The sequence below is a fragment of the Marinifilum fragile genome (genome assembly GCF_963677365.1).
GTDB lineage: Bacteria > Bacteroidota > Bacteroidia > Bacteroidales > Marinifilaceae > Marinifilum > Marinifilum fragile.
This window is the reverse complement of the sequence record NZ_OY781962.1, coordinates 2,825,904-3,748,649: the sequence shown is the minus strand read 5'-3', so window position 1 is coordinate 3,748,649 and position 922,746 is coordinate 2,825,904. Positions and strand designations below refer to the sequence as shown.

Sequence of the window (922,746 nt, the reverse complement as noted above, 5' to 3'; positions counted from 1 at the left end):
TAAGGTGAGAGGAAGGTGGGGATGACGTCAAATCAGCACGGCCCTTACGTCCAGGGCTACACACGTGTTACAATGGCTAGTACAAAGGGCAGCTACCTGGTGACAGGATGCTAATCTCAAAAGCTAGTCTCAGTTCGGATCGGAGTCTGCAACTCGACTCCGTGAAGTTGGATTCGCTAGTAATCGTATATCAGCAATGATACGGTGAATACGTTCCCGGGCCTTGTACACACCGCCCGTCAAGCCATGGAAGCCGAGGGGACCTGAAGTTCGTAACCGCAAGGAGCGACCTAGGGTAAAATTGGTAACTGGGGCTAAGTCGTAACAAGGTAGCCGTACCGGAAGGTGTGGCTGGAACACCTCCTTTCTAGAGATTTAGAATATCGACTAAGGTTTATGGTAAAAGACAGGTTTATGACTGTTTTGCCTAACTTTTTACTTGTTTTCATTTAATATACCATAACCCATAGCGTTAGGGTGTTTAAACCGCTAGCATATGGATTAAGAAATTTAGTCCTGTAGCTCAGTTGGTTAGAGCACTACACTGATAATGTAGGGGTCCGCAGTTCAAATCTGCGCAGGACTACGATTAACGTTTTGGGGGATTAGCTCAGCTGGCTAGAGCGCTTGCCTTGCACGCAAGAGGTCATCGGTTCGACTCCGATATTCTCCACGAAATACGATGGTGTATTAAAGTTCTTTGACATGTTGAAAGTAGTAAAGTAGAAGTAACCAATAGTAAAGAAACAACGATTGATTTCGTGATGAAAGTTTAGACTTTTATTGGCACAAAAAGAAGTAATTAAGGGCGTATGGCGGATGCCTAGGCTCTCAGAGGCGATGAAGGACGTGATAAGCTGCGATAAGCTACGGTGAGGTGCAAATAACCATTGATCCGTAGATTTCCGAATGGGGCAACCCACTCAGCAATGAGTATCCTTTAAGGAGGCAAACCCGGAGAACTGAAACATCTAAGTAACCGGAGGAGAAGAAAACAAAAGTGATTCCCCTAGTAGTGGCGATCGAACGGGGATTAGCCCAAACCATTATTGTTTCGGCAATGGTGGGGTTGTAGGACTATAATATGATGATCGGCGTGAAGTGGAAGTGTTTGGAAAGACACACCATAGAGAGTGATAGTCTCGTACACGTAAGCAAAGTGAATCTAGTAGTATCCTGAGTAGCGCGGAACACGAGGAATTCTGTGTGAATCTGCCAGGACCATCTGGTAAGGCTAAATACTCCTGAGAGACCGATAGTGAACAAGTACCGTGAGGGAAAGGTGAAAAGCACCTCGAACAGAGGAGTGAAAGAGTACCTGAAACCGTACGCCTACAAGCGGTAGGAGCACTTTAGGGTGTGACTGCGTGCCTTTTGCATAATGAGCCTACGAGTTACTCCTCACTAGCGAGATTAAGCACTTCAGGTGCGTAGTCGAAGCGAAAGCGAGTCTGAATAGGGCGTAAAGTTAGTGGGGGTAGACGCGAAACTTGGTGATCTACCCATGGTCAGGCTGAAGCTCTGTTAAACCAGAGTGGAGGGCCCAACCGGTTCACGTTGAAAAGTGTTCGGATGAACTGTGGGTAGGGGTGAAAGGCCAATCAAACTGAGAAATAGCTCGTACTCCCCGAAATGCATTTAGGTGCAGCGTCAGAGTCGAGAGTTATAGAGGTAGAGCTACTGATTGGATGCGAGGGCTTCGCCGCCTATCAAATCCAGACAAACTCCGAATGCTATAACTTATATCTGGCAGTGAGCCCGTGGGTGCTAAGGTCCACGGACGAGAGGGAAAGAACCCAGACCATCAGCTAAGGTCCCCAAGTGTATGTTAAGTTGAACAAACGAGGTGAGATTGCTTAGACAGCTAGGATGTTGGCTTGGAAGCAGCCATTCATTTAAAGAGTGCGTAACAGCTCACTAGTCGAGCGATCTTGCGTGGATGATAATCGGGCATAAATATACCACCGAAGCTATGGATTTAGAATTTATTCTAACTGGTAGGGGAGCATTCTAACGGCGCAGAAGCAGTATGGTAATGTATTGTGGAGCTTTTAGAAAAGCAAATGTAGGCATAAGTAACGATAATGCGGGCGAGAAACCCGCACGCCAATAGACTAAGGTTTCCTGATCAACGCTAATCGGATCAGGGTAAGTCGGGACCTAAGGGGTAGCCGAAGGGCGAACTCGATGGACAACCGGTTAATATTCCGGTACTTTCTATAACTGCGATGGGGTGACGAAGAGATGACAATGCCGCGAACTGACGGAATAGTTCGTTGAAGGACGTATGTGATGAGACCGGTAGGCAAATCCGCTGGTTGAGCTGAAATCTGATAGTACCGCAATGCTACGGCAGCGCGGATAGTGCATGTAATTTTACTTCCAAGAAAAACCTCTAAGCTTCAGGTTATAGAGACCCGTACCGCAAACGGACACACGTAGTCAAGTAGAGAATACTAAGGCGCTCGAGTGATTCATGGCTAAGGAACTCGGCAAAATGGTCCTGTAACTTCGGGAGAAAGGACGCCTCTTTCGGGAGGCCGCAGTGAAATGGCCCAGGCGACTGTTTACCAAAAACACATGGCTTTGCAAAATCGAAAGATGAAGTATAAGGCCTGACACCTGCCCGGTGCTGGAAGGTTAAGTGGAGGGCTTAGCGCAAGCGAAGGTCTGAAATGAAGCCCCAGTAAACGGCGGCCGTAACTATAACGGTCCTAAGGTAGCGAAATTCCTTGTCGGGTAAGTTCCGACCTGCACGAATGGTGTAACGATCTGGGCACTGTCTCAGCCATGAGCTCGGTGAAATTGTAGTATCGGTGAAGATGCCGATTACCCGCAACGGGACGGAAAGACCCCGTGAACCTTTACTGCAGCTTCACATTGATTTTGGGTAAGTGATGTGTAGGATAGGACGGAGACTATGAAGCAGCGCCGCCAGGTGTTGTGGAGTCATCCTTGAAATACGTCCCTTTGCTTATCTGAAGTCTAACGTCTAACGACGGACAGTGTGTGGTGGGTAGTTTGACTGGGGTGGTCGCCTCCAAAAGAGTAACGGAGGCTTCTAAAGGTACCCTCAAGACGTTTGGTAATCGTCTGAAGAGTGCAATGGCACAAGGGTGCTTGACTGTGAGACATACAGGTCGAGCAGGTACGAAAGTAGAGCATAGTGATCCGGTGGTTCCGTATGGAAGGGCCATCGCTCAAAGGATAAAAGGTACTCCGGGGATAACAGGCTGATCGCTCCCAAGAGCTCATATCGACGGAGCGGTTTGGCACCTCGATGTCGGCTCGTCACATCCTGGGGCTGGAGAAGGTCCCAAGGGTTGGGCTGTTCGCCCATTAAAGTGGCACGCGAGCTGGGTTCAGAACGTCGTGAGACAGTTCGGTCCCTATCTGTTGTGGGCGTTGGAAATTTGCGAGGATCTGACTCTAGTACGAGAGGACCGGGTTGGACTAACCTCTAGTGTATCTGTTGTGGCGCCAGCTGCATAGCAGAGTAGCTACGTTGGGCAGGGATAAGTGCTGAAAGCATCTAAGCACGAAGCCTACCTCAAGATGAGATTTCCTTTAAGGGTCGTTAGAGACGATAACGTTGATAGGTTGCAGATGTAAAGGTGGTAACATCAAAGTCGAGCAATACTAATTACCCGAAAGCTTCTGAGTGGCGAGGTCAATCGCTGAATCTTACAAGATTTGGTTCTTTTATTTTACTTTCAATGTGTCTACGATATTCGTTGACGGTTAGCAGGAGTTAACCACAGAAGTCAACAAACGATTTTAGGTGTTTATAGCGACGGGGTTCCACCTCTTCCCATTCCGAACAGAGAAGTTAAGCCCGTTAGCGCCGATGGTACTGCAGAAATGTGGGAGAGTAGGTCGACGCCAACCTTTAAAGAGTCTTATTCCAACATGGAGTGAGACTCTTTTTTTATGAGATACTTATACAAATAAGATATATAGTCTTAATCACTTCGATTGAGTCAAAACGATTTTAGGTGTTTATTGCAACAAGGTTCCACCTCTTTCCATTCCGAACAGAGAAGTTAAGCTTGTTAGCGCCGATGGTACTGCAGAAATGTGGGAGAGTAGGTCGACGCCAACCTTTAAAGGATAGTAAGTCTTAGGATTTACTATCCTTTTTTTATGCATTCTAATTACTACAAGCTATGATAGGAAATTTATTAATTGGAAATATTAGATTTCCATTATAATAAGCTTGTATATTGTGTTTTTTTCATAAAAGGTTTGAGTACCAAACGAATCCTTAATGGTATAAGAGCTTTTAGATATGTATTTTTATGAGAGTGAATTTGCCTGAAAAAGGCAGCTGTAATAAATGCAAACAAAAAAAGCAGCCACAACATTGTTGTAACTGCTTGATTCAGAGGGTGGGCCCACCTGGGCTTGAACCAGGGACCCCCTGATTATGAGTCAGGTGCTCTAACCAGCTGAGCTATAGGCCCTCGAAAAACTTATAAAATAAAAGCAATGTTTTATCTTTGTTTTCGGTGTGCAATATTACATATTTGTATCCAATAATTCAATATTTCAAGGAAAAAAATTATGCAAAAATACGATTCAATACCCAATATTATCTTCGACTTTGGAGGAGTGCTATTAAATATCGATCCGCAAAAAGCAGTTAACAGTTTTAAGCAGATAGGTTTAGATGATGTAGAATTAATAAAGAGAGAATATTCAGAGAACGGATTGTTTGATAATTTGGAAAAGGGGATTGTATCACCAGAGGAATTTAGGACTCAGATCAGAAATTTTATTTCGAATGGCGTTACTGATGCTGAGATCGACACAGCTTGGAACTCGATGCTTTTAGATTTGCCTTTTGAGCGTTTAGAGCTTTTAAATCGATTAAAAAAGACCCATAGGATATTTCTACTGAGTAATACTAATATCATCCATTGGGAAGCTTATATGGGCATGATTCAGGATGTACATGGAGTTTGCCTATCTGATTTTTTTGAAAAGGACTATTACTCGCATAATATGGGATTAAGAAAGCCAGATCAAAAAATTTACACTGAAGTTTTGGATGCTGAAGGTTTAATAGCGAGCGAAACATTATTTGTTGATGATATGCTTGCTAATGCCGAAGCTGCAAGATCAGTTGGTATGATTGCTCATCATTTAAAATTAGAGGACGGCGAAACGGTATTGGATTTGTTTTCGGAATAGAATTATTTCTTACGAAAACTTCCCATGGTATTGTCGTAATTGATGTAATATAATCCTGGCTGAAGACTTTCAAGATTGACTTTATTTCCGAAACCTTTAAAAACGATATTTCCATATTTGTCGTAAATCTCGTAAAGAGTTTCGGAAGTAAATAAAAGTTCATCCTTTACTTTTTCAGGTCCAAAACTAACTTTTGGCTTTTTTGACTCATGAGTTATTTTTGGTGAATATTTCGCATTTCCAGTATAATCGGTCTGAGATAGTCGGAAAATATTTTTACCTGTATGCGTTCTTACTTTTAGTTTGTATTTGTTGATGGTTGTCAATCCTCTTCCTTCAACTTCGCCAATAGTGATCCATTTGTTCCAACGGTATTGTTGCACAATAAAGGGTATTGAACCACTTTCTTCTCTTGTGGTCCAATGCAAAATATCGTTTTTATCTACTTCGACAGTTTGAATTTCAAATGTTGATTTTGGTTGTATGGCTTCAGGATTTGCAATACGTGGCAAACACCCACTCTTATAATGTAAAACGATGTTTACTTTTTCGCCAATATCAAAGCCAAATTGCGAAAGATCAATCTCGAATGCACTACTTCCTATTTCATCAGAAGAGGTTTGACCGTTGACAGTAACCTGGTAAACACAATACCCTACCCCTGAATCCGAAAAGGGATTCATTACATATACATTTTTCCCAAGATAGATTCCGCTTAGCTCAAGTTTATCGGCATAAGCAAATGAAAACAGAAAAATGAAAAATATGAGTAAAAGATTCTTTTTCACCTTGATAGATTAGTGCTTAGATCTATCTGCAAGATATAAAACAATGTGTATTAAAAAAAAGAATTAATCAAGTTAATTGATATTATCGTCAATCCAATCTCCATTGTTCTTAATGATATTCTTTAATTCTTCGATAGCAGTTTCGCTTGGAATGTTCTTGATTAAAACATCATGACCTTTGTACAATGATACTTTTCCTGGTCCAGCTCCTACATATCCATAATCCACATCACCCATTTCGCCTGGACCGTTAACAATACAGCCCATAACGCCAATTTTTAGGTGGGTAAGATGAGAAAAGGTCTTCTTTACTTCAGCAACTACCTCTTGCAATTTAAATAAAGTTCTCCCACATCCCGGACAGGATACAAACTCTGTTTTAGTAGTTCTTACTCGAGCTGCTTGCAAAATTCCAAACTCGGTGGATAATACTTCACTTTGTGGAAGCTTTCCTTGATTTACAATGCTGATACCATTGCCCAATCCATCGAAAAACAAGCTACCTAAATCAGCAGATGATTTTAAGTGAAGATCTTCCAGATTTGCATCGGTAAATTCACGTTTAAATATTACCGGAGCCTTACATTTTGCTTGAACCAATTTGAAAACAAAGGCTCTTTGCTCGGCAAAAGCATTTTGATGTTTAGATTTACAAATCAAAACAATCTTTTCATTCTTTTTTAATTTAGAAATGAACTCTTCGCTTAGGTCTGTATATTCACATTCTACAAAATGAATGTTGCTGGCAAATGCTGCAAGATTATCATGAAGAAATTCTTCGGTTTGAAATAGAGGATAGGATTTGTCGGTATACTGATCGGAATATTCCCAACACTCCTGATCAACGATAATTCCTAAATCTTTTGGATAATCGGTGAAAACCGGATCGTAACCGCTTACATAGATAAAGTCTGCAGCCAAGTTTCCTTTTTCCCATTCCAATGTATCCTGATCTTGCTTGAACCCTGCTTTTTCTGGCAAATCAGCAGTCAAATATCTTTCGTGCGATAAATCGCAGATAACCACTGGAACTTTTGAACTGCCTATATTTTCAACCAAGTTTGTTGATCGTTTGTAAAAATTAATCAGATCAACCTCTGTGTTTTCAACCTGAGTAATTGGTTTGTGATTTTCTTTTGTCAACACATAATCAACCAGTTTTTTTCCTACTGGCGATTCGATTTCCGGATCTTCGGTAAGAGAAATTCTAACCGTATCTCCAATTCCATCATTCAACAAAGCGCCTGTTCCAACGGCCGATTTAATTCTTCCATCTTCTCCTTCGCCAGCTTCTGTTACTCCCAAATGTAATGGAAAATGCATATGTTCCTTTTCCATTTCGCAAACCAACAAACGAACGGTTTTCACCATCATTACCGTATTGCTCGACTTAATAGAAATGGCAACATCTGTGAAGTTTTGCTCTTTACAGATTCTAAGAAACTCCAAAGTAGCTTCAACCATTCCTCGTGGTGTATCGCCGTAGCGACTCATAATTCGATCTGACAATGATCCGTGATTGGTACCAATTCGAAGGGCCGTATTGTGTTCCTTGCAAATGCGAATTAGAGGAATAAATTTCTCACGAATCTTCTCTAAATCCTCCTGATATTTTATATCTCCATATTCGCTGTTCTTGAAATCGGCACGTTTGTCAACAAAGTTTCCTGGATTAATTCGGACCTTGTCAACATATTTTGCAGCAATTGTAGCAGCTTTAGGATTAAAATGAATGTCGGCAACCAAAGGTGTTTCATATCCTCTTTTTACCAATTCTTCTTTAATGAATTTTAAGTTCTCAGCTTCTTTCGTTCCCTGTGTAGTTAAACGAACATATTCTGCTCCCGATTCTATCATTCTGATTGCTTGCTCAACACTAGCTTCAATATCATTTGTATCGGTGTTGGTCATCGATTGAATTCGAATAGGATTATTGCTACCCATTGGGGTATTGCCAATATTTGATTCGCTTGATTCGCGACGAGAATAATTGAAAAGATCTTTACAGAAATTATTATGCTGTGAAAAACTCATTGTTATTGATTTGAATTGAACCACAAAGGTAGTTATTTCAAGAATGATTTATGAATTAGCTATTATGAATTACAAGGGAAACAAAGCGAGAATGATTAAATTCACAGCAAATAAGATTTTTTTAACTTTAAGTTTTGATAACAAGAAGTATTTAAAGTACTAGTTCAAACCCAGTTTTATGTCGATTAAAGTTCAGGAAGTAAGCAAACTATACGGAAAACAAAAAGCACTTGACCAAGTTAGCTTTGAAATTAACCAGGGAGAAGTTGTTGGATTTTTAGGCCCCAATGGTGCGGGAAAATCCACAATGATGAAGATTATTACTGGTTTTATTCCACAATCTTCCGGTTTGGTTGAAGTAAATGGAATGAACATAGAGGAGCATTCTTTGGAGGTGCGCAGGCAAATAGGATATCTGCCAGAGCATAATCCGCTTTACCTGGAGATGTACGTGAAAGAATATCTCAATCATGTTGCTTCTATTTACAAATTGGGAAAATTAAAAAAAGCTAGAATTGCTGAGATGATTGACCTTACTGGACTTGGCTTGGAACAAAACAAAAAAATTGGTGCACTTTCGAAAGGATATCGACAAAGGGTAGGAATTGCACAGGCTTTAATACACGATCCGAAAGTGGTGATTCTGGATGAACCAACTACAGGTTTGGATCCTAATCAATTGGTCGAAATTAGAAATTTGATTCAGGAAATTGGGAAACAGAAAACCGTTATGCTTTCTACTCACATCATGCAGGAGGTTGAAGCCTGTTGTGAACGTGCTCTGATTATCAACAAAGGAAATTTGGTTGCCGATAAAAAGATTGAGAATCTAAGCTCCGAATTGTCTTCAAAGATGATTGAAGTTGAATTTTCTAGTGATATTTCGTTGGATATCCTAAGTCAGCACAAGGGAATTAAGGAGGTAATTTCTCTGGGAGATAACAAGTTTAGCATTTCAAGTTCTGATGATATCCGTAAGGACATTTTTCAAATGGCCGTAAATAACAATTGGGAACTACTTGAAATGAAGAGCCAAACTCAAAGACTGGAAGACTTGTTTCATCAGTTAACTGTTAACGATGATCAGTAATCTGTTATTTGTTTGAGATTCCGATTGAGGTTCGGATTCTCTCTAATTAAAATTCTGGCAAATTAAGACTTATAACTCTTTATTGGCGCGGAACTCCCTGTTTTACAGCATTAGCATTTGTTAAAAAGCATTAAAAACTCTTGGTATAATATTGTTTCTTTGCGAAATAATGTTTTCCTTTGCCGAGAATTAAGTGGAAAGATTTGGCTGCTTGCAACCACAGAAAAAAATGCTAAATGGTGTTATTATCCTTTTTCTGCGTTAATACAACAACCAATTGCTTTCCCGTAAGTTTTATTTATAAAGTACTTGAGGTCTGGGGGACTTATTTGATTAAGTAGACTTTTCTGTGCTCAAAACTTTAAAAATTATGGGATATTTATTTACATCAGAATCTGTTTCTGAAGGACATCCAGACAAAGTATCTGATCAGATTTCAGATGCCATTTTGGATAAACTACTGGCTTTTGATCCTAATTCTAAAGTTGCAGTTGAAACTTTGGTTACTACTGGTCAGGTAGTAATTGCCGGTGAGGTAAAAACAAAAACTTATATTGATATTCAGGAAACTGCTCGTAAGGTGATTAACCGTATTGGTTACACAAAAAGCGAATACATGTTCGATGGATCATCTTGTGGTGTTTTAAATGCACTTCACGAACAATCAGATGATATCAATCGTGGTGTAGATCGTGAAGATCCAATGACTCAAGGTGCTGGTGACCAGGGAATGATGTTCGGTTATGCTTCTAAAGAAACTGATGACTACATGCCATTGTCACTTGAATTGTCGCATCGTTTGTTGATTGAGTTGGCTGCCATTCGCCGTGAAGGAAGAGAGATGACTTATCTTCGTCCTGATTCAAAATCGCAGGTTACCATTCAGTACAACGATCAGGATGCTCCTGAAAGAGTTCATACAATTGTGGTTTCTACTCAGCACGATGACTTTGGTCCAAACGATGAGTTGATGTTACAAAAAATCAAGAAAGATGTTCGTAACATTCTTATTCCTCGTGTAATTAAGCAATTGCCAGAAAGAGTACAAGCTCTTTTCGACGATGAGTTCATTTTGCACGTAAACCCAACAGGTAAGTTTGTGATTGGTGGTCCTCATGGTGATACTGGATTAACTGGACGTAAGATTATTGTTGATACTTACGGTGGTAAAGGGGCTCACGGTGGTGGTGCTTTCTCAGGAAAAGACCCTTCGAAAGTAGACCGATCTGCAGCTTATGCTTCACGTCATATTGCTAAAAATATGGTGGCAGCTGGTGTTACCGATGAAATTTTGGTACAACTTTCATATGCAATTGGAGTTGCTGAACCTGTAGGAATTTACGTTGACACTTACGGCAAGTCGAATGTAGAATTAAGCGATGGTGAAATTGCAGAGAAGGTAAAAGAACTTTTTGATCTTCGCCCAGCAGCAATTGAGCAGCGTTTGAAATTGCGTAATCCAATTTACGAAGAGTCTGCAGCATATGGTCACATGGGACGTACGCCAAAAACCATTACCAAGAAATTCGAATCTCCATATTTCGGAAATATCGAAAAAGAAGTTGAATTGTTTACTTGGGAAAAACTTGACTATGTTGAAAAAGTAAAAGAAGCTTTCAACTTATAAGATAATCACAAAATATATTGAAAAGCCATTCCTTTTTGGAGTGGCTTTTTTTTTTTATGCTTTAAACTGATTAGAATAAAAAATGAGAAAATTTTTTCGACAAGTGTAACATTTGAAAAAGATGTGCATCAAAAGGGCAAACAAACAAATTAAAATTTTAGAATCATGAAATCATTAATTGTATCATTAGCCTTAGTATTTTTTGTCAATTTTTCTCTTTTAGCTCAAATTAGTTCAATTCAAGTTGAAGTTGTTGGACAAGGAGATCCAGTTTTATTGCTACCAGGTTTTACTTGTCCGGGAGAAGTTTGGGCTGAAACCGTTGAGAAAATTTCTCGGAATCACGAATGTCACCTTGTTAGCTATGCCGGATTTGGTGATGTGCCTGCAATTGACAGCTCTTGGTTGCAAACCGTTAAAAAGGATATCAATCAATACATTCAGGAAAATAAATTTGTAAAATTATCCATTGTAGGACATAGTATGGGTGGAACCTTGGCTTTGTGGTTGGCTTCGGAAAATCAATTTGATATTAAAAAATTATTAATCGTTGATGCATTGCCATGCATGGGAGCGATGATGATACCAAATTATTCAAGCGATAAAATAAGCTACAATACCGAATACAATAACAACTTGCTTAAAATGAATGATGAAGACTTCAGAGGAATGGCAATGAATTTTGCTGTGTTTATGAGCAATTCGGCCTCGAAGCATCAACAAATTGCGGATTGGATGATCAAAGCAGATCGTAAAACTTATGTATATGGTTATACCGATTTATTAAAATTGGATTTGAGAGAAGATATTAAGAATATTGAATCGCAAGTTGTTATATTAGCTGCAGCTAACCCAAGCAAAAGTATGGTTGAAGGTGTTTACAACAACCAGTTTGCTGCACTTAAAAGCAAAGAGATTGTTTACATAGAAAATTCAGCACACTTCATCATGTTCGATCAGTTCGAAACCTATATGAATGAATTGAAACAACTTTTAAACTAATGAACCAATCATTTAATACGCTTTACAAAGAAAACTACACTAAAGTTTATCGTTTGTGTATGACCTATGTGTCAGGAAATGAAGCTTTGGCTGATGATTTATCACAGGAGGTGTTTGTAAAAATTTGGCAAAACCTGGATCAATTCAAAAATGAGTCGCAAGTAAGTACATGGATATACCGAATAACAGTGAATACCTGCTTAATGCATCTGCGCAAGATTAAGAAATCGCAGGAAAAAATTACCGATCAAGTACCTGAAAGTTTATACGAAGATCAGGAAGATGATAGGGATGAAAGATTAAAAATGTTGCGCGCTTGCATAAAGAAACTAAACGAAATGGGTAAGATATTAATTTCACTAGTCCTGGAAGAGGTCCCACAAAAGGAAATTGCCGAAGCAGTTGGTTTATCAAACGAGAATGTAAGAGTTCAAATTCATCGTAACAAAGGAAAACTCTTCAAATGTATGACTAGTAAAGAAATGCAAAACGCTTAAAGCCTAAAACAATGAATAATTTCAAAGATATAAAATCAATATACGATAACCAGAAGTCCCCGGAGCCAACAAAAGTGCCAAAGGAACTTAAAAAACGAATCAAAAAAGCCGATCGTTTGGTCAACAATAGTCACATTAAAAATATAATCATTCTATCAATCACAGCATTGGCCATTGTAGGAATTAATCTATTCTACTTCACAACAACAAGTGTATTATTCGAAGTTGGAATTATTACCATGATTATGGCTTTGGCCATTCGAATTACAATTGAGCTGTTTAGTTATCGAAGAAAAAAGAGCTTGAATATACTTTGTCAATCCGATCAATTCATTTCCGATTTGAAAGCTTTTTATCAATGGCGCAAGAAGATTCACAAATACCCAACTTATCTGACCTTTTCGCTTTATGTAATTGGAGTAGGATTACTATTTATAGAGTTTTACAAGTATTTGTCTGACTTCTGGTTTAATTTTTTCCTTGTTGAGTTTGTAGTAATCATTGTGGTGTTGATATTTTTCATCAGGAAGAAAATCAAAAAAGAAATCAATACATTAAATGAAATGATAGAATTGTATGAAATTTAATAATCAGATATTCTAAAGGTGAGCCATTCCTATTAGGGATGGCTTTTTTTATTATAAATGGATTATGCTATTTAAAATATGTGTGATAACAAATGATAAATAGAATCAAACCAATGAAATGTAGAATATAGCTCATAAAAAATAGAATATATCAAGGTATAGATGAAATTAAATTATAATAAGTAGATAAAATTTTATAAATTGTTCATTATTATAACTAAAAGGATAAAATCATGAAGGTTTCTACGAAAGAATCTCCCTCTTTACATGTTAATGAATTAATTATTGAAGAGATGAATCGGCAAGGAGTAACAGCTCTCGAGTTATCCAGAAAATTAGGAATTAATGTAAATACAGTTTATCAAATACTAAAGCGAAATAGTATTAAAACCGATAGACTATGGGAGATTTGTGAAATATTACAAATTAATTTCTTCAGAATACTTGCTGACAAAATTGAAATTGCTAATCCCGTTGATGATCGTTTGGCAAAGTTAGAATCAGAAAATAACACCTTGAAAGAAGTAATTAGAATGTTGGGGGGGAAGTGATTTCCACGCAAAGAACGCAAAGAATTAAAACGGTAAGAACGCAAAGATTAATTACAGATTATTTACGACACGATGAATACTGTTTTTTAGAGTTTTACTATTAAAGTTTATTAGTAAACCAAGTCGTTTATCAGACAATTTGAGATAAGTTAGCAGTTGAGCAAAATGTACAGGAAGCAAATTTTCAACTGCTTTAATTTCTACAATTACTTTTTCTTCAACTAATAAATCTAACCTATACCCAATATCTTGCTTAACCTCTTTATAGATGAAAGGCATTGGAACTTGTGTTTTTACTTTTAACCCAATTTCATTTAAGTCAAAAGCAAGGGCATGTTCATAAGCTGATTCCAATAGTCCAGGTCCAACCGTTTTGTGTAATTCTATTGCTCGTCCAATTATTTGATATGAAATTTCGTTTTCAGTCATGACGTAAATATTGTCTCTTTGCGTTCTTACCGTATTAATTCTTTGCGATCTTTGCGGGGATTGGATAATGCTGCACCGTATCCTTTATACTTTTTTCAATATCAATAAACTCAAAGTTTAAGGCATCTTTAATTTTTTGGTTCGAATACTTTCTAATGTTGTGCGAAGCGCGAGCAGTTTCTTTTGTGAAACTTGGCTGTTTGAACAAAAATATTTTTTGCAGAGAAGCCAATCGCCATCCAATTTCAGTCATTTTTGGAGAAGCATATTTTGTAGGTCCTTCCAATCCAATATGCTTTGCGATGGTCTTAAATATGAATTCATAAGTACAGTCGTCGCCGTTTAAAATAAAGCGCTCGTTTACAATGTCACTTTCCATCAATTGAAGCATGGCTTTGCTTACATCTCTAACGTCAACATAGCCAGTAATTCCCCTTGTAAAATATTTTAATCCTTTGGCAACAGTACTAAATAATAGCGAGCTGCCTTTATCCCATTGGCCCGGACCCAAAATAATGGATGGATTTACAATTACAGCATTCAAGCCTTCCTCAATTCCGCGCCATACTTCCAATTCCGATTGAAATTTACTAAGCGAATAACCCGAGCGTTTATCTTCCGGACTCCAGGGAGTGGTTTCGTTTACAGTGTCTTCGCCTTCTTCGGGAGTTCCCAGTGCAGCAATGGAACTTACCATACAAAACTTGCGGATATTGTTGTCGATACAAGCATTTACCAGGTTTCGGGTTCCTTCTACATTAATATCGAGAAGGTTCTTTTTGTCTTCTTTCTTGAAGGAAACCAAAGCTGCACAGTGATACACATCTTCAACATCTTTCAGGGCATCCTCCAAAGAATCAGGATCTAACATATCTCCATCAAACCATTCAATCGATTCGAAAAGTCGATCAGCATCTTTTGAGTAAAAGGAAAAGGTTTTTAGAACCAAATCAGTATTGCTACTCGATCTTTTTAAAGCACGAACTTTATTGCCATTTTTTAGTAAATCAAAAAGTAGATGCGAACCAACAAGACCGGTTCCTCCAGTAACTAAAATCATTTGATGGAGATTTTTAATATTTTAAAAAAGGGGTGAAAATTATTTCACCCAGTTCATTTTAATTGTCTGCTTTAAGTGATCATGCACACTCAAAGGTACCGGACTTGTTCCTGCAACCGATTCAATAATTTTTTTCTCTTCGTCGGTATATTCTTTATCAGGGAAATTGAATTCAACAATTACCTCTGAAACTCTGCGAGGGTCGCTAGCCATGATTTTTGTAATGTCCAGTTCAGTACCTACAATATCGATATTATTATCGCGAGCAACGATTCCCATAATGGTCATGATGCAAGAGCCCAAAGAGGTAGCTAACAAATCGGTTGGAGAGAAAGCTTCTCCTTTACCTCTGTTATCGGTTGGCGCATCAGTAAAAATTTTGTTTCCTGATTGTAAGTGAACGCATTCTGTTCGTAAATCACCCAAATATTTGGATTTTATAGTTGTCATGATATTTTGAATTAAAATTTAAAGCTAAATATATCTATTAATTCCGAATTATATATACCCAATTTGGCAGGCCTTATTTGTGGCTTTTTTTTCAAATTAAACCCACCCTCTTTTCATTTAGAATTGTATAAGCTCATATAAATTTAATTTTTTATAAAAATGAAAAAGCCATACGAATACTTACTTTTTACAGGGGTGAATTTAATTGTAATTTTCATCACCATTTCAATACTAAACTACATTATTAAAGACAAGTTTGATAGCTGGGATAATGCAATCTCTAGTATTGTAATTACGGCTGCATTGTTTCTAATGCATATTTTAGGATTGGATAAAGTAAAAAAGAAGAAAGGATAATGAAGAAATTCTCGTATGAATATTAATTTACTTGTATACCTCCATACTATGATTATTTGGAGGTATTTTTAGGAATATACTTTTAAATTTAAAATATTCGTTATGCTTTTATTTCAGATTATAAGTATTCACACTTTCAATTCGTATCCTCAGGTTTGATATGCTGATTAAAAAATGGTTAGCTGCCTGAATATGCAGAAGATATGGTCTGAGGCTCCTGTATTTTTTCTATATTTGTAAACTTTTTATTCTAAATGTCATTCTTAGGCATTAAATAAGAATGAAAAATATTTGTTAATCAGTGTTGCTTGACCACAAATCACAAGGAATACGGATGTTAATCAGAATTTGAGAATTCAAGATAAAATTAATATAAATGAGCACTAAATTTCCAGAGTACAAAAACTTTGATCTTTCTCAGATCAATAAGGATATCTTAAAAGATTGGGAAGAAAACAAGACTTTTGAAAAGAGTTTGGAAACCCGCGAGGGTCATCCATCTTTTGTTTTCTATGAAGGGCCTCCTTCGGCTAACGGAATGCCAGGTATTCACCACGTAATGGCTCGTGCGCTTAAGGATATTGTGTGTAGATACAAGACACTTAAGGGATTTCAGGTGAATCGTAAAGCAGGATGGGACACTCACGGTCTTCCTGTTGAACTTGGCGTAGAGAAAGAACTGGGAATTACTAAAGAAGATATTGGAACCAAGATTTCTGTTGATGAGTACAACGAAGCTTGTAGAACCAATGTAATGAAATACACCCGCGAGTGGGAGGATTTGACTTCGAAAATGGGATACTGGGTGAATATGGAAGATCCATATATCACTTACGATAACCGTTACATCGAAACACTTTGGTGGTTGTTGAAGCAATTGTTCGAGAAAGATTTGCTTTACAAAGGATACACCATCCAGCCATTCTCGCCAGCTGCAGGTACAGGTTTGTCTACTCACGAGCTGAACCAGCCAGGGTGTTACAAGGATGTGAAAGATACCACTGCAGTGGGGATGTTTAAAGTAGCTCGCGACGAGAAGAGTGAGTTCTTATATGAAGGTATTGATTGCGATGCATACTTTATTGCATGGACAACTACTCCTTGGACACTTCCATCGAATACTGCTTTGGCTGTTGGTCCTAAGGTTGATTACGTTCGTGTTCGCACTTTCAACCCATATACAGGAATTCCTTGTGTGGTAATTCTTGCAAAAGATTTGTTCTACAATTTCTTCGATAAAAAATATGAAGGTCTTGAGTTGGGCGAATACCAAGCGGGAGACAAGCGTTTAACTTATAAAACTCTTTCGGAGCACAAAGGAACCGATTTGGAAGGAATTCGTTATGAGCAATTGATGCCATTGGTGAAGCCAGAAGGTGATGCTTTCCGTGTGATCCTTGGTGATTTCGTAACCACCGAAGATGGTACCGGTATTGTACACATTGCTCCTACTTTTGGTGCGGATGATGATAGAGTAGCGAAAGCAGCTGATATTTCTCCACTAATTCTTCGCGATAAGGAAGGTAAGATGCAGCCAATGGTTGATCGTACTGGTAAATTCTTCTTAATTGAAGATTTGGATCCTGAGTTTGTAAAGAACTATGTGAATGTTGAAGCTTATGGTGAGTATGCAGGTCGCTTTGTAAAGAACGCTTACGATCCAAACTTAACTGAGAAAGATGCTACTTTAGATGTTGATATCTCTGTTGCTTTGAAGAAAGATAGCTTGGCATTTAAAGTTGAAAAACATGTTCACAACTATCCACACTGTTGGAGAACCGATAAACCAGTATTGTATTATCCATTGGATTCTTGGTTTATCAAGACTACGAATGTTCGCGATCGTATGATCGAATTAAATAAAACCATCAACTGGAAGCCTCAATCAACTGGTGAAGGTCGTTTCGGAAAATGGTTGGAAAATCTACAGGACTGGAATCTTTCTCGTTCTCGTTACTGGGGAACTCCGCTTCCAATTTGGGTAAGTGAAGATCGTACAGAAATGAAATGTATTGGTTCAGTTGCTGAGTTAAAGGCAGAGATTGAAAAATCAATCGAAGCTGGTTTCATGACTGAAAACATTCTTGCTGATTACGTTGAAGGAGATAACAGCAAAGCGAATTACGAAAAATTCGACTTGCACCGTCCATATGTTGATGGCGTTTATTTGGTTTCAGATTCAGGCAAGAAATTGGTTCGTGAATTAGACTTGATCGACGTTTGGTTCGATTCAGGTGCTATGCCATATGCACAGCAGCACTATCCATTCGAAAACAAAGAGGAATTCGACAAGTTGTTCCCGGCACAGTTTATTGCGGAAGGTGTTGACCAGACTCGTGGTTGGTTCTTTACCCTGCATGCAATTGCTACAATGTGTTTCGATGGTGTTGCTTTCGAAAATATCATCTCTAATGGTTTGGTATTGGATGCAAAAGGTAACAAGATGTCTAAGCGTCTTGGAAACGCTGTTGATCCATTCGAAACCATCGAGAAATATGGTTCAGATCCATTGCGTTGGTACATGATCACCAATGCTCAACCATGGGATAACCTGAAATTTGATTTAGGCGGTGTTGAAGAAGTTCGTCGTAAATTCTTCGGTACACTATATAATACATACTCATTCTTCCAGCTTTACGCTAACATCGATGGATTTAATTATTCCGATGCTGATATCAAGATGGAAGAGCGTCCTGAGATAGACCGTTGGATTCTTTCTCTTTTGAATTCTTTGATTAAGGAAGTTGAAGAGTGTTACGAATCTTACGAGCCAACTCGTGCAGGTAGAGCAATTCAGAATTTCGTAAACGAAAACCTTTCTAACTGGTACGTGCGTTTGTGTCGTAAGAGATATTGGGGTGGTGAGTATGATGCTGATAAGATTTCGGCTTACCAGACTCTTTACAAGTGTTTGGAAACCATTTCAGTTCTTGCATCACCAATTGCTCCATTTTATATGGATCAATTGTTCAAAGATTTGAATTCTGTAACTGGTCGTTACACAGTAGAATCTGTTCACTTGGTTGATTTTCCTAAATATAATGAGGAAGAAATCGATAAGGACCTTGAGGAAAGAATGGATATGGCACAGAAGATTTCTTCTATGTCGTTAGGATTGCGTCGTAAGGTGAAAATCCGTGTTCGTCAGCCACTTCAAAAGATCATGATTCCGATTTTGGATGAAACGATGGTTCCTCAATTGGAGGCTGTTAAGAATATCATTCTTTCAGAAATTAATGTGAAAGAAATGGAATTCATTACGGATACTTCAGGTGTATTGGTGAAGAAAATCAAGCCAAACTTTAAGACTTTAGGTCCTAAGCATGGTAAAATCATGAAGCAAATTGCTGCTGCTATTGGTCAAATGACTCAAGAGGATATTGTTGCTTTTGAGAAGGCTGGGGAATATGCAATTACTGTAAATGATGAGAATGTAGATCTTACTCTAGAGGATGTTGAAATCATTTCGGAAGATATTCCAGGATGGTTGGTTGCCAATGAAGGGAAACTTACTGTGGCAATGGACGTAAACATTACCGAGGAGCTAAAACAAGAAGGTATTGCTCGAGAATTTATCAACAGAATTCAAAATCTTAGAAAGGATAGCGATTTTGATGTTACCGATAAAATCAAGCTTGAAATTATGATGCATGATTCTATCAACGATGCGGTACTTGCTCATAAAGAATACATTGGGAGCCAAACTTTGGCTGTGAGTGTTGAATTGGTAGAAAAATTAGCTGAAAACGAAGCGAAGGCGGTAGAGATAGAACAAGGTGTAGAAAGCTTCATTAAGATTGAAAAAGTTAGTGAATAATCGATTTTTTGTTATCTTTAGAAAACCAATAAAACTATAGAAACAATGACAGAAAAGAAGCGATATACAGACGAGGAGTTACAAGAGTTTAAAAAATTAATAATCTCTAAACTTGAGAAGGCCAAGAAGGATTACGAAACATTGAAAGCTGTTATTTCTAACAGCTCAGGCAATGATATTGAAGATACATCTCCAACTTTTAAAGTATTGGAAGAAGGTGCATCAGTTCTTTCTAAAGAGGAAGCTGGCCGATTGGCACAGCGCCAGGCAAAGTTTATTTCTCATCTTGAAGGAGCTTTAATTCGAATCGAGAATAAAACTTATGGTATTTGTCGTGAAACTGGTAAGCTAATTGCTCCAGAAAGATTACGAGCAGTGCCTCACGCTACTTTAAGTATCGAAGCTAAAAACAAGCAGTAAAGTATTCAACTGAATATAGAAAATGATTGGAAGAGTATATTCTTCCAATCATTTTTGTTTAGAAGTTAAGGTTTTCTTTTCTTTAAAGCCTGAAAAACACGAACAAAACATTTAAAGTTAAGATATGTCGCTATTTAAAAAATCGGTAGCATTTATTGTAGTACTTCTGATTTTAGATCAGGTGCTAAAAATTTGGATTAAAACCAACATGATGTTGGGAGAATCTTACCATATTTTTGGTGATTGGTTTCAAATCTATTTCATCGAGAACAATGGAATGGCATTTGGAATGGAGTTAGAAGGCGAATGGGGAAAAATGCTCTTAAGCTTGTTTCGTATTATCGCCGTTTTCGGAATTGGTTGGTACTTGCTGGATATTTGTAAGAAGAAAGCTCCCACTGGATTGATTATTGCTATTTCGCTGATTTTTGCTGGTGCTATGGGTAACATTATCGATAGTGCTTTCTATGGCATGGTATTTAATGATAGCTATTACCAGGTTGCTCAATTTATGCCTGAAGGAGGTGGATATTCAAGCTTTTTGCATGGAAAAGTTGTTGATATGCTATATTTCCCATTGATAGAAGGAAATTTCCCGGATTGGTTTCCAATTTGGAAAGGCGAACACTTTATTTTCTTCCGTCCGGTATTTAATGTAGCCGATTCATACATCACCATTGGTGTTGCATTTATTTTGTTGTTTCAAAGAAACTATTTCGTAAAAGACGAAAAGAACTAACGAAACTATATTGCAAATAAAAAGCCCTTTAAAGGGCTTTTTTTATGACTTGGCTTGTGCTGCTTTTCTTCTACGTTGTGCTCTAAAATAATTAATCTGACTTTGTAAGCTCCATATACCTCCAAGGATAACTACAAGGAAAATCCATTGCTTACGTCCCCAGCCTGCATCTCCAAAAATTCCTTTTGAGAGCATTACAATTGCTGTAATTACCAATAAACTGGTTAAAAGAGCTGCAACATGACCAATGGCTGCATTTTCCTTTCTGATTCCAGGAGTACAAAAAAATAAGATTACTCCAAAGAATAGTGGAATAAGTGCTGTAAATTGCCAATCTCCTATTTCGTAGTACCTTGCAATAAAACCAAATGCTCCTGCCAAAATCAATACCAACGAGTATACTTTGTTAATTTGATATGCTTCTTTCATATTTGTTATTTTTATTTAGAAAAAATCTAAATACTAAAATACAAAAACTCAGGAACATTCAAAATGAACTTGACAAATGTTTGCCGATTAGCATTTAATTCTTGTCGCTATATCAATAAGTTCACATCATTTATTACCGATCTTTAAACATCTATTGGCCTAAACCTAAATCATTTCGAAATTCATAAGGTATAAAATAAGAAAGGCCGCCCTACTGGACAGCCTTTCTTGGACAACCTTAAAACTCAACCATGAATTGATTATCGTACCGCAACTACTAAATACTTTGAAGATTTCCAGAACTCAGCTGGATCAAGAATAGTAATTCCTTCAACCGAATCAGTTCCCTCAACCTTATAAGAACCTGTTGGATGACTTGTTACTAAACTAATCTTCTTTCCTTTTACAGGAATCGTAGTAGTTTGCGTGATATCAATTTTTTTAAATTCACTTTCTTTAAAATCTTCATTAAGAACAGCAGTTGTACCAATTCCGATGAATCCACCATCTTTGGTAATTACATTCTTTTCTTTCAATTCTCTGCTAGTTCCACAAATGTAATAACCGGTATTAAGAGCAGCTGTTTTTTCAGCAATCTCTTTTGTTTTCGTTTCATTTTCTGTATTCAGAGCCATAACCGTACCGTTTAATTCGGTTACTTGTCCGTTTAAGTTTTCAACTTCGATATTTAGTTGAGAAACCTTTTCGTTTAAAGCGATAATTTCTGTTTCTTTTGTTTCTAATTTCGTTTTTAAACGATCGGTAAGCTTACGTAGCTTTGAATTTTGATACCAACTATTATTTAATTTCTTCTCTAAATCAGAAATTTTTTCTCTGTTTTGCTCTAATAAGTTATTGATTGAAGTAAGATCACTGGCAATCTTTTGCTTCTGGGATTTATTAGGATTCTCAGAGTTTACTGATATAATTGTTTCCTTTTCTTTAATAATTTCAAGATTCTCTTCGATGGTATTTAAAGACTCAATAAAATCGTTAATTGTAGAATCTTTTTGCTTAGCCATTGAAGTTAGCTGTTGATTCTGCTCTCTTAATTGCTTTAACTCTTTTTGGTTACATGCCACAAAAAATGGTAAAATCAACAATACTAATGCTAGACGTTTCATATAAATATATTTTAGAGATTAGGTTTCGCAATGTGTGTATAAGTTACATGTGAATATCGTGCCGAAATCAATTTTATTTTAAATTAAATTAACTAATGATGCGTAAGTATCATTAAATCAAGCGTAAAATAATGAGTGTTGTAATTGTGAATTTCATGCCACAATATTGTATGAAATTGAAAGTGTAGAATTATTCTACACTTTGCGTGTAATTATTCCCCATGTGTAGATTCTATTCATACCCACTATAGTACAGAGCGTACAAAGAAAAATCTTATTAACTTTACTAAACTTAGAAAGCAATAATTCAAATGGCAATGAGTTCAGAGAAACGCAGTAACATTAAAATTAAAGTTGTGTTGGGATACATTTTTGTATTTCTGGCTATTGTTGCATCATTGCTTATTGCTAAGCAGGCTTATAATAAATTATTAAATTCTGTAGCGATTCTTTCTAAACCCGATATTGAAATCACAAGAATGAACCGTGTACTCACAAATTTATCGGAAGCAGAGAACAAAATCAGGGTGTATTCCTTAACGAGAGAGGAGAAGTTTTTAACTAATTTTTATGAGAACATTCTGGAAATTCGGAATGATTTAGACTCGTTGCGCAGTTATAGTCAGGATAGTAGTCGTGCTGTAATTCTAATAGATTCAATGGATTTTCTTTTAAAAGATCGAGCTGATAAATTAGCAAAATTTGTGAAGTGGAAACAGTCAAAAGAGCGTGTGAACCTTTCGCAAAAGGCAATGAAGCAATTGAGTGAGGCTACGGATTCTGCAAAAACAACCATTAAAACTACAACCACTACAACTACTATTCTAGATACAGTAAAAACTGCAAAGAAGGTAAAACCCAAGAACAATTTCTTTAATAGAGTATTTGGGAAAAAAGAAAAGATAGATACTTTAGAAACCGTGATACAACGCACCGAAGTACAGGTGGATACTAGCTATTTGCCTCAATCGGATAGTTTGTTGATGAGTCTGCAAAATCAGTTGGAAAGAGCTCAAGAAATTGAGAAACTGAATAGAGAGATTGTATATCGGAAGGAACTTGACCTGGTAGAAGAAAATACAATTATTTGGGAAAAAATTAAACTATTGCTCAGACAGTTAGAGGAAGAAAAGTTTATACAACTTAAATCTGAATCGGATAAAGCAAAGCAAGTTGCCAGTAATACCATATCGATGATATCCATTATCATTATTGTTGGGTTTGTGTTGGGAACTTTGTTCATCATTTTTATTCTTACAGATATTTCCAGAAGCAACTATTACCGAAAAGAGTTAATCATTGCGAAAGGTAATGCAGAGAAATTGGCAAAAATAAAAGAGGATTTCTTGGCTACAATGAGTCATGAAATTAGAACTCCTTTGAATGCTATTATTGGTTTTACCAATCAGTTGGATAAGACCAGCCTGGAGAAGAAACAAAAGAATTTTGTGAGTGTTTTGAAGAGTTCATCGAAGCATCTATTGGGTTTGGTTAATGAAATTTTGGATCTCTCGAAGATTGAAGCAGGCAAATTGCATGTTGAGAATATCAATTTTAATCCACAGGCATTGGTTTATGAAGTATATGACCTATTGAAAGTAAATGCCAGCACCAAGAATCTTAATTTTGAAATAGAATATACTGGTAAAAATGATATTCGATTGCTAAGTGACCCTTTCCGTATTAAGCAGATCCTATTAAACCTCGGATCAAATGCAATTAAATTTACAGATACAGGAAAAGTAACCATCAGAGCTTCTGTAATCCAAGAAGGAAACACACATGTGTTTGAAGTTGATGTTGAGGATACTGGAATTGGAATTGCTGAAGACAAACAGGAAAGTATTTTTGAAGATTTTAGTCAGGCTGATTCTTTTTCTGCAAGAAAATATGGTGGTACGGGCCTGGGTTTGGCTATAAGCAGGCGATTGGCTGTTTTATTGGGAGGTAATTTATTTGTTGAAAGTGAACTTGAGGAAGGATCAACCTTTACTTTAAGATTGCCATTAAAAGAGGCTACAAAACCTATTGAAGAGATTATTAATCAGCAGAAAGTATTGATTTCTGAAGAGCTAAAGAACAAACATTTCTTGATTGCTGATGATGATGATTACAGCTTGTTGTTGCTGCAAACCATTTTTAACACCTGGAATTTAAAAGCAGAATTTGTTGACAATGGCGAGAAAGCCTGGAATTTGATTCAAAAGAATCATTACGATATGATTCTGACTGATATTCATATGCCCAAAATGGGGGGAATAGAGCTCTGTCGTAAGGTGCGAGGATTGAATAGTAACTATAAGGACATTCCAATTGTGGCACTTACTGCAAATGTATTGGAGTCTGATTTAAAGCAATACATTTCATCAGGAATGACTGAATGTTTGGTAAAACCTTTTGATGAAGAGCTTTTGCGTTCAATGATAAGCGAACTCTTATTGGGAGAGTATGAAGCCCAGCCAAAGATTAATGAAATTGATATCTCTGCGATAGAAGATGAACCTTTGTTCGACCTTTCTCAAATTAAGCAGTTTACTTCAGATGATCCAGAATTAATTAAGCAGATTTTAAATCAATTTATAAATTCAGCAAAAGAAAACTTAAAAGCCCTTCGTGAAGCATCAGATAGGAAAAATTACCTGGAAATTGGATCCATTGCGCATAAAATGTTGAGCTCGTTTAATCAGTTAAAAGTAGTGAGCGTTGCACCTTTGCTTAAGGAATTGGAAGATTTATTGCATAAAAAATCCGAAGTTGTTGAATCTCCGGATTATATCAATGAACTGGTTGATGAGGTAGAGCAAAACTCTCAAATTGTAATTTCATCAATCGCAGATGAAATGGTGGTATGATTTACACCTCAATACCGTACTGTTTAATCTTATTATAAAGTGTTTTTCTGTCTATATTTAGTAGTCGAGCAGCTTTTGATTTGTTGAAATTTACCTTGCGCAAAGTTGAGATGATCAATTCTTTTTCGTTTGCTGCCTGAATCAATTTCAAGTTCGATCCTTCGATAACAACATCATTTTTGGGTTGATCGTTCAGAATTTCGCTAGGCAAGCTGATGATTTCAACCTGATCTCCCTGGCTTAATAACACCGAACGACGCACTACATTACGAAGTTCGCGAAGGTTACCTGGCCACGAATAGGTTCTGAATTTGTCCAAAACTTCATCAGAGAACTTTTCAATCTCCTTGTTAAGCTCACTATTCGATAAATCCAAAAAGTAGTTGGCAAACAATACAATGTCTTCATCGCGATTTCTTAGTGCAGGAACTGTAATTTTAAACTCGTTTAATCTGTGATACAAATCTTCTCTAAAATCGCCATTGTTTACCGATAAAGCCAAGTCTTCATTGGTGGCAACTACAATTCTTACATCTACATCAATGTCTTTGTTGCTACCAATTCTGCGAACTTTTCTTTCCTGTAAAGCTCGGAGTAATTTTACCTGTATTTCGTAGGAAAGATTTCCAATTTCGTCCAGGAAAAGCGTACCACCTTTGGCAGCTTCAAACTGCCCTTCCTTATCGGTAATTGCTCCTGTAAACGATCCTTTTACATGACCAAACAATTCACTTCCTGCCAAATCGGTTGATAGTGCACCACAATCAACAGCTACAAATGTTTTTCCTTTTCGGTTACTTTCAGCATGAATTCTTCTGGCTGCAATCTCTTTACCCGTTCCACTTTCGCCTTCTATAATTACCGACATATCGGTAGGAGCAACCAAGCGAATGTATTGGTCGATTTGAAGAGAACTTGAACTTTCGCCACGAACGAAATCAATCGCAGGTTTCTTCTTTTTTTCTTTCTTTTGGGGAGCTTCTTGCTTTTCCTGGGCTTTTTCCAGAGCTGAGTTGATCAGCAATAAAATCTCATCAGGATTTAAAGGCTTGGTAACATATTCGAAAGCCCCCATTTTTATAGCACTTACCGCAGTGCGAATATCTGCATACGAAGTCATAATAATTACAGGAACCGATGGATGCATGGCTTTGATTTTCTGTAAAAGTTCCAAACCGTCAAAATCAGGCAATCGAAAATCGCTTAAAACCAGATCAAAAGTTTCGTTTTCTAGTTTTTTAATGGCTTCGCCTGCCGAAAAAACGGTATCGGCATCAAATCCTTTACGTTTAAGCAATCCCTGAAGCATCAGGCATATGGTAGCATCATCGTCTATAATTAGTATTCTCTTCATGCGGAATTATAGTGTTTTGTTTATCAGATCTTAATCTGTCTGGCTTTTATGGTAGCATCTGGATTAAGCCCTACAACCAAAATTACACAAAAAGCTCGGATCAATGAAATCCCGAGCTTTCTTTTATGATTTATTAAGCTATTATTTGTCTCTTAAAATTCTGCCTTGTCTGCCAGTACAAAATCCAGTTGTTTTGCTACCAGATTGGCCTTGGCAACGCGTATGTTAATCTTATCTCCCAATTGGTATATTTTACGGTGATGACGACCAACAATGCAGTAGTTTTCTTCGTCGAATTCATAGAAATCATCCTCCAATTCTCGGATAGAAACCATTCCTTCACACTTGTTTTCGTCGATTTCCACATAGAATCCCCATTCGGTAACACCCGAAATCGTTCCTTCGAATTCTTGTCCCAAGTGATCTTGCATAAATTCAACCTGCTTGTATTTGATGGAAGCTCGTTCTGCATTGGCAGCCCTTTGTTCCATTTCACTACAATGCTGACAGAATTCCTCGTACTTGTCAGCATTTACCGATTTGCTGCCATTCTCATATTTCTCCAACAGGCGATGTACCATCATATCTGGATAACGACGAATTGGTGAGGTAAAATGCGAATAATGATCGAAATGCAAACCGTAGTGACCAATATTCACAGTAGAATATTCTGCTTTTGCCATTGATCGGATAGCCAAAGTCTCTACCAAATTCTGGATGCTTTCACCCTTTACGCTATGCAATAAATTGTTCATCGATGTTGAAATCGCTTTAGGATTGGCAGTTTTGATTCCATATCCAAATTTGCGAATGAATTGGTTGAATGAATTCAGCTTATCAGGATTTGGTTGGTCGTGAGTTCGGTATACAAAAGTTTTGGCTTTTTTACCTTTCGATACTCTTCCAACCGATTCGGCAACCTTCTTATTTGCCAGCAACATGAACTCTTCAATCAGCTTGTTCGAATCCTTTGATTCTTTAAAGAATACACGTGTTGGTTTTCCTTTTTCATCAATATCGAATTTCACTTCGTATCGATCAAAATCGATAGCTCCTTTTTTGAAACGTTGCTCACGAAGAATTTTTGCCAATCGATCCAAGCAAAGAACTTCTTCCTTAAAATCACCTTCGCCTGTTTCAATAACTTGCTGTGCCTCTTCGTAAGTAAATCTTCTGTCCGAATTGATAATGGTTTTACCAATCCAGGTATCCAAAACCTCAGCATTGTTGTTCATCTCAAAAACAGCCGAGAAGGTCAATTTCTCTTCATTTGGTCGGAGAGAACAAAGACCATTGGAAAGTCTTTCAGGCAACATGGGTACTACTCTGTCAACCAGATAAACCGAAGTTGCTCTTTCGAATGCTTCCTGCTCAATAATGCTCCCTTTCCTCACATAGTGGGTAACATCAGCAATGTGAACGCCCACTTCCCAATTGCCATTCTCCAATTTTCTCAATGATAATGCATCGTCAAAGTCCTTGGCATCATGCGGATCTATGGTGAAAGTGATCACCTCTCTGAAATCTCTTCGCAAAGCAATTTCTTCTTCAGTAATCTTATCGGAGATTAGTTCAGCGGCTTCGTTTACTTTCTCAGGAAACTGGTAAGGCAGATCATACTCCGCCAAAATTGCATGCATCTCCGTGTCGTTTTCACCTGGTTTTCCAAGAACACTCACCACCTGTCCAACCGGATTTTTTGATTTCTTCGGCCATTCGGTAATTTGCACAATCGCCTTTTCACCATCTTTTGCACCATTTAGTTTGGTAAGTGGTAAAAAGATATCGTAAGGCATTTGTCTGCTATCGGAAATCAGGAAAGCATAGTTTTTCGAAATTTCGATGATTCCCACAAAGGTGGTCTTCTTTCTCTTTATGATTTCCACCACTTCGCCTTCGGGTTGCTTGCTTTTTCTTCTGGCGAATAGATACACTTTTACCACATCGCCATGAAGTGCACGATTCAAGTTGGACTGCGATACAAATACGTCTTCTTCCAAATCATCAGAAACAATAAATGCCGCACCTCTTGCAGTCATATCAACAGTTCCGGTGATGTGACCAATTTTTGATTTAAGTTTGAACTTGCCAGTTGAAACTTCATGAAGGAAATCCAAATCGGTAAGGTCATACAGAATGCCTACCACCAATTGTTTCACTCCAATTTCTTTAATTTCCAGTTGTCTGGAAACTTGTTTGTAGTTAAATGTTTTCTCAGGATTATTGCTGAAAATCCCTACAATTAGATTTTCTAAGCTTTTACGATTATATCTTTGACCTGATTGTTTTCTTTTTTTTCTAGTCATATTCTTTAAATCTTAGCCATAAGATTTTGTGAGTTTTTACCCAATCATTAATGTAGTGATAATAATCTTAAAATGGGTATAGAACTCATTATACTTCTATAAACTAATTTTTAATTCGTATAATGCCGATAGATAGTTAAAACTCGATTATAAATAAAGAGTAATAAGTGAGTGATTTAACTACTAATCGGTATTACTTCTCTTTTACTTTTTTATTCCCTGCATTTAAATACAAATGCAGAATTGTACTAAAAATTAAATTAGTAGTACGTTTTGTTGAGTTCTGATAAAATTCCGTAGAGAGGTAAATCCGGAATTATCAATCTTGCTGAATTCATTGCCAAACAAGATATTCAAGCGCGGAATTGCTATCACAAAGATAGAAGTACAAATCAATTTCAGCAAAAACTTAGGTAAAATAATTATTAAACTATGCTTAAGCTATCTATCAGGATTCTAAAGATATTGACAAGAATAGGTCATAAGAGCCATAATTTTTTATAATTTTACAGCCCCAAACAAAAATTCGAATTATATTACGGATATGGAAAACAAGTTGTTCATTTATAATACACTAAATCGAAAGAAAGAATTGTTCGAACCACTTAACGCACCATTTGTTGGTTTGTATGTTTGTGGTCCTACAGTTTATGGCGATGCGCATTTAGGTCACGCTCGTCCTGCAATTACTTTCGATTTACTTTTTAGATATCTTACTCATTTAGAGTATAAAGTTCGCTACGTTCGTAACATTACCGATGTTGGTCACCTGGTGAACGATGCCGATGAGGGAGAAGATAAAATTGCTAAGAAAGCTCGTTTGGATCAGCTTGAACCAATGGAAGTTGTTCAATTTTTTACAGATCGTTACCACAAGGATATGGACGATTTGAATGTACGCAAGCCAAGTATCGAACCACGTGCATCGGGTCATATCATTGAGCAAATGGCAGTGATTGACAAATTATTGGAAAATGGTTTTGCTTACGAAAGCGAAGGATCGATTTATTTTGATGTGGAAGCTTACAGCAAAAAACATGAGTACGGTAAATTGTCGGGTCGTAAGATTGATGAATTGATAGCAAACACTCGTGAGCTGGAAGGACAGAGCGAAAAGAAAAACTCTTTTGATTTTGCTCTTTGGAAGAAAGCAGCACCAGAGCACATCATGCGTTGGCCATCGAAATGGAGTGATGGTTTCCCGGGATGGCACCTGGAGTGTTCGGCAATGAGCCAAAAATATTTGGGAGCCGAGTTTGACATTCACGGAGGTGGATTGGATCTTCAATTCCCACACCACGAATGTGAGATTGCACAATCAACCGGAGCATATGGCAAAGAAGCTGTGAAGTATTGGATGCACAACAACATGATTACCATTAATGGTCAGAAAATGGGTAAATCATTGGGCAACTTTATTACACTTTCGCAGATGTTCTCGGGAGAAAACGATGTGTTGGATCAGGCTTACAGCCCAATGACTGTTCGTTTCTTCATGCTGCAAGCACATTACCGCAGTCCGCTTGATTTCTCGAACGATGCGTTAAAAGCAGCAGAGAAAGGATTCAACCGATTGATGGCAGCGATTGCAACTTTGGATAAAATTCAGGCTTCAGCATCATCGAGCATTAAGGTTGCTGATTTGAAAGCCAAATGTTACCAGGCATTGAATGATGATTTGAACACACCAATATTAATCGCTCACCTGTTTGATGGAGTGAAAATGATTAATTCTTTGGCAGCGGGAAGCGAAAGCATCACTGCTGAAGATTTGGAAAGTCTGAAAACACTATACAACACCTTGGTATTTGATGTTTTAGGTTTGCAGGTAGAAGGATCGGATGAAGGTGGCAACAATGAATTGCTTGATAAAGTAATTGCCTTTTTGCTTGAAACCAGAAACGAAGCCAAAAAGAACAAAGATTGGGCTACTGCCGATAAGATAAGAGATGAATTGACCAATTTAGGCATCGTGGTGAAAGACACCAAAGATGGTTTTGAATGGGAAATCACAAAATAATCATTGAAACTGTCCTGAGTAATCGGGACAGTTTTTTTATTTTTATCAAACCAAACATTAAACCAAGACCACAATGAAATTTCAAATTCTCTTATCTTCTCTATTTTTTATTCTATCGGGATGTGGTAGCAATGGAGCTACAAAACCTGAAACTGAGAAAAAGGATCTTGCTCCTGCTGTAAAAACCGTGGAGTTTGTAAATAGCATGAGATTAAAAGCACCAAAAAGAGGAGATGTATTTGCTTATGGCGAAGAGATTGAAATTTTGGTTCAGCCAAAGAAAAAAGCAGGTGATATTGATTCCTTGCAATTGTGGGCCGATGGCGAATTGGTGCAAACCATTAGCTCAAAACCTTGGAATTTAAAGTGGAAGCCAGTAAAGGATAAAATGGGCAAGCACAACCTTAAGTTGATGGCTTATCATGAAAATGGAACGGTTGGTTTGGTGACCACTTACATCAATTTAAAGTCGAATCAGCCTCCTGCTGAATACGATTACAAGATTGTAAATTCATTCCCTCACGACAGACGAGCTTACACACAAGGATTGTTTTTTCATGATGGATTTTTGTACGAAGGAACAGGCCAGCATGGCGAATCGTCGTTAAGAAAAGTGCGCCTGGAAAATGGGGAAGCCATTTCCATTAAAAATTTGGAACAGGAATATTTCGGTGAAGGAATTACTTATAGCAAAAACAGAATTATTCAGTTGACCTGGCATTCGAGAAAGGTATTTGTAATGGATCCTGAAACTTTCGAACAAATTGATTTCTTCGAACCCCAAACCACCAACAACGAAGGATGGGGAATTACCGCCATGAATAATGAACTGGTAGTTTCTGATGGCTCGAACGTACTTACCATACTTGATGATACCAACTACGGAAAAAAGAGAAGCATTGAGGTTTATGACAATTTAGGAGAGGTTAAAAATCTGAATGAATTGGAATACATCAACGGAAAGATTTATGCCAATGTTTGGTTGACCGACAGAATTGTAATCATCAATCCTAAAACGGGTAGAGTTGAAGGTAGCATTCACTTGGGATCTATTCTGAAACAATCGGATAGAATCCATCTGGACAAAAACGACGATGTACTTAACGGCATTGCCTGGGATGAGGCTACACAAAGAATGTTTGTTACCGGCAAACGCTGGCCGAAGCTGTTCGAGATTAAGATTGAGAAGAAGTAGGTGATTTGTAGAAAATAAAAATGCTGAAAAGGTTGATTTTATTAGCCCCGAGGCATGTTTACCCCTCCCATTAGCAACTATTGGTATTCAATAGGCAAAATTTCTTATCCAATTGGTAAGAAGTGGTAGCCCATTGGCAATTTTTCGATCTCAATAGGGAGGAATTGGTAGTCAATTGGCAAAAAGTACCCTCCCCCGAGCAGTTTTATTGTTCCAATCGTTTATTTCTTACAAATAATTGCCTGATTAAGCCTCCAATTGGTTGAAAATCTAACTCACTCGCTTGTGCAAGTTTGTAGCTTGTACTTTTTGGTAAGAATATTCCTAATTAATTTTATTGCTTTACAAATACTACTGTTTGCATTGGCAAAGCACGAGCTCTAAGCTCGCGCTAGCAGGGGTATGACAGAACCTCTTATTGCCATTTGTTTAAGCATTTACAAGATGAAAAATCCAAAATAATGCCGTAAATTGGACAGTGTTATGGTTTATGAATTACATAGCACCCGCTGTTAGGCTTAGTTATTATTCTTTTTCTTTTTATTTTGTCAAAATCAGTTGTATAAAGTCCGTAAATCGTGTCCTAATTTGGTCATAGTTATGGTGAAATCATCAGCACTTTTTTGAATTTGGATTTCTGCTTCTTCCTTTGTTTGAGTAAGTATATAGCTAGTCATCAGCTCCTTCATTGAATTAAGGTCTTTTCTTAGGTCATCATTACTGACTCTTTCAGTTAAAATAGATAAGTCTCTAAATGAAACTCGAATTTCTTCATCTAATTCCTCGCTCAACAATTGACTACGCCATTTATTGGCTGCTTTAAAATTATTTAAGTCTTCAAGGTGTGCTCTACCAAGTAATCGCATACTATTAGATAAAGTGTTTTGAAGTTTTAAAAGATTTTCACGTTGAAATTCCCTAAATCGTTCATCTCTTTTATATTTTTCAGCTTTGAACTGTAGTTTTGATGCATTTCGACCATTTATTGAAGTTGTAAGAATACTTGCAGATGCACCTACAACTGCTCCCACAATGGTGCCAATGAATCCCCAAATTGCTGCGTCCATTTTTTTGTTTTTTAATTAAGCCTAACGTATGTGTAAAGTGCATTGCACTTTATATCTCTTATCTGTGGCTTTTTGCAAGTTGTTTAAAATCTTATGTTTGTGTGCTGAAATTGATAAAAAATCAATTCCTGTTTTTGCAAGAGTGTAAACTCTTCATCAATTTTTGCCAGCGATTATAAATTTAATTAGAAATCACCAAAGATATTGGTAGGTAAGCTAATTAATTATCAATAAAAATAAGAAAGTTAGCTTTCTAGCATTTTGGTTTACCCTCTTCGTGAAGTTGAGTAAGCTGCCAGCTTTTTTGTTAACTCCATTTGTAATGCCTGGTAGGAGTTTTTAATATGAGAACATTCACACTTATGCTATGAGGGTCTCAATACTTATGCTATGACAGCATCCACACTTAGGCTATGAGACTGTTCACACTTAGGTGTGAACAGTCTCATATTAGTTGATGTGTATTTACAACGAATAATAACTGTTTACTTATTTAAGGATGGGGCAACAAATGTTTGAGGTGCTTGCTCAATAGAAAATCTTATTAATTTCTATAAGACTCATTTAATATAGCAATTGCTATTACTCCTCAATATCTAATTTGCCGTTGCGCTTTTTGAAAAAGGAATTCTTGGAGTTTCTCAATCCCTCGTAGGAATCCAGAATTCCTTTTACACTTCCTACCAAAACCTTGGCTTCAACCTGTATGGGAATGCGGTTGTCGTCGTTGCTCAGCCAAACAGTCATGTCTTCTCCGCCTTTAAACATGGTTCCCTCCACCAATAGAGGCGAAAACTTTAGACATTCGAATTGTTCGCCCGATTTGGTTTTAATAATTTCCACCCCTTTGTAGCGAATGTATAGGGAATGAATTTCGTTATCAACCAACATGGATAATGGAATTTTATCGCCCTTCTTGTATTGGCTAAAATCCAGGTTGCGCACATAGTAGGCCACCGATAGAATGTCGAAGGTGCATGGTTTGTTGGCCAAAGTATCTAATTTCTCTGGCTTTTCACGTTTCTGAATTTTTGAAAGTATGGTACTGTCGGAGTAGTTGAACCAATATTCATGATGGGCATGGTACTTTGCCTCATGGGTTCGTCTATCGAAATACAATGGAGTTAGGCTCTCTATTTCGGTATAGGCCGTAAGGGTATCACGCAAGTGGAAAAACCAATCGAAGGCCTTTAGGTTTTTACCTGTACCGTAAAATTTGTAGGCATCTTTTTCCTTGTATTTGCTTTTTTCAACGCTAAGTTTTACTTCGCCGGCAGCTACCCAAATAAATCCCCAGTTGTAGTATCCACGATAGCTTAGTTTCTCGCCAGCATCGAATGCAAAATTCTTTTCGAGACATTGTCCCGAAGCATAATTGCTACAGAAAACAGGCAACAGAAATACAAATATGAGAACATATTGTAGTCTTGGCGGGAATATCAGTTTTATCAACAATACTTTATCCTTATTACTTTATACTTGTATTATCTGCTTACTTTTCCAATCTTATTTTCGATGGCTTCAACCTTAGTTTTTAGGCGATTGTTTTTGCCTTTTTGGCTGTCGATATTCATGCTGCAGTAAATGCGATTCGAATTTTCGGCCAAGATATCGTGTGATTTGTTTACCACCTCTAAAGCCTGAGCCATGGTATCGGTTTCCAGTAAGGTTCCCATAGCAGTAAGTTGGTAGTTATAGCCGCTTTCGCGGATCAGGTCGATTACCTTGCTAACCTCTGAACTAACACTGTCGCCCTTATCGGTTGGGAATATTGCAAATTCAACTAAAACTGACATTTTATATCGTTTATAAATGAAACAAGCATGATTAAAATAATTGTTAATCAAACTCGATAATGATTATTTTGATCTTGCGGCTTCCATCTGACCTAAAAATGAAAATTATAATCAGATGAAATTAATAATGGATACAATGCCGATCTATTCATTAAAGGATCGGTATCATTTTTTACGTTTGTTCTTCTTGGCTTTTTTGTCGATCGCCTCTTTCATCTCTTTGGCCTCATGATCAAGATCGTGCTTGTGGTCATGAGATTGGAATACCACCTCTTTGCTTGCAGGAATCATGATTCTGTCTTCAACCTCCCAGTTCGATCTTATTTTTAATTCCTTATAGAAATAGTATACCTGTTCGGGTTGTACTTTTTCCTTGTAGTTACCAGTATCCCAAACACCGTTGTTGTTACGATCTTCAATTACTTTAACCACGTAAGTTTTTGGTTCCAGGTAATTGAAAATTATGGTTTGATCGGACTCTATTTTCTTGGTTTGAATTAACTTCTCACTCTTTCCACTTTCAAGCAATTGCACCAAAGTAGGCATTTTCACACCCGATACATTCATAAACAACTTGCCGTAATGTTCTTGCTCCTGAGTTTTAATTTTCCCTTCGAATGAGTCGCTGTACAAACCGTAAATGTTTTGGAATGCCGTTGAGTCGATGTCAATTTTATAACTGGTTTCAGGCTCCCAATCTACAATGAAATTGTACTGTAAAAGATTTTTCGGATCTTTCTCGATTTTAAAATCGGCAGGAATTTCCAAAGTATCCTTTATTTGGTAAAAATGAATGCTGTCGTAATTGATCTTAGCCAAGGGTTCATCGAAATGTATTGCAATGTTTTTGTGCAAATCTTGCGACGAACTGGTTTTAAAGCTAAACTGGTATTGAGGCTTTTTAATTTTTACTTGCTTCTTTTTATTTTTCGGTTGTTTAGCTACTTTTTTGTCTTTAAAGTTCAGTTTTACGGTATCCTGAAATAGGCTAAGCTGGTTGGTAGAGTCGGTTTTCAGGTATTGTAATGCTGCCAATAAAGTATCTCGTTTGTAAATGGTCGAATCGGTAATCCAAAAAGCAAGCGTGTCTTTTCTTGGATTGATTTCCGCCAAAAACCAATTGGGATTCTCTTCAAATCCTACAAAATCAATTTTTAAACTATCGGTTCTTTTGGCATTGAATTCAAACTCAAGCTTCTCTCTTCTTGGTCGTTTATATCCTGTAAGGTATTGCAATGGATTTTCTTCGTCGAACATTCTGATGTGAATGTTGTTTGGTTCCAAAGCGGTAGCTTTGCTTAGCACCACAGAATCGCCACCAATCGAATCCAATTGCTCAAAGCGGTGAGCTGAAGGAACAATCAATTCATCGAAAAAGCCAATCATTTCGCCCGGACCATTGTACATATAGTCTCTGTTGCCATCAACAAGGGCAAAAAGTTTATAAGTTCCTTCGCGTAGGTTATTCAATTGAAAATATCCTGCCGAGTCGGTTAATGCAATGTAATCGGGAATGCTGGTTAAAGGCACTGAATCGTGAGTGTTCAGGTATGCCATTACCATTGATTTTTCAACCGGAAGTTCGTTAAAGGCATTGTCAATTTTTCCTTTAATACTTAAAGAATCGATTGTTTCGCCAGTTGAAAACACAAATTGGTAGTCACCCAAAGGATTTCCTTCGTTGTTGTCTACAATACCATCCCCAAAATCAAGGGTGTAAGTGGTGTTTTCTTTTAGTTCCTCTTCTAGTTTTACATATATCGATCTTCCTTTTAATTTTACGATCGGAGCTTTCTTAAACGGAGGCGAAACCACAAACTTTTCATTGATATTTTCAAGTTTGACAAATTCATCGAAGAAAATCTCTACTTTGCCACCTTTAAAATTAAGAGCGTAATTTTCAGGCTTGGTTTCCGTAACCTTTGGAGGGGTCTTATCTTCAGGTCCACCAGTTGGGTAACCCTGATTAGCACAAGAATATATAAATAACGAAACTGATAATCCCAGAAGGATGTTTAAAGCTATCTTTTTCAAATTGATTGGTTTTGATAATTGAAATTCGTAACAAAATTACAAAGTTTAAGTACAAAAATAAGTTAATAAAAGTAAAATGGTTGATTCATCTTCATTTTCGATAGAAAACAGGAAAAAATTTTTAGAGGAAGCTACTGGAAGCAAGTTTGATTTTGTATTTACAAACTGTGGTTTCAAAGAGGCTTTGTTCTGTTTAATTGCTTCGGGGCTGGGCTTTCGTTGTGCTTTGTTTTGTAAGTACGATTTTGAAAATAAGCTTCATACCGTTGTGGATACCAAAGATGCAGGCAAGAAATCCATTATCAGTTTGCGTGAGCGTTTCCCTCATTTGATTCTTCCGGATGAATACCTTCATGTTCAGAAAGAGAAGAAGCGTTTTGCCGGATTATTTTCCAATGCCATTAAAGAAAAGGATTTGTCGCGATATGAATCGGCCTTGCAATTAGGAGAAGGTGCTTCTGTTAGTCTGGAGAATGAGTTTAAAATAAATGCCAACCGATTGTTGATTTCGATTATTAAATCGGCAGTTGAGAATGGGGTGTGTATTCTAAATCATGTGGATTGCGAGCCAGGAAGCGAGGGGGAATTAATTGTGTCGGATCGTTTGAATCTGATAGAGGATTCCTATTCGATTCATTACAACAAGCTGGTGCAGTTTGCCGATTTGAATAGTGAGCAAAAAACCGAGCTACAGATTTATTTGAACAAGAAAGGCCTGTTTTTAAAACGAAGCTTAAAGTTCCGTGTCGAGGACAAATTGGTTCGATTGATCAGGTATCAGGATCATTTTTTATTGATCTGCGAAAGCGATAATATGAATCTTGATTTTGTGAAGAAGGTATTGGATGAATTGAGCTCGATGTTTGTGCACGAAATATCTTTTAGCGAAGATGATATTATATCTTCTCAAATTGTTTCGGTAGATAGTATGGACAATCTTAAAGAACAACTTTCGGTTTTAGAGAAGTATTGCAAGCAGCATTTGAATGTTTCAGGATCTGAATTTGTAGAGCGATTGCACAAGTTTTCCATTATCGATTCGCACTTCGAAGGTCGAAAGGAAATACAGGAGTTGATAGAATTTGCCGACTTTAAGTACGATGAAGCAAAACAAACTGGAATTGATCCCATTTCTTTTAAAAATGTTTTTTACCGATTTGGTTCCGAATCTGAACAATTAACCGAATTGGCTTACGAGTGGCGAGCAAAATATGGTCCCGGTGAAAAATTGTGGCAAAATGTGCTATTGTGGTATTTGTACAAGCATGAAATGATTTGTAGTATGGATGATTATTATGCTCGAATAAATTCTATAGATAAGACAAACCCATCGAATTTATCTATTGATGAAGAGGTTATGAATAAGTGTCTTTTTGTATAATCACCCAAAAAGTGTTGTGGAACATACTGTTTATATAATATACCAACTATTAGGTATTGTTTGCTGAACATAGGTGGTCTATTTTTGTTGCATCATTAACGTAATGCAATAGAATAGAACGTGAATTTGTTTGAAAAATACAAGAAGGCAATTGTCTGCATCCTTTTACCAGCCATGTTGATGCTGGCAGGCAATGCTGTATTCAACTGGCACGTTCATAAAAATGACCAGGGACAATTAATTGTTCATGCTCACCCTTTTCACAATTCTGGAAATACTCAGGGAGCAAGTGGTCATTCACATTCCGCTCAGGATTGTTTTTCGATTAATCAACTAACAAGTTTCTTATTTGTGCTGGCTGCAGTAATTATTGTAGCCCTGCAACTTGGTAAATTGGTTGACGTATCGAAAGTCTATCATTACCATGTAAAGAAAAATTTACTTGCTACCCTTTTACCCAATCGGGCTCCTCCTGTATTGGCATAGCAATTCATTTTTGTATTCAATGGCTTGAGTACAGAACCCTATTATTTATTGGTGTAATAATGATGATGTGGTGCTTTCACGGCTCTGTAGATCTTTTTACACACGTCAATTCTGACAAACATTTACATAAACTATAAATACTAAGAAATGAGAATTTTAACTCATCTACTTGTCGGCATTTGCATGCTGATTGGTTTCTCGTTTTCTGCTAATGCAGAAAAACTTACTGCTAGCATTAAAGGAAAAGTTATTGATGTAAATAGCAAAGAACCTATTCCTTACGCTACAGTAGCATTAGAAGGTTCTTCTGTTGGTGCCGTAACCAATTTCGAAGGAGAATTTGTAATTGAAGATGTTCCTATGGGACATTATCATGTGGTAGCAAGTTGTGTAGGATATCAAATCAAAACAAAAGAGTGTGACTTGAAAGCAGGCAAGGGAATATCTCTTGAATTTTCTATAGCAGAAGATTTTATTGGTCTGGAACAGGTTGTTGTAACTGCCGATAGAAACAATATACAGCGTAAGGATGCGCCAGTTGTGGTAAATTCTATTTCAACAAAATTGTTGGAGCAAACATCAGCAGCAACTTTGGCTGATGGTTTGGTGTTCTCACCAGGTTTGCGTGTTGAAAATGACTGCAACAACTGTGGTTTCTCACAGGTTAGAATGAATGGTTTGGAAGGGCCTTACACTCAAATCCTGATTAATAGCCGTCCAATTTTTAGTGGTTTGGCTGCAGTATACGGACTAGAACACATTCCATCTAATATGATACAACGTGTAGAAGTTGTGCGAGGTGGAGGATCAGCTCTTTTTGGAGGGAATGCCATTGCAGGTACCATTAATATCATCACAAAAGATCCTGTTAGCGATTCCTTTAAAGCAGGTTTTAAATATGGTGCAGTTGGAGTAGGTGCCGATGGAGCGGGAAGTGTAGCAAATGATTTTACTGCAGATTTTAATGCTTCGGTGGTTTCAGAGGACAACAAGAGTGGTATTTTCATCTTTGGTATGAACCGCCAGCGTGATGATTGGGATGCCAATGAAGATGGATATTCTGATTTGGTGAAGATCGAAAATTTAAGTGCTGGTTTAAGAGCTTATCACAGATTTAGTGATCTAGGCAAACTTACCCTTGAATACCATATTGTTGATGAGTTTCGTAGAGGAGGTGATCAACTGGATTTACCTGCACACCAGGCTTTGGTTGCTGAACAGGTAAAACACAGAATTAACTCAGGAGGAGTTGTTTGGGATCAGTTCTTCAATCAGGATCGCCACACCAAATTATCGGTTTATGCGTCTGCGCAGCATATCGATAGAGATAGTTATTATGGTGCTGCTACCTTGGAAGATGATAATGGAAATCCATTGGATGTGCCAATTCCAGATTTTAGTTCATATGGTACGACTGATGATTTGGCTGTTTCTTTAGGAGCACAGCTTCACACAAAAGTGGCTAATCTATTGCTTTCACCTGCTGATTTGACTTTTGGTGTTGAGAATGTATACAACCAATTGAAAGATGATAAGTTGGGCTATTACGATATCGAAACTTCGAAATTTGTTCCAACTACCAACATTGCTGATCAAAAATCGAATACCATTGGAGCATTTGCTCAAAGTAAATGGGATTTGGGATTTATGAATTTCCTTTTGGGAGTTAGAATGGATTCGTACAGCATTACCAACGACGAGAATGGAAGTGATGATTCGAATGTTGTAATTAGTCCTCGTGCGAATGTATTGTTCAAATTATCAGAGCCAACACAACTTCGTTTCAGCTATGCCAGAGGATTTAGAGCTCCCCAAATTTTTAACGAAGATTTGCATATTGAAGCTTCAGGCGCAAGAAGAATCATTCATGAGAATGATCCCAACCTAAAAGAGGAAACTTCGAACAGTTTTACAGCTTCTTTAGATTTTACCAAAACCTTTGGCAAAACACAGACCTACTTTTTGGTAGAAGGTTTCTATACAGATTTAAAAGACCCTTTTGTGAATGAGTTTAGCGATCCTGATGCAGATGGAAACGTGGTATCCTTAAGGAAAAATGCTGAAGGAGCTGTGGTAAAAGGAGCGAATATTGAATTTAAATTGGCTCCGTCATACAAGTTAGATTTTCAGATGGGAATGACACTTCAGTCAAGCAAATACGATGAGGTAATCGACCATGGTGACGATGATGATGCATCAAATAGTTCTAGTAAAAATATTTTGAGAACTCCAGAGCGTTACGGATATTTTGCCATGAACTGGAAACCAATTCACGAGTTTACAGCAACATTTAGTGGTTCGTATACAGGTGCCATGGATGTTCTTCACCTTGCTGGAGGTTTAGATCCAAACGAAAAGGAAATTTCAACTGAGAGCATTGTAAAGTCTGATGATTTTATGGATATGGGAATTAATTTTGCTTACCATTTCGATTTAGGTAGAGAAGTAAAACTACAGTTCGATTTTGGTGTGAAGAACATTTTCAATTCTTTCCAGGATGATTTTGATAGAGGTCCAAGCCGCGATGCAGGATACATTTACGGGCCATTAAATCCAAGAACCATTTACTTGGGTGTGAAAATTGGCAACTTTTAGTAGAAAATTTCTACATGCAATTATAGTAAAAACTGTGGGTTAGTTTTAACGGGACTGTTTCATTTTATGACAGTTCCGTTTTTTTGTGCTTCAATTTTTAGCTTGGTACAATAATTGACTGAAGTTTTATTGTGTATTCATTTTAAATCAGAAATTATGGTATGATAATACCGATACTGAATTAAGCATTGTAAGAAGCAAAATGATTTTAGCAATCTTTTTGATATACAATTGGTATAACATGATGGATACAGGGATTTTTTAAAAAAGATAAGTAAATTTGCACGAAACATTAAAAAGACTGAATTACCACGGGAGATATGGAAAACGAGAAGAAAGATAAGATTTACAAAGGCGTACTAATAGGATTGGGAATAGTATTGGTTGTTGTTGCAGTAATGTACTACTCGGAACATCGCGAAAACAAAAGATACATTGGTGAAATTACCTTAGAGAAATTAAGCTTACAGAACGAACTTGAATTGCTTTCGGCGGACTATGATTCATTGCAAACAAGCAACGATACTTTAAATGTTCAGTTAAAAATGGAGCAAGAGAAAATCTCGGAGCTTCTGGAAAGAATGAAAGTATTTCGAAACAATTCGTATGCGGAAATTAACAAATACAAGCGTGAGTTAGGAACATTAAAAGAAGTTCTTAGAGATTATATTGTTCAAATTGACTCATTGAACACTCGAAACCAATTATTGACTGCCGAAAATCAGAGAGTGAAAAAGCAAATTGATTGGGTAAAAGAGAGAAATCAAAAGCTTGAGGAATCAACCGAGAATATGAAAGAAGTAATTAGTAAGGCTGCTGCTCTTGATGTTGCCGGACTTACTTGTTATCCTATCAATAAAAAGGGAAAAACAGTTAAAAAAATCTCTAAAACAGTAAAATTGAAAACCAGTTTTACTTTGCGTAAGAATATTACGGCATCAACAGGTACTAAGGAGATTTTTGTTCGATTAACTCGTCCGGATGAGGTGGTTCTTGGAAACCCACAGAATCTGTTATTCGACTTTGAAAATACCAAATTGGTTTACTCTGCCAAGCGTGAAATCGATTATGAAGGAGATGAGCTGGAAGTAGCAGTTTTCTGGGACAACGATGGCAGCCTAATTGAAGGTGAATACAAAATTGATGTATTTGCAGAAGGAAATCACATCGGAAATGCGAAGTTTATATTGAAGTAGACTTTTCTACGATACCAGATAAAAAATAAGCTTGACAAATTTGTCAAGCTTATTTTTTGCTGTGAACTTTTGTCAAGCAGCATTATTACTTAAATATTGTTCTCGAACCGAAAGCTCTAAAACCAATTAGAATCGAAACGCAGCCACTTTCAATCTCCCCTTTGGTCATATTTTCGGGAACCAATACACGGATGATAAAATCATCGGTACTTTCAACCATAAAATCCCAAATGTTGGTATGGTTTTCATCTGCATTATCATAGAGCAGGTTGTATTCCGTGTCGAATAACTGGAACTGTAACTTACCCAGTTGTGTTTCTCCTTTTACAAGAATTCTATATTCCTGATCTTTATAGAAAGTTAATTGTAGTTCAGCCGTTTCTCCTTGCGAAAGTACCGCATTATTTAATTGCCCATTAAAAGTGTATGGATTCAATAGAGGAATACATTCCTTTTTTGTGTATTCATTACACTGGGACAAAGTGAATTTTGGTAAGGCTAAAATACAAATTGTGAATATGGCGAATTTTAATAATATCTTCATAAGTAGTGAGTTTTAACAGAAATTATAATTCGGTAAGCTTGGCTCTTATTCGATTGTTAATTTCATGAATGTCTCTAATCGTTTCGTTCGAAGCGGTTAGAGTAACTTTATTTTGAATTATAGTTTTTCCGTTTTTCGATTTTAAGCTCGATGGTGTTTTTTTAACTTGCTCAATTTCTCTGAATTTGGCATCTAGTTCCTTTAAATCAGGTAATACCTCAATAATTTTTTCCTCATTTCGATATTGGCTTAACAAACCAATTAAATTTTTAACTGAATGTTTTTGCTGGGCAATTAAGCTTACCAACTCTTTTTGAGGTTTTTCTAAGTCGATAATGTTTGTGGCCAGGTATAGGGTTTCTATCCACCCACCAAAAACAATGAGTGCAGCAGTTCCTCCACGCTGATTCTCTTTTAAATAACTATCTGATTGGGTAAATGTTTCTGAGATGATATTTAATAAGGAATCCTGATTCTCAATATTTTCCTCCACACGTTTGGCTGTAAGCTTTTCCTGCTCTTCAGGTATGCCCAATTCACGAGTAAACTTCTTGATGACAGCAAGGTAATGGGCAGCATCCTGAAATTGATTGTAAATACGGATATAACTTAAATCAGCACCATAAATTCCAATATTTATGGCCATATCAGCTTGCGATAAATAGTTGTCGGCGTTGTTCACAGAGTTCATTAAATCTGGCTGATAAGGAAGGTCCATTTTCTTCATTAATTCTGTTACCTGTATAGGGCTTGGCACATTGTAGAAGAGTTTTTTTACAGAATCAAAATTCTGGGGTTGTGCGAGATTATTTTCCTGTGTATTTTCTTTTGATCTGGTATTGCTGTTGCACGAAAAGCACAGTAATGTATTTGTAAAAATCATTAAGAAACAGATTACTCTGATGGTGAATTTTAACATAGTTTATGCGTTTATTCTAAGTTTTGAAATGGTAATAAACTTAAAGTTATACTTTTACAGTCAATAAGCAAGCAAAAAAATAATATATCGCACCTTCCACAAAAAACACTTAAATTGTAGAAACAATTGAAAATGTTGTTGTAAATGAATAGTTAAAAAGTAATTAGGTATGAGAATCGGAATACTTATAGGAAGAATTGGAGGTGTAGATGGGGTTGCATTGGAAACAGAAAAATGGATTAAAGTATTCCGAAAAATGGGGCACGAAGTGTTCACATTATCAGGACAGTTCGAAGAAAGAAAATTAGATCCTCAGTTTGAAACATTGGTTCCTGAAATGTCTTTTTTTTCACCAGAAGGTTTTTGGGGACAAAAGAAAGCTTTTCATTTTCCTGATAATAACTTACCAGAACTTTTGGAGCATATACATTTCTATGCTGATTTGATTGGTAATAAGATTATTAATTGGGCAAGAGAAAAAAAAATTGATGTTTTTGTTTCTGAGAATGCTTCAGCTTTGCCAGCTCATTTGGAAATGGGCTTAGGAATTAAAAAAGCAATTGTTGAACTCGGATTACCTGCCATTACTCACGATCATGATTTTTATTGGGAAAGAGGAGATAGATATCTGTCTCCATATGCTGAAATTAACCAAATTGTTGCCGATAATTTTCCATTACGATTGCCAAATGTTTTTCATGCAGTAATTAATACCTATGGAAAAGATACATTGCAAACAAGATTCAAAAGAGAATCGGTTGTTGTGCCTAATGTGATGAATTTTGATTTGCCTTTTGGAGAGATCAATGATACTAATATCAATTTAAAACGAAATTTAGGTTTACATGAGAATGACTATATTCTTGCTCAGGTTACCCGTATTGTGCGTCGTAAAGGAATTGAAATAGCTATTAAGCTAATTCATATGCTTGATGATGCAAATGCAAAATTGGTAATTACTGGCAGTCATTCCGATGATGAGGGAAACGTATACTACAATGAACTGATTGAGCAGATTCATGAATTAAAACTGGAAGGACAGGTAATGTTTGCCTCGCATATTATCAAGAACAACAGAAGGCAAACACCAGGAAGCAAATCCTATGCTCTTTCGGATGCCTATGCTCATGCCAAGGCAAGTACTTATTTTAGTACTTATGAAGGTTTTGGGAATGCGTTTATCGAATCGGTATTGGCAAAATGTCCAATTTTTGTGAACAATTACAAACCAGTTTATTGGCCTGATATTGGGAGTAGAGGATTTAAAACGGTTATGCTAGAGGATAATATAATAACCGATAAAGCATTAGCCGATATGAAAGAAGTAATTCATAATGAAAAGCTGAATCGGGAAATAGGGGAGTACAATTACCACTTGGGTAAGAAATATTTTTCTTTTGATACTTTAGAAGAAAAATTGGTTGAGCTTTTGGATAAAGCCGCCAAATTCTCTTCTTAAATTAAAATTTTAAGCTCAGCTTGATTGGTTAGCTGATTGCTGGTAAAATCAATTCCTGAAATAAGGTTTAATCCTGGTTTTTTACCGATTTCTAAAGATCCAAAGTCATTATCAATTTGTAAAATTTGTGCAGGGTTAAAACTTGCCCATTTTAGCATTTCCCAAACAGGTAGCTTAGGGAATTTTTGCTGAATCAGTTTCATCTCTTCAAAAACTGAAAGCTTTTGGTGCGTACCAAGTGATCCTGTTCCAATACAAAATTGATTGTAGTTACCAGATTCTATTTTGCACTTTTCCATCATCAAATGATTTATTAATGTAATGGAATTGGTGTGCGATTTTTCATTTCCCGCAAGTTGATAGATCACATTTTCATCTGGTGTAATAAAATGAACTTTCGACTTTTCCTTTTTCGATTGTGAATCTTGATGAGGAAATAGATCAGCAGCTGCTTTTGTTCCAAAAGCCTCTAAATGATTAATGCCTCTTTGCACAGATGGTAAATCAGCTTCTAATGAATTTAGTTTAGATTTAAGGTTTGCATGAAAATTCCCGGTTGCACATTCATTAAAATCTTGAGCTGTAAAGTTGCTGTAGGAAAGTAATGTAAATGCATCAACAAATCCTGGGACTATTGTTCCACCGTAAAACTCAAGATTTTCAATTTCCTTAAAATTGTTCTTTGTGTCAATAATATCCACAATTCTGTTGGTATCATCAAGAACAATTATGCCATTTTTTAATGGAGCCGAGCTGACTGGAAAAATATAATTTGCAGTTATTTTTCTCATCTTAAGTCAGGAATAAATTCTTCTCGATCCAGGTGTCTTTTTATTTCGTTTTCAATCTCAATTGAGTCAGGCTTCATTTCGGGATTGAAAATTTTAATATTCTTAATCTCATATTCCTGAGTAAATGTTTTAAGATCGTTATCCCAGTTAAACAGATTACCTACCAGATGAGTGTAAGTTGTATCAGGATATTCTAACTGTATGGTGTAGGTTTTAAAAATGGAATCTTTTTCAATCATAACAGGATCAAAATGTACTTTTTGAGGACCATTAGTGGTATCTTTTTTCCAGAAATAAGCTTCCATTCTAGGATTTTCCGTTTGATCTTTTTCAAATATTCTGATCTCAGCAGATACAGTGTAAACTCCAGTTTCTTTGATTGGAATTCTAAAATCAAAAGTTGGTTTACCATTTTTTGGTACAATCCAGTGATTTTTCCTTTTCCACAGGTTAATGGTATCCTGTTCAAGCTTGGCATTTTTTATATCAATACGATATTTGGTCTCTAATCGGTTTAGAGAGTCAATTACCTTATCGTAAATTTTCGTAAAATTGGCAGTGTTTTCAGCATAATAAGCTACACATGAATCGAACTCAGCCGGTTGTACGTTGTACTTTTCGTAAATGGAGTTGTAGTAATAACTTGGTCGATAATTTTTACCAGCTCGGTAAATATTCTGTGCAGACATAGCACCATCAGCAATGTGAATATCAATTAGCATTTTGGTAAATTCTTCCTGATTTAATTTAGGAGCATTCTTTTTTTCCTTAGAGCAAGAAAATAGAAAAACCGAAATGGTGGCTATTGTAATTATCAATACTTTATTCATCGAATAACTTAACTTGTTTGTGGGCAAAGATAATAATTGCTTGCGTAATCTATGGATTTAGAAGCAATCAGGTTGATTTTTTAATATTTTTAAACAAATCGGAAGCAAACACAAAATCATTTAATGCCTGATTTTCGGTATTGAATATTTGATCTTTATTTCCTTCCCATGCCTTAAATCCCTTACTAATAAAAAGTATATTCTCACCAATTTCCATAACGGAATTCATGTCGTGAGTATTAATAATGGTTGTCATATTAAACTCTTTGGTGATTTCCTGAATCAAATTATCAATAACAATTGCAGTTACCGGATCCAAACCAGAATTTGGTTCGTCACAAAACAAATACTTGGGGTTTAAAGCGATTGCCCTGGCAATTGCAACACGTTTTTGCATTCCACCACTAATTTCAGCAGGATAAAGATGATTGGCATTATGAATGTTTACTCTATCCAAACAAAATGCTACTCTTTTGTTCTTCTCTTTTTCCGACATGCTTGAGAACATATCCAAAGGAAATTTCACATTCTCTTCCACATTTAAAGAATCAAACAATGCTCCACCCTGAAAAACCATTCCCATTTCCTTTCGGATTTCTTTCTTGCCATTGCGATTTAACTCAGTAAAATTTCTGTCGTTGTAATATATTGCACCATCATCAATGTCATGCAAACCAATTATCGATTTAAGCAACACAGTTTTACCTGATCCACTTTGTCCGATGATTAAATTGGTTTTGCCTGATTCGAAGATAATAGAGATATCGTTTAAGACTTTTAAATCGCCAAATGATTTATTTACGTTTTCCAGTCTGATCATTTTAAGAGTATTTGTGTAAGGATCACGTTAGACAAAAGTATTAAAATACTGCTGTTTACAACCGCTTTTGTGCTGGCTTTACCAACTTCTAGTGCTCCGCCTTTTACGTAATAACCATAGTAGGATGGAACGGCTGTAATAATAAAGGCAAACACAGCGGTTTTTATTAATGAATAAGTGATATAATAGGGGATAAAACCATACTGAATTCCATAAATAAACTCTGATATAGGAACTGTACTTGTTAAGTATCCTGCTGATAATCCACCCAATATTCCTACGAAAACACTTAAAACATATAAGAATGGATTAATAAAAAGAGCAGCTACTATCTTTGGAAGAATTAAATGATTGGCTGAATTAATGCCCATTATTTCCAAGGCATCAATCTGCTCTGTAACTCTCATCGACCCAATTTCGGAAGCGATATTTGAACCAACTTTACCGGCAAGAATCAAACCAACAATAGTTGATGAAAATTCAAGAAGCATGGATTCCCTGGTTGTATAACCTACCAAATAGTCAGGCAATAGCGGGTTAAGCATATTGTATGCCGTTTGCAATGCAATAACGGCTCCCATGAACAGAGAAATAATTACTACAATTCCAATTGAATTGATTCCAAGTTTATGAATTTCCTTCACAATTTGCGAGAAAAACAATTTTCCTTTTTCTGGTTTGGAAAGGACCAAAAGAAGAAATCTAGAGAATTTACCAACGTGTTCGAACAGATTCATAACTTAACTTGTTTACGATAAAAGTACAAATAATTTGCTTATTGAATCAGTAGTGTAGTTAGTGTTCAGTAATACCCAAACTATTTTTGATATGAATTGAGTTTTCTGTATTTTAGGATATCTAATATTTATATGCATATTATTAATAATCAAATATGAATCCAAATAACTACTGCGTAATAATGGCAGGAGGAGTCGGTTCTAGATTCTGGCCATTGAGTAAAAATTTGCGACCTAAACAATTTCTTGATATTCTTGGAACTGGGAAAACTTTAATTCGTCACACTTTTGAAAGATTTGCTTCGGTTTGTCCGATTGAAAACTTTTTTGTGGTTACCAATGCCATTTATAAGGATTTGGTGTTGGAACAAATTCCTGAAATAAAGGAAGGTCAGGTGTTATTGGAACCATTAAGAAGAAATACTGCACCCTGTATTGCTTACGCAAATTATAAGATTCTAAAGAGAAACCCTAATGCTTCAGTGGTAGTTACTCCGGCTGATCATCTGATCTTAGATGAAGTAAAGTTTTTAGAGGTTTTAAAAGAAGGAATCGATTTTGTTAGTAATGCGGATAAACTTCTGACATTGGGGATGAAGCCTAGCAGACCTGAAACTGGATATGGATACATACAAGTTGGAAGAAAATCAGTGGAGAAATTGTCAGATATTTACCCCGTAAAGACATTTACCGAGAAGCCTCATTTAGATTTGGCTAAGATATTTTATGAGTCAGGGGAGTTTTTCTGGAATTCAGGAATTTTCTTGTGGTCTCTACAAGCCATTCAGAATTCTTTTAATAAGTTCTTGCCTGAAGTAGTTGCCTTATTCGATTCAATTTTTGAGGATGTAGATACAGAAAATGAACAAACGGCAATTGATAGGATTTATCCTGAATGTCAGAATATTTCTATCGATTATGGGATTCTTGAAAAATCAGATAATGTATATGTATACTGTACCGAATTTGGTTGGTCTGATCTAGGAACTTGGGGATCTATGTATGAAAACTCGATAAAGGATGATAATCAAAATGCCATCCAGGGAGATAATGTAATGTTGTATGAATCGAAAGATTGTTTGGTAAATGCTCCAAATGAAAAGTTGGTTGTTGTACAGGGTTTAAAGGATTACATTGTTATAGATACCGATAAAACGCTTTTAATTTGCCGCAAGAGGGATGAGCAGGAAATTCGGAAGTTCGTAAACGATGTAAAAATTACAAAAGGAGAAGAATATATTTAGATATTAATATTTTAGCAAAAGAAAAGGACCTCTAATCGAGGTCCTTTTTTATTTTGAATGCATATAAAATTCTACCATTCCCAAAGATCGTGCTCATATTCGAAAATATTGTTCTTAATTCTTTCAGCTTCTAGCATCGAATTAATTCCAACTGTATATTCGCTAATTCCTCGGTTGTTGTGTACGTTAGAAATTTGAGTGATGTAGCTTGAAAATCTTCTCTTCATGAATAAATCATCAAAGGAGTAGCGAGCTGCATCGTTGAAAGGATTAAATACCTCATGTGTAGCTAGCAATGGTCTTGCTTCAGGAAAATAAACCCAAAATAGCTGTTTCTTTTGTACACCATCCATTGCTGTATCACCATCTTTTACATACTCGCGAATTGGGCAAATACCAATAATTCGAACTTGCATGGTTGAAGTTTGCTTATCGAAGAACCATTGCTCTTTTACCATATAACGCTTCACGTCGTCGGTGTGCATTTCTCCAGGAAGGATTACTGGTTCCAACTCACCGGTTAGTCTGTTGCGCTGCATAATGGTGTCGGCTTGTGCATCGAACTTTGCTCTAATTTCATCCAATGTCATTGGCTCTTTAAATTCGTCATCATTAGTCGAATAGGCAGTTAAACCTTCATTTTCGATGCCGTACATCAATAAATCAATTAAGCTGTAACGATCGTCCTGTGGAGTAGTTGGATAATACATTGGAAGGTTCATTTTCTCCCTTAAATCAACAATTCTCCAAACCAATTTTGACCACATTACATCCGATTCGCGAATGTTTGAGAAAGGAATTGGTTTACGATTCTTAATGTGATTTTTACTGTACACACTGGTTGCTTTTGTTTGCGACATTACATTTGCAGAACAAAATAGCGCCAGACCAATTAATAGTAATAAGCTTTTTTTCATCGTATGTAAATTTTATTACTCTATTCTAAATACAATAGCTGGTAGATTTCTGGTAACACCATCGGGACCTACCGCCCTAATATCTTCGATATAAACTTTGTTATTTCTTTTCAAATTTCTGAACATTTTTATCTGCTCAGGGGTAAATGTATCTGTTCTTGAGGCTTCATCAATAGTAAATCCTTTTTGGATGGTTGATACAGTAAATCCAGTGATATTAAATTTAAGATCAAAATCAAAATTGTCCATTGCAGCATCAACGCCCTGTTGAGCCAATAATAGGTTCTTCTTAATTTTACCACCATTCTTGCCTGCAATCTTGGCCACAGGATCTGGAATAGGTTTCACTCTGAAATCAACTGTTCTTAGTGGTCTCCATTCACCATCGAAATTGGCCTCAACAAGAACTTTTGCATCTCTTCCCACAACTTGAGGTTTTGCAATGTAATCATTACCTCGTTGAATTAACTTACCATTAGTCATTGTTGCTCGAATCCTATCCGAAGAAAAACCTGGAGCAGATATACTAACAGGGTTGTCAACACCAACATAGAAAACATTCATTTTGGTAGGAGAAACTACTACGTTAGGTTCTGCTACAATGTACTCAGATGAAAACTCAAGTTCTTTTTCAATTCCAGAAGGAGTTCTGTAAGTAAGGATACCTCCCCATTTTACAGGTCCAACTTTATCCGCTTTAGCACTATACAAAGCTCTTCCATCTCTATCAAATTCATTTAATTGACCTCTTCTATCAACAATTACTTTTGGATATTGAGTTGTATCAACAGCTGCTAAAAATACTTGCGCCTTGTAAGTATCTCCTTTTAAAATATAACTTGAAGGAGCAAAAACCTCAGCTTTTAATTTGTTAAAACTAAAAGACTCAGCTTCAATTTGGTTGAACAGATAGTTAACAATATCAGATTCTGTATTTCTGACATCCGATTGCATTTTTGATAAAAGCGTAACTGCTCCTACCAAAGGAGTATGAGAAAATTGTTTGGATTCCCATGAATAATTAGGATCTCCTTTTGTATTTTTCTTTGGTTTAGATGTATCTAATGTTTCACTTATGGCACGGCGAAGCGTTTCATCTTTTACATCAACAAAACTCAAAACCAATTCACGATATTCTGTGATAGCTTTTTTCAAATCCTTACCATGTCTACCAACTAACATTACTTCACCAGGAATATCAATATTATCTCTATTTTTGATATTCTTCATATCATACTCTGGTCCATCAGCTTTTTCAACTATTTTTTCTTTTAACATTTGAATATAGTTGAAAAGACTATCCGATTGTGTTCTGATGTTTTGGGCGTATTCCCAAGATTCTCTTACTTTATTTTCATTTGCTTCGTAAGCAGTTTTAAATTCTCCGTAAGTAACGGCAGTTTTATCCTCAAAAGTCGATATGGTTTTCGATAAACCATTATCAATTGTTGTAAAAGCGTCCAGTACTTCGTTTGATACATTTATTGCTAACATTGCTGTCAGAAATAAATACATCATCCCAATCATCCGTTGCCGTGGCGTTTCTTTACAATTACTTGCTCCCATTTCAGCTTAGCTTGATTGTTAATACTAGTTCTTTTTTGAATGATCCATTGCACTTAACATGTTACCATAAATGGTATTTAATGCAGATAGATTTTGATTCAATTGTTCAGTTTCTTTGCGATAAGTTTGTGCATTTTCTAATGTTGCAGTAAGAGTTTGAAGCACCTTATCTAAATCTTGATGTACATTTTTGGCATTTTCCATCTGCTGATTACCTTGCTTCAATTGCAATTCGTAAATCGCATTCAATGATGAAAGATTTTTGTTCATAGCCTCCATAGAGGTATTGAAATTACCACTGTTTTCAGCAATTTTACCAAAATCACTCTGTAACGATTGATCTATTTTCTGATATGAATTCAATAGGTTATTGCCCGACTCGTTAACTTTGTTGGCAAACTCTTTTCCTGAATTTTCAACAGAAGAAGCTGCATTTTGGTATGAAGCACTTAGTTGATTTGCAGAATCAGAAAGTTGCTGTGTAGTATCAGCATATTTACCCGAAAATTCGCCAACAGATTCTGAAGCTTTTTGCATGGTTTGAATGTATCCATCTGTAGCCTTAGCAGCATCTGAAAGATTTGCCAAATTATCAGCTGCATTGGTAAGCTTAGCTAAGCCTTGGCTTAGGTGGGACAATTTATCAGGTTCAACACTAATTTTTTCAAGTAATTGTTGCAACTGTTCTAAGCCTTCAACTTGAACGCCGCCACCTTTTACCATTTGTTCGCGTGGTTCTAAACCAATTAGTTCAGGATATACCAAACTCCAATCTGGTTGTTCGTGTGGTGGTTCAAATGCTGAAAAGAAGAAGATGATTGCTTCAACAGACATACCTACTGATAAAAGTAGGCCCGCATAAGGATAATGCATAATTTTAAACAAGGCACCAATTAGTACGACGGAAGCCCCCCAACCATACACATAGCCCATAAATTTTTTCCATCTCGGAGATTGTACCAGTTCTGTAATATTCATGTCGGATTTTATTGAATAGATCTAAAAATAAATAGTTATTGAGTAGTTTATCTACCTAAATGAGTTCTCACACAGCGGAAACCGATATACGATTTTGCAGTATCCTGATATTCGTATGTTCTGGTTGCGCATTGCATAAAGTATCCAATGTCTTTCCAGGATCCACCTCTAATCACTTTTCGCTTCAAAGCTGGAGGATCATCAGGAAGTGCATTGTATTCGTAATTCGGATTCATATCGTGTGTAAAAGAATAGGCTGATTCATCATAAGCTCCGGAAGTCCATTCTGCAACATTACCTGCCATATCATAAAGACCATACTCATTCGGCTCGTAGCTTCCAACAGGAAGAGTAACCAAACCTCCATCGTCTACATAATTGCCACGTAAAGGCTTAAAGTTAGCCAAGAAACAACCTTGATCGTTTCTGGTGTAATTACCTCCCCAAGGGTACATGTTTTGTGCAATTCCACCACGTGCTGCATACTCCCATTCCGATTCGGTAGGTAAGCGGTAATCCTGAACTGGATAATCTCCTTCGGCTTTTAGAGCTGAGTTGTGGAAACGAGTTCTCCAAATCGAGAAAGCCGTTGCTTGTTTCCACGATACACCAACTACTGGATAATCATCATATCCTGGGTGCCAAAAATATTGTTTTGTCCAAGGATCATTATACGAGTAAGTAAAATCTTGTATCCAACATAGAGTATCTGGGTAAATATTTAATGCTTCTTTCATGATAAAAGAAGATCTGTCTTCAATTTGCTTTCTACCACCTTTGTAGTCGTCTACCATACCTTCATACTCGCCCGTTTCGTAATTGTAACGGTTCGATTTTTTAGCCGCTTGTTGAAGGTCAACCCATTCGTACTGATATTTCAGTTTTCGGGTATCTATCTCTTTGTTGCGGAAGAATCTTTCATGCTCAGGAAGATACATTTCTTCAAGAATTTCAACATACTCTTCATCATTCCAATCCAATCTTTCTTCCCAGTTAATGAAAGGAGGATCGATAGGGTTACCATTGTTGTCTTCTGCAATCAGGAATTCCTCAAACTGCTGTCCTAATAACTGACGTGCGATAGAGTCGCGCACCCAGTATACGAACTGACGGTATTCATTATTGGTAATTTCTGTTTCGTCCATCCAAAATGATTCAACAGAAACTGTTTTTGTTGTGGCGTTCAGTGCCCAAGCTACGTCCTGGTCGTTTGGCCCCATAGTAAAACTTCCTCTCGGAATTTGTACCATACCGTAAGGTTTCGGCTCAAACCATTTTCCTCTCTGACCGACACCAACAAGTTCTCCATTACCAGTGCGGCTTCCACACGATGACAGGAACAATAAAACAATTACACCTAGTGTTGTAAGTAGTTTATTCATAGTGGTTTTGTAAATTGTGCAAAAAGCACAGATTTTTAATATTTTTTATAAAAATCGAATACTCTTATATTTTTGATTTCGGCTTTCCAATTTAGTGTTGAATCTGTACGTTAACAGAAATTCGTGAGATGCTTTTGCAATTTTTGATGTTGAAATGTCATATGCATATCCAATTTGAATTCCATTATTGAATAACACACCCATCATTCCTACTATTGCATCATCAACTCTATATGAAACGCCTCCCCAAATCTTTTTATTGTATCGTAACAAACTGTTTATATCAATTTGAGAAACAACAGCATCTGTTTTATAAAATGCTGATGGTAATATTTCCCAGCTTTCATCAAGCTTCAAGGTATATCCGGCAGTTGCATAATAATGTCTTGCCAAATAGGTTTCTACCGATTCACTATATGCAACAGATGGCTCCGTGACATGCAATACGGAAACACCGGCATAAAAGTTATCTGTTTGGTAAAAAATTCCCAATCCAGGGTCGAAAACCATTTTACCTTCATCAATTGTTCCGTCTCCTAAATCATTCTGAGCTGAAACATATTCGTCTCCTTCTGGTACAAACCATTCTCCTTTTAAGGCATTGTTTTGCAAACCAAGACATGCACCAAAGTAAAGAGAACCAGTACTAAGTTTTTTCTCATAGGAGTAACTTAGTCTAAAGCCAGTATTTTTTTCAAAACCCAATTCATCTCTAATGATGCTTAATCCTAAGCCATGAGATTTGCCACCAAATCGAACTGGAGCACTTAGGTTTACAACGGTTGTAACCGGTGCATTTTCGAACCCAACCCATTGTTGTCGATTAATTGCTGAGACCACAATATCCTTTTCGGCGCCAGCATATGCAGGGTTTACTGAAAGGATATTAAACATATTTTGACTGAACTGTGGGTCTTGTTGTGCTCTTAAAATCAGAGCGCAACAAATAAATATTATGAAGAAAAATATCTTTTTCATGAAACACTATATAGTTCAGTAATTCTCAAAAACTGTGAGGAGTAAAGTAAATAAAAATAAATCGTCCTTACAAGTTTTATCAGAGGTTCAAGTGCTTTTATCAACAATTTTTAGATGTCTATTTTTGAAAAATATTTAGCTATCAAAATATTAAATTAAACTAATAAAATATATAACTCTTTATAAATCTGATTGACGTATGTGAATTACGTAATCTGTATTTACGGTGATTTTATTATTTTGTTAATATATTTTTAAGCTTTTAATTTTAAATGAACAATATAATGAGTGTGAGGTAAGGGGAAAAATCCCGAAATGGCAATAAAAAAAGGCTGTTCGTTGATTGGAACAGCCCTGAAAAAAAAATCAAAAATTTATTTTTTTGCCTTTTTGGCAGTTGTAGTTTTTTTATTCGTCGTTGTAGATTTCTTTTTGGTCACCGTTTTTTTTGCAGTCGTCTTTTTAGTTGCTGCTTTTTTCGTGGTTTTCTTTTTAGGACCTTCTTTAATAATTTTCATACAATCTTCAAAGCTTAATGCTTTAGGATCTTCGATATCTTTTGCCAATCGGAAATTCTCTTTTTTGTATGAAATATAAGGTCCCCAGCGACCATTTAATATTTGTAAATCAGGATCTTCATCGAAAGCTTTGATAAATTTTTCTCTATCTTTCTTTCTCTTTTCTTCAATTAATTCAATTGCTCTAGGAAGATCAATCTCCATAGGATCATCTACATCTTTTTTAAGAGATGCGAATTTACCATCGTGGCGCACGTATGGACCAAATCGGCCAATTGCGACAACTACTTTTTTATCTTCGTATAAACCAAGATCTCTTGGTAATTTAAATAAGTCAAGGGCTTCTTCGAGCGTAATGGTTTCAAGATGTTGTCCTGGTCGTAAGCTTGCAAATTTAGGAGCTTCAGCATCTTTATCTTCAGGTGTTTCTCCCAGTTGGGCCATAGGACCATATCTTCCGATTCGAACCAAAATCACCTTACCTGTATTAGGATCTTCACCTAAAACTCTCTCACCTGTTGATCTTTCTGAATGTTCAAGTGTCTTTTCTACATTTTCATGGAAAGGATTATAGAACTTTCCAATCATTTCATGCCAAATCAATTTACCCAAGGCAATATCATCGAATTCTTTCTCTACATCAGCAGTGAAGTTGTAATTCATTACATTTGGAAAATGCTCATTTAAGAAATCGGTAACCACCATTCCTATATCAGTTGGGAACAGTTTTCTTTTTTCAGCACCAGTGATTTGTGTTTTTACTTCCTCAGAAATATTGTTTTCCTTCAGGTTGATAACTTCATATTTTCTCTCAACACCATCTCTCGATTCTTTTACTACATATCCGCGATTTTGAACGGTAGTAATGGTTGGAGCATAAGTAGATGGACGACCAATTCCAAGTTCTTCCAATTTTTTCACCAAACTAGCTTCGGTGTATCTTGGAGGACGATATGTGAAGTTTTGAGTTGCATTCAAGAAATCTTCAGTAACAGGATCATTAACCTTTACCGTTGGTAATAATGTTTCTTCCTGTTTGCCATTCTCATCATCGGTAGATTCCATGTATACTTTAAGGAAACCATCGAACTTAATCATTTCTCCAGTAGCGATAAATTCTTCGTTATTGGTTGATGCCTTAATTTTAATATTGGTTTTCTCCAATTTAGCATCGCTCATCTGAGAAGCAATGGTTCTTTTCCAAATTAGGTTGTACAAACGAACCTCATTTGATTCACCATCAATTTCCTCTTTATTTAAATAGGTCGGACGGATTGCCTCGTGAGCCTCTTGCGCACCTTTATTTTTGGTCTGATATTTTCTGATTTTCACATACTCTTCGCCATGACGCTTGGTAATTTCTTCTTTAGCTGCAGCCAATGCAGTATCAGCAAGGTTTACCGAGTCAGTTCTCATATATGTGATATTTCCGGCTTCGTACAAACGCTGAGCAACGGCCATGGTTTGTGCTACCGAAAATCCTAATTTTCTACTTGCTTCCTGTTGTAAAGTTGAAGTGGTAAAAGGAGCTGCTGGCTTACGAGTTGAAGGTTTCTTTTCAATATCGCTAACCTTATATTCTGCATTTTTACAACTTTCTAAAAACTTAAGAACTTCTTCTTTTGTGGCAAAGCGCTTTGGATATTCAGCTTTTAAGGTTTTCTGACTTCCATTTTCTTCAGTTACAAAGAAGTGGGCAACTACTTTGTAGTATGCTTCAGGATTAAATGCAATAATTTCTCTTTCTCTTTCAACCAAAAGTCGAACAGCTACCGACTGTACACGACCTGCCGAAAGTTGAGGCTTTACCTTTTTCCACAATACTGGCGAAATCTCAAAACCTACCAATCGATCTAATATTCGTCTTGCTTGCTGAGCGTTAACAAGATTATCATCAATATCTCGAGGATTTTCGATTGCATTTAGAATTGCAGGCTTGGTAATTTCATGAAAAACAATTCGTTTGGTGTTCTCTTTTTTCAATTTCAACACTTCAAACAAGTGCCATGCAATGGCTTCTCCCTCGCGGTCTTCATCGGATGCGATCCAAACCGTTTTGGCTTCCTTTGCAAGTTTTTTTAATTCGGTAACTACCTTTTTCTTGTCAGTAGATACAATATATTTAGGTGTGAAATTGTTTTTAATATCAATCCCAAAATCCTTTTTTTCCAAATCCCGAATATGCCCAAAACTTGATTTGACCAAGAAATCTTTGCCTAAAAATTTCTCGATTGTTTTTGCTTTTGCAGGGGACTCAACTATTACTAAATTCTCTACCATCTCGAATCTGTTCTTTGGGAAGTTTAGGTTAAAATTTTTTGCAAAGTAAAACAATAAGGGACCTAAGTTCAAAATTTTGTTGTAATTATTTTGATATTACCTTATTATAATATAGGTCAAAAATCAAATAAAATGCCGAAAAATACGTCTTATATGTTAGAATTTAATTTGCTATTTTTACAGCTCATAAAAAATACAGAAGTATGTCTGAAATCAATCCAAATCTGGAAATAGATCCTAATGCAGAGTTTAATGCTGGTAATGAAGAGGTAAGCAGTAAATCGAAAATTAAGATTTACAAAAAGCCATTGCTTATATTTTGGTCGATCTTTATTGTTGGGCTTATTTGTGTTGTATTGTTTTTTGCAGGGATATCAAATGGTACTTTCGGATTTATGCCAACATTTGAAGACTTGGAAAATCCTAAAAGTAGTTTGGCTACCGAAATTTATACTGCAGACGGAGAATTATTAGGGAAATTTTATTTTCAAAACCGTTCTTTTGTTGATCATGATGAGCTATCGCCATATTTGATTGACGCACTGATTGCAACAGAGGATGTTCGATTCGAAAGTCACTCGGGAATTGACCTTAGAGGATTGGGACGTGTGTTAAAAGGGTTGGCAACAGGTGATAGCAGTGCTGGTGGAGGTAGTACCATTTCTCAGCAGTTGGCAAAAATGTTGTTCCCAAGAGAGGATTTCCAGAATAAATTAGATATTGTATTTCGAAAATTTAGAGAATGGGTAATTGCAGTTAAGCTAGAAAGAAGCTATACGAAAGAAGAAATCATGACTATGTATTTTAATAAGTATGATTTCTTGAACCTTGCTGTTGGTATCAAATCGGCGGCAAATGTATATTTCAATACAACTCCCGATTCGTTAAAATTGGAACAGGCAGCAATGCTGGTTGGTATGGCGAAGAATTCTTCATACTTTAATCCACTTAGAAGACCAGAGCTTACTAAAGGACGACGCAATACGGTTCTTTCTCAAATGGTGAAGTATGGTTATTTGGAAAGTCAGATTGCTGATTCATTAAAACAATTGCCATTGGGTATCGATTACCAAAAAGTGGATCACAAGAGAGGAATGGCTCCGTATTTCAGAGAGTATTTAAGAATGTCTCTTACTGCCAATAAACCGGAAAGAGAAAATTACCCTTCATGGAATATGCAAAAGTTCAAGCAAGATTCTTTGGAGTGGGAAATCAATCCTTTCTATGGTTGGTGCAATAAGAATCAAAAAGCTGATGGAACACCATACAATATATATGAAGATGGTTTGAAGATTTATACGACTCTTGATTCGAGAATGCAGAAGTATGCGGAGGAAGCTGTACAGGAACACTTGGGACTTGATTTGCAGAAAGGATTCGACAAAGAAAAAGAGAAGCATAGAAACCCACCTTTCTCAGATGATTTGAGTGATGAAGAGTTCGAACATCAGATTGATTTATCGATTCGCAGAAGTGAAAGGCATCGTGTTCTGAAAAAGAAAGGTTTAAGCTTTGAGCAGATCAAAGAAAATTTTAAAAAGCCTGTTGAAATGAAAATATTTACATGGAAAGGTGAGCGAGATACCATTATCTCACCAATGGATTCCATGTTATATTACAAAGGATTTTTACGTGCTGGTTTCATGTCTATGGTACCAGAAACCGGTGAGGTTAGAGCTTATGTAGGCGGTCCAAACTATAAACACTTCATGTACGATATGGTTACGCTTGGTAAACGCCAGGTGGGTTCTACCATTAAGCCATTTTTATACACTTTGGCAATGCAGGAAGGTTTAACGCCTTGCGATAAGGTGCCAAATATTCCACAAACTTTTATTCTGCCTGATGGTACTCCTTGGACTTCCAGAAACTCAACGGAAGCTCATAGTGGTGAAATGGTAACCCTAAAATGGGGTTTGGCTAATTCAGTTAATAATATTTCAGGATGGGTTTTAAAGCAAACTAAGCCTGAGGCTGTAGTTGCGATGGCTCGAAAAATGGGAGTGGTTAGTCCTATTGAGGCTGTACCTTCCATATTCTTGGGAACCTCTGATATTTCCGTTTACGAAATGGTAGGAGCTTATGGCTCGTTTGCCAATAAAGGGGTGTACATCAAACCACGTTTCATTACCAAGATTGAGGATAGCAAAGGCAATTTAATTGCTCAATCGGTTCCACGAAAAACCGAAGTAATGAATGAAAGAACAGCTTATCTAATGGCCAACCTGTTGCAAGGTGTGGTAAGGGAAGGTACTGGTAGAAGATTAAGATTTAAATATAATCTGTATAATCCTATTGGAGGAAAAACAGGTACCACTCAGAATCATTCCGATGGTTGGTTTATGGGAATTACCCCTGAGTTGGTTTCAGGAGTTTGGGTTGGTGCCGAAGACAGAGCTATTCGTTTTGAAGGAATTAGATTAGGGCAGGGGGCCAATATGGCATTGCCAATTTGGGCTTTGTACATGCAAAAAGTATATGCCGATGAAAGCTTAGGCATGCAAAAAGGAGATTTTGAAAAACCTCGAGGTGTTAATATAAACTTGGATTGTGAATCTGTTACCAATGATAAATCCAACAGTAGTACTGAGGATTTTGATGATGAAGATTTCTTTTAATACAATTTTGAATAGAAGACCAAATGCATTATGCTGATAGATTTCTAAAGGAGTACTGTGAGAGTAGCGAAACGGTATGACATATTAGAAACAAATCGGTATAAAAATCAGATTTAAAATCTGTTGTAAGATCAAGTAATTTTGTTTAAAATTGTACTGCGATTCAGGTTCTCCGACAGGAGAATAATAGGGAATCCTGTTTAAATCAGGAGCTGTCCCCGCAGCTGTAAGTTCCGATTCAATTGTGAATCTGTGTTTTTAACAAGTGTTCCACTGTTCCGATACATAGGGATGGGAAGGAGTTGAAAGCCGGAACAAGCCAGAAGACCTGCCTGGGTTATGGATTTTAGCTTTCGGGCATGAAAAGCGGAAAGATTCAGTTTATTCTTTCTATTCCGATGCTAGCAGATTCGGTACGCCAAATCGAATCGAAAAAATTCATAGTAACTGTTTTACTATTGAGGATGTCTCGCCAAGGCATCCTCTTTTTTTCTTAAAAGTCTAGAAAAGTCAAACAGTTGATATAATCATTATTTAAAATTCCTTGCTTTTATAAACTTCGTACCTGATACTTCAGTTTTTAACCTTTTACTTGGTCGAAAGGCTATCTTGGTATTTGTAATTTTTTGTGCGGTAACTTCCTCTTCCGTATCGCATCCTTCTCCCGATGCATGAAGAGAGAAAATGCCCAAACCTTCCAAATCGATGCTGCAATTGTCTTTTAATAAATCAGGAATTTCTGTTATGAAAGTATGTAGTACGCCCATAACATCCCCTTCGCTAAAAGTTGACATTAAGGCAATGTGTTTACACAGCTCCTTAACTTTAACGGTTCTTCGGTTGGTAATTCGGGGGTAATACTTGTATTCTCCGCCACCTTTAACACCGGGGCTTGCATGTTTCACGACTTTATATTCTACGCTCATAACGCTTGGTTTGGGTAAATATATTGTATTGTTTTAAGGAACTTCTACTTATTAATAGAAACTCAATACCTCAAGTTATGAAATTATAACAGCTATTAAAAATTAATTTAATAGCTGTTAAAGAATATTTTAATACGTATTAAAAATTCAAACCGAAGTTTGAAAATCCATAAGGTCACAGTTTAGAATGTGGATTTTTTACTGTGTCTTCTACAAATACTTGCTATCTGAATAAGGTTTGAAATACCTGACCCACCTTGCTTACCAAATGCACTTTGATTTTAAACTTAGAGATATCCAAGCCTTTTAAGTTGTGTTTTGGAATAAAGATTTGTTTGAATCCTAATTTTTCCGCTTCACTAATTCTTTGGTCTATACGATTAACCGGACGAATTTCGCCGGATAAACCAATTTCGCCTGCAAAGCAAACTTCTTTTGGAATCGAAATATCGGTGCTTGATGAAAGTACGGCAATAATCACCGCCAAATCGATAGCAGGATCGTTAACCTTAATTCCTCCGGCAATGTTTAGGAAAACATCTTTGGTTGAAAGTCGGAAGCCGGCGCGTTTTTCCAAAACTGCCAAAAGCATATTTAAACGGCGCAAATCGAAACCTGTGGATGATCGTTGAGGTGTACCATAGGCAGCAGAACTTACCAATGCTTGTATTTCAATCAGGAATGGGCGCATTCCCTCTATTGAAGCAGAAATGGCTGTTCCACTCAAACTTTCATCTTCCTGCGAAAGCAACAATTCTGAAGGGTTGGAGACCTCTCTCAAACCTGTGTGCTGCATCTCGTAAATTCCCATTTCCGAGGTTGATCCAAAGCGGTTTTTGGTAGCTCGCAAAATTCGGTACATGTGGTTCTGATCGCCTTCGAACTGAAGAACGGTATCCACCATGTGCTCTAAAATTTTTGGTCCGGCCAAACTTCCATCTTTGGTAATGTGACCAATTAAAAGAACCGGAACCGCCGACTGTTTTGCATATTGCAGCAATTGAGAAGTACATTCCCTGATTTGAGAAACGCTTCCCGGACCTGCCTCGATTCTTTCTGTTGCCAGGGTTTGAATGGAATCGATTACCACAATGTTTGGATTGGTATTTTTAATGTGAGAGAAGATGTTTTCCATTGAGGTTTCGCTTACAATTAAGCAATTGTCGTTATCAGTATTGATTCGATTCCCTCTCAATTTAATTTGCTGTGCACTCTCTTCTCCCGATACGTAAAGTGTTTTGTAGTTTTTAAGATGCAAAGCAATTTGAAGTGCCAAAGTCGATTTTCCAATTCCTGGTTCACCGCCAATCAGGATTAAGGATCCCGGAACCAATCCACCTCCAAGAACACGATTCAACTCCATATTTTGGGTGTTGTATCTTTTTTCTTCGGAAGATGAAATTTCAGAAATCTTTAAAGGTTTGTTTTTCGTATCGCCGTTTGATCCAACCACATTTACGTTTTTCGACTTTACGACAATCTCTTCTACAAATGTATTCCATTCGCCACAGGAAGGACATTTACCTACCCATTTGGCAGATTCTACTCCACAATTCTGACAGAACCAGGCACTTTTTGTTTTCGCTTTGGCAACCACTTTGATATAATTAGCAATTAGTAATTAACAATGAGTAATAAACTCAAATTTGTGTTTGAATCTTAAATTTATCCTTCTTGTTGTATTTTTTTGATGATTCCTGTTGAAGAGAATCCTTCGATAAAGTCTAGAGTTTTGATTTCTCCACCTTTTGCTTTAACGATATCGTATCCCACAATATCCTCAGCTTTGTAATCGCTTCCTTTAACTAAGACGTCAGGCTGAACGAAATCAATCAAATTGTATGGAGTGTCTTCTTCGAAAAGAATTACCATGTCAACAAATCCCAGTGAAGCCAATAGAAGAGCTCGCGAGTATTCATCGTTGATTGGACGGGTAGGACCTTTTAGTCTTTGGGTTGATGAATCGGTATTTAAACCGATGATCATTTTATTTCCCATTGAGGCAGCCGAAGCCAAATATTCAAGGTGGCCACGGTGAACAATGTCGAAACATCCATTGGAGAATACGATTTTTTTGTCTTTAAATCGCCAGGTTTGTAATCGGTTAAAGGCATCTTCCTTCTTGAAGATAATTTTATCTTTTATCAATTGTAGTTTATCCATTTTTTAAGATTTTGCTTAAAGGTAATTTATCGGTAAGAGAGTAGCAAAAGAATTCGTGAATGAGTTAAAGTGTGGATGAGGTACCAGAAGTTGCTTAGATTCACTCACAAAAAAAAGGCTGATCTCGAAAGAACAGCCTTTGCATGTATTCTAAATTAATTTAGATCAATTTATTAGTTGCTGTGTCAGGGAATACTAGGCTTGGTTCCCAGTTTTTAGCTTCTTCAAAATCCATCGATGCATACGAGATGATGATAATTACATCACCAACAGCACATTTTCTGGCAGCAGCCCCGTTCAAGCAAATTGTACCTGAACCTCTTTCGCCACGAATCACATAAGTCTCTAAGCGTTCACCATTGTTAATATTCACAATCTGAACCTTCTCATTTTCAATTAGGTTTGCTGCATCCATTAAATCTTCATCAATGGTTACGCTACCAACATACTGAAGATCTGCACCAGTTACTGATGCCTTGTGAATCTTCGATTTACAAACTTCAATGTACATTTTAATTTGAACTAATATTTAAAAAGTTATATTATCAATCAATCGAATTTTTCCTACCTGAACGGTGATACATCCAACTTTTACCTTGTTTTCGTCCCAGCTTTTAATAGGCTGCAAGTATGTATCATCAACGATTTCAAAATATTCGACCGAAAGATATGGGTTTTTATTGATTTCATCAACTACCCAATCTTTCAATTCGTTTACACTTAAATCGGCTGCTAAGTTACAAGCTTTAAATAAAGTTTCAGATATTTTAGATGCATTTTTTCTTTGATCCTCTGTAAGTAGTAAATTTCTGGAACTCATAGCTAAACCATCTTCTTCCCTGATAATAGGGCATGGAACGATTTTTACATTTAACTTAAGATCTTTCACCATCTGCTTAATAACAGCTACTTGTTGGAAATCTTTTTGACCAAAATAGGCCTTATGAGGAGTTACTATGTCGAAAAGTTTACTTACAACTTGAGCAACTCCATTAAAATGTCCTGGTCGATTTTTGCCTTCCATTACATTGTCAAGGTGTCCAAAATCAAATACACGAGTATCTGGTTCGGGATACATTTCCTCCACTTCAGGGATAAAAATCAAATCAGGATTGTATTTTGAAAGTTTTTCAAGATCTTGCTCAATGCATCTCGGGTAAGTTTTTAAATCGTTGGGATTATTAAACTGTGTTGGATTCACAAAAATACTTACAACTGTAATATCATTTTCTTTTACAGATTCGGCTGTAAGTGATAAGTGACCATCGTGTAAAGCCCCCATAGTTGGCACGAATCCTATACTTTTTCCTTCCTCAATAAACTTGCTGATTTTTGCTTTTGTTTCAGCAACAAGTTTTACTATTTCCATCCTGTTTTAAAAATCTTACAAAACCATTTCGGTTTTTTTGGTTAAGACTGCAAATAAAATAAATAAATAATACTTGAGAAATAATAAGTGCATATAATTGTATTGTAGGTTCTTTAACCCTTGCCAAAGGTCAGGTTTGTTAAATATTTTTATTAATTTTGCGCAGATAATCTGTATTAATATTTAGCGACTATATGGAAAAGACAAAAGTATTGTTTGTTTCACAAGAAATTACCCCTTACCTTCCTGAAACTGAAATGTCTGAAATCGGAAGATATCTTCCTCAAGGAATCCAAGAAAAAGGAAAAGAAATTAGAACTTTCATGCCACGTTACGGTTGCATAAATGAAAGAAGAAATCAGTTGCATGAGGTAATCCGCTTGTCTGGTATGAATTTAATTATTGATGACACGGATCATCCATTGATCATTAAGGTTGCTTCTATTCAGGCTGCAAGAATGCAGGTATATTTCATCGATAACGAAGATTACTTCCACAGAAAGCAAATTTTGACGGACGAAAACGGTGATGGATTTGCAGATAATGATGAAAGAGCTATTTTCTTTGCTCGTGGAGTTTTAGAAACTGTTAAAAAGTTACGTTGGGCTCCAGATATCGTTCACTGTCAAGGCTGGTTTACCGGATTGACTCCTTTGTATTTAAAGAAAGCATTTAACGAAGATCCATTGTTTACGGATACAAAAGTGGTATTCTCTATTTACGATGATGAATTCTCAACTTCATTTAGCTCTGACTTCAAAGCAAAAGCAATTATTGAAGGAGTGGAAGAAGAAGATGTTAAAGTATTGGAGGATGCGAATTATGTAGCGCTTCACAAGTTGGCAATAGACCAATCTGATGCGATTATCATGGGTAGTTCAAATATTAATGAAGAAATTAAGGCTTATGCTGAAGCTTCAGGAAAGCCATTTATGCCTTATAAGAACAAAGAAGAATACATTACAGCTTACTCTGATTTTTACGATGAATTAGTAGCTGAATAGTAGGACACTAAAATATTTTAGAAAGTGCATTTAAACTTTGGTTTTAATGCACTTTTTTTATCGATATAAATTGCAGTTAAGTTTGGTGAGTAAGCTAACTTATTATATTTTTAGGAGGAATTTATTGATAATTGAAATGAAGCTATAGGTTTAAGGCTAACTATTATAAAATTAGACTTATAATGTGATTTTTGATTTAGAATTATAAACCAATCTTGAGTGGTACCGAGATTGAAATTTATGTATTTATGTGTGGAATAGTTGGTTACATTGGCAATAAGGATGCCTATCCTATATTGGTCAATGGCTTAAAAAGATTAGAATATCGCGGATATGATTCTGCTGGTATTGCACTTCGAACTAACCAAACTCAAGTATTTAAGTGCAAGGGTAAGGTAAAAGATTTAGAAGATCATGTAAAGGGACACGATATTTCAGGTTCCATAGGTATAGGGCATACTCGTTGGGCAACTCATGGAGAACCAAATGATGAAAATGCTCACCCCCACAGTTCAATGAATAATAAATTTGTGATTATTCACAATGGTATTATTGAAAACTATGCCTTCTTAAAAGAGAAACTAGTAAAAAGAGGTTATTCCTTCCAAAGTGAAACAGACACTGAGGTTTTGGCAAACCTTATTGAATATATCTATCTAAAAGGTGAAGTTACTGCAGAAATAGCAGTACGCTTGGCACTTACAAAAGTAGTTGGTGCATATGGTCTGGTTGTTATTTGTGAAGATGAACCAAATCAGTTAATTGCAGCCAGAAAAGGTAGTCCGCTTGTTGTTGGTGTTGGAAATGGTGAGTATTTCCTTGCTTCAGATGCAACTCCAATTATTGAATATACTCAGAGCGTAATCTATCTTAACGATGATGATGTTGCTATCATTAATCGTGATGAGTTGGTATTGAAGACTTTGCAGAACGATAAATTAACACCTCATGTTCAGCAGTTGGATTTGGATATAGAGCAGATTGAAAAAGGAGGATACGAGCATTTCATGCTTAAGGAAATTTTTGAGCAAACCAGTTCGATTCATGATACCATTCGAGGAAGAGTATCTCCTCAAAATAAAGAAGTTTTCCTTGGCGGGATTAACGATGTAATTCCAAAGTTGGTGAATGCTCGACGAATTTTAATTATTGGTTGTGGTACATCGTGGCATGCAGGTATGGTTGGCGAGTATTTGTTCGAAGAATTTGCCAGAATTCCGGTTGAAGTAGAATATGCTTCAGAGTTCCGTTACAGAAATCCTGTAATTTTTGAAGATGATATTGTATTGGCAATCAGTCAGAGTGGCGAAACTGCAGATACATTGGCTGCAATCAAGTTGGCAAAAGAAGCAGGAGCTACTGTTTTAGGTATTTGTAATGTTGTTGGTTCAAGTATACCAAGAGAAACTCATGCTGGTGTTTATACTCACGCTGGACCAGAAATTGGGGTAGCTTCAACAAAAGCATTTACAGCACAGGTTACTGTACTTACCATGATGGCTATGTTGGTAGGTTACAGAAAAGGAACCTTGGCAAAAGAAGATTACCACAAGTTGATCGAAGAGTTTGCTAATCTTCCTGAGAAAATTGCTAAAATTTTAGAGAAAGATCAGGATATTAAAGAATTATCAAAGAGATATATTGAATCTACAAATGCACTTTATTTAGGTCGTGGATTCTTGTTCCCAGTTGCTTTGGAAGGAGCTTTGAAATTGAAAGAGATTTCATACATCCATGCAGAAGGTTATCCTGCAGCAGAAATGAAGCATGGACCAATTGCCTTAATTGATGAGCACATGCCAGTGTTTGTAGCGGCGACTAAGGATAAATCTTACGAAAAGATTGTAAGTAATATTCAGGAGGTAAAAGCTCGTAAAGGTCATGTGATTGCAATTGTTACCGAAGGAGATACTGTAATTGCAGATATGGCAGATTATGTGATTGAAATTCCGGAAACATTGGAAGCTTTAGCTCCTTTATTGACCGTGGTTCCATTCCAGTTGATTTCTTACTACATTGCAGTATTACGCGGATGTAATGTAGATCAGCCTCGTAATCTTGCAAAATCGGTTACTGTAGAATAAATCAAAAGTATCAGATACAAAAAGAGCGGTGTCAATTGACATCGCTCTTTGTTTTTTATCTCTTTTCGTACTGTTGTTCATAGTACTTTTCGTAATCTCCGGAAAGGATATTTTCCAGCCAATCAGTATTCTCAAGATACCAATTGATGGTTTGTTCAAAACCTTCTTCGAATTGAATGCTAGGTTCCCAGCCCAATTCATTTTTAATTTTGGTAGCATCAATTGCATAACGTAAATCATGACCAGCACGATCTTTTACGAAGGTAATTAGTTTTTGAGAAGTTCCGATTTCCTGGTTTAATTTCTTGTCCATGATATCGCAAAGCTTTCTTACCAAATCAATATTTGTCCACTCGTTGTTTCCACCAATATTGTATGTTTCTCCAGTTTTTCCTTTGTGATAAATCATGTCAATTGCTAAGGCATGATCCTCTACAAATAACCAGTCTCTAACATTTTCGCCTTTTCCATAAATTGGCAGAGGTTTAGAGTTCTTAATATTGTTGATTACCAAAGGAATCAACTTCTCTGGAAATTGATTTGCCCCATAGTTATTGGAACAATTTGATAGAACTACAGGCATGTTGTAGGTGTGGAAATATGCTCTCACCAAATGATCTGAGCTTGCTTTTGATGCAGAGTATGGACTTCTTGGATCGTATGGAGTAGTTTCTAGGAACTTACCGGTTTCACCTAACGAGCCATAAACTTCATCGGTTGAGATATGGTAGAATCTCTTTCCGTCCATGTTATCTTTCCAAATTTCTTTTGCAGCATTTAGAAGGTTAACAGTTCCAACAATATTGGTAGTGATAAATGCCAAAGGATCAGAAATGGAACGATCAACATGCGATTCGGCTGCTAAATGTAAAACTCCATCGAACTGAAAATCTTTGAACAATCCAGATACAAATTCCAAATCGGTAATATCTCCTTTAACAAAGGTGTAGTTTGGTTTTGAATCAATATCCTTAAGATTTTCAAGATTTCCAGCATAGGTTAGAGCATCCAGATTTACAATTTGATATTCAGGGTATTTGTTTACAAATAAACGAACAACATGAGAGCCAATAAAACCTGCTCCACCTGTGATTAATATTTTCTTTTTCATGGATATACGTTTATGGTTTATTTTTCTTCTTGCGTCATAATGCTTACTTGCCAATTCCAGGCAGAAAGCAAAGTTTCATCAAGACTTTTTTCTGATTTCCATCCCAACTCTCTGTTTGAATATGAGGTGTCTGCATATATCTGCTCAATATCTCCAGCTCTTCTGCCAACTATTTTATGTGGAACTTTCTCTCCTGTTGACCTTTCGAATGATTCAATGATTTCCAGTACAGAAACACCAGATCCCGTTCCAACATTAAAATATTCGTAGTTGGATGCATTTTTATTTTGCAGCAAACGTTCAATGGCAACAACGTGTGCTTTAGCCAAATCTACTACATTAATGTAATCTCTAATGCAAGACCCGTCAGGCGTATTGTAATCATTTCCAAATACGCTAAGTTCAGGGCGAATGCCTGCCACCGTTTGTGTAAGGAATGGAATAAGGTTGTTAGGAACGCCCAATGGCAATTCCCCAATTTTTGAACTTGGATGTGCTCCAATTGGATTGAAATATCTCAAAGCAATTCCTTTCAGTTTAGAATGAGCTTTTGTTGTATCGCGAATGATATCTTCACAAATTGATTTTGTATTTCCATAGGGCGATTCAGCTTCTTTTCGTGGAGTTGATTCCGTTACCGGCAACTTATCAGGCTGTCCATAAACTGTGCATGACGAAGAGAAAACCAAGTTTGGAATATTGTGCTCTTTCATGGCCTCCAAAATATTCATCAACGAGTTTAGGTTGTTGCGATAGTACATCAAAGGTTTTTCAACCGATTCTCCTACAGCTTTCGATGCTGCAAAATGTATAATCGCAGATAAGTTTGGATACTTTTTGAAAAATTCAGCCGTTTCTTCTTCCTTGCTAAGGTCTGTTTTTTCGAATATCGGGCGAATTCCTGTTATGGCTTCAATACCATCCAGAACTTCGATTTTTGAGTTTGACAGATTATCAGCAATTACAACTTCGAATCCACTGTTTTGCAATTCAACAACAGTGTGAGATCCAATATATCCTGTACCACCTGTAACTAAAATTTGTTTCTGCATAATTACAATTCGTCTATCTATTTGATAAGTAAAATTAAGTCCTTTTTTATCGAAATGTTTGTATAATTTAATTAATTTAAAATTAAATATGGAATTTGTTGATTTTTAATTGGTTGGTTCTTGTGTGTAAATAATCCATTTGAGTGACATTTATTTTTAACTATATTTGTCTATTATGCATGAGATATCAAAATACATACAAGATTTATTATTTGTGCACGATTGTGTGATTTTGCCAGGTTTTGGTGGATTTGTAGCGAATTATCGTTCGGCCAGAATTGATGAAAATCTGCAAATGGTTTTTCCTCCATCGAAGGATTTAGGATTTAATCGTAATCTAACACAAAACGATGGTCTTTTGATAAATCATTTGGCAGACTTGGAAAATTTGAGTTATGCCGAAGCTGAGAAAGCTGTGATGTTTTTTGTGGAAAACATTCGAGTGAAAATTCAGCGCGGAGAAAAAGTTGTGATTGATGGGATTGGTTCTTTTTGGAAGGATAGAAAGCATAACTTGCAATTCGAACCATTAGCAAACCTGAATTATTTGGTTGATAGTTTGGGATTGGAACAGCTTGAACTTCCAAAACTGCATAAACCTGTTGAAGAAAGAATTCCTTCGATTGTTGATCATCAGGTAAAAGGATTTTTTACTACCAAAAGAATTTGGTATGCTTCTGCGGCGGCTGCAGTTTTGTTGGCTGTAGCTTTGCTCCCATTGAATTCGGAACGTAAAGCGGTTTTGGATTCAGCTTCGATGGGATTTTCTGGAGATAAAAATTCTTTAACGGAGAATCATGTGCAATTGAAACCTCAAATTTCTCCTCCTGAAGAGTTGGTGAAGTTTGAGCCTAAAATCGAAAAGAATAAAATCTCAGCTAAAATTTCTAAAACTAGTAAAGGAAAATTTTATTTGATTGCTGGAAGTTTTACAACTATTGAAAATGCTAAGATCTTGCAAGAAGAGTTAATCTCAAAATCTTATCCGGCAGTGATCATTAAAAATAAGAATTTGTTCTCTGTTGCAATTAACCAATTCAATAACAGAGAGGCAGTTGACCAATTTAAGAAACAGGCTATAGCAGCCAATCCAAAATCTTCGTATTGGGTATTGAAAAAATAAGAAATAGAATTATCGAGATATAAAAAAAGCGCCTCCCTAAAGGAAGCGCTTTTCTGTTTATATATTTTTTCTTATCCGATTTCAGAACCAGGTTTTACATCTTGATCAGGAGAAACAAAAGATAGTTTTCCATCAGCATCTTCAGCCATTAGAATCATACCTTGCGATTCGATTCCTTTTAGCTTTTTAGGCTCAAGGTTCACCAAAATGCTTACTTGTTTGCCAATAATTTCTTCTGGCTTATAATGTTCTGCGATACCAGAAACCACAGTTCGTTGATCAATACCTGTATCAACGGTTAGTTTTAAAAGTTTCTTGGTTTTTGCAACTTTTTCAGCTTCGATAATGGTACCAACTCTAACATCCATTTTCATGAAATCATCGAAGTTGATGTTTTCTTTTGCTGGAGCAACTGGTTTGTTTGCAGCTTCGTTAGCAGCTTTGGTTGCTAATAATTTATCAACCTGAGCCTGAATGGTTTCATCTTCGATTTTTTCGAACAACAATGAAGCTTTGTTAATTTGATGACCCACTTCAATTACATTTTCACCAATATTATCCCAAGCTAGCGGCTCAATGTTTAAGAATTCTCTTAATTTGTTGGCCGAGAATGGTAAGAATGGTTCCATTAATGTAGAAAGGTTTGTAGAGATTTGAAGACAAATGTTCATGATTGTCTTAACTCTTTCTTCATCTGTTTTTATCACTTTCCAAGGTTCTGTATCTGCAAGATATTTATTTCCTAATCGAGCTAAATTCATTGCTTCTTTTAAAGCTTCACGGAAGTGGTAAGTTTCAAGATTTTTCTCTACTTGAGCTTTGATAGTTGGAATTTCAGCCAATGTTTCTTTATCGAAATCATTAAGCTCTCCTGCAGCAGGAACTTTTCCATCGAAATATTTATGTGTTAGTACCAATGCTCGGTTCACGAAGTTTCCAAGAATTGCAACCAATTCATTGTTGTTTCTTGCTTGGTAATCTTTCCAAGTGAAGTCATTATCCTTGGTTTCAGGAGCATTGGCTGTAAGTACATAACGCAATACATCCTGTTTTTCAGGGAACTCTTCTAAATATTCGTGCAACCAAACAGCCCAGTTTCTTGATGTAGAGATTTTATCTCCTTCTAAATTCAAGAATTCGTTTGAAGGAACATTTTCTGGTAAAATGTACGAACCTTCAGCTTTTAGCATTGATGGGAAAATGATACAGTGGAAAACAATATTGTCTTTTCCGATGAAATGAACCATTTTAGAATCTTCAGCTTTCCAATATTTTTCCCAATCAGGCGTATGTTCTTTGGTTGCTGAAATATATCCGATAGGAGCATCGAACCAAACGTACAAAACTTTTCCTTCTCCTCCTTCTACTGGAACAGGAACTCCCCAATTCAAATCACGTGTAACGGCACGTGGGTGAAGTCCGTTGTCCAACCATGATTTACACTGACCATAAACATTTGGTTTCCATTCTTTGTGTTCTTCAAGAATCCATTGTTTTAAATATGGCTCATATTTGTCAAGTGGTAAATACCAGTGTTTGGTTTCTTTTAATTCTGGCTTGTTTCCAGTGATTGATGATCTAGGATCAATAAGATCTGTTGCATTCAATGAAGTACCACAGCTTTCACATTGATCTCCATAAGCTCCTTCACTTTTACAATGAGGACAAGTTCCAGTTATGTAGCGGTCAGCAAGAAATTGATTCGCTTCTGCATCGTAATATTGCTCGCTGGTTTTTTCAACAAATTCACCCTTTTCGTGCAAAGTCTTAAAGAATTCAGAAGCCGTTTCGTGATGAACTTTATTACTTGTTCTAGAGTAAATATCGAAAGAAATACCAAATTTCTCGAATGAATCTTTAATGATATTGTGATACTTGTCAACAACATCTTGAGGAGTGATACCTTCTTTTTGAGCCTTAATAGTAATAGGTACACCATGCTCATCGGAACCTCCAATTAAAAGAACATCCTCACCTTTCATCCTTAGGTATCTTACATAAATATCGGCTGGAACATATACACCTGCCAGATGTCCAACATGAACTGGACCATTGGCATATGGAAGAGCTGTAGTTACAAGAGTTCTGTTAAATTTCTTCATTTGAGATATTTTTTACACATGGAACAAGAGTTGTAATATCTGTTCCAACTATTATTTTGGTTACTTTTTTAGTTGATTAGCACGTTATTTAGCAAATCGTTGGCAAAGATAAGATAGAATTATCAAAAATATTGTTCTTGCTTTGCATTTTATTCTTAATTTGAACACAGTTTACAATAAAAACTAAATAAATATGTATCAGCCTACTGCTTTAGAAAAAGGAGATAAAATTGGGATCATTTCACCAGCAGGAAAGATAGAGCCGGAAAAAGTGGGAATTGCAGTTACCATGCTTGAGCGTTTAGGCTTAAAGGTAGTTTTGGGTAAGCATGTATTTGATGAGTATCACCAATTTGCAGGGAGGGATTTAAATAGGTTGAAAGATTTTCAGCAAATGCTGGATGACCCAGATATAAAAGCAATTCTTTGTGCCAGAGGAGGATATGGATGCGTACGAATATTGGAACATGTAGATTTTGATTTATTTCTTCGCAAACCCAAATGGATCATTGGTTATAGCGATATTACTGTATTTCATAGTTATTTGAACAATATTCTGGAAGTTGAGAGTTTACATTCTGTAATGCCTATTAATTTTACAGATGATGAAACTGGAAAATCGGTTGAAAGTCTATGTTGTGCTATAATGGGAAATCAGGAGGATTATAGAATTCAATCTCATGAATTGAATCGCTTGGGTATTGCTGAAGGTGAATTGATAGGTGGTAATTTATCTATTTTGTACAGCTTGCGTGGTACAAATATGGATTTTGAAACTCATGGTAAAATTTTATTCATAGAAGATGTAGGTGAGGAATTATATCATTTAGATAGAATGATGCATAACTTAAGAATGGGTGGAAAATTGTCAGAACTTCAGGCTCTAGTGGTTGGCGGTTTTAGCAGCATGAAAGAAGGTGATCCTAAATTTGGAAAATCTGCTTATGAAATCATTAATGAAGCTGTGGAAAACTATTATTACCCTGTTGTTTATGATTTTCCTGCTGGGCATATTAATGATAACTGGACACTACCTCTGGGAAGGTATGTAAAAATAGTGGTGGACGAGAAAGAGGTTAGTTTTTATTGGGATAAATAATGGCAAAGCATAACGAATTAGGTAAATTAGGAGAGGATTTGGCTGTAAAGTACCTGATAGGGATTGGTTACCAAATTCTCGATAGGAATTGGATTTACCAAAAAAAAGAGCTCGATATTGTTGCCTTAAAAGATGATTTTTTGGTTGTTGTGGAAGTAAAATCCCGATCGACAGATTATTTTGAACATCCAGCAGATGCAATTACTTTGTCAAAAATTAAATTTCTTGTAAAAGCTACACAGGCATATGTAGATTTAAAAGAAATTAAACAAGAAGTTAGATTTGATGTTGTTAGCGTAGTTAAAAAAGGAGAGAGGTACGAAATAGAACACATCGAAGATGCATTTATTGCGCCAGTAGATTAGTCAGCAAGGTATTTATCAATTGTTGCTAGTAATTCTTCAAAACGAATTGGTTTTGCAAGATAGTCATCACAACCAGCATCTAAAATGCGTTCACGATCACCTTCCAATGCATAAGCAGTTTGAGCAATAATAGGAATTTTGCTGTGTCGTTTTTTAATTCTTCTGGTGGCTTCACAACCATCCATTATTGGTAAGCGAATATCCATTAATATAACGTCAACGTCTTCCGTAACATCTACTATGTCAACAGCTTCTTTGCCATTTTTTGCCCAAAGCAATTCAGATTCGGTTCTACTTAATGCAGCATCAAAGAACATGTTATTGATTTCCTCGTCTTCGACGATGAGAATTCGCTTGTCCTTCCAATTATATTTTTGAGTGTAACTAACTTGAGTCATAACTAAATCTACTTTTAAAAAGCGTTTTGAATGGTATAAATATACGAAATCAAGACTAGTTTTAAAAAAAAATCATTTTAAGAGCTCTTATTCGGAATTTCAGTAATATGTGGTAAAACTCAGTGAATTGGGAGTGTTTGTGGTGAAGTATATGAATTCTTAAACAAGAATAAATGAAACATAATTCGAGATAACAGAGAGCTTGAGTGGAGCTTTGTTTTATGTTGATAAACGATTATTATTTCTTAGCATTCAAATGATATCGTTTTGTCAAAATTGAATGAAGTTAAGAAAGTAATTTTTACATTTTGCAAGTAGTTTACTAGTAGGAGAATAAATTTTCCGTTAGAATATTAAAGTGCGATTACAGATATCTTTAAAACTCGTTATATTTGTTAGTCTTCAATTGTACAGATTTTTAATAAACGATTAAATCATGAATATCGAAGAATTAAGACTGTATTGTCTATCGAAAAAAGCCGTTACCGAGAGTTTTCCTTTTGATGAAGAAACTTTGGTATTTAAGGTTTTAGGTAAAATGTTTTTGCTTACAAATATCAATCAAGAATTGAGCATTAATGTAAAGTGTGAAGAAGACCTTGCAATAGAATTAAGAGAAAGATATGCTGCAGTGCTTCCAGGATACCATATGAATAAAAGGTATTGGAATACTGTTAAGATTGATGGAAGTGTATCTGATGATTTAATAAAAGAGTGGATTGATAAATCGTATAAGTTGGTTGTTGAAAAAATGCCGAAAAAGAAACAGTTAGAATTAGAGAACTTATAAGAATATACCTTTGAACTTAAACACAAACAAATGAACAAATTAATCCTTACACTGTTGTTGATAAGTGGTTTGCATGTGGTAAACGCACAGGAGCAACAGGATGAAAAGAAATTTACTACTATTACTGAAGTAAAGACTACACCAGTTAAAAATCAACAAAGTACAGGTACTTGCTGGAGCTTTGCAACTACTTCATTTATTGAAACAGAATTATTGAGAATGGGTGCTCCAGAATTGGATTTATCTGAAATGTATATTGTGCGTGAGGCCTATTCAAAAAAAGCAAAACGCTATTTTCGATTGCATGGAAAAGGTAACTTTAGCGAAGGAGGACAAGCTCATGATGTAATGAATGTTGTAAAAACTCATGGATTTGTGCCGGAATCAGTTTATTCTGGCAATCAGTATGAGGGAGATTTTCACATTCACAGAGAAATGGTGAAATCGACAAAAGCCATGTTGGATGAAATTGTTAAAAATCCTAATAAAACAATTACACCGGTTTGGTTTTCATCGGTAAATGGTGTTTTAGATATTTATATGGGAAAACTGCCGGAGTCTTTCGAGTACAATGGAAAAGAATATACTCCGCAAGAATTTGCAAAAGAAGTTGGTTTTAACTCTTCTGATTATGTAGAGCTTACATCATACAACCACCATCCTTTTTATTCAAAAATTAATCTTGAGATTCCGGATAATTGGTCGGATGATTTATATTATAATGTACCAATCGATGAATTGATGGAGGTTATGAATTACGCCTTAGAAAATGGATATTCTGTTTGTTGGGACGGTGATGTAAGTGAAAAAGGTTTTTCGCATAGAAATGGATATGCTGTATTACCAAATGTTAAGGAAACAGATATGAGTAACTCTGAAATTGCGAAATGGGAAGAGGGTGTTGAGAATAAAACAGAAAAGAATAGAGCAAACACCAATGAACCAAAAGTAACACAAGAATTGCGTCAAAAAACTTTTGATAATTTCCAGACAACTGATGATCATTTGATGCATTTAACTGGTATTGTTAAGGATGAAAATGGAACGCTTTATTACAAGACCAAAAATTCTTGGGCTGATGACAGCAATAAATTTGGTGGCTATTTAAATATGAGTGAAGCATACGTTAAGTTAAAAACAGTTGCCATAATGGTTCATAAAGATGCCTTGCCAAAGCATTTGAAGAAAAAATTAGACTTATAAAAAGGTCTCATAACATTAAAAGAGGGTGTCTGTTTTAGGCACTCTTTTTTTATTGTATAGCACGCGATTCAATTGGTTTATCTAATTGAAAATATACGATTATTGAATTCTGAAATTATTTTATAATATTGTCTGTCCATTTGTAATTAGAATCCATGTCAACAACTGCTAATATATCCATTGATAAATTCAGAAGTGGAAGTCAATCTGCTTTTAGGGATTTATATGATAAATATTACGAGGCATTGTTTTTATTCGGCCAAAAATATATAGCTAATAATGAAGCTGTTGAGGATCTGGTTCAAGAGAGTTTCATAAAAGTTTGGGAAAAAAAATCTTCCTTTTATCATGAGGCACCACTCAAAGCCTTTTTATATAAAACGGTTCGTAATTCATGTTTAAACTATCTGGATCACCAAAAAGTTGAGCGAAATTACGAAGTTCAGGCGAAGACTGATATTTTAAGTGAGGATTATTTTTTAAATAATGTTATTGAAGAGGAAGTGAACAGGATCATTGCAGATACAGTAGGAAAACTTCCTGAATCGGCGAGAGCTATTTACTTATTGAGTTTAAAGGGTCTAAAAAATGCAGAAATTGCAGAAGACCTGAATATTTCTATAAATACAGTGAAAACCCAAAAACAAAGAGCTAGTAAGTTCTTGAAAGAGAATCTAAAAGATTTATTTACGATGTTGATGTTTTTGTAAAAAAAATATCCAAGAATTACAAAGGTGACAAAATTAACGATGTTTGTCACCCTTTTTTTGAGAGAAACTGTTATAGTACATGTAAATGCAAAAATGAAGATGAAGGATTTAAATTCAGGATTTAAAATTGCTGATTTAATTGTTAAACGATTGGAGAATCGATTAACTGAAGAGGAATTTCAGTACCTGGAGGAATGGAAGCAAGCAAATGAAGAAAATGCAATTCTGTTCCATAAACTTTCTATGGATCCCGAAAGGCAATATTTGGAAAGAGAATTAAAATTGGAGCAATCCAATAAAAGAGCTAATTGGGATAAAATTCAGGCTAAAATTAAAAATGAAAGGGTTAGAAAGTTAAAAGTTAACTTTTTAAGAGCTGTTGCAGTGCTTATTCTTGCAATTGGATCTACACTTTTCTTTACCAACTTGCTGGATAATAATCTTTCAAATATTATTGGTCCGGGAACACAGCAGGCTATACTGATAACAAGCGATGGTGAAAGGTATCAGCTTAACGAGGAGGTTACAATTAAAGAAGGTGATGTATTTATTTCAAATAAAACTCAGGAATTAATTTATCAGAAAAAATCAAATATTACCAAATCACAATTAACCTACAATACAATTATTATTCCCAGAGGGGGGGAATATAAGTTGACACTAATGGATGGAACCAGAATATGGCTTAATTCCAATTCGAAACTACGGTTTCCATCAGAATTTGGATCGGGGATAAGAAAAGTTGAGCTTAAAGGGGAAGCCTTCTTTGAAGTAGCTAAGGATTCTGTTCATCCATTTGTTGTCAATGCGAATAAAGCACAGGTTAAAGTTCTTGGTACTTCATTTAATGTTAATGCCTATTCCGATTTAAATGAAATTGTAACTACATTGGTTGAAGGTAGAGTTGAAGTTAGTGATACTTTGTTTGGAAACAAGGTAAAATTGTTGCCAAATGAACAATATCGTTTTAATAAATTAACTGGGAAAACATTAAAGCAGATAGTTGATACTGAAATTTATACTGCTTGGAAAGATGGAAGGTTTGTTTTTGAAAATGAGAGTTTGGAAGATATAATGACAAGACTTTCAAGATGGTACAATGTAGATGTTTCCTTTTTAAACGAGTCTGTTAAAAAATTAAGATTTTCAGGAGATCTGACTAGATACGATAATATCGATCAAATATTAGAGTTGATTGAGGTTACACAAAAAGTGAAATTCACAATAAAGGATAGAGCCCTTTTGGTTGAAGAAGTTTAAAAAAAAACCGAGATTTGCTGCTACAAATCTCGGTCAAAGCCAATAAACACTACTATCACTAGAAGTGTAATACTAACCAAATCACAACTCAAAAATATTAAAAAAAATCGGAATTAGAGGTTTATGCAGAAAAGAAAAGAGTTTTTTGCAATAAGACTCCTGTTTTTCTTCTTTCTGTTTGTGTGTTTTGGACAAAAATCTAAAGCATTTCCACAAGAGGAAAGGTTAGAGTTGCGAATGAAAGGTGCAAGTTTGATTGAGGTAATGTCCGAAATCAAAGAAAAGACCAATTATACATTTTTGTATAATGTAGATGATATTAAGAAAATTCGCAATATTAATCTTTCTGGTATTCCTAAAAGTGTAAGGGAAATTCTTCAAGAATGTTTAACCGAATCTGGTTTGACATACGAAATTCGTGATAAGGTAATTATAATTAAGCCTGATCCCAATGCTAATAGCGCAGACTCAAAACTTCAAAGAACGATTAAAAAAGTAAAAAAGCTTTATGGGAATGTTACCGATAATAGAGGTATGATTTTGCCAGGTGTATCTGTTCTGATAAAGGGAACTTATTTTGGTACATCTACTGACATTAATGGTAATTATTCCTTTGTTACGTCTAATGATCCTGATATTATATTAGTGTTTTCGTTTATAGGAATGAAAACCAAAGAGGTGAGTGTTGGTGAATTGGAAAAAATAGATGTAGAGTTGTTTCCATCTGATGAGAAACTGAGTGAAGTGTTGGTTACAACTGGGTTTCAGAAAATTGACAGAAACTTATTTACTGGATCGGCCAATAAGTTAAACCAAATTGATATTGCTTTAAGTGGAATTGCAGATGTTAGTCGATCACTACAGGGGCACATAGCTGGAGTGCAAGTAGACAATATTTCCGGAACTTTTGGAATATCTCCTATTGTACGAATTAGAGGGAAAGCATCAATAAATGGGAGCAATAAACCTTTGTGGGTGATTGATGGTGTAGTTCAGGAAGATATTATAGAGTTGACAAATAATGATTTAGCATCTGGTAATCTTTCTACGGTCTTGAGTTCTGGTGTAGTTGGTTTAAATCCTGATGATATTGAATCATTTCAGATATTAAAAGATGCTTCTGCTACTGCATTGTATGGTGCAAAAGCAATGAATGGGGTAATTGTAATTACTACTAAAAAAGGAAAAACAGGCAAATTAAAAGTTACCTATTCAGGAAGTGCAATTGTAAGACAAAAGCCCAATTATTCACAGTTCGACATATTATCTTCAGATGAAGAAATGGAAGTTTATAAAGAGTTGTATGATAAAGGTTGGATTGATATTGCCAAAGCAGCATCGGCAGCAAACCATGGAGCCATGAGCAAAATGTTTTATGAGATTGCTAACAATAATGTAAGTTGGGGACCTGATGGAGGCTTGAATTATCAGTTCCTATCAAAATATGCCAATTCGAATACAGACTGGTTTGATGTTTTATTTCGAAATTCTTTATCACAACAGCATTCCTTTAGTATTTCTGGAGGATCGGATAAATCCAGATATTATACTTCTATTGGATACTATACTGATGAAGGACAAACTTTAGCTGATGAGGTTAAAAATTATACTGCATTGGTAAAAGGGGATTTTGATGTGTCAAATCGCTTGAAATTGGGATTTAAAGTATCAGGTAACATAAGAGATCAAAAATTGCCAGGATCAAAAGATAGAAAGTTTGAACCCATTGATGGACTTTATGAGCGTAATTTTGATGTAAACCCGTATAATTACGCACTGTATACTAGTAGAAGTATTAGACCTTTCGACGATAATGGCAATTTAGAGTATTTTAGAAGGAATTATGCTCCTTTTAATATTCTTTATGAATTGGATCACAATTATGTAAATGTAGATGTAGATGATATTTTGTTTCAAGGCGAAGTGCAGTATGCTATTACTTCTAAATTGAGGTTTAGATCTATTTTTCAAGGACGTTGGGTAAATACGTTACGGGAGCAAAAGATTCATGAAAAATCTAATCATGCAGAAGCATATAGAGCTGATGATCCTTTGTTTGTTAATAGTAATAATTTTCTTTTTGATGATCCAGATTACCCAGAAAAAGAGCCTTATACGGTTTTGGATCAGGGAGGATTTTATAATACTACTAAAAATTCATTGACAAGTTATTTTATCAGAAATATAATTGATTGGAATTTAAAATCAGATCAGGATCATATTGTAAAGTTACTGTTCGGACAGGAAATTAGATATACAAATAGAAAAGAAACTCACAATGAAATTTGGGGGTACTTATACGATCAGGGAGGAATTAGCATTACAAATCCAATGGTTGCAAAATATCTAAAATTTCGTGATCAAACAGATTATTACAGAAAGAAAGAAAAGTACAGGTTTGCCGGAGTATTTTTAACCGGAGCATATTCTTACAAAGGAAAATACATTCTGAATTCTACTTTTAGGTACGATGGAGATAATCGACAAGGGAAAAATAGTGATTCAAGATACCTACCTACTTGGAATGTTAGCGGAGCTTGGAATATTCATGGTGAGAACTTTATGAAGTCGATTGGTTTTGTGGATCGCTTAAAGTTAAAGGCAACTTACGGATTATCTGGCGATAATGGAATTGGGGCAAGTCCATCTTTAATTTTAAAGACAGGTGAACCTTTGAGACCGAATGATGAGGATGGAGAAGATGTTTTATATATAGATGAGTTGGCCAATAGAGATCTTACCTGGGAAAAATTGTATGAATTTAATTTAGGTATGGAATTAGAAATCTTAGATGGAAGATTTTATACTGATATTGAGTATTTCAGAAGAAGATCTAAAGATTTACTTGGTTTTGTTACTACAAGTGGTGTTGGTGGAATAAGAAAGAAGTATGGTAATGTTGGCGAAATGAAAATTAATGGAATTGAATTTACTCTTAGCACTCAAAATGTTAAAACAAAAAACTTTAATTGGGATACCCGTTTAACTTTTAGCTATGCCAAGGATAAAATTATCAAATACTATGATGAACCTAGAATTGCAGATGCAATTCAGTCATTAGGAACAAATCTCAAAGGTTATTCTTCCAATAGTTTATTTTCTATCCCATTTGCAGGATTAGATAGTAATGGAGTTCCTCAATTTTACGGATCAAATGGTAAAACCATTCAAAAGCTTAATTTACAGAAAAGGATAGATATTTTGAAATATCTGAAATATGAGGGCCCAACGACGCCCAAAGGTTTTGGTGGGCTGGAAAATATTTTTCATTATAAAAATTGGACCTTATCAATAGGTTTAAATTACCGATTTGGAAATAAAATCAGGCTTGATGATGCATTCAGTAACAGCTATGATGATTATTCAAGTCTTCCGGGAGGACTTAAAAATCGTTGGAAAAAAGCTGGTGATGAGAATAGAACTAATATTCCGGTGATATTAACACGATGGAAATCTGAAGAATTAAATGATGCTGGATTAAATCCATATCAACTTTATAATAAAAGTACTGCTCGTGTAGCAGATGGAAGTTTTGTACGACTCAAAAATATTGGTGTAGTATATCAATTGCCCAAATCTTGGCTGGATTCAATGAATTTGAGTTCGGCAAATTTAAAATTTCAGGCATATAATATTGCCTTGCTTTATTCGGATAAAAAGTTAAATGGTGTTGATCCTGAGTTTTTTCAATCAGGAGGAATTTCACTTCCTATGTCCAGAACTTACAGTTTTTCTGTTAACTTAGCCTTCTAAGCTTAAACTGATAGCTCTTTCATGAATAGACTTTTTGGCATATTACTTCTAACTGTACTTTCAATTTCTTGTGATTCTTATCTTGATGAAAATCCAGATGACAGAAAGGAGTTGCAAACAGTTAAAGATGTTGCCAAGTTAGTTGCCAACTCGTACAATGAGAGTACTTATCTTTTTATTGAATGGATGACTGATAATGTATCAGCGATTCCTGATAATACCCAAAGAGATCATATGACAGAAGCTTTTCAATGGGTTTCAATGGATTCTTACGAAGCTCAGGAATCTACTACTTATTTTTGGGAAAATACATATTATGCAATTGCCCATTGTAATGAGGCTTTGGCTGTTATCGATAAAGTTTCAGGTGATGATGATTATAGAGCTGTAGTAAGAGGTGAGGCATTAATATCAAGGGCTTACAATCATTTTATGCTGGTGAATGTTTTTTCTAAACATTATAAAGAGGAAACAGCGGAATACGATCTTGGCATTCCTTATGTAGAAGTAGTAGAAGATGAAATGTTTAAAAACTATTCAAGGGGTTCGGTTAAAGATGTTTACGATAAAATTGAAAAAGATTTAATTACCGGACTCTCATTATTAAAGGATGATTATTTTACAGGATCAAAAAAATATCATTTTACAAGGAATGCAGCCTATGCTTTTGCTGCAAGATTTTACCTTTTTAAGAAAGATTATTCAAATAGTTTAAAGTACTGTAATTTGGTTCTCGGAGACGATCCAGCTGTTTATGTTAGGGATTTATTTAAAATTTATCAAGGGACTACTTTTGATGAAATGGCAGCCAAAAATTCTGATGTAAAAGAAAAGTCTAATCTAATTGTATTAAGAAAAGAATCGTTTTATGCCAGGGCCAATTATGGTTACAGGAGTGACACTAAAATCTTTAATGAACTATTTAATAATAATATTCAAGGCGAACTAGATGTTAGGGATCAGCGATGGAATTATAATACTGAAGCTGTTGTTGTTCCAAAATACCATGAGTTGTTCCGCTATACAACCTCCAGTACAGGGTTTCCCTATTTTATTCAAAGTGAATTAAAAGGAGAAGAGGTACTTTTGAATAGGATGGAATGTTACATTATGCAAGGAGAATATGAAATTGCATTAAATGATTATCATACTCTTGCGGCTAAGAGATATTTAGACGGAGGCAAACTTGATCTGAATAAGATTAAAGAGTATTATTCTTTGTCAGATATAAAAAATGCCATGAAACATTTTTTATTGGATGAAAGAAGAAAGGAATTTTTAGATGAAGGATCAAGATGGTTTGATATTAAAAGATTCGAACTTTCGATTACGCATAAAGACATTCAAGGCAATACTTTTCAACTTATTCCGAATGATATAAGAACAGCCGTACAAATTCCACAATCGGCCATCGTGAATGGATTAATCCCTAACCCGAGATAGTGATGATATATAGGAATTTTGACATTGGATTTTTTTCAATAGGTATTGTCATCGCAATATTAATTACAGCTTGTAATAAATCCGAGGTTGTTGATTATAAAGCCCCAGATATAAAATTGTCTAATCATCCAAATAATGTTTATATCAGGGAAAATATTCTGAACAAATATGGTACTGCTATACGATGGGAATGGGATCAGCGGTTTTTAAATAAAGATCAATCGGCAGATCCTATTAAAGAAGATTTGGTTATTCCGGTTACTAAATTGATAGAGGAGCTTTGGATAAAACCTTTTCTTGTATTGTCAGAAGATTCAAAATTATTCATTCAGGAATATATGCCTAAAGAGTTGGTGTATATTGGATCATATATTTTTGAAAGTGATGGAGAAATAATATTTGGGTATGCTGAAAATGGTGCAAGAGTAAGTTTAATAAATTTGAATGCCTTTGATTTAGACGATCGAATTTGGTTAGAAAATCAATTGATAACAATGCATCATGAATTTTCCCACATTGTACATCAAAAAATGGGATTACCTAATGGGTACAATAACATTTCGCCTTTAGGATATGTTGGAGAAGGTTGGCGAAATGGTGTGTCATTATCAGATGCGATTAAAAGAGGGATGGTGAGTGCTTATGGAACGAGAAATCAATTTGAGGATTTTGCTCAGCTTACGTCACACTTTTTGGTTCAGGATACAGTATATTTTAATTCGACTTACATTAAAGATTGGAATTGTGAGGATTTTTCTGATCCCAATTTATGCGTGGAATTAAATAAAGGGAAGAAATTGATAAGCCGAAAGTTAGAATTGATTAGGAAGTTTTATTTAGAGGAATTTAGCATTAATATTGATGAGTTAAGGGATACGATTCAAAGCAGAATGTCCGCTTACAAGAATTAATCAAGAATTATTCATTTACCATACTGGTTCGTATCAGTTGGGAATTTATTACCTTTGTATTTATACTTTTCCAAATAAATACAATTAAGATGCCTTCTAAAATATTTAATGTAACTACTGATTCGGGCACTCCGAAATACAAACAACTTATTCTCTCTTTGCTGCAATCTATTGATAAAGGACTTGTAAATGTTGGGGATCGGATCCCTTCCATTAATGCAATCTGTAAAGAGTTTGGTTTATCCAGAGATACCGTTCTTGTTGCATATAATGAGTTAAAAATTAGAGGAGTTATTTCTTCAGTTCCAGGTAAAGGTTACTATTTGGCAAGTACTTCAACTCGATTTAAGAAGAATATCTTTCTTCTATTCGAGGAATTTAATGTATTTAAAGAGATATTATACAATTCCTTTATTGAGAATTTAAACGACAAGGCAAACGTTGATATTTATTTCCATCATTTTAACCGTAAAGTTTTTAAAGAGTTAATTGATAACAACAATGGAAAGTATACTTCATATATAATTATGCCTGCAAAATTTAATGATGCGTATAATGTATTACAACAGTTGCCTGAAAATGAAGTTTATATTCTCGATCAAACTAATGCTGCGTTAAAAAAACATTATCCTGCCGTATATCAAAATTTTGAAAAAGATGTATTTAATGCGCTGGAATCAGGACTGAACCTATTGGAAAAATATAAGAAAATCTATTTTGTTTATCCAGGAGGAAAAGAACCAGTAGGACAGTTGAAAGGCTTTAAAAAGTTTGCTACTCACTATCAGGATAAGTGGGAATTAGAGGTAATTGAAACTTTGGAAAGTCATAAAATTAAAAAGGGTGAGGTTTATATAGTTCCAAACGATAATGATTTGGTTACTCTTGTAAAGGAAGCTAAATCTGAGAAATTGAAAATAGGTTCTGATTTGGGGATAATTTCTTATAACGATACGCCATTAAAGGAAGTTGTTGCCAATGGAATTACTACAATTAGTACAGATTTTAAAGAAATGGGTAGAATATTGGCTGATATGGTTATCAACTCTAAAAATGAATTGATAGAAAATCAGTCTAGGTTGATAAGAAGAAATTCCTTATAATAAAAATACTTACGAAAGGTATGAAGCTCTGGTTCGATGAATTAGAGCTTTAATTTTTTAAGATCGCTTGCATTTATACAAAAAAGATTTAAATTTGCCTACCAGTACCAACCAGTAAGAATGTTGTATGCAAATTGAAGAATTAAAGATTGAGTTTGAAAAATTATATGGACAAGGTGATTGTCATGTGTATTTTTCCCCAGGCCGTGTAAATCTAATTGGAGAACATACCGATTATAATGGAGGATTTGTTTTTCCATGTGCATTGTCATTTGGAACCTATTGTTTGATAAGAAAAACAGACAATGATTATATCCAACTTAGATCTTTAAATCAAGATAAATTTTACAAGTTATCACTTGAAGAGATAACTGAACCATTGGAAAAAGGAAATTGGGCTAATTATGTTCTTGGTGTAATTGTTCAATTTAAAAAAGATGGATTGATTCCGAACTGCGGTGCTGATTTATTATTCTGGGGAAATGTACCAAACGGTGCAGGTTTATCATCTTCGGCATCTTTAGAGGTTGTTACAGGAGTAGCAATTAATGAAGAATACAACTTTGGCAAAGATCAGTTGAGTATTGTAAAATACAGCCAAAAAGCAGAACATGAATTTGCGGGAGTAATGTGTGGTATAATGGATCAATTTGCTTCTGGAATGGGCAAAAAAGATCATGCCATATATTTGAATTGTAATAATCTTGAGTACGAATTAGTACCTATTAATTTAGAAGGTGCTAAAATAGTTATTGGAAATACCAATAGCCCTCATAGTTTAGATGAAGGAAAATACAATGAACGAGTTGCTGAATGTCGGGCAGCTGTTGAGGCAATCAACCCCTCCAGAAAGATTGCCAATTTAGGTGAACTTTGCCTGACAGAATTCAACTCATTAGAAAATCTTATAAATGATGATGTGATTAGAAGAAGAGCACGTCATGTTATTAGCGAAATTGAAAGAACTCAGAAAGCCTTAGTAGAGCTTAAAAAAGGAAACCTAAAAGAGTTTGGACAGTTGATGAATAATTCTCATGATTCTCTTCGTGATGATTATGAGGTTACGGGACATGAACTGGATACTATGGTTGAAGCGGCTAGAAAGATTGAAGGGACTATTGGTTCCAGAATGACAGGCGGCGGCTTTGGAGGTTCAACCGTTAGTCTTGTAAAAGATGAGTATATTGAAGAATTTATTGAGAAAGTAGGGAAGGAATATACTCAGAAGACAGGAATTGTAGGAGAATTTTATGTTGCTGAAATCGGTGACGGAGGAAAAAGAATAGAATAATCAATTAAAAATTTCAGATGGCGAAATTTGATTACATTGAAAATCCACATCGTAGATATAATCCATTAACTGGTGAATGGATATTGGTATCGCCTCACAGGTCGAAAAGACCATGGCAAGGTCAGGTTGAGAAAGTAATTGAGGAGAAAAGACCTGAATATGATCCGAAATGTTACCTATGTCCTGGCAACGAAAGGGTAGGTGGAGAGCAAAATCCAGCTTATGAGGATGTATATTCATTTCAGAATGATTTTAGTGCCTTGTTACAGGATACTCCGGAGGGAGAATTTTCGGATGGTGATTTGTTTAGAGCAAAAAGTGAATCGGGAATTTGTAAAGTGATTTGCTTTAGTCCGAATCATAGTCTTACGGTTCCTGAAATGAAAGTTGAGAACATCCGTAAGGTTGTTGATCTTTGGTGCAAAGAGTATAAGGAATTAGGAGATAGAGAAGATATTGGCTATGTGCAGATATTTGAGAACAAAGGTTCCATTATGGGATGCTCCAATCCACATCCTCACGGGCAAATTTGGGCATCTAAACTCATTCCTCTCGAAACTTCAAAGGAATCTGAAAATCAGAAAGCATATTATGAGAAGCATGGAAGAACTATGCTATCAGACTATCTGAAAATAGAGCTTGACAAGAAGGAGAGGATTTTGGTTGAGAATAATTCTTTTGTAGCTTTAGTACCGTTTTGGGCAGTATGGCCTTTCGAAACAATGATCATTAGCAAAAAAGCAGTGTCAAATTTGCTGGAATTGACTGATGAGGAGAAAACAGATTTGGCTGATGTTTACAAGAAATTAACGATTATGTACGACAATCTGTTTGAGGTGTCGTTTGCATATTCTGCAGGATTGCATCAAGCTCCAACAGATGGAGAAAAACATCCTGAGTGGCATTTACACATGCATTTCTATCCACCTTTGTTACGCTCGGCTAGTGTTAAAAAATTTATGGTAGGATATGAAATGCTGGGTACGCCGCAACGTGATATTACTGCCGAGGGCGCAGCGAAAAGATTGAGAGAACTATCAAAAATACATTATAAAATGAGGCAATAATTGGTTTGAAGAGAATATGAGGTAGAATCATTAATTTATACTTCTGCCTGCAGATTTCAATAAAACTTTAATCTCAACTAAAATCAAATAAAATGGCTAATACATTTTCTTTTCTCGATTATATGATTTTTATCGTTTACGGTATTATAATCGTTGGCGTAGGCCTATGGGTATCGCGTGATAAAGAAGGACATCAAAAAAACGCAGATGATTATTTTTTGGCTTCAAAGTCATTGCCTTGGTGGGCAATTGGAGCTTCCTTAATTGCGGCTAATATTTCTGCCGAGCAATTTATCGGCATGTCAGGATCTGGTTTTGCAATTGGATTGGCAATTGCTTCATATGAGTGGATGGCTGCTTTGACTTTAATTATTGTTGGTAAATACTTTCTGCCAATTTTCATTGAGAAAGGACTATATACGATTCCTGAATTTGTAGAGAAGCGTTATTCAACAAACCTAAAAACCATATTGGCCGTTTTCTGGATCGCATTATATGTGTTTGTAAATCTTACTTCAGTATTATATTTGGGAGCTTTGGCTCTTGAAACCATCATGGGTATTCCAATGATTTATGGAGTATTGGGTTTGGCTTTGTTTGCAGCTAGCTACTCACTTTATGGCGGTCTTTCAGCGGTTGCCTGGACTGATGTAATTCAGGTTGTATTTTTGATTTTAGGTGGATTGGTAACTACTTATCTTGCCTTAGATACCGTTTCAGGTGGTGAAGGTGTACTTGCTGGGTTTAAGCACATTTACGAAGCTGCTCCAGACTCTTTCCATATGATTTTGGATAAAGCTCACGATCAGTACAAAAACCTTCCTGGTATTGGAGTTATTGTTGGAGGAATGTGGGTTGCTAACCTTTATTACTGGGGATTCAACCAGTATATTATTCAAAGAACTTTGGCAGCTAAGTCATTGAGAGAATCTCAAAGAGGTATTGTATTTGCAGGATTCCTGAAGTTAATAATTCCTTTAATTGTTGTGATTCCTGGGATTGCAGCATTTGTAATGGTAAATGATGGAAGTATTATGGCTTCTTTGGGAGATGCTGCTCAAAATAATATTCCAACGATGGAATCTGCTGATAAAGCATATCCTTGGTTGTTACAATTCTTACCAACAGGATTGAAAGGTGTGGCTTTTGCTGCATTGGCTGCGGCAATTGTGTCATCGCTTGCATCTATGTTGAATTCAACTTCAACCATTTTTACAATGGATATTTACAAGCCATATTTTAATCCGAATGCAAGCGATAAGCAAACGGTAAATACAGGTAGAATTTCCGCAGCTGTAGCCTTGTTAATAGCGGGATGTATTGCTCCTCAGTTGGCAGGTTTAGATCAGGCGTTCCAATTTATTCAGGAATATACAGGTGTAGTTAGCCCTGGTATTTTGGCGGTATTTATGTTGGGGTTATTCTGGAAAAAGTCCACAAACAAAGGTGCTATTGCAGGTGTGTTGGCATCTATTCCAATTGCCATGTATTTTAAAGTGGCTCCTAATGGATGGGTTGCTGGTACAAGCCTTGAATCAATATTTGTGAATGTTCCATTTATGGATCAAATGGGTTATACCGCAGTTCTTTCGGCATTGGTTATCATGTTAGTTAGCTATTTACAGAACAAAGGAGCTGATGATGAAAAAGGTATTGAAATAAGCAGAAAAACATTTGCAACAGGTAAGGTGTTTAATATTGTAGCTTATACCATCTGTATTTTATTGGTTGCATTGTACGCAATCTTCTGGTAGAGAGAAAATAAAACAAAATATTACAATGACACACTTGCCAATATTAAGTGTGTCATTGTTGTGAAATATTATATATTTAGGATGAAAAAAAAGGTTTTAGTTACAGGTGGTACAGGATATATTGGATCTCACACTGTTGTTGAATTGCAAAACAGTGGATTCGAAGTTGTAATTGCTGATAATCTGTCAAACTCAAAAATCGAAGTTCTGGATGGTATTGAAGCCATAACAGGAATTCGCCCGATATTTGAAAAAACAGACCTTAGCAAAGAAGAAGAAACGGCTGAATTTTTCAAAAAGTATCCAAACTTATCTGCGATTATACATTTTGCAGCATCGAAAGCTGTAGGAGAATCGGTTGAAAAACCTTTGATGTACTATCGCAACAACCTAAACTCGTTGATGAATATTTTGGAGGCCATGAAAGAGCACAATATCCCAAACTTGGTTTTCTCATCATCATGCACAGTTTATGGACAGCCTGATAAGTTGCCGGTAACTGAATCAACTCCGCGAAAAGAAGCTGAATCGCCCTATGGAAATACAAAATCAATTTGTGAAGATATCATTCGCGATACAACAAAAGCTCATTCTAAACTAAAAGGAATTGCTTTGAGATATTTCAATCCAATTGGAGCACATCCAAGTTCAAAAATTGGTGAATTGCCATTGGGCATTCCTAACAACCTTATTCCATTCCTTACACAAACGGTGGCAGGCATTCGTCCTGAACTTAGCGTATTTGGAAATGATTACAATACGCCTGACGGGTATTGCATTAGAGATTATATTAATGTAGTAGATTTGGCGAAAGCACACGTTGTAGCCATTGAACGTTTGCTGCAAAATAAAAACACATCCAACTACGAATATTTTAATGTGGGAACAGGATCTGGTGTTTCTGTGCTGGAAATCATTGAATCATTCGAAAGATCAACAGGGGAGAAAGTTCCTCATAAAATAGTTGGCAGAAGAGCTGGAGATATTGAGCAGATATATGCAGATACTTCATATTCAAACAGAGAGTTGGGATGGAAATCAGAAAAAAGTCTTGATGAAACTTTGCTTTCTGCCTGGAATTGGCAAAAAACTTTGTAAGGGTTTCGCAATATTAAAAGATAATCATGCAGATTTATACACTTAAAAATAAAAGTATAGAGGTTGATTTTATTGCTCGTGGTGGTCAAATCATTTCAATAAAAGTTCCTGATGCAGAAGGCAATATTGCAGATGTTGTTGTTGGATATGATACCATTGATCAAACGCTTGATGGTGATGCATATTTTGGTGCCATTTGTGGTCGTTATGCCAACCGTATTGTAAAAGGCGAATTTGAAATTGATGGAGAAAAATTTCAGTTGGATTGTAATAATGAGCAAAACCATTTGCATGGAGGATTTGATGGATTTAATCTAAGAAATTGGGAAGTAAGACCTGTTGAGTTAGAGGAATATGTGCAAGCCTACCAATTAAGTTTGACTAGCGAGGATGGCGATCAGAATTATCCTGGTAAATTGGAGGTTTCAGTAATATACGGATTGACTGATGATGATCAATTCATTATCGAATATGAGGCAGAAACATCAAAGCCAACAGTAATTAATTTAACAAGTCATCCTTATTTCAATTTGAATGGTGCGGGCAATGGATCGGCAATGAATCATGAATTGCTCTTGAATGCGTCAAACTATACACCCATTTCTGCTGAATTGGGAACTACATCAGGAGAAATCGTATCGGTAAAGGATACTCCATTCGATTTTACGACTGCAAAATTAGTAGAATCAGCTTGTAATGCTAATCATGAACAAATCAACATGATTGATGGTATTGATCACAATTTTGTATTGGATGATTTTGATGGAACGGTAAAGCTAGCAGGAGTGCTTTCTGATCCGGAATCGGGACGAAAAATAGAAGTGTATACCGATCAGCCAGGGATACAAATATACACAGGTGCTCATTTCAATGGCTTGGAAATAGGCAAACAAGGAGCACCAATAGTGCAATGTGCAGGAATTGCTATGGAAACGCAGATTTTTCCAAATTCTCCCAACTATGAGCACTTCCCGAATGCAATTTTAAGGCCAGGTGAAAAATATAGGCATGTGTGTATTTATAAATTTTGCTAGTGAATAGTTTTAGAATAAGTCTGAAATTTTGGGTAAATAAAAAATAGTTGTGGTGCTTTACGCAATTAAAATTCAATAAATAGTTTAACAGGCTAATTTCCTTTAATAAAAGGATACTTGAAACATCAAACAGAGTGGTTTACATTCATTTAAATCTCTGTTTGGTGTTTTTTATTATACCTTTTTAGATGTTAATTTACACATTGGTATAATGCCGATAGATTGCTATCACTCAGTTATGAGTATAGCGAAATAAATGAGTAGTTTAGCAACTAATCGGTATTATTCGTTTACAAGTAGATTGCAACCACGAATATCAGAATGATCGAATCGACCAAGAATTTCAAATTTTCCATCTTCGTAGATTTTACCAAGATCTTGAGTTTCGATAAACGAGCAAGAATGAACATTGGCCAAATCGATCACATTCACACCTCCAGTTCTACCTGTTTTTTCATAGCTGAATGGATCGTATGCATCGCGAATCATGATTTTCATCCAATTGGGAGTTTGGAATAAGCTTTGCCCTTTTGAATAAGCCTGCGAAAGCAATTCGGTCATTCCATATTCAGAATGAATTTCATTCACGCCTAAACGGGAACAAAGAAATGCATGCAACTCTTCACGAGTAATTTCTTTTCTTCTGCCCTTCATTCCACCAGTTTCCATGATGATTACATTGGCAAGATCCAGCGTATATTTTTCAGCCAAATCCAGTAACGCAAAACTAACCCCAAGCAGCAGAATTTTTTGATTCGATTTTTTCAAATCAGCAATGCACTGAATCAATTCTTCATGATTGTGAAGGTAGAATCCACTTTTAGCATGTTTGCTATCTTTAATTAGGTGTTCCATCATGTAGATTAAGGACGAACCTTCGCGCTCCAAATAAGAAGGAAGCAAAGCCAGAACACAGTAATCAGTTATTGGCCCATAAAAACCTTCGAAACCATTCTTAAAACTTTCTTTATAAATACTGATATCAGGAACAAAATGCCTGCTGGTTAGGTTGCCAGTTGTTCCACTGCTGGTAAAAATTTCTTTTGCAGGATTGTTGGAAGAAACCACCTTTCGGGATTTAAAAAACTCTATGGGAAGAAAAGGAATATCTGTAAGCTTACTGATTTGATTTACATCCTTTTTCAAATGTTGAAGATATTCACGATACACCTCATTGTTTTCCGCTTGATAACGAAAAATTTCCAAGGCTACTTGTTCAAATTCAGTTTTATTTGATATCGAAAATATTTTTTCCTTCCAGTTCATTTCTATTCTCTATTTGTTGTGATTACAAAGGTAATTGAACCAAGTTTATTGCATAGCATAATCAGTGAGAATCTTAAACAATCATAAAAATCTGCGTCTAATAATAAAAAAAGCAGCCTCGAAAGACTGCTTTAAGAATCCCTGCGAAGGGAAATATTATGGATCGTTAATTACCCTCTAATAGCTGCAACACCTGGCAATTCTTTACCTTCGATGTACTCCAAAAGAGCACCACCACCAGTTGATACATAGCTTACTTTATCAGCCAAGTTGTACTTGTTGATAGCTGCAACAGAGTCACCACCACCAATTAATGAGAAAGCACCTTTTTCAGTAGCTGTTACAATTGCATCAGCAATTGCTTTGGTTCCTTTAGCGAAAGTATCCATTTCGAATACACCTACAGGACCATTCCAAAGAATTGTTTCTGATTCTTCGATAACTTTTTTGAAGTTTTCAATAGTTTCAGAGGCAACATCTAATCCCATCCAATCAGCTGGAATTTCCGATACGTTACATTCTTTAGTGTTTGCGTCGTTAGAGAAATCGTCAGCAATTAATGCATCAACTGCAAGGTGAAGTTTTACATTGTTTGCTTCAGCTTCACTTAAAATTTCTCTTGCGATATCTAACTTATCATCTTCAACCAATGAGTTACCAATGTTACCACCCATCGATTTAACGAAAGTGTAAGTCATACCACCACCAATAATTAAGTGGTCAACTTTAGGCATTAAAGTTTTAATGATATCAATTTTTGAAGATACCTTAGCACCACCCATAATTGCAGTTAACGGACGCTTAGAGTCTTTCAATACTTTATCAACGCTTGATAACTCACCTTCCATTACGTAACCAAACATCTTGTCGTTAGGGAAGAATTTAGCGATAACAGCAGTAGAAGCGTGAGCACGGTGTGCAGTACCAAATGCATCGTTGATCCAAAGATCAGCCAAGTCAGCTAGTTTTTTAGCGAAAGCTTCGTCACCAGCTTTTTCTTCACCGTAAAAACGAAGGTTTTCCAACAATAGAACTTCACCTTCTTTTAGGTCAGCAGCCATTGTTTTAGCACTTTCACCAATACAATCGTCAGCAAATTTCACATCAACACCTAATTTTGCAGAAAGGTGAGCAACGATGTGTTTCAATGAGAATTTTTCATCAACACCTTTTGGTCTACCAAGGTGAGACATCAAAATAACTGATCCGTTTCCTTCTAATACCTTTTTGATAGTTGGAAGTGCAGCACGGATACGTGTGTCATCGGTAATTTCGAACTGATCGTTCAAAGGCACATTAAAATCAACTCTGATAATCGCCTTCTTTCCTGAAAAATTGTATGAATCAATTGTTTGCATTGGAATATGTCTTTTATATTTTTTTCTTCCAAACAAAGGTATGTTTTTATTCAAATTGCTGCAATAAGGAAAGAAAATTCGCTTTTAAACATCACTAAGTCAGTTAGTAATAAGTTGTTTTGTTTTGACTTTGAAACGATTGCATGAATTATTCACTATTGCAATTGAGAGGTAAAAACGTCATTTTTTTCTCTATTGGATTTGAACTTGAGCATTAATGATAAAGCTCTGCTATATTTTTTTAACTTTGGATACCCCGATGTACCTTTGCGCAATATTCGGGATTAAATGATTTTTGATCAACAGGTAAGGTTTGAACTTACCTGTTCGAAACCATTTCACATTGAAGATTCATGCAATTTAAAGATATAATTGGCCACAAAGAGGTCAAGCAACGTTTTATTCAAACCGTAAGAGAAAACAGAGTTAGCCATGCACAATTGTTGATTGGCCCTAAAGGAGTTGGTAAACTGTCGATGGCAATTGCATTTGCACAGTATGTTTCATGTTTGGATAAAAAAGACAACGATTCATGCGGGGTTTGTTCTTCGTGTAAAAAATACGCGAAATTGGTTCACCCTGATCTTCACTTTGTTTTTCCGGTTGTTAAAGGGAAAGGATTTACCAATCCTGTGAGCGATAATTTTATTGAATTGTGGCGATCGCAAATAGAGAGTGATTCTTATTTTGATATTGGAGATTGGTACAGAACCCTTGGTGTAGATAACTCACAAGGGATGATTTATTCTGGCGAAAGCAATGAAATTATCAGGAAACTAAGTTTAAAAACTTACGAATCGGATTACAAGGTAATGATCATTTGGTTGCCTGAAAAGATGCATTCTTCATGTGCCAACAAGCTTCTGAAAATGATTGAGGAGCCACCATCGAAAACTTTGTTTTTTATGGTGTCGGAAGAACCTGATAAAATACTACAAACCATATTGTCTAGAACACAACTGATTAAAATTCCGGCAATTGATACAGAATCATTGGCTGTAGCGGCTAAAAATGATTTTAATCTTAACGATCAGGAATTAAAGAATGTGGTTCGTTTATCGGAAGGGAGTTATCGAAAAGCGAGAATCCTTATTCAGAATTCAGATGAAAATGCAGAGAATTTTGAGAATTTCATCAACATTATGAGACATTGCTATGCTCGTAAAGTATTGGATATTATGGATTGGGCTGAAGAGATTGCGACAATTGGACGCGAACGTCAAAAAAGCTTTCTGAATTATGCGGTTAGAATGATTCGTGAGAATTTTATTTTAAACTTAAAGCAGCCTGAAATGGTTTATTTAAGCGGCGAGGAAATGAATTTCTCGCAACGATTTTCTCCATTTATCAATGAAGATAATGTTTGGATGATTTCTGATGAGCTTTCAAAAGCCTATACGGACATTGAAAGAAATGCCAATGCAAAGATTGTGTTTCTTGATTTGGGTTTAAAGCTGGTTAAATTATTACGTCCGTAATCACCCAATAATTTCCCGAAATAATTACCTTTAAAGGTTTGTAAAATAAATTAGCTAATTTTGCGGTCGATTATCGACTAATAATCAATATATATATGACAGAAAATAAGGAACCAAAAGGGAAATGCGCAGGCTGTGCATCCAATAAAAGAGACCATCGTATGTTGGCTGGTAAGCTTGATGTTTACGATTGGTTGAAAGATGTTCCTGAAAGTGCACAATGTCCGGATGTTGTTGAAATAAAATTTAAGAATACCCGTAAAGGATTCTATTCAAATACAAATCAATTAAGATTACAAAGAGGTGATGTGGTAGCAGTTGAAGCATCACCAGGACATGATATCGGTATTGTATCCTTAACAGGCGATTTGGTTGTGGAGCAAATGCGCAAACAAAAGCTTGATCCGAATACATACGAGGCAAAAAAAGTCTACAGAAAGGCAAAGCCTGTTGATATCGAAAAATGGCATGAAGCCATTGCACTGGAACACAAAACAATGATTAAAGCTCGCCAAATATCTGCTGAATTAAGGCTGGATATGAAAATTGGCGATGTTGAATATCAGGGAGATAAAACAAAAGCAATTTTCTACTATATAGCCGATGATAGAGTTGACTTTAGACAGTTGATTAAAGTATTGGCAGAGCAATTCAAAATCAGAATTGAAATGCGCCAAATTGGTGCACGTCAAGAAGCTGGACGAATTGGAGGTATTGGACCTTGTGGCAGAGAACTTTGTTGTTCAACCTGGATTACCAACTTTGTTTCCGTTACCACAAATGCTGCGCGTTATCAGGAAATTTCATTAAATCCTCAGAAACTTGCCGGGCAATGTGGAAAGCTGAAGTGTTGTTTGAATTTTGAGTTGGATTGCTATATCGATGCTCAAAAGGATTTCCCGAATACAAATATTCCGTTGGAAACCAAGGATGGAACAGCTTATCATCAGAAAACAGATATTTTCAAGAGATTAATGTGGTATTCATTCGATAAGTTCAATTCGATGAATATGGTGCAGGTTTCTGTTGATAGAGTGAAGGAAATTATTCGCTTGAACAAGAAAGGAATCAAGGTAGATAAATTGGTGTCAGAAAAATCAACTGACAACAAAAAATCTTTGGACTACGAAAATGTTGTAGGACAGGATAGTTTGAACCGATTCGATAAGAAGGAAAATCCGAATAAGCGAAGAGGAAAACGAAAATTCCGTCGTAAACCAAGAAAACCAAACAAGCCAGCAAAGTCATGAACAAATTGATTTGGATTTTTTGCATGGCAGTAATTGCACTGTCAACACAATCGTGCGATTCCAATCGTGTTTATGAAGAGTATAAAGAAATTCCGGATTATACCTGGGACATGAACAATACTCTTCGCTTTGAAGTGGAAGTTACCGATACCATTAGTGTTCACAATTTGTATATCAATGTTAGGAATACTGGTGGATATGCATACAGCAACCTTTGGTTGTTTGTGAAGAGAACTTCGCCAGATGGAAATGTTGTTGAAGATAAGTTCGAATGTAGTTTGGCTACCGAAAAAGGAAAATGGTTTGGTAGCGGATTTGGTGATATTTTCGATTTACAAGTTCCGTTTAAACAGAATGTAGTATTTCAAAGGTCGGGGGTTTACGTATTTGAAATTGTGCAAGGAATGCGCGATGAGGAATTGAAAGAAGTAGTGAATATTGGCTTAAGACTTGAGAAAGCAAATCAATAAAATTTTTAGCGTTTAGTCGTGGGAAAGAATAAATTACAGCGTTTTGCTGAGATGGATACATTTGATAATGTATTTCAACCTACTCATAAAGAGGTTTGGGAAACAAATTATCATTTGAAAGGAAAGTGGAATAAAGAAGTTTTTAAAAATGATAATCCAATTGTTTTAGAAGTTGGATGTGGAAAAGGTGAGTATACAGTAGGTTTAGCACGTAAATTTCCGAATAAAAACTTTATTGGAATTGACATAAAAGGCGCAAGAATGTGGCGCGGTGCCAAAACCGCTATTGAAGAAGGTTTGGGTAATGTTGGATTTATAAGAACCAAAGCAGAACTTCTTGAATCGATTTTTGAGTCAGGTGAGATTTCTGAAATCTGGATTACCTTTCCTGATCCACAAATGAAAAAGGAAAGAAAAAGACTTACTGGAACACGCTTTCTGAAGTTATACTCGAACCTGTTGACCAAAGATGGAATTATTCACCTGAAATCGGATAGTAATTTCTTGTATGAATATACTTCGTATGTGATTAAGGAAAACTCTCTTTCGGTTGATGTTGACACCAATGACTTGTACAATTCAGGGAAGGCTGATGATATTCTTTCCATCAGAACATTTTACGAACAGCAATTTCTTAACAGAGGAATTCCGATTAAGTATTTAAAGTTCAGGCTTGATGGAAAAACTGAATTTATTGAGCCAGATGTTGAGATTGAATTGGATTCTTACAGAAGTTTTGGTCGAGAGAAGCGCAAACAATAAATGTCGGATCTGTACGATAAAATTTACGACGTAGTTCGGCAAATTCCTGCTGGAAGAGCTACCAGTTATGGTGCCATTGCCCGATTTTTGGGATCTCCCAGGGGTTCCAGAATGGTTGGTTGGGCCATGAATCAATCACACTCTAGCAAAGCATATGTTCCTGCACATCGGGTGGTAAATCGTTTGGGAATGCTTAGTGGGAAACATCATTTTCCAGGCGAAAATTTAATGCAAGAACTTCTCGAGAATGAAGGAATTGTTGTGATTGATGACCAAATACAAGACTTCGACAAAATATTTTGGGATCCCATGAAAGAACTTGACTGGGATTCTATTTAAATTCAGTCTAAATATATACCTTTGTTGGTATCTTATCGAATTCAATATCAGCAATGCTTGAAAGAAATTCGATCCAACACCGATTATTAATCAGTAAAAGTCATTTATTCGTTTTTACTCTAAATGACTAACAGATTATATATCGGCATTTCAATTTAATATTTCATCGTTTCGCAATTGGCTCACGTTGAAATTTAAATTGTTTAAAAATATTTTAAAGAATTAATATTCATAAATCATGAGTTACACTCAAAAGCAAATTACGGACGCTTTAAAATTGGTTCAATATCCTGGTACCGATAAGGATATCATGGGGTTGGATATGGTTCGTAATATTAAAATTGAAGGAAAGAAAATTGGTTTCGATTTGGTATTCCAAAAATCAGACGATCCTAATATTGTTCCCTTGAAAAAAGCCTGTGTATCAGCTGTTTTAAAATTTGTTGATAGGGAAGCTGAAATCAAAGGAAACATTAAAGTAAAGGCAATGCATGTGGTTGAAGAACCAAAAGTTTTGCCAAAAGTTAAAAATATTATTGCTGTTGCATCAGGTAAAGGTGGTGTTGGAAAATCTACCGTATCATCGAACTTGGCAGTTGCACTGGCGAAAGCCGGAGCAAAAGTTGGTTTAATTGATGCCGACATTTATGGTCCTTCGGTTCCATTGATGTTTGGAGCAGAGTCAGCTCGCCCGAACCTTGTTAATGTAGATGGTAAGGATTTGATTGAGCCACATGAGGCTTATGGTGTAAAAATGCTTTCTATTGGTTTCTTTGTTGATCCTGCTCAGGCTACTGTTTGGCGTGGACCTATGGCTTCCAATGCATTAAAGCAGATGATTGAAGAAGGAAACTGGGGAGAGTTGGATTACGTTTTAATCGACTTGCCACCGGGAACCAGTGATATTCACCTTACTTTGGTACAAACAGTTCCTGTTACAGGTGCTATTGTGGTAAGTACACCACAAGAAGTTGCCTTGGCTGATGCTGTAAAAGGAATTAGCATGTTCGAAGGACCAGGTGTTAATGTTCCGGTATTGGGTATGGTTGAAAATATGGCTTGGTTTACTCCTGCTGAATTGCCAGAGAATAAATACTACATTTTTGGTAAGGATGGATGCAAGAAACTAGCTGAAGAAAAAGGAATTGAATTGCTAGGTCAAATTCCTATTGTTCAAAGCATTCGTGAAGGTGGTGATAATGGTAAACCTGCTGCCGTGGACGAAGATTCTGTAGTTGGTATGGCTTTCGCCGATTTGGCTGCTAAATTAAATGCTGCTGTTGATGCTAGAAATCAAAAATCAGCACCAACTGAGCGAGTGAAGATTACACGATAAGAATATAAAACAGAACAAAGAGTAAAGGAGCATTTATTGCTCCTTTTTTTATTCCTTGAATAGAACTATTTTTAGATTTTATTTAATAAATTTCAGTTTTTAGAATAATAAAAAACAACAGATATCAGTTATACCATTTTGGGAATCTAATAAACTCAGAATAATACCAGTAGCTTAGGTGTATAAAACGCGAAGCTTAGGGTGTTATCAAACAAAACATTTAGCCTTGACTCGTAAACTAATTCAACAAACCTTAACTATAATAGCCATTCTGATTTTTGCATATGCATGTTCTAATCAGAAAAATACTTTCATGAGCCGTCAGTTTCATGCTCTTACCACACATTATAATGTGTATTTTAATGGTAAAGAGAGCTTGAAGGAAGGTGAGCAAAAAATTAAGAATGGACTTCAGGAAAATTACACCATTTTACTGCCTGTTTTCGAATATCAGAACCCAGCTGCCAGATCTTTGTCTTTTTCGAGCATGGATAGAGCCCTTGAGAAAGCAACTAAGGCCATTAAAATTCATTCCATTACTCGTAAGCCGAAACGTAAAAAAGGAAATCAGTCAGAAAAAAACAAGGAGTTTCGTAAGAAGAAGGAGTACAACAATTGGATTGATGATTGTTACATGTTGATTGGAAAGGCCCAATTTTACAAGGGTGAATATCATGTTGCCGAGAAAGCTTATGATTTTATCATTAGAGAATATCCAGAGTCAGATTTGATTGCTGAGGCAAAATTATGGAAGGCAGTTAGTTTAATTGATAGAGGTGAGTTTATTGCAGGTGGGGAAATTTTGGAAAGACTTTCGAATGATAACAATTTATCGAAAGATGATTTGGTTCGTATAGAAGCTTTGCAAGCAGATGCAGCAATAAGACAAAAGCGATTTGAAGATGCTGTTCCTGCTTTGGAAAGATGCATTGCCATATCGAAAGACAAATACGCAAAAGCGAGGTATTATTATTTGTTGGCGCAACTTCATCAAAGGTTAGATAATCCAAGCGAGGCATCAAGAGCGTTTCAGGAATTGATTGATTTGAATGCGAGTTATGAGATGACTTTTAATGCAAAAATTAGTCGTGCTCTATCGTATACAGGTTCCGAAAATGGTGAGGAAATAAGAAAAGGCTTGCGCAAAATGTTGCGTGATGAGAAGAACAAGGAGTACAAAGATCAGATTTATTATGCAATGGCAGAAATGGATGTTGTAGATGAGGATATGGAATCTGCAATCTCTAACTATTGGGAATCAACCAAAGTTTCTTTGTACAATGAGAATCAAAAGGCCATTTCATTTTTAAAGCTGGGTGATTATTATTTTGGAGAGGAAACTTACCCGAAAGCTCAAATGTGTTACGATAGTTCGATGACCTATTTGGGTAGTGATTATCCTAACTACAGAAAAATATCCGAAAGAGTTGGGAATCTTACTGAATTGGTGAATAACCTGAATATGGTTGTTCGTGAAGATAGCTTGCAAAGAGTTGCTTTAATGAGTAAGACCGATAGAGACAGGTTAATTAATAGCTTAATCAAGAAAATAAACGAAAAGGAAAGAGAGAAACGATTAGAGGAGACTGAAGCACAATCAGACAGAGCTTTCTTTAGTCAGAATAATATGCTTGGGAATTCTCGAAACAGAAATCAAAGCCAGGGGAATTGGTACTTCTATAATCCAACCAATATTGGATTGGGAAAATCGGAATTTCAACGCAAGTGGGGACGAAGAAAACTGGAAGATAATTGGAGAAGAAAGAATAGGTCTGATTATTCTGTTGAGGACATAGAAATTGCTTTAGAGCAAGAATCGAAAGATGATGTCAGTTCTCAATCACAGAAAAAAGATCCTAAGAGTAAAGAGTATTATTTGGTGGATTTACCAATGACAAAAGCTGCTATGGTAAAATCTGACGATAGAATTATGAAAGGTTTGTATCAGGCAGGATTGGTGTATGAGGAGAAACTGAATAATGAAGAGAAGGCACTTGAAAGTTTCGAGACTTTGTTGAAAAGATTTCCGGAAAATCCATATCTACTTTCAAGCTACTATCATTGTTATGCAATCAATAAATCATTTGGCAGAAATTCAAAATCTGATTTCTACAAGAACAAAATACTAAGTGAGTTTAAAGATAGTGAGTATGCAAAAGCATTGAGAGATCCAAATTACCAGTCAAAGCTCGATGCTGAATATCAAAGAGCACATCAGCTTTATGCTCATGCTTATGAGGATTTTCAGAACTACTACTACTTTAGAGTGGTTAAAATCTGTAATGAAGGATTGTTAAGATATCCGGAAAGTGATCTTCGTCCGAGGTTTTTGTTTTTGAGAGCGTTGTGTGTAGGAAGAACACAAAATGTTGATGTATTTAAGCAGTCCCTTGTGCAAGTGTTGGAAGCTAATCCTACCAAAGAAATAACCCAAACGGTTAAAGCGATTTTAGCTGGGTTGGAGAAAGGAGCTACTCCTGTTATTTACACAGAGAAAGATATGGAGTTGGCCCGACAAAACAGATTGCTTCGAAATTGGCGACTTGAAGATGAACAGGCAATGGTTGAAGTTAAGGACGATAAACCTAAAAAAGAAAAGCCGAAGAGTTTGTACAAGTTTAAAGCTGATGAGGAGCATTATTTTGTGTTGATGTTTTCTAAGCAAGATGGTGATCCGAACAGATCTTTGTTCAATATATCAAGATATAATGCAGATGCGTACAATAGTCGTACTTTTAAGGTGGATCGTCTGTCATTGGATAAGGATCACATCATGATCATGGTAAAAGGATTAAAAGACAAGGAGGATGCATTAAATTACTTTAACGGAATTATTACCAGTAATAAAGCATTTAGCGGATTAGAAGATGTTGATTACAGGAATTTTATCATTTCTCATTCGAATTTTGAAATGCTGAAACAAGGTAAGGATATTGAGCAATACCTTGATTTTTATACCAAAAGCTATTTTAATGTAGAACGTAAGCCAAAACAATCTACGGTTAAGAAGCAAGGTAAATTGGTGGCTGTAAACAACAATTTAGACTCTACGGCGTTTGTATTTAATCCGGCAGATAATCACAAGTTTATTCTGTTGGTTCCAGCACGTAAAGTTAATATCGGAAAGTTGAGAAATGATATTTACAATCACGACAAAGATTATAGTGTGCTAAAAGAGCAATACGATGATGATTTAAACATGATTGTGGTAAACAATGTTGGCTCGAAACTTGATGCAATGAACTATTTCAGAAGTTTGGTTTCGAATGATGCAATTTATACTCAACTTGAGAAGGTTGATTATAGAAACTTTGTGATCAGTGAGGAGAATTTCAATAAGTTTTATGTAGAAAAAGCTTTGTTCCCATATTTGGATTTCTTTAAAAAGAATTATCTGGGTGCGAAGGATGAGGCTCCTGTTAAGAAAAAAGAGAAAGTCGTTCAAGATGGATTGTATCAATTTGATGAAAAATTGCCACATTATTTCGCCTTGATTTACACAAGAGAGAATGTGAATAAGAAACAATTGATTTCAGGAATTAAGAAATATAATACAGGTCCATTAAAAATTGAAGTTCGTGAGTTGGATGATGAGCGAGATGTGCTATTGGTCGTGAACATGAGAAGCAAAAAGCAGGCAATGATGTATTTCCGTGCTATTGTTACCAATCGTGATTTGTTTGCACCTGTGGAAAAAGTGGGATATCGCAATTTTGTGATTTCCGATGAGAACTTTAAGGTATTTGCGAAAGATGGAGATACGGCTAAATATCTTCAATTCTTTAAAAAGTACTATTTGAAATAGATTTTTGGTTTGATTTAATTGTGGAAGTGTGAAAGAAAATACGATACTTTGGGTTGATGATGAGATAGAGTTGTTAAAGCCTCATATTATTTTTTTAGAGGAAAAAGGGTACGCAGTGGTATCGTGTAATAACGCTTACGATGCACTTGATTTGGTAAAAGAATCACACTTTGATTTGGTACTATTGGATGAAAATATGCCAGGAATGAGTGGACTTGAAGCACTAAGTGAAATCAAATCGATTGATTCAGCTTTGCCAATTGTGATGATCACAAAAAGCGAGGAAGAAGACATTATGGATGAGGCTATCGGGAAGCAAATATCCGATTACCTGATTAAACCTGTAAATCCAAAGCAAATTCTGCTTACGCTTAAAAAGCACATCGATAAAAAGCGATTGGTTTCGGAGAAAACCACCATGGCCTATCAATCGAAATTTGGGCAAATGGGAATGGAAATTAACGACTGTCGCAATTTTGAGGATTGGATGAAGATGTACCGAAAGTTGGTGTTTTGGGAATTGGAACTTTCCAATATCGAAGATTCTGGTATGGATGAAATTCTAAGAATGCAGAAAACCGAGGCCAATAACCTATTCGCTCGCTTTGTAAAGAAAAATTACCTTTCCTGGATGGATCCTGAAGAAGAGGATAAGCCATTGCTTACACCCAATGTATTCAAAGAAAAAGTTTATCCATTGCTGGATCAGGGACAAAAGGTAGCCTTTATTTTAATTGACAATTTGCGTTACGATCAGTGGCAAACATTGTATCCGGTAATTAGCAATTATTTTGTACTCGAAGATGATTCGATGTATTATTCCATTCTTCCAACGGCAACTCAGTATGCACGCAATTCAATGTTTTCCGGTTTAACTCCTTTGGAAATCAAAAAAAGACATCCACAACATTGGATTGATGAGGACGAAGAAAGTAGCAAGAACATTCACGAAGAAGATTTTATAGGTTTCCAATTGAAACGTCATTATAAGGATTATACCTATCATTACGAGAAAATTAACAATGAAAAAATGGGAGCAAAGGTATTGGATAACCTAAACTCCATTTTAAATTCTCAATTGAGTGTTTTTGTATACAATTTTGTTGATATGCTTTCTCATGCCAGAACCGAAAGTGAAATGATTCGGGAATTGGCAGCAGATGAGGCTGCATATCGATCATTAACCTTATCGTGGTTCGAACATTCAATGTTGCTAGAGTTAATTAAAAAGCTATCGGAACAGAATGTAAAGCTTGTAATTACTACCGATCACGGTTCTATTCGTGTGCAAAATCCTGTTAAAGTAATTGGCGATAGACAAACCAATACCAATTTGCGTTACAAGCAAGGAAAGAACCTGAATTACAAGTCGAAAGAGGTTTTTGAAGTTACAGAACCACGAAAAGCGAATTTACCGCAAGTAAATGTTAGTTCTTCTTATATCTTTGCATTCGGAGAGGACTTTTTGGCTTACCCGAACAATTTTAATTATTACAGCTCGTATTATCGAAATACATTCCAACATGGAGGGATTTCTTTGGAAGAGATGATTGTTCCGCTGGTAACCTTAAGTCCAAAGAAAAATTAAGATTCAAAGATTTTGCAGGAAATGACGGAATTAAAAATCAATTCGCTGGAAGATATTAACTCTGTTGCAGCTGAATTTATTAAGCTGGTAGGAGATAAAAGAATTTTTGCGATGCATGGCGCAATGGGTGTTGGCAAAACAACATTTGTAAAAGCTATTTGCGAAGAACTGGGAGTGCAGGATACCATAAATAGTCCAACTTTTGCCATTGTAAATGAGTATCATACGGCCAATGAAAATATAATTTACCATTTCGATTTTTATCGAATTGATGATGTTCAAGAGGCATATGATTTTGGGTATGAGGATTATTTTTACAGCGATGCTATTTGCTTTATTGAATGGCCCGAAAAAATTGATTCGATTCTTCCTAATGATACTGTTGAAGTTCACTTTAACGAAGAGGCAGACGGCAGCAGAAGTATTCGTATCCTTTAATCAGAAATTGTCAAGGCTGAAAAAAGCCAAAAATTTCTTAAATTGTAATGGCTTACTCAAAGTAAGTATTCTATTAAATATTACAATATAGCATATGGCGCCGTTAAGTGAAGGATCAAAGAACTTCCCACTAGGTCATGAATTTTATCAGCCTAAGGAAGGAATGTTGGAATTAGAACGCCGACGCAAGCAATTGGTTATTGGTATACCCAAAGAGGAATATCGTGGTGAAAATCGTGTTTGTCTTACTCCTCAATCTGTGGAGTTGCTGGTAAACAATGGCCATGAAGTGGTTCTTGAACGAGGAGCTGGTTTGGCATCGAACTACACCGATAAAGAATACAGTGAAAACGGCGCACGAATTGTTCTTGAAAAGAAAGAAGTATATCAGTGTGATACTGTTATGCAGGTATCGCCATTTTCAAGTGCTGAAATTGATATGCTTCGTGGCAATCAGATCTTATTTTCGGCTCTGCAAATCAAAAGTCAATGTGGAGAGAATGTTCGCAAGCTTATGCAGAAAAAAGTAACTGCAATTGCTTTGGAATTGGTTAAAGACCGAGATAATTTTTATCCGGTTGTACGATCGATGGCTGAGATTGCAGGTATTTCGTCCATTATGATTGCCGGAGAATATTTAAGTAAGGCACATGGTGGAAAAGGGGTAATGCTGGGAGGAATTACCGGAATCACACCAACCGAAGTAGTAATACTGGGTGCAGGTACTGCAGCCGAATATGCTACTCGATCGGCTCTTGGCTTAGGAGCAATGGTAAAGGTGTTTGATGATTCCATTTATCGTTTGCGCAGATTGGAAGATCATTTGGGGCATAGGGTATTTACATCGATTCTCCATCCCAATGTACTTGAAAAAGCATTGGCTTCAGCAGATGTGGTTATTGGTGCATTGAGGCATGGAAGAGAATTTTCTGGATATATGGTAACTGAAGAAATGGTTGAGAAAATGAAACCAGGTTCAATCATTATCGATTTGAGCATTGATCAGGGAGGATGTTTTGAAACCTCTATGATGACTAATCACAAAGATCCGGTTTATAAGAAACATGGCGTACTTCACTATTGTGTTCCTAATGTACCATCGCATGTTGCTAGAACAGCATCACTGGCATTGAGCAATATTTGTGCTCCATTATTGTTGAATATAGGGCAGAATGGTGGCGTTCACAAATTCATTAAAAATGATATTGGCCTTCGAAAAGGTGCTTATGTGTATCGTGGCATTTTAACCAATCGAAGATTGGGTGATACTTTTGGAATTCTAGCTAAAGATATTGATTTGTTGTTGGCAGCAATGTAGGTGTTTAAGCATTGTTTTTTACAGAACATTCACTTAATACTTTCTGTACGGCTATGGCAAAACCATCCTTAATTACATTTTCGGTTACCTGATATTTGTCTTTTAATTCATGCGGTGCATTTTCAACTACATAGCTGTGCTTTCCCCATTCTAAAAGATCAATGTCATTATAGTCGTTGCCTATTACAAAAGAATCTTCAGCACTGATATCAAGTTTCTCGCATAACCATTCGCAACCATGTCCTTTTGAAATGTGCAAGGGGAAAATTTCCATCCAGATGGATTCATGATCCAAAGGTGAGGTGGCGCGAATGATTTTAATGTCATCAAACTTGGTTTTTAATTCTTCAAACCATTCTTCTTTGTTTGGCAGAATTGCCAAAATTTGGCAGGCATCGCGCTCTGCGTCTTGAATATTACCAACAGGTGTAGAAAATTGTTTGTAAAGATTTAATCTTCTGTCGAAATCTGAATTTTTGTTTCCCGTTTTATAATACCAGAATTGATGATTGTTAGGAATTGGATCCAGAATCATAAAATCAATTTCATGATCGACCAAAATTTTGGAAAGCTCCAAAACTTCTTCGGCTTCAATCTTCTGAGAATAGATCAATTCCTTGCTTTTCCAATCCATAATTCCAGCCCCAGAAGAGAAAATCAGGTAATCGATAGGAAAATCTTCAGGTAATACAGCCATCGCAGAATATAGAGTTCGTCCTGTAGCAATCACTCTTGTAATATCTGATTCTTTTAGTTGTTGTAGGCATTCGTAATTTCTTTTGCTAACCTCACCCATTGATGGTAACAAGGTTCCATCTAAATCGCTTACTACAATTTTAATCTGATCTGTCATAAATTTCTACTTTACCTAACAGCTAAAATTACATTTTTAAGTTGAAAGATAATTACAGAATTGAGTTAAATTAAAAATAAGCTCTGAACTCCATGCTTCCAACATGTATGGTTTTTCCACCTTCGCTCTGACGACCGTTATAGGAAATGTTCATTTGAAAGACTTTAGATAATTGTTGGTTGTAAGACAGATTCCATGTTGAGTTGTTGCCAGGTAAAAATCCTTCCAACATTTCGTAGGCTATAGAAGTATTTGAATCGGAATTGTATTCCAGGTTTAGGAAATTGATTGCAGCCTGAAGTTTTCTGGTTTTTGTAAGTGCATATTGACAATTGGCTCCCAGATTATGAGTTTTTGATTCCTCGCTTGCTAGTTTGTTATCTTTTTGCTGATAGATATAGGTTAATCCAAATTGAAATACAAGACTGGTTTGGAATTTTAGTTGGACTTCGTTTTTGATCTCTTTTAAGCGATAGTTTTGATTGGTAAATCCTTCCTGATACAGGCTTTTTGTACCGAAATCTATGCGGTTTGAGATTTGACTTGATTTTCCAATATTCCAATTGTACCGGAATCCGTTCTGTTCAAATTTGCGTCTTTCAAATCCTTGTGTGAGCAATTGTTTGTTTCTACTGCTTAAATGAATGATATCCCAATTGGTTTTCGATTTGGGTTTTCGGTATGAGAAAGTATTTTGAAAGCTAGAATTTACTGTAATTAAATTCTCGTCGGAAGCATGAGATTGAAATGGATTGGCGTAAAGATTAAAATCATTGTTTAAACTTTTTTTAGAAAGACGATAAGCAAACCGATTGCTGAATCGTGAAATGAATAAACCAATGCCTGATTTTGTTTCTAAACGCTTAAGACGCAAGTTAAATATTTGCCTAAAATCGCTAGTGTAAACTTTATTGTAATTGTTTGTATTGGTAGCGATTCTAATATAGTTGGCTTCATCTTTAAATGAGGCTATTTCAAATTCATTAAGCTCTTTTACATCATTGTTGTTGTAATCTGTCCAGCGATAAACTCCTCTGCCATCATTCACTTCAACATATGAAAATTCTTTCTGGCTCTCCAGGCCAGAACCCAATTCGTAGTAAGTGGAAGTATGTAGCAATCCTTTTTTAATTTTAGCCTGATGTTCTAGCTTACCAAGAAAGGTGTTTTCCGGTTTTTCGTCACCAATAGCGTTTTCACTAATTTTTAATCGTCGGTAAATGCTTTCAATTTTTAATTGATTTTTCCTGTTCTTTCTTAGCCAGATTTTGCCGCCAAAATCTTCCGATTCGCTTTGTGTTTTTAACTCGTTATCAAGTGGAAGAAAATCTTTTCGCTTGCGGTAATAGGCTTGAAATTGATTTTTTGTAGAATCCTGATTTTCGATATAGAACTTATAGGAATAAAAGGAGAAGCTACTCACCAAAAGGATTTTGCTTTCGGAATTTTCAATTTGATTGTTTTCATTTTCGGTTTCAATCCCAATTTTTGCAATTTTTGTTGAATATGCAGTATTTAATGTGTGTCGATAAAATTTGCTTTCCAGATTTTTCTGATCGGTACTTAATAAATTGCCATTGAAAAGGATGGAGTATCTGTTTTTCTGGTAAGCTAAGTTTAAATTTTGATTAATACCTTTGTAATCAGATTCTCTTTTTAATACAGATATATTATGAGCAATTGAACCCCAATTTGCATTGTTGAATTGATTTATCAGGGCAATGTGGTTTTCGTTGTTTTTATTGGTACTTTCTTCAATATTCCAATTTCTATTGAATTCAACTGATCTAAAATTTTCTATTTGCTCAAAGTTTTTCTGAATAAAATGCATGTTGAGCTGCGTATTCAAAAATTTAGTAGTGTCAGCAATCAAAGTTTTTTTAGCCAAAGAAAATTCTGCAGCAATTCCTTGATTATCGCCATCGTCAGCGGATGAAAACGTATTTAGATCCTTATTGCTTAATGCTATTTCAAATCGTGAATTGAATGTTTGTGACAGGTCGTAATCGGCACCAAAGCTTAGCATTTGTTGTTTTTGTGGAGCGATCAACTTCGATACCGGAGCATAATCCCCTTGCGCAACTCCATTTATTGGATCAACCCATTGATAAACTCTGCCATTTGCTACGCTATTAATCTGAACATAATTCCCTCCATTGTTTCCAACAAAGGAGAAATTCACCCTGTATATTGCTTCTTCTGGTACGGTGGAATATTCATAAACGGAGTAAGTTTTTTCTTCTACAGTTTTGGAAATTTTGCGATATAGAACAAAGTCATTGGAATATTCAACGATCTCTTCATTTGGGACTAAGGCTAAGTCGAGATTATCGCCAATATTGCTTAATAGTTGTTTGTCTTCTTGGCTTAGGGTTTGATCCAATGGTTGATTTTTGCTATCCTGTTCCTGGTAAATGTTGAACCATATTTTACCTTTTTGGGTTTTGTACTCATTGGCATTAAAAATCAGGTAACGAGAATAGTTCTCTTCGGAATATTCAAACTCCACAACTATGCGTGAGTTTCTTGTAATTGGTTGTTGAGTGGTAAAACTCAATTCCGCAGTGTTGTAATTGATCACATAATCGTAGTTTTCACCCCGCATTAACTTTTTGCCATCGACAAATACTTTTTCCGAACCTGCAAGAACTACAATATAGCTTTCGTTATTCACACCGGTTAAGCGATATGGGCCCTGAATTCCTTCCGATCCAGTAATTTCCATTCTTCTGAATTTGCCTTTGGCAATTGAAGCACTAATTGTTGATTTCAACTCATTGCCATTCTTGTTTTTGCTGATTAAACCAGAGAACTTTCCCCCTTGCACCTTTTTATAAAATCGCATAAAATTTCCTTCTGGTGATTCTATTTCGTAATCACCAAGAGTGAGTTCTTTGGTATCATCAAAAAGCTTGATGTATATTCTGTCAAAATCTTGAATAGACTGTGTATTCCCATCGGGTTGAATGGGGATGTTATTGTCGGAAATGGCTGCTAGAATATTAACATCATCACTCAATTTACCTGATAACTGAAGGTTTAAATTAGAGTTGGTGACCACATCCTGATTGTTTCCATATGAAATCCCTCTGGAGTAATTTCCTTGCTTTTGTAACTGGCTGTCGTTGAGAAGACCCCTGTTGCTGTAATTTCTAACAGTCGAAAATACTCTTGGTCTTGTATCTTTTGCCAAATTAATTTCGGAGAGATCTCTAGTGTATATTGGCTTGCGTATATTATAATTGTAAATTCGGTATTTAATAAGGATTGAATCACTAATTTCCTTTAGTTTCAGGCTACTAATCAGTTCTCCTTTAGCCGGATTTATTTGATACCAATCCTTTTGTATCTCTTTTGCATTATGGAACAGTTTCACTGTTGATGGTAAAATGATTAAAGAGTCTAACTGAATGGTATCTTGATTGATTAAAACTCGTTTTAATCGCAGATTGTTTTGAGAGAATCCGATCTGCTTAAAACTGAAGCAAAGAATTAATATGATGAAAATCCGAAGTTTCAATAGAAGATATTCTTTAAACTGACTTTGGGTATTACAGGATTCGCTTCATTAATAACGAAATCTGATCTTTAAAATTATTAGTTTTGCAAAGAATAAATATAGCGAAGCTGTTCCGTTTAACACTAATTTTTTTCAAATATGGTTCTTTTTTACAACCTGTCGATTCGATTGTATGTTCTTTTAATTAGAATTGCTGCATTTTTTAACCCAAAAGCCAAACAATGGGTTGTTGGCAGAAAGAATGTATTTGTAAAGCTTCAGGAGGAAATTAATGGTGAAGAGGATATTGTTTGGTTTCATTCTGCTTCGTTAGGAGAATTTGAGCAAGGGCGACCAGTTATTGAGAGCTTTAAGGAGAAATATCCAAATAGTAAAATCCTTCTGACATTCTTTTCTCCGTCGGGTTATGAGGTTCGGAAAAATTACGAAGGGGCTGATTATATTTTTTATTTGCCTCCGGATTTTGCCAGAAATGCAAAGCGTTTTATGGATATAGTGAATCCAAAGATGGCATTTTTTATAAAATATGAGTTTTGGCATCACTACCTTAAAGAGTTGAAGAAAAGAAATGTGCCAACTTATATTTTTTCTACGATTTTCAGACCGGATCAGTTGTTTTTTAAAGGATATGGAAGTTTTCATAGAAAAATGTTAAGTGCATTTACTCATTTGTTTGTACAGAACCAGGAATCGGTAGATTTATTAAAAAGAATTGGTCTTTCGAATGTAACGCTTACCGGTGATACTCGATTCGATCGGGTATATACAATTGCAACTAATTCTAAAACTTTGCCAAAGGTAGAAGGATTTGCCCAAGGTAAAGAAGTGCTTATTGCGGGTAGCACCTGGCCAAAAGACGAAGAAAATATCATCAGATATTTAAATGAGACTAAAAATTCTTACAAGTATATTATTGCTGCACATGAAGTGGATGAAGATCATATCAACAACATTACTTCGAAAATTCAAAAATCATGGGTGAGATATACCAAGGCAACAAAAGAAGAAATTGATGCTGCAGAAGTATTGGTGATTGATTGCATTGGAGTGTTATCTTCCTTGTATCGATATGGGACCGTTTCCTATATCGGTGGTGGATTTGGAAGAGGAATTCACAACACTTTGGAGGCAGCAACCTTTGGATTGCCAGTGATATTTGGACCAAATTACCACAAATTTCAGGAAGCAAAAGATCTTATTGAAATAGGTGCTTCAAAATCTTATGAAAACTATTCTGAATTGAAAAATCTTCTTGATATCTTCTATGAAAATTCAGAAAAAAGAAACTTTTCAGGGCTTCAGTCTAAAAACTACGTAGATAAAATGCGTGGAGCTAGCGATAAGATTTTATTGGAAATTAAGGTCTGATGTTATTGACTTTTTTGAATGTTCAGGTTTTACTGAGGGTGCCACGTTTTTACTTTGTAATTTTATAAATCGCCTTAAAATGGTGATGAATGAATTTGTTTAAATCGAGAAGTTTTAGTATCTGAGAATATAAGGAAGATTTTCTTTTTGGACAACTTTTCAAAAAAAATAAAAAATTAAAAGACACAATATCAAGAAATTAACATGTTTTTGTGGATAACTTTTCATTAAAAAAAGATTTCTTTGTTGTACGGTAAGTGCAAGTTGTGTAACTTGCATATTACAAAAATGGACTGGGTGAAACCAGTCATTTTGCTGATATATAGAGACAAGTTATTCGCAGTAAGAACCACTTTTTTGAGAACCTGAATGGAAGTTAAAGAGAAGCAACAACAAGGAGAAAAAATGAAAGAGACTTTCAGCTCTGAAGAAGCCTTTCAAGCGTCTTTTAAATATTTTAATGGAGATGAATTAGCAGCACGTGTTTGGTTGAACAAGTACGCACTGAAAGATTCGTTTGGAAATATTTATGAAAAGACCCCGGATGATATGCATCGCAGAATTGCAAGTGAAATTGCAAGAATCGAAAAGCGTTATCCTAATCCTCTAAGCGAAGAAGAAATTTTCGCCGTACTTAAGGATTTTAAATATATCGTTCCACAAGGAAGCCCTATGTCTGGAATTGGTAACAAATTCCAAATTGCATCTTTGTCTAACTGTTTTGTGATTGGTAACGATGGTGATTCCGATTCATATGGAGGAATCATGAAGATTGATCAGGAACAAGTTCAATTGATGAAACGTAGAGGTGGAGTTGGACACGATTTATCTCACATTCGTCCTAAAGGTTCACCAGTTAAAAATTCTGCATTAACCTCAACGGGTGTTGTTCCATTCATGGAGCGTTATTCAAATTCAACAAGAGAGGTTGCACAAGACGGTCGTCGTGGAGCTTTGATGTTAAGTGTTTCTGTTAAGCATCCAGATTCGGAAGAATTTATTGATGCTAAAATGGAACAGGGGAAAGTTACCGGAGCAAATGTTTCTGTAAAAATTCACGATGAATTTATGCAGGCTGTATTGGATGGTAAACCATACACCCAACAATATCCAATTAATTCAGAAAATCCAACCTATAAGAAAGATATAGACGCAGGAAAGCTTTGGAACAAAATTGTACACAATGCTTGGAAATCTGCAGAACCAGGAATTTTATTCTGGGATACTATCGAAAGAGAATCGGTGCCAGATTGTTATGCTGATTTAGGTTACAGAACGGTTTCAACAAACCCTTGTGGCGAGATTCCTTTGTGTCCTTACGATAGCTGCCGTTTGTTGGCAATAAATTTGTACAGCTATGTAGAGAATCCATTCACTAAAAAGGCGAAGTTTAATTTCGATTTGTTCAAGAAACATGTGGCTCTTGCGCAAAGAATTATGGATGATATTATCGATTTGGAGTTGGAGAAAATTGATGCAATTATTGAAAAAATTGATTCAGATCCAGAAGGAAGTGAAATTAAGAGAGTAGAAAAAGATCTTTGGCTAAATATCAAAACCAAAGCTAACGAAGGTAGAAGGACAGGTGTTGGTATTACTGCCGAAGGAGATATGATTGCTGCTCTTGGTATGTGTTATGGTAGTGATGAAGCTATTGATTTCTCAGTAGAAGTTCACAAAACCATTGCAGTTGAGGCTTATCGTTCATCAGTTTATTTGGCTAAAGATCGTGGTGCTTTTGATATCTTTGATATTAATAGAGAAAGCAAAAACCCATTTATTTTGCGTTTGAAAGAGGCAGATGAGAATCTTTATGCTGAAATGAAAAAATATGGTCGTAGAAATATTGCTTGTTTGACCATTGCACCTACGGGAACAACCAGTTTGATGACTCAGACTACTTCTGGTATTGAGCCAGTATTTATGCCTGTGTACAAGCGAAGAAGAAAAGTAAACCCTAATGATAAAGATGTACGAGTTGACTTTGTGGATGAGGTTGGTGATAGCTGGGAAGAGTTCGTAGTATTCCACCACAAATTTGTTACCTGGATGGAAGCAAATGGAATTAATGCAGCTCAACACTTCACAAGCGAGGAAGTTGATGAATTGGTGAAGAAATCGCCATACTATAAGGCAACTTCGAATGATGTGGATTGGGTGCAAAAAGTTCGTATGCAAGGTAGAGTTCAGAAATGGGTAGATCACTCGATTAGTGTAACTGTAAACTTACCTTCGGATGTGCCAGAATCATTGGTTGGTGATTTGTACGTTGAAGCATGGAAGAGCGGTTGTAAAGGTTGTACAGTATATCGTGATGGATCTCGTTCAGGAGTTTTGATCTCTAATGATAAAAAAGAGGAAGAGACTAAAATTGTACCTGAAAAACGTCCTGTTGAGTTGGAAGCAGAAGTTGTTCGTTTCCAAAATAACAAAGAGAAATGGATTGCCTTTATCGGTTTGTATAAAGGACAGCCTTACGAAATTTTTACCGGTATTGCTGATGATGAAGAAGGTATCTTGTTACCAAAATCAGTAAATAAAGGAATTATTATTAAAAGAAAGGATGATGAAGGGAATACTCGTTACGACTTCCAGTTCTGTAACAAACGAGGATTCAAAACCACATTCGAAGGCTTGTCTTACAAATTTGATAAAGAGTTTTGGAACTATGCGAAACTGATTTCTGGTGTATTGCGCCATGGCATGCCAATTGAGCAAGTGGTAAATCTTGTTTCTGGTCTTCAGTTAGATAGTGAAAATATCAATACATGGAAAAATGGTGTTGAGCGTGCACTTAAAAAATACATTCCGAATGGAACTAAAGCAAAAGGTATGATATGTGCTGATTGTGGTTCAGATCATATTATTTACCAGGAGGGTTGTTTAATTTGTCAGTCTTGTGGGACATCAAAATGCGGATAACTACTTAATAAATAACATACCACTTTTAAATAAAGGAGTCTTTTAAAGACTCCTTTATTTGTGTCAAGTTTTAATTGCTGTAAATGACATCTGTTTTGAATTATAAGTAAAATTGTTTCAAAAAGCTTGTATTGTAAGTAAAAAGTCTTATTTTTGTTTCAATCAGTTTAGATTTCAGTTTTAAAACTTATAAATATAAAGTTGATTGCAATGTCAACAATGGTGAGTTCAAGAAATTGACACATGACTGTTTAAATTTATTTCTGTTGTTAGGGCTTCTCTACGAGAAGCCCTTTTTTTGTATGTAAAAAAGTTCATATTAAATTCGGTTTTTTTTTGTCTTATCATAAAATATTCTAACTTTGGTATAAGACAATCACTTAATGAATAAAAAAGACGATACAGCATATGAATTTCTCCTCTGAATACAATTGGGAAGGTAAAGTGTTACTTGTAGCAGAAGATGAAGATTTTAACTACATTTTTCTTGAAGAAGTGCTTACGGATACCAATGCTCGTTTAATTCGAGCCAAAGATGGAGTAGAAGCCATTCGACTGTTTGAGGCGAATCCTGAAATAGATTTGGTTTTAATGGACATGCAAATGCCTGTTATGAATGGTTATGATGCAACTCGTAGCATCAAGAAATTGAATCATCAAATTCCTATAATTGCACAAACAGCTTACCATTATGGCGAAGCATATGAAGAGATAATGGCTGCCGGCTGTGATGATTTTGTGACAAAACCTATTGATATTAACGGGCTAAAGGACGTGATTGCTCGATTTATTTAATTCTATCATTTTTAATTTTACGCATTAAATTTCTTTTTCCATTTTCTTATCTTTGCTGCGGAATTAACGGATATAAAAATGAGCGAAAAGAAAGTCAGAGTTCGATTTGCACCAAGTCCAACCGGACCGTTGCATATGGGTGGTGTAAGAACAGCCTTATTTAACTATTTATTTGCGAGAAGGCACAATGGTGAATTTTTGTTGCGTATCGAGGATACCGATCAAACAAGATATGTTCCAGGAGCTGAAGATTATATTGTAGAAGCACTAAAATGGTGTGGAATAGCAATTGATGAGGGAGCTACTGTTGGTGGTGAATATGGTCCTTATCGTCAGTCGGAACGTAAGCCAATGTATCGTGAGTATGCCGATCAGTTGATTGCTTCGGGTGATGCTTATTATGCATTTGATACTCCTGAGGAGTTAGATGAGATCCGTAAAAAATGTGAAGAAGAAAAGAAGACTTTTATATACAATCACGAAACTCGTGAAAATTTGAATAACTCATTGGCATTACCTGCCGAGGAAGTTCAAAAAAAGATTGAAGCTGGCGAGTCATACGTAGTTCGTTTTAAAATGCCTGTTGGTGAAGAATTACACATGGATGATGAAATTCGTGGTCATGTAGTATTCAACACATCTACTTTGGATGATAAAGTATTGTTCAAATCGGATGGAATGCCAACTTATCACTTGGCGAATGTGGTAGATGACTATTTGATGAAGATTTCTCATGTAATTCGTGGTGAAGAATGGTTGCCATCGATGCCATTGCACGTGTTGCTTTACAGACAACTTGGGTGGGCTGATAATATGCCTAAATTCGCACACTTGCCGTTAATTTTAAAGCCAGTTGGTAAAGGAAAATTAAGCAAGCGCGATGGCGATAAATTAGGTTTCCCAGTATTCCCATTGTTGTGGACTGATCCTAAAAGCAATGAAATTTCTTCGGGATACCGTGAAGATGGATATTTCCCAGAAGCTTTCGTAAACATGTTGGCTTTCTTGGGTTGGAATCCAGGAACTGAGCAGGAAATCTTCTCGATGGAAGAGCTTTCACAAGTATTCTCGTTAGATCGTGTGAACAAATCAGGTGCGAAGTTCGATCCTGAGAAAACCAAATGGTACAATCGCCAATACTTGTTGAACAAATCAGATGAAGAGATTGGTGGCTTATTTACCGAAGAAGTGTTAAAAGCAAAAGGGATTGAAGCTGATCAAGCTATTGTGAATCGCGTATGCGGAATGGTTAAGGATCGTGTGGATTTTATTGCTGAACTTTGGGACCAGGTGAATTTCTTTTTCGAAGCGCCTAAAGAGTACGATGCCAAGACTGTGAAAAAAGGATGGAAAGAAGATACTTCAGCTTTAATGGTAGAATTGAAAGGTATTTTGGAAGGAATTGAAGATTTTTCATCTGCAAACACCGAGGAAGTGGTAAAAGAATGGATCACTTCGAAGGAAATTGGCTTTGGAAAGGTGATGAACCCATTCCGTTTGGCTATGGTAGGTGCAGGTAAAGGACCTCACATGTTTGATATTATCGAAATTCTTGGAAAAGAAGAAACCATTGCTCGTTTGGATTTTGCAATGGAGAACATCAAAAATTAAATTTAGAATGCTAGTGGTTTAAATTACTAGCAAAGGATATATAGACCACCTCTAAAATTAGAGGTGGTTTTTTATTTTATGCAGCATGGGTTTTAACCCGGGGCTTTCAATTTTATCAATAAAAAAACCTGCCAGAAAAATCCCAGCAGGTTTATATTGTCATTTAGCTTGTAGCTAATTTATTTCTTCTGTGCTTTTGCCCAAGAATCTTTTAAAGAAACCGTACGGTTAAAGATCAATTGATCAGCAGTGGTATCCTTATCAAGCGAGAAGTATCCCAAACGTGTGAACTGGAAGTGATCTTCAGCCTTAGCGTCTTTTAAGCAAGGCTCAACATAACACTCTTTTAAAACTTGCAAAGAATCAGGATTAATGAATTCCTTGAAATCTTTGTCTTTGTGTCCGTCAGGAGCTTCGTCGTTGAATAAACGATCGTACAAACGAACTTCAGCTTTAGCTGCATGTTTTGCAGATACCCAGTGAAGTGTACCTTTTACCTTGCGCTTGCTCTCTTCGGTTCCGCTACCACTCTTCGATTTAGGATCGTAAGTACAGTGAATTTCGGTGATGTTTCCATCAGCATCATACACAGCTTTCTCACACATTACAATGTAACCAGCCTTTAAACGAACCTCACGACCCGGAGTCATTCTAAAGAATTTCTTAGGAGCATCTTCCATAAAGTCATCACGCTCGATGTACAGTTCGCGCGAGAATGGAATTTCTCGAGTTCCTGCATTCTCATCTTCAGGATTGTTATCAATGGTCAACCACTCTTCTTCTCCTTCAGGATAGTTGGTGATTACCAATTTTACAGGATCCAACACACCCATTACGCGAGTTGCAGTTTTGTTCAAATCTTCGCGAACACAGAACTCCAATAATGAAACGTCAATTACATTGTTACGTTTTGCAACACCAATGATATCGGCAAAATTGCGAATTGAAGCAGGAGTATAACCTCTACGACGCAAACCAGAAACAGTTGGCATTCGTGGATCGTCCCATCCATTTACGTGACGATCGGTAACCAATTCCAATAACTTACGCTTACTCATTACAGTGTAGCTTAAGTTTAAGCGAGCAAATTCGCGCTGCTTAGGTCTGTATTCGGTATCAGTAATATTATCGATAAACCATTCGTAAAGCGGACGGTGAACTTCAAACTCCAAAGTACAAATTGAGTGAGTAATGCCCTCGATATAATCCGACTCGCCGTGAGCATAGTCGTACATTGGGTAAATGCACCACTTATCGCCAGTACGGTGATGATGCGCATGCATGATACGATACATCAAAGGATCGCGCATGTGCATGTTTGGTGAAGCCATATCGATTTTAGCACGCAATACTTTTTCTCCATTCTTAAATTCTCCATTCTTCATTCTTTCGAATAAATCAAGGTTTTCCTCAACGCTACGATTACGGAAAGGGCTTTCGGTTCCAGGAACGGTTGGTGTTCCTTTTTGCTCTGCAATTTGCTCAGCAGTTTGATCATCTACATAAGCTTTGCCATCTTTAATTAGCTGAACTGCCCAATCGTATAACTGATCGAAATAATCAGAAGTATACAATGGATCGCCATCCCACTGGAAACCTAACCATTTGATGTCTTCCATAATAGAATCAACATACTCTGTGTCTTCCTTAACTGGGTTGGTATCGTCGAAACGTAAATTACATTTTCCCTGGTATTGTTGGGCAAGGCTAAAGTTTAGGCAAATTGCCTTTGCGTGACCGATGTGAAGATACCCATTTGGTTCTGGTGGGAATCGGGTGTGTACTCTTCCATCATTTACATTGTTTTTCAGATCTTCCTCGATGATCTGTTGGATAAAATTCAGAGATTTTTCGTTAGCACTCTCGTCCTTTACAGTTTTGTTATCCATGTTTTTCAATTTAAAATGATACAATGATTTGCCTCGGATTCGATTGAATCCTGCCTTGCTTTTCGTTTCGAAATGCACAAACATAAATTTACAATAAATCTTTACATCTGTACCTGATTGAAAACGAAAAAACAAAAGTAGTTAAAATCCCAAAAACCAAAACCCAAAACCCAATTTTTGTGATTTGGAATTTGGCTTTTGGAAATTGGAATTTCTTATTTTAATTTCGCCCCAGAATATCAACAACAAACAGAGATGGGAATTATCGAATTGGAAGGCATGGAGTTTTATGCCTATCACGGATGTTTTAAAGAGGAGCAGATTGTAGGGAACAAGTTTACCGTGTATGTGCGCATGGAGTACGATGAAACAAAGGCTGCCCAAAGCGATTACATTGGCGATGCTTTAAACTACCAGCGTGCCTACGAAAAAATTAAGGAGCAACTGCAAATTAAATCGCATTTGTTGGAGCATGTTTGCCAGCGAATTTTGGATATGTTGTACGAAAACTTCCCAGAATTGCAGCATGCAAGCGTAAAAGTATCGAAAATGAACCCGCCAATGGGTGGACAAATCGAAAAAGTGAGCCTTACGCTAAGTCGTTAAGCTATTGATTATGCTGGCTTTGCATTTTGAGTGTAAAATTTTTGTTACAAAAGCTAGCAAAAAGTTTGCACAGGTAAAACAGAAATTTATATCTTTGCAACGCCTTTAAGGAGATAGGGTCTCTTGGCCGAGTGGCTAGGCAGCGGTCTGCAAAACCGTCTACGGCGGTTCGAATCCGCCAGAGACCTCTGGAAAATTCGAATAAAACCTCATTTGCTAATGCAGATGAGGTTTTTTGTTTTTAGATATTTCTGACTTTCCTGCATTTTCCCCATTCTTTTGTAAATTGAAGTATGACCAGGGAGAATTCCATAAAAAAATGTTTCCTGTTTCGCTTTTATGCGGAGCTGAACGACTTTCTGCCCTTGCATCGCAGGCAAAGAGTATTCGAGGAGTGGTACAAAACCCCAATCTCAATTGGAGATACGATGGTGTCGATGGGAGTTCCTTTCTCTGAAGTGGATCTCATATTGGTAAACGGAACATCGGTGGGAATGAACCACATGCTGTGCGAGAACGATCGCATTTCGGTTTACCCTAAGTTCGAAAGTCTGGATATTTCTGCCAATAGCAAGTTGAGGGAGAGACCCCTGCGGGAAAGTAAATTCATTTTGGATTGCCACTTGGGCAAACTGGCCAGATACCTACGCATGCTGGGCTTTGACTGCCTTTACAAAAACCACATGGACGATGATGTTATTATTGAAATTGCCAAACGCGATGATCGAATCATCCTCACGCGTGACAAGCTGTTGTTGAAATCGAGTAGGATTACCCATGGTTACTACGTGCGTGCTATTGAAAAGCATGCTCAATTGAAAGAGGTGGTAGAAAAATTTGATCTCTACAGTCAGTTCAAATCCTTTAGCCGTTGCATGACCTGCAACCACCCACTACAGGCAGTATCTACAGAAGAAATCCTTCACAAAATTGATGAAGACACGGCTCAAATCTTTCAGGAATTTTACTTGTGTCCCGATTGCAACAAGGTGTTCTGGAAAGGATCTCATTTTAAGAGAATGGAGGAGTTTGTAAGGAGATTAGTATGTAGTCGTAATTATTCCCGAGGTTAAACTTTAATTAATTAGCTTTAATAGCTTTCTATTCTGTTACGAGTTTTTTACTCATCATATCACAAAAAAAGAGCCCCGAAGGGCTCAACTACTAAAATGTCTGAACTACTCAGCAGCCTCTTCGGCTGGAGTTTCTTGATCTTCCGTTTTAGGAATCGTTTTTTCTTCAGAACTGGAACGGCTCTTAATTAGCTTGTTATATTCGTCAACCAGTTCGTTAATCAGTTTGATTACTTTATCGTATTCACCGCCAGTGCTCAGTGTTGCGTAGGCTTGCAAATAGTTTATCAGATTGCGGTAACTTGCAGTAATACCTACTCTTAGCTCTATGGCTGTGGCCTCAGGATTATCAGCGTTTTCTTCTATTCTGGCCAGGTAGCGTTGGTTAAAGTTGGTGTTAATGTTTTTTAGCTCCGTTTTCCAATCGCTCAGATTCAAGGCTGTTATTGCATCAACATACTTCTGATCGCTTTCCCATTTTTCAATCATGCTGTTAATGGTAGAGGTTTCGGCTTGGTAGTTCAGTCGGGTAATTCCCGAACCATAATGGTCAAAAACTTTGCTCAACAAGTTAGCAGCCAAACGAATCGAATCGTTGTAATGATAGGTGTAGGATTTCACCTGCAATTCGATTCCATGTAGTGCGCTATCTCGCTTGGCATCTAATTCTTGCAATTCGGCCGTGATTTCTGAACCCAATTCAGGTTTGTAATAGCTGGCTAAAGTAGCAACCAGTGCATGCAAATCGTCGTATTGCGATTTTACTTTCAATATCTCGGGATCGTTGGTCCCTAAAATTTTTAAAAAGTCTTGATAGAATTGAATAAATTCATTTAATCGAAGACTAGGGTAATTAATAAATGAAAACATAAATAAATGTGATTGGTTAATAAAACAGAATGAATTTACAAATCTAAAACGAAGAATTAAAAGATTTTATGTATTATCTATTGTTAAAAATAGTTAAATCCTGATATAATCCTTATGTTCTCTAGGTTTTGGCTTATTGTAAAACGATCGATAATATGACTTGTAAAGCTTGCTGCAGTCTGCGAGATGCATTACAATACCTTTGTAAACCTTCCTGCAATCTGCAGGGGGCATTACAATACCCTTGCAAACCTTCCTGCAACCTGCAGGGAGTATTACAATACACTTGTAAATCTTGCTGCAACCTGCAGGAAACATTACAATACCCTTGCATAACATCCTGCACATGGCAGAGGCAAATGCAAGGCATTTGTATGTGCTGTTGCAGTAACACAGCCTACACAAAATCTGATACATTACTTACTAGGATGCCTGTGAAGCAAAATTAAGGGTTGACAATACTTGGTAGAAATGGTAAATTAGATAGACTTTTTTTACTCATTTTTCTGCTGGCTTTGTGTGCACGATGTGTGAATTGATTTTTCTGAAATGATGGCCATTCCCAAAGCTTTATTCTCTGGTAGCGGTAAATATGTATTACGATTACCGTTTGATGATCTGTGATTATTACTCATCTGTAAATGAAAATTCATGAAAAATTTGAAGTATTGGTATGCATTTTCATATCTGCTAATAGCAATTGGAATTATTGTGTCGTTTTATCTTTTAAACACTCATTTTAACATGACAGCAGGAAAGTTCGGGGAATCAGACCTATGTTCTGTTGTCTTTGGCAAGTCGTGTAAAACAGCCTTATATAGCAGTTATGCAACTTTTGCTAAAATCCCGATTGCTGGATGGGGAGCAATCTATTTTATTTCACTCGCTTTATTCCTGGGGCTTGGAATTTGGTTATCGAGTTCACTAAAAAAGACAATGCTTATTACAGCCTTTTGGATTTGTGCTGTGAGCTTATTTGCCAGTCTTTTCTTTATTTATAAGATGTTAGTATACCCGGTTTTGTTTTGTCCTTTCTGTTTTGTGATTCATGTATCCAACTTATTGCTTTTTTTCTTTTTAAAGAAGTTAACAGAAACCAGTTTCTCGGATTTGTTCAAAGCCTTAATACAAATGTTGGCTTTGGTACTTTTGGGCAAAAAAGAGAGTTTATCTTTTAAAAACTGGCATGCTCTTCCATACATTATTGCAATTTGCCTGGTCTTGGTAATGTATCAATGGATAAGGATACAAGGGCTGAGCATTAATATGAATAAGTTGGCAAGTTACGATCCACTTGAGGAACTCCTTAAATTCGATTCAATTCCGGCAGCTAATATCTCCGAATGGAGTGGGGAGCCAATTTTAGGTCCTGTTGATGCCCCGGTATCTATGGTGGTTTACAGTGATTTTCAATGTTCAATGTGTGCTATATTTGGAAAGAGTTTTACTGAGCTCATCAAATGTAATGAGGGTAGACTAAATATTCGGTATAAATATTTCCCTTTAAGTTCCTCGTGTAATCCCATTGCAAAATATGATATGCATCCTAATGCGTGTGAGGCGGCCAGAGCGGCTCAAGCGGCTCATCAGCAAGGAATGTTTTGGTCTTACCATGATTCATTATTCAACCAAAATCTGAATGATGTTGAACCGGATGTATTTATTCATATTGCCAATTCATTAAAGCTCAATTTAGAGCAATTTAATCACGAACTCAACTCTGAAACTTGTCAGCAAAAGATTGCTGGCGATATACAGGAGGGAGTGGATCTTAAACTTGATGGAACTCCAAGCGTGTTCCTAAATGGAAAAAGAATTTACGATCTTCGTCCTCAAAACATTAATTTCCTAATCAAATATCTGTCTAATAATTTGAATAAAACGGATGCGACCAGCATTCAGGATTCAATCTATTTAACTGAAAAATTTTCGGGTGATGACTAAAGGAAAACTTGAAAAATATGATAAGTTATAATTATTCTTAAACTTTTATTTCTATTTATTTGACAATTAATTTCATAGCACTTGCTTAATCTTGATCATCAAATGAGTTCGAAACAATATGTAAATTTAACATGTTCATAAAAAGCTGATTATAAGCACAAAGGGGGCATTTAAAAAATAGATATAACCTTGACATCCTAATTTGATTGTGGTAAATTTGAGATTATTTTTTTAATAGTTTTCACTTTAAAATTTAGGAATTATGAAAAATGTTTTTAGAGTTTTGGCGATTTGTTTGGTGTTTGGTGGCGTTTTTGCTCTTTCTGGTTTTAGTGCAGATGATAACAATGCTGCAGTTGTGATAAAGGATACTGCTTGTGGTGTAATGAACGGTGATGGTGGTTTTGAACTTGTTGAAGGTAGAATCACTGTTATGAATAATGGTGGAGTGACTAATTTTATTTGTAAAGGAAAAGGAGTGCCTAACTCAACAGGACAAGCTGTGAAGTTCAATTTTGAAAATACAGGAATTCTTTGTAATACTGCTGGAGGTGCAACTGATGATTGGCAAAATGTAGTATCCGCTAGTGGTAATGTTACCCTGCATTGCAAAGTGCATTAAAATTTAAAATATTGCATTGATTTTTATTTAGGATGGATGATCTATAATCGTCCATCCTTTTTTAATTGTATGAGAATGTTCGAGTCTTCTTTATATTCTCTCCATTAGTTTTGGAAAGAGGCATATTATAAAATAGTGGAAGTTTTTATTAGGGATTTGTTGGAATAAGCAGATCTAATTAGATATTCAATTTTATGATTAGATTTTTTAAGAAAAACATATTACCTTACAGGTAGTTAACCCAATTCAACCACGCTATGAAAAAACAATACCTCTTTCTTCCCCTATTTTTGATTCTAATATTCTCTTTTTGTTTCCACGGATTTTCGCAGTGTACCTATCAGCATAAGCTCGATAGTATTGTGCAGTTGTTGGATATGCCTGGTGCAAAATTTTCCATCATTTACCAGGATGGACGACGGGAAAACTATGTAACAGGTTATTCGGATTCTATCCGTAAGGAAAGAATGAATTTGCAACATGTAATGTTTTCGGGAAGCATAGGGAAAACTTATGCTGCAGCAGTTTTGTATCAGCTGGTTGAGGAGGGTAAGGTTGATTTAAAGGAGAAGTTTTTTAACTACTGCCAGGGGGAGTGTTGGTTGTCGAAATTGCCAAACATTGGAGATATCACCGTGGAGATGTTATTGCAGCATACAAGTGGTTTGCCGCGCTATATCGAGAATGAACAGCTGTGGATCGAGATCAAAAATAATCCCGATAAGGTATGGACTTACAAGGACCGACTGCAGTATGCATTTGATATGGAAGCGGTGCACAAGGCAGGCGAGGGCTGGGCTTATTCCGACACCAATTATTTGTTGATTGGAATGCTGATTGAGAAGGTTACGGGTATGAATTACTACGAGGTGGCCAATGCCAGGATTTTAGCCCCACTGCATTTTAAAGAAACCTATGCGGCTACCCGTCGCGATATGCCACGCTTGCCAATTGGCTATTCGGGTTTGGATGCCTTTTTTCACATGCCAAAGCAGGTTGTGGTTGAGGGAAGGTATGTTATGAATCCGCAAATGGAATGGACTGGAGGAGGATATGCATCTACTACATCCGACCTGGCAAAATGGGCCAAGTTTTACTACGAGGCACTGCCATTTTCTGATGAAACGCTACAAAAAATTGTGACGCCTAATCCCAATGGACTTATAAGTGAGTATGATTCTTATGGTATGGGCAGTTTTATTTTTAAAAGCGCGCATGGCAAAGCCTATGGTCATACGGGGTTCGTTCCCGGATTTCGTTCCATTTTCCTGTATTATCCAGAGCAAAAAATTGCCGTGGCTTTTCAAACCAATTGTGATTCTTACAAAGGTAAAATGACCCTATTGCACTGTGTCGACGAAATTTTGAAGGCGGAGTTTTGATGGATCATTGATTTCTGGGCATTTTCGAAATGATTTTTTCCCTTTTAGGGAAAATCCTGATAAGGAAAAGGGTGTTTTTAAGAGAAATATAATCAAAAATACACCCTTCTGGCTGTCGCCATCTCCCCTGGAAGGGGAGAATTTAGAATTAAACGATTGTATATTTAATTCTCTGTCGAATTATTTTCAGGAAAATAAATGTGAATTAAGAGACACTGATTTCAGTTCATTGATAATTGTTCATTTTTTATAATTGATCTGTATAAGCCAATGTAGAGGCATCTCTTGCTGCTTGATGAGGCTTGGCTGATGAAAATTTTTAAATTTGGTAGTTGTTCAGAAGGGCTGTAAATAGAGCCTTTCAAGAGTTTTGTTCCCCTGTTTTATTAAACTATTGAATATGAATATTTTTACAAACAATGATAATGCACCCAAAACGAGTTTTACCGCTTTGGAGTTGATGGAGGAGTTGGAAAAGGGTTCGGATATCTTACTGATTGACATTCGTGAACCGCATGAACTGGCAAAAGAAGGTATCGAGAATTCCATTCACATTCCGATGGGAGAGATTCAAAATAAGATTCCTACCCTGCCTAAGGATAAGGATATTATTATTTTCTGCCATTTGGGATTTAGAAGCAAGCAGGTACGAAATTACTTGCGTAAAATTGGATTTCACAAGGCAGCACATCTAAAAGGTGGATTGTACAGTTGGAATCGCCAACTAAAGAAAATGAAGGCAAATGCTTATTAATGTATAAAAGGAAAGCTCAATAATTTGGTTTATTGAGCTTTCTTTATCAACATTATTTATAACTACTTGGCAGGAGTTTCCACTACACTCATTACGCCGGAATAGTTAATTCTTTTGATGCCCGCATTTCGGACTTGTCTTTTGATTTCTTCAATTGTCTCCTTATTGGTTTTAGGATCGAGAACACGGATTTCGGCAAGCGATCGGTTTTTGTTTTGTACCAAAGCTTTTATTCTTTCTTCGATAAGGCTTAGCGCACATTTTTTCTGATCGATAAAGATTCCTTCCGTGGTAATTCGGATATCTACTGAATTGGCAGAATTTTTAATGGCTGTAAAAGGCGCGATGCGGATTGGAACTCTTTCATTAATTTCCAATTGCTGTGCATCCGATAATTGAAAGTAATCCTTCCCAAACAGCTCTTGTGCTTTTTCTGATCGCACTTCTAGGTAGGCTTTTCCAAAGGCTTGCATGCTATTGGCAACATCATCTTTTGGCGTGCCCCTGTCGATTTGATAGCTGATGGCAAGTTGGTTTACCTTTGCCGATTTTCCATTGCTCAATTTGCTTTCAGCCGTTTCAGGATTGGATTCGTTCCAATAGTCTTTACCTCTGATAAATGATATTACAATGGTTTTTAGCTCTGTTTTTGATACCAATTTCCCGTTTACCAGTAGAGCACCACGTTTGTTTTGCAGTACGGCCAAAACATTTCTTTTTTTAATTGGTCCTAGCTTCCAGCTTAAATCGGCTTTGTGGGCAGGCTGTTTGCCATAGAAAATGCCAGCATTTAGGTTTTCGATATTTTCATATCGCCATTCCTTTAGCCACGATTCACTATCGTTGGCCTGAACCATGAGAGCAGGCAGAGTATTTACCTTTTCACTTACTTTTGGATTGGCAAATGCTTGTAAAAGCAGAAATCCTGCAGGTAAAAAGAGTAGGGTTTTTGCAACGCTCCATCGTAAAAATTGTTTCTTTTTCATCATTTTAATTCGTTTTGAGATTGAACCTTGTTTGAAATGATTTGCTGAAGCAAAACGTCTTTTGCCTACAGCTTTTTCCAAAATCAACAGTTGATATTGTGTTGCATCGATGCCAGATTTGAGTACGGCCTGATCGGCCTGAAATTCGTGAACCAGTTTTAACTCCTTTTTCAATAACCATGCAAATGGATTGAACCATTGCAGAAAACAAACCAGTTCCATTAAGATTACATCGTATGAATGATGCATCCTTAGGTGTGCTTCTTCGTGCAGAAGAATAGGAGTTTTGTTGTTCTGGTAATCTTGTTTTGAGAGTACAATGTATTTCCAAAACGAGAATGCCTGTATGTTATCTTTTACAATTGCCAGTAGTAAATTTTTATAGACTTGTATGTTGGCTTGCTTTAGCCATTTAAAAATGCTTTTGTAGGATAGCAAGAAACGCAAGAAAAGCAGAATAAGGACTAGTTGGTAAATCAAGACATACCAATTTACCTGATGTGTATGACTTATTTTATCTGTCGTTTCAAGAGATGTGCTGTCGTTTACGCCCGTTTCCACCAATGGCAATTCAATAAATTCCCGAACCATTATCATTGGGGTAGAATCGATCTCACTACCAGGAATCATATTGGCCAGCAGAGGTATTGTAAATGAAGCACCCACCGATAGCAGAAGTACCAACCTTTTGTAGGCATGTCTACCATCTCTACTCAACAACAATTTGAACAGAAAGTAGAAAAATGCTAGGCCAATACCTGTTTTTATCATGTATGTAATAAAACTAAACAGCATTATTTGTCTTTATTGTCTTCAATGTCCTGTATTAATCTTTTCAGCTCGTCGATGGATAGTTTCTCTTCTTCAACAAACATGGATACTACTCTTTTGTAAGAGTTGTCGAAGTATTTTTTAACCACATTTCCCATGGTTTTTTTGCGATATTCTTCTTCGGTAATGGCAGCATAGTAACGATGGGTTTTCCCAAAGGTCTTATGAGCGATGAATGATTTTTCCTCCAAAGCTCTCACCATGGTCGATAGGGTATTGTAGTGTAATTTCTGATCGGGAAAGATTTTCTGAAGTTCTTTTACAAACATTGGACCTTCGGTCCAAAATAATTTCATAATCTCCTCTTCTTTTTGTGTTAACTTCTTCATTTCGCAATATATTTTAATCAAATATAACTATAAAAAATAGTTTTACAACTAAATCGATAGTTTAAAAACTAGAAAATATAGTTTATAAACAATAAGGGCAAACTGAAAGTGCTGTAAATGCTGGGAAAGGCAAACTGAAAAATTTTTTCAAAAATATTCGAATTCTGAATGTGTTGATTTGTTGAATGATATCAACTAGAAAGAAAAGAGGCTTTGGTAAACTGTGAACCAAAGCCTCTTCTGTCTTTTATAAATTTAATATTTGCTTACACAAATTTCTCTCTGCGTTGTAGGTTGATTAAACTCCACAGAATGGTAATAAGCGAACCAATTATTAGCATCATTCGATTTTGGTACAATACATTTTGCCAGATGGTGTAACTCATATCGCCAGGAACGTTAAAAGGGTTTAGAAAGATGTTCCATTTGCTGTATTGCAAAGGTTCGGCCAGTATCAGAAATACCAATCCTAAAACCACCATGACGACGGCTGCTCCACTTGCATTTTTAATTAAGGTGGTGAGCAAAAATGCCAAACTTGCCAAAAATAGCAGGCAATACATCAGCTCGTAAACCATATGAAATACATCAATCTTGATTACCAGAAACACCGTTAACCACGACATTAAAAACATTAGCGATACGAGTAAGAGAACGCTTAATGCAAAACGTACCAGGTAAACTTTGTATCGGTAATTGGGAATTCCGAATAGAATTTCGAGCATTCGGGTATCCTTATCGCTTTGAATGATATAGATTACCGGATAAAAGAGGATCAGTATTCCTGGGAAAATTAAGCTCGTATAAATATCCGACTCATCGGGACTAGAATCTGTAAATAGCATGATGCCCATAACCATAAAAAAGAAGGCGAAGGCTGCTACCAGAAAATAGATGAATTTATTCGCAAATATGATCTTCACATTGTAGCGAACAAAGTCTGTTATGAGTTTTATTTGTTCTATTGCTTTCATGTTTTTTGTTTTTAACCACAAAGACCAATCAAAGTAGTTTCACTTCGTGATTCTGTCTAGACATTCATCATGGTTATTTTTTGCTCGCTGGTGTCATTCAGCAAACACAAATATGCATCTTCGAGGTTTGCTTGGGTGTTAACTGCTCCGTATCCCGGATCTTCATCCGATAAGCATCTTACTCGAATATGATCGTTATCGCGCATGTGATGAATAATCACGTGTTCTTTCTTAAACTGCTCAAATTCTTCAGGCGAAATCTTCAACATCCATACCTTTTCGTTGGCAATTCCTGCCATGTGAACCGGTTCACCAAGATATTTCAACTCCCCTTTTTTCATTACAGCCACTCGATTACACGAACTTGCCACATCCTCAATAATATGGGTAGAGAAGATTACAATTCGTTTCTTACTCAACTCCACCAAAAGGTTTCTGAAGCGGATTCGTTCGCGAGGATCAAGGCCTGCTGTCGGCTCATCTACCACAAGAATTCTTGGTAGGTGAAGCAGGATTTGAGCAATCCCAATTCTCTGTTTCATACCACCCGAGAAGGATCCAATTTTCTCATCTTTGTTCTTGAGCATGTGAACTGCATCCAACACGTATCGAACACGCTCGGTGCGTACTTCGGTATTGTGAATCTTTTTCAGGATGGCCATGTAGTTCAGAAAATCCCAGGCGGTCATGTTTTCGTACATGCCAAATTCCTGAGGAAGGTAACCTATCAAGCCTTGCAGTTCTTCGCGCTTTTCACGAACATCAATGCCGTTAATGGTAATTTGTCCGTAACTCTGTTCAAGTATTCCACAAACAATACGCATTAGGGTTGATTTACCAGCACCGTTAGGTCCCAACAAGCCAAACATACCGTTGCCAATGTCGAAAGAAACGCTCTTCACCGCTTTGAAAGGAACTTTCTGTTTTCCGATGATTGGGATGATTAATACGAATCGGTAGAAAAACTTACGGATTCCTTTAAATCTTCCTGTTAATCGGTTGATGTTGATCTTTTCGCGATAAATTTTGTTGGATGTTTTCTTTATCAGCAAAGCAAAATACCACAATACGGCAACCGGAATTGTCAATCCAATTAATTCGAACTTGCTATTGAAATAAACCAATACAACTAATGGGAAAATCCAGTAAATGAATTTATGGAACAGGTTAATTACGATTCTTCCCAGTTTGCTTTTGCCTTTTTCTATTAGGTGTTTTCTGTACTCCATAATTGGTGCCATGAAATACAAAAGCATAATTTGGAAATTGATGGATAGCAGAACCAACCAATACTTGCTTTGTAAATGGAAATAGATAAAATAGATCATAAAGGCAATTAGTGGCAATTGCCATATCAGGGTTAAGAAATCGCGCAGGCGAGTGTAAGAATGCTTTAGTCCCAAACGTTCTCTAACTCTTAATCCCGACTTCCATTCGCGCATAAACCTACCATCCCAATCGTATATTTTAACAAGATTTCGGATCTGGATTTGCAGCTCGTCATCGGCAGCAATAAGCTCTTCGTTGGCTTTGCGCAAACTTGCCTGAATAAAATAAATACAGGCAGGAACCGATAATAGAAGTACCAGCAGATCGATGATTTGCCAGATTTTACTGTCAACCTCGGTGTATATGAAAAAGGCTCCGGCTATCCAAATGCCAAATTGTATCACTTTGATCCATACTTGCTGATTTCGCATCCAGTTTAAACTGGTTTGTAATCCTGTATAAAGCGTAGGAATGAATACCAAAGTTAAAATGGTACTTAAGCTTAAGCCCCCAATTACTGTAATGGCAAACGGAACACCAATTTGCGTTACATATTCAGCTCGTCCCAGTGCCAATGGCATTAAAGCAATAATGGTTGTAATTGCAGTAATTAAAATAGGACGTATACGAGCCAATCCAGCCATCATTAAGGCTCTGGATTGTCGGTAGCCTCGTTTTCGAAGCACATTGGAATAATCAATCATGATGATTCCGTTGTTTACCACAATTCCAAGCAAAATAATAAGGCCTGTAAATACATTGGCATTCATCAAAGAGGTTCCGGTAAGTATCAGTGCAACCAAAGAACCAATGGCAGCCATTGGTATCGAGAACATCATTACAATTGGCATATTAAAAGATTCGAAAACCGATGCCAAAATCATGAAAATAAGAATGAATGCCATTAGGAAAAGGAACCCGAATTCGCCCAAACTGTTCTCCTCGTGAACAATTTCAACAGCCAGTCCCGAAGGCAAGGTCATTCCTCCAATGATTTCGTCGATTTCTACTCGTGCAGCTGTAAGAAGATCTTTATCATCGTTTACTTCATCGATAAATTGATAAGAAACCACCAACTGTTTTTCCTGATTGGTCCGCTTAATCGTAGACAAGCCATCGGTAAAGTTGAATTTACTGATGTTTTCCAATTCGAATTCTGCCCCTTGAGTTCCACGAACGGTTAGCTTTCGCAGATCTTGAGCATTTCGAGTGATTTCAGAATTTTCACCAATGGTTTTGATAACAATATCGTACTCTTCGTTTCCTTCCTTAAACACAACATTACTCGAGAATTCCTTTTGGAAAGAATTCAACTCCGATAGAACCGAACTCACAGGAATATCATATAAGGCCATCACCTGTTTGTCTAATTCCAAAACCAACTCAGGACGCTTGGAAGGAATTCGTACATTCACATTTTTAATGGATGTAAGTTGACTGAGGTAATAGTCCAAATCTTCAGAAAGGTCAAGCATCTTATCGAAATTCTGACCTTTAATAATCAACTTTTCTTTTTGAGTACCGATACCCAGCATTTCCATAAAAGGATCATCACCACCGAAGCCATCGCCTCCACCTCCACCAAATCTTCTTCCTTGTGCCAGAGGGTCCCAGCTAAAAGATGAGCGAGGCAATCCATCCAGGCGTTCCATAATGTTTTTCTTAATGCCAGGAATGCTTAAATTTTGCTTTTCGCGATAATCATCTACCAAGCTAATGGTAAGCATAGCTTCCTCTTCGTAAATCTGGCTGGTGATGTCTTTCTTCTCCTCGAGTGAGGCTAACTTTTCTTCTACCTGCTGAACAAACAAATCGGTATTTTCAAGGGTTGTACCTCCCGGAAGGTTAACATACAGATTCAGATCTTTGTTTTCGGTTTCTTCTGTAGAAATAAAGCTTAAGCCTAAACTGATTAGTAATGTGATAAAGAACAAACCTAAAGCACCTAAAACTGTTCTTCCCGGGTGACGCATACAAGATTTGAGCAGTACCAAATATACTTGTACCAATCGGTTGTGATAGGAGATGTTTTTAAAGTTTATTTCCTGAAATTTTCCTCTGCGTCTTAAAAAACTATGCGTAATCATTGGAATCAACAGCAAAGCCACTACCAAGGATACCAATAGGGTAGAAATGATTGAAACACCAATGTGTTTGCCCATTAATCCGATTAAAAAATTGGAAGAAAATACAAATGGCAGAAATACTGTTATGGTGGTTAGAGTAGCAGCAAAAATTGAGCGCCAAACTTCCTTAGTTCCCTGAATTACGGCAGTATTTGCGTCTTTCTTTTGTGCAGCGAGTCGGTATATGTTCTCGAGGACGACAATACTGTTGTCGAGGAGCATACCTATGGCCAAAGCCATTCCCAAAAGCGTTAGTGTGTTGATACTAATTTCGTAGGCATAAAAGAAGTTGAAGGCAGTGTATACCGAGATTGGAATTGCCAAAGCGATTGCTGTTACCAATCGCAAGTTTTTTAAGAAAATCCAAAGGATAAAAATTGCCAGAATACCTCCTACCAAGGCCAACTCAATGATTAAATCGATATTGGTTTTCATGGTTTCAGCCATATTTAGCTGAACAACCATTTCTACATCTTTGTTCTTTAGTTCTTTGTTTAGATCATCAATTTTGGCAAGGGTAACCTCAGATAATTCAATGATGTTTGACTGAGCATCCCGAGTTAATTGCAGGGTTACCGCTTCCTTACCATTTACACGACTGTAGGAAGTTTGAGTTTTTACCCCGTAATGAATGTAAGCGATATCCTTTAAACGGATATCTCCCTTTTCTTGCACAACCAACTCGTGCAGCTCGTTGATATCTGAGAATTGGGAAACAACATTTACAAAATTCAGTTGATCTTTATCGGTCACTTTTCCTGCAAAACGTCGAATATTGCCATTGTTATTCAGTGCGGTTCGAACATCAGAAGGGCTAATTCCATAGCTCTTACAAACGTCATCGCGAAGTAAAATTTCTACTGATTTTTCACGACCACCAAATATTGCAGCATTGGCAATGCCATCAATGTTTTTGATTTTATCGAGAATTTCATTCTCAGTGATTTGTCGCACCCGGTCAACACCACCACTTCCACGAACCTGAATGTTCATGAACATGTTGTTGAGTTGTTCCATATCAAATTTTAAAACCTGAACCTGAAATTCCTGAGGAAGATTTTTTTTGACTTCCTCCACTTTTTCGGCAAGTTTTAAATAGGCGTACTTGATGTTTGTGCCTTGTTCAAAAGAAATTTGGATGCTTCCGCGTTGTTGTCCTGCAGTTGATTCTATTTTCTCAACTCCCTCAAGGCTTCCAGCAACTCCTTCTAAAGGTATAATTGCCTGATTCTCCATATATCTTGGATCAACCTCGATACCGGTACCAACCTGAACAAAGAGCATAGGAAGGTTTGCATTGGGAATCAACTCGACAGGAAGTTGCTTGTAGGAAAAATATCCCAGCATACTTAATCCTGTGAACAGCATCGCAATTAAAACCTTTCTTTTTATAATGAAGTTCATATATTAATCAGCTTTTAGCTTGTATTTTACTCTTTTTCATATTTCATTCTCTCTTCCCTTGAATTTGTGATAAAACTCTGAATTCTATCGAAGGCAAAGTATACACAAGGAATTACTACCAAACTGAGAATGGTAGAAGTAATTAAACCTGCAATTACTGCAATAGCCATTGGAGCTCTAAGGGCAGCGCTTTCGCCAAATCCAATTGTTAATGGAAGAAGAGCCAAAATGGTTGTTACACTGGTCATGATAATTGGTCGAATTCTATTCTCACCAGCCATGATAATGGAATCGCGCAATGAGTTTCCTTGTTCCTTGAATTGGTTGATGGCATCTACCAGAATAATAGAGTCGTTTACAGCAATTCCGCCCAGCATAATAATTCCGATATAAGCCATAATGTTCATAGGAATCCCGAGAAGGAAGAAAGCCCAAACAGCTCCAACTCCTGCCAAAGGAATGGTAAGTAGAATGGTGAATGGATGAATTAAAGATTCAAATTGAGATGCCATTACCATATAGACAAGAATTACCGAAAGCATTAGAGCAAAGCTAAGGTTCGACATGGCTTCCTGCCTTTTTTGTTCCTCACCAATTAATCCAATTTGGTAGCCAGTTGGCAAGTCTACGTTTGCCAATTTCTCATTAATCTTTCCAACAACCTGGTCGAATGCCATATCACCGTGAATATCAGCACTGATTTTTCCGATTCGGTTTTGGTTTCTTCGAAGCATTTGTTTCGGCGATGAGGACTTTTCGATATGGGCAACTTCGTAAAGAGGAATTTCTGAATTGCCATTTTGAAGCATCACAGAATTCAGCTCGTTGATGCTGATTTCAGGAAGTTGAACGGTGATATCGCTCATTTCGCCACCATGCTCGTACTTGCCAGCTTGTTTTCCCATAAGCATGTCCTGTAATTGTCCGGCAATGCTTTCGGTACTCATGTTAAAAATACCAGCTTTGTAGCGATCAACCACAACATTAACTTCAGGTGCACCTTCCTCAATATTGGTTTGTACATTTGCCAATTCAGGAATGGAAATCAAACTCTCCTTTATCTCTTTCGATAAGCGTTCTAAAACCGCCATATCTTTTCCTTTTACTTCAACTTCAATAGGAGCGTCTTCTGTCCCAATTGTTGATTGTAAAGCGGTTTCATCTCTAACAATGGATATTTCTGCATTAGGAACATTGCTGATTAAAGTCCCAACATTGTTTAGAATTTCTTCAGAAAGGGAAATGTATTCCTTTTTCAATCGGATTTTGATATTGGCAGTATTCTCATTTTGGAAAACCGCTTTGTCGGTTGTACTTCCTGTATTAGGTCCAATTTTGCTGTAAACCGTTTCAATTTGATCGCCCATAGACTGCCAAAGCATCGATTCAATGGCTTCAACCGTTTTTGAAGTTCTTTCCAACTGTGTACCTTCTTGTAGCTCTATATCTAGGCTAAACTCACCAACACCACTTTTAGGTAAATATTCATTACCAACCAAAGGAAGAATAAGTCCGGTTATAACTAGTAAAACGCAAGCACTAATCATTACAAGCCCTCTTTTATTTAAAATATTGCCCAATAACTCGCCATACCATCCAATCTTAACGGATTTAAATTTGAACTTTTTCTTACTTCCCTTGTAAGCATAATTAAAAAGCATTGGGATAAAGAGAATGGCAACAAAAAGCGAAGCAAGCAATGAGAATGCAACAGTCCATGCCTGGTCTTTAAATAATGCACCAGAAGCACCATGCAGATAAACAATCGGAAGAAATACCACAATGGTTGTGAGTGTGGACGTAACAATAGCTCCGCCTACCTCAGAGGTTCCTTCAATGGCTGCATCTTTCACCGATAAGCCAAGCTCCATTTTTCTAAAGATATTCTCAATCACAACAATGGCATTGTCTACCAACATTCCTGCACCAAGTGCCAATCCACCCAAGGTCATAATGTTCAGACTAAGTCCATTAAAGTACATCAGGTTGAAGGTGGCAATAATAGATACCGGAATTGCGAAACTTACAATGGCTGTAACTTTAAACCTGCGAAGGAAAATGAACAATACAAAAATCGCTATCAAAACTCCAAGAAGAGCTGTTTCTTCCACTTCATCAATGGCTTTCTGTATAAACTGACCCTGATTTTGTACAATGACGAATTGATATCCAGGTAAAGCTTTTTTGATCGATTCCATTGCGGTATCGAAATCTTCTACAGCTTTTACTGTATTCGATCCTGTTTCTTTGTAAATGGAAAGCCCTACGCATCTTTCACCATTTATGCGAACAATATTTTGGGCTTGTTTAGGAACAAATTTTACTTCTGCTACATCTTTTAGTCTTATAGGTACCTTGTTTTTTACAGGAACTTGATTGCCCTGATTTGCACCAGCTTGTGTCGGAACGTTTGTTTGTTGGTTTTTTGTGCCAACAATTACATTTTCGATTTCCTCAATATCACGAATCAAACCAGCACCTTTGATAATGTATTTGGTACCCATTTCAACAATGCTTCCGCCCGATACATTTCGGTTCAGACTTTGAATTTTCTGAACAATTTGATCTACAGTCAGACCATGAGCATCTAAAAGATATTGGTTGGTTTCAATTCGAATTTCTTTTTCAAGTGCACCTGTTAGCTCAACTTCAGCAATACCTTCTAAACGGATCAACTCATTTCGGATGTAATTTTCACCAACCTTTCGAAGTTTATCCATATCTTTTATTTCAGGATGAAGCATTCCCATGATTAGAATAGGAGATGCGTTTGGATCGTGTTGGGTGATTGTGAAATCGTCTAACTCAGAATTTTGAGAGTATGTGGTTAAAGCCTTTTGCAGGTCAAGAAATGCTTCATCCATATCGCTTCCCCAAGTATACTCAACTGTTATTCGGGCTGAACCAACCATACAAACCGATGATACTTGACTTACACCTTTTTGTCTGATTGCCTGAGATTCGATACTTTCAATAAATTGCTTTTCAATTTCTTCAGGAGGTCGTTCACCTGCTTTTATTTCCACAAAAATGCGCGGGGCATTCATTTCCGGAAACAGATCTACACTCAGTTTACCCAGCGAAACGTAGCCTAAGAGTAAAATGGCCAATACAATCATGGACACAGTTACTGGGTAATTAACTGAAAATTGAGTTATTTTCTTCATGTGGAATTACTTTACAATCTTAATTTTTGAACGATTTCGAAGAGTTTCAAAACCTTTAACAACCAATCGATCTTTCTTTTCCAAGCCTGAAACAACTTGTACTTCATCTGGGTTTTCAAGACCAAATTCAATTACACGTTCTTCCGCTAATCCTTTGTGAACAACAAAAACAACATTTCCTTTCTGTTTGTTTAGAATTACATTTTTAGGAATAACAAGAGCTGAGTCGGCTTTGGCTACAACAATTTCTCCCTTGGCAAACATCCCTGGGCGAAGCAATAGTTTTGAGTTGTTGATGTTAATAACTGCTTTGAATGAACGTGTTTCAGCATCAATGGCAGGTGAAAGTTGAGTAAGAACTCCATTTAAAGTGTCTCCAGGAATGGTATAGTTCACGATATTAACTGGCTGGCCAGTTTTAATCATGGAAATGTTTTTTTCAGCAAGATTAATTTCCATGTGAAGTTTGCTGTAATCCATCATACTTAGAACTGGAGAAGCTGCTTCTATTCTTGTGTTTTCGGTATAATAATTCAGGTTGGTAATCGTTCCTGAAAATGGAGCCTTGACTTTTAGTTTTTCCAATCGGAATATTGCATCCTCGTAGGAATATTTGGCATTAATCAGTTCAATTTCAGCATTTTTTAACTCTGAAAGGGTTACTCCACCTTTTTCGTAAAGTGACTGCTGCTTTTCGAAAGTCTGCTTCGAAATTTCCAATCGTAGCTCTAAGGATTTGATTTTGATATTATTTTCATATTCCTTGTCTTCAAGCTGAATTACAACAGTTCCTTCTTGCACGTAATCTCCCAGTTGGAATTTTCGTCCAGTTCGTGGATTGATTTGAAGTTGGTATTTCCCGGCAACCTCCGATTTTAAATCCACTGTCTTAATTGGTTCTACTGTACCTGTTGTACTGATATATTTTTCGATGCTTTTAGGTGCTATTTCCTTTATGGATACCTGAATTGCGATATCCTTATTTAAATCAGCTTTTTTATCATCGCAAGAAGCGAAAAGTGTAGCTCCCAAAAGTAAAAATGCAAGTCGTTTCATTGTTAAGGCCATTATGTTTTGTATTAGTGTTGATTTTTAAATTAGTCCATTCTTAAGTTCTCTTGTAGCTCCAAAGGCACAAATGATTGATCTTTTTCGAAATCCCAAAGAGATTGAATCTTAAGGTTTAACAACTCCAATTTGTAGTTAATTAACGAATTAGCAAGATTCATTTTTTTCTCAGAAAGCTGATTCTGAAATCGCTCAAGATCGATACTGGTAAGATCGCCATTGCGGTATCTTTCCAGATTGATATCGTATGTTAGTTGAGCATTTTTCTCGTTTTGTTTTGCAATTTCGATTTGTTGAATCAGGTTTTGTAGGTTACGATAGATCTTTCTAATGTTGATGGTGATATCGTCCTTCAAACTGTTTTTATCGATCTCTCTACTTTCTACTTCCAGTTCTGCTGCTCTGATTCGAGCTCTTCTTTCTCCCCAATCGAAAATTGGAATAGAGAAAGTAACACCAACTCGAGGACTTTTGGTTGGTTTGTCGTAAACATCAGCTAGTCTCTTATTATTTCCCATTATCCCCATAGAAAGGCTGATGTTTCCCTTAAATTCATTAATTGCTGAGGTCTCAATCAAGTCGAATTTTGCATTATTCAAATCAATTTCTCTTTGAGTAAGTTCCAATCTTTGAGTCAATCCGTTCTGAATGGCTTTTTCAAGATCTACAACCACAGGAACATATTGAATATTGGTAGAAACCTTAATGTCCTCGTAAAGAGAAATTCCTAATAGTAGTTTGAATTCATCTTTGGCGTTTTCCAGCTCAACTTTATTGTTATCTAAAGTAGATTTACTGGTTGCAAGGTTCAATTCTGCTTGGTACAACTCTTCTTTTGCCGAAAGTCCTCCTTCTACTTTACTTGCAATAATTTCTTTGCTGGTTTTCTGATTTTCGTATTCTTCCTCAGAAATTTTTAATGCCATTTGCTTTTGGTAAATGGTGTAAAAAGCCTGATTTACCTGACGCTCGATATTTAGCATCTGAATGGAGTAGGAAAGTGTTGCATTTTCCAAATTCAACTCGTTCCGAGTTAGGTCCATTTTGGTTTTGTTAAAGGTAAATAATGGCTGATCGTACTGCATGTACAATGAATTATTGTAACCAGAATAAGCGGAACTACTTGCTTCAGATGAATTGTCCTGGTAACCAAATTCATTTCGCAATGACAATTTACCATCAGTTAATTTAATGGGTTGCGAAACGGTAAAAATTCCACTGGCCCCTTTATTTTCGGAAGTATTCCAAGTAGAAAAATATTCGTTGTACGATTCCGTTTTTTTGTATGAAATTGGTGTAACATCAAATGAGAATCGAGAACGCAAAGATGCCAACTGAGCATTCAATCGTTCCTTATTCTGTTGCATATTTATCCTGGATTTTTTAATGTCAGGACTGTTGTCGAATGCTATTAAAAGGGCTTCTTCCAAAGTGAGTTCCTTTTGTGCTGAAGCATAAAAAGAACCAATGAATAAAAATCCTGTTAAAGCGAATGTTTTTAATGTAAGCTTGTTAATAATCATGCTATTATAATATTAGACTATTTATTTTCTACCCATTTAATTGCGTCGGCAAATAAATATGCACCAACGGATTTGTTATTTAATTCAACTTTTGCTGTTTCGGGAGTGATATAAAAACTGCCCAAATAATTCCAACCATTTTCCAGCTCCTGATCGGATTTATTTACCTCCTCAAATCCATCTTCATGATAGATTTTAAAGTTGTAATCTGTTTTTGTTTTTTTTCTTCGACCCCAATATTGTTCAATCTTATTTACATGACAGAATACATCGTAGTAACCAGCATTCTTTAATTCAGGTTTCCAACTGGCGGTTCTGTCTCCAATACCTGATTTAGTGAAAAATGCAGAACGTACATACTTTCCAAAGAAGCCTGATCTTAATACATTTTTCCATTCATTTGGTGGATTCCAGGTTCTTAATCTGGCATATTCTTCAATATCTTCTCTTCTGCTATCAACCCATTGTTTTAATTGACTTTTGTTAGAAACCTGAACATATTCAAATCCTTTGTCTTCATTATCCACAGCAAATTCATTGGCATCTAAAACACCTTCAAACAACTCACACTCTTTGGTTTCATTAAAGAATTTACTCCTTTTGGTTTCAGCAAATGAGCTAAAATCATAAACCAGACTATTTGGAAGATTTTCAGAAAGGTGAGTAAAGACATTCATTCTTCCGGGTTCCGATGGAAATACAAACCCGACTTCTTTGGCAGAATGTGCAGGTATAAATATAGATTTTGTGAAATCAGGTTTTTCGTTTTCTTCACGCCTTCTTCTGAAGCGGTTATTTTGTCCTCCAGTTTCAATAATAACGCTTACAATTCCATCAACCGATTCAGGATTCGATATTTTAAATCGGACTTGATATTTGATGTGATCGCCATCTTTTACCTTATAAGTTTGAAGGTCTTTTAACAGAAAACCTGGTAGTTTGGTTGTGGTATACCAATCTTCAACTTCTAATTTTACAGATGAATTGAAGTTTGCCAACAAAAGACTGTCAAATTGAGAGAAATCAAACTTTTGGAATCGGTTTGATTCAATAAACTCATTCAGCACTTTGTTGAATTCCTCTTCACCATATCTGGCTTTAAAAAGAGAGAACAAATGCTTGCCTTTTACTCTTAAAATATCGTTTAGTATGATTTGATCATCTAAATTATCTGCCTTTGGTATTTTGATATCAGCAATATCTCTTAGCGAAGAATTCTTAAGAAGTAGATTAATTCTTTCGTCTTTGCTAATTCCTTGCCAGCGCCAACGTGAGAAATTTTGTGATACTTCGTTATTTTCTTTTAAATAAACCCCTAATGCTATATTTAATGCTGGAATTTCTTTGCATGATAGACCGGATGAATGAGAAAAGTAATTAGGGAAAAGAGAAAATGTATTTCTATCAATATGATCGAACTGATACCATTCATTTGGTGGCGGCATAAAATTACCACGAATAAATCGTTTAAAAATTCGTGCCTGTAATTCTTCTTCAGATACCTCTTCATTGTCTCTTTTCATTCGCTTCTCAAAGCGCTTTTTGCGATTTTTAAAATCAGTTTCCTCCATTACAACTCCTTTCTCAGGATAGAAAATAATTTCAGGCTGAATGGCATTACTAGCAATTGACCAGTTGTGTTTGTCTAAGGAGAATTGAATTGGCACTTCGGCCATTGACAATCTTTTAAATGGATAAGAGTAACCATGTGAAGTTTCATATTCATTTTTAAGCTCTCTAATTAAAGAAGGGAGGCTATCTTGAATAACATTAAAGTGTTTTAGGAAAAACTGATTTCCTTTGATTGAATAAATCGAATATTCTATTGAATCAACATCAATACTGTGCTTTTTATAATCCCCGATTAATAAACTGATCTGAGGCAATGCATATTCCGATTCAAAAGAAAATTCACCAGAATTTATTTTACTCACTTTGCCTTGCGATATGGCCGTTAAGTTTTCCTGTGTTTTTACATGTAGTTTGAAGTCTGTAAAATCAGGAGAATATAAACTTGGATAAAGAGAGGAATAACCCACTCCTGAAATTGGATACCAAAGTGCTTCACTTGTCAGGCAAACAAAATTGTCTTTTAGGTAAGAATTTCTTTTTCTAATTCTAAACATTTCTGCGGTAAAGTTGTCCCTTATCAAGTTGGGATCAGAATCTAAAAAGTGTGTTCTTTCATCAATTTTACCTGCATAATCGAATTGAATATTAAGCTCTTTGTTTATAGCAATTTTGTTCTTTAGAACAATTTTTATTAATTGTTCGTTTCGAAGAAATTGAACAGGTTTGTTATCAATTGATACATAGTTGATTTTAAGTTGTGGGTTTAGACTAAAAATTAGAGTATCTATACTTTGGTTAGAATTATTTTTGGCTTTGATTTTTGCTGAAGCTTGAATTTGATCACCAAGGTGTGTTAGGTTTAAGTTACACTTGCTAACTTCAAGTTTTGCGTAATCAACGTACTGATTGTTTATTGAAATTAACTTATCTCTGTATTTTTCACTTCCTATTTTAATATCCAGATATTTATAGCTTAGGCCACCTGCTATGGCAAAACTTATTAGTGCCAAATAAATAGGTAAGGAAACCAATCTTTTGGATTGAGGAAGACGTGGTAGTTTCCAAATGGTAAATAGAATCAATCCAACTCCTAAAAATAGGTATATTCCTCTATGAATAGCCACTTCAAATATGTTTCCAAATCCGCCTATTGTTGAATTCATCATAGGAATCTGGTAGGCGATATAATCGAATATTTGGTAGACTTTTGTGTTTAGATAAAAAATGGTTAAGGCAATATAGCCTAACAATACAATAAATGTAATGGCTTGATTCTTTAATAAAATCATCATGAAGAAAGCCAGTCCCAGTATGTAAATAAGTGTGGGTATTGATATTAAAAGAGGGTAGTATAAAAGTACCCAAATGCTTTGCGATGATTCGTTGCTTAAAAAGGAAAAACCTATTCCCATAAGCAGCATGATGATATTCAGAATTACAAAAACCATAATAATGCCAAGCGATTTTCCCAAAATGTATTCACTATTGGTCATTGATCGGGCATAAATCACTTCAACGGTATCATTTTTACTGTCTTGCTTTAAAAATTCGGATGCCAAAAAAACCGCAACAATAGCTTGTCCAAGATTGAGAATAATAAGATTGGCATAAGGAATTGCAGCAGGCAAGGCTCGGTAGATCCATGGAGCATCACTTCCTTCGACAAAAGCGGCTATGTTAAAGCCTCCTATAAAAAGGATGGCCATAATGGCGAAAATTCTAAAGAACCATGAACGGAGTAAAGTTTTGGTTTCGTATTTGGCTACGGATCGTATGGTGTGAAGAGAAAGCATGAAGATTTTAAATTAAGGTTGCTGATTTTTCCATGAAATACACATAAGCATGTTCAAGGTTGGGTTCGAGTTCAATGGCATTTTTAAATTTACTACCATCGCCAATTAATTGAACTTCCCAGCCATCCTTAGTAGGGATAGTGGATACCACAGCATATTGTTCTTTTATTAAATCGTATTCATAACCTGAAGTATTTACTTGCCAAACATGCCCTATTGCTTGTTCGATTAATTCCTGTGGAGAACCATTAAAGGCAAGTTTACCGGAATTGAGAAGAGCCAAGTTATTACAAACACTTGAGATATCTCCTACAATATGTGTGGAGAGAATGATGATAACATCTTTCTGACTAATTTCTGATAAGATATTTCTGAATCGGATACGTTCTTCTGGGTCAAGGCCTGTTGTTGGTTCATCAACAATGATGATTTTAGGATCGCCAATTAAAGTTTGAGCAATACCCAATCTTCTTTTCATTCCTCCGGAGAGTTTGTTTGCATCACGTTCTCTTACATCAAACAGTCCAACTTTTTCAAGCCACTCATCTACTTTTTCCCTTCTTATTTTTTTGCTTCTAATTCCTGCTAATGATGCGGCATAATCCAGAAATTCCCAGGTTTTTAATTTTGTAAAAAATCTAAAATCTTGTGGTAGGTATCCAAGCATGTTCCTAATTTCCTTTCGATCTTTTATTAAATCGAACCCATCGTACAATACATTACCTTCCGATGCTTGCATTAAGGTGACCAATATTCTCATTAAACTGGATTTACCAGCACCATTTGGCCCTAATAAACCAAACATGCCGTTGCCGATTTCTAAATTGATATTGTCAAGAGCCTTTTTGCCATTAGGATAAATTTTACTCAAAGAGTCTATTTTAATTTGCATGGTTAGCCTTAAATTAGTGAATTTTCTTGGTGGTTTGATCGATAAGCATAATGAATTGAAACTGTCTATCAAATTTACAATTTATGCTAAATTTTAACATGCTTTATACTCATTATTCGATAAACTAACTGGTTTACTCGATTTATGTAGTTTATGAGACATGAAATAAAGAAGAAAGGTTACAATTTTTTAAATAAATATTTGCGTCTCGGTAAATGACTTGTAATTGATTTTTCCCAAATCTAAATAGAGCATTTTCAGAGCAAAAGTTGAATGTTATTTTATGATTTACAGGAGGATACTATAGTATGTTAGTTGATAAATGCCATACTTTAGACAATTAATAGTAACCATTAGTGTTAAAGTTTATTAGGCTGAAAATAGCGCTATGAAATTGTTTACTATTTAGAATGTATAAAGATATTGACTTCCATAGATGAATTACTTAATTTAAGCATTACTTGGAAACGAAGAGAGATATGAAGAGAAAGAAGATTTATGAAGAAATTGAACAAACGTTTGGACTTATTCCAACAATGTTTAAGCTAATTCCGGATAATACTTTGGAATTGGAGTGGAACCTTTTTAAAAAGTTACAACTTGAAGATGGAGCTATTGATACCAAAAATCGTGAATTAATAGGCTTATCAATTGCTGCTGTAACCAAATGTAAATATTGTGCATATTTTCATACCGAAATGGCTCGACTATTTGGAGCTTCAGATGAAGAAATTGAAGAGGCCGTTCATTTTGCGAAGGCTACATCTGGTTGGAGTACTTATGTGAATGGCATGCAGATTGATTATGATGAATTCACAAGAGAAATTGATGCTGCGTGTGAGCATGTGAAACATATGCAATTGCAACATTAATATTTATAAAGATTGATGCGTGAAGTTTGTGAAGGGAGTTTTTTAGCTTCCTTCTTTTTATCTCATTATATTTGTATTAAGCATTAATACAGAATTTTGTGAGTATGAAATTTAAAAATGACCATGCTAAGAAAAATGAATTTACTCCTCTTGAGATAATTCAGGAGATGGAGAAGAGAAGAGATATGATGATGATAGATGTTCGTGAACCAGTGGAAGTTAAAATCTGTCACATCGAAAATGCCAGACATATCCCAATGGGTGAAATTCCCGCAAAAATAGATGAGTTACCAAAGGACAAAGATTTGGTTGTATTTTGCCACATGGGAGTGCGTAGCAAACAGGTTATGAATTATCTTCGAAAAAATGGATTCACTCGTGTTTATAATTTAAAAGGTGGAATCGACCGCTGGTCTGTTGAGGTCGATTCCAAAGTTCAGAGATATAGATGATTTAAATAGATATCACCTCTCCTTAACTAAAAAGCAATTGTAAAAATTGAACCGACATGTAATAATTGTTTTTTAATCGGAGAGATGAATTTAAGGTACGAATTGCTCAAACATTAGATTTTAAGATTATTCTTTATATTTCTTTTACGGTTAATTCAGCACCACACGAATCTAATATTTCGACAAAAGCGCCTTCAGGAATTATTTCTCCGGATGTGGTTGTGGCTTTTTTACCAGTACCTGCAATAATAACTTTCCCTTTTTTCTTATGCGGGTTAATCTCTTCCATAACATAGGCTTCTCTGCCGATATAATTTGTATCTATTGAAAGATGCACTCCTTTTTTACTGATTAATTTTTGTTTAAGAAAGGGCTTAAGAATTAGTATGCTGATTATAGAAAGGGTTAAGAATACTACTAATTGAATTGATATGGAGAAATTAGCGTAAGCCAATACACCAGCAGAAAGTGAACCAATGCCAAAGCATAGAGATGAAAAGTTGGAGGTAATAATTTCAACTACAAATAAACCTACTGACAGTAGCATCCATAAATGCCATATTTCTAGTTCCATAGTGATATGTTTTTTATATCGAGTTGTAAAATTATGACAACCTTATGTATGATCCTAGTGCCAAAACTGTCAAGTTTGCAAAAAAGATTGTAATGCTCACAAAATCAACGTGTAATAGTGGTGTGAGTCTGTGTGCTATTAAGAATCATTCAAAATAGATTTAAATTTGTACTAATTTTGTGTAGATTTACCTTTCGTTGATTTATAAAATTATGTGTTAACTTGGTACTACTAAGGTTTGATAAAGTGAATTATATCAATAGAATTAGTATTGACAACTGTAATATTTGACAAATAATGACCGATAGAAAAAAGGATCATATTGAATTGGCTTTTCGTTCTCAAATCGAAAAAAGTTTAGTTGATGATAGGTTTTACTATGAGCCATTTATAAATACTTATCCCCAAAAGGAACTTGAGCCTTTTACTTTTTTGGGAAAGGAAATACGCACCCCAATTTGGGTTTCGAGTATGACAGGAGGTACAAAACTTGCAGGAAAAATCAATGCTAATCTGGCAAAAGCTTGCGCTGAATTTGGTATGGGAATGGGATTAGGCTCTTGCAGATTGTTGTTGGAGAATGATGCATACCTTGCCGATTTTGATGTAAGGCATATTATGGGATCAGAATTGCCATTATATGCTAATTTAGGAATTTGTCAACTCGAGGAGCTAATAAGAAAGAATGAGCTATCTAAAATTTCTAATCTGGTTGCAAAACTTAAGGCAGATGGCATAATCATTCATGTAAATCCAATGCAAGAATGGCTTCAACCCGAAGGCGATTTAATTCTAAGATCTCCAATTGACTCAATAAAAGATTTGCTAAAATATGCTGATTACCCGGTGATTGTAAAGGAAGTTGGACAGGGATTCGGACCTGATAGTTTAAATCAGCTTATGCAATTGCCTTTACAAGCCATCGAATTCGGTGCATTTGGAGGAACCAACTTTGCAAAGATTGAAATGATGAGAAATCCGGATAACCAGATACAATTGTATGATCCTTTGACAAAAATTGGTCATACTGCTAATCAGATGTTGGAATGGACCAACGCCATTGTTGAAAGTAACAAGGATATAAAATGCAAAGAACTAATTATCTCTGGAGGAATTCATAGTTTTATTGATGGTTATTTTTTGACAGAGAAAAGTAAATTACCAGCCATATATGGTCAAGCTTCTGAATTATTAAAATACGCAAAAGATTCTTATTCTGATCTGCAAAGTTATATACAATCTCAGATAGAGGGTTTAAAAATAGCAAAGGCATTTTTAAGGTTAAAGTAATGGTGTGAATGTATTTTTTATGAACTGATTTGGCTTCGCTGAATAAAAAATGTATTTTAGGACCTGTAAGTATTTTATTATTTGCTGAATTTTCCTTTATTGCAGGAATTAAATATTAATTTATGAAGCGAAAATCGATAATATCAGGCTTTTCCAAACTATCTCGCGAAGAAAAAGTTGCTGCTCTTACTGATAGTGCTGATAAGATAAAATCAAGACTGGATAGTTTTCGACTACAGAATAAGGAACAACAAGATCTCCTGGATGAGATAAGTGAAAATACACTTTCGAATTTTTATTTGCCTTTTGGGGTTGCGCCTAATTTCTTGATAAACAAAAGTTTGTATCACATCCCAATGGTTATTGAGGAAAGTTCTGTAATTGCGGCAGCTTCTCGATCTGCGAAGTTTTGGGCCAATCATGGAGGTTTTCATGCAAGAGTTATTTCGGTGGTAAAGTCAGGGCAAGTGCATTTTTTGTGGAAAGGCGAAAAAGTAAGACTACTAGATTTATTACCTGAGTTGAAATATGAACTCTATCGAACAACAAAGGAGTTGACGAGAAATATGCGTCAGCGAGGAGGTGGGATTCAAAATATACGATTGGTAGATTTATCATATGAGATGGAAGATTATTACCAATTACATGTTGATTTTGATACTGTAGATTCCATGGGAGCGAATTTTATAAATTCATGTCTGGAACAGATGGCGCAGACCATGAAGAAATTTTTTAAGTATTATCAGGGGCTGGAAGATATTGAACGTGAATGTGAAATTATCATGTCTATTTTATCCAATTATACTCCAGATTGTGTTGTTGAAAGTTGGGTTGAATGTGATTTGCAAGAGCTAGATAATATTGAACCAGGAATGAGCGGTAGAGAGTTTGCAGAGAAATTCTTAAGAGCTTCGAAAATTGCAGAAGTGGATGTATATAGAGCTGCTACGCACAATAAAGGTATTTTTAATGGAATTGATGCAGTTGCATTGGCAACAGGCAATGATTTTAGGGCAATTGAAGCCAATGGTCATGTGTGGGCTGCTAAATCAGGTAAATATAAAAGCCTTACCCATGCATCCGTTTCAAATAATCGATTCAAGTACAAATTGACCATACCTCTGTCCTTAGGAACAGTTGGAGGATTGACTAGTTTACATCCTTTGGCTAAATTTGGTTTGGAATTACTTGGAAAACCATCTGCCAAAGAGTTAATGATGATTACAGCTACAGCTGGATTGGCGAATAATTTCGGTGCTTTAAGATCCCTGGTTACAACAGGAATACAGTATGGCCATATGAAGATGCACCTGTCAAACTTGTTAAATGCATTAAAAGCCGATTATGAGGAAAAGAAACAAGCTTTAGAGTATTTTGCCCACAAAACAGTTTCTTATAGCGAAGTAGAATCATTTATTAAATCCATTAGAACCAAATTGCGATAGTTTGACTCCATTAAATAAATATTATTCGAATGCTAAATTTCTAATTACCGGAGAATACTTGGTGTTGCATGGTGCTTTATCGTTAGCTATACCTCTTCGTTTTGGTCAATTGATGGAAATTTATGAATCTGATACGACTGAATTGGAATGGATAGCATTGGATAGAGCCCAACCATGGTTGGAATTTTCAATTTCTGAAAAAGATATTCTAAGTGCAGAAAACAAAGGAAGTTCAGAGAAGAATTTTGTGTGTTTCATTTTGAATCAGGCAAAGAAATTAAATGTAAATTTTTTGCCAACTCTTTCATTAAAGGTTAAAACGGAGATCAATTTTGATAGAAATTGGGGGTTAGGAAGTAGTTCAAGTTTGATTAACAACATTGCACAGTGGGCAAATGTGAATCCTTATGAATTGCATGCTTTGGTGTCAAATGGTTCGGGTTATGATATTGCTTGTGCAAATTATTGTTTACCTATTCTGTTTCGTAAAAATGAATCTCATCCAACGATATATCCGATAAGGTTCGAACCTGATTTTTCAGATCAACTTTTCTTTGTGTACCTCGGAAACAAGCAGAATAGTGAAGCAAGTGTAAAGAAATATCTGAATGGAAATCCAGTAACAAAAACTCAGGTTGAGAGTGTATCACTGTTGAGTAAGAAATTGTTACAGAGTGAAAACTCCATGGAGTTTGATGCTTTGATTTCAGAACATGAAAGATTTATTGCAGAAGTACTTCATACTGATCCTGTAAAGGTTATAAAATTTCCAGATTTCGAGGGAAGTATTAAATCATTGGGAGCATGGGGCGGAGACTTTATTTTGGTTCGATCAGATTTGGGAAAGCGAGAAGTATACCGCTATTTTTATGAGAAAGGATTAACCACAATATTTGCTTGGGATGACATTATCTTGAGTTAACAATTAAAAAACCGAATGAAGAAAGGAACTGTGGCTTGGGAGAGCCCTTCAAATATTGCCTTGATAAAATATTGGGGAAAAACAGGTAGACAATGCCCATGTAACCCGTCTGTAAGCATGACATTGAAGAATGCTGTAAGTAGAACTCAATTGTCATTTTCGGAAAGAAAAGAGAAGTGGATAAATTTTGAATTCGAGGGAAAAGAAAATCTTGATTTTGCCAAAAGAATTGAAACACTTTTTGAAGGATTAAATGAGGAAATGCCATTTTTAAGCCAATTCTCGTACTCTATTACATCAGAAAATACTTTTCCTCATTCTACAGGAATTGCAAGTTCTGCTTCGGCCATGAGTGCACTTGCATTGTGCATTTGTAGTATGGAAGAATTGATTTCAGGTAATCAACTGGAGCATGATAAGTTTTTACAAAAAGCAAGTTTTCTTGCCCGTTTGGGATCCGGTAGTGCATCGCGATCGATTTACGAATCCTATGCAACATGGGGTGAGAGTAGTGCATTTTCGAAAGCGTCAAATGATTTTGCAACTCCTTTTTCAAAATACATTCATCCAATATTTAAAGATTACCAGGACTATATTTTATTGGTAAGTTCCAAAAAGAAAAAAGTATCAAGTACAGCAGGACATGGATTGATGAAGAATCATCCATTTGCACAAGCTAGATATCATCAGGCCAATTCAAATTTTGAGCGTATGCTTGGGATTTTACGTAGTGGCGATTTGGATGATTTTATAGAAGTTCTAGAAAATGAAGCATTAAGCTTACATGGTTTAATGATGAATTCTACACCTTCATTTACCTTGATGAAACCTAATACTTTGGAAGCGATTGAATTAATTCGTGAATTTAGAAATACGACTAAAATTCCTGTAGGATTTACCTTGGATGCTGGTCCAAATATTCACCTGATGTTTCCTAAAAAAGACAGCCTAAAAGTTGATGTTTTTGTAAATGAACAGCTAAAGGATTTACTTGAAAATGGGAAATATCTTAAGGATGAAACAGGTTTAGGTCCCAAACAAATTAATATTTCTGGTGGTGCATAAAGAGAGTCAATTGTTTCATGGAAAGCTTCTTCTTTTTGGTGAATATTCTGTTTTGTTGAATTCGATGGCATTAAGCATACCTTTCAAAATGTTTAAGGCCAATTTTGATTTCATGAGTTCAAATAAATCTGAAGCAGAAAAAAAATCGAATTCAGAATTAAAAAAGTATTTCAATTACCTGCTGTCCAATTCAAGTGCATTTGAGTCTGTTTTGAACTTATCGGATTTTGAAAAAGATATTAATTCAGGTTTAATTTTCAACTCCTCAATTCCAATAAGTTACGGAGTAGGTAGTTCAGGTGCATTATGTGCTGCAATCTATAAGCATTATGGGAAGAGTAGTGGATCCAATGAAACTGATTTAACAGAATTGAAGCGAAAATTGTCATTGTTAGAATCAGGATTTCATGGTAAAAGTTCCGGACTGGATCCATTAATCTCTTATGTCAATAATCCAATATTGGTTTCAGGAGATGATAAACTTTCACTTGTTACTTTGCAGTTGGATAAATTTTTTGAAAATGCTGCCGTATTTTTAATTGATACCCAACAAAAGGGAGATACAGCACCTTTGGTAAATGATTTTTTACTGAAATGTGAGTCGATAGATTTTCGAAATAGAATTATTGAAGAACTCATACCTGTAACCCAACAATGTATTCATTGTTTTTGCAATAATGATATTGACAATTTCTTTGAATCAATACAAATTCTTTCGTCATTTCAATATCAAAATTTTACAAATAAAATCCCAAATGGTTATAGGGTATTGTGGAAAACTGGCCTCGATTCCAACAAATTTTGGTTGAAATTATGCGGTTCCGGAGGAGGAGGTTACCTTTTGGGTTTTACAAGAAACATGGAGGAAACTGAAAAATTCTTATCGAAAATGAAATTCTCATATCTGCAAATTTCTCCTACTTCGATGAGGTAAGTATTGGAATGCTATAGCTTACCTTGGTCCCTGATTTACTTGGGTTAATATTTTTCATATCTGCAATTTCAAAATTCATCTTTTTGGATGATTTAAAATTGTAAATTTTTACTCTATCTAAAGCGATGGAAGTAGCCAATGATTTATGATTCTTTTGTGAGGATTGCTTTTTAGCTTCTTCTATCCCGATTCCATTGTCAATAATATCAAACTTTATGGATTGTTCATCTTCTGTTTTAGTCACTTGCACGTTTATACATGCTTCAGGATTATTTCTTAGTTTTCCATGAATAAGTGCATTCTCGATAAAAGGTTGTGCCAGCATTGGAGGAACCATTACTTCATCTTGATCCAAGGTGGCATCAATTTCGAAATGATAAGCGATGTCATTCTCGAATCTTAGTTTCTGCAGTCCAATATAATCCTCTAATGTTTGTAATTCTGTACGTAAAGAAACGAATTCCTCTCTTGAATTCTCCAAAATTCCACGTACCAAACTAGCCAATCTTGAAAGATAATTGTTGGCATCATCATTTTTTTCGTCTAAGATAAAACACTGAATTGCCGTTAAGGAGTTGAATAAAAAGTGCGGATTCATTTGTGTCAGCAATACTTTCTGACGTAGATCCATGATTTTATGATCTGCTCTCAAGCGGTTAATTCTAAGCGAAACCAAAACAGCTACAACACCAAGAATCATGACAGCCAATAAAACAATAATCCAGGCATTTTTCTGACCCAATTCAAGGTTTTGAATTTGAGTTCGTTGCTGCAACAGTTCAAATTCCTGTTTTTTCTTTTCATTTTCATAAGCAGCAGCTAATTCAGCAAATTTATTTTCAATGCTTATTGTATTTAAAGAATCTTTTAACTGAACTCCTTTAGATTGATAATCATAAGCTTGTTTAAATTGCTTTTTATCTTTATACAATGATGATAGCTGAAAAAGAATATCTGGTAATAGAAGATGACTTTCTAATTTTTTTGCAAGGTCAAATGCCTCCAATAAGTATTTTTCGCTTAGGGTATAATTCTTCAATTCGAAATAGGTAGAGCCAAGTTGTAACTTTACATTTACAAGACCAGAAAAATTCTCAAGTTCAGTTCGGAGTTTTTCTGACTTCTTTAAATACACTAAAGCCGAATCAAGCTGTTTATTGGATTGATACAAGTAACCAATGTTAAAATACAACTTAGAATCAAAAAGTTTATTGTCAATTTTCGCATTTTCCTTTAGTGCAAGATTGTAATAATCAAGCCCTTTTGAGTATTCTTTTTGTTTTTCATAAACTGCCCCCAAATTGCAATAAGCTTTGGCAATTTCTAATGAATTACTATTCTTTTGAAAGTTTTTTAAAGCCAACATATAGTAATCCTCTGCATATTCTAAGTTCTTAATTAATTGATGCAGATTACCTAAATTATTGTAAACGCTACCCAAGCCTTTGTCGTATTTTACCTCTCTGTATATTCGAAGGTTTTCAAGATAATACTCTAGAGCTTTATCATACTGTCCTTGACTTTTGTATAAGAGTCCAATATTCCCAATAACCTTTCCAACATCTACTTTAGAACCAATAGCTTCGAATTGAGGAATGGCTTTATTGTAATAATGAAAGGAGGAATCGATATTGCCTGAATAAAAATAGTTAATACCTTGACACTTATAAGCTTTTGATAAGTATACAGGGTCTTCTGTTTTTTCGGCTAATAATATCGCTTCGTTACATACTTTTATGCTTTTAGTTAACGAATTATTCCTTAATAAAGATGATGATGAATCAAGGTAAGTTGTTATTCTTTCTTGCAAGTTTTTGCTGCTAGTCTTCTCATCGTTATTAACCGAACAAAATGATGTAAAGGATATCAGTAAAAATACAACTGTTGATATTGTTTTTTGCATGCTTAATTCTGGTTAAGTGATTAATGGAATAGAGTAGGTAACTTTGGTTCCGGTTTCACCATGATTAATTAAATCAATGATTTCAAAATTCATCTTTTTCGAAGACTTAAAATTGTAAATCTTAACACGATCAAGAGCAATAGAAGTAGCCAATGATTTATGGCTTTTTTGTTTTGACTGTTTTTTTGCTTCTTCTATTCCAATTCCGTTGTCAATAATACTAAATCTTATCGACTCTTCATCATCTGTTTTAGAGACTTTTACATTAATACAAGCTTCAGGATTATTTCTAAGTTTTCCATGAATTAAAGCATTTTCGATAAATGGTTGTGCCAACATTGGAGGTACCATTACTTCGTCCTGATCCAAGGTCGCATCAATTTCGAAATTGTAAGCAATATCATTTTCAAATCTTAATTTCTGAAGTCCGATATAGTCTTCTAAAGTTCTTAATTCGGTTCGTAATGAAACAAATTCTTCTCTTGAATTCTCCAAAATTCCACGTACCAAACTGGCCAATCTGGAAAGATAATTGTTGGCATCATCATTTTTATCATCCAAAATGAAACTCTGAATTGCAGTTAAAGAATTGAACAGAAAGTGAGGATTCATTTGTGTCAATAATACTTTTTGACGCAGATCCATGATTTTATGATCTGCCCTCAAACGGTTAATTCTTAACGAAACCAAAACTGCCACAACTCCAAGGATCATGACAACCAATAAAACAATAATCCATGCATTTTTCTGACCTAACTCAAGTTTTTGAATTTGAGTTCGTTGTTCTAGTAGCTCAAATTCTTTCTTTTTCTGTTCCGATTCAAATTTTGCAGTTACTTCAGCTAATTGTTCATCTCTAACTATTCCTTGTAGGGAATCTGTAAGTGAGTAATATTTTTTCAGATACGAAATGACCATTTCTGGACGCTCTAATTTTTCAAGAAGGCCGGAATAGTAAAGGTATGTCACGCTTAAATCCTCAGATAAATTCTGTTTCTTGCAAAATGTTTCTGCTTTTTTAAAATAAGTTTCAGCATCTTTGAGTTGCCCCAACTCTTGCAGTACAATGGCTTTTTTGATATAAAGTTTCCCAATTCCCCAAATATCATTTAGTTGTAGTCTAATATCTTCACACTTATTAAAATACTCTAAAGCTTGTAGAGGTTTATTCAGTTTTTGATAACATTCACCAATATTTAATTGAATAATTGCCTTGTGCTGCAACATTCCATCCTTCTCGTTCAGTCTTAAAGCTTTAAGCTGATAGCTTAAGGATTCTTCAAATAATCCTTGTTCGAATTTAATAACACCAATGTTGGTTAGAACTCTAGAATAACGCTGAGTTTCATTTATTTTGAAATAGATCTCTTTTGCTTTAAGATAAAACTTTAATGCTTTGTTAAAGTTTCCAAGTGTTTGGTATACTCCTCCAATATTTGTGTAAGCGGCAGCAATTCCTTTGGTATAATTTAAAGCCTCATATATTTCAAGTGCATTTAAATATTGTTGTAATGCTTTATCGTATTTATTTGTTCTTCGGTAAACTACTCCGATGTTTGAATTCAAAATGGCAACATTTAGGCTGTCATCGATCGAAGAAAATTCCTCTTTTGCTTTGTTATAGTGATAGTAAGCGGAGTCGAATAAACCTTGGTAGAAAAATGTAGTTCCTTGAGATTTATGAGCGATGGCTTTTATCTCGGCCTTGTCTGTTTTTTTTGCTAATTCTATGGCTTTTCTTCCTATATCCGTGCTTGTATCATATGAAGAATCTCTTAAAATTTTAGCTTGATTTAGAAGCTGCTTAATTTGTTCTTCGGATTGAATCTGTGGATTATCATTGAAAATACCAACAGCGTATATAAAGTTTGTAAAAACAACTAAATGAAGTAGTAAGCCTATTCGTCTCATGTTTTAGAGTATATTAATAGAAAATCATTGCAAAATATGAATATTCAATGAAAAACAGACAACTACTTAGCAAAAAGTAGATTTATGGTAATAAAAAAGCCTGATCATTGATCAGGCTTTCAGTATCCAAATTTAAATGGAATTAAAAATTGTATGTAATACCAACACCTGGTAACCAAGCTCTGTATTTGTATTCTCCTGCAAAACCTGAGTTGCTATCCACTCTGTCCACTTTTTCTCCTTCATTGTATAGTAATGAAGCATCTAAGCTAAGCTTGTTGTTAAGTTTATAAGAAAAACCTAATGAAATGCCTACTTTGTTCGCTCCTGGAGTTTCAGGAGTATAGTACATATCATTTGTTGGTGTTTCGTCGAAATATAAACCAGCATAAAGATCTAATTTTTCATTAGCAGTGTATCTTGCACCAAATCTCCAAGTCATTGTATTGTCCCAGTCTCTTGTACTTTCAGAATCGGCAAGAACAGGAATCATTACATTAGGGATGCTAGGATGAGGAATAGAAGTATTTTTTTCAAAATCAAAATTCAATGATTTGTATGCATTCCATTTAATAAAGTTTGCATCAGCAGAAACCAACCACTTATCGTTGATCTGGTATGCAAAACCAATATTTAAACTTGCAGGAAGTGGTAATGATGCTGCAACTCCTCCATCAGGGAAAAGTGCAGAAATACCTTCAGGAACAGTAAAATCAGCATCTGCATCAGAATATTCAAGGTCAACATCTACTTGCGATCTGTATGAAATACCAATGTTTAATTTTTCAGTAGGTTGCAAGAAAACTCCAAGGTTATAACCATACTGAATGTTGTTTCCTGAAATATTTACTGAACCAAAAACTGGATCAGCTGATCCAACAAGAGGTCCTACATTTACCGCTCTGTTTAAATCTTCTTCTCCATAAACAATATTTAGTCCGGCACCAACACTTAACCAGTCATTAATTTTATATGATACTGTTGGCTGAATATAAATTGCTTTTAGGGTAATGTCTTGAATTAATTGATTCCCAGACCAGTCATTTCCCCAATCCATAGTGTTTCCAAATGGAGTATATACCCCAAGACCAACAGCAAGCTTTTCGCTTACTTTCATTGATCCATATAAATAGAACGGAGTATTTGTTGGGTTATCTGTAGATTCAGTACCATTTAATCCTGTATATTCTGCTTTAGTAAAAGTGCCAAATCCACCTAATGAGAAGCTATATTTGTTACTTAATGTTGCCAATGCACCTGGGTTCCATTGCATGCTGCTTGCGTCAAAGTTTAATGCAGTACCAACATGTCCCATCCCAGTTTGCTTAGCTCCCTGAAGATTAACAGCATAACCTTCTGCTTTTACATTGTATGCCATTGCAATTACAGCTATGGCTAAACAAATTCTTTTAATCATAAGTTGATGTTTTAAAATTTCGATCTGAATATAATTTAAAAACTTTGTCTTGCAAGTGTAATACAATTAAGATCAGGAGGTTGAGGTGTGTAAATATCAGTAAATCAAAATCATGCAAATATTTAGATTTATCGATAAGAAAAAGGATGGATAATTTTCAATGGTCTTTTATTAAATTTTAATACTTTTATCTTGAATAAGATATCTTTATTCAATGATATGGATAGAAACTTGAATAAAAAAACATCTGGAAATTATACTTATCAGAGTTTTAAAGAGGGGTACAGAAGCGTAACTCCTTCTTTAATTAATCGTTCTTTTGAATGGAAGGATAAACAGATTAATATTCTGTTAGAGAGTGCGATGTTGGAATTGGGGGAGCTGAATGCATTCTCTAAATTTTTTCCAAACATAAATCGTTACATTCCTTTATTTGTAGCACAAGAGGCTGTTGCTTCCAATATGATAGAAGGGAGCAAATGTAATTTATCACAAGCTTTTGTGCCTGAAAACTCAAAAAGTTTCAAACGCATATATGAGCAAAAGGAAATTAGCAATCATATCGAAGCAATAAAATGGGGAGTTAAGGAGTTAAAACGCTTTCCTTTGAGTATTCGATTGGTAAAAGAAGCTCATAAGATACTGTGCTCCGATCTTCCTCAGATGGAGGATTACGGAGGAAAAATCAGACCATATTATCATTCAAATGATAAAAAATTTGAGGATGGATTTGAATATACACCTCCCAATAAGCATGAATTAAAGATTTTGATTAATGATGGTAAAAAATTCTGGAGAAATGAATCTCTAGAATTGCCTCAGTTAATTAAAATGGCTATTTCATTATATCAATTCGAAAATATACTGCCATTTCTTGATGGTAATGGAAGAACTGCACGAACCCTTATCCTTTTCGAAATGATGGAGTTAAATTTTGTGCGCAAACCTGTCTTTTGTTTATCAGTGTTTTTTGAACGTAATAGGTTGGAATATTATCATCGACTAAATCTAATTCGATCGAAAAATGATATAGAGCAATGGATTCGTTTTTTCCTGACTGGAATCAAAGAGTCAGCTCTCTATAGTAAAGAGATTTTGAGTAATATCAACTCAATGGAGGAAAGAAATCAGAAGTTGATAGAGGAGCAAATGGGTAAGAAAAGACATCAATCTGCCAAACAATTGATTACAGAGTTCTATTCCAAGCCATTTTTATCGGTAAATGATATCAAAGAAAAGTTGGGACTGAGCTTTCAATCAGCCAATTTACTCATAAAAGAATTTGAGAATATTGGATTGGTTAAAGAGCTGGTTGGAGCTAGAAGGAATAGACTTTTTTATTTGTGGGAGTATTTGCAGCTATTTGAATTATAGAAAAGCCGATTCAGTAAAGAATCGGCTTTTTATTATTAATTGTGATTTACCCTAATACCTCTTTCATTTTCTTGCCTATATCTGCAGGTGATTCAACTACGTGAATTCCAGCTGCAGCGAGAGCCTTCATTTTTTCTTCGGCAGTACCTTTACCGCCAGCAATAATTGCTCCGGCATGTCCCATTCGTTTACCAGGAGGTGCTGTTTGACCTGCGATAAATGCAACAACAGGCTTGTCAACATTCTCTGCAATGTAAGCTGCAGCAGTTTCTTCATCCGAACCTCCAATTTCACCAATTAGTACGATGGCTTCAGTTTTTGGATCTTCATTCAGCAATTTCACTGCATCAATATGACGGGTTCCAATAATAGGGTCACCACCAATACCAATGGCAGTTGACTGGCCAAAACCAGCTTCACCCAATTGGTGCACTGCTTCGTAGGTTAATGTACCCGAACGTGAGACGATACCAATGGTTCCTGGCTTGTGAATAAATCCAGGCATGATACCAATTTTTGCTTCACCAGGAGTAATTACACCCGGACAGTTTGGACCCACTAAAGTTGTATTTGGATATTTCTTTAAGTATTCGTGAACTTCCAGCATATCAAGTGCAGGAATTCCTTCAGTAATACAAATCACCAAAGCAATGCCAGCCTCAGCAGCTTCCATGATCGCATCGGCTGCGAATGGAGGTGGAACAAAAATTACAGATGCATTGGCGCCAGTTTTTTCAACCGCACCTTTCATAGTGTTGTAAATTGGCACTTTGTCCATGAACATTTGGCCTCCTTTTCCTGGAGTTACACCTGCTACAACATTGGTTCCATATTCAATCATTTGTTGGGTGTGGAACGCACCTTCTGAACCAGTGATTCCCTGAACCACTAGTTTTGTATTTTTATCAACTAGTACACTCATTATGCTTCGATGGTTTTTAGGGTGGATACAACTTTTTCTGCAGCATCTCTTAATTCGGTAGCTGCAATAATATTCATGCCTGATTCTTCAAGTAGTTTTTTCCCTTCCTCGGCATTTGTTCCTTGTAAACGAACTACTATAGGAACTTCTGTATCGATATTTTTAATGGCTTCGATAACACCTTTGGCAACCCTGTCGCAACGAACAATACCACCAAAAATATTAATCAATACTGCCTTTACATTCTTATCTGACAGGATAATTCTAAAACCTTTTTCAACAGTTTCAGCAGAAGCTCCACCACCAACATCAAGGAAGTTTGCAGGCTCGCCACCTGTTAGTTTAATAATATCCATAGTTCCCATTGCCAAACCAGCACCGTTCACCATACATCCTATATTTCCTTCCAACTTGATGTAGTTCAAACCAGATCTACCAGCCTCAATTTCCAAAGGCTCCTCTTCGTCTAAATCACGAAGTGCTATAATATCCTTATGACGATACAAAGCATTGTCATCGAAGTTGGCTTTTGCATCCAAAGCTAAAACATCTCCTTCTTTGGTAACCACCAAAGGGTTAATTTCAAACAATGAAGCATCGGTTCCCATGTAGGCTTTGTAAAGTGCCATAAAGAATTTAACAGCATTTTTAAAAGCATCTCCTGTCATGTTCAAAGCAAAAGCCATTTGTCTTGCCTGGAATGGACGCAATCCAACAGCAGGATCAACAGCAACTTTTACAATTTTTTCTGGAGTTTCTTCTGCTACTTTTTCAATTTCCATTCCTCCTTCGGTTGATACCATAAAGGTTACCATTGAAGTGGCACGGTCAAGAACTATTCCTGCGTACAACTCTCTGTCAATATTGGAAGCAGCTTCAATAAGTACTTTCTTCACTAGTTTTCCTTCAGGACCAGTTTGATGAGTTACCAAAGTCATACCTAGGATGTCGTTGGCATATTGAGAAACATCTTGTGCCGTTGGAGCAAATTTAACTCCACCACCTTTTCCTCTACCTCCGGCGTGAATTTGGGCTTTAACAACTACCGGTAAGCCAATTTCGGCTGCGGCCTCTTCAGCTTCCTTTACCGAGAATGCGATTTTGCTTTCCGGAACAGGAACACCAAACGAGCGTAAAATTTCTTTTGCTTGATATTCGTGAATCTTCATTCTATAAAAATTTTTTGTTAGGCTTGGAATGACCTGCAAAAGTTCTGCTGGTATTGTTTTACTTGATTTTGAACAGATTTAGGCAAGTCGGTTAATAATGATACAAATGTTTAATTTTTAGATGAACCTAAATATATAAATATCTGCATGGAATAAAAAGGTGATTTATCAGAAATTTAAAGAATTTCGCATCTTTAATTTACGTTTTTGTGTAAGTTGTTGGAATTCATTGATAATACAAGGTGTTATTCTTTTTCGATGGGTTTATAGATTGTGACAATATGTTTTGATGGTGGTAAAACTTTCGATAATTTATAAATAATAGAGTAACTTCATGGCAAATTCAAATTTGCATGTACCCAGTTGAGCTTCGTTTAGATATTTTTTCACTTCTGATCCTGTTGGGGATTTTTCAAGGATTTTTTCTAACCTATTTTTTCCTGAACAAAGAAAATCGTATGGTTTTATCCAATCGTGTTTACGGGTTTCTATTATTAAGTCTTTCCCTTTTGATTTTTGATCATTGGTTGAATTATACAGGCTACATGACTCGGGTAATTTTCATTGATAATTTTTCTGAGCCGTTGAATTTTGCCATTGCACCTATTTGCTATCTATATATAAGATATAGTTTGAAACCTAATTTCAAGAGACGGGATTATTGGCACTTTGCGTTTTTTGCCTTTTATATTTTCTACTCTTTCTTCTATTTTTTACAGACAGATGAATTCAAATTTAATTCGTTTGTTTGGGTAAATCACCCTGATTGGGAAAGAATTCAAGTCATACAAAAATTTAGTGATGATCCTTTACAACTGCGAGCCCATATTAATCAGTTAACACTTTTGCACTTTGTAGCTTATTTGGGATTTTGTATTCAGGAAATCTTGAAAGAGGTAAAAAGCAAAAAGCTGCAATTTTGGAAATTGAAAAATCAACAATTAAGATGGTTACGAAATTTATGCCTTCATTTTTTTGTTGTGATTGTCATTTTTGTACTTACCAAATCTACGCTCGGGCGCGATTTGGGTGATCATTTTATTGCATCCTATATTACCTTAATTATCTACTTGGCCAGTATTAAAGTAGTGAATGATTCTCTCTTTTTCAAGAAAAGTAATATTATAAAAGCAGCGGAGAAATATTCCAAATCTTCTTTGAGTGAATCACAAAAAGATGCGATCTTAAATCAGTTGTGCCGTGTGATGAAAAATGAGGAGTATTTTGCAAACAATATGGCATCGCTCCCACAGCTTTCAAAAAAGATTGGATACGTATCGCATCATGTTTCGCAAGTGATTAATGAGCGATTGGGAAAAAGTTTCTTTGAATGGATGGCCGAGTTGAGAGTTGAAAAGGCCAAGGAACTGCTTTCACAAAATGAAAATCAAAATATCACCATTGAGGAATTGGCCGAAAGAGTGGGATACAATTCAAAATCTTCATTCAATAAGGCATTTAAGAAGCACACTTCACAAACGCCTACTCAATTTAAGAATTCGCTGTAAATCAACATTATATGTACTAGTATCAAGTGTTTCCTTATCGGGAAACACGACTTGCCTATAATCGGATTCGTCATTTTGATTCCTTCTGTCAGATCTTTGTTTCAAACAGTAAAATAGAATCAAAATGGAAAAGTCAGAAAGAAGATACGAAATTGATTGGTTAAGAATTGTACTTATTGCAAGTGTTTTTCTCTTCCATATTGGGATGTTTTTTAATCCTTGGCATTGGCATGTGAAAAACAATGTTCAATATCCACAGTTGGTTGAACTAATGGGTTTCCTTCATTGTTGGAGAATGCCCCTCTTGTTTTTGGTTTCTGGAGCAGGAACTTTTTTGGCCCTGGGCAAAAGATCTATATTGGAATACGCGAAAGAAAGGAACAAGCGATTGATGTTACCCTTCTTCTTCGGATTATTTGCTCTGGTTCCCATACAGGTTTACCTCGAAAAATTTACCGAGTATCCATCTCTTTGGAATTTTTATACGCATGTGTTCGATGGCGTATACCCTGAGGGAAATATGAGCTGGCATCATTTGTGGTTTATTTTGTATCTCTTTTTTCTCTCCATGATTGCGATTCCAATTATTAAATGGCTACGAAGTAATCGATCTCAGAATTTTCTAAGTTTGATTAATCGAATCGCATGTAAAAAGGGAGGAATGCTTCTATTCGTCATTCCAATTCTCATTTCTCAATTAATATTGCGTCAATTCTGGCCCAATAGTACCCATGGGTTTATTGATGATTGGGCTTATATGTTCATGTATTTTCTCTATTTTATTTATGGATATTTATTTGCAAACAGTAAAGAAATGACGAAAAGTGTTATCTCTCATCGATACCTGAATGTTTTGGTTGCCATCTCTGTTTATATTTGCTATAGAGTTGGAGGCGAATGGATTGTTAATGATACAGTATACCGATATTTTCATACCATAATGGATATCATGCTTGCTTGGTCTACAGGTATTGCAGTTTTGGGTTTTTTCTGTAGATACATGAGATTCAATTCCCCATTTCGTAAACATGCCAATGAGGCCATTTATCCTTTTTATTTGCTACACCAGCCAATTATTTTATTGATAGGTTTTTATATTAAAGATATGGAAATGAACATTGTTGTTAAAGCTCTTTATCTTACCATAGCTTCTTTTGCAACAAGTGTTGGTATTTATTTATTACTAATTCGGCCGTTTAATTTTATGAGAGTTTTATTTGGACTTAAGGCACGAAAGAAAGAACAATTACAATTAAAGAGAGTTTAAATAAAATAGAGCAATTAAAAAATCAGTATAAAGTTCATTTGTTGGGTGAACTTTTTCTTATATAGAATGATTTCTCTTTTAAAAAAGGGAAAACATGTAAAAACTCCCATTTATCGATTTTTTTGAATATTCTCCCGATTAAATGTCTGATGAACGCATTCTATTTTGTAATTTCAAACTCAAACAGAAAACATGAGAACCATTTTACCATTTAGTGGCCATAGGTGGTAAATTTATTTCAGAGTTTAAATACTATTCTGGATATTTCTCGGAGCCAATAAATTGTTCTAATTTTAATTAAATCAATTTTAAAAACAGATAAAAATGAGTGGATACTTTAACAAGGTAAAAGATTACCTATTGAACTTAGAATACAACATTGTACAGGAAAATTTAGCAGAAGAACTATTCGTAGTTGAGAATCCTGATGGTGGAATTGCAAACCTGATTGTTGATTGTGAAGATCCGATTTTGATTATTGAAGGATTACTTTTCGAAATTAATGGAGATACGAATGATATTTATAAATCATTACTAATGAAAAACAGGGAAATTGTACATGGTGCTTTTACTTTAGACGAAACAGGTACTAAGGTATTGTTCCGTGATACTCTTCAACTGGAAAATCTGGATCAGAATGAATTGGAAGCTACTTTAAATTCATTGGAATTATTGCTGAGTGAATACTCGGAGGAGATTATTTCATTTTCAAAATTGTAAACGATAAAACATTAAAATAAAATGGGAATTTTTAGCAGACTATTTAATGTGGGTAAAGCAGAAGCTCACGCAGCTATAGATAAATTAGAGGATCCTATTAAGATGACCGAACAAGGGATCAGAGATCTTAAAAAGGATTTGGACAAGAGCTTACAAGCTTTGGCGGAAGTGAAAGCTTTAGCGATCAGAAGTAAAAGAGAATTAAACGAACAAAAGTCGTTGGGACAGAATTACGAGCAAAAAGCGATTCTTCTATTACAAAAAGCTGAAAAGGGTGATTTAGATGTTGCAGAGGCAGAGCGTTTGGCAACGGAAGCACTTGCCAGAAAAGAAGAGGCAGTTGCAAACGTAGCACGTGCCCAAGAAGAGGTGATCCGATTCGATCAAAACATCAGTCAGCTTGATGCCAATGTAAAGAAGTTGAAATCAACGATTACTCGTTACGAGAATGAATTGCGTACTTTAAAGGCTCGCGCTCGTGTAAGTTCTGCAACGCAAAAAATCAACAAGCAACTTTCTGGAATTGATAGTTCTGGAACTGTGTCAATGTTGGAAAAAATGAAAGACAAAGTTGCTCAGCAAGAGGCTATGGCTGAAGCTTACGGAGAAATTTCTGTAGAAAACAGAAGTTTGGATGAGGAAATTGATGCAACTTTAAATGAAACAAACGTTAAAGCTTCGAATGCCTTGGAAGAGTTAAAGGCTAAGATGAAGAATAAAGAATAGTAGTTTTATTTGACTATAAATGCAAAACTAACGCAAATAATGCCGATAGATAGCTATAATGCAATCATGAACGCAGTGAAATGAGTGGATATTTGGCTACTAATCGGTATTACAAATTGAACGAAATTAAAAATGGGATTAGCCGATTTTTTTAAAAGAAAAAAACAGCCATCGTACGACAGCACCAATATCCGGGTAACCGACCTGGATGTTGGTTTTGTTTTTGAATACGATCTTGAAAGTTGGGAAGTACAAGCTTGCTTTGAATACGATTGGGGTGATAATTTCTATACTCAGGAATTCAAGATTTTTAATGGTGCAAAAACCATGTTTTTAGCTGTTGAGGACGATGATGAGGTGTACCTTTCCATATCAGAAAAGATTAAAACAAGGCAACTGGGCGAAGAGGTACACGAATCACTGTTAGGAAAACAAAAAGCTCCAGTATCATTTGAGTATCAAGGGAAAAAGTATTTTATGGATAAGGAATCTCCTGGTTTTTTTAATGATGTAGCCAAAGGAGATGAATGGATTGAATTTATTTCCTGGGACTATGAAGATGAGTCAGGTGAGTTTGTGATTTGCATTGAACAATGGGATGAACAAGAGTTTGAAGCCTCTGCAGGAAAACGAATCAAAGAATTCGAAATCTCTAATATCTTACCTAAAGAAATTACGAATTAATAATTCGGAATTACGAGTTCCACGATTTTTTAATTGTAACGGATCTTTCGTAATGCTTAATTAAAAACGAAGTTATAATGAATAGCACAGCAAAAGTTGTACTTGGGATCATCGTATTGTTTTTTATTGTGAAAACATGTGGAAGTTGCGATTCTTCCACATCTCGCCAACGATCATCAGGCTCTCAAGTATCAAAAACATGGCAAAAATCACCGGTTGATGAGTTGATTAAAGAATTGAATGGAGAGCAAAATTTTTCTATCATTCTATTCGATATGGATGCAAGTGAATCAGGAAAAGATTACAGACATCAGTACCAGGTATTGATAGAAAAACCAGATACTATTCTTGAGAAGAAAACAGGATGGAGAGAAGTTAGTGAGACTTTTTTCTCGCAACACATAAATGATATGGGAATGGAAATTGCCTCAAAAAAGGATGGCAAGCTCACCAAGCAAGCTGTTCCGGCAGGTTATAATCATTATGTGGGCAATGAGAAGTACGGACGATGGGAAAATCGAGGAGGATCTTCTTTCTGGGCATTCTATGGGCAATATGCATTTATGTCGTCGATGTTTAATATGATGACTTACCGTCGATCATATTGGGACGATTACAACCGAGGTGGTTATTATGGTGGATCAAGAGGATATTATGGACCACGAGGAGGAAGTCCTGTTTATGGCACCAAAAGTTATACATCCTCAACATCAGGAAAGACTAGTACTTGGGCAAGTAAGCCTAATACTTTTAAAGATCGCGTAAGAAGTAAGGTGAGTCGCTCGACAAGTCAGTCTGGTAGATTTAGCTCTACACGTTCAAAATCTTCAAGTACTGTTAATAAGAGGACAAGCAGAAGTTCTTCCAGATACAGGTCAAGTCGTTCTACACGCTCACGCAGTGGTGGATTTGGTAAATAATATTGGTGTATAACTCATAGATTTAAAAATATGATTTCATTATCAGAGATTTCTTATATCATTTACGATGCTGTGGTTTATATCGCTGTGGCATTTGCCATTTTCCTGATTGGAAAATTTGTTTATCAGCTGCTTCATCCTTCGTTTAAGGTAAAGGAAGAGTTGGTTAAGAAAGATAACTTTGCTTTTGCCATTGCACATGTTGGTTACTATGTTGGCTTGTTATTGGCTATTGGTAGTGCCATTGTTGGTCCTTCAAATGGATTAGTTAACGACATTATTGATATTGCAGTTTACGGATTGTTGGCAATTGTTCTTTTAAACTGTTCCATCTTCCTTTCAGATTATTTAATGCTTCGTAATTTCTCTATCCGTAAGGAGATTATTGAAGATCAAAATGCGGGAACAGGAATTATTGAAGGTGCTGTTTCGGTTGCATCAGGTTTAATCATTTTTGGTGCAGTTTCAGGCGAAAGTGGCGATATGCTTTTCGGAATACTAACAGCAGTGGTGTTTTGGGCCTTTGGTCAGCTGGCTTTAATTCTTACCACACGTTTCTACAATTGGATTACTCCTTACAATATTCACGAACATATCGAAAAAGACAATGTAGCTGTAGGGATTGGTTTTGCTGGTGCAATTATTGCCATTGGTAACCTTATTCGTTTTGGATTGGTAGGTGATTTTGAAGGGTGGCTTCCTTCCTTTGCCGAGACGGGATTTGAATTGGTGGTAGGATTAATTCTTCTTCCGGTAATGCGTTTAATTACTGATAAAATTTTGCTTCCAGGAGAGAGATTAACCGATGAAATTATCAATCAGGAGCGTCCAAATGTAGGGGCTGCTTTGATTGAAGCTTTCGCATATATTGGTGGATCGGTATTGATCACTTGGTGCCTGTAAACAATTACGAATTCCAAATTAACAATTACGAATTAGTAAGAAACAAGAATGATATGTATTAGGCCTGAGTTTGATTTTAAACTCGTAATTCCTAATTCGTCATTTGTAATTTAATCTTTGTGTTTAAGAGTAAATCAACATTATTAAAAGCAGCAATTTTTGCTACCGGATTTTCTGGTGTAGTAGCAGAGTATATTCTATCTACATTAGCAACCTATTTTCTTGGTGATTCGACCCTGCAATGGGTTATGACCATTTCGTTAATGCTATTTTCCATGGGGCTTGGGGCTCGTTTCAGTAAGATTTTCGAGAAAGACTTATTGAAAGTGTTTTTGCTTCTCGAGTTTACATTGTCAATTCTGGTTTCATTTGCTCCTTTGCTGGTTTATACGGCATCAGCATATACCCAAGCAATTGGAATAATAATATATTCGTTGGCAGTATTGGTTGGTTTGCTGATCGGAATGGAAATTCCTTTGGTAATTAGAATTAATGATGAGTACGAGAAATTAAGATTTAACATTTCGAATATTCTTGAGAACGATTATTACGGTAGCTTATTAGGTGGCATATTTTTCGCTTTTATTGGTCTGCCTTTCTTTGGTTTAATTTATACACCATTTATTCTTGGGTTTGTAAATTTTGCAGTTTCAATTGTTGTTATGATTTTCTTATGGGATCTTTTTAAAACAAGTGAACGAAGAAATTTATCAGGGATAGCAGTTTTTATACTGGCATTTCTTACTTCAGGAACAGCCATTGCTGATAGAGTGATTAGTTATGGAGAGCAACTAAAATATGCCGATAAGGTAGTTTATGCCGAACAAACCAAATATCAACGCATTGTAATTACCCAGTGGAAAAATGATTATTGGTTGTACCTGAATGGAAACCAGCAGTTGTGTACCCGCGATGAGGTGATGTATCATGAACCTTTGGTGCATCCAGCCATGAGTTTGCATCCAAATCCTGTTAATGTTTTGGTACTGGGAGGTGGAGATGGATGTGCGGTACGTGAAATTCTAAAGTATTCGAAAGTTGAGAAGATTACTTTGGTTGATTTGGATCCAGCCATGACTGAACTTGGGAAGACACATCCGATGTTAACCAAGTTGAACGAAAATTCACTTCATCACGAAAAGGTAGTTGTGAAAAATGCTGATGGCTATACTTTTCTGCAAGAGAATGAAGACTATTATGACATTATCATTATTGATCTTCCTGATCCTCGATCAGTAGAGTTGGGGCGATTGTATTCTTATGAGTTCTACAAGCAATGTTATAGACACATGAGACCGGGTGGTGTTATTGTAACGCAAGCAGGAAGTCCATATTTTGCAACGCGTGCTTTTTCTTGTATTGTGGAAACCATGAAAAGTGCAGGATTCGAAACTGTTCCAATGCACAACCAGGTGATTACACTTGGCGAATGGGGCTGGAGTTTGGGCGTTAAACAAGCCAATGGTGATGTGAAGAAGAATTTAAGAATGCTCGAATTTGAGATACCAACTCGATGGATCAATAATGAGGCAATGGCTTTGATCACCTCCTTTGGGAAGGATTATTATCCATGGAAAAAGGATACGGTTCATGTCAATAGAATACACGAGCCAGTACTTTATAAGTATTATTTAAAAGGAAATTGGGATCTGTATTAACAATTGGTAATTAATAATACAGGAAAGTAAATTTAGAAATGTAGAGACGTAGCATGCTACGTCTTTAACCGAATAAAGACTAGTCAATGGAAACAAAATTACTAGCAGCAAAAATACATAACCTTAGGTTTTGGGTTACCGAATGTGATCCTATGATTTTAAAGGTGAGGTTTCAGAACTATCTGGAAAAGGTGGGTTTTGTGATTTTGAATTGTTCTGATCATCATTTTCCTGTTCAGGGATATACCGCTTTATGGATGTTGGCTGAATCGCATTTAGCCATTCATACTTTCCCAGATAAAGGATACACCTATGTGGAGCTGAGCTCTTGTAATCAAGGTAAATCGGAGCATTTTAAGAAATTGATTGAAGAGAGCGATTTGCAAGTGAATTGGAATGGTAAAGGCATAGAAATTTGTACACCAGATGTCAATTAGTAGTTTAATTAGCTCAGATTTTTAAAAACTATGCGCAAAAAACTAATATATCTGGCGGCATTTCTGGTCTATGTGATGGCTATTCTCTCCATTCAATGGTTCGAAAGTCAATCGCCTGATTCGAATATAAAGACGATTGGAGATGCATTTTGGTATGCAATTGTAACGCTTACCACGGTTGGTTATGGCGATTTTTATCCGGTAACACTGCCGGGTAAGATTATCGGTTTGCTTGTAATTATTGGGAGCTTAGGAATATTAGGGTTTTTAATTGGTGAAATAACGGTAAGATTTAATCAGTATATGGAAAGGAAAAAAAGTGGTTTTTGGGGAACCGATTTCGAGAATCATTATGTGATTATTGGCTGGAATGAGTTTGCTCAAAAGGTAGCAAATGAAATTATTCATGCCGGACAAAAAGTGGCCATTGTTACCAATACTAAGTCAGATTTGGATTTAATTGCTGATCTATATGCATCGAAAGATGTTTTTTCTCTTTTTGCTGATTATTCGAATATTGAGGCTTACCAAAAAGTGAATGTATCGCAATCGAAGCGTGTATTTGTGAATTTCGAGAGCGATTCTGAGACCTTGGTTTTTGTAATCAACCTGAAAAAGCATTATCCACAGTCGAATGTGGTTGTGCGTTGTGCAAATCCTAGTTTAAAAGAAACCTTTTTAAATGCTGGAATCGATCATGTTATTGCACAAAACGAGGTAGCTTCCAAACTGGTTGCGTCCTATCTGTTCGAACCACATGTTGCCACTTATACCGAAGATTTAATAGCAACCAGCGTATCGGATGAGGATTCGGATATCCAACAATACCTGATTACTGAAAAGTGCCCTTTTGCAGGATCGGATTATATGGATGCTTTTCTAAAGCTGAAAGTCGATTTTAATGCCATCCTGATAGGTTTGGTACAAGATGGTAAAATCATCAAAAATCCTGTTAAAGGAACCAATGTGCAAGTCAATAACTACCTGATTTTAATATCGAGTGGAAATAGTAAAAAGGCTTTGGAAAACTTTTTTGGGGTAAAAGAGGGAGAGTAGACCCAGATTTTCAAAGTATTTGAAGTGATTAAACATGCCTTTGCAGCTGGTGTTGATTTAAATGAATGCAAAAGTGTTACTAGTAGAGGTGTTGATTTTTAATGCTTGTATGAGTAATTTTGTAAGTAATATATCAACACAAGAATATGAAAAGAATATTATTTATTGCATCCATTATTTTATTATTCTCTTGTTCGAAGGATGATCCTAAAAGGTTAATGTATGACATTACCTATACTGTTGTTGCTTCAAATGGAGCTACGATTAATAAAGTGGAGTACAGAGATGGTAAAGGTGAATTCGTAGAGTTGTATAATGTAACTTCACCTTGGACGATTGACATTAGAGTAAGAGCAGGTCTTGGGTTGGAAGCGGCAGCCTATGGTGATGTTCCTTATCAAGGTTCATTAAGTATCACAGCAACCTGGACACCAGAAGGAGGTGCAGAACAATCGGAAACGGATACGCTACCTAATGACGATCCTAATATTGTACTTATCAAAAATGGAAGAGTAGAAATTTCAGGGAGAACTTTGCCTGACTAATATACTTTTATTCAGGTTGATATCCAACATCATCGGGTAAATTGGGAGCTTGCGAGGCCATAACAGCTAGTTGATCGGCACGTTCGTTTCCCGGAATATTGGCATGTCCCTTAACCCAAACAAATTTTACATTGTGTTTTGGATATACTTGCAGAAAGCGCATCCATAAATCAGCATTTTTTTTGCCTTTGAATCTTTTCTTTACCCAGCCAAAAACCCATTTTTTCTCTACCGCATCAACAACATATTTCGAGTCGGAGTAGATGGTAACGTCGCAACCTGGGTTCTTAAGAGCTTCCAATCCCACGATAACGGCCATCAGTTCCATTCGGTTGTTGGTAGTAAGTTTGTATCCCTGATTCAAATCCTTACGATGTTTTCCCGATATTAAAACAACTCCGTATCCTCCCGGACCTGGATTTCCACTTGCTGCACCATCGGTAAACATTGTAATCTTTGTTGACATATTTTCTTGTTTAGGTTTTATAGATCAAAAGTAAAAAAAATAAAAAAGGATGCCCGAAAATTCGAGCATCCTTTGATATTATTTTGTGAGTGGTTAATTACTTCACAATAGTCAATTCGTCGATGATGTTTTTAGCACCAGCAAATTTATCGATGATAAATAGCGTGTATCGAACATCAAGGTTGATACATCTTTGAAGGTTTTCTTCGAAGTCGATATCACCAGACATAGCTTCTGAGTTACCATCGAATGCAGTACCAATTAATTCACCATTTCCGTTAATTACCGGAGAACCTGAGTTACCACCTGTAATGTCATTGTTTGTTAGGAAACAAGTAGGTAATTTACCATTCTTATCTGCATACTGTCCGTAATCTTTAGCTTCATAAAGCTCTTTCAATTTTGCAGGAACCTGGAATTCGTGACTTCTTGGATCTTCTTTCTCCATTACACCTTTTAAAGTGGTGTAGTGGTAGTAGTAAGCACCATCTCTTGGCTCGTAACCACCAACATTACCGTAAGTTAAACGAATTGTTGAGTTTGCATCTGGAGCCATTAATTTCTTTTTGTTGATTTGTAGCAAACCATCAACGAACAAACGTCTTCCTTTGTTCAAATCTTCAGAACCATTGTATGCAGCTTTGTAAATTTTGTAGTATGCTTCCTGAATAGATGCACCAGTTTTGTATAAGAAGTCATTTTCCAATACTTCAGCTTCAGGAGCTTCAAGGAATTTGTTGAATTTAGCTTCAGTTGCGAATACTGAATTTGCATACACGTTTTCAGCAAATTTTTTGAAATCGTTGTTGTATTCTTTTTCAATTGTTTCAAAAATTGACGGACGGTTTTCCATTGCGATATGATCTGCATAGAAGGCAAATAAACCAGCCATTAATTTTTGATCGGTAGGAGCGTTATAATCTTTATAGAATCTCTTACCTGAAGCTTTTAATGCAGCAATCGCTTTTTCAATTGCTTCAGCATCTTGAGTTTCTTCTTTCAGAAGTTTTAATAACTTACCTGCTCTTGAAGCAAAACCAGGAGCTTCGGCACCTCTATCCAATGCTTCGCCAATGTATGAAGCTTGGTAAGCTGCATCTTTTCTTTCAGCATAAACTTTTTTAATCATATTTAAAGCTTCGCCATACTTCGCTGCACGTTTTGGTTTAGCGTTAGCCCACTCCAAGAATTCTTTTTCGATTTCTTTTTTGTGACCCATTGTGTTCAGCTTTTTCAATGCTTTGTTTTGCTCATTTGAGTATTTCCAGTAGTTCGCACTGCTTGCATGTTTCGAAGCGTATTGAATTCTTACCTTAGGATCTTTCAACATATCATTCATCATGATATCCAATTTTACTGTACGGATATCGTAACGGTTCTTGTTGGTAATCTTCATGGTTTCTTCCAAACCATAAGAAGTTAGGTAACGATTTGTAGTTCCAGGGAATCCCATAATCATAGCGAAATCACCTTCTTCAACTCCTTTAATAGAGATAGGTAAGTGATGCTTAGGCTTCAAAGGTACGTTGTTTTCTGAGTAAGAAGCAGGTTTGCCATCAGCACCAGTATAAATACGGAACATTGAGAAGTCAGCAGTATGACGAGGCCACATCCAGTTGTCAGTATCACCACCAAATTTACCCATTGATTGTGGAGGAGCACCTACCAAACGAACATCTTTATAAATTTCGTATACGAAAACAAAATATTGGTTGCCATTGAACATGCTTTTAACATTAGCTCTCAAGTGAGTACCTTCTTCAGCTTTTTTCTCAATAGCTGTTGCAGCTTCTTCAATCGCTTTGTAACGATCTTCTTCCGACATATCGTCTTTTACTCCTTTTAAGACATCTTTTGTTACATCTTCCATTCTTACTAAAATAGAAGCAGTAATACCAGGATTGGTTAGCTCTTCTTTTTTGCTGTAAGCCCAAAATCCGTCTGATAAATAATCATGCTCAGGAGTTGAGTGAGATTGAATTGCTCCGAATCCACAGTGGTGATTGGTTAAGAATAAACCTTGATCAGAAATAATCTCACCAGTACAGAAATGGCGGAATGGTCTTCCTTCGCTTCCTAAACCAACAATTGCATCTTTTAAACAAGATTCGTTTACTTTATAAATATCTTCAGCTGTAAGCTTAAAGCCTTTTTCCTGCATTTCTGCAGTGTTCTTTTTTAAAAGAGATAAAAGCCACATTCCTTCGTCTGCTCTTACAGTAGAGAAGCAAAGCAAAAGACTTAATCCCAATACTAATGATCTTAAGTTTCTCATTTTAGTTGAATAATTTTAAATATGCCCCAAGTTGTTGCTAATAAGTAAGCACTTGGAGCGTTTGTTGTGTCCAATTATTTTGTTGGCAAGCAAAGTTAGTATTATTCTATGTATTTTATAAATCCTATAGAAAATCCCAATTAAAGCTTGTTGTGTATTTGTCAGAAAATCAGCTATATATTCTCATGTGGTTTCGATAAAATTAGATGAACACATGGATTTTCTCGTTAAAATTGCGCTATAATAGACTGTTAATCATGTGTTTGTTAGAATTTTAGTTCCATTTGATCAGGTAGTAAACCAAAACTCTTACGATGAAATGGACTAATTCCATGTTCACGAATTGCAATTCGATGTTTTTTTGTAGGATATCCCTTGTTGCTATTCCAATCGTAATACGGAAAATCCTCATGTATTTTCATCATGAAATCGTCACGGTAGGTTTTTGCAAGTATTGAAGCCGCAGCAATTGATGCGTATTTTCCATCTCCTTTTATTACACAAGTATGTTTGATATTCTTGTATGGATTAAATCGATTGCCATCAATAAGAAGATGCTCTGGTTTGGTTTTTAATTGATCAACAGCTCTGTGCATTGCAAGAAAAGAAGCATTAAGGATATTAATTTTGTCAATCTCTTCATGATCAACAATTCCTACTGCCCATGAAATAGCTTCCTTTTCTATGGTTTCTCTTAAGAGATATCGTTTCTTTTCTGATAATTTCTTCGAATCATTCAACATTTCATTGCTGAAATTGGTCGGAAGAATTACAGCTGCAGCAAAAACCGGGCCTGCAAGGCAACCACGGCCAGCTTCGTCGCAACCAGCTTCAATGGTATTGTCATGTAAAAATGAATCAAGCATATCTGTTGAAAATTAAAATTTCGACAAATATAGTTCAAATACAATTTAGTAAGTCAGTTAAGTTATTCCTTATACTTAATGGTGCGTGCATTATCAATAAACTCTCTTTTAACTCTCCTGGGATCATTTATGATTTCATAAAATTCATCGAAATAATTTAGTACACGCTCTTTTTCCTTTTCATTTAGGTAAGGACAGCTTGTATATATTTCATAAAGAGCTTCTTTTTTCATTCGGAACTCCCTAAAAATATATTCCAAATCCTCGGCAGTTCTTTTGTATCCACGATACAACCTTTCATGGATGGATTTGATATTCAATTTCTCGTTCGGTACAGCGTAAGGAGCATTAACCAAGCTTGCCCAATCAAAATCATAAGGCACAGGTGTAGGTCTGGAAGTCGGTGTTTTGGCAATGAGTTTGATGTTATGAAGGGTTGGAACTCCCCAGTCGGTGTTGCCAACCATGTATTGAAATACCGCTAATTTGGTTACTTTCCCAATAAGCGTATGATCCTGATGAATTTTTTTCTCGTATCTGGGAATCTTACTATTTCTAACAGCCATATCTTCAAAGTCTTCTATGAAAAAGGCATATTTTTTCAATGGCCCCATTTGATTATCACTGTCCTTGTATGTAATCTCGGCAAGACGTACATTGAAACTTTCAGGAGAAAACAAATTGTACGCTTTATATATCAGGTATTCCTGAATAAGCATTTGCTGATACCTTTCGTTTTTGTTTTGACAATGGGTAACCATTTTTAGTTTTCCTTGTCCGTGAAAAAGGGAATAACTGGCATCTACTTTGTTAAACTTTATGCGGATTGGAGGAAAAGGGCAAATACTTCTATCTTTTCTGAAATTACCTCTGGTTTTTAATTGTACACTCATGGAAACAATTGAATCTCCTAAGTGGTATGAAAGTCTTCCTTTATGATATTTATTTTTTTCACCAATATCTCTTACCAAAGTTTTTAAGTCTGTGGTGATTGATAATTTTATTAAAGTATCTGATTCAAAGAGGTTAGGAGCCTTGAATATGCTATCGTTATCCAGGTCGTTTTGAGACAGGCAAAGTGAATTTATGCTACTAAGTAGTATTAGTAGAAATGAAAACACGATATATCGGATTTTCGAATTCATATATACAGTGGGTTTGTTGGTTTGAGTTGTTTTTATTCCATGCCCTTATCGCTTAATTCTGCATCTGTTAGGATGTTATTACCTTCCACATCTTTATAGAAAATAGTTAGTCTGATGCTATTTTTAGATAGGTCAATTTGGCCAATTTTAAATCTATCGATTATTAGTCCGGTTCTTGCTTCTACATCTTCTCTTAATAAGTCATGTTTATCTGGATGGATCAAATCCATTCGATCGTAAATGATGGTTCTTCGAGCCATATGTCTGCGCATCCAAATTCTTTCCATGATATAAGTCGTAAGCATGAATGCTACATTGGTAACCAATATTTCACCCAAACTAACATCTCTTCTTGCCAAAGCGTTGATAATAGAAATGGTAATTACCAGAAACAGGTAAGTCATTTCCCGAATTGGGATGGTATCGGTACGGTAGCGAATAATACCGAAAATTGCAAAAAGACCAAGAGCAAAACCAAGTTGCAAATCTATGTTCCCTAATAAGAAACAAAGGAAAAATACAGTAGTACTTATCATGATATAAGTAAAAACGTAAGTTCTTTTTCCTGTTGCCTTAAAATATACATAGTTGACAATAAAAATGGTTACAACCATGTTTAATACAAACCTAAGCAAAAGTTCAACCATGTTATTAGAAAGGATAACAGTGCTTGGTACATTTACAGTATCTAGACTAGTGAGTAGTTCCATTGTTTGTATGCTTTAACGTAATCTTTCTTTCTCTGTGTGTGCAAATATCCGATAATATTTTTGATTCTCAATCAATAAGGCTTGGTCAATGAAGTTTGGATCGCCAATAGGAACATCCATAGCAATGAGTTTAAAAGAATAAAATGGATAAACTCGCGCAACAGGTGTATGACCAAATATGATTACCATTGATTCATAAAAATCTAGCGTCTTAATTACTTCGGCAAGAGAAATTCTATCGTAACTTGGTGTTCTTGACAAATATCCTCTATACCATAAAGGACTATATGAATATAAGAATAAATCGACTAATGTAGTATCTTCAAGCTGAGTATAATTGTTTAAATGATATCGCATTTTAATATTCACATCGTCAATTTTCATTTTTTTCTCGAGAAACTTAGGCGAAATCCCTCCGTGAACAAAGAGCTGATCCCCGATTCGCATCAGAGTGTTTTTAGAACGCAACCAGCTTCCTAGAACCGTGTATTTGTCGAAAAAATGCGAGTAATGATATTTTAAGAAACGCGCTGCATGTTTGTATTTTGTATTTACGTATCGGTCATCAAACAATAAGGCCATCATTTCGTGATTGCCAATTATATAATGAACCCTTCCTCCAGCTTTTTTAGCCTGAATTTCTAACTGAAAAATTAACCAAAGACATTCGGTTACTTTATTGCCACGATCAAATACATCACCAGTAAACACGATGTGCCCATCTCCAAAAATCCAACGATTTCTATCATCTATTACCTTGTTGTAACGAAGAATACTGGTTAATGCATCGAATTCTCCATGAATATCACCCAGAACAATTATTTTATCGGCTTTTTCAAATATTCCTGATCTTGGTCTGATGTTTTTAGGAACGACATAAGTTAATGTATCGCCACCTGCAAAGCCTTTAAATATTAAGGTGTCATTTTTGTATCGATATGATCTGGATATTTTCTTGGTTTTGTTTTTAATGCTATCGTGTTGAATGTAAAAAACATCAACTCTATTATTTGAGATCTGTCTGATATGAGGTCCTTCAACATAGGAAGAAACCAACAGACTATCAGGCATAGTTTCTTGCTGGGAGTATCCATCCAAACTGCAAGAAATCAATACAAATAGAGTAATAAAAGGAAAATATATATTGAATAATCTCATTAAAATCAAACTAATTTAGAGTAGTTAAAGATAAGATTATTTTTTATTCTGAAAATTTGCTACAATTTAATTGATAGTTTCTTATAGTGTAAGAAAGAACTATTAGTTTTGCAGAAAATAGATTTTTGAATGTACACGAAAGAGGAAAAGAGAGAGTTTAGGATTCAGTTTTGGGATGGTTTCAAACGATATTCGAAGAAGCAAGGTCGAAAAATGACTTCCTGGGTTTTGAAAGGGACACAAATAAAGGAAGCACAATTAAAATTTGATTTAAATGATGATGGTGCATTTGTGATGTTGCAAATAGACAGCAAGTTTGATGTTAAGCGTTATTCAGTGTTTGATAAATTTCTGAAGTACCGACCAGTTGTTGAAGATACTTGTGGAGGTGATCTGATCTGGGATAAGAACTATTTTATTGAAGGCTTTAAAGAAGTAAGTGTGATATATTTTCAGTTGAGAGAAGCATCTGTATATAAAAAGGAGAATTGGGAAGAATATTATCAATTTTTATTTCAGAAGATGTGTTTGTTGGAAGAAGCTTTCCTTGATATAAAGGAAGTGGTTCAGAATGATTAATTTTTTTTAATACATATCAATCTGATTAACAAGCTAAAAAGATTCTGAAAGTATTGTTTTTATTGGATTTATTAAAAAAATATTACTAAAATTTTGTTTTGGAATAAAAGGCTCTTATCTTTGCAACCGCAAAACGAAAGAGATAAGTCTTAAGATATATTGCGGGGTGGAGCAGTTGGTAGCTCGTTGGGCTCATAACCCAAAGGTCGTCAGTTCGAGTCTGGCCCCCGCTACTAAAGTTTAGCTTTGATTTGGTCAAAGCTTATTTTTTCGCCGAAAGGTAAATAATTAAGACAGATAATTTCTAAAAATATATTGCGGGGTGGAGCAGTTGGTAGCTCGTTGGGCTCATAACCCAAAGGTCGTCAGTTCGAGTCTGGCCCCCGCTACTAAGTTTAAGGCTTTGGATTATTCCAGAGCCTTTTTTTGTTCCTTCTGATCTAAAAAACATACAATTTCGTTGATTTCTGTTACCTTTGCGTAAATCTTTTCAGATACTATCAGTATGAGTAGTTTAAATGAGAAAAAGCCTTTAATTGAAAAATTAAAGAATAAATACAGACTAACAATATCCAACGAAGCCACGTTTGATGAAGTATTGTCTATTCGATTATCACGATTAAATGTATTTACCGTTACAGGATTGTTTTCTGTTCTGTTAATAGTTTTGGTAACCTTACTTATTGCTTTTACACCTTTACGAGAGTATATTCCTGGCTATCCTGATGGAGAAATGAGAGAAAACATTGAGAATAATGACATCTTAGTGGATTCATTGATTCTTGAATTGGAGAAGCGTGATCGTTTTTTTCAAGGTGTTCGAAACATAGTGGAAGGAAATGATTTTGATAATGTGGTTCAAAGTGCTTCCGATTCCATTGTCGATCCAAAGTACAAGAACTTGAGCTTTACAAGAACAGAATCAGATTCTCTATTCCGTTTAGACCATGAGGAGGATGAAAAATACAACTTAACGCTCGAAAATGCTCCAAAATCAAGAGGATTATCAAATACACATTTCTTTTCACCAATAAAGGGGATGATTTCGAATCATTTTGATAGCAAATCACAACATTATGGAACTGATATTGTGGGAGGTGTAAATGAGCGTATATCTTCCGTTTTAGATGGAACGGTTATTTTTTCGGAGTGGACTTTGAATACAGGGTATGTTATTCAAATTCAACATTCCAACAACTTACTATCCGTGTATAAACACAATTCAGAGCTTTTGAAAAAAGCAGGAGAGCATGTGAAAGCAGGAGAGGCGATTGCGTTGTTGGGAAATTCTGGTGAGTTGACTTCTGGTCCGCATTTGCATTTCGAATTGTGGCATAACGGACAACCTTTAAACCCCGAAGACTATATAAAATTTTAAAAACAAAACTCTAATTATTAATGAGTAAGCATATTGCTATTCTGGGATCGACGGGTTCCATTGGAACCCAAACATTGGAAGTGGTAGAAGCAAATCCCGATGAATTTGTTGTAGATGTTTTAACTGCGAATAATCAGGTAGAATTATTAATAGAACAGGCAAAGAAATTTAAACCTGATGTTGTTGTTATTGCCAGCGAAGAGAAATATCCTCAGCTTGTGGAGGCTCTAAAAGATGAGCCAATAAAAGTTTATGCTGGTCATGAAGCCATTGCCCAAGTAGTTCAAATGGGTGCTATTGATGTTGTAGTAACAGCAATGGTTGGCTATTCTGGATTGTTGCCTACGATAAATGCCATTAAAGCCAGAAAGAATATTGCCTTGGCAAATAAGGAAACATTAGTAGTTGCCGGTGATATCATACAGAAATTAGCATTGGAATATGGTGTAAGTATTTACCCTGTTGATTCGGAACACTCGGCAATTTTTCAATGTTTACTGGGAGAATTCGATAATCAGATTGAGAAAATATACCTGACGGCTTCGGGAGGCCCATTTAGAGGTAGAGATAAAAAATTCCTTGAAAATGTTACTGCCAAGCAAGCATTGAAGCATCCGAATTGGGATATGGGAGCTAAAATTACCATTGATTCGGCAAGTATGATGAACAAAGGTTTTGAAGCTATTGAAGCGAAATGGTTGTTTGATCTTCGTCCTGATCAGGTGGATGTGATAGTACATCATCAATCAATCGTTCATTCCATTGTTCAGTTTCAGGACGGATCGATGAAAGCACAAATGGGATTGCCTGATATGAAATTGCCAATTCAATTTGCTCTTACTTATCCAAAGAGATTGAAAACTGATTTTCCACGCTTTAATTTTTTAGATTATCCTGAATTGAATTTTGCTCCTGCCGATACAGAGAATTTTAGAAACCTGGCTCTTGCATACGAAGCTATGAATAAAGGTGGCAATTTGCCATGTATAATTAATGCTGCAAATGAAGTTGTAGTAGATGCTTTCCTAAAAGGTCAAGTTGGGTTTTTACAAATGAGCGATATCATTGAAGAAGTAATGAATAAAACTTGTTTTATTCAGAAGCCAAGCTACGAAGACTATGTCTTATCCGACTCAGAAGCGAGAAGATTAACGGAGACCATATTGTAAAAAATAATTATCTTAGGCAGCCTTTAGAAATTAACAATTAGTAATTAATAATTAGCAAGTAGAAAAACCTTATGGTTATGAGAGTTATTTACTCTTGATCTATTACTTGTTACAAATAGATATTTGAATGGATGTATTGGTTAAAATAGGACAGTTTTTATTGAGTTTGTCTATTCTTGTGGTTTTACACGAGTTAGGACACTTTGTATTTGCAAAATTGTTCAAAACAAGGGTTGAGAAATTTTATATGTTTTTTAATCCTGGATTTTCACTTTTTAAATTTAAAAAAGGAGAGACAGAATATGGTATTGGTTGGATTCCTCTAGGGGGATACGTTAAAATTTCCGGAATGATTGATGAATCGATGGATAAGGAACAAATGGCATTGCCTCCAAAACCATATGAATTTAGATCAAAACCAGCTTGGCAACGTTTATTGATAATGATTGGTGGAGTACTGGTAAATTTCATTTTGGCATTTGTAATCTACACCGCTGTTTTATTTGCTTGGGGCGAACAATATCTGCCAGCTGAAAATGCAAAGTACGGTATTGTTTGTGATTCATTATCTGAAAGTATAGGCTTGAAGGATGGCGACATTATTGTTGCCCTGGATAATCAAAAAGTAGAGAGGTTTTCTCAAATCATGCCAGAGATTATTCTTAATCGTCCTTCATCAATTCAGGTGATTCGCGATGGGGTAAATCTGGATGTTGCAATCCCTGCATCATATATTCCAGCTTTAATTGAGCGAAGCAGCAAAAAATTTGGTGTTGATCCAACGATTAGTTTGCGTTATCCATTTCACCCAATGAAAGTTGGAAAAGTAGCTAAAGATTCACCGGCTAAATTGGCTGGCTTGCAGAAAGATGATGAGATCGTAAGTGTAAATGGAGTTGATTTTACCTATTTCGATGAATACAAAGAATATCTAACTACCCAGGCAGGCAAAGAGATTAATGTTTTAATTTCAAGAAACAATCAGGAGTTAAATTTAAAATTAACTACAACTGATAAAGGCTTAATAGGTTTTCAACCTTTGTTAGATCTTAGCGGATTTAAGTACGAAGCTGTAGAGTATACTTTTGCACAAGCTATTCCTGCTGGTATTGGAAAAGGATTTAAAAAACTAAATGATTACCTAAAACAATTTGGTTTAATCTTCGATAAAGATATCAAGGGATACAAGTCAATTGGAGGGTTTGGTACCATTGGAAGCATTTTCCCATCCGTTTGGGATTGGCATGCTTTCTGGGAATTAACTGCATTTCTTTCTATTATTTTGGCTATAATGAATATTTTACCAATCCCAGCATTAGATGGTGGGCATGTGTTATTCTTGATGTATGAGATAATTACAGGAAGAAAGCCAGGCGATAAGTTTATGGAGTATGCTCAGGTTGCAGGAATGGTTTTATTATTTGGCTTACTTATTTTCGCAAATGCCAATGATGTGGTGAAATGGGTATCCAATTGGTAATTATTACATTAAAAATACTATATTAGCACTGTAAATACTAAAACTCAACTGATATGAATCTTTTTGTAATAGCGGGAATGATTGGTCCTTGGCAAATCGTAATAATTGTATTTGTAATCGTACTTCTTTTTGGAGGGAAAAAAATCCCAGAATTAATGAAGGGACTTGGTCAAGGAATGAAAGAATTTAAAAAGGCTACAGATCAAGACCAAGATAAGGACAATAACAAAGATAAAGAGTCGTTAGAAAAATAATTAAAAGGCAGGTAGTTCACCTGCCTTTTTTTAATGTCGGAATTTAATAAAATCACATCAACTAAAAAATTAGTTTAAAACTTGTAAAATCATTTGGATGCTACTTGTAAATTAATTATTTTCAATTCGAATTTAGAAATCCCTAAACCTTAAACTGCTCACTTGCATGAAGAATTTCATACTTGTTTTGTTGATGTCTCTTTTAGGCAGTTCTGTTGTCTCTGCTCAATCTTTATTTAGTATTCTACAAAAAGAGAAGCCAGAAAATACAGAAGAAGTCAACCAAAGACTAATGCATTTTACTGATGAGATATTAAAAGAAACCCTTCCAGAGAATGAAATTTTAGATGCAAACTATATTCCTGTTTTTTCAGATGAGATATACAAAGAACGAATGAAACGTTTAAATGATCTGACACCGATACAGTTGGATTATAAACCTGTTGTGCGCCGATTTATTGAAGCATATGCAGTTCGTCATCGCGAGAAAACCGGAAAAATAATTGAGCGCTCGGAATTGTACTTTCCAATTTTTGAAGAGTATTTGGACAAATATGATTTGCCATTGGAACTCAAATACCTTTCGGTTATTGAATCGGCTTTGGACCCAAAAGCAAGATCTAGATCGGGGGCGATAGGCTTGTGGCAGTTTATGTACAATTCGTGTAAAATGTTTGATTTAAGGGTTACTTCTTATGTTGATGAAAGAATGGATCCTGAGAAGTCAACGGAGGCAGCTTGCAAGTATTTGCAGTATTTGCATAGAATTTTTGGAGATTGGCAATTGGCAATTGCTGCCTATAATGGTGGTCCAGGAGTTGTGCGTGAAGCAATTCAACGTTCTGGAGGTAAGACTGATTTTTGGGAAATATCGCCATATTTACCACAACAAACCCGAAACTATGTGCCAATTTTTATTGCTGCAAATTATATTTTGAATTATAGCAGAGAGCACAATATAGTTACAACTCCAAATCAATATCCTTATTTCCGTGTAGCACCAGTTAATGTAAAGAAGAGTGTGTCATTTAAGCATGCTGCGGCAGTACTTGGTGTTCCTGTTGAAGAGATTAAAAAATTAAACCCTATTTATAAAAAAGATATAATTCCTGCAGGTGAATTACCTGCTCAATTGGTTCTTCCGGTTGAGAAGATTGGTTTGTTTATAGACAATGAAGAAGAAATTTATTCAATGAAGGATGAACCCAAGAAGTATCTTGAATTGCAAAAGGAGCTTTCTTCCACCAAAGGAAAATATATGATATATCATGTTGTTAAAGCAGGAGAGTATTTTCATAAAATAGCTATGAATTATTCTTGCACCACACACAATATTATGGAGTGGAATAACATGAAGAATCATGATATTTATATCGGTCAACAATTAAAAATTTGGGTAAAACCATCGGAGCAAATATCCCAAAAACCACAAAGGGATCCACTATTGAAAAAGAGTAAATTTTTGCTTTATGAGGTACAAGAAGGAGATAGTTTGCAATCAATAGCCAATAGGTTCGAGGTAGAATCTGTTAAGGATTTGGTTGAGGTAAATAATATGAATCAATCTAATGTAGTAGAGCCAGGAATGGTATTAAAAATAGTTCAATACGAATAATAATTGAATTCCAAATAAACATCTAATTATGAAAAAAATAATAAATATAACGCTTCTTTGTGCGCTCGTTATTGTAAGTGCAGTATCTTGTAAGAAGACAACAAAAGGATTAAGACCAGTCGTAACTGGAGGTTCGGGTGAGGTTTTGGTTTTGATAAACAACGCACTGTGGGATAGTTCTGTTGGCGATACGCTAAGATCAGTTCTTAATGACACTCAATTGGGATTGCCACAAGATGAACCTGTTCTAGATATTATTCATATTAATCATAATGCTTTCAGTAGTATGTTTAAAACTCACCGTAGTATCTTAGATCTTAGAGTTTCTGCCAAAGTGGAAAAAAACAACCTTGCTGTTAAGGATGAACTATATGCCAAGACTCAATCATTCATGAAAATTGAAGCAAAAGACAATCAGTCAATGATTGAGTTGTTACAAAAGAACAGAAATAAGATTGTAGCTTATTTTCTTTTAGGTGAGAGAAATAGAAAAATCAAAACATTTAGAAGAAATGTAGTACAGGAAATTTTCGAGAAATTAAAATCAAAGTATCAATTTACACTTTCGTTTCCTGCTGGTTATGAAATTAATAAAGATGAGCCTGATTTTTTATGGATAAGCAATGAAACTCCAACAACCAGTCAGGGAATGTTTATATATTCTTACGACTATCTTACAGAGGATTTGTTTTCAAAAGATCAGATCATTAAGAGAAGAAACAACTTATTAAAAAAATATGTTCCAGGGCCTACAGAAGGAAGTTATATGGGAACAGAAATGTCGTATCCAATTATTTCCAGACAATTTGATTTTGAAGGGAACTACGCCTATGAAACTCGTGGACTTTGGAAAGTGGAGAATGATTTTATGGGAGGACCATTTGTGAGTGTAACCTTTCTAGATGAGAAAAATAATAGAGTAATCTGTTTGGATTCTTACGTTTATTATCCTAACAACAATAAACGTGAGATGTTGCGTGAGTTGGAAGCAATTATGTATTCATACCAAAACATTAATAAATAAGAGATGAATTTGCCTGATTATAAAAACTTAAGCATTGAACCTTATCGCAATCGCGAAGAAATAATAAGACAAGTTGCTGCGCAAATTGAGAAAGATTTTGCTCAGTTTGGTTTGGAAGTGCAGTTTTCGGGCGAAGTGGATTATGCATATGAGGAATTATTTTCTCAATTAAAGGAACATCTAATTTGGCTTTTGGATCGAGATTATCATCGATTGGTTTTATTACTTTATCAGATTGATTTAAGTGAAAAGCAAATTATGCAAGCTGAGGCTCAATATCCAGATGTGCCAAAATCAGATTTACTTGCCGAACTGGTTATTCTTCGAGAGTTGAAAAAAGTTCTGATTAGAAATTACTTTAAAGAGAATCCAGATAAATTATAAACGGAAACCGTAGCTTCTGAGCTACGGTTTTTCTTTTGGATAGATTTGAAGCAAAGAAAAGATTTTTAGTATTTTTACTTAACTTCAAAATTGGTTTTGATACAAAAATCTTTTCATATTAAACAGTAATACATGAACATAGATTTACTTACACCGAATATTTCAGTAGAAACAAAGAATGTGTTCTACTTGACAAGCCTTAAAAATTATAAAAATCTTCCTCTTGCCGAAAATGAAATTCAGTATCTTATTCAGCAGGTTGAGAATGAAGATTTATTAATAGAAATCAATCAATATACAAGAAAAATTTTTGTACATGTAAGTGCAACAGAAGAGTTGATGTACAAAGATTATGAGAAAATGAGAAAGCTTGGCAACTCTCTTCATTCAAAAATTCAGGAAAGTAAAATTTCAGAACTTGTGGTTGTTGATTACTCTTTGAACAAAGAAGTAATTTTACCAATACTTGAAGGATTGTCTTTAAGCAATTATCAATTTATCAAGTATCTAAAGGATCCTAAAAAAATAAAGCATTGTCTTACCGAAGTTCACGTTCAGAGTGATGTGCTGGATGAAAAAGACATTGAAGAGCTGCAAGCAGTATGTGAAGCAGTAAAACATGCACGTAATCTGGTAAATGAACCTTTAAGTTATCTAACTGCTCAAAAATTGAGCGAGGAGATCAAGAGAATGGCTGATGAATCAGGTTTTTGTGTGGAAGTTTTTGAAAAGACTAAAATTCAAAGCCTAAAAATGGGAGGTCTTTTGGCTGTAAATAAGGGAAGCGTTGATGAACCAACTTTTTCGATTTTGGAATGGAAACCTGAAAATGCCAAGAATGCAAATCCGGTAATTTTTGTTGGAAAAGGAATAGTTTACGATACAGGAGGTTTGAGTTTGAAGCCAACCAAAGACAGCATGGATTTAATGAAATCGGACATGGGAGGAGCGGCTTCGGTGGCTGGGGCTTTATATGCAATTGCAAAAGCAAAACTTCCTGTTCATGTAATTGGTTTAATTCCTGCTACAGATAACCGTCCGGGAGGAAATGCTTATGCTCCAGGCGATATTATTAAAATGCATAATGGGCTAAGTGTAGAGGTGTTGAATACCGATGCAGAAGGAAGATTAATTCTTGCCGATGCTTTAAGTTATGCAAAAAAATATGATCCGGAATTTGTAGTTGATTTGGCAACTTTAACAGGAGCTGCTGCAGTTGCAATTGGCAAATATGGTGTTGTTGCCATGGGGAATGAAGAAAGTGCTGACAGGATGGAAGAGCTAAAAACTTCAGGAAACAAAACTTACGAAAGAGTGGTGGAGTTTCCATTTTGGGAAGAATACGGAGAATTAATAAAATCAGACATTGCAGATTTAAAAAATATTGGTGGTCGCGATGGAGGAGCAATAACCGCAGGAAAATTTCTGGAACACTTTACGGACTATCCTTGGGTTCATATCGATATTGCAGGTCCTGCATTCCTTGGTGCAACTGACAATTACCGAGGAAAAGGAGGCACAGGGGTTGGTGTGCGTTTGTTGTACGATTTTATAAAAAATTACCAATCATAAGGAATCATTAAAAAGATAGTTAGGATTAAGGGATTCTTTCTATTTTTGTAGTTGCAAGCTAAGTTTTCATTTGGGATACAATATCTTGCATTTATGAACTGAATAAGTTCTAATACCGTTTGGGATGTGATAAACTTGATTTTCACAAGTAGCACATACCAAACTAAATATCTTAACTCATGAAGAATACCAAAATAAAGGTCGGAATAACTCACGGTGATATTAATGGAATTGGTTACGAAGTAATCATTAAAACCTTAATGGATAATAGATTGTTGGAACTTTGTACTCCTATTATCTATGGCTCGCCAAAAGTTGCAGCTTATCATCGTAAAGCACTAAACATCGATAATTTTAGCTTGAATAATATTAAAGAGGCAAATGAGGCTCAGCCAAAGCGTGCGAATATTATTAATTGTGTGGATGAGAATATTAAAGTTGAGCTTGGAAAATCTACAAGTGCTGCTGGAACGTCTGCTTTTCAAGCATTGGAATCTGCTGTTGCAGATTTAAAGAAAGGAGCAATTGATGTTTTAATTACTGCACCAATAAACAAAAAGAACATTCAGTCAAAAGATTTTGAGTTTCCTGGACATACAGAATATTTGGAAGCCAAATTGGAGTCTGGAAAATCATTAATGTTATTGCTAAGTGGTAAACTTAGAGTTGGAGTAGTTGCTGGTCATGTGCCAATTTCAAAAGTTCCTGAAAAAATTACCAAAGAGGCAATTCTAGAAAAGTTAGAAATTTTGAATGCATCATTGCTAAAAGATTTTGGAATTCAAAAACCTAAAATAGCCGTACTAAGTTTAAATCCACATGCTGGAGATAATGGATTAATTGGTACAGAAGAACAAGATGTTATTATTCCTGCTCTGGATACAGCAAGAGAGAAGGGAATTATGGCCTTAGGACCATTCCCTGCGGATGGCTTTTTTGGTTCGGATGATTATACAAAATTCGATGCGATTTTGGCAATGTATCATGATCAGGGCTTAGCTCCATTTAAAGCATTGGCTTTTGATTCAGGAGTAAACTTTACGGCAGGGCTTTCGGAAGTAAGAACTTCACCAGCTCACGGAACTGCTTATTCTATAGCTGGAACAAATGTTGCTTCGGAAGTTTCTTTCCGCGAGGCATTGTATTTGGCAATGGATGTTTATAAAAACAGACGCATGTACGAGGAAATAAGTAAAGACCCTCTTAAGCCTGCCGAAAATATGAAAAACGTACAATAAAGAATTAACAAAATTATAATGAGAGCGGTTAAGTGTTAATCGCTCTTTCTTTTTTTGTTAAAAGCCTATCTTTCATTATTAAAATTGCATAATTTTGCATATTTTAAAAACCTTAAATTCCAGAATAATCTAATTCTTAATTTATGTTTGAGTACATTAAAGGTGAACTCGCCGACTTAACACCAACATCAGCTATTATAGAAAATAATGGCATTGGATATTTTATTCATATTTCATTAAATACATACAGCCAGTTATCTGGGCATAAAACGGTTCAATTGTATCTTCATCAGGTGGTTCGTGAGGATGCTCATATGTTATACGGTTTTATAGACACCAGGGAAAGAGAAATTTTTCGTCATTTAATTTCTGTGTCTGGAGTAGGTGTAAATACTGCCAGGGTGATGCTTTCATCCTTAAGTCCTGTCGAAATTCAAACTGCAATCTTGTCGAATAATGCCAAAACTTTGCAAGGAGTAAAAGGTATTGGAGCAAAATCTGCTCAACGAATTATTATTGAGCTAAAGGATAAGCTAGGTAAAGAATCGGAGATATTAGAAATTTCACTTCCTCAAGACAATACGAACAAAGAAGAAGCGTTATCTGCTTTAGTGATGTTGGGGTTTGCAAAGAATGCTGCATATAAAGTGGTTGATAAAATCTATACTGCTAATCCAACTTCAAGTGTTGAGGATTTAATAAAATTAGCTCTGAAACAATTGTAAACTAAGAACGTATTTGCTTTACTAACCTAAGGAAATCTAACTTAATTGAAAAAACTATTAAAATATAGCCTAAGTCTCTGTTTGGTAATATTTTGTTTTGTAATAAAGAGTAATCAACCGGTTAATGCATATCAGGTTGATTCTGAATTTTGTGCATTTCAACAGCAAGACACAATCCTGCGTTCAGGAAATAAAAATAAAAGGATTATAAATTCAAGATCACCTTTTATTAAGGATAATCCAAACGCAAAGAATGATTCTCTTCGTTATCCGTTTGACGATGAAAATGCTAATCTTGAATATGATTCGCAACTGCAATCGCCATTGTATTTAAAGGATCCGAATAACATTAAAACTTCTATCAAGTACGATCCTGAAACTGGCAATTACATTTTGGTAAAAACCATTGGTGATATGAATTACCGTCGTGCAATTACCATGACAGCCGAAGAATATGAACAATATGTTGCAGAAAATTCCATTCGCGATTACTGGATGCAAAGAAGCAGAAACGAAGGTGCAGGAGGGAATAATGAATTGGTTCCTGATATGAATTTTGGTGGACAGTTTATTGATAAGATTTTCGGAAGCAATACAATAAAAATTAAACCTCAAGGATCGGCAGAGTTAACATTTGGAATCAGTACTACCAATGTTGAAAATCCAACTTTACCGGAAAATTTGAGAAAGACAACCAGTTTTGACTTTGATGAAAAAATCCAAATGAACGTTACAGGTACAGTTGGAGAGAAGTTAAAGATGGATGTGAACTACAACACTGAGGCTACTTTTGATTTCGAAAACCAGATGCGTTTGGAATATACTGGTGATGAAGACGAAATTATCAAAAAGGTAGAAGCAGGTAATGTTTCCATGCCTATTTCAAATACATTGATTACAGGTGGTCAGAATTTATTTGGAGTAAAAACTCAAATGCAATTTGGAAAATTAGGCGTTACTTCTGTTTTTTCTCAACAAAAAGGTGAAACTGCTGTTGTTAATCTGGAAAATGGTGCGCAAAAAAATGAGTTTGAGATCTCAGTTGATCAATACGAAGCGAACCGTCACTTTTTCTTGTCAAAGTATTTTTACGATACCTACAATAAAGCATTGGAGAATTTACCTGTTATCAATTCGGCAGTGTCGATTAATAAGGTTGAAGTGTGGGTAACCAATAAAAGCTCTAATTTTCAGGATTCTAGAAATGTTGTTGCTTTTGTGGATATTGGTGAAAGTGCTGCAAATATTAGCAACACACTCTTTTCCCAAACAGGAACAGGAGTTTTACCAGATAACGACCTAAATAATGCATATCAGCAAATGACTGAGACCTATTCTGGCATTAGAGATATCAATCAGGTAACGGGAACGCTGGGATCTTTGGCACCTGGATTTACAAATGGTACAGACTATGAGAAAATAGAAAATGCGCGTAAACTTTCGCCTTCGGAATATACAATTAATGAGAAGTTGGGGTATATATCGCTAAACCAAGCTCTAAATGCTGATGAAATTTTGGCAGTTGCTTATGAATATACCCACCGAGGACAAGTTTACCGGGTTGGTGAATTTACCGCAGACGGAGTTAGTGCTCCGCAAACTTTGGTAATGAAACTTTTGAAAGGTACCAACCTTAGTCCTAATATGCCAACTTGGAAGCTGATGATGAAGAATATCTATAACATTGGCGCTTACCAGGTGAATCAGGAAGATTTTGTTTTGAACATCATGTTTCAGAACGATCAGGCAGGAACAAAAGTGAATTATTTGCCCGAAGGAGATATCAAAAATGAGATTTTGCTGAAAGTTATGAATTTGGACAGGTTGAATTCCCAACTAGATCCTGGTTCTGATGGGATGTTCGATTATATTAATGGTATTACCATTTACAGTAATAATGGTAGAGTTATATTTCCAATTATTGAACCTTTTGGATCTTATTTAAGAGAGAAGATTGGGAATGATGCTATTGCAGATAAATATGTGTTTGAAGACCTGTATAAATTAACACAAAATGAAGCCCAGCAGATAGCAGAAAAGAATAAATACTCTTTAAAGGGTAGTTACAAATCGTCCTCGAGTTCTGAAATTTCATTGAATGCATTAAATGTTCAACCAGGATCGGTAAGGGTAAAGGCAGGTGGAAGAGAACTGATTGAAAATATTGATTATACAGTTGATTATACCTTAGGTCGAGTAAAAATTATCAACCAAAGTTTATTGGAGTCAAACACTCCAATTAGTATAGAATCGGAAAACAATTCACTGTTTAATATTCAAACCAAAACACTTCTTGGTGTTCAAATGGATTATCAGGTTAATGATAATTTTAATCTTGGAGCAACGGTAATGCACTTGTCCGAGCAGCCATTAACTCAGAAGGTGAATATTGGTGATGAACCAATATCAAATACCATTTGGGGATTAAATGGAAGTTATCAAACAGAATCGATGTTTTTAACCAGAATGATTGATAAACTTCCATTTATTGAGACAAAAGAACCATCGAAAATCTCGGTTGAAGGTGAATTTGCACAATTACGACCAGGACACAACAAATCAATTGGTAGTTCAGGTACGGCTTACATTGATGATTTTGAAGGAACTCAGACTTCTATAGATATGAAGAGCTTGAGTTCTTGGGTTTTGGCCAGTACACCGCAAAACAATGAGGAGCTTTTCAAAGAAGGAAATTTAAATCAAGATTTGGCATATGGATTTAACCGTGCAAAATTGGCATGGTATATTATTGACCCCTTGTTTTTAAGAAATAACTCGGCTACACCGGGACACATAAAGGCGGATAAGGAACAGCAATCGAATCACTTTGTTCGTGAGATTTTCGAAGAAGAAATTTGGCCGAATAAAGAAAGAGCATCTGGTGTACCAACCAATATATCGGTGCTAAATCTTGCTTATTACCCTGATGAAAAAGGACCATATAACTACGATGTAGATGGACAAGCTGGAATTTCACAGGGGATGAATCCAGATGGAACATTGAGAGAGCCGGAAACTCGTTGGGGTGGTATCATGAGAAGAATAGAAACCAACGATTTTGAAGCTGCAAATATTGCATACATTGAGTTTTGGATGATGGATCCATTTGTGTATGATGAGACACATAAAGGAGGAGATTTGTATTTTAACCTGGGTAATGTTTCAGAGGATATTTTACGTGACTCAAGAAAATCATTCGAGAATGGATTGCCTACAGATGAAAATGTTACCTTGGTTGATACTACAGTTTGGGGACGTGTTCCAAAAATCCAATCATTGGTAAATGCGTTTGACAACAATACGGAATCAAGAAAATATCAGGATGTTGGTTTGGATGGAATGAATACAGAGGACGAGGTAAGTTTCTTTCAGGATTACATTCAGGCCATTAGTTTATCAGCCAATTTAGGAACTGGTTCAGGTGCTTACAACAACGCAATAAATGACCCATCGAGTGATGATTATCATTACTTCCGAGGAAGTGATTATGATGCTGATAAAGTTGGGATTTTGGAAAGATACAAAAGATATAACGGACCGGAAGGAAATTCACCTACAGCAGAATTATCAGCTGAACCATATCCAACATCAGCAACTACACTTCCTGATGTTGAGGATATCAATCATGATAATACTTTGAGTGAAACGGAAGCCTACTATCAGTACCGTGTACATCTTGCGCCAACAGAAATGGAAGTTGGAAAGAATTTTATTACAGACAAGATTACCAGTACCGTTGATTTAGCAAATGGAACACAAGGAACTGTTGACTGGTATCAGTTTAAGATACCTGTTAATAAGGTAGAAGGAACATTTGGTAATATCTCTGACTTTACCTCGATTCGTTTTATGAGGATGTTTTTGAGGGGGTTTGAAGAAGATGTAATCTTGCGTTTTGCAACTTTGGATTTGGTTCGTGATGATTGGAGAAAGTATGAGCAGGCTTTAAACGAAGATAAAGATGATGCTGTAGTTTCGGATGCTAACTTTGATATTACTGCAATTAATATTGAAGAGAATGCCTCGAAAGAACCGGTAAATTATGTGCTTCCTCCAGGAATCGATAGAGTTGTAGATCCTAGTAATCCGCAACTAATACAGCTGAATGAGCAAGCCATACTATTAAAAGTTACTGACCTTGAGAATGGAAAAGGAAAAGGAGCTTACAAAACACTTAGTATGGATGTTCGTAAATATGGAAAGCTAAAAATGGATGTTCATGCCGAAGAAATTAGTGGTTTGCCTCTAAGGGATAATGAACTTACAGCCTTTATCCGATTGGGATCAGATTATCAGGATAACTACTATGAATATGAAATTCCTCTGAAATTAACTGCTCCGGGAGTGTATAATGGGGATAGTGAAAGTGACAGGTTAGTAGTTTGGCCGGATGAGAATAGGTTTGACTTTAAATTAAGGTTATTCCAAACCATTAAGCAAATACGTAATGATGCTATGAGGTCAGCGGGTTCAAGCGTTGATTACCTTACTGTTTATGACGCTGCTGTAAATGATTTATCCAGCGATAATGATCCTACAAAGGAAGGACATAGAGTTCGAATTAAAGGTAATCCGAATCTCGCCAATGTGAGAACCATAATGATAGGGATTAAAAACCCACTTGAAGATATCACAGGAAATGATGATACTCAACCAAAATCAGTTGAAGTCTGGATGAATGAATTGCGTCTGACTGATTTTAATGAAGATGGAGGTTGGGCTGCAAATTTGAGATTAACCACCAAGTTGGCTGACTTGGGTACGGTAACATGGTCTGGAAGTCAAATTACTTCTGGTTTTGGAGGGATAGAAGATGGCGTTAATGAGCGTTATAAGGATGATATTTTCCAATATGATTTTTCTGCGAGTTTAGAATTAGGAAAGTTCTTCCCAGAAAAGTCTGGAGTGCGAATTCCAATGTACTATGCAATTTCCGAAGAAACAATTAGTCCGGAGTATAATCCATTAGATCCGGATATTCCTTTGGATGTAGCATTAGAGAATGCCTACTCAAAATCTGAAAGAGACTCTATCAAGCATATTTCGCAGGAGTATACCAAACGCAAAAGTTTTAACCTTACCAATGTTCGAATCGAAAAGAAGGAAGGTAAAGCGAAATTACTAGATGTTTCGAATTTGTCGATGACCTACTCATATAATGAAACTTATTCGCGAGATGTGAATACGGTTCGAGATTTGGAGAAAAATTATCGAGGTGTACTTAGCTATAATTATACTGAGCGTCCGAAAATAGTTCAGCCTTTTAAAAAGGTAAAAGCTTTCCAGAAGCCTATGTTTAGGTTGTTGAAAGATTTTAACTTTTATTATTTGCCAACTCAATTGTCTTTCCGTTCAGATATACAACGTTACTATCATGAAATAGAAAAACGTAATATTGAAGAGCCAGGATTAATGATCGATCCATCATACGATAAAGATTTTATTTGGTACAGATATTATGACTTTAAATACAACCTAACGAAAGGTTTAAAGTTTGATTTTTCTGCAACAAATACTTCACGTATCGATGAACCAGATGGAATGGTTGACAAACACAGAGATCGTGATGCTTATGAAGTTTGGAAAGATTCGATTTGGAATAACTTAATGGATGGAGGGCGAAATATTAAATATCACCATAAGTTTAATGTGACTTATACGGTACCGATTAATAAGATTCCTTTGTTCAATTGGACTTCACTTAATGCACGCTACTCTGGAGCTTACGATTGGAATGCAGGAGCAATTACAGCTGATACAATTGAATTGGGGAATACCGTTCGAAATTCAAATAATATTCAACTGAATGGTCAATTAAAAATGACCAGTTTGTATGATAAAGTTGGCATTTTAAAGAACATCAATCGTAAATACAATTCAAATCGCAAGTATAAAAAGAAGACAAAATCATATAAGAAAGTTAATTACGAAGGCAAAGTTGATGAATTGAAAGCAGGAGAAGCTGTATCCATTTATCACAAATTAATGACAGAGGATATTACTGTTAGAGCCTATGACAAGTTAGGAAAAGAGATAAAAGTTAAGGTGAAACCTGTAACTGGAAATCGTGCCAAAATAACAGCATCTCGTAATGTTAAGGATGTTAGGGTTCGTATTACAGGAAAAGTTTCTGAGAAAGATAACGTATTTGCTGTTATTGGAGAAAACTTCCTGAGAACTTTAATGAGTGTTAGAAATATCAGTGTTAACTATTCTGAAATTAACTCTACAACTCTACCTGGATATTTGCCACAAACAAATTACTTTGGTGGGGAATCATATAATGGTACAAAAGCACCTGGATTTAGTTTCTTAACAGGTCAGCAGGATAAAAACTTTGCACGTAAAGCTGCTGATAAAGGTTGGATTACAAAAGATCCAACAATGAATGATCCATATGTGATGAGTCATACTCAAAATTTTTCAATTCGCAGTACGATTGAACCTTTTAAAGGATTTAAAATTGATCTTACTGCCAATAGAAATTATTCAAGAAATAGAAGCGAGTATTATATCTACGACGAGGAAACCGATAGGTTTAACAATAAGAATCTTGTAAAATCAGGGAACTTTAGCATGAGTTTCTTAAGTTTAAAATCGGCATTTTTTACCATAGGCAATACAGGTGATTATTCATCAGAGTATTTCAATAAATTCTTGGAAAATCGCAAGCTTGAATCTTTAAGGTTAGCTCAGCAGCGTTATGGCGCATCATATCAGGATGAAGAAATTAAGGATGCTAATGATGAAGGAACAGGATTTTACAAAGGATTTACTGCAACTTCTCAGGAAGTGCTAATTCCTGCTTTCCTTAAAGCCTATGGAAATGCAGGAAGTGGATTTAACAAATTGTTCCCAGGTATTGCGAAAATGAAACCAAACTGGAGAGTTTCATTTGAAGGTTTGTCTAAAATTCCATTTATCAGACGTTATTTCAAATCTATTAACTTAAGTCATGCATACACATCAACTTATGATGTAGGTTCCTATACAACAAACTTAGCTGCAGAAGTTGATGAAGATGGATTTCTTGAAATCAATAAGATTTCAGGTAATTTTTACAATTTGTACGATGTAAATTCAATATCGATAAACGAGCAATTTAATCCATTGATTAATGTCGACATGATCTGGAAAAACAATTTCTCAACTAGTTTTGAAATTAAACGTACCCGAAATTTAATTTTAAGTCTTTCGAATACCCAGCTAACCGAAGTAGCTTCGAACGAATTAATTTTTGGTATGGGATATCGATTTGATAATTTCGGAATGATTATTGGATCTGGTTCTCGTCAGAAGAAATACAATTCAGACTTGAATTTAAGAGCAGATTTATCGGTTCGTAAAAACAGTACCATTATCCGAAAAATTGTTGATGAGGTGGATCAATTAACTTCTGGTCAAAAGGTGGTTACCTTAAAGTTTAGTGCAGATTATGTTTTGAGTAATCGATTTAATTTGCGCTTGTATTACGATAGAATTGTGAATACTCCATATGTATCACTTTCTTATCCTACAACAACAACAGAATTTGGAGCTAGTATAAGATTTACATTAGCGAATTAATAAAGTGTTTAAGAGCAGTTAAAAGGCAAGAATATATTTATAGAAGAATTAATATTAAATAGGTTTATTGTATGATATTGATCTAGAAGTTGATAAAACTCATATAATCATTAATGCAATTACTCAATTGCGGGTATTTTATTATTGAAAAAAAACTGTAAATTTGAAGCAGTTTATAAACCTCTTTTAAAACAACATACTATCATGAATGTACCAGAAAATTTGAAGTACACTAAAGATCACGAGTGGTTACGTGTAGAAGGCGAAGAAGCTTTTATTGGTGTTACTGATTTCGCTCAGGGAGAACTAGGAGACATCGTTTTTGTTGAAGTAGAAACTGAAGGCGAAGAATTAGATAAAGAAGAAGTATTCGGAACTATTGAAGCTGTAAAAACTGTATCTGACATGTTTATGCCAGTTGCTGGTGAAGTATTGGAATTCAACGAGAAGTTGGAAGATGCTCCAGATCTAATCAACTCTGATCCTTATGGTGAAGGTTGGATCATCAAAATCAAATTAGATGATGCTACTGAGCTTGAAGAATTACTTTCTGCTGAAGCTTACAAAGAATTACTATAAGAGTATTCTGAAAATATAGAGAAACCCTCGCACAATTTGTGTGAGGGTTTTTTGTTTATTAAAAGTTGAAGGAAGCTCCGATTATTAAGAGAAACTTTTTGTCATGAAATGAGTCGTTAAATTCAGGCTGAATGTTGACTCCATTTGTAAAGCCATACTTAAAAAACTCCTTGGCTGAATCTTTCCCGAACACAAGAAAATGATTTTGTCGGACAAGAGGTAAGGTTTCCCATATTGAAATCTGACATTACTGGATGGTCAGGAAGGACTGAAGGATTGTACGGAGCACAAAAAACATTCTTGATTAAAAGAAATGTTCCAATGCTAAAACCTTTAAGGTGTCCTGTGTGTCGCTTATAATATTTAAATAATCAATTATACGACTCACTTGCTTTTCCCATGAATAAGAATTGATCATTTCCTTGGAACAAAAAAAGCAGCCCATATGGACTGCTTTTAAATATAATTGAATTGATATTTACAATTTCTTTTGTATTTCTACTTCTTCGAATGCTTCTACCATATCGCCAACTTTTATATCGTTGTACTTGTCGATATTCAGACCACATTCGTAACCTTTTAGAACTTCTTTCGCATCGTCTTTGAAACGCTTCAACGAACCAAGTTCTCCAGTGTAGATTACTATACCGTCGCGGATCAGGCGGATTTTAGAGCTACGTTTGATCTTACCATCACGAACGATACATCCGGCAATGGTACCAACCTTAGAGATTTTGAAAGTTTCAAGAACCTCAACAGTTGCCACAATTTCTTCCTTGATTTCAGGAGAAAGCATACCTTCCATTGCTGATTTCAACTCTTCGATTGCATCGTAGATAATTGAGTAAAGACGAATGTCAATTTCTTCTTTCTCTGCCAATCTACGTGCTCCAACTGAAGGACGTACCTGGAAACCTACAATAATTGCGTTCGAAGCAGTTGCAAGCATCACATCCGATTCTGAAATCTGACCAACCGCCTTGTGAATAACATTCACCTGAATTTCTTCAGTAGAAAGTTTAATTAATGAGTCAGAAAGAGCTTCGATAGATCCATCCACATCACCTTTCACAATTACATTTAACTCCTGGAAGTTTCCAATTGCGATACGACGACCAATCTCATCAAGAGTAATGTGCTTCTGAGTACGAAGTCCTTGTTCACGCTGTAACTGCTCACGTTTGTTGGCAATGTTACGAGCTTCCTTCTCACTTTCCATCACGTTGAAGTTGTCACCAGCCTGTGGTGCACCATTTAAACCAAGAATCAATGCTGGTTCAGATGGACCAACTGTGTCGATCCTGTTGCCACGTTCATTGAACATTGCTTTTACGTGACCAGTGTAGCTACCTGCAAGTAATACATCACCCACTTTCAAAGTACCTGCTTGTACTAATAAAGTAGTAACGTAACCACGCCCCTTATCAAGCGATGATTCAATTACTGAACCAACCGCACGTTTATTTGGATTTGCTTTGGCTTCTAACAATTCAGCTTCAAGCAATACTTTTTCCAGTAAGTCTTCGATATTGATACCGTTCTTCGCTGAAATTTCCTGACACTGATATTTACCACCCCAGTCTTCAACCAAGTAGTTCATGTTGGCCAATTCACCTTTGATTCTCTCAGGATCAGCTCCAGGTTTATCAATTTTGTTGATAGCAAATACGATTGGTACACCTGCTGCACTTGCGTGATTGATTGCCTCAATTGTCTGTGGCATTACGTTATCATCGGCAGCAACAATAATAATTGCAATATCGGTTACTTGAGCACCACGAGCACGCATCGCTGTAAAGGCTTCGTGACCTGGAGTATCAAGGAAAGTAATCTTTCTTCCATCATCCAATGCTACATTGTATGCTCCAATGTGCTGAGTAATACCTCCGGCCTCACCGGCAATTACGTTTGCATTACGGATGTAGTCCAAAAGAGAAGTTTTACCGTGGTCAACGTGACCCATTACCGTAACAATCGGTGGACGTTCAACCAAATCTTCGTCTTTGTCTTCTTCCTCTTCGATGGCTTCCTGTAATTCAACACTTACAAATTCAGCTTTATATCCGAATTCATCAGCAACAATGGCAATGGTTTCAGCATCCAATCGTTGGTTGATCGATACAAATAAACCAAGTCCCATACAAGTTGCAATAATGTTGGTTACCGGAACCTCCATCATTGTTGCCAATTCGTTAACAGTAACGAATTCGGTCAACTTCAATACGTTCTTTTCTGCTGCAGCTTGTTCAGCCAATTCAGCTTGCTTAGCACTCGCCAATTCTCTTTTTTCACGACGGTGCTTCGAACCTTTCGATTTACCACCTTTCGAAGTTAATCTTGCAAGTGTATCTTTAATTTGCTTTTGTACATCTTCTTCGCTAACCTCCTTTTTAACTGCTTTTTTCTTCTTCAGTTTTTTGAACTTGTTAGCTTGAGCACCTTGCTGTTTTCCTTGTGGTCTGCTACCTTGCTGACCGCCTTGTTGTTTTCCTTGTTGAGCACCTTGCTGTCTTCCTTGTTGTCCAGCTTGCTGATTACCAACATTAACTTTTTCGCTATCCTTTTTAATTCTTTTGCGTTTTTTGCGTTGTTGGAGACCTTGTTTGTCTTTGTTGGTAGACTTCTTCTCAACAGGTAATTCAATTTTACCAATAACAGTAGGACCAGAAAGTTTCTGAGTAGAAGATTTAAATATTTCTTCTTTTTCTACTGGTTTTTCTTGAGCTGGTGACTCAGGAGTTTGTTCGTTAGCAGGTTGCTTTTGTTGAGGAGCTGACTTTTGCTTTTCTCTTCTCTCCACTTCTTTCTCCGCTTTTGTCTTTTTAGCAGGTCTTGTTTTCTGATTTAAAGAATCTAAATCAATTTTCCCTACTACTTTAAGCTCTTCCTTATTTTCTTGTTTTTCGGTTTGAGCTGCTTCCTCTTTTTTAGGGCTTTCCATTTTAACAGTTTGAGCATCTTTAGCAGGCGTAGCCGGCTCTGATGGTTTTTCAGTTACTTCTTTTTTAACGGTCTGAGGTTTTTCCTCAACCTTAGGAACTTCTGCTTTAGCAGGTTTCTCTTCAGGTTTCGAAGGAGCTTCGCTTTCTACTTTTTCTTGTTTTGCTTTAGGTTTTAACGCATCTAAATCGATTTTACCTACAACTTTAACAGGATTTTTTGCCGGAGCTTCTTCTTCAATTTTTTCAACAGTTGCTTCTTTTGTACCTTCTTCCGATTTCGGATCAATAGAAACAGTTTCTTTCTTTTCTCGGGTACTTTTCAAATTTACTTTCTCTGATTCTTTCTTAAGATTTAAATCAGAGCTATACTCTTTTGCCAAAATATCATATGCATCATCTGAAACTTTGGTGTTAGGATTAGAATCAATCTCAATACCTTTTTTGTTCAGAAAATCAACAATGGTAGATATTCCAACATTGAATTCTCTTGCTAGTTTACTAAGTCTTTTATTTTGATTGACTTTTGCCATATTTTGAAGTTAACTGTTAAAATGTGCCGTTTTCAATAATTTGTGAGGAACTGTTCTTAAAAAATCTTACTATTCAAATTCGGATCTAAAAATATCTAAAATTTCGTTAATAGTCTCTATTTCAAGGTCAGTTCTTTTCTCTAGTTCTTCAGCTGATAGTTCCAATACGCTTCTTGCAGTATCACAACCAATTTTCTTTAACTCATCGATAACCCATGCTTCGATTTCGTCAGTAAATTCTGAAAGATTTACATCTTCCTCAGCTTCTTCTTCTGTTTTCTCACGATATACATCAATCTCGTATCCGGTTAATTGGCTAGCAAGTTTAATATTTAAACCACCTTTACCAATTGCCAATGATACTTCTTCTGGATTCAAATAAACATCTGCGCGAGCATCTTCTTCGTTAATTTGGATAGAAGATATTTTTGCAGGGTTAAGAGCTCTTGTGATATACAATTGTTTATTGGCAGTGAAGTTAATCACGTCAATATTCTCGTTTCTTAATTCACGAACAATACCATGAATTCTTGAACCTTTCATACCAACACAGGCTCCAACTGGATCAATTCTTTCGTCATACGATTCAACAGCAACTTTTGCTCTTTCACCAGGTATGCGAACGATTTTCTTGATGGTAATCAATCCATCAAAAATTTCAGGAACCTCAAGCTCAAATAATCTTTCAAGGAATACCGGAGAAGTTCTAGAAATAATAATAAGTGGGCTGTTGTTTTTAACCTCTACACGAATAACAACAGCTCTGATAGACTCTCCTTTGCGGAAGTAGTCAGAAGGAATTTGTTCTGTTTTAGGAAGAATTAATTCATTTCCTTCATCATCCAAGATCAAAATTTCCTTTTTCCAGATTTGGTAAACTTCACCAGTTACAATTTCACCAATTTTATCCTTATAGTTATTAAAGATATTATCTTTCTCTAATTCTAAAATTCTTGCAGAAAGGTTCTGACGCAATGTTAAAATAGAACGTCTACCAAAGTCAAGGAATTTAACCTCGTCGGTTACCTCTTCCCCAAGTTCGTAATCTTCATCAATCTTCTTAGCTTCCGAAAGAGAAATCTGAAGATTTGAATCTTCTACTTCTCCATCCGCAACTACTTCACGGTTTCTCCAGATTTCAAGGTCACCTTTGTCTGGGTTGATAATAATATCGAAATTTTCATCTGTACCATAGTTTTTTAAAAGAAGATTTCTAAATACATCTTCCAAAACACTCATCATGGTAGCACGATCGATGTTTTTCAATTCTTTAAATTCTGAAAAAGTCTCAATAAGATTCATGTTATTCAGCTGTTTACTTGTTAAAAAGTAATGATATCTTTTGTTGATTTAATTTGATCAAAAGCAAAATTGAGGGTATTAACAACAATTTGTTTCTTCTTTTTACCTTCAACTTTTACCTTCTCTTCAACTTCAATTTCTATCTCGTTTTCACCTACGGTGATTAAATTTCCTTTGTATTTTACACCTTCGGTGGTAAGTATTTCAACTTCTTTCCCAATGTTTTTGTGGTATTGTTGAATTACTTGAAAGGGTTGACCAATTCCTGCTGAAGCTACTTGAAGTTCAAAGTCTTCAACATCGCGGTCAAAGTTCTTTTCGATTGCACGACTTAACTCAATACAGGTGCTAATAGGTACACCGTCCATGCTATCAATCATTACTGAAATTGCATTACTTGTAGAAACAGTAACCTCCACGACAAACAAATCTGTGTCGGCAATTTCTTTCTCAACAATTTCAAGTACAATTTTTTTATCAATCATATATCGGTTAATGTCAATAAAATAGGGGACTTCCTGCCCCCTAAAGTACACGTTATTCTTACTTTTCGATGCAAAATTAGAGATAAATGTTTTAAAAAACAAATGGCATACCCCTAAATTATTGTATTCTAACTGCTAAAGAAAATTTTTTTGATATTTATTCAACAAATTTTCAAAAAATATGATCTGAAATAATGGATAATAAACAGTCCGTTAAATAATTATCAAATTGCTCCCATAAATTCTCACAGAATTTTAAAATGAATGATTTTTGATGAAATTTTTAGGAGTAGGCATTTATAATGGGTTTTTATACATTTGTTTACAACTAATATTCATTTGTTTATGCCAGAACAATTTACTCTAAAGAAAAAAATTGTAAATGACCCAGTACATGGTTTTATTCATATTCCTTCAGGGATTTCGTATGAATTGGTGGAGCACCATTATTTTCAACGACTGAGAAGAATAAAACAATTGGGTTTGACTTATTTGGTTTTTCCCGGAGCTTTTCAAAATCGTTTTCAACATGCATTGGGAGCTACCCATTTAATGGGGATGGCCATTGAGGTATTGCGATCAAAAGGCAATGAGATTACAGATAAAGAAGCAGAAGCAGTTCACGCTGCTATTCTTTTACACGATATTGGTCACGGTCCTTTTTCGCACGCTTTAGAATACAGTATAGTAAATGGTATAACCCATGAAAAACTTTCGGAATTGTTTATGAGCCGCTTAAATAAACAGTTTGAGGGGGAATTGGATACTGCGATTAAGATTTTTAAAAATGAGTATCCCAAAAAGTTTTTAAATCAGTTGGTTTCGAGCCAGCTTGATATGGATCGACTGGATTATTTAAGGCGTGATAGCTTCTTTTCTGGCGTTACTGAAGGAGTTGTTGGATCGGCCAGAATTATTAAGATGTTAGACGTTCGAAATGATAATTTGGTAGTAGAAGAGAAAGGAATTTATTCTATAGAGAAGTTTTTAATTGCTCGACGTTTGATGTATTGGCAGGTTTATTTGCACAAAACAGTGATTGCTGCAGAAGAGATGTTGGTGTACATCTTAAAACGTGCAAAATATTTAGCCGAACGAGGCGAGGAATTGTTTGCTACCCCAGCATTACGATATTTTCTTTATAACAAAATAGGAATTGAAGCCTTTGAAAGTGAAGATGCTTTGCTTGATGGAAAAAATGCATTGGATATTTTTGCAGCCTTGGATGATGATGATATCATGGTTTCAATAAAAGTATGGTCGAATCATTCGGATAAGGTTCTTGCGTATTTGTGTAAATGTATACGAGATCGTCAATTGTTTAAAATTGAAATACAGAAAACTCCGTTTTCAGATGAGTATATCAATAAGGTAAGGTCAGGCATTAAAGAATATTTTGGTTGCTCAGAACATGCTCTTGATTTTATTGTGATTAATGGAATGATTAGTAATAATGCTTATACATCCGATGATCACATAAACATCCTTCATAAAGATGGCTCGGTATGCGACATTGCAGAAGCATCGGATATGATGAATATTGACGTGCTTTCGAAAACGGTAAAAAAATTCTACTTGTGTTACCCAAAGATTAATATTGAAACACTAAAAAGTTTAGGCGATTAAATTGCAATTGCACAAGGCTTTGTAATGTTTAATTTGAATTCTGTAATTGTCAAATAATCAGCCACAAATGAATTTATGATGTGGTCTGAAAAGTAAAAAAATTTTATGTGCATGAAATAATTGTTAGATTTGCAGAAATTTTTTTCGTATTAATCAGATATATTGGACGATGTGTGCTCAGTGAAAAAACGAGCTTTTATATTATTTAAAAAGCTTGTTATCTGATATAAAACCAGAACAAATGAATTTTACAGCTCAAGATATTGCAGAGTTTCTACAAGGTGAAGTTGATGGAGATGGATCAGTTGCCGTAAACAATGTATCTCGTATTGAGGAAGGCAAACCAGGGACTCTTTCTTTTTTGGCAAATCCCAAGTACGAACATCATATTTACACTACAAACTCTTCTATTGTTTTAGTAAACAAGAATTTTAAAGCAGTTAAAGAAGTGAAAGCTACTTTAATTCGTGTGGAAGATGCATACCAGGCTTTGGCCCAGTTGTTGGAAATGTATGAGCAGAGTAAACCACAAAAAGTAGGCATTGAAGAACCTTCTTTTGTAAGTAAATCTGCTACCATAGGAGAAAAAATTTATGTTGGTGCATTTGCCTACATTGGTAGCAATGTAAAAATTGGTGATAACGTAAAAATCTATCCACACACGTATATAGGCGATAACGTAATTATTGGCGATAACACAATCCTTAACTCAGGTGTTAAGGTGTACGAAAACTGTAAAATTGGAAATTCCTGTATCATCCATTCAGGTTCGGTAATCGGAGCCGATGGTTTCGGTTTTGCTCCTTCTTCAGCTAATGATTACAAAAAAGTTCCACAGGTTGGGAATGTGATTTTGGAAGATCATGTTGAGATTGGTGCTAATACCTGTGTTGACCGTGCAACTATGGGATCAACCATTATCCGTAAAGGAGTGAAGTTGGATAACCTGATTCAGGTTGCTCATAATGTTGAGATTGGTGAAAATACTGTAATCGCATCGCAAACGGGTATTGCAGGTAGTTCCAAGGTTGGCGAACATTGTATGTTTGGTGGCCAGGTTGGAATTGCGGGTCACTTGTCGATTGCTGACGAAGTGAAGATTGCTGCACAATCGGGTATTGGACGAAATATTAAGAAAAAAGGAGAGGTTCTTCAAGGATCGCCTGCTTTTGAATTCGGACCATATCAAAAATCATATGTGCTATTTAAAAATCTGCCAAAAATGAGAGAGCAGATTATGGATTTGGAGAAGCAAGTAAAGAAGCTGGAAGAGGAAAAATAGGGAGATTCCATTTTCCGGAAACAGAAAAAATATTGAAAGTTTATGGCTGATAAGCAGAGAACATTAGCAAAAGAATTTACTTTAACAGGAAAAGGACTGCACACTGGATTGGAAGTATCAATCAAGTTTGTGCCTGCTGCTGAAAATCATGGATACAAGTTTAAGAGAGTTGACCTTGAAGGGGAGCCTGTAATTGAAGCCAGCGCAGAATATGTGGGGGATACATCAAGAGGAACTGTTCTTGAAAAAGGAGAATGCAAAGTACAAACCATCGAACATGCTTTATCGGCATTGTATGGAATGGGGGTTGACAACTGTATGATCGAGATGAATTCTCCAGAGCCTCCAATTTTAGATGGAAGTGCAAAGTTCTATGTAGAAGAAATTGAAAGCGTAGGAATTGTTGAGCAGGATGCGAAGCGTGAATACTATGTTGTTAAAGAACCAATTGTTTACAAGGATGAAGCTCGTGGGTCGGAATTAACAATTCTTCCAGATAGTGAATATAGTGTAGATACTATGATTTCATTCGACTCGAAAGTGTTGAGTAATCAATACGCACGATTAACATCATTGAAAGATTATAAAGATGAAATTTCGATGTGTCGTACTTTTGTTTTTGTACGTGAATTGGAATTTTTATTGAATAACAATTTGGTTAAAGGAGGAGACCTTGATAACGCAATTGTTATTATGGACCAAATGATGGAACAAAAAGAGTTGGATCGTATTGCCGATCTATTTGACCATCAGCGTGTAGAAGTAAAGGAAGGTATTTTAAGTAATTTGGAGCTTTACTTCCAAAATGAATGTGCTCGACACAAACTATTAGACGTGATTGGTGACCTTGCTTTGTGTGGCAAGTTCATCAAAGGAAAAGTAATTGCTTCCTGTCCAGGTCACGGCCCAAATACTCAAATGGCAAAATTATTAATCAAACGAATAAAAAAAGAAATGGGAAAAGATTCAGTTCCGGCTTATGATCCAAACAAAGAGCCTGTTTTAGACATTAATGGGGTTATGAAATTATTGCCTCACCGTCCTCCATTCTTGTTGGTTGATAAAATTATCGACATTCAGGAAGATACAATTATAGGTGTAAAGAATGTTTCTATGAACGAACCTTTCTTTGTAGGACACTTCCCAGGAGAACCAGTAATGCCAGGTGTTCTTATGGTAGAAGCTATGGCGCAATGTGGTGGTATTCTGGTATTAAGTCAGGTAGAAGATCCTGAAAATTATTCTACTTACTTCTTAACTCAGAACAACATCAAGTTTAGAAAGAAAGTGGTTCCTGGAGACACCCTGATTTTTAAATTGCAATTTTTGTCACCAATTCGTAGGGGAGTGGCTAACATGCGCGGTTTAGCTTTTGTTGGCGATACTGTTGTTGCTGAAGGTGAGTTTATGGCTCAAATCGCAAAGAATAAATAAAATTTAACTACTACAAGGCAAACTTCGGGTGTGGTAGAAGTTTGTTTAACACGTAATAAATAAAAAAATGAAGCAACCGTTAGCATATGTACATCCTGAGGCAAAAATCGCTGATAATGTAGTGATTGAGCCATTCGTAACAATCGATAAGGATGTAGTAATTGAAGAGGGTACAAGAATTGGTTCCAATGCAACCATTTTGGAAGGAACCAGAATTGGTAAAAACTGTAATGTATTTCCTGGAGCAGTAATTGGTGCTGTACCACAGGATTTAAAATTCCGTGGTGAAAAAACTACAGTTGAAATTGGAAACAACACAACCATTCGCGAGTGTGTTACCATAAACCGTGGTACTGCGGCAAAAGGCAGAACCATTGTTGGTGATAACTGTTTGTTGATGGCTTACGTACACATTGCACACGATAGTATTGTGGGTAACAACTGTATTATTGGTAATGCTACTCAGATTGCAGGTGAGGTTGTAATCGACGATTTTGCAATTTTAAGTGGTTTGGTGGCTGTTCACCAGTTCGTACACATTGGTTCTCACGTTATGGTATCGGGTGGATCATTGGTTCGTAAAGATATTCCTCCATATGTGAAAGCTGGTCGTGAACCGGTTTCTTATGTTGGTGTAAACTCAATTGGTTTGCGTCGTCGTGAGTTTGGTAACGAAAAAATCCGCGAAATTCAGGATGTTTACCGTTACTTGTACCAAAAAGGTATGAACAACTTTACAGCATTGGAAGCTATCGAAGCTGAAATGCCTGCTTCACCAGAGCGTGATGAGATTATTCTGTTTGTGAAGAACTCTAAGCGTGGTATCATGAGAGGATACTTCCCTGAGTAAATCATCAAATAGCTAGGATATATAAAAAAGTGAGATCTTCCTTTGAGGATCTCACTTTTTTTGTTTCTGAAGATGTGTAACCGATTTATTTCATGGGGCGTCTTAAAATGAAAAATCAGATAAACAGAATGAGAAAAGTTTTAATTCTAGCATTGCTATTGACTATATGTTCTAATGCCTTTTGTGATAAGAATACCATAATTCAGAAAGGAAAGTTAAAATATGATTTTTCTTTTGCAGAGTTGGCAATCCAATATCTCGAAACAGGCGACACATGTATTTTGTCCAAAATATCTCGTTTAGAGGCAGTCGATCATATTATGAATCATGCCAAGAAATTCAATTATAATGTCCCTAAATCTTCGAATAGAAAATTGGTTGAATACCTACTTCACCCTTTAGAAAAAGAAAAATTAAATCTGGATCGGTTTAAAAGAAATCTAAAAATTGCAAAAGAACAGGTATTACAGGATGATTTCATTCATGAGCGATGTAAAGAATTTTTGCCGGATGAATTCCAATTTACGGGAAGCTTATTTTTTACTTACGGTTACGATTTGGGAGTTGTATTCGGTAAAAATGCTAGTATTAATCTTAATCATTCGCATTACCTAAATCAACCTGGTGAAATTCGATATTACATGTTGCATGAGCTGCATCATGCAGGTTTTTTTGAATGTAGCAATAAACCTATGCCTCATTTAGATTTAAAGAAATATTCAGATGCAGTTGATCTTATCACTTTGGCAACACAATTAGAGGGTGTGGCTACCTATGTGCCACTAAAAGTAAGATTAAAAGAAAATGCCATGAATTCGGATGCTGACTATGTTTGTTTGAATGATTCCTTAATGATGCAGAATTTGGAAAAGGAGTATTTTCAAATCTATTACCATTTTTTTAATCAACCCGGTAAAGATTTTAAAGACACTGATTGGAAATTGATTGCATCTCTTTCAAATGGGAAGAGATTGTGGTATAGAGTAGGTGCCTTGATGGCTAAAACAATAGATGAAAAACTAGGTAGAAAAGAGTTGGTGAATTTGATAAATGAAGATCCTAAGGCCTTTATCAATTGCTATTTGAGCTTGAAAAATCAATAAATATATGGGAATTGTAACCCCAAGACATTGACTTGGGGCTACATTTATGTGTTATTTCTTTTATCTATTTTACTCCTCCTTCAAAGGATTCCACCCTTGAGCTTGTAAAGCAATCTCCGTATTATCGCGGGTTACCAAATATATGCCTTTCGATGCTTCGGTAATGTGACCAATCACTTTTACATCTTCAATTTTCTCTACATCATCGAATTTATCCAATGGAACCGTAAACAACAACTCGTAATCTTCACCACCATTTAGCGAGAAAGTACTGTAGTTCATGTTTAGCTCTTCGGCCATTTTATGAGTTTCGTAATCTACAGGAATTTTCTCCTCATAAATCTGGCAACCAACTTTCGATTCCTCACAAATGTGCATCAGTTCTGATGACAATCCATCTGAAATATCAATCATAGACGTTGGAACAATTTGAGCTTCTTTCAATCTTTCGTAGATGTCTTTTCTGGCCTCAGGTTTCAGCTGACGTTCCAAAATGTAATCGTGACCCGATAAATCAGGCTGCATGTTTGGATTGTTTTCGAAAATTGCTTTTTCGCGCTCCAACAATTGCAAGCCAGCATAGGCAGCACCTAAATTTCCGCTTACGCAGATTAGGTCGTTTACCTTAGCACCGCTTCGGTAAGCCAATTCATTTTCTTCAGCCTCCCCAATGGCAGTTACCGAAATACACAAACCAGTTAAAGATGATGTAGTATCACCGCCAATCAAGTCGACATTGTAATTTTCGCAGGCCAAACGAATACCATCATAAATTTCTTCAATGGCTTCAACGGTAAAGCGCTTCGAAATGGCAATGGAAACAGTAACCTGCTTTGGGCAAGCGTTCATGGCATACACATCAGAAACATTTACGGCAATACTTTTGTATCCCAAGTGTTTTAAAGGAGTGTACATTAAATCGAAATGGATTCCTTCCACTAATAAATCGGTGGTAACCACTGTCTTTTTGTTCTGATAATCCAGTACTGCAGCGTCGTCGCCAACACCAACTTTTGTACTGCTATTTTTTATCTCGATGCCCTTTGTCAATTGCTTGATTAAACCAAACTCTCCCAATGTTGAGATATCGGTTCCTTGTGCTTTGTTTTCCTGCATGATATTGCCTGTAAGGTAAATTTATTGTGATAGCATGCCGATATACAAATGATAAGCGTGAAGGAATGAAATGAACTTAAGGCTATATTCATTTAATAATCGGTATGATATGCTGATTTCTAAATTTAGAATTTGCTTGCAAAGGTAGAAAAAATATTAGATCAGACCTGAAAGGTTTCTATGGCTTATCAAGTGCGGTTTAATATTAACAATAATTTTTTGGTCTCAAACCCAAAATTTTTGACCTCTATCGTGGTTCGAACCACCATCGTAGTCAAAATTTTTAATCGCAGGTGTGGTTCGAGACACACTAGGGGTCAAATTTTTTAACAATGGAGTGGGTAGAGACACACTTCGTGTTAAAATTTTTAATCGAAACCGTGTCTTTTTTAAGCAGAGAGGTGGTTCGAAGCACGATGTGTCCTGTCTTTTTTAACAGGAAGCCTATTTCAATACAAGATTTAGGTGTTTCGAGGTTGCATTAAATTGTTAATAAATAGGAACTTAGAGATTTCTGACTTTTAGAGCCAAAAAAAGCAGAACCAATATGTTTGATTCTGCATTCTAATTTTATACAACTGGAATTATTTCGCTTCTTCTTTTTGACTGTTGTGATTTGGGAAGAATTGTTTCAACTCATTGTACAGTGGCATGGCTTCTTGATCGTGTTCATTTGCAAAATATCTAACTGAGCGATAGTATGCCATGGCATCCATGTAATTGTCATTATCCAATAAAATTTTGTTGTCGTTTAGCTTCAGCCTGATTTGGTCCAGTTTGCGAATCATGGTTTCAATTTGCTCTCTGGCTGCAAAATCTTTTTCAAATTCTTCAAGACTTACAAAGCCAGGGGTATACTTTGGGTTTTCCTGCATGATTATTTTGGCTTTGTTCACCAGAAGTTTGTTGGTTTTGTTAATTGCTCCATATTCCGAACGCTGCTCAGGAGTTAAGCCTGGTGCATTTTTGTTTGCAAGTGTAAGCAATGCATCTAAATGCGTGTTGGTTTCAGTTAATTCTTCTTCAGTAAAGACTACTTGAATAAGGTCGTTGTTTTTCATCTGTTTAAATTTTATTTTTTGGTTAGATGGAACTCTCGATGAATTTAATCATTCTCGTGTGTGTATTTTAGAATGCTAAAATTCATGTTCGTTTCATTTTGGATTAATTTAAAATGATTGTTTGATTGTATTTTATCAGTTCCGAAATTAAACAAGCCCACTCTCAACTGTTGAGAGTGGGCTTGTTTGTATTAATTCTTAATAAATTATGCTTAATCCTTTTTACTTTTCAAATAGTAGGAGCATTTTGCTCTAGAATAATCTACAGGAATGCCTAGGTTTCTTAATAAGTTGATAGATCGATATACCGAGCTTTTCGAAATGTGTAACTTGTTGGCAAGTTCCTCAGGAGTTCCAGTTCTTTCTTTTTCGATCAACTCCTTTAAATAGATCATTCTTTTTAGAAAATCTTCGTAGTTCATATCTACAATTGAAGTGTTTTAGTTTTTCTGCACTTTTACCTTGTCGGTTAAACTCAAACCGTCCAATATTTCAATTCTAATTCCATCAGAAAGGCCTGTTTTTACAAGTCTTTTTTGCTTTTTGTAGTTTTCATCAAGAAGTTCTACATAAATGCTGTCGTTTTTAAAAATTAGGTTTCGTTCTTTTATGGTGAGAACACTATCTCGTCTATCAAGAATCATTTCGGCAACAGCTGAAAAACCCGGATAGAGCTGAATGTTATTATCATTTCTAACTTTGGCCTCAATGTCAAATTTCATAACGCCATTATCTTCTTTGGCTTTAGGGGTAATGTGAGTCAATTCTGCCTCTGCCTTTTGGTCTTTAAGTGCGCTTATTTCAATCATGAACTTCATACCCTTTTTCAAATATGATATGTCAGATTCGTTTACTTTAGCCTTAAAAATCAGACTTTGTAAGTTAGCAATACTTGCTAAATTGCTTCCTTCATTGTAGTTATTGCGCTCGGTAATACTAGCACCTTCTTTTAAAGGAATTTCGAGAACAGTACCCGAAACGGTAGAACGAATAAAATTTGGAATATTTTCCTGATCTTTTGAGTATCCTGTCTTTATGATTTCGAGTTGTTTTTTTGCCGATTTTAGTTCTTCAACACTAATTAAATATGCATCGGCATACTTGTCAAATTCTTGTTCGGCTACTACTCTTTTCTCGTATAGTCTTTTGTATTGCTCGTATTCTTTTTTGCACTTGTTAAAGTTGATTTGGCAAGTGGTAAGTGTTTTCGATGCGGTTTCGATGTTTTGTGGATTTGGCAATACACTAACCTCCGCAATTAAATCACCTCGTTTAATGGTATCGCCTGCTTTTACATGTGTTTTTTTGAGAATGCCTGAAATTTGGGATTTAATTTGAACCTCTTTTTCGGGAACCAAATAACCAGAAATATATTGTTTCAACTCCAGGTTGGAGAAGCTAGGTTGCTCAGTATTGCTGAAACGATATTTGTTTTTTGTTTGGTGTAGCCATACAAATCCGACACAAACGGATAGGATTATTAAAGTTAATATGAGGCTTTTATTTTTCATGTTCCAATAAGATTAAGAATTTTCTGAGCTAATGGCTTTGATAGGTAATACCGATGCTGCTTTTCTTGCTGGATATAATCCAGCAATGGCTCCTGAAATAACCAGTGTGATGATTGCTCCAATGGCAATGGGAATATTTACATCCAGTCCTTTGAATATCGAATTGCTGTCGGAAATCATATCTCCGATTATTAAATTAATAAGGTTAACAATTACTGTTGCAGCAAGAAGGCCGGTAACTCCCGATATGAATGTGATAATGATTGATTCATTCAAAATCATGTAAAGGATACTTTTTGGACTTGCACCTATGGCTTTTCGTATACCAATTTCCTGGGTCCTTTCCTTAACAACAACAAGCATGATGTTGCTGACACCCACAATTCCACTTAAAAGCATACAAAAACCAACCAGCCAAAGGAATCCGTTGATTGTTTTAAATAAACCTTTAATAGATCCTGCACTAGACTGTACGTTGTTTATATAAATGGCATTTTTGTCTTCTACATCAAATTGATAATTTTTCGACAAGTAATTTTTAATCGATTCTTCGAATCTCTTGGCAGAGTTTTCAGCTTTTAAAGAGAGGGCAAAACAATTCATGCTCTTGTCTTTAAAAAAGTGATTTTGAAGTGCGCCAAATGGAATGTAAATATGTCTTTTATTATTCGAAAAAAGAGATTTCTCTGCCAGTACGCCAATAATTTGGAACCATACACCATCCATACAGAAATAATTGCCAACAACATCTTCTTTTTCAAATAATCCTTCAGCGATGTCTTTACCAATAATTGCAATATTCCTGTTCTGTTGATCATCTAATGGATTGAAGAATCGGCCTTGCGACTTTGTGTATGTTTTGATTTTGAAGTAACTGCTGTTTATGCCATAGCATTCAAACCTATGATAACTGTTGCTTTTCGAGTTTAATAGTTTTCCATTATATCTTAACTCAGGTGAGCTGTGTTCTATTTCGGGATACCATTTTTTTAGAACCGATAGATCTTGTTGTTTAAAACGGATAAGTCTGCCAGAATTTTGTCCGGGTTTTGAAATATTGGTTTTACCACCATATATCCAAAAGCTATTTTGAGTGTAGTCCTGGAAAAGAACCATTACTCCTTTTTGGAGTCCATTTCCTGCCCCTACCAACAGAACCAGAATGAAAATTCCCCAGGAAACACCAAAACCGGTTAAAAGATTTCTTTTTTTGTGTTCCTTTAACGAGTGCCAGATTTCCTCTATTTGGTATGCTATGTTGTATAATCTCTTCAATTTGCAGGTAGTAGGTTTGATTCTATATGTAATTCCTTCCAGAATTGACTGTAGAAATTATTGTATTTCATTAGTTCTTCATGTGTTCCATGATTATTAGTTGTTTTATTTTCTAAGATGTATATGTAGTCTGAAATTCTCTTTAGGATATGAATTCTATGTGTAATAATTAATATCGCAACGTCTTGCTTTATTTTTTCGAGTAATGTAAAAATAAATTGTTCGGTAATTCGATCCATTGCAGAAGTGGCTTCGTCTAGTATTATAAATTCAGGTTTTCTATAGAATATTCTGGCAAATGCCAGTAGTTGCTTTTGTCCACCTGATAAGTTGATGCCATCTTCACCTACTTTTGTAGATAATCCCTGTGGTAATACATCAAAGAATTTATCAAAGCCCCACTCTTCGCAAAACTTTTTTAACTCTGTTAAGTTTTGATCATTTATATCTTCAAGCAAGATATTAAAGGCCAGTGTATTATTGAAAATATGTATATTTTGAGGAATATGTCCTATTTGTGATCTCAAACTGGTATTAGAGATCTCATTGATAGGAATATCATTGATGAATACATTCCCGTTTTCTGGAAAGTAGAATTTCTGTAAAATACTGGCTAAAGTACTCTTTCCTGTACCAGATTCTCCAAGAAGGCTTGCGATTTTACCTTTTTGTATCTTCAGGTTGATGTTTTTTAAAAGAAGAGATCTTCCAGGAAATCGAAAGTTAAGATTCTTGATTTGGACATCTGTTAATTTCGAGATCGACTTGTTTGTTTTTTGAGAATTTGTGTTGATGTTAATCATTTCAAATAAACGATCAAAGGCTACTTTAGCTTCTTGTACTTGAATTAGCATTGAAATTATGCTTGTTAATGCTGGGGAAATTCTGGTGGAAATGCCAATCATTGCAATTAAAGCTCCTAAACTAATGATATCAGTAATTACATGTTGTGCACCTACTCCAATAATACTAGCCATGTATATTGTTCCTAATATTCCTGACAAAAAAGATAAACTAATTGTTAATTTTCCCAGACTAAGGATTTTATCTTGAAAGTTTGTATAGATCGTGAGGTTTTTATTTTCGAAGTATGTATTGGTGTTGGTGTTTTTTATGGTTTCTATCCCATTTAAACTGTTTATGTAAAAACTTTCGTTATGTGCATAGTGTTCCATTACATTTTTTTGTCCAGAAACAATTCTTTTGTTGAAAAATATCAGAATAGTTGCATAAATAGGAAGAAACAAGAGCGTTAGAATTCCATGTGTGGTAGAATAGAAAAATAGGACTAATATTGAAACCACTAAAATGAGAATCTCAATAATAAAATTACCAGCTACTTTAGAAAGAAAAGCCTGTATTCTGGCACTGTCATTTAGCCTGGCGATCATGTCTCCGGATCTTCTGTTGTCAAAAAAACTTTTTGGTAAATTTAGTAGCTGTTTAAAAAAAGAATTTACCATTCGAATGTTAAAATCATGGCTTTGAATGTATAAGAATTTATTGCGTACTGCATTTAAAAATGTGTGAGAAACAAGTAATAAAGACAGCAAAGCAATTGCAATAATTACTTTCGAAAACTCCTTTGATGGTAAAATGTCATCAATAAGTTTTTGGTTAAAAACAGATACTGCTAAGCTCAAACCAGCAATTAAAACGCCAATAAAGATGGAAACCATTAAGATTTGTGAGTCTTTCTGAATCATGTTCTTGATCCAGTTTCTTTTTTGTTTTGTGGTTTCTTCTTTATGAATGAAAGATTGTTCAGGTTGTAAAGTCAATAGAGCTTTTGATTTCCAAACTTTTAAAAGCTTATTTTGGGTGTAATAACAAACCCCTCTACCTGGATCGCCAATAATAAGTTTATTTTTATGGAACCCATAAAATACAACATAGTGCTCCAGTCCGTTTTCAAGTTCAAGGTGTAAGATTAGAGGGTGCTTTGTATCTTTTAGATTATCAAATTCTGCTTGATAAGCTTTTGCTGATAAGTTGGATTTTTTTGCTGCCTGATATAGGCCTAGTAGGGTTGTTCCTTGCTTACTAGTTCCGCTCCATTCACGCAAAGATTCGAAATTACCAGCACCTCCAAAATATTTGATAACTGATAGCAAACAAGCAATGCCACAATCAGCATAATCTTGCTGTAGTGTAAAAGATTTTTTTGCTTTCTTGACGATCTTCCAATTCACTGAATAATAGATTGAAGGTTAGTGTTTAGTTTGAAATGTCTTTTTTTAAATGTTCTTTTATTTTGAATAAATTGATTAAACCCTTAAATGAATGACATAGTATTCCATTCTTATAGATTAATCCTCGGGGATATTCATTTACATTGTATTTTTCTATCAAAATACTTGAATCAATTTGAGCAAATTTGAAATGCTCTACATCTGCTATGTTATTGTTCTTAATAAATGAGGCTATGCTATCACGATTTTGTGATGATACCCAAATAAAATCAAGATTATCAGGTACAAATTCTTCCTTTTTAAGCTGTTTGGCTTCGTAGGAACACAAAGAACAAGTGCTGTTAAAGAAACATATTACTGAATTCTCATTTAATTCATAATCTTTAATTGGTTCTATAAACTTGAAATCTTCAAAGTCAATGGTTTCATAATGAAGTGCGATTTCTTTGTTTGTTTTTCTTTTGTCGACAATTACAAACAATAAGGTAACAACAATGAGAATAAAGAGAGTTAGTGGAAGAATATTTTTTAGATGTTTCATTTTAACGTTCTATTATAGGATATGAATTGTTTTTTCTTACAGTTCAGTAAGAAAAACTACAAAAAGAGCATAAACAATAATTGCTGGGACGTAAGAAGAAAATATAATTTTAGTGCTTTGTTTCCATTCAATCTTATTTAATAGTTTTGTTAAAAGGAGTAGTGTTAAAACAAAAATAATGTCATACAAGCTGAATGTTTTAAGAAATTGAGCTAGAATATGATCGGCATCTCCTAATTTAAAAGTTAAAAAGGTTTTTGAATTAAAAGCCTGCAGAGATTCCATATTGTATGTATTCCAATTAAATGCAGCCCAGATGATTACAGTGATATATCTCAAGAAATACACGAAATTAGCTAGGATCACTGTTTTAAAAATTTGCTTGGATTTTAATTTGTATCCGGAAAGTAGAGTTCCTCCTAATATAATTAAACTAACAACTGCAATTTTCAATAGATAAACGATGGAGTTGTAGAGGTAATTGTAGATTAAGAAGTTTTTAAGAACGAACTCTGAATCCTTAACTTTCGCAAAAACTATCCCACTGCTTGTATAACGCAGTATAAGAAGTACGGATAAAAATATTAATATGGCATATCTGCATTTTAATTGTTTTAAGAATTGTATCATATTTTTATTGGTTTTGGTTTGTGGCGTTTTCTTTGAACTGGCTTTGTAAAGATGTTTTTCTTTCTAAATCGGAAATTACTTTGTCTTCCAGGGGTTCATCCAATAGGATATTATAGTTTGCCCAAAAGTTTTCATCGTATTCCATTTCTTGTTCATAAAGATCTATTTCGTTGGGAAGAACATGTTTGGAACGCAAGCGCTTGAATTTTTTTCGATCGGGACTGTAGTTCACAAATGTTAGGCTACTTTCTGTTATTCCCAGACCTTTTGAATTTTTAAGATAATCAGTAATCCCAACATTATAGAAAAAAGCTGGATAGTACTTGTTATCTATCTTCTTGTATTGGTATGAGCTTTTAAATATAAGGCTAGTTTTACTTTTCATCTCTTCCTCGTATTTCAATATTGCATAATCTTTACTATTAATATAGAATGTACAGGATATGCCTTGTGTAGATTTAAAAACATAGATTTGATCATCCAACTTTTGAATAATATGTGATAAGGCAAATTTGAGTTCTTTATCCTTATATTTTTGAGTGAGCGGATTAAATTTAGATGTGTGAAGTCTGTCTTTATAGTATCGGATGGGATTTCCAACTAGCAAGAGGTGTAGGTGGTTAGGGGAAAGGTCAAGCATTTTTTTTAATAGTTTTGAACCCCAATGTTCTTCTGTAAAATTATCGGATTTACGAAATTGTAATAAACTGCATTTGATTTTCGAAAGTGGAGATGTAGTCTTTCCATCTTGAATATTTACAGCTGACTCTATTAGTCTGGTGTGTGTGTTTGTTTTTTTCTGATATTGGATCTCTCTGTAGAAAGCTTCGCATTGATACAATTTATCAGGGTAGTTTTTTTTAAAGTTTTTAATTGCATTTTTAAAGATTTCCTCTTTCTTATCGTCAGGTAAAACAATTACATCAGCTAGTAAATATTCATTTTTCACCATTTTTATGTAATTGGTATCTGCTACAAGTTCACTTATAGGAATTAGCTTCTTTTCATATTCAATATGCGATATCATTAGGGTGTCTTTCTCAAAGTTGAACAGCCCTTTTAATTCGAAATCTCCGTTAATGTTGGAAACCGTACCAATGCCTGTTCCTAATATTCCTATGTGAGCATAGGGGATGGTAATTGTGTCGTTCGAACAAGATATTTGACCTTTTATGGTTTGAATGTTTTGCATGTATGCATGCTTGCATAGCAATATTAAAACAAGACATATAAAAAGTTTATTACACATAGAGTTAATGGTTAATGAATTGAGTTTATAGATTTGAATTCTCCTTAAATTGAGTTTTTATCGACTTGTTTTGTTCTAAATCTGAAATTATTTTTGGATCTATAGGTTCGTCTAGTAATATGTTGTAATTAGACCAAAAGTTTTCATCGTATTCTATTTTCAGATCATAAAGTTCAAGATCCTTAATAGCCACGTGTTTTGAACGCAAGCGTTTAAAATTCTTACGGATGGGATTGTGATTCACAAAACTTAATGAACTTATTGTCATTCCAAGTCCTTTTGAGTCCTTTAAAACGCTTTGGATATTTTCAGATTTAAAAAATGATGGAAAATATTTATCATCAATTTTTGTAAAGTAATACGATTGTTTTTGAATATTTTTTAGTTCATGGTCAAATTGTAATATGGCATAATCTGATTTGTTGATGTAAAAGTTAAAACTAAGTTCAGGGCCTAAATCATATTGGAATACATATATTTCTTGCCCCTTCTTCTTAATTAAGCTTTTCAAGCTTAAAATTCCCTTTTTATTTTCAGATGCCCACTGAATTGGATTACAATACAGATCGCCTTTAGATAGTAGTTCTTTGTAGCAACGTGTTGGGTTACCCCTAAGTAAATAATACAGTTGGTTGTAATTTATAAATAGTTTGTTCATTAGTTTAGAGCCCCAGTGTTCTTGTGTGTAATTTTTTGATTTACGAAGTTGTAATACGCTGCACTTTATTTTAGATCTGGGAGAAGTAATCTTGCCATCCTGAATATTTATTGCAGCTTCTATTAGTCGGGTATTTGTTTTAGACTTTAGTTCATATTGTACTTCCCTATAGAATGCTTCACATTGATATAATTTATCGGGATAATTGATTGTTAGGTTTTCAATTACATGTTTAAAAATATCATTTATTTTGTCACTAGGTAATACAATAACCTCTCCTAATTCATATTCGCTTTTTTTTAGTTGGATATAATTGGTGTCAGCAATTATGTTTTTTAATGGAATGCAAATTTTTTCGTATTCAATATGAGAAATGATCAAACTATCTTTTTCAATATCGAATTCTCCTTTTAGCTCAAAATTTCCTTCGTTATTGGATATAGAACCAACCCCAGAATCTAAAATTCCGATATGGGCATATGGTATGGGTAGGCTGTCGTTAGTGGATGAAATTTTACCTTTTATGATATGAATGTTTTGCGAAAAACAGTTTTGGCTTATAATTATTAAAATACCAAGTAATGATAAAAATTTTTGAAGCATAAATTTTAATAGATGGTTTATGTGGCAAGTTTCTTTGTATGTAACTAGGGCTTATAAAAGCCCTAGTTGTATGGTGTTAACCTTGAATAGGGTGGCCTAATCCATTACATAGTGATATTGCAAACTCCATTCCTTCTGTATCTCGCTGATCTTCATTGTGGTCATAAATCATTTGAATAGTATCACAGTACTCTTTTGCAGGAACGCCACCTTGTAGTTTTTCCATTTGTTCAAAATTCAATTCTTTCATTTTGTCAAAATTTTAAGTGTTAATAATAAAATAACTTTAATTTTGCCCTAATCTCTTCGCATGAGACATTGGACTTGAGTTTTTTCATGTGCACATTTGAATGAACTCGAGAACCAATTTATATAAGCAAACTGTCACTATATGACAGTTTGCTTATTTTTATTAAGTCTATATTTTGTAGATTGAAATTTTGAGAAGTACAGTTTTAATGGTTCTTTTAGAATAATAATTATTATTTAGTAGGGGTTATTCTAAATAAACAAAGATTAAAGATGTCAATTTTGTAGTATCAGCTTATTTGAAATAATACGTTTGTCTTACTTTTGAATAATCAATGGGTTCTCCTATTCTTTTGAGTGTTCTAATCATCCGGTAAACTGTGCTTACAGATGTATTTAGTTTGACTGCTAATTGTTCTGGAGTGCCAGTACTTTCGACTTGAATTAATTCTTTCAAGTACTTTTCTCGGGTAAGTGTGGTTTCGTAATTCATAAAGATTCCCTATTAAATGGTTTACATATATTAATTCTTGCAAACACGAAAAGGTAACCCTGTTTTTATAATTTATTGATGAACGAAATAAAATTATTTGTCAAATTAAAGTTGTAAAGAACCAAAAGGGTTGACATTTACTATGTAAATTTACTTCTTGTATTTGCTTAAATCACTGAATACTTGAATATGATTGGTTTTATCATTAAAGGATGTTTTTTATGGGAAGGGTTGGATTTGGGTTCAGAATATTTCTTTTTCGCAAACGTATCCATTCTCAATTTTTTACGTTTCAGTTAATAAGGACTTAGAAGTATTTTATTACGGCATATCAGTAAGATATTTAAATACTTTCTTATATTTGCACTTGATTTCAGAAGGGCTTGAGGGGGATAGTTCACATATTCTTATTTGCTTTGCAGAAACTGCAGTTTTTTTTAAGACCTAATAAAGAATAGCTTCGAGGAGAAAATCGAATTTTACTGATACATAACCAGTGCTAATTCCGCCTAAGCGAATGAAATCGGTCAGGATCTAATATTTTGGTATTATGGCGAAAGAAGAACAAGATAAAATATTGAATGAGGTTACCGAGAGCGAATACAAATATGGCTTCGTAACCGACATTGAGAACGATGACATTGGTAAAGGTCTGAATGAAGATATCATCCGCATGATTTCCGCTAAAAAGAAAGAGCCTAAATTTATGCTTGATTTCAGATTAAAAGCTTATCGTCATTGGAAAACGATGAAAATGCCGGAGTGGGCATATTTAAAAATTCCCGAAATTGATTATCAGGATATCATTTACTATTCTGCTCCTAAGCAAAAAGCAAAATTGGAGAGTATGGATGATGTTGATCCGGAAATTAGAGCTACTTTCGATAAGCTTGGTATTCCTTTGGATGAGCAAAAGATACTTGCTAATGTTGCGGTAGATGTTGTAATGGACTCTTCATCGGTAAAAACAACCTTTAAAGAAGCTTTGGCAGAAAAGGGAATTATTTTCTGTTCTTTTAGCGAGGCAGTTCAAGATCATCCAGACTTGATTCAGGAATATATGGGAACTGTAGTTCCAATTCAGGATAACTTTTTTGCAGCTTTAAACTCGGCTGTATTCTCTGATGGTTCCTTTGTTTACATTCCCAAAGGAGTTCGTTGTCCAATGGAATTGTCAACCTATTTCCGAATCAATGCTGAAAACACAGGTCAGTTCGAGAGAACTTTGATTGTTTGTGAAGAGGAGTCATACGTAAGCTACCTTGAAGGATGTACTGCTCCTATGCGTGACGAGAATCAGTTGCATGCTGCTATCGTTGAAATTATCGTGAAAGATAATGCAGAAGTGAAATACTCAACGGTTCAGAACTGGTATCCTGGAGATAAGAATGGTAAAGGTGGTATTTACAACTTTGTAACCAAGCGTGGTATTTGCGAAGGGGTTAACTCGAAATTGATGTGGGCACAGGTTGAGACCGGATCAGCTGTTACCTGGAAATATCCTTCTACCATCTTAAAAGGTGATGGTTCTTCAAGTGAATTCTATTCGGTTGCGGTAACCAATAACCACCAGCAGGCCGATACAGGCACTAAAATGATTCACATTGGTAACAATACCAAGTCTACGATTATCTCTAAAGGAATTTCGGCAGGTAAGAGCAATAACTCATATCGTGGCTTGGTAAAGGTTGTCAAGAATTGTGAAGGTGCTCGTAATTTCTCACAGTGTGATTCGTTACTATTGGGTGATAAGTGTGGTGCGCATACTTTCCCATATCTTGAAATTGGTAATCAATCTGCAAAGGTTGAGCATGAAGCTACAACTTCGAAAATTGGTGAAGACCAGATTTTCTATTGTAATCAACGTGGTATCAATACCGAAGATGCAATTGGTTTGATTGTAAACGGATATGCAAAAGAAGTAATCAACAAAATGCCAATGGAGTTTGCTGTTGAAGCGCAAAAATTGCTTCAAATCAGTTTGGAAGGCTCTGTGGGATAATATATATAGGCTATTTGTTTTGAATAAGTAGCCTTTCTGCCAGTGAATATTTAACTGGTAAATTAATGAAGTAGTAATTGGCCTTTTAGTAGGCAAAAAGCTAAATATAGAAATGTTAAGCATTAAGAATTTACACGTTTCCATCGAAGGAAAAGATATCCTTAAAGGAATTAATCTGGATGTTAAGCCAGGCGAAGTTCACGCAATTATGGGACCTAATGGTGCTGGTAAGAGTACTCTTGCTTCAGTATTGGCAGGTAGAGATTTGTATAATGTTACAAAAGGTGAAGTTATTTTTCAGGGAAAAGACCTTTTAGATATGGAACCAGAAGATCGTGCCAAAGAAGGTATTTTCTTAGGATTCCAATATCCAATCGAAATCCCTGGGGTTTCTACTGTAAACTTTATGAAGACTGCTGTTAACGAGCATCGCAAATACAAAGGATTGGATCCGTTGTCGGCTTCTGATTTCCTAAAATTAATGCGCGAGAAAAAAGCTTTGGTTGAAATTGACTCAAAATTGACAAATCGTTCGGTTAACGAAGGTTTCTCGGGTGGTGAGAAAAAGAAGAATGAAATCTTCCAAATGGCAATGCTTGAACCAAAATTAGCTGTTTTGGATGAAACCGATTCAGGTTTGGATATTGATGCTTTACGTGTTGTTGCAAATGGTGTGAACAAATTAAAGACTCGCGATAATGCAACAATTGTAATTACTCACTATCAGCGTTTGCTTGATTATATTGTACCTGACGTTGTTCATGTATTGTATAACGGACGTATCGTAAAAACTGCAGGTAAAGAGTTGGCTCTTGAACTGGAAGAGAAAGGATACGACTGGATTAAAGAAGAGAACGGAAAATAGTTGATAGTATAGAGTGTTTATCACTCATTAAATAATTTGTCAGATATGGCCGATATTAATACAATAAATAAGGATTTCGCTGATTTGTTTGATCAAGGAAATGAATTGTTGTTGGAAGGTTCGTCAGATGTTATGAACGAAACTCGCAAGAATGCATTCCAGGATTTTTCTAAATTGGGCATTCCTACTCGTGCCAACGAGAATTACAAGTATACCAACTTGATTCCGGCTTTCGATCATCCATACAATGTAAATCTTAGATATCAGAATGTTGATGTTGATTTGAATGAGATTTTCCAGTGTGATGTGCCTGAGTTGGATACCAATTTGGTGTTGTTAACAAATGGTTGGTACTACGGAAACAATAAAGAGTTAACTGAATTGCCAAAAGGAGTAATTGTTTGTGGTGTTCAGGAAGCTGCAGAAAAATATCCGGAAATTTTTAATGCACACTATGGCAAATATGCCAAAACCGATGAGGATGGGGTAGTTGCATTAAATACAGCCTTGGCTAAGGATGGATTCTTTATTTACGTGCCAAAAGGTGTTGTAATTGAAAAACCGATTCAGGTTGTAAACTTGCTTCGTTCGGATCGTGACCTAATGGCTACTCAAAGAAACTTAATTGTAGTTGAAGAAAATGCACAGGCAAAAATTATTGTTTGTGATCATACTTTAACGCATCATAAATATTTAACCAATTCTGTTACAGAGGTAAATGTTGCACGAAATGCAATTTTCGATTTGTATACTTTGCAAAATCAGCATTTAAATTCTGTAATTTTGAATTCAACTTTCATTCGTCAGGAATCACACTCAAACGTTTTGTCGAATACCATTTCTCTATATGGAGGAACAATTCGCAACAACCATCATGTAATATTGGATGAGGAGTATTGTGAGAACAATACCTTTGGTATGTACCTGATGGATCGCGATCAGCATGTAGATAACTTTACTTCGATTGATCATGCTAAGCCAAACTGTTTGAGTAACGAGCACTTTAAGGGTGTTATGGATGATCAGGCTTCAGGAGCTTTTGCAGGTAGAATTTTCGTTAGAAGAGATGCTCAGCAAACTCAGGCTTACCAGTCAAACAACAACTTGTTGCTTTCCAATGATGCTGTGATTAACACCAAACCACAATTGGTAATTGATGCTGATGATGTGAAATGTAGTCACGGAGCAACAGTGGGACAGATGGATGAGGATGCATTGTTCTACTTGCGTGCAAGAGGTATCGATGAGAAAGAAGCTCGTCAGATGTTGATGTTTGCTTTTGCTCACGAAATTATCGAGAAAATCAGAGTTGAGCCTTTAAAAGAAAGAATCGACGAATTGGTTGATAAAAGATTACGTGGCGAAATATCGAAATGTAATACTTGTGCAATAGCTTGCAATCACTAAAATTGATAATGATATTGTAAAGGCGTAGCATTGCTACGTCTCTACCATATAATAATATACAATGACGCTGGACATAAATAAAATACGTAAAGATTTTCCAATACTTCAGGAAAAAGTACATGGCAAAGATCTTGTGTACTTTGATAATGCAGCAACCACTCAAAAACCTACCCAGGTGATTGATGAAATGGTGAAGTATTATTACAAGTACAATTCTAATATTCATCGTGGAGTACATTACCTAAGTAATAAATCCACCGATGGAAATGAGAATGCAAGAAAGATTGTACAGAATTTTATTAATGCGGAACATCTTCACGAAATCATTTTTACCAGAGGAACAACTGAATCTGTAAATCTAGTTGCCAATTCTTTTGCTGAAAGATATATTGGCGAAGGCGATGAGGTGATTGTTTCTGAAATGGAACATCATTCAAACATTGTTCCTTGGCAATTGGTTTGTGAGAAGAAAAAAGCAGTTCTGAAAGTACTTCCTTTTAATGATAATGGAGAGCTTTTGGTTGATCAGTTGGATGGAATGATTACTGATAGAACAAAGATTGTTGCAGTAAATCACATCTCAAATTCATTGGGAACCATTAATCCAATCCAGAAAATTATCGATATCGCTCATGCTAGAGGTGTTAAGGTTTTGGTGGATGCGGCTCAGTCGGTACAGCATTTGAAAATTGATGTTCAGGAGTGGGATGTTGATTTCTTGGTTTTCTCTGGTCATAAATTGTATGGTCCAACCGGTATTGGTGTTTTGTATGGTAAGGAAGATTTGCTAAACGAGATGCCTCCATGGCAAGGTGGTGGTGAGATGATTAAGGAAGTGCGATTTTCAGGAACTACTTATAATGAATTACCATTTAAGTTTGAAGCGGGAACTCCTAATTATATAGATGCAATTGGTTTAGGTGCTGCAATTGAATATGTAGAAAATATTGGACTTGAAAATATTGATGCATACGAGCAAGAATTATTGGCTTATGCTACCGAAAAATTATCAAGTATCGATGGCCTAAAAATATATGGAACTGCCGAACACAAAACATCTGTGATTTCTTTCCTGGTTGATGGAATTCATTTCTATGATATGGGAATGCTATTGGATCAGATGGGAATTGCGGTTCGAACAGGAACCCATTGTACCGAACCGATAATGCAACATTTTGGTATTGACGGAACCGTTCGTGCTTCGTTTTCCTTCTACAATACAAAGGAAGAAATCGACGCCCTTTATAATGGTATCCTAAAAGTTTGCAAAATGTTTGTACATTAGTGCCATCAAAATCAAAAGAGATATAAGTAACAACTCTTTGTTTAAGTATTATTAGAGAGATGACAATAAACGAGATTCAGGAAGAAATTATTGAAGAATTTGCAGGATTCGAAGATTGGATGGACAAATATGCATATCTAATCGAGTTGGGAACCGATTTGCAGGGATTAGATGAAAAGCATCAAACGGATCAGAACCTTATTAAAGGTTGTCAATCGAAAGTTTGGTTCAATGCAAGTTTGGAAGACGGTAAAGTGAAGCTTGAAGCAGATAGTGATGCTATTATTGTAAAAGGTATTGCTGCTTTGTTAATTCGTGTATTCAATAACCAAACTCCTGAAGATATCATGAATGCTGATTTGAACTTTATTGATGAAATTGGTTTGAAACAGCATCTTTCACCAACCAGATCGAATGGTTTGGTATCGATGGTGAAGCAAATTAAGATGTACGGAATTGCTTTCAATCATGTAAAATAATATACAAGATGGGAAAAAAGGAAACAGAAGGAATAATAGTAGAGGTCTTAAAGACCATTTACGATCCGGAGATCCCAGTAAATATTTACGATTTGGGATTAATTTATGAGATCGATTTCTATGAAGAAGACGAGGTGAAAGTGTTGATGACTCTTACTGCTCCTAATTGTCCGATGGCTGATCAGATTTTGGAAGAGGTAAATGATAAAATTAAAGCTTTACCAATGATCGAAGATGTTACTGTTGTTCTTACATTCGATCCACCTTGGGATAAAGATATGATGACCGAAGAAGCAAAACTTGAACTGGGTTTTCTTTAAAATATTTTCAAAGGGCTGTTTAGCCCTTTTTTTGTACCTATGTAATTTAGAAGACACATGTAAAGACGTAGCATGCTACGTCTCTACCTATTGGAAGATACAATGAATCTTACTTTATCTGCAAAATCAAATTTGATAAAATCCAAGGCAAAAGAACTTGGATTGGATTTGTGTGGGATTGTAAAGGCAGATTTTTTGGAGAATGAAAAGGAAAATTTTCTTTCATGGTTGGATAAAGGCTATCATGGTGAAATGGGATACATGGCCAATAATATAGAGAAGCGTTTGGATCCTCGATTGTTGGTTGAAAATACAAAGTCTATTGTTGTTGTTGGTTTAAATTATTTCCCCAAAGAGCAACAAAATGATCCGGAAGCTCCGGTAATTGCAAAATATGCATACGGTAAAGATTATCATTTTGTCCTAAAAGACAGATTGAATCAGTTATTGGAATACATTAATACAGAAATTGGTGAGGTTTCTGGACGTGCATTTGTTGATTCGGCTCCAGTTTTAGAACATGCATGGGCAAAAAGAGCTGGTTTAGGCTGGATAGGAAAAAATTCATTACTCATTAATCGAAAAATTGGTTCCTTTCTTTTCTTGGGTGAATTGTTTTTGGATATGGAGTTGGAATATGAAAATCCCACTTACGCTGATTTTTGTGGAGGGTGCAATAGATGCGTTCGATCTTGTCCAACCGGAGCAATCACAGAGCCATATGTTGTGAATGGAAGCAAATGTATTTCGTATTATACCATCGAATTAAAAGGAGAAATTCCTGAAGAAGAAAAAGGAAAATTCCAAAATAGAGTGTTTGGATGCGATATTTGTCAGGATGTTTGTCCTTGGAATAGAATGGCAAAATCTCATAAGGTTCCAGAGTTTGATCCAAATCCTGATCTGCTAAACATGTCAAAAGAGAATTGGCAGCACATGGATGCTCATAAATTCGGAGAAATATTTCGTAATTCAGCTGTCAAAAGAACAAAATTTAAAGGGATAAAGAGAAATCTGGATTTTTTAGATCTGTAAACAACTTATAATAATACTTCTCTCTTTTCTTGGACCATCAAATTCGCAAAAGAAAATGTTTTGCCAGGTTGATAATCCCATTTTACCATTAATAATAGGAATGCATTCACTCGGACCAACAATTCCTGCTTTTAAATGTGAATCACCATTCTTATCCTTGGCATCATGTTCCCATACGCCCGAAGGAATCAAATTTTTTAGTAGAGGGACCACATCATTTTGTACCGATTCATCCCAGTTTTCCTGAACCATGATGGCAGCAGTAGCTCCCTGTGCATATACATTTACAATGCCTGATTGAATACCACTTTCTTCTACTATTTTTTCTGTTTGTGAAGTAATGTCATACAGGCCATTGTGCTTATCTGTTCGAATTATAATTTGTTTTTGCATTTTCTTTCTATTTTTATGTGTCAATTTAATTTATTCCTCAATGCAGCACAATATTTTTCATTTTCTGGCTCACGATAATATTCAACTTTTTGCACAGGAATTCCTCCCCGATGAGGATATAAAAGCAATACTTGTTTTGGTACATGGTATTGGTGAGCATAGTTCCAGGTATCTGAATTGGGCAGACAAATTTGTGAATGAGGGAATTGCTTTATTTACTTACGACCAACGAGGTCATGGATTATCTGAAGGAAAAAGAGGTGTAATTTCTTCCTATGATGATTTCATGAATGATATTGATTTGGTTTTGCATAAAGCGGAAGAGAAATATCCGAACTTACCTATTGTATTGTATGGGCATAGCATGGGAGGAGGAGAGGTGTTGAACCATCTACTAAAAAGAAATAACAAATATATTGGTGTTATTTCCACTTCACCTTGGATTATTTCGCAGGCTTCTCCACCTAAAATGGTAATTCCATTGCTGAGATTTTTGAATCGCTTGATTCCGAAATTCAGTATCAAAACAAAATTTGATTCAAGTTTGCTCTCTCACAATCCAGAGGTTTGTCGCAAATATGATGAGGACGAGTTTGTTCATCATTGGGTATCCTTTCGTTTGTTTGTTGAAGCTTATGATGCAGGTTACTTTGTATACAATTCGGAAGAAAAGATTAAAAAACCCTTGTTGTTGATGCATGGAGATGAGGATGGAATTACAGATTCTGCTGCTAGTAAGTATTTTGCAAATAAGAATCAGGAAAACTGTACCTTTAAATTGTGGAGCAAAGCTTATCATGAATTGCACAATGAGCATTTTAATAATGAGGTTTTCGAATACATTTGCGATTGGATATATAAATTACTGAAGAAATAAAGATATCATGGATCAGTTCAGAACAATTGTCGAAATACCTGAATCAGATTTTAAAATTTCTTATCATTCTAAGATTTTAATGGTGGGTTCTTGTTTTGTTGAAAATGTTGGAAAATTATTGGTTCAAAATAAATTCAACACAACTGTAAATCCATTTGGAGTAATTTATAACCCAATTAGTGTAGGTAATAGTATTCAGTTGTTGATCGATAATAAGGAATTTATCGAAGATGATCTGAATTTTGGGAATGATTTATACTTTAGCTATTCTCACCATGGAAGTTTTTCATCAACATCTTCCGAAGAATGTTTGAAAAGTATTAATACTGCCATGCAATCTGCTTCATTAGATTTGGCTACTGCCGATATTCTATTCATTACATTTGGCACATCCTGGGTTTATGAACTCATCGATTCGGGTAAAATTGTATCCAATTGCCATAAACAGCCTGCAAAATCATTTAATCGATATCGTTTGGATGTAGATGAAATCGTTCGATTTTATAAAGATTTGATTCTATCCTTATCTCTTTTTAATCCGCATTTAAAAATTGTTTTTACCGTAAGTCCAATTCGACACTGGAAAGATGGCGCTCATGGAAATCAATTAAGCAAGTCAACTCTACTATTGGCGGCAGATCAGTTGGTGCAATTGTTTGATCACGTTAGTTATTTTCCTTCTTACGAGATTGTGATGGACGAATTAAGAGATTATAGATTTTATCATGAAGACATGATTCATATGAATTCTGCTTCGACAAATTATATTTGGTCACGATTTTCTGATGTTTTCATGGATAAAACAACTATGGATTATATGAAGAAAATTAGAAAAATGATTTCTGCGGCGGAACATCGTCCTTTTAATCCAGATTCTGAATCGCATCAAAAATTTATTCAAAAAACCATTTCTGGGATGGAAATCTTAGAGAAACAATTGCCAAATCTGTCCTTTGATTTAGAAAGAAAGGTGATGCGAAAAAATCTTCAAGATTAAGTTGGACTTTTTCATGTAATTTTTGTAATTTGTTTTTCCCTTTCCATATGAAAAAAATAGCTACTGATTTTCAGGCAGCTATTTATTTTTGCGAAAAAACTTAAAGTTTTCATTTGGAAAGTAGAAAAAGTATGTGTTATCTTTGCACCCGCTTTACAAGGGTAAGGTGATAGAGAAGACATGATGGAAAGGGTGGTTTATCCACGGTTTTGCTTGATGTTTTTTCATTTTGAAATTTTTAAAGTTTTTTTTCGAAAGTATTTGGAATTGTAAAAATAAAGTGTTTATCTTTGCAGCCGCTTTTGATGGGGATAAGATTCTTTGGAGCACTAGTATCTATGAGGCTTTCGAGGGGATTGAATCTTAAAAAAGTTTTAAAAATGACTTGCAATTTTAGATAAAAAGTATTTATCTTTGCAGCCGCTTCTCAAACGGGAGGAGTTTAGAAAAAGTTTTGGGAGTGAGTTGATGATTTGATGGAAATCACGGCTGAAAAAAACTTCAAAAATATTTCAAATTTTATTTGGAATTTGGGAGGAGTTTTATTTATCTTTGCACTCGCTTTTCCGCCTGATTTTTTCGGGTGAATTAAGAAGGAAAAACAGAACGATACGTTCTTTGAAAATATTGAAAACAAGAAGTTAGGTAAATACAAGAATAATACCTTGTCAATTAAAAATTACCATTAAACTTTGATAATCTGAATGAGACAGAATTATAAAAACTTTTATACAACGAAGAGTTTGATCCTGGCTCAGGATGAACGCTAGCGACAGGCCTAACACATGCAAGTCGAGGGGCAGCATAATAAAAGCTTGCTTTTATTGATGGCGACCGGCGCACGGGTGAGTAACGCGTATGCAACCTGCCTTACACAGGGGGATAGCCCGGAGAAATCCGGATTAATACCGCATAATGATCAAATTTCGCATGTTATTTGATTTAAAGCTTCGGCGGTGTAAGATGGGCATGCGTAGCATTAGCTTGTTGGTGAGGTAACGGCTCACCAAGGCGATGATGCTTAGGGGGTCTGAGAGGATAGTCCCCCACACTGGTACTGAGACACGGACCAGACTCCTACGGGAGGCAGCAGTGAGGAATATTGGTCAATGGGCGCAAGCCTGAACCAGCCATGTCGCGTGCAGGATGACTGCCCTATGGGTTGTAAACTGCTTTTTTACGGGAATAAACCTTCCTACGTGTAGGGAGCTGAAGGTACCGTATGAATAAGGATCGGCTAACTCCGTGCCAGCAGCCGCGGTAATACGGAGGATTCGAGCGTTATCCGGATTTATTGGGTTTAAAGGGTCCGTAGGCGGGCGATTAAGTCAGTGGTGAAATCTCACAGCTCAACTGTGAAACTGCCATTGATACTGGTTGTCTTGAATTTAGTTGAGGTGGGCGGAATACGTTATGTAGCGGTGAAATGCATAGATATAACGTAGAACACCGATTGCGAAGGCAGCTCACTAAGCTAACATTGACGCTGATGGACGAAAGCGTGGGGAGCGAACAGGATTAGATACCCTGGTAGTCCACGCCGTAAACGATGATTACTCGTTGTGCGCGATACACAGTGCGCGACTGAGCGAAAGCATTAAGTAATCCACCTGGGGAGTACGTTGGCAACAATGAAACTCAAAGGAATTGACGGGGGCCCGCACAAGCGGAGGAACATGTGGTTTAATTCGATGATACGCGAGGAACCTTACCTGGGCTTAAATGCAGTTTGACCGGCTTGGAAACAAGCTTTCTCTTCGGAGCAAATTACAAGGTGCTGCATGGTTGTCGTCAGCTCGTGCCGTGAGGTGTCGGGTTAAGTCCCATAACGAGCGCAACCCCTATCGTTAGTTGCTAGCAGGTAATGCTGAGGACTCTAGCGAGACTGCCACCGTAAGGTGAGAGGAAGGTGGGGATGACGTCAAATCAGCACGGCCCTTACGTCCAGGGCTACACACGTGTTACAATGGCTAGTACAAAGGGCAGCTACCTGGTGACAGGATGCTAATCTCAAAAGCTAGTCTCAGTTCGGATCGGAGTCTGCAACTCGACTCCGTGAAGTTGGATTCGCTAGTAATCGTATATCAGCAATGATACGGTGAATACGTTCCCGGGCCTTGTACACACCGCCCGTCAAGCCATGGAAGCCGAGGGGACCTGAAGTTCGTAACCGCAAGGAGCGACCTAGGGTAAAATTGGTAACTGGGGCTAAGTCGTAACAAGGTAGCCGTACCGGAAGGTGTGGCTGGAACACCTCCTTTCTAGAGATTTAGAATATCGACTAAGGTTTATGGTAAAAGACAGGTTTATGACTGTTTTGCCTAACTTTTTACTTGTTTTCATTTAATATACCATAACCCATAGCGTTAGGGTGTTTAAACCGCTAGCATATGGATTAAGAAATTTAGTCCTGTAGCTCAGTTGGTTAGAGCACTACACTGATAATGTAGGGGTCCGCAGTTCAAATCTGCGCAGGACTACGATTAACGTTTTGGGGGATTAGCTCAGCTGGCTAGAGCGCTTGCCTTGCACGCAAGAGGTCATCGGTTCGACTCCGATATTCTCCACGAAATACGATGGTGTATTAAAGTTCTTTGACATGTTGAAAGTAGTAAAGTAGAAGTAACCAATAGTAAAGAAACAACGATTGATTTCGTGATGAAAGTTTAGACTTTTATTGGCACAAAAAGAAGTAATTAAGGGCGTATGGCGGATGCCTAGGCTCTCAGAGGCGATGAAGGACGTGATAAGCTGCGATAAGCTACGGTGAGGTGCAAATAACCATTGATCCGTAGATTTCCGAATGGGGCAACCCACTCAGCAATGAGTATCCTTTAAGGAGGCAAACCCGGAGAACTGAAACATCTAAGTAACCGGAGGAGAAGAAAACAAAAGTGATTCCCCTAGTAGTGGCGATCGAACGGGGATTAGCCCAAACCATTATTGTTTCGGCAATGGTGGGGTTGTAGGACTATAATATGATGATCGGCGTGAAGTGGAAGTGTTTGGAAAGACACACCATAGAGAGTGATAGTCTCGTACACGTAAGCAAAGTGAATCTAGTAGTATCCTGAGTAGCGCGGAACACGAGGAATTCTGTGTGAATCTGCCAGGACCATCTGGTAAGGCTAAATACTCCTGAGAGACCGATAGTGAACAAGTACCGTGAGGGAAAGGTGAAAAGCACCTCGAACAGAGGAGTGAAAGAGTACCTGAAACCGTACGCCTACAAGCGGTAGGAGCACTTTAGGGTGTGACTGCGTGCCTTTTGCATAATGAGCCTACGAGTTACTCCTCACTAGCGAGATTAAGCACTTCAGGTGCGTAGTCGAAGCGAAAGCGAGTCTGAATAGGGCGTAAAGTTAGTGGGGGTAGACGCGAAACTTGGTGATCTACCCATGGTCAGGCTGAAGCTCTGTTAAACCAGAGTGGAGGGCCCAACCGGTTCACGTTGAAAAGTGTTCGGATGAACTGTGGGTAGGGGTGAAAGGCCAATCAAACTGAGAAATAGCTCGTACTCCCCGAAATGCATTTAGGTGCAGCGTCAGAGTCGAGAGTTATAGAGGTAGAGCTACTGATTGGATGCGAGGGCTTCGCCGCCTATCAAATCCAGACAAACTCCGAATGCTATAACTTATATCTGGCAGTGAGCCCGTGGGTGCTAAGGTCCACGGACGAGAGGGAAAGAACCCAGACCATCAGCTAAGGTCCCCAAGTGTATGTTAAGTTGAACAAACGAGGTGAGATTGCTTAGACAGCTAGGATGTTGGCTTGGAAGCAGCCATTCATTTAAAGAGTGCGTAACAGCTCACTAGTCGAGCGATCTTGCGTGGATGATAATCGGGCATAAATATACCACCGAAGCTATGGATTTAGAATTTATTCTAACTGGTAGGGGAGCATTCTAACGGCGCAGAAGCAGTATGGTAATGTATTGTGGAGCTTTTAGAAAAGCAAATGTAGGCATAAGTAACGATAATGCGGGCGAGAAACCCGCACGCCAATAGACTAAGGTTTCCTGATCAACGCTAATCGGATCAGGGTAAGTCGGGACCTAAGGGGTAGCCGAAGGGCGAACTCGATGGACAACCGGTTAATATTCCGGTACTTTCTATAACTGCGATGGGGTGACGAAGAGATGACAATGCCGCGAACTGACGGAATAGTTCGTTGAAGGACGTATGTGATGAGACCGGTAGGCAAATCCGCTGGTTGAGCTGAAATCTGATAGTACCGCAATGCTACGGCAGCGCGGATAGTGCATGTAATTTTACTTCCAAGAAAAACCTCTAAGCTTCAGGTTATAGAGACCCGTACCGCAAACGGACACACGTAGTCAAGTAGAGAATACTAAGGCGCTCGAGTGATTCATGGCTAAGGAACTCGGCAAAATGGTCCTGTAACTTCGGGAGAAAGGACGCCTCTTTCGGGAGGCCGCAGTGAAATGGCCCAGGCGACTGTTTACCAAAAACACATGGCTTTGCAAAATCGAAAGATGAAGTATAAGGCCTGACACCTGCCCGGTGCTGGAAGGTTAAGTGGAGGGCTTAGCGCAAGCGAAGGTCTGAAATGAAGCCCCAGTAAACGGCGGCCGTAACTATAACGGTCCTAAGGTAGCGAAATTCCTTGTCGGGTAAGTTCCGACCTGCACGAATGGTGTAACGATCTGGGCACTGTCTCAGCCATGAGCTCGGTGAAATTGTAGTATCGGTGAAGATGCCGATTACCCGCAACGGGACGGAAAGACCCCGTGAACCTTTACTGCAGCTTCACATTGATTTTGGGTAAGTGATGTGTAGGATAGGACGGAGACTATGAAGCAGCGCCGCCAGGTGTTGTGGAGTCATCCTTGAAATACGTCCCTTTGCTTATCTGAAGTCTAACGTCTAACGACGGACAGTGTGTGGTGGGTAGTTTGACTGGGGTGGTCGCCTCCAAAAGAGTAACGGAGGCTTCTAAAGGTACCCTCAAGACGTTTGGTAATCGTCTGAAGAGTGCAATGGCACAAGGGTGCTTGACTGTGAGACATACAGGTCGAGCAGGTACGAAAGTAGAGCATAGTGATCCGGTGGTTCCGTATGGAAGGGCCATCGCTCAAAGGATAAAAGGTACTCCGGGGATAACAGGCTGATCGCTCCCAAGAGCTCATATCGACGGAGCGGTTTGGCACCTCGATGTCGGCTCGTCACATCCTGGGGCTGGAGAAGGTCCCAAGGGTTGGGCTGTTCGCCCATTAAAGTGGCACGCGAGCTGGGTTCAGAACGTCGTGAGACAGTTCGGTCCCTATCTGTTGTGGGCGTTGGAAATTTGCGAGGATCTGACTCTAGTACGAGAGGACCGGGTTGGACTAACCTCTAGTGTATCTGTTGTGGCGCCAGCTGCATAGCAGAGTAGCTACGTTGGGCAGGGATAAGTGCTGAAAGCATCTAAGCACGAAGCCTACCTCAAGATGAGATTTCCTTTAAGGGTCGTTAGAGACGATAACGTTGATAGGTTGCAGATGTAAAGGTGGTAACATCAAAGTCGAGCAATACTAATTACCCGAAAGCTTCTGAGTGGCGAGGTCAATCGCTGAATCTTACAAGATTTGGTTCTTTTATTTTACTTTCAATGTGTCTACGATATTCGTTGACGGTTAGCAGGAGTTAACCACAGAAGTCAACAAACGATTTTAGGTGTTTATAGCGACGGGGTTCCACCTCTTCCCATTCCGAACAGAGAAGTTAAGCCCGTTAGCGCCGATGGTACTGCAGAAATGTGGGAGAGTAGGTCGACGCCAACCTTTAAAGAGTCTTATTCCAACATGGAGTGAGACTCTTTTTTATATGTTCTGATTTTTATAAATCAACATCTGAATAGCAATATTTGAAGCTTTGACAAGCTTCCGCTTACCTTGAATTTAGATTCATTAACTCGCGCTTAAGGTTTTTTAACCTATATTTTCAAACAATCTGTTTAAGTTCGTCTCAGTTTGTATATCTTTGTACGCTATGAAACAATATTTCATAATATTAGCTCTTGTATTTGGACTAAGCACAATTTCTTTTGCACAAAGAAAATTAACTGGTGCTAGCATTGGGCCTGATGGCAGATCAATGTCTGATAAATCAAAGAAAGATGATTCTAAGATGTTGGATAGTTTAGGTTATAATGTCGAATCTGTTATTAAAACCTGGAAACTTACTGATATGAATTCTTCAAGAGAAGAATTTAAGTTGGATACAATTTTAGGCGAAATTCAAAACTACAATCCGATTTATCAGAAGAGCATTTCTAATTCTTATTTGGGAAATCTAGGAGCAGCTTATCAAAGCAATATTTACATTGATAGGGAAAAGGACGGATTTTTATTTTTCGATGCGTATAGAGCTTATATCGTCGAACCAGAGGATATCGTATATTTTAATACTACGACACCTTACACTAGATTATTTTATGAAACTGGTGGACCCAAAGGACAATCGGAAAATTTATTAAAGGTTCTGCAAACACAAAACATTTCGCCGAACTGGAATTTCGGAATAAAATATGATTTAATTTCAAGTGATGGTCAGTATCAGAATCAGAAAACTAAATTGTATGATCTCACACTTTTCTCGAGTTACAAGAAGAGAAACTATGGAATGAATATGGTTCTAAATATGAATCGTATTAGCGCGAATGAAAATGGTGGAATTGTTAATGATAGTTTGGTTACTGATGGAGATGAAGAATCAGAAAATATCCAGGTAAATTTGACCCAGGCAAGATCGAAATTGACAAATTTTAATTTGTTTATGAATCATTCCTATGGGATTGGCAAGGAAAAAGAAATAGTAATTGAAAAAGATACAACTTATTCGTATGCTATTGACTTATTATATACTTTGAATTACGAAAAAAATAGTTGGCAGTTTAAGGATGATAACTTGAATAAAGATTTTTATCCTACTGGCTTTTTATTGAATCAAAACTCGACCTTTGATAAGGTTGAACAATCGTTGGTTAAGAATACTTTTCAAATTGTTTTTAATGAAAATGAAAACAAATGGATTCGCTTAGGAGCAAGATTTGGTATCGAAAGTGAATTCTTGAAATATAACCTTAGAAGAAATGTGACTCAATATGCTTGGCAGCAAAAGGATGAAAACATCCATAACAATCAACTTGTTGCAAGTTTATTTAGCTTATCTGGAAAATCTGCAAACTGGAAGGCCGTTGGTAAATATGTGTTTGAAGGATATCGCCAAAATGATTTTGATTTGGATTATCAATTCATAAAATGGTTTGGTGAAAAGAATTCAGGACATGGTTTTAAGATTTCTGGAAGATTGGAATCGACTACTCCAAATTACATTATGGAGAAGTATTACGGAAATCATCAGCAATGGGATTTACAGCTTGACAAACAAACAGAATTACGTGCTGGTGTGGAATATTTTAATAAGAATTATAGATTTAAAATTGGTGCAAATTTCAGTCAAATAGACAATTACACCTACTTTGGGTTGAATGCTACACCGGAGCAGGCCGCTGTTGGAATTTCTGTTCTAACCGGATATTTGCAGAAAAACTTCAAATTAGGAAACTTTTATCTAAACCAAAGCTTGGTTGGTCAAAATAGTTCAAACGAGAAGCTTTTACCTCTTCCAACTTTATCAATCTATAGTAATAACTATTATAAAAATGAATTTTTTAATGGTGCATTAGGTTTACAAACAGGTGTATCCATACATTACAATACAAGTTTTTACGCTCCAAATTATATGCCTGCTACAGGGCAGTTCTTTTTGCAGGAGCAAAAGGAATTAGGTGATTATCCTAAGGTAAATGTGTATTTTAATTTTAGAATAAAAAGGACACGTTTATTCATTATGTACGAGCATGCAAACGCTTCTATTGGTAGTAAAAACTATTTTTCAGCACTTCATTATCCAATCAATCCGTCTATGCTGAAATACGGATTAATTTGGACTTTTTACAATTAAGAATTCTTAATAGAGGCCTAGAATATAAATCAAATATTTCTTGGTTCGAGACCTGTTTATTTCTAATTTAATATTAGGAAGGGAGAATTTTATGTCGCAATTTAAATACATAAAGCTACTTATACCTTTGATTTTCATGGTATTTTTGCAAACGTGTAATCAGCAACGTAAGCTTGTGAAGTTACAAATGCAGGAAAAACCCATTGTAGAATTGAAGCATGTAAAGCTGCGTGGAAAACTAAGAGTGATTACCAATTATAATTCTACCGATTATTTTATTTACAAAGGTAGAACAATGGGATTTCAGTATGAAATGCTGAAAGCTTTGGCCAAACATTTGAATGTGAAGCTTGATTTGACGGTAAATAACGATTTGGTTTCTTCTTTTGAAGCTTTGGAACGCGGTGATGTTGATTTACTAGGTATGAATTTGGCTGTAACTGGAGAAAGAGTGGAAAAATTTAATTTTACTGTTCCTCATAGTCAATCACGCCAAGTGTTAATACAGATTAATGATTCTATTCATCCTGTCGGATATGTGAGTGAAAAATCGCAATTATTTGGGAAGCAAATTCATGTTCCAAAAGGATCATCATTTGAGGAAAGATTAAATAGAATATCGAATACTGGAAATGATGATATAGAAATTGTACCTGTTGATCAAATTGAGGTAGAAGAATTAATTTCTAAAGTAGCTAATAGAGAGATTTCCTACACAATCGCAGATGAGAATGTTGCAATGGTAAATCAAACTTATTATCCAAACATTGATATTCGAACACATTTAAGTGAGCCGCAAAATCTGGCTTGGGCTTTGAGAAAGGGAGCCGACGATCTTACGAAAGATATTAATATGTGGTTGATTGATTTTCAGAAAACAAGGGAATATAAAATCATCTACAGAAAATATTTTAAAAGTAGTAGAATTGAAGAGATGCTTCAAAGCGAATACTTTACTTTAAGGAGTGGTAAGATATCGGAATATGATGATTTGATAAAGAAAAATGCAAAACTGATTGGTTGGGATTGGCGATTGTTATCGGCTTTGGTTTATCAAGAATCAAATTTTAATCCTAATGCACGTTCGTGGGTTGGTGCTTTTGGTTTGATGCAATTAATGCCGGAAACCGCATATCGATATGACGTGGACTCTTTATCCACTGCTCGGGAGAATATAGAGGCAGGTGTGAAACACTTAAAATATTTAGAAAATAAGCTAGATAAAACATTAGGAGATAAAACCGATAAGTTGCAATTTTTGCTGGCTTCCTATAATGTTGGCTTGGGTCATATTCTGGACGCTAGAAGGCTGGCGCAAAAGAATGGCAAGAACCCGGATCAATGGAAGGGCAGCGTTGACTATTACCTTTTGAACAAATCTAAGCCCGAATTCTTTAATGATCCGGTGGTAAAATATGGATACTGTCGTGGTCAGGAGCCTTATTGGTACGTAGTTAAGATTTTGGATCGCTATAAGCACTACAAAAATATGACTTTAACGGATCAAACCAGCTCTTAAAAATACCTCTCGTAATTCAGATAAAATCATTGCAGTAGCTCCCCATACTTTGTGCCCCTTGGCATCGAAATATGGGGCATGTATTGTAAGCTCATTTTTTGTAAAACTAAATTTGGAAATATTTTCTTTTGAAAGGAGTTCTTGAACAGGCATTTCAATAACTTCTTCAACTTCAAAAGTATTCAATTTAAAATCAGGTCTTTCTTTGCAATAGCCTAAAACAGGTAGTACCATAAAATTGCTCACAGGAATATACAATTCAGTTAAGAACCCCAATATTTTAATTTTTTTGCATTCAACCCCAAGTTCTTCGTTGGTTTCGCGAATTGCAGTAACGGTTCTGTTGGAATCGCTCTCTTCGTACTTTCCTCCTGGTAAACTAATTTGACCACTATGACTTGTATTTCCTGAAGTTCTTTTGATAAAAGGAAGGTGCAATTGACCATCTTTAGGATAGAAGAGTAATAGAACGCTACTGTCTCTGGCGATCGAAGGATCACTTTTTTTTAGAGCATGTTCACGAATTGAAGGCGACATTATTTTTTGAGCATCAAAGCCTGGAAGACTATTATTTAGCTCATTATTTAATTGTTGTGTGAATTGTTCTAAATCAAATGTAGTATCTAATAAACTCATATAATCCTTTTTCAAATCTTACTTAAAGATAGAAATAAAGTTTCCCCAAGTCGTCAAAAATGGATTAAACTTTATGAAAATTCATTAAAAACCCGGCTTTTGGCCGGGTTAAAATTACTTTCTAAAATTTTTAACAAATTGTTCTACCTCTGGTACACCTCCTTGGTAAAGTAAATATCCATTGTAAGGTTCTCGTTTTGTAGTTTCATCATTAATTGGTGTCTTCATGATGTCAATGACCTTTTGTCTATCGTTGGTTTGACCAAGAGTCCAACCTAGTTTAATATAGGCAGCCTCTGGAAGCATATTATCTAACGGTACTACGCCCATTGCCATTAAATCTCTACCGGTATCATAAACAAACATATGAGTATAACCCCAAAGAGTTTGAACAGTCATAAATATATGAACACCTTTTTCAACCGCTCGTTTTAAAGCTGGATAAACTGGCTTATTAACGTGTCCAAGTCCGGTTCCTGCAATAATGATTCCTTTGTATCCGCAATCAACCAATGCATCAATTATATCTGGTTGCATGTTAGGATAGTAGTAAAGAATCGTGACTTTCTCTTCGAAATATGGAAGAATTTTAACATTCTTGTCCTTGCGGCGATGATTGTATTTTTTCTTTATTGGTTTTACACCTTTTCTTGTCACCGTTGCCAATGGCGTATCTCCTAATGTTCTAAAAGTGGAACGATAACTGGAATGCATTTTTCGAACTCTTGTACCACGGTGAAGGAATCCGTATTCATCAGAAGTGGGACCAAACATACAAACCATTACTTCGGCTATATCTCCATGACCAGCAGCAATGGCGGAATGCATTAGGTTCAAAGCAGCATCAGAAGAAGGTCTATCCGATGATCGTTGAGAACCAACCAAAACTACGGGAACCGGTAAATTCTGAACCATATAAGTAAGTGCAGCTGCAGTATGATGAAGTGTATCGGTTCCATGAGCAATAATGATTCCATCAACTCCATTTTCGATTTCCTTACCAATAGCAATGGCTAAAGAGATGTATTGTTGTGGTCCCATGTTCTCACTAAATACGGCAAAAACTTTCTCTGTAGTCAGGTTACAGATATCTGCTAATTCGGGAACAGAGCCATACAATTCTCCTGGTGAAAAGGCCGGAATAACAGCTCCGGTTCGGTAGTCAAGACGGGAAGCAATTGTTCCGCCAGTACCAAATAATTTCACCTTTGGCTGTCCTTCGGTGTAAGGAAATTCTTTTTCTGGAACTTTGTAGTTGGCTTTTTTGTAGCCGGTTTCCTTCATTTCCTTAATGGTAGTAATATTGATCCCAATGTTATAGCCAGTATCAATTTTTAATACAATATGTTGATCATCATCATTTTCGGCACGTGGTAAAATTGTGCCATCAAACTCACCTCTGGTTGTTACAATATGAGTTTTTCCCCATACTCGTACATTATATTTTTTGAGGGTTTCCAGAGCATCACCCTTATATCCTTGAAAAAGATCTTCCATTATTGTAATCGTTTATCGATGATTTCCCTTAAATCTCTTAACTCAATATTACCAATAGCTTGCTTGTGAAGTTGGCCCATAATCCAGTGTACGGCTTCATTAGTATCTTCTGTTTTTCTGATGTCACGGTATTTCTCGGCTAAGAAATCTATCGGAGCTGCCAATTCATCCAAGTTTCGTTTCTTAAATTTTAGAGCGGTTAGCATAGAATTAAATTCCATACTTGGATGTTGAAACAGTATTGGGAGTAAGTATTTTGCAATATTAATGTGCAGACCTTTTTCGTGTATAAATTTAAATAGCCCAATAAGTTTTCGATAGTTGAAATCGGGATGTGCTTTCTGTTTGCCAGCAATATTCTTGTAGGTATGGCCAAAGAAGATTGCAACACGTTTAGGATCGAATTTAAAGCGTTCGCAAATTTCCTCTATTACTGGAAAGATATTCTTACTTAAAATAAAATGGTAAGCATCAACAGGTACACCCCATTTGCTTAATAATTCTATTCTTTCAGAAATATCTTGAGGCAAATCTTTTCCTAATTTTTCAATGTATTCATCCGATAATGGAATTGGACAGGAATCAGTGTCAGGATACATTCTATCTGCACCAGGAAGAACTCTTTCGAATATGGTTGTTCCGTTTGGAAGTGATTTTCTGGTTTCATTAGGAACTCCATCAAAAATCATTTCACAACGTTCAATTACCGTTTCTATTGCCGTTTTCATATCCTCTTCCGGTCCCCAGATTACGATTTGTGCATCATTATTTTTTGCACTCAGTTGCGCGCGAATTGTCGCGAAATCATGATCAGAAATGCTTAGATCTTCTTGTTCCGAATAAACCATATTTGGTTTTTCGATACAAGCAATTACTTTTAATCTTTGAGAGATTTCATCAGCAAAAACCTGATCAGGTTGAGTGAAATGGGAGAGGAATCCTTTAAATTCAGGGATATTGATGGCAATGATTTTATGTTTTTTCTCTTTGCACTCTACCAAGGGGAGATAAGTAAACTTAAACTCATGTGGATCTAACTCCATGTACTTAGCTTGCCATTTTTCCTTTGTAATTCTTTCCAGCAATAACTTTTTGATATGCAATAAGGCCCATTGGCGGAATGCTTCATTGTGAGAAAGTTCTGGAATCCATTTGTTGTGAGCAACTCCTTTGATTTCGACTCTTGAACCACCTCGGCAACTAACATTCACATCTTCACGTCCGGCTCCCATTCCTGTGCGAACCAAACCTGTGCTCCTATTTAAGAAGCGAATGTATTCTGCAGCTTCACGCAATTCATCTGGAGTAAACAATTCGGGTGCTGTAACTGTTTCGATCAAAGGCATTCCTAAACGATCGGTTTTGTACCATCTTTCGTGACCAACATCGGCAATTTCACGGCAAGAATCCTCTTCAATACTCAGTTGTATCAGGTTTACCTTTTTGTTGCGAAGTTGAATATGCCCATTTACTCCAAGAATTGCAGTTCTTTGAAATCCAGTAGGAATACTTCCATCAAGATATTGCTTTCGGGTGATATGAACTTCGCCAACCACGTTGAGTTTGCTAAGCAAAGATATTTTAAGTGCAATTTCTAATGCTTCCGGATTGATTTTAAAAGGAGGAGTATCGTCGATTTCGTAGGTACACGCTGTTTCGTTGTTGATTCGATAAATAATGTTCTTACGGGTTTTAAATTCCATAAGCGCAGTTCCATCGTATCCACCTAATTCGCTCATGGCAGGTCGCATGTGACGAATTACTTCAGCATCGTAATCTCCATTTTTTTGAAATACGCCACATGGGCAATGGCAAAACAACTTCTCTTTTGTGGCAAGTTGTTGATGAACTTCTAAACCCGACTTAAATCCAATTCTACGATAGTCTTCAGGCGTGGCGAGCCTTCTGTCTACATAGCCAATTTGTTGTCGGGTGAGTTCATAGTTTTGTTTGGGTGTAATTTTAGTACTCATTTCGGGTTAAATTGGTAACCCTAAAAAGTACATATTATTCATTGCACAGGAAATGATAAATGACAGGTTTACAATCTAAAAGTCAAATAAATTATGGAGTGAACGGTAATCTTATTTTAAATCCCTTGCTTTGGATATCTTCATGAATTCTTCTCCCAACTTCTTGTCCCCAAATCATACCCACTTGCATACTTTCAGCAGTAATAGCAGGAGTTTTTTGAGCAATTCTTTTGCCAGCATCCGATTCAAAAAAAGCAATCATTGCTTTTACATCTTCATGTGATAGATTTTTGCGGTAAATGGGAACAATCATATTGTATAAGTCATCAAAGGAAGTCTTTAAAAATTCTTCCTCCGTTTTTTCCCAATAACTTGCTGGAACATTGGATTCTTGCGATTTAAAATGTTCAATCATGGTTTTGATTGATTGTTTGAAGCTATTCGCAGATCCATTTACCTGAAATAGATGTTTTACATCCTTCGCATATTCATCGTCATTTACTCCTTGACTGGCAAAACAAGTACTCGCTGTAAAAAGCAGCATCAATAAAAGTACTTTAGTCCCTATGATTTTCATTGCTTTGTATTTTGGTTTAGTAGGTTATTATTTTTTCAAATTTAAAACTTTTAGAATATCTGTTGTTATTTGTTTTCGATATTTGGCTTCATCTGATGAATTGATATCCATATTTAAGGCAAAAAAGTAGACATTGTCCTTGTTTTCAAGATAACCAACATACCAACCAATTTCTTGTTCAATGCGCGCTGCCCATCCTGTTTTTGCTCTAATTGAATAGTCATCTGCTTGTTCTACAAGTAAGATCTTTTTTACCGTTTCCTGATTTTTCTTTTGAAATGGTAATTGGTTTAAATACAATCTTTTTAGGAAATCAATTTGTTGATTAGGCGAGATTCGGATATCTCCATTCAACCAGAAAAGATCAATCTTTCCACCAATGTTTTTATTCCCGTAATCAGCTTTTTCAACCCAATATTTCATTCTCTCTTCACCAATTTGTCTTGCCAACTCCTGGTAAAGCCAAACAACAGAATTTTTAATTCCGGATGCCAAGTTATGATCCTGATTCCATGATTCAATAAATCGTTTTTTTCCATCCCATTTAATGATCTCATTTTCGTCTTTAATTACTTCTGTTTCCAGCGCAATCATCGAATTAATGATTTTAAAGGTAGATGCAGGAAGGAAGGCAGAATCCAATCTCTCAGAATTGTAAGTCAGTGATTTATTATTTTTAAAATCATGAATAATAAAACAACCATTCACGTTTGCTTGTTCGAATATTTTTTGTAGGTCATTTGCTTTGTATGCATCAAGAATGGATTCTTGTTGCTTTGTACAAGAAAATAAAATCATGGAAATGAATAAGAATAAAACCTTTTTCATAGTGTTGGTTTTAATAATTTATAATCCTGCTTTTTGTAGATAAACCAAAATAAAACAATACATGCTGTGCAAAGTATGCTGGCAAGTAAAGAACCCTCAAAACCGAAATTACCTCCAGTAAGAATTTCATTGCCTGTAATGGTTTGAGAAATTAAAGTATCGCTTTTTGTACCACTTACTTCGAAACCAAAAATAGGTCCTTGAAAAAAGTTCCAGCTAAAATGCAAGGCAAGCGGAAACCATAAATTTTTGGTAAAAATGTATCCAATTCCTAAAAGAATACCGGCTAGAAAGATGTTTGTAACTCCTAAAAATGACACATTGGGATTCAAAAAATGTAATGCTGTAAAAATTAATGAAGATAAAACCAGGGCCAGGTATCTGTTCATTGAATCCATGAAGTTGGGAAGAATATAACCACGCACAATTACCTCTTCGTTTACCGATACAAGAATAAATAGAAATACAGACTGTAATAGGCTTGCCAAAGCAAAATTAATTGAATCGATGATTAGATTGCCATTTGCCTGAAGAATAAGAGTACCAAGGCCCATCATTGCGATTCCAGCAAGAAGCCCGTAAATGATATCTTTTGCTCTATTCTTTATCGAAAATCCCAGATCAAAGAATTTTTTTCGATCAATGAACTTCGTGAATATCCAAACTATAAATAAGGTGCCAAGAGTAGCAGTAAATTGTCCTGTTAACATTATTCCACTTGACATGTTAATATTTTGAAGGTTTGTAATATCAAACTGACCTGTTGCAGCAGCATGAATAATAACTCCAACTACCTGAAAGATTCCAGATACAATATAAAAGGGAATAATAATTAAAATGGCACGAAGCCATCCTTGTTTGATGGCTGGGGTTGAGTTCATTTGGGTCATAATTGTATGGGATTTATTGAGAGGGTTAAAATTAACAGAATAATTTAAAACATATCAGTTTATACTTAAGAAATGCATTTTGATTTGAAACAATAATCAGGTAAAAATTGAAATACAATTACTCCTGAATATCTTGAGTCATCTTACACTTCATATTTTAGATTGTAATATTATTAATGTTTGAATCTGAGTTGATAGATACTCTCTTTAAGCTATTAATTGTACTGTTACTCCTGTTAATGCTATCCTAACACCGGATAAAAGCATTGTGCGATCTGCCGGATGTATAGTCATATTTACCATTTTTATCGAGAGACCTGAGAAAAGTATTCTAATTCTTGCCAAGTGCATTGCACTTATTAACAATGAGCGTGCGGATATCAACATTGAGCGTGCAGATGGCAGGTCAGACGGTGCACTTGTTAACATGAGGGAAACAATGGCAGGTCTGATGATAACAATGCAAACTCTTACACGGAAAATAGTAGGTTGAAGCTGTTTTAAACTTTAAGTAATGGCGGCAGAAAATAAAAAAGCTTGCTTCAAATACGAAGCAAGCTCATTTTAAATATTACAAATCAATTTATACGATTCCTTGTGCAATCATGGCATTGGCAACCTTTACGAATCCACCAATATTTGCTCCATTTACGTAGTTTACAAATCCATTCGAAGTTTTACCATACTTAATACAAGTTGAATGAATGTCTTTCATGATGCGTTTCAGATGATTGTCAACTTCTTCGCGAGTCCAACTTATGCGCATTGCATTTTGTGACATTTCCAGTCCTGAAACAGCAACTCCACCAGCATTGGCAGCTTTACCCGGTCCAAATAAAATTTCATTTTCCAAATAAACCTCTATGGCTTCTGGAGTAGATGGCATGTTAGCTCCTTCGGAAACACAAATACAACCATTTTCAATTAAAGTTTTTGCTTCTTCTTCGTTAATTTCATTTTGAGTAGCACTTGGTAAGGCAACATCACATTTTACTCCCCAAGGTCTTTCTCCTGCGAAATAACCTACTTTATACTTTTTAGCATATTCTTCAATTCTTCCACGTTTTACATTCTTCAAACGCATTACATAGGTTAGTTTTTCTTCATCAATGCCATCCGGATCATAAATAAATCCCGAAGAATCGGAAAGGGTAACAACTTTACCGCCAAGTTCATTCACTTTTTCTACAGTGAATTGGGCCACGTTTCCAGATCCGGAAACGGTAACAATTTTACCTTTTAAGCTATCTCCTTTAGAGTTAAGCATTTCTTCGGCAAAGTATACATTACCATAGCCAGTTGCTTCAGGACGAATTAAACTTCCTCCCCATTCGGTGCCTTTTCCGGTTAAAACTCCGGTAAACTCGTTGCGAAGTCTCTTGTACTGGCCGAACATGAATCCAATTTCACGTCCGCCAACGCCAATATCTCCTGCAGGAACGTCCGTGTCTGGCCCAATGTGTTTCGATAGTTCTGTCATAAAGCTTTGGCAGAAACGCATTACTTCACCATCGGATTTTTGTTTAGGATCAAAATCAGATCCTCCTTTACCACCACCCATTGGCAGAGTAGTTAAGCTGTTCTTAAAAACTTGTTCGAATGCTAAAAATTTAAGGATTCCAAGGTTTACTGTTGGGTGAAAGCGCAGACCTCCCTTATATGGTCCAATTGCACTATTCATCTCAACACGATATCCTCTGTTTACCTGGATTTCTCCTTTGTCATCAACCCATGGAACTCTAAAAATGATTACTCTTTCGGGCTCTGAAATGCGTTGAAGAATTTTAGCTGTTTTGTACTTAGGATTTTCTTCCAGAAATGGGATTAAGGATTCAACAACTTCGTGAACTGCTTGATGAAATTCTACCTCACCAGGAGTTTTACTAATTAGATTATCCATAAATTCCTTGCTGGATGGGGCTTTGAACATGGTTGTCATGATGCAAAAAGTTTAAGTTAGACATGATTTATTCTGGGTGTAATTAGTAAACAGCCTTTTGGATAACCGCTTACACTATTAAAGGTATGAAAGAATTCATTCAAGGTCAAGCTGTTAGAATTCGTTTAAATTCATTAAATTTAAAAGAGCCCATTATTAGTGCCTAAATAATGAATTTTCGCACTTAATTTTTATTGTATCTACGTAAGCCCTAAACCTATGAACTCAGAATCCGATAAAAATCAAGGAATTAACAGGATCATCGCGGAGAATATTGAAAGATTAAAAGAACTAGCCGCAATAAACCAAACTACTGGAATAATAAAGGAAGGAAAATCTATTGAAGATACCCTGCAACAAATCTGCTTTATACTACCCAAAGCATGGCAATATCCTGAATTCACAGTGGCACGAATCATTTATGATGGAAACGAATACCTGAGTTCAGGCTTTAGGTTGTCGCAATGGACCATGACTCAGGAATTCATGACCATTGATAACAAAAGTGGAAGAATTGAGATTTGCTATGTGAAAAAGTTTCCAAATTTGGATGAAGGACCTTTCTTAAAGGAGGAGAGACATCTGATTGAGAATCTTGCGAGTATAATTGTTGGATACATTAATAGTGAAACCGGGAAACAACTTTTATCACAAGCTAAATATAAGAGTAAAGCAAAAAAGGAAATTATTGGACCTTATGTGCCGGTTACCAATAGAAAACTGCTTCAAAATTTCCTAAACAAGAATAATGCTGATCGAGATATTTATCACGATTTGATGCCATTTAAGGTGAAGGAGATTTTGCTGGTTGCAAATCTGTACGATGCATATTGTATTGAGAGAGAAGGGCGTTTTGCAGAGCAAATTTCAGGTGAGTATCAGCAGTTGAATTTGACATCTATGCCTCGTGTAACTGGAGTTTCCACCTTAGAGGAAACCATGGAGCAGTTGCACAGCAAGCATTTCGATATGATTATTCTGATGGTTGGGGTGGATAAAAAAACGCCGATAGAATACAGCGAGAAAATTAAAAGTGAATTTCCATACATCTCAATTTTTCTCTTGCTGAACAACGATGCGGATATCGCCCTTTTTGAAGAACAGCGAACCAAGCTAAAAACAGTTGATAAAATATTTGTCTGGAACGGAGAATCGCAGGTGTTTTTTGCAATGATCAAGTCTCTGGAAGATAAAGTAAATGTTGAAAATGACACGAAAATTGGACTTTCGCGAGTAATACTTCTGGTGGAAGATTCGGCCAAATACTATTCACGCTACATGCCAATGCTGTATCAGAGTGTATTGGCGCAAACTCAAAGAATTATTGATGATGTAAGTACAGATGCTCAATACAAAATACTTCGGTTAAGAGCTCGTCCAAAAATTTTGCTGGCTTCCAATTACGAAGAGGCAATGAATATCTATTACAAGTTTAAAGAATTCTTGTTGTGCTTAATTTCGGATGTAAAATTCCCGAAGGAAGGAGTGTTTCAAGAAGATGCAGGTATACAATTGGTAAAGGCAATAAAGGATGAATATCCAAACCTACCAGTAATTTTACAATCTTCGGATGTTACCAATGCGGCTCATACATTTAATTTAAAGTGCAGCTTTATCAATAAAAATTCCGAAACTCTACGGCATGATATTCGCTTGTTTATCCGACAGTTTCTTGGATTTGGAGATTTTGTTTACAAAGATGCAGATGGTAATGAAATTGCTACAGCCAAATCTTTGAGAGAGTTTGAAGAGTATTTGTATCATATCCCTGCAGAGTCTTTGGTTTATCATGCCAATAAAAATCACTTCTCACTTTGGTTGATGGCACGAGGAGAAATACGCGTTGCAAAAATGATTGCCCCTTATAATATTAGTGACTTTAAATCGGCTGAAGATGTTCGCGACTACCTGATTAATGTGATTCAGAACTACAGGAATGAAAAGAACAAAGGTAAGGTGGTTGAGTTTAATTCGGATCAGGTTTTAAATGCCAATAATATCGTTACACTTTCTACAGGTTCCTTGGGAGGAAAGGGAAGAGGTTTGGCTTTTATTAATTCTATGCTGTTTAATCTTGACTTAAGTCGATACATCAAGGACATTAATATTAAAGCCCCAATGACTGCAGTTATTGGTGTTGACGAATATGAATCGTTTATCGATAGAAATAATTTATTGGATAGGACTAAAGACTTGCCTAGCTATAAGGAAGTACAGCGATTGTTCTTGGCTTCTGATCTTACATTAAGATTGGTACAGAAAATCAGGATCATGTTGATGAATTTTGATCAGCCATTGGCCATTCGTTCCTCTGGCTTATTCGAAGATTCTTTGTTGCAACCAGTGGCAGGAGTTTTTCAAACCTATCTGGTTCCCAATAATCATCCCGATTTGAATGAGCGGGTAAAACAAGTTACAGATGCAATAAAACTGGTTTATGCTTCTATTTTTTCCGAGGAATCACGCGCCAATGTTCAGGCTTCGAATTACAAGCTTGAAGAGGAAAAAATGGCCGTTGTTATTCAGGAAGTGGTTGGTAATCGATATGAAGATACTTTCTATCCACACATTTCAGGCGTAGCACAATCATACAATTATTATCCTTACGGACATATGAAGCCCGAAGAAGGATATGCAGTAATTGCTGTAGGCTTGGGAAAATATGTAGTGGATGGGGAAAAGGCTTTCAGGTTTTCTCCTGTTTTTCCAACAATCGAGAACAATTCGCCCAAAGATCAGTTCAAGAATTCGCAGGTGGAATTTTATGCAGTTGATTTAAAGAAGAAAAATGTTGATTTGTTGGAGGGAGAAACAGCAGGTTTAATTCGACTGGAAATTGATGATGCAGAAGAACATGGCAATCTTACCCATTGTGCTTCGGTTTACAATTCGGTTAATGATACAATTAGTCCGGGATTGGATGCTTATGGACCACGAATTGTAAATTTTGCCAATATTTTGAAGTACGATTATATTCCATTGGCAAAGACAATAGAAATGGTTTTGGATATTGTGAAAGAGGCAATGGGATCACCAATAGAAATTGAATTTGCTGTTGATTTGACCAAAGATAAAACGGGAAAGGCATCCTTTTACTTGTTGCAGATAAAACCTTTAATCGGAAATGTTGATGACTATCATGTTGATTTGGAAGATATTGATCGAAACAGGTTGATGTTACTTTCTGAAATGAGTATGGGAAATGGTTTGATTGATACGGTAAGTGATGTAATTTATGTGGCTCCTGAATTATTCAAAAAAGAAATGACTCCCGAAATTGCTTCGATTATTTCTTCGGTGAATGAGAAAATGAGATTGCAAAATAAGAACTATGTGCTCATTGGTCCGGGAAGATGGGGAACAAGAGATAAGTGGATTGGGATTCCTGTGAAATGGAATGATATATCAAATGCGAAACTTATAGTGGAAACTGGCTTTGCAGATTATCCTTTGGAGGCTTCATCAGGTTCTCACTTTTTTCACAATGTTACATCTATGAATATTGGATATTGTTCTGTTCATCATCATTCCGAGACTTCGCTTGTAGATTATGAATTGTTAAGCAAACAAGATCTCATTGCTGAATATGGAGCGGTTAAACATGTGAGGTTTAAAAAATCACTGGTTATTAAAATGGATGGTAAAAAAAGACTGGCTGTTGCCAGTTGGCAGAAATAGTTTAATCGAATTTAATGGCTTTAGCAGGACTAATTTTCGTGATTAAATAGGAAGGAATTAGTAACATGGCAACTGTAGCAATTAAACTCCCAACATTTAATAAAAGTAAATGACTAAGTTTTAGATTAACTGGTACGGTGTCAACGTAATAGTTGGTAGGATCTAATGGAATGATTTCGAAATAATATTGCAAAAGACACAAGCCAATACCTATAACATTACCCCATAACATTCCTTTGCCAATTATCATGCTCGATTGGTAAAGGAACACTTTTCGTATTGACCAGTTTTGTGTTCCCAGTGCTTTTAAAATCCCAATCATGTTGGTTTTTTCCAGAATGATGATCAGTAATCCCGAAACCATATTAATACCTGCTACCAGAATCATGAGCGAAAGGATAATCCAAACATTTAGATCCAGCATTTCTAGCCAACTGAAGATTTGAGGATATTTTCTAACAATACTTCGAACCTTTACACTGCCTCCATCTTGTGTAAAAGAACTTGCTGTACTCTGTTTTACAAGGTAAGTAAGCTCCGATATTTCATTAAAATCATCGATGAAAATTTCATATCCACTAACTTGATTTTCCTCCCAGTCATTTAGTTTTTGAATATGACGCATATCGCAAACCAGGAACAGTTTGTCGAATTCCTCCATTCCTGTATTGTAGATACCTGAAATAACAAATCGTCTTTCGCGAGGAGGTTGTTGGATAAAGTAAACTGATATTTTATCGCCAATTTTAACTTGAAGCAGCTTTGATAATTTTTCTGAGATTAGAATTTCATTGCTTTTCTTTTCTTCAAGCTTGAACACTTCACCTTCAACCAAGTTTTTACTAAAAAAACTCCAGTCATAATCTTTGCCAATGCCATTTAATATGATTCCCTGAATCTCCGATTTGGTTTTTAGAATACCTGGTTTTGTTGCAAAAGCTTGAATGTGTTGGATTCCAGGTATTTTCTTTATCAGATTGGTATCGATAATGCTTTTATCAATTGGCTGAGTTTCAAATGAAGAATTATTATCGTAATTGGTAATCTGAATATGAGATCCGAATCCGGTTACTTTATTGGTAATTTCAGATTTAAAGCCTGTTACAATGGCTACGGCTAAAATCATAACACTAATACCAAGCGAAATGCTAAGTTTGGCAATCTTTATAATTGGGCGCGACATTTTCTTTTCGCCCTTTTCACCAGTGGTAATTTTTTTAGCTATAAATAATTCCAGATTCAAATTGATATTCTTTTTGTTAAGATTAACACAAAAGTAGTAATTTCATATGATTAAAATTTACTTTTGTTTGCAATTGGTTGCGAATGTTTTGGGAGCTTCATGAATTTAAATATTCTACAACTAGAATTTCGAAATTCTTGATTGCAAATCTTGTTTAAAATTGAAAAGAATTAAATCGTGAGAGCTTATTTGTATACAATTTTGATGTGCTTGTTTATTGTGAGTATATCTTGTGCACAACAGAATGCATTAAAGACATTGGCAGGCGCTGAGAATACTAAGGATTATTTGCCATTGCTTCAAGGCAAATCTGTTGGGGTTGTTGGCAACCAATCCTCATTAGTTGGTAATCAGCATTTAATTGATTTTTTAGTTGAAAGAAACATCAAAATTCAAAGAATATTTAGTCCGGAGCATGGATTTCGTGGTATTGCCGATGCTGGAGAAAAAATTAAAAACAGCAAAGACGTAAAAACAGGCATTTCGATAGTTTCATTGTATGGCAAACATTTTAAGCCAAGCGAGGAGGAGGTAAAAGACATAGACATAATGGTATTTGATATTCAAGATGTAGGTGTTCGTTTTTACACTTATATTTCCACCTTGCATTATGTGATGGAAATATGTGCCGAGCAAAACATACCACTTATCGTTTTAGACCGTCCAAATCCGAATGCTCATTATGTAGATGGACCTGTTTTAGAAAAAAAATACGCTTCATTCGTTGGGATGCATCCGGTTCCTGTAGTTTATGGCTTAACCATTGGAGAGTACGCAAAAATGATTAACGGAGAATCTTGGTTAAAGGACAATTTGAAGTGTGATCTTACTGTGATTCCATGTAAAAATTGGCATCGCAATCAAATTTACGATTTACCAGTTAAGCCATCACCCAATCTTCCCAACGCTCTTTCGATTGCTTTGTATCCATCCTTGTGTTTTTTCGAAGGAACTTCTGTAAGTGCAGGACGAGGAACAGATTATCCATTTCAATGTTTTGGACATCCAAAGATGAGGCAGAAAGGCTTTTCATATACTCCGAGAAGTATTCCAGGAGCTAGCAAGTATCCAAAATTTAAAGGTAAAGTATGTTATGGATATGATTTGAGCAATTACAATTTGGAAGAATTTAGAAAAAGAAAATCCCTTGATTTGTCTTTTCTCATAAAGGCTTATCAGCAACTTCATGCAAGTACAAAATTCTTTAATACTTTCTTTAGAAATCTTGCAGGAACCAATCAATTAAGGCTGCAAATAGAAAAGGGAATGAGCGAAGAAGAAATTCGAGCTACCTGGCAAGAAGATTTGAAAGCTTTTAAAAATATTCGGAAAAAATATCTGATTTATCCCGATTGGGAGTAAAATCAGAAACAGAATCGTCGGTGGCGAAAGGAAAGTAGTATCGACTTAATTGACTAAACCGACGACCTGTTTCTAAGGGATTTCTTATTTAAAGCTATAGTAGTTTGAGATATCATGATTCGAATTGGTCGCTTCCAAATCATGAGACAAAATCTTTAAGCGTTTAATAGCTATATTTTTTTCCAAACTACATTTTTGTAATTTTCGATAAGCCTGATGCAATGCAGGAATTAGAACGTAAGCATGTTTAAGTTCTGATATATTAATGGAGCTATCGATTAATGCTTTGTTGTATTTTGGATTATTCACAATTAAATTGTAGAATGTTTTCATATGATTTAGCCAGCCAATAAATGCTTTGGCATTTTTTTCGGATTCTTCCAATGATTTCCAAAAATCAGGATATCTATTTAAGATTGGTTTAATTAACCGTAAATCCTGATTGTATAGAAAATTCAATTTTCTTCTCATTGAATAAACTAAACTGCTTGCCTCAATCTCCTTCTGTGCGTATTTCTTTGATATTTCAGATAATTGAAAAGCATGTGAATCATTTACTTTTGTTATCCGATTAAAAGTACTCTTCATAAGATATCTGTTCTAAAGTTTTGTTACTACAAGTTTAAAAAATGCAGCTCTTATGTATCTAAAACCACTATTAAATGAGTGTTAATATTAAAGGTGAAAAAGAGAGGTGATAATGTTAAATTAATGGAAGATTAATGCTAAAAATCAGACTTGATAATTTAGAACTTATCAAAATAATCGGTATTTTTAAGGGAGTAACAACCTTAAACTAGAAAGAAATGGCATTTACCTTACAAATTGGAGATAAAGCTCCTGAGTTTAATTTGATTGCAACTGATGGTATTCGATATAAGCTAAATGATTTTAAGTCATCGAAATTGTTGGTGGTTTTTTTTACTTGTAATCATTGCCCTTATGTAGTTGGATCGGATGAGGATACCAGAGCCATTGCAGATAAGTATATACCGCATGGAGTTGAATTTGTTGGAATTAATTCCAATTCTCCCAATACATATGAAGAAGATGATTATAACCATATGGTTACTCGAATGGAAGAGAATGACTTTCCTTGGGTTTACTTACATGATGAAACTCAAGAGGTAGCAGTTAGTTATGGTGCATTGAGGACACCACATTTTTATTTATTTAATGAGAAGAGAGAATTAATCTATACGGGACGAGCGGTTGATAATCCAAAGGATACTTCGAAAGTTACAGTACGCGATTTGGAAAGAGCAATTATTGAGCATTTGGATGGAAAGACAATTTCAATTCCAGTGACTAATCCAATTGGTTGCAATGTTAAATGGGATGGTAAAGATAAACACTGGATGCCTGCAGATGCTTGTGATTTGGTATGAAGAAAAAATATACTTTAAACAAAGAGGCTGTCATTTATGAAGACAGCCTCTTTGTTTTTATACTTTTCGTGAGAAGTACTTTTTATCTGTAATTCAGAATTACAATTGCTTTAATAAGTTAGCCATTTCAATTCCTGATACAGCAGCTTCGAAACCTTTGTTACCTGCTTTTGTTCCAGCACGCTCAATAGCTTGTTCGATTGTATCAGTAGTTAAAACACCGAAAATTACAGGAACTTCAGAATCTAAAGAAACACTAGCCACACCTTTAGTCACTTCGTTTGATACATAGTCGAAGTGAGGCGTAGAACCTTTAATTACTGCACCTAAACAGATTACAGCATCGTATTTACCACTTTTTGCCATTTTTTTAGCAATCAATGGAATTTCGAATGCACCTGGAACCCAAGCCACATCAACATCATCTTCTGATGCACCGTGACGTTTGATAGCATCTATTGCACCACCTAACAATTTACTTCCAATAAACTCGTTAAAACGACCTGCTACGATACCAAACTTAAGGCCTTCAGCAATTAATTTACCTTCAATTGTATTCATTTTATTATCTATTTTTCGATTATTTTTTATTCAATTCCTTTTACTTTCTTATCATCGTTTTGAAGATTCCACTTCACATCCTGATGTAACATGTGACCCATTTTTTTCATTTTAGTCATCATGTAAAATTCATTTTTTTCGTGATGTGTCATTTCAATTTCTTCGCGATCAACAATCTTAATACCATAACCTTTTAAACCTGCTACTTTTAGTGGGTTGTTAGTCATTAGTTTTAAATTCTTAACTCCTAAATCAGCTAGAATGGCAGCCCCAATACCATAATCACGTAAATCAGCTTTAAATCCAAGTGCAAGGTTTGCTTCAACAGTATCCATTCCCATATCTTGCAATTGGTATGCACGAAGTTTGTTTATCAAACCAATTCCACGACCTTCCTGACGCATGTATAACAATACACCTCGTCCGGCTTTTTCAATTCTTTTCAGAGCTTCCTGTAATTGATCTCCACAATCGCAACGAAGCGAGCCAAAAGCATCTCCGGTTAAACATTCAGAATGAACACGAGTAAGTACAGGATCATCAGTTTCAACATTACCTTTTACCAATGCAACATGATGTTCTCCAGTTATTTTATTGATATAACCATGAGCTCTGAAGTCTCCATGCTGTGTTGGCATTTCAGTTTCAGTAATCTTTTCAATCATGGTTTCTGTTTGGCGACGATATTCAATTAAATCAGCAATGGTGATCATTTTCAGATCGTGCTTTTTGATATAATCCTTCAATTGAGGAACACGAGCCATGGTGCCATCTTCGTTCATGATTTCACAAATCACACCTGCTGGATACAAACCTGCCATGCGAGCAAGATCTACAGCAGCTTCGGTATGACCAGCACGAACCAATACTCCATTTTTACGAGCAACCAATGGAAAAATGTGTCCCGGACGAGTAAAATCTTCAGGTTTAGCATCATTTTCCAATACTCTTTTAATGGTATGAGCACGTTCATGGGCAGAAATTCCAGTTGTACAATCAGCTGCATCAATACTAACGGTAAAAGCCGTTTGCTTGGCATCGGTATTATTGTACACCATCATATCGATATCCAACTCGTCCAAACGCTCTTTTACAATTGGCATACAAATTAATCCTCCAGCTTGACGCGCCATAAAATTAATTGCCTCAGGAGTTACCATTTCGGCAGCCATTAATAAATCACCTTCATTCTCGCGATCTTCATCATCCACCACCACAATCATCTTACCTTGTTTGATGTCTTCAATCGCTTCTTTAATAGTATGAAATTCCATTACTTATCTAGTTTGTTGTCTTGTTTATGCAAATCCGTTTTCTTTTAAAAAATCCATTGAAATATCAGATTTCTCCGATTTTTCTTCTTCCTCTCTGTGGAACATGAATTTCTCTATATACTTGGCTGTCATGTCACATTCCAAATTGACTTTTTCGCCAGTCTTTTTAGATGTTAGAGTTGTATCGTCTTGAGTTAAAGGAATAATGGATACTTTGAATATTTTCTCATCTACATAAGCTACTGTCAAACTGATACCATCAATAGCAATTGAGCCTTTTTCAATTACATATTTCAAGATATTTTTTGGAGCAGCAATACTCACCCAAATGGCATTATCATCTTTTTCTTGCCCAACAATTTCTCCTAATCCATCCACATGGCCACTTACAATATGCCCACCCAGTCGATCACCAACACGAACGGCTCTTTCTAAATTCACCTTACTGCCTATGCCAAGTGTACCAAAACTGGTTCTGCTCATGGTTTCAGGCATAACATCAGCAGTAAAACCCGCAGAGTCGAAACTTACTACCGTCAGACAAATTCCATTGGTGGCAATACTATCGCCCAATTTTACATCATCCATAATTTTACTGGCCGCAATGCTTAAACGAATCGATTTTGCTCCTCGTTCGATGGCTTTTATTTGTCCTATTTCTTCTACTAGTCCTGTAAACATTTTTCAGTTATCAGTTTTCCGCAGACAGTTCTTAGAAACTGCTACTTTTTAATTTTTCCTATTAGCATCAGGTCTTGCCCCAATTGCTCGTATTTTATATCATCAAGCTCAATGGCATCTTTCATCAATTCAATGCCTTCTCCTCCTACTGGAGTTTTAGCATTACCTCCTATTATTTTGGGAGCAACAAAAGAAACTACTTCATCAACAATGCCCGATTGCAATGCCGAAAAGTTCAGAGTAGCTCCACCTTCCAATAATATCCCATCAATGTTTAGTTCTCCTAGCTTTTGCATTAAACTATTTAAATCTATTCGATCATTTAAAGCATCTACTTTTAGAATTTGATTTCCTTTGGCTTCGACCTGTTGGATTTTATCGAGATCAGCTTTTTCTGTAACTGCCAAAATGGTCTTTGCTTGATCTGAAGTATTTAAAATCTTCGAATCTAAAGGAATTCGTGCTTTGCTATCAACTACAATTCGAACCGGATTCTGACCATTTCCATTTCCCAATCTGGTTGTAAGCATGGGATCATCAGCAATTACTGTATCAACACCAACCATGATTCCTGCCAATTCATTTCTTAGTTCATGAACTTTGGCTCTTGATTTTTCATTCGATACCCAACGAGAATCACCTGTTTTGCTGGCAATTTTTCCATCCAGTGTCATGGCAGTTTTCATGACCACATAAGGTGTTTTCGACTGTATGAATTTTAGAAATGTGCGATTCATTTCTGTTAACTCTTCGCACATATAGCCAAAGTCAACTTCAATGCCATTTTCTTCTAAAATTTTCACACCACGACCAGCAACTAAAGGGTTGGGATCAAGCATACCGATAATCACTCTCCCAATTTTATTTTTCACAATGGCTTCGGCACAAGGAGGCGTTTTTCCGTAATGAGAACATGGCTCAAGAGTTACATACATGGTAGCTCCTTCAACCGATTCTTTGGCCGAACGGAAAGCATTTACTTCGGCATGAGGACCACCATAAAATTCATGATATCCTTCCCCAATTATTTTATCGTCTTTTACAATTACAGCACCAACCAGAGGATTTGGACTTACTCTTCCAACTCCTTTTTTGGCAAGCTCATAAGCTCTGTGCATGTATTCGTATTTTTTACTCATATTTTAAAAAACAAAAAGCCCTGAACAGCATACACTATTCAGGGCATTTATTATACGGTCTGCCAATTGGAACCAATTTTTCCAATGACATGAATTAATCAAATCGATCAATTGTTTTTCTTCTCCCATCCAGACTATACTGTCGGTACTGGAATCTCACCAGTTCAATCTTTTTACAGATTCGCGGACTATCACCGCCGGTCGGGAATTACACCCTGCCCTGAAGAAACAATAAAATATTTTAGAATAAAGTTTTAACTCTGATTCTGGTACAAATATAGAGTTTTAGAGATTAAAAACAAACTGTGTAATAGTGTGTATTTTATTGTCGGTAAAATTTAATTACTAATCAGCAATATTTAAGTTTTAACAAAAAAGAATTGTATTCCTTTGGTGATTATTTCTTAGTTCATCATAAAAAGATGTATTTTTAATAGTAATGCCGATTTCATAGTTTATAAACGGTATAAAGGATAATGTCTATGAATAAAAATCTCGATTTTGTTAATAAAGAAGTAAATCAGCTTTGGGATAACTTTGGAGCAAAAGCTCAAAAGGAACTATTTACATGCTTGGATGGAAGTTTACAAGAATTAAGTCAGTTTATTGTTGGTTACAAGGAATTACACAAAAACTTAAATAATACAGAACAGAAGGAAATAAATAGATTTGCCAATTTGTGCGAATTTAAATCAGGCATATTGAATCTTTTATTAGAAAATCAGAAAGAAATTAATGAAGATGATTTCAAAGATTTACTAGAAGGATACCTAAATGCAATTGATTCTATTTTACAAGAGACAAAAAAAAATATTCGAAAAAAAGAAATATTTACTCCCTATTCAATTAGCAGAAATAGCCAATTGTTTGTTTTGATAAAAAAGCTAAGATTGAATGTGAATTTTGCTTTTAAGTATCAGAGCAGGAAGGCAATAAATGTGCTTCGAAGCCTTTTGAAATTAAACCCTTTAGAGTTGCAAAGTACCCGATACCGAAAGATCCCATATCAATCAATTCTAAAATATTATTTGGGAGTGCAATTACCTAAGGCAATACTTTCCTCTTTTCATCGATTAATGGAAGCCAAAAGCAATGTTTTTTTGGATTTTTGGAAGCTTGAAGACGATTTTGATACTGAAATACAAAACAATCTCTTAGAAAATAAAGATGAAAATCTTTCTGAGACAATAAATCTCTATATTTCAAATGAAATATTTGAAGAACAAAAAAAACTACTTAGTCAGGCAAAACGTTGGCTGAAAAAAGAAATAGAATCAGCAACCATTTCAGTATTTAAGGAATTGGATGAAGCTATTTCAGTGGCTGACACACCTGATTTACCTATCGTTCATTTTAAGAATACAAAAATAGAGGCTCAGCAGAACCTTGTTTTTACGAATTTAAATTTAGAAAAGCTTAAATGGGTAAATACCCATAAAACATTACTGGATGATTGGTTGTTAGATGTGGAAATCGTATTGCTATATTTTACTGTTTTAGATAATTACAAAAATTTAGATTCGAAAATAACACATTTTATTGATGAGCATTTGAGTTTAAACCTTGAACAGTTGCGCGAATTTATTTTGTCATCGGCAAATCGAATTACAAGTACAAACAATTCTGCAAAAGATCTTCTGATTATTTTAGATGAGGAAAGACAAAAGGTGGGCAGTGAGCTTATTGATAAATTATTGGCTGAGACTGTAAAAAAACTATCTGGAAGTATTAATAAAGATCTGGAAAAGTTCAATTCCCAAACCATTGCTTTGGTTGAAAACATTTCTAATAAGCGCAGTTTTATTAAAGGTCATAATTATGAACGAGGTGTTCGCAGTGCAGAAATCAATTGGCTATCACCAAGGGAGCTTTTAAATTTTGAAGCGTTGCCTCATTTTCAGGAATCTATAAATAATATCAAGCAATTTATTGAAATAAATTTGAAAAAAGCCAGATTAAAGCTTAACACAATGGGAACCGTTTGTGATTTCAGCCTTGAGTCTGCTCAAATGATGCTACAAAAAAAGAAAGGAGCTGTAAAAACTACAATGAAAGTTTCTGAAGAGGGGTACAACAGAGCTTTAGGTCATTTAGATGAAGCATTAGACTTGCTTGAAACAATAAAAAAAGAACCTCAGGAAAATCTTCATTTGGTGATTACCAACTTTAATACGGAAATTCAGAAACTTAAGAATACTGAAACGATAATTGAATTAAATCTAAAAATTGTAAAAATAAAGGCAATGGAGCGATCGAAAAAGATCCAACAGGATGTAATCGCTTTTGTCAAAAATATGGTTCCAAGATTAATTACTTTTATAAAAGAACACCTTTTAGATACTCCGGAAATTGTAACAAATATTAAAAAGAGACTTGGCATAACTTCAGAAGAAGTTAAAATCTCTCATGAATTGACTGAGTTTATCCACAAAACTGAGCTTTCACTAAAGAAATTACCATTTATATATCAACGACTTTATCAACTTACCCCAACGGATGAAACTCGTTTTTTTGTTCATCGCCAAATTGAATTGGATAGTTTACAACAAGCTTTTGACGACTGGGAAAAAGATCGTTTTGTTACTACTGCGGTAGTTGCAGAAAAAGGAAATGGTGTTACTTCTCTCTTTAATATTTTTCTAAAAAACATCGAAACAGATATTCCAGTTATCCATCGATCTCCTGAGAAAAAGATATATACACCACAGCAGTACTTATCTTTTTTTGAACAACTGTTTGAACAAGACCATTTTGAATCGAATGAGCATATTATTGAATACTTAAACAATAAAGATGATAACCTGATTCTTATTCTGGAAAATCTACATCATTTTTATCTTAAAAAAGTAAATGGCTTCGAGTGTCAGAAAATGTTATTCGATCTAATATCTAATACTTCTAAGAAAGTATTCTGGATTGGGAGTTATACGATTCATTCTTGGGAATATCTTAAAAAAACTGTAAAAGTTTCCGAAAATTTTACCAGAGAAGTACAGGTTAAGAAATTTAGCAGTGATATGCTGGATGAAGTTATTTTTAAACGTAATATTCTTAGTGGTTACAAAATACAATTTGAAGCTTCTTCGGAGAATGGAAATTCAACTTCTTTCCAAAAAATGAACGAAGATGAAAAGCAGAAGTATTTGAGAAAACAATTCTTTATTGAACTGGGTCAAATTTCAAATGGCAATGTTAGTTTAGCTCAATTGTATTGGTTGCGCTCAACTCGTGGGGTTAGCGATGATACCATTAATATAGGGTCTTTACGTGAAATTGATGTTTCATTTGTAAAAGATTTGCCATCGGAGTATTTGTTTGCAATGCATACAATCCTAACCCACGATGGACTTACATTAGAAGATTATTCTACTACTTTAAATCTACCAGTAAATAATTGCAGGAATGTGTTAATTCCGATGCTTGAAAAAGGCCTGCTTATTAGGCCTAAAGAAAAATTCAATATTAACCCGATTATTTTTAGGCAGGTAGTTAGCTTATTAAGATCTCATAATTTCATCAATTAATTTCATCAAAATGAAGAATTTCATCACCTCCATTATATTATTTACCATATGTTGGCTTCAAACTGATGTATGTGCTCAGGAGTTTCCATTTACAGATAGTCTTAAGACAAAGACAGATACTACTGTAAAACTTCATTTTAAAGAATATCTTACGGATACAACTGCAGATTCTGTTAATTATCTGAATAAACCAGGCAGCAACCATATCATTAAGGATACGATTCATAGTAAGGATACAACAAAACTACCGAGCTCGATTCTTGCTATTGGCGAATTTACTTCGAAAGATACAACTCAGAGTAAGCCCAGTTTGCTTGAAAGCATGGAGAAAAATGTACCGGATAAACCTAGAGAGGTATTTGAAGTAATTTCGTTCTCTAAAATATTTTGGACTATTGTTCTTTTAGTAGTAGCCTACTATTTTATAAAACTAGTTATAAAAATTCTTGATTTATTTTCTGAGCGAAGTGCAAAATTTCGAATTACTATAAAAAGTATAATCCCGATATTCCGGATTGTATTTTGGTCAATCACCATTTTTGCAATCATTAAAGGCATTTACAATCCACCTTTCGAAGCTGTAATCACTTTTGCAGCATCGGTTGGGATAGCCGTTGGATTAGCAGCTCAGGATTTACTTAAAAACGTATTTGGGGGAATGGCATTGCTTCTTGATCAGCCATTTAAAGTGGGTGATAAAATTGACAGTGGAAAGTATTATGGAGAAGTTATTGAAATTGGACTAAGAGCTACCAGACTCGTAACTCCGGATGATTCAATTGTTTCTGTGCCAAACTCAGAACTTGTAAATTCTTCTGTATCCAATTCTAACTCAGGAGAATTGAATTGCCAGGTGGTGGCCGAAATTTACCTGCCTATTGATATCGATACACATAGAGTGAGACAAATTGCTACTGAAAGTGCACAGGTTTCGCGTTACGTTTATTTAAACAAACCCATTACTGTTTTATTTTTTAATGAAGTGAAAGAAAGACGATCTTATTTGAAAATGAGATTAAAAGCATACGTGATGGATATACGCTACGAATTTCAGTTTAAGAGTGACATGACAGAAATTGTTGTGCGAGAACTTTTAAAGCAAAAGATTATTTCTAAAGATGAATTGTTTTAATTTTAATCGAACTCAGTTTAGTAATCATTATTTATAGCATAGTATTCAAAATTAATTTGCAATACGAAGAAAAGTTGAGTTTGGTATAATTATTCTATCTTTGCAAAAATTTTTAAATCACTAAATTGGAGTAAGTATGCCTCATAAGTCAGGTTTTGTAAATATCATTGGAAATCCGAACGTTGGAAAATCAACCTTAATGAACAATTTGGTTGGTGAACGCATTTCGATTATCACATCGAAATCGCAAACCACACGCCATAGAATTAAGGGAATTGTAAATGGTGAAGATTTTCAAATTGTATATTCTGATACTCCGGGAGTATTGAAACCGAATTACAAACTTCAGGAATCGATGATGAAGTTTTCAACATCTGCATTGGTTGATGCTGACATTATTTTATATGTTACCGATGTTGTTGAAACCATCGATAAAAATGAAGATTTCCTGAAGAAGGTTCAAAATACAGATATTCCGGTAATCCTGATTTTGAATAAGATTGATTTAACCACGCAGGATAAATTGGTTGAATTAATGGATATGTGGAAGGACAAATTACCTAAAGCTGAGATTTTTCCAATGTCGGCCAAAGAGAATTTTAATGTATCCAATTTATTTAATAGAATTTTAGAGCTATTGCCTGAAGGACCTCCTTACTTTGCTAAGGACGAAATGACTGACTTGCCAGCCCGTTTCTTTGTGAATGAAATCATCAGGGAAAAGGTATTGATGAATTACGACAAGGAAATTCCTTATGCTGTGGAAGTGGAAGTAGAAGAATTTAAAGATGAGCCTAAGATTATCAACATTATGGCGGTGATTAATGTTGAAAGAATGTCACAAAAAGGAATCATCATTGGTCATCAGGGGAAAGCACTTAAAAAAGTTGGAACCGAAGCAAGAAAAGATCTTGAAGCATTCTTTGGTAAGAAAGTATTTTTAAAGATTTACGTTAAAGTTGCCAAAGACTGGAGAAATAAAGAGAATAAATTAAAAGGATTCGGGTACAATCAGTAAAACAGATCACAATTAACAGTTATGAGTAATATTGTTGCAATAGTAGGTCGTCCAAATGTGGGAAAATCTACACTTTTTAATCGATTAGTAGGAAGCCGAAAAGCGATTGTAAATGAAACTGCTGGTGTAACCCGAGATCGTAATTACGGGAAAGCAGACTGGAATGGAAAAGAGTTTTCGGTTATTGATACAGGTGGATATTCATTCAACTCAGAAGATGTTTTTGATGAGGAAATCCGCAAGCAGGTAATGTTGGCTATTGATGAGGCCGATGCCATTTTATTTGTGTTGGATGTACAGCATGGGATTACCGATTTGGATGAGGCTGTTGCCAGAATCCTTCGCCGAACAACTAAAAAAGTTTACCTGGTAGCCAATAAGGCAGATAACAACGATTTGATTTTTGCAGCAAATGAGTTTTACTCTATAGGAATTGGAGATGTAGTTTATCCAATATCTTCAGTGAATGGTTCAGGTACAGGTGATTTGCTTGATGCTGTTGTGGGAGATTTTGAAGAAAAACCTGAAGAAGAAGATAATGATTTGCCAAGACTTGCATTTGTTGGTCGTCCTAATGTAGGAAAATCATCAACGGTAAATGCATTAATTGGTATCGAAAGAAATATTGTTACCGATGTTGCTGGAACAACCAGAGACTCGATTCATACCAGATTCCAGAAATTTGGTCACGACTTTATGATGGTAGATACTGCCGGAGTTCGTAAAAAGCCAAAGGTAAATGAGGATTTGGAATTCTATTCGGTAATGCGTTCCATTAGAACTATTGAAACTGCTGATGTTTGTATCCTGATTCTTGATGCTACAAGAGGTGTGGAAGCACAAGATCTGAGTATTTTTGATTTGATTATCAAAAACAGAAAAGGTGTTGTGATCATGGTGAACAAGTGGGATTTGATTGAGAAAGAAACCAATACCATGAAAGAGTTTGAGCAAGAGATCCGAAATAAAATTGCTCCTTTTAATGATGTGCCAATCATCTTTACATCTGCACTTTCTAAGCAACGATTACTAAATGTATTAGAAGCAGCATTGGAGGTGCATGAAAATAGAGTTCGTAAGATTCAAACTTCCGAATTAAATAAGGTAATGCTGGAAGCCATTGATGCTTTTACTCCACCTTCGGTAAAGGGTAAATTTATTAAGATTAAGTATGTAACTCAATTACCTACTTTTGCCCCAACTTTTGCCTTCTATTGTAACTTGCCACAGTACATTAAAGATCCTTATAAAAGGTATCTTGAAAATCAAATACGTAAAAATTGGACGTTCACTGGTGTTCCGATCCAGATTTTTATGAGAAAAAAATAATTGTCTACAAAGCAATCATATCAACCGATTCAGAATTTCTGAGTCGGTTTTTTTAAATCTAGGGGTTATAATTATTTCAAAAAACTAATCTTTTAGTTTATATTTATATGATAATTATAAATAACAACCCAATGAAACAATTTATTTTTACCCTAATACTTACAAGTATTTTTTTCATCCCCAATGCATCCTCACAACGTACTAATAAGGTTGACCAGTTGCTTTTTAACGGAGAATATGAAAGCGCCATTCCAATTCTTAAGCAAATGATTGCAAAGGATAGTAGCAATAGTAAACTATACTTTCGTTTGGGGAAGGCATATCAAAATCTAAACCAGTATGTTCCTGCAATTGAGAATTATCAAAAAGCACACAAGTTGCATCCCAATTCAACTGCAACATTATTTAATTATAGCAATTGCCTTTATTCATCTGGAAATTATCCTGAATCTCAAAAACTACTTTTAAAACTTCAAGCCGTTGATTCAATGCATTATCAAGGCAATTTATTATTGGCAAAAACCTATGCTAACCTTAGTAGTTACCGTGAGGGTTTGGATATCTATGAGAAATTAATTGAGCGCGACTCTTTAAATCCGTATCTGCACAAACAAGCTGCCAACTTGAAGGATAAAATGCAGAACTATATTGGATCATTGGCTTCTTATTTAAAGGCGTATGAACTTAACTCCAAAGATTTATCGGTAATTCTTAATGTGATTCAAAAATTTTATGAAATGCAAGGCTACGAACAAGCTTTGGATTTTTGCAATAAAGGACTAGAAACTTATCCTAACAACCATTTGATACAAAAAAAGAAAGCCCTGTGTTTGGTAGGTTTGGAGTGGTATGAGAATGCTTTAAATATTTATAAGGACCTTGAGACGAGAAAAAAACTAAACCTAAGTGGATACAAACAATTGGGAGTTTGTTACATGCAGACCAGACAATATGAAAATGCCATTAAGTCATTTTTAGCTTGTGGTGAAACTTTTGAAAAAGATCCAATGCTTAATTTTTATTTGGGTGTGTGTTATTCTCGTTTGGATGATAATGAAAAAGGAATAGAGTATTTGAATAACTCTTTAGTTTATATTACATCTCCAATTAAATCATCAATACATTTGTATTTGGCAAAAGCATACAATGCCAATCGTGAATTTGAAAAATCAGTAATTGAGTATAAAAAACACTTTGAAATGGATAATTCAAATCCAGAAGTGTTATACGAAATAGCTACTACTTATGAGGAATTTGGTGATAACAAAAAGAAAGCACTGAAATACTATTCGCAATACATCAGAGAAACAGAAGATATCGGAGGAGAGCGTTACGAGTATGCAAAATCAAGAATCCTTCATATTAAGGAAAAAATTCATTTCGAAAAGTAAAAGAATACCTAATTGTTGGTATTGCGAACGCAAGCTAAGCTGACTAAGTTTGTATTGACTTAAAAACGAGCTCCCGAGACTGAGGCCAAATGAATTTGAGAAATCTTTTGCCATAATATTTCTTTTTAGTGTTTTTACTCATTTGGTTTCGGTTTTCGATTGCTTTTTTGCTTCATGTCTCAATAGATCTCCAAAATTTTACTAATTTAGATTAAATTTAAATACGAGTATGCATATAAAGAAAAGTATGAAAATGGCAGATGTGATTCAAATGAATTACATGCTGATACCTGTTATTCATCGTTTTGGAATAGAATTGGGATTTGGAGATAAAACAGTTGATCAGGTTTGTAAAGAAAATGAAGTTGATCTGAACTTTTTTCTACAGTTGGTAAATGCTTATCACGATCAGGATTATTTTCCTAAGGAGGAGCTTCAAAGTATCCCAGTTCGTGATATTGTAGCTTATCTAAAAATGACTCATGCCAGTTATTTAAATAATACAGTAACTGATATTGAGCAAAAAATTAAAAGTCTGGAGTTGGAAGGTAGCGAAGACAAAAAGTACATCGCCCTAATTAGAAACTTTTTTGAAGGATACAAATCGGAGCTTACGGAGCACATTATGCGCGAGGAAGATGTTGTGTTTCCATATGTATTGGCTGTTGATGAAATAATAAAATCAGAAAAATTTACTGATAAGAATAAAAAGGTTTTTGAATCATTTTCGATTGTGGAGTACGAGGAAGAGCATGATGACATTGAGGAAAAATTGATGGATTTGAGAACCATCATGATTAAATATGTTGCTCCGCCTGCAAATACCAACCTTTATCACAGTATTATTCAAGATTTATTTAGGCTAGAGGAAGATTTGAATTATCATTCCAGAATTGAGGATAAGGTTTTAATTCCGAAAATTATTTTAATGGAAAAATCGATTAAGAACCTGTTTTAATGCTCATTTATGCCTAGAATTTCTATACTAATAGCAGAAAGTACTTGTTTGATTCGAAAAGGACTTGGCGCAGTAAGTCAAAAGCTTGAGAATGTTGAAATTCTTCAGTCTGTTTCGAATAAAATGGAGCTGTGTGATATTGTGAACAGGTTAAAGCCTGATATTTTAATTGTCAACCCTAATATGCTTGATTCAGATTGTGAAGATTTGAAAAAGCCTTTTATCAAGGCCAATAAAATGAGTCTGGTATTGATATCGGATGACAAGTCAAATAAGGACAAATACCATGCGGATGCTTTTATTCACTATAAGGATAATCAATCTAAAATTATAGATGTTTTGGAGGAGATAGTGAATAAGAAGGCAGAAAACAAGCGAACTAATAAGTCCAATGAGACTCTGAGTTCACGAGAGCAAAATATATTGAAACACATTGCCCTGGGATTAACCAATAAAGAAATTGCTGATCAGTTGTTTATAAGTATACATACAGTTGTTACTCATCGAAAAAACATAACACAAAAGCTTGGAATTAAATCTGTTTCTGGGTTAACTGTTTATGCGATTCTGAATAATTTAATTACCATGGATGAGGTCAAGTAATTAAAGTTCTAAAACTACACCTGCGGCCAATTCTAATAAGTCGAAGTGTTTTGCAAATTCATCGCGAACTTTAAAACTTGTGCAATGGGTTGGTCCAAGGATTTCGATATTTTCAGATTTTAGATATTCGATTGTTTTCATGGTGAGCTCATCTATTTCCTTTAAATGAAAACCTCCAATTACAGCATAAACGGTATTGACCCCGCTTACTTTTTTAGCATATTCAACCGTATTACAAATGCCTGAGTGGGCACAGCCGCTAATCACAACTAAGCCTTTATTGCTAGTGATGGTAACTGCTGAATCATCCGGGACAAAATCGGGTGATCCATCGGGTAGTAAAAAAGGACTTTCTTTAGATTCAAAATCATTGGATCTAGGAATTTCTCCCAAAAACAAGATACTATCAGAAATCCATAAAGGTTTTTTGCTTTCCTTAATTCTAAAATTCTTCGAAAGTTCATCTTTGCTGGTGGATAAACCTACATGAGTGTTATTTCTTTTGCGATGCCTGGTAATAAAACAATCCGGATGTAGAATCAATTCTTTATCTGTAAGGTAAATTAAACCATTTCCATGATCCCAATGTCCATGACTTAGCACTACAGTATCTATATCAGAAAAATCTTCACCCAACTTTTTGGCATTCTTTGCAAACAATTCGTTTGGACCTACATCGAATAAAATTTTCTTATCGGATTCGATAAGAACCGAAAATCCATGAACCGATTCAAAACCTTCAGCTGCGTTATTATCTAGTAATATTTTCAGTTTCATTCTTCCTCTCGTCGTTTAGGAATTCTAAGGTTAAAGCATGAACCGACTCCTTGTTCCGAATCTACCCAAATTTCACCTTTTGCGTTTTTAACAATGTTTTTAACGATAGCCAGACCTAATCCCATTCCTCCCGATTTGGTGGTGAAATTAGGATAAAATAATCTTTCCATTATATCATCGCTAATTCCATTCCCATTGTCAATAACACAAGCTTTAAAGTATTCTTTTTCTTCTTCAAGCTCTACAATTACTTGTCCATTTCTATTTTCAGGAATAGATTGAATGGCATTGTTTATCAAATTTACAAACACGCGAATAAATTGCTCTTTATCCACAAATACATTGGCTGTTTCAATTCCGTTTAGCTGAAGTTTTAAATCTAGTTCATCGTTTCTAAACAAGGAAACAACATGATGTAATATATCAACAAGATTCAAAGGTTCGTTATTTGCCGTTGGCATTTTTGCGAAGTTTGAAAAGGCTGTTGCAATTGAAGACAAAGCATTAATCTGTTCTATTAAGGTTTTGCTTACTTGTTTTAAATGTTCTTCTCTGTTTTCCGATTTTTCTTCGAAGCGTTTTTGCAAAAATTGAATGCTTAGCTTCATTGGAGTTAAAGGATTTTTAATTTCATGAGCAATTTGACGAGCCATTTCTCTCCATGCAGATTCTCTTTCCGAGCGAGCCAATTTTTCTGCACTTTCGGAAAGCTCAGCCAGCATCTGGTTGTATTCATTAATTAGACTTCCAATCTCATCATCTTTTGAATATTCAATTTTTTCGCCGTACGAACCAAATCGAGTCGCTTTTAACCTGTTTTGAATAATTCTTAGTGGATATGTAATCTTATTGGAAATAAAAACGGAAAGGAATATGGCCAACAAAATCATGAATACATGTAAGTTAACTCCTGTTAAAATCAGGTTGAACATTTCTTTTTCCAGCTCCTGACTTTTTGTGAAATAAGGAAGATTTACAAATGCTATAATTTTGTTGTTTTCGTCGACTATGGTTTCGTAGGCCGATAAATACGACATTGTACCAATTTCTTCCTTGTGAATGAAACTTGTTTTTTCTTTAAAAAACAATTGGTAATAGGCCGCAAAATTCATTTTGTTATACTGTAATTTCTTGTCAAATATTTCACGACGTGATGAGGTGATTAGTTCTCCTGATAAATCATACAAATGAATATCTGCATAAATTAAGCTGGAAAGTCTGCGCAGGCGATCGGTTAAAAAGTCTACATTTAAGTTTTCGCCTAAGCTCGAAGTTACTTCCTGTTTTACCAATTGTAATTTCTCTTCTAATTTTCTGTTATTTAGTTCTTCTGTTCTTTCAATTGTATAATATACCGTGCCACCACCTAATAGTAAAAAGAATAGCATTAACAATCCAACAATTGAGTATTGTATTCTATACTTAAAGCTCATGTTGAATTTAAATTTCCATGGGAATCGGCTCAAAAGCCAAATAAACATGCCAAATAAGTACAGGAATACAAAAATGTATGGAACGGTTATTACTTTGTTATACCAGTTGACAAGAGGATAGCTGACCACAACTGTATTGTTATCGAAATGATAGACGAGATGGTCATAATCGTCCAGTTTTACATGGAATGATTTCTCTTTATTGGTTCCGAATACCTTCTCATTCATATAATAATTGAATTTCCCTGAGGAAGCAATCAATTTACCATCACTATATTTTCCATAAGAATATTCATTCCCTCTTTGTTTTAGAATCACTTTTTCATCCAGTAATAAGTCTGGATATCCAATCCCTTCATTGCCAAGTTTGGAATCAAGGCGAATAAAAATCCGGACCAAGCCCATTCTTTTGGTTTTAAATTCGAGTTTACCCAGGTAGGAAACCATTCCATCAAAATCATTCAAATAATAAAATTTTGTATTTGGAATTTTTTCACCCGATTGAAGAATCATCTCTTCGAAAAACTCAAAACAATTTCTGACATTATTGTCTGGTTCAATACTTAGATCGTCAGATTCGTTACAGATTGTGATTTGGTGATAATACTGATCCCAATATCCTGAAAAGTATCGATCTTGAATGTGATCCATTATGCGTACTTCATTTCTAAAAGGATGCTGACACATTTGTTTCAAGCTCTCATCTGAATCTAGACTTTTTTGCAAGTGAACCAATAAATTTTCAGAAGTAGGATCATATTCGGTAGAAAGATTCATTGCAGTTACCAATCGATTTTGTTTTTCTTTCTTCTCTGATAGCACATTTATTATTCCAGTTACAGCTATGGCTACAAATAATAGTAAAATAATCATTAATGAGTAGTAGCTTCCTTTTGCAGCTTTATAGCTTGCAAATCCAACAAGTAACAAAATGATTAATGGTAAGATTAAAAAGAGATAGCTTTGAGGTTCGAATGAGTATAGAAAAAGATATGCGATAGCTGGAATAGAAATTGCAAATACGTATATCAAGTATTTCCACAAATTCCATCTTGATCTGGATAAGGCAGCAATAAGGTAAGCAAAGTGCCCTAAAGAATACATTAGTAAAAGTAAAATCAAAAATCCAACAAAAACATAAATTCCATAATCTTGAAAAACAAACATTTGTAGACTGAAGCTGGAATCCAACACCAAACTACTTACTAATCCATGAATCGAGTAAAAAAATGCCCAATACAGTATTAAATACAAAACAAACAGTATGCTTGCTCCTGTTTTTGATACTCCTTTAAGGATGTGATATTTACATCCGTATGATGAGTAGGTATAAATGAAAAGATAAAGGAATAGAACATTCAGCAAAAAGTCTCCCAATGATGGAAAGAAGAATGAGCGTGCATATAGGGTTGGCGAGAATATTTCCAAATTGGAAAAGACATCTGGGAAGGAGTATTGTATCATCAAATATCGAAGACATAATAATGATATTCCCCAAATAAAAAGTGTGCTTAAGCCAATTTTCACATTTCTAATTTCCAGAATTTGGATGCTGATCAGAATTAAAAGCAGGAGTATGAAAATAGCATAAAAAGCTCCAATCCGATTTTGAGCTTTTGGAGCACTGTAGCCATAATTATTACGCTGTAATGAAAACAGAAAGTTATCATCTTTATCAAAAATCGGAACTCCATTTTCTTGATCTAATGATATTTCAAATTCAGCCGGTATATCAAATTCACGATCGAAATGATTCTTCAAATACTTATTTTGGTAGGGATAAATCTTTTTAATAAGAAATAAACCATACAAATCAATGCTGTCTAGTTGTTGTCTTTGGATATAGTACCAGCCATTTTCGAATCTTTTAACACTTCCGTGAGATTCTTTTAGACTTTCCGGTTTTGGGACTATGAATGAGTTATCACTCCAAAACCCTAAGCTGTCGCCTTTAAAGGCTAACAAAACAAAACCATCTTTCCTTAAATCATGCTCAAATTCCGTAAAATTATTGTATTCACTTAATCCGCCATTTTTATTGACAATCGCATTGCGTAACTCATTTAAATCTTTCTTTAGTGAAGGTTCTTTTTCACTAAAAACATTTTGAATTCTTTTTGCTGATTGCAGTAAGCTATCTTCACGGTTAAAAATATAATCGGAAGTGAGTGCCAATCCGAAAAATGCCAGTACTGATATTCCTAGAATGTATTTGAGAAGTTTATTTTCCAATGCTGATAGTTTTGAAATTTAGGTTTGGATTAACAAATTTCATGCTAAACCTCTCACAAATTAGCATAATTCAATTAAACCATCAAACATGATGATAAGGTTCTCCTTTTAGAATGGTCATAGCACGATAAAGCTGTTCAATAAAAATCATACGAATCATTTGGTGTGAGAATGTCATTTTCGATAATGAGACCTTAGCTTGAGCTTTTTTGTATACCTCTTCTGAAAACCCATAAGGACCACCAATTACAAAAACAAGATTTCGAGTTCCACTAATCATTTTCTGTTCCATAAACTTCGAAAATCCTACTGATGAGAACTCTTTGCCATTTTCGTCTAATAAAATTAGTGTGTCTGTAGGTTTTAGTTTCTCTAGAATTAATTCGCCTTCTTTTTGTTTTTGTTGACTTTCAGAAAGATTTTTTGTGTTCTTTAAATCGGGAATAATATTAAATTCAAACGGAAGGTAATGCACCAAGCGTTTTTGGTATTCGTCAATACCTTTTTTTACAAAGTCTTTATCTGTTTTTCCAATTACCAATAGAGTTGCTTTCATAAGTATCTGTTTATCACGATATGGTAGTTACAATGTTATTAAACTTAAATCCTTGCAATACCGCACTATATCATGTCTTTCATCAGCAGGGCATAATCAATTATCTGCTCGAAATCAGGTTCTCGATTAGATTTTTTTTATCTTGCGGTATGTTTTTCGCACAGAATTTGTGTAAAGGTAAATGATAATGAATTAAAACTATTCAGATGAGAATTATTAAATACATATTTATTGGAATTCTATTTGTTCTGTTTTCTGCAACTAATGTAAGTTCGCAAACGCAGAATGATTTGCCTAAAAACTTAATTCTGGCTTTCAAACAAGGAAATTGTGAGAATTTGTCCAATTATTTTAGCGATAGAATTCAACTTTCGATTCAAGACAAAGAAGGCAGTTACAGCAAATCTCAAGCAAAACAAATACTTGATAAGTTTTTTAGAGACTATCCACCAACTGATTTTAAAAAGAAACATGCCGGGGGTAAAACCGGTGCAAGATATGCCACTGGAGAATTAATTACCAAAAAGGGAAGTTTCCGACTAAGTTTTCTCTCGAAGAAACAAAACGGAAAATTCATTATTCACCAGCTCCATATAGAAAAAGATTAATTAAAGGCTCCAATCAATTGGGGCCTTTCCTTTTTCCTCCAAATATGTGTTAGCTTTGCTAAAATGTTTGTTTCCAAAAAATCCCCTGTCAGCCGAATAGGGTGACGGGTGAGGTGATTTCAAAACCAAATGTTTTGATCTGTTAATTTGCTCTCCTTTTTTCTGGGCATATGATCCCCACAGTAGAAAAACAAGATTTTCCTTTTCTTCTGAAAGACATTTTATAACTGCATCGGTAAACTGTTCCCAGCCCTTGTTTTGATGCGAACCTGCTTGGTTGGCTCTTACGGTAAGTGTTGCATTCAATAGCATTACACCTTGTTCACTCCACTTTTCGAGATTTCCACTGTTTGGCATGTTTAAACCTAAGTCTGAATTGATCTCCTTAAAGATATTCTGCAAACTAGGAGGGAGGGCAATACCATTATTTACTGAAAAGCATAAGCCATTAGCCTGTCCAAATCCGTGATAAGGATCTTGTCCAATGATAACCAACTTTACATCATCAAATGCACATTTATTGAAGGCATTAAAAATTAATTTTCCTGGCGGATAAATTTTCTTGCTTTGATACTCTGTTTTTACAAAATGAACCAGGCGTTGGAAATACTCTTTCGAGAATTCACCACTTAGTTTTTCCTTCCAGGATTCTTCAATTTGTACATTCATAATGATAATTTTCTTCCGAAGATAGTATCAAAGCTTAACTTTTCAATAGATCGATTCATAAAAAAAGATCTGACAAAATATTCCTGTCAGACCTTTTAATGTATAATTAATTTCTAATCTACAATCATATTACATGCAATGCATATACTTTTCAACGATTTCCATAATCTTATCTACATTGCCCAAGATTCTGTCATTTAAACCATTATCTTCGTATAGTTTTAAATTCTTGGCAACAGAATCGATTGTTCCTTGTGGGAAAATTCCATTTTTCTCGAAAATTTCTCTCTTCTCCAATAGACAATCAGCACTTTCCCAACAGCAAGTTGGTAGTTGTTCCAATTTCTCTAATTTTTCTTTGTAATGTGGAGCGAAAATATCAACATCAGCATATAATTCTTCAGCTTTTTGCAAGCTGTTTTCCATTTGCAATCCATGCTGTCCTGCAACAATTAAACCTGCCATTAATTGATACATATCCGCAGAGCCATCAGGAACTCTAAACTCGAATGTTTGCTTGTTTGAGAAATCTCTTGGATCGGCATCTTGTTGTGGATTCACATCTTTAATCATATCAGTTGCACCAACCCATCCAAGAGGAACACGTACCAATACAGATCTGTTTCTATCTCCCCAACATACATAAGTTGGAGCTTCTTGATGAGGAACTAATCTTAGATATGAAGTCGGAATGGTGTTTCCAAATGCTGTTAATGCACCCGAAAGATCCATGATTCCGGCAATCATCTTCTTAGCAGTATCACTTAACTTGCCATTCTCGATACAGATGTTTTTGCCATCTTTTTCAACTAACATGTGAATATGAAGACCACTACCTGCTTTACCTACAGTGATTTTTGGTGCCCAGCTTACCAATGCACCTTCTCTTGCAGCTAGCATTCTAACAATCCATTTTGCAATTAACAATTGTTCTACTGCATCTTCAGCTTCTACTGGCAAGAATTCAATTTCATGTTGCTCATATCCGTCATCACCACTGGTAAAACTTCCTACCTCAGAGTGACCGTATTTGATTTTACCACCACATTGAGCAATTAATACCATTGCTTCGCGACGTAAGTTTTCCCATTTTGTAAATGGTTGAGAGCTGTGATATCCTTTTTGATCAACATCTGGGTAAAGTGTATGATTTGCACTTTTAATATAGTACTCTAACTCACCCATTGCTTTAAACTTAAGACCTGTGGTTTTCTCAAATTCTCTGTTTGCCTTTTTAAGAATATACCCAGGTGCACTTTCAAGAGGCTTTCCTTCTGCAGTATAGAATGAACAAAGAATATCCAAACTTGGAATTTCAGAGAATGGATTAACAAATGCAGTTTTAAATCTCGGAATTACATATAAATCACTTGATCCTGCTCCAATATATGAGAACAAGCTTGATCCATCAACACGTTCACCTGTCGATAAAATACTATCAAGATGATCTAAACCAGTTATAATAAAGTTTAGTGTTTTTAACTTTCCATCCTCAGCGATATAGCGGAAGTTGATCATTTTAATATCATTCTCCACTATATATTCAATCAAATCTTCCTTTGTAAACTCCGAACTTGGTTTTTTAAGAAACTGAACCAGTTTGTTAGGATCTAATTTATAATCTTCCCTAGTCATAATACCGCGTTTTATAAATATTTGTTGTTTTTTCTAGTTGTTGTGATAAAAATAGATCTGAACCCATCCATTTTCCAAAAAGTTTTGCGTTTTTAGAATAACTGTCTAAAACCTTTCAAAGGGTCAATGAAATCAAGGGTTTGGAAAGTTTTTATTCTTTTTGGGAACAACAAAAAAAGCTGTTTTGCAACAGCTTTTCGAAACCGTTTTCGACGGTCAAATTTTTATTTTTTTCAAGTACCCCCTTTTTAAAGGTGATCTTCATTTAGAATCATCATTTTTTATTTCATAAATCCTCTTTTTTATTGAGGTAGCATTTGAAAGAAAATATTTAGATTTTAAGAATGCCCTATTTTTAGTCAACCTATCTGTAAAACGTCATTTTTTCTCACTAAAGGGGGTGTAATTATTTAAAAACTGATGCAATTTTTGGTGTAATTTAAAATCAAACCCCTTTATTTTTACTTTTAGGTTTTGCTGTTCAAATCAATACTGTTAAATAATTATTAGAATTGTATTGAAAAATGAATTCCTTCTGGCATTGAAACCAATCTAAATCCTTTTCTATGTCTCTCGAAACACAAATCTCCATCGGTATAATAAACTCCTCCATGAACTTTGACTCTATGACAATCATTAGGCAGATGAGAAAAGTAAACCGTGCTTGGAGCCTCCACAAGAATAAAACCTAGCTCAGGATAGAATCTATAATAAGATCCATTGGTATAATAATAATCACCGCTTTGATGATGAATTACTCTAGGTTCACAAGAAAATCTCCAAATTACTTGACCATATTTTGAATGATTGTAACAGCTATGTCCATGGTTATTATAGTAGTATTTGTGTCTGTAGTAAGGTTCTTGATACCTATGATTAGCCCTGTAATGATCACCATGATAATGTCTATATTCTACATGTCCATGCTTGTGATATTTATGCCCATTGTGTTTTTTATGCGCATTATGATTGTTTTTATGGTAATGTGACTTATTGTTATTGTATTTGTTATCATACCTTTTGGATCTGTGATCACCTTTGTAGTTGTAGGAGCTTCTTTTAGATTTGTTTCTATTGTTATTTTCATCAAAAGACTTATTTCTTTTTCTTTCTTCGTAGCGGGTAGCCTCTTCATTATAAGATCTTCTTTGAGCAAATAAACTTGTTGTGTATGTAGTAAGTGTTGAAACCAATACTATACTGGCAAGCAACCTGTAATATTTTGTCGTTCTCATAGTTTTGGTATTTAATGGTGAAAGCCATTCTGCTCTCCGTTGAGTGGCAGTAGCAAACTATTACAGTCTGCTAATGTTTCTGGCAAAATATCGTCATCCTTTGGTAGGGATGAATCCGTAAAGTAAATAACCGGTATACTTTGATTAGATCTTTGCAAAGCTTGTGCCAAAAATTAAAAAAGTGCCGAATTGCTTTATATTCGACACTTTTGAGGATGTAATATTTTAGGCTATCATACTATCAGTTTTCATTTTTAGGCTGGCCTTATCGGTGAAACTTCTTTTTTTAGGTCGAATTAAAACTCTCAATGATTGATCAGAGGTAAAATAATTCCACACCCAATTGATAAGAATGAAAAAACGATTCTTTACACCAACAATTGCCATCAGGTGTACAAACAACCACAATACCCAGGCAAGGAATCCTTGCATTTTTATTCCAGGAAGATCAGCTACAGCTAAGTTTTTTCCAATGGTAGCCATCGAACCCCTGTCTTTATAATGAAATGCCTTGAGATCCTGATTCTGTAGCAATCTTTTAAAATTCTTTGCCAAATTTCCTGCTTGCTGAAGTCCTACCTGCGCAACTTGTGGATGCCCATTTTCAAATTTCCCTTCGATCTGGTAGGCAAGATCTCCAATTGCAAAAACATTATCTATACCTACTATTTTATTATATTGATCTACCTGAAGTCTTCCAGCACGTACACTCGCATTTTCACTGATCCCTTTAATAGGACGTGCTGCAACACCAGCTGCCCAAACCATGGTGTATGATTTAAATTCCTCATTATCATCCAAACGAATGGTTAAGCCATCGTAATCAGCAACCCTTGCATTGGTTCTAACAATCACACCAAGTTTTTCGAGAAATTTCTGAGCTTTGGCCGATGCCTTTTGTGACATTCCATTCAATAATTTATCAGAAGCCTCGAACAAGTAGACATTCATTAGGCTAAAATCAAGCTCAGGATAATCTTTCGGTAGAATTTCAGATTTCATTTCTGCCAAAGCTCCAGCCAACTCCACGCCTGTTGGTCCACCTCCTACAAGTACAATGTTCATGTAATTGGCTGCTTTTTTCGGATCTGATTCATTCAAGGCTTTCTCGTAATTCCTTAAAATTGAGTTTCGAAGAAAAATTGCCTCTGAAACAGATTTCATAGGAATGGAAAACTCTTCGATATTTTTATTTCCAAAGTAATTGGTACTAACCCCTGTTGCCAATACCAGATAATCATATTTCAATTTTCCCAAACTGGTATAGATCTCATTTTGATCTGATTTTACCTCTAGTAAATCAGCCATTCGGAAATGCACATTGCTTTTCTTCTGGAATATCTTTCGCAAAGGAAATGATATAGAACTTGGCTCGAGCCCTGAAGTTGCAACTTGATAAAACAGGGGTTGAAACTGGTGAAAGTTATTTCGATCAATTAAAACCACCTGGTATTTTGTGTTGGCCAATTGCCTTGCCAACTTTAGGCCTGCAAATCCACCACCAATAATTACTACTCTGGTTTTCCCGTTCTCGGGTATGTGTTTTATGGTATCCATATTAGTATTTGTATTAAGAAAATTTGCCATTTTATCCGTCTCTTTTTATCTATTCGGATTTAAGACTCCTTTATCTTTTACAAATTAAAGAATAATTTCTTTAATATTCTAATCAACTACCTATTTCAACCGATTGCGTGTGAAAATTTATTTTAAAAGCAGTTAAAATCATCGTCAATTCTTTCTGTTTTTGGCTAAATTCTATCAAAAAAATTATCGGAATTAATATTTGTAATCTCTGATTATAATCTACAAAACATTTTCTTCTTCTGTACAGACGTAGCACTGCTACGTCTCTACTAACTACTACTAAATGAATTCTCCTTTATACAAAAGAGACACTCTTACTTCCCAAGTGTACAATCATACCTTTTAATGTTTGCCTCATACCTGGTAAAAGCATCGTACGACCTGTCAAATGTACGGTCAAACCAGTCATTGGAACCTTACAAGCTGGGAAATGCATGCTAATTTCTGCCAAATGCATTGCACTTATTAACATTGGGCGTGCGGATATCAACAAAGAACGTGCAGTTGACAGGTAGAACGATGCCGTTCGCAGGTCGTATGGTGCGGTTATCAGCACGAACGATGCACTTATTAACAAATACTGTGCGGTTGGCAGGTCGTACGGTGCAGATGACAGGTTGAACGCAAACATTGACTGGTAGAACAGGAACATTAATAGCTCGAAGACTGCAGATGCTAGATAGAATGATACTTTTGCCAAAGAACATAGCTTATTATTCGTTTACACCAGTCAACGTAGATATATTTGTCAAACTCTACAGTAAACTAAAATATATGGATTTTGGAAGATTAATTATCGGTCTCTTCTTAATGGCTAATACCATTTACATGTTGTATCAGAAGCGTATTAACTGGCCTCGTATGGTATTCTCAGTTCTTGTTGGAATGGGATTTATTCTACAATCGATTAGTGGATCAGAAGATTTGCAGATGGAAGCGCATTTTTCTCCATCTCAAATGGAGTATTGGTCTTTACTTGACCAATTCTTACTTGTGTCTCTAATCTTTTTTCTAGGAAGGTACATTTACGAACTAATTAGAAACAAAAGGATAGAGAAGCTACAAGCATAAAAAAATCCGAACCACCAATATGGTATTTCGGATTTATATTTATGTTTTTACTGTGATTAAGCTTCTTTCTTGGCTGCAACAACAGACATTTCAACCAATAATTCAGGACGAGCCATACGTGCTTCAACACATGCACGAGCTGGTTGGTATCCATCTTCTACCCATGCATCCCAAACTTCGTTCATAGCAGCGAAATCTTTCATATCGCGAACGTAAATGGTTACAGATAGGATGTGCTTCTTGTCAGAACCAGCTTTCTCCAACAATTCCTCTACTTTTTCAAGAGTAGTAACAGTTTGTTCTTTGATATCCTTGGTTGCATCTTTAGCAGTTTGTCCGCAAAGATAAATGGTGTTGCCGTGCTCCACAATACGACTCATTCTTGGAGTTGAATCAATTCTTTTGATTGTCATTTTTGGTAAATGTTTAAGTTATTTTGTGGGGCGAAGATAAGAAAAATGTAAGTGGTACAATAGATAAGAAAAAACCAAACTATTCTTCGATATCTTTTACACACCGAAAACCTAGATTGCTAGTTGAAGAATCAATTGTATTACTAGTTCTTGCTGCAACACGATATCGATTACAGTAAGAATCATGACACAAGAAAGATCCTCCCTTCATCAATTTTCGATTCATTGGATCCAAATCAGGACCTTGGGGGTTATAATTGCCACCTTTCTGATTGGGATCATCTGTCCACCAATCCTGGCACCATTCCCAAATATTTCCACACATATTATATAAACCAAAATTGTTGGGTTCATATTGATTGACAGGTGCTGTTCCTAAAAAACCATCATTTAAACTATTACTATTAGGAAAATTGCCCTGCCAAATGTTGCACTGATGTACACCATTTGGTGTTAATTCATTGCCCCACGGAAATAGGTTTTGTTCCAACCCACCACGAGCAGCATATTCCCATTCAGCTTCAGTAGGAAGCCTTTTCCCAGCCCACTTACTATATGCATAAGCATCGTTATAAGAAATATGGGTAACTGGATGATTTTCTTTCCCAAAAAAATTTGAGCTTGGGCCTTCAGGAGTTTTCCAACAAGCACCTTCAACTTGCAGCCACCATTCTAATCCAGCAACACTTCTCCCAATTTGCATTAAATGTCTTGCTTCATTTTGTGGCAGGAGCAAATGAAAAACGAAAGACCATCCGAATTTCTCTGCATCGGTTATATATCCAGTAGCGTTGATAAAATCAGAAAACTTTAGATTTGAAACTGCATGCTTGTCAATGTAAAATGAATCAACAGCAACACTTCGAATTGGTCCTTCAGCATCTTCCGGATATGCTTTTTCGTAATCTGTTCCCATAAGAAACTCTCCTTTAGGGATGCAAATCATATCATCAAAGTTTGCATTATTTATAGGTGTTATCTGCTTTTGTATTGTTGAATTTGCAAGTACTCTTTCGGACTGAGGTGTACAGCAACATTTTTTATTTTTCATTGCAATCGTATTAAAAGACTTTGATGTCCGAAATTACATAAAAGAAAATTGAGGGCAAAAAAATGCCGTTCCTTTTGGAACGGCATTTATATATATTTGAGATGATCTCAATTATTTCATACTTGCAATGCGCTCTTCCAAAACTTTGATTTTGGCTTCAGCATCAGCTTGTTTTTTCTTCTCCATTTCAACAACTTGGGCAGGAGCGTTGTTTACGAATCGCTCGTTGCTTAATTTTTTGGAAACAGAGTTTAGGAATCCTTGAGTGTATTTCAACTCTTCTTCCAATTTCTTCAATTCTTCTTCAACGTCAACCAAATCTCCAAGAGGAATGAAATACTCAACAGCTTTTACAATGAAAGACATTGCGCCAGTCATTTCTCCATTGGCAGCTGAAATTTCGTTAAGGTTACACATTTTAGCAATTACAGTGTCGAAAGCAGTATCGTAATTACCTTCTTTAACCATATAATTCATTGCCAATTCATCTTTAAATGCAATGTTTTTCTGCTTACGGATGTTACGAACTGCAACAATCACTTCCTTCACCTGCTCGAATTTCTCTAATAAACTAGCTTCGTAAGCTTCAGGTTTAGGCATTACAGAAATCATGATGCTATCCTCTTCAGTTCTATCAGCTAACAACTGGTAGATTTCTTCAGTTAAGAAAGGCATGAATGGATGTAGCAACTGCATCAACTTCTCGAACAAGCCAACTGTAGCTTCGTAAGTTTTCTTGTCGATTGGCTGCTGATATGCTGGTTTCACCATTTCCAAGTACCATGATGAGAATTCATCGCGGAACAATGTGTAAACAGTCATCAATGCCTCACTGATGCGGTATTGCTTGAACTGCTCATCTAAAGTTTCCATGGTTTTGTTCAAACGTGCGTGGAATACTTCAGTAGCAATTCTTGCTGATTCAGGTTGCTCAATATCTGCAACTTCCCAACCTTTAACCAAACGGAACGCATTCCAGATTTTGGTAGTAAAGTTACGTCCTTGCTCAGGTAAGTTCTCATCGAACAACAAGTCACCACCTGCAGGAGAGCAAAGCAACATACCCACACGAACACCATCAGCACCATACTTGGCAATCAAATCCAATGGATCTGGTGAGTTACCTAGCGACTTAGACATCTTACGACGCTGGCTATCGCGAACGATACCTGTTAGGTAAACGTTGCTAAATGGCTTTTCGCCAATATATTCATAACCCGCAATTACCATTCGTGCAATCCAGAAGAATAGAATATCCGGACCAGACACCAAATCATTGGTTGGGTAATAATATTTAATTTCTTCGTTACCAGGCTTGCGAATTCCGTCGAAAACAGAGATTGGCCACAACCAAGAAGAGAACCATGTATCCAATACATCTTCATCCTGACGCAAGTCTTCAGCTTTGTATTCTTTACCTGTTTTCGCTTTTGCTTCTACAATAGCTTCCTCAACTGTTTTGGCAACTACATATCCACCTTCAGGCAAATAGTATACAGGAATTCTTTGTCCCCACCACAACTGACGAGAAATACACCAGTCTTTTACATTCTCCATCCAGTGACGGTAGGTGTTCTTGAATTTAGCAGGGTGTAATTGAATGTCATCATTCATTACATGCTCCAATGCTGGTGCAGAAAGTTCTTTCATTTTCAAGAACCACTGCATACTTAGCTTAGGTTCGATTACTGCATCGGTTCTTTCAGAGAAACCAACTTTGTTCACGTAATCTTCAACCTTAACCAAATTACCGGCAGCTTCCAAATCAGGAACAATCAAATCACGTACTTCGAAACGATCTTTACCAATGTACATTTGAGCGGCTTCACTCATGGTACCATTGTCATTAAAGATATCGATAGATTCCAAGTTGTGACGATCACCAATTTCGTAGTCATTCAAATCGTGAGCTGGTGTAATTTTTAATGCACCAGTACCGAATTCCATATCTACATACTCATCTTGAATAATAGGTACAGAACGGTTTACCAAAGGAACAATTACACGCTTGCCTTTTAGGTGAGCAAAACGTTCATCGTTTGGATTCACACAAACAGCTGTATCACCCAAAATGGTTTCCGGACGAGTAGTAGCAATAGTCACATACTCATCTTCGGTTCCTTCAATTTTATATCTTAAATAGTAAAGCTTTGATTGTAGCTCTTTGTAGATTACCTCTTCGTCGGATACAGCAGTTTGCGCCGCAGGATCCCAGTTTACCATACGAACACCACGGTAAATCTTATCTTTCTTATACAAATCGATGAATACATCAATTACTGATTCGTATAAAGATTCGTCCATGGTAAAAGCAGTTCGCTCCCAATCACATGAAGCACCTAATTTTTTCAACTGCTCCAAAATGATTCCACCGTGTTTTTCTTTCCACTCCCAAGCGTGTTTCATGAACTCGTTGCGAGTGATATCTGCTTTGGCAATACCTTCTTGCTTTAGTTTGTTTACAACTTTAGCTTCGGTAGCAATCGATGCGTGGTCGGTTCCTGGTACCCAACAGACATTCTTTCCCTGCAATCTGGCTCTGCGGACCAATACATCTTGTATTGTATTGTTTAGCATATGCCCCATGTGTAACACGCCGGTGACGTTTGGTGGCGGAATTACAATTGTATACGCCTCTCTCTCGTCTGGTACAGAGTGGAAGAATCCTTTATCCATCCAATACTTATACCATTTGTCCTCCGATTCTGCAGGATTGTACTTAGTTGGGATTTCCATTTGTTTAACTATAATTTAATAATTCTATATTTTCAAAAAAATTTGGGTCAAAATTAAGAAATTCTATGGGATATTACTTCACTGAATGACAATAAAATGAGGGAGAGGGTAAATAAGAGTTCGCAATCGTTTTATCATTAAAATCAATCGACTGCTTCTTCCTAATGGTCAGTTTTTTAAATCAATGTTGAAAAGCATTAAAAATCATTTTTTTTACCTGCTTTTTTATATACTTTTGGCGAATTAGAAAACCTTATTCATAAAATATATAAACACATAACAAATGCCACAGATATCAGACAAAGGAAGATTGATGCCTGAATCACCAATTCGTAAATTGGTTCCTTACGCGGAAGGCGCAAAAGCTAAAGGCAGAACAGTTTATCACTTGAACATTGGTCAGCCTGATATTAAAACTCCGGAAGTTGCAATGGATGCAATCAGAAATTGTACGGAGAAAGTTATAGAGTATTCTCACTCTGCCGGTAATATTTCTTACCGTAAGAAGTTGGCTAAAATGTATCAAAATATTGGTATTGATGTTAACGAAGAGGAGATGTTGATTACAACTGGTGGATCTGAAGCAATCACTTTTGCATTGATGACTTGTTTGAATCCAGGTGATGAAGTTTTGATTCCTGAACCGTTCTATGCTAACTACAATGGTTTTGCTATTTCGGCTGGTGTTAAGGTTGTACCGATTACTTCAAGTATCGAGAATGATTTTGCATTGCCTTCAATTGAAGAGTTTGAAAAGTTAATGACTCCTAAGACTAAGGCGATTGTGATTTGTAATCCAAACAATCCAACTGGCTACCTATATTCTAAAGAGGAATTGAACCAATTGCGTGAGTTGATTTTGAAGCACGATTTGTTCTTATTCTCTGATGAAGTTTATCGTGAATTCTGTTATGGTGGAGAAGAGCACTTCTCAGCTATGAACCTTGAAGGATTGGAGCAAAACGTTGTAATGATGGATTCAGTATCGAAACGCTACTCAGAATGTGGTGTTCGTATTGGTGCTATGATTACCAAAAACAAAGAGGTAATCACTACCGCATTGAAATTTGCTCAGGCTCGTTTATGCCCACCTGCATTTGGTCAGATTGCAGCAGAAGCTTCTTTAGATACTCCACAGGAATATTTTACTGAAGTTTACGATGAGTACATTGCTCGTCGCGATTTTATGGTTGCGGCTTTGAATGAAATGGAGGGTGTTTATTGTCCAACTCCTAAAGGTGCATTTTACACAGTTGTTAAACTTCCTATTGATGATGCAGATAAGTTTGCTCAGTGGATTTTGGAAGATTTCGAGTACAAAAACCAAACAGTAATGGTTGCTCCTGCTACAGGATTCTATGCAACTCCAGGTTTAGGTAAAAACGAGGTTCGTATTGCATACGTATTGAAGAAGGAAGATCTTGCAAAAGCAATGGAAACTTTAGCTGAAGCATTAAAGGTTTATCCAGGAAGAACTTTATAAAAGTTATTAACTTGAAAATATAAAAAAACGGCTCTCAATCTGGGAGCCGTTTTTTATTTAACTTCTAGTATATTTTCAATTAAAATATTCTTAGAATAACTTTAGCATTCTAACTTCTTCTGCAGTTAAGAATCTCCATTTTCCTCTTGGGATATTTTTCTTGGTAATTCCTGCAAAGAAAACACGATCAAGTTTCTCGACTTTATATCCTAAATGTTCGAAAATTCTGCGAACGATTCTGTTTTTCCCAGAGTGAATTTCAATTCCAACTTGTTTTTTGTCTTTAGGATCGGCAAAGCTAATAGCATCCGATTTGATGAAACCATCTTCCAATTCCAGACCTTTGGCTATCATGTCAAGTTCCTCCTGCGAAATTTCACGATCCAGAAATACATGATAAATTTTCTTCTTGTTGTAACTTGGATGAGTCAAGCGTTTGGTAAGATCACCATCATTGGTAAATAACAATACTCCGGTTGTCATTCTATCTAATCTTCCAACAGGATAAACTCTTTCATTGCAAGCGTGTTTAATCAAGTCGAGTACAGTTTTTCGCCCCATTGGATCATCTAAGGTTGTTACAAAATCCTTTGGTTTGTTTAAAACAAGATAAACTTTCGATTCTGGCTGAAGTAAAACTCCATCCATGCAAACTTTATCTTTAAGATTCACTTTGGTTCCAACTTCAGTTACAATTTCACCATTTACCGTAACACGACCTTCTGCTATTCTTGCATCAGCTTCGCGTCTCGAACATTCACCTGAATTGGCAATGAACTTATTTAATCTCAGAATACCATCTTTAGGCCCCATCATTTTAGCATGCTCAAGCTGCTTTTTCTTGCTATAGTGTCTTTTTCGCAAAGATTCTTTGTCAGGACCATTCTCATCAAATCGTTTTTTCGATTTAAAAGGTCTTTTTTGATCTGATTGCTTAGAAAATCGCTTCTTTTTTTCTGGATTTTCAGAAAAAGTTTTTCTTTCTTCCTTGTTTTTAGGATTTTTTCTAAAATCGGATTTAGATTCTTCTGATTTATTTCCGCTATATTTTTTTGATCGGTAGCTTGTCTTTCCTTTTCTAGGCTTACCGTAAGTCTTCTCTTCCATTTCTGACAGTATGATCAATGTTTTGAACTTGCAAAGGTATTAATTATCAAAGAATATATTTGAGTAACATTTCAAAAAGTTCATTTTGATTGTAAATTAAACTTGATAGATTTTTTACATTTGTACGAGCGAAAATTAATTCATTGTTTTTTTCGACGCTAAATTTGTGTGTGTGATTGTAAACATTTAACAAAAATTAAAAAATGGCATTAATTAAATCAATTTCCGGAATACGCGGAACTATTGGAGGAAAAGTAGGCGAAGGTCTTAGTCCTTTAGATGTGGTAAAGTTTTCAGCTGCATATGGAACTTGGGCAATCAGAAGACATGATGGCAAAAAAATTAAAGTGGTTGTAGGTCGCGACGCTCGAATTTCAGGTGAAATGGTAGATAAACTTGTAGTTGGTACATTAATTGGCTTAGGGATTGATGTTGTGGAAATCGGTTTGGCATCTACGCCAACAACTGAGTTTGCCGTAACAGAAGAAAAAGCTGATGGGGGTATCATTTTAACTGCGAGCCACAATCCAAAACAATGGAACGCTCTTAAATTATTGAATGAAAAAGGTGAATTCCTTAATGATGAGGATGGAAAGTTGGTACTAAGCATTGCTGAGCAAGAAGATTTCCTTTTCGCAGATGTTGATGATTTAGGAAGTATTACTAATGTAGAAGATTATACTCAAAAGCATATTGACCATGTTCTGTCTTTGGATTTGGTGGATGTAGAAGCTATCAAGAAAGCGAATTTCTCAGTAGCTGTAGATGCTGTTAATTCGGTTGGTGGTATTGCAATTCCAGGTATGCTTCGTGCATTGGGAGTTGAAAATATCGTTGAATTGTACTGCGAACCAAATGGTCATTTCCCACACAATCCGGAACCACTACCTGAAAATTTAACAGCCATTGCTGAGGTAATGAAAGAAGGCAAAGTGGATTTAGGTTTTGTTGTTGATCCGGATGTTGACAGACTTGCGATTGTTAACGAAGATGGAAGTATGTTTGGTGAAGAGTATACACTTGTAGCTTGTGCTGACTACGTGCTAGCAAATACTCCAGGAAATACGGTTTCAAACCTGTCTTCTACACGAGCTCTTAGAGATATTACCGAAAAACACAGTGGATCATACGAAGCTTCTGCTGTAGGTGAAGTAAACGTTGTAACCAAAATGAAAGCTAACAATGCAGTAATTGGTGGCGAAGGAAACGGAGGAATTATTTATCCTGCCAGTCATTATGGTCGAGATGCTTTGGTTGGTGTTGGTTTGTTTTTAAGCCACTTGGCAAAAACCGGAATGAAAGCTTCTGAATTGAGAGCTTCTTATCCAAACTATTTTATTTCTAAGAATAAGATTGAATTGACTCCAGAAATTGATGTTGATGCAGTTCTTGTAGCAATGAAAAAGAAATATCAACACGAACAAGTAAATGATATTGATGGTGTGAAGATCGATTTTGCAAAAGAATGGGTTCATTTAAGAAAATCTAATACGGAACCAATTATTCGAATTTATTCTGAAAGCGAGAATGAAGAAACTGCAAATAAATTGGCGGATAAAATCATTTCAGAAATAAAAGAGATCATTAAATAGTAAAAACTCATATATTTTAAGTTAAGTGCATTGGTGTTAATCAATGCACTTTTTTTATTTATAACGGAAAAAATTCCGTAATCGTTTGCGTATAGTTAATTCAGACTTGCGACCTGTAATTTTAATTCATATCCATAAGTAAAAAATATAAAATAAGGCTGCTTGTTTTAAGCTGAAATTACCGATAATACTAGAAGACCCGATTATCGTTTATTCTTGAAGCCTGCTGTATGGGTGTTTTTACCCAATTTTAAAATCTCTAAATATGTCATAAGTTCGATATTTGTTGAGGATTTTTTATATATTTAGAAATAGCTGTTGGAAAGCAGTTGTTTTTATACTTGCAAATATGGCAATGTACTTATATTTGTTCTCAGAATAGAGAAAAAATTCTACATTAGAATAAAGAAATAATTAATAAATCAATGAATATTGCTTATGCAATTTGCTGCTTAGATTAATTTTATTTAAAGTAAATTGTAAAGCGCCTTACTAAAAACTTACTGATATGAAAATTACCGTAGTTGGTGCAGGTAACGTGGGGGCAACCTGTGCAAATTGTATCGCTCAGAAAGAGTTGGCAAACGAAGTTGTTGTTGTTGATATTAAAGAAGGATTGGCAGAAGGTAAAGCATTAGATATGTGGCAAACTGCCCCTATTAACTATTACGACACAAGAGTTAAAGGTGTAACTAATGATTATGCTGCAACTGCAGGGTCTGAAGTTGTGGTAATTACTTCTGGTCTTCCTCGTAAACCAGGTATGAGTCGTGATGACTTAATCGCTACTAACGCTGGTATTGTAAAATCAGTTACTGAAAATGTAATTGCTCACTCTCCTGATGCAATTATCATTATCGTATCAAATCCACTTGATGTAATGACTTATGCAGCTTTCTTAACTGCTAAGAAAGCATCAAACAAAGTATTTGGTATGGCTGGTGTATTGGATACAGCTCGCTACCGTGCTTTCCTTGCTGAAGAACTAGATGTTAATCCAAAGGATATTCAAGCATTGTTAATGGGTGGACACGGTGATACTATGGTACCACTTCCACGTTATACTACTGTAGCTGGTATTCCTGTTACCGAATTGATCGAAGAAGAAAAATTGAACGCTATTATCGAAAGAACCAAATTCGGTGGTGGTGAGCTTGTAAACCTAATGGGAACTTCTGCTTGGTATGCTCCAGGTGCTGCTGCTGCTCAAATGGTTGAAGCTATCGTTCGTGATCAGAAGAGAATTTTCCCAGTTTGTGCATTGTTGAATGGCGAATACGGAATGAAAGATATTTACCTAGGTGTACCTGTGAAATTGGGTAAAAACGGTATCGAAGAAATTATTGAAGTTAAATTGAATGAAGACGAAATGGCATTGTTGAAAGATTCAGCAGAAGCTGTTAAGTCTGTAATGAAAGTTTTGGATGAAATGAACATTATTGCCTAATCGGTTCATTTTATTAAAGGGAAGAGGTCATCTCAAATGAGATGACCTTTTTTTTGTCTAATTACCAAACTTCCATCTGGCAACTGGATACTCATTTACTCAATAAAAATATTTATCCATTCACTTACACTCACTTTTGTTCAGTAATCATGCAGTAAAATAGCTTTCCTTTTGGTATATTTGCTATCCTTTGCAGAAATTGAAGAACATGATAGAGATACCGATAGAGGTTGTAGAATTAGAAGAGAATAGTTTCCATCTGCTGATTGAGTGTGAGATTAACACAGGTCAGAAAGGAGAAATGGTGATCGATACCGGTGCCTCTAAAACGGTACTTGACAAAAATTTTGTTGACGATTATCAAAAAGCGGTTCAAGAAGAATCTGAGATAAAATCAAGAGGATTAGGTGAGGGAAGTATAGAAACGGAGATGGCTAAAATCGATCGTTTTCAGATTGGAACTCTTTGTATAAATGACTTTTCTTGTGCCTTGATTAACTTGTCGGGAATTAATGAAATGTACCGCCAATATTGCAATCGAGAGATTTGTGGATTGCTGGGAAGTGACTTCCTTTTAAAGTACAATGGAATTATTGATTACAGAAGGAGAGTTTTGCAATTAAACAAAGAGTAAGCATGCAGGATTTACAAAGGACTGAAAATCCATAAAATGCTGGTGATTATTGAACAAAGGAATTAGAAAAAAATTAATATATTTGTGCGTTAATTTGCGGTTGAAAATATAGAATACCACATAAAGTAAGAATTTATTTAAACCTAAACACATGCGAAATAAAGGAGCGATTCGTCTACTCGCTATTGTCTTTGCGTTAGTGAGTTTGTATCAATTGACTTTTACTTACGTAACGAAAAAAGTTGAAAAGGAAGCTCGAGAGTTTGGAGCTGGCGACATTAAGAAAGAACAAACCTACCTTGACTCAATTAGAGGAGAAGGGGTTTACAATTTCTTATGGTTGAAGAATTACACTTACAAAGAGTGTAAGGAGTTGGAAATGAACTTAGGGCTTGACCTTAAGGGAGGTATGAACGTTACAATGGAAGTTTCTGTTGTTGATATCATCAAAGCGATGGCTAACAACAGCAAGGATGAAACTTTTAATGCTGCAATTGCCAAAGCAAAACAAATGCAGGCAAACAGTGGTAAAGGATTCGTTGAGTTGTTCGGACAAGCATTCGAGCAAATCGATCCTAACGCTCAGTTATCATCTCCAGATATTTTCGGTACGCTTGAGTTGAAAGACAAGATTCCTTTTGGAGCTTCAAATGCTGAAGTGTTAAAGGTAATCAAGAAAGAAACTGATGCTGCTATTGATAATACCTACAACATTCTACGTTCTCGTATCGACCGTTTTGGTGTTGCTCAGCCAAACATTCAGAAAGCTGACGTATCAGGTCGTATCATTATCGAACTTCCAGGTATTAAAGATGCTGCTCGTGTGCGTAAACTTCTTCAAGGAACTGCAAGTTTGGAGTTTTGGGAAACTTACAGTGCTCCTGAAGTAATGCAATACTTAAATGCAGCAAATACAAAACTTGCAGAAATTAAAAATGCAGGTGATGTTGAAGAAAAAGCTGCTACCGAAGAGGTGAAAAAAGAAGCAAAAGATGAAGAGGTTGCTCTTTTGGATAAAATTGAAGAAGAGGGTGCGCAAGATTCATTGGCTACATCTCAAGATGAAAAAGCAATGGCTAAAATGTACCCATTGTTCTCAATCTTGAACCCAACTCAACAAGGAGGATCTTCAAAAGCAGTTGTGGGTATGTCTCACGTTAAGGATACTGCTAAGGTGAATGAAGCATTGGCAATGCCTGCTATTAAATCGGTATTACCTCGTAACTTGAAATTCTTCTGGGGAGTTAAGCCTATTGATGAGGGAGGTAATGTATTCGAATTATTTGCGATTAAAGTAACAAGCCGCGATGGTAAAGCTCCATTGGATGGTGATGCAGTTACTTCAGCACGTGAACAAGTTGACCAAAATACTGCTAAGTATGAAGTGTCGATGAGTATGAGTGGTGAAGGTGCTAAAACTTGGGCTCGTTTAACCAAAGATAATGTTAACCGTGCAATTGCAATTGTATTGGACGGATATGTATATTCTGCACCAAACGTATTAGGTGAAATTAAAGGTGGTCAGTCAAGCATTAGCGGTAGTTTTACTGTTGCCGAAGCAAAAGACTTGGCAAACATTTTGAAATCAGGTAAACTTCCTGCTCCTGCACATATTATTGCCGACGAAGTTGTTGGTCCATCTCTTGGTAAAGAGTCAATCCAAAAAGGGATGTACTCATTTATCATTGCTTTCGTGTTGGTATTGGTTTACATGTTCTTCTTCTATAGTAAAGGTGCAGGTTTAGCGGCTAATATCGCATTGATTGCGAACTTGTTCTTCATTTTTGGTGTGTTGGCTTCATTGGGAGCTGTTCTTACATTACCAGGTATTGCAGGTATTGTATTAACAATCGGTATGTCGGTTGATGCGAACGTGCTGATCTATGAGCGTATTCAGGAAGAGTTGAAAGCTGGTAAAGGATTAGGCCTTGCGATTAGCGATGGTTACAAGAATGCTTACTCTGCAATTATCGATGGTAACATTACTACCTTATTAACTGGTATCATTCTTTACTTATTCGGTGAAGGTCCAATTAAAGGTTTCGCAACTACATTGGTAATCGGTATCTTCTCATCATTGTTTGCTGCAATCTTTATTACAAGATTAATTTTTGAAGCGCAAACAGCTCGTAATCGTAACGTTACTTTCGCAACTAAATTTACTGATAACTGGTTGAGAAATTCGGCTGTTACCTTCTTACAGAAAAGAAAATTATTCTACGTAATTTCTGGTGCAGCAATTGTATTAAGTGTTGTATCACTTTCTACAAAAGGTTTGAACCAAGGTATCGACTTTACTGGAGGTAGAACTTACGTTGTAGCTTTCGATCAGCCAGTAGGTGTTGAAGATGTTGCTAAATCATTGGAACCAGTATATGGTCACGCTCCAGAAGTAAAAACTTTCGGTGGTAACAATCAGGTTAAGATTACTACTAAATACAAAATCGACGAAGCGGGAACTGAGGTTGATGACGAAGTTGAAGGATTACTATATGAAGGATTGAAATCATACTTGGCTGATGGAACAACAAAAGTTGATTTCTTAGAAAACAACCGTAAAATGTCTCAGAAAGTTGGTCCTACCATTGCTGATGATATTCGTACTTCTGCATTGTGGTCTATCTTGGGTGCATTAATCGTGATTTTCTTATACATCATGGTTCGTTTCTCGAACTGGCAGTATGGTTTAGGTGCAGTTGCTGCATTGGCTCACGACTCGATCATCGTATTGGGTATCTTCTCTATTGGATCTGGTTTATTGCCTTTCTCTTTAGAGATCGACCAAGCATTTATTGCAGCAATCCTTACGGTAGTTGGTTACTCTATTAACGATACCGTGGTAGTATTTGACCGTATCCGTGAGTACTTGGGATTATATCCTAAACGTGATCGCGAAGAGGTTGTGAATAAAGCCTTGAACAGTACAATGCGTCGTACATTTAGTACATCGCTTTCTACCATGGTTGTATTATTGGCAATTTTCTTGTTCGGTGGTACTTCAATCCAAGGATTTACATTTGCATTGTTAGTTGGTGTTATCGTAGGTACATACTCATCACTATTCATTGCATCTCCTATTGCTTACGACACAAGCTTACGTGTTGAAAAAGTTGTAGAAAAGAGAAAGAAATAATTGAACTTTCTATAAGTTTCATCCCCCGGCCGTTTGGTTCGGGGGATTTTTGTTTTAGGATATTACTCCGCACACCAAAATATTATTCCGCACGCAAGGATACCCTTTCCGCACATAAAAAGTGATGATGGAGCTTTGTGCGGAAATATTCCTCTCACCTTCGGAACTATATGCTTGACCTACGCAAGTTCTGATTATTGTAACTGAACCATTGCAATTTGTTTCGAAATAAGATTTTCGCATACAAGTATCAACAACTATCGTATTAATTTGAAATTTCTTGGGTATATTTGTGAAAAATATTCATCAGATGGAAAGCATACTTTTATTTATTAGTGGAGGGGAAATTGTTATTGTTCTGGTTGTTATTCTTCTACTTTTTGGATCGAAAAAAATTCCTGAATTGGCACAAGGCTTAGGAAAAGGAATGAAAGAGTTTAAACGAGCGGCAGACGATATCAAAAAGGAAATAAAAGATGAAACTGATATTCTTGATAACATCAAGGATTTTAAGGATGATATCAATAAAAAGCTTTAAACAGGCAAATGCCTTTTTTATCCTTTCTGGATAAATTTTATCATATCAATGGACTATATCTATTTATTATTGGGATTTGTAATCCTATTGTATAGTGGTGATCTGCTTGTAAAAGGTGGAGTTGCCCTTGCTTCGCATTTTAAAGTTTCAACCTTAGTGGTTGGGGTTACGGTGGTATCCTTTGGTACTTCGGCTCCAGAACTATTTGTAAGTTTAGACGCAGCTCTTAACGGTAGTCCGGATATTTCGATAGGAAATGTTGTAGGGTCGAATATCTCCAATATTGCCTTAGTACTCGGTTTTACCGCAGTTTTATTGCCTTTGCCGGTACGTAGCAATTCAATTAAATACGATTGGCCGGTTATGATGGGGGCATCGCTTCTGTTCTATTTTTTTGCTTTAAATGGTAAACTTCAAACCATAGAAGGAATTGTTTTTGTTCTATTGTTGATCTTCTTTATGGTTTGGACCATTTGGAATTCGAGAAGAGAAAAAAGAAACCTTTCCGAGGAGCCAAAGCCAGCTAAACATTCTATTTCAGTTGCGGTATTATTAATTGTTGCATCCTCCTTGGGCTTGTATTTTGGAGCAAACCTGTTGGTTGGAAGTGCAAAAAGTATCGCTACTGATTTTGGCATAAGTGAGCGTGTAATTGGATTAACCATTGTTGCTTTTGGAACATCGGTTCCCGAATTGGCAACTTCGGCTGTTGCAGCCTACAAGAAGGAGATGGATATTTCAATAGGGAATATTATTGGATCAAATATTTTCAATATTCTGGGAGTTCTTGGAGTAACATCTATCATTAAGAGTATAAAAGTAAGTGACGAAATTATTTCTTTTGATGCATTGTTTATGCTTGCAGTATCTCTGCTGTTGTTCTTGTTAATTTTGCCTTTGAAAAAAGGAAAACTGCACAGATGGAAAGGTGTTTTATTACTTTCGTCCTATTTATTTTATGTATATTTGGTTTTCATGAAATAAGTAAGATTAAAATAATAATTAAATCCACAAATCAATAATTATTTTGATCTTACGACTTCCATCTGACAATTAAAGGAAAATTATAAACAGATGAAATAATTGATGAGGTATGATTAGTGCAGAACAAATCAAAAAGAGTTTTGGTGAAGTAAATGTCCTTAAGGGAGTTGATCTTACCATTGAAAAAGGAGAGATTGTATCGGTGGTGGGAGCTAGTGGTGCAGGTAAAACCACTCTACTTCAAATCTTGGGAACTCTTGATAGACCTGACAGTGGAGCCATTGTATACGATGGAACCAATGTGGCTACATTAAACGAAAAGGATTTATCTGCATTTCGCAATTCAAATATTGGATTTGTTTTTCAGTTTCATCATTTATTGCCTGAATTTACTGCGCTCGAGAATGTTTGCATTCCTGCATACATTGCCAAAAAGTCGAAAGCAGAAGCTACGGGAAGGGCTAAGGAGCTTTTGGAAATGTTGAATCTGGGGCACAGAATGGATCACAAGCCTTCTGAGTTATCGGGAGGAGAGAAGCAAAGAGTAGCTGTTGCCCGTGCATTAATTAACGATCCATTGGTAATTCTTGCTGATGAGCCGTCTGGAAATCTTGATTCCAAGACAAGACAGGAATTGCATGAACTGTTTTTTACGCTAAGAGATAAATTCAATCAGACTTTTGTAATTGTGACACACGATTTGGAGTTGGCCGAAATGTCCGATCGAAAAATTGTGATCTCCGATGGTTTGATCGAAAAATAAGCAATATGATTTTTGCTGACCTAAAGGATTTCTTGGAAGAAAAGTATGATCTCTACAACAGAGAATCATTCATCGAATCAGATCCGATATTAATACCAAAACAATTTTCTCGTAAAGAAGATATTGAGATTGCTGGCTTTTTGAGTGCCAGTATTGCCTGGGGCCAAAGACCTACTATCATCCGAAATGCAAAGCGATTGATGGAGTTCATGAACCAACAGCCCTACGAGTTTTTGATGACTTCAACAGAGGCAGATCTGGATGTATTCAGAGAGTTTAAGCACAGAACCTTTAATGGTGATGATTGTATTTTCTTTATCAAATCACTAAAGAACATCTACCAGAATCACGCCGGACTTGAAAGTGTTTTTACCAAAGGTTTAAAAAAAGGGGGTGATGTTAAATCGGCAATTGCCTATTTTAGAGAAGTGTTTTTTGAACCAGAGCATCTGGTTCGAACTCAAAAACACATTTCGAATGTACTGAAGAAATCATCGGCAAAACGTATTAATATGTATTTGCGTTGGATGGTTCGTGATGATGAACGCGGTGTAGATTTTGGCTTGTGGAAAGGAATTGAATCAAAAGATTTATTTTTGCCATTGGATGTGCATACCGGAAATGTAGGAAGAAAATTGGGTTTATTAACTCGCAAGCAAAGCGATTGGCCAGCCGTCGAAGAAATCACAATGAATCTTCGCTCCTTTGATCCCAATGATCCTGTAAAATATGATTATGCACTTTTTGGATTGGGAATATTCGAAAAGTTTTGATTCTTACACATACTAATTCAATTATAAAGGAAACATGCCTAACAATTATTTCAAATTCAAACAATTTACAATACATCAAGACGGATCTGCCATGAAGGTGGGTACCGATGGTGTGCTATTGGGGGCATGGACTGATGTGGAAAAATCAGAACGAATACTTGATGTTGGAACAGGAACAGGACTGATCGCTATCATGTTGGCACAAAGAACCAATTCTGAGGTGAGAATTGATGCAGTTGAAATTGATGATTCGGCCTATCAACAAGCAATGGAAAACATCAATGCTTGTCCGTGGACCAATAGAATTTTTGGTGTTCATGAATCGTTCCAGGAACTTTGCGCTCGCAGCGAAGAAAAGTATGATGCCATTGTGAGCAATCCACCTTATTTCATGAATGGTTTGGATGCAAAAGAGGAATCGAGAACCAAGGCCAGAAATGCGGATCACTTGCCATTTGAAGAATTATTGGAAGGTGCCAAAAAGCTTTTGAATCCGGAAGGAACTTTTTCGGTGGTTTTACCCATAGAGGAAGGAAATTACTTTATGAGGTTAGCGAAACTTACAGGCTTTTCATTGAAAAGAAAGTGCCATGTGTTGCCCAATCCGGGAAAACCAGCAAAAAGGTATCTACTCGAATTCTCTTTGAAAGAATGCAATACCTTAGAGGAAGAACTTATTGTTGAAAATGGACAAAGACATGTATATTCTCCACAATATATTGAACTGACAAAAGAATTCTATTTAAAGTTTTAATTCCAACTGGTATATAAAACGCAATTTTTGTGTGGTATTGTAAAGACAGCATTAATGCTGTCTATAGCGACTATTCCTTTCTTCAACAATTATTCTTTACACTTACTCGTCTGCAAGAGTAAAATTCACCCACCACTCTTCAAGTTCAGATTTGTTTTGGTAAGCTCCTACTTTCAATTCATCCAGATTTTTTTGAATTACCTCCTTGCTACTCATCGCTGAGTAATATTGTTTGTTGGCTTCGTTGATACTGTTTATGCCAATACTGATCTCTTTGACTTCTGTATTATCAGGGTAAAGTACCTTTATTGGAATCTTCACATGATAGCTAAACAGGATCTGATCGACAGTTTCTAGTTGTACTTTAACTTTCTCATCTTTTACAGTAGTAGAGGTCAAAACACTCTCATCGATTCTTGTGTCAATCAGTTCGTAATTCTGAAATCGATCAATTAATTCTTCCTGAAATTCTACTCTACTGAATCTTTCCAGATAGGATTTAAATTGTTTGTCGGTATAAGGTATTTCTGCGGGCATAGGGTAGTTAATTGCATAAACCCTTTTCGATTTGCCATTCGGATCAATCCATAGGCTTAAGCCCAAGTTGTATATTTTTTTGAGAGTTCCCGGGGAGTTGGTTTCGAGAAAAATATCTATAAACTCGTTGTTGTTGAAAACTTTAACTGAGATCTGATCTGCAGACTGATAATACAAAGCCTCCTTCTCTGAGAATTTGTTGGCTTGTATATTCTTTTTTGCATTCCAATAAGCAGTGAATGGTTTAGAACCTGCACAGGCTTGTAATAGAATTGCTATAATAATCAGTAATGTATTTCTCTTGATCATATCAGATGATTAAACTTGAATGCTAACAAAACTAAGTTTTAGTATCGAGATAATCATCATTCTTAGAAAGAAAAAAACAGCTACCCATTTGGTAACTGTTTACTGATCATTGTCTACTGAATAATACTTTCTTCCTCTATAAATTGAACTCCCAAATCTTCTAATTCTTTTAAAATGGGTTCGTAAAGTTCCGGCATGGTTGGAATGTGAACTCCAGTCAAATTAATTTTTCCTGTTGCCAATAGCTTGGTTGCAATGGCCAGGGGAGTTCCAACGGTATACGACATTGCTGTGTGTTCACGATCTTTACCTTCATAAGTCATGGAGGAGATAATCCTTTTCTTCATGCCAGTATTTTCATATTCAAATTGGTGTTGCATTACCAATAAATCTCTGTCTTTATCGCCTAAAGCCCATTTTTTTTCCAGAATTTTTTGAAGGAAAAAAGCAGGAGTAGCCTCTTTAATTTCCATTACCTCGTTTGAGAATAATCCCAGCCAGTTCAATTTCTCCATGATTTTCGATTTAGAATCGATATCAACAAATTTTGCCAGGCTTTCTTTTGTAGAAGATCCATTTTCAGGAAGAAAACTTTTTATAAAATCCTTATTCGATAATTTGTGAGAATCTTTCATCACATATGAATCATCGGTGCAACCCAAGCGAACCAGGATGTTCCAGGCTTCAGCATAGCCAGGTCGTCTCATGGTTCCACGCATAATGGTAGGAATGTCTTCTATGTCGTACAACTCGCAATATTGTAAGGAATCTCGGTTTGGATAAACCTCGAATTCACCATATCCGTTAACACTGGTCTTAGTTAATTTATGGAAAAGGTTGTTGTACGGAACGTATTTGTAATGTCCATTTTCTTTGAATTGTGCGGTTCCCTGTCCGGCAACAACAACATTTCTCGGATTCCAGGAGAATTTATAATGCCAAGGATTATCGTCGCAAGCAGGAGCAACTAATCCACCGCAAAATGATTTAAAAGATAAAAGTTTTCCACCTTCAGCTTTAATGCGATCAATAACCTGCATGGCCGACATGTGATCAATTCCAGGATCAACACCCAATTCATTCAAAAAACACAAGCCAAGTTCATTTGCTTCCTCATGTAAATCCATCATTTCATGGCTTACATAGGATGGGGTAAGCATGTGCTTTTTATGCTGTAAGCATTCGCGAGCAACAATAATATGCATAGAGGCAGGAACCATACTGATAACGATATCTGCTGCAGAAATTTCGGAAGCTCTTTGCTCCAAATCTTTTAGATTAAATTGGAATGCTGATCCGTTAGGATGATTTCCAACCTTTTGTTTGGCAAGTTCGAGAGACATGTCACCAACACTGATCTTCCAATTGTATTTATCTGAGTGTTTTAACAAATACTGAATAAGATCTGTTGATGAAAGACCGGCTCCAATAATAAGAATATTAGTCATGATTTTATGTGTCAAATTTTAGATGCGATCAGTTTAAATTTACAACATTGTATATTGAAATCCCATGAGAATTTGGCTTTTTTTCTTTTGTTGAATCATAAATTCTCTCAATTACTTTTTTATAGAATGAGTATATTTGTTCGAGATAAAGAATAGATTACCAAACACACAAAATAGAATTCCCTTGACAAAACAGAAGAAAGCTGTCGAAACACCATTGATGAAACAATATTATCAGATGAAAGAAAAGCATCCTGACGCAATATTGTTATTTAGAGTGGGCGATTTTTACGAGACATTTGAGAATGATGCGATTCGTGCATCGGAGATTTTAGGGATAACTTTAACCAAGCGTGCCAATGGTTCGGCTTCATATGTTGAACTTGCTGGATTTCCACATCATGCAATTGATACTTATTTGCCAAAATTGGTGCGTGCAGGAATGCGTGTTGCCATTTGCGAGCAATTAGAAGATCCCAAAAAGACCAAAAAGCTTGTAAAAAGGGGAATTATTGAGTTGGTAACTCCTGGTGTTTCCTATAATGATAATGTACTTGAACATCGAGAAAATAACTTTCTGGCCTGTGTGCATTTGGAGAAGAAAACTGCAGGAATTGCTTTTTTAGATGCATCGACAGGAGAGTTCTTAACTGCTGAAGGTAATTTTGAATACATCGATAAGTTGCTTGGTAACTTTCAACCCAAGGAGGTACTGTATCAAAAAGGAAAAGAGAAAATCTTTCATGAATTGTTTGGTGGTAAATTCTATACTTTCACAATGGATGATTGGGTGTTTACCGAAAGTGCTGCAAGTGATCGATTGTTAAGACATTTTGAAACCACTTCGCTTAAAGGTTTTGGGGTGCAGAATTTAAGAAGTGGAATTATTGCTTCGGGGGCAGTTTTACATTATCTGGACATCACCAAACACAGTCAGGCTGGACATGTGACTCAGCTCTCAAGAATTGAGGAAGACAGGTATGTATGGTTGGATAAATTCACGGTTCGAAATCTCGAATTATTTGGAGCTTTAAATGATGGAGCGCATACCCTTTCTCAGATCATGGACAAAACTTTGAGTCCAATGGGTTCACGTTTGCTGAAACGTTGGATTGCCTTGCCACTAAAAGATACTGCGCGCATCAATACTCGATTGGATGTAGTGAAATATTTCTACGAAAAGGGTAATGAAGCCTTAAGTGTTGAAGATGAAATCAGGCAAATTGGTGATTTGGAAAGAATCATTTCCAAAGTGGCTGTGGCAAGAGTGAGTCCTCGCGAAGTGGTACAATTAAAAAATGCTCTGTTAGCCATTCAACCAATCAAGAATTTTTGTTTGAACACGGGTAATAGCGGCTTGCTTAAAATAGGTGAGCAGTTGAATCCATGTATTAGTGTTCGTGAGAAAATAGAGAAGGAGATAAAAGCTGATCCACCAAATATGGTAAGCAAGGGTGGTGTAATAGCCGAAGGTGTCTCTGAAGAGTTGGATGAACTACGAAAAATTGCATTCTCGGGTAAAGATTACTTGTTGCAAATGCAGGTTCGAGAGAGCGAGAGAACTGGAATTCCTTCTTTAAAAATTGGGTTCAATAATGTATTTGGATACTATATTGAGGTAAGAAATACGCATAAGGATAAAGTTCCTGAAGAATGGATCAGAAAACAGACTTTGGTTAGTGCCGAGCGTTACATTACTCAGGAATTAAAAGAATATGAAGAGAAAATCCTTGGCGCCGAAGAGAAAATATTAGCTCTTGAAACCAGACTTTACAACGAATTGGTTTTAAGTATAGCTGATTACATTTCTTCCATTCAGTTAAATGCGGCAATGATCGGACGTTTGGATTGTTTATTGTCCTTTGCTCGATTGGCAAGAGACAATAATTATTCCTGTCCGGAAATTAATGACTCACAGGTAATAGATATTAAACAAGGAAGACATCCGGTAATCGAAAAGCAATTGCCGATTGATGAGCAGTACATTGCCAATGATGTTTACCTGGATAATGAAAGTCAGCAGGTGATTATTATTACCGGTCCAAATATGGCTGGGAAGTCTGCATTGCTGAGACAAACTGCATTAATTGTTTTGATGGCACAAATCGGAAGTTTCGTTCCTGCCAAATCAGCAAAAATTGGATATGTAGACAAGATATTTACTCGCGTAGGTGCTTCGGATAACATCTCTTTGGGCGAATCGACCTTTATGGTAGAGATGAATGAGGCTGCTAGTATTTTGAACAACCTATCTTCGCGAAGTTTAATTCTTTTGGATGAATTGGGGCGTGGAACCAGCACTTATGACGGTATATCCATTGCATGGTCGATTGTGGAGTATATCCATGAAAACGCAAAAGCAAAGGCCAAAACATTGTTTGCAACTCATTATCACGAATTGAATGAGATGGAGAAATCATTTGATAGAGTAAAAAATTTCAATGTTTCGGTGAAGGAGGTAAATAATAAAGTGATTTTCCTTCGAAAATTGATTCCTGGAGGTTCAAATCACAGTTTTGGGATACATGTAGCAAGAATGGCTGGAATGCCTAAATCGGTTGTGAAACGTGCCGATGAAATACTAATTCAGTTGGAAGGAAATAAGAATGGAGAATCGCTGGCAAAACCTGTTGGTGATATTGCCCAACAGCGAGAAGGTTATCAAATGAGCTTTTTCCAGCTTGATGATCCGGTATTAACACAAATTCGAGAAGAAATATCGGATTTGGATATAAATAATCTTACTCCGATTGAAGCTTTGAACAAATTAAATGAGATAAAAAAGATCTCCGGATTGTAATCAAGGAAAAAAAATGAAAAAAAGTGAGATCCCCATTAATAAAGGCTTTTGGTAGCTATTGTCTGAATTTCAATAAGTCAGAAATGTTACAGCGATGAAAGCCTTTATGGTGGTCAAAAAAAAATGAGATAATTGTTTTTTTTCTTTTGCAGAATAAAAAAATACGCATATATTTGCATCGCAATTGAGAGAACAACGGTTCACTTTTAAAAAGCAAATATGCGAGAATAGCTCAGTTGGTAGAGCACAACCTTGCCAAGGTTGGGGTCGCGAGTTCGAGTCTCGTTTCTCGCTCAAAATCCAATAAGGATGCCCAGGTGGTGGAATTGGTAGACACGCTGGACTTAAAATCCAGTGGCCGTTTGGCCGTGCGGGTTCAAGTCCCGCCCCGGGTACTATTTGAGAATACAAATAGAACGAAAAGCGCTTAAAACTAATGTTTTAAGCGCTTTTTTTATTTTCTAAAATTTCAAAAAAACTTCATTTTCATATAAAAGTTACAAAATCGACACCATCGAAATTTGTTTAGTAGTGTGTTGATAAGCGTGTAAATTATCTAAAGACTAACGAGCAATTTGGTTTGATATTATTTGTTCTTAGGTTCATTTTAACGATCTATTAAATTTAAGAATATTAGGTAGTTCCCAATCTTGTTAGCTTGCCTCTATGAAGTTTGAACCCTTTTCGATTATATGTGTATTTATGATTGGTTTAAGTTAAACAATTTCATAAGGTTGAAAATAAATGTACTTCTATAATTTGAATAAGAATTTGTATGAATCTGGTGAAACCTTATATTTACACAATGTTATAAAATGGTAAAACAATTAGTATTTTTCAATTTGTTATTAGGTAATCTTACCATTTATTAACTTAGTGTGTATGAAAATAGCAGGTCAATTAATAGAATATAATAGTCACGAATTTAAAGTCTTGTTTGATGGCCTTTTTCCTGCAATGAGTTTATTAGCAACTCGAATACTCCGCGATGAGGATAGAGGAAGAGATATTGCTCAAGAAGCCTTTGTTAAACTATGGGAAAGAGATAGCGAAGATTTTGCTAGTGAGAATGCCTTACGGGCATATCTATATGTTCTAATTAAGAATGCTTGCTTAAGTGAGATTAGAAAAGAAAAGAACTTTAAAAGAACTTCTATAGAGGATGGCTTGTTTGTACAGGAACAAGAGTTTTTAAATGAAGTTTTGCGAGAAGAAACCTACCGACTATTGCGTGATGCAATTAAAGATTTATCACCTCAGGGACAGCGTGTTGTTACATTAGCATTGAGAGGATATACCAATCAGGATATATCTGAAGAACTAGAAGTAAGTATAAATACCGTTAAAACACTAAAAAAAAGAGCATACAAGTCATTAAGGGAAAAGCTTGGTAGTCAGTTCGTTGTGTTGTTATTGACGGAGCTTATACGATTTTTTTAGTATTTCTTAACACTTGTGTCACTCCCCATCTGAAATTCTGCGTCTTTCTAATAAATACAACTCTAGATTTTGTTGTAACTTGAAAGATAATGAAGAAAATAAATGAACAAATAATACAGTCAAAACTACTTGTAGGTAAAATTCTTGGCTCTTTAAATGAAGAGGAGAAGAAAAAACTTGAGGAGTGGGAGAAAGATCCTGTTAATAAAAAAAATGAACAGGAGATTTTAAACATTAAGGCGTTTGAAGATTGGAATCAAATGAGGGATCGGATTGATACCTCTGAGGAATGGCAAGAATTTATTACAAGAGTTAGAAAAAAGAATGTTAAAAGTAAGATAATTAGGATGCCTATATATAGAATTGTTGCGTCAATTGCTGCAGTTCTTGTAATTGGTTTTGCCTCTTATTTTGCCAACGAGCTGGTTAATGTCAATAAAGAGTATTTTGCTGTTACAGAAGTTAATATCTCTCCAGGGACTTCTTCAGCTCAGTTAATGTTGGCGAATGGTGATGTGATAAACCTTGATACCCTTAAAGAGGAAGTTATCAATGAAGGTAGTATTGCTATTGAAAATGAAAAAGGAAGGTTGGTCTATGAAAAGGAAGGAAAAAAAGACAACCGTCAATCTGTTGTAAATACATTGAAAATTCCTCGTGGAGGAGAATATAAAGTAGTACTACCTGATGGAACTCAAGTTTGGTTGAATTCAGATACTGAACTAAGTTATTCTGTGCCTTTTACTGGAAATACACGTCAAGTTGAACTTAAGGGAGAGGCCTATTTTGATGTTGCTCACAATAAGGAAAAACCTTTTATCGTAAAAACAGGAAATCAAAGATTGCAGGTATTGGGTACCGAATTTAATGTCTCTTCTTATAGTGAAGATATTAATATCGTTACAACCTTGGTTAAGGGAAAAGTGAAGATTGATCATTTTATGGATGATAATAATCTTGTTGAGGAGATTTTACTTCCTAATGATCAATTGATTTTTAATAGAGAAACGCAAGACATACAAAAAAGAGAGGTTGCTACCTACCTATATACTTCTTGGAAAGATGGTCGATTTAGTTTTAAGAATGAACCTTTAGAGTCCTTTTTTGAAAAAATATCTCGTTGGTATGATGTTGAAGTCTTTATAACTGACGAAAGTTTAAAGGAAATTAATTTCACAGGAGATTTACCTCGCTATAACAATATGAATGACATTTTAAAAATAGTTGAGGCTGAAATGTCTGTAAAAATTGAAGTTAAAGAAAATAAATTAATCTATGTTTTAAACAAAGAGTAAGGGGTGTTGCCGCACCCGCTTACTCAAAATAACATTTCTAAACCTAGAAATATTATTCCTAATTCATTTACAAAAGTATGAAAAAAAAGAGACTATTAACAGCACTCCGGTCACCTGGTGAGTGGAGAAAATTATGGCTCACTATGAAGTTAACCATTGTTTTAATTTTTGGCTTAGTACTTTCTGTTTCTGCAAAGTCATTTTCGCAAAGCCAGCGAGTTGATTTAAATGTCAAAGACATGAGTATAGCTGATTTATTTGAGGAGATTAGACAGCAAAGCAATTGCAGTTTTTTTTATAATGAGGATAAGATATCTCAATTAGAGAATGTTAGCCTTAATAGGACTGATGTGACAATAAAGGAAGTTTTAGAAGAAATCTTAGAGGACACTGATTTAACTTTCACATTGGTCGGAGATGTAATAATTATTAAGAATAAAGAAGAAGTTGTTCCAGAAGAACAAAAATCAAGCAAAAAAATTAAAGGTAAGGTTATAGATGCTAAATCAGGTGAATTGTTACCAGGTGTTAATGTTTCGGTGAAAGGTAGTTATCTGGGAACTGTTACCGGTCCTGATGGTACATTTGAAATGGTACTGCCTGATTATGTACAAACTCTTGTTTTTTCTTTTATTGGTTATGAGAAGCAGGAGGTTCAAATAGAAGGAAAAACTCAGCTTGATATCTTTTTACAACAAGATGTAATGCAATTGAGTGATGTTGTTATTACAGGTTATCAGGTAGTTAATAAGCGAGAACTTACTTCAGCTATATCGTCAGTAGAGGCAAAGGACTTGGATATGGTAGGTTCGTTAAGCGTTGATAGAATGCTGGAAGGTAAGGCAACAGGCTTAATGATTACAAACCTAAGTTCAACACCTGGAGCAGCAGCTAAAGTTCGTGTGCGTGGAGGTAGTACCTTTACAGGTAATCAAAGTCCACTTTGGGTTATTGATGGTATAATCTATGAAGATCCGGTGCCGCTTTCTGCCGATGATATTAATAGCTTTGATAACATTAACCTGATTGGTAATGCACTAACAGGCTTAAACCCTTCAGATATTGCCAAAATTGATATTTTGAAAGATGCCTCAGCTACGGCTATTTACGGTACGCGAGCTGCCAATGGTGTTATTGTCATTACTACCAAGCGAGGTAAAGAGGGCGAACCGGTATTTACCTATTCAGGAGGGATTAGTGTTGTAAGGGCTCCGCGGTATTCTGACTTTAAGTTGATGAATTCCAAAGAGCGAATTGATGTTTCTCGTGAAATGTACGAGCGTAACATTGGAACGATCGGAACGGAACAAAATATTGATCGCCTGGGCTATGAAGGTGCATTGATGAATTTATGGGATGGAACATACTCCTATAACCAATTCCAGGATCAGGTTTCGTATCTGGAGACCTTAAATGCCGACTGGTTTGGAGAATTGTACCAAACGGCCATTACCCAAAAACACTCGGTGAGTGCATCTGGTGGTAGTAAAAGAAGTCGTTATTACTTTTCAGTAGGATATGACGATCAACAGGGAACAGAAAAAGGAGTCGATCTTCAAAGGATTACGGCTATGAGTAAGTTGGATCTTGACTTACGCGAAAATGTACTATTATCATTCAAGGTCAGTGGTTCTGTTCAGGATGCCCAATATAATCATTCATCTATTAACGCTTTTGACGAAGCCTATTATACCAATCGTACAATACCAGTTTATGATGAGGATGGAGAGTTATTTTACGTGAGTAAAAAGATTAATACGTCAACAGGTTTAGCCTACGGAAGGTACAATGTATTGAATGAGATGGAGAATTCGGAAAAAAATATCACCAATAAAGATTTTGCTGTATCAGCTAACTTACGTTGGGAATTTCTAAAAAATTTCCGTTTGACCTCGATGGCTTCTTACCGAAACACCACCAACTTGTCTGAAGAATGGATTTCTGATAATACATTTTACATCGCCAACCTCCGCACTTATGATGCATTTGAAGATATGGTTGCTGAGGATGTTGATAGGTTTGCATCGGTGCCTTTTGGAGGCTTGTACACAGGCGGAATGGTGAGCTCCAATACCTATAGCTTGAGTAATCAGTTGAATTACAATAGGGTAATTAACGATAAGCATGTATTTAATGTTAATGTAGGTCACGAGGTACGCTCTAATCAGTATTGGGGTGCCCAGGGTTTTACGGTTCCTGGATACGATCATTATTATGGTAGAGGGTTTATCAGTTTGGATAGTCCGGGTTATGAAAGAGTAGACGATGTACAGCAATTCAATTTTGGTGACTACTACTATGATAACATGATTAACTGGTTAACCCAAAAAGGACAATCAGTCTATCCGAACATAACTGATCGTTTGCAAAACACAGTGTCGGTATTTGGTATATTCAACTATGTGTATGATAACCGCTATATACTTAATTTTAACATGCGTAGCGATGGTTCTAACACTTTTGGGCAGCATGAGCGTTATAAATTTAAGCCTACCTGGTCGGTATCCGGTCGTTGGAATATCCATAATGAAAGATTTTGGAATAACGGGGGTAAAGTTGACGAATTGGCTTTTCGTGCTTCTTACGGTGTAAGAGGAACAATGCCCAATACCACTCCTTACCTGATTATTAGTGATTATAATCGTGAGTTGGCAAGTATTTATGGTAATGAGTTTACCGCCAAATTATCTTCTTTCCCTAATGCTAATTTACAATGGGAAAAAACAGAAACAGTAAACCTTGGACTAAACTATAGTTTATTCAAAGGTCGTATTAGTGGAGCATTTGATTATGCCTATTCAAAAAGTACGGATCTGATACAGCTAAAACCAGTGTCGCTCGTTAATGGTGCTACAACGCAAGCCTACAACGTCGGTTCTAAGGATGTAAGCAGCTATGAATTCTCTGTTCGTACAGTTAATGTTAAAACCAAAAAGTTCGCATGGAGTACCAATTTCAACTTCTCTTACGATAAAGACCGTGTATTGGAAGGTTTTGAGGATGGCGCATCTAATGATGGTTTAACGGTTTCGGATTACTTAAGTGGTTCAATCTATCGAACAAATTTCCCGACAAGTGGATTCTTCTCTTACCAGTTTGACGGACTGGATGAAAATGGCCTGCCAACCTTTGTTGGTCTCGAAGGAGATTACGATACGCCTGACGAGCAGCTAAAAGCAATGCTTGTGTACGAAGGTAGCCGAGTGCCACTTTATTATGGGTCTTTTGGAACGCAAATTAGATATGGTAATTTGAGGTTGTCAGCTAATTTTAACTATAAGCTTGGTTATAAAACACGCCTGTTAAAACTTTACAATGGTTCTCAAAACGTACCATATACTTATGATAATATGAGTAGCACCTTTGTTAATCGCTGGAGGCAACCTGGAGACGAGCAATACACTAACATACCAGGTCTTTCTTCAGATAATCTCGGAATTGTAGGTTCAGACGTCGAGTTTTATGATTATGTATTGCCTAGTGGACAAAACAATGGTTGGTACATGTACGATATGAGTGATGCAAGGGTTGTAAAAGGCGATCATATACGATTGAGTTCAATTACACTGTCCTATAACATGCCTAAAAAACTTATTGATAAAGCAGGTATTAAAAATATGACTGTGGGACTTCAGGCAAGTAATGTGGCTGTCTGGGCCTTCGATAAAAAACTAAAGGGACAGGATCCTGAGCAGGTCAATTCAGTTGGTATGCCAAGTTTGCCAACCTATAGTTTGAGTTTAAATTTGAGTTTTTAAGAACTGATTATTATGAAGAAATTATTATATATCGCATTTGCATTATTGCCCCTGATTGGGTGTAATGACTTTTTGGACGAAGTAGATCAGGATAAAATCATACCTGAAACAACGGACCATTTTGCAGCTTTATTATTAAGGGAATTTAACTATTCGTCAGGAACAACGGACCGTAGTGTTAATTACATGACGGACAACCTGACCGAAAGAAATGGGACTGATGCCTTTGATACGAATAAGAAGAAATACAAAACGTATTATACCTGGCAGCAGGAAATTGAAATTGATGAAGATGGTCAAACGGTAAGTTCTGCCAATTTTGCATGGGGAACTTTATATGAAGATATTGCCATTGCCAATTATGTAATTGAATTGATTGATGATGCTATAGGAGATATTGAAGAAATCAATTATATAAAAGGAGAAGCTTATTTCATTCGTGCCTATGCCTATTTTAATCTGTTAAATCTATACGGTGTTCCTTTTAATGAGTCGAGTGCAGCATCAGATTTAGGGGTGCCATTACGCCTCGATACAGGTGTGGAAAGAACCTACCGACGCAGTTCGGTGTCAGAATGTTATGAGCAAATTGAGGCTGATATTACAAACGCAATTAGTTTGATTGATGAAAGTGGCTTAACCAAATCTAAATGGCATCCCAATGTAGCAACTTGTAACTTGTTGATGTCAAGGGTTAAATTATACCAGAATAAATGGGATGATGTGATTGCCTATGCCGACAAAGTGCTTGAAAACAATAGCCTGACGGTTATGAATACTAACATTCCATTTGTTAGTAATGAAAACAATGAAATCCTTTATTCTTTTCAGACTGTTAACATTTCGGACTGGTCATCAGGTTCTGCTAAATACTATGCAGTAAGCAACGAATTATACAATAGCTTTGATAACGCAGATCGACGGAAAGAGATGTTCTTTGCGGAAATAACCGCTGAAACAAACGAGAAATACATCTGGACGAATAAATATAACACAGCATTTACGACTATGGGCTGGTCTAACTTCCGTGTATCCGAAGCCATTATGAACAGAGCCGAAGCGTATGCGGCATCAAATAATGCAACACTTGCTTTAGACGATATAAAAACACTGCATGCCCATCGCTATACTGCAGGAAGCAGTATCGAATATCCAGAAAATGATAGTGAGGTATTGTCGTATGTTTTAGATGAAAGAAGAAAAGAATTTTGTTTTGAAGAACATCACCGATGGTTTGACTTGCGTCGTATGAATGATCGACCTGAGATTAAACATGTGTATTCAGTGATTGATGACAACGGAACATTGCTTCAAACCGAAACCTATACTTTATTCAGTGATGATCCGAACTATACACTTCCATTGCCCTTAGTGGAACGTGAGAATAATTTAATTATACGTAATGTTGAGCGCTATGCAAAATTTCCTGAAATAGATGAAGAAGTGGTAATTCCTTAAGCTAAGGAATAGAAAATCAGAGTCTTATTTTTAGTATTTAGTCTTAAATAATTACAAAATTAAATCATATTAAACACGAGTGTAAATTTTAATTAAATACCAGCAAAAGAGGCTTCATTAGAAATTGCATGAGAGTTATTTATGACAAATGAAAATAAAATTTAAAGAGATGAAAAAGTTATTTATATACGCAGCTTTAGTCGGTCTCCTCGTTTCGGCCTGTGAGGAGGATGAAAGTTTGACGCCTTCATTGCTTGATGAAAATCGAGTGGAGGTTCTATTGGAACAACAAGGAGAATATGGAACTCAACCATTAATTGAAAAATGGTTCACAACCTATAATACCGGCGTATTATTCGAATATCAGGATACACTTGATTTTATTTATCTGGCTGGTAGTCAGAATTCTAATAATGTTTGGAAAAGCCTTTCATTTCCTCAAATACGGACGATGTATCTGGATGAAGAAGGTAATTTGCCTGAGGAAAGTATAGCGGACTATATGGACTATGTCGAAAAAGGTTTGGTTTTTTTAGATACAACCATATTTGATTTCATCGTACCGGGTAGTACCATAGCCGATATGATGCCGCCGAAAATTTTGATTAGCGCTAGCTTGAGTGGTAAAGCATCAACAGCTAATTACTGGACCGAAGGAGATTTTGGTGTGTCAAGTTCCAATTCAGCCAACTTTCATTCCTTATTCAATTCACATGCCATGGTGTTTAATGTGAATCAGGAGAACCTGGCGCTGGGTGCAGATAGTTATATCAAAGATAATTTCTATTTGTTTATCTGTAAGTTGTATCAACAAAACAGCTTGTACGACCAGTTTAATGAAGATATCTATAAATACTCGGCACCTTATTTTAACACGCCCATAATGGATGCATATATTGCTGATTATGGTGAAAATCAAGAGGCGTGGACAGAATTGACGCCAAATGGTAGAATTCCGTTGTCATGGTTGTTGGAGAAAGGTTTTATTGATGCTGAGGGTTTTTATGGATTCAGTTTTAAAAGTTATAGAGAAACTACATATCCTGTGGATGAAAACGGTGATTATATCCCATGGGATGGGGAAGGGTACTGGAGCTATCTCAGAGATGAAAACGGTGACTATTATCGCGACGCGGATGGGAATCGTATTAAATTCCTGAAAGTATATGTTTACCACGACTATATTAATGTTGATCTGGATGACGATACTGATTTATTCCTTAAGGACAAAGAGGAGTTTATTCGAAGCTATACCAATCAACTGCTATATCGAACTTATGATGAGTTAAATGCTTATCCGGATAATGTGAAAACAAGTTTGGCATTAATCGCTAATACACTTATCGACTGGGGGATTGACCTGGTGGCGTTTAACCCAGAACTTGAACAGTTTCTTAATGAATTATAAAAGCAAGAGCGTATGTTTAAAAATAAAATAAATACAATAGGAGCTGCCATTTTATTAGGATTAGTAGGTTTGGTAGCTTGTCAGGAGGATCCTGAGTTCCCGGATCCAGGTTTTGAAATTTCAAATAAAAGTGTTGAAGTAAGAAGAGATACGATTAATACGTATCATCTGGAGTTTCAAATGAGTGTACCCAATGGAGTTGAAACAATCGAGGTGCTTAATGGTAATGATTACACTGTGATTGATCAGTTGGATGAATATAATGGAAAAACCAAGTTCTTGTTCTCTTATGATATTGACCTTACTTCAATTGATAAGGATACCACACTTAATTATATCATCAGAGCAGTTGATACTTACGAACGTAGTATTAATAAGGGCTTAAAGTTGGTTGTTAAAAAGAAATCAACACCTGAAATACTTGTTGTTGGTGGAGAAGAAGTGGCCTTATCACTACCTGCTTACCTGGCGAAGGCTTTGGTAACAACAGGTCTCGCACCAATTGAAACCATTAGCGTACGCTTTGAAGGTGAAGAGGTAGAAACCATTACAATACCTGCCGATACTTCGGTATATGAGTACAAGTTAAAAGAGCAGGTGATAGTGGGTATGTTGGAAGATGATCGGACATATAGCGTGGAAATTGAGGTGAACGATAAAGGTTTTAATTATACTACTGCAAGTGGAGAGACCATTACCCGCGAGCCATTGAGCTACGTCAAAACAGTGACTCTCACCAAAGGTGTGGAAACACGTAAAATACCTTCAAGTATAACTTATTCAAGAGGTATTAATGGAACGCCAACCCGTATTTGGTTTTACGCCAATGGAGATTTGCAGGTTGATAGTATTGCTGCTCAATATTATAGTGCTATCAGTGGTTGGAAAGAACCTACCGGTTCGATGGTCTTTACATATAATGCTCAAAACATGGTTGATACGATCAAGTTTAAGCGTTATGGCAGAAAAAGGGTATTAACCTATGTAGAAGGTACCACCAAGCTTGATAAGATTGAAGAATGGGATGATATAGATGCCACCCCAGACAATGTACAGCCCGCTGATGTAACATTAGAAGTCTCGAATTTTACCTATAACGAATTAGATCAAATGGTATCGTATTTTTATGAGCCATCATCTTATATGGTTAATAATATACGATACAGTGATCCGTTTGGTATTGGACAATATGTGGGCTTAGAGCCATTCTTTGATGGACCTGATGTTGATGCTAATGCTGCCGATCGCGAATACTACGACACCTTTGCTCCGGTATATGCTCCAGCATACACACCTGGTTTACCAACATGTGTTGAGCTTGAGGGAGGATCTATATTTGAAGAGGCGGTAAAAATTGTATGCTCTAATCCATACCTGGCAATTGAAGTACGAGATGGAGCTGGTGAAATCACCAGAGAATATACTTACAATACCGACGAACAAGGTCTTATAACCCAGATGAGTTGGGTGAAAGATTCATACACGTATTTCTATACATTTAGCTACGATTAATCTTAATGACGAGCTCACTATTTCTTAATACATTGTATTTGGAGGGTGAGTCCTTTCGTTATTTAAGATGGCACAATAATACATTTATCCGGCGCTCAAATTTGAGCGCCGGATATCATTACCTTAAAGCAACTAATAATTAAATAGTATGAAAAATATTGGATTAGCATTTTTTCTATTCTTATTTACGGGAAGTGTGGCTGTGTCGCAAGGGATAGATTTTCAGCATATATCATATGAGGAGGCTTTGCAAGAGGCCCAAAAGCAAGATAAACTCATTTTTATTGATTTTTACACCGTTTGGTGTGGGCCTTGTAAGGCATTGGCCAAAGGACCGTTTTTAGATGAAAAACTAGGAGCTTATTACAATGAGAACTTTATCAACATTAAACTGGATGCGGAAAAAGAAGGCAGAGAGGCCGCTCGAAAATATGGGGTTAACGCTTATCCTACGTTAATGTATATCAATGGGCAAGGTAAAATGGTGTACAAAGCGACTGGTTCGCGCGATGTTAAGGGCTTAATTGCTTCGGGCAAAAAAGCCATTCTATCTACTAATGATGAGTATAGCCTGGAAAAGCTCAAAGAACTGTTACCTCAAAAGCAGAATGACGAGAAATTTTTGAAAATCTATTTTCAGAAAATGATAGAATATGGTGCCAATCCCACCGAAGGTATCGAGGCGTGGTTAAAGGTGCAGACCGAGATAAAAGAGTCTGACGTAGATATGATGGAGTTCTTGATGGATAATCAGCGTTACTTGCTGGTTGGTGGTAAAGCCGAGCAAATAATTCAGGAAAACTATGAGGAATATTGGGACATTGCAACGAGAGCGGAAGAAAGTACTTTAGAAAACTTCAAGTACAAAATGGCTGAGAACACCAAAAGCTATGCCTATTATAATAAGAGCCCTGAGGCTATGCGCCGATTTATTACAGCATGGAAAAAATTGCCAGAGAAAAAGAACTGGATGGGGGGAGAAATGAAATCAGGTAACTTGATGGATTACGAGTTAGACTACCTTTTGCTGTCGAAAGATATTGAGGCCTATAAGGAACAGGCGGCAATTTATTTAGATAGTATTGTGTCGGCGAAACCAATTGAACAGATAAAAAAGGAAGACAAAGCTTACTACGAGGATTATAAGGCTAACAGGTATGCGCCCAGTATTATCGGAAATGCCACACTGGCAAAGCTTAAGCAAGGCAAAGAGGCACGTGAGCAAGTAGCTTCCATCACCAAAACAGGTGCATATTACTTAAAACATATTGAAAAAGCCAAAGAGTATAAGCGTTTGACAGCCTGGATTAACTATGGATCCAGACTATTGCCCGAAGATTACAGGATGGATAACCTGATGGCATTGGCTTTATATAAGCAAGGAAAGAAAAAGAAAGCAATAACCTTTAAAGAGGCCGCTTTAGCTAAACTGCCCGAACGTGATAAAAGACGTCGTTCAATCCAAGAGGAACTTGATAAAATGAAAAACGGCGAGAAGCTGTAATCAAGAGCAGCTTGAAATTATTATTAATTCAAATTCGATTAATCAGCAAAAAAAATGAAGCAATTATATAGTGTGCTGGCAATGATGCTATTGCCAATGTTATTAATGGCGCAGGGTATCAATTTTGAACACGGAACATTCAGCGAGGCTTTGGCAAAGGCAAAGGCCCAGGACAAGCTGTTGTTCATTGATGGTTATGCAGTGTGGTGTGGACCATGTAAAAAAATGACCAAAACAGTGTTCCTGGAAAAAGAGGTAGGAGACTATTTTGATGAACATATGGTAGCCATAAAGGTGGATGTTGAGCGAGGTGAAGGACCTGCTATCAAACGAAAGTATGGTATAAGTGGTTTACCTGGATATATTATTGTTGATGGGGATGATAATGTTGTTTATCGTTTTTCAGGTGCAATGCCAACAGATCGGTTTATGTCACACATAAAAACAGCTGTTCTCAACGCTTCAAATGATAATAGTTTAAGTCAATTAGCAGACCGTTACGAGGCAGAAAAGAATAACGAACAGTTTCTTCGTATTTATTTGAATAAGCTAAAAGAAGGGAACTCCACTGGTTACACTGATGTACTGGAGCAGTACTTAACTATTCAAAAAAGCGTTGAAGAATCGAGTAAGGAAATGGTTGTTTTATTGGCTGACCATAGTGATGAAATAATTTATGGAGGTAAAGCTGATGAGATTATTCATCGCAACTACGGTTCTGATGCCTGGAAACTTTATGTAAGGAAAGATATTCGTGAAAAATATCAGAAACTGCCCCGAAACATGGTTGAAACCACAACGGATTATGCGGTTGCCAAAAAAGATACGGCAATATTAGAGATGGTGTTGAACCGTGCAGGAGAGGCAGGTGCCAAGGTTGACGAAAAACAACGAGAAAGAACCTATATTTTCTTCTATTTGCAAACCGGACAAGGTGAAAAATACAAAGCCTTAGTGCATGATGATAATGAAGCTTTTATTCAGTCTGTAGATGTTGATAAATTACGTAATCAGTATGTGAATTGGAAGCTTAAATTGGAAGCTGGCGATAGCAGAGCTAAATCCTCTAATCCTTATTCCATTCGTACAAGTCAACAAATTGCATCAATGGTTTACAACTATGCTCGCTTTGCTAAAGAAGATGAAGAAAAATCGGATGTCATGAGTTGGATGAAAGTGGCTTATGATATTATTCCTGGCGATTCAAAAATAATGAGCCAATACGCCATTGTGTTGTATTTATATGGTAATAGCAAAGAAAAGGCTGTTAAGGTAATGGACGAGGCGTACCATGCCGCATTGAAAAGCGAAAGCAAAAATGCGGAAGGAATCAAGGCTGATTTGGAAATCATGAAAGTAGGCGGTAAAATCTACCTTAAATAGGAAAAAATAATTTACCATCTATAAAAAGAAGAACACCATGAAAATAAGAAATATATTGATTGTATTTGTGTTTTTAAGTTTTATTACGGCTTGTGCCGAAAAACAACCGGGAATAGATTTTAAAAACATCACATTTAATGAGGCTTTAAAAAAAGCAAAACAGAAAAACAAGCTCATTTTTATTGATTTTTACACCGAATGGTGTGGACCCTGCAAACGACTGGCAAAAGGGCCATTCCTTGATCCTGAAGTTGGAAATTTTTACAACGAAAACTTTATTAGCCTGAAATTAGACGCAGAAAAAGAAGGGATTGATGCGGCTAAAACTTACAAAGTAAACTCGTATCCAACCCTGATGTTTGTAAAAGGAGACGGAACAATGATTTACCGAGGTGGAGGCAGTCAACACGGTAGCGACATGATTGGATTTGGTAAAAAAGCATTGCAAGCTCTTGAGCAAGGAACCAATTTGGAAAAATTACAAGCCGAATTCAAGCAAAAGAAAAACGATGAAGCTTTTCTGAAACAATACATCAATAAAATGACCGAATACGGAGTAAGTCCGACACAAGGCATTGAAGCATGGTTGCGAATACAAACTGAAATTGGGGAAGACAGCAAGGAAATGTTTCAATATCTGCTAGACAAACAAAAATATTTTATGGCAGATAGTTATGCATGGAATTTAGTTGACAAATATTACGATAGCTATACAAAACTTGCCAATAAGTCTGAGAAAAGAAGACTTGACTTTATGAAAGGTAATATGCTAAGAAATACCATCAACGAAGCATATCGCCTTAAAAGTCCGGAATTGATGCATCTGTTTATTAACAAAAACAAAGCTTTGGGAAATACTGAATACAGACATAAGAGTATGGAATATTACGAGCTGATGTGTCAACTGTTATCAAATGAAATAGATGTGTTTAAAAAACAGGCAATCACTTACATTGAAAATAAAAAGGATGTACAACCTGTAGATGAAGTCAGAAAAGCTGACAAAGCAGAATACAACAGCAGAAAGAAAAGCTACGAAAAAAGAACAGATGCTGGGGGTAAACATATTTTGAAAGAGTTAAAAGAAGGAATGCAAGCCAACCAAATTGTAAAGGATATAGTTGATGTAGCTCACTATTATTTGCAATATGCAGACAATGAAAAAGATTTTGAATACTTAAACGACTGGATCAGTTACTGTAATAGGCTTATTCCTAATAAGTATTTGGTTGAAAATCTTCAGGCAAATACTCTTTATAAACAAGGAGAAACCACTAAAGCAATTGAATTAAAAACCAAAGCTTTAAGTGACTTCCCTTACAATTATAAAAAAAGAGTGAATGTTGAACATGAATTAGGCTTAATGAAACAAGGAGAAGATTTACTTACAATTGCGGTTAATGGCAAATAAACATACTTAACAAAGTAAAAATTGAAGTTTAATAGTAATGAATTATAAGATTAAAATAGAATAATATTAGTCTTATTTGAAAAATAATATTTTTATGCGTAAACTACTGTTATTAATATTAGGATTAAACCTAATTAGCAATATTGCAAGGGCACAGGAATTCGCTGACTTATCGCAACCAGTACCTTTTGATACGACTATTAGAAAGGGTGTATTACCTAATGGCCTAACTTATTATTTGAAACGTAATACCAATCCTAGAGGCTTAGCCAGCTTTTACATTTACCAGAATGTAGGAGCTTCTCTTGAAACAGAGCAGCAAGATGGGCTGGCGCATTTTTTGGAACACATGGCCTTTAATGGGACAAACACTTTTCCAGGTAAAGCAATGTTAAATATGCTGGAGCATAATGGGGTGAAGTTTGGGAAGGATATTAACGCATATACCACAAAAAATGAAACAGTTTATAATCTGAGTCGTGTTCCAACAAAGGACAGTGGTCTTGTTGATTCGTGCCTGTTGATTTTACGCGATTGGTGTGATGAGCTATCGCTTGATGAGGAAGAGATTGATGCCGAAAGAGGGGTGATATCGGAAGAATGGCGCACGCGCCATACACCTGGCTTCAGATTACAGTGGAAATTAGCACCAACCATTTATAATGGCAGTATCTATGCTTACCGTGATGTGATTGGGGAACTGGATGTGATTCAGAACTTTGACCCGGAAGAACTTAGGAAATTTTACCACGAGTGGTATCGGACGGATTTACAGGCGGTTGCTATTGTTGGAGATATTGATGTGGATGCAATGGAGCAACGTGTGATTGAGCTGTTTTCTGCTATACCTGCCATTGAGAATCCCAAAGAGCGTAAGGCTGTGATCATTCCGGATAACCAGGAACCAATGTATGTTCAGGTAACAGATAAAGAGTATAAAAACGTTAATATCAATCTGAAAATAAGGCATAAAAAAAGCAAGGATAACACCATGCAGAGTCTTCGGGACTCATATGTAAATAGCTTTTTTAATGCTTTAATGAAAGGGCGTTACAAAGAATTGGTATTAAGAGGAAAAGTACCTTTCTTATCGGCAAGTGCAGGCTATGGTCCTCTTGAAAGAGACTATAGTACTTTTGATGTGTACGCAGTTGCTAATATAGGGAAAGAGTCGGAGGCGTTTGAAGCAGCTTACACAGAGTTGCAGCGGGTTATTCAGCATGGCTTTACCAACGAAGAGTTGGAACGTTTGAAAGTCAATACTCTGGTTGCTGTCGAAAACAATTATAAAAAACGAAACGGAATTAGCTCTGATGGCTACTGTAAAGCCATTAAAAGAGCGTATTTGGAAGGTCAGGCTGTTTCTGATGCAAAGTTCAAATACCTTTTTGCCAAAGAGATTATTCCTGGTATTACGGTGGAGGAAGTATCTGCTGTGGCCTCAAAATATTTGAGTGACATCAACCGGGCTTATGTGGTGACCGGTCCCGATAAAGGGGCGGATTCTTTACCTACACAAGAGGAGATTGAAGCCATAATAGCAAAAGTGGAACAAAGCACTATTGAGCCTTATGTGGATAACACGCCTGTGGATGCTCCATTAATGAGCACCACTCCAATACCGGGTAAAGTTGTTAGTGAGAAGACTATTGACGCGTTTAAAGCCCAGGAATGGACCCTTTCAAATGGCGCTAAGGTGGTCTTTAAGCAAGTTAACAATAAGACCAATAAGGTTATCCTCAAGGCGGTCAGCAAGGGAGGAAAGTCGTTATATGATGTGAAAGATATACCATCATTCAGAGCTGCTTCAGCATTTGTATCTGGTTTTGGTATTGGTGCTCACGATCCTATCCAGTTTAAGAAGATTACTGCTGGTAAAACACCCTCGTGTGGCTTTAAGTTCGGAGAATATGAGGAATCTGTTTCAGCCAGTACGATGGTTAAGGATTTGGAAACTATGTTACAGTTAGTCTATATGCGTTTTGAAGAGCCACGCTTTGACCGTAATGCTTATGATCAACTCATGGAACGCAATTATTACAACATTAATAATAAGGTGGAAACGGCTAAAGATCTCATGAGGGATACCTTGACCATCCTTAGCAATAATGGTGATCCACGCTTGTTAGCATTTGACAAATACTACTTAGAACAGATGGATTTCGAACGTATGAAGGAGATCTATTTCGAGCGTCTATCTAATGCGGCAGATTTCACATTCTTCATTATCGGTGATGTAGATGCCGAAACACTTAAACCACTGGTGGAGGAGTATATTGGAGCCATTAATTCAACTGGTGAAGTTGAAGAGTGGGTGGATAATGGAGACTATTTTCCGAAAGGGAAACATGAGCACCGCATTTATCTGCCAATGACAGAGCCAAAAGCTACTGTTGATTTGAAGATGAGAGCTGATGCTGATTATTCAAGAGAAACAATCATTTACCACAACATATTGGGTTCTGTACTTAACCTTCGCTTTACCGAAAATATTCGTGAGAAGGAAGGAGGAACCTATGGTGTCAATGTACGTCCTACAGGCTCTCGTATTCCTGAAATGAACCTGGGATTAGAGATACGCTTTGATTGTGATCCTGCAAAGGCAGATCATTTAAAAGAGTTGGTATATAAAGAGCTAAAACAGGTTCAGAAATCAGTGCTTCAGTCCGATTTGGATAAGGTGGTTTTGAATATGAAAAAGAATAACCGCAAAGCTCTGATGAATAACAATTATTGGTTATCTGTATTGACTAAGTTTTACGAAACGGGAGAAAACAGAATGTCGCCCGAATATTTCGACAATGTGATTAATAATGTGACCACAAAAGAAATTGCTAAAGCAGCTAAGAAATTCCTAAAAAAGGCTGATATATTGGATATAATGTTTTTGCCGGAGACTAAATAAATGAAAAGCTTGCTTTAAATATAGTTGTAGTGAAAAAACAAAGAACTGAACAAGCTTACTTTTTTAATAAAGAGGCAAAGTAGGGAATGGTTATTATCAGAGAATTAATTAAACATCAGTAAAGAGGAGTTGATTTATGAGGCTATGCAATGTCATTTAAATGATGGTAATCGTAGTTCGGCTAAAAGTTAAACTAGCTCTATTTATTTTGGTGTAGTATTAAATATTAAGAATGAGAAATTTATTATTATTAGTAGTTGTTTGTTGTTTTTTTTCATGCAACAAAGAATCAATTAGAATTTCAGGTAAAATTGAGGGTGTAGGTGATTCTAAAATAGAATTAAAGCTGAATACCAAAAGCGAGAAATCAAAAACAATCTTATCGGATGTTCAACTTAAAGACGGGGCGTTTGATGCATTTATTGAAAATGTAAAACCACCTTTTAAGATGACATTGGTAGTTGATGCAGAGAAAGAATATGATATCTGGATATTTCGTTATGGGAAGTTTAATTTTGAGATAGATAAAAAAGAATTGGTTATTGTTAATAATTCTTTTGAGAATACAGAATACGATCGGATTTTAAGAAAATATCAAAAAGCTTACATGGACAGTTTAGCAGAAAAAATTAGTTGGGTGCAAACTCACAAATCCGAAGAGAATTTATGTGAAGAGGATGAAGGTAAACTGTTTAAATATCGTAAAGAAATAAAGAAGGCTGTTACTCTTCGTAAAAAATCAATTCTAAGTACTTACAGAAAAGAACCTCAAAATCCGATTGCTATGGCTTTGATATTTGATGAATTTGAAAACTTAACATCATGGCAGAAGGAAGAGTGTTTGAAAAATGCAAGTAAGTATTTTTCTGATTGTGCAGTCAATTGGCAATTGAAAAATTAAACAGATTAGAAAAAAGAGCTGGTCTCAAAAGTAGTGGAGCGTTGGGGATTTGAAAAATCTTATAGATATCTCTCCAAATATAAAATCTTTATTAGGCAGCCTCTTCATAAAGTCTGTAATGTATTGAAATATTTATTAGAAAATGATATTCTAACTAAGTTAACTGGTTATGTTTGAATAGCCATGAATGAGAGCAGAGGTAAAACGAATAATTTCCCATGCACATTTATCAATTCGTTCTCTGCTCTCAAACTCTAATAAAATTGTTGAAATTAAGAGATATATGGGTTGGGTTTAAGTCCTTCCCGAAGAGAAAGGATAAAAGCCGTTTCAGAAATGAAACGGCTTTTTTATGCAATAAACTTTCCTGCTGAAAAGCACACTTGCCAGTAAGAAAATAATATATACTTTTGCGACAGTAATGGTTCTAGTTGCATCTTCATGTGCAATAGGATTAAAAGGGAATGCAGTGAAAATCTGCAACAGTTCCCGCTGCTGTAAGTCTGGTTCCAGAGTTTTGGGATCGCGGTTTTTATACTACAGCCACTGTTCGATTTTAGATTGAATGGGAAGGCATAAAAATCAGGATAAGTCAGAAGACCTGCCATCACAACGATTAAACATTTTGCTTCCGGGACAGAAGTTTATGTTTGGGACTTATTGGTTTTAATGTTCTGAATTATTCTCGTCGTTCATAAGGATTGCAAAGTGAAGTTATTAATGTTTTAATATCTTGCTATGCAAAAGATTTATGTTGTAGCTATTATGCTACTGATTTCAGTGACTTTCGTTAATGCACAGAATGCTGTGCTAAAAGGGGTGGTAACCCAAAAAAGTAACCAACAAGCAATGCCTGGTGCTAGTGTATATTTCTCAGGCACTACTACAGGTACAGCGACAAATAACAAAGGCGAATACCAGATTAAGAATTTAGCACCAGGGGATTACGATTTGGTTGTATCCTTTTCGGGATATAGTCGTCAAAAGCAGAAAATCACCATTAAGGAAGGTGTCAATGTTCTAAATTTTACAATGATAGAATCCAAAAGTCAGTTGGGAGAAATTGTTGTAACTGGAACTGGTACCGCGCATCATTTAAAAACAGCTCCGGTTCAAACTGAATTGATTAATAAAAAAGCCATTGCAAGTGCAGGAGCTTCAGATTTTAACGAGTTGATGATGAATGTAAGTCCATCATTTGATTTTAATCCAGGAACAATGGGAGCCATGATGACCATTAATGGTTTGGGAAATGACTTTATTCTTGTGCTTGTTGATGGCAAACGTATGTATGGAGATGTTGGTGGAAATACCGATCTAAATAGAATTAATCCTGATGATGTTGAGCGTATTGAAGTATTAAAAGGTGCATCTTCTTTACTATATGGATCGGATGCTATTGCTGGTGTTGTAAATATCATTACAAAAAAATCAAAACAAAAGGTAAATGTTTCCAATACGAGTCGTATTCGCGAATATCGGACTTATCAACAAAGCAATACGGTTGATCTTAACCTGGGTAAGTTCTCATGGAATGGAAATTTTAACCACAAAAGAAGCGATGGATGGAAATTAAGTCCTTTTGAAATCAAAAAAGGACAACTGATTGAAACGGATAAAAGAGCACAATATGAGTACAACGATTTTACTTTCGCTCAAACTTTAAAATTTCGTGCCACTAGGAAATTGGAGGTTTATGCCGGAAATTCATTTTTCAAAAAGCATGTTATAAGACCTACTTCTATTTATAAATATGGTTATTTCTATACCGATAAGTCTTTTGAAGCAGGAGCCAAGTATTTATTAAATAAAAAAGATTACGTATCCGTTGACTATAACTTTGATCAGTACAGATATTATTATCGATACAATCAAGATTACAAGAGTTATAAGAAAAGTGATAAAGACATTCAGAATGATCAAAGAATGAGCAATTTTAGAATGAAATATGTAAATGTCATTTCTAAAAATAACACTCTTACTTTAGGTGCAGATTATCTGAGAGAGAAAATGGTATCTGAAGATCGTTTGGTAAACGGAAAGGCTGAGGCCAAAACAATAGCTTTATATGCTCAAGAAGAAATCAAGTTGCTTGAAAAACTTCAGTTGGTAGCAGGAACCCGTTACGTAAAGCACAATGAATTTGGTAGTGCTTTTACTCCAAAAGTATCTTTACTTTACAAGCTAGATCATTTTAATTTCCGTGGGACTTATGGATATGGATTTAAAGCTCCTACTGTAAAAGAATTGTATTACGCCTACGAAAAAGGAGGAACTCTTTATTTAGGTAATGAAGATTTGGATCCTCAGAAATCGCAATATTCTTCATTAGGTGTAGAGTTTCATAATGATTTCCTTTCGGCAAGCATTACAGGATACATCAATAATGTAGATGATTTGATCGCATATGAGACTATTGATATTGAACCTGGTGATGCAGAAAATGAAATCACAAGAAGACTCAAACATTACAATGTTGAGGAGTCGAAATCTCAAGGGATTGATTTCTTGCTGAACGCAAAATTAGGAGCGGGTTTTACGCTCGGAGGTGGATACAGCTATGTTGATGCCAATGATGAAACCACAGGTGAAAAATTGGATGGAGTTGCAGAAAATTATGGAAATGTTCGTTTGACTTACGATCGTTCATGGAAGAATTATTCGTTTAGCGCAACGATTCTGGGACGTATTCAGGATGAAAAGTCATATGATAATGGAGAAGATAATGCCAAAGGATACGATATCTGGAAGCTAACTACTAATCACAAATTTTTAAATCTAGGCTCATTCATTTTAGAAGCTCAACTTGGAGTTGATAACATTTTCGACCATGTAGATGATAGTCCTTATGGCTCTCATTACGGAACCATTAATCCTGGGCGCACATTTTTCGCTGGTATTACAATCAATTTTGCTAAATAGTTTTGAAAGGATTCAATAAATATCTCATTCAAATCCATAACATATCAGGTTCATTACTGAGCCTGATGTTTGTGGTTTGGTTCATTTCTGGAATCGTTCTGATTTTCGATGGTTTTCCTCATGCTTCTCGCAAAGATCGATTTTTGCACCTTGCCGAGTTTAAAAAGCAGGATTTTGAAGAATTGCAAGCTCCTCCAACATCCTTTAAGGGAAAAGTATCACTGGAATTGTGCGATGGCAAAGCCGTTTATCGTGTGAAATCAGGAAAAAAAGCTCAGAAAACTTATGATGCAAAAAGTTTAGAGCCAATTAATTCCTTTGATGAAGAACATGCCAAAACAATATCTGCATCATTTAATGGATATCCTGTAAAAGATTTGGAAAAAATTGGTGAATTGGATGATTGGATGCCATGGTCTTACTATAAACCTTTGCTCCCATTTTACAAGTGTAGAATGAGTGATCCAGCTCATACCGTTCTCTATGTTTCAGAAAAAACGGGTGAGATTGTACAGGAAACCAATAGAAGATCCAGGTGGAGTGCGCGATTTGGAGCAATTCCGCATTGGATTTACTTTAAAAAACTTCGCTTGGCAAAAGATTCCTGGCGATTGGTAATTATCATTCTTTCATCTTTCGGGATTTTAATGTCAATTACAGGCATTTATGCTGGTTTTGTTCGACTTCGAAAGAGAAAAGAAAAGGGAATTAGTCCATACAAGAAGTTTTGGTACAAGTGGCATCACCTAGCGGGATTCTTTTTTGGACTCTTTGTGTTTACTTTTATTTTGAGTGGATTGGTCTCTGTTACTTCAATCCCCGACTGGATGGTTGGGGTAAATTCTAAAGAGAAGGTTGACATTGAATGGAATCAAAAGTTAGAGTTATCGGGACATAAAAACACATTGCCAAGCGAAATTTTCACAGCTCTTAAAAATAAGGAAGGTGTTCGCAAAATTGAGTGGAAAACCGTTTTAAACACTCCTCAATTCAGAGTTTATTATGACGATTATCAAAAATCTGAGATTTACACTTTAGATGATGATAAAGTGATTCCGCAAAAGAAATTTAGTTTAGCGGATATCAAACAACAGTCTGAAAAGAAATTCAAGAATACTTTATTTTCTGTGGTTGAGCAGCAAAATTACGACAATTATTACTCTGGATCAGCCATGTATTATTTGCCACAAATGGCATATAAAATTGAAATTGATGATGTTGCGAAAACTTGGTTATACATTGATCCTGCGAGTGGAGAACGTGTAAAAAAATTAAATAAAAATTCTAGATTGCGTCGCTGGTTGTATCGCTTCTTCCACACATTGGATTTAGCCATACTAAAGCAATATGACACGCTCAGAAAAACTATTTTAATTCTTTTGTCTCTTGTTGGCTTAGCGGTTAGCATTACAGGATTGATGCTTTCTTTTAAATGGTTTAGGAGAAATTACAACAAACTAATTAAAACTAAAAAATTATAGCACTATGAAACGATTTTTGCTTTTAAGTGTATTTTTCTTGCTAATAATGCATGTGCAGATGGCACATGCACATAAAAAAGCAGAGGACAAAAAAGGTATTCTTTTGGTAACTTTTGGGAGTAGTTATCCTGAAACCAGGGTTGCCTTTGAGAATATTGATAAGATTGTAAAAGCCGAGTTTCCTGATGTGGAGATTCGATGGGCTTATACCTCAAAAATCATTCGAAAGATATTGAAGAAAAGAGGAGAAAATATTGATTCTCCTGCAGAAGCATTGGCTAAAATGGGTGAGGATGGATTTACTCATGTTGCGGTTCAATCTTTGCATATCATTCCAGGCGAAGAGTATGATAATTTGAAACATACCGTTGAAGTATTCAATGGAATGCCAAAAGGAATTAAAAAAGCAGAGATAGGAACACCACTGCTTTTCCTAGATCATGATCATATGCAATTGGCGGATGCTCTTCACCAACAGTTTAAAAGAAAACTGAATTCTAAAACAGCAGTTCTGTTTATGGGACATGGTTCTCATCATCAGTCAAATATTTACTATCCTGGATTTGAGTACTATTTAAAGCAAAAATCTGATCAGTATTTTGTAGGAACTGTAGAAGGTTTTCCTTTGCTGGATTCGATTCTTCCTCAGCTGAAATCAAAAGGAATTAAAAAGGTGATATTAACTCCTTTTATGTCAGTAGCTGGTGATCATGCACGAAATGATATGGCTGGAAGTGAAGAAGACAGTTGGAAAACCATTCTTGAAAAAGAGGGATTCAACACAGAAATTGATATGATTGGCTTGGCGGAATATGATGATGTTGTTGGAATTTGGGTTGAACATTTGAAAGCAATTTGTCAAGAGCTAGGAATTCGTTAAAATCTGAATCATGAAAAAGATTATTTTTCTTCTGACTATAAGTTTAAGCTTGTTTTTTTATGCTTGTAATAACAAGTCTTCAAACGCATCGAGAGGTAATGAACAAAAGAAGAGTTTTGAGATTCCATTAAAGCATGCAAAAGAGTTTAAGATTGAAAAATCAGGAGATAATACCATTGTAAAGGTTCATAAAAAAGGAGAAGATGGAGTTTTTGATACTTTCAATCTTGTAAAAGATAAAGCCAAGGCAAAAGGCATTCCCAATAGCATTCCGGTTCCTTGCAAGAGAATTGTCTGCCTTTCGAGTACGCAGTTAAGTTATTTCTTTGCCTTGGAAGATATCGATGATATTGTAGCCATAAATAGTAGTCGTTACCTGCGACACGAAGGAATGAAATCCTTGGTTGAAGCTGGAAAGGTGAAAAGAATTGGCAAAGAAGGAAACTTTAATCTTGAAATGCTGGCTGCTCTCGATCCGGATGTAATATTTGTATCTCCGTTTAAAGTTGGAGGTTTCGATGTATTGAGAAACCTTGGGATTCCTTTGGTGCCAATGGCTGCCTATAATGAGGAAACACCATTGGGACGTGCAGAATGGATTAAAATGCTTGCTCTTTTTGTGGGGCAGGAAGAGAAAGCAGATTCTATTTTCAATGGAATTGAATCCCGATATCAAAACCTAAAAAAAATTGCCTCGAATGTTGAAAAGCGACCAACAGTCTTCTCAGGAAAGATGAGATCGGGAAGTTGGTATGTTCCAGGAGGAAATAGTTTTTATGCGCATTATTTTCGCGATGCTGGAGCTGATTACATTATCAAAGATGATATGCAAGGAGCTTATCCGGTAGATTTTGAGACCATATACAGCAAGGCTTCCAAATGTGATTTTTGGAGAATTATTCATCCCGAAAAATCAGGATTAAGCTTAAAAGATTTGGGTGAGCAGGACCCAAGATATATGGATTTTAATGCATTTCAGAATAAGAATGTAATTTTGTGCAACATTCGTGAAAAACCATATTATGAACAAGCAGGTATGAAACCTGATGTTTTATTGGCAGATTACATTCACTTTTTTCATCCGGAATTGTTGCCGGAGCATAAACCTTATTTTTACGAAAGGCTGAAATGATCCATAAATTGGGAAGAATATCAATTGTAATTACACTGGCAACATTGTTGCTGGTTTTTCTAGTTTTATTGAATCTTGTATTGGGATCCATACACATCCCATTGTCGGAGATTAAGGCAATCCTGTTTACAGGAGAAGAGGTAAACAGAATTTATGAAAACATCATTCTTAAAACAAGATTGCCCCAAACAATAGTTTCTCTGGGGGCAGGTATGGCCTTGGGAGTAGCAGGTTTGTTGATGCAAACTTTGTTTCGAAATCCGCTTGCCGGACCATCGGTTCTAGGAATTTCATCTGGTTCGAGTCTTGGTGTTGCTTTTGTAATGCTATTTACCGGAAATATTTTGGGCTTTACTTTTACCAGCTTGGGGGCTTGGGGAGATTTTGCAGTTGTTTTTTCATCCTTAATTGGAGCGGCCTTGGTTTTGGCTTTGATCCTTTTTATATCGCATCGCATTGGAGGAACTTTAAGTGTTCTGATTATTGGTGTGATGATTGGATACTTAAGCAGTTCATTGGTAAGCTTGCTGAAATTCTATAGTCCTGAAGAAGATGTTTACAATTACGTGATATGGGGTTTAGGTAGTTTTAGCAGATTGGCAACCGAGCGAGCCATGATGTTTGGTTTGATTACCGTAATTCCTTCCATTTTGGCAACATTCTTAAGCAAGTCCTTAAATCTTTTGGCTTTGGGAGATCGTTATGCCTCAAACCTGGGATTGAATATCAAAAGGGCACGCTTTTTAATTATTGCCTTCTCGGGATTTTTAACGGCCATTGTGACTTCTTTTTGCGGACCTATTATTTTTATTGGAGTTGCAGTACCACATTTGGCCAAATTGTTATCGAAAACATCAAACCATTTTTATTTGATATTAAACGCGGCCTTGCTGGGAGCAGCAACAGCCTTATTGTGTAATCTTTTGGCACGAATGCCGGGAATGGAGCAGGAAATGCCTATCAATTCGGTAACTGCATTTATTGGAGCACCAGTTGTGATTTGGGTAATTTGGAAGCGTAGAAAAGAAAATCGATTGGAGTAGTTATGGCAGAAAAAGAGATTCTAGATATCAACAAGCTGTGCATAGGTTACGGAAAAGGTAAACGTGCAAAAGTGGTGCATGATCAATTGCAAGCTAAAATGTTTGCTGGCGAATTGGTTTGTCTACTGGGCGAGAATGGAACAGGAAAAAGTACTTTAATTCGTACGATTTGCGGATTTCAACCTGCATTGGGAGGGGAATCTACTCTTCTTGGCAAAGATCTGCTAAAGCTTTCCGAAAAGGAATTATCGAAAATGGCAGCTGTAGTACTTACCGATCGTGTAATTGTGCCCAATGCTACCGTAGAAGAATTGGTGGGCTTAGGAAGAAGTCCGTATACCGGAACATTCGGAATCTTAAATGATGAGGATAAAGAGATTGTTCACACTTCCATTGAAAAATGTGGGATTCTGCACAAGAAAAAGGAACGATTATCGAATTTGAGTGATGGAGAAAAACAAAAGGCGTTTATAGCGAAAGCTTTGGCACAGGATACTCAGATCATTATTCTTGATGAACCAACCGCCTTTTTGGATATGCCCGCTCGTGTTGAGATCATGCAATTACTAAGACAAATCGCAAGTAATTCAGGAAAATCAGTTTTGATGTCAACCCACGATTTGGATTTGGCCTTACAAATGGCAGATAAGTTATGGCTACTTTCAGCAGACAAAGGCTTGTTAACAGGAACGCCTGAAGATTTGTTATTGAGAAATGAATTTCAAACCATTTTTCAGAATAAAGGAATTGAGTTTGATAACAAAACAGGATTGTTTAGAGTAGGCTATGACTACAATCATGAGATTCCAGTAAAAGGTCACGGCTTCGAATATGTATTGCTTCGAAGAGCTTTTGCCAGAAATGGAATAAAAACCATACGCAAAGCAGAGGAAGATACCACCTGGCTTGAAGTGTGCAAAAATGGAAGTACGAGTTTTAAGTATTTCCAAAATGGAGAATGTGTGGGACAAGAGGAAACCATTGAGAACTTACTAACTCTAACTCTAAATAATCGGGGATGATAGTTGCAGCAGTAAGTTCAAAAAGTAGAATTGGCGATGTGGAGTTTAATCTATCCACCACGATGGATTGGATTAAAAGCTTCGATGCACAAGGAGTAGATTTTATTTTGTTCCCAGAGTTGAATTTGTCTGGCTATATAAGAGATATTGAGATTCTAAAAACGGTATTGCTAGAGAAAGAGTCTTTATTTACATCTTTAATGGAAATATCGAAGAATACGAATTCAGCATTTGCAGTAGGCTTTCCTGAACAAGAAAGAGAAAAGTATTTTATTACTCATTTTGTGTTTGACGGAGGAAAAATTATTGGGAAACATCGAAAAACACATGTAAGCATTACCGAAAAAGAGGTTTACTCTGAAGGTGATGAGATAAATGTATTTCCTGTGAAAGAAATGCTTGTAGGTATTCAGATTTGTTACGAAACACACTTTCCTGAAATCAGTGCCATTCAAGCACAAAAAGGAGCAAGTGTATTGGCAATGGCTTTTGCATCTCCAAAAGAAACTTGTCAAGATAAAATTGAAAGATTTAAAAGATATATACCAGCCAGAGCATACGATAATTCTTGCTTTGCGATGATTTGCAATCAGGTCACCACAAATAAAAGAGGAACGGTTTTTCCTTGCGCAAGTCTGATTATTGATCCCAAGGGAAAAGTGCTTTCAGAATCCTTTGTAGAAGAAAATGAATTTGCTGTGGCGAATATTGATTTTCATGAAGTCAATAGGATAAAAGAATCTAAAATGGCATACTTTAATGCTCATAAACGAACGGATTGGTTAAGAGAATACTATAAAAGTTAATCAAGTTTTCTTTATGTAGTAAGAACGTAAAAAGAGAAAGGAATCAGTTCAATTTGAAATTCTCCCCTTCTAGGGGAGATCCCGACAGGGAGAGGGGTGTTTAGTTGAGTTTCTTATTTCACCCTTTTGTCTGTCGACATTTTCCCTGAGAGGGAAAAACTCATCTCGAAAATGAGATGACAATTTTAATTGAGCAAAAGGATATAAAAGTAATTTTCAAAACCTGGATTTGAATAATGGATAAAATAGATACAAATGCTTTTTTAATTGCAGCACCAAAGAGTAATTCTGGTAAAACCATGATTACACTTGGACTAATGCAGGCATTGGTGAATAGAGGATTGAAGGTTCAGCCCTTTAAATGCGGACCCGATTATATCGATCCCATGCACCATACTAAAATTGCAGGTCAGCCATCATACAATCTGGACATGTGGATGACAGATGAGGATCATGTTCAACAAACATTTACTCAGCATGCTGCTATGGCAAATGTTTCCATTGCCGAAGGGGTAATGGGCTTGTTCGACGGAGCTCAAAAAGATGTTGGAAGTTCGGCGGCAGTTGCCCGCTTGCTTGATCTGCCAGTGATTTTGGTTGTGGATGCATCGAGTACGGCTTATTCTGTAGCTCCTTTATTGTATGGATTTAAGAATTTCGATAAAAGCATAAATCTGGCAGGAGTTATTTTTAACAAGGTTGCCAGTGAATCGCACTTCCAGTTTTTAAAAGAAGCTGCCATAGATGCAGGTGTTCATGTACTGGGCTACATGCCGCGTGACCAAAGACTGGCCATAGAATCAAGACACTTGGGATTACACCTTCCGGGTGAGAATCAAAATCGAGAAATCGTAAATGTTGCGGCTGAATTGCTGGAGAATCATGTTGATATTGATTTGCTTCTGGAAATTACGCAGAAGGAAATTCAGCCATTAACAAATCAAAATATAGATACAAAGAAGCAATTTAAAATTGCTTTGGCTCACGATGAGGCTTTCAACTTTTCCTATCAGGCAAACCGTGATGTTTTGGCAGAATTGGGAGAAGTGGTTGAATTTAGTCCATTGAACGATGAAGAATTGCCCGAGGCAGATTTGCTTTGGTTGCCGGGCGGATATCCGGAGTTGTTTGCAGAGCAATTGGGGAACAATGATAAAATGAAACAGGCCATTGCCGAGTATATTGAAAGTGGCAAAGCTTTGATAGCTGAATGTGGTGGAATGATGTATCTGGGAAAAAATATCATTACCAAAGAAGGAGAAACATATCAAATGACTGGTGTTTTTGACTTTGATACTTCCTTTGAAAATATGAAGCTAAACTTGGGATATCGCGATTTGAAAGGAAAGGATATCAGTATAAAAGGACACGAGTTTCATTATTCAAATCTGATTGGAGAGGAAAAAGCCAGTGCAAATTATCAGGCCAAAACGGCAAGAGGGCGCGATGTTGAAATGCCTGTATTCAGAAGAAAGAATTGTTGGGCTTCCTACATGCACCTGTACTTGGGAAAAAGAGAGAAAATGTTGCAAATGATAAAAGAATTGGGATTATGAGTTTGGGAAAATTAATTGGAGTTGCGTTAGGACCTGGTGATCCGGAATTGATTACACTTAAGGGTTTAAAGTCACTTCAGAATGCGGATCTTATTTTTTATCCGGCATCGAGCATAAAGGAATCGAAAGTAATTTCCTTTTCATACGATATATTAAAGCAGTTGAATATAGAAACCGAGTGTTTGCCGCTTGTGATTCCCATGACAGGGAAAAACAGGGAGATGCATTACCAAAAAGCCTTTGATGAGATTCATGAAGAATTGAAAAAAGGAAAAAATGTAGCTGTGGTTTCCGAAGGCGATGCTCTTTTTTATAGCACTTTTGGATACATTTTAAAGATAGCACAAGAAGCAAATGTTGACTGTAAAGTAATTCCCGGAATACCTGCTTTTATAGCGACAGGAGCCGAAGGAGAAAAATCGGTTACCGAAGGCGATCAGGCCTTAAAGGTAATTGCCCGACCAAAAGGTTTTGAGGAAATAGAAGAAGCGTTGAAAGAAAATCAAACACTGGTTGTAATGAAAATGAGTGTGCTCGATAACTGGAGTGATTTTCTTGAGAAACAAAATAGATCATTTTATTATATCGAACGTGTGGGAACACCGCAACAGTATTCCACAAGTAATGTTCAGGATTTAAAGTTGCGAACAATACCTTACTTTTCATTAATTATAATTTATGCCTAAGAAAATATATAGCATAGGAATTGGACCAGGGAATGAGAAATTCCTTACTCCACAGGCTTTGCAAGCCATTCAGGAAGCAGAAGTGATTGTTGGTTACAGCTTTTATTTTGAACACATCAAGCAGTTGTCAGGAGGAAAAGAGCTGATTGATACGGGTATGAAAAAAGAGCGCCAACGAGCAGAGAAAGCATTTGAAATAGCCGAATCAGGAAAAACCGTAGCTGTAATTAGTAGTGGCGATTCTGGTGTTTACGGAATGGCGCCTTTGCTTTGGGAAATGAAAGCAGAAAAAGCTTCGGATGTTGATTTGGAAGTAGTTCCGGGAATCTCTGCCATGTTTGCAGCCGCATCAAAATTGGGAGCACCTCTGGGACACGACTTTTGTTCCATTTCCATGTCGGATTTGTTAACCCCATGGGAAAAAATTGAGAAAAGAATTGTAGCTGCAGCTAATGCCGATTTTGTAACAGCGGTTTACAATCCCTTAAGCAAAGGCAGATTCTGGCAATTGATGAGGTTGAGGGAATTGTTCCTGGAAGTACGTTCGCCTGAAACTCCAGTTGGAATTGCCCGAAATGTGGGAAGAGAAGATGAGAGCATTGAGGTAATTACCCTTGCCGAATTGGATGTGACCAAAGCCGATATGTTTACCGTTGTGGTGATTGGTAACAGCCAAACTTTTAAGGCTCAAGGCAAGATGGTAACACCAAGAGGTTACTATGCTAATCAAAACAATAGCCAGGACAAGCTTGGACGCCGTATCATGAACGCAAGTTTCCAAACCATTTTGGATCATATCGATATCACAGATAAATCGTTGGCTCATGTGTGGGTGGCATTGCATTGTATTCACACGACTGCCGATTTTAAATTGAACGAATCGGTTGAGCTGAGCAATAATGTGGTGGAGCAATTGCACGAGAAATTTTATTCGGGAAAACCACCAGTTATTGTTACCGATGTATCGATGGTGACAAGAGGAATTCGCAGAGCAACGGCAGCCAAATTAGGTCTTGAAATTAAATGTTATTTGGATGATGAGCGCGTGGCTGAAATGGCTTCGCAGAAAAATATTACAAGAACTCAGGCTGGAATCCAGTTGGCAGTAGAAGAGCATCCCGACGCCATTTTTGCATTCGGAAATGCACCAACTGCATTAATCGAGTTGATTAAATTCATTCGCAATGGAAAAGCAAATCCTGCGGGAGTGATTGCAGCTCCGGTTGGTTTTGTAAATGTAAAAGAAAGTAAATGGCAGTTAAAATATGGTTGTCCGGATGTTCCTGCAGTTTTTGTAAATGGCAGAAAAGGAGGAAGCAATGTGGCAGCAACCATTATCAATGCCATTTTAAGCTGGAGCGAAGCGGAACAAATGCATCCGGGTGAGGGATTATAGATTTTAGGTATTTTAAAAAGTTAATATTTTGCTTTACCTAAATAGGTAAACAGCAAAAAAATAATTTTTCGTGCTTTCCTTAAACAGGCAAAGGTCAAAAAGTCAACTTTTCATGCTTTCCCTAAATAGGTAAACAGCGAAAAATCAATTTTTCATACTTTGCTTAAACAGGTAAAGGTTAAAAATTGAATTTTTTTGGCTTTACCCAAACAGGTAAGGGATATAAAGTCATATTTTGAGTTTTGCCTAAACAGGCATCGCAAAAAAAATAAAAAAGCTTTACCTAAATAGGAATTGTAAGGGTCTCGCAGAATTTTGTTGGGAATATATGAATAAATAATTTGTAGACAGTTAAATGTTTGAATTCTCTCCTTCTAGGGGAGATCCCGACAGGGAGAGGGGTGTATTTTGGATTATATTTGTCTTATCTCACCCTTTAGTCTGTCGACAGTTTCCCTAAAAGGGAAACACTCATTTTGAAAATGAGTAGATAAAGTGAACTATTGGTATCCTGACTTAGAGTCAGAACATCAAATTAAAATTTGAGAAGATCAGCGAGACCTAAATGAAATGAGTTGTAAATAAGCTTAAAATATTTATCAGCGTGAATCTGCGTGTAGATTTGCGTGAATCAGCGAGAACGAAATGAAAATAAGCATCATAGGAATATCAGATTTAACTCCTGATTTTACAAAGAAGGAGTTGACTCTGATTCAATTGGGAAAATATTTTGCAGGAGGAAGTCGTCATCGTGAATTGGTGGGAGATTATCTGCCAGAGCAACACCATTGGCATGATATTGTAGTGCCCTTGTCAACACTATACGATGCCATAAACCATTCCAACAGTGATTGGATTGTGTTTGCTTCGGGCGACCCATTGTTTTATGGGATTGGCATTACATTAAAACGTGAGATTCCCAATGCAGAGCTTGATATTCTTCCTGATTTTAATTCCCTGCAATTGCTGGCACATCGTTTTAAATTGCCTTACGGCGAGTTTCAAACTATTACGCTTACCGGCCGATCTTTCGAGCGATTCGATCAGGCATTGATTAGAGGTCAGGAGAGAATGGGAATTCTTACCGATAGAAAAAATACGCCCAAAAGCATTGCCGAGCGAATGTTACAATATGGATATTCGAACTACAAAATGTACTATGGTGAGCGCTTGGGAGGCGAAAGGGAACTTGTAAAGGAGTTGAGCTTGGAAGAAGCCTTGAGTTTGGATTTTAATCATCCGAATTGCTTTTACCTGGAAAAAACCGATGAGGCGATTCCTAAAAAGGGAATTAAAGAAAGAGATTTTGAACCCTTGGATGGTCGACCAAAAATGATCACCAAAATGCCCATTCGTTTGGCAACCCTTGCCTTAATGGAATTGCAAAATAAAAAGGTGTTTTGGGATGTGGGAGCATGCACGGGAAGTGTTTCCATCGAAGCTCGATTGAACCATCCGCATTTGAAGGTAAAATCTTTTGAGATTCGTGAAGAGTCAAGAGGGATCATTCAGCGCAATACAGAAACCTTCCAAACACCGGGAATCGATATTTTTATTGGAGATTATTTGCAAACCGATAAGGCAGAAATAGAAAAACCAGATGCCGTTTTTGTTGGCGGTTATGGTGGAAAAATGGATGAGGTACTGGATGATATTCATTTGCATTTGTTGGAAGGGGGAATCATTGGATTCAATTCGGTAAGCGAAAAAAGCAAATTGGGATTTAAACAATGGTGCGAAAAAATGTCATATCGAATGAAGCATGAAATGCTGGTAAGTGTGGATGAATTTAATCCGATAACCATTTTAGTAGCTGAGAAAATAAAAGAAAATTAGATATATGCTTTGAGGGTCTCACTTTAAGTGAGGCTCTCAATAAAAAAAAAAGAATTCTCCCCTTTTAGGGGAGATCCCGACAGGGAGGGTGTATTGTTTTCCAAAATTCACCCTTTTGTCTATCGACATTTTCCCTAAAAGGGAAAAATTTAATTTGAAACGGGAGATGCTTTTTTTCAGTAACCAACGAGAAACAATAAGTAGTAAGTAAAGACCAAAACAGAACAAAATACATCATGTCAAAAATAATAATCACACATTCCGATAAGGGGGAGTCACTTGCCAAACACATTACAAATAATGGATTTGAGGCTGAAATTATGCGCTCGCCAAAGAACTACGAAGAGCTTTGGAACAAATACGAAGCGTTAATTTTTATTGGAGCGTTGGGCATTTGCGTGCGCGAGATTGCCGCTTTTTTAAATGATAAAAAAACAGATCCTGCGGTGATCAATATCGATGCCAACGGACAATTTGTTCAACCTGTTGTGTCGGGACATTTGGGTGGGGCAAATCAATTGGCGGAAGATATTTCTCGTCTGTTGGGAGCAACACCTGTTGTTACTACCGTTAGCGATACATCAGGCTTGTGGGCATTGGATTTATTGCCGGAAAAACACAATTGGACCCTGGATTGCAAGGGCAATCTTACCCAATTGATGGCAGCTTTTGTGAACAAACAGAAAACCGCTTTGCTGCTTGAGATGCGCGATAAAGGAAGTCTGGTTTTGGAAACAGAAAAACCGGATCATGTAGATGTGTTTTTTAGTGCGGATGAAATAAAGCTGGAAGAGTACCAGCTTGTTTTGGCAGTAACACCATTTGTTCACGATTTTGGAGCTAAAGTGATTTACTACCGTCCTAAAGTTGTGCAATTGGGCGTAGGTTGTCAGCGCGATCTTCCTTTTGAGGCTTTCGAAATGGAATTGCTTTCGAAATTGGAATCGCAGCAAATTTCTCCATTATCGATTGCTGCTATCGGAACGGTTGACTTAAAAGCCAATGAAAAGGCATTGATTGAATTATCCGAAAAATGGAACATTCCAATGAACACATTTGGTGAGGATGTATTGTCAGGATATGATGTTCCTAATCCATCGCAAAAAGTAAGCGTGGTAACCGGAAGTTACAGCGTTTCCGAAGCTGCAGCCATGCATCTTTCAGGAAATGCTTTGTTGGTAGAAAAACAAAAAGCAAAGGCTGGTGATAAACACTTCACTTTTGCTTTGGCAATGGATAAGAATAGCGAGCGTAAAGGTTTTGTAGAGTTTGTTGGGGCAGGTCCCGGTGATCCTGAACTGGTTTCAGTTCGTGGAAAAAGAATGCTTCAAACGGCCGATATGATTCTGTATGCAGGCAGCTTGGTTCCTAAAGAACTGACCAACTATGCAAAGCCTGGATGTGTGGTAAAAAGCTCGGCTGGCATGGATTTGATCACTCAGATTGAAAGCATGAAACCATATTACGATCGTGGATTGTTTGTGGTGCGTTTGCATACTGGTGATCCTTGTATTTATGGTGCCATTCAAGAACAAATGGCCATTATGGATCAACTGAAATGGAATTATCACATTACTCCGGGAATTTCTTCATTCCAGGCAGCAGCAGCGGCTTTGGAGTCACAATTTACCATTCCGGAGGAGGTACAAACCATCATTTTGACTCGTGGAGAGGGAAGAACGCCAATGCCAGATCGTGAGCAATTGAACAAATTGGCCCGATCGCAAAGTACAATGTGTATTTACCTGAGTGCTTCTATTGCCGAAAAAGTTCAGGCACAACTTTCGGAGCATTATCCACCGGAAACACCTGTGGCGGTTTGCTACAAATTAACCTGGAAGGATGAAAAAATCTACCGTTGTACACTGGAAACTTTGGCAAAAACAGTAGAGGAAAACAATTTGAAAATGACTACCATGATTGTTGTGGGAAAAGCCATTGACAACCGATCGGGATTTTCAAAACTGTACGATAAGAAATTTACTCACGCATTTCGTGAAGGAAAATAAAACTTACTTTGAGGGTCTCACTTTAAGTGAGGTTCTCAATAAAAATTTTGAATTCTCCCCTTTTAGGGGAGATCCCGACAGGGAGAGGGGTGCTATTGATTAGATTTTTAAGGAATTCACCCTTTAGTCTGTCGACGGTTTCCCTTGAAAAGGGAAACATTCATATAGAAACGCAAAAACTTATGGTTCTTATTTTTGGCGGAACAACAGAAGGAAAGAGAGTTGCTGAACTATTCGACATTATAGGTCAGCAATACTTTTATTCCACAAAAACCGATTCGCACAAACAAATTAAAGGCGAGCGTGTTTTTGGTGATATGGATAGCACTAAAATCAAAGAGTTCTGCCAAACCAATGGCATTCGATTGATTGTTGATGCGGCTCACCCTTTTGCCGTTTATTTGCATGATAACATTTATCGGGCAGCTCAGGAATTGGGAATCTCAACCATTCGCTACGAGCGAAAGTTTCCAGAAATCAAATCGTCGAAACAGGTGCGCTTGTTCGATTCCTACGAGAGCATGACTGAGACTCTTTTGCAGAAAGATTATCAGAACATATTGGCCTTAACAGGTGTTCAAACCATTAACAAACTAAGGCCACTTTGGGATGAACGAACTTGTTATTTCAGGATATTGGATACCGATCTTAGTCGCCAAAAAGCTAGGGAAACCGATTTGGATTATCAGTATGTAATTCCAATGGATCCAAAGGCAGGAGTTGAGGAATTGGCGATTTTAACAAAGAAGTTGAATGCTGAAATTTTACTTTCGAAAGAGAGTGGAGAATCGGGTTTGTTTGAAACAAAAGAGAAAGTTGCCGAACAGGTGAAAATACCTTTATGGGTAGTGAAGCGACCAGAATTGCCTGCTTTCGATTATGTGGTGGATGAATCTAAAGCTTTCCTGCAGCAATTTTATCAGGTAAAGAAAACGAGTCTAAAGGTTGAAGGCCAATTGAGAAGCGGTTTTACTACCGGAACCTGCTTAACTGCTGCCACAAAAGCCTGTTTTATTGCCTTGGCAGAAAAGAAATTCCCCCAATGGGTTGAGGTTGATCTACCGGGAGGAGAAAAAACCAGATATGCTATTTTTCCAGAAAACTTATCAAGTAATTCAGCTTCCTGTGTGGTAATAAAAGATGCAGGTGATGATCCGGATGTGATTCATGGCAAAGAAATCGGTTGTGAATTATCATTTTCCGAACAGACAGGAGTTCAGTTTGTAAGAGGAAAAGGTGTAGGAATGGTTACTTTGCCTGGTCTTCAGGTTCCTGTTGGTGAACCAGCCATTAATCCGGTTCCACGAAAAATGGTTTCCAATCTTTTGGAAAAATTGTCTGAACAATACGAAATGGACTTGGCTTTTGAGGTGAAGGCCTTTATTCCTGAAGGAGAAGAGTTGGCCAAGCAAACTTTTAATCCAAGAATTGGAGTGGAAGGTGGCATTTCAATTATCGGGACAACGGGAATTGTAAAACCTTTATCGAATGAAGCCTTTTTGGCCAGTATTAAACAACAGGTGAAAGTGGCCAAAGGAAACCAGTGCACCGAAATTGTTTTAACCTCAGGAAAGAGAAGTGAAAACAGGCTGAAAGATAAATTTTCACACTTGCCACAGGTAGCCTACATTCACTTTGGCAACTTGGTTGGCGATACCATAAAGTTAGCAGTTGATGAGGGAATGGAGAAAATCAATGTGGCCATCATGTTCGGAAAATCAGTAAAGCTTGCAGAAGGAAACTTGAATACCCACAGCAAGAATGTGGTTTTTAATGCTGATTTTGTTGCTGATTTATCCAAACAAGCTGGATATTCTGATGAAATCCAAAATCAAATTAAGGGGTTGAAGTTGGCCAATGCCATTTTGGATATCATTCCGTTTTCAGAGAATGAAGCATTCTACAATTTGGTAGCTCAGAAATGCTTAAAAAATTGTCAACAGCTGTTAAATGATTCTTGCTCAATACAGTTATTTCTTTTGGTTGGCGATGAGGGAATGATTATCGTGAATTAAAATTGATAATTCATTAATGTAATAAGCTTATCATTTTTGTAATTTTGGTGAAAAATAGATCCTGATGCACAGACCTTTAATAATACTGCTATTACTTCTGGTAAATATCAATTTATCAGCTCAAAAGGTAGATATTCTTTACTTTACCGATGCTCACCGGATTTTTCCTGTTGATGATGTAGAAGGAGGCCGAGGTGGAGTGGCTCGTTTGAAGACCATTGTAGATGAAAGCAAATCGGGTAATGCAAATACCCTTGTAATTCATGGTGGCGATTTGTGTGGTGGTGTTCTGTTTGGCGGAATGTACAAAGGTTTGCCTATGATTGAGGCTTTTAATGAAATTCCTGTCGACATCTGTAATTTTGGTCAGCACGAGTTTGATTTTGGGGTAGATCATATATTGGAACTTTTAAGTAAATCAAAATCGGAATGGTTTAGCTCTAATCTGAAAAACAGAGATGGTGAGCCTTTTGGCAAGTTACCAAAGTATCTGATTAAGAAAATTGGTGGAATTAAAATTGCATTTATCGGTTTAACCGATGCAATGAATTCTACCATGAAAAGCAATCGAGTAATACAGGAAGATTTATCAATTGCGATTTCTGATATTATCGAAGACCTCCAAAATGTTGACTTTTTAATTGCCATTACCCAAACGGATTTAGAAACCAATAGAAAGCTTTTGGAACAATTTCCGGATATTGATTTGGTGCTTACCGAGGAGCAATACGAATACGAAAGCAATGTGTTCTACAAAGGAAACAAGCCCATTGTGGCTACCGCAGGCAACATGAGTTCGGTTGCCAAGATTAGTTTGCAAAAAGGTGAAAGACTTTTAATTGAAATTATTCCATTAGATGAAAATATTGTATCGGAAAAGTATTTGCGAGATATGGAAATCTACTATAAAAGAGACATGGAACTGAAATTGGCTGAAAAAATTTCTTACCTGGAAGTTCCGTTGAATTTTAGAGATGGGATTACCAAGGAAAGTGCAGCTGGAAATTTGGTAAGCGATGCCTATAGGGAATGGTACAAATCTGATGTTGGCTTAATTAATGGAGGTGGAATTAGAGCTGATATTCCCAAAGGTGATTTTACTATAAAGTCGGCCCGATCATTGTTGCCATTTGGTAATAAAATTTGCCAGATACTAATAAAAGGAAAGGAACTCAAATCTTTGCTAAAGAAATATGCAGGGAATACCAAAGGACAATTGCTGCATGTGTCAGGAATTTCGTATCAATATGATCAGAAAACAGATTCAATTCATGTAGAATGGAAAGGTGATTCTCTATCTGATGATGAATTGTTGACAGTTTCATTAAACAATTACTTTTTGAAAAAGCTTGATGTGGATTGTGATATTTTAATTAATGAAACAGATTTGAAAGCCAAAGAGGACTACGAAGTATTGCGCCAGTATTGTAAAAAACAAAAAGCCTTGCACCCGAAGGTACAAGGACGATTTGTTATTGTTCGAGAATAGTTTAAAGATTCAAACTAAGTGTAAGGTAAAAGCTTCTGCCTGGTGCATAAATTGCCTGGTTGCTGCCTTTTACCGATCTATTCAAGTGCTCGTAGTAAGCTTCATCAAATAAATTTCTGATTCCTCCAATGATCTGAATATTGTCAGAAAACAAATAGCTTGCCTTAAAATCCAAAACGGTAAAATCCGGTGTTTTAGTCTCACCATAATTTTCAGAAATTCGATCTTGCTTGGCTGCATATCTTACCATCAATTCAGGCGTAAACTTTTGTTTGCAAAAATGTGCCCCCAAGCTGTATCGAATATCCAAAGGAGGAATTTCAGGCAATGGCTGATTGATCATCTTGTTTTTACCGTAGGTATATGCCAGATTCAATCTGTGATACAAATGATTTGTGATGGATTGATTAAAACCAATTTCGAATCCTCGCATCACAGCCTTATTGATATTTACAAATTGTTTTACTCCAGGTGCCGTAGCCATTAATGAGGTAAGATCTGGTCTGATTTCAGAGCTGATGTAATCTCGTAACCAAGAATTAAACAGGTTAATATTCAAGGAGAAATATTTCGTATTCCAATTAATATTATAATCAATTTGGCAGTTGATTTCTGGGGCTAAATCAGGATTTCCAACTCTTTCGTAAGGATCAACATCAACAGGTATGTGGTTGATGAATCGTTCGGTTAAACTTCCACTTCTTTCTGCTCTTCCAAACCAAATCCCCATTCTAAGGTTTTCCGATAAATCTTTGCTAGCTCCAATACTAAAAGAGAAATCGAATTCATCTGAGGGATCATTTGGATTGATACTGCTAAAGTTTTCAGCTTTATCTTTGCTTTCAGCCAAATTGTTTTCTAACCTTGTTGAGGCGATGAAATAAGTCTCATTTACCGCAAAGTGATACTCTCCAAAAATACCGATTTTTTCAATTTTACTGTCTTGCCAAATGTTGTCGTAAACTGTTTTGCCTGCCATTGGTCCCATTAACATTTCACGAGAACGAGTGCCATCCGCTTCCTCCTTTTTGTAATCGATACCTGCGAACAACGAACTTTCCTTAAATTGAAATGCTGCTTCCGATCTAAAAGCGTAATTTTTTGTTTCAGCTTCGGTAATGGCATTTACTTTTCGTGGATTTAAATTCTTTGTCAGATTATCCATTTCATGATCAACGAATGATGCGTTTGCCGATGTTGAAATGGAAGCCAAGGCCGAATTTTTGAAAGTGATTTTGTGGCTAAGACTGATCATCTTGGTGTCATCTTCTCGCAAATCCATATTTAATGCTGGAAAATCAACATCTTCGGCATAGTTGCTATTGGCAGATACTTGTATATTTTGAGAATTGGAAAGTTTAAAGTTGGCTGCAAGTCCAATGTTTCTTCTGTTAAAACCTGAAGCCACTTTATCGCCATTGCCATCTTCATAATCTGAACCCTCGCTGTACGCTCCAAAAATACCGAAATTGTAGAACTTGCCTTTGGCACCTGCCAAAGCTTCGGTTCTGAATATTTCTCCATTGCTTTCGTAGCTTCCGGTAGCGCGACCAAACGTTCTTGTTTTATCAGCAAACCCGTTGGTCGATGATTTGAAATGGATGCTGCCACCAAAGGAACTACCATATCGTAACGAATGAGGACCTTTCATGATTTCTACCCTGTCAACCATGTTTAATGGAATTTGACTAATGGGAGGATCCATTCGGTTGGGACAAGCTGCAGTAGCATTCATTCCATTATCCATTACAATGTTTAACTGATCGTATTTGAAACCTCGCATTACAGGATCGAAACCATAACTTCCACTTTTACGGATTCCACCAATTAAACCCGATTGACTTAAGAATTCACCAGCATCATGCGATAATTTATCGCTTGAACGGATTTGCATGGTTTCAGATTCTTTTGCTGTCCTTTTTCGCGCAATGATAGTGGTTGGTAACAAACTAATGTAGGTTTTGTTCATATAAAGCTTGCCCGATTGTAATACAGCTTTTAATTCACTATCGGTAAGTGAAACTTTTCCATAGTTTACATGCGATAGGTATAGCTTTTCACCTTCAATATGTTTGATTGTAAATTCACCATTTGCATTGGTGTTTCCTTTCTGATTTTGATAAAGAAAGTGAGCAAATGCAATGGGATGATCAGTTTCCTGATCTAATAACTGAATTGTATTTTGAGAATAAACCTGTATGTAAATGCATAGCATACAGGCAGTAATTATTTTTTTCATCCTTCATTTTTATGTGTTCGAAACTATTGTGCATCAGAATTATTAGTGCACAAAAAATCGCAATACTGTAGCATTTACAATATTGAGGCCATTAAAAAAATAAAAATGAGCTTTGTTGTGGAGGATGAAAAATATCTGACACATGCTTTTTTATGAGCTGAAAATGGGGAAGATTTACATCAGTTGGAGCGATTGAAATTTTAGGAGTAGGAATTAAATCAAAACAGGTTGAAATGAAGTTTAAGTTCTCTTTTTCGATATTGATTTTTTTCTTTTCCGACTCATTTTCCTCTTGTTGCTTTAGTTGTTTTTTAAGATGACATTTCCCATTACACTCCATTTCTGGTTTGTCCTTGTTTTCACAAACCGAAGCATAAAAGTCCTGATTAAACTTATAATGTAGTATGATAATGATATTCCCGGTTGATTGAACGGAAAGTATCAGTATTAACATGTATGTGAGGAAATGTTTCAATAAGTATTATAATTCGGATGGATAAATAGTAAATATAAAGATTTTAAATCAAAAAAATAGATGTAAAAACCAAAGCAAGTAAGAAAATTATTTGCAGATCAATTTTGAATTTAAGAATTTTGATGGTTCTGAAAAATGAATAAAACATGAATAAATTTTTGATATTGTTCCTGCTATTGGTGTTTGTTGCATCTTGTTCGGGAAAAAAAGATGCGGAAGAATTAAGAGTATTGCAGTTTAATATTTGGCAAGAGGGAACCCAGGTAGAAGGGGGATATGATGCCATTATTAACGAGATTATCAGGACGAAAGCTGATTTAATAGCTTTGAGTGAGGTTCGAAATTATAATGATACCAATTTGTCAGAACGATTGGTTGCATCCCTTAAGAAGAAGGGATTTGAGTATTATTCTCTGAAAAGTCAGGATTCTGGCATATTGTCGCGTTATCCCATTACGTTTCAGGAGGCTCTTTATCCTGTGAAAGACGACAGAGGATCAGTATACAAAGCACTTATTGATGTGAATGGTGTAAAGGTTGCTTTCTATAGCGCTCATTTGGATTATAGAAATTGTGCATTGTACTTACCAAGAGGATATGATGGTTCAAGTTGGGAAAAACTGGATGCGCCTCAAACCGATTTGAATGTAATTAGAGAAGATAATCTGGCTTCAAAACGAGATGATGCTATTCAGGTGTTTTTGTCCGATGCTAAAAAAGAATTGGAAAAAGGAAGATTGGTTTTCTTAGGAGGAGACTTTAATGAACCTTCTCATAGGGATTGGGTGGAAGAAAATAAAAATTTGTACGATCATAATGGAGTTGTGATGAAGTGGCATAATACTCTTTCTCTTGAAAATTCGGGTTTTATTGATACGTACAGAGAAATATATCCTAACCCGATAAGTCATCCTGGATTTACTTATCCTGCTGATAATCCTCTAGTTGATATTAAGCGTTTGGCATGGAGTCCGGAGGCGGATGACCGGGATCGTATCGATTTTGTTTTTTATTATCCCAATGCAAACCTAAGTTTAAAAGAGGTTACTATTGTTGGCCCCAAAGGGTCGGTAAGTCGAAACCAGAGAATTGTGGAAACATCTCAAGATGTTTTTCTCCAGCCATTGGATGTTTGGCCTACCGATCACAAAGCAGTATTGGCCACATTCAATTTGAAAAAGTAGTAACAGTTGAGGATATAAAATTTCGAAGGAATGGATTGGGATTCCACTTTGGTTATTTTAGTGGAGAACTCAATCCATTCCCTTGAAATACTTCAGTTATGCTTTTAAAGATTAATCACCTTATCGGCATCGGCCTGGAGCGTTATAATGTCAGGCATGCTACCAACATTACCAACTTTTACTTTATCCAGTAAATTGTAATGATCAAGACAGGTTTTGCAGGCCAGCATGCTTACTCCTTTATTTGCCAGGTTTTGTAAACCTTCCAAGGCTGGAGAATCTTCACAAATCAACTTTACACCAGCATTGTAGAATACAATTATTTTTGGCAATCTGTTTTCTGCATCCAATAGTTTAAAGTAATTGGTAGCCAATTTTAAGCCCAATTCTTCGTTACCATTACCCATTCCATTTTGAGTAACTTGAATCAATGTATTTCTATGCATGATTAATTTACGCTGATATAAGGTTCGTTACTGTTTATCCTTTCTACCAATTTTCCAATTGGACTTAGATCAAATCCTTCTCTTTTAGCCAGACAGATAAACTCTTCAGTATGATTGTCGTCAACAGCAACCAATAAGCCACCACTTGTTTGCGGATCGCAAAGTAATGCTTTCTGATCTTCGGTAATTTCACCAATTAAATGTCCGTATGAAGCCCAGTTTCTTCTTGTTCCTCCAGGAGTACTTCCTTTCTGAATTAATTCTTCCACGCCTTCAATTTTTGGGACATCATTGTAATTGATTACCGCATTTACATTACTTCCTTCACAGATTTCGCTTAGGTGACCCAACAAACCAAAACCAGTAACATCAGTCATCGATTTGATGTATTCTTGCTCGCCAAATACAACTCCTACTTTGTTCAGGCTGCACATTAAATCAACCGCAATCTGATTGTTTTCGTGAGCAATTAATTTCTTTTTCTCAGCAGTGGTTAAAACGCCAATACCAAGAGGTTTTGTTAGGAATAAGGTGCATTTTGGACTGGCTGTATTGTTTTTCTTTACTCTTTCGGTTGCAACAATTCCGTTCACCGATAAGCCAAAAACAGGATCACCAATGTCGATAGAGTGTCCTCCTGCTAGTTGAATGCCAGCATTTGCACACACATCTCTGGCTCCTTCAACTACTTTTTGCGCAATTTCGGTAGAAAGTTTTTCCAAAGGCCATGCAAGAATAGCCAAGGCCATAATTGGTTTACCACCCATTGCATAAATGTCACTTATGGCATTTGTAGCGGCAATTCGACCAAAATCATATGGATCATCTACAATTGGAGTAAAGAAATCGGTTGTACTAATCAGAGCTTGACCGTTACCCAAATCGTAAACTGCAGCATCATCTTTAGTATCGTTACCAACCAGCAAGTTCGGATTGGGAATTCTTGGTGTGCTGCTTTTTAAAATGCATTCTAAATCTTTCGGTGAGATTTTACATCCACATCCGGCTCCCGGACTAAACTGTGTCAGTTTCTTTGTTTCCATTGTTTTTGCAATCTGTTAAATTATCTGGTAAAGATATCACTTTTTAATAATGGTTGTCATTCAACTTCAGGTCTAATTTTTACAATATTTATTTGCTTGCGATCAGTTAAATCTCTTAAATTTGATATTTGTGAATTTACATGATAGAGGATTGAAAAAGTTTGCTTCTATAAAATATTTGTTGCTGATTATTTGCGGTTTTGTAATGCAATCATGTGTTACACAGAATAGATATCTGCAATCGGTAAATACTTGCGATGCATTTACATGTGTTAACGAGGTAGATGCAATTGAACAGTTGGAACTGCAAAAGCAGGGCAAACGAAAATTACAGATTTATTTGATTCGCCATGCCAAGCCTAATCTTAAAAAGAAACTGTTTTATTCAGCAGAAGAGGCTCAGCAGTATGTTTATGATTACAATTCAGTGCCAATTGTTCCCTTCGATCCGGAAATGGTAAAGGTAAATCTAAATCCTAACCATTTCATCTATTGTTCCAACTTGCCGCGTTCGCAAGAAACTGCATTGGCAATTTTTGGAAAGGATTATCCTGTAGTGTCCGATTCGATTTTCCGAGAATATGAAATTAAAGTGGTAAAAGCCAGTAGTATTATTAAATTGCCTTTGCCTATTTGGCAGTTTTTTAGCCGAGGGAGTTGGTTGTTAGGTTTTAACCACAAAGGAATTGAAAGTCGGAAAGAGACTAAACAAAGAGTGAAATATGCAGTTGAAAATCTGATAAAAGTTGCCGAAAAAGAAGAAACTGCAGTTCTAGTAGCTCATGGGATGTTGAATCATGGATTGGAAAATCATTTGAAAAAACAAGGCTGGCAAGTCATTCAAAAAAACGGACAAGCCAATCTGGGGGCTACTATTTTAGTTAAGATTGTTGATTTAGAACAGAAAATTATTTTTTTCTAATCATCATCAATCCATGACGGATAGGAAGCATTAAATTTTCCACTCTCTCGTCTTTTTGTATGAATTCATTGAATGCAAGAATGCCTTGAGTTTGCTTGTCTTTCGATTCAACTTCTTCCAAAACCTTACCATCCCACAAAACATCGTCAGCCAAAACAAAACCTCCTTGCCTTAATTTTGGAAATATTGCCTCAAAATATTCGGTGTACTGTCTTTTATCGGCATCAATAAAAGCCAAATCAAATTCTTCTTCAATATTTGGAATAATGTCTAAAGCCTCACCAATGTGGAATTCTATTTTGTTCTCGTAACCCGATTGTTTGATAAATTTGCGAGTGAAGTATTCCAATTCATCATTGCAATCAATGGTGTGAATTATACAATCATCTGATGTTCCCATAGCCATGCTAATTGCCGAGTAGCCGGTATAGGTTCCAATCTCCAGAATACGTTTTGGATTCATCATTTGGCAAATCATCTTTAGAAATTTACCCTGCATATGTCCAGAAAGCATTCTTGGGCGAAGCATTTTAACATGTGTCTCCCGAGTAAGATCCTTTAAAATTTGATCTTCGTTTTCGGTATGTGTTAGGATGTATTCCTCCAGCTCTTTATTAATCTCCAACATGATTATTTATACATCAAAGTGGTTAATCGGTCTTTATTCAAAATTTCGTTGGCAACCTCAAGTAATTGTTCCGCTGTTATCGATTCAATTTTTTGGTAAATCTCCTCTAAAGAATCAACTCGATTGTAAAGAAGGTAAGTTTTGCCAACATTAAGCATTAAATTCTCGTTGTTTTCTGATGAAATGGCAATTTGTCCAATCATCTGATTTTTTGCCTTGGTCAACTGACCAGGCCCCAATTTTTTTGTGCAAAGCAAATCCATTTCTTTGTGAATTAAACTTAAACACTTGTCCAAGTATCCCTTATCGGTACCAAAGTAAATGCTAAAAACTCCTGTGTCAGCGTAAGAGGTATAGTTGGCTTCTATGTTGTAAGCCAGTCCGTGTTTTTCACGCAGGGAGAGATTTAGACGAGAATTCATCCCCGGACCACCCAGTATATTCGTTAAAAGTGACAATGGAATTCTGCGATCATCATTGGCATCGTATGCTACATTTCCTAAAACACAATGTCTTTGATAGGTGTTTTTAACCAAAGTCTGAGTTCTTGGCTTATAAGAATTTGGCCTTTTCCTTTTGTCGACACGTAAGTTTTCAGCAATTCCTCCAAAATACCTCTCAACCATCTTAACCAATTTCTTGAAAGGAATATTTCCTACAGAACTAATTACCATCTGATCTGTGTGATAATTGTTTCTAATAAAGTTTAAAATATCCTCACGTTTAAAAGCTTTGATATGCTTAGGTGTTCCTAAAATATTTCTTCCAATTGGATCTTTTTTGAAAATTAATTCCTCAAAATCATCAAAAATAAGTTCGGAAGGAGAATCTTTATAGGAATTGATTTCGTCAAGAATTACCTCTTTTTCTTTTTCCAGTTCTTTTTCAGGGAAAATAGAATTGAAGGTGATATCGCTTATTAGTTCAAGAGCTCTTTTGTAATCCTTATCCAAAAAAGTAGTGTAAATGCATGTTTCCTCTTTTGTGGTGTAGGCATTTAGTTCCCCACCTACATCTTCCATACGGCTAAGTATGTGATATGCTTTACGTTTTGTTGTTCCTTTAAACACAACATGCTCTATAAAGTGAGCAATTCCCCATTCATCCTCTTTCTCATCACGGGAACCGGTATTCAAAATAATTCCGCAATGGGCAACACTTGCCTTAACTGGTCGGTGAATTAACCGGATACCATTTGATAATGTGTAAGTTTCGAATACCATATACTTTTTTATTAGGCTGCAAAGGTAACAAGAAGTTTAGAATCCGATTAAAATTCCTTTCTATTTTTCTTGATTTTATTTGGTGATGTAAATTTTTTACGTACTTTTGCATCGCTCAAGTAAAGAGGGTACCATAGCTCAGTTGGTAGAGCAATGGACTGAAAATCCATGTGTCCCTGGTTCGATTCCAGGTGGTACCACAACTTTTTTCTTCGAGTAATTAATACCAAGGGGTACCATAGCTCAGTTGGTAGAGCAATGGACTGAAAATCCATGTGTCCCTGGTTCGATTCCAGGTGGTACCACGAAAAAAGCCGATCGTTTGATCGGCTTTTTTTGTATTTGAAACTTTTTAGTTTGCGTCAATCAATAAATCAAATCCTTTCTTTTTAAACTCTCTCTCGGTTGTAGATAGAGATTTGGCTGCAGTAATAGCTGGGAAATTACCTTGGTTAATGTATTGGAGTGCTGCTTGAAGATTGCTCTCCTCGGGATCACCAAAATCACGACTTAAATCGTCAGAAATTTCAAAATCAACAGGAATTCCTTCAAAATAATCTCCTTCATCATTTGCATTGGTAATCGAAAAACTAATTGGGACAATGGCCAAATTAAAGTCAGGTTCTTCAAAAACATACATTCCTACAGGCTTTCCATGTGTTTTGCTGCCAATTAAAATTACTTTATCATTGCCTAAATAAGGTTTTAAACCATTTATTACCATTTCGCTGGCTGATGCAGTTCTGTCTGTTGTAATTATGAAAACTCTTTCAAAACTATAGGCAGATGATTGGTTGCTAAAGGCATAGGTAAAATTTTCACCACTTTTGGAATCATTATGGAATACTTTGGAGTAAATTTTTCCTTCGTAAAGATTTCCAGTAATTAAACTTGAAAGTTGATTTGATATGGTTGTACTACCTCCACCATTGTAGCGTAAATCCAAAACCAATTCTTTTGCCGCATTGGCTTTAAAATAATCAAAAGCTTCATTCAATGCATCTTCTGAACTTCCTAGAAAACTATCAAATGCTAAATAAGCTACATTTGTACCTTCGTAATTAATTACCTCTCTTTTTAGTACGGAGTTTTGATCTATTTCCTGTTGACTTGCGGTAATTTCCTTTTGTTCTCCTAAATTGTTTTCAAATATAAATGTTGAAGTATTCTTATCTAATTCATTCAAAACAGCATCTTCAGTTAAATCTGCAATATTTAGTCCGTTGATGTTTATCAATTTCCATCCTCGGGTAATTCCTTTTGAAGCAAGGGGAGATTCATCGAAAATCAATTTTACTCTAAGGTTATCTTCTGAATCATATTTGAATGCCAAACCATATCCTTTATATGTTCCGTTTTCAAGATATGCAATCAATGCATCAAGGTTAGCAATATAGCTCCATCTATCTTGGTTCACTAGTAGGTCTTCAAAATATTTATTTACATCCGAATAGCTGGAAGAATTGATATTGGGTAGTTCTTCATTCCACAAATACCATTCACTCATTGTTTTGTCTATAGTTTCGTAAATGGTTTTGGTTTCTCTTTCATAGTTATTATTGTCATCATCGCTGCAGGCAATAATAAATGAAGAGAAGATAAAAAGAGAAAGGAAAAACTTAAATGATTTGAATAATCTATTTTCAGTCATCGATTTGGAGATTTAGTGATTAATGAACGGATATAAAAATAACAAAAACTATACCTATTATTTAAACGAGCCATAAGAATACGTATTGCATAAAAAATAAATATTTGAAATTAATCTAAATTGCGACGAAAAAATTGATTTTGAAGTATTTTCAGAAATGTATTTGCATTTTTCGTAAGTGTGCATCATAAATTATTTTGTAGAAAAGGATTTTTGCTTACTTTTGTAGCACCAAAAACAAAGGGTACCATAGCTCAGTTGGTAGAGCAATGGACTGAAAATCCATGTGTCCCTGGTTCGATTCCAGGTGGTACCACAAAAGCCGATCAAATGATCGGCTTTTTGTATTTATTGAGAAGATGGATTCCTTATTTGTGTATTTTTTTCTCAATTTCTGATACTTATTCTGTTCGTCTTTGAACAATTTTCAAATTACAAACGTTTTCGATCTAAAATAAAGACTCTCAATCGTCTAAGTGCTTTTTTTATTAGAATTAATAAGATATTTTTGCATGACTAAGATCAAGTAAAACAGAATTTAAGATATAAAATACTTTAAAATGGCAGATAGCAAAAAAGCTTTATTGATGATCCTTGACGGATGGGGGATCGGGGACAAATCGAATGCAGATGTGATTTCTTCAGTTGCAACTCCTTATATGGATAGCTTATTGGAAAAATATCCAAATTCGCAATTGCAAGCTGCAGGCAGATTTGTTGGGTTACCTGAAGGACAGATGGGTAACTCAGAAGTAGGTCACTTAAATATTGGAGCAGGACGTGTTGTTTACCAGGATTTGGTAAAAATCAATATGGCTGTTGAGCAAGATACTCTAAAGGATAACGAACAAGTTGTTAAAGCATTTACTTACGCAAAAGAAAATGGAAAGAAAGTTCATTTAATCGGTTTGATTGGTGATGGTGGAGTTCACTCTTTAAGTAAGCACGCTTTGGCTCTTTGTGATGCTGCAAAAGCATTTGGAGTGGAAGATGTATTTGTACATGGTTTAACGGATGGACGTGATACTGACCCTAAATCAGGATTGGATTTCGTTAAGACTTTCGTAAATGATATTACAAGCAAAGGAACAGCAAAATTTGCTTCTTTAATTGGTCGTTACTATGGTATGGATCGCGATAGCAACTGGGATCGTGTGAAGTTGGCCTACAATCTTTACACTAAAGGTGAAGGTAAAGCTACCACAGATGTTGTTGCTGCTATCGAGGAATCATATGCAGAAGGTGTAACCGATGAGTTTATCAAACCAGTTGTGGTGGTTGATGAAGCTGGTGCTCCTTTGGCTAAAATCGAAGAAGGCGATGTAGTGATTTGTTTTAACTTCCGTACCGACCGTTTGCGTCAAATGACAACTGTTTTCACTCAGGAAGACAAGCAGGAATTCGGAATGCATACCATGAATGTGGAGTGGTACACAATGACTTGTTACAATGCTAACTTTAAAGGTGTGAATGTAATCTACGATAAGGAGAACGTTCAGAACACAATGGGTGAAGTTGTGTCAGCAGCTGGTAAGAAGCAAATTCGTATTGCTGAAACTGAAAAGTATGCTCACGTAACATTCTTCTTCTCAGGCGGTCGTGAAGATGAGTTCGAAGGTGAAAGCCGTTTATTGGTTGCATCTCCAAAAGTGGCTACTTACGATCTTCAACCAGAAATGTCGGCTCCTGAAGTTGCAGATAAAATTACCGCTGAGTTGAATGCTCAATCGGCAGATTTTGTTTGTTTGAACTTCGCTAATGGCGATATGGTTGGACACACAGGTGTGTATGAAGCGATTTCAAAAGCTGTTCAGGCTGTAGACAAGTGTGTAGAACAAGTTGTTGAAGCTGCAAAAGCAAACGGATACGATGTAATCATTATTGCTGATCATGGCAATGCTGATTTTGCAGTAAATGCTGATGGTTCTCCAAATACAGCTCACTCATTAAATCCGGTTCCTTGTATTTGGGTAACTGAAAATCCAAAAGAATTGGAGAATGGTATTTTGGCTGATGTTGCACCAACTTTGTTGGATATTATGGGCATTGAGAAGCCAGAGGATATGACTGGAAAATCTTTGATAAAATAAAAGATTGTAACCGTATATAAAACATTCCGTACTATCTTTGCACGATAGTGCGGATTTTTTTATTCGTATAACTGATACAATTTAAATAGGGAAATAGTGTTACAGATAGGAAAAGCCATAGTTAGTCTTGATGTGATTGAGAAGAAGTTTATTTGCGACATTTCAAAATGTTGTGGAGCTTGTTGTGTTGAAGGAGATTCGGGAGCTCCGTTGGATGAGGAAGAAAAACAAATCATTGAAGATATCTATCCTGATATTAAAGAATATCTTACCGAAAGAGGAATAGAAGAAATCGAAAAGCAAGGAACAACAGTTATTGATAGCGATGGTGATTTGGTAACTCCTATAATCGATGGCAAGGAATGTGTCTATACAATTTTTGAGAATGGCAATGCCATGTGCGGGATCGAAAAAGCCTTTTTTGATGGAAAGATTTCGTATCGCAAACCGATTTCCTGTCAGTTATATCCTATACGAATTGATAAGTATGCGGAGTTTGATGCTGTGAATTACAATAAGTGGGATATCTGTAAACCAGCCAGAGAGCTTGGGTTTAAAAATGGAACACCGGTGTATAAATTTTTAAAAGAACCATTGATTCGTAAATATGGTGAAGATTGGTATAACGAATTGGAATATGCAGCTGAGAATATTGGTGAAATCATGAAAATGAGATGATAGAATATATCACTATAAGATTTTAAAGAAACAGTGACCAGTTTGGTTGCTGTTTTTTTTGTTTTGTAAGGAGTAGTATTTCTAACAGACTGTTTTAGTAGATTGAAATATCAAATAAAATCCTATCCGAATATTAGACATTTTTCCAGTATAACATATATCAAAATTCATTTTCATATATATCAGAAATTATTTTAATGTATATGAAAATATATGTTGATATATATTAAAAATAAAAACAATTTAAAGTTTTTATAAGAGATCCGGGGACTAAAATATTTAAAAATACGAGACATAGTTTAAAAAGGAAGATGACTTAATTTGCTATAAATCCTGCAAGAACATATTTGTATTCTCGTGATCTATTGTATATTTACCTTTCGAAAATATTTAAATCCAATAAACACACTTAAGTATGGAAAATATTAAATCATATATCGAAGAGAATAAGGAACGATTCCTTGAGGAATTATTCGGATTAATTCGAATTCCTTCTATTAGTTCGATTGAGGCTCATAAGCCAGACATGTACAAAGCTGCAGAATACTGGAAGCAACTAATTTTAGATGCAGGTGCTGATAAAGCTGAAATTTTTGAAACAGAAGGTAACCCAGTTACTTATGGTGAAAAAATTATCGATCCTAGTTTACCAACTGTAATGGTTTACGGTCATATGGATGTGATGCCAGTTGATCCAATCGATCTTTGGAATACTGATCCATTTGAGCCAGTAATTAAAGATGGTAAAATTTGGGCTCGTGGTGCTGATGATGATAAAGGACAGGCTTTCATGCATGCGAAAGCTTTCGAATACATGATTAAGAACGACTGTCTTCCATGTAACGTGAAGTTCATGATTGAAGGTGAAGAGGAAGTAGGTTCTCCAAACCTTCCTAAGTTCTGTGAAGATCACAAGGAAATGTTACAAGCTGACGTAATTTTGGTTTCTGATACTGGAATGATTGCTCCGGATATACCATCTATTACAACAGGTCTTCGTGGCTTAATGTACTGGGAAGTTGAAGTTACAGGTCCTAACCGCGATCTTCACTCAGGATTGTTTGGTGGTGCTGTAGCAAATCCAATCAATGTATTGGCAAAAATGATTACTCAAATGGTTGATGAGAATGGTCATATTACCATTCCTGGATTCTATGATGATGTAATCGAAGTATCAAAAGAAGAAAGAGCTATGATGGCTGAAGCTCCATTCAATGTGGAAGAATACAAAAAAGCAATTGATGTGAAAGCTTTAGCAGGTGAAAAAGGATATACTCCATCGGAGCACACTGGTATCCGTCCGTCATTTGATGTTTGTGGTATTTGGGGTGGTTACATTGGAGAAGGTGCAAAAACTGTACTTCCTTCAAAAGCTCATGCAAAGATTTCTACTCGTTTGGTTCCAAACCAAAACTGGGAAAAGATTTCTGTTCTTTTCAAAGAGCATTTCGAAGCAATTGCTCCTGATTGTGTTAAAGTGGAAGTTACTCCATTGCATGGTGGTCAAGGATATGTTTGTCCAATTGATTTCCCAGCGTATATTGCAGCTGAAAAAGCTTACACTGAGGTTTATGGAAAGCGTCCTGTTCCTGTACGTTCAGGAGGATCTATTCCAATCATTTCTTCTTTCGAAGAGATTTTGGGTATTAAATCAGTGTTGATGGGATTCGGTTTGGAAAGTGATGCAATTCACTCGCCAAATGAAAACTATCCATTGGAGCAATTCTTTAATGGAATCAATACAATTCCTTTGTTCTACAAGCATTACGCTGAATTATTAAAAAAATAGTTCGTTAAATGACTATAAATTAAGGGTATTTCAATTAGAAATACCCTTTTTTATTGGAATTCACATTTTGGTATGATAACTTTGCATTCTGCTATAAAGTATGCGACATTCGTCAGAATATTTAGAATATAATTATTATATTTCCTATGTAAATGAATTGAAGGATTCGATATGTATTGATAATATTGGATTTAGTCATATTTATAGCTAAATTAGTAGTAAGATCTTTTGTGTGATTTGATTCTCAATTTATCGTAAATTAAACATGAAGATAGGCAGGGATTATCAGAGATCATACAAGTCGAAGTAAATTGACATACATGGACGAAATTTTTGGAAAAATAGGTACGGCGCAAACTCTCAGTCAAAAAATTGAGCGTCGAATTGAGGAAGCAATTCGACAAAAAAAATTACTTGTCGGAACAAAGTTGCCTTCGGAACGTGAACTTTGCGAAATGTTTGCAGTTAGTAGAACGGCTTTGCGTGAGGCATTACGTCGATTAAGTGCAAGAGGATTAATTCAAATCAAGAAGGGTAGTGGGATGTTCGTTAGTGAACTGAAGATTGAAGATGCAATTGAATCTTTGAATCTATATTACGACCTAAGTTTTGATAGCGGTTTGATTTCTCAGATTATTGAAGTTCGTAGAGTTTTTGAACCTGAAATTGCAAGAATTGCAGCTACGAATAGAACGGATGAAGATTTAGCTGTATTAAATAGAAATATTGCAGATCTTGCCGATTGTGATCCTGATAATACGCAATTGGAGGCTGACATCATCAATAAGTTTCACTTAAATGTAGCCAAAGCAACAGGTAATAAAGTGATGATTATTTCGATGGAACCTATCTATTCATTACTACCAAGAATGCGTAATCTCATTTATGCCAATGTTGACGGCGAAAAGGATTTTACTATAAAAGCACATCGTGCAATTTTTGAGGCCATTCGAGATAAGGATGGAGAGCGAGCTTATAAAGAAATGGCTGGACAAATTGATCGTACCTTAGAAATATATACTCAATATTTGAAGTAACTCTCGAAGTTTGAGTAAATGAAAAGCGGAGCTTGAAAATAATTTTTCAGACTCCGCTTTTCGTATTTATGTGTGTGGTACTTATTTAAGATTTCTTATAAGCTTCAATTGCTTTCTTTACAGAACCATGTTCAATTAATAAACTTTTGGAGGTTTCTTTATCAAGTTTTAATTCTTCCATAATCATTAAGGTCCCTCTTTCAACTAACTTTTTATTGGTCAGTTGCATGTTTACCATTTTGTTTCCTTTTACTCTTCCTAGTTTAATCATTAAACTAGTTGTGATCATGTTCAAGATCATTTTTTGAGCAGTACCGGCTTTCAGTCTTGTGCTTCCTGTTACGAATTCTGGACCTACAACGGCTTCAATAACAATTTCAGCTTCTTTTGATACTGGAGCATCAGGATTACAAGTAATGCAAGCAGTAAGTAATCCATTTTCTTTAGCCTTCTTAACACCACCAATAACATATGGAGTTGTTCCAGATGCTGCAATCCCTAAAACTGAATCATTTTCATTGATATCGTAATCTTGCAGTTCTTGCCATGCTTTTTCAGGATCATCTTCTGCAGACTCAACGGCGCTTCTTAATGCTTTTTCTCCTCCAGCAATTAAACCAATTACAATATTAGAAGGTACACCAAATGTTGGAGGCAGTTCAGATGCATCAAGAACACCAAGTCTACCACTTGTTCCTGCACCAAGGTAAAATAATCGTCCGCCTGATTTGATTCTGTCAATCAATAGACTTACAAATTTTTCTATTGCAGGAATGGCTTTGTTAACAGCTAGGTGAATTTGTCCATCTTCCTGATTAATTCCATACAATAATTCACTCACCGACATTTTCTCTAGGTTGGAAAAGTTTGAGGGTGCTTCTGTTATTTTGTTGTTGGTTTTCTTATTTGGTGTTTTATTCATGATTCAAATTTTATTCTGCAATATGGAATTCAATCAAGCCTTCAAGCGGACTTTTGATGATTTTTCCAGTCTGTAAGTTTAATTTTTCAGCTACTTTAATTAATTCCTTCTTAAAATAGTATGCGATGCTACCAATAAAATGAATTGGAAGGCTTGAATGTCCATCGTATTGTTTGATGTTTCGTTCAAAGAATTTAGTGAACTCTTCTTGAAGCAGGTTTGATACATATGGATGCTCAATATTTTCCGAAAGGAAAACTGTGAACTGTGCCAAAAATCGACTTGGTGCTTCTTCTCTGTAAACCTTATTAATGATATAAGCATATTCCAGGTCATGTTTTTTATAAAAATAAGTAGTAATGTCTTCAGGAGCAACACCTTTTAATATGTCTGCAATAAGTCTTTTCCCCAGCACTGCACCACTTCCTTCATCTCCCAAAATATATCCTAAAGGACGAACATTGTGAGTGATGTCCTTACCATCATATAAGCATGAATTTGATCCTGTACCTATAATGCACGCAATTCCTTTTTCTCTTCCACATACCGATCTTGCAGCGGCAAGTACATCGCTATGAATTTCGCAAGATGCAGAAGGAAATACTTCCAACAATGCATCTTTCACCTTTTGTTTTGTTTCGTCAGTCGCACAACCAGCACCATAAAAAAAGATTTGCTCAACTGAATGAAAATTTTCAAGTGATTTGATATTATCAATAATCGAACTGATGTCTTGGTGAAAAGGATTTATTCCCAAAGTCTGTTGTTGCTTTTGAATTTTGTCCTCTTTTAAAAGAACCCAGTCTGTTTTTGTTGATCCGCTTTCGGCAATTAAAATCATATCCGTTTTTATTTTTATAACATGTATGATGAGTGTTGCAGAAAAATAAAATTACAAATTAATGAAGAGTTTGAGACAGCTTTTGTAATCCTTTTCAGGAATTGATTACTATGAAAACCCTGTATTAAAAGGAACTTCATTTTCATGATACAAATATAGAAAAATAAATTCCATTGAAAAAGTATTATATAACATGTAATACCAATTTTGGATTTTTTGAATTTCTGTTCTATTTTTGATGCGAAAGTAATTTAAATCAGGAGTTAGCAATATGGAAAATCAAATACTACAATTTAGAGGAGAGCTGGATGAAGCTAAGTTGTATTACCAGCCATCGGATGAGTTCGATAAAACGGTAAAAACAAGATATGAGAAAATGCCTGCTGATATTTTTGCTACGGCGGAAAAGGGTGCAAAATGGGTAGCTCATGAAATCGCAAATTTAATTAAGGCAAAGGCAGAGAATAATGATTCTTGTGTTCTTGGTTTAGCTACTGGAGCAACACCATTAGGAGTATATGCTGAATTGGTGCGTATGCACAAAGAGGAAGGTTTGTCGTTTAAAAATGTAATTACATTTAATCTTGATGAATATTATCCAATGAATAATAAGAGCGCACAGAGCTATAATTATTATATGGATGATGTTCTTTTCAATCATATAGATATCCCTCGGGATCAAATCAATGTTCCTGATGGGGAAGTGAGCAAAGAAGGAATTTTTAATTACTGTTCTGAATACGAAGCAAAGATTGATGCTTTTGGAGGACTTGATATGCAAATATTAGGGATTGGAAGAACAGGACATATTGGTTTTAATGAGCCAGGTTCACAATTGGATTCCAAGACTCGTTTAATTATGCTTGATGCTTTAACCAGACGTGATGCTGCAAAAGATTTTAACGGATTAAATAAGGTGCCTAAAGCTGCAATTACTATGGGAGTTGGTACCATATTTAAAGCAAAGCGTGTGATTCTGATGGCTTGGGGAGAAGGTAAAGCTCCTATTGTAAAAAAAGCATTAGAGGAAGGCCAGAGTGATTCTGTTCCTGCTAGTTATTTGCAACGTCATAATGATGTGCAATTTGTGCTAGATGTGCCTGCAGCTAATGAACTAACAAGAGTGAAACAGCCATGGTTGGTAGGGAGTGTAGAATGGGATCGTTATTGGATTCGTAAAGCTGTGGTTTGGCTTTGTAATAAATTGGAAAAACCAGTTTTAAAGTTGACCAATAGAGATTATAATGATAATGGATTAAGTGAACTTCTTGCTTGGTATGGATCGGCTTATGAAGTAAATATTAAAGTTTTTAACGATTTACAACATACAATTACTGGCTGGCCTGGAGGTAAGCCAAATGCTGACGACTCGAATCGTCCGGAAAGAGCTGAACCAGGACAAAAGAAAGTATTGGTGTTTAGTCCGCATCCTGATGACGATGTAATTTCAATGGGGGGAACCCTGAAGAGATTGGTTGATCAAAGTCATGAAGTGCATGTTGCTTATCAAACATCGGGTAATATTGCGGTAGCTGATGATGAGGCAATTCGATACTTATCATTTGTGAAAAGTTTTGCACAAACGCATGATACCAATGAAGGCAATTTGCCAAGTGTGATTGAAGATATTCGCAAGTTTTTATTGGAGAATAAATCTCCGGGCGAGATGGATACTGTAGAAGTTCGCAGAATGAAATCTTTGATTCGCAGGGGTGAAGCAAAAGCTGCTTGTCGTTTTGTTGGTCTTCGTTCTAAAAATCTTCACTTCCTTGACATGCCTTTTTATGAAACAGGTAAGGTGAAGAAAAATCCATTGGGAAAAGAAGATGTTCGAATTATTGTGAATTTGCTGAGAAAGGTTAAGCCACATCAGATTTTTGCGGCAGGAGATTGGTCTGATCCACATGGAACTCACAGAGTTTGTTGGGAAGGAATTTACCAGGCACTTCAGATTGTAAAAGATGAAGAGTGGATGGAGAATTGCTATGTATGGCTATATCGAGGAGCTTGGCAAGAGTGGGATTTGGATGAAATTCAAATGGCAGTGCCGATTAGTCCAGAAGAATTGCAACACAAGCGAAATGCAATTTTGCGTCATCAATCGCAGATGGAAAGTGCTCCATATATGGGTAACGATTCAAGATTGTTTTGGCAAAGATCGGAAGCCAGAAACCGAGCAACGGCCAATTTGTTTAATAAATTAGGCTTGGCAGAATATGAAGCAATCGAAGCTTTTGTCAGGTTTATTGTTTAGATTTATCATTACATTTTATTGGGCAGGCGAAATTCTGCCCAATCATACATAGATTGATAATATTGCATTGAATTTTAGGAATATGAGTTCTATATCAAACAGACTTACAAAGTCGAATATCCTTATACTATTTACTTTTTTACTGATTGGTTTTTCGGTTCAGGCGGCTGAGAAATCCGATCGTTTGAATAAGAAAGCTGAGAAGGCTGCCTTAGAATTTTTAAAGCAGACTTCGGATGAGTTTGTATATCGTTTTAAGCTGGACAGTTTACACGTGAATTCTGGTAAAAAAGAAATTACAGTATATGTGAATTCTACTTTTTCCTATATTCCTTTCAGACCCAATACGGTAAAGCAATATCATGATGAGTTAAAGGAAATTCTTGGTCGTAAGTTCAAGAAATACGATGTTCGTATCGAAAGTATAGGAATGGAAATAGAGGAATTGGTTCCTAATTACTACAGAGATGAATTATTTCCCTTGGCAAAAGATCGTTTGTCTGTTGAAAGTGATCATATGATGCCTTTGGTTAGAAAGCTTGGTAATGATATCTATTCAAATGGATTAGAGAACAAACACATTGCCTTATGGCATTCACATGGATGGTATTACGAAAACACTTTAGATCGTTGGGAATGGCAAAGAGCCAGAGTGTATACTACCGTTGAAGATATGTGGACCATGGAATTTGTGGTTCCTTATATAGCACCTATGTTGGAAAATGCTGGTGCAAACGTTTTGTTTCCAAGAGAACGTGATGTTCAAACCCATGAAGTAATTGTGGATGCTGACTGGGGCTCGATTCTGTCGGATTATAAAGAATCCGGAAATTGGGAAACCAATTCTCAACCTGGTTTTAACAACAAGTATCCGTTTTATGTTGAGGGTGAAAATCCATTCGAAATGGGAAGTAGTGTGCAGGTGGAGGCCGTTTCACATGAGACTGCAAGAGTGGAGTACACTCCATATATTCCTGAAAAAGGAGAATATGCTGTTTACGTTTCCTATTCAGTTGATGATGATAATGTGAGTGATGCTCATTATTCAGTTTATCATGCCGGAGGCAAAACAGATTTTCTTGTAAATCAGAGTATGGGAGGAAATACCTGGATTTACCTAGGGACTTTCTTGTTTGATCAGGGAAAAAATCCGGAAAGCGGTAAAGTGGTACTTACCAATGAAAGTAAGGAAGAAGGAAATTGGGTTTCTGCTGATGCTGTTCGTTTTGGGGGAGGAATGGGAAATATTGCCAGAGGTAAGGCAGATGAATTGAATGAATTGGTTCAGGAAAGAAACGAACTTGGCTTTGCAATAGATTCAGCCAAGTGGCAAAGGTATACAAGTAATCGTCCTAGATATCACGAAGCTGCCCGTTATTATCTACAATATGCTGGTATGCCAGATTCAATAGTTTATAGTATCAACAAAAATTATAAGGCAGATTATAGCAACAGAGGAAAGGATGCAGCAAAGTTTCAGAAACGAGAAAGTGGGAAGACCGATTATAAGGATGATTATATGAGCCGTGGTGAATGGGTAGATTATTTAATTGGTGCACCTAATGGACCAACGAAGCATGTAAATGCAAAAGGTCTTGGAATTCCTGTTGATATGGCTTTGGGTTTTCATACTGATGCTGGGTTTACACCGAATGATTCCATTGTTGGAACTTTAGCAATTTATAATACTACCCGTGATAATACGGATAAGTTTGTAAATGGACAGTCGAAATGGGCTAGTAGAGATTTAACAGACATTGTGCAGACCCAGGTGGTAGAAGACATCAGAAAATTGTTCGAGCCAAAATGGACAAGAAGAGGAATGTGGAACAAGCAATACTCAGAAGCTTATCGACCTAAGGTTCCTACCATGTTGTCGGAAATGCTTTCGCACCACAACTTTGCTGATATGTACCAGGGAATGGATCCGAAATTTAAATTTCACATTAGCCGTGCATATTATAAGGGAGTGTTGAGATTTTTGGCTTCGCAGGAAGGAAAAGAATATGTAGTACAACCTTTGCCTGTTGATCATTTTAGAATTGATGAAAACGAAAATGGAATCAGACTGAGCTGGAAAGCTGTTGTCGATCCATTGGAAGAAAGTGCAGTGGCAAAAAAATATAAGGTTTACACCAGATTGAATGATGGTGGATTTGACAATGGTGTATTGGTTGAAAAAGAGGAATTGTTACTTAAAAATTTAGGTTCAGAAAATATCTACAGTTTTAAGATAACAGCTTTGAACGAGGGTGGTGAAAGTTTTCCATCCGAGATTTTATCTTATCGCAAATCTAAAAATGGTGAAAAGCCTGTTTTGATTGTAAATGGTTTCGACAGAATCGCTTCGCCACAAGGGTTTGATGATGGTAAATATGCTGGCTTCAACAGTGCTATGGATGAAGGAGTAGCATATAAAAGAAACATTGCTTATGTAGGTGATCAGTACGATTTCGATAGAAAATCTCCATGGTTAGATGATGATGCTTCGGGACATGGTTCAAGTTATGCTGATCAGGAAGAAAAGATCATTGCCGGAAATAGTTTTGATTACCCTTATGTACATGGCGAAGCTATTAAATCTGCCGGATATGGCTTTGTATCCATGAGTGATGAGTCTTTTGAAAATGGAAACTGGGAAGCTTCAGATTACAAGGCGTTGGATCTCATTTTTGGCGAAGAGAAAACCACCAAAAGATTATACGGGAAGGAGAACAGAGACTTTACGATTTATACTCCAGATATGGTGAAGGCAATCAGAAAATACATTCAATCAAAAGATGCAAAACTGATTCTTTCGGGAGCATACCTGGGGACGGATGTTGTAGAATGTGGCGATACATTGATCAAAGATTTTACGGAAAAGGAACTGCATTTCTTGTTCAGAACCAATTATGCAAGTAAATCTGGTGCCATATCCCATCCTAATGAAGTAAAAGCAAATTTTACAGGAAATTATCAATTCGAAACAGGATTGAATGAACAGATATACAAAGTAGAAGCTCCGGATGCCATAGAGCCTTTGAGTAAGAATGCAAAAGTGTTTCTACGATACACTAACAATACCAAAAGTGCTGGTGTTGTTTACGATGGAGACTATCAGTCAATCATTTTGGGTTTCCCTTTTGAAACACTTAAAACAAAGGAAGATCGTAATGATTTGATGAAGAAGATTTTTCGATTTTTTAATAAATAAGAAAATAACAAAAGCCTAATTATAAAAGAATGAGCGCAAAAATTACATGTTTTCTGCCTTTTGGAACAAAAGAAGAAACAACAATTACTGTAAGTGAGTTAAGAAAATCAGAATTGGTATCTAATATTTTCATTGTTGGAAACAATGCTGAAGAAGTTGAAGGTGCGGAAGTTTTGAATTGTGATGCCTTGACAAATGGAAAAACCATTCAGCTAATTGCTGAGAAATCAGATTCAGAATATATTTTGCTTTATACTAAAACCAGTGCATTGACATTGGGACAATTGGCTATTGAGCGTTTTTATCAAGTAGCAACTGATACCAATAGCGGTTTGGTGTATTCAAATCATCGTGCAATTAAAGAAGGTAAAGTAGAAAATCTACCCGTTATCGATTATCAGGAAGGTAGCTTGAGAGATGATTTCAACTTTGGTTCAGTTCTTTTTTATGATGCCAAAATGTTTAAGTATGCAGTAGAAGATGTGGATGCTAAATATGAACATGCAGGTTTGTATGCATTGCGTTTGGCTGTTGCTGCTCGTTCTGAATTCATGAGAATTCCAGAAGTGTTGTACACAGAGGAAGAGATGGATACCAGAAAATCAGGAGAAAAGATTTTCGACTATGTTGATCCTAAAAACCGTGCTGTACAAGTTGAGATGGAAGAAGCATGTACTGAGCATTTGAAGAGAATTGGTGCTTACTTAGAGCCTAAATTTAAGGATGTAGCTTTTGATGAAGGAGACTTTAAAGTAGAAGCTTCTGTTGTAATTCCGGTTCGCGATCGTGTAAAAACAATTGAAGATGCAATCAAATCAGTTCTTTCTCAAAAGGCAAATGTTGATTTCAACTTGATTATCGTTGATAATTACTCGACAGACGGAACTACCGAAATCATTGCAAAATATGCAGAGCAAGATGAGAGATTGATTCATATTATTCCGGAGAGAAAAGACCTGGGAATTGGAGGATGTTGGAATGAAGCGGTAAATCATGAAGCTTGTGGTAAGTTTGCCATTCAGTTAGATAGTGATGATTTGTATGCTGATGAAACAACAGTACAGCAGGTTGTGGATGCATTTTACAGAGAAAATTGTGCAATGGTTGTTGGAACCTACCAAATGGTGAATTTCAAATTGGAAGAAATTCCTCCAGGAATTATTGATCACAGAGAATGGACACCTGAGAATGGTAGAAACAATGCACTTCGTATTAACGGTTTAGGCGCACCACGTGCTTTCTACACTCCGGTTCTTCGTAAAAATCCAATCCCGAATGTGAATTATGGTGAAGATTATGCACTTGGTTTGGCAATCTCTCGTAACTATCAAATTGGTAGAATTTATAATCCGATTTACCTATGTCGTCGTTGGGAAGATAATTCAGATGCATCATTGGATATCGAGAAAATGAACGCACACAATACCTACAAAGATAGAGTTCGTACAATTGAGCTAAAAGCAAGAAAACTATTGGCGAAATAAAAAAATGTATGCTTGGCTGGGAATCGGGGGAGTATTCTCCTGGTTCCTTATAAGCAGATTGAATTTACGGAATATTTATCCGCAAAAGTTAGACTTATGAAATTATTGAGTTTGCAATTATTAATCCTTTTGTTTGCCCTTGTGGCCTGCAAAGGGAAAGCTGTTCAGCAAAATGAAGACAGTAAAGTAGTTCAGTTTACAGATACTCTTGATCAGTCGATTTTTAATTTGATCAAGGATTTGGCAAGAGAAAATTCCTTTTCTCAGCTCGAAAATGCAGATAGAATTCTGGAGCTAGGAAAGTTGTTTTTGCAAACTCCTTATGTTGGCGGAACTCTTGAAGCTGAAGGGGGAGAGAAGTTGGTGGTAAACTTAAGAGAATTGGATTGTACCACTTATCTTGAAAATGTAGTTGTGCTTTCATCAATTTCGAAGCAAAATAAATTTTCTGAAAATGATTTCCTGAAAAAGCTAAAAGAACTGCGTTATCGAAAAGGAGAAATTAAGGATTACACCTCCCGATTACACTACTTTTCTGATTGGATTTATGAGAACGAGCAGAAAGGAATTGTGAAGAATGTTACTTCAGAAATTGGTGGAGTAGAATACAAGAAAGAAATCAATTTCATGAGTAATCATGTTGATTCGTATCCGGCACTAAAAGCAGACTCTTCATTGATTGTATCGATTCAAAATACGGAAAATGCAATCAATGGGCGAGATTTGTTCTATATCCCAGAAGATAATGTTCAGAATGTGGAGGATAAGATTCATAATGGAGATTTAATTGCCATAACTACAAAAATAAAAGGCTTGGATATTTCGCATGTTGGCATTGCGATTCATGTAAATGATAGATTGCACTTAATGCATGCATCCAGCTTGGCAAAAGAAGTTGTGATTTCAGATATTCCATTAGCCGATATATTAAAAGAAAGCAAATTGCAATCAGGAATAATGGTTGCCAGAGTACAATAAATAATAGTTTGTTCAGAGAAATGGATGTACACAGCATAGATAAGATTGAAGATCTACTGAAAGAGAAATCGTCGGTTGAAATATTAAGTAATTTTTTAAATCAACAAGTTAGAGATTGGCCTCTTGCCAACGGGAATTTTAAAGGATTGGAAAAAGTAGAGGAGAAAGAATTTGGTTTTGATGGGTTTAAAATGAAAGTTCAATTTAATCCGGAAAGAATTCGTTCTTCTGCTGCTAAGGTAGATAAGAAGAGTATTGAAAATCGTGCTTGTTTCTTGTGCTTGGATAAATTACCTGCAGAACAGGGAGGAATTGCTCAAGGCAAAGAATATGTTGTTTTGGTGAATCCATTCCCAATTATTCCTCAGCATTTTACCATTCCAAAAGTTGACCATGTAGATCAATCCTTCATGGATAATTTGGAAGGAATGTTGTCTTTGGTGAAGGATATGCAAGGGTATACACTATTCTACAACGGGCCTAAATGTGGAGCTTCGGCACCAGATCACATGCATTTCCAGGGAGGAAACAAAAATTTTATGCCAGTTGAAGAAGAGTATTTTGCATTAAAAGACAATGCTGATTTGCTTGTGAAATCAGAAGAGATTGAAGTTCGTGCATTCAATCATTATTTAAGAAAGATGATTAGTGTTGAGACTACTAATGCTGAAGAATTGATAGCTGTTGTAAGTAAATTTTACAATGCATTTGCAGCAATGCAAGCAGAAGAAAAAGAGCCAATGTTGAATGTGATTTGTTCATATGTTGATGGGAAATACATCATGCATTTGTTCCCAAGAAAATTACATCGCCCAACTCAATATTTTGCAGAAGGGGATGATCAGATATTGATTAGTCCTGCATCCGTTGATTTTGGAGGTGTGTTTATTACTCCAAGAAGAGAGGACTTCGAGAAAATTACAGCTGAGGATATAGAAGATATTTTCAACCAGGTTTGTGTTGATGAGGATGTTTTCTCATTGCTTTGCGAAAAAATAAAAGCATAGTCAGAGTTAATAATCTAAGGGTCTCACTCCAAGTGAGACTCTCAGTAAAAATATATTGATACCCTCATTTAAAGTGAGAGCATCAAATTTATAAAACAACGATGCCCAAAATTCCTTGCCTTTAGGAGAAGGATTTAGGGTGAGGTATTAAAGAAAACTATGAACTACACCATTCGCCAATATCAGGATTCCGATTTTGAACAGGTATTACCATTGTGTCAGGAAAGCTATCATCTGGATGTGATTAGTGAGGATTTACTAAAGGAGAAAATCTACGAGGATCCATTTTATGAGCAAGAATTAGTTTGGATTGCATGCGATCAGGATAAAATTGTTGGATTCCTTATGGGAACCTGTCGAATGGATATTCGAGGAGTGAACTATGGCTATGTGAAAATGATGGCTGTAGATAATGCATACAGAAGAAATCGAATTGCAAGATCGATGTATGAGTTATTGGAATCTGAACTGAAACAGAGAAAAGTAGATGTAATGCGTTTAGGCGATGTGCCAATGAATTATTTGATGCCGGGTATCGATCCAAAATATACGCCAGCTCTTTGTTTCGCCATTCGAATGGGATTCCATAGATTCATGGATACCTCAAATCTTTTGGTAGATCTGGATAATAGAGATTGGAATGATCCCCAAAAGATAGAAGCTCTAAAGGCGGATAAAATTGAAGTTTGTCGGGCTACACCAGAAGACAAGCAAGAGCTAATGGAATTTGTTGAAGAAGAGTGGAAGTTGTGGCAATATGAATTGGAAATGGCTTACAAAACTGAACCAATCGGTATTCATATCGCAAAACTAGATGGTAAAATTCGTGCTTTTTCGGCGCATTCAGCAAATAATAAAGGCTTGCCTTGGTTTGGTCCAATGGGTACACATCCCGATTTAAGAGGAAAAGGAATGGGAAGAGTATTATTGTATCATTGTTTGGAAGATTTGAAAAACTTAGGGTATAAAACAGCAATCATTCCTTGGGTTGGACCAATTGATTTCTATTCGCATCATACCGGTGCTGTTGTAGAAAGAATATTTTGGAGATACGAGAAAAAATTGAACTAAAAACAAAGATGCCTCAAAAGTTCCTCTCCCCGAGGAGAGGAACTTAGGGTGAGGTTATAAGAACATATTGGTACCCTTACTTAGAGTGAGAGTAGCAAGTTTAACACCTAAACATTATGGAACCACAATTACGAGTTGGAATCATGTACGAAAAGGAAATTTCCTTTCAATTGAATGGAGCCTACGTACTACAGCAAAATGGAAAAGAATACACTGGAAAACAACAGGCAAAATATATTGATGGCAAAATCTCTTTCGATGGAATCATTGAGGAAGAATTAATTTTCAATCCTAAAGAGTATGATGCAAGTAACTTTGATTTGTTTGGAGTTACCATCGGAATTAAATTTCACTGGGAGCGTAAGGAAGATCAGAGATTCAAAGGAAGTTTGCATTTTATTTGTGAGGATGAAAAACTAACTGCAATCAATGTGTTATCACTTGAGGATTATTTGGTAAGTGTGATTTCTTCAGAGATGAGTGCGACCAGTAGTTTTGAGCTGTTAAAGGCGCATGCGGTTATTTCCCGTTCATGGCTAATGGCTCAGGTTATAAAGGGAGAAGAGTTACAGAATTCGGACACTCAATATCAGAGTATTGTAGAAACAGAAGACTCTTTTGTTCGTTGGTATGACAGAGAAGACCATGTAAACTTTGATGTTTGTGCGGACGACCATTGTCAGCGTTACCAGGGAATGACAAAGCAATCGACTCCATTGGTGGTGGATGCAATTAATGAAACGCGCGGTCTTGTATTGACCAGTGAAGGAAAAATTTGTGATGCACGATTCTCAAAATGTTGTGGAGGTGTAGCAGAAACCTTTGAGAATGTTTGGGAACCTGAAAACCACAAATACCTACAGGCTGTAATCGATAATCCTCAAGCTCCAAAAGGATATGATATGGATTTGACCAAGGAGGAAGCTGCAGATAAATTTATTCGTACTTCACCAGAAGCATTCTGTAATACTACCGATAAGGAAATTTTATCTCAGGTACTGAATGATTACGATCAGGAAACCATGGATTTCTATCGCTGGAAAGTAGAATATACTCAAGAGGAAATTGCTGAATTGATTGAAAGAAAAACAGGAAAAGAATTTGGTCAGATTTTAGATTTGATTCCAGGCGAACGTGGAGAATCAGGTAGATTAATCACCCTGAAAATTGTTGGTAGCAAACGCTCATTAACAATCGGAAAAGAGTTGGAAATTCGCAAAGTGCTTTCTGAATCTCACCTTTACAGCTCAGAATTTGTGGTAGACAAGCTAGATGTAGTAAATGAAGTGCCTTCCAAATTTGTATTGATTGGTGCAGGCTGGGGACATGGCGTAGGACTTTGTCAGATTGGTGCTGCTGTAATGGGTGCAAAAGGATATAAACACGATGAAATTTTGCTTCACTATTTTAGAGGGGCCGAATTAGAGAAAAGATATTAATTGCTTATTTGAGATTCTCACTCTAAGTGAAAATCTCAATAAAAAAATATTGATACCCTTACTTGAAGTGAGAGCACCAAAACTAAACATCAAAAGTCCCTCGTCTTTAGGAGAGGGATTTAGGGTGAGGTAAAAGAAACATATTGGCGCCCTTTCTAAGAGATAGGATCAAAATTTGAATCTAGGTTTCTAGATGAATGTTTCCCTTTTAGGGAAACTGTCGACAGGCTAAAGGGTGAAGGAGGATGAGATATTAAAAGCACCCCTCTCCCTGTCGGGATCTCCCCTAAAAGGGGAGAATATAAAATTGAAAGTTATTAGTCAGATTGAAAAATTATAAATAATGTCTAAAACAAAATCAAAAACTCGCTCGCCTTGGGCATGGATTCCATCCTTGTATTTTGCTGAGGGACTTCCATATGTAGTAGTGATGACAGTTGCTGTAATCATGTACAAACGATTGGGAATTTCGAATACCGATATTGCTTTGTACACATCATGGTTGTATTTGCCATGGGTAATCAAACCATTTTGGAGTCCATTGGTTGATATTCTGAAAAGCAAGCGTTGGTGGATTGTGACCATGCAATTGTTTATTGGAGCAGGATTGGCTGGAGTAGCCTTTACCGTTCCAACATCATTGTTTTTTCAATCTACACTGGCATTTTTCTGGTTGTTGGCATTTAGTTCAGCTACTCACGATATTGCTGCTGATGGTTTTTACATGTATGGGATCGATGATAGTCAACAAGCTTATTTTATAGGTATACGAAGTACTTTTTATCGATTGGCTATGATTGTTGGACAAGGTGCATTGGTTTTCCTTGCCGGGATTTTTGAAACAACAGATCTATTCGGAAAGGGAGAAGATATTCCCATGGCATGGTCCATGATTTTTGTGATTTTGGCAGTCTTGTTTCTATTGTTCACATTCTATCACAAATTTGCATTACCATATCCAAAGGAAGATGAAGATAAAGATGTGAAAAGCTTTTCTGATGTGATGCAAGAGTTTGGAGAAACGATAGTTGGTTTCTTTGTGAAAAAAGACATTTGGGTGATTTTGGGAGTATTGTTAACCTATCGATTGGGTGAATCACAATTGGTAAAAATGGCTTCACCTTTCTTATTAGATGGAAGAGAAGTTGGAGGTTTAGGATTATCAACCAGTGATGTTGGTATTGTATATGGAACCATTGGCGTTTTATTCTTAACCATAGGAGGAATTCTTGGAGGATATGCAGCTTCGAGAAAAGGCTTGAAATATTGGTTGTGGCCAATGGTAATTGCCATTAACCTTCCAAATTTAGTATATGTGTACCTGTCTTATGCATTGCCTGAATCATTTGTTCTGGTTTGTGCTTCGGTTGCAGTAGAACAGTTTGGTTACGGATTTGGATTCACTGCTTACATGTTGTATCAAATTTATGTGTCTGAAGGAAAACACAAAACTGCTCACTTTGCATTTTGTACAGCATTTATGGCATTTGGAATGATGGTGCCAGGAATGGTTTCTGGATGGATTCAGGAAATGATAGGTTATCAACATTTCTTTATTTGGGTAATTATTTGTACCATTCCAAGTTTCATTATGGTGAAATTGATTAAGATTGACCCTCAATTTGGGATTAAGAAAAAATAGAAATTAAATAGAAAGAGCGTTAAACAATAGTCAGATTGTTAACGCTCTTTTTTGTCTATATGTCATCGTTTAAAAAGAAACTAATATTAAGATCATGAAAATCACATTTCTTGGAGATAGTCTTACATGTGCTGGAAGATGGGATGATTTCTTTCCCAATCATGACGTTTATAATCATGGTGTTCCTGGTGAGAAATCTAATGAGATTTTATTGCGTCTGCCTGGAGTGCTGGATGAGAAACCTGATGTTTTATTTGTGATGATGGGCATTAATGATTTGGGAGATGGTATCGAAACAACATTAATTATTGAGAACTATTCGAAATTGATTGAACAAGTTCGAAAAGCTGCCAATATTAAGATGGTTGTGCAGTCTGTCTTACCTGTAAACTTTCATTTGTTTTCTGCAGATGCATTCGATTCGGAAAAAATCAGAGATATTAACAAGTTGTTGAAAAGTCTGTGCGAAGAAGAAAATATCACATTTGTCGATTTATATTCTTCTTTTTCTACTTATTCCAATGAGTTGATGAAAGAATACACTTACGACGGACTTCATTTGAATGATGCAGGATACCGGGTTTGGAAAAACTGCTTGCAATCTGAAGATTTAATTTAATATCATGGGAAAATCACAAAGATTAATGGCTTTGGATGCCTTTCGGGGATTAACCATTGCTGCAATGATTACAGTAAACACTCCAGGTAGTTGGAGTCACGTGTATGCACCACTCTTACACTCTAAGTGGCATGGTTGCACACCAACAGATTTGGTATTTCCTTTTTTCCTGTTCGCAGTAGGTGTGGCAATGTTCTTTGCATTCGGAAAATTTAATCATAAACTAAATGCCGATGCAGGGAAAAAGATTCTGAAAAGAACAGTAATCATTTTTGGAATCGGATTGTTACTAAATGCATTCCCTTTTTATCATTTAAAGTTAGAGAATTTAAGAATAATGGGAGTTCTGCAACGCATTGCGCTTGCCTATGGCTTGGGAAGTTTGTTGTGTCTTGCTCTAAGTAAAACCAGATTGCTGATTGTTTCAGGCGCAATGCTTTTTGCTTATTGGGGATTGGTTTATTTCCTTGGAGGTGATCATCCTTATAGTCTGGAAGGAAATCCAACAATGGCTTTTGATGCTGCAATTTTAGGTGAAAGTCATTTGTATAAAGGATTTGGTCTGCCTTTCGACCCGGAAGGATTGTTTAGCACACTGCCTGCGATTGTAACCGTTGTGTTAGGATATCTTACCGGTAGTTTGATTTCTTTTTCAGATAGAAAAATGATTGTTCCAAGATTACTAATCTTTGGTGCATTGGGAGTGATTGCAGGTTTGATTTGGAATATGGGATTTCCGATTAACAAACCAATTTGGTCAAGTTCTTATGTGCTGTATACAGCAGGATTGGCTCAATTGGTAATGGCCGTAATGATTTTCTTTATCGATATACTGGATTATAAGAAATGGGCTCATCCATTTCTGGTTTTCGGAATGAATCCACTGTTTATCTTTGTGTTATCTGTTGTTTGGGTAAAAGTGATAATTTATTTGGTTCATTTCTCTGATACTGGCGGAAAATCGATAACGGGATATGCTTGGCTGTATCAAAATGCATTTGTATCCTGGGCAGGACCATTAAATGGATCTTTATTTTTTGCACTTTCTCATATCATAGTATACTGGCTGATTGTGTTGTACCTGTATCGAAAACGCATTTTTATTAAGATATAAAAAGAAAGCTTCGGAATTCCGAAGCTTTCTTTTTTGCTTATAGTTAATGAGAAGTTCGTTTAAAGCTTAATGTTGAAGTGAACCAAAGCACGAAATTGTATCTGCAAACTGTTTGCAAAACCCAAAGCAAATTTCCCTCTTATTAAAATGTACCTTTCGCAAAAAGTTGCGGAAGTTTGCGCAATTTTTTGCACAACGGTGCGCAATTTTTTGCGGAAGAGTAAAAAAAATGGTCGCTTTTTAGCGACCATATAAATGCATTAGTACAACCAATATTTTTTCGATTTTTCTTTAAAATCTTCTGCAGGAATATTCCATAAATCCTCAATGTCTTTCACAAGGAAGTTTTTCGAGAAATTATCTCTAATTTTCTTGTCTCCGCAAACTTTATCAAACATGTTTAGGCGAGCTTCATCACACATCTCAAACACATTTTTGTCTGGATTTAATTTGTGTAGTTCTTGCAGAACGTAGAATTGAATTAAAGAAAGTGGTGCTTTTGTCACATCGGTAAAATGTAGCTGTACGCCATGAATCATTTCTCCCTTGCTAACTGAATAGTATGGTTTGTAATGTACCGGACGGAATATTACTCCAGGTAGAGATAGTTCATTTAAATTAGATGCTAATTTGTCGGCATTGATCCATTTGGCAGCAAATAGTTCAAAAGGTTGTGTGTATCCAACTCCAATTGATACTGTGTAAAGTTCTCCTAAAATTCCTGAAATTGCATAGTAAATTGCAGTATTGGAATTTGGGATGTGTGGTGATGTTGGGACCCATGGCAGACCTGTTTCAGCAAAAATCATATCTCGTTTCCAGCCATCCATTTTTACAACAGTTAACTTACATTTTTTGCCATCCTTCAATAAGCCTTCTTCATTTAAATAATTAGCAAGTTCTCCACAGGTTAGACCATATACGTAAGGTATAGGAAATTGACTTACAAAGGAAATATAGTCAGGTTCAACCAAACCGCCTTCAACTTTTAAACCACCAATTGGGTTAGGACGATCTAATACTATTAGCTCGATATCATTTTCTTGGCAGGCTTCCATTGCCAATCCCATTGTACTGATATAGGTATATGATCTTACTCCAATGTCTTGGATGTCGTAAACCAAGGCATCCAATCCTTTTAGCATTTCAGCATTGGGCTTCTTGTTTTTGCCATAAAGAGAATATACGGTTAGGCCGGTTTTTTCATCGGTATATGTTCCAACTTTGGCACCTGCAGCATGATCTCCTCTAATTCCGTGTTCAGGACTGTATAGAGCTTTTACCTCAACATTTGTAGCCTCATGAAGTAAATCGATGGTTGAAACAATATTTTTATTCACACCAGTAGGATTTGTGATGATCCCAACCTTTTTTCCAGCCAGAATTTTAAAATTGGATTTTTGTAGTACATCTATTCCAGTTTCTACTCTTTGGGCACTTAATTGCTCCTGGAATAGTCCGAAAATCATCATTAACATTACAAGTCCTCGTAGAGATATGTTTTGTATTCGCATCTTTTTGTTGTTCAGTTTCATAGTGTCTTTAACGGTTTTAACAATTTAGAATGTTGTTTTTTACATTTTTTCATTGCAAAACTAATAAAATTTTTACTTTTGTAACATGTATGACATATTAATGGAATGCTAGGATGACAAAACCCATAACCCACTATTTAATTATTGTCATTGTGCTACTTTGTTTCTCTTGCGATTCAAAGGATCAGCAAAATGGCAAGTTAAGTCTTTTAATTGAAAGAGGTGACTATAGCGTTGCTTCTAACCTGATCAATGATAAGTTAGAAGATAAATTTCTCACAGAAACACAGAGAAGAGAATTTTTGCATCAATTGGATATGATGAGCCGAATCGAAAGAGAGTTCTCTTTAACCGAGGCAGATGTGATTGATCGCTTGAGTAAATATTTTGGAGATTCAACGACTCTTTATATGCCCAAATGGGAAGCGGATAAATCTTTAGAGTTTAGGCTGATTAATGGTCAGAAGAAATATTTTAGGAATGGTGTTTCGAATCTTTTTAGAGTAGACGAGTTTGCCAAAGCCAGAAAAGAAAAGCTCAAAGGGAAGTGTATTGATCCTTTGAATGCCTATTGTTTGGATCATACCACTGAACTGGTTAAAAAAACAAATGGTGAAGGAGAGTTAATAAATCCAGTTAATAATGTATTCGATTACACCATAAAGTTAAAAGCAGATGCTGTGCCTGCTGGTGAAACCATTCGTTGTTGGATGCCATATCCAAAAGAAAATCATGCAAGACAGCAAAATGTGGAATTCATATCGATTAATTCGGAGCATTATACTATTGCTCCAGATTCTCTAGTGCAAAGAAGTATTTACTGTGAAAAAATTGCAGAAGCTGGCAAAGAAACCATATTCAATGTAAAGTTTAAAACAATATCTTTTGCGCAGGTATTCTTTCCTGAAAAAATGAAATTGAAAGAGTACGATAAAACTTCCAAAATCTATATCGAGAATACAAAGGAAAGAGCTCCTCAAATTGTATTTACGGATAGAATTAAAAAATTGGCTGACGAGATCTGTGGTGATGAAACTGATCCATTAAAGCAGGTGGATTTGCTATACAATTGGATCGATATCAATATTCCATGGGCAAGTGCATTAGAGTATGGAATTATGCCGCATATTCCAGGCTACGTTTTGGATAATAAGCATGGAGATTGCGGGATGCAAACCTTACTGTTTATGAGTATGGCTCGCTATCGAGGAATTCCTGTCAAGTGGCAATCGGGCTTCATGTTACATCCTGAATTGGTGAATCTTCATGATTGGTGCGAAGTGTACTACGAAGGAATTGGTTGGGTACCGCTCGATCAATCATTCGAGATGCAGAAAAGTGAAGACAACCATGTGCGCCATTTTTACAAAACAGGAATCGATGCCTATCGATTAATTGTGAATGATGATTTCTCTAGAGAATTTTATCCAAAGAAAAATTGGCCAAGGAGCGAACCTATCGATTTTCAGAGAGGAGAATTGGAATGGAATGGAGGTAACCTGTATTTCAGCGACTGGTCTTACAAAATGAAAGTTAGTTATGAATAGTATGAAGAAAGTTATAACAATTGCATTACTTGTCTCTGTAAGTTTGGGAGTATTTGCCAAGAAGAAATCTCTCAAAAGAGAAATGCGTGCAGTCTGGATCGCAACGGTTGATAATATCGATTGGCCATCGAAACCTGGCTTAAGTGTAAAAGAACAGAAAAAGGAATTGATTGCTCATTTGGATCAACACAAGAAAAATGGGATGAATACGGTAATATTCCAGGTTCGACCAGCTACTGATGCTTTTTACAATTCGCCATACGAACCATGGTCGCAATGGCTAACAGGTGAACAAGGTAAAGTTCCGGAGCCAACTTACGATCCATTACAATTTGCTGTAGAGGAGTGTCACAAAAGAGCTATGGAATTGCATGCATGGATGAATCCATACAGAGCCGTATTTCTTTATAAGGATGCCAAAACAGATCCAAATCACATTACCAATACTCGACCAGAATTGTTTCTGACTTATGGAAAGCACAAATATTTTAACCCTGGATTGCCGGAAACCAGAGATTACGTATCGAAAATTGTAGGTGACGTGGTTCGCCGATATGATATAGATGCCGTTCATTTTGACGATTATTTCTATCCATATAAAATACAGGGTGAAGCATTTCCTGATTCGGAAAGTTTTGCAAAGCAAGGAGGGGAATTTTATCCAGATCGAATTGATGAATGGAGAAGAGAGAATGTGAATCTTGTAATTAAACAAATTAACGACACCATTAAATCGATAAAGCCTTGGATGCCTTTTGGTATTTCTCCATTTGGAGTTTGGAGAAATAAAAGTGTTGACAAGTCGGGATCAAGAACTCAAGCTGGCCAAACCAACTACGACGATTTGTATGCTGATGTTTTGTTATGGCTGAAGAATGATTGGATCGATTATGTAGCACCACAAATTTATTGGCACATTGGTAAAAAAGTGGCGAACTATAGAGTGATTGCAAAGTGGTGGAATAAAAATTCATATGGAAAGCCATGTTATATAGGTCAAGGAGTTTACAGGTTAAATTCAGAATCAAGGATCAAATCATGGCACAGCACAGATGAAATTATTCGTCAGATTAAATTGAATCGAAAACTTAAAAATGTTGATGGGAGTATGTTTTTCTCTGCAAAAAACTTTGTGGAAAACAAGTTAGGGATAAATGAGGCATTAACAAATGAGTTGTATGATTCTCCGGTATTAAACCTGCAAAACGCTTTGTATGATGGAGAAATTCCGAAAAGCCCAAAGATAAGGCTAAATGGAGAAATGTTGGAATGGACGAAATCTGATGATGCAAAATACTATGTGGTTTATCAGAAATCAGGAAAATCAGAAAAAGTATTTTGTATTACAAGTTTGCCTCAGGTAAGATTGCAAAAAGGACAAACTACATGTGAATACTTTGTTTGTGCTGTAAATAGAGGGCATTATGAGAGTGAAAGGAGCAATGTTATACTTTATAATTAGAAGGCGATATTAGTAGAATCTTTTAAAAGATGTTTACTTGTATTACAAATATGTGTTTTTAAACATGTGCATGTTAGCCAATAAATTAACTGATCATTTTTAAATTTGGAATCATGTAACATGTAATACCAATTGATTGAAATTAAGACATGAAATATACTTATTATATACTGATGATTTTGATGTTGTTTGCTTGCAGTAGTAAGGATGATGCTATTAATAAAGCAAATAAGTTATCACAGGAAATTGGTAAAAGTTTTGCGCCAGATAGTAGAGAAGCAATTTATACTACAAATTTTTCTATGAGTAGCAATGGTAGTCTGGTGGTTAGTGGAGAAACATCTTTGCCGGAAGCTAAGTTAGCGTTGTTTTCATCTTTGGAAGGATTAAAAGTTCATTTGGTAGATAGTTTGGTTTTACTTCCAGAGGATAAAATGGGAAATAAGATTTGGGGATTGATAAATTTAAGTGTTGTAAATCTTAGGTCTCACCCAAAGCATTCGGCAGAGCTTGTTTCGCAAGCTATCATGGGAACTCCAGTCAAGGTTTTAAATAAAGAGAATTCATGGTATCAAATTCAAACGCCGGATAAATATATTGCTTGGGTGGATGAAGCTGCATTGGATCTACGAACCAAAGAAGAAATGACGGATTGGAGAAATGCTAGAAGAGTGATTTTTCAGCCACATTTTCAGGTAGCTAAAGATGAACAAGGCAAGGAAACAATAACAGATATTGTGGCAGGATCAATATTGGAAGTTCTGAGCGAAGATTCAAATTATTTGTTGCTAAGCCTACCAGATAAAAGAGAGATAAGATTAAATAAGACAGATTGTATCGATTTTGATTTATGGAAATCAAAAGAAATCAAAGAGCCGTCAATGCTTACTCAATTAGCCAAAGAATTTATGGGGAGACCCTATTTGTGGGGAGGAACATCCTCTAAAGGTGTTGATTGTAGTGGCTTTGTTAAATCCGTGTATTTCATGAACGGAATAATATTGGCTCGTGATGCTTCATTGCAGTTTCTTCATGGAGACACCATATCTCCGGAACAAGGGTTTGAAAATTTAGCAGAAGGAGATTTGGTGTTTTTTGGTAGAAAGGCAACTGAAAATAATACACAAAAAGTCACTCATGTGGGGATGTATATTAAGGATGGAGAGTTTATTCACTCTTCGGGTAGAGTAAAAATAAACAGTTTTGATCCTGAAGCAGAAAATTATAGCAATTACCGAACGGTTTCATGGTTGGGTGGCCGTAGGGTTCTAAATAGAATAGGTGAAGAAGGAATTGTAAAAGTTTCAGAACATCCTTGGTATTAAGATTGAAAGAGAAATGAAATTAGATAGAAGAAAATTTATAGGAAGTGGTGGGTTACTTGCAGGAGGAGCATGTTTGCTTCCTTTATTTAGTGCATGTAATAGTGGGAAAGAAGGAGCAGAATCAAATTATAAAGGTTCGGGTTTAAAGTTGAGTTTCGAACCATACGATTTGCAATTAAAACATGTTTTTACCATTGCTTCATTTTCCAGAACTACAACACCTGTAATGTTGGTGAAGATAGAATGGGGTGGATTTGTTGGTTATGGTGAAGCTTCAATGCCTCCGTATTTGGGTGAATCTCATGAAACGGCTACTAAATTTTTAAGTAGTCTAAAGCTTGATCAGTTTACCGATCCATTTCGTTTAAACGAGATTTTATCTTACGTAGATGGTGTTGCAAAAGGAAATTGTGCAGCAAAAGCATCGGTAGATATTGCTTTACATGATTTGGTTGGAAAGATCATAGACAAACCTTGGTTTCAAATCTGGGGATACAATCAGGAAGATACACCTGTAACTACATTTACGATTGGAATTGATAAACCGGAAGTTGTAACAGAGAAGGTTAGGGAAGCAGCACCATATAAAATACTTAAGGTAAAAATTGGTCGTGGAACAGATGAGGAAATGATCAATACCATTAGAAAAGTTACTGACGTTCCTTTGTGTGTAGATGTAAATCAAGGATGGAAGGACAAGCATGAAGCTTTGGATAAGATTCATTGGTTGAAGGAACAAGGAGTTGTTTTTGTGGAACAACCAATGGATAAGTACGATTTGGATACTATGGCTTGGTTAACACAGCACAGTCCCCTTCCAACAATTGCTGATGAAGGAGTTCAGCGTTTGGTTGATGTTCCAAAATTAAAAGGAGCCTATTCGGGAATTAATATCAAGTTGATGAAATGTACTGGTTTACGTGAAGCACATAAGATGCTTAATGTTGCCAGAGCCTTAGATATGAAAGTGATGATTGGTTGTATGACTGAAACTTCATGTGGAGTGAGTGCTGCAGCCCAACTTTCACCTATGGTAGACTGGGCTGATTTGGATGGAAATCTTTTGATTTCAAATGATCCATATAAAGGAGTAACGGTTCAGAATGGTAAGGTGATACTTCCTAATCGTTCTGGAATAGGAATAATTTAAATGTAATTAAGATAATTTTGCTAATCTAAATTTAACACTATGAGAAAAATTGCATGCTTAGCGTTAATTATGCTTCTTGGCTGGCAGGTATCCTGGGCACAGGATGTGTTGGTTAAAGGTATAGTTGCCAGTGCAGAAGATGGGCTAACAATCCCAGGTGTTTCGGTTGTAGAAAAAGGTACAACCAACGGAACAACAACTGATTTTGATGGAAAATATGAATTGACAGTTAATAGTAATGCTGTTTTGGTATTTTCGTATATCGGAATGAAAACGTTTGAGGTAACAGTAGGATCTCAAACAGAAATAAATGTGAAACTTGAGGCTGATAACGTTGCGATGGATGAGGTTGTAGTTGTTGGCTACGGTGTTCAGAAAAAAAGTGATGTAACAGGTGCAGTGGCATCAGTGGATTTTGAGGACTTGGAATCTCAACCAATTAATTCAGTTAATGATGCGATTAAAGGAAGAATTGCAGGGGTTCAAGTAATGTCTAATAGTGGATCGCCAGGAGGATCAATTTCTATTCGTGTACGAGGTATTGGTTCTGTTAATAATTCAGATCCTTTGTACGTAGTTGATGGTGTGCCAACATCGGATATTAATTTTTTGAATCCAAATGATATTGCTTCTGTTGAAGTATTAAAAGATGCTTCATCATCAGCTATTTATGGATCAAGAGGTGCGAATGGTGTTGTTTTAGTTACCACAAAAAGTGGAAAAACCAATTCAGCGCCAAGAGTAGATGTGGATGCATATTACGGAGTGAAAGAAGTTTTAAATAATTGGGAAACTACTTCTGGTTCGGAATGGTATGCTGTACAGGAAGAATTGAATAAAACAAGAACTGCACCACTGGATTTATCACAAGTCGATTCGAGTGTGGATACAGACTGGTTTGACGAAATTACACGTTCTGCTACAGTTCAGGATTATAATGTAAGTATTTCAGGAGGTAGTGATAAGCTTACTTATATAATGGGAGCTGGCTTTTATGATGAAGAAGGTACCGTTATTGGGTCAGATTATGAGAGAATTAATGCTCGCTTAAAGACTGATTATCAGGTGAAAGAATATTTGAAAATTGGAACAAATATTAATATTCAGAGTAATGAGCGTCACTCTATAACAGAAGGAAGTTACCATACAGGTACAATTAATACGGCAATTAAATTAGAGCCTTTAGTTCCTGTTTGGAAAAATCAGGAAGAGGGTATTTACGATTTTTCAAAGTTTACCGATTATCCTAATCCTGTAGCGCAAATTGAATACGACAATTACAAAACTGAACAATTCCGTTTGTTGGGTAATGTGTATGCTGAGCTTGAAATCCTTAAAGATTTAAAATTTAAAACAAGCTATGGATTGAACAGATCCGTTACTGATACCTACAACTTTACTCCGATTTATTTCGTGAATAATAACCAGCGTAATGATATCAATAATGTATACAGAGGATATAGTAAATCAGTATATCAAACTTGGGAAAATACATTATCATATCATAAAGCTATTGATAAGCATGATATTACCGCATTAGCTGGTTTTACAAAAGAAAAGAGTCGTACTGAATGGATTTCAGGAAGTAAAAACAATATTCCAAATGAAGACGAAGCTCTTTGGTATTTAGATTCAGGTGCAGATGGTGATTTGGCGTCAGGTGCTGCTTCAGAATATACGTTAATGTCTTATTTAGGTCGTGTGAATTATGCATACGATAATAAATATTTGTTGACTGCAAGTTTCCGTGCTGATGGTTCTTCGAGATTTTCGGATGGCAATCGTTGGGGTTACTTCCCTTCGGTAGCTTTAGGATGGAAAATGTCAGAGGAAGACTTTTTACAAGATGTTGAATGGCTTTCAATTTTAAAACTTCGTGGAGGTTGGGGACAAATTGGTAACCAAAATATTGGAACATATCCATATCAAACGACTATGGATGGTAATTCACAGTATCGTTACATTTTCGGAGTAAATGAAGATATTTACCAAGGATATGTAGTAAATGCAATGAAAGATGAAAATATTCAATGGGAAACGGTAGAATCGTTGAATATTGGTTTTGATGCTGCTTTGTTTGATGCAAGATTAGAAGTTTCTTTTGATTGGTTTAATAAAGACACCAAAGATATGTTGTTGAGTATTCCAATTCCTTATTACTATGGATACGAAAGTGGTCCTACTGTTAATGTTGGAGAAGCGAATAATAAAGGTGTTGAGCTGTCTTTCAATTGGAGAGATCAAATTAGTTCGGATTTCAGTTATAATGTTGGTTTAAATGTATCAACTTATAAAAACGAAATGGTAAGTCTAGGATCAGGAGAACCAATTACCGGAGGTAGTTATTATGGAGGTTCTGCAACTAGAACCGAAGAAGGCGAAGCTATTGGTTATTTCTACGGTTATAAAACAGATGGGGTATTTCAAACTCAGGCCGAAATTGATGCTCATGCAATTCAACAAGGTGGAGACAATTCTGGTTTGCAACCTGGTGACATGAAATTTGTTGATGTGAATGGTGATGGAGTTGTAAATGGAGATGACAGAACTAAAATTGGAGATCCAAACCCTGATTTTACCTATGGTATCAACTTGGGAGCTCAATATAAAAATTGGGAAATTAATGCATTCTTCCAGGGATCGAAAGGAAATGATATTTTCAATGCGATGAAAACTCACTTGTATAAGTTCGATGAAACCAACAAACACAAGGATATGTTGAACTCATGGACTCCTTCTAACACAAATACCAATATGCCTCGTTTGTCAGGTTATGATGTTAATGACACAAACAGAACTTCTGACAGATTTGTTGAAGATGGTTCATACATGCGTTTGAAAAATTTAATGGTAGCTTACAATTTCCCAAAAAGATGGTTGGATAAAGTGAAGCTAGCTTCAGCAAAATTATATTTCTCAGGTCAAAATCTTTGGACAATTACAGATTATTCTGGTGCTGATCCTGAAATTGGACAAGTTTCTTCTACCAATTATTTGAGTCGTGGTGTTGATATTGGTACTTACCCACAGGCTAAAACTTATGTAGTAGGTGTTAAACTAGGCTTCTAGTCTGCAAAAATTAGAATAGAATGAAAATAGATATAAAATCAATTAGCAAGACACTATTGGTATTGGCTTCTGGATTGTTGCTAACCAATTGTAGTGATGACTTTCTTGATCAGGAGAAATTGGGAGAGGAAACTTCTGATGTATATTTTAATAGTCAGGAAAAAGCAGTTGGATCTTTAACTGCAGCATACTCTGATTTAAAGGATTACCGTTTTGGTTGGTTCTTTTGGGCCTTTGGTGAAACATTAAGTGATAATGCAGTATATAGTGGTAGTGATGGTGATAATGCAGGTTTTGAACCATTAAAAACTTTTAATGGAACAGCTGATGCTTTTCAGGTGCGTTACAAGTGGCAACTTTGCTACAGAGGTATCAATAAGTCTAGTCAAACTATTGAAGGTACCGAAGAAATGGATGATGAGTTATTTGATACAGGTATGAAAGCGAGAATTATTGCTGAAGCAAGAGTTTTAAGAGCTTTTTATCATTTCGAGTTAGTTAGAGCTTTTGGTAGAATTCCTGTATTAGATCACGTAATAAGAACGGCGGATGAAAAAATCAGTCAATCAGAAATTGCTGATGTATATGCTTTTATTATCAAAGAATTGGAAGCAGCAGAACCTAACCTTCCTGTAAAAAGTGCTTATTCAGCAAATGATCTAGGACGAATAAGTAAAGGTTTTACACAAGGCTTATTGGCTAAAGTGAATTTGTATGCTGAGAATTACGAAGCGGCAAAATCATGGGCAAAAAAAGTAATGGATTCTCACGAGTATGAGTTGGATCCGGATTATGCTCATATTTTCTCTTTCGACGGAGAAAATGGAATCGAATCTATTTTCGAAATAAATTTTATTGAGTCAGAAACAGAGACTTCTGCATTTAGAAATAATGGTAACTTTCAAACATTGTTCCAGTTGCCAAGAAACATTACTTATGGTTATGGTATCAACCAGCCAACGCAGGATTTAGCTGATGCTTTTGATGCTGCTGGTGATGTAATTCGTAAAGCTGCAACTTTGTTGACAACTGATGAAGTTTATGCAAAGGAGATTCCACAAGAAGTTTGGGATTGGTATAATGAGCAAACCGATATGACGGTAGCTAATGATTCATTGGATCAGTGGAAAGCAACATTAACTTTCAACAGAACTGGTTACTATCAGGAGAAAATTTATGTGGCTCCTGAGGATAGAGCTGCGTCAATTCGTAACAATGCGAACAATACTAGAGTGATGCGTTATGCAGAGGTATTATTAATGTATGCTGAAGCTTGTGCTAAAACTTCGGATGAAGGAAATGCAAGGATTGCTCTGAACGAAGTGCGTGATCGTGCAGGTTTGGCAGATGTTACTGCTTCAGGAACAGCGTTGATTGATGCAATTTATACTGAGCGTCGATTGGAATTGGCTGGTGAAAATGACCGTTACCATGATCTTGTTCGTACAAATCGTGCTGATATATTACCTTATTGGACAGAGGCTAAGAAATACTGGCCTGTGCCACAAGCAGAAATAGATAACACCACTGGTGAAATTGATCAAAATCCTGGATACTAAATCAGGTACATTGTAGTAGTAGTGAAACAGGAGTTCGAAAGGGCTCCTGTTTTTTGTATAACTAGCTCTGAATAATTTTTACTAACTTCATGCAAGTTCATTGCCCGTTCGATAACGGGCAGCTTGTGTTTTACTTTCGAACATTATAGATGTACGATTTCCAATAAAAATTCCGGTTTAGTTTTTGATTTAAAGGAAACTGTAGGAAATGGTATTCGGTTTGATATAAAAAGTTGGGTCTTATGAATTCATATCAATATGTAAAATTCTTATTGCTTTTATTGTGTAGTTGTGTTTTATTTCCGCTTAGTGCACAAAAAAAGAATTTAAGTTCTGGTGCATTTTCTAAATACGATAAAGTTTTTAGGGGTAACATTGATGACATAAATTTACCTGATTATTATGATGGGCCTCATTTTTCTTGGATCGATTCGAAAGAGGTTAGAATGTGGTATGTGGATCATTTGCATGAAGATAATAGTATTAGTATAAGAGAGAAAAGAATAAAAATAAAGTCAGATTCTGTTCAAGTAAAAGGACTTAAAGCTGATAAAAATAGGTATTGGCTTAGAAGAGGAGATTATCATGTACAGAAGACCGAATTTAAAAATGTAAAAAAAATATTGGTAGTTGGTGATGTTCATGGAGAGTACGATATTTTAATTAGACTGTTAAAGGGAGCAAAAGTTATTGATGAAGAGTTAAATTGGATATGGGGAGATGGACATGTGGTTTTCATTGGTGATATTTTTGATAGAGGGGATAAGGTTACGGAAAGCCTTTATTTAATTAAGAAACTGCAGCGTCAAGCAAAAGCAAACAAAGGTAGATTGCATTTCTTATTAGGGAATCACGAAATTATGGTTCTGATGGATGATGCCCGATATATAGCTCCGAAGTATAAAAAAATGAGTAAACGTTTAATGATAAATTATCCGCGTTTTTTTAAGGAGGATACAGAATTGGGGAAATGGTTAAGATCGCTTAATTCGACTGTGAAAATTAATGATCTTCTTTTTGTTCATGGTGGAATTTCGCCTGAAATGATTGAAAAAGATATGTCTTTGACTCAAATTAATGAAGAAATTAGAATGAGTTTGAAGCCTGACCATGGTAAAACGCAGGCTGAATTGATGAAAGAAGTTTATTTTCCTAGCAACCCACTATGGTATAGAGGATATTTAATGAAAACGCGCAATTATTCGATAATTACAGATGAAGAATTGGATAGAGTATTAAATTACTATAGTGTAAAAAAGATATTCTTTGGTCATACCGAAGTGGAAACAATTAGATTTTTAAAAGAAGGAAGGTTGGTTGCTATGAATGTTCCGATGGGATATGATGAAATAAAACCACAGGTATTGCTGATTGAAAATGATAATTACTATCGCGTATTTATAGATGGGAAGAAAGAAAGTATTGAATAAATGTTGCTATAAAATGGAGAATGAGGGCAGAATAAGAAAAGGACGAAATCTTGTTTTATTATTAATATTATTAGTTTGTTCAGGGAATATTCTTAGTGCAAATCCAATAACAGCAAAGGATCGGGACAGTTTGCTAAATTTGCCATTGTTTAAAAATGAAGACCTTTTAAAGATTGAATTAAAAACAGATTTGGCATTGTTAATTAATGATATTTCAGAGAATAGAAAGTACCATAAAAGTGAATTAAAGGTGTTTTCAGAGAATGAAAAGACCGATTTAATTACGGTGAAAGTTAAAACCAGGGGAAACTTTCGTCGTAGAAAGCAAAATTGTAATTTTCCACCTTTACGTTTTAAAATTCCTGTTAAGGAAGCAATGGGAACAGAGTTTGAAGGGCAATCAAAATTAAAATATGTAAGTCATTGTCAGTCTTTTGTCGACGATTATGAGCAACACACCATTGAAGAATATCTGATTTACAAGATGTATAATCTTATCTCGAATCACAGCTATCGTGTTCGACTGTCTCAAGTTTCATTTATAGATGTAAACTCTTCAGATACGATAACAAAATTTGGTTTTTTTATTGAAGATAAGGAAGATGTTGCATTGAGAAATGGGAAACACATTTTAAACTACAAGAACGTGAAGCAATACGAAATATTACGAGAAAATATGGTAATGCTTTCCTTGTTTCAATTAATGATAGGCAATGCTGATTGGGATGTTGGCCGATTGCATAATATAGATGTAATGTCGGTTAGTGAGCACAGTATTCCTGTTGTCGTTCCATTTGACTTTGATTGGTCTGGTATAATCAATCATTCCTATTATACACTTTCACCTAAAATAGAACCAGATGCTAAATACAAACGCTTGTATAAAGGGATGAGATGGAGTCCTGAAGATTTGGCACAAGCTTTTACTAACTTTAAAGAATTAAAACCTTCTTTTCTTGAAGTCATTAATAATTGTGATTATTTAAAGGCAAATAACAGAAATAAGTTAATTGAATACATTGAAGAATTTTATGAATTAATTAGTTCAAGAAAGGATGTAAGGGAAGTAATAGAGAAAAATTCACAAAAACTTCCTAAGACTTGATAAAAATAACACTTCATCTGTAAAAAGATGAAAATATTTGCGCAATCGATAAAAATATAGGGTTTTCCTGATATTTTATCGATTTTTTTTGTGATATACCCTTTCTAATTTATAGGTGGTATTGCAAAGTTTATTTTTTTTCTTCATTTTTGCACTATGTAGATGAGGGGGTGTTTGGTAAAAAAACAACTATTTTTTCTAAGTACCCCTTTGATATTGCAGATAACGTTAACTATTAACTAAAATTTTTAATTTTATGGCCACCATTAGATTTCAAGCGTTGAATGAATTGCTGTCGAGACAGCCAAAATCGGTGTCGTTGCCTTCTAATAAGGTGACAGATTACTATGGAGACTTAGTTTTTAATGTAGAATCCATGAGAAAGTATCTGTCAAAAGATGCTTTTAAGGCAGTTATGGCTGCGAACCAAAAAGGAGGTTCGATTGACAGAAAAATGTCGGATGGTATTGCTTTGGGAATGAAATCCTGGGCGATTGAAAAAGGTGCTACTCACTATACTCACTGGTTCCAACCTTTAACTGATGGTACTGCAGAGAAACACGATGGCTTTATAGACTATGGTGATGGTGGTAACATGATTGAAAATTTTTCTGGAGAGTTATTGGCTCAACAAGAACCTGATGCTTCTTCATTCCCTTCAGGAGGTATTCGTCAGACTTTTGAAGCACGTGGCTATACAGCTTGGGATGTTTCTTCACCAGCTTTTATTATTGGGACTACTCTTTGTATCCCTACTATTTTTATCTCTTATACAGGTGAAGCCCTTGACTATAAAACTCCATTATTGAAAGCGTTGGCTGCAGTTGATGAAGCTGCAGTAGATGTTTGTCAATATTTTGATAAAAATGTAACCAAAGTTAATGCTAACTTAGGTTGGGAACAGGAATACTTTCTAATTGATGAGGCATTGTATCAAGCTCGTCCGGACCTTACTTTGACGGGGCGTACATTAATGGGACACTCTTCATCTAAAGATCAGCAGTTGGATGATCACTATTTTGGTTCTATTCCAGAACGTGTGTCAAAATTCATGATGGATTTGGAGGTAGAATGTCACAAATTAGGAGTTCCAGTGAAAACTCGTCACAATGAGGTTGCTCCTTCTCAGTTTGAGTTGGCTCCGATTTTTGAAGAGGCTAACTTGGCTAATGATCATAACCAGTTGGTGATGGATGTAATGAAAAGAGTTGCTCGTAATCACCAGTTTCGTGTGTTGTTCCACGAAAAACCTTATGCTGGAGTTAATGGATCAGGTAAGCACAACAACTGGTCGTTGAGTACTGATACAGGTGTTGTTTTAATGGCTCCAGGTAAGAATCCTAAAGGAAACATGCAGTTCCTTACTTTTGTTGTGAATACATTAATGGCAGTATATAAGAATCAGGATCTTCTTCGTGCTTCAATTCTTACTGCATCTAATAGTCACAGATTGGGAGCTAATGAAGCACCACCATCAATTGTTTCAGTATTCTTGGGTGATGAGGTATCTAAGATGTTGAAGAAAATTGTTGAGGAAGTTGGAGAGAAGAAAATGACTCCGGATGAAAAAACAGCATTGAAATTAGGTATTGGTCGTATTCCTGAAATTATTTTGGACAATACCGATCGTAACCGTACATCTCCATTTGCATTTACAGGTAATCGTTTTGAGTTCCGTGCTGTTGGTTCTTCTGCAAATAATGCAGCAGCTATGACAGCTTTGAATGCTGCAATGGCAGTTCAGTTGAAAGATTTTAAAGCTGCTGTTGATCGATTAATCAACGAAGGCATCAAAAAGGATGAAGCAATTTTCCAGGTTCTTAAAAAATTAATTATTGAATCAGAACCAATTCGTTTTAACGGTGATGGATACTCAGGAGCTTGGGTAATAGAGGCTAAAAAACGTGGTTTAACTAATATCACCAGTGTGCCAGAATCTCTTTCTAAATATCTCGAAGCACCAGCTAAGAGATCGTTAATTGAGAGTGGTGTAATGACAGAGAAGGAACTGGAGGCTCGTGTTGAGGTTGAAATGGAAAAATTCACCATGAAGATTCAGATTGAAGCTCGTGTGTTAGGTGATTTAGCAATTAACCATATTGTACCTACCGCAGTAGCTTATCAAACCAAATTGATTCAGAATGTTCAGGGCTTAAGAGATATCTTCGCAGCTGATGAGTTTGAAGAATTAGCTGGAGCCAGAAAAGAGTTGATCAGAGAAATTTCGAGTCACATATCCTCTATTAAATCGAAAGTGAAGGGGATGGTTGAAGCTCGTAAAGAATGTAATGTTATTGAAGATGGACACAAAATGGCATTTGCGTATGATCAAAAGGTACGTCCGTATTTAGAAGATATTCGTTACCATATTGATAAGTTGGAGCTTGTTGTTGATAATGAAATGTGGCCATTGCCAAAATATCGCGAATTGTTATTTAATAACTAGTTCAATCTATAATATTTTTAGAAAAAGGATGTTCATATATAATGGGCATCCTTTTCTGTTTTGATAGGTTGCCAATGGAATAAAATATTTATTTTTATACTTTATAATCGAACATATCACGTAATGAAAATTCTTTCTTTCTCAGGATTACTCTGTATAATAGGCTTATTTATATCTTGTTCATCTCAATCTTACGTTAATCGTGGAAATAAAATGCTGAAATCCGGCAGGTATTTTCATGCACAGGAAATGTATGAAAAGGCATATAAAAAAGAGAAAGACAGAGTGCGAAAAGCTGAAATCGCATTTATGAATGCAAATTGTTTCGATGAGATCAATTTGCCCCGAAAAGCTGCATCTTGGTATCGAAAGGCTATTATGAATAGGGATACTTTTGCGGATGCTGCGAAGAAATTGGGATATGCTGAGCTTAAAAACTACAAACTTGAGGAAGCAGAAGAGAATTTCTGGGAATATTTGGATTTAAAACCAGAAGCAAAACAAACCGATGATGTAGCTAAAATTCTCAAAAGAGTTTCCTATTGGGAGGAATTTCCGGGAAGATACAAAGTGGAGATTTTGAAAGAATTTAATTCTACATCTAGTGATTTTGCTCCAATCTATATGGGACAAGATACCAACGTGATTTTCTTTACATCAAATCGAAAATTAAAAGATAAAGTAAAAAAAGATGGCGTTACTGGTGAATATTTTACGAACTTATTAGAGTCGCACTATTCAAATGAGGTGGTTCGAAAATCACGAAAGAAAAAAGGGAGAAAGGCCAAAACTCGAAAAATAATGACTGATACTTATCAGTGGAGTAAGCCTTCATCTGTTGGAGATACCATTAATTCTGATTGGAACGAAGGTGCAGCTTGCTTTAATTCAAATGGTGATGTTTTTTACTTTACCTCTTCACGAAAAATAAATAAGGACAATCAAGGGACAAAAATTTTTGCTGTACAAAGACAGAATGGAGAGTGGGGCAGAGTGGCTCTTCAGGAATTGGTTCCCGATTCTTTGTCTGTTGCGCACCCATCTATTTCTGCTGATGGCACAATTTTATATTTTGTTTCGGATATGCCAGGAGGCTATGGAGGGAATGACATTTGGATGAGCAAAAAAAGTGGAAGTGGCTGGACAGAACCTCAAAATTTAGGCAAACCAATCAATTCTGAAAAAGATGAACAGTTTCCGCATATCCATGATAATGGTAAGCTTTATTTTGCATCGGATCGTGATGGAGGAATAGGTGGATTGGATATCTATATGGCCCAAAAAGCTGAGTCTGGTGTGTGGGAAGTTGAAAATATGAAATATCCGATCAATTCAACAGCCGATGATTTTGCAATTCATTTTCAGCCTAACAAAGAGAAAGGAATGTTTTCATCTTCTCGCAATAAAGGAAATGATGATATCTACCGATTTGATTATGTGCCTTTGCAATTTACATTTTTGGGACAAGTTGTAGATTCGGAATCTAAAACTCCTGTTGAAAGAGCCAGCATTAATTTGGTGTCATCGGATGGAGAGCAATTTGATGTGAAAACAGATGATGAAGGGAATTTTAGATTTGAATTGAAACCTGATTTGGAATACATTGCTATGGTTTCAAAAGATGGTTATTTGAATGGAAAAGAACAGGTAAGCACTGTTGGAATTCAAGTAAGTCGAAACTTTAAATCGATGATAGGATTGAAGGCGATAGAAAAACCAATTGAGCTACCGAATATTTTTTACGATTTTGGAAAGTGGAGTCTTCGCGAAGAATCGAAAGAAGCTCTTGATGGTTTGGTTGAAACGCTAAATGATAATCCGAATATTACAATTGAATTGGGTTCGCATACCGATTTTGTTGGAAGTGAATCCACCAATAAGGACCTTTCTCAGAAAAGAGCTCAGTCGGTTGTTGATTATTTAATTGAAAATGGAATTTATTGGGATCGTTTGGTTGCACACGGATATGGAGAATCTCAACCTAGAGTAGTGAGCAAAGAAATTGCTGATGAATATGATTTCTTGTCGGAAGAAACAGTTCTTACAGAGAAAAATATTTGGCAGTTTACTTCTAAACAAAAAGAAATTGCCAACCAATTGAACAGGAGGACAGAGTTTAAGGTATTATCAACAGATTATGTGCCAGGGCCTAATTCCAAAGTAAAACCAGGAAGTGATCCTAGTCAAATTGGAAATACTTTAATTAAAGATTTAAATAAAGTACAAGGAGTGTTTTATACCATTCAAATTGGTGCTTTTAGCAACAAAACGGTTCCTTCAATAATTCAAAATTTTAAAGTGGTTTTTAAAGCTCCGGTCAATCAATCCTCTGTTAGATACACCACAGGAATTTACGATAATTATGAGGAAGCGAAATTAGAGTCGCAAAAGATCAATAAGAAAGGAATTAAAGCTTTTGTAATCGCGTACTATAAAGGGAAAAAGATTACCTTTGCCGAAGCTAAAAAATTGAAGGAGTAATTTCCTTTTATACTTTATCTAAACAACCATGAGAAAAGACGAAAGATACAATCTTAGAGGAGTTTCTGCTTCGAAGGAAGATGTACACAGTGCGATTAAAGATCTTGATAAAGGTCTATTTCCGAATGCCTTTTGTAAGGTGGTTCCCGATTATTTAACTGGCGATGATGAATATTGCAATATTATGCATGCCGATGGAGCTGGAACAAAATCATCCTTGGCATATATGTATTGGAAGGAGACTGGTGATATTTCCGTTTGGAAAGGTATTGCTCAGGATGCTTTAATTATGAATATTGATGATTTGCTTTGTGTAGGTGCAGTTGATAATATTCTTTTGTCTTCTACAATTGGGAGAAACAAGAATTTGATTCCAGGAGAAGTAATTTCTGCAATTATTAATGGAACTGAAGAGTTGCTTGCAGAGTATGCTAAGCTTGGCGTAAATATTCACTCAACTGGAGGTGAAACAGCAGATGTTGGAGATTTGGTAAGAACCATTATTGTTGATTCTACCGTTACCTGCCGCATGAAACGTGAAGATGTAATCACCAATGAAAAAATTCAGGCAGGTGATGTAATCGTTGGTCTTTCATCATCGGGTAAGGCAACCTACGAATCGGAGTACAATGGCGGAATGGGGTCAAATGGATTAACTTCTGCTCGTCATGATGTATTCTCGAAATATTTGGCGGAAAAATATCCTGAAAGTTTCGATAATGCAGTTCCTGAAGATTTGGTTTATTCGGGTAATTGCAAATTGACTGATTCGGTTGAAGGTGTAGATATCGATGCAGGGAAATTGGTATTGTCAGCAACGAGAACCTACGCTCCAATTATCAAAAAAATCTTAGATAAATATCGTTCTCAAATTCATGGTATGATTCACTGTTCGGGTGGAGCTCAAACCAAAGTGATGAATTTTGTTGACAATTTGCATGTGGTAAAAGACAACATGTTTGATGTGCCACCCTTGTTCAAACTAATTCATGAGCAGAGTGGAACCGCTTGGGACGAAATGTACAAAGTATTTAATATGGGACATAGATTTGAATTGTATGTTCCACAAGAAATAGCTGAAGATATCATCGCAATCTCAAAAGAGTTTAATGTAGATGCTCGGATTGTTGGTAGATGCGAAGCGTGGGAAGGTAAGAAATTAACAATCAAGAGCGAATTTGGAGAATTCGTTTACTAATTGATAATTACGAAATAAAAAAAAACCACTCAAGTTTGAGTGGTTTTTTTATTATTCATTGATTTCGAAGCCCCATTCTTTAATCACTTTGGGCTCGTCGGGATAAACAGCAAGTAATAAATTTCTGATGCTGCGAATTTCACTTGAGATAAACTTTAAATCATTGTTTTTTGAACGATCAAAAGATTGTTTCTTGGTACTTGGTTCTGGCTTCAGATCCTTAATTTTTCTGATTTTTTTAGATTTTTCAACTAGGCGATCCATGTCAACAGCTCCATTCAAAAGACTTTTTTTCTTGTTGTATTCGTGTCTTTCGTTTATTTTCCCTAACAATCCCAACAATTGATCTTCATTCCGGGGTATTCTAACTTTAACCATAAGCATCGAATTAGGCGGTAATAACTAACCGAATTAAAAATTCAAAATCTTTGTTGTTACAGATAAAATTAAAAGTTGCAATTTGCTCTATTGTGCAAATGTAAAATCCAATAAAACCATTCTGGTTTAAGTGTGTTTGATTTTGTAAATAGATCTATTGAATTATTGCTTCTTCTCTTTAGGTAAAATTAGTTTTTGGTCTTTAAAAAGTAAATAGGTTGAACGATTTTTTTTCAATTTAAAATCATGATAATTTAATTCAGCTTCTTTAGAATAGAGGGATTTTGGTAAGCTTTTTGTTTGCCTGTTTTTGTTGCGTTTTCACCTAAATTAAACAACTGATGAACTATAATTTCATACTTCAGTTTTAAAGTCGTTTTATTTTTCTAATTTTGTCCAAAATTTAGAATATTGTAGCATGAGCAATAATTTGATCCTTGATAAATTAGAGGGTGTCTTTATCAGATTTAAAGAGGTTGGTCAATTGATTACCGACCCTGATGTGATGGGAGACATGAAACGCTTTGTAAAACTAAGCAAAGAATATAAGGAATTGGAGGCAGTTACCGAGGCTGCAAAAGAATATAAAAATGCCGTTGATACAATTGCTGAGTCGAAAGATATTATTGCAAATGAATCTGACGAAGAGTTGAGGGAAATGGCAAAAATGGAATTGGAAGATTTGGAAGGTAAACTTCCGGATATGGAACAGAACATTAAATTGTTGTTGGTGCCTGCAGATCCTGAGGATTCCAAAAATGCAATTCTTGAGATTAGAGCTGGAACTGGTGGCGATGAGGCAAGTATTTTTGCTGGTGATTTGGCAAGAATGTATACCAAATTCTGTGAAGCTAAAGGATGGAAAGTTTCTATTTCAAGCTTTAGTGAAGGTACATCAGGAGGTTACAAGGAAATTGTAATGAATGTAAATGGTGAAGGTGTATATGGGGTGCTTAAATATGAATCTGGAGTTCACCGTGTGCAACGTGTGCCACAAACCGAAACGCAAGGGCGTGTTCATACCAGTGCTGCATCAGTAGCAGTATTGCCAGAGGCTGAAGAGTTTGATGTTGAGGTCAAAGAAAGCGATATCCGTAAAGATACATATTGTTCTTCTGGTCCAGGTGGACAATCGGTAAATACTACCTATTCGGCAATTCGATTGACTCACATTCCTACAAACATTGTAGTAACTTGTCAGGATCAGAAGTCTCAGTTGAAGAACTTGGCAAAAGCAATGGTAGAACTTCGTTCACGTATTTATGCAATGGAGCATCAAAAATACTTGGATGAAATTTCATCGAAACGTAAAACAATGGTTTCGACGGGTGACCGTTCGGCTAAGATTAGAACATATAACTATCCGCAGGGGCGTGTTACTGATCACCGTATCAACCTTACGTTATATAACTTGTCGGCAATTATGGACGGTGATGTTCAGGAAATTATCGACAAACTTCAAATCGAAGAAAACGCAGAACGACTTAAAGAAAGTGGTTTATAATGATATTGGCAGTGGTTTTTCCACTGCCTTTTTTGTATTAAATATTACTAAACAACCAATTTTACCATGAATTATCAGGCATTATTTGAGCAAATCAAAAAGAAGAAAAGTTTCCTTTGTGTAGGTTTAGATAGCGATATCAAAAAAATTCCATCTCACCTTTTAGATTCTGAAGATCCAGTATTTGAATTTAACAAGCAAATTGTTGATGCAACTGCTGAATTTACTGTTGCTTATAAGCCAAACATTGCTTTTTATGAGTGCCGAGGAGCTCAAGGATGGAATAGTCTTGAGAAAATTGTGAACTATATCAAAGAAAAATACCCAGAGATTTTCTTGATTGCTGATGCGAAAAGAGGGGATATTGGAAATACATCGAAAATGTATGCAAGTGCATTTTTGGAAAATATGCCATTCGATTCAATTACAGTTGCGCCATATATGGGTGAGGATTCTGTAACTCCATTCTTGGAGTATGAAAACAAGTGGGTTATTCTTTTGGCTTTAACTTCGAATAAAGGAGCTTTCGATCTTCAGTTTTTTCAAGAAGGAGAGCAAAAGTTATTTGAGAAAGTTCTTGAAAAATCTCAAGATTGGGGAACCAAAGAAAATATGATGTATGTGGTTGGAGCAACAAAAGCTGAGATGTTGGGTGATATTAGAAAGATTGCTCCGGATCACTTCTTGTTAGTTCCAGGTGTTGGTGCTCAAGGGGGAAGTCTTCAGGAAGTTGCAAAATATGGGATGAATCAATCATGTGGATTGCTTGTAAATTCTTCAAGAGGAATTATTTTTGCTGATACTTCGGAGGCTTTTGCAAAGGTAGCTGGCGAAAAGGCTAAAGAGTTGCAATTGGAAATGGAAGATTTATTGAAGGAAAAATCGGTATTGTAGTAAATACATCTTTATAAGATTTTGAAGCGGCGTTTGATTAAACGTCGCTTTTTTATTGTCTTTTACTGATCGAATTGTTAAATTTCGAATACTTACTGTAAAAATATTATGGTATGACTGAGGAATTTCTGCAATTTATCTGGAAACACAAGCTTTTTGATGATCAAAATCTATTCTCTACCGGAGGAGATAGAGTAGAAGTTGTAAATGTTGGGAAGCAAAATAAAGATGCTGGTCCTGATTTTTTTGATGCGCGAATTAAGATTAATAATGTGATGTGGGCTGGAAATGTAGAGGTTCATATCAAATCATCATACTGGTATCAGCACAATCATCAGCAAAATTCTTCCTATGATAATGTGATTTTGCATGTGGTATATGAAGCTGATGCAGATGTATTTATCGGTGAAACCAGAAAATTGCCCTGTTTGATTTTAAAATTCGATTCGTGTTTGTTGCAGAATTATAATCAGCTCATGCATTCCACTCAATGGATTTCTTGTTATGGTGAGATCAATTTGGTTGAAAAATTCTTTGTGCGAAATTGGTTGGATAGAATGATATTGGAACGCTTGGAGAGAAAGTCTGCAGATGTGAAGAAAATGTTGAAATTGAATAAAAATTCATGGGAAGAAACATTTTATCAGATTATTGCCAGATATTTTGGAATGAAGGTCAATGCTGATCCCTTTCAGCAGTTGGCGCAAGTGTTGCCTTTAAAGATTTTGGCTCGTCAAAAGAATTCGCTTTTGCAATTAGAAGCATTGCTTTTTGGTCAGGCTGGCATGTTGAATGATTCAGTTGATGACGCTTATTATAAAAATCTTCAACAAGAATATTTGTTTCTTGCGGATAAATATGAGCTGAAGCCTTTGCCTTCTCATCGGTGGAAATGGTTGAGGTTAAGGCCAGGTAATTTCCCAACAATTCGAATTGCCCAATTGGCGGCTCTTATTCATAAATCTTCCTCCTTGTTTTCAAAAATTCTGGACTGTGTAAATTATAAAGATATTCAGCATTTGTTCGAAATTCGGGTTTCTGATTATTGGAAAAGTCATTATCAATTTGGTATTGAGTCAAAATCCCAATGTAAGCAACTTGGAAAAATGACAATCAATTCAATTGTTATAAATTCGGTTGTTCCGATCGTGTTTTGTTATGGCGAAATTAACGAAGATGAGGAGATGAAGGAAAAAGCTTTAAAACTTTTGGAAGAGATTCCTGAAGAAAAGAATTCTATCATTGATAAATGGAAAGAATGCGGAGTGGAAGTGAAATCATCTTGGTATTCTCAAGCTTTATTGCAGTTAAAGGTGAATTATTGTGATGAATACAGATGTCTTCAATGTGAATTTGGGAATCGCATTATTCGAATGAAAAATTATCAGGAATATGGCAAATAAGTTTACACGGCCATATTGTATTTAAGGATATTGATTACCTTAGATTATTATAGATTTGCTCCTATGAATAGACAAAAAATTTGGGAAGAGAATATACGAACTCTAGGTATTGCCATGTTTTTTTTAGTACTAACTGTTTTGGTTGGTACGGCTGGTTATATGTATATAAATGAAGCTTATAGTGTTGTTGATGCTTTGTATATGACAGTAATAACCATTTCTACTGTTGGTTTTCAGGAGGTTCATCCTTTATCTGATGTTGGAAAAATATTTACTGTATTTTTAATATTTATAAGCTTTGGGATTTTTGGTTATTTGGCTTCTGCAATAACCAGGTTTATTTTAGATGGTGTATTTCGTAGAAACTTAAAAGATTATAGGATTGTGAGGAAAGTTGAAAAATTAAATGGTCATGTAATAGTTTGTGGTTTTGGCCGGAATGGTAAGCAGGCAAGCTTGGAGTTAATAGAGCATGGTGAGAATGTTGTTGTTGTGGATTCAAATGAGTCTGCAATTGATAGGGTGCGAGCTTTTCCCGAACTGCTTTTTATTCAGGGTGATGCTACAATGGAAGAAGTGCTCGATATGGCTAATATTCTGGAAGCTAAAGCATTGATTACTGCGATTCCCAATGATGCAGAAAATGTTTATGTGGTTTTAACTGCTCGCGAAATGAATCCTGGTTTAAAGATTATTTCTCGTTCCTCCAATAGTCAATCCGATAGTAAGTTGAAAAGAGCAGGAGCAGATAATGTAATAATGCCGGATCGTTTAGGAGGTCAACAAATGGCAAAGTTGGTTGCTCAGCCCGATGTGGTTGAGTTTTTGGATAATATACTGTTGCAATCTACAAAAGGCGTAAAGTTGGAAGAGGTTAGTTGTCAGGATTTGTCCGGATGTTTTGTTGGAAAGTCAATAAAGGAATTAAATGTGCGAAATAGATCTGGGGCTAATATCATCGGTTTGAAAGATGAAGAAGGGGGATATATTTATAACCCTTCTCCTGAATTGGTGCTAGAGAAGAATTACCACTTGTTTGTTCTTGGAAATAAAGAACAGGTAAGTAGTTTAAAGGATCTTTTACTGAATGGGATTTAGAAATTTCACGTCAAAATAATTCCATATTGAAATCGTAATTTTATTACGATTTTTTTTGTAATTGTAAATCAGTGATTTGCGAATCATCTTTAAATTTTCTTTCAATTTTGTTTGGAAGTATGGTCTTTCCTCTATTATATTTGCATCCACTTTCAACGGAGAGTGGATTTATAAAATGGTTGTTTAGTAGTATTTTATAGGCAGTGGTAGGGTGGTCGTAGGAATCTTTTTTATGATTGTTTACACCTACTAAACATCCAATTTTATTTTGAAATTTTTAAGATTTTTTTTTCGAAAGCATTTGGATTTGTAGAAATAAAGTATTTATCTTTGCAGCCGCTTTTGATGGGGATAAGATTCTTTGGAGCACTAGTATCTATGAGGCTTTCGAGGGGATTGAATCTTAAAAAAGTTTTAAAAATGACTTGCAATTTTAGATAAAAAGTATTTATCTTTGCAGCCGCTTCTCAAACGGGAGGAGTTTAGAAAAAGTTTTGGGAGTGAGTTGATGATTTGATGGAAATCACGGCTGAAAAAAACTTCAAAAATATTTCAAATTTTATTTGGAATTTGGGAGGAGTTTTATTTATCTTTGCACTCGCTTTTCCGCCTGATTTTTTCGGGTGAATTAAGAAGGAAAAACAGAACGATACGTTCTTTGAAAATATTGAAAACAAGAAGTTAGGTAAATACAAGAATAATACCTTGTCAATTAAAAATTACCATTAAACTTTGATAATCTGAATGAGACAGAATTATAAAAACTTTTATACAACGAAGAGTTTGATCCTGGCTCAGGATGAACGCTAGCGACAGGCCTAACACATGCAAGTCGAGGGGCAGCATAATAAAAGCTTGCTTTTATTGATGGCGACCGGCGCACGGGTGAGTAACGCGTATGCAACCTGCCTTACACAGGGGGATAGCCCGGAGAAATCCGGATTAATACCGCATAATGATCAAATTTCGCATGTTATTTGATTTAAAGCTTCGGCGGTGTAAGATGGGCATGCGTAGCATTAGCTTGTTGGTGAGGTAACGGCTCACCAAGGCGATGATGCTTAGGGGGTCTGAGAGGATAGTCCCCCACACTGGTACTGAGACACGGACCAGACTCCTACGGGAGGCAGCAGTGAGGAATATTGGTCAATGGGCGCAAGCCTGAACCAGCCATGTCGCGTGCAGGATGACTGCCCTATGGGTTGTAAACTGCTTTTTTACGGGAATAAACCTTCCTACGTGTAGGGAGCTGAAGGTACCGTATGAATAAGGATCGGCTAACTCCGTGCCAGCAGCCGCGGTAATACGGAGGATTCGAGCGTTATCCGGATTTATTGGGTTTAAAGGGTCCGTAGGCGGGCGATTAAGTCAGTGGTGAAATCTCACAGCTCAACTGTGAAACTGCCATTGATACTGGTTGTCTTGAATTTAGTTGAGGTGGGCGGAATACGTTATGTAGCGGTGAAATGCATAGATATAACGTAGAACACCGATTGCGAAGGCAGCTCACTAAGCTAACATTGACGCTGATGGACGAAAGCGTGGGGAGCGAACAGGATTAGATACCCTGGTAGTCCACGCCGTAAACGATGATTACTCGTTGTGCGCGATACACAGTGCGCGACTGAGCGAAAGCATTAAGTAATCCACCTGGGGAGTACGTTGGCAACAATGAAACTCAAAGGAATTGACGGGGGCCCGCACAAGCGGAGGAACATGTGGTTTAATTCGATGATACGCGAGGAACCTTACCTGGGCTTAAATGCAGTTTGACCGGCTTGGAAACAAGCTTTCTCTTCGGAGCAAATTACAAGGTGCTGCATGGTTGTCGTCAGCTCGTGCCGTGAGGTGTCGGGTTAAGTCCCATAACGAGCGCAACCCCTATCGTTAGTTGCTAGCAGGTAATGCTGAGGACTCTAGCGAGACTGCCACCGTAAGGTGAGAGGAAGGTGGGGATGACGTCAAATCAGCACGGCCCTTACGTCCAGGGCTACACACGTGTTACAATGGCTAGTACAAAGGGCAGCTACCTGGTGACAGGATGCTAATCTCAAAAGCTAGTCTCAGTTCGGATCGGAGTCTGCAACTCGACTCCGTGAAGTTGGATTCGCTAGTAATCGTATATCAGCAATGATACGGTGAATACGTTCCCGGGCCTTGTACACACCGCCCGTCAAGCCATGGAAGCCGAGGGGACCTGAAGTTCGTAACCGCAAGGAGCGACCTAGGGTAAAATTGGTAACTGGGGCTAAGTCGTAACAAGGTAGCCGTACCGGAAGGTGTGGCTGGAACACCTCCTTTCTAGAGATTTAGAATATCGACTAAGGTTTATGGTAAAAGACAGGTTTATGACTGTTTTGCCTAACTTTTTACTTGTTTTCATTTAATATACCATAACCCATAGCGTTAGGGTGTTTAAACCGCTAGCATATGGATTAAGAAATTTAGTCCTGTAGCTCAGTTGGTTAGAGCACTACACTGATAATGTAGGGGTCCGCAGTTCAAATCTGCGCAGGACTACGATTAACGTTTTGGGGGATTAGCTCAGCTGGCTAGAGCGCTTGCCTTGCACGCAAGAGGTCATCGGTTCGACTCCGATATTCTCCACGAAATACGATGGTGTATTAAAGTTCTTTGACATGTTGAAAGTAGTAAAGTAGAAGTAACCAATAGTAAAGAAACAACGATTGATTTCGTGATGAAAGTTTAGACTTTTATTGGCACAAAAAGAAGTAATTAAGGGCGTATGGCGGATGCCTAGGCTCTCAGAGGCGATGAAGGACGTGATAAGCTGCGATAAGCTACGGTGAGGTGCAAATAACCATTGATCCGTAGATTTCCGAATGGGGCAACCCACTCAGCAATGAGTATCCTTTAAGGAGGCAAACCCGGAGAACTGAAACATCTAAGTAACCGGAGGAGAAGAAAACAAAAGTGATTCCCCTAGTAGTGGCGATCGAACGGGGATTAGCCCAAACCATTATTGTTTCGGCAATGGTGGGGTTGTAGGACTATAATATGATGATCGGCGTGAAGTGGAAGTGTTTGGAAAGACACACCATAGAGAGTGATAGTCTCGTACACGTAAGCAAAGTGAATCTAGTAGTATCCTGAGTAGCGCGGAACACGAGGAATTCTGTGTGAATCTGCCAGGACCATCTGGTAAGGCTAAATACTCCTGAGAGACCGATAGTGAACAAGTACCGTGAGGGAAAGGTGAAAAGCACCTCGAACAGAGGAGTGAAAGAGTACCTGAAACCGTACGCCTACAAGCGGTAGGAGCACTTTAGGGTGTGACTGCGTGCCTTTTGCATAATGAGCCTACGAGTTACTCCTCACTAGCGAGATTAAGCACTTCAGGTGCGTAGTCGAAGCGAAAGCGAGTCTGAATAGGGCGTAAAGTTAGTGGGGGTAGACGCGAAACTTGGTGATCTACCCATGGTCAGGCTGAAGCTCTGTTAAACCAGAGTGGAGGGCCCAACCGGTTCACGTTGAAAAGTGTTCGGATGAACTGTGGGTAGGGGTGAAAGGCCAATCAAACTGAGAAATAGCTCGTACTCCCCGAAATGCATTTAGGTGCAGCGTCAGAGTCGAGAGTTATAGAGGTAGAGCTACTGATTGGATGCGAGGGCTTCGCCGCCTATCAAATCCAGACAAACTCCGAATGCTATAACTTATATCTGGCAGTGAGCCCGTGGGTGCTAAGGTCCACGGACGAGAGGGAAAGAACCCAGACCATCAGCTAAGGTCCCCAAGTGTATGTTAAGTTGAACAAACGAGGTGAGATTGCTTAGACAGCTAGGATGTTGGCTTGGAAGCAGCCATTCATTTAAAGAGTGCGTAACAGCTCACTAGTCGAGCGATCTTGCGTGGATGATAATCGGGCATAAATATACCACCGAAGCTATGGATTTAGAATTTATTCTAACTGGTAGGGGAGCATTCTAACGGCGCAGAAGCAGTATGGTAATGTATTGTGGAGCTTTTAGAAAAGCAAATGTAGGCATAAGTAACGATAATGCGGGCGAGAAACCCGCACGCCAATAGACTAAGGTTTCCTGATCAACGCTAATCGGATCAGGGTAAGTCGGGACCTAAGGGGTAGCCGAAGGGCGAACTCGATGGACAACCGGTTAATATTCCGGTACTTTCTATAACTGCGATGGGGTGACGAAGAGATGACAATGCCGCGAACTGACGGAATAGTTCGTTGAAGGACGTATGTGATGAGACCGGTAGGCAAATCCGCTGGTTGAGCTGAAATCTGATAGTACCGCAATGCTACGGCAGCGCGGATAGTGCATGTAATTTTACTTCCAAGAAAAACCTCTAAGCTTCAGGTTATAGAGACCCGTACCGCAAACGGACACACGTAGTCAAGTAGAGAATACTAAGGCGCTCGAGTGATTCATGGCTAAGGAACTCGGCAAAATGGTCCTGTAACTTCGGGAGAAAGGACGCCTCTTTCGGGAGGCCGCAGTGAAATGGCCCAGGCGACTGTTTACCAAAAACACATGGCTTTGCAAAATCGAAAGATGAAGTATAAGGCCTGACACCTGCCCGGTGCTGGAAGGTTAAGTGGAGGGCTTAGCGCAAGCGAAGGTCTGAAATGAAGCCCCAGTAAACGGCGGCCGTAACTATAACGGTCCTAAGGTAGCGAAATTCCTTGTCGGGTAAGTTCCGACCTGCACGAATGGTGTAACGATCTGGGCACTGTCTCAGCCATGAGCTCGGTGAAATTGTAGTATCGGTGAAGATGCCGATTACCCGCAACGGGACGGAAAGACCCCGTGAACCTTTACTGCAGCTTCACATTGATTTTGGGTAAGTGATGTGTAGGATAGGACGGAGACTATGAAGCAGCGCCGCCAGGTGTTGTGGAGTCATCCTTGAAATACGTCCCTTTGCTTATCTGAAGTCTAACGTCTAACGACGGACAGTGTGTGGTGGGTAGTTTGACTGGGGTGGTCGCCTCCAAAAGAGTAACGGAGGCTTCTAAAGGTACCCTCAAGACGTTTGGTAATCGTCTGAAGAGTGCAATGGCACAAGGGTGCTTGACTGTGAGACATACAGGTCGAGCAGGTACGAAAGTAGAGCATAGTGATCCGGTGGTTCCGTATGGAAGGGCCATCGCTCAAAGGATAAAAGGTACTCCGGGGATAACAGGCTGATCGCTCCCAAGAGCTCATATCGACGGAGCGGTTTGGCACCTCGATGTCGGCTCGTCACATCCTGGGGCTGGAGAAGGTCCCAAGGGTTGGGCTGTTCGCCCATTAAAGTGGCACGCGAGCTGGGTTCAGAACGTCGTGAGACAGTTCGGTCCCTATCTGTTGTGGGCGTTGGAAATTTGCGAGGATCTGACTCTAGTACGAGAGGACCGGGTTGGACTAACCTCTAGTGTATCTGTTGTGGCGCCAGCTGCATAGCAGAGTAGCTACGTTGGGCAGGGATAAGTGCTGAAAGCATCTAAGCACGAAGCCTACCTCAAGATGAGATTTCCTTTAAGGGTCGTTAGAGACGATAACGTTGATAGGTTGCAGATGTAAAGGTGGTAACATCAAAGTCGAGCAATACTAATTACCCGAAAGCTTCTGAGTGGCGAGGTCAATCGCTGAATCTTACAAGATTTGGTTCTTTTATTTTACTTTCAATGTGTCTACGATATTCGTTGACGGTTAGCAGGAGTTAACCACAGAAGTCAACAAACGATTTTAGGTGTTTATAGCGACGGGGTTCCACCTCTTCCCATTCCGAACAGAGAAGTTAAGCCCGTTAGCGCCGATGGTACTGCAGAAATGTGGGAGAGTAGGTCGACGCCAACCTTTAAAGAGTCTTATTCCAACATGGAGTGAGACTCTTTTTTTTGCCCTAAACTTAAGGTAACAAGAAATTAAAAACCCTAATAGAGCAATACCCCACAAAGAGGTATTATAACACCTTAGCTAATGGTATTAGACAAAAACAAAAGAAAGTGTTGGTGAATTATATAGGATTAAGGTGAGCAATCTGTAAGGAAAAATCTTTATGGATATTAGCCTGATCTGACTGCAACTCTTGAGGTACTGCAAAATCTAATTGTAAGGTGTGTTTATTTGTAATAGTCTGAATCCACTTCCGTGTATGTTTTCAATGGACAAATCAGGATCGGCTTTCAGGTATTTTCTAAGCTTTGTAACGTATACATCCATGCTTCGTGTGGTGTAAAAGTTATCATCGCCCCAAATGCTTTTTAAGGCCGTTTCACGGGGTAAAATTTGATTGAGATTTTCAGCTAAAAGTTTTAATAATTCCGCTTCTTTGGGAGAAAGTTTTTGCTCAACATTGTTAATACTTAAAATTCTAAGGTTTGAATCAAAACTAAATTTACCAATCCTAAATACGCTTTTACTATAGGAGGAAGAATTCCCATTGTTCCTAGATAAAATTGCCTTTATCTTATAAATTAATAGTTCTGAATCGAATGGTTTGGTAATATAGTCATCAGCACCTAAACGGTATCCTTGAATGATATCCTCTTTAAGAGTTTTAGCTGTTAAAAAGATAATTGGCATATCGGAATCTTTATGCTTTATTTCTCTTGCTAAAGTGTAGCCATCCATTTCAGGCATCATTACATCTAAAATACATAGGTCGAAAGGGTGAGAGGTAAATGCTTTTAGACCTTCCTTACCATTAATGCATAATGTTACTTCAAAATCAGAAATTTCGAGGTAATTTTTCATTACTGCACCAAAATTGGTTTCGTCTTCGACTAGTAGTATTTTGATTGGTTCTGCCATCATATTTTACTTAGCGGTAAGGATAGTTTAATACTTGTACCCTGACCAGGTTTACTGTTAACATCAATTGATCCGTAATGACGATCAATTACTAACTTTACATAGCTTAGTCCCAAACCAAATCCTTTAACACTATGAATATTTCCAGTTTCAGCACGATAAAATTTCTTGAATATTCTTTTAATCGTTTTTGAATTCATTCCTATGCCTGAATCTTTAATGGTGATTAGAATAGATTGGCCATGGTTTTCAGTACTAAGTTCTATTTTAGGTTCTTCGTTCGAATATTTTATTGCATTATCGAATAAATTGAAAAGTACATTTAGGAAATGAACTTCATCTACATCTGTAATATCGTTAATGGCATTTAGATCGGTTGTTAAATGACCATTTTTTTCATCAATTTGCAATTGGATATGCTCTGCAGCTTTTTGAATGATTTCATTTAGATGGCAGGATTGAAGGTTTAATTTTAATTCATGCTTCCCAAATAATGACAGTTGAAGAATGTTTTCGACCTGTTTGTTCATTCTAAAATTCTCATCCTTAATGATACCTGTGAAATATCTAATTCGATCTGGATTTCCAATTACCTTAGGATTATTTATGGAATCTGACGCCAATCCAATGGTAGCAATTGGAGTCTTAAATTCATGAGTAATATTGTTGATGAAATCTGATTTGATATCACTAATGCGTTTCTGCTTTAGGATTAAATACACTGCATTGATAAATGTTACAACAATAAAAATGGTAAATATTCCTGATAGAATAAGAAGTGGCATTATTGATTTGTAGATCAGATTGAATCTATCGATAAAATCGAGTGATAAAATTTGATTTGTGAATACAATATCATTGGGAAATAAGTTGACTTGATATTCTGATTTTTTTAGAACGTCATTATAATTGCTATCTGATGAATAAATTAGGAGTAGAGGCTCACCAGCAAAAATTGCGAAATTGAAATCGGAATCAATATTGTAATTTTTCAACTCTGAATGGATTAAGCTTGGGAGTTTATCAAAATCTATTCTTTCAGCGATGGAAACATCTTTGTTTTTGAATTCATACATTACTTTGCTGAAGATGTTTTCTATTTGTTTTTCCTTTCGCTTTGCTCTTATAATCGTATCTTTTGTTTCGACATGAATATCTATTTTGAGAGTAGAATCCATTTCTTGTTTGTCATGCCACAAATTAAGATGTCCAGAGTTGGATTGCATTACAATGACTTGGGAGTTTGAATCTATTTTATAGGAGGTTTTTCCATTAATCGTTTTTTCTGCTTTGATTTTTATTACATTTTGACCAAATTTTTTCCCAGATTCAAGAAAGTGTTTGATTTCACGAGTTTCAATATTTTCATGAGGATGGTTTGGTAGTCCCTTTGTTAGAAATATAACTTCCTCACTTTTTTCAAGCTTGGCAACAATTGTATGAAGAACTTTGTTGATATTGGAATCAAAAGTTCTTTCCTCAATAAAAATTGCATTTCGTATCCAAAGAATTTGCACTGCAATAATTCCAAGTAAGGAAATACTCATTAAAATGATTAAACCTGTAATTAGTTTTTTACTCATGAGTTTTTGTAATTGTATTTGAAGATACATTACAAATTTACAACCTGCAAAGATTGAATGTGGTTAAGGTCTTCCTAATAATCCTTAAAGAAAAGTTAAAGCATAAAAAAGGGACTATAAAAGTCCCATATTTTTTATTCGTTCTAAATCTTCAGGAGTATCGATGCCAATTGATTCATGTTCGGTAATATCTGTTTGAATCCAATATCCATTTTCTAGCCAGCGAAGTTGTTCCAATGACTCTGAAAGTTCCATACTACTCTGTTCTATTTTGGTAATTTCGTGAAGCACCTCACTTTTGTATGCATACATTCCAATATGTTTGTAGAATGTGCCATGGTTTAACCACTCTTCTTTTTCTACTCCCCTTTGATACGGAATTGGAGATCGACTAAAATAAAGAGCTTTCTGATCTTTGCTAATTACAGCCTTCACCTTATTGGGATCGAATATATCTTCTTGACAAGAGATTTGTTTTACCAATGTCGCAATTTGTGTATTCGGAGAATTAAAACAGGCTTTTACTAATTCTATTTGATCAGGTTGAATAAAAGGCTCATCTCCCTGAATATTGATTACAACATCATACTCTTGTTGATTTGATTTAGAAATTGTAGCAACAGCTTCTGCAATTCGATCTGTTCCACTCTGGTGATCAGAAGAGGTCATTACAACCTTTCCACCGAATTTTTCTACTTCAGTTTTAATTCTCTCATCATCCGTAGCGACCCACACTTCATCAATTGATAATAAAGTTTGTTCATAAACTCTTTGAATCATTGTTTTGCCATGAATATTGGCTAAAGGTTTTCCAGGGAATCTGGTAGAAGCGTATCTTGCCGGAATAATTCCTATGAATCTCATTTATTTTTTTGTTATAAATTATTTAGGCAAAGTAAATAAAAATTCAGAACCTTCGTTCACTTTACTTTTGACCATTATTTCTCCACCATGACCAGTAATAATTTTTTTCGCAATGGCTAATCCCAATCCAGTGCTGGTTTCGTTAGCAGTAGTTTTAGCGCTGGTAGTACCAAATTCGGTAAAAAGTTTCGATAATTCGGATTCTGGAATTCCAACACCTTGATCTTTAATACTAATTTCAAAATTTGTTGTTTGATCTTTAATATCAATGGTAATGGTAGTGTGAGGGGTAGAATATTTTATGGCATTGCTCAATAAATTGTGCAGCACTTGTTCAATTTTACTTTTATCTATATTGACCGTTGAATTTTCAACTTTAACCTTGTTGATAATTTTGATGTTCTTTTTTCTTGCAAAAACCTTATTGATTTTTACAATATCCATTATGATTTGTCCAATGTTTTCTTGATTCTTTTTCAGGCGTAGTTTTCCTCTTTCTATATTCGAAATATCAAGTAACTCGTTAAGCAATTGAAGTGAGAATTGACTACTATCCTTTATCAATGTTAAGAATTCTTCTTTTTCATTAACAGAAAATTCGTTTCCTGAGTCTAATAGGATTTCGGAAAAAGAACTAATTGCTCCAATTGGGTTTCTTAAATCGTGAGCAGCTATTCCAAGAAACTTTGACTTTTGCTCATTCAAACTTTTCAAGGTTTCATTTTGCTCTTCGAGTTGCCTTCTGTGATTTTCCAATTCTGTGTGATCGTCAATAATAATTAAAGTATACTTTTGACCATGAAATTGGATAAATTTTGTGGAGTAGAGAAAATGCTTCGACTCTTTGGTTTGGGAAGTGTAAAAATCTCGACTAAGCTTCTTTCTGTAGGTAGGAACTTTCTCCGACATTGTTTTGAGAATATCCTTTCGTAATTTACAATAGGAACAATTACTTGTAGTACCACAATCTTTACCTTCCTCAACAGCAAAAACACAACCCAAAGCATTGCCACATAATTCTCCCAAAACTTGTTCTTCTCTTTTTTGAAAAAGAATAGAGAATGAATCGTTCACATTTTCAATTTTAGCAGATTGATCTACAATGAAAAGGGCAGAGGTAATATTATCAAATAAAATATTCAAAAATTCATTTGATTCTTTTAGGTTTTCTAGTTGTAAGGCCATCGCACTTGTATTTATAATCCAATAACTAAATTGTTACGCTTAGATGTAAAAAAGGATACCAAAATTAACAATATTTAGAGATTTTAAGAATGAATGTAGATTAAACTAAAAACAAAAAATTGTAATTTTGTCAGATAGTATGAAAAAATTTCATGCTGTACATTTTAATTTCAAGATTTGAGATTTGATGGAAGTACAAAAAATAAAACAAAGATTCGGAATAATAGGGAACTCTTACGCTTTGAATCGTGCGATAGATATTGCAGTTCAGGTTGCACCAACTGATTTATCGGTGCTTATTACAGGAGAAAGTGGTACTGGTAAGGAAGTGTTTCCTCAAATTATTCATCAGTTCAGTTCAAGAAAACATGCACCTTATATTGCCGTAAACTGTGGAGCAATTCCCGAAGGGACAATAGATTCAGAATTGTTTGGACATGAAAAAGGAGCTTTTACAGGGGCTTTATCAGACAGAAAAGGATACTTTGAAGTAGCCGATAAGGGAACCATTTTTTTGGATGAAATTGGTGAGTTGCCATTATCAACGCAAGTTAGATTGTTACGTGTTTTAGAGACTGGAGAATTCATAAAAGTTGGTTCTTCAAAAGTTTTAAAAACCAATGTAAGGGTAGTTGCTGCCACTAATGTAAACATTCCAAAATCGGTAAAAGAAGGTAAGTTTCGTGAAGATTTGTATTATCGATTGAATACGGTTCCTATTTCGATGCCACCTTTGAGAGAACGTCAGGACGATATTCATTTATTGTTCCGAAAATTTGCCCAGGATTTTGCAGAAAAATATAGAATGCCACCTCTTAGATTAGATGAAGGGGCTCAACAAATATTAAAGTCTTATCGTTGGCCAGGTAACATCCGACAACTAAAAAATATTACCGAGCAAATTTCTATTATAGAGAAGGAAAGACAGATTAGTGCCGAAAATTTGCAGACTTATCTTCCTATGAGCGATGAGCATATGTTGCCTGCGATTTATAAAGAGAATAAAAAGCAAGAACAAAGTTTTTCTTCGGAAAGAGAGATCCTGTATCAAGTACTATTTGATATGAAAAAAGACATGTCGGATTTAAAAAAGTTGGTATTTGATTTAATGCAAAAGGGTAGTGATTCTACAGATTTACAGAAAGACAATGCTATGCTAATTCGTAAACTGTATGAAGATCAGGAAATGGATATCGTACAACATCAGCCTGTGAAGCAGCAAACTGTTAATATTTCTACATCCGACGATTCAGTAATTCAGGATACTGAAGTTTTTATCGAAGAGTCATTATCCTTGGAAGAAAAAGAAATTGAGTTGATTAAAAAAGCTTTGGATAAACACAATGGAAAGCGTAAATATGCAGCTCAGGATTTAGGAATATCAGAGAGAACATTGTATCGTAAAATCAAAGAGTACGATATTGGTTAATTATTATAAATTATTGCTATTTTTATTTTTCATATATGAAGTTTATTAAAGTATTTGTTTTAAGCCTTTGCGTTGCTGTTTTAGCCGTGGCTTGTAAGGTTTCTTATTCATTAACAGGTGGAACATTATCCGATAAAGTACAGACTTTTTCGGTGCAGTATTTTCCAAATCGTGCTCCATTGGTAAATCCAAATTTAAGTAATCGATTTACTGAGGAGTTAAAGGAGAAGTTTAGAAGTCAAACTTCCTTGAATGAAGTTGTGGATGGAGAAGGACATCTTAATTTTGAAGGGGAAATTACAGGTTACAGAACCCAGGCCTTGGATATTAAGGCAGGTGAGATTGCAGCCACAAACCGACTAACGGTTACAATTAAGGTGCGATTTACAAATGAAATTGAAAGTGAGAATGACTTTGACAAGAGTTTCTCAGCCTTTAAGGATTACGATAGTATGTCTCAGTTGACTGATGTGGAAGACGAACTTCTTAATGATATTTTAGAGCAAATTATTGATGATATTTACAACGAAGCGGTTGTAAACTGGTAACGATTATGGAACAAAGCAGAATACAAGATTGGGTTAAAGATTCAAAAGCAATGGATAAAAACAGCCACAGAGAATTAAAGTATCTGGTGGAAAAATATCCTTTTTTTGAAGTGGCTCATTTGTTACTGCTTAAAAAGCTAAATGATAGTCAGAGTATTCGATTTAAGGAAGAATTAAGAAATTCATCCCTCTACATATCCGATAGAAGGCAACTTTACTTGCTTTTAAATGACAGGTTGAAATTGGTTCCATTTGAAAAAACAGTTTCAGTTGAAAAAGCTAAAGATGCAGAAACAAATCTGGAAACTGAAAGCATAAATCAGCAAGATTTTGCTGCAGATACCATTGTAGAAGAACCTGTAATTGAAGAACTTTTTGAACTATCTGCTGAAGTAAGTATCGTTGAAAACGAAGAGAAGGATATTCTTACGGATACTGATCATCTTACAAATGATGAGATTCTTGAGTTGAATGAGCCGGGAATTGATTTGATAGAAGTTGAATCTAAACCTGAAGAAGAGAAAGCAAAAGAAAAATCAGATTCAGATTTATTGGGGGCAGCAACCGAAGTGTACCATATCGGCTATGGTGGCAATTTATACACTTTAAAGGAGAACGAAGAACAGGAAGAAGAGAAGTTAAAAGATAAGAATCATAGTTTTACCGATTGGATGGAGGTTGTTGATAAGAGTGAAGAAACATCAAAATCGGAGCCAGAAAAACCAGCAAAACCCAAGAAGAAAAATCTTGATCTTATTGATAATTTCATCCAAAATGAGCCATCAATTCAGCGAAATATTAAAGTAGCTGATAAACAAGAGGATATTTCTGTCGACAGTGTGCGTGAAAATGACAGTTTTATGAGCGAAACTTTAGCATCTATATATGTGAAACAGAGGTTGTTTGATAAAGCAATTGCTGTTTATCGTAAATTAGAGTTGAAAAATCCCGAAAAAAACGTTTACTTTGCGAGTCAGATTGAGAAAATAGAAAAATTAAAAAATAGTAAATAAATAAGTATGTATACCTTTGTTTCAGTATTGATTTTGATTGTTTGTGTACTTCTAATCTTAATTGTATTAGTACAAAACTCAAAAGGAGGTGGATTAGCATCTAACTTTTCATCTTCGAACCAAATTATGGGAGTTAAGAAAACTACCGATTTTCTTGAAAAAGCTACTTGGACTCTTGCAGGAGGTCTTTTATTCCTTTGTCTTGTAGCTGCAGTTACTATTCCTCGCGAAGAAATTCGTGAAGACAAGTCTCAAATTGAGCAACAATTGAACGAGACTGAAACTACTCCTGAAATGCCAGCATTCCCAACAGATGCTACAGCAACTGAACAGGATACAACAAAATAAAAGAAAGAAATTTTCTTAAAATATAGAAATGTCAGTATGTCATACATGCTGACATTTTTTTATGCCTATATGTAATTGCAATTCAGTATATTTATTGTTTGAATTTGCGATTCCTAAAATTCTTTTAAATCAATTCGGAAATATTGACAATGAAATTGATTTGGCACAGATTGTGAAAGAAAAGAATCCATAAAACTTTAAAATAATAATCTTAAATATTTTGAAAAATGGCAGAATTAAAAGGTAAAATCCTTGCGGGAAAGATTTTGGTTGAGCCTTTGGCAGCAGAAGAAACTACTGTTAGTGGTATTATCATTCCAGATTCAGCAAAAGAAAAACCATTAAGAGGTAAAGTGGTTTTAACTGGAACTGATAAGACTGATGAACCAATGGAGATTAAAGCTGGTGATACAGTTTTCTATGGAAAATATTCAGGAACAGAATTGAATATTGACGGTGAAGATTACCTGTTAATGTCACAATCTGATGTTTTATATTTCGTATAATCTGAATCAAAAAAGAATTTTCAAAATTTAAAGAAATGGCTAAAGAAATTAAATTCAATATTGAAGCTCGCGACCTACTAAAAAAAGGTGTTGACGAGTTGGCAAACGCAGTAAAAGTAACATTAGGACCAAAAGGTAGAAATGTAGTTATCGATCGTAAATTTGGTGCACCGCACATCACCAAAGATGGTGTTAGTGTTGCTAAAGAAATTGAATTGGCTGATCCTGCAGCTAACATGGGTGCTCAAATGGTGAAGGAAGTTGCATCAAAAACTGGTGATGATGCTGGTGATGGTACAACTACTGCAACTGTATTGGCTCAATCAATTGTAAATGTTGGTTTGAAAAACGTTACTGCTGGTGCAAACCCAATGGATCTAAAGCGTGGTATCGATAAGGCTGTAGCTGCTGTAGTTGCTAACATTAAAGATCAAGCTCAAGAAGTTGGTGATAACTTTGATAAAATTAAGCAGGTTGCTAAAATTTCTGCTAACAACGACGAAATGATCGGTTCTCTTATCGCGGAAGCAATGGAGAAAGTGAAAAAAGAAGGTGTAATTACAGTTGAAGAAGCAAAGGGTACTGAAACTCACGTTAAAGTGGTTGAAGGTATGCAGTTCGACAGAGGTTACATTTCTCCTTACTTCATTACTGATGGGGATAAAATGGAAGCTGATCTTGAGAATCCATACGTATTGTTGTACGACAAGAAAGTTTCTACAATGAAAGAGTTGATGCCAGTTTTGGAACCAGCTGCTCAATCAGGTCGTCCGTTGATGATTATTGCAGAAGATGTAGAAGGTGAAGCATTGGCTACTTTGGTGGTAAACCGTTTGAGAGGTTCATTGAAAGTTGCTGCTGTTAAAGCTCCAGGTTTCGGTGATAGAAGAAAAGAGATGTTGGAAGATATCGCTATCTTAACTGGTGGAATGGTAATTTCTGAAGAGAAAGGAATGAAGTTGGAACAAGCTACCATAGAAATGCTTGGTCAGGCTGAAAAAATCACTATCGATAAGGAAAATACTACTATCGTAAACGGTATTGGCGATAAGGCTGCTATTGATGCTCGCGTGGCAAATATCAAAACTTTAATTGAGAACTCTACTTCTGATTACGATAAAGAAAAACTTCAGGAAAGATTGGCTAAATTAGCTGGTGGTGTTGCTGTACTATACGTAGGTGCTGCTTCTGAAGTTGAAATGAAAGAGAAGAAAGACCGTGTTGATGATGCATTATCAGCAACTCGCGCTGCTGTTGAAGAAGGAATTGTTCCTGGTGGTGGTGTAGCTTATATTCGTGCTACTGAAGCTTTGGAAGGATTGAAAGGCGATAACGATGATGAAACAACTGGTATTGAGATTGTAAAACGTGCAATTGAAGAGCCATTGCGTCAGATTGTAGCGAATGCAGGTGGCGAAGGTGCTGTTGTTGTTGATAAAGTAAAAGCAGGTGAGAAAGATTTTGGTTACAATGCTCGTCAGGATGAGTACCAAAACTTGTACGAAGCAGGTGTTATCGATCCAGCTAAAGTATCTCGTGTAGCTCTTGAAAATGCTGCTTCAATCGCAGGAATGTTCTTGACTACTGAGTGTGTATTGATCGATGAGCCAGAAGAAGCTCCAGCTATGGGAGCCCCAGGAATGGGTGGCGGCATGCCAGGTATGATGTAAGAAATTACAACAATCGATATATTACAAAAGCGGCCTTGGCCGCTTTTTTTTATTGTTTGATTTGAAATGGTTTAGGAATTAAAATGTTCAGATAGTTAAAAAACGTAAAAAAATGACTTTATGACTATCTAAATAGTTGTACGACTATAAAAATAGTCATATATTAGCATCATGAAAGAATTAACTAAGGCAGAAGAACAGATAATGCAATACCTATGGAAGCTTGAAAAAGCTTTCTTAAAGGATATTATTGAGGAGTTTCCACAACCAAGACCAGCATATACTACTATATCAACAGTGGTTAGAGTATTGGTGAAAAAAGGTTTTATAGGTTTTGAAACTTTTGGAAAGGTGAATCAATATTACCCTTTAGTTAGTAAGAAAGTGTATACTCGTGACTTTATGAAAGGAATGATTAAAAGCTTTTTCAACGATTCGGTTGGAGGATTTACTTCATTCTTTGCTAAAGAGCAAGATTTATCGCTTTCGCAATTAGAAGAAATGAAATCATTAATTGAAGAACAAATAAAAAATAAGAAGGATAATGAGTGAGTTTTTACAATACTTATTTGAAAGCTCGGTATGCATGGCTGCTTTTTATCTTTTGTACAAAGTTTTTTTGGCAAGAGATACTTTTGTGATGCGTAATCGTATCTATCTACTTTTTTCCGTTCTCATTTCTTTGCTAATTCCCATTTTTTCTTTCACAACCATTCAGGAACCAACTGCAATTGTAAATCAATTTGCATTGGATCCGGTTTATGAGTTCACAACCGATTTGGCGGGGGGAATGAAAGTAGTGAAGGAATCTTTTCAGATTGAATCAATATCAGTTTTATTTCTGATTTATCTTTTGGGAGTTGTGTTTTCATTTTTTCGAATAAGCAAACATTTAATCGGAATACTAAAAACGATTTCTGCCAATGAAATTGAAATAAAGCAAAATTTAAAAATTGTATCTGTTCAGGAAAATACTTCGCCTTATTCTTTCTTTAGATATGTTTTTCTGAATCCTCGACTTACAAGTGAATCTGATCAAAAACACATTCTTCTGCACGAATCTGTGCATGTTAGGCAATTTCATACAATGGATTTAATATTTGTTGAGATTGCAAAAGTACTGATGTGGTTTAATCCTTTCATTTATTTTATTCAGCATTCGTTAATAGAAATGCACGAATATTTAGCAGACAGAGCTTGCATTAACTCGGGGACTGATAGAATCGAATATCAGAACGCATTGGTACAAAATATCGAAGGGCGCATGAATTTGGCTCTAACCAGTGCATTCAATTCATCATTAACTTTAAAGAGAATTAAAATGATCAAACAAATAAAAAGCTCATATTTATCGAATTTAAAATTACTTGCTGTAATTCCAGTGATCTGTCTTTCCATTCTTTGTTTTGGATTTAAAGACATAAATATGGAAAAATCAACTCACCTTAGTGTGACAAAGCCTGCTTATAAATTTCCTATTGAAGCAGGAAAGAATGTAAAAATTACTTCAGTATATGGGAAACGAATGCATCCTATTCTTAAAAAGGAGAAGTTTCACAGAGGAGTTGATGTTGCAGCTCCAATGGGAACTCCAATTTATGCGGTTGCAGATGGAGTTGTGAAAAAAGTCAATTCAAAATTTACGAAAGGCAAAGGTTATGGACGTTTCATTATTATCGATCATGCCGATGGAATTTCCAGTCTGTATTCACAAATGGCTTCTTATTCGGTGAAAGAGGGTGAGAAAGTGAAAAAAGGAGATAAAATTGGAACTGTGGGGAGCTCAGGAATTTCTACCGGACCTCATTTGCATTTTGAGTTTAAAAAAGATGGAGAATATGTAGACCCAATGAAGTATTTGAGTCCACAAATTGTACAATAAATGAAAAGGGGGATTCTATGAATCCCCTTATTTTCTATTTTTATTTATTTTCTCCATAATCACATCCTGCACTGGGCGATTTTCAATTTTTGCATCCAGCCACGATATTAAATCCAAATACAAGAATGCTCTTTTTTCATAAGGATCATTGACCCATTTTTTAAGATCTCTTCTCGATTTTTTTAGTTCATCTTTTAATTGATCTGGACTAATTGAACTTAGTCTTCGCAAGAATCGAAGAATGTATTTTTGAACTTCTTGTAAGTCATCCATTTTAGCTAAAAAACGATAGGTCGAACGAATTTGATACTCTAGCAATTCAGTGTTTTCCAATTCGTAATGACTGATTAGGTTCAGAATTCTTCCAAAGCAATGAATATCTCCTCGTAGTGAAGTGTCTTTTACATCCGAAATTCGATTCAAATATTTAATGGCCTCGCGATACTGTCCATTTCCAAAGTATAAACAGGCTATTTTATAGTAGAAGATCAGTGCTCTGTGATTATCCATGCCCACTTTGTTTTGTTCCAGAAAACTCTCAATTTTTGGAACCAGATGCAAACCTTTATCAAAGGTTCCTTCCATAAAGTGGCGATTGATTCTGTGCACAAATAAAAACATGTGCAGTAAAATGTTCAAGTTGGAATTGTGTTTAAATTGATCTTCTTTTTCCAGTTTTCTTAGCAATCGCAAATGTTTCTTAAAATTGCTTACATGATTGGTATAAAAAAGAGCTACTAATACATTATTTAAGCCTTTTAGATACAAATCCATATGAATGTTAATCATCTCAGGATTTAGAAGGAACAAGTCAACCCATTTTTTTGCATACTTGTAGCACATCAAAAAATCTTGAATGATCAAATAATACCATACATAGGATTGGAATAGGTATAATTTTTCGAAGAAACTCAGGTTTTCAACATCATGTGGGATCAAATTGGTGTTGAAAAACTCTTTCACCATTAAAAGGTCTTTTTCATTTCGCACATAGCCTACTTTCAGGTACAATCCGTACAATCGGATGGACATGTTTGAAAAATACACCACACCATCCATCATTTTACTGATTTCGGTTGCTTCTCTTGTAATTTCTTCAGCTCTGTTTTCTATACTTTTGGTAACATATTGCGATTCTATCAGCTTCTCGAACTGGATGATCTCATAAACCAGGATGTTTTTCTTGTTTTTACGAGCCAAAGCTTTGGTTTTATCAAGAATTCTTAAGCTTTGCTGATAAAGACCTTTATTGTATAAAACCTTGGCATGATCGATCTGTTCACGAATACTAATACTGATATCGTGGTTAATCTGCGTTAGTCTTAAGCTGGTAAGCAATTGTTTGTACAAGTGAGCCTTTAAATTTGGCAGTTGCGATTGCTTTATGTCTTTTGCTTTTTTTAGGATAATGGTCTCGTTGTACTCATCCATTTTATCCAAAACATCAAAAAGCTGCAAGAATTTAGTCTCTTTATCGCTACTAATTCTGTTTGCATACAGTTTGAAATTTCGTTTCTCAGATTTCGAAATCGATTTAATTAATTGAAACAGAGGGTCTATTTGTTGTTTAGGCATTGTAAAAGATATATGAGTTAACTATTTGGTAAACAGTACATTTTTTAACTTTCATTTTGTTTGAACTTCGTAGATTGTATTGAAAAACGATTTTCAAAAACTAGCCATCGAGCGTACTTTTGAAATGTCAAATCAAGAGAATGAAAGAGTAAAAACAATCTTGGAACGGAACATGAATACAACAAATCTGTTATCAAAATTAATAAAATCCGATAAACTTGAAACAGTTAGAGGATTAAATCAAGCTCTTGAGTGCATAGGAGTTGATCAGGATTCAAAAAAAATGAATCAAAATCAGGTTAATGAAATTAAAGGTTTCATTATTCAAAAATTTACTGATTTGGTTGATCTAAAAGGCTTGGTTGAATCAATTAAAGATTCATTAAGCGTTGAAGAGCTGGAACATTTTAAACGCGATTTGAGCTTAAAAATGGATAATGCTTATAGTGTTGCCTTGGCTCCTGTTTACGGGAAAAGAATTGAAACACTCAAGAGTTGTTTCGAAGAAGTTTCCGGAGATAAAGTACTTTGAAACCATTTGTAATTGTTAACACAATTACTTCAGACAGTGAGTTAGAAGCACTATCCCCCTTGTGCTTTTGAGGATCTGACTATTAACCAACATGAAGAAGCTAAGTCGGGACGGTAGAACGATGAAAAATTGATTTCTTTTTGGCTTGTTTGTATAACAAATAACCCAATCCGTTAGAATTAGTAGTTTAAAAGTAAGTTAGGTGTGATTATACTTTTTTAAGAAACATTCAATGTTTTATCAGAACACTTAGATTCTTCTTGTTACTTATCTTGACCATCTTTTTGATTATGTTTTAATATTTAGTTGTGATTGCCGGGTTAGATATGAATCTAACCCGGTATTTTTGTTTTAGATGGTAATTTTAAAATAGAGTCGAATCGACGATGGAACTGATTCTGTGTATACACTAATGCTATTAATTTGACTCAATGGAACTCTTTCGAATGATTCGTAGGTCAAGTTTTGTTTATTCATAACATTGTGCAAAAGAATGCCGACTTCGGATTTGATTTTTTTGTGAGAGAACTTATAAATTAAAGAAGCATCCAGTCTTTGGTAGTCCGGCTCTGAGTTGATGTTGTTATAGCCTGAATAGATTGGAAATCCAGAACCATAAATATAGTTTGCCGATAGATAGAATGGTTTTAAAGCCAGTAAACCTGCAGTTTTAATTTCATGTCTCTGATCATGTAAGGCTCTTAAATATACTCCTTCTTCTCTAAAATAATCAAAGTTTTCGGATGTTTTGCTTAAGGAATAGGAAACCCAAAAAGTATGCTCACCGAAGTCTTTTTTCGCAAAGAAATCGAGTCCAATGCTTTTACTTTTACCCAAAGAAATGTTTCCTTCATTCCTCCAACGGTAATATCGTGTATGTCCATCTGTTCTTTTGTGGTAGGCTTCAACACTAAAAGTAAAACCATTTTTATGATATGAACCACCAATAACATTGTGAACGGATTCTAAAACCGGTACTGTTTCTTCGTCGGCACCAACCCAAATGTATCTATATTTACCTGATTTACTTAATACCGAACTTTTAGAAATAAACTGCTTGTAAAGTCCCCAAGCTCCATTAAACGATAATTCATCGGTAATCTTAACGCTCATGGATATTCTTGGTTCCCAGTACAGTTTTTCCAAATTAATTGGATAATTTACTTGAAATCCAGCTTTTATTGTTACCCCATTGCTTACATTAAGGATGTTTTGAAAATATCCACCAACTTTATCAAGTTTCGAATTCAAATTTAGAATGTTTATCCCAAGCGAATCTTCTTTTAGGTCTACAGTATTGTTAGTATACTGCAAACCAGCTTCAATAATTTGATCTTCGTTTAGAATAAATCGATTTTGGAATTTTGTGCTGTACTCGCGAATGTTGTTATACGATCTGTCATCTCTTCGAATATTCATCTCGTTAAATTTAATTCGCTCAATAACGGTTTGTTCTGTTGTGTTTCGATCAAGTTCTGACCTGGAAATGGATAGAGAGCTCGAATTGCCTTTTTTCCATACTTTGCTGTATTTTAATGAGCCCCCATTTTGGTAACTTCCTTCAAAATCATGCTTTCGAGAAGTGGATAATAATTCACTGGAAATATCGTAGGAATATCTGTCTTCACCAGCCATTAAGCTGATGTTTAATTGATCTCCATTGTTCCATTTGGTTGAAAATTTAAGGTTTGCATCTCTGAACCGATAATTTGGAGTTACATCCAAATCTACATACTCTGGAATAGTACCATTTAGTTTATCGGTATTCACATTTGAAGTTGCATATTTAATTTGATCATCTTTAAATAATGTGTAATAGGTATGACGAAATGCAAACAAGAGCGATGATTTTTTACCAATTGGTTGTTCGTAAGATCCACTTGTCGTGATGTTATTTAAAGCCAGGTTTAGGCTTGGTTTTACTTTGTTGCCATCTTTTCCTGTAATGTGCACAATACCACCAACTCGATCACCATATCTGGCATCGAAACCACCTTTTAGTACTTCGATGTTTTTAACTACCAAAGGGTTTACAGCACCAATATCCTCAAAATAGTTTTTTAATCCCCACAGGGTAATATCATCGAAAAGAACTTGACTTTCTCCTTCGTAAGAGCCCCAAATAATCAGAAAATCCTTTTGTTCTCCAGCAGCAAGAATACCAGGTTGTAAGCGTAAGAGTTCAAATACAGAGTTGTCGTTGTTGGTAGGTAAAAATCCTGCAATTTTGTGGTTTAATTTTAAGTTACCTGCCTGGTTACTTTCCTTGATAAAGGTTTGTACAATTTTGTCGGTAACGGTAATTTCTTCTAAGTCGGTACTTGCCGCTGTCAATAGTAACTTGTGAGTTTTATCGCAAGCTACAAGGGTATCGTGAATGAAATATCCCAAATGTGAAGCTAATATTCTAAAAGTACTATCGGTACTTGATGTAAACGAAAAATTCCCAAGCTCGTCGGTAGCCATGGGATGATCGTTAATGGTGATATGTGAAAAGGGAAGAGGTTCGAGGTTTTCTTTATCAAGAATTTGCCCAATAATTCTGTATTCAAGAATTTTCTCCTCGGGATATATGATGTACACATTATTTGATATCTCGTAGCTTAAAGGAAACTTCCTCAGCAAAAACATTATTGCACTTTCTTTATTGGAAAAGCTTTTATCGATACTAATATTATAACTTGCTAATAAGTCTGTATCATAAGAGAACTGGTAATTGTATCTATCTTTTAGCTCAATTAAAATGTCATTTAAAGCTTTATTGGTGGCTTTAATTTCTACTTTTTGAGCTAGTGAAGTTGTAATTACTAATCCGAAAAAAAATATAAGGGCGATATATTTTTTCACTTATTGACTCTTTGAGGTTATAATATAATTTTTGCGAGGTCCTTTAACAAAATTAAGTCCGCTTGATTTGCATACATTGTACAATACTTGATCAACAGTCATTTCTTTCCCAAAATTCCCCGTATAAGGTTTATTAAATTTACCTTTTTCTACAATGTGAATGTCATATTGTAACTCTATTTCTTTAAAAACATCCTTTAAAGGTGTTGCGTTGAATAAAAAGAAATGGTTACGCCATGAAACTTTATCCTTTGCCTTTTCGTCCTTAAATACCTCTAGCTTTCCATTTTTATTTAGGTAAGCATGATCATTGGGTAAAAGTAGAATTTTGTCAGAAGTAATGGTTGAAACAACTTTAACTTTTCCGGTATAGCAAGTCACTTTGTAGTCATTTCCTCTGGCATAGATATTAAAACTTGTTCCCAGAATGAAAGTTTTACCATACTGCGATTCTATTTCGAACTTACTTCCTTTGGTGATATCGAAAAATGCTTCACCTTGGAATTTTACTTTTCGGGTAAAGTTCCACATGTATGGTTTATAGCTAATGCTTGAGTTTGCGTTCAACTCTACCTTCGAATTATCGGGCAAAGTAACACACATGTGCTTTCCTTTTGGACAATAAATGGAACTGGTATAGAAGTAGGTAAATCCGGCAAATCCTATCAATAAAAGGATACAAGCAGCAGCTGCGTACTTCATCCACGAAAGCGATATGACTTTAGCTTTTGGCTTTTGAACCATGGTCATTGCCGAAAGTTCTTTCCAAACCTCTTCTTTTGACTTTGAGTAGGTCACATCAATTTTCGGAAGCGAATTGATGAAATCCATTTCCGAACCAGGAGTAATATTTTGATTATTTTCTTTCATTATTTTCCTAAAGCATTTCTTAAATACAACAATGCATGTGTCATTCTTTTTTCCACAGCTTTAACGCTGAGTTCCAGTCTATCTGCTATTTCCTGGTATTTTAGTCCTTCGTTACGACTCATCAGAAATACTGTTCTTTGCTTTTCTGATAAACTGCTTAGGGCCAACTCATATTTATTTTTTAACTCCTCGTATTGCATTTGTTCTTCTGGCGAATTTTTATCGACTGATGGCTCCAATTTTGCCAAATATTTCTGAGCGACTTTGTCTCTTCGGTATTTGCTGATAAAAATATCGCTGGCAATTTTATACAATAATGATTTATTGGGTTTTTCTTCGTAGGGTAAATTTTTCTCCCACACTTTCATAAAGCTTTCCTGAGCTATGTCAGTAGCTAACTCTTCATCACCCGAACGAAAGTAAATATAGTTTCGAATGCTATCGAAGTGCTTGTCAAATAAGATTTTAAATTCTTCTTGTGTCAAGGCTAGAGGATTGATTTAGGTAAAAATAATGGTTTTGTGTGAATTTAGGGTGCAGGGCAATCAAATACTTTCCTGCACCCTTCAGCATTTTTAACCTTATTATTTTTTAGTTGTCACCTTTCATTTTGTTTCTTTTGTGCTTACCAATTTCAACGGTTTCAGTTACTTCTTCTCCTTCAGGAGTTGTGTAGGTATATGTTGCTACATTGTCACATTCACCATCACCATAATCGAATTTGGCAAACTCTACTCCATTTTGTGAGTATATAACTGTTCCTTGAACAATTAGTCTACATGTTCCGATTCTAATTAAAGGGTTTTCTTCATCAATTTGCTTGGTATATTCATTTTGTTCTGTATCAACGCAAGTTACCTTCCCTGTAATTTGAATTTTATCGTCAGTTAAATCCCACTTGGTATCTAAACCTGAAATCCACTCTCTGGTTCGTTCAGCTACTCGGCTTAATTCAGTTCCATCAGGATAAGTAAAAGTAATGTCACTAGTGATTTCCCATTTTTTGGTAACTCCTCTTTCACCAGTAAACTCAATTCGTTTGGTTCCATTAATTTCAACCGAATCTATTACCAAATCCATTGTAATTTCGCGAACTGCACCACTAGTCCAAGGAGCTGCTGTCATTACAATCTTAATAACACCATCAATAATTTTGTCATTATTATACAGTTCAATTGAATCATATTCAATTGTAATTGTCATAGGGAATCTTCCATCTTCTGCAAATTCAATAGAAATCTCTGGCATTTTTTCACCTTTGTAACGCTGCCATTCTCTTGCAAAATTACCATAGTAATTGTAGGATCCTTGTTTCGTACTCGTTGTAGGTTCAGTATATTCACTTTCCATGAAAGAGAAAAGGTCTACTTCATAATCAGCAACTTCCATTACGCTTTCCGATGCTTCTTCCGTAGTGATTACCGTTTCGATATCGTTGTTCAATACAACTTGTTCTTCAGGCTTAATTTCTTCAACATCATCATGATTGTCACAAGAAAAAAGCGACATTGCCAATCCAGTTAATAATATAAATGATAGTTTTTTCATTTTGATATTTTTTTAGTTTCCATATGTTCCCGATTTTTTTCGGGATTAGAAATCGCAAATAATGATTCTTAAATATAGGAGTGAACAATTATTCGCTCAAACTAGTTTTGTAAAATTTATAATTCTAAAGTTTAATTTTCTGAGCTCATTTACTTCTGAACCGATATTTTTGATTTTTACCCTACTTTTTTCTGATGCATAATGAGTTTTATTGTGTTTCCCAATATTTTGTGTGTAGAAATCAATTAAAAGTAAGATGTTTTTAAGTTACCAAATGTTTTTCGAAGAAATGATACGTAAATACCAACTGGAATTACGTGTTCACAAACTGAAATAACGCATTCACAAACTCTTTACATTTTTTAACATTTTTTGGGGTTACTTTTTTTTCTCTTTAGGAACAAACTAGTAGTGATTAGAAAAATCTATTGCCAATTACTTACAACTAAAGCTGATTAATACTAACTATTAAATCAAATTAAATGGTAAAGATTTTAAACGTGGTGGAGCGATTGATGCTGCTAGATCGATTGCTGAAAAAAGGAGAGACAGGAAACGCAAGACAATTGGCATCTAAATTGGGAGTATCCCGTAGTCAGGTGTTTAATCATTTTGATGAATTAAAAGATTTAGGTGTAAAGGTTAGGTTCAATAAGTCAAAATCATCTTATGAATATTTTGGCGATTATGAACTTGAGGTGCAGCAACCTCTGAAAGTGATTCGTAAAAATGAAGAATTAAAAGAAATTTCTGGAGGAACTTTTGGTCAGAGTCCAAGTTTATTGGACTGTTTCCGCTTAACTTTGAACTGAAAAATCAATAATCTGAGGGAATTGTTCAATCAATTTCTTCAGATTTTTAAGAAGAAATCCAGATTGAATGAAGAAAATTTTTCCCAAAGAAATTATAGCTCAAACTACCGAATCGCATTTTGCAAAATTCAATTCGAATGTAAAGATCATATACTTGCTTGTATTGCTTCTATTACTATCAATAGTAGCAATATTACCTGTAGTAAAAGTTAATATTACCCAACAAGGAAGAGGCACCATACGGAGCTTTGAAGAGAATAATAATGTTGTATCTGCTATTTATGGACAGGTGGCAGAAAATAGGTTACATGAGAATTTAATAGTAAATAAGGGCGATACACTTTTGATTTTAAATGAAGAAAAAGTAGATCAGGATATTGCTTCAATAAAGCAAAGATTGGAATTGAACCAGCAGTATCAGGAAGATTTAAAATGTCTTTTAAATGGAAAATCGAAAATTTTAAAAACTTTTCTCTATCAAAACGAATTGGCAGAGTACAATCAGAAACTGATAGAATTGGATGCTGAAATAAAGCATAAAGCAAAAGATTATCGTATTAATAAAAAGTTGTTTGATAAGGAAGTTGTAGCCAAAGTTGAATTTGAAAAAATAGAATATACATGGCAACAATCTCTTCAGAATAAGCAATTGTATATCAAACAGAAAACTTTAAAGTGGCTAAGTTCCTTACGTGATCTGAAACATGAAAGTATAGAATTGAAATCTCGGATTGCTCTAAATACAAAGGAGAAAATCAACTATGTAATAACCGCTCCCATAACAGGAGTCATTACTCATTTTAAAGGAATTCAAAAAGGAAATTTTATTGCTCCCGGACAAAGTATTGCACAAATATCTCCCAGAAGTGAATTGTTGGTTGAATGTTACTTGTCTCCATCAGACATAGGTTATATCCACAAAAATATGAATGTAAACTTTCAGTTGGATGCATTTAATTACAATCAATGGGGTTTGGCAAGTGGAAAAGTATTGGAGATCTCTCCTGATATTTTTCAAAGCGAGAACAATGTATTTTTTAAGGTAAGATGTAGTTTGGATCAAAACAAATTACTTCTAAAAAATGGATATGAGGGGAATTTAAAGAAAGGCATGAGTTTAACAGCTCGATTTAATGTAACAGAGCGAACCCTATTCCAATTGCTGTATGATAAGGTAGACGATTGGTTAAATCCCCGCTTAAAAAATTAGAAAGTCAATTGGTATTCGTTTCAACCTTAAATCAAGATCTTAAAATCAACCAATGAGTATAAAAATAAAACAACACGATATTACCGATTGTGGAGCTGCCTGCCTGGCTTCCATTTCGGCACATTTTAAATTAAAACTACCAATCTCACGAATCAGGCAAATGGCGGGTACCGATAAGAAAGGTACCAATGCTTTGGGTTTGATTAAAGCTGCTGAAAAACTCGGTTTTACGGCTAAAGGAGTACGGGGTGGACTGGATAGCTTATCTAAAATTCCCTTGCCTGCCATAGCTCATGTGGTGGTAAAAGAAGTATTACAGCATTATGTGGTAATTTATAAGGTTACTGACAAGTATGTGGAGGTAATGGACCCGGGTGACGGGCAGATTCACAAGAAAAGTGTCGCTGAATTTGAGAAAGAGTGGACCGGAGTATTGATACTGATGGTACCCAATGAAAGCTTTGTGAAGAAAGATGAAAAAGTTTCGAATATTTCTCGTTTTTTCTTTCTGCTAAAACCCCATAAGAGCATTTTGTTTCAGGCTTTGTTTGGAGCAATTGTTTATACCGTATTGGGTTTGTCAACCTCCATTTACATACAAAAATTAACCGACTTTGTGCTTGTTGATGGCAATAAAAACCTTCTCAACTTGTTGAGTATTGGTATGGTGGTTTTAATCATCTTTCAAATATTCATAGGAACATCGAAAACGGTAATGGTTTTAAAAACGGGACAGTTGATAGATTCCCGCTTAATTTTGGGCTATTACAAACACCTGCTGAAATTGCCACAACGTTTTTTCGATACCATGCGTATAGGTGAGATCATTTCAAGGATTAACGATGCAGTAAAAATTCGAGCATTTATAAATGATACTGCCATTAGCCTAATCGTAAATGTGTTTATTGTGTTCTTCTCTTTTGCCTTGATGTTTATTTATTCTTGGAAATTGGCTTTGGCAATGGCTTTAATTATTCCTTTGTATGCTTTGGTGTATTTTATTACCAACAGACTAAATAAAAAACAGGAACGTAAGGTAATGGAGCAAGCGGCCGAATTGGAAACACAACTGGTGGAATCGCTCAACTCTGTAAAAACCATTAAGCAGTTAAGCCTGGAAGATTTTGCCAATCTTAAAACGGAAACCCGCTTTATTAATCTATTGCAAACTGGGTACAAGTCGGGATTGAATGCCATTTTCTCGGGGAATTCTTCTGAGTTTTTGAGCCGAATATTTACCATTGTTCTACTATGGTTTGGTGGATATTTGGTAATCGATCAGACCATAACTCCGGGTGAGTTAATGTCCTTTTATGCCATAATAGGATATTTCACAGGACCTGTTGCCTCTTTAATAGGCATGAATAAATCGGTGCAAAATGCATTGATTGCCGCAGATCGTTTGTTTGAGATTATGGATTTGGAACGTGAAGAGGAGGAAAACATGATCGAACTGGATAAACAACATAAAGGAGATCTAATTTTTCAGGAGGTATCCTTTAGTTACGGTACACGTGTTGATGTTTTCGAGAAATTCAACATGAAAATTCCGCAGGGAAAAATTACAGCCATCATAGGGGAGAGTGGTTCAGGAAAAACCACCATTGCAGCTTTGGTGCAAAAATTATATCCTTTAAACGATGGAAACATCTACATCGGGAATGTGAATATCAAATATGCTTCGAACGAAAGTTTGAGAAATTATGTGGGTATTGTACCTCAGAATTTAGATCTGTTTGCAGGGAATGTAATTGAAAATATTGCAGTGGGCGAGTTTCAACCCAATATGGAACGCATACTGGAAATTTGCAAGCAGATCGGAATATTGGATTTTATAGAAGAGTTGCCCAATGGATTCCAAACCTGGTTGGGCGAAAATGGAGCTTCTCTTTCGGGTGGACAAAAACAACGTTTGGCAATTGCACGTGCCTTGTATCGCGATCCTCAGGTATTGATTCTGGATGAGGCTACATCCTCATTAGATTCCATTTCGGAAGAACAAGTTCAAAACTGTATTAAAGGTTTAAAAGAACATGGAAAAACCATTGTTTTAATTGCTCACCGTTTGGGTACTGTGCTACAATCCGATAAAATTATTGTTTTGGAAAAAGGCAAGCTAATGGAAGAAGACTCGCATAGCGAATTGTACGAAAACCAAGGCAAATATTACCAAATGTGGCAAAAGCAAATGCCTGAATTGAGTGTCTTTTGAAAAAAATATTGTAAAGTCCAAGTTTATTGGACTGTTTGCAATTATCTTTACGCTGTATTTAACATTTGGCCAATTACAAATACACATGTTGTAGGTGTAAAAATAAAAAGCCCGAAAAACAGAAGTGTTTTGGCGAACCATGCTGTTGATCGGACTTAGCTTAAAAGCCTGCGCAAAATTAAATGAATTATTAACAATTTAAAATTTTGTGAAAATGAAAGATTTAAATGAAAAGGAATTAATGAAAATTGATGGTGGTATGAATGATAGACCTTTTGGAACTTCTTATGATGGATATCCAACTAGTGGAGGAGGAGAAAAAAAAGAAGAATCGCTTCTTCCAGGGTGGCTCGAAATTTTAATTGCCATAGCCGATGGAGCTCAAAACTAAAAAATATTTGAGACTGTTGTAGTTAATCTGCAGCAGTCTTTTATTTAATACAATTAGCAGAACAGAATTCGATAAAAACAAAACTTAAAATTAGAAGTGTGTTAATGATCAATTTAATTAAATCTTTTAATAATAAGAAAATTGAGTGGAAGTATTTTTTACTCTTATTATTTGTTTATTTTTTATTGACAATTCCATTGGGAGTAATTATAGGATTACTATTAAAGGCTTTTAATATTACACATGCGTTTAAAAATAATGATAATTTAAGCTTCTGGAAAGTAGTTATTGTAGCACCTTTAATTGAAGAATGCTTATTTAGATTACTTCTCAAGCCTAGATTTAAAAACCTAATTGCTTATTCCATAATAACCTCACCATTTGTTCTCTATTTATTCAGGAATGGAGAACAAACAATCGCTATTGTTTTGGTTGGTGTATTGGTTGGTGTTGCATTATTAATATTTAAGAGACAAGAATATTTAATCAAGTTTTATCGAATTTTTCTTAAGAGATTTTCTTATTTATTTTATCTTTCAATATTCGTATTCGGATTTATTCATTTGCGTAATTTTATATTTCCTGAATTATCTATTTGGATTGTGCTTATATTTCCTTTGCTAGTTTCTCCACAATTAATTATAGGAGGAATATTAGGATTTATTCGCATGAAATGGGGATTTATTTACTGTGTTTTATTTCATGCAATGGTGAATGGGATTATTTACTTGTTGAGAGTTATATGAAAAAAGGACCCCAACACGTGGCATCCTTTCCAATCTTAATAATCCTAAAACAAAAAAAACTATTCCTGAAGTGTAGTTTCTTCTTCCTCTTTTGCGTTTTCGCGTCTGGTTTCGCGTGATGCAATTCTTGAGTTAATGTCTTTTATTACTTCGTTTATTTCCGCAGCAATATTTTCATATTCCACTTTTTCGGTCATATCCTTCATTACCGATAAAAACTGATCGAGAGATTCAATGGCCTTGCGAACTTCTTTGGCAGCTTTTGCTCCTTCAGCATTTGGCTTTTCAGCCTCTTCCTTGTTTTTTTCTTCTTCTTTGGCAATAAAATCTTGCTGAGAAGTTTTAAGGAACGTATAATGATTATCGGCGCCAATGCCAGTAATGGCTGCTTTAAGCTCTTCATTAGAATCAACTTTATTGAAAAAGTTAATCATGCTAACGGTTTGGTCTTGGTAACCCATGTCGTAAATGCGCATTTCAGGAGAACGAACCACAGTTACCAATTTCTCTGCATGTGTACGTATTGTAGCATCCTCATTGTACGACTGTGAAATTACCAGGTACATAAAACACTTCCATCCATTGTCTCTTCTTAGATCCTTGGCTGCAAGTTCGCTGGTTCGCATACTACTTGGAGAAATTTTAAGGTTATCTTCCAATTTGTTTAAGGCAGCAGTGACTTTGGTTTTTGGCTTGACTAACTGAAGTTCAGTTTCGTCGTATTTACCCAAAATATTCGATGCTTTTGAGCCTAATAATAGATATTCTGCCAAATGCATCTTGTGAAACTTAATAGAGTAAAACATACTTTTAAAATTTAAAATATAGTATTAATATTATTTAAACTCAATGGAAGTTATGAATAAAGAATTTATTCCACAATTATATAAAAGGAAAAAATAAGATCAGATAATCAGTGCTTTGTGATTGTGTGTTTGATATGGCTTGTGATGGTAGGGAAAGGGGTTTTATTTGGAATTAATTTAAATTAACTAAGTATAGTGTGTTTGTTTTATTAATCCATAATTAAATAACGCTTGTTTGGAATACTGAGTTTACCCGTTAAGTGGGTAACCCAAAGAACCAAGGAGCTAAATCGACCTGTAAAAATGCTTTCTTGGAGTTCGGGAATGCCATTTTTACGTTTTAAATTGGGTATCTGGAAAACCAAGAGGCCATTTCAATACTTTAATTTGGAATAAGTGTTTTGTTGTTTGTGCAATTTTACGTTTCGAAATGCTATTATAGGAAACCAATGAAGCAAAACTACGTGTAAAAATGCTTCCTTGGAGTTCGGGAATACCATTTTTACGTTTTGAATTGGATATTCGGTAAACCAATGGGCCATTTCTTTAGGACGAATTAATCTTTTAACATTCCAAAATTCCAAGGATTTGAATATCTTTGCGGATTCAATTAGGAATTTATAATTACCAATTGCGAATAGAACCAAAAAGCTTTCGTAATTTGTGATATACAATTCGTAATTTCTAATTCGTAATTCGTAATTGACAGTATGAAGAACATTCGAAATTTTTGCATCATAGCCCACATCGACCACGGTAAATCTACCTTGGCGGATCGTTTGTTAGACGTTACCAACACCATTACCGACCGCCAAAAGCAGGCGCAGGTACTAGATGATATGGATTTGGAGCGCGAGCGTGGGATTACCATAAAGAGTCATGCAATCCAAATGGATTACATGCGCGATGGAGAAAAGTATACCTTAAACCTGATTGATACACCAGGTCACGTTGACTTCTCTTACGAGGTATCAAGGTCGATTGCTGCCTGCGAGGGAGCATTGTTGATTGTTGATGCTACTCAGGGAATTCAGGCACAAACCATATCAAATCTTTACTTGGCAATCGAAAATGATTTGGAGATTATTCCAATCTTGAATAAGATTGATTTACCAAATGCGAATCCTGAGGATGTGAAAGATCAGATTGTAGATTTATTGGGATGTGATGAGAGCGAGATTTTGGCAGCCAGTGGAAAAACCGGTGAGGGGGTTCCTGAAATCCTGGAAGCCATTGTTGACCGTGTTCCTGCTCCTGAGGGTGATCCGAAAGCACCTCTGCAAGCTTTGATTTTCGATTCGGAGTTCAACTCGTTTCGTGGTATCATTACCTACATTCGTATTTTGAATGGTGAAATCAGCAAAGGTGATTTGGTAAAATTCGTAAATACCGAAAAGGAATATCAAGCTGATGAAATTGGTGTGCTACGTTTGACTCAGGAACCAAGAAAGGTTTTGAAAACGGGTGATGTAGGTTATATCATTTCGGGTATCAAAACCTCAACCGAGGTAAAGGTGGGTGATACCATTACGCATAAAGCGAATCCTTGCGATGGGGCCATTGAAGGATTCGAGGAAGTTAAACCAATGGTATTTGCCGGGGTTTACCCAATCGATTCGGAAGATTATGAAGACTTGCGTGCGGCAATGGAGAAATTAAAGTTGAATGATGCTTCCTTGACTTTTGAGCCGGAATCGTCATTGGCACTTGGTTTTGGTTTCCGTTGTGGATTCCTTGGTCTATTACACATGGAAATTGTACAGGAGCGTTTGGATCGAGAGTTCGACATGAATGTAATTACTACGGTTCCTAACGTATCGTATATTGCACACACCAAGAAAGGGGATGAGTTCGAGATGCACAACCCATCGGATATGCCAGATCCAAATGCATTGGATTATATCGAGGAACCATTTATTCGAGCTCAGATTATCTCTAAATCGGAGTTTGTTGGTCCGTTGATGACACTTTGTATGAGCAAACGTGGTGTGATGACCAATCAGCAATACTTGACCAGCGACAGGGTAGAGTTAACTTACGAAATGCCATTGGGTGAGATTGTATTCGATTTCTACGATAAGCTGAAGAGTATTTCGAAAGGTTATGCTTCTTTCGATTATTTCCAGATTGGATTCAAGCCTGCCAAATTGGTAAAACTGGATATTCTATTGAATGGAGAAGGTGTGGATGCACTTTCTACTTTAATTCACTTCGACAATGCACAGGCATTTGGTAGAAGAATGTGTGAGAAACTAAAAGAATTGATCCCACGACAGCAGTTTGATATTGCCATTCAAGGGGCAATTGGAGCTAAAATTATTTCTCGTGAAACCGTTAAGGCTGTTCGTAAAGATGTAACCGCAAAATGTTATGGTGGTGATATCACACGTAAGCGTAAACTTTTGGAAAAGCAGAAAAAAGGGAAGAAGCGTATGAAGCAGGTGGGTAACGTAGAAGTGCCACAGAAAGCTTTCCTTGCGGTTCTTAAATTAGACTAATAATGTGATCTGACAGCGTTCGGAGATCCTGTCAGCATTAAAAAGATATACAAAGCTGTTCGATTTTTCGGACAGCTTTTTTTTACTCCAAGCGCTAAAGAGGCTTATAATAACAATTTTAAACGTAATAAGTTTTATAGCTTGGGGCTAGTAGCTGAAAGCTGACTACTGATCGCTATTTTAACCTTTCCTTAACTCTTTTTAGCTAAAGCTTAACTGCCTTTTTTTCAGTTGTATGATAATTTTGAAAGTAGATAATTCAAGTCAAATTTAAATACAATGGTTATGAAACGATTTAGACTCTTACTAAGCCTATGCTGTGCCGTTTTGTTAGTGTCACAAGTTACTTTCGCTCAAGAGAAGGATAAGAAAAAGGAAAAACATGAGGTGCATGTAAAGGTGAAAGTGATTGAAGACGGAAAGGAAACTGTCATCGATACGATTTTCCACGAGCATAAAGATCATGATGAGATCATGAAAATTATAGAATTAAAGGGTGTATCAGATTCTTTAATGAGAAAGCATATGGTTTGTTATTCAGGAGATGATAAAAAGCATGGAAAGCATTCCAAAATGATTGAGAGCTTTGTTTTTAATATCGATTCTACTTTTGATGGGGATGCAATAAAAATGATGAAAAAATTTAAGTTTTCGGATGAGGATGGAAGTTTTATTTTCCATTCAGGTGATTCTTGTATTTCGAAAGACATCCATATTGAAATGCTTCATGGGGGTAAACACAAATTGAATGTACTTCCATTTCATGGCAAAAAAGCAGAAAAAATTATCATCATTCAAGATTCCGACGACGTTGAAATTACTGATGAGGATGGCGTGAAAATCATTAAAATAAAGAGTTCATGCGAAGATAATGTTTGGATTGAAAAACATGGAGATAAAGAAGTAGATGTTGAGGTTACCGTGGAGGAGAAGGATGCCAAGGAGGTGAAAAAGATTAAAAGAAAGAAAATGAAGAAACAAAAGGAGTAGTTTCTTCCTCTCATAATCAAAAAAAAAGCTGCTTTTTAAAGCAGCTTTTTTGATATCTAGTGGATTACATTATCAGTTTATAACCTTTACCGTGAACGTTTATAATTTCAATGCTTGGCTCTTCCTTCAAGTGTTTGCGAAGTTTGGTAATGTATACATCCATACTACGTGCATTAAAATAATTATCGTCAGACCAAATGGTTTTTAAAGCCAGGTTGCGTTCCAATACCTTATTTACATTGTTGCAAAGTAACTTTAAAAGTTCCGATTCTTTGGTTGTTAGTTTAATGGTCTCATCTCCATCAACCAAATATTGCTTTTTAGCATCAAAAGTATAACGACCCAATTTAAATTCTTCCTGATTAATTTCCGGCTTAACTCCTGCGGTTCTTCTCAAAACGGCTTCAATTCTTACCAAAAGTTCTTCCATGCTAAATGGTTTGGTCATGTAATCATCGGCACCAAGTTTAAATCCTTCCAAAACATCTTCTTTCATCGATTTTGCGGTAAGGAAGATAATTGGAATTTCACTATTGATTAAGCGAATATCCTTTGCAAGTGTAAAACCATCTCGATGAGGCATCATAATATCAAAAATGCACAGATCGTAAGGGTTTTTTAAGAACTCATCATAGGCTTTATCACCATCTTCGCAAAGAGTAGTGTTATAATTTTTAGCAATTAAATATTCTTTAAGCAAAAGGCCTAGATTCGCATCATCCTCGGCTAATAAGATTTTAACTTGTTCCATTGCGTCTATTTTTTTAAAGGAAGATATACTTCAAATTTTGATCCCTTTTCGAGGACACTATCTACATTTACTTCACCATTGTGTGCATCCACTACTTTTTTCACATAGGATAAACCTAAGCCAAATCCCTTAACATTGTGCACATTTCCTGTATGAACACGGAAAAATCGTTCGAAAACCATTTTTTGATCTTCTTTCGATATTCCAATGCCATTATCAGTAATTGAAATAACAATACCTTTGTCTTTATTTCGCGTACTGATACTTATTTCTGGATTGTCTTTGCAATATTTGATTGCATTATCCAACAGATTGGAGATAATATTGCTAACATGAACTTCGTCAGCCATAATTACATCCTGGCTAGCGTCTAGATTTTGATACATGTTACCATTTCTATCTTCTACTCTAATAGTAAAGTTAGGTAATAAATTTTGAATTATTTTATGAACACTTATAGGTTTCAACTTTAACTTCATTCTGGCCTCGTTAAAAACTGCCATTTGTAGCACTTTTTCCACCTGATAAGTTAATCGTTTACTTTCATCATTTATGATTTTTGCAATATGATCGATAAAGCTTTGAGTGGTTTCAACGCTATTATCTTTCAACATTTGCGATGCCAATGATATTGTTGAAATCGGAGTTTTAAACTCGTGAGTCATATTGTTGATAAAATCATTTTTGATTTTCGACAATTTCTTCTGGCGGAAGATGATGAAAATTGTAAAAGCACTGCAAAGTATCAAAATCAAGGTAAGAATGAAAGATGGAAACAGCATGGTATATTGAATCATGTGCTTTTGCTGACCAGGAAAATAAACATGTAAAATGTTTTTTCTTGCAAAATACAAATCGTTTGGAAACAGTGGTTTGGTATATTTCTCCACAGAAGGATTCCTAAAATAATTTTTTGAAGCGGTTTCAAACTTAATACCATTCACTTTTACCGCATACTCAAAATTTAATTTGATTCCATTATCTCTTAACTTCTGCTCAATTAACGTTGGTAGCGATTTAAGATCAACACGTTCACTAAGTTTTAGGTTTGCATTCTTTAATTTGTTAGCAAATTCTCCATAATTTCCACTACTTGCTAAGGCTTTATTAAATTGCTCCTGAAACTTGGTTAACCCACCATTTAATGATCCTTCGTCTATATTGATATTTTTGTTTTCATGTGAGATACTTAAAATGGCCTTATCATGTTTTTGATCCATAGTGAAAGAAATCGTGGAACTTCCTGAAGCTAGTTCGGAATGTCCTGCTATGTTTGAATGATTAGAGCCATTGCCTTTTAGAATCATTTGCATCTCTTCATCATGCTCTAACTTAGAAACTACCTGATCCAAGGCTTTGCTAACAGTTAAAGAAAACTGTTCTTCTTTAAGTTTTGATGCCGATTGGTAATATTTAATTTGGACTAATATTAATCCAAATAATGATATACATAAAACAATCGTAACTAACCAAATGTATTTCTGATTCATCTTTTTTTGTTTTCTTCCACTAGTCATCCCGATTATTATTGGGAGGAAGTTGCAAGATAAAAACAATTATTGTAGTGTGTTTTTAATCATGCTTGTTTCACGTATACAAAGATAAAAAAATCATCATCCTACAATTACGACTTAACAATCTTTAACACAAGAGTTGTATAAGTTTGTTATTGATCAGAATTTTAGGAATTTTTAATGAAAAAGCTTTTCTAAATTAGGACTGATTATAATTAAGGCAAAAATTCGTTATTTTAACAAATTTTTACTGAAAAGGTATTTGAAGTTTATAATTTGATACTATATTTGCTATCGGAGAGCGAATCTATAAGGAACAATCTCCTTGATTAAAAATTTTGGTTAATAGTTAGATGAAAGGGCGGTTGTGGTTACCGTCCTTTTTTTGTACCTATAGTTCACCAAAAGAATCTTACAATTCTACATAGCAAGTCTTGTCAGGTCAACTTAAACCTGAAAAACATCAACAATACAAAAGATAGATAGAATTAGGATGCCAACTCTTTCTGGTTGATTCTCTTTAAAGCTTCGCGGGCTGCTTTTTGCTGAGCTTCTTTCTTAGAAGTCCCAATGCCTTTACCCATTTTAACCTCTTCAACTTCAACTTCAGAAATAAATAAAGGCAAGCGTAATGTTTTATCAACACCGTCTTCTTGTGTGTCGAAGTAGACATCTTTTTTGTTCTTTTGAGCCCATTCAATCAATTTGCTCTTAAAGTTGGTTTCTACAGTTACAACCTCTTCCAAATTGATATATTTTTTGAAGATCTTATCTTCGATAAAAGTACGGGTTTTAAGGTATCCTTGGTCAAGATAAATTGCACCAATTAAGGCCTCGAATGCATCTCCATAAATATGTTTATTGTTATTCATATTTACATTGGATATTACATGATTGTCCAAGCCAATTTTTAGAGCTAGCTTGTTAAGCGATTCGCGGCTAACAATTTTAGAACGAATTTGAGTAAGAAAACCTTCGTCTTTGTTGGGGAAATATTTATAAAGAATATCGGCGATTACGGCACCAAGAATTGCATCGCCCAGATATTCCAGACGTTCATTATTCATATTGAAGCCATCCTTAGGGATACTGGCCGATTTGTGTATGAAAGCCAATTCATACAGGTCGGGTTTGTTAGGATAAAACCCTAGAAAATCAAATAACAATCCATAAAACTCCCTCCTTGGAAAGAAAAAAAGTTTTATGGATTGAATAATAGACTTAATCACAAATTATTCACTAAATGATTTGAAAATTACGGATGCATTGTGTCCGCCAAAACCAAAAGTATTACTCAAAGCAGCTCTAATTTCGCGCTTCTGAGCTTTGTGAAGTGTAAGGTTTAGCCTTTCATCGATTTCTGGATCTTTCTCCTTGTGGTTTATGGTAGGAGGAACTATTTGGTTGTTGATTGCTAAGATACTAGCAATTGCTTCAACCGATCCTGCAGCACCTAACAAGTGTCCTGTCATCGATTTTGTAGAACTAATGTTTAATTTATATGCATGCTCGCCGAAAACAGTTTGTACCGCCTTAGTTTCAGGAATATCACCAACTGGAGTTGATGTTCCGTGAACATTGATATAGTCGATATCTTCTGGTTTCAAGTCAGCGTCATTCAAAGCCATTTTCATTGAGTTAATGGCTCCTCTACCTTCAGGGTGAGTTGCAGTAAGGTGATATGCATCACCGGACATTCCTCCACCAACAACTTCAGCATAAATTTTAGCTCCTCGTGCTTTGGCATGTTCGTATTCTTCAAGAATTAAACAGCCTGCTCCTTCACCCATAACGAAACCGTCACGAGATTTACAGAAAGGACGAGATGCAGTTTGATATTCCTCATTGTTAGTTGACAATGCCTGCATTGAATTAAAACCACCTAATCCTGCTTCATTTACTGATGCTTCAGATCCACCTGTGATAAAGACATCAGCTTTACCTAGACGGATGTAGTTCATCGCATCAATAATTGCGTGTGAAGAGGAGGCGCATGCAGAAACTGTACCGTAGTTTGGTCCTTGGAATCCATACTTCATCGAAATATGGCCGGCAGCAATATCCGAAATCATCTTAGGAATGAAAAACGGAGAGAAACGAGGAGTTCCATCCCCGTTTGCATATCCTTTAACTTCATCTAAGAAAGTTTTAATACCGCCGATACCAGAACCCCAAATTACTCCGGCTTTTGTTAAATCTTCCGATTCAAGATCTAAACCACAATCAGCCATAGCTTCTTTAACAGCTACAAGTGCATACTGAGTATATAAATCCAGTTTGCGAACCTCTTTGCGATCAAAATGCTCTGTAGGATCGAAATTTTTAACTTCGCAAGCGAACTGAGTCTTGAATTTTGAAGCATCGAAATGAGTGATCATTCCAGAACCGCTTACACCATTCTCCAAATTCTCCCAATATTCGGCAACACTGTTACCAATTGGGTTAATTGTTCCGAGCCCAGTTACAACTACTCTTCTAAATTCCATAAAAAAGGGTCTGGTTAATAATTACTTAGCGTTTTCTTCGATGTAAGAAACAGCGTCACCTACTGTACCGATGTTTTCTGCTTGATCATCTGGAATAGCGATGTTAAACTCTTTTTCGAATTCCATGATTAGCTCAACTGTATCCAATGAGTCAGCTCCTAGATCGTTAGTGAAGCTAGCTTCTGGAGTTACTTCAGTTTCGTCTACACCCAACTTATCAACAATGATAGCTTTTACTCTAGATGCAATATCAGACATAACTTTAAATTTTAAATGATTAATATTAAACTAATTAATTTTCAACTGTGCAAAGAAATAAATTTACTTGAAAAAATTCAAATCTTTTTCACAAAGTTGGGGACAAATGTAATTCTTTTTCCTTTTCTAGCGAAATTATTTTACATCCAATGGCTTTTATATACCTTTGAGCATACCATTTAAACAACAAATTCATCATGAAAAGAATTGCCTTATTTGCTTCAGGTTCAGGCACTAATGTCGAAAATATAGCAATGCATTTTAAAAATAATTCAAATGTTGAGATTGCTTGCGTTCTCACAAATAATCCTAATGCTTTTGTCCTAAATCGAGCAGAAAAGTTAAAACTTCCTTCTTTAGTTTTTTCAAGATCAGACTTTAAAGATACATCAAAAGTGGTGGATTATTTAAAAGAAAAGAAAGTTGATTTTATTGTATTGGCTGGTTTTTTATGGCTGATACCAGCTAATTTGTTGCAGGAATTTCCGGGTAGAATCGTAAATATTCATCCAGCTTTGTTACCAAAATATGGAGGAAAAGGGATGTATGGCATGAATGTTCACGAATCGGTGGTTGAAAATCAGGAAACAGAATCAGGAATTACCATACATATGGTAAGTGAGAAATATGATGAAGGTGAAATTGTGTTTCAGGCCAAGTGTTCGGTAGAACCTAATGATACTGCTGAGGATGTTGCAAATAAAGTTCACAAATTAGAATATGAACATTTCCCAAAAATAATAGAGCAATTACTTTGAAGTAATTGCTCTATTATTTTTAAACTGTCTTTTACTTATTGAGAGACAGAGTATTGTTTAAAGAATCTGGTATTGATGGCTCCGGAATACTATCTAAACCATTTAATTCTTTCATCAATTTGTTTTTAAGAATTTCAAATTGAGCTCTATTCTCTGTCTTAACAGGAGCTACAGGAGGAGATTTCATTTTTAATGGATTAATTGGACTGCCATTTTTGAAAACTCTAAAATCGAGATGTGGTCCTGTTGATAATCCGGAAGAACCAACATATGCGATGGTTTGCCCCTGTTTTACCCTAACCCCTGAATTCATTCCTTTGGCAAATCTGGATAAATGCATATAGGTTGTGGTGTATACACTGTTGTGTTTGATTTTTAAATATCTTCCGCCACCATTTTTCTGATAACCTTTTTTAATAATTACACCGTCGCCAATACTGTGAACAGGAGTTCCTGTTGGAGCTGCATAATCAACGCCATGATGGGCTCTATATCTTTTTAGTACAGGATGGTATCTGCGGTTAGAAAACCTTGAACTGATTCTTGAAAAACGCAAAGGAGCTTTTAAGAATGCTTTTTGTAAGCTTTTTCCTTCTTCATCAAAAAAGCCATTTTTTTCTCCTTCTTTAAAGGCAAAGGCATAATTATCAGATTTGTGATGAATAAAATTGGCAGCTAGTACTTTGATATCATGTATTGATTCATCACCTACAAAAGCTTCTTCATAAATGATATTGAATTCATCGCCTTTACCTATACCAAAGAAATCTATAGTCCAGGCGTAAATTTCTGATAATTCGATGGATAAAATAGGATCAGCTTGAGCTTCCACCATGGCATTCCAAAGTGAACTTTCAATGGTTCCTTTAATTTGCTTACGCTTATAAATGATCTCTTTTTCCCCTTTGTATACATGCAAAGTATCACGTAAATCAAATACAATATACTCTACTGGTGTGTTTTCGTATACAAAATACTCTGGAGTTCTTACGCTGTCTTTTGAGAACAAAACAGAATATTCTTGTCCTGATTTTATTCTTCTTACATTAAAAACATTTTTGGCTTTTTTTGCAATTTTATCGATTGCTGCATACGAAACATCGTATTGTCTTAATATTGTAGACAAACTCTGATTTTTCTTAACCTTGCTTTCTTCAACATCAAAATCATCAATTGCAAATCCGTATTTTATATTGATTGGTACCAATTGCGTGGAATCAATCATCTCATGATTATTACTTTTTACTTCTTCAGGTACATCTGATTTAAATTTTTTAAAAAGTAATAGGCCTATTAAAATAAGCGTTGCAATAATGAGAGTTTTATAGTTGAAGAACTTTTTCATTTCGGAAATTTTGAATTCGAGCCTAAAGGTATAACTGTTTTTATAGTCATACAACATGAAAGGACAGAGATTACATGATTTAAGCTTTTTTAAGTTTTAGGATTTGATTTTGTCGAAACCTTGACCGTAAACACCCATTACACTACCCATAGATATGAATGCATCAGGATCTACATGCTTTATCATTTTTAAAATGGTCTGCGAATCGCGTTTTTTTGCCAATACCATAAGAATTTTTACATCTTGGTTACTGTAACCTCCTGTAGCATTTATTACTGTAAGTCCTTGATCTAAATTATGAATTACTTCTTTTCGAATTAATTCAGGTTTTTGTGTAAAAATTATAATTTGAACAGACTGCTTACTTCCTTCAATAATCATATCTACTACATAAGCACTTACGCCCATTGTTACAAATCCGTATACCACCTGTTCAATGGAGTTTTCTAAAAAATACGATGAAGAGATTATTACCACATCAATTGTAAGCAAAAGTTGTCCTGGACTATAATTCTTGTACTTGTTGATTATCATGGCAAGAATGTCAGTCCCACCGGTACTTCCACCTCTGGAAAGGATCATTCCTGCACCTGCACCAGCCATGATACCACCTATAATTGAGCACATAAATCGATCTGAAACCAAAGGTTCAGTAATAATGGATTGAAATAACCAAAGGAAAAAAGAAATGACCGTAATGCCATATAGTGTTTTAATTCCAAAGGAGAAGCCAAGTATACGTAAGGACACAAGTAGGAAAACTGTATTGATTAAAAATACACTGTAACCCACTTTTATTCCACTTACGAAATAAATCATGGTTGCAATTCCACTTACACCTGAACCTACAATTCCTGCAGGAATTATAAAACCAGTCCATGCAATAGCACCAATAAATAAACCAATTGTAATAATTAGGTAAGAACGAATATTTTCTGATAAGTTTGATTTCTGTTTGCTCATTGTATAATAGTTTTAAGCTCTAATTTCTTCAAAGCCTAAGCCATAAACTCCCATTACTGAAGCCATTGAAATAAAAGCTTCCGAGTCGATTTCTTTAATTAATTTGAAAATACGTTGTGTTTCATGTTTACGAACTACAATCATTAACATTCTGCTTTCTTCTTTTGAATACCAACCTGTGCTGTGTATCATAGAAATTCCTCTCCCGGTTTCTGTGCCAATTCTCTGTGCAATTTCTTCATGATAAGGCGATATGATGAATAATTGAGCAGATTGTTTTGCTCCGGATATAACCATATCAATAGCATAGGCTGCAACTCCCATTACAACGTATCCATATACAATGGTTGAGATATCTTTAAAAAGAAAATAAGAAGATGCGATGATAAAAATATCCAGATAGAGAATAATTCTGCCAGGACTTATATTGTAATATTTGTTAATCATCATGGCGATAATGTCAGTTCCTCCTGTACTTCCTCCCTGTGTAAAAGTGATTCCAATACCTGCTCCGCCTAAAATACCACCAATAATAGTTGCCATAAATTTGTCATCCACTAAAGGTTCTGAAAAAATTCTTTGTTGTAGTGTTAATAAAATGGAACCTACAACAATCCCAAATATTGTTTTTATCCCGAACTTACTACCTAGTACTCGTAGAGCAATTAAAATCAAAAATACATTGATTACAAGATAAGAGTACCCAACAGGAATAGTTTCTCCTGAAGCGTAATAAATAAGGGTTCCAATACCACCAGCACCACCTGCTACAATTTCTGAAGGAATCAAAAATGCAGTCCATCCAAAGCTATAAACACACAACCCAAGTGTAATAATAGCATATGATTTTAATTCATTAATAGAGAATTTCATTCTAATTTAAAAATAATTCAATGTGAAGAAAAAGGCTCCGTTTATTTGAAAAACGAAGCCTGATTATAAATTTTGCTTATTGTTTTCTACTTTAAACTACTATGTTGATTATCTTTTTAGGAACAATAATTACCTTTTTAGGTGTTTTACCATCTATCCATTTTTGAGATTGTTCGCAATTCAGAACTTCCTGTTCAATCTCATCCTTGCTCAGATTTAATGATAACTCTAACTTAAATCTCATCTTACCATTAAATGATACTGGGTATGAGTGAGTATCTTCAACAATAAAACTTTCGTTGAATTCAGGGAAACTTGCTTTGGTTATACTTTCGTTATTACCACACTTGTTCCATAATTCTTCAGAGATGTGCGGGGCAAATGGAGCTAGAAGTCTTAATAAATCTTCTAATATTGCCTTATTGTTACACTTTAAGCTACTTAATTCGTTCACACAAATCATGAAAGCAGAAATTGATGTATTGAAAGAAAATCTCTCAATATCATCCTGAATTTTCTTAATGGTTTTATGAAGAACTTTCAATTCATCTTTTGTCGGTTCTACCTCAGAAACTTCAAAGTTTTCTCCATTGTAGAATAATCTCCAAAGTTTCTTTAAGAATTTATGAACTCCATCAATACCATTAGTATCCCATGGTTTGTGAGCTTCCAATGGTCCAAGGAACATTTCGTACAGACGAAGCGTATCAGCACCATATTCTTCTACAATCACATCTGGATTCACGACGTTGAACATCGACTTCGACATTTTTTCAACAGCCCAACCACAAACGTATTTGTTATCTTCAAGAATGAATTCTGCATTATTAAATTCAGGTCTCCATGCCTTAAAAGCTTCTGTATCCAATACATCATTCTTCACGATGTTTACGTCTACGTGAATAGCGGTAGTGTCGTACTCTTTTCTCAGTCCATAAGAAACGAACTTGTTGGTATTTTTTACTCTGTAAACAAAGTTTGAACGACCTTGGATCATCCCTTGGTTAATCAATTTCTTGAAAGGCTCATCCTTGCAAACTTCGTTAATATCGAATAAGAATTTGTTCCAGAAACGAGAATAAATCAAGTGACCAGTTGCATGCTCGGTACCACCAATGTACAAGTCAACATCTTGCCAGTATTCATTAGCTTCTTTAGAAACCAATGCATTGTTGTTGCGAGGATCCATATAACGCAAGTAATACGCTGATGATCCTGCAAAACCTGGCATAGTGTTCAATTCTATTGGGTGACCATCTGCTGTTGTCCAATCTTTTGCACGTCCCAATGGTGGTTCACCGTTTTCGGTTGGCAAGTATTTGTCAATCTCAGGCAATTCCAAAGGTAACTGATCCAACTCCATCATGTATGGCATGTTTTCTTTGAAATACACTGGGAATGGTTCTCCCCAATATCTCTGACGAGAGAAAATTGCATCTCTCAATCTATAGTTGATTTTTTTCTTACCTAAGCCTCTTACTTCAACTTCTTCATTTGCTCTAACAATTGCATCCTTAACATCTAATCCGTTCAGGAAATCAGAGTTCATTGATTGGCCCTCTTTAGCATCATATGATTCCTCAGAAATGTCACCGCCAGAAACAACTTGAATAATCGGTAAGTCGAATTTTTTAGCGAAAGCATAATCTCGACTATCATGTGCCGGAACGGCCATAATTGCACCTGTTCCATATCCAGCCAAAACGTAATCACTTACCCAAATTGGAATTTCTTCACCTGTAAATGGGTGGATTGCATATGCTCCTGTAAATTCTCCGCTTACAGTCTTAACATCAGCCAAACGTTCTCTTTCTGTTCTTTTCTTGGTAGCTTCAATATATGCATCAATCTTTTCTTTACATTCTGGAGTAGTTAAAGAATCGACTAATTCACTTTCAGGAGCCAAAACCATAAAAGTAACTCCAAAAATAGTATCAGGACGAGTGGTAAAGATTTCCATTTTGATATCAGAACCTTTCACTCCAAAATTTACCTCTGCACCAACGGAACGTCCAATCCAGTTCTTTTGAATTTCCTTCAAAGAATCAGTCCATTCCAAATTGTCAAGGCCATCCAATAATCTTTTAGCGTATGCCGACACACGAAGTGACCACTGACGCATTTTCTTTTGCACGACAGGATGTCCTCCACGTTCAGATAAACCATCTTTTACTTCATCATTGGCTAAAACCGTTCCCAATTCAGGACACCAGTTTACCATGGTATCTGCAAGGTAAGCCAAACGATAATTCAAAAGAATTTCTTGTTGTGCTGTATTTGATAAAGATTTCCATTCTTCCGCTGTGAATGTTTCAGTTTCAGAACAAGCAGCATTAACATTTGCATTTCCTTCAGCCTCGAATTTTTCTACCAAAGCTGAAATTGGTTGAGCTTTTTCTGTTTCGTTATCGAAATAGTGGTTGAACATTTGAATGAATGCCCATTGTGTCCATTTGTAATATTCAGGATCACAAGTGCGAACTTCTCTGTCCCAATCGAAAGAGAATCCAATTTTGTCCAATTGTTCTCTATAACGTGTAATGTTTTGCTCAGTGGTAATTGCTGGGTGTTGGCCTGTTTGAATTGCATATTGTTCTGCAGGTAATCCGTAAGCATCGTATCCCATTGGGTGGAGTACATTAAAACCTTTGAGGGTTTTATAACGAGAATAGATATCAGACGCAATGTAACCTAGTGGGTGACCAACATGTAATCCAGCTCCAGATGGGTATGGGAACATATCAAGCACGTAAAATTTTGGCTTGTCTGCATCGACATTAACCTTGTAGGTTTTATTGTCGCTCCAGTATTTCTGCCATTTTTGTTCTATTTCTTTAAATGTGTACTCCATTGTAATATTTTGATAAAATATGGTTATTTCAATGTATTCAGTCCGCAAAATTAGTAAAAGTTTAGAAATAAAAGAGCTGTTTTTGAGTGAACTGATGTTATTATTAAAAATTGGTTAATAGAGCTTTAGAAGAGTTGATGAAAATCAATTATAGATTGAATGTTAGAGTAGGAAAGGAGAACAAAATAATTTTTTAAATTTGTGCACACATTGGCCCGTTAGTTTAGCTGAATAGAACATCAGATTCCGGTTCTGAAGGTCACAGGTTTGAATCCTGTACGGGTCACAATAAGCTTGGATGTATTTCCAAGCTTTTTTTATGAAATTAATTTCATAAAAAAAGGAGTCCTAATGGACTCCTTTTATATTTTAAGCGCGAAAAATTTTATTTTTCATCAGCACCTTGAAGAGCTGAATAGTTCAGCTTCAAAGCACTTGCTTTTCTTAACTCTTGTTTAATGTCAACAATGATACCCATTTTTGTGTATCTGTCAACTTTTAGAGAGGTTGTCAACTTGTTACGTAATTCTTCTTTTCTTGCTTCTCTTTCTGATGCAATGAAAGATTGAATATCATCAACAGTTGCAAACTGATCGTTTAGTTGGATTCTTGATTCGGTACCAAAAGTCTTTTGATACTTTCTTAAAGGAACACCCACATGGATGTTGCTTACCAAGTCCTTTTTCTCAAGCTTTGTCAATTCCTTAGCTTGTGGCTGTACATAGCTTACGTTCAATTCTACATCACGCATGGTAGTTGATACCATGAAAAAGAATAGAAGCATAAATACAATATCAGGAAGTGACGCTGTTGAAATTTCTGGAAGTTCTTTGCCTCCTTCTTTTCTAAATTTTGACATTATCTTTTCCCTCCTACGTTTTTAGGTTCAGCCTCGGATATTGCCATAGGGACATATTTTTTTACAGCTTCTTGTTGTTCATCATCCAATTCACTGTATACTTTTCCCCATTTAGACATTGCTTTTTCGTCTTTTAATTCACGAGCAGCAATTGCAAGCTCATCCTGTACTCTAATATACATTTCGTAACTCGTACCGCGGTCGTTCTGCAATGAAACCAATCCTTTCGAAACCATAACATCTCCAAAATATGGAATTGTTTTAACTTGTTTTTCAGGAAGGTCTTCACTGTTGTTTGGATTCAGGATAAACTCTTTGGTTTTCTCACGCAACTGCGAGATATCCAAAAGTTCACCATTCACCAACAACTCATCGTTACGGTTTACCAATATCGCTAAAACATTACGTTTTTTCACCTTAACTTCTTCATCATTAGTTTGATCTTCTGGAATAGGAGGTAATTTTTTATAGATACCAGTATCCACATCCATAGTAGTCGAAACCAAGAAGAAAATCAGCAACAAGAATGCAATATCGGCCATCGAACTTGAGTTAATCTCTGGTGTTTTTCTTGCCATAATAAAGGTATTGCGATCCGAATCCGTAAACTCGGATCATATTCTTAACGTAATCTTCTAATAATTTCAGTAACTACAATTGATGCTACAGTTCCTATACCTAGGATATACATAGTGTAAAGTACTGTATCAGCAAATTGAAGTGAAGCAGGGTTGTTGTCAGTACCTGTATAACCTGGAAGGTCTAACAAAGTAGCGTCTGACATGCTGTATGATACAAGGACTACTAATCCAAGTACTACTAATCCCATCAAACCTTTAAGAGCTCCTTTAGGGTTAACAACGATCTGAATGATTGGGAATAGAATTGATAATGCAGCAGATGCAAAAAACAATACTTTAGCCCAGTTGATCAAAAGATCAGTGTAAACTGGAGTTGTGTGTGCTTGGTTTGGGATTTCTCCACCTAAGTAAAACATGATCACAAAAATAGCTGTTAGACCAATCATTACATAGGTAAGAATATTTAAATATTTACTCAATGTATTTGACATAGTCTATAATTATTTTTTCATGTTGTATTTTACAAGGATATCAAGAAGAGAGATTGAAGCATCTTCCATGTTGTTTACAATACTGTCAACTTTAGCAGTACAGTAGTTGTAGAATACTTGAAGGATCATTGCTACGATCAAACCAGATACAGTTGTAATCAAAGCGATTTTAATACCACCTGCTACAGCTGCTGGAGAAATAGTACCCATAGACTGAATTGAGTCGAAAGCATCAATCATACCGATTACAGTACCCATAAATCCTAACATAGGTGCCAAACCGATCATCAAACCAATCCAAGAAAGACCTTTTTCCAATAGACCCATTTGAACTGATCCATAAGAAACAACTGATTTTTCTACTACTTCAATACCTTCGTCGATACGGTCAAGACCTTGGTAGAAAATGCTAGCGATAGGACCACGAGTATTTCTACAAACTTCTTTAGCAGCTTCAACACCACCGTTGTTTAATGCATCTTCAAGGTTAGCAATTAATTTCTTAGTGTTTGTAGTTGAAAGGTTCAAGTAAATGATTCTTTCAATAGACAAAGCAAGACCTAAGATAAGAGCTAGCAATACGAAGCTCATAAACATTGCACCACCTTGGATGAATTGCTTCTTAACAACTTTGTGGAAAGATGTGCTTTCGATAGCTTCTTCTTCCATAACTTTAGCTGCAGGCTCTTCAACTGTAGTTTCCTCTGCAACCTGAGTTGTATCTACGGTAGTTTCTGCTGTCTCATCCTGAGCAACTGCGTAAGATGATGCTCCTAAGCTTAGCATCCCGATAACTGCTATAAATGCAAATAACTTTTTCATAGTCTGTTTTTCAAATTTTAATTAACGAAATTATTTTTTACAAAATTAAACGATTGCGATCTTTTAAACAACTAATTCCTTAGTTGTTTGTGTATTATTCTTTAAAACTATTCTGTTTATAATGCTTTCAACTACCTGTGATTTTGTATTTATGTAATATAGAAAGCTTTAAACAGTGCACCAAATTACAAAAAAAATGTGAAAAACAAATATTCTATTGGCTTAATTCGCCCTTTAGAGATTTATTTAAAAGCAATTTGGTTTGTGGCATGTCTAGCTTTTTACCCAAGATAAACATTAGTTTGCTAATTGCAGCCTCTGTAGTAATGTCATGCCCGCTCACTACACCTGCCTTAAGTAGCTCTAAACTTGTTTCATATAGCCCCATTTCAACACTTCCTGCGGCACATTGGGTAATGTTGTATATAACAATCCCTCGATTGATTGCCTCTTTAATAGAGTCGATAAACCATTTGTCGGTTGGCGCATTACCTGCACCATATGTTTCCATTACCACTCCTTTCAAACCTTCAATATTTAATATGGAATCGACCACTTGTTTGTTGATTCCAGGGAAGATTTTTAAAATGGCGATATTGGTATCAAACTCTGTGCTAATTTCGAGTTGTTTTGGATGACTTGGATAATGAATAGCTGAATAATTGTAATTGATATTGATACCTATTTTTGCCAAATCAGGATAATTGTATGAATAGAATGCATTAAAATGTTCTGCATTGTGCTTTGTAGTTCTGTTTCCCCTGAACAATTGATTTTCGAATACAATACAAACCTCTGGCACCATTGCTTGACCATTTTTATAAGCTGCCGCTATCTCAATAGCTGTTATTAGGTTTTCTTTTCCATCGGTTCTTAAGGTGCCAATTGGTAATTGGGATCCAGTTAATATTACCGGTTTTTGCAAATTATCAAGCATAAAGCTTAATGCAGATGCAGTAAAGGACATTGTGTCTGTTCCGTGAAGTACAACAAATCCATCGTAATTGTTATAATTTTCCTTAATCAGTTCAGCAATTTTCACCCAAACATCAGGATTTAAATTTGAAGAATCGATTAATGGATCAAAAGCGATGGAAGTAAGTTCATAACCGAATTCCTTTAATTCTGGAACTTGTTTTACGATGTGATCAAAATCAAAAGGAATTAACGATCCTGTTTCCGGATCGTTTACCATACCGATTGTACCTCCGGTATATAATATTAGAATAGAAGTTTGTTTTTTGTCCATTGAGAGAGGTGTTATAATTTGAACAAATTTCTTGCATTGTAGCTCGTGATTTCTGCCACTTTTTCTATTTTGGTTTGATAAATTTCTGCAATTTTTTGTGCGGTGTACCTTACGTATGAGCTTTCGTTGCGTTTTCCTCTTTTGGGAACAGGAGCCAGATAAGGTGCATCTGTTTCCAGCATTAACTTTTCTAGGGGTACTTCAGCAATGGTTTTATCTAATCCCGAATTTTTAAAAGTTACAATCCCATTTATACCAAGTAAGAAACCCAATTCAATTGCTTTATTTGCTTGCTCAAGATTTCCTGAAAAACTATGAAATACTCCTCTTAAGTTAGAATTGGTGTAATTTTCCAATATTTCAAATATTTCATCGAAAGATTCTCTGGAATGGATCACTATTGGCAGATTGAATTTTAATGCCCAATTAATTTGAGTATCGAAAACAATTTGTTGCTCTTTTACGAATGTTTTATCCCAGTACAAATCAATTCCAATTTCACCAATTGCACAATATTTTCTTGAGTTTAACCAATTTTTGCAAATATTTAATTCATCCTGAAAATTCTCCTTTACAGAAGTAGGATGTAATCCCATCATCGGAATACAGTAGCCTGGAAACATCCTTTCCAAAGAATGCATTTGATCAATTGATTGAGAATCGATATTGGGTAAAAGGATTTTTTCAACTCCTGCCTCCTTTGAATTTTCAATGATTTGATTAATGTCATCATTAAAATCTTCGGAGTAAATATGCGAATGAGTATCGATTAGATTCATATTTTTACTTTTTGTGCAAACTTATTGAATCGCAACAGGAATACAAAAGGAATTTGAACAGAAATCAGTACAAAAAAAGCCGGCAAAGCCGGCTTTTTTATATATTAGGCGTAATTCATATTAAACGCATCCTTGAGCTAGCATAGCTTCAGCAACTTTTACGAAGCCACCAATGTTAGCACCTTTAACGTAGTTGATGTTTTCACCGTTCTTACCGAACTTCACACAAGTTTCGTGAATGTCCTTCATGATACGACCCAACTTCTCGTCAACTTCTTCAGCAGACCAGTTGAAACGTAATGAGTTTTGAGACATTTCTAAACCTGAAACTGCAACACCACCAGCATTAGCAGCTTTTCCAGGAGCGAAAATTGCATTTTCAACCAAGTAAATCATTGCTTCAGCAGTACAACCCATATTTGAAGTTTCTACTACGTACTTACATCCGTTAGCAACTAATTGCTTAGCATCGTCTTCGTTCAACTCGTTTTGGATAGCACATGGGAAAGCCAAATCAACTTTACACTCCCAAGGCTTCTTACCAGCGAAGAATTCAGCACCGAATTTTTCAGCATAAGGAGAAACGATGTCGTTGTTTGTAGCACGAAGATCCAATAGATATTCAATCTTCTCAGCATTCAAACCTTCTTTGTCATATACATATCCGTCAGGACCTGAAATAGTAACAACTTTAGCACCTAGCTCAGTTAATTTAAGAGCAGCACCCCAAGTTACGTTACCGAAACCTGAAAGAGCAACAGTTTTACCTTCTAAAGTTTCACCATTCTCAGCCAACATGTGTTGTGCGAAGTAAACAGAACCGAAACCAGTAGCTTCTGGACGAATCAAAGATCCACCAAACTCAAGTGGCTTACCAGTTAATACTCCGGTAAACTCGTTACGGATTCTCTTGTACTGTCCGAATAGGTATCCGATCTCACGACCACCAACACCTATATCACCTGCAGGTACGTCAGTGTTAGGACCAATGTGCTTGCAAAGCTCAGTCATGAAACTTTGGCAGAAGCGCATAATTTCGTTGTCTGATCTTCCTTTTGCGTTGAAGTCAGAACCACCTTTACCACCACCCATAGGTAGAGTAGTTAATGAATTCTTGAAAGTTTGCTCGAAACCTAAGAATTTTAATGCACTTAACGTTACAGAAGGGTGGAAACGTAAACCACCTTTGTAAGGTCCAATTGCACTATTGAATTCAACGCGGTATCCACGGTTGATTTCAACTTCACCGTTATCGTTGATCCATGGTACGCGGAACATGATTACGCGCTCAGGCTCACACATTTTTTCAAGAATCTTAGCTGCCTTGTACTTTGGGTTAGAATCATAAGTTTCCCAAACTGTTTCTACTACTTCTTGTACTGCCTGATGGAACTCAGCTTCACCTGGAGTTTTAGCCTTAAGGCTATCCATGAATTCAATTATTTTTGCTTCCATATCCAAACTTGTTATGAAATTAAAATTGTTTGTTGTGTTTTAATTATTAGTTCTTGGTGTCAAATGTAGACAAATTTTCATAATCACAAATTAAAAGCTGATTTTTTTTATAACGTTTTCGGAAATTGTAATATACAATGAATCAATTAGATAAAAAGGCTTAATTTCTGTTCTACAACATGAAAGCATAAAAATTGACAATTTTCATGAATTTAAGGAGTAGATTTTTCCAGGATGTGACTTCACCATGCCATCAAATTCTAGTTTTAAGAGCAAACTTGACACCTTGCTCATCGGAAATGAACTTTTCAAACAAATTAAATCAATAGGTGTTTTTTCTAAATCTCGAAGTGTCGAGATTATTTTTTCCTCCTCCTTGGTAAGTTCTACAAAGAGTCTGGTTTGAATCTCCTTTGTTTTTTTAGTTTGATCGTCCCAACCTAAGATATACTCCAAGTCTGAGATGTTTTCTATTAAGTGAGCTTGGTTGGTTTTGATTAGGAAATTACATCCTTCGGAATATTTATCGCTGATTCTTCCTGGAAAAGCAAATACATCTCTATTGTATGAGTTAGCAATATCAGCAGTTACCAATGAGCCGCCCTTTCGTGCAGATTCTATTACTATGGTTGCGTCCGACATGCCAGCAATTATTCTGTTGCGTCGGACAAAGTTTTTTGGATCGAACTTGCTGTTTGAGGTGAATTCACTAACAATTGCTCCACCTTTATGGATGATTTCCTCGGCATAGTTTCTGTGTTGAGCTGGGTACATTTGCTGAAAGCCATGACCAATAGCAGCTATGGTTGGAAGTTGATATTGCATGGCAGCCTTGTGTGCACAAATATCTATGCCGTAAGCCAGTCCGCTAATTATTGTGGTTTTTATTGATTTTTCCGATAGATCCTTAACTAGTTTAGAGCATTGCTCTTTCCCATAATCGCTGGCATTTCTTGTGCCAACTATGCTGATGTTTCTGCTGGCATTGAAATCAGCAGTACCTTTATAATATAGTGTGCAAGGAGAATCGGAACAGCTAAGTAGTCTTTTCGGGTAGTTGTCTTCGAGATAAAATGCAATTTGAATTTCATTTTTCTCAATGAATTTAATCTCCTCTTCGGCCTGAAGAAGAGATGCTTTTCGGTCTAACTTTTGAATAAATGCCTGACCAATTCCTGGAATTTTCAGAAGGTTTTGTTTCTTCTCTGTAAAAAAAGCTTCAATGCTGCCAGTATAGGCAATAGACTTTTTAATATTTACGGGTCCAAAGCCATTTATAAAGCTTAAAGCAATTTTGTAAATTCTATCCATACCTTATTAATAGGATTGTAATAATCTGGATATGAATTTACAAAATATTTATAAAGTAAATGTTGTTCCGATGGTTAAAAATCCGGCATTAGCCCAGCCTAATTCTGTAAATAATCCAAATTGATTTGAAAAATGATAACGTGCGCCAAGTACAACTCCTAAATCAAACAACAAATCGTTTGAGGTATTGTCTGAATATACTGCATCTGAACTTGCATTGGGTCTTGTGTTCTCATATTTCTTATGCTCCAAAGAAAAACCAGCTTTAACTGAAGTGTACAAATCAACATCATAACCAGTGGAGATATTCATGCCTGATAGCCAATCATTCAATTTATAAGTAAGTACACTTCCTAATCGGTAATAATTGTAATTTATTTCGCTGTGGCCAAAATCGTATTCATGTTTCTGTCCAGCATAACCAACATACGCACCTATGCTCAAGTTGTCCTGCCATCCTTTTTCAAGTTGTATTAAAATTGAAGGATAGTTGGTTTCATCAGATCCTGCAAAGTTGTGATCGAATTTGCCATACTTGCCTAAAGGAATTCCTATATTAAGGCGTAAATCGTTGTTTTGCGCAAGAGTATTTAAAGATAGTGTGCATAGCAAAAATGCTACTAGTGTTTTAAATTTCATTCTGAAGTTTATTTGTTATATGGTATGGCTAACGATGAATAAAGTAATATAGTATGCCCTGAATTACTTTTTCAGACTATTTCGAGATAGAGAATCTATTAATTTCTTTCTTTCAGATTTGGAAAGTGCAGACAAACAAACCGATGGGTACTTTGCAATTCCTTTGTCGGTTAATTGATATAGTGTAACAATTGGCTTAAGTCCAAAAGTTTTTGTCTCCAAGTCGTACTTGGCAAAGCAATTTTTAGGAATCTCAATGGATTTAAAATTATCATGAAAGGGATGAAGAGGATAGTATCGAAGAATGATTTTATCATCACCTTCCTTATATATGATGAAATTAAAATTTAAATGAAATGAAAAGGCAATTGCCGAAATAACAAACGCACCGATTATTCCAATTACCTGATATGGTTTGTTGATATTTAAATACAACAGAAGAATAATTGAAGCTAAAAAAAGGAATATTAATAAATAGTAGGCTAGTTTAATCCAGCTTGCTCGATTTTGATTGTTGATTGTCATGTTTTGTGTGTAAAATTCCACACCAAAGGTAAAAACTAATGGATATATTCGACAATAACTAATCGAAAATATCTTCCTCAATGTTGTTGATAGTCTTTATTTAAATATCTGTAAAAAGATTGTGCGATTTTTGCAATTTATAATGTTTATTTAAACGGACTTTTCTATTTTTACCCGGAATTATCCCACACTTTATCAAGTAAATATTTTGAATAATATAAGTGATGAGGGGGTGAATGTTCCACTTCTTCCGAATTGTTGCGCCTTTTAGCCAACTCGGATTTGTGTTTTTTACACCTGGAAAAATAAAATGATAATGGAAGCAAGACTTCAAGAAGCAAAAAATTCAATCAGAGATGTGATTGACTTCCCAAAGGAAGGAATCGTTTTTAAAGATATTACTACAATGTTGAAAGATGAAAAACATGTGGCAACATTGGTAGAAACATTATATGAGCAATATAAAGACAAAGGAATTACCAAGGTAGTAGGATTAGAGAGTCGCGGTTTTATTTTGGGAACAGTGTTGGCTTACAAATTAAATGCTGGATTTGTGCCGATTCGTAAACCAGGCAAATTGCCTGCTGCAACATACTCTGAAAAATATACTTTAGAGTATGGCGAGGATGAAATTCACATCCATCAGGATGCTTTAACTGAAGATGATGTTGTTTTGTTGCATGACGATTTGTTGGCAACAGGAGGTACAGCAGCAGCTTCTATCAACCTACTTGCAAAATGTGGTGTGAGCAAGGCTTTTGTAAATTTCCTTGTAGAGCTTGACTTTTTAAAAGGTCGCGACAAATTGAATACGAGTTTCGAAGTAGATTCTTTATTTCATTTTTAAAGAGTTTTACTTTTAATGATATGTCGGCCAACAATCATTCATAATTGTTGGCCTATTTTTGTGTAACCATTTAAATTTCTCTGTGAGCAATTTGCGAAATAGAGAAATATTTAATTGAAATGCCGATATATAATTAGTTATTCATTAGAGCGCAGCAATCAAATGAATTTTACTAATTAATAATCGGTATAACTACAAAATCAATAGATCATGCAATATTCCATTTCTAAACCTAATAAAGTTCTGGAAGGAAGAGTTGTACTTCCATCATCGAAAAGTATTTCGAATCGAGTGCAGATAATTAATGCTTTGAGCAATAGTTTTGAGCCAATTAAAAATCTATCTGATTGTGATGATTCGAGAGTGATGCAAAACATTTTATTCTCGAATACCAATACTTTTGATGTAGGTCATGCAGGGACAAGCATGCGTTTTTTGACCGCATATTTGTCAAAAATTGTTGGTGAATGGACTTTGACAGGATCTGATAGAATGAAAGAACGCCCTATTGGTGTTTTGGTGGATGCACTAAATTCTTTGGGAGCTCAAATTTCCTATCTGGAGAAAGAAGGATATCCTCCGCTAAAGATTTTTGGATCAAATATCACTGGAAAGGAAGTAGAATTGAAGGGTGATACCAGTTCGCAATACATATCGGCGCTCTTACTAATTGCACCAACTTTGGAAAACGGTTTACGCATTAAGTTGAAAGGAGATGTAGTTTCACGATCGTATATCGAAATGACTCTTAATATTATGGAAGAGTTTGGTGTAAAATCGGAATTTAAAGGACAGGAGATATTTGTTGCCAAACAAGCTTACCAAAGAATTCCGTATACGGTTGAAGGCGATTGGTCAGGCGCATCGTATTGGTGGTCGTTTATGGCTTTGGCCAGTGAAGGAAAATTGTATTTGGATGGATTGAGAAGAAGAAGTTTCCAGGGTGACTCGGGTTTAGTGCCTGTGTTCGAAAAGTTGGGAGTGAAAACACAATTCTCGAAGCGAGGCATGTTTATTGAAAAGAAGGAGAGCGATTGCAAAAAGTTCGTGCATGACTTCTTGCAAATGCCCGATTTGGCACAGACTTTTGCCGTGTGTTCCTGTTTAAAAGGAATTCCTTTTCACTTTAAAGGACTAGAGACTTTAAAGATTAAAGAAACCGATAGAATTCATGCTTTAATTACCGAGCTAGGCAAATTGGGATATGTGCTTCATGAGCCAGCAGAAGGAGAGTTGGCCTGGGATGGAGAGAGAAAAGAGGAGGATAAGAAAATTGTGATCGAAACCTATCACGACCATAGAATGGCCATGGCATTTGCTCCGGTTGCCATCTTACGCAAGGATGTTTTGATAGACGATCCACAAGTGGTGAAGAAATCCTACCCAAACTTTTGGAAACAGTTACAAGAATTGGGATTTACTGTTGATGAAAAATAGTTTTTTCTAAAATATAAGAAGCTTGTCTGCAAATATCCAGTCAAGCTTTTTTTTATGAAATTTTAGGGTCCACCAAAAAGAAAGAGGAGCCCCGATAGCTCCTCCATTCCGTACATTAAAATGTATCTGATCTAAAATTATTGCCTAATTGCAGTTTCCAAACCAATTTCAATCATTGTGTTCAAAGTGGTTTGACGCTCATCAGCACTTGTTTCTTCACCAGTAAGAATGTGATCACTTACGGTCATAATTGCTAGTGCTTTTGCGTTATAACGAGCAGCTAAAGTATATAAAGCAGTAGCTTCCATTTCAACAGCCAATACTCCATAATCTGCCCATAGTTTAAACGGTTCGGGGTTGTTGTCAAGGTCGTGGTAGAAAACATCTGATGTTAAAGTTGATCCAACTTTTACGTTCACGCCTTTTTCAACAGCAGCCTTGTGTGCATCGCTTAGCAAGCCAAAGTCAGCACATGGAGCATAATCCATACCTCTAAACAAGTTTCTGTTAATTGCAGAATCGGTACATGATGTCATTGATAAAATTACGTCGCGTACGTGAACATCTTTGTTGAATGAACCACAAGTTCCAATTCTAATCAAGTTTTTTACACCATATTGGTTGATCAATTCATGAGTGTAAATAGAGATTGATGGAACTCCCATTCCTGTTCCTTGAACCGAAATTCTTTTTCCTTTGTAAGTTCCTGTAAATCCAAGCATGTTTCTTACTTGGTTGTAGCATACTACATCTTCCAGAAAGTTATCAGCAATATATTTTGCTCTTAATGGATCGCCTGGTAAAAGTATTGTTTCGGCAATTTCGCCCATTTTTGCTTCGTTGTGTGCACTCATGGTATCCTTTTTTAAAAGTTTACTAATAAAGATAATCGTTTTACGTATAATAATAAATCATACCGCAAATAATTGCGCTTTACTCGCTTTCTAAAAAAGAGAATGAATTATAAAATGGGTTGGACGGTAGTATGCTTTTTTGTTTCTAGACAGATGAATTATTACTAATAAAATCTGCTTAAAAATTTAAAGCCGAGCACAAAAGTAATCTTTTTTTGTAAAAAAATAATTTTGATTCGATTTTTTTAAGACTAGCTCCTCTTTTTTGAGAAAAAACTTTTTATAAGCTCTGAGCTTTCCTCTTCTAGTATTCCTGATGTAATTTCGGTTCTCGGATGTAAGGGTGAAGGAGTAAATCTTGTGAAGCCTCTTTTTTCATCTCCAGCTCCATACACAATTCGGGTGATTTGCGACCATGCCAAAGCACCAGCGCACATATTACAAGGTTCCAAAGTAACATAAAGGGTGCAATCTTTTAAATATTTTCCGCCCAAATAATTGGCAGCCGAAGTAATGGCTTGCATTTCGGCATGTGCAGTTACATCGTTCAATCGCTCAGTTAAATTGTGCGAACGGGCAATTATCCTGTTGTTACTAACGATTATTGCGCCTACAGGAATCTCATCTTCTTCAAAAGCTTTGTAGGCTTCCTGCATGGCTTGTTTCATAAAGTATTCATCGGAAAATGGAGTAATTGTATCGTTCGAATTCATAAATAATCTTTTTTATAAATCTGTTAATGAAAGCTGTTCTGTTTCACAAATTGTTAGTATTTTCGCAAAGTTAACAAAACCAGTAACAAAGAATGAATTCCATTTTAGAATCGATGGTATGATTTGGATGTTCTGGTGCGGAATTTTAAAAGCTAAGAGCTAATAGCTAAAGGCTAAAAGCTAGTTTAATTCAATTAATTGGTAAAAGATGTACAGAACTCATACTTGCGGAGAATTAAGAATTGAGAATGTAAACGAAACGGTAACATTAAGTGGTTGGGTGCAAAAAGCGCGCGATTTAGGTGGAATGACTTTTGTCGATCTTCGAGATCGTTACGGCATTACACAGTTTGTTTTTAATATGGAAACAAATGCTGAATTGTGTGGGCAGGCTCGTAAGCTAGGACGTGAGTTCGTTGTTGCCATTACAGGTAAAGTTGCAGAGAGAGAAAGCAAAAACAGTAAAATACTTACAGGTGATATCGAGATTATTGCTGAAAAACTTGAGGTATTGAGCAAATCGGCTTTGCCTCCATTCACAATTGAAGATGATACCGATGGTGGTGATGAGTTAAGAATGAAATACCGTTACCTTGATTTGCGTCGTTCTTGTGTTCGCGAAAATCTTGTGATGCGTCACAAAATGGGTATTGAGGTTCGCAACTATCTTGACCAATTGAATTTTATCGAAACAGAAACTCCTGTATTGATTAAATCTACTCCTGAAGGAGCACGTGATTTTATCGTTCCATCGAGAATGAATCCAGGTGAATTTTATGCTTTGCCACAGTCGCCACAGGTATTTAAGCAATTGTTGATGATTTCAGGTTTCGACCGTTACTATCAAATTGTAAAATGTTTCCGTGATGAGGATTTGCGTGCTGACCGTCAGCCTGAGTTTACCCAGATTGATTGCGAGATGGCATTCGTGGAACAAGATGATATTTTAGATACTTTCGAAGGGTTGACCAAGCATTTATTCAAGAAATTGAAAAATGTGGATATCGATTACGATTTCCCACGTATGGATTATGCTGTTGCAATGGAAAAATATGGTAGTGATAAACCAGATATTCGTTTCGGAATGGAGTTTGTCGACCTGAGTGTAATTGCAAAAGGTAACGATTTTAAAGTGTTTGATGAGGCTGAATATATTGGTGCCATTTGTGCAGAAGGCTGTGCAAATTATACTCGTAAGCAATTAGATAAGTTAACTGATTTTGTAAAGCGTCCTCAAATTGGTGCCAAAGGATTGGTTTACGTAAAATATAACGAAGATGGTTCACTTAAATCTTCAGTAGATAAATTCTATAGCGCTGAAGATTTGCAAAAGTGGACTGAAGCTTGTAATGCAAAACCAGGAGATTTGATGTTGATTTTGGTTGGTGATAAGAAATCAACTTTAACTCAACTTTGTGAGCTTCGCTTGGAAATGGGTACTCAGCTAGGTTTACGTGACAAAAACGTATTCAAACCAATGTGGGTTGTAGATTTCCCTCTTTTGGAGTGGGATGAGGATTCTCAAAGATATCACGCAATGCACCACCCATTTACTTCTCCTAAGGCAGAGGATTTCCACATGTTGGAAACAGAGCCAGGAAAAGTTCGTGCAAATGCTTACGACCTTGTTATTAATGGTGTTGAAATTGGTGGAGGTTCTATCCGTATTCACAATACCGAATTGCAAGCTCAAATGTTCAAACACCTTGGATTTACTGATGAGGAAGCAAAAGCTCAGTTTGGTTTCTTAATGGATGCATTCCAGTATGGTGCACCTCCTCATGGTGGTATTGCTTTTGGTTTCGACCGTTTGGCATCATTGTTTGCAGGAATTGATTCAATTCGTGATGTGATTGCATTCCCTAAAAACAATTCTGGTCGTGATGTAATGATCGATTCTCCATCTACAATTGCTGATGAGCAAATGATAGAGTTGGGATTGGATTATAGAAAAAAATAATTTGAAATTCAGATAAAGAAAAACCCGATCAATCGATCGGGTTTTTTTATGAAGTGATTTATAGTATCGTATCTTCTTCGTTTTCTTCTCCAGAAGAAGTTTCTCTTTTTAACATGTCTTGGTACATTCTTCTCATGAATCGGGTACCGTATTTTACAGCTTCATCTTTGCTTGTAAAGTTCCCTTTGATTAGTTGGTGAACACTTAATTCTTCATTTGGATCATCAGTATAGTAAAAAATACTAACATTTGGTCTATTGCCTTTTTTTTTAATCTCCATTCCAAACCAGGTTTCGAATACCTGATCATCAACTTTAATATGACGCTTAAACTTTATCATCTTTTTAAATTTTATCAGCTGCGAAGTTAAGCTAATTTTTCGAATAGGAAATAGGTCACTGATAGGAATTTACAAACACAAAAAAGAGAGGTGTGTTGCACCTCTCCTAGTTATTCGTTATTATAAATATTATAAAGACAATTGTGGGTGGAGAACTTCAGATGCGATTTCATCGAACCTTCCTGAAAAGTTTTCCGAACACCAGTTTTTAAGAGCGACAATTTCAGATGGTTGTAACCATTTGAGTGCCTTAATCAGTTCTTTTCGAAATAAACCTAAGTCAAAGCTGACATTAGACAGTACAATTTTTGTTTGTTCAAGCATTACTTTTTCTTTTTGTTTTGAGCCTGCATTCGAATATACCAAAATCTTTATTGAAATATAAAAAGTATTAACAAGCCTTAACATTATTTAGGATTTAGCTAATTCAATTTTTTAAATTTCTTAATGCCTATAAATTGCAAATTTCAGACACAAAAAAAGGAGCTGTTAAAGCTCCTGATCCTGTTTGTTTTCCAATTGTTTCATCTTTTTTTCTACGTTGTTCAATAATACCATCGTAAGAGTAAGGACGAACATTACCACTAACTCGATATAAACGCCTGTTCTATCCGGTGTTTCGGCATTGGCATTTAAAAGATTAAAAATTGCGGCTACCATTATTAAAAAGGTAGACATGATCAGAAGAAACTTTATCAATTTCATATTCGTCTAGTTGGTTTTTCGTTGACCGAAATTATTAAAATTCTCGTTCAATAAAAAGAAAAAACAATAAAAAAGGCTTTCGTAACGAAAGCCTTTTGAGTTATTTAATCTTCAACAAATTCTGGTTTTGTTAATTCTAGCCTGTTTTTTACAGGGTTTGCATAGATTTCAAAAAATATTTGGTGTAGTCTTTCAATATCTTCTGCACGATCTTCTATTGTGGCAATTTTCTTTTCCATGTGTTTAAGGAACAATTCCTTTTCCTCAATGGTGTATTTGTCAAGAAACTCTTTGCTGTCATGAACAATGTCATAAGCAATATAATTATCAGGCCACAACTTGTAATTTTTGTGAATTCTATAATCTATTAAATCAGCAAGAGCCTTGAATTTATCTTTGCTTTCGTCCATATTTTCAATGGTATCCAGCATATGTGATATTGGTTTGCCAATGTGGAAGTGAACATGACCTTTTTCGTTAATCATTCCGCGAATCATGCTTCTTAAGTCATCTTTCGCAGTTTTTTTATACCCTGACTCTGTTTCTTTTAAATGAACCTCAAGAGTTTTCATAGCATCGCAAGGCTCGTATTCATAAGAAATGGCAACAGGAACAATTCTTAGATTTTTGAAGTGAGAACCAAATTCTTTTCCGCCACTCATTTGTAGCATTTTTAAAAGACTTTGTTGGGTTCTGTCGTCGCCATCTTTTGTTCGTCCTTCGCGTTGGGCAATCCAAATTGAGGATTTCTTTGTGTTCAAGGCAAAGTTGATGTAATTGGAAAGTTGTTTTGAGCTTTCCAACATTTGGCGAACAGTTACATTTCTGTTTACGACAAAACTTTTGTTCAGCTTTACTAAATCAGCAATCCAAGGCTGAATTAATAAGTTACTTCCAATTGCAATTTCCGTTGTTTCAAAACCATGGTGATGCAGCATTACATTAAGTAGTGCTGAATCAAGGATAATATCACGATGATCAGAAATGAATAGATAGCTTTCTTTAGGATCTAAGTTTTCCAATCCGTTAATAGTGATTCCTTTGGTAGTGTTGTCGATAATGTGTTGCGCCAATCGGATAATAAAATTACCCTGAAACTCCTTGATGCTTTTAACTTCGCTCAAGGCTTTTTCTATCATTTCTTTAGTGAAACCAGGAAAAAGTTGTTGTGCAAACTTAATAAACGCTTCCTCTTGAAGAAGATGATTAATCACTTCAGCTACCTCTGAATCGTTATATGGTCTTATGTCATCAAAATCTGATTCGGTGATCATTCTTTGGTTGAATTAGTTTTTTTAAGGAATGGCAAAAATAAGCATTATATGTGTAAATCTAAGGAATTGTAGCGATTTTTTGGATATTTGACTTTTAAATCTGTCTGAATTTCAAAGATTTGGATTTTAGAATTACTGGTTTAGGCGTGTGATTTTGATTGTGATACAAACGGCAACGCTTAAACTTGGGTCTGACAAATCGACACTAATATGAAATGATTATATATTGGCAAAGAATTTGATTTAAGTGAATTGTAATAATAAAATGAGAGAATATGAGTATTTGGATAATTTTTATAGGATTTACTTTGTTGAGTTGGTTGGTGAGTCACCAGCTGAAGTCGAGATTTCAAAAATACTCTCAAATTCCTACTTCAAATGGAATGAGTGGGAAAGAGGTAGTAGAGCAAATGTTGAAAGATCATGGAATTACAGGTGTGAGAATTGGATCGGTGAGTGGACAACTGTCAGATCATTACAATCCTGCAGAGAAAACAATTAATCTAAGTCAGGAAGTGTATCATGGGCGAAATGTTGCAGCAGCAGCAGTTGCTGCGCATGAAACTGGTCATGCCATTCAGCATGCACAGGCTTATTCGTGGTTGCAAATGAGATCGGCTTTGGTGCCAGTAGTTAGCTTTAGTTCAAAATGGGTGCAGTGGATTTTATTGGCAGGAATTATCATGATCAATTCTTTTCCCCAGTTGTTACTGGCAGGGATTGTAATGTTTGCTGCAACCACATTGTTTAGTTTTATTACCTTACCAGTTGAGATCGATGCAAGTAATCGGGCTTTAAAGTGGTTAAAGACAGCGGGAATTACGACCTATGAATCGCAAAAAAGTGCTGATGATGCGCTAAGATGGGCGGCATACACCTACATTGTGGCTGCACTATCATCTTTGGCAACGCTAATGTATTATGTGATGCTTTATATGGGTAGGAGAGAGTAGTAGTTTGTACAAGATAAAAGAGAAGGCTTCATTTTTAATGAAGTCTTTTTTGTTTGTGGTTTTTGTACTGATAAGATGAGTTGACAAGGAAATGGATGATGAATCATGAATGTTTTTTTAAATTCAGAGGAACTAGTTCGTATTCTTTTCTTATTTTTATTCATTCAAAATAATAAGATAAGACATGAGTAAATTTATAAAATACGGTTTTGTAGTCACTTTTATCTGGGTAGGTTTTATTCTTGCCATTAGCTTTATGGAAGCCTGGGTGAAATTTCGTGCGGAATCACTGGATACTCCTACAGCTTTAGAGGTGGGGATGCATGTGTTTGGGGCATTGAATTTTGTAGAACGGATTTTTACCGCAATCTTGCTGGTATACGTTTTTGTACATTATACCGATAAAGTGGTTGTGGTGACAGGGATCACTATATTTACATTTATTGTGGCGCAGTCGGGTTACCTTCTGCCTGAACTTAATGAGCATGCTCAACTGATCATGCAAGGCATGCAGCCCGAAAAAAGTTCGGTTCACCTAATGTATGTGGTGATGGAGGTGATCAAGTTGGTTGCACTCTTTATTCTTGGATTCAGACAGGTACGAATTTATAGGAATTTGTAAGGAAAAAAGAGATGCTGATTGTCATCTCTGTGAAAGTTGCAAATATTTTGAATTAAAAATATGAACCCCGGGTATGGCAGTCTATTGACTCCATACCCGGGGGTGTTTTGTATTTACTCACTAAATGTATAGGGGAGTTTTCTTACTTTTCTGTTATCTCCTTATTATCCTCATCCGTTATATAATATCCCTGACGAGATAGAAGATGATTCAAGTTGGCGATTCCATATACTACAACAGCTGTTACGATAGATGAGTGTTCCTGATACTCAGCAATACTCATGTTGTACAGATCTCTTTCGGTGTGCCAGATTTCTCTGTAGTTGAAATCGTATCCAAAGTGATCTGTTTTTCCGAATTCCATGGTTGGAACGCCTGCTACTGCAAACGGACCACTGTCGGTTCCCCATGGAGTTTTAGGACGCTTGGTTGACTGGCGTTTTTCCAATGTAAATGGAATGTCAGGATTGATTGTTGATAGTGGTTTGCAGATTTTTTCCATGTCGTCCCACATGGCTTCTGTAACACTTAGGCTGGTGGTTGCTGTTGGGCCGCTGTCGCGATTGAACATGTTGGCAATTTTATCCAGTTTGTCCTGATTTGTATCGATCCAATGTTTCGAACCTAGCAATCCGAATTCTTCACCTGCCCAAAGGCAAACCAAAATGGTTCTCTTCGGTTTTCCCCCGGCTTTCATAATCAGGCGGGCAGCTTCCATGGCAGGACTAACTCCTGAACCATTATCAACACCCCCTGTTGCGATATCAAAAGCATCCAAATGTCCACCCATAATGACATACTCATTTGGGTATTTACTGCCTTTAATTACACCAATTACGCTATGGTATTTCACAGGTCCCATTCTAAAATGGTTGCGAATGTCAAACTCCAGTTCAAATCGCTGGCGTTCTTTTGTCATTTGTTCAATGATTTTGTATTGATGTTCGTTCAGCTTGATGTCCGGAATTTCAGGTAGCGTCTCGAAAGTCATGTTCATTAGGTTCTTTCGGTCGTACATGGCCGTAATAGGAAGTTTTGCCGACTGAATGATACCAAGGATTCCAGCATCTACCATTTGCTTGTAGAACAATCCGGGCTCCTCTTTCAAAGGAATCAATTCAACTTGTTCTCCATGTCTGTTTCTCCAATTAATTTGTCTGATGCTATCGTTTTTCTTTTCGATTTTTGCATTTTCGGCGCGAATTTCAGCCCTGTGTTCTTCAGCTTTTTCCGAATAATCGATTGGCCATCCTTTATTGTCACCTCCAATAAGTACCCAGGCTCCTTTTAATTTGCCTTTCATGCGGTCAAACTGTCGTTGGGTTTTCGGTTCTAGAACCGCATGTCCTTTTTGTACTCCTTTTGTTCCCGAAGTGTAGGAAGGTGTTGCAAAGTGAAGGTGCATGTTGTTGCCTCCAAGCATTCTTCCGAACCATGGACCGCGGTTAAAGCCTACAGGAAGACTTCCGACTTCATCCATGATGACTTCCATGCCCCATTCTTTGAATTTGCTTGCTGCCCATTCTGCTGAATTATCATAGGCGTTTGAGCCAATTAGTCTGCCTCCGAAGCGGTTGCTAAGAATATCAAGATGATCCATGCACTGGTTATCAGTTTTACCTATCTCGATAATTTTCTTGACAACAGGATCTTTTTGCCCAAATGTATTTTGAACTGTCAGGATGAAAAAGGCAATAAAGATGAGTTTTAGGTTGTGTTTCATAAAAGTGTGTTTAGGTTGTTTAATATTAAGGTTGAATTATGAGCATTAAAAGTAGTGAAATCCGATGAGTTAATATGTTTTTCAAATATGTTGAATGGCAACTTGATATGATTTTGAAAAAGAGTAGGATTTTTCGTCTTTTTAAGTTTCCTGCTCTAAAACATATGCTTAGAATTATTCTTTATTGCATGTTTTGCAGCAGTTATTTTTTTGTATACGATTTAAATATTGTGTGAATTTTAAATAAAGAGTTAAAAATATAACATTATAATTAGATTTTTTAACGAAAATTCGTTCGATTTTGATCTTGTTTAGAATGGTTATAAGTAAAATTCGGTTTGAAGTTTTTCGTTTAGAATCAGTCTTAATACCTAGATTTGCAATCGTTTCCAAGAATTAATTAATCCTTTATATTTGTACATGAATTAATCAGTGTGATTTCTAATTTTCCTTGAAAATATGGGGGTGAGAAGAAATCTTTCAAAAAAATTATTTCAATGAACAAGATAATCTCAATTAATGAAGCAGTGTCGAAAGTAAAAGACGAAATGACCCTTATGATTGGTGGTTTTATGTCTGTAGGAACTGCAAATAATATGGTTGATCAGCTAGTAAAGGCTGGTGTTAAAAATTTAACTATCATATGTAATGATACTGCTTTTGCAGATAAAGGTCTTGGTAAATTGATTGCTAATAAGCAAGTGAAGAAGGTAATCACTTCTCATATTGGTACCAATCCTGCAACTATCGAGCAGATGAACAATGGTGAAATTGAGGTTGAGTTTTGCCCTCAAGGAACTCTTGCTGAACGTGTGCGTTCAGGTGGAGCTGGTTTGGGAGGTGTGCTTACACCAACAGGTTTAGGTACCATTATAGCTGAAGGAAAAGAAGTTATAATAGTAGATGGCAAGGAGTATTTGCTAGAAAAACCTTTGCGTGCCGATATTGCATTAATTGGCGCAAGCATTAGTGATAATCAAGGAAACTTGATTTACAAAGGAACCACTCAAAACTTTAACCCATTGATGGCTACCGCTGCAGACTTGGTAATTGCTGAGGCAGAAAAGATGGTTGAAGTTGGAGAGATTAGCCCTGAACAGGTAAGAACTCCTTCAATCTTTGTGGATTATATCGTTAACAACAACTAAACTAATATAGACAAATGGAAAAGGCAATGATCAGAATGCGTATGAGTTCTCATGACGCACATTATGGTGGAAATCTTGTTGATGGAGCAAAAATGCTTCAGTTATTTGGTGATGTAGCAACAGAATTATTAATCCGTCGTGATGGTGACGAAGGATTATTCGCAGGTTATGAAAATGTTGAGTTTTTAGCTCCTGTTTATGCTGGTGATTATATCGAAGCAGTTGGTGAAATCATTAAAGAAGGAAATTCAAGTCGTAAAATGACTTTCGAAGCTCGCAAGGTAATCGTTCCTAGAACTGATATCTCTGAATCGGCAGCAGATTTTCTTGAAGAGCCAGTTGTGGTTTGTCGTGCAGTTGGAACTTGTGTTACCCCAAAGAATTGTCAACGTAAATAAAATATTGCCATGGAAAAATTGATCATCACGGCTGCTATTTGCGGCGCCGAAGTTACCAAAGAGCACAACCCGAATGTGCCGTATACCATTGAAGAATGTGTTCGCGAAGCAGGTTTAGCTTACGAAGCTGGTGCAAGTATTATTCACCTTCATGTTCGTGAAGATGATGGTACTCCTACTCAAAGCAAAGATCGTTTTAAGGCGGTTATGGATGCGATTCATGCAAAATATCCAGATGTAATTATCCAGCCATCAACTGGAGGAGCTGTTGGAATGAGCAACGATGAAAGATTGCAGCCAACCGAGTTAAATCCAGAAATGGCAACTCTAGATTGTGGTACATTGAATTTTGGTGGAGATGAGATTTTCGAAAACACCGAGAATACAATTAAATACTTTGGTGAAAAGATGATCGAAAGAGGCATTAAGCCTGAGTTGGAAGTGTTTGACAAATCAATGATCGATATGGCACTGCGTCTACACAAGAAGGGATTTATTCAGTCGCCAATGCACTTCGATTTTGTAATGGGTGTTAATGGAGGTATTTCCGGTACACTTCGTGATTTTGTTTTCTTGCGTGAAAGTATCCCTGCTGATGCTACATATACTGTTGCAGGAATTGGGCGTTTTGAATTTCCATTGGCAGTTGCTGCTATCGTTGATGGTGGTCATGTTCGTGTAGGATTTGAAGACAATACAATGATTGCTAAAGGACAAGTTGCAGAATCAAATGGTCAATTGGTTGAGAAAGTGGTTCGTTTGGCTAAGGAATTAGGCCGTGAAATTGCTACTCCAGCTGAGGCAAGAGAAATTTTAGGATTGAAACAAAAATAGAGGACAGTCTTTGTACTTGATACTAATATAGAAAATGAACAAAGGAAATAAATACGGAACTCACAGAGTACTTGAACCAAAAGGTACTCTTCCACAGCCAGCTCAAAAGTTGGATAATACAATGTCGATTTACGACAATGAATTGTTGATTGATGTTCAAACATTGAATATCGATTCTGCAAGTTTTACTCAGATCAAAGGCGCTTGCGACGCAGATACCGCTAAAATGGAAGAAATGATTCTTTCTATTGTTGGCGAGAGAGGTAAAATGCAAAACCCAGTTACAGGTTCTGGTGGAATGTTGATTGGTACCATCAAAGAGGTTGGCCCTAATTTCCCAAATCAGGATTTAAAGGTTGGTGATAAGATTGCAACTTTGGTTTCTCTATCATTAACTCCTTTAAAAATTAATAAAATCAAGAATATTAATGTTTCTAACGACCAGGTTGATGTTGATGCAGAAGCAATTTTATTCGAAAGTGGTTTGTATGCAGTTCTTCCAACTGATATTCCTGAAAAATTGGCTTTGGCAGCTTTAGATGTTGCCGGTGCTCCTGCTCAGGTTGATCGTTTGGTAAAAGATGGCGACACAGTTTGTATCATCGGTGGTGGTGGTAAATCAGGTGTGCTTTGCTGCTACCAAGCTATGGAAAAAGTTGGTCCAAAAGGAAAAGTAATTGTTGTTGAATATTCTGAAGAGAATGCACAGCGTATTAAAGATCTTGGATTGGCTCACGAAGTAATTGTTGGTGATGCAACCGATGTTATGGATGTTTACACAAGAGTTACTGAAATTGCTGGTGAAGAAGGATGTGATGTTGTGATTAACAACGTGAATGTTGCTTCAACTGAAATGTCATCCATCTTGATCACTAAAGACAGAGGGTGCGTTTACTTCTTCTCAATGGCTACATCATTTACCAAAGCTGCTCTTGGAGCTGAAGGTGTTGGTAAAGATGTTGACATGATTGTAGGTAATGGATATGCAATTGGACATGCCGACCTAACTTTAGATATTATTAGAAAATCAGAAGGAATTAGAGAGTTGTTCGAAAAATTATACGTGTAATGGCTAACAACAATAGAAGAAAAGAATTATTTCCAGAGGTAACTGATATTCAGTGGAACGATTGGAAATGGCAGGTGAGAAACCGTATTGAAACTTTAGAACAACTAAAGAAATACATTCACCTTACAGAGGAAGAAGAAGAAGGAGTTAAAAAATCATTGGCAACTTTGCGTATGGCAATTACTCCATACTATTTGACATTGATTGATCCTGAAAATCCAAATTGCCCTGTTCGTAAGCAAGCAATTCCTACTGCAGCAGAGGTTCACAAAGCAGACGCTGATCTATTGGATCCATTGCATGAGGATGAAGATTCACCAGTTCCAGGTTTGACTCACCGTTATCCGGATCGTGTATTGTTCCTGATCACTGATATGTGTTCAATGTACTGTCGTCACTGTACGCGTCGTCGTTTTGCAGGTCAGTCTGATGCTTCTACACCTCAGGATAATATCGAAAAAGCGATTGAGTACATTGCAAATACTCCACAAGTTCGTGACGTTGTTCTTTCTGGGGGTGATGCATTGTTGATTAGCGATGATAAATTAGAGTATATCATTAGCCGTTTAAGAGATATTCCTCACGTTGAGATTATCCGTATTGGTAGCCGTACTCCAGTTGTATTGCCACAGCGTATTACCGACAATCTTGTGAATATGTTGAAGAAGTATCACCCAATTTGGTTGAATACTCACTTTAACCACTCTGATGAAATTACTCCTGAAGCAGAAGAAGCAGTTGCACGTTTGGCAAATGCCGGTGTACCATTGGGTAACCAATCAGTATTGTTGAAGGGTGTAAATGATTGTGTTCACGTGATGAAGAAGTTGATGCACAATTTGGTAAAGAACAGAATTCGTCCATACTACATTTATCAGTGTGACCTTTCTATGGGATTAGAGCACTTTAGAACTCCAGTCTCAAAAGGAATTGAGATTATTGAGAACCTTCGAGGTCATACTTCTGGTTTTGCTGTGCCAACTTTCGTTGTTGATGCTCCAGGTGGAGGAGGTAAAACTCCAGTAATGCCTCAGTATGTAGTTTCACAAAGTCCAGGTAAAGTGGTATTGAGAAACTTCGAAGGGGTAATCACAACTTATACTGAGCCTACTCATTACGAAGACAAATGTACTTGTCCTGAATGTGCAATGGATGATAAACGCGAAGGTGTTGCTTCATTGTTACATGGTGAGAAACTGTCAATCGAACCAGATCATTTGGCAAGAAAAGAAAGAAATAAAAAGGTTGATGCCCTTTCTTAAGGATATAGAAAAATATAAAAGTCTTTCTATTGTTGGACTTGAAAAGAATACCGGGAAAACCGAGTGTTTGAATTACGTGCTGTCTCGATTAAGAGACAGCCGTAAACAAATTGCACTTACTTCTATCGGTATTGATGGTGAAAACCGTGATCAAGTCACACAAACACATAAACCTGAAATTGAGCTTAACGAAGGAATGATGTTCGTTACTTCAGAAACACACTATGCAAAACGTAGGTTGTTTTCTGAAGTCATTGATGTTTCAAGACAAACCACTAGTTTGGGAAGATTGGTAACAGCAAAAACAATTCATTCAGGAAAAGTAATGTTATCAGGGCCTGCTAATAATGCAGAAATTGTCAGATTAATTTCTGATTTAAAAGCAAAAGGTGTTGACCTTACCATTGTAGATGGTGCGCTGTCTCGCAAAAGTTTAGGTTCACCTGCGGTTACTGAAGCTATGATTTTGGCAACAGGTGCAGCTTTGTCAGCAAATATTCCTCAATTGGTTTTCAAAACACAATATGTGTATGATTTAATTCAGTTGACTGAGATTGATTCTGAATTGAAGCCAAAATTTAGAGGAATTGAAAATGGAATTTGGGCATTGGATGAATCAGGAGAAGTTAAGAATACTGGTATTTCATCTGTTTTAATGATTAAAAAAGAAAAGGACAAACTGTTTCAGTTTGGAACTGACTTTTTTGTGAGTGGAGCAGTAACCGATCAGTTTCTTGATTTTTTGAAGAATCAAAAGCAGGTAAATAAAATTAGATTAATTATCAGAGACTTTACAAGAGTCTTTGCAAATCCTGAAACCTACTATGCCTTTGTGAAAAAAGGAGGTGAAATTCAGGTGCTTGATAAAACAAACCTTGTGGCCATAACCATTAATCCGGTATCGCCAGATGGTTACAGATTAAATTCAGATGAACTTAAACTTGCTTTGGAAACAAAATTGCAAGTGCCGGTTTTCGATGTAAAAAGAATTGAGAATGCAGTTTCGTAAAGTAATATCAGAAATAAAAGGGTTGCAGTATCTGGCTGAAGAGTTGGATTTGAAATCACCAATGGGAAAGAGATTCCTGTTGGATTCTGAAATGCTGTACAATGAAACTGATTTGAATATCGAGTATAATTTGATTGATAAAGTAATTCAATCAATCGAATCTGATTCAAAGCTAATTGCTGATATTCAAAGCAAACTTTCTCACTTAAGAGATATTAAGGGAACAGTTGGAAACCTTGATGCAAATTTGATTCTGGATGATATTGAATTGTTCGAAATCAAATCTTTTGCATTTCATTGTCATGCTATACTCAATCTGCAAAAAGAATTAAAGCAAGAGGTGATCAGTCTGCCAAACTTGTCTGGTTTGGTTGATGTTCTTGATCCTCAAAAATCTGGGATTCCATCTTTTTATATCTACGATGATTATTCGGAAGAGCTTGCTGAGGCTAGAAAGAATTTAAGAATTGCCAAATCAGAAAATGGCGATTCGGAAGCAAAGCTCGAGGAGCTTTTTGATAAGGCTCAGGAAATAGAATCTAGAGTAAGAGAAGAACTTTGTGATAAAATAAGAGTGTTTGCTGGTGATTTGAGAACTGCCTTGAATCAGTTATCACATTTTGATTTGTTAATCGCAAAAGCAAAACAAGCCATTCAACTGAGTTTTAATCGACCAGAATTGCTTAAAGAAAGTACAATATACAATGGAATGTTTCATCCTATGATTAAGGATGAACTTCTAAAACAAAAGAAACAATATCAAGCAATTGATATTGAACTTCAAAAATCGGTTTGTTTGATTACAGGTGCGAATATGGCAGGCAAAACAGTGGTGTTGAAAACATTGGCTCTTTGTCAGTACCTGTGTCAGTTTGGTTTTTTTGTGCCAGCCTCGCAAGCCAAAGTTAGTTTGGTGAATCGTATCATGCTTTCGGTAGGAGATGATCAATCTGAATTAAATGGTTTGTCATCTTTTGCATCAGAAATGATGAATGTAAACCAAATGGTTGAGGTTTCTCAATCGCATGAAAATGTATTGGTGTTGGTTGATGAATTGGCAAGAACAACAAACCCGGTAGAAGGATTGGCAATTGTAAATGCGGTTGCAGATATCTTTTATCAGAACAATACACGAAGTGTGATTACAACACACTATAGTGGATTGAATACTTATTTCAGAAAGTTACGTGTTAAAGGTCTGGATAAGGATTTTGGGGATCAGAGAATCACCAAAAACAATATAAACAGTTATATGGATTATTCTTTGGTAGAGGACAATACAGGGGAAGTGCCTCATGAAGCTTTGAGAATTGCATCTTTATTGGGTATCAATAAAGAGATCGTTGAAAAAGCTCAAAACCAATTGAATATGAATGCTAGTAAGGAAGAAATTTTATAATGGATAAATTGAATATGCAAAGGAGTAAACTAGGTCTTGACTTTGAAAAAGTAGGACACGCCAAAGAGGTGTCGAAGCGAATTGCTGATGATGTTCAGAAGTTCGTAGACAACTACTCAACTGTTGCGGTTGAGCGTACTTTGTGTCGCCTATTGGGAATCGATGGGGTTGATAGCAACGAAGTACCACTTCCAAATGTGGTGGTAGATGCTATTAAAGACAAGGGGGTTTTGAGTGAAGGTGTAATGTTCTTTATTGGAAATGCCATTCTTGAAACCGGATTGAACCCACAGCAAATTGCTGAGAAAATTGCTGCAGGAGAATTGGAAATTACAACTCTTCCTATTCGTCCAATGGAAGAAATTCAGAATGCAATTCAACCATTTGTTGATGAAAACATCAATAAAATTAGAGAACGCAAAGCAAAAAGAGATAACTATCTTGATACAATAGGTGAAGGTCCTAAGCCTTACTTGTATGTAATTGTAGCAACTGGTAATATTTACGAAGATGTGGTTCAGGCTGAGGCAGCTGCTCGTCAGGGTGCTGATATCATCGCAGTAATTCGTACTACAGGTCAGTCGTTGCTTGACTATGTTCCTTATGGTGCAACTACCGAAGGTTTTGGTGGTACTGTAGCAACCCAGGAGAACTTCCGTATTATGCGTACTGCTTTGGATAAAGTAGGCGAGGAAGAAGGTCGTTACATTCGTTTGTGTAACTACTGTTCTGGTTTGTGTATGCCTGAGATTGCAGCAATGGGTGCATTGGAAGGTTTGGACGTAATGTTGAACGATGCATTATACGGTATTCTTTTCCGTGATATTAACATGCAGCGTACCATTGTTGACCAGTACTTTTCAAGATTATTGAACGGTTTTGCAGGTGTAATCATCAATACAGGTGAGGATAATTACTTAACTACAGCTGACGCTTTCGATGAGGCTCATACCGTGTTGGCTTCTGATTTTATCAACGAACAATTGGCATTGGTAGCTGGTTTACCTGAAGAACAAATGGGATTAGGTCACGCATTCGAGATGACTCCTGATTTGGAAAATGGTTTCCTATACGAGCTTGCACAAGCACAGATGATCAGAGAAATCTTCCCGAAAGCACCTCTTAAATACATGCCTCCTACAAAATTTATGACTGGTAACATCTTCAAAGGAAATGTTCAGGATGCATTATTCAATCAGATTTCAATCTGGACAGGACAAGGAATTCAGTTGCTTGGTATGTTAACCGAAGCAATTCACACACCTTTCATGTCTGACAGATATCTTTCTATCGAAAATGCCAAGTACATCTTCAACAATATGAGGAGCATTGGTGACGAAATGGAATTCAAAGAAGGAGGTATCATCCGTCAGAGAGCTGCTAAGGTTCTTGATGATGCAACTGAATTGGTTGAAAAGATCGAAAAAGAAGGATTATTTACCGCATTGGAAAAAGGAATTTTTGCTGATATCAAGCGTCCGAAAGATGGTGGTAAAGGTTTAGATGGAGTTGTTGAAAAAGGAAGCAACTACTTCAATCCATTTATTGAGATTTTGCATAAGAAATAAATTAATTAGTAAGTACAAAGTGTCAAATGTCAAATTTGATACTACTTAAAATATAGGAGACAAAGAAATGAGTGGAGGTCTTTATTCAACTGATTCCAACGATTTTGATAAAACCTTAGATCTTACCAAAATAAAGCCTTACGGCGACACCATGAACGATGGTAAGACTCAGGTAAGTTTTACGCTTCCTGTAAAAAAAGGAGAAGAAGCCATTGAAGCTGCAAAGCAGATGATGAGGAAAATGGGCTTCGAGAATCCTCAGGTGGTAATGGTTCAAGAGTTAATGGAAGGTTTTACCTTCTTTAACTGTTACGGAAACTGTACACATACAGTAGATTTCACAGGGATTCATGTTCCAAAAGTAGAATCGACTACTATGGACATGCATGAAACTGATGAATTTATCAAGGAAAATATTGGACGTCCGATTCGCGTGGTTGGTGCAAGTACTGGTACTGATGCACATACAGTAGGAATCGACGCAATTATGAATATGAAAGGTTTTGCAGGCCATTATGGCTTGGAAAGATATGAAATGATGGAAGCCTTAAATATGGGTAGCCAGGTGCCAAACGAAGAGTTCATCGCGAAAGCAATTGAGATGGAAGCTGATGTTCTTTTGGTATCACAAACCGTTACTCAAAAGGATGTTCATATCAAAAACCTAACTGAATTGGTGGAACTTCTGGAAGCAGAAGGATTGCGTGAAAAAGTAATCTTGATTTGTGGAGGTCCACGTATTTCACACGAACTTGCAAAAGAACTTGGTTATGATGCAGGTTTTGGAATGAACAAGTATGCTGATGATGTGGCATCTTATGCTGCTCAGGAATTAAGCAGAAGATTGAATGGATAGTATATTGTCAAACTGACCAATAACTAATAAAACATGGATAAAAAAGAAATCAGAGAGGTAATTGCTAAAAGAGCTGCTCTCGAATTAAACGACGGTGATGTGGTAAATCTGGGAATTGGTTTGCCTACAATAATCCCTAACTATGTTTCGGCAGATGTTAACGTGACTTTACAATCGGAAAACGGAATGCTTGGTATGGGTGCTGCTCCTGCTGAGGGAGAAGAAGATCCTGATTTTGTAAATGCTGGTGGTGGATACATTACTTGCAAAGAAGGAGCTAGTAGCTTCGATAGCTCTGTTTCTTTTGGAATCATTAGAGGTGGTCATGTTGATGTAACAATTTTGGGAGCTCTTCAGGTTGACGAACAAGGTAATCTTGCAAACTGGATCATTCCTGGAAGATTAACACCTGGAATGGGTGGTGCTATGGACCTAATTGTAGGTGCTAAGCGTGTGATTCTAGCTATGGAGCACACTGCTAAGGGGAAGCATAAAATCTTGAAGGAATGTAATCTTCCATTAACAGCTGCCGGTCAGGTTAATATGATTATTACTGAAATGGGAGTAATGGAAGTTGTACCTGAAGGTATCGTACTTAAGGAGTACAATCCTTTATTTACATTGGAGCAAATTCAGGAAGCTACTGATGCAAAATTGATTATTGCTGAAGATTTAATTGAAATGCGTAAGTAAGGACACGACATGTCGTGTCTCTGCCAAAATCATAAAATAAATAACAATGAGCAAAGTATATATCGTTGCAGCAAAACGTACTGCAATAGGAAAATTTTTAGGAACATTAACTCCTGTAAAAGCTGCTGATTTAGCTGCTACAGTAATTAAAAATATTATAGCGGAAACTAAAATTGATCCAGCAAAGTTGGATGAAGTTGTTGTTGGTAATATCCTTATGGCTGGTCAAGGTCAGGGAATTGCTCGTCAGGCTTCAATTAAAGCTGGTATTCCTCAGGAAGTTCCTGCTTACGGAATCAATATGATTTGTGGTTCTGGGATGAAAACCATCAACTTGGCTTATGCAAATATTAAGGCAGGCGAAGCAAATATGATTCTTGCTGGTGGTACAGAATCTATGTCTGGTTCTGGTTTTGTGATGTCTGGACAAGTTCGTGGCGGACACAAAATGATGGATTTGAAAGCGATTGACCACATGGTTTTTGATGGTTTAACTGATGCTTTTGAAGGATATCACATGGGTATTACAGCAGAAAATATTGCTGATAAATATAACTTGACTCGTGAAGAGCAAGATGCATTTGCTTTTGGATCACAACAAAAAGCAATGAACGCACAGGATAACGGGCATTTCAAGAACGAGATTGTTCCTGTTGAAATTAAAACAAGAAAAGAAACCATCACCTTCGATGCTGATGAATTCATCAACAGAAGAACATCTGAAGAAAAATTAGGTGGTTTACGTCCTGCATTTAAAAAGGATGGTACTGTAACTGCTGGTAACGCATCAGGTATTAATGATGGTGCTGCTTTTGTATTGGTAGCATCAGAAGAGGCTGTAAAAAAGTATGGTTTAACTCCATTGGCAGAAATCGTAGCTACTGGTCAAGGTGGTGTAGATCCTGCTATCATGGGTATGGGTCCAGTTCCTGCTATTGCTAGTGTATTGAAGAAAGCTGATATGAAATTGGAGCAAATGGAAGTGCTTGAATTAAATGAAGCTTTTGCTGCTCAATCATTAGGAGTTGTGAAGCAATTATGTGAAGATCATGCTGTAGACGTTGATTTCTTTAAGGAAAGATGCAATGTGAACGGTGGAGCTATCGCTTTGGGGCATCCAATTGGTGCTTCAGGAACACGTATCACTGTAAGTTTGATTCATGAAATGAAGCGTACTGGTAAAGAGTACGGTTTGGCTTCACTTTGTATCGGTGGTGGTATGGGTACCGCAATTATTTTGAAAAACGTGTAATTAGTACTGAGTAGGTAAAACGCAGTAAAAAAATATCTTGTCTCAAATGCCCTAGTTTAGGGCATTTTTGAGGCGAGAATAGGGGTGAATTGCACTAAACCTACTAACATCTAATAAAAAATATGGATTTTAGCTTAACAAAAGAACAAGTGTTGTTTCAGCAAATGATTAAAGATTTTGCTGAAAGAGAGGTAAAACCTTTAGCTGCTGAGGTTGATGAGCAGGAGCGTTTTCCTATCGAAACAGTAGAGAAAATGGCAAAGATTGGAATTATGGGGATTCCAATTCCTAAACAATATGGTGGCGCTGGTGGTAACAATGTAATGTACTCTATGGCTGTTGAAGAATTGTCAGCGGTTTGTGCTACCACTGGTGTAATCGTATCAGCTCATACTTCATTGTGTGCTGCTCCAATTATGGAGAATGGTACAGAAGAACAAAAACAAAAATACCTTCCAAAATTGGCTTCAGGTGAGTGGATTGGTGCTTTTGGTTTAACAGAGCCAAACGCTGGTACCGATGCTGCAGGTCAGCAAACTACTGCTATTGAAGACGGAGACAACTATATCATTAATGGGAGTAAAATCTTTATTACCAATGCTGAGTATGCTCATGTTTATGTGATTTTCGCAATGACTGATAAATCGAAAGGAACTCGTGGTATTTCAGCTTTCATCATTGAAAAAGGAACTCCAGGTTTCTCAATTGGTAAGAAAGAGAAGAAAATGGGTATCCGTGGTTCTGCAACTTGTGAGTTGATTTTTGAAAACGTAGTTCTTCCAAAAGAGAACATGTTAGGAAAATTGAACAAAGGTTTCGGTATTGCAATGAAAACTTTGGATGGTGGTCGTATTGGGATTGCTGCTCAGGCTTTGGGTATTGCACAAGGAGCTATTAACGAAACTGTGCGTTACGTGAAGGAAAGAAAGCAGTTTGGTCGTCCAATTTCAGGTTTCCAGAACACTCAGTTCCAGTTGGCAGACATGAACACCAAAACTGAAGCTTCTCGTATGTTGGTTCGTAAAGCTGCCAACAAGAAGGATCAAAAAGTTCCTTATTCGGTTGACGCTGCAATGTGTAAACTTTACGCTGCTGAAACAGCAATGGAAGTTACCAATAAAGCAGTTCAGCTTCACGGTGGATACGGATACACAAGAGAATATCCTGTTGAGCGTATGATGCGTGATGCAAAGATCACAGAAATCTACGAAGGAACATCAGAAGTTCAGAGAATGGTGATTTCTGCAAATATGTTGAAGTAAATATGAATTCATTCGTATGGACACGACATGTTGTGTCCTTACAATCCCAATCAAAAAAGAAATGAAAATAGTTGTCTGTATTAAGCAGGTACCGGATACTACCGAAATTAAAATAGATCCAAAGACGGGTACTTTGATCCGTGATGGTGTGCCAAGTATCATGAACCCGGATGATAAGAGTGGTTTGGAAATGGCACTTCAATTGAAAGATGAACAAGGAGCCCACGTAACAGTAATTACCATGGGACCTCCTCAGGCAGATTTGATTCTTCGTGAGGCGTTTGCTATGGGTGTTGATCGTGCGATCCACTTGACTGATAGAAAATTTGCCGGAGCAGATACTTTGGCTACTTCACATGCCTTGGCTGGTGCTTTGAGAAAGATCGAATTCGACCTTTTGATTACTGGTCGTCAGGCTATCGATGGTGATACTGCACAGGTAGGTCCTCAGATTGCTGAGCACCTTGATTTACCACAGGTATCTTACCTTGAAGATTTAAAATTCGACGGCGATAAGACTTTCACCATGAAACGTCATATCGAAGAAGGATACCAAATGCTAGAGGTAGAAGCACCTTGTGTGGTAACTGTTCTTTCATCGGCTAATACCCCTCGTTACATGAACGTTGGTGGTATTGTTGATGCCTACCAGAAAGAAGTTGAGGTTTGGGGATTCAACGAAATTGAAGTGGATGAGAAAAACCTTGGTTTGAAAGGTTCTCCAACAAGTGTACACAAAGCATTTGCACGTGGTTTGAAACCAGCAGGTGAATTGTACGAGGTAGAGACTGATGAGGCAGTAGGAATCATCATCAAGAAATTAAAAGAGAAATTCATTCTTAACTAATATATAGCCATGAATTTAGAAGATTACAAAGGGATTTACGTTTTCATTGAACAACGTGAAGGTGTTATTCAGAATGTAGCTTTAGAGTTGTTAGGACAGGCTAGAAAATTAGCTGATGAGTTGAACGACAAAGTGTATGCAATGTTTTTGGGACACAATATTGCCGATCAGGCACAGAGCTTAATCGCTCGTGGTGCCGATGAGGTAATTGTTGTGGATGCTCCAGAATTGGCGGAATACACTACAGAACCATATACACAGGCAATTTGCCAGATTATTGAAGATAGAAAACCAGAATCCATGTTGATTGGTGCAACCACCTTGGGTCGTGACCTTGGTCCAAGAGTATCGGCTCGTGTTGGAACTGGATTGACTGCTGACTGTACAAAAATTGAGGTAGGTGAAAACAAAGAGTTGTTGATGACTCGTCCTGCTTTCGGTGGTAACCTAATGGCTACTATCGTTTGTAAGAACCACCGTCCACAAATGGGTACGGTTCGTCCAGGTGTATTGTTTGCAATGGATGCTGATGAAAACCGTGCTGGTGACATCGTGAACTACGAAGTAAAATTCAAGTCGGAGAAATTCAAGGTGAAATTGCTTGAAACTGTAAAAGAAGATTCTGATCTAATCGATATTACCGAAGCTCGAATTTTGGTTTCTGGTGGTCGTGGTATTGGAAACGAGGAAGGTTTCAAAGCCATGGACGGATTGGCAAATGTATTGGATGCAGAAGTTTCAGCTTCTCGTGCAATGGTTGATGCTGGTTACATCGGACACGAACGTCAGGTGGGTCAAACAGGTAAGACTGTTCGTCCTGACTTGTACTTTGCATTTGGTATTTCAGGAGCTATTCAGCACGTTGCAGGTATGGAAGATTCTGATTTAATCATTGCTGTTAACAAAGATAAAGACGCACCAATTTTCCAGGTAGCAGATTTGGGTATCGTGGGGGACGCTAAACAAATCATTAAAAAGCTTACCGAGCGATTGGAAAAGTAATTTATTGGGAATAACCACTACTAGTAGAAAGACTTGCCTGGATTTATTTCTGGCAGGTCTTTTTTATTTAAATATGCTTGTAATTCCCTTTGTAATTTCTGGCAAGGGATCTTTTATAATGTATAACCAAGATGAGGTTTTGAGTTTAGAGAAGCTTTTGCTCTGTAAAGCTGGTTTGGCCAGATAAAATTTGGTCTTTTGGTATCCCTCAAATTTAATTTCTTTGTTTTGAGCACGAGAAATCATAAAACCAGGAAAATTAACTCCAGCATACAATGAACCAATCATTGTACTCCACATCCTTGGATTGAAATCGATAAGCAAATAGGAATCTGTCTCTTTCAGGTAAATAAAATCGAGGTGAGCAATGCCACTCCATTTAAGTTTTTTGACTATGGCCTTGGTCTCATCCAATAGTTTTTGATCGTCCAGGAATTCTATTCCGGTAGCAAAGGAAAAGGCTTCGCGCACCAAACCCTTTTGTATGGTATAGGCTAGTATCTCACCATTTTCAGCAAGGAAACTGATATCGATATCTTCTCCATCAAGCTTTTCCTGTATCACGTATTCATCTGCTTTGAAACCTTCTTTACTGATATTTTCTTCGTATTCTTCTCTCGACTTACATTCCATAATTCTGTTTTCCTCGTAATCAGTTCTTGGCTTAAGAAGTATAGGAAACTTAAAATCTTGAATGTTGTCGGCTGATATTTCTTTAGTTTTAGGACTTGATAAAGAATTGGTATCCAGAAAATCAGCTAACAAAAGTTTATTGGTAACGATAGCGAGCGAACTTTGGTTAGGCATTGGAGGAAATACCGAACCATTAAATAAAGTTTTGTGCTCTGTTATAAACTGATAGTTAGAGAACTTAACGGGTAAAATCATGTCAATATCCCATTTCTTTTCCAAAGCACTTATTTCTTGAATGATCTCTTTGGGCTCGGATGACTTTAAATATTGATATTTTGAAACATACCTGGAATAGGGAATGGTATTGAAATACGCTTTCTTTTCAGGAGAAACTACAAAGATATTAACAGCCTGTTTATAACTTAGGCAGCGAATGGTGTCCAATAAATTGGGACCTCCATAATCATCTATCAGTAATACGTTAGTGGTCATGTTATGAGTTAAGGTAGTAAATATCACAGAAAACTGCAATGCTCAATGTGAAATAAAGATGTCGAGATCCTTAGATAGGGAGTGAACTCAACTCAACCAAAGGTACCTTCGACAAATTTTGAGAAGCTGATGCTCTTTTGATATAGTAATCTTGTAAAAGTCAGTTTGTTATTTCTTATAAGACCATAGGTATGGATCAAGTAATGTTTCTCGTCGAGAAATACCACAAACTTCGACGAAGAGTGTAATTGTTGTCGTCGAGAAAAGTATAAATCTTCGACGAAGAGTATAATGTAACTATTACGATCCATTTACCTATTCTAGTAAATGAGGTGTGTTATTTGGTGTTTGTTGCAAGGGCAATCTCATATTCGATCTAATTCATAAATGCAAATGGCTTTTACAGTGTGTAGACAAAATATTATAATTTTAGTGAAAACAATTAATTAAAAACCGAAAATTGCGATGCCCCTATGCTGTGCAATTTTCGGTTTTATTTTGTCTGTTCAATGTGTTGAAGAGGAGGGAGGAACAGACTCTTCCAAAGTTCTGGAAGGAGGTATATTTGTTGTTGTTCATTTAAAGCGAGGACAAAGCTCAATTCATTTGAGGTGAAATGAGAAGTAATGAGCTTTGCCTCTTAATTCTTTGCAGGCAATTAAGATTTCCCGAAAGCACTAACCCAATGTGAGCCGTGCTTTTCGGGGTATCTTGACTACACAGACTAATTATTCTTTTTAATCTCTTCAAGCAAATGTTCCACAGCCTTTTCAAGTTGCTGATCACGTCCTTGAATTACCATTTCGTAATCGTTCCGAACTTTAATGTCAGGTTCAATTTGTTGGTTTTCGATATATTTTCCTTTCATGTCTTTTACACCTACCATTGGCATTCCAAAATACAAGCTTCTGTCCTGTAAAGTTTCCCACCAAACAGCTGTCATTGTACCTGGCACAGGCATACCAATTAACTTACCAATTTTTAAAGTTTGGTATGCGTATGGGAATGCACATGCATCAGAGTAATTTCCTTCTCCAGTTAATACTGCAGATGGTTTCTTCCATTTGAACATTGGCTCTTTACCAAAGTCTTGTCCTCGTGGGGATAAAGTTGAATAGACTTGACCACTTAATAAGGTAACAAGATCATCGTGTAACCAGCCTCCGCCGTTAAATCTGGTGTCAACGATAATTGCATCGCAAGTACCATATTTACCCAACATCTCTGAGTAGACTTTACGATAACTTGGAGAGTTCATGCCTTGAACGTGAACATATCCAATTTTTCCATCAGATAAACGTTTAACCTCTTCTTGACGACTTTTTACCCAACGTTCGTAAAGCAATGTATTAATGCTTGAAACAGGCTTTACTACTTCTTCCCAGCGCTCTTTTGTATAAGGGCTGTATAAGTTCAATAATACCTTTTTACCTGCTTTGTGATTTAGCAATGGGTAGTGACTTTTATCTTTTGTGATTGCAATACCATCAATTTTTTCGATGATTACACCTGGCTTAATTTTTGAATCTGCCTGATTTAAAGGCCCTTTTTCCAGAATTTCAGCGATTCTTAGTCCATCACCTTCATATTTCCAATCATAGAATGCGCCAAGTTTTGCTGTATTATCAGAATTACTTGAGCTATGACGATAACCAGAACCTGTATGCGAGGCATTTAATTCACCTAACAATTCGCTTAGCATTTCTGCAAAATCATAGTTGTTATTGATATGTGGTAAAAACTTTTTGTACTCTGATTTGTAGAAGTCCCAGTCTAGCTGATGCATCTCCGGATCGTAGAATTTTTTCTTCATGGTTGTCCAAACATGATTGAACATGTATTCTCTTTCCTTTGACTTATCAAGGTACATCTCGGCAGAGTAGCTGATGTTACTGCGCTTATTCGAAGCAACGTCTACCTTGATAATACTTCTTCCTGACATTAAGAATAAATTCTTCGCATCTTTATCGAACTGCATGGCTCCACCACCACCTTTCAGATCAAGTACCTTTTTAGTTGATTTTTCTTCCAAATCGTTAACCCAAAGATCATATCCATCTTCGAATTTACTTAGGTAGAATAATTTTTTTCCATCAGGAGTTAAAATTGCATCCGATAGGTTCGAAGGATTTATGGTAAGACAAATCTGACGATCCTCCATTCCTGAGAATTCAATATCAAGTGGAGTCTTTTCATCATCCTTCTTATCTTTTTTGTCTTTCTTATCCTTTTTGTCTTTTTTATCAGATTCGTCTTCTTTTTTACTTTCCTTTTTCGCCTTTTCTTCCTCTTTAACTAATTCCTTCTCTTCTTTTGAAAGTTTGAAATCATCTAAGGCTTTTTGATTAAAGAACTGAATGTAAACATCTGATTGAGAACCCCAGCTTCCATGAGAGCGATATCCTCTGCGGTCGGTGAACCAAATCATTGCATTGCCTTTAAGTGACCATTTGGCATTTGAATCGCTGTAACCACTTTCGGTAATATTGATCATCTTGCCATTGCCTTGAGCATCTACAATTCCTACATCTGGCATAAAGATAGTATGAGGATAAAAGTCAACTAAAAACCATTTTCCATCGTTCGACCAATCGTAATGTTGGTCACCATCAGAGTATGAATAATTGTATTTTTTGCCTAAAATCTCGCGAACTTTCTTCGTTTCAAGATTAATCACTTTAAGAATTACTCTTTCTTCAAGGAAAGCTACCTCTTTTCCATCAGGTGAGAATTTAGGTTGGAAAGTTTCCGCAGGAGTTTCTAAAATTGCTTCTTCTTTTAGTGTAGTTGCATTTGAGAATTGAGTTTCTCCCTCACGAACCAATTTGGTTTGATATAAGTTCCAGCTTCCATTTCGTTCCGATGCATATAATAATGCTTTGCCATCAGGACTAAAGCTAACTGATCTTTCCTGTTCAGGAGTATTGGTAATTCTTTTGGTAGTTCCATATTCTACAGAGGTTACAAACACTTCGCCTCTAACTATAAAAGCAACTTCTTTACCATTAGGAGATACACTCATTTCTCTGGCTCCGTTACTCAATCTTTCGAAACTAATGGCATTTTCTTTATTATCTGTAGCTAAACTTACTTTAAGTTTAACTGGATCTTTGCCTTTTTCCTGAGTGTAAATTTCCCCATTGTAGGAATAGCAAAGTTTATCATTGTCTGAAATACTTAGGAATCTAACAGGGTGCTTATCGAAATTTGATACTTGAGTCAGTTCGGATTTATTATCAACAGGAGCTTTCCAAACATTAAAACTACCTGATTTTTCGGATAAATAGTAAATTTCATTGTTATCAGCACTAAAAACCGGATACAAATCCTCTCCATTAAATTCAGAGAACATGCTATGTTTTTGTGTTTTGGTATTGTACAACCAAATGTCTCTTGTTACAGCAGATGTATGATGCTTTCTCCAGTGATTTTCATATCCTTTACTGTCATGGTATAAGATATATTCCTTATTGTTGCTGTATTTAGCATCCAATGCCGGAGTGGTAAGAATTTGAGAAATTTTTCCTCCAGCGCTTGGTACACTATAAAGTTCAGATAAAGCACCAGAAGGGAACATTACATTTTTAGTATCATCGCTAATTAATGCTGAGAATAAAATGTGTTTGCCATCAGGAGTAAAAGAAGATGGAGATTCGCTACCAGAATAAAATGTTAGTCTTTCAGGAGTACCTCCATTAACGGCAACTTTGTAAATGTCAAAATTCCCAAACCTGTTTGATGCGAAAGCAATGGTAGAACCATCAGGCGACCATACTGGTTTATAATCGTATGCAGTGTTCGTAGTTAGTGGGTATGCAACACCACCTTCAGCTGAAACAGTAAACAGATCACCACCGTATTCGAAAACAATGGTTTCACCATTTGGAGAGATTGCCGGATACCTAAGCCATAAAGGTGTATCCATTCCGAGTAAACTTTTTGCTAGCGCAATTAAAAAGGTTGTAAGAAAAAACAGTTTTTTAATCATAACGAATTGGTCTAGTTTAAAAACTCTAAATTGTGACTTGATTATTTTTGACAAAGCATTCTTATCAGATATTATACCAAAAAATATAATAACATGATTATTAGGGAAATTATTGTCTGGAATCTTGTTCAGAAAAAAAAAGTTGTTCGAATGTGAACAAAATCATGTTCGGTATCGTACTATGCTATTGGAATCGGATCAACTTTAAATTAGAATGTTAAAATTGAATTTTAAAGAATTTCCGTTTACTTTGTTTGATACTATATATCTAAAAATCAATTAGAATTGTAATGTTTAATTTTCGGATACAAGAACAATCTGTAATCGCATCTTTAGAGGGAACACGCAGAATTAATAGTATGATTTCGGAAATGGTGAAGAAAGAAATCATTGATTTTATTGAAAAATCAGGGAAACAAGTTGTGCTGGATTTGAATGGGGTAAGCTTTATTGATTCTCAGGGATTTTCAGCATTAAAAGCCATTGCTGAGCTAGCCAGAGCCAACGAGCAATTGTTTTCTTTAGCGGACCTATCTGATGATGTTATTGAATTGGTAGATCTTGTTGGAATGAAAGATTCATTCTCTATTGGCAAGAACTGAAGTTGTTAAACTTCATCAAATTCTTTTGGATATTCAACGGTTCCTTCAACTGTTGACAAAGCATCTTTGACCATTTCCAAAGCCATAAATGCATTTTCAGGAACATCAAAAGGGGCCTTGATATTAAATGTAGCAGCAGGTTTAAAACCAAATTTTGGATAGTAATTTTCGTGACCTAGCACGATTATGGATTTGTGTCCCAGTTTTTTTGCTTTTTCTATTCCTTTTTCAACCAATTGACTTCCAATTCCCAAACCTTGCAATTCTGGAATAACCGACATTGGCGCTAATGCCAAAGTATTGAATTCTTGTTCTTTGCCCTTAATTGTAATTGGAAAGAAAAGAATGTGGCCAATAATTTCGTTGCCCATGCAGGCTACTAAGGATAAATCTTTTATAAACTTTTTATTCTTGCGTAGTTTCTCTATCAATATGCCTTCTGCTTCCTGACTAAAAGCCATATCATTTACCATTGATATTGTAGAGTAGTCATTTTTATTTTCTGGACGGATAGAGATTTTCATTATAGAAGTTTTAAAATAAATTTAAGAATAAAAAATGAGCCATACATTTTGCATGGCTCAATGAAATTATACAGATTCTCCTCTTAATGTTGCTTGAGTACAATCGGTAACTTTTACCTGAACAAAATCACCAACTTTATAATCCTTTCTTGGGAATACAATTACTTTGTTTTGTGAGCTTCGTCCAAACAACTCTTCTTCTGATTTCTTAGAAACACCTTCAACTAAAACTTCGAAAACTTGTCCAATATCTTTTTGATTGCTTTCTAATGATAATTGATTTTGAAGTTCAATCATTTGAGTTAGACGCTCACTTTTTACATCTTCAGGAATGTTATCATCAAGATTTTTATAGGCAAATGTTCCCGGTCTTTCAGAGTATTTAAACATGAAAGCCAAATCGTATTTTGCCCATTTCATTAGATCCAGAGTTTGCTTAAAATCTTCTTCACTTTCGTTGTGGAAGCCACAGAAAATATCAGTAGAAATACCACAGTCTGGTACAATTTCACGAATGGCTTCAATTCTGTTCATGTACCATTCACGAGTATATTTTCTGCGCATATCTTTTAGTACGGAATCACTACCTGATTGTACTGGCAAGTGGATGTGTTTACAGATATTTGGATACTTCGCAATTACTTTTAAAGTGTCATCACTCATATCTTTTGGATGTGAAGTTGCAAAACGAATTCTCATGTTAGGTTCTGCTTTGGCAACCATTTCCAATAATTCAGGAAAATTGATTTCTGAAACTGAGTTTTTAAATTTGAATGAGTTTACGTTTTGTCCCAGTAAGGTAACTTCTTTGTAACCTTTTTCAGCCAAATCTCTTACCTCTTTTACAATGCTTTCAGGGTTACGGCTTCTCTCTCTACCTCTTGTGTAAGGAACAATACAATAGGTGCAGAAATTATTGCAACCACGCATGATTGAAACGAATCCTGAAATAGCAGTTTCATCGATTCTTGAAGGACAAATATCTTTGTAGGTTTCGGTTAGCGACAATTCAATATTGATGGCTTTTTCTCCATTTTCTGCTTTTTTTACCAACATTGGCAAATCCATATAAGCATCCGGACCAACTACAATATTTACATTTTTCTCTTGTTCAAAAAGTTTATCACCCAAACGTTCTGCCATGCAGCCAATAACACCTACCAAAAGTTTAGGGTTCTTTTTCTTTAGTTCCGAAAATCCCTGAACTCGTCCTCGAACTCTTTGTTCTGCATTTTCGCGCACCGAACATGTATTGACTAGAATTACATCTGCTTCTTCTCTTGTTTTGGTAATTTCAAATCCATCGTGTTGCATAATTGCAGCAACCACTTCACTGTCTGCCACATTCATTTGGCATCCGTAAGTCTCCAAAAACAATTTCTTGCTCATTTCGCTCATTCTGATATCCTCAGTTTAAAATTTCGGGCAAAGGTACATTATCTCAATTGATTAACAAGACAGAATACGATCATTTAGAATTGTTATAAAGACTTTATTGCTTAGGGATTAATTGTGTTTGAGTTAGAAAAATAGATGTCCTTTATTCTCTGATAAATTTGTAAATTTAATAGTGTTGGTATTTATTCTTCTCGAATTCATTTTGTTCTTTTTTAGAATGTCTTGGATTTAAAATTGTGTTTGTTGCTAAATAATTTTGTGTATTTTTATCCCGCAAATTCAGCTTTTTAAAAGGTCTTGATATTGAGTGGGTTTAGAAATGAATTCTCTCGTGGTTGCCAATTTTGTTTATGTAAATTGACGTTGGGAACTGTATTTGTATCACAGAATATTGAAAAACTATGAAAGATGTAACGTCCGTGAGTAAATAATTGTTAACTCTTATGCGAGAATAATTATTTAAGAATGGTAAGTTCCATCTTACCTAAAAGAAAATTGTACACAGATGAAACGTATTTTGGTTCCAATAGATTTTTCGGGTGATTCGCTCAAGGCTTTAAAGTTTGCACTTGGTTTAGCAAACAATCTCGGTACGGATTTGAGAATGATTCATGTGAAAAAATCAAAAAAATTTGAGATTCCATTTCACTTCAATGAATTTGAGGATCAAATAGTGCATACCGTTCAAGAATATTTTGAAAAACTGATAGAACTTCATTCGCCTGCGTACCATGTAGAGAATGGAGTTTTTGATTTTAAAATAAGAACTGGTAGTGTTTACCGAGAGATTGTTAATCAGGCAAAGTATGGTGATTGTTACTTGATTGTGATGGGAGCTTTTGGTGCTTCGGGCTTTGAAGAGTTTTTTATTGGAAGCAATGCTTTTAAGGTCGTAAGCAATGCAACTTGTCCTGTGGTTACGGTTCGGGAAGAATTGTCGAAGAGCGAAGTGAATACGATTTTAATGCCATTTGATGCCAGTAATGAAACCAGAAAGAAAATTCCTTATGTGGCTGAATTGGCTGAAGCTTGTAAAGCAAAAGTTCATATTCTAGGTGTTCATGAATCATCCGACACTGCAATTGTTGGAAAGATTGAACACTATATGAGACAAGCAGAAGAATATTTGAAAGAGAAAAATATAGAAGTGGTCAAAGATATCCGTAAAGGAGATAATAATACCACAACGGCTCTTGAGTATGCAAGAGAGGTAAATGCTGATTTAATAGCCATTATGACCGAACAGGCCGAAACAACTTTTAGCATGTTTTTTGGATCATATGCAGAGCAAATGGTGAATAAATCAGAAGTGCCAATTCTTTCTGTTCCTAATTGGAAATAGAAATTTGGTTATCAGATTTAGAGTAGAGGCTATTTATAAATTTTAAAGATACAAATATGCAGTTTTGTTGGTTTATAGCAGTTTTTGTTTTCATGTTGATTGGAGGTTCTGCGAATGCTCAGAATTATGAAAACATTGAAAAAAAGAATGATTCAGTTGGAGTAGTTAATATTCTTCAAGATGAACGAATTGATCAATTGCTTGCAACCGATAGTATAATAAATTCTCAGAAACAAAGTTTCACGGGATATAGAATTCAGATTTTTTTTGGAGGTAGTACCGATAGAGAAAAAGCTTTCAAAATAAAAGAAGAGTTTTTAGAACTCTTTCCTGAAGAAAGAGCTTATGTCGTGTATACAGCTCCTGATTTTAGAGTTCGAGTAGGAAATTTTAGAACAAAACTTGAATCAATTGAGTTGTATAAGGCATGTTCTGAATTTTACCCAAATTGTTATCCGGTGAAAACAGAGATAATGTTTTCTGAAATGGAACCATTGGAAAAAGAGACTGAGTTAATTATTAATGACAATGTAGAATAGAAAAAACATACTAAATAACCATTTAAGAATAAAAGAATGAGTGACCAATTAAAGCATGAGTGCGGGATAGCAATGATCCGACTGCTTAAACCTCTTGAATACTATAAGGAAAAATATGGATCCTGGCAATATGGTATTCAAAAGCTTTATTTGTTGATGGAAAAACAACACAATAGAGGACAGGAAGGTGCAGGTGTTGTTGGTTTAAAGTTAGATCAGTCTCCTGGAGAAAAGTATATTTCCAGAGAAAGATCGTGTGGCAACCAACCCATTAAGGAAGTTTTCGAAAACATTTATGGAAGATTGCGTGGGGAAGAAAAGAATAATCCTGAAAATTTAAAGATCCTGTATGGGCAAAGAAAAATTTACCTTTTGCAAGTGAATTGTATTTGGGACATCTGAGATACGGAACCTTTGGACGTAACAGTATTGATTTTGTTCATCCTGTAATGCGTGAAAACAATTGGAAGTCAAGAAATTTAGTATTGGCAGGAAATTTTAATCTTACCAATGTTGATGAACTTTTTAACCTTTTGGTTGATTTGGGACAGCATCCTAAGGATTATACTGATACGGTTACCATTTTAGAAAAAGTAGGTCACTACTTGGATGAAGAAAATCAAATGTTATTCCGTCAGTATAAAAATGATGGATATTCAAATAGAGAGATTTCTCCCCTAATTGAAGAAAGTATTGATATTCAAAAAGTCCTTTCAAGTGCAAGTAGATCCTGGGATGGAGGCTATGCAGTTGGAGGTATGTTTGGTCATGGTGATTCATTTGTAATGCGTGATCCATGGGGAATTCGTCCGGCATTTTATTATCAGGATGATGAAGTTGTTGTGGTTGCCTCGGAAAGACCAGTAATTCAAACAACATTTAATGTCCGCGCTAATACTATTAAGGAAATTGCTCCTGGTAACGCGGTTATTATCAAGAAAGATGGTAAGGTAGAAGAGGTGCCGATTCGTGTTCCTCAGAAAAGAAGATCTTGCTCGTTCGAAAGAATTTATTTCTCAAGAGGTAGCGATAAGGATATTTATTTGGAAAGAAAGAAATTAGGACAATTGTTGACTCCTGCAATTTTAGATTCAGTAGATAATGATATCGCAAATACTGTATTTTCTTTTATTCCAAACACAGCAGAAACTGCCTTTTATGGTATGATGGAAGGTGTGCGCCATAATCTGATGGAGAAAAAGAAACAGCAGATTCATGACTTAAATGACAATTGGACTGAGGAGAAATTACAAGAAATTATTTCAGTAGAGCCTCGAGTTGAGAAGATTGCAATTAAGGATGTCAAACTTAGAACTTTCATCACTAACGACGAAGGAAGAGATGATTTGGTTGGTCATGTTTATGATGTTACTTATGGAGTTGTGAAGAATCAAGAAGATAATCTTGTTGTGATTGATGACTCTATTGTTCGTGGTACAACACTTAAGAAAAGTATTTTAAGAATTTTAGACCGTTTGCATCCTAAAAAGATTGTCATTGTTTCCTCAGCTCCGCAAATTCGATATCCAGATTGTTATGGTATTGATATGACTAGAATGGGTGAGTTCATTGCCTTTAACGCAACCATTGCAATGCTTAAGGATCGTGGAATGGAGCATGTTATTGAAGAGACTTATAAAAAGTGTAAGGCTCAACAAAATCTTCCTAAAGAAGAGATTGTCAATTACGTGAAAGAAATTTACAAACCGTTTACGGCAGAGGAAATTTCAGCGAAAATTGCAGAATTACTTACTCCTGAAGGTATGAATGCTGAGGTACAAATTGTGTATCAATCAGTAGAAAACCTTCATGAGGCATGTCCGGAAAATAATGGAGACTGGTATTTTACTGGAAACTATCCAACTCCTGGTGGAAATAAAGTTGTGAATACTTCATTCATTAACTACGTAGAAGGAAACGATAAAAGATCTTATTAATAAGGTTTTAATATGAAATAGAAAAGCCGATCATTTTTTGATCGGCTTTCTTATTTTATAAGCATTAAGCTTTATTTTTTCTTGAATATTTTAAGATTTGGTTTCTTTGGGAATTTGATGTTTAGAAAAGACAAATAAGATGAGATATGTCTGTCCTTTTTGTTTTCGTAAACATCAGCAATGGTAATCATTATTCCTGTTTCTTCCACATCACCAAAATGAGTGTTTACTGCCGTACCAAAGCATTTCATTGTTGGCGATAAGCCCATGTAAGCATTGATAAGCGGAGGAATGTTTTCGCCATTCTTTCTAACGTTTTGTGATAGAATTTTATAATTCTCATCGAATGTTTCGCCGCAAAAATCTTTAGCCAATTGATCTTCATCCATATCTGTTTGAAGCGGAGTTGTTGGCCAAGCCAATTTATCCGGATCACTGAACATTGTATTCATAAAATACAGGATGTGATTTCTTGCATCTCTATTGAAATGAGGATACATGGTAACTTTACCAAAGAAATATTTGATCTCAGGATAATCGACAATTAAGGCTCCCAAGCCATCCCACAAATTATCTAAAGCATATAAGCTCTTTCTTCCTTTTTTTATTGATTGGTAATCAGGTTGAACAAAAGAACGACCAAGCTCAATCATGTGTGGCATGTAGTTCTTTTTAAAATCGTCTGAGAAGTTAAAAAGTCTTGATGTTGCCAAATAAGTCTCTCCATTTTCATCAACAGGAGCTTCGCTACATAAAATATAACGGTAACCACCCAAAATTTCCTTGGCTTTTGGATCCCAAACAATTAATTGGTGGTATGGTTTTTCATCGATGTCGAATTTATCGATATCAATCTCTTTGCCAGTTCCACCACCAGCTTTTCTAAAGGTAATTTCTCGTAATCGACCGACCTCCTTCATTAGGTTAGGCGAATCGTGATGGGTAAAGCAATAGATTTCATTAGACCCCTTGTTGGTCTTGCGCACAAATCTTTCTTCTGTCAGCTCTTTTTCAAGCAGTTCTCTTGGTACAGGGGGTATAATTTCTTTCATTTTAAAGTGGTGTTAATCCCATACAGGATGATTTTATTTTTGGTTTTAATGGGTAATGAAATTAATCACTAATCGAATTAGATAATACGAATATTATTTAATTTTTGATCAAAGTAATTTTTGCATTTAGTGGTCTGCTAGTTTGTAAGTTTCTTTTTTCATTTTTTCAGCCCACTTATCATACGATAAGCTCTTGTCAAAAGTTTTATAAGAAACAGGTCTTCCAATTCTAACTGTGAAAGTTTTACCTCTTTGCTTAAACAGTTCATTCGGCAAATATAACATTTCCAAATTAGATTTTAATCCAAAGAACTTTCTCAGATTGGCTAAATTGTAGAAAAAGTTGGAGTTTCTACCATCCATGTAAATAGGTACAATATCTCTTTTGTGTTTTATTGCTTTTGCGATAAAGCTTTTCTTCCATTCTAAATCTTCAATTTTCCCCTTCTGTTTTCGTGAGACCAAACCTGCAGGAAATGTTAGAATTGTTGCTTCGGATTGATATGCATTCTCCAGTAAAATTGCAGCATTTTTGGCTTGTCCCCCATGTTTGTTTATTGGAATAAATACATCAGTCAGGTTTTTGATATTCATTAGGATATCATTTACTAAAAACCTTATATTTTCAAATTCCTTCCCAAAAATGCTTATTAGAATAATTCCGTCTGGTCCTCCAAGTGGGTGATTAGAAGCAAATAAATACCTTCCGTTCTTATCGATGTTTTCAAGTCCTTCAACTTTGAATTTGATATCAAGTTCCTCCAGAACACTATCCGCAAATTCAATTCCATGTTTTTGATAGTTTCTAGACAGGAAATCGTTGATTTCATCCTGATGAATAATTCGTTTTAAATATCTTACAATGAAACTAGGAAGAAGCTTTGCTAGTTTTTCGCTTTTGCTTGCAAATACTTTTTCGACATCAATTTTCAAATAATTATCTGAATTACTTTCCATAAAAGTTTAGCATAGATTATTTAGACCAGCAAATATCGCAAATTTATTGCATTGTTAGTCCAATTTTAGGGACATAATAGAACATCCTGAAGAATAAATAATTGTTGCGATACAGAAAAGTTATCAACAATACAATAAAAGTGGGACTATGTGGTTGAAAGTGGGAGTTTTTTTCTCTAATTTTACAATTGTAAATTGATTTTTTTAATGCAAACATTCATAGGTGATTATCAATGCAAATTGGACGCGAAGGGACGAGTTTTGTTGCCTTCAGCGTTTCGGAAACTCCTAAATGGAGATTCTGAGAATCGTTGTGTGCTTAGAAAAAATCTGCATGATAAGTGTCTTGATTTGTATCCGATGAAAGAATGGGAAAGACAAATTGAGATGGTTAGAGCCAGAGTAAATACTTTCAATAAAAGACATGCAGCTTTTATGCGTGAATTTTACAGAGGTACTGCTGAGGTTCTTGTTGATAGTAATGGAAGGATTTTAATTCCCAAGAAGTTTTTTGAATTTGCTGGCTTCAAAAAGGAGATAACCTTAGCTGGACAGGATGACAAAGTTGAAATCTGGGATACTGAATCCTATGAAAAACCAGCATTGACGGACGATGATTTTAGTAGTTTGGCTAATGAGATTTTAGGAGGGAGTATTAATCCTGATTTATAATTGATTTTGAGAAAAACATTGGTTTTCTTCGCACTTGATTTAAATAGTGATTAAAAGATTAAAAATGAGTGAATATCATATACCAGTTTTGTTGGATGAATGTATTGAAGGATTGAATATCAACCCTGAGGGAATTTATGTGGATTTAACCTTCGGAGGAGGTGGTCATTCAAGAGAAATTTTGAAGCATTTGACTACTGGAAAATTGATTGGTTTTGACCAGGATGAAGATGCAGAAGCCAATGTTCCGAATGATGAAAAATTTATTTTCGTTCGTCATAATTTCAGGTACTTTAAAAACTTTGTGAAGTATTTGGGGTATGAAAAAATTGATGGAATTCTGGCTGACTTAGGAGTTTCTTCTCACGAATTTGATGTGGCAGAACGTGGATTTTCGTTTCGTTTCGATGGAGATTTGGATATGAGAATGAATCAGAGTTCTGATTTTACCGCAGCTGATATTCTTAATAATTACGATGTTGAAGATTTGTTTAAAATTTTCAAAATGTATGGAGAGGTGAAAAATCCTGGAAAGTTGGTGAAATTGATTGAAAATTATCGAAAGGAGAACAATTTTGAAACCATCCAGCAGTTTAAAGAAGTGATCGCTCCATGTGTGCCAAAGTTTAAAGATCATAAATATTTGGCCCAGGTTTTTCAGGCATTAAGAATTGAAGTGAACAAGGAGATGGATGTTCTTAAAGAAATGTTGGAACAATGTGCTGATGTGTTGAAGCCTGAAGGTAGATTGGTGGTAATAACTTATCACTCGTTAGAGGATCGCTTGGTTAAAAATTACATTCGAGATGGAAGGTTTGAAGGAGGAGCAGAGAAAGATTTCTTTGGAAATGTGCAAACGCCATTGAAGAGTGTAAACAGAAAGGTAATTCTTCCTACTGAAGAAGAAATTGAAAGAAATGGAAGGGCAAGAAGTGCCAAACTAAGAATTGCAAAACCAAATTTATAATAGCATGTTCAGGTTTAGAAAGAAATACAACGATTTTGTGAGTCCTACCAAGGAGCAAAAGGAAATCTCCAGCGCTTCGGTAAAGGATTTTATTGATGGTAGTATTTTGACTAAATCGGCAGTTGTTCAACAATTGCCATTTGTGCTTTTTTTGGTTGTTCTTGGAATCTTCTATATCAGTAATCGATATAAATCAGAAAAGGTTTATAGAGATATGGTTAGCCTTGAAAAGGAATTGAAAGATTTAAGATTCGAGTCGATTACAACCGCTTCGGATTTAATGTATATGAGTAAACAATCGGAGGTTTTAAAACGAGTTCAAAAGGAAGGTTTGGGCTTGATAGAATCAACAGAGCCTCCTGTAAAAATTTACATCGATAAATAGTGCCAATAAAAAAGGATATCATATGGCGAGTTGGTTTGGTGTATGCAGTTGTAATGCTTTTTGCATTAATGATTGTAGGACGCGTTGTGACCTTACAATTGTTCGAGGGAGATTATTGGAGAGGAAAAGCTCAAAAGATCTCTCAACGCGATGTAACCGTGCATGCCAACCGAGGTGATATATGTGCTGAAGATGGACGTCTTTTGGCAACCTCCTTGCCATATTATCAGTTGAGAATGGATTTTAAGGCTTCAGGATTAACTGACGAAGTATTTAAATTAAAGGTTGATTCTTTGGCGCTTTGTCTGTCGCAATTTTTCAAAGATAAATCAAAAAATGAGTACCGCCGTTTTCTATGGAATTCAAAATATAAGAAAAAATCTAACCGATATGTTTTAATAAATCGCCGTAAGGTGAATTACAACGAACTTAAGGTGATTAGAAACTTTCCGTTGTTCCGATTAGGTCAAAACAAAGGCGGTTTAATTTGTGAACAGGAAAATATCAGAAGGCAGCCTCATAGAAATTTAGCTACAAGAACAATTGGTTACCTTAATAAAGAAGAAAATGATGAGCTGATCGGAAGAGTTGGGATGGAAGGTGCTTTTGAGAGTGAGCTTAAAGGTGTTGATGGGGTGAGTATCATGCAAAAAATGTCGGGCAGATGGTTGCCTGTAAACATGGTGGAACCCAAGGATGGAAATGATCTGATTACAACCATTGATGTAAATTATCAAGATGTAGCAGAATCGGCCTTGTATCATCAATTGGTGAAATATAATGCGCATCATGGATCAGCAATTTTAATGGAAGTGAAGACAGGAGCCATTAAGGCCATTGCTAATATTGGGTATGATGAAAAGGAAAAGGTGTATAGCGAGATGTATAACTATGCCATTGGGGAGGCAACCGAGCCAGGTTCAACCTTTAAGTTAGCATCTATGATGGCTTTGTTGGAGGATGGTTATGTTGGTCCGATGGATTCGGTTGATACGGGTAATGGAATTTATAGTTTCTACAATGCTAAAATGAGGGATTCACATTACGGAGGATATGGTAAAATAACTGTTCAGGAAGCTTTCGAAAAATCTTCTAATGTTGGGATTTCAAGATTGGTAGATGAACACTATAAAAATAAACCAAGAGAATTTATTAATCGTTTGTACGATTTTCGACTAAATGAACCTCTCGGATTAGAAATTAGAGGTGAAGGTGTACCAAAGATTAAGTATCCCGATGATCCAACCTGGTCCGGAATTTCATTGCCTTGGATGTCAATAGGATATTCGATTCATCAAACGCCTTTGCAGACATTGACTTTTTACAATGCAATTGCAAATGATGGTAAAATGATGAAACCAAAATTTGTGAAGGAGATTAGATATCATGGTGAGGTAATTTCAAAGTTTGATGATGAAGTTTTGAAATCCAAGATCTGTTCAGGGCAAACATTGGAAACCGTCCAAAATATGCTGGAAGGTGTTGTTTTAAGAGGTACTGCTCGAAACTTGAGGAATTCAAGTTATAAAATAGCTGGAAAGACTGGTACGGCGCAAATTGCAGATGGTAAAAAAGGTTACGGTCATAAGGTTTATCAGGCTTCATTCGTGGGCTATTTTCCTGCCGATGATCCAATGTATTCTTGCATTGTAGTAATTAATCGTCCGAATAAGACCAAAGGATTTTATGGGAACCAAGTGGCGGGACCAGTTTTTAAATCAATTGCAGATAAGGTGTATGCGATGAGTTATTCAATGCATCCCGAAAGAGAAAATGAAGATGATGAAGAGCCAAAAGTACCTGTTTCGTTAAATGGAAGCAAAGAGGATTTAGATTTGGTTTTTAATGATTTAAATATTGACATTACAAATCAGGAAATTCAAACGGAATGGGTGGTTACATCTCGTAAAGATTCTGTGATTGAATATAAATACAGAAGAGTGAAAAGCTTTTTGGTTCCAAATGTAAAAGGAATGGGCGTGCAAGACGCATTGTATATATTGGAAAATGCAGGGTTGAGAGTTCATGTTCGTGGAGTTGGTTCAGTTTCCAAGCAATCTTTGCGTCCTGGTAGCAATTTCCATTCAGGAGATGAAATAACGATAGATTTATCTTAAAGAATAAGATATGAGTGTGAAGATAAATGAACTGTTTAGTTCGGTTAAAATAGAAAGCCTAAAAGGGATGAGTGATGTTGAAATCAACAACATTCATTTTGATTCCCGAAAGGTTGAGGAAGGAGATCTTTTTGTAGCTTGCAGAGGAACAGTGAGTGATGGACACCAGTATATTGCATCAGTGGAAGAGAAAGGTGCAAAAGTTATTGTTTGTGAAGAATTACCAGAAGTTACAAATTCTGAAACTACCTATATCATTGTAGAAGATTCATTGGCTGTGTTGTCTGAATTGGCGCATAATTACTATGGAAAACCAACACATGATATTCAACTGGTTGGTGTAACAGGTACAAATGGGAAAACAACAATTGCAACATTGTTGTATCGACTTTTCAAAAAGTTAGGGTACAAAGTAGGATTGTTATCAACGGTAAGAAACTGTGTAGATGAGAAAGAGATTGTAGCTACTCATACCACTCCAGATCCATTACAATTAAATGCATTACTTGCAGATATGGTTGCTGAAGGGTGTGAATTCTGTTTTATGGAAGTAAGCTCACATGCAATCGATCAAAAACGCATTGGTGCATTGCAATATAAAGGAGGTATATTTACCAATATTACCCATGATCATTTGGATTATCACAAAACATTTGATGCGTACCTGAAAGTGAAGAAGCGCTTTTTTGATGATTTAGGTAAAACATCCTTTGCCATAACAAATGCTGATGATAAGAACGGTAAGTTAATGCTGCAAAATACAAAAGCACATAAGTTTTTGTATTCATCGCGTTCTTTTGCAGATTTTAGATGTAAGATTTTGGAAAAGCATTTTACTGGAATGCTATTGGAGATTGATGGAGTGGAAACATGGACCAATTTTATTGGAGATTTCAATGCTCATAACCTGTTGGCTGTTTATGCAGCTGCTCGATTGTTGAATCAGGATAAGGAAGAAGTACTTCGCGGAATTAGTGAACTGACTTCAGTGGATGGAAGATTTGAGAGCATCATATCTCCGGAAGGAGTAATGGCTATTGTTGATTATGCACATACACCAGATGCATTGAAAAATGTCTTAGAAACCATAGAAGCATTAAGAACCAGAAATGAGCAGGTGATTACTGTTGTTGGGTGTGGAGGTGATAGAGATAAAACCAAGCGACCAATAATGGCAAAAATCAGTGCGAACTTAAGTGATAAGATAATTTTGACTTCTGATAACCCGAGGTCGGAAGATCCAGATCAGATCATTTCTGATATGAAAGAAGGGGTTGGTGCAAGTGATCTGAGAAAAGTTTTAGCAATTACCGATAGAAAAGAGGCCATTCGTACAGCTTGCATGTTGGCACAAAAAGGAGATATCATCCTGGTAGCTGGAAAAGGTCACGAGGATTATCAGGAAATAAAAGGAGTGAAACATCATTTTGATGATAAAGAAGTAATACAAGAAATTTTTAAACTGTAGGTATGTTTTATTATTTGTTCAGATATTTAAATCAGTTAGATTTTCCAGGTGCTGGAATGTTCGATTACATTTCGTTTCGTGCGTCAATGGCAATTATGTTGTCCTTGTTTATATCAACGGTATTTGGGAAGAAAATTATTTTATTACTTCAAAAACAACAAATCGGTGAAATCGTTCGTGATTTGGGTCTTGCTGGTCAGCTTGAGAAAAAAGGTACTCCTACGATGGGAGGAATTATCATTATCATTTCGATTCTGATTCCTGTTCTACTTTTTGCAAAACTAGAGAACACCTATATCATTTTAATGGTAATTACAACTGTTTGGCTTGGTTTTATTGGTTTTGTTGATGACTACATTAAAGTTTTTAAGAAAGACAAAGAAGGATTAAAAGGGAGGTTCAAGGTTGCGGGGCAGATAGGACTTGGGTTAATTGTTGGCCTTACTCTTTATTTGAGCGATGATGTTGTTATTCGTGAAAAGGCTAGTATTGAAGATATTGGCGTAAAGACTGAATTGGTAGATGAAGGGTTTACTACGGAGAAACCTGGTGTTACAAGACTTACTACAGATGTAAAATCGACAAAAACCACCATCCCATTTTTTAAAAATAATGAGTTTGATTATGAATATTTGGTAAGTTTTGCAGGGGAGCATGCACCTAAGTTGGCATGGTTGGTATTTATCATCATTACCATTTTTATTGTTACTGCCGTTTCAAATGGAGCAAATATTACAGATGGATTGGATGGTTTAGCAACTGGTTCATCTGCAATTATTGGTGCTACACTTGGGATTCTGGCTTATGTGTCTGGTCATGTTGTTTATGCTGATTATTTGAATATCATGTATATCCCAAATTCGGGTGAGTTGGTGGTGTTTATTGCTGCATTTATTGGAGCTACCATTGGTTTCATGTGGTACAATTCATTTCCGGCACAGGTGTTCATGGGCGATACGGGAAGTTTGGCTTTGGGTGGAATTATTGCAGTGTTTGCTATTATCATTCATAAAGAATTGTTGATTCCTATCTTATGTGGAATCTTCTTGGTAGAGAATATTTCAGTAATGATGCAGGTTTCATGGTTTAAATATACCAAGAAGAAATTTGGAGAAGGTCGAAGGATATTTAGAATGGCTCCATTGCATCATCACTATCAAATGAAGGGATATCCAGAGCCAAAAATTGTAACTCGCTTTTGGATTATCGGAATTTTCCTTGCGGTAATCACAATAGTAACACTTAAAATTCGCTAATGTTTATGGCAGGAAGAATTGTGATATTAGGTGCAGGCGAGAGTGGAGTTGGAGCTGCAGTTCTTGCTCAGACAAAAGGATTCGATGTGTTTGTATCTGATCTTGGAAAAATCAGTGATAAGTACAAAAAAGCTCTTCAAGAGTATAAAATTGATTTCGAGGAGGGAAAACATAGCGAAGATAAAATCCTTTCGGCTAGCGAGGTTGTGAAAAGCCCTGGAATTCCAGATACGGCACCTTTAATTATTAGGCTGAAGGGAAAAAGCATTCCTGTTATCTCAGAAATAGAATTTGCAGGAAGATACACTAATGCGAAGATGATTTGCATTACTGGAAGTAATGGAAAAACCACTACAACTTTAATGCTTTATCATATGCTGAAAAAAGCTGGTTTAAATGTTGGTTTGGCTGGTAATGTTGGCGAAAGTTTGGCTTGGCAGGTTGCTGAGAAAAATTTTGATTACTATGTGGTTGAATTGAGCAGTTTTCAATTGGATGGAATGTATCAGTTCAAAGCGGATATTGCAATATTATTAAATATTACACCTGATCATTTAGATCGGTACGATTATAAAATGCAGAACTATGTCGATTCGAAGTTTCGCATTACGCAAAACCTTACAGAAAGTGATGCTTTTGTGTATTGTTGCGATGATGAAATCATTCGCAGCGAAATGGAGAATTGGAACTCTAAAGCTCAACTATTTCCTTTTTCAGTTAAAAAAGAACTGAAAGTAGGAGGATGGCTTGAGAACGAATTGTTAACAATTGATTGTAAAGAATACAAAATATCTATGGATAAAAAGGATTTATCATTACCTGGGATACACAACGTATATAATTCATTGGCATCAGGAATTGCCGGAAGTGTATTAGGCATTAGAAAAGATGTAATACGTGAGAGTTTAAGCGATTTTCAGGGTGTAAATCACCGATTGGAAAAAATTGTAAAAGTGCGAGGTATTCAATTTATCAATGATTCGAAAGCTACAAACATTAATTCAACCTGGTATGCTTTGGAAAGTATGGAAGATCCAGTAGTTTGGATTGTTGGTGGTGTTGATAAAGGAAATGATTACTCAGTACTTTTTGATTTGGTTGATGAAAAAGTGAAGGCAATTGTATGCTTAGGTATTGATAATGAGAAAATTCATAAAGCTTTTGATGGAAGAGTTGAGACAATTGTTGATGCAGATTCAATGGAAAAGGCTGTGAAATTATCCTATGAATTAGCTAGTAAAGATGAGGTGGTCTTGTTATCACCGGCTTGTGCAAGCTTCGATTTGTTTAAATCATATGAAGACAGAGGAGATCAATTTAAAGAAGAAGTAAGAAATCTATAACAAGGAATAGTTTATGCAGAACTGGCTGGCAAGAATATGGAACTGGGTTAAGAATCCTAAACTAAGAGGCGATAGAGTAATTTGGATTGTCATTTTGCTTTTGTCTTTGGTTTCGTTGCTGGTGGTGTATAGCTCAACTGGGACTTTGGCTTATAAAGTTCGTGGGGGAAACACATCTTATTTTTTGATAAAACAATTGGTTTTGCTGGGTGGATGTTTTGTGATCATGTACTTTGTACATGCCATGCCACACCGCTATTATTCCAGTTTTGCAAATATTATTCTAATAATATCTGTTGGAATGCTAATACTGGCCAAACTAATTGGTACGAATTTGAATGATGCTTCCCGATGGATTACAATTCCCGGTATTGGATTTAATTTTCAACCCTCGGAATTGGCAAAGCTGGCTTTAATATTACATGTTTCAAGGACTTTATCGAGGTTTCAGGGAAAGTTAGGGTGTAGTAAAGAAGCTTTTATTCAGCTAATTATTCCAATAGGAATAGTTTGTTTGCTGATATTTTTAGATGACTTTTCTACCTCTGTATTATTAGGAGGTATCTGTTATATTTTGATGTTTATAGGTCGTGTAGCTTATAAATATTTGTTTGGCAGTATTGCTGCAGTTTTGCTGGTTTTGGTATTGTTGATTGCATTGGCTCCGGTAATTCCTAGTTTGGGACGTGTTCAAACAGTTCGTAGCAGAATCGAGAATTTCTTCGATGAAGAACGAAGCATAAACAACAATCAAAACTACCAGGTTGAACAAGCAAAAATTGCAGTGGTTTCGGGTGGTATTTTTGGTAAAATGCCTGGCAATAGTACACAGCGAAATTTTTTACCACATCCATATTCCGATTTTATTTATGCCATTATACTCGAGGAAATGGGATGGGTTGGAGGATTTGGAATTCTTGTCTTATATCTGTTTTTACTGTATCGGGCCGGAATAATAGTTAGGAAATGTAGTAGAACATTTCCCGCATTTTTGGTGATAGGTTTAACCTTAAGTATCGTTTTTCAGGCTTTAACAAATATGGCTGTTTCGGTGAATTTAATTCCTGTAACAGGTCAGCCATTGCCTTTGGTCAGTATGGGAGGAACCTCCTTGATATTTACAAGTGCTGCTCTCGGTATGATATTAAGTATCAGTAATTGGGCAAACGAAGAAGAAAAAAGATTGAATGAAGCAGAAAATTAAATAATAGTTAGCGGAGGAGGAACCGGAGGACATATCTATCCGGCCATTTCTATTGCCAATGCCTTAAAGCAGAAGCATCAGGATTGTGAAATTTTGTTTGTGGGTGCCGAAGGTAAAATGGAAATGGAAAAAGTTCCTGCCGCTGGATACGATATTGTAGGGTTGCCAATTCGTGGCTTACAGCGAAGTTTTTCAAAAGAGAATTTGAAGTTTTTCTCGCGCTTATTGAAAAGCATTTGGAAGGCAAAGGCCATTGTAAAAGGATTTAAGCCCGATGCTGTAGTTGGAGTAGGTGGTTATGCCAGTGGTCCATTGTTGCATGTGGCTGCAAAATTGGGTGTGCCAGCCTTAATTCAAGAACAAAATTCTTATGCTGGAATTACCAATAAACTTTTGGCCAAGAAGGCTCAAAAAATATGTGTTGCCTACGAAGGGATGGATCGATTCTTTCCCAAAGAGAAGATTGTGATGACAGGGAATCCTGTTCGTAAGGATTTGATGGAAATTGAATCGAAAAGAGAGGAAGCCTTAAAGCATTTTGACTTGAAGTCTGATAAAAAAACAATTTTGATTGTTGGGGGAAGTTTGGGCGCAAGAACAATAAACAATAGTGTTTTAAATTCACTTGATGCCATTTCTCAATCAGGAGTTCAGGTGATTTGGCAAACTGGTAAGTTTTATATAGAAAAAGTGAAGGCGGAACTGGATAATTGGGATTTGCCTAATTTAAAGGTTACTGATTTTTTGAGCCGTATGGATTTGGCTTATGCAGCTGCAGATATTGTAATTTCAAGAGCCGGAGCAGGAACCATTTCTGAATTGTGCTTGGTGGAGAAAGCATGTATTTTGGTGCCTTCACCTAATGTATCGGAAGATCACCAAACCAAAAATGCTATGGCATTGGTAAATAAAGATGCAGCTGTGATGGTGAAAGATATAGAGGCCGAAGAGAATTTAATTCCACAGGCATTGGAATTGATAGATGATAAAGAAAAATGTGCACGCTTGGCTAAGAACTGTAAGTTATTGGCCAAACCAGATGCAGCAGATGATATAGCAGAACACATTTTAGCAATGATTTAATATGAAGTTAGAAGATTTTAAAAATATTTATTTCGTTGGTATCGGTGGAATTGGTATGAGTGCAATTGCACGCTATTTTCATTCCATTGGCAAGAATGTGTTTGGATATGATAGAACATCTACCAAACTAACAGGTGAACTGATTGAAGAAGGTATTAATATTACTTTCGAAGATGATTTGGATACAATACCAAATGAATTTCTGAATAAGGAAAATACTTTGGTTGTATTTACACCTGCCATTCCAAAAGATCATCAGCAATTGAGTTATTTCAGATTGAATAGTTTTACCATCATGAAACGATCTCAGGTTCTAGGTTTGCTTTCAGATGATTTAAATGGAATTGGCATTGCAGGTACTCATGGAAAAACTACGGTTTCAACTATAACAGCTCATATTTTTAACAAGTCAAAAATGGGTTGTAATGCTTTTTTAGGAGGGATATCAAGAAACTATCAATCTAATCTTTTAGTGAGCAAAGATAGTCCATGGGTAATTCTGGAAGCCGACGAGTTTGATCGATCTTTTTTACAATTACATCCTAAAATTGCATTGATTACATCAATGGATGCTGATCATTTGGATATTTACGGCGATAAATCAGAATTGGTAAAGAGTTTTCAGGAATATGCCGGTCAAATAAAGCAGGATGGAATTTTGGTGTATAAAAAAGGTTTACATCTTGAAAATGTTGAAGTTGAAAAGTATACCTATTCACTCAATGAAGTAGCAGACTATTATGCCAAAAATTTAACACTTGTCGAAGGATTCTACCAGTTTGATTTGGTTCATCCGCAAGGAGTATTTGAAAAGTTAAAATTCTCTTATCCAGGGAAGATTAATGTAGAAAATGCAATAGGTGCTTGTAGTGTTGCTATTCTTGGTGGAGTAAAGGAAGATGAAATCAGATCTGCATTATCCTCATTTGAAGGGGTTAGAAGAAGATTCGATTATCAAATCAGAAAGGATAATTTGGTTTTTATTGATGATTATGCACATCATCCAAAGGAACTGAAAGAAAGCATATCATCAGTTAGAGATATTTACCCAAATAAGAAAATAACAGGAGTTTTTCAGCCGCATTTATATACCAGAACCAGGGATTTTGCAGAAGGATTTGCAAAAAGTTTAAGCCTTTTGGATGAAGTAATCTTGTTGGATATTTATCCTGCAAGAGAATTACCAATTGAAGGCGTAAACTCCAGAATGATCATGAAAAATATTACAGTTCCTGTGCGTATTTGTACAAAAGAGGAATTGATTGATTTGCTGAAACAAAAGGATTTGGAAGTGCTTTTAACTTTAGGGGCTGGAGATATAGATAAGCTGGTAGAACCAATTAAAAATATGTTGATAGAAAAACAATAACATGCTTAGAAAAATTACTGTCATATTAATTTGGGTATCATTGCTGGGATATTTATTGGTAAGCTTCTCGTTTGTAGGCGAGAAAAGAGATGCCATTGTCCTAAATGATATAAAAGTTAAGGTGAAAGATAGTGTAGACAGTGGTTTTGTAAGTAATAAAGATGTAGAGACAATTGTAAAAAAGCAGTATCCAGATTGGGAAGGAAACTCTGTTTATGCGATAAATAAGGAAGTTTTGGAGGATAAGATCAATCAGGTTCCATATGTGAAAAAGTCGGAGGTTTATTCTTCACTTTCGGGAAATCTGATTGTTGAAATTCATCAGAGAAACCCTATTGTTCGTATTTTACAGGGAAGAGGATATTATATTGATGAGGAAGGAAAGAAAATGCCATTATCCCCTAAATTTACATCAAGGGTTTTGGTGGTTTCGGGGGCAGTAAATGAGCAGTTGATAAAAGAAGAGCTTTTTGATTTGGTAAAATTTATTACAAATGATGAATTTTGGAAGTCGCAAATAACTCAAATACATGTAACCCGTGAGAAAGAGTATGTTTTAGTACCTCGCGTTGGAGCACATAAAATTGAGTTGGGAAGCATTGAAAATTATCAGAAGAAATTCAAAAAATTGTATGCTTTGTACACCGATGGATTTGCAAAAACCGGGTGGAACAGATACAAAGGAATCAACCTGAAATACGAAAATCAGGTGGTTTGTACAAAAAAGAACTAGAATGGTTGGGACGAATAATATAATAGCCGCAATTGATATAGGAACAACAAAAATTGTTGCCATACTTGGAGAGGTTTCAGATGACGGAAAACTTACCATATTGGGTATGGAACGCACTGTTTCTAAAGGTGTAAAGCGTGGAGTAATTCATGATATTGAACTTACAATCGAGGCTATTAATGAAGCTGTAGCTCGTTTGAAAGAAAAAACCAATAAGGAAATTTCTAAAGTTTATGTAGGAATTGCCGGACAGCATATTCGTATAGTTAAAGAGAGGAAATTTAAGTATATAGAGAATTCGGTTGAAGAAATTACTAAGGAAGATATAGAACAAATTACCAATGAGAACTACAAGCATCCTGTTGAAATTGGTGAGCAAATCTTACATGTAATTCCTCAAGAATTTGTTGTTGATAAAGAGGTTGGCATTAAGAACCCTCTTGGAATGGCAGGACGAAGGTTAGATGGTCATTTCAATATTATAATTGGGAGAACTGCTTCCGCCAGAAACATCGAAAAATGTGTTCGCGAAGTTGGATTGGATGTAGAAGAATTGGTTCTGGAACCTTTGGCTTCATCCTTGGCAGTTCTAACCAAGGAAGAGAAAGAGGCTGGTGTTGTACTTGTCGATATAGGTGGTGGAACCACGGATGTAACCGTTTATTTTGATGGCGTTTTAAAGCATGCTTCGGTCATTCCTTTTGGTGGAGATCATGTAACCAGAGATATAAAAGAGGCATGTTCGGTACTTTTAAGACAGGCCGAGGCATTAAAAGTGCAGTTTGGTGAAGCTGTGGCTGATATGACTTCAGATGATAAAGTAGTTACTATTCCTGCTGGCGGAGGATGGGACGAGAAAGACATATCTTTTAAGTTTCTTGCGCAAATTATTCAGTGTAGAATGGAGGAAATCATTGATTCAGTTAAGTTTCAGGTTGAATCAACAGGTTTAAAAGATAAAATTGGAGCTGGAATTGTGTTAACCGGGGGAGGAAGTTTACTAACCAATCTGAATGTTTTAACACAACAAAGAACGAATTTGGATGTAAGAATAGGATTCCCTAGAAATTCAAAAGTTAATTTTGATGAGAATATTGATCATCCAATGTATTCAACCTCTATTGGTCTTTTATTAAAAGGCATGGAAAAACCCAAAACAAAGCCTGTGGAAAAGACCGATTTAAATGGAAATAGACCAAAAAAGAAAAGAGGAATAACAGCATTCCTAGGATCTTTATTTGATACCCATGATGTGGATATGTAAAAAACTTATTGTAACCCTAATACTGTGAGATCATGATTGACGAATTATTACCGGTTGATTTTGAACCAAAAGAAAAATCCATAATTAAAGTAATTGGTGTCGGTGGCGGAGGAGGAAACGCCGTCAATCACATGCTAAGAGAAGGAATTACAGGGGTTGATTTTGTAGTTTGTAATACTGATTCACAAGCACTCGAAAATAGTCCTGTCCCAATTAAAGTTCAGTTGGGAAAATCGCTAACCGAAGGAAGAGGAGCAGGAAATAAACCTGAACGTGGTAGAGAGTCTGCAATCGAAAGTTTAGATGATATTAATAAGGTTTTGAGTGAAAAAACTAAAATGGTTTTTGTAACTGCTGGTATGGGTGGAGGAACCGGTACCGGTGCTGCACCTATTATTGCGGAAGCTGCTCGCCAACAAGATGTGCTTACGGTAGGAATTGTTACAATACCTTTTAGATTTGAAGGAAAGAAAAGAATTCAACAGGCTTTGGAAGGAATTGAAAACCTTGAAAAGCATGTTGATGCATTGTTGATTATTAACAATGAAAAGTTGAGGTTAATGTATGGAGATTTAAAACTTTCTGAAGCATTTGCCGAAGCTGATAATGTCCTTTCAGTAGCTGCAAAAAGTATCGCTGAAATTATAACTGTTGCTGGATACGTAAATGTCGATTTTGCTGATGTTGAAACAGTAATGAGAAATAGTGGTGTGGCTGTAATGGGATCCGCTAAGGCTTCGGGGCCTGATAGATCAATTCGAGCTATCGAAGAAGCTTTAACATCACCTCTTTTAAATAGCAATAATATTGTTGGAGCTCGAAATATTCTTTTGAATATTATTTCGGGTGATGAAGAAGTTACCATGCAGGAGGTGAGTCAGATTACCGATTATGTGCAGGATGTTGTTGGAGATGATGTGAGTGTAATCTGGGGAAATGGTTACAATGAGAAAATGGGAGACGAATTAAGCGTTACCATCATTGCAACTGGATTTTCAGAAAATCCTATTCCAGAATTGATGATTGAACCAAGAAAAAGAGCTGAGGATGCTCCTAAATTGGAATTAATCATTGAAAATCCGGCTGCGGAAGAAGAAAAAGCAGCTGCAAAAAGAAGAGAAGAAATTCAGCGTCGCGAGGAATTAATGCGTAAACGCTCTGAGGAAGAAAAAGAGGAAATTTTTGAAGTGAAAAGAAATGTCAAACCAGAGTCTATTCCAAATTCTCAGAATGAAATTAAGGAAGTAGAGGATGATGAGGAAGAACAGGATAGCTTAAATGGTTGGTTTAAGAAAAGTTTCTCAAATATATTTGATAACAAGGATACTCCTATGTAGGCTCAATAATTTGATATTGTGATTATAAATTCGGAGAGATTAGAAGTATAAAAAATGGCAGAAGATTTAATTGATTTTAGCTTACCCGAGAATGAATCATCAATTATAAAGGTAATTGGTGTTGGCGGAGGTGGTGGTAATGCTGTAAATTACATGTTTCAGCAAGGAATTAAGGATGTAGATTTCGTAATTTGCAATACCGATGCACAGGCTTTGGAGAATAGTGAAATACCTGTTAAAATTCAATTGGGCGAATCGTTAACTGAAGGTAGAGGAGCCGGAAATAAACCTGAACGAGGAGCACAATCGGCTATTGAAAATATTGATGATGTTAATGAAGTATTAGCCGATAATACCAAAATGGTTTTCATTACTGCCGGAATGGGTGGAGGAACCGGAACAGGAGCTGCTCCAGTAATTGCCAAAGCTGCAAAAGAACAAGGAATTTTGACAGTAGGGATTGTAACCATTCCTTTCCGTTTTGAAGGTCGTCAAAGGTTGAATCAAGCAATTGAGGGGATTAATAAATTAAAAGAAAATGTAGACTCATTATTGGTGATTAATAATGAGAAATTGAGTGAAATATACGGAGATTTAAAGCTTTCAACTGCCTTTGCCAAAGCAGATGATGTATTGGCAACAGCAGCCAAAGGAATTGCCGAAATTATTACCTTACATGGATACATTAACGTGGATTTCGAAGATGTAAAAACGGTAATGACTGATAGTGGTGTGGCTGTTATGGGATCAGCCTCGGCAGAAGGTGAAGACCGATCAGTAAATGCCATTCGAGAAGCATTAACATCTCCTTTATTGAATAGCAACGATGTTCGTGGAGCTCGAAATATTCTTTTGAATATTAGCTCTGGAGAAGAGGAAGTTACCATGGACGAGGTTGGTGAAATTACGGATTACGTTCAGGAAGCGGTTGGCGACAGCGCATCTATTATTTGGGGAACAGGTCAGGATTTAGCATTAGGAAAGAAAGTATCTGTTACCATTATTGCCACAGGATTTGAAAATGGTGGAATAACTGAGGAAATTGAAAAACCAAAAGCGACTGCATTTAGAGGTGGAAGAGGTACAGCTCAGCAAACTAAAATGTCGTTGGAAGAGGAACCAGTAGTTGAGGAAAAAAAGGTGGTTCTAACGGATTTAAAGGATGCAGAAATTGATGAGTTGGAAAGTATTCCTGCATACAAACGCAAACAACAGAAACTAGATCAAAAACGTTATCATTCAGGAAATGTGATTAAATTTACTCTGGATGATGAATAAACGAATTTTGATAAAATAAAATATTATGAGCTTACTTGAACAAATTAATGCAGATATGAAATCTGCAATGAAAGCAAAAGAAAAAGATAAGTTACAGGCAATAAGATCTGCAAAAACTGCTCTTACACTTGAAATGACTAAAACAGGAGCTTCGGAAATTGAAGATGCGGCAGCTGTTAAGATCATTCAGAAGTTGGTGAAGCAACGTAAAGATGCGGCTGATACCTATAAGGAGGGTGGAAGAGAAGATTTGGCTGATACGGAATTGCTTGAAATGAGTTTCCTTGAAGTGTATCTGCCAGCTCAAATGAACGATGAGGAATTGACTGCAGCAGTTCAAAAAATTATTGCTGATACAGGAGCTTCATCAATGAAAGAAATGGGAAAAGTAATGGGAATGGCTACAAAACAATTGGCAGGTAAAGCCGATGGTAAAGCCGTTGCTGATAAGGTAAAAGCTTTACTTTCGTAAATTCTTTTATTGTACGATATTGAAAAGAGTTGTCATTTGTTGACAGCTCTTTTTTTGTGGAATGAACTTTTAACATCTATAAAGAGCAATTTATTCATTGTTGACGATATGATTTATGCGTAAATGTGCATCTTGCTTATGGTTGATGATATGATTTGCGGGTAAATGTGCTCACTGTTGATCGTTGATGAATGGATTTATCGGTAAAAGCACTAGTTTTTTCCGTTGACGATATGATTTACGCATAAATGTACATCTTGTCTCTGATTAATGATATGATTTACGGATAAATGTACGTGTACTAACCCTGGGTGAATAGCTTCATCAGCTTCATTACTTAAATAAAGATTCTGTGGGGTGTTAGTCATTATTACCGTATCAGCATCTAATAAAAAAAGCGAGATGAATGAATCACCTCGCTTTTTCTTATGTGTTTACTATGGTCTAGTAAAACTTATATCTTTTATCAACAACATTAGCATTTTCTCTTAATGCCTGGAATGCTTGATAGTTTGTACGATATTGGTATCCTTGCTCTAATCTTGCTTTGAAAGCTTCAACAGTATCATCAGTAACTTCATCACTTGTTTCATTGGTAACTAATACCATGTAAACGCCTTGGTTACCTTCAATTGGAGAAGAAATTTTTCCTTTTTCAAGAAGAGAAGCAGTACTGATTACATTTGGCTCAATACCTGCACCAGGAATCTGGAATGAAGAGAAGCTAACACCAGTTGCATTCTTTACTTCTAGGTTTTCTTTTTGAGCAACAGATAGAAGCGATTGTGCTCCTTGGCTATTTTTCTTCAATTCAGCAATCATTTGTTCAGCTTTCTTCTCTTTTCTAATCTCGCGTTTAATAGTAGAAGCTACATCATTAATGTTTGCGAAACCTTCTTCTTTGATACTAGAAAGAACTGCAACTACAAATTTATCACCAAATTCGAATACTGCTGACTGTTCATTGTTCATCAAAACACTTTCCATATCATCAGTTTGGTATGCTGCTCTAACCAATTCTCTTGAGTTTTCAAGACCAGGAATGTTCTTGGTATCTCTTCTTAGGTTAGCAGTTCTTCTTTGTAAGTTTTGCTCAGATACAGCTTTTAAGAAAGATTCTTTGCTTAGGTTGTTACCAGCAAATGTACGAGCTTTAGCGTAAGCAGCCTGAATTGTTTTGTTACTTGCTTCAACTTTACGATCAACAATGGCCAACTGTACTTTCTTTACATCTTTTCCTTTGTTGGTTACTTGTAAAACGTGAGCTCCAAATTGAGTTAGAACAACTTTGATTTCGTTTCTTTTTGAATCGAAAGCTGCTTCACTAAATGGAAGAACCATTTTACCTTGTGTGAACCAACCAAGATCACCACCGTTAATAGCTGATCCTTGATCATCTGAATTAGCTTTTGCTAAATCATCGAAACGAGCACCTTTTTCAAGTAATGACTTTAAGCTGTCTGCTTTCGCTTGTGCAGCAACATAATCTCCATTTATTGGACGAATTAAGATGTGACGAGCTTTAACAGAATCAGGAAGCATTTTAATTTCGTTAATCTTAGCCAATTTGTATGAATCACCTTCTGAGTATACATTACTAACATCACCTTTTTTGCCTGAGAATGCAAACTCTGCTAATTCAGCATTTGTAATGTCTTCTTTTTTCAAATAGAAAGGGTTGAAATCGGTATCAGCATTTAACTCTACAAATTGAGCATTGTTGGTTTCAGCAGCAAAATCTGATTTTAAATCAGCAACCGAATTTTCAGTAGCTTTATAATCATCAGTCGAAGGCTCAACCAAGAATGGAACGTAATCAATTCTTCTTGATTCAGTTTGTTCGAATAATTCTTTGTGTTCGTTGTAGTACTCTTTAATTTCAGAATCGCTTACAGTAATTGTACTATCTGGAATTAAGTTGTAATTTTTAACGATATAGTTGATATCTACTTTTTTGCTTCCTTTGGTAGCTAGATCTTTAACCATTGCATTTGGCATGTACAAACCTTTTTGGATTAAAGCATTGTACTTGGTTAAAGTTCTCTGAGTAGTCATTGCATTTTCGATGTTCAACCAATAGTTTTTTTGTGGAGTTCCCTTAGGAGCGTTAATTAACTGTTGAAGAGTTGCAACTACTTGTTCTTTGTTAAAAGTTCCGTCTTGACCTTGGAACATTTGACGAATTGTAGGATCGATATTTCTACCTTGAACCATGTCGAATAATTCATCAGAAGTTACTGAAATTCCTAATTCATCATATTCAACATTCATTACCATTTCTTGAACCATTTGCTGCCAAGTCTGTTCTCTTAATCTATCCATTTGTTCTGATGGAATTGAAGATTGACCAGACATCATTTTAGCTACTTCAATATTATGGTTGAATCGATTCTGAAAGTCACGAATATTTACTGATTCACCTGCAATTTCTGCCATTTCATTTCGTGAATTCGTCAATAAGGAACCACCCGATTTTAGAGCGTCACCAGCAATAAATGCGAACAAAGCTCCCCCAATGATGATCCCAATAAACACACCACGGTTTCTTATTTTCTGTAATGTTGCCATCGAAAAAGATTTAAATATTTCTTAATTAGGCTACGAATATACAAAAAAATGGGAAATGATTGCTTTTTATGGCTATCAGTTTGGCGTCTTTTATAGTAAAGTAAAAATTACTTGATGAATGTTTGAAGATTGATGTTCAGATGAGGAGTTTTCAGGCAAATATTAATTGCTAATAGCAATGATGATTTATGGGTAGGTTTTGAGTCTAATATTCAGTGAATGAGAAATAAAGAACTAATCGATAATGGTTAATTTAATTTTCTCAACCCTGGTATTACTCACTTCTACAATCTTAAAATTAAAGTTCTCAATTCTGATGGTTTCGTTGTACTTAGGTATACTTTCGTGATTAAATAGAATGAATCCATTCAAGGTTTCAAAATCTTCCGATTCAGGAAGGTTTAAATCATATTTGTCATTCAGGTAATCGATCTCTAATCGACCTGAGAAAATAAATTCATTCTCGGATAATACTTCTTCCTCTAGGTCGATATTATCATGTTCATCTTCAATTTCACCAAATATCTCTTCCATGATATCCTCGATAGTAACCATACCTGCAGTACCGCCAAATTCATCAACAACTACGGCAATGCTTTTCTGTTCCTTGGTAAACAGGTTAAGCAGTTTATGCGCAGCCATAGTTTCCGGCACAAAAATAATTCGACTTAAAGCAGATTTAATACTTTGTGGTTTTTTAAATATTACCGATGAATGAACGTAGCCAATAATGTTATCAATGGAGTCCTTGTAAATCAAAATTCTTGAGTAGCCTGTTTCAATGAACCTCTGAGTTAATTCTTCAAGTGTACCATTTAATTCCATGGCCTCTATTTCATTCCTAGGAACGATACATTCACGCAGTTTAACCTTCGAAAAATCCAGTGCATTTCGAAAAATCTTGATATCATGCAATTCATCTTCAGCAATGGCTTGAGTGTCCTGTCCTTCCTGCACCAAGTGATCTAGGTCAATTTTACCAAAAGCTTGTGTTTCCTCGTCTTCGGTAATTTTGGTTTTGAATAGTTTGTGAATAATATTCTTTGATAGCATCATGGTTATCATAGTAACCGGATAAAACAAGATGTAAAAGAACATTACAGGTAAGGCAAAAAGATTCAATGCAAAATTAGGGTTCAGCCTAAATAATGTTTTTGGAATAAACTCTGCTGTCACCAAAATCAAAATGGTCGAGATTATTGTTTGAATGGTTAAAACCAATGATTCAGAATCAACCCAAAGCTGGATTGAAGGTTCAAGTATTTTTGCCATAACAATACCATATACTACAAGTGCAATGTTGTTACCAACCAGCATGGTACTTATGTAGTGACCAGGATATCGGGAAAAGATAGATATAATTCGCGACGAAACCGTATTTTTACTTCTATCCAACTCCATGCGCAATTTGTTGGCAGCAATAAAGGCAATCTCCATTCCTGAAAAAAAGGCGGAAAGAGCAAGCATGGCAAAAATGATGATCAGATCATTCATTTACTTTTGGGATTGGTTTTTCTCTCGGGTTCGTCTAAGATATCTACGCGAAGTATACATTAAAGCTGCTAATATTGCTATAACGTACAATAAAATATTTTCGGGGAAATTGGTTTGCATTGTTCTGTATACGGCAAGGCTAGCACTGGCAATCATTACAATCAGCCAAACAATCTCTAATACTAATGGTAGTTTTTGATTCACTTTAATCAGGTTTTGTTGTATGCAAGATAATAAGCTTTATTGATTATTGCTTATTTTTTGTCCTCAAAATATACTTTTCCTGAGCCTTGTGTCATTCGTAATTCATTCATGTCTTCATCGGTTGAAAAGCTGGAACCTTCTAGAACTTGACCATCAGAGGTTATAATTCTGGTGTACTGATTTGAATAAATTAACTGTTTGGTGTGATCCCAAAACATAAGTTCAGAACTAATTGTTTTTCCGTCTGCACTTTTAGCAACCACATTATTTCTTAACTCCCAAAGTTCATCCTTAGGGTAATGCTTTGCATAGTTGGCTTTAATTTCCCATGCTACACTTTCATCTTTATCATACGAAATGATCTTGCCTCCTTTGGGGAATTCTTGAAGCATTCCTTTTTCTTCCGAATCTGTTTCAATAAATTCTATAGCAAAAGCTCGGTATTGAATTTTTGTTGAATCGGTGAAAATAAATTCAACCTCTTTGCCTTGTTGCAAAGGAAGATTTTGGTTGGTTGTAAGACTCTGCACCTCTTTCATGCTGTTCTCACAAGACAAAAGCATTGCAATCCCCGAAAGGATTACAATGCTTTTGATAATATTGTATTTATTTTTTGGCGTACTATTCATTAAGTCTAGCCTTTGTAGTTTCGTTAATCCAATCTCCAATTTTTACAACGTCACCGTTCTTAATTCCTTCAAAGAAAGCTTCCTCTTTTCCAGGAAAATGTCTTGAGTAATCAGAGATAAGTTTTTGAGCATCTGCAGCGCATTCTGGATCAATAGCTTTTGCTTTTTTAAATTTATCCACAGCAACCCAAAATACTTTTTTATGATCAAGATCAGACGAACCATACTTTTGACTGTATGAAGCATATGTTTTACCAATTAAAATATATGGCAATCCCCAATTTTGTTTCAAACCAGCAGCTTTTAAAGCATTTGATTTAGAGGCGCTTAATTGACCTTGAAGAAATTGAATAGAAGCTAGTTTATAATGTAAGTCAGCTTTGATTTCAGCATCTTCTTCCAATTCGATAGCTTGTTCTAAGTAATCTTTACTCTTACCAAACTCTTTTTTCTTGATAAACATTTTAGCCAAGTTGTGAGCAGCATCAGCATTTGGTTCTAATTCATATTTTCTTTCAGCAACCATTGCGTATAAAGCACCATCTTCACATTCCTGACGATTCAACATACGAAGGATTTTGTTGATCAAAACCATATCATCTTTGTGAGCCTCAAATTTAGCTGTAAAGATATTGCTTAATGTTTCGCAGTCAGCAACACCAGCATTAAAGAAAATTTGCTCTACATTTTTACGAGCATTTTCAAGGTTTTCTTTTGTCTTTTCGCTGGTTTCAGCATCAATTTGTTTTTTAGCCATGTCCATGAAAAGAAGATAGTTATCGATTACTTCTTCTGGTTCAATTTCACCAGCTTTAACAAGTACACCAGATGCTTCCATTGTATTATTAATTACTGTAGCTTCTGATTCTAGTTGCTGCATTTCGATAGATTTCTTCAAAATGCTGTAAGCTTCTTTCATTGCGGCGATATTACTCTTCTTGTTGTAGGTAAACATATCACCACCTTTACGACCTAGAATCCATCCTTCAGGATATTTACGATCTTTTCCAAAATATTTGATACGCTGATCGTAAACCATCATCAAAGTGTCGAGATACTTTGGGTTTTTGGTTTTACGTAGCATACCACGCATAATTGTAACACCTTTGATATAAGTTGTCTTTTGGAAAGCTGGAGCATTATTGTAAACGTATCTCCAACCTTTAAGAGCTTCTTCGTAATTTTTTTGCTTCACCATCTCAACATACAGAGAGGCGTTTAAAACAGTCTGGGCACTATCCAATCCATATTTTGATTCCAAAGTCTGTGCCTTAAGGGTAAACATACTTGAAAGCAAAAGAACCACAGTTGCTATTGTAAATCTTGTTTTCATGTTACTAAATTTTTTATAATCAAGTTTATTTGTTGCAAAACTATAAAAATGGTCTTAGGATCTCCTTAAAAAACGTCATATCTATTAAGTCAGAATAAATATAACGAAAGTTTTAGTTTTGTTGGAACTAAAACTGCAAAACTCATACCAAAGTTTTAGTATAAGTTTTGAATTCGTTCTAAATAACCATTTTAAAGCTCAAAAATAAGCTTCTTGCAAAACTATAAATAAATTGGAAATCAACAAAAACTTTGTTAATTATTAGAGCCTTCCAAAATATTAAATTCCAGGATGCGGTTCAGTCCAATTGCCAGTACATTCGACTCGAGAATTGCTGTGCTACTAATGCTTTTGTATAAAAAAGGAGCGTCACCACCTGTTAGTATTACTTTTAGATCGGCATGTTTCTCTTTTAGTTGATTGATATACGAATCTATTTCAAACACAATTCCATTTTGTACTCCACCAGTTATTGCTTCATTGGTATTTTTTCCGATTAAAGGATAATCTTCGTTTACAGAAAGCAGAGGTAGCTTTTTTGTGAAATGATTTAAAGCTTTGTATCTCATACTTAAACCAGGTGAAATACATCCACCAATGTATTGTCCTTTCTTATTCAAAAAGTCGAAGGTGATGGCAGTTCCCGCATCAATTACCAAAATGTTCTGGTTGGGATACATAGCATATGCACCAATACATGCAGCCAGTCTATCGTAACCTAAAGTGTTTTTAGATTCATATAAATTTTCAATTGGTATGGGAAGCTTAGAGTCAAAAAAGAAAACATGTTGAATTTTCGTTTTTAGAAAATTTATCAACTTATCGGGATATTCACGAACCGAAGAAATGATTACTTTTTCTATTGTAGGAAATTCACTTAGTAATTCCTCTGCAAATTCGACATCCACTTTTTCCGAAGCTTTGGTAGTATTTAATTCTTCTTTTAGGAAAATACTAGCTTTAATTTTTGTGTTGCCTATGTCAATTATAAGATTCAATGGAAAATAATTGATGTGTATTATTATAAATAGCTTGTAAAATCGCTTAAAATTAGTAAACTTTAGGCATATAAATTAAACGCCCAACAGGTTTTTCTAAATGAATTAATGAAGATTAATCCTCTTTGTTTGTTTTGAAGGAGAATAACCCGTGCTCTAGGTATTAAAAGGTATTGGTGTCGGTCAAATTTTCAATTATTACTTAATGAAAAAAAAGATTTTAATCGTTGAGGATGACAACCTAATTTCGACCATTTTCAGAATGTTTTTGAAGGAATTAGGTTACGATTTGTTAGGAATTGTTGAGGATGGTAAGGAAGCCATTCGTTTGTGCGAAAAATTAAATCCGGATATTGTTCTAATGGACGTTCATTTGGGAGGAGATCTGGATGGTATTCAAACAACCGAATTGATAAAATCTAAATTTGATATTCCTGTTATTTTCCTTTCCAGCGATACTGAAGAATCGACCATACAAAGAGTAATTAATACCCATTCATACGGATACCTGGTTAAACCAATTGATAAAAAAGAGTTGGGAATATCAATTGAGTTGGCATTTTATAAGCATCAGTTTGATTTGGATCAAAAAATGAGAGAAACGCGATTCCGTAATTTTATTACTGATTCGCCAGAGGCAATTTTGGTGATTAACGAAGCAGGCGGAATTGAGTATCTAAATTGTTTGGGATTAAAACTATTTAGAACCGCATATATTGAAGATTTAATGGGGCTTCAGCTTTTGTCTTATGTGAGTGAAGAATATCAAGAAGAATTTAAAGAAAAGTTCGATCGGGCTGTTCAAATGGGACAAGGAATTGAATATACTCACCTTAAATTTAAAACCATTCATGGTGATTTGTTTGATGTAGGATTGACAGCGGCTCATATTGAGTTTAATGGAAAGAATAATCTTCAGTTTATTATACGTGATGTAACTCAAGAATATGCCTACCGGGAGATGCTGGCTGAAAAAGCAGATATTATTAATCATTTCCATGACGGTGTGGTTACCTTCGATTTGAATGGAATCGTAAAATCATGGAACAAAGGATGCGAAAGAATTTTTGGCAAAAGTGAATCAGAGATGATTGGCAAACCTTATAGCGAATTATCCTTGTCTGGAAGAGAAAAATCATTTGCTGAGGATTTATTGATCCCAACGGAAAAAGATAGCAATTACGAAGTAGAACTTCTATTTGATATCGATGGGAAAGAAACCTATCTAAAGTTATATTCGTCGATGCTAAAAAGCGAAAAGGGAATCGATAAAGGAATAGTTTGCTATGTAAGAGATGTAACGGTTCGTATGAAAAGTCAGCTGATGCTTGAGGAAAGTGAGCGCCGAAATAAAGATTTAATTAATGCAATTCCTGATTTAATTTTTGTTGTGAATCGTGAGGGGATTTTTGAAGATTATAAAATGGATGATCATTCTGTTTTAGATCTTCCGAAAGATGAAATTATAGGAGCTTACCTGGATAAGGTATTTTCAGGCGAAGTTTTGCAATTGGCCAAAGAGAAAATAGAGAAAGTTTTAAATGTTGGATTTATCGAGAAGTTTAAATATGAAATGGAATCTGTAAAAGGTAAATATTGGTATGAAGCCCGCATTACCAACTTGGGAAATGATAAAGCTTTAGTTTTACTAAGAGAATTACAGGAAGATTAAATTTCACACCAATGAAATATTAAAAAGATCGCTGAGGATTAAACTTAGCGATCTTTTATTTTATCATCATTCCTGATTTATTTTCTTCAGTGTGTCAGTGGCTGCAACAATATTTGAAATTTTTTCGAAGCTTAAGCTCAGTCTGTTTTTTGCTTCTTTCATTTTACAAGGAATTGTTTGGGCTTGTAAGAATTGAAGCACTTTACTGAATTGAGCCGATTGATAGAAAGGAGAATCTTGATCAGAAATAAAGTAAAGAACCAACTTGTTGCTTTTTAAGATTAGCTTTTCAATTCCCAAATCAAGAGCCAACCATCGTAAACGAACCACGTTTAGCAATTCAATACTTGGTTCAGGCAAATTGCCAAATCGGTCTTTTAGTTGGTTTTCGAATTTTTCGATTTCTTCTTCGGTTTCGATATTATCCAATTCACGATACAGGCGAACTCTCTCCGAAATGCTTTCTACATATTCTTCCGGGAATAGAATTTCAAGATCGGTATCAATCTGACAATCGTTAATAAAACGGATTACTTCTTTTTCTTCCTCTTTCTTTTCATCGGCAAAAACATCCTTGAATTCGTTTTCTTTCAATTCAAGCATTGCTTCATTCAGAATTCGCTGATAGGTTTCGTATCCAATATCAGTAATGAAACCTGATTGCTCACCTCCCAAAAGATTTCCAGCTCCACGAATGTCCAAATCCTGCATGGCAATGTTGAATCCGCTTCCCAATTCAGAGAAATTCTCAATGGCTTGCAGTCTTTGTCTGGCTTCCTGTGTCATTGATTCCATAGGAGGAGTCAATAGATAGCAGAATGCCTTTTTGTTTGAACGTCCCACACGGCCTCGCAACTGATGCAATTCACTCAATCCAAAATTCTGACCATTGTTAATAATAATGGTGTTGGCATTCGGAATATCCAAGCCCGATTCGATAATGGTTGTTGCAATTAATACATCGTAATCCCCTCGAATAAACTCAAGCATGATTTTTTCCAATTTTGGTCCATCCATTTGACCGTGGGCAACAACCGTTGAAACTCCAGGAACCGTTCTGTGAATCATATCCTGAACTTCCTTGATGTTCTGAACTCTATTGTGAATAAAGAAAATCTGTCCGTTGCGCTCCACTTCATATGTAATGGCTTCGCGGATAATATCTTCATTAAAATTGTGTACTTCGGTTACAATTGGATATCGGTTTGGTGGCGGCGTATTGATAATTGACAGATCGCGTGCCCCCATTAATGAGAATTGCAGTGTTCTTGGAATTGGTGTTGCAGTTAGTGTTAAAGTATCCACATTTACTTTCATCTGCTTCAACTTTTCTTTTACCGACACTCCAAATTTTTGCTCTTCATCAACAACCAGCAATCCCAAATCTTTAAAGTCGATATCTTTTCCAATTATTCGGTGAGTTCCGATTAAAATGTCGATTTGACCAGCTTTAAGATCTTTCAAAATCTCTTTTTGATCTTTTGCCTTTCGCATGCGGCTGATGTAATCAACACGGCAAGGGAAATTCTTTAAACGATCGCTGAAAGTTTTAAAATGTTGGAAGGCCAGAATGGTTGTTGGAACCAAAACCGCAACCTGTTTGTTGTCGGCTACAGCTTTAAAAGCAGCACGAATGGCAATTTCGGTTTTCCCGAAACCAACATCACCACAAACCAATCGGTCCATTGGGAATGGCGATTCCATTCCTTCTTTGGTAGCCTTTGTAGCTTTTACCTGGTCTGGCGTGTCTTCATAAATAAAAGAAGCTTCCAGCTCTTGTTGCATATACGAATCGGGACTGAACTGAAATCCTCTTTCGGCCTTACGTTTTGCATAAAGGGCGATCAATTCTTTGGCAATATCTTTAACCTTGCTCTTGGTTTTCTCTTTTAGTTTTTGCCATGCTCCGGTTCCCAACTTGTAAATTTTAGGAGCTGTCCCATCTTTGCCTTTGTATTTAGAGATTTTGTGTAGCGAGTGTAAGCTCACAAACAAAATGTCATTGTCTTTGTACACCAAACGGATTGCTTCCTGATCTTTTCCATTTACATCAATCTTCTGCAAACCTCCAAAACGACCGATTCCATGATCCGCATGAACGATATAATCGCCCGGATGAAGTCGGTTGATTTCTTTTAAGGTAACCGATTCCTTGGCCTTGTGTACCGTAGCTGTTTTTAATCGGAACTTGTGGTAACGGTCGAAAATCTGATGATCGGTAAATACCGAAATTCTTAAATCCCGATCGGAAAAACCTTCGTGCAAGGTTTGATCTACAGATTGAAACTCGACTTCAATGCCTTTATCGTCGAAAATATTTTGAATGCGTTCAATCTGTTTGGCATTATCAGATAGAATGTAATTGCTTTCGGCTATTGCATTGTTATTCAGCAAGTGTTCGCCCAGCAAATCGAAATTTTTATTGAAAGCAGGTTGTGGTACCTGATTGAATTGAATTTCGTTCTCGGTTGGGAAAAAGAATTTTTGCCCAAATTCAATACAGGAATATTCATTCAGGTGATCGATGAAATCCAAACCTTTTATCAGGTAATCTTTGGTTGCAACCGTATCTTCTCCCAATTCCAAAGTTGGAACTTTCTCAATGGTATTTTCATAGATTGCCTGAATTCTGTCGCTGATGAATTGTACATTCTTACACCAAAAAACCGAATTCTCTGGAGCAAAATTCAGGAATGAGATTCTGGAATTCTTTAGAAGATTTTCCTGAATGTTTGGAATGATATCTACCGTATCCAACTTTTTAATCGAAAGTTGATTTTCCACATTGAACACACGAATGGAATCTACTTCTTCACCAAAGAAATCGATTCTGTATGGATGTTCATCCGAAAAAGAAAAGATATCGATGATGCTACCACGAATCGAAAATTGACCTGGCTCAACTACAAAATCGGCACGCTCGAACTCATAGTCTACCAAAACTTCCTCTACAAATTCAGGTGACAGTTTTTCACCCACTTTAATTTTAAGTGTGTTTTCAGTCAGTTGATCCTTACTGATTACTTTCTCAACAATTGCCTCGGGAAAAGTAACAATGTAGCTTGTTTGATGATTAGAATTTAATCGGTTTAAAGTTTCGGCGCGCAGAACGATATTGGAATTATCCGTTTTTTCGTATTGTACCGAACGTTTGTATGATGATGGAAAGAAAAGAACCGAATTTTCGTCAATCAAACTGCACAAATCATTATAAAAATAGGCAGCTTCCTCTTTATCATTCAAAATAAACAGTTGAGGTTTGGCTTGCTTTTCCAATGATGAAACCATTACGGGCAAAGCCGATCCTACCAATCCACGCAAGTGTAGGTGAAAATTGCTACTGTCATGTAAATGTTTCTCAATGCTGAATCGTGCTGGGTGACCAGCAAAAATGTTTTTTAGTTCTCGAAGTTCCAATGAATCCCTTTTTATTGATTGAAAGGCAAATTTAGGGAAAAGTTTCAGAAACCAAGCTGTTATGCTCAAATCCCAATCTTAGAAGGGGTTGTATTTTGTGATTTGGAAATTGGATTTTACTAGAAATTCCAATCAAGGGTTAAAATAACTGTATTGATTAGACCATAATGAATTTCATCGCTTTTTCAAGTTGAGTTTTTCCTTCCTAGGGAATTCCGTCCCGAATAAGTCGGGATCGAGGACCCCGCAGGGAGAAGCGTGAAATAAGAACAATACAATTAAAAATACACCCTTCTGGCTGTCGCCATCTTCCCTAGAAGGGAAGAATTCCTAAATAAACCTTTCTATTATTTTTTAAACTATATTTTCACCCCTTGATTCAACTTAAAATCCATAGCCAACAGGCCCATGCCCCGGCACACTTACATAACCCCTGGTATTTCCTTGATCGTAATTGCCGGCACTAAATCGAGTTGACCAAAAATTATCGCCGCCACTTCCCTTGCCACTGTAGCCATTTTGTTGTGCGGCCAAGTATAAATTTACCGTAGGAATAGGATTTCCAACATAGCCTGCATTTCCCAAATGATCGAACCAGTAATTCCCTGGTTGAATGTAATAGCCCAGTATATAGCTCCAAACCAGCCATTCGTTTTGTGGCAATTCCCTTCCATTTACAATCACATTGGTTTGTCCGTTTGAGGCATTACGCTTTAAGTGGCCCAAGTCATGATTTGGTAGCATAAAACCAAATGAAGCATAGCCAACAACCCCATACAAACCGCTGGTTTTATCGTACCAATAATTACCAGGAAGAGGCTTTGTACCATAGTATTTTTCAAATTCTTCCATTTGACTTTGGTTCAACTCTATGTCGTTGATAATTACTTTTTCTTCTTGCGATAGGGCTGGCATTGCAAAATAAAGCAACATCAATAGGATGCATATCGATTTCATTTCTATAAGATTTTAAATTGAATAAAGTATACTTAAGAAGGTATGAGATTGGTGTAGCTAAATTACAACAAAGTGAGGTGGATGTCAATAATGCGTTGCTGGTTCTGATGCTCTCATTCTAAGTTGAGAGTATAAATAAAAATATTGAGAGTCTCAGCTGAAGTGAGAATCTCAAATGCAGAAAAAACCAAAGCCACTTCTCAACTGAGAAGTGGCTTTGCATTTTGAGTTCTGGTTAGTTGTTGAAATCAAATATTGTTGAAGAAGTGTAGAAACTCTTCTGTTTTTTTCACCATATTGGTCGAACCAGTATAAAATGGCACACGCTGGTGCAGCGATTCCGGAGTAATTTCCATGATTCTGCCATTTCCATCGGTAGCCATACCGCCAGCTTGTTCAGCAATAAATGCAACAGGATTACATTCATACATCAATCGCAGCTTGCCATCAGGATTTTTATTGGTTTGCGGGTAAATAAAAATACCACCTTTTAAAAGGTTGCGATGGAAATCGGCTACCAAAGAACCAATGTATCGCGAAGTAAATGGTCGTTTGCTGCGAGCATCTTTTTCCTGGCAATACTTAATGTATTTTTTTACTCCTTGTGGGAAATTAATGTAGTTTCCCTCGTTAATGGAATAAATGGTTCCCGATTTTGGTGTTTTGATGTTTGGATGCGACAAACAGAATTCTCCGATTGATGGATCAAGCGTAAATCCGTTTACACCATTACCCGTGGTATACACCAACATGGTTGATGATCCATAGATAATATACCCAGCAGCAACCTGTTTGGTTCCTTCTTGTAAGAAGTCTTCAATGTTGGCAACTTGACCGCGAGGTGAAATGCGTTCAAAAATCGAGAAAATGGTTCCAATGGAAACATTTACATCAATATTCGAAGAGCCATCCAATGGATCCATGCAGAAAACATACTTTCCGTTTTTGGACAACTCATTTTCGAAAATAATAATGTCTTCGTTCTCTTCCGAAGCAACAGCAGCACATTCGCCACTTGCTCTTAAGGCATCAATAAAGTGTGTATCGGCAAAAACATCCAGCTTTTGCTGATCTTCCCCCTGAACATTCTGATCGCCGTGCTCACCAAGAATATCTACCAAACCGGCTTTGTTTACAGCACGGTTTACAATTTTGGCAGCAATTTCTACGTGATGAAGCAAACGAGATAACTCTCCTTTTGCTCCCGGATGATCAGACTGACGCTCAATAATAAATTGATTCAGGGTTTGAACATTATTGTGTTCAGTCATTTTAAAAAGGCTTTTGGTTTACATTCATTTGGTGGCATAAAGTTATGCTTTTTTATTTAATGCCAAACCCTTATTTCAAACGTTGACAGAAAAGTTTTTTTTCAATAAAAATTGAATTTTTTACGGTTAAATCAATTTTGAGCTATTATACAGCATATTGTTATCTTAAAAAATGTAAAAAAATCAAAATATTGAAAAATAATTTTGCTTTGCTCAAGCTTTATTTAGTACCTTCAATTTTTGTAAAAAGTGGCAAAAGCCAAAATCTATAAAACTTAAGTAATTTTACATGAACATATTTAAATTTGGAGGTGCATCGGTAAATAGTGCCGAGGGTGTCAAGAATTTTGTAAAGATTGTTCAATCTTATAAAGACGAAACCATTATTGTTCTTTCGGCAATGGGCAAAACAACCAATGCTTTGGAGCAAATTACCGACGATTTTTGTGCAAAATCAGATTCGGTAGAATCAAAGTTTCGTGAGGTAAAGTCTTATCATTTCGACATCATTCATGAGTTGTTTGTAAATAAGGAAGATGAAGTTTATGAAAAAGTAAATCGATTGTTCGAGCAACTTCATTGTTATTTGCAGGGAGAACCAACTTTGGATTACGATTTTGATTACGATCAGATTGTTTCGTTCGGGGAGCTGATTTCAACCACCATTGTTTCGGAATATCTGAAAAAAAGTGGATCGCCAAATAAATGGGTTGATATCAGAACTTGCTTAAAAACGGACAATAGTTATCGAGAAGGAAAAATCGATTGGGAGCTGTCCCAAAAACTAGTACCCCAAGCTTTTAGTTTCAATAATACTTTTGTGTATGTAACACAGGGCTTTTTGGGCGGAACAACTACCAATCAAACTACCACTTTAGGTCGCGAAGGATCGGACTATACTGCTGCAATTCTGTCCTACATTCTCGATGTAGATAAATTGTCAATCTGGAAAGATGTTCCTGGAATTATGAATGCTGATCCGAAATGGCTGGATGATGCACAGAAGTTGGAAAGAATCTCGTATCAAGAGGCAATCGAGTTGGCGTTTTATGGAGCGAAAGTGATTCATCCCAAAACGATTCAACCTATTAAACGAAAGAAGATTCCATTACAGGTACGATCCTTTATCAACTATAGCGAACCTGGCACTTTAATTAGCACAGCATCTAAACAGATGGAAAAGCAATTGCCAGTGTATATTCGTAAACAAGATCAGGTGTTGATATCCATTCGACCAACAGATTTTTCTTTCATTTTAGAGGAAAATTTAAGTTCCCTGTTCGCACTTTTTGCAAAACATCGCATGAAGGTGAATCTAACTCAAAATTCGGCAATTAGCTTTTCGGTATGTGTAGATAAATCCGAGAGAAGATTGAATAATTTGTTGAATGAAATTTCTCAAGATTTTGAAGTAAAATACAACGATAATGTAGAACTAATTACCATTCGTCATCATGATGATGAGGCGGTGGAAAGAATGACTGCAGGAAGAGAAATTTTATTGGAACAACGAAGCAGAGATACCGCACAATTTGTGATTGTATAATTCAATTTACATAGATACTGTAAGGACATGTCATTGCATGTCCTTTTTTTGTGTTTTGTATCGTAGATTCAAGGCATTGCATTTGATTTATCAACATAGCAATGAATTTTGGTAGAGATAGCATTAATGCGGTTTGAATTATTTACTTTGGTTGAATTTTATAACATTTTCAAGTTAAGTTTTTCCCTTTTAGGGAAAATCCCTACAGGGAAAAGGGTGAAAAAAGAAAAATACCATCAAAAATACACCCCTCTGCCTGTCGGCATCTCTCCTAAAAGGTGAGAATTTAGAATTGAAAGATTGTATGTCTAATTCATTGTTGAATTATAATTAAGAAAATATTATTTGCATAAATAAGGCCAGTAGAAAGGGAATGTGGATGAGGTTTTTAAATTTTTTTTCACAAAAAAATCACCTTTGCCTATATAAGGTATAGTTTGCACATTTTCAGGAAATAAAAAATAAGAGTTGTGCCTCTTTTATTTGGAGATTAAAAAATCATGCCTATATTTGTTGCAGATATTTAAGGTAATACTCGCAGGAGGATATCATTAATTTATACAGAAGAAGTGAGAGAACAGGCTCGATGACCTTCTGACAACCCCGGCAAAACCAAAAGCTGAAAGGTGTCAAATCCTGACCATTTAATTTGGTGAATATAAATTAAACGATCATGAAGAAGACAGAAATTCACATTCAAAAGCAGGCTCAACAAGAGCAAAACATTCAGTTGCAAACTTTGGCATCTATTACCACTATGATGCGAATGCAGCGAATGATGCGTATGCTGTAACGCATTCTGTCTAAGATCTTTCCCTATTTTTTAGATGCTGGTGCGTATAAAATAACTCCGAACCAGGGAATTCAAATTCTAATTTACTTTTTCAATTGTTTCTGATTTTCAGAAATAGGAATTGATACAATCTAAACTGAATCTATTGAAGCATTCAGATTGGTTGTGCATGAGATAGATACGGAATTTGTGACAACCAGAAGCCTTTGCTTCTTAAACCAATTAATCAAATTTTAAATCAAGGATATTATAATCCTAAGCTGTTACCAATTACATGGCTTAAAAACAAGCGCTATGTAATTCCGATAGCTATCGGGAGCTGACAGCTATAAATAAGAATCGCCATGTCAAAAAATTTAAGATACGAAACATTACAGATCCACGCAGGACAAGAAGTTGAAGCAACAACAAATTCACGAGCAGTTCCTTTGTACCAAACTACGGCCTACACTTTTAACGACTCGAAGCATGCAGCAGATTTGTTTGGCTTAAAAGCGTTTGGAAACATTTATACTCGATTAATGAATCCAACCAATGATGTTTTCGAAAAGAGAATTGCAGCATTGGAAGGGGGAGTTGCAGCAGTTGCAACAGGATCGGGTCAAGCAGCTCAATTTTTGGCTTTGACCAATATTTTGGAAGCAGGTGATAATTTCATTAGCGCTTCACAAATTTACGGTGGAACCTACAACCAGTTCAAGGTACAATTCAAGCGCTTGGGCATTCAATGTAAGTTTGTTGATATAGATTATCCTGAAACCATTGTACCTCTAATCGATGAAAATACAAAAGCCATTTATGTAGAGGCATTGCCAAATCCAAAGTTCTCAATTCCTGATTTCGATAAAGTATCAGCCATTGCAAAAGAACATGATTTGCCACTAATTGTTGACAATACCCTTGGAGCGGGAGGATATCTGTTCCGTCCATTGGAACATGGAGCCAATGTTGTAGTTGAATCGGCAACCAAATGGATTTGTGGTCATGGTACTGCAGTTGGCGGTGTGCTTGTTGATGGAGGAAATTACAATTGGGGTAATGGAAAATTCCCTCAGTTTTCTGAACCATCTGAAGGCTATCATGGTCTGGTTTTCTCGGATGTCTTTGGAGTAGATGGACCTTTTGGAAATATCGCTTTTGCAATTCGTGCCAGAGTAGAAGGTTTGAGAGATTATGGATGTAGTCAAAGTCCATTCAATTCATTTCTGCTACTACAAGGATTGGAAACTCTTTCGCTTCGTTTGGATCGACATGTTGAAAATACGCTGGCATTGGCTGAGTGGTTGCAAGAACAAGATTGGGTGGAACAAGTGAATTATCCTGGTTTGCCATCGAGCCCATACTACGAAAGAGCTAAGAAATATTTTAAGAAAGGTGCTGGTTCTGTGCTTACTTTCAAAGTGAAAGGTGGAAAGGAAGTTGCCGACAAATTGGTGGATGGAGTAGAACTACTTTCACATGTTGCAAATCTTGGTGATGCAAAAACTTTGATCATTCATCCAAGCTCAACAACTCATGAGCAGCTGACTTTGGAAGAACAAAAAGCATCAGGAGTTGAGCCAGGTTTGCTGAGAATATCAGTAGGAATAGAGCACATTGAAGATATCAAAGCGGATATTAAGCAAGCGGTTGAAAAGGCAATTAGTATAGAGACAATCAATTAGTTCTTATAGCAATCCTGAACGGAATTATTCTTTAAAAAGATTCCGTTCAGGGAACTTTTATCATCCTAAGCTTAAGGGATTTTCGCAAAAAACAAAAACAACAATACTCAAAATTTTTAACTAGTGAATCCAAATTGTTACATCCATAAAGAAGGTTTACAACTTGAATCGGGCGAACGCCTTAAGGAGTTGACCATTGCTTATCACACCTATGGGGAGTACGATCCTTCGCGAAATAATGTGATTTGGGTTTGTCATGCACTTACTGCCAATTCTGATGTTTTCGATTGGTGGTCAGGACTTTTTGGAGAGAAGGACTTTTTTAATCCCAAGGATTATTTTATCGTATGTGCCAATTTTATTGGTTCATGTTACGGTACAACGGGACCTCTATCTAAAAATCCGGAGAATGGACAAGCATACTATCACGATTTTCCGCAATTGACCGTACGTGACTTGGTGGCGGCACACGAAATTTTACGAAAACATTTAAATATAAATCGCATTCATATGATGATTGGTAGCTCACTGGGAGGCATGCAAGCCTTGGAGTGGGCTTACTTGTTGAATGGTAAGTTAGACAATTTGGTGGTTTTGGCCTCGAATGCCAAACATTCACCTTGGGGGATTGCCTTTAACGAATCGCAAAGAATGTCGATAGAAGTTGATCCAAGCTGGAAGGAATCGAATGATGAAGCTGGATTGAATGGAATGAGAGTGGCGCGATCGATCGCATTGTTGAGTTACAGAACGTATGCAACTTACGATCATTCGCAACAAGAGAATGAAAACGATAAGACGGATGATTATAGAGCAAGCTCTTACCAAAGATACCAGGGGGAAAAGTTAGCTCGCCGATTTAATGCCTACTCATATTGGCACTTGTCAAAAATCATGGATAGCCATGATATGGGAAGAAATAGAGGTGGATTAATCAAAGCTCTGAATGAAATCAAATCAAGAACACTTGTCATTGGAGTTGATTCAGATCAGATTTTCCCGATCAATGAACAAAAATTTATTGCGGATCATATTCCGCAAGCTCAATACATGGAAATCCATTCGCTGTATGGACACGATGGATTCCTTTTAGAACAAGAACAATTAACTAAAGTACTACAATCATTTTTAATCGAAAGCAAAATCAATGAGCAATAAACTTAAAATAGGTGTATTCGGATACGGAGTTGTTGGTTCCGGATTGGCCCACGTTCTGAAAAATAGTAAAGGCCTTGATGCCTCTATTGTAAAGGTATGTGTAAAAGATGGTGAAAAGGAGAGAGATTTAGATTCAGAAGTTTTAACCACGAACCCTGATGATATTTTAAATGATCCTGAAATTAATGTTGTTGCGGAATTGATTGATGATGCTGATGCAGCTTATCAAATTGTAAAAACAGCTCTGAAAAATGGAAAGCATGTAGTTTCAGCCAATAAAAAAATGTTGGCTTACCATATCGAGGAATTGATTCAATTGCAATGGCAGCACAAAGTTTCATTTGTATATGAAGCTTCGGCTTGTGGTAGTATTCCAATTATTAGAAACCTGGAAGAGTACTACGATAATGACCTGTTACAATCGGTAAGTGGAATTTTGAATGGTTCATCGAATTACATTCTTACGAAGATTTTTAATGAAAATTTGGATTACGATGTTGCCTTGAAACAAGCACAAGATCTAGGTTTTGCTGAAAGCGATCCAACATCAGATGTTGATGGATTTGATACACTATACAAGTTGATCATTCTAACTGTTCATGGCTTTGGACTTTTTGTGCATCCCGATCAGGTTTTCAACTTTGGAATTTCGAATCTATCGCCAAAGGATATCGAATTGGCATCACAGAAAGGTTATAAAATCAGATTGTTAGGGAAAGTGACTAAGGTAAATGGAAACCATGTGAATCTTTTGGTTGCGCCTAAGTTTGTGAAACCTGAAGAACATGCTTATACAGTAGAGAGTCATTACAATGGAGTGTTGATTCAAGGAAACTTCTACGATAACCAGTTTATGTATGGGAAAGGAGCAGGAGCACATCCTACCGGTTCAGCGGTATTATCGGATATTACGGCCTTGGCTTACGATTATAAATACGAATACAAAAAGCTGAAATACTATGGAGGCTTAGAGTATACCAACGATATGGAGGTTGAGGTTTATTTGAGATACACGAATAAAGATGATTTGGATCTGTTCGATTTTAAAGAAATTAGGGAATCTCTTACAGGGAAAGAATTCAATTATGTGATTGGAACGTTGAACCTTTCCGATTTGATAAAAATTCGTCAGCAAATTAAAGGACGAGATATTTTCATAGCCTACCTGGGTGATGAATAATTTGCTGGGGAAATTACATCTAAGATCAAAAAGAAAAATGATAATATACAAATTCGGTGGTGTATCTGTAAAAGATGCGGCTGCCATACGAAACATCTGTCAGATTATAGCTAAGGTAAAGCGCCCTCTAGCTGTTGTGATTTCGGCAATAGGATCAACAACAAACCTGCTGGAAGAATTGATAGATGCATATTTTTCGGGAAGCGATAAATGTTGGAATCACTTCGAGACACTGAAAAAGAACCACATTTCAGTGCTCAACGATTTATTCGAAGAAGTGCCAGAACAAATTATCTCGGAAGTAAACGCTCTTTTCGTCGAGCTGGAAACCAAAATTTCAAAGCCATCATCTGATCAGTTCAATTTTGAATATGATCAGGTGATTGGTTTTGGCGAGTTACTTTCAACAACCATAATTTCAGGTTATTTGAATGAAACTGGTCAAAAAAATCAGTGGATTGATATCAGAACCTGTCTGGATTCTGATGACAATTACGTGGATGCCAATATCAATTGGGAAACATCAAAAGAGAAGGTAAATGCAAAATTTATTGATGATTCTCAAGCCCTTTACATCACTCAAGGTTTTATTGCCCGCGATGATAAAGGGTTTACCACTTCGCTGGGACGGGAAGGTTCAGATTATACGGCAGCAATCCTTGCTCATCTGCTTGGCGCTGATAAAATGATCATTTGGAAAGATGTGTTGGGAATATTAAATGCAGATCCTGATTATTTTGATACAACCACCAAATTGGATTTGATTCCATATCACGAAGCAATCGAGTTGTCGTATTATGGGGCAAGGGTAATTCATCCAAAAACCATAAAGCCTTTGCAGGCAAAACAAATTCCTCTTTGGGTGAAATCATTTATCGATCCATCGCAAAAAGGAACCTTGATTACAAAGGGAGAGCAGCCTCAACCCATGTTGCCAAACTATATTGTGAAGAAAAAACAGGTTATGGTGAATTTGAAACCATTAAATTTTTCATTTATAGGCGAAAAAGATCTGGTTTTTATCTTTTCACTCGTGACAAAGTTTAGAATTAAGCTTAATTTTACTCAAAACACCGCTGTTAGTTTTGCATTTTGTGTTAATAGTTCGGTAAGAAATATCAAAGAGCTAATCGGTGAATTGAGTAAAAAATATGAAGTAGATCTGAGTGAAGATTTGGAGTTAATAACCGTTCGACACTATACGCCATCTACGATTGAAGAAATTCAAAACAAACACCATGTTTTGGTAGAGCAAAAAAATAGCAATACAGCAATCTATCTTACAGTTGAAAATTAATATGAAGCAAAATTTTACGATTAAAGAGGCATTAACAAATCAGATTTTGGTTCTCGATGGAGCAATGGGAACCATGATTCAGTCCTATAAATTAGTTGAATCGGATTTTAGAGGAGAAAGATTTGCTAATATTTCAGCTGATCAAAAAGGTCACAATGATTTGTTGACGCTGACTCAACCAGATATTATTAAAAATATTCACCTTGAATTTTTAAAAGCAGGTGCCAATATCATAGAGACCAATACTTTTAATTCAAATGCGATTTCTTTGATTGATTATCAGTTGGAAGAGCTTGCTTATGAATTGAATCTGGAAGCGGTGAAGAATGCTCGAAGAGCGATTGAAGAAATTCAGAAAACAGATCCAAATACGCCAAGGTGGATAGCTGGTGCCATTGGTCCAACAAACAAGACCACATCAATGTCTCCAAAAGTGGAAGATCCAGGTTACAGAGATGTAAGTTTTGATGATTTGGTTGAAATTTACACCGAACAAATTAAGGGTTTGGTTGATGGAGGTGTTGATGCCTTATTGATAGAAACCATTTTCGATACTCTTAATGCAAAAGCTGCTGTTTATGCTGCAGATCAACTTTTGGAAGAGAGAGGGTTGGATCTACCAATTATGATTTCAGGAACGATCACCGATAATAGTGGGAGAACCTTATCAGGTCAGACATTGGAAGCCTTTGTAACTTCGATGAAATGTGAGAGGTTGTTGAGTATTGGCCTGAATTGTGCTTTCGGGGCAAAGGATTTGATTCCATTTATCCAGCAATTGGATACTTTGTTGCCTGTATATGTAAGTGTATATCCTAATGCTGGTTTGCCAAACGAATTGGGCGAATACGATGAAACTCCTACCACCATGGTGGGTGATTTAAAGGAGTTACTGGAGAACAAAAAGGTAAATATTGTAGGAGGATGTTGCGGAACAAGACCAGATCATATTGCTGCAATTGCCGAAGTAGTTAAAGATGCTTCGCCTAGAGAAATTCCTGTTGTGGAAACGGAAACTCGCTTAAGCGGATTAGAGATGTTGCGCATCAACTCTATGAGCAACTTTGTGAATGTAGGTGAGCGTACCAATGTTGCAGGTTCTCGAAAGTTTGCCCGATTAATCCGTGAAGAAAAATATGAGGAGGCGCTGTCAATTGCTCGTTCACAGGTCGAAAATGGTGCTCAAATCATAGATGTGAACATGGATGATGCCATGTTAGATGCTGAGAAAGAAATGGATGTATTCTTGAAACTCTTGGTTTCAGAACCGGAAATTTCTCGCGTTCCTGTCATGATTGATTCTTCGAAATGGACTGTGTTGGAAGCTGGTTTGAAATGTGTACAGGGAAAATCAGTGGTAAACTCCATTTCATTGAAAGAGGGCGAAGAGGAATTTATAAAGTATGCTACCCAAATTAAAAGGTATGGAGCTGCTGCTGTGGTAATGGCTTTCGACGAAAAAGGTCAGGCCGATACTTATGAGCGCAGAATTGAAATTTGTGGTAGAGCTTATAAAATATTGACAGAGAAAGTTGGTTTCCCGCCAGAAGATATCATCTTCGATCCAAATGTATTGGCAATAGCTACTGGAATAGAGGAACACAACAATTATGCTGTTGATTTTATAAATACCGTAAGATGGATCAAGGAGAATCTTCCACATGCAAAAATTAGTGGAGGTATAAGTAATTTATCTTTCTCTTTCCGTGGGAACAATGTGGTTCGTGAAGCAATGCATTCGGTTTTCTTGTATCACGCCATTAAGGAAGGTTTGGATATGGGAATTGTAAATCCTGGAATGTTGCAGATTTACGATGAGATTGAACCGGAATTATTAGAGAAGGTGGAAGATGTAGTGTTGAACAGGAAACCTGATGCTACTGAAATCTTAATAGAATTTGCCGAAGGATTAAAATCGGCAGGAACAGGTCAAGCAAAAAAGGATATTTGGAGGGAAAAATCAGTCAATGAGAGATTGTCTTACTCCTTGGTAAAAGGAATTACCGATTATATAGAAGAGGACGCTGAAGAGGCTCGTCAAAATTATCCGAAAGCATTGGAGGTAATCGAAAAACCTTTAATGGACGGTATGAATATAGTTGGTGAGTTGTTCGGCGATGGAAAAATGTTTCTTCCTCAGGTAGTAAAATCTGCAAGGGTGATGAAAAAAGCCGTTGCATACCTTCAACCCTTTATTGAAGAAGAGAAAAGCAATGCCGCCGATGCCAAAAATGCAGGTAAAATTCTAATGGCAACAGTAAAAGGTGATGTTCATGATATCGGCAAAAATATTGTGGATGTAGTTTTGGGATGTAACAATTTTGAAGTGATCGATTTGGGTGTGATGGTTCCATGTTCGAAGATCTTGGAAGTGGCCAAACAAGAAAATGTTGATGCCATCGGATTGAGTGGTTTAATCACACCATCCCTAGAAGAGATGTGTTTTGTTGCCGAAGAGATGCAACGAGAAGGATTTGATATTCCTTTGGTAGTAGGAGGAGCAACAACATCGGAATTACATACGGCAGTTAAGATTGAGCCAAACTATAAAAATGGAGTAGTGCATGTGTGCGATGCTTCTCAGTCGGTAGGTATTTTCAAAAAATTATGTGACAAGAGTAAACGCGAAGAATATTTAGCTGGTGTAAAAGTGCAATATCAAGAGGTAAGAGAGAATCATGCTAAGCAAAAATCAGCTGATTATTATTCTTTAAAAGAGGCAAGAGAAAATGCAGAGGCAATTGATTGGACAAAATCACCAATATGCAAACCAAAGAAAATTGGTTTACAAGTACAGAAGAATTTCTCTATCAGTGAAATTCGAAAATATATTGATTGGACCTTCTTCTTTGTAGCATGGGAGTTGAAATGCATGTATCCGGAAATTATGGAAGATCCGGATTACAAGGATGAGGCCAAAAAGCTTTTCGACGATGCCAATAAAATGTTGGACAAGATTGAAAAGGAGAACCTTTTGGAAGCTAGTGCAGTTTATGGATTGTTCCCGGCAAATGCAGTAGGCGATGACATTGTCATTTATTCTGATGAGGAAAGAAGTTCAGAGTTGAAAAGATTTACTCAAATTCGTCAGCAGGAGAAATTTTCAAAAGGTTTAAGCAATTTGTGTCTGAGCGATTTTATTGCTCCTATTGAATCAGGACGAATTGATTATATAGGTGCATTTGTTGTAACAGCCGGACTGGGAATAGAGGAGAGTCTACAAAAATATGCTGAGCAAAATGACGATTACAATAGTATCATGATCAAGATTTTGGCAGATAGATTGGCAGAAGCTTACACGGAATTGCTGCATGAACAAATCCGTAAAGAAGATTGGGCCTATGCAAATGGAGAAGACCTGAGCGTTGAGGAAATGTTACGTGAAAAGTATCAGGGGATTCGTCCGGCCTTTGGTTATCCTTCTTTGCCAGAGCATTCAGAGAAAAAAGTACTTTGGGATTTCTTAAAAGTTGAAGAGAATATTGGTGCAACTTTAACTGAGAGTTTTGCCATGTATCCGGCGGCTTCGGTAAGTGGATTGGTTTTGGCTCATCCTGATGCAATTTATTTTTCGATTGATAAGATCAAGGAAGATCAGGTAAAAGACTATGCTGAGCGTAAGGGAATATCAGAAAAGGAAGCCAAGAAACTATTGACGGCAATTTTGTAAAAACATCAAATTATTAGAATACGATCTTTGAGATTTAATAAAATCTCACATCTAAAATTAACCGGATGAAAGTAATTGAACATTTAAATCAAGCAATTGAGAATAAAACCACACACTTCTCTTTTGAATTGTTGCCTCCTTTAAGAGGCAATAGTATATACAAGGTATTTAATACCATAGAAAAACTTCGCGAGTTCGACCCAAAGTACATAAATATTACTGCACACCGTGATGAAGTTGTTTTCGTAGAGTCGCCAAATGGAGGATTCGAGAAGAAGATCACTCGTAAACGCCCGGGAACAGTTGCTGTGGCAGCTGCCATTCAGAATAAATACAAACTTACGGTTGTTCCTCATGTTATTTGTAGTGGATTTACTCCCGAAGAAACAGAAAATGCACTTTTAGATCTGAATTTTTTGGGAATTCACGATTTATTGCTTTTGAAAGGTGATACTTCGCCTCGTCATGATTTTATTTCAAGTGAAGGAGAACACAAATATGCGATTGATTTGATTGGGCAGGTTAATGATATCAATAATGGAATTTTTTTAGATGGAACTCATGTTGACCCATTTGAAACTCCATTTTCATATGGAACTGCAGGATATCCAGAAAAACACGAGGAGGCTCCAAATATGGATTCGGATTTGTACTGGCTGAAAAAGAAAGTAGATGCAGGTGCAGATTATATTGTAACCCAGATGTTTTTCGATAATCAGAAGTTTTTCGATTTCGAGAAAAAAGTTCGAGAAGCAGGAATTACTGTTCCAATTGTACCTGGAATCAAGCCTATTTCTGCACTTTCTCAACTTAATGTGCTTCCTCAGATTTTTAAAACTGAAATACCAGAGACTTTAGCTGCTGAAGTTCGTAAATGTAAAACCAACGATGAGGTAAAACAAGTTGGGGTAGAGTGGGGAATTCAGCAAAGCAAAGAGTTGATTCAACATGGTGTGCCATCATTGCATTTTTACACACTAATGGCATCCAGTTGCGTAAGAGACATTGCAAAGGCAATTTATTAACAAAATTGGAAACAAAACCAAATCCCTTTTCAAGTCTGAAGAGGGATTTTTTTATGCAGAAACTGCAATAAAAATAGGTTTGTCACAGTTAAAAAATAGAATTGATAATTAATGAAGATATGAGTAAGACAATTATTCTATTGTTACTGATGAGTGGAGCGTTTTTATCAAAAGCTCAGGTTTTTAATATATCTGGAATTTTAAAAGAAGGAGAAGCTGCAATCGGTTTTGAACCATCCTTGTTGGTTTACGATGGAGAAACTGATTTTATGATGTTTTTTCATGCAGGTGTTGGATTAGGACAGAATATTGACTTGGCAGGAAAGTTTGGAGTTTTTGGTGATGAAAATTATTATGGTGGGGATATTGAGTTTGGTTTCAGTAAAACACTTTCATTATCAGCAGGGGCTCACCATTTTCATGATTTTGCATTGGATGGCACTGCAAATGTTACCGTACCATTGGCGCGAGGAACTAAACTGATTACGGGTTTAGATATGGATATCGTATTTGGTGATAAAACTAAAATTCCACTTTGGATTCCATTAGGAATAAGAGTTTCGGTTGGTAATGGTTGGTCCTTAATTATGGCATCAGAAATTGAACTAACCGATGAAGCCTATCATTATTTTGGAGTTGGAATGGCCTATGGATTTTAAATCTCAGTAATTCATTTTAAATAAATGTAAGGCTTTTTAAACTAGGTGGTTATATGCTGGCAATTAATACAAATAAACTTAATGAGAATTCAAATGTTGAATTTTAAACCATTTTTATGTTTTAAAATTTAGAATTATAGTTAATTTAGTATTTTGATAATAAATAATATTAAAATAACTGAATATGAAAAAGATTATAATTGCATTAACATTTATGATGGGATCAATGGTATCATTTGGACAAGTTTTTGATTCTTCCGATATCTTAAAAAAGGGAGAATTGGAGGTTGCTTTTGAGCCTGGAGTTTTTATTTTTGATGGAAGCGATGATTTTAGAACTTTTTTTCATGGTGAATATGGATTAGGAAAGAAAATGGATCTGGGTGTAAGTATCGATCCTTTTAGTAAAGATGGTTATTATGGTGCTGATATAGAGTTGTGGCTTGCAGAAAAGTTCTCAATTTCAGCTGGAGCCCATCATTTTAGTAAAATGGCTCTCGATGCAGCTGTGAAATATAGCACTCCTATTCGATCAAATATAAAATTTACATCAGGATTGGATAGTGATTATATGGTCAATAATTCTAAATTGGCACTTTGGTTACCAGCTGGGGTAGATGTGGAAATTGGTAATGGCTTATCTGTTCTGGTTGAAGCTAAAATTGAAATAACAGATGAAGCCTATAATTATTTTGGAATTGGCGTAGCTTATAAAATTAAATAGACAATCTTTTAATTTTGGTCTAATTAAAGTTACTAACAGTCTGTTAATAATGTATTTTGATTCTGAATTGAAATTGAAGTATATTAATGTCTTGATAAACTTTAATCATTAAACTGCAGCTACCAAATGGAAAAAGAAAAATCTTCTATTGAGAAATTAAAAGATTTTGCTCTTAAAACGCATCGTAAAATTAATTTTAGCGAGAAAGCGTATCCCTCTAATGCACTACATCCTGTAACTTACCACCGAAGATTTGTAAGTATACCTGGGAATGATTACAAAAGAGTCTTTTTTGCTTGTTTTGGAGATTCTCGTAGATTGGATAATTTTTCGATTTATAGTGGTGTGTTTTTTCCTATTGATGTTTCAAGAGAAACAAAGATATGTGTTCGAAAAAAACACATATTCGATAAAATAAGTTTGTTTGTAAGAAAGAAATACTATAAAACAGGTGTTGACTCCTTTGATTCTCAAGTTGTATTTGATGAGTTTACAGCAATTGGAATCAATAAGATTTTCATCAATGCAAAAATTCAGAAGTTGATTTTAAAAGCTTTTGATTTTGATGTTCGATTAAGAGTTGGGATAAATATGTTGAATATTGATTTTGTTCCAGAGCTGAAAGGTAAATCGTATGTAGGAATTTATACAACTCAAGATTGGTTTATCAATTCATCTGAAATTGAAATTTTATATGATTTGGCAGAACAATTGCAAAATCAATCAGTTTTTATGAAAGAACCGGATTTGATTGAACAATTTTAGATTGTATTTTAAGATATAAGAAAGCCTCAATTCTACAGAATTGAGGCTTTTGATTTTTATAATGCGAATTCATCAATGATTTTCTGTGCGGTGACCTCGGAAAGTTTAATGTTTGATTCATGTGTCCAACCTCCAACATGTGGACTCAGCAATACATTTTCAGCTTCAATTAAATATTGAAATTCAGCAGGAAGCTCAGAAGCATGCAAATCTTCAAATGAAGTTTTTTCGTATTCCAGGACGTCTAAGCAAGCACCTTTAACCTGTCTGGATTTTAGATTTTTCACCAAATCAGCAATACGAACCACTTTTCCGCGTGCAGTATTAATCAAGAAAATCGGTTTTTTGAATTGATTCAGAAATTCATCATTCACCATAAACATGGTTTCTTCGGTTTGTGGAACATGCAGACTTAGAATGTCGCATTGCTCAAATAAATCATCTAACTGTTTTTCAGTACAATAATCATCGGTATAGTTAAACTTGTATTTATCGTAGGCAATTACGTTACAACCAAATCCTTTTAGTCTTTGGGCAAAAGCTCCACCCATGTTTCCGTATCCAATAATTCCTACGGTCTTGCCCATAATCTCAATTCCACGGTTTTCTTCACGTCTCCACATTCCATTGCGAACTTCCCAATTGCATCGACACAAATTATTGAAGAGAGTTAAAAGCATACCAACGGCATGTTCGCCTACTGCATCTCGATTTCCTTCCGGAGCATTGAAGCATTTAATGCCTTTGCTTTCTGCATATTCAACATCAATATTTTCCAATCCGGCACCAACTCTGCCAATAAACTTAAGCTTTGAAGCGATATCCAGTTCTGCTTTGGTCAATTTGAACTTACTTCGAATGATAAAACCATCGAACTCAGGAAATATTTCTAGTAGTTCCTCTTTGTTTTTTTCAGGAGCATACGTGCAGTCGAAACCTGCATTTTGAAGCATTTCTAATAAACGAGGGTGTGTTGAATCTATAAATAGAACTTTCATCTGTTTGTAATTTTATTTTGAGATCAGATGGAACTTACCATGATATGAGATAATAATTATTTAATCATGGACGTTTCATTTTTTTTGTTTTAATGAGTACCAGGAATGTTCCTGATTTTTCAATTTGTGCAAAATTAGATAGATTTTCTTCATTTACACAATGCTCATTCTTTCATTTGTTTTCCAAATCGATAACAAAACTTGCTTTGTAACCTCTCAGTTTTCCTGTAGCATCGTATATTTCGAAACCAAACATCAGTTTTTGAACCTCTTTTTTTAGTTGTAACAGATTCTTGTCCCAATACCAATTTTCTTCAAACTGAATTTTTCCTGTTCTCTTGTTCAAATTATTTTCTTTAATAATTTGTTTGATTTCACTAATGGATAATTCGTGATTGTCGTAATAATCATATGCCTTTAAATTACCAGCTTTTACTTCTTTCAAAACTTGCTCGATTAGGTAAGGGCTATTGGTATTCTTCAGGCATTCGTTCAGCCATTCATCATCCGGGTTGGGATTTTTTACGATCACCTCGTAAATAATAGGATCTGCAATAAGCTCACCTTCTGTTTTTGTAGACGAATTTTCTGGTTTGTTTTGGCAAGAAAACAAAAACAGCCCTGAGATAATCAGAGCTGTTGAGGTATAATAGAATTTTTTCATGTTCTATATAATATGTGTTTGTTAACGATCGAAACTTAAGCGCATACCTTTCGTGCTTTCATCAAACTTACCATTGTCATACACCAAGTGACCATTCACAAAAGTTTTTTCAACCATGTATTGGAATTTTTCTCCATCGAAAGGAGTCCAACCACACTTATACAATGTGTTTTCTTTGTTGGCAGTCCAATCTTCCTCCTTAACCAATACCAAATCTGCGTAATACCCTTTACGGATAAAACCTCTTTTTTCAACTTGGAAAATCTCAGCAGGAGTGTGACACATTTTTTCAATCACTTTTTCAAGACTAATTTTGCCGCGTCGTGCTTGCTCCAACATTGCCACAAGTGAATGTTGAACCAAAGGACCTCCACCTGCAGAATTCAAATAGTTGCCATCTTTCTCTTCTTCAGTATGAGGTGCATGATCTGTTGCAATTATATCCAATCTGTCGTCAAGCAATGCTTCCCAAAGTTTATCCTGATCTGCTTTGGTTTTAACGGCAGGATTCCAGCGTATTCTTGATTTTTTAGTTAAGTAATCTTTGTCATCAAACCATAAGTGATGTACACAAACCTCAGTTGTAATTCTTTTATCTTTCGAAGGAATCGAGTTGTCAAACAGATCCATCTCAATTCCGGAAGATAAATGAAGGATGTGTAAACGAGTGTTGTATTTCTTAGCCAACTCCACGGCTTTCGATGAAGATTTGTAACAAGCTTCGGCACTTCTAATCACTCCATGATATTCCATTGGAATGTCCTCGCCATATTTTTCAAGGTATTCAGCCTGATTTTTTTCAATGGTTGGTGTGTCCTCACAATGCGTAGCAATCAGCAGAGGAGCTTTTTCAAAAATTTGCGATAGGGTGTCAATATCATCCACCAACATATTCCCTGTAGATGATCCCATGAAAATCTTAATCCCACAAACCGATTTAGGATCCGTTTTTAAAATCTCTTCCAGATTGTCATTGGTAGCACCCATGTAGAACGAGTAGTTGGCCAGTGATTTTTCAGCACCAAGCTTGTAACGCTCTGCAAGTAACTCTTGGGTAACTGTTTGTGGTTTTACATTTGGCATATCCATAAAGGAAGTGGTACCACCTGCTACAGCAGCTCTCGATTCGGTATACAAATCACCTTTGTGTGGCATTCCTGGATCGCGAAAATGTACCTGATCATCGATCACACCAGGGATTAGCAATTTGCCACCTGCATCAATAATCTTCCACGATGCATCAATCTTTTCAGGAGCAGATGTATAAATTTCTTCAATCAATTGATCCTTCACCAGAACACTTCCGGCGAATTTCTTGCCTTCGTTAATGATTAAGGCATTTTGTATTAAATAAGTTGACATTTTGGTTGTTTAGTTCTAAGTATTTTAAAATCTATCTTTCGTAGTTGGTAAAAAAGCTACGTAGTTTCATTTTAATTACGCCCCACACAGCTTCATTAAAAATACCACCACTCATTTTCGAAGTTCCTTGTGTTCTATCCGTGAAAATGATTGGCACTTCAATAATATTAAAGCCAAATTTCCATGTGGTAAATTTCATTTCTATCTGGAAAGCATACCCTTTAAATCTAATTTTATCCAAATTAATGGTTTCAAGTACCTTCCTGGTATAGCATTTAAAGCCAGCCGTTGCATCATGAATTTTCATTCCTGTTACAATTCTTACGTACTTTGACGCAAAATACGACATCAAAACTCTACCCATAGGCCAATTTACAACATTTACACCAGAAACATAGCGTGAACCAATGGCCATATCTCCACCTTGATTAGCGCAAGCTTCGTATAAACGAACCAAATCTTCCGGATTGTGTGAAAAATCGGCATCCATTTCAAATACATATTCGTAGTTGTTTTCAAGTGCCCATTTAAAGCCGGCAATATATGCGGTACCTAGGCCAAGCTTTCCTTTGCGCTCTATCATGTGTAGCTGAGAAAACTCCTTCTGCAAATTTTTTACAATTGCAGCAGTTCCGTCAGGAGAATTGTCTTCAATTATTAAGATATCAAAAGCTTTTTCCAGCGAAAATACTTTCCTAACAATGGATTCAATATTTTCTTTTTCATTGTAGGTCGGAATAATAACAAGTCTATTTGTCACCTTCAGAGAATTAATTTGTAAAACAATTTATTAGCACGAAGATAGTATATCTGTAATAAAACTGTCATTTCCATTCGTTAAAAAGAGTGAAATCCATGATTAATTATGCCAGTCCCCTTCGGGTCGGGCTATCCGCTATATCTTTTCCTCATTCTTCGAAAAAGGATGCCGCTTCTATCCCTACCGGATCGTTTCTATGGGTAGTGCATGAAAAAAATGAGCGAATAGATATTTAAAACAATCAAAAATCACATTCGCTGAAAATTTCTCCAAATTTTTTCTCACGGGTTATGAGGGTGTTAGGCTAGTGTAGAGAAAAAGTATGCATTTTGGATTTGGAAAGTAGAAAAAGTATGCGTTATCTTTGCAGCCGCTTTACAAGGGTAAGGCGATAAGGAAGACATGATGGAAAGGGTGGTTTATCCACGGTTTTGCTTGATGTTTTTTCATTTTGAAATTTTTAAGATTTTTTTTCGAAAGCATTTGGATTTGTAGAAATAAAGTATTTATCTTTGCAGCTGCTTTTGATGGGGATAAGATTCTTTGGAGCACTAGTATCTATGAGGCTTTCGAAGGGATTAAATCTTAAAAAAGTTTTAAAAATGACTTGCAATTTTAGATAAAAAGTATTTATCTTTGCAGCCGCTTCTCAAACGGGAGGAGTTTAGAAAAAGTTTTGGGAGTGAGTTGATGATTTGATGGAAATCACGGCTGAAAAAAAACTTCAAAAATATTTCAAATTTTATTTGGAATTTGGGAGGAGTTTTATTTATCTTTGCACTCGCTTTTCCGCCTGATTTTTTCGGGTGAATTAAGAAGGAAAAACAGAACGATACGTTCTTTGAAAATATTGAAAACAAGAAGTTAGGTAAATACAAGAATAATACCTTGTCAATTAAAAATTACCATTAAACTTTGATAATCTGAATGAGACAGAATTATAAAAACTTTTATACAACGAAGAGTTTGATCCTGGCTCAGGATGAACGCTAGCGACAGGCCTAACACATGCAAGTCGAGGGGCAGCATAATAAAAGCTTGCTTTTATTGATGGCGACCGGCGCACGGGTGAGTAACGCGTATGCAACCTGCCTTACACAGGGGGATAGCCCGGAGAAATCCGGATTAATACCGCATAATGATCAAATTTCGCATGTTATTTGATTTAAAGCTTCGGCGGTGTAAGATGGGCATGCGTAGCATTAGCTTGTTGGTGAGGTAACGGCTCACCAAGGCGATGATGCTTAGGGGGTCTGAGAGGATAGTCCCCCACACTGGTACTGAGACACGGACCAGACTCCTACGGGAGGCAGCAGTGAGGAATATTGGTCAATGGGCGCAAGCCTGAACCAGCCATGTCGCGTGCAGGATGACTGCCCTATGGGTTGTAAACTGCTTTTTTACGGGAATAAACCTTCCTACGTGTAGGGAGCTGAAGGTACCGTATGAATAAGGATCGGCTAACTCCGTGCCAGCAGCCGCGGTAATACGGAGGATTCGAGCGTTATCCGGATTTATTGGGTTTAAAGGGTCCGTAGGCGGGCGATTAAGTCAGTGGTGAAATCTCACAGCTCAACTGTGAAACTGCCATTGATACTGGTTGTCTTGAATTTAGTTGAGGTGGGCGGAATACGTTATGTAGCGGTGAAATGCATAGATATAACGTAGAACACCGATTGCGAAGGCAGCTCACTAAGCTAACATTGACGCTGATGGACGAAAGCGTGGGGAGCGAACAGGATTAGATACCCTGGTAGTCCACGCCGTAAACGATGATTACTCGTTGTGCGCGATACACAGTGCGCGACTGAGCGAAAGCATTAAGTAATCCACCTGGGGAGTACGTTGGCAACAATGAAACTCAAAGGAATTGACGGGGGCCCGCACAAGCGGAGGAACATGTGGTTTAATTCGATGATACGCGAGGAACCTTACCTGGGCTTAAATGCAGTTTGACCGGCTTGGAAACAAGCTTTCTCTTCGGAGCAAATTACAAGGTGCTGCATGGTTGTCGTCAGCTCGTGCCGTGAGGTGTCGGGTTAAGTCCCATAACGAGCGCAACCCCTATCGTTAGTTGCTAGCAGGTAATGCTGAGGACTCTAGCGAGACTGCCACCGTAAGGTGAGAGGAAGGTGGGGATGACGTCAAATCAGCACGGCCCTTACGTCCAGGGCTACACACGTGTTACAATGGCTAGTACAAAGGGCAGCTACCTGGTGACAGGATGCTAATCTCAAAAGCTAGTCTCAGTTCGGATCGGAGTCTGCAACTCGACTCCGTGAAGTTGGATTCGCTAGTAATCGTATATCAGCAATGATACGGTGAATACGTTCCCGGGCCTTGTACACACCGCCCGTCAAGCCATGGAAGCCGAGGGGACCTGAAGTTCGTAACCGCAAGGAGCGACCTAGGGTAAAATTGGTAACTGGGGCTAAGTCGTAACAAGGTAGCCGTACCGGAAGGTGTGGCTGGAACACCTCCTTTCTAGAGATTTAGAATATCGACTAAGGTTTATGGTAAAAGACAGGTTTATGACTGTTTTGCCTAACTTTTTACTTGTTTTCATTTAATATACCATAACCCATAGCGTTAGGGTGTTTAAACCGCTAGCATATGGATTAAGAAATTTAGTCCTGTAGCTCAGTTGGTTAGAGCACTACACTGATAATGTAGGGGTCCGCAGTTCAAATCTGCGCAGGACTACGATTAACGTTTTGGGGGATTAGCTCAGCTGGCTAGAGCGCTTGCCTTGCACGCAAGAGGTCATCGGTTCGACTCCGATATTCTCCACGAAATACGATGGTGTATTAAAGTTCTTTGACATGTTGAAAGTAGTAAAGTAGAAGTAACCAATAGTAAAGAAACAACGATTGATTTCGTGATGAAAGTTTAGACTTTTATTGGCACAAAAAGAAGTAATTAAGGGCGTATGGCGGATGCCTAGGCTCTCAGAGGCGATGAAGGACGTGATAAGCTGCGATAAGCTACGGTGAGGTGCAAATAACCATTGATCCGTAGATTTCCGAATGGGGCAACCCACTCAGCAATGAGTATCCTTTAAGGAGGCAAACCCGGAGAACTGAAACATCTAAGTAACCGGAGGAGAAGAAAACAAAAGTGATTCCCCTAGTAGTGGCGATCGAACGGGGATTAGCCCAAACCATTATTGTTTCGGCAATGGTGGGGTTGTAGGACTATAATATGATGATCGGCGTGAAGTGGAAGTGTTTGGAAAGACACACCATAGAGAGTGATAGTCTCGTACACGTAAGCAAAGTGAATCTAGTAGTATCCTGAGTAGCGCGGAACACGAGGAATTCTGTGTGAATCTGCCAGGACCATCTGGTAAGGCTAAATACTCCTGAGAGACCGATAGTGAACAAGTACCGTGAGGGAAAGGTGAAAAGCACCTCGAACAGAGGAGTGAAAGAGTACCTGAAACCGTACGCCTACAAGCGGTAGGAGCACTTTAGGGTGTGACTGCGTGCCTTTTGCATAATGAGCCTACGAGTTACTCCTCACTAGCGAGATTAAGCACTTCAGGTGCGTAGTCGAAGCGAAAGCGAGTCTGAATAGGGCGTAAAGTTAGTGGGGGTAGACGCGAAACTTGGTGATCTACCCATGGTCAGGCTGAAGCTCTGTTAAACCAGAGTGGAGGGCCCAACCGGTTCACGTTGAAAAGTGTTCGGATGAACTGTGGGTAGGGGTGAAAGGCCAATCAAACTGAGAAATAGCTCGTACTCCCCGAAATGCATTTAGGTGCAGCGTCAGAGTCGAGAGTTATAGAGGTAGAGCTACTGATTGGATGCGAGGGCTTCGCCGCCTATCAAATCCAGACAAACTCCGAATGCTATAACTTATATCTGGCAGTGAGCCCGTGGGTGCTAAGGTCCACGGACGAGAGGGAAAGAACCCAGACCATCAGCTAAGGTCCCCAAGTGTATGTTAAGTTGAACAAACGAGGTGAGATTGCTTAGACAGCTAGGATGTTGGCTTGGAAGCAGCCATTCATTTAAAGAGTGCGTAACAGCTCACTAGTCGAGCGATCTTGCGTGGATGATAATCGGGCATAAATATACCACCGAAGCTATGGATTTAGAATTTATTCTAACTGGTAGGGGAGCATTCTAACGGCGCAGAAGCAGTATGGTAATGTATTGTGGAGCTTTTAGAAAAGCAAATGTAGGCATAAGTAACGATAATGCGGGCGAGAAACCCGCACGCCAATAGACTAAGGTTTCCTGATCAACGCTAATCGGATCAGGGTAAGTCGGGACCTAAGGGGTAGCCGAAGGGCGAACTCGATGGACAACCGGTTAATATTCCGGTACTTTCTATAACTGCGATGGGGTGACGAAGAGATGACAATGCCGCGAACTGACGGAATAGTTCGTTGAAGGACGTATGTGATGAGACCGGTAGGCAAATCCGCTGGTTGAGCTGAAATCTGATAGTACCGCAATGCTACGGCAGCGCGGATAGTGCATGTAATTTTACTTCCAAGAAAAACCTCTAAGCTTCAGGTTATAGAGACCCGTACCGCAAACGGACACACGTAGTCAAGTAGAGAATACTAAGGCGCTCGAGTGATTCATGGCTAAGGAACTCGGCAAAATGGTCCTGTAACTTCGGGAGAAAGGACGCCTCTTTCGGGAGGCCGCAGTGAAATGGCCCAGGCGACTGTTTACCAAAAACACATGGCTTTGCAAAATCGAAAGATGAAGTATAAGGCCTGACACCTGCCCGGTGCTGGAAGGTTAAGTGGAGGGCTTAGCGCAAGCGAAGGTCTGAAATGAAGCCCCAGTAAACGGCGGCCGTAACTATAACGGTCCTAAGGTAGCGAAATTCCTTGTCGGGTAAGTTCCGACCTGCACGAATGGTGTAACGATCTGGGCACTGTCTCAGCCATGAGCTCGGTGAAATTGTAGTATCGGTGAAGATGCCGATTACCCGCAACGGGACGGAAAGACCCCGTGAACCTTTACTGCAGCTTCACATTGATTTTGGGTAAGTGATGTGTAGGATAGGACGGAGACTATGAAGCAGCGCCGCCAGGTGTTGTGGAGTCATCCTTGAAATACGTCCCTTTGCTTATCTGAAGTCTAACGTCTAACGACGGACAGTGTGTGGTGGGTAGTTTGACTGGGGTGGTCGCCTCCAAAAGAGTAACGGAGGCTTCTAAAGGTACCCTCAAGACGTTTGGTAATCGTCTGAAGAGTGCAATGGCACAAGGGTGCTTGACTGTGAGACATACAGGTCGAGCAGGTACGAAAGTAGAGCATAGTGATCCGGTGGTTCCGTATGGAAGGGCCATCGCTCAAAGGATAAAAGGTACTCCGGGGATAACAGGCTGATCGCTCCCAAGAGCTCATATCGACGGAGCGGTTTGGCACCTCGATGTCGGCTCGTCACATCCTGGGGCTGGAGAAGGTCCCAAGGGTTGGGCTGTTCGCCCATTAAAGTGGCACGCGAGCTGGGTTCAGAACGTCGTGAGACAGTTCGGTCCCTATCTGTTGTGGGCGTTGGAAATTTGCGAGGATCTGACTCTAGTACGAGAGGACCGGGTTGGACTAACCTCTAGTGTATCTGTTGTGGCGCCAGCTGCATAGCAGAGTAGCTACGTTGGGCAGGGATAAGTGCTGAAAGCATCTAAGCACGAAGCCTACCTCAAGATGAGATTTCCTTTAAGGGTCGTTAGAGACGATAACGTTGATAGGTTGCAGATGTAAAGGTGGTAACATCAAAGTCGAGCAATACTAATTACCCGAAAGCTTCTGAGTGGCGAGGTCAATCGCTGAATCTTACAAGATTTGGTTCTTTTATTTTACTTTCAATGTGTCTACGATATTCGTTGACGGTTAGCAGGAGTTAACCACAGAAGTCAACAAACGATTTTAGGTGTTTATAGCGACGGGGTTCCACCTCTTCCCATTCCGAACAGAGAAGTTAAGCCCGTTAGCGCCGATGGTACTGCAGAAATGTGGGAGAGTAGGTCGACGCCAACCTTTAAAGAGTCTTATTCCAACATGGAGTGAGACTCTTTTTTTTTGCTTAAAATTCAATAAAAAATATTCTCACCTCCCCTTATAGAAATTACATTCAAATTGATTATCTTTTTAAGATGTAAGTGTATGCTGAGCTATATGTATCTATGGCATTGATAGTCTAGAGTAGAATATTAAACTCTAATGTTGGGAGAGGAATATTATTTCCCATTAATAAAAAATCAGCTATTGCACTAATTCACAGTAAAATTAAATGGATGTTTTTCTTCAGATAAATTGCTTTGTAGAAAATATTAGTTAATTTTGCGAATTGATTGTGAAAAGCAATCTTTTAAATCAATTTAAATTTTAAAATAAGTATTATGTATTTATCAGCAGAGAAAAAGCAAGAGCTTTTCGAAAAGTACGGGAAGTCTAACAAAGACACTGGGACTGCAGAATCTCAGATTGCCTTGTTTTCTTACCGTATCGCTCACTTAACTGAGCACTTGAAGAAAAACAGAAAAGATTACAGTACCCAACGTGCACTGCAATTGCTAGTAGGTAAAAGAAGAAACCTTCTTGATTACTTAAAAGCAAAAGATATTGAAAGATACAGAGCTATTATTAAAGCTTTAAATATTCGTAAATAATATCATATTAAAGCAATCCCGAGTAATCGGGATTGCTTTTTATATATTGGCGACACCTTGTTGCTTATCCAATAAGAAGTTTGAAATAAACTACAAAAGATGAAAGTGATCGAAAAAATAATTGAATTAGGTGATGGAAGGTCCATCACAATTGAAACAGGGAAATTAGCAAAGCAAGCTGATGGATCTGTAGTAGTAAAAATGGGTAAGACCATGTTGTTGGCAACAGTTGTATCCGCTAAGGACGCAAAACCTGATGTTGACTTTATGCCTTTGTCTGTTGATTACAAAGAAAAATTTAGTGCATTGGGTCGTTTCCCAGGAGGTTTCATGAAACGTGAAGGAAGACCTTCTGATTACGAAATTTTAGTATCCCGCCTTGTGGACCGTGCTTTACGTCCATTATTTCCTGAAGATTATCACGCAGAAACATTCGTATCTATCAACTTGATTTCTGCTGATACCGAAACTATGCCTGATGCATTAGCTGGTTTGGCTGCATCTGCTGCGTTAGCAGTTTCTGATATTCCATTCATGGAGCCAATTTCAGAAGTGCGTGTTGCAAGAGTTGATGGTGAATTCAAAATTAACCCAACTCGTACAGAATTAAAAGCTGCAGATCTTGATATGATCGTTGCTGCTACTATGGAAAATATTATGATGGTTGAAGGTGAGATGGATGAAGTTTCAGAAGCAGAAATGCTTGAAGCTATCAAAGTAGCTCATGATGCCATTAAAATTCAGTGCCAGGCTCAGATTGAATTGACTGAGATGGTTGGTAAAACTGAAAAGAGAGAATATTGTCACGAAGAAAACGACGAAGAATTACGTCAGTTAATTATTGACAAAACTTACGATAAGGTACTTGAAGTTGCACGTCGTAAGAATGCAAATAAGCACCAACGTGCTGAAGATTTTGCAGCAGTTAAAGAAGAATTTGTTGCTGAGTACTCTGAAGGAAAAGAGGAATCTGAAATTAATATGTCTTTAATTGGCCGTTACTACCACGACGTGGAGAAAGATGCGGTAAGAAATATGGTGTTGGAAGATAGATTGCGTTTGGATGGTCGTAAGACTGAGGAGATTCGCCCAATCTGGTCAGAAATTGATTATCTTCCAGGAGCACATGGATCTGCGGTATTTACCCGTGGAGAAACACAGTCATTAACATCGGTAACATTGGGAACAAAACTTGATGAGAAGATTGTTGATGATGTATTGTATCAAGGAAAAGAGAAGTTTGTTCTTCACTATAATTTCCCTCCATTCTCAACTGGTGATGCTCGTGCTTCACGTGGTATTAGCCGTCGTGAGGTTGGACATGGAAACTTGGCATATCGTGCGTTGAAAGGTATGATTCCTGCTGATTCTCCATATGCTATCCGTGTTGTATCTGATATTTTAGAATCAAATGGTTCTTCATCTATGGCAACAGTTTGTGCTGGAACTTTGGCTTTGATGGATGCTGGTATCCAAATTAAAAAGCCAGTAACAGGTATTGCAATGGGATTGATCTCAACTGCAGGTGCTGAAAAATATGCTGTTCTTTCGGATATACTTGGTGATGAAGATCACTTGGGAGATATGGACTTTAAAGTAACTGGTACCAGAGATGGTATTACAGCTACTCAAATGGATATTAAAGTTGATGGTCTTCCATATGAAGTATTGGCACAAGCTCTTGAGCAAGCTCGTCTAGGTCGTCTTCATATTTTAGATAAGATTAGTGAAACTATTGAGGTACCAAGAGAAGACTTGAAGCCTCACGCTCCACGCATCGTTTCTATGGATATTCCAAAAGATATGATTGGTGCTGTTATCGGTCCTGGTGGAAAAATCATTCAGGAAATTCAAGAAGTAACAGGTGCTGTTATTGTAATTGAAGAAATAGACGGTAAAGGAGTAGTTGATATTTCTGCTGACAACAAAGAATCAATTGATGCTGCAGTTGCAAGAATTAAAGGCATTGTTGCAGTTCCTGAAGTAGGTGAGATTTACAAAGGAAAAGTAAAATCAATTGTAACTTTTGGTGCATTTGTTGAAATTCTTCCAGGTAAGGATGGATTACTTCATATTTCTGAAATTGAACACAGAAGACTACAAACTGTAGATGAAGTGTTAAAAGAAGGTCAGGAAGTAGAAGTGAAGTTGATTGATATCGACGCAAAATCAGGTAAACTTAAGCTTTCAAGAAAAGTATTATTACCAAAGCCTGAAAGAAAGAAAAAAGAAGAAAATAAATAATCGAGATATTTTTATTCTTAATCCCGGGAAATTATTCCCGGGATTTTTTTTTGTATATCCTTTGCCTATTTTAGCGAAGTAAATAAAAGGAAAAGATGGAAAACAATTGGGTAGATCAGATATCTAAAAAAGTAGATCAACAAGCAAATGATTTTATATCGATAAAAGATTTTCGATTTTATCAGATTGAGAAATTGAAACGTATTGCCAAACTTTTGGATAGTCAAACTTCTTGTTTGGATTGTAAATATGCAAAAGCAGAGTTGGAAAATATCATTGATGACTTGGATCGGATGATTAACAAGTCAGGCGTGAACAGAAGTGAATACGAAAAGCGTGTTGAAAAACTGTTAAAGCATCTGAAAAATCAACACGGAGTTTATCAAATTCATCATTTTACTTATACCTATTCAGCCATATTTGCTTTGGTTGGAGTCATTTTTGGCTTGCTGTTATCTTATGGAATGTTTTACAGTTTTAATCCAACCATATTTTTCCTATGCGCTGGCGTTGGGATGATTGTGGGTAACATTTTGGGTAATAGAAAGGATAGAGAATGTAAACGAAACGGAAAGCAATTGTAAGTTTTTTGTAACTTACTCAAAAATAACAGACTATAAAATAAAGGAGTTGATCTTGATATTTTTTATCAAAATTGGCTCTTTCTTTTTTTAAAAAAGCCTGATATTTGCCCTTCATTTTCTATTTTTATGACTCCAAAAACGCAAATACATTTTTAATGGATTATAATTTTATTGTAATTGAAGGTAATATTGGTGCCGGAAAAACGACTCTTTCACATAAAATATCAGAGGAGCGCAATGCTAAACTGATATTAGAGCAGTTTGCTGAAAATCCATTTTTACCAAAATTTTATAAAGATCCTGAGAAATACTCCTTTCCATTGGAAATGTCGTTCTTGGCCGATAGATACAATCAGCTAAAGAAAGAATTAAGCGAGCGTGATTTGTTTAAATCTTTTACCATTTCGGATTACTATTTCATGAAATCCTTGATATTCTCTAAGCAGACTCTTCAGGATGATGAGTATACATTGTATCGTCAATTTTTTCATATCATTTATAACTCCTTGCCTAAGCCCGATTTGTATGTTTATTTGCACTCTAATGTTGAGAAGCTCTTATCGAATATCAAAAAGCGAGGAAGAGAGTATGAACAAGAGATTACCGCTGAATATCTTTTAAAGATACAGGATAGTTATTTTGAGTTCTTTAAACAACAACAAGATCTTAAATTTTTGGTGATTGATACCAATGATATAGACTTTGTTAACCAACAAAGTGATTATGAGAAAATTACTGAGGCAATTTTCGAAACTCAATGTAAACCAGGCTTAAATAGGATAATTCTCTGAAAGCCCTGAAAAATCAAATAAAAAGACTGAATAAATTTAATTTGCATAAAATTTTCTTAAATTTGTTTTTGAACTAGAATATAATTTTAAAAGTTAAAATAATTAAGTAGTTGTTATGAAAAGATCAAAGGTTATTTCCTTAGCTTCTTTGGCTTTAGCAGGATTGGTACTTACAAGCTGTGCTGGCCTTAATAAGATGAAGAAAGAAGCAAGCGATATCAAGTATCAGGTGACTCCTGAAGTTTTAGAAGCACATGCTGATATGGTTGATGTAAAAGTTGTTGTTAACATTCCTGGCGGATATTTTAATAAAAAAGCCGTTCTTGTTGCAACACCTGTTCTTAAGTTCGAAGGTGGTGAAAAAGCTTTCCCATCAAAAACTTTACAAGGCGAGAAAGTTCAAGGAAACAATACTGTAGTTCCTTTTGAAACTGGAAAAACTATTACCTACACTGGTAAAGTTCCTTACGAGCAAGCAATGAGAATTTCTGATTTAGAAGTTAGAATGACTGCTAGCAAAGGTGAGCAATCAGTAGAATTCGATCCTTACAAAATTGCTGATGGTGTTGTTGCTACTGCTACTTTGGTACAAAATAACCCAATGAATATCGTTGGTAAAGATGCTTTCCAAAGAATTATTCCAGAAACTCAAGAGGCAGATCTTCATTACCTAATCAACAGCTCTCAAGTTCGTTGGTCAGAAATGAAAGCTGAAGATGTTAAGGCTCTTAAAGCTTACTTAGATGTAGTTAAAGCTGACGAGAAGAAAGAATACAAAGGTGTTGAAGTTTCTGCATATGCATCTCCAGATGGTAAGCAAGATTGGAACGAAAAATTAGCAGGTAAGCGTGAAGTTTCTTCTTCTAAATACATCAAGAAAGAAATGAAGAAAGCTAAAATGGCTGAGTATGCAGCTGATGATTTCTTCAAATCTAAAGTTACTCCAGAAGACTGGGAAGGTTTCCAAAAATTAATGAAAGCTTCTAACATTCAAGATAAAGAATTGATTCTACGCGTTCTTTCTATGTACTCAGATCCTGAAGTACGTGAAAAAGAAATCAGAAACATTTCTGCTGCTTTCGACGATGTTAAGAAAGAAGTACTTCCTAAATTAAGAAGAGCTAAATTCACTGTTAACGTTGACCTTATTGGTAAAACTGACGCTGAACTGAAAGATCTTGGTTTGAATAACCCATCTGAACTAAACGTTGAAGAATTATTATATTCTGCTACTTTAGTTGAGTCTGCTAACGATAAATTGAAAATTTACGAATCAGCTAAGAAACAATTCTCTAAAGACTGGAGAGGTTATAACGATGCTGGTATGGTATTATTTGGTATGGGTAAAGTAGCTGACGCTAAATCTAACTTCGAAAAAGCTGACAAGATTTCTGCTAACAACCCAGTTGTTAAAAACAACTTAGGTGCTGTTGAGTTAGTAAACGGTAATGTTGCTGAAGCTGAAGTTCTTTTTGGTGCTGCAACTGGTGCTGGTAAAGAAGTTAACTATAACCAAGGTATTGTTGCTATCATGAAAGCTGATTACGATACTGCAGTGAAGCACTTCGGTGACTGTCCTTCAGTAAACGCTGCTTTAGCTAACATTTTAGCTGGTAAAAACAATGTAGCTCTTGAAAAATTAAACGCTAACACTAGCGATGCTGCAATGGTATATTACCTAAAAGCTGTTGTAGGTGCGAGAACTGATAACAATAACTTAGTTTTCACTAACCTTGAAACTGCAGTAGCTAAAGATGCTTCTTTAAAATCAGTAGCTAAGTCTGATATGGAATTTGCTAAAGTATTTGAAGATGCTAAATTCAAAGCTATCGTTGAGTAATTAAGAATTACAAGATATATGAAAAGCGATCCTTTTTAGGATCGCTTTTTTATTATATATACCTAAAATATTTATTCTATTTTTTTATCTTAGACGATTCTTATTTAGGACTTAAACAAGGATAAAAGATGGAGATTACAATTCCTCAAAAGCTTGCAAATAACTTTCAGGGCGTAGTGTTTTTTACCGATTTATATCATCGAACAAAAAAATGCTACGGTGAAGAAATTGTATTTAATTTTGAGGAAACCAAGGTCATTGAATCTAACTTGTTCTCTGTTTTGGGTTGTTTGATTTCTAGTTTGGAGAAGAAAAAAAACAAGCCGCGCTTCATTGGTATTCAGGAGCCAATTGCCAACTTATTTAATACAAAAAAATTGGTTAATGGTGCTGCCAAGAAAAATTTATGGAAGCATTTAATCAAATGCCAGAATTTTACAAGTTCTGACGAAGAGGCGTTGTCGGAGTATTTGGAGACCAAAATCTTTCCTGAAAGACCAGATATTAGCTTAAATCAACATTTGAAAATGGCAATACAGCTTTGTGTTGCCGAGGTCTTCAGAAATGCCTTTGTTCATAGTAACTGCCGCGAGGTTTTTATATCGCATTATTTCTCGGTATACAACAAAAAGTTATTTGTTAGCATTGTCAACAAAGGAAAATCATTTGTAGATATATCTTCTATCAATCATCCGATAGCAGCCGTGGAATGGGCTGTGAAAAATGGTACTACAACATTTAAGGGTGATCACAAGGGAATTGGTTTGTTTACCATCAGACAATTTGTACAACAAAATCAAGGTAAGATTCAGATCTTGTCTGGAACTGCAGTTTGGAAACAAGTAAAACAACGAACCTTCTCAAAACAGTATGAGAAGGCTTTTCCGGGAACGATTATTACTTTAGAATTTAATATTTAGGCTATTTCTGATAGTTCATTTTCGAGAACAAATCCCAAAGAACAATTCCACAACTTACCGAAATATTAAAGGAGTGTTTGGTTCCGAATTGAGGAATTTCAATACATCCGTCTGAGGCATCAACAATTTTTTGTTGTACTCCTTTCACTTCATTTCCGAAAATTAATGCATATTTTTTACTAGCATCGATCTCGAAATTTTCAAGAGATATGCTATTCTCGGCTTGTTCTACCGAGTAAACATCAAATCCATTTTCCTTTAATTTTGCAACAGCATCTTCGGTGTTCTTAAAATATTCCCACTGTACCGAATCTTCAGCTCCCAATGCAGTTTTGTGCAATTCTCTGTGTGGAGGAGTTGCTGTAATGCCACATAAATAAACAGCTTCGATTAAAAGTGCATCCGAAGTACGAAATACAGAACCAATATTATTCAGGCTTCTCACATTATCCAATACAATGATAATTGGGGTTTTATCTGATGCTTTAAATTCTTCTATGCTTTTGCGATCTAATTCGCTATTCTTTAATTTTCTCATTTTATTGTTCTGTATTCTTTATTGCGGAACAAAAATAAAAAAAGGAATCCGAATGGGATTCCTTTATATGGTATTTTGTGTAATTTCTTACCAATTAACTGGTTTACGACGAACCGGCATAGTCATGCATCGTGCACCACCACCACCACGAGGCAGTTCAGAACCTTCAATTGTAATTACATATTTTTCGTAGTCAGAAAGTTCAACTTTATGGCGAATGATATCTTTCGCACGAAGAATTTCAAATCCATTCTTGTTCATCGCTTCCATTGTATGGATATTTCGACCATAACCAACAACTTTACCAGGACCTACAGCAAAGAAGTTTGCACCACTGTGCCATTGCTCTCTTTCCTGGTTCCAAGGATCATCATTTCCACCACAGAAAACCGGTTTAAGATCCATACCTAATTTTTTCAATGCTTCAAGAAGATTGTTTTCTCTTCTAATATCTAGTACTTTTCCATTTTGGATGGTAATGTGTACAGTTTGATACTTGTTAGGACGCATGATTAATGGCTCGTAAACCATACATTTATCAACATCTAGCAGTGTAAATACCATGTCAAGGTGAATGAATGATTCTGGTTGACTTGGTAATTCCTGTACCAAAATGTGACGTTGTTTTTCTTCTTTTTGCGATAATAACTGAGCAAGAATAAAATCAATACCTTGTGTTGTAGTTCTTGTCCCATTCCCAATCACTAAGATATCATCACGAGCAATTAGAACGTCGCCACCTTCAATCATACAATTCGGATCCACTGATGGATTATCGATTGGATTTACAGTTTTTGTATTAAAACCCGGAGTATAATCAAAAATTGATTGCATGATTAGTGATTCACGATCGCGAACACCATTAGCCATTTTACCAATCAGAACTTCGTTCAATACCGACATTGAAGCATCGCGTGTAAAGAAGAAGTTGTGAAGCGGACGCATTGCAAAACGCTCCTTGCTCAAAAATTTGGTAAGGTTATCGCGCTTTAGTGGTACCCCTTCAATTAAAAGAGTAGCCAATTCGTTTGCATCCTGATCCAACAAATAATCTTTAATACAATAGGTATTGCCTTTAATACCTACCTGAGGCTCCATTAGGCAAATTTTATCAATAACAGCTTCTTTTGCTTTGTCGTTCTTCAGAACATTAGCCAAAAGATCTTTAACCTGGTAAGTTTGTGCAATTTCTCCTAAAACACTGCTTAGTTGCTTGTATTCTTCTCTTGCAACAGCAAGGTTCAATATATCGCTGTAAAGTGCTCTTTCGGCATTTTCAGGAGTCATATTTTCGACTTCTGCACCCGGAGTATGAAGGATTACTCCTTCTAATTCACCAATCTCCGATCTAACATTTAATTCTACATACTTAGTCATGCCCGATCTGTTATGTCTTTTTTTAACTTGTTTGTTGTACTATATTGTGATTTGCAAAAGAAGTAAAAATTAAGTGCATCCCAAAAAATAGTCTTAAGTAAATTTCATGTTTTTTAAAATCTCCCCAAATACCTATTAATCTTTACAAATAGGAGGTTTGTGTATGTTTAATTAAAAACGACACTTATGTAAATAATATGTAGTTAAGCAAGTTTTAGTAACCAGCAGCCTGACCATCTTTTCTAGACTCGGAAGCTCCGTAATATACTCCATTTTTTTCATCAAACATTATTGCCTGATATCCACCAAATCCACCAATGCTGTATTTTATACTATGTCCTTTTTGCATTAGCTCTCGTATGTTTTGGTATGGAATGCCTGATTCAAGATTTACCCAACCACCATCTTTCATTTTTGTGCCGGTAGGTTGTGATGAACCTTCGTGACGGATTCGTGGTGCGTCTCCTGCTTCTTGCAGATTCATTCCAAAATCAATTAGGTTAACTACGATTTGAGCATGCCCCTGTGGTTGCATGGCACCGCCCATCAAACCAAAACTGATATATGGTTTTTCGTCTTTTGTAATAAAGGCAGGAATGATGGTGTGAAATGGTCTTTTACCAGGAGCATAAATATTGGCATGTCCTGCATCCAGACTAAAAAGTTCTCCTCGGTCCTGAAGAACAAATCCAAGTTTATCAGGTGTCATTCCTGATCCCATTCCTCGATAATTACTTTGAATTAAAGATACCATATTGCCTTCTTTATCGGCAACGGTAAGATAAATGGTATTGCCTTGTTCCAATTCTCCTGCAGGATATTCTCTTGCAGCCTTATTCGGATCGATTAATGCTTTACGCTCCTCTGCATATTCATTAGAAATTAATTCCTTTATCGGAATGTTTGAAAAATCAGGATCGGTATAATATTTGGCGCGATCTTCGAAAGCCAATTTTTTTGCTTCAATAAAAGTGTGTAGGTAATCAGTTGATCCGAATCCCATACCAGCAATATCGTAATACTTTAAGATATTGAGAATTTGAAGCGCAGCAGTTCCTTGTCCGTTAGGAGGCAATTCCCAAATCGAATATCCTCTGTAGTTTATTGAAATAGGATCTACCCATTCTGATTGGTGTGAAGCCAAATCTTCGTAAGAAAGAAACCCACCTTGCTTTTTGATGTATTCGGCAATGGTTTTGGCGATGTCACCTTTGTAAAAAGCATCTCGTCCGCCATTTGCTATTATTTCGTAGGTATTTGCCAAGTATGGATTTCTAAATACCTCTCCCTTTTGGGGCATTTTACCATTTGACATATAGGTTTCTGCAAAGCCAGGATATTTTTTCAATCTTTGAGCTGAAAGATTCATGTAATAAGCTATGAGTTCGCTTACCGGAAAACCATCTCGAGCATATCGAATGGCTGGTTGAAGAATCTCTTTCATGTCCATCTTTCCAAATTTCTCGTGAATGGTAAACCAGCCATCTACACATCCGGGAACTGAAACAGGGAGTGGGCCATAGGCAGGAATCTTTCCATTGGTGTTTTGCTGTAAATATTCGAGTGTAAGTGATTTTGGTGACCGCCCACTTCCATTCAATCCGTAAAGTTTTTTAGTTTTTGCATCCCAAAGAATTACGAAAATATCACCACCAATTCCACATCCCGTTGGTTCCATTAAACCCAAAGTTGCATTGGCAGCTATGGCAGCATCAACCGCATTTCCACCTGATTTAAGTATGTCGAGTGCAACTTGTGTGGCCAATGGTTGACTGGTACAGGCCATTCCATTTTGGGCAATTACTTCTGAGCGTGTTGCGAAATTGAATCCTGTTATTCGATCTTGAGCATTAGTATTTATTGAAAAAATCAGTAATAGAAATAAGGGGATAATTTTTTTCATGATGGTATGTTTTGGTAATTTCTTTAAAGATAGAAAGATTAACTTTGAATTGTGAAGCGATTAGTTGGATTGGGCATATTAATAATGGGTAGTATTTTGATTTTGTTGGGTACAGAATCAAATGCTAAAACTTGTGCTGAAGCTAGAACCAATCTTGTATTGGATACTGTGGTTTTTGCAGATACCAATTTGCATGTAAACCTTGACGAAATCAATGTTAAGAGATACAAGAAACGAAAAAGAAAACACTATCGCAGTACCCGTAAGTATTGGCGTACGGTTCGCAACGTAAGAATCGTGTATCCTTATGCTGAGGAAGCTAATAATACCATTCTTCGTTTGAATGAACAATTGAAAAATATTCATAGTAAAAAGGAACGCAGAAAATTAATCCGGAAAGAATACAAAGGCTTGATGAAAGAGTACAAAAAGCCTTTAATGAAACTGAAGATTTCGCAGGGAAGGCTATTAATGAAGCTGATTGACCGAGAATCCGGAAATAGTAGTTATTATCATTTAAAGGAGTTAAAAGGATCGGTAACAGCCGTGTTTTGGCAATCTATTGCCGCAATGTTTGGTACTTCTTTAAAGGCAAAGTACGATCCTTTAGGAAATGATTGGATGGTAGAAGAAATTTTAGATCGAATTAAAAATAGGGAGTTGCCACCACCTTATCCATTGCCTTCCAAAAGGAAGTTTCCAAGTGCAAAAGAAATGGTTCCGAACACATAGGTATCCTTTCCGCGTATAAAGGTAGTGCTTCCGCACACTAAAAAAATTGTTCCGCACGCCTAGGTACCCTTTCCGCACATATGGGAAGTGCTTCCGCACGCAAGGAAATCTGTTCCGCACGGCAAGGTGATTCTTCCGCACGCCGGGAAATTTATTCCGCACAGTGCGGAAATACCTGCAGTGAGTTCTGAACTATCAACTTAACGTGAGCAGTTGGAATTAGGTTGTTCGGAGTTGTTTAGTTTTGTTGCGGACTTCCTGTTCTTTGATTCGGAAATCCTTTTTATACGTTCGCAATGCTTACTTCCTGAAATTATTTGAACAGTTTTTCAATTCTATCATCGAATAGCTGCGATTTTTCAATATACTCTTTAAATTTTTCAGGATTGGTATCAAGATGTGCTTTTACGATCTTAAAATTATCGTCTCGTTCTTGTTCAATACTCATTCTGTACTGGTTCATTAGCTTTTCGGTTACAGATTCCCAAGCAAAGTATCTGTATAAGCCAAACTTGAAAATAAAACTCAGTAGCAGCGAAATCAATAAAAGGGTCCAATTTTGAAAGGGAAATTCCAATACCAAGAATATCATTACTATAAAAACAGGAATTACCGATGAAACACAGAAAATACCAATCATTAAATTGTTATAATACTCAGAAAATCGAGCAATTTTCTTCTTGGTAGAGCTGTAAAATCCAAACCAGTGAACAAACAGATTAAGCGCCAGAGAGTATAAAATAACAGCTACTTCAGGAGCAGAATTTAAGCTGAAAAATATCCCTACAAACACTAAAATGTTGGAAATAATAAAAGGGTAAATATGGTTTTCTCCAGGATCTTTGGTGTTTCTATTCTTCATTGTTTCAATAATAAAGAAAGTACGCATTTGTAAATTATGCGTACTTCCATTTTAATATTCTGAGGTTTTAGTGCGATTTATTACAGAGCCATTATTGTTTTCACAACATTTTCAGCTCCTTCACCAATTTGAGCAATGGTAGCATCAAGCATATAACAAGGAGTGGTTACAATTTTATTTTCTTTATCGAAAACAATTTCACCATGGCTTGTATTTATATGAGTTGCCCCTAAAGATGTAATGGCCTCTGCAGTTCCCGCATCGTGACCGATGGTAACTTCAACTTTACCAAGTATTTTTGCAATTAGGGCAGGAGCGATACACAATGCACCAATTGGTTTTCCAGCCTCATACATGGCTTTCAATGCAGTCTCAACGTCTGTATTTACATCACAATCAGGACCTTTAAAAGCGAATGTGCATAGGTTTTTTGCAACGCCAAATCCGCCAGGGAAAAGAATTGCATCGTAATTGTTGGCATCGAACTCCTTTAAATCTTTAATATTTCCTCTTGCAATTCGAGCAGCTTCAACCAATACATTTCGTTTTTCAGCCATTTCCTCTCCTGTAATGTGGTTGATAACATGATATTGATCGATATTAGGAGCAAAAATTTCGTATTCGCCGCCATTTTTCGAAATGGCATATAATGCTAAAGTAGCTTCGTGAATTTCAGATCCATCGTAAACGCCTGAACCAGCTAATACAACAGCAAATTTTTTCTTTGAGTTCATGTTGATATGATTTAAATATTTAGATGCAGATTATTTTGTATAATTTGTGGACTCGAAACTACAAATTGTTAAGCTCATAGATTCAAGTGGAAACCAAACGCATTTTCATAGCAATAAAGATAAATAATACCGATCAAATTTGCGCGATTTTTCGACAAGTTCAGTTGGATTTAAAGGATGAATGGATAAAGTGGGTAAACTTGAAAGGTTTACACATTACTCTGGGCTTTATCGGGGCAACTGATGTAAGAAAAATTGGTTTAATTGTAAATCGCCTAAAAAGCAGTGCCAGCAAATTTTCTCCATTTCGATTGCAACTAAAATCTGTGGGTGCATTCCCATCATTAAGCAAAGCTCGTGTTTTGTGGATTGGTGTAGATTCTGATGATTTAATTTATGAATTAAGGAAGGATATTTTAAAGCAATTGGAATATATTGTTGAAATTTCGGATACCAGATTTTCACCGCATCTAACTATTGGCAGAATAAAACATGGCGTTAAAAATCCTGATGAAGTAAAAAGAGTCTTAGAATCTCATGAAAGTTGGGAAGGTGAAGAATTACTGATATCAAACTTTGTTTTGATGGAAAGTAAGCTTACCAAACATGGACCAATTTATGAAGTAATGGATCACTTCGAGTTAAGTGGATCTGCTTCTCATTAGATTTTCATCACTACATATTTCTAGTTCGTTGAAATAAATGTAAATTTGGGCTACTAAAAATAACAAATATGATTACGATAGAAACATTGGTGTTTAATCACTGGCAAGAAAATACTTATATATTACACGATGAAACAGGAGAAGCAGTTTTGATTGACTGCGGAGTGTTTTTCGAAGAAGAAGGAAAAAAATTAATCGATTTTGTAGAAAAAAAGGGGTTAAAATTGGTAAAACAAATAAATACTCACCTGCATATCGATCACGTTTTGGGTAACCAGTTTGTGAAGGACACATTTAATTTGCTTACCTGTGCTCATAAAGATGATGAATTTTTGTTGGCAGAGGCTCCTAATTATGCAGTGCGTTTAGGGCTTGAGAATGTAGTTGAACCACCTGCAATGGGCGAGGAGATTAAAGAAGGGGATGTAATCAAATTTGGAAATTCTGAATTAAAAGTATTGCATGTACCAGGCCATTCACCAGGGCATGTTGTGTTTTACAACGAAGAGCAAAAATTTGTAATTGCCGGTGATGTTTTATTCCGCGAAAGCATTGGTAGAACTGATCTTCCTTATGGTAATTACGAACAATTAATCGGGGGAATTAAAGAAAAACTATTGGTTCTTCCTGATGATGTAGAGGTTTATCCTGGCCATGGTCCTTCAACAACAATTGGTCACGAGCGCAACAACAATGTGTTTCTGAAAGGATTATAATTTTTATTTCCAAGATATAAAGTCTCTTCATTTTGAAGGGACTTTTTATTTTTTAATGATTATTGGTAGACTAAACAAAATTATTAACATGTTCGGGATTAAAAACTTGGACAAAAGTATGACAAAAGTCACCTTGGTATTAATCTAAAAAACAAAAAGTTAAGTTGATTGTTCAGCTTGCAAAGGAATGTTAAAAAACAGCGATTTAAAAGCTTATTTTACTAGTTGAAAATTTAAATCTTTTGCTACTTTTACAATCAAATTTATTTATAAACAACAACAACTAAACAAACAACAATATGGCAAGCGAAAAGTTTGTTTCTCGTCACATTGGTCCTCGCAACGGCGATATTAAGACCATGTTGGAAACTGTAGGTGCTCCATCATTGGATGCATTGATCGAAGAAACTATCCCTTCGGATATTAGATTGGGGAAAGATCTGGATTTACCAGAAGCTTTATCGGAGTATGAATATTTCTCGAAGATTAAAGGAATTGCTGCTAAGAATAAACTGTTCAGAACTTTCATTGGACAAGGTTACTACGATACAATTACACCTGCTGTAATTCAAAGAAATATCTTAGAAAATCCAGGTTGGTATACACCTTATACTCCATATCAGGCAGAAGTTTCACAAGGTAGATTGGAAGCTCTTTTGAACTTCCAGACCATGGTGTTGGATTTAACCAAAATGGAATTGGCTAACTGTTCTCTTTTGGACGAAGCTACTGCGGTTGGTGAGACGATGTACATGATGATGGGACTTCGTTCTCGCGCTAAGAAAAAAGCTGGAGCCAATAAAGTTTTTGTAGATCAAAATATCTATGCACAAACTCTTGATGTATTAAACACACGCGCAAATCCTCTTGGAATTGAGCTAATTGTTGGTGATTATAAAACATTTGAGTTTGATGAAACTATTTTTGGTGCTATCGTTCAGTATCCTGCTGCAAGTGGTAGTATCGAAGATTATGCTGATTTTGTAGAAAAAGCTCATGCTGCTGAGGCTTTGGTTTCGGTAGCTGCAGATTTAATGAGTTTGGTATTGTTAACACCTCCAGGTGAATGGGGAGCTGATATCGTTGTTGGTACAACTCAACGCTTCGGTGTTCCAATGGGATATGGTGGACCTCATGCTGCTTATTTAGCATGTCGCGAAGCATACAAACGTAATGTTCCAGGACGTATTATTGGAGTTACCAAAGATGCTCAGGGAAATCATGCAGTTCGTATGGCATTACAAACTCGTGAGCAACACATTAAACGTGAAAAAGCGACTTCTAACATTTGTACTGCTCAAGCATTGTTGGCAACTATGGCTGGTTTCTATGGAGCTTACCATGGAGCTGAAGGGTTAACCAGAATTGCCAAACACATCCATGCAGGTGCAGGTGAATTATCTGAAGGATTAAAAGCATTAGGATATCAACAAACAATTGAAAACTTTTTTGATACAATTGAAATTGTGCTTCCTGAAGGAGTTGCAATGGAAGACATCAGAAATGCAGCTTTAGAGGCTGAAATGAACTTCCGTTACATTGATGAAAAAACAGTTGGTATCTCTTCTGATGAAAAAATCAGCAAAGCAGAGATCAATACCATTTTAAATATTTTTGCTAAAGCTGCTGGTAAAGAAGTTGAAGCAAAAGAAGTAGAAGAGAAAGTTTACTTTGATGGTAAATTCTCAAGAACAAGTGATTTCTTGACTCTTGATGTTTTCAACCGCTATCGTTCAGAAACTGCAATGATGCGTTACATGAAAAATCTTGAGAAGAAAGATATCGGATTGAATACTTCTATGATTTCATTGGGATCTTGTACAATGAAATTGAACTCTGCGGTTTCTATGTTTCCATTAAGTTGGCCAGAATTTGGAGGAATCCATCCATTTGTGCCAATGAATCAGGTAGAAGGTTATACAGAAATGATTTCTGAACTTGAAAAATGGTTGTCAGAAATTACAGGTTTTGCAGGATGTACTTTACAGCCTAACTCAGGTGCTGCTGGTGAGTATACCGGTTTGATGGTTATTCGTGAATACCATATCTCTCGTGGTGAAGGACACAGAAATATTGTTTTGATTCCATCTTCAGCTCACGGTACTAACCCAGCTTCGGTAACGGTAGCAGGTATGAACGTTGTAATTGTTGATTGTGACGAAAATGGTAACGTGAAGTTCGATGACCTGAAAGCGAAAGCAGAAAAGCATGCTGAAAACTTGTGTGCTTACATGATTACATATCCATCTACTCACGGTGTATTCGAAACCGGAATTAAGAAGATGATGGATCTAATTCATGAGAATGGTGGTCAGGTGTACATGGATGGTGCAAACATGAATGCTCAGGTTGGTTTAACTAACCCAGGATTGATTGGGGCTGATGTTTGTCACTTGAACTTACACAAAACTTTCTCAATTCCTCACGGTGGTGGAGGCCCTGGAGTTGGTCCAATTGGTGTTGCTGAACACTTGGTACAATTCTTACCTTCTCACAAATGTGTGAAAACTGGTGGTGAAAATGCAATTACAGCGGTAGCGGCTGCTCCATTTGGTTCTGCAAGTGTATTGCCAATTACTTACGGTTATATTGCAATGTTGGGTACTGAAGGTTTAACCGAAGCTACTAAAATGGCAATTTTAAATGCCAACTATTTGGCTTCTTCATTCGAAAAATTAGGATTTAAAATTCTATATAAAGGTGAAAACGGACGTGTTGGTCACGAAATGATTTTCGATTGTCGTGAGTTCAACAAATCAGTAGGAATAACCGATACTGATATCGCTAAGCGATTGATGGATTATGGATTCCACGCTCCAACTTTGTCGTTCCCAGTACACGGTACATTAATGGTTGAGCCAACTGAAAGTGAGCCATTGGAAGAATTAGATCGTTTCATCGAAGCATTGGCTAAGATCAATGAAGAGATGAAAGAAATTGAAGATGGTGTTGCTGATACTGTTGACAATGTATTGAAAAATGCTCCTCACACTCACAAAGTACTAACTGCAGATGAGTGGAATCACACATACAGCCGTCAGAAGGCAGTATATCCATTAAAGTGGGTTGCTGATAACAAATTCTGGCCAACTGTTGGTCGTGTGGATGATGCTTTCGGTGATCGTAATTTAATGTGCACATGTGCACCTTTGGAAGTATACAATGAAGAGTACATTGATCAGACTAATTAGTCAATAAGATAATTTGATATATAAATCCGGTGAGTTTCTCATCGGATTTTTTTGTTTTGAAAAGGGCAAAAAGAAACAAGGAGGCTGCCCCTGCCTCCTTGTAATGTTCTATTACTAACCCTAAAATTTAACTATGAAATAATGAATTGAAAAATAATCCATTAAAATCTATATCCTATTACGTACAAGTTTGTAAAAAGTTCGTGATATTATAATAGTTTTAGCTTAGTTTTCAGGTAGTTATTTTCATAAGAAAGGAAAGAATCCTTAAAAATAAGGCCTTGCGTACGCACAAAAAAAATGAAAAAAAATTGTATTTTTTTTCATTTTTCTGTGAATATATAAAACTTTCCAAATCAGTAGTTTAAGCTATTTTAAAATGCTTATTAGAATTCATTTTCGATAACTAAAGTTAAGATATCTTTTAATTCTCGATTCATTGCAGCAACCTGTTTAGGGATAAAACTATTGGCAGTCATACCTGGAACAGTATTGGCTTCCAGGATAAAAATTTCATCTCCTTTGATCATATAATCTACACGAACAATACCTTTACATTTTAGTGCATCGTATACTTGGGAAGAAATATTTTGAATTCTTTCAGACAATTCTTCAGAAATTCTTGCTGGTGTGATTTCCTCAGCCATATTTGGATCATATTTGGCTTCGAAATCGAAGAATTCTTTTTTCGGCAATACTTCGGTAACAGGAAATACTAAATTCTCTTTTCTGGTTTTTACCAAACCACAAGTGAATTCTAATCCATCAATGAACTCTTCTATAATAACTTCTTTCCCTTCCTTAAATGCTTTTTCAATGGCTTCATTTAAGTCCTCAACTTGTTTTACCTTCGAGATTCCAAAGCTTGAACCATCAGCATTTGGCTTAACAAAGCAAGGCATTCCCAATTTTGCATGAATCTCTTCGATAGAATATTCTTCATCTTTCTTCAGAAGAACCGATTTTGCAAAATTAAAACCTAGGCTTTTTAAATATGAATTGCAGGCATGTTTGTTAAAGCTTAAAGCACTGCTTAAAACATCACAAGTTGAGTGTGGAATTCTTAATAACTGTAAATATCCCTGAAGAATTCCATTTTCACCAGGAGTACCATGAATTGCAATGTATGCAAAATCGAATTTTATTTTGATTCCATCCTTGGTAAAACTAAAATCATTTTTATCGATCGGGTAGGATTCATTTTCAATTTTTACATTCCAATCTAATTCTTTTAATTCAATTAAGTATGGATTGTAAAGATCCTTATCAAGGGTATTGAAAATATGATCGGCCGTTTGAAGTGAAATTACAATCTCGGCTGAATCTCCTCCTGCTATTACAGCAATGTTTCTTTTCATGGGTTGTGTATAGTACTTTGTTATTCTTCTCTATTAGCTGTATAATCTCTCCATTTTTGTATTACATTGCTCATATCTTCAGGAATCTCCGAATTGAAAGAAATGTATTCTCCAGTTGCTGGATGATTGAAACCTAAAGTTTTAGCATGTAGTGCTTGTCTTGGACAAATTTTAAAACAATTTTGAACGAACTGCTTGTATTTGGTAAAGGTAGTTCCTTTTAAGATTTGATCTCCACCATAATCGGCATCATTAAAAAGAGGATGGCCAATATGTTTAAAGTGAGCTCTAATTTGGTGGGTTCTTCCTGTTTCCAAAATACACTCAACTAGGTTTACATAGCCTAATCTTTCTAGTACTCGGTAGTGAGTTACCGCATGCTTTCCATATTCTCCATCAGGAAAAACATCCATGACCTTTCGGTTTTTTAAATTTCTTCCTATGTGACCGGTAATAGTTCCTTCGTCGTTTTCCAAATTTCCCCAAACCAATGCACGATACTTTCTGTCACTGGTTTTATTGAAAAATTGTAGCGCAAGTTTTGTTTTGGCTTCTTCGGTTTTAGCAATTACCAATATACCCGATGTATCCTTATCAATACGGTGTACCAAACCAGGTCTTGGATCCTTTGAATTAAAAAGTGGTAAATCCTTCAGGTGATATGCAAGTGCATTTACCAGAGTTCCTGAATAATGTCCGTAAGATGGATGAACCACCATGCCTGGATTTTTATTAACAATCAGGAAGGTGTCATCTTCGTAAACAATATTCAGAGGAATATCCTCCGGAATAATTTCAATTTCTCTTGGAGGATAGCTTAAGACAATGGTAATAACATCATTGGGTTTTACCTTGTAGTTACGCTTTACTGGTTTGTCGTTAACATTGATACAACCAGCATCAGCAGCTTCCTGAATTTTATTTCTTGAAGCATTCTGCATTCGGTCGACCAAATATTTGTCAATTCTAAGCATGCCTTGCCCAGGATCAACTTCGAAACGAAAATGTTCGAATACTTCTTGATTATTATCAAATTCCTCTTCCGAGTTGAAATTATCTTTTGGTTCTTGTGTCATTACTTTTGCTGTGTTTTAATAAAGCAATTTGCCTAATCTTTGTTGAAGCAGGGAATCTGCTTGTTGAAGCTTAAGAGTATCTTTTGTCAGCCAAAGATCAATATTGTTTCCTGGGCGAATTTTTAGGTTTTCGTTATAATCCGGATATTGCTTGAATACTTTTGCTTGTATGGAATCAATATGATTTTTAATTGATTCATCGAATTGTACTTTGCCAACATTTAAATTTGACATGATTATTTTCTCTTTTGCTTGAGTATTATTTTTTCCCATTAAATTGGGAGCTAAAACTCCGAAAGTATTACCTCTTCCTAACACCAAATCAATGGTTGCACCTTTATCTATCATGCTTCCAGCCCCAATTGAATCGCCTTTGTGTTTAGGGTAAAGTACCAAATTGAAAAATTGACTTTTTGCATATTCCAATCGTCCAATTTTAAAACCATTTGTAATAAGAAGCTCGTAAGCCTGACGGAATGAGTTGTCTACCAAATTTGGAAAACGTACTTGTTCTGGCTTGTGTGCATTAATGGTTAAAAACAGACTTCGATTACGTTTTACAATGGATCCAGCTATAGGTCTTTGATCTAAAACAGTTCCCGGTTCATATTTAGGATTGTAAATAGAATCATAGACAGTAAATCGCAGATTTTCTTCATCTATTGTTTTAGCAGCATTTTCAAGGCTGGTTCCAAACAAATCAGGAACGGTTAATTTTTCGCCATGATGTGTATACCATCTTAATCCCGAAAGGGTAATCCATACAATAGCAATTGTAATTAATAAAGCGATACCTAACTGAATTAAAAAGAATTTGCTTTTAAAAAAATTAGTTGATTTCATTCGAGTCTGTTTTTCTTTTGGGTTGGCTATTGTCATTACTAGTCAATAGTTCATAAACGACAAAAAATACTTATTATTTCCGTGTTTTTGCGTTTTACAAAAATAACAGAGATTTTTAGATTTAGGAAATGAGCTACTGCAAATGCAGCTTAATTCTTACAAAAAAAGGCAAAAAAAAAGAGCTCCTTTGGAACTCATTCAATTTTAGAAAGCTAGAAACCTTAAAATACAAAAAAGTAAAGAATTTTAATTCTTTACTTTCTGTATATCGGTTACTTAATTGTAAAATTAAGCTTTGTGTCTGCGCTCGCTTGAAACAGATAATTTTTTTCTGCCTTTAGCTCTTCTACGAGATAATACAGCTCTTCCGCTTACAGAAGACATTCTCTCTCTGAAACCGTGCTTATTTCTTCTCTTTCTATTTGATGGTTGAAATGTTCTTTTCATCGCGAAAAATTTTTATCGAATAAAGTTATTATATGCGTTGATTTTGGACTGCAAAAATAAGTTTTTTTTTAATCTAACAAAAGGATGATGCAAAATATTTTTCCTAAAGCTCAAGATGTACAACTTTTTTAGTCTCAAAGAACTCTTCTTCGAAGAACTTGGTACAGTCGAAAAGCTGCACTTTATCACCGTATCCAGCTATTTCTTCCAGAAAATCGCCACCCTTAATGTAAAGAATACCATTGGCCAAACTATTTTTATCTTTTGGTGAAGAATTTTTGCGAACCATATTTACAAATTTTGGAAATGCTGTAACGGCTCTACTTACAATAAAGTCGAATTTATCTTTTACTTGCTGAACTCTAGTGTGCTCTGCTTTTACATTTTTTAATTTTAAGGCAGCAGCCACCTCGTTTACTACTTTTATTTTTTTTCCAATGGAATCTACCATGTAGAAATCACATTCAGGAAAAAGAATCGCCAAAGGAATTCCAGGGAAACCTCCACCGCATCCAACATCCATAATTTTTGTGCCAGGTTCAAACTTTATTACCTTGGCAATCGATAATGAATGCAAAACATGATGCAGGTATAAAGAATCAATGTCTTTACGCGAAATTACATTGATTTGACTGTTCCAATGAGTATACAGATCTTTAAGTTGAGCAAAACGATTTTTTTGTTCCTCAGTTAAAACTGTAAAATATTTTTCGATGATTTCCATGCCAATTTTATTTTAGGTTGGCAAAGATAGAACTAATTCGCATTCATCGTTTTCCAACAAAAAAATTATTTCTTTTTCTTCTCGATTTTTACTTCAGAATCCTTAAGGTTGTTGAAAAGCAATTCACGAGCTCTAAACAATTGAGCTTTAACTGTACCAATTGGCAATTTTAGTTCTTGAGCAATTTCTTCGTATGAAAACTCTTCAAAATAACGAAGTTCAATTAGTCGGCGATAACGTTCTTTTAATTTGCCAACCTCATTTCGCATGATTTTTGCTTTCTGTTTTTTAACAAACTCTTGCTCAGGATTAAGACCGCTTGATTCAAGTGTAATGGTTCTTTCGTTTTCAGCATCGTCTTTTCCATCTATCGATATAGTATTTCCTCTCTTTTTTCTAAGAAAATCAATACAATTGTTTGATGCAATTTTGAATAGCCATGTGCTGAAAGCATATTTGGGAGAGTATTGTCTAATATTACGGAAAGCTTTACCGAAAGCCTCAAAGGTTAAATCTTCAGCATCGTTCTTGTTATTAACCATTTTTAATAACATGAAAAATATGGCGTCCTTATATCTTTTAAAAAGCTCTTCGTATGCTTTCTGATCGCCATTAACTGAAGCTTGTACCAGCCTGTAGTCGTATTGAGCTTTTTCTGAGAGGTTCGGATTTATTTCCATTATGATCGTTTACTGTATATTTGACTTTGGATATAAAATAGCAATTTATACAGAGGTCTTAATAAGACATATACATACGAAGATAAAAATAAATTCTCTTCTCTCAAATGCCTTGCAGAAATTTTAAAACAGTATCCTTTTATAAAAAATCTGGCAATACATATGCTTAGTATTGCAAAATATAGTTGTGTTTTTACCAAAGCTAGAATAAGAAGAACTGCGAATAGAAATTGTGCGATGGGTTCCAAATCCAGTAATAGTTTTCTTTTGAGTGGAATGTATTTTCGGCTCCTGAAATAATGCTTGTTGATGGTTTTCCAGGTATTGTAGTAGTTTTTAGTATCAATAGTGATCTTGCTATCGGGATTTGTGGAGAAAGTGTACTTTGATTTTTTAGCTAAATCAAGGGATAAAATATGATCGTAACCAGCTTCGAAATGTGCATTTCCAGCATATCCTTTATTCTCCAGAAAATCAGATTTTAAAAAGCTCATATTAAAAGAGTTGCCTGCATAAAGTTTATTTGCATTTGTAAATGAAGCTAACTTTATGGTATGCTTGATGATATCATATCTAAGGAAATTATAGAAGAATCCTTTTTGAGATTCGAAATTACTATAAGCATTGTATAGTTTTCCTTGGGCATTTGCAACTGTATTTTGCAACCATGTTTTGCTGTAAGTAAAACTGTTTGGATTAAGGTGTATAATTTGGTCGAATTTTGCTGCTTTTACACCAATTGTTATTGCAAGTTTTTTATTGTGTTTGAACTTCTCGTCGATTGGAATTTTGGTTGATTTAAGGTGTTGATAGATATTTTTCAACCTGATTAATACATCTTCGGTATCATCAACGCTTCCGTTATCAACTACAATTATTTCATATTCCGGATAGTCTTGTGTTAATAATCCTGTAAGGTTCTTTTCTAAATATTGTGCTTGATTTTGTGCACATATAATTATTGAAACAGGAATGGTTTCGGAATGAATGTAGGTTTTCTCTTTTGATTTGAATTTTCTGAGATAAAAGATTGAATAGATTAAATCTATAAAAAATGTAAGAACTAATCCGATAATTAACAGCCATTGAATTGGTGTTAGAGTGTGATAAAAATATGTTTCCAAGTTTAATTTTTTTTGTGCAGTCCAAATTTAAGCGAATCTATGATAAACAGTGCTTATAAAAGCAATTTTTATCCAAAAAACTGTTTCTTGGGTTGTTGATTTGGGTCTGTACCTACTACTTTATTCAGGAATAAGATTTATTAGTATCTTTGCTGCCGATTTTGCAAAAACCGATTCTAGGATTTTGCAGTTTTAAAATAGTCAATATGGATTTTAAATTACACAAAACCGATCCAAAGTCTTCTGCAAGAACAGGAGAGTTAACAACAGATCATGGAAAAATACAAACTCCGATATTTATGCCTGTGGGAACACTTGGCTCGGTAAAAGGAGTACATCAGCGTGAGCTTCGTGAAGATATCAACGCAGAAATTATTTTAGGAAATACCTATCACTTGTATTTACGTCCAGGTTTGGATATCCTTGAAAAAGCAGGAGGATTACACAAGTTTAATGGATGGGAAAGACCAATATTGACTGATAGTGGAGGATTTCAGGTATTCTCTTTGGCTGATAATAGAAAATTGACTGAGGAAGGAGCTATGTTCCGTTCGCATATCGATGGATCGAAACATTTCTTTACCCCGGAAAATGTGATGGATATTCAAAGAACTATTGGTGCTGATATTATTATGGCATTTGATGAATGTCCTCCTGGCACGTCAACATATGAGTATGCCAAAAACTCCTTGGAACTTACCCAACGTTGGTTAGAGAGATGTGTAAAGCGTTTTGATGAAACCGACCCGAAGTATGGTTATTCACAAACCTTATTTCCTATTGTACAAGGTTGTGTTTACGATGATTTAAGAATAAAAGCAGCAGAACATGCAGCTTCACTTGATCGCGAAGGATATGCAATTGGAGGTTTGGCTGTAGGTGAACCTGTAGAGGAAATGTATTCCATGATTGAAGTGGTGAATAATGTTCTGCCAGAAGATAAACCTCGATACTTAATGGGAGTTGGAACTCCAGTAAATATCTTGGAAGCCATTTCTCGTGGAGTAGATATGTTTGATTGTGTGATGCCAACCAGAAATGGAAGAAATGGTATGATCTTTACAAGCGAAGGTATCATCAATATAAAAAACAAGAAATGGGCTGATGATTTTTCTCCAATCGATCCAAATGGAACTTCTTTTGTTGATTCAGCTTATTCAAAAGCATATGTGCGCCATTTGGTACACTCTGGCGAGTTGTTAGGATCTCAAATTTGTAGCATCCATAACTTGGCATTTTATTTATGGTTGGTTCGTGAAGCAAGAGAGCAAATTAATGCTGGAACTTTTGCAGCATGGAAAGATATCATGGTTAAAAAGTTAGCTACGCGTTTATAATTGTTAAAAAATCTTACAATAAGTAAGCGGCAATTGATATTTAAAGAATAAGTTATACTTTTAATTCGGTAAATTAAATTCGGATTTTCCGAAGGTGTCAGAAAATAAAAATCAGGTTTTGAAGAAATTAGATCTATATATTATCCGAAAGTTTTTGGGTACATTCTTTTTTGCGATTGTTCTTATCATTAGTATCTCAGTTATTTTCGATTTTTCGGAGCATATCGATGAATTTATTGACAAAGAAGCACCGCTTAAAGCGATTCTTTTTGATTATTACCTGAATTTTATACCCTACTTTGCTAATTTATTTAGTGCGTTATTCACCTTTATTGCAGTAATATTTTTTACTTCTAAAATGGCCTATAATACTGAAATTATTGCCATACTTAGTAGTGGAATTAGTTTTAGGAGAATGATGTTTCCTTATTTTATTGCATCATTAATAATAGGTGTGTTTTCATTTGCCTTGAGTAATTTTATTATTCCGCCGGCAAATGCAAAAAGAATAGAATTTAACGAAACCTATATAAAAAAGAAGTACAGAAATAAGGAAAGAAATATTCATCGCCAGATTGAACCAGGTGTATTTATATATATGCACAATTGGGATACGGGAAGTAATACGGGTTATCGATTTTCATTGGAAAATTTTGAAGGGAAAGAATTGAAATCGAAACTGACGGCGAGAAATATTAAATGGAATAATAAAGAAAACAAATGGACCATTAATGATTACTTTATCAGAAATATTGATGGTGACAAAGAAAGTTTTGAACACGGTAACAAAATTGATACAACTTTAAGTTTTGATCCAAAGGAATTTGGGCGAAAAACATACTTGGTTGAGGCAATGAACTATACAGAGTTGAACGATTATATCGATCAGCAGACAATGAGAGGAGACAGTAATATTAATGCTTATAAAATTGAGAAATATAAAAGAATGGCTAATCCATTTTCTACCTTCATACTTACCTTAATCGGTGCGTCACTTGCATCACGTAAGATTCGTGGAGGAATGGGACTTCATTTGGGAATAGGTTTGCTGTTAAGTTTCTCGTTTATACTTTTCTTACAGATTTCGGTTGTTTTTGCTACCAATGGTAGTATGAACCCGATGTTAGCGGTTTGGTTGCCAAATATTGTTTTTACATGTGTTGCTTTATATTTATATCGAATCGCTCCTAAATAGAACTATTCTAAATAGTTTTTTCGGAAAAGTTTTGATAATCAGTATAAAGAGTTTATTTTATATAGCTAGAACTTATGGGTATTTTACGCCAGAATTTTTTTCTAGCGTAAAAATTACTAACGTTGTAGCTTGGAATTTTGTGTGCTACACGGAATTCAACATATATAGAAATATATATTTTCTAACTAAATGTACAGATTATGTCATTGAAACGAAACATTCTTGATCTTAGAAAGAGAAAAGAAAAAGTGCTTCAAGGTGGTGGTGAGAAAGCCATTCAGAAGCAAGTTGCAATGGGGAAATTGACTGCTAGAGAAAGGGTAACATCTATTTTGGATGAAGATTCTTTCCATGAATATGATTTATTTGTAGAGCACGAAGCCCGCGACTTTGGCATGGAAAAGAAACAACTTCATGGTGATGGAGTTATCATTGGAACTGGTACGATTTACGGTGAGCCTGTTTGTATTTTTGCACAGGACTTTACTGTAGCTGGTGGTTCTCTTGGTCTTATGCATGCGAGAAAAATTACTAAAATCATGGATCATGCGTTAAAAATGCGTGTGCCATTGATTGGTATTAACGACTCAGGGGGAGCTCGTATTCAGGAAGGTGTTAACTCACTTGCCGGATATGGTGAAATCTTCTTCCGTAACACCTTAGCATCTGGTGTTATTCCTCAATTGTCTGTAATTCTTGGTCCTTGTGCTGGTGGAGCTGTTTATTCTCCTGCACTTACCGACTTTGTGTTTGTGGTTGAAAACATCTCTAAGATGTTCATTACCGGTCCAGAGGTAATTAAAACTGTTTTGGGCGAAGAAATTAGTATGGAAGAACTTGGTGGAGCTAGAGTACATAGCGAAATTACAGGTAATGCTCATTTCTATGCTCAAAGCGAGTACGAATGCTTCGAACAAATTAAGAAGCTCCTAACCTTCATTCCATGGCACAATGGTAAAAAAGCTAAAGCTTTCCCACCAAAGCCACCAAAACCAGAATACAAAATTGAGGAAATTGTACCAGCTGACCCAACTCAGCCATACGATATCCGTAACGTAATTAAAGCAATTGCTGATGATTCTGATTTCTTCGAAATCATGGAGAACTTTGCAAGAAATATCGTTATTGGTTTCGGTAGAATGAATGGTGAAACTGTAGGTTTTGTTGCAAATCAGCCTATGGTGTTGGCAGGTGTATTGGATTGTGATTCATCAGATAAAGCTGCTCGTTTTATCCGTTACTGTGATTCATTTAATATTCCAATTGTAACTCTTGAGGATATGCCAGGTTACCTTCCAGGTGTTGATCAGGAGCATATGGGTGTTATTCGTCATGGTGCGAAGATTCTTTATGCATACTCAGAAGCTACTGTACCTAAAATTACAGTAATCATCCGTAAAGCATACGGTGGAGGTTATATTGCTATGAACTCTCGTCATATGAAAGCAGATTTCATGTTTGCATGGCCAACTGCTGAGATTGCGGTAATGGGACCTGAAGGAGCTGCTAACATTATCTTCCGTAAGGAGATTATGGCTGCAGAAGATCCTGAAGCAATGCGTAAAGAAAAAGTTGCAGAATATAAAGAGAAATTTGCTAATCCTTATGTTGCTGCTGCTAAAGGTTATATTGATACTGTTATCGAGCCAGAAGAAACTCGTAACATGTTGTTACACTCAATTGAGGTTTCGAACAATAAAGTTGATAGAAGACCTGAGAAAAAACACGGTATTCCTCCATTCTAAAAATTATTCGTTATGGAAAATTTAAAAGAATTCAACGTTGATGGTACTGTATACAAAACAGAGCTAACCAAGAAGTTTGAAAACAGAAAAAATTGGGAAAGACCAAATCCTAAAAACATTCTGTCTTTCATTCCTGGAACAATTGTTGAAATTTTCGTTAAAGAAGGGCAGGAAGTAAAGGCTGGAGAAAGCTTAATGATTCTTGAAGCGATGAAGATGAAGAATCAGATCGAAATGCCTTTCGACGGTGTTATTAAAAAGATTCATGTTGAAGAAGGAGTAAGAGTCCCTAACAAAATGTTAATGTTAGAGATTGAGTAATCTTTCTGATATGAAAATATTAAGGGATTGTTGTAATGACAATCCCTTTTTATTTGTTTATAGCTTACTGCTCCATATAAAATGCCTTTTCCAACTCTCATTAATCTTAGGCTCTTTTTCAAAGATGCCAAACATGCTGGAACCACTTCCCGACATTGCTGCGTATATGGCGCCCAGTTCGTAGAGTTCTTCTTTCAAAGTTTTAAGCTCAGGATGGTTTGGGAAAATACTATCCTCAAAATCATTGAAAATATTCTCTTTCCATTCTACCAATGGTAAATAAATTAACTCTTTTAATGATTTTTGAGGTTTTTTAGGATTTACACCCGAGTATGCTTCTGGTGTGCTGATGTGAATGTCAGGTTTGATTAAAACAATATGATACCCACTTAAATTTAGCTGTATAGAAGAGAAAACCTCACCCTTACCTTCTGCGAACACAGGTTGGTTTTTGATAAATACTGGGCAGTCACTACCAATTTGAACTGCATACTTTTCCATTTGCTGGAAGTTCATTCTCAGTTTGTAAAAATCGTTCAGCATTTTAATCATGTATGCAGCATCAGCCGATCCGCCACCTAATCCGGCACCAAACGGGATGTTTTTGTGCAAATGAATTGCTGTTGAAGGGATCTTAAATTTTGAAGCAATTAAATCGAAAGAGTTTATCACGATATTTTCCGAAGGGTCGATATCAATAGGAATTCCAGATGAGGTAAATTCATATTGTTCTGATGAATCACTTTCAGCAATTTCCAGAGCATCACATAGTGGAATTGGATAAAAAACTGTTTCTATATTATGAAATCCATCAAGTCTTTTCTCAATAATGTTAAGACCTAAATTTATTTTGGCATTTGGAAAGCAAAGCATATTTTGTGTTCTTGATAAATGTGGCTTAAAAATACTCGTTTTAAAGAGCAAAAAAAATCAAATTATGGCATTTTAATTTTCTATCTTTATCTTTGCATTCTCAAATTTTTCGACACGAATATGAATGATTAAGTGTGAGAGGGAAAGTGTCGAGATCTGTTGAATAAATTATTAAAAAGGTATATGGCTGGAGCAAACAATTATAAAAATCAATCGAAAAATAAAATTGATCTGGAATACGGAAGAGTGCCTCCTCAGGCAGTGGAGCTGGAAGAAGCTGTGCTGGGTGCTTTAATGTTGGAGAAAGATGCAATCATTTCGGTTGGAGATTTGTTAAAAGCCGATTCTTTTTATAAAGATGCTCACCAAAAGATTTATAAGGCAATTATGAATCTTTCCACCAAAGAAGAACCTATTGATATTCTTACGGTAACTGAGGAACTTAAGAGACAGGGAACCTTGGATGAGGTTGGTGGGCCATTCTATATCACTCAGCTTACAAACCGTGTAGCTTCGGCCGCTCATATCGAGTTTCATGCTCGTATTATTGCCCAAAAGCACATTCAACGTGAATTGATTCGTGTTTCTTCTGATATTCAGAATCAAGCTTTTGACGATAGTATTGATGTGGCTGATTTGTTGGATAAAGCTCAACAGGAAGTTTTTGATATTGCAGAGGGAAATATCAAAAAGGAATCTGCACATATTCGCCCATTGGCCGATGAGGTTATCAACCAAATTGTTGAAGCTGGTAAACGACCTGATGGATTAAGTGGTGTGCCTTCTGGTTTTACTGCACTTGACAGAATTACATCTGGATGGCAGAAGTCCGACTTGGTGATTATTGCTGCTCGTCCTTCCATGGGGAAAACTGCTTTTGTACTTTCCATGACCAGAAATATGGCGGTTGAGCATAAAGCACCAATTGCGATATTCTCTTTGGAGATGGGTGGTGATCAGTTGGTGAAACGTATGATTTCCAGTGAAACTGAATTGGGTTCAGAGAAACTGAGAAATGGTAAGTTGGAAGATTTTGAGTGGGAGCAATTGCATGTAAAGATTAAAGATTTGGTTGATGCTCCAATTTATGTAGATGATACGCCAGGTTTATCTATTTACGAATTGCGATCGAAATGTCGCCGACTAAAGGCAAAATACGATATCGGTTGTGTGATTATTGACTACTTGCAGCTGATGACAGCAGGTTCGGATATGAGAGGAAATCGTGAGCAGGAAGTATCTTTGATTTCACGTCAGTTAAAGATTATTGCGAAGGAGTTAAATATTCCGGTAATTGCGCTTTCTCAGTTGAACCGTGGTGTTGAACAGCGTACGGGTGATGCGAAGAAGCCGATGCTTTCCGACCTTCGTGAATCTGGTGCGATTGAGCAGGATGCGGATATGGTGCTATTTATTCACCGTCCGGAACGCTATGGTATCACAGAAGATGCCGAAGGAAACTCATTAATTGGTATTGCTGATATTATTATTGCAAAACACCGTAATGGTGCCGTTGGAGAAATTCAGTTAAGATTCCGTAATCAGTTGGCTCGATTTATGGATTTGGAAGGCGAAAGTTTGAATCCGTTTGGTGATGAGGGTCCTGAAGAGGTTAAAACCTTTAGTTCTAGTATGAACCAAGATACTAGTGGTGGGTTCGATGACATAAATGCTGGCCTTGTAGGAGGAAGTGATTTTGATGATGCTGCTCCATTTTAAATGATTTCGTTTTTCCTTTAGATTGTGATTTTGTACTTTCGAATTAAATCAATTTTCGATTGTACTTATGAAGGGTTTCCTAAAAACATATCTAATACTAATTTTTTTCCTTTTAGCCTATTTTCATGGCTTCTCGGCAAGTATACTTATCCCTATGGATGATTCGCAAAAGAATCATTTAAAATCATATGGAATTGCCTATTGGACTTTGCAAAATAACCATGAAATTCATTGGTTGTTGAATTATCGAGGAGGTTCTTTTCTCTTGCCATTAAGCAAAAATATTGAGGATGAATGTAAAATTCGGGGAGTAAGTTATTCTGTAATTTCTGATGCCAATGTTTCGCAGATCATGAATGAGATTTCATCTCCTGAAGCAAACATGGATGCCATTAAATTGGAGAAACCGCCAAAAATTGCCGTTTATACTCCCAAAGGGAAAAAGCCCTGGGATGATGCAGTGACTTTGGCATTGACTTATGCCGAGATTTCATATGACATAGTATACGATGATGAGGTTTTAAACGATAAGTTATCTTCTTACGATTGGTTGCACTTGCATCATGAGGATTTTACAGGGCAGCATGGTAAATTTTATGCTTCTTATCGAAATATGCAGTGGTATAAGGATGAGGTGAAAGATAATTTAGAAAGAGCTCAGAAATATGGATTTACTAAGGTATCGGAATTAAAGAAAGCTGTATCGCAAACCATTCGAAAATTTGTTGAGAACGGGGGGTTTTTATTTGCCATGTGTTCGGCTACCGATACTTTTGATATAACCCTTGCAGCAGATGATACGGATATCTGCAATCATGTTTTTGATGGTGATCCGATAGATGAGCACGCTCAGGAAAAGTTAGATTACAATAAAACATTTGCATTTACTGATTTTAAATTGGAAACCAACCCTTATGTCTATGAGTTTTCAGATATCGATGTAACCTTAACCCGAAAGGTGAATCGAGATGAGGATTACTTTATGCTTTTTGATTTTTCAGCCAAATGGGATCCTGTTCCTACAATGTTGTGCCAAAATCATAAAAATATGATTAAGGGATTCATGGGGCAGACCACAGCTTTTAAAAAGGATCTGATTAAGCCAGGAGTGTTGATTATGGGCGAGAATAAATCGGCAGGAGAGGCTCGTTATATTCATGGCAAATTTGGAAAAGGAACCTGGACTTTTTACGGAGGACATGATCCAGAAGATTATCAGCATTTGGTGGGAGATCCACCAACCGATTTGAATTTGAAAAAGAATTCTGCAGGATATCGTTTGATCCTAAACAATGTGCTGTTTCCTGCAGCCAAGAAGAAGAAAAGAAAAACCTGATTTTTTATAAAAGAAGAAGGCTGTGTCCCCTAAACACAGCCTTAAGTTCAACATCGTTTGTATAGTCTAACTCTATATTTTATTAACCATTTGTATATCTATTAACCCTGTAACTTTTACTAACCCATTAGAATTTTTATGAAAGCTACATACAAACTTGATGATGTTGAAAGAACGGAAGGGTTACCAAGCCTGTCCGTCACAATTACCGCTGCAAATATAGGTTTTGTTTTATTACAAAAAACATGCTATTCGGCAGGTTTCGCTTATGAATTGTTAAAATATCTTAAAAAGTAATTTTAAATTGTAAGGATTGAGTGCTTTTGTCCCAATTTAAATTTCAATGTGAATCCTTGGTGAAACAGTGAGATGTTAAATATAAATGCCGATATATAATCTGTTAGCCATTTGGAGTAAAACGAACAAATGGTTATTATAGATTAATAATCGGTGTTATAGGATTTTAGTGATTTCTATCAATTGATTTACTTCGTAAGTTGCATCGTCATCATGTTTGGTTTTATTTGAATTAAAATAAATCTGGTCAATATTTGATTTTCTTGCTCCTGCAATGTCAGTTTTTAGATCATCCCCAACCATAATGCTATTGCTTGTTGTAGCACCCGTGTTTTTTAATGCATATTCGAATATCAAAGGTGAGGGTTTGTTAGCCCCAGCATCTTCTGATGTAATGATTTCTGTGAAATAGGATATAAGCTCACAGTTTGTGAGTTTTTTAAATTGAACCTCGTTAAATCCATTGGTAATGATGTGCAATTCATATCCTTTTTCTTTTAGTTGTTGTAACATTTCATGTGCCTTGGGAAAGGTTTTGGTTTGTAGAGGGCTTATTTCAATAAAATCCTGAGCAATTTCTTTTGCCAACTCTAAATCGTCTGCTCCAGATTCTTTCAAACACAGATAGAATCTTCGATACATTAGATCTTCTTTCTTGATTCTGTTTTGATAATAGGCATTCCAAAGTTTGCCATTGTGATATTCAAATCGTGATTTAAAAAACAGGAAGCTTCCAAAAATGGTCTGCAATTGATAATCTCTGTACAATTGGTTTAAGGTAATTTCCGAATTCGCATTAAAATCCCATAAGGTCCTGTCCAAGTCGAAGAAGATGTGTTTGTATTTATTCATTTACTAATAGGTCAAAATGTTTTAATCATTACAAAAATAACTTGCTTAATGTAAAAAACACTTATGATGTTCTTTAAATTCTAGTAAATCAGTTATATTTGGCTCCCCCTTAAAAAATATTAACTGTTAAACAGTAAGTAGTATGCATACTTTTTTCTCTAGAGCATTATTATTGGTATTGTTTTGTTTTGTAACTAATACAATTTCAGCTCAAAGTTACCCTAAAATATCAATTAGCATAGATAAAACCAGAATATTGAAGGATGGTGGTGAAGCTACAGTAACGGTTAGTTTGAGTAAAAGAAGTTTGAGGCGACGGCCAGCTTCAATTTCTTTAAGTTATAATACGAATGGAACAGGAAGTAGTGGGTATGATTTCACAATTGATCCTCCTGTGTATTACCACGAATTCCAAGGAAATGAAACTAGTTTTTCATTTAAGATTAAAGGGGTTTATCAGATTTGGGGATCATCCAATGTTGACTTAAAGATTGCTATTACTTCCAGACAAAACTGTGTTGCAGAAGGAGAACAGGAAGTTAACTTGAATATCTCAAATGATTTGGGGTACTGCACTTCTTCTGGTGTAAACTATGATATTGGAATTACATCGGTAGCTTTTAATGAAATAAATGAAGCAAGTTCTGCCTATCCGATATATACTGATAATTTAGGTGTTGCTTCCGATGTAAATAAGGGGAGTTCATATGGTTTAGTTGTGAAGCTAAATTCTGCAGGAAGAAATAGAATATATGCAAGAGCTTGGATTGATTGGAATCAAAATAAGCTGTTTGAAGATGTGGAGATGTATAATTTAGGGTTTGTTTGGAATGAATCCAATGGTGCTACAAGTAACTCACCCTATAGTATTGCAGTTCCGAATGATGCTGTTTTTGGTACAACTAGAATGAGGGTTTCCGCGAAATATGATAATTACCCCGAAAGCTGTGAAACTGGGTTTTATGGAGAAGTAGAAGATTATACCTTAAATATTCTACCAAAGTTTCCTATTGTTAGCTTGATAACAGGAAGTTCAATGGTTGATGAAAATGGAGAAAGTGTTAGCATTATTGCTAGTTTAGATGAAGTATCAGTTAATGATATCACTGTTAATTTGGGATTCACAGGGTCTGCGCCATCGGCTGATTACAATTGCCCCAATACGATTGTGGTACCAGCAGGAAGTCTTTCAAAGACTGTTATTTTAACGGCAATAAATAACAATACTAACGATGGTGATAGAGATGTTATTATAGATGTTATTGGGGTGATTAATGCCAATGAAAATGGCACTCAACAACAAACGATAACAATTGTTGATGATGATAAACCATCAACTGCCCCTATTAAAATCAACACTCAAGATGTGAGCATAGGGACCTCTCCAGAAGATTTAGTGCAAAATGTTTTGGTAACTGGATGTTTGACCGCTAACAGCATTACTTTTAATGGTGATCAAGCTCAAGGAATAGGATATTTTGAAAAGGGTGATTCTGATTTCCCTTTAAGTTCGGGGGTTATCATGTCAACAGGGAATGTAGAAAATGCAATAGGACCTGCTAGTAGAAGTGGACGTGATGCAATAGGTGGATTTGACTTTGATGAAGGCAGCCAAGACTCTGATTTGATGTTTTTGGCTGATACAAAGCCTCGATTCAATTGGTGGGGGAGTATTGTTGGTTGGGATAGAAAATATTTCGATGCCCAGATATTGGAATTTGACTTTGTTCCAGCAGGAAATAAGTTAGAGTTTAACTATATTTTTGCTTCCGAAGAATACAATGGTTATGCTTGTACGGATTACAATGATGGATTTGCTTTTATTATAAGTGGTCCAGGAATTTCTAATGATACTGGTTTGAGCGGAAAAAATATAGCCTTAACAGAGTCAGGCGATCAGGTAAGTATCAATAATGTATATAAGAATCAATGCCCTTCATGTCCTGATAATTCTAGCTTGTATGTGGAAGAAATAGGAGGTTACCCAATAGCTTTTGATGGGCGAACAAAGATCTTGAAAGCTAGAGCTGATGTTAAAGCATGTGAAACCTATCATATAAAGTTGATAGTGTATGATAGAAATGATCAGGATTATAACTCTGCAGTATTTTTAGAAGCCAAAAGTTTTAAATCCAACGAGGTAATAGTGGAAAATAAACTGGATGGATTGGATGGAGATAAGTCTGTGATGTACCGTGGTTGTGACAAGAGTTACATTAGTTTTTCAAGGAAAGAAAACTTGGATGAAGAATATACCTTCCATGTAAATATTTCAGGAACGGCCGTTAATGGAGTTGATTATTTTGAAGTAACTGAGGATGGAACCAAAATTGGGAACTTTCCTGAAGATGTTACATTTGCTTCTGGTCAATCAGATATTAAGATTTATTATATGGCCAGTAACGAGGTTTCTGGTGCCAAAGATATTTTATTTGAGGTATTAAGAGGTTGTCCTTGTAGTACCGACGCTTCTGATTATTTCCGAAAAAAGATTGATATTTTGGACGTTGGAGAAATTAAGGCCAATGCAATTTCCAATGTAACTTGTGGAGGAGGTGCTGCCATTTCTACAATCATTATTGAATTAAAAGATGGCTTGGACCCTGTTAATTACTTGTATTCATTGGACGGTGGGGCTTTTCAAGAAGAGAACAAGTTTCAGGGAACCTACACGGTTGGTGCTCATATGGTTACGATAAAAGATAAATTTTCATGTAGTTCTAAAGATGTTGCGATTAATATTCCTTTGCCAACTGATTTAAAAGCGAATGCAGGTGCTGATTTTGAAATGTGTGAAAAAGAAACATCTAGAACATTAAATGGTACTGGGGGAATTGTATACGAGTGGACTTGTGATAAAGCTATAGGATTAACCAATATGGATTTGAATAGCGAGAATCCTACAATATCACCCAATGTTCCTGCAGGTGTTTATATATATACCCTAACTGTTTCTGACGGAGTTGGAAAAGCATGTGAATCGTCGGATGATGTTGTGGTAATAGTTAAGCCAACACCAGTTATTAATAGTTTGGTAGCTAATAAAACGGAGGTGTGTAGTGAGGCTGAGATTAGTTTAACTGCTAATGTGTCTAATGCAATTAATCCAACCTACAATTGGAGTCCTTCCTCAGAAATCACAGGAGCTGGGCTTAGTGTAAAGGCAGTTCCTGTAACCAATGTTCTAACATCGCGAACGTACACATTCGAGGTGGTTTCAAATAATAATTGTAGTGCAAGTCAAAGTGTGAGTGGAATTCAAGTAAATCCAAATCCTATTGTATCTCTGAAGACAGCAGAGTCAAATCTTTGTTCGGATGGAACAGATGGAGAAATTAAGGTTGAAGCTTCAGGTGGAACACCTCGTATAACAGGTGCTGAGTATGATTATCTTTGGAGTCATGATGCAGGCTTGAATATCGACCATGTGACTGGATTGGCACCTCAAACCTATACTGTTACTGTACGGGATTATAAATCATGCCAAACCAGTATAGATGTTCAGGTAAAAACCGAGCCAAAACCTATCGGGATATTTTATTAGATTAAACTAAATAAGAATAAAACTATTATAAAAGCGATGAATTTGTAAATCTTAAACAAATTTATCGCTTTTTCGTATATGTGGTTTAATTTAGTTAAATTGAGGAGTTCAAACTTGGAAAATCCCTAGGTGTATGAAAAAGCTTTGTATCATAATTACTCTAATTAGTATAGCATTTTATAATTTAGCAGGTGTCATTCCTCCTCCTGGGCAAACTTCAATAACTATTTCTACCGAGGATGATCGTCGTTCAGATCCCAATCCCGATTTACAATTAAACAAGAACTTGCTTACTATTACAGGTACAGGAAAGTTGATGGTGAGAAACTTGGTTGTTGATAATAATTCTGATGTAGTGATTCAAACTAATGGTGTTCTGATTATAGAGGGGGATTTGATAACAGAGAATAAAATGACCATCGAAGCTGGAGGCACTTTAATTGTACTGGGTAATTTTGTGCACACAGGATCTGATACGAATCAGGGGGGGTTTACAAGTTCCGACCCTTCCAATGTATATATATTGGGATCAATTGATGGATCTGATGACGGTAATCATTTGAATCCAAATCTTTATCCTGTATTGCAATGTGATGGAGCTGCCAGCAACGATGGTTTGACTGATTATCAGAATAATTGTAATTTTGGAGGAGAAGAAGATCTTATGATCAATCCTATTTACCAGGCAATTTGTGGAGTAAATTTTTCGGGGGGTGAAATAACAAGCGATCAGGAAATTTGTTTGGACAATGAGCCTTCTGGCTTGTTAAATGTTCTTCCGGCTACAACATCGGGTAACGCGACAACATTTACTTATCAATGGTATTATACAACCAAGCTAAATTCTGATCCTAAAACGGATTTGATTAGCTGGACTTTAATTGAAAATGCCGAGTATCTGGATTATACCTCAGACATAGGTCCAATTACACAAACTACTTTTTTTGTGCGTCAAGCAAGTAAAGGAGCTGGTTGTGTTACCTATTCAAATATTATTACCATTGATGTGGTGGAAACTCCTAATCCTATTGGCATCTTTAATGAATAGCTAAATGTTTTAAAATACCAAGGTTTGGTATTACCATATATTTTCAATTTTTTTACTGAATCCTTTGAATAATAAATGATATTAATTTGGAAATTAAAGGTTCTCAAAAAAACTCTTCAATAAATAACAAAAGCATTGATGAATATATAAAAGCTTTAAGGGTGTTCATTAATATGCTGTGTTACGATAAAATTTCGCTTTTTCTTCAAGGCTATTTATCTGATTACTTTACTATTTTAATCTTTTAGTGTAAAGCACGATGTAGTTGGTAAGATTCTGGGATATGTTCCTAAATTTAAGATAATATCCTCTCTTTTTTTTTGCATGTCTTGTGTATATTTGCCAACCCTAAAAAAATGACTTTTTATGTAGAGTCATTTTTATGAATGATATCGTTATTTGGTTTTTGTTGATTGGGGGTATTTTATTATAGATGAGCATGTTGTTCGTATTGATAAAGATCGGTTATTACCTTATGAATGTTTGTTTAAGAATGATTAACCAATGCTAAAAACAGATAAAAAAATCTGTTATGATGAAATTAATCAAAAAATAAGTAAACACTTTTTAACAATTGCCGTATAGATGTTTATAAAATGAGAAAAAATAACTTATTTTTAAGCGCTGTAAGCACCATATACACACTAAAAAAGAGCATTTGATAAGATTTTTACGCCATATAACATTCTTCTTACTATTCATTTTTGTTTTTGGCTTAACTAAAGGTTGGGGACAAGCTACTGAACAGCATGTTTGTGTAGGACAAACTGTGGACTATCATATGTATGGTTTTGATGGATCTACAGTAGAATGGAAAGTAAATACTTCTCCAGCTACTACCCCTTTAGTTACTGTGGTGCATACAATTGATGCAGCGGATGTTACTAATCATCCTGTTCATCCTGATAGTGATAAATCAAATTATTTCAAAGATAGCTTTTCTCAAACATGGATAAGTGAAGGTACTTTTACGGTTGAGATCGTAGAATCAAATTCTAGTTGTTCTTCGAATGTGATAAAATTAACAGTGTATGTTCAAGCTTCACCATCAGGCACATTAACTAGCAGTGATTCTGATAATTCGATTTGTACAGGTGATAACGTGATATTTACCGCTACTGGTGGGGCAAATTATAATTTTAAGGTTGATGGAATCAGTGTTCAAAATGGAACAGGTTCTACTTATTCCACCACAGGTTTAACAAACGGTCAGGAGGTAACTGTTGATGTTACCAATGGTAATGGTTGTATATCTACCTATGCAGGCATAACCACTACCGTTCTTACTTCCCCTTTAGATGCTGGTAATATTACAGGAGATGCAATTGTTCAATCAGGTCAAACTGGGGTTATTTACAGAATACCTGCGATAACAAATGCCACAAATTATGAATGGGAATATTCAGGAACAGGTGCAAATATCACAAACAATGGGGATGAAATTTCTGTAAACTTTGATTCTAACGCAACTTCGGGAGAATTAAAAGTTAGAGGGACAAATGCTTGTGGTATTGGTGGATATTCAGAATTGTTTTCAATTTATGTTGTATCTCCTTGTGAAACAACAATTGAGAATTGGACCTTTAATGAACCTGTATTAACTCAGGATTGGAAAGTTTATTCAACGGTAAATGGTTGGAATAGTACTCCTTACGGAATTGAGATTTGGAGATCGGGCTTTTCAGGTGTTACTACACCAGATGGAGGCCAGTTTTGTGAATTGAATTCAAATGGGGCCAATACCATGTATCAGGATATTGATGTTAACGCTGGTGCTGAAATGGTGTGGGCTGTTACGTATAGGTATAGAAACAATAGCTCTGAAACAATACGTTTAAGAATTGGTCCTGTAGGAAGTCTTTCTGATGTAGCAACAATTTCTAATGACAATGGAGATGCTTGGGTGGTTCATTCAGGATCTTATACAGTTCCAAGCTCATTGCCAGGGGGTAAAGTGCGTTTCCAAATTGAAACAGTTAGTCCATCATCTAGTTCAGGGAACTTAATAGATGGTATACAATTTTATTCTGTTAATTCGGATGTAGAACCTCCGCAATTTATCAAAGCTACTCTTCCTGCAAATACAATTGATTTGGGAGGTACTTGTGAATTTACTTTGCCAGATTATACAGTAGGCGTTGATGCAATTGATAATTGTGATGCAGATCTTGTGATTACTCAAAATCCTGCTGCAGGCGAAAAAGTATTTGGAGGCGAAAAAGTGATACTTACAGCAACAGATGAGGCTGGTAATGAATCTACGTACGAGATGGATGTATTAGGCGATAATGTAGCTCCTACTGCAATCTGTAAAGATATTACGGTACAATTAGATGCTTCTGGTAATGTTACCATTAATGCCACTGATGTAAATAATGGCAGTACAGATAATTGTTCTGCACAGGAAGCATTGGTATTGACGATTGACAAGAGTACGTTTGATTGCACAAATATGGGTGCTAATGTTGTTACGCTAACTGTGGAAGATCAAGCTGGGAATCAATCAACTTGTACCGCCACTGTAACAGTTGAAGATAAAGAGCCTCCGGTACTTTCATTATTGTCAGATTTAAGTATTGAAGATTGTGCAGAGAATGAAATTTCCCAAGTAAAAACCTTTTCAGGCATTGCTTTGCCTGTTGGAAGATATAGTGATAATTGTTCAAACACATTTATGGTTCAATATAGAATTCAATTGCCAGATGCTAGTTTTGCCAATGATTATGGATCAGCAGCAACTGGAGCTTCGGTTTCAGACCCGAGCGGCTTTGAATTTCCTGAAGGTGTATCAACCATATTATATAGAGTTATTGATGAAAGTGGTAATGTATCAAATATAGAATCTTATACAATTACAATAAAGCATAAACCAAACCCTAGTGGAATAACTTATTAGAGAATAATAAAAAACAAATATAATCGACATGAAAAAACTATTACATCTTTTTTCGGCTACAGCAATTTTAGCATTACTAACTGTAAATGCCCTTGCTCAGAGTGGAACACCAGGAACTCTTGGGGATGGAGATGACCCTTATTTGGGAACCACGCATAACTATAAAGTAACAGATGATGGAGGAACTATTGTTTGGGCTGTATTTGAATCTGACGGTACCACTGATGCTTCATCTAAAGTATCATTAGGGACTAATGGAAATGATAATATGGATATTACATGGAGTACTGCAGGTGACTATGTAATTCAGTATACCGAGACATTGAATGGGTGTTCTACAAGAAGAACAATGCCAGTAACAGTTCATACAAATTCATTCTATTTGGATTTAGCTGCTGATGGTGAAGAATGTAATAGCGAGGAAAGTAATGTTTTAGATTGGGATGTTTATAAGAACAAATCGGACGTTCAAACAGAACTAACTTTCACTGTTAATATGACAAAAGAGAGTGGGTTTAGTATCGATAATTATCAATTTACTTGTGATTTTGTTATGCCAACAGGAGTTACTATTGCAAATGCCGCCGATGTAACAGTAACTGGAGGAACTAAAACTGCAGGAACAGGTAATGGAAACTTTAATGTTACTGCAAATGCAACAGATGCTGCAACATCAGGTACAGTTACAATCAAAGTTTTAGTTTCAGGTAAAGTAACTAATGGTGGACCTGTAACATTAAATGTAACTAATGGTAGAGCTATTAAAGGCGCTATTACTACTCCAGATAACACTGATATGCCAGCAGTAACATCCGATAGAACTCAGGTTGTTACGCTTAAACCTCTTGCAGGATCGTCAAACATTTCGTTCTAAATAATAAAAAACTATTGATATGAAAACGATAAAAATATTAATTGCACTTTGCTTTTTGTTCATAGGAGGGCAGTTGTTTGCGCAGAACACAGGATTACTTCCTTACGAAAATTCAACCCATACCTATAGTGTAACCAAAGGTACTATTGGTACAAGTACACTAGCTTGGACCATTGATGTGGGGAGTGATGGTACGGAATGGCACGTTGTTTCTGGTGCTGGTACAGAAGATATAACGATTCAGTGGTTAAAAGCTGGAGATTACAAACTTCGATTGACAGAAACACGAACAGATTATGCTGGAGGTTGTCCGACCGTAAGAGAGGTTTCAATTAAAGTTGTGGCTAATGCATTTGATGTTTTTGCAGAGCTGAATACACCTGCTGATGCAACGGCTTGTGCTACGATTAATCCTTCCATAGTTGTGGATGCAGGAACATTGGGGGATAATTCTGATGATGTTTTTGGAACAACTACAAGAGTATTTAAAGTTCGATCAGAAGGTTTGCCAGCAGATGTAAAATGGGAATTTAACTATGCAATATCTCATGTGCTAGATGCGGGTATTGGTGATTACGTGGTTACTGTGGATCCAGCTAATGTTGAGGATGCAACAGCAAACCCATTGGTAGTTAATGCAGGCGAAACAGAAGTATTAATAACAGTATCTTATACAACAAATGATAACCGACAAGATAAAGATTTCAATCTTGAGTTAGTTCTTTCTGCCGTTAAAGATGCAACAGGAACTCCAGAGAAAGATTCTGCAGCACCTACAAATAATACAATTGTATACAGCATCAAAGCTGTACCTGCAACAACAGGTATTACTACCGACTAATTTTGAAACTCTAAAAAACTTAATATATCATGAAAAGATTATTAAAAATAACGATGGTTCTGGCAATTTCTTTAATTGCTTATGGAGCGCAAGCGCAGGCAGATGCAACACATGCTGTTGGTTCTGTGCATAAATTTAAAGTAAATGGAGGTGCATCGCATTTAGCTGATCATGTAGGAAATACTTATACATGGGCAGTATACCAATCTGACGGTTCTACACTGGCAAAAGCAACAGACTTCACTTTTGTTACAACAGGAACAGGTGTAAATGTTAATATGGTTGACATTCAGTGGTTGAATTCAGGAACTTTCTATGTTGAAGTTACTGAAGCCAATGCTACGGGTGCATGTACAACTTTAAGAAGATTAGAGATATTAGTTTCAGCAGGAGCGATTGACCTTCTTGTATTGGCAACTAATGATGGTGGAACTGAAATTACAGGTGGAGACCTAACTAGTTGTAACGACAGTAGTGGAGCAATCATTGATAATACAACAAATGATTTCGGAACATCAAAAAGATACTTTACTGTTTCGATGAGTACTGATGGACAAGCGTGGACCTCTGGAGCATGGGGATTTGATTATTCTACTTTAGCAGGAGCAACTGTAACTACTACTACTTCAGGTGTAACTGTTGGTGCTACAACAATCAATATTCCTACAGGTGAATCCTCAGTAACGTTTATGGTAGAATTTGATAACACTCCTGGGCCATCTCCAGCGAATGATATTACCCTAGGATTTGTAGCTTCAAATGCATTTATCACTACAGGAGCAGGTAATACTAGCGAATTGGCAGCTAATGAGTTGAACAATACGCCAGCTGAGTTTGTGATTACTGCATCACCTGAAACTAGCAAAATTACAATCGACTAACTTGTAAAATTTGTTGACTTACATATAAAAGTCCTTCCCGGGAAAATCCGGGAAGGCATTTACTAAAAAAAAGAAATTTTGCACATAGGGAAATTACATAGAATTCTGATGACACTGTTCGTAACAGTGATGGTATTGGCTTCAGCTAAGGCTCAGGATCCTTATGTGGCATTGCCTGGTGCAACACACCAATTCTCGGTTGCCGAAAATATCGGAAATACCTACGAATGGAAAGTTTATACCGTAAGCAATTGGACTGATCAGAAAGATGCCCTTTTGGCAGATAACGATGGTTTGAATGGTGACGATGACTTTTTGTTTGTTGGGGGAGAGTATCAAAAACCTCAAATTAATATCACCTTCATTAACGAAGGGAAATATTATGTGATCGCTGAAGAGTTTAACTCAGGAATAACTTGTTCTTCGAGAAGAGTATTTGCTTTGGAAGTTTTAGGAACTGAAGCAACCATAGAATTTAAAGAATTGGCATCAGATGACTGTGCTGATGCAGACAATAGTTTTGCTACAGAATTGATAGCAATGTTTGATTCGGGAACCATATTGGCCGAATCGCAATATCCAGTTACGGTGAACTATCGTTTAGATGGTGATGCTGCGGACCGAACTGCGACAATTAATTATGCAGACAAAATGCTTAATGTGTTAGGCATTATTGAAGATGAAAATAATGAGACAATCAATAATATAACCATTATTTCGGCGACGAATAAATATGGTGGTACACTAAATATTGTAGCTGGTAAAGGAGTTCATTCTAGAACAATATTTGCTTTGCCGGAGAAACCTATAATTACTGTAGAAAACTAAAAAAAACTAAATATGAAAAAGTTACAAAAACTCTTATTACTTGCTGTTTTCAGCATTGGTATTTTAGGAACTGCTCAAGCTCAGATAACTCCTGATGCAACTCAGGATGGAGTTGTTGCTGGAGGTAATTTTACTTATACCGTTCCAGAAGTTGCAGATCATTCATGGACTTGGGAAGTTCTTGATAATACTGGAGCAGTAGCTGCTGTGGGCGATTACACTTTAGTTGATGTTAGTCCTGCAGTTGGTTATAAAAAGAATATTACATGGAATGCCAATGGTACTTTTTATGTAAGAGTGACAGCTCAGAATAAAACTACATCGTGTACCAATGATTATGTGATTCAGGTTAATGTAGCATCAAATGATTATGCAGTAGCATTTAATGCAGGTACTGAAGATGTATATTGTGCGGATGATGCGAATATTGCTTCAGGAATGGAAGTTACTCTTGATATTAAGTTAGCTAGTAATCCTGCTGCTGCTGAATATTATGACATGACAGTTCATTATCAAGTTGATGGAGCAGATCATACAGCAACTATTGGAACTGATAATAAATTTACAATTCCAACAATGGATGTTGTTGATTCTGTGAATCCTGCCTTTACTTCTGTAGTTGTTAAGATTGTAAAGGTAGTGGATGCAAATGGAGTTGAATTTACACCAACTGCAGGTAATGAATCTCTAACGATCACAATCCATGCAATTCCAGCTAAACCAACAATTACCTTCTAATAATATCTTAATATGAAGAGAATATATTTAATAATCGCTTTAACTTTTGGTCTTGTGCACTTCGCCAGTGCACAGGCTGACCAACAAGTTACCCTGGGAACTACGCATAACTACAATGTTACTGCTGTAGCAGGATATACTTATACTTGGACTGTTGATGCAGCAGGTACCAATACAGATGTAAGTGCAGTTACAGGCAATGCCATTTCAGTGGACTGGAATCAGGCTGTTGGTGTGTACAACATTACTGTTTATGCCACGGATGCAACTAACTGTATCTCTGAAACTGAAACCATTAAGGTTGAAGTGTTAGGACAATCTTCTGTATTATTTGCAGCAGCTGATGATGCTCAAACTTGTTCTGATTTAGATGGAAATATTTTTGGAGGTGGAGCAAGTGGAGGTAGTAGTTCTTTCCAAGTTAAATTTACAGGAGGTTTAGCTCCTTATGATTTGGTATATAGGGTTCTGGATGCCACCGATACACAGGTTGGAAGTGATGTTACAGTTAATGGTTTGAATGCTACTGATCAAGTAGATGTGCCAAATCAGTTTATCAACGATGGTACTACTGATGCAGTTTACAAAGTTGTAATTGTTAGTGCTACTACTAAGGATGGTGCTGCAGTGGCTTTACCTGCTGATGATGCTGATAAAACAAGAACAATTACAGTATTGCCAAAACCAAGAATTACTGGTGGTATAAAATTCTAATATAGAATAAATGTTTAAAACCTTACTACATAAAACACTGCTTGCCGCACTGCTGATCCTCATGGGAGGATTAGCGGCTGTGGCGCAGCAGTATGTAGTAAAGGGAACAAAGCTTAATTTTAAGGTTGATGAAAATGCTTCATACAAGTATCATTGGTCGGTAACCAATACTTCGAATGGATCAGTTGCCTATTTGGCATCAACCACATTCGAATCGGGAGACTATCAGTTTAACGATCCTGGTACGTATGAAGTAAAAGTTTATCCTGAAGATTTGGGAACTCATTGTTTCGGAGAAGCACTTACTATGCTTGTTGTGGTAGACGATGCAACTCCAACAGCAGTATTCGAAGATCTTGAGGTGCCATATGTTTGTGCTAAAAACAATGGTGGGGATACAAATGGCAAGCTTAGTGTAACGGTTAATTATACCGGACCTAAGCCTTGGACATTTAAGTATTCTATTGATAGAGCTCCGGCTGAATTGCCAGAAGGGGCAAATGAAATTTATACCAATTCATTTACTTTTGATTTGGAGATTCCGAATACAACGGGTAAAACGCACAGGGCAGAAATATTGCTTGTTGAAGCAAAAACTTTGAGTGGAATAGCGGTTGAGGAAGATTTGGCTAATCAAACACTGGAAGTTGATGTAATGGCTCTGCCAAATACTGCATTTGGTGATTACGAACCAGTAATTCAATCTGGAACCATTCAGGCATATACTGCAACCATCGAGAAGAGTGAAAAATATGAGATTTTTGTTCCATCTGGAGCAACAGTACTCAACGAAAGTACAAGTCGTTTAAGTGATAATTTCCATAGTCAATTGAAGTTTGATGTTCAGTGGGCCGTGAAACCAGGAGATTATCAGGTGAAATTGATTGAAAGAAGTGCTTTTGATTGTGCAGGAGATACAGTTTATGCGAATGTTACTGTGGTTGAATCCTTCTCGGTTAGTTTGGGAGCTGATTTAAGTTTCTGTCAGGGAGAAAGCAGAGTGCTAACACCAGAAATTGACTTCGATGGAACATACACATATTTATGGTCCGATGGATCTGTAAACAATACATTGGAGGTGAGTGAAACAGGTGTTTATTCTGTTACTGTTACCGATACCAAAACAGGCAAGCAATCATCGGCATTTGTTAATGTAACGGTTTGGAAAGCTCCAACAGTTGATTTGGGTGCAGATTATCAATTGGCCGATGCAGAGGTGTTAACGCTTGATGCAGGAAATGCAGGTGCAGATTATTTATGGTCTACAGGAGAAACGAGTCAAACCATTCAAGTAAACTCAAGTAACACTTATGGTGTAACCGTTACAAATGCTAATGGCTGTTCGGCTTCCGATGAGGTTGTGATTACAAGTGTGAATGATGTATTTGCAATTGAGTTAGGTGAAGATCAGGATATCTGTGTAGGCGATGAGATTGTTTTAAATCCTAATCCATCGATTTCTCAGAACTACAACTATTTATGGTCAAATGGAGCAGTGACTTCAACATTAACAGTTAGCGAATCTGGAGTTTACTCAGTAACCGTTCGTGATGATGCAGGAAATGAGCAAACAGATCAAGTTACGATTACTGTTCATGCATTACCAATTGTTGACTTGGGCGATGATATTGTTCTGTTTGATGATGAAAGTGCAACACTTGATGCTGGAGATGGTGGCATTGGAGGATCATATGAGTGGTTGCCAAATGGAGAAACAACACAAAGCATTACTGTAACAGATGAAAATGTATATACTGTTCGAGTTACAAGTGCTCAAGGTTGTGTTGGAACAGATGAAATAAGCGTTACCAAGCGAGAAGGTAAATTTGCCGTTGATTTAGGTCCTGATATTGATAATGTTTGTTTGGGAGAGAAAATTTATTTGACACCTGAAATTAAAACCAATAATGCAGACTTTGCTGCAACTTATCGCTGGACTCCTTCGGAATCAACTGATGAGGGAATATATGTTGAAAAGAGCAGTAAATATTGTGTTTATGTGACCGATCAGAATGGAAATACAGAGGAAGATTGTATTGAGGTTAAGTTTAATCCAACTCCGGAAGTAGACTTGGGAGATGATATTGTATTGGCAAATGGTCAGGTGGTGAATCTGGACGCTGGTGATGATTTTGTATCATACATGTGGTATGTTGATACAGATGTTGAAATTAAACCAAGTGAAATCAATCAAGTCATTCAAGTGAGTCAAGCAGGGGAATATCGTGTAGAGGTTACAAATAAGTTTGGTTGTATCGGTAGAGATACCATTAATGTATCAACCAATGGAAGTCAATTCAATGTTTATTTGCCAACAGCATTCTCTCCTAATGGCGACAGTAAAAATGACAAACTGGAGCTTGCAGGTGATGTAGAAGAGGTTGAGACTATGAGTTTGACTATTTATAACAGATTAGGTCATCGAATATTCCAGTCGGTTCACATGCATCGCAGTAAAGGTGATGGATGGGATGGTACCTATAAAGGACAAAATGTGGATATGGATGTTTATGTATATTTCTTGAAAGTTTCCTTTAAGGATGGAAGCCAAATGCAAAAACAGGGCAATATTACCTTGTTGAGATAGATTTGACTAATCGATTTTTATTGGTGATAGTTTCTCAAATTGATTAGTTATATTTAAAACGCCAAAATGGAGAGATATTTTGTAAAATTGGATGTTGCTATATCTGGATAATGCGTAAATATTACCCATTTTCATGTTTTTTGTTTTGAGGGTTTTATGCCAATGTATTTGTGATTTTTAGGGGTAAATGGCAAACCCAAATGAGTGTTTATGAGAAAGAGTATTCTTATTTTCTTATTGATTATAATTTTGGGGGTTTTTAAACTCTCAGCCCAACGTGTACACTCTTCTCAGTTCTATTCTATTCCATTATTGTTAAATCCGGCTCTTACAGGTAATTCTGATTATAACCTTCGAGGAGGAATGAATTATCGTAATCAGTGGAATAGTGTTACCATTCCTTTCGTTTCTCAGGCTGTTTTTGTTGATGGTAAATTGTCAACCCAATTGTTAAGTTCATCTTGGATTGGGGTTGGTGGTATGATCTTTAATGATAAAGCAGGTGATGGGGGATTGAAAACCACTCAGGTAATGTTTGCATCCTCGCTTAACAAGAGCTTAAATGCTGGGAATACGCTGTTCATACACGCAGGAGCAGGGATTGAAATGATTAATAAATCGGTAGATCTGAGTAAATTAACATTTGGAGAACAATTGGAAGGCGGAGAGAATGGAGAGGACTTTATTTCCCAATCACTATTCTATATGGATTTTTCATTGGGGATGCAGATGACTTATTTTAGAGGCAAGACGAAATATTTTATGGGAACCTCTGTAAGTCATATCAACGAACCAAAGGAATCATTTTATCGATACGAAAGTCAGGATATCAACTACAGTACCAATAATCTTAAAAGACGATTTGCATGGCATGCAGGTGCCGAAAGTAGGATTAGTCCAAGAATGTATTTCAAGCCTGAAATCATGTATACTACCGAAAAAAATGCCAATGAGTGGATTGCCGGTGCAAACTTCATGACTCTTTTCGGTAACAAGGGTACAATTTTTCACTATGGAATGTGGTATCGATTTACCCAGGATATAATTCCAGCATTTGGTTACGAGAGAAAACGATTAAAAATCATGCTAACCTATGATATCAACGTATCAGATTTGCAGGTAGCATCATCCAGTAGAGGAGGTTTAGAAGTGTCCTTAACCTACAACTACAACTATTCAAATCCAAGAGAAATTCGCAAACTAAAACGTCGCCAAAAAGTGAAGAAACTTGGCGATAAGGCCATTTCATGTCCGAAGTTTTCGCACGAAGACTAAAAATTAATTAGTAATTAATAATGATCAATGAATAATCAAGATGTATTGTTGATTCACTACATTCGGTCTTTCTTAATATACTCTTTCTTTTTCTTTATTGCCGTTTTTCCTTCTACAACAATTACAATTTCACCTTTAACGGTTTTTGAGCTAAAATGAGCAATCAATTCAGCAAGTGTGCCTCTTGCATTCTCTTCATGTAGTTTGGTCAACTCTCTCGAAACAGAAGCTTTTCTTTCCTCGCCAAATACTTCGGCAAATTGCTGTAGGGTTTTAACCAATCGATGAGGCGACTCATAAAAAATCATGGTTCTGCTTTCTTCCGCCAATTCATTTAGCTTTCCTTGTCTTCCCTTTTTTTGTGGAAGAAATCCTTCAAAGCAAAACCTGTCGTTAGGCAATCCAGAGTTTACCAAAGCAGGAACAAAAGCTGTTGCACCAGGTAAACATTCCACTTCAATCCCTTGCTCAACGCAATGTTTAACCAGAAAATAGCCAGGATCTGATATTGCAGGTGTGCCTGCATCAGATATCAGAGCAACCGATTCGCCAGCCAAAATTCTATTGGCAATATTTTCGGAGGTTTTGTGTTCGTTAAACTTATGATGAGACAAAAGAGGCTTGCTAATTTCGTAGTGTTTTAAAAGAAAGCCAGATGTTCTGGTGTCTTCTGCCAAAATTAAATCGACACTTTTTAATGTATTAATGGATCGTATGGTCATATCCTCCAAATTTCCTATTGGAGTAGGGATTAAGTATAATTTTGACATTTCTTAGAATTTTCTTTTAGTAAGTTCCATAAACTGAATTACCGTAGGATTTTCGAAATCCCAATTGGTGTTGTGTTTAAAGTGTTCCTCAATAACACTAATATTGCTTGTTTCGTTAATGAATTTGATACTGGAATTGTATGCTTCCGTATTGTTTTCAAACAGTTCGCGAATAAATAAAAAACGATCGTTAATACCAATTGCAGTTTGAATATCGCTAAGCTTGTTATTGATTAATTTTTCACCAATTACCTTATTTGATTTCTTTTGCAGTTGGTCGTTTAATATTTCTTCCGTATCAACTTTTTCATTTGCCGAATTTTCGGAGGCAGTTACCACGGTTTCAGCTTTTATTTCTACAGTTTCTTTAATTACCTCGGTAATTTTTTCCTGTTTTACTTCATGATGAATCATTTCGGATACATTGCTTTCAGTACTTGGCAATTCTACTTTTTCTTCTTTGGGAATTGAAGCATTTACTTTAGAAAAACTATCCTTCATGAATTCAAATTCTTTTGAAAGGCTTTCAATTCGGTCCGACAAAAGATTCAAACCTTTACTCAAATCATCAGGATTGTTCTTGAAATGATTCAAAAGATTCTGAATTTCCTCTGTTTTATTTTGGAGCAGCTGAAGTAGTAATTTATGATCCATGTTAATGAATTAAAGCAGTTAATAAGCCAATTTTTGATTTAAATTAACTCTATACAAAGAAACGAGATTTTTTTGATTTGATTGTTTTCTCTCGGCTAAGATTCTTTTCCTATTTTTGTATATCGATGTAACAACCATTTGAATTTTTAAATAATCGCATTATAACACCATTTGCACATTGAGTGCTTTTAAAAGCAATTGGAATTCAATGAAAAGTGGTGTAAAACTACCTAAACTATAATAGATGTTTCTTGAAAATGATATAAACAGAGCTGGTCGACAGGGATGGATTGAGGTGATTGTAGGTTCGATGTTTTCTGGTAAAACAGAAGAGTTAATCCGTCGCTTGAATCGTGCTAAGATTGCGCAACAAAAAGTAGAAATTTTTAAACCTCATATTGATGTTCGTTACTCCGAAGATGAGGTGGTTTCGCATAATGAAAACTCTATTCGATCAACTCCGGTAGAAACCTCTGCTAATATTTTACTATTGGCCAGCAATGTTGATGTTGTTGGAATTGATGAAGCACAATTTTTTGATGAAGGTTTATCAGATGTTTGTAACGAATTGGCAAATCAAGGTGTAAGAGTAATTGTAGCTGGTTTGGATATGGATTTTAAAGGCAATCCATTCGGTCCAATTCCAAGCTTAATGGCTCGTGCCGAATATGTAACCAAAGTTCATGCAATTTGTATGCGCTGTGGAAGTTTGGCCAATTATTCTCACAGATTATCAGAAGCTGAGAAATTGGTTTTACTAGGAGAAAAGGACGAGTACGAACCACTTTGTCGGGAGTGCTACACCAAAGCAATTAATCATTCAGAAACAAAATAGAATTTTTCACAAAACCAAGACACTTATTCAAAGCATTCTTATATGAGATCTGAGCAATTGTATTCCATAGGATTGATAGGCCAAATTGTTGGCGGGAAACTAATTGGTAATGCCGATTTTGAAATTCAATCCATATCAATTGACAGCAGATCTTTATATCTGCCTGAGGAAACTGTATTTTTTGCCATTGTGGGCGATCGCCACGACGGTCATAAGTACATCTCGGATTTGTACCAGAAAGACGTTCGTGCTTTTGTAATCAGTAATAATGAATTAGATTTCAGCAAATATACAAATGCCTCCTTTGTTCGTGTCGAGGATACATTAAAGGCACTTCAGACGTTAACAGCCAGGCATCGCGAGCATTTCAATTCTCCCGTTATCGGTATAACTGGAAGCAATGGAAAAACCATTGTAAAGGAGTGGTTGAATCAGGTTTTGCAGAATACTCACAAGGTGGTTCGCAGCCCCAAAAGCTACAACTCCCAGGTTGGTGTGCCATTATCGGTATGGAATCTCAATTCCAATGCGAATTTGGGGATTTTTGAGGCGGGAATTTCTCAGCCTGAAGAGATGCAGCAATTGGCTGAAATTATTCAACCAAGCATCGGGGTATTTACACATCTTGGCCAAGCACATCGAGAAAATTTTGAGGACAAACAGCATTTGTTATCCGAAAAGTTAAAGTTGTTTGCAACTTGCAAAAAAGTGGTGTACTGTTCCGATGATGCTTTGGTGGTAAATTCCTTTGTGGTAAATCTTGAGCCAAATCAGAAGCAATATACCTGGGCCAGAAACAAGCATGCCTTTTGCAGAGTTTTAAAGGAGGTACAGAAAGGCAAGCATACCCATATCACCATTCAGGTTGGGAAAAATACCAGCGAGTTTACAATTCCTTTTACCGATCGTGCATCTGTAGATAACGCCATTACTACCTATGTTACCGCATTGGTACTGGGCGTTGACGAATGGGGTTTGAAACAGGAAATGCTAAAGCTTGAACCCGTTGCCATGCGACTGGAAATTAAAGAGGGATTTGGCAATTGTACTTTAATTAACGACTATTATAATTCCGATTTAGGATCGCTCGAGATTGCCATTGATTTAATGAATCAACAGCAAACCGATAAGAAAAAATGTATTATTCTGTCGGATATCTTCCAATCGGGATATACCGATAAAAGATTGTACAGGGCGGTGGCCAAATTGGTTGCCAAGCAAAAAATCGATCGCATCATTGGCATTGGCGAACGCATTTCCATGCAGGCCGATTTGTTTGGCGATAATGCAGTATTCTATAAGGATACCGATTTGTTTCTATCGCAATTTAATCGAAGCAAGTTCCAAGATGAGGTAATCCTGATAAAAGGAGCCAGGGATTTTCACTTCGAGCGAATATCAAATGCGTTGCAATTTAAGGCCCACAGAACGGTTCTCGAGGTCGATTTAAATGCCATGGTGCACAACCTGAATTATTTCAGATCGCTGCTTAAACCGCAAACCAAGCTTACCGTAATGGTAAAGGCATTCTCCTACGGAAGTGGATCGGTTGAGATTGCCAATCTCTTGCAATACCATAGGGTCGATTATCTTGCAGTGGCCATTGCCGACGAGGGAGTGGAGCTTCGAAATGCAGGAATCAACATCCCCATTATTGTGATGAATCCCGAGCCGCATAGTTTCGAAACCATGATTGAGTACAATCTGGAACCCGAAATCTATAACCTGAAAATATTGCACGAATTCCAGCAGGCTTTGCGTAAAAATGTGGTCAAAAATTATCCCATTCACATAAAGCTCGATACAGGAATGCATCGCATGGGTTTTATGGAGTTGGAGCTCGACGATTTAATTGCCCAAATCCAGAACAACGATCATTTCTATATCCGATCGGTATTTTCGCATTTGGCTGGTGCCGATGAGGAGCAGCACGACGATTACACCCGTCATCAAATACAACTGTTCAAGCAATGGAGCAATAAGATTCGCCAGCATTTTTCTTATGCCATCGATCGCCATGTGCTAAACTCAGCGGGAATTGAACGTTTTGCCGATGCGCAATTCGAAATGGTGCGCTTGGGTATTGGTTTGTATGGCGTAAGTGCAGTGCATCAGGATAAGCTGATGAATGTTAGCACCCTTAAAACCACCATTTCGCAAATTAAAACCGTATCGAAAGAAAATACCATTGGTTACGGACGCAAAGGCGTGCTCGAGAAAGATGCACGCATAGGCGTTATTCCAATTGGTTACGCCGATGGTTTCAGTCGCAAGTTAAGCAATGGTCTTGGCAAGGTGCTGGTAAACGGCAAGCTTTGCCCTGTGGTGGGCAATGTTTGCATGGACATGAGCATGATAGACCTTAGCAATGTAGAAGCCAAGGAAGGTGACGCGGTTACCATTTTTGGTAACGATTATCCGGTTAGCCAAATGGCCGAGCAGCTCGATACCATTCCTTACGAAATACTTACCACTGTTTCGCGCCGTGTAAAACGCATTTATATGCAGGAATAAGCTTTTAATTATTTTTTGGTGTTATACCATTTAAATTTCTGTGTGAGCCAGTGGCGAAACAGAGAAATATTAAATTGAAATGCCGATATATAATTAGTTAGTTATTGAAAGTAGAGCATATCAATAACTAATACTAATTAATAATCGGTGTTACCCTTCGGGTCGAGCTATCCACTGCAAGTCCTCGCTTCGCTGTGGGCTTTCCGCTGCTATCGTTGTACTCTTCTATCTGCCAAGTGAGTTTTTATTTAAAATAATCTGCTATTTTTGATAACTAATAATAAAATTTAATTTCAAAATAATGTCAAATAATGCTTTTATAATCCGATGCGCACCTAGCAAAATTAGTCGTGTTGATGAGATGGTTAAAGAAAATAATATTGTTATTGGGTGGTCGCATACGGAAGACAAACTATTAAATCCAGAATTAGATAGAGATGGATTCAAAAATATTTTAAAATCTTATTACCCAGGTTATCACGATAACCCAAGATCGCTTGGTCAGGCAACAGGTTATCTTTGGCGTTTTTTTCGCGAAATGAAGGAAGGTGATTATGTGTTGGTACCAACTCCAAAAGCTTTTTATATTGGGAAAATAGTTGGAGGTGTTAAATTTCATAAGGAATGTATTGAATCTGATACTTCATTAAGAAGAAAAGTAGAATGGTTGAATGAAGGTGAAACCATATTAAGAGAATATTGTGGTGCAGGTTTACAATCTCGTTTAAAATATCAGGGTACCTGCGTTGGGGCATCAGAATTTATTGAAGATATTGAACGAGCATTAAAATTAGCTGAGCAAAAAGAATTGCCAAGCTTTAAGGATCAGTTAAAAATTGAATTGAAAGACAAAGTTGGAAAATTGTTGCAGAATGATAGCTCATTTCTTAGTGTTGATAAGTTTGAGAAATTGGTAGAGCAAGTGTTGCAAGGAATGGGTGCAATAACAGAAAGACCTTCAAAGACCAGATATGGAAATGGAATTGCAGATGTAGATGTTATTGCGAGTTTTGTCAATTTAGGAATTCAAATATATGTGCAAGTAAAAATGCACAAGAATGAGACCGATAAGCATGCCGTTGAGCAGGTTGTTGAAGCAATTAGAATTGATGATCCCGAAGGAGACAATTCGATTTCTGGATGGGTTGTTTCATCTGCTGATTTTTCAAATGAAGCTATAAGTTTAGCGCAGCAGCACAACATACGACTTGTAAATGTTGATGATTTGTCAGATATGATTGTATCTGTAGGAACAGATGTGCTTACAGAAATATAATTTGATTCTGTATTAAAATTAACCTCCTAAAAAATCCCTGCCAGCCTTCCCTAACTCATGGGAAGGCTAAAATCATTCATTTCAAGCCATCCTCTTATGTGAGAAGCCTGAAAAAAATATTTTGGGCCCATCCCAACTTGTGCGAAGCTTCAAAAAAGTATTTTCAGCCTTATCTTTTTGTGAGAATCTCGAAAAAGATATTTTCGGTCTAACCCAACTTGTGAGAAGCCTCAAAAAATCATTTTCAAGCTTCTAATTTTATGGGCAGCGTTTAAAAAATATTTTCGCTCTGTATCCCTTGTTAAATAAGCATTATCATAAATTTCGCAATGACCTGATAGGTTGGTTGAGGTTAAAAATATACAATAATATTTTGTTGTTAATAATACATGGTTTAAATTTATGTAACCCAACGTAAACTTAAAACCAAATTATCATGATTAAAACATTGCCCTATTCGCACATGCGTGTAGATGAATACTACACCTTAAGTATGCAAGTTGTTGCATTATTAAAACCTCACACAGAAGAAGCGCAACTGAGTGTATTACATACTAGTATAGCTAGTGCTATATCGAAGGTAGATCAGGCTTTTCTTAAATTGCCACATAAGGGTCTAACCCTTTCGGTTAAAGAAGCCGATAGTAAAAGAGATAGATTGTTTAAGGCTTTTAGGTATTATGTGGAAGCTTGTTTGTTTAGGGGGAAAACTGAATGGGGGAATGCTCCAGAATTATTAATTGAAGTAATTCGATTGTTAGGTTGGACCTTATATTCCGATTCATACGGGAAAGAAACCGCTCGTTTAAATCAACTTTTTAACGAGATTGATACCAATCCAGAACTTAGCGAAGCCATTGCAACGATTGCTGCTACCGACTTGTACAACGAATTAAAGGAATCGCAAGTCAATTTTGAAAATGTATTCAAGAATAGAAATGAAGCAAACGCTACATTGCCTAATGTTAAAACCGAAGATGCAGTTGTAGAATTAAGAAGATTGTTACAGGTTTTAATGAAATATGTAGAATCTATGGCAATGATGAATTCTGACCCCAAGTATACAGGCTTATGCAAGGAATTCAATGAGCTAATTGCTCCAATTCAGGCGGCAGTAAATACAAGAAAAAGTAAACCCAAGGTAGCCGAAGAGGAATTGCCTCAAGCATAGATTCATAGTTTTATCATTTGGATTAGTGGCTGCCTTGAGAAAGGCAGCTTTTTTTGTGATAGTTTCCAATGTACTGCTAAAAAAGATAATGGTACGCTGTACCTTAATATTAGTTAAATGATCAAACGTTCTACAAATATAAAGGTGCTCCGCACCAAAATGATAGTAATTTTTATTTCAGCAAAAGCAGCGGAGCTGCGTAATATTTGTAGATATATTATTTACAGATGGGCATAGGTGCAGAGCACCGAAACATTTATGATGAAATTGAATTACTAACAAAAATGAAGGTTTTTTGTGCTTGTATGATTTTATAAATGTGTGAATGAATAATAAAACCACCTGTATCGTTCTTAATTACATTGCCATAGAATTTCGCAACTTTTCTACTTTTTCATCATTCAGACTTTTCAAGACTTTCTGAAAAAAAAAGAGGCGCTGTTTCCAACGCCTCCCCAATATTGTTTTTAAATGTTAACCTAATTTACTGATTCTATCAAGGCGCACCTTGTCTAGTATTTTAATTTTTCTTCCGTCAATGGCAATAACACCTTCGCTGGCAAATGTCGATAATGTGCGAATTGCATTCGAAGTTGTCATGTTCGATAGGTTTGCAATATCTTCTCTCGATAAGTAAACCTTAATGGTTGCTTCGTCTTCCTCAAATCCATAAGTGTCACGAAGGAATAATAATGATTCAGCCAATCTACCGCGAATGTGCTTTTGGGTAAGTGTAATGGTTCTGTTGTTCGAGAATCCAAGCTCGGTTGACAAGGAACGAATAATACTTAATGCCAATTCAGCATTCGAACGAAGTAGTTTTAAAATTAAGTCGTAGCTAACTGTACAGGTAATCGAATCCTCGATAGCAACTGCCGATGCAATGTTGTTCTCTTCGGCAAATAAAGCTCGGTATCCAATAAAACCAATTGGTTTAGCCATACGAACGATTTGTTCACGTCCACCAACTCCTTCTTTAAAAATTTTAACTTTCCCTTCCGATAAACAAATTAACCCAATAGGTCTTTCACCTTCTTTGTAAATGTATTCGCCTTTCTTGAAAAAAGAGCAAGTCATATTGGACTTCAGTTCTTCTTTCTCTACCGGAGTAAGAACATTAAATACAGAGTTAGGGTTATTAATTACTTCTCCACAAATCGTCTCTCTTGACTTTCTTTCATTCTCAATCATTACAATAATCGGATATGGTTATAAAAAATATACTTGCATGTTGTAAAACAGTTCAAATGTATATAAATGAATTTAAATGGGAAAACGAATAGAGAAAAATATCGTTATTTAGACGATGTTCGACAGCATACGTTTTTATAGGTGTTTCTACCCATTCAACTGTGTTTTGCTACCAATGGAATTTTACGACCAAAGCCGAAAGCTTTAGATGAAACGCGCAATATTGGTGGAGTTTGAAATCGCTTGTACTCATTCATGTTAACCAAGCGGATTGCTTTTTCAACTGTTTGTTTTTCAAAACCATCAGCAATTATTTCTTTCGTAGACATATTTTTTTCGATATATCGGTACAAAATGCCATCCAAAACATCGTAATCTGGCAATGAATCAGAATCTTTCTGATCTGGACGCAATTCTGCTGATGGTGGTTTTACAATTGTATTTACCGGAATAATTTCTTGGTCTTTGTTCATGAACCAAGCCATTTTAAATACATCTGTTTTGTACACATCACCCAAAACCGACAGGCCGCCGTTCATGTCACCATACAGGGTTCCATACCCTACAGCCGCTTCACTTTTATTTGATGTATTTAATAATATATGGCCAAATTTATTCGATAAGCCCATTACCAAAGTACCACGAATTCTGGCTTGTATGTTCTCTTCTGCAACATTAAATGGCAAGTCGCCAAAGCTAGGTTTTAATGCTTTTTGAAATTCTGAGAAAATTTCCTGAATGTTTACAATTTCGTATTCAATACCTAAATTTTCCGCCAAATCAACAGCATCTTTAATCGAATGGTCGGAAGAAAACTCCGAAGGCATTAGCAAAACGCGAACATTTTCTTTTCCCAAAGCTCTTTCGGCAAGCACTACGGTTACTGCAGAATCGATACCACCAGAAAGACCCAAAGTAGCTTTCTTAAAGCCCATTTTGCCAAAATAATCTTTCAATCCAAGTACCAATGCATCATGAATTTTTTCGATATAGTCAACTTCAGCACTTTCAATTGCTTTGTCTTCTATCTCATTCATATCGACTACCTGGTAATCTTCTTCGAAATATTTTAGTCTGCAAGCCACTTCACCTTTCGAGTTTAGAACCATTGAATCGCCATCGAAAATCAATTCGGTGTGAGCACCAATCTGATTCACGTAGATGATAGGCAAATTGTATCGTTCAATATTTGATTTTAGAATATTGGTTCTTAAATCTTGCTGGTTGTATGAAAATGGCGAAGCCGCAATGTTTACAACAAAATCAGGATTCAATTTGTTCAGCTCCTCCATTGGTGAAACGGTGTAGAGCTCCGATTTGGCAAAGTTGTTATCGGTAGGTTGTTTTTCCCATAGGTCTTCGCATACTGTAATTGCAATTTTTTTGCCTTTGTATTCTACCAACGAGAATTCAGTATTAGGCTCGAAATATCTGTATTCATCAAATATATCGTAGTTTGGCAACAGAGTTTTGTTGTGAATGCTTTCAATTTTTCCATTAGAAATAAAGAAAGCTGAATTGTACAAATTCTTTCCTTTGATATGTGGATTGATTGAGGGACCACCCACTACAGCAGCAATGTCTGTGCACGCTTCAGCCACTTTTTGTAGAGCATCTTGTGTTCTTTCAATAAAATCTTTTCGCTCTAATAAATCTTTAGGAGGATATCCACAGATGGCTAACTCCGAAAATACTACCAAATCAACATTTTCTTTTTTTGATTTTTCAATTGCAGAGATAATTTTCTCGGTGTTACTCTCGAAATTACCGATATGATAGTTTAACTGGGCTAATGCTATTTTCATTTCTATATATATTGTCTCGAATAAACTTTTGGATGCCTTACTGAGGCAATGGCAAATTTAGTTATAAAAAGGGAATGATTCCATTGTAAATTAAGATATCCATAGCTCAAAACTGAAGAATTTTTTTTCTTTAAATTATGCTTTGTTTATTTTTGAGAATCATTATTGAGAAATTACTCACGAAATCTATAAACCTGATAATCCATATGAACTACATTCAAAGAATTTCTGCACTATTAATGTGTGTGATTGTTTTATTCTCTTGTAATTCAAAAAATACTCCAAACGTATCGCATATTTCTGTAGACCTCAATATCAAAAGATTTGATAAAGACTTGTTTGTATTGAAAGAAACGCAGGATTTTGCTCGGTTTAAAATCGAATATGCCGATTTTCTTCCATTGTTTAGTTACAAGGTAATTGGTTTGGGAAATCCTGATGATCCCAATTATATGGAATATCTGAACAAATTCTTGGAAGATTCAACAATGAATGTAGTAGCCCATAAGGTTGCTGAAGTATTTCCGGATCTATCGAAAGATGAGAAGGAGTTGGAGCAGGCATTTAAATATTTAAAATATTATTTCCCGGAAAGAAATATCCCTGATGTTTATGCGCAAATTTCAGGATTCAATCAGTCGGTAGTGGTAGCCGATGATTTAATAGGAATTAGCTTGGACAAATATCTTGGCGAAGATTGTGAGTTTTATTCTTTGCTGGCAACTCCAATGTATGCAAGAAAAAATATGACTCCTGAACGTGTTTCGCAAGATGTGATTCTGGCTTATGGCTTAACCGAATTTCCTTTTACACCCAAAACCGATGATCTAATTAGTAATATGATTTATCAAGGAAAAATCAGATATTTCCTGATGCAATTGATGCCGGAAAAATCGGAAGCGGATGCCATGAAATATACTCAAGAACAACTCGATTGGTGCAAAGAAAGTGAGGATCTGATTTGGGGATATATTATAGAACAGAAGCACTTATTTACTACAGAATATCGTACCATTATAAAGTATATCAACGATGGACCTTTTACACCTGGTATGCCGCAGGAATCCCCATCGAGAACGGGTATTTGGGCTGGTTTGCAAATTGTAAAAAAGTTTATGGAAAAGAACAAGGAATACACTTTGAGTGATTTGATGAAGGAAAATGATTACGGAATGATTTTGCGTAATTCTTCTTATCAGCCGTAAAATGAACTTACCTTATTTGATATGAAACTTGCAATCATTCAATTTGAGCCTAAGTTTGGGGATGTACTTCAAACAATCGATAAGTTAAAATCGCTACTAAAAAAGGCAAAAGAAGCAGATTTAGTTGTTTTGCCAGAATTGGCCAATACGGGTTATAATTTTGATTCCAAAGAACAGGCTTTTAATTTATCCGAAACAATTAACGAGAGTACTTTTCTCACATTTTTAAAGGATGCCTGCAAGGAGTATCAATTTGCTGTGGCAACAGGTTATTCTGAAAAGGAGGGAACAAAGCTTTATAATTCCTCGGTATTAATAGATGAAACTGGAGTAATATCTGTTTATAGAAAGTTGCACCTTTTTATGAATGAGAAGAATATTTTTGAGCCAGGAAATATAGATTTATCGGTAATCGATTACAAGGGAGTAAAATTGGGAATGCTGGTATGTTTCGATTGGATGTTTCCTGAAACGTGGAGAAAACTGGCATTGCTAGGAGCCGAATTGATTCTTCATCCTTCTAACCTGGTTTTACCATATGCACAATCGGTAATTCCTTCCTATTCATTGGTAAATAGAGTATTTATCGCTACAGCAAATAGAATAGGAACGGAAAAAGAGCTTACTTTTACCGGACAATCAATTATTACAGGTACAAAAGGAGAGGTATTGGCAAAAGCAGGCCTTTCAGAAGAAATACTTATGGTTGAAATAGATCCTAAAAAGGCAGAAGACAAAATGATTACTCCTTTAAATGACGCATTTAAGGACAGACGAACTGATATTTACGAATAACACAGATACATGGACACAACAAATATTGACGATCAAAAAAGAAGAATCAGGAAAGAGATAAAACTGATGAAGCAGGATTACTCCATACCACAATTGAAGGAAATGTCTGTTCCTATTTTAAAGAAATTGGAGGAATTGCCAGAATTTGAAGAAGCAAAAACTGTAATGCTTTACTGGTCGATGAGCGATGAAGTGTTCTCACACGATTTTGTTTGTAAATGGGCCAGTAAGAAAAAAGTAATTTTGCCTTGTGTGAAAGGACAAACCTTAGATTTAAAAGTGTTTAAAGGAACGGAGAATTTGATTGAAGGTGAGAATTATGGAATTCCAGAACCTGATGGGCCAGTATTTATGGATGAAGATGAGATTGATTTAATTCTGATTCCGGGTGTTGCTTTCGACAAAGAGAACAATAGAATGGGAAGAGGAAAAGCATACTACGATCGTCTGCTTCAATCGCTAAGTGCATTTAAGGTTGGAATTTGTTTTGATTTTCAAGTTTTGGATCATGTTCCAATTGATGAGCATGATATAAAAATGAATTGTATCGTCTACTAGATTTAGAAATAAAAAAGCCAGTGATCTTATCACTGGCTTTTTAAATATCGGTTATTCTGCGATTATTCAGCGTGAATAGCTTCTACTGGACAAGCGTCAACACAAGTACCACAATCAGTACAAAGATCTGCGTCGATTACATAGCGCTCATCACCCATAGAGATAGCTTCAACAGGACATTCCCCTTCACAAGAACCGCATGAAATACAGTCGTCGTTAATTACGTAAGCCATTTTATTTTAATTTTAGTGTTAATACTAATGCAAATGTAATATCATATTTTTAATGGAGAAACAATTTATTCAGGAATTCCTTTATTTTGAAACAGATTAAATAATGAACAATAACAAAATATCAAACCTAATTTACAGTATTAAAGATGATTGAGTCTTTTATTTTTACATTTAAATCAAAAAAATAAGCTATTTATTCAAATAGGATATTGCCATCCAGGCCATTACGCTCATTGATGTTAGTAGTGCTTTTTCGTTTGCTTCAAAATTTGGAGTATGCAATGATCCTTCCTTATCTGATTTAACTCCAAATCGATAAAAAGTAACTGGGTACTTTTGAGAATAAAAACCAAAATCTTCAGTAGTCATTCTAATATCCATGTTTACAACTCTATCTTCACCAATTAAAGAAATGGCATCAGCTTTTGCCTGATCGGTGTATGTTTCGTGATTTACCAAAAATGGATAACCGTGTTTGATATCCACTTTACATTCGGCTCCCATTCCTTTTGCTGTGGATTGAGCAATGTCAGTAATTAACTGTTTGGCTTTAGCTCTCCACTCTTCGTTCATGGTTCTGAAAGTACCAGCAATTTTAACCTCTTCCGGGATAATGTTGGTTGCTCCATTGGCTTCAATTTTTCCAAATGATAACACGGTTGGAATTCTGGCATCGCAATGTCTGCTAACAATTTGTTGCAGAGCTACTATAATATGTGAGGCAATTAATACATTGTCGGTGCAACGATGAGGCATGGCAGCATGTCCTCCTTTGCCTTTTACGGTTAGGTAAATTTCATCTCCGGAAGCCATGTACATTCCTGATCTGAAACCTACTGTTCCCGTAGGCATGTCAGGTAGAACGTGTGCACCAAGAATCCATTCAGGTTCGGGTTGTAAGGCTCCTTCTTCCATCATTAGTCTGGCTCCGCCTGGCAATAATTCTTCTCCAGGTTGAAAAATCAATAGGATAGTGCCTTCCCATTCAGTTTTAAATTGGTTTAAAATTTTAGCAGCACCCAGCAAACTTGCCATATGCATATCGTGACCACAAGCATGCATCACCCCATCGTTTTTAGAACAATATTTATTTTCAGAATTTTCATTAATTGGCAAGGCATCCATATCAGAGCGCAATGCAATTACCTTTTTGGATGGATTTTTTCCTTCAATTTTACCGACAATACCTGTTTTTACGAATCCATTGGTATATGGAATTCCATATTCATCCAGCTTTGCCTGTATGTATTCTGAAGTTTTAAATTCTTCAAATGATAATTCGGGATTTTGATGCAAATGAGCACGAATATCAATAATCTCTGTTTCGATTGATTGTGCAAATTCTTGTACTTGATTTTTTAAATTGGTCATAGTTGTGGTTAATGAATATATTTAATCTCGAAAATAAACAATTTAATTGAGCTCAGCTTATTTTACTTTCATACAAAGCTAAGAATACTTTATAATTTGCTATAAATATTATTGGAGCTGGTACGGTTATTGAATTGTCTACAAAGCTTACGAGAGTAGAATGGGCTTAACAAGTATTTAACTATATTTCGTATGGTAATCGATTAAAAATGTTTAGTTTTGTATGATTTCTGAATTTTTCAGGAAAAAAATAAACTCTTTTGAGACTTTATCGTATTAAACAAAAGTTGATAAAAAATATTAGTAAGTTATGAATAGAAAAATAATTTTCTTGTTGGCAGTAGTTCTTTGTGGAAGTGTAGCTTTTGCTAATGCCCAAAATACGAAACCAGTAATGAAATTCGCTTCTAAAACACACGATTTTGGAACTTTTAAAGAAGAGTTGGGGAAACAAGTTTACTCTTTTGAATTTGTAAATGAAGGAAAACAGCCTATTATTATCAATCAGGTTCGTTCTTCTTGTGGTTGTACTTCTCCAGATTGGACCAAGAAGCCTGTTGCTCCAGGACAAAAAGGATTCATTAAAGCAACTTTTGATCCTAAAAATCGTCCAGGGCCTTTTAACAAATCTATCACAATAACTGCGAATACGAATCCTTCAATAACTATATTAAGAATTAAAGGAACAGTAACACCTAGGGTTAAAACAATTGCTGATCTTTATCCAAGATTAATGGAAGGGTTGCGATTGAAGAATAATCATTTATCGCTAACTAAGGTTAAAAATACAGAGATTAAAGAGGGAGCATTAGAAGTATATAATGATAGCAATGAAGATATTAGTATTGCATTTAAAAGAATGCCTGCACATCTTCAGTTAAAAATGGTTCCTGAAAAGCTGGCCCCTAAGCAAAAAGGTAAAATTGTTGCATTATACGATGGGGGAAAGAAAAATGATTGGGGATTTGTTACAGATTACATGGATTTAATCGTGAACCAAAAACATAAGCCTGGTCAAAGAATTATTGTAAGTGCTAATATTGTTGAAGATTTCGCAAGATTAACAGAAGAAGAGAAGAGTGTTGCTCCTAAGGTTGAGTTCACTGAAAAAGTTTTTGACTTTGGAGAACTAACCCAAGGACAGAATGCCGAGCATGTTTTTACCATGAAAAACAATGGTGCCTCTGACTTAATTATTCGTAAAACAAAATCTTCTTGTGGTTGCACAGCCATTGCTCCTCAAGCAAAAATTATTAAAGCAGGAGAGGAAACAGAAATTAAGGTTGTCTTTAATTCAAGAGGAAAAAGAGGGCGTCAAAACAAATTGATTACCGTAATTACGAATGATCCGATTCATTCAGAAGTGAATTTAAGAGTAAGAGGTAATGTTATCATGCCCAAGAGCTAAGAAAATATGATTTGAAATATGAGCCTTTCAGTTTCTGAAAGGCTTTTTTATGTGCTAATTTTAAGAGTTGCTAACAAACATATGCACTTTTCTTGATGTTTGCAGATGGCTTAAGTACTAAATTTATAACTTCGCATACATAACAATTAGATCAAAGAATCATGTCAGATAAAAATAAGAAACAGGATCATATCGAGAATGATCCTTCATATAAGGGATTACAAGTAAATTCAGGAATAAGTCAACCACCTTCAATCAATCCTCGAATAGCTGAGCGTTTAAAGAAAAACAAACGCAAAAAATATACTGTTGACGATTTCGTAAAAGGAATTTTAGATGGCGATAGAGGGATATTGAGCCAGGCAATTACATTAATTGAAAGTTCTAAATTTGAGCATCAGAAAATTGCCCAGGAAATTATTGAAAAATGTTTGCCGTATTCAGGGAAGTCGGTTCGTATTGGGGTTACTGGTGTTCCAGGTGCTGGAAAGAGTACTTTTATTGAAGCCTTTGGCAAGCATGTAACCGGACAAGGACACAAGTTGGCAGTGTTGGCTATTGACCCTAGTAGTGAAAGAAGCAAAGGAAGTATCCTGGGAGATAAAACCAGAATGGAAGAACTTTCAGTAGATCAAAATGCATACATTCGTCCTTCTCCATCGGCAGGATCCTTGGGTGGTGTTGCTCGTAAAACCCGCGAAAGTTTAATTTTGTGTGAAGCTGCAGGATTTGATACCATTCTGATTGAAACAGTCGGTGTTGGACAATCGGAAACAGCAGTTCACTCTATGGTGGATTTTTTCCTTTTGATAAAAATTGCAGGAGCTGGTGATGAGTTGCAAGGAATCAAAAGAGGGATTATGGAAATGGCAGATTTAATTTCCATTAACAAGGCTGATGGAAATAATATACACAAAGCACAATTGGCAAGGGTGCAATTCGAAAATGCGCTTCATTTGTTCCCGCAATCGCCTTCAGGTTGGTCGCCAAAAGTTTTAACCTGTTCAGCAATCGAAAAAACAGGTATTGATAATATTTGGGATACCATTATGGATTATTGCAACCATACACAGCAAAACGGGTATTTTGAACAAAGAAGAAGTGAACAAGCCAAATACTGGATGTATGAAACCATTAATGAGCAATTAAAAGATGGTTTTTACCAGAAACAGTTGATTAAAGAACAGATTCCAGAATTTGAAAATAAAGTTTTAAATGATGAAATGAGTTCTTTTGTTGCAGCATTTAAATTATTGAATGCCTATTTTCAGGATATCAAGAATAAAGAGTAAATCGATACGTATATCGAAAATCGTTTCGATTACACGTTTATTTTGGTAGATTTAGGAATTCATAATTATTAACACACAAAATACCGTACACATGAAAAAGTTATTTATCGCCATAGCAGCGATTGGTTTATTTTTTACTTCTTGTAATCAAGGTGAACAATTTAAGCTAACTGGTAATATATCAGGACAATCAGAAGGTAAAGTATACCTTTCAAAAGTTCAGGATAATGAATTGGTAAAAATCGATTCGGCAGAATTAAAGGAAGGCGTTTTTGAATTTGTTGGAACTGTTGCTTCTCCTCAGAGATATTTTATTCAATTGGATGGTAAAAAAGAAGCAATTCAATTTTTTGTAGAAAATGCGAATATTGAAATTAGTGCTGATGCTGAGAAATTGGCTGAAGCTAAAGTGGTAGGTTCTGCAGAGCAAGATGTGTACGTAGCATATCAAGAATCACAAAAGGTTTTTAATGAAAAAAACATGAATCTGCGTAAAGAGTATATGGCTGCCAGAAATGCTCAAGATCAGGCAAAAATGGATTCTATCAGAGAGGTTGCAATGAAAATGGAAGAAGAAGTAGATGCTGTAACCGATGAATTTTTAAAGAATAATGCAACATCAGTTGTTTCTGGTTTTATTAAATACAGAATGACAGGAGGAATGGAGCTTGCAAAGATGGAAGAAATGTACAATGCAATGCCTGAAAATGTAAAAGCTTCTATTTATGGTGTTAAAATCAAAGATAAAATTGACTTATTAAATAGTGTAGCTGTTGGTAAAACTGCTCCTGATTTTACTTTGAATACTCCTGAAGATACTCCACTTAGTCTTTCTTCATTGAAAGGAAAAGTTGTTGTTATTGACTTCTGGGCATCATGGTGTGGTCCTTGTAGAAGAGAAAATCCACATATGGTTGAACTGTATAAGGAAGTTAACGAAAGAGGAGTTGAATTCTTGGGAGTTTCTTTAGATAAGGATAAAGACAAGTGGTTAAAAGCCATTGAAGATGACGGTTTGATTTGGAAGCATGTTTCTGACCTGAAATATTGGAATTCTGAAGCAGCTAAAATGTATGGAATTAGTGGTATTCCTGCTACAGTTCTTCTTGATCAAAATGGTGTAATTGTAGCTAAAAACTTAAGAAGTGCTGAATTGAAAGTAGAAATTGAAAAATTACTTCAATAGTATATTTAAGATATTAAGGTTGGCCCGATGGATTCTTTCTATCGGGCTTTTTGTTTGTAATAGGAATTTGACTAAATTCATTATTCTGAATCATGCAATAAAACAGCTATGCTTTGAGTCATTTTTAACGAGGATTTCAATTGTTGATTCGAAAAAATATTTACTTTTGTTATTTAAATCAGATCTAAATAAATTAATTCAATAAACAAATGAGATTTGTTAACATTCTTATTCTTTCCGTATTAATATTCGGAATATACTCTTGTCAAACAAAGCAAGCTAAAAAAACAGAAAATCAAATTTCGGTAAGTATTTTACCTCAGAAATATTTTGTGGAACGAATTGCTGGTAATGACTTTCAGGTTAATATTTTAATTCCTCCAGGAGGTAGTCCTGCAACCTACGAACCAACTCCTATGCAAATGGAACAGGTTGCAAAATCGGTTGCTTACTTTAAAATCGGACATATTCCTTTCGAAAATACCTGGATGAACAACATGATTGAAGCAGCAGGGGAAATAAAGGTTTACAATCTTTCCAAAGGCATTGAATTGATTCGTGGTCCTGAAGTTCAGCATGGCGACCATTTTCACGAGGGAGGTATTGATCCACATACTTGGTCTTCGCCAAAAGCAGTTATTCAAATTGTTCAAAACTTATACAAAGGTTTGGTGGAATTAGCTCCAGAGAAGAAAGAAGCCTATAAAAAGAATATGGATCAATTCCTTTCAGAATTGAAAATGTTGGATCAAGAATCAGAAGAAGTTTTTGCAGGAGCTAAGCACAAATCATTTATGATATTTCATCCGGCATTGACATATTTGGCTCGAGACTATGGTTTGAATCAAATTCCAATTGAATTACATGGCAAAGAACCTTCTCCAGCTCACATGCAAAATTTAATCGGTGAGGCTGGAAAACATGATATTAAGGTTGTCTTTATTCAAAAACAATTCAATAAAGAAAATGCTGAGGCCATTGCAAAGGAGATTAATGCTAAGGTAATTCAAATTGATCCTTTGAATGAAGATTGGATGGCTGAAATGAAAAGCATCGTCAATCACTTAAAAGGTGACGCTTAAATTCAAAAAACTAAGATGAACAAACTTCTGGAACTGAAATCCATAAATGCAGCCTACGACGACAAGTTGGTGTTGAAAGATGTCGACTTGGTAGTGAATCAGAATGATTTTGTTGGAATCATTGGGCCAAATGGAGGTGGTAAAACTACCTTACTCAAGGTGATTCTTGGCATTTTAAAGCCTGTAAGTGGAGAAATGTATGTGAATGGAAGCACGATTGGTTATTTACCTCAGATTAATCAAATTGATAAAAAATTTCCGATTTCTGTTCGAGATGTAGTTTTATCGGGTTTGATGGGGGTGAAAAAATTATTTGGAAGGTATAGTCCAGAGAATCGAAAGCGTGCAAATGAATTGATGGATCAAATGGGCATTCTTCATTTGAGAAATAAGAACATTGGCGAGCTTTCAGGCGGTCAGTTGCAAAGGGTATTTTTGTGCAGAGCAATTATTTCTGATCCCCAGCTGTTGATTTTAGATGAGCCAGATACCTATGTGGACAGTAATTTTGAAGGGGAATTGTATGATATTTTGGATCAATTGAATGATCACATCGCAATTATCATTGTATCGCACGATGTTGGAACCATTTGTTCGCACGTAAAAACCATTGCCTGTGTAAATCAAACACTGTGTTATCACGATTCCAATATCATATCACAAGAGCAGCTTAAAGCTTATAATTGTCCAATCGATTTAATTACTCACGGTGAAGTTCCGCATCGAGTACTAAAGCATCATTAGTAGTATGAACTCTATATTTGAATTATTTCAATATCAATTTTTTACCAATGCGGTATTTGCTGCAATAATGGCCAGCATTACTTGTGGGATTATTGGATCATATATCGTTTCGCGTCGCATTGTGTTTATTAGTGGTGGAATTACCCATGCATCTTTTGGAGGAATTGGAATTGCTTGGTATATGGGATTGAACCCAATATTGGGAGCTGCCCTGTTTGGTGTTTTATCAGCTTTTGGGATTGAATGGTTGTCAAAAAAAACTGATGTGAGACAGGACTCTGTTATTGGAATTCTGTGGGCATTGGGAATGGCATTGGGAATTATATTTATATACATGACTCCTGGTTATGCCCCTAATTTGATGAGCTTTCTGTTTGGAAATATACTAACTGTTGGTAGTTTGGACTTATGGCTTTTGTTGGGTTTAAGCATTTTAACGATTCTTATTTTTGCAATGTTTCTGAAACCGATTTTGTATGTAGCCTTTGATGAAGAATTTGCTAAAACACAGCGTATTCCGGTTCACTTTATCAGTTACCTGATGATTGCCTTGGTAGCTTTGGCAATTGTTTTGAACATACGTGTGGTAGGAATTATTCTGGTAATTTCATTCCTAACCATTCCACAAACTATTGCCAATATGTTTACGAAGGACTTTAAGAGAATGATTTTTGGATCAATCGGATTTGGCTTATTAGGTTCTTTCATTGGTTTATTGGTGTCGTATAAAATTAATGCCCCTTCGGGAGCAACCATTATATTTTCATTTGTAATTTTATTTGTGATTGCCAAATTGGTGCAGTTGTCAATGATTGCAATAAGAAGGAAAGAAGGAATTAAAGGAGAAAAAATAGGATAGAAGAAATTTTCTATCAATAAATTAATATATAAAAGTATCTGTATTAAATTAGCAGAGCGAAATTTGTACTAACATAAACAACAAAATAAAAATGAGTTACGATTTAATAGTAGTAGGAAGTGGTCCTGGTGGATACGTAGCTGCCATTCGTGCTTCACAATTGGGAATGAAAGTAGCAGTTGTAGAACGTGCTGAACTGGGTGGTATTTGTTTGAACTGGGGATGTATCCCTACAAAATCTTTGTTGAAATCGGCACAAGTTTTTGAATACATGAAACATGCAGGTGATTATGGATTATCTGTTGATGGTGATGTAAAAGCTGATTTTGAAAAGGTTGTTGCTCGTAGTCGCGGTGTGGCAGAAAAGATGAGTGGTGGTATTCAGTATCTTTTCAAAAAGAATAAAATTGAAGTTCTAAATGGTTTCGGAAAGCTAATTGGTAACAAGCAAGTTGAAGTTTCAGCTGAAGATGGTACCAAAACTACTTACGAAGCAAAGCATATTATTTTGGCAACAGGTGCTCGTTCGCGCGAATTGCCAAATCTTCCACAGGATGGAAAAAGAATCATTGGTTACAGAAAGGCATTGACGCTTGAGAAATTGCCTAAGTCGATGATTGTAGTTGGATCTGGTGCTATTGGATCTGAGTTTGCTTACTTTTATTCAACAATGGGAACAAATGTGACTTTGGTAGAGTTCATGCCAAACATTCTTCCTGTTGAAGACGAAGAGGTATCGAAGCAAATGGGACGTTCATTCAAGAAGAATAAGATTAAGGTGATGACTCACTCTACTGTGGAATCGGTGGAAGGTGAAGAAGGAAACCTTAAGGTGAACATCAAGAACAAGAAAGGCGAGATGGAAGTTCACGAGTGTGAAGTTGTTCTTTCTGCAGTAGGTATTACTCCAAATACTGAAGGTATTGGTCTTGAAGAAGTAGGTGTAGCAACTGAAAACGGTCGTGTGATTGTAGATGATTTCTACCGCACAAATGTTGAAGGTGTTTACGCCATTGGTGATATCGTGAAAGGTCCTGCTTTGGCACACGTTGCTTCTGCTGAAGGGATTACTTGTGTTGAGAAAATTGCAGGTATGAAGGTTGAGCCTATCGATTATACTACCATTCCTGGATGTACTTACACAGTTCCTGAAGTAGCTTCAATGGGTATGACAGAACAAGCAGCTAAAGATGCTGGTCATGAAGTGAAGATTGGTAAATTCCCATTTTCAGCTTCAGGTAAGGCAAGTGCAGCCGGTGCTAACGAAGGATTCGTAAAATTGGTATTCGATGCGAAATATGGCGAGTTGTTAGGTGCTCATATGGTTGGTGCCAATGTTACTGAAATGATTGCTGAATTGATCGTTGCTCGTAAGCTAGAAACTACAGGTCACGAATTGATTAAAGCAATTCACCCTCACCCAACCATGTCGGAGGCAGTTATGGAAGCTGCAGCTGCTGCTTACGATGAGGTGATTCATATCTAAGGAGAAAGGAAAAAGTATCAAGTTTCAGGAATTTGAACTTTTCTTAAAAGAATATCCCTGAAAAGGGAAAATAGAAACAGCCCGGGGTTTTGCCTCGGGTTTTTTATTTGAAAAATTTAAACTTTAAATGACTTACCTGTTCTACAACTTTCTTGATTCCTATTTTAATTTTTAAGTTTGTGTCAACAATTTAACAACCTACAAAAACAAACAGTACAGATGAGAAAGTTATTATTGGTTCCTGCAATGCTTTTGGCATTAACAGGAGTATCACAAGCTCAGAAATCAGGATCTGTTGATGCAAAAACACTTGAAGAGATTCGTTCCAGCTTTAAGTTAGATGCAAATACACAAGCAATCCAAAACGCGATTACAAATACGGAAAGTATTAGAGAATTATCTTTGAACAGATCAAAAATTGGTAAAACCGATCATTACTTTAAATACAGAGTGGATGTAAAAGGAATTACCGATCAGGAAAGTTCAGGAAGATGTTGGATGTTTACTTCTATGAATACCATTCGTCCAAATGCGATGAAGAAATTCAATTTGAATGCATTCGATTTTTCTCACAACTATAACTATTTCTGGGATTTGTTTGAGAAATCAAACTTGTTCCTTGAAAATATTATTGCAACTTCCGATCGTGATATGGATGATCGTGAGGTTGTAACTTATTTTAAATCTCCTGTTGGTGATGGTGGAGTATGGAACTCATTCTACAATGTAGCTAAAAAGTATGGTGTAGTTCCAGCTGAGATTATGCCAGAAACAAAAGTAAGTAACAAAACTCGCGAAATTGGTAGTTTATTGAATGAAAAATTAAGAGGCGAAGGTTACAAATTAAGAATGTTGGCAGCAGAAAAGGCATCAGCAAAGAAATTGGAAGCTGCTAAGGTAGAATCTTTAAAGTCTATTTACAGAATGCTTGCTTTAGGTTTAGGTGAGCCGCCAGTAGAATTCGAATGGAGATTTAAAGATTCAGAAGGCAATATCAGCGAAAGCAAAACTTACACTCCTCAGCAATTTTTAGAAGAAGTTGCTCCAGGATATGCTAACATTGAAATGGTAATGATCATGAACGATCCTACTCGTGAGTATTACAAAGTTTATGAAATCAAGAATTACAGAAATGTTTCGGAAGGTGTTAACTGGACTTACTTGAACTTGCCAAATGAAGACATCAAGAAGTTTGCAATGGCTTCTATCAAGAATAATGAGGCAATGTATGCATCATGTGATGTAGGAAAACAGCACAACCGCAAAACAGGTGTAATGGATGTAAATACTTACGATTACGCTTCATTGTTGGGAGTTGAGTTCGATATGGACAAAAAAGCTAGAATCTTAACTCGTCAGTCTGGTTCTTCACACGCCATGGCCTTGGTTGGTGTTGATGTTGATGAAAACGAAAAGCCAGTAAAATGGGAATTCGAGAACTCTTGGGGATCAGGTTCTGGTCACAATGGTTACATCACTTTCACTGATGCATGGTTCGATGCTTATATGTTCCGTGTGGTAATCAACAAGAAGTACTTAGATGATAAAGCTAAAAAGGCTTCAGAAAGCAAACCAGTACAATTGCCAGTTTGGGATTATATGTTCTAAACCTTAACTGTAAGATATTTAAAAGGATGTTTTCATTGAAAGCATCCTTTTTTTGTACTTTATTGAATATTGTAATTTGAATGATAGGATATGAAAACCTGAATTGGTTCAGCGGGTCATTTTTCCAAAAAAGAAGTTCCTGAATTGGTTCAGCAGGTCGTTTTCTCAAAAAAGAAGTTCCTGAATTGATTCAGGATGTCATTTCTTCAAAAAAGAAAAGCCCCGAACATCGTTCGAGGCTTAACTGTAAATATATCTTTGAAATTATTGCTTTAATTTCTTGAATATAAAACGAGTAATAAAGATACCTTTACCATCGCCTTTACCACTATCACTTTCTACACCACTGGTAACAAAAGCCAATTCGTAACCTTGTTCAACCAAATTGTTGATTTTTGATGAGATCAATGCATCGTTAGAAGCAATGTTTTGGAAATTGATACCTGCAATACTATAGAAGTTCAATAGTTTTGTTTCTGCAAACAAACTTACTTTGGCATCAGATCTTTTTACATCTTTCTGATTGCTTTTTTTACCATCTGTTCTTTCTGTGGTAAATGCATTTGCATCAATTGGAGACTTTTCTTCGATAATTCTAGAACGACCAATACCCATTGGTACGATAGATTCTATCGTAGTGATTACTTTGTACTCGTAAGATTGAGCATTAGCATCGATAAAAAGCCCACAGGCAATAATGAAAAGTAAAACTAATTTTTTCATACTTGGTAATTAATTTACTGGTTTATAAATATTAGTAGGTTTTTGAAGATCACTAAACTATAAAAAATATTTAGATAATGTCATTACTAAACAAAATTTTTCATCATGCTAATTGATGTATTTATCGAATTTTCATGAGCATGATGAGAGAGGCACATGTTTTTGCTTATCAAGTATAAGTTAATCTTATGGATGTATAAGATCATCTTATTTTCAATTATAGATATTTGTATCAAGAAAATGACAAATCAATAATTAAAAAATAAAAATCATGAAAAATCTAAAAGAGAATCAAGCAACAGTTGAGTTAACAGCAAACGAAAGAGAAGTTGAGCAATTACAAATTTTATTGGCAAACTACCAATTGTATTATCAAAATTTAAGAAACTTTCACTGGAATGTGAGGGGGCGTGCTTTCTTCGAATTGCATGCAAAATTTGAAGAGTTGTATACCGATGCAAGTGATAAAGTTGATGAAATTGCTGAACGTATCTTGACCTTGGATGGTCATCCGTTGGGAAACTACTCTGATTATGTGGCTATTTCAAGCATTCAGGAAGCAAACTCCAATACAAGCGGAGAGGAAATGGTTCAACAGGTTGTGGATTCGCATGAAGTGTTGATCGAAAAAGTTAGAAATGTAATTGCGGAAGCAAATGAGAATGAAGATGAGGGAACTTTGGATATATTGCCAGCTTATATTTCGTACCTAGAGAAGATTAGTTGGATGCTTAAAGCATATCTGAAGTAATTTAAATATTTATAGTATAAGGAAGCCTCCAAATTTGGAGGCTTTTATTTTTTATTCGTTCTCAATATCCAGTATTAGTGGAAAATTCATGTTTTCATCCATAAACTTATCCATTTGAATCGTAAATCTTTCACAGAAAACAATACGTTGAGATTTTGGAATATATGGAGACAATCTGTTGATTTCAGACAAAATCTGATCTCTCATAATTAGTTCGGCATCATCAATGATGAACATTTTTAAATTGTTCAGGTTAATTCCGCTAAAAGAATATAACTCATTTAATTTTTTAGCCGTTGCAATTACAACATCCGAACCAGCATATATCTTATCTCTTAAATCGTGAAGATTACCAGCATCTCCTTCGCAAAAAACTCTTAAATCAGTATTTTGTGCCAAAGCTTCAAACTGTTCTTTCATCTCAATGGATTTTTCTCTGCTCGAGACAACAATTAAAGCTCTTGGTACATCTTCGAATTCCGATTTCAGCTGTTGAATTACACTGATTACAATAGTAGACGACTTACCACTTTTTTCATCGGCACGAATCATTAAATCAACACCGCTTTTTATTTTTGAAATACTCTGTTTTTGAACTTTTCTTGGTGTTTCGAAGCCATATTGTTCTAAGGCTTCCAATAAATGTTGATCTAATTTTTTTAAGAACATCTTTTTTTGCTTTTTGTTTGAATGTCGCAAATTTACAAATGTTTTGCCAATTTCATTAATCTGATAAATTCTCCTCGATATCCTTCTTCATCTTTACCTTTTGAATTTTGAGCCAAATCAATTAGCATTTCGTAATTACAGTTTCCTTTGTGTTTGGATTCGCGAAGGAGTAAACCAAAACCAGCAACAGCAGCAGAGAACTGGAAGTTTTCAGAAAGAGATTGTTTAGCTTGTATATTCATAGGAATTTCTTCAGTAATTAAGATGCTTTTTCTTCCTTCAGGATTTTTATATCTGAATTTCACACTTGCAATTTCATCTTTTGAAAGAGCTTTGGCATTTAATTTTGTATCCTGATATTTCAGATTTTGATCCTTCTTTTTCTTTTTTGCCAGTTTAATCTCGTAAAGTGCAGTTACATTGTGTCCCGAGCCAAGTTCACCTGCATCCTTTTTGTCATCATCAAAATCTTCCTTGTTTAGCATTCTGTTTTCGTAACCAATTAATCGGTACTCTTCTACAATTGCCGGGTTAAACTCAATTTGTATTTTTACATCTTTGGCAATGGTGTGAAGAGTTCCTCCAAATTCGTTTACCAGAACTTTTTTGGCTTCCAATATGTTATCGATATAGGAGTAATTGCCATTTCCTTTGTCCGCAATGATTTCCATTTTATCATCTTTGTAATTTCCCATACCAAATCCCAATACAGATATGAATACGCCATTATCGCGTTCTTTTTCAATTAATCTTTCCATCTCGGCATTGCTCGAAATACCAACATTAAAATCTCCATCGGTAGCAAGTATGATTCTGTTATTTCCACCATCTATGAAATTTTCACGAGCAGTTTTGTAAGCCAATTTTAATCCTTCAGCACCAGCTGTTGAACCTCCTGCATTTAATTTATTTAGTGCATTTAGGATTTCTTCTTTTTTGTTCCCGTTGGTGGATGGTAAAACCAAACCAGAGCTGCCGGCATATACTACAATAGCAACTTTATCTTCGGGACGCAATTGATTTACCAAAAGTTTAAAAGCTTTCTTTAATAAAGGCAGTTTGTTTTGTGAATTCATCGATCCGGATACATCTAGCAAGAACACAAGGTTTGATGCTGGAAGGTTATCTGTTTCAATTTTTTTCCCTTGCAATCCAATATGTAGTAGTAGGTTATCATTGTTCCAAGGGCATCGTGCTATTTCGTGATGAATGGCAAAGGGATGCTCACCAGTAGGTTGCTCGTAATTGTAATTGAAGTAATTGATCATTTCTTCAATTCGTACTGCATCAATTGGAGGTTTTTCTCCATTGGTAAGAAACCTACGAACATTGCTATAAGATGCTGCATCAACATCAATGGAAAAAGTTGAAACCGGACTTTCTACTGCATTTTTGTAGTTGTTTTCATTAATTGTAGAGTATCCTTCGGTATTGTAGGTCATATCTGGCATCATTTCGTATTGACAAAAAGCCATTGTATTTCTTTTTTCTCTTCTTGAGCTTTTTCCGCGAATTCTAATACCAGCAACACTACTAGAGAAGCTTTTCTTTGTCTTTTTTCCATACCCAACAACAATTACTTCATCTACGCTAATTTGTTCTGCTTGCATGATAACATTTATTACTGTTTGGTCTTTCACCTCAATCTCCTGTGTCATCAAGCCAACAAAAGAATAAATTAAAATATCACCTTTTTCAACTTCAATTGTATACTGACCATCAAAATTGGTTGAAGTTCCATTGGTTGTACCTTTTATTACTATACTCACTCCAGGTATTGCAAGATTTGATTCATCTGTAACAACACCACTTATGGTTTTTGCTGAAAGGGTAGTAGAAATAAGAATTCCTAGCAATCCCAATAATAAATTTAAAGCTTTCATAATTCTATTTTTTTAATGATTACTGTTCGTCTTTGTCATTAGGATGCAAGGCAAGAATAAATTCCATAAAAAATTTTCATCTTTTTTCTGAAATGGTTAACTAGCATAAGAATTAAAGCTGATAATTAACACAGATAGATTAATGTTTCGGTCTAAAAGAAATCCTGATAAACTTTCTGATCAAGAGTTGCTGGAATCATATATTGATTCTGGCGATTTGGAAGAATTGGGTGTGCTTTATTCACGATATATGCATTTGGTTTATGGTGTATGTTTAAAATATCTGCATGACAGAGAAAAATCGAAGGATGCAGTAAATGCTATTTTTGAACACTTGATATCAGAAATCCCTAAATTTGAGATAAAGAGTTTTAAACCGTGGCTGTATGTGGTTTGTAAAAACTATTGTCTGATGCAATTAAGGAAACAAAAATCCCGGAAAAATCAGGCAGACAAATTTTTACAGTTGCAATTTGTGGAATCTATTACTTATCTGCATCCTATTGATGAGACACCGGATTTAAATCTGGAACAAAATCTGAAAAGGTGCATTGATAGGTTAAAGGAAGAGCAGCAAAAGAGTATTTTGTTGTTTTACTATGAAGAGAAATGTTATCAAGAGATATCGAAACAATTGAAATATCCGGTAAACAAAGTGAAAAGCTATATACAAAACGGAAAAAGGAACTTGAAGATTTGCATGGAAGAATTTGCCAAACAAAATGAAGTCTAAGTTAAGATTGACATATGAACGATTTTTAGTCTATTTCGGTAATAAAATGACCGGAAAGGAAGAGCATGCTTTTGAAAAATCTGTAATGATGGATGATTTCGAAAGTGATGCTTATGATGGCTTGTCTAAACTTAGTTCATTGGAGATGGAGCAAGATTTGGAAGAATTGAAACTGAGTTTGGAAAGTAGGGTAAATTCCAAGCAAAAGAAAAGATTGATTTGGGTGCCTTATGCAGCAAGCATTATAGTTATTCTTGGGTTGAGCTTTATTTTGTATTTCATTAATCAAACCCCAAGAGTAAATGAATTGGTTAGTCAGGATATTGAACAAGCTACACCAAAGCAAAAGAATGAGAGTATCCCGATCATAAAAGAGGATAATCTTAAAATTAAGGCAGATCAGCAAATAGAAGAGTTAGACGAAGTTGAACTTGTAGAAGAAAAAGGAATTGAAGTTGCCGATCTTGAAATTCAAATAACAGATGAGGAAGAAGAACAGCAACTTGCACAGGAAATAAAAGATGAGGAGATAGAAAAGAGTGAACCAATTCTTAAGGCTCTAAAAGTTAAGGAAAATCAACCTTCAAGAATTGTTAGCAATAAAGTTGAAAAAGCTCTATCTGGCAGAGTAGCAGGTGTGGCTGCTAACAAAAGGGATTCAGGAGTTAGAATCAGAGGGTTTGCAACAATTGCTAATGATGAAAATGCAAGGAAAATTTCCGGACTTGTAGTTGATAAAGAAAAAATACCAATTCCTGGTGTAATGATTGTTGTGAATGGAACAACGAAGGGAACCATGACTGATTTAGATGGGAAATTTGTAATGAATCTTGCGGATACCAATTCCAACTACAAACTGACAGCTTCTTTTGTTGGTTTTGAAACCAAAGAAGTGGACATTGCTGATTCTTTGTTGGTTGTTTTGGAGCAGGATGCTGTTGAGATGAATGAAGTAGTAGTTACAGCCTACGGATCTGAAAAGGAAAAAGCTTATGCACCAGGATCTGTATCTGAAGTTAAAATGGATGAACCAATTAAATCTTGGAATAAAGCAAAGCCTTCTCGATCGAAGAGTATTTCGATATACAAAGAGAATATAGTTTCAAGTCTAAAATCAGAATTTAAAACTGAATTAACAGGTAAATATAAATTTAAAGTTTCTTTTATCGTGTATAGTTCAGGATCTATAGGGGATGTTAAAATTAAAGGCGACAATAACCTGAATCTAAACGAAAAAATTAAAGAATTAATTAATAATGGAGAAAAATGGATTCCAGCAGAATCCAATGAATCTCCTACTGATTCAAAAGTTCGATTTACTCTTCGTGTAGACTTTGATTAATTACTTTTTATTGATTAAGTAAACTCCTAACAAAATTCCAGACATGTATGTAAGATGGAGAAGTGTAATATTCTCTCCATCAACTACTCCCCAGAAAATTGCAAATATGGGAATGATATAAGTAACGGAAGAGGCATATACGGCAGAAATATGTCTGATTAAGCTATTCATTAATAACATTGCCATTGCGGTGCCAATAATTCCTAGCGCAGCCAAAGCAAGAAAATGAAGTGCCCAATTGGGAGTAGCAAATACAGGCTGAAAATCTGTTGTTAAAAGATAAATTAAAGCTGCTGGACCCGTAAAGAAAAATGAAAGAGATGTAATCTGAACTCCTGATAAATGTGAAAGTTTGGCTTTGATTGTATTGATATTGATACCATAAAATGATGTAGCAAGTACAATTAATAAGGCATAACTATTTATACTACCAAAGTTCAATTCTTTGCCAGAAGTTATCAGACCAAGAGCTCCAATAAGGCCGACTACTAATCCTATTGTTTGCAACCATTTAAATTTGGTTTTAAAAAATAAAATTCCAACCAAGAGCGTAAAAAGTGGGGTTAATGAATTTAGCATTCCTGCCAGTGCACTGTCTATTTGAGTTTGTGCCTTCGTAAATAAAAATGCAGGTATAAAACTACCTACAAATCCTGCCACAAGTAAACTTGGTAAGTCTTTTCTCTGAAGAAATTTTAAGTTCTTAATTGAATATGGAAGCAGTACAAGTGAAGCCAATAGCATTCGAATTCCGGCAGCTTGTTCGCTGCTAAAACTCTTCAAGCCTATTTTCATTAGTATAAATGAACTTCCCCACACAAAAGCCAAAAGAATAAGAATACTAATTTGAAACCAAGGTTTTTTCCAGTGCATGTTGTTAAGATTTAGGAACTTCAAAAATACGCTAATTTATTAGGTGACCAAATATTGATTGAATGGGCTGGTTTCTGGAAATTTTAAAGTTATGATTTGTCGCATTATGGGCATTTTGAATTAAATCTTTTTTTTTGATTGATGAAAAAATTGACATCGAATTAACCGTTTACCGAAGTTTTTAACTGGATGATAATATAGCCTTAATATTCTGATAAAGCTTATCTTATGAAGCTTTGCTAAGCTTGCAGTGTGGAATTTAACTGGTGATAATTAAGATTGATTTTTAATTGTAAGTGGCTTAACTTCTATCTTTTATAAACTAATTGTTTTATTACTTGAAATTTATTACTCTAAAATTTAATTCAATGAAAATTTTACAAAGATTGCTTTTTGTAATCGTAATGATTGTCTTTTCAGGCTTTACGTTTGCACAAACAACAATCACGGGTGTGGTACTTGATGCTCAAACAAAATTAGCACTACCCGGAGCTAATGTTGTAGTGAAAGGAACTACGCAAGGAACAACTACCGATATCAACGGTAAGTTTACTCTAAATGTGGAACAGTCTACAGGTCAATTGGTAATTTCATTTATCGGTTATGAGTCTATGACTATGGCATATAATGTCAATCAATCTTCCAACTTAGGCGAAATTCTTTTAGGACAAGATTCAGAAACCTTGGCAGATATAGTTGTAGTGGGGTATGGTGTAACCGATATTGCAAAGGATAGGCAGACTCCTGTTGCTGTCACTACTATTAAAACAGATGAAATTGTTGAAAAAGTAGGTAATCAGGAATTCCCAGAGGTGATGAAAACTGTACCTTCTGTTTTCGTTGTTAAAGGTGGCGGTTATGGCGATGCTGAAATGACTGTTCGTGGGTTCGAACAGAAAAATACAGCAGTTCTAATCAACGGTCAGCCTGTTAACGATATGGAGTGGGGTGGTATTTACTGGTCAAATTGGTCTGGTTTGCAAGATATCGCTTCAGCTGTTCAGGTTCAAAGAGGATTAGGTTCTTCAAAATTAGCTATTTCTTCGGTTGGAGGTACTGTAAATATTGTTACCAAGGCAACAGAAAGAGAAGCTGGTGGATTTGTTAAATCTTCATTTGGTAACGATGGATACCAAAAATATACAGCTGCTTACTCAACTGGTTTGAATGAAAAAGGTTGGGGAGCAACAGTTCTTCTTTCACACTGGCAGGGCGATGGTTATATGGATGCAACAGAGGGTAAGGGACAAACTTACTTCTTCTCTCTTGGGTACAAACCTTCGGAACAGCATCAATTCAACTTCATGATTACAGGAGCTCCACAGTGGCACCATCAGGATTATCAAGAGAGGATTTCTACTTACCAAAAATATGGTATGAAGTATAACTCTAACTGGGGATACAAGAATGGTAAAGTATTCAACTTTTCAAGAAACTTTTATCACAAACCAGTAACCAACTTCAACTGGGATTGGAATATTAATGAGAAAACATCTTTATCAACCGTTGGTTATGCATCGTGGGGACTTGGTGGGGGAACAGGAACTTTAGGTACACCTCATTACTTATTACCAGATGATGAGAATGGTTTGATTAGAGTAGATGATCTGATTAAGGCTAACTCTGGACAAACAGTTGATGGTTTTAATGCAGTTGGACCTTGGGATGGAAGTTCTTTGGATGGCAAGAATTCTTACTGGGATGGCAAGCGTGTTGTAACTGAAAGAGATGGAGGAACAATCCGTCGTGCTTCTATGAATTCACATAGCTGGTATGGATTGGTGTCTAATATTAACCACAAGTTTAATGAGAATTGGACGGCTGATTTTGGTATTGACTTAAGAACATATCGTGGTCTTCACTACCGTGTATTAACAGATCTTTTAGGTGCTGATGCATACTACGACAATACCGACGTGAATTCAGCAGGTAACTTTGTTACATTCACAGTTGATCCTAAACCTTGGGATATTAATAACTTTAAGAAAGCCACTAAGATTGACCGTAACTTTGATTCTAAGATCAAATGGACCGGTTTCTTTGGACAGCTAGAGTATACTAATACTATTGTTTCTGCTTTCGTTCAAGCATCGGCTTCCAATCAAAAGTACAAGAGATACGAGTATATGGAGATTCCTTCAAGTGAAAGAGAATCTAGTTGGGAAAATAAATGGGGCTACAATATCAAAGGAGGTATGAACTGGAACATTGATGAAAAACACAATGTGTATTTCAATACAGGTTACTACTCAAGACAGCCATTCTTCTCTGATGCTTTCCCAAATAGTTACACCGAATTTGCCAATGTTTACAATGATCTTGATAATGAAGGCATTTTTGGTTTAGAATTTGGATATGGTTTTAAAACCCAATATTTCACGGCTAAAGTGAATGCTTATAGAACTCAATGGAAAGATCGTTTTAACCGATTTTCAGATTCGAACAGAAACTTTGCCAGAGCATTGTTAGATCAATTGCACAAAGGGGTAGAATTGGAATTTGTTGCTCGTCCAACTACAAACTTGAAGGTGTTTGGTTTATTATCATACGGAGACTGGAAATATCAGAATAACAGCGTAGGTTTAACTTATGATGAGTTAGGGAATCCTCTTGATGATGATGGTGATGGAAAGCAAGATGAAACCATGCTTTATTTAAAAGATGTAGAAGTAGGTGGAGCTCCACAATTTAGTTCTCGTTTAGGTGCTGATTACAAAATTACTCAGGGACTTTCTGTTGATGCAGATTGGTATTTCTATGATAAGATGTTCGCATATGTAGATCCAGAAGATTATGACACTGAAGGTTCAAAAAACTTAGAGTATCCTAATTACAGTTTATTTGATGCTGGAGTTTCTTACAAATGGTATTTTGAAGGTGGACAATCGCTTCGTTTTCGTTTTAATGTGAACAATCTTTTCGATACTGAATATATCTCAAGAGGTTATTCTGCAAGACAAACAAGCGATGATCCTAGTGTAGATACCTACAAAGGAGTGCGTGTTGACAATACAGTAGAATTTGGTTTTGGAAGAACTTGGAATGCAAGTCTTACCTTTAAATTCTAAAAAAAATCTCACATCAGTACCTTGGAGAAGGATAGGTTAGTAATTATCTATTTATAACTGATGGGTCACCGGGGGAAGCTCCGGTGATTTTTAATATACAAAAACCCCGGGAATAGTAAACCCGGGGTTTTTCGTGTGTATAACAGACTATCGTTGTTTTTTGCAGAAAATCAACTTTAATTGATAATCATTAGGGTGATTTCCGATTCTGTTTAATCTTCTATCTATTTATTCCTCAAAAACCGAAAAGGTAACCCTGATAATTAAAGTTTTTTTAATTGGGTTACGCTTTGTTGTAAAATGTTCAATCCTTTTGTTAACATAGACTTTGGACATCCGATATTGAATCTCATATAGCCATTTCCTTCTTTCCCAAAAGTAGTTCCCTTATTTAAGGCTAAACCTGATTCATTAATCAGAATCTGGTTGAATTTTTCTGAGTCAATATTCAGAGCTCTACAATCTAACCATAACAAATAAGTAGCCTCCGGTGTAACCAATTTAATTTCTGGAATATTTTCTTCAAGAAATTCTCGAACGTAATCTACATTGGATTGTAGATATTTCATAAGCTGATCCAACCATTCAGCTCCATGTTCATACCCGGCTTGCATGGCAATATGTCCAAACAAATTACCAGAGTCCAGGTGCATGGCACAAAGCAGCTTTTCGTAAGTTTTTTTCAATTCCTGATTAGGAATAATAATTACGGAACTTGCTAAACCGGCTACATTAAAAGTTTTTGAAGGAGCAATGCAAGTAATAGTTCTTTGGGCCAAATCCTCTGATAAAGAGGCAAGAGGTATGTGTTTGTGATTCTTGTAAATTAAATCCTGATGAATTTCATCGGATATGATAAGGAAATCATATTTTTTTGCGATTTCTCCTAGTTGAAGAAGCTCATCTTTTGTCCATACTCTTCCTACCGGATTATGAGGATTGCTAATAATTATGGCTTTTAAACCATCTTTGGCAAGTTGTTCCAAATGCTCAAAATCCATTTGGTAAGAATCTTCGGTTCTAATTAATGGGTTATGAACCAAACTGCGCTCCGTATCATTTATAACATGAAAGAATGGATGATATACCGGTGGTTGAACAGCAATTTTATCTCCTTTTTCGGTCAGACTCATTAATAACAAGGATAGAGCAGTAACTACCCCAGGACTGGAGGAAATCCATTCCTCTTTCACTTCCCAGTCGTGACGGTTTTTAAGCCAGTTTTGTACACTTAAAATACAATCTTTACTACGGAATGAATATCCGTAAATTGCATGTTTGGCTCTTTTTAATATGGCATTTGAGATACAGTCCGGAACATTAAAATCGGTATCTGCTACCCAAAAAGGAAGCAAATCATCTTTCCCAAAATATTGTTCAAGCTTGTCGTATTTTACCGAGTTGGTATTTTTACGATCTATAATTTTATCAAAATTGTATTTCATTATTATTGATTTTTAGGAAAAGTTAAAGTATAAAAATTTATAGAGTCTTTAAAGCAGCTTTTAAAATTTGCGAATAATGTTTGGGTTGATTTATTTCGTAGAAAACTTCTAGGACATGAAAATCAGAAAGAGTGGTGCTAAATATTCTGCAATTGTTGGAATTGGCGAACGAATCAGAAAAATGAGTCAGGAAACCGGTAATGAGTTTTTGTTATTAAATCGGGGCGTGAACTCGGTTTGTAACATTGATTTAAATTCTGTTGTTGACGAATTGGATTTTAATTCGAATGAAATGCAGGTTTATCCTCCATCACAGGGAAGATCAGAGTTGAGGAATGCCATTAATCAGCATTACTTTGGGAATCAGTCATCGGTTGATAACATTGCCATAACCGGAGGAGGTATGTCAGCACTTGATTTGGTCTTCCAAACCATGCATGTGGACAAGGTGTGTTTGCCTGATTACTACTGGGGTTCATATGTTCAGGTAATGACGGTTAGAGGAATGGAATCTGAAACCTATACTGATTTTAATACTGTAATTGAAAATATAGATTCTTATAAGAACAGAGCAGTGATCATCTGTGATCCAAATAATCCTATTGGAAACAAACAGGCTGATGAAAATATTTATAAAACAGCCAAAATATTAAGCGATCATGGAGCAATTGTGATTATTGATTGTCCGTACAGAAGGATTTTTTGTGGAGAAGAAGACTTGTTTTTCCAGAATTTAAGTCAGTTGGAAAATGTAATCATTGTAGAAAGTTTTAGTAAATCTGTAGGCTTAAGCGGACAACGATTGGGTTTTGTGCATAGTACAAATAAAGAGTTTATGAATGAATTGGGAATTCGCCTAATGTATGCAACAAATGGGATAAATGCTTTCTCTCAATTAATGGTAGCCAAATTGCTAAGCTCTGATAAAGGACAGATTGTAATGAAAAGCTTTAAGGAGCGCACTTGCGAGGGAATAAAGAAGAATATAGAATTTTTGGAAAGCAAAGGCTTGTTGGCAAAAGAGTTTTATAAGGATTCAGAACCTATCGGAATATTCGTAATTGTTAACAAATCGGAAGAGGAGCTTCTTGAGGCACGAATAGGAAGTGTGTCATTAAGTTATTTTACAAGAAATAAGAAGGAGTTTGCTTCTCAGTTTGCAAGAATTTGTGTCTCTGTTCCACACGAAAAATTCAAAACTTATTTCGATAGGTTGTAGATTTCGAATAAGCTAATAGGTAGAGTTTATAAAAAATACTCAGCATATAAGAACTGAACGATATAGAAGAGTTGTAATGTTTAATTGTTGTAAATTAAATATTACAACTCTTTTTTTACCCATGAATCAGGAAGTTCGTATGGAGAAGCTTAGGGCAAGAAAATCAATAGGTTCTTATAATCGAAAGTAGCAAAAGGGAATGTGTAAGTAGGAAGAATAAAAGCGTAAGTAGAAAGAATGATTTTATAGAAGAAGGGAATTGAAATAATTCTTATTTCAAGCAGATTTACTTTATGGAAGTTCTTTACCCGATTCTGAAAGCAATTCAATCAAACCTGATCCATAAATGCCTAATTCCCAGTAATGACGATTGGTACAGCCAGATGGGCAATCGCCCCAGCCATAGCTATATATCAATTGAATGAAATCAGGATTGAAATAAATGATCTCTATATGAGATCCATCACCAATGCAGTTGGCAGCTTGGGCTTTCTTAATAAAGGTAAATTTTTTCAGTTCACTGGCTAAGGATTCCTGATTGATTCCTGTACCAGTATGAACCATATACTGTGTTTCTCTGATAGAATCCAACTGCAAATCATATTCGTTAATTAGCAAATCCAAACTTAAATTATCCGAGAAACCATAACTCTTCCAGGAATTAAAATTTTCATTTGTGGTATCTATTGAGATCCGTGTTTTGTGTAGTTTTTCAGGACACAAAGCATGCACATTGTATTTTCTGATATCCGAAGAAGCTGTTGAAATTGAATCAAGATAAACAGTTTGAAGAGCTGCTAAAATTGGTGCAAAATGATATTCTTTAAATTCTATTTCTGATAACTCTTCCATTTCCTGATTGGTATAAAAATCCATACAAATCAGCTTTGCATCATCTAATAAAATTTCAAAAATTGAATCTGAGACTCGGGAATCTTGAATTATTTGCGTAGGAAAATTTTCCGCCGTATCACTGTCACAGGCATAAAAAAGGTATACCCCGAATAGCAATATATACAGCATGTGGTTTTTCATACGATTAAAAATTAGGTGACTGGTTAGGTCATAAAATGATGATGTTTGGGTTGATGTTGAATAAATAACCCGACATTATTTAAACAACGAAACATTATTCATTTTGTTGTTTAAAGTTACAACCTTCAGGTGAGTAAGTAAAGAGCAAATTTTGAAATGTTTAGAAAAAATTAAATTTGAACTTGACGAACAGTTGAAATTTATTGGTGTAAAGATTTGTTAAAAGAAAACATTTCTTCTCTTAATCGAGTAGAATATTTTACATTTGACAATCTTAAAAACCAACAACCGTGAATACATATCGACCTTTAAAAAATACTATAGCTTTAATCATTGTTTCGGGGGCTGTTTATCTTACTGCCCAGCTATTTAATTACTCAACCGTAACCGACCGAGACAAAGATCCTGAAAATAGCGAATACATGAGTCGCTATAATGTATATGCATTAAAAACACCCGATAAATTAACTTTTGGTGATGAAATCGTTCCGATGAACAGGTGGGATGTAAAGGAGTCACTCGATAGGGAATTATTGGTGAATACCTATTGGCAATCTCAAACTTTATTGTTCTTAAAACGAGCCAATCGTTACTTTCCAATTGTTGAACCCATTTTAAAAGAACAGGGAGTTCCTGAAGATTTTAAATATTTGGCCTTAATCGAAAGTGGATTTGTGCCAACAATTAAATCACCGGCCGGGGCAGTTGGGGTTTGGCAGTTTATGAGTGGAACGGCCAAAGACTATGGTTTGGAGGTGTCAGCAGAAGTTGATGAACGATATAATATTGAGAAAGCGACTGTTGCGGCTTGTAAATATCTTAAAGATTCGTACAAAAAATATGGAAGCTGGACCTTGGTAGCGGCTTCATACAATGCTGGACGAAGATTTGTTGATAAGCAATTAAAGTTACAAGATGCAGGAGATTACTATGATTTGCTTTTGGGTGAAGAAACAGGAAGATATGTATTTAGGATTTTGGCCATTAAAATGATTATGGAGAATCCCATGGCATATGGTTTTAAATACCGCGAGTCGGATTTGTACCCAGAAATTCCAACTCGAAAAATTACAATTAAATCTCCTGTGAAGGATTTTGCCGTGTTTGCTAAGGAAAATGGAGTAAACTATAAGGTTTTAAAATACTTTAACCCATGGTTACGAAGAGAATACCTTACAAATAAATATAAAAAAGAGTACGAAATTACACTTCCTGCCAAAGGATATATTAATTTTGCATTTTCTGATTATAAAAACCCTGATGGTTCAGTGTCAGAGAAATAGATTGTTGGATTTGCAATAGGAGATTTAGATTTGAGTTCCAAAAAGAAGAAAGAAGTAAATGGTATAGAACAGCTCGAAACTGGAAGTGTTGATGTGTTTGGAGCAAGAGTTCATAACCTTAAAAATATAGATGTAAGTATTCCTCGTAACCAACTTTCGGTGATTACCGGATTAAGTGGTAGTGGAAAATCTTCATTGGCATTTGATACAATTTATGCTGAAGGTCAGCGTAGATATATCGAAACATTTTCTGCATATGCCAGACAATTTCTTGGTGGTATGGAACGTCCCGATGTGGATAAGATTACAGGCTTAAGTCCGGTAATTTCTATCGAGCAGAAAACAACCAACAAAAATCCACGCTCTACAGTAGGAACAATTACCGAATTGTATGATTTCCTTCGTCTGTTGTATGCAAGAGCCGGCGTTGCCTATTCTTATGAAACTGGCGAGAAAATGGTAAAGTATACCGATGAACAGATCATCAATTTGATTCACGAAAAATTTAGTGAGAAGAGAATTTATATTCTTGCACCTGTTGTAAAAGGGCGTAAAGGGCATTACAAAGAACTGTTCGAGCAAATTCGCAGAAAAGGATTTTTGTATGCCAGAGTGGACGGAGAAATTGTTGAATTGTTGCATGGTTTTAAGGTTGATCGTTATAAAAATCACGATATAGAAATACTAGTTGATAAACTGGTTGTTGAAGAAGTTGGAGATAAACGCCTGAAAGAGTCTGTACAAACCGCCATGAAACATGGTAAGGGTATTACTATGATATTGGATAAGGATACCGATGAGGTGAAGTATTACAGTCGCCTTTTGATGTGTCCATCTACTGGGATATCATACAATACTCCAGCGCCACATAGTTTTTCTTTCAACTCTCCTCATGGAGCTTGTCCAAAATGTAAAGGTCTCGGTCGAGTAAATGCGATTGATATGGAGAAAATTATTCCAGATCAAGCATTAAGCATTCGTGAAGGCGGGATTGTGCCTTTGGGCAAATACAAAAACAGTTTGATTTTTTGGCAGATAGAGGCCATTGGGCGAAAGTATGGTTTCGATATGAATACTCCAATTGAAGAAATTCCTGACGAAGCCCTAAGTATAATTCTAGATGGTTCCAGCGAAACATTTAAACTTGAAAATACTCCTTTGGGAGCATCGTCGAATTACTTTTTGAGTTTTGATGGTGTGATAAAGTATATCACAAATCAGGAAAGTAATGGAACTTCTAAGAAAGCCAAGAAATGGGCTGAACAATTTGTGAAAACAGATGCTTGTTCTGCTTGTGATGGAAAGCGATTGAAGAAAGAGGCTTTACATTTTAGAATTCATGATAAAAACATTGCTGAATTAGCCGAAATGGATCTTGGTTTATTGGGTGAGTGGTTTCAAGATTTGGAACAACACTTAAGTGATAAGCAGAGAAAGATTGCCATTGAAGTTTTAAAAGAAATCAGATCTCGTTTGGGATTTCTTTTGGATGTGGGGCTGGAATATCTTTCTCTTAACAGAAGTTCAGTAACACTTTCGGGAGGTGAATCGCAACGAATTCGCTTGGCAACACAAATTGGTTCACAGTTGGTTAATGTACTGTACATTTTGGATGAGCCAAGTATCGGTTTGCATCAGCGCGATAATGAAAGATTGATTCAATCCTTACAGCAATTAAGAGATTCAGGAAATTCTGTAATTGTGGTTGAGCACGATAAGGATATGATAAAATCTGCCGATTATGTGGTAGATATGGGACCTTTTGCAGGTAAACATGGAGGTGAAATTGTTGCCGCTGGTAATCCTGAAGAAATTGAAAAAGGAGATAGCTTAACGGCTCAATATCTGAATGGAGAGCGAAAAATTGAAGTACCATCAGAACGAAGAAAAGGAAAAGGGAAAAGTATTGATTTAAGAGGTTGTACAGGTAATAACCTGAAGAACGTTGATGTAAGTTTTCCACTTGGAAAGTTCATTTGTGTAACTGGAGTTTCGGGAAGTGGTAAATCGAGTTTGATTAATGGTACTTTGCAGCCAATTTTGTCGCAGCATTTTTACCGATCGGTAAAAGATCCTCTTCCATACGAAGATTTGGATGGAATTAAGAATATCGATAAGGTAGTGGAAGTAAACCAAGCTCCTCTTGGTAAAACTCCTCGCTCGAATCCAGCTACCTACACCAATGTTTTTGGCGATATTAGAAAGTTGTATGAGAAATTGCCTGAATCACAAATTCGAGGTTACAAAGCGGGTAGGTTTTCTTTCAATGTAAAAGGAGGAAGGTGTGAAACCTGCCAGGGAGCAGGAGTTCGTTCCATTGAAATGAATTTCTTGCCAGATGTGTATGTGCATTGCGATGAGTGTAATGGCAAGAGATACAATCGAGAAACTCTTGAGGTTCGATACAAAGGAAAATCAATTGGAGATGTGCTTGATATGACCATTAATCAGGCTGTGGATTTCTTTGAAAATATACCAGCAATTCTAATAAAATTGAAAGTTCTACAGGATGTCGGTCTGGGATATGTAACTCTTGGACAACCATCAACAACTTTATCTGGTGGTGAATCTCAACGTGTAAAACTGGCTACGGAATTGGCTAAAAGAGATACTGGGAAGACCATGTATATTTTGGATGAGCCAACAACAGGTCTGCACTTCGAGGATATCAGAGTATTATTAGACGTTCTAAATCGATTGGTTGATAAAGGCAATACAGTTATTGTGATTGAACACAATATGGATGTGATTAAAGTTGCCGACCATGTAATTGATATTGGTAAAGAAGGAGGTCGAAATGGAGGTGAAATTCTTTTTGAAGGCCCGCCAGAAGAATTGGCTGAATGTAAAGAGTCATTTACGGCTAGATTTTTAAAAGAAGAACTGCGATAAAATATATCAAATCCCCGCAAGGGGATTTTTTTTAACCCAAATTTCCAGGATTAAGAAAATTAAAGATTTTCAAAGAAGGCTGATATAGCATAATTATTATCTTTATACAACTGTTCTGAATGTAAAGGATAGCCATTAAATCTACAACTCATGGGGAAATTAATAGATATTTACTTTGAAGATCTTGATGAAAAAAGATCTTATGCCGTAGGAACCAACCTGCAAACCATTTTATCAGATGTTGATGTAAAATTGAATGGACCAGTATTGGGTGCTATGGTAAATAATAAGGTGAAAGAACTTACCTACGAAATATATAAACCTAAAAATATTCGTTTTGTTGACCTTACGCATCCTGCAGGAAGAAGAATGTATATCCGATCCTTGTGTTTTGTGTTGTATAAAGCGGTAAGGGATTTGTATCCTGGAACAGGTTTTAGGTTGGAGCATTCTGTTTCGAATGGTTTGTATTGTAGGTTGACAGATAAAAATATCATATTAACTCCTGTAGATATAGATAATATAAAGAGCAGGATGAAAGAAATCATTGCTGCCGATATGCCATTTATCCGTGAGGAAATTGAAACGGAAAAAGCGATTGAGATTTTTGAAAATCAAGGTCTGAAAGAGAAAACCGGATTGTTTCGCACAAGAGGGAATTTGTATACCTCAGTATATCATTTAAGTGATTGCGCTGACTATTTCTATGGATATCTTGTTCCTTCAACAGGAGTATTAAAGGTTTTTGATTTGCAGCATTTTTATCGTGGAATGCTTTTGATGAGTCCTAAGAGAGATGAACCATCGGTTGTTGAAGAGCGAATTGACCAAGAGAAAATGCTGAAAGTGTTTAGTGAATACAAGCGTTGGGGGAAAGTGTTGAATATTTCGAATGTTGGAGATTTGAATCGATATGTGGCTGAGAATAACATTTCTGAAATGATAAAAATTTCTGAGGCTTTGCATGAAAAGAAGATTTCTCAGATTGCTGATAAAATTAGAAAGTATAGGAAAAGAATTAAGTTGATATTGATATCCGGGCCATCGTCATCGGGGAAAACAACTTTTGGAAAACGATTGGCTATACAGTTGAAAGTAGCTGGCTTGAGTCCTGTGAATCTTTCGATGGATAATTATTTTGTGAACAGAGAACTTACCCCAAGGGATGAGAATGGTGATTATGATTTTGAGGTTCTTGAGGCATTAGATGTTCAGTTGTTCAATCAAAACTTAGTTGATTTAATGGCTGGAAAAGAGATTGAATTGCCGAAGTTTTCGTTTGAAACAGGGCAAAGGTATTACGATGGAGAGAAGTTGAAAATTAATGATAAGCAAGTATTGGTGGTTGAGGGGATTCATGCACTGAATCCAGGACTTACTCCATTAATTGCTGATGAGTCGAAGTTCAGAATATACATTTCTGCCCTTACCTCAATATCCATCGATGGACACAATAGAATTCCTTCAACTGATAATCGATTAATAAGACGAATCGTACGTGATTACAAGTATCGAAATTATAGTGCGTCAGATACCATTAGCAGATGGCCAAGTGTTCGAAGAGGTGAATTGAGAAATATATTTCCTCACCAGGAAGAAGCGGATGTAATGTTCAATTCGGCATTGCCTTATGAATTGGGAGTTTTAAAAAGATTTGCTGAACCAATTTTAAATGAAGTACAACCCAATCAGCCAGAATATTCAGAAGCAAATAGACTTCTTAAGTTCTTTAGTTACTTTTTACCAATTTCAGAGGAGGAGATTCCACCTACATCTTTAATGAGAGAGTTCTTGGGAGGAAGTACATTCGATTATTAGATTGTTAATAACTTTTTAACCTGTTTATATCAGTCCTGTTTTTGCTGTTAATATCCTATTCGGCAAGGACAGGATTTTTTAGTTATTAACAAGTAAAAGCTGCTTAAATAAAGGTGTGCAGGAATTATTAACAAATTATCAACAGTGTTAATAACCTGTTGATTTCTTGTTAGTAAACTAGAGTGTAATAGAAAGCCCGAATCCTGAGAAACGGGCTGCAAATATAGAAGAAAATATCTTTGATTTGTGCGTTACGAGAGAGAATTTTTTGAGAAAAAAATGAGAAAATAGCTAACTATCTCTTCATCATACGGTCTATCTCTCGCTTGTGATCTTTTTGTTTTAAGCTTTCACGTTTGTCGTAGTGTTTCTTGCCTCGGCAAAGTGCAATTTCCATCTTTGCAAAACCTCTTTCGTTAATGAAAAGACGAATTGGAACAATGGTAAGTCCCGATTCTTTTGTTTTTCTGTCCAGCTTATTTAATTCTTTTCGGTTAAGAAGGAGTTTTCTTTCTCTTTTTTCTTCGTGATTGTAATAGGAGCCAAACTTGTATTCCGAAATGTGCATTCCTACTACATACAATTCGTTGCGAGTGAAATAGCAATAAGAATCAACCAAGCTGGCTTTTCCAGCACGAATTGATTTGATTTCGGTTCCAAAAAGTTGAATTCCGGCTACAAATTTCTCAATGAACTCGTACTCGAAACTGGCTCTTTTATTTCTGATGTTAATATTCTGCATCGTTATATCTTAAATTCCATGCAAATTTAGTATTTAAATTGTTAATGGAAGCCTGAATAGAATTGAAAACATCCTTTCAAATATTAAAGGAAGAACAAGTATTAATAGACTTGCCATAACGGTAAATCCTGGACGCTTATTGTTAGCTATGGGTAAAATTGAAGCAGTTCCCAGCCACAATATTCTGATGAAGTACAGTTCCAATAATAGGCAGATCTGATTTAAGAATGAGAATGGCGTGAACAATTGGGCCAATCCATGAAAAACACAGAATATAGAAGCACTGTAAATTACAAGTTTAAAAATCACATTTTCATGGATTTTAAACTGGAAATTTGGCATAAGCAAAATGATCAGTTTAGCTGCACAGTATAAACCTAAATTAAGAGCTAAAAAATCAACAAATAATTTTGAACCAGCAATTAATACATCCTTTGTGTGAATGTAGGTACCTCCTGCGGCAATAATTGCACATAAAGCAATCACCGGAAAGGAGAAGTTTCGGAATAGCTCTTTTGTACTTGAATTTTCAGGAGCGATTCTTTCCCATTCTTTTTTTGGAGTAAGTAGCAGATTACGTGTTCGAAAGAGCGAATTTAAAACACCTTTTGAATTGTATCCCATTTTTGAATAATCTTGTTTGATAAAGTCAAAATTAAACAAGTTTTTAAAAAGGAGAAGAAATTATGAATTTTTAGAATGGATTTATACTGCAATTTAAAAGCCTAAAAAGTTAGCCATTCCTAAAAATAGTGCGCCTAAAATTGCGTAAATGGAAAGTAAACCAATTAGAATAAATGTAAAATAACCAGATCTTCTCCTAGCAGGAACATTTAAAATTGGTGTGATTCCTTTGTATAATATATAGAAGCTAAATAATCCAAAAATTGTTAGATAGTTAATCGTAGGAAATAGAAAGGCTATAGAATTAAAAATGAATCCGGGAGTATAGGAAAATGCAACCAAAATAAATGCTCTTTCAAATCTTTCCATCTTGGTAGGAAGAACTGCAAAAGGTCTTATTACGAATGATGAGATATAAATTGATGCGATGGATAGAAAGAATGTTGTTATGGATGAAAACAAAAACATATCGACATGATCTGCAGGATTGTTTTCAAAAACCATAAACCCTATAAAGTTACAGGCAGACATGATGAAGGCTAAAGGAATAATAAGTACAAATAGGAGTTTGGAGCTTTTAGTATTTACATGATCCAGAATTGAAATCCACTCCTTTTCAGGAGAAATTAGCAGGCGAAAAGTGTGCTTGTAGGTTGCAAGAATTGTCATATTGATAGTCTGGTTAGTGAAATCAAAAAACTTAAAGTAATTTTGTTGCCGAATATTGAATTTTCGACCTATTTAAGATAGGCATTATCCTGAAAATGAAACGCCCATTATTGAATAATTCATGGTAAGTTTCATGTGATAGCTAAAAGAAAATTTAAACACATGAAAAATCGGAGTATTATTTCGATTAAAATTTAAGGAAGATGCATTACAATTTATTGGTAGTTCTGGGAGCAACAGCAACGGGTAAGACAAGTTTGGCGGTTAATTTGGCTAAGGATTTTAATGGTGAAATTATTAGTGCCGATTCTCGTCAGATTTATCGTGGTATGGATTTGGGTACAGGAAAAGACATTGAAGAATATGTAGTAGATGGCATTGAAATCCCTTATCACCTGATTGATATTGCAGATGCAGGATATAAATACAATGTGTTTGAGTTTCAGCAAGATTTCGTTAAAGCCTTTGAGGATATTTCATCCAGAAAAAAGCTGCCGGTTGTATGTGGCGGTACAGGAATGTATCTGGAAGCAGTTCTGAAAGGTTACAAATTAATAGCAGTTCCGAAAGATCAGTCTTTTAGAGATGAAATGGAAGGGAAATCGCTTCAAGAACTAGAAGTAATACTTCGTTCCTATAAAGATTTGCACAATACCAGCGATTTAGAAACCAAGAAAAGGGCTATCAGAGCCATTGAAATTGAGAGATATTACGCTGCTAACCCTCAAATAGATATGGATTATCCGGAAATGAATCCATTATTGATTGGAATAAAATTCGACAGGGAAAGCAGACGAGACAGAATTAGCCTTAGATTAAAAGAACGTCTTAAATCAGGAATGGTTGAAGAGGTAGAAGGATTGTTAAAATCTGGTGTATCTGCAGAAGATTTAATTTATTATGGCTTGGAGTATAAGTTTCTTACCCAGTATGTAACAGGGCAAATCACATACGATGAAATGTTCTTGGGATTAGAGATTGCGATTCATCAGTTTGCCAAGCGCCAAATGACTTGGTTCCGAAAAATGGAAAGAAGTGGCAGTAATATTCATTGGTTAGATGGTTACATGCCACTTGATGAAAAAATTGCCAAGGTAAAGGAGTTGTTTAATGCTTAAGCAAGGTATTCAACAACTTTATCATATGAAATGCGTGTAATGCCAAGTTCATCCCATTTTTCAAAAGGGAGTGGGATGTTCGGAAGTTCTTTTATTGCATCTTCAATTACATAAACTTTAATTCCTCTTTTAGCAAGTCCAACTGCCGCACAATCGACGCACACATTTGTAGTAACACCATACACAAAAACAGTTGTTGGATTGATCTCTTTTAATAAATTCTCGGTATTTGGATTTCCTTCGAATACATCAAATGCATCTTTTCTGATAATGATATTTCTTTGAAGTGAAGCTTCTCTCAATTCTTTTTCGTTGTATATTTTGTTCCAAAGAATTTTTGGACAGTTTTCTTTGGGATTGGTTTCTGAAATGTACTCTGCTCCTAAAGAGTTTGCCATGCAATGTTCTGGAAAAGTATTTACAAAATCAGGATTTGAAGATAGTTCGGCAGAATTGCTGTAATGATAATCGGCTGTGTTAATTACTTGAATGTTATTGAATTCAGCCAATTTTGTAATTGCTGCAAGAGTGGGTTGAATTTCTTCTGCATTTTGAGCATAAAGTTTTCCATTCTTACTCATGAAGTCGATTTGAGTATCAACGTTCCAAAACAAGATATCTTTTGTAAACATATTTGTAAGTCTTTCTTTTTAATAAAAATACAACCGATTCTATCCTATTCAAAATAGATAAGAACTATTAATCCAAAGATATCGGAAAATTAAGGCTTTTTGTCATGGATTTTGCAGTCGATAACGAATATATTTTAATGTCGTAATGAACTTTTCTAATTTAAATTTTGAAAATCGATACGAACACAATAAATGAACAACATAAGAACCATATCCCGTAGCAGGATAATTTATCATATACTTTTTTGGGTGGTTGCGGCAGTATTTTGGTTGCTAACCATGTTTGTTGCTAGTAATTTTAAAAATATACTAAAGATTGAACCAGTATTGATGACTTTGGTTTTTAATCTTTGTTTTGCGGCAGCAGTCTATGTAAATCTTTTGATTTTAATACCATTTTTATTTAAAAGGCAGCGTTTTTTTCTTTACGTTGTTTCAGTATTTGCAGTAATATCTGGGGCAGCTTTTGTAATCGATTTTTTGCTTGTATATCCTTTAAATAGTTTTGTTCAAGGTGAACAATATTTCGAGGAATTGACCTTTGTGGTTTGGGTAAATTTTGCAATATTCACCTTAATTTATGTTGGTATTACTTCTGTATTATCGATGACACGAGAGTTAATTGTTTTACAAAAAGTAACGACTAAATTTCAGGATATTGAGAGGGAGAAACTGGAAGCAGAATTAAAAGCTCTTAAGGCTCAGATAAATCCTCATTTCTTATTTAATACCCTTAATAACCTATATTCACTTACTTTAGATAAATCAGATAAAGCACCAAACTTGGTGTTGAAATTGTCTGATATGATGAGGTACATTTTATATGAATGTAATGATAGATATGTTTTTGTAGATAAAGAATTGGATTTTATTAAGAACTACCTGGATCTACAAAAAATTAGGTTAGATGATACCTTTCCTGTAAGTATAAATGTAAAAGGAAGTGCTTCTCAAAATAAAATAGCGCCTTTGTTGTTCGAACCATTAATTGAAAATGCATTTAAGCACGGATCATATGGTAGGAATAACAATGGATTTGTAAATATTCTATTTAACTTTGAAGAGAAGGATAGAATGGAATTGTCAATTGAAAATCGATTTGATAACAAATGGCAAGATGAGGAGCGAAAAGAAAAAGGGATTGGAATCAAGAATGTTACTCGTAGATTAGAGCTGTTGTATCCGGATAAACATGATTTGAATATCTCAAAACAAAATGACTTGTTTAAAGTGAATTTACAAATTGATTTATCGGAGCAAAACGGATTGAGTAATATTTAAACTCTGAAAAAAACAAAACGCATGAAGTTGAAGTGTTTAATTATAGATGATGAGCCATTGGCACAAAGAGTACTGGAAAAGTATGTTTCAGAACTCTCAAGTTTGGAGTTGAAAGGGAAGTGTAGTGATGCCATTGAAGCCATGGAGGTTCTTCAACAAGAATCGGTCGATCTGATTTTTTTAGATATTAATATGCCAAGATTGAGTGGAATTAATTTCTTAAAGTCCTATAAAAATCCACCAATGGTTATTATTACCACGGCATATACAGAATACGCATTAGAAAGCTATGAACTGAATGTACTGGATTATTTGAAAAAACCTTTCTCATTTGAACGTTTTTTGCAAGCAGTGCAAAAGGCAGAAGAGAAAGTAAAAGTAGTTGCAGAATCTCAGGAAACTGGTAAGGATGAGTTGGAATATATTTTTGTAAAGGCAAATAAAAAAACAATCAATATCAACCTGGATGCCATTCAATATGTTGAAGCATTAGGGGATTACGTTAAGATTTTTACTAATGACGGGCATGTAGTTACTTATCAATCCTTGAAAGGGATTGAAAGATTATTGCCGTCAGCCAAATTTTATCGTATTCACAAGTCCTATATTGTGGCTTTGGCAAAAATAAAATCGATAGAAGGAAATATGGTACATATGGATAAAGGTACCATACCAATAGGAAATAATTACAAGCAGGGATTCTTCCAAAGGATTCATCCCGTGTAATTTTTATAATCAAGTCTGTTTGAGTAAGTAAAAGAGTCGATTTTCAGCATCGGCTCTTTTTTTTGTCGTGAAAAAAGGATTGAATTTGAGGAAAACGCAATTTTTAGGTGTAAGAACTAAAAAAGAAGTCAAATATAATGCTCAATTATGCTAGGAATTAGCTGCTATTTCTTAAATTTAGGCTTTGATAAATTGAATCCGATCAATATTAAATTTTAAAGACTATGAACAGACGTGCTATTTCTCGTTATACCTTTATTCTTTTCGCTTTGGCTTTAAGTGTTGTAGCTTGTAAGCCAGTTGATAAGAAGAAAAGTGGTGAACAAACAGTAAAACCATTATTAAAGAAAGCTATTGAAAGTGAAGTGAAAGATGTAGTTTATCCCTTACCAACTACTTTCGAATTGACTTCTATGTTGAATCGTATTGGAGCTGACTATATTCTTGGTTTATCAAATTCTACAGATAACGCTGATAAATATTTTACTGAAAAAGCAAGAGCTCTTAATCTTGGTGTTTATGGTGCTGATTTAAGTTATGCAAGTACATACAATCGCAAGCAAGAAACTATGTTGTTCCTTAAGGCATCTAAAACATTAATCGATAATCTTGAGATTACAAGTGCTTACAACAAAACTCTTGTTGATGATGTAGAAAAAAATCTTGATGATAAAGATCAATTGGTAAAAGTAATTACCAACTCTTTCTATGATACTTATGAGTTTTTGAACAAGAATGGAAAGGCGAACTTATCTTTATTGGTTGTTAGTGGTAGCTTTATCGAAGGATTATACATTGCAACTCACATTTCAGAAAATACTTATGCAAACCCTGAAATCGTGAAGGTAATTTTCGATCAGAAAGCTTCTTTGGAGAAATTATTAGAGGTTCTTGAACCAGAAAAGAAAGATCCTAATGTTGCAGCTTTAATTGCTGAATTTACAGGACTAAAAGCTAGCTACGAAAAAGTTGTGGAAGGAAAAATGACTGAAGCACAATTAAATGAAATTATTGCTAGTGTTGCAAAATTAAGAAACAATATTGTGGAGTAATCATATTCCACTAAAGATGTTAGAACTGCCTTCCAATTTTGGAGGCAGTTTTTTTGTGTCAATTAAGCTAAAATTGCAATCTTTTGTAAAGAAATAAATTGTAATTTTAGAGACAGCGCAGATCTGCCAAAAAACCATAATTCATATTTGTACATGGGGGAATCGATACTAAATGCTCTAATGCACCTGTTTGCAATTGTTGCCAACACAAAACAAGAGGGTGTTTCTGGTAAAGGAAGAATTATTGTAGAAAGCTTTTTAAGTCGTTATGTGAATTCTGAGATTCAGGATGAATACTTGCGATTGTTCGAGAATTATTCGGAATTTTATCGTCGCGAGATGGAGTATCAGGCTATAACTTATGCCCGTCAGGCAGATATTCTTTCATTAGCAGAGGCTTCTAAAGTTTGCAACAAGGTAAAAGCTGAATTGATACAAGAAGAAAGATTAATTGTATTGCTTCGCTTAATGGAGTTCGTTTACGAAGATAAAAAGGTAAGCGAAAGCGAGTTTGAGTTCATTAGTATTGTTGCAGAAAATTTCAAGATTACACGTTCCGAGTTCATTAATTGCCTTGCATTTGTTTGGGGAGATACGGTAGATGATTTTGATAAACGCAAATTCCTGATTATAGATAATAAGGTTACCGAATGGTCGGATAACTTGTCTTGGTTTATGAAAAAGGAAGCCAAGAAAAAAGAAAACGAAACCAAGCATATGTATTGCGAAAATTTGTATGGACGAATTATCGTAATGTACATCGAAAGTGTGAACTTGTTGGTGTTTAAATATGAAGGTGAGTTGAATCTTTATCTTGAGGGCAACAAAATTATCTCTGAAAAAACCTACCAATTGGGGAACGGTTCTATTATAAAGGGCCCCAATATCAAGTCGATTTATTTCTCAGACATTGCTGCTAAATTTCTTGAAGAAGAAAAGCAGGAAAAAATCATTTTTTCGGCAAAGGATATCGAATTTAAATTTAGAAATTCGAACAACGGAATACAGAAATTTAATTTGTCCGAAGAAAGTGGTCAGTTGATTGGTATAATGGGAGGTAGTGGTGTTGGAAAATCAACTTTGCTGAATGTTCTTAACGGAAATCTTACGCTTAATAATGGTGAAATTAGAATTAACGATTTTGACATCCACCGAAACAAGCTTGCCATTCAAGGTTTAATTGGTTTTGTGCCACAGGACGATTTGTTGATTGAAGAGCTTACCGTTTTTCAAAACCTTTACTATAACGCCAAACTTTGTTTTAAAGATTTTACCGAGATTCAGATTCTGAAAACAGTTTTAAAGATGCTTCAGGATTTGGCTTTGTATGAAGCGAGAGATTTGAAGGTTGGAAATCCGCTAAACAAATTCATAAGTGGAGGACAACGTAAACGACTGAATATTGGCTTGGAGTTAATGCGCGAGCCTGCCATTCTTTTGGTTGATGAGCCAACATCAGGGCTTTCATCTACCGATTCGGAAATGGTAATGAAGCTGCTAAAACAGCAGACTTTAAAGGGGAAGTTGGTGATTGCCAACATTCACCAACCATCGTCGGATATCTTTAAAATGTTCGATAAGCTTTGGATTCTGGATAAAGGTGGTTACCCAATTTACAATGGTAATCCCATTGATGCCATTGTTTATTTTAAGACTCAGAATTCGCAGGTGAATGCTTCGGAAAGTGAGTGTGTAACCTGTGGGAATGTAAACCCAGACCAGATTTTACAGATCGTAGAGACCAAATTGATCGATGATCAAGGGAAACCAACTCGAGACAGAAGAGTCTCTCCTGAGAAATGGTACGAGAAATACCTTGATAATATTGAGTCAAATCACCAGCCATTGAGGGCAGAAAAAAAGTTGCCGCAAAGCGATTTTAAGATTCCTGGTAAGGTGAAGCAATTCTCCATTTTCTGGATCAGAAATGTATTGTCGAAACTAACCAACAAGCAGTATCTAATCATCAATCTGTTTGAGGCACCACTGCTGGCGATCATTCTTGGTTACTTTACCAAATACACAGCTAATGGGGCTTATGTGTTTGGAGAGAACAAAAACTTTCCGGTATTCCTATTCATGGCGGTTGTGGTTTCCATGTTTTTAGGACTTACGGTTAGTGCCGAAGAAATCATAAGGGACAAGAAGATATTGCAGCGCGAAAAGTTTTTGAATTTGTGTAGAATCAGTTATCTCGCATCCAAAATCATGTTTTTGTTTGTGTTATCTGCCATTCAATCCATATTGTTCGTTCTGCTGGGGAATTTCATATTGGAAATTGAGGGAATGACTTTTGCCTATTGGCTGGTGCTGTTTACAACAGCTTGCTTTTCGAATTTGGTAGGTTTAAATATCTCAGCAGGATTAAATTCGGTTATTACCATTTACATTTTAATTCCATTGATATTGGTTCCACAGCTTTTGCTTGGAGGTGCAATGATTAAGTTTGATGATCTTCATTATGGTGTTACCGACAAGGTGTATGTTCCTATCGTAGGGGATTTGATGACCACACGTTGGACTTACGAGGCACTTGCGGTTACGCAGTTTAAGGACAATGAATTCGAAAAGCACTTCTTCGATCATGAGAAAGGCATAAGTGATGCTTCGTTTAATAGTTCATTCTTGATTCCTAAACTGGAGTCGGTTCTTTTAGATTGTGAACGTAGCATTGAGTTCGAAAAGGATACGACAGAAACCCAAGCTCATTTTAAAATGCTGCGCGATGAGATCAGGCAATTGGCTGATAAATCAGGATTGGCCGTTTTTCCTGAATTGAATCAGTTAAATCTTAAAGATTTTAATTTGAATGTAGCCGAACAAACCAAGAGCTTTTTAGATCAGGTTGAGTTGTACTATTTAGGAATGAGTAGCGAATCGGGATACAAGAAAGATTATGAGTATTCACGATTGGTTGATTCTTTAGGACGAGATGGAGTGTATGAGTTTAAACAAAACTATTATAACCAAGCTTTGGCCGATTTGGTTTTGAACAGAACCGAAGTGAACAAGATGATTGAGGTGGATTATCAATTGATTCAAAAGAAAGATCCAATATTCATGTCACCAGATTCGAAGTTTGGTCGCTCGCATTTCTACTCGCATGCAAAGCGAATTGGAAATTTCTATATTGATACCTTCTGGTTCAATCTGGCTGTGGTTTGGTTGGGCACAGTACTGTTGTTCTTCGCACTTTGGGCCGATGTGCTGCGCAAAATGATGAACTACTTTGAGAGCATTAAGTTGGTTCGTAGGGAGAAGAAACGAAAATAGAATCAATTACGAATTAAGAAAACCTGACAGCGTCTATAAGACCTGTCAGCGTTTAATGAAAATATTTGTAGCGCTATTATGTTTTGTTGTATAGTTTTTTAATAAATGAATACTTTCTTCCTGATATTACTATTGAGTTCCCCTTTCCTTCTAATAGCGACCTATGTAATGACAGCAAGACATAAGTCGTTTTGGAGGATATTTACAGTGCATACAATAGCATTTATAGTATATATGACATTTGTAATCAATTATTCAAAATTAATAACAGGACATGATGAATATGGACTTGGGCAACTTGGTCTCGCAATTTTATTTATTGTTGGACACATAATTCTAGGTGTTGCCCATGGTGTATTTTTATTAATCAAGAAAAGAAAATCAATTAAGAAAGCCTGACAGCGTTTGATAAAAAATAATTGTAGAGACGTAGCACTGCTACGTCTTTCTTTTTATATGGATCTTCGATTCAAATAATTCACCAACAACAAGCTACTCGCAATCACCATCATCCCCATAATCGAAACGGTATCCGGATTTTCATCCGGTAATATCATCCAGCTTAGGAAGGCACCAAAAATTGGAATGATAAATTTCCAGGTGTTTAGGTTCGATACCTTTACGTTCGGGCGCTGAAGCAATCCGAACCAAATGGTAATGGCAAAGGCCGATACCATAGCCAACCAACCAAGAGAGATCCAGTATTCGCCAGGTAAATTAAAATTCCACGATGGATTTTCGATAGGAAGGGAAGCCAACATCAATCCAATTCCTCCAATAATCATTGAGAAGGAAGCCAATACTCGTGGAGGCATATCTTTAGCATCGCGCGATACAATTACATTTCCCGTGCTACCTACAATGTTATTCAGAATCAGAATTCCAACGCCAAGAGGAATGGTGGTAGAAAAAACAAAGTCTGATCGTCCCAAGCTAATGATGCATACTCCTGTCATTCCAAGAAGAATGGCCCCAATTTTTTGCCAGCTCATTTTGTCGTTGCTCAACATCAGGTGTGCCATAATGGCTGCAAAAAGAGGTTGAGCCCCAATTAACATGGCACCCAGTGCTCCGGGGACGTAGCTGATTCCCATGTAGAATAATCCGTACAGAAAAGTAGTTTGCAAAAGCGCTACCCATAGCACAAACTTCCATCTTCTTTTCGATTCCAGTATTTTGAACTTTAAATCTTTAATAAAAGGGAGTATCAACAAGCCAGATATAAAGAAACGCAAACCTGCAAACTGCAATGGAGTGGTGTATTTCAATCCAATTTTAATTGCGGTAAAGGGAGTTGCCCATAGCAGGCAGGCAAATATTGCCAATACTGTGGTTGATAGGAAGAATTTCTTCATAGGGATTAAAAATTTTCTGCAAACTTAGGGATTTTTGGCTGATTGATAAGGAAAAGAGAGTTTTAATGCTTAAAAGATTAACTTGAATTGTAAAAAATGAATAATCGATAAGGAAATATATAAAATACAATATAGATATAAATAAAACATTAAGGAAGAATAAATTATAATTAGTAAAAATAGACATATTAAAAGGTTAATATAATATTTAAATGTAAAATTTATCTTATCTTAAAGATCAATAATTATTTACGCAAAATAATGAATAAAAATCAGCAGTTATTAGCTCATGCCAAAGCAACAGAAGTTAGAGAGGTTGCCAGAACAATTGTTGACTTTTGGAAAGGTGAGAAAATAGATGTAGACAAACAATTTTTGAACAGACTTGAAGAATTAGATGAGCAAAGTATTATTCTTCGGGATTCTTTTGGGAAGTCGCGAAAAGGTACATTTACAGGGAACATGAGAGAGTTGAATAAACAAATTGCAAGTTTGTTTGTGGGAGTAAAGTACCTGGTAAAATCGTATTTGCATCATCCCGATGAGGATAAAAGAAGGGACGCAAAGAAAATTTGGAAGCAAATTGTTGTCCTTGGCGTAAATTCTCACAAGTTGAGTCTTGAAGAAAAGATGCCAAGCTTGCAAAAACTGATAGAAGTAACATTGTTGGGAGACCTGAAACCTAAGGTAGAAAATATAGATGGCCTTAAGGTGTTTATTGTTGGCTTAAGAGATTTGATTAATCAGCTGCAGACTGCCCATCGTTTGAGTATTGAAGAGAAAGTAAAACGAAAACAACGAGTACAGACTACGGCTCAGGCTCATAAGGTACATCGATTATTGAATGAGGAGATTTTGCCTTTCCTGTTTACCCTTCGTAAACTTGATCCTGATAATTACGGTAAATTGGCTCGAATTGCAGAAACCGATTTGAAAGAAATCAATAAGAAAATTAGAGCTCGCAGAAGTATGTGGGCCAAGAGGAGAGAGGAAGCGAAAGAGGTGTAATTTGCATTATTGCTTTTGAGATTCTCACTTCAAGTGAGGCTCTCAATTAATTTTATTGATACTCTCAGCTTAAAGTGAGAGCATCAAAAAATCCCTACCAAAGCTGGCAGGGATTTAATATTTAAATAGCTTTCGCTTATTTCTTCAACCATTTGTCTAACCAGCTAGCGAATTCGCGCTGCCATAAAATTCCATTTTGGCAACCCAATACCCAGTGATTTTCTTCAGGGAAGTAAAGGTATTTTGCAGGAATTCCTCTAAGGCGAGCAGCATTAAATGCTTGCATACCTTGAGAAGCTACAATGCGATAGTCTTTTTCACCATGAATCACCATGATTGGCGTATCCCACTTGTCAACAAATTTGTGAGGAGAGTTCGCGTATGAACGCTGAGCAATTTTGTTCTTTTTGTCCCAGTATGCGCCACCAAGATCCCAGTTTACAAACCACATCTCTTCAGTTTCCAAGTACTGAGCTTCAAGATTAAACATACCATCGTGAGCGATGAATGCTTTAAAGCGCTTGTTGTGGTGACCAGCCATCCAGAAAGTTGAGAATCCACCATATGATGCACCAACGCAAGCCAAACGATCTTCATCAACATACTTTTCAGCCTTTACATTGTCGATTGCCGATAGGTAATCTTTCATGTTCTGTCCGCCGTAATCACCAGAAATTTGCTCGTTCCATTCCTGACCGAATCCAGGAAGACCTCTACGGTTTGGAGCAACAATTACATAGTCGTTTGCAGCCATCATTTGGAAGTTCCAACGGTAGCTCCAGAACTGAGAAACTGTTCCTTGAGGACCACCCTGGCAATAAAGAACAGCAGGATATTTTTTGTTTTCGTCGAAATGAGGAGGTTTAATTACCCATACCAACATTTGCTTGTTATCGGTAGTTTTTACCCAACGTTTTTCAACAGTAGCAAGGGTCAACTGATCAAGAATGTGCTTGTTCACGAACGAGATTTCTTTCGCCTCACCAGTTTTTGCATCAACATTGTACAATTCAGCTGGTTTGCTCATTGATACACGCTTTGCGATCAACTTGTCGCCAATAGGATGAACCGATTGATAGTTGTGAACCCCTTCGGTAATTTTGTGAATCTTGCCATCAGCAATGTCCATGCGGTAGATTTCGTCAGTTGCATGCCAGTCCGAAATAAAATAGATCGACTTGCTATCCTTGGTCCATGTTAGGTGACCCACATTTTGGTCGAAACCTTTGGTCATGTATTTTGCCTCGCCAGTTTTTAAATCCATTAAGAACAGACGAATTTGATCCGCCTCGTAACCATCGCGCTCCATGCTTTCCCAAGCCATGTATTTTCCGTCAGGCGAGAAGGTAAGGTTGTTGTCGTAACCCATCATGCCTTTGGTCATGTTCTTGGTTTCGCCTGATTCTACATTGTAGAAATAGATATCTGTATTGGTTGAAAGAGCGTATTCCACACCGTATTTCTTGCGAGAAGAATAAGCGATGTTCTTGCCATCAACAGTCCAGCCTACCTGTTCTATTCCACCCCAAGGGCGTACAGGAGCTTCCCATTGTTCACCTTCCATGATATCTTTACCGCCTTTTAACATGTTTGAGCGATTAAAATCCGCAACGAAAAGGTGAGTGTAAGTTTCTACCCAGTGATCCCAGTGGCGATAAAACTCGTCGGTAATTACTCTACCGTTGGTTTTTTTCAAATCAGGATGCTTGTCGTGTACATCTTTTCTTAGCTTAACTTCTTTTGAGTAAACAATTTTTGATTCGTCTGGTGAGAATTTGAAATCATTAATTCCACCTTCAATATCAGTCAACTGCTTGCGACCTGTTCCGTCGGCATTCATTTCCCATGCCTGAACCGATCCGCTTTCAGCAGAAAGGAAAGCAATTTTACCATCTTTGGTCCAGCGCTCGCCCCACTCTTTACCTGCAGTGTTTGTAATCTGAACAGCATCGCCACCAGCTACAGGAACTGTATAAAGGTCGCGGTACGATTTGTCTTCTTCTTTGTTGAAGTAAGTTACTCCGTAAAGAACTGTTTTTTCGTCAGGCGAGATACTTTCTCCACCCAATCGTCCGAAAGACCATAATACTTCCGGAGTCATAACGTCTGATGCCAATTTGGTTTCAGGAGTTTTGTAGGATGAATCTTTTTTTGATTCTTCAGCTTTCTGTTCGCATGATGTTAATCCTGCTACAAAAGCCAATCCTAACAAAAAGTACTTGTTTGTCATGATTGTAGATATTTTGTTGTTAGATATTTTCAGCACCGTAAATGTAAGGAAGAATGAACAATTATCAATTAAGAATTATCAATTTATAAAACAGTAGAGACGCATGGCATGCGTCTGTTGGTGTGCATGTGTTTGGGGGAGCATTTTTGTGGTAGGTGTGTAAAGGTATTTGTGTTGTGTTACGGTTAGCGTGGGATGAGACGCATGCCATGCGTTTCTACGGGGATTCATTCCATGAACGATTTTACTGTCCAAATTCCCCCTTTCAAGGGGGATAGAGGGGGATGTTCCTACAAAAAAAAGACCCCCGCATCGCGAGAGTCTTTCATTTATATAATAGGTGTCAGAATTTATTCTACCGGATTGTTGATGGCTTCAATAATCTTGTTTTCCAATTCTTCAGCCAATTCTGGATTGTCGTTGATTAAGTTTTTAACTGCCTCACGACCTTGTCCTAGTTTGGTTTCACCATACGAGAACCATGAACCAGACTTTTTAATGATGTTGTATTCAACACCCAAGTCGATGATTTCACCAGTTTTAGAAATTCCTTCTCCATACATGATGTCGAATTCAGCTTTACGGAATGGAGGTGCAACTTTGTTCTTTACAACCTTCACACGAGTGTGGTTACCGTTTACTTCATCACCATCCTTAATTTGACCAATTCTACGGATATCCAAACGAACCGATGCGTAGAACTTCAATGCGTTACCACCTGTTGTTGTTTCAGGATTACCGAACATTACACCAATCTTCTCACGCAACTGGTTAATGAAAATACAGGTAGTGTTCGTTTTGTTGATGTTTGCAGTAAGCTTACGCAATGCTTGCGACATCAAACGAGCTTGAAGACCCATTTTTGAATCTCCCATTTCACCTTCAATCTCAGCTTTTGGAGTCAAAGCAGCAACCGAGTCAATTACTACTAAGTCAATAGCCGAAGAACGAATCAACTGGTCAGCAATTTCCAAAGCTTGCTCACCATTATCTGGCTGAGAGATCAATAGGTTTTCAGTATCTACACCCAATTTCTCAGCATAGAAACGATCGAAAGCGTGCTCTGCATCAATAATTGCACAGATACCACCAGCTTTTTGCGATTCAGCAATTGCATGGATTGCCAAAGTGGTCTTACCTGAAGATTCAGGACCGTATATTTCAATAATTCTACCTTTAGGATATCCACCAACTCCTAATGCCATATTTAGTGACAAAGATCCCGATGAAATTGCAGGTATATCTTCAACGGCTGCATCGCCCATTTTCATGATAGCACCTTTTCCGTAGGTTTTGTCAATTTTTTCCATGGTTAGCTGAAGTGCTTTCAGCTTTTCCTTGTTAATTTCTGCAATGTCTTTGCTCATAATATGTGTTTTAAATATTTTTCCTCTTAAAGCTTTAAGCTATTGTAAATTCATCTCAGAAAGAATCTGATTGGTATGGTCTTTAGTTTTTACTTTCGTAAAAATTTTTTCAATAATACCTTCTTCCGAAATTACGAAAGTAGTTCGAATGACTCCCATGTATTCTCTTCCATATAATTTTTTCATTCCCCAGGCACCATAGGCTTCCAAAATTTCTTTTTCGGTATCAGCAATTAAATTGAAAGCCAAATTGTGTTTTGCAATGAATTTTTGATGTGATGCAATTTTGTCGGGGCTAACGCCAACAACTTCAAAACCTAAATTTGTAAGGGCATCGTAATTTTCATTCAAATTACACGATTCCGCAGTACATCCAGGTGTATTATCCTTAGGATAGAAGTAAAGAATTAGTTTTTTGCCTTTGAAATCGTCTAAGCTTAATTCTTTTTCATCTTGGTTTAATCCCTTAAAAACGGGAGCTTTATCTCCTTCTTTTAAATGTGTCATTTTTCAGAAATTTGAATTACAAATATACCTTAATCCGAATATCAGAACGAATTAATTCGGCTAAAGTTATTAACCCATGAAGTTAAAAAAAATTGCGACCGAAATGGATTTAATAAAGGATCTTTTTTTTAAGATTATGCTCTGATATTTTGTTAATTCAATCTTTCTCTGGTTATTTCGTACTTACACTTTATATATTATCTTTGTTATAAATATTTACTATATTAATATTTTATAATTGTAAGCCTTGTTTTTAAGGGAGTTTAAGAGATGAAATTATGAACAGGCTATGAATAAAATAATTAATATCTCGGATTATTTTTAAGCAAGACATTAATTCTATGAACGATACTATGAGATTACGCAGCACGTTGCTTTTAATCGCTTTGTTTATTGCCCAAATATCATTTGCCCAAAGCTTTAGCGGAGGAAAAACCGAACAGCAAATTGAAGAAGAAGCATTTGCTTTTTTCGATGAGGAAAACTACAAAAGTGCGATGCCTTTGTATCAGGAACTTATGAATGTATATCCTCAGGATCCTGAATACAATTATTATCTTGGAGTTTGTCAGGTGGAGTTGAATGAAAATATTCCAGAAGCAATTAAGCATCTGAAAATCGCTTCAACCAAGAATGTAAATGTGTCAGTTGCTTATTATTTGGGGCGTGCTTTCCATATGAATTATCAATTTAATTCAGCAATTCGTTACTACAGAAAGTTTCAGGAATATTACAAGAGAAAATCAACAGGTATTGATCAATTGATTGTGATGTGTCAGAATGGTTTGCCTTTGGTGAATTCTTATTACGTGCTTGATGTTCGAGATAAAAAAGTAGTTGATAAACAAGAGTTTTTCAGATACTACAAAATTGATGGTTTTGATGATCGATTGTCAAAGAAAACAAAGAGCATTAAATCAAGATATGATGGAACAGATGATGTAGATGTGGCATGTTTGGCAAACAAAGGACAGTATGTATATTTCTCTAGTTATGGGAAAAATAAAAAAAACGGTAGGGATTTGTATCGTGCCAAGCGTTTAAAAAATGGCAGCTGGGGTGAGTGGGAAACACTAACTGCTTTGAATACGGATTTGGATGAAATTTACCCCTATATGGCAGGTGATGGCAGAACATTATATTTCTGTTCTCAGGGGCATACAAGTATGGGAGGATTTGATATTTTTAAATCGGTATACAATGAAATAACCGATACTTGGACTGAACCAGAAAATCTTGGTTTTCCAATCAATTCAACTTCTAATGATTTCTTTTTTGCAACAGATGTAAATGATGAGTTTGCTTGTTTTGCCTCGAGTCGTGAGAATGGGAAAAAGGATGTGACGATTTATAAAATTAAGATGTCGGAATATCCAGAGCAAAAAGTGGTAATGAATGCTGAATCATTACCTGAATTGGCTGTGCTAAAAAAAGGAGAAAAAGTTTTGTCAGAAGAACCTGCAGTTGAAATGCCATCCTCTACGATAAAATACACGACTAAATTTACTAACGCTAATTTACCATACTTTAATTTTCAAATTAGTGAAGAATTAACTTACCATTACTTGACGGAATTTAAATCAAATGAGGCAAAGAATATTTTTATGCAGTCGAAAAATGATAAGTTCAATTCTGATAGCCTTTATAGTGTAACGGAAAATTTAAGAACAAAGTTGGCAGACGCTAATGAGACTGTAAAAGCTAATTTAAGCAAGCAAATTTCAAACTTGGAAGATAAATCATACGATTTGGGAAATCAAGCCAAGCAAAAAATGATACAGGCAAGATCTATTGAATCTGATTATTTGAACAAGCATATTGTAGGAACCATAGAAACAGATGTTGTTGCACAAACAGAAAAGAAAGAACATTTGGTAATGACTTCGGAAAAAGTTTCAGAAAAATCTGAGAATGTAATTGCAGGATATGTCTATCATTTACAGGTAGGAGTTTTCTCAAGTAGAAGAGACCCTAAGTTTTTCGAAGGTTTAAATCCAGTTAAGGAGGAATTGGCAGGTAATGGTAAACTATACAAATACATGGTCGGAAATTACCCAACTTTTGCATCAGCTAAATCATCTATTCCTGAAATCAAACAATTGTTCCCAAATGCATTTGTGGTTGCCTATAAGGATGGACAGAAAGCTAATTTAGCTCAGGCAATAAAAATAACAGATCAAAATTATCAGCCTACGGTAGTGGCAAAATCAACACTAAAACCAGTTGTAAAACCTAAGGCGGTAAAAACTAATGGTGGAAAAGTTGTATTTAAGGTTCAAGTGGGTGCTTTTTCGGAAGATGTTCCGCAAGATGTGAAGAATAAACTTAGAGCATTTTCAAAATATAAGATTGAATATACCAATGATTATAGAGGATATACAATTTGCACGGTTGGAAGCTTTGATTCTTATAGCAAAGTGAGTAAATTGAAGATGGAATTGAGAGAAGCTGGATTAAGCGATGCATTTACAGTAGCTTATTCTGGGAGCGATAAAATTACCATTCAGCAAGCATTGGAAATTCTTCGACAATAAAAAAATGACGATATGAGTAATTACGATGAAGGATATTTGGGGAAGGAAAATGAGGTTTTGGATGATATCATAAATCGTAACACTTTGCTTTTGCATAACGATGATTATCACACTTTCGATTTTGTTGTAGATGCACTTGTTGATATTTGCCAACATGACCCGGAACAGGCAGAACAATGTGCATATATAACTCATTACAAGGGCAAGTGTGATGTAAAAAAAGGAAAAATGAGTGTTATCAGACCAATGAGAGAGGGCTTGGCGAAGAAGGGATTAAAGGTCACAATTGTATAATTTTAGATTTAGAATTTAATGACGGCTTTAATTATTGTATTACTTATTCTATTAGGAGTTCTTCTTTTGTTACTAGAATTTTTGGTGATTCCAGGAATTACCTTGGCGGCAATTGGAGGTGTATTAATGATTGGTGGAGGAATTTATCTGGCCTATGATCATTATGGAAATAACATTGGGCATTTAACTGTGTTGGCTACTATTATTTTCTGTGGAATATCTTTAGTCTTGGCTTTAAAGTCTAATACATGGAATAAAATAATGCTTAAGACAGAGGTAGATTCAAAAGTAGAAAAGCTAGAGGAGGAGAAAATACATGTAGGTGATAAAGGAATCTGTTTATCTCGACTTGCACCTATGGGGAAAATAAAAATTAATAAAACAGTTGTCGAAGCAAAATCTACAGGTGCTTATATTGATGAGAAAAGCAAAGTAGAAGTTATTGGCGTAATGGATAAAATTGTAATTGTAAAACCTATATAAAACGATACAAATGGAAGGAATTGGAACTATAATTCTAATATTTGCTGCTGTAGGAGTCGGGATTTATATCCTGTTTTTCTTTATTCCTGTAGCGCTTTGGTTTTCAGCTCTGTTATCAGGAGTTAGAATATCTTTGATTCAATTGGTATTTATGCGTTGGAGAAAAGTACCACCTAATGTAATTGTTCGTGCCTTAATTGAAGGAACTAAGGCTGGATTAAAGCTTAATAGAGATGAATTGGAAGCTCACTATTTGGCTGGAGGTCATGTTGCGCAAGTTACACATGCTTTAGTCTCCGCTTCTAAAGCAAATATTGAACTTCCATTTCAAATGGCAACAGCTATCGATTTGGCTGGTCGTGATGTTTACGAAGCAGTTCAAATGAGTGTAATTCCTAAAGTGATCAATACTCCTCCTGTAACAGCTGTTTCTAAAGATGGAATTCAGTTGATAGCAAAAGCAAGAGTTACTGTACGAGCAAACATCCGTCAATTGGTTGGTGGTGCTGGAGAAGAAACAGTTCTTGCACGTGTTGGTGAAGGTATTGTATCATCAATTGGATCATCTGAAACTCATAAATCGGTTCTTGAGAATCCTGATAATATTTCAAGAGTAGTATTGGAGAAAGGTTTGGATGCTGGTACTGCATTTGAAATTTTATCAATTGATATCGCTGATATTGACATAGGTAAAAACATTGGTGCAGTTCTTCAAACCGATCAGGCCGAAGCAGATTTGAAAATTGCACAAGCAAAAGCAGAGGAACGTAGAGCAATGGCTGTAGCTTCTGAACAAGAAAATAAAGCATTGGCTCAGGAAATGCGTGCCAAAGTAATTGAAGCAGAAGCAGAGGTGCCAAGAGCAATGGCTGAAGCTTTCAGAAATGGACAGCTTGGAATCATGGATTACTACCGTATGAAGAATATTGAAGCTGATACAAGCATGAGAGAAAATATCGCGAACCCTAAAGATAAAGGGAAGAAGAAATAAAATTCAATGAATTTTCTTTAAAAGCCGAAAGGGATTTGTTTCCTTTTCGGCTTTTTTTAAAAATAATTTCAAAAAAAATAAAATCTAATCTCATTGATTTATAATTTACTATAATGAGAGCTTGAAAAATCTTTAATTATTGCGAAAAAAATATTTTGCACATCAGAAATTTTTACATACTTTTGCTTCCGCAATCAGGAGAGGTGGGTGAGTGGCTGAAACCACCAGTTTGCTAAACTGACGTACTGAGTAATCGGTACCGGGGGTTCGAATCCCCCTCTCTCCGCTAATTTTCGGGGTGTAGCGTAGCCCGGTTATCGCGCCTGCTTTGGGAGCAGGAGGTCGCAGGTTCGAATCCTGCCACCCCGACCGAAAATTTTCAGAGGAGTTAAAAACTTCTCTTTTTTTATCGAAAAGAGTACCGGATTTTTTCGGGGTGTAGCGTAGCCCGGTTATCGCGCCTGCTTTGGGAGCAGGAGGTCGCAGGTTCGAATCCTGCCACCCCGACTGAAAAATTTGAGGAGTTGAAAACTTCTCATTGTTATCGAAAAGAGTACCGGATTTTTTCGGGGTGTAGCGTAGCCCGGTTATCGCGCCTGCTTTGGGAGCAGGAGGTCGCAGGTTCGAATCCTGCCACCCCGACTGAGAAGAGAAGTTCATTATTGAGCTTCTCTTTTTTTTATACCTACCCAAAATGTAATTCCTTTCGTTGCATTTATTAAATTTGCCGCAAACTAACAACAACAGAAATGGAATCGATAAGAGAATTATATAGAATTGGCTATGGCCCTTCTAGTAGTCATACTATGGGACCAAGAAAGGCTGCAGAAGAGTTTCTGCAAAGAAATTCAAATCATGAGAAATTTGAGGTAACTCTATTTGGAAGTCTTGCTGCAACAGGAAAAGGACACCTTACAGGTGTTGCTATCGAAGAGGTTTTTAAGAGCAAAGATCTTGATTTGATATGGAAACCTAAGGAATTTTTGAAAAAACATCCCAATGCACTAAGATTAAAGTCTTTTAATAATTCGGGAGAGGTTGTAGAAGAATGGACTGCTTATAGTATTGGAGGCGGTGCAATTGTAGACGACGAGACAGAGCATTCCTCACAATCAATTTACGATTTAACCACTATGGATGCTATTCTGGCATGGTGTAAAAAGAATGATAAGCAACTTTGGGAATACGTTGTGTTAAGAGAGGGAGAAGAAATTTGGGGATTTTTGGATGAGGTTTGGACCGCTATGAAAAATGCCATTAAAAGAGGAATGAACAATGAGGGTGAGCTTCCAGGAGGTTTAAAATTACCTCGTAAATCTCATCTGTATCATTTAAAAGCAAAGACCTATAGTGGGCCCATGAGAAAGCGTTCAATGCTATATTCGTTTGCACTGGCTGTATCGGAAGAGAATGCTGGTGGGGGTACAATTGTAACAGCGCCAACATGTGGTGCGTGTGGTGTGTTGCCTGCAATTTTATATTATCACAAAAAGTTCTATAAGTTTAAGAAGAAAGATATTTTAAAAGCATTGGCTACGGCTGGGTTAATTGGGAATATCGTAAAATTCAATGCTTCAATTTCTGGCGCGGAAGTAGGATGTCAGGGAGAAGTTGGTGTTGCTTGTGCAATGGCTTCTGGAGCTGCAACTCAACTGCATGGTGGAACTATTTATCAGGTGGAATATTCGGCAGAGATGGGATTGGAACATCATTTGGGATTAACTTGTGATCCGGTTTTAGGTTTGGTTCAAATTCCATGTATCGAGCGTAATGTGTTTGCTGCGGCTCGTGCATTAAATCACAATACTTACGCATTATTATCTGATGGAAGACATAGAATTAGTTTTGATCAGGTAACTGAGACCATGATGAAAACAGGATTAGATCTGTCATTGTCATATAAAGAAACCTCACTCGGAGGTTTGGCCAGCTTAAAAGGGTTTACCTACAGATAAAAAGATGTTGGCTCACTTGAACTTTTACTCAAATGAGCCAATTATTTTAGATCCAGTTTACTTTTTTAAGAGATTAGATGTTTTGCCAGTATTTTTTGCATTGTTTTCATGCTAATAGGCTTGGATATGAAATCACTACAGCCTGCTAACCTGGCTTTTATTTTATCTTCGCTGGTAGAATAGGCAGTTTGAGCAATAATGTTCTGTTCTGGATTAATCTTTTTGATTTCCATGCTTGCTTCGTAACCATTCATTTCAGGCATTTTTATATCCATAAAAACAAGCTTAAACTCTTTCTGCTTAAATATTTCGATGGCTTCAATTCCATTTTTAGCGTGCTCTAAATGGCATTCGGGAGCAATTTCTTCCATTAAAGATTTGAAATAGAGATAATTTATTTCTTCATCTTCGGCAATCAAGATATTCCAACTATATTCATGTTCACCCGGTTTTATGTAGTTACCTTGATTTGGGATGAAACAATTTTTCAATCTAATAATGAATTTACTTCCTTCGTCAATTTTTGAAATTAATTTAATTTCACCATTGAGCAACTTTACATTTTCTTTAACAATGGATAGTCCTAATCCTAAACCACCTTGTTTGTTGCTAATTTTACCTTCTGCTTGAGAAAATCTTTCAAATATTTGTGTGTGCCTTGTAGTATCAATACCAATACCAGTATCTTTCACATACAGCTCTAATATATTTTCATTAACATGATATCCAATTTCAATTGAACCTGCGTTTGTATACTTGAGCGAATTTTCAATAAGGTTGATTAGAATCTTCTTTAATTTAACTTCATCTGAACGAATTAAGCAGTTTTCGTCCTTTAAATCTTTGTGGAGATATAAAGATAGATTTTGTTTTTTTGCTTGAGGCTGAAAAATGGTAAATAACTCAGTTAAAAGGTTGTTAAGGTTGAATTCGCTTTCGTATAGCTTTATATGCTTTGTTTCAAGCGCAGAAATTTCAAGGATGTCATCAATAATCCGTAATAGCTGAAATCCGCTATTTTTGATAATGTTGATGTATTGTTTGCGTTTGATTGGAGTGATACTTTCCAACTCAAGAAAATCTGTAAAACCAAGTATTGCATTCATTGGAGTCCGAATTTCATGCGATAGGTTTTGTAGGAATTCCGATTTTAAACGATCGCTTCTTTCAGCAATTTCAATTGCTTTAATAAGTTCATCGTTTTGATTTTTATACTCCTTGGCTAAAACTTCGTATTCTTTATTACTTTTTAAAAGTTCTTCTTCAGAAAATTTTCGATCTGTGATATCCTGAACATGAACAATGGTGTAGAGAAATTTACTTTTTGAATCAAAAATCGGACTTACACTGGTTAGTCCCCATTTTAAATTTCTATTTTGTGTTAGATATCTTTTCTCAATGGTAAATGCCTTTTTGTTGTCTATACAATCTTGATATCGTTGTTTGCTTAGCTCTATATCTTCTGGATGAGTAATATCAATAAAATTAATTTTTTTTAGATCCTCAGAGGTGGACTCCATCATTTTACAGAATGCGGAATTTACTGATCGAAATTTTTTATCATTGCCTACAATTGCCATTCCAACATCGGAAGCTTCAAATGATGTTCGGAATTTTCTTTCACTTTCGGCAAGTGCGGCATCTGATTTTTTCCTATCAGTAATATCAATTGTTGCAAGCATGGCTTTTGCGCGATCTAAGGAGTTGTAATCCACCGATAGTTTAAGGTAAATCTGCTTAGCAACGCCACTTAGGGTTTTAATTTCACCTTCGGTTTCAAATTCTTTTTTACCATTTGCAAGAGCAATAACTTCATCTTTAAAAACCTCGTAGGATCTTGACGTGAAAATTTTATCTAAATTTCCCAGCAGTTCTTCTTTCGAACCAGCATCATGCAGTTTTAATGTTGCTAGGTTTACATCAGTTACTTTAACTTTTTGCGAACAGAGAGCAAGGGATTCAGGATACTCATTAAAATAATCTTTGAAGTTTGTTATGCCATTTTGCTTTAATTCATCAAGATATTGATAGAGTTCAGAAAACTCTTCTTCCCATAAGGGAACAGGAGAGTAATTGAATAGCGTTTGGTATCTGAGGTTATTAAGGTATCTTTCTTCTTCGGTTTCTTTTATAGGTGTAATGTCTTTTAAAATGCCTCTTAGCTCTTTAGGTTCTCCCTTTAAATTGTACTCTATTTTGCATGAAGCTTTTATCCAAATGATAGAGTTGATTTTTTTAGAAAACCTGAAGGTTGATTCACAATTTACTGATTTCTTATTGAAGCATTCGGAGAGTTTGTTTATGAAACTTGCTTTATCCTCCTGTTTAATGCAGTGTAAGAAGCTTTCTTTTGTATTTCCAAAAGTTGTGTTTTTTAAACCGAATACAGTTTCGGCACAATCCGACCAATGAATTTGATTTTTATCGAAGGACCAGGAGAAAGCAACAATCTTTTCTTTGGATAAAACATGATGATAATTGCCAAAGAAATCATGTTCCCTATTATTTAGCGAATCAATCTGTTTACGTAATTTTTCAATTATTTTATGTAATTCAGCTGTATTGTTAGTATATGGCTGATCCATCGGGTATTTGATTAATAGTATGTACTATTAAAATAATAAATTTTAGTGAAGCTTACAAAACAGTTTCTTATTTTGCTAAACAAAAAAAGAATGGTTGGAAACCATTCTTTTAATTTTTTAGTTGTTCATATAGCTTTCTCTGAGAGCTTTAAATTCTGAACCTTCTTTCCAGTTCGGAAATTTATCTTCGTTAGCCAATTTCCAGCCTACTCTAAACAATAGTTTGGCATCATCGACAACTCCATTCAAATCCCACCAGTCTTCATATTCATCGAATGGTTTGTGATAGTGGTTTACCAACCAATATTGTTCTTTCTCCGACATGAATTCTTTTCCTTTTTCCCAATGGTCATTATTTCCTCTAACAAATAATGAAGGAACACCAACTCGTGCAAAGCTAAAATGATCAGAACGGTAATACATTCCTGATTGCGCATTTGGATCAGGCAAAATATAGCGATCCTGATTTTTAGCAGCTTCAACTACATAGTCTTCCAATTCAGATTGTCCATAACCTGTAATCATCACATCTCTCATTTTACCATATGGTAACATCAAGTCATTGTTGATATTGGCAACGGTTTTTTTCAATGGGAAAATCGGGTGATCGGCATAATATCCAGAACCGTTCAGTCCTGATTCTTCGGCAGAAGGGGCAAAAAACACGATAGATCTTCTTGGCTTTTGTGGCATTGCTTTAAATGCTTCTGCTATCTCAAACATCCATGCAAGTGAGGTTCCGTTGTCAACAGCGCCGTTGTAAATTGAATCTCCATTCATTTTAGGACCAATTCCTAAATGATCCCAATGTGCAGAATAAAAAATGTATTCATCCGCTAAATCGGTTCCTTTCAAAATACCCAGAACATTATTGGTTTTATCGAAACGAGCTTTGTTGTGGAATTTTAACGATAATTTGGTGTTGAAATCAAAGCCTTTATAATCTGGTTTTTTAGCTTTTTCCAACTCTTCATTTAAATTCTTACCACAAGCATCGAATAAAGTTTCAGCAGTATTCCATGTTATCCAGCCTTCTGCAGCACAACGTGATTGATAATTATCTTTGGGTTGCTGGTATAATTTTGGAACCGAAGCTGAGTTTAAAACTACAGACCAAGGATACCCTGCAGGTTTTGTTTGGTGAATAATTAATAATCCTGCCGCACCTTGTCTTGCAGCTTCTTCGTATTTGTAGGTCCATCGTCCGTAGTAGGTCATTTCATTTCCTTTAAAAAAGCTCTTATCTGTAGAGCCAAATCCAGGATCATTAACCATTACAACTACAGTTTTACCTTTTACATCCAAATCTTTGTAATCATCCCAACCATATTCAGGTGCAACAATTCCATAACCAGCAAAAACCATTTCAGAGTTTTTTAACTCAATATCATCTTGCAATCTTCTTGAGAATATCACGAAATCGTCGCGGTATTTTAATTCTGATTTGCCTTTAGGAGATTGTAATTTTATACCTTCAGGAACATAAACCGTAACTTCTACCAATGGAACTTCCTGAAAGTAAGAATCTCCATTTATAGGTTCCAATCCCATTTTTTTATAAAGATTGGCAATGTAATTGATTGATTTTGTTTCTCCTTCCGAGAATGGTTTTCTCCCTTGGTACTCATCAGATCCCAATTCCTTAATGTATCCTATCATTCTTTCGGTAGAAATAACCGATTCGGCTTTTTGAAGCTCCTTTTCAGGATTGCTACATGCAAAAATACTTCCCGTAAGCAGAAATAGAGTTGCTTTTCTTAGCTTATTCAAATTCATTTTTTAGGTTTAGTTTCAAAACTCAAATATACTTACATTTTATCCCATTTATTAAAAATAGAGAGCTTAAACTTGCTACCAGGCAATGGTATGCTTTCCTGAGAGCCTATGGCTGTCCTTACATAAAGTAAGCTGTCTTTCGGTTAAAGGAGCCATTCCTTCTGGTTGGTTTGTCTCCCTTCTGAAAAAGTAAGTAGTCTTCTCGGGACTTTCAGAAGGTTTTATGAAATTCTGATTTTGTAATCTGAATCACAATTTAGTAATAATGATTGTTCTATCTTGCAATTGTAATCAAAATGAATTTCAAGAACTGATTCATTTTTGTAGTTTTAAGTTGAATTTAAGTTGGCGTATCATGAAAGAGAAAAGAAAATATAGAACTGTTGAGATGTTGTTAAGAATTGTAACGGCAATAATCTTAATTCAAACCTTACATTTTAAATTTTCTGGTCATCCACAGGCCATTCATATTTTTTCAACCATTGGAATGGAGCCATGGGGAAGATATGGAGTTGGAGCAATTGAATTGATTGCTGGAATACTTTTCTTTTTGCCTAATTATTGGAAGTTTGCATCCGTAATTACTGCTGGATTGATGCTAGGAGCTATAGGTTTTCATCTTTTTACACCTTTGGGAGTAAAGGTTGTTGTGGATGGAGTTTCGGATGATGGACATTTGTTCGCAATGGCTATTGCCGCTTTGGTATTTAGTGTAATACTCATTTGGAGAGCCAATTTTCCTCAGCTATATAGAGAATGCCTTAAAAAAAGAATGAGGTAAAATGAACGGTTCGTTAAGCTACGATGAGAAATGTTCATGTGCAAAAAGTACTTTTTGTATTTATGTGAGTCAGTCGCAAGGTTTCGAAAGTTCAGAAAAGGATTATCTGATTAAATCCATTACTAATAATGGTTTCTCTGGTATCCTTTATGTAAGTTCAGTTCTGGCAGGTTGGGCAATTGTAGCTGGAATAATTGATTCGATATTGTTTCCAGGAATCATAGTATATGCAATTTTTCACGGGGTTGTAGATTATAAGGTTTTAACACCGCCCATTCTTTTTTTAATGGGCAATGTTATGGCAAAACTTGTTTATATAACTCATAGTTTACGAGGAAAAGTAAAGTCTTTGGATATCTTAATCGCAGCATTGCCATATGCCGGATCAGCTTATCTTCTCAGAAAATTTCTTGTAAAAGATAAGCTGATGCGTAGGGCGGTAACTTCGTATTTGGCTTTTCAAAAGAATAAGGTGAAAAAGAAAATGTTAAGTGTGTTTTCTTTAAAAAAGCAGTAGTTATTTCTTTTTAATTGCTTCTATTTGCCCGTAATAGGAAATATGACTCTTATTATTAGATGTAATAAATAAACTTGTATAGCCTTGTTTAGAGATCTCCATTTTTATTTGATAGGTATCTTCCTTTCCTTTGGCTTTAAACCTTACCTCAAAGCCTTTTTCATTAAGAGTTTTAATTTCTAAATCATCCGCTGTTGTTTCAAAAAGAATGCCTCCTTCATCATTAATTTTTGCAATGTAGGCTCTTCCCCAAAATGGGAGGTAAGCTTTTGTAGAATCTTGATTTAATTCCAATTCATACGAAAAGTTTAAGTCTTTGGTGTAACCTGAGCTTGTTGTAAGCGAACGCGGAATGAATGTGAATTTTTGATTGTTTACCAGTTGTTCTATTTCCTGCATTTTCAATTCTTTCTTTTGTTGTCTATTAGCTTTTCCACTAAGCTGAGCAAAACTGTTTGTAGAGGCTAACAGGCAAATCATTACAATTATTAATTTGATATTTTTCATGTTTTTACTTTTTAGTTCATAGATATTTTGGCATGAATTATGCCAAACATTATTCAATTTCGTTAAAAAATTTGAAATTGTGTTGAAATTGAATAGGTTTACTTCCTATTATAAACTGATTAGATTTGAATGGAATGAAAAAGATTACATTGCTTACACTTTTATTGGGATTGTTTGTGTTTTCATGTTTTTCACAAGAAAGAGATAGCCGAGGGTATATAGTAAAAGTAGGTGATATGGCTCCTGATTTTGAAATGAAATTAACAGATGGATCAACAATTAAATTATCAGACTATAGAGGGAAAGTGGTAATGCTACAATTTACTGCTAGTTGGTGTGGAGTTTGTAGAAAAGAGATGCCACATATTGAAAATGATATCTGGAAGGCTCATAACAATAAGGATTTTGCTTTATTTGGTATTGATAGGGATGAACCTATTGAAAAGGCCAATAAATTAATCAAAGCAACAGGGATTACCTATCCCATTGGTTTAGATGAGGGAGCTAATATTTTTGCAAAATATGCCTATCGTAAAAGTGGGGTAACTCGAAATGTTATTATTGATAGGGAAGGAAAAATTATTTTTCTAACAAGGCTATTTAATCCTCAAGAGTTTTCAGCTATGAAAAAAGTAATAGAGCAAGAATTAGACAAATTTATAAATGAGAAGTTGTAAGTGTTATTCTTGCAGCTTTTTTTTGTAGAATACAAGATAGTTTTATTGTCTTCAGTATATTAGAAATGGAATATTAAATTACTTTAGGAGTGATCTCCTATTTGTTGTTCTGGCATATATTCGAAAATTACGGTATGAAATTGTTTAGCTTAGCTAAGATCATTTTACGAGTATTGAAATTTAAGTGATGGGATGTAGTGTTCTTTCTATTTTTGATTCTTTTAATTTGTCGATATAGCTATAATTAAACAGTATAAAATTAAATATCAAAAATTAGGATAAAAAAGTGGGCGGTGACTAGCCGCCCAAAAACTACTACTTAAATTTACTTATGAAAAAGAACTTTCAATCACCCTATGTATTAAAAGTATCCATTCTTCAATAAAGATACTATTTGTTTTTAATTTCAACCTCATTGCAACTTCTATTTTTACGAATAAACCAATTTCATCAATGAAGAGTCCTAAATTGATGAATGTATGAGCTTATTTAAACAGTCTCAGCATAAATTTTATTCTTATCAATAGATGATGAGAGTTACTGCTCTAGTGAAGTTTTGTTTGAAAATTTAAATCATTTACAAGTTGTATTAGATATACCATGTGAATTTTCTTAATTTTATGGCTATATTGAATTGAGGAATTGTGTTAATGTAATTTCGAATAATTTATAGGGATAAGAGTATATGGATAAGGAGTTTGTACAGATTATAGAAAAAGTAAGAACCTTTCTGTTGAAGAATGGTTTAAAGGACTTTTCGTTCGAAAAAATTAAAGATTTTGGTATAGCACAAGAAGAAATCTCAAAATTTGTTAATTCTAAAGATGAATTAGTAGAGAAGATTCTGGAGTATGAGAGAAAGAGTTTTGAGGCAATATTTCTTGAGTACAACTTTGAAGGGCAGAATGCTATTGATATCTTATTTATTGTTAGTCAGGAGATAAATGATAAATTTGAGCATGTTACTCCTTCAATAACTATGGAGCTTGAGCAATATTTTCCTGAAATCTATGCAAAACATATGGAGGATAGAATGGAATTTATTTTTGATAAAATTCAGATAAATATTCAAAAGGGAATTGCACAAGGAATGTATAGAAGTGATTTAAGTGGCGAGATGGTTGGGCGCATGTATCTTTCTCGTTTGGAGGACATGCATAATCCTGAGTTGTATCCGCCTGAGCGATTTAAATTTGGAACGATATACGATACAATGATTGATGAATTTGTAAAAAGCATTGCAACCGATGATGGTTTAAGATATTATCGTCAGCGAAAACAGTTGTTGGGAGTATTAAGTTTTGGACGATAAAAAGGTTTTATGAAAATTTCGCTTGCTCCTTTGCAAGGATATACCGATTGGGTGTTTAGACAGGCCTATCAAAAAAATATTGGGGGTATAGATGAATTCTATACTCCTTTTCTTGTTTTGCAGAATGATGGTATCGTAAAAACAGCCCATAAAAGAGAGGTAGAACCTTATGAAGATAAATGCAATAATTTAGTTCCACAGTTTTTGTGCGGAAGTTCTGAAGAATTAAGTTTTTTTGAAGCTTACTTTTCTGAATTGGGTTATTCAAAAATGAATTGGAATCTGGGGTGTCCATATCCAATGGTAACAAAAAAAGGAAAAGGATCAGGATTGTTGCCAAATCCAAATAAGGTGGTAGAAATTCTTGAAAAAGGATTTCATAACAAGTTAAAGTTGTCGGTTAAGTTGCGATTGGGTTTGTTGGATGATACTGAAGTTGATGCAATACTTCCTATCTTAAAAGACTACAATATTTCAGAAATAATACTTCATCCACGAATTGGAAAGCAGTTATATAAGGGAAAGGTAAACTTAAATCGATTTAATGATTTGTATGAAAAATATGAATCTTATTTGGGATACAATGGAGATATTGGTTGTGAGGAGGATTTTAAAAAGGTTAAAAATTTATTTCCAGAATTACAACATGTAATGATAGGACGCGGTTTGTTGAAGGATTACTGGCTGGCATATAAAATAAAGGGAATTGCTTTACCAAACTCTGATATAAGAAGAAATCAACTTAAAAATATGCATAATGATATTTTCAAATTGTACTCCTCGTATTTACAAGGAGATACTCAAATTATGCAAAAAATGAAGCCGTTTTGGGAGTATTTTTCATCGCATTTCGAAAATGAGAAAAAAGTACTTAAAGCAATAAAGAAATCGGTAGGGATAAAAAAGTATGAGCAATCAGTTGAATTTGCTTTTTCTCAGCAACTGAAAGTGGATAAAGGATGAATTACAATATAGAGCATAACGATCAATTTCTTCATGTAGAATTTGATACTCCATGTAAAATACTTAGTTCTGCAATTCTAAATGGTGGATTTCAAAATGCAAATCATTTTCTGAATACAAAGGTTGATGCCAATTTTAATGGAGAACGAACTGAATTTGAAAAGCCACAGGTAACTCTTGCAAGAATGGCTGAAGCAAATTCATGGAGAGGTGTTTGTGTAGGCATGATGACAGCAGCAATTATGAAAACGTTTCGAAGGGTGCACGTCGAGGAACAAGGCGTTTGGATAGATGCGTTGGTTACTGCAGGAGTTTCAAATGCCAGAAGGGCTGGTGATATAGCTGATTATAAGTTCATGAATGAGGAGTGTGAGAAGGTTGGAACCATTAATATTTTGATCGTTACAAACGCTAGTTTATCAGATGCAGCTATGGTGGAGTGTGTAATGATGGTTGCTGAAGCCAAAGCTGCCTGTATGCAGGATTTGAACGTTAAAAGCCGTGTTTCTGATAATATTGCAACAGGAACAGGAACCGATTCAGCAGCAATTGCTTGTGGTGATGGACCTGAAGTTATTTATTGTGGAAAACATGTTTTATTTGGAGAATTGTTGGCTAAGGCTGTAATTGAAGGGATAACTCAATCTTTGCAAGCTGACAAGTAATTTTCAATAAACTTTACTCTTTCTTTAATAGATACCTTTGGTAATTCAATAATTTTAAAACCAAGTTCATCATAAGTTCCTTTTAAAAACTGATAAATTTCCATTGAATCATCAAAAGATTCAGGTCGTTCGGCATCGTTTATAAATATTTCCTGCCAAGGTGGTGCAATAAATACAGTTGGGTTATACTGGTTGCTTTTTTCAAAGTATTTTTCTGGAACTTTCAGGCATCCTCGACGCACATATGCAATGATATCAGGAATACCTCTGTCGTAAAAACAGTAATTTATTGATTTACAATCCTTCAGTTGTTTGCTCATTCTTTCGAAACAGATTTCAGCAAAATCTGCAAGGTTTTCCCAAGGAAGTTTATCTCCGTTTATTTCGTGTTGCTCACGAATAACAATACGTGATATTTCTTCAAAACCTTGATATCCCTTATCGATCAATGCGTTTAAAAGACTCGATTTTCCAGAGCCAGGACCACCAGTAATTATATATCTATTGAATGTAGTCATGATTATTCTTGAGATAAGTGCTCGTAAAATAGTTTCATATCAACGCTTTGTCGAATTGCATTAGCTAGCTTATCGTATTGTTCTTCTTTGAATTTTTTGTAATCGAATTCGCCTTTGGCAATAGATTCAAATCCAGACAGCAAGTCGTTGATGACGGTTGAATTATCAAGGATTCCATGAATATAAGATCCCCAGCATTTATCATCTAAAATGAATCCTTCTTGTTTTCCATTTGATAAAATATTAAGGTGTTTGTTAGGAACCAATGCAGTACTTTGTCCCATGTGTATTTCATAACCTTCGCAGTTAGAAATGTAATTTTTAAACAAAAATTGGCACTGTTCAGTAAGCTTCTCATTGGTTATAACGGTTTCTATCGGAAGTAAACCAAGTCCATTAATTTGTTTGATATTTCCTTCAATCCCTTTGGGATCAGAAATTACATTTCCCATCATTTGATAGCCACCACAAATTCCAATTACTTTCTTACCATTTTTACGAGCTTTAATGATAGCATTGGCTACGCCATTGTTTTTTAGCTCTTGTAAATCGGAAATGGTATTCTTGCTTCCAGGAACAATTACGATATCGGCATTCTCAATTTCCTGAATGTTATTGGTGTAGTACAAATGAACTCTAGGATCATGTTCAAGTACTGAAAAATCAGTGAAGTTTGCCATTCTAGGAAGCAGAATAACAGCACAGTTGATTTTTCCTTCTTGTGCATTACTAAACTTCTTTTCTAAACTGACTGAGTCCTCTTCTTCAATATGTATATCTCTAAAATAGGGAAGAACTCCAATCACAGGTTTGCCAGTAAGGTCTTCAATGATTTTTTTCCCCTCTTCAAAAAGATTGATGTCTCCACGAAATTTGTTAATGAGAATTCCCTTGATTTGATTTCGTTCATTTTCATCCAAAAGTGCAATACTACCATAAACACTTGCGAAAACGCCGCCCTTATCAATATCGGCAACAAGGTAAGTAACCGCATCTGTTTCCATTGCCATTTTCATATTGGTAATGTCTCTGGATTTAAGATTCAATTCTGAAATACTTCCTGCACCTTCCAAAACTATTGGATTGAATCTTTTTTCTAATCGATAAAATGCAGATTTGGCTTCCTCAAACAAAGCAGATTTATTATTTCCCATGAAATAATCATATGCACTTTGAGTGCCAACTGGTTTTCCGTTTAAAACTACTTGAGAACTTTTATCATTAGTTGGTTTTAAAAGAATGGGATTCATATCGGTATGACAATTAATACCGCATGCTTCTGCTTGAACAGCCTGGGCTCTTCCTATTTCAAAACCTTCAGGAGTAGCATAAGAATTTAAAGACATGTTCTGTGCTTTGTATGGAGCAGGATTGTATCCATCTTGTTTTAAAATTCTACAGAATCCGGTATTTACAATACTTTTACCAACGTCAGATCCTGTTCCAACGAACATTACAGGTTTTAGTTTTTTCATGTTTAAAATCTTAAGCTCAATCTTTTCCCTTAGTTTTGGCAAAAATAGCTTTTTATTGGTGAGTTGAATTGGTTTTTAAACATTCTATTTGAAATTACCTGTTGTCAGATTTAGATACTCTTGATTTAAAATCATGTAGAGTTTAATCATTCTAAATTTGTAATCAAAGGTGAATAGATTTTATATGGTTATAAATTATTATTAATTTTGCTGATATTGTAATGATTTGTAAGACGCTTGCAAGTTAATTGTAAAGAATTCATCTAATGGATGATGATTATAAGCCATTTAGATTGACCCTAATTGTTAGAACATGAAAATTCAAATTGATGAAGTAGATCAGAAGATATTGTCTTATTTGATCAAAAATGCACGTATACCTTTTCTTGAAATTGCCAGAGAATGTGGGATTTCTGGAGCAGCAATTCATCAGCGTGTAAAAAAACTGGAAGATGCTGGTATTATTGATGGCTCGCGTTTTATTGTAAAACCTCGCGCTCTTGGATACGAAGTTTGTGCATTTGTAGGTATAATTTTAGATCATGCGCATCAATATAAAATGGTTGTTGATAGTATAGAAGCAATTCCTGAAATTGTGGAATGTCATTTTACTACAGGAAATTATACATTCTTGGTAAAAATGTTATGTAGAGATAACCAGCATCTAATGGATGTATTAATAAACACTCTTCAGAATATTGATGGAGTATCTAAAACAGAAACTCTAATTTCCTTGGAGCAAACTGTAGATAGAGAAATAAAGTTATAATGATCTGAGATCAGAATTCAAAGGCTTCCGATTTGGAAGCCTTTTTTTATGTATTAAACTGATAAATGACATAAAAAAGAATTTAAAAGCGAGCTATTTTTGTATCTTACAAAATCTTAAAATTTAAATACTATTAACATGTTTCCAAAAGAAGTTTATATAAACAGACGTGAGAAATTGCGTGCATCAATGAATGATGGAATTGCAATTGTTCTTGGTAATCCAGACGCTCCAATGAACTATGCTGGTAATATTTATCATTATCGTCAGGATAGTACATTTTTATATTTTTTCGGTATTGATCATCCTGGTTTTGCAGGTGTTTTCGATATTGATAACAATGAAGACTATATTTTTGGTAATGATGTAGACATTGATGATATCATTTGGATGGGACCTCAACCAAGTGTTGTGGATCAAGCCGCAGAATTTGGTTTGGAAAATACAGCTCCATTTAATGAATTGAAAACTTTTGTTGCAAATGCAGTTGAAGAAGGTCGTAAAATTCACTTTTTACCTGTTTATCGAGCTGAGAATAAAATATTAATTCATGAAATGCTTGGTACTCCACTAGATGCTATAAAAGAAAATGCTTCTGTTGAATTTATTAAGGCAGTAGTTGCATTGCGTGAAATTAAGGACGAATACGAGATTAAAGAATTAGAAAGAGCAGCAGCAATTGGATATGAAATTCACACCACAGCTATGAAAATGGCGAAAGATGGTGTTTATGAAAGAGAAATTGCAGGTGAATGTGAAGCTATTGCATTACGAGCAGGAGGATTGCTTTCTTTCCCAGCTATTGTTTCCAAAAGAGGTGAAACACTTCACAATCATGAACATGGAAATCTTTTAAAAACAGGGGATTTGTTATTGGTTGATAGTGGTGCAGAAACTGATACTCATTATGCTTCTGATAATACGAGAACAATTCCTGTTGGTGGTAGGTTCAGCCAAAAACAAAGAGAGATCTATGAAATTGTATTGGAAGGAATCAACAAAGGGAATGAATTGATTCGTCCTGGAGTTACTTATCAAAGTATTCACCTTGAGGTTTGTAAGGTTTTGGCAACTGGTTTGAAAAAACTTGGCTTGATGAAAGGTGATGTTGATGAAGCTGTAAAGGCTGGTGCTCATGCTTTATTTATGCCACATGGTTTGGGACATATGATGGGACTTGATGTTCATGATATGGAAGATTTTGGCGAGAATTATGTTGGATACGATGATGAGGTTCAAAGAATTGACCAGTTTGGAACAGCATATTTAAGATTGGGTAAAGAATTAAAGCCAGGATTTGTTTTAACAAATGAACCAGGTATTTACTTTATTCCTGCTTTAATTGATAAATTCCAAACTGAAGGTTTACATACGGAATTTATTAATTACGAAAGAGTTAACGAGTATCGTGATTTTGGGGGTATTCGTTTAGAAGATGATGTTCTCGTAACAGAAACCGGGAATAGGTTAATTGGCAAAAGAATTCCTATTTCAGTTGAAGAGGTAGAAGCTATCATGAAATAAATGATTTTTTTAAATTTTATGGACTTAACGGTCTCTCTTAAGAGAGACCGTTTTTTTTACCTTGACCTCTTGTTTATTTTTCCTTAGCTTTACTAAATATTCATACAAACATGTAACAAATAAGTACTTTTATCAGTTTAAAAGGTATATTTGTGTAATAAATTGAAACGTACATACAAATATTTAATTAGTATGGATTGAACACTTTACCCCTAACTTCTTGAAATAGTCTTTGTTGGATTGTCTCGAAATGATAGGAAAAAAGTGATTTGAAATGTTAGCAAAGAATTCTATTAGCCTTAACGAATATAACTTTGAATCTATAAATATGAGAAATGATAAAATCTTTACTCGTTTTAAAAAAATTTTAAAGTCAATTTCAATTTTTATACTATTAGCAATTCCTTTGTCTGGATTTGCACAGTATGATTATGAGCATTATGTACCACCCTTTTATTGTTCTTCTCAGGTTGGAAAGCAGGAGGTGTTTTTATCAACCAACTCAGAGAAAGATATCAATGTTTATATTGAAGATGGGCAAGGAAATCCTATAGCAGGACCATTTACAATTAATAGAAATCAAAGTGATACTTATGTATTTAGAACTCCTGGGGGTGCTACGTATAGTCAACATAGTAATAAATTCTATCCCGATGGATGTAGTTATTCATTAGGAATTATCGGTCCAAAAGAATTAAATAAACCCTTGGATGGACAAGGTTTAAGAATTTACTCTTACGATGGACCATTCTTCGCAAATATCCGACATGGTTATAGTAATAGTGGCGAAGGTGGTGCTTTAACTCATGGATTTTCTTTGTCAGCCAAAGGAGCTTATGCCAAAGGGAAAGAATTTTATTCTGGTCACTTGTATGGTCACACGATTTTAAATGGAGATCCTTTAGATTATTATTACTATCCAAATACTAGGCCTATTAGAAGTCATTCCATTTCGGTAATGGCGGTAGAAGATGGTGTAACTACGGTTACATTTTCTGGTATAAAGTGTAAGTATATTACCAAGTATGAAGGAGGTAAAGTGGTTTTAAGGTCAATTGCCCCAAATGAAACAATTACGGTAAATTTAAATAAAGGACAAACCTATACGCTTGGAACAAATTTGCACAGTGACCAATTTGGAAGTGAATCGATAGAGGTGCGTAATGGAATGAATGGTACGCATATTACATCAACAAAGGATATCGTTGTAAATTCAGGCTCTTGGACAGCAGGAGCTAAACCTTCGCAAGATATAGGTTTTGATCAGATTGTTCCTGTTGATCAGGTTAGGGACAAGTACATTGTAATGAAAGGACTGGGAAGTGCCGAACGTGATCCTACAGCTTATCATGCAGGTCAAGAAAGAACGATTGTAGTTGCCACTCAAGCCAATACCGAAGTTTGGGTGAATGAAGTTTTAAAAGGAACATTAGCCGAACCAGGAGATTTTATGATTCTGGATGACATTGTTAATCCTGATGATATTCCAACTCTATTTATCAATTCCAAAGGCAAAGATGTATATGTTTATCAGACCATGTGTGGTACAAGTGAGGATTGGATAAATATTGGGCTTAATTTTATTCCTCCATTAACTGCACTAGGAATGAAGGAGGTTGTGATTCCTAAGGCTGAGCAAATTACCAGTGGAGATTACATCAATCCTACAGTTACAGTTTTAGCACAAAAGAACGTAAATGTTAAGCATAATGGTGTTACACTAACTAATCCTAATGATATCCTAGGGTCAACTGAATGGGTATACTATAAGGTTTCAGGAATTTCAGGAGATTGTCGTTTTACTGGAGATAAAGCCATTAATGTTGCTTGGACTGCAAGTTCGAATACATTAGGAGCAGCTGGATATTATTCTGGTTTTACAAAAGCAGTATCTCCAATTCATCCGGATCTAAATATTGATACCGATTTAAGTTTGATTTGTGAAAGTTATGATGATGATATAATTGTATCGATAAAAGATAATACGGGAAGAAATCCTGATTTTTACGAATGGTATAAGGAAGTTATAAATAGCTCAGGTGAAATTGAGTGGGAAGGGCCTAATTTTATAAATAGTTCATTAAAAATTCCAGCACCAAATGAAAATACAACTTGGGAAGTTAGAGCGTATTATCGTGATCCAAGTTTGGAAATCTTGTTTAATGGGGACTTCTTAGATGGATACAATGGCTTTGATTCCTATTATGAGCTTGTTACCAACAATTTGGTAGATCCTGGTCAATTTGCAATTACGGGAAGACCTAAGGATGAAAATCCGATATTAAATGATTTTAATCCTATTGGTGGATGGAAGATGTTATTGGCATATTCTAAAAACCAGAATGATACCATCTACCGTTCTGCAGAAATGGAAGTGGAAAGTGGATTTAATTACATATTTAAAATGTATGGTCGACTGGCGCAAAGTGATGCTGCAAAGAATCAATCTCTTAAAATTTTAATTAATAACGAGACAATTGTAGAAAACTTTAGAATTGATCGTTCGGATGATTGGCAATCAGTATCAGCATTGTGGAGACCTAATGGCGCAAGAAATGCATCCATTAAAATATTAAATAACAACTTAAATGGTGAGGGTACCTTTTTCGCTATTGACAGTATTAGTTTTGTTCAAGCAGTAGAAGATAAGGATTTATTTGAGGCCAAAGTAATTCCTAACTACAGCTATTCAAATAATGGCACAACCTTTCAATTCTGTCAAGGAGTTGAAAACTCTCTTGATGTTTCGAATGGAGATACAAGTTGGTATAGTTATTCTTGGTCTAAAAAAGAAGATGCGACTGGTAATTATATTGATCTGGAAGATATTGCTGGAGAGTTCTCAGGAACAAAAACACATCAGTTAATTTTCTTAAATCCACAACAGGATGATGAAGGAGATTATAGATGTACTATTAGTTTTAAAGAAGAATATAAAAACTGTGGAACATCGACAGATGATGTACATGTTGACCTTTCTGTTTTAGTAGATGAACCTGCAACAATAGATATTGAGGCTGACAAAACATATTTCTGCTTTGGTACATCAGCTAATTTAAAGGCATTAGTAACAGGTGATGCCGGTCAGGTTAAGTGGTATGTAAATGGTGGCGAAGATCCTGTTTCTTTGGAAAATCCTTTTGTGTTTTCGGGATATGATGCAGGAACATATACAGTTAGATGTGAAGCTGAAAATGGATGTGGTTTGGCATTTGATGAGGTTACCTTGGAAGTATTGTCTGCACCTGTTTTAAATTCCTTAATTGTAAATCCTGATCTTTGCGAGAGTAAGGATATTATTTTAACCGCAGATGCAACAGGAAATGGAACGATAGTTTACAATTGGAAAGAAGGAACCACGGATTTGTCTGAGCATGGTTCAATTTTAAAGTTTTCGGCAACAATGGCTCACAGAGATCTTACTTATTCGGTAAGTGCTACTAGTGTTTATACAACTGTTGATGGAAATGTAGAATGTCCTTCAGATCTAACAATCCCAATTGATAATTTAGATATATATCCAAATGTAGCAATTACAGATCCTTTGGAAGATGCAAATCTGTGTGAAGGAAGTGGAAATCATACTTTTTCGGTATCGCTTTCTCAACCAGAGTCATTCTATAATTTTTCATGGCAAAAAGATGGTGTAGATGTCGATGGAGTAACTGCTCAGAAAATTATTACTCCAATTAAGCTTGCAGATGCTGGACAATATAAGGTTGCTGTTTCTAATAGATGTGATTCTAAGGAGTCTGTTGCAAATTTAACAGTGGTGCCAAAGATGGTTGTGAATGGCATAACAACCAGTGCTACTGGTCCATTCTGTAGTCCAACAAATGTAACGGTGACTTTTGATGATAATGGAGCCGTTGCTGAGTATAGGGCTAAAAAACCAGATGGTTCTGAAATTGCAATCACAAATCCATACACATTCGAAGTGAATACAACAACCGAAGGAGCCTGGGAATTTATTGCTGTGCCAAATTGCGATGGAGATAATTTCACTCATAAATTTACATGGAACCTGATTCCTGATTTTGGTGCAGTTTCGATGAATGATGTTGCTACCTGTATTGGAAGAGATGTTGACTTTGTGGTTGATGTTAAAGATGTTTCACCTTTGTCAGAATTGACTTACGAATGGAAAGACAATACAAATACAACCATTGTAGGAGAAAATAAGGACTACTTAAATCTAACGAATGTTCAGGATGCAGATTTAGGACAATATACATGTATTGTAACAGATCAGTGTGGAAATTCAAAAACTGCAACAGCCAATTTAAGTATTGAAAAAGTAACGACTTCTAAAACTGGAACTGAAATCGAAAAATGCGTTGGCGACACCGATTTTAGAATTGATATTGCCTATACTGGAACACCTATATTCGAATGGCGATTTAATGACCCTTGGGGAGCAGTTATTAGTAATGCAGATTTCTATGAAATTCCATCAGTTTTAACAAGTGATGCTGGAGTATATTACTGTAAAGTTATTTTAGGATGTGGCGATGAAATTAATATCGAAAGAGAACTTATTGTACACGAACATGTTTCTATAGTTTCTCCTGCTGATGAAACAATTCATATTTGTCAAGGAGAACAACCAGTTCTTAATATTGAAGTGAATGGAGATGCAGATATTTATACTGTAAGTTGGACCGATGATGTTGATAATCCACTAGTTGGATTTGGCGATGTAAATCAGGTACAATTAAGTAAACACGATATACCAGGAACTTATACTTACAAAGCAAAAGTAACAAGTCTTGGAAATTGTGATAATTTAGAGAAAAACTATATTGTTCAAGTTCACGAGAAGCCAATATTAAGTGCCATTGATAACAACGTAAACAAATGCGCTGGTCTCGTTGAGTTAAAAATCACCGAAAGTGGAGAACATAATGGTATTAGTTGGTGGAAAGGTGGAGCTTTAGTAACTGATGGTGATGCAGTTGCAACTGATTTTGTAATTAATTCAGCAACAAGTCCTGATGACGATGGAATTTATGTTGCAAAGGTAAGTTCTGATTATTGTGGTGATAATCAGGTTTTTATTAATTTGGATGTTAGAAATAATATTAATGTAACTGGTAAATCTCCTGCAACAACAACATTTTGTGAAAATGAAGAGGTAAGTTTATTTGTTACTGCAAATGCAGGTGGAGATGAAATTTATTACAAATGGTATAAGGAAACAGAACCAGGTACAACATTGTCGGATCAACCTACTTATAATATCAGCAATGTTGATTTAACACAAGCTGGAACTTACAAAGTTGAATTGTATAATGATTTGGGATGTGGTAATCAAACACTATCATTTGATGTTGTGGTAAATAAAAATCCAACTGTTACGAATCCATCTGATAAAATAATTTGTGAAACCGAAACTTCAGTTGATTTTACAGTTTCAGGGGATGCCCAAGATGGAGCAAATTATCAGTGGTACAATAGTGCAGGTGAAATTGCTGGAGCAACATCTGCAACTTATACCGAAACTACTTTGGTTGATGGTGAAACTTATTATTGTGAAGTGACTGGAACAGTTGGAAGTTGTGGAACCGCAACATCTGAAAAAGCAACACTTTCTGTAATTAAGGAAGTTGCCGTTACAAATCCAGTAGACTTAATTATCGTTGATGGTGCTGATGCTACCTTTAGTGTTGTTGCATCTGGTGAACCAAACTATTCTTATCAATGGCAGGTTTTTGATGGAGCATGGAAAGATATTAATGATGTTGATAAATATTCAGGAACTCAAACTTCTGAACTAAAAATTACCAATGCACTTAAAGCTGATTTTAATGGAAATCAATATCGATGTGTTGTAATTAGTGATGGAACAATTTGTTCTTCAAGCGCAACCAGTGATTTTGCAACCCTAACAATATTAGCAGTTAATAAGATTGCAATTCAGCCAACTAATCAGGTAGTATGTGAGGGAGAAGATATTGTATTTACAGTAACAGGCACCAAGAGCACTGGATTGACTTACCAATGGCAATACCATATGGGTGATAATGTATTTGTAGATGCGAATATTGCAGATGTATCAACTGTTGGTGCTGTATCAACTTATACAATTGCCAATGCAAGCCAGGCAATGGAAGCCTGGGGAGTAAGGTGTACTGTAAAAGATGGTTCAAGTTCAGATCAGCCATCTAATGAAGTTGGGGTTGATGTGTGGGAAAATATAGTTGTAGCTACTGCTTTAACCAATACCATAACTATTTGTGAAGGTTCACCTTTAAGTTTAACGGTAGATGCAACGGCGGGAGAGAAAATTAAGTATGAGTGGACAAAATCAGGTAGTGGCACAGTTTTACAAACCGGATCGGTATTAAATCTTGGTAATGCAGAATTGGCAGAATCAGGTACTTATACTTGTAAGGTTTATAATGATCAGAATTGTAACAATATAAATATAGTATATAATGTAACCGTTCAGGAAAATGCAAAAATCAAATTGCATCCTTTGGATAAAGCAATTTGTGCATCAGATGTTCCGGTATTTTTTGAAGCAGATGGAACGGCAGAAGGTACGGTTACTTATGAATGGTTCGATAAGGGTGGCAATTTAGTAGGAACTACTAAGACATTGACAATTGCTTCAAATCCTGAGAATGGACAATCCTATTATTGTGTAGTATCAGGGGATGTATGTAATAGTGCAACTACGAATGTGGCTAATCTTACTGTTTATGAAGAGGTTGTAATTACGGATCCATCGGATCAGACAGCATCGGATGGGGAGAGTGTAACCTTTAGTGTAAGTGCTACAGGCGAACCAACAATTGAATACAAATGGTATGAGAAAACACCAAGTGGAGTATGGACAGCGTTGGCAGAGGGTGGAATTTACAGTGGAGTAAGTACGGCAAATCTAACTATTGATCCGGTATCCTTATCCATGAATGCCAATAAATATAAATGTGAGGCCTGGAGTAGCACATGTTCGGCAGTTGATGAAAGTGATTTTGCAACATTAACAATATTAGCAGTTAATAAGATTGCAATTCAGCCAACTAATCAGGTAGTATGTGAGGGAGAAGATATTGTATTTACAGTAACAGGAACCAAGACGACTGGATTGACTTACCAATGGCAATACCATATGGGTGATAATGTATTTGTAGATGCGAATATTGCAGATGTATCAACTGTTGGTGCTGTATCAACTTATACAATTGCCAATGCAAGCCAGGCAATGGAAGCCTGGGGAGTAAGGTGTACTGTAAAAGATGGTTCAAGTTCAGATCAGCCATCTAATGAAGTTGGGGTTGATGTGTGGGAAAATATAGTTGTAGCTACTGCTTTAACCAATACCATAACTATTTGTGAAGGTTCACCTTTAAGTTTAACGGTAGATGCAACGGCGGGAGAGAAAATTAAGTATGAGTGGACAAAATCAGGTAGTGGCACAGTTTTACAAACCGGATCGGTATTAAATCTTGGTAATGCAGAATTGGCAGAATCAGGTACTTATACTTGTAAGGTTTATAATGATCAGAATTGTAACAATATAAATATAGTATATAATGTAACCGTTCAGGAAAATGCAAAAATCAAATTGCATCCTTTGGATAAAGCAATTTGTGCATCAGATGTTCCGGTATTTTTTGAAGCAGATGGAACGGCAGAAGGTACGGTTACTTATGAATGGTTCGATAAGGGTGGTAATTTAGTAGGAACCACTAAGACCTTGACTATTGCAGCAAATCCTGAGAATGGACAATCCTATTATTGTGTAGTATCAGGGGATGTATGTAATAGTGCAACAACGGATGTGGCCAACCTTACAGTTTACGAAGAGGTTGTAATTACGGATCCATCCGATCAGACAGCATCGGATGGGGAGAGTGTAACCTTTAGTGTAAGTGCCACGGGCGAACCCACAATTGAATACAAATGGTATGAGAAAACACCAAGTGGAGTATGGACTGCGCTGGTAGAAGGAGGAATTTACAGTGGAGTAAGTACTGCAAACTTAACTATTGATCCGGTATCCTTATTCATGAATGCCAATCAATATAAATGTGAGGCCTGGAGTAGCACATGTTCGGCAGTTGATGAAAGTGATTTTGCGACACTAACAATATTAGCAGTTAATAAGATTGCAGTTCAGCCAACTAATCAGGTAGTATGTGAGGGAGAAGATATTGTATTTACAGTAACAGGAAGCAAGACGACCGGATTGACTTACCAATGGCAATACCATACGGGGGATAATGTATTTGTGGATGCAGATATTGCAGATGTATCAACTGTTGGTGCTGTCTCAATTTATACAATTGCCAATGCAAGTCAGGCAATGGAAGCCTGGGGAGTAAGGTGTATTGTAAAAGATGGTTCAAGTGCAGATGATATTTCAAATGAAGTAAAAGTAGAAGTTTTTAAACCAGTAGTATTCACACCTGTCGATGTTCAGAGATTGTGTTTCGATGAGAGTAAGCAAATAAAATTGGATGTTACTGCAGGAACTACACCATTAACTTATTCATGGACCAAAGATGCTACCGAAGTTTCTACAACTGCAATTGTAAATATTGGAACTGGCGATAATGGAAATTATCAAGTAACAGTTGGAAACGGTGTTTGTCCTGATGTAAGTGATGATTTTACAGTTGTTCATCGTTCACAATTAAGCTTGAATGCTTGGTCAAATAGCAGCGAATCATGTCTGGGTGGTTTAGAAACATTATCAGTAAGTGTTAAGAGTTTCGATCCAGCTTTAACTTTATCATACAAGTGGTATAAAGACGGTGCAGAAATTCTAGGTGCAACGAATGCTGATTACACTTTTACTCCGGTAGATAAGAGCGAATCAGGTCAATATAAAGTAGAAGTGTCTGATGGCTGCTCTACAAAATTTGTGTCTGGATATGTGAATGTATATGAATCGGTTACTACTGTAAATAAATGGGTAGATCCAGATGATATTTGTGTTGGTAGTGAACTGAACCTGGAAGTTGATGTAACAGGGGATGTAAAATCATACACATGGACTCATAATGGAAATCCAATAACAGCAACAACAAACTATTTGGTTGCTGCTGTTACTAACGCAGATGCAGGAACTTATCAATGTATTGTTGAGGATCATTGTGGTAATACTTATACTTACACAAGTCATATTACAATTATGGATGCCCCTTCAATTGATGGAGATGGTATTGAAAAGCTTATTGCTGTTTGTGAAGGAGATCCTTTGGTATTAGGAACGATAAGTGTGACTGGATCTTACGATGATATTGAATGGACATTAAATGATGGGTTGACAAATACTGTTGCTGGAGTTCAGTTGAATTTAGGAGATGCCACTGCAGCAATGGAAGGAAATTATAAAGTTGAAGTTTCAAATAAATGTGGATCTGATGTTTCAGTAGGAACTCAGGTTGTTAACCCAAAACCAACATTAAGCCCAATCGCAGATCAAACTGTTTGTGAGAATGAGGATGTTGTGTTTAGAGCAAAAGCTACAGGACGTGATTTAAATTACCAATGGAAAATTGATGGAATCATACAACCTTCTGCTATTGCTACACTATTAATTAGTGGTACTGATGTACTTCCAGCAGATGAATTTACTCCAAAAGTATATACTGTAGAATGTACTGTTACCAACGATAATGGTTGTGGAGAAACATTAGTAGAGACTGCTCAATTGACAGTGAATCCTTCAACAATAATTTTAGCTACTTTAAAAAATGTAGTGCGATTTGTTGGTCAAGATTACACGATGACTGTTGATGCGACAGGTCACAATCTAACTTATACATGGACTCATGTAAAAGATGGTGTTACTACTACCTTATCTGAAAAAACAAATTCACTAACGCTAACAAATATTCAATTTGCTGATGAAGGTTATTACAATTGCGAAATTGAAGGTACTTGTGCAACTCGATTGGCAACAGGTAAGTTAACCGTTAAGGAACCAGTTGTTATTATAGATGGATTGGTTAGTTTGGAAGAAAAATGTGTTGGTGAGCCATTAAGTTTAAGTATAGATGCCACTGGTCAAATATCATCGATTAAATGGTTCAAGGATGGATTTGAAATTCCAGGTGAAACAAAATTGACCCTTTATATTGCAGAACTTAAAGCAACTGATGCAGGAGTTTATACTTGTAAGATTGAAGGAGAAGGAGCTCCAGTTAATGGTATCGTTGAAGAAACAACGGTTCGCGTATACGAGAATACAACGCTTCTAGCTGCTCTTGGGACTAAAACAGTATGTGAAGGCCAGGGACTAGAATGGATTCCAAATGTAAAAGGAGCAGCCAATATTAAATACAAGTGGTTCTTTGGTGGGGTTGAGATTTCAGATCAAAAAATTCTGAATTACAATCCAACACTATTAACGCATGAAGGAAATTACGAAGTACAAGTAACAGGTTTATGTGGTAATGTTACAACAAGAGGAAGCTTAGAGGTAACTGAATTGCCAGTAATTATTTCTGTTAGTGACAATGTAGAAATTTGTGAAAATACATCATTGGTAGAATTTAGTGTAAGTGCTACTGGAGAAGAACTGAAATATCAGTGGAGAAAAAATGGAACTGATATAGCAGGAAAAACTTCACCTGTATTGAGCCTAACATCCATTCAGCTTGATGATGAAGCCAATTATACTTGCAAAGTTTATAATTCATGTGCAGAAGCCATTAGTGATGAAATGACGCTTAAGGTAATTCCTCAATTGAGAATTTTATCTGAAATGGTAGATGTTGAGGTTTGTTCTGGTGAAGAGGTAACTCTTACAACGGATGTTGAAGGAAATGATGTAACATATCAATGGAAGTTGGATGGGGTTGACTTAACTGGAGAAAATGCATCTATATTGAATTTGGGTAAAACAAGCCCTGACGATAGTGGATACTACACATGTATTGTTTCTGATAGGTGTACAGATTCAAGATCAACAAAACCTACAGAATTAAAAGTTCATGAATTACCAAACTCAAGAATTTTAGGTAGAATGGTACTTTGTGCGAAGGAAGATCGAGTTACATATACAACCGATGCAATGCCTGAAATTGAGTATGGTTGGGGAGTAGAAGGCGGTATATTTGCCGGACCAGATAAAGGTTTACGTACTCGCATAACTTGGGGAGAACTGGATAATGGAGAACTTTCCATTATGATTACAGATGTTGCTACAGGTTGTGAATCGAAAGTTGATTCATTGGTAACCTTACATGCTTTGCCAGATGTTAATCTTTCTCTTGTGGATCCGGTGAGAGGTGTTTGTAATCCAAGTAAGCTTCTGTCAGGTGGATACCCTGAAGGTGGTATTTATTGGGTAGATGATATTTCTGAAGAAATATTTGATCCTGCAGAAAGAGGAGCAGGAACCTATAATGTTCATTACTCTTATACAGATGAAAACGGATGTTCTAATGTAACATCAAAAACAATTTTACGTGTAGATCCATTGCCAACCGTTAACATTACGGATGATATTACAATTGGTAGCTGTAAGCCTTTTAAATTAAGTGCAGAAACGGAAGAAAATAATATTCAATGGTCACCGGCAGCAGATTTGGATGATGCGAATTCGATGACTCCTATATTTACTCCCGGAAAATCGCAGGTGTTGGTTGCAACAGTTATGGATGAACATGGTTGTACAAATATGGATTTAGTTGAGCTCACAGTAGCTCCTCTACCTATTGTAACCACGATTTCCGACACCACAGTTGGTCAGTGTAACCAATTACAATTGCTAACCGATATTGTAGGTGATGCAGGTGAAATTACCTGGACGAATCCAGATCATTTAGATGATCCTAATACAAGAAGTCCGAAGATTGTAAATGCTCCTGAAGGAACGTATACTTACAAGATTAGTGTGACCGACCTTTATGGTTGTGATGCAGAGGGAGAAGTAATTGTAAATATGGTAGCTGATCCTGAATTGGAAGAAGATAAGTTTGCTTGTGAGGGTGAAAAATTCGAAGTGAATATCACAGGAATGGAAAATCCTATTTGGGAAGATGGTTATACGGATATTAATAGAACAATTGATCAGCCAGGTAAATACTTGTTAACTGTAGAGAACAAATATGGTTGTGGCGATGAACAAAATTTTGTAATAAATCCAACACCAAAACCAGACTTAAGGAATAATTTGATTTATACTGGACCTAGAGAGATTGAACTTGTCAAAGACCGACCAGTAACAATATTTGAAGGACAAACTGTAACATTAGCTCCAAATCTTCCTTTGGAATATTCTCCTTACAACTTTGAATGGGAAGATGGCAAGGAAGGTAGTATTCTTCAAAGATATGAGGTGTCGGAAACAGGTAAATATAAATTGACAGTGACAGATAATTTAGGCTGTATTGCCAAAGATTCTGTGGATGTGGAAGTGAAACCTGTAGGTATTGAATCTCCTAATGCATTTACTCCAAATTCGAGTAATGATAACGACAAATTTTATTTGAAAGATATCAATTACGATATTGAGAAATTTGAAATGTATATATACAACCGTTGGGGAGAATTAATGTATAAGACCAACGAGGTTGGTCGTAACGGTGGTTGGGATGGTAAATACAAAGGCAAGCTTTGTCCGGCAGGAGCATATGTTTGGATGGTGTTTATTAATGGCGAACTTACCAACCAAGGAACCTTCATGTTGATCAGATAATTGAGAAAAGGTTTTATTTTATCAATAAAATAAATTTATTTTACAAGTGATTTCGGACTTCTAAACAACGGTCCGAATCACTTTTTAACTTGAATAACTCTTTAGAGTTATAAATTGAGAATAGATGAAAAAAGCTCTGATTGTTTTTTGCGTATTATTTGTTGGATCGTTGGTACAAAGCTTTGCTCAAGATATCCGATTTTCTCAGTTTTATGCAAATAAACTTTATCTGAATCCAGCCTTGGCAGGATCTACAAATAACTCAAATGTTAGCTTAAACTATCGTAACCAATGGCCTAATCTAGATCTCCCATACGTTACTTACAGTGTAGCATTCGATAACTTTTACGAGACTTTAAATGGGGGAGTAGGCGTTATGGTTATTCAGGATGATCAGGGAGATGGAGCATTAAAAACAACCACTTTTGCAGGGATGTACTCATTCTATTTGAGAATAACTGATGATTTTGTAATTCGTCCAGCGATTCAGGCAGCTTTTATGCAAAAAAAGGTAGATTGGCAGAACCTTGTATTTCCTGATCAGGTTTCTCCTATTTATGGGAACATATTTCCACACAATTCTTCAGGTGACCCTATAAACAGGAGAAAAGATGGATGGGATTTCTCATTGGGATCGATAGCTTACTACAGAGATTTTTATTTTGGTATTGCAGCTCATCACTTGGCTAAACCAGATTTAAGTTTTGATGACGAACAGGAAGACAAATTGCAAACCAAATATACAGTTCATGCTGGTGCCGAATTTGTGTTGGGAGGAAGAAGCAGAAGATATGCCGATAATTGGATTCTTGCCCCAGCATTGCTTTATCAGCAACAAGGAGATTTTTCTCAGATGAACTATGGATTGTATGCAAGTAAGAGTTCTATAGTTTTTGGATTGTGGTTTAATCAGAATTTTGAGCCAAATTACGACTCTTTTATTGCCATGGCAGGATTCGTTACCCAGCGCTTTAAAGTTGCTTACAGCTACGATTACGCCATTTCTAAGTTAATTCATACGAATACTGGAGCGCATGAAATATCATTCTCTTTTCCGCTTGTTACCACCAAGGATAGAAGAAAACGAATTAAAGCAGTTCGAGCACCAGTATTTTAAGAAAATATTGTATAAAAAAAGGAGGTTTTCAATTTTGAAAACCTCCTTTTTGTTTTGTATTCTCTATTTTATTCTTTCAATGTATTTGTCTCTAATTTTCTTCATTAAATCCAGATTCAAGTTCTCAGCATAAACTCTGATCATATCAACAGCTTTAAAGTGGTCATAAATAAAGCCCAAAGAAACATCGAAATGAATCATCTCCATGTTGTATTTCACTTTTTTGGTTAATTGCTCAAATTGCTTCCAGCTTAGCTTTTGAGGAATGGTAAAATATCCATGATTTGGTTCAATATGATCTTTAAAGTATCCATCCTCGATTATATCCAAAGCAAAAAACTTATCCAATTGAATCATTGCTTTAGAATTGTGAGGAATCGATCCATTTTTCTTAAAGATAATTCCTTCAGATTGATAACACTCCTGTAATTCTTTAACTTGATCGTAATTACTCAGTCTTCTGATACGAATTACATAGTACACACTGTTATAAATGGTAATGTTACCAATTGCAGCGTGGAACTTTGCCTCGAAATAGCTCATTATTTTTTGCGTAGCTCGAGTAAACTCTTCTAAATCATATCTTCTATCTAATACCAAATAAATATAATGAGGTTGAACATCTTTCTGAAAACCATCGTAATACTCATAATATCCAGGAAACGGATTTGTTGCTTCCAAAACAATGGTATTAGGCAATATTTTATCATCAATAACTTCCAGGGTTTCTTCTTTTAGAAGACTACCATACTTTACAACATAGTTTTCAGTGGTCATATGCAGAAGGATTATGGGGTTAATACTCGGATTGTCTTACACTTAAACATAGTAAAAATTGAGAGTAAAAACAAGACTTAAAACTCTTTTTAATAATGTAAATTTTCTCTAATGATCACGAGTAAAAACAGGAGCATTATCTTTTGATAAGTTTGGGTTATAGATATATCCATCTAAATCAAAAGCTTTTAAGTCTTCAGGATTGGATATTTCATTCTGAATAATGAATCGAGTCATTAATCCTCGTGCTTTTTTAGCGAAGAAGCTGATCATTTTGTATTGTCCATTCTTCAAATCTTTAAAAGCTGGGGTAATGATTTCGGCATTTATTTGTTTTGCCTTTATCGATTTATAATACTCATTCGATGCCAGGTTAATTAAATGCTTGTGGTCGTATTCTTTTAAATCTTTGTTAATGGATTTTGTGATTTTATCTCCCCAAAACTCATACAGGTCTTTCCCTTTTTTGTTTTCGAGTTTTTTACCCATCTCCAAGCGATAAGCCTGAATTAAATCCATTGGCTTTAAAACGCCATACAAACCTGAAAGAATACGCAATTGCGATTGTGCGTTTTCAAAATCAGCATCACTTAGGCTTTCTGCATCAATTCCGGTATAAACGTCGCCTTTAAAGGCCAGCAATGCTTGTTTGGCATTATCGGGTGTAAAAGGCAAGTTCCATTGGTGAAAACGTTCAAAATTCAACTGAGCCAGCTTGGGGCTGATTCCCATGAAATCTCCAATTTCATCAACTTTAAGTTTGCGAAGAATTTTAATTAATTGTTCAGCATCTTTCGTAAAACTTGCTTCTGAATGAATAGTTGTTTTTGCTTGAGATTCAAAGTCTAATGTTTTGGCAGGTGATATAACTATTAACATATTCTGTTCTTTTAATTTTTGATTCTTAAAAGTAAGTATTATTCACATAAGCATCAATAGAGTTTATCATTATTGATAATGACTTAGTTTCTGTCTATGAGAAAATGGATGTATTCTTATTTTTGGAAACCTACTCTCCTAATCAAAGGACCATCCCCAAGCTGGGGAAATGCAAACTGAAAAATAAAAGCTTTCCCCAAGTTGGGAAAGCTAGAATTGAAAAAAAATAGACCTTTCCCAAGCTGGGAAAACGTGATTGTAGAAAAAAGGGCCTTTCCCCAAACTGGGAAAGGGTATCGTTTTTAAAAATGGCCATTTCCCAGCTTGGGGAAGCTTGTTTTAAAAAAAAGAGACCCTCCCCAACTTGGGGAAGGCAATTCTGAAAAAAAATGACTTCCCCAAAACAGTTGAGTTAAAAAAAAGAGATTGACGTTTGCCAATCTCTTTTGATATTAAGGTTTATAAATTCTTATCAGGATACAATTCATCCCACCATTGTGGTTGATCTTTTAAGTATTTTGCAAAGTATGCAAAAATGGTATTGTTCCAAAGAATGCGTTTGTTGTAGTTCTGAATCAAGTGATCCTGACCTTTTACCTGTACAAATTCCACATCTTTTCCTAACAATTTTAAAGCCTGATACATTTGAATACTTTCCCCCAATGGAACATTAGTATCCTGGCTACCATGAAGCAATAACATTGGAGTTGTAATTTTATCGGCATTAAACAATGGGCTTTGGTCTACATAAATGTCTTTTCGGTTCCAAGGGAATGATTTTCCTGTTGCATTCATGCTGTATGAATAGCCCCAATATCCTTCGCCCCAGTAGCTGGTGATATCACTGATGCCAGCATGAGAAATGGCTGCTGCAAATATATCAGTTCTGGTTTGTAGCAACTGAGTTGTAAAACCACCATATGAAGCTCCGATACATCCAACTTTATCAGCATCGATGAATGAGTGGTCTTTAATAAACTTTTTGGTACCATTAATAATTTCATCAGCCGTAATAATTCCCCAATTGTTTTGGTGACGAGCCGAGAATTCCTGTCCAAAACCTGTAGCACCACTAGGCTGTAGTAGGTATACCACATAACCCATAGCAGCATACATATTTAGAGGATAACGACCTCCAAAGCTTCTTTCTACAGGAGAAGTTCCGCCGTAATAGTTTACAATCAGAGGATATTTTTTATTGGAATCGAAATTAGGAGGATAGTAAACACGACCAATAATCGTAGTTCCATCTTCTTTGGTAAAGTTCCAATCTTCGGTTTTGCCGAACATCACATTCTTCAGATGATTCTTTTCAGGATTTGCGATTTCATGATTTGCCTTAGAAGCTATATCATAAGTAAATGCTTTATATGGGCTTGAAATTCCACATGCCACATAGCTGATTGTTTTTCCATTTTTCGACAAGTCAAAACCACGAACTACATCCGAATAGGAATTCAATTCAGTGAATTCTTTCGAAGCAATATCATAGCTGAATAGTTTTACGTAGTCTTTGTCTTGTGCTTTAAAGTAAATCTTATTATCAGATTTATTCCAAATTGCTGCATCAATTGCAGGGTTGAAATTATAGGTAATAGGATCTACATTTTTCGAAGTCAAATCGTAAATGTAAAGTTGACCATCGTAATTGTTAGCTATTGGATGATTGCCAATGTTTTCACCAATTTTACCAAAACAAGAAGGCCCACCTTGTACCAACAATTGCTTGCCATCAGGAGAATATTGAGCCTGACCAGCTGTTAACTTGTCTTCCCAAATGCTTTCCACCTTAAAAGTTTCAATATTCATTTGGTAAAGATTCTGTTTAAAATATGGGTAACCACTGTAATCAGGACGTGAAGTTGTGAACAGGATGTTCTTTCCATCAGCACTGATATCAGCTAAATCGGTACTTAAAGTTCCGTAAGTTAGGCGTTGTTTTACACCACTTGCAACATCCAATTTGTAAAGGAACGATCTGTATCTGTACCATGGTAAGCGGTCTTCCATGCCTTGGAATTTCTTCATTTTCCAGTCTTCAGAATTGCTTTTTCCTACGCTGTAGATAATAAATTTTCCGTTTGGAGCCCAAGTGTAAGAAGAGAAATCTTCAATATTTTCAGCAATTTGCTTTTCGGAATTCTTTTCAAAATCGAAAACAAAAATAGATGCTTTGTCGTTGTATTTATGGGTATAAGAAATTTGATTTCCGGTTGGTAACCAGTTGATGTTTGAAAGTTGTGTTCCTCTGAAGGTGTAAAGAATTTTACCTGTTTCAATTTCTTGGATTTCTTTCCAGTTCTCACTTTTGTCTGATGGGGGTAAGGTGCGGCTGTAAGAAATTAGGGCATACTTGCCATCAAAGGATACAGATGTGCTTTGTACTTTTGTGCCATCCAAAACTTTGTTGATATCCATAAATTGCTTTGGAGAAAGGCTCAATTCAAAATGATCAGCTTTTCCCTCATTTTTTGATTTTAAAGCAAGTTGAAACTGATTGTTCTTAGAACCACTTAGCATTTTCACAACAATTTTGTGGTGTCCTGGCTCCAGTTTTAAACTTTTGCTCGACTCCTTGGCTTTATCGGCTTCATGCTTGTATTGCGACAATTGCTTTTCGCCATCCACATAAACCTCTATCATAGGGAAGCTTTTCAAAGATAGCTCAACTTCACTCCACTGATCAGTGTTTAGGTATGAAACCAGATAGTACAATTTGTTTTCCTTATTTGGCAAAGAAAGAAAACCTTTAGAATTGGAGCTTTTCTTTTTCCAGGTCAATTGCTCATTGTTCCAGTTCATTTTGTCTGATTCTTTAGGAGCAATTTTACAAAGGTCCATTTGGTTTTCCTGTAAAAGATTTTTTAGTTCGAAAGTACTTCCGCTAAAATCTTCGGTAGTGTTGAATGCAGGAAGCTGTAGTTCTATAGCATCCGAAATTAACCAATTTTCAATTGTTTTTTGTTTGTTATCCTCGGCAGAGGAAGCAAAACAAAGATTTGTACTTAGTATTACAGCCAAGGCTGATACAATGATCTTGTTCATTTTTATTACGATTTATTTGGTTTGTTGCAAGACCTCAATACTACATAAAATTTAGAGCATAAAAAAGAATATTTGTTAGCTTAGGTCATGTTTCTGACTGAAATTAACAGTATTGGAGAAATATTTGTTGCGATTTGGATAAATTGATTTATATTTGTGGTACTCACGCAAAAACGGAGGAAAGCTATGAATATATTTGTCACAAATTCACCTTGCAATTATCTGAGCTAAACAGCTTAGGCTTTCCTTATTCTATAGATATTATTAATTAAGAAGTAACGGAGGCGTAAGCCGCCCGATACAATTTTTGTACACCTAAAAATTTAATGGAGGAAAAATTATGAGCACAACTATGAGTAAACCTGAGCTCTATTGAAAATATGACCACAGTTTGAATTGATTTTGAGTAGAAATTTTTTCAAATTCTTAAAGGAATATCGGGATATTTCAAGAGGATTTGAGGGAATTTATGCCAAAAGCAAGCAAATTCTTTTAAAAGTCATCTTCATCCAATCTTTACTTTAAAAATTTTTCAAAATATCCCGATATTCTTTTATAATTTTTAAATCAAATCTTGAACAAATCTGACTTTCTGTGTCTTATATTTTTAATTGAACTCAGGTTTTAATTGTGCCCCATTTGTGGAGCTCGTGAAATTTGAAACAGGAAAATGTTTCGAGGAAAAAGTAAAAATAATGAGTTTAATTCATCATCATAAGCGAAAACGAAAATGCAACATTATAGCAATTTAAAAGAGAAATATATACGAGTAAAAGCAATTGACCGAGGGAGGCAATTGTGGAAAATAATTAAGGATGCCTTATCGGGCGAAGAAAGAGATTATACCAATGGGAAAATTGGGAAAGCCCTATTTATGTTGGCTATACCTATGGTATTGGAAATGGTCTTTGAATCAGTTTTTGCTATAGCCGATATCTTTTTTGTATCCCAACTCGGCGATGATGCAGTCGCAACTGTAGGGATTACTGAATCGATAACCACCATTGTATATGCCATAGGTTTTGGTTTATCAATGGCAACAACAGCTTTGGTAGCTCGAAGAGTTGGTGAAAAGAAGTTCGAGAAAGCTGCAACAGTCTCAGCACAGGCCATTGTAACCGGAGCGATAGCATCAGTTTTTATCGCGATAGTAGGAATTTTCTTTTCGAAAGACTTGCTGCGATTAATGGGAGCAAATTCTACCATTGTGAATGAGATGTCTGGTTATGCAAGCATTATTCTGAGCAGTAATATAATTATCATGTTGCTATTTATTAACAATGCGATATTCCGATCAGCGGGAGATGCTGCACTTTCCATGCGTGTTTTGATTATTGCCAACTGTTTAAATATTATTCTTGATCCATTATTGATTTTTGGTTTAGGACCAATTCCTGCTATGGGCGTTGAAGGAGCCGCAATTGCAACTAGCATTGGTAGAGGATTGGCTGTGATATACCAGTTTGTTCTCCTGTTTAAAGGAAGAGGAAAGATACACATCAAAATAGAGCATTTTAGCTTGCGATGGAAAACCATCAAGAAATTAATAAACTTGTCGCTTGGAGGAATAGGACAGAACATTATTGCAACCTCAAGCTGGATTGGTTTAATGAGGATTATGGCAGAGTTTGGTAGTGCTGCCATTGCGGGTTATACCATTGCAATCCGTATTTTGATATTTATACTTTTGCCATCCTGGGGATTGAGCAATGCGGCAGCTACTTTGGTAGGACAAAATCTAGGTGCTAATCAACCGGAACGTGCCGAAAAATCGGTATGGGCTGCAGGAAGAATTAATGTTGCGTTTCTTGGTTTAATAGGAATTGTATTTTTCTTGTTCCCAGCTTATTTTATTGAATTATTTACCGATGATCAGGGAATTGTTGTGAATGGAATTCAAGCGCTAAAAATTATTAGCTGCGGATTTATTTTTTACGGAATGGGGATGGTTTTGCTGAACTCTATTAATGGAGCTGGCGACACACAAACGCCAACGCTATTGAACCTGGTTAGTTTCTGGATTGTAGAGATTCCTGTTGCTTATTTGCTGGCAATTCACTTTACCTGGAACCAAAATGGTGTCTTTTATGCCATCATTATTGCAGAAGCTATTTTAACATTAATTGCCTTGTATTGGTTTAAAACCGGAAGGTGGAAGTTGAAGAGGGTTTAGACTTAGAGGTGCAGAATGCAATCTCGATATAATCAGCAAAATATAAAATTGTAGGTTGAACTTTTATAATGAAGGGATCTGAATGTATTTTGGGGTGGAGATATGTATTTATTAAAGGTACAATGGCATATACGACGTAAATTGCAGATAGATTTTATTTGCAATTTATGTTTGTATAGCATGTGTATTTATTTAACTTTAGGTGTCAATTATTATTGTTGATGATGAGAATTTTATTCTGTTATTGATTGTTAGGACGGCAATTAGAGTCTGTGTTGACTTGAGTGTTCGTTGTAATTATTCTTATTTGACAGTTTGTTCTATTCCTAAAATGAATGATACATTATGTATGAAGTTGTAAATTATAAGATTTCAAGTAGCATTTTGAACAAATGGCAAGATGTGTTGAATCTCATTTCAAATACGTTCAATATTTCAAAGGTTATTATTGTTCAAGTTAAAAAATCAAATATCGAGCTATTATTAGAAAGCAATTTATACAACAAGGCATTAAGGTTAGAAATTCAAAGATGGTTGGATATTTTGAATCATGACAAATTTTTAGATTTCAAAAAAGAAATTTGTTTTGATGATTTTGTACGGGAAAATTATAACAACATAAACTATCTGGGGTATCCTATTAAATTTTCGAATGGAGATCTGTTTGGAGTTTTATATGTTGTAGATGAGGAGAAAATAAAATTGGATTCCTATATGAAAAACTTGTTTAGAGGATTCCGAAAGCTCATTGAATCTGATTTAAAAACATTGTATGAGGAAGGAAAGAATAAGTTCTTTTTAGACGAATATAAGATAGAAAACAAGAAACTTGTAGAGCAATTGCTAAAAAGTGAAATGAAGTACAAAACACTTTTTTCAGCGGCAAATTCAGCTATAGCAATTTTTGAACCAATTAGGAATGAATCAGGAGAATTGGTGGATTTACTCTACAAGGATATGAATAAGGCAAATGAAGAAATTATAGAAATCTCTAAAGACTATGCTATTGGAAGGACTATGTTGGAATTGTTTCCAAATACTGAACCTGAATGGATTGCTTACTTTAAATCGGTGATCAATGATTTCAAAAGCACTAGTTTTTATTCTTATCATTCAGATATAGGAAAATACATTTACGTAGATTCTTTCCCTATAAATGATAAGGAGTTTGTGATTTCGGCGGTTGACTTAACTGATAAGGTAAAATTAAAGGAGAAGTTAAGTGAGGTGGAGAATAGGTACAAGAATATTTTTTACGGTAGTTCATCTGTAATGATGCTTGTATCGCCAGAAAATGGGCTGATAAAAGATGTGAATGAAAGTGCTTGTGAGTTCTATGGCTATTCAAAAAGAGAATTGTTAAATCTTAAAATTTGGGATTTAAATATTGCAGGAGAAGTTTCTGTTTGGGATAATATTGAGAAAGCTAAAACGAACTCAAAAACAATTTTTAAAGCTCAACATCGCATTGCATCGGGAGAAATTAAAGATGTTGAAGTTTCATCAGGTGCTGTAATGGTTGATGGAAAAGAACTTTTGCATTCTGTAATACGAGATGTGACTGAGAGAAATAAGAACTTGCTTAAAATAACTAAACTATCAAATGCGGTTGAGCAAAGTCCGGCAGCAATAGTAATTACAAACACCAATGGGGAGATAGAATATGTAAATCCGATATTCTGCAAGGTAACTGGGTACGATTTGGAAGAGCTAATAGGAGAAAATCCAAGGATTTTAAAATCAGGCAAACATTCGGCTATTGTTTACAAAGATTTGTGGCAGAAAATATCATCAGGAGAAAAGTGGAAAGGAGAATTTTATAACAAACGTAAAGACTCTAGTTATTTTTGGGAATCGGCTTCCATTTCACCCGTGTTTGATGATGAGAATTGTATTGTAGGATATCTAAAAGTTGGATTAGATATTACTGAAAAAAAGCATATTGAAGCTAAATTAACACAAGCACTGATTAAGGCAGAAGAAAATGACAGGCTTAAAACGGCTTTCCTGGCTAATCTTAGTCATGAAGTTAGGACTCCACTAAATGGTTTGCTTGGATTTGCCGATTTTATTGGTAATGTTGACTTAACAAATGAAGAGCGAAAAGAATATGCTACCATAATAAAAGATTGTGGAAATCAGCTAATGAGTATTATGGATGATATATTGGATGCTTCATTGTTGGAGGCAAAGAAATTACAAATCAATGTAGATCGTATTTATCTTGATCCACTTTTATATGGGCTAAAAAATCTTCATTCTATTGAGGCTGAAAAAAAGAAGTTAAGTGTAAAGTTGGATTACATGTTTAATCTAAATTTTGAAATACATACTGATAAAGTTAAATTGTTGCAGGTATTAAATAATTTGATTCGGAATGCTATTAAATTTACCATAGAGGGTGAGATTATTATTGGTTGTGAAAGTTTAAAAGATAGTTTTCTATTTTATGTGCAGGATACAGGAATAGGAATATCTCCTGAGCATCAGAAGATAATTTTTAGCCGTTTCAGACAGATTGAAAATCACCTTACCAGACAACATGGAGGAATTGGGTTGGGACTATCTATTTCGAAAGAAATTGTAGAGTTATTGGGAGGTGAATTGTGGGTAGAATCGGATGTTGGGCGAGGTTCAAAATTTAGTTTTACAATCCCGAAAAGTATTAGTAAATAAAAAAAGCTCGCAAATATATTCTTTGCGAGCTTTTTATATTTTAAGCATGAAAAACTTAACGTTTCTCCAACTGCACAATGTTCTCCACATGATGAGTGTGTGGGAACATGTCGACAGCTTGTACTTTGGTTACTTTGTAGGCTTCGTCCATTAGTGCTAAATCGCGAGCTTGAGTCGCCGAGTTACAGCTTACATAAACAATGCGTTTTGGAGCTGCGTGTAGAATGGTTTCCACAACATCAATATGCATTCCGGCACGTGGTGGATCAACAATCATGGTATCAGGCTGACCATGAAGTTCGATAAATTCTTTGGTCAGTACCTTCTTCATGTCGCCAGCAAAGAATTTTGTATTGTTGATTCCGTTGATTTCAGAGTTTACCTTAGCATCTTCAATGGCTTCAGGCACATATTCGATACCAATTACCTGCTTGGCTTGTTTTGCTACGAAATTTGCAATGGTTCCAGTTCCTGTGTACAAATCGTAAACCACTTCGTCGCCTGTTAGTTCAGCAAATTCGCGAGTTTTGCAGTACAATTCGTAAGCTTGATCGGAATTGGTTTGGTAGAAGGACTTTGGACCAATTTTAAACTTCAAATCTTCCATTTGCTCGAAGATATGATCGCGTCCTTTAAACAATACTACCTCCTGATCGGTAATGGTATCATTTGCTTTTTCGTTGATCACATACATTAAAGATGTGATTTCAGGGAAGTTTTCAACCAAATGATTCAGTAATGCTTCTCTCTTTTCCACATCTTCGTGGTAGAAAGTAACAATTACCATATTCTCGCCTGTAGATGCAGTTCGAATGATTAAGGTTCTTAAGAATCCTTCGTGATTGCGGATATCAAAGAAGCTTAAATCATTGGCAAAAGCAAATTCCTTAATGGCCATTCTGATGGCATTCGATGGTTCTGGTTGCAGGTGACACTTGTTGATGTCAACAACCTTATCGAACAATCGAGGCACGTGAAAACCAACAGCCGGAGTACGGTTTAAATCTTCACCGCTGGCAATTTCCTCATTGGTTAAATATCTTTTACTAGAGAAAGTATATTCCAATTTGTTACGGTAGAATTCGGTTTTGGCTGATGCCAAAATGTGATTTACCTCAGGCAATTCAACTTTACCAATTCTTTCCAAATTGTCGATTACTTCTTGTTGCTTGAACTTTAATTGTTCTTTGTAAGGTAAATTTTGCCACTTGCATCCACCACACACACCAAAATGCTCGCAAAAAGCATCTTGTTTTAATGAAGAATGCTCGTGAAAGAAAACAGGATTACCTTCCATATAACTTTTGCGTTTTTTGGTAACCTGTACATCCACTACATCGCCTGGAATTACGTTTGTTACAAACAATACTTTTTCATCCACTTTTGCGATGGCCTTTCCTTCGGCGGCTAACTTCTCAATTTTAATGTTTTGCAGAAGGGGTTTTCTGTTTCTTTTTCTTCCCACTTGTCTTAGAATTTTAATTTGGGCACAAAGATATAAAAAGTCGAATAGTCGAAAGGTTGAATAGTCAAAAAGTCGTATTACATTTCCTGATACCCTATCCAAATGCTTCTTACTTTAATTTGTTATCTTTAGCCAGTATTCCAAAGCCAAAAATCTTTTTTATAATTTAACTATGAACAAGCTACTTGCTGTTATCAGTTTGTTGTTGTTGGTGTCGTGCGGTACACAACAGTCAACTAAAGTTCCATGTTTTGCATGGCTTGGAGGTCCGGGCGAAGCAACCGACGCACAACTTTTAGAAAAATTTACTGATTTAAAAGAAAAAGGAATTGATGGTTTGATGTACAATGGAGGTCATGATCCAGCCGTATATCAACGAGTGGGAAAGATTGCCAAGGAGGTTGGCCTTGAATTTCACACCTGGATACCAACAATGGTTCAAGGCAGAGATAAAAATATTCCAAAAGAATTGTATGCCGTAAATGGAAATGGAGAGTCGGCCTACGACAAACCAGCCTATGTAGATCATTATACTTTTTTGTGTCCTAACAAGGAGGAGGTATACAAATATCTTTCAAACCTATATGTAACTATTGCTCGATTGCCAGAGGTTGATGGAGTACATTTGGACTATATTCGTTTTCCGGATGTGATTCTTGCAAAAGGATTGTGGGATAAGTACGGATTGGTAATGGATAAGGAATATCCAGATTTTGATTATTGCTATTGTGATAAGTGTAAATCGGATTTTAAGGAAAAAACAGGGCTTGAAATTACTGATCAGGCTAAGGCAAGAGATTTGCAAGAATGGAAAAAGTTTCGTGAGGATCTGATCACAAAAATCGTAAATCGTTTGGTTGAAGATGTGCATGCTCAAGGTAAAGACATTACGGCAGCAGTATTTCCAGGACCACATTCACATGCGGTTAAAATGGTTCGTCAGGAATGGAATCAGTGGAATTTGGATGCATTTTTGCCAATGAACTACAACGATTTTTACCTGGAAGGAACCGAATGGATAGGGAAAATGTGTAAGGAATCTGTAGAGAGTGTGAATGGTGAAAGACCCGTTTACAGTGGTTTGTTTATTTGTCCTAATCCAGATAGAAAATCAAAAGAAGCAGATCCTGAAAATCATGGTTTGTTGCCAGAGGAAATTGGCGAAGCCATTCGTCAATCGATGGTAAATGGTGCTACAGGAATTTGCTTGTTCACTCCAGAAAGGATGACGAGTGAGCATTGGATAGAATTTGAAAAAGCGATTTATAAAGACTATTCGCAGAAGAAATAAAAGAAAGAGGAGAACATTTTAGGTTCTCCTCTTTCTTTTATGTGATATTTTTAATCGAAATCAGATTGATACCTAAAACTCTCAAAATGCTCTTGCTTATGATTAAGAATAAAATACTAAGTTTGCAGCACTAAACTAAACAACAACAAAACACAGCAAATACAAAATTTAAGCATGAATCATCTGTTTATACCCAACCAAGGGAAAGTTGATATGAATGACGTTGTTTTTGATGAACAACTTTTTTCACAGATTTCTCAGTTTTTAAGAGAATACGAACATGTTGAAATTCTGACAAAGTATGGATTGCCAGTAGTCAATAAGATCTTGCTATATGGGAAATCGGGTTGTGGTAAAACCATGACAGCAAAGGCAATTGCCAATAAATTGAATAAAAAAATCAAAACAATAAACCTGGGGAATATTATTTCTTCGAAACTAGGAGAGACCTCAAGAAATATTGCTTCAGCTTTTAAAATGATTGAAACACAAGAGGCAGTTTTGTTTTTCGATGAGTTTGATTCTTTGGGAAAAGAACGAAACTATGACAATACCGATAGTAGTGAGATGAAACGTGTTGTGAATGGTATGATTCAAATGATGGATCACTTGCCAAAGAATTCAGTAATGATTGCAGCAACCAATCAAATTGATATGATTGATGAGGCTTTGATTCGAAGATTCGAACTGAAAATGGAGTTTCAGAATCCTAAAAAGCAAGATCTTGATCGATTGTATGACAAACTATTGGCTCGTTTCCCTAAAGAATATGCAAGAGTAAATCGTGTTTATGATATTTCTTTTGCTGAAGCTGAAAATATTGTAATGACTGAGGTGAAGGAGAATATCATTCAGTCAGAAATGTTGAAAAAGGCAGTTATTAGTGAACAGGAAACAGTTAATAGTGCGCAGTTATCGAATTAGAATTTCTGAAGAGCAATTTATATTTTGTGTTGGATGATTTAATTATTCATTACTAATTATTAATTGCTCATTCTTCATTATTTTTGTCGCCACATCTTAAAAACGGAATTAATATGATCTCAATAAATAATCTTACAGTTGAATTTGGTGGTTTTACTCTTTTCAAAGAGGTAAGTTTTCTTGTGAATTCGAGAGACAGAATTGGCCTTGTTGGAAAAAATGGAGCTGGGAAATCAACTTTGCTGAAGATTTTTGCGGGATTCCAGGGAGCCACAAAAGGAAATGTTTCTATTCCTTCCGAGATTAAGATTGGTTATCTGCCACAGCAAATGAACCATTTTGATGGCAGAACGGTAATGGAGGAAGCTCTTTCTGCTTTTGAAGAGGTATTGGGTCTTGAAAAAGAGATTGCAAAAATTAATAATGAAATCGCTGAGCGTACCGATTATGAATCGGAGGATTACATGAAGCTAATTAATCGTTTGAGCGATAAAAATGACCGTTACCACATGATGGGTGGCGAAAATGTTGATGCTGAAGCCGAGAAAACCTTAATGGGACTTGGTTTTTTGCGTAGCGATTTCACTCGTCAGACCAATGAATTTAGTGGTGGTTGGAGAATGCGTATCGAATTGGCTAAAATTCTATTGCGTCGTCCGGATGTTTTTCTTCTGGATGAGCCTACCAACCATTTGGATATTGAGTCAATTCAGTGGTTAGAGGATTTTTTGAAAGTATATCCTGGAGCTGTGGTATTGGTATCTCACGACCGTGCATTTTTGGATAATATCACCAACAGAACTGTTGAGATTTCGGTTGGAAAAATATACGATTACAAAGTTCCTTATTCTGAATATGTTGTTCTGCATGCCGAGCGCAGGGAACAGCAGATGAAAGCCTATACCAATCAGCAAAAGCTGATTAAGGATACTGAGGATTTTATCGAACGATTCAGGTATAAGGCTACAAAGGCGGTTCAGGTTCAGTCCAGAATCAAGCAGCTTGAAAAACTGGAAAGAATAGAGGTGGATGAGGAAGATATGTCGAAATTGAACTTGAAATTTCCTCCTGCACCGCGTTCTGGTGATTTGGTTTGCGAAGCCAAAAACTTGAGTAAAGCTTATGGCGACCATTTGGTTTTAAGCGAGCTGGAATTTGTAATTGAAAGGGGTGAGAAGCTTGCTTTTGTAGGGAAGAATGGAGAAGGAAAATCGACTCTGGTAAAAGTGTTGATGGGAGAGTTGGAGCATACGGGAATCTGCAAGGTTGGTCACAATGTAAAAATTGGATACTTTGCGCAGAATCAGGCTCAACTCTTGGATGAAAACAAAACGGTTTTAGATACGATTGATGATGTTGCCGTTGGCGATGTACGTACCAAAATTAGAGATATTCTTGGTGCTTTCATGTTCCGTGGCGAGGATGTAGACAAGAAGGTTAAGGTGCTTTCGGGAGGAGAAAGATCTCGATTGGCTATGATTCGCCTGCTTTTGGAGCCTGTGAATTTATTGGTGCTCGATGAGCCTACCAACCATTTGGATATGAAATCGAAGGATGTGTTGAAAGAGGCCTTGTCACAATTTGAAGGAACGGTTATTGTTGTTTCTCACGACCGTGAATTCCTGGATGGATTGGCATCGAAGGTTTATGAGTTCGGCAACAAAAAAATAAAAGAACACTTGGGTGGGATTTATGACTTCTTAAGAGCTAAACGCATGGAAAACCTTCAGGAGTTGGAAGTGAAAAAAGCGATGGTTCAAGAGAAAGTTGAAGAGGCTCCTTCGGAAAATAAATTGAATTACCTGGAAAGAAAAGAGTTAAGCAAGAAAATTACCAAAATGGAACGCAATGTTACCAAGGCTGAGGAAAATATAGCCAAGTTTGAAGCGCAAATTGCTGAAATGGAAGATCTACTTTCAAATCCAGAGAAAATGCAAGATCAATCTCTTTTTACCCAATATGAGGATGCCAAGAAAGATCTTGAAAATGAAATGATGGCCTGGGAAGAATTCCATGAGCAATTGGAGGAATTGATTGCTGAAAGAGGAGAGTGATTTCACGCAAAGGGCGCAAAGAATAATCGTAATTAAGAACGCAAAGTTTTTGCCGATTAACAATTTATAAGTTGTTTACGATTCGATGTATGCTGTTTTTTACATATTTTGAATTGAAATTTATTAAAAGACCAAGTTTTTTACCGGAGAGTCTTAAATAGGTTAAAAGCTGTGAATGGTGAACAGGTGCTAGTTGTTCAACAGATTTAATTTCAACAATGACTTTATCTTCAACGAGTAAATCCAAACGATAGCCTGTTTCTTGTTTTATTTCTTTATAGATGAAAGGCATTGATTTTTGACATTCAACTTTTAAATCGATTTGTTCCAGTTCGTATGTTAATGCACTTTCGTAGGCTGATTCTAACAATCCAGGACCAATCGCTTTATGAATTTCAATTGCCTTACCAATTATCTTATAAGATATTTCGTTTTCAGTCATACCAGATATTTTAAATATATTAAAGTTAACAGATTAATTGTACAAAGGATTCTTTCAAATATTAATTCTTTGCGTTCTTATTAAATAAATACTTTTGCGCCCTTTGCGTGAAACTCTTTCTTCTTATCTTAGAAAGAAAAAATGCAAAACCCACATGCTGCTCCAACTTCTCTAAAAGAAAGAATTCATTCTCTCGATATTCTGAGAGGTTTCGCACTTTTAGGAATTCTATTTATTAATATTCAGCTTTTTGCTTTGCCAAATGTATCATTTGCCAATCCGTTGGTACTGGGAGAAATGAGTGAGTTGGAAAGTTTTGCCTATTGGCTGGTGCATGTTTTTGCAGAGCTAAAATTCATGAGTATTTTTTCCATTTTGTTTGGTGCAGGTATTCTACTATTTGTTAATCGCTTGACAGACCAGGGAATTGATGGCTCGAAAATTCACATCAGAAGAATGATGTGGCTTCTGCTTTTTGGGATGATTCACGCTTATTTTATTTGGTTTGGCGATATTCTGGTAGCTTATTCAGTTATTGGCTTAATTGCCGTACTACTTCGTAAAATGAAAGATGAATGGAAGTTGGTTCTTTTCATGTTTCTGTATTTGGTACCAATGTTTTTCTTTTATGCTATTGGAAGTATGTTTGAAACCATGCCCGAAAAAATGTTGGAAGAATCAATGGCTGAATTTTCACCTTCGGCTGAAATATTATCTGCTGAAATTGATTTGTATCAGACTGGTTCCTGGTTAGATATCTTTGTTAAAAGAGCTCAATTAAATATGAATTATCAGGTAGGATCCTTCTTTATGCTATCCATATGGAGAACTACCGGGATGATGTTATTGGGAATGGTACTTTTAAATCAGGGAATCTTATCGGCAAAAAAATCGAAAATATTTTATGCTATAATGGCTGTTTTGGGCATAGGAGTAGGTGTACTAATTTCCAATTATGGAGTTCAGGAAATGTCTCAAAACAGATGGGAGGTAGTACATTATTTCAAATATGGGTATCAGTACAATTACTTTTCGAGCATTTTTACTACGCTAGGATACATTGGCTTAATCATTTTGGTGTATCAATTAAATCTGTTGAAATTTTTAACGAAAGCTTTCGAAGCAGTTGGTCGATTGGCTTTTACAAACTACCTTTGCCAATCCGTAATTTGTTCCATCATTTTTTATAGTTACGGATTTGGATTATTCGGTGAGTTCAACAGGTTTGAGTTGCTATTTTGGATGCTTGGTATCTGGATTTTTCAAATGACTTCATCTTATATATGGTTGAAGTATTACAGGATGGGACCGTTGGAATGGTTGTGGCGATACTTAACCTATAAGGAAAAACCGCAACTGGTATTAAATGTAAAATCAAGAAATTAGATAGATGGCTAAACAGAAACAGGAAATGTTGTTCGGGATTAGAGCAACAATGGAGGCGATTAAAAGTGGTAAAGAAATTGAAAAAGTATTAATTCGTAAAGGATTAACTGGTCGTCTGTACCAAGATCTATTCGATATAATTCGTGACGAATCAGTCGAGTATCAATTTGTTCCTGCTGAGAAAATCAACTCACTAAACCAGAAAAACAATCAAGGTGTTGTTGCTTTAATTGCACCTATTGCTTACCAGGAAGTTGAAGATGTTGTGCCACAGATTATGGCTGAAGGAAGAGTCCCTCTAATTTTAATTTTGGATCAGATTACTGATGTCAGAAATTTTGGAGCAATAGCTCGTTCTGCTGAGTGTGCAGGTGTTGATGCGATTATTATACCATTTAAGAATTCAGCTAAAATTACTCCTGATTCAATTAAAACTTCAGCCGGAGCATTGTATCAAATTCCGGTATGCCGTGTGCAGAATCTAAAAACTCTTGTGCGCAATCTGAAAAAGGAAGGAATTCGAATTGTGGCTTCAACAGAAAAGGCTGAAAACTATTATACTGATACAGATTTAACGTTGGCAACAGCAATTATTATGGGATCGGAGGATACCGGTATCGATGAGGCATTACTTCGCCTGGCTGATGAAAAAGTAAAAGTGCCAATCCTAGGGCAAATTGAATCTCTAAATGTATCGGTAGCTGCATCGTTAATGGTTTACGAAGCAGTTCGACAAAGAAAATAATCTTTTAAGACTAAGAATATGGTAACGCAGAAATAAACTTTCTGCGTTTTTTTGTGTCTAAATGTGAAATAAATGAATTTTTATTCACCCTCGGTGGGCATTTAAACGTCACAATATTATATGACCATTAATGACAAATTATGAAGAGAATATTAACATCAGTACTTGTTTTATTTTCGTTGATATTGAATGCTCAAGATTTTGACAGCGAATTGAATAAAGCAAATAGTAAGTTTTTCGAAAAGAATTATCAAGAGGCTTTAACCGATTATCAGAAATTGGTAGATAGTGGTATTGGAGATGAAATGCAAAGATCATGGGCCTTTGGGTATATTGGTGTTTGTCAGCAAGAATTGGGAAATATTGAAGAGGCAAAAAAGAATTATCGCAAAGCCATGGAAATGGGAACTCCAGGACCAAGTTTTTACTCAAAGTGTTTAGCTATTTACAAATCCGAGAAAGATGTGAATGGGCAGGAATTTGTTCTCTTGGCGAAAAAGAAAAATATGCCTCATGAGTACAGAAAGGTTGTTAAAAGTTTGTCATATCTGTATATGAATTCGAAACAATTTGAGAAGCTATTGCCTGTATGCGATGAGTTGATTGAATGGTATCCAAGCAATCACAAGTATCATTATTTTAAAGCGGTTTCTTATCAGCAACTAAATGATATTGAAAGTGCCAAAACTGAATACCGCAAGGCCATAGAATTAAAACCTGATGACGCCAGTTCGAATATGAATTTGGGCATGATTCTGTTTTTAAAGGCAAATTCGGATTTCGAAGAGGCAATAAAATCGTATGAATCATTGGCAAAACCAACTAATGATGATTACCAGAAAAGCAAACAAAAACTGACAGTTTACAGAAAAAAAATGCGAGAGGCAGAACCAATGTTACTCATTGCATACAAGGCAAAACCGAACAAGAATGTGAAGAATGCTCTTTACAATTTGTACTATAAATGCAAGGATTATAAAACAGCAAAGGAGTATAAGTAGATAGGATTATAAACTCAATGATTAGTTAAGGCATAGGAATTTTATTTCTGTGCCTTTTTTTATATTTTATCTTAAATGATGAATTAATAATCGGTATTGTTTTTGGGAATCCAGTTCGGAAGATCTGCCGATTTGGGTTTTCTTCCATAAAAGAAATTATCAAGATGTACTGCCAACATTCTGAATAAAGCAGAATTTTTAATGCCAAAACGAATGAAATTGTGTAGTAAATTATCGGGATGTGAGTATGGACAACAAGCCATGCAGCGACCACAATCGGTGCCTGCTTTGCACCAATAGGTAAAGCAAGATTCCGAATTAATTTGCCATCTTTTAATTCCATTTACAAGTTTTGGATCGTCGAACGATATGGATTTGCTCGGACAAACCTCTGCACATTTTTTACATTGTAAGCAGAAATCAAGCATCGAATTGTTCTTGGTTCTTTTGTCGGTATCCAATTCAAATTCTGTAGTAACCACTCCCAATCGCACTCGTGGACCTTTTTTAGGTGTCATCAGTAAGCCCATTCTGCCAATTTCACCTAGGCCAGCATCTCGGGCAACCAAAGGACAAACGATTTGGTAATTTCCATCGATGTGAGCTCGTGCTGAAAATCCTAGGCTCCTTAAGAATTGTGCCAGTTGAACAGCAATTCGTCCAGCCTCTAAATACTGTTGAGCCGATTCCATTACTATAGAAGATTGTGGTGCTGCGGCCACCATTTCCTGACTCATTTCAACAGTAAAGGCAATGGCATGTGTATGATTACTCTCAATAGGATTTCCATAACCTTCGCCTCTTCCTTTATGTGAATAGAAATGATAATCTTTCAATTCAGTAATTCCAACATTTAAGGCTCTTAGTTTTCTGCTCCAATCCTTAATAAACTTACTTAAATCGCTTTTTGAAATATTGGATTTTATTGGATTGATGTCACCATCAACAGCTTGATGAAATTGCTCAACCGTAAAAAAACTTGCATTGGCAGCTTTGTATGCGAATTCATTAAAAAATATGGACTTCTCTGCGGTTAATCCTGGTTCTTTTCTAAACTCGTTATCCAGTTTTAGTTTGTCAGGATTTTTGGAATAATATTCTTTGAACCTTTCAGTGTTTTCTTTCAACTCGTTTCTCGAGAACATGATGTCTCTCTCATCAATTTGCGTTTTTGGAAAATCATCGGTGATGTTTTTCTTATTACCAAAAGGGATTAAAAATAGGATGCTGGTAATTAAAAGATCAGCAGTAAGAATAAGTGCTATAACCTCCCAGTTGTAATACCATGTTAGCAAGTAAATGGGAGGCAGTAGTAAAGCGAGTAAAAGAGCTCTGAATCCAGCTCTTTTTTCCTTTTCCTGATAAAAAATAATGCATGTGTAAAGTAATCCTGCAAACAGAATGATTGAAAAAATCAAGCAGGTAAGAATTGATAGGTGGTATACTTGGGTCATTTTACTTGTCTTAGGGCAGCAAGATAAAGGATTTTTTTAGCGAATCCATTTTGCCAATCTAATTTGGATTCTTTCTCTGTAGAAAGGCTTCAATCTTATTTTGAATGGTAATATAATTCAAAAAAAATTACCCGAACCAACAAGTGTTAATTCGGGTAATATTTATAGTAATTTTAGGGTTAGAATGCAATTCCAAAATCAAATCTGATAATATCCTATTCTCCTCAATCCCCTTTATTTTCTAGCCTCTATCAGATTCAGCCCTGCTAATTTAGAAAAATTATTTTTGAATCCAACAAATTTGGATAAATCTTTATTAAAAAGATTGAAAATTTAACATTTAAAGTTCAATTTACACTTTATATACAAATGAGTTAATGTTCATTCCTGCACCAACAGAGGCAAACACAACATAGTCGCCAGAATTTAAATTGTGATCAGATAAAGTTCCTTTGGCAATTTGATCGTAAAGAATCGGAACGGTAGCCACAGAATTGTTACCCATTTTCTTTAAAATAATTGGCATAATATCTTCCGGCACTTCTTTTTCTTTATACAATCTAAACAATCGTTTCCCTATGGCTTCATCCATTTTTTCGTTTGCTTGGTGGATTAATATTTTCTTGATGTCTTTGATGTCTAATCCAGCTTTATCAATACTCTCCTTTACAACGCCAGGAACATTGGTAATTGCGTATTCGTAAATTTTACGGCCAAACATTTTAATGAAATGACTGTTACTGTTTCCTTCGAAATCAGCATTGTCTGAAATGTCTGATCTTAAGAAATAGGCTTGATCTTTGGTGTCCGTTCTCATTGCATGAGATAAGATTCCTGTTTCTTCTTCCGATTCACAAGCTTCCAATATGGTAGCACCAGCTCCGTCCGAATAAATCATACTATCTCTGTCATGTGGATCACAAACACGAGATAGTGTTTCTGCACCAATTACCAACACTCGATTGGCATCGCCCGATTTGATGTAGTAGTTGGCTTGGATCATCAATTGAACCCAACCAGGACATCCAAACAAGATATCGTAAGCAATACATTTTGGATTTTCTATTTGCAAAAGGTTTTTCACTTTTGCGGCCAAGCACGGAAGTTGATTGGTTAATGTTGAATTTGGTTTGATATCACCGTAATTGTGCGCAACCAAAATATAGTCAATGCTTTCTTTATCGATGTTTGAAGAATCTAGTGCATCTTTTGCTGCTAAATAAGCCAAATCGGATGCTTGCTGCTTATCAGTTGCATACTTTCTTTCTTCAATTCCGGTAATCTCACGGAACTTTTCAATTATTTCCTCGTTTGGAGTTTCAATTTTTTGTCCGTTCGGTTCAAAAAAATCATGGTTCAAAAAATGCGAATTTTTAACTTCGATACTTGGCAGATAACTACCTGAACCTACAATTTTAGAAAATCTCTTGGTACTCATTGTCATTGTTTTTGTTTCACAAAATGCACGCAAAATTTCGGGTGCAAAATATCTTCTCAAGAAACAGATTCCTATAGTCCGAAAGATTTGTTATATACCGATTACAAATAATTACCAGCTATATTTTATAGCCCTGCAATTGTGTATTGGCATAAAGTATTGTATAAGCAAAATGCTTTTCCAATCATTTTGATATACAATTAGTTTAAAAGTATTTATCCCTAAGGATAATAAGTTTGGTGTGGGCGCTAAGATAAAGTTTTTTTTTGAACTGTATCCGTTAAACCTTTATTTAGAAAGCAATTCTATCTTTCATGCAATAAAAAAAGGAGTGATCTAAAAATCACTCCTTTATTATTCTTTTCTGATTCTATTTAAGCAGATCTTCTTTTAAATTTTTATCGGCAGGTTTATTGCAAAGCCAAATGCCAAAAAGTGCTTTTTTAAAATCTAATCCATCAATTACCTTTTTAAGTTCTCCATTTTTGTATATCAAGCTTCCTTCCGAAGGGTTGTAAACAAATTCAAAAACGTCTTTCTTTTCTACTCCACTTAAAAAAACTGAGAGGAAATCATTTATTCTGGATTCTATTGGTTTAATATTGTTTTGGGTTGAATTTTTAAAACCATCTCTTGTGGCTTTCTCCATTTTCTCAGCTGTAATTAAGCCGGAAATAATTTCAAGTCTAATGCCCATGCATTTATCATCATTAATGATTTGCGATGCATCTTTGGTTTTACTTTCCAAATACAATCCCATTGCATACATATTCATCCAAAGTTTAACTCTGGTGCCAGCTCCTTGCAAGTGCAATTTTGTTTCTTTTACCATCATTTTTGATGGCAATTCAACACCGCCTACTTTAGTTTGTGCAAAAGAGCCAAAACAGCTAAGTATGACTAAAAAGGTAAGTAATTTCTTCATATTAATTTTTGGATTTAGCTTTATGAATAAATCAGTTTGGCATAACAGAGATAAAAAGTTGCCACAATGTTTACCATATAGTTTAACCAAAGTGGGTATTGTCTTTTATCTGCTTTTAAATCACCGTTTACAATATAGATAAAAGTAAACAGCACGCCAAAAGCCCACATCAGCAAAAAGGGCCAGTTAAAACTATCAACATCATGTGTTTTCCATGTTTGTACAACTTGTGGAATCACTCCAATACTTAGAATGATATTGCCAAACCAGCCCAATGACTCGAAAAAATCGAGTTTTTTAAAGATACTCTTCATTTATAGTTAGTTCATTAATTTTTGAAAATCATCACCAGTAGGATTCTGGAAGACTTTTAAATTGAATTCAGGTACAATTGCGAAAATGTGATCGAATATATCTGCCTGAATGGCTTCATAGTTTGCCCATTCCTGATCATTAGAAAATACATATATTTCAATTGGTAAACCCTTTTCGGATGCTTGTAACTGACGTACAAGGAAAGTCATTTCATTATGAATTTTTGGGTGATTGTAAAGATATGCTTCAACATATTTTCGGAATGTTCCAATATTCGTTAACCTTCTCTGATTTACAGGGATCTCACCTTCAGGATTTGATGATTGAATTTCTTCTTTCTTTTCTTTCATGTAATCTTGAATCAAGTTGATTTTTTCAAATTTATGGATGTCTTCTTCAGAAAGAAAGTGAATCGACTTTACATCTATATTTAAATGCCTTTTAATTCTTCTACCTCCCGATTCTTCCATTCCTTTCCAGTTATTGAATGATTCGGAAACCAAAGCATATGTTGGGATTGTACTGATTGTTTTATCCCAATTTTGAACTTTTACTGTATTTAGGCTGATATCGATTACAGTTCCATCGGCTCCTTTTGATGGCATTGAAATCCAGTCGCCAATGTTCACCATTTTGTTGGCGGATAGTTGAATGGAAGCTACAAATCCTAATATTGTATCTTTAAAAATCAACAGGATAACGGCAGCAAAGGCTCCCATTCCAGCAATAATAGTTAAAGGATTTTTATCGAATAAAACCGCGATTATTGTGATAATTCCCAATGCATAAAAAAAGATTTTTATAATTTGTATGTATCCTTTTATTGGTCGTGTTTTACTCACCGGCATGGTGTTGTATATATCGTTGCTTGCACTCAGGAAAGTATCAAGAAGCATAATTGCAAGGACAACCATATAAACATATGCTCCATTTTCAACAAAATTACTCCAGCTTTCATGGTCAATTAGTGAAGCGCTTGAATATATAATGAAGGCAGGAGCAAAATGGGAGATTTTATTAAATACTTTTCTTTCCAAAAGAATATCATCCCAATGGGTTTTGGTCTTTCTAACAACTTTAGTAATGATCGAGATTAGAATTTTTTTTGCAATAAAATCAGATAACCAAGCAACAATTAAAACGATAATTGCAGCAATAACTGATTGTAATAGAACAGCCCAATAATCTGAAAAACCTTCGCTGATTAACCAGTTCTTTAATTGAACGCCCAATAGTTCTTTCATGGTCTAATTAAATTTGTGTGTGAATTAAAAATCTAAGATATCTATTTCGATCAGGAAATGAAAAATGTGAATCTCGAATTGTTAAAAATCTTGAACAGATCTGACTTTCTGTGACAAATGTTTTTAATCGAACTCAGGTTATTTGTATTTTTATGACTTCAACTTAAACAATCGTAAAATGAACCTAAAACCATTATTAGTTTTGATGTTTATGGCATTAAGTAATTTTTGCAATGCACAAAACAAATTTGAAAAATACTTCGAAAATAAAACCCTCCGAATTGATTATTTAATGGGGGGTGATGCAAACTCTCAAACCGTATTTATGAAGGAGTTAAAAGAGGAACCTCACTGGGGAGGAAGTACCGTAAATCTGATAGATAAATTTGGATATGGAACTTTCGGATTCAAGTTGTATGATGAGGAATCGGGAGAATTGATTTATTCTAAAGGCTTTAATTCTCTTTTTCAAGAATGGCAATCTACAGATGAAGCAAAGAAATTAAAAAAAGCATTTTATCAGGTGAATGTGATGCCGTATCCTAAAAAGACAGCTCGTTTTGTGTTGGAGTCAAGAAGATGGGACGGAAGCATGGAGCAGATTTGGGAGTATACAATTGATCCTGCGAATTATTTTATTGGCAGAGAAAAGCCATTAACAGTTCCTTATACAAAGATTATGGGGAAGGGCCGTCCTGATAAAAGTGTTGATATTGCTTTTATTGCTGAAGGATATACGCTTGAAGAAATGGATAAATTTAGGGCAGATGTAAAAAGAGTTGCTGGTTATCTATTGGATGTACCTCCATTTGATAAGTATGCGAAAAACTTTAACATTTATGCTTTAGAATCTGTTTCAGAAGAATCTGGAACCGATGTGCCAGGTGAGAATATTTATAAGAATACAGCTGTAAATACTACATTTTATACCTTCGATGTTCCACGGTATCTAACAACTTTTGACATTAAGGCTCTGCATGATATTAGTGCAAATGTGCCTTACGATCAAATTTTTGTGTTGATTAATACCGATCGTTATGGGGGAGGTGGTTTCTATAATTATTATTCAAGTTGCTCGGCTGATAACCAATTGACATACGAAGTATCAAGCCATGAATTTGGACATGGATTTGTTGGCCTTGGAGATGAGTATTACAATTCGAAAGTTGCTTACGATGGTTTTTATAACCTGGAAGTTGAGCCATGGGAACCAAATATCACAACTATGGTTGATTTTGACTCTAAATGGAAAGACATGTTGGATGAATCAATACCTGTACCAACACCACGAACTCCTGAATATGAAAAAACACTTGGAGTGTTTGAAGGAGGAGGCTATATGGCTAAGGGAATTTATTCACCAGTTCAAGATTGTAAAATGAAATCGAATAACGAGAAACACTTTTGCCCTGTTTGTGAAAGAGCAGCCGAAGAAGTAATTCTGTTTCATATTGGTAAATAAAATTATAAGGCTTTGATATAAAAAAATGCGCTTCGAATTGAGGCGCATTTTTTGTTTGGGGTAAATTATTTCAAACTATTCAGTTTCTTGTTGCTTTTTAGCTATGCTGTAAAAAATTAACAGTGCTAAGCCACCAAATAAGAAGATCATTGAAAAGTAAGAAACTTCTTCGTTTAATCTTGTGTAGGCATCCAGAATATTACCAACTAGGATTCCTGCTGCCAATCCAATCAATAAAATTCCATACTTTAAGCTTTCAAGTGTGCTACACTTTTTTTCTCCTTGTAATAAACTAATATCCATGCCTTTTTCGATTAATGCTCTTCTTTCTTTATGTCTGTGTACTAAAAAAATGATTAGTGGAACACATCCAAATACTGAAATTATTGCTACTACACCTGTGATATCCATAATATGTGATTTTAAGGTTAAACTTAAATTTAATTTCAAAACTAAAATCGCTTATTGATTTTTGCTTTCAACTTTATGACGCCACCTCTTTAAAATCGGTTACAAAAAAAATTAAGAAAGTTTTAACGTGAGATATTATTCTGATGAAAATCATTGTATTAACTTGCATGTGTTGAGTAGAAAAAAAGAAATGTTGAACTTATTTTCTTAAGTCTGTAACCGAACCGAATACTTGTGCGTCTAAGTTACAGATGATTCAATAAAAGTTTAAATTTTGATTTTTGAAGCAACATTTAGCAACAAAAAATTGTCTTTTTAAGTGATGATGTTTTGTTGAGAGTTGAAAGTTTGATTTAATATGGCATTAAGAAGAGATAGCTATTATATTGCAAAAATAAAGGAAGGAGATCCTGGTGCGTATGCTGTTCTTGTTGATAAATACAAGAAAATGGCTTTTAATGTGGCTTTGCAATTAATGGGGAATAGAGAAGATGCCGAAGAAGTTGCTCAGGATGCTTTCCTGAAGGCATACCAAGCATTAGATACCTATAAAGGAGATGCAAAATTTTCAACTTGGGTGTACAGAATCATCTACAATACAGCAATTTCTCGATTGAGAAAAAAAAAGCTTGATGTAAGCTCTATTGATGAAGATTATTCAGCATCAGTAAATATAAAATCTACTCAATCGGCATTGCAGGAGATTCGTTCAGAGGAAAGGAAAATGTACTTAACGAAGGCTTTGCAGCAAATGAATGCTGAAGAAAGGACATTATTAACTCTATTTTATCTGGAAGAAAATTCGGTAGATGAAGTTTGTGAAATTACCGGATTGAGCCAGTCAAACGTGAAAGTAAAGCTGCATCGTGCACGAAAAAAATTGTATTCGCAATTGGAAACAATTTTACACGGAGAGCTAAAAACAATATTATAGATTTCTAAAAATAGAAAACCATGAACAAGCAAGAAGATATCTATAAAGACCAATTCATTAAGAATTTAATGAAAGATGTAGAGTTGGAAGAACCATCAGAGAGGTTCACCAACAAGGTGATGGATGACGTAATGCAAGATTGGTTGGCAAAACCAATTGAGGTAAAACAAATTAGATCAAGAAAGCAGTGGTTAGGAATTATTGGTTTATTAGTAGTTTTAGCAATAATATTGCTTGGAACTGACGTAAGAACAATAGTTAGTGATTTCGAACATCCATTTTTTACACAACTAGATAAATTATTTCTAACGCCAATTAATCAATTGTTGAATGGAGTTTTTGTTAGCTTGTCGAAGGTTCCTGTAATTGTTTATATTGTTGTAGTTGCCATGGCTTCTTTGGCAGCATTCGATAGAATTGTGAATAAGTATATTCACTTTAGGTAAGTTCAAACACAGCCGGTGCCGACCGGATTTTTCAATAATTTTTTTGACGATAAACTGTTCTTCATTCGAAGGGCAGTTTTTTTGTAAAAGTAGATACGAAAAAAGATTATTCACTTAAGCCATTGAAAAAACCCACTCCGATTGGAATGGGTTTGTATATTTTCAATTAAAAAGGAAGATCATCTTCTTCTGGAGCAGGTGGTATATCATCTGCAGTAAATTCTGGCATTTCTGGAATTCCTGCTTCAGCTTGTACTTTCTCAATTCTCCAAGCTTCCAAATTAGAGAAGTAGTTTACATTTCCATCTTTTTCCCATTTGCGACCGCGAATGTTAAAAGAAACTTTAATTTCTTCGTTCAAAGAAATTGGTTCCAAAAGGTCACATCTGTCTTGAGTTAATTGGAATTTAATGAAATCGTTCCATTCTGAATTTCTTTCATTTTCTACTTCAATTACAAACTCTCTTTTCTTAAAGCGATCGCTAATTTGTTGAGTATCATCTTTAACGATTACTTTTCCGTTGATTTCAAAATTCATCTGTATCTAATTATCTTTTAGGAATTACTCTTTAATGATTACAATTTTTTCGATTTTGTCGCCAGCGCGGATGTCATCGATCACATCAAGACCTTCAACAACTTTACCGAAACAAGTATGGTTTCTGTCTAGGTGAGAAGTGTTGTCGCGGTTGTGGCAAATGAAAAATTGCGATCCACCTGTGTTTCTACCAGCGTGTGCCATAGAAAGAACGCCTCTGTCGTGATATTGGTTGTCTCCATCCAACTCACAGTCGATAGAATAACCTGGTCCACCAGCACCAGTTCCATCAGGACAACCACCTTGAATAACAAAGCTAGGAATTACACGGTGGAAATTTAGTCCGTCGTAAAATCCGGATTCCGATAGGTTTACAAAATTTTCAACAGTTTTTGGAGCGTCTTTTTCGTAGAATTCTACTTTCATTACTCCTTTTTCGGTATGAATTTCAGCGTACATGACTATTTATTTTATTGGTTATTATACAGTTTAATTAGTTTTCAAAAGTCGAAAACAAGATTTTAAATTTACAACTTCGTCTTGGTAGTTGCAAAAGTATGCAAATCTAAAAAAAAGATATGGGCTTAAAAAATTGTCAACCTGTGATATGAATAAGAACTTGGAAATGAGACTCAAGTTTTTTGAAACAGCTAAGGGGCAAAAAACCCCTTTCGATTTTCATCAAAAGGGGTTCTGTTTTTAATATATCGTCCTGAAACTACAGGTCAATTATTTTTTAGGTTCTGCTGGTTTTACAATTTCCAAAAGTTCAACTTCGAAAATCAAAGTTTCGTTTGGACCTATATCACCACCTGCTCCACGAGGACCATATGCCAAATTAGCAGGAATGAACAATTCGTACTTAGAACCAACAGGCATTAACTGAAGTGCTTCAGTCCAACCTTTGATTACACGGTTTGCAGCAAAAGTAGCTGGTTGATTTCTTTTGAAAGAAGAATCAAACTCTTTACCATCGATAGTTGTTCCACGGTAGTGAACTTTTACCTGATCTGTAGCAGCTGGTTTTTCACCAGTACCTTCAGTAATTACTCGGTATTGTAAGCCACTAGCAGTAGTAATAACACCTTCTTTTTTAGCATTCTCAGATAAGAATTTTTCGCCTTTAGCGATATTTTCTTCACCAACTTTTGCTTGAAGAGCTCTCATGTAAGTGTTAATTACAGAACCACTTTCACGCAATTCAATTTTCAAAGAATCACCATCAATCACATCATAAATACCAGCAAGGATAGCTGCTTCGTTAAATTCAGTGATGTTGCTTTTCTTTAGGTTTGTTCCGAAGTTAATACCAATAGCGTAACTAACAGAATCAATTTGATTATTTAAGGCTACATCCTTATTTCCATTTTGGTTACAAGAAACAAGGGTCATAGCACCTAATCCAAGTGCAAGAGACAATGCTTTTAGTTTCATTTTGCGTTGTATTTTGGTTAATTATTAAACTATTTCTAACAACTCAACTTCAAAAATAAGAGTTGTGTGAGGACCGATTAAGTTACCAGCACCTTGTGCTCCGTAAGCTAAACCAGAAGGAACATATAATTTCCATTTCGATCCAACAGGCATTAATTGAAGAGCTTCAACCCATCCTGCAATTACACCATTCACTGGGAATGTAGCAGGCTCACCTCTGTTAACGGAGCTGTCGAAAACAGTTCCATCAATTAAAGTACCATGATAGTGACATTTTACGCTATCAGTACCTTTTGGTAAATCACCATTACCCTCTGTAACGATTTCATATTGAAGACCGCTTTCAAGAGAAGTTACACCTTCTTTTTTAGCATTTTCAGCTAAGAATTTTTTTCCAGCTTCGATTGCTACATTAGCTTGCTCTTCTTGAACTTTAGTGAAATATTCTTGAAGGATTTTGTTTGCTTCATCCGGAGAAAGTTCTGGCATTTTACCATTGAATGCAGCATCAAGAGCTTCCATGAATGGCTCAGTGCTAATGGTTTTTACTCCTGATGTAATTAAGTTGCTAGCAATGCTTAAACCAAGGCAGTAGCTTACTTTGTCTTGTTCTTCTGTGTACTTCATTTTATATAATTATTTTGTTATTTGCTTTTTGATTTATGATTAGTATGATCATAAAGATCGACTAAGGTAAGGCTTTTCCTTCACATATGCGAAACTGCATATGAAATTAAGTTTTTTTTACAATTGTTCGGCCGTTTTTATCGGTTCAAAATCATCGATTCGGGTGGCTCGTAACATTTCTCTTTTTCCAGGAGGGCCGGGAAGTCTTTTTACCTTAAAACCGGCAGCACGTAAGGCTCTTTTCACAATTCCTTTAGTACAGTAGGTGGTAAGTATGGCTTCTGAAGTTGTGGCCTGATAAATTTTCTCAAAAATAGCCTGACTCCATAAATCTGGTTGCACATCTGGTGCAAATGCATCGAAGTAAACCAAATCATATTTTGATGGAAAATTGAATTCAATTAAATCTCCCTGAAGTTTATGCAAGGTGAAATTCTCATTGATTTGCACATCGGTATTCCACTCACAGGAATGCAATTTTTGGAACATTTCCGAAGCTTCCATATTGGTTTGTTCTGCATAGTTTAAGTTCTCTATCAATTCTTTTTCAAGAGGGTAGAGCTCTATAGAGTGATAAATTACTTTTCTCTTCTGTTTTTCAGCCTCTGTTACCGTTAAAAAACAATTTAATCCTGTTCCAAATCCAATTTCCAGAATGTGTAATGGTTCCTGTTGTGCAAAATGAAATCCTGCATTCAGGAAAATATGCATCGATTCCTGAATTGCCCCATGGGTAGAGTGATAATGCTCATCCAAGTCGGGCATATAAAATGTATGAGAACCATCTTCGGTAACCTTAAGCTCCCTTTTTAATTTGTTCATCCGTTTATTTTTCATGTTTTTGTAGGATGTAACTTACTATGAGTAAATAATCATTCCAGTGCGTGAGTTATTAATTATTTACTCATGGACGTTTCATCTTTTAATGGATTAATTACAATTGATGTTTGACGTAATCTGCTTGGTAAAAGTCGAATCCAGAATTTTTGGAAAGGCAAAGGATAATCATTTTCAGGATGTTTGTGAAGCAGGAATAAAAACCAAAGGAAAAGTATACTTCCTTTTAAAATACTTGAAAAAGTGACTCCCCACCATACTCCGGTTACCTGAACATATTCAGAAGAGATCCATCCTTGAAAAAGGGGCAATAAATCTACTATTGTATAACTAAATAGAAATGCAAAAGGAATGCGCAGCACATTTCCGATAATGCCTACAATTGCTGGCGGAATGGCACGACCAACTCCGTTAAAAGCACCTGTGGTGGTAATTTCAATGCTCATGAAAACTTGTGAAAAACTCAAGATGATGAGGTAAACAATTCCCAATTGAACGACTCCTTGTTCGCTGTTTTTCATGAATAAACCAAATATAGATTCGCCAATAAACAGGAATAATACTGTACTGATTAGACCAATAAAGCCGGCGATTCCCAGAGTAATAAAAAATCCTTTTTGAATTCTATCCCATTTTTTTGCGCCAAAATTTTGTCCGGTAAATGTTCCCAATGCAGTTGAGAATCCTGAGGCTGTCATCCAAGATAAGGCTTCGATTTGCGCACCAATTGATTGTACTGCAAAAGGAATTTCGTTCCCTTCGGCAATGCCATTTAAAACACGAGCAAGCAACATTGCCAGGAATGCAAAACATACCGATTGCAAGGCAACAGGACCACCAACTTTAAGAATTGGTTGTAAGAACTTCTTTTGAATTTTGTCCAAATAGTGTTTAATGTTTAGAGGATTTTGCCTGATGTGCAGATTGTAGATAAAGATCACGAACACTAAGAATTGTGAACCAACAGTGGCAATTGCAGCACCTTTTGCTCCTAATGCAGGAATATCTCCCCAGCCAAATATCAAAATTGGATCGAGAATGATGTTCATGATTAGCCCAATTGTATTGACAACAAAAGGAATTCGAGTATTACCAGTGCCGTTGTAAATGCCCGACATGCTGATGTTGGTAAAGGTAAATGGCATACCAAATGCAACGAATCTTAGGTAATCAACTGCCGTTTGATTTACAAATTCACTATTAATGTTAAAGGTGCTAATAATCGGATGAGCAAAAACCCATACCAGTATCGCAAAAACAGATGAAATCAGTAAGGATAAACTGAATGCATTTTTTGCAAAAAATTGTGCATCGGCAATGTTTTTTCGACCAATGGATTGTGAAATGCCCACTTCAGCACCAATTTTAGGAATGAACATTAACGAAGATCCAAACCAAACCAGGTAAAGAGCCATTCCAACTGCACTAACCGTTTCCTTTCCAACATGCCCCAGCCAAGCCATATCCGTCATGTTATAGGACATTTGCACAAATGAAGTGGCAATGATTGGAATTGCCAATTTTACAATTTGCGTAAATATATTTCCTGATGTAAGATCTTTGATTTTATTCACTTTCTATTGACTTGCTTGTATAATTTGAAATTGGGCGTAAAATTACAAAAATGGCAGCGATTATTTTTTGATTGCCCCATGATTATTCAAATATTTGCACTGGAAATATGGAAGACATTCGAAAGATAATTCACATTGATATGGATGCCTTTTTTGCTTCGGTTGAGCAAAGGGATAATCCTGAATTGCGCAATAAACCCATAGCTGTTGGAGGTGATGGAGATAGGGGAGTTGTTGCGGCTGCAAGTTACGAAGCGCGTAAGTTTGGAGTTCGTTCTGCTATGCCTTCAAAAATTGCAAAAAAGCGCTGTCCACATTTAATCTTCGTTCGTGGTCGCCATGATCGTTACAAGGAGGTTTCCAACCAAATCATGAGCATTTTTTACGAGTATACCGATTTGGTAGAACCGCTGTCTATCGATGAGGCATTTTTGGATGTTACCCACAACAAAAAAAATCTGCCGTCAGCTACCTTAATTGCCCAGGAAATTAAAGCTCGAATTAAAGAGGAGACTAGTTTGACAGCTTCTGCGGGAATATCGGTAAACAAATTTTTGGCTAAAATAGCTTCTGATGTAAATAAGCCCGATGGATTGTTCGTGATTCCTCCCAAAAATATCGAGAGTTTTATCAACGATTTGCAAATTGACAAATTTTACGGTGTAGGTAAAGTTACTGCTGAAAAAATGCATAAACTTGGCATTTTTAGAGGAAAAGACTTAAAAGAAAGAAGTCTTTTGGATTTAAGCAGATTGTTTGGCAAGCATGGAGCTTATTATTACAATATTGCCAGAGGGATTGATGATCGACCTGTAAACCCGAACCGAATCAGAAAATCGGTTGGAACTGAACATACCTATCGAAATGATTTAATCGATACCCAGGAGATTAAAAAAGACCTGAGAAAAACGACAGAATCATTGGTTCGCAGACTAGAAAAAAGTGGATTTAGAGGCAGAACCTTAACTTTAAAGCTAAAATATAGTAACTTCGAGCAGGAAACTCGAAGCAGAACCCTACTTGGGGTATTTGAGGGTTTCGAGATGATTCAGAAAAATGCAGAAGAGCTTCTCGATCAGGATGAGCTCAAGAATAGTATTCGATTAATTGGTCTTTCCGTATCGAATAGAGTGGATGAATCGGAACCCATGCAGCTTACAATTGATTTTTAATAGATCAATTCTATTGATTCTTTAGTGGAATCAGATAACAATAAACCATTTTATAAATGATATCAGAGGATATTATTCTGATTGATATTGTCGATTGTTAGCAGATGATAATCGAATATTTATAATTTTATTAGTCAATAAAAGACTAAGGTGTATTTTATTTTAAACATGAGAAAAAACTTAATCAAATCACTCTTTATTGTTTTGATTGCTGCCCTATTTTGTTCATGTGCAGTAACATCAAAATCATCTGCCGAAAAGGTAGAATCACATTACACCATTAATGCCGATCTGGATGCCATATCGACAAAGGATACCAGTTTTTTTAACTTGATTAATTCGTACAAACACCAGTTGGATGGAGAGATGAATACCATAATATCATTTGCTGAAATGGATATGGTAACGGATAAACCAGAAGGTTTACTATCCAACTTTCTTGCCGATGCCATGTTCGAAATTGGTAACGATTTTTGTGTGGATCAACAATTAAAACATGGGGTTGATGTGGCCTTGTTGAACATGGGAGGAATCAGAACCTCACTCTCGAAGGGAGAAATATCTACCGGAAGGGTATACGAAATGTTACCTTTTAAAAACAAGTTGGTAATTGTTGGAATGGAAGGCAAACAGTTGGTGGAATTGCTTCATCGCGTTGCTTATTTTGGAGGCGAAGGTGTAAGTGGAGTGAAAATGGGAATTAAAGACAGAAAAGCGGTAAACATTCTCGTGAATGGCAAGCCAGTGGAACCAACCAAAATATATCATGTAATGAGTGTTGACTACCTGGTGAATGGTGGCGGCGGATTTACCGCCTTCGAACAACGCAAAACATTCCGACACATGCACCGATTGTTACGTTCGGAAATCATTAAATACATGAGCGAGAAGTACCAAAAAGGAGAAAAAGTATCGGCTAAACTAGATGGGAGGATTTACAATGTGGAATAGAAGAGAATTTATTACGAAATTGGGTTTAACCGGGGCATTTTTAAGCAGTGGATTATTTACCAAATCGCTTTTTGCAGCTTCGAACAGCAAGCATAAAATTACCTTATTGCATACCAACGATTTGCATTCGCGCATTGAGCCATTTCCAAAAAAAGATCCAAAATATGGTGGATTGGGTGGTTTTGCCCGATTGAATGCTTTGGTAAAGAAGATAAGAAGAGAAGAGGAGCATGTATTGCTGCTTGATTGTGGTGACGTTTTTCAGGGAACGCCATATTTTAACTTTTTTAAAGGAGAAGCAGAATACAAATTGATGTCAAAAATTGGTTACGATGCCGGTAATATTGGGAACCATGAGTTCGACAATGGAATTAAGGGGATTACCTCGCAGATAAAGAACCGTAATTTTCCTTTGCTAAATGCCAATTACGATTTTAGCGGAACCGATTTGGAAGGCAAAATTCCTCCATACCAGATCTTTGAAAAGGGAGAGCTTAAGATTGGTGTTTTTGGTCTGGGTGTTGATCTTACTGGTTATGTGGAACCTCAAAACCGCGAAACCATTATTTATATCGATCCGGTGGATGTCGCTAAAGATATGGTTCGAATCCTGAAAGAAGAGAATCATTGCGATTTGGTAGTTTGTCTTTCGCACATGGGACACACAAGTAATATTGGTGAAGATTCCGATATGGAATTTGCCAAGCAAACCCGCGGTGTGGATGTGATTTTAGGCGGTCACTCCCATACTTTATTGGAAAAACCAGAACGAGTGAAAAACCTGGATGGCGAAGAGGTAATTATCAACCAGGTAGGTTGGGCCGGAATTGCTTTGGGAAGACTCGACTTTTATATCGATAAGAAAAAGCAAACCAAATTGGCAGTTTCACAGTTAATGAAAGTAGACGGAAGTCTAGCCTGATACCGATTGGTATTTTGATTCAGAATTTGATAGGGACTGCATTATACCTTAATTATTTCGAAACATAAATGGTATAAAATTATTATTTTTGGGGCTTTGACTATCAGATCGTATGATGAAACGAGTAGGATTGAAATAATTATTACTTCAATAGCTATCGGGACGACATGCGAGAAAATTATGAACGGATGAAATTTGAGCTGAATAAATCGAATTGGGCCGAAACCGAAGGGTGGCTATCCATTATAGGAAATATTATACTCTTTATATTGAAGTATTGGGCCGGATTGGTTACCGGATCCATTGCCATTATTGCAGATGCATGGCATACTTTGTCTGATAGTTTGAGCTCTGTTATTGTATTAATAGGAGCGAAAATTTCGAAAAAACCTGCCGACGATGATCATCCTTTCGGACACGGTAGGGCCGATTTAATTAGTGCCTTTATTATTGGGATTCTGTTACTGCTGGTAGCCTTCGATTTCGTATTAGAATCCTATCATACCTTGAAAAGTGGTGAATCATCGCAATTTGGAACCATTGCCATTGTGGTAATGATTGTTTCCATTGTGGTGAAGGAAGCCCTTGCACAGTTTGCCTTTTATGGCGCTCGCAAAACCAACTCGAAAGTACTAAAGGCCGATGGATGGCACCATCGTAGCGATGCCATATCATCATTGGTTATTTTGGTAGGTATTTTTGTGGGGAAATATTTCTGGTGGATAGATGGTGCATTGGGGATGATTGTTGCTTTTATGATTGGATATGCAGCCTACGAAATCATTAGGGATTCCATTCATTCCATTTTGGGCGAAAGTCCCGATCAGCAATTGTTAGAGGATTTGAAGAAAACTTGTGAGGAGGTCTATCCGCATGCCATCAATCCGCATCATTTCCATGTTCATTCTTATGGTGACCATACCGAAATAACCTTCCATATCAAACTACCACACGATATGTCGATAAAAACCGGGCACGATATTTCCACCGAAATAGAAAAGAAAATCAAAAGGAAATTTGGTTTTGCGGCAACCATTCATATTGAGCCTCGGGATCATGTGTAGGATGATAACCTCATCCTACCTTTTGCGACAAATTTATTTTGATACCTCTGCGAGCACTCTTTTCTTCTTCTCCCTCGAGAAAAATACCGCAGTAACCGCACCACCAATTACCAATACCGCACCAATTAGCGAGTAAAGCGTCATGCTTTCGGGCTGTATCCAGCTTACCTGAAGGGATGTAAGAACCGACATGGTGATGAGGGTAATAATTGGGTTAAGGGTTACAATAATGCTCACCTTGTAGGCCTCGGTATACTTAAACGCAAGGGCAATCGACCCATATGCAACCAAGGTATTCACTCCAAGAAATACCACAATGGCCCAGGTTTTAAAATCCAATCCCTGGAAGGCTGAAAAATCGGCCATAGGCGTGTAAAGCAAAGCTGGAATTCCATACAATACCATATTCAAAACCTGTGCAGGATGTTGTTGCACCAATTTCTTTTGCAAAACGGCATACAGTACCCATGTGACTGCTCCTAGCTCAACCCAGAAAAAGCCAAGGTTAAAAGCATTGGTATCGTGAATAAAGGTCTGCAGTTGGGTGCGGTAGAACAGGAACAAACCAAGGCCCGCAATTCCGAAACCGATCATCTGTTTTAGGTTCAGCTTTTCTTTAAAGAAAAGAACTCCTGCCAAGGCCAGCATAATGGGGCCGCTTTGTATGATAATTTGTGCATTGCTCGGGCTGGTATAATTCAAGCCTTTTAAGAATCCAATGTAGTTTATCCCCAAGCCAATTGCTGCAATTATAAGCAAAAGAGGTGGACGTTTGATAATGTTCAACTGCTTTCGGTCGGTTATCAGGTAGTAGATGAACAGTACCAAAAAGGCGAAAGAGAATCGAAACCAAACAATGCTAATGGGATCGATATCCTTAAGGGCCACCTTAAGAAAAATAGGAAGAAAACCCCATAAAAATGCAGTGACCATAGCGTAAAGCACGCCCTTGTAATTACTTGAAGAGGCAATTGAGTTCATTATTTTTCTTATTTAGAATGAATAAAAGCAATCAAAAGTAGAAAAAAAATGATTCGCTGGTACTCCTAAATGAAAAAATAACAGGAAAGTAACATGTAGGCTGTTAGGAGCTGTTGCTTATATAATAAATGATTGGTTTTACATGTCTAGCATCTTTGAGATGCTTGACATGTTTTATGTAGATAGCTCGTTGTTATATTACGGCAACTGAAAAGAAACAAATCCCAATGCCTTCCATACCTCTACCACTTGATTCAGGCTTACCTCGAAGGATAGGTATTCTTTATTATCGGAGTTCAATAGCAATTGATTGTTATCAAAATCCTTTACCACGCGTTTGTACACAATGCCATCTTCGGTAGTTACCACAATATGGCTGGTGTTGTCTTTAATCAATTCCCAATCTTGCAAATACTCGCAAATAATGTATGATCCTGCAGGTACTGGCAGCATACTTTCTCCTTCAATTTGGAATGCACGGTAGGTTTTGTTTTCCGATAACTCGGCAAATGGCATTCTAAAGTTTGGCAGCTCGCTAATGAATTCGGCATCCGAGTGGCCATTTAAATATCCGGCTGCAGCCTTAACAGGAACCAAAGAAATCATCTCGTCGTTCTTTTCATCCACCAAAATGGGAAGAATTCTCAGGTTTTCTCCTTTTGTGTCTTGTTTCTTTTCCTTCTCTTCTTGCGCAATATCCGATTTCACCAACTCATCAAGATTTCTGTTGAAATAATCGGAATACTTTAAAAGGGTAGATATTTTTGGAGTACTTCTTTTTTGTTCGTAGGAGCTAATTGATGAGGCTCCAATTCCTATGCGAGCAGAAAGTCTGCTTTGCGATAGTCTTTTTCTAATGCGTAAATGTTTAAGATTCTTATTTAGATTTTTCATGAAATTTCAGTGTGTGAATTTTGAGAACAACAAAAGTAGTGCTTTGAAGCTTTCTTTCAGCGATTTTATGCGATTAAAGCAAAATTTAGTCCCGAAAAACTTTGGGGAGATTGGGGGGTAATCAGGACAAAAACTTGTATTTTGTGTAGGCAAAAATATAAACACACATACAATGAACACTATAAAAGTAAATTCACCATTTGATGGCAGCTTGATCAAGGAAATTCCTGTGCTCAACAGTCAGCAAGTGGAAGAAAAAATTGCTAATGCATATGCTCTTTTTCAGGATAAATCAAGATGGTTAAAACCTTATGAACGCATCGAAATTTTGGAAAAGACCAAAGCCATCATGCAAACTCGTGTTGAGGAATTGACTAAAATAGCTGCTGCCGAGGGAGGTAAACCATATCAGGACAGTAAGGTTGAGGTTTTGCGAGCTATAAATGGAGTGCAGTTGGCCATTGAGCATATCGGTCAAATGAAAGGCGAGCAAATTCCAATGGGAACTACTGCGGCGTCAATAAACCGTTGGGGATTTACCATGCGCGAACCCATTGGTGTGGTTTTGAGTATTAGTGCGTTTAATCATCCATTGAACTTGGCAGTTCACCAGGTAATTCCTGCTTTTGCAGTAGGTTGTCCTGTTTTAATTAAGCCTGCTACCAGTACACCAATGTCGGCAATCGAATTGGTGAAAATGCTGAAGGAAGCTGGTTTGCCTGCCGATTGGGCCGAGGTAGTAGTTTGTGACAGAACCAATGCTGAGAATTTGGTAAAGGATGAAAGGGTGAATTATCTGTCCTTTATTGGTTCTGCTGAGGTGGGATGGAGCTTGCGTTCGAAATTGGCAGCAGGCACCAGATGTGCCTTAGAGCATGGAGGATCAGCACCTGTGATTGTAGAATCGGATGCCAATCTGGAGGAAACCATTCCTACTTTGGCCAAAGGTGGATTTTATCATGCGGGACAGGTTTGTGTTTCGGTGCAACGTGTTTTTGTTCAGGAGGGCATTGTGGATCAGTTTTGTGATCAATTGGTTGAGATAGCTAAAAAACTAAAAGTTGGGGATCCGTTGGATCCACAAACAGAAGTGGGACCGCTCATTGAAACCTATGAAGTAGACCGTGTTGACGAATGGGTGAAGGAAGCTGTAGCCGATGGAGCAAAATTATTATGCGGAGGAAATAAGATATCGGAAACTTGTTACGAGCCAACTGTATTGTTGAATGCATGCCAAACTTCCAAAGTATCGAAATTGGAGGTGTTCGGACCTGTGATTTGTGTTTACAGTTATAAAGACATGCAAGAGGCCATTGATTTATCGAATTCATTGCCTTTGGCATTTCAGTCGGCAGTGTTTACCTTAAATATCGATAAAGCATTGAATGCAGTTAACCAGTTTAATGCATCAACTGTAACAATTAATGATCATACTGCATTCCGTGTAGATTGGATGCCATTTGGAGGAAGAGATGCTTCTGGAATTGGAGTAGGAGGAATTCCTTATTCAATGCAGGAAATGACAAGAGAAAAATTGATGGTGATTAAATCAAGTAAGATTTAGGAGTGTGGGTTAAATTGCATTTCGAGATTAAATTAATGTTATACCATCATTATATAATGAATAATGAGTGAAAACACTTAGGTAAATTGGGTGAAAAAGTGTGTAAGCAAATATATCTCCTAATTAATTTATACTATCTTTGTGTGTTGTTGGATAAACAGATAAAAGTCATTATATTAATGACTCCCAATCTGATTTATTGAAATAAGATAAAAATTTGTACTATGGCAAATAGACCTGTAACCATTAAGGATATTGCAGAAAAACTGAATATTTCTGTTTCAACCGTATCCCGAGCTTTAAAAAACAATCCTGAAATCAGTTTACAAACAAGAGAGGCTGTTCAGAAATTGGCTAAAGAGTTGAAGTATCAACCAAATCCATTGGCTGTTGCTTTGAAAACTCAAAAGTCGAACACTATTGGGGTTGTTGTGCCACAGATTGTAAGTTCTTTTTACGCATCGGTTGTAAAAGGGATTGAGCAGGTTGCTGACGAATTTGGTTATCAGGTTTTCGTGAGTTCTTCAAATGAGACAATGGAAAAAGAAGAGAAGAACGTAAACGGATTCCTAAATATGAGAATGGATGGAATTATCCTTTCTTTATCCCGAGCAACAAATACATACGATCATATTCATAAAATTCAGGATATGGGTGTGCCAATGGTGCTTTTCGATAGAACATCAAAAGAACTTGAGGTATCGAAAGTGGTGGCAGATGATGCTGCGGCAGCTCATTCGGCAGTAACTCACCTTATTGAAGGAGGTGCTAAGCGAATTGCATTCTTAACTGGTCCTGAGTATATGCTTTTTGGTAGAAACCGTATGAGAGGGTATAAAAAAGCTTTGGAAGATAAGGATATGGCAATTGATGAAACCTTGATTTCAAGATGTGATTTTACGGTTGAAGATGCAAAGAGTGCTTCATTGGAACTTTTGCAGCGTTCGAACCGACCAGATGCTTTTTTTGCCATTAATGATGAATTGGCAATTGGAGCAATAGCAGCGGCTAAAGAATTGGGTCTTAAGATTCCTGAAGAAGTTGCAGTGGTAGGGTTTTCAAATAGCCGTCGTTCACGTTATATGGAACCATCCATGTCGACTATGGATCAAAATCCTAAGCAAGTTGGAAGAGAAGCTGCAAAACTTTTATTTGACCAAATGGAAAATAAACCAGGAGCTAAGGAAGTAAAGGAAGTTGTTGTTCATGCCGATTTATTGGTAAGAGCATCTAGTGAGAGATAAAACACGATAAATGATATAAAAAAATCCTGCCAATCGGCAGGATTTTTTGTTTTACTATATATAGAATTAAAAATCTTTCTCTTGTTGCTTTATCAGCTCTTTGGTTGATAACAATCCGCAAGCTGCAAAAATATCCAATCCTCTTGATCTACGAATTGTAGTTGTAATTCCCTTTTTATTCAATTGGTCTTTGAAGAATTCAATAGTTTGATCATCGGATCCATCCAGTGGAGTGTTAGGAATAGGATGGAAACGAATCAAATTGATTCGGCATTTGATACCATCCAATATTCTACAAAGTTCCTTTACATGTCTCGGTGTATCATTAATTCCCTTGAACATGATATACTCAAAAGAAACTCTTCTTTGTCTGCCAAAATCGAAATCCTTAATGATTTTTAGTACATCCTTAATTGGATAAACATTTTGTACAGGCATTAATTTCTTTCTCTCATCGTCGAAAGGAGAGTGTAAACTAACTGCAAGGTGGCATTCACTATTGTCAAGAAATTCAACCATACCCGGGATAATTCCAATGGTGGATACGGTAATTCTTCTTGGGCTCATGGCCATGCCATAATCCGAAGTCAAAATTTCAAGAGACTTTAGGACCTCAGGAACATTATCAAGAGGTTCTCCCATACCCATGTAAACGATATTGGTAAGCTTTTCTCTTTCAGGTAGACTTCGAATTTGATTAATGATTTCGCCACTCGACAACTGTCCTTGGAATCCTTGTTTTCCTGTCATGCAAAACAAACATCCCATTTTACATCCAACCTGCGACGATACGCACAAGGTGTTTCTATCGTTATCAGGAATATAAGCTGTTTCGATAAATTTGTTCTCGTGGTTGGTTGGGTAAAGATATTTCTTTGTGCCATCAACCGATTCCTGTACTTTAGTTGATGCAGTTGTTCCAAAATCGAACTTTTCCTTTAGGGCAGTTCTTGCCTTTAAAGACAAGTTGCTCATCTGGTCGATTTCTGTTACATCTTTTTTGTACAACCAATCCGCAATTTGTTTGGCAGTAAACTTTGGCAGTCCTAACTCTTTAACTACCTGAGTTAATTCATTCAAACTTTTTCCTAATAGAATCTCTTTCCCCATTCTTCAGTATTAATAAGATTAAAAGTAGATTTCAGCCACAATTTTATTGTATTCCACGCCTCTGCTAATAAGTAAATCGCGAACTTCAACTACCATTTCAGGGCTACCGCATAAAAAGAATCTACAATTTTTTGGGAGCTCTGGAATATCCTGCAAATATCGGGTTAATCTTCCACTATACAAACCATCACCTGATTCTTGAGAGCAACAGCGAATATATTTTTCACCCAATTCGGGTAAGAACTCATTTTCAAAATAGAATGAATGAGTAAACCTACCACCATGAATAAGCGTCTTGTTTTCTTTTAATCCTGATCGGAACATGGATGAAAAGGGTGCAATTCCTGTTCCTGATGCAATCCACCATGCAGGAGATGTATCATCAATAAAATCACCGTCAGGATCAGTAACAAATAATTCTGTTCCTGGTTTAATTTCACTAAGTCTTGGAGTAAGCCATCCATCATCTTTTAGGTTATACAGGATGTTTACTTCATCATCGTGAATTCCACTAGCAATGGTATATAGTCTTGGAGTTACACTTAAATCGGTTGTCAAACCAACATACTGTCCTGCTTTAAAATCTTTAATTTTCTTGAATTTCAAAACATACACGCCTGGCGATATTTCTTTGTTTTCAAGAATATTGGTTGTGTGAAGTTTGTTCTTTTGATCTGTATTTGAATTCATATATTACATTTTGAATGGGCAAATATAGCAATTAATTTAAAAAGATTCTAAATAGCAAAATTGATTTTATAAGCTAATGCTTTTGACTGTAACTAATCTTGCTTATTGAGCGTCATATATATTGTTCTTGAATTTACTCATTCATCCTAAAAAATATACTAGAAATGAAAACAAAAATGAGATTTATACAATTGGCGTTATTTAGTTTATTCCTGCTTTCTTCGGTGAATTCTTTTGCACAGACTATTTATGCAGAAGAACACAAGGTGTTTGATGGTATCAATAAACTTGAAGTTAAAGGCTCTTTTTGCGATGTCGAAATTATAGGAAGTGATAGAACTGATGTAAAATTTGATGGTGAAATAAAAGGATCGTCATTTGGAGGCAAGAAGTTTGAAATAAAATATGATGTAGCTGGTGATAAATTGATAGTTTGGATTGATTCTCCGTTTTCTTTTAGTGGAAGAATTGAATCGAAATTGCAGTTTAAAGTTCCTGCAGATACTAAAGTACTCGTAAAAAATTCATCAGGAGATGTCTATTGTGAAGGCCTTGTTTCCCAATACAACTCAATACGCACTAGTTCGGGTGATGTTGGTATGCAAAAAATAAAAGGCGATTTGGATTTAGTAACTTCTTCTGGCGAAATCTCTGTGAAAAATCTTATCGGTAATTTAGAGATGGAATCTACTTCAGGGGATCAGGAAATTAAGGAGGTAGTTGGTAATATATCTACTCAGGCGTCATCTGGAGATTTAGAATTTAAATATATTGAAGGAGATATTTCTTCAAGAACTACTTCGGGGGATATTGAAATTGATAATTTGGTTGGAAGATTAAAGAATGTATCGAGCTCAGGTAGTATGGAGATTAATAATTCGAAAGTATATCTGCATTTAACTGCTAGTTCTGGCGATATTGAAGGTAATAATTTGTTATTGGTTGGAGAATCATTCTTTTATACTACTTCAGGTAATGTTGATTTGAAATTAAGAAATGATCATGATCAATTGAGTTTTGATTTGGTGGCATCTTCGGGGAATTTAAGAGCTGGAAATAAAAAAGGAGACAAGAAGCTTTACTTGCGAAATGGTGAGATTTGGATTCATGGAAAGAGCAGCTCTGGAGATCAAACTTATTATTAAAAAATGCAAAGAGGACGTTCAGTCCTCTTTTTTTTGTTCGTTTGCGAACATTAGATGTGATACAATCGGACACTTTTGATACGAAGAATTTACATGATATTTTCATAAGTATCACATAGCTAGAATGAAAGGGTTTTTGGCCCGCCACTTGTAATTACCTATGCGAAATCATTTTTAATGGTTTCCCAAAAATTGGGAGTGGTGTCCCGGGATTTTGGTTTTAATAGCATAATTAATTGGTTTTCTTTGATTAAGGGTCCTTTAAACGGCCCTTTTTCTTTTTTATATCCCTAATCGTTCAATTTCCTAAATTTTTCTGCTTTAAAATCAATATACGTTACTTTTAAAAAAAATTATAAAAGAATTGCTTATTTGAAAAAATAAATTGTAATTTTACCATCAGATTACAAACCTATAATAGAAGAAAAACGTTTGAGACCACAATTCCTATATGAAAAGAACCTAAAGGGGGTAGCTAATTCTGTAAAAAGAAAACAAGAACAGTATCGCAAAATTGTTCGACACCTTTATTATAATGGTGCTGCATCAATTGCTGAAATTGTAAAGGCTGTTAAAATGAGTCAACCATTGGTAGCTTCATTGGTTGATGATTTAATGGGCTATGGAATGCTACTGGATAATGGTGTGGGGGAATCAATAGGAGGTCGTCGTCCAAATTTGTTTTGTATAAATTCTGAGTATCAATATGTAATTGGTGTGGATATCAATTTACATACTTTGAATTTGGCTGTGTTTGATTTATCGAATAAGCAAATTTTTAGAGAGGAGACAAAGTATTTTGACCTTGAGAATAGTGATGAGTACTTAAACTCTTTGATAGAAAAGATAGAGTCAATGATTTCCCAATTGGGAATACCAAGGGAAAAGTATCTTGCTGTGGGAATTTCGATTCCAGGTTTGGTTGATGCCAAGCAAGGCTTAAGTCATACTCACTTATCGGCTACTGAAAAAGGTTTGGCTCATTTTTTAGGTGATAGGTTGGGCATGAATGTGTTGCTGGACAATGATGCCAGAACTATGGCTTTGGGAGAGAAAGCATTTGGTAAAGCCATTGACAAAGAGAATGTACTGTGCTTAAACTTGAGTAACGGTATTGGTCTAGGAATGATTTTGAATGGTGAACTTCATTCTGGTAAAAATGGTTTTGCAGGGGAATTTGGTCACATTCTGATTGATCCGGAAGGAAAGCTTTGTTATTGTGGTAAAATTGGGTGTCTGGAGACCTTAACATCAGGGAAAATACTGGTAAAAAATATCAGCGAAGCAGTTGATAAGGGACAACCAACTCTTTTGGCTAGTTACAAAAAGGAAAATAGAAAGATTGATCTAAGAGCAGTGGTGGAAGCCATATTGCAAGGAGATCAGTTCGCGATAGATCAGTTGAACCAAATGTGTGAGTATTTGGGTAAAGGTCTGGTTACATTGATTCATTTGTTGAATCCAGAAATGGTAATTATTGGAGGCAAAATTGCACATGCAGGCAAGTTTGTAATTGATCCTGTTACCATGTCTATGAATAAATATGCCATGAGTAGAATTAGTTCTGAAACGGAATTGGTTTGTTCTGATTTGCTGGATGATTCAGCATTAATGGGAACAATGGCAAATGTGATGAGAAGTGTTTTAAGTTTAGATTAATAGAGAAATTATTGATTCCCGCATGGTTAAACTTTGGTTTAATGTTCAATTGTAGTAGTAGTGTTCTGCGGGAATCAATTTCTTTATGCCAACATCTTAAGAATAAATATAAAAAATACAGATGAAACGAACTGGTAAGTTTTAATGGTAGCAGCAAAGACAGCTTATTAATTAAAATTACCGAGAAGTTTCGTGTGATAATCGATACAAAAGAAAAAACTCATGAAACCAACATTATTAGTATTAGCAGCAGGAATGGGAAGTCGATATGGCGGATTGAAACAGATGGATCCAATTGGACCATCCAATGAGACCATTATTGATTATTCAATTCACGATGCAATAAAGGCAGGCTTTGGAAAAATTGTATTTGTAATTCGAGAGAGTTTTGAAAAAGAATTTAAGGAATTGTTTAATGCAAAGTTAGCTGGTAAGATTGATGTGGATTACGTGAATCAGGAAATATTTAAGGTGCCGGAAGGAACAACATATAATCCTGAAAGAGAGAAACCATGGGGAACTGGGCATGCTATTTTAATGGCTAAGGATTGTATTAAAGAGCCTTTTGCCGTAATCAATGCCGATGATTATTATGGAGTGGAAGCTTTTCAAACCATTGCTGATTACTTAAGAAATTCAATTAGTGATCAGGAAAACTGCATGGTTGGTTATCAATTGGCGAACACAATTTCTGAGAATGGTTCTGTATCAAGAGGAGTTTGCGCTACCAATGAAAATGATCACTTGGAAACTGTTGTTGAAAGAACTCATATCGAAAAACTACCAGAAAATATTGCATACCTGGAAGATGAAAAATGGTATCCACTTTCTGAGGATGCAACGGTATCGATGAACTTCTGGGGATTTACTCCTAAACTTTTCGATCATTTGGATTCTCAGTTTAAAACTTTCCTTCAAGAGAAAGGTGATCAGTTGAAGTCTGAATTCTTTATTCCTTCTGTTGTAGCTGAAATTATTGAATCAGGAGATACTCAGATTAAGGTGTTGAAATCGGATGCTCAGTGGTTTGGAGTGACTTATAAAGAAGATAAGGAAAAGGCACAAAATGCGATTAATACGTTGATTGAGAAAGGTGTTTACCCTTCGAAACTTTGGGAATAATATTGTAAGTACATGGTTTCTGGGATGTGAGATATGACTAGTTGGAAAGAAACCGTTAGCGTTAAATTATAAGAAATCATTAATTGAAAATAAATTTATTGTTATGGTGAGTATACAAGCAACAGAATCAGGAACCAAGAAGTTCATGATCCCATTGATCGTTGTAGGGGTGATGTTTTTTGCAATTGGTTTTGCTTTAGGAATTAATAGTTATATCGTTCCTTTATTGAATAAAACATTAGGAATATCGTCTGCAGAATCATATTTGGTTATTGCAGCAACTTTTTCTGCATTCTTAATTTTTGGCTATCCAGCATCTTTGGTAATTGGGAAGATAGGCTATAAGAAAACAATGGCATTGTCGTTTTTGATGTTTGCTCTTGGTTTCTATTTGTTTATTCCATCGGCTCAAATGGAAAGTCTTCCTTTGTTTTTGTTGGCATCATTTATTAGTGGAATGGGAAATACTTTCTTGCAGGCATCTGTAAATCCGTACATTACCATTTTAGGCCCAATGGAAAGTGCTGCAAAAAGAATGAGTTATATGGGGGTTGCCAATAAATTGGCTTGGCCTATTGCTCCATTATTTTTGGCTTTGGTAATTGGGAAAGAAGTAAATGATGTTGCACTTACCGATATTAATGTTCCTTTCTATATCATTATTGCGATTTTCATTTTATTGGGTGTTTTGGCCATGGTGGCTAAGCTTCCTGAGGTAAAAGCTGCTGGGGAAGATGAAGATTCTGCTGAAGAATGTCCATATGCTGCTAATAAAACATCGGTATGGCAGTTTCCACACTTACTTTTAGGAGTATTTGCTTTGTTCCTATATGTAGGAGTTGAAACAGTATCTCTAGGAACATTGGTGGATTATGCAGAAAGCTTAGGCTTGGCAAATCCTGAATTTTATGCTTGGATTGCTCCGGTTGGAATGGTGATTGGTTATATCTGTGGTATCATCTTTATCCCTAAATATATTAGTCAGGCTGCTGCACTTAAAATTTGTGCAATTGCTGCTTTATTCGGTTCTCTAATGGTTGTATTGGTTCCTGCAGAATGGTCTATTTTCTTCATTGTATTTATGGCTTTGGGATGTTCATTGATGTGGCCTGCACTTTGGCCTTTAGCTATGACTGACTTGGGTAAGTTTACAAAGGCAGGATCATCTTTAATGGTGATTGCAATTGTGGGTGGTGCAATTATTCCTACCGTTTATGGATTTGTTAAAGATGCTGTAGGAGGACAAAATGCATATTGGATTTGTGTACCATGTTTCCTATACATTTTATACTATGGGATAAAAGGACATAAAGTAAGAACGAAATAAATTGAAAATAGGTGTTGCATTAAGATACGCCATTTAAAGATAAATTATGAAGGAGAAATTGTTTGATGTTGCTTCGAAATTCGTATTGGAGGGAAAGATCGAGGATATTAAGCCATTAGGTGAAGGATTTATTAATGATACTTTTCTGATCACTACAGAGGGAGAAGAATCACCAAATTATATACTACAAAGAAAGAATACCAATATTTTCAAGGATGTTCCTGGAATGATGGGGAATATTCTAAAAGTAACGGCTCATCTGAAAGCAAAGATAAAAGCAGCAGGAGGTGATACTAGTCGAGAAGCAATGACGATTAATGTTACTGAAGAAGGGCTTCCTTATTTTGCAGATGAAAATAATGATTATTGGACGATATGCATGTTCATTAAGGACAATATTACTTATGAAGCTGCTGATAGTCCAGAATTGGCATTCGCAGGAGGAAAAGGAATTGGAAAATTCCAGGCAATGTTGGCCGATATGAAAGAGCCGTTGGTTGATATTCTTCCAGGATTTCACAATATCAGATTCCGTTTTAACCAATGGGATGAAGTATTGGCGAAAGATCCTGTAGGCAGAAAAAAAGACTTACAGAAGGAAATTGAATGGGTTGAGTCGCGTCGTGAGGAGATGTTGAAGTTTTGGGAATTGGTTGAAAATGGAACCATTCCTACCCGTGTAACTCACAACGATACTAAAATCAATAACATTCTTTTCGATCAGGATGGAAATGATCTATGTGTTATCGATTTGGATACTGTTTTGAATAGTACAGTATTGAATGATTATGGTGATGCAATGAGATCATATACAAATACAGGTTTGGAGGATGATGAAAACTTGGATAACGTAAGCATGGACATGGAAATCTTCACAGCTTATACAAAAGGTTATTTGGGAGAAACAATTTCGTTCCTAACAGAAAAGGAGTTGGAATATCTTGCTTTTTCTGCCAAGTACATTACTTACGAGCAGGTGCTTAGATTCCTTATGGATTATATAGATGGAGACAATTATTACAAAGTAAAATCGCCGGAGCACAATCTAATTAGAACTCATGCACAGTATAAGTTGCTTACAAGCATGGAAGATCAGTTCGAAGAGATGAATCAGGTGGTGAATCAGTATTGTAAGGAGTTGTCTGCCTAAAATTGTGTGTAATATTAGCTAACTCATAGATAACAAGCCGTTTTCTCCTTGTGTGGTGGAGATTCAGCCGAAAAAGATTTATTAGAGAGAAATGGAAAAAAGATTTGAATCAAGAGTAGAGCAAGCATTCTATGAATTATCAGGAATGCAGGAAATAACAACCCAAATTCCATATGTTACGGTTGATAATTTCCCAAAATTAGGATTGATGACCTCGCTGCGCTTTTTGGAATGGGCGGAGCAAAACCCTAATGGAGTAATTAGTTTACCTACGGGTAAAACTCCTGAATATTTTATCAAATACACCCAGTTTTTGTTGGAAAACTGGGACAATGAGAAAGGAATTGAAATTCGTTCACAATACGGTTTAGGCGAAATGGCTAAGCCTGATTTGAGTGGATTACAATTTGTTCAAATCGATGAGTTTTATCCAATTGATCCTCGTCAACACAATAGTTTTTACAACTATGTGATGAAGTATTATATCGAAGGATTTGGATTGAATAAAGACAATGCATTGTTGATTAACTCTGAGGAAATACCTTTGGTAGATAACAAATCATTCCTTGAGGTTTTCCCAGATTACAATATCGACTTATCACTTCGTTACCGTGAGGCAACAAGTGAAGTTGAGAAAATGCAGCAAGACTCAATCTTCATGATTGACAATTGGTGTACTCAATATGAACAGAAGATTCGTGAAAAAGGTGGTATTGGTTTCTTCTTGGGAGGAATTGGTCCTGATGGTCACATTGCTTTTAACACGCGTGGATCGGATCATTATTCAACTACACGATTAACCAAAACTAACTTCGAAACACAGGCAGTTGCGGCTGGTGATTTAGGAGGAATTGAAGTATCGAGAAACCGATTGGTAATTACCATTGGTTTGGATACCATTACTCACGATAAAGATGCTGTTTCAATCATATTTGCAGCGGGTGAAGCTAAGGCAGATATCGTAAAAGGTTCATTGGAAACTGAGCCTGATGCTGTTTATCCTGCTTCAGTACTTCAGCGTCAGAAAAACAGCCGTTTTTATTTGACAACGGGTGCTGCATGTAAGCTTACCGATAGTGTAAATCAATATTACAAAACAGGGGAGTGGACACAAACAAAAACTGAGAAAGCAGTAATCGATTTGTGTCAGAAATTGAATAAATATGGACATCACCTAACGCTTGAAGATTTAAAAGCTGATCCATATACCAGTCAGATTCCAAATTTAAGTGAGGATACGGTACAGTTGGTTATCGATGCAATCCAAAATAAGCTTGAAAAAGGAATGAAGGCTGATAACGATGAGGTGATCTATCATACAGGACCACATCATGATGATATCATGTTGGGAATTATGCCTTACACCAATCGTCAGATGCGTTCGGCTAGCAACGAAATTCATTTCTCGGTATTGACTTCTGGTTTTACAGCGGTAACCAATGGATTTATTATTGGCGTTTTAAAAGAGTGTCAGGAATTTATTGCAAAAGGTCAAGTTCAAATGTTGGAGTATCCTGATTTCTTTGAAGTAGGATATGGTAAAAAATGGGATAAGGATGTTTCTCACTTTTTGAATTCAGTTGCTGAGCGTAACGAGAATGGCAAACGTAGAGGTCTGTGTCACCGTGTGATCAGATCGATAGTAGGAATTTGGAAAGTACAGGATAAGTTCCATTTAAATAAAGTGATTGCAAGCGTAATTGGCGAGCTGGAAAGTGCTTACGATGGTGGAAAGAACTCACCAGAGGTTCAGAAAATGAAGGGTATGGTTCGTGAGTTCGAGGAAGAATTGGTATGGGGTCACTTTGGTGTTCCTGTTAACAATGTTCACCACTTGCGCTTAGGATTCTATAAGGGAGATATTTTTACTGAACTTCCTGAAAAGAACAGAGATATGCTTCCAGTTTTGGAAGAGTTTAGAAAGTACAAGCCAACTACTATCAGTTTGGCTATGGATCCAGAAGGAAGTGGACCGGATACTCACTATAAAGTTTTGCAAGCAATTGCAGGAGCTGTTAAGGAGTGGGGAGAAGAAGAGGATCTTTCTAAATTGAGAATTATTGGATACAGAAATGTTTGGTTCAAGTATCATCCGGCAGATGCCGATTATATTGTGCCGGTATCCTTAAATGCTCTTGATGTATTGGAGAATTCATTTACCGAATGTTACATGAGCCAGGTAAATGCATCATTCCCAAGTTATGAGTACGATGGCAAATTTAATGAGCTGACTCAAAAAGTTTGGGTACAGCAATTAAAGCAAATTCAACTCTTGTTGGGTAAAAACTTCTTCTACGAAAATGATCATCCATTGGTGAGAGCAACTCACGGGTTGGTTTACATGAAAGAAATGACCGCTGACGAGTTCGTTGCAATGGCAAAAGAACTAGAGAAAGCAGTAGAAGAAAATCCGTTTTAGTACCACACACAAATACCATAGGATCGGAGGGTTTAGGCCCTTCGGTCCATTTTTTTTATTAGGAACTAATATCTAATTCAAGCAATAGGTTCTTAATCATTGAAAGATGTTTTTGGGTAAAAGAAAATTGAAGCGAAACTGGATTGTATCGTGGATTTTGCACAAATTTACCAGACTAAAATATTGAATCAGGTTTTAGGTGGATTTCTCGGGTGAAACTAATTCAGAGCAGCCAGACTTTCACATTCCTTCAACTTTTGGAATTCTTTGCCTGGAATAATTAATTGGCCAATTGGCCGAAAGAAAATATAACTAAATGACTGAAATAGCAATTGGAATAGACATAGGTGGAACGAATACAGTATATGGATGTATCGATTCTAAAGGTAACACAATAGCAAACGGAAGTATTCCAACACAAATCAAAGAGAATTTTGAAGATTATATTGAGGATTTGATTTCTGCAATTAAGTCTTCGATTGAAAATTCCAATAAAGAAGTGACTATTGTTGGTGTTGGAATTGGAGCTCCGAATGGTAGTTATAGAGCTGGAACAATCGAAAATGCTGCTAACCTAAGATGGAAAGGTACATTGCCAATTGCAAAAATGGTAAATGAGAAATTAAATGTTCCGGTAAAAGTTACCAATGATGCTAATGCTGCTGCATTAGGAGAAAGAATTTTTGGTGGCGCCAAAAATATGTCTGATTTCATGGTTATTACTCTGGGAACGGGTTTGGGAAGTGGTATTGTGGTTAATGGCGATTTACTTTATGGATACGAAGGTTTTGCTGGAGAAGTAGGACACATCATTATTCGTCCTGGAGGAAGAGATTGTGCTTGTGGAAGAAAAGGATGTTTGGAAACTTACGTATCGGCAACAGGTGTAAAAAGATCTGTATACAAATTATTGGCAAAGCATTTAGGAGATAGTACTTTGCGTGATGTTCCTTTTAATAATTTGAATGCTAAAATGGTTGCCGAAGCGGCTAATCAAGGTGATTCTGTAGCATTGGAAACATTTAAATATACTGGAAAAATGCTTGGAGAGGCTTTGGCCAATGTGGCATCAGTAACAGCTCCAGAGGCTATTTTCTTGTTTGGAGGACTTGCCAAGGCAGGTGACTTGTTATTCGATCCTGTGAAAGAAGCTATGGATGAGAATATGTTGTTCCTATACAAGGACAAGGTGAAGTTATTGCCTTCTCAATTGGGCGATGACGCTGCAATATTAGGAGCAGCTGCCCTAATTTGGAACGATGAGAAAATCATATTATGATTTGAATCAACAAAAACTAATCAAAATACACAGCGATGACTAAACTAAAACCTTTATTATTTGTGCTTTTTGCCGTTTTAGTATTTACATCTTGTAAAGAGCCGGTTCCAATGGATTTAGCGAAAGAAAACTTGATTCCGAAACCTGTAAAATTAGAAGCAACAGGAAGTTCTTTTGAATGGACCAAGCATACTCAAATTCATATCCAAACAGGAAACCAGGAAGCAAAGAAAATTGCAAATCATTTGGTGGAATTGATTGCACCTGCAACAGGATTTCAACCAAAGATAAAAGAATTGAAAACGCCACTAGGTAGTCGAGGCATTTCCTTAATTCTTGATGATAAATTTGAAAAATTGGGGAAAGAGGGATACAATTTGACGATTGATGCACGCAAAATTTCTTTACAGGCTCATAAGGCAGAAGGATTGTATAGAGGAATTCAGACCATTCGTCAGTTGTTGCCAGCAAAAATTGAAGCCAAGGAGAAGCAAGAAGGACCTTGGTTAATTGCAAGTGGAAATATAGAAGATTATCCACAATATGGATATCGAGGAGCCATGTTGGATGTGGTTCGTCATTTCTTCGATGTTGATGAAGTAAAGCAATACATCGATTATTTGGCAGCCTATAAAATGAATGTATTGCATTTGCATCTGACAGATGATCAGGGATGGAGAATTGAAATAAAATCGTGGCCTAAGCTTACCGAAATTGGTGGAAAAACTGAAGTTGGCGGAGGAGAAGGAGGATTTTACACGCAAGAGCAATACAAAGAGATTGTGCAATATGCAGCAGATCGATTTATTACCATTGTTCCCGAGATTGATATGCCAGGACATACCAATGCTGCTTTAGCTTCTTATGCAGAATTGAATGCGGATGGAAAGGCTCGAAATGCATATACTGGAACACGTGTTGGTTTTAGTACTTTGGCAACCAATAAAGAAATTACATACAAATTTATTGATGACGTAATTCGTGAATTGGCAACCCTAACTCTAGGCGAATACATTCATATTGGAGGCGATGAGTCGAATGCAACCCAAAAGGATGACTATATCAAATTTATAGAGAGGGTTCAGAAGATTGTACTGTCACACAATAAAAAAGTAATGGGATGGGCTGATATTGCCGCTGCAGAACTTGATAAAAGTGCTGTTGCACAGTTTTGGCAAACCAAACCTACAAACGCTTTAAAAGCCGTTAAGCAAAATGTTAAAATATTGATGTCGCCAGCAAATCTTGCGTACATGGATATGCAATACGATTCGATTTCTCCACTAGGTTTGCATTGGGCAGGTTATCTTGAGGTTGACAAAGCTTACAATTGGACTTTAGAAGGGAATGTTGAAGGAATCTACAAAGAAGATATTATTGGTATAGAAGCTCCTCTTTGGGCTGAAACCATAGAAACTATGGATGATATTGAATATCTTACTTTTCCTCGTTTATTGGGCTATGCAGAATTGGGATGGTCGCCAGACAAAGACAATTCGTGGGATGAGTACAAAGTTCGATTGGGAAAACAAAAAACAAGATTCGAGCTTAAGGATATCAATTACTATCAATCGAAGTTGGTTCCTTGGTCAGACGATAAACCAACGGAAATTAAAGAATAGCTTGTTTTAAGATATATTTTAAAACCCAAAGTGAGGATGTTCATCTGACCTTTGGGTTTTTTGCTACCCCTGATTTGTAATCCGGAGTTGTAGGGGGCAGAAAATTTAAGGCATTAAAAATTCCAAGATCTAAGCCTGTGAATTGCAAATTAACAGAAGTGTTGAGCGACTAAAAGATCATTAGATAACATGGTTGTAAATTGTTAATATACAGTTGTGCTTTTAGGATAAAAAAAACGTGCTTACGTTTTTTATTTTCGTAAGCACGTTTTGTATAAAACGTAGTGTAGTTTTTACAAAAACATAAGCACGTTTTTTATGTACTTTGCTAATTCGAATTAAATAGCTGGAGCTTTTCCAGGTTTAGGAACCTCTTTTAGGATATCTACAGGGCCAATTGCATAGTTTTTTGGTCCTAGGTACAAATCAGAATTCATCATCTCATCCCAGGTAACCTCTTTGCCTGTATAGGCCGAAACTCTACCCATGATTCCTGTTAGGGTAGATTCTGCAATTTGAAATGCTTCGTTAATTGCCTGGTTGGTTCGAATAGAAGTTACCAAATCGATATGCTCCTGATCGAATGGATTGGTTTGTAATCGGCTGATGTTTTTGCCTGTTCCTTTTTTCGGATATTCGAATGTCCATTTTATGGATCCATCTAAATCAAAAATGCTATTCTCGCAATTGGTGAATCCTTTGCTTCCTTGAATTCGATCGGAAACTGAATTGGAACAATTATTAATTTGTCGGCACATGCTGTGATAATGTATGTCCTTATCGTAAACAAAATCCACACTAAACATGTCGTACTGATCGCCTGTGATTCTTTGATGACGAGCCCCAAAACCCAATGCTTTTTCAGGATGTTTGCCAACAAACCAATTTACCGTGTCGAGGTTGTGAACATGCTGTTCCACGATGTGATCGCCCGAAAGCCAGCACCAGTTCACCCAATTTCGAATCATATTTTCCAGTTCTGACCAATCGGCTCTTGGGTTTCGATGCCAAAGTTTCCCAACATTGTAATAACTATTTGCTGAGACAATTTCTCCAATTGCACCTTTATTTACCTGCTTAAAGGTTTCTATATAGTCTTGCTGATGGCGCTTGATTGTACCTGTGACAACGGATAGACCAAGCATTTTAGCTTTTTCCGCCGAAACCATTACCGATCGAACGCCAACTGGATCTACTGCGATAGGCTTTTCCATGAATACATGTTTTTTTGCCTTAACACAAGCCTCGAAATGTTGTGGTCTAAAGTGAGGGGGAGTTGCTAAAATCACTACATCTAAGTCACATTCCATCAGTTTTTCAAACGAATCGATACCAACAAAGCATTTGTCAGGTGATACATCAATACCTTTCTTTTCCTTTATTTGCTTTCTACACGCATCAACACGATCCTGAAAAACATCTGCCAAGGCTGCAATTTCCAGATTGGGGCCTGCATTTAAAAAGTTAAGGGCGGCACCCGTTCCACGATATCCACAGCCAACAACTCCAGCTTTTAAAAGTGGACCATCAGGGGCTGTAGGCAGCATAGGTGGAAAATCATATTCTCTTTGTTTGCCATTATTGCAAGATGTGAAAAGGCTATTGAAACCAACAGCACCAATTATACCTGCAGCTGCGGCATTACGGATAAATTTTCTGCGACTTTGTTCGTATGATTTATTCATGTCTCTTGCTTTGTTTTTTAGGAAATTCACAAACTACTCTGAATCCAACATCGGTACAATCTGAATACCACCAAATGCTTTTTGGAATTTGTGGATCTGTAATCATCCAGGCCTCATGCTGTGTATGATCGACTTTATGGTATAGCAAATCTTCTATTTTACTATTAAATGATCCACCCATAATAACATGTTCTGTTGTGCCATTGATATTAATCTCATCAGAGCAAAATTCCTTAACGTTTCCGAGCATGTTGATTAGCCCAAAAGGATTGGGTTTTACCTGATCTGGGAGAGCTGTTCTTTCATTGCCGTTCTCTGACCAGGTCACATATTCATTGATTTTTTCATTGGGAGATCGGAATAAGCTCATAGGGAACTTGCTTTTTTTATAATCTTTTACTTTGCCTCCAAAGAAAAAATCTTCCGTGCTATTGGCTTTACAGGCATGAATCCATTCTTCTTTCGTTGGCAAACGATAAGTTTTGCCGGTTTTTTGCGAAAGCCATTTGCAATAGGTGTTGGCAGCATGCCATGTCATTGTAATGGCAGGTCTGGTACCCATTCCCCAGCCTTGCGATGGATCGCCAAAAGGTGGAGTTGCGCCGCTAATGGCATCAACATCTTCTTTATTTTCAATAATTCTACCTTCCGATTCTGTTTCTTCAAGGAATGTTTTGTACTCATTCCACGATACTTCAATTTTGCCCATAAAGAATGGAGCAATCGTGTCTGTTTTTGGAATGGCAACCATTTCAAATGATACATCTGTATCAGGAATTTGTTCGGTAAAATCCTCAAAGTTTGAAATATTTGCAGCCTCTTTAAATACTTCAGTTATTTTATCTTTTTGCAGGAATGCTATGTTGGGCTTGTGCATTTTCTTGCCCCCATGTCCTACATCTAAATGACAGTTGATACAATTCAGTTTATCTTGGTTATTCTTGTAATATAGATGCGCCTTGTCACCCTTTTTTGAAAGATGCAGAGGAAACAAGTTGTCATGACAGTTGATGCAAGATTCATTGTAAGTATGATTCTTGGCATGTTTTACCATGGATTTCTCTTCCCAATCGATTTTTGAGTGATCGGTAAAGTAAAATGAATACAAATCTTTGGATGCAGCTTTGATTTTTTCGGGCCAATAATTCATATGATCTTTTGGAGGGAGATGACAGTCAACACAGTGCACAACTACGCCACTTTTGTTATTGTAATGACTTGCCTGTCTCCAGCTGTTATCCGCATGGGTATGGACATGACACGAAATGCAGTACTGATCATTTGATGTGTACTTATCGATTCCTTTAAGGCTTGCTGTAAATACAAACGCAAAAAGAAAAGCAGTTAGAATAAAAAGAAGGAATTTATATTTTTTTAATATCGTCATTGCTAATTTTCAATGATATTGTCAGTTGTTGAATTGTTCTGTTGCTTGTATTGCTTTGGAGTTACACCATACTCTTTTTTAAAGCACTTCGAAAAATATTTCGGATCGTTAAAGCCAATTTGAAATGCGATTTCGGAAATGGTGAAGTTGTGTTTTACAAGCAAAGGGATTGCCTTTTTTAAACGGAAAGTTCGCATGAAATCAACCAAAGTTTTATCGGTAAGAGCCTGGAATTTTCTGTAAATATTTGAGTAACTCATATTTAATGGTTCGGCCAAATCTTCAAGACGAAAATCAGGGTTATCGAAATTTCGTTCCATTTCCATGATTACCGATTCAATAAACTTCTCATCAGGTGATTTAACTTCAATTTCTTTACTTTCAGTTAATATTTCGGCTCTGTATTGCTCAATTAATCTTTGTTGAGCTTCCAGAATATTATTCACTTTAAGCAATAGCTCTTTTACATTAAAAGGCTTGTTAAGGTATTCTATTGCGCCAAATTGTAATCCTTCCAATTTAGATGCTGTCGCATTTTTAGTTGTAAGCAAAATAATTGGAATATGTCTGGTACTTCTTTTTTCTTTTAAAAGTTTGCAAAGAGTAACACCATCCATAATTGGCATCATTACATCACTAAGGATAATATCAGTTTTAAGAGAAGTAGCTTTATCCAATGCTTCCTGACCATTTTGAGCAGTAATTACGTTATAATGAGGTTTAAAACTATCCTCTAAAAACATTAGCATTTCAAAATTGTCTTCCACAATTAACAAGTTTCTTTTATTCTCATCTATCGAAGGTTCAAGCTGTTCTTCTTTAGATTCTGTAATACTTTTTGCCTCTTCAACTTTAGTTTGTACAATATCTTGAATGATAATTTCTTCCTTAGTGAAATGTTCATTTCCCATAGGCAATGCAATGGTGAATATGGTTCCTTTATTAATTTCAGATTCTACTTTTATTTCACCTTTGTGCAGTAAAATAAGCTCCTTGGTAAGTGCTAAACCAATGCCTGTTCCTCCTACGCTTTTACCATCTTGCGATTGATAGAACAGATTAAAGATATTCTCCAAATCGTGCTTTGGAATTCCAATTCCAGTATCAGTAACTTTTATATAAACCTTATTGCTGTCGATATCCTCTTTAATTTCAAGCGTGATTTTTCCATCGCGTGGTGTAAACTTAAAGGCGTTGGCCAATAGATTGTAAATAATATGCTCCAGTTTATGATGATCATACCACAGCATTATTTTTTTCGATTCGCACTCCAGATTTAAATCAATATGTTTGAAACGTGCCTGTTCCATAAACGATAGAGCAACTTTATTCAAATGGTTTACCACATTGTCTTCACTGGCACGAATTGTAAGTTTTCCCATTTCTTTGTTTCGAATGGTCATTAATTCCATGGCTATTCTCGAAAGGCGAGTTGCATTGTTTTTAATTACCTGTAAACGTTGTGATAGCAGTAGATTTCCTTCCGCTCGTTCAATCATATTGTCAATTGGAGACAGTATTAGAGTTAATGGGGTTTGAATTTCGTGCGACATTTTAGCGAAGAAATTCATTTTCATTGCATATAGTTCCTTGTTCTTTTCATTCTGAAGCTCTTCCACCAATAGTTTTTGCTTTAGCTTAACCCACATAATATAATACCTGATGATGAAAAAGCTGATTACAAAAAGTAGAAGGAAATAAATTGTGTAAGCCCACCATCTTTTCCAGAGTGGAGGAAGAATTTCGATATCAATTGATTTGGCAGAGATGTTCCAATCGTTAGGTTTTGTTCCTGCTTTTACTTCAAAAGTATAGTCTCCATAAGGAATATTTGTATAGGTGGCTACCCTGTTTTCACTTGTTGTTATCCAATTGTCGTTAAATCCCTTTAGACGATAAGCATAAGTATAGTTTGGACCAAGGTGATCATCAATTACCGAAAACTGAAACGAGAACGAAGTTTGCTTGTAATTGAATTGTAATTTTTTGGTTTGCTCTATTCCATTGACAACTTGTTCAGGAATGATTTCTTCTGCATTTCTGTTTACAATCTCTAGATGATTGATGTATAGATTTAAATCTTTTTTCTGCGTTTGCATGTCGTTCGGATTGAAGTAATTGACTCCTTCAATTCCACCAAAGTAAATGATCCCTTCGGGATCTTTAAAAGCACTTCCAGTAAGGAATTTGCCTTTAATAATGCCATTTTTCCAGGTATAAAAATATTCTTCGTTCGATTGTAAATCAAGGTGAGAAATCCCATTGTTTTTTGAAAGCCAAATGTTATGCTTGTCGCTCGAAATAATTGCAAGGCAACCATGTATTTGGTCATTGGAAAAACCTTTAATAGGTACTACTTCTTTTTTGTGAATATCGAACGTTACCAATTTTGAGTAGCCATTAATCAAGTACAAGAATCCACATTGATCGGATACACCATGCAAAACACTGCTTTCCGTAATATTGTTTGAGGGTGATAATTTGTAAGTGATGAATCTGGAGTTTTGAAGGTTAGTGGACTCGTCCATCAAACAAATACCTCCATTAAACATTCCAATCCAGAATTGTCCAATTTCATCCTCAATAAAGAATTCTGCAATACTTCCTTGTAAGTCCTGATTGTTATACTGGAAATAAGCGATTTGTTGCTGTTTGTCGTTAAAAACAAAAATTCCAATGTTACTGCCTGTCCAAATCCTATTTTTTTTATCGATGTATATGGAACGAATATCAGTTCCAACTTGTCCATATTGGTTAGCAGTTTTTATTCGGGTAAATTTGTTGGTGTTTTTATTGAAAAAAGCCAAACCATTTAAATAGGTTCCTATCCATAAATTTCCATTCTTATCCTCAGCAATGGCTTGGATATAGTTTCCTGGAATTCCTCTGGAAGAACTCGTGTTTGCAATGTACTGGTGAGTAGCATTTCCGTTGGCATTGATTCGACTTAATCCTTCTCCATCAGTGCCCAACCATAAGTTTCCATTTTTAGCTTTAAGTACCGACAAAATTCGGTTTGGCGATCCATCTATGCTGCCACAATGATAGCCAACAGTGTTTGACTCGTTAGGAATGATATTAATATTACCGTAATTGGTAAATACCCAAATGTCCTTGTTGTTGGTTTCACCAATTCCAATTACTGTTTTGCTTTGCAGAGAGAAAGGGTTGGTTTTTTGTTGAGTATAACGTTTTACCTGTTTGGTTTTAGGATCAATTTTATAAAGTCCGCCACCATCGGTTCCCATCCAAATTAAACCATTGCTATCCTTAAAAACTCGAATAATCATATTGGAGGGGACAAAGTTAAGTTTTAAGCCCTTTTCTTTGTAGTCCTCATATTTATTGGTCTTTGTATCATAGTGAAATAAACCATGTAATTCCGTACCAATCCACAGATTATTGTAGTTATCGGTACTTAGTATGATTGTGTTAAAGGGATTATTAAAAGGACCTTTGATTTCTTGTAATTCTTTAGTTCTAATGTTGCCCTTAAATATTCGTCCTTTGCTTGTCCCAAACCAAATGGTATTTCTGTTATCCTGAGAAATGGACGTAATATTTTCGTTCGTTTGAGTATCGAATTTGATTATTTTTTTTGTTCTGGTTGATTGCCCAATAACCAATCCATTGTTTGATCCCATCCAAATTATGGTATCACTAATATTTGTTGACTCAAACTGAAAATCTTCGTTAGGGTTACTTATTACAGAGACATACTCTTGAAATTTACCTGATGGCAATAATTTTGAGATATCGCCTTTGCGGGATATGGCCCAAATGGTTTGATCTTTTTGCTTTAATAATTTAAGCAGGGAGCTTGAATAAGCCTTTTGACTAAATATTTTGGATTGATGAATAAGTTTGAAATCATATCCATCATATTTTAAAAGCCCAACATATGATTCGATAAACAGATATCCTTTGGAATCTTCAACTACATTAGTTGCATTGGTTTGTTGTCCATTGTTCTTTGCTTGCAGATGAATAAAGTTGGTAGTTTCGTCGGCAAATAAAGTAGTTGATGTTAGTAGCAACACCAATACTAAAATGATAGAATTGTATTTATTGATTCGGCACATAGTCAATCTTTCTCGTTCTTCAGGAATTATCAAAAATACGTATCCAAATAAAGCCTGTCAAACTATCTTGCACACTTTTTTTACAGACTTTTAAAAAGTATTACAATGTACGCTTAAAATGGAATTTATAATAGCACAGTTGCTTAAATAATAAGTGAATGCTGAAAAAACACTCGTATTTGCTTAAAACGTCCACCAGTCCATGATCAGGTGGAAATATTGACCTTTGACTTCTTAATTTACGATTATTTCAATTCTTCTGTAATGCCTAAGAATAGGGTACTTTCCCATTTCTATCGGCTTATTTCAAGCAATAAAAATAATTACCAAACAATAGGCTTTATAAAATCTCCACCTAATCGCAGAATATTTACCCAGCATTCAAATAAGTATTTTTCAAATTTGGATTGATTCAATGTCGAAAGCATTATTATAATGCTAAAGACGAAAACGGATAAATAACCCGATTAATAACTAATCTAGGAAAAAATGCTAATGAAAAACATGAAGAAAACGTGCAAAAGACTTAGTCGCGTATTAAGTATTGCTCTGGTTCTTGTTCTGTTTGCAGCTAATGCAATTGCACAGAACGGAAGAACTATTACAGGGGTAGTGACCGATGCTTCCTCGGGGGAGACGATTATTGGGGCCAACCTTTGGATTAAAGGAACCACTGTAGGAACAACTACAGATTTTGATGGGAAGTATACTATTGAGTCTGAAAATGAATCAGACATTTTGGTGGTATCCTTTATTGGGTATCAATCTCAGGAAATAGCAGTAGGAAACCAGACTGCAATCGATTTCAAGTTGGAGTCTGATACAGAGAGTTTAGAGGAGGTTGTAGTAGTTGCTTACGGAACTCAAAAGAAATCAAACTTAACTGGATCTGTAGCTTCTGTAAAGGCTGACAAATTGAAAGATGTAACTACTCCACGTGTAGAGAACCTTTTGCAAGGTAAAGCTTCAGGGGTATATGTTTCTACTACGAGTGGACAGCCAGGAAGTAAAGCCAAAATTCGAATTCGAGGAAAAGGATCTTTGAACTCAGAAGTGGATCCATTGTGGGTAGTTGATGGTGTAGTTGGAGCTGATGGTTCTGCAATTAGTCCGAATGAGATAGAAAACATCTCTATTTTGAAAGATGCTTCGGCAACTGCATTGTACGGATCAAGAGGTTCAAATGGGGTAATTATTGTAACTACAAAAAGTGCTAAGAAAGGTAGAGAAGTTCTTTCTGTTAATGCAAATTATGGAGTTAACATTTTAACTCTAGGAAACTTTGAGTTAATGAATACTCAGGAATTGTATGATTATCACAAATCTTGGAATACCAAACCTTGGTTTACTGAAAGATTATTGGAAACTGATACGGATTGGTTTGATGTTGGTACGCAAACTGGTAAAGTTCAGAACTATAATGTTTCTTTCTCTGGTAACAATGGTAAAGTAAGTACATTCTTGTTGGCTGACTATTACAATGAAACTGGATCTGTAAAAGGATATGAGTACGATAAGTATACCATGAGAGCAAATATCGATTATAAAGTGAATGATAAATTGACTTTAAAGGCGAAACTTTCAGGTTATGTGAAAAAATCAGACAGTAAGCAGCATAGCGTATATTCTTTATACCACTACATGCCTTGGGATAGTCCTTACACAATGGATGGACAAGTTATGAAAGGTGATGAAGGAACAGATGCTCTATCAGAAGGAACAGAAGGAGACTACTGGACAGGTCGTGATGGTTCTAACTATATGTATAACCTACAATGGAATTGGAGTAGATCTAGAGTTGTTGGTGGTGATGTAAACATGGGTTTCAATTATAAGATCAATGACTATTTGACATTCGAGTCAACCAATAACTACAACTACACTCATTATTTTGGAGAAGGTTATACCGATGCAAGATCAACAGCTGGTGAATCAGATAATGGAACATTGAGTAACAATAATTACAATGTTACAAAAAGATTTACCAACCAAATGTTGAAATTCAACAATGCAATTGGTGATGATCACAACCTTACCGCTATGGTTGGGTACGAGTACTCAGATTATTTCTATGAGTCTTCAGATGTTACAGGAAAAGGAATTCCTATGGGAACCGAAGTTCTGAATGTGGCAGCAGAGCCTAAAGCAGTAGGTGGAACGAAGTCAGAGTGGGCTATGGAGTCTTACCTTTTCAATACAAACTATATTTATAAAAACCGATACATGGGGCAGTTCTCTTTCCGTAGAGATGGTTCTTCACGTTTTGGAGAAGACAATAGATTCGGTAACTTCTTTACAGTTAGTGCTGGATGGAGCATACATGAGGAGGACTTTATGCAAGACATCAGCTGGTTGAATAGCTTGAAACTAAGAGCTAGTTACGGTTCGGTAGGAAATATGCCAACTTCATACTATGGATCATATGGTTTGTATGAAATTAACAGACATTATGTTGGAGTACCTGCGGCATTCCCTTCTAATCCTGAAAACACTAAATTGACTTGGGAAAAAACTTATATGAGCAATTTTGCCATTGATGCACGTATTTTCAATAGAGTTAACTTAAGTGTTGATCTTTACGATCGTAACACCTCGGATTTGTTATATTATGTGGCATTCCCAGCTGTTTCAGGTTATTCAGGCCAATGGCAAAATATTGGTAAGTTGAATAATAAAGGTATCGAAATTACTTTAAGTACTGATATTATTAAAACTGATGATTTGATCTGGGATTTTGATTTCAATATTGGTTTCAACAAAAATGAGATCAAAGAGATGTATAATGGTAATAAGCAAGATGCAGGTTACAAGCGTTATACAGAAGGCCGAGATATGGATGAATTCTATATGTACGAGTGGGCAGGTGTAGATCCTGCAACAGGTAATCCTCTTTGGTACAAAGAGAATGAAGATGGAACTAAAGAGAAAACAGACACATATGCTGAAGCAACTGAAAACTACACTGGAAAGTCTTCATCGCCTGATTTCTTTGGAGGTTTTTCAACTTCGGTTAGCTACAAAAATCTAAGTCTTTCTGCAAACTTTGGTTATTCTTACGGTAACTACATTTATCATAGTGCACGTGAAACTTTCGATAGTGATGGTGGCTATGCAACTTTCAATAGTATGAAATTGCAAGATGGTTGGAGTAGATGGGAAAAACCTGGTGACATTGCCACTCACCCAAGAACTTTAGATGGTGGTAATAATTTTGCACACAAGCCTTCATCCAGATACCTTGAAGATGGTAGCTATTTGAAATTACGTAACGTTACATTAAGCTATAACTTACCTGAATCTGTTCTTTCAAAATTAAATGTAAAAGGACTTAAGCTTTACGTAAGTGGAGAGAATTTGTGGACATTAACAGACTTCTCGGGTGCTGATCCTGAAGTGGCCGTAGTTGGTGATACTGGAAGCTATTCGAGTCGTATTTATACTGAAGGAACAGCAGGTGCCTTGTACCCAATGTCACGTAAATTTATGTTTGGATTAAACCTTCAATTTTAAATTAAAAAAGTAATAACAATGAAAAAACTTACATATATATTACTGACACTAATGACCATTGGTATTTTTTCTTCATGTGATTTGGAGAAAATGCCTTATGAAGAAATGAGTGATCAGGTGGCCTTAAGTACTGAGGAGGGATTGTACAATGCTACATTAGGGAACTATTCCTTCTTAAAGTCAGAGTATTTTGTGAAACCATTCCACTACATTCCGGAATTCGGAAGTGATAACGTTGCGTTAAGTGGATCAACTACTGATGGATTGTTTTATTTGTATAATCTGCAAAGAAACAAGGATAATGGACATTTGTCTGGTTTATGGGGAAACTCATTTAAGGTAATAATTGCTTGTAACAAAGTAATTGAGAAAGCTGAAGAGGGGAAAAGTTCAGAAATGGACAACTTGATTGGTGAGAACTACTACTTGCGCGCTTTCTTGTATTTTACCATGGTAAATGCTTTTGGACGTCCATATGCTCAAGATAATGGTGAAAGTTTGGGAGTTCCATTAAAGACAACATCAGATCCAGATGAATTCCCAATTCGTTCTAAAGTTTCTGAGGTTTATGCTCAGATTGAAGCGGATTTGTTAAAAGCTGAAACATTGTTAAAGTCTGAAAAGAATTCTTGCTATGCTTCTAAAGAAGTAGCACAAGCTTTATTATCTCGTGTGTATCTTTATATGGAAGATCATGCAAAATGTATTGAATATTCAGATAAGGTAATTAACTCGGGAAGATATAGTTTAATTCAAGATAAAGATTACGCTGAGTATCCTGTTCATTTACCAGAAGATAATAATGAAACCATATTTGCACTTCGTCATTTAACTGATACCGATTTGCCTGATGGTAATCCAAGTTGGGGACAATGGAGACCTTACTTAACAGTAGGTGCTATGTATTCTCATATTGATGGTATGGGATGGGGTGAAATGTATGCTTCGAGCTCATTGCGTGAGGTAATGAATCAGTATCCTCAGGATTTGAGACATGCATTTATTGAACCACAATTTATTGAAGGTGATAATGGAAAAATTAGAACGGTTCAGTGGACTGAAGAGTTTTATGATGAGAATCAGCAGCACGAAAGATATCGTTACGTAGTTAAAGAGGTTCAGGAAGAAGAGGTAGATGGTACCATGAAGTATTATTTCGAAGAAGAAGGAACCAAGACTTACGTAGAAGAGGAAATTGCCGGCGATATCACTCGTAACTATGTAATGTTAGGTGGTGAAAAGCAGTATGCAGAGCTTACTTATAAAATGAAATCGAGAAATGGTTACCCTAAATATTACGTGGTGAAATGTTCTCGTCAGGAAGGTGAGACTCAAAACTGGTCGCCAGTTGTATCGCGTTTGGCAGAGATGTATTTGAACAGAGCTGAATCATATGCGAAACAGAACAATTCGGCAAAAGCATTGGAAAATATTAATGTAATCCGTGAGAGAGCACAGATTCCTGCTTATACTGAAGTTCCAGAAGGAAGAACAATTTTGGATGTTGTATTACAAGAAAGACGTGTAGAGTTGGCTTACGAAGGACACAGAAAATTTGATGTTTTCCGTAATAAGTTGACTTTGAACAGAAGATACCCAGGTACGCATGATTTAGGATCAGCAACAGCAGTTCGTTTGGAAGTACCATACACTGCAAATGAGGTAAGATGTTATATTCCTCAAAGAGAAATTGATGCTTATCCGGTTGAACTACAGCAAAATCCATAAACTTCATAGTTGGTGATTAGTAAAAGTGGGAGGCGGCAGTTTTGAAATTATTGAACAGTCATTTACATACATTTGGTAGAAACGGGTCTTCAGATCCAAGCCGTCTCCTCTTGCTATAATCCTTTAACAAAATGCCTTGAGTTTGAGAAATACCATAGGTAAAGAATTCAAGCAAAGGCAATATACTTTGTGCTCCTCATTATAAGGGGAATGAGTAATGAGGGCACAAAGTTTAAACATAAACAAGATGTTGAAACAATTTTTAAATCTACTGATTTTTGGAAGTTGCATTGTGGCTTCTATTAGTGCATGCGGTAAAAGTAGCGACGAAGAAGAAATTAAAAAGACTCCGGTTAACTATACCGTTAGTGTGCCAATTGCCGGAAACTCATGGGTGATTAATCACACGAACCTGAATAGTCAAATGATTACAGAGAATGGTGTGAGTAACTGGAACAACAAAGAATCAGTAATAAGAACTTGGTTTTGGGTAGAGCGTGCAGGGGAAATACAGTTAGGAGTTAGAGCAAAAAATACAAGTGGCGAATCAAAAGTTCTGTTTTCATTCAATAATGAGAATAAAGAAATCAAACTTTCGAATTCGGACTTTTCAAAATTAGATATTGGCAGCTTTACTGTAGCAGAATCGGGATATTATTATGTAGATGTAAAAGGAGTTGAAAAATCAGGAACTACCTTTGGTAGTTTTACAGACATTTTAATTGGGGGTGAAGTTACTTCAAAACCAGTAATTTGTGTAAAGGATGATTTTTATTGGGGGAGAAGAGGACCTTCAGTTCATCTAGCCTATAAGGTTCCTGAAAATGTAGAAAATGTTGAATGGTTTTACAATGAACTTACTGTACCTAAAGGTCAGGACGTAGTTGGTTCTTACTTTATGGCCAATGGTTTTGGCGAAGGTTATTTTGGCATCCAGGTAAATTCGGAAACAGAAAGAAGAGTTCTATTTTCAGTTTGGAGTCCTTATCAAACTGATGACCCAAACAGTATTCCTGATGAATACAAGATTAAATTATTGAAGAAAGGAGAGGGCGTAACTACTGGTAAATTTGGTAATGAAGGATCAGGTGGACAGAGTTACAAAGTATACAATTGGAAAGCGGATAATACCTACAAATTCTTATTGAAAGGGGTTCCTGCTGATAATAATTGTACCGACTATACAGCATGGTTTTATGCTCCTGAAAAAGGAGAATGGGAACTTATTGCAAGTTTTAGAAGACCTAAAACAAGCACTTACTTGAAAAGGCCTCACTCATTTTTAGAGAATTTCATAACAGAAATGGGACCTATCGGCAGAAAAGCTTATTACAACAATCAATGGGTAGTGGATACAAATGGAGTATGGCATGAATTAAACGAGGCTAAGTTTACTGCAGATGCTACTGCCAGAAAAGATGCTAGAAGAGACTATGCAGGTGGAGAAGAAAATGGGAAATTCTATTTAAGAAACTGTGGCTTTTTTAGTGATAGAGTAGCATTTGATACCGATTTTATTAGAAAGAAAACACAAACACAACCATATATTGATTTCACCAAATTACCTTAATTAATAGGAGGGGTTCATTTTCTCCTTTTAATTATGGTTTTGTTAATCAAAATGTAGATAAAAATATTAAATTTAGTCAGTAAAACTGAATTGATAAACAGACTATTAAAACATTAGATAAATGGCAACGAACAGAAGATCATTTTTAAGTAACCTGGCTTTAGGAGCTGGAGTTATTGCAGCTGCACCTTTAGCATCGTGTGCAGGAACCAAAGAGGAAAGCAACTTACCGCATATTAAGGAATTAGCGGGAAAACTACCAAAAATGAGTTTTAACATGTGTGGTTATGCTGCACCTAAACTTGAAACGGTAAGAGTAGGATTTGTTGGAATTGGCGATAGAGGTTCTGGAGCTGTGAAGCGCATGACCTATATAGAAGGTGTTGAAATTACTGCAGTTTGTGACATCCGTCAGGCAGCTGTTGATGGAGCACAAAAAATACTTTCTGATGCAGGTTTACCAAAAGCCAAAGAGTTCGTGAATGGAGATTTAGGCTTTAAAGAGCTTTGTGATAGCGGTGATGTGGATTTGGTATACATTGCAACTCCTTGGGAATGGCACGTACCTGTTGCAATTGCTGCAATGGAAGGTGACAAGCATGCTGCTGTTGAAGTTTCTACAGCCAAAACTTTAGATGAGTGTTGGCAAATGGTTGAAACCTCAGAACGTACACGCAAGCACTGTGTAATTCTGGAAAACTGTTGTTATGATTTCTTCGAAATGTTGACCATCAGCATGGCGCAACAAGGAGCATTTGGTGATTTGATTCATGGTGAAGGTGCTTACATTCACGACCTGGACTACTGGCATTTTAACAAGCCAAAAGACGCACAAATGACCGATGGTGCTTACACCAAAATGTGGCGTTTACATGAAAATAAGCGTAAAGCAAATGTTTACCCAACTCACGGTTTAGGACCAATTTGTCAGGCAATGGACATCAACCGTGGAGATAAGATGGATTATCTTACAGCAATGATGTCGGATGATTTCACTTTGAAACACAGAATTAAAGAAATGGCTCAGGAAGATCCATTCTTCGAGCAATTTGTAGGCTGGGATATGCGTGGTAATATGGACATGCAAATGATTCGTACCAACAAAGGAAGAACCATCATGATTCAGCACGATATCAGCTCTCCACGTCCTTATTCAAGAATTCACATGTTGAGTGGAACCAAATGTTTCGCACAAAAATGGCCAAAACAGCACATCGCATTTGGACACAATGTTATCGACGATGCGCAGTTTAAAGAGTTGGAAGAAAAATACACTCCTGAAATCATTCGCCGAGTAGGTGAAATGGCCAAGCAAGTTGGTGGTCACGGAGGAATGGACTTTGTAATGGATTGGAGATTGATCGATTGTCTGCGTAACGGATTGCCAGTAGATATGGATGTTTACGATGCTGCAGCATGGAGTTGTATCACACCATTAAGTGAGTGGTCTATTGCAAACCATTCTCGTCCAATTGATATTCCTGACTTTACTCGTGGAGCATGGAAAACAAATAAACCAATTGATTTGAGCATGAAAGGTGCAGGAAGCACAAGTGTTCGTAACCTGAAAAAGGCAGATTCAAAAGGTCAGTTGAATATTCATTAATTAAAAAAGAATAAGATGCGTAGAAAAACATTTTTGGGTTTATTTCTGTTGGTAATATCAACCTTAATTATACAAGCTCAAGAAAGACAGAATATTTGGAATGATTTGGAAAACCCAAAAATGTTTGATCAAAATAAGGAGGCAGCACATGCCTCCTTTATTCCGTTTAAGGGTATTGATGCTGCGCTAACTAAGAAAAAGCAGCAATCGGTATATTACAAAAGCTTGAATGGAGTTTGGAAGTTTAACTGGGTTAGAAAACCTGCAGATCGTCCAGCAAACTTTTATCAAATTTCATATGATGACTCAAAATGGAAGGATATCAATGTTCCTTCAAATTGGGAGTTGGAAGGCTATGGTTACCCGATCTATGTGAATCATCAATACGAATTCGCCGATTACAAAGCTCCCGTTTCGGACGAATTGGAATTTACAGAAAAGATCTATCCCAAACACCCGGGAAAAGTTCCTCATGACTACAACCCGGTTGGATCTTATCGCAGATCATTTACCCTACCTGAGAACTGGGATGGAAGACAAATCTTTATACAATTTGGAGCGGTAAAGTCGGCCATGTACCTATGGGTGAATGGCAAGAAAGTCGGTTATTCGCAGGGCAGTAAAACGCCTGCTGAATGGGACATTACAAAATATTTAAAGAAAGGTGAAAATATTCTGGCAGTGGAAGTATATCGCTGGTCGGACGGTTCTTACCTGGAGTGCCAGGACTTTTGGAGAATTAGTGGAATAGAGAGAGAGGTTTTCTTGTATTCGACTCCTAAAGTTCGCATTTGCGATTTCTTTGCTAAGGCAGATTTAGATTCCCAATATCAGAATGGATTGTTCTCTTTAGATGTGGATTTGCAAAACCATAAGCATCAATTGAAATCGGGGAACTATTCAGTAGAGTACAGGCTGTTAGATGCAAACAAGAAATTAATTGTGAATGAATCGCAAGTAGCAAAGATTCACAAGAAGAAAGATTTAAAACTGAGCTTTACTGCAGAGGTTCAGAGCCCAAAAAAATGGACTGCAGAAACACCTAATTTGTACACTTTATTGATCCTCTTGAAGGATAAAAAGAATAATATCGATGAGGTACTAACTTGCAAAGTAGGTTTCAGAAAAGTAGAAATCAAAGATGCGGTATTCTATATCAATGGACAAGCTGTTTTAATTAAAGGAGTCAACCGCCACGAACACGATCAGTACCATGGACATGTGGTAAGTGAAGAAAACATGATAAAAGAAATTGCCTTGATGAAGCAATTCAACATCAATGCGGTTCGCACCAGTCATTACCCTTGTCATGAGCGTTTTTATGAGCTGTGCGATGAGTATGGATTGTACATTACCAACGAAGCCAATATCGAATCGCATGGAATGTACTACGGAAAGCATTCTTTGGCTAAAAATCCGGAATGGAAAGAGGCTCATCTCGATCGTAACATTCGAATGGTTGAACGAGATAAGAATCATCCATCGGTAATTGTTTGGTCGATGGCCAACGAGGCAGGAGATGGTGAGAATTTTACTGCCGTTTACAAGTGGATAAAAGATCGCGATTCTTCCCGACCAATTCATTACGAGCGAGCAATAATGGGAGAGAATACTGATTTGTATTGTCCTCAATATCCGGGAGTGAAGCATTTGAATTCTTATGCTTCTAAAAAGCAAACAAAGCCAATGATTATAAGCGAATATTCGCATGCCATGGGCAATAGTAATGGCAATTTGGTTGATTTGTGGGAAGTAATTTACGATGAGAAAAACATACAGTTACAAGGCGGATACATTTGGGATTGGATTGATCAGGCCTTGGTGAAAACTGATGAGAACGGGAAAGAGTTTTGGGCTTATGGTGGCGATTATGGTCCAAAAACATTGCCCTCGGATGATAACTTCGTGGTGAATGGGATCATTTCTGCGGACTATACACCACACCCTGCCATGTGGGAGGTGAAGTATGCTTACCAGAATGTAAGGTTTTATGCGGAAGATCTTGAGAAAGGCATGTTTAGAATCAAGAACTTCCACGACTTTATAGATTTAAAAGATTACCAAATTCAATGGAAGATCTCAGCCAATGGCGAGCTTGTAAAATCAGGCCAACTGGATCATTTTAACCTGGCTGCACAAGAAAGCAAATTGGTTCATATTCCGATTGGAGATATTGAAATAGAAGCAGGATGTGAATACTTTATTGATTTTTCAGTTGTATTAAAGAAAGATCAGCCATTTCGCCCCAAAGGATTTGAAGTGGCGCACGATCAGTTTCAATTGACTTTGTTTAAAGAAAAGGAAACCGTAAAAACAGAACATGCTGACTTAGACGTGGTAGATCAATCGGAAAGTATTCGAGTGATAGGAGAAAACTTTGAAATCACCTTTAACAAGCAAACAGGTATTCTTTCTTCTTATGAAATGGGGGGAATGGAACTGTTGCAGAAAGGATTTACCATCAATTTTTGGAGAGCTCCCAATGACAATGACAAAGGAAGCAACATGATCAAGCGATTGGGCATTTGGAGAGATGTCACCAATTCCATCGAATTATCGAGCATTGAAAGTGAAAAGCAAGAAGGTAAGGTATTGGTAAAAGCAACTTACCTGCATCCTAAAATTGATTCGGAGCAGACCATTGAATATGCAATTGATAAAGGAGGAGAGATTCAAATTACCACAAATATCAAGCTAGGAAAAGAGGATTTGCCGGATATGCCTCGATTTGGTATGCGTATGGAATTGCCAGTAAATTTTGACAACCTGTCTTATTTTGGACGTGGTCCACATGAGAACTATGTTGATAGAAATAGAAGCGCCTTTGTAGGTTTGTACAAGGGAAAAGTTGCCGACCAGTATTTCAATTATGTACGCCCACAGGAGAATGGTTACAAAACGGATGTTCGCTGGTTCGATCTGAGGAATCAAAATGGAGTAGGGATCAGAATCACTTCCGAAGAGAAGTTAGGATTTTCTGCTCATCACAATCCATTGGAAGACTTCGATCAGATTACTCATGAGGATTTTAGGCATACCAATGATATTGTGAAGAAAGATGGTGTTTTCATTAATCTGGATTTAAAAATGATGGGAGTAGCAGGAGATAATTCATGGGGAGCGACACCTTATGACAAATATTCTGTTCCAGTTAAAGATTATATGTTTAGTTTTGTACTTAAGCCTGTCTTTTAAAGTAGACAGTGATGCAAGGAATAAATCAAAAAAACAAATGAATAAAAAAGTATTGGTAACCGGAGGAACTGGTTTTATTGGTTCTCACACGGTAGTAGAATTACAGAGCAATGGATTTGATGTGGTAATTGTTGATAACCTTTCAAATTCGAAAGTGGAAGTTCTTGATCAGATCGAGAAGATAACAGGAACAAAACCAGAATTTGAGTGTTTCAACTTAACGGATAAACAAAAGACAAAAGCTTTCTTCCAAAAGCATACGAATCTTGAGGCCATTATTCACTTTGCTGCATCGAAAGCAGTGGGCGAGTCGGTTGAAAAACCATTGATGTATTACCACAACAACCTAAACTCTTTAATGAACCTAATGGAGTGCATGCAGGAGTTTGAGGTGAAGAACCTGGTATTCTCATCATCTTGTACAGTATACGGACAACCAGATCAATTGCCGGTGACAGAGCAAACTCCACGTAAGGAAGCTGAATCGCCATACGGAAATACCAAAAGCATTTGTGAAGACATCATCCGTGATGTGTGCAAGGCAAATCCAAGTTTGAAAGGTATTGCTTTGAGATATTTTAACCCAATTGGAGCGCACGAAAGTGCCTTAATTGGCGAGTTGCCATTGGGTGTTCCAAACAACCTAATCCCTTTCCTTACACAAACTGTTGCAGGGATTCGAAAGGAGCTAAGTGTATTTGGAAATGATTACAACACCCCTGATGGATCAGCCATTCGCGATTACATTCACGTGGTTGACTTGGCAAAAGCACATGTGGTTGCCATTGCACGATTGTTGAATGATCAGAACAAAGCCAATTGCGAATTCTTTAATGTGGGAACAGGAAACGGTGTTTCAGTATTGGAAATTATCAACTCATTTGAGAGATCGACAGGAGAAAAGGTACCACATAGAATTACCGACAGACGTGAAGGTGATATCGAGCAGATTTATGCAGATACCACTTTTGCAAACGAAGAACTAAAATGGAAGGCAGAAAGCACATTGGATGAAACTTTGCTTTCAGCATGGAAATGGCAAGAGAATCTTAAAACAATGGAGTTTTAACTACCATATGATATTATAAAATTGAAAGGGCTGTAAGTTGAAATACTTACGGCCCTTTTATTTTTTAGCTCAAGCTATCCTTCCCCTTCTATCTCTGAGAGTGATATAGCAAAAAGTATAAATCGCAGACCCAAGGCAATGCCTTGGATTTACCATTACATATATATTTACTGCATCCTACCCCTAAATCCCCTAAAGGGGACTTTGAGGAGCTACCATATTATTTACCTAAATCTATCTTCTCCTTGACAACTTTTCAAACAAATACGGTAAACTTATTCATGAAGAAAGAGCCTGAAGGGCTCAAATATTAATAGCCCGGGGCAACGCCCCGGGTTTGAAGGGCCATGTAAATCGTCGCAACTGCTATCTTACTTTAGAGTGAGTCGTTTATTTGCGACGGAATATGCAATCTTTTATTTCTTACCTCATCCTATCCTTCTCCTTTTATCTCTGAGAGTGATATAGCAAATTAGTATAAATTGCAGACCCAAGGCATTGCCTTGGATTTACCATTACATATATATTTACTGCATCCTACCCCTAAATCCCCTAAAGGGGACTTTGAGGAGCTGCCATATTATTTATCTCATATAATTCGACGAACAAATAGAGATACAATCGTTTAATTTTCAAGTTCTCCCCTTCTAGGGGAGATGGCGACAGCCAGAGGGGTGCTATTAACCTATAACACCTATTGTTTCACCCTTTTGTCTGTCGACATTTTGTTCATGTTTAATCCTTCTTTATTACGTATTCACGAGCTCCGCTTCGCTACGGTTCCCTTAAAAGGGAAAAACTTAATTTGAAAATGATTAATCATTATAGTTATTTCGGATTCATGTATAAAAGGTAGTTTTAGATGAAAGAGCCCCAGCGGCTTGAGTTGTAGAAATAACAAAAACGACTGCAAGCATAAAACTTACAGCCGTTTTTAATCTTAATTGCCAGTGGCAAAAAGCCAATAGCCTATTTCGTAGTCTGATCAATAATCAGCTTAATCGCTCTCTGGCAAGCCGGACAAAACTGATTGTGACGCGTAAACATGATACAGTTGGCCGCAGAACGATACAAACCTTTCGATTTGTACTGAGCACCTTCAAAAGCACCCACTTTACCACTATGTTCCATATTCGATAGCAGCTTGTCATCCCATTCGCGCTTCTTGATAAAGAAGTCTTCCATAACCTTTTCTTCTACCTTGGCCTTGCGCATTTCCACACGCTTTTTCTGAACCTCGATACTGTGCTTGTCGTATTTTTCCTTTTCCCAAGGCGTAGGAATAGGTGTACCTGGCGTTACAATGTCTTTCCACTTGATGGTTTCAGGATCGGCATTGGCAGTAACGTTTAGTTCCCAAGGCTCCAGATGCGCGGCATCCATTTCGTAAGCCGTTGCCGATGTGTAATACTCATCCGCCAAATCGGCAAAGTGATGACCAAATTCGTGAACAAACAAATACTCCTGGAAAGCATTGTCAACCGCAGCAGTAATGTACAGGTTGTAGATACCGCCACCACCATAAATCGAATCGTTCATTAGAATTGCGGTAAACTCGTAAGGAACAGCCGCCGCAGCATCTCTAATGGTTTTGTTGTCGTAACCCAATGCGTAGCGTTCCGAATCGAAAGCACCGTAGGTAACCGATAGAGCCGAACGAGTATGAATGTCCTGATGAGGGTGGTTTACACCAGAATCAGGAGAAGGAGTTTCTACCGCTCTAATCGAGAATTTATTTTTGTACTTGGCAAAAGGCTCAGTGCTTAAAAGAACCTCAGCAAAACGTTCCGCATCTTTCTTGAACTTCGGCATGTCTTTCTTTGCATATCCTTCGCCCAATACCACAATATCCACTTGATTTTCAGGATTTCCGTTTACCACGATATCGTGAGTGGTGTAATGATTTTTCACTTCGGCACGGAACGATCGGTAATGTTCAGGATTTACCATATAGGTCCAAACCAGATCAAAACCATTCTTGATATTTCTTTTCAGGATTGTCAATTCCACCTCTTGCTTAGGCCAGGGAAAACGTACCGATTCGTGGAATGATCCCCATTCCTTTTCAGCCTCAGGAGTCGTTTCCCACTCGCCATAAATGCTCGAGAAACCTCGTGAGTATAGCAATTTGCCAGTTTTAGGATCTTTAATCTCGAAGAAGTACTTGCCCAGGTTCAGTTCATCCAGCAAGGCAGTTTTACTTCCGGCCCACTCGCCATCGTTCACCATTTGGTCGAAAGCAAAGTGTTCTTCGTTGGCATTACCAATATGATTGTAATCCAAACGCATGGTAGCGTTCGTAAAATACTCAGCATATTGTGCTTGTGCTGCAAAGGTGATGCTCACCAATAGCAAAGCAAATGCAGTAAGTTTTTTCATGATATCGTGATTTATTAGTGTTTTTATTCATGCACAAGATAAAGAATATCGCTGATAGGAAAGATGTTGAATGTCATGAATGGGAAAAATCTCTTGCGAGCTTACTTGCTAAGCATCTCCATGATGCTAAGCAAGTTTATGGAAAAGGAATTGATTGCATCCGACATAGTTTTGTGTGGCAGCGTGGAGCTGTGGCCAAAGTCATTTACAGCAAGCCTTGAAAAGGCGTAAGTGCTAGGAGGGTGTCCAAAAGTTCAATATTATTGTCATTCTGAGTTTAGCGAAGAATCTATTCCTTTGATTAACAGGTGATTCACTTCATTCGACATGACATTGTATTCGATTGAATGTACTTTTTGGACAGCCTCTTCTAAATAATCTTACGCCCCTTCAGGGCTTTGGGGTTTTATACAATTGTGGTCAAAGGGCTTTGCCCTTTGCTGATGCTCCAAGACTTTCAGTCTTGATTTTATCGAACTTCGATTTATGAGGCAGCGGAGCTACAGATCAATTTTCCATCAAACCTTTAACAAAATCAAATCCACCACTTACAACCTGTTTCATGGCTTGATTTTTAGTTTCAATAATTAAGGCTTTTAATAATTCTACACTTTTCTTACGAATAAGTGCTAAGAACCTGCTTAATTTCTTAACTGTGTCCTGCTTGGTAAGGTTAGGAAGCTCTTCCTTAATTTCTGTAGCCTCACTTATTAATTCCTCGTGAACAATCTCATGGTTTTTCAAAACAACTATTGCTGTATCTAGAAATTCAGCTAGCATTAATTGCTTTCCTACTTCATAAGGCTTATTGTTGGCATCTTCATCAACAAGCTTAAAGTTGTCGAAGAACTCCTCTTCATAAGCCTTTAAAATTTTTTCCTCAGGAGAGATTTGGACATTATTATATTGCAATATTAAGTTTAGCCATCCATCCAACTGATGTAGTATTTGGTCAGAATAAAGAGCAAATTCGTTAAGCTCATGCTTTAGGTGATTAGTCGGAGATTGTTTTAGCTGAAAAACAACGCTATTACCAACAAATTCTGGTTCAAAAATTTCGAGAGAAAAATTAGATAGAGGATCTATATCTTCAATTACAATTTCAAAATCTTGATCTTTTACAATCCTAATAATAGCTGAGTATTTTTCAACTCTAGTTCTAATTTGAGTAAAAAGTGACTGTATTGTTTGTACGAATACGAGGGGGTGTTCTTTGGGGTTAATCATTTTCAGTTTTTAGTGTAATTGTTAGGTTTTGGTTTTCAATTTTCCAAATCATTATTTTGTATCTGTTAACCAAATCTAAACAATAAAAATCACAACTAATAAAATAGGAGAGAAGAATTTGCCTGCCACCAAAAGCAATAAATAGCCAAAATCAAAAACTTAGTATACCAAGTGTCCAAGAAGAAGCATACTAAGTCTCCGACCAGAAGCATACTTAGTGTCGGACCAGAAGCATACTAAGTCTTCGACCAGAAGCATACTAAGTTTCGGACAAGAAGTATACTGAAATTTTTAAGGAGGCCATTCTAAGCATAATGGGCATAAAAAAACTCCCCGAAAAAAGAGCTTCGGAGAGTTTCCTGAGTAAATGGAAGAGATTAGTCTACGGTCAATTCATAGTCTAATTGTCCAGTACGTAGGGTTTTCCCTTCCAAATAAGTACGAATCTCTAAACTGTACTTGCCAGCGGTTAAACCATCGGGAATGGTAAAAATTAGTTCAGATGGCATGTTGCGCATGTAGGTTGTTACCTTGTGCTCGGTATTGTCGGCTGCAATAAAGAACAAACCTTCCTCGGCAATGTCCTTGTTAATTTTTAGCTTGGAACCTTTCACAATACCGCCCTTGCCAGGGGTAATCTTTTCGTTTTTGCTTTCGCTTTCCGAATCCTCGAATCCATCAATTTTAGGAAGCACGTCCGAAGCAGTTATTTTCTTCAGCTTCACTTCCTGTGTTAAATTCCTGAAATTGACGCCTGGAGTAAAGTTCAGATTGACTTTGTGATACTCCGGATCGAAGTCCATATGGTCAGCATCAAAAACACCTGCAATGCTCAAACGAATATTACACATGGGTGTAATAACGTTGTTGCCTGCCAATAGCTCTTCGTGAATCTGTTCGAACACAGCATTTACAGCCAAGGTGGCATCAACTTCGTTTAAGGAAGAGTGGCGTTTGACAGCTCTGGAAACAATGGCTTCCAATTCGGAAGTTTCGAAAACCAGAGTTTGTGCCGAAAAATCATCTTCACGCTGAGTGAGAGGATTTTTTCGTAAGTAAAATGGTAAAGTCATATTATATAGTATATTTACCTGTGAATACTAGCCCGCAGTCTGATGTCGTAAACGGTCCAAAGTTTGTTCAAAAGACTGCGAGGCTTTTCTTATCAATAATAAAGCTAGAAAAAATTAAACTAGCTTCAAACCTGCTTTCAAAAATTAACCTTTGTTAACAGTAGAAATCATTTACTTATTTTATTTGTGACATTTACACGAAAGCTTGGTGTTTGTTTATGTTTTCAAGGATTTGTCTGCTGTAATAAGCGTCTATTTTTAAATATTATTCTATGTTAATTTAGAAAGAATTTAAAAAGCCAGCTGAATTTCAGGTTTATACCAACACGAAAATAATATCAAGTGAACTTGTGTTATGGATTTTAGGATAAATAAAAAAAACAAATGCAGAGCCCTGATTTGCGTTTGGTCTTCTGTGCTGTGGTGATAGGAAATCAGGCTTTGGATTGTATTTGCTGAAAACACCCCATAATGATTTGCTGTGATCCGAATGAGAGCCTGCTTAAACTGAAACATATAAATGGCTTGAATGAATTGTACATATTTATCGTATTCAAATTCAATAAAATAACATTTGATAATATATTCAGGAGGAATTGGTCTTGAAAATTGTTGTGTTAACCACTTGCTATTTCATAACATTCTTAAAATAGAAAAAGATTTCTAAATTTGGCTTTGAAGAAAAAAGTCCATGACAGATTTAAGCAACCATTTGTATTCAAAATTAAAGGCAGGAAATAAATATGCTTTTCAAGAATTGTTTGAAGAGTATTATACTTCTATGTATTTCTATGCCTGCAAATTTGTAGATGATGATTTGGCAAGAGATCTGGTTCATGACGTATTTATGATATTTTGGCAGAACAAAGAACACATTACCATTAAATCCTCTTTATCTGCCTACCTCTTTAGAATGGTTCGCAACAAATGTCTTCAGGAAATCGAAAGCCAAAAAGTGAAAGACACTTATCGTACAGAATCATTAAATCTTGATGAGCTCGCCTATTATAACGATGGAATAAAAAGTATCATCGAAATAGAGTTAGAAGAAAAACTTAAAGAAGCTATGGATAAAATGCCCGATGGTTGTCGTCAGGTGTTTGTTATGAGTCGTTTTAATGGACTTAAGAACAAGGAAATTGCAGAACAGCTAGGTGTTTCTGTCAAAGCTGTTGAAAAACAAATCACCAAAGCTCTTAAAATTCTTAAGCTTGAGCTAAAGGAATATCTTCCTTTATTGATGTACATATACTTTAAAGGCTCTGATTTTTTATAAAATGATGTGGTCGAATTAGAATGTAATAAAAAAAAATCTTCCCTAAGTTACTGATCCCTACAGTAAACTGATCATTTGATATCATTGTGGATTAATAAAAATAAAAAAAAGTGAAAATTGGAGGTAGGGTAAAATCTATTTTTCCGATCATGTAGAATAGAAACCGAGAATTAAAGATGAGTAATAAGGATAAAATAGTACAATTCCTTCAGGGAGAGCTTAGTGAAGAGGAGCAGATTCAGTTTCTTGATTGGGTTTATTCGAATGCCGAAAACAAAAAGGAGTATTTCCAGCAAAAGGATATCTGGGATTCCTATAAAATGCATTCTGAAAAAGGAAAAATAAACCTGAAGAGAGAATGGAGGATTTTATCCAATCGAATTGATCTGTTAAAAATTCCGAAAACTTACACCATAAAGAAGAGTTTCGCTTTGTGGATGAGGGTTGCCGCAATAGTTATTGTAGTATTTGGCCTGGGATGGGGCGCCAATATGTTTTTAAATTCGATGAACAAACCAGAAAAGCTGGTTCATAAGCTTGAAGTGCCAAAAGGACAAAGATCTAAATTGGCCCTGGCTGATGGAACCGAAGTATGGTTAAATTCTGATTCGAAATTGGATTTTTCGTTCGATGATGACAAGAAGCAGAGAGTTGTAACATTAAGTGGAGAAGCATTTTTTAATGTAAGCAAGGATAAGGAAAAACCTTTTATTGTGAATGTGAAAGGACAAAGTTTAAAAGTACTTGGTACCGTTTTTAATGTTAGAGCTTACGAAAATGAAGAGAATGTATACACAACACTTGAAGAAGGAAGCGTTGAGGTAAAAGCGGCAGGACGAGCCGTCATAATAGAGCCTAATCAGCAATTGATTTATAGCCGACTAAGTAATAGGTTATCATTAAAAAAGGTAGATACGAATTACTATACCGTATGGCGTGAAGGTCGTTATGTTTTTGAAAATGAAAGTTTCGATAATTTGATTCGAATGGTAGAAAGATGGTATGATGTACAGTTTGAATATCCGAAGGAGTTTTTTAAAAACATGCACTACTCTGGAGTTATTAAGAGAACTAAACCTGTTGAGCATGTTTTGTCATTAATTAATCACATAACTAAAATCAAATATGAGTATAAAGGGGATGTTATTGTCATAATCCCTGTTGAATAAATATTAACAATTGATTTTTTATTTTACCATTTACTAAAACGTTTTAGTAGGTGGTAAAGAACAAAAAAAGTTGAAAATACTATTGCCGGTAAGGAGCTTTTAAGTGTAAAAAGGGAAATGCGGTAACATTTCCCTTCACAAAATAAACCTCTTTATTGAAAAGAAGATTCATTAATTAATAACCGTTAAATTTATGAAAAAAAAATCGTTTTTAATGTCTGCTAAATGGAGAGAATATGGCAGACGGTTTGCAATTGTTTGTTTGGTGAACATATTGCTGCTGCTTTCTACTGCATCTGTAGGGTATGCACAGAACATCAATCAAGAGAAACGTATTACATTAAAAATGCAGAATGTTTCTATTGTAGATGTGTTTAAAGAAATACAAGCAAAAACTGACTTTGATTTCTTTTATAAGAATGAGCAATTGCCTCAATCAAAAAAGTTTAGTGTAGATGCTAAGGATTTATCTGTTGAGGAAATTCTTAATCGAGTACTAAATGGTACAAACTTAACATTCAAGCTTGTAGATACGGATATTGTTATTTCTCCTCTTCAACAAAATAAGCAAGAGGAAAGGAAAATTTCGGGTAAGGTAATCGATTCTAATGGATTGCCATTGCCTGGAGTTAGTGTGGTTATCGAAGGAACTACACGTGGTGGTGTAACTGATTTTGATGGAAATTACGAAATCGATAACGTAGAGTCAGATCAGGTTATTCTATACTCTTTTATAGGTATGACTACGCAGAAAGTTATAGTATCAGAAGCTACAAGTTTCGATATTACACTTCAAGACGATACACAAGGTTTAGAGGAAGTTGTTGTAATTGGTTACGGTGCTGTTCAAAGAAAACAAATTACCAGTTCGGTAGCTACTGTTGATACGGATGATATTGCTAAGGTAACTGCTTCTTCTCCAGTGCAACAAATTCAAGGTCGTGTAGCTGGTTTAACAGTGTCTACTCCTAAAGGATCAGATCCTAATGCTAGTCCAGACATCTTAATTCGTGGGGTAACTTCTACAGGCGGTCAATCGCCACTAATTATTGTTGATGGTGTTGCTGTTGGATCTTTAGATATTGTTGCTCCTGAAGATATTGCTACTTTTTCAATTTTGAAGGATGGTTCTGCAGCTGCAATTTATGGATCCAGAGGTACAAATGGTGTGATTTTAATTACTACTAAAGAGGGGAAAGAATCAAAACCAACTGTTGAATATTCTGGCTATTATGCTTTCGATCAGATTAGCAAAAGACCTGATGTTTTAACGGCTGATGAGTTTAGAGCTTTAGGAAATAAGATGGGCATTGCTACTGGAGATGCTTCTACCGATTGGTACGACGAAATGCTACAGTCTAATCACAACACAGTTCATAATATAGCTTTTAGTGCAGGGAACAAAAATTCCAATTATCGCGCATCTATTAATTATATGGACAATAAAGGTATTGCTTTAGAATCTTTTAAGAAAAACTTAAGTGGACGTATTAATATCAATCATAAAGCGATTAACGATCGATTAAACGTGCGTTTGAGTTTATCTGCTTCTCAAGCAAAATATAGATTAGCAGATTATGGCGCTTTTGGTTCTGTTGCAAAGTTTAATCCTACCAGACCAGTTTATGAAGAAAATGGTGAATTTGCCACATTCCAGGAATTTGGTGTTGATAATCCAATTGGAAACATACGAAATTACTCTACAGAGAATATTAAGAAAGTTTTATTAGCGAATGTTTTTGCCGAGTTCGAAGTAGTTGAAGGTTTAACTGTTGGAGGTAGAGCTGCCTGGAAAGTGGAAGATGCAAATTCAGGATCTTATACTTCATCGAAAAATGAAAATTTAGCAAAAGATGATATTAAGGGTGTGGCAAGTACATCATCTTTTTATAGCTATAAATATACTTACGAGGGAAACATCAATTACAGAAAAAGATTCGATAAGCACGATATTAATGTAATGGCCAACTACACTCACGAAGAGGATACTTGGTATACCTACTCTATGAGTAACTCGGGCTTTGTAAACGATAAATTTTTATGGCATTCTATTGGTTCAGGACTTAAATTAACAAATCCGGTTAATGATGATGGAGTTCAGGATTTGAATGGACCAGCAAGTATGGGAAGTGGAAGAAGCGAGAAAATCCTTGAATCCTGGAGAGGACGTTTAGTGTATACTTATGATGATAAATATGCATTAACAGTTAGTTACAACAGAGAGGGTAGCTCTATTTTTGGAGAAAATAATAAATGGGGTAATTTTTATGGAGTATCTGCAGGTTGGACCATATCTGATGAAGATTTTATGGAAAGTCTATCATTTGTTAATTACCTAAAATTGCGTGTTGGTTATGGTGAAACTGGTAACCCGGCTACAGGCCCATATAATTCATTATCAACTGTTGTTCAGGAAGGCTTGCCTTATGTGTTCAATGGAAATGTGGTAAGTGCCTACGCTTTAGAAAAAAACCCAAATCCTGATTTGAAATGGGAGCGTAAAAAAGAATACAATATTGGTTTCGATTATGCTCTTGCAAAAAATCGTTTTGATGGTAGTGTAGACTTGTACTCAAGAAAAACAGATGATATGTTGTATAGTGCAGCTGCTCCTGTTCCTTCTTTAATTAAGCCTACCATTGTTAGTAATATTGGTGAGATTTCTTCAAAGGGTATTGAGGTAAGTGTTAATGCTAAAATTCTTCAGGATACAGAAGTAAAATGGAATGCTAATTTTAATGCTTCTTACAATGTAAACGAGGTTGAGAAATTATCTAATGCCGATGAAGAACCTGTTCCTTTCTATGCCGGAGATTTACCAGGTAATGGTTTAGGTAGTGCCTACAGAGTAAAAGAAGGTGGATCTATTGGTGATTTTTATGGTCCTCGTTTCGATAAGTTCGATGAAAATGGTGGATGGGTATTCAAAGATCTTAATGATGAAGTTGAAGGTTACCATGCTGATACCGATAAGGAAGTAATTGGTAATGGAATGCCTAACTATTTTGTTGGTTTAACCAATAGTTTGCAATACAAAAGATTCGATTTAGAGATTTTTATGCGTGGTGCTTTCGATTATCAAGTGCTTAATGTTGGTAGAATTTATATGGAGAATCTTGATAAATTTCCTCAAAGTAATATTTATACATCTGCTTTATCAAGTCCATTACGTGCTCCTTCTCAATATTCTGATTACTATTTGGAGGATGGAGATTATTTAAAAATTCAGAATATCTCTTTAGGATATACTTTTGATACAAGCAAATGGAATAATATCTCCTATGCAAAAGTATATGTTTCATGTAGCAATGTGCATACTTTCTCTAATTACTCAGGCTTATCACCTGAACTTGGAGGCCATTCTGGTATAACCCCAGGATTTGATAATTTGAATTTTTACCCTGTAACACGCACATTTACAATTGGTGCTGTTGTTAAATTTTAATTTGAGGAGATTATAGAATGAAAAAAATATCATTATTTATAGTAGGAGTCCTAGCATTGTTCATGCAGTACTCTTGTTCCGAATTAGATGAGAAAGTGTACAGTAGTAATTTAACTACTAATTTTTATACTTCAGCTGAGGAAATTGAAGGAGCTTATATGCGTCCTTGGTCACATTTGCTTTTCTGTGATACCTATTACTATTTAAAGTTGAGAACTTTAGGTACAGATATGGCAGCATGGACAACCAAAACATCAGAAAATCATGGTTATGATAATGCTCTTTGGTCTGAATTGCACAAGCATACTTGGGGTACTCGTCACGGCGAGATAGAATCATCATGGAATACGGTTTGGGAAGGTATTGGTTTTGCCAATGCTGTTCTTGAAGGGATAGAAGATAAGGATTTTGAAGAAATGGGAGTATCCATTTCTAAAGCTGAAATGCAAGCACAATTACGAGCTTACAGAGCATACATGCACATGATTGGTCTTGACTTTTGGAGAAACATTCCGATTGTAACAAAAGTAGGAGATCCTTACTATCCAGAAACAAAATCAGCACAAGAAGTATTCGAATTTGTAGAAACAGAATTTTTGGCTGTTAAGGGTAGTTTACCAAATGCTTTCGAACCTTATGCTCAAGGATTTTTTAGTCAGCAAAGTGTTGAAGCTTTACTATCTCGTTTGTATTTAAATGCCGAAACTTATATTGGCGTTGATAAGTACGAGGATGCCATAAAAATGTGTGATGCTGTTATTTCTTCTGATTTCTTCGAGTTAGAGGCAGACTACTTGGATGCTTTCTCAAAAGATAATAATTTATCAAAAGAAAACATTCAGGTGCTTACCCAAAAAGGGGGATCTTCTATGTCAGCACCTTTGCACGCACTTACTTGTTATTGGAGCAACCATGTAGATGCAGGTGGATGGAACGGAATTATCACACAAGAGGGTTTTTATGATTCTTATAGTGATGATGATGCTCGTAAAAATCAATTTGCGGTTGGTCCTCAGTTTTATGCCGATGGAACTCCTGTATATATTGAAGCTGGAAATCCAGGTAGTGGACAGCTTGTTTATTCTAAAGAGGTAACAACTTTTCATAGTGAAGGTTTGTTTGAAGGAGCACGTTGTAAAAAATATGAGGCCATTGCAGGTTTAAACTGGAATCAAGAGTACGATATTGTTTTAATTCGTTATGCAGAGGTACTTATGAACAAAGCAGAAGCAATTATGCGTCAAAGCAACGGACAAGCAGATCAAACTGCGGTTGATTTGGTAAATGAAGTGAGAGAGCGTGCCTTTGGAGATAAATTTGCAGAAAACAAATACACTACAACTACCTTAACTTTAGATGAGTTATTGGCAGAGCGTGGTAGAGAGTTTGCTTACGAAGGACACCGTAGAACCGATTTAATTCGATTTGGAAAATACTTACAGCCTCGTTGGGAAAAAGAATCAACTAGTGACGCTACAAGAATTCTATTTCCAATACCACAAACTCAAAGAGATATCAATACCAACCTGAAACAAAACGACGGTTATTAATTAAAAAATTTGAGCTGGGCACTTGTTGCCCAGTTCAACTAATAAGATTTAGCTGCCTAAATTGTTGTAGTTAATAGAAAATAGTAAAGCATGAATAAATTATTGTTAGGAGTTTTCATTTTTGCAGCTTCGCTTTTGCAAGCATGTTCGGCAAAAAAGAATGGAAATCTTAAAAGTGGGGGAGATTACACAAAATTTGTAAAACCTTTGGTGGGTACTTTAGGCGAAGGAAATACTTATCCTGGTGCTCAGGTTCCTTTCGGAATGGTACAGTTAAGTCCGGATACTGAAAAATGGGATTGGGGAGCTGCCTCGGGTTACGAATATTCTGATAGTACCATCTATGGTTTTTCCATGACTCATTTGCATGGAACAGGAATTCCTGATTTAGGTGATATTTTATTTATGCCTACAACAGGTAAATTGTACATTAACGAAGGGAAAAAAGATTTAACAGAACCTGGATATTTATCAAGCTTTTCTCATAAAAATGAGATTGCTGAAGCCAATTATTACTCTGTTTTGTTGGATGACTACCAAATTAAAGCGGAATTAACAGCTAGTAATAGAGCTGGATTAATGCGTTTTACCTTTCCAGAATCAGATAGTGCGCATATTGTTTTGGATTTGAGTCATGTATTGCGTCATAAGGTAATTTGGTCGAATATTAGAGTTGAGGATGACAATACCATAACTGGGATGCATCAGGTAAAAGGTTGGGCGAAAGAACGCTATGTTTATTTCGCTGCTAAATTTTCTCGTCCTTTCGATGCTACTCGTATTTTTTCGAACAAAAAGGAAGAAAAATACGACTCATATAAAACCTACCGATTTAGGAGTAGTGTCGAGTCAGCTGGTCCTGACATTCAATTTGTTGCCGATTATAGTACAAAGGAAGCGGAACAAATTATGGTAAAAGTGGGTATTTCCGCAGTAAGCACTGCAAATGCCATGAAAAACTTAGATGCAGAAATTCCTCATTGGGATTTTGAAAAAATTAAATCTGAAGGAAAAGCCCTTTGGAAAAACGAATTGGCTAAATTCGAAGTAGAAGGAAGCGAAGTTCAAAAAGAAACTTTTTATACAGCCGTATATCATGCATTTATGGCACCCAATACTTATTTTGATGTAGACCGTTCTTACCGAGGTTTTGATCAGAATACTCATAAAGCAGAAGGATTTGACAATTATACCGTATTTTCTTTGTGGGATACTTATCGTGCAACGCATCCGTTGTTTTGCTTAACACAGGCTGATAGAAATGCCAATATGATTAATTCTATGTTGGAGCATTACAAACAAAGCCCAGATAAATTGTTACCAATTTGGTCTTTTTGGAATAACGAAACCTGGTGTATGATTGGTTATCATGCTGTGCCTGTAATTGTTGATGCTTACTTTAAAGGAGTAAAAGGTGTAGATTGGGATTTGGCTTATCAAGCATGTGTTCACTCGGCAACCCATCCCGAATACGATGCAACAAAAGAATACGAAAAATTAGGTTACGTGCCATACGATATAGAAAACGAATCGGTATCGAAAACCCTGGAATATGCTTACGACGATTATTGCATTGCTCGTATGGCTAAGGCAATGGGTAAAACTGAAGATTTTGAGCGTTTCTCAAAAAGAGCCATGGCGTATCAAAACTTGTTCGATTCAGAAATTGGTTGGATGAGACCTAAAGATAGTAAAGGAGAGTGGATGCAGGATTTTGATCCTCATTTTTTTAAACACTTGGGTGCTTTTACAGAGGGTACTACTTGGCAGTACACATGGACCGTTCCTCATGATGTTCAGGGATTAATTAACTGTTATGGTGGAAATCAGGAATTTACTCAGAAATTAGATGCTGTTTTTGCCAATAAAGAGGGGAAAGATTATTTAGGAGTAGATGACATTCACGGTAGAATTGGAGATTACTGGCATGGAAACGAGCCTAGTCATCATATTAGTCATTTGTATTCTTATGCTGGACAGGCGTGGAAAACACAGGAGCTAACGCGTAAGATTATTGAAACGCAATATGGCAATCAACCAGGTTCACTTTGTGGGAATGATGATTGTGGACAGATGTCGGCCTGGTATATTTTTAATGCTATGGGTTTCTATCCAGTTTGTCCTGGTAGCGATCAGTACATAATCACTTCTCCAGCTTTACCATATGCCAAAATGTACATGAGCAATGGTAATGCAATAGAAGTTATTGCTAAGAATTTTTCAGAGAAAAATATTTATATCCAATCGGTAAAAATAAATGGTATTGATTGGAACAAAGCTTGGTTTAGTTATTCAGATATAGTGAATGGAGGGAAAATAGAGTTTGTTTTAGGTGATGTTATGAATAAAGGCTTTGCATCATCAAAATCAGCTTGCCCTCCTTCATTCTCTGATGGTTTAAATGAGAAGTAATCGGCTTAAAGCCAGACAAAAGTATTTTTATAAATTAGTAACAAATTACTAAAATACAGATTTATGAGATCAATTATTTTTGCCATAAGTTGCTGTTTCTTTCTTGTTTTTGGAAGAGGAGCATTTGCTCAGGATACTGATTTAACAAAGTATGTAGATCCATTTATTGGAACTGAAGAAATGGGACATACATTTCCAGGGGCTTGTGCTCCATTCGGAATGGTTCAGTTGAGTCCCGATACGGATAGTGTACAATTTATTCATGAGGGAAAGTATAATAAAGAAGTTTACCGTTACTGTGCAGGGTATCAGTATAAAGATAAATCTATTGTTGGCTTTAGTCATACCCATTTAAGTGGAACAGGACATTCCGATTTAGGGGATTTCCTTATCATGCCAACAGTTGGGAAGGTAAATTACAATCCTGGAACAATTGACGATACATCAAAAGGTTACCGTTCAATGTTTCGAAAAGAAACTGAAAAAGCAGAGCCTGGATATTACACCGTTGAATTGGATGATTATAAGGTGAAAGCTGAATTAACAGCCACGCAGCGCGTAGGATTTCATCAGTATACTTTTCCAGCTACTGATAATGCTCATATTATTCTTGATTTAACTCATGGAATTTATAATTACGATGGCAAGGTTTTGTGGTCTACCATTCGTGTTGAAAACGATACTTTGGTAACAGGCTATCGAATAACAAGAGGTTGGGCAAGATCGAACTACCAATATTTTGCCATGACTTTTTCTAAGCCTATTAAAAATTACGGATGTCGTAATAATGAAAAAGTGGTGTACAATGGTTTTTGGCGCAAATTCGACGAAACGGATAATTTTCCCGAAATGGCCGGAAAAGCATTAACTGCGAATTTTGATTTTTCTACTGAGGAAAATGAGAAGATAAAAGTAAAATTTGCCTTATCGGCAGTGAGTACCGAAGGTGCGTTAAAAAACTTGAAAGCAGAAATTCCTAATTTCGATTTTGACAAAGTTAGAAAGGCTACCAAAGCAGAGTGGCAAAAGCAACTAAGTCGTGTGCAAGTGGCGGCGTCTGAAGAGAAAAAAGTTACTTTCTATACTTCTTTATACCATTCATTCATTAATCCTGTTGAATACATGGATGTGGATGGAAAATACAGAGGTTTGGATCACAACATTCACCAGGCTGAAGGTTTTACAAACTATACTGTTTTTTCTTTGTGGGATACTTACAGGGCACAACACCCTTTGCTTTCGCTGATACAGCCAAAACGTTCGGCCGATATGATCAATTCGATGTTGGCACATTACGATCAAAGTGTTCATAAAATTCTTCCTATCTGGAGCCATTTTGGTAATGAAAATTGGTGTATGATTGGTTATCACGCAGTACCTGTAATTGCTGATGCTTTGGTAAATGGATTGGAAGGAGTTGATAAAGAAAGAGCCTTGGAGGCTTGCTTATCAAGTGCAAATTATAAAAAATACGATGGTATTGGTGATTACCTAAGTTATGGGTATGTGCCTCACGAAACAAGCAGAGTGGGAGCATCTATCACATTAGAGTATTCTTACGATGATTACACAATTGCGCAATTGGCGAAAGCAATGGGAAAAGATGCTATTGCAAAAGAATACATTCAGCGATCGGAAAATTGGAGAAATTTATTTGATGATAAAACAGGCTATGTACGAGCCAAAAGCAAAGCAGGAGAGTGGGTAAGTCCATTCGATCCTTTGGATACTCATGCAGCTGGTTTTATCGAAGGAAATTCGTGGAACTATTCCTTATATGTTCCTCAGAATGTTAGTGGTTTGGTTAGCAAAATGGGTGGTGAGAAGCGTTTCTCAGATCATTTGGATTCGCTTTTTACCATGCATATTCCAGACAAATATTTTGAGCATAACGAGGACATTACTCGTGAGGGAATTATGGGTGGATATGTGCACGGAAACGAGCCTAGTCATCATGTTGCTTACATGTACAATTGGGCAGGTAAGCCTTGGAAAACTCAAGAGAGAATCAATCAGATAATGAAAACCAAGTACCTGAACAAACCTGATGGTTTATGCGGTAACGATGATTGTGGACAAATGTCGGCTTGGTATATTTTTTCATCATTAGGATTCTATCCTGTTTGTCCAGGTTCTGGTCAGTATGCAATTGGCGCACCTTCGGTTGATCAGGCAGTTCTAAATTTGGAAAATGGCAAGCAGTTTACCGTAAAAACTAAAAATTACTCATCGAAGAATATTTATATCAAATCGGTAAAATTAAATGGTAAAAAGTGGGATAAAAACTATGTGAACCATACTGATATTGTAAATGGAGGAGAGTTGTTATTCGAAATGAGCAGTCGCCCAAATAAAAAGCGCGGAATTTCAAAGGACTCTTATCCTTATTCTACTACAAAATAATTTTAATGTGAATTTCTATGGCTGGAAGCCTGGCTTTTGGCTATAGAAAACCCTTTTTAAATCACTTAAAAATAACAGTAAGCGAAATAAAGTAAACATGATAAAAAACACAAGTAAACTCATGCTGTTAGCATGTGTAACAGCACTACTTATGTCTTGTAATTTGCAGGCAACCACTCCTGTAAATGTGACAGGTTACAAGTGTGAAGTAATGTCTGATAGAGATGATTCTCCTGTTGGTGAGGATGTTAGTAAGTTGGTTGATGGTGACATTTATTCAAAATATTTAACATTTAATAGTAGTGCGAGCATTCAATTTACCACTTTAAAAAAATGCAAGTTAAGTTCCTATTCCCTGGTTTCGGGAGGAGATTCCGAAGAACGTGATCCGATGATTTGTGTTTTAGAAGCTAGTAATGATAAAAAATCGTGGCAAGAAATTGATAGGCAAAAAGGATTACAGTTTTCAGGTCGTAATCAAAAGCTAAGCTTTCCTGTATCTGCAAAAGAAAACTATAAATATTATCGTTTGCAATTGGAAAGTAATGGAAACGATATTTTGCAACTTTCCGAAGTAGAACTATTGGCTGCTTGGGATAGCAATGATAACACTCCAATCGCTTTGTTTAAAGCAGAAAACAGAGCTTTTTTCACAAAAGGATTGGTTGAGTTTAGCAATTTGTCTGTACAGGCAGATGCTTACCATTGGTATTTTAAAGGAGGAAAGCCAGAAACAAGTACAGCAAAAAATCCAAAAGTGAAATACGAAAGTTTTGGGAAATATCCTGTGCAATTAATAGCCGAGAATAAGGGATTGAAAGACACTATAATCTTAAACGATTATGTGAATGTTAAACGCAAAGGTGCTTGGAATCAATTCTCTTATCCTAAAATAAACTTCGTAAATAAAACTTTAGGAGGAAATGGCGATTTGTATACAGAATTGGTGCCAAATCCTAAAAATTTAATCAATACAGTTTGTTTAGATGTTTGTAAGATTTTGTACAGAAGTGTTGATGAAGTTGATGTTCTAAATGTTTTAGATTATTCTATAGAGGATTTAGAAACCATATCAGCAAAAGGAGGGAATCCACCACATATCAATATCTTCTTTAGCTCATTGTATCTGAAAAATAAAAAAGGAGAAATGAGCGATATGGATTTGGTAGATGAGATTGTGGGTGTTTTGTATCACGAATTAGCTCATGGTTATCAGTATTCGCCAAAAGGAGCAGGAGCTTATGCGGGAGGAACTGATTTTTTCGGTTTTTTAGAAGGAATAGCTGATTATGTTCGATTAAAAGCAGGATATTCTAGCTACAAGTACAGAAAAATTGGCGGTCATTGGAATGATGGCTACAAAACAACTGCTTTTTTCATTGATTGGTTGCACACAAAGGATCCTGATTTTGTATACAAAATGAATCAAACAGCAAAAACAATTATCCCATGGTCCTGGGATGAAGCTACCAATAAAATATTTGATCAATCTACTCAATCGTTATGGGATGAGTATCAGGCGTATTTAAAAGCGAATAAATAATAATTATCAATTTTGATTGTAAAAATAAATAACCCTAAACAATTTTAATTATGAGAAAATTAGTAAGTGTTTTCTTTATTGCATTACTAGCAACTTTAAGCAGTTGCGATAAAGAAGAATCGTTTCAACTAGATAAAGTTGAGGCCAATGTAGAAGCCAAGTTTGTATCCGATAAGCAAATTGTATTTCCTGGGGATGCGGTACAGTTTACCAACTCATCGGTTTATGCAAAGAACATTGAGTGGACTTTCGAAGGAGGTTCTCCTGCTACTAGTACCGAAGAAAATCCTATTGTTACCTATAACGAATTAGGATCTTTTAAGGCAAGCTTAAAAATTAGTAACGAGTATGGTGAGAATGTTAAAGAAGTTATTGATTTTATTACAGTAACAGATGATGCAGGATGGGATAACTTTGCTTTTCCAACAATTCATTTTACCAATCAAACCATTAATGAAAATGGTGCTTTATATAAGGAGTTAATACCTAACGAGCAAGATTTTATTAAACGTGCTTGCTTAAAAGTATGTTTCGAAATGTTCTTGTTAGCTAATGATGTTAATCAGGTTACTGATATTACCTATACAGTAAAAGATTCTGAAACCATTTCTGCTAAAGGAGGATCTGCTCCACATATCAAGATCGATTTTAGCTCAAGCTATTTGGTTCAAAAGAAAAATCAAGGTTTAAGCGATGAAGAATTGATTAGAGAAATTGAAGGAGTATTAATTCATGAAATTACTCATGGGTACCAATACGAGCCTCAAGGAGCTGGAGGATATGAGTCGGGAACTGATTTTTATGGATTTATTGAAGGTTTGGCTGATTACGTTCGCTATGTTGAAGGATTTACTCCTATTAGCAAACGCCAAGCTGGTGGAAACTGGAATGATGGTTACAATACTTCTGCTTTCTTTATCGATTGGTTGCATTCAAAAGATTCTAAGTTCATTTACAAGTTTAATGCTACTGCAAAAAATATCAACCCATGGTCGTGGGAAGAAGCAATTAAAATAATATTGGGAGCAGATGCTTCGGTAAGTGCATTGTGGAACGAGTATCAGTCGGATATTACTTCAGGAAAAATTTCTGAAATAGATGCTGATTTAAAAGAAATGAGAGAGGCTAGAGAAGAGCCTGTATATACTAATCAGGAGCCTGTAGCAGATCTAATTGATGTTACAGATACAGGCTTTACAGCAATTAGAGATACTGAGTTTGACTCTCCTTCTCGTGAAGAAGTAGGAAATATCATTGATAATAATATTGCTTCTAAATTTCTGATCTTTACTGATAACACATGGGTGCGTTTGGAGAGCGAAACTGCTTCTGTTGTTTCATCTTACACTTTAACATCTGCTGATGACGCTCCTGGTAGAGATCCTAAAAAAGTAATTCTTTCTGCTAGTAACGATGGCGAAAATTGGGATGTTTTAGATACTAGAGAAGATGTTTCTTTTGAAGAAAGACATCAGACCAAAGCTTTTGCTTTTACTAATAACAAAGAGTACAAATATTATAAATTCGATTTTGAAAATACCGATCAAGGTGGAATTTTCCAGTTAGCAGAATTAGAGCTAATGGGAACCAAAGAAGGTGGGAATTCTGGTTCTTCTTCAGAAACTGTTGATATTACTGATAATTCTACTGCTACTTGGCAAGAGGAAGGTTTTGACTTTTTCGATTGGGGATTACCAAGTTTTGCTTTTGATAATGATGCAGGAACTTCATTTTTTAATATGAATGACAACACTTGGTTTATTTTCGAAACAGAAGCTAAACACAATGTTACTAAAGTAGCAATTACAGCAACTGCTAATATTTTAGGTATCGATTATGTGTTTACACCTGATACTTTTGTATTAGAAGGTTCGAATGATGGCCAAAACTGGTCTAAAATTACCTCTGTATCTGAAACAGGAATAGTAGCTTTCGAAGAAAGAAAAGAATTTACTTTCACCAATTCAGAGTATTACTCTTACCATAGAATCTCTATGACTGCTGAAATTGAAGAGAAAGATAACAAAAGAATAATGATTGGCGAATTGGAGTTATTTGGTACTGCTGAATAGTTCGAATTAGAAGATCTACTAAACAACCTTAAGGTTCCAGTTAGCTATATTGCGCTGGAACCTTTCGTTATATATACTTTAACAAAAAATTGTTTAAGGGATAAATACTTAACTTTAAGAGGTGTCTTGATAAAAAAAAGTTATAATTAACAATTTGGACCACAATAATGAGAAATTTTATATCGATTTTAGTCTTAAGTATAATCTTGTATTCGTGTGATACAAAAAAGGATTATACACAGTATGTTGATCCTTTTATTGGAACAGGTGCTCATGGTCACACATATCCTGGTGCACAGGTGCCATTTGGAATGGTGCAACTAAGCCCTGATACTCGTAACGACGAATCCTGGGATGGTTGCGGTGGCTACCATTACTCCGATTCATCTATTATTGGTTTTAGCCATACGCATTTATCGGGAACTGGTGTTTCAGACTACGGAGATGTTTTATTGATGCCAATTACAGGTGACGTAAATCTATATTCAGGAACAAGTGAAAATCCGGATGCAGGTTATCGTTCACGTTTTTCTCATGAATCGGAGCGTGCAGAACCCGGCTATTATTCTGTTTATTTGGATGATTATAAGGTAAAAGTTGAGTTAACTTCAGGGAACAGAGTTGGATACCATAAATATACTTTCGAAGAAGCGGGCAAAGTAAAATTACTATTAGATCTAATCCATCGTGATCCAGTAATTGAATCAGAAATAAGAATTGTTGGAAATAATCGAATTGAAGGAAAAAGAAGATCTAAATATTGGGCTGGTGATCAACACCTGTTTTTTGCAATGGAGATTTCTAAGCCTTTTGAATCTGCTAAAATATTTGAAAATAAAAAGGAAGTCAAATCTGAACGACAAGCGAAAGGAAATCAACTACAATCTCTTGTCTTCTTTGATATTTTTGCTGGTGAAACCATAGAAATTAAAGTTGCTTTATCAAATGTTAGTATCGAAGGTGCACGTAAAAATCTGCAAGCAGAAGCAAAAGAAATTGATTTTGAAAAAGCAAGAATTAATGCAAAAGAGAGTTGGAGTAAAAGCCTTGGAAAAATTGAAGTAGAAGGAGGAAGCGAGAAGGAAAGACGTAATTTCTATACTGCACTTTACCACTCCTTGTTAACGCCTAATGTTTCTCAGGATGTTGATGGTATGTATCGAGGTATGGATGGAAAAGTTCATAAAGCAGAGGGATTTACGAATTACACGGTTTTTTCTTTGTGGGATACTTTTAGAGCATTACATCCATTGTTAACCATTATTGAGCCAGGTCGATCTGGTGAATTTGCACAATGTTTGGTTCAAAAGAGTAAAGAGTTTGGAGAATATCCAATGTGGGAATTGGCTTCTAATGATACACGTTGTATGATTGGTTATCATGCTGTTTCGTTAATTGCAGATGCACATGTAAAAAGAATTACAAATTTTAGTTTGGAGGATGCTTACACCGAAATGGAGCGAACTGCAATGCTCGATAAAAGAGGATTAAAAGCCTACCGAACTTTAGGATATGTACCTTCAAATAAAAGCAGTCAGGCCGTATCCAAAACATTGGAATATGCCTATAACGACTGGTGCATAGCACAAGTGGCCAAAGCACTAGGGAAGACTGATAGGTATTCTTATTACATGAATAGGGCTTCGAACTATCGCAACATTTATGATTCGGAAGTTGGATTTATGCGTGGCAAAACCGATGAGCACAAATGGGTTCCAAATTTTGATCCCACCGCTGTGGGATATAATTATACCGAGGGAAACTCATATCAATACAGCCTCTTTGTTCCTCATGACATTCCTGGTGTAATCGATTTATTGGGAGGAAAAAAGGAGTTAGAACATTGGATAGATAAACTATTTGCAACCGAAATGGAGCATGATTTGGGCGATGATACCGATGTAAGTGGTTTAATTGGTCAGTATGCCCACGGAAATGAACCAAGTCATCATATGGCATACCTTTACAACTATGCCGAGGCAGCTTGGAAAACGCAAAAAATGGTTCGTGAAATCATGGCTACACAATACCAGGATACGCCTGATGGCTTGTGTGGAAACGAAGATTGTGGTCAAATGTCGGCCTGGTATGTATTAAGTGCAATGGGCTTTTATTCCGATTGTCCTGGTAAACCTGTATATGCCATTGGTTCACCAATATTTTCTAAAGTGAAAATCCATTTGGACAATAGAAAAACTTTTACTCTCACGGCAAATAACAATAGTGAGAAGAACAAGTATATACAATCAGCGAAACTGAATGGTGAAAAATTGAATGTGAGCTTTTTATCACATGCAGATATTCTAGAAGGAGGAAATTTGGTATTGGAAATGGCGGATACTCCAAATAAAGAATGGGGTGCAAATCTTGATTTGAATGTTGAGTTTAAAGCTGCACCAATTGCTTACCTAACAGAATCATCAGATGTGTTTATAGAAAAATTTTTGGTAGATATAAAATGCAATGATCCCGAAGCTGAAATTTACTATACCCTCGATGGATCTGAACCAGATAAACAAAGCCAACAATTTAAAAAGCCGTTTAAAATTAATAAAAGTTCAAATTTGAGTTTCAGAACCTATAAAGAAGGATGTGAACCTGGAATTGTAGTAAAGCGAAGATTAACAAAGCAAAACTCTGGAAACTATCTTGCAGAGAAGGTCCAAAAAGGATTGCAATATTCTTATTTCGAAGGAATTTATCGTTCTGTTTACGATTATGAATTGGATGAGCCTGTGAAAACAGGAATTGTACCTGTTCCTACATTAGATGTTTGTTTAAGAAAAGAATGGATTGGACTTGATTTTAAAGGATTGATTAATATTCCAAAATCGGGCGAGTATACTTTTTATATGTCATCGAACGATGGATGTAAGTTGAGCATTAATGGTGAAGAACTGTTTGAAAGCGATGGCCGAAAAACAGTGACTTTTGGCCAGCAGGCACAATTACAATTGGAGAAGGGATTACATCAAATACAGATGGGGTTCTATCAATGTTCCGATAATATTGATTTGGTAGTTGAGTGGGAAGGCCCTGGAATTAAACGACAGGCTATCCCAAAGAGAGCTTTTGGGCATTTGGAAAATTAAATAGAAGCTCACATTAAATATTAATTTGATATCAGAAGCCCTTTATTCATATGAACAAAGGGCTTCTTTTTATATTAACAGGATGGTATGTTTAAATGTATTTTTAATATTTAGGCTAGTTTATAAATACACAATACCCGTTTGAATCATTGATTCAAACGGGTATTGTGTTGTGTGGAGCTGCAGGGAATCGAACCCTGGTCCAAACATGCGACCAATAGGCTTTCTACATGCTTAGTGATTTATTGGTTTTCGATTATGATTTGGGAAAGCACACCCGGGATCATAACTTATCTTCTAAATTTCGCGAACTCCCCGAAGCTTGAAGTTTGCTAACCTTGAATTGCTAGCACCCCATATACTTACCGGAACAAGGTGGAACCATAAGCGGGATGTCTCGTCGCAGCATCCTTGTGCCGCAATAAAGCTTTAATCTACTATGATTCGATTAAGCAGCAAGAGCGTAATTTGTTTCGCCAATTAAAAAGTGTGAGATCCGATATTTACGAGCTGGAATCACAACGCTCGACATGCTTACATATCAATTCTACATGCTGTCAAAACCACGTCAGCCCCTAGAATTCACGCAAAATTAGTAAAAAACATTTAGCTGTTAAACTTATTAGATCAGAAATAGCTGTTTTAGTGCATTTTTTACCTTCCGTTTTTTGTATCAGATTAAAAATCAGTAATGGAATAGTGTGTTAAAAATTTAATGGAAATTCTGAAATCTGTTAAATGTTTATTAAATTTAAATAAGTATAGTGTTTTTTGATATCAGTTAAGCTTAAATTATCAGGAACACCTTTGACTCACACCTAAAATTTTTAATTATGAAGAATCGCATTCGAGTAGGAGTACTTCGAGAGACAAAAAATCCACCTGACAGAAGAGTGGCTATTCCACCTATAACAGGCCTTAAAATACTGGAAAAATATCCTGATGTAAGCATTTTTATTCAACCTAGCGATATAAGATGTTTTACCGATGCAGAGTATCGTGATCAAGGCTATTTTTTAACTGAAGATCTTCGAGAATGTGATATTTTAATAGGAGTTAAGGAGGTGAGTATTCCAACTTTAATTCCCAATAAAACCTATCTGTTTTTTTCGCATACTGCAAAACAGCAAGCTCATAATCGAGAATTGCTTCGACAAGTTATTAAACGAAACATTACATTGATTGATTATGAATATTTAACCAATTTATCGGGTCAGAGACTTGTGGCATTTGGACATTGGGCCGGAGTAGTTGGGGCATACAAAGCTTTACGGGCTAGAGGAATGAGGACTGATTTCTTCGATTTGCCTCCTGCAGGAACATGTTTGGATATGAATGAAATGTATGAGCATTTAAAAAAGATTACGCTAAAGCCCATTAAGATTCTGATAACAGGAGGAGGAAGAGTTGCAATGGGAGCCATGCAAACCATTCGAGTTTTAAATTTAAAGGAAGTTGATCCGGATGAGTTTTTAACGACAGAATATGATGAACCTGTTGTGTGCCGGATTGATCCGGATAAATATGTTGAAAGAATTGATGGTTCGGCTTTTGATTTGCAACATTTTTACGACCATCCTGAGATGTACCAATCCACATTTAAAAAATTCTCAAAAGTTACTGATTTATATATAGCGTGTCATTATTGGGATCCGAAAGCCCCAAGGTTTCTAACTTCAGAGGATTATAAGGAAGATGATTTTAGAATTTCGGTAATTGCAGATGTTAGTTGTGATATTGATGGACCATTGCCGTCGACTTTAAGAGCTTCTACCATTGCATCCTCTTTTTATGGATATGATAGATTTACTGAAGAAGAGGCCATCCCGTTTGTAGACAAACGCAATGTTACGGTTATGGCTGTTGATAATTTACCAGGTGAATTGCCTCGAGATTCATCTATTGATTTTGGAGAAGCATTGGCTAAGAATGTTTACGAAGCCTTATTTGGAGATGACCCAGAGGGAATTTTAGAACGAGCTACCATAGCTAAAGAAGGAAAACTTACAAAGCAATTTGCTTATTTGCAGGATTATCTGGAAGGCAAAAATGCCGTAACTGTGTAAAAGAAAAAGACCAAATGAAATTTCATTTGGTCTTTTCTAATATTATAAATTTTTCAAATTTGATATGGTTTGTGTTGGATCATCAGCTCCAAAAACAAAACTACCTGCAACTAGGGCATCGGCTCCTGCTTCAAGTAATTTTTTCCCGGTATCCAAATTAACACCACCATCAATTTCAATTATTGTATTGGCATTTTGTTCAGCAATCAATTTTTTTAATTGCTTTACTTTTTTATAAGTATTTTCAATAAAGCTTTGACCTCCAAATCCAGGATTTACACTCATTAATAGTACCAAATCAAGATCTTGAATAATATCTTCAAGAACAGCAACAGGAGTGTGTGGATTTAATGAAACACCGGCTTTCATACCGTGTTGTTTGATATTTTGCACTGTGCGGTGTAGGTGAGTACAAGCTTCGTAATGTACGGTTAGGTAATCAGCACCAGCCTTTTGAAATGCCTCAACATATCTATCCGGATCAATAATCATTAAATGAACATCCAATGGCTTTTCAGCAATTTTATTGATTTGCTGTACTACTGGTAACCCGTATGAGATATTAGGCACAAAAACACCGTCCATAATGTCTAGGTGAAACCAATCGGCTTCGCTTTTATTAACCATCTCAATGTCAGCTTTCAGGTTTGTGAAATCTGCTGATAATAACGATGGTGAAACAATTGTTTGCATTTGATTGTTTAATATTAGTATTTTTCTTTGGCGCAAAGATATAATTAAAAAAGGATAAGAAAGAAATGCTGAATTTTTTCCCTTATCCTTTAAGTATCATCGGTTAAAATATGATTTTATTCTCCTAAATAGGTTTTTAAGATTTTACTTCTAAAAGTTGATTTCATCCTTTTAATGGCTTTTTCTTTTATTTGGCGAACTCTCTCGCGAGTCAAACCAAATTCCTTTCCAATTTCTTCAAGCGAGTATGGAGGTTTTCCATTTAAACCAAAATACAAACGAATGATAGCGGCCTCTCGTTTAGATAATGTGGATAAAGATCGCTCAATTTCTTTTTTAAGCGAATCTCTAATTAAAGCTTTATCAGGACTAATTTCATCATTGCTTAATAAGATGTCATAAAGCGTATTTTCTTCTTCTGGATTGATTGGTGCATCCATAGATACATGACGACCAGATGCCTTTAAGGCTTCTTTTACATCTTTTGGGCTCATTTCTAAAATGTGGGCAATTTCTTCAGCCGAAGGTTCACGCTGATATTCTTGCTCAAGTTGAGAGAATGTTTTGTTGATTTTATTGATAGAACCAATTTTGTTTAATGGTAAGCGAACGATTCTTGCTTGCTCCGCCAAGGCTTGTAAAATTGATTGACGAATCCACCAAACTGCATAAGAAATAAATTTAAAACCTCTTGTTTCATCAAATCTTTGGGCAGCCTTAATTAATCCTAAATTTCCTTCATTAATTAAATCCGGTAAGCTAAGACCTTGGTTCTGATATTGCTTTGATACAGATACAACAAAACGCAGATTACACTTAATAAGTCGATCCAGAGCTTTTTTATCTCCCTTTTTTATCTTCCTGGCAAGTTGAACCTCTTCCTCTGCCGAAATCAGGTCGACCTTCCCAATTTCATGCAGATACTTGTCCAGTGAAGGAGTTTCTCTGTTTGTTACTTGTTTGGTAATTTTTAGCTGTCTCATAGTGGAATTTTGGTATAAAATGATGAAGCCTAACTCCGTCATTAATATTTAAATATAGCAAAATGATTTAAAAAAAGAAATCGACGTCGACTTATTTGAGGAGTGAAATTGATACTGAAAATCATCATAATTTCTATTTTCAGGATTATTATGCAATTATTTTTTGCGAATTATAACTAATTGCGTAATATTGCATTTGAATTCCGATTGATTCTTCTCATTTAGAGGTCGAAAGATCAGGTTCCGTATTGTTCAAATACAATTCTATCTATAAAAACATTACCCAAAAAATATTAATAAATTATATATGTACGATATTCTTGAATTAAACAAGAAGCTTGTGCCTGAATTGCGAGAAATTGCTAAAGAACTTAAAATTAAGAAAGTTGAATCTTTTAAAAAGCAAGATTTAATTTATAAGATTCTTGATCAACAGGCGATTGTAGCTTCTGAAATGAAATCTAACGAGAAAAAAACTCCTCGAAAAAGAATTAAAAAGGCTGAAACTGAAGGGAAAGCAGAAGAAGATCAGCCTAAGATTAAGCTACGAAGAAGAAGAAAAACAGAGCAGCCAGTTAAAGAGGTTGTGAAAGAGGCTGCATCTCAGATTCAACCAGAAGAAAAGAAAGCTGAAGAAGCTCCTGAACAACAAAAAAGTACAAGAAATGTTGTTGAGAAAAAAGCTGAATTAGTAAAAGCTGAACCTGAAAATAAAGAAGAGGTAAAAAGTCAGAAAGAAGAGGCGCCTGTTGCTAAAGAAGAAAAATCAAAACCAGAGAAACAGGAAAGAACTGCTGACAGAAATGATAGACAGGATAAAAATCAGCACAGAAAAAGATTTGAAAAAAGAGAAAAAGAAAAACTTTTCGAATTTGATGGGATTATAAATAGTTCTGGTGTATTGGAAATTATGCCTGATGGCTATGGTTTCCTTCGTTCATCAGATTATAATTACCTGAATTCTCCGGATGATATCTATGTGTCTCAGTCTCAAATTAAGCTATTTGGTTTAAAAACTGGTGATACTGTTAATGGATCTATCCGTCCTCCAAAAGAGGGTGAAAAATATTTCCCATTAATTAAGGTTGAAAAGATTAATGGTCGTTTGCCTGAGGTGATTCGTGACCGTGTTCCTTTTGATCACTTGACTCCACTTTTCCCAGATGAAAAATTTAACCTAACAGGAGGTCCTTCAAATTCACTATCTACTCGTGTAGTTGATATGTTTGCACCTATTGGTAAGGGGCAGAGAGGTTTGATTGTTGCTCAGCCAAAAACGGGTAAAACTGTATTATTGAAAGAAGTTGCGAATGCAATTGCTGCCAATAATCCTGAAGCTTACATGATTATCTTATTGATTGATGAGCGTCCGGAAGAGGTAACTGATATGGCCAGAAGTGTAAATGCTGAAGTAATTTCATCAACATTTGACGAACCGGCTGAACGTCATGTAAGAGTGGCTAATATTGTGCTTGAAAAAGCAAAACGTATGGTTGAGTGTGGACATGATGTAGTAATCTTACTTGATTCGATTACTCGTTTGGCTCGTGCTTACAATACAGTTTCTCCTGCATCGGGTAAAGTACTTTCTGGTGGTGTTGATGCAAATGCACTTCACAAGCCAAAACGTTTCTTTGGAGCTGCTCGAAACATCGAAAATGGAGGTTCGCTTACCATTTTGGCAACCGCATTAACCGAAACTGGTTCTAAGATGGACGAAGTGATCTTCGAAGAATTTAAAGGAACCGGTAATATGGAACTTCAATTAGATCGTAAATTATCTAATAAGCGTATTTACCCTGCAGTTGATATTACAGCTTCGAGTACACGTCGCGAAGATCTTTTACTGGACGAAGGCCAGTTGAATCGCATTTGGGTACTTCGAAACTTCTTAACAGATATGAATTCTGTAGAAGCTATGCAGTTTATCAGCGATAGAATGAGAAAAACTCGTTCGAACGAGGAATTCTTGATTTCGATGAACGACAAATAAATCAAATACAATAGAATATAGAAGAGGCAGTAATTTTACTGCCTCTTTTTTTGTGAATTGATTTCTTATCGAATGATTAGCAATATCAAGGGAAAGCTGTTGTGCGGCATGTTATTTTAAATAAGTATAAATTGCAAAAAACAAACACTTTTGTAATCTCGAGATTACAAAATTAAGCTTTAATTCTCTACATTTGCGATGTAAATTTCGAAAAAGTATGAACACCTTACTACAGACACATAATAGTTTGTTGAAAAACAAAAAGAGTAATATTCGTCGCCAATTGGCTGATCAAATTGATTGGTCGCAACGATTAATTGCTATAAAAGGTGCCCGAGGTGTAGGTAAAACAACCTTTCTGTTAGACTATGTTCGAGAAAATTGTGCGAACGATAAATCATGTCTTTATATAAACATGAACAATTTGTTCTTTACCGAAAGAGGATTGGTTTCGTTTGTAGATGAATTTTATAAAAAAGGTGGTAAGTTGTTACTTTTGGATCAGATTCATAAATATCCTGATTGGGCAAAAGACTTAAGAACTTGCTACGAGCAATGTGGTGACTTAAAAATTATTTTTACGGCTTCTTCAATCTTAAGAGTAAAGACAAACGAAGAGCTTAAAGATATTGTGAATGTGTATTACCTTAATGGATTATCATTCCGAGAATTTTTAAATCACGAAACTGGAAACAAATTTAAGAGCTATTCTTTAGAGGAGATTATCGAAAATCACGAGGAGATTGTCGATGAAATTCTTGAGAAAGTAAGACCTCTGGCTTATTTTAATGATTATTTGCGTTACGGATATTATCCATGTTATCAGGAAGAGAAAAGTTTCATTGATAATTTGTTGAAAATTATCAACCTGATGTTGGAATTTGATATTACGTATTTGAACCAAATAGAATTAAAATATCTGCCAAAGCTAAAGAAACTACTTTATATCATTTCGAGTAATGTGCCATTTCAGCCTAACGTAAGCAAGTTGGCTAACGATGTGGAAACATCACGAGCTACTATTATGAATTATTTGCGATATCTGAAAAATGCAAGATTAATTCGTTTGCTTAACTCGAAGGATAGCTATAAAGATTCATCTAAAAAGCCTAACAAGGTATATTTACACAATACCAATTTACTGTATGCCATATCTCCTGAGAATATTGATCAGGATAATCTGCGTGAAACCTTTTTTTACAACCAGGTAGCACCAACAAGACTTTTTACGAGTACAGATATGGGACACTTTTTAGTGGATGACAAATACAATTTTAAGATTACAGGTAATACAAATATGTCTGAGTCTAATATTAGAACCGAAGATTTATTTGAAGCTGCTGATATGATCGAACGCGGCGAAGGAAATAAAATTCCTTTGTGGTTGTTCGGTTTTTTATATTAGAGAATTAAATAACAGAAATAAATTAAACTACCATTAATTAAAATTAATTGGAGGAGTAAAATGGCAAGAGAAAAAAAATTCATTACCTGCGATGGTAATGCTGCTGCCGCTCACGTAGCATATATGTTTAGTGAGGTATCTTGTATTTACCCAATCACACCTTCTTCGCCTATGGCTGAGAATGTTGATGAGTGGGCTGCACAAGGTCGCAAAAACATTTTTGGCGAAACTGTTCGTCTAGTTGAAATGCAATCAGAAGCTGGTGCTGCAGGTGCAGTTCATGGTTCTTTGCAAGCTGGTGCATTAACAACTACTTATACTGCATCTCAGGGATTATTGTTGATGATTCCTAACATGTATAAGATCTCTGGAGAGTTATTACCATGTGTATTCCATGTAAGTGCTCGTGCATTGGCTGCTCAGGCACTTTCTATTTTTGGTGATCACTCAGATGTTTATTCTGCAAGACAAACTGGTTTTGCTATGTTGGCATCAGGATCTGTACAGGAAGTAATGGACCTTTCAGCAGTTGCTCACCTTACTGCAATTAAGTCTCGCGTTCCTTTTATCAACTTCTTCGATGGATTCCGTACTTCACACGAAATTCAAAAAGTTGAAGCTGTTGATGCAGACGATATGAAAGAATTGGTAGATATGGAAGCTCTTCAAGAATTCCGTAGCCGTGCTTTGAATCCAGAATCTCCAGTAACTAGAGGTACTGCTCAAAACCCAGATATCTACTTCCAGTCTCGCGAGGCTGCAAACCCATTCTACGAAAAAGTACCTGAAATCGTAGAAGGTTATATGAACGAAATTACCAAATTAACTGGTAGAGAATACAAGCCATTCGTTTACTATGGTGCTGAAGATGCAGAAAACATCATCATCGCTATGGGATCTGTAACAGAAACTATCAAAGAGGTTATTGATTACAAGATTGCAAATGGTGAAAAAGTGGGTATGGTTGGTGTACACCTATATCGTCCATTCTCAGCTAAGCATTTCTTAAGCGTTGTTCCTAAATCTGTGAAGAGAATTTGTGTTCTTGACAGAACTAAGGAGCCAGGTGCTAATGGAGATCCAATGTATCTTGACGTAAGAGAAGTATTCTACGGAAAAGAAAATGCTCCAGTTGTAGTTGGTGGTCGTTATGGATTAGGTTCTAAAGATGTTACTCCATCTCAAATTATTGCTGTTTACAAAAACTTAGCAATGAACGAACCTAAAAACCAATTCACTTTAGGTATTGTTGATGATGTTACATTTAAATCTCTTCCTTTGGAAGCTGAATTGAAAGTAAACTCTGAAAAATTATACGAAGCTAAATTTTACGGATTAGGTTCTGATGGTACTGTAGGTGCTAACAAGAACTCAATCAAGATTATTGGTGGATCAACTGATAAATATTGTCAAGCTTACTTCGCTTACGATTCTAAAAAATCAGGTGGTTTTACTGCTTCTCACCTTCGTTTCGGTGATGATCCAATCCGTTCTACTTACTTGGTGACTACTCCTGACTTTGTAGCTTGTCACGTTCCAGCATACGTATACTTATACGATGTATTGAAAGGATTGAAAAAAGGTGGTTCATTCTTGTTGAACTCTATCTATGATGTAGAAGAGACTAAGAAGCACTTACCTGATCACATGAAGAGGTACATTGCTGAAAATGATATTAAATTCTATATCATCAATGGTACTAAATTGGGTGAAGAATTAGGTCTTGGTACAAGAACTAACACTATTATGCAGGCTGCATTCTTCAAAATTACTGGTGTAATTCCATTCGAATTGGCAGTAGAAGAAATGAAGAAAGCAATTGTGAAGTCATATGGTAACAAAGGTGAAAAAGTTGTTAACATGAACTTCTCAGCTGTTGATGCTGGTGGTGAAAATGTAATTGAAGTTGAAGTTCCTGCTGAATGGAAAAACATCGAAGCTGAAGGATTCAAGACTGATTCAACAGGTCGTCCTGAGTTCGTAGCTAATGTTTGTGATCCTATGAACGCTCAAACTGGTGATGATCTTCCAGTTTCTGCATTCCAAGGTAGAGAAGATGGTACTTTCCCAGCTGGTACAACTAAATATGAAAAACGTGGTATCGCAGTAAGCGTTCCTGAATGGAAAGAAGAAACTTGTATTCAGTGTAACCAGTGTGCTTACGTTTGTCCTCACGCTGCTATTCGTCCATTCTTGTTGACAGAAGAAGAAGTGGCTGCTGCTCCTGCTGGTACTGCTGTTAAACCAGCTACTGGAAAAGATCTTAAAGGATTAAGCTTCCGTATTCAGGTTGCTCCTCTAGATTGTACAGGTTGTGGTAACTGTGTTGACGTTTGTCCTGCTCCTAAGGCTAAAGCTCTTGAGATGAAGCATCTTGAAACTCAATCTGCTGAGAAAGAGAGATGGCACTATATGGATGAAAAAGTGGGATACAAAGAAATTCTTCCTAAAAACAATGTGAAGAACTCACAGTTTGCTCAGCCATTATTCGAGTTCTCTGGAGCTTGTGCTGGTTGTGGTGAAACTCCATACATCAAATTAATTACTCAATTGTTCGGTGAGAGAATGATTGTAGCTAATGCTACTGGTTGTTCTTCTATCTACGGAGGTTCTGCTCCATCTACTCCATATTGTAAGAACAATAAGAGCGGTAAAGGTCCAGCTTGGGCTAACTCTTTATTCGAAGACAACGCAGAGTATGGTTATGGTATGGCAGAAGGGGTTAACAAAATGCGTGCTCGTATTGCTCAACGCATGGAAGAGAACATGGATGCTGTTAACGATGCAACTAAAGCTGCATTTGCTGAATGGTTAGAAGGAAAAGATAATGCTGAAGCTTCTGAAGTTGCTTCTCCAAAAGTTGAAGCTGCTTTAGCTAACGAAACTCACGAAGTTGCTAAAGAAATCTTGAGCTTGAAGCAATACCTAGTTAAGAAGTCTATCTGGATCTTCGGTGGTGACGGTTGGGCTTATGATATAGGTTTCGGAGGTCTTGACCATGTATTGGCTTCTGGTGAAGATGTAAATGTATTGGTAATGGATACTGAGATTTACTCTAACACTGGTGGACAGGCTTCTAAATCAACTCCAGTTGGTGCTGTAGCTAAATTTGCTGCTGCTGGTAAGCGTATCAGAAAGAAAGACCTTGGTATGATTGCAATGTCTTACGGATATGTTTACGTAGCTCAGGTAGCAATGGGTGCAAACCAGGCTCAGTACTACAAAGCATTGAAAGAAGCTGAAGCTTACCCAGGACCATCATTGATTATTGCATATTCTCCTTGTATTTCTCACGGATTGAAAGCATCTATGGGTAAATCACAAGCTGAAGAGAAAAAAGCTGTTGAAGCTGGATACTGGCACTTGTATCGTAACAACCCAATGTTAGAAGCAGAAGGTAAAAACCCATTTGTTCTTGATTCAAAAGAACCTAAGTGGGAAAACTTCCAGGATTTCTTGATGGGTGAGGTACGTTATACTTCTCTACAGAAATCATTCCCAGAAGAAGCTAAGGAATTATTCGTAGCTGCTGAAGAGAATGCGAAGTGGAGATATAAAGCTTACAAGCGTCAAGCTTCATTAGATTATTCTGAAGAAGAAAAAGAACTTGCATAAGTTTTTGATCTAATAATATCATGAGGGGCTCTTTTTAAGAGCCCCTTTTTTTGTTGAATTACCGTTTATATGACAGTTTAGTATTGAAAACTTTTCTGCATAAAATGAGGGAATAATACCGATTACTATTCAAAATGTGCCTTTAGCGCGTTTCACTTCTAAAAGCACTTTGAACATGTATCGGCATTATATCAGTGTATTTTAATATTTAAATGGTATAATATTGACAGATGCCATTTATCCAAGTTGGATGACCGTGTCCAGTTAAAGATTTAAGAACAAAAGGTATATGAAAATTGGAATGATTTTAACGATTCTGGAGCGTAGCTCCAGATCGGAAAGGCAGAATGATTAGTTAGGGGATCTTACGGTTCATTCTTTCTTAATAAAAAAAAATATAAGACTTATATGTCTTGTATTTAAAGGATTTCATGTGATTTGTTGTGATATTCAGATTGTTGAAAATGAAAATAGAGTTGAAATTATCAAGTTCATTTCTTAAATTTAGTAATACCCAATAAATTTTTAATCCAAAATCATATGGCAAATTTAAATGTTGAATTCATGGGGTTAAATTTAAAAAATCCCATTATAGTAGGGGCTTGTACCCTTTCAGCTACCGTTGAGGGAGCTAAAGATCTTGAAGAGGCAGGTGCTGCAGCAATTGTTTATAAATCTCTATTTGAAGAGCAAATCATTATGGAACGTGCTCAGCTTTCTGATGAATTGGACGAATATGCACATCGTAATGCCGAAATGACTTCACTTTTTCCTGCCTTAGAACATGCAGGGCCTAAAGCTCACTTGCTTAAACTAAAAGAAGTAAAGGAAAACGTTAATATTCCCGTAATTGCCAGTTTAAATTGCTTGTACGATGTTACTTGGTTCGAGTATGCAAAAGAGTTGGAAGATGTGGGAGTGGATGCCTTGGAGCTAAACTTTTATCAAATGCCATTTGATGGTACAAAAACTGCAGAGCAAATGGAAGAGGAAAAAGTTAATATTGTAAAGACTTTAAAAGAAAGACTTTCTATTCCATTTTCAATTAAACTGAGTCCATACTACACCAATATTCTGAATTTTGTTCAAAGGTTAGATGAGGCTGGTGCCTCGGCTTTCATTTTATTCAATCGTCTTTTCCAGCCAGAAATAGATATTGAAACGGAAGCTCATGTTACCAATTTTAATTTGAGCAACCCTGGAGATTTTAAACTAGGCTTAAGATATGTTGGTCTTACTCATGGAAAAGTTAAGGGAGATTTGTGTGGAGCCAATGGGATTTATGGAGCTGCTGATGTGCTGCAAATGATTCTAAGTGGAGCCAAAGCAGTTCAAATGGTTAGCTCTTTATATAAAAACACACCAATGATTATTGAAAAAGTACTGTTTGAAATTAAAGAGTGGATGGATCAAAAAGGATACAAGTCTGTTGATGAATTTAGAGGCAAATTATCAGATAAAGAATTAAAAGCTTCTGATGTTTATTACAGAGCTCAATATCTTGATTTTCTTTTGCATCCTGAAGAAGTTATTAATAAAAATTTGATGAGATAAAACATTAACATTATAAACATAAAAGCCTGTCAATAAACAGGCTTTTTTTATGAAACATATGTATTAAAAAAGGATGTTTAATTTTTCGCAAACGTTTGAAAAAGAAAAGCGTACGTACTCCAAAAAAATCTATACAAAAGCAACTTAAATGAGGGAATTATATTTTTAAAATTAAAAAAAGAAAACTACTTTTGTGTGCGTGTTTTTGCGTGACAAAAATCATGCTTAATCCCTTTAAATTTATTGTTTTAAATAAATAGAAGCTAATAATATAATTGTTGTTAAGGATCCTGTTGTTTGGGACTTTAACGTTTAAAACTAAAAAGCGATAATTATGAGTACTAAGTACGTTTATACTTTTGGTGACGGTAAGGCCGAAGGTAAAGCAGACATGAAAAATCTGCTTGGAGGAAAAGGTGCTAACCTTGCAGAAATGAACCTAATCGGTGTTCCTGTGCCAGCAGGTTTCACTATCACTACTGAAGTTTGTACTGAATACAACAAGCAAGGAAAAGAGGCTGTTGTAGAAATGATTAAAGGTCAAGTTGAGGCTGCTGTTGCTGAAACTGAAAAAGCAATGAACGCTAAGTTTGACTCTAAAGGTGAAGCTTTCCCATTGTTGTTATCTGTTCGTTCAGGTGCTCGTGTATCTATGCCAGGTATGATGAACACTGTATTGAACTTGGGTATGAACGACGAAACTGTGAAGTTGATCGCTGAGAAATCAGGTAACGAACACTTCGCTTACGATTCATATCGTCGTTTCATCCAAATGTATGGTGATGTAGTAATGGGCGTTGAAGCTGAAAACGGTGAGCACTGTCCTTTCGAGCAAGTTCTTGACAAAGTTAAAGAAGCTAACGGTTACGCTGCTGATAACGAAATGTCAGTAGAAGACCTTAAAGGTGTTGTTGAAGAATTTAAAGCAGTTGTTAGAACTAAAGCAGGAAAAGATTTCCCAACAAATCCATGGGATCAGCTTTGGGGTGCTGTTTGCGCTGTATTTGATTCATGGAACACTGAGCGTGCTATCCTTTACCGTCGTATGGAGAATATTCCAGAAGAGTGGGGTACTGCAGTAAACGTTCAGGCTATGGTATATGGTAACATGGGTGAAACTTCTGCTACAGGTGTATGTTTCTCTCGTGATGCTGCAACAGGTGAAGACTTGTTCAACGGTGAGTACTTGATCAACGCACAGGGTGAAGACGTTGTTGCTGGTGTTCGTACTCCACAAGAAATTACTTTGATCGGTTCTCAAAGATGGGCTGAGCGTAATGGTACTTCTGAAGAAGATCGTAAAGCTAACTTCCCTTCATTGGAAGAAGCTATGCCAGAGATCTACAAAGAATTAGATGCTGTTCAGCAAAAACTTGAAGATCACTATAAAGATATGCAGGATATGGAGTTCACCATTCAGGATGGTAAACTTTGGATGTTGCAAACTCGTAACGGTAAGCGTACTGCTGCTGCTATGGTTAAGATTGCTGTTGATATGATGGAGCAAGGTTACTTCGATGCGAAGACTGCTTTATTACGTCAGGAGCCAAACAAATTGGATGAGCTTCTTCACCCAGTATTTGATACTGCTGCTCTTGCTGCTGCAAAAGAACTTTCTAAAGGTCTTCCTGCATCTCCAGGTGCTGCTACAGGTCAGATCGTATTCTCAGCTGAGGATGCTGAAACTTGGGCTGCTGATGGTAAGAAAGTAATCCTTGTTCGTCGTGAGACTTCTCCAGAAGACTTGAAAGGTATGAACGCTGCTGTTGGTATCTTGACTGAGCGTGGTGGTATGACTTCTCACGCAGCTGTAGTAGCTCGTGGTATGGGTAAATGTTGTATCTCTTCTGCTGCAGGATTAGTAGTTTCTGGTAAAACAATGACTATTAATGGTGTTGCTTACAACGAAGGTGATTTCATCTCATTGAACGGTTCTACTGGTATTGTTTACGAAGGAGAAGTTGCTACAATCAACCCTTCTTTGGATGGTGATTTCGGTAAGATCATGGATCTTGCAGAAGCTAACACTCGTATGTATGTTAGAACTAACGCTGATACTCCAGCTGATGCTCAAACAGCTCGTAACTTCGGTGCTAAGGGTATTGGTCTTTGTCGTACTGAGCACATGTTCTTCGAAGGAGATCGTATCTGGAAGATGCGTGAAATGATCCTTGCTGAAGATCTTGAAGGTCGTAAAGAAGCATTGGCTAAATTATTACCTATCCAGCGTGAAGACTTCTACGGAATTTTGAAAGCTATGGACGGATTCGGAGTAACTATTCGTTTACTAGATCCACCATTGCACGAGTTTACTCCAAACGATGAAGCTTCTCAGAAAGAAATGGCTGAAAAACTTGGTGTTGACGTGAAGGTTGTTACTGAAAAAGTAGAGTCTCTACACGAATTCAACCCAATGTTGGGTCACAGAGGTTGTCGTCTAGGTAACACTTACCCAGAGATTACTGAAATGCAAGCTCGCGCTATTATCGAAGCTGCTTGTGACTTGAAGAAAGAAGGTTTCGATCCAAAACCAGAAATCATGGTTCCATTGATCGGTACTATCAAGGAGTTGAAAATGCAGGAAGAAATCATCCGTTCAACTGCTGCTGTAGTATTCGAAGAAAAAGGAATTAAAGTTGATTATATGGTAGGTACTATGATCGAGATTCCTCGTGCTGCTTTAACTGCTGACGAAGTTGCTGAAGTTGCTGAATTCTTCTCATTCGGTACTAATGACTTAACTCAGATGACTTTCGGATACTCTCGTGATGATGCTGGTAAATTCTTACCTATCTACATTGAGAAAGGTATCTTGAAGCAAGATCCATTCCAGGCTCTTGATCAAACTGGTGTTGGTCAGTTGGTTGAAATGGGTGCACAAAAAGGTCGTGCAACTCGTTCTGATCTTAAATTAGGTATCTGTGGTGAGCACGGTGGTGAGCCATCATCAGTTGAGTTCTGTCACAGAACTGGATTGGATTACGTTTCATGTTCTCCTTTCCGTGTGCCAATCGCACGCCTATCTGCTGCTCAAGCAAACTTGAAGTAATCCGATAGAAATATCGATTCAATATAGAAGGCTGCCCTTTGGGGTGGCCTTTTCTTATTTATGAATAATTCAAATGATTTCTTCTCTAAAAATCAATTAACTGAAAATATGACATTTATATATAAATGATACCTTTGGGATGAAAAATAAACCAATCAGTTAGCCCTCGCATGAAAAAATCTCTGGCAAAGAAACTTCTCATCTATTTTGTTTTACTCAACTTCCTCTCAATTACTATTGTTGGGATATACGCCTACACTCAGGCCAAAGAAGCTCTTATCTCAAGAACTTATGACCAGTTAATTTCGGTGCGCATTGAAAAGAAAAAAAGAGTTGAAAATTTCTTTCAACAATGCAAACACGATATGCAAATCATCAGTAGCATCGAATTTCCAAAATCGGATAAAACAAAACCCGACTATTCTTTTGATCAAAATCTAACAAAAAAGATCATAGACCACGATTTTTTCAGACATGAATTTACCTCCTTAATTACTAACAAGCAAAATTTCGAGAACATATTCATTTACCAATCGGACACCTCTTTTATTCATTCCAGCATACAAAATCCGATTATTAATAATAACACACAAACTCTCACTCCGCAACACAAAGAATTATTTCAATCACTCCTAAATAAACAAAGTGATAGTATTTCAGTACACGAATTATTCGCATCACAAAAAAAATTCCCTCCCGAAATCCTCATTTGCAAACTGATCCAGCAACGAAAACAAAAGGCTGTTTTGGCCTTTCAAATCAATTCTGAAATTATTAATGCCATCATGCTTGATAATAATCCTCTAAATGGATTAGGAAAATCAGGAGAAGCCTATCTTGTTGGGAAAGACAATTGGTTACGAAGCACCAGCCGATTCCTGGAACACTCAAAACTCCCTGTTGAAGCCTCAACACGAGGAGTCAAACTGGCTTTTCAGGATAGTACAGGCACATCCATATTTAAAGATTATCGAGGGATTAAAGTTTTAAGTTCATACAGTAAACTAAATCTAATGGGACTGGAATGGGTGGTTTTAGCTGAAATAGATCATCAAGAAGCCATGGTTCCTATTCAAAATTATGGTTATAATATCAGCTACATCCTTATTGTTCTAAGTTTATTCCTACTTGGTGTAGTAGCTCTAATTGCAAACACCATCACGGCTCCAATTCGAAAATTAAGAGACGAAACAGAGAAAATATCATCGGGCATATACGAACCCGTTACTGATATTAAAGCTGAAGGTGAAATACTCGAACTGGTTGAAGCTTTCAATCACATGACCCAAACAATAAAAAAACAACAAGAAAACCTAAAGCTGGCCCACGATAAAAGTATCTCTTCAATGATTGATGGACAGGAATCTGAACGCAACCGATTAGCCAAAGAACTACACGACGGATTGGCTCAAACAATCCTGGCTATTAAAATGCGAATCGAAAATACCGCTCCAGAGAATGCAAGCATCGTTTTAAAAGAATCCGAAGAAATGTTTGTCAGCTTAATGCATGAGATCCGCAGCATGTCAAATGATTTAATGCCAGCTGTTTTGCGTGAATTTGGACTGGTAAATGCACTTAGAGGCCTATTATCACAAATCGAAGAAAACAGTGAACTCAAAACAGTTTTAATTGTTGATGACCAGCTGCCAAAACTGAATAAAAAAACAAAAACCTACCTGTACCGGATTGCACAAGAAGCTGTGAATAACATCATAAAGCATGCACAAGCAACACAAATAACAATAAATATCCATATTAAAAACGATTGGTATTTATTTGAAATTTGCGACAATGGCATCGGTTTAACAGATGATTTTGAATACAACCAGAGTAACGGCATATCGAACATTTTGGATCGAATATCAGTTTTAGGAGGAAAAGTGTTATTTTGCAACAATTCACCCCAGGGCTTAAAAATTCAATGTGAAATCCCATTCAAAAATTGTTCAAATGAGTAAGATTAAAGTTATTTTGGTTGATGATCACAAATTGTTTCGTGATGGTCTTAAATCCTTATTACTAAGCAATCGGGATATCGAAGTTGTTGGAGAATTCGGCAATGCAAAAGATTTAATCAAACAAATCAATCAGTTCGAAAGTGAAATTGTAATTACGGATATCAGCATGCCCGGAATGAATGGCATCGAACTCACGCAGTATTTGAATCGCGAGTTTGCCAACATCAAAACAATTATTTTATCCATGCACATCAACAAGGATTTTATTTTGAGTGCTATGGAAGTCGGCGCAAAAGCCTATCTGCCAAAAGATATTGCGGGAAAAGAACTGATTGAAGCTATTTATGAAGTCAATCAAGGACGGGAATATTTTAATACACTTGTCAGCAATATTATCATGAGGAGTCTGATGAAAAAAAATCAGGACAATAAACGACAGGGTGAATTAACCAATCGGGAAACCGAGGTTCTGATTCTGGTTGCCAATGGCCTGATGAACAAAGAAATTGCTGACAAATTAAATATTAGTGTCCGTACAGTCGACTGTCATAAAAACAATATAATGAGTAAGTTAAAACTAAACACTACTGCTGAATTAGTTAAATATGCCATCCGAAACCATATAATCGAACTATAGGTAATTTACCTAGCCTCTCACCTTTTTTCGTAGAATATTTTAGGGGAAATTATCTATTTCACCTCTCTTGTCACAGCTCTATTTTTGCTTGTTGAAACGAACAAACAATTTACTAACTAAGACAAGATTCTATGATTAAAAAATCACTTAAGTATCTGCTTATAACGCTTCTGTTTTTCACAAGCAGCTATTCATTTGGACAGAAAAGTAAACTTGATGTCAACTTTTCTGCCGATGTTATGAGCAGATATGTTTGGCGAGGTACTCAGTTTGGTGGAAACAGCCCAAGTTTGCAACCTTCGATGAGTGTCACTTATGAAGGATTTGAATTTGGAGCCTGGGGAGCTTACTCTTTATCAGGTGCAAATTCAGGACAGGAACTCGATTTATACGTATCCTATACCCTTCCGAATGAACTATTTTGCTTAACGTTTACCGATTATTATTTTCCAAACGAAAACGATGATTACAAGTATTTTAACTACAACAACAACCGCACAGGTCATGTTTTAGAAGGGATGCTAAGCTTTAATGGAACCGAAAAAATTCCTTTCGGGTTGACTTTCGCCCTAAATTTCTGGGGAGCCGATGCCGTAAAATTGGGAGATGATCCTTCCAAAGCTGATTTCAACAAGAAAACCGGACTTCAATACTCAAGTTATCTGGAGTTGACTTACAGTCATAAACTAGATAATAATATCACTCTTGATGCATTCATAGGGGCAAGCCTTAACAATGCCAAAGAAGCAAATACAAGTACTGGCTTTGTTGGCGAAAGTGGCTACTACGGATCAAAAGCAGGTGTGGTAAATCTGGGCTGCAAACTATCTAAAGAAGTTGCGATCAGCGAGAAGCTGAGTTTCCCGGTATCAGCATCACTCATTACAAATCCAGCTGACGAGAAAATTTATCTTGTATTTGGATTATCATTTTAACAATAACTAAAAACAACTAGATATGATTTTTGATACAGGTTCAACAACCTTTATGATTTTATGTACCAGTTTGGTGATGTTAATGACACCAGGGCTGGCTTTCTTTTACGGCGGTCTCGCTGGAAAAAGAAATATTCTTGGTGTAATGATGCAAACTTTTGTATCATTAGGTATTACCACAATTATGTGGGTAGCTATTGGTTACTCTCTTTGTTTCAGTGGTGGCGAAGGTGGTATCATCGGTAACCTTGACCTTGCTTTTTTAAATGGCATCGACTTTAATACACCGTTTGGACCAAATGGCACATACCCACTGTATATTTTCATTTCCTATCAAATGATGTTTGCCATTATTACACCTGCCCTTATTACCGGAGCTTTTGTAAATCGTGTAACATTTAAGGCGTACCTAATCTTCCTGGTACTATGGCAACTGTTTGTTTATTATCCATTTGTTCATATGGTATGGGGTAATGGTATTCTTGCGCAATGGGGTGTTCTCGATTTTGCAGGTGGTGTTGTTGTACATGCAACTGCTGGTTTCGCAGCCTTAGCTTCTGTAATTTATGTTGGAAAACGTCGTGACCGTCAATCACCGCCAAATAGTATTCCATTGGTAGCTATCGGAACCGGTCTTTTATGGTTTGGTTGGTATGGTTTTAATGCCGGTAGCGAATTGGATGTAAATTCTATCACAACTCTTGCATTCCTTAATACTGACGTCGCTGCTTCATTTGCTGCTATCACCTGGTTGATTATCGAATGGAAAAAAGAAGGTAAACCTAAATTTGTAGGCTTACTAACTGGTGCTGTTGCTGGTCTTGCTACAATAACTCCTGCCGCTGGATTTGTTCCATTGTGGGCTGCTATGCTAATTGGTATTGCTGCCGGTACACTTTGCTATATGGCTGTGCATCTTAAAAACAAGCTTGGATGGGATGATGCTCTTGATGTATGGGGAGTCCACGGTATGGGTGGTGTTTTTGGTACTATTTTATTAGGTGTTTTTGCATCAACAGCCGTAAATACTCAATCAGGACTTTTAGAAGGTAATGTAGCTTTCTTTGGAAAAGAAATTGCTTCAGTAATCATCAGTGCAGTTTATGCATTCTTGTTTACATACTTGATGTTAACAATCATCAATTACATCACACCTGTAAAAGTAAAAGTTGAAGATGAAGATCTGGGATTAGATGCCTCTTTACATGGTGAAAAAGCTTATGATGACGGTGCATTGTAAGTTGTTGTTTTAAATTTAGTTTTCGGAGACTAGGCTGCCCCTAAGGACAGCCTTTTTCTTTTTTATGCCTAATTAAAGTTTTTACTGAGATGAAGAGTACCAGTACTCAACACCTAAGAGTACATGCACTCAATGTCTCAAAGTGCATGCAGTTGTTGTCTCAAAGTGTATGCAGTTGTCGTCTCAAAGTTTTGGTGAATGTACTTTACAGTGTTTAAATGGAAGTTTGCCAGTCTAGGTGGCAAAAATGAAATAATCCAATATTAAATCGATTATAGAATAGAAAACCACCTGGTAATGAACCTAATTTCTAAATTAAAAATCACTAATATATATGATTTAGAATCGAGTACTTTTTTCTTTCTTTGTAGCCATAAAAATTTATTAAAGGATTTAGAATATGAACTGGAGTTTGAAACTTCGAAATTGGCACAGAGATTTCTCTTACTTTTATGTTGGACTATTAATGGCATTTTCAATTTCTGGAATTGCTTTGAATCATCGTCACTCCTGGGATCCGCGTGACTATGTATACGATGCTGTGGATGTAAAATTTGATTTACCCAAAGATAAAGATGCTATTTCAGATGAGTTTTTTCAAAAGGCTCTAAAAAACCAAGGTATTGAACTAAAATTGAATGGAACAGCTTGGAGAAGAGGTGGATATAATCTCTATTTCGATAATGCTTATGCTTATATCAATCCATCTACGGGAGAAGGTCAAATTGAAAGTTTCAGAACACGTCCAATCTTAGGACAAATGGTCGATTTACACAAATCGGCAAGTGATGCTTGGGTTTGGTATTCCGATATTTTTGCCATTTGTGTATTGCTGATCTGTATCACAGGTTTGGTAATCACCAAAGGAAGAAATGGCTTTAAAAAACGAGGTTGGAAATTGGCTTTACTCGGTGTAATTATTCCTTCTGTTTTGTGGTTTTTCCTATAAAAAGAAATTACAAGAAAGGCTGCTTCGTGTGAGGCAGCCTTTCTTGATTCTTATTCATCGCTTTTAATTTTTATGGAGCTAAGCAATTGAATGTTGTTAATGTCAGTATAATCGTATTGGAGTAATCCTTCAGGAGAAATTACCACCAGGATATTTCCCAATGGAATTACATCGTAAGGAGTCAAATCGGTAAATGTACTTAGATGATTTGCAGCAATGTTCAATGGATCAGATTTGTCATAGATTTTTAAACCTGCTGTACCATCGCATACAAAAAGTAAATCACCATCAATTCCCAATCCGTATGGATTTGTCATTGAATACGATTTAAGAAGACTTGGAGTATTTAAATTGCTAATGTCAACAACATCAAGCTGACTCGTATTTTGACCACACCAATTTCCTGCACGAAGCGTTATGTAGGCATAATCATCCTCAACTACCACAGGATCACAACTCATAAAATGTGAGTATTCCGATACATATTCAGGTGCAAATGGATTGCTGATATCGTAGATATACATTCCCCGGTTGGCACCAAAGAAAAGATGATTGTTGTGTGCAAAAACTGTTTCAATTCCCCATCCTAAATTTAAACTACCACTAAATATTGCTTCGTTTGAGTTTGCTATGTCGTAGATATTTAAAGCATATGATGATTTTAGTGTATATAAGGTATTTCCCTGGATCATGAATCGAGCCATGGAACCAGCTTTGCCAATATTTGAACCATTGGCTTTCGAACTGGCCTCAGCTGCTGAATTTGCCATGTAATCGTACATTGGGTAATATCTAGGTTCCTGATATTTTTCGCTGGTACGTTTTACTTCCCAACCAACAACAATGCCTTTTTTAGGATCGATATCACCATATCTGTAATTATTGTTTGTTGGAGGCAAACAGTAAAAGAATACATCGTCAAATCGTTTACTTTCTGTTACCTGATTGATATTACTGATATCGATAACCACCAAATCGGTGTATGAATCGGCATAGAGCATATTATCCTTTACTGCCATATCAATATTTCCGGGAATGGTAATAAATTTTTCGGTAACGGGATTGGAAGGATCGGAATTATTGATCACATGGATGCCCTGGAATTTTTCATTTACCAATATATAATCTCCATAGAAATATATTTTTCCTGTTTCTTCCATACTTCTTGAGCTTTCCGATTTTACTGCATTTTTAAAATCGGCGGTACTCATATACACTGGTTCATTAATGGTATACTCATGAGAAATGTCGTCATCACAAGAGAAGAAGCATACACCTATGAATAGTATCAATGAAGTTTTAATTATTGTTTTCATATGAATTGCATTTAGGGATTAGATTTTAACTTTTTTAATCTAACCTATAGATGCACGTGGATCATATAGGTTGCGTGTAAGTTTTTGAAAGTTAATTTGTAGTGCGACGCAACCAAATTTGATTTGTTCCATCAAAAGAGAAACAATATGAAGAATTATGAAGACTATAAGCCCATTATTAAAACCGATCCTTTTGTTTGTGTTTGGTATTTTACTAACCACTCAGTTAAGTGCACAAAAAAGAATTGATGTTGTCCATCTTAAGAATGGCAATGTATTAAAAGGAACTATTGTAAGACAGGTTCCTGGTAAATTTCTTGAATTGAAAACACTGGATAAAAATTTCTGGAAGTTTGATATGGAAGACATTGCTGAAATAAGCTACGAAAGGAAAAGATTGCCAAAGTTTAAACAAGACAGTCTTACCAATGGAAATCAAAAAGTTTTTATAGATGCTAAATTTGGAGTTTTACTTGGCAGCAATGGGAATGAAAACGAGGCTCCTTTTAGTTTGATGTGTTCGGCAAATTACCTCTTTAAAAATGGCCTGTCATTGGGAGGTGGAATTGGTTTAGAAACCTTTGAAGAAACCCAAATTCCTTTATTCACGGATATTCGCTACCATCATAAAATTAAAGGATTAAATACGTATCTGTTTTGTCAGTCAGGTTATTCTTTTGCACTTGAAAATAGGGAAAATACAAATTATTACTACAACAATGGTGAAGAGATGGACAACAAAGGTGGCTGGTTAATAAATCCGGGCATAGGTGTTGTTTTTAGTGGAAAAGGAAGTACAAGTTTTAGTCTGGGATTGGGTTATCGATACCAGAAAAACAAACTCACATGGTATAACGATTACACTGCCGATAAAGAGATTTTACGGGAGGAATTTAATCGCCTGAGCATTCATTTGGGAATATTATTCTAAAAATATTGTCTCATATACGAGTTGTTTAAGTAATTATTCTTACTTTCAAAATCAGGAGTTTTCCTGATTTTTTTGTTTAAACAAGAACTGATATGACTATTCAAATTGGGCGTTTTTCATTTCGAGGACCTTTTTCAAATTTGGATGAGATTAAAAATCGTCCAGGTCTATATATCCTTCATAGAAATGAAACCGATATTGTTCCAGTAATTATTGGCCAAACGGCTTTGCTAAATGCAAATATTGCAGATGAAATTAAAGCGCATGAATTGAGCTTGGGAAAAGATTGTTATGTTTCAGTTTATAATACCTTTTGCGCACTTGAATTAGACAGAGAAGAGATGATAAAGGAGATCTATGAAATTTTTCACTTGGAGTCTAATTAACTTACCATTCTAAAAACCACCCAAAATTGGCCAAGCAGATAAAAGTCTGAATGGATTTTATATCTTTGCAATTCAAAATTAGTATAAATAATATCTGTTGGCACGAATATTAGCAATTGATTACGGAAGAAAGAGAGTTGGTTTAGCGGTTACAGATCCTTTGCAAATAATAGCAAATGGATTGGATACTGTTGCAGCCAAAGATTTGCTTGATTACCTGGAAAAATACATGACCAATGAAGAGGTTGAACTTTTTGTGGTAGGATATCCAAAGCAGTTGAATAATGAGGATAGCGAATCAATGAAATATTTGAAACCATTTTTAGGGAAATTGAAGAAAAAATTTCCGGATATCCCTATAGAAATGGTTGATGAGCGATTTACTTCAAAAATAGCATTTCAAACGATGATTGATGGTGGCTTAAAAAAGAAGCAACGTCAGGATAAAGCTATGATTGATAAAGTGAGTGCAACGATAATTTTACAATCTTACATGGAAACCAAACGAAACCTGTTTTAGATTGTTTAAAGAGTAAATAAGAGTATAAAAATGATATTACCGATTACGATTTATGGCCATCCTGTCTTAAGAAAGGTTGCCAAAGATATTGACAAGGATTATCCTGAGTTGGAAAAATTCAAAGCAGATATGTGGCAAACCATGTATTTTGCTGATGGAGTAGGTCTAGCAGCTCCGCAAGTAGGAAGGTCGATTAGAATGTTTGTGATTGACTGCTCAACTTTTGCTGAGGAAGAACCTGAATTGGAAGGTTTTAAAAAGATGTTCATCAATCCTAAAATAACAGAGCGTACAGGAGAAGAATGGACCATGTCGGAAGGATGTTTGAGTATTCCTGGTTTAAATGAAGATGTGAAGCGTCCAGAAACAATTAAAATTGAATACTACGATGAAAATTGGGAGTTTCATGAAGAAGAGTATTCGGGTTATGCTGCCAGAGTAATTCAACATGAGTATGATCATCTGGAAGGAATCATGTTTACCGATCATTGTGCTCCAATTAAAAAGCGACTTTTAAGAGGAAAACTTGCCGGAATATCAAAAGGAAAGTTTAAAGCAAAATATAAATTTACACTTCCAAAATAATATACTACCCTACCAATTCGGTAGGGTTTTTTAATGTTCATACGGATTAATGGATAGACTTATATCAGTTCTTATAAGCTGACGAATTGTGATATTATTAATAATATTTAAACAATTTTTGCATTGTTCCGTATTAGCAGATATTGTTTTAGCCACTAATTAAAATCTATATACTATGAAAAAATTAATTCTACTACTTATTTTGTTTGCGCCATTTTTGGGTAAATCACAGGATATTGAACAGTTTCTTTTAGCAGGGACCGAGGATGCTTCAAAGTTGACTGAAAAATATGTGAATCCAGTATCGAAAGGCTTTATGTATGGATTGAACAATGGTTGGTATTCAACTGCCAAAACCCACAAAAAGTTAGGTTTTGACATTACCTTGGTTGCCAATTTGGCCAAAGTTCCAAGCAAGGATGAAACATTTCAGTTTATAGAAAGTGATTATTCAAACATTACTTTGGCAAATGGTTCTTCAAAAATTCAAACCTTGATGGGTGGAGAAAATAATACAACTCTTCAAGCGAGAATTAAAACCGATATGGGAGAGGTCAAGTTGACTAATTTTGTTATGCCAGATGGTATTGGTGATGATTTGCCAATGAATGCTGTTCCTTCTGCAACCCTGCAAGTTGGTATTGGTATTCCAGGAATTAATTCTGATTTAAAAGTAAGATACTTGCCTAAAGTAGGATCTTCCGATTTAGAGGTGGGAATGTTTGGTATTGGACTTCAAAAGAGTTTATCAAAAATGTTAAAGATTGATAAAACTCCAGTTGATATTTCTGCATTAATAGCATATACTCGTTTAACTTCTGAATATGATATTCAGGAAGATTCAGGATTAAATGGTTCAGGACAAAAGATGGAGTTCAAAACCAATGCATATACATTTCAGGCGATTGCATCGGTAAACTTGAAGTTGATCGAATTTTATGGTGCAGTTGGTTATAACACTGCGAAAATGGATGTTGATATCAAAGGTTCTTACGATTTGGAATATACATTGGAAGGAACTGGTGCAACTGTAAAGGAAACTGTTGTAGATCCAGTATCCGTTGATTTTGATGCCAGCGGTGTTCGTGCAACTCTTGGTACCAGATTAAATCTTGGCTTCTTTAAGATTTTTGGTGATTATACCATTCAGGAATACAATACAATTACAGGAGGTATAGCATTTAGCTTCAGATAGAGAAGCTTAATGAGCACAATTGCTCTGTATAATAAATAGATAAGTCCTTGCTTTTTTTAGCAAGGACTTTTTTTTTCGAGTAGGAATTCTTAAATTCAATTAACCATAAAATGTATTTGCATGGATTTACGGGAGCTACTACGACAATATCCTTTTTTGCGAATTCTATTTTTTCTGATAGTTGGAATTTTTATAGCCGAATTGCTTGAAATATCTAATAAGTTGGCTCTTATTCTGATTTCCTTTGTTTTTGTTTTAATGATTTTGTTTGTGTTGATCCCCAAACTGAAAAAATCATACCAATTGCGACCTGTTTTCGGTTTAATAGTGCTTGTCCTGTTTACTTGTTTAGGAGTTTTTAGAACCCAAGTAGTTCAGGAAAGTATGTTTTTGAGTGAGATGGATTCATGCGAAGCTTATCAGTTGAGATTAATTGAAAATGCGATTGAGAAGGCAAATACTTTTTCGTGTGTTGCAAGAATTACAGAATCTGTTAATAAGAACAGTACTATTAAAGAGACTGCCAATATCATTTTATACTTTAAAAAGGACAGTTTAGTAAAACAGTTGAATGTTGGAGATCGATTGTTAATCAACTCTAAGGTGGAGCGTGTTAAAAATGCAGGAAATCCTAACGAATTTGACTACTCGGGATATTTAAAAACGCGTCACATCTTATATACCTCCTATGTAAGTCCCACAAATTGGATTAAACTGCCAACAGATCATCGAATGAATGTCCGCACGTTGGCTTGGAAGTGGCGAGATCAGCTTTTGCAAATATATCGTGATAACGGAATTAAAAATGAAAGTTTCGATATTTTGGCAGCTCTTACCTTGGGATACAAAACAAGCCTCGATCCCGAAGTGCGAAAAGCTTGGGCAGATGCTGGAGCTATGCATGTTTTAGCAGTATCGGGACTACACGTAGGAATCATTTATTTGATCATGAGTTATCTATTGGGTTTCTTACTAAAAATAAAATATGGGCGGTGGATTCGTAGTTTACTTCTTTTAATCATTCTTTGGCTGTATGCCTTGATAACCGGATTATCGCCTTCAGTAATGAGGGCAGCTTGCATGTTTAGCTTCATTGTTGTTGGTGAAGCAATGAAACGAAAAGGAGGAGTTTTTAATTCTCTTGCTGCGTCGGCTTTTTTTCTATTGCTCTATAATCCTTACTTGTTATTCACGGTGGGATTTCAATTTTCATACTTGGCAGTTGTAGGAATCGTATTCTTTCAACCCAAATTTGATAAGTTGCTTTTTGTCCGAAATCCTATTTTGAATAAGTTATGGCAATTAACAACTGTGGCATTAGCTGCACAAATTGCAACCTTTCCCTTAACAATTTATTATTTCAATCAATTTCCTTCTTATTTTCTATTATCGGGTTATGTGGTAATCTTAATGGCGGGTATACTAATTTACCTATCCGCCTTATTGCTGATATTGTCCCAGGTTGAAATACTTTCAAATATACTGGGATGGATACTTCAACATCTAATTAAAATATTAAACCAAATTATTGTTTGGATACATGAACTGCCAGCAGCCGTTATTCATTCCATTAGCTTTTCTTTATTTCAGGTTTTATTGATGTATGCTTTAATCATCAATTTGGTTTTTGTTGTGATTTTAAGAAGAAAAATGGCTGTTTACAGTTTTTTGATTTTACTTGTCTTTTTTCAGATACCAGAACTTTTAAATCATTTTCGACCTAAAAAACAGGAGTTGATTGTTTTTAACGCTGGGGGGAATTCATTAATTGGATTTAGGAGTGGAAATCAAGTAAGTTATCTGTGCGATAAAAATATGGAAATGTCGAAGCAGAAGTTCTTGGCTAATAATTATCAAATTCAAAATCACCTTGATAAACTCCAAACAGACACAATACAAGAAGTAGATTTTTGGGAATTTGCTGGAAGTAAAATTCTAATTATCCAAAGGTATAATGACTTATCGGTTGAGCTTTTTAATCATCTCCATCCTGATATTGTTTTGATGAGGAAATCAGCGTTGAAAAAGGCAGAAAAATTAATGAAACATCAGATCAATTGTACAATTGTGGTTGATGGATCTGTATATAAAAATGATTTACAACGATTACAAAATACTAAGGTAGATAGTTTGGGTAAACTATTTGTTATAATGGATAGAGGAGCTTTTATTGTTGATTTGTCCTTGTATAAATAGTATTGGTGTACAAAAATATAATATTCAATTAATGCTTTTGATTTTAATTTCTGATTTGGTAATTTAGAGAGATTGGCTTTTTAATTTTTTTTAACGATTTATTATCGAATTTGCTCGATATTGTGTTAATTTGCCTCGAATTTTTCCAAAAATATTAGTTAACGGAATAAAGATATGAAGATTGTTATTGCCGGTGCAGGAGCTGTTGGAACTCATTTGGCGAAGATGTTAAGTCATCAGGATCATGATATAATTTTATTGGATCAGGATGAAGAAAAATTGAAAGAAGTTGATTCTCATTTGGATTTATTAACCATTGTGGGATCTAGTTCTTCGTTGAAGGATTTGAAGGAAGCAAGCGTTAAGAAAGCAGATTTGTTTATTGCAGTAACGCAATCCGAAACTACAAATATTACTTCCACAATTCTAGCCAAGAAATTAGGAGCAATAAAAACAATTGCACGTATCGACAATCAAGAGTATTTAACTCCTGAAAACAAAGAATACCTACAAAGTTTAGGAATCGATGAATTGATTTATCCTGAAAAACTAGCTGCAAAAGAGGTAATAAGCTATTTATCTCGTTCTGGTACTCGTCAGATGTATGAATTTTCAGGCGGAAAACTTTTGTTATACGGAATCAAAATCAGCAGTAAGTCTATTATAATGGATAAAACCATGGCCGAAGTGGCTCAAATGACTAGTGATGTTGACTTTCGTGCTGTAGCAATTAAACGTGAGGATGCAACTATTATCCCTAGAGGTCATAATAGATTCTCTAGGGGAGATTTGGTTTTCGTAGTAAGTAAGCCTGAGAGTATCGAAAAAGTAATGCTCTTGGCGGGAAAACAAAAGTACGAAGTGAAGAATGCCATGATTCTTGGAGGCAGCAGAATAGGACAAAAGACTGCTATGGAGTTGGGCCGAAAAATGAATCTGAAACTTTTGGAAATTGACAAGGAAAAAAGTTTAAAACTAGCCGATAGTTTACAAGATACCTTGGTGATTAATGGCGATGGCCGTGATAAAGAATTGCTAAAAGAAGAAGGGATTCATAAAATGGATGCATTTGTCGCAGTAACAGGAAACTCAGAAACCAATATTCTAGCCTGTTTGCTTGCTAAGAAAATGGGTGTTCGAAGAACCATTGCCGAAGTTGAAAATATCGATTATATAGATCTTGCCGATAATATTGGAGTGGGAACCATGATTAACAAAAAACTTCTTGCAGCAAGTTATATTTATCGTTTCACCATGGATGCTGATGTTCAGCATTGCAAATGGCTTACAGTTTCAGATGCTGAGGTAATGGAGCTTACCGCAAAAGAAGGATCTAAAATAACCAAAGCTGAATTAAAAGATTTAGATTTTCCAAATGATGCCAATATTGGAGGAATCATTCGCGATGATGAAAGTATTATTGCAACAGGAGACACTCAAATTATGGCTAATGATAAAGTGGTTGTATTTACTTTACCTTCAGCCATCAAAAAAGTAGAGAAATTTTTTAAATAGGATATTAAAAGAGCTTGTAAAAGCTCTTTCTTTGTTAATAACTCATCTTCTTGTAGATAAGGGTTTTTCTTGGGGCTATGAATTTAAAATATGTTTTTTATTTAATGTCAGTGTTAGCTCTAATTGAATCAGTCTTTATGATTCTTTGTGCACTGATGGCATTTTTCTATTGTGAAGGAGATTTGGGATGTTTCCTGAAATCAGCTATTATTACAATTGCTGTAGGAGGAATTCTTTTTCTGATAACAAAAAACCACAAAACAGAAATTCACAAACGAGAAGCTTTTCTTGTGGTAAGTTTGGTTTGGGTGTTTTTTTCGATTTTTGGAGCACTACCATATTGGATTGGATCGTATGTTCCTTCGTATACCAATGCTTTTTTTGAAACCATATCGGGCTTTACTACTACAGGAGCATCGGTAATTAGTGATATAGAATCATTACCACATGGTATCTTGTTTTGGAGATCGCTTACTCACCTTTTAGGGGGAATGGGAATTTTGGTTTTAACCGTTGCAATTTTACCAATTTTTGGATTTGGTGGAATGGCTATGTTTAATGCTGAAGCAGCAGGAGTTACTGTTGATAAACTCCACCCACGAATTAAGGAAACAGCCAAAAGATTGTGGGGGATTTACATGCTTTTAATTGCTTTGGAAATCATCTTCCTGATGTTAGGAGACATGGGATTATTTGATGCAGTTTGTCATTCTTTTGGGACATTGGCTTCTGGAGGTTTTTCTACAAAGAATGATAGTATTATGGGGTATTCCACATACATTCAATATGTAATTATCTTTTTTATGTTTTTGGCTGGCGTGAATTTTACGCTTCATTACTTTGCGATAAAAGGGAATTTGAAGAAGGTGATTCAAAATCAGGAATTTAAAGTTTATTTTGGCTTAATTCTGCTGATAACAGCAATCATTACCTTAACCTTAACACTCAAAAATCACTTACCTTTGGAACATTCTTTTCGCGATGCACTTTTTCAGGTAGTATCTGTGATTACCAGTACAGGTTTTGTTAGTGCTGATTATACGGCCTGGCCTTCTTATCTGTGGATGCTGATTTTTGGTTTAATGTTTACAGGGGCTTGTGTTGGATCTACTTCAGGTGGAGTAAAAATTCTTCGTCATTTGCTTTTGTTTAAAAATAGCTTTTTGGAGTTTAAAAGGATGATTCATCCCTCAGCAGTGATACCCGTTCGATATAATAATGAGGCAATTGGAAAGGATGTTATATTTAAAATACAAGCTTTCGTAGTATTGTATTTTATCATTTTCTTTGCAAGTACCATCGTACTGGCATTTTTAGGATTAGATTTCATATCAGCCATGGGAGCAGTTGCAACTACAATGGGGGGAATAGGTCCTGGTTTAGGAAAAGTAGGGCCAGTGGACAACTTTGCTATGCTACCGAATGCAGCAAAATGGGTACTTTCGTTTTTAATGTTGCTAGGACGTTTAGAGTTATTTACCTTATTAATTATATTTGTTCCTGCTTTTTGGAAGAATCGATAAGGAAATTTTTATAACAAGTAATTGTCATTTATCTTTAGCTAAAATCTCATCCTAAATTCTGTGATTAAATTTAAGGTTATATTAAATATACTAGGGAAGCTTTTGGTTGGCGAAAGTTTCTTTCTTTTCATTTCATTATTGGTTTCATTAATCTATCAGGAAAATGACACCACAGCTTTTTTAAAATCGGGATTAGTAACCTTTTCAGTAGGAATATTTAGTTATTTATCGTCAAAAGGAGTAAAAAAAGATTTAGGTAAGAGAGAAGGGTATATTATTGTAAGCTTAGTTTGGGTTGTTTTTTCCATGTTTGGATGTTTGCCCTATTTATTTAGCGGTGCAATATCTTCTGTAACTGATGCATTTTTTGAGACAATGTCTGGTTTTACCACTACAGGGTCCTCCATATTGAATAATATTGAGGAATTGCCTCATGGCATTCTGTTTTGGAGATCGCTTACTCAATGGATGGGTGGTATGGGAATTATCGTTATGTTTCTTGCCATTCTGCCAACTTTAGGTATTGGAGGACGCGAGTTATTTGCAGCTGAAGTTCCAGGACCTACACCAGACAAGCTTACTCCACGAATTAAAGAAACAGCAAGAAACCTTTGGGGATTGTATATCTTTTTTACTGCATTGGAAACAATTCTATTGTATGTGGGAGGAATGAGTTTTTTTGATGCCATAAATCACTCATTAACAACAATGGCTACAGGTGGATATTCTACAAAACAGGCAAGTGTAGGATTTTATACTTCACCATATATTCAGTATACAATTACCTTTTTCATGTTTGTGGCAGGTACGAACTTTACACTTTCATATGGAATGATAACAGGGCGTTTTACCAAGGTTTTCAGAGATGAGGAGTTTAGGTTTTACACCTTTGTTGTATTGTTTTTTGCCTTTATAATAACTCTTGGATTAATTGCAGCAGGTAATGTGACAGGTGAGCAAGCATTCAGAGATGCACTGTTTACTGTAGTTTCTATTATTACAACAACTGGTTATGCAACGGCAGATTATCTGCTTTGGTCACCATTTTTGGGCATGCTAATTTTCGTTTTATTCTTTGTTGGCGGATCAGCAGGCTCAACAGGTGGAGGAGTTAAGGTGGTTCGTATTTTATTGCTTTTTAAAAATAGTTTTTACGAACTAAAAAGATTGGTCCATCCGAATGCTGTAATTCCTATTCGGTACAATTCAAAAGTTGTTGATCAAAGAACTGTTACTAACATTTTGGCCTTCTTTGTCTTCTATATTCTGATATTTATGATGTCGGCAGTTTTAATGTCATTTTGGACTCCTGATATTTATTCGGCATTTAGTGCTGTAGCTACAACTTTAGGCAATATTGGACCAGGTTTTGGAGAAATTGGTCCAATGGAAAATTTCCATCAATTACCAGATTTGGCAAAATGGTTTCTTTCTTTCCTAATGATGTTGGGAAGATTAGAATTGTTTACGGTGTTGGTGTTATTTTCTCCTTCATTTTGGAAGCATTAAACCTCAGATCTAAAACTTTTCTTCGATATTCGAATATTTCATTCAACTTCGATTTTATAAATAGCTTATTGGCAATAGCTCCTAAAAATCCTAAAGGAGGTTGATACGATATGATATCTTTCATGATAACTCCATCGGGCAATGGTTCAATGATGTGTTGGTGGTGCCATATGGAATAGGGGCCAACACGTTGTTCGTCTACAAAATAACAGTTATCACGAACCTGAGTAATTTCTGTTACCCAAGTGGTTTTAATGCCTAAAACCGGACTTACTTTGTAAGGAATGATCATTCCCGGATACATTTTTCTCTCTATTAAATCAGAAGTTATATCGAAACCCATGTATTTGGGCGTAATTTCTTTTAGATTGATTGGTGACGAAATAAATTCCCAAAGCTCTTCGATGCTTGTGTGTAGTATTTGTTCTTTATAAAACTGGTAAAATGACATAAAGTAAAGTTTTGGCTAATAACTGTTTGTGTTCTGTATTGATGCAGTTATGCATAAACAATTGGTTATAATAAGAAGTTCCTTGTGAAACCAAGTTCAAAAAAATACTTTCTTCAGAATAGATTTATATTCCAATAATTAAAACATTTTGTGCAGGAAAAAGTTCATAGAATGATTCAATAAAAATTAGATTATTGCACAGAGTTAGAAGCTCTACTTTGTTATCGTAAAGTTAGAGAAAGGCAGTTACTGTGATTCTGGAATAAAAATGATGTGATACAATGAGCGATCAATTATTTGGTGGCGTAAAAACTTATAGGAAGTTGTAAATCAAGGAGTATTTTTCTTTTGTCATAAAAAAGTAAATATTAATCATGAAAATATAACATTTTAAAGGCTGTCTCGTAAACAATGACGTTATATTTACAGAACAAAATTTTCTAGACATTTTAAACAATCTTTAATTTAACTCATGGAACATATAGAAAAGTATAATCACTTAATTGAAAAAGAAATAGAGAAGTACAAAAAAGAGTCAAATAAGGTATTGACAAAATTTGAAAAAAGTTTTAGTAAGGGAAAAATGGTGGTAACTCATCATTTCGAAAATGTGGCAACCGAATTGATACGTTTGGTAAAAACTGATTTTGAGAATGCCGGATATTACCCTGAATTTATTGGGAATAGACCAGGAGGACATATCGTTTTACGTGTAAGCCTACTAAAATCTTCGGGAAAAGTTGCATAGTCTCATAGGTTTGTATAAAAAATGCCGACAATGTTATTCTTGTCGGCATTTTTGCTTTTTATATCAAATCAAAAAATAAGCTCTCCAATTCCAGGTCTGATAATTTCAAATTCTCCGTTTGTACAATCTATGATTGTTGATGCGGTATTGTTTCCGTATCCTCCATCAATTATCAAGTCGACATCTTTTTTATATTTTTCGTCGATTAATTCAGGATCTGTAGTATACTCGATTACTTCATCAGGATCGTGAATGGAAGTAGTCATGATAGGATTACCTAATTCTTCTACAATTCGCAATGGAATATAATGATCAGGAACTCTAATGCCTACTGTTTTCTTCTTACTTTTAAATAATTTTGGAACATTATTACTAGCTGGAAGAATAAATGTGAAGGCTCCCGGTAAGTTTTTCTTCATTATTTTAAAAGAAGAATTATCAACTTTTGCGTACTCCGATAAATTACTTAAGCTATTACAGATAAGAGAAAAATTACCTTTCTCTGCGGTAGTTCCTTTTAATTTAGCTATTCGCTGTATTGCCTTGTTGTTAGTGATATCACATCCAATGGCATATACAGTATCTGTGGGATAAATAATTATTCCACCATCTTTAAGTACTTCAACTATTTGCCGAAACTCCCTGTGATTGGGATTGTCGGGATACAATTTTAAGAGCATTTTGTAGTGGTTAAGGGTTATTTCGGGGTTTAAAGATATAAGTTTCTATTTATTCACAATCCAATCTTAGCTTATTTATTTTCAGTCCAAAGCGTATAATTGTAATATGTATAAAAGAAAAAAGGAGTGCTATTGCACTCCTTTGATTATTTCATTTCAATATTATTAGCTGTTCAATTTATTGTAATCAGCTAAAAATTGTTCTAAACCTTTATCAGTTAATGGATGCTTTAATAGACCAGTAATTGCATTTAAAGGGCATGTTGCTACATCAGCTCCAGCTTCAACACATTGTATAATATGCATAGTGTGGCGTATAGAAGCTGCTAAAACCTGTGTATCAAAACCATAGTAATTATTCATGTCCGCAATTTGACGAATCAACTCAATACCGTCTGTTGAAATATCATCAAGTCTTCCAACGAAAGGAGAAACATAGGTAGCACCAGCTTTTGCAGCCAGTAATGCTTGTCCTACCGAGAAAATTAAAGTACAGTTTGTACGAATGCCTTTTGAACTTAGGTATTTTACAGCTTTTATACCATCCTTGGTGCAAGGAACTTTAACCACAATCTGAGGATGTAATGCTGCTAACTCTTCTCCTTCAGAAATCATTCCGTTAAAATCAGTAGCTATAACTTCTGCGCTAACGTCTCCATCAACTATATCGCAAATATCAACATAGTGTTGTTTGATGTTTTTTTCTCCTTTGATTCCCTCTTTAGCCATAAGAGAAGGGTTGGTAGTTACGCCGTCAAGAACTCCTAAATCTTGTGCTTCTTTAATCTGATCAAGATTAGCTGTGTCAATAAAAAACTTCATTTTACGATTTTTAGTTTGTTTTAAGTCGAAAACGAAAATACACTAAATTCTTATGAAGAACAAAGCTATATTAAGTTTAAACAGATAATAAAAAAGAGATGTGAAATAATTTCGTATCGATTTGATTCGAAAATAAAACTGGAAAGATAAAAAAAGAGCCGATGGAGGGACTCGAACCCACGACCTGCTGATTACAAATCAGCTGCTCTAGCCAGCTGAGCTACATCGGCGAATTTTTTGAGCCATTGACGAGATTTGAACTCGTGACCTCTTCCTTACCAAGGAAGCGCTCTACCCCTGAGCTACAACGGCAAAGTAACAATTGTAACTTAGGGTAACTAAGTATTAGAGCCGATAGAGGGACTCGAACCCACGACCTGCTGATTACAAATCAGCTGCTCTAGCCAGCTGAGCTACATCGGCAATTGCTACTCGCAAAAATATTTTAAAGAACGAAAGAAAGTCGTTAAACTTTCTTTTTGTTTTGATGGAGCCGATAGAGGGACTCGAACCCACGACCTGCTGATTACAAATCAGCTGCTCTAGCCAGCTGAGCTACATCGGCATTTTTTAAACCTAAAAGGCATAAAAAAGTGGGCAAGCAACAACGTCGCACCGCTACAACCACTTACCCTTGCTGCCTTCCGACCCTGGGGGGATTCAGTAGGAGCTGGTCGCGTAGTGCTTACCCGACGACAAAAGTAGAAAAAAGTTGTTTCCCCGCAAATAAAATATGGAACTTCTTCCTACAATTTTTTCATGGAATGCAGCAAGAGATTTATTTTCAGAGAAATAATTTTTCAAAAAAATGTCAAATATTTTTCAGATTTATGTTCTTGCTGTAAAAACGGCTGTTTCGGATTGTAATAATTAAGCTTTTTTAATTGATACATTACCGTAAAAACGGATATCTTTGTGTTCGAAAAATCACAAATGAATTAAAATGTACTACAAAACTTTATTTAAACACTCATTTTTATTTGGGTCTTTGGTGGGAGCCGTATTAATATTGGCATCATTATCGTTTTACTGGAAAGGTGTTTCTATTAATTACAATCCTACACTTTTGTTTATAAACAGAGGCCTAATTATTCTGGGAATATATTTTGGAGTAAGAAAATATCGTGATGAGGTACTATTTGGCGTTATTTCATATGGTCGTGCTTTTGTTACTGGTGCTTTAATGATTGCTGTAGCTTCATCCTTTTATGCGATGTATATCTATATTCTAGCGAGTTATTTCGATGGAGGAATATTAAAGGAAGCAGTTGACTTTACCGAGAAGGGGCTTGTGGAGATTGGTTATGACGATGATCAGGTAGAATTGTTAATGTCATTTTACAGGAAAATTACTCCTGGTATTTTTGCATTCAGTCAGTGGTTAGGTAAGGTTATGGCAGGAGTTTTCTTTTCATTGATCGTGGCATTCTTTTTTAGACAAAAGAGAAATTTGTTTAATAACAGTCCTATTGATAAATTTAACAATTCAAAAAATCAATAAATACACGGTATGGATATTTCAGTTGTAGTTCCTTTGTTTAACGAGGATGAATCGATTCCCGAATTGGTAGCATGGATTGATAGAGTAATGACCCAAAATAATTTCAGTCATGAGATTATTTTGGTCGATGATGGAAGTAATGATACTTCGTGGGAGGTAATTGAGAAGTTACAGAAGAAATATTCGGCAGTACGTGGAATTAAATTTCGTAGAAATTACGGAAAATCGGCAGCGCTTTTTAGCGGGTTTGAATTAGCAAAAGGTGAGGTTGTGATTACCATGGATGCAGACTTGCAAGATTCTCCTGATGAAATTCCGGAATTGTATCGCATGATAAAGGAAGAAGATTTTGATTTGGTGTCGGGTTGGAAGCAAAAAAGATACGATCCAATTTCAAAAACCATTCCTAGTAAGTTTTTCAATAGAACAGCTCGTGCCATGTCGGGTATTAAATTGCACGATTTTAATTGTGGATTAAAAGCCTACAAGAACAAAGTGATTAAGAGTATAGAAGTGTATGGAGAAATGCACAGGTATATTCCAATTCTCGCTAAGCAAGCTGGTTTTGTTAGAATTACTGAGAAGGTTGTGCAACATCAGGAACGAAAATATGGAGTTACCAAATTTGGTTTGAATCGTTTCATTAATGGATTTCTTGACCTGTTATCAATAACCTTCATTAGTAAGTTTGGTAAAAAACCAATGCATTTTTTTGGTTTGTTGGGTACACTCATGTTTTTTGTTGGATTCTTTGCATCTGCTTGGATTGGATTCCAAAAAATCTATAGTATGAGCCAGGGAATTAAGGCACCCTTGGTAACCGATAGTCCTTATTTTTACATTGCATTGGCTACCATGATTATTGGTACTCAGTTGTTTTTGGCAGGTTTTGTTGCTGAACTGGTTAGTCGTAGTTCATCGGAAAGAAATACCTACCAAATCGAAAAAGAAATCTAAACGCAATTGTAAGTTATGAGTGTTGAGTTATGAATTTACACTCATAAAATTTATTGGTTGATAATTATAGCAAACGACTCATGATAAAAGGAGTTATAAGATTACTACTACAAATATTTCCTCGTCCGTTTTTAATTCGGCTCAGTTTATTAATTAATCGAATTATTGCTGTTTTTCTAATTGGAAATAAAGTTGAATGTCCGGTTTGTGGTGGTAAGTTTAGAAAGTTTTTACCATACGGATACACCAAAGAAACAGGAAGAGACAATTGTTTGTGTCCAAAATGTTTATCCTTGGAAAGGCACCGATTAATGTGGTTGTATCTTAAGAATGAGACAGATTTTTTTAACAGGAACTTAAAGGTTTTGCACATTGCTCCAGAGCAGTGTTTTTATAAAAGATTTAAAGCACAATCAAACCTGGACTATACCACAGGCGATTTGGAATCTCCAATTGCAGATGTTCATTTCGATGTGCAAGAAATTCCATTTGATGAGAATACATTCGATGTTGTTATCTGTAACCATGTGTTGGAACATGTAGAAAGCGACTCAAAAGCCATGAGCGAGTTGTATAGAATTCTAAAACCAAATGGATTTGCGATTCTTCAGGTGCCAATGGATACCGAGAATCCAAAAACAGAGGAGGATCCATCGATTACCAATCCAAAGGAGAGGGAGAGATTGTATCGCCAGAAGGACCATGTTAGATTGTATGGTTTAGATTATACAAATCGATTACAAAAAGCTGGTTTTACAGTTAAGGAAAGCAAATATTCCAAGAAATTTCCTTCCGATGTAGCGGAAAGATATCGATTACCTGTGAATGAAATTTTCTACTTCAATCAAAAATTATAGAATGCATTCTGATATTCAATTTTCAATTATAATTCCGGTGTACAATAGACCGGATGAAATGAAAGAATTACTTGATAGTCTGTCGGCTCAGACTTATAAAGAATTTGAGTTGGTCGTGGTTGAAGATGGTTCTTCGATAAAATCTGAGGAACTTTGTAAATCATACGCTGATAGAATTAATATCTCATACTATTACAAAGAAAATCAGGGTCCTAGTATTGGTCGAAATTATGGTTTGGCCAAAGCAAAAGGGAACTATTTCTTGTTTTTTGATTCAGATTGTATTCTGCCTGCTCATTATATGGAAACCATTCATAAAGAATTGACTGGAAATTTTGTTGATTGTTATGGTGGGCCCGATGGAGCCATGGATGATTTTTCTGATTTTCAGAAAGCAGTTTCCTATGCCATGACTTCTTTTTTTACTACTGGTGGAATAAGGGGAGGAAAGAAGCAGGTTCATAAATTTCATCCAAGAAGTTTTAATTTGGGATTTTCGAAAGCAGTGTACGAAAATACAGGAGGATTCCCTGTTACTACAATGCATCCTGGTGAAGATATGGTATTTGCCATAGAGGTTATTAAACGTGGCTTCGAAACCCGATTGGTAAGCGATGCTTACGTGTTTCACAAACGAAGAATCTCTTTTAAGAAATTCTACAAGCAGGTTTTTGGCTTTGGAAAAACTCGCTATATCATATCAAAACATTACCCCGAAACCTTTAAAATTTTCTTCTTGTTTCCATCTCTTTTTGTGTTGGGAACAATAGGAGCTTTGCTTTTAGGAGCAGCTGTGCATAGGTTTTTTGCCTTTCCGGTACTCTTGTACACTTTCCTTGTTTTTGCTGATGTATTGACTAAAACCAAATCGCTAAAAATTAGTATTAAAGCATTGGCGGCAAGCTATGTGCAGCTTTTTGCTTATGGCATTGGATTTATGGATGCTGTGTGGAAACACAAAGTGCTGGGCAAAGATGAATTTGGTGTGTTCGGGAAAGGGTTTTATGAAGAGTAAATCGTAATTCGAACCACGGTTTACTCAAAGAATTTTAAGAAATAGTCTTATCTAAATATTCGATAATCTCCTTTTCCTGATCAGGGTGGAACCATTGAATTTCATCATCTCTTCTAAACCAGGACAATTGCCGCTTAGCATATCTTCTGGAGTTACGTTTGATCAGTTCAATGGCTTTTTCTAAACTGATTTTATCTTCGAAATGTTCAAAGAGCTCTTTGTATCCAACTGTATTTAGAGAGTTATAGTGTCGGTATTCAAAAACCGATTTTGCCTCTTCAATTAAGCCTTCTTCAATCATGATATCTACTCTTCGATTAATTCTATCGTAAAGTTCTTCGCGATCGCGATTTAATCCAATTTTAATGATATCAAAGTCTCTTTGTTTTCTCGAATTGGTTCTCAATTCAGAATAAGGTTTTCCTGCCATCAGGCAAATTTCAACAGCATGGATAACTCTTTTGGCATTCTTTAAATCCACTTGATTGTAAAATACAGGATCGAGTTGTTTCAATTGCATTCGCATATACTCCAATCCCTCTTTTTCATACTTTTCAAAAACTTCTTTTCTTAGTTCTGGATCAATTGTTGGAATTTCATCAATGCCATTGCATACTGCATCGATATACATCATACTACCTCCAACCAATAAAACCTGATCTTTTTCTTGGAGAAGATCTTCAAGCAAAGCCAATGTTTGTTTTTCACACTCCCATGAGCTGAAATAATCATGTATGGAATGAGTATGAATAAAATGATGTTTAACAGCCGCTAGTTGCTCAGGTTCAGGAACTGCTGTGCCAATACGCATTTCGCGATATACTTGTCTGCTATCGGATGAAGAGATTTCGGTGTTAAAATGCTTGGCAATATTGATGCTTAAATCAGTTTTACCTACTCCGGTTGGGCCAAGTATAACAATTAACGTTTTTGGCATAGCGTATAAAAATGAGAATTGGTGTATTGAGTATCAACCAACAAATAATGAGTAAAGTCTTTGATATCAAACCGCAAGACATTACTCATTATTCATTGAAAATTATTCATTGATTAAAGGATGTCTTCGTAATCATCAAGGTTTTCAAATTCAGGACCCTCGTTAAAATCATCATCAAAATCAGCAAGGTAATCATCGGCTGTTTTTGGTGCTACTTTTTTAGCGCCAGTATCCATGCTTCCTAAATCCAAGCCAGCAAAATTTTCAGCATCCATCATTATTTGTTGTGGCGCTTCTCCTTTGCTAACAATGCACTTAGGGTAATCAGAAGTTGATTTTGCAATTCCTTTTTCGATTAATTCAACATTGAAATATCTGTCAGAGAAAAAGTCAAATACGTAAATTAAGTCAGAATTTTCTTTTGATGAGAATTCACGAATCATTGCAACGTCCATCGCAACAACATTCATGTTGTCATCTTCTTCGGTATTCATTTCAAATAATGCAATTTCCAAACCTCTTTGTCCATCTGCACCTATTTGGTAAAACGAGGCCATCTGAGAACTATCATATCCAACGGATTCTTGAATTGCATTGTGCATATCCAACCATGTTTGTTCATGTCCAATCTCTATCTCTCTCTCGAAATCATCAACCTCAGAAGATGTTATTTTAAATCTGTATATCATTGTGTAAGTTCTCTTATAAATTTGTTAAAAATTGCATTGTATCTACATTGTCAGCGTAGTCCCATAATTGAGGTTCCTGAGCTTTTCCAAAAGGAATGGCATCATCTAAATCCGAAGCAACAATACATTGAATCAACTCAGAATCAAGCTTTAATTTTTGTTCGATATCTTGAAGTTCGGAATAATATTCAAAGTAAACAACCCCTACAGGCGATCCAATTTCTGTATTCTCTTGTAGTAACAAAAATCCATTGTCGTAATGTTGAATTTTATTCATTAACAGCAGTGATCGTTGGTAATCGTAGTTGTTAGCGTATTTGCTGTGATCGATGATGTGTTTATAATCTTCCCAATGTTTAAGTAAGTTGGTAATATCGTAATCCTTAGGGATATAAAGTTTTGATACATTTCTGCATCCTAAACCAAAATACAGGAAGATATCATTGCCTAGTGCTTTAATTTCTTCCTCGGTTTCATTGCCTGATATTACCGCAACAGAGTTTCTGTTTCTTCTAATAATATTAGGGTATTTCGAGAAATAAGTGTCAAAGTATCTGGCCGAATTGTTACTTCCGGTTGCTATAATTGCATCGAAGCTGGTTTCACCACTTAGTTGTCCGGATTGAAAATGGATAAGATTTTCGAATTCTGGATTCAAGTTAATCAATAGTTTCGCAATGAAATCAAGCAATTGATTGTCTTTGGCAGACAATTTTCCAATAAAGGTATGACCTGAGATTAATACTGAAAGCATATCGTGAAAACCAACCATTGGAATATTTCCTGCCATAATTATAGCAACATTTTTATTGGTGTTGTTTTCTGAAACCTGGTATTTTTTGAGCCATTGGTTTAAGTTCTCTTCTGTTAAGAATTGACAAATACCATTTATTGAAGCTCGAACATGATTAGGAGTGAACCATAAGTTTTCGTTTGAAACCCTGTTTAGTAATTCCTTAAATTCTTCAAAGTATTGAGCGTTTAACTCGTGCTTTGTTATTTGTATTTCTTCCTTTGAAAATTGCTTTAAGAACTTACCTAGTTCAACAAATGCACTAATTCTTTCCTGAATCTTCATATTGATATTTGTAGCTTACAGGACCTTTATTGGTCTATTTTTGAATCGATGCAAATATAAGAATTGTATGGAATTATTTAATATTCTTTTATGTAGGAAAAGGAGGAGATTAACTCTGGGAAATCAATTTAATGATGTAGTTGGAAAGTATTAGAGTAATACTTAAAAAGAAGGATGATTTTAGTGTTACAGCAGTTAGTTTTGAATTGAATTTTAGATGAATAAAGAAGAGAAGGATAGTTATAATGATCGGAATTAGTGCTGGATAGGTATGAATAGATTCCCAGATGTTGCCTTTTAACAATTCTATTAAAGCAGATTGAAATCCGCAGCCTGGACAACAAACTCCCCAATGTTTTTGAAACGTACAAGGAATTTGTAATTTCTCAAGCCATTGAATAAATTCTTGCCACATATTTTGTTATGCTATTTTAAAAAGTTGCTTATTTTGGTATAAAACCAATTGATTACTTACAAGTAAAGGGTTTGGTAGGCAATAAATCGGTATTAGGCCTGCAATTTAATTAAACTACAAGGAAGAAAAAAGCCGATGCTTTTGCACCGGCTTTGTCAATTATATTGAGATTTAATTATTGATCTCTTCTTTGGTATAGAGCATCTTCCATATCCATTTCGTCGAACTGCATGTATTTATATACTTCAGCTTCGTGTTCCTGGATTTTCTCTTTGTACATTTCCAGATACTCAGCTGGAGTTGGTAGTTTACCCATTACTGAAACAACAGCACCAAGTTCAGCAGATCCCAGGTAAACCTGAGCTCCTGTACCCATACGGTTGTTAAAGTTACGAGTAGAAGTAGAGTATACAGTTGAATTATCTGGTACTCTCAACTGGTTACCCATACAAAGCGAACAACCTGGAGTTTCAACACGAACACCTAACTGAGAGAAAGTTGAGAAAGTAGCTTCTTCTTTCAATACAGCAGCATCCATACGTGTTGGAGGTGCCATGTAAGTTCTTACTTTATCAGATGGAGTTGATCCTTTCCAAACTTTTTCACAAGCACGGAAGTGACCAATGTTAGTCATACATGAACCGATGAATACATCCTGAATTTCGGTATTTGCAACTTCAGAAAGTAATTTTACATCATCCGGATCGTTCGGACAACACAAGATTGGCTCAGTAATTTCAGCAAGATCAATTTCGATTGTAGCAGCATATTCTGCATTTTCATCTCTTTCGATCAATGTTGGATTTGCCAACCACTCGTTACAAGCATCAATTCGGTTTTGGATTGTTTGTGCATCTTCGTAACCCATTTTGATCATTGATTCCATCAAGGCAACGTTAGATTTTACATACTCTACAACACGTTCTTCTGATAACTTAATACAACCAGCAGCAGCAGAACGCTCAGCAGTAGCATCAGTTAACTCGAATGCTTGCTCAACAGTAATGTCTTCAAGACCTTCCATCTCGATAATCTTACCATTGAAAATGTTGATTTTATTTTTCTTAGGAACAGTTAATTGTCCGTTCTTTATTGCGAAATATGGAATAGCATTTACCACATCACGTAAAGTGATACCTGGGTTTAGCTTACCTTTGAATTTAACCAATACTGATTCTGGCATATCTAGTGGCATGAATCCTAATGCACCAGCAAAAGCAACCAAACCAGAACCTGCAGGGAATGAAATACCCAATGGGAAACGAGTGTGAGAGTCACCACCTGTACCAACAGTATCAGGAACCAATAAGCGGTTCAACCATGAGTGAATTACACCATCACCTTGTTTCAATGGTACACCTTTACGATCTGCCATAAATTTAGGCATGCTTTTGTGCATTGCCACGTCAGTTGCTTTTGGATAAGCAGCAGTGTGACAGAACGACTGCATAAACATTGGAGCTTCGAACTTCAAACAAGCCAATTCTTTGATCTCGTCGCGAGTCATAGGACCTGTAGTATCCTGAGAACCTACAGTTGTCATTTTTGGTGCACATGACGTTCCTGGCAATACACCTTCAACACCACAAGCTTTACCCACAATTTTCTGAGCCATTGTATAACCTTGGTTAGGTTTTGGCTGAGGGTTGTTGGCTACCTTAAAAATATCAGTAGCAGGCATTCCTAATAAAGCACGAGATTTTTCAGTTAATGCTTTACCAATAATCAAAGGAATACGACCTCCTGCTCTGTACTCATCAGTTAGAGTATCTGGAGTTAAAGTATAAGTACAAACTACCTCGCCATCACGAGTAATTTCACCTTTTACATTGTTAATGATAATTTCATCACCAGTATTTAATACAGAAACATCGGTTGTGATTGGTAATCCACCTGAATCCTGAGTAGTGTTGTAAAAAATTGGAGCAATAGCACCACCAATTACTACACCTGCTGTGCGTTTGTTTGGAACACATGGAATATCTTCACCAATGTGCCATAACAATGAGTTGGCAGCTGATTTACGTGAAGAACCTGTACCTACAACATCACCTACAAAAGCAACTTTGTGACCTTCTTTTCTCCATCCAGCGATAGTTTCGATACCATCCTCGAAACGACCAGCTCCCATAGCCAAAGCATGCAAGGGAATATCAGGACGAGTAAATGCTTGTGAAGCAGGAGAGAAGTCATCAGTGTTGATTTCTCCTTCTACTTTGTAAACTTTTAATTTGATTTCTTCTGGTAACTCTTCACGAGAAGTAAACCATTCTGCATTTGCCCAAGATTCGATTACGCTTTTGGCAGCAACATTGGTTTTAGATAGCTCAGCTATAGTTTCGAAAGCATCGTAAACAAGAATAATGCCTTTAAGCGCTTCAGCAGCATCCATAGCTAACTCTTCGTTTTGCAATGCTTCTACCAATACCTGAACATTGTAACCACCCATCATTGTTCCAAGAATTTCAATCGCTTTTTTCTTGTCGATTAATGGAGTTGATACTTCGTTTTTAAGAATTTGACCTAAGAATTCAGCTTTAACTTTAGTTGAGTCGTCAACACCAGGTGCAATTCTTTCAGTAAAAAGGTGAAGTAAAAAATCTTCTTTTCCTTGAATAGGATTTTGTAACAAAGCACATAAATCTTGAGTCTGCTCAGCATTCAAGGGTAAGGCTGGAATTCCTTTGGCATTCCTTGCCTCTTCATGTTTTAGGTATTGTTCTAACATTTTCTTTTTGAAATTGTTGTTTAAGTGTAATATCAGTTTTTATAATAGCGAATTATTTCTCTAAATACAGAGCAAACATATGGTTTTTCTGATTACGTGATTCGAAGAATTATGTGTTTTATATCATATATGTTCAAAAAAAAAGACCCCGAAAATCGGAGTCTTTTAATCTTATATTTTGTATGGATTATTTTACAGAATCCATGTATTCGATCAATTCGCATACTTTAGTAGAGTAACCCATTTCGTTATCGTACCAAGATACAACTTTAACGAAAGTTGGAGATAACTGAATACCTGCACCTGCATCGAAGATAGAAGTTCTTGAATCACCAATGAAGTCGTTAGATACAACAGCATCTTCAGTGTATCCTAATACTCCTGCTAATTCACCTTCTGAAGCTTCTTTCATTGCAGCACAAATAGCTTCGTAAGTAGTTTCTTTTTCTAAACGAACAGTTAAGTCAACTACAGATACATCTGGAGTTGGAACACGGAATGACATACCAGTCAATTTACCGTTCAAAGCAGGAATTACTTTACCTACAGCTTTTGCAGCACCAGTTGATGAAGGGATGATGTTTTGACCAGCACCACGTCCACCTCTCCAGTCTTTAGCAGAAGGACCGTCAACAGTTTTTTGAGTAGCAGTAGTTGCGTGAACAGTAGTCATTAGACCTTCGATAATTCCGAATTTGTCGTTCAATACTTTTGCAACAGGAGCTAAACAGTTAGTAGTACAAGAAGCGTTAGAAACGAAAGTCATGTCGTTAGTGTATTCTTTGTTGTTAACACCCATAACGAACATTGGAGTATCATCTTTTGATGGAGCAGACATTACTACTTTCTTAGCACCAGCATCGATGTGACCTTGAGCAGTTTCTTTAGTTAAGAAAAGACCAGTAGATTCAACAACGTACTCAGCTTCAACAGCACCCCAGTTAATATCAGCAGGATTTCTTTCAGCAGTAACACGAACTACGTTTCCATTAACAATTAGCTGACCATCTTTAACTTCAACTTCACCGTTGAATTTACCGTGAGTAGAATCATATTTCAACATGTAAGCCATGTAATCTACATCGATAAGGTCGTTAATTCCAACTACTTCGATGTTTCCTTTAGCGATAGCCTGACGGAATACGAAACGTCCGATACGGCCAAATCCATTGATACCAATTTTAATCTTTGACATTGTGTATAAATTTTAATTTATAAACCCTTTGTTTCTCAATGGCAAAAGTATGTATTTTAAAAATATTTTGTATAGAAAAATTGAAAAAAAAACAAGATATTTTTATTGATGATTTCATGTTTAATAAACACTAAATCAGCAAGATGAATTCGATTAAAACGATTGCAATTGCATTTCATAAGCAAAAAAAAATCTCATTTTAATGAGATTTTTTCTTAGGACTAAGCCTTTTTTAGCGTATTGTTTGTATCAGCTTTGGTATATGCAGGACATTTTTTGTCAACAGCACACGAACTGGCAAATAATCCTAAAAGAAATATAACAGCTATGGCATAAAGTGTTTTTTTCATAGGTAATAAATTTATGATTGAGACTAATTTTAAAAATTTTGGAAAAGATATAAAAAAAGTTCTAATTGTGGTTAATTATAATCTTATGCTTGTAATTTCGTTGTGTTAAAATTTTGTCTACTAACAAGCCTACTATATAATTTGGAGTGTTTTATAAATATGAAAAAAGTAATCCTTCTAGGAATTTTATTCTTTGCAGGATGGCTTACTGTATTATCGCAGGATAAAGTTCAATTGGATGTGGTTGTAGAGTATAATTCTGCTTCTATTGCAAAGTCACTTAGCCGGATTCAAGGAAAATACCCAAATGTAGATGCAGCTTTAAGCAAATTAGAGCGTAAAATACAAAAGGCAAGACAAACTGGATATTTAGAAGCAAATTTAGATTCCTTGGTTTCAAAAAACGATAAGTTATTAGCTTACATTCATATTGGAGATAGGTACTTCATAAATCGTATCTCTCACAGAGGAATTAATCAAAAAGATTCCATGAACTTTTCCTTTAGGTTGGATGGTAAGAAAAGAATTCAGCTAAGTGAGATAGAAAAATTTCAGCAAAATATTATTGAGACATATAATAATAAAGGGTATCCTTTTGCTAAAATTTATAATGATAGTTTAAGAATAAACAAGTCTGGATTAGAAGGATTCTGGAATTTGGATAAAGGGAAGTTCGTGGTTTGGGACAGTATAAAGCTAAAAGGAAAGCTTAAAGTGCGAAAAGAGTTTATGATGAAATACCTTGATATTATCCCCAATACTCCTTTTAGCGAAAGGACCTTAAATAAAGTATCTGCCCGGATTAACAACTTGAGCTTTAGTAGAGAAATCAAGCCTTCAGAGGCCGAGTTTGTAAAAAATAAAGCTGTGCTTTACACATATTTGGACCGGGAAGCATCAAATCGGTTTGATGGAATTCTGGGTTTGCAGTCAGATAAGAATGATAAAGAAAGTTTGACGGTAACCGGGGAAATCAATTTGCTTTTGAATAATGCATTTCGAATTGGGGAAGAAATAAAATTGAGTTGGAAAAAAATAGATACTAAAAGTCAAGATCTCGCTCTTGGTTTTATGCATCCGTACCTAGTAGGTAAAATAGGGTTTGATTTTGATTTTAATTTGTTTAAACAGGATACCACATACCTTTCAGCTAATTTAAATTTAGGTTTAAAGCTTTTTCAAAAGGGGAATCGTCATGTGAAATTGTATTATGAATATCATTCTTCTTCGCTAATATCTACTTCACATTTAAGTGGAATTACAGTATTGCCTGATTATGCTGATGTAAAAACACACATGGGAGGAGTGGGTTTTAACTACTCAAATTTGGATTATCCTTTTAATCCGAAACGAGGTTGGCAGTTCAATGGATCAATAGGACTAGGCTCGCATAAGATTAAGAAAAACAGAAATATTCCGGATAATTTATATGATGGAATTGATTTGAGTGGCTCGCTACTAAAGATCAATTTGAAGGGAGAGGTTAATTTTCCGATAAGCCACAAAATTAGTTATAGGATAAAGAATCAATCTGGTGTGTTAACAGCTGATAACTTGTTTGGAAATGATTTGTTTAAAATTGGCGGTCTCAATAGTTTGAGAGGATTTGATGAGGCTGCGTTCAAAGTATCGAAGTATTCTATTGTAAGCAATGAATTGAGATTTATTCCGGAAAGAAATACGAGTTTTTATTTGTTTACAGACTTGGCTTACTATAAAAGTGAGATCTTAAAAAATAGTACAGAGGATTATCCTGTTGGAGTGGGATTTGGTTTAAGTTTTGCTACCAAAGCAGGAATATTTAGTTTAAATTATGCTTTGGGGAAACAAGAAAATCAGAGCTTTGATTTGAGAAACGCTAAAATTCATTTTGGTTTTATAAGCCGATTTTAAAAGAAAAGACCGGGAAAACTCGTTTTCTCGGCCTTTGTAAACATCAAACTTCAAATTATTAGTCGCGATTCTTATCAGTACTTTGATTTTTTTAATCGTTAGGTCAAAACTATCAATAATGTTTTAATTTCGCATACGTTTGAAATAAGTTTTAAAACATGGTGCAAACGTTTTAAAAAAATATATATTTGCATTAAAATAAAGCTTATACTGTATTGTTTTCTCTTGTATAACAGTGGATTAATTCTCTTTCTGAATAAAATTATTAAGCTTTTCCCCTTAATTGTACAAAAATTACATAAACAACAATAATAGCAATTGCTGTAATTGCAGAAGCAATTAATGTTGGTAATGTGCTGTTCGTAAAACTGTTGATTGCCAAAATAATTAATATTGCAGTAGGAACACCCAGTAAGAGAGAATTTGTAAGCAATTGAAAATTTGACTTGTTGGTTTTATCCAAAATCGTTTCTATGAATTCTGTATCAAGCTGGAAATTCTCTATTGCTTTCGAAAAGGCATTTAATTCTTCATTGTAATAGTGGTCTTCTACTCTAGTTCTAAAAAATCCAGATGTGGTGAATTTATAATTAGCATAGATATTATAATCTAGCCTTTCCTTTTTAATGATTTCAATATTAACCGTTGTTCTCCATTTGGTGGGATTAAGAGAAGTCATATTCCCCCAAATACTACCTCGTTTAAAAGTCATACCACGTACATCAGCATCAATTAATTCATAACCTCTTACTTCGTAAAATTTTATAATATCTGACACCAATAATTTTTTATTTCTCTTGATATTGAATCCTATAAGTTTTTGCATGACTTGTGTGTGATATATTCAAATTTATTAAAATTTTGGTCTGAGGCCAAAATTGATTTAAAAACTAGTGAATGGTAATAGAATATTAAGCTGTCCTGAAGAGTTGGTTTTTGATTTTATCTTGAAAGCTGTAACTTGTCTTAAGAAAAGAACTAAACTTTTGAAATTATTGTGTTATGAAGGCAATTGTGAGTGGTGCTTCAGGATTTACCGGTGAAAAATTACTAAAACGTATTTTGGCGGATCAAGATTATACGAAAGTTTATGCTTTGGTAAGAAAGGAATTGCCTTTGAACCACCCTAAGTTGGAACAAATTGTAATCAACTTCGAATCTTTCACTTCAGAACAAATTCCTTCTGAAATTGATGTGGCATTTTGTTGTATTGGAACAACAATAAGAAAAGCTCAAACAAAAGAAAATTTCAGAATAATCGATTACGAATACATCACAAAGTTTGCTAAGGTTTGTGAAGAAAAGGAGATTAGAAATTTCCATTTGATTAGTGCAATAGGCGCTAGTCCGAAATCTTATTTTTTCTATCAAAGAGTTAAAGGTGAAGCCGAATGCTTTATCAATTCACTGGAATTTGAATCGGTAACCATTTACAGACCTTCGGTAATTTATGGAGGAAGGAAAGAATTCCGGCTGTTCGAAAGCTTTGCTGCCTGGATCAGCCGAAATTTCAAGTTTTTATTTATCGGAAAAATGAATCGAATTCTTGCCGTTACAGGCGATCAACTAGCCAAAACCATTCATGTAAAATCAAAACAGTTTATTCCGGGTCGTTGGGTTATCGAATCCGAAGAAATTTCTGAAACCTATTAGTTACGAACAACATCTCTAGCCGAGGCTTGAGCTGTTGGCATGATAAGAATATCGTTAATGTTCACATGAGCAGGACGAGTTGCAATAAATTCCACAGTATCCGCAATGTCTTCTGCGTATAATGGTGTAAACCCGTTGTAAACCTGATCCGCTTGGTCTTTATCTCCTTTGAATCGAACAATGGAGAATTCAGTTTCAACCATGCCCGGAGCCACTGATGAAACTTTAATGTTATGAGGAAGCATATCTATTCTCATACCTTTGGTCAAGGCATCCGCTGCATGTTTTGTGGCGCAATAAACATTTCCTCCAGGATATACTTCTTTACCAGCAATTGAGGTAACATTTATAATATGACCTTGTTTTCTTTCTATCATCAAAGGACTAACAGCTCTTGTAATATAAAGTAAGCCTTTAATGTTAGTGTCAATCATTCTTTCCCAATCATCAACAATACCATCTTGTAATGCCGAAACGCCAACAGCTAAACCAGCATTGTTTATCAAAAGGTCAATCTTCTTCCATTGTTCAGGTAAGTTGTTGATTTTTTCGAAAACCTCGTCTTGCTGTCTTACATCCAAAACCAATTTATAGATATTACATTGATGTTCTTTCAGAATTTCTTCTTCCAATCGAATTAAATTTTGTTCTCTTCTTCCCGAAATAATTAGGTCGTATCCAACTCTTGCCATTTTTTTAGCACAGGCTTCACCAATGCCTGCTGTAGCGCCTGTTATAAAAGCTATTTTAGTCATTTTGTATTTGTGATATTAATTTTGTTTTGTTGTTAAGATTGTAATTTACAATCAATCTTTTCTTGGAGATGTAAAGGTAAAAACTAAGGCGATAATTCGTGTTCCTATCTTATTTTTTTTAAATTTAAAATATTCATCACCAATAAGCTTGCACCATGGAAAAACACGATGTATCAGTTCAGGTTGCCGAAGATCTTGGCATAGGTAAAGAATCATACGATAATATTGTAGAGAGTTTAGGTCGAAATCCTAATCTGTTGGAACTGCAGATTTATTCTGTTATGTGGTCAGAGAACTTATCTTACAAAAGTTCGGCTTCATGGATATCCTCTTTGCCAAATAAAGGGGATAATGTTATTGCAGGAGCAAAAGAATCGAGTGCAGGCGTTGTTGATTTAGGAAATGGCGAGTGTTGTGTATTCAAAATGGGAACGCATAATCATCCTTCTGGTATTGATCCATATCAGGGAGCTGCTACATGTGTTGGTGATGTGTGCAGAGATATTGTTTCCCTTGGAGCCAAACCGCAGATTATTCTAAATTCATTACGATTTGGTGATTCTACTTTGGATAGAACAAAATGGCTGATGGACGAAATCATTAAGGGAATTAATGACTATTCGAATGTTCTTTATATAGAAGATATTGGAAGTGAGATTTTCTATAACTCATCATACGATACAAACCCTATCGTGAATGTAATGGTGGCTGGAATTGTTTCCAAAGATAAACTTCTTTTTAATAGAAAAATGGAAGCAGGTCAAGTGTTGTTCATAGTTGGGAATCCTACAGGAGCGGAAGGAGTTTTTGGGCAAAACGAGAGTTTTACAATTCCCAAAGGGAATCCAGATCTCGGTAGTTCGTTAACCGATGCCATACTGAAACTCAACGAGCAAGATGCACTGATAAGAGTAGAGAATATGGATTTGGCAGGTATTATTAATTCATGTTCGGTTGTAAGTGCTCATGCCGATACAGGAATTGATATCGATTTAAATAAAATACCTTTAAGTCAGAATGGAATTAGCATTGAGGACGTGCTGTTGTCAAGAACCCAAGAGCGATTCTTGTTGGTTGCTGATAAGAAAAATACAAACCTAATTACAAGAACATTTGAAGATTACAATATTGTTTGTGAGGAGATTGGAGAATTAACAAGTAATAAATACATAAGACTTTTTGAGAGTTCTAAAATAGTAGCCGAAGTCATTGGAAAGGATTTGGTAATGGGATTCGGAGCTCCACAAACCGATCGTAAATTTCACGACCTTATTCAGACAGACTCTATAGATTATCTTGAAACAATTCCAGAACCGGATAATTACTGGAAAGTGATCAATAAAATGGTGAATAATCCGAATTTGGTAATTAAAGAACACCTACAGCGAAATATTGAAGAAGCGATAGACAATTCACCATCTGATGCTCAAATCACATTTTTGGGAGACCATAAGAAAGCCGTTTGTTTTACTGTTTCTGGCAATTCGGTGTATTCTTTCAATAATGCTTACATAGGAGCACAAATTAATATTGCACGTGCTGCCAGAAGGATAGTTTGTTCAGGAGGTAAACCTTTAGCAATAAATGATTGCTTGAATTTTGGAAGCCCACTTGAAGAGAATGTATATTCTCAATTTGTAGCCACCATAAAAGGAATTGCAAAAGCAAGTTCATATTTCGACACTCCTGTGGTAGGTGGAAATGTAAGCTTTTACAACGAAAGTTCTGTTTTAGGAAAACGAAAACCCATTAATCCTACACCAGTTATTGCTATGATGGGAACATTGCCAAGTAAGAAGAATCATATGTCTTATATTTTTAGAAACAAAGGCGAAATGATTTTCTTAATTGGTAAATCCAGAAATGACATATCGGGCTCAGAATATTTATGCTCTTACCACCAAAAATGCCAGGTGGGAATTCCGTACTTCAATATTGAAGATGAAATAGCAATTCATAAAACGATAGCCAAATTAATAGAGGCTAAGTTAATTTGTTCGGCTCACAGTGTTGAACGTGGAGGTTTGTTCTTTAACCTAATTGAATCATCTATGCCGTTAGGTTTAGGTTTTGATATCACTTCGCCAGCCGAGGTTCGTATGGATGCATTCTTGTTTGGCGAAGCTCAGGGAAGAGTTGTGGTTTCAGTATCAATGGAAAATGAAGACGAATTTGTAGACATGATGATGGAAAGCGGCTTGCCATTTTCAACTTTAGGACATGTCACAAAAGGTGAATTAAGAATTGATGATATTTCTTACGGTTATATCGAGGAATACAAGAAAATTTATATGAAAAATAATATTATCGGATAGATAATTGCTGAAAATATTAAGATGATAGATAACAAAGAATCAGATAATGGTTCTTTGTTTTTCATTCACTATATTTGTGCGATCGTAAATAGTTAACGATCGCATTGTTTTTGAAATCTATAAGATCTATTTAATAGATTTCCTACTATTAATTTGAAAAGAAAGTTCGTGGTAAATCCATATAAAGATTTAGATAAAGGGAAAAAGGCACAAGTTGCCCTGATGTTCAATAATATTGCAAAGAAATATGATTTTTTGAATCATATTTTGTCAATGGGAATTGATAAGTTGTGGAGAAAGAAGGCGGTAAAATTATTGAAACCTTTGGAACCCAAAATGGTTTTGGATATTGCTACAGGGACTGGCGACTTTGCTTTGGCAAATCTTAAGCTTAATCCCGATAAGGTTGTAGGAATAGATATTTCTACCGAGATGTTGGCTGTAGGGAGAGAAAAAATTGAAAAGAAAAACTTATCACATAAAATTGAATTATTGGAAGGTGATTCTGAAAATATTCAGTTCGAGGATAACACTTTTGATGCAATAACGGTGGCCTTTGGTGTTAGAAATTTTGAAAACCTTGAAAAAGGATTGTCAGAAATGAATCGTGTGGTTCGACCTGGAGGTAAAGTTGTGGTTCTTGAATTTTCAAAGCCAAGAAGATTTCCAATTAAACAGATCTATAATTTTTACTTTTTCAGGATTCTTCCATTCTGGGGAAGAATGGTGTCAAAAGATGCTTCGGCATATACTTATTTGCCAGAATCGGTTGATGCTTTCCCGGATGGTGACGAGTTCCTAAAGATTTATGAAGATTGTGGATTTACTGAAACAAAACAGATAAAATTAAGTTTTGGGATAGCTTCTATATACATTGGAACTAAACCCATGCAATAAATTTATATTTTAGGGGTTATTACTAAAAATAAACGATCAAGATTGAAACGATTACTATTAATACTGCTCTGTCTGTCCTTTTTTTCTTCTGCTTTTTCGCAAAGTAGATATAAGCCTGAAAGCATACTGAATTATCAGAAAGTTGATCAGAAATGGTTGCACTTTGGTTTTACATTGGCCGTAAATAATATGGACTTTGCCATATACAATTCAGGATTAACAGATGCCAGAGCTGAGCAGGTTGTTTTTTCTCCTGGATTTTCGGTAGGTATTGTTTCCGATTTGCGTTTGCATGAGAATTGGTCTTTAAGATTTTTGCCAGGGCTGGAGTTTGGCGAACGAACCATTAAATATTCCAATTTGCCACAAGAAGATGTGAAGGTTGAATCGGTTTTGGTGAACCTTCCTTTATTGCTTAAATATCGTGCAAAGCGATTGAATAACTATCGACCATATTTAATTGGAGGAGCCAGTTACAAGATTGATGTACAATCGCAAGATGCGCTTGACCCTGAAAATAACATGCTGATTCGTTTAAACACTACTGATGTTTATTTGGAATTGGGTGCTGGTATCGATTTTTATTTGCCATACTTTAAGTTGGCTACAGAGTTGAAATTTGCAATAGGTTTACGCGATATCATCAATCATAGCTATGATATTGAGAATCCCGGTTATGAAGCATATACATCTGCAATTCGTGGAATGAACTCTAAAATAGTTACATTGTCCTTTCATTTCGAGTAATTTTTTACTCTTGCACTTTTTTACCATTTCACCTTTTTACTTTTTTACATGATTACTGAAATTGATATTGTTCTGAATCCCAAACAAGCTTCTGATGAATCTTTTTATAAGCCTATTTTGGCACAGAAACTGGAGGTTAAGGTTGGTAGGATTAATGGAATTCAAATTCTAAGAAAATCTATTGATGCCCGAAGAAGAGATATCAAGATAAATATGAAGTTTCGTGTTGCGGTTGATGAAAAACTTCCCGTGGCAAAGGAACTGATATTTGATTATCCGAATGTGAGGGATAAGAAAAAAGTAATTGTTGTGGGGGCAGGTCCTGCAGGTTTATTTGCAGCTTTACGATTGGTAGAGCTTGGATATTGCCCTATTGTTTTGGAGCGAGGAAAAAGTGTTGAAGATCGAAAAAAGGACTTGGGGCAGTTGCACAGAACCCGAAATGTAGACCCAGATTCAAACTATTCTTTTGGAGAGGGTGGTGCCGGAACTTTCTCGGATGGCAAGTTGTACACCAGATCTAAAAAGCGAGGAAATCTACAGAAGATTTTGAATGTGCTTCATTTTCATGGTGCTCAGGATGAAATTTTGTACGAGGCTCATCCGCATATTGGAACTGATGTTTTGCCTAGGGTAATTGTAAATATCCGTAAGAGTATTATTGCTGCAGGTGGAGAAGTGCATTTTTCATGTAAGGTGATCGATTATTTATTGGATGCCAATAAAATTATTGGAGTGTTAACTCAAGATGGGAATACATTTAAGGGAGAAGCAGTGATTTTGGCAACAGGTCATTCGGCTCGTGATGTATACCGAAAGTTAAATGAATCTGACATCGATATTGAGGCAAAATCTTTTGCAATGGGTGTTCGTATCGAACATCCACAGGACTTAATTGACCAAATTCAATATCACAACCCAAACGGAAGAGGAAAGTATTTACCAGCGGCCAGTTACAGTTTTGTACAGCAGGTTGAAGGACGTGGCGTGTATTCCTTCTGTATGTGTCCGGGTGGAGTAATTGTTCCGGCGGCAACAGGCGAAAATCAGCAAGTGGTAAACGGAATGTCATCCTCAGGAAGAAATACTGCCTTTGCCAATTCGGGAATGGCTGTTGAAATTCGCACCGAAGATTTATCGGAATATGAGAAATTCGGTCCCTTGGCGGGATTGCACTTTCAAGAAGATTTGGAGGCTCAAGCATTTGTTGAAGGAGGTGAGAACCTTACAGCGCCAGCCCAGCGAATGAAAGATTTTGTAGAAGGAAGAAAAAGCGAAAGCCTCCCAAAAACCTCCTATCATCCCGGAGTTGTGTCATCCGAAATGCACAAATGGTTACCTAAACATATTGCTTACCGATTACAGGAAGGATTTAAGGCATTTGGCAGAAAATCGAAAGGATTTCTGACCAATAAAGCCGTAATCTTAGGTGTGGAGTCACGTACATCTTCGCCGGTAAGAATACCAAGAGATCGTGAAACTTTTCAGCATACCAAAATCGAAGGACTATTCCCTTGTGGAGAAGGTGCTGGTTATGCCGGTGGAATTGTTTCGGCTGCTATGGATGGCGAACAATGTGCCGAAGCTTTTGATAGATATTATATCAAGGAATAATTAGCTTTTGCACATGGATTTTGCCAACTCCAGCCATCGAGAGCTTATTGCCAACGGAAATTTCTACTTTTTACTTGTCGAGAGCATATTGTTATTGAAAAATTGAGTATCCTGTTCGTCGAGAGCATTTTTGCCAATGGATTTTAACAACTTTTTCTGTCGAGAGCATTTTGTCAACAGGATTTTGATATTTTTTTCCGTTGAGGGCGTTTTGTCAAGATAATTTTGATTTTTCGATTCACGAAGGGCACTTTGTTAATGTTTTTGCCCTTAAAAAGAGAAAGGAAAAATTAAAATTCCCCTCTTCTAAACTCCGAGCAAATAATAGCAGTTGCCACAGACACATTTAATGATTCGGATGTTTCCTGATCGGCTGGGAAGTTTGGAATAAATAGTTTATTGCTCACCAATTGTCCAATTTCTTCGGATATTCCCTGACCTTCGTTACCCATTACAATAAAACCTTTGTTTTGCAAATCGCATTTGTATATGGTTTCACCTTCCAAAAAAGTTCCATATACAGGAAAATCCTTTGATTGATGCGAGGAAATCAAATCATGTAAAGAAGTGTAGGTAACTTTTACACGCGCTATAGCTCCCATACTTGCCTGTATCACCTTAGGGTTGTATACATCCACTGTGTTTTGTGAGCAAAAGATGTTCTTAATTCCAAACCAATCGGCAATGCGGATGATGGTACCCAGGTTGCCAGGATCCTGAACATCATCAAGCAATATCGATAAGGAGTTTTTTATGATGCTTGCATCGATATTATTAGTAGGAATCTTGAAAACGGCAAGAACTGGCGATGGTGTTTTTAAACTGCTTACCTTTTTCATCAGGTTGGCATCGGTTTCAATCCGATTTTCAATCTGATTGAGATGTTCTGTAGTTGGTGCATTCTTCCAATCAGAAGTATATACCAGGTAAGCAACTTTTATGTTGGTTTGTAGCAGGTCCATTACCAACTTATCACCTTCGGCAACAAAAAGTTGATGAGAATCTCTATATTTTTTCTTTTGTAAGCTGGATATGAGTTTGATTTGATTTTTCGAGAGCACTGCTAAAAGCTTAAAAGTTAGTAAATCAGACTGTTTGTATTGGTGTTTTCAAAGAATAAAAGCAATGCACGTAAATGTTTCATATGCATTACAAATTATTAATTGATATAAGTATCTTTGTTGTAGTTTAAACCGATAAATAATCAATTCATTCTTGAAAGCTATTCTAAAATACAAAAGTAGTTATTATTTCCCGATTTTACTTTTCTTTCTGAGTTTCTTACTTGGTATGAGTTCTTGTTCAACTACCAAGTATGTTGGGGAAGATGAATACCTTTTGAACAAAGTTATTGTTAAGGTTGATGATAAATCCGTGCCTTCAGGTGATCTTAAAAAAAATATCAAACAAAAGTCCAACTTGAAAATTTTAGGTGCTTGGCGTTTTCATCTGGGGCTTTATAATCTGTCTGGTAAGGATAAAACTAAAGGCTTTAACAAGTGGCTTAGACGAATAGGTGAAGAACCTGTTATTTATGAGGATTTTCAGACGAAGAGATCGGTAGCTCAGTTGCAGCTTTACATGAAGAAAAAAGGCTACTACGATGCTGTAATAAAAGATTCTGTTGCTTTTAAAAAGAAAAAAGCAAAGGTGTATTACACGATAACAGCCAACCAGCCTTATCGATATCGTAAGATTTATCACCAACTTGATGATTTGCCTTATAACTTTTTATCTCAATCGCAGAAGGTGGGAGAAATGTCGGACTCTACTCAGATTCGAGTTTATGTAAATGAAGATAAACAAGATGCGAAAGTGAAGGAGGGAAGTAAGGTAGACTCTGATGTGCTTGGAGAAGAGAGAATGAGAATTTTTAAAATGCTTAAGAATAAGGGGTATTTTAATTTCTCAAGAGAGTATATTCATTTTATGATGGATAGCACGAAGAAAGATCATCAAATGGATGTTTTTGTTGGCTTGAAAAAGCCTTTGAATGAAAAGGCAAGCAAAAAGTATCGTATTAATAAAATTAAAATCCTTACCGAATATGACCCCAAGTTGATGCTGATGAATGATTCAATTTATTTGTCGGAATTGGATACTTTGGTGCATAAGGATGTGGAGTTTATTTATAGAAATAAGCTTAAAATAAAGCCTGATGTGATTTTATCCTCAATTCGAATAAAAAAAGGGGATTTGTACAATTTGAATTCTGTTTCTCAATCATACAGTAGGTTACAGCAATTGAATCAATTTAAGTTTGTGAATATAAACTTTGATGAGGATGCAAAAGCAACTGATGATGAATACGGTAGTTTGAATTGTGTGATTCAATTAAGTCCACATAACTTGCAATTCTATTCATTCGAGTTGGAAGGAACCAATTCTTCTGGAAATATTGGGTTTGCAGGCAATTTGAATTATCAGCATAAAAATTTGTTCGGTGGTGCCGAGGTATTGGATGTTCAGCTTTCTACGGCCAGAGAAAATGTGAAGTCGAGTGAGCAAACAAATTTTAGTTCTTCAGAATATGGTATTGTTTCCAAATTGAGTATACCTAAATTTTTACTTCCTTTTTTCGATGCTGAAAAATTCAGAGAATCATACAATCCAAGGACCATATTTTCACTTTCCTATAATTTTCAGAAACGTCCCGACTATACCAGAACAATTGCTGATGCAAGTTTTGGGTATTTTTGGAAATCGTCGAAGTATTTGAGACACACCTTTAACTTGGTTGAGTTGAACTTTGTTGATGTGAAAGATTTAAGTGAAGATTTTCTGAATGATATTAATAATCTTTACATTCAAAACTCCTTTACCGATCACGTTATCGCTACTACAAGATATTCGGTAACTTATAATAATCAGAATATTAATATTCCCAAAAATTACAATTACCTAAGGGTAAGTGCAGAGGTGGCAGGTAATACTTTAAAAACCATCGATAATATTTTGGGAAGGTCAAAAAGAAATGATTACGACTCAGAGGGAAATATTGAGGGAACTTACCACGACTTTTTAGGAATTAGATATGCGCAATATGTGAAAGGTGATGTTGAATATCGCTTTAATCACTACATCAACCGCGCAAATAATATGGTATACCGTGTGTTCTTTGGGATTGGTTATCCTTATGGAAATTTAGAGGTGTTGCCATTCGAGAAAAGCTATTTCTCAGGAGGAGCAAATGGGATTAGAGCCTGGCAAGTAAGATCTTTAGGGCCTGGTTCATATGTTGATGAGGGATCTACTTATCCAAATAATGCAGCTGATCTTAAAATAGAAGCAAACCTTGAGTATCGATTTAAACTCTTTTGGGCATTGGAAGGAGCGTTATTTCTTGATGCAGGAAACATATGGGCAATCTCGAAAAAAGATGATAGAAAAGGAGCAGATTTTCAATTCGATCGTTTTTACGAAGAAATTGCAATTGGAACCGGGTTCGGAACGAGAGTAGATTTAAAATTTATCCTATTCCGTTTGGATTTAGGTTTAAAATTGAGAGATCCGTCAAAAGTAGGTAGTGAACGTTGGATTATTGCTAAGCGTCCGTTTAAACTCAATCAGTTAACGTTCAATATAGGGATAGGGTATCCATTTTAATCTGGATTTTCGGAAGAAATTAAGGTCTTGTTTATGCTTTATTAAAAATAGTTTAATTGCATTCGTTTGCATAATTTTCTTATAGACAAAACGGTGCAAAATTTATTATTTCTTTTTAACTTCGTGGTGAAATTTAGACTTTCCGACGATTTTATAAGAACTATCCGATAAATTATATTATTATGAAACGAGTATTAGATGTTGTTAAACCGGGTGTAGTAACCGGTGATGATGTGCAAAAATTATTTCAGGTTGCTAAAGAAGAAGGTTTTGCAATCCCAGCTGTAAACGTAGTTGGTACTAACTCAATTAATGGTGCATTAGAAGCTGCCAAACAAGTAAATTCACCAATTATCATTCAGTTCTCGAATGGTGGTGCATCTTTCTTCTCAGGTAAGGGAATCAATGCAGAAGGACAAAGTGCTGCAATTATTGGAGCTGTTGCTGGAGCTAAATACGTTCATGCAATTGCTGAGCATTATGGCATTCCAGTAATTCTACATACGGATCACGCTGCAAAAAAATTGTTACCATGGATCGACGGTTTATTGGATGCTGGTGAAGAGTTTTTTGCTCAAACAGGAAAACCATTGTTTAGCTCACACATGCTAGATTTATCAGAAGAAACTCTAGAAGAAAACATTGAAACTTGTGTGAAGTATTTCGAGCGCATGAACAAAATGGGTATGACTATCGAAATTGAATTAGGTTGTACTGGTGGTGAAGAAGATGGTGTTGACAATACAGATATGGATAACTCATTATTGTATACTCAACCTGAAGATGTTGCTTTAGCTTACGAAGCATTATCTAAAGTGTCTTCTAGTTTTACAATTGCTGCATCATTTGGTAATGTACATGGTGTTTACAAGCCAGGTAATGTTGTATTGACTCCTAAGATTTTGGATAACTCACAAAAGTTTATCTCAGAAAAATATGCGGTAGCTGATAATACTGTTGATTTCGTATTTCACGGTGGTTCAGGTTCAACTTTAGAAGAAATTCGTGAAGCAATTTCTTATGGAGTTATCAAAATGAACATTGATACAGATACACAATGGGCATTCTGGAACGGAGTACGTGAATTCGAAGCTGCAAATCACGATTACTTGCAAGGTCAAATCGGTAACCCAGAAGGTGACGACAAACCAAACAAGAAATACTACGATCCAAGAAAATGGATGCGTGAAGGTGAAGTGGGAATGAGAGACCGTTTAGTTCAGGCTTTCGAAGACCTAAATGCTGTAGGACGTAACTAGTCTTTAAAATATTTAATTGTAAAGCTCGGATGATTTTATCCGGGCTTTTTTGTTTGTATTTGATATAAAAAGCAAAAGCATTTAGGAATTAGACCTAATATTTTGCAAATTTGAACTTACCCTAATTTGTATATCTATAATCTTAAAATTTAACACATGTCTATTAGTAATCCCTCGGGACGCGATGTTTTTTCAAGTAAATTTGGTGTAATTGCAGCTGCAGCTGGATCGGCAGTTGGTCTTGGTAATATTTGGAGATTTCCATATGTAGCTGGAGAAAATGGAGGCGGTGCATTCCTTTTAATATATTTAGCTTTTATAATTGCTATCGGATTGCCGGTAATGCTTTCCGAGTTGTTGATAGGTCGGAAAGCGCAGCAAAATGCATTTGGTTCTTTTCGTAAGCTTGCTCCTGAATCTATGTGGCCCCTTGTAGGTTTAATGGGAGTCATTGCAGCTTTTTTAATTCTTGCATTTTATTCTACTATCTCTGGTTGGACTTTGGAATATTTGTATCAAGCAATAAGTAATGGATTTGCCCATGGTGATACCAAGCTGATGTTTGATGATTTTAAACAAGGGACTTTTCGTCCATTAATGTGGCAAATGGTTTTTATGCTATTAACTGCATGGATTGTTTTTTCAGGAGTTAAAAATGGCATTGAAAAATATGCAAAAATATTAATGCCTCTGTTGTTTATTCTAATACTTGTGATGTGTGTGCGCTCATTGTCCTTGCCCGGTTCTTCTGCTGGTTTAGATTTCTTATTTAAACCTGATTTCTCAAAAATATCAATGGGAGTAATCCTGGAAGCGTTGGGGCAGGCTGCCTTTTCGTTAAGTATTGGTATGGGGGCTTTAATTACCTACGGTTCTTATATCCAAAGGCAAAATAATTTGGGAAAAACGGCTTTTCAAGTTACTGTTGCCGATACAGTAATTGCAATTTTATCTGGTGTAATGATATTTCCAGCTGTTTTTGCATTAGGTTTTCAGCCTGATTCTGGAGCAGGTTTGGTTTTTGAAGTACTTCCAAAACTATTTCTGGAAATGCCTGGAGGATACTTTTTCTCGATTTTATTTTTCTTCTTGCTAGCTGTAGCCGCATTAACTTCCACCATATCGGTACTTGAAGTTGTTGTGGCATACTTTTCAGAAGAATTAAATATTTCCAGGAAAAAAGCTACGGTAATTGGTGCAGCGTCTATTTCTGTATTGGGAGTATTTGCAACCCTATCTTTTAGTGATTTATCAGGTATCAATATTTTAGGACAAAGTATTTTTAGCTTAATGGAATATACCGCTGCAAATGTATTGCTGCCATTAGGAGCATTATTAATTGTAATTTTTGTAGGTTGGAAGTTAAAGCATGCAATAGTACGAGAAGAGTTGTCGAATGAGAATTCTTTAAGAGTGAAATATTTTAAAGTATTCTTCTTTATCGTGAAATGGTTGGCTCCTATAGCAATAACAGCTGTGTTTTTAAATGGGGTAGGATTGTTAAAACTTGGATAAGATTAATCTTTTTTATAATATTGATAAGCGTTGTTTGGTTTCAAATAACGCTTTTTTAATATGTCATTGAAAAAGATCATAAGAGAATACTTTTCTTATTCCACATCCGAGAAAAGAGGATTATTAGTGTTGGCCTTAATACTAATAACAGTCTTTGTATTGCCAGAATTTATAAATACAGATTCTACACCAGATTCTATACCTAAGAAAAATGAAAATCTTGATAGTTTAATAGCTATATTGAGCAGTAAAGGTAAATTGAAAAATCCTGCTTTGTTTTTATTCGACCCTAATAAGGCTTCCGCTGAGGATTTTAAAAAACTTGGATTAAGAGATTATCAAACCAGGAATATCTTAAAATATAGAGAAAAGGGTGGAGTGTTTAGATCCAAAGCTGATTTTCGAAAAATTTATGGCATTAAAGATGACGATTACAATCGATTGAAAGATTACATCAATATTCCTCCTGCAATAAAGAACGAAAAAGTTAAAAATATTGCTAAACGAAGAGTTGAATTAGAGTTGTTCAATTTTGATCCCAATACAATTGATAAAGTCGAATGGGAAAAGTTAGGAGTAAATGATAGGATGTCGAATCGCATTATAAAGTATTTGTCGACTGGAGCTAGGTTTAAAAATGCTGATGATCTCGGTAAGATTTATGGATTTGATTCTTTGATTCTGAAACGGCTAAAGCCATATGTGCATATAAAACCTTTAAAAGAGAAGAATGTAAAAATAGAATTGGTTGATTTGAATTTGGCAGATACTTCCATTTTAAAAACGCTGCCTGGTATTGGAAAAACACTTTCAAATAGAATTGTAAAATATAGAGAATTACTTGGTGGTTACATTTCCAAATCTCAGTTGTTGGAAGTGTATGGTATTTCAAAAGAAACTTTCCAATCCATAGAGAATCGGGTATGTGTATCACCTGTTGTATTGCAAAAAATTTCAATTAATGACTGTAATGCTAGATTATTGGAGAAACATCCATATATCAGCAGAAGGATGTCTTCGGATATCGTAAAATACAGAGAGCGAGTGGGGAATTTTACCTCAGTAGAGGATTTGAAAAACAAGCATTTGTTGAGCGATAGTGTCTTTCAGAAAGTACAACCTTATTTAAGTATCGAATAGTAGTCATTGAATTAGCTTGAGAATAATTCCTTATTTTCTTACCTTTACATTTCTGAAAAGGGGCCTAAAATATTAGAATGGAGATAATTTCATTACTTTTTTCAAAATAAATTTGAATTATAATGATTGAATTAATAAATTTGCGGCTCACTTAGAAAAACATAAATATTAAAGGAGAAAATTATGATTGTTATTCCTATGAAAGAAGGCGAAAACATTGAAAGAGCCTTGAAAAAATTCAAAAGAAAATTTGAAAAGACTGGTGTAATTAAAGAGCTTAGAGGAAGACAGGTTTATAAAAAACCATCTGTAAAAAGAAGAGAAGAGAAATTACACGCGATCTACGTTCAGCAAATGCAACAAGCTGAAGATTGATTTTCTGTTGGATTAATTCCTTGATATCTTAATTTTTCGTATCTTGGATTATCCTATTGGATAAATATCCTGGATGTATGAGTTTTAAGGAATCTTTTCTGTCTTATTTGCAATACGAAAAACGATATTCTGCACATACAGTTTTATCTTATGACTGTGATTTGACTCAGTTTTTTGAATTTTATTCAGGTGCTGATGATGTACAAGTTGAAGATATAACATTTAAAGATGTTCGTAGATGGATCGTTTTTTTAATGAACGAAGGTAAAACTTCGCGAACTGTAAATAGGAAGTTATCCTCTTTAAAGTCATTTTTTAAGTATTTGCTTAGAGAATCAGTGATTGATTCGAACCCAATGGATAAAGTTGTTGGACCTAAGCAAGGAAAGAAGTTGCCTGGTTTTGTTGCAGAGCATGCAATGCAGGTGCTAAGAGAAGTTGATTTTGGGGAAGGATTTGAAGGTGTTCGAGATCAATTGGTAATAGAAATGTTTTATCAAACTGGCATGCGATTGTCGGAGTTGATGAATCTTAAAGAGTCAGATTTTGATCGATCAGCATCTTTAGTTAAAGTATTAGGAAAAAGAAATAGAGAAAGAATCATTCCAGTAAGTGAGAGTTTGGTAAAACTTCTTGATCAATATTTGGATCTTAGATATAAAACTTTCGGAAACTTGGATGATTTTCTTTTTGTAACTAAAAAGGGGGTGCCTGTTTACGAAAAGTTGTTGTATAGAATCGTTACAAAGCATTTGTCGAAAATTACAACAATGACCAAGCGAAGCCCGCACGTTCTGAGACATACATTTGCAACGCATCTATTAAATAATGGTGCGGAATTAAATGCAGTTAAGGAACTTTTGGGGCATTCGAATTTATCGGCAACACAAATTTATACTCATACTACTTTTGAGCGTTTAAATAATATATATAAACAAGCTCATCCGAGAGCATAAATTTTGGAGGATTAGAATATGATTAACATTCAATCGATCGGTTTTGTTGCTGATGTGAAATTGGAAAATTTCATAGAAAATAAGCTTGGAAAAATAATGAAGCTCAACAGCGATGTTGCTGGAGCTGAAGTTTTTCTTAGGGTTGAAAAATCTGATATTACCGAAAATAAGGTAGTTGAGATCAATCTTGATATTAAAGGCGCAGATGTGTTTGCAAAAAAGCAAAGTAAAACATTTGAAGAGGCAACGGATCTTGCTGTTGATGCATTACGAAAGCAAGTCGTGAAACACAAAGAAAAACTAAGAGCAAAATAATTAGAAAAAACACCTAATTATTTTGTGATAAATTTAAAATATTTTTACATTTGCAAACCATTTTCAGGGAAAAGTATGCCTGTTAAATAAGATGGTTTGCATTTTTTGCCGATGTAGCTCAGCTGGCTAGAGCAGCTGATTTGTAATCAGCAGGTCGTGGGTTCGAGTCCCTCCATCGGCTCTGATTTTTAAAATATTGGGGAGATACCAAAGTGGCCAACTGGGGCGGACTGTAACTCCGCTGACTTTCGTCTTCGTAGGTTCGAATCCTGCTCTCCCCACTGGTAAACGAAAAGAAACATTTCTGTTTCTTTTTTTGCGGGAATAGCTCAGTTGATAGAGCATCAGCCTTCCAAGCTGAGGGTCGCGGGTTTGAGTCCCGTTTCCCGCTCAAATACGTTTGCCGTTGTAGCTCAGGGGTAGAGCGCTTCCTTGGTAAGGAAGAGGTCACGAGTTCAAATCTCGTCAATGGCTCAAGAAATTTAAGATATTGTTTTTAATTGTTGTCTAATATTAATTAATATTTGGAGTTATGGCTAAAGAACATTTTGACAGGTCAAAACCACACGTAAATATTGGTACCATTGGTCACGTTGACCACGGTAAAACTACTTTGACTGCCGCTATTACAACTGTATTAGCAAAAAAAGGTTTGTCTGAAGTGAAATCATTCGATTCTATCGATAACGCTCCTGAAGAGAAGGAGAGAGGTATTACTATTAATACTGCTCACGTAGAATACCAAACAGCTAACCGTCACTACGCTCACGTTGACTGTCCAGGTCACGCGGATTACGTAAAGAACATGGTAACTGGTGCTGCTCAGATGGATGGTGCTATTTTGGTTTGTGCTGCAACTGATGGTCCTATGCCTCAAACTCGTGAGCACATCCTATTAGCTCGTCAGGTAAACGTACCTAAAATCGTTGTTTTCTTGAACAAAGTTGACATGGTTGACGATGCAGAGATGCTTGAGTTAGTAGAAATGGAAATTCGTGAGTTATTGGATTTCTATGAGTTCGACGGTGATAACACTCCTATCATTGCTGGTTCTGCTTTAGGTGGATTGAACGGTGAAGCTGAGTGGGAAGAAAAAATCATGGAGTTGATGGATGCGGTTGATACTTGGATTCCACTTCCTCCACGTGATGTAGATAAGGCTTTCTTGATGCCAGTTGAGGATGTATTCTCTATTACTGGTCGTGGTACTGTAGCTACTGGTCGTATCGAAACTGGTATTGTAAAAACTGGTGAAGAAGTACAGATCATTGGTCTTGGTGCTGAAGGTATGAAGTCTGTAATTACTGGTGTTGAGATGTTCCGTAAGATTTTGGACGAAGGTCAGGCTGGTGATAACGTAGGTCTATTGTTGAGAGGTATTGACAAAACTGCTATCAAGCGTGGTATGGTTATTTGTCACCCTAATACAATCAAGCCTCACACTAAGATTAAAGCTGAGGTTTACGTATTGAAGAAAGAAGAAGGTGGACGTCATACTCCATTCCATAACAAATACCGTCCTCAATTCTACATCAGAACTCTTGATGTAACTGGTGAGATTACTCTTCCAGAAGGAGTTGAGATGGTAATGCCAGGTGATAACGTAACTATCAACGTTGAGTTGATCACTCCAGTAGCTTGTGATTTAGGTCTACGTTTCGCTATCCGTGAAGGTGGTAGAACTGTAGGTGCTGGTCAGATTACTGAAATTATCGACTAATTGCATAATATAAAGATTGATCCGTGAATTCGGGTCAATCTTATTATAGACGGGTGTAGCTCAGTTGGTAGAGCACTGGTCTCCAAAACCAGGTGTCGGGAGTTCGAGTCTCTCCTCCCGTGCAAAGACAAAATTGCCTTATGAAACTAAAAATTTATATTGAAGAAGTTTATAAAGAACTGGTTCAAAAAGTATCTTGGCCATCATGGTCTGAGCTCCAAAGCAGTGCGATAGTAGTTATGATTGCTTCCACTATTATTGCTCTAGTGATATTCTTAATGGATATGGGGTTTAAGAATTTGATGGATTTTATATACAATATGTTACACTAATAATTCCTTTTTTAGAAAAAGATGGCTGAAATTCAAAAAAAATGGTATGTTCTTAGGACTGTTGGAGGAAAAGAAAAGAAAGTCAAAGAATATATTGATAGCGAAATTTCCAATCTGGGTCTAACGGAATTTGTGTCACAGGTTCTCATTCCTACCGAAAAAGTTTTTCAGGTGCGAAACGGGAAGAAGATTAGCAAGGAAAGAATTTTCTTACCAGGCTATGTTCTAATCGAAGCAGCACTCGTTGGAGAGATTCCTCACATCCTTCGTAATATTACGAATGTGATTGGCTTCCTGGGGGATACAAAAGGCGGCGATCCTACTCCTATGCGTATGTCAGAAGTGAACCGCATACTGGGTAAGGTTGATGAATTGGCTGGCAAAGATGAAGAAATTAATATTCCTTATTTTGTTGGCGAAATGGTTAAAGTGACTGATGGACCATTTAATGGTTTTACCGGTGTGATTGAAGAGGTAAATGCAGAGAAGAAAAAACTGAAAGTTATGGTTAAGATCTTCGGACGTAAGACTCCTCTTGAGTTAAGTTTCATGCAGGTAGAAAAAGAATAATTAAATCCTTTAGAAAAGTAAAGCTATGGCTAAAGAAGTTGCAGGATTAATCAAATTGCAGATCAAAGGTGGTGCTGCAAATCCTTCACCCCCAGTAGGACCTGCGTTGGGTGCTAAAGGGGTTAATATCATGGATTTTTGTAAGCAATTCAATGCAAGAACTCAAGATCAGGCTGGAAAAGTAATCCCTGTAGTGATTACTGTTTATTCTGATAGTTCTTTTGAATTTATTACAAAAACTCCTCCTGTTGCTGTACAAATTTTAGAGGCTGCAAAATTAAAATCAGGTTCTTCTGAACCAAACCGTAAAAAGGTAGGTTCAATTTCTTGGGATCAAGTTCGCGAGATCGCAGAGGGGAAAATGAAAGATTTGAATGCTTTTAAAGTTGAAAGTGCCATGAGTATGGTTGCTGGTACAGCAAGAAGTATGGGTATCACAATTTCTGGTGATAATCCTCTTAATCAATAATTTTAAACACTGCAATTAAAATGGGTAAACTAACGAAAAATAGAAAGTTAGCTTCAGAAAAAGTGGATACTGATAAGCTATATTCTATCGACGAAGCAGCGAAATTGGTTAAGGAGATTACAACAACCAAATTTGATGCCTCAGTGGATATGGATGTTCGCTTAGGAGTTGACCCGAGAAAAGCTAATCAAATGGTACGTGGTGTTGTTACACTTCCTCACGGTACTGGTAAAGAAGTTCGTGTTTTGGTTCTTTGTACTCCTGATAAGGAAGAAGAAGCAAAGGCTGCAGGTGCTGACTATGTTGGCCTTGACGACTATGTTGCCAAAATCAAAGGAGGTTGGACTGACATTGACGTAATCATCACGATGCCTACTGTAATGGCGAAAGTTGGTGCACTTGGACGTGTTTTAGGGCCACGTGGTTTAATGCCAAACCCTAAGTCTGGTACAGTAACTATGGATATCGCTAAAGCAGTTGCTGAAGTGAAAGCTGGTAAGATTGATTTTAAGGTCGATAAGTACGGTATCGTTCACTCATCAATTGGTAAAGTATCTTTCGAGGTAGATAAAATCAAAGATAACGCTAAAGAATTTGTTGGCATTATCAATAAATTGAAACCATCTGCAGCAAAAGGAACTTATATCAAGAGTGTTTACCTGTCAAGCACAATGAGTCTTGGGATTCAAATTGATCCAAGATCACTTGACTAATTTAAAAATTTAATCAAGATCTTAGTAATCATGAAAAAGGAACAAAAAATTCAGATTATTGATAGCTTGACGGAAGAAATTAATGCGTCAAACCACTTCTATCTTACTGACATCTCAGGAATGAATGCTGAAGGCACTTCAGCACTTCGTAGAGCATGTTTTGAAAAGGATATTAAGTTGGTTGTTGTAAAAAACACCCTTCTTAAAATCGCTTTAGAAAAGGCAGAAGGCGAGTTTGAAGAACTAGACAATGTACTTAAGGGATCTACTTCTCTTATGCTTGCAGAGACTGGTAACCTTCCTGCGAAGCTTATCAAAGAATTCCGTAAGGGACATGATAAACCTATCCTGAAGGCGGCTTACGTTGAAGAATCGCTTTATATTGGTGATAATGAGCTTGACGCTCTTGCTACCATTAAATCTAAAGAAGAACTTGTTGGAGATATCGTTGCATTGCTTCAATCACCAATCAAGAATGTTATTTCTTCTTTGGAATCAGGAAAGAATATCCTAGCTGGTGTTGTGAAAACACTTTCAGAAAAAGAGTAATATATTTAGAGTAATTAAATTTTAAAAACTGAAGGAAAAATGGCAGATTTAAAAAAGTTTGCAGAAGAATTAGTTAATTTGACTGTTAAGGAAGTAAATGAATTAGCTGAAATCTTAAAAGAAGAATACGGAATTGAGCCAGCTGCTGCTGCTGCAGTTGTTGCTGGACCTGCTGCTGGCGCTGAAGGTGGTGCTGCTGAGCAAACTGAGTTTGACGTAATTCTTACTTCAGCTGGTGGTTCAAAACTAGCGGTAGTGAAATTGGTTAAAGAATTAACTGGTTTAGGTCTTAAAGAAGCTAAGGCTGCAGTTGATGCTGCACCAGCTCCATTGAAAGAAAAAGTTTCTAAAGAAGAAGCTGAAGCACTTAAAGCACAATTAGAAGAAGCTGGAGCTGAAGTTGAGCTTAAATAGAAGCACTAAAACCTATAAATAAGGTTATTTGGTTTAGAGTTCCTAACCGGGACTCTAAGCCTTTTTGTTGTTTATTATCGTTTAGGTTCAATTAATTTTAAGTAAATGTCTTCAAATACTATTAGTCAAAGAATTAGTTTTGCTTCTAACAAGAATCAGCTTTCATATCCTGATTTTTTGGAAGTACAATTAAAATCTTTTCAAGACTTTTTTCAGCTGGAAACGACTCCAGAGAAAAGAACGAACGAAGGATTATTTAAGGTATTTAGCGAGAATTTCCCAATTACCGATACCAGAAATAATTTCGTATTGGAATTTCTCGACTATTTTGTTGATCCGCCCCGTTACACAATCGATGAATGTATCGAAAGAGGCTTAACTTATAGCGTACCGCTAAAAGCTAAGTTAAAACTTTACTGTACCGATCCTGAACATGAGGATTTCGATACAGTAATTCAGGATGTATACCTTGGAACTGTTCCTTACATGACCGAAAAAGGTACATTCGTAGTTAACGGTGCTGAACGTGTGGTTGTATCTCAGCTTCACCGTTCACCTGGTGTATTCTTTGGTCAAAGTGTACACGCAAATGGAACCAAGTTGTATTCTGCCAGAATTATTCCTTTCAAAGGTTCCTGGATCGAATTTGCTACCGACATCAACAATGTGATGTATGCATATATCGATCGTAAGAAAAAGCTTCCTGTAACAACCTTGCTTCGTGCAATTGGTTACGAGAGCGATAAAGAAATCCTTGAGATTTTTAACCTTGCTGATAAAATCAAGGTTTCTAAAACCGGTTTGAAGAAAATCGTTGGAAGAAAACTTGCTGCTCGTGTTCTTAAGTCTTGGATTGAAGACTTCGTAGACGAGGATACTGGCGAGGTAGTATCTATTGAGCGTAATGAGGTGGTTATTGATCGTGAGATAATAATCGAACCAGAACATATTGAAGAAATTCTTGAATCAGGTGCAAAAACTATCTTATTGCACAAAGAGGAACAAAATCTTGCTGATTATGCGATTATTTACAATACGCTTCAGAAAGACCCTTGTAACTCCGAAAAAGAAGCTGTTCTTCACATTTATCGTCAGTTGCGTAATTCTGAGCCACCAGATGAGGCTACAGCTCGTGACGTAATCGATAAATTATTCTTCTCTGATAAGAGATATGATTTAGGTGATGTTGGTCGTTACCGCCTAAATAAAAAATTAGGTTTAAACACTGATGGTGACACCAAAGTGTTGACCAAAGAAGACATTATTGAAATTATCAAGTACCTAATTAAGCTGTTGAATGCACGTACTGATGTGGATGATATTGACCACTTGAGTAACCGTCGTGTTCGTACAGTTGGTGAACAACTTTATACTCAGTTCGGAGTAGGTTTGGCACGTATGGCTAGAACCATTCGTGAGAGAATGAACGTTAGAGATAATGAGGTATTTACTCCAATAGATTTGATTAATTCGAAGACTCTTTCTTCTGTGATTAACTCCTTCTTTGGAACGAATGCATTGTCACAGTTCATGGATCAAACCAACCCATTGGCTGAGATTACACACAAACGTAGAATGTCGGCCTTAGGTCCTGGTGGTCTTTCCCGTGAAAGAGCAGGTTTTGAGGTTCGAGATGTACACTATACTCACTATGGACGTTTATGTCCAATTGAGACTCCTGAGGGACCAAACATTGGTTTGATTTCTTCTCTTTGTGTTTTTGCTAAGATTAATAATTTAGGTTTCATCGAAACTCCTTACCGTAAGGTAGCTAATGGAGGTGTTGATTTATCTTCAGAGGGGATTGAATATTTATCAGCGGAAGAGGAAGAAGGGTTGACAATTGCTCAAGCAAATGCTCCTTTAAATGATGATGGTAGTTTTGTAAATCCTAAAGCAAAATCTCGTAAAGATGGTGACTTCCCATTCGAGGAAGTAGAGAATATCGATTTGATGGACGTTGCTCCAAACCAAATTGCTTCTATCGCGGCTTCTTTGATTCCTTTCTTGGAGCATGATGATGCGAACCGTGCTTTGATGGGATCTAACATGATGCGTCAGGCAGTTCCAGTTATTAAGCCAGAATCTCCTATTGTTGGTACTGGTTTGGAAGGTGCTCTTGTTCGTGATTCGAGAACTCAAATTAGTGCTGAAGGTACAGGGGTTGTTGAGTTTGTAGATGCAAATAAAATTGTAATCAAATACGAGCAAACTGAAGAAGAAGCATTTGTTAGTTTTGATGGAGATACCAAGACATACAATATTCCAAAATATGGAAAAACCAACCAGGGTACTACAATTGACTTGAAACCTATTGTTACAAAAGGACAACAGGTTGTAGAGGGACAAATTCTTACTCATGGTTATGCAACTCAGGATGGAGAATTAGCTCTTGGTCGTAACTTGAAAGTGGCATTTATGCCTTGGAAAGGTTACAATTATGAGGATGCGATTGTAATTTCGGAGCGTATCGTTAAAGATGATGTATTTACATCAGTTCATGTTGATGAGTATACTCTTGAAGTTCGTGACACGAAGCGTGGTATGGAAGAATTAACTTCTGATATTCCTAACGTTAGTGAAGAAGCAACTCGTAATCTTGATGAGAATGGTTTGATTCGTATTGGTGCGAATGTTGAACCAGGTGATATCTTAATTGGTAAGATTACTCCAAAAGGAGAATCAGATCCATCACCAGAAGAGAAGTTATTGAGAGCTATCTTTGGTGATAAAGCTGGGGATGTTAAAGATGCTTCATTGAAAGCTTCTCCATCATTACGTGGTGTAATTATCGATAAGAAATTATTCTCTCGTTCTATTCGTGATCGTAAATCGAAGCAATCAGATAAGCCATTAATCCAAAAATTGGATGAGGAATTGGCGTCACAAGTAACGGCATTGCAAGCGCGATTGGTTGAAAAGCTTTTCAACCTTGTAAATGGCAAGACTTCGCAAGGAGTTAAAGATTACTTAAGCGTAGATGTTATTCCTAAAGGTGTTAAGTTCACTCAGAAATTGTTAGCAGATATCAATTTCTTGGAAATTAATCCTAACAAGTGGACAACTGATAAAGATAAGAACGACACAATCAAAAAGCTTTTACACAACTATATTATCAAGTTCAAAGAACTTGAAAGTATTAACAAGCGTAAGAAATATAATGTAACCATTGGTGATGAAATGCCAGCAGGTATTATTCAAATGGCGAAAGTATATGTTGCTAAGAAACGTAAGCTTCAGATTGGTGATAAGATGGCAGGTCGTCACGGTAACAAAGGTATTGTTTCTCGTGTTGTAAGAGAAGAGGACATGCCATTCCTTGAAGATGGAACCACTGTTGATATCTGTTTGAACCCACTGGGTGTACCTTCACGTATGAACTTGGGACAGGTATTTGAAACTGTACTAGGTTGGGCAGGTAAAGAACTTGGGTTGAAGTTTGCGACTCCTATTTTTGATGGTGCGTCGTTGGATGAAATTACAAGTTATACTGATAAAGCAGGTGTTCCTGCATTCGGTAAGGCATATCTTCACGATGGTGGAACTGGAGAACGTTTCGACCAGCCTGCAACTGTAGGTGTGATCTATATGCTGAAACTTGGTCACATGGTTGATGATAAGATGCACGCGCGTTCTATTGGACCATACTCACTTATTACTCAGCAACCACTTGGTGGTAAAGCTCAGTTTGGAGGTCAGCGTTTTGGAGAGATGGAGGTTTGGGCACTCGAGGCATTTGGTGCTGCTCATATTCTTCAGGAAATCCTTACCGTTAAGTCGGATGACGTTATAGGTCGTGCTAAAGCTTACGAATCTATCGTTAAAGGTGATCCAATGCCAAGTCCGGGTATTCCGGAATCTCTAAACGTGTTACTACACGAGTTAAGAGGTCTTGGCTTGAGCGTAAAATTAATTTAAGCCTTATATTATAAAGTGAATGTTCGGGTTTCCGTTCATTCACTTTTATAGAATAATTTTGTTAATTTCCTAATTTTCAACATATGGCATTCAGAAGAGATAAACAAGTAAAGAGCAATTTTACAAAAATCTCTATCAGTCTTGCCTCTCCAGAAGAAATTCTTGAAAGATCAAGTGGAGAGGTTTTAAAGCCTGAAACCATCAATTATCGTACTTATAAGCCGGAACGTGATGGATTATTCTGTGAAAGAATTTTCGGTCCCGTTAAAGATTATGAGTGTCATTGTGGTAAGTACAAGCGTATCCGTTATCGTGGTATTGTTTGTGACCGTTGTGGTGTTGAAGTAACAGAAAAAAAGGTTAGACGCGAAAGAATGGGACACATTCAGTTGGTTGTTCCTGTTGCGCATATCTGGTACTTCAAATCATTACCAAACAAAATTGGTTATCTTTTAGGATTACCTACCAAAAAGCTTGACTCAATTATTTATTACGAAAGATACGTAGTAATTAATCCAGGGGTTAAATCAGCTGATGGTATTAAATATTTAGATTTTCTAACGGAAGAAGAATACTTGGATATTCTTGACGAACTTCCAATGGAAAATCAATTTTTGGATGATGATGATCCAAATAAGTTTATTGCTCAAATGGGAGCGGAAGCTTTGTATAGTTTGTTAGGTCGTTTAGATCTTGATTCATTATCATACGACTTGCGTCACAAAGCAAATACAGAAACTTCGCAGCAACGTAAAAATGAAGCATTAAAGCGTTTGCAAGTAGTTGAAGCTTTCCGTGAGTCACAAGGAGTAAATAATCCTGAATGGATGATTGTGAAAGTTGTTCCTGTGATTCCACCAGAACTTCGTCCATTGGTACCATTGGATGGTGGACGTTTTGCAACTTCAGACTTGAACGATTTGTATCGTAGAGTAATTATTCGTAATAATCGTTTAAAAAGATTAATTGAAATCAAAGCTCCGGAAGTAATCTTGCGTAATGAGAAGCGTATGCTTCAGGAAGCAGTTGATTCATTATTTGATAACTCACGTAAATCTAATGCGGTTAAGACAGAAAATAACCGTCCTTTAAAATCTCTTTCAGACTCATTGAAAGGTAAGCAAGGTCGTTTCCGTCAAAACTTGTTGGGTAAGCGTGTTGACTATTCTGCTCGTTCGGTAATTGTTGTAGGACCAGACTTGCAAATGCATGAATGTGGTCTTCCAAAAGACATGGCAGCGGAATTGTACAAGCCTTTCGTAATCCGTAAATTGATTGAGAGAGGTATTGTAAAAACTGTAAAATCAGCTAAGAAAATTGTAGATAGAAAAGATCCTGTAGTTTGGGATATCTTGGAAAATGTACTGAAAGGACATCCGGTTCTTCTTAACCGTGCTCCTACTCTTCACCGTTTGGGTATTCAGGCATTCCAACCTAAATTGATCGAGGGTAAAGCAATTCGTCTACACCCACTTGCATGTACTGGGTTTAACGCCGACTTTGATGGTGACCAGATGGCGGTTCACTTGCCACTTGGTAACGAAGCAGTATTAGAGGCTCAAATGTTAATGTTGTGTTCGCACAATATCTTGAACCCTGCTAATGGTGCACCAGTTACTGTTCCTTCTCAGGATATGGTATTGGGTCTTTACTACATTACCAAGCCTAGAAAAGGAAGCAAAGGGGAAGGATTAACTTTCTATTCAGCAGAAGAGGCTATGATTGCTTTCAATGAGAAAGCTGTAGATCTTCACTCTGTGATTAAAGTGAAAGTTAAGGATTTGAATGAAAATGATGAATTGGTAGATACTATTATTGAAACTACTATTGGTCGTATCATTTTGAATCAATTTACTCCTGAGGGAGCTGGTTTTATTAATCAGTTGATTACTAAAAAAGCACTTCGTGATATTATTGGATATGTATTCAAGAAATGTGGGGTTGATGCCTGTGCGAAATTCTTGGATGATATCAAAGATTTAGGTTACCGCAAAGCATTTGAAGGTGGTCTTTCGTTTAACTTGTCTGATGTTATTGTTCCAGCTGAGAAGGAAGATCTTGTTGCTGAAGGTTACGCACAAGTTGAAGAAGTGTTGGCTAACTATAACATGGGTTTCATTACCAATAATGAACGATACAATCAGATTATTGATATTTGGACACATGTTAACGCTAATTTGACTCAAACATTGATGAACCAGTTGATTGCCGATAATCAAGGATTTAACTCGGTTTACATGATGCTTGATTCTGGAGCTCGTGGTTCTAGAGAGCAGATTCGTCAGTTGGGTGGTATGCGTGGTCTGATGGCAAAACCTCAGAAATCAGGTGCTACTGGTGGTCAAATTATTGAAAACCCGATTCTTTCGAACTTTAAGGAAGGTCTTTCTGTATTGGAGTACTTTATTTCTACTCACGGTGCTCGTAAAGGTCTTGCGGATACGGCATTGAAAACAGCCGATGCGGGTTACTTAACACGTCGTTTGGTTGATGTTGCACAGGATGTTATCATTAATGAACAAGACTGTGGTACATTGAGAGGTCTTACTGCTACAGCGATTAAGAATCAGGAAGAAGTTGTTGCATCTCTAAGCGAAAGAATTCTTGGTAGAACTACTGTACATGATGTATATCACCCAATTTCAGGTGATTTAATAGTGAAATCAGGAGTTGAGATTACTGAAGAGATTGCTCAAAAAATTGAAAATTCTCCGATTGAACGCATAGAGATTCGTTCAGTACTTACTTGTGAATCTAAACAAGGTGTTTGTGCGAAATGTTATGGACGTAACCTTGCAACAGGTAAGGCTGTTCAGAAAGGTGAGGCGGTTGGTGTTATTGCAGCTCAGTCGATTGGTGAGCCAGGTACACAGCTTACACTTCGTACCTTCCACGTAGGGGGTACCGCAGGTAACGTTTCTGCTGAAAACTCTGTTGAATCGAAATACGATGGTTACGCGGAATTCGAAGAATTAAGAACTGTAGAACATACTCCTAAAGAAGGAGATAAGTATGATGTTGTAATTGGTCGTTTGGCTGAATTACGTATCATCGATAAAAACACAAACATTACCTTGACTACACATACAATTCCTTACGGATCTAAATTGTATATCAAGGATGGTCAGGATGTTAAGAAAGGTGACTTAATTTGTGAGTGGGATCCATACAATGCTATGATCGTTACTGAATTCTCAGGTAAGGTTACTTTCGATAACTTAATTGAAGGTGTTACATTTAAAGAGGAATCTGATGAAGCAACTGGTTTTGCTGAGAAAGTAGTTGTAGAATCTAAGGATAAGACTAAAAACCCAAGTGTTAAGATTTTGAACTCAAGTGGTGAGATATTAAAATCTTACAACTTACCAGTTGGTGCTCACATTTCTGTGAACGAAGGTGAGATGGTTATTGCAGGTCAATCTCTTGTTAAGATTCCTAGAGCTCTTGGTAAGGCAGGTGATATCACCGGGGGTCTGCCACGTGTTACTGAGTTGTTTGAGGCTCGTAACCCATCTAATCCTGCTGTTGTTTCTGAGATTGATGGTGAGGTTACATTTGGTAAAATCAAACGTGGTAACCGTGAGATTGTTGTTACAACCAAAACAGGTGATGTGAAGAAGTACTTGGTACCTCTTTCAAAACAAATTCTTGTTCAGGAGAACGACTATGTAAGAGCGGGTACTCCATTATCAGAAGGTGCTACAACACCAGCCGATATTTTATCGATTAAAGGGCCTACAAAAGTTCAGGAATATATCGTGAACGAAGTACAGGATGTATACCGTATGCAGGGTGTGAAGATTAACGATAAGCACTTTGAGATTATCGTTCGTCAGATGATGCGTAAGGTAGTTATTGATGATCCGGGAGATACTAAGTTCTTGGAGAAACAAGTTATCGACAAGATGGAATTTATGCGTGAGAACGATGAAATTTTCGGAATGAAGGTTGTTGTTGATGCAGGTGATTCTGACGAGTTGAAAGCAGGGCAGATTGTAACTGCAAGAAAACTAAGAGATGTAAATTCTATCTTGAAGCGTCGTGATATGAAACTTGTTGAAGCTCGTGAAGCTATCGCTGCAACTTCTACTCAGATCTTGCAAGGTATTACAAGAGCTGCTCTTCAAACTAAGAGTTTCATTTCTGCTGCATCGTTCCAGGAGACAACTAAAGTGTTGAATGAAGCTGCGATTAGCGGTAAAATGGACAAATTAGAAGGTCTGAAAGAGAACGTTATTTGTGGTCACTTGATTCCTGCAGGTACAGGTTTAAGAGAATACAAAGATGTTGTAGTAGGAGCGAAAGAAGAGTACGAAAAGCTTCTTGACAATAAATCAGAATTCTAAATATAGGACTCTAAATATTAAGGGGTGTTTCCATTGGAAACACCCTTTTTTATTGTTTAGAATTGGCAGGACATTCAAAATTAATTTCCTAATTTTACCAGAGTAGATAAGAAATCAATAAAAATAGATACATTATGAGTGATAAAAAGCCTTCAGGACAAATAGATATTCAATTAACGGAAGAAGTAGCACAAGGAACTTATTCTAATTTAGCTGTAATTACACATTCTAGCTCTGAATTTGTTGTAGACTTTGTTAGAGTGATGCCAGGAGTGCCTAAAGCAGATGTAAAATCAAGAATTATCTTGACTCCTGAACATGCAAAACGTCTATTATTAGCCCTGCAAGATAATATTCATAAGTTTGAAAGTATGAATGGACCAATTAAAAATGTGGAAGAAAATAATGGGCCACAAGGGCCAGTGATTCCAATGAATTTTGGGCCAACAGGACAGGCATAAAAAAGGAAGCATTTCGCTTCCTTTTTTTATATTTCAGATAGTTTTAATATCGATTGTTTTACGCTTCTTTTATGAGCTGCAACCAGAAACCATGAAAATACTAGCAAGGCGATCACAATTCCAATTGTGTAGCCTATGTTTGTATCAATTGCCAATCCTCCATTTTTATTTGGGGCAACTAGAATAAATGTTGCACATATCGCCGTCATAAATGTTGCAGGTATGCTAATAATGAAGTGATTTTTCTTCTTTTCTACCAAATACATTGCCGCTGTCCAAAGCATTACCATGGATAGAAATTGATTAAAAAGACCTAGGAATTTCCAGATCGTTCCAAAGCTAAGTTGAGAAAGGATAAATCCCAATACAAAAAGCGGAATGGATACTATTAATCTACTTTTCAAAGATTTTTGTTCCAGTTTAAAAAAATCTGCAATCATTAATCGGGCACTTCTGAAAGCGGTATCTCCAGTTGTAATAGGACATGCAATTACACCAACAATGGCGAAAATAGCTCCAACTTGTCCTAGCCATGTATTACAAATTTCATTAACTACCCAAGCTGGATTACGACCAGAGGCAATTGTACTATTTAAATCGCTTGCTGATCCAAAATAGTTCATTGCAGCGGTAGCCCAGATGATCGCTACAATTCCTTCAGCAATCATGGCACCAAAAAACACAGGACGACCATAGCTTTCTTTACGCATGCAGCGTGCCATCATAGGTGACTGTGTAGAATGAAATCCAGAAATTGCCCCACAGGATATTACAATAAACATCATTGGATACAGGATGTTTTGAGTGGGATTAACATGCATATTTTTTAACTGGTCAACAGATAGCTCATTCAGGTGAAAACTTCCATTAAAACCATTATATAGCATGATACCCGCTATACTAAAGGCCATGATTAATAATGCAGCTCCAAAAATTGGATAAATCTTACCAATAATTTTATTGATTGGAAGTAAGGTTGCAAGTAAGTAATATCCAAAGATTCCATAAAGCCAATAATGCAAACCTCCACCAGTTAAATCCTTTAATAATCCTGCCGGACCTGTTACAAAGGCTACACCAACCATTATTAATAATGCAAATGTGATGATTGCTAGAATAACTTTGGCAATTATTCCTAAATATTTACCTACAATTTCAGGTAAGCTCGCACCATCGTTTCTAATGGAAAGCATCCCCGAAAAATAATCATGTACAGCACCCATAAAAATACAGCCAAAAACGATCCAGATGTAGGCAACAGGACCGTACATAGCGCCTAGTATTGCTCCAAAAATAGGACCTAATCCTGCGATATTTAAGAACTGAATGGTAAACATTTTCCAGGTAGGCATAGGAATGAAATCTACACCATCTTCAAGTCGAACAGCAGGGGTTTTAATTTTATCATTGGCTCCAAAGAAGTGTTCTATAAATTTGCCGTAAACAAAATAGCCAATAACGAGAGCTAATATTGCAGATAAGAATGTAATCATAGTAATAATCGGTTTGCATCAAAATTAGCGATTTTTAATAGATTGAATCATTGAACATCAACATTAAATAGCGAGGATAGCTTAGAGGATGGGTTTCATCCATGATTAATAAGCGATTTATTTCTTTATTAAAAGCTTGATAGTTTTGAAATTATCATTTATCCTTTGCGTAAATTATATCGAGAATCACTGATAAATAGTAGTATTCTAAGAGACTGTGATCTTGTAAAATAATAAAGGACTAATAAGTCTTTTATGAAAGGTTTTGTGTACGCAATTAAGATTTGTTTTAAGTATTCGAATCTTTATATTTGCTAAGCTCTGAATTTTACGAATTCAATGGTAAAATGAGCAAACCTGAATATAGAAATAATAATTAGTGATTAGTTGATTTACTTAGATACAGAATAAAGAGTCATTATTTTATTTCGAGGTATCTCAATAAATTAACGTCAAAACTGATGTAAAACACATATAGAATGAAAGGTTTAAAAATTGTTGTTCTTGCGAAGCAGGTTCCTGACACTAGAAATGTTGGGAAAGATGCTATGAAAGCGGATGGAACTGTGAACAGAGCGGCTTTGCCGGCAATCTTCAACCCTGAAGATTTGAATGCATTGGAACAAGCGTTACGTTTGAAAGATAAGTACGAAGGCACAGAAGTTACTCTTTTAACCATGGGACCAGGTAGAGCTGCGGAAATTATCCGTGAAGGTCTGTACCGCGGAGCCGACAATGGTATCCTTTTGTCTGACCGCGCATTTGCAGGTTCTGACACATTGGCTACTTCATACGCTTTATCATGTACCCTTAAGAAAATGGGTAAAATTGATATTATCATTGCTGGTCGTCAGGCAATTGATGGTGATACTGCACAGGTAGGACCACAGGTTGCTGAAAAACTAGGATTACCTCAAATCACTTATGCAGAAGACATTGTATCTGCAGAAAAAGGTAATATTGTTGTGAAGCGTCGTTTAGAGAGAGGTGTTGAAACTGTTGAAGGTCAAATGCCAATGGTTGTTACTGTTAATGCTTCAGCTCCTGAATGTCGTCCACGCAACGCTAAATTCGTTATGAAATACAAGCATGCAAGAGCGGTTTCTGAAATGCAAAATGCTGATGAAGATTATATCGCATTACACAACAATCGTCCATATCTAAATATTGGCGAATGGAGTGTAAACGATATCGATACCAATGCAGAAGAACTTGGATTATCAGGGTCTCCTACAAAGGTGAAAACGATCGAAAACGTAGTTTTCCAAGCTAAAGAAGCTAAGGTTCTTGAACCAACCGATGCTGATATGGGTGAGTTAATGAAAGAATTAATTGCTAATCACACTATTGGGTAGAGGCGTAGCATGCTACATCTGTACAGGGGATGGAAAGCCTGTACAAACAAAGTGAAATTTAAAAAATTGAAACCGTGAATAACGTATTTGTATATTGCGAAATAGAAGAAGGTCAGGTTGCAGATGTGAGTCTTGAACTTCTTACAAAAGGTAGAAAGCTAGCTGACGATTTAAAGTGTGAGTTAGAAGCTATCGTAATCGGACATGAATTAAAAGGTGTGGAGAAGCAAATTATGCCTTATGGTGTTGATAAGGTTTGGGTTGCTGATGACAAACGCTTGTATCCATATACCACTCTTCCTCACTCTTCAATCTTGGTGAAATTATTTGATGAAGAAAAACCACAAATTGCTTTGATGGGTGCTACAAGCATCGGTCGTGATTTGGGACCTCGTGTTTCTTCAGCTCTTCACTCTGGTCTTACAGCTGACTGTACTAGTCTTGTAATTGGCGATCACGAAGACAAGAAAAACAAGAAAGAATACAAAGATTTGTTGTATCAAATTCGCCCTGCATTTGGTGGTAATATTGTTGCTACCATTATCAACCCTGATTGTCGTCCACAGATGGCAACTGTTCGCGAGGGTGTAATGAAGAAAGAAATTCTTTCTGATGCATACAAAGGAAAAGTTAAGAATATCGATGTAGAAAAATATGTGAAGCCAGAAGACTTTGTGGTTAAGGTAATCGAGCGTCACATGGAGAAGTCAAAAGTTAACATCAAAAACGCTGGTATTATTGTAGCTGGTGGTTATGGTGTTGGTTCTAAAGAGAACTTCAACATGTTAACTGAATTGGCAGAAGTAATTGGTGGTGAAGTAGGTGCTTCACGTGCTGCTGTTGATGCTGGTTTTGCTTCTCACGAACGTCAAATTGGTCAAACTGGTGTTACTGTACGTCCTAAGTTGTATATCGCTTGCGGTATCTCAGGTCAGATTCAGCACACTGCAGGTATGGAAGAATCAGCAATGGTAATTGCGATCAATACCGATAAAAATGCACCAATTAACGCTTTCGCGGATTACGTAATTACAGGTGATGTTGCGACTGTAATTCCAAAAATGATTAAGCAGTACAAGGAAAATACCAAGTAATTGTTACTCGCTTAAATTATTAACATCAAAAGAAGAAAAGAGAAATGGCTAATTTCTATAGAGATAATGAGGATATGAAGTTCCACCTGGAGCATCCTCTAATGAAAAAAATTGTTGCACTTAAAGAGCGCAACTTCGAAGATAAAGACAAGTATGATTATGCTCCTCTTGATTTTGAGGATGCAATGGATTCTTACGATCGCACATTGGAGATTGTAGGTGAAATTTGTGGTGATATCATCGCACCAAATGCTGAAGGTGTTGACCAGGAAGGTCCACAGGTTGTAAACGACCGTGTAATCTATGCAAAAGGTACTGCTGAAAACCACGAAGCTTTAACAAAAGCTGGTTTAATTGGTATGTCTCTTCCACGTGAGTACGATGGATTGAATTTCCCAATTGTACCTTACGTAATGGCTGCTGAATTGGTATCTCGTGCTGATGGTGGTTTTGCAAACATTTGGGGTCTTCAGGATTGTGCTGAAACCATTCACGAATTTGCTTCAAAAGAGCAAAAAGCTGAATACCTTCCACGTTTTGCTAAAGGTGCTACTGCTGCAATGGACTTGACTGAGCCGGATGCTGGTTCTGACCTTCAGGCTGTACAGTTGAAGGCTACTTATAATGCATCAGAAGATCAGTGGTATTTAAACGGAGTGAAGCGTTTTATTACCAACGGTGATGGTGATGTTTCATTAGTATTGGCTCGTTCTGAAGAAGGAACTTCAGATGGTCGTGGTCTTTCTATGTTTATTTACGACAAGAAACACATGGCTGTTAAAGTGCGTCGTATCGAGCACAAGATGGGTATTATCGGTTCTCCTACTTGTGAGTTGGTATTTACCAATGCTCCTGCAGAATTGGTTGGTTCTCGTAAAATGGGATTGATCAAATACGTAATGTCTCTAATGAACGGTGCTCGTTTAGGTGTAGGTGCTCAGTCAGTAGGTATTGCTGAAGCTGCTTACCGTGAAGGTTTGGCTTACGCTAAAGAACGCCGTCAGTTTGGTAAAGCAATTATTGAATTCCCTGCGGTTTACGAAATGCTTACTAACATGGAAGCCAAATTAAATGCTTCTCGTTCTGTTCTATACGAAACATCTCGTTTTGTTGATGTTTACAAAGCATACTTCCACATTTCTCAAGAAAGATCTTTAGATAAAGATGAGAAAATGGATATGAAGAAATATCAGAAATTAGCTGATGTATTCACTCCATTATTAAAGTTGTTCGCTTCTGAATTCTGTAACGAAATTGCTTACGATTCATTGCAGATTCACGCTGGCTCGGGTTATATGAAAGATTACCCAATCGAGCGTTTGGTTCGTGATGCACGTATTACAAATATTTACGAAGGAACTACTCAATTACAGGTAGTTGCTGCAATTCGTGGGGTAACCACAGGTGCATATCTTGGACAGATTAAGGAGTACGAAGCATCTGAATTGAATCCTCAGTACGAATACCTAAGAACTACTTTGAAAGGTATGACTGCTAGATATGAAGAAGCTGTGGCAAAAGTAAATGAAATTAACGCTACTGCAGATCACAACGATTTCCTTGATTTCCATGCTCGTCGTTTGGTTGAAATGGCTGGTTACATTATCATGGGATACTTGTTGTTGACTGATACTACAAGAAATGACAAATACCATGCATCTTGTGAAGTATTCGTTAAAATGGGAAAAGCAAAAGTTGCTTCTTACCTTGAATACATCAAATCTTCAGAATTGAAAGATCTAGGTATTTTCAAAAAATAATAAAGTTTAAGACTTAATGTGAAGAGGTTTCCTTATTGGGAACCTCTTTTTTTATACCATTTAAATCTCAAAGTGTGTAAGCGAAACTGTGAAATATTAAATTGAAATGCCGATATATAATTAATTAGGCAATTGGAGTAATATGAACAAATGTCGCATATTAATTAATAATCGGTATTATTCTCTTTCCCGAAAACAATGGGTTTTAGCTAATGTTAATTCATCGTTAACTTGAATTAACGATTCCTTAAAATATTTTTTCCTGCTATTTTTCTGAAAGGAATTAGTTTTGTCCGCAGTTATTAAGAAAATATGTCGACTTAATTGCATTAAGATTACATACTACTAAAACAAACCAAATGAAAGGAAAGAAATTATTTGTTAGTGCTTTGGCACTATTTTTAGGATTTGCTGCTGTAGCACAAGACAAATCAGAGTTTACTCCATCGGGTAAAGTAAATGGAAAGGTATTTTTTAACTATCATTACGATATGTCTGATGGTACAGATCAGGAAAGTAGCTTTGAAATTAATAGAGCTTACTTTGGATACGATTATAACATTGCTAAAGGCTTAAAAGCTAGTATTACATTAGATGTAGGCAAGAACGAAGGAGGTAGCGATTATACTGCTTATTTGAAAAAAGCACAATTGGAGTGGAAAGCTTCATCGGCTGTTAAGGTTTCTTTGGGTATGATTGGAACTGTACAATTCAAAGAACAAGAAAAATTTTGGGGATACCGTTATATCATGAAATCGTTTAACGACCAGTATGGTTTCGGTTCAAGTGCTGATTTAGGTATCAATGCTAACTTTAAATTAAGCGATGGTTTTTCTGCAAATGCTTTTGTGATCAATGGTGAAGGTTATAAAAAAGTACAAGACGAAGATGGCAAGCAAAAGGTTGGAGCAAGTTTAATCTACGAGAAAAAAGGATTTATTGCTAAAGTATACGCTGATGCCAATTCAGCAAAAGTTGTTGATGAAGGAGGAAATGAAGATGATGTAACTGTATCAGCTTTAGCGTTCTTTGCAGGATATAAATTCTCAGATAAATTCAAATTGGCAGCTGAATACAATATGTTGACCAATGGTACAAAGTACTCGAAAGTTGCTGAAGATCATGATATGGAAGGTTTATCAGTTTACTCTACTTATGCATTCGACAAAAAATGGGAAGTATTTGGAAGATACGATTACTTAACATCAAATACTTTGGAAGGCGAAACTGAAAAATGGAATGCTAAGAATGGTAGTGCTATTACTGCAGGTGTTCAGTATGCTCCAGTAAAAAATGTAAAGATGGCTTTCAATTACCAAGGTTATAACTTTAAGCAAGAGGGTATCGATAACAACTCATTATTATATGTAAATCTTGAGTTTAAGTTTTAAGAATTTTGATATGATCATAATTGATGGACAGGCCTTAGCCTGTCCATTTTTTTTTATTTGTATTTTTGCAGGCTAAAAATATACTACCATTTAAATGGTAATCGGTATAATTTATTCTTAATCTAACATTACAATTTGTTACATTGTGAACTACAAATAAATAACCCTAAACAACCAACAATGAAAAAGTACTACCTAATTACTTTCTGTTTATTTCTGGCAGGAAGTTTATTCGCACAAAATTCTAATGACTTAAAAGTAAGTGTAAGCAATGGGTCAATAAAAATGGCAACTGATGATGGGCAGTTTTCATTTGGTGTAGGTGGTCGTGTTTACATGGATGCCGCAGCTTATTTTGATGATAAAACTGATTTAGGATCTGGATCGGAAGTAAGAGATATTCGTTTATTGTTGAAGGCTGATCTTTGGAAAAAATGGAATGCAAAAATTAATATTGGTTTTGCCGACGGAGAGGTTTCGCTTAAAGATGTTTGGTTGATGTATAAAATCAACAAAAACAGTTTTGTGCGAGCAGGACATTTTTTGGAACCATTTGGGATTGAGCAAACCGAAAGTTCGAAAACAACCAAGTTTATGCATGCAGCAAGTACGATTGAAGCTTTCCGTCCAGGAAGAAATTTAGGATTCTCTTATGCAACCTGGAGTAAAAAGATATTCTTGGAAACCGGATTGTTTGGTAGCGATACCAATAACAAAACTGAAGGTGATGAAGGATATGGTTTAACCTCTCGATTTGTATTTGCCCCTATTCAAACAGATGGTGGATTGTTTCATATTGGTATGTCTGGAATTTACAGAACTGCCGATGCAACTGGATTCAATGAGTTAGGTGAAGAAAATCCCAAATCGATTCGTTATCGTTCAAGAGCTGCTACACATATTGAGAAGCGCCGATTTATTGATGCAAAAGTTTCTAATGCAGAAAGTCAGTGTAAACTAGGAGTTGAAATGATTGCAGCTTCAGGTCCTATTTCCATTCAAGGAGAATATATTTCTGCTAAGGTGAATCGCAAGTCGACCTTCGAAGATTATTCTGCGAAAGGTTTCTATACACAAGTTGGATGGCTTGTAAAAGGAGGAAACTATAAATACAAAATGAAATCTGCTCGTTTGGCTAAACCAGGCCCGGGTTCGGTTGAACTTTTGGCGCGTTACAACCAAACCGATTTAAACGATAGGGATGCTTTGATTATGGGAGGTAAGCAAAAGGACATTACTGTTGGTGGTACCTGGTATGTGAATCACAATGTATTGGTAAAATTCCACTTTACAAATGTTGATTTGGATGAGAATGCCTTAAACGGAGAAGAAAACTTTAACATGATTCAAACTCGTTTACAGTTTTCATTCTAAGGATATAATGCTGTCTTAAATAGACAGCATTTTTTGTTGGATTCATTGGGGCTCAAAGTCCCTATTTAAATGGAACTATTAACTAAAAAAATCATAAAACACGATTGCAATGTTTAAACAAGGTTGTTTGAAGAGTAAAACATTTTTTTATGTAAAATTACACCTGATTTCAGCTTTGCAATCGTGTTTTCCTGTTTTTCACATATGATTTATGCTCTCGCAGGCTTGTTTAAGTTTACAACAGGCCTTTTTTAGCAATCGAAGCCTTGTTTTCTTAACAAATCAATCCTGATTTGTCCATTTTAATTGTGTTTCCCTTCAGACAAGTGCTGATTTGGAACTTTAAGTTGTGTTGAGGCTTTCAAAAGGTCTTTTCCGATAAAAAATACGATTTTGTAAAATCCATAACATCTCGCCGATGTTTTCAAATTGCTCCGAATACTTTCCAAACGTCCCCATTTCTGCGATATCAACAAAAATAACCTCGAAATCGGAGCTCAGTGGTTCTGCATTGGAGTTAATGCAATTCGATAATATCTGTATATTTGCTACATGGATAAATCGCAAGCCGAACAAGAAAAAGAATTTATTAAAAGGATTTTTATTGATGAAATAGGACGACTTCAGAAGGAAGGATTCTATTTCTTTTCGTTTATCGTTATGGGACAAGCTATTGAGGCGCTGGGATGCTTTATGGATAACAAACCATTAAAAGCTCGTGCCCAATCATCAAAACGATTCTCAAAATCATTAAATATCCTTATGGGGAATGATTATAGAGCCGTAAATAAAGATCATTGGTTGTACGATAAGTTAAGAAACCAGCTAACACATTCCTTTGTGCCAAGTAAATCTTTACTGCTTTGTTCAAGAGCCAATCAACCAGAAGAAGCAGATCATCTCGATTTTTTAGATGACAGACTGGTATTGGTGGCCGAGGATATGTATGAAGATTTGGTAAAAGGTTGCCACAAATTGTTTGGAATGATTGACAAGGGAAAAGTTCCTTTGAAGAAGATCGCTGCATCACCCGAGGAATTGGGCATAAAATAAAGCTATGAGTAAGATTAATAAAGTTGTAATTCTGGGAGCAGGAAATTTGGCTACACAATTGGCCATTGCATTACATGAAGCGGGAGTAAAAATCCTTCAGGTATATAGCAGAACCATGCAGTCGGCTTCTGTTTTGGCAGAGAAAGTGAGTTCTACTTCGCTAACAGAAGTGAAGAATCTGGCTGTAGATGCAGATTTGTACATTTTTGCCTTAAGCGATAAAGCTTTGCAGCCTGTATTAGATCAGTTATCAATTCCAATTGGCAATGTAGTTCATACCGCAGGAAGTATTCCTATGGATGTGTTTGATAATTATGCGGAATGTTACGGAGTTTTTTATCCACTACAAACCTTCTCTAAAGATCGAAAGGTTGATTTTTCAAATATTCCCATTTGCATTGAATCCAATAATTTGGGTTTACAAGAGGACTTGATGGAGTTGGCAGAAAGAATCTCAAATAATATTCATCTTATCGATTCTGAGCAAAGAAAACAATTGCATTTGTCGGCGGTATTTACCTGTAACTTTGCCAATCACATGTACAGCATAGGGCAAAAGTTGTTGGCAGAGAAGGATGTAGATTTTGATTTGTTGAAACCACTCATCAAGGAAACTGCTGAAAAGGTGCAGGAACTAGATCCTTTATCTGCACAAACCGGACCTGCCATCCGGTTCGACAAAGAAATCATAGCAAAACATGAGAATGAGTTAAAAGATTTACCTGATTTTCAAAAATTATATAGATTTGTCAGTGAAAGCATTTTTAAGATGCATTCAGAGAAGAAATAGAACAATTTACACACATAAAATATGGCTTTTTTTAAGGAAGATTTAATGAAAGTTAAGGCTTTCATTTTTGATGTTGATGGAGTACTTTCAACCGAATCGATTGTGATTGACTCCAATGGTGAAATGTTGCGTACTGCCAATACTAAGGATGGTTATGCTATTCAGTATGCAATTAAGAAAGGCTATCCTGTAGCTATTATTACCGGTGGTTTTTCTGATGCGGTTGAAAAGCGTTACCGCGGTTTGGGGATGACCGACATTTACATGGCTTCGAAGAATAAAATTAAAGATTTTGAAGATTTTATTGCCAAACACAATTTAGATCCAGATCACATCATGTATATGGGTGATGATTTGCCTGATTTTGAGGTGATGAAGAGAATTGGGGTTCCTACTTGTCCTGCAAATGCAGTTGAACAAATTAAAGCCATTTCAAATTACATATCAGATAAAGATGGAGGATGCGGATGTGTGCGTGATGTAATTGAGCAGGTGTTAAGAGCACACTCAAAGTGGTACGAATCTGATACAAACATACAAAGCATCTAATACAATTAAGAATTAGTAATTATCAATGAATAATACCTTGAGTATAATAATGGATAGTTACAAATGAGATATGGATTCGGTAAAAAGCTAAAATCATGAGTAATTTTTTGAAACTAATTCGTTTTCCAAACCTACTAATTATAGCATTGGTTCAGTATGTAATGCGGTATTTTATTATAGAACCAATCTTGGGGATTAATAGTATTAAGCTACAGTTTTCCGATGTTGAATTTGCCATGCTGGTTTTGGCCACAGTTTGTATGGCTGCTGCTGGCTATATTATTAACGATTATTTTGATACAAAGGCTGATCGTTTTAACAAAAAGGATGTAATTGTAGGAAGAAAAATTACCAGAAGAATTGCTTTGGTAATGCATCAGGTATTAACTGGTATTTCAATTTTGCTTGGCGGATATGTATCCTATAGTGTAGGACATTGGCAGTTTGTTTTCATTTTTTTTATGGCTGGAGGCTTGCTTTGGTTTTATTCAACCTCTTACAAGTACTATTTTCTCTTGGGAAGTTTACTTATGGCAATGGTTGCAGCAGCAGTTCCATTATTGGTGGTTATTTATGAAATACCGCCTTTGAATAAAACTTATGCAGATGTTTTACTGGCCTCAAAAACAAATTTCAATTATTTACTGTATTGGGTTGGAGCATTCTCGTTTTTTGCATTTTTTGGAGTGCTGATCGGTCAATTTATCCGGGATATGCTTTCTTTAAAAGGAGATAAAGAAATTCAAAGACAAAGCTTACCAGTTGTTATTGGTTTGAAATGGGCAAAAGTGATTATTGTAGTATTGATATTATTTTTATCTGCATCAGTTTTTGGGGTTTGGTATCAATTCTTAAATGCGCCTATGGATAAAATTACGCCTTGGTATTTTACCATACTTATTATTCTGCCATTGATTTTATTAGCATATCAAGTAGTTAAATTTAAAGAAGGTGACCTATTTAAACTGGGCAAATTTTTACTTCGATTCGCTTTTTTGGCAGGAATATCTTATGCCTTTGTTGTCAATTATATTGTCGAAAAATTATAAAGATTAGTTATGAAAGTAATTCATAATTGATCATTTATAACTCATAATTAATAGAACCATGTTGAATAATCTTAAAGATTATCATTTAATATTAGCTTCTCAATCTCCACGTAGACATCAAATGTTGAAAGAATTGGGATTAGAATTTGAAATTAGAACCAAGGAGGTTGATGAGGTTTATCCTGAAGGATTGTCACCGGAAGAAATACCTGTTTACTTGGCGGAATTGAAAGCTTCTGCATTTGAATCTAATTTTACAAATAATGAATTGGTAATTACTGCGGATACCATTGTTTGTATTGATGATTGGATTCTTGGAAAACCTAAAGATAGAGAAGATGCATTTAAGATGTTAAGTGAACTATCTGGTAGATCGCATCAGGTAATTAGTGGAGTTTGCTTAAAAAGTAAAGGTAAAAAAGTAAGTTTTGCCACTACCACCAATGTTCATTTTAAGGAGTTGTCAAAACAAGAAATAGATTATTACATCGATAATTATAAGCCTTTCGATAAAGCTGGAGCATATGGCATTCAGGAATGGATTGGATTTATTGGCATTGATGGGATTGAAGGATCATACTTTAATGTTGTAGGTTTGCCAATTCAAAGATTATATGCAGAGTTAACAAGATTTTAAACAACTATACTAAAACATAGACCATTATGAGAAAGATTAGCTTGCTTCTTTTATCAGCATTATTGCTAATAGGAAGCACTGTGAAAGCGGACGAGGGAATGTGGATTCCAATGCTTTTAAAGAAGTACAATATTGAAGACATGCAGAAAGCTGGTTTCAAGTTAACTGCAGAGGATATTTACGACATTAACCAGGCATGTTTAAAAGATGCTGTGGTTGGACTTGGGAGAGAGGGAAGACCATTCCATCACTTTTGTACCGGGGAATTGGTTTCAGACCAAGGCTTGATGATTACGAATCACCATTGTGGATATGGTGCAATCCAATCACATTCAACCCTTGAGCATGATTACTTAAAAGATGGTTTCTGGGCCATGAGTCGTGAAGAGGAATTGGCAAATGAAGGAATTACAGCTTCATTTTTAATTCGTATGGCTGATGTTACAGTAAAGGTATTGGATGGTGTAACTAATGACATGAAGGAATCTGATCGTCAGAAGTTGATTAAGAAAAACACTAAAGCTATTGTAGAGGAGGCGGAAAAAGATACTAACTACAGAGCAAGTGTGAAGGCTTATTTCAACGGTAATCAGTACTTCATGGCTGTATACGAAATCTTTAAGGATGTGCGTTTGGTAGGAGCTCCTCCTTCAGCCATTGGTAAGTTTGGTGGTGATACAGACAACTGGATGTGGCCACGTCATACTGGTGACTTTTCAATGTTCAGAATCTATGCAGGAAAAGACAATAAGCCTGCTTCGTATTCAAAAGATAATGTGCCTTTAAAGCCTAAACAGTCATTCAAAATCTCATTAAAAGGAGTAAATCAGGATGATTTTACCATGGTTTTTGGATACCCTGGAACAACAACAGAATACCTGACATCTTATGCTTTAAAAATGATGACAGAGGTTGATAATCCTCATAAAATCAAAATCAGAACCAAGAAGTTGGATTTGATGCGTGCAGATATGGATGCTTCGCCAATGGTTAGAATTCAATATTCGGCTAAATATGCTGGTGTTGCTAACTCTTGGAAAAGATGGCAAGGTGAAATTAAAGGATTGAATCGATTGAATGCAATTGAGAAGAAAGAGGCTCTTGAGAAGAAATTTGAAGAGTGGGCAAACTCTACTCCTGAATTGAAGAAGAAATATGCTGGTATTCTGGCTAAAATGAAAGCATATTACAACCAGGTAACTCCACTTAGCTTAGCTCGAGATTATGCAATGGAAGCTGGATTTAGAGGAGCTGAAACTGTAGATTTGGCTGGTAAATTCAAAACTCTATCAACTCTTAAGAAAGAGGATTCAGAAAAGATTCAACCTGAATTATACAAATTAAAGGAAGAAAGTGCAAAATTCTTTAAGAATTTCAACCTGCCAACAGAGAAAAAATTACTGGCAGCTACTTTAAAAATGTATAGTGAAAATTTATCTGATGAATTTTTACCTGAGGAGATAAAGAATATCAAGCAAAAATACAAAGGTGATTTTGAGGCGTTTGCAGAAAAAGCATTTGCAAAATCGATATTTGCCAGTCAAGCTAAATTAGATCAGTTCATTGATAATTATAAAGTTTCTCAAGCTAAAAAATTAAGCAAGGATCCTTTGTTTGTATTATCAAGTGACATCTCCTTTTTCTATGGCTCTAAAATAGCTCCTGATTACAATAAAATCATGGATCAGATTGATAAGCTACAACGTACATATATGGCAGGTTTAATGGAAATGCAACCAGAAAAGGTATTTTATCCTGATGCAAATTCAACTTTCCGAGTTCATTATGGTAAAGTGTCTGGTTATAAACCAAGAAATGCTGTAAGCTATGCTCATTACACAACACTGGATGGAATCATAGAAAAAGATAATCCTGAAATTTTCGATTACGATGTACCTCAAAAATTAAGAGATCTTTATGACTCAAAAGATTTTGGTGATTATGCAAATGCCAAAGGTGAAATGCCAGTTTGTTTTGCAGCTACCAATCATACTACTGGAGGTAATTCAGGTAGTCCGGTTTTGAATGCAAATGGAGAGTTAATTGGGTTGAATTTCGACCGTGCCTGGGAAGGTGTGATGTCTGATTTGATGTATGATCCTGAAATTTGTAGAAATGTATCTCTTGATATCAGATATGTTCTTTTTATTGTAGATAAGTTTGCTGGAGCAGGTTATTTACTTGATGAAATGAATATTGTAAGATAAGGTCATTTTTATATATTAACAAAAAAGGAATTACCGATTGGGTAATTCCTTTTTTTGTTTGATAATTAAACAGACATGAAAAGAAAACTAAAGTTGATGTTGTTTGTCTGTTTGTAATAATTACCCTAAAGTTAATATTCTATTTTAGAAATTACTAATCTTCTTTAGAGATTATGGGTTTACAGGTTCAATCTGTTTTTTCTAACTAATTGCACGGTAGGTAATAATCCTTTAATGGATTAATAAAAAGAATTGGGTTTTTATTATTACGCAAATGTTTTTTAATCTCAGCAGGACCAAAATATTTGTTTAATAATCCATTATTTTTTTGAGATAACAGAACAATTAAATCAGAGTGGAATTGTTCAGAAAACGAATAGGCATCTTGTTTCAACCAGTTACTACTTCTCTCTGATTTTACAATTTTATAATCAAAATTGAATTGCTCATACATTCTCTTGGTAAAAATTAGTGTAGCCTTAATTTTTCTTTGAGCTGATTCAGTTTTGTGGTTGGCAACAAATAAATGAATTACTGCCTGATTAAAGCGTCCAAAATAGCTTGCCCATATCATTTTTTCTTTTGTTTCTCTTTTGAAATCAACAGGCACAGTAATATTTTGGTAATTACACTTTTCCTCGCTTTTTTCTCCTAGCAAAATGCTTGGGATTTTGGCCTTGTATAAATAAGTGAAAACCTCATTCTGTTTAATCGCAGAAAGTTTACCTTTTGCAAATTCCGTAACAATAAAAATGGCTTCAAGTTGCTGAATAGTATTATTGGGTTCAATCGCCAGGTTTCCCAATGATATTTCCTTGTAAGCTATGTTTTCCGTATTCAGCTCATCAATTAAACTTATTGGCAATTTATTATTGGAAGCGTTTTTTGAAATTTGGGCAAATGCTACCTCTGTTTTAAATATAGATGCTAGCTTAAATGCATGCACTATTGCCTTTCTCATATAATTTTGATCTTGAATAAAGACCAGTATATGTTGTGTTTTTCTCCCCATTAATTAAAGAAATAATTTGCTAAATGAGCAAAGTGTATCCAGCTATAAGGCGAATATACTTAAAAAAAATCTCCTACCTAATAATAACAAACTTATAGTTTAATCTTAATTTTTAAATAGATTCTGAGAACTAAGGCTTAAAAACAAGATCGTATTTTTATTTAGAATTGATAGTTTATGGGGTATTATTTAGACTAATTATGTATTTGATTAAAATAAATCTATTCCTTTAAATATCATTTATTAATATACCTCAAATTCTTATCTTAGTGCCGTTAAGAAAGACTGAAAAGATAAACATAACTTAATACTGCGATAATGGTGAAAGTAGCAGATGTGGTTGATAAACTTAATGCGCGTGTTATTTGTGGAAGCAGTAATATGGATCACGAAATTCAATTTGGATTTGCTTCGGATTTAATGAGTGATGTACTAACAATAGATACAGAAAATCTTCTTTTAATAACAGGTTTAAATAATCTGCAGACCATTCGTACATCGGAAATGTCTGATATATCTTTCATTTTGTTTGTAAGAGATAAGAAGGCAACAGAGGAAATGAAACAGTTGGCATGTGAGAATGAAATGACTTTACTTGAATGTGGTCATTCAATGTTCAGTGCTTGTTCAATTTTAAACGAGATAGGTTTACAGCCTGTGTATTAATAGACGAGAATGGAATTTAAGTTTGCAATAGAAGGCGGTAATTTTTCTAAAGCAGGATCAGCTTCAAGCGAAGTGAAAAAAATCCTTAAACAGCTAAATGTAAATCCTAAAATTATAAAAAGAACAGTTGTTTCATTATATGAGGCAGAAGTTAATGTTGTGGCTCATGCTTTTGAAGGCTGCATGAATGTGGATATTGATACTGACAAAATTATCGTAAAGATTGAAGATAAAGGTCCTGGAATTCCTGATATTGATCAGGCCATGCAAGAAGGATATTCTACAGCTACACCACAGGTAAGAGAAATGGGGTTTGGTGCTGGAATGGGATTGCCAAACATCAAGCGAAATTCTGATAAAATGAACATTACTAGCAAGGTTGATGTAGGTACAGAAGTTGAAATCATAAATTATTTCGGATAGATGGAGCAAACTCATTTTTATCACGCATTAAAGGTAGTTGATGAAGTGTGTATTGGATGTACACACTGTATGAACGTATGCCCAACTGCCGCTATACGTGTTAAAAATGGTACTGCTGATATAAATAAAAATGCTTGCGTTGATTGTGGTGAATGCCTACAAGCATGCCCTGTTAATGCTATAATTGTCGAGCAAGATGATTTTACTCAAATCTTTAACTATAAACAAAGAGTAGCTCTTTTACCTACTGTTTTACTTGGACAATTTCCTGATGATGTTTCAGAGGTTCAAATCTATAATGAAATTAAAAATCTTGGATTTACTCATGTTTATGAGGTAGATGGCGCCGTAGATGTGTTAATTGATTCCACTAAAAAATTCATGCACAAGCATCACCAGGAGAGACCTTTTATTTCAAGTTTTTGCCCTGCCATAGTTCGTTTAATACAGGTTAAATTCCCAGCTTTAGTTGACAATATTATTCGCTTAAAGCCTGTAATTGATATTTCTGCTCAGTTTTATCGCAAGAAACTAGAAGATAAAGGCTATTCTAAGGAAGAAATAGGAATTTTTTATGTGACTCCTTGTGCGGCAAAAATTGCTGCCGTAAAAAGTCCTGTGGGAGAAGAAGAATCTTTAATAGATGGAGTTATTAATATGGACTTCATTTACAATAAGGTTTTGTTGAGTATTAAGAATAGTAATAAGGAAACTAAAAAATATCCGGAAAATATTCACATGTCTCGACGAAGCATTGGTTGGACGTTAACAACAGGGGAGGCATCCAGATACTCAGGAAGGTGTTTGGCTATTGATGAGATTCATAATGTAATTGAAGTTTTGGAAAAGTTAGAGAACGAAGAAATAACGGATGTCGACTTTTTGGAACTTCGAGCTTGTGATCACTCTTGTGCTGGTGGTGTACTGGCAACGGAGAATCGTTTTCTTGCGATTGAACGTTTGAGAAAACGTGCAGCTTGGTATCATAGAAACAAGCCAACGATATTGCCCGAAAGAGAGATTGACCTGTATAAGCCATATTTGCAGGAAAACATCTCAATCAATAAAGTGGAACCACGATCGATTTTAAGTTTAGATTCGGATATGATGGTTGCCATGAAGAAAATGAAGAAAATTAATCGCATTATGAAAGTTCTTCCCGGAATCGATTGTGGAGCTTGTGGAGCACCACGCTGTCAGGCTTTGGCAGAGGATGTGGTTCAGGGGAAGGCTAAAATGACACAATGTGTTTTTCTTCAAAAGATGTTAACCAAAGAAGGTTTGATATCTCCTCAAGAATCATTTGATATTTCAGAAGATACTTGGGGTAAAAGCAGGTTTGAAAAAAAGAATTTAAACGATCATTAGTATTATGATAGTACAAGATATAGTTGAAAAGTTAGGACTGAAAGTTTGTTCAGGAGCAAATGGATTGAATCGTGAAATTAAAGGAGGTTATACTTCGGATTTGTTAAGCGATGTTATGGGAAATGCAGATGAAAACCATGTTTGGGTAACATTGCAAACTCATAAAAATATCATGGCAATTGCCTCTTTAAAAGAATTAGCAGCTATTGTTTTGGTAAAAGGATATGAGCCTGAAGCAGATACTTTGGAACAAAGTAATGAGGAAGGAATTCCAATTCTTTCTTCAGAGGAGGAAGCTTTTGAACTGACTGGGAAATTATATGAAATCATAAATCAGGCAAAGTAGAATGAAACAAGCATGATTAAAATAATTATTAAATAGTAGGACAATAATTATTTTAATCTTGTGGCTTCCATCTGACAAATTGCTAATAATTAGAAATAGATGAACAAATACCGGGCAGATTTGCATACGCACACTGTTTTATCTCCCTGCGGAGACTTGGAGATGAGTCCGGTGAATATTGTTCAAAAAACCAAAGAATGTGGTATTGACATATTGGGAATAACCGATCACAATTCAACTTTGCACGCACCGCTAATTAAAGAATTGGCAGCAAAGGAAGGAATTATGATTTTGATGGGAGCAGAGGTAACAACCAAAGAAGAGGTACATTGCTTGTGCTTTTTTGAGAATGAGGAAAAGCTTTCTGAATTTCAGAAATACTTAGATCAGCATTTGCCAAAAATACCTAATGACGAGAATAAGTTTGGATATCAGGTAGTGGTAAACGAGAAAGAGGAGATTATCGATGAAATAGAATGCCTTTTGATTTCAGGATTGAATCAAAGTATAGAAGAAATTGAAAGAAAAGTTCACGAATTGGAAGGGTTGTTTATTCCCGCTCATATTAATAAGATGATGAACAGCATTATCAGTCAGCTAGGATTTTTACCTCCGGATTTGAATGTTGATGCATTGGAACTCTCTCATCATATAACAAAAGAAGAGTTCTTAAAAAAGAATAAGTATTTGAGCAAGTACAACTTTATTAAAAGTTCGGATGCTCATTATATAGAAAATGTCGGAAATACGTGGACCAATTTCTTTATGGAAGAATTAAGTTTTTGTGAAGTAAGAAAAGCGTTGAGATTAGAAGAAGGTCGAAAAGTAGAGATTGAAGAATGAAAGATTTGTCGATGCACATAATGGATATCATCCAAAATTCAGTGAGAGCTGAAGCATCTTTGGTTGAATTGAAAATTACCGAAAGTCAGAAAGAGGACTTGTTTTCAATCTCGATTAAAGACAATGGTTTTGGAATGTCTGAAGAGATATTGGCTAAAGCGATTGATCCTTTTTTTACAACCAGAACTACACGTAAAGTAGGTTTGGGATTGTCATTGTTAAAGCAAAATGCTGAAATGACAGGAGGAAAGATGGAGATATCATCTAAGGTAGGGGTTGGTACTGAGTTGAAAGCAACTTTTTCACACAAGCACCTTGATCGACCTGCATTAGGAGATATAGCAGGAACAATGGTCTTGTTGGTTGGGGCAAATCCTGAAATGGATTTTGTTTACACGCATATTACCGATGGGGGTGAATATATTTTTGATACAAAAGAAGTAAAGGAAGTTTTGGATGATATGCCGGTTTCAGATCCGAATATCATGCGATACTTAAAGGAAATGATTAAAGAGAACCTAAACACATTATAATATAGATAATTAAATTCTAACCTTTAATAATTTGAGATTATGGCAAAAGTTAAATCCCTTGCAGATCTGAAGAAGATAAAAGAAGAGCTGCATGCAAAGATGGATCTTAGGGAGAAGAGCAACGATCCAGACGCTCAGGTGCAAATTAAAGTTGGTATGGCAACTTGCGGAATTGCATCAGGAGCAAAAGAGGTAATGGAGTTTCTAATTGAAGCTACTGCCAAAAGAGGTATTAATTCTATTGTTACTCAAACAGGTTGTATGGGATACTGCTATGCAGAACCAACAATTGAAGTAACAATGCCAGGTAAAGAGCCTGTTGTTTTTGGAGATGTTGATCTTAAGAAAGCTGATGAAGTGATAGAGAAATACATCAAACAAGGTGAATTGGTAGATGGCATTATTCCTGTTAACTACAAAACTATTGACAACAACTAACAAAAGAAAACGCAATTATGGAAAAGTATAAAATGCATATTCTTATTTGTGGAGGTACAGGATGTCGTGCATCTGCAAGTGAGGCTATTCAAAATAATCTACAGGATGCTCTAAAAGCTAAAGGGCTTGAAGAAGAGGTTCAGGTAGTAATGACAGGTTGCTTTGGATTTTGTGAAAAAGGACCTATCGTAAAAATTCTTCCTGATAATACCTTCTATATCGAAGTGAAGCCTGAAGATGCTGAAGAAATTATAGAAGAGCATATCATCAAAGGTCGTAAAGTAATGCGTTTGCTTTACACAGACCCAGAGAAAAAAGAGGTGGTAAGTGATTCAAAGCATATGGGATTTTATAAGAAGCAGATTCGTATTGCACTTCGTAACTGTGGTTTTATTAATCCTGAAAATATCAATGAATATATTGCTACTGATGGATATGCAGCTCTTGGAAAATGTTTGACCGAGATGACTCCTCAGGCGGTAATCGATGAAATTAAAGAATCTGGTCTTCGTGGACGAGGAGGTGGAGGATTCCCAACTGGTTTGAAGTGGGAATTTGCTTCTAAGAACGAGGCTGATCAGAAATATGTGGTTTGTAATGCTGATGAGGGTGACCCAGGAGCATTTATGGATCGTTCCATTTTGGAAGGTGATCCACATTCAGTACTTGAAGCGATGGCAATTTGTGGTTATACAATGGGTGCTGATAAGGGATTAATTTATATTCGTGCTGAGTATCCACTTGCTATCGAGCGTTTGAAAGTTGCAATTAAGCAGGCTCGTGAATATGGTCTTTTGGGTAAGGATATCTTAGGATCAGGTTTCAACTTTGACGTTGAAATGCGTTATGGAGCAGGAGCTTTCGTGTGTGGAGAGGAAACTGCTTTGATTCACTCTATGGAGGGTCTTCGTGGTGAGCCAACTGTAAAGCCACCATTCCCAGCTGAATCTGGTTACAATGGCAAGCCAACCAATGTAAATAATGTTGAAACATTTGCGAATGTTCCTGTTATCATTAACAAAGGAGCAAACTGGTTCAATAAAATTGGTACTGAAAAATCTACAGGTACTAAAGTATTTGCTTTGGCAGGTAAGATCAATAACGTAGGTTTGATAGAGGTTCCAATGGGTACTACTCTTCGTGAAGTAATTTACGAAATTGGTGGTGGTATCAAGGATGGTAAGAAATTTAAGGCAGTTCAAACTGGTGGTCCATCAGGTGGTTGTTTAACTGAGAAACATCTGGATACTCCAATCGATTTTGATAACCTTCTTGCTGTTGGTTCTATGATGGGATCAGGTGGTATGATCGTAATGGACGAAGATGATTGTATGGTTTCTGTTGCGAAATTCTACCTTGATTTTACTGTAGAAGAATCATGTGGTAAGTGTACTCCATGTCGTGTAGGTAACAAGCGCTTGTACGAATTGTTGGATAAGATTACTGAAGGAAAAGGTACTAAGGAAGATCTTGACTTGTTGAGAAACCTAAGTACTGTAATTAAAGATACTTCTCTTTGTGGTTTAGGACAGACTTCACCAAACCCTGTTCTTTCTACTATTGAAAACTTCTATGATGAGTATATTGCTCACGTTGAGGAACACAAATGTCCATCTGGTCAGTGTAAGGCATTGATGCAATATGTGATTGATCCTGAACTTTGTGTTGGATGTACTCTTTGTGCTCGTAACTGTCCGGTTGATTGTATTGCCGGAGATCGTAAGGAAGCTCACATTATCGATACGGCTAAGTGTATCAAGTGTGGTGCTTGTATGGAGAAATGTAAGTTTAATGCGATTAGCATTCAGTAAGGAGGATCTTAAAATGGAAAAAATGATCAAATTAACCATTGATAATAAACAAATAGAAGTACCCCAGGGAACTACTATTTATGAAGCAGCAAAGCAGTTAGGAATCGAAATCCCAACGCTTTGTTATATGCACTTGGGAGATATGGGCATTGAACACAAGCCTGGCGGATGTCGAATTTGTGTTGTTGAGGTAGAAGGACGTCGTAACTTGGCACCTTCTTGTAACTCAAAATGTGAGGAAGGAATGGTAATTCACACTCACAACATGAGAGTATTGAATGCTCGAAAAACTGTAATGGAATTGATGCTTTCTGATCACCCATTCGATTGTTTGGTTTGTGCTAAATCAGGGAACTGTGATTTGCAAACTATGGCACATCAGTTTGGTGTTCGCGAGTTGCACTACAAAGGTGAGCAATCAACTTATAAGGTAGATTACTCTCCATCTATTATCCGTGATATGGATAAATGTATCATGTGTCGTCGTTGTGAGACAATGTGTAACGACGTACAAACTGTAGGTGCTCTTTCTGCTGTAAACAGAGGTTTTGAGTCAGTTGTAGCTCCAGCATTTGAAATGGATTTGGAGAAATCAACTTGTACTTACTGTGGTCAGTGTGTGGCTGTATGTCCTACTGGTGCATTAACTGAAAAAGATCATACCAACCAGTTGATTAGAGATCTTGCTGATCCTAAGAAAACTGTTGTTGTGCAAACTGCTCCAGCGGTTCGTGCTGCTTTAGGTGAAGAATTCGGAATGGAAGCTGGTACTTTGGTAACAGGTAAAATGGTTTCAGCTCTTCGTCAATTAGGTTTCGATAAAGTATTCGATACTGATTTTGCTGCCGATCTTACAATTATGGAGGAAGGTACTGAGTTGCTAGAGCGTTTGCAGAAACATCTTGATGGTGATAAGGATGTTAAGCTTCCTATCTTGACTTCTTGTTGTCCTGGTTGGGTGAATTTCTTCGAACACCATTTCCCAGAAATGAAGGATATTCCTTCTACAGCTCGTTCTCCTCAACAAATGTTTGGTCCTATTGCCAAGAACTATTTGGCGAAACAAATGGGAATCAATCGTGAGGACATGATCGTTGTTTCTATCATGCCTTGTTTGGCTAAAAAATATGAGTGTCAGCGTGATGAGTTCAAGGTTGACGGCGATCCGGATGTGAACTATTCAATCTCTACTCGTGAGTTGGCGAACTTGATTAAGCAGGCTAACATGGATCTTAGCATTATGCCTGATGAAGATTTCGATAACCCTCTTGGTGAGTCTACAGGTGCTGGTGTTATCTTTGGTGCTACTGGTGGTGTAATCGAAGCTGCTGCTCGTACTGCTTACGAGGTATACACAGGTAAAACTCTTGAGAAAGTTGATTTCGAAGCTTTACGTGGTATGGATGGTATTCGCAGTGCTACTGTAGATTTCGATGGTCTTCCAATTAATATTGGTATTGCTCATGGTCTAGGTAATGCTCGTAAACTTCTTGAAGACATCCGTGATGGTAAATCAGAATATCATGCAATCGAAATTATGGCTTGTCCAGGTGGTTGTATTGGTGGTGGTGGTCAGCCATTGCACCATGGCGATTCTTCAATCTTGAAGAAACGTGCTGCTGCTCTTTATCGCGAAGATGAAGGTAAGGCAATCCGTAAATCGCACGAGAACCCATACATTATTAAATTGTATGAAGAGTTCTTGGGTAAGCCATGTAGTGAATTATCTCATAAATTGTTACATACTCATTATTTCGATAAGAGTAACGAAATCGAGATTGAATAAATTATTTTGAACCATCTGGATTTTTGAAATCCAATTAATATAAGGAGTTTATATTATGGCAAAAATTAAATTAGCAAAATCCAAAGTGGATAAGCTTGTGGAGATTTGCAAATCATTTAATAATGAAGGAAGCGAATTAATCAATGTGCTTCATAAGGCTCAAGAGACATTTGGTTACCTGCCTGCAGAAGTTCAGGAAATCATTGCTCGTGAATTAAACGTTTCTGTTTCTCACGTTTATGGTGTTGTAACGTTCTACTCATTCTTTTCAATGGTACCAAAGGGTGAATTCCCAATTTCTATCTGTATGGGAACTGCCTGCTATGTTAGAGGTGCTGAGAAAGTATTGGAAGAGTTCAAGCGTCAACTTAACGTTCCTGTAGGTGAAACAACTGAGGATGGTAAATTCTCAATAAGCTGTTTGCGTTGTGTCGGAGCTTGTGGTTTGGCTCCAGTTGTTACCATTGGAGAGCGCGTTTATGGACGTGTTGCAGCTGGTGATGTAGCGGATATCATTAAAGAGTATCAATCGTAAATAAGTAAATTAATATATTTTAAAACCTCCGACATTGTGTCGGAGGTTTTTTTGTTAACATTTATTAACAATTAAAAGTTAAAACTTGTTAAATAAATGACAAACTAATTTAAATATGTTAGATGTTTCTTTTGTTGTTGTTGTTTTAAACAGTTAAAAGTTTATTAGTCTTTGGATAATAAAACTTTGTTGTAGCAACTGTTAGTAACAGTTTGGCAGTCTCAAATTTCGTTAAATTTAGTCATAAAAAAAGCCGTTTCAGATTTGAAACGGCTTTTGAGATTATAAGATTAATTTCTAGTTATCCTTATCGTCTTCATCCATTGTTGGGTTAAATTCCCAAGTGTCATCAAAGTAAGCACCAGAACCAGAAACAGTACCAGTAGTTACAAAACCTCTGTTGTTTAAGCTAAATGCAACAGCATTTTCTCTTGATGCAACTTCAGGGCTTTCAAGTGACGTTTTTTCATCCCAACGATCATTTACAGGATTATACTCCCAAACTTCTCTTGATAAACCAGTATTTCTACCTGTTGCTATATAACCTTTACCATTGATTACAAATGAAACAGCTCCCGAACGCTGTACGCCCTCCCAATTGTTATCGTCATCAAGGTCTTCTTTTCTAGTCCAACCATTAAATGTGTTGCTAACTTTTGATGGATCGTATTCCCATACATATTTCATACTGTTTTCTCCTGAAACAATGTAGGCTTTATCATCGATTACAAATGCAGTAGCGTTTCTAGATTTTTCTCCATCATATGCAATTTTAGTCCAGCTTCCATCGAATTTGTAGAAGTCTTTCAAATTTGTGCGGTCTTCACCTTCCTGAAATCCGTAACCAGTACCTACATATCCAACGCCATTAATTGAAAAAGCAATTGCACCTTGTCTTGCAGATGGTCCTCCGGTCATGTCAATTGCAGTAGAATTCCATGTGTCTGTTGAAGGATCAAACTCGTAGAAATCACCTAATCTTTCATCATCATCATTTACTCCTAATCCAACATATACTTTTCCATTAGCTTCGAAAGCTACAGCTTCTCTTCTTCCTGTACCAGGAAAATCATTTTGAACTTTGCTCCAACCATCTTGAAGGCTGTACTTGTAAAATGTCTTTAATGCGTCTTTTCCATCATAACCTGTACCAACGTAAGCGTAATCACCAATTACAAAGCTTACAGCACCGCTTCTAGCACGTCCTTCAAATGAAGAACTTTTAATCCAGTTACCTACTAAATCATTATCGCTACCACAACTGGTAAAAAACAGAGATAATGCAAATAATACTATTAATAGTCGTTGTTTCATTTGTTATGATTTTATCAATTAATTTTTAATTTCTTACTAGTGTTTAAAACATCTTAAATTATGTAGACGACAAATATAAAATAAAAATCCATAAGTTCATTTTTAGACAGTAAAAATAAGCGGTATTTAACAAATTTTACCAATTAAAGAATAAATTCGATAGTCTCAATATTTTATTTATATTTGTGCGTTATCCAAAAATATGACAAAGGTTTATAGTTAATCATAAATTATATTGACTCCTTAAGTTATATGATTAGTATTTTAAATTATGAGAATGAGAACAAACCATGTACTTTTATTGCTGTTAACACTAAGTTTTCTTATTAGTTGTAACTCAAACAACTTTGAAGAGCATCAGATAGGGGATAATCTTATTGATGAAACCTCAGAAGTTGTTCTTATCGATACGCTTACAATAAAGACCTCGACTGTAATCTTGGATTCTTTGATTACTTCAGGATTTAAAAATGCTATACTTGGTAGTTATAAGGATGAATTTCTTGGAGATGTTAAAACTGAGTACTATGGAGTACTAGATTATAATAATGGATTCTCAAAACCAACAAAAGAGGTTGATAAGGTAACTGTGAAAGTGCCTATAGAGTTTGATTCTTTGGTTTTTATGGCATACCCAAATAAAGAATACTTTGGAGATACATTGCAGGTACAAAGATTACTAATCAACCGATTAACAGAGGAATTGGAATTGCCGGATAATGAAGATTTCTTTTATAGTCATACCAAATTTAATTATGCTGAAACACCTCTTTTAGATTCGGAGTTTTTTCTAAAGCCAGTCAAGCAATCTAAATATGATCAAGTGATTGATTCTCATGGAAAGGTTAATGAGGGAACTAATGGTGTAATTGACTACTATGGAAAGTATTATGGGGATGGAATCTATATAAAAATGGATAGTGAAGAAGCAATTTCCTTAGGTAAAGAAATTGTGGAATTGGTAAATGCAGAAAGCGATACAGTAACAGAGGTAAATCAGTGGCATAGATTTATCAAAGGTATTGTTATTCGTCCAGGAGATAATAATACTGTTATGTGGCAAGCTCCAATTGGTGAGAATAAGTTAAGACTAAGGCTATATTATCATGAAACTGATTATGCAGATGCTGGTAAACAAAAATATCATGATTTCCCTGTTGTGCAAGGTGGACCGAACGAGCGATTAAGTTTTGTAAATTATTCTTCTGATCGTTCAAGTACGCCACAACAATTAGATCGTTTAATTGAACAAGAGAATGAATTGAATTCTGATCAAACGGATAACCTAACATTTATTCAGGGTGGTATAGGTTTGTATACTAAAATTAAAATTCCTTACATTGAAAACCTAAAAACCCTAGGATTGACAGGCGGAATTTTAAGTGCAGAATTGCAAGTATACCCTAGGGATGAAAGTTATGATGAAGAATTGTTTCCTTTGCCTAAAAACAATTTGATTCTATATAATACGATGGCAGATAATAAATTTAGGTCGGTACTGCCTGGTCCAAACAATACGGCTTTAAGTTTTGCCTTTGTGAGGAATCCTCAAAATAAGGATGAATCTTATTTTGTGACAGATTTGACTTCTTATGTGAATAATATTCTTGTAAATGGTCAAGAATATGAAGATGCTATTTTGATTGGTTTTCAGAGGGAAGCAGTCGGTAATACTTATGATCGTTTAATTATAGAAGATGAACCAAATTCGGATTTTAGAATTAGACTGAAAGTTACTTACGTTATTCAGCGATAATTGAGAGAGTTAATAAAAATATTTACAAAATATATATAGCTAGATTAATGAAAAGCTTAAAATCTGTTGGTAAAATCTGCTTTTTGACAGTAATTGGATTAATATATATGTCCTCTGATTTGTCGGCACAAAACAATACAAGTTCCCCATATTCCTATTATGGCTATGGAGAATTAATGACTCAAGATATTATTAACTCAACTGGTATGGCAAGTTTGTCATATAGTGATGGTAGTGTTCTAAATATAAATAATCCGGCAGCACTTTCTCAGTTGGATAGCTTGAAATTTATTTTTCAATTTGGAATGACAGCTAAATTTAGCAAGCTAAACCAAGGGAATGATGACGATACGTTTAATGATTTGAACTTTTCGAAATTGGCTTTTGGTTTTAGAGCTGCACCTGGTTATGGTATTGCAGTTTCATTAACTCCCTATACAAGTTTAGGATATGATATAACCAGCAAAGAACTTGTGGAAGGTGGAACGAATTATTTTACCCGATCTTTAAAAGGAACAGGAGGGCTAAATCAATTGGTATTTTCCAATGGTTTTAGGCTTACGAAAAATTTATCTTTGGGTGTGAATGGGATTTATATTTTTGGGAACAATACCAGAGATGAGTCTATTATTCCTCAAGGTGGTAGCAGTGCGAGTTACATGAATACTACAAAATTAATTTCAACAGGATTAAATTTTAATGTGGGTGCGCAATATCAATTTAACTTCGTTGATAATGCAGTAGTGTTAGGAGTGAAGTATCAACCCCAAATTGGCGTTGGAGCGAAGCGAAAGATAGAGGTATTGAATATGGGGGTGATAAAATACAATGATACTGATCGTGGAAGATATGATGTTCCTGAGATTTATGGTGTATCCTTAGGTGTGAAAAAAGGAAAGCAACTATGGGTTGGAGCTGATTATTTGTTAGAAAAATGGAGTGAGACTAAAAAATTTGAGAAAGAGAATCAGTTGGTTGATCGTAGTAAGTTTTCACTTGCAACCATATATAATGCAAATGATGGTTATGCAACGAAGTTTTTTAAGAAGTTGACATACCGTTTTGGAGCATTTTATGATACTGGCTATATGATAGTGCGAGATGAACGAATCAAAACAAAAGGATTTAGTTTTGGAGTAGGTATGCCATTGTCAAGAGGAAAAGGAATGATTAATATGTCATTTGAATTTGGGCAGATGGGCTTAACATCCAATAATTTGGTAAGAGAAGATTTTGGGCGAATTAATTTAGAATTGAACTTGTTCGAAAATTGGTTTATTAAGAGAAAATATCATTAATAATCTATTTGATATAAAATTGAAACCCTTGGGAGAGCCCAAGGGTTTTTTTGTGTTTGAGTTTTAAATAGAAAATTTGGACCTCAAACTCCAATTTGTAATCATTTCAAAATAATAATGATTAATTTTGTGCTGAAAACTAACAAAATACTATTAAACTTGATCGTTATTAATGATTGAGTTGAAGATATACAGCGAATAACATGAAAATGATCTACAAACCTCAAGAGTATCGGATTAAAGATGAAAGGATGAAACCTTTTATTGATGAATCTGAAATTTGGGAAATGCTTGATGAAGCTGACGCATCGAAGGACAATGTTCGTCGAATTATTAAAAAATCTCTTGATAAGAATCGACTGAGTTTACAAGAGACTGCGGCTCTTTTGAAAACAGAGGACCCTGTATTAATCGAGGAGATTAAAGAAGGAGCTCGTACATTAAAAGAAAAAGTGTATGGTGATAGAATTGTAATTTTTGCTCCTTTATACATTGGGAATAAGTGTACAAATAATTGTACATATTGTGGATTTAGAGCCTCTAATAAAAAGCAGAAAAGAACAACTCTTGCTCATGATCAGATCATTAGTGATGTAAAGGCTTTGGAGGATAATGGTCAGAAACGGTTGATATTGGTGTATGGTGAACACCCGATGTATGATGCTGACTTTATTGCCGATTCGGTAAGAACTGTTTATAAGGTGAAATCTGGTAATGGTGAAATTCGCCGTGTGAATATTAATGCTGCTCCTCTGGATATTGAAGGATACAAAAAGATAAAAGAGGCAGGAATTGGAACATATCAGATATTCCAGGAGACATACCATAGAGAGGCTTATTCGCGATATCATATTAGTGGGAAGAAAGCTGATTATGATTGGCGACTAACTGGCCTGGATCGTGCACAAGAAGCTTTAATTGATGATGTGGGCATTGGAGCCTTATTTGGATTGTATGATTGGAAATTTGACGTAATGGGCTTGGTTCGTCATGTAAATCATTTTGAGGCTTGCTACAATGTGGGACCACACACCATATCTTTTCCAAGAATTAAGGCTGCCTCGGATTCTACGATTGATCCAAAATTTGAAGTAAGCGATGAAGATTTTATTCGTTTGGTAGCGATCTTAAGATTGGCAGTTCCATACACAGGATTAATCTTAACGGCTCGTGAAACTCAAGAAATACGTGAAGAGGTAATTAAACTTGGCGTTTCACAAATTGATGCAGGAACCAATATCCAGTTGGGAGGGTATAGCGAAGAATCGAGAGAAGAACAAAAATTGGATCATGAACAATTCGAGATTGGTGATACCAGAAGCCTTGGAGAAGTAATCGATGAACTTTTAGACAAGCAGTACTTGCCTTCTTTCTGTACGGCTTGTTATCGAAAAGGAAGAACAGGAGAGCATTTTATGGAATTTTCTGTGCCTGGATTCATAAAGAGATATTGTACCCAAAATGCAATTCTTACCCTTGCAGAATATCTTGAAGATTACGGAACTCCGGAAATGAAAGAAAAAGGATATAAATTAATCGAGCTAAAGAAAAAAGAGCTACAAGATACTCAAAAAGTTGAGCAGCTCGAAGAGCGTTTAGAACTTGTTAAGAAGGGGGAGCGCGACCTTTATTTCTAATTTGTGTGTTGGATTTTGAATTTATAAACTAGAGCTTTTTTTGTAACTTGATAAGGCCCTTTACTCTAATTCAAAATTCAGTGACGATGATTGGATCAACAATTCGAATTTTTGGGATTCTTATCCGTGATAAGGATAAAGAAAATGGCTGTGTTCAAGAAATTCTGGCTCGATACGTCAATTCAATAAAAACCAGATTAGGTATTTATGAAGTTGAGCATGTAGAAAGTTACCCTTATGGACTGATTTTAATTCAGGTGATTGGATCAGAGAAAGATATGGATCGGTTCGAAAAAGAAATTTACGCAATTGAAGGGGTTGAAATTCAACATATGTTTTTTAAGCCTTAATCTAAAAGAAAATGTCCGACATGTGTCGGACATTTTCTTTTAGATTGCTTTTTCGAGATCAATATAAAAGTTGGCTCCTTTTCCAAGTTCGCTTTCACACCAAACTCTACCTTTCATGGCTTCTACATATTTCTTTACAATGGACAAGCCAAGCCCGGTTGACTTTTCACCTCCGGTAGGCTTCGAACTTAATACTTGAAATTTTCCGAACAACTTCCCTTGATCTTCTACAGAAATTCCAGGGCCTTCATCGCTAACCAACGTTCGGATTTTATCTCCTTCTTCCCAAATTTTAATGTGAATGTTCTTGTTTTTTGGAGAAAATTTAATGGCATTGGAAACTAAATTTTCATAAACCTGTGTCATGTAATTTGGATCTACCATAGCATAGGTATCATAAACATCAAGCTTAAGATTTAACTGTTTTTGCTGTAAATGATCTTTAAAATGCAAATTCACCAATTCGATCAACTTTTTTAAGTTGGTTTTTTCCAGCTGTATGTTGATAGAATTCGACTCGATTACACCTATATCAAGAATTTTTGAAATCATTTGATTCATCCTCTGTAGAGCTTTTAGCATGAATGATACATTCTCAAGATCTTCAGAATTGTTCTCCGAAATCATTTTGTTCTTTAAATATTCTGTAATTGATATTGTTGAAGTCAGTGGATTCTTTAAATCATGAGCAATAATCCCTATTAGATGATTTTTTTCATGATTTAATTCTGTTAGTTCCGAATTTTTAATCTGTATTTCTTCTTTTTGCTTCTTAATGTCTTTATTGGCCCTTTGTAATATTTTACTTTGAGCTTCAATCTTTCGGTACGATTGAGCATTCTCCACAGCTATGCTTGCATACACGGCTATGTTTTGCAATAGCGATAGATGATAGTTTTGATAAGCATTTTTCTTGAAGCTTTGCACTGTGATTACTCCTGTTGTTTTGTTTTTAACTTTTAGCGGAAGGTAAATAACAGATTTTGGAGTTTTGGATTTTTCAACAGGAATAATTTTAGTGATGTATTTGTGATATTCTTTCTGTAAATCTTTAATAAATACATCTTTTTGTTCTTTGTAGCAGTAAATCGCCAACCTGGTATCATCTTCGAGAGCGAATTCCACGGAGTCAAGGTTTGCTCCATCTTCTTTAATTCTTGGGAACACCAAACTATTGCTCTCTTTTTGATAGATCCCAATGCCAAAAATAGCTGCATCCATTAGTTCATTTACTGATTCATATACTGTATCTATGATACTTTCAACGGATAAATTGGCAGTAATTACTTTGCCAATATCATTCAAATGTATCAGATTTATATATGATTTCTGGAGGTTGTGAGCCTGTTCGCTTATTTCATCTTTTTGCTCAGCCAAAATTTTGTTTTGAGCTTCAATTTCGAATTTTTGTTCACGAACTTCCTTGGTTTTTTCAGTTACCAGTTTCTCTAATTCAATTCTTTTTAGCTGGATACTTCTTATGCGAGCTCTCATTAATAGATAAACAACAAGTGCGATTAGTATGATTTCAAGGCTTATTGCCCACCAGGTTTTATACCATGGAGGCCTAATTTTAAAATCATATTCATATGAATTCGGAGTCCAAATGCCATCGCTGTTTGATGCTTTAATTTTAAAAGTATATTCTCCTGGTGGAATTCTTGAGTAGATTGCTTCACTTTTGTCACTTACTGGCGACCATTCTTGATCCAGTCCTTCCAATTTCCATTTGTATTTTACTTTCTCGGGTGCTTTGTAGCTTAATGCTTCAAACTTAAAGGTAAGATGATGCATATCGTGAGTAAGATTCAGATCCTGTGGCAATGGGAACCAAGGATTGACGCCACACATGCATTTGCTGTACTTTTCGTCTCTCCAGTTTACTTTTCTAAAAAATAGTTTGATATCGGTTAATTGAATAATGGGTGGATTGGGGTTGATAACATCTTTTGTTGGACTAAACATCATGGCTCCGTTAATTGTTCCAAACCATAAGTTGCCCTTTTTGTCGATGTAATTGCACGAACCATTGTTTTCCACTCCAACAAAACCGTCAAATTTGTTGTAGTTTCGAATGGTTTTAATTTCACCTTTTTCGTCGTAATTAATTCGATCAACACCATTTTGTGCTCCAACCCAAATTGTGCCATCTTGATCTGTTAAAATTGAGTATGCGATGTCTGAGCTTAATCCATTGTCAGTAGTGATATATTTCCACTTTTTTCCATCCCAGATATTGATTCCTCCACTAAATGTAGCTGCCCAAATGTTTCCATTTTGATCTTCGGTTACTTGCATTACCCATTTGTAATTTAGGCCATTGGTTTCATCAAAGTTGATTACAGTATCTCTATCAAACATGCTCAATCCCTGGAAGTGAGAGAACCATGCACGATTTTTTGAGTCTACATAAACATTTGTGATTTGATTGGTTTTTAAGCCATGACTTTGCGTGGTAATTTGAGTTCTATTGCCGGCTTTGTCGTAATGTATCACTCCAAACCCCTGGGTAGTAAACCACATTTCTCCATCTTTTTCGAGAATATCTATAATGCCTGTCCCCACAGGCAATCCATAACGCTGCGATACCTCTCGAAATCTGGTGCCATTAAATTCAATTAATCCGTTAAAGCCTGCCATTAAAATATTTCCATTTGGCAGTTCGTAAAAATCACGAATATTTATAAGTCCTGGGTGATCGGCAGGAGTGTAGGCTTTTCGTTCGTTTTTTTTGTATTGAACAATTCCTTTGCCAGATATGCTAAACCAGTAATTGTTTTTGGAATCCTGCATGATTGCTCGAACGATATTACCCCCAACATCATTGGTAAAATCAATGGATAGGAACTTATTATTGCCATACTTAATTAATCCATTGCCACTAGTTGTCATCCATATGTTACCTTCCCGGTCTTCAACAATGTTGTTGATAAATGGATTGATCAGGCCACGACTGGCATCTATTATTTTGCCGTATTTTTCATCTATAACCAAAACTCCGGTTCCAAAAACGCTAATCCATAAACGATTATTGGAGTCGAGAGTAACTGAACCGATATTTTGGATCGGAGTGCTAATTGGCAAATCAATTTTTATAGGTTTGCTATCCACCATTTTATAGAATACAAATCCCTGGTTTGGAATGAAATTTGAAAACCACAATTGATTATTTTCATCAACTAAAGCAGGAGCAACAATTTGCCCTTCAAATTCAGGAAGATCGTTAAGTGGCGACTTGGTGAGAGTTTCATCCTTAAATTCAAATAAGCCATCTATGGTAATGATGTAGATTGTTCCATCATTATTCATAAGCAGGTTTCTCACTTGATTTCTGTTTATTACATCTTTGTGCTCTTCAATGAAATCTTTAAATTGACCCTTTTCGCGGTAAATGATTTGTCGATTATTCTGATCATTTCCCAAGGCCCATATTCGTCCTCTCTTGTCTTCAAAAATATTAAAATAAATAGCATTGGGTACATTATCCTCTGTGCCAAAGTTTTTAAACGATACGCCGTTAAAACTGCTGATGCCAATACTTGTTCCAATCCATAAGTTATCTTTTGAATCCTGATGCAGAGCTCTAATGTTATTGTCTGCTAAACCATGACGGCGATCGTAAGAAATAAACTCTTTGCCATTGAAGCGGGAAATGCCGCCACCATTGGTTCCAAGCCATAAATTTCCTTTTCTATCCTGTATTAAACTAAAAACTTCCGACTGAGGTAATCCTTCCTCAAGGGAATAGTTTTGGAAGCTATACTGTTGCGCTTTGGAATGATGATTGGGGAGTAAAATCAAACAAAGAACCATACAAAACACCACAAAATATCTCATAATACTCCTTTAAATGTAAATAATCTGCTAATGCCATTTAAGGTACAATTTTTTTGAAGGAATTGAAAGTGTTAATACCATGCTACAGCTTGGTTTTTTGTTATTTGCCTGTTAAGATTTTAATTCTGATTTTGTTGATATTTTGCCATTTGAATTAGAAAGTAATGATTTCATTCATTGTCGCGTGAAGATGGTCCTGGTAATTTTTAGACACATTGCTTGAGTTGTAATGCCAAATTTAAAGACAAAATCATATATTAACCGAGTGGCAATGTGCAATTGGAAATTTTTAGTGGCGTTAATCGATTGAAATGTAGTCTTTTGAATTTTAAAAGCCACTTTTCTTAAATGGAAACGTGGATTTGGAATTCAAAATCGCATTTTTTCTTAATTGCAACGCAGTTTTGAAATTAAAAAGTAGCTTTATCTCACTGGAAATGCAGTTTTTAAGTTCAAAATCCGTTTTTTGTCGAATGGCAATGATCCTGGAAATTTCATAGGCCTTTTTCCACTCGATTAACATATCTGTTTAAATTCAAAAGCGGCATTATAAGTCGAACAATGTGCCAGGGAAACTTCTACGGGTATATTGAATGACAATCAACACAATTAGAATTTATTGAATTGTGCTTTTTCTTTTTTAATAATTTTTCCTTCTTTTTGCATAGTGTCTTGAATCTCCCCACTCTCCATATCCAATCTCTCCATCTGCCATATTTATTCTTGCTTCCATGCAGTTTGTACAATCATCAGCACCTTCGTCAATACAAGGTTTGTTCTGATAAAGCAGATAGTTTGCTCTTTCGTTTGTTGGGGTAATATTTGGCATGATGATGTTGGCGCCAATCTTTAAGGCCTTTTCTCTTCCTAGTGGATCAATAGCCTGCAGAGCTGTTGCCGATGCAATATTGATGTCCTTCATTAAAATACGTAATACGGCAATCATTTTAAGGGTTAACCTGAACCTATCATTCAAACTCATCAGTTGATCACGATATTCGTATAAGGGAGTTTCATCATGCTCAATGAAGGGGCCCATGCCTACCATGTCAATGTCAAACTCTTTCATGAACAGCAAGTCATTGGCCAAATCTTCATAAGTCTGAAATGGAATGCCAATCATTACACCTGTTCCGGTTTGGTAACCAATATCCTGTAAATCTTTCAGGCATTTTAACCTTGTTTCGTGAGCATGGTTTTCATTTTTTGGATGAATTTTTTCATACAATTCACGATTGCTCGATTCAATTCTTAGTAAGTATCGGTGAGCTCCTGCATTGAACCAACGCTGGTAAGTTTCTTTGCTTTGTTCACCCAAAGAAATGGTAATACCAAGCTCATTGTTACTGAGTTTTTTAATCTCCTTTAGCAGATTTTCTATTCTATCGACAAATGCTTTATCCGATCTTTCCCCGGATTGAAGTACTACAGAACCATAGTTATTATCGTAGGCAAATTTTGCGGCCTTTAAAATTTCTTCGTCAGCAATGTCGTAACGGTTAACATTTTTGTTGCCTGCCCGAATGCCGCAGTATAAACAATCCTTCTTGCAAATATTCGAGAATTCAACCAAACCTCTGAAATGAACATTTTTCCCAATGTAATTAAGCTTTATTTCAGATGATTTGGCAAACAATGCTTTTTCATCTTCTCCAGTGGATTTTAATAATTGGATTATATTTTCTTTTGTTAAAGAATCTTGCTCTAGGATTTGTTGAATACTTTTTGACATCTGATTTTGTATCTGTATTTTCTCGGACAAAAATACTTATAAAATTCTAGCTTTTTGTACCCTTGGATACAATTTGGAATAAAATACTCTTAAATCTTAATATGATGCGATTCGAAAACGTTTGAGTAAAAACAAGATAGCTTAGCCTCTAAATAACAATATCAATAAGCAAAAAAATGAATTTTACTTACGGATTGTTTGATAAATCAGCTTAATAGGAGCAGATTATTACTATATTTGTCGCAAAATCGCAAAATTATAAACAACAAAAAATGATAAACGAACAATTACTTAACCCCCAAAGTATAGTTGTAGTTGGTGGTTCCGACGATGTGCAAAAGCCAGGTGGAAAGGTTTTAAAAAACCTTATCGATGGAGATTTCAAAGGCGAGCTTTATGTAGCAAATCCAAAATTGGATGAAGTACAAGGAATTAAATCATTTAAAGATCCTAAGGATTTGCCAAATGTAGATCTTGCAATTTTGGCAATCGCAGCTAAATTTTGCCCTTCTACCATTAAATTTTTAGCAGAAGAAAGAAATACTCGCGCATTTATTATTCTATCTGCTGGTTTTAGCGAAGAAAATGAAGAAGGTGCTAAACTTGAACAAGAAATTGTTAATACAGTAAATTCAGTTGGTGGTTCATTAATTGGTCCTAACTGTGTTGGTGTATTAAACTCTAACTATAATGGTGTTTTCACTACTCCAATTCCAAGTCTAGATCCTAAAGGATGTGATTTTATTTCAGGATCGGGTGCTACTGCAGTATTTATTATGGAATCTGGTGTTCCGAAAGGATTGTCATTCTCTAGCGTTTATTCGGTAGGTAACTCAGCACAAATGGGTGTTGAAGAAATTTTGAAATACTTGGATGAAAGCTTCGATCCTGAAACCAGTTCGAAGGTTAAGCTTTTGTACATTGAAAATATTGACAAGCCGGAAATGTTATTAAAGCATGCTTCATCATTAATTCGTAAAGGATGTAAGATTGCAGCTATAAAATCAGGTAGTTCTGAAGCTGGTAGTCGTGCTGCTTCATCTCACACTGGTGCTTTGGCTAGCTCTGATGTTGCTGTTGATGCATTGTTCAAGAAAGCTGGTATCGTTCGTTGTAGCGGTCGTGAAGAGTTGGCAACTGTTGCATCAATTTTTATGCATCCAGAGTTGCAAGGCAAGAATGTTGCTGTAATTACCCACGCTGGTGGTCCTGCAGTAATGTTGACAGATTCACTTTCAAACAATGGTTTGGACGTTCCTCACATCGAAGGTCCTAAGGCTGATGCTTTATTAGAGAAATTGTACGCTGGTTCTTCCGTTTCAAATCCAATCGACTTTTTGGCAACAGGAACAGCTCAGCAATTGGGTGATATCATCGATGCTTGTGAAAATGATTTTGATAACATCGATGCAATGGCTGTAATTTTCGGTAGCCCTGGATTGTTCCCAGTTTATGATGTATACGATCTGCTTCATGAGAAGATGAAAGAGTGTAAAAAGCCGATCTATCCAATTCTTCCATCCGTGATTAATGTGAAGGATGAGATTGAACATTTCTTAGCTAAAGGTAGAATCAACTTTCCTGATGAGGTAGTATTTGGTAACGCATTGGCGAAAGTGTACAATACACCAAAACCACAGCCAGAAGAAATTGCAATGCCAGATGTTGATGTAGCTGGAATTCGCAAAATTGTTGACGAGGCTGATAACGGATATTTAAGTCCTGAGCAAATTCACAACTTGTTAGACGCTGCAGGAATTGCACGTGCTAAGGAAGGTGTTGCTGATACTGAAGAAGAAATTGTTGCTTTGGCAAAAGAAATTGGTTTCCCATTGGTAATGAAAGTTGTTGGGCCAGTTCACAAATCAGATGTGGGTGGTGTTACCTTGAATGTGAAAGATGAGGAAACTGTTCGTTCTGAGTTCAAGAGAATGATGCAGATTAAAGATACTTATGCTGTGATGTTGGCTCAGATGCTTAGCGGTACTGAGGTGTTCATCGGTGCGAAGCGTGAAGAAAAATTTGGTCACATGGTATTGTGTGGTTTGGGAGGTATCTTTATCGAGGTATTAAAAGATGTAAAAGCATCTCTTGCTCCAATTTCAACTGAGGAAGCTCACGAAATGATTCAAGGATTGAACTCTTACGGAATCATTAAAGGAGTAAGAGGTCAGGAGCCAGTGAACGAAGATCGTTTTGCCGAAGCAGTAACTCGCGTGGCAGCATTAATGAAAGTTGCTCCCGAAATCTTCGAAATGGACTTGAACCCACTATTGGGTAACAAAGATGCGGTAACAGCTGTTGATGCTCGTATCAGAATAGAAAAAGAATAATTGACACAGATTATGGATGTTAGTGATGAGATTTATTATTACTAACATCTTATCTAAAAATAGTTGCGATGAGAAAGTGGAAAGATCTGAATAAGAATGAGAAAATGTTAATCAGCTTTGTAATTATCCTTTTAATAGGGATAGCTATAAAATGGAAAGAAGTGAAGACAGGATTCTTTAAAGGTCTTGAAAATTATACAGAGCAATCAGAAAAATAAATACAATAGCATGGGAGAGTTCTCATGCTATTTGTGTTCAATAAACAAATAAATAATAGACAATGAAAAAACAGGATGTTATTTTTTGGCTGGGATTCGTATTGTTGTTCTTGCCATTTTTTGTATCTCAAACTGTTTTCGATTTTTATATCGATTTTAACAAAGAACATGGTATGGTGACCAGCTTTATCAAGTTTGCAATTTTGGCAACCATTGGTGAAGTAATTGGATTAAGAATTCGTACAGGAAATTATTATCAAAAAGGATTTGGTGTGATTCCTCGTGCTATTGTATGGGGATTCTTAGGATTAACCATTAAGCTTGCATTTGTAATTTTTGCTACGGGTACACCAATTTTCTTATCATATCTTGGAGTTGAAGGAGCTGTTGAGGCCATGAAACAACCATTCTCAGCGAATAAATTATTGGTAGCATTTTGTATTAGTGCATTCATGAACCTGATTTATGCACCAATAATGATGACACTGCATAAAATTACCGATACTCATATTGTTAACAATGGTGGAACGGTAGCAGGATTGTTACGTCCGATCAAATTTTCAAACATTTTTGTGAATTTGAATTGGGATGTTCAATGGAACTTCGTGTTCAAAAAGACAATCCCATTTTTCTGGATTCCAGCTCATACCATAACCTTTTTGTTGCCCCCAGATTTTCAAGTTTTATTTGCAGCGGTATTAGGTATAGTTTTGGGCGTATTGCTTGCTATTGCAAGTTTGAAAAGTGCTAAATAGTTTTAACTTTGTAGAAGAAACAAGAAACACACTAACAAATAATATTGTCCTATGAGTAAAATTGGATTGTTTTACGGACCTGAAGGCGGAAATGTAGATAAGGTCGCTAAAATTGTAGCTGAAAAGATAACTACTAAAAAAGTTGAAGTTCATTTGGTTAAAGAAACTGATGCTGAAAAATTGGCGGAGTATTCAAATATCATCATGGGAATTTCAACTCTTGGAAAACACACTTGGTCATCTGATAATTCTGGAAATGATTGGGATAATTTTTTACCAAAGCTAAATGGTTTAGATCTGAAAGGTAAAAAAATTGCTCTTTTCGGTTTAGGAGATCATATTGCTTATGCTGATTTCTTTGTGGATTCAATGGGAGATTTAGCTGAGGCAATCAAACCTACAGGAGCCGAAATAATTGGTCAAGTTAGTGACGAAGGCTACGAGTTTAATGAATCAAGAGCATTTGTTGATGGTAAGTTTGTTGGCCTGCCGTTGGATGAAGATTTCGAATCAGACCTTACTGAAGAAAGAGTACAGAAATGGTTAGACGTTATTCTTCCTGAGTTTGAATAATATTCTAGTAGAGTAAAAAATATTAGAGGCTGACGGTATTCCGATCAGCCTCTTTTAATTTATAAGGTAATGAACCCTTAATGTGACGAATTGAAACATTTAAAACGATTTCTTTGTTTAGATTGCAATCAAATAAGAGTTTGATGTTTTAATTTGTTATTAAAATTCGTAAAATTGCATGGAATTAATAAGGTGAGTAATAGTAGATACTTAAAAATTGAAAGATATTAAGTTGAAAAAGCTAAAAATACTTACCAGCTATTGACCTTAACCACAAAAACAAAGTGAGATGAAAAACACCCCCATAAATAAAGAAGTCGTTGATAAACAGTTAGCGTATTGCGGAATCAATAATATGGCTGAGGCAACAATACGTGATGTCGTTCGTGTTGTAAATTTAATTCAGGAGGAAAGTGGTGAGAAGTTCATTAGAATGGAGATGGGAGTTCCTGGCTTAAAACCTGCTAAAGTAGGTATAGAGGCAGAGAAAAAAGCCTTAGAAGAAGGAGCGGCTTCAGCATATCCAATGTTAGAAGGTGTTAAAGCTTTAAAAGAGGAAGGTTCTCGCTTTGTGAAGAATTTTATGAACATCGATATCAAATCGGATGGTATTGTTCCAACTGTAGGTTCAATGCAGGGAGGATATGCAACTTTCATGGCAATTGGAAATTGTGACCCTAAAAAAGATACAATATTGTTTATCGATCCGGGGTTTCCTGTGCAGAAAACACAGCTGGAGGTTATGGGACAGAAATACGAATCGTTCGATGTATACAATTATAGAGGAGAAAAACTAAGAGAAAAATTAGAAGAATTCCTTTCAAAAGGCAATATCGCTGGAATGATTTATTCAAATCCTAACAATCCGGCATGGATTTGCTTTAACGAAGAAGAACTTAAAATTATTGGCGAGCTAGCTAATAAATATGATACGATCGTGATGGAAGACTTGGCATATTTTGCTATGGATTTCCGTTCGGATCTAGGTAAACCAGGTGTAGCTCCTTATCAGCCAAGTGTTGCAAATTATACAGACAACTATGTGTTGATGATTTCGAGTTCAAAAGCATTTAGTTATGCTGGTCAGCGAATTGGTTTACTTTGTATTTCAGATAAATTGTATAATCGCAAGTTTGAAAATCTTAAGAAAAGATTCGGTGGAACTGGTGAGTTTGGATATACAATCATCTATAGAATTATTTATACACTTTCCTCAGGAACAGCGCATTCTGCACAATATGCTTTATGTGCGATGTTGAAAGCTGCAAACGAAGGAAGTTTTGATTTTATCAATGATGTGAAAGAGTATGGTGAAAGAGCTCAAATCATGAAAAAAATGTTTCTTGAAAATGGTTTTGAGTTGGTTTATGATACTGATGTAAATGTTCCATTGGCTGATGGATTCTATTTTACGGTTTCATATCCGGGAATGACAGGTGCTGAGTTGAACAAAGAATTATTGTATTATGGAATTTCAGCAATTTGTTTGAACGAAACAGGTAGTTTAAAAGAAGGACTAAGAGCATGTGTTTCTCAAATTTCTCGTGATCAATTCAAAGATCTTGAGTTCAGATTAAAAGAGTTTGAAAAGCATCATCAATTGGAAAGTAAGTTAAGCTAAAGAAAAAGATATAATGTTTTAATCCTTAATGGATTATATTATTTAGACTGATTGTAAATTCTAGTGTTTAGGTGTAAGGAGTTGAAATTCAGTTGATTTAACGGGATGATAAATTGAAAGTGAAAACTTAAGTATTGCTTTTAATTTGTTACCTTTAGAGTGTAAAAACATTTAATTTTTAATTATAAATGCTATGGCAAAATTTAAAGGTGCTATTGTAGTTGATACCGAAAAATGTAAAGGATGTGGACTTTGTGTAGTGTCTTGTCCAACAGCGGTTATCGAACTGGCAAGAGGAGTAAATGGTAAAGGTTATCATTATGCTCATATGGCCAATCCAGATGCTTGTATTGGTTGTTCAAGCTGTGGCTTGGTTTGTCCTGATACTGTAATTACGGTTTACAGAGCCAAGGCTAGCTAGTACAATAAGTACTTATTACTAAAATCTGAAAAATTCATAAAAAATATTCGTAATGGGAGACGTTCGTTTAATGAAAGGAAATGAGGTAATTGCAGAAGCAGCAATTCGCTGTGGTTGCGATGGATATTTCGGATATCCAATTACTCCTCAATCCGAAATTATGGAGACCCTAATGATCCGCAAGCCAGCAGAAGAAACTGGTATGGTGGTTCTACAAGCTGAGAGTGAGGTTGCTGCTATTAACATGGTTTATGGTGGAGCTTCTTGCGGTAAGAAAGTAATGACTTCTTCATCTAGTCCGGGAATTAGTTTGAAAGCAGAAGGTATTACTTATTTGGCAGGTGCTGAACTTCCTGCATTAATTGTAAATATTGTACGAGGAGGCCCAGGTTTGGGAACTATTCAACCTGCTCAGTCGGATTATTTCCAGGCGGTAAAAGGTGGTGGTCATGGTGATTATAAATTGATCGTTTTGGCTCCAGCTTCAGTTCAGGAAATGAACGATTTTGTTGACTTAGGGTTTGAGCTTTCATTTAAATACTTAAATCCAGCAATGATTCTATCTGATGGTGTTATCGGTCAGATGATGGAAAAGGTAGAATTGTCTGATTACAAACCACGTTGGACAGATGAAGAAATCGAGAAGATTTCAGGATCATGGGCAACTAATGGTAAGAAAGCTGGTAGTGAACGTAATATTTCAACTTCTTTGGATTTGGATTCTGCAAAGCAAGAAGTGTTCAATCACAAACTTCAAGCTAAATACAGAGCAATGGAAGAAAACGATGTTCGTTTCGAAAAAATTGCCTGTGACGATGCGGAATACTTATTCGTAGCTTATGGTTCAAGTGCAAGAATTTGCCAAAAATCAATTGAGCTAGCAAGAGAAAAAGGTATTAAAGTTGGTTTGTTACGTCCAATAACTCTATTCCCTTATCCAACAAAACAAATTCAGGAAATGTTGGGACAGGTTAAGGGTATCCTATCTGTAGAAATGAGTGCTGGTCAAATGGTCGAAGATGTTAGACTAGCAGTTGAAGGTAAAGTTCCAGTAGAACACTTCGGACGCTATGGTGGAATTATTCCAACACCAGAAGAGGTTGTGGAAGCATTGGAAGAAAAAATTTTAGGAAAATAAGTTATGACAGCAACAACTGAAATCAATAATATTATTAGTGAAGAGAACTTGGTTTACAAGAAAACCGATGTTCTTCTAGATAACGAAATGCACTATTGCCCAGGTTGTACACATGGTGTAATTCATAAGGTAATTGCTGAGGTTATCGAGGAAATGGATATTCAGGATAAGACAATTGGTGTTTCGCCAGTAGGTTGTTCTGTATTAGCCTATAATTATATAGATATTGACTGGCAGCAAGCAGCTCATGGACGTGCTCCTGCATTAGCTACAGCTACTTCTCGTTTAATGCCAGATAAATATGTTTTTACTTATCAAGGTGATGGTGACTTGGCATCTATTGGATGTGGTGAAATTATTCACGCTTGTAACCGTGGAGAAAACATTGTAGTTGTATTCGTAAACAATGCAATTTACGGTATGACCGGTGGTCAAATGGCTCCAACTACTTTGGAGAATCAGGTAACTGCAACTTCTCCTTACGGACGTGATTGTACTACAACAGGATTCCCAATGAAGATGAGTGAAATGGTTAGCTTGTTACCAGGTACACGTTTTGTAACCCGTCAATCAGCGGAAACTGCAGGTGCAGTAAGAAAGTTGAAGAAAGCTATCCGTAAAGGATTTGAGAATACTAGAGAGAAAAAAGGTCTTTCTTTCATCGAAATTGTTGGAACTTGTTCTTCAGGTTGGAAATTGTCTCCAACTCAATCAAATGAATGGATGAAAGAAAATATGTTCCCTTATTATCCATTGGGTACATTAAAAGATGAATAGAACTCCATTTTAAATCAATAAAAACTGTAAAAAAATGACAGAAGAAATTATCATTGCAGGATTTGGTGGTCAAGGTGTACTTTCAATGGGTAAAATTTTAGCTTACTCAGGTATTATGCAAGATCAGGAAGTTTCGTGGATGCCATCATATGGTCCTGAGATGCGTGGAGGTACTGCTAACGTAACAGTAATTTTAAGTGATGACAGAATTAGTTCACCTGTTTTGAAGAAGTTTGATACAGCTATCATTCTTAATCAACAGTCGATGGATAAATTCGAAAATGATGTTAAACCAGGAGGAACATTATTGTATGATCCAAATGGTATCACTCGTCATCCTGAAAGAAAAGATATTAACATTTTTAAGATTCATGGAGCTGCTTTGGCTGCTGAGATGGGGAATCCTAAAACTTTTAACATGATTATATTAGGAGGTTTCTTAAATGTGAAGCCTATTGTTAAAATTGAAAATGTTAAGAAAGGTTTGGAAAAATCTTTACCAGAACGTCACCACAAATTGATTCCTCTAAATATTGAAGCAATTCAAAAAGGAATCGATAGTGTTGAAAATGTTCAAGTGCTGTAATCAAAACAGACATAACATACATTTCATAAGTTTAGAGGAGTTCATTAGAGCTCCTCTTTTTACATTAAATTATTAACAAATTTTAACTGTTTTGTTCAGTTAAATAGGTTTAACAGTTTAATACATCGTTTTATCGAGTTAAAACGTAGTTTATCCAAAAAAATTGATATTGGAGATTTAATCAATTAATATTGTTTAGCAGTTTTTAGATTCAAATAGAATCCAATTAATAATGTAAAACAATATCAAATGATGATGAAAAAGCTTCTACTACTTTCATTGCTAGTTGTATTTGGTCTGGCAAGTGGCTTTTCCCAAAATGGAAAAATTGAGTTCGAAGAGTATGATTTGGACAATGGCTTGCACGTTATTTTGCAACAAGATCATACTACACCAAACATTGTAGTTTCCGTAATGTACCATGTAGGTTCGAAGAACGAGAATCCTGAACTTACTGGTTTTGCACATTTCTTTGAGCATTTAATGTTTGAAGGAACAAAAAATATTCCTCGTCACCAATATGACAAATATGTGTCAAGAGCAGGTGGTGAATTGAATGCGAATACTTCTACTGATAGAACCTATTACTTTGAAATGCTTCCATCAAACCAATTGGCATTAGGCTTATGGTTAGAGTCGGAAAGAATGTTGCATGCAAAAGTTGAAGAAATTGGAATTAAGACCCAAAAAGGTGTTGTAATTCAAGAGAAGAAGCAGCGATATGATAACCCTCCTTATGGTACAATCTTGCCTCAAACAATGGCTCATGCGTATGAAAAGCATCCATATCGTTGGACTCCAATTGGAGATGAAGAACACATAAGTAATGCAAAGGATGAGGACTTCATGAACTTTTACAAGGAGTTTTATGTGCCAAATAATGCTGTATTAACGATTTGTGGAGATTTTGACAAGGCGGAAGCTAAAAAACTAGTAAATGATTATTTTGCTGAAATTCCTAAAGGAACCAAAGAAATCTACCGCCCAAATATTGAAGAGCCTAAAAAGACTGCTGAGGTTAGAGATACAGTATTTGATAATATTCAATTGCCTGCAGTTATTCAAGCATATCACATTCCTGCAGTAGGGACTCCTGATTTTTATGCAGTGGATATGTTATCAAAATTGATGACTGATGGAAAGAGCTCTCGTCTTTACAAAGAACTGGTTGATAACCAACAAAAAGCAATTCAGTTAATGGCTTTCCCAATGCCTTATGAGGATCCAGGTTTGACCCTTGCTTTTGGTATTCCAAACATGGGAGTAGATCCAAAAGCTTTAGAGGATGAAATGGACAAACAGTTTTCTGTCGTAAGAGACGAATTAATCTCAGATAGAGAATTCCAAAAGCTAAGAAACAAAATTGAGAACGAGCTTGTAAGTTCTAATGCAACGATTGCCGATCGTGCAGAAAACCTTGCTACTTCTTATACTTATTTTAAAGATACAGAAAGAGTAAACAAGGAGCTTGAAAAATATTTTGCTGTAACAAAAGATGACATTAGAAATGTTGCTAAGAAGTATTTTGTTCCAGAGAACAGAGTTGTTTTGTATTACTTACCAAAGCAGAAATAATATAGAAGTTCTTAATTGAAATTTCCAGAAAAGAAAATATATGAAAATGAAAAACTTATATAGATTTTTTGCACTTGTTGTAGTTGTATGTTTTGTATTTACAGCTAGTGCTCAGGTTGACCGAACAAAAGCTCCTAAGGCAGGTCCGGCTCCAAAAGTACAATTGGGTGATTACGATAGTTTTACCCTTAAAAACGGAATGAAAGTATTGGTTGTTGAAAACCATAAGTTACCTCAAGTTGGTTTTGCAATCTCGTTGTTAAATGATCCTATTGCTGAAGGTGACAAGGCTGGTTATTTGTCGATTATGGGGCAACTTCTTGATCGTGGTACAGCAACAAGATCTTCAAAGCAAATTGCTGATGAAATTGATTTTATTGGTGCTGAATTAGGAGTTTCTTCATCAGGAGTTGATGCTGGTGGTTTGTCCAGATATAAGGAACAAATTCTTGAATTGATGGCTGATGTGTTGTTGAATCCAACTTTTCCACAAGAGGAATTTGATAAAATTGTAAAACAAACTTTATCAGGTTTGGAAGCCAATAAAACAGATCCTAAGTCAATGGCAGGAAATATGAGAAGCAAAGTGCTTTATCCTGCAAATCACCCTTACGGAGATGTTGTAACTGAAGAGACTGTTAAGAGTATTACGGTAGAGGATTGTAAAAAGTACTATG

Annotated in this window: 705 protein-coding genes, 31 tRNA genes, 13 rRNA genes, 2 other RNA genes and 4 riboswitches (2 of these 755 running past the window's edge); of the genes, 488 read left to right on the top strand and 263 right to left on the bottom strand. The window is 36.0% G+C overall.

What is annotated here, in order from left to right; genetic code table 11:
- The 6 genes from ACKPCA_RS14960 to rrf (ACKPCA_RS14935) all read left to right on the top strand — a co-directional run.
- Positions 1-367, top strand: a 16S ribosomal RNA gene (locus ACKPCA_RS14960); it begins 1,163 nt to the left of the window's first position.
- Positions 368-512: 145 nt separating this feature from the next.
- Positions 513-586 (top strand) — tRNA-Ile (locus ACKPCA_RS14955).
- Between the two features lie 13 nt (positions 587-599).
- Positions 600-673, top strand: a tRNA-Ala gene (locus ACKPCA_RS14950).
- Positions 674-792: 119 nt separating this feature from the next.
- Positions 793-3,663, top strand: a 23S ribosomal RNA gene (locus ACKPCA_RS14945).
- 114 nt (positions 3,664-3,777) lie between these two features.
- Positions 3,778-3,888, top strand: a 5S ribosomal RNA gene (gene rrf / locus ACKPCA_RS14940).
- A 103-nt stretch (positions 3,889-3,991) separates the two neighbouring features.
- Positions 3,992-4,102, top strand: a 5S ribosomal RNA gene (gene rrf / locus ACKPCA_RS14935).
- Together the 16S, 23S and 5S rRNA genes with 2 tRNA genes alongside form the textbook arrangement of a ribosomal RNA operon.
- 287 nt (positions 4,103-4,389) lie before the next feature.
- On the opposite strand, the gene ACKPCA_RS14930 is transcribed toward rrf (ACKPCA_RS14935), so the two are convergent.
- Positions 4,390-4,463: transfer RNA gene (locus ACKPCA_RS14930), tRNA-Ile, on the bottom strand.
- A gap of 100 nt (positions 4,464-4,563) precedes the next feature.
- Between ACKPCA_RS14930 and ACKPCA_RS14925 the strand changes: the two genes are divergently transcribed.
- Positions 4,564-5,193 carry an HAD family hydrolase gene (locus ACKPCA_RS14925; RefSeq protein WP_321279830.1) on the top strand — a complete coding sequence of 210 codons (630 nt, stop codon included), beginning with the start codon at positions 4,564-4,566 and terminating at the stop codon, positions 5,191-5,193.
- A 2-nt stretch (positions 5,194-5,195) separates the two neighbouring features.
- On the opposite strand, the gene ACKPCA_RS14920 is transcribed toward ACKPCA_RS14925, so the two are convergent.
- Positions 5,196-5,981 (bottom strand): hypothetical protein, encoded by a 786-nt coding sequence (locus ACKPCA_RS14920; protein ID WP_054721560.1) that lies wholly within the window; start codon positions 5,979-5,981, stop codon positions 5,196-5,198.
- Between the two features lie 72 nt (positions 5,982-6,053).
- On the bottom strand, positions 6,054-8,015 hold the full coding sequence (gene ispG / locus ACKPCA_RS14915; protein ID WP_321279829.1) for a (E)-4-hydroxy-3-methylbut-2-enyl-diphosphate synthase: 1,962 nt from the start codon (positions 8,013-8,015) through the stop codon (positions 6,054-6,056).
- 178 nt (positions 8,016-8,193) lie between these two features.
- On the opposite strand from ispG, the gene gldA reads away from it, so the two are divergent.
- The 6 genes from gldA to ACKPCA_RS14885 all read left to right on the top strand — a co-directional run bounded on the left by gldA (position 8,194) and on the right by ACKPCA_RS14885 (position 13,369).
- Positions 8,194-9,105 carry a gliding motility-associated ABC transporter ATP-binding subunit GldA gene (gene gldA / locus ACKPCA_RS14910; protein ID WP_321279828.1) on the top strand — a complete coding sequence of 304 codons (912 nt, stop codon included), beginning with the start codon at positions 8,194-8,196 and terminating at the stop codon, positions 9,103-9,105.
- A gap of 370 nt (positions 9,106-9,475) precedes the next feature.
- Positions 9,476-10,732, top strand: a complete 1,257-nt coding sequence (metK, locus tag ACKPCA_RS14905; protein ID WP_054721556.1) for a methionine adenosyltransferase — start codon at positions 9,476-9,478, stop codon at positions 10,730-10,732.
- 165 nt (positions 10,733-10,897) lie between these two features.
- A complete protein-coding gene (locus tag ACKPCA_RS14900; RefSeq protein WP_321279825.1) occupies positions 10,898-11,734 on the top strand; it encodes an alpha/beta fold hydrolase in 837 nt (278 codons plus the stop codon).
- A complete protein-coding gene (locus ACKPCA_RS14895) occupies positions 11,734-12,231 on the top strand; it encodes an RNA polymerase sigma factor (protein ID WP_321279824.1) in 498 nt (165 codons plus the stop codon). Before ACKPCA_RS14900 ends, ACKPCA_RS14895 begins: the two co-directional genes overlap by 1 nt.
- 11 nt (positions 12,232-12,242) lie before the next feature.
- On the top strand, positions 12,243-12,818 hold the full coding sequence (locus ACKPCA_RS14890; RefSeq protein WP_321279822.1) for a hypothetical protein: 576 nt from the start codon (positions 12,243-12,245) through the stop codon (positions 12,816-12,818).
- 233 nt (positions 12,819-13,051) lie between these two features.
- Positions 13,052-13,369, top strand: coding sequence for a helix-turn-helix domain-containing protein (locus ACKPCA_RS14885; RefSeq protein ID WP_054721550.1), 318 nt, complete (start codon positions 13,052-13,054; stop codon positions 13,367-13,369).
- A gap of 51 nt (positions 13,370-13,420) precedes the next feature.
- Here ACKPCA_RS14885 and ACKPCA_RS14880 read toward each other — a convergent pair whose 3' ends face one another.
- The 3 genes from ACKPCA_RS14880 to ACKPCA_RS14870 are packed head-to-tail and all read right to left on the bottom strand — an operon-like array spanning position 13,421 to position 15,308.
- Complete coding sequence (locus ACKPCA_RS14880; protein ID WP_282016299.1) at positions 13,421-13,798, bottom strand: GxxExxY protein; 378 nt, start codon at positions 13,796-13,798, stop codon at positions 13,421-13,423.
- A gap of 34 nt (positions 13,799-13,832) precedes the next feature.
- On the bottom strand, positions 13,833-14,858 hold the full coding sequence (locus tag ACKPCA_RS14875) for an NAD-dependent epimerase/dehydratase family protein (protein ID WP_321279821.1): 1,026 nt from the start codon (positions 14,856-14,858) through the stop codon (positions 13,833-13,835).
- A 39-nt stretch (positions 14,859-14,897) separates the two neighbouring features.
- Positions 14,898-15,308, bottom strand: a complete 411-nt coding sequence (locus ACKPCA_RS14870) for an OsmC family protein (protein ID WP_054721542.1) — start codon at positions 15,306-15,308, stop codon at positions 14,898-14,900.
- A 159-nt stretch (positions 15,309-15,467) separates the two neighbouring features.
- Between ACKPCA_RS14870 and ACKPCA_RS14865 the strand changes: the two genes are divergently transcribed.
- From ACKPCA_RS14865 to ACKPCA_RS14850, 4 genes are all read left to right on the top strand, one after another.
- Positions 15,468-15,665: a hypothetical protein gene (locus ACKPCA_RS14865; protein WP_054721540.1), complete on the top strand. Its 198-nt coding sequence runs from the start codon at positions 15,468-15,470 to the stop codon at positions 15,663-15,665.
- 376 nt (positions 15,666-16,041) lie between these two features.
- Positions 16,042-19,482, top strand: coding sequence for an isoleucine--tRNA ligase (gene ileS / locus ACKPCA_RS14860; RefSeq protein ID WP_321279820.1), 3,441 nt, complete (start codon positions 16,042-16,044; stop codon positions 19,480-19,482).
- A 45-nt stretch (positions 19,483-19,527) separates the two neighbouring features.
- Positions 19,528-19,902: a TraR/DksA family transcriptional regulator gene (locus tag ACKPCA_RS14855; RefSeq protein ID WP_054721536.1), complete on the top strand. Its 375-nt coding sequence runs from the start codon at positions 19,528-19,530 to the stop codon at positions 19,900-19,902.
- 124 nt (positions 19,903-20,026) lie between these two features.
- The gene (locus ACKPCA_RS14850) at positions 20,027-20,641 is read left to right on the top strand and encodes a lipoprotein signal peptidase (RefSeq protein WP_054721534.1); all 615 of its coding nucleotides are present in this window, start codon (positions 20,027-20,029) and stop codon (positions 20,639-20,641) included.
- A gap of 42 nt (positions 20,642-20,683) precedes the next feature.
- On the opposite strand, the gene ACKPCA_RS14845 is transcribed toward ACKPCA_RS14850, so the two are convergent.
- Together ACKPCA_RS14845 and ACKPCA_RS14840 are read right to left on the bottom strand one after the other, a co-directional pair.
- A complete protein-coding gene (locus ACKPCA_RS14845; protein WP_054721532.1) occupies positions 20,684-21,070 on the bottom strand; it encodes a hypothetical protein in 387 nt (128 codons plus the stop codon).
- 260 nt (positions 21,071-21,330) lie between these two features.
- Positions 21,331-22,194 (bottom strand): Cbp1 family collagen-binding glycoprotein adhesin, encoded by an 864-nt coding sequence (locus ACKPCA_RS14840; RefSeq protein WP_321295065.1) that lies wholly within the window; start codon positions 22,192-22,194, stop codon positions 21,331-21,333.
- 317 nt (positions 22,195-22,511) lie between these two features.
- Here ACKPCA_RS14840 and ACKPCA_RS14835 point away from each other — a divergent pair, with 317 nt between their 5' ends.
- Positions 22,512-25,046 carry an ATP-binding protein gene (locus ACKPCA_RS14835; RefSeq protein WP_321279818.1) on the top strand — a complete coding sequence of 845 codons (2,535 nt, stop codon included), beginning with the start codon at positions 22,512-22,514 and terminating at the stop codon, positions 25,044-25,046.
- 1 nt (position 25,047) lies between these two features.
- Here ACKPCA_RS14835 and ACKPCA_RS14830 read toward each other — a convergent pair whose 3' ends face one another.
- Together ACKPCA_RS14830 and rnr are read right to left on the bottom strand one after the other, a co-directional pair.
- Positions 25,048-26,400 (bottom strand): sigma-54-dependent transcriptional regulator, encoded by a 1,353-nt coding sequence (locus tag ACKPCA_RS14830; RefSeq protein ID WP_321279817.1) that lies wholly within the window; start codon positions 26,398-26,400, stop codon positions 25,048-25,050.
- 152 nt (positions 26,401-26,552) lie between these two features.
- Positions 26,553-28,706, bottom strand: coding sequence for a ribonuclease R (gene rnr / locus ACKPCA_RS14825; RefSeq protein WP_321279816.1), 2,154 nt, complete (start codon positions 28,704-28,706; stop codon positions 26,553-26,555).
- Positions 28,707-29,250: 544 nt separating this feature from the next.
- Here rnr and cysS point away from each other — a divergent pair.
- On the top strand, positions 29,251-30,726 hold the full coding sequence (cysS, locus tag ACKPCA_RS14820) for a cysteine--tRNA ligase (protein ID WP_054721524.1): 1,476 nt from the start codon (positions 29,251-29,253) through the stop codon (positions 30,724-30,726).
- 73 nt (positions 30,727-30,799) lie between these two features.
- Positions 30,800-31,921, top strand: coding sequence for a glutaminyl-peptide cyclotransferase (locus ACKPCA_RS14815; protein ID WP_321279815.1), 1,122 nt, complete (start codon positions 30,800-30,802; stop codon positions 31,919-31,921).
- Positions 31,922-32,475: 554 nt separating this feature from the next.
- Here ACKPCA_RS14815 and ACKPCA_RS14810 read toward each other — a convergent pair.
- The 4 genes from ACKPCA_RS14810 to ACKPCA_RS14795 form a co-directional block, all read right to left on the bottom strand.
- A complete protein-coding gene (locus tag ACKPCA_RS14810) occupies positions 32,476-32,988 on the bottom strand; it encodes a hypothetical protein (RefSeq protein WP_321279814.1) in 513 nt (170 codons plus the stop codon).
- Positions 32,989-33,570: 582 nt separating this feature from the next.
- Entirely contained in the window at positions 33,571-34,440 is an 870-nt protein-coding gene (locus ACKPCA_RS14805; protein WP_321279813.1) for a DUF3108 domain-containing protein, read from the bottom strand.
- Positions 34,441-34,472: 32 nt separating this feature from the next.
- Positions 34,473-34,784 (bottom strand): MTH1187 family thiamine-binding protein, encoded by a 312-nt coding sequence (locus ACKPCA_RS14800; RefSeq protein WP_321279812.1) that lies wholly within the window; start codon positions 34,782-34,784, stop codon positions 34,473-34,475.
- A 165-nt stretch (positions 34,785-34,949) separates the two neighbouring features.
- Positions 34,950-36,818, bottom strand: coding sequence for an Ig-like domain-containing domain (locus tag ACKPCA_RS14795; RefSeq protein WP_321279811.1), 1,869 nt, complete (start codon positions 36,816-36,818; stop codon positions 34,950-34,952).
- A 76-nt stretch (positions 36,819-36,894) separates the two neighbouring features.
- Here ACKPCA_RS14795 and ACKPCA_RS14790 point away from each other — a divergent pair, with 76 nt between their 5' ends.
- The 4 genes from ACKPCA_RS14790 to ACKPCA_RS14775 all read left to right on the top strand — a co-directional run bounded on the left by ACKPCA_RS14790 (position 36,895) and on the right by ACKPCA_RS14775 (position 42,476).
- On the top strand, positions 36,895-38,199 hold the full coding sequence (locus tag ACKPCA_RS14790) for a hypothetical protein (protein WP_321279810.1): 1,305 nt from the start codon (positions 36,895-36,897) through the stop codon (positions 38,197-38,199).
- A 120-nt stretch (positions 38,200-38,319) separates the two neighbouring features.
- Complete coding sequence (locus ACKPCA_RS14785; RefSeq protein WP_054721501.1) at positions 38,320-38,685, top strand: hypothetical protein; 366 nt, start codon at positions 38,320-38,322, stop codon at positions 38,683-38,685.
- Between the two features lie 147 nt (positions 38,686-38,832).
- Positions 38,833-41,280, top strand: a complete 2,448-nt coding sequence (locus ACKPCA_RS14780) for a TonB-dependent receptor (protein WP_321279809.1) — start codon at positions 38,833-38,835, stop codon at positions 41,278-41,280.
- A gap of 320 nt (positions 41,281-41,600) precedes the next feature.
- Positions 41,601-42,476, top strand: a complete 876-nt coding sequence (locus tag ACKPCA_RS14775; protein ID WP_321279808.1) for a hypothetical protein — start codon at positions 41,601-41,603, stop codon at positions 42,474-42,476.
- Between the two features lie 85 nt (positions 42,477-42,561).
- Here the strand turns inward: ACKPCA_RS14775 and ACKPCA_RS14770 are convergent, their stop codons facing one another.
- Together ACKPCA_RS14770 and ACKPCA_RS14765 are read right to left on the bottom strand one after the other, a co-directional pair.
- Positions 42,562-43,020 (bottom strand): hypothetical protein, encoded by a 459-nt coding sequence (locus ACKPCA_RS14770; protein WP_321279807.1) that lies wholly within the window; start codon positions 43,018-43,020, stop codon positions 42,562-42,564.
- A 22-nt stretch (positions 43,021-43,042) separates the two neighbouring features.
- Positions 43,043-43,939, bottom strand: a complete 897-nt coding sequence (locus tag ACKPCA_RS14765; RefSeq protein WP_321279806.1) for a hypothetical protein — start codon at positions 43,937-43,939, stop codon at positions 43,043-43,045.
- Positions 43,940-44,108: 169 nt separating this feature from the next.
- Here ACKPCA_RS14765 and ACKPCA_RS14760 point away from each other — a divergent pair, with 169 nt between their 5' ends.
- A complete protein-coding gene (locus ACKPCA_RS14760; RefSeq protein WP_321279805.1) occupies positions 44,109-45,398 on the top strand; it encodes a glycosyltransferase family 4 protein in 1,290 nt (429 codons plus the stop codon).
- Here the strand turns inward: ACKPCA_RS14760 and ACKPCA_RS14755 are convergent.
- The 4 genes from ACKPCA_RS14755 to ACKPCA_RS14740 form a co-directional block, all read right to left on the bottom strand.
- Positions 45,395-46,189 (bottom strand): amidohydrolase family protein, encoded by a 795-nt coding sequence (locus tag ACKPCA_RS14755; RefSeq protein ID WP_321279804.1) that lies wholly within the window; start codon positions 46,187-46,189, stop codon positions 45,395-45,397. The genes ACKPCA_RS14760 and ACKPCA_RS14755 overlap by 4 nt on opposite strands.
- On the bottom strand, positions 46,186-47,019 hold the full coding sequence (locus tag ACKPCA_RS14750) for a DUF4296 domain-containing protein (RefSeq protein WP_321279803.1): 834 nt from the start codon (positions 47,017-47,019) through the stop codon (positions 46,186-46,188). The genes ACKPCA_RS14755 and ACKPCA_RS14750 overlap by 4 nt, the downstream gene beginning before the upstream one ends.
- Before the next feature lie 67 nt (positions 47,020-47,086).
- On the bottom strand, positions 47,087-47,839 hold the full coding sequence (locus tag ACKPCA_RS14745; protein ID WP_321279802.1) for an ABC transporter ATP-binding protein: 753 nt from the start codon (positions 47,837-47,839) through the stop codon (positions 47,087-47,089).
- Entirely contained in the window at positions 47,836-48,576 is a 741-nt protein-coding gene (locus tag ACKPCA_RS14740; protein WP_321279801.1) for an MlaE family ABC transporter permease, read from the bottom strand. The genes ACKPCA_RS14745 and ACKPCA_RS14740 overlap by 4 nt, the downstream gene beginning before the upstream one ends.
- A 155-nt stretch (positions 48,577-48,731) precedes the next feature.
- Between ACKPCA_RS14740 and ACKPCA_RS14735 the strand changes: the two genes are divergently transcribed.
- Positions 48,732-49,820 carry a mannose-1-phosphate guanylyltransferase gene (locus ACKPCA_RS14735; RefSeq protein ID WP_321279800.1) on the top strand — a complete coding sequence of 363 codons (1,089 nt, stop codon included), beginning with the start codon at positions 48,732-48,734 and terminating at the stop codon, positions 49,818-49,820.
- A gap of 71 nt (positions 49,821-49,891) precedes the next feature.
- Here ACKPCA_RS14735 and porN read toward each other — a convergent pair whose 3' ends face one another.
- The 6 genes from porN to topA form a co-directional block, all read right to left on the bottom strand.
- Complete coding sequence (gene porN, locus ACKPCA_RS14730; RefSeq protein ID WP_054721481.1) at positions 49,892-50,737, bottom strand: type IX secretion system ring subunit PorN/GldN; 846 nt, start codon at positions 50,735-50,737, stop codon at positions 49,892-49,894.
- A gap of 15 nt (positions 50,738-50,752) precedes the next feature.
- Positions 50,753-52,231: a type IX secretion system motor protein PorM/GldM gene (gene porM, locus ACKPCA_RS14725; protein ID WP_321279799.1), complete on the bottom strand. Its 1,479-nt coding sequence runs from the start codon at positions 52,229-52,231 to the stop codon at positions 50,753-50,755.
- A gap of 96 nt (positions 52,232-52,327) precedes the next feature.
- The gene (gene porL / locus ACKPCA_RS14720) at positions 52,328-53,281 is read right to left on the bottom strand and encodes a type IX secretion system motor protein PorL/GldL (protein ID WP_321279798.1); all 954 of its coding nucleotides are present in this window, start codon (positions 53,279-53,281) and stop codon (positions 52,328-52,330) included.
- A gap of 47 nt (positions 53,282-53,328) precedes the next feature.
- Positions 53,329-54,663: a T9SS ring complex lipoprotein PorK/GldK gene (gene porK / locus ACKPCA_RS14715; protein ID WP_306741979.1), complete on the bottom strand. Its 1,335-nt coding sequence runs from the start codon at positions 54,661-54,663 to the stop codon at positions 53,329-53,331.
- A gap of 45 nt (positions 54,664-54,708) precedes the next feature.
- Positions 54,709-55,641 carry a PorP/SprF family type IX secretion system membrane protein gene (locus tag ACKPCA_RS14710; RefSeq protein ID WP_321279797.1) on the bottom strand — a complete coding sequence of 311 codons (933 nt, stop codon included), beginning with the start codon at positions 55,639-55,641 and terminating at the stop codon, positions 54,709-54,711.
- Between the two features lie 374 nt (positions 55,642-56,015).
- Positions 56,016-58,439 carry a type I DNA topoisomerase gene (gene topA / locus ACKPCA_RS14705; RefSeq protein WP_321279796.1) on the bottom strand — a complete coding sequence of 808 codons (2,424 nt, stop codon included), beginning with the start codon at positions 58,437-58,439 and terminating at the stop codon, positions 56,016-56,018.
- 203 nt (positions 58,440-58,642) lie between these two features.
- Between topA and ACKPCA_RS14700 the strand changes: the two genes are divergently transcribed.
- The gene (locus ACKPCA_RS14700) at positions 58,643-61,057 is read left to right on the top strand and encodes a transglycosylase domain-containing protein (protein WP_321279795.1); all 2,415 of its coding nucleotides are present in this window, start codon (positions 58,643-58,645) and stop codon (positions 61,055-61,057) included.
- A 148-nt stretch (positions 61,058-61,205) separates the two neighbouring features.
- Positions 61,206-61,407: riboswitch (cobalamin riboswitch) on the top strand.
- Positions 61,408-61,587: 180 nt separating this feature from the next.
- Here ACKPCA_RS14700 and ACKPCA_RS14695 read toward each other — a convergent pair.
- From ACKPCA_RS14695 to panC, 5 genes are all read right to left on the bottom strand, one after another.
- On the bottom strand, positions 61,588-61,983 hold the full coding sequence (locus tag ACKPCA_RS14695; protein WP_321279794.1) for an HU family DNA-binding protein: 396 nt from the start codon (positions 61,981-61,983) through the stop codon (positions 61,588-61,590).
- Between the two features lie 223 nt (positions 61,984-62,206).
- Positions 62,207-63,580, bottom strand: a complete 1,374-nt coding sequence (gene radA / locus ACKPCA_RS14690) for a DNA repair protein RadA (protein ID WP_321279793.1) — start codon at positions 63,578-63,580, stop codon at positions 62,207-62,209.
- A gap of 68 nt (positions 63,581-63,648) precedes the next feature.
- A complete protein-coding gene (rfaE2, locus tag ACKPCA_RS14685) occupies positions 63,649-64,146 on the bottom strand; it encodes a D-glycero-beta-D-manno-heptose 1-phosphate adenylyltransferase (RefSeq protein ID WP_321279792.1) in 498 nt (165 codons plus the stop codon).
- Positions 64,147-64,306: 160 nt separating this feature from the next.
- Positions 64,307-64,657: an aspartate 1-decarboxylase gene (gene panD / locus ACKPCA_RS14680; protein ID WP_054723000.1), complete on the bottom strand. Its 351-nt coding sequence runs from the start codon at positions 64,655-64,657 to the stop codon at positions 64,307-64,309.
- An 18-nt stretch (positions 64,658-64,675) separates the two neighbouring features.
- On the bottom strand, positions 64,676-65,515 hold the full coding sequence (gene panC / locus ACKPCA_RS14675) for a pantoate--beta-alanine ligase (RefSeq protein ID WP_321279788.1): 840 nt from the start codon (positions 65,513-65,515) through the stop codon (positions 64,676-64,678).
- A 194-nt stretch (positions 65,516-65,709) separates the two neighbouring features.
- On the opposite strand from panC, the gene ACKPCA_RS14670 reads away from it, so the two are divergent.
- Together ACKPCA_RS14670 and glmS are read left to right on the top strand one after the other, a co-directional pair.
- Positions 65,710-66,519 carry a glycogen/starch synthase gene (locus ACKPCA_RS14670; RefSeq protein WP_054723004.1) on the top strand — a complete coding sequence of 270 codons (810 nt, stop codon included), beginning with the start codon at positions 65,710-65,712 and terminating at the stop codon, positions 66,517-66,519.
- Between the two features lie 248 nt (positions 66,520-66,767).
- Positions 66,768-68,603, top strand: a complete 1,836-nt coding sequence (gene glmS / locus ACKPCA_RS14665) for a glutamine--fructose-6-phosphate transaminase (isomerizing) (protein ID WP_054723006.1) — start codon at positions 66,768-66,770, stop codon at positions 68,601-68,603.
- A gap of 55 nt (positions 68,604-68,658) precedes the next feature.
- On the opposite strand, the gene rfbB is transcribed toward glmS, so the two are convergent.
- Complete coding sequence (gene rfbB / locus ACKPCA_RS14660) at positions 68,659-69,714, bottom strand: dTDP-glucose 4,6-dehydratase (protein WP_321279785.1); 1,056 nt, start codon at positions 69,712-69,714, stop codon at positions 68,659-68,661.
- Positions 69,715-69,731: 17 nt separating this feature from the next.
- Positions 69,732-70,766, bottom strand: a complete 1,035-nt coding sequence (galE, locus tag ACKPCA_RS14655) for a UDP-glucose 4-epimerase GalE (protein WP_321279783.1) — start codon at positions 70,764-70,766, stop codon at positions 69,732-69,734.
- Positions 70,767-70,941: 175 nt separating this feature from the next.
- On the opposite strand from galE (ACKPCA_RS14655), the gene ACKPCA_RS14650 reads away from it, so the two are divergent.
- Positions 70,942-71,889, top strand: coding sequence for an HU domain-containing protein (locus tag ACKPCA_RS14650; RefSeq protein WP_321279782.1), 948 nt, complete (start codon positions 70,942-70,944; stop codon positions 71,887-71,889).
- A gap of 71 nt (positions 71,890-71,960) precedes the next feature.
- On the opposite strand, the gene metG is transcribed toward ACKPCA_RS14650, so the two are convergent.
- Complete coding sequence (gene metG / locus ACKPCA_RS14645; protein ID WP_321279781.1) at positions 71,961-73,991, bottom strand: methionine--tRNA ligase; 2,031 nt, start codon at positions 73,989-73,991, stop codon at positions 71,961-71,963.
- Between the two features lie 193 nt (positions 73,992-74,184).
- On the opposite strand from metG, the gene ACKPCA_RS14640 reads away from it, so the two are divergent.
- Positions 74,185-75,090: a S66 peptidase family protein gene (locus ACKPCA_RS14640; RefSeq protein WP_321279779.1), complete on the top strand. Its 906-nt coding sequence runs from the start codon at positions 74,185-74,187 to the stop codon at positions 75,088-75,090.
- Positions 75,090-75,455 carry a YraN family protein gene (locus ACKPCA_RS14635; protein WP_321279777.1) on the top strand — a complete coding sequence of 122 codons (366 nt, stop codon included), beginning with the start codon at positions 75,090-75,092 and terminating at the stop codon, positions 75,453-75,455. The genes ACKPCA_RS14640 and ACKPCA_RS14635 overlap by 1 nt, the downstream gene beginning before the upstream one ends.
- On the opposite strand, the gene ACKPCA_RS14630 is transcribed toward ACKPCA_RS14635, so the two are convergent.
- On the bottom strand, positions 75,452-75,853 hold the full coding sequence (locus ACKPCA_RS14630; RefSeq protein ID WP_054722723.1) for a response regulator: 402 nt from the start codon (positions 75,851-75,853) through the stop codon (positions 75,452-75,454). The two genes, ACKPCA_RS14635 and ACKPCA_RS14630, sit on opposite strands and share 4 nt — an antisense overlap.
- A 436-nt stretch (positions 75,854-76,289) precedes the next feature.
- Here ACKPCA_RS14630 and ACKPCA_RS14625 point away from each other — a divergent pair, with 436 nt between their 5' ends.
- From ACKPCA_RS14625 to ACKPCA_RS14565, 13 genes are all read left to right on the top strand, one after another.
- Entirely contained in the window at positions 76,290-76,643 is a 354-nt protein-coding gene (locus tag ACKPCA_RS14625; RefSeq protein WP_321279776.1) for an MmcQ/YjbR family DNA-binding protein, read from the top strand.
- Positions 76,644-76,673: 30 nt separating this feature from the next.
- The gene (locus tag ACKPCA_RS14620; protein ID WP_054722730.1) at positions 76,674-77,846 is read left to right on the top strand and encodes a C1 family peptidase; all 1,173 of its coding nucleotides are present in this window, start codon (positions 76,674-76,676) and stop codon (positions 77,844-77,846) included.
- A gap of 155 nt (positions 77,847-78,001) precedes the next feature.
- Positions 78,002-78,556 (top strand): RNA polymerase sigma-70 factor, encoded by a 555-nt coding sequence (locus ACKPCA_RS14615; RefSeq protein ID WP_321279775.1) that lies wholly within the window; start codon positions 78,002-78,004, stop codon positions 78,554-78,556.
- Between the two features lie 99 nt (positions 78,557-78,655).
- On the top strand, positions 78,656-79,816 hold the full coding sequence (locus ACKPCA_RS14610; RefSeq protein ID WP_321279774.1) for a FecR family protein: 1,161 nt from the start codon (positions 78,656-78,658) through the stop codon (positions 79,814-79,816).
- Positions 79,817-79,939: 123 nt separating this feature from the next.
- The gene (locus ACKPCA_RS14605; RefSeq protein WP_321279773.1) at positions 79,940-83,569 is read left to right on the top strand and encodes a SusC/RagA family TonB-linked outer membrane protein; all 3,630 of its coding nucleotides are present in this window, start codon (positions 79,940-79,942) and stop codon (positions 83,567-83,569) included.
- 21 nt (positions 83,570-83,590) lie between these two features.
- Complete coding sequence (locus ACKPCA_RS14600) at positions 83,591-85,012, top strand: RagB/SusD family nutrient uptake outer membrane protein (RefSeq protein WP_321279772.1); 1,422 nt, start codon at positions 83,591-83,593, stop codon at positions 85,010-85,012.
- Between the two features lie 2 nt (positions 85,013-85,014).
- Positions 85,015-85,923: a substrate import-associated zinc metallohydrolase lipoprotein gene (locus ACKPCA_RS14595; protein ID WP_321279771.1), complete on the top strand. Its 909-nt coding sequence runs from the start codon at positions 85,015-85,017 to the stop codon at positions 85,921-85,923.
- 89 nt (positions 85,924-86,012) lie between these two features.
- A complete protein-coding gene (locus ACKPCA_RS14590; RefSeq protein WP_321279769.1) occupies positions 86,013-87,026 on the top strand; it encodes a GntR family transcriptional regulator in 1,014 nt (337 codons plus the stop codon).
- Positions 87,027-87,153: 127 nt separating this feature from the next.
- Positions 87,154-88,317: a galactokinase gene (locus ACKPCA_RS14585; protein ID WP_321279768.1), complete on the top strand. Its 1,164-nt coding sequence runs from the start codon at positions 87,154-87,156 to the stop codon at positions 88,315-88,317.
- 17 nt (positions 88,318-88,334) lie between these two features.
- Complete coding sequence (locus tag ACKPCA_RS14580; protein WP_321279766.1) at positions 88,335-89,384, top strand: UDP-glucose--hexose-1-phosphate uridylyltransferase; 1,050 nt, start codon at positions 88,335-88,337, stop codon at positions 89,382-89,384.
- A 92-nt stretch (positions 89,385-89,476) separates the two neighbouring features.
- Positions 89,477-91,138, top strand: coding sequence for a sodium/sugar symporter (locus ACKPCA_RS14575; RefSeq protein ID WP_321279764.1), 1,662 nt, complete (start codon positions 89,477-89,479; stop codon positions 91,136-91,138).
- Between the two features lie 81 nt (positions 91,139-91,219).
- Positions 91,220-92,236 carry a UDP-glucose 4-epimerase GalE gene (galE, locus tag ACKPCA_RS14570; RefSeq protein WP_321279763.1) on the top strand — a complete coding sequence of 339 codons (1,017 nt, stop codon included), beginning with the start codon at positions 91,220-91,222 and terminating at the stop codon, positions 92,234-92,236.
- A 26-nt stretch (positions 92,237-92,262) separates the two neighbouring features.
- On the top strand, positions 92,263-93,270 hold the full coding sequence (locus ACKPCA_RS14565) for an aldose epimerase family protein (RefSeq protein WP_321279761.1): 1,008 nt from the start codon (positions 92,263-92,265) through the stop codon (positions 93,268-93,270).
- A 282-nt stretch (positions 93,271-93,552) separates the two neighbouring features.
- Here the strand turns inward: ACKPCA_RS14565 and ACKPCA_RS14560 are convergent, their stop codons facing one another.
- Together ACKPCA_RS14560 and ACKPCA_RS14555 are read right to left on the bottom strand one after the other, a co-directional pair.
- Positions 93,553-94,536, bottom strand: coding sequence for a LuxE/PaaK family acyltransferase (locus ACKPCA_RS14560; RefSeq protein WP_321279759.1), 984 nt, complete (start codon positions 94,534-94,536; stop codon positions 93,553-93,555).
- A gap of 170 nt (positions 94,537-94,706) precedes the next feature.
- Positions 94,707-95,894 carry a phosphoglycerate kinase gene (locus ACKPCA_RS14555; RefSeq protein WP_054723017.1) on the bottom strand — a complete coding sequence of 396 codons (1,188 nt, stop codon included), beginning with the start codon at positions 95,892-95,894 and terminating at the stop codon, positions 94,707-94,709.
- A gap of 353 nt (positions 95,895-96,247) precedes the next feature.
- Between ACKPCA_RS14555 and ACKPCA_RS14550 the strand changes: the two genes are divergently transcribed.
- The 10 genes from ACKPCA_RS14550 to ACKPCA_RS14505 all read left to right on the top strand — a co-directional run bounded on the left by ACKPCA_RS14550 (position 96,248) and on the right by ACKPCA_RS14505 (position 108,678).
- The gene (locus ACKPCA_RS14550) at positions 96,248-97,372 is read left to right on the top strand and encodes a DNA polymerase III subunit (RefSeq protein WP_321279758.1); all 1,125 of its coding nucleotides are present in this window, start codon (positions 96,248-96,250) and stop codon (positions 97,370-97,372) included.
- Positions 97,373-97,467: 95 nt separating this feature from the next.
- On the top strand, positions 97,468-98,622 hold the full coding sequence (locus ACKPCA_RS14545; protein ID WP_321279757.1) for a PSP1 domain-containing protein: 1,155 nt from the start codon (positions 97,468-97,470) through the stop codon (positions 98,620-98,622).
- Positions 98,619-99,092 (top strand): gliding motility lipoprotein GldH, encoded by a 474-nt coding sequence (locus ACKPCA_RS14540; protein WP_321279756.1) that lies wholly within the window; start codon positions 98,619-98,621, stop codon positions 99,090-99,092. The genes ACKPCA_RS14545 and ACKPCA_RS14540 overlap by 4 nt, the downstream gene beginning before the upstream one ends.
- 18 nt (positions 99,093-99,110) lie before the next feature.
- Positions 99,111-99,854, top strand: coding sequence for a tRNA (guanosine(46)-N7)-methyltransferase TrmB (gene trmB / locus ACKPCA_RS14535; protein WP_321279754.1), 744 nt, complete (start codon positions 99,111-99,113; stop codon positions 99,852-99,854).
- Positions 99,855-100,193 (top strand): MGMT family protein, encoded by a 339-nt coding sequence (locus ACKPCA_RS14530; RefSeq protein ID WP_321279752.1) that lies wholly within the window; start codon positions 99,855-99,857, stop codon positions 100,191-100,193.
- 238 nt (positions 100,194-100,431) lie between these two features.
- Positions 100,432-101,529: an Mrp/NBP35 family ATP-binding protein gene (locus tag ACKPCA_RS14525; protein ID WP_321279751.1), complete on the top strand. Its 1,098-nt coding sequence runs from the start codon at positions 100,432-100,434 to the stop codon at positions 101,527-101,529.
- A 226-nt stretch (positions 101,530-101,755) separates the two neighbouring features.
- Complete coding sequence (gene porW / locus ACKPCA_RS14520) at positions 101,756-105,334, top strand: type IX secretion system periplasmic lipoprotein PorW/SprE (protein ID WP_321279749.1); 3,579 nt, start codon at positions 101,756-101,758, stop codon at positions 105,332-105,334.
- A 28-nt stretch (positions 105,335-105,362) separates the two neighbouring features.
- The gene (gene porX / locus ACKPCA_RS14515; protein WP_321279747.1) at positions 105,363-106,922 is read left to right on the top strand and encodes a T9SS response regulator signal transducer PorX; all 1,560 of its coding nucleotides are present in this window, start codon (positions 105,363-105,365) and stop codon (positions 106,920-106,922) included.
- Between the two features lie 21 nt (positions 106,923-106,943).
- Complete coding sequence (tsaE, locus tag ACKPCA_RS14510) at positions 106,944-107,360, top strand: tRNA (adenosine(37)-N6)-threonylcarbamoyltransferase complex ATPase subunit type 1 TsaE (RefSeq protein ID WP_321279746.1); 417 nt, start codon at positions 106,944-106,946, stop codon at positions 107,358-107,360.
- A 94-nt stretch (positions 107,361-107,454) separates the two neighbouring features.
- Positions 107,455-108,678, top strand: a complete 1,224-nt coding sequence (locus ACKPCA_RS14505) for an alanine dehydrogenase (protein WP_054719374.1) — start codon at positions 107,455-107,457, stop codon at positions 108,676-108,678.
- Between the two features lie 4 nt (positions 108,679-108,682).
- On the opposite strand, the gene ACKPCA_RS14500 is transcribed toward ACKPCA_RS14505, so the two are convergent.
- Both ACKPCA_RS14500 and ACKPCA_RS14495 read right to left on the bottom strand, forming a co-directional pair.
- Positions 108,683-109,531 carry an HAD family hydrolase gene (locus tag ACKPCA_RS14500; RefSeq protein WP_321279745.1) on the bottom strand — a complete coding sequence of 283 codons (849 nt, stop codon included), beginning with the start codon at positions 109,529-109,531 and terminating at the stop codon, positions 108,683-108,685.
- Between the two features lie 70 nt (positions 109,532-109,601).
- Entirely contained in the window at positions 109,602-113,051 is a 3,450-nt protein-coding gene (locus ACKPCA_RS14495) for a hypothetical protein (protein ID WP_321279744.1), read from the bottom strand.
- A gap of 138 nt (positions 113,052-113,189) precedes the next feature.
- On the opposite strand from ACKPCA_RS14495, the gene ACKPCA_RS14490 reads away from it, so the two are divergent.
- The 4 genes from ACKPCA_RS14490 to gltX all read left to right on the top strand — a co-directional run bounded on the left by ACKPCA_RS14490 (position 113,190) and on the right by gltX (position 119,747).
- Positions 113,190-114,419 carry a 3-deoxy-D-manno-octulosonic acid transferase gene (locus ACKPCA_RS14490; protein WP_321279743.1) on the top strand — a complete coding sequence of 410 codons (1,230 nt, stop codon included), beginning with the start codon at positions 113,190-113,192 and terminating at the stop codon, positions 114,417-114,419.
- A 369-nt stretch (positions 114,420-114,788) separates the two neighbouring features.
- On the top strand, positions 114,789-117,341 hold the full coding sequence (locus tag ACKPCA_RS14485) for an adenosylcobalamin-dependent ribonucleoside-diphosphate reductase (RefSeq protein WP_321279741.1): 2,553 nt from the start codon (positions 114,789-114,791) through the stop codon (positions 117,339-117,341).
- A gap of 408 nt (positions 117,342-117,749) precedes the next feature.
- Entirely contained in the window at positions 117,750-118,136 is a 387-nt protein-coding gene (locus ACKPCA_RS14480; RefSeq protein ID WP_054719388.1) for a response regulator, read from the top strand.
- A gap of 78 nt (positions 118,137-118,214) precedes the next feature.
- Positions 118,215-119,747, top strand: a complete 1,533-nt coding sequence (gene gltX / locus ACKPCA_RS14475) for a glutamate--tRNA ligase (RefSeq protein WP_321279740.1) — start codon at positions 118,215-118,217, stop codon at positions 119,745-119,747.
- Between the two features lie 179 nt (positions 119,748-119,926).
- On the opposite strand, the gene ACKPCA_RS14470 is transcribed toward gltX, so the two are convergent.
- Positions 119,927-121,636, bottom strand: coding sequence for a glutamine--tRNA ligase/YqeY domain fusion protein (locus tag ACKPCA_RS14470; RefSeq protein ID WP_054719632.1), 1,710 nt, complete (start codon positions 121,634-121,636; stop codon positions 119,927-119,929).
- Between the two features lie 255 nt (positions 121,637-121,891).
- On the opposite strand from ACKPCA_RS14470, the gene folB reads away from it, so the two are divergent.
- The 3 genes from folB (at position 121,892) to ACKPCA_RS14455 (ending at position 123,315) form a co-directional block, all read left to right on the top strand.
- The gene (gene folB, locus ACKPCA_RS14465; RefSeq protein ID WP_321279739.1) at positions 121,892-122,242 is read left to right on the top strand and encodes a dihydroneopterin aldolase; all 351 of its coding nucleotides are present in this window, start codon (positions 121,892-121,894) and stop codon (positions 122,240-122,242) included.
- Positions 122,243-122,359: 117 nt separating this feature from the next.
- Positions 122,360-122,430, top strand: a tRNA-Cys gene (locus ACKPCA_RS14460).
- A gap of 105 nt (positions 122,431-122,535) precedes the next feature.
- A complete protein-coding gene (locus ACKPCA_RS14455; RefSeq protein WP_321279737.1) occupies positions 122,536-123,315 on the top strand; it encodes a Mut7-C RNAse domain-containing protein in 780 nt (259 codons plus the stop codon).
- A 105-nt stretch (positions 123,316-123,420) separates the two neighbouring features.
- Here ACKPCA_RS14455 and ACKPCA_RS14450 read toward each other — a convergent pair whose 3' ends face one another.
- A complete protein-coding gene (locus ACKPCA_RS14450; RefSeq protein ID WP_321279735.1) occupies positions 123,421-124,185 on the bottom strand; it encodes a DUF6261 family protein in 765 nt (254 codons plus the stop codon).
- Between the two features lie 651 nt (positions 124,186-124,836).
- Between ACKPCA_RS14450 and ACKPCA_RS14445 the strand changes: the two genes are divergently transcribed.
- From ACKPCA_RS14445 to ACKPCA_RS14430, 4 genes are all read left to right on the top strand, one after another.
- Positions 124,837-126,129, top strand: coding sequence for a thioredoxin domain-containing protein (locus ACKPCA_RS14445; protein WP_321279733.1), 1,293 nt, complete (start codon positions 124,837-124,839; stop codon positions 126,127-126,129).
- A 262-nt stretch (positions 126,130-126,391) separates the two neighbouring features.
- Complete coding sequence (locus tag ACKPCA_RS14440; RefSeq protein WP_321279731.1) at positions 126,392-126,751, top strand: hypothetical protein; 360 nt, start codon at positions 126,392-126,394, stop codon at positions 126,749-126,751.
- A gap of 257 nt (positions 126,752-127,008) precedes the next feature.
- Entirely contained in the window at positions 127,009-128,133 is a 1,125-nt protein-coding gene (locus ACKPCA_RS14435) for a serine hydrolase domain-containing protein (RefSeq protein WP_321279730.1), read from the top strand.
- A 400-nt stretch (positions 128,134-128,533) separates the two neighbouring features.
- The gene (locus tag ACKPCA_RS14430; protein ID WP_321279729.1) at positions 128,534-128,887 is read left to right on the top strand and encodes a rhodanese-like domain-containing protein; all 354 of its coding nucleotides are present in this window, start codon (positions 128,534-128,536) and stop codon (positions 128,885-128,887) included.
- A 62-nt stretch (positions 128,888-128,949) separates the two neighbouring features.
- Here ACKPCA_RS14430 and ACKPCA_RS14425 read toward each other — a convergent pair whose 3' ends face one another.
- The 9 genes from ACKPCA_RS14425 to ACKPCA_RS14385 all read right to left on the bottom strand — a co-directional run bounded on the left by ACKPCA_RS14425 (position 128,950) and on the right by ACKPCA_RS14385 (position 146,800).
- Positions 128,950-130,644 (bottom strand): M56 family metallopeptidase, encoded by a 1,695-nt coding sequence (locus ACKPCA_RS14425; protein ID WP_321279727.1) that lies wholly within the window; start codon positions 130,642-130,644, stop codon positions 128,950-128,952.
- Positions 130,645-130,667: 23 nt separating this feature from the next.
- Entirely contained in the window at positions 130,668-131,033 is a 366-nt protein-coding gene (locus ACKPCA_RS14420) for a BlaI/MecI/CopY family transcriptional regulator (RefSeq protein ID WP_321279725.1), read from the bottom strand.
- A 266-nt stretch (positions 131,034-131,299) separates the two neighbouring features.
- Positions 131,300-132,007 (bottom strand): hypothetical protein, encoded by a 708-nt coding sequence (locus tag ACKPCA_RS14415; protein ID WP_321279723.1) that lies wholly within the window; start codon positions 132,005-132,007, stop codon positions 131,300-131,302.
- 56 nt (positions 132,008-132,063) lie between these two features.
- Positions 132,064-136,806, bottom strand: a complete 4,743-nt coding sequence (locus ACKPCA_RS14410; RefSeq protein WP_321279721.1) for an efflux RND transporter permease subunit — start codon at positions 136,804-136,806, stop codon at positions 132,064-132,066.
- A gap of 26 nt (positions 136,807-136,832) precedes the next feature.
- Positions 136,833-139,973 carry an efflux RND transporter permease subunit gene (locus tag ACKPCA_RS14405; RefSeq protein ID WP_321279719.1) on the bottom strand — a complete coding sequence of 1,047 codons (3,141 nt, stop codon included), beginning with the start codon at positions 139,971-139,973 and terminating at the stop codon, positions 136,833-136,835.
- Positions 139,974-139,979: 6 nt separating this feature from the next.
- Positions 139,980-141,029, bottom strand: a complete 1,050-nt coding sequence (locus ACKPCA_RS14400; RefSeq protein ID WP_321279717.1) for an efflux RND transporter periplasmic adaptor subunit — start codon at positions 141,027-141,029, stop codon at positions 139,980-139,982.
- Positions 141,030-141,070: 41 nt separating this feature from the next.
- Positions 141,071-142,564 carry a TolC family protein gene (locus tag ACKPCA_RS14395; RefSeq protein ID WP_321279715.1) on the bottom strand — a complete coding sequence of 498 codons (1,494 nt, stop codon included), beginning with the start codon at positions 142,562-142,564 and terminating at the stop codon, positions 141,071-141,073.
- A 17-nt stretch (positions 142,565-142,581) separates the two neighbouring features.
- The gene (locus tag ACKPCA_RS14390; RefSeq protein ID WP_321279713.1) at positions 142,582-145,929 is read right to left on the bottom strand and encodes a golvesin C-terminal-like domain-containing protein; all 3,348 of its coding nucleotides are present in this window, start codon (positions 145,927-145,929) and stop codon (positions 142,582-142,584) included.
- A gap of 7 nt (positions 145,930-145,936) precedes the next feature.
- Positions 145,937-146,800: an ABC transporter ATP-binding protein gene (locus tag ACKPCA_RS14385; RefSeq protein WP_321279711.1), complete on the bottom strand. Its 864-nt coding sequence runs from the start codon at positions 146,798-146,800 to the stop codon at positions 145,937-145,939.
- Positions 146,801-147,300: 500 nt separating this feature from the next.
- Here ACKPCA_RS14385 and ACKPCA_RS14380 point away from each other — a divergent pair, with 500 nt between their 5' ends.
- Both ACKPCA_RS14380 and ACKPCA_RS14375 read left to right on the top strand, forming a co-directional pair.
- A complete protein-coding gene (locus ACKPCA_RS14380) occupies positions 147,301-147,693 on the top strand; it encodes a carboxymuconolactone decarboxylase family protein (protein ID WP_321279710.1) in 393 nt (130 codons plus the stop codon).
- 104 nt (positions 147,694-147,797) lie between these two features.
- Positions 147,798-148,145 carry a rhodanese-like domain-containing protein gene (locus ACKPCA_RS14375; protein ID WP_321279708.1) on the top strand — a complete coding sequence of 116 codons (348 nt, stop codon included), beginning with the start codon at positions 147,798-147,800 and terminating at the stop codon, positions 148,143-148,145.
- Between the two features lie 133 nt (positions 148,146-148,278).
- On the opposite strand, the gene ACKPCA_RS14370 is transcribed toward ACKPCA_RS14375, so the two are convergent.
- Positions 148,279-148,719: an NfeD family protein gene (locus tag ACKPCA_RS14370; RefSeq protein WP_321279707.1), complete on the bottom strand. Its 441-nt coding sequence runs from the start codon at positions 148,717-148,719 to the stop codon at positions 148,279-148,281.
- A 297-nt stretch (positions 148,720-149,016) separates the two neighbouring features.
- On the opposite strand from ACKPCA_RS14370, the gene ACKPCA_RS14365 reads away from it, so the two are divergent.
- The 5 genes from ACKPCA_RS14365 to ACKPCA_RS14345 all read left to right on the top strand — a co-directional run bounded on the left by ACKPCA_RS14365 (position 149,017) and on the right by ACKPCA_RS14345 (position 154,375).
- The gene (locus ACKPCA_RS14365; protein WP_321279706.1) at positions 149,017-150,009 is read left to right on the top strand and encodes a beta/alpha barrel domain-containing protein; all 993 of its coding nucleotides are present in this window, start codon (positions 149,017-149,019) and stop codon (positions 150,007-150,009) included.
- A gap of 122 nt (positions 150,010-150,131) precedes the next feature.
- The gene (locus tag ACKPCA_RS14360) at positions 150,132-151,454 is read left to right on the top strand and encodes a hydroxymethylglutaryl-CoA reductase, degradative (RefSeq protein ID WP_321279705.1); all 1,323 of its coding nucleotides are present in this window, start codon (positions 150,132-150,134) and stop codon (positions 151,452-151,454) included.
- Position 151,455: 1 nt separating this feature from the next.
- Positions 151,456-152,376, top strand: coding sequence for a GYDIA family GHMP kinase (locus tag ACKPCA_RS14355; RefSeq protein WP_321279704.1), 921 nt, complete (start codon positions 151,456-151,458; stop codon positions 152,374-152,376).
- Positions 152,377-152,391: 15 nt separating this feature from the next.
- Positions 152,392-153,441 carry a diphosphomevalonate decarboxylase gene (locus tag ACKPCA_RS14350; RefSeq protein ID WP_321279702.1) on the top strand — a complete coding sequence of 350 codons (1,050 nt, stop codon included), beginning with the start codon at positions 152,392-152,394 and terminating at the stop codon, positions 153,439-153,441.
- Between the two features lie 112 nt (positions 153,442-153,553).
- The gene (locus ACKPCA_RS14345) at positions 153,554-154,375 is read left to right on the top strand and encodes a GHMP family kinase ATP-binding protein (RefSeq protein WP_321279701.1); all 822 of its coding nucleotides are present in this window, start codon (positions 153,554-153,556) and stop codon (positions 154,373-154,375) included.
- Here ACKPCA_RS14345 and ACKPCA_RS14340 read toward each other — a convergent pair.
- From ACKPCA_RS14340 to ACKPCA_RS14330, 3 genes are all read right to left on the bottom strand, one after another.
- A complete protein-coding gene (locus ACKPCA_RS14340; protein WP_321279700.1) occupies positions 154,359-156,278 on the bottom strand; it encodes a tetratricopeptide repeat-containing sensor histidine kinase in 1,920 nt (639 codons plus the stop codon). The genes ACKPCA_RS14345 and ACKPCA_RS14340 overlap by 17 nt on opposite strands.
- 12 nt (positions 156,279-156,290) lie before the next feature.
- The gene (locus ACKPCA_RS14335; RefSeq protein ID WP_321279698.1) at positions 156,291-158,189 is read right to left on the bottom strand and encodes a tetratricopeptide repeat protein; all 1,899 of its coding nucleotides are present in this window, start codon (positions 158,187-158,189) and stop codon (positions 156,291-156,293) included.
- Positions 158,190-158,331: 142 nt separating this feature from the next.
- Complete coding sequence (locus ACKPCA_RS14330) at positions 158,332-159,606, bottom strand: OmpP1/FadL family transporter (RefSeq protein ID WP_321279697.1); 1,275 nt, start codon at positions 159,604-159,606, stop codon at positions 158,332-158,334.
- A gap of 192 nt (positions 159,607-159,798) precedes the next feature.
- Here ACKPCA_RS14330 and ACKPCA_RS14325 point away from each other — a divergent pair, with 192 nt between their 5' ends.
- Positions 159,799-160,980 (top strand): Fic family protein, encoded by a 1,182-nt coding sequence (locus ACKPCA_RS14325; protein ID WP_157471429.1) that lies wholly within the window; start codon positions 159,799-159,801, stop codon positions 160,978-160,980.
- Between the two features lie 46 nt (positions 160,981-161,026).
- On the opposite strand, the gene sucD is transcribed toward ACKPCA_RS14325, so the two are convergent.
- Both sucD and sucC read right to left on the bottom strand, forming a co-directional pair.
- Positions 161,027-161,902 carry a succinate--CoA ligase subunit alpha gene (sucD, locus tag ACKPCA_RS14320; protein ID WP_321279696.1) on the bottom strand — a complete coding sequence of 292 codons (876 nt, stop codon included), beginning with the start codon at positions 161,900-161,902 and terminating at the stop codon, positions 161,027-161,029.
- A complete protein-coding gene (sucC, locus tag ACKPCA_RS14315; RefSeq protein WP_321279695.1) occupies positions 161,902-163,071 on the bottom strand; it encodes an ADP-forming succinate--CoA ligase subunit beta in 1,170 nt (389 codons plus the stop codon). Before sucC ends, sucD begins: the two co-directional genes overlap by 1 nt.
- Before the next feature lie 980 nt (positions 163,072-164,051).
- Between sucC and ACKPCA_RS14310 the strand changes: the two genes are divergently transcribed.
- The 11 genes from ACKPCA_RS14310 to ACKPCA_RS14260 all read left to right on the top strand — a co-directional run bounded on the left by ACKPCA_RS14310 (position 164,052) and on the right by ACKPCA_RS14260 (position 173,495).
- On the top strand, positions 164,052-164,579 hold the full coding sequence (locus tag ACKPCA_RS14310; protein ID WP_321279694.1) for a helix-turn-helix domain-containing protein: 528 nt from the start codon (positions 164,052-164,054) through the stop codon (positions 164,577-164,579).
- A gap of 124 nt (positions 164,580-164,703) precedes the next feature.
- Positions 164,704-165,846, top strand: a complete 1,143-nt coding sequence (locus ACKPCA_RS14305; protein WP_321279693.1) for an acyltransferase family protein — start codon at positions 164,704-164,706, stop codon at positions 165,844-165,846.
- Between the two features lie 324 nt (positions 165,847-166,170).
- Complete coding sequence (locus ACKPCA_RS14300) at positions 166,171-166,566, top strand: type III secretion system chaperone family protein (RefSeq protein ID WP_054719486.1); 396 nt, start codon at positions 166,171-166,173, stop codon at positions 166,564-166,566.
- A gap of 21 nt (positions 166,567-166,587) precedes the next feature.
- Complete coding sequence (locus tag ACKPCA_RS14295) at positions 166,588-167,292, top strand: PspA/IM30 family protein (protein ID WP_321279691.1); 705 nt, start codon at positions 166,588-166,590, stop codon at positions 167,290-167,292.
- Between the two features lie 132 nt (positions 167,293-167,424).
- A complete protein-coding gene (locus ACKPCA_RS14290) occupies positions 167,425-167,976 on the top strand; it encodes a DUF4178 domain-containing protein (protein ID WP_321279689.1) in 552 nt (183 codons plus the stop codon).
- A 77-nt stretch (positions 167,977-168,053) separates the two neighbouring features.
- On the top strand, positions 168,054-168,896 hold the full coding sequence (locus ACKPCA_RS14285; RefSeq protein WP_321279688.1) for a hypothetical protein: 843 nt from the start codon (positions 168,054-168,056) through the stop codon (positions 168,894-168,896).
- Positions 168,897-168,926: 30 nt separating this feature from the next.
- Positions 168,927-169,799: a DUF350 domain-containing protein gene (locus ACKPCA_RS14280; protein ID WP_321279687.1), complete on the top strand. Its 873-nt coding sequence runs from the start codon at positions 168,927-168,929 to the stop codon at positions 169,797-169,799.
- A 119-nt stretch (positions 169,800-169,918) separates the two neighbouring features.
- Positions 169,919-171,457, top strand: coding sequence for a polyamine aminopropyltransferase (locus ACKPCA_RS14275; protein ID WP_321279686.1), 1,539 nt, complete (start codon positions 169,919-169,921; stop codon positions 171,455-171,457).
- Between the two features lie 86 nt (positions 171,458-171,543).
- Positions 171,544-171,894, top strand: a complete 351-nt coding sequence (locus tag ACKPCA_RS14270; protein ID WP_321279685.1) for an S-adenosylmethionine decarboxylase — start codon at positions 171,544-171,546, stop codon at positions 171,892-171,894.
- Positions 171,895-171,924: 30 nt separating this feature from the next.
- Complete coding sequence (locus ACKPCA_RS14265; RefSeq protein ID WP_054719504.1) at positions 171,925-172,950, top strand: potassium channel family protein; 1,026 nt, start codon at positions 171,925-171,927, stop codon at positions 172,948-172,950.
- Between the two features lie 146 nt (positions 172,951-173,096).
- Positions 173,097-173,495, top strand: coding sequence for a hypothetical protein (locus ACKPCA_RS14260; RefSeq protein WP_321279684.1), 399 nt, complete (start codon positions 173,097-173,099; stop codon positions 173,493-173,495).
- 7 nt (positions 173,496-173,502) lie between these two features.
- On the opposite strand, the gene rnhA is transcribed toward ACKPCA_RS14260, so the two are convergent.
- The 6 genes from rnhA to ACKPCA_RS14230 all read right to left on the bottom strand — a co-directional run bounded on the left by rnhA (position 173,503) and on the right by ACKPCA_RS14230 (position 180,115).
- Entirely contained in the window at positions 173,503-173,961 is a 459-nt protein-coding gene (gene rnhA, locus ACKPCA_RS14255) for a ribonuclease HI (protein WP_054719509.1), read from the bottom strand.
- Between the two features lie 97 nt (positions 173,962-174,058).
- Positions 174,059-176,236, bottom strand: coding sequence for a S46 family peptidase (locus ACKPCA_RS14250; protein WP_321279683.1), 2,178 nt, complete (start codon positions 176,234-176,236; stop codon positions 174,059-174,061).
- Positions 176,237-176,502: 266 nt separating this feature from the next.
- A complete protein-coding gene (locus ACKPCA_RS14245) occupies positions 176,503-177,102 on the bottom strand; it encodes a ribonuclease HII (RefSeq protein ID WP_321279682.1) in 600 nt (199 codons plus the stop codon).
- Between the two features lie 62 nt (positions 177,103-177,164).
- Positions 177,165-178,247, bottom strand: a complete 1,083-nt coding sequence (locus ACKPCA_RS14240; RefSeq protein WP_321279681.1) for a hypothetical protein — start codon at positions 178,245-178,247, stop codon at positions 177,165-177,167.
- A 32-nt stretch (positions 178,248-178,279) separates the two neighbouring features.
- The gene (locus tag ACKPCA_RS14235; protein ID WP_083464629.1) at positions 178,280-178,957 is read right to left on the bottom strand and encodes a DUF4956 domain-containing protein; all 678 of its coding nucleotides are present in this window, start codon (positions 178,955-178,957) and stop codon (positions 178,280-178,282) included.
- A gap of 12 nt (positions 178,958-178,969) precedes the next feature.
- Positions 178,970-180,115 carry a metallophosphoesterase gene (locus tag ACKPCA_RS14230; RefSeq protein WP_321279679.1) on the bottom strand — a complete coding sequence of 382 codons (1,146 nt, stop codon included), beginning with the start codon at positions 180,113-180,115 and terminating at the stop codon, positions 178,970-178,972.
- A 129-nt stretch (positions 180,116-180,244) separates the two neighbouring features.
- Between ACKPCA_RS14230 and ACKPCA_RS14225 the strand changes: the two genes are divergently transcribed.
- From ACKPCA_RS14225 to gcvH, 15 genes are all read left to right on the top strand, one after another.
- Positions 180,245-180,694, top strand: coding sequence for a DUF4268 domain-containing protein (locus ACKPCA_RS14225; RefSeq protein ID WP_054719526.1), 450 nt, complete (start codon positions 180,245-180,247; stop codon positions 180,692-180,694).
- A 160-nt stretch (positions 180,695-180,854) separates the two neighbouring features.
- Positions 180,855-180,927, top strand: a tRNA-Met gene (locus tag ACKPCA_RS14220).
- Between the two features lie 83 nt (positions 180,928-181,010).
- A tRNA-Met gene (locus tag ACKPCA_RS14215) sits at positions 181,011-181,083 on the top strand.
- Between the two features lie 116 nt (positions 181,084-181,199).
- Complete coding sequence (locus ACKPCA_RS14210) at positions 181,200-182,072, top strand: M23 family metallopeptidase (protein ID WP_054719529.1); 873 nt, start codon at positions 181,200-181,202, stop codon at positions 182,070-182,072.
- A 20-nt stretch (positions 182,073-182,092) separates the two neighbouring features.
- Positions 182,093-183,241, top strand: a complete 1,149-nt coding sequence (locus tag ACKPCA_RS14205; protein ID WP_321279677.1) for a 1-deoxy-D-xylulose-5-phosphate reductoisomerase — start codon at positions 182,093-182,095, stop codon at positions 183,239-183,241.
- Positions 183,242-183,368: 127 nt separating this feature from the next.
- Positions 183,369-184,721: an RIP metalloprotease RseP gene (gene rseP / locus ACKPCA_RS14200; RefSeq protein ID WP_321279676.1), complete on the top strand. Its 1,353-nt coding sequence runs from the start codon at positions 183,369-183,371 to the stop codon at positions 184,719-184,721.
- Positions 184,722-184,774: 53 nt separating this feature from the next.
- The gene (gene tatA, locus ACKPCA_RS14195) at positions 184,775-184,975 is read left to right on the top strand and encodes a twin-arginine translocase TatA/TatE family subunit (protein WP_054719537.1); all 201 of its coding nucleotides are present in this window, start codon (positions 184,775-184,777) and stop codon (positions 184,973-184,975) included.
- A gap of 166 nt (positions 184,976-185,141) precedes the next feature.
- Entirely contained in the window at positions 185,142-186,590 is a 1,449-nt protein-coding gene (locus tag ACKPCA_RS14190) for a lytic transglycosylase domain-containing protein (RefSeq protein ID WP_321279674.1), read from the top strand.
- A 28-nt stretch (positions 186,591-186,618) separates the two neighbouring features.
- Positions 186,619-187,614: a DUF4837 family protein gene (locus ACKPCA_RS14185; RefSeq protein ID WP_054719543.1), complete on the top strand. Its 996-nt coding sequence runs from the start codon at positions 186,619-186,621 to the stop codon at positions 187,612-187,614.
- 3 nt (positions 187,615-187,617) lie between these two features.
- Positions 187,618-187,998: a hypothetical protein gene (locus ACKPCA_RS14180; RefSeq protein WP_321279673.1), complete on the top strand. Its 381-nt coding sequence runs from the start codon at positions 187,618-187,620 to the stop codon at positions 187,996-187,998.
- 132 nt (positions 187,999-188,130) lie between these two features.
- The gene (locus ACKPCA_RS14175; protein WP_321279671.1) at positions 188,131-189,570 is read left to right on the top strand and encodes a leucyl aminopeptidase family protein; all 1,440 of its coding nucleotides are present in this window, start codon (positions 188,131-188,133) and stop codon (positions 189,568-189,570) included.
- Between the two features lie 179 nt (positions 189,571-189,749).
- Positions 189,750-190,808 carry a 4-hydroxythreonine-4-phosphate dehydrogenase PdxA gene (gene pdxA / locus ACKPCA_RS14170; RefSeq protein WP_321279669.1) on the top strand — a complete coding sequence of 353 codons (1,059 nt, stop codon included), beginning with the start codon at positions 189,750-189,752 and terminating at the stop codon, positions 190,806-190,808.
- Positions 190,809-190,951: 143 nt separating this feature from the next.
- Positions 190,952-191,533, top strand: a complete 582-nt coding sequence (gene ruvA, locus ACKPCA_RS14165) for a Holliday junction branch migration protein RuvA (protein ID WP_054719551.1) — start codon at positions 190,952-190,954, stop codon at positions 191,531-191,533.
- Positions 191,534-191,578: 45 nt separating this feature from the next.
- Positions 191,579-199,099 (top strand): T9SS outer membrane translocon Sov/SprA, encoded by a 7,521-nt coding sequence (sov, locus tag ACKPCA_RS14160; RefSeq protein ID WP_321279668.1) that lies wholly within the window; start codon positions 191,579-191,581, stop codon positions 199,097-199,099.
- A gap of 204 nt (positions 199,100-199,303) precedes the next feature.
- On the top strand, positions 199,304-199,678 hold the full coding sequence (gene gcvH / locus ACKPCA_RS14155) for a glycine cleavage system protein GcvH (protein WP_054719555.1): 375 nt from the start codon (positions 199,304-199,306) through the stop codon (positions 199,676-199,678).
- A 478-nt stretch (positions 199,679-200,156) separates the two neighbouring features.
- Here gcvH and infB read toward each other — a convergent pair whose 3' ends face one another.
- The 3 genes from infB to rimP all read right to left on the bottom strand — a co-directional run bounded on the left by infB (position 200,157) and on the right by rimP (position 204,937).
- Positions 200,157-203,150, bottom strand: a complete 2,994-nt coding sequence (gene infB / locus ACKPCA_RS14150; RefSeq protein WP_054719560.1) for a translation initiation factor IF-2 — start codon at positions 203,148-203,150, stop codon at positions 200,157-200,159.
- 69 nt (positions 203,151-203,219) lie between these two features.
- A complete protein-coding gene (gene nusA, locus ACKPCA_RS14145) occupies positions 203,220-204,452 on the bottom strand; it encodes a transcription termination factor NusA (RefSeq protein WP_218186129.1) in 1,233 nt (410 codons plus the stop codon).
- A gap of 20 nt (positions 204,453-204,472) precedes the next feature.
- Positions 204,473-204,937, bottom strand: coding sequence for a ribosome assembly cofactor RimP (gene rimP, locus ACKPCA_RS14140; protein WP_321279663.1), 465 nt, complete (start codon positions 204,935-204,937; stop codon positions 204,473-204,475).
- Between the two features lie 345 nt (positions 204,938-205,282).
- Here rimP and ACKPCA_RS14135 point away from each other — a divergent pair, with 345 nt between their 5' ends.
- The 5 genes from ACKPCA_RS14135 to ACKPCA_RS14115 all read left to right on the top strand — a co-directional run bounded on the left by ACKPCA_RS14135 (position 205,283) and on the right by ACKPCA_RS14115 (position 211,232).
- Positions 205,283-206,563, top strand: coding sequence for an HD domain-containing protein (locus tag ACKPCA_RS14135; RefSeq protein ID WP_321279662.1), 1,281 nt, complete (start codon positions 205,283-205,285; stop codon positions 206,561-206,563).
- Between the two features lie 241 nt (positions 206,564-206,804).
- The gene (gene lpxD, locus ACKPCA_RS14130; RefSeq protein ID WP_321279660.1) at positions 206,805-207,845 is read left to right on the top strand and encodes a UDP-3-O-(3-hydroxymyristoyl)glucosamine N-acyltransferase; all 1,041 of its coding nucleotides are present in this window, start codon (positions 206,805-206,807) and stop codon (positions 207,843-207,845) included.
- A 42-nt stretch (positions 207,846-207,887) separates the two neighbouring features.
- On the top strand, positions 207,888-209,279 hold the full coding sequence (locus ACKPCA_RS14125) for a bifunctional UDP-3-O-[3-hydroxymyristoyl] N-acetylglucosamine deacetylase/3-hydroxyacyl-ACP dehydratase (RefSeq protein ID WP_321279658.1): 1,392 nt from the start codon (positions 207,888-207,890) through the stop codon (positions 209,277-209,279).
- A gap of 67 nt (positions 209,280-209,346) precedes the next feature.
- Complete coding sequence (gene lpxA, locus ACKPCA_RS14120) at positions 209,347-210,129, top strand: acyl-ACP--UDP-N-acetylglucosamine O-acyltransferase (RefSeq protein ID WP_054719578.1); 783 nt, start codon at positions 209,347-209,349, stop codon at positions 210,127-210,129.
- Positions 210,130-210,257: 128 nt separating this feature from the next.
- The gene (locus tag ACKPCA_RS14115; RefSeq protein WP_321279657.1) at positions 210,258-211,232 is read left to right on the top strand and encodes a DUF5700 domain-containing putative Zn-dependent protease; all 975 of its coding nucleotides are present in this window, start codon (positions 210,258-210,260) and stop codon (positions 211,230-211,232) included.
- A 69-nt stretch (positions 211,233-211,301) separates the two neighbouring features.
- Here the strand turns inward: ACKPCA_RS14115 and thiL are convergent, their stop codons facing one another.
- From thiL to ACKPCA_RS14055, 12 genes are all read right to left on the bottom strand, one after another.
- Positions 211,302-212,348: a thiamine-phosphate kinase gene (gene thiL, locus ACKPCA_RS14110; protein WP_321279655.1), complete on the bottom strand. Its 1,047-nt coding sequence runs from the start codon at positions 212,346-212,348 to the stop codon at positions 211,302-211,304.
- A gap of 584 nt (positions 212,349-212,932) precedes the next feature.
- Complete coding sequence (locus tag ACKPCA_RS14105; RefSeq protein WP_321279654.1) at positions 212,933-213,409, bottom strand: hypothetical protein; 477 nt, start codon at positions 213,407-213,409, stop codon at positions 212,933-212,935.
- A 212-nt stretch (positions 213,410-213,621) separates the two neighbouring features.
- The gene (locus tag ACKPCA_RS14100) at positions 213,622-213,831 is read right to left on the bottom strand and encodes an HTH domain-containing protein (RefSeq protein WP_321279652.1); all 210 of its coding nucleotides are present in this window, start codon (positions 213,829-213,831) and stop codon (positions 213,622-213,624) included.
- Positions 213,832-213,849: 18 nt separating this feature from the next.
- Positions 213,850-214,920, bottom strand: coding sequence for an efflux RND transporter periplasmic adaptor subunit (locus ACKPCA_RS14095; RefSeq protein ID WP_321279650.1), 1,071 nt, complete (start codon positions 214,918-214,920; stop codon positions 213,850-213,852).
- A gap of 12 nt (positions 214,921-214,932) precedes the next feature.
- Positions 214,933-216,195 (bottom strand): ABC transporter permease, encoded by a 1,263-nt coding sequence (locus ACKPCA_RS14090; protein ID WP_321279648.1) that lies wholly within the window; start codon positions 216,193-216,195, stop codon positions 214,933-214,935.
- Positions 216,192-218,387, bottom strand: a complete 2,196-nt coding sequence (locus ACKPCA_RS14085; protein WP_321279647.1) for a peptidase domain-containing ABC transporter — start codon at positions 218,385-218,387, stop codon at positions 216,192-216,194. The genes ACKPCA_RS14090 and ACKPCA_RS14085 overlap by 4 nt, the downstream gene beginning before the upstream one ends.
- 25 nt (positions 218,388-218,412) lie before the next feature.
- Complete coding sequence (locus ACKPCA_RS14080) at positions 218,413-218,928, bottom strand: hypothetical protein (protein WP_321279646.1); 516 nt, start codon at positions 218,926-218,928, stop codon at positions 218,413-218,415.
- 36 nt (positions 218,929-218,964) lie between these two features.
- On the bottom strand, positions 218,965-219,558 hold the full coding sequence (locus tag ACKPCA_RS14075) for a hypothetical protein (protein WP_321279645.1): 594 nt from the start codon (positions 219,556-219,558) through the stop codon (positions 218,965-218,967).
- Positions 219,559-219,562: 4 nt separating this feature from the next.
- The gene (locus ACKPCA_RS14070) at positions 219,563-220,750 is read right to left on the bottom strand and encodes a carboxypeptidase-like regulatory domain-containing protein (protein ID WP_321279644.1); all 1,188 of its coding nucleotides are present in this window, start codon (positions 220,748-220,750) and stop codon (positions 219,563-219,565) included.
- 82 nt (positions 220,751-220,832) lie between these two features.
- Positions 220,833-222,068: a carboxypeptidase-like regulatory domain-containing protein gene (locus ACKPCA_RS14065; RefSeq protein WP_321279643.1), complete on the bottom strand. Its 1,236-nt coding sequence runs from the start codon at positions 222,066-222,068 to the stop codon at positions 220,833-220,835.
- A 76-nt stretch (positions 222,069-222,144) separates the two neighbouring features.
- Positions 222,145-222,294 (bottom strand): hypothetical protein, encoded by a 150-nt coding sequence (locus tag ACKPCA_RS14060; protein ID WP_321279642.1) that lies wholly within the window; start codon positions 222,292-222,294, stop codon positions 222,145-222,147.
- A gap of 318 nt (positions 222,295-222,612) precedes the next feature.
- Positions 222,613-222,810, bottom strand: a complete 198-nt coding sequence (locus tag ACKPCA_RS14055; protein ID WP_321279640.1) for an HTH domain-containing protein — start codon at positions 222,808-222,810, stop codon at positions 222,613-222,615.
- A gap of 550 nt (positions 222,811-223,360) precedes the next feature.
- Here ACKPCA_RS14055 and sufB point away from each other — a divergent pair.
- The 7 genes from sufB (at position 223,361) to queG (ending at position 230,203) form a co-directional block, all read left to right on the top strand.
- On the top strand, positions 223,361-224,812 hold the full coding sequence (gene sufB / locus ACKPCA_RS14050; protein ID WP_321279639.1) for a Fe-S cluster assembly protein SufB: 1,452 nt from the start codon (positions 223,361-223,363) through the stop codon (positions 224,810-224,812).
- Positions 224,813-224,924: 112 nt separating this feature from the next.
- The gene (gene sufC / locus ACKPCA_RS14045; RefSeq protein ID WP_321279638.1) at positions 224,925-225,677 is read left to right on the top strand and encodes a Fe-S cluster assembly ATPase SufC; all 753 of its coding nucleotides are present in this window, start codon (positions 224,925-224,927) and stop codon (positions 225,675-225,677) included.
- A 45-nt stretch (positions 225,678-225,722) separates the two neighbouring features.
- The gene (gene sufD / locus ACKPCA_RS14040) at positions 225,723-227,084 is read left to right on the top strand and encodes a Fe-S cluster assembly protein SufD (protein ID WP_321279636.1); all 1,362 of its coding nucleotides are present in this window, start codon (positions 225,723-225,725) and stop codon (positions 227,082-227,084) included.
- 61 nt (positions 227,085-227,145) lie between these two features.
- A complete protein-coding gene (locus ACKPCA_RS14035; protein ID WP_321279634.1) occupies positions 227,146-228,369 on the top strand; it encodes a cysteine desulfurase in 1,224 nt (407 codons plus the stop codon).
- 59 nt (positions 228,370-228,428) lie between these two features.
- Positions 228,429-228,848: a SufE family protein gene (locus tag ACKPCA_RS14030; protein ID WP_054719618.1), complete on the top strand. Its 420-nt coding sequence runs from the start codon at positions 228,429-228,431 to the stop codon at positions 228,846-228,848.
- A gap of 8 nt (positions 228,849-228,856) precedes the next feature.
- The gene (locus ACKPCA_RS14025) at positions 228,857-229,168 is read left to right on the top strand and encodes an iron-sulfur cluster assembly protein (protein WP_054719620.1); all 312 of its coding nucleotides are present in this window, start codon (positions 228,857-228,859) and stop codon (positions 229,166-229,168) included.
- 72 nt (positions 229,169-229,240) lie between these two features.
- Positions 229,241-230,203 carry a tRNA epoxyqueuosine(34) reductase QueG gene (gene queG, locus ACKPCA_RS14020; protein WP_321279630.1) on the top strand — a complete coding sequence of 321 codons (963 nt, stop codon included), beginning with the start codon at positions 229,241-229,243 and terminating at the stop codon, positions 230,201-230,203.
- On the opposite strand, the gene ACKPCA_RS14015 is transcribed toward queG, so the two are convergent.
- Entirely contained in the window at positions 230,192-230,596 is a 405-nt protein-coding gene (locus tag ACKPCA_RS14015; RefSeq protein WP_321279628.1) for a secondary thiamine-phosphate synthase enzyme YjbQ, read from the bottom strand. The genes queG and ACKPCA_RS14015 overlap by 12 nt on opposite strands.
- 40 nt (positions 230,597-230,636) lie before the next feature.
- On the opposite strand from ACKPCA_RS14015, the gene ACKPCA_RS14010 reads away from it, so the two are divergent.
- The 9 genes from ACKPCA_RS14010 (at position 230,637) to ACKPCA_RS13970 (ending at position 241,956) form a co-directional block, all read left to right on the top strand.
- On the top strand, positions 230,637-231,473 hold the full coding sequence (locus ACKPCA_RS14010; RefSeq protein ID WP_321279626.1) for an alpha/beta hydrolase: 837 nt from the start codon (positions 230,637-230,639) through the stop codon (positions 231,471-231,473).
- Positions 231,474-231,480: 7 nt separating this feature from the next.
- A complete protein-coding gene (locus tag ACKPCA_RS14005; RefSeq protein WP_321279625.1) occupies positions 231,481-232,470 on the top strand; it encodes a GSCFA domain-containing protein in 990 nt (329 codons plus the stop codon).
- A gap of 731 nt (positions 232,471-233,201) precedes the next feature.
- Positions 233,202-234,731 (top strand): 16S ribosomal RNA (locus tag ACKPCA_RS14000).
- Between the two features lie 145 nt (positions 234,732-234,876).
- A tRNA-Ile gene (locus tag ACKPCA_RS13995) sits at positions 234,877-234,950 on the top strand.
- Between the two features lie 13 nt (positions 234,951-234,963).
- Positions 234,964-235,037: transfer RNA gene (locus tag ACKPCA_RS13990), tRNA-Ala, on the top strand.
- Between the two features lie 119 nt (positions 235,038-235,156).
- A 23S ribosomal RNA gene (locus ACKPCA_RS13985) occupies positions 235,157-238,027 on the top strand.
- 114 nt (positions 238,028-238,141) lie between these two features.
- Positions 238,142-238,252: ribosomal RNA gene (gene rrf / locus ACKPCA_RS13980) — 5S ribosomal RNA — on the top strand.
- Between the two features lie 208 nt (positions 238,253-238,460).
- Positions 238,461-240,437, top strand: coding sequence for a putative porin (locus tag ACKPCA_RS13975; protein WP_321279623.1), 1,977 nt, complete (start codon positions 238,461-238,463; stop codon positions 240,435-240,437).
- Positions 240,438-240,612: 175 nt separating this feature from the next.
- A complete protein-coding gene (locus tag ACKPCA_RS13970) occupies positions 240,613-241,956 on the top strand; it encodes an MltF family protein (protein ID WP_321279621.1) in 1,344 nt (447 codons plus the stop codon).
- Here ACKPCA_RS13970 and ACKPCA_RS13965 read toward each other — a convergent pair.
- From ACKPCA_RS13965 to gdhA (ACKPCA_RS13935), 7 genes are all read right to left on the bottom strand, one after another.
- Positions 241,933-242,592 (bottom strand): NUDIX hydrolase, encoded by a 660-nt coding sequence (locus ACKPCA_RS13965; protein ID WP_321279619.1) that lies wholly within the window; start codon positions 242,590-242,592, stop codon positions 241,933-241,935. The two genes, ACKPCA_RS13970 and ACKPCA_RS13965, sit on opposite strands and share 24 nt — an antisense overlap.
- 114 nt (positions 242,593-242,706) lie before the next feature.
- The gene (gene gatD, locus ACKPCA_RS13960; RefSeq protein WP_321279617.1) at positions 242,707-244,089 is read right to left on the bottom strand and encodes a Glu-tRNA(Gln) amidotransferase subunit GatD; all 1,383 of its coding nucleotides are present in this window, start codon (positions 244,087-244,089) and stop codon (positions 242,707-242,709) included.
- Entirely contained in the window at positions 244,089-246,062 is a 1,974-nt protein-coding gene (gene gatE / locus ACKPCA_RS13955; protein ID WP_321279616.1) for a Glu-tRNA(Gln) amidotransferase subunit GatE, read from the bottom strand. Before gatE ends, gatD begins: the two co-directional genes overlap by 1 nt.
- Before the next feature lie 91 nt (positions 246,063-246,153).
- Positions 246,154-246,639: a DUF2059 domain-containing protein gene (locus tag ACKPCA_RS13950; protein WP_321279615.1), complete on the bottom strand. Its 486-nt coding sequence runs from the start codon at positions 246,637-246,639 to the stop codon at positions 246,154-246,156.
- Between the two features lie 27 nt (positions 246,640-246,666).
- A complete protein-coding gene (gene blaOXA, locus ACKPCA_RS13945; protein ID WP_321279613.1) occupies positions 246,667-247,467 on the bottom strand; it encodes a class D beta-lactamase in 801 nt (266 codons plus the stop codon).
- Positions 247,464-248,348 (bottom strand): CPBP family intramembrane glutamic endopeptidase, encoded by an 885-nt coding sequence (locus ACKPCA_RS13940; protein WP_321279612.1) that lies wholly within the window; start codon positions 248,346-248,348, stop codon positions 247,464-247,466. The genes blaOXA and ACKPCA_RS13940 overlap by 4 nt, the downstream gene beginning before the upstream one ends.
- 592 nt (positions 248,349-248,940) lie before the next feature.
- Positions 248,941-250,296, bottom strand: a complete 1,356-nt coding sequence (gene gdhA / locus ACKPCA_RS13935; protein ID WP_324292957.1) for an NADP-specific glutamate dehydrogenase — start codon at positions 250,294-250,296, stop codon at positions 248,941-248,943.
- A 219-nt stretch (positions 250,297-250,515) separates the two neighbouring features.
- Between gdhA (ACKPCA_RS13935) and ACKPCA_RS13930 the strand changes: the two genes are divergently transcribed.
- Positions 250,516-253,974: a PEP/pyruvate-binding domain-containing protein gene (locus ACKPCA_RS13930; protein WP_321279611.1), complete on the top strand. Its 3,459-nt coding sequence runs from the start codon at positions 250,516-250,518 to the stop codon at positions 253,972-253,974.
- Between the two features lies 1 nt (position 253,975).
- Here the strand turns inward: ACKPCA_RS13930 and ACKPCA_RS13925 are convergent, their stop codons facing one another.
- Positions 253,976-255,217 carry an ABC transporter permease gene (locus tag ACKPCA_RS13925; protein WP_321279610.1) on the bottom strand — a complete coding sequence of 414 codons (1,242 nt, stop codon included), beginning with the start codon at positions 255,215-255,217 and terminating at the stop codon, positions 253,976-253,978.
- 219 nt (positions 255,218-255,436) lie between these two features.
- Between ACKPCA_RS13925 and ACKPCA_RS13920 the strand changes: the two genes are divergently transcribed.
- On the top strand, positions 255,437-256,579 hold the full coding sequence (locus ACKPCA_RS13920) for an exo-beta-N-acetylmuramidase NamZ family protein (RefSeq protein WP_321279609.1): 1,143 nt from the start codon (positions 255,437-255,439) through the stop codon (positions 256,577-256,579).
- Between the two features lie 84 nt (positions 256,580-256,663).
- On the opposite strand, the gene ACKPCA_RS13915 is transcribed toward ACKPCA_RS13920, so the two are convergent.
- Positions 256,664-257,167 (bottom strand): hypothetical protein, encoded by a 504-nt coding sequence (locus tag ACKPCA_RS13915; protein WP_321279608.1) that lies wholly within the window; start codon positions 257,165-257,167, stop codon positions 256,664-256,666.
- A 218-nt stretch (positions 257,168-257,385) separates the two neighbouring features.
- On the opposite strand from ACKPCA_RS13915, the gene ACKPCA_RS13910 reads away from it, so the two are divergent.
- Complete coding sequence (locus ACKPCA_RS13910) at positions 257,386-257,967, top strand: thioredoxin family protein (RefSeq protein ID WP_054722198.1); 582 nt, start codon at positions 257,386-257,388, stop codon at positions 257,965-257,967.
- A 99-nt stretch (positions 257,968-258,066) separates the two neighbouring features.
- Here ACKPCA_RS13910 and ribH read toward each other — a convergent pair whose 3' ends face one another.
- The 4 genes from ribH to ribD are packed head-to-tail and all read right to left on the bottom strand — an operon-like array spanning position 258,067 to position 261,622.
- Positions 258,067-258,528 carry a 6,7-dimethyl-8-ribityllumazine synthase gene (ribH, locus tag ACKPCA_RS13905; protein WP_321279606.1) on the bottom strand — a complete coding sequence of 154 codons (462 nt, stop codon included), beginning with the start codon at positions 258,526-258,528 and terminating at the stop codon, positions 258,067-258,069.
- A gap of 26 nt (positions 258,529-258,554) precedes the next feature.
- Positions 258,555-259,802 carry a bifunctional 3,4-dihydroxy-2-butanone-4-phosphate synthase/GTP cyclohydrolase II gene (locus tag ACKPCA_RS13900; RefSeq protein WP_321279605.1) on the bottom strand — a complete coding sequence of 416 codons (1,248 nt, stop codon included), beginning with the start codon at positions 259,800-259,802 and terminating at the stop codon, positions 258,555-258,557.
- A 24-nt stretch (positions 259,803-259,826) separates the two neighbouring features.
- Positions 259,827-260,483, bottom strand: coding sequence for a riboflavin synthase (locus ACKPCA_RS13895; protein ID WP_321279604.1), 657 nt, complete (start codon positions 260,481-260,483; stop codon positions 259,827-259,829).
- A 41-nt stretch (positions 260,484-260,524) separates the two neighbouring features.
- The gene (ribD, locus tag ACKPCA_RS13890; protein WP_321279603.1) at positions 260,525-261,622 is read right to left on the bottom strand and encodes a bifunctional diaminohydroxyphosphoribosylaminopyrimidine deaminase/5-amino-6-(5-phosphoribosylamino)uracil reductase RibD; all 1,098 of its coding nucleotides are present in this window, start codon (positions 261,620-261,622) and stop codon (positions 260,525-260,527) included.
- A gap of 113 nt (positions 261,623-261,735) precedes the next feature.
- Positions 261,736-261,854, bottom strand: a riboswitch (FMN riboswitch).
- Between the two features lie 250 nt (positions 261,855-262,104).
- Here ribD and ACKPCA_RS13885 point away from each other — a divergent pair.
- The 7 genes from ACKPCA_RS13885 (at position 262,105) to ACKPCA_RS13855 (ending at position 271,577) form a co-directional block, all read left to right on the top strand.
- Entirely contained in the window at positions 262,105-265,146 is a 3,042-nt protein-coding gene (locus ACKPCA_RS13885) for a hypothetical protein (protein ID WP_321279601.1), read from the top strand.
- 10 nt (positions 265,147-265,156) lie between these two features.
- Positions 265,157-266,278: a mechanosensitive ion channel family protein gene (locus tag ACKPCA_RS13880; RefSeq protein ID WP_321279600.1), complete on the top strand. Its 1,122-nt coding sequence runs from the start codon at positions 265,157-265,159 to the stop codon at positions 266,276-266,278.
- Positions 266,279-266,414: 136 nt separating this feature from the next.
- On the top strand, positions 266,415-267,296 hold the full coding sequence (gene era / locus ACKPCA_RS13875) for a GTPase Era (protein WP_054722208.1): 882 nt from the start codon (positions 266,415-266,417) through the stop codon (positions 267,294-267,296).
- 21 nt (positions 267,297-267,317) lie between these two features.
- A complete protein-coding gene (gene der, locus ACKPCA_RS13870) occupies positions 267,318-268,625 on the top strand; it encodes a ribosome biogenesis GTPase Der (protein ID WP_321279597.1) in 1,308 nt (435 codons plus the stop codon).
- 131 nt (positions 268,626-268,756) lie between these two features.
- On the top strand, positions 268,757-270,016 hold the full coding sequence (locus ACKPCA_RS13865) for a tetratricopeptide repeat protein (RefSeq protein WP_321279596.1): 1,260 nt from the start codon (positions 268,757-268,759) through the stop codon (positions 270,014-270,016).
- 229 nt (positions 270,017-270,245) lie between these two features.
- Positions 270,246-270,974, top strand: coding sequence for a hemerythrin domain-containing protein (locus ACKPCA_RS13860; protein ID WP_054722215.1), 729 nt, complete (start codon positions 270,246-270,248; stop codon positions 270,972-270,974).
- Positions 270,975-270,983: 9 nt separating this feature from the next.
- The gene (locus tag ACKPCA_RS13855) at positions 270,984-271,577 is read left to right on the top strand and encodes a response regulator transcription factor (protein WP_321279595.1); all 594 of its coding nucleotides are present in this window, start codon (positions 270,984-270,986) and stop codon (positions 271,575-271,577) included.
- Here ACKPCA_RS13855 and ACKPCA_RS13850 read toward each other — a convergent pair whose 3' ends face one another.
- The 3 genes from ACKPCA_RS13850 to rlmH all read right to left on the bottom strand — a co-directional run bounded on the left by ACKPCA_RS13850 (position 271,578) and on the right by rlmH (position 276,575).
- Positions 271,578-272,354 (bottom strand): MBL fold metallo-hydrolase, encoded by a 777-nt coding sequence (locus ACKPCA_RS13850; RefSeq protein WP_321279594.1) that lies wholly within the window; start codon positions 272,352-272,354, stop codon positions 271,578-271,580.
- Positions 272,351-276,019: a sensor histidine kinase gene (locus ACKPCA_RS13845; protein ID WP_321279593.1), complete on the bottom strand. Its 3,669-nt coding sequence runs from the start codon at positions 276,017-276,019 to the stop codon at positions 272,351-272,353. Before ACKPCA_RS13845 ends, ACKPCA_RS13850 begins: the two co-directional genes overlap by 4 nt.
- Before the next feature lie 82 nt (positions 276,020-276,101).
- Positions 276,102-276,575, bottom strand: coding sequence for a 23S rRNA (pseudouridine(1915)-N(3))-methyltransferase RlmH (gene rlmH / locus ACKPCA_RS13840; protein WP_054722223.1), 474 nt, complete (start codon positions 276,573-276,575; stop codon positions 276,102-276,104).
- 206 nt (positions 276,576-276,781) lie between these two features.
- On the opposite strand from rlmH, the gene ACKPCA_RS13835 reads away from it, so the two are divergent.
- Positions 276,782-277,183: a DUF4783 domain-containing protein gene (locus ACKPCA_RS13835; protein WP_321279592.1), complete on the top strand. Its 402-nt coding sequence runs from the start codon at positions 276,782-276,784 to the stop codon at positions 277,181-277,183.
- On the opposite strand, the gene ung is transcribed toward ACKPCA_RS13835, so the two are convergent.
- The 5 genes from ung to ACKPCA_RS13810 all read right to left on the bottom strand — a co-directional run bounded on the left by ung (position 277,184) and on the right by ACKPCA_RS13810 (position 282,865).
- Positions 277,184-277,852 carry a uracil-DNA glycosylase gene (ung, locus tag ACKPCA_RS13830; protein WP_321279591.1) on the bottom strand — a complete coding sequence of 223 codons (669 nt, stop codon included), beginning with the start codon at positions 277,850-277,852 and terminating at the stop codon, positions 277,184-277,186.
- A 129-nt stretch (positions 277,853-277,981) separates the two neighbouring features.
- Positions 277,982-279,487: a glutamine synthetase family protein gene (locus tag ACKPCA_RS13825; protein ID WP_321279590.1), complete on the bottom strand. Its 1,506-nt coding sequence runs from the start codon at positions 279,485-279,487 to the stop codon at positions 277,982-277,984.
- Positions 279,488-279,993: 506 nt separating this feature from the next.
- On the bottom strand, positions 279,994-280,722 hold the full coding sequence (locus ACKPCA_RS13820; protein ID WP_321279589.1) for a hypothetical protein: 729 nt from the start codon (positions 280,720-280,722) through the stop codon (positions 279,994-279,996).
- A gap of 225 nt (positions 280,723-280,947) precedes the next feature.
- Entirely contained in the window at positions 280,948-282,309 is a 1,362-nt protein-coding gene (locus ACKPCA_RS13815) for an NAD(P)/FAD-dependent oxidoreductase (protein WP_245625973.1), read from the bottom strand.
- Between the two features lie 295 nt (positions 282,310-282,604).
- Positions 282,605-282,865 (bottom strand): hypothetical protein, encoded by a 261-nt coding sequence (locus tag ACKPCA_RS13810; RefSeq protein ID WP_321279588.1) that lies wholly within the window; start codon positions 282,863-282,865, stop codon positions 282,605-282,607.
- Between the two features lie 218 nt (positions 282,866-283,083).
- Here ACKPCA_RS13810 and ACKPCA_RS13805 point away from each other — a divergent pair, with 218 nt between their 5' ends.
- Entirely contained in the window at positions 283,084-283,380 is a 297-nt protein-coding gene (locus tag ACKPCA_RS13805) for a hypothetical protein (RefSeq protein WP_321279587.1), read from the top strand.
- Positions 283,381-283,436: 56 nt separating this feature from the next.
- On the opposite strand, the gene ACKPCA_RS13800 is transcribed toward ACKPCA_RS13805, so the two are convergent.
- The 3 genes from ACKPCA_RS13800 to ACKPCA_RS13790 all read right to left on the bottom strand — a co-directional run bounded on the left by ACKPCA_RS13800 (position 283,437) and on the right by ACKPCA_RS13790 (position 287,580).
- Positions 283,437-283,793, bottom strand: coding sequence for a RidA family protein (locus ACKPCA_RS13800; RefSeq protein ID WP_321279586.1), 357 nt, complete (start codon positions 283,791-283,793; stop codon positions 283,437-283,439).
- A 79-nt stretch (positions 283,794-283,872) separates the two neighbouring features.
- Entirely contained in the window at positions 283,873-284,844 is a 972-nt protein-coding gene (locus ACKPCA_RS13795) for a formylglycine-generating enzyme family protein (RefSeq protein ID WP_321279585.1), read from the bottom strand.
- Between the two features lie 111 nt (positions 284,845-284,955).
- Entirely contained in the window at positions 284,956-287,580 is a 2,625-nt protein-coding gene (locus ACKPCA_RS13790) for a valine--tRNA ligase (protein ID WP_321279584.1), read from the bottom strand.
- Between the two features lie 283 nt (positions 287,581-287,863).
- Between ACKPCA_RS13790 and ACKPCA_RS13785 the strand changes: the two genes are divergently transcribed.
- On the top strand, positions 287,864-289,063 hold the full coding sequence (locus ACKPCA_RS13785; protein WP_054722442.1) for a pyridoxal phosphate-dependent aminotransferase: 1,200 nt from the start codon (positions 287,864-287,866) through the stop codon (positions 289,061-289,063).
- A 90-nt stretch (positions 289,064-289,153) separates the two neighbouring features.
- On the opposite strand, the gene ACKPCA_RS13780 is transcribed toward ACKPCA_RS13785, so the two are convergent.
- Positions 289,154-290,170: a pseudouridine synthase gene (locus tag ACKPCA_RS13780; RefSeq protein WP_321279583.1), complete on the bottom strand. Its 1,017-nt coding sequence runs from the start codon at positions 290,168-290,170 to the stop codon at positions 289,154-289,156.
- A gap of 203 nt (positions 290,171-290,373) precedes the next feature.
- Here ACKPCA_RS13780 and glmM point away from each other — a divergent pair, with 203 nt between their 5' ends.
- From glmM to ACKPCA_RS13735, 9 genes are all read left to right on the top strand, one after another.
- Complete coding sequence (gene glmM / locus ACKPCA_RS13775; RefSeq protein ID WP_321279582.1) at positions 290,374-291,762, top strand: phosphoglucosamine mutase; 1,389 nt, start codon at positions 290,374-290,376, stop codon at positions 291,760-291,762.
- Positions 291,763-292,270: 508 nt separating this feature from the next.
- Positions 292,271-293,209: a malate dehydrogenase gene (gene mdh / locus ACKPCA_RS13770; RefSeq protein WP_321279581.1), complete on the top strand. Its 939-nt coding sequence runs from the start codon at positions 292,271-292,273 to the stop codon at positions 293,207-293,209.
- A gap of 208 nt (positions 293,210-293,417) precedes the next feature.
- Complete coding sequence (locus tag ACKPCA_RS13765; RefSeq protein ID WP_321279580.1) at positions 293,418-293,843, top strand: retropepsin-like aspartic protease; 426 nt, start codon at positions 293,418-293,420, stop codon at positions 293,841-293,843.
- A 151-nt stretch (positions 293,844-293,994) separates the two neighbouring features.
- Positions 293,995-296,976: a protein translocase subunit SecDF gene (gene secDF / locus ACKPCA_RS13760; protein WP_321279579.1), complete on the top strand. Its 2,982-nt coding sequence runs from the start codon at positions 293,995-293,997 to the stop codon at positions 296,974-296,976.
- Positions 296,977-297,286: 310 nt separating this feature from the next.
- Positions 297,287-297,514, top strand: coding sequence for a twin-arginine translocase TatA/TatE family subunit (tatA, locus tag ACKPCA_RS13755; protein WP_083464758.1), 228 nt, complete (start codon positions 297,287-297,289; stop codon positions 297,512-297,514).
- A gap of 48 nt (positions 297,515-297,562) precedes the next feature.
- Complete coding sequence (locus ACKPCA_RS13750; protein WP_321279578.1) at positions 297,563-298,498, top strand: calcium/sodium antiporter; 936 nt, start codon at positions 297,563-297,565, stop codon at positions 298,496-298,498.
- A 109-nt stretch (positions 298,499-298,607) separates the two neighbouring features.
- Positions 298,608-299,261, top strand: coding sequence for an ABC transporter ATP-binding protein (locus tag ACKPCA_RS13745; protein WP_054722430.1), 654 nt, complete (start codon positions 298,608-298,610; stop codon positions 299,259-299,261).
- Positions 299,262-299,266: 5 nt separating this feature from the next.
- Positions 299,267-300,034, top strand: a complete 768-nt coding sequence (locus ACKPCA_RS13740; RefSeq protein WP_321279577.1) for a TIGR02757 family protein — start codon at positions 299,267-299,269, stop codon at positions 300,032-300,034.
- Positions 300,035-300,068: 34 nt separating this feature from the next.
- Complete coding sequence (locus ACKPCA_RS13735; RefSeq protein ID WP_321279576.1) at positions 300,069-300,788, top strand: tRNA1(Val) (adenine(37)-N6)-methyltransferase; 720 nt, start codon at positions 300,069-300,071, stop codon at positions 300,786-300,788.
- 102 nt (positions 300,789-300,890) lie between these two features.
- Here ACKPCA_RS13735 and ACKPCA_RS13730 read toward each other — a convergent pair whose 3' ends face one another.
- The gene (locus tag ACKPCA_RS13730) at positions 300,891-301,634 is read right to left on the bottom strand and encodes a hypothetical protein (protein ID WP_321279575.1); all 744 of its coding nucleotides are present in this window, start codon (positions 301,632-301,634) and stop codon (positions 300,891-300,893) included.
- A 113-nt stretch (positions 301,635-301,747) separates the two neighbouring features.
- A complete protein-coding gene (locus ACKPCA_RS13725; protein WP_321279574.1) occupies positions 301,748-303,082 on the bottom strand; it encodes a saccharopine dehydrogenase family protein in 1,335 nt (444 codons plus the stop codon).
- 184 nt (positions 303,083-303,266) lie between these two features.
- Between ACKPCA_RS13725 and mutS the strand changes: the two genes are divergently transcribed.
- From mutS to ACKPCA_RS13585, 28 genes are all read left to right on the top strand, one after another.
- Positions 303,267-305,882 (top strand): DNA mismatch repair protein MutS, encoded by a 2,616-nt coding sequence (mutS, locus tag ACKPCA_RS13720; RefSeq protein ID WP_321279573.1) that lies wholly within the window; start codon positions 303,267-303,269, stop codon positions 305,880-305,882.
- A 221-nt stretch (positions 305,883-306,103) separates the two neighbouring features.
- A tRNA-Gly gene (locus ACKPCA_RS13715) sits at positions 306,104-306,176 on the top strand.
- Positions 306,177-306,193: 17 nt separating this feature from the next.
- A tRNA-Leu gene (locus ACKPCA_RS13710) sits at positions 306,194-306,277 on the top strand.
- A gap of 487 nt (positions 306,278-306,764) precedes the next feature.
- On the top strand, positions 306,765-307,322 hold the full coding sequence (locus ACKPCA_RS13705) for an RNA polymerase sigma factor (protein ID WP_321279572.1): 558 nt from the start codon (positions 306,765-306,767) through the stop codon (positions 307,320-307,322).
- An 89-nt stretch (positions 307,323-307,411) separates the two neighbouring features.
- Positions 307,412-308,617 carry a FecR family protein gene (locus ACKPCA_RS13700; protein WP_321279571.1) on the top strand — a complete coding sequence of 402 codons (1,206 nt, stop codon included), beginning with the start codon at positions 307,412-307,414 and terminating at the stop codon, positions 308,615-308,617.
- A gap of 143 nt (positions 308,618-308,760) precedes the next feature.
- Entirely contained in the window at positions 308,761-312,375 is a 3,615-nt protein-coding gene (locus tag ACKPCA_RS13695) for a SusC/RagA family TonB-linked outer membrane protein (RefSeq protein WP_321279570.1), read from the top strand.
- A 12-nt stretch (positions 312,376-312,387) separates the two neighbouring features.
- Positions 312,388-313,833, top strand: coding sequence for a RagB/SusD family nutrient uptake outer membrane protein (locus ACKPCA_RS13690; RefSeq protein ID WP_321279569.1), 1,446 nt, complete (start codon positions 312,388-312,390; stop codon positions 313,831-313,833).
- 169 nt (positions 313,834-314,002) lie between these two features.
- Entirely contained in the window at positions 314,003-315,241 is a 1,239-nt protein-coding gene (locus ACKPCA_RS13685) for a hypothetical protein (protein ID WP_321279568.1), read from the top strand.
- Between the two features lie 12 nt (positions 315,242-315,253).
- Positions 315,254-316,753 (top strand): hypothetical protein, encoded by a 1,500-nt coding sequence (locus tag ACKPCA_RS13680; protein ID WP_321279567.1) that lies wholly within the window; start codon positions 315,254-315,256, stop codon positions 316,751-316,753.
- A gap of 148 nt (positions 316,754-316,901) precedes the next feature.
- Complete coding sequence (locus tag ACKPCA_RS13675; RefSeq protein ID WP_321279566.1) at positions 316,902-318,257, top strand: thioredoxin family protein; 1,356 nt, start codon at positions 316,902-316,904, stop codon at positions 318,255-318,257.
- A 54-nt stretch (positions 318,258-318,311) separates the two neighbouring features.
- Positions 318,312-319,640: a thioredoxin family protein gene (locus tag ACKPCA_RS13670; RefSeq protein ID WP_321279565.1), complete on the top strand. Its 1,329-nt coding sequence runs from the start codon at positions 318,312-318,314 to the stop codon at positions 319,638-319,640.
- A gap of 37 nt (positions 319,641-319,677) precedes the next feature.
- A complete protein-coding gene (locus ACKPCA_RS13665) occupies positions 319,678-321,051 on the top strand; it encodes a thioredoxin family protein (protein WP_321279564.1) in 1,374 nt (457 codons plus the stop codon).
- A gap of 94 nt (positions 321,052-321,145) precedes the next feature.
- Positions 321,146-323,956, top strand: a complete 2,811-nt coding sequence (locus ACKPCA_RS13660; RefSeq protein ID WP_321279563.1) for a M16 family metallopeptidase — start codon at positions 321,146-321,148, stop codon at positions 323,954-323,956.
- Positions 323,957-324,188: 232 nt separating this feature from the next.
- Positions 324,189-324,857 (top strand): DUF4369 domain-containing protein, encoded by a 669-nt coding sequence (locus ACKPCA_RS13655; protein WP_321279562.1) that lies wholly within the window; start codon positions 324,189-324,191, stop codon positions 324,855-324,857.
- Positions 324,858-325,262: 405 nt separating this feature from the next.
- Positions 325,263-325,480: riboswitch (cobalamin riboswitch) on the top strand.
- A 115-nt stretch (positions 325,481-325,595) separates the two neighbouring features.
- Positions 325,596-327,779 carry a TonB-dependent receptor gene (locus tag ACKPCA_RS13650; RefSeq protein WP_321279561.1) on the top strand — a complete coding sequence of 728 codons (2,184 nt, stop codon included), beginning with the start codon at positions 325,596-325,598 and terminating at the stop codon, positions 327,777-327,779.
- A gap of 2 nt (positions 327,780-327,781) precedes the next feature.
- Positions 327,782-329,260: a PepSY domain-containing protein gene (locus tag ACKPCA_RS13645; RefSeq protein WP_321279560.1), complete on the top strand. Its 1,479-nt coding sequence runs from the start codon at positions 327,782-327,784 to the stop codon at positions 329,258-329,260.
- Positions 329,261-329,264: 4 nt separating this feature from the next.
- The gene (locus tag ACKPCA_RS13640; protein WP_321279559.1) at positions 329,265-330,140 is read left to right on the top strand and encodes a sirohydrochlorin cobaltochelatase; all 876 of its coding nucleotides are present in this window, start codon (positions 329,265-329,267) and stop codon (positions 330,138-330,140) included.
- A gap of 10 nt (positions 330,141-330,150) precedes the next feature.
- Entirely contained in the window at positions 330,151-331,272 is a 1,122-nt protein-coding gene (locus ACKPCA_RS13635; protein ID WP_321279558.1) for an ABC transporter substrate-binding protein, read from the top strand.
- Entirely contained in the window at positions 331,269-332,315 is a 1,047-nt protein-coding gene (locus ACKPCA_RS13630) for a FecCD family ABC transporter permease (protein ID WP_120240799.1), read from the top strand. The genes ACKPCA_RS13635 and ACKPCA_RS13630 overlap by 4 nt, the downstream gene beginning before the upstream one ends.
- A gap of 2 nt (positions 332,316-332,317) precedes the next feature.
- Positions 332,318-333,337, top strand: coding sequence for an ABC transporter ATP-binding protein (locus ACKPCA_RS13625; RefSeq protein WP_321279557.1), 1,020 nt, complete (start codon positions 332,318-332,320; stop codon positions 333,335-333,337).
- On the top strand, positions 333,334-334,143 hold the full coding sequence (locus ACKPCA_RS13620; protein ID WP_321279556.1) for a nitrilase-related carbon-nitrogen hydrolase: 810 nt from the start codon (positions 333,334-333,336) through the stop codon (positions 334,141-334,143). Before ACKPCA_RS13625 ends, ACKPCA_RS13620 begins: the two co-directional genes overlap by 4 nt.
- 236 nt (positions 334,144-334,379) lie before the next feature.
- Positions 334,380-335,699 carry a cobyrinate a,c-diamide synthase gene (locus tag ACKPCA_RS13615; RefSeq protein WP_321279555.1) on the top strand — a complete coding sequence of 440 codons (1,320 nt, stop codon included), beginning with the start codon at positions 334,380-334,382 and terminating at the stop codon, positions 335,697-335,699.
- The gene (cobI, locus tag ACKPCA_RS13610; protein WP_321279554.1) at positions 335,696-336,385 is read left to right on the top strand and encodes a precorrin-2 C(20)-methyltransferase; all 690 of its coding nucleotides are present in this window, start codon (positions 335,696-335,698) and stop codon (positions 336,383-336,385) included. Before ACKPCA_RS13615 ends, cobI begins: the two co-directional genes overlap by 4 nt.
- Entirely contained in the window at positions 336,378-337,781 is a 1,404-nt protein-coding gene (gene cobJ, locus ACKPCA_RS13605) for a precorrin-3B C(17)-methyltransferase (RefSeq protein WP_321279553.1), read from the top strand. The genes cobI and cobJ overlap by 8 nt, the downstream gene beginning before the upstream one ends.
- A gap of 645 nt (positions 337,782-338,426) precedes the next feature.
- Entirely contained in the window at positions 338,427-339,617 is a 1,191-nt protein-coding gene (gene cbiE / locus ACKPCA_RS13600; protein WP_321279552.1) for a precorrin-6y C5,15-methyltransferase (decarboxylating) subunit CbiE, read from the top strand.
- Between the two features lie 236 nt (positions 339,618-339,853).
- The gene (cobM, locus tag ACKPCA_RS13595) at positions 339,854-341,626 is read left to right on the top strand and encodes a precorrin-4 C(11)-methyltransferase (RefSeq protein WP_321279551.1); all 1,773 of its coding nucleotides are present in this window, start codon (positions 339,854-339,856) and stop codon (positions 341,624-341,626) included.
- Positions 341,627-341,808: 182 nt separating this feature from the next.
- Positions 341,809-343,641 (top strand): cobalt-precorrin-5B (C(1))-methyltransferase CbiD, encoded by a 1,833-nt coding sequence (gene cbiD, locus ACKPCA_RS13590; RefSeq protein ID WP_321279550.1) that lies wholly within the window; start codon positions 341,809-341,811, stop codon positions 343,639-343,641.
- A gap of 64 nt (positions 343,642-343,705) precedes the next feature.
- Positions 343,706-345,130, top strand: a complete 1,425-nt coding sequence (locus tag ACKPCA_RS13585) for a bifunctional metallophosphatase/5'-nucleotidase (protein ID WP_321279549.1) — start codon at positions 343,706-343,708, stop codon at positions 345,128-345,130.
- A 1-nt stretch (position 345,131) separates the two neighbouring features.
- Here ACKPCA_RS13585 and ACKPCA_RS13580 read toward each other — a convergent pair whose 3' ends face one another.
- Both ACKPCA_RS13580 and ACKPCA_RS13575 read right to left on the bottom strand, forming a co-directional pair.
- Complete coding sequence (locus ACKPCA_RS13580; protein ID WP_321279548.1) at positions 345,132-347,369, bottom strand: TonB-dependent receptor domain-containing protein; 2,238 nt, start codon at positions 347,367-347,369, stop codon at positions 345,132-345,134.
- A gap of 91 nt (positions 347,370-347,460) precedes the next feature.
- Positions 347,461-347,823 carry a hypothetical protein gene (locus ACKPCA_RS13575; RefSeq protein WP_321279547.1) on the bottom strand — a complete coding sequence of 121 codons (363 nt, stop codon included), beginning with the start codon at positions 347,821-347,823 and terminating at the stop codon, positions 347,461-347,463.
- Positions 347,824-347,990: 167 nt separating this feature from the next.
- Here ACKPCA_RS13575 and ACKPCA_RS13570 point away from each other — a divergent pair, with 167 nt between their 5' ends.
- On the top strand, positions 347,991-349,028 hold the full coding sequence (locus tag ACKPCA_RS13570; RefSeq protein ID WP_321279546.1) for an endonuclease/exonuclease/phosphatase family protein: 1,038 nt from the start codon (positions 347,991-347,993) through the stop codon (positions 349,026-349,028).
- A gap of 104 nt (positions 349,029-349,132) precedes the next feature.
- On the opposite strand, the gene yedF is transcribed toward ACKPCA_RS13570, so the two are convergent.
- A complete protein-coding gene (yedF, locus tag ACKPCA_RS13565) occupies positions 349,133-349,474 on the bottom strand; it encodes a sulfurtransferase-like selenium metabolism protein YedF (protein WP_054721010.1) in 342 nt (113 codons plus the stop codon).
- A 2-nt stretch (positions 349,475-349,476) separates the two neighbouring features.
- Complete coding sequence (gene selD, locus ACKPCA_RS13560; RefSeq protein ID WP_054721011.1) at positions 349,477-350,517, bottom strand: selenide, water dikinase SelD; 1,041 nt, start codon at positions 350,515-350,517, stop codon at positions 349,477-349,479.
- Positions 350,518-350,647: 130 nt separating this feature from the next.
- On the opposite strand from selD, the gene ACKPCA_RS13555 reads away from it, so the two are divergent.
- Positions 350,648-351,439 (top strand): histidine phosphatase family protein, encoded by a 792-nt coding sequence (locus ACKPCA_RS13555; protein WP_321279545.1) that lies wholly within the window; start codon positions 350,648-350,650, stop codon positions 351,437-351,439.
- On the opposite strand, the gene ACKPCA_RS13550 is transcribed toward ACKPCA_RS13555, so the two are convergent.
- On the bottom strand, positions 351,426-352,067 hold the full coding sequence (locus tag ACKPCA_RS13550; RefSeq protein WP_321279544.1) for an O-methyltransferase: 642 nt from the start codon (positions 352,065-352,067) through the stop codon (positions 351,426-351,428). The two genes, ACKPCA_RS13555 and ACKPCA_RS13550, sit on opposite strands and share 14 nt — an antisense overlap.
- Before the next feature lie 2 nt (positions 352,068-352,069).
- Positions 352,070-353,290: a M16 family metallopeptidase gene (locus ACKPCA_RS13545; RefSeq protein WP_054721014.1), complete on the bottom strand. Its 1,221-nt coding sequence runs from the start codon at positions 353,288-353,290 to the stop codon at positions 352,070-352,072.
- 127 nt (positions 353,291-353,417) lie between these two features.
- Between ACKPCA_RS13545 and ACKPCA_RS13540 the strand changes: the two genes are divergently transcribed.
- Both ACKPCA_RS13540 and ACKPCA_RS13535 read left to right on the top strand, forming a co-directional pair.
- Positions 353,418-353,490: transfer RNA gene (locus ACKPCA_RS13540), tRNA-Phe, on the top strand.
- A 32-nt stretch (positions 353,491-353,522) separates the two neighbouring features.
- Positions 353,523-353,595: transfer RNA gene (locus ACKPCA_RS13535), tRNA-Phe, on the top strand.
- A gap of 47 nt (positions 353,596-353,642) precedes the next feature.
- Here ACKPCA_RS13535 and ACKPCA_RS13530 read toward each other — a convergent pair.
- Positions 353,643-354,941 (bottom strand): S41 family peptidase, encoded by a 1,299-nt coding sequence (locus ACKPCA_RS13530; RefSeq protein ID WP_321279543.1) that lies wholly within the window; start codon positions 354,939-354,941, stop codon positions 353,643-353,645.
- A gap of 243 nt (positions 354,942-355,184) precedes the next feature.
- Between ACKPCA_RS13530 and ACKPCA_RS13525 the strand changes: the two genes are divergently transcribed.
- The 5 genes from ACKPCA_RS13525 (at position 355,185) to ACKPCA_RS13505 (ending at position 360,535) form a co-directional block, all read left to right on the top strand.
- Positions 355,185-355,257 (top strand) — tRNA-Phe (locus tag ACKPCA_RS13525).
- Between the two features lie 244 nt (positions 355,258-355,501).
- The gene (gene gpmI / locus ACKPCA_RS13520; protein ID WP_321279542.1) at positions 355,502-357,031 is read left to right on the top strand and encodes a 2,3-bisphosphoglycerate-independent phosphoglycerate mutase; all 1,530 of its coding nucleotides are present in this window, start codon (positions 355,502-355,504) and stop codon (positions 357,029-357,031) included.
- 96 nt (positions 357,032-357,127) lie between these two features.
- On the top strand, positions 357,128-357,709 hold the full coding sequence (locus ACKPCA_RS13515) for a DUF3109 family protein (RefSeq protein ID WP_321279541.1): 582 nt from the start codon (positions 357,128-357,130) through the stop codon (positions 357,707-357,709).
- A gap of 415 nt (positions 357,710-358,124) precedes the next feature.
- Positions 358,125-359,498, top strand: coding sequence for a dipeptidase (locus ACKPCA_RS13510; protein WP_054721018.1), 1,374 nt, complete (start codon positions 358,125-358,127; stop codon positions 359,496-359,498).
- A gap of 320 nt (positions 359,499-359,818) precedes the next feature.
- Positions 359,819-360,535, top strand: a complete 717-nt coding sequence (locus ACKPCA_RS13505) for a FadR/GntR family transcriptional regulator (RefSeq protein ID WP_054721019.1) — start codon at positions 359,819-359,821, stop codon at positions 360,533-360,535.
- Between the two features lie 85 nt (positions 360,536-360,620).
- Here ACKPCA_RS13505 and murQ read toward each other — a convergent pair whose 3' ends face one another.
- On the bottom strand, positions 360,621-361,457 hold the full coding sequence (murQ, locus tag ACKPCA_RS13500; protein WP_321279540.1) for an N-acetylmuramic acid 6-phosphate etherase: 837 nt from the start codon (positions 361,455-361,457) through the stop codon (positions 360,621-360,623).
- 10 nt (positions 361,458-361,467) lie between these two features.
- Positions 361,468-362,298, bottom strand: a complete 831-nt coding sequence (locus ACKPCA_RS13495) for an ATPase (RefSeq protein ID WP_321279539.1) — start codon at positions 362,296-362,298, stop codon at positions 361,468-361,470.
- A gap of 271 nt (positions 362,299-362,569) precedes the next feature.
- Here ACKPCA_RS13495 and nagB point away from each other — a divergent pair, with 271 nt between their 5' ends.
- The 10 genes from nagB (at position 362,570) to ACKPCA_RS13445 (ending at position 377,102) form a co-directional block, all read left to right on the top strand.
- A complete protein-coding gene (nagB, locus tag ACKPCA_RS13490) occupies positions 362,570-364,552 on the top strand; it encodes a glucosamine-6-phosphate deaminase (protein ID WP_321279538.1) in 1,983 nt (660 codons plus the stop codon).
- Between the two features lie 82 nt (positions 364,553-364,634).
- Positions 364,635-367,748, top strand: coding sequence for a golvesin C-terminal-like domain-containing protein (locus tag ACKPCA_RS13485; RefSeq protein ID WP_321279537.1), 3,114 nt, complete (start codon positions 364,635-364,637; stop codon positions 367,746-367,748).
- A 29-nt stretch (positions 367,749-367,777) separates the two neighbouring features.
- The gene (locus tag ACKPCA_RS13480; protein WP_054721022.1) at positions 367,778-369,232 is read left to right on the top strand and encodes a glycosyltransferase family 2 protein; all 1,455 of its coding nucleotides are present in this window, start codon (positions 367,778-367,780) and stop codon (positions 369,230-369,232) included.
- Positions 369,233-369,328: 96 nt separating this feature from the next.
- Positions 369,329-370,210, top strand: a complete 882-nt coding sequence (locus ACKPCA_RS13475; protein ID WP_321279536.1) for an N-acetylmuramoyl-L-alanine amidase-like domain-containing protein — start codon at positions 369,329-369,331, stop codon at positions 370,208-370,210.
- Positions 370,211-370,230: 20 nt separating this feature from the next.
- Complete coding sequence (locus tag ACKPCA_RS13470; protein WP_321279535.1) at positions 370,231-371,217, top strand: DUF4922 domain-containing protein; 987 nt, start codon at positions 370,231-370,233, stop codon at positions 371,215-371,217.
- A gap of 159 nt (positions 371,218-371,376) precedes the next feature.
- Entirely contained in the window at positions 371,377-372,288 is a 912-nt protein-coding gene (locus tag ACKPCA_RS13465; RefSeq protein WP_321279534.1) for a GNAT family N-acetyltransferase, read from the top strand.
- A 116-nt stretch (positions 372,289-372,404) separates the two neighbouring features.
- Complete coding sequence (locus tag ACKPCA_RS13460; protein WP_321279533.1) at positions 372,405-373,727, top strand: SpoIID/LytB domain-containing protein; 1,323 nt, start codon at positions 372,405-372,407, stop codon at positions 373,725-373,727.
- 343 nt (positions 373,728-374,070) lie between these two features.
- Positions 374,071-375,369 carry an MFS transporter gene (locus tag ACKPCA_RS13455; protein ID WP_321279532.1) on the top strand — a complete coding sequence of 433 codons (1,299 nt, stop codon included), beginning with the start codon at positions 374,071-374,073 and terminating at the stop codon, positions 375,367-375,369.
- 94 nt (positions 375,370-375,463) lie between these two features.
- Positions 375,464-375,988 (top strand): GDSL-type esterase/lipase family protein, encoded by a 525-nt coding sequence (locus ACKPCA_RS13450; protein WP_054721028.1) that lies wholly within the window; start codon positions 375,464-375,466, stop codon positions 375,986-375,988.
- Positions 375,989-375,992: 4 nt separating this feature from the next.
- Positions 375,993-377,102 (top strand): acyltransferase family protein, encoded by a 1,110-nt coding sequence (locus tag ACKPCA_RS13445; RefSeq protein WP_321279531.1) that lies wholly within the window; start codon positions 375,993-375,995, stop codon positions 377,100-377,102.
- Between the two features lie 260 nt (positions 377,103-377,362).
- Here the strand turns inward: ACKPCA_RS13445 and ACKPCA_RS13440 are convergent, their stop codons facing one another.
- Positions 377,363-378,637: an exo-beta-N-acetylmuramidase NamZ family protein gene (locus ACKPCA_RS13440; protein ID WP_321279530.1), complete on the bottom strand. Its 1,275-nt coding sequence runs from the start codon at positions 378,635-378,637 to the stop codon at positions 377,363-377,365.
- A gap of 113 nt (positions 378,638-378,750) precedes the next feature.
- On the opposite strand from ACKPCA_RS13440, the gene ACKPCA_RS13435 reads away from it, so the two are divergent.
- From ACKPCA_RS13435 to ACKPCA_RS13385, 11 genes are all read left to right on the top strand, one after another.
- A complete protein-coding gene (locus ACKPCA_RS13435) occupies positions 378,751-380,184 on the top strand; it encodes a transglutaminase-like domain-containing protein (RefSeq protein ID WP_321279529.1) in 1,434 nt (477 codons plus the stop codon).
- A 1-nt stretch (position 380,185) separates the two neighbouring features.
- Positions 380,186-381,646, top strand: a complete 1,461-nt coding sequence (locus tag ACKPCA_RS13430) for a glycoside hydrolase family 10 protein (protein WP_321279528.1) — start codon at positions 380,186-380,188, stop codon at positions 381,644-381,646.
- A gap of 149 nt (positions 381,647-381,795) precedes the next feature.
- Positions 381,796-382,971 carry a C40 family peptidase gene (locus ACKPCA_RS13425; RefSeq protein WP_321279527.1) on the top strand — a complete coding sequence of 392 codons (1,176 nt, stop codon included), beginning with the start codon at positions 381,796-381,798 and terminating at the stop codon, positions 382,969-382,971.
- Positions 382,972-382,984: 13 nt separating this feature from the next.
- Entirely contained in the window at positions 382,985-384,121 is a 1,137-nt protein-coding gene (locus ACKPCA_RS13420; RefSeq protein ID WP_054721032.1) for a dipeptide epimerase, read from the top strand.
- 39 nt (positions 384,122-384,160) lie between these two features.
- The gene (locus tag ACKPCA_RS13415; RefSeq protein ID WP_321279526.1) at positions 384,161-387,190 is read left to right on the top strand and encodes a SusC/RagA family TonB-linked outer membrane protein; all 3,030 of its coding nucleotides are present in this window, start codon (positions 384,161-384,163) and stop codon (positions 387,188-387,190) included.
- Between the two features lie 20 nt (positions 387,191-387,210).
- Positions 387,211-388,749, top strand: a complete 1,539-nt coding sequence (locus ACKPCA_RS13410; protein WP_321279525.1) for a RagB/SusD family nutrient uptake outer membrane protein — start codon at positions 387,211-387,213, stop codon at positions 388,747-388,749.
- 242 nt (positions 388,750-388,991) lie between these two features.
- Entirely contained in the window at positions 388,992-390,179 is a 1,188-nt protein-coding gene (locus tag ACKPCA_RS13405; RefSeq protein WP_321279524.1) for a metallophosphoesterase, read from the top strand.
- Positions 390,154-391,284 carry a hypothetical protein gene (locus ACKPCA_RS13400; RefSeq protein ID WP_321279523.1) on the top strand — a complete coding sequence of 377 codons (1,131 nt, stop codon included), beginning with the start codon at positions 390,154-390,156 and terminating at the stop codon, positions 391,282-391,284. The genes ACKPCA_RS13405 and ACKPCA_RS13400 overlap by 26 nt, the downstream gene beginning before the upstream one ends.
- A 256-nt stretch (positions 391,285-391,540) precedes the next feature.
- Positions 391,541-393,730 carry a glutamine synthetase III family protein gene (locus tag ACKPCA_RS13395; protein WP_054721037.1) on the top strand — a complete coding sequence of 730 codons (2,190 nt, stop codon included), beginning with the start codon at positions 391,541-391,543 and terminating at the stop codon, positions 393,728-393,730.
- A 123-nt stretch (positions 393,731-393,853) separates the two neighbouring features.
- Positions 393,854-396,211 (top strand): PorE family type IX secretion system protein, encoded by a 2,358-nt coding sequence (porE, locus tag ACKPCA_RS13390; RefSeq protein ID WP_321279522.1) that lies wholly within the window; start codon positions 393,854-393,856, stop codon positions 396,209-396,211.
- Positions 396,212-396,239: 28 nt separating this feature from the next.
- The gene (locus tag ACKPCA_RS13385; RefSeq protein ID WP_321279521.1) at positions 396,240-397,409 is read left to right on the top strand and encodes an AIR synthase related protein; all 1,170 of its coding nucleotides are present in this window, start codon (positions 396,240-396,242) and stop codon (positions 397,407-397,409) included.
- 51 nt (positions 397,410-397,460) lie between these two features.
- On the opposite strand, the gene ACKPCA_RS13380 is transcribed toward ACKPCA_RS13385, so the two are convergent.
- Positions 397,461-397,787 (bottom strand): hypothetical protein, encoded by a 327-nt coding sequence (locus tag ACKPCA_RS13380; protein ID WP_157471482.1) that lies wholly within the window; start codon positions 397,785-397,787, stop codon positions 397,461-397,463.
- 418 nt (positions 397,788-398,205) lie between these two features.
- Between ACKPCA_RS13380 and prfA the strand changes: the two genes are divergently transcribed.
- The 9 genes from prfA (at position 398,206) to rrf (ACKPCA_RS13335) (ending at position 408,508) form a co-directional block, all read left to right on the top strand.
- On the top strand, positions 398,206-399,291 hold the full coding sequence (gene prfA, locus ACKPCA_RS13375) for a peptide chain release factor 1 (RefSeq protein ID WP_321279520.1): 1,086 nt from the start codon (positions 398,206-398,208) through the stop codon (positions 399,289-399,291).
- Positions 399,292-399,357: 66 nt separating this feature from the next.
- Complete coding sequence (gene pyrF / locus ACKPCA_RS13370; protein WP_054721042.1) at positions 399,358-400,185, top strand: orotidine-5'-phosphate decarboxylase; 828 nt, start codon at positions 399,358-399,360, stop codon at positions 400,183-400,185.
- Between the two features lie 113 nt (positions 400,186-400,298).
- Positions 400,299-401,588 carry a DUF2851 family protein gene (locus ACKPCA_RS13365; protein ID WP_321279519.1) on the top strand — a complete coding sequence of 430 codons (1,290 nt, stop codon included), beginning with the start codon at positions 400,299-400,301 and terminating at the stop codon, positions 401,586-401,588.
- A gap of 63 nt (positions 401,589-401,651) precedes the next feature.
- Positions 401,652-402,686: a potassium channel family protein gene (locus tag ACKPCA_RS13360; RefSeq protein ID WP_157471483.1), complete on the top strand. Its 1,035-nt coding sequence runs from the start codon at positions 401,652-401,654 to the stop codon at positions 402,684-402,686.
- 771 nt (positions 402,687-403,457) lie between these two features.
- Positions 403,458-404,987, top strand: a 16S ribosomal RNA gene (locus ACKPCA_RS13355).
- Positions 404,988-405,132: 145 nt separating this feature from the next.
- Positions 405,133-405,206: transfer RNA gene (locus ACKPCA_RS13350), tRNA-Ile, on the top strand.
- A 13-nt stretch (positions 405,207-405,219) separates the two neighbouring features.
- Positions 405,220-405,293, top strand: a tRNA-Ala gene (locus tag ACKPCA_RS13345).
- A gap of 119 nt (positions 405,294-405,412) precedes the next feature.
- Positions 405,413-408,283, top strand: a 23S ribosomal RNA gene (locus tag ACKPCA_RS13340).
- A 114-nt stretch (positions 408,284-408,397) separates the two neighbouring features.
- Positions 408,398-408,508, top strand: a 5S ribosomal RNA gene (gene rrf / locus ACKPCA_RS13335).
- Between the two features lie 249 nt (positions 408,509-408,757).
- Here rrf (ACKPCA_RS13335) and ACKPCA_RS13330 read toward each other — a convergent pair.
- The 4 genes from ACKPCA_RS13330 to ACKPCA_RS13315 form a co-directional block, all read right to left on the bottom strand.
- Positions 408,758-409,465 (bottom strand): response regulator transcription factor, encoded by a 708-nt coding sequence (locus tag ACKPCA_RS13330; protein WP_321279518.1) that lies wholly within the window; start codon positions 409,463-409,465, stop codon positions 408,758-408,760.
- Entirely contained in the window at positions 409,465-411,048 is a 1,584-nt protein-coding gene (locus ACKPCA_RS13325) for a sensor histidine kinase (protein WP_321279517.1), read from the bottom strand. Before ACKPCA_RS13325 ends, ACKPCA_RS13330 begins: the two co-directional genes overlap by 1 nt.
- A gap of 114 nt (positions 411,049-411,162) precedes the next feature.
- Entirely contained in the window at positions 411,163-411,912 is a 750-nt protein-coding gene (gene kdsB, locus ACKPCA_RS13320; protein ID WP_321279516.1) for a 3-deoxy-manno-octulosonate cytidylyltransferase, read from the bottom strand.
- Between the two features lie 18 nt (positions 411,913-411,930).
- Positions 411,931-413,097 (bottom strand): sensor histidine kinase, encoded by a 1,167-nt coding sequence (locus ACKPCA_RS13315; protein WP_321279515.1) that lies wholly within the window; start codon positions 413,095-413,097, stop codon positions 411,931-411,933.
- 187 nt (positions 413,098-413,284) lie between these two features.
- On the opposite strand from ACKPCA_RS13315, the gene ACKPCA_RS13310 reads away from it, so the two are divergent.
- From ACKPCA_RS13310 to ACKPCA_RS13275, 8 genes are all read left to right on the top strand, one after another.
- Positions 413,285-414,526, top strand: a complete 1,242-nt coding sequence (locus ACKPCA_RS13310) for a sigma-54 interaction domain-containing protein (RefSeq protein WP_321279514.1) — start codon at positions 413,285-413,287, stop codon at positions 414,524-414,526.
- Positions 414,527-414,561: 35 nt separating this feature from the next.
- Entirely contained in the window at positions 414,562-415,074 is a 513-nt protein-coding gene (locus tag ACKPCA_RS13305; protein ID WP_321279513.1) for an LptE family protein, read from the top strand.
- Positions 415,075-415,079: 5 nt separating this feature from the next.
- The gene (locus tag ACKPCA_RS13300; protein ID WP_321279512.1) at positions 415,080-416,087 is read left to right on the top strand and encodes a hypothetical protein; all 1,008 of its coding nucleotides are present in this window, start codon (positions 415,080-415,082) and stop codon (positions 416,085-416,087) included.
- Between the two features lie 6 nt (positions 416,088-416,093).
- On the top strand, positions 416,094-416,435 hold the full coding sequence (gene secG / locus ACKPCA_RS13295; protein ID WP_054718971.1) for a preprotein translocase subunit SecG: 342 nt from the start codon (positions 416,094-416,096) through the stop codon (positions 416,433-416,435).
- Positions 416,436-416,662: 227 nt separating this feature from the next.
- Complete coding sequence (locus ACKPCA_RS13290; RefSeq protein WP_054718969.1) at positions 416,663-416,941, top strand: co-chaperone GroES; 279 nt, start codon at positions 416,663-416,665, stop codon at positions 416,939-416,941.
- A 35-nt stretch (positions 416,942-416,976) separates the two neighbouring features.
- Positions 416,977-418,611, top strand: a complete 1,635-nt coding sequence (gene groL / locus ACKPCA_RS13285; protein WP_321279511.1) for a chaperonin GroEL — start codon at positions 416,977-416,979, stop codon at positions 418,609-418,611.
- A gap of 171 nt (positions 418,612-418,782) precedes the next feature.
- Complete coding sequence (locus ACKPCA_RS13280) at positions 418,783-419,163, top strand: BlaI/MecI/CopY family transcriptional regulator (protein ID WP_054718960.1); 381 nt, start codon at positions 418,783-418,785, stop codon at positions 419,161-419,163.
- Positions 419,156-420,493, top strand: coding sequence for a M23/M56 family metallopeptidase (locus ACKPCA_RS13275; protein WP_321279510.1), 1,338 nt, complete (start codon positions 419,156-419,158; stop codon positions 420,491-420,493). Before ACKPCA_RS13280 ends, ACKPCA_RS13275 begins: the two co-directional genes overlap by 8 nt.
- 27 nt (positions 420,494-420,520) lie before the next feature.
- On the opposite strand, the gene ACKPCA_RS13270 is transcribed toward ACKPCA_RS13275, so the two are convergent.
- Positions 420,521-422,068 carry a hypothetical protein gene (locus tag ACKPCA_RS13270; protein WP_054718953.1) on the bottom strand — a complete coding sequence of 516 codons (1,548 nt, stop codon included), beginning with the start codon at positions 422,066-422,068 and terminating at the stop codon, positions 420,521-420,523.
- A 79-nt stretch (positions 422,069-422,147) separates the two neighbouring features.
- On the opposite strand from ACKPCA_RS13270, the gene ACKPCA_RS13265 reads away from it, so the two are divergent.
- A complete protein-coding gene (locus tag ACKPCA_RS13265; RefSeq protein ID WP_054718950.1) occupies positions 422,148-422,600 on the top strand; it encodes a hypothetical protein in 453 nt (150 codons plus the stop codon).
- Between the two features lie 351 nt (positions 422,601-422,951).
- Here ACKPCA_RS13265 and ACKPCA_RS13260 read toward each other — a convergent pair whose 3' ends face one another.
- From ACKPCA_RS13260 to ACKPCA_RS13245, 4 genes are all read right to left on the bottom strand, one after another.
- A complete protein-coding gene (locus ACKPCA_RS13260; protein ID WP_321279509.1) occupies positions 422,952-425,447 on the bottom strand; it encodes a TonB-dependent receptor in 2,496 nt (831 codons plus the stop codon).
- On the bottom strand, positions 425,448-426,317 hold the full coding sequence (locus tag ACKPCA_RS13255) for a FecR family protein (RefSeq protein WP_321279508.1): 870 nt from the start codon (positions 426,315-426,317) through the stop codon (positions 425,448-425,450).
- Complete coding sequence (locus tag ACKPCA_RS13250; RefSeq protein ID WP_321279507.1) at positions 426,317-426,802, bottom strand: RNA polymerase sigma factor; 486 nt, start codon at positions 426,800-426,802, stop codon at positions 426,317-426,319. Before ACKPCA_RS13250 ends, ACKPCA_RS13255 begins: the two co-directional genes overlap by 1 nt.
- 106 nt (positions 426,803-426,908) lie before the next feature.
- Positions 426,909-427,865, bottom strand: a complete 957-nt coding sequence (locus ACKPCA_RS13245; RefSeq protein WP_321279506.1) for a cupredoxin domain-containing protein — start codon at positions 427,863-427,865, stop codon at positions 426,909-426,911.
- 482 nt (positions 427,866-428,347) lie between these two features.
- Here ACKPCA_RS13245 and ACKPCA_RS13240 point away from each other — a divergent pair, with 482 nt between their 5' ends.
- The 5 genes from ACKPCA_RS13240 (at position 428,348) to ACKPCA_RS13220 (ending at position 433,236) form a co-directional block, all read left to right on the top strand.
- Positions 428,348-428,677: an HTH domain-containing protein gene (locus tag ACKPCA_RS13240; protein ID WP_321279505.1), complete on the top strand. Its 330-nt coding sequence runs from the start codon at positions 428,348-428,350 to the stop codon at positions 428,675-428,677.
- A 67-nt stretch (positions 428,678-428,744) separates the two neighbouring features.
- Positions 428,745-429,887, top strand: a complete 1,143-nt coding sequence (locus tag ACKPCA_RS13235; protein ID WP_321279504.1) for an HlyD family secretion protein — start codon at positions 428,745-428,747, stop codon at positions 429,885-429,887.
- A 52-nt stretch (positions 429,888-429,939) separates the two neighbouring features.
- Positions 429,940-432,099: a peptidase domain-containing ABC transporter gene (locus ACKPCA_RS13230; protein ID WP_321279503.1), complete on the top strand. Its 2,160-nt coding sequence runs from the start codon at positions 429,940-429,942 to the stop codon at positions 432,097-432,099.
- 214 nt (positions 432,100-432,313) lie between these two features.
- A complete protein-coding gene (locus tag ACKPCA_RS13225) occupies positions 432,314-432,490 on the top strand; it encodes a hypothetical protein (RefSeq protein ID WP_321279502.1) in 177 nt (58 codons plus the stop codon).
- Between the two features lie 104 nt (positions 432,491-432,594).
- Positions 432,595-433,236, top strand: coding sequence for a CPBP family glutamic-type intramembrane protease (locus ACKPCA_RS13220; RefSeq protein ID WP_321279501.1), 642 nt, complete (start codon positions 432,595-432,597; stop codon positions 433,234-433,236).
- 59 nt (positions 433,237-433,295) lie between these two features.
- Here the strand turns inward: ACKPCA_RS13220 and ACKPCA_RS13215 are convergent, their stop codons facing one another.
- The gene (locus ACKPCA_RS13215) at positions 433,296-434,042 is read right to left on the bottom strand and encodes a DUF6261 family protein (RefSeq protein WP_321279500.1); all 747 of its coding nucleotides are present in this window, start codon (positions 434,040-434,042) and stop codon (positions 433,296-433,298) included.
- Between the two features lie 710 nt (positions 434,043-434,752).
- Between ACKPCA_RS13215 and lepA the strand changes: the two genes are divergently transcribed.
- Together lepA and ACKPCA_RS13205 are read left to right on the top strand one after the other, a co-directional pair.
- Positions 434,753-436,540 (top strand): translation elongation factor 4, encoded by a 1,788-nt coding sequence (lepA, locus tag ACKPCA_RS13210; RefSeq protein WP_321279499.1) that lies wholly within the window; start codon positions 434,753-434,755, stop codon positions 436,538-436,540.
- A gap of 285 nt (positions 436,541-436,825) precedes the next feature.
- Positions 436,826-437,530 (top strand): hypothetical protein, encoded by a 705-nt coding sequence (locus ACKPCA_RS13205; RefSeq protein WP_321279498.1) that lies wholly within the window; start codon positions 436,826-436,828, stop codon positions 437,528-437,530.
- Positions 437,531-437,594: 64 nt separating this feature from the next.
- On the opposite strand, the gene rprY is transcribed toward ACKPCA_RS13205, so the two are convergent.
- From rprY to ACKPCA_RS13180, 5 genes are all read right to left on the bottom strand, one after another.
- Entirely contained in the window at positions 437,595-438,281 is a 687-nt protein-coding gene (gene rprY / locus ACKPCA_RS13200; protein WP_054718930.1) for a response regulator transcription factor RprY, read from the bottom strand.
- Positions 438,282-438,286: 5 nt separating this feature from the next.
- On the bottom strand, positions 438,287-439,771 hold the full coding sequence (locus tag ACKPCA_RS13195) for a sensor histidine kinase (protein ID WP_321279497.1): 1,485 nt from the start codon (positions 439,769-439,771) through the stop codon (positions 438,287-438,289).
- A gap of 512 nt (positions 439,772-440,283) precedes the next feature.
- Positions 440,284-440,910, bottom strand: coding sequence for a ribonuclease III (rnc, locus tag ACKPCA_RS13190; RefSeq protein WP_245625857.1), 627 nt, complete (start codon positions 440,908-440,910; stop codon positions 440,284-440,286).
- A gap of 117 nt (positions 440,911-441,027) precedes the next feature.
- On the bottom strand, positions 441,028-442,281 hold the full coding sequence (gene fabF, locus ACKPCA_RS13185) for a beta-ketoacyl-ACP synthase II (protein WP_321279496.1): 1,254 nt from the start codon (positions 442,279-442,281) through the stop codon (positions 441,028-441,030).
- A 21-nt stretch (positions 442,282-442,302) separates the two neighbouring features.
- Positions 442,303-442,539 (bottom strand): acyl carrier protein, encoded by a 237-nt coding sequence (locus ACKPCA_RS13180; RefSeq protein ID WP_054718918.1) that lies wholly within the window; start codon positions 442,537-442,539, stop codon positions 442,303-442,305.
- Positions 442,540-442,736: 197 nt separating this feature from the next.
- Between ACKPCA_RS13180 and purN the strand changes: the two genes are divergently transcribed.
- A complete protein-coding gene (gene purN, locus ACKPCA_RS13175; protein WP_321279495.1) occupies positions 442,737-443,297 on the top strand; it encodes a phosphoribosylglycinamide formyltransferase in 561 nt (186 codons plus the stop codon).
- A 31-nt stretch (positions 443,298-443,328) separates the two neighbouring features.
- Here the strand turns inward: purN and ACKPCA_RS13170 are convergent, their stop codons facing one another.
- From ACKPCA_RS13170 to leuS, 4 genes are all read right to left on the bottom strand, one after another.
- On the bottom strand, positions 443,329-444,642 hold the full coding sequence (locus tag ACKPCA_RS13170; protein ID WP_321279494.1) for a M23 family metallopeptidase: 1,314 nt from the start codon (positions 444,640-444,642) through the stop codon (positions 443,329-443,331).
- A 96-nt stretch (positions 444,643-444,738) separates the two neighbouring features.
- A complete protein-coding gene (locus ACKPCA_RS13165; protein WP_321279493.1) occupies positions 444,739-445,605 on the bottom strand; it encodes a YitT family protein in 867 nt (288 codons plus the stop codon).
- A 12-nt stretch (positions 445,606-445,617) separates the two neighbouring features.
- Positions 445,618-446,478, bottom strand: a complete 861-nt coding sequence (locus ACKPCA_RS13160; protein WP_321279492.1) for a YitT family protein — start codon at positions 446,476-446,478, stop codon at positions 445,618-445,620.
- A gap of 91 nt (positions 446,479-446,569) precedes the next feature.
- Complete coding sequence (leuS, locus tag ACKPCA_RS13155) at positions 446,570-449,329, bottom strand: leucine--tRNA ligase (protein WP_321279491.1); 2,760 nt, start codon at positions 449,327-449,329, stop codon at positions 446,570-446,572.
- 212 nt (positions 449,330-449,541) lie between these two features.
- On the opposite strand from leuS, the gene ACKPCA_RS13150 reads away from it, so the two are divergent.
- A tRNA-Arg gene (locus ACKPCA_RS13150) sits at positions 449,542-449,615 on the top strand.
- Between the two features lie 99 nt (positions 449,616-449,714).
- Here ACKPCA_RS13150 and ACKPCA_RS13145 read toward each other — a convergent pair.
- From ACKPCA_RS13145 to ACKPCA_RS13100, 10 genes are all read right to left on the bottom strand, one after another.
- Positions 449,715-450,188, bottom strand: a complete 474-nt coding sequence (locus ACKPCA_RS13145; protein ID WP_054718899.1) for an ExbD/TolR family protein — start codon at positions 450,186-450,188, stop codon at positions 449,715-449,717.
- Positions 450,188-450,766, bottom strand: a complete 579-nt coding sequence (locus ACKPCA_RS13140) for an ExbD/TolR family protein (protein ID WP_054718896.1) — start codon at positions 450,764-450,766, stop codon at positions 450,188-450,190. Before ACKPCA_RS13140 ends, ACKPCA_RS13145 begins: the two co-directional genes overlap by 1 nt.
- A gap of 44 nt (positions 450,767-450,810) precedes the next feature.
- Positions 450,811-451,260, bottom strand: a complete 450-nt coding sequence (locus tag ACKPCA_RS13135) for a hypothetical protein (protein WP_054718893.1) — start codon at positions 451,258-451,260, stop codon at positions 450,811-450,813.
- A 9-nt stretch (positions 451,261-451,269) separates the two neighbouring features.
- Positions 451,270-452,082, bottom strand: a complete 813-nt coding sequence (locus ACKPCA_RS13130; RefSeq protein ID WP_054718890.1) for a MotA/TolQ/ExbB proton channel family protein — start codon at positions 452,080-452,082, stop codon at positions 451,270-451,272.
- Between the two features lie 214 nt (positions 452,083-452,296).
- The gene (locus ACKPCA_RS13125) at positions 452,297-453,331 is read right to left on the bottom strand and encodes an asparaginase (protein ID WP_321279490.1); all 1,035 of its coding nucleotides are present in this window, start codon (positions 453,329-453,331) and stop codon (positions 452,297-452,299) included.
- Between the two features lie 11 nt (positions 453,332-453,342).
- A complete protein-coding gene (locus ACKPCA_RS13120) occupies positions 453,343-454,110 on the bottom strand; it encodes a TatD family hydrolase (RefSeq protein ID WP_321279489.1) in 768 nt (255 codons plus the stop codon).
- Positions 454,111-454,230: 120 nt separating this feature from the next.
- A complete protein-coding gene (gene gdhA / locus ACKPCA_RS13115; RefSeq protein ID WP_054719022.1) occupies positions 454,231-455,565 on the bottom strand; it encodes an NADP-specific glutamate dehydrogenase in 1,335 nt (444 codons plus the stop codon).
- A gap of 204 nt (positions 455,566-455,769) precedes the next feature.
- Positions 455,770-456,876: a DNA-processing protein DprA gene (dprA, locus tag ACKPCA_RS13110; protein ID WP_321279488.1), complete on the bottom strand. Its 1,107-nt coding sequence runs from the start codon at positions 456,874-456,876 to the stop codon at positions 455,770-455,772.
- 48 nt (positions 456,877-456,924) lie between these two features.
- Positions 456,925-457,515 carry an outer membrane beta-barrel protein gene (locus tag ACKPCA_RS13105; protein ID WP_321279487.1) on the bottom strand — a complete coding sequence of 197 codons (591 nt, stop codon included), beginning with the start codon at positions 457,513-457,515 and terminating at the stop codon, positions 456,925-456,927.
- Positions 457,516-457,578: 63 nt separating this feature from the next.
- A complete protein-coding gene (locus ACKPCA_RS13100) occupies positions 457,579-458,040 on the bottom strand; it encodes a hypothetical protein (RefSeq protein WP_321279486.1) in 462 nt (153 codons plus the stop codon).
- Between the two features lie 316 nt (positions 458,041-458,356).
- On the opposite strand from ACKPCA_RS13100, the gene ACKPCA_RS13095 reads away from it, so the two are divergent.
- Positions 458,357-458,887 carry an adenine phosphoribosyltransferase gene (locus tag ACKPCA_RS13095; protein WP_321279485.1) on the top strand — a complete coding sequence of 177 codons (531 nt, stop codon included), beginning with the start codon at positions 458,357-458,359 and terminating at the stop codon, positions 458,885-458,887.
- Between the two features lie 210 nt (positions 458,888-459,097).
- Positions 459,098-460,324 (top strand): 3-phosphoshikimate 1-carboxyvinyltransferase, encoded by a 1,227-nt coding sequence (gene aroA, locus ACKPCA_RS13090; protein WP_321279484.1) that lies wholly within the window; start codon positions 459,098-459,100, stop codon positions 460,322-460,324.
- A gap of 137 nt (positions 460,325-460,461) precedes the next feature.
- Here the strand turns inward: aroA and deoD are convergent, their stop codons facing one another.
- Both deoD and ACKPCA_RS13080 read right to left on the bottom strand, forming a co-directional pair.
- Entirely contained in the window at positions 460,462-461,178 is a 717-nt protein-coding gene (deoD, locus tag ACKPCA_RS13085; protein WP_321279483.1) for a purine-nucleoside phosphorylase, read from the bottom strand.
- A gap of 251 nt (positions 461,179-461,429) precedes the next feature.
- Entirely contained in the window at positions 461,430-461,891 is a 462-nt protein-coding gene (locus ACKPCA_RS13080; protein ID WP_321279482.1) for a nucleoside deaminase, read from the bottom strand.
- A gap of 208 nt (positions 461,892-462,099) precedes the next feature.
- On the opposite strand from ACKPCA_RS13080, the gene aspS reads away from it, so the two are divergent.
- Entirely contained in the window at positions 462,100-463,851 is a 1,752-nt protein-coding gene (aspS, locus tag ACKPCA_RS13075; protein WP_321279481.1) for an aspartate--tRNA ligase, read from the top strand.
- A 58-nt stretch (positions 463,852-463,909) separates the two neighbouring features.
- Here aspS and ACKPCA_RS13070 read toward each other — a convergent pair whose 3' ends face one another.
- From ACKPCA_RS13070 to ACKPCA_RS13055, 4 genes are all read right to left on the bottom strand, one after another.
- Positions 463,910-464,191 (bottom strand): hypothetical protein, encoded by a 282-nt coding sequence (locus tag ACKPCA_RS13070; RefSeq protein WP_054718858.1) that lies wholly within the window; start codon positions 464,189-464,191, stop codon positions 463,910-463,912.
- 129 nt (positions 464,192-464,320) lie between these two features.
- Positions 464,321-464,515, bottom strand: a complete 195-nt coding sequence (locus ACKPCA_RS13065) for a hypothetical protein (RefSeq protein ID WP_054719019.1) — start codon at positions 464,513-464,515, stop codon at positions 464,321-464,323.
- A gap of 165 nt (positions 464,516-464,680) precedes the next feature.
- Positions 464,681-464,896: a hypothetical protein gene (locus ACKPCA_RS13060; protein ID WP_306742060.1), complete on the bottom strand. Its 216-nt coding sequence runs from the start codon at positions 464,894-464,896 to the stop codon at positions 464,681-464,683.
- 104 nt (positions 464,897-465,000) lie between these two features.
- Positions 465,001-466,170, bottom strand: coding sequence for a 1-acyl-sn-glycerol-3-phosphate acyltransferase (locus ACKPCA_RS13055; RefSeq protein ID WP_321279480.1), 1,170 nt, complete (start codon positions 466,168-466,170; stop codon positions 465,001-465,003).
- Between the two features lie 275 nt (positions 466,171-466,445).
- Here ACKPCA_RS13055 and ACKPCA_RS13050 point away from each other — a divergent pair, with 275 nt between their 5' ends.
- Positions 466,446-467,123: a zinc metallopeptidase gene (locus tag ACKPCA_RS13050; RefSeq protein WP_321279479.1), complete on the top strand. Its 678-nt coding sequence runs from the start codon at positions 466,446-466,448 to the stop codon at positions 467,121-467,123.
- Between the two features lie 184 nt (positions 467,124-467,307).
- Complete coding sequence (locus ACKPCA_RS13045; RefSeq protein ID WP_321279478.1) at positions 467,308-467,745, top strand: hypothetical protein; 438 nt, start codon at positions 467,308-467,310, stop codon at positions 467,743-467,745.
- 142 nt (positions 467,746-467,887) lie between these two features.
- On the opposite strand, the gene ACKPCA_RS13040 is transcribed toward ACKPCA_RS13045, so the two are convergent.
- On the bottom strand, positions 467,888-469,468 hold the full coding sequence (locus ACKPCA_RS13040) for a M28 family metallopeptidase (protein ID WP_321279477.1): 1,581 nt from the start codon (positions 469,466-469,468) through the stop codon (positions 467,888-467,890).
- Positions 469,469-469,965: 497 nt separating this feature from the next.
- On the opposite strand from ACKPCA_RS13040, the gene ACKPCA_RS13035 reads away from it, so the two are divergent.
- The 14 genes from ACKPCA_RS13035 to ACKPCA_RS12970 all read left to right on the top strand — a co-directional run bounded on the left by ACKPCA_RS13035 (position 469,966) and on the right by ACKPCA_RS12970 (position 484,067).
- Positions 469,966-470,616, top strand: coding sequence for a CoA transferase subunit A (locus tag ACKPCA_RS13035; protein ID WP_054718843.1), 651 nt, complete (start codon positions 469,966-469,968; stop codon positions 470,614-470,616).
- Positions 470,617-470,630: 14 nt separating this feature from the next.
- Positions 470,631-471,014, top strand: a complete 384-nt coding sequence (kal, locus tag ACKPCA_RS13030) for a 3-aminobutyryl-CoA ammonia lyase (protein WP_321279476.1) — start codon at positions 470,631-470,633, stop codon at positions 471,012-471,014.
- A gap of 9 nt (positions 471,015-471,023) precedes the next feature.
- Positions 471,024-471,848, top strand: coding sequence for a 3-keto-5-aminohexanoate cleavage enzyme (kce, locus tag ACKPCA_RS13025; protein ID WP_321279475.1), 825 nt, complete (start codon positions 471,024-471,026; stop codon positions 471,846-471,848).
- 34 nt (positions 471,849-471,882) lie between these two features.
- A complete protein-coding gene (kdd, locus tag ACKPCA_RS13020) occupies positions 471,883-472,917 on the top strand; it encodes an L-erythro-3,5-diaminohexanoate dehydrogenase (RefSeq protein ID WP_321279474.1) in 1,035 nt (344 codons plus the stop codon).
- Positions 472,917-474,179 (top strand): lysine 2,3-aminomutase, encoded by a 1,263-nt coding sequence (kamA, locus tag ACKPCA_RS13015; protein WP_054718831.1) that lies wholly within the window; start codon positions 472,917-472,919, stop codon positions 474,177-474,179. Before kdd ends, kamA begins: the two co-directional genes overlap by 1 nt.
- A complete protein-coding gene (gene kamB / locus ACKPCA_RS13010) occupies positions 474,166-475,188 on the top strand; it encodes a lysine 5,6-aminomutase reactivase subunit KamB (RefSeq protein WP_321279473.1) in 1,023 nt (340 codons plus the stop codon). The genes kamA and kamB overlap by 14 nt, the downstream gene beginning before the upstream one ends.
- Positions 475,175-476,587 carry a lysine 5,6-aminomutase reactivase ATPase KamC gene (gene kamC, locus ACKPCA_RS13005; RefSeq protein ID WP_321279472.1) on the top strand — a complete coding sequence of 471 codons (1,413 nt, stop codon included), beginning with the start codon at positions 475,175-475,177 and terminating at the stop codon, positions 476,585-476,587. The genes kamB and kamC overlap by 14 nt, the downstream gene beginning before the upstream one ends.
- Positions 476,587-478,155, top strand: a complete 1,569-nt coding sequence (gene kamD, locus ACKPCA_RS13000; RefSeq protein ID WP_321279471.1) for a lysine 5,6-aminomutase subunit alpha — start codon at positions 476,587-476,589, stop codon at positions 478,153-478,155. The genes kamC and kamD overlap by 1 nt, the downstream gene beginning before the upstream one ends.
- Before the next feature lie 67 nt (positions 478,156-478,222).
- Positions 478,223-479,011, top strand: a complete 789-nt coding sequence (kamE, locus tag ACKPCA_RS12995) for a lysine 5,6-aminomutase subunit beta (RefSeq protein ID WP_054718824.1) — start codon at positions 478,223-478,225, stop codon at positions 479,009-479,011.
- Between the two features lie 33 nt (positions 479,012-479,044).
- Positions 479,045-479,704 carry a 3-oxoacid CoA-transferase subunit B gene (locus ACKPCA_RS12990; protein ID WP_054718821.1) on the top strand — a complete coding sequence of 220 codons (660 nt, stop codon included), beginning with the start codon at positions 479,045-479,047 and terminating at the stop codon, positions 479,702-479,704.
- Between the two features lie 46 nt (positions 479,705-479,750).
- On the top strand, positions 479,751-480,956 hold the full coding sequence (locus ACKPCA_RS12985; protein WP_054718817.1) for an acetyl-CoA C-acetyltransferase: 1,206 nt from the start codon (positions 479,751-479,753) through the stop codon (positions 480,954-480,956).
- A 122-nt stretch (positions 480,957-481,078) separates the two neighbouring features.
- Positions 481,079-482,218, top strand: coding sequence for an acyl-CoA dehydrogenase (locus tag ACKPCA_RS12980; RefSeq protein ID WP_321279470.1), 1,140 nt, complete (start codon positions 481,079-481,081; stop codon positions 482,216-482,218).
- A 61-nt stretch (positions 482,219-482,279) separates the two neighbouring features.
- Positions 482,280-483,065: an electron transfer flavoprotein subunit beta/FixA family protein gene (locus ACKPCA_RS12975; protein ID WP_054718811.1), complete on the top strand. Its 786-nt coding sequence runs from the start codon at positions 482,280-482,282 to the stop codon at positions 483,063-483,065.
- 9 nt (positions 483,066-483,074) lie between these two features.
- Positions 483,075-484,067: an electron transfer flavoprotein subunit alpha/FixB family protein gene (locus tag ACKPCA_RS12970; protein WP_321279469.1), complete on the top strand. Its 993-nt coding sequence runs from the start codon at positions 483,075-483,077 to the stop codon at positions 484,065-484,067.
- A 63-nt stretch (positions 484,068-484,130) separates the two neighbouring features.
- Here the strand turns inward: ACKPCA_RS12970 and ACKPCA_RS12965 are convergent, their stop codons facing one another.
- Together ACKPCA_RS12965 and ACKPCA_RS12960 are read right to left on the bottom strand one after the other, a co-directional pair.
- Positions 484,131-485,192, bottom strand: a complete 1,062-nt coding sequence (locus ACKPCA_RS12965; protein ID WP_321279468.1) for an ATP-grasp domain-containing protein — start codon at positions 485,190-485,192, stop codon at positions 484,131-484,133.
- 724 nt (positions 485,193-485,916) lie between these two features.
- Entirely contained in the window at positions 485,917-489,117 is a 3,201-nt protein-coding gene (locus ACKPCA_RS12960) for a S41 family peptidase (protein WP_321279467.1), read from the bottom strand.
- Between the two features lie 353 nt (positions 489,118-489,470).
- Between ACKPCA_RS12960 and ACKPCA_RS12955 the strand changes: the two genes are divergently transcribed.
- Positions 489,471-489,782: an STAS domain-containing protein gene (locus tag ACKPCA_RS12955; protein WP_321279466.1), complete on the top strand. Its 312-nt coding sequence runs from the start codon at positions 489,471-489,473 to the stop codon at positions 489,780-489,782.
- A gap of 5 nt (positions 489,783-489,787) precedes the next feature.
- Here the strand turns inward: ACKPCA_RS12955 and ACKPCA_RS12950 are convergent, their stop codons facing one another.
- Together ACKPCA_RS12950 and miaB are read right to left on the bottom strand one after the other, a co-directional pair.
- Positions 489,788-490,306: a GNAT family N-acetyltransferase gene (locus tag ACKPCA_RS12950; protein WP_321279465.1), complete on the bottom strand. Its 519-nt coding sequence runs from the start codon at positions 490,304-490,306 to the stop codon at positions 489,788-489,790.
- Positions 490,307-490,372: 66 nt separating this feature from the next.
- On the bottom strand, positions 490,373-491,695 hold the full coding sequence (gene miaB, locus ACKPCA_RS12945; protein WP_083464615.1) for a tRNA (N6-isopentenyl adenosine(37)-C2)-methylthiotransferase MiaB: 1,323 nt from the start codon (positions 491,693-491,695) through the stop codon (positions 490,373-490,375).
- Positions 491,696-492,209: 514 nt separating this feature from the next.
- On the opposite strand from miaB, the gene ACKPCA_RS12940 reads away from it, so the two are divergent.
- From ACKPCA_RS12940 to ACKPCA_RS12925, 4 genes are read left to right on the top strand one after another with little or no spacing between them, the layout of a single operon-like run.
- Complete coding sequence (locus ACKPCA_RS12940) at positions 492,210-493,046, top strand: universal stress protein (RefSeq protein ID WP_054718782.1); 837 nt, start codon at positions 492,210-492,212, stop codon at positions 493,044-493,046.
- 56 nt (positions 493,047-493,102) lie between these two features.
- Entirely contained in the window at positions 493,103-493,585 is a 483-nt protein-coding gene (locus ACKPCA_RS12935; protein WP_321279464.1) for a hypothetical protein, read from the top strand.
- A 36-nt stretch (positions 493,586-493,621) separates the two neighbouring features.
- On the top strand, positions 493,622-493,987 hold the full coding sequence (locus tag ACKPCA_RS12930; RefSeq protein WP_321279463.1) for a hypothetical protein: 366 nt from the start codon (positions 493,622-493,624) through the stop codon (positions 493,985-493,987).
- Positions 493,975-495,522: an amidophosphoribosyltransferase gene (locus tag ACKPCA_RS12925; protein WP_321279462.1), complete on the top strand. Its 1,548-nt coding sequence runs from the start codon at positions 493,975-493,977 to the stop codon at positions 495,520-495,522. Before ACKPCA_RS12930 ends, ACKPCA_RS12925 begins: the two co-directional genes overlap by 13 nt.
- A gap of 71 nt (positions 495,523-495,593) precedes the next feature.
- Here ACKPCA_RS12925 and ACKPCA_RS12920 read toward each other — a convergent pair whose 3' ends face one another.
- A complete protein-coding gene (locus tag ACKPCA_RS12920) occupies positions 495,594-496,574 on the bottom strand; it encodes a GNAT family N-acetyltransferase (RefSeq protein ID WP_321279461.1) in 981 nt (326 codons plus the stop codon).
- Between the two features lie 126 nt (positions 496,575-496,700).
- Entirely contained in the window at positions 496,701-497,531 is an 831-nt protein-coding gene (locus tag ACKPCA_RS12915; RefSeq protein WP_321279460.1) for a 1-acyl-sn-glycerol-3-phosphate acyltransferase, read from the bottom strand.
- 207 nt (positions 497,532-497,738) lie between these two features.
- Here ACKPCA_RS12915 and mraZ point away from each other — a divergent pair, with 207 nt between their 5' ends.
- From mraZ to ACKPCA_RS12840, 15 genes are all read left to right on the top strand, one after another.
- On the top strand, positions 497,739-498,203 hold the full coding sequence (gene mraZ / locus ACKPCA_RS12910) for a division/cell wall cluster transcriptional repressor MraZ (RefSeq protein WP_321279459.1): 465 nt from the start codon (positions 497,739-497,741) through the stop codon (positions 498,201-498,203).
- A gap of 64 nt (positions 498,204-498,267) precedes the next feature.
- A complete protein-coding gene (gene rsmH / locus ACKPCA_RS12905; RefSeq protein WP_321279458.1) occupies positions 498,268-499,170 on the top strand; it encodes a 16S rRNA (cytosine(1402)-N(4))-methyltransferase RsmH in 903 nt (300 codons plus the stop codon).
- A 4-nt stretch (positions 499,171-499,174) separates the two neighbouring features.
- Positions 499,175-499,555: an FtsL-like putative cell division protein gene (locus tag ACKPCA_RS12900; protein WP_054719005.1), complete on the top strand. Its 381-nt coding sequence runs from the start codon at positions 499,175-499,177 to the stop codon at positions 499,553-499,555.
- Complete coding sequence (locus ACKPCA_RS12895) at positions 499,555-501,672, top strand: penicillin-binding protein (protein WP_321279457.1); 2,118 nt, start codon at positions 499,555-499,557, stop codon at positions 501,670-501,672. Before ACKPCA_RS12900 ends, ACKPCA_RS12895 begins: the two co-directional genes overlap by 1 nt.
- Positions 501,673-501,682: 10 nt before the next feature.
- Entirely contained in the window at positions 501,683-503,140 is a 1,458-nt protein-coding gene (locus ACKPCA_RS12890; protein ID WP_321279456.1) for a UDP-N-acetylmuramoyl-L-alanyl-D-glutamate--2,6-diaminopimelate ligase, read from the top strand.
- Positions 503,141-503,142: 2 nt separating this feature from the next.
- On the top strand, positions 503,143-504,396 hold the full coding sequence (mraY, locus tag ACKPCA_RS12885; RefSeq protein ID WP_321279455.1) for a phospho-N-acetylmuramoyl-pentapeptide-transferase: 1,254 nt from the start codon (positions 503,143-503,145) through the stop codon (positions 504,394-504,396).
- Positions 504,397-504,401: 5 nt separating this feature from the next.
- Positions 504,402-505,739 (top strand): UDP-N-acetylmuramoyl-L-alanine--D-glutamate ligase, encoded by a 1,338-nt coding sequence (murD, locus tag ACKPCA_RS12880; RefSeq protein ID WP_321279454.1) that lies wholly within the window; start codon positions 504,402-504,404, stop codon positions 505,737-505,739.
- 13 nt (positions 505,740-505,752) lie between these two features.
- Positions 505,753-506,943 carry an FtsW/RodA/SpoVE family cell cycle protein gene (locus ACKPCA_RS12875; RefSeq protein ID WP_321279453.1) on the top strand — a complete coding sequence of 397 codons (1,191 nt, stop codon included), beginning with the start codon at positions 505,753-505,755 and terminating at the stop codon, positions 506,941-506,943.
- Positions 506,944-508,026 (top strand): undecaprenyldiphospho-muramoylpentapeptide beta-N-acetylglucosaminyltransferase, encoded by a 1,083-nt coding sequence (gene murG, locus ACKPCA_RS12870; protein ID WP_321282604.1) that lies wholly within the window; start codon positions 506,944-506,946, stop codon positions 508,024-508,026. It abuts the gene before it with no gap.
- Between the two features lies 1 nt (position 508,027).
- Positions 508,028-509,395 carry a UDP-N-acetylmuramate--L-alanine ligase gene (gene murC, locus ACKPCA_RS12865; protein WP_321279452.1) on the top strand — a complete coding sequence of 456 codons (1,368 nt, stop codon included), beginning with the start codon at positions 508,028-508,030 and terminating at the stop codon, positions 509,393-509,395.
- Between the two features lies 1 nt (position 509,396).
- Positions 509,397-510,128 carry a cell division protein FtsQ/DivIB gene (locus tag ACKPCA_RS12860; RefSeq protein ID WP_321279451.1) on the top strand — a complete coding sequence of 244 codons (732 nt, stop codon included), beginning with the start codon at positions 509,397-509,399 and terminating at the stop codon, positions 510,126-510,128.
- A 1-nt stretch (position 510,129) separates the two neighbouring features.
- Positions 510,130-511,392 carry a cell division protein FtsA gene (gene ftsA, locus ACKPCA_RS12855; RefSeq protein ID WP_321279450.1) on the top strand — a complete coding sequence of 421 codons (1,263 nt, stop codon included), beginning with the start codon at positions 510,130-510,132 and terminating at the stop codon, positions 511,390-511,392.
- A 32-nt stretch (positions 511,393-511,424) separates the two neighbouring features.
- The gene (ftsZ, locus tag ACKPCA_RS12850; protein WP_321279449.1) at positions 511,425-512,729 is read left to right on the top strand and encodes a cell division protein FtsZ; all 1,305 of its coding nucleotides are present in this window, start codon (positions 511,425-511,427) and stop codon (positions 512,727-512,729) included.
- A 54-nt stretch (positions 512,730-512,783) separates the two neighbouring features.
- Positions 512,784-514,007 (top strand): cell division protein FtsZ, encoded by a 1,224-nt coding sequence (gene ftsZ / locus ACKPCA_RS12845; RefSeq protein ID WP_321279448.1) that lies wholly within the window; start codon positions 512,784-512,786, stop codon positions 514,005-514,007.
- A gap of 25 nt (positions 514,008-514,032) precedes the next feature.
- On the top strand, positions 514,033-514,479 hold the full coding sequence (locus ACKPCA_RS12840; RefSeq protein ID WP_054718731.1) for a GatB/YqeY domain-containing protein: 447 nt from the start codon (positions 514,033-514,035) through the stop codon (positions 514,477-514,479).
- A gap of 444 nt (positions 514,480-514,923) precedes the next feature.
- Here ACKPCA_RS12840 and ACKPCA_RS12835 read toward each other — a convergent pair whose 3' ends face one another.
- From ACKPCA_RS12835 to ACKPCA_RS12815, 5 genes are all read right to left on the bottom strand, one after another.
- A complete protein-coding gene (locus ACKPCA_RS12835; RefSeq protein ID WP_321279447.1) occupies positions 514,924-517,047 on the bottom strand; it encodes a peptidylprolyl isomerase in 2,124 nt (707 codons plus the stop codon).
- Between the two features lie 234 nt (positions 517,048-517,281).
- Positions 517,282-518,541, bottom strand: a complete 1,260-nt coding sequence (locus ACKPCA_RS12830) for a hemolysin family protein (protein ID WP_321279446.1) — start codon at positions 518,539-518,541, stop codon at positions 517,282-517,284.
- A gap of 254 nt (positions 518,542-518,795) precedes the next feature.
- A complete protein-coding gene (lptC, locus tag ACKPCA_RS12825; RefSeq protein ID WP_321279445.1) occupies positions 518,796-519,374 on the bottom strand; it encodes an LPS export ABC transporter periplasmic protein LptC in 579 nt (192 codons plus the stop codon).
- The gene (locus ACKPCA_RS12820; protein ID WP_321279444.1) at positions 519,367-520,707 is read right to left on the bottom strand and encodes a tetratricopeptide repeat protein; all 1,341 of its coding nucleotides are present in this window, start codon (positions 520,705-520,707) and stop codon (positions 519,367-519,369) included. The genes lptC and ACKPCA_RS12820 overlap by 8 nt, the downstream gene beginning before the upstream one ends.
- Positions 520,708-520,961: 254 nt before the next feature.
- On the bottom strand, positions 520,962-521,705 hold the full coding sequence (locus ACKPCA_RS12815) for a type III pantothenate kinase (RefSeq protein ID WP_321279443.1): 744 nt from the start codon (positions 521,703-521,705) through the stop codon (positions 520,962-520,964).
- Between the two features lie 205 nt (positions 521,706-521,910).
- Here ACKPCA_RS12815 and ACKPCA_RS12810 point away from each other — a divergent pair, with 205 nt between their 5' ends.
- Positions 521,911-523,377 (top strand): PAS domain S-box protein, encoded by a 1,467-nt coding sequence (locus ACKPCA_RS12810; protein WP_321279442.1) that lies wholly within the window; start codon positions 521,911-521,913, stop codon positions 523,375-523,377.
- Positions 523,378-523,443: 66 nt separating this feature from the next.
- Here ACKPCA_RS12810 and mfd read toward each other — a convergent pair whose 3' ends face one another.
- The 3 genes from mfd to fbp all read right to left on the bottom strand — a co-directional run bounded on the left by mfd (position 523,444) and on the right by fbp (position 529,022).
- Positions 523,444-526,794, bottom strand: a complete 3,351-nt coding sequence (mfd, locus tag ACKPCA_RS12805) for a transcription-repair coupling factor (RefSeq protein ID WP_321279441.1) — start codon at positions 526,792-526,794, stop codon at positions 523,444-523,446.
- A gap of 384 nt (positions 526,795-527,178) precedes the next feature.
- A complete protein-coding gene (locus ACKPCA_RS12800; protein ID WP_321279440.1) occupies positions 527,179-527,751 on the bottom strand; it encodes a hypothetical protein in 573 nt (190 codons plus the stop codon).
- Positions 527,752-527,999: 248 nt separating this feature from the next.
- Positions 528,000-529,022 (bottom strand): class 1 fructose-bisphosphatase, encoded by a 1,023-nt coding sequence (fbp, locus tag ACKPCA_RS12795; protein ID WP_054718707.1) that lies wholly within the window; start codon positions 529,020-529,022, stop codon positions 528,000-528,002.
- A gap of 289 nt (positions 529,023-529,311) precedes the next feature.
- Between fbp and ACKPCA_RS12790 the strand changes: the two genes are divergently transcribed.
- From ACKPCA_RS12790 to ACKPCA_RS12745, 10 genes are all read left to right on the top strand, one after another.
- Positions 529,312-530,568 (top strand): aspartate kinase, encoded by a 1,257-nt coding sequence (locus ACKPCA_RS12790; RefSeq protein WP_054718704.1) that lies wholly within the window; start codon positions 529,312-529,314, stop codon positions 530,566-530,568.
- Positions 530,569-531,121: 553 nt separating this feature from the next.
- Positions 531,122-531,233: riboswitch (SAM riboswitch) on the top strand.
- 472 nt (positions 531,234-531,705) lie between these two features.
- Complete coding sequence (locus ACKPCA_RS12785; RefSeq protein ID WP_321279439.1) at positions 531,706-533,025, top strand: O-acetylhomoserine aminocarboxypropyltransferase/cysteine synthase family protein; 1,320 nt, start codon at positions 531,706-531,708, stop codon at positions 533,023-533,025.
- Positions 533,026-533,148: 123 nt separating this feature from the next.
- Complete coding sequence (locus tag ACKPCA_RS12780; RefSeq protein ID WP_321279438.1) at positions 533,149-534,183, top strand: homoserine O-acetyltransferase family protein; 1,035 nt, start codon at positions 533,149-533,151, stop codon at positions 534,181-534,183.
- The gene (locus ACKPCA_RS12775) at positions 534,173-535,363 is read left to right on the top strand and encodes a homoserine dehydrogenase (protein ID WP_321279437.1); all 1,191 of its coding nucleotides are present in this window, start codon (positions 534,173-534,175) and stop codon (positions 535,361-535,363) included. The genes ACKPCA_RS12780 and ACKPCA_RS12775 overlap by 11 nt, the downstream gene beginning before the upstream one ends.
- A gap of 37 nt (positions 535,364-535,400) precedes the next feature.
- On the top strand, positions 535,401-536,660 hold the full coding sequence (locus tag ACKPCA_RS12770) for an aspartate kinase (RefSeq protein ID WP_321279436.1): 1,260 nt from the start codon (positions 535,401-535,403) through the stop codon (positions 536,658-536,660).
- Position 536,661: 1 nt separating this feature from the next.
- On the top strand, positions 536,662-540,330 hold the full coding sequence (gene metH / locus ACKPCA_RS12765; RefSeq protein ID WP_321279435.1) for a methionine synthase: 3,669 nt from the start codon (positions 536,662-536,664) through the stop codon (positions 540,328-540,330).
- A gap of 65 nt (positions 540,331-540,395) precedes the next feature.
- A complete protein-coding gene (locus ACKPCA_RS12760; protein WP_321279434.1) occupies positions 540,396-541,355 on the top strand; it encodes a methylenetetrahydrofolate reductase in 960 nt (319 codons plus the stop codon).
- A gap of 119 nt (positions 541,356-541,474) precedes the next feature.
- Positions 541,475-542,014: a hypothetical protein gene (locus ACKPCA_RS12755; RefSeq protein WP_321279433.1), complete on the top strand. Its 540-nt coding sequence runs from the start codon at positions 541,475-541,477 to the stop codon at positions 542,012-542,014.
- A gap of 184 nt (positions 542,015-542,198) precedes the next feature.
- Positions 542,199-542,738, top strand: coding sequence for a hypothetical protein (locus ACKPCA_RS12750; RefSeq protein WP_321279432.1), 540 nt, complete (start codon positions 542,199-542,201; stop codon positions 542,736-542,738).
- 126 nt (positions 542,739-542,864) lie between these two features.
- Positions 542,865-543,503 (top strand): hypothetical protein, encoded by a 639-nt coding sequence (locus ACKPCA_RS12745; RefSeq protein WP_321279431.1) that lies wholly within the window; start codon positions 542,865-542,867, stop codon positions 543,501-543,503.
- Positions 543,504-543,559: 56 nt separating this feature from the next.
- On the opposite strand, the gene ACKPCA_RS12740 is transcribed toward ACKPCA_RS12745, so the two are convergent.
- The 4 genes from ACKPCA_RS12740 to ACKPCA_RS12725 form a co-directional block, all read right to left on the bottom strand.
- Positions 543,560-544,501, bottom strand: a complete 942-nt coding sequence (locus ACKPCA_RS12740; protein WP_321279430.1) for a 2-hydroxyacid dehydrogenase — start codon at positions 544,499-544,501, stop codon at positions 543,560-543,562.
- Positions 544,502-544,673: 172 nt separating this feature from the next.
- A complete protein-coding gene (locus tag ACKPCA_RS12735; RefSeq protein WP_321279429.1) occupies positions 544,674-545,165 on the bottom strand; it encodes a hypothetical protein in 492 nt (163 codons plus the stop codon).
- Between the two features lie 21 nt (positions 545,166-545,186).
- Entirely contained in the window at positions 545,187-546,527 is a 1,341-nt protein-coding gene (locus ACKPCA_RS12730) for a dihydroorotase (protein WP_321279428.1), read from the bottom strand.
- 31 nt (positions 546,528-546,558) lie between these two features.
- Positions 546,559-547,287: a polyprenol monophosphomannose synthase gene (locus tag ACKPCA_RS12725; protein ID WP_407660166.1), complete on the bottom strand. Its 729-nt coding sequence runs from the start codon at positions 547,285-547,287 to the stop codon at positions 546,559-546,561.
- Between the two features lie 954 nt (positions 547,288-548,241).
- On the opposite strand from ACKPCA_RS12725, the gene ACKPCA_RS12720 reads away from it, so the two are divergent.
- The 11 genes from ACKPCA_RS12720 (at position 548,242) to ACKPCA_RS12670 (ending at position 560,303) form a co-directional block, all read left to right on the top strand.
- A 16S ribosomal RNA gene (locus tag ACKPCA_RS12720) occupies positions 548,242-549,771 on the top strand.
- A 145-nt stretch (positions 549,772-549,916) separates the two neighbouring features.
- Positions 549,917-549,990, top strand: a tRNA-Ile gene (locus ACKPCA_RS12715).
- Positions 549,991-550,003: 13 nt separating this feature from the next.
- Positions 550,004-550,077 (top strand) — tRNA-Ala (locus ACKPCA_RS12710).
- 119 nt (positions 550,078-550,196) lie between these two features.
- Positions 550,197-553,067: ribosomal RNA gene (locus ACKPCA_RS12705) — 23S ribosomal RNA — on the top strand.
- 114 nt (positions 553,068-553,181) lie between these two features.
- Positions 553,182-553,292: ribosomal RNA gene (gene rrf / locus ACKPCA_RS12700) — 5S ribosomal RNA — on the top strand.
- Between the two features lie 362 nt (positions 553,293-553,654).
- The gene (rpsO, locus tag ACKPCA_RS12695; protein WP_054722921.1) at positions 553,655-553,924 is read left to right on the top strand and encodes a 30S ribosomal protein S15; all 270 of its coding nucleotides are present in this window, start codon (positions 553,655-553,657) and stop codon (positions 553,922-553,924) included.
- A 99-nt stretch (positions 553,925-554,023) separates the two neighbouring features.
- A complete protein-coding gene (gene pnp, locus ACKPCA_RS12690) occupies positions 554,024-556,168 on the top strand; it encodes a polyribonucleotide nucleotidyltransferase (RefSeq protein ID WP_321279426.1) in 2,145 nt (714 codons plus the stop codon).
- Between the two features lie 95 nt (positions 556,169-556,263).
- Positions 556,264-556,752 (top strand): hypothetical protein, encoded by a 489-nt coding sequence (locus tag ACKPCA_RS12685; RefSeq protein WP_321279425.1) that lies wholly within the window; start codon positions 556,264-556,266, stop codon positions 556,750-556,752.
- Positions 556,753-556,907: 155 nt separating this feature from the next.
- Complete coding sequence (locus tag ACKPCA_RS12680) at positions 556,908-557,543, top strand: deoxynucleoside kinase (protein ID WP_321279424.1); 636 nt, start codon at positions 556,908-556,910, stop codon at positions 557,541-557,543.
- Positions 557,544-557,658: 115 nt separating this feature from the next.
- Positions 557,659-559,383 carry a tetratricopeptide repeat protein gene (locus tag ACKPCA_RS12675; RefSeq protein ID WP_054722913.1) on the top strand — a complete coding sequence of 575 codons (1,725 nt, stop codon included), beginning with the start codon at positions 557,659-557,661 and terminating at the stop codon, positions 559,381-559,383.
- Between the two features lie 128 nt (positions 559,384-559,511).
- Positions 559,512-560,303, top strand: coding sequence for a hypothetical protein (locus ACKPCA_RS12670; protein WP_321279422.1), 792 nt, complete (start codon positions 559,512-559,514; stop codon positions 560,301-560,303).
- Position 560,304: 1 nt separating this feature from the next.
- Here the strand turns inward: ACKPCA_RS12670 and ACKPCA_RS12665 are convergent, their stop codons facing one another.
- The 3 genes from ACKPCA_RS12665 to ggt all read right to left on the bottom strand — a co-directional run bounded on the left by ACKPCA_RS12665 (position 560,305) and on the right by ggt (position 564,121).
- Positions 560,305-560,841: an RNA methyltransferase gene (locus tag ACKPCA_RS12665; RefSeq protein WP_321279421.1), complete on the bottom strand. Its 537-nt coding sequence runs from the start codon at positions 560,839-560,841 to the stop codon at positions 560,305-560,307.
- Positions 560,842-560,928: 87 nt separating this feature from the next.
- Positions 560,929-562,218 (bottom strand): arginine deiminase, encoded by a 1,290-nt coding sequence (locus ACKPCA_RS12660; RefSeq protein WP_321279420.1) that lies wholly within the window; start codon positions 562,216-562,218, stop codon positions 560,929-560,931.
- 214 nt (positions 562,219-562,432) lie between these two features.
- The gene (gene ggt, locus ACKPCA_RS12655; RefSeq protein ID WP_321279419.1) at positions 562,433-564,121 is read right to left on the bottom strand and encodes a gamma-glutamyltransferase; all 1,689 of its coding nucleotides are present in this window, start codon (positions 564,119-564,121) and stop codon (positions 562,433-562,435) included.
- A gap of 51 nt (positions 564,122-564,172) precedes the next feature.
- Between ggt and ACKPCA_RS12650 the strand changes: the two genes are divergently transcribed.
- Complete coding sequence (locus tag ACKPCA_RS12650; RefSeq protein WP_321279417.1) at positions 564,173-564,853, top strand: DUF4294 domain-containing protein; 681 nt, start codon at positions 564,173-564,175, stop codon at positions 564,851-564,853.
- Between the two features lie 313 nt (positions 564,854-565,166).
- Here the strand turns inward: ACKPCA_RS12650 and ACKPCA_RS12645 are convergent, their stop codons facing one another.
- Both ACKPCA_RS12645 and elbB read right to left on the bottom strand, forming a co-directional pair.
- Positions 565,167-565,715 (bottom strand): hypothetical protein, encoded by a 549-nt coding sequence (locus ACKPCA_RS12645; protein WP_321279415.1) that lies wholly within the window; start codon positions 565,713-565,715, stop codon positions 565,167-565,169.
- A gap of 80 nt (positions 565,716-565,795) precedes the next feature.
- Positions 565,796-566,449, bottom strand: a complete 654-nt coding sequence (gene elbB / locus ACKPCA_RS12640) for an isoprenoid biosynthesis glyoxalase ElbB (protein ID WP_321279414.1) — start codon at positions 566,447-566,449, stop codon at positions 565,796-565,798.
- Positions 566,450-566,535: 86 nt separating this feature from the next.
- Here elbB and thpR point away from each other — a divergent pair, with 86 nt between their 5' ends.
- The 3 genes from thpR (at position 566,536) to gcvP (ending at position 571,021) form a co-directional block, all read left to right on the top strand.
- Positions 566,536-567,114, top strand: coding sequence for an RNA 2',3'-cyclic phosphodiesterase (gene thpR / locus ACKPCA_RS12635; protein WP_054720753.1), 579 nt, complete (start codon positions 566,536-566,538; stop codon positions 567,112-567,114).
- 68 nt (positions 567,115-567,182) lie between these two features.
- A complete protein-coding gene (locus ACKPCA_RS12630; RefSeq protein WP_054720755.1) occupies positions 567,183-567,830 on the top strand; it encodes an MBL fold metallo-hydrolase in 648 nt (215 codons plus the stop codon).
- 299 nt (positions 567,831-568,129) lie between these two features.
- Positions 568,130-571,021, top strand: coding sequence for an aminomethyl-transferring glycine dehydrogenase (gcvP, locus tag ACKPCA_RS12625; protein WP_321279413.1), 2,892 nt, complete (start codon positions 568,130-568,132; stop codon positions 571,019-571,021).
- Between the two features lie 386 nt (positions 571,022-571,407).
- Here gcvP and ACKPCA_RS12620 read toward each other — a convergent pair whose 3' ends face one another.
- The 7 genes from ACKPCA_RS12620 to ACKPCA_RS12590 form a co-directional block, all read right to left on the bottom strand.
- The gene (locus ACKPCA_RS12620; protein WP_054720758.1) at positions 571,408-572,379 is read right to left on the bottom strand and encodes a D-alanine--D-alanine ligase; all 972 of its coding nucleotides are present in this window, start codon (positions 572,377-572,379) and stop codon (positions 571,408-571,410) included.
- A gap of 20 nt (positions 572,380-572,399) precedes the next feature.
- Positions 572,400-573,455: an RluA family pseudouridine synthase gene (locus tag ACKPCA_RS12615; protein ID WP_321279411.1), complete on the bottom strand. Its 1,056-nt coding sequence runs from the start codon at positions 573,453-573,455 to the stop codon at positions 572,400-572,402.
- A 15-nt stretch (positions 573,456-573,470) separates the two neighbouring features.
- On the bottom strand, positions 573,471-574,298 hold the full coding sequence (locus ACKPCA_RS12610) for a PASTA domain-containing protein (RefSeq protein WP_321279410.1): 828 nt from the start codon (positions 574,296-574,298) through the stop codon (positions 573,471-573,473).
- Between the two features lie 288 nt (positions 574,299-574,586).
- Positions 574,587-574,745 carry a 50S ribosomal protein L34 gene (gene rpmH, locus ACKPCA_RS12605; protein WP_054720765.1) on the bottom strand — a complete coding sequence of 53 codons (159 nt, stop codon included), beginning with the start codon at positions 574,743-574,745 and terminating at the stop codon, positions 574,587-574,589.
- Positions 574,746-574,848: 103 nt separating this feature from the next.
- Positions 574,849-575,469, bottom strand: coding sequence for a 16S rRNA (guanine(527)-N(7))-methyltransferase RsmG (gene rsmG, locus ACKPCA_RS12600; RefSeq protein ID WP_321279407.1), 621 nt, complete (start codon positions 575,467-575,469; stop codon positions 574,849-574,851).
- A gap of 65 nt (positions 575,470-575,534) precedes the next feature.
- Positions 575,535-576,149, bottom strand: coding sequence for an RNA polymerase sigma factor (locus ACKPCA_RS12595; RefSeq protein ID WP_054720767.1), 615 nt, complete (start codon positions 576,147-576,149; stop codon positions 575,535-575,537).
- A complete protein-coding gene (locus tag ACKPCA_RS12590) occupies positions 576,149-577,273 on the bottom strand; it encodes a glycosyltransferase (protein WP_321279406.1) in 1,125 nt (374 codons plus the stop codon). Before ACKPCA_RS12590 ends, ACKPCA_RS12595 begins: the two co-directional genes overlap by 1 nt.
- Positions 577,274-577,479: 206 nt before the next feature.
- On the opposite strand from ACKPCA_RS12590, the gene tgt reads away from it, so the two are divergent.
- The 4 genes from tgt to ACKPCA_RS12570 all read left to right on the top strand — a co-directional run bounded on the left by tgt (position 577,480) and on the right by ACKPCA_RS12570 (position 581,871).
- Positions 577,480-578,610 (top strand): tRNA guanosine(34) transglycosylase Tgt, encoded by a 1,131-nt coding sequence (gene tgt, locus ACKPCA_RS12585; protein WP_321279404.1) that lies wholly within the window; start codon positions 577,480-577,482, stop codon positions 578,608-578,610.
- Between the two features lie 118 nt (positions 578,611-578,728).
- The gene (locus tag ACKPCA_RS12580) at positions 578,729-579,805 is read left to right on the top strand and encodes an LptF/LptG family permease (RefSeq protein WP_321279403.1); all 1,077 of its coding nucleotides are present in this window, start codon (positions 578,729-578,731) and stop codon (positions 579,803-579,805) included.
- Between the two features lie 200 nt (positions 579,806-580,005).
- The gene (locus ACKPCA_RS12575) at positions 580,006-581,550 is read left to right on the top strand and encodes an acyl-CoA carboxylase subunit beta (protein WP_054720772.1); all 1,545 of its coding nucleotides are present in this window, start codon (positions 580,006-580,008) and stop codon (positions 581,548-581,550) included.
- Positions 581,551-581,562: 12 nt separating this feature from the next.
- Positions 581,563-581,871 (top strand): biotin/lipoyl-containing protein, encoded by a 309-nt coding sequence (locus ACKPCA_RS12570; protein ID WP_054720775.1) that lies wholly within the window; start codon positions 581,563-581,565, stop codon positions 581,869-581,871.
- Between the two features lie 57 nt (positions 581,872-581,928).
- Here ACKPCA_RS12570 and ispE read toward each other — a convergent pair whose 3' ends face one another.
- Entirely contained in the window at positions 581,929-582,744 is an 816-nt protein-coding gene (gene ispE, locus ACKPCA_RS12565; protein WP_321279401.1) for a 4-(cytidine 5'-diphospho)-2-C-methyl-D-erythritol kinase, read from the bottom strand.
- Between the two features lie 183 nt (positions 582,745-582,927).
- On the opposite strand from ispE, the gene dnaB reads away from it, so the two are divergent.
- Positions 582,928-584,463, top strand: coding sequence for a replicative DNA helicase (dnaB, locus tag ACKPCA_RS12560; protein WP_321279399.1), 1,536 nt, complete (start codon positions 582,928-582,930; stop codon positions 584,461-584,463).
- A 154-nt stretch (positions 584,464-584,617) separates the two neighbouring features.
- On the top strand, positions 584,618-585,799 hold the full coding sequence (locus ACKPCA_RS12555) for a hypothetical protein (protein ID WP_321279398.1): 1,182 nt from the start codon (positions 584,618-584,620) through the stop codon (positions 585,797-585,799).
- A gap of 453 nt (positions 585,800-586,252) precedes the next feature.
- Here the strand turns inward: ACKPCA_RS12555 and ACKPCA_RS12550 are convergent, their stop codons facing one another.
- On the bottom strand, positions 586,253-586,948 hold the full coding sequence (locus ACKPCA_RS12550) for a YjjG family noncanonical pyrimidine nucleotidase (RefSeq protein WP_321279397.1): 696 nt from the start codon (positions 586,946-586,948) through the stop codon (positions 586,253-586,255).
- A gap of 142 nt (positions 586,949-587,090) precedes the next feature.
- Here ACKPCA_RS12550 and ACKPCA_RS12545 point away from each other — a divergent pair, with 142 nt between their 5' ends.
- The 11 genes from ACKPCA_RS12545 (at position 587,091) to ACKPCA_RS12495 (ending at position 603,174) form a co-directional block, all read left to right on the top strand.
- Entirely contained in the window at positions 587,091-590,492 is a 3,402-nt protein-coding gene (locus ACKPCA_RS12545; protein WP_321279396.1) for a choice-of-anchor L domain-containing protein, read from the top strand.
- Positions 590,493-590,625: 133 nt separating this feature from the next.
- On the top strand, positions 590,626-591,540 hold the full coding sequence (locus ACKPCA_RS12540) for a hypothetical protein (protein WP_321279395.1): 915 nt from the start codon (positions 590,626-590,628) through the stop codon (positions 591,538-591,540).
- A 658-nt stretch (positions 591,541-592,198) separates the two neighbouring features.
- Positions 592,199-594,436: a hypothetical protein gene (locus ACKPCA_RS12535; protein ID WP_321279394.1), complete on the top strand. Its 2,238-nt coding sequence runs from the start codon at positions 592,199-592,201 to the stop codon at positions 594,434-594,436.
- 28 nt (positions 594,437-594,464) lie between these two features.
- On the top strand, positions 594,465-595,310 hold the full coding sequence (locus ACKPCA_RS12530; protein ID WP_054720787.1) for a hypothetical protein: 846 nt from the start codon (positions 594,465-594,467) through the stop codon (positions 595,308-595,310).
- A 19-nt stretch (positions 595,311-595,329) separates the two neighbouring features.
- Complete coding sequence (locus ACKPCA_RS12525) at positions 595,330-596,151, top strand: hypothetical protein (protein WP_321279393.1); 822 nt, start codon at positions 595,330-595,332, stop codon at positions 596,149-596,151.
- A 29-nt stretch (positions 596,152-596,180) separates the two neighbouring features.
- Positions 596,181-597,032, top strand: coding sequence for a hypothetical protein (locus ACKPCA_RS12520; protein ID WP_054720791.1), 852 nt, complete (start codon positions 596,181-596,183; stop codon positions 597,030-597,032).
- A gap of 108 nt (positions 597,033-597,140) precedes the next feature.
- Positions 597,141-597,860 (top strand): hypothetical protein, encoded by a 720-nt coding sequence (locus ACKPCA_RS12515; RefSeq protein ID WP_321279390.1) that lies wholly within the window; start codon positions 597,141-597,143, stop codon positions 597,858-597,860.
- A 12-nt stretch (positions 597,861-597,872) separates the two neighbouring features.
- Positions 597,873-598,598, top strand: coding sequence for a hypothetical protein (locus ACKPCA_RS12510; RefSeq protein WP_321279389.1), 726 nt, complete (start codon positions 597,873-597,875; stop codon positions 598,596-598,598).
- A 12-nt stretch (positions 598,599-598,610) separates the two neighbouring features.
- Positions 598,611-599,312 (top strand): hypothetical protein, encoded by a 702-nt coding sequence (locus ACKPCA_RS12505; protein ID WP_321279387.1) that lies wholly within the window; start codon positions 598,611-598,613, stop codon positions 599,310-599,312.
- A 10-nt stretch (positions 599,313-599,322) separates the two neighbouring features.
- Positions 599,323-601,899, top strand: a complete 2,577-nt coding sequence (locus ACKPCA_RS12500; RefSeq protein ID WP_321279386.1) for a T9SS type B sorting domain-containing protein — start codon at positions 599,323-599,325, stop codon at positions 601,897-601,899.
- 210 nt (positions 601,900-602,109) lie between these two features.
- Positions 602,110-603,174: a PorP/SprF family type IX secretion system membrane protein gene (locus ACKPCA_RS12495; RefSeq protein ID WP_054720804.1), complete on the top strand. Its 1,065-nt coding sequence runs from the start codon at positions 602,110-602,112 to the stop codon at positions 603,172-603,174.
- A gap of 56 nt (positions 603,175-603,230) precedes the next feature.
- Here the strand turns inward: ACKPCA_RS12495 and rsmI are convergent, their stop codons facing one another.
- Positions 603,231-603,944, bottom strand: coding sequence for a 16S rRNA (cytidine(1402)-2'-O)-methyltransferase (gene rsmI, locus ACKPCA_RS12490; RefSeq protein ID WP_321279385.1), 714 nt, complete (start codon positions 603,942-603,944; stop codon positions 603,231-603,233).
- Positions 603,945-603,947: 3 nt separating this feature from the next.
- Positions 603,948-604,598: a hypothetical protein gene (locus ACKPCA_RS12485; RefSeq protein ID WP_321279384.1), complete on the bottom strand. Its 651-nt coding sequence runs from the start codon at positions 604,596-604,598 to the stop codon at positions 603,948-603,950.
- Positions 604,599-604,842: 244 nt separating this feature from the next.
- On the opposite strand from ACKPCA_RS12485, the gene ACKPCA_RS12480 reads away from it, so the two are divergent.
- The 4 genes from ACKPCA_RS12480 to ACKPCA_RS12465 all read left to right on the top strand — a co-directional run bounded on the left by ACKPCA_RS12480 (position 604,843) and on the right by ACKPCA_RS12465 (position 610,394).
- Positions 604,843-605,433 (top strand): thymidine kinase, encoded by a 591-nt coding sequence (locus tag ACKPCA_RS12480; protein WP_321279383.1) that lies wholly within the window; start codon positions 604,843-604,845, stop codon positions 605,431-605,433.
- 42 nt (positions 605,434-605,475) lie between these two features.
- The gene (locus ACKPCA_RS12475; RefSeq protein ID WP_321279382.1) at positions 605,476-607,947 is read left to right on the top strand and encodes a bifunctional UDP-N-acetylmuramoyl-tripeptide:D-alanyl-D-alanine ligase/alanine racemase; all 2,472 of its coding nucleotides are present in this window, start codon (positions 605,476-605,478) and stop codon (positions 607,945-607,947) included.
- Positions 607,948-608,248: 301 nt separating this feature from the next.
- The gene (locus tag ACKPCA_RS12470; protein WP_321279381.1) at positions 608,249-609,223 is read left to right on the top strand and encodes a restriction endonuclease; all 975 of its coding nucleotides are present in this window, start codon (positions 608,249-608,251) and stop codon (positions 609,221-609,223) included.
- Positions 609,224-609,659: 436 nt separating this feature from the next.
- A complete protein-coding gene (locus tag ACKPCA_RS12465; RefSeq protein WP_321279380.1) occupies positions 609,660-610,394 on the top strand; it encodes a DUF6261 family protein in 735 nt (244 codons plus the stop codon).
- Between the two features lie 474 nt (positions 610,395-610,868).
- Here ACKPCA_RS12465 and ACKPCA_RS12460 read toward each other — a convergent pair whose 3' ends face one another.
- On the bottom strand, positions 610,869-611,585 hold the full coding sequence (locus tag ACKPCA_RS12460) for a Crp/Fnr family transcriptional regulator (protein ID WP_083464672.1): 717 nt from the start codon (positions 611,583-611,585) through the stop codon (positions 610,869-610,871).
- 155 nt (positions 611,586-611,740) lie between these two features.
- The gene (locus ACKPCA_RS12455) at positions 611,741-613,390 is read right to left on the bottom strand and encodes an NAD+ synthase (protein ID WP_321279379.1); all 1,650 of its coding nucleotides are present in this window, start codon (positions 613,388-613,390) and stop codon (positions 611,741-611,743) included.
- Positions 613,391-613,596: 206 nt separating this feature from the next.
- Here ACKPCA_RS12455 and gldB point away from each other — a divergent pair, with 206 nt between their 5' ends.
- Genes gldB through ACKPCA_RS12440 form a run of 3 tightly spaced genes read left to right on the top strand, consistent with a single transcriptional unit; the run spans position 613,597 to position 615,948 of the window.
- On the top strand, positions 613,597-614,595 hold the full coding sequence (gldB, locus tag ACKPCA_RS12450) for a gliding motility lipoprotein GldB (protein ID WP_321279378.1): 999 nt from the start codon (positions 613,597-613,599) through the stop codon (positions 614,593-614,595).
- Between the two features lie 21 nt (positions 614,596-614,616).
- The gene (locus ACKPCA_RS12445; RefSeq protein WP_321279377.1) at positions 614,617-615,390 is read left to right on the top strand and encodes a nitrilase-related carbon-nitrogen hydrolase; all 774 of its coding nucleotides are present in this window, start codon (positions 614,617-614,619) and stop codon (positions 615,388-615,390) included.
- Positions 615,391-615,399: 9 nt separating this feature from the next.
- Positions 615,400-615,948 (top strand): 5-formyltetrahydrofolate cyclo-ligase, encoded by a 549-nt coding sequence (locus ACKPCA_RS12440; protein WP_321279376.1) that lies wholly within the window; start codon positions 615,400-615,402, stop codon positions 615,946-615,948.
- Positions 615,949-616,010: 62 nt separating this feature from the next.
- Here the strand turns inward: ACKPCA_RS12440 and ACKPCA_RS12435 are convergent, their stop codons facing one another.
- Positions 616,011-616,181, bottom strand: a complete 171-nt coding sequence (locus ACKPCA_RS12435) for a DUF362 domain-containing protein (RefSeq protein WP_083464674.1) — start codon at positions 616,179-616,181, stop codon at positions 616,011-616,013.
- Between the two features lie 189 nt (positions 616,182-616,370).
- A complete protein-coding gene (locus tag ACKPCA_RS12430) occupies positions 616,371-617,552 on the bottom strand; it encodes a M20 metallopeptidase family protein (protein WP_321279375.1) in 1,182 nt (393 codons plus the stop codon).
- Positions 617,553-617,862: 310 nt separating this feature from the next.
- Here ACKPCA_RS12430 and ACKPCA_RS12425 point away from each other — a divergent pair, with 310 nt between their 5' ends.
- From ACKPCA_RS12425 to ACKPCA_RS12390, 8 genes are all read left to right on the top strand, one after another.
- Entirely contained in the window at positions 617,863-618,960 is a 1,098-nt protein-coding gene (locus ACKPCA_RS12425; protein ID WP_054720821.1) for a DUF1573 domain-containing protein, read from the top strand.
- A 161-nt stretch (positions 618,961-619,121) separates the two neighbouring features.
- Positions 619,122-620,252, top strand: coding sequence for a methylmalonyl Co-A mutase-associated GTPase MeaB (gene meaB, locus ACKPCA_RS12420; protein ID WP_321279374.1), 1,131 nt, complete (start codon positions 619,122-619,124; stop codon positions 620,250-620,252).
- A 91-nt stretch (positions 620,253-620,343) separates the two neighbouring features.
- Positions 620,344-621,438, top strand: a complete 1,095-nt coding sequence (locus ACKPCA_RS12415) for a TlpA disulfide reductase family protein (RefSeq protein ID WP_054720824.1) — start codon at positions 620,344-620,346, stop codon at positions 621,436-621,438.
- Positions 621,439-621,647: 209 nt separating this feature from the next.
- Complete coding sequence (locus ACKPCA_RS12410; protein ID WP_321279373.1) at positions 621,648-622,520, top strand: metal ABC transporter solute-binding protein, Zn/Mn family; 873 nt, start codon at positions 621,648-621,650, stop codon at positions 622,518-622,520.
- 15 nt (positions 622,521-622,535) lie between these two features.
- Positions 622,536-623,264 (top strand): metal ABC transporter ATP-binding protein, encoded by a 729-nt coding sequence (locus tag ACKPCA_RS12405; protein WP_054720829.1) that lies wholly within the window; start codon positions 622,536-622,538, stop codon positions 623,262-623,264.
- Positions 623,265-623,268: 4 nt separating this feature from the next.
- The gene (locus ACKPCA_RS12400; protein WP_321279372.1) at positions 623,269-624,123 is read left to right on the top strand and encodes a metal ABC transporter permease; all 855 of its coding nucleotides are present in this window, start codon (positions 623,269-623,271) and stop codon (positions 624,121-624,123) included.
- A gap of 91 nt (positions 624,124-624,214) precedes the next feature.
- Complete coding sequence (lpdA, locus tag ACKPCA_RS12395) at positions 624,215-625,609, top strand: dihydrolipoyl dehydrogenase (protein WP_321279371.1); 1,395 nt, start codon at positions 624,215-624,217, stop codon at positions 625,607-625,609.
- Positions 625,610-625,828: 219 nt separating this feature from the next.
- On the top strand, positions 625,829-627,217 hold the full coding sequence (locus ACKPCA_RS12390; RefSeq protein ID WP_321279370.1) for a C1 family peptidase: 1,389 nt from the start codon (positions 625,829-625,831) through the stop codon (positions 627,215-627,217).
- Between the two features lie 264 nt (positions 627,218-627,481).
- Here the strand turns inward: ACKPCA_RS12390 and ACKPCA_RS12385 are convergent, their stop codons facing one another.
- Positions 627,482-627,940: a hypothetical protein gene (locus tag ACKPCA_RS12385; protein WP_054720835.1), complete on the bottom strand. Its 459-nt coding sequence runs from the start codon at positions 627,938-627,940 to the stop codon at positions 627,482-627,484.
- Between the two features lie 271 nt (positions 627,941-628,211).
- Between ACKPCA_RS12385 and ACKPCA_RS12380 the strand changes: the two genes are divergently transcribed.
- Positions 628,212-628,691, top strand: a complete 480-nt coding sequence (locus tag ACKPCA_RS12380; protein WP_054720837.1) for a Dps family protein — start codon at positions 628,212-628,214, stop codon at positions 628,689-628,691.
- Between the two features lie 51 nt (positions 628,692-628,742).
- Here the strand turns inward: ACKPCA_RS12380 and ACKPCA_RS12375 are convergent, their stop codons facing one another.
- Both ACKPCA_RS12375 and ACKPCA_RS12370 read right to left on the bottom strand, forming a co-directional pair.
- Positions 628,743-629,360, bottom strand: coding sequence for a DEAD/DEAH box helicase (locus tag ACKPCA_RS12375; RefSeq protein ID WP_321279369.1), 618 nt, complete (start codon positions 629,358-629,360; stop codon positions 628,743-628,745).
- A 32-nt stretch (positions 629,361-629,392) separates the two neighbouring features.
- The gene (locus ACKPCA_RS12370) at positions 629,393-631,243 is read right to left on the bottom strand and encodes a vWA domain-containing protein (RefSeq protein WP_321279368.1); all 1,851 of its coding nucleotides are present in this window, start codon (positions 631,241-631,243) and stop codon (positions 629,393-629,395) included.
- A gap of 142 nt (positions 631,244-631,385) precedes the next feature.
- On the opposite strand from ACKPCA_RS12370, the gene ACKPCA_RS12365 reads away from it, so the two are divergent.
- On the top strand, positions 631,386-631,976 hold the full coding sequence (locus tag ACKPCA_RS12365) for an RNA polymerase sigma factor (RefSeq protein ID WP_321279367.1): 591 nt from the start codon (positions 631,386-631,388) through the stop codon (positions 631,974-631,976).
- Positions 631,966-633,318, top strand: coding sequence for a carboxypeptidase-like regulatory domain-containing protein (locus ACKPCA_RS12360; protein ID WP_321279366.1), 1,353 nt, complete (start codon positions 631,966-631,968; stop codon positions 633,316-633,318). Before ACKPCA_RS12365 ends, ACKPCA_RS12360 begins: the two co-directional genes overlap by 11 nt.
- On the opposite strand, the gene ACKPCA_RS12355 is transcribed toward ACKPCA_RS12360, so the two are convergent.
- Complete coding sequence (locus ACKPCA_RS12355) at positions 633,319-634,191, bottom strand: DMT family transporter (RefSeq protein ID WP_321279365.1); 873 nt, start codon at positions 634,189-634,191, stop codon at positions 633,319-633,321.
- A 368-nt stretch (positions 634,192-634,559) separates the two neighbouring features.
- Between ACKPCA_RS12355 and ACKPCA_RS12350 the strand changes: the two genes are divergently transcribed.
- On the top strand, positions 634,560-637,259 hold the full coding sequence (locus ACKPCA_RS12350) for a TonB-dependent receptor (protein WP_321279364.1): 2,700 nt from the start codon (positions 634,560-634,562) through the stop codon (positions 637,257-637,259).
- A 263-nt stretch (positions 637,260-637,522) separates the two neighbouring features.
- Here the strand turns inward: ACKPCA_RS12350 and ACKPCA_RS12345 are convergent, their stop codons facing one another.
- Complete coding sequence (locus tag ACKPCA_RS12345; RefSeq protein ID WP_321279363.1) at positions 637,523-638,704, bottom strand: MalY/PatB family protein; 1,182 nt, start codon at positions 638,702-638,704, stop codon at positions 637,523-637,525.
- A 115-nt stretch (positions 638,705-638,819) separates the two neighbouring features.
- On the opposite strand from ACKPCA_RS12345, the gene ACKPCA_RS12340 reads away from it, so the two are divergent.
- On the top strand, positions 638,820-639,923 hold the full coding sequence (locus ACKPCA_RS12340) for a pyridoxal phosphate-dependent aminotransferase (RefSeq protein ID WP_321279362.1): 1,104 nt from the start codon (positions 638,820-638,822) through the stop codon (positions 639,921-639,923).
- Between the two features lie 291 nt (positions 639,924-640,214).
- Here the strand turns inward: ACKPCA_RS12340 and ACKPCA_RS12335 are convergent, their stop codons facing one another.
- Positions 640,215-640,799 (bottom strand): hypothetical protein, encoded by a 585-nt coding sequence (locus ACKPCA_RS12335; protein WP_321279361.1) that lies wholly within the window; start codon positions 640,797-640,799, stop codon positions 640,215-640,217.
- Positions 640,800-641,248: 449 nt separating this feature from the next.
- Between ACKPCA_RS12335 and ACKPCA_RS12330 the strand changes: the two genes are divergently transcribed.
- The 3 genes from ACKPCA_RS12330 to ACKPCA_RS12320 all read left to right on the top strand — a co-directional run bounded on the left by ACKPCA_RS12330 (position 641,249) and on the right by ACKPCA_RS12320 (position 646,951).
- Positions 641,249-642,241: a lytic transglycosylase domain-containing protein gene (locus ACKPCA_RS12330; RefSeq protein WP_321279360.1), complete on the top strand. Its 993-nt coding sequence runs from the start codon at positions 641,249-641,251 to the stop codon at positions 642,239-642,241.
- A 30-nt stretch (positions 642,242-642,271) separates the two neighbouring features.
- On the top strand, positions 642,272-645,133 hold the full coding sequence (gene uvrA, locus ACKPCA_RS12325) for an excinuclease ABC subunit UvrA (RefSeq protein ID WP_321279359.1): 2,862 nt from the start codon (positions 642,272-642,274) through the stop codon (positions 645,131-645,133).
- Positions 645,134-645,283: 150 nt separating this feature from the next.
- Complete coding sequence (locus tag ACKPCA_RS12320) at positions 645,284-646,951, top strand: nucleoside kinase (protein ID WP_321279358.1); 1,668 nt, start codon at positions 645,284-645,286, stop codon at positions 646,949-646,951.
- 295 nt (positions 646,952-647,246) lie between these two features.
- Here ACKPCA_RS12320 and smpB read toward each other — a convergent pair whose 3' ends face one another.
- From smpB to ACKPCA_RS12305, 3 genes are all read right to left on the bottom strand, one after another.
- Entirely contained in the window at positions 647,247-647,693 is a 447-nt protein-coding gene (gene smpB, locus ACKPCA_RS12315) for an SsrA-binding protein (protein ID WP_054720856.1), read from the bottom strand.
- A gap of 33 nt (positions 647,694-647,726) precedes the next feature.
- On the bottom strand, positions 647,727-648,317 hold the full coding sequence (locus ACKPCA_RS12310) for a hypothetical protein (RefSeq protein ID WP_321279357.1): 591 nt from the start codon (positions 648,315-648,317) through the stop codon (positions 647,727-647,729).
- Between the two features lie 93 nt (positions 648,318-648,410).
- Positions 648,411-648,986: a Yip1 family protein gene (locus tag ACKPCA_RS12305; protein ID WP_321279356.1), complete on the bottom strand. Its 576-nt coding sequence runs from the start codon at positions 648,984-648,986 to the stop codon at positions 648,411-648,413.
- Positions 648,987-649,189: 203 nt separating this feature from the next.
- On the opposite strand from ACKPCA_RS12305, the gene miaA (ACKPCA_RS12300) reads away from it, so the two are divergent.
- A complete protein-coding gene (gene miaA / locus ACKPCA_RS12300) occupies positions 649,190-650,104 on the top strand; it encodes a tRNA (adenosine(37)-N6)-dimethylallyltransferase MiaA (protein ID WP_321279355.1) in 915 nt (304 codons plus the stop codon).
- Here the strand turns inward: miaA (ACKPCA_RS12300) and ACKPCA_RS12295 are convergent.
- Positions 650,101-650,736, bottom strand: coding sequence for a cysteine hydrolase family protein (locus ACKPCA_RS12295; protein WP_321279354.1), 636 nt, complete (start codon positions 650,734-650,736; stop codon positions 650,101-650,103). The genes miaA (ACKPCA_RS12300) and ACKPCA_RS12295 overlap by 4 nt on opposite strands.
- A gap of 192 nt (positions 650,737-650,928) precedes the next feature.
- Here ACKPCA_RS12295 and ACKPCA_RS12290 point away from each other — a divergent pair, with 192 nt between their 5' ends.
- The 4 genes from ACKPCA_RS12290 to ACKPCA_RS12275 all read left to right on the top strand — a co-directional run bounded on the left by ACKPCA_RS12290 (position 650,929) and on the right by ACKPCA_RS12275 (position 657,068).
- Entirely contained in the window at positions 650,929-652,017 is a 1,089-nt protein-coding gene (locus tag ACKPCA_RS12290) for a sensor histidine kinase (RefSeq protein WP_083464676.1), read from the top strand.
- Positions 652,018-652,038: 21 nt separating this feature from the next.
- On the top strand, positions 652,039-652,743 hold the full coding sequence (locus ACKPCA_RS12285; protein WP_321279353.1) for a LytR/AlgR family response regulator transcription factor: 705 nt from the start codon (positions 652,039-652,041) through the stop codon (positions 652,741-652,743).
- Between the two features lie 224 nt (positions 652,744-652,967).
- Positions 652,968-653,795, top strand: a complete 828-nt coding sequence (locus ACKPCA_RS12280; RefSeq protein ID WP_321279352.1) for a hypothetical protein — start codon at positions 652,968-652,970, stop codon at positions 653,793-653,795.
- A gap of 153 nt (positions 653,796-653,948) precedes the next feature.
- The gene (locus ACKPCA_RS12275) at positions 653,949-657,068 is read left to right on the top strand and encodes an ATP-binding cassette domain-containing protein (RefSeq protein WP_321279351.1); all 3,120 of its coding nucleotides are present in this window, start codon (positions 653,949-653,951) and stop codon (positions 657,066-657,068) included.
- 452 nt (positions 657,069-657,520) lie between these two features.
- Here the strand turns inward: ACKPCA_RS12275 and ACKPCA_RS12270 are convergent, their stop codons facing one another.
- Entirely contained in the window at positions 657,521-658,423 is a 903-nt protein-coding gene (locus ACKPCA_RS12270; protein WP_054720875.1) for a DMT family transporter, read from the bottom strand.
- Between the two features lie 261 nt (positions 658,424-658,684).
- On the opposite strand from ACKPCA_RS12270, the gene ACKPCA_RS12265 reads away from it, so the two are divergent.
- Positions 658,685-659,431 (top strand): hypothetical protein, encoded by a 747-nt coding sequence (locus ACKPCA_RS12265; RefSeq protein ID WP_321279350.1) that lies wholly within the window; start codon positions 658,685-658,687, stop codon positions 659,429-659,431.
- 136 nt (positions 659,432-659,567) lie between these two features.
- On the opposite strand, the gene dpp5 is transcribed toward ACKPCA_RS12265, so the two are convergent.
- From dpp5 to bcp, 3 genes are all read right to left on the bottom strand, one after another.
- Positions 659,568-661,661 (bottom strand): dipeptidyl-peptidase Dpp5, encoded by a 2,094-nt coding sequence (gene dpp5, locus ACKPCA_RS12260; protein WP_321279349.1) that lies wholly within the window; start codon positions 661,659-661,661, stop codon positions 659,568-659,570.
- Between the two features lie 350 nt (positions 661,662-662,011).
- Positions 662,012-663,028 (bottom strand): recombinase RecA, encoded by a 1,017-nt coding sequence (gene recA / locus ACKPCA_RS12255; RefSeq protein WP_054715740.1) that lies wholly within the window; start codon positions 663,026-663,028, stop codon positions 662,012-662,014.
- A 39-nt stretch (positions 663,029-663,067) separates the two neighbouring features.
- The gene (bcp, locus tag ACKPCA_RS12250; protein ID WP_321279348.1) at positions 663,068-663,535 is read right to left on the bottom strand and encodes a thioredoxin-dependent thiol peroxidase; all 468 of its coding nucleotides are present in this window, start codon (positions 663,533-663,535) and stop codon (positions 663,068-663,070) included.
- A gap of 341 nt (positions 663,536-663,876) precedes the next feature.
- On the opposite strand from bcp, the gene ACKPCA_RS12245 reads away from it, so the two are divergent.
- The 9 genes from ACKPCA_RS12245 to ACKPCA_RS12205 all read left to right on the top strand — a co-directional run bounded on the left by ACKPCA_RS12245 (position 663,877) and on the right by ACKPCA_RS12205 (position 669,792).
- A complete protein-coding gene (locus ACKPCA_RS12245) occupies positions 663,877-666,069 on the top strand; it encodes an SPOR domain-containing protein (RefSeq protein ID WP_321279347.1) in 2,193 nt (730 codons plus the stop codon).
- 12 nt (positions 666,070-666,081) lie between these two features.
- The gene (locus ACKPCA_RS12240) at positions 666,082-666,363 is read left to right on the top strand and encodes an ATP-dependent Clp protease adaptor ClpS (RefSeq protein WP_321279346.1); all 282 of its coding nucleotides are present in this window, start codon (positions 666,082-666,084) and stop codon (positions 666,361-666,363) included.
- An 18-nt stretch (positions 666,364-666,381) separates the two neighbouring features.
- Positions 666,382-666,846, top strand: coding sequence for an NfeD family protein (locus tag ACKPCA_RS12235; protein WP_054715756.1), 465 nt, complete (start codon positions 666,382-666,384; stop codon positions 666,844-666,846).
- 10 nt (positions 666,847-666,856) lie between these two features.
- Positions 666,857-667,837, top strand: coding sequence for a flotillin-like protein FloA (floA, locus tag ACKPCA_RS12230; protein ID WP_054715761.1), 981 nt, complete (start codon positions 666,857-666,859; stop codon positions 667,835-667,837).
- Positions 667,838-668,034: 197 nt separating this feature from the next.
- Positions 668,035-668,123, top strand: a tRNA-Ser gene (locus tag ACKPCA_RS12225).
- Between the two features lie 8 nt (positions 668,124-668,131).
- Positions 668,132-668,206: transfer RNA gene (locus ACKPCA_RS12220), tRNA-Pro, on the top strand.
- Positions 668,207-668,269: 63 nt separating this feature from the next.
- Positions 668,270-668,344: transfer RNA gene (locus tag ACKPCA_RS12215), tRNA-Pro, on the top strand.
- Positions 668,345-668,404: 60 nt separating this feature from the next.
- Positions 668,405-668,479: transfer RNA gene (locus ACKPCA_RS12210), tRNA-Pro, on the top strand.
- A gap of 107 nt (positions 668,480-668,586) precedes the next feature.
- On the top strand, positions 668,587-669,792 hold the full coding sequence (locus ACKPCA_RS12205; RefSeq protein WP_321279345.1) for an L-serine ammonia-lyase: 1,206 nt from the start codon (positions 668,587-668,589) through the stop codon (positions 669,790-669,792).
- A gap of 65 nt (positions 669,793-669,857) precedes the next feature.
- Here ACKPCA_RS12205 and ACKPCA_RS12200 read toward each other — a convergent pair whose 3' ends face one another.
- Both ACKPCA_RS12200 and ACKPCA_RS12195 read right to left on the bottom strand, forming a co-directional pair.
- Positions 669,858-672,377 carry a hybrid sensor histidine kinase/response regulator gene (locus ACKPCA_RS12200; protein ID WP_321279344.1) on the bottom strand — a complete coding sequence of 840 codons (2,520 nt, stop codon included), beginning with the start codon at positions 672,375-672,377 and terminating at the stop codon, positions 669,858-669,860.
- Positions 672,378-672,494: 117 nt separating this feature from the next.
- The gene (locus ACKPCA_RS12195; protein ID WP_321279343.1) at positions 672,495-674,153 is read right to left on the bottom strand and encodes a M28 family metallopeptidase; all 1,659 of its coding nucleotides are present in this window, start codon (positions 674,151-674,153) and stop codon (positions 672,495-672,497) included.
- Between the two features lie 355 nt (positions 674,154-674,508).
- On the opposite strand from ACKPCA_RS12195, the gene ACKPCA_RS12190 reads away from it, so the two are divergent.
- On the top strand, positions 674,509-674,934 hold the full coding sequence (locus ACKPCA_RS12190) for a DoxX family membrane protein (RefSeq protein WP_321279342.1): 426 nt from the start codon (positions 674,509-674,511) through the stop codon (positions 674,932-674,934).
- 1 nt (position 674,935) lies between these two features.
- Positions 674,936-675,451 (top strand): hypothetical protein, encoded by a 516-nt coding sequence (locus ACKPCA_RS12185; protein WP_321279341.1) that lies wholly within the window; start codon positions 674,936-674,938, stop codon positions 675,449-675,451.
- Here the strand turns inward: ACKPCA_RS12185 and ACKPCA_RS12180 are convergent, their stop codons facing one another.
- Positions 675,452-675,958, bottom strand: a complete 507-nt coding sequence (locus ACKPCA_RS12180) for a DUF4251 domain-containing protein (protein WP_321279340.1) — start codon at positions 675,956-675,958, stop codon at positions 675,452-675,454.
- Between the two features lie 134 nt (positions 675,959-676,092).
- Between ACKPCA_RS12180 and ACKPCA_RS12175 the strand changes: the two genes are divergently transcribed.
- The 4 genes from ACKPCA_RS12175 (at position 676,093) to ACKPCA_RS12160 (ending at position 679,575) form a co-directional block, all read left to right on the top strand.
- Positions 676,093-676,635 (top strand): TlpA family protein disulfide reductase, encoded by a 543-nt coding sequence (locus ACKPCA_RS12175; RefSeq protein ID WP_321279339.1) that lies wholly within the window; start codon positions 676,093-676,095, stop codon positions 676,633-676,635.
- A 685-nt stretch (positions 676,636-677,320) separates the two neighbouring features.
- Positions 677,321-677,947, top strand: coding sequence for a hypothetical protein (locus tag ACKPCA_RS12170; protein ID WP_321279338.1), 627 nt, complete (start codon positions 677,321-677,323; stop codon positions 677,945-677,947).
- A 9-nt stretch (positions 677,948-677,956) separates the two neighbouring features.
- Positions 677,957-678,910, top strand: coding sequence for a tRNA-dihydrouridine synthase family protein (locus ACKPCA_RS12165; RefSeq protein ID WP_321279337.1), 954 nt, complete (start codon positions 677,957-677,959; stop codon positions 678,908-678,910).
- Complete coding sequence (locus ACKPCA_RS12160; RefSeq protein ID WP_321279336.1) at positions 678,907-679,575, top strand: adenosylcobinamide amidohydrolase; 669 nt, start codon at positions 678,907-678,909, stop codon at positions 679,573-679,575. The genes ACKPCA_RS12165 and ACKPCA_RS12160 overlap by 4 nt, the downstream gene beginning before the upstream one ends.
- Here ACKPCA_RS12160 and ACKPCA_RS12155 read toward each other — a convergent pair.
- Together ACKPCA_RS12155 and ACKPCA_RS12150 are read right to left on the bottom strand one after the other, a co-directional pair.
- Positions 679,551-680,093 carry an AAA family ATPase gene (locus ACKPCA_RS12155; protein WP_321279335.1) on the bottom strand — a complete coding sequence of 181 codons (543 nt, stop codon included), beginning with the start codon at positions 680,091-680,093 and terminating at the stop codon, positions 679,551-679,553. The two genes, ACKPCA_RS12160 and ACKPCA_RS12155, sit on opposite strands and share 25 nt — an antisense overlap.
- A 2-nt stretch (positions 680,094-680,095) precedes the next feature.
- Positions 680,096-681,568 carry a cobyric acid synthase gene (locus ACKPCA_RS12150; RefSeq protein WP_321279334.1) on the bottom strand — a complete coding sequence of 491 codons (1,473 nt, stop codon included), beginning with the start codon at positions 681,566-681,568 and terminating at the stop codon, positions 680,096-680,098.
- Positions 681,569-681,881: 313 nt separating this feature from the next.
- Between ACKPCA_RS12150 and ACKPCA_RS12145 the strand changes: the two genes are divergently transcribed.
- From ACKPCA_RS12145 to ACKPCA_RS12130, 4 genes are all read left to right on the top strand, one after another.
- Positions 681,882-682,337, top strand: coding sequence for an Lrp/AsnC ligand binding domain-containing protein (locus ACKPCA_RS12145; RefSeq protein ID WP_054715791.1), 456 nt, complete (start codon positions 681,882-681,884; stop codon positions 682,335-682,337).
- 138 nt (positions 682,338-682,475) lie between these two features.
- Positions 682,476-683,861: an aminopeptidase P family protein gene (locus ACKPCA_RS12140; protein WP_321279333.1), complete on the top strand. Its 1,386-nt coding sequence runs from the start codon at positions 682,476-682,478 to the stop codon at positions 683,859-683,861.
- Positions 683,862-684,189: 328 nt separating this feature from the next.
- Positions 684,190-696,522 (top strand): immunoglobulin domain-containing protein, encoded by a 12,333-nt coding sequence (locus ACKPCA_RS12135; protein WP_321279332.1) that lies wholly within the window; start codon positions 684,190-684,192, stop codon positions 696,520-696,522.
- Positions 696,523-696,646: 124 nt separating this feature from the next.
- The gene (locus ACKPCA_RS12130; protein ID WP_321279331.1) at positions 696,647-697,639 is read left to right on the top strand and encodes a PorP/SprF family type IX secretion system membrane protein; all 993 of its coding nucleotides are present in this window, start codon (positions 696,647-696,649) and stop codon (positions 697,637-697,639) included.
- Positions 697,640-697,702: 63 nt separating this feature from the next.
- Here ACKPCA_RS12130 and ACKPCA_RS12125 read toward each other — a convergent pair whose 3' ends face one another.
- The 3 genes from ACKPCA_RS12125 to ACKPCA_RS12115 form a co-directional block, all read right to left on the bottom strand.
- Entirely contained in the window at positions 697,703-698,416 is a 714-nt protein-coding gene (locus ACKPCA_RS12125) for a hypothetical protein (protein WP_321279330.1), read from the bottom strand.
- A gap of 108 nt (positions 698,417-698,524) precedes the next feature.
- Entirely contained in the window at positions 698,525-699,295 is a 771-nt protein-coding gene (gene yaaA / locus ACKPCA_RS12120; protein WP_321279329.1) for a peroxide stress protein YaaA, read from the bottom strand.
- Positions 699,296-699,754: 459 nt separating this feature from the next.
- Positions 699,755-702,340 carry a S9 family peptidase gene (locus ACKPCA_RS12115; protein ID WP_321279328.1) on the bottom strand — a complete coding sequence of 862 codons (2,586 nt, stop codon included), beginning with the start codon at positions 702,338-702,340 and terminating at the stop codon, positions 699,755-699,757.
- A 730-nt stretch (positions 702,341-703,070) separates the two neighbouring features.
- Between ACKPCA_RS12115 and ACKPCA_RS12110 the strand changes: the two genes are divergently transcribed.
- Together ACKPCA_RS12110 and ACKPCA_RS12105 are read left to right on the top strand one after the other, a co-directional pair.
- Positions 703,071-704,513, top strand: coding sequence for an MATE family efflux transporter (locus tag ACKPCA_RS12110; RefSeq protein WP_321279327.1), 1,443 nt, complete (start codon positions 703,071-703,073; stop codon positions 704,511-704,513).
- 345 nt (positions 704,514-704,858) lie between these two features.
- Positions 704,859-707,189, top strand: coding sequence for a PAS domain-containing sensor histidine kinase (locus ACKPCA_RS12105; RefSeq protein WP_321279326.1), 2,331 nt, complete (start codon positions 704,859-704,861; stop codon positions 707,187-707,189).
- A gap of 55 nt (positions 707,190-707,244) precedes the next feature.
- On the opposite strand, the gene rlmD is transcribed toward ACKPCA_RS12105, so the two are convergent.
- Positions 707,245-708,654 (bottom strand): 23S rRNA (uracil(1939)-C(5))-methyltransferase RlmD, encoded by a 1,410-nt coding sequence (gene rlmD, locus ACKPCA_RS12100; RefSeq protein WP_321279325.1) that lies wholly within the window; start codon positions 708,652-708,654, stop codon positions 707,245-707,247.
- A gap of 172 nt (positions 708,655-708,826) precedes the next feature.
- Here rlmD and ACKPCA_RS12095 point away from each other — a divergent pair, with 172 nt between their 5' ends.
- The 3 genes from ACKPCA_RS12095 (at position 708,827) to ACKPCA_RS12085 (ending at position 712,923) form a co-directional block, all read left to right on the top strand.
- Positions 708,827-709,945, top strand: a complete 1,119-nt coding sequence (locus ACKPCA_RS12095) for a glycoside hydrolase family 10 protein (RefSeq protein WP_321279324.1) — start codon at positions 708,827-708,829, stop codon at positions 709,943-709,945.
- A 174-nt stretch (positions 709,946-710,119) separates the two neighbouring features.
- Positions 710,120-710,869: an AAA family ATPase gene (locus ACKPCA_RS12090; RefSeq protein ID WP_321279323.1), complete on the top strand. Its 750-nt coding sequence runs from the start codon at positions 710,120-710,122 to the stop codon at positions 710,867-710,869.
- 113 nt (positions 710,870-710,982) lie between these two features.
- Positions 710,983-712,923 (top strand): ABC-F family ATP-binding cassette domain-containing protein, encoded by a 1,941-nt coding sequence (locus ACKPCA_RS12085; protein ID WP_321279322.1) that lies wholly within the window; start codon positions 710,983-710,985, stop codon positions 712,921-712,923.
- A gap of 64 nt (positions 712,924-712,987) precedes the next feature.
- Here ACKPCA_RS12085 and ACKPCA_RS12080 read toward each other — a convergent pair whose 3' ends face one another.
- On the bottom strand, positions 712,988-713,365 hold the full coding sequence (locus ACKPCA_RS12080) for a GxxExxY protein (RefSeq protein WP_321279321.1): 378 nt from the start codon (positions 713,363-713,365) through the stop codon (positions 712,988-712,990).
- A gap of 141 nt (positions 713,366-713,506) precedes the next feature.
- Between ACKPCA_RS12080 and ACKPCA_RS12075 the strand changes: the two genes are divergently transcribed.
- From ACKPCA_RS12075 to ACKPCA_RS12065, 3 genes are all read left to right on the top strand, one after another.
- On the top strand, positions 713,507-714,751 hold the full coding sequence (locus tag ACKPCA_RS12075; RefSeq protein WP_321279320.1) for a DUF418 domain-containing protein: 1,245 nt from the start codon (positions 713,507-713,509) through the stop codon (positions 714,749-714,751).
- Between the two features lie 4 nt (positions 714,752-714,755).
- A complete protein-coding gene (rlmB, locus tag ACKPCA_RS12070) occupies positions 714,756-715,496 on the top strand; it encodes a 23S rRNA (guanosine(2251)-2'-O)-methyltransferase RlmB (RefSeq protein ID WP_054715843.1) in 741 nt (246 codons plus the stop codon).
- 140 nt (positions 715,497-715,636) lie between these two features.
- A complete protein-coding gene (locus ACKPCA_RS12065; protein WP_054715846.1) occupies positions 715,637-716,497 on the top strand; it encodes a tetratricopeptide repeat protein in 861 nt (286 codons plus the stop codon).
- Positions 716,498-716,580: 83 nt separating this feature from the next.
- Here ACKPCA_RS12065 and ACKPCA_RS12060 read toward each other — a convergent pair whose 3' ends face one another.
- The 5 genes from ACKPCA_RS12060 to ACKPCA_RS12040 all read right to left on the bottom strand — a co-directional run bounded on the left by ACKPCA_RS12060 (position 716,581) and on the right by ACKPCA_RS12040 (position 721,873).
- Complete coding sequence (locus ACKPCA_RS12060) at positions 716,581-717,951, bottom strand: 4Fe-4S dicluster domain-containing protein (protein ID WP_321279319.1); 1,371 nt, start codon at positions 717,949-717,951, stop codon at positions 716,581-716,583.
- 352 nt (positions 717,952-718,303) lie between these two features.
- Positions 718,304-719,389, bottom strand: a complete 1,086-nt coding sequence (locus ACKPCA_RS12055) for a 3-oxoacyl-ACP synthase III family protein (protein ID WP_054715851.1) — start codon at positions 719,387-719,389, stop codon at positions 718,304-718,306.
- A gap of 370 nt (positions 719,390-719,759) precedes the next feature.
- Positions 719,760-720,314 carry a chalcone isomerase family protein gene (locus ACKPCA_RS12050; RefSeq protein WP_321279318.1) on the bottom strand — a complete coding sequence of 185 codons (555 nt, stop codon included), beginning with the start codon at positions 720,312-720,314 and terminating at the stop codon, positions 719,760-719,762.
- 20 nt (positions 720,315-720,334) lie between these two features.
- Positions 720,335-720,628: a PQ-loop repeat-containing protein gene (locus tag ACKPCA_RS12045; protein WP_054715857.1), complete on the bottom strand. Its 294-nt coding sequence runs from the start codon at positions 720,626-720,628 to the stop codon at positions 720,335-720,337.
- Between the two features lie 6 nt (positions 720,629-720,634).
- Positions 720,635-721,873: a mechanosensitive ion channel family protein gene (locus ACKPCA_RS12040; RefSeq protein ID WP_054715860.1), complete on the bottom strand. Its 1,239-nt coding sequence runs from the start codon at positions 721,871-721,873 to the stop codon at positions 720,635-720,637.
- A 178-nt stretch (positions 721,874-722,051) separates the two neighbouring features.
- Here ACKPCA_RS12040 and ACKPCA_RS12035 point away from each other — a divergent pair, with 178 nt between their 5' ends.
- Positions 722,052-723,335, top strand: coding sequence for a M64 family metallopeptidase (locus tag ACKPCA_RS12035; protein ID WP_321279317.1), 1,284 nt, complete (start codon positions 722,052-722,054; stop codon positions 723,333-723,335).
- Between the two features lie 75 nt (positions 723,336-723,410).
- On the opposite strand, the gene ACKPCA_RS12030 is transcribed toward ACKPCA_RS12035, so the two are convergent.
- The gene (locus tag ACKPCA_RS12030) at positions 723,411-723,746 is read right to left on the bottom strand and encodes a DUF6249 domain-containing protein (protein WP_054715866.1); all 336 of its coding nucleotides are present in this window, start codon (positions 723,744-723,746) and stop codon (positions 723,411-723,413) included.
- Positions 723,747-724,104: 358 nt separating this feature from the next.
- Here ACKPCA_RS12030 and ACKPCA_RS12025 point away from each other — a divergent pair, with 358 nt between their 5' ends.
- A complete protein-coding gene (locus tag ACKPCA_RS12025; protein WP_321279316.1) occupies positions 724,105-724,680 on the top strand; it encodes an RNA polymerase sigma factor in 576 nt (191 codons plus the stop codon).
- Positions 724,681-724,700: 20 nt separating this feature from the next.
- Positions 724,701-725,126, top strand: coding sequence for a hypothetical protein (locus ACKPCA_RS12020; RefSeq protein WP_054715872.1), 426 nt, complete (start codon positions 724,701-724,703; stop codon positions 725,124-725,126).
- Between the two features lie 166 nt (positions 725,127-725,292).
- Here ACKPCA_RS12020 and ACKPCA_RS12015 read toward each other — a convergent pair whose 3' ends face one another.
- The 6 genes from ACKPCA_RS12015 to ACKPCA_RS11990 form a co-directional block, all read right to left on the bottom strand.
- Positions 725,293-725,664 carry a DUF3127 domain-containing protein gene (locus ACKPCA_RS12015; protein ID WP_054715875.1) on the bottom strand — a complete coding sequence of 124 codons (372 nt, stop codon included), beginning with the start codon at positions 725,662-725,664 and terminating at the stop codon, positions 725,293-725,295.
- A gap of 24 nt (positions 725,665-725,688) precedes the next feature.
- On the bottom strand, positions 725,689-726,123 hold the full coding sequence (locus tag ACKPCA_RS12010) for a peptidylprolyl isomerase (RefSeq protein ID WP_054715878.1): 435 nt from the start codon (positions 726,121-726,123) through the stop codon (positions 725,689-725,691).
- 270 nt (positions 726,124-726,393) lie between these two features.
- Positions 726,394-727,098 carry an FKBP-type peptidyl-prolyl cis-trans isomerase gene (locus ACKPCA_RS12005; RefSeq protein WP_321279315.1) on the bottom strand — a complete coding sequence of 235 codons (705 nt, stop codon included), beginning with the start codon at positions 727,096-727,098 and terminating at the stop codon, positions 726,394-726,396.
- A gap of 24 nt (positions 727,099-727,122) precedes the next feature.
- The gene (locus ACKPCA_RS12000; RefSeq protein WP_321279314.1) at positions 727,123-727,725 is read right to left on the bottom strand and encodes an FKBP-type peptidyl-prolyl cis-trans isomerase; all 603 of its coding nucleotides are present in this window, start codon (positions 727,723-727,725) and stop codon (positions 727,123-727,125) included.
- Between the two features lie 117 nt (positions 727,726-727,842).
- Positions 727,843-728,547: a tRNA (5-methylaminomethyl-2-thiouridine)(34)-methyltransferase MnmC2 gene (gene mnmC2 / locus ACKPCA_RS11995; protein WP_321279313.1), complete on the bottom strand. Its 705-nt coding sequence runs from the start codon at positions 728,545-728,547 to the stop codon at positions 727,843-727,845.
- Positions 728,548-728,621: 74 nt separating this feature from the next.
- On the bottom strand, positions 728,622-730,136 hold the full coding sequence (locus ACKPCA_RS11990) for an MATE family efflux transporter (RefSeq protein ID WP_321279312.1): 1,515 nt from the start codon (positions 730,134-730,136) through the stop codon (positions 728,622-728,624).
- Between the two features lie 107 nt (positions 730,137-730,243).
- Between ACKPCA_RS11990 and dinB the strand changes: the two genes are divergently transcribed.
- The 4 genes from dinB (at position 730,244) to ACKPCA_RS11970 (ending at position 734,245) form a co-directional block, all read left to right on the top strand.
- Complete coding sequence (dinB, locus tag ACKPCA_RS11985; RefSeq protein ID WP_321279311.1) at positions 730,244-731,308, top strand: DNA polymerase IV; 1,065 nt, start codon at positions 730,244-730,246, stop codon at positions 731,306-731,308.
- Positions 731,309-731,476: 168 nt separating this feature from the next.
- A complete protein-coding gene (locus ACKPCA_RS11980; protein ID WP_321279310.1) occupies positions 731,477-732,259 on the top strand; it encodes a 5'-nucleotidase in 783 nt (260 codons plus the stop codon).
- Complete coding sequence (locus ACKPCA_RS11975) at positions 732,234-733,181, top strand: bifunctional metallophosphatase/5'-nucleotidase (RefSeq protein ID WP_321279309.1); 948 nt, start codon at positions 732,234-732,236, stop codon at positions 733,179-733,181. The genes ACKPCA_RS11980 and ACKPCA_RS11975 overlap by 26 nt, the downstream gene beginning before the upstream one ends.
- A gap of 188 nt (positions 733,182-733,369) precedes the next feature.
- On the top strand, positions 733,370-734,245 hold the full coding sequence (locus ACKPCA_RS11970; RefSeq protein WP_321279308.1) for a cation diffusion facilitator family transporter: 876 nt from the start codon (positions 733,370-733,372) through the stop codon (positions 734,243-734,245).
- 33 nt (positions 734,246-734,278) lie between these two features.
- On the opposite strand, the gene ACKPCA_RS11965 is transcribed toward ACKPCA_RS11970, so the two are convergent.
- Positions 734,279-735,226 (bottom strand): DMT family transporter, encoded by a 948-nt coding sequence (locus ACKPCA_RS11965; protein ID WP_321279307.1) that lies wholly within the window; start codon positions 735,224-735,226, stop codon positions 734,279-734,281.
- A 198-nt stretch (positions 735,227-735,424) separates the two neighbouring features.
- Positions 735,425-736,120: an XRE family transcriptional regulator gene (locus tag ACKPCA_RS11960; RefSeq protein WP_321279306.1), complete on the bottom strand. Its 696-nt coding sequence runs from the start codon at positions 736,118-736,120 to the stop codon at positions 735,425-735,427.
- A 172-nt stretch (positions 736,121-736,292) separates the two neighbouring features.
- On the opposite strand from ACKPCA_RS11960, the gene ACKPCA_RS11955 reads away from it, so the two are divergent.
- Together ACKPCA_RS11955 and ACKPCA_RS11950 are read left to right on the top strand one after the other, a co-directional pair.
- Positions 736,293-737,684 carry an aldehyde dehydrogenase family protein gene (locus tag ACKPCA_RS11955; RefSeq protein WP_321279305.1) on the top strand — a complete coding sequence of 464 codons (1,392 nt, stop codon included), beginning with the start codon at positions 736,293-736,295 and terminating at the stop codon, positions 737,682-737,684.
- Positions 737,685-737,908: 224 nt separating this feature from the next.
- The gene (locus ACKPCA_RS11950) at positions 737,909-738,928 is read left to right on the top strand and encodes a LacI family DNA-binding transcriptional regulator (RefSeq protein ID WP_321279304.1); all 1,020 of its coding nucleotides are present in this window, start codon (positions 737,909-737,911) and stop codon (positions 738,926-738,928) included.
- A gap of 66 nt (positions 738,929-738,994) precedes the next feature.
- Here ACKPCA_RS11950 and rlmN read toward each other — a convergent pair whose 3' ends face one another.
- Positions 738,995-740,038: a dual-specificity RNA methyltransferase RlmN gene (gene rlmN / locus ACKPCA_RS11945; protein ID WP_321279303.1), complete on the bottom strand. Its 1,044-nt coding sequence runs from the start codon at positions 740,036-740,038 to the stop codon at positions 738,995-738,997.
- 18 nt (positions 740,039-740,056) lie between these two features.
- Positions 740,057-740,728 (bottom strand): ferredoxin--NADP reductase, encoded by a 672-nt coding sequence (locus ACKPCA_RS11940; protein WP_321279302.1) that lies wholly within the window; start codon positions 740,726-740,728, stop codon positions 740,057-740,059.
- 164 nt (positions 740,729-740,892) lie between these two features.
- On the opposite strand from ACKPCA_RS11940, the gene ACKPCA_RS11935 reads away from it, so the two are divergent.
- The 8 genes from ACKPCA_RS11935 to ACKPCA_RS11900 all read left to right on the top strand — a co-directional run bounded on the left by ACKPCA_RS11935 (position 740,893) and on the right by ACKPCA_RS11900 (position 752,451).
- Complete coding sequence (locus tag ACKPCA_RS11935) at positions 740,893-741,873, top strand: DUF4097 family beta strand repeat-containing protein (RefSeq protein ID WP_321279301.1); 981 nt, start codon at positions 740,893-740,895, stop codon at positions 741,871-741,873.
- A 432-nt stretch (positions 741,874-742,305) separates the two neighbouring features.
- Positions 742,306-743,532: an ROK family protein gene (locus tag ACKPCA_RS11930; protein ID WP_321279300.1), complete on the top strand. Its 1,227-nt coding sequence runs from the start codon at positions 742,306-742,308 to the stop codon at positions 743,530-743,532.
- 222 nt (positions 743,533-743,754) lie between these two features.
- Positions 743,755-744,654, top strand: a complete 900-nt coding sequence (locus tag ACKPCA_RS11925) for a nucleotidyltransferase family protein (protein WP_054715922.1) — start codon at positions 743,755-743,757, stop codon at positions 744,652-744,654.
- Positions 744,655-744,757: 103 nt separating this feature from the next.
- On the top strand, positions 744,758-745,981 hold the full coding sequence (gene gluP, locus ACKPCA_RS11920) for a glucose/galactose MFS transporter (protein WP_321279299.1): 1,224 nt from the start codon (positions 744,758-744,760) through the stop codon (positions 745,979-745,981).
- Between the two features lie 46 nt (positions 745,982-746,027).
- Positions 746,028-747,131, top strand: a complete 1,104-nt coding sequence (locus tag ACKPCA_RS11915) for a phosphotransferase enzyme family protein (RefSeq protein ID WP_321279298.1) — start codon at positions 746,028-746,030, stop codon at positions 747,129-747,131.
- Between the two features lie 91 nt (positions 747,132-747,222).
- Positions 747,223-749,550 (top strand): glucosamine-6-phosphate isomerase, encoded by a 2,328-nt coding sequence (locus ACKPCA_RS11910; RefSeq protein WP_321279297.1) that lies wholly within the window; start codon positions 747,223-747,225, stop codon positions 749,548-749,550.
- A gap of 316 nt (positions 749,551-749,866) precedes the next feature.
- Positions 749,867-750,829 (top strand): ROK family protein, encoded by a 963-nt coding sequence (locus ACKPCA_RS11905; protein ID WP_321279296.1) that lies wholly within the window; start codon positions 749,867-749,869, stop codon positions 750,827-750,829.
- A gap of 35 nt (positions 750,830-750,864) precedes the next feature.
- Positions 750,865-752,451, top strand: coding sequence for a beta-N-acetylhexosaminidase (locus tag ACKPCA_RS11900; RefSeq protein WP_321279295.1), 1,587 nt, complete (start codon positions 750,865-750,867; stop codon positions 752,449-752,451).
- 338 nt (positions 752,452-752,789) lie between these two features.
- Here the strand turns inward: ACKPCA_RS11900 and ACKPCA_RS11895 are convergent, their stop codons facing one another.
- Genes ACKPCA_RS11895 through ACKPCA_RS11885 form a run of 3 tightly spaced genes read right to left on the bottom strand, consistent with a single transcriptional unit; the run spans position 752,790 to position 759,605 of the window.
- Complete coding sequence (locus ACKPCA_RS11895) at positions 752,790-754,136, bottom strand: Gfo/Idh/MocA family protein (RefSeq protein ID WP_321279294.1); 1,347 nt, start codon at positions 754,134-754,136, stop codon at positions 752,790-752,792.
- Positions 754,129-755,523: a NapC/NirT family cytochrome c gene (locus ACKPCA_RS11890; protein WP_321279293.1), complete on the bottom strand. Its 1,395-nt coding sequence runs from the start codon at positions 755,521-755,523 to the stop codon at positions 754,129-754,131. Before ACKPCA_RS11890 ends, ACKPCA_RS11895 begins: the two co-directional genes overlap by 8 nt.
- A 2-nt stretch (positions 755,524-755,525) precedes the next feature.
- Positions 755,526-759,605: an ATP-binding protein gene (locus ACKPCA_RS11885; protein ID WP_321279292.1), complete on the bottom strand. Its 4,080-nt coding sequence runs from the start codon at positions 759,603-759,605 to the stop codon at positions 755,526-755,528.
- A 504-nt stretch (positions 759,606-760,109) separates the two neighbouring features.
- Here ACKPCA_RS11885 and ACKPCA_RS11880 point away from each other — a divergent pair.
- From ACKPCA_RS11880 to galE (ACKPCA_RS11855), 6 genes are all read left to right on the top strand, one after another.
- Positions 760,110-763,115, top strand: a complete 3,006-nt coding sequence (locus tag ACKPCA_RS11880) for a SusC/RagA family TonB-linked outer membrane protein (protein ID WP_321279291.1) — start codon at positions 760,110-760,112, stop codon at positions 763,113-763,115.
- Between the two features lie 18 nt (positions 763,116-763,133).
- Positions 763,134-764,843 (top strand): RagB/SusD family nutrient uptake outer membrane protein, encoded by a 1,710-nt coding sequence (locus ACKPCA_RS11875; protein WP_321279290.1) that lies wholly within the window; start codon positions 763,134-763,136, stop codon positions 764,841-764,843.
- 247 nt (positions 764,844-765,090) lie between these two features.
- Positions 765,091-766,413 carry a DUF3472 domain-containing protein gene (locus ACKPCA_RS11870; RefSeq protein WP_321279289.1) on the top strand — a complete coding sequence of 441 codons (1,323 nt, stop codon included), beginning with the start codon at positions 765,091-765,093 and terminating at the stop codon, positions 766,411-766,413.
- A 121-nt stretch (positions 766,414-766,534) separates the two neighbouring features.
- Positions 766,535-768,019, top strand: coding sequence for a Gfo/Idh/MocA family protein (locus tag ACKPCA_RS11865; protein WP_321279288.1), 1,485 nt, complete (start codon positions 766,535-766,537; stop codon positions 768,017-768,019).
- 15 nt (positions 768,020-768,034) lie between these two features.
- Positions 768,035-771,214 (top strand): beta-galactosidase, LacZ type, encoded by a 3,180-nt coding sequence (gene lacZ, locus ACKPCA_RS11860; protein ID WP_321279287.1) that lies wholly within the window; start codon positions 768,035-768,037, stop codon positions 771,212-771,214.
- 37 nt (positions 771,215-771,251) lie between these two features.
- Positions 771,252-772,283: a UDP-glucose 4-epimerase GalE gene (gene galE, locus ACKPCA_RS11855; RefSeq protein WP_321279286.1), complete on the top strand. Its 1,032-nt coding sequence runs from the start codon at positions 771,252-771,254 to the stop codon at positions 772,281-772,283.
- A gap of 969 nt (positions 772,284-773,252) precedes the next feature.
- Here galE (ACKPCA_RS11855) and ACKPCA_RS11850 read toward each other — a convergent pair.
- Positions 773,253-774,662 carry a M64 family metallopeptidase gene (locus ACKPCA_RS11850; RefSeq protein WP_321279285.1) on the bottom strand — a complete coding sequence of 470 codons (1,410 nt, stop codon included), beginning with the start codon at positions 774,660-774,662 and terminating at the stop codon, positions 773,253-773,255.
- A 29-nt stretch (positions 774,663-774,691) separates the two neighbouring features.
- Between ACKPCA_RS11850 and ACKPCA_RS11845 the strand changes: the two genes are divergently transcribed.
- Complete coding sequence (locus ACKPCA_RS11845) at positions 774,692-774,883, top strand: hypothetical protein (protein WP_321279284.1); 192 nt, start codon at positions 774,692-774,694, stop codon at positions 774,881-774,883.
- A 286-nt stretch (positions 774,884-775,169) separates the two neighbouring features.
- Here ACKPCA_RS11845 and ACKPCA_RS11840 read toward each other — a convergent pair whose 3' ends face one another.
- Together ACKPCA_RS11840 and ACKPCA_RS11835 are read right to left on the bottom strand one after the other, a co-directional pair.
- Positions 775,170-775,889, bottom strand: coding sequence for a hypothetical protein (locus ACKPCA_RS11840; RefSeq protein ID WP_321279283.1), 720 nt, complete (start codon positions 775,887-775,889; stop codon positions 775,170-775,172).
- Between the two features lie 377 nt (positions 775,890-776,266).
- Entirely contained in the window at positions 776,267-776,962 is a 696-nt protein-coding gene (locus tag ACKPCA_RS11835) for a DNA-binding domain-containing protein (RefSeq protein WP_321279282.1), read from the bottom strand.
- 691 nt (positions 776,963-777,653) lie between these two features.
- Here ACKPCA_RS11835 and ACKPCA_RS11830 point away from each other — a divergent pair.
- The 9 genes from ACKPCA_RS11830 to ACKPCA_RS11790 all read left to right on the top strand — a co-directional run bounded on the left by ACKPCA_RS11830 (position 777,654) and on the right by ACKPCA_RS11790 (position 795,924).
- Entirely contained in the window at positions 777,654-778,238 is a 585-nt protein-coding gene (locus ACKPCA_RS11830; RefSeq protein WP_054715983.1) for an RNA polymerase sigma-70 factor, read from the top strand.
- A gap of 176 nt (positions 778,239-778,414) precedes the next feature.
- Positions 778,415-779,407, top strand: a complete 993-nt coding sequence (locus ACKPCA_RS11825) for a FecR family protein (protein WP_321279281.1) — start codon at positions 778,415-778,417, stop codon at positions 779,405-779,407.
- A gap of 193 nt (positions 779,408-779,600) precedes the next feature.
- Positions 779,601-782,852 carry a SusC/RagA family TonB-linked outer membrane protein gene (locus tag ACKPCA_RS11820; protein WP_321279280.1) on the top strand — a complete coding sequence of 1,084 codons (3,252 nt, stop codon included), beginning with the start codon at positions 779,601-779,603 and terminating at the stop codon, positions 782,850-782,852.
- A gap of 17 nt (positions 782,853-782,869) precedes the next feature.
- The gene (locus ACKPCA_RS11815; protein WP_321279279.1) at positions 782,870-784,402 is read left to right on the top strand and encodes a RagB/SusD family nutrient uptake outer membrane protein; all 1,533 of its coding nucleotides are present in this window, start codon (positions 782,870-782,872) and stop codon (positions 784,400-784,402) included.
- A gap of 90 nt (positions 784,403-784,492) precedes the next feature.
- Positions 784,493-786,814, top strand: coding sequence for a GH92 family glycosyl hydrolase (locus ACKPCA_RS11810; protein ID WP_321279278.1), 2,322 nt, complete (start codon positions 784,493-784,495; stop codon positions 786,812-786,814).
- A 63-nt stretch (positions 786,815-786,877) separates the two neighbouring features.
- A complete protein-coding gene (locus ACKPCA_RS11805) occupies positions 786,878-789,217 on the top strand; it encodes a GH92 family glycosyl hydrolase (protein ID WP_321279277.1) in 2,340 nt (779 codons plus the stop codon).
- Between the two features lie 97 nt (positions 789,218-789,314).
- Positions 789,315-790,760, top strand: a complete 1,446-nt coding sequence (locus ACKPCA_RS11800) for a basic secretory protein-like protein (protein WP_321279276.1) — start codon at positions 789,315-789,317, stop codon at positions 790,758-790,760.
- A 50-nt stretch (positions 790,761-790,810) separates the two neighbouring features.
- Complete coding sequence (locus ACKPCA_RS11795; protein WP_321279275.1) at positions 790,811-792,832, top strand: basic secretory protein-like protein; 2,022 nt, start codon at positions 790,811-790,813, stop codon at positions 792,830-792,832.
- Between the two features lie 167 nt (positions 792,833-792,999).
- Positions 793,000-795,924 (top strand): GH92 family glycosyl hydrolase, encoded by a 2,925-nt coding sequence (locus ACKPCA_RS11790; protein ID WP_321279274.1) that lies wholly within the window; start codon positions 793,000-793,002, stop codon positions 795,922-795,924.
- Positions 795,925-796,096: 172 nt separating this feature from the next.
- On the opposite strand, the gene ssrA is transcribed toward ACKPCA_RS11790, so the two are convergent.
- Positions 796,097-796,500: a transfer-messenger RNA gene (gene ssrA, locus ACKPCA_RS11785) on the bottom strand.
- Between the two features lie 257 nt (positions 796,501-796,757).
- Here ssrA and ACKPCA_RS11780 point away from each other — a divergent pair.
- Positions 796,758-797,990, top strand: coding sequence for an NAD(P)-dependent oxidoreductase (locus tag ACKPCA_RS11780; RefSeq protein ID WP_321279273.1), 1,233 nt, complete (start codon positions 796,758-796,760; stop codon positions 797,988-797,990).
- Positions 797,991-798,032: 42 nt separating this feature from the next.
- On the opposite strand, the gene rpe is transcribed toward ACKPCA_RS11780, so the two are convergent.
- Positions 798,033-798,683 carry a ribulose-phosphate 3-epimerase gene (gene rpe / locus ACKPCA_RS11775; RefSeq protein ID WP_321279272.1) on the bottom strand — a complete coding sequence of 217 codons (651 nt, stop codon included), beginning with the start codon at positions 798,681-798,683 and terminating at the stop codon, positions 798,033-798,035.
- A 116-nt stretch (positions 798,684-798,799) separates the two neighbouring features.
- Positions 798,800-799,666: a sigma-70 family RNA polymerase sigma factor gene (locus ACKPCA_RS11770; protein ID WP_054716025.1), complete on the bottom strand. Its 867-nt coding sequence runs from the start codon at positions 799,664-799,666 to the stop codon at positions 798,800-798,802.
- A gap of 307 nt (positions 799,667-799,973) precedes the next feature.
- Between ACKPCA_RS11770 and rho the strand changes: the two genes are divergently transcribed.
- The 10 genes from rho (at position 799,974) to ACKPCA_RS11720 (ending at position 817,004) form a co-directional block, all read left to right on the top strand.
- Positions 799,974-801,659 carry a transcription termination factor Rho gene (rho, locus tag ACKPCA_RS11765; RefSeq protein ID WP_054716028.1) on the top strand — a complete coding sequence of 562 codons (1,686 nt, stop codon included), beginning with the start codon at positions 799,974-799,976 and terminating at the stop codon, positions 801,657-801,659.
- 217 nt (positions 801,660-801,876) lie between these two features.
- The gene (locus tag ACKPCA_RS11760; RefSeq protein WP_054716031.1) at positions 801,877-803,064 is read left to right on the top strand and encodes an AAA family ATPase; all 1,188 of its coding nucleotides are present in this window, start codon (positions 801,877-801,879) and stop codon (positions 803,062-803,064) included.
- Between the two features lie 60 nt (positions 803,065-803,124).
- Positions 803,125-806,679 carry a pyruvate:ferredoxin (flavodoxin) oxidoreductase gene (gene nifJ, locus ACKPCA_RS11755; RefSeq protein ID WP_321279271.1) on the top strand — a complete coding sequence of 1,185 codons (3,555 nt, stop codon included), beginning with the start codon at positions 803,125-803,127 and terminating at the stop codon, positions 806,677-806,679.
- A gap of 540 nt (positions 806,680-807,219) precedes the next feature.
- Positions 807,220-808,233: a dihydroorotate dehydrogenase-like protein gene (locus tag ACKPCA_RS11750; RefSeq protein WP_321279270.1), complete on the top strand. Its 1,014-nt coding sequence runs from the start codon at positions 807,220-807,222 to the stop codon at positions 808,231-808,233.
- Between the two features lie 334 nt (positions 808,234-808,567).
- Positions 808,568-811,282 carry a pyruvate, phosphate dikinase gene (gene ppdK, locus ACKPCA_RS11745; protein ID WP_321279269.1) on the top strand — a complete coding sequence of 905 codons (2,715 nt, stop codon included), beginning with the start codon at positions 808,568-808,570 and terminating at the stop codon, positions 811,280-811,282.
- 170 nt (positions 811,283-811,452) lie between these two features.
- Entirely contained in the window at positions 811,453-813,243 is a 1,791-nt protein-coding gene (locus ACKPCA_RS11740) for a sensor histidine kinase (RefSeq protein ID WP_321279268.1), read from the top strand.
- Positions 813,236-813,880 carry a response regulator transcription factor gene (locus ACKPCA_RS11735; protein WP_321279267.1) on the top strand — a complete coding sequence of 215 codons (645 nt, stop codon included), beginning with the start codon at positions 813,236-813,238 and terminating at the stop codon, positions 813,878-813,880. Before ACKPCA_RS11740 ends, ACKPCA_RS11735 begins: the two co-directional genes overlap by 8 nt.
- 131 nt (positions 813,881-814,011) lie before the next feature.
- Positions 814,012-814,815 carry a TorF family putative porin gene (locus ACKPCA_RS11730; RefSeq protein ID WP_321279266.1) on the top strand — a complete coding sequence of 268 codons (804 nt, stop codon included), beginning with the start codon at positions 814,012-814,014 and terminating at the stop codon, positions 814,813-814,815.
- A 22-nt stretch (positions 814,816-814,837) separates the two neighbouring features.
- Positions 814,838-816,055, top strand: coding sequence for an ammonium transporter (locus ACKPCA_RS11725; RefSeq protein ID WP_321279265.1), 1,218 nt, complete (start codon positions 814,838-814,840; stop codon positions 816,053-816,055).
- A gap of 400 nt (positions 816,056-816,455) precedes the next feature.
- A complete protein-coding gene (locus ACKPCA_RS11720) occupies positions 816,456-817,004 on the top strand; it encodes a PepSY-associated TM helix domain-containing protein (RefSeq protein ID WP_321279264.1) in 549 nt (182 codons plus the stop codon).
- A 50-nt stretch (positions 817,005-817,054) separates the two neighbouring features.
- Here the strand turns inward: ACKPCA_RS11720 and ACKPCA_RS11715 are convergent, their stop codons facing one another.
- Positions 817,055-818,320, bottom strand: a complete 1,266-nt coding sequence (locus tag ACKPCA_RS11715; protein ID WP_321279263.1) for an LVIVD repeat-containing protein — start codon at positions 818,318-818,320, stop codon at positions 817,055-817,057.
- A gap of 157 nt (positions 818,321-818,477) precedes the next feature.
- On the opposite strand from ACKPCA_RS11715, the gene ACKPCA_RS11710 reads away from it, so the two are divergent.
- From ACKPCA_RS11710 to ACKPCA_RS11670, 9 genes are all read left to right on the top strand, one after another.
- Positions 818,478-819,251, top strand: a complete 774-nt coding sequence (locus ACKPCA_RS11710; protein ID WP_321279262.1) for a hypothetical protein — start codon at positions 818,478-818,480, stop codon at positions 819,249-819,251.
- 92 nt (positions 819,252-819,343) lie between these two features.
- A complete protein-coding gene (locus ACKPCA_RS11705; protein ID WP_321279261.1) occupies positions 819,344-819,637 on the top strand; it encodes a hypothetical protein in 294 nt (97 codons plus the stop codon).
- Between the two features lie 97 nt (positions 819,638-819,734).
- On the top strand, positions 819,735-820,157 hold the full coding sequence (gene ruvX / locus ACKPCA_RS11700) for a Holliday junction resolvase RuvX (protein WP_321279260.1): 423 nt from the start codon (positions 819,735-819,737) through the stop codon (positions 820,155-820,157).
- Positions 820,158-820,187: 30 nt separating this feature from the next.
- A complete protein-coding gene (gene def / locus ACKPCA_RS11695) occupies positions 820,188-820,742 on the top strand; it encodes a peptide deformylase (protein WP_321279259.1) in 555 nt (184 codons plus the stop codon).
- A gap of 175 nt (positions 820,743-820,917) precedes the next feature.
- Positions 820,918-821,937, top strand: coding sequence for a DUF6588 family protein (locus tag ACKPCA_RS11690; protein WP_321279258.1), 1,020 nt, complete (start codon positions 820,918-820,920; stop codon positions 821,935-821,937).
- Positions 821,938-822,057: 120 nt separating this feature from the next.
- Complete coding sequence (locus ACKPCA_RS11685; RefSeq protein WP_321279257.1) at positions 822,058-824,133, top strand: ComEC/Rec2 family competence protein; 2,076 nt, start codon at positions 822,058-822,060, stop codon at positions 824,131-824,133.
- Between the two features lie 174 nt (positions 824,134-824,307).
- Entirely contained in the window at positions 824,308-825,648 is a 1,341-nt protein-coding gene (gene trkA / locus ACKPCA_RS11680) for a Trk system potassium transporter TrkA (protein ID WP_321279256.1), read from the top strand.
- 104 nt (positions 825,649-825,752) lie between these two features.
- Positions 825,753-827,171 (top strand): TrkH family potassium uptake protein, encoded by a 1,419-nt coding sequence (locus ACKPCA_RS11675; RefSeq protein ID WP_321279255.1) that lies wholly within the window; start codon positions 825,753-825,755, stop codon positions 827,169-827,171.
- A 60-nt stretch (positions 827,172-827,231) separates the two neighbouring features.
- Complete coding sequence (locus ACKPCA_RS11670) at positions 827,232-828,680, top strand: TrkH family potassium uptake protein (RefSeq protein WP_321279254.1); 1,449 nt, start codon at positions 827,232-827,234, stop codon at positions 828,678-828,680.
- Here the strand turns inward: ACKPCA_RS11670 and ACKPCA_RS11665 are convergent.
- Positions 828,637-829,131, bottom strand: a complete 495-nt coding sequence (locus tag ACKPCA_RS11665; RefSeq protein ID WP_321279253.1) for an SRPBCC family protein — start codon at positions 829,129-829,131, stop codon at positions 828,637-828,639. The genes ACKPCA_RS11670 and ACKPCA_RS11665 overlap by 44 nt on opposite strands.
- A gap of 472 nt (positions 829,132-829,603) precedes the next feature.
- Here ACKPCA_RS11665 and ACKPCA_RS11660 point away from each other — a divergent pair, with 472 nt between their 5' ends.
- The gene (locus tag ACKPCA_RS11660) at positions 829,604-829,879 is read left to right on the top strand and encodes a hypothetical protein (RefSeq protein ID WP_054716077.1); all 276 of its coding nucleotides are present in this window, start codon (positions 829,604-829,606) and stop codon (positions 829,877-829,879) included.
- A 68-nt stretch (positions 829,880-829,947) separates the two neighbouring features.
- Here ACKPCA_RS11660 and ACKPCA_RS11655 read toward each other — a convergent pair whose 3' ends face one another.
- From ACKPCA_RS11655 to ffs, 7 genes are all read right to left on the bottom strand, one after another.
- Entirely contained in the window at positions 829,948-830,559 is a 612-nt protein-coding gene (locus tag ACKPCA_RS11655) for an L-threonylcarbamoyladenylate synthase (protein ID WP_054716080.1), read from the bottom strand.
- A gap of 165 nt (positions 830,560-830,724) precedes the next feature.
- Entirely contained in the window at positions 830,725-831,381 is a 657-nt protein-coding gene (gene fsa, locus ACKPCA_RS11650) for a fructose-6-phosphate aldolase (RefSeq protein ID WP_321279252.1), read from the bottom strand.
- A gap of 156 nt (positions 831,382-831,537) precedes the next feature.
- Positions 831,538-831,611: transfer RNA gene (locus ACKPCA_RS11645), tRNA-Thr, on the bottom strand.
- Positions 831,612-831,621: 10 nt separating this feature from the next.
- Positions 831,622-831,693, bottom strand: a tRNA-Thr gene (locus ACKPCA_RS11640).
- 37 nt (positions 831,694-831,730) lie between these two features.
- A tRNA-Thr gene (locus tag ACKPCA_RS11635) sits at positions 831,731-831,804 on the bottom strand.
- A 65-nt stretch (positions 831,805-831,869) separates the two neighbouring features.
- Positions 831,870-831,946 (bottom strand) — tRNA-Thr (locus ACKPCA_RS11630).
- 27 nt (positions 831,947-831,973) lie between these two features.
- Positions 831,974-832,072: signal recognition particle sRNA small type (ffs, locus tag ACKPCA_RS11625), an RNA gene on the bottom strand.
- A 252-nt stretch (positions 832,073-832,324) separates the two neighbouring features.
- Here ffs and ACKPCA_RS11620 point away from each other — a divergent pair.
- The 4 genes from ACKPCA_RS11620 (at position 832,325) to ACKPCA_RS11605 (ending at position 835,711) form a co-directional block, all read left to right on the top strand.
- Positions 832,325-832,882 carry a DUF4199 domain-containing protein gene (locus tag ACKPCA_RS11620; protein WP_054716082.1) on the top strand — a complete coding sequence of 186 codons (558 nt, stop codon included), beginning with the start codon at positions 832,325-832,327 and terminating at the stop codon, positions 832,880-832,882.
- A gap of 9 nt (positions 832,883-832,891) precedes the next feature.
- A complete protein-coding gene (locus ACKPCA_RS11615) occupies positions 832,892-833,839 on the top strand; it encodes a glycosyltransferase family 2 protein (RefSeq protein ID WP_321279251.1) in 948 nt (315 codons plus the stop codon).
- A gap of 80 nt (positions 833,840-833,919) precedes the next feature.
- Positions 833,920-834,696 (top strand): class I SAM-dependent methyltransferase, encoded by a 777-nt coding sequence (locus ACKPCA_RS11610; RefSeq protein WP_321279250.1) that lies wholly within the window; start codon positions 833,920-833,922, stop codon positions 834,694-834,696.
- Positions 834,697-834,754: 58 nt separating this feature from the next.
- Positions 834,755-835,711, top strand: a complete 957-nt coding sequence (locus ACKPCA_RS11605; RefSeq protein ID WP_321279249.1) for a glycosyltransferase — start codon at positions 834,755-834,757, stop codon at positions 835,709-835,711.
- A 34-nt stretch (positions 835,712-835,745) separates the two neighbouring features.
- Here ACKPCA_RS11605 and miaA (ACKPCA_RS11600) read toward each other — a convergent pair whose 3' ends face one another.
- The 7 genes from miaA (ACKPCA_RS11600) to ACKPCA_RS11570 form a co-directional block, all read right to left on the bottom strand.
- Entirely contained in the window at positions 835,746-836,648 is a 903-nt protein-coding gene (miaA, locus tag ACKPCA_RS11600) for a tRNA (adenosine(37)-N6)-dimethylallyltransferase MiaA (RefSeq protein ID WP_321279248.1), read from the bottom strand.
- 113 nt (positions 836,649-836,761) lie between these two features.
- Positions 836,762-837,337 carry an IS1096 element passenger TnpR family protein gene (locus ACKPCA_RS11595; RefSeq protein ID WP_321279247.1) on the bottom strand — a complete coding sequence of 192 codons (576 nt, stop codon included), beginning with the start codon at positions 837,335-837,337 and terminating at the stop codon, positions 836,762-836,764.
- 13 nt (positions 837,338-837,350) lie between these two features.
- Positions 837,351-838,415, bottom strand: coding sequence for an acyl-CoA reductase (locus ACKPCA_RS11590; RefSeq protein WP_321279246.1), 1,065 nt, complete (start codon positions 838,413-838,415; stop codon positions 837,351-837,353).
- A gap of 109 nt (positions 838,416-838,524) precedes the next feature.
- The gene (locus ACKPCA_RS11585; RefSeq protein WP_407660165.1) at positions 838,525-838,830 is read right to left on the bottom strand and encodes a DUF2752 domain-containing protein; all 306 of its coding nucleotides are present in this window, start codon (positions 838,828-838,830) and stop codon (positions 838,525-838,527) included.
- Positions 838,831-839,005: 175 nt separating this feature from the next.
- Positions 839,006-841,558, bottom strand: a complete 2,553-nt coding sequence (locus tag ACKPCA_RS11580; protein WP_321279245.1) for a bifunctional aconitate hydratase 2/2-methylisocitrate dehydratase — start codon at positions 841,556-841,558, stop codon at positions 839,006-839,008.
- Positions 841,559-841,745: 187 nt separating this feature from the next.
- On the bottom strand, positions 841,746-842,753 hold the full coding sequence (gene gap, locus ACKPCA_RS11575; protein ID WP_054716107.1) for a type I glyceraldehyde-3-phosphate dehydrogenase: 1,008 nt from the start codon (positions 842,751-842,753) through the stop codon (positions 841,746-841,748).
- A gap of 221 nt (positions 842,754-842,974) precedes the next feature.
- Positions 842,975-843,103, bottom strand: a complete 129-nt coding sequence (locus ACKPCA_RS11570) for a hypothetical protein (protein WP_321279244.1) — start codon at positions 843,101-843,103, stop codon at positions 842,975-842,977.
- A gap of 159 nt (positions 843,104-843,262) precedes the next feature.
- On the opposite strand from ACKPCA_RS11570, the gene ACKPCA_RS11565 reads away from it, so the two are divergent.
- On the top strand, positions 843,263-844,996 hold the full coding sequence (locus tag ACKPCA_RS11565; RefSeq protein ID WP_321279243.1) for a BamA/TamA family outer membrane protein: 1,734 nt from the start codon (positions 843,263-843,265) through the stop codon (positions 844,994-844,996).
- A gap of 265 nt (positions 844,997-845,261) precedes the next feature.
- Here ACKPCA_RS11565 and ACKPCA_RS11560 read toward each other — a convergent pair whose 3' ends face one another.
- The gene (locus ACKPCA_RS11560; RefSeq protein WP_321279242.1) at positions 845,262-845,822 is read right to left on the bottom strand and encodes a hypothetical protein; all 561 of its coding nucleotides are present in this window, start codon (positions 845,820-845,822) and stop codon (positions 845,262-845,264) included.
- Positions 845,823-845,998: 176 nt separating this feature from the next.
- On the opposite strand from ACKPCA_RS11560, the gene ACKPCA_RS11555 reads away from it, so the two are divergent.
- Positions 845,999-846,649, top strand: a complete 651-nt coding sequence (locus ACKPCA_RS11555; RefSeq protein ID WP_321279241.1) for an NAD(P)H-binding protein — start codon at positions 845,999-846,001, stop codon at positions 846,647-846,649.
- Here the strand turns inward: ACKPCA_RS11555 and ACKPCA_RS11550 are convergent.
- Entirely contained in the window at positions 846,646-847,404 is a 759-nt protein-coding gene (locus ACKPCA_RS11550; protein ID WP_321279240.1) for an SDR family NAD(P)-dependent oxidoreductase, read from the bottom strand. The genes ACKPCA_RS11555 and ACKPCA_RS11550 overlap by 4 nt on opposite strands.
- A gap of 155 nt (positions 847,405-847,559) precedes the next feature.
- Between ACKPCA_RS11550 and purL the strand changes: the two genes are divergently transcribed.
- The 4 genes from purL to ACKPCA_RS11530 all read left to right on the top strand — a co-directional run bounded on the left by purL (position 847,560) and on the right by ACKPCA_RS11530 (position 852,977).
- Complete coding sequence (gene purL, locus ACKPCA_RS11545; RefSeq protein WP_321279239.1) at positions 847,560-849,719, top strand: phosphoribosylformylglycinamidine synthase subunit PurL; 2,160 nt, start codon at positions 847,560-847,562, stop codon at positions 849,717-849,719.
- 153 nt (positions 849,720-849,872) lie between these two features.
- Positions 849,873-850,616 (top strand): bifunctional demethylmenaquinone methyltransferase/2-methoxy-6-polyprenyl-1,4-benzoquinol methylase UbiE, encoded by a 744-nt coding sequence (ubiE, locus tag ACKPCA_RS11540; protein WP_321279238.1) that lies wholly within the window; start codon positions 849,873-849,875, stop codon positions 850,614-850,616.
- A 42-nt stretch (positions 850,617-850,658) separates the two neighbouring features.
- Positions 850,659-851,363 (top strand): type IX secretion/gliding motility protein PorT/SprT, encoded by a 705-nt coding sequence (gene porT / locus ACKPCA_RS11535; protein ID WP_054716125.1) that lies wholly within the window; start codon positions 850,659-850,661, stop codon positions 851,361-851,363.
- A gap of 48 nt (positions 851,364-851,411) precedes the next feature.
- Positions 851,412-852,977, top strand: a complete 1,566-nt coding sequence (locus ACKPCA_RS11530; protein WP_321279237.1) for an NAD(P)/FAD-dependent oxidoreductase — start codon at positions 851,412-851,414, stop codon at positions 852,975-852,977.
- A gap of 290 nt (positions 852,978-853,267) precedes the next feature.
- Here ACKPCA_RS11530 and ACKPCA_RS11525 read toward each other — a convergent pair whose 3' ends face one another.
- On the bottom strand, positions 853,268-854,038 hold the full coding sequence (locus ACKPCA_RS11525) for a TrmH family RNA methyltransferase (RefSeq protein WP_321279236.1): 771 nt from the start codon (positions 854,036-854,038) through the stop codon (positions 853,268-853,270).
- 154 nt (positions 854,039-854,192) lie between these two features.
- On the opposite strand from ACKPCA_RS11525, the gene tamL reads away from it, so the two are divergent.
- The 22 genes from tamL (at position 854,193) to ACKPCA_RS11415 (ending at position 875,635) form a co-directional block, all read left to right on the top strand.
- A complete protein-coding gene (gene tamL / locus ACKPCA_RS11520) occupies positions 854,193-856,583 on the top strand; it encodes a translocation and assembly module lipoprotein TamL (RefSeq protein ID WP_054716133.1) in 2,391 nt (796 codons plus the stop codon).
- Between the two features lie 182 nt (positions 856,584-856,765).
- Complete coding sequence (gene fbaA / locus ACKPCA_RS11515; protein WP_321279235.1) at positions 856,766-857,842, top strand: class II fructose-bisphosphate aldolase; 1,077 nt, start codon at positions 856,766-856,768, stop codon at positions 857,840-857,842.
- A gap of 156 nt (positions 857,843-857,998) precedes the next feature.
- Complete coding sequence (locus ACKPCA_RS11510; protein ID WP_321279234.1) at positions 857,999-859,357, top strand: sodium-dependent transporter; 1,359 nt, start codon at positions 857,999-858,001, stop codon at positions 859,355-859,357.
- 60 nt (positions 859,358-859,417) lie between these two features.
- Positions 859,418-860,497, top strand: a complete 1,080-nt coding sequence (locus ACKPCA_RS11505) for a ComEA family DNA-binding protein (protein WP_321279233.1) — start codon at positions 859,418-859,420, stop codon at positions 860,495-860,497.
- Positions 860,498-860,680: 183 nt separating this feature from the next.
- Positions 860,681-860,872, top strand: a complete 192-nt coding sequence (rpsU, locus tag ACKPCA_RS11500) for a 30S ribosomal protein S21 (protein WP_110360383.1) — start codon at positions 860,681-860,683, stop codon at positions 860,870-860,872.
- 77 nt (positions 860,873-860,949) lie between these two features.
- Positions 860,950-861,828 (top strand): tyrosine-type recombinase/integrase, encoded by an 879-nt coding sequence (locus tag ACKPCA_RS11495; RefSeq protein ID WP_054716149.1) that lies wholly within the window; start codon positions 860,950-860,952, stop codon positions 861,826-861,828.
- Between the two features lie 18 nt (positions 861,829-861,846).
- On the top strand, positions 861,847-862,143 hold the full coding sequence (gene hpf, locus ACKPCA_RS11490) for a ribosome hibernation-promoting factor, HPF/YfiA family (protein WP_054716153.1): 297 nt from the start codon (positions 861,847-861,849) through the stop codon (positions 862,141-862,143).
- Between the two features lie 107 nt (positions 862,144-862,250).
- Positions 862,251-862,324: transfer RNA gene (locus ACKPCA_RS11485), tRNA-Thr, on the top strand.
- A gap of 17 nt (positions 862,325-862,341) precedes the next feature.
- Positions 862,342-862,424: transfer RNA gene (locus ACKPCA_RS11480), tRNA-Tyr, on the top strand.
- Positions 862,425-862,461: 37 nt separating this feature from the next.
- Positions 862,462-862,534 (top strand) — tRNA-Gly (locus ACKPCA_RS11475).
- An 11-nt stretch (positions 862,535-862,545) separates the two neighbouring features.
- Positions 862,546-862,617 (top strand) — tRNA-Thr (locus ACKPCA_RS11470).
- Positions 862,618-862,675: 58 nt separating this feature from the next.
- The gene (gene tuf, locus ACKPCA_RS11465) at positions 862,676-863,863 is read left to right on the top strand and encodes an elongation factor Tu (protein WP_321279232.1); all 1,188 of its coding nucleotides are present in this window, start codon (positions 862,676-862,678) and stop codon (positions 863,861-863,863) included.
- Between the two features lie 49 nt (positions 863,864-863,912).
- A tRNA-Trp gene (locus tag ACKPCA_RS11460) sits at positions 863,913-863,985 on the top strand.
- 18 nt (positions 863,986-864,003) lie between these two features.
- Positions 864,004-864,195: a preprotein translocase subunit SecE gene (secE, locus tag ACKPCA_RS11455; protein ID WP_054716421.1), complete on the top strand. Its 192-nt coding sequence runs from the start codon at positions 864,004-864,006 to the stop codon at positions 864,193-864,195.
- Between the two features lie 21 nt (positions 864,196-864,216).
- Entirely contained in the window at positions 864,217-864,765 is a 549-nt protein-coding gene (nusG, locus tag ACKPCA_RS11450; RefSeq protein ID WP_054716160.1) for a transcription termination/antitermination protein NusG, read from the top strand.
- A 25-nt stretch (positions 864,766-864,790) separates the two neighbouring features.
- Positions 864,791-865,234 carry a 50S ribosomal protein L11 gene (gene rplK / locus ACKPCA_RS11445; RefSeq protein ID WP_054716163.1) on the top strand — a complete coding sequence of 148 codons (444 nt, stop codon included), beginning with the start codon at positions 864,791-864,793 and terminating at the stop codon, positions 865,232-865,234.
- 20 nt (positions 865,235-865,254) lie between these two features.
- Entirely contained in the window at positions 865,255-865,947 is a 693-nt protein-coding gene (gene rplA / locus ACKPCA_RS11440) for a 50S ribosomal protein L1 (protein WP_054716166.1), read from the top strand.
- Positions 865,948-865,977: 30 nt separating this feature from the next.
- Positions 865,978-866,496, top strand: a complete 519-nt coding sequence (gene rplJ, locus ACKPCA_RS11435) for a 50S ribosomal protein L10 (protein WP_054716169.1) — start codon at positions 865,978-865,980, stop codon at positions 866,494-866,496.
- A gap of 39 nt (positions 866,497-866,535) precedes the next feature.
- A complete protein-coding gene (rplL, locus tag ACKPCA_RS11430; protein WP_054716172.1) occupies positions 866,536-866,910 on the top strand; it encodes a 50S ribosomal protein L7/L12 in 375 nt (124 codons plus the stop codon).
- Between the two features lie 105 nt (positions 866,911-867,015).
- A complete protein-coding gene (gene rpoB, locus ACKPCA_RS11425; RefSeq protein ID WP_321279231.1) occupies positions 867,016-870,828 on the top strand; it encodes a DNA-directed RNA polymerase subunit beta in 3,813 nt (1,270 codons plus the stop codon).
- Between the two features lie 83 nt (positions 870,829-870,911).
- Complete coding sequence (gene rpoC, locus ACKPCA_RS11420; protein WP_321279230.1) at positions 870,912-875,174, top strand: DNA-directed RNA polymerase subunit beta'; 4,263 nt, start codon at positions 870,912-870,914, stop codon at positions 875,172-875,174.
- A gap of 134 nt (positions 875,175-875,308) precedes the next feature.
- Positions 875,309-875,635 (top strand): DUF3467 domain-containing protein, encoded by a 327-nt coding sequence (locus ACKPCA_RS11415; RefSeq protein WP_054716181.1) that lies wholly within the window; start codon positions 875,309-875,311, stop codon positions 875,633-875,635.
- A 26-nt stretch (positions 875,636-875,661) separates the two neighbouring features.
- Here ACKPCA_RS11415 and ACKPCA_RS11410 read toward each other — a convergent pair whose 3' ends face one another.
- Entirely contained in the window at positions 875,662-877,128 is a 1,467-nt protein-coding gene (locus ACKPCA_RS11410; protein WP_321279229.1) for a carbon starvation CstA family protein, read from the bottom strand.
- Positions 877,129-877,607: 479 nt separating this feature from the next.
- Between ACKPCA_RS11410 and ACKPCA_RS11405 the strand changes: the two genes are divergently transcribed.
- The 11 genes from ACKPCA_RS11405 to ACKPCA_RS11355 all read left to right on the top strand — a co-directional run bounded on the left by ACKPCA_RS11405 (position 877,608) and on the right by ACKPCA_RS11355 (position 890,387).
- Positions 877,608-878,483, top strand: a complete 876-nt coding sequence (locus tag ACKPCA_RS11405; RefSeq protein WP_321279228.1) for an electron transfer flavoprotein subunit beta/FixA family protein — start codon at positions 877,608-877,610, stop codon at positions 878,481-878,483.
- Positions 878,484-878,557: 74 nt separating this feature from the next.
- Positions 878,558-879,577: an electron transfer flavoprotein subunit alpha/FixB family protein gene (locus tag ACKPCA_RS11400; protein ID WP_321279227.1), complete on the top strand. Its 1,020-nt coding sequence runs from the start codon at positions 878,558-878,560 to the stop codon at positions 879,575-879,577.
- A 44-nt stretch (positions 879,578-879,621) separates the two neighbouring features.
- Positions 879,622-881,337, top strand: coding sequence for an acyl-CoA dehydrogenase family protein (locus ACKPCA_RS11395; protein ID WP_321279226.1), 1,716 nt, complete (start codon positions 879,622-879,624; stop codon positions 881,335-881,337).
- 359 nt (positions 881,338-881,696) lie between these two features.
- Positions 881,697-882,728: a hypothetical protein gene (locus tag ACKPCA_RS11390; protein WP_321279225.1), complete on the top strand. Its 1,032-nt coding sequence runs from the start codon at positions 881,697-881,699 to the stop codon at positions 882,726-882,728.
- Between the two features lie 180 nt (positions 882,729-882,908).
- On the top strand, positions 882,909-884,102 hold the full coding sequence (locus tag ACKPCA_RS11385) for an OprO/OprP family phosphate-selective porin (RefSeq protein ID WP_321279224.1): 1,194 nt from the start codon (positions 882,909-882,911) through the stop codon (positions 884,100-884,102).
- Positions 884,103-884,654: 552 nt separating this feature from the next.
- Positions 884,655-885,155 carry a hypothetical protein gene (locus ACKPCA_RS11380; protein ID WP_054716202.1) on the top strand — a complete coding sequence of 167 codons (501 nt, stop codon included), beginning with the start codon at positions 884,655-884,657 and terminating at the stop codon, positions 885,153-885,155.
- 4 nt (positions 885,156-885,159) lie between these two features.
- On the top strand, positions 885,160-885,945 hold the full coding sequence (locus ACKPCA_RS11375) for a Rossmann-like and DUF2520 domain-containing protein (RefSeq protein ID WP_321279223.1): 786 nt from the start codon (positions 885,160-885,162) through the stop codon (positions 885,943-885,945).
- Positions 885,946-885,966: 21 nt separating this feature from the next.
- Complete coding sequence (locus tag ACKPCA_RS11370; protein ID WP_054716208.1) at positions 885,967-886,494, top strand: KdsC family phosphatase; 528 nt, start codon at positions 885,967-885,969, stop codon at positions 886,492-886,494.
- A 95-nt stretch (positions 886,495-886,589) separates the two neighbouring features.
- On the top strand, positions 886,590-887,543 hold the full coding sequence (locus tag ACKPCA_RS11365) for a UbiA family prenyltransferase (RefSeq protein WP_054716211.1): 954 nt from the start codon (positions 886,590-886,592) through the stop codon (positions 887,541-887,543).
- A gap of 58 nt (positions 887,544-887,601) precedes the next feature.
- Positions 887,602-888,180, top strand: coding sequence for a Maf-like protein (locus tag ACKPCA_RS11360; protein ID WP_321279222.1), 579 nt, complete (start codon positions 887,602-887,604; stop codon positions 888,178-888,180).
- 26 nt (positions 888,181-888,206) lie between these two features.
- Entirely contained in the window at positions 888,207-890,387 is a 2,181-nt protein-coding gene (locus ACKPCA_RS11355) for a S46 family peptidase (RefSeq protein ID WP_321279221.1), read from the top strand.
- A 205-nt stretch (positions 890,388-890,592) separates the two neighbouring features.
- On the opposite strand, the gene ACKPCA_RS11350 is transcribed toward ACKPCA_RS11355, so the two are convergent.
- The gene (locus ACKPCA_RS11350; protein ID WP_321279220.1) at positions 890,593-891,348 is read right to left on the bottom strand and encodes a hypothetical protein; all 756 of its coding nucleotides are present in this window, start codon (positions 891,346-891,348) and stop codon (positions 890,593-890,595) included.
- A gap of 369 nt (positions 891,349-891,717) precedes the next feature.
- Between ACKPCA_RS11350 and ACKPCA_RS11345 the strand changes: the two genes are divergently transcribed.
- From ACKPCA_RS11345 to ACKPCA_RS11300, 10 genes are all read left to right on the top strand, one after another.
- Positions 891,718-892,065 carry a hypothetical protein gene (locus ACKPCA_RS11345; RefSeq protein WP_321279219.1) on the top strand — a complete coding sequence of 116 codons (348 nt, stop codon included), beginning with the start codon at positions 891,718-891,720 and terminating at the stop codon, positions 892,063-892,065.
- A 9-nt stretch (positions 892,066-892,074) separates the two neighbouring features.
- Positions 892,075-892,488 carry an ATP-binding protein gene (locus ACKPCA_RS11340; RefSeq protein WP_321279218.1) on the top strand — a complete coding sequence of 138 codons (414 nt, stop codon included), beginning with the start codon at positions 892,075-892,077 and terminating at the stop codon, positions 892,486-892,488.
- Entirely contained in the window at positions 892,489-893,856 is a 1,368-nt protein-coding gene (locus ACKPCA_RS11335) for a [Fe-Fe] hydrogenase large subunit C-terminal domain-containing protein (RefSeq protein WP_321279217.1), read from the top strand.
- 4 nt (positions 893,857-893,860) lie between these two features.
- A complete protein-coding gene (locus ACKPCA_RS11330; protein ID WP_321279216.1) occupies positions 893,861-894,202 on the top strand; it encodes a DRTGG domain-containing protein in 342 nt (113 codons plus the stop codon).
- 99 nt (positions 894,203-894,301) lie between these two features.
- A complete protein-coding gene (locus tag ACKPCA_RS11325; protein ID WP_321279215.1) occupies positions 894,302-895,045 on the top strand; it encodes a PHP domain-containing protein in 744 nt (247 codons plus the stop codon).
- Positions 895,042-895,578 carry an ATP-binding protein gene (locus ACKPCA_RS11320; protein ID WP_321279214.1) on the top strand — a complete coding sequence of 179 codons (537 nt, stop codon included), beginning with the start codon at positions 895,042-895,044 and terminating at the stop codon, positions 895,576-895,578. The genes ACKPCA_RS11325 and ACKPCA_RS11320 overlap by 4 nt, the downstream gene beginning before the upstream one ends.
- A gap of 39 nt (positions 895,579-895,617) precedes the next feature.
- Positions 895,618-896,016: a (2Fe-2S) ferredoxin domain-containing protein gene (locus ACKPCA_RS11315; protein WP_054716235.1), complete on the top strand. Its 399-nt coding sequence runs from the start codon at positions 895,618-895,620 to the stop codon at positions 896,014-896,016.
- 17 nt (positions 896,017-896,033) lie between these two features.
- Complete coding sequence (gene nuoF, locus ACKPCA_RS11310; protein WP_321279213.1) at positions 896,034-897,827, top strand: NADH-quinone oxidoreductase subunit NuoF; 1,794 nt, start codon at positions 896,034-896,036, stop codon at positions 897,825-897,827.
- Between the two features lie 22 nt (positions 897,828-897,849).
- On the top strand, positions 897,850-899,613 hold the full coding sequence (locus ACKPCA_RS11305) for an NADH-dependent [FeFe] hydrogenase, group A6 (RefSeq protein WP_305067096.1): 1,764 nt from the start codon (positions 897,850-897,852) through the stop codon (positions 899,611-899,613).
- A 55-nt stretch (positions 899,614-899,668) separates the two neighbouring features.
- Positions 899,669-900,148, top strand: coding sequence for an NADH-quinone oxidoreductase subunit NuoE family protein (locus ACKPCA_RS11300; protein WP_321279212.1), 480 nt, complete (start codon positions 899,669-899,671; stop codon positions 900,146-900,148).
- Positions 900,149-900,445: 297 nt separating this feature from the next.
- On the opposite strand, the gene ACKPCA_RS11295 is transcribed toward ACKPCA_RS11300, so the two are convergent.
- Positions 900,446-901,462, bottom strand: a complete 1,017-nt coding sequence (locus ACKPCA_RS11295; RefSeq protein WP_321279211.1) for a Kelch repeat-containing protein — start codon at positions 901,460-901,462, stop codon at positions 900,446-900,448.
- 277 nt (positions 901,463-901,739) lie between these two features.
- On the opposite strand from ACKPCA_RS11295, the gene ACKPCA_RS11290 reads away from it, so the two are divergent.
- From ACKPCA_RS11290 to ACKPCA_RS11275, 4 genes are all read left to right on the top strand, one after another.
- The gene (locus tag ACKPCA_RS11290; protein ID WP_172677357.1) at positions 901,740-903,218 is read left to right on the top strand and encodes a DUF4270 family protein; all 1,479 of its coding nucleotides are present in this window, start codon (positions 901,740-901,742) and stop codon (positions 903,216-903,218) included.
- A gap of 47 nt (positions 903,219-903,265) precedes the next feature.
- Positions 903,266-904,516 carry a hypothetical protein gene (locus ACKPCA_RS11285; RefSeq protein ID WP_321279210.1) on the top strand — a complete coding sequence of 417 codons (1,251 nt, stop codon included), beginning with the start codon at positions 903,266-903,268 and terminating at the stop codon, positions 904,514-904,516.
- A 203-nt stretch (positions 904,517-904,719) separates the two neighbouring features.
- Positions 904,720-906,153 (top strand): [FeFe] hydrogenase H-cluster radical SAM maturase HydG, encoded by a 1,434-nt coding sequence (hydG, locus tag ACKPCA_RS11280; protein WP_321279209.1) that lies wholly within the window; start codon positions 904,720-904,722, stop codon positions 906,151-906,153.
- A gap of 86 nt (positions 906,154-906,239) precedes the next feature.
- On the top strand, positions 906,240-906,503 hold the full coding sequence (locus ACKPCA_RS11275; RefSeq protein ID WP_321279208.1) for a hypothetical protein: 264 nt from the start codon (positions 906,240-906,242) through the stop codon (positions 906,501-906,503).
- Positions 906,504-906,542: 39 nt separating this feature from the next.
- On the opposite strand, the gene ACKPCA_RS11270 is transcribed toward ACKPCA_RS11275, so the two are convergent.
- Together ACKPCA_RS11270 and hydE are read right to left on the bottom strand one after the other, a co-directional pair.
- The gene (locus tag ACKPCA_RS11270; protein WP_321279207.1) at positions 906,543-910,340 is read right to left on the bottom strand and encodes a sensor histidine kinase; all 3,798 of its coding nucleotides are present in this window, start codon (positions 910,338-910,340) and stop codon (positions 906,543-906,545) included.
- A 640-nt stretch (positions 910,341-910,980) separates the two neighbouring features.
- On the bottom strand, positions 910,981-912,072 hold the full coding sequence (hydE, locus tag ACKPCA_RS11265; protein WP_321279206.1) for a [FeFe] hydrogenase H-cluster radical SAM maturase HydE: 1,092 nt from the start codon (positions 912,070-912,072) through the stop codon (positions 910,981-910,983).
- A gap of 272 nt (positions 912,073-912,344) precedes the next feature.
- Here hydE and ACKPCA_RS11260 point away from each other — a divergent pair, with 272 nt between their 5' ends.
- From ACKPCA_RS11260 to ACKPCA_RS11210, 11 genes are all read left to right on the top strand, one after another.
- A complete protein-coding gene (locus ACKPCA_RS11260) occupies positions 912,345-914,405 on the top strand; it encodes an acetate--CoA ligase family protein (RefSeq protein ID WP_321279205.1) in 2,061 nt (686 codons plus the stop codon).
- A 68-nt stretch (positions 914,406-914,473) separates the two neighbouring features.
- Positions 914,474-914,623 (top strand): hypothetical protein, encoded by a 150-nt coding sequence (locus ACKPCA_RS11255; protein ID WP_157471332.1) that lies wholly within the window; start codon positions 914,474-914,476, stop codon positions 914,621-914,623.
- Between the two features lie 62 nt (positions 914,624-914,685).
- Positions 914,686-915,378, top strand: coding sequence for a hypothetical protein (locus tag ACKPCA_RS11250; protein WP_054716264.1), 693 nt, complete (start codon positions 914,686-914,688; stop codon positions 915,376-915,378).
- Between the two features lie 51 nt (positions 915,379-915,429).
- The gene (locus tag ACKPCA_RS11245) at positions 915,430-915,951 is read left to right on the top strand and encodes a flavodoxin (RefSeq protein ID WP_054716267.1); all 522 of its coding nucleotides are present in this window, start codon (positions 915,430-915,432) and stop codon (positions 915,949-915,951) included.
- A 289-nt stretch (positions 915,952-916,240) separates the two neighbouring features.
- Complete coding sequence (locus ACKPCA_RS11240) at positions 916,241-917,572, top strand: aminotransferase class I/II-fold pyridoxal phosphate-dependent enzyme (protein ID WP_054716270.1); 1,332 nt, start codon at positions 916,241-916,243, stop codon at positions 917,570-917,572.
- Between the two features lie 193 nt (positions 917,573-917,765).
- Positions 917,766-917,993 (top strand): 4Fe-4S dicluster domain-containing protein, encoded by a 228-nt coding sequence (locus ACKPCA_RS11235; RefSeq protein WP_054716272.1) that lies wholly within the window; start codon positions 917,766-917,768, stop codon positions 917,991-917,993.
- 52 nt (positions 917,994-918,045) lie between these two features.
- Positions 918,046-919,131, top strand: coding sequence for a 3-methyl-2-oxobutanoate dehydrogenase subunit VorB (locus tag ACKPCA_RS11230; protein ID WP_054716275.1), 1,086 nt, complete (start codon positions 918,046-918,048; stop codon positions 919,129-919,131).
- A gap of 3 nt (positions 919,132-919,134) precedes the next feature.
- Positions 919,135-919,908: a thiamine pyrophosphate-dependent enzyme gene (locus ACKPCA_RS11225; RefSeq protein WP_321279204.1), complete on the top strand. Its 774-nt coding sequence runs from the start codon at positions 919,135-919,137 to the stop codon at positions 919,906-919,908.
- A 34-nt stretch (positions 919,909-919,942) separates the two neighbouring features.
- Complete coding sequence (locus ACKPCA_RS11220; protein WP_321279203.1) at positions 919,943-920,494, top strand: 2-oxoacid:acceptor oxidoreductase family protein; 552 nt, start codon at positions 919,943-919,945, stop codon at positions 920,492-920,494.
- A gap of 249 nt (positions 920,495-920,743) precedes the next feature.
- Positions 920,744-922,069: a M16 family metallopeptidase gene (locus tag ACKPCA_RS11215; protein WP_321279202.1), complete on the top strand. Its 1,326-nt coding sequence runs from the start codon at positions 920,744-920,746 to the stop codon at positions 922,067-922,069.
- A 46-nt stretch (positions 922,070-922,115) separates the two neighbouring features.
- Positions 922,116-922,746, top strand: partial view of a M16 family metallopeptidase gene (locus ACKPCA_RS11210; protein ID WP_321279201.1) — the start only. Its footprint extends 1,433 nt past the window's final position; only the first 631 of its 2,064 coding nucleotides appear in the window; it begins with the start codon at positions 922,116-922,118; the stop codon falls past the right edge of the window.

Coding starts and splice junctions, on each gene's coding strand:
- ACKPCA_RS13900 (WP_321279605.1), bottom strand. CDS start 259,802: ATGGAATTTCATACTATTAAAGAAGCGATTGAAGACATCAAACAAGGT.
- ACKPCA_RS12760 (WP_321279434.1), top strand. CDS start 540,396: ATGAAAGTAATTGAACATTTAAATCAAGCAATTGAGAATAAAACCACA.
- ACKPCA_RS12620 (WP_054720758.1), bottom strand. CDS start 572,379: ATGAAAAGAAACATTGCTGTAATAGCAGGAGGAGATTCAGCCGAGATT.
- ACKPCA_RS14500 (WP_321279745.1), bottom strand. CDS start 109,531: ATGACAGATCAGATTAAAATTGTAGTAAGCGATTTAGATGGAACCTTG.
- tatA (WP_083464758.1), top strand. CDS start 297,287: ATGGAAAGCATACTTTTATTTATTAGTGGAGGGGAAATTGTTATTGTT.
- ACKPCA_RS12435 (WP_083464674.1), bottom strand. CDS start 616,181: ATGGCTTACGTAATTAACGACGACTGTATTTCATGCGGTTCTTGTGAA.
- ACKPCA_RS12820 (WP_321279444.1), bottom strand. CDS start 520,707: ATGAAAACAAGATTTACAATAGCAACTGTGGTTCTTTTGCTTTCAAGT.
- ACKPCA_RS14300 (WP_054719486.1), top strand. CDS start 166,171: ATGAGTGGATACTTTAACAAGGTAAAAGATTACCTATTGAACTTAGAA.
- ACKPCA_RS13895 (WP_321279604.1), bottom strand. CDS start 260,483: ATGTTTACAGGACTAGTAGAAGAAATAGGACAAATAAAAGCCATCGAA.
- ACKPCA_RS12295 (WP_321279354.1), bottom strand. CDS start 650,736: ATGTTTACAAAAGATATCTTGTTTTGGAACGTTGATACTCAAATCGAC.
- ACKPCA_RS13695 (WP_321279570.1), top strand. CDS start 308,761: ATGAAGTTAACCATTGTTTTAATTTTTGGCTTAGTACTTTCTGTTTCT.
- ACKPCA_RS13380 (WP_157471482.1), bottom strand. CDS start 397,787: ATGGTTAAAGTTAGAATACCCCGGAATGAAGATCAATTGTTGGGATTG.
- gap (WP_054716107.1), bottom strand. CDS start 842,753: ATGTCAAAGATTAAAATTGGTATCAATGGATTTGGCCGTATCGGACGT.
- ACKPCA_RS14695 (WP_321279794.1), bottom strand. CDS start 61,983: ATGAGCGTAGAATATAAAGTCGTGAAACATGCAAGCCCCGGTGTTAAA.
- ACKPCA_RS11950 (WP_321279304.1), top strand. CDS start 737,909: ATGGCAAATAGACCTGTAACCATTAAGGATATTGCAGAAAAACTGAAT.
- ACKPCA_RS14545 (WP_321279757.1), top strand. CDS start 97,468: ATGACAGAAAATAAGGAACCAAAAGGGAAATGCGCAGGCTGTGCATCC.
- ACKPCA_RS14580 (WP_321279766.1), top strand. CDS start 88,335: ATGGCGAAATTTGATTACATTGAAAATCCACATCGTAGATATAATCCA.
- rpoB (WP_321279231.1), top strand. CDS start 867,016: ATGTCTTCAAATACTATTAGTCAAAGAATTAGTTTTGCTTCTAACAAG.
- ACKPCA_RS11230 (WP_054716275.1), top strand. CDS start 918,046: ATGGGAGACGTTCGTTTAATGAAAGGAAATGAGGTAATTGCAGAAGCA.
- gdhA (WP_324292957.1), bottom strand. CDS start 250,296: ATGACAACCATGTTCAAAGCCCCATCCAGCAAGGAATTTATGGATAAT.
- ACKPCA_RS12290 (WP_083464676.1), top strand. CDS start 650,929: ATGAACAACATAAGAACCATATCCCGTAGCAGGATAATTTATCATATA.
- ACKPCA_RS11840 (WP_321279283.1), bottom strand. CDS start 775,889: ATGATTAACCCCAAAGAACACCCCCTCGTATTCGTACAAACAATACAG.
- ACKPCA_RS12770 (WP_321279436.1), top strand. CDS start 535,401: ATGATAATATACAAATTCGGTGGTGTATCTGTAAAAGATGCGGCTGCC.
- ACKPCA_RS14230 (WP_321279679.1), bottom strand. CDS start 180,115: ATGAGATTATTCAATATATATTTTCCTTTTATTACTCTATTTGTATTG.
- ACKPCA_RS12755 (WP_321279433.1), top strand. CDS start 541,475: ATGAGTAAGACAATTATTCTATTGTTACTGATGAGTGGAGCGTTTTTA.
- ACKPCA_RS13470 (WP_321279535.1), top strand. CDS start 370,231: ATGGATGTACACAGCATAGATAAGATTGAAGATCTACTGAAAGAGAAA.
- ACKPCA_RS14185 (WP_054719543.1), top strand. CDS start 186,619: ATGAAAAAAATAATAAATATAACGCTTCTTTGTGCGCTCGTTATTGTA.
- ACKPCA_RS14205 (WP_321279677.1), top strand. CDS start 182,093: ATGAGTAAGCATATTGCTATTCTGGGATCGACGGGTTCCATTGGAACC.
- ACKPCA_RS12285 (WP_321279353.1), top strand. CDS start 652,039: ATGAAGTTGAAGTGTTTAATTATAGATGATGAGCCATTGGCACAAAGA.
- ACKPCA_RS13455 (WP_321279532.1), top strand. CDS start 374,071: ATGTCTAAAACAAAATCAAAAACTCGCTCGCCTTGGGCATGGATTCCA.
- ACKPCA_RS12145 (WP_054715791.1), top strand. CDS start 681,882: ATGAAAATTCAAATTGATGAAGTAGATCAGAAGATATTGTCTTATTTG.
- ACKPCA_RS12545 (WP_321279396.1), top strand. CDS start 587,091: ATGCATACTTTTTTCTCTAGAGCATTATTATTGGTATTGTTTTGTTTT.
- ACKPCA_RS12800 (WP_321279440.1), bottom strand. CDS start 527,751: ATGAAATCGATATGCATCCTATTGATGTTGCTTTATTTTGCAATGCCA.
- ACKPCA_RS12740 (WP_321279430.1), bottom strand. CDS start 544,501: ATGAAAGTTCTATTTATAGATTCAACACACCCTCGTTTATTAGAAATG.
- ACKPCA_RS14855 (WP_054721536.1), top strand. CDS start 19,528: ATGACAGAAAAGAAGCGATATACAGACGAGGAGTTACAAGAGTTTAAA.
- ACKPCA_RS13275 (WP_321279510.1), top strand. CDS start 419,156: ATGAGTGAGTTTTTACAATACTTATTTGAAAGCTCGGTATGCATGGCT.
- ACKPCA_RS14490 (WP_321279743.1), top strand. CDS start 113,190: ATGGTTCTTTTTTACAACCTGTCGATTCGATTGTATGTTCTTTTAATT.
- ACKPCA_RS14925 (WP_321279830.1), top strand. CDS start 4,564: ATGCAAAAATACGATTCAATACCCAATATTATCTTCGACTTTGGAGGA.
- ACKPCA_RS12140 (WP_321279333.1), top strand. CDS start 682,476: ATGTTTCCAAAAGAAGTTTATATAAACAGACGTGAGAAATTGCGTGCA.
- secG (WP_054718971.1), top strand. CDS start 416,094: ATGTATACCTTTGTTTCAGTATTGATTTTGATTGTTTGTGTACTTCTA.
- ACKPCA_RS11870 (WP_321279289.1), top strand. CDS start 765,091: ATGTTGAAACAATTTTTAAATCTACTGATTTTTGGAAGTTGCATTGTG.
- ribD (WP_321279603.1), bottom strand. CDS start 261,622: ATGAGTAAAAAATACGAATACATGCACAGAGCTTATGAGCTTGCCAAA.
- ACKPCA_RS11530 (WP_321279237.1), top strand. CDS start 851,412: ATGATTACTGAAATTGATATTGTTCTGAATCCCAAACAAGCTTCTGAT.
- leuS (WP_321279491.1), bottom strand. CDS start 449,329: ATGGAGTACACATTTAAAGAAATAGAACAAAAATGGCAGAAATACTGG.
- ACKPCA_RS14760 (WP_321279805.1), top strand. CDS start 44,109: ATGAGAATCGGAATACTTATAGGAAGAATTGGAGGTGTAGATGGGGTT.
- ACKPCA_RS11690 (WP_321279258.1), top strand. CDS start 820,918: ATGAAAAAATTAATTCTACTACTTATTTTGTTTGCGCCATTTTTGGGT.
- ACKPCA_RS14630 (WP_054722723.1), bottom strand. CDS start 75,853: ATGACTCAAGTTAGTTACACTCAAAAATATAATTGGAAGGACAAGCGA.
- ACKPCA_RS14280 (WP_321279687.1), top strand. CDS start 168,927: ATGATTTCATTATCAGAGATTTCTTATATCATTTACGATGCTGTGGTT.
- ACKPCA_RS13205 (WP_321279498.1), top strand. CDS start 436,826: ATGAAACGATTTAGACTCTTACTAAGCCTATGCTGTGCCGTTTTGTTA.
- ileS (WP_321279820.1), top strand. CDS start 16,042: ATGAGCACTAAATTTCCAGAGTACAAAAACTTTGATCTTTCTCAGATC.
- fbp (WP_054718707.1), bottom strand. CDS start 529,022: ATGACTGAACACAATAATGTTCAAACCCTGAATCAATTTATTATTGAG.
- ACKPCA_RS11395 (WP_321279226.1), top strand. CDS start 879,622: ATGGCTAATTTCTATAGAGATAATGAGGATATGAAGTTCCACCTGGAG.
- ACKPCA_RS14015 (WP_321279628.1), bottom strand. CDS start 230,596: ATGCAAAAACAAATTATAATTCGAACAGATAAGCACAATGGCCTGTAT.
- ACKPCA_RS12440 (WP_321279376.1), top strand. CDS start 615,400: ATGGACACAACAAATATTGACGATCAAAAAAGAAGAATCAGGAAAGAG.
- ACKPCA_RS14060 (WP_321279642.1), bottom strand. CDS start 222,294: ATGGAAAAACTACAAGGTGGCGTTCCTGCAAAAGAGTACTGTGATACT.
- ACKPCA_RS14100 (WP_321279652.1), bottom strand. CDS start 213,831: ATGAACTACGAAGATTTTCTAAAAAGAATGATCTATTTAAAGGAGTTG.
- ACKPCA_RS12630 (WP_054720755.1), top strand. CDS start 567,183: ATGATTACGATAGAAACATTGGTGTTTAATCACTGGCAAGAAAATACT.
- sucD (WP_321279696.1), bottom strand. CDS start 161,902: ATGAGTGTACTAGTTGATAAAAATACAAAACTAGTGGTTCAGGGAATC.
- ACKPCA_RS13035 (WP_054718843.1), top strand. CDS start 469,966: ATGAACAAGATAATCTCAATTAATGAAGCAGTGTCGAAAGTAAAAGAC.
- ACKPCA_RS13425 (WP_321279527.1), top strand. CDS start 381,796: ATGAAATATACTTATTATATACTGATGATTTTGATGTTGTTTGCTTGC.
- ACKPCA_RS11620 (WP_054716082.1), top strand. CDS start 832,325: ATGTACTACAAAACTTTATTTAAACACTCATTTTTATTTGGGTCTTTG.
- ACKPCA_RS13965 (WP_321279619.1), bottom strand. CDS start 242,592: ATGAGTTTATTAGATACTACATTTGATTTAGAACAATTCACACAACAA.
- ACKPCA_RS13195 (WP_321279497.1), bottom strand. CDS start 439,771: ATGAATCAGAAATACATTTGGTTAGTTACGATTGTTTTATGTATATCA.
- ACKPCA_RS14360 (WP_321279705.1), top strand. CDS start 150,132: ATGAAGCGAAAATCGATAATATCAGGCTTTTCCAAACTATCTCGCGAA.
- kamC (WP_321279472.1), top strand. CDS start 475,175: ATGCAGTTTCGTAAAGTAATATCAGAAATAAAAGGGTTGCAGTATCTG.
- ACKPCA_RS12115 (WP_321279328.1), bottom strand. CDS start 702,340: ATGAACAAGATCATTGTATCAGCCTTGGCTGTAATACTAAGTACAAAT.
- ACKPCA_RS12610 (WP_321279410.1), bottom strand. CDS start 574,298: ATGAAATCAACTAATTTTTTTAAAAGCAAATTCTTTTTAATTCAGTTA.
- ACKPCA_RS11810 (WP_321279278.1), top strand. CDS start 784,493: ATGAATAAATTATTGTTAGGAGTTTTCATTTTTGCAGCTTCGCTTTTG.
- ACKPCA_RS12505 (WP_321279387.1), top strand. CDS start 598,611: ATGAAGAGAATATATTTAATAATCGCTTTAACTTTTGGTCTTGTGCAC.
- gatE (WP_321279616.1), bottom strand. CDS start 246,062: ATGAGTACTAAAATTACACCCAAACAAAACTATGAACTCACCCGACAA.
- ACKPCA_RS13815 (WP_245625973.1), bottom strand. CDS start 282,309: ATGGCAAATTTTCTTAATACAAATACTAATATGGATACCATAAAACAC.
- lacZ (WP_321279287.1), top strand. CDS start 768,035: ATGCGTAGAAAAACATTTTTGGGTTTATTTCTGTTGGTAATATCAACC.
- ACKPCA_RS12530 (WP_054720787.1), top strand. CDS start 594,465: ATGAAAAAACTATTACATCTTTTTTCGGCTACAGCAATTTTAGCATTA.
- ACKPCA_RS13325 (WP_321279517.1), bottom strand. CDS start 411,048: ATGAGTAAAAAACTAATTACAGGTTTAATCATTTTAATGAGTATTTCC.
- ACKPCA_RS14125 (WP_321279658.1), top strand. CDS start 207,888: ATGGCTGATAAGCAGAGAACATTAGCAAAAGAATTTACTTTAACAGGA.
- cbiD (WP_321279550.1), top strand. CDS start 341,809: ATGGTTCTTATTTTTGGCGGAACAACAGAAGGAAAGAGAGTTGCTGAA.
- ACKPCA_RS12425 (WP_054720821.1), top strand. CDS start 617,863: ATGAATAGAAAAATAATTTTCTTGTTGGCAGTAGTTCTTTGTGGAAGT.
- ACKPCA_RS11220 (WP_321279203.1), top strand. CDS start 919,943: ATGACAGAAGAAATTATCATTGCAGGATTTGGTGGTCAAGGTGTACTT.
- ACKPCA_RS12020 (WP_054715872.1), top strand. CDS start 724,701: ATGAACAAGCAAGAAGATATCTATAAAGACCAATTCATTAAGAATTTA.
- rfaE2 (WP_321279792.1), bottom strand. CDS start 64,146: ATGGATAAACTACAATTGATAAAAGATAAAATTATCTTCAAGAAGGAA.
- ACKPCA_RS14560 (WP_321279759.1), bottom strand. CDS start 94,536: ATGAACTGGAAGGAAAAAATATTTTCGATATCAAATAAAACTGAATTT.
- ACKPCA_RS12970 (WP_321279469.1), top strand. CDS start 483,075: ATGAATTTAGAAGATTACAAAGGGATTTACGTTTTCATTGAACAACGT.
- secE (WP_054716421.1), top strand. CDS start 864,004: ATGAAACTAAAAATTTATATTGAAGAAGTTTATAAAGAACTGGTTCAA.
- ACKPCA_RS13665 (WP_321279564.1), top strand. CDS start 319,678: ATGAAAATAAGAAATATATTGATTGTATTTGTGTTTTTAAGTTTTATT.
- ACKPCA_RS14865 (WP_054721540.1), top strand. CDS start 15,468: ATGAAAAAGCCATACGAATACTTACTTTTTACAGGGGTGAATTTAATT.
- ACKPCA_RS13795 (WP_321279585.1), bottom strand. CDS start 284,844: ATGAAAAATAAAAAATGTTGCTGTACACCTCAGTCCGAAAGAGTACTT.
- pdxA (WP_321279669.1), top strand. CDS start 189,750: ATGAAGAATACCAAAATAAAGGTCGGAATAACTCACGGTGATATTAAT.
- kce (WP_321279475.1), top strand. CDS start 471,024: ATGGAAAAATTGATCATCACGGCTGCTATTTGCGGCGCCGAAGTTACC.
- ACKPCA_RS14635 (WP_321279777.1), top strand. CDS start 75,090: ATGGCAAAGCATAACGAATTAGGTAAATTAGGAGAGGATTTGGCTGTA.
- ACKPCA_RS12095 (WP_321279324.1), top strand. CDS start 708,827: ATGAACAAGCTACTTGCTGTTATCAGTTTGTTGTTGTTGGTGTCGTGC.
- ACKPCA_RS11405 (WP_321279228.1), top strand. CDS start 877,608: ATGAAAGGTTTAAAAATTGTTGTTCTTGCGAAGCAGGTTCCTGACACT.
- ACKPCA_RS13700 (WP_321279571.1), top strand. CDS start 307,412: ATGAAGAAAATAAATGAACAAATAATACAGTCAAAACTACTTGTAGGT.
- ACKPCA_RS11885 (WP_321279292.1), bottom strand. CDS start 759,605: ATGTGCCGAATCAATAAATACAATTCTATCATTTTAGTATTGGTGTTG.
- ACKPCA_RS12365 (WP_321279367.1), top strand. CDS start 631,386: ATGTTTCGGTCTAAAAGAAATCCTGATAAACTTTCTGATCAAGAGTTG.
- ACKPCA_RS12235 (WP_054715756.1), top strand. CDS start 666,382: ATGACGGCTTTAATTATTGTATTACTTATTCTATTAGGAGTTCTTCTT.
- ACKPCA_RS14710 (WP_321279797.1), bottom strand. CDS start 55,641: ATGAAAAAGATATTTTTCTTCATAATATTTATTTGTTGCGCTCTGATT.
- ACKPCA_RS14700 (WP_321279795.1), top strand. CDS start 58,643: ATGTCTGAAATCAATCCAAATCTGGAAATAGATCCTAATGCAGAGTTT.
- ACKPCA_RS14880 (WP_282016299.1), bottom strand. CDS start 13,798: ATGACTGAAAACGAAATTTCATATCAAATAATTGGACGAGCAATAGAA.
- aspS (WP_321279481.1), top strand. CDS start 462,100: ATGTACAGAACTCATACTTGCGGAGAATTAAGAATTGAGAATGTAAAC.
- purL (WP_321279239.1), top strand. CDS start 847,560: ATGGAAAAACACGATGTATCAGTTCAGGTTGCCGAAGATCTTGGCATA.
- ACKPCA_RS13360 (WP_157471483.1), top strand. CDS start 401,652: ATGAATAGACAAAAAATTTGGGAAGAGAATATACGAACTCTAGGTATT.
- ACKPCA_RS12355 (WP_321279365.1), bottom strand. CDS start 634,191: ATGCACTGGAAAAAACCTTGGTTTCAAATTAGTATTCTTATTCTTTTG.
- ACKPCA_RS12005 (WP_321279315.1), bottom strand. CDS start 727,098: ATGAAACTAAAAGCATTGTCTCTTGCACTTGGATTAGGTGCTATGACC.
- ACKPCA_RS14395 (WP_321279715.1), bottom strand. CDS start 142,564: ATGATTATTAACAAGCTTACATTAAAAACATTCGCTTTAACAGGATTT.
- ACKPCA_RS13235 (WP_321279504.1), top strand. CDS start 428,745: ATGAAGAAAATTTTTCCCAAAGAAATTATAGCTCAAACTACCGAATCG.
- ACKPCA_RS13280 (WP_054718960.1), top strand. CDS start 418,783: ATGAAAGAATTAACTAAGGCAGAAGAACAGATAATGCAATACCTATGG.
- murQ (WP_321279540.1), bottom strand. CDS start 361,457: ATGAATAAAACACCAAATAAGAAAACCAACAACAAAATAACAGAAGCA.
- ACKPCA_RS11305 (WP_305067096.1), top strand. CDS start 897,850: ATGATCAAATTAACCATTGATAATAAACAAATAGAAGTACCCCAGGGA.
- dprA (WP_321279488.1), bottom strand. CDS start 456,876: ATGGATAGAATTTACAAAATTGCTTTAAGCTTTATAAATGGCTTTGGA.
- ACKPCA_RS12345 (WP_321279363.1), bottom strand. CDS start 638,704: ATGAAATACAATTTTGATAAAATTATAGATCGTAAAAATACCAACTCG.
- ACKPCA_RS14070 (WP_321279644.1), bottom strand. CDS start 220,750: ATGCAAAACATTCAAACCATAAAAGGTCAAATATCTTGTTCGAACGAC.
- ACKPCA_RS11330 (WP_321279216.1), top strand. CDS start 893,861: ATGATAGTACAAGATATAGTTGAAAAGTTAGGACTGAAAGTTTGTTCA.
- ACKPCA_RS12745 (WP_321279431.1), top strand. CDS start 542,865: ATGGAAAAAGAAAAATCTTCTATTGAGAAATTAAAAGATTTTGCTCTT.
- ACKPCA_RS13635 (WP_321279558.1), top strand. CDS start 330,151: ATGAAAAAGATTATTTTTCTTCTGACTATAAGTTTAAGCTTGTTTTTT.
- murC (WP_321279452.1), top strand. CDS start 508,028: ATGAAGTTAGAAGATTTTAAAAATATTTATTTCGTTGGTATCGGTGGA.
- ACKPCA_RS12675 (WP_054722913.1), top strand. CDS start 557,659: ATGAAAAGATCAAAGGTTATTTCCTTAGCTTCTTTGGCTTTAGCAGGA.
- ACKPCA_RS11320 (WP_321279214.1), top strand. CDS start 895,042: ATGAAAGATTTGTCGATGCACATAATGGATATCATCCAAAATTCAGTG.
- ACKPCA_RS11750 (WP_321279270.1), top strand. CDS start 807,220: ATGGCAAATTTAAATGTTGAATTCATGGGGTTAAATTTAAAAAATCCC.
- gdhA (WP_054719022.1), bottom strand. CDS start 455,565: ATGGAAGCAAAAATAATTGAATTCATGGATAGCCTTAAGGCTAAAACT.
- ACKPCA_RS11805 (WP_321279277.1), top strand. CDS start 786,878: ATGAGATCAATTATTTTTGCCATAAGTTGCTGTTTCTTTCTTGTTTTT.
- ACKPCA_RS11835 (WP_321279282.1), bottom strand. CDS start 776,962: ATGACTTTACCATTTTACTTACGAAAAAATCCTCTCACTCAGCGTGAA.
- rsmG (WP_321279407.1), bottom strand. CDS start 575,469: ATGGAAATCATCGAAAAATATTTTACAGTTTTAACTGAGGAACAAAAA.
- ACKPCA_RS14330 (WP_321279697.1), bottom strand. CDS start 159,606: ATGATTAAAAGAATTTGTTTAGCCATAGCTGTAATTGCAATGGCATAC.
- ACKPCA_RS12280 (WP_321279352.1), top strand. CDS start 652,968: ATGAACAGACGTGCTATTTCTCGTTATACCTTTATTCTTTTCGCTTTG.
- ACKPCA_RS12200 (WP_321279344.1), bottom strand. CDS start 672,377: ATGGATCAGCCATATACTAACAATACAGCTGAATTACATAAAATAATT.
- ACKPCA_RS11970 (WP_321279308.1), top strand. CDS start 733,370: ATGAAATTTGAGCTGAATAAATCGAATTGGGCCGAAACCGAAGGGTGG.
- ACKPCA_RS13315 (WP_321279515.1), bottom strand. CDS start 413,097: ATGGCCTTACAACTAGAAAACCTAAAAGAATCAAATGAATTTTTGAAT.
- ACKPCA_RS12000 (WP_321279314.1), bottom strand. CDS start 727,725: ATGAAGTACACAGAAGAACAAGACAAAGTAAGCTACTGCCTTGGTTTA.
- ACKPCA_RS12110 (WP_321279327.1), top strand. CDS start 703,071: ATGCAACATTATAGCAATTTAAAAGAGAAATATATACGAGTAAAAGCA.
- ACKPCA_RS13080 (WP_321279482.1), bottom strand. CDS start 461,891: ATGAATTCGAACGATACAATTACTCCATTTTCCGATGAATACTTTATG.
- ACKPCA_RS11260 (WP_321279205.1), top strand. CDS start 912,345: ATGATAAACGAACAATTACTTAACCCCCAAAGTATAGTTGTAGTTGGT.
- ACKPCA_RS11850 (WP_321279285.1), bottom strand. CDS start 774,662: ATGAAAAAACTTACTGCATTTGCTTTGCTATTGGTGAGCATCACCTTT.
- porE (WP_321279522.1), top strand. CDS start 393,854: ATGAAAATTCTTTCTTTCTCAGGATTACTCTGTATAATAGGCTTATTT.
- ACKPCA_RS11370 (WP_054716208.1), top strand. CDS start 885,967: ATGGCTTTTTTTAAGGAAGATTTAATGAAAGTTAAGGCTTTCATTTTT.
- ACKPCA_RS12060 (WP_321279319.1), bottom strand. CDS start 717,951: ATGACCCAAGTATACCACCTATCAATTCTTACCTGCTTGATTTTTTCA.
- ACKPCA_RS13450 (WP_054721028.1), top strand. CDS start 375,464: ATGAAAATCACATTTCTTGGAGATAGTCTTACATGTGCTGGAAGATGG.
- ACKPCA_RS12160 (WP_321279336.1), top strand. CDS start 678,907: ATGAATTACAATATAGAGCATAACGATCAATTTCTTCATGTAGAATTT.
- ACKPCA_RS12080 (WP_321279321.1), bottom strand. CDS start 713,365: ATGACTGAAAACGAAATATCTTATAAGATAATTGGTAAGGCAATTGAA.
- ACKPCA_RS14780 (WP_321279809.1), top strand. CDS start 38,833: ATGAGAATTTTAACTCATCTACTTGTCGGCATTTGCATGCTGATTGGT.
- ACKPCA_RS11555 (WP_321279241.1), top strand. CDS start 845,999: ATGAAGGCAATTGTGAGTGGTGCTTCAGGATTTACCGGTGAAAAATTA.
- ACKPCA_RS13310 (WP_321279514.1), top strand. CDS start 413,285: ATGGAAGTACAAAAAATAAAACAAAGATTCGGAATAATAGGGAACTCT.
- ACKPCA_RS12180 (WP_321279340.1), bottom strand. CDS start 675,958: ATGAAAAATATCAAATTAATAATTGTAATGATTTGCCTGTTAGCCTCT.
- ACKPCA_RS12960 (WP_321279467.1), bottom strand. CDS start 489,117: ATGGATACACCTTTATGGCTTAGGTATCCGGCAATCTCTCCAAATGGT.
- mraY (WP_321279455.1), top strand. CDS start 503,143: ATGTTTTATTATTTGTTCAGATATTTAAATCAGTTAGATTTTCCAGGT.
- porN (WP_054721481.1), bottom strand. CDS start 50,737: ATGAAAAAAAGCTTATTACTATTAATTGGTCTGGCGCTATTTTGTTCT.
- ACKPCA_RS12320 (WP_321279358.1), top strand. CDS start 645,284: ATGGGGAAATTAATAGATATTTACTTTGAAGATCTTGATGAAAAAAGA.
- gldB (WP_321279378.1), top strand. CDS start 613,597: ATGAACTACATTCAAAGAATTTCTGCACTATTAATGTGTGTGATTGTT.
- ACKPCA_RS11240 (WP_054716270.1), top strand. CDS start 916,241: ATGAAAAACACCCCCATAAATAAAGAAGTCGTTGATAAACAGTTAGCG.
- ACKPCA_RS11215 (WP_321279202.1), top strand. CDS start 920,744: ATGATGATGAAAAAGCTTCTACTACTTTCATTGCTAGTTGTATTTGGT.
- ACKPCA_RS13100 (WP_321279486.1), bottom strand. CDS start 458,040: ATGACAATCAACAATCAAAATCGAGCAAGCTGGATTAAACTAGCCTAC.
- ACKPCA_RS11875 (WP_321279290.1), top strand. CDS start 763,134: ATGAAAAAACTTACATATATATTACTGACACTAATGACCATTGGTATT.
- sucC (WP_321279695.1), bottom strand. CDS start 163,071: ATGAAGATTCACGAATATCAAGCAAAAGAAATTTTACGCTCGTTTGGT.
- ACKPCA_RS13630 (WP_120240799.1), top strand. CDS start 331,269: ATGATCCATAAATTGGGAAGAATATCAATTGTAATTACACTGGCAACA.
- rpe (WP_321279272.1), bottom strand. CDS start 798,683: ATGCAAACAATTGTTTCACCATCGTTATTATCAGCAGATTTCACAAAC.
- tsaE (WP_321279746.1), top strand. CDS start 106,944: ATGACGGAATTAAAAATCAATTCGCTGGAAGATATTAACTCTGTTGCA.
- ACKPCA_RS11355 (WP_321279221.1), top strand. CDS start 888,207: ATGAGAAAGATTAGCTTGCTTCTTTTATCAGCATTATTGCTAATAGGA.
- ACKPCA_RS14890 (WP_321279822.1), top strand. CDS start 12,243: ATGAATAATTTCAAAGATATAAAATCAATATACGATAACCAGAAGTCC.
- ACKPCA_RS14035 (WP_321279634.1), top strand. CDS start 227,146: ATGACGCTGGACATAAATAAAATACGTAAAGATTTTCCAATACTTCAG.
- ACKPCA_RS12370 (WP_321279368.1), bottom strand. CDS start 631,243: ATGAAAGCTTTAAATTTATTATTGGGATTGCTAGGAATTCTTATTTCT.
- tgt (WP_321279404.1), top strand. CDS start 577,480: ATGGATTTTAAATTACACAAAACCGATCCAAAGTCTTCTGCAAGAACA.
- ACKPCA_RS14235 (WP_083464629.1), bottom strand. CDS start 178,957: ATGGAACTACTCACTAGTCTAGATACTGTAAATGTACCAAGCACTGTT.
- ACKPCA_RS12460 (WP_083464672.1), bottom strand. CDS start 611,585: ATGATTGAGAATGAAAGAAAGTCAAGAGAGACGATTTGTGGAGAAGTA.
- ACKPCA_RS12010 (WP_054715878.1), bottom strand. CDS start 726,123: ATGTACGCTGAAATTCATACCGAAAAAGGAGTAATGAAAGTAGAATTC.
- ACKPCA_RS14240 (WP_321279681.1), bottom strand. CDS start 178,247: ATGAATTCGAAAATCCGATATATCGTGTTTTCATTTCTACTAATACTA.
- ACKPCA_RS12105 (WP_321279326.1), top strand. CDS start 704,859: ATGTATGAAGTTGTAAATTATAAGATTTCAAGTAGCATTTTGAACAAA.
- miaA (WP_321279248.1), bottom strand. CDS start 836,648: ATGCCAAAAACGTTAATTGTTATACTTGGCCCAACCGGAGTAGGTAAA.
- rsmH (WP_321279458.1), top strand. CDS start 498,268: ATGAGTGAATATCATATACCAGTTTTGTTGGATGAATGTATTGAAGGA.
- ACKPCA_RS12665 (WP_321279421.1), bottom strand. CDS start 560,841: ATGAGAAAATTAAAGAATAGCGAATTAGATCGCAAAAGCATAGAAGAA.
- ACKPCA_RS13225 (WP_321279502.1), top strand. CDS start 432,314: ATGAAAGATTTAAATGAAAAGGAATTAATGAAAATTGATGGTGGTATG.
- nusG (WP_054716160.1), top strand. CDS start 864,217: ATGGCTGAAATTCAAAAAAAATGGTATGTTCTTAGGACTGTTGGAGGA.
- rpsU (WP_110360383.1), top strand. CDS start 860,681: ATGATTGTTATTCCTATGAAAGAAGGCGAAAACATTGAAAGAGCCTTG.
- metG (WP_321279781.1), bottom strand. CDS start 73,991: ATGAAGAAATTTAACAGAACTCTTGTAACTACAGCTCTTCCATATGCC.
- gatD (WP_321279617.1), bottom strand. CDS start 244,089: ATGGAAGATCTTTTTCAAGGATATAAGGGTGATGCTCTGGAAACCCTC.
- ACKPCA_RS12660 (WP_321279420.1), bottom strand. CDS start 562,218: ATGACTAAGTATGTAGAATTAAATGTTAGATCGGAGATTGGTGAATTA.
- ACKPCA_RS14745 (WP_321279802.1), bottom strand. CDS start 47,839: ATGATCAGACTGGAAAACGTAAATAAATCATTTGGCGATTTAAAAGTC.
- pnp (WP_321279426.1), top strand. CDS start 554,024: ATGAAAGTGATCGAAAAAATAATTGAATTAGGTGATGGAAGGTCCATC.
- ACKPCA_RS12125 (WP_321279330.1), bottom strand. CDS start 698,416: ATGACCACTGAAAACTATGTTGTAAAGTATGGTAGTCTTCTAAAAGAA.
- ACKPCA_RS11590 (WP_321279246.1), bottom strand. CDS start 838,415: ATGAAGATTCAGGAAAGAATTAGTGCATTTGTTGAACTAGGTAAGTTC.
- ACKPCA_RS12900 (WP_054719005.1), top strand. CDS start 499,175: ATGTTCAGGTTTAGAAAGAAATACAACGATTTTGTGAGTCCTACCAAG.
- mnmC2 (WP_321279313.1), bottom strand. CDS start 728,547: ATGAACAAATTAAAAAGGGAGCTTAAGGTTACCGAAGATGGTTCTCAT.
- nuoF (WP_321279213.1), top strand. CDS start 896,034: ATGGAAAAGTATAAAATGCATATTCTTATTTGTGGAGGTACAGGATGT.
- ACKPCA_RS14775 (WP_321279808.1), top strand. CDS start 41,601: ATGGAAAACGAGAAGAAAGATAAGATTTACAAAGGCGTACTAATAGGA.
- trkA (WP_321279256.1), top strand. CDS start 824,308: ATGAAGATTGTTATTGCCGGTGCAGGAGCTGTTGGAACTCATTTGGCG.
- ACKPCA_RS12065 (WP_054715846.1), top strand. CDS start 715,637: ATGAAGAGAATATTAACATCAGTACTTGTTTTATTTTCGTTGATATTG.
- ACKPCA_RS13975 (WP_321279623.1), top strand. CDS start 238,461: ATGAAACAATATTTCATAATATTAGCTCTTGTATTTGGACTAAGCACA.
- ACKPCA_RS13245 (WP_321279506.1), bottom strand. CDS start 427,865: ATGAAAAAACTATCATTTATATTATTAACTGGATTGGCAATGTCGCTT.
- ACKPCA_RS12035 (WP_321279317.1), top strand. CDS start 722,052: ATGAACCTAAAACCATTATTAGTTTTGATGTTTATGGCATTAAGTAAT.
- ACKPCA_RS12840 (WP_054718731.1), top strand. CDS start 514,033: ATGAGCTTACTTGAACAAATTAATGCAGATATGAAATCTGCAATGAAA.
- ACKPCA_RS11910 (WP_321279297.1), top strand. CDS start 747,223: ATGGAAAAAAGATTTGAATCAAGAGTAGAGCAAGCATTCTATGAATTA.
- rnr (WP_321279816.1), bottom strand. CDS start 28,706: ATGACTAGAAAAAAAAGAAAACAATCAGGTCAAAGATATAATCGTAAA.
- deoD (WP_321279483.1), bottom strand. CDS start 461,178: ATGAGTGCACACAACGAAGCAAAAATGGGCGAAATTGCCGAAACAATA.
- secDF (WP_321279579.1), top strand. CDS start 293,995: ATGCGAAATAAAGGAGCGATTCGTCTACTCGCTATTGTCTTTGCGTTA.
- rpsO (WP_054722921.1), top strand. CDS start 553,655: ATGTATTTATCAGCAGAGAAAAAGCAAGAGCTTTTCGAAAAGTACGGG.
- ACKPCA_RS11845 (WP_321279284.1), top strand. CDS start 774,692: ATGCACAAGATAAAGAATATCGCTGATAGGAAAGATGTTGAATGTCAT.
- ACKPCA_RS11300 (WP_321279212.1), top strand. CDS start 899,669: ATGGCAAAAATTAAATTAGCAAAATCCAAAGTGGATAAGCTTGTGGAG.
- ACKPCA_RS11565 (WP_321279243.1), top strand. CDS start 843,263: ATGAAAAAAGTAATCCTTCTAGGAATTTTATTCTTTGCAGGATGGCTT.
- ACKPCA_RS13510 (WP_054721018.1), top strand. CDS start 358,125: ATGGAAAATATTAAATCATATATCGAAGAGAATAAGGAACGATTCCTT.
- ACKPCA_RS14430 (WP_321279729.1), top strand. CDS start 128,534: ATGAATATTTTTACAAACAATGATAATGCACCCAAAACGAGTTTTACC.
- cbiE (WP_321279552.1), top strand. CDS start 338,427: ATGAAAATAAGCATCATAGGAATATCAGATTTAACTCCTGATTTTACA.
- lepA (WP_321279499.1), top strand. CDS start 434,753: ATGAAGAACATTCGAAATTTTTGCATCATAGCCCACATCGACCACGGT.
- ACKPCA_RS14285 (WP_321279688.1), top strand. CDS start 168,054: ATGAATAGCACAGCAAAAGTTGTACTTGGGATCATCGTATTGTTTTTT.
- rimP (WP_321279663.1), bottom strand. CDS start 204,937: ATGATTGATAAAAAAATTGTACTTGAAATTGTTGAGAAAGAAATTGCC.
- ACKPCA_RS13575 (WP_321279547.1), bottom strand. CDS start 347,823: ATGTTAATACTGATACTTTCCGTTCAATCAACCGGGAATATCATTATC.
- ACKPCA_RS14265 (WP_054719504.1), top strand. CDS start 171,925: ATGCGCAAAAAACTAATATATCTGGCGGCATTTCTGGTCTATGTGATG.
- ACKPCA_RS13215 (WP_321279500.1), bottom strand. CDS start 434,042: ATGTTTTACTCTATTAAGTTTCACAAGATGCATTTGGCAGAATATCTA.
- ispG (WP_321279829.1), bottom strand. CDS start 8,015: ATGAGTTTTTCACAGCATAATAATTTCTGTAAAGATCTTTTCAATTAT.
- ACKPCA_RS11705 (WP_321279261.1), top strand. CDS start 819,344: ATGACTATTCAAATTGGGCGTTTTTCATTTCGAGGACCTTTTTCAAAT.
- ACKPCA_RS11820 (WP_321279280.1), top strand. CDS start 779,601: ATGAAAAAAAAATCGTTTTTAATGTCTGCTAAATGGAGAGAATATGGC.
- ACKPCA_RS12500 (WP_321279386.1), top strand. CDS start 599,323: ATGTTTAAAACCTTACTACATAAAACACTGCTTGCCGCACTGCTGATC.
- ACKPCA_RS13660 (WP_321279563.1), top strand. CDS start 321,146: ATGCGTAAACTACTGTTATTAATATTAGGATTAAACCTAATTAGCAAT.
- ACKPCA_RS14610 (WP_321279774.1), top strand. CDS start 78,656: ATGAAGGATTTAAATTCAGGATTTAAAATTGCTGATTTAATTGTTAAA.
- ACKPCA_RS14650 (WP_321279782.1), top strand. CDS start 70,942: ATGCATGAGATATCAAAATACATACAAGATTTATTATTTGTGCACGAT.
- ACKPCA_RS11965 (WP_321279307.1), bottom strand. CDS start 735,226: ATGAACTCAATTGCCTCTTCAAGTAATTACAAGGGCGTGCTTTACGCT.
- ACKPCA_RS11900 (WP_321279295.1), top strand. CDS start 750,865: ATGACTAAACTAAAACCTTTATTATTTGTGCTTTTTGCCGTTTTAGTA.
- ACKPCA_RS12670 (WP_321279422.1), top strand. CDS start 559,512: ATGGAGATTACAATTCCTCAAAAGCTTGCAAATAACTTTCAGGGCGTA.
- ACKPCA_RS12875 (WP_321279453.1), top strand. CDS start 505,753: ATGCAGAACTGGCTGGCAAGAATATGGAACTGGGTTAAGAATCCTAAA.
- gpmI (WP_321279542.1), top strand. CDS start 355,502: ATGGCAGATAGCAAAAAAGCTTTATTGATGATCCTTGACGGATGGGGG.
- ACKPCA_RS11275 (WP_321279208.1), top strand. CDS start 906,240: ATGATTGGATCAACAATTCGAATTTTTGGGATTCTTATCCGTGATAAG.
- ACKPCA_RS14370 (WP_321279707.1), bottom strand. CDS start 148,719: ATGGAACTAGAAATATGGCATTTATGGATGCTACTGTCAGTAGGTTTA.
- groL (WP_321279511.1), top strand. CDS start 416,977: ATGGCTAAAGAAATTAAATTCAATATTGAAGCTCGCGACCTACTAAAA.
- ACKPCA_RS12380 (WP_054720837.1), top strand. CDS start 628,212: ATGAAAAATCTAAAAGAGAATCAAGCAACAGTTGAGTTAACAGCAAAC.
- ACKPCA_RS11250 (WP_054716264.1), top strand. CDS start 914,686: ATGAAAAAACAGGATGTTATTTTTTGGCTGGGATTCGTATTGTTGTTC.
- ACKPCA_RS14830 (WP_321279817.1), bottom strand. CDS start 26,400: ATGAAGAGAATACTAATTATAGACGATGATGCTACCATATGCCTGATG.
- ACKPCA_RS12335 (WP_321279361.1), bottom strand. CDS start 640,799: ATGGATTTTTATACCAATCAGGAAATGGAAGAGTTATCAGAAATAGAA.
- ACKPCA_RS11255 (WP_157471332.1), top strand. CDS start 914,474: ATGAGAAAGTGGAAAGATCTGAATAAGAATGAGAAAATGTTAATCAGC.
- ACKPCA_RS13570 (WP_321279546.1), top strand. CDS start 347,991: ATGAATAAATTTTTGATATTGTTCCTGCTATTGGTGTTTGTTGCATCT.
- miaB (WP_083464615.1), bottom strand. CDS start 491,695: ATGAGCAAGAAATTGTTTTTGGAGACTTACGGATGCCAAATGAATGTG.
- gluP (WP_321279299.1), top strand. CDS start 744,758: ATGGTGAGTATACAAGCAACAGAATCAGGAACCAAGAAGTTCATGATC.
- hpf (WP_054716153.1), top strand. CDS start 861,847: ATGATTAACATTCAATCGATCGGTTTTGTTGCTGATGTGAAATTGGAA.
- ACKPCA_RS14135 (WP_321279662.1), top strand. CDS start 205,283: ATGCCAGAACAATTTACTCTAAAGAAAAAAATTGTAAATGACCCAGTA.
- ACKPCA_RS13475 (WP_321279536.1), top strand. CDS start 369,329: ATGAAATTATTGAGTTTGCAATTATTAATCCTTTTGTTTGCCCTTGTG.
- ACKPCA_RS14010 (WP_321279626.1), top strand. CDS start 230,637: ATGCAGCACAATATTTTTCATTTTCTGGCTCACGATAATATTCAACTT.
- ACKPCA_RS13140 (WP_054718896.1), bottom strand. CDS start 450,766: ATGGCAAGAAAAACACCAGAGATTAACTCAAGTTCGATGGCCGATATT.
- ACKPCA_RS14335 (WP_321279698.1), bottom strand. CDS start 158,189: ATGAGACGAATAGGCTTACTACTTCATTTAGTTGTTTTTACAAACTTT.
- ACKPCA_RS11975 (WP_321279309.1), top strand. CDS start 732,234: ATGGGAGGATTTACAATGTGGAATAGAAGAGAATTTATTACGAAATTG.
- infB (WP_054719560.1), bottom strand. CDS start 203,150: ATGGCAAAAGTCAATCAAAATAAAAGACTTAGTAAACTAGCAAGAGAA.
- ribH (WP_321279606.1), bottom strand. CDS start 258,528: ATGAATACAATTGAAGGTAAATTAATTGCTGAAGGCCTTAAGTTTGGT.
- ACKPCA_RS12085 (WP_321279322.1), top strand. CDS start 710,983: ATGATCTCAATAAATAATCTTACAGTTGAATTTGGTGGTTTTACTCTT.
- ACKPCA_RS12340 (WP_321279362.1), top strand. CDS start 638,820: ATGAAAATCAGAAAGAGTGGTGCTAAATATTCTGCAATTGTTGGAATT.
- ACKPCA_RS13735 (WP_321279576.1), top strand. CDS start 300,069: ATGCCTAACAATTATTTCAAATTCAAACAATTTACAATACATCAAGAC.
- kamA (WP_054718831.1), top strand. CDS start 472,917: ATGGCTAACAACAATAGAAGAAAAGAATTATTTCCAGAGGTAACTGAT.
- ACKPCA_RS11410 (WP_321279229.1), bottom strand. CDS start 877,128: ATGATTACATTCTTATCTGCAATATTAGCTCTCGTTATTGGCTATTTT.
- fbaA (WP_321279235.1), top strand. CDS start 856,766: ATGAAACGAGTATTAGATGTTGTTAAACCGGGTGTAGTAACCGGTGAT.
- ACKPCA_RS14425 (WP_321279727.1), bottom strand. CDS start 130,644: ATGATAAAAACAGGTATTGGCCTAGCATTTTTCTACTTTCTGTTCAAA.
- ACKPCA_RS12360 (WP_321279366.1), top strand. CDS start 631,966: ATGAAGTCTAAGTTAAGATTGACATATGAACGATTTTTAGTCTATTTC.
- ACKPCA_RS13230 (WP_321279503.1), top strand. CDS start 429,940: ATGAGTATAAAAATAAAACAACACGATATTACCGATTGTGGAGCTGCC.
- ACKPCA_RS11495 (WP_054716149.1), top strand. CDS start 860,950: ATGAGTTTTAAGGAATCTTTTCTGTCTTATTTGCAATACGAAAAACGA.
- ACKPCA_RS13785 (WP_054722442.1), top strand. CDS start 287,864: ATGCCACAGATATCAGACAAAGGAAGATTGATGCCTGAATCACCAATT.
- ACKPCA_RS11375 (WP_321279223.1), top strand. CDS start 885,160: ATGAGTAAGATTAATAAAGTTGTAATTCTGGGAGCAGGAAATTTGGCT.
- ACKPCA_RS13465 (WP_321279534.1), top strand. CDS start 371,377: ATGAACTACACCATTCGCCAATATCAGGATTCCGATTTTGAACAGGTA.
- ACKPCA_RS11380 (WP_054716202.1), top strand. CDS start 884,655: ATGGATAAATCGCAAGCCGAACAAGAAAAAGAATTTATTAAAAGGATT.
- ACKPCA_RS13430 (WP_321279528.1), top strand. CDS start 380,186: ATGAAGAAAGTTATAACAATTGCATTACTTGTCTCTGTAAGTTTGGGA.
- ACKPCA_RS14340 (WP_321279700.1), bottom strand. CDS start 156,278: ATGCAAAAAACAATATCAACAGTTGTATTTTTACTGATATCCTTTACA.
- ACKPCA_RS12040 (WP_054715860.1), bottom strand. CDS start 721,873: ATGAAAGAACTATTGGGCGTTCAATTAAAGAACTGGTTAATCAGCGAA.
- galE (WP_321279763.1), top strand. CDS start 91,220: ATGAAAAAAAAGGTTTTAGTTACAGGTGGTACAGGATATATTGGATCT.
- ACKPCA_RS12785 (WP_321279439.1), top strand. CDS start 531,706: ATGTCAAAAAATTTAAGATACGAAACATTACAGATCCACGCAGGACAA.
- ACKPCA_RS14850 (WP_054721534.1), top strand. CDS start 20,027: ATGTCGCTATTTAAAAAATCGGTAGCATTTATTGTAGTACTTCTGATT.
- ACKPCA_RS11880 (WP_321279291.1), top strand. CDS start 760,110: ATGAAGAAAACGTGCAAAAGACTTAGTCGCGTATTAAGTATTGCTCTG.
- ACKPCA_RS13910 (WP_054722198.1), top strand. CDS start 257,386: ATGGCATTTACCTTACAAATTGGAGATAAAGCTCCTGAGTTTAATTTG.
- recA (WP_054715740.1), bottom strand. CDS start 663,028: ATGAGCAAAGACATTGCAGAAATTAACAAGGAAAAGCTGAAAGCACTT.
- ACKPCA_RS11720 (WP_321279264.1), top strand. CDS start 816,456: ATGAACTGGAGTTTGAAACTTCGAAATTGGCACAGAGATTTCTCTTAC.
- porL (WP_321279798.1), bottom strand. CDS start 53,281: ATGAATATTACAGAACTGGTACAATCTCCGAGATGGAAAAAATTTATG.
- ACKPCA_RS14755 (WP_321279804.1), bottom strand. CDS start 46,189: ATGAGAAAAATAACTGCAAATTATATTTTTCCAGTCAGCTCGGCTCCA.
- ACKPCA_RS11740 (WP_321279268.1), top strand. CDS start 811,453: ATGAAAAAATCTCTGGCAAAGAAACTTCTCATCTATTTTGTTTTACTC.
- gldA (WP_321279828.1), top strand. CDS start 8,194: ATGTCGATTAAAGTTCAGGAAGTAAGCAAACTATACGGAAAACAAAAA.
- ACKPCA_RS12390 (WP_321279370.1), top strand. CDS start 625,829: ATGAGAAAGTTATTATTGGTTCCTGCAATGCTTTTGGCATTAACAGGA.
- ACKPCA_RS14095 (WP_321279650.1), bottom strand. CDS start 214,920: ATGAAAAATAAAAGCCTCATATTAACTTTAATAATCCTATCCGTTTGT.
- rsmI (WP_321279385.1), bottom strand. CDS start 603,944: ATGTCAAAATTATACTTAATCCCTACTCCAATAGGAAATTTGGAGGAT.
- ACKPCA_RS14455 (WP_321279737.1), top strand. CDS start 122,536: ATGACCAGGGAGAATTCCATAAAAAAATGTTTCCTGTTTCGCTTTTAT.
- ACKPCA_RS11660 (WP_054716077.1), top strand. CDS start 829,604: ATGGAACATATAGAAAAGTATAATCACTTAATTGAAAAAGAAATAGAG.
- cobI (WP_321279554.1), top strand. CDS start 335,696: ATGAGTTTGGGAAAATTAATTGGAGTTGCGTTAGGACCTGGTGATCCG.
- ACKPCA_RS11790 (WP_321279274.1), top strand. CDS start 793,000: ATGAGAAATTTTATATCGATTTTAGTCTTAAGTATAATCTTGTATTCG.
- ACKPCA_RS14080 (WP_321279646.1), bottom strand. CDS start 218,928: ATGAAACATCTAAAAAATATTCTTCCACTAACTCTCTTTATTCTCATT.
- ACKPCA_RS12615 (WP_321279411.1), bottom strand. CDS start 573,455: ATGACACAAGAACCAAAAGATAATTTCAACTCGGAAGAGGAATTTGAT.
- ACKPCA_RS11710 (WP_321279262.1), top strand. CDS start 818,478: ATGAAGACTATAAGCCCATTATTAAAACCGATCCTTTTGTTTGTGTTT.
- ACKPCA_RS11345 (WP_321279219.1), top strand. CDS start 891,718: ATGGTGAAAGTAGCAGATGTGGTTGATAAACTTAATGCGCGTGTTATT.
- ACKPCA_RS13505 (WP_054721019.1), top strand. CDS start 359,819: ATGGACGAAATTTTTGGAAAAATAGGTACGGCGCAAACTCTCAGTCAA.
- rprY (WP_054718930.1), bottom strand. CDS start 438,281: ATGGAACAAGTTAAAATCTTATTAGCCGAGGATGATGCGAATCTAGGC.
- panD (WP_054723000.1), bottom strand. CDS start 64,657: ATGTACATTGAAGTTTGTAAATCGAAGATTCACAAGGCATCAGTAACT.
- ACKPCA_RS12350 (WP_321279364.1), top strand. CDS start 634,560: ATGAAAATTTTACAAAGATTGCTTTTTGTAATCGTAATGATTGTCTTT.
- ACKPCA_RS13855 (WP_321279595.1), top strand. CDS start 270,984: ATGCCTAGAATTTCTATACTAATAGCAGAAAGTACTTGTTTGATTCGA.
- yedF (WP_054721010.1), bottom strand. CDS start 349,474: ATGCATAGAAATACATTGATTCAAGTTACTCAAAATGGAATGGGTAAT.
- ACKPCA_RS11915 (WP_321279298.1), top strand. CDS start 746,028: ATGAAGGAGAAATTGTTTGATGTTGCTTCGAAATTCGTATTGGAGGGA.
- ACKPCA_RS12730 (WP_321279428.1), bottom strand. CDS start 546,527: ATGTCAACTTATTTAATACAAAATGCCTTAATCATTAACGAAGGCAAG.
- mdh (WP_321279581.1), top strand. CDS start 292,271: ATGAAAATTACCGTAGTTGGTGCAGGTAACGTGGGGGCAACCTGTGCA.
- cysS (WP_054721524.1), top strand. CDS start 29,251: ATGGAAAACAAGTTGTTCATTTATAATACACTAAATCGAAAGAAAGAA.
- ACKPCA_RS13040 (WP_321279477.1), bottom strand. CDS start 469,468: ATGAAACACAACCTAAAACTCATCTTTATTGCCTTTTTCATCCTGACA.
- ACKPCA_RS12790 (WP_054718704.1), top strand. CDS start 529,312: ATGAACATATTTAAATTTGGAGGTGCATCGGTAAATAGTGCCGAGGGT.
- ACKPCA_RS12205 (WP_321279345.1), top strand. CDS start 668,587: ATGGAATCGATAAGAGAATTATATAGAATTGGCTATGGCCCTTCTAGT.
- ACKPCA_RS14600 (WP_321279772.1), top strand. CDS start 83,591: ATGAATAGACTTTTTGGCATATTACTTCTAACTGTACTTTCAATTTCT.
- ACKPCA_RS12190 (WP_321279342.1), top strand. CDS start 674,509: ATGAAAGAGAAAAGAAAATATAGAACTGTTGAGATGTTGTTAAGAATT.
- ACKPCA_RS14605 (WP_321279773.1), top strand. CDS start 79,940: ATGCAGAAAAGAAAAGAGTTTTTTGCAATAAGACTCCTGTTTTTCTTC.
- ACKPCA_RS12890 (WP_321279456.1), top strand. CDS start 501,683: ATGAGTGTGAAGATAAATGAACTGTTTAGTTCGGTTAAAATAGAAAGC.
- prfA (WP_321279520.1), top strand. CDS start 398,206: ATGAGCAATAATTTGATCCTTGATAAATTAGAGGGTGTCTTTATCAGA.
- ACKPCA_RS14055 (WP_321279640.1), bottom strand. CDS start 222,810: ATGAATTACGAAACCACACTTACCCGAGAAAAGTACTTGAAAGAATTA.
- ftsZ (WP_321279449.1), top strand. CDS start 511,425: ATGATTGACGAATTATTACCGGTTGATTTTGAACCAAAAGAAAAATCC.
- ACKPCA_RS14555 (WP_054723017.1), bottom strand. CDS start 95,894: ATGCAAACAATTGATTCATACAATTTTTCAGGAAAGAAGGCGATTATC.
- ACKPCA_RS11780 (WP_321279273.1), top strand. CDS start 796,758: ATGAAGAATCGCATTCGAGTAGGAGTACTTCGAGAGACAAAAAATCCA.
- ACKPCA_RS12555 (WP_321279398.1), top strand. CDS start 584,618: ATGGATGATTCGCAAAAGAATCATTTAAAATCATATGGAATTGCCTAT.
- rpmH (WP_054720765.1), bottom strand. CDS start 574,745: ATGAAAAGAACATTTCAACCATCAAATAGAAAGAGAAGAAATAAGCAC.
- ACKPCA_RS13880 (WP_321279600.1), top strand. CDS start 265,157: ATGAAGAATTTCATCACCTCCATTATATTATTTACCATATGTTGGCTT.
- ACKPCA_RS14025 (WP_054719620.1), top strand. CDS start 228,857: ATGGGAAAAAAGGAAACAGAAGGAATAATAGTAGAGGTCTTAAAGACC.
- ACKPCA_RS11560 (WP_321279242.1), bottom strand. CDS start 845,822: ATGCAAAAACTTATAGGATTCAATATCAAGAGAAATAAAAAATTATTG.
- ACKPCA_RS14440 (WP_321279731.1), top strand. CDS start 126,392: ATGAAAAATGTTTTTAGAGTTTTGGCGATTTGTTTGGTGTTTGGTGGC.
- ACKPCA_RS11825 (WP_321279281.1), top strand. CDS start 778,415: ATGAGTAATAAGGATAAAATAGTACAATTCCTTCAGGGAGAGCTTAGT.
- ung (WP_321279591.1), bottom strand. CDS start 277,852: ATGAATGTACAAATTGAAGAATCCTGGAAGGAAAAACTAAGTGGTGAA.
- ACKPCA_RS12410 (WP_321279373.1), top strand. CDS start 621,648: ATGAGATTTGTTAACATTCTTATTCTTTCCGTATTAATATTCGGAATA.
- ACKPCA_RS13400 (WP_321279523.1), top strand. CDS start 390,154: ATGGGAAGAAAGAAAGTATTGAATAAATGTTGCTATAAAATGGAGAAT.
- ACKPCA_RS14380 (WP_321279710.1), top strand. CDS start 147,301: ATGAAGAGAAAGAAGATTTATGAAGAAATTGAACAAACGTTTGGACTT.
- folB (WP_321279739.1), top strand. CDS start 121,892: ATGGGAATTATCGAATTGGAAGGCATGGAGTTTTATGCCTATCACGGA.
- ACKPCA_RS14410 (WP_321279721.1), bottom strand. CDS start 136,806: ATGAACTTCATTATAAAAAGAAAGGTTTTAATTGCGATGCTGTTCACA.
- ACKPCA_RS14030 (WP_054719618.1), top strand. CDS start 228,429: ATGACAATAAACGAGATTCAGGAAGAAATTATTGAAGAATTTGCAGGA.
- rfbB (WP_321279785.1), bottom strand. CDS start 69,714: ATGAAAAAGAAAATATTAATCACAGGTGGAGCAGGTTTTATTGGCTCT.
- topA (WP_321279796.1), bottom strand. CDS start 58,439: ATGGTAGAGAATTTAGTAATAGTTGAGTCCCCTGCAAAAGCAAAAACA.
- ACKPCA_RS13305 (WP_321279513.1), top strand. CDS start 414,562: ATGAAGTTTATTAAAGTATTTGTTTTAAGCCTTTGCGTTGCTGTTTTA.
- ACKPCA_RS13050 (WP_321279479.1), top strand. CDS start 466,446: ATGAGTATTTGGATAATTTTTATAGGATTTACTTTGTTGAGTTGGTTG.
- ACKPCA_RS12520 (WP_054720791.1), top strand. CDS start 596,181: ATGAAAAGATTATTAAAAATAACGATGGTTCTGGCAATTTCTTTAATT.
- ACKPCA_RS13950 (WP_321279615.1), bottom strand. CDS start 246,639: ATGAAAATCATAGGGACTAAAGTACTTTTATTGATGCTGCTTTTTACA.
- ACKPCA_RS12645 (WP_321279415.1), bottom strand. CDS start 565,715: ATGAAGAATAGAAACACCAAAGATCCTGGAGAAAACCATATTTACCCT.
- ACKPCA_RS14485 (WP_321279741.1), top strand. CDS start 114,789: ATGGAAGTTAAAGAGAAGCAACAACAAGGAGAAAAAATGAAAGAGACT.
- ACKPCA_RS11800 (WP_321279276.1), top strand. CDS start 789,315: ATGATAAAAAACACAAGTAAACTCATGCTGTTAGCATGTGTAACAGCA.
- ACKPCA_RS13740 (WP_321279577.1), top strand. CDS start 299,267: ATGATTTTTGCTGACCTAAAGGATTTCTTGGAAGAAAAGTATGATCTC.
- lpxD (WP_321279660.1), top strand. CDS start 206,805: ATGAATTTTACAGCTCAAGATATTGCAGAGTTTCTACAAGGTGAAGTT.
- kal (WP_321279476.1), top strand. CDS start 470,631: ATGGAAAAGGCAATGATCAGAATGCGTATGAGTTCTCATGACGCACAT.
- ACKPCA_RS13800 (WP_321279586.1), bottom strand. CDS start 283,793: ATGACAATCAAAAGAATTGATTCAACTCCAAGAATGAGTCGTATTGTG.
- ACKPCA_RS14835 (WP_321279818.1), top strand. CDS start 22,512: ATGAGTTCAGAGAAACGCAGTAACATTAAAATTAAAGTTGTGTTGGGA.
- ACKPCA_RS12405 (WP_054720829.1), top strand. CDS start 622,536: ATGAACAAACTTCTGGAACTGAAATCCATAAATGCAGCCTACGACGAC.
- ACKPCA_RS13585 (WP_321279549.1), top strand. CDS start 343,706: ATGCACAGACCTTTAATAATACTGCTATTACTTCTGGTAAATATCAAT.
- ACKPCA_RS13640 (WP_321279559.1), top strand. CDS start 329,265: ATGAAACGATTTTTGCTTTTAAGTGTATTTTTCTTGCTAATAATGCAT.
- metH (WP_321279435.1), top strand. CDS start 536,662: ATGAAGCAAAATTTTACGATTAAAGAGGCATTAACAAATCAGATTTTG.
- ACKPCA_RS14415 (WP_321279723.1), bottom strand. CDS start 132,007: ATGAAAGCAATAGAACAAATAAAACTCATAACAGACTTTGTTCGCTAC.
- ACKPCA_RS11890 (WP_321279293.1), bottom strand. CDS start 755,523: ATGACGATATTAAAAAAATATAAATTCCTTCTTTTTATTCTAACTGCT.
- panC (WP_321279788.1), bottom strand. CDS start 65,515: ATGGAAATAGTAAAACTTGTTGCTGAAACAAAAGCAAAAATCAGCAAG.
- ACKPCA_RS14405 (WP_321279719.1), bottom strand. CDS start 139,973: ATGAAGAAAATAACTCAATTTTCAGTTAATTACCCAGTAACTGTGTCC.
- ACKPCA_RS13725 (WP_321279574.1), bottom strand. CDS start 303,082: ATGACTAATATTCTTATTATTGGAGCCGGTCTTTCATCAACAGATCTT.
- ACKPCA_RS14420 (WP_321279725.1), bottom strand. CDS start 131,033: ATGAAGAAGTTAACACAAAAAGAAGAGGAGATTATGAAATTATTTTGG.
- ACKPCA_RS14245 (WP_321279682.1), bottom strand. CDS start 177,102: ATGCTTGATTCATTTTTACATGACAATACCATTGAAGCTGGTTGCGAC.
- ACKPCA_RS11285 (WP_321279210.1), top strand. CDS start 903,266: ATGAAAAGCTTAAAATCTGTTGGTAAAATCTGCTTTTTGACAGTAATT.
- ACKPCA_RS14390 (WP_321279713.1), bottom strand. CDS start 145,929: ATGCTTTCTCTTCACACCATACGATCCGTAGCCAAATACGAAACCAAA.
- ACKPCA_RS12185 (WP_321279341.1), top strand. CDS start 674,936: ATGAACGGTTCGTTAAGCTACGATGAGAAATGTTCATGTGCAAAAAGT.
- sufB (WP_321279639.1), top strand. CDS start 223,361: ATGGCGAAAGAAGAACAAGATAAAATATTGAATGAGGTTACCGAGAGC.
- ACKPCA_RS12015 (WP_054715875.1), bottom strand. CDS start 725,664: ATGAATTTTGAAATCAACGGAAAAGTAATCGTTAAAGATGATACTCAA.
- ACKPCA_RS12090 (WP_321279323.1), top strand. CDS start 710,120: ATGAATCATCTGTTTATACCCAACCAAGGGAAAGTTGATATGAATGAC.
- ACKPCA_RS11290 (WP_172677357.1), top strand. CDS start 901,740: ATGAGAACAAACCATGTACTTTTATTGCTGTTAACACTAAGTTTTCTT.
- ACKPCA_RS13670 (WP_321279565.1), top strand. CDS start 318,312: ATGAAGCAATTATATAGTGTGCTGGCAATGATGCTATTGCCAATGTTA.
- ACKPCA_RS11325 (WP_321279215.1), top strand. CDS start 894,302: ATGAACAAATACCGGGCAGATTTGCATACGCACACTGTTTTATCTCCC.
- ACKPCA_RS14270 (WP_321279685.1), top strand. CDS start 171,544: ATGGAAACAAAATTACTAGCAGCAAAAATACATAACCTTAGGTTTTGG.
- ACKPCA_RS13625 (WP_321279557.1), top strand. CDS start 332,318: ATGGCAGAAAAAGAGATTCTAGATATCAACAAGCTGTGCATAGGTTAC.
- ACKPCA_RS11895 (WP_321279294.1), bottom strand. CDS start 754,136: ATGAATAAATCATACGAACAAAGTCGCAGAAAATTTATCCGTAATGCC.
- blaOXA (WP_321279613.1), bottom strand. CDS start 247,467: ATGAAAAAGGTTTTATTCTTATTCATTTCCATGATTTTATTTTCTTGT.
- ACKPCA_RS11340 (WP_321279218.1), top strand. CDS start 892,075: ATGGAATTTAAGTTTGCAATAGAAGGCGGTAATTTTTCTAAAGCAGGA.
- ACKPCA_RS13105 (WP_321279487.1), bottom strand. CDS start 457,515: ATGAAATTTAAAACACTAGTAGCATTTTTGCTATGCACACTATCTTTA.
- ACKPCA_RS14470 (WP_054719632.1), bottom strand. CDS start 121,636: ATGGATAACAAAACTGTAAAGGACGAGAGTGCTAACGAAAAATCTCTG.
- ACKPCA_RS14115 (WP_321279657.1), top strand. CDS start 210,258: ATGAGAAAAGTTTTAATTCTAGCATTGCTATTGACTATATGTTCTAAT.
- ACKPCA_RS12480 (WP_321279383.1), top strand. CDS start 604,843: ATGTTTCTTGAAAATGATATAAACAGAGCTGGTCGACAGGGATGGATT.
- gcvH (WP_054719555.1), top strand. CDS start 199,304: ATGAATGTACCAGAAAATTTGAAGTACACTAAAGATCACGAGTGGTTA.
- murD (WP_321279454.1), top strand. CDS start 504,402: ATGGCAGGAAGAATTGTGATATTAGGTGCAGGCGAGAGTGGAGTTGGA.
- ACKPCA_RS14625 (WP_321279776.1), top strand. CDS start 76,290: ATGAATATCGAAGAATTAAGACTGTATTGTCTATCGAAAAAAGCCGTT.
- ACKPCA_RS14065 (WP_321279643.1), bottom strand. CDS start 222,068: ATGCTTCAAAAATTTTTATCATTACTTGGTATTTTAATAATTATAAGC.
- ACKPCA_RS11595 (WP_321279247.1), bottom strand. CDS start 837,337: ATGATATACAGATTTAAAATAACATCTTCTGAGGTTGATGATTTCGAG.
- ACKPCA_RS12860 (WP_321279451.1), top strand. CDS start 509,397: ATGCTTAGAAAAATTACTGTCATATTAATTTGGGTATCATTGCTGGGA.
- ACKPCA_RS11350 (WP_321279220.1), bottom strand. CDS start 891,348: ATGAGAAAGGCAATAGTGCATGCATTTAAGCTAGCATCTATATTTAAA.
- ACKPCA_RS13680 (WP_321279567.1), top strand. CDS start 315,254: ATGTTTAAAAATAAAATAAATACAATAGGAGCTGCCATTTTATTAGGA.
- ACKPCA_RS12775 (WP_321279437.1), top strand. CDS start 534,173: ATGAGCAATAAACTTAAAATAGGTGTATTCGGATACGGAGTTGTTGGT.
- ACKPCA_RS12475 (WP_321279382.1), top strand. CDS start 605,476: ATGAGATCTGAGCAATTGTATTCCATAGGATTGATAGGCCAAATTGTT.
- ACKPCA_RS14810 (WP_321279814.1), bottom strand. CDS start 32,988: ATGGACGCAGCAATTTGGGGATTCATTGGCACCATTGTGGGAGCAGTT.
- ACKPCA_RS14585 (WP_321279768.1), top strand. CDS start 87,154: ATGCAAATTGAAGAATTAAAGATTGAGTTTGAAAAATTATATGGACAA.
- rlmH (WP_054722223.1), bottom strand. CDS start 276,575: ATGAAAGCAACTCTATTGGTAATTGGAAAAACAGATAAAGACTTTGTA.
- ACKPCA_RS12950 (WP_321279465.1), bottom strand. CDS start 490,306: ATGAAAATCTCTATCCGTCCAGAAAATAAAAATGACTACTCTACAATA.
- ACKPCA_RS11865 (WP_321279288.1), top strand. CDS start 766,535: ATGGCAACGAACAGAAGATCATTTTTAAGTAACCTGGCTTTAGGAGCT.
- porM (WP_321279799.1), bottom strand. CDS start 52,231: ATGTTAGCAATAAATGTATCAAACGAAGTACTGGACGCTTTTACAACA.
- ACKPCA_RS11655 (WP_054716080.1), bottom strand. CDS start 830,559: ATGCTCTTAAAATTGTATCCCGACAATCCCAATCACAGGGAGTTTCGG.
- ACKPCA_RS13415 (WP_321279526.1), top strand. CDS start 384,161: ATGAGAAAAATTGCATGCTTAGCGTTAATTATGCTTCTTGGCTGGCAG.
- ACKPCA_RS14770 (WP_321279807.1), bottom strand. CDS start 43,020: ATGAAGATATTATTAAAATTCGCCATATTCACAATTTGTATTTTAGCC.
- ACKPCA_RS13530 (WP_321279543.1), bottom strand. CDS start 354,941: ATGACTGAAAATAGATTATTCAAATCATTTAAGTTTTTCCTTTCTCTT.
- ACKPCA_RS14565 (WP_321279761.1), top strand. CDS start 92,263: ATGCAGATTTATACACTTAAAAATAAAAGTATAGAGGTTGATTTTATT.
- kdd (WP_321279474.1), top strand. CDS start 471,883: ATGAACAAAGGAAATAAATACGGAACTCACAGAGTACTTGAACCAAAA.
- ACKPCA_RS11675 (WP_321279255.1), top strand. CDS start 825,753: ATGTCAGTGTTAGCTCTAATTGAATCAGTCTTTATGATTCTTTGTGCA.
- ACKPCA_RS12195 (WP_321279343.1), bottom strand. CDS start 674,153: ATGAATTTGAATAAGCTAAGAAAAGCAACTCTATTTCTGCTTACGGGA.
- ACKPCA_RS14750 (WP_321279803.1), bottom strand. CDS start 47,019: ATGAATAAAGTATTGATAATTACAATAGCCACCATTTCGGTTTTTCTA.
- ACKPCA_RS13655 (WP_321279562.1), top strand. CDS start 324,189: ATGAGAAATTTATTATTATTAGTAGTTGTTTGTTGTTTTTTTTCATGC.
- kamB (WP_321279473.1), top strand. CDS start 474,166: ATGCCCTTTCTTAAGGATATAGAAAAATATAAAAGTCTTTCTATTGTT.
- ACKPCA_RS14450 (WP_321279735.1), bottom strand. CDS start 124,185: ATGTTTTCATTTATTAATTACCCTAGTCTTCGATTAAATGAATTTATT.
- tuf (WP_321279232.1), top strand. CDS start 862,676: ATGGCTAAAGAACATTTTGACAGGTCAAAACCACACGTAAATATTGGT.
- lpdA (WP_321279371.1), top strand. CDS start 624,215: ATGAGTTACGATTTAATAGTAGTAGGAAGTGGTCCTGGTGGATACGTA.
- ACKPCA_RS14525 (WP_321279751.1), top strand. CDS start 100,432: ATGAGTTACACTCAAAAGCAAATTACGGACGCTTTAAAATTGGTTCAA.
- ACKPCA_RS12075 (WP_321279320.1), top strand. CDS start 713,507: ATGCAAAACCCACATGCTGCTCCAACTTCTCTAAAAGAAAGAATTCAT.
- ACKPCA_RS13070 (WP_054718858.1), bottom strand. CDS start 464,191: ATGATAAAGTTTAAGCGTCATATTAAAGTTGATGATCAGGTATTCGAA.
- ACKPCA_RS11295 (WP_321279211.1), bottom strand. CDS start 901,462: ATGAAACAACGACTATTAATAGTATTATTTGCATTATCTCTGTTTTTT.
- ACKPCA_RS14305 (WP_321279693.1), top strand. CDS start 164,704: ATGGAAAAGTCAGAAAGAAGATACGAAATTGATTGGTTAAGAATTGTA.
- ACKPCA_RS12305 (WP_321279356.1), bottom strand. CDS start 648,986: ATGACAATTCTTGCAACCTACAAGCACACTTTTCGCCTGCTAATTTCT.
- ACKPCA_RS13095 (WP_321279485.1), top strand. CDS start 458,357: ATGGAAGCAAGACTTCAAGAAGCAAAAAATTCAATCAGAGATGTGATT.
- rpoC (WP_321279230.1), top strand. CDS start 870,912: ATGGCATTCAGAAGAGATAAACAAGTAAAGAGCAATTTTACAAAAATC.
- ACKPCA_RS13160 (WP_321279492.1), bottom strand. CDS start 446,478: ATGAAATTCTCTATTAATGAATTAAAATCATATGCTATTATTACACTT.
- ACKPCA_RS13835 (WP_321279592.1), top strand. CDS start 276,782: ATGAGAATTATTAAATACATATTTATTGGAATTCTATTTGTTCTGTTT.
- ACKPCA_RS14620 (WP_054722730.1), top strand. CDS start 76,674: ATGAACAAATTAATCCTTACACTGTTGTTGATAAGTGGTTTGCATGTG.
- ACKPCA_RS13065 (WP_054719019.1), bottom strand. CDS start 464,515: ATGCTTGAACAAACAAAAATTGTACTGTCTAATGTCAGCTTTGACTTA.
- ACKPCA_RS13820 (WP_321279589.1), bottom strand. CDS start 280,722: ATGAGAACGACAAAATATTACAGGTTGCTTGCCAGTATAGTATTGGTT.
- ACKPCA_RS12810 (WP_321279442.1), top strand. CDS start 521,911: ATGAAAAAAAAGATTTTAATCGTTGAGGATGACAACCTAATTTCGACC.
- ACKPCA_RS13765 (WP_321279580.1), top strand. CDS start 293,418: ATGATAGAGATACCGATAGAGGTTGTAGAATTAGAAGAGAATAGTTTC.
- ftsZ (WP_321279448.1), top strand. CDS start 512,784: ATGGCAGAAGATTTAATTGATTTTAGCTTACCCGAGAATGAATCATCA.
- glmM (WP_321279582.1), top strand. CDS start 290,374: ATGGCATTAATTAAATCAATTTCCGGAATACGCGGAACTATTGGAGGA.
- ACKPCA_RS12515 (WP_321279390.1), top strand. CDS start 597,141: ATGACACTGTTCGTAACAGTGATGGTATTGGCTTCAGCTAAGGCTCAG.
- metK (WP_054721556.1), top strand. CDS start 9,476: ATGGGATATTTATTTACATCAGAATCTGTTTCTGAAGGACATCCAGAC.
- ACKPCA_RS13580 (WP_321279548.1), bottom strand. CDS start 347,369: ATGAAAAAAATAATTACTGCCTGTATGCTATGCATTTACATACAGGTT.
- dpp5 (WP_321279349.1), bottom strand. CDS start 661,661: ATGACAAACAAGTACTTTTTGTTAGGATTGGCTTTTGTAGCAGGATTA.
- ACKPCA_RS13885 (WP_321279601.1), top strand. CDS start 262,105: ATGAATAAAAATCTCGATTTTGTTAATAAAGAAGTAAATCAGCTTTGG.
- ACKPCA_RS14840 (WP_321295065.1), bottom strand. CDS start 22,194: ATGAAACGTCTAGCATTAGTATTGTTGATTTTACCATTTTTTGTGGCA.
- ACKPCA_RS11725 (WP_321279265.1), top strand. CDS start 814,838: ATGATTTTTGATACAGGTTCAACAACCTTTATGATTTTATGTACCAGT.
- ACKPCA_RS11585 (WP_407660165.1), bottom strand. CDS start 838,830: ATGTGGCAAGAATTTATTCAATGGCTTGAGAAATTACAAATTCCTTGT.
- ACKPCA_RS12445 (WP_321279377.1), top strand. CDS start 614,617: ATGAAACTTGCAATCATTCAATTTGAGCCTAAGTTTGGGGATGTACTT.
- ACKPCA_RS11960 (WP_321279306.1), bottom strand. CDS start 736,120: ATGAAAAATCTAAATAAGAATCTTAAACATTTACGCATTAGAAAAAGA.
- thiL (WP_321279655.1), bottom strand. CDS start 212,348: ATGCAGGAAAACAAAGCACAAGGAACCGATATCTCAACATTGGGAGAG.
- ACKPCA_RS14435 (WP_321279730.1), top strand. CDS start 127,009: ATGAAAAAACAATACCTCTTTCTTCCCCTATTTTTGATTCTAATATTC.
- ACKPCA_RS14400 (WP_321279717.1), bottom strand. CDS start 141,029: ATGAAACGACTTGCATTTTTACTTTTGGGAGCTACACTTTTCGCTTCT.
- ACKPCA_RS13730 (WP_321279575.1), bottom strand. CDS start 301,634: ATGATCAAGAGAAATACATTACTGATTATTATAGCAATTCTATTACAA.
- ACKPCA_RS14075 (WP_321279645.1), bottom strand. CDS start 219,558: ATGATACAATTCTTAAAACAATTAAAATGCAGATATGCCATATTAATA.
- galE (WP_321279286.1), top strand. CDS start 771,252: ATGAATAAAAAAGTATTGGTAACCGGAGGAACTGGTTTTATTGGTTCT.
- ACKPCA_RS13255 (WP_321279508.1), bottom strand. CDS start 426,317: ATGAAAGAAAATAATCAAAATATTACTCCTGGTTCGGAAATGGATTTC.
- ACKPCA_RS13930 (WP_321279611.1), top strand. CDS start 250,516: ATGAACTCAGAATCCGATAAAAATCAAGGAATTAACAGGATCATCGCG.
- ACKPCA_RS13825 (WP_321279590.1), bottom strand. CDS start 279,487: ATGACTAGGGAAGATTATAAATTAGATCCTAACAAACTGGTTCAGTTT.
- ACKPCA_RS12270 (WP_054720875.1), bottom strand. CDS start 658,423: ATGAAGAAATTCTTCCTATCAACCACAGTATTGGCAATATTTGCCTGC.
- ACKPCA_RS12245 (WP_321279347.1), top strand. CDS start 663,877: ATGAACGATACTATGAGATTACGCAGCACGTTGCTTTTAATCGCTTTG.
- hydG (WP_321279209.1), top strand. CDS start 904,720: ATGAAAATGATCTACAAACCTCAAGAGTATCGGATTAAAGATGAAAGG.
- ACKPCA_RS14550 (WP_321279758.1), top strand. CDS start 96,248: ATGCAATTTAAAGATATAATTGGCCACAAAGAGGTCAAGCAACGTTTT.
- ACKPCA_RS12050 (WP_321279318.1), bottom strand. CDS start 720,314: ATGAAGAAATTACTTACCTTTTTAGTCATACTTAGCTGTTTTGGCTCT.
- lpxA (WP_054719578.1), top strand. CDS start 209,347: ATGAAGCAACCGTTAGCATATGTACATCCTGAGGCAAAAATCGCTGAT.
- ACKPCA_RS13485 (WP_321279537.1), top strand. CDS start 364,635: ATGAGTTCTATATCAAACAGACTTACAAAGTCGAATATCCTTATACTA.
- ACKPCA_RS12465 (WP_321279380.1), top strand. CDS start 609,660: ATGATTAAAACATTGCCCTATTCGCACATGCGTGTAGATGAATACTAC.
- ACKPCA_RS13915 (WP_321279608.1), bottom strand. CDS start 257,167: ATGAAGAGTACTTTTAATCGGATAACAAAAGTAAATGATTCACATGCT.
- ACKPCA_RS14350 (WP_321279702.1), top strand. CDS start 152,392: ATGAAGAAAGGAACTGTGGCTTGGGAGAGCCCTTCAAATATTGCCTTG.
- ACKPCA_RS14595 (WP_321279771.1), top strand. CDS start 85,015: ATGATATATAGGAATTTTGACATTGGATTTTTTTCAATAGGTATTGTC.
- ACKPCA_RS14670 (WP_054723004.1), top strand. CDS start 65,710: ATGGAAAAGACAAAAGTATTGTTTGTTTCACAAGAAATTACCCCTTAC.
- selD (WP_054721011.1), bottom strand. CDS start 350,517: ATGGAAACAAAGAAACTGACACAGTTTAGTCCGGGAGCCGGATGTGGA.
- ACKPCA_RS11580 (WP_321279245.1), bottom strand. CDS start 841,558: ATGTTAGAACAATACCTAAAACATGAAGAGGCAAGGAATGCCAAAGGA.
- ACKPCA_RS12920 (WP_321279461.1), bottom strand. CDS start 496,574: ATGAAAGAAATTATACCCCCTGTACCAAGAGAACTGCTTGAAAAAGAG.
- ACKPCA_RS11415 (WP_054716181.1), top strand. CDS start 875,309: ATGAGTGATAAAAAGCCTTCAGGACAAATAGATATTCAATTAACGGAA.
- ACKPCA_RS11335 (WP_321279217.1), top strand. CDS start 892,489: ATGGAGCAAACTCATTTTTATCACGCATTAAAGGTAGTTGATGAAGTG.
- ACKPCA_RS11715 (WP_321279263.1), bottom strand. CDS start 818,320: ATGAAAACAATAATTAAAACTTCATTGATACTATTCATAGGTGTATGC.
- ACKPCA_RS12750 (WP_321279432.1), top strand. CDS start 542,199: ATGAAAAAGATTATAATTGCATTAACATTTATGATGGGATCAATGGTA.
- cobJ (WP_321279553.1), top strand. CDS start 336,378: ATGCCTAAGAAAATATATAGCATAGGAATTGGACCAGGGAATGAGAAA.
- ACKPCA_RS11955 (WP_321279305.1), top strand. CDS start 736,293: ATGAACACTATAAAAGTAAATTCACCATTTGATGGCAGCTTGATCAAG.
- ACKPCA_RS12835 (WP_321279447.1), bottom strand. CDS start 517,047: ATGGCAACATTACAGAAAATAAGAAACCGTGGTGTGTTTATTGGGATC.
- nagB (WP_321279538.1), top strand. CDS start 362,570: ATGGAAAATCAAATACTACAATTTAGAGGAGAGCTGGATGAAGCTAAG.
- rseP (WP_321279676.1), top strand. CDS start 183,369: ATGGATGTATTGGTTAAAATAGGACAGTTTTTATTGAGTTTGTCTATT.
- ACKPCA_RS12685 (WP_321279425.1), top strand. CDS start 556,264: ATGGAAAACAATTGGGTAGATCAGATATCTAAAAAAGTAGATCAACAA.
- ACKPCA_RS13745 (WP_054722430.1), top strand. CDS start 298,608: ATGATTAGTGCAGAACAAATCAAAAAGAGTTTTGGTGAAGTAAATGTC.
- ACKPCA_RS13165 (WP_321279493.1), bottom strand. CDS start 445,605: ATGAGCAAACAGAAATCAAACTTATCAGAAAATATTCGTTCTTACCTA.
- ftsA (WP_321279450.1), top strand. CDS start 510,130: ATGGTTGGGACGAATAATATAATAGCCGCAATTGATATAGGAACAACA.
- ACKPCA_RS13690 (WP_321279569.1), top strand. CDS start 312,388: ATGAAGAAATTATTATATATCGCATTTGCATTATTGCCCCTGATTGGG.
- ACKPCA_RS14845 (WP_054721532.1), bottom strand. CDS start 21,070: ATGAAAGAAGCATATCAAATTAACAAAGTATACTCGTTGGTATTGATT.
- ACKPCA_RS13675 (WP_321279566.1), top strand. CDS start 316,902: ATGAAAAATATTGGATTAGCATTTTTTCTATTCTTATTTACGGGAAGT.
- ACKPCA_RS11730 (WP_321279266.1), top strand. CDS start 814,012: ATGATTAAAAAATCACTTAAGTATCTGCTTATAACGCTTCTGTTTTTC.
- ACKPCA_RS14190 (WP_321279674.1), top strand. CDS start 185,142: ATGAAGAATTTCATACTTGTTTTGTTGATGTCTCTTTTAGGCAGTTCT.
- ACKPCA_RS12375 (WP_321279369.1), bottom strand. CDS start 629,360: ATGTTCTTAAAAAAATTAGATCAACATTTATTGGAAGCCTTAGAACAA.
- ACKPCA_RS12045 (WP_054715857.1), bottom strand. CDS start 720,628: ATGAAGAGTATCTTTAAAAAACTCGATTTTTTCGAGTCATTGGGCTGG.
- ACKPCA_RS13220 (WP_321279501.1), top strand. CDS start 432,595: ATGATCAATTTAATTAAATCTTTTAATAATAAGAAAATTGAGTGGAAG.
- ACKPCA_RS13480 (WP_054721022.1), top strand. CDS start 367,778: ATGAGCGCAAAAATTACATGTTTTCTGCCTTTTGGAACAAAAGAAGAA.
- ACKPCA_RS13180 (WP_054718918.1), bottom strand. CDS start 442,539: ATGTCTGATATTGCATCTAGAGTAAAAGCTATCATTGTTGATAAGTTG.
- ACKPCA_RS14800 (WP_321279812.1), bottom strand. CDS start 34,784: ATGTCAGTTTTAGTTGAATTTGCAATATTCCCAACCGATAAGGGCGAC.
- fsa (WP_321279252.1), bottom strand. CDS start 831,381: ATGAAGTTTTTTATTGACACAGCTAATCTTGATCAGATTAAAGAAGCA.
- rnhA (WP_054719509.1), bottom strand. CDS start 173,961: ATGTCAACAAAGATTACAATGTTTACCGATGGTGCAGCAAGTGGAAAT.
- ACKPCA_RS11615 (WP_321279251.1), top strand. CDS start 832,892: ATGGATATTTCAGTTGTAGTTCCTTTGTTTAACGAGGATGAATCGATT.
- ACKPCA_RS11925 (WP_054715922.1), top strand. CDS start 743,755: ATGAAACCAACATTATTAGTATTAGCAGCAGGAATGGGAAGTCGATAT.
- ACKPCA_RS12985 (WP_054718817.1), top strand. CDS start 479,751: ATGAGCAAAGTATATATCGTTGCAGCAAAACGTACTGCAATAGGAAAA.
- ACKPCA_RS14005 (WP_321279625.1), top strand. CDS start 231,481: ATGGATCAGTTCAGAACAATTGTCGAAATACCTGAATCAGATTTTAAA.
- ACKPCA_RS14105 (WP_321279654.1), bottom strand. CDS start 213,409: ATGAAAAACAACGACCTTATTCAAGTAGTCTTTACTGAAGAAGAATTA.
- ACKPCA_RS13330 (WP_321279518.1), bottom strand. CDS start 409,465: ATGGCAGAACCAATCAAAATACTACTAGTCGAAGACGAAACCAATTTT.
- gltX (WP_321279740.1), top strand. CDS start 118,215: ATGAGCGAAAAGAAAGTCAGAGTTCGATTTGCACCAAGTCCAACCGGA.
- ACKPCA_RS11735 (WP_321279267.1), top strand. CDS start 813,236: ATGAGTAAGATTAAAGTTATTTTGGTTGATGATCACAAATTGTTTCGT.
- bcp (WP_321279348.1), bottom strand. CDS start 663,535: ATGACACATTTAAAAGAAGGAGATAAAGCTCCCGTTTTTAAGGGATTA.
- ACKPCA_RS11315 (WP_054716235.1), top strand. CDS start 895,618: ATGGCAAAAGTTAAATCCCTTGCAGATCTGAAGAAGATAAAAGAAGAG.
- ACKPCA_RS13125 (WP_321279490.1), bottom strand. CDS start 453,331: ATGGACAAAAAACAAACTTCTATTCTAATATTATATACCGGAGGTACA.
- ACKPCA_RS14540 (WP_321279756.1), top strand. CDS start 98,619: ATGAACAAATTGATTTGGATTTTTTGCATGGCAGTAATTGCACTGTCA.
- ACKPCA_RS14790 (WP_321279810.1), top strand. CDS start 36,895: ATGGTTGATTCATCTTCATTTTCGATAGAAAACAGGAAAAAATTTTTA.
- ACKPCA_RS11610 (WP_321279250.1), top strand. CDS start 833,920: ATGATAAAAGGAGTTATAAGATTACTACTACAAATATTTCCTCGTCCG.
- ACKPCA_RS13620 (WP_321279556.1), top strand. CDS start 333,334: ATGATAGTTGCAGCAGTAAGTTCAAAAAGTAGAATTGGCGATGTGGAG.
- ACKPCA_RS14345 (WP_321279701.1), top strand. CDS start 153,554: ATGAGTTCAAATAAATCTGAAGCAGAAAAAAAATCGAATTCAGAATTA.
- ACKPCA_RS13790 (WP_321279584.1), bottom strand. CDS start 287,580: ATGGAAATCCCAACTAAGTACAATCCTGCAGAATCGGAGGACAAATGG.
- ACKPCA_RS12265 (WP_321279350.1), top strand. CDS start 658,685: ATGAATAAAAATCAGCAGTTATTAGCTCATGCCAAAGCAACAGAAGTT.
- smpB (WP_054720856.1), bottom strand. CDS start 647,693: ATGCAGAATATTAACATCAGAAATAAAAGAGCCAGTTTCGAGTACGAG.
- ACKPCA_RS12400 (WP_321279372.1), top strand. CDS start 623,269: ATGAACTCTATATTTGAATTATTTCAATATCAATTTTTTACCAATGCG.
- ACKPCA_RS13060 (WP_306742060.1), bottom strand. CDS start 464,896: ATGAAATTGATAAAGTTTCTTCTGATCATGTCTACCTTTTTAATAATG.
- rlmB (WP_054715843.1), top strand. CDS start 714,756: ATGGCTAAACAGAAACAGGAAATGTTGTTCGGGATTAGAGCAACAATG.
- ACKPCA_RS11685 (WP_321279257.1), top strand. CDS start 822,058: ATGGATTTACGGGAGCTACTACGACAATATCCTTTTTTGCGAATTCTA.
- ACKPCA_RS12430 (WP_321279375.1), bottom strand. CDS start 617,552: ATGACCAATTTAAAAAATCAAGTACAAGAATTTGCACAATCAATCGAA.
- ACKPCA_RS11905 (WP_321279296.1), top strand. CDS start 749,867: ATGACTGAAATAGCAATTGGAATAGACATAGGTGGAACGAATACAGTA.
- ACKPCA_RS13780 (WP_321279583.1), bottom strand. CDS start 290,170: ATGGAAGAGAAGACTTACGGTAAGCCTAGAAAAGGAAAGACAAGCTAC.
- ACKPCA_RS12385 (WP_054720835.1), bottom strand. CDS start 627,940: ATGAAAAAATTAGTTTTACTTTTCATTATTGCCTGTGGGCTTTTTATC.
- ACKPCA_RS12940 (WP_054718782.1), top strand. CDS start 492,210: ATGAAACGTATTTTGGTTCCAATAGATTTTTCGGGTGATTCGCTCAAG.
- ACKPCA_RS11550 (WP_321279240.1), bottom strand. CDS start 847,404: ATGACTAAAATAGCTTTTATAACAGGCGCTACAGCAGGCATTGGTGAA.
- rlmN (WP_321279303.1), bottom strand. CDS start 740,038: ATGGGGAAAGAGATTCTATTAGGAAAAAGTTTGAATGAATTAACTCAG.
- kdsB (WP_321279516.1), bottom strand. CDS start 411,912: ATGAGATTCATAGGAATTATTCCGGCAAGATACGCTTCTACCAGATTC.
- pyrF (WP_054721042.1), top strand. CDS start 399,358: ATGAATTATCAGGCATTATTTGAGCAAATCAAAAAGAAGAAAAGTTTC.
- ACKPCA_RS12510 (WP_321279389.1), top strand. CDS start 597,873: ATGAAAAAGTTACAAAAACTCTTATTACTTGCTGTTTTCAGCATTGGT.
- ACKPCA_RS11940 (WP_321279302.1), bottom strand. CDS start 740,728: ATGAATTCAAATACAGATCAAAAGAACAAACTTCACACAACCAATATT.
- ACKPCA_RS14175 (WP_321279671.1), top strand. CDS start 188,131: ATGAACATAGATTTACTTACACCGAATATTTCAGTAGAAACAAAGAAT.
- ACKPCA_RS12130 (WP_321279331.1), top strand. CDS start 696,647: ATGAAAAAAGCTCTGATTGTTTTTTGCGTATTATTTGTTGGATCGTTG.
- elbB (WP_321279414.1), bottom strand. CDS start 566,449: ATGAACTCAAAGAAAAAATTTGCTGTTGTATTAGCTGGTTCAGGCGTT.
- ACKPCA_RS13045 (WP_321279478.1), top strand. CDS start 467,308: ATGAGTAAATTTATAAAATACGGTTTTGTAGTCACTTTTATCTGGGTA.
- ACKPCA_RS14530 (WP_321279752.1), top strand. CDS start 99,855: ATGTCGGATCTGTACGATAAAATTTACGACGTAGTTCGGCAAATTCCT.
- ACKPCA_RS14575 (WP_321279764.1), top strand. CDS start 89,477: ATGGCTAATACATTTTCTTTTCTCGATTATATGATTTTTATCGTTTAC.
- ACKPCA_RS12930 (WP_321279463.1), top strand. CDS start 493,622: ATGAGTGACCAATTAAAGCATGAGTGCGGGATAGCAATGATCCGACTG.
- ACKPCA_RS13685 (WP_321279568.1), top strand. CDS start 314,003: ATGAAAAAGTTATTTATATACGCAGCTTTAGTCGGTCTCCTCGTTTCG.
- rplL (WP_054716172.1), top strand. CDS start 866,536: ATGGCAGATTTAAAAAAGTTTGCAGAAGAATTAGTTAATTTGACTGTT.
- ACKPCA_RS12240 (WP_321279346.1), top strand. CDS start 666,082: ATGAGTAATTACGATGAAGGATATTTGGGGAAGGAAAATGAGGTTTTG.
- ACKPCA_RS13270 (WP_054718953.1), bottom strand. CDS start 422,068: ATGCCTAAACAACAAATAGACCCTCTGTTTCAATTAATTAAATCGATT.
- porK (WP_306741979.1), bottom strand. CDS start 54,663: ATGAATAAACTACTTACAACACTAGGTGTAATTGTTTTATTGTTCCTG.
- ACKPCA_RS13940 (WP_321279612.1), bottom strand. CDS start 248,348: ATGAACTCAACCCCAGCCATCAAACAAGGATGGCTTCGTGCCATTTTA.
- ACKPCA_RS13240 (WP_321279505.1), top strand. CDS start 428,348: ATGGTAAAGATTTTAAACGTGGTGGAGCGATTGATGCTGCTAGATCGA.
- mraZ (WP_321279459.1), top strand. CDS start 497,739: ATGCAAACATTCATAGGTGATTATCAATGCAAATTGGACGCGAAGGGA.
- ACKPCA_RS12595 (WP_054720767.1), bottom strand. CDS start 576,149: ATGGAAATAAATCCGAACCTCTCAGAAAAAGCTCAATACGACTACAGG.
- ACKPCA_RS11935 (WP_321279301.1), top strand. CDS start 740,893: ATGAAAACAAAAATGAGATTTATACAATTGGCGTTATTTAGTTTATTC.
- ACKPCA_RS12575 (WP_054720772.1), top strand. CDS start 580,006: ATGTCATTGAAACGAAACATTCTTGATCTTAGAAAGAGAAAAGAAAAA.
- ACKPCA_RS12155 (WP_321279335.1), bottom strand. CDS start 680,093: ATGACTACATTCAATAGATATATAATTACTGGTGGTCCTGGCTCTGGA.
- ACKPCA_RS13460 (WP_321279533.1), top strand. CDS start 372,405: ATGGAACCACAATTACGAGTTGGAATCATGTACGAAAAGGAAATTTCC.
- ACKPCA_RS11270 (WP_321279207.1), bottom strand. CDS start 910,340: ATGAGATATTTTGTGGTGTTTTGTATGGTTCTTTGTTTGATTTTACTC.
- ACKPCA_RS11665 (WP_321279253.1), bottom strand. CDS start 829,131: ATGTCATTTTACCAGTTTTATAAAGAACAAATACTACACACAAGCATC.
- ACKPCA_RS14615 (WP_321279775.1), top strand. CDS start 78,002: ATGTCAACAACTGCTAATATATCCATTGATAAATTCAGAAGTGGAAGT.
- ACKPCA_RS13750 (WP_321279578.1), top strand. CDS start 297,563: ATGGACTATATCTATTTATTATTGGGATTTGTAATCCTATTGTATAGT.
- ACKPCA_RS13865 (WP_321279596.1), top strand. CDS start 268,757: ATGAAACAATTTATTTTTACCCTAATACTTACAAGTATTTTTTTCATC.
- ACKPCA_RS14765 (WP_321279806.1), bottom strand. CDS start 43,939: ATGTTAAAATTCACCATCAGAGTAATCTGTTTCTTAATGATTTTTACA.
- ACKPCA_RS13170 (WP_321279494.1), bottom strand. CDS start 444,642: ATGAAAAAGTTCTTCAACTATAAAACTCTCATTATTGCAACGCTTATT.
- ACKPCA_RS13435 (WP_321279529.1), top strand. CDS start 378,751: ATGACAAAACCCATAACCCACTATTTAATTATTGTCATTGTGCTACTT.
- ACKPCA_RS12415 (WP_054720824.1), top strand. CDS start 620,344: ATGAAAAAGTTATTTATCGCCATAGCAGCGATTGGTTTATTTTTTACT.
- ACKPCA_RS12135 (WP_321279332.1), top strand. CDS start 684,190: ATGAGAAATGATAAAATCTTTACTCGTTTTAAAAAAATTTTAAAGTCA.
- ACKPCA_RS11605 (WP_321279249.1), top strand. CDS start 834,755: ATGAAAGAATTACTTGATAGTCTGTCGGCTCAGACTTATAAAGAATTT.
- ACKPCA_RS12170 (WP_321279338.1), top strand. CDS start 677,321: ATGGATAAGGAGTTTGTACAGATTATAGAAAAAGTAAGAACCTTTCTG.
- aroA (WP_321279484.1), top strand. CDS start 459,098: ATGCAATATTCCATTTCTAAACCTAATAAAGTTCTGGAAGGAAGAGTT.
- ACKPCA_RS14210 (WP_054719529.1), top strand. CDS start 181,200: ATGAGTAGTTTAAATGAGAAAAAGCCTTTAATTGAAAAATTAAAGAAT.
- ACKPCA_RS12030 (WP_054715866.1), bottom strand. CDS start 723,746: ATGGATATCACAGGTGTAGTAGCAATAATTTCAGTATTTGGATGTGTT.
- ACKPCA_RS12550 (WP_321279397.1), bottom strand. CDS start 586,948: ATGAATAAATACAAACACATCTTCTTCGACTTGGACAGGACCTTATGG.
- ACKPCA_RS11510 (WP_321279234.1), top strand. CDS start 857,999: ATGTCTATTAGTAATCCCTCGGGACGCGATGTTTTTTCAAGTAAATTT.
- ACKPCA_RS12570 (WP_054720775.1), top strand. CDS start 581,563: ATGGAAAATTTAAAAGAATTCAACGTTGATGGTACTGTATACAAAACA.
- def (WP_321279259.1), top strand. CDS start 820,188: ATGATATTACCGATTACGATTTATGGCCATCCTGTCTTAAGAAAGGTT.
- ACKPCA_RS11795 (WP_321279275.1), top strand. CDS start 790,811: ATGAGAAAATTAGTAAGTGTTTTCTTTATTGCATTACTAGCAACTTTA.
- der (WP_321279597.1), top strand. CDS start 267,318: ATGAGTAATATTGTTGCAATAGTAGGTCGTCCAAATGTGGGAAAATCT.
- ACKPCA_RS14870 (WP_054721542.1), bottom strand. CDS start 15,308: ATGACAACTATAAAATCCAAATATTTGGGTGATTTACGAACAGAATGC.
- ACKPCA_RS12175 (WP_321279339.1), top strand. CDS start 676,093: ATGAAAAAGATTACATTGCTTACACTTTTATTGGGATTGTTTGTGTTT.
- ACKPCA_RS12680 (WP_321279424.1), top strand. CDS start 556,908: ATGGATTATAATTTTATTGTAATTGAAGGTAATATTGGTGCCGGAAAA.
- ACKPCA_RS12055 (WP_054715851.1), bottom strand. CDS start 719,389: ATGAGTACCAAGAGATTTTCTAAAATTGTAGGTTCAGGTAGTTATCTG.
- ACKPCA_RS14900 (WP_321279825.1), top strand. CDS start 10,898: ATGAAATCATTAATTGTATCATTAGCCTTAGTATTTTTTGTCAATTTT.
- ACKPCA_RS13365 (WP_321279519.1), top strand. CDS start 400,299: ATGACTGAGGAATTTCTGCAATTTATCTGGAAACACAAGCTTTTTGAT.
- ACKPCA_RS12485 (WP_321279384.1), bottom strand. CDS start 604,598: ATGGATCATAAATTACTACTTCAGCTGCTCCAAAATAAAACAGAGGAA.
- ruvA (WP_054719551.1), top strand. CDS start 190,952: ATGTTTGAGTACATTAAAGGTGAACTCGCCGACTTAACACCAACATCA.
- meaB (WP_321279374.1), top strand. CDS start 619,122: ATGTCAGATAAAAATAAGAAACAGGATCATATCGAGAATGATCCTTCA.
- ACKPCA_RS14180 (WP_321279673.1), top strand. CDS start 187,618: ATGAATTTGCCTGATTATAAAAACTTAAGCATTGAACCTTATCGCAAT.
- ACKPCA_RS13135 (WP_054718893.1), bottom strand. CDS start 451,260: ATGTCAAATACATTGAGTAAATATTTAAATATTCTTACCTATGTAATG.
- ACKPCA_RS14375 (WP_321279708.1), top strand. CDS start 147,798: ATGAAATTTAAAAATGACCATGCTAAGAAAAATGAATTTACTCCTCTT.
- yaaA (WP_321279329.1), bottom strand. CDS start 699,295: ATGTTAATAGTTATATCACCTGCCAAAACATTAGACTTTGAATCTCAA.
- ACKPCA_RS14365 (WP_321279706.1), top strand. CDS start 149,017: ATGACCGATAGAAAAAAGGATCATATTGAATTGGCTTTTCGTTCTCAA.
- ACKPCA_RS14480 (WP_054719388.1), top strand. CDS start 117,750: ATGAATTTCTCCTCTGAATACAATTGGGAAGGTAAAGTGTTACTTGTA.
- ACKPCA_RS14260 (WP_321279684.1), top strand. CDS start 173,097: ATGAAAAGAATATTATTTATTGCATCCATTATTTTATTATTCTCTTGT.
- ACKPCA_RS13300 (WP_321279512.1), top strand. CDS start 415,080: ATGGAACAAAGCAGAATACAAGATTGGGTTAAAGATTCAAAAGCAATG.
- miaA (WP_321279355.1), top strand. CDS start 649,190: ATGCATTACAATTTATTGGTAGTTCTGGGAGCAACAGCAACGGGTAAG.
- rplK (WP_054716163.1), top strand. CDS start 864,791: ATGGCTAAAGAAGTTGCAGGATTAATCAAATTGCAGATCAAAGGTGGT.
- ACKPCA_RS11365 (WP_054716211.1), top strand. CDS start 886,590: ATGAGTAATTTTTTGAAACTAATTCGTTTTCCAAACCTACTAATTATA.
- floA (WP_054715761.1), top strand. CDS start 666,857: ATGGAAGGAATTGGAACTATAATTCTAATATTTGCTGCTGTAGGAGTC.
- ACKPCA_RS12935 (WP_321279464.1), top strand. CDS start 493,103: ATGCAGTTTTGTTGGTTTATAGCAGTTTTTGTTTTCATGTTGATTGGA.
- ACKPCA_RS12990 (WP_054718821.1), top strand. CDS start 479,045: ATGGATAAAAAAGAAATCAGAGAGGTAATTGCTAAAAGAGCTGCTCTC.
- ACKPCA_RS12965 (WP_321279468.1), bottom strand. CDS start 485,192: ATGACCACTAACGTATTACTGATAGATGATTATGGAGGTCCCAATTTA.
- ACKPCA_RS12955 (WP_321279466.1), top strand. CDS start 489,471: ATGTTTAATTTTCGGATACAAGAACAATCTGTAATCGCATCTTTAGAG.
- ggt (WP_321279419.1), bottom strand. CDS start 564,121: ATGAAAAAAATTATCCCCTTATTTCTATTACTGATTTTTTCAATAAAT.
- ppdK (WP_321279269.1), top strand. CDS start 808,568: ATGAGTACTAAGTACGTTTATACTTTTGGTGACGGTAAGGCCGAAGGT.
- rplA (WP_054716166.1), top strand. CDS start 865,255: ATGGGTAAACTAACGAAAAATAGAAAGTTAGCTTCAGAAAAAGTGGAT.
- ACKPCA_RS12540 (WP_321279395.1), top strand. CDS start 590,626: ATGAAAAAGCTTTGTATCATAATTACTCTAATTAGTATAGCATTTTAT.
- ACKPCA_RS13130 (WP_054718890.1), bottom strand. CDS start 452,082: ATGAAAAAGTTATTTGCATTTATAGCAGTTATCGGGATGCTAAGCTTA.
- ACKPCA_RS13615 (WP_321279555.1), top strand. CDS start 334,380: ATGGATAAAATAGATACAAATGCTTTTTTAATTGCAGCACCAAAGAGT.
- kamE (WP_054718824.1), top strand. CDS start 478,223: ATGAGTGGAGGTCTTTATTCAACTGATTCCAACGATTTTGATAAAACC.
- ACKPCA_RS13405 (WP_321279524.1), top strand. CDS start 388,992: ATGAATTCATATCAATATGTAAAATTCTTATTGCTTTTATTGTGTAGT.
- ACKPCA_RS12830 (WP_321279446.1), bottom strand. CDS start 518,541: ATGAATGATCTGATCATCATTTTTGCCATGCTTGCTCTTTCCGCCTTT.
- ACKPCA_RS14250 (WP_321279683.1), bottom strand. CDS start 176,236: ATGAGAAACTTAAGATCATTAGTATTGGGATTAAGTCTTTTGCTTTGC.
- ACKPCA_RS13860 (WP_054722215.1), top strand. CDS start 270,246: ATGCATATAAAGAAAAGTATGAAAATGGCAGATGTGATTCAAATGAAT.
- ACKPCA_RS12495 (WP_054720804.1), top strand. CDS start 602,110: ATGAGAAAGAGTATTCTTATTTTCTTATTGATTATAATTTTGGGGGTT.
- ACKPCA_RS11815 (WP_321279279.1), top strand. CDS start 782,870: ATGAAAAAAATATCATTATTTATAGTAGGAGTCCTAGCATTGTTCATG.
- ACKPCA_RS14740 (WP_321279801.1), bottom strand. CDS start 48,576: ATGAATCTGTTCGAACACGTTGGTAAATTCTCTAGATTTCTTCTTTTG.
- ACKPCA_RS13410 (WP_321279525.1), top strand. CDS start 387,211: ATGAAAATAGATATAAAATCAATTAGCAAGACACTATTGGTATTGGCT.
- ACKPCA_RS12975 (WP_054718811.1), top strand. CDS start 482,280: ATGAAAATAGTTGTCTGTATTAAGCAGGTACCGGATACTACCGAAATT.
- ACKPCA_RS11570 (WP_321279244.1), bottom strand. CDS start 843,103: ATGAAAAAAACACTTTATGCCATAGCTGTTATATTTCTTTTAGGATTA.
- era (WP_054722208.1), top strand. CDS start 266,415: ATGCCTCATAAGTCAGGTTTTGTAAATATCATTGGAAATCCGAACGTT.
- nifJ (WP_321279271.1), top strand. CDS start 803,125: ATGGCAAGAGAAAAAAAATTCATTACCTGCGATGGTAATGCTGCTGCC.
- ACKPCA_RS13120 (WP_321279489.1), bottom strand. CDS start 454,110: ATGAATCTAATCGATACTCATTCGCATATTTACTCCGAAGATTTTAAT.
- ACKPCA_RS14735 (WP_321279800.1), top strand. CDS start 48,732: ATGAATCCAAATAACTACTGCGTAATAATGGCAGGAGGAGTCGGTTCT.
- ACKPCA_RS12150 (WP_321279334.1), bottom strand. CDS start 681,568: ATGAAAAAACTAAAACCTGTAATGTTCGTTGGAACAGGATCTGACGTT.
- sufD (WP_321279636.1), top strand. CDS start 225,723: ATGGCCGATATTAATACAATAAATAAGGATTTCGCTGATTTGTTTGAT.
- ACKPCA_RS11830 (WP_054715983.1), top strand. CDS start 777,654: ATGACAGATTTAAGCAACCATTTGTATTCAAAATTAAAGGCAGGAAAT.
- ACKPCA_RS13705 (WP_321279572.1), top strand. CDS start 306,765: ATGAAAATAGCAGGTCAATTAATAGAATATAATAGTCACGAATTTAAA.
- ACKPCA_RS12455 (WP_321279379.1), bottom strand. CDS start 613,390: ATGAAAATAGCATTAGCCCAGTTAAACTATCATATCGGTAATTTCGAG.
- ACKPCA_RS14445 (WP_321279733.1), top strand. CDS start 124,837: ATGAAAAATTTGAAGTATTGGTATGCATTTTCATATCTGCTAATAGCA.
- ACKPCA_RS13545 (WP_054721014.1), bottom strand. CDS start 353,290: ATGGTATTCGAAACTTACACATTATCAAATGGTATCCGGTTAATTCAC.
- ACKPCA_RS11385 (WP_321279224.1), top strand. CDS start 882,909: ATGAAAAAGTACTACCTAATTACTTTCTGTTTATTTCTGGCAGGAAGT.
- dinB (WP_321279311.1), top strand. CDS start 730,244: ATGGAAGACATTCGAAAGATAATTCACATTGATATGGATGCCTTTTTT.
- ACKPCA_RS13850 (WP_321279594.1), bottom strand. CDS start 272,354: ATGAAACTGAAAATATTACTAGATAATAACGCAGCTGAAGGTTTTGAA.
- ACKPCA_RS13420 (WP_054721032.1), top strand. CDS start 382,985: ATGAAATTAGATAGAAGAAAATTTATAGGAAGTGGTGGGTTACTTGCA.
- ACKPCA_RS14895 (WP_321279824.1), top strand. CDS start 11,734: ATGAACCAATCATTTAATACGCTTTACAAAGAAAACTACACTAAAGTT.
- kamD (WP_321279471.1), top strand. CDS start 476,587: ATGGATAAATTGAATATGCAAAGGAGTAAACTAGGTCTTGACTTTGAA.
- ACKPCA_RS12980 (WP_321279470.1), top strand. CDS start 481,079: ATGGATTTTAGCTTAACAAAAGAACAAGTGTTGTTTCAGCAAATGATT.
- ACKPCA_RS14885 (WP_054721550.1), top strand. CDS start 13,052: ATGAAGGTTTCTACGAAAGAATCTCCCTCTTTACATGTTAATGAATTA.
- galE (WP_321279783.1), bottom strand. CDS start 70,766: ATGCAGAAACAAATTTTAGTTACAGGTGGTACAGGATATATTGGATCT.
- ACKPCA_RS13385 (WP_321279521.1), top strand. CDS start 396,240: ATGAGAAAAGACGAAAGATACAATCTTAGAGGAGTTTCTGCTTCGAAG.
- ACKPCA_RS11390 (WP_321279225.1), top strand. CDS start 881,697: ATGAAAGGAAAGAAATTATTTGTTAGTGCTTTGGCACTATTTTTAGGA.
- ACKPCA_RS12025 (WP_321279316.1), top strand. CDS start 724,105: ATGGCATTAAGAAGAGATAGCTATTATATTGCAAAAATAAAGGAAGGA.
- ACKPCA_RS12525 (WP_321279393.1), top strand. CDS start 595,330: ATGAAAACGATAAAAATATTAATTGCACTTTGCTTTTTGTTCATAGGA.
- ACKPCA_RS11980 (WP_321279310.1), top strand. CDS start 731,477: ATGAGAAAAAACTTAATCAAATCACTCTTTATTGTTTTGATTGCTGCC.
- ACKPCA_RS12165 (WP_321279337.1), top strand. CDS start 677,957: ATGAAAATTTCGCTTGCTCCTTTGCAAGGATATACCGATTGGGTGTTT.
- ACKPCA_RS12735 (WP_321279429.1), bottom strand. CDS start 545,165: ATGAAAAAATTCTATTATACCTCAACAGCTCTGATTATCTCAGGGCTG.
- ACKPCA_RS11360 (WP_321279222.1), top strand. CDS start 887,602: ATGTTGAATAATCTTAAAGATTATCATTTAATATTAGCTTCTCAATCT.
- cobM (WP_321279551.1), top strand. CDS start 339,854: ATGTCAAAAATAATAATCACACATTCCGATAAGGGGGAGTCACTTGCC.
- lptC (WP_321279445.1), bottom strand. CDS start 519,374: ATGAATAGTACGCCAAAAAATAAATACAATATTATCAAAAGCATTGTA.
- ACKPCA_RS14590 (WP_321279769.1), top strand. CDS start 86,013: ATGCCTTCTAAAATATTTAATGTAACTACTGATTCGGGCACTCCGAAA.
- ACKPCA_RS13445 (WP_321279531.1), top strand. CDS start 375,993: ATGGGAAAATCACAAAGATTAATGGCTTTGGATGCCTTTCGGGGATTA.
- purN (WP_321279495.1), top strand. CDS start 442,737: ATGAAAAGAATTGCCTTATTTGCTTCAGGTTCAGGCACTAATGTCGAA.
- ACKPCA_RS11770 (WP_054716025.1), bottom strand. CDS start 799,666: ATGAGACAGCTAAAAATTACCAAACAAGTAACAAACAGAGAAACTCCT.
- ACKPCA_RS12275 (WP_321279351.1), top strand. CDS start 653,949: ATGGGGGAATCGATACTAAATGCTCTAATGCACCTGTTTGCAATTGTT.
- ACKPCA_RS13290 (WP_054718969.1), top strand. CDS start 416,663: ATGGCAGAATTAAAAGGTAAAATCCTTGCGGGAAAGATTTTGGTTGAG.
- sufC (WP_321279638.1), top strand. CDS start 224,925: ATGTTAAGCATTAAGAATTTACACGTTTCCATCGAAGGAAAAGATATC.
- ACKPCA_RS11245 (WP_054716267.1), top strand. CDS start 915,430: ATGAGTAAAATTGGATTGTTTTACGGACCTGAAGGCGGAAATGTAGAT.
- ACKPCA_RS14290 (WP_321279689.1), top strand. CDS start 167,425: ATGGGATTAGCCGATTTTTTTAAAAGAAAAAAACAGCCATCGTACGAC.
- rho (WP_054716028.1), top strand. CDS start 799,974: ATGTACGATATTCTTGAATTAAACAAGAAGCTTGTGCCTGAATTGCGA.
- gcvP (WP_321279413.1), top strand. CDS start 568,130: ATGGCAAGCGAAAAGTTTGTTTCTCGTCACATTGGTCCTCGCAACGGC.
- ACKPCA_RS13495 (WP_321279539.1), bottom strand. CDS start 362,298: ATGATTTTAATTGCCGAAAGCGGATCAACAAAAACAGACTGGGTTCTT.
- ACKPCA_RS14875 (WP_321279821.1), bottom strand. CDS start 14,858: ATGATTTTAGTTACTGGAGGAACCGGTCTTGTTGGTTCGCATCTACTT.
- ACKPCA_RS11225 (WP_321279204.1), top strand. CDS start 919,135: ATGACAGCAACAACTGAAATCAATAATATTATTAGTGAAGAGAACTTG.
- nusA (WP_218186129.1), bottom strand. CDS start 204,452: ATGAATCTTATTGAGACTTTTTCAGAATTTAAAGAATTGAAAAACATC.
- ispE (WP_321279401.1), bottom strand. CDS start 582,744: ATGCTTTGCTTTCCAAATGCCAAAATAAATTTAGGTCTTAACATTATT.
- tatA (WP_054719537.1), top strand. CDS start 184,775: ATGAATCTTTTTGTAATAGCGGGAATGATTGGTCCTTGGCAAATCGTA.
- ACKPCA_RS13550 (WP_321279544.1), bottom strand. CDS start 352,067: ATGTTGGAGATTAATAAAGAGCTGGAGGAATACATCCTAACACATACC.
- ACKPCA_RS14640 (WP_321279779.1), top strand. CDS start 74,185: ATGTATCAGCCTACTGCTTTAGAAAAAGGAGATAAAATTGGGATCATT.
- rplJ (WP_054716169.1), top strand. CDS start 865,978: ATGAAAAAGGAACAAAAAATTCAGATTATTGATAGCTTGACGGAAGAA.
- ACKPCA_RS11760 (WP_054716031.1), top strand. CDS start 801,877: ATGAACACCTTACTACAGACACATAATAGTTTGTTGAAAAACAAAAAG.
- ACKPCA_RS13650 (WP_321279561.1), top strand. CDS start 325,596: ATGCAAAAGATTTATGTTGTAGCTATTATGCTACTGATTTCAGTGACT.
- ACKPCA_RS12470 (WP_321279381.1), top strand. CDS start 608,249: ATGTCAAATAATGCTTTTATAATCCGATGCGCACCTAGCAAAATTAGT.
- glmS (WP_054723006.1), top strand. CDS start 66,768: ATGTGTGGAATAGTTGGTTACATTGGCAATAAGGATGCCTATCCTATA.
- ACKPCA_RS14295 (WP_321279691.1), top strand. CDS start 166,588: ATGGGAATTTTTAGCAGACTATTTAATGTGGGTAAAGCAGAAGCTCAC.
- ACKPCA_RS12915 (WP_321279460.1), bottom strand. CDS start 497,531: ATGGAAAGTAATTCAGATAATTATTTGAAAATTGATGTCGAAAAAGTA.
- ACKPCA_RS11505 (WP_321279233.1), top strand. CDS start 859,418: ATGTCATTGAAAAAGATCATAAGAGAATACTTTTCTTATTCCACATCC.
- ACKPCA_RS14815 (WP_321279815.1), top strand. CDS start 30,800: ATGAAATTTCAAATTCTCTTATCTTCTCTATTTTTTATTCTATCGGGA.
- fabF (WP_321279496.1), bottom strand. CDS start 442,281: ATGGAATTTAGAAGAGTAGTTGTAACTGGGCTCGGAACAATTAACCCA.
- ACKPCA_RS13440 (WP_321279530.1), bottom strand. CDS start 378,637: ATGAAACTGAACAACAAAAAGATGCGAATACAAAACATATCTCTACGA.
- ACKPCA_RS13395 (WP_054721037.1), top strand. CDS start 391,541: ATGGCCACCATTAGATTTCAAGCGTTGAATGAATTGCTGTCGAGACAG.
- dnaB (WP_321279399.1), top strand. CDS start 582,928: ATGGCTGGAGCAAACAATTATAAAAATCAATCGAAAAATAAAATTGAT.
- hydE (WP_321279206.1), bottom strand. CDS start 912,072: ATGTCAAAAAGTATTCAACAAATCCTAGAGCAAGATTCTTTAACAAAA.
- ACKPCA_RS13145 (WP_054718899.1), bottom strand. CDS start 450,188: ATGTCAAAATTTAGAAAAGAAGGAGGCAAAGAACTTCCAGAAATTTCA.
- ACKPCA_RS13805 (WP_321279587.1), top strand. CDS start 283,084: ATGGATTTTGGAAGATTAATTATCGGTCTCTTCTTAATGGCTAATACC.
- queG (WP_321279630.1), top strand. CDS start 229,241: ATGCTACGTCTCTACCTATTGGAAGATACAATGAATCTTACTTTATCT.
- ACKPCA_RS11235 (WP_054716272.1), top strand. CDS start 917,766: ATGGCAAAATTTAAAGGTGCTATTGTAGTTGATACCGAAAAATGTAAA.
- ACKPCA_RS14505 (WP_054719374.1), top strand. CDS start 107,455: ATGGCGCCGTTAAGTGAAGGATCAAAGAACTTCCCACTAGGTCATGAA.
- ACKPCA_RS14225 (WP_054719526.1), top strand. CDS start 180,245: ATGTACACGAAAGAGGAAAAGAGAGAGTTTAGGATTCAGTTTTGGGAT.
- ACKPCA_RS12310 (WP_321279357.1), bottom strand. CDS start 648,317: ATGGGATACAATTCAAAAGGTGTTTTAAATTCGCTCTTTCGAACACGT.
- ACKPCA_RS13055 (WP_321279480.1), bottom strand. CDS start 466,170: ATGATCACCGAATCAGATTTTGATGACATAAGACCATATAACGATTCA.